General features: G+C 42.1%; 735 protein-coding genes, 10 tRNA genes, 18 pseudogenes, 2 CRISPR repeat arrays and 2 riboswitches (2 of these 767 cut by a window edge). Of the genes and pseudogenes, 477 read left to right on the plus strand and 286 right to left on the minus strand.

All coding sequences use genetic code 11. From position 1 onward, the window contains the following. The 10 genes from G7Y45_RS09850 to G7Y45_RS09895 form a co-directional block, all read left to right on the plus strand. Positions 1-904, plus strand: the 3' portion of a protein-coding gene (locus tag G7Y45_RS09850; RefSeq protein WP_005819154.1) for a carboxymuconolactone decarboxylase family protein. Its footprint begins 362 nt before the window's first position; only the last 904 of its 1,266 coding nucleotides appear in the window; the start codon falls outside the window, past its left edge; its stop codon occupies positions 902-904. Positions 905-1,066: 162 nt separating this feature from the next. After that, complete coding sequence (locus tag G7Y45_RS09855) at positions 1,067-1,732, plus strand: ABC transporter ATP-binding protein (RefSeq protein ID WP_005819156.1); 666 nt, start codon at positions 1,067-1,069, stop codon at positions 1,730-1,732. 186 nt (positions 1,733-1,918) lie between these two features. Further along, the gene (locus G7Y45_RS09860; protein WP_005776280.1) at positions 1,919-2,584 is read left to right on the plus strand and encodes an ABC transporter ATP-binding protein; all 666 of its coding nucleotides are present in this window, start codon (positions 1,919-1,921) and stop codon (positions 2,582-2,584) included. Positions 2,585-2,623: 39 nt separating this feature from the next. Continuing rightward, positions 2,624-3,268, plus strand: coding sequence for a GIN domain-containing protein (locus tag G7Y45_RS09865; protein ID WP_032536877.1), 645 nt, complete (start codon positions 2,624-2,626; stop codon positions 3,266-3,268). A gap of 10 nt (positions 3,269-3,278) precedes the next feature. Further along, a complete protein-coding gene (locus G7Y45_RS09870) occupies positions 3,279-4,577 on the plus strand; it encodes an ABC transporter permease (RefSeq protein ID WP_122330311.1) in 1,299 nt (432 codons plus the stop codon). A 14-nt stretch (positions 4,578-4,591) separates the two neighbouring features. Beyond that, positions 4,592-5,836: an FtsX-like permease family protein gene (locus G7Y45_RS09875; RefSeq protein WP_122330312.1), complete on the plus strand. Its 1,245-nt coding sequence runs from the start codon at positions 4,592-4,594 to the stop codon at positions 5,834-5,836. A gap of 96 nt (positions 5,837-5,932) precedes the next feature. Then, a complete protein-coding gene (locus G7Y45_RS09880; protein ID WP_165017618.1) occupies positions 5,933-8,545 on the plus strand; it encodes an ATP-binding protein in 2,613 nt (870 codons plus the stop codon). Positions 8,546-8,825: 280 nt separating this feature from the next. Then, positions 8,826-10,298 carry a TolC family protein gene (locus G7Y45_RS09885; protein ID WP_005809422.1) on the plus strand — a complete coding sequence of 491 codons (1,473 nt, stop codon included), beginning with the start codon at positions 8,826-8,828 and terminating at the stop codon, positions 10,296-10,298. Positions 10,299-10,350: 52 nt separating this feature from the next. Further along, positions 10,351-11,700: a sigma-54 dependent transcriptional regulator gene (locus G7Y45_RS09890; protein WP_005776286.1), complete on the plus strand. Its 1,350-nt coding sequence runs from the start codon at positions 10,351-10,353 to the stop codon at positions 11,698-11,700. Between the two features lie 43 nt (positions 11,701-11,743). Then, the gene (locus G7Y45_RS09895; RefSeq protein ID WP_005776288.1) at positions 11,744-13,036 is read left to right on the plus strand and encodes a PAS domain-containing sensor histidine kinase; all 1,293 of its coding nucleotides are present in this window, start codon (positions 11,744-11,746) and stop codon (positions 13,034-13,036) included. Here the strand turns inward: G7Y45_RS09895 and aspD are convergent. Together aspD and aspT are read right to left on the minus strand one after the other, a co-directional pair. After that, positions 13,025-14,668, minus strand: coding sequence for an aspartate 4-decarboxylase (aspD, locus tag G7Y45_RS09900; protein ID WP_005809417.1), 1,644 nt, complete (start codon positions 14,666-14,668; stop codon positions 13,025-13,027). The genes G7Y45_RS09895 and aspD overlap by 12 nt on opposite strands. Positions 14,669-14,709: 41 nt before the next feature. Continuing rightward, complete coding sequence (aspT, locus tag G7Y45_RS09905) at positions 14,710-16,407, minus strand: aspartate-alanine antiporter (RefSeq protein ID WP_032543259.1); 1,698 nt, start codon at positions 16,405-16,407, stop codon at positions 14,710-14,712. A gap of 131 nt (positions 16,408-16,538) precedes the next feature. Here aspT and G7Y45_RS09910 point away from each other — a divergent pair, with 131 nt between their 5' ends. Next, positions 16,539-17,528, plus strand: a complete 990-nt coding sequence (locus tag G7Y45_RS09910) for a lysylphosphatidylglycerol synthase transmembrane domain-containing protein (RefSeq protein ID WP_165017621.1) — start codon at positions 16,539-16,541, stop codon at positions 17,526-17,528. A 518-nt stretch (positions 17,529-18,046) separates the two neighbouring features. Here the strand turns inward: G7Y45_RS09910 and G7Y45_RS09915 are convergent. Then, a pseudogene (locus G7Y45_RS09915) lies at positions 18,047-18,380 on the minus strand (AAA family ATPase); the annotation flags it as partial. A 501-nt stretch (positions 18,381-18,881) separates the two neighbouring features. Here G7Y45_RS09915 and hsdR point away from each other — a divergent pair. Genes hsdR through G7Y45_RS09940 form a run of 5 tightly spaced genes read left to right on the plus strand, consistent with a single transcriptional unit; the run spans position 18,882 to position 25,786 of the window. Continuing rightward, positions 18,882-21,197, plus strand: coding sequence for an EcoAI/FtnUII family type I restriction enzme subunit R (gene hsdR, locus G7Y45_RS09920; protein ID WP_032595689.1), 2,316 nt, complete (start codon positions 18,882-18,884; stop codon positions 21,195-21,197). Between the two features lie 2 nt (positions 21,198-21,199). Then, the gene (locus G7Y45_RS09925; RefSeq protein WP_165017624.1) at positions 21,200-22,720 is read left to right on the plus strand and encodes a class I SAM-dependent DNA methyltransferase; all 1,521 of its coding nucleotides are present in this window, start codon (positions 21,200-21,202) and stop codon (positions 22,718-22,720) included. Between the two features lie 15 nt (positions 22,721-22,735). After that, positions 22,736-23,752, plus strand: a complete 1,017-nt coding sequence (locus G7Y45_RS09930; RefSeq protein ID WP_010992488.1) for a hypothetical protein — start codon at positions 22,736-22,738, stop codon at positions 23,750-23,752. After that, on the plus strand, positions 23,745-24,191 hold the full coding sequence (locus tag G7Y45_RS09935; protein ID WP_010992489.1) for a Fic family protein: 447 nt from the start codon (positions 23,745-23,747) through the stop codon (positions 24,189-24,191). The genes G7Y45_RS09930 and G7Y45_RS09935 overlap by 8 nt, the downstream gene beginning before the upstream one ends. Before the next feature lie 26 nt (positions 24,192-24,217). Next, complete coding sequence (locus G7Y45_RS09940; RefSeq protein WP_209377319.1) at positions 24,218-25,786, plus strand: restriction endonuclease subunit S; 1,569 nt, start codon at positions 24,218-24,220, stop codon at positions 25,784-25,786. On the opposite strand, the gene G7Y45_RS09945 is transcribed toward G7Y45_RS09940, so the two are convergent. Further along, entirely contained in the window at positions 25,769-27,169 is a 1,401-nt protein-coding gene (locus G7Y45_RS09945; RefSeq protein ID WP_245207737.1) for a restriction endonuclease subunit S, read from the minus strand. The genes G7Y45_RS09940 and G7Y45_RS09945 overlap by 18 nt on opposite strands. Positions 27,170-27,227: 58 nt before the next feature. Here G7Y45_RS09945 and G7Y45_RS09950 point away from each other — a divergent pair, with 58 nt between their 5' ends. Next, positions 27,228-28,034, plus strand: a complete 807-nt coding sequence (locus G7Y45_RS09950) for a tyrosine-type recombinase/integrase (protein ID WP_165015289.1) — start codon at positions 27,228-27,230, stop codon at positions 28,032-28,034. 466 nt (positions 28,035-28,500) lie between these two features. Here the strand turns inward: G7Y45_RS09950 and G7Y45_RS09955 are convergent, their stop codons facing one another. Next, positions 28,501-29,415 (minus strand): DUF4373 domain-containing protein, encoded by a 915-nt coding sequence (locus tag G7Y45_RS09955; RefSeq protein ID WP_032539850.1) that lies wholly within the window; start codon positions 29,413-29,415, stop codon positions 28,501-28,503. A 151-nt stretch (positions 29,416-29,566) separates the two neighbouring features. Next, complete coding sequence (locus G7Y45_RS09960; protein WP_032539851.1) at positions 29,567-29,914, minus strand: SH3 beta-barrel fold-containing protein; 348 nt, start codon at positions 29,912-29,914, stop codon at positions 29,567-29,569. Positions 29,915-30,999: 1,085 nt separating this feature from the next. Between G7Y45_RS09960 and upfY the strand changes: the two genes are divergently transcribed. The 23 genes from upfY (at position 31,000) to G7Y45_RS10075 (ending at position 51,193) form a co-directional block, all read left to right on the plus strand. Then, positions 31,000-31,560, plus strand: coding sequence for a capsular polysaccharide transcription antiterminator UpfY (gene upfY / locus G7Y45_RS09965; RefSeq protein ID WP_080715543.1), 561 nt, complete (start codon positions 31,000-31,002; stop codon positions 31,558-31,560). Positions 31,561-31,571: 11 nt separating this feature from the next. Then, the gene (locus G7Y45_RS09970) at positions 31,572-32,054 is read left to right on the plus strand and encodes a UpxZ family transcription anti-terminator antagonist (protein WP_032556381.1); all 483 of its coding nucleotides are present in this window, start codon (positions 31,572-31,574) and stop codon (positions 32,052-32,054) included. A gap of 32 nt (positions 32,055-32,086) precedes the next feature. Next, entirely contained in the window at positions 32,087-32,980 is an 894-nt protein-coding gene (gene rfbA / locus G7Y45_RS09975) for a glucose-1-phosphate thymidylyltransferase RfbA (protein WP_032539854.1), read from the plus strand. Then, positions 32,970-33,374, plus strand: a complete 405-nt coding sequence (locus G7Y45_RS09980) for an FdtA/QdtA family cupin domain-containing protein (protein ID WP_032539855.1) — start codon at positions 32,970-32,972, stop codon at positions 33,372-33,374. The genes rfbA (G7Y45_RS09975) and G7Y45_RS09980 overlap by 11 nt, the downstream gene beginning before the upstream one ends. Beyond that, entirely contained in the window at positions 33,371-33,787 is a 417-nt protein-coding gene (locus tag G7Y45_RS09985; protein ID WP_032539856.1) for an FdtA/QdtA family cupin domain-containing protein, read from the plus strand. Before G7Y45_RS09980 ends, G7Y45_RS09985 begins: the two co-directional genes overlap by 4 nt. After that, a complete protein-coding gene (locus tag G7Y45_RS09990) occupies positions 33,780-34,301 on the plus strand; it encodes an acyltransferase (RefSeq protein ID WP_032539857.1) in 522 nt (173 codons plus the stop codon). The genes G7Y45_RS09985 and G7Y45_RS09990 overlap by 8 nt, the downstream gene beginning before the upstream one ends. Positions 34,302-34,305: 4 nt before the next feature. Next, the gene (locus G7Y45_RS09995; RefSeq protein WP_032539858.1) at positions 34,306-35,403 is read left to right on the plus strand and encodes a DegT/DnrJ/EryC1/StrS aminotransferase family protein; all 1,098 of its coding nucleotides are present in this window, start codon (positions 34,306-34,308) and stop codon (positions 35,401-35,403) included. A 4-nt stretch (positions 35,404-35,407) separates the two neighbouring features. Continuing rightward, entirely contained in the window at positions 35,408-35,827 is a 420-nt protein-coding gene (locus G7Y45_RS10000) for an adenylyltransferase/cytidyltransferase family protein (RefSeq protein WP_032539859.1), read from the plus strand. After that, a complete protein-coding gene (locus G7Y45_RS10005; RefSeq protein ID WP_137570017.1) occupies positions 35,817-36,818 on the plus strand; it encodes a sulfotransferase in 1,002 nt (333 codons plus the stop codon). The genes G7Y45_RS10000 and G7Y45_RS10005 overlap by 11 nt, the downstream gene beginning before the upstream one ends. Next, positions 36,808-38,238, plus strand: a complete 1,431-nt coding sequence (locus G7Y45_RS10010; protein ID WP_137570018.1) for an oligosaccharide flippase family protein — start codon at positions 36,808-36,810, stop codon at positions 38,236-38,238. Before G7Y45_RS10005 ends, G7Y45_RS10010 begins: the two co-directional genes overlap by 11 nt. Then, positions 38,235-39,470 (plus strand): hypothetical protein, encoded by a 1,236-nt coding sequence (locus tag G7Y45_RS10015; protein ID WP_032540034.1) that lies wholly within the window; start codon positions 38,235-38,237, stop codon positions 39,468-39,470. The genes G7Y45_RS10010 and G7Y45_RS10015 overlap by 4 nt, the downstream gene beginning before the upstream one ends. Continuing rightward, positions 39,467-40,576, plus strand: coding sequence for a DegT/DnrJ/EryC1/StrS aminotransferase family protein (locus G7Y45_RS10020; RefSeq protein ID WP_032540035.1), 1,110 nt, complete (start codon positions 39,467-39,469; stop codon positions 40,574-40,576). The genes G7Y45_RS10015 and G7Y45_RS10020 overlap by 4 nt, the downstream gene beginning before the upstream one ends. A 4-nt stretch (positions 40,577-40,580) precedes the next feature. Next, on the plus strand, positions 40,581-41,348 hold the full coding sequence (gene rfbF / locus G7Y45_RS10025; protein ID WP_032540037.1) for a glucose-1-phosphate cytidylyltransferase: 768 nt from the start codon (positions 40,581-40,583) through the stop codon (positions 41,346-41,348). A gap of 7 nt (positions 41,349-41,355) precedes the next feature. Further along, positions 41,356-42,447: a CDP-glucose 4,6-dehydratase gene (rfbG, locus tag G7Y45_RS10030; protein WP_032540039.1), complete on the plus strand. Its 1,092-nt coding sequence runs from the start codon at positions 41,356-41,358 to the stop codon at positions 42,445-42,447. Next, positions 42,435-42,896: a dTDP-4-dehydrorhamnose 3,5-epimerase family protein gene (locus G7Y45_RS10035; RefSeq protein ID WP_032529214.1), complete on the plus strand. Its 462-nt coding sequence runs from the start codon at positions 42,435-42,437 to the stop codon at positions 42,894-42,896. The genes rfbG and G7Y45_RS10035 overlap by 13 nt, the downstream gene beginning before the upstream one ends. Before the next feature lies 1 nt (position 42,897). Next, a complete protein-coding gene (locus G7Y45_RS10040) occupies positions 42,898-43,815 on the plus strand; it encodes a glycosyltransferase family 2 protein (RefSeq protein WP_050440796.1) in 918 nt (305 codons plus the stop codon). 1 nt (position 43,816) lies between these two features. Next, a complete protein-coding gene (locus G7Y45_RS10045; protein WP_165015292.1) occupies positions 43,817-44,986 on the plus strand; it encodes an O-antigen polymerase in 1,170 nt (389 codons plus the stop codon). Positions 44,987-44,994: 8 nt separating this feature from the next. Further along, the gene (locus tag G7Y45_RS10050) at positions 44,995-46,017 is read left to right on the plus strand and encodes a polysaccharide biosynthesis protein (RefSeq protein WP_165015295.1); all 1,023 of its coding nucleotides are present in this window, start codon (positions 44,995-44,997) and stop codon (positions 46,015-46,017) included. Next, positions 46,005-47,135 (plus strand): non-hydrolyzing UDP-N-acetylglucosamine 2-epimerase, encoded by a 1,131-nt coding sequence (gene wecB / locus G7Y45_RS10055; RefSeq protein WP_041161361.1) that lies wholly within the window; start codon positions 46,005-46,007, stop codon positions 47,133-47,135. Before G7Y45_RS10050 ends, wecB (G7Y45_RS10055) begins: the two co-directional genes overlap by 13 nt. Positions 47,136-47,155: 20 nt before the next feature. Further along, positions 47,156-48,013: an SDR family oxidoreductase gene (locus tag G7Y45_RS10060; protein WP_165015298.1), complete on the plus strand. Its 858-nt coding sequence runs from the start codon at positions 47,156-47,158 to the stop codon at positions 48,011-48,013. An 11-nt stretch (positions 48,014-48,024) separates the two neighbouring features. Then, positions 48,025-49,224, plus strand: coding sequence for a glycosyltransferase family 4 protein (locus G7Y45_RS10065; protein WP_032540021.1), 1,200 nt, complete (start codon positions 48,025-48,027; stop codon positions 49,222-49,224). 6 nt (positions 49,225-49,230) lie between these two features. Next, positions 49,231-50,127, plus strand: a complete 897-nt coding sequence (locus G7Y45_RS10070; protein WP_032540020.1) for an NAD(P)-dependent oxidoreductase — start codon at positions 49,231-49,233, stop codon at positions 50,125-50,127. Positions 50,128-50,245: 118 nt separating this feature from the next. Then, positions 50,246-51,193, plus strand: a complete 948-nt coding sequence (locus G7Y45_RS10075; protein WP_032540018.1) for a glycosyltransferase family 4 protein — start codon at positions 50,246-50,248, stop codon at positions 51,191-51,193. A gap of 58 nt (positions 51,194-51,251) precedes the next feature. On the opposite strand, the gene G7Y45_RS10080 is transcribed toward G7Y45_RS10075, so the two are convergent. Both G7Y45_RS10080 and G7Y45_RS10085 read right to left on the minus strand, forming a co-directional pair. Next, positions 51,252-52,826, minus strand: coding sequence for an Rne/Rng family ribonuclease (locus G7Y45_RS10080; RefSeq protein WP_005776334.1), 1,575 nt, complete (start codon positions 52,824-52,826; stop codon positions 51,252-51,254). Positions 52,827-53,105: 279 nt separating this feature from the next. Further along, entirely contained in the window at positions 53,106-53,381 is a 276-nt protein-coding gene (locus G7Y45_RS10085; protein ID WP_005776335.1) for an HU family DNA-binding protein, read from the minus strand. Between the two features lie 204 nt (positions 53,382-53,585). Here G7Y45_RS10085 and mutY point away from each other — a divergent pair, with 204 nt between their 5' ends. The 6 genes from mutY to G7Y45_RS10115 all read left to right on the plus strand — a co-directional run bounded on the left by mutY (position 53,586) and on the right by G7Y45_RS10115 (position 61,257). Further along, a complete protein-coding gene (gene mutY / locus G7Y45_RS10090; protein ID WP_032531837.1) occupies positions 53,586-54,632 on the plus strand; it encodes an A/G-specific adenine glycosylase in 1,047 nt (348 codons plus the stop codon). Between the two features lie 43 nt (positions 54,633-54,675). Further along, a complete protein-coding gene (locus tag G7Y45_RS10095; protein WP_165015301.1) occupies positions 54,676-56,244 on the plus strand; it encodes an arylsulfatase in 1,569 nt (522 codons plus the stop codon). Positions 56,245-56,331: 87 nt separating this feature from the next. Further along, positions 56,332-56,790, plus strand: a complete 459-nt coding sequence (locus tag G7Y45_RS10100; RefSeq protein WP_005776338.1) for a single-stranded DNA-binding protein — start codon at positions 56,332-56,334, stop codon at positions 56,788-56,790. Between the two features lie 135 nt (positions 56,791-56,925). Beyond that, a complete protein-coding gene (locus G7Y45_RS10105; RefSeq protein ID WP_022013013.1) occupies positions 56,926-58,272 on the plus strand; it encodes a gliding motility-associated protein GldE in 1,347 nt (448 codons plus the stop codon). A 7-nt stretch (positions 58,273-58,279) separates the two neighbouring features. Beyond that, complete coding sequence (locus tag G7Y45_RS10110; RefSeq protein ID WP_032536358.1) at positions 58,280-58,930, plus strand: 4'-phosphopantetheinyl transferase superfamily protein; 651 nt, start codon at positions 58,280-58,282, stop codon at positions 58,928-58,930. A 20-nt stretch (positions 58,931-58,950) separates the two neighbouring features. Next, complete coding sequence (locus G7Y45_RS10115) at positions 58,951-61,257, plus strand: hypothetical protein (RefSeq protein ID WP_165015304.1); 2,307 nt, start codon at positions 58,951-58,953, stop codon at positions 61,255-61,257. Between the two features lie 82 nt (positions 61,258-61,339). On the opposite strand, the gene G7Y45_RS10120 is transcribed toward G7Y45_RS10115, so the two are convergent. Both G7Y45_RS10120 and G7Y45_RS10125 read right to left on the minus strand, forming a co-directional pair. Next, positions 61,340-61,555 (minus strand): (4Fe-4S)-binding protein, encoded by a 216-nt coding sequence (locus G7Y45_RS10120; RefSeq protein WP_005776344.1) that lies wholly within the window; start codon positions 61,553-61,555, stop codon positions 61,340-61,342. A 13-nt stretch (positions 61,556-61,568) separates the two neighbouring features. Continuing rightward, entirely contained in the window at positions 61,569-61,871 is a 303-nt protein-coding gene (locus G7Y45_RS10125) for a GNAT family N-acetyltransferase (RefSeq protein ID WP_005776345.1), read from the minus strand. 286 nt (positions 61,872-62,157) lie between these two features. Between G7Y45_RS10125 and G7Y45_RS10130 the strand changes: the two genes are divergently transcribed. Genes G7Y45_RS10130 through G7Y45_RS10145 form a run of 4 tightly spaced genes read left to right on the plus strand, consistent with a single transcriptional unit; the run spans position 62,158 to position 66,772 of the window. Beyond that, complete coding sequence (locus G7Y45_RS10130; protein ID WP_165015307.1) at positions 62,158-63,021, plus strand: FimB/Mfa2 family fimbrial subunit; 864 nt, start codon at positions 62,158-62,160, stop codon at positions 63,019-63,021. A gap of 43 nt (positions 63,022-63,064) precedes the next feature. Further along, positions 63,065-64,150 carry a FimB/Mfa2 family fimbrial subunit gene (locus tag G7Y45_RS10135; protein WP_165015310.1) on the plus strand — a complete coding sequence of 362 codons (1,086 nt, stop codon included), beginning with the start codon at positions 63,065-63,067 and terminating at the stop codon, positions 64,148-64,150. A 26-nt stretch (positions 64,151-64,176) separates the two neighbouring features. Beyond that, positions 64,177-65,208, plus strand: a complete 1,032-nt coding sequence (locus G7Y45_RS10140) for a hypothetical protein (protein ID WP_165015313.1) — start codon at positions 64,177-64,179, stop codon at positions 65,206-65,208. A 25-nt stretch (positions 65,209-65,233) separates the two neighbouring features. Continuing rightward, entirely contained in the window at positions 65,234-66,772 is a 1,539-nt protein-coding gene (locus G7Y45_RS10145; RefSeq protein ID WP_165015315.1) for a FimB/Mfa2 family fimbrial subunit, read from the plus strand. Positions 66,773-66,925: 153 nt separating this feature from the next. Here G7Y45_RS10145 and G7Y45_RS10150 read toward each other — a convergent pair whose 3' ends face one another. From G7Y45_RS10150 to G7Y45_RS10170, 5 genes are all read right to left on the minus strand, one after another. Next, positions 66,926-68,386 (minus strand): MAC/perforin domain-containing protein, encoded by a 1,461-nt coding sequence (locus tag G7Y45_RS10150; protein WP_165015318.1) that lies wholly within the window; start codon positions 68,384-68,386, stop codon positions 66,926-66,928. 66 nt (positions 68,387-68,452) lie between these two features. Continuing rightward, entirely contained in the window at positions 68,453-69,817 is a 1,365-nt protein-coding gene (locus G7Y45_RS10155) for a DUF5074 domain-containing protein (RefSeq protein ID WP_032540010.1), read from the minus strand. 35 nt (positions 69,818-69,852) lie between these two features. Continuing rightward, positions 69,853-71,895, minus strand: a complete 2,043-nt coding sequence (locus G7Y45_RS10160) for a DUF5074 domain-containing protein (protein ID WP_165015322.1) — start codon at positions 71,893-71,895, stop codon at positions 69,853-69,855. Between the two features lie 46 nt (positions 71,896-71,941). Further along, complete coding sequence (locus G7Y45_RS10165; protein WP_165015325.1) at positions 71,942-73,978, minus strand: TonB-dependent siderophore receptor; 2,037 nt, start codon at positions 73,976-73,978, stop codon at positions 71,942-71,944. 170 nt (positions 73,979-74,148) lie between these two features. Next, a riboswitch (cobalamin riboswitch) is annotated at positions 74,149-74,358 on the minus strand. Positions 74,359-75,107: 749 nt separating this feature from the next. Beyond that, positions 75,108-76,043 (minus strand): DUF5106 domain-containing protein, encoded by a 936-nt coding sequence (locus G7Y45_RS10170; protein WP_022013024.1) that lies wholly within the window; start codon positions 76,041-76,043, stop codon positions 75,108-75,110. Positions 76,044-76,137: 94 nt separating this feature from the next. On the opposite strand from G7Y45_RS10170, the gene G7Y45_RS10175 reads away from it, so the two are divergent. Beyond that, positions 76,138-77,976, plus strand: coding sequence for a DUF5724 domain-containing protein (locus G7Y45_RS10175; protein WP_165015331.1), 1,839 nt, complete (start codon positions 76,138-76,140; stop codon positions 77,974-77,976). A 6-nt stretch (positions 77,977-77,982) separates the two neighbouring features. Here G7Y45_RS10175 and G7Y45_RS10180 read toward each other — a convergent pair whose 3' ends face one another. Then, positions 77,983-79,764, minus strand: coding sequence for a cell wall metabolism sensor histidine kinase WalK (locus G7Y45_RS10180; RefSeq protein WP_005776358.1), 1,782 nt, complete (start codon positions 79,762-79,764; stop codon positions 77,983-77,985). A gap of 231 nt (positions 79,765-79,995) precedes the next feature. Continuing rightward, on the minus strand, positions 79,996-80,685 hold the full coding sequence (locus G7Y45_RS10185) for a response regulator transcription factor (RefSeq protein WP_005776359.1): 690 nt from the start codon (positions 80,683-80,685) through the stop codon (positions 79,996-79,998). 306 nt (positions 80,686-80,991) lie between these two features. Here G7Y45_RS10185 and G7Y45_RS10190 point away from each other — a divergent pair, with 306 nt between their 5' ends. The 7 genes from G7Y45_RS10190 (at position 80,992) to G7Y45_RS10220 (ending at position 88,696) form a co-directional block, all read left to right on the plus strand. Further along, the gene (locus G7Y45_RS10190; protein ID WP_005809303.1) at positions 80,992-82,185 is read left to right on the plus strand and encodes a hypothetical protein; all 1,194 of its coding nucleotides are present in this window, start codon (positions 80,992-80,994) and stop codon (positions 82,183-82,185) included. Positions 82,186-82,312: 127 nt separating this feature from the next. Continuing rightward, entirely contained in the window at positions 82,313-83,788 is a 1,476-nt protein-coding gene (locus tag G7Y45_RS10195; RefSeq protein WP_005809301.1) for a capsule assembly Wzi family protein, read from the plus strand. Further along, positions 83,785-84,168, plus strand: coding sequence for a lipocalin-like domain-containing protein (locus G7Y45_RS10200; RefSeq protein WP_005776362.1), 384 nt, complete (start codon positions 83,785-83,787; stop codon positions 84,166-84,168). The genes G7Y45_RS10195 and G7Y45_RS10200 overlap by 4 nt, the downstream gene beginning before the upstream one ends. A 140-nt stretch (positions 84,169-84,308) precedes the next feature. Then, positions 84,309-85,139: a DUF3805 domain-containing protein gene (locus G7Y45_RS10205; RefSeq protein WP_005776363.1), complete on the plus strand. Its 831-nt coding sequence runs from the start codon at positions 84,309-84,311 to the stop codon at positions 85,137-85,139. 25 nt (positions 85,140-85,164) lie between these two features. Next, positions 85,165-87,030 (plus strand): ABC-F family ATP-binding cassette domain-containing protein, encoded by a 1,866-nt coding sequence (locus G7Y45_RS10210; RefSeq protein ID WP_005809295.1) that lies wholly within the window; start codon positions 85,165-85,167, stop codon positions 87,028-87,030. Next, positions 87,027-87,860, plus strand: coding sequence for a histidinol-phosphatase (locus tag G7Y45_RS10215; RefSeq protein ID WP_165015334.1), 834 nt, complete (start codon positions 87,027-87,029; stop codon positions 87,858-87,860). Before G7Y45_RS10210 ends, G7Y45_RS10215 begins: the two co-directional genes overlap by 4 nt. An 11-nt stretch (positions 87,861-87,871) precedes the next feature. Continuing rightward, on the plus strand, positions 87,872-88,696 hold the full coding sequence (locus G7Y45_RS10220; protein ID WP_165015337.1) for a glycoside hydrolase family 16 protein: 825 nt from the start codon (positions 87,872-87,874) through the stop codon (positions 88,694-88,696). A 15-nt stretch (positions 88,697-88,711) separates the two neighbouring features. Here the strand turns inward: G7Y45_RS10220 and G7Y45_RS10225 are convergent. Further along, positions 88,712-90,733 (minus strand): annotated as a pseudogene (locus G7Y45_RS10225) (polysaccharide lyase 8 family protein). A 195-nt stretch (positions 90,734-90,928) separates the two neighbouring features. Continuing rightward, positions 90,929-92,164, minus strand: a complete 1,236-nt coding sequence (locus G7Y45_RS10230; protein ID WP_165015341.1) for a fucose isomerase — start codon at positions 92,162-92,164, stop codon at positions 90,929-90,931. 169 nt (positions 92,165-92,333) lie between these two features. Here G7Y45_RS10230 and G7Y45_RS10235 point away from each other — a divergent pair, with 169 nt between their 5' ends. Both G7Y45_RS10235 and G7Y45_RS10240 read left to right on the plus strand, forming a co-directional pair. Then, the gene (locus G7Y45_RS10235; RefSeq protein WP_005776370.1) at positions 92,334-93,533 is read left to right on the plus strand and encodes a pyridoxal phosphate-dependent aminotransferase; all 1,200 of its coding nucleotides are present in this window, start codon (positions 92,334-92,336) and stop codon (positions 93,531-93,533) included. Between the two features lie 69 nt (positions 93,534-93,602). Further along, the gene (locus G7Y45_RS10240) at positions 93,603-94,847 is read left to right on the plus strand and encodes an ABC transporter permease (protein ID WP_165015507.1); all 1,245 of its coding nucleotides are present in this window, start codon (positions 93,603-93,605) and stop codon (positions 94,845-94,847) included. A 5-nt stretch (positions 94,848-94,852) separates the two neighbouring features. Here G7Y45_RS10240 and G7Y45_RS10245 read toward each other — a convergent pair whose 3' ends face one another. The 4 genes from G7Y45_RS10245 to G7Y45_RS10260 all read right to left on the minus strand — a co-directional run bounded on the left by G7Y45_RS10245 (position 94,853) and on the right by G7Y45_RS10260 (position 99,758). Further along, positions 94,853-96,025: a glycosyltransferase gene (locus G7Y45_RS10245; protein WP_005809282.1), complete on the minus strand. Its 1,173-nt coding sequence runs from the start codon at positions 96,023-96,025 to the stop codon at positions 94,853-94,855. A gap of 69 nt (positions 96,026-96,094) precedes the next feature. Further along, a complete protein-coding gene (locus tag G7Y45_RS10250; protein ID WP_005809158.1) occupies positions 96,095-97,093 on the minus strand; it encodes an AI-2E family transporter in 999 nt (332 codons plus the stop codon). 62 nt (positions 97,094-97,155) lie between these two features. Then, entirely contained in the window at positions 97,156-98,412 is a 1,257-nt protein-coding gene (locus G7Y45_RS10255; RefSeq protein ID WP_044301645.1) for a PAS domain-containing sensor histidine kinase, read from the minus strand. A 5-nt stretch (positions 98,413-98,417) separates the two neighbouring features. Next, the gene (locus tag G7Y45_RS10260; protein WP_165015345.1) at positions 98,418-99,758 is read right to left on the minus strand and encodes a sigma-54 dependent transcriptional regulator; all 1,341 of its coding nucleotides are present in this window, start codon (positions 99,756-99,758) and stop codon (positions 98,418-98,420) included. A gap of 281 nt (positions 99,759-100,039) precedes the next feature. Between G7Y45_RS10260 and G7Y45_RS10265 the strand changes: the two genes are divergently transcribed. The 5 genes from G7Y45_RS10265 (at position 100,040) to G7Y45_RS10285 (ending at position 108,274) form a co-directional block, all read left to right on the plus strand. Continuing rightward, positions 100,040-101,359 (plus strand): TolC family protein, encoded by a 1,320-nt coding sequence (locus tag G7Y45_RS10265; protein ID WP_032531924.1) that lies wholly within the window; start codon positions 100,040-100,042, stop codon positions 101,357-101,359. Between the two features lie 94 nt (positions 101,360-101,453). Next, positions 101,454-102,701, plus strand: a complete 1,248-nt coding sequence (locus G7Y45_RS10270; RefSeq protein ID WP_005809147.1) for an efflux RND transporter periplasmic adaptor subunit — start codon at positions 101,454-101,456, stop codon at positions 102,699-102,701. Between the two features lie 12 nt (positions 102,702-102,713). Continuing rightward, positions 102,714-105,119, plus strand: a complete 2,406-nt coding sequence (locus G7Y45_RS10275) for an ABC transporter permease (RefSeq protein ID WP_032543795.1) — start codon at positions 102,714-102,716, stop codon at positions 105,117-105,119. A 21-nt stretch (positions 105,120-105,140) separates the two neighbouring features. Beyond that, on the plus strand, positions 105,141-105,857 hold the full coding sequence (locus G7Y45_RS10280) for an ABC transporter ATP-binding protein (RefSeq protein WP_032536326.1): 717 nt from the start codon (positions 105,141-105,143) through the stop codon (positions 105,855-105,857). Next, the gene (locus tag G7Y45_RS10285) at positions 105,854-108,274 is read left to right on the plus strand and encodes an ABC transporter permease (RefSeq protein WP_005776381.1); all 2,421 of its coding nucleotides are present in this window, start codon (positions 105,854-105,856) and stop codon (positions 108,272-108,274) included. Before G7Y45_RS10280 ends, G7Y45_RS10285 begins: the two co-directional genes overlap by 4 nt. 157 nt (positions 108,275-108,431) lie before the next feature. Here the strand turns inward: G7Y45_RS10285 and G7Y45_RS10290 are convergent, their stop codons facing one another. The 6 genes from G7Y45_RS10290 to G7Y45_RS10315 all read right to left on the minus strand — a co-directional run bounded on the left by G7Y45_RS10290 (position 108,432) and on the right by G7Y45_RS10315 (position 116,126). Then, positions 108,432-109,778: an NAD(P)/FAD-dependent oxidoreductase gene (locus G7Y45_RS10290; protein WP_044301643.1), complete on the minus strand. Its 1,347-nt coding sequence runs from the start codon at positions 109,776-109,778 to the stop codon at positions 108,432-108,434. Positions 109,779-110,005: 227 nt separating this feature from the next. Further along, a complete protein-coding gene (gene bioD, locus G7Y45_RS10295) occupies positions 110,006-110,647 on the minus strand; it encodes a dethiobiotin synthase (protein ID WP_005809137.1) in 642 nt (213 codons plus the stop codon). Positions 110,648-110,678: 31 nt separating this feature from the next. Further along, a complete protein-coding gene (bioC, locus tag G7Y45_RS10300; protein ID WP_165015348.1) occupies positions 110,679-112,124 on the minus strand; it encodes a malonyl-ACP O-methyltransferase BioC in 1,446 nt (481 codons plus the stop codon). A 46-nt stretch (positions 112,125-112,170) separates the two neighbouring features. Then, positions 112,171-113,358: an 8-amino-7-oxononanoate synthase gene (locus G7Y45_RS10305; protein WP_005809134.1), complete on the minus strand. Its 1,188-nt coding sequence runs from the start codon at positions 113,356-113,358 to the stop codon at positions 112,171-112,173. A gap of 133 nt (positions 113,359-113,491) precedes the next feature. Beyond that, complete coding sequence (bioA, locus tag G7Y45_RS10310; RefSeq protein WP_005809132.1) at positions 113,492-115,729, minus strand: adenosylmethionine--8-amino-7-oxononanoate transaminase; 2,238 nt, start codon at positions 115,727-115,729, stop codon at positions 113,492-113,494. Further along, positions 115,719-116,126, minus strand: coding sequence for a hypothetical protein (locus tag G7Y45_RS10315; protein ID WP_005809130.1), 408 nt, complete (start codon positions 116,124-116,126; stop codon positions 115,719-115,721). Before G7Y45_RS10315 ends, bioA begins: the two co-directional genes overlap by 11 nt. A 623-nt stretch (positions 116,127-116,749) precedes the next feature. Between G7Y45_RS10315 and G7Y45_RS10320 the strand changes: the two genes are divergently transcribed. Then, positions 116,750-119,878 (plus strand): TonB-dependent receptor, encoded by a 3,129-nt coding sequence (locus G7Y45_RS10320; RefSeq protein ID WP_165015351.1) that lies wholly within the window; start codon positions 116,750-116,752, stop codon positions 119,876-119,878. 99 nt (positions 119,879-119,977) lie between these two features. Next, on the plus strand, positions 119,978-121,570 hold the full coding sequence (locus G7Y45_RS10325; protein ID WP_032536353.1) for a RagB/SusD family nutrient uptake outer membrane protein: 1,593 nt from the start codon (positions 119,978-119,980) through the stop codon (positions 121,568-121,570). A gap of 135 nt (positions 121,571-121,705) precedes the next feature. Here G7Y45_RS10325 and G7Y45_RS10330 read toward each other — a convergent pair whose 3' ends face one another. The 4 genes and pseudogenes from G7Y45_RS10330 to G7Y45_RS10340 form a co-directional block, all read right to left on the minus strand. Further along, on the minus strand, positions 121,706-123,205 hold the full coding sequence (locus G7Y45_RS10330; RefSeq protein ID WP_165015354.1) for an L-lactate permease: 1,500 nt from the start codon (positions 123,203-123,205) through the stop codon (positions 121,706-121,708). Positions 123,206-123,332: 127 nt separating this feature from the next. Continuing rightward, positions 123,333-123,419, minus strand: a pseudogene (locus G7Y45_RS20145) (IS982 family transposase); the annotation flags it as partial. 138 nt (positions 123,420-123,557) lie between these two features. After that, entirely contained in the window at positions 123,558-123,719 is a 162-nt protein-coding gene (locus G7Y45_RS10335; RefSeq protein WP_005809124.1) for a cysteine peptidase family C39 domain-containing protein, read from the minus strand. Beyond that, complete coding sequence (locus G7Y45_RS10340) at positions 123,716-125,923, minus strand: TonB-dependent siderophore receptor (RefSeq protein WP_165015357.1); 2,208 nt, start codon at positions 125,921-125,923, stop codon at positions 123,716-123,718. Before G7Y45_RS10340 ends, G7Y45_RS10335 begins: the two co-directional genes overlap by 4 nt. 265 nt (positions 125,924-126,188) lie before the next feature. Here G7Y45_RS10340 and G7Y45_RS10345 point away from each other — a divergent pair. Further along, a pseudogene (locus G7Y45_RS10345) lies at positions 126,189-126,527 on the plus strand (transposase); the annotation flags it as partial. 230 nt (positions 126,528-126,757) lie between these two features. Here G7Y45_RS10345 and G7Y45_RS10350 read toward each other — a convergent pair. Both G7Y45_RS10350 and G7Y45_RS10355 read right to left on the minus strand, forming a co-directional pair. After that, positions 126,758-128,206, minus strand: coding sequence for a DUF3868 domain-containing protein (locus G7Y45_RS10350; protein WP_005809119.1), 1,449 nt, complete (start codon positions 128,204-128,206; stop codon positions 126,758-126,760). Positions 128,207-128,260: 54 nt separating this feature from the next. Further along, positions 128,261-128,848, minus strand: coding sequence for a DUF3575 domain-containing protein (locus tag G7Y45_RS10355; protein ID WP_032531925.1), 588 nt, complete (start codon positions 128,846-128,848; stop codon positions 128,261-128,263). A gap of 267 nt (positions 128,849-129,115) precedes the next feature. On the opposite strand from G7Y45_RS10355, the gene G7Y45_RS10360 reads away from it, so the two are divergent. From G7Y45_RS10360 to arsM, 5 genes are all read left to right on the plus strand, one after another. Continuing rightward, the gene (locus G7Y45_RS10360; RefSeq protein ID WP_005776394.1) at positions 129,116-130,660 is read left to right on the plus strand and encodes an acyl-CoA carboxylase subunit beta; all 1,545 of its coding nucleotides are present in this window, start codon (positions 129,116-129,118) and stop codon (positions 130,658-130,660) included. Positions 130,661-130,678: 18 nt separating this feature from the next. Next, a complete protein-coding gene (accC, locus tag G7Y45_RS10365; protein WP_005786450.1) occupies positions 130,679-132,190 on the plus strand; it encodes an acetyl-CoA carboxylase biotin carboxylase subunit in 1,512 nt (503 codons plus the stop codon). A 13-nt stretch (positions 132,191-132,203) separates the two neighbouring features. Then, the gene (locus G7Y45_RS10370; protein ID WP_005809115.1) at positions 132,204-132,728 is read left to right on the plus strand and encodes a biotin/lipoyl-containing protein; all 525 of its coding nucleotides are present in this window, start codon (positions 132,204-132,206) and stop codon (positions 132,726-132,728) included. Between the two features lie 211 nt (positions 132,729-132,939). Beyond that, positions 132,940-133,266: a helix-turn-helix transcriptional regulator gene (locus G7Y45_RS10375; protein ID WP_005776397.1), complete on the plus strand. Its 327-nt coding sequence runs from the start codon at positions 132,940-132,942 to the stop codon at positions 133,264-133,266. 116 nt (positions 133,267-133,382) lie between these two features. Continuing rightward, entirely contained in the window at positions 133,383-134,213 is an 831-nt protein-coding gene (arsM, locus tag G7Y45_RS10380) for an arsenite methyltransferase (protein WP_005809113.1), read from the plus strand. Between the two features lie 109 nt (positions 134,214-134,322). Here the strand turns inward: arsM and G7Y45_RS10385 are convergent, their stop codons facing one another. Then, positions 134,323-135,585: an amidohydrolase family protein gene (locus tag G7Y45_RS10385; protein ID WP_032539800.1), complete on the minus strand. Its 1,263-nt coding sequence runs from the start codon at positions 135,583-135,585 to the stop codon at positions 134,323-134,325. Between the two features lie 451 nt (positions 135,586-136,036). Here G7Y45_RS10385 and G7Y45_RS10390 point away from each other — a divergent pair, with 451 nt between their 5' ends. Both G7Y45_RS10390 and G7Y45_RS10395 read left to right on the plus strand, forming a co-directional pair. Then, positions 136,037-137,692, plus strand: a complete 1,656-nt coding sequence (locus G7Y45_RS10390) for a hypothetical protein (protein WP_005809109.1) — start codon at positions 136,037-136,039, stop codon at positions 137,690-137,692. 25 nt (positions 137,693-137,717) lie between these two features. Further along, positions 137,718-139,307 carry a hypothetical protein gene (locus G7Y45_RS10395; RefSeq protein ID WP_241158974.1) on the plus strand — a complete coding sequence of 530 codons (1,590 nt, stop codon included), beginning with the start codon at positions 137,718-137,720 and terminating at the stop codon, positions 139,305-139,307. Between the two features lie 158 nt (positions 139,308-139,465). Here G7Y45_RS10395 and G7Y45_RS10400 read toward each other — a convergent pair whose 3' ends face one another. Together G7Y45_RS10400 and G7Y45_RS10405 are read right to left on the minus strand one after the other, a co-directional pair. Beyond that, positions 139,466-139,672, minus strand: coding sequence for a hypothetical protein (locus G7Y45_RS10400; protein WP_005809105.1), 207 nt, complete (start codon positions 139,670-139,672; stop codon positions 139,466-139,468). A gap of 216 nt (positions 139,673-139,888) precedes the next feature. Further along, complete coding sequence (locus tag G7Y45_RS10405) at positions 139,889-140,425, minus strand: hypothetical protein (protein ID WP_233481130.1); 537 nt, start codon at positions 140,423-140,425, stop codon at positions 139,889-139,891. Positions 140,426-140,639: 214 nt separating this feature from the next. Here G7Y45_RS10405 and lpdA point away from each other — a divergent pair, with 214 nt between their 5' ends. Together lpdA and G7Y45_RS10415 are read left to right on the plus strand one after the other, a co-directional pair. Next, on the plus strand, positions 140,640-141,989 hold the full coding sequence (lpdA, locus tag G7Y45_RS10410; protein ID WP_165015360.1) for a dihydrolipoyl dehydrogenase: 1,350 nt from the start codon (positions 140,640-140,642) through the stop codon (positions 141,987-141,989). Then, a complete protein-coding gene (locus G7Y45_RS10415; protein WP_005809098.1) occupies positions 141,989-142,690 on the plus strand; it encodes a lipoate--protein ligase family protein in 702 nt (233 codons plus the stop codon). Before lpdA ends, G7Y45_RS10415 begins: the two co-directional genes overlap by 1 nt. Positions 142,691-142,715: 25 nt before the next feature. Here the strand turns inward: G7Y45_RS10415 and G7Y45_RS10420 are convergent, their stop codons facing one another. Further along, a complete protein-coding gene (locus G7Y45_RS10420; protein WP_165015363.1) occupies positions 142,716-145,160 on the minus strand; it encodes a PAS domain-containing hybrid sensor histidine kinase/response regulator in 2,445 nt (814 codons plus the stop codon). A 352-nt stretch (positions 145,161-145,512) separates the two neighbouring features. On the opposite strand from G7Y45_RS10420, the pseudogene G7Y45_RS20150 reads away from it, so the two are divergent. From G7Y45_RS20150 to G7Y45_RS10435, 4 genes and pseudogenes are all read left to right on the plus strand, one after another. Beyond that, positions 145,513-145,659 (plus strand): annotated as a pseudogene (locus tag G7Y45_RS20150) (biotin/lipoyl-containing protein); the annotation flags it as partial. Between the two features lie 198 nt (positions 145,660-145,857). Continuing rightward, positions 145,858-146,850 (plus strand): annotated as a pseudogene (locus tag G7Y45_RS10425) (dihydrolipoamide acetyltransferase family protein); the annotation flags it as partial. A gap of 32 nt (positions 146,851-146,882) precedes the next feature. Next, positions 146,883-148,919: a thiamine pyrophosphate-dependent enzyme gene (locus tag G7Y45_RS10430; protein WP_005819279.1), complete on the plus strand. Its 2,037-nt coding sequence runs from the start codon at positions 146,883-146,885 to the stop codon at positions 148,917-148,919. Positions 148,920-148,935: 16 nt separating this feature from the next. After that, the gene (locus tag G7Y45_RS10435) at positions 148,936-149,445 is read left to right on the plus strand and encodes a flavodoxin (protein WP_005776411.1); all 510 of its coding nucleotides are present in this window, start codon (positions 148,936-148,938) and stop codon (positions 149,443-149,445) included. Positions 149,446-149,613: 168 nt separating this feature from the next. On the opposite strand, the gene prmA is transcribed toward G7Y45_RS10435, so the two are convergent. Next, entirely contained in the window at positions 149,614-150,456 is an 843-nt protein-coding gene (prmA, locus tag G7Y45_RS10440) for a 50S ribosomal protein L11 methyltransferase (RefSeq protein ID WP_165015369.1), read from the minus strand. Between the two features lie 209 nt (positions 150,457-150,665). On the opposite strand from prmA, the gene G7Y45_RS10445 reads away from it, so the two are divergent. Both G7Y45_RS10445 and G7Y45_RS10450 read left to right on the plus strand, forming a co-directional pair. Next, positions 150,666-152,009 (plus strand): hypothetical protein, encoded by a 1,344-nt coding sequence (locus tag G7Y45_RS10445; protein ID WP_005809090.1) that lies wholly within the window; start codon positions 150,666-150,668, stop codon positions 152,007-152,009. A 34-nt stretch (positions 152,010-152,043) separates the two neighbouring features. Continuing rightward, complete coding sequence (locus tag G7Y45_RS10450) at positions 152,044-153,714, plus strand: OmpP1/FadL family transporter (protein WP_032531876.1); 1,671 nt, start codon at positions 152,044-152,046, stop codon at positions 153,712-153,714. Between the two features lie 88 nt (positions 153,715-153,802). Here the strand turns inward: G7Y45_RS10450 and G7Y45_RS10455 are convergent, their stop codons facing one another. The 14 genes from G7Y45_RS10455 to G7Y45_RS10515 all read right to left on the minus strand — a co-directional run bounded on the left by G7Y45_RS10455 (position 153,803) and on the right by G7Y45_RS10515 (position 164,371). Further along, positions 153,803-154,270, minus strand: coding sequence for a nucleoside deaminase (locus tag G7Y45_RS10455; RefSeq protein WP_032531877.1), 468 nt, complete (start codon positions 154,268-154,270; stop codon positions 153,803-153,805). A gap of 165 nt (positions 154,271-154,435) precedes the next feature. After that, positions 154,436-155,329, minus strand: coding sequence for a hypothetical protein (locus G7Y45_RS10460; protein WP_032531878.1), 894 nt, complete (start codon positions 155,327-155,329; stop codon positions 154,436-154,438). 13 nt (positions 155,330-155,342) lie between these two features. Beyond that, positions 155,343-155,792, minus strand: a complete 450-nt coding sequence (locus G7Y45_RS10465; protein WP_005809082.1) for a DUF6108 family protein — start codon at positions 155,790-155,792, stop codon at positions 155,343-155,345. Positions 155,793-155,820: 28 nt separating this feature from the next. Continuing rightward, positions 155,821-156,246 carry a hypothetical protein gene (locus G7Y45_RS10470; protein ID WP_032531879.1) on the minus strand — a complete coding sequence of 142 codons (426 nt, stop codon included), beginning with the start codon at positions 156,244-156,246 and terminating at the stop codon, positions 155,821-155,823. Then, complete coding sequence (locus G7Y45_RS10475) at positions 156,243-156,764, minus strand: RNA polymerase sigma factor (protein ID WP_032539793.1); 522 nt, start codon at positions 156,762-156,764, stop codon at positions 156,243-156,245. Before G7Y45_RS10475 ends, G7Y45_RS10470 begins: the two co-directional genes overlap by 4 nt. Before the next feature lie 212 nt (positions 156,765-156,976). Next, positions 156,977-157,963, minus strand: coding sequence for a Gfo/Idh/MocA family protein (locus G7Y45_RS10480; RefSeq protein ID WP_032531880.1), 987 nt, complete (start codon positions 157,961-157,963; stop codon positions 156,977-156,979). Between the two features lie 194 nt (positions 157,964-158,157). Next, positions 158,158-158,982, minus strand: a complete 825-nt coding sequence (locus G7Y45_RS10485) for a transporter substrate-binding domain-containing protein (protein WP_005809076.1) — start codon at positions 158,980-158,982, stop codon at positions 158,158-158,160. An 8-nt stretch (positions 158,983-158,990) separates the two neighbouring features. Further along, on the minus strand, positions 158,991-161,033 hold the full coding sequence (locus G7Y45_RS10490; RefSeq protein WP_032531881.1) for a putative porin: 2,043 nt from the start codon (positions 161,031-161,033) through the stop codon (positions 158,991-158,993). A gap of 122 nt (positions 161,034-161,155) precedes the next feature. Next, positions 161,156-161,698 carry a 2-oxoacid:acceptor oxidoreductase family protein gene (locus G7Y45_RS10495; protein ID WP_005776426.1) on the minus strand — a complete coding sequence of 181 codons (543 nt, stop codon included), beginning with the start codon at positions 161,696-161,698 and terminating at the stop codon, positions 161,156-161,158. An 18-nt stretch (positions 161,699-161,716) separates the two neighbouring features. Next, positions 161,717-162,478, minus strand: coding sequence for a thiamine pyrophosphate-dependent enzyme (locus G7Y45_RS10500; RefSeq protein ID WP_005776427.1), 762 nt, complete (start codon positions 162,476-162,478; stop codon positions 161,717-161,719). A gap of 93 nt (positions 162,479-162,571) precedes the next feature. Next, entirely contained in the window at positions 162,572-162,703 is a 132-nt protein-coding gene (locus G7Y45_RS20050; RefSeq protein WP_255632431.1) for a hypothetical protein, read from the minus strand. A gap of 52 nt (positions 162,704-162,755) precedes the next feature. Further along, positions 162,756-163,838, minus strand: a complete 1,083-nt coding sequence (locus G7Y45_RS10505) for a 3-methyl-2-oxobutanoate dehydrogenase subunit VorB (RefSeq protein WP_005776431.1) — start codon at positions 163,836-163,838, stop codon at positions 162,756-162,758. A gap of 11 nt (positions 163,839-163,849) precedes the next feature. Next, positions 163,850-164,077, minus strand: a complete 228-nt coding sequence (locus tag G7Y45_RS10510; RefSeq protein ID WP_165015373.1) for a ferredoxin family protein — start codon at positions 164,075-164,077, stop codon at positions 163,850-163,852. 18 nt (positions 164,078-164,095) lie between these two features. Beyond that, a complete protein-coding gene (locus tag G7Y45_RS10515) occupies positions 164,096-164,371 on the minus strand; it encodes a tetratricopeptide repeat protein (protein WP_005776433.1) in 276 nt (91 codons plus the stop codon). A gap of 285 nt (positions 164,372-164,656) precedes the next feature. On the opposite strand from G7Y45_RS10515, the pseudogene G7Y45_RS10520 reads away from it, so the two are divergent. Then, positions 164,657-164,860 (plus strand): annotated as a pseudogene (locus G7Y45_RS10520) (hypothetical protein); the annotation flags it as partial. A gap of 214 nt (positions 164,861-165,074) precedes the next feature. Here the strand turns inward: G7Y45_RS10520 and rpiB are convergent. From rpiB to G7Y45_RS10545, 5 genes are all read right to left on the minus strand, one after another. Then, the gene (gene rpiB / locus G7Y45_RS10525; protein WP_005776435.1) at positions 165,075-165,509 is read right to left on the minus strand and encodes a ribose 5-phosphate isomerase B; all 435 of its coding nucleotides are present in this window, start codon (positions 165,507-165,509) and stop codon (positions 165,075-165,077) included. Between the two features lie 81 nt (positions 165,510-165,590). Continuing rightward, complete coding sequence (locus G7Y45_RS10530) at positions 165,591-167,600, minus strand: transketolase (RefSeq protein WP_005819299.1); 2,010 nt, start codon at positions 167,598-167,600, stop codon at positions 165,591-165,593. A 154-nt stretch (positions 167,601-167,754) separates the two neighbouring features. After that, entirely contained in the window at positions 167,755-168,909 is a 1,155-nt protein-coding gene (gene galK / locus G7Y45_RS10535) for a galactokinase (RefSeq protein ID WP_165015376.1), read from the minus strand. A 35-nt stretch (positions 168,910-168,944) separates the two neighbouring features. Further along, on the minus strand, positions 168,945-170,270 hold the full coding sequence (locus G7Y45_RS10540) for an MFS transporter (RefSeq protein WP_005809061.1): 1,326 nt from the start codon (positions 170,268-170,270) through the stop codon (positions 168,945-168,947). 50 nt (positions 170,271-170,320) lie between these two features. Then, positions 170,321-171,418 (minus strand): aldose epimerase family protein, encoded by a 1,098-nt coding sequence (locus tag G7Y45_RS10545; RefSeq protein WP_005776439.1) that lies wholly within the window; start codon positions 171,416-171,418, stop codon positions 170,321-170,323. 263 nt (positions 171,419-171,681) lie between these two features. Between G7Y45_RS10545 and G7Y45_RS10550 the strand changes: the two genes are divergently transcribed. Next, positions 171,682-172,653 carry a type I phosphomannose isomerase catalytic subunit gene (locus G7Y45_RS10550; protein WP_005776441.1) on the plus strand — a complete coding sequence of 324 codons (972 nt, stop codon included), beginning with the start codon at positions 171,682-171,684 and terminating at the stop codon, positions 172,651-172,653. 69 nt (positions 172,654-172,722) lie between these two features. Here the strand turns inward: G7Y45_RS10550 and G7Y45_RS10555 are convergent, their stop codons facing one another. The 4 genes from G7Y45_RS10555 to G7Y45_RS10570 form a co-directional block, all read right to left on the minus strand. Next, positions 172,723-172,986, minus strand: coding sequence for a hypothetical protein (locus tag G7Y45_RS10555; protein WP_005809055.1), 264 nt, complete (start codon positions 172,984-172,986; stop codon positions 172,723-172,725). Positions 172,987-172,990: 4 nt separating this feature from the next. After that, positions 172,991-173,356, minus strand: a complete 366-nt coding sequence (locus G7Y45_RS10560) for a phage holin family protein (RefSeq protein WP_165015379.1) — start codon at positions 173,354-173,356, stop codon at positions 172,991-172,993. A 26-nt stretch (positions 173,357-173,382) separates the two neighbouring features. Then, a complete protein-coding gene (locus G7Y45_RS10565; protein WP_005776445.1) occupies positions 173,383-173,592 on the minus strand; it encodes a YtxH domain-containing protein in 210 nt (69 codons plus the stop codon). Positions 173,593-174,058: 466 nt separating this feature from the next. Then, positions 174,059-175,342 (minus strand): DEAD/DEAH box helicase, encoded by a 1,284-nt coding sequence (locus tag G7Y45_RS10570; protein WP_005776446.1) that lies wholly within the window; start codon positions 175,340-175,342, stop codon positions 174,059-174,061. Between the two features lie 189 nt (positions 175,343-175,531). Between G7Y45_RS10570 and G7Y45_RS10575 the strand changes: the two genes are divergently transcribed. Further along, the gene (locus tag G7Y45_RS10575) at positions 175,532-176,302 is read left to right on the plus strand and encodes an SDR family NAD(P)-dependent oxidoreductase (RefSeq protein WP_005809052.1); all 771 of its coding nucleotides are present in this window, start codon (positions 175,532-175,534) and stop codon (positions 176,300-176,302) included. A gap of 113 nt (positions 176,303-176,415) precedes the next feature. Beyond that, positions 176,416-176,913: an SPOR domain-containing protein gene (locus G7Y45_RS10580; RefSeq protein ID WP_005809050.1), complete on the plus strand. Its 498-nt coding sequence runs from the start codon at positions 176,416-176,418 to the stop codon at positions 176,911-176,913. Between the two features lie 99 nt (positions 176,914-177,012). Here the strand turns inward: G7Y45_RS10580 and G7Y45_RS10585 are convergent, their stop codons facing one another. Then, positions 177,013-179,685 (minus strand): glycoside hydrolase family 2 TIM barrel-domain containing protein, encoded by a 2,673-nt coding sequence (locus G7Y45_RS10585; RefSeq protein ID WP_032539785.1) that lies wholly within the window; start codon positions 179,683-179,685, stop codon positions 177,013-177,015. Positions 179,686-180,417: 732 nt separating this feature from the next. Here G7Y45_RS10585 and cysQ point away from each other — a divergent pair. The 7 genes from cysQ (at position 180,418) to G7Y45_RS10620 (ending at position 187,983) form a co-directional block, all read left to right on the plus strand. Next, positions 180,418-181,236 carry a 3'(2'),5'-bisphosphate nucleotidase CysQ gene (cysQ, locus tag G7Y45_RS10590; RefSeq protein WP_005776451.1) on the plus strand — a complete coding sequence of 273 codons (819 nt, stop codon included), beginning with the start codon at positions 180,418-180,420 and terminating at the stop codon, positions 181,234-181,236. 20 nt (positions 181,237-181,256) lie between these two features. Next, the gene (locus G7Y45_RS10595) at positions 181,257-182,813 is read left to right on the plus strand and encodes an SLC13 family permease (RefSeq protein WP_005776452.1); all 1,557 of its coding nucleotides are present in this window, start codon (positions 181,257-181,259) and stop codon (positions 182,811-182,813) included. Between the two features lie 29 nt (positions 182,814-182,842). Further along, positions 182,843-183,451 (plus strand): adenylyl-sulfate kinase, encoded by a 609-nt coding sequence (gene cysC, locus G7Y45_RS10600; RefSeq protein WP_005776453.1) that lies wholly within the window; start codon positions 182,843-182,845, stop codon positions 183,449-183,451. Between the two features lie 27 nt (positions 183,452-183,478). Further along, positions 183,479-184,390: a sulfate adenylyltransferase subunit CysD gene (cysD, locus tag G7Y45_RS10605; protein ID WP_005776455.1), complete on the plus strand. Its 912-nt coding sequence runs from the start codon at positions 183,479-183,481 to the stop codon at positions 184,388-184,390. Between the two features lie 11 nt (positions 184,391-184,401). Next, a complete protein-coding gene (cysN, locus tag G7Y45_RS10610; RefSeq protein ID WP_005776456.1) occupies positions 184,402-185,832 on the plus strand; it encodes a sulfate adenylyltransferase subunit CysN in 1,431 nt (476 codons plus the stop codon). A gap of 66 nt (positions 185,833-185,898) precedes the next feature. Then, complete coding sequence (locus tag G7Y45_RS10615; RefSeq protein ID WP_005776457.1) at positions 185,899-187,005, plus strand: sulfotransferase; 1,107 nt, start codon at positions 185,899-185,901, stop codon at positions 187,003-187,005. 15 nt (positions 187,006-187,020) lie between these two features. Next, a complete protein-coding gene (locus G7Y45_RS10620; RefSeq protein WP_005776458.1) occupies positions 187,021-187,983 on the plus strand; it encodes a PCMD domain-containing protein in 963 nt (320 codons plus the stop codon). 200 nt (positions 187,984-188,183) lie between these two features. Here the strand turns inward: G7Y45_RS10620 and G7Y45_RS10625 are convergent, their stop codons facing one another. Genes G7Y45_RS10625 through G7Y45_RS10640 form a run of 4 tightly spaced genes read right to left on the minus strand, consistent with a single transcriptional unit; the run spans position 188,184 to position 193,350 of the window. Next, positions 188,184-189,305: an OmpA family protein gene (locus tag G7Y45_RS10625; RefSeq protein WP_165015382.1), complete on the minus strand. Its 1,122-nt coding sequence runs from the start codon at positions 189,303-189,305 to the stop codon at positions 188,184-188,186. Between the two features lie 13 nt (positions 189,306-189,318). Continuing rightward, positions 189,319-190,122, minus strand: coding sequence for a YjbH domain-containing protein (locus G7Y45_RS10630; RefSeq protein WP_005776460.1), 804 nt, complete (start codon positions 190,120-190,122; stop codon positions 189,319-189,321). A gap of 50 nt (positions 190,123-190,172) precedes the next feature. Beyond that, positions 190,173-192,395 (minus strand): carboxypeptidase-like regulatory domain-containing protein, encoded by a 2,223-nt coding sequence (locus G7Y45_RS10635; RefSeq protein ID WP_005809040.1) that lies wholly within the window; start codon positions 192,393-192,395, stop codon positions 190,173-190,175. Between the two features lie 10 nt (positions 192,396-192,405). Next, the gene (locus G7Y45_RS10640) at positions 192,406-193,350 is read right to left on the minus strand and encodes a hypothetical protein (RefSeq protein ID WP_165015384.1); all 945 of its coding nucleotides are present in this window, start codon (positions 193,348-193,350) and stop codon (positions 192,406-192,408) included. A 381-nt stretch (positions 193,351-193,731) separates the two neighbouring features. Here G7Y45_RS10640 and G7Y45_RS10645 point away from each other — a divergent pair, with 381 nt between their 5' ends. The 7 genes from G7Y45_RS10645 to def all read left to right on the plus strand — a co-directional run bounded on the left by G7Y45_RS10645 (position 193,732) and on the right by def (position 201,057). Next, on the plus strand, positions 193,732-194,874 hold the full coding sequence (locus tag G7Y45_RS10645; RefSeq protein WP_005809037.1) for a site-specific integrase: 1,143 nt from the start codon (positions 193,732-193,734) through the stop codon (positions 194,872-194,874). A gap of 722 nt (positions 194,875-195,596) precedes the next feature. After that, positions 195,597-196,844 carry a hypothetical protein gene (locus G7Y45_RS10650; RefSeq protein WP_005776466.1) on the plus strand — a complete coding sequence of 416 codons (1,248 nt, stop codon included), beginning with the start codon at positions 195,597-195,599 and terminating at the stop codon, positions 196,842-196,844. A 10-nt stretch (positions 196,845-196,854) separates the two neighbouring features. Continuing rightward, the gene (locus tag G7Y45_RS10655; protein ID WP_005776467.1) at positions 196,855-197,931 is read left to right on the plus strand and encodes a DUF3869 domain-containing protein; all 1,077 of its coding nucleotides are present in this window, start codon (positions 196,855-196,857) and stop codon (positions 197,929-197,931) included. A gap of 69 nt (positions 197,932-198,000) precedes the next feature. Then, entirely contained in the window at positions 198,001-198,750 is a 750-nt protein-coding gene (locus G7Y45_RS10660) for a YjbH domain-containing protein (RefSeq protein ID WP_032530687.1), read from the plus strand. 60 nt (positions 198,751-198,810) lie between these two features. Continuing rightward, positions 198,811-199,929 carry an OmpA family protein gene (locus tag G7Y45_RS10665; RefSeq protein ID WP_005776469.1) on the plus strand — a complete coding sequence of 373 codons (1,119 nt, stop codon included), beginning with the start codon at positions 198,811-198,813 and terminating at the stop codon, positions 199,927-199,929. A 121-nt stretch (positions 199,930-200,050) separates the two neighbouring features. Continuing rightward, positions 200,051-200,467, plus strand: a complete 417-nt coding sequence (gene ruvX, locus G7Y45_RS10670; RefSeq protein WP_005809030.1) for a Holliday junction resolvase RuvX — start codon at positions 200,051-200,053, stop codon at positions 200,465-200,467. A gap of 35 nt (positions 200,468-200,502) precedes the next feature. Further along, a complete protein-coding gene (gene def, locus G7Y45_RS10675; RefSeq protein WP_165015386.1) occupies positions 200,503-201,057 on the plus strand; it encodes a peptide deformylase in 555 nt (184 codons plus the stop codon). A gap of 133 nt (positions 201,058-201,190) precedes the next feature. Here the strand turns inward: def and G7Y45_RS10680 are convergent, their stop codons facing one another. Next, positions 201,191-202,408 carry a 6-bladed beta-propeller gene (locus G7Y45_RS10680; protein ID WP_005809027.1) on the minus strand — a complete coding sequence of 406 codons (1,218 nt, stop codon included), beginning with the start codon at positions 202,406-202,408 and terminating at the stop codon, positions 201,191-201,193. Positions 202,409-202,717: 309 nt separating this feature from the next. Here G7Y45_RS10680 and G7Y45_RS10685 point away from each other — a divergent pair, with 309 nt between their 5' ends. From G7Y45_RS10685 to G7Y45_RS10710, 6 genes are all read left to right on the plus strand, one after another. Further along, a complete protein-coding gene (locus G7Y45_RS10685) occupies positions 202,718-204,766 on the plus strand; it encodes a tetratricopeptide repeat protein (protein ID WP_005809025.1) in 2,049 nt (682 codons plus the stop codon). 80 nt (positions 204,767-204,846) lie between these two features. Next, entirely contained in the window at positions 204,847-206,787 is a 1,941-nt protein-coding gene (gene thrS / locus G7Y45_RS10690) for a threonine--tRNA ligase (protein ID WP_005809024.1), read from the plus strand. 118 nt (positions 206,788-206,905) lie between these two features. Further along, positions 206,906-207,517: a translation initiation factor IF-3 gene (gene infC, locus G7Y45_RS10695; RefSeq protein ID WP_032530688.1), complete on the plus strand. Its 612-nt coding sequence runs from the start codon at positions 206,906-206,908 to the stop codon at positions 207,515-207,517. Positions 207,518-207,582: 65 nt separating this feature from the next. Next, positions 207,583-207,780, plus strand: coding sequence for a 50S ribosomal protein L35 (gene rpmI, locus G7Y45_RS10700; protein ID WP_004297539.1), 198 nt, complete (start codon positions 207,583-207,585; stop codon positions 207,778-207,780). A gap of 100 nt (positions 207,781-207,880) precedes the next feature. Further along, complete coding sequence (gene rplT, locus G7Y45_RS10705; RefSeq protein WP_002561638.1) at positions 207,881-208,231, plus strand: 50S ribosomal protein L20; 351 nt, start codon at positions 207,881-207,883, stop codon at positions 208,229-208,231. A 424-nt stretch (positions 208,232-208,655) separates the two neighbouring features. Then, positions 208,656-209,444: an EFR1 family ferrodoxin gene (locus tag G7Y45_RS10710; RefSeq protein WP_005809022.1), complete on the plus strand. Its 789-nt coding sequence runs from the start codon at positions 208,656-208,658 to the stop codon at positions 209,442-209,444. 65 nt (positions 209,445-209,509) lie between these two features. Here G7Y45_RS10710 and xpt read toward each other — a convergent pair whose 3' ends face one another. The 7 genes from xpt to G7Y45_RS10745 form a co-directional block, all read right to left on the minus strand. Further along, positions 209,510-210,079, minus strand: coding sequence for a xanthine phosphoribosyltransferase (gene xpt / locus G7Y45_RS10715; protein ID WP_005776479.1), 570 nt, complete (start codon positions 210,077-210,079; stop codon positions 209,510-209,512). 86 nt (positions 210,080-210,165) lie between these two features. Then, entirely contained in the window at positions 210,166-211,473 is a 1,308-nt protein-coding gene (locus tag G7Y45_RS10720) for a phenylacetate--CoA ligase (RefSeq protein WP_005776480.1), read from the minus strand. Positions 211,474-211,574: 101 nt separating this feature from the next. Continuing rightward, positions 211,575-212,159, minus strand: coding sequence for an indolepyruvate oxidoreductase subunit beta (locus tag G7Y45_RS10725; protein ID WP_005776481.1), 585 nt, complete (start codon positions 212,157-212,159; stop codon positions 211,575-211,577). Positions 212,160-212,162: 3 nt separating this feature from the next. Then, a complete protein-coding gene (locus G7Y45_RS10730) occupies positions 212,163-213,755 on the minus strand; it encodes a thiamine pyrophosphate-dependent enzyme (RefSeq protein WP_165015389.1) in 1,593 nt (530 codons plus the stop codon). A gap of 83 nt (positions 213,756-213,838) precedes the next feature. Next, complete coding sequence (mltG, locus tag G7Y45_RS10735) at positions 213,839-214,876, minus strand: endolytic transglycosylase MltG (protein ID WP_005776484.1); 1,038 nt, start codon at positions 214,874-214,876, stop codon at positions 213,839-213,841. A gap of 160 nt (positions 214,877-215,036) precedes the next feature. Next, complete coding sequence (locus G7Y45_RS10740) at positions 215,037-215,912, minus strand: DNA/RNA non-specific endonuclease (RefSeq protein WP_005776486.1); 876 nt, start codon at positions 215,910-215,912, stop codon at positions 215,037-215,039. Positions 215,913-216,064: 152 nt separating this feature from the next. Beyond that, positions 216,065-216,137: transfer RNA gene (locus tag G7Y45_RS10745), tRNA-Thr, on the minus strand. A gap of 198 nt (positions 216,138-216,335) precedes the next feature. On the opposite strand from G7Y45_RS10745, the gene G7Y45_RS10750 reads away from it, so the two are divergent. The 5 genes from G7Y45_RS10750 to G7Y45_RS10770 all read left to right on the plus strand — a co-directional run bounded on the left by G7Y45_RS10750 (position 216,336) and on the right by G7Y45_RS10770 (position 222,992). Beyond that, positions 216,336-218,240: a nucleoside-diphosphate sugar epimerase/dehydratase gene (locus G7Y45_RS10750; protein ID WP_005776487.1), complete on the plus strand. Its 1,905-nt coding sequence runs from the start codon at positions 216,336-216,338 to the stop codon at positions 218,238-218,240. Between the two features lie 114 nt (positions 218,241-218,354). Continuing rightward, entirely contained in the window at positions 218,355-220,904 is a 2,550-nt protein-coding gene (locus G7Y45_RS10755) for an SLBB domain-containing protein (RefSeq protein ID WP_005809019.1), read from the plus strand. 5 nt (positions 220,905-220,909) lie between these two features. Further along, positions 220,910-222,022, plus strand: a complete 1,113-nt coding sequence (locus G7Y45_RS10760; protein ID WP_032530691.1) for a Wzz/FepE/Etk N-terminal domain-containing protein — start codon at positions 220,910-220,912, stop codon at positions 222,020-222,022. Then, a complete protein-coding gene (locus tag G7Y45_RS10765) occupies positions 221,998-222,531 on the plus strand; it encodes a UpxY family transcription antiterminator (protein WP_005819503.1) in 534 nt (177 codons plus the stop codon). Before G7Y45_RS10760 ends, G7Y45_RS10765 begins: the two co-directional genes overlap by 25 nt. After that, positions 222,528-222,992 (plus strand): WbuC family cupin fold metalloprotein, encoded by a 465-nt coding sequence (locus G7Y45_RS10770; RefSeq protein ID WP_005776491.1) that lies wholly within the window; start codon positions 222,528-222,530, stop codon positions 222,990-222,992. The genes G7Y45_RS10765 and G7Y45_RS10770 overlap by 4 nt, the downstream gene beginning before the upstream one ends. Here G7Y45_RS10770 and G7Y45_RS10775 read toward each other — a convergent pair. Next, positions 222,989-224,197, minus strand: coding sequence for an ROK family transcriptional regulator (locus tag G7Y45_RS10775; protein WP_005776492.1), 1,209 nt, complete (start codon positions 224,195-224,197; stop codon positions 222,989-222,991). The two genes, G7Y45_RS10770 and G7Y45_RS10775, sit on opposite strands and share 4 nt — an antisense overlap. A gap of 298 nt (positions 224,198-224,495) precedes the next feature. On the opposite strand from G7Y45_RS10775, the gene G7Y45_RS10780 reads away from it, so the two are divergent. The 9 genes from G7Y45_RS10780 (at position 224,496) to G7Y45_RS10820 (ending at position 240,850) form a co-directional block, all read left to right on the plus strand. After that, on the plus strand, positions 224,496-225,413 hold the full coding sequence (locus G7Y45_RS10780) for a dihydrodipicolinate synthase family protein (RefSeq protein ID WP_005776494.1): 918 nt from the start codon (positions 224,496-224,498) through the stop codon (positions 225,411-225,413). 23 nt (positions 225,414-225,436) lie between these two features. After that, complete coding sequence (locus G7Y45_RS10785) at positions 225,437-226,621, plus strand: AGE family epimerase/isomerase (RefSeq protein ID WP_165015391.1); 1,185 nt, start codon at positions 225,437-225,439, stop codon at positions 226,619-226,621. Positions 226,622-226,636: 15 nt separating this feature from the next. Continuing rightward, positions 226,637-227,875 (plus strand): MFS transporter, encoded by a 1,239-nt coding sequence (locus G7Y45_RS10790; RefSeq protein ID WP_005776496.1) that lies wholly within the window; start codon positions 226,637-226,639, stop codon positions 227,873-227,875. A 12-nt stretch (positions 227,876-227,887) separates the two neighbouring features. Then, positions 227,888-228,334 carry a YhcH/YjgK/YiaL family protein gene (locus G7Y45_RS10795; protein WP_005776497.1) on the plus strand — a complete coding sequence of 149 codons (447 nt, stop codon included), beginning with the start codon at positions 227,888-227,890 and terminating at the stop codon, positions 228,332-228,334. A gap of 459 nt (positions 228,335-228,793) precedes the next feature. After that, positions 228,794-232,045 carry a TonB-dependent receptor gene (locus G7Y45_RS10800; RefSeq protein WP_032539452.1) on the plus strand — a complete coding sequence of 1,084 codons (3,252 nt, stop codon included), beginning with the start codon at positions 228,794-228,796 and terminating at the stop codon, positions 232,043-232,045. 25 nt (positions 232,046-232,070) lie between these two features. Beyond that, positions 232,071-233,687 (plus strand): RagB/SusD family nutrient uptake outer membrane protein, encoded by a 1,617-nt coding sequence (locus G7Y45_RS10805; protein WP_165015394.1) that lies wholly within the window; start codon positions 232,071-232,073, stop codon positions 233,685-233,687. A gap of 246 nt (positions 233,688-233,933) precedes the next feature. Further along, positions 233,934-235,376: an alpha-L-fucosidase gene (locus G7Y45_RS10810; RefSeq protein WP_032538178.1), complete on the plus strand. Its 1,443-nt coding sequence runs from the start codon at positions 233,934-233,936 to the stop codon at positions 235,374-235,376. A gap of 569 nt (positions 235,377-235,945) precedes the next feature. Beyond that, entirely contained in the window at positions 235,946-239,269 is a 3,324-nt protein-coding gene (locus G7Y45_RS10815) for a TonB-dependent receptor (RefSeq protein ID WP_165015396.1), read from the plus strand. An 18-nt stretch (positions 239,270-239,287) separates the two neighbouring features. Then, complete coding sequence (locus G7Y45_RS10820; RefSeq protein ID WP_032536309.1) at positions 239,288-240,850, plus strand: RagB/SusD family nutrient uptake outer membrane protein; 1,563 nt, start codon at positions 239,288-239,290, stop codon at positions 240,848-240,850. 207 nt (positions 240,851-241,057) lie between these two features. Here G7Y45_RS10820 and nanU read toward each other — a convergent pair whose 3' ends face one another. Both nanU and G7Y45_RS10830 read right to left on the minus strand, forming a co-directional pair. Further along, entirely contained in the window at positions 241,058-242,629 is a 1,572-nt protein-coding gene (nanU, locus tag G7Y45_RS10825) for a SusD family outer membrane lipoprotein NanU (RefSeq protein WP_005809006.1), read from the minus strand. Between the two features lie 28 nt (positions 242,630-242,657). Next, complete coding sequence (locus tag G7Y45_RS10830) at positions 242,658-245,927, minus strand: TonB-dependent receptor (protein ID WP_005776513.1); 3,270 nt, start codon at positions 245,925-245,927, stop codon at positions 242,658-242,660. A gap of 750 nt (positions 245,928-246,677) precedes the next feature. On the opposite strand from G7Y45_RS10830, the gene G7Y45_RS10835 reads away from it, so the two are divergent. The 15 genes from G7Y45_RS10835 (at position 246,678) to G7Y45_RS10905 (ending at position 279,383) form a co-directional block, all read left to right on the plus strand. After that, on the plus strand, positions 246,678-249,848 hold the full coding sequence (locus G7Y45_RS10835; protein WP_005809005.1) for a TonB-dependent receptor: 3,171 nt from the start codon (positions 246,678-246,680) through the stop codon (positions 249,846-249,848). An 11-nt stretch (positions 249,849-249,859) separates the two neighbouring features. Continuing rightward, positions 249,860-251,875, plus strand: a complete 2,016-nt coding sequence (locus G7Y45_RS10840) for a RagB/SusD family nutrient uptake outer membrane protein (RefSeq protein WP_005776516.1) — start codon at positions 249,860-249,862, stop codon at positions 251,873-251,875. Between the two features lie 511 nt (positions 251,876-252,386). Next, positions 252,387-254,021: a sialidase family protein gene (locus G7Y45_RS10845; protein WP_005776517.1), complete on the plus strand. Its 1,635-nt coding sequence runs from the start codon at positions 252,387-252,389 to the stop codon at positions 254,019-254,021. Between the two features lie 32 nt (positions 254,022-254,053). Continuing rightward, positions 254,054-256,066 carry a family 20 glycosylhydrolase gene (locus G7Y45_RS10850; protein ID WP_005819541.1) on the plus strand — a complete coding sequence of 671 codons (2,013 nt, stop codon included), beginning with the start codon at positions 254,054-254,056 and terminating at the stop codon, positions 256,064-256,066. Positions 256,067-256,086: 20 nt separating this feature from the next. Beyond that, positions 256,087-256,749 (plus strand): SGNH/GDSL hydrolase family protein, encoded by a 663-nt coding sequence (locus tag G7Y45_RS10855; RefSeq protein WP_022012119.1) that lies wholly within the window; start codon positions 256,087-256,089, stop codon positions 256,747-256,749. Beyond that, on the plus strand, positions 256,746-258,818 hold the full coding sequence (locus G7Y45_RS10860) for a GDSL-type esterase/lipase family protein (RefSeq protein WP_165015399.1): 2,073 nt from the start codon (positions 256,746-256,748) through the stop codon (positions 258,816-258,818). Before G7Y45_RS10855 ends, G7Y45_RS10860 begins: the two co-directional genes overlap by 4 nt. Positions 258,819-258,839: 21 nt before the next feature. Continuing rightward, entirely contained in the window at positions 258,840-261,410 is a 2,571-nt protein-coding gene (locus tag G7Y45_RS10865; RefSeq protein ID WP_165015402.1) for a glycoside hydrolase family 2 protein, read from the plus strand. 19 nt (positions 261,411-261,429) lie between these two features. Further along, positions 261,430-263,754 carry a family 20 glycosylhydrolase gene (locus G7Y45_RS10870; protein WP_005819544.1) on the plus strand — a complete coding sequence of 775 codons (2,325 nt, stop codon included), beginning with the start codon at positions 261,430-261,432 and terminating at the stop codon, positions 263,752-263,754. A 10-nt stretch (positions 263,755-263,764) separates the two neighbouring features. Continuing rightward, positions 263,765-264,979, plus strand: coding sequence for a cyclically-permuted mutarotase family protein (locus G7Y45_RS10875; protein WP_032536301.1), 1,215 nt, complete (start codon positions 263,765-263,767; stop codon positions 264,977-264,979). Between the two features lie 67 nt (positions 264,980-265,046). Beyond that, the gene (locus G7Y45_RS10880) at positions 265,047-267,119 is read left to right on the plus strand and encodes a family 20 glycosylhydrolase (RefSeq protein WP_165015405.1); all 2,073 of its coding nucleotides are present in this window, start codon (positions 265,047-265,049) and stop codon (positions 267,117-267,119) included. 62 nt (positions 267,120-267,181) lie between these two features. Further along, the gene (locus G7Y45_RS10885; protein ID WP_165015407.1) at positions 267,182-269,431 is read left to right on the plus strand and encodes a GH92 family glycosyl hydrolase; all 2,250 of its coding nucleotides are present in this window, start codon (positions 267,182-267,184) and stop codon (positions 269,429-269,431) included. Between the two features lie 13 nt (positions 269,432-269,444). Beyond that, complete coding sequence (galB, locus tag G7Y45_RS10890) at positions 269,445-271,946, plus strand: beta-galactosidase GalB (RefSeq protein WP_032530390.1); 2,502 nt, start codon at positions 269,445-269,447, stop codon at positions 271,944-271,946. Between the two features lie 95 nt (positions 271,947-272,041). Continuing rightward, positions 272,042-274,786 (plus strand): SusC/RagA family TonB-linked outer membrane protein, encoded by a 2,745-nt coding sequence (locus tag G7Y45_RS10895; protein ID WP_165015410.1) that lies wholly within the window; start codon positions 272,042-272,044, stop codon positions 274,784-274,786. A 15-nt stretch (positions 274,787-274,801) separates the two neighbouring features. Continuing rightward, positions 274,802-276,433 (plus strand): RagB/SusD family nutrient uptake outer membrane protein, encoded by a 1,632-nt coding sequence (locus tag G7Y45_RS10900; protein WP_165015413.1) that lies wholly within the window; start codon positions 274,802-274,804, stop codon positions 276,431-276,433. A 163-nt stretch (positions 276,434-276,596) separates the two neighbouring features. After that, positions 276,597-279,383, plus strand: coding sequence for a sugar-binding domain-containing protein (locus tag G7Y45_RS10905; RefSeq protein ID WP_165015416.1), 2,787 nt, complete (start codon positions 276,597-276,599; stop codon positions 279,381-279,383). A 110-nt stretch (positions 279,384-279,493) separates the two neighbouring features. Here G7Y45_RS10905 and dnaJ read toward each other — a convergent pair whose 3' ends face one another. Both dnaJ and G7Y45_RS10915 read right to left on the minus strand, forming a co-directional pair. Next, the gene (dnaJ, locus tag G7Y45_RS10910; protein WP_165015419.1) at positions 279,494-280,678 is read right to left on the minus strand and encodes a molecular chaperone DnaJ; all 1,185 of its coding nucleotides are present in this window, start codon (positions 280,676-280,678) and stop codon (positions 279,494-279,496) included. A gap of 50 nt (positions 280,679-280,728) precedes the next feature. Continuing rightward, positions 280,729-281,316 (minus strand): nucleotide exchange factor GrpE, encoded by a 588-nt coding sequence (locus G7Y45_RS10915; RefSeq protein WP_005776532.1) that lies wholly within the window; start codon positions 281,314-281,316, stop codon positions 280,729-280,731. 234 nt (positions 281,317-281,550) lie between these two features. On the opposite strand from G7Y45_RS10915, the gene G7Y45_RS10920 reads away from it, so the two are divergent. The 4 genes from G7Y45_RS10920 to G7Y45_RS10935 all read left to right on the plus strand — a co-directional run bounded on the left by G7Y45_RS10920 (position 281,551) and on the right by G7Y45_RS10935 (position 285,431). Beyond that, positions 281,551-283,164 (plus strand): ABC-F family ATP-binding cassette domain-containing protein, encoded by a 1,614-nt coding sequence (locus tag G7Y45_RS10920; RefSeq protein WP_005776533.1) that lies wholly within the window; start codon positions 281,551-281,553, stop codon positions 283,162-283,164. A 196-nt stretch (positions 283,165-283,360) separates the two neighbouring features. Then, a complete protein-coding gene (locus G7Y45_RS10925; RefSeq protein ID WP_005776534.1) occupies positions 283,361-283,924 on the plus strand; it encodes an RNA polymerase sigma factor in 564 nt (187 codons plus the stop codon). Next, positions 283,921-284,343: a hypothetical protein gene (locus tag G7Y45_RS10930; RefSeq protein ID WP_005808978.1), complete on the plus strand. Its 423-nt coding sequence runs from the start codon at positions 283,921-283,923 to the stop codon at positions 284,341-284,343. Before G7Y45_RS10925 ends, G7Y45_RS10930 begins: the two co-directional genes overlap by 4 nt. Before the next feature lie 20 nt (positions 284,344-284,363). Then, positions 284,364-285,431 (plus strand): hypothetical protein, encoded by a 1,068-nt coding sequence (locus G7Y45_RS10935; RefSeq protein WP_165015422.1) that lies wholly within the window; start codon positions 284,364-284,366, stop codon positions 285,429-285,431. A gap of 138 nt (positions 285,432-285,569) precedes the next feature. Here G7Y45_RS10935 and G7Y45_RS10940 read toward each other — a convergent pair whose 3' ends face one another. Further along, entirely contained in the window at positions 285,570-286,616 is a 1,047-nt protein-coding gene (locus G7Y45_RS10940; RefSeq protein WP_005808974.1) for a leucine-rich repeat protein, read from the minus strand. A gap of 104 nt (positions 286,617-286,720) precedes the next feature. Between G7Y45_RS10940 and G7Y45_RS10945 the strand changes: the two genes are divergently transcribed. Next, positions 286,721-287,572, plus strand: a complete 852-nt coding sequence (locus G7Y45_RS10945; RefSeq protein WP_165015425.1) for a CPBP family intramembrane glutamic endopeptidase — start codon at positions 286,721-286,723, stop codon at positions 287,570-287,572. Between the two features lie 245 nt (positions 287,573-287,817). On the opposite strand, the gene G7Y45_RS10950 is transcribed toward G7Y45_RS10945, so the two are convergent. The 4 genes from G7Y45_RS10950 to G7Y45_RS10965 all read right to left on the minus strand — a co-directional run bounded on the left by G7Y45_RS10950 (position 287,818) and on the right by G7Y45_RS10965 (position 292,670). Continuing rightward, positions 287,818-288,984 carry a hypothetical protein gene (locus tag G7Y45_RS10950; RefSeq protein ID WP_032536352.1) on the minus strand — a complete coding sequence of 389 codons (1,167 nt, stop codon included), beginning with the start codon at positions 288,982-288,984 and terminating at the stop codon, positions 287,818-287,820. 5 nt (positions 288,985-288,989) lie between these two features. Then, on the minus strand, positions 288,990-291,119 hold the full coding sequence (locus G7Y45_RS10955; RefSeq protein ID WP_165015428.1) for a M48 family metallopeptidase: 2,130 nt from the start codon (positions 291,117-291,119) through the stop codon (positions 288,990-288,992). A gap of 10 nt (positions 291,120-291,129) precedes the next feature. After that, positions 291,130-291,735, minus strand: a complete 606-nt coding sequence (locus G7Y45_RS10960; RefSeq protein WP_005808963.1) for a DUF3575 domain-containing protein — start codon at positions 291,733-291,735, stop codon at positions 291,130-291,132. Positions 291,736-291,818: 83 nt separating this feature from the next. Continuing rightward, on the minus strand, positions 291,819-292,670 hold the full coding sequence (locus G7Y45_RS10965) for a LuxR C-terminal-related transcriptional regulator (protein WP_005808961.1): 852 nt from the start codon (positions 292,668-292,670) through the stop codon (positions 291,819-291,821). Positions 292,671-294,324: 1,654 nt separating this feature from the next. Here G7Y45_RS10965 and G7Y45_RS10970 point away from each other — a divergent pair. The 25 genes from G7Y45_RS10970 to G7Y45_RS11090 all read left to right on the plus strand — a co-directional run bounded on the left by G7Y45_RS10970 (position 294,325) and on the right by G7Y45_RS11090 (position 323,724). Continuing rightward, complete coding sequence (locus tag G7Y45_RS10970) at positions 294,325-295,539, plus strand: site-specific integrase (RefSeq protein ID WP_005808960.1); 1,215 nt, start codon at positions 294,325-294,327, stop codon at positions 295,537-295,539. Positions 295,540-296,162: 623 nt separating this feature from the next. Beyond that, positions 296,163-296,729 carry a DUF3575 domain-containing protein gene (locus G7Y45_RS10975; protein ID WP_005808958.1) on the plus strand — a complete coding sequence of 189 codons (567 nt, stop codon included), beginning with the start codon at positions 296,163-296,165 and terminating at the stop codon, positions 296,727-296,729. A 14-nt stretch (positions 296,730-296,743) separates the two neighbouring features. Beyond that, positions 296,744-297,856, plus strand: a complete 1,113-nt coding sequence (locus tag G7Y45_RS10980) for a DUF3868 domain-containing protein (RefSeq protein ID WP_005808957.1) — start codon at positions 296,744-296,746, stop codon at positions 297,854-297,856. A 4-nt stretch (positions 297,857-297,860) separates the two neighbouring features. After that, positions 297,861-298,997: a clostripain-related cysteine peptidase gene (locus G7Y45_RS10985; RefSeq protein ID WP_165015431.1), complete on the plus strand. Its 1,137-nt coding sequence runs from the start codon at positions 297,861-297,863 to the stop codon at positions 298,995-298,997. A 234-nt stretch (positions 298,998-299,231) separates the two neighbouring features. Continuing rightward, entirely contained in the window at positions 299,232-300,881 is a 1,650-nt protein-coding gene (locus tag G7Y45_RS10990; RefSeq protein WP_165015434.1) for a DUF5029 domain-containing protein, read from the plus strand. 96 nt (positions 300,882-300,977) lie between these two features. Next, positions 300,978-301,901, plus strand: coding sequence for a FimB/Mfa2 family fimbrial subunit (locus tag G7Y45_RS10995; RefSeq protein ID WP_005808954.1), 924 nt, complete (start codon positions 300,978-300,980; stop codon positions 301,899-301,901). A 26-nt stretch (positions 301,902-301,927) separates the two neighbouring features. Next, positions 301,928-303,499, plus strand: a complete 1,572-nt coding sequence (locus G7Y45_RS11000; protein WP_165015437.1) for a fimbrial protein — start codon at positions 301,928-301,930, stop codon at positions 303,497-303,499. Between the two features lie 18 nt (positions 303,500-303,517). Beyond that, positions 303,518-304,630 (plus strand): hypothetical protein, encoded by a 1,113-nt coding sequence (locus G7Y45_RS11005; protein WP_165015440.1) that lies wholly within the window; start codon positions 303,518-303,520, stop codon positions 304,628-304,630. Between the two features lie 28 nt (positions 304,631-304,658). Beyond that, positions 304,659-305,627, plus strand: coding sequence for a fimbrillin family protein (locus G7Y45_RS11010; RefSeq protein WP_005808949.1), 969 nt, complete (start codon positions 304,659-304,661; stop codon positions 305,625-305,627). 20 nt (positions 305,628-305,647) lie between these two features. Then, positions 305,648-306,625, plus strand: coding sequence for a fimbrillin family protein (locus G7Y45_RS11015; RefSeq protein WP_165015443.1), 978 nt, complete (start codon positions 305,648-305,650; stop codon positions 306,623-306,625). Between the two features lie 27 nt (positions 306,626-306,652). Continuing rightward, positions 306,653-307,591, plus strand: coding sequence for a fimbrillin family protein (locus G7Y45_RS11020; RefSeq protein WP_005808946.1), 939 nt, complete (start codon positions 306,653-306,655; stop codon positions 307,589-307,591). Between the two features lie 16 nt (positions 307,592-307,607). Further along, entirely contained in the window at positions 307,608-308,609 is a 1,002-nt protein-coding gene (locus G7Y45_RS11025) for a fimbrillin family protein (protein ID WP_165015446.1), read from the plus strand. A gap of 12 nt (positions 308,610-308,621) precedes the next feature. Next, positions 308,622-309,581: a fimbrillin family protein gene (locus G7Y45_RS11030; protein WP_175415580.1), complete on the plus strand. Its 960-nt coding sequence runs from the start codon at positions 308,622-308,624 to the stop codon at positions 309,579-309,581. Positions 309,582-309,605: 24 nt separating this feature from the next. After that, positions 309,606-310,601 carry a fimbrillin family protein gene (locus G7Y45_RS11035; RefSeq protein WP_165015449.1) on the plus strand — a complete coding sequence of 332 codons (996 nt, stop codon included), beginning with the start codon at positions 309,606-309,608 and terminating at the stop codon, positions 310,599-310,601. A 22-nt stretch (positions 310,602-310,623) separates the two neighbouring features. Continuing rightward, on the plus strand, positions 310,624-311,679 hold the full coding sequence (locus G7Y45_RS11040) for a fimbrillin family protein (protein ID WP_165015513.1): 1,056 nt from the start codon (positions 310,624-310,626) through the stop codon (positions 311,677-311,679). 15 nt (positions 311,680-311,694) lie between these two features. After that, positions 311,695-312,621 (plus strand): fimbrillin family protein, encoded by a 927-nt coding sequence (locus G7Y45_RS11045; RefSeq protein WP_165015452.1) that lies wholly within the window; start codon positions 311,695-311,697, stop codon positions 312,619-312,621. An 18-nt stretch (positions 312,622-312,639) separates the two neighbouring features. Beyond that, complete coding sequence (locus G7Y45_RS11050) at positions 312,640-314,211, plus strand: hypothetical protein (RefSeq protein ID WP_165015455.1); 1,572 nt, start codon at positions 312,640-312,642, stop codon at positions 314,209-314,211. A gap of 43 nt (positions 314,212-314,254) precedes the next feature. Beyond that, complete coding sequence (locus G7Y45_RS11055) at positions 314,255-315,325, plus strand: fimbrillin family protein (protein ID WP_165015458.1); 1,071 nt, start codon at positions 314,255-314,257, stop codon at positions 315,323-315,325. After that, the gene (locus G7Y45_RS11060; RefSeq protein WP_165015461.1) at positions 315,322-316,278 is read left to right on the plus strand and encodes a fimbrillin family protein; all 957 of its coding nucleotides are present in this window, start codon (positions 315,322-315,324) and stop codon (positions 316,276-316,278) included. Before G7Y45_RS11055 ends, G7Y45_RS11060 begins: the two co-directional genes overlap by 4 nt. A 40-nt stretch (positions 316,279-316,318) precedes the next feature. Further along, positions 316,319-317,851 (plus strand): hypothetical protein, encoded by a 1,533-nt coding sequence (locus G7Y45_RS11065; protein ID WP_165015516.1) that lies wholly within the window; start codon positions 316,319-316,321, stop codon positions 317,849-317,851. 12 nt (positions 317,852-317,863) lie between these two features. Beyond that, positions 317,864-318,811: a fimbrillin family protein gene (locus G7Y45_RS11070; protein ID WP_014298671.1), complete on the plus strand. Its 948-nt coding sequence runs from the start codon at positions 317,864-317,866 to the stop codon at positions 318,809-318,811. A gap of 94 nt (positions 318,812-318,905) precedes the next feature. Continuing rightward, positions 318,906-320,090, plus strand: coding sequence for a hypothetical protein (locus G7Y45_RS11075; protein WP_165015464.1), 1,185 nt, complete (start codon positions 318,906-318,908; stop codon positions 320,088-320,090). 146 nt (positions 320,091-320,236) lie between these two features. Next, positions 320,237-322,210 carry a BACON domain-containing protein gene (locus tag G7Y45_RS11080; protein ID WP_165015519.1) on the plus strand — a complete coding sequence of 658 codons (1,974 nt, stop codon included), beginning with the start codon at positions 320,237-320,239 and terminating at the stop codon, positions 322,208-322,210. 19 nt (positions 322,211-322,229) lie between these two features. Further along, positions 322,230-322,598: a hypothetical protein gene (locus G7Y45_RS11085; protein WP_005808921.1), complete on the plus strand. Its 369-nt coding sequence runs from the start codon at positions 322,230-322,232 to the stop codon at positions 322,596-322,598. Positions 322,599-322,716: 118 nt separating this feature from the next. Beyond that, positions 322,717-323,724, plus strand: a complete 1,008-nt coding sequence (locus G7Y45_RS11090; RefSeq protein ID WP_165015467.1) for a DUF5106 domain-containing protein — start codon at positions 322,717-322,719, stop codon at positions 323,722-323,724. Positions 323,725-323,869: 145 nt separating this feature from the next. Here the strand turns inward: G7Y45_RS11090 and G7Y45_RS11095 are convergent, their stop codons facing one another. Next, the gene (locus tag G7Y45_RS11095) at positions 323,870-325,993 is read right to left on the minus strand and encodes a Tex family protein (RefSeq protein WP_005808917.1); all 2,124 of its coding nucleotides are present in this window, start codon (positions 325,991-325,993) and stop codon (positions 323,870-323,872) included. 115 nt (positions 325,994-326,108) lie between these two features. On the opposite strand from G7Y45_RS11095, the gene G7Y45_RS11100 reads away from it, so the two are divergent. The 6 genes from G7Y45_RS11100 (at position 326,109) to G7Y45_RS11125 (ending at position 334,008) form a co-directional block, all read left to right on the plus strand. Further along, positions 326,109-328,022: a HAMP domain-containing sensor histidine kinase gene (locus G7Y45_RS11100; protein ID WP_005808915.1), complete on the plus strand. Its 1,914-nt coding sequence runs from the start codon at positions 326,109-326,111 to the stop codon at positions 328,020-328,022. 96 nt (positions 328,023-328,118) lie between these two features. Next, positions 328,119-329,858, plus strand: a complete 1,740-nt coding sequence (locus G7Y45_RS11105) for a bifunctional UDP-sugar hydrolase/5'-nucleotidase (RefSeq protein WP_165015522.1) — start codon at positions 328,119-328,121, stop codon at positions 329,856-329,858. 6 nt (positions 329,859-329,864) lie between these two features. Beyond that, positions 329,865-330,332: a GAF domain-containing protein gene (locus G7Y45_RS11110; protein WP_005776577.1), complete on the plus strand. Its 468-nt coding sequence runs from the start codon at positions 329,865-329,867 to the stop codon at positions 330,330-330,332. A 44-nt stretch (positions 330,333-330,376) separates the two neighbouring features. Next, on the plus strand, positions 330,377-330,715 hold the full coding sequence (locus G7Y45_RS11115; RefSeq protein ID WP_005776578.1) for a hypothetical protein: 339 nt from the start codon (positions 330,377-330,379) through the stop codon (positions 330,713-330,715). Positions 330,716-330,784: 69 nt separating this feature from the next. Further along, positions 330,785-333,076, plus strand: coding sequence for a TonB-dependent receptor (locus tag G7Y45_RS11120; RefSeq protein WP_005776579.1), 2,292 nt, complete (start codon positions 330,785-330,787; stop codon positions 333,074-333,076). A 170-nt stretch (positions 333,077-333,246) separates the two neighbouring features. Next, positions 333,247-334,008 carry a creatininase family protein gene (locus G7Y45_RS11125; RefSeq protein ID WP_005776580.1) on the plus strand — a complete coding sequence of 254 codons (762 nt, stop codon included), beginning with the start codon at positions 333,247-333,249 and terminating at the stop codon, positions 334,006-334,008. Positions 334,009-334,183: 175 nt separating this feature from the next. Here the strand turns inward: G7Y45_RS11125 and G7Y45_RS11130 are convergent, their stop codons facing one another. Next, on the minus strand, positions 334,184-334,765 hold the full coding sequence (locus G7Y45_RS11130) for a Crp/Fnr family transcriptional regulator (protein ID WP_032530433.1): 582 nt from the start codon (positions 334,763-334,765) through the stop codon (positions 334,184-334,186). A gap of 277 nt (positions 334,766-335,042) precedes the next feature. Between G7Y45_RS11130 and G7Y45_RS11135 the strand changes: the two genes are divergently transcribed. The 3 genes from G7Y45_RS11135 (at position 335,043) to G7Y45_RS11145 (ending at position 336,694) form a co-directional block, all read left to right on the plus strand. After that, positions 335,043-335,129, plus strand: a tRNA-Ser gene (locus G7Y45_RS11135). A 77-nt stretch (positions 335,130-335,206) separates the two neighbouring features. Then, positions 335,207-335,278, plus strand: a tRNA-Glu gene (locus G7Y45_RS11140). A gap of 57 nt (positions 335,279-335,335) precedes the next feature. Further along, a complete protein-coding gene (locus tag G7Y45_RS11145) occupies positions 335,336-336,694 on the plus strand; it encodes an MATE family efflux transporter (protein ID WP_005776582.1) in 1,359 nt (452 codons plus the stop codon). Here the strand turns inward: G7Y45_RS11145 and G7Y45_RS11150 are convergent, their stop codons facing one another. From G7Y45_RS11150 to G7Y45_RS11180, 7 genes are all read right to left on the minus strand, one after another. Then, entirely contained in the window at positions 336,695-337,582 is an 888-nt protein-coding gene (locus G7Y45_RS11150; protein ID WP_241158975.1) for a hypothetical protein, read from the minus strand. A 27-nt stretch (positions 337,583-337,609) separates the two neighbouring features. Further along, complete coding sequence (locus G7Y45_RS11155; protein WP_371729379.1) at positions 337,610-338,314, minus strand: HmuY family protein; 705 nt, start codon at positions 338,312-338,314, stop codon at positions 337,610-337,612. Positions 338,315-338,319: 5 nt separating this feature from the next. After that, the gene (locus G7Y45_RS11160) at positions 338,320-340,674 is read right to left on the minus strand and encodes a TonB-dependent receptor (protein ID WP_165015475.1); all 2,355 of its coding nucleotides are present in this window, start codon (positions 340,672-340,674) and stop codon (positions 338,320-338,322) included. Positions 340,675-340,702: 28 nt separating this feature from the next. Beyond that, on the minus strand, positions 340,703-341,338 hold the full coding sequence (locus G7Y45_RS11165; protein ID WP_005808896.1) for a DUF4903 domain-containing protein: 636 nt from the start codon (positions 341,336-341,338) through the stop codon (positions 340,703-340,705). Between the two features lie 162 nt (positions 341,339-341,500). Further along, entirely contained in the window at positions 341,501-341,995 is a 495-nt protein-coding gene (locus G7Y45_RS11170) for a calycin-like domain-containing protein (RefSeq protein ID WP_032530420.1), read from the minus strand. A gap of 57 nt (positions 341,996-342,052) precedes the next feature. Continuing rightward, entirely contained in the window at positions 342,053-343,453 is a 1,401-nt protein-coding gene (locus tag G7Y45_RS11175; protein ID WP_165015478.1) for a leucine-rich repeat domain-containing protein, read from the minus strand. 217 nt (positions 343,454-343,670) lie between these two features. Beyond that, positions 343,671-346,442, minus strand: a complete 2,772-nt coding sequence (locus G7Y45_RS11180; protein ID WP_165015481.1) for an outer membrane beta-barrel protein — start codon at positions 346,440-346,442, stop codon at positions 343,671-343,673. 479 nt (positions 346,443-346,921) lie between these two features. Here G7Y45_RS11180 and G7Y45_RS11185 point away from each other — a divergent pair, with 479 nt between their 5' ends. The 4 genes and pseudogenes from G7Y45_RS11185 (at position 346,922) to G7Y45_RS11200 (ending at position 352,622) form a co-directional block, all read left to right on the plus strand. After that, positions 346,922-347,368: a hypothetical protein gene (locus G7Y45_RS11185; RefSeq protein ID WP_005776592.1), complete on the plus strand. Its 447-nt coding sequence runs from the start codon at positions 346,922-346,924 to the stop codon at positions 347,366-347,368. A gap of 112 nt (positions 347,369-347,480) precedes the next feature. Next, positions 347,481-348,831 (plus strand): annotated as a pseudogene (locus G7Y45_RS11190) (MATE family efflux transporter). A gap of 85 nt (positions 348,832-348,916) precedes the next feature. Continuing rightward, entirely contained in the window at positions 348,917-350,578 is a 1,662-nt protein-coding gene (locus G7Y45_RS11195) for a putative transporter (protein ID WP_005776594.1), read from the plus strand. A gap of 49 nt (positions 350,579-350,627) precedes the next feature. Continuing rightward, a complete protein-coding gene (locus G7Y45_RS11200) occupies positions 350,628-352,622 on the plus strand; it encodes a fructose-bisphosphatase class III (RefSeq protein ID WP_005776595.1) in 1,995 nt (664 codons plus the stop codon). 71 nt (positions 352,623-352,693) lie between these two features. On the opposite strand, the gene G7Y45_RS11205 is transcribed toward G7Y45_RS11200, so the two are convergent. The 4 genes from G7Y45_RS11205 to gmd form a co-directional block, all read right to left on the minus strand. After that, the gene (locus tag G7Y45_RS11205; RefSeq protein ID WP_005776596.1) at positions 352,694-353,851 is read right to left on the minus strand and encodes an LA_2272 family surface repeat-containing protein; all 1,158 of its coding nucleotides are present in this window, start codon (positions 353,849-353,851) and stop codon (positions 352,694-352,696) included. A gap of 108 nt (positions 353,852-353,959) precedes the next feature. Next, entirely contained in the window at positions 353,960-355,618 is a 1,659-nt protein-coding gene (locus G7Y45_RS11210; RefSeq protein ID WP_032530426.1) for an AMP-binding protein, read from the minus strand. A 190-nt stretch (positions 355,619-355,808) separates the two neighbouring features. Continuing rightward, positions 355,809-356,879 carry a GDP-L-fucose synthase gene (locus G7Y45_RS11215; RefSeq protein WP_022012850.1) on the minus strand — a complete coding sequence of 357 codons (1,071 nt, stop codon included), beginning with the start codon at positions 356,877-356,879 and terminating at the stop codon, positions 355,809-355,811. A gap of 4 nt (positions 356,880-356,883) precedes the next feature. After that, a complete protein-coding gene (gmd, locus tag G7Y45_RS11220; protein ID WP_005786803.1) occupies positions 356,884-357,957 on the minus strand; it encodes a GDP-mannose 4,6-dehydratase in 1,074 nt (357 codons plus the stop codon). A 213-nt stretch (positions 357,958-358,170) separates the two neighbouring features. On the opposite strand from gmd, the gene G7Y45_RS11225 reads away from it, so the two are divergent. Further along, on the plus strand, positions 358,171-359,442 hold the full coding sequence (locus G7Y45_RS11225) for an ATP-binding protein (RefSeq protein ID WP_165015484.1): 1,272 nt from the start codon (positions 358,171-358,173) through the stop codon (positions 359,440-359,442). Positions 359,443-359,740: 298 nt separating this feature from the next. Here G7Y45_RS11225 and G7Y45_RS11230 read toward each other — a convergent pair whose 3' ends face one another. The 3 genes from G7Y45_RS11230 to G7Y45_RS11240 all read right to left on the minus strand — a co-directional run bounded on the left by G7Y45_RS11230 (position 359,741) and on the right by G7Y45_RS11240 (position 361,420). Continuing rightward, positions 359,741-360,544, minus strand: coding sequence for a DUF4373 domain-containing protein (locus G7Y45_RS11230; RefSeq protein WP_165015486.1), 804 nt, complete (start codon positions 360,542-360,544; stop codon positions 359,741-359,743). Between the two features lie 49 nt (positions 360,545-360,593). After that, positions 360,594-360,941 (minus strand): SH3 beta-barrel fold-containing protein, encoded by a 348-nt coding sequence (locus G7Y45_RS11235; protein WP_032530434.1) that lies wholly within the window; start codon positions 360,939-360,941, stop codon positions 360,594-360,596. Between the two features lie 140 nt (positions 360,942-361,081). Further along, entirely contained in the window at positions 361,082-361,420 is a 339-nt protein-coding gene (locus tag G7Y45_RS11240) for a hypothetical protein (protein ID WP_005786811.1), read from the minus strand. 521 nt (positions 361,421-361,941) lie between these two features. Between G7Y45_RS11240 and upbY the strand changes: the two genes are divergently transcribed. The 36 genes and pseudogenes from upbY to G7Y45_RS11415 all read left to right on the plus strand — a co-directional run bounded on the left by upbY (position 361,942) and on the right by G7Y45_RS11415 (position 395,081). Continuing rightward, on the plus strand, positions 361,942-362,466 hold the full coding sequence (gene upbY, locus G7Y45_RS11245) for a capsular polysaccharide transcription antiterminator UpbY (RefSeq protein ID WP_005786813.1): 525 nt from the start codon (positions 361,942-361,944) through the stop codon (positions 362,464-362,466). Between the two features lie 3 nt (positions 362,467-362,469). Continuing rightward, positions 362,470-362,952 (plus strand): UpxZ family transcription anti-terminator antagonist, encoded by a 483-nt coding sequence (locus G7Y45_RS11250; protein ID WP_032530583.1) that lies wholly within the window; start codon positions 362,470-362,472, stop codon positions 362,950-362,952. A 30-nt stretch (positions 362,953-362,982) separates the two neighbouring features. Continuing rightward, on the plus strand, positions 362,983-363,873 hold the full coding sequence (rfbA, locus tag G7Y45_RS11255) for a glucose-1-phosphate thymidylyltransferase RfbA (protein ID WP_165015489.1): 891 nt from the start codon (positions 362,983-362,985) through the stop codon (positions 363,871-363,873). Continuing rightward, on the plus strand, positions 363,870-364,241 hold the full coding sequence (locus tag G7Y45_RS11260) for an EamA family transporter (protein ID WP_009292074.1): 372 nt from the start codon (positions 363,870-363,872) through the stop codon (positions 364,239-364,241). The genes rfbA (G7Y45_RS11255) and G7Y45_RS11260 overlap by 4 nt, the downstream gene beginning before the upstream one ends. 1 nt (position 364,242) lies before the next feature. Continuing rightward, positions 364,243-365,358 carry an acetyl-CoA carboxylase biotin carboxylase subunit family protein gene (locus tag G7Y45_RS11265; protein WP_009292075.1) on the plus strand — a complete coding sequence of 372 codons (1,116 nt, stop codon included), beginning with the start codon at positions 364,243-364,245 and terminating at the stop codon, positions 365,356-365,358. A gap of 11 nt (positions 365,359-365,369) precedes the next feature. After that, positions 365,370-366,299 carry a glycosyltransferase family 2 protein gene (locus tag G7Y45_RS11270; RefSeq protein WP_165015492.1) on the plus strand — a complete coding sequence of 310 codons (930 nt, stop codon included), beginning with the start codon at positions 365,370-365,372 and terminating at the stop codon, positions 366,297-366,299. After that, positions 366,299-367,105: an NAD(P)-dependent oxidoreductase gene (locus G7Y45_RS11275; protein ID WP_165015495.1), complete on the plus strand. Its 807-nt coding sequence runs from the start codon at positions 366,299-366,301 to the stop codon at positions 367,103-367,105. Before G7Y45_RS11270 ends, G7Y45_RS11275 begins: the two co-directional genes overlap by 1 nt. A 4-nt stretch (positions 367,106-367,109) precedes the next feature. After that, positions 367,110-368,060, plus strand: a complete 951-nt coding sequence (locus G7Y45_RS11280) for an ATP-grasp domain-containing protein (protein WP_009292078.1) — start codon at positions 367,110-367,112, stop codon at positions 368,058-368,060. Further along, positions 368,053-368,745: a metallophosphoesterase gene (locus tag G7Y45_RS11285; protein WP_158236810.1), complete on the plus strand. Its 693-nt coding sequence runs from the start codon at positions 368,053-368,055 to the stop codon at positions 368,743-368,745. Before G7Y45_RS11280 ends, G7Y45_RS11285 begins: the two co-directional genes overlap by 8 nt. 16 nt (positions 368,746-368,761) lie before the next feature. After that, entirely contained in the window at positions 368,762-369,874 is a 1,113-nt protein-coding gene (gene rffA, locus G7Y45_RS11290) for a dTDP-4-amino-4,6-dideoxygalactose transaminase (RefSeq protein WP_165015498.1), read from the plus strand. Continuing rightward, entirely contained in the window at positions 369,871-371,478 is a 1,608-nt protein-coding gene (locus tag G7Y45_RS11295; RefSeq protein WP_165015501.1) for a hypothetical protein, read from the plus strand. The genes rffA and G7Y45_RS11295 overlap by 4 nt, the downstream gene beginning before the upstream one ends. A 7-nt stretch (positions 371,479-371,485) precedes the next feature. Further along, entirely contained in the window at positions 371,486-372,694 is a 1,209-nt protein-coding gene (locus G7Y45_RS11300) for a UDP-N-acetylglucosamine 4,6-dehydratase (RefSeq protein WP_209377322.1), read from the plus strand. Between the two features lie 11 nt (positions 372,695-372,705). After that, positions 372,706-373,854, plus strand: a complete 1,149-nt coding sequence (locus G7Y45_RS11305) for a LegC family aminotransferase (protein ID WP_209377325.1) — start codon at positions 372,706-372,708, stop codon at positions 373,852-373,854. Continuing rightward, positions 373,851-374,483, plus strand: a complete 633-nt coding sequence (locus G7Y45_RS11310; RefSeq protein ID WP_032530835.1) for an acetyltransferase — start codon at positions 373,851-373,853, stop codon at positions 374,481-374,483. The genes G7Y45_RS11305 and G7Y45_RS11310 overlap by 4 nt, the downstream gene beginning before the upstream one ends. Next, positions 374,483-375,490 (plus strand): N-acetylneuraminate synthase, encoded by a 1,008-nt coding sequence (gene neuB / locus G7Y45_RS11315; protein WP_032530836.1) that lies wholly within the window; start codon positions 374,483-374,485, stop codon positions 375,488-375,490. Before G7Y45_RS11310 ends, neuB begins: the two co-directional genes overlap by 1 nt. After that, a complete protein-coding gene (neuC, locus tag G7Y45_RS11320) occupies positions 375,487-376,641 on the plus strand; it encodes a UDP-N-acetylglucosamine 2-epimerase (RefSeq protein WP_032530837.1) in 1,155 nt (384 codons plus the stop codon). The genes neuB and neuC overlap by 4 nt, the downstream gene beginning before the upstream one ends. Positions 376,642-376,646: 5 nt before the next feature. Beyond that, a complete protein-coding gene (locus G7Y45_RS11325) occupies positions 376,647-377,684 on the plus strand; it encodes a nucleotidyltransferase family protein (RefSeq protein WP_165014441.1) in 1,038 nt (345 codons plus the stop codon). 3 nt (positions 377,685-377,687) lie between these two features. After that, positions 377,688-378,410 (plus strand): cytidylyltransferase domain-containing protein, encoded by a 723-nt coding sequence (locus tag G7Y45_RS11330; RefSeq protein ID WP_032530839.1) that lies wholly within the window; start codon positions 377,688-377,690, stop codon positions 378,408-378,410. After that, positions 378,407-379,324: a Gfo/Idh/MocA family protein gene (locus G7Y45_RS11335; RefSeq protein WP_032530840.1), complete on the plus strand. Its 918-nt coding sequence runs from the start codon at positions 378,407-378,409 to the stop codon at positions 379,322-379,324. Before G7Y45_RS11330 ends, G7Y45_RS11335 begins: the two co-directional genes overlap by 4 nt. Then, positions 379,321-380,058, plus strand: coding sequence for an SDR family oxidoreductase (locus G7Y45_RS11340; protein ID WP_032530842.1), 738 nt, complete (start codon positions 379,321-379,323; stop codon positions 380,056-380,058). Before G7Y45_RS11335 ends, G7Y45_RS11340 begins: the two co-directional genes overlap by 4 nt. A gap of 46 nt (positions 380,059-380,104) precedes the next feature. Further along, the gene (locus tag G7Y45_RS11345; protein WP_032530843.1) at positions 380,105-381,205 is read left to right on the plus strand and encodes an N-acetyl sugar amidotransferase; all 1,101 of its coding nucleotides are present in this window, start codon (positions 380,105-380,107) and stop codon (positions 381,203-381,205) included. A gap of 42 nt (positions 381,206-381,247) precedes the next feature. Then, complete coding sequence (locus tag G7Y45_RS20155; RefSeq protein ID WP_137569061.1) at positions 381,248-382,510, plus strand: lipopolysaccharide biosynthesis protein; 1,263 nt, start codon at positions 381,248-381,250, stop codon at positions 382,508-382,510. An 83-nt stretch (positions 382,511-382,593) separates the two neighbouring features. Next, positions 382,594-383,631, plus strand: a complete 1,038-nt coding sequence (locus G7Y45_RS11355; RefSeq protein WP_165014443.1) for a hypothetical protein — start codon at positions 382,594-382,596, stop codon at positions 383,629-383,631. After that, positions 383,594-384,448 carry a glycosyltransferase family 2 protein gene (locus tag G7Y45_RS11360; protein WP_165014445.1) on the plus strand — a complete coding sequence of 285 codons (855 nt, stop codon included), beginning with the start codon at positions 383,594-383,596 and terminating at the stop codon, positions 384,446-384,448. Before G7Y45_RS11355 ends, G7Y45_RS11360 begins: the two co-directional genes overlap by 38 nt. Before the next feature lie 332 nt (positions 384,449-384,780). Then, positions 384,781-385,662 (plus strand): hypothetical protein, encoded by an 882-nt coding sequence (locus G7Y45_RS11365; RefSeq protein ID WP_165014447.1) that lies wholly within the window; start codon positions 384,781-384,783, stop codon positions 385,660-385,662. Positions 385,663-385,694: 32 nt separating this feature from the next. Then, complete coding sequence (locus tag G7Y45_RS11370) at positions 385,695-386,402, plus strand: glycosyltransferase family 2 protein (RefSeq protein ID WP_241158958.1); 708 nt, start codon at positions 385,695-385,697, stop codon at positions 386,400-386,402. 27 nt (positions 386,403-386,429) lie between these two features. After that, on the plus strand, positions 386,430-387,581 hold the full coding sequence (locus G7Y45_RS11375; protein ID WP_165014451.1) for a glycosyltransferase family 4 protein: 1,152 nt from the start codon (positions 386,430-386,432) through the stop codon (positions 387,579-387,581). A 32-nt stretch (positions 387,582-387,613) separates the two neighbouring features. Further along, the gene (locus tag G7Y45_RS11380) at positions 387,614-388,156 is read left to right on the plus strand and encodes a WcaF family extracellular polysaccharide biosynthesis acetyltransferase (protein WP_165014453.1); all 543 of its coding nucleotides are present in this window, start codon (positions 387,614-387,616) and stop codon (positions 388,154-388,156) included. 17 nt (positions 388,157-388,173) lie between these two features. Then, positions 388,174-389,283 carry a glycosyltransferase gene (locus G7Y45_RS11385; RefSeq protein WP_165014455.1) on the plus strand — a complete coding sequence of 370 codons (1,110 nt, stop codon included), beginning with the start codon at positions 388,174-388,176 and terminating at the stop codon, positions 389,281-389,283. Positions 389,284-389,293: 10 nt separating this feature from the next. Then, positions 389,294-390,058 (plus strand): glycosyltransferase family 2 protein, encoded by a 765-nt coding sequence (locus G7Y45_RS11390; protein ID WP_165014776.1) that lies wholly within the window; start codon positions 389,294-389,296, stop codon positions 390,056-390,058. After that, entirely contained in the window at positions 390,055-391,062 is a 1,008-nt protein-coding gene (locus G7Y45_RS11395) for an NAD-dependent epimerase/dehydratase family protein (RefSeq protein ID WP_165014457.1), read from the plus strand. Before G7Y45_RS11390 ends, G7Y45_RS11395 begins: the two co-directional genes overlap by 4 nt. A 3-nt stretch (positions 391,063-391,065) precedes the next feature. Beyond that, a complete protein-coding gene (locus G7Y45_RS11400; protein ID WP_165014459.1) occupies positions 391,066-392,016 on the plus strand; it encodes a glycosyltransferase family 4 protein in 951 nt (316 codons plus the stop codon). A gap of 315 nt (positions 392,017-392,331) precedes the next feature. Continuing rightward, a CRISPR array of direct repeats spans positions 392,332-392,999; the repeat unit is 35 nt; unit sequence GTCTTAATCCTTATTATACTGGAATAGATCTACAT. A gap of 569 nt (positions 393,000-393,568) precedes the next feature. After that, positions 393,569-393,768 (plus strand): annotated as a pseudogene (locus G7Y45_RS19950) (site-specific integrase); the annotation flags it as partial. A gap of 15 nt (positions 393,769-393,783) precedes the next feature. Further along, positions 393,784-393,951: a hypothetical protein gene (locus tag G7Y45_RS11405; protein WP_165014439.1), complete on the plus strand. Its 168-nt coding sequence runs from the start codon at positions 393,784-393,786 to the stop codon at positions 393,949-393,951. 500 nt (positions 393,952-394,451) lie between these two features. Further along, complete coding sequence (locus tag G7Y45_RS11410; protein WP_165014461.1) at positions 394,452-394,931, plus strand: HU family DNA-binding protein; 480 nt, start codon at positions 394,452-394,454, stop codon at positions 394,929-394,931. A 54-nt stretch (positions 394,932-394,985) separates the two neighbouring features. Then, complete coding sequence (locus G7Y45_RS11415) at positions 394,986-395,081, plus strand: smalltalk protein (RefSeq protein ID WP_005786866.1); 96 nt, start codon at positions 394,986-394,988, stop codon at positions 395,079-395,081. Positions 395,082-395,122: 41 nt separating this feature from the next. On the opposite strand, the gene G7Y45_RS11420 is transcribed toward G7Y45_RS11415, so the two are convergent. After that, a complete protein-coding gene (locus G7Y45_RS11420; protein ID WP_165014463.1) occupies positions 395,123-396,301 on the minus strand; it encodes a dicarboxylate/amino acid:cation symporter in 1,179 nt (392 codons plus the stop codon). 132 nt (positions 396,302-396,433) lie between these two features. On the opposite strand from G7Y45_RS11420, the gene gnd reads away from it, so the two are divergent. From gnd to G7Y45_RS11460, 8 genes are all read left to right on the plus strand, one after another. Further along, a complete protein-coding gene (gene gnd, locus G7Y45_RS11425; RefSeq protein WP_165014464.1) occupies positions 396,434-397,909 on the plus strand; it encodes a decarboxylating NADP(+)-dependent phosphogluconate dehydrogenase in 1,476 nt (491 codons plus the stop codon). 14 nt (positions 397,910-397,923) lie between these two features. Further along, positions 397,924-399,420 (plus strand): glucose-6-phosphate dehydrogenase, encoded by a 1,497-nt coding sequence (zwf, locus tag G7Y45_RS11430; RefSeq protein ID WP_165014466.1) that lies wholly within the window; start codon positions 397,924-397,926, stop codon positions 399,418-399,420. Next, on the plus strand, positions 399,417-400,133 hold the full coding sequence (gene pgl, locus G7Y45_RS11435) for a 6-phosphogluconolactonase (RefSeq protein WP_005776655.1): 717 nt from the start codon (positions 399,417-399,419) through the stop codon (positions 400,131-400,133). The genes zwf and pgl overlap by 4 nt, the downstream gene beginning before the upstream one ends. 355 nt (positions 400,134-400,488) lie before the next feature. Further along, positions 400,489-400,713 carry a hypothetical protein gene (locus G7Y45_RS11440; protein ID WP_005776656.1) on the plus strand — a complete coding sequence of 75 codons (225 nt, stop codon included), beginning with the start codon at positions 400,489-400,491 and terminating at the stop codon, positions 400,711-400,713. Positions 400,714-400,957: 244 nt separating this feature from the next. After that, positions 400,958-401,272 carry a hypothetical protein gene (locus G7Y45_RS11445; RefSeq protein WP_005776657.1) on the plus strand — a complete coding sequence of 105 codons (315 nt, stop codon included), beginning with the start codon at positions 400,958-400,960 and terminating at the stop codon, positions 401,270-401,272. 251 nt (positions 401,273-401,523) lie between these two features. Continuing rightward, positions 401,524-402,021, plus strand: a complete 498-nt coding sequence (locus G7Y45_RS11450) for a hypothetical protein (RefSeq protein ID WP_165014468.1) — start codon at positions 401,524-401,526, stop codon at positions 402,019-402,021. 198 nt (positions 402,022-402,219) lie between these two features. Then, a complete protein-coding gene (locus G7Y45_RS11455; RefSeq protein ID WP_022012971.1) occupies positions 402,220-404,283 on the plus strand; it encodes a sugar-binding protein in 2,064 nt (687 codons plus the stop codon). A 49-nt stretch (positions 404,284-404,332) separates the two neighbouring features. Further along, entirely contained in the window at positions 404,333-405,142 is an 810-nt protein-coding gene (locus G7Y45_RS11460; protein WP_032543908.1) for an RNA methyltransferase, read from the plus strand. Positions 405,143-405,247: 105 nt separating this feature from the next. Here the strand turns inward: G7Y45_RS11460 and uraH are convergent, their stop codons facing one another. The 4 genes from uraH to G7Y45_RS11480 form a co-directional block, all read right to left on the minus strand. Continuing rightward, complete coding sequence (gene uraH / locus G7Y45_RS11465) at positions 405,248-405,670, minus strand: hydroxyisourate hydrolase (protein ID WP_044299658.1); 423 nt, start codon at positions 405,668-405,670, stop codon at positions 405,248-405,250. A 46-nt stretch (positions 405,671-405,716) separates the two neighbouring features. After that, entirely contained in the window at positions 405,717-405,851 is a 135-nt protein-coding gene (locus G7Y45_RS11470; RefSeq protein WP_005819730.1) for a hypothetical protein, read from the minus strand. A 228-nt stretch (positions 405,852-406,079) separates the two neighbouring features. Then, positions 406,080-407,753 (minus strand): S41 family peptidase, encoded by a 1,674-nt coding sequence (locus tag G7Y45_RS11475; RefSeq protein ID WP_165014470.1) that lies wholly within the window; start codon positions 407,751-407,753, stop codon positions 406,080-406,082. An 11-nt stretch (positions 407,754-407,764) separates the two neighbouring features. Beyond that, complete coding sequence (locus G7Y45_RS11480) at positions 407,765-408,499, minus strand: outer membrane beta-barrel protein (protein ID WP_005776666.1); 735 nt, start codon at positions 408,497-408,499, stop codon at positions 407,765-407,767. Positions 408,500-409,129: 630 nt separating this feature from the next. On the opposite strand from G7Y45_RS11480, the gene G7Y45_RS11485 reads away from it, so the two are divergent. Together G7Y45_RS11485 and G7Y45_RS11490 are read left to right on the plus strand one after the other, a co-directional pair. Next, positions 409,130-410,059: a hypothetical protein gene (locus G7Y45_RS11485; RefSeq protein WP_165014472.1), complete on the plus strand. Its 930-nt coding sequence runs from the start codon at positions 409,130-409,132 to the stop codon at positions 410,057-410,059. A 405-nt stretch (positions 410,060-410,464) separates the two neighbouring features. Next, positions 410,465-410,794 carry a hypothetical protein gene (locus tag G7Y45_RS11490; protein WP_165014474.1) on the plus strand — a complete coding sequence of 110 codons (330 nt, stop codon included), beginning with the start codon at positions 410,465-410,467 and terminating at the stop codon, positions 410,792-410,794. Positions 410,795-411,226: 432 nt separating this feature from the next. On the opposite strand, the gene G7Y45_RS11495 is transcribed toward G7Y45_RS11490, so the two are convergent. Next, positions 411,227-411,457: a hypothetical protein gene (locus G7Y45_RS11495; protein ID WP_165014779.1), complete on the minus strand. Its 231-nt coding sequence runs from the start codon at positions 411,455-411,457 to the stop codon at positions 411,227-411,229. Positions 411,458-411,996: 539 nt separating this feature from the next. Between G7Y45_RS11495 and G7Y45_RS11500 the strand changes: the two genes are divergently transcribed. From G7Y45_RS11500 to G7Y45_RS11525, 6 genes are all read left to right on the plus strand, one after another. After that, entirely contained in the window at positions 411,997-413,232 is a 1,236-nt protein-coding gene (locus tag G7Y45_RS11500; protein ID WP_005808809.1) for a hypothetical protein, read from the plus strand. 636 nt (positions 413,233-413,868) lie between these two features. Further along, positions 413,869-414,432: a hypothetical protein gene (locus G7Y45_RS11505; RefSeq protein ID WP_165014476.1), complete on the plus strand. Its 564-nt coding sequence runs from the start codon at positions 413,869-413,871 to the stop codon at positions 414,430-414,432. Between the two features lie 372 nt (positions 414,433-414,804). Then, positions 414,805-415,131 carry a hypothetical protein gene (locus G7Y45_RS11510; protein ID WP_165014478.1) on the plus strand — a complete coding sequence of 109 codons (327 nt, stop codon included), beginning with the start codon at positions 414,805-414,807 and terminating at the stop codon, positions 415,129-415,131. Between the two features lie 670 nt (positions 415,132-415,801). Beyond that, entirely contained in the window at positions 415,802-417,079 is a 1,278-nt protein-coding gene (locus G7Y45_RS11515; protein WP_165014480.1) for a C10 family peptidase, read from the plus strand. A 4-nt stretch (positions 417,080-417,083) separates the two neighbouring features. Then, positions 417,084-417,479, plus strand: a complete 396-nt coding sequence (locus G7Y45_RS11520) for a hypothetical protein (protein ID WP_165014483.1) — start codon at positions 417,084-417,086, stop codon at positions 417,477-417,479. Further along, positions 417,476-417,898, plus strand: a complete 423-nt coding sequence (locus tag G7Y45_RS11525; RefSeq protein ID WP_165014486.1) for a hypothetical protein — start codon at positions 417,476-417,478, stop codon at positions 417,896-417,898. Before G7Y45_RS11520 ends, G7Y45_RS11525 begins: the two co-directional genes overlap by 4 nt. Positions 417,899-418,221: 323 nt before the next feature. Here the strand turns inward: G7Y45_RS11525 and G7Y45_RS11530 are convergent. The 7 genes and pseudogenes from G7Y45_RS11530 to G7Y45_RS11560 all read right to left on the minus strand — a co-directional run. After that, positions 418,222-418,575: pseudogene (locus tag G7Y45_RS11530) on the minus strand (recombinase); the annotation flags it as partial. A 248-nt stretch (positions 418,576-418,823) separates the two neighbouring features. Then, on the minus strand, positions 418,824-419,522 hold the full coding sequence (locus G7Y45_RS11535) for a LytTR family DNA-binding domain-containing protein (RefSeq protein WP_165014488.1): 699 nt from the start codon (positions 419,520-419,522) through the stop codon (positions 418,824-418,826). Beyond that, positions 419,519-420,577, minus strand: coding sequence for a sensor histidine kinase (locus G7Y45_RS11540; protein WP_122296380.1), 1,059 nt, complete (start codon positions 420,575-420,577; stop codon positions 419,519-419,521). Before G7Y45_RS11540 ends, G7Y45_RS11535 begins: the two co-directional genes overlap by 4 nt. A 225-nt stretch (positions 420,578-420,802) precedes the next feature. Then, positions 420,803-422,023, minus strand: coding sequence for an ABC transporter permease (locus G7Y45_RS11545; RefSeq protein WP_005776673.1), 1,221 nt, complete (start codon positions 422,021-422,023; stop codon positions 420,803-420,805). A gap of 129 nt (positions 422,024-422,152) precedes the next feature. Continuing rightward, complete coding sequence (locus G7Y45_RS11550) at positions 422,153-422,896, minus strand: ABC transporter ATP-binding protein (protein ID WP_005808801.1); 744 nt, start codon at positions 422,894-422,896, stop codon at positions 422,153-422,155. Between the two features lie 2 nt (positions 422,897-422,898). Further along, positions 422,899-424,122 carry an efflux RND transporter periplasmic adaptor subunit gene (locus tag G7Y45_RS11555; protein ID WP_005808799.1) on the minus strand — a complete coding sequence of 408 codons (1,224 nt, stop codon included), beginning with the start codon at positions 424,120-424,122 and terminating at the stop codon, positions 422,899-422,901. Positions 424,123-424,136: 14 nt separating this feature from the next. Beyond that, positions 424,137-425,564: a TolC family protein gene (locus G7Y45_RS11560; RefSeq protein WP_165014490.1), complete on the minus strand. Its 1,428-nt coding sequence runs from the start codon at positions 425,562-425,564 to the stop codon at positions 424,137-424,139. A gap of 459 nt (positions 425,565-426,023) precedes the next feature. On the opposite strand from G7Y45_RS11560, the gene G7Y45_RS11565 reads away from it, so the two are divergent. The 10 genes and pseudogenes from G7Y45_RS11565 (at position 426,024) to G7Y45_RS11610 (ending at position 436,290) form a co-directional block, all read left to right on the plus strand. Then, entirely contained in the window at positions 426,024-426,851 is an 828-nt protein-coding gene (locus G7Y45_RS11565; RefSeq protein ID WP_005776678.1) for a DUF4373 domain-containing protein, read from the plus strand. A gap of 279 nt (positions 426,852-427,130) precedes the next feature. Next, positions 427,131-427,310: pseudogene (locus G7Y45_RS19955) on the plus strand (AAA family ATPase); the annotation flags it as partial. Between the two features lie 162 nt (positions 427,311-427,472). Continuing rightward, complete coding sequence (locus G7Y45_RS11575) at positions 427,473-427,688, plus strand: DUF4492 domain-containing protein (RefSeq protein ID WP_005776680.1); 216 nt, start codon at positions 427,473-427,475, stop codon at positions 427,686-427,688. Positions 427,689-427,720: 32 nt separating this feature from the next. After that, positions 427,721-429,274 (plus strand): cytochrome ubiquinol oxidase subunit I, encoded by a 1,554-nt coding sequence (locus tag G7Y45_RS11580; protein WP_005776681.1) that lies wholly within the window; start codon positions 427,721-427,723, stop codon positions 429,272-429,274. 25 nt (positions 429,275-429,299) lie between these two features. Further along, complete coding sequence (gene cydB, locus G7Y45_RS11585) at positions 429,300-430,448, plus strand: cytochrome d ubiquinol oxidase subunit II (protein ID WP_032536418.1); 1,149 nt, start codon at positions 429,300-429,302, stop codon at positions 430,446-430,448. Positions 430,449-430,570: 122 nt separating this feature from the next. After that, entirely contained in the window at positions 430,571-431,635 is a 1,065-nt protein-coding gene (locus G7Y45_RS11590) for an STM4015 family protein (RefSeq protein WP_005819750.1), read from the plus strand. A gap of 4 nt (positions 431,636-431,639) precedes the next feature. Beyond that, complete coding sequence (locus tag G7Y45_RS11595; RefSeq protein ID WP_005819752.1) at positions 431,640-432,650, plus strand: STM4014 family protein; 1,011 nt, start codon at positions 431,640-431,642, stop codon at positions 432,648-432,650. Next, entirely contained in the window at positions 432,637-433,488 is an 852-nt protein-coding gene (locus G7Y45_RS11600) for an STM4013/SEN3800 family hydrolase (protein ID WP_044299678.1), read from the plus strand. The genes G7Y45_RS11595 and G7Y45_RS11600 overlap by 14 nt, the downstream gene beginning before the upstream one ends. Continuing rightward, positions 433,485-434,765 carry an STM4012 family radical SAM protein gene (locus G7Y45_RS11605; protein WP_165014492.1) on the plus strand — a complete coding sequence of 427 codons (1,281 nt, stop codon included), beginning with the start codon at positions 433,485-433,487 and terminating at the stop codon, positions 434,763-434,765. The genes G7Y45_RS11600 and G7Y45_RS11605 overlap by 4 nt, the downstream gene beginning before the upstream one ends. A gap of 13 nt (positions 434,766-434,778) precedes the next feature. Further along, positions 434,779-436,290: an STM4011 family radical SAM protein gene (locus tag G7Y45_RS11610; protein ID WP_065739683.1), complete on the plus strand. Its 1,512-nt coding sequence runs from the start codon at positions 434,779-434,781 to the stop codon at positions 436,288-436,290. 2 nt (positions 436,291-436,292) lie between these two features. Here the strand turns inward: G7Y45_RS11610 and G7Y45_RS11615 are convergent, their stop codons facing one another. From G7Y45_RS11615 to wecB (G7Y45_RS11635), 5 genes are all read right to left on the minus strand, one after another. Beyond that, the gene (locus tag G7Y45_RS11615; RefSeq protein WP_005776688.1) at positions 436,293-437,249 is read right to left on the minus strand and encodes a D-2-hydroxyacid dehydrogenase; all 957 of its coding nucleotides are present in this window, start codon (positions 437,247-437,249) and stop codon (positions 436,293-436,295) included. Between the two features lie 83 nt (positions 437,250-437,332). Next, a complete protein-coding gene (locus tag G7Y45_RS11620) occupies positions 437,333-438,604 on the minus strand; it encodes a replication-associated recombination protein A (RefSeq protein ID WP_005808784.1) in 1,272 nt (423 codons plus the stop codon). 24 nt (positions 438,605-438,628) lie between these two features. Beyond that, positions 438,629-441,223 carry a glycoside hydrolase family 2 TIM barrel-domain containing protein gene (locus tag G7Y45_RS11625; protein ID WP_005819759.1) on the minus strand — a complete coding sequence of 865 codons (2,595 nt, stop codon included), beginning with the start codon at positions 441,221-441,223 and terminating at the stop codon, positions 438,629-438,631. A gap of 39 nt (positions 441,224-441,262) precedes the next feature. Then, positions 441,263-443,824: a DUF5686 and carboxypeptidase-like regulatory domain-containing protein gene (locus G7Y45_RS11630; protein ID WP_005808780.1), complete on the minus strand. Its 2,562-nt coding sequence runs from the start codon at positions 443,822-443,824 to the stop codon at positions 441,263-441,265. Positions 443,825-443,937: 113 nt separating this feature from the next. Then, positions 443,938-445,023, minus strand: a complete 1,086-nt coding sequence (wecB, locus tag G7Y45_RS11635; RefSeq protein WP_005776693.1) for a non-hydrolyzing UDP-N-acetylglucosamine 2-epimerase — start codon at positions 445,021-445,023, stop codon at positions 443,938-443,940. 84 nt (positions 445,024-445,107) lie between these two features. Between wecB (G7Y45_RS11635) and G7Y45_RS11640 the strand changes: the two genes are divergently transcribed. Then, positions 445,108-445,734: a trimeric intracellular cation channel family protein gene (locus G7Y45_RS11640; protein ID WP_005776695.1), complete on the plus strand. Its 627-nt coding sequence runs from the start codon at positions 445,108-445,110 to the stop codon at positions 445,732-445,734. 13 nt (positions 445,735-445,747) lie between these two features. Here the strand turns inward: G7Y45_RS11640 and G7Y45_RS11645 are convergent, their stop codons facing one another. The 3 genes from G7Y45_RS11645 to G7Y45_RS11655 all read right to left on the minus strand — a co-directional run bounded on the left by G7Y45_RS11645 (position 445,748) and on the right by G7Y45_RS11655 (position 448,054). Next, the gene (locus G7Y45_RS11645; protein ID WP_005776696.1) at positions 445,748-446,242 is read right to left on the minus strand and encodes a DUF4251 domain-containing protein; all 495 of its coding nucleotides are present in this window, start codon (positions 446,240-446,242) and stop codon (positions 445,748-445,750) included. A 261-nt stretch (positions 446,243-446,503) separates the two neighbouring features. Then, positions 446,504-447,472, minus strand: a complete 969-nt coding sequence (locus G7Y45_RS11650; RefSeq protein ID WP_165014493.1) for a M48 family metallopeptidase — start codon at positions 447,470-447,472, stop codon at positions 446,504-446,506. Positions 447,473-447,493: 21 nt separating this feature from the next. Then, positions 447,494-448,054, minus strand: a complete 561-nt coding sequence (locus G7Y45_RS11655; RefSeq protein ID WP_005808774.1) for a LemA family protein — start codon at positions 448,052-448,054, stop codon at positions 447,494-447,496. A 290-nt stretch (positions 448,055-448,344) separates the two neighbouring features. Here G7Y45_RS11655 and G7Y45_RS11660 point away from each other — a divergent pair, with 290 nt between their 5' ends. The 4 genes from G7Y45_RS11660 to G7Y45_RS11675 all read left to right on the plus strand — a co-directional run bounded on the left by G7Y45_RS11660 (position 448,345) and on the right by G7Y45_RS11675 (position 456,933). Next, the gene (locus tag G7Y45_RS11660; RefSeq protein ID WP_005776700.1) at positions 448,345-448,848 is read left to right on the plus strand and encodes an RNA polymerase sigma factor; all 504 of its coding nucleotides are present in this window, start codon (positions 448,345-448,347) and stop codon (positions 448,846-448,848) included. Between the two features lie 251 nt (positions 448,849-449,099). Then, entirely contained in the window at positions 449,100-450,875 is a 1,776-nt protein-coding gene (locus G7Y45_RS11665) for an oxaloacetate decarboxylase (RefSeq protein WP_005808770.1), read from the plus strand. A 769-nt stretch (positions 450,876-451,644) separates the two neighbouring features. After that, entirely contained in the window at positions 451,645-455,022 is a 3,378-nt protein-coding gene (locus G7Y45_RS11670) for a SusC/RagA family TonB-linked outer membrane protein (RefSeq protein ID WP_022012210.1), read from the plus strand. Between the two features lie 21 nt (positions 455,023-455,043). After that, positions 455,044-456,933 carry a SusD/RagB family nutrient-binding outer membrane lipoprotein gene (locus G7Y45_RS11675; protein ID WP_005808766.1) on the plus strand — a complete coding sequence of 630 codons (1,890 nt, stop codon included), beginning with the start codon at positions 455,044-455,046 and terminating at the stop codon, positions 456,931-456,933. Between the two features lie 176 nt (positions 456,934-457,109). On the opposite strand, the gene mtgA is transcribed toward G7Y45_RS11675, so the two are convergent. The 3 genes from mtgA to G7Y45_RS11690 all read right to left on the minus strand — a co-directional run bounded on the left by mtgA (position 457,110) and on the right by G7Y45_RS11690 (position 460,157). Further along, positions 457,110-457,856 (minus strand): monofunctional biosynthetic peptidoglycan transglycosylase, encoded by a 747-nt coding sequence (mtgA, locus tag G7Y45_RS11680; RefSeq protein ID WP_032536411.1) that lies wholly within the window; start codon positions 457,854-457,856, stop codon positions 457,110-457,112. Between the two features lie 128 nt (positions 457,857-457,984). After that, complete coding sequence (locus G7Y45_RS11685; RefSeq protein WP_005776708.1) at positions 457,985-458,659, minus strand: OmpA family protein; 675 nt, start codon at positions 458,657-458,659, stop codon at positions 457,985-457,987. Between the two features lie 154 nt (positions 458,660-458,813). Continuing rightward, entirely contained in the window at positions 458,814-460,157 is a 1,344-nt protein-coding gene (locus G7Y45_RS11690) for an MATE family efflux transporter (protein WP_165014494.1), read from the minus strand. Between the two features lie 98 nt (positions 460,158-460,255). Between G7Y45_RS11690 and G7Y45_RS11695 the strand changes: the two genes are divergently transcribed. Next, positions 460,256-461,155 carry a DMT family transporter gene (locus tag G7Y45_RS11695; protein WP_005776710.1) on the plus strand — a complete coding sequence of 300 codons (900 nt, stop codon included), beginning with the start codon at positions 460,256-460,258 and terminating at the stop codon, positions 461,153-461,155. A gap of 13 nt (positions 461,156-461,168) precedes the next feature. Here G7Y45_RS11695 and G7Y45_RS11700 read toward each other — a convergent pair whose 3' ends face one another. From G7Y45_RS11700 to G7Y45_RS11720, 5 genes are all read right to left on the minus strand, one after another. Then, positions 461,169-462,728, minus strand: a complete 1,560-nt coding sequence (locus G7Y45_RS11700) for a carboxypeptidase-like regulatory domain-containing protein (RefSeq protein ID WP_165014495.1) — start codon at positions 462,726-462,728, stop codon at positions 461,169-461,171. Between the two features lie 26 nt (positions 462,729-462,754). Beyond that, a complete protein-coding gene (locus tag G7Y45_RS11705) occupies positions 462,755-463,600 on the minus strand; it encodes a FecR family protein (RefSeq protein ID WP_022012207.1) in 846 nt (281 codons plus the stop codon). After that, the gene (locus G7Y45_RS11710; protein WP_005808756.1) at positions 463,597-464,148 is read right to left on the minus strand and encodes an RNA polymerase sigma-70 factor; all 552 of its coding nucleotides are present in this window, start codon (positions 464,146-464,148) and stop codon (positions 463,597-463,599) included. Before G7Y45_RS11710 ends, G7Y45_RS11705 begins: the two co-directional genes overlap by 4 nt. Positions 464,149-464,197: 49 nt before the next feature. Beyond that, entirely contained in the window at positions 464,198-465,460 is a 1,263-nt protein-coding gene (locus tag G7Y45_RS11715; RefSeq protein WP_032530249.1) for a carboxypeptidase-like regulatory domain-containing protein, read from the minus strand. A gap of 139 nt (positions 465,461-465,599) precedes the next feature. Then, a complete protein-coding gene (locus tag G7Y45_RS11720; RefSeq protein ID WP_022012205.1) occupies positions 465,600-466,142 on the minus strand; it encodes a hypothetical protein in 543 nt (180 codons plus the stop codon). A gap of 129 nt (positions 466,143-466,271) precedes the next feature. On the opposite strand from G7Y45_RS11720, the gene G7Y45_RS11725 reads away from it, so the two are divergent. Then, positions 466,272-467,642, plus strand: coding sequence for a S41 family peptidase (locus tag G7Y45_RS11725; RefSeq protein WP_005808750.1), 1,371 nt, complete (start codon positions 466,272-466,274; stop codon positions 467,640-467,642). 600 nt (positions 467,643-468,242) lie between these two features. Here G7Y45_RS11725 and G7Y45_RS11730 read toward each other — a convergent pair. After that, complete coding sequence (locus tag G7Y45_RS11730) at positions 468,243-469,085, minus strand: aldo/keto reductase (RefSeq protein ID WP_005776719.1); 843 nt, start codon at positions 469,083-469,085, stop codon at positions 468,243-468,245. A 402-nt stretch (positions 469,086-469,487) separates the two neighbouring features. On the opposite strand from G7Y45_RS11730, the gene G7Y45_RS11735 reads away from it, so the two are divergent. After that, a complete protein-coding gene (locus G7Y45_RS11735; RefSeq protein WP_005776720.1) occupies positions 469,488-470,261 on the plus strand; it encodes a class I SAM-dependent methyltransferase in 774 nt (257 codons plus the stop codon). Positions 470,262-470,441: 180 nt separating this feature from the next. On the opposite strand, the gene hemG is transcribed toward G7Y45_RS11735, so the two are convergent. Genes hemG through G7Y45_RS11755 form a run of 4 tightly spaced genes read right to left on the minus strand, consistent with a single transcriptional unit; the run spans position 470,442 to position 476,519 of the window. Further along, a complete protein-coding gene (hemG, locus tag G7Y45_RS11740; protein ID WP_044299392.1) occupies positions 470,442-471,830 on the minus strand; it encodes a protoporphyrinogen oxidase in 1,389 nt (462 codons plus the stop codon). 2 nt (positions 471,831-471,832) lie between these two features. Further along, entirely contained in the window at positions 471,833-473,197 is a 1,365-nt protein-coding gene (hemN, locus tag G7Y45_RS11745) for an oxygen-independent coproporphyrinogen III oxidase (RefSeq protein WP_165014496.1), read from the minus strand. 5 nt (positions 473,198-473,202) lie between these two features. Then, positions 473,203-474,432, minus strand: a complete 1,230-nt coding sequence (locus tag G7Y45_RS11750) for an MFS transporter (protein WP_022012200.1) — start codon at positions 474,430-474,432, stop codon at positions 473,203-473,205. 17 nt (positions 474,433-474,449) lie between these two features. Next, positions 474,450-476,519, minus strand: coding sequence for a TonB-dependent receptor (locus tag G7Y45_RS11755; RefSeq protein ID WP_032530253.1), 2,070 nt, complete (start codon positions 476,517-476,519; stop codon positions 474,450-474,452). Between the two features lie 630 nt (positions 476,520-477,149). On the opposite strand from G7Y45_RS11755, the gene G7Y45_RS11760 reads away from it, so the two are divergent. From G7Y45_RS11760 to G7Y45_RS11830, 15 genes are all read left to right on the plus strand, one after another. Continuing rightward, positions 477,150-479,468, plus strand: a complete 2,319-nt coding sequence (locus G7Y45_RS11760) for a hypothetical protein (RefSeq protein ID WP_165014497.1) — start codon at positions 477,150-477,152, stop codon at positions 479,466-479,468. 12 nt (positions 479,469-479,480) lie between these two features. Further along, complete coding sequence (locus G7Y45_RS11765; RefSeq protein ID WP_044299396.1) at positions 479,481-480,680, plus strand: OmpA family protein; 1,200 nt, start codon at positions 479,481-479,483, stop codon at positions 480,678-480,680. Positions 480,681-480,978: 298 nt separating this feature from the next. Then, positions 480,979-481,848 carry an AraC family transcriptional regulator gene (locus G7Y45_RS11770; protein ID WP_005776728.1) on the plus strand — a complete coding sequence of 290 codons (870 nt, stop codon included), beginning with the start codon at positions 480,979-480,981 and terminating at the stop codon, positions 481,846-481,848. Positions 481,849-482,664: 816 nt separating this feature from the next. After that, positions 482,665-484,896, plus strand: coding sequence for a TonB-dependent receptor domain-containing protein (locus G7Y45_RS11775; RefSeq protein WP_165014498.1), 2,232 nt, complete (start codon positions 482,665-482,667; stop codon positions 484,894-484,896). 44 nt (positions 484,897-484,940) lie between these two features. Then, positions 484,941-488,318: a SusC/RagA family TonB-linked outer membrane protein gene (locus G7Y45_RS11780; RefSeq protein WP_165014499.1), complete on the plus strand. Its 3,378-nt coding sequence runs from the start codon at positions 484,941-484,943 to the stop codon at positions 488,316-488,318. Positions 488,319-488,328: 10 nt separating this feature from the next. Continuing rightward, positions 488,329-489,834 (plus strand): RagB/SusD family nutrient uptake outer membrane protein, encoded by a 1,506-nt coding sequence (locus G7Y45_RS11785; protein ID WP_165014501.1) that lies wholly within the window; start codon positions 488,329-488,331, stop codon positions 489,832-489,834. A gap of 38 nt (positions 489,835-489,872) precedes the next feature. Further along, complete coding sequence (locus tag G7Y45_RS11790) at positions 489,873-490,877, plus strand: putative zinc-binding metallopeptidase (protein WP_165014503.1); 1,005 nt, start codon at positions 489,873-489,875, stop codon at positions 490,875-490,877. A gap of 5 nt (positions 490,878-490,882) precedes the next feature. After that, positions 490,883-491,908, plus strand: coding sequence for a DUF4302 domain-containing protein (locus tag G7Y45_RS11795; RefSeq protein ID WP_032530258.1), 1,026 nt, complete (start codon positions 490,883-490,885; stop codon positions 491,906-491,908). A 21-nt stretch (positions 491,909-491,929) separates the two neighbouring features. Further along, complete coding sequence (locus tag G7Y45_RS11800; protein ID WP_005808719.1) at positions 491,930-492,565, plus strand: hypothetical protein; 636 nt, start codon at positions 491,930-491,932, stop codon at positions 492,563-492,565. 17 nt (positions 492,566-492,582) lie between these two features. After that, on the plus strand, positions 492,583-493,770 hold the full coding sequence (locus G7Y45_RS11805; RefSeq protein ID WP_022012191.1) for a DUF4856 domain-containing protein: 1,188 nt from the start codon (positions 492,583-492,585) through the stop codon (positions 493,768-493,770). A gap of 8 nt (positions 493,771-493,778) precedes the next feature. Further along, complete coding sequence (locus tag G7Y45_RS11810) at positions 493,779-494,879, plus strand: fibronectin type III domain-containing protein (RefSeq protein WP_165014505.1); 1,101 nt, start codon at positions 493,779-493,781, stop codon at positions 494,877-494,879. 27 nt (positions 494,880-494,906) lie between these two features. Further along, positions 494,907-495,830 (plus strand): hypothetical protein, encoded by a 924-nt coding sequence (locus G7Y45_RS11815; protein WP_005776740.1) that lies wholly within the window; start codon positions 494,907-494,909, stop codon positions 495,828-495,830. Between the two features lie 80 nt (positions 495,831-495,910). Next, complete coding sequence (locus tag G7Y45_RS11820; protein WP_165014507.1) at positions 495,911-498,187, plus strand: SLBB domain-containing protein; 2,277 nt, start codon at positions 495,911-495,913, stop codon at positions 498,185-498,187. A 340-nt stretch (positions 498,188-498,527) separates the two neighbouring features. Beyond that, a riboswitch (cobalamin riboswitch) is annotated at positions 498,528-498,747 on the plus strand. Between the two features lie 60 nt (positions 498,748-498,807). Further along, positions 498,808-501,324 carry a ribonucleoside-diphosphate reductase subunit alpha gene (locus G7Y45_RS11825; protein WP_022012188.1) on the plus strand — a complete coding sequence of 839 codons (2,517 nt, stop codon included), beginning with the start codon at positions 498,808-498,810 and terminating at the stop codon, positions 501,322-501,324. A 19-nt stretch (positions 501,325-501,343) separates the two neighbouring features. Beyond that, complete coding sequence (locus G7Y45_RS11830) at positions 501,344-502,393, plus strand: ribonucleotide-diphosphate reductase subunit beta (protein WP_005808712.1); 1,050 nt, start codon at positions 501,344-501,346, stop codon at positions 502,391-502,393. A gap of 317 nt (positions 502,394-502,710) precedes the next feature. Here G7Y45_RS11830 and G7Y45_RS11835 read toward each other — a convergent pair whose 3' ends face one another. Both G7Y45_RS11835 and G7Y45_RS11840 read right to left on the minus strand, forming a co-directional pair. After that, positions 502,711-502,953 (minus strand): hypothetical protein, encoded by a 243-nt coding sequence (locus G7Y45_RS11835; protein WP_241158959.1) that lies wholly within the window; start codon positions 502,951-502,953, stop codon positions 502,711-502,713. Between the two features lie 77 nt (positions 502,954-503,030). Continuing rightward, the gene (locus G7Y45_RS11840) at positions 503,031-503,213 is read right to left on the minus strand and encodes a hypothetical protein (RefSeq protein WP_022012187.1); all 183 of its coding nucleotides are present in this window, start codon (positions 503,211-503,213) and stop codon (positions 503,031-503,033) included. 231 nt (positions 503,214-503,444) lie between these two features. Here G7Y45_RS11840 and G7Y45_RS11845 point away from each other — a divergent pair, with 231 nt between their 5' ends. The 8 genes from G7Y45_RS11845 (at position 503,445) to G7Y45_RS11880 (ending at position 512,936) form a co-directional block, all read left to right on the plus strand. Then, complete coding sequence (locus G7Y45_RS11845; RefSeq protein WP_165014509.1) at positions 503,445-505,214, plus strand: helix-turn-helix domain-containing protein; 1,770 nt, start codon at positions 503,445-503,447, stop codon at positions 505,212-505,214. A 163-nt stretch (positions 505,215-505,377) separates the two neighbouring features. Beyond that, complete coding sequence (locus G7Y45_RS11850) at positions 505,378-505,689, plus strand: hypothetical protein (RefSeq protein ID WP_032536399.1); 312 nt, start codon at positions 505,378-505,380, stop codon at positions 505,687-505,689. Between the two features lie 23 nt (positions 505,690-505,712). After that, positions 505,713-506,837 (plus strand): DUF3575 domain-containing protein, encoded by a 1,125-nt coding sequence (locus tag G7Y45_RS11855; RefSeq protein WP_032543884.1) that lies wholly within the window; start codon positions 505,713-505,715, stop codon positions 506,835-506,837. Positions 506,838-506,860: 23 nt separating this feature from the next. Further along, positions 506,861-507,757, plus strand: coding sequence for a FimB/Mfa2 family fimbrial subunit (locus tag G7Y45_RS11860; protein WP_165014510.1), 897 nt, complete (start codon positions 506,861-506,863; stop codon positions 507,755-507,757). A 27-nt stretch (positions 507,758-507,784) separates the two neighbouring features. Further along, positions 507,785-508,744, plus strand: a complete 960-nt coding sequence (locus tag G7Y45_RS11865; RefSeq protein WP_165014512.1) for a fimbrillin family protein — start codon at positions 507,785-507,787, stop codon at positions 508,742-508,744. 58 nt (positions 508,745-508,802) lie between these two features. Then, on the plus strand, positions 508,803-509,669 hold the full coding sequence (locus tag G7Y45_RS11870; RefSeq protein WP_371729274.1) for a fimbrillin family protein: 867 nt from the start codon (positions 508,803-508,805) through the stop codon (positions 509,667-509,669). A gap of 39 nt (positions 509,670-509,708) precedes the next feature. Continuing rightward, positions 509,709-511,340 carry a fimbrillin family protein gene (locus G7Y45_RS11875; protein ID WP_165014516.1) on the plus strand — a complete coding sequence of 544 codons (1,632 nt, stop codon included), beginning with the start codon at positions 509,709-509,711 and terminating at the stop codon, positions 511,338-511,340. 168 nt (positions 511,341-511,508) lie between these two features. Then, on the plus strand, positions 511,509-512,936 hold the full coding sequence (locus tag G7Y45_RS11880) for a hypothetical protein (protein ID WP_165014518.1): 1,428 nt from the start codon (positions 511,509-511,511) through the stop codon (positions 512,934-512,936). A gap of 242 nt (positions 512,937-513,178) precedes the next feature. On the opposite strand, the gene G7Y45_RS11885 is transcribed toward G7Y45_RS11880, so the two are convergent. Beyond that, complete coding sequence (locus tag G7Y45_RS11885; protein ID WP_137572324.1) at positions 513,179-514,219, minus strand: site-specific integrase; 1,041 nt, start codon at positions 514,217-514,219, stop codon at positions 513,179-513,181. A gap of 688 nt (positions 514,220-514,907) precedes the next feature. Here G7Y45_RS11885 and G7Y45_RS11890 point away from each other — a divergent pair. Next, positions 514,908-516,785 carry a class I SAM-dependent DNA methyltransferase gene (locus G7Y45_RS11890; protein WP_165014520.1) on the plus strand — a complete coding sequence of 626 codons (1,878 nt, stop codon included), beginning with the start codon at positions 514,908-514,910 and terminating at the stop codon, positions 516,783-516,785. Further along, positions 516,763-517,236 (plus strand): restriction endonuclease subunit S, encoded by a 474-nt coding sequence (locus G7Y45_RS11895; protein ID WP_165014523.1) that lies wholly within the window; start codon positions 516,763-516,765, stop codon positions 517,234-517,236. The genes G7Y45_RS11890 and G7Y45_RS11895 overlap by 23 nt, the downstream gene beginning before the upstream one ends. Positions 517,237-517,348: 112 nt before the next feature. Here G7Y45_RS11895 and G7Y45_RS11900 read toward each other — a convergent pair whose 3' ends face one another. From G7Y45_RS11900 to G7Y45_RS11935, 8 genes are all read right to left on the minus strand, one after another. After that, positions 517,349-518,290, minus strand: a complete 942-nt coding sequence (locus tag G7Y45_RS11900; RefSeq protein ID WP_165014526.1) for a DUF5712 family protein — start codon at positions 518,288-518,290, stop codon at positions 517,349-517,351. A 4-nt stretch (positions 518,291-518,294) separates the two neighbouring features. Beyond that, positions 518,295-518,879 carry a BfmA/BtgA family mobilization protein gene (locus G7Y45_RS11905; RefSeq protein WP_165014528.1) on the minus strand — a complete coding sequence of 195 codons (585 nt, stop codon included), beginning with the start codon at positions 518,877-518,879 and terminating at the stop codon, positions 518,295-518,297. Positions 518,880-519,163: 284 nt separating this feature from the next. Continuing rightward, entirely contained in the window at positions 519,164-519,496 is a 333-nt protein-coding gene (locus G7Y45_RS11910) for a helix-turn-helix domain-containing protein (RefSeq protein ID WP_165014531.1), read from the minus strand. Positions 519,497-519,625: 129 nt separating this feature from the next. Continuing rightward, positions 519,626-519,970, minus strand: a complete 345-nt coding sequence (locus G7Y45_RS11915) for an RteC domain-containing protein (protein ID WP_165014782.1) — start codon at positions 519,968-519,970, stop codon at positions 519,626-519,628. A 43-nt stretch (positions 519,971-520,013) separates the two neighbouring features. Next, positions 520,014-520,241 (minus strand): hypothetical protein, encoded by a 228-nt coding sequence (locus G7Y45_RS11920; protein ID WP_206265619.1) that lies wholly within the window; start codon positions 520,239-520,241, stop codon positions 520,014-520,016. 120 nt (positions 520,242-520,361) lie between these two features. Then, positions 520,362-521,012 carry an HAD family hydrolase gene (locus G7Y45_RS11925; protein WP_165014537.1) on the minus strand — a complete coding sequence of 217 codons (651 nt, stop codon included), beginning with the start codon at positions 521,010-521,012 and terminating at the stop codon, positions 520,362-520,364. Next, a complete protein-coding gene (locus G7Y45_RS11930) occupies positions 521,009-521,614 on the minus strand; it encodes a sugar O-acetyltransferase (RefSeq protein ID WP_165014540.1) in 606 nt (201 codons plus the stop codon). The genes G7Y45_RS11925 and G7Y45_RS11930 overlap by 4 nt, the downstream gene beginning before the upstream one ends. A gap of 11 nt (positions 521,615-521,625) precedes the next feature. Next, positions 521,626-522,135, minus strand: coding sequence for a nitroreductase family protein (locus tag G7Y45_RS11935; protein WP_165014542.1), 510 nt, complete (start codon positions 522,133-522,135; stop codon positions 521,626-521,628). A gap of 109 nt (positions 522,136-522,244) precedes the next feature. Between G7Y45_RS11935 and G7Y45_RS11940 the strand changes: the two genes are divergently transcribed. The 4 genes from G7Y45_RS11940 (at position 522,245) to G7Y45_RS11955 (ending at position 524,223) form a co-directional block, all read left to right on the plus strand. Continuing rightward, a complete protein-coding gene (locus G7Y45_RS11940) occupies positions 522,245-523,087 on the plus strand; it encodes an AraC family transcriptional regulator (RefSeq protein ID WP_165014544.1) in 843 nt (280 codons plus the stop codon). 194 nt (positions 523,088-523,281) lie between these two features. Next, positions 523,282-523,596 (plus strand): helix-turn-helix domain-containing protein, encoded by a 315-nt coding sequence (locus G7Y45_RS11945; RefSeq protein WP_165014547.1) that lies wholly within the window; start codon positions 523,282-523,284, stop codon positions 523,594-523,596. Next, on the plus strand, positions 523,583-523,876 hold the full coding sequence (locus tag G7Y45_RS11950; RefSeq protein ID WP_165014550.1) for a DUF3876 domain-containing protein: 294 nt from the start codon (positions 523,583-523,585) through the stop codon (positions 523,874-523,876). Before G7Y45_RS11945 ends, G7Y45_RS11950 begins: the two co-directional genes overlap by 14 nt. 53 nt (positions 523,877-523,929) lie before the next feature. Continuing rightward, on the plus strand, positions 523,930-524,223 hold the full coding sequence (locus tag G7Y45_RS11955; RefSeq protein ID WP_165014553.1) for a helix-turn-helix domain-containing protein: 294 nt from the start codon (positions 523,930-523,932) through the stop codon (positions 524,221-524,223). A gap of 283 nt (positions 524,224-524,506) precedes the next feature. Here the strand turns inward: G7Y45_RS11955 and G7Y45_RS11960 are convergent, their stop codons facing one another. From G7Y45_RS11960 to G7Y45_RS11970, 3 genes are all read right to left on the minus strand, one after another. Beyond that, positions 524,507-525,727 carry a site-specific integrase gene (locus G7Y45_RS11960; protein ID WP_165014555.1) on the minus strand — a complete coding sequence of 407 codons (1,221 nt, stop codon included), beginning with the start codon at positions 525,725-525,727 and terminating at the stop codon, positions 524,507-524,509. Between the two features lie 495 nt (positions 525,728-526,222). After that, positions 526,223-527,197, minus strand: a complete 975-nt coding sequence (locus G7Y45_RS11965; protein WP_165014558.1) for a DUF4062 domain-containing protein — start codon at positions 527,195-527,197, stop codon at positions 526,223-526,225. Positions 527,198-527,212: 15 nt separating this feature from the next. Further along, complete coding sequence (locus G7Y45_RS11970; protein ID WP_165014561.1) at positions 527,213-528,307, minus strand: YhcG family protein; 1,095 nt, start codon at positions 528,305-528,307, stop codon at positions 527,213-527,215. Between the two features lie 245 nt (positions 528,308-528,552). On the opposite strand from G7Y45_RS11970, the gene G7Y45_RS11975 reads away from it, so the two are divergent. Further along, the gene (locus G7Y45_RS11975; RefSeq protein ID WP_165014564.1) at positions 528,553-529,749 is read left to right on the plus strand and encodes a PLP-dependent aminotransferase family protein; all 1,197 of its coding nucleotides are present in this window, start codon (positions 528,553-528,555) and stop codon (positions 529,747-529,749) included. Here G7Y45_RS11975 and G7Y45_RS11980 read toward each other — a convergent pair. Next, complete coding sequence (locus tag G7Y45_RS11980; RefSeq protein ID WP_165014567.1) at positions 529,741-531,159, minus strand: PLP-dependent aminotransferase family protein; 1,419 nt, start codon at positions 531,157-531,159, stop codon at positions 529,741-529,743. The genes G7Y45_RS11975 and G7Y45_RS11980 overlap by 9 nt on opposite strands. A 165-nt stretch (positions 531,160-531,324) precedes the next feature. On the opposite strand from G7Y45_RS11980, the gene G7Y45_RS11985 reads away from it, so the two are divergent. Continuing rightward, a complete protein-coding gene (locus tag G7Y45_RS11985) occupies positions 531,325-532,176 on the plus strand; it encodes an RteC domain-containing protein (RefSeq protein ID WP_165014570.1) in 852 nt (283 codons plus the stop codon). 459 nt (positions 532,177-532,635) lie between these two features. On the opposite strand, the gene G7Y45_RS11990 is transcribed toward G7Y45_RS11985, so the two are convergent. Continuing rightward, complete coding sequence (locus G7Y45_RS11990; protein ID WP_165014572.1) at positions 532,636-533,847, minus strand: site-specific integrase; 1,212 nt, start codon at positions 533,845-533,847, stop codon at positions 532,636-532,638. Positions 533,848-534,120: 273 nt separating this feature from the next. After that, positions 534,121-534,193: transfer RNA gene (locus G7Y45_RS11995), tRNA-Lys, on the minus strand. A gap of 116 nt (positions 534,194-534,309) precedes the next feature. Here G7Y45_RS11995 and ettA point away from each other — a divergent pair. The 3 genes from ettA to G7Y45_RS12010 all read left to right on the plus strand — a co-directional run bounded on the left by ettA (position 534,310) and on the right by G7Y45_RS12010 (position 540,889). Next, a complete protein-coding gene (gene ettA, locus G7Y45_RS12000; protein WP_005776885.1) occupies positions 534,310-535,998 on the plus strand; it encodes an energy-dependent translational throttle protein EttA in 1,689 nt (562 codons plus the stop codon). 195 nt (positions 535,999-536,193) lie between these two features. After that, complete coding sequence (locus G7Y45_RS12005; protein WP_022011057.1) at positions 536,194-538,983, plus strand: TonB-dependent receptor domain-containing protein; 2,790 nt, start codon at positions 536,194-536,196, stop codon at positions 538,981-538,983. A gap of 22 nt (positions 538,984-539,005) precedes the next feature. Continuing rightward, positions 539,006-540,889 (plus strand): choice-of-anchor J domain-containing protein, encoded by a 1,884-nt coding sequence (locus G7Y45_RS12010; protein WP_165014575.1) that lies wholly within the window; start codon positions 539,006-539,008, stop codon positions 540,887-540,889. A gap of 217 nt (positions 540,890-541,106) precedes the next feature. On the opposite strand, the gene G7Y45_RS12015 is transcribed toward G7Y45_RS12010, so the two are convergent. From G7Y45_RS12015 to G7Y45_RS19960, 10 genes are all read right to left on the minus strand, one after another. Next, the gene (locus G7Y45_RS12015) at positions 541,107-542,192 is read right to left on the minus strand and encodes an endonuclease/exonuclease/phosphatase family protein (protein WP_032536120.1); all 1,086 of its coding nucleotides are present in this window, start codon (positions 542,190-542,192) and stop codon (positions 541,107-541,109) included. Between the two features lie 149 nt (positions 542,193-542,341). Beyond that, positions 542,342-545,029, minus strand: coding sequence for an ATP-binding protein (locus tag G7Y45_RS12020; RefSeq protein ID WP_165014578.1), 2,688 nt, complete (start codon positions 545,027-545,029; stop codon positions 542,342-542,344). Positions 545,030-545,041: 12 nt separating this feature from the next. After that, positions 545,042-546,247 carry a glycosyltransferase family 2 protein gene (locus tag G7Y45_RS12025; protein ID WP_005805306.1) on the minus strand — a complete coding sequence of 402 codons (1,206 nt, stop codon included), beginning with the start codon at positions 546,245-546,247 and terminating at the stop codon, positions 545,042-545,044. A 19-nt stretch (positions 546,248-546,266) separates the two neighbouring features. After that, positions 546,267-547,121 carry a glycosyltransferase family 2 protein gene (locus G7Y45_RS12030; protein WP_005776892.1) on the minus strand — a complete coding sequence of 285 codons (855 nt, stop codon included), beginning with the start codon at positions 547,119-547,121 and terminating at the stop codon, positions 546,267-546,269. Between the two features lie 51 nt (positions 547,122-547,172). After that, positions 547,173-548,084, minus strand: coding sequence for an SP_1767 family glycosyltransferase (locus G7Y45_RS12035; protein WP_005805311.1), 912 nt, complete (start codon positions 548,082-548,084; stop codon positions 547,173-547,175). Beyond that, entirely contained in the window at positions 548,081-549,241 is a 1,161-nt protein-coding gene (locus tag G7Y45_RS12040) for a glycosyltransferase family 4 protein (RefSeq protein WP_032536121.1), read from the minus strand. The genes G7Y45_RS12035 and G7Y45_RS12040 overlap by 4 nt, the downstream gene beginning before the upstream one ends. Then, positions 549,238-550,353, minus strand: coding sequence for a glycosyltransferase (locus G7Y45_RS12045; RefSeq protein WP_022011781.1), 1,116 nt, complete (start codon positions 550,351-550,353; stop codon positions 549,238-549,240). The genes G7Y45_RS12040 and G7Y45_RS12045 overlap by 4 nt, the downstream gene beginning before the upstream one ends. A 27-nt stretch (positions 550,354-550,380) precedes the next feature. Further along, entirely contained in the window at positions 550,381-551,841 is a 1,461-nt protein-coding gene (locus G7Y45_RS12050; RefSeq protein WP_005776896.1) for a lipopolysaccharide biosynthesis protein, read from the minus strand. A 122-nt stretch (positions 551,842-551,963) separates the two neighbouring features. Continuing rightward, positions 551,964-552,908, minus strand: a complete 945-nt coding sequence (locus tag G7Y45_RS12055) for a glycosyltransferase (protein WP_165014581.1) — start codon at positions 552,906-552,908, stop codon at positions 551,964-551,966. Positions 552,909-552,979: 71 nt separating this feature from the next. Continuing rightward, positions 552,980-553,315, minus strand: coding sequence for a helix-turn-helix domain-containing protein (locus G7Y45_RS19960; protein ID WP_005805322.1), 336 nt, complete (start codon positions 553,313-553,315; stop codon positions 552,980-552,982). Between the two features lie 247 nt (positions 553,316-553,562). On the opposite strand from G7Y45_RS19960, the gene G7Y45_RS12070 reads away from it, so the two are divergent. The 6 genes from G7Y45_RS12070 (at position 553,563) to G7Y45_RS12095 (ending at position 558,644) form a co-directional block, all read left to right on the plus strand. Further along, positions 553,563-554,585 (plus strand): DUF4373 domain-containing protein, encoded by a 1,023-nt coding sequence (locus G7Y45_RS12070; RefSeq protein ID WP_165014584.1) that lies wholly within the window; start codon positions 553,563-553,565, stop codon positions 554,583-554,585. Between the two features lie 489 nt (positions 554,586-555,074). Beyond that, positions 555,075-556,895, plus strand: a complete 1,821-nt coding sequence (locus G7Y45_RS12075; RefSeq protein WP_165014587.1) for a bifunctional DNA primase/helicase — start codon at positions 555,075-555,077, stop codon at positions 556,893-556,895. A 137-nt stretch (positions 556,896-557,032) separates the two neighbouring features. Further along, positions 557,033-557,278 (plus strand): DUF4248 domain-containing protein, encoded by a 246-nt coding sequence (locus G7Y45_RS12080; protein ID WP_005776901.1) that lies wholly within the window; start codon positions 557,033-557,035, stop codon positions 557,276-557,278. A gap of 108 nt (positions 557,279-557,386) precedes the next feature. Then, the gene (locus G7Y45_RS12085) at positions 557,387-557,866 is read left to right on the plus strand and encodes an HU family DNA-binding protein (protein ID WP_005805332.1); all 480 of its coding nucleotides are present in this window, start codon (positions 557,387-557,389) and stop codon (positions 557,864-557,866) included. 53 nt (positions 557,867-557,919) lie between these two features. Next, positions 557,920-558,198 carry a hypothetical protein gene (locus G7Y45_RS12090; protein ID WP_005805336.1) on the plus strand — a complete coding sequence of 93 codons (279 nt, stop codon included), beginning with the start codon at positions 557,920-557,922 and terminating at the stop codon, positions 558,196-558,198. Next, positions 558,195-558,644: an N-acetylmuramoyl-L-alanine amidase gene (locus tag G7Y45_RS12095; RefSeq protein WP_005776967.1), complete on the plus strand. Its 450-nt coding sequence runs from the start codon at positions 558,195-558,197 to the stop codon at positions 558,642-558,644. The genes G7Y45_RS12090 and G7Y45_RS12095 overlap by 4 nt, the downstream gene beginning before the upstream one ends. Before the next feature lie 133 nt (positions 558,645-558,777). Here the strand turns inward: G7Y45_RS12095 and G7Y45_RS12100 are convergent, their stop codons facing one another. The 7 genes from G7Y45_RS12100 to G7Y45_RS12130 form a co-directional block, all read right to left on the minus strand. Further along, on the minus strand, positions 558,778-559,911 hold the full coding sequence (locus tag G7Y45_RS12100; protein WP_032530875.1) for a glycosyltransferase family 1 protein: 1,134 nt from the start codon (positions 559,909-559,911) through the stop codon (positions 558,778-558,780). Between the two features lie 22 nt (positions 559,912-559,933). Next, positions 559,934-561,094, minus strand: coding sequence for a glycosyltransferase family 2 protein (locus tag G7Y45_RS12105; RefSeq protein WP_032530873.1), 1,161 nt, complete (start codon positions 561,092-561,094; stop codon positions 559,934-559,936). Positions 561,095-561,137: 43 nt separating this feature from the next. After that, positions 561,138-562,028, minus strand: coding sequence for a glycosyltransferase family 2 protein (locus tag G7Y45_RS12110; RefSeq protein WP_165014590.1), 891 nt, complete (start codon positions 562,026-562,028; stop codon positions 561,138-561,140). A 149-nt stretch (positions 562,029-562,177) separates the two neighbouring features. Beyond that, complete coding sequence (locus tag G7Y45_RS12115; protein ID WP_005776972.1) at positions 562,178-563,527, minus strand: O-antigen ligase; 1,350 nt, start codon at positions 563,525-563,527, stop codon at positions 562,178-562,180. Further along, positions 563,517-565,736, minus strand: coding sequence for a hypothetical protein (locus tag G7Y45_RS12120; protein WP_165014593.1), 2,220 nt, complete (start codon positions 565,734-565,736; stop codon positions 563,517-563,519). The genes G7Y45_RS12115 and G7Y45_RS12120 overlap by 11 nt, the downstream gene beginning before the upstream one ends. 13 nt (positions 565,737-565,749) lie before the next feature. Further along, on the minus strand, positions 565,750-566,499 hold the full coding sequence (locus G7Y45_RS12125) for a TolC family protein (protein WP_005805356.1): 750 nt from the start codon (positions 566,497-566,499) through the stop codon (positions 565,750-565,752). Positions 566,500-566,633: 134 nt separating this feature from the next. Further along, on the minus strand, positions 566,634-567,851 hold the full coding sequence (locus G7Y45_RS12130; RefSeq protein WP_165014596.1) for a BamA/TamA family outer membrane protein: 1,218 nt from the start codon (positions 567,849-567,851) through the stop codon (positions 566,634-566,636). Between the two features lie 162 nt (positions 567,852-568,013). On the opposite strand from G7Y45_RS12130, the gene G7Y45_RS12135 reads away from it, so the two are divergent. The 15 genes from G7Y45_RS12135 to G7Y45_RS12205 all read left to right on the plus strand — a co-directional run bounded on the left by G7Y45_RS12135 (position 568,014) and on the right by G7Y45_RS12205 (position 584,216). Further along, positions 568,014-569,411: a C1 family peptidase gene (locus G7Y45_RS12135; protein ID WP_005776984.1), complete on the plus strand. Its 1,398-nt coding sequence runs from the start codon at positions 568,014-568,016 to the stop codon at positions 569,409-569,411. Between the two features lie 547 nt (positions 569,412-569,958). Continuing rightward, entirely contained in the window at positions 569,959-571,311 is a 1,353-nt protein-coding gene (locus tag G7Y45_RS12140) for a Na(+)-translocating NADH-quinone reductase subunit A (RefSeq protein WP_005776985.1), read from the plus strand. Positions 571,312-571,344: 33 nt separating this feature from the next. Further along, positions 571,345-572,523, plus strand: a complete 1,179-nt coding sequence (locus G7Y45_RS12145) for an NADH:ubiquinone reductase (Na(+)-transporting) subunit B (protein ID WP_005776987.1) — start codon at positions 571,345-571,347, stop codon at positions 572,521-572,523. Positions 572,524-572,537: 14 nt separating this feature from the next. Continuing rightward, entirely contained in the window at positions 572,538-573,215 is a 678-nt protein-coding gene (locus tag G7Y45_RS12150; RefSeq protein ID WP_005805370.1) for a Na(+)-translocating NADH-quinone reductase subunit C, read from the plus strand. A 16-nt stretch (positions 573,216-573,231) separates the two neighbouring features. Next, positions 573,232-573,864: an NADH:ubiquinone reductase (Na(+)-transporting) subunit D gene (locus tag G7Y45_RS12155; protein ID WP_005805372.1), complete on the plus strand. Its 633-nt coding sequence runs from the start codon at positions 573,232-573,234 to the stop codon at positions 573,862-573,864. A 28-nt stretch (positions 573,865-573,892) separates the two neighbouring features. Beyond that, the gene (gene nqrE / locus G7Y45_RS12160) at positions 573,893-574,519 is read left to right on the plus strand and encodes an NADH:ubiquinone reductase (Na(+)-transporting) subunit E (protein WP_005776993.1); all 627 of its coding nucleotides are present in this window, start codon (positions 573,893-573,895) and stop codon (positions 574,517-574,519) included. A 22-nt stretch (positions 574,520-574,541) separates the two neighbouring features. After that, positions 574,542-575,813: an NADH:ubiquinone reductase (Na(+)-transporting) subunit F gene (nqrF, locus tag G7Y45_RS12165; RefSeq protein ID WP_005776994.1), complete on the plus strand. Its 1,272-nt coding sequence runs from the start codon at positions 574,542-574,544 to the stop codon at positions 575,811-575,813. A gap of 94 nt (positions 575,814-575,907) precedes the next feature. Continuing rightward, the gene (locus tag G7Y45_RS12170; RefSeq protein ID WP_005805377.1) at positions 575,908-577,227 is read left to right on the plus strand and encodes a DEAD/DEAH box helicase; all 1,320 of its coding nucleotides are present in this window, start codon (positions 575,908-575,910) and stop codon (positions 577,225-577,227) included. A 720-nt stretch (positions 577,228-577,947) separates the two neighbouring features. Then, positions 577,948-579,015 carry a 3-phosphoserine/phosphohydroxythreonine transaminase gene (gene serC / locus G7Y45_RS12175; protein WP_005776999.1) on the plus strand — a complete coding sequence of 356 codons (1,068 nt, stop codon included), beginning with the start codon at positions 577,948-577,950 and terminating at the stop codon, positions 579,013-579,015. Between the two features lie 93 nt (positions 579,016-579,108). Next, the gene (locus tag G7Y45_RS12180) at positions 579,109-580,029 is read left to right on the plus strand and encodes an NAD(P)-dependent oxidoreductase (RefSeq protein ID WP_005777001.1); all 921 of its coding nucleotides are present in this window, start codon (positions 579,109-579,111) and stop codon (positions 580,027-580,029) included. 11 nt (positions 580,030-580,040) lie between these two features. Further along, complete coding sequence (locus G7Y45_RS12185) at positions 580,041-581,288, plus strand: DUF1015 domain-containing protein (RefSeq protein WP_032536128.1); 1,248 nt, start codon at positions 580,041-580,043, stop codon at positions 581,286-581,288. A 138-nt stretch (positions 581,289-581,426) separates the two neighbouring features. Continuing rightward, positions 581,427-581,828, plus strand: a complete 402-nt coding sequence (locus tag G7Y45_RS12190) for an FKBP-type peptidyl-prolyl cis-trans isomerase (protein WP_005805382.1) — start codon at positions 581,427-581,429, stop codon at positions 581,826-581,828. A 25-nt stretch (positions 581,829-581,853) separates the two neighbouring features. After that, positions 581,854-582,471: a YigZ family protein gene (locus G7Y45_RS12195; RefSeq protein WP_005805385.1), complete on the plus strand. Its 618-nt coding sequence runs from the start codon at positions 581,854-581,856 to the stop codon at positions 582,469-582,471. Positions 582,472-582,530: 59 nt separating this feature from the next. Beyond that, entirely contained in the window at positions 582,531-583,619 is a 1,089-nt protein-coding gene (locus G7Y45_RS12200) for an HpaII family restriction endonuclease (RefSeq protein WP_005805387.1), read from the plus strand. Positions 583,620-583,646: 27 nt separating this feature from the next. Further along, positions 583,647-584,216 carry a nitroreductase family protein gene (locus tag G7Y45_RS12205; RefSeq protein WP_032530916.1) on the plus strand — a complete coding sequence of 190 codons (570 nt, stop codon included), beginning with the start codon at positions 583,647-583,649 and terminating at the stop codon, positions 584,214-584,216. A gap of 115 nt (positions 584,217-584,331) precedes the next feature. On the opposite strand, the gene gcvP is transcribed toward G7Y45_RS12205, so the two are convergent. The 4 genes from gcvP to G7Y45_RS12225 all read right to left on the minus strand — a co-directional run bounded on the left by gcvP (position 584,332) and on the right by G7Y45_RS12225 (position 589,451). Beyond that, on the minus strand, positions 584,332-587,181 hold the full coding sequence (gene gcvP, locus G7Y45_RS12210; protein ID WP_165014598.1) for an aminomethyl-transferring glycine dehydrogenase: 2,850 nt from the start codon (positions 587,179-587,181) through the stop codon (positions 584,332-584,334). A 42-nt stretch (positions 587,182-587,223) separates the two neighbouring features. After that, on the minus strand, positions 587,224-587,862 hold the full coding sequence (locus tag G7Y45_RS12215) for an MBL fold metallo-hydrolase (RefSeq protein ID WP_165014601.1): 639 nt from the start codon (positions 587,860-587,862) through the stop codon (positions 587,224-587,226). Between the two features lie 19 nt (positions 587,863-587,881). Continuing rightward, complete coding sequence (gene rsmG / locus G7Y45_RS12220) at positions 587,882-588,502, minus strand: 16S rRNA (guanine(527)-N(7))-methyltransferase RsmG (RefSeq protein ID WP_032530915.1); 621 nt, start codon at positions 588,500-588,502, stop codon at positions 587,882-587,884. 94 nt (positions 588,503-588,596) lie between these two features. Continuing rightward, entirely contained in the window at positions 588,597-589,451 is an 855-nt protein-coding gene (locus G7Y45_RS12225) for an RsiV family protein (protein ID WP_165014604.1), read from the minus strand. 138 nt (positions 589,452-589,589) lie between these two features. On the opposite strand from G7Y45_RS12225, the gene G7Y45_RS12230 reads away from it, so the two are divergent. The 4 genes and pseudogenes from G7Y45_RS12230 to G7Y45_RS12245 all read left to right on the plus strand — a co-directional run bounded on the left by G7Y45_RS12230 (position 589,590) and on the right by G7Y45_RS12245 (position 595,005). Next, the gene (locus G7Y45_RS12230) at positions 589,590-589,985 is read left to right on the plus strand and encodes a hypothetical protein (protein WP_165014606.1); all 396 of its coding nucleotides are present in this window, start codon (positions 589,590-589,592) and stop codon (positions 589,983-589,985) included. Positions 589,986-590,165: 180 nt separating this feature from the next. Next, positions 590,166-592,381, plus strand: a pseudogene (locus G7Y45_RS12235) (TonB-dependent receptor domain-containing protein). A 50-nt stretch (positions 592,382-592,431) separates the two neighbouring features. Continuing rightward, positions 592,432-592,743 carry a heavy-metal-associated domain-containing protein gene (locus G7Y45_RS12240; protein WP_005777023.1) on the plus strand — a complete coding sequence of 104 codons (312 nt, stop codon included), beginning with the start codon at positions 592,432-592,434 and terminating at the stop codon, positions 592,741-592,743. A gap of 51 nt (positions 592,744-592,794) precedes the next feature. After that, the gene (locus tag G7Y45_RS12245; RefSeq protein WP_005805402.1) at positions 592,795-595,005 is read left to right on the plus strand and encodes a cation-translocating P-type ATPase; all 2,211 of its coding nucleotides are present in this window, start codon (positions 592,795-592,797) and stop codon (positions 595,003-595,005) included. Between the two features lie 116 nt (positions 595,006-595,121). Here the strand turns inward: G7Y45_RS12245 and G7Y45_RS12250 are convergent, their stop codons facing one another. Further along, on the minus strand, positions 595,122-595,961 hold the full coding sequence (locus G7Y45_RS12250) for a helix-turn-helix domain-containing protein (RefSeq protein WP_005777027.1): 840 nt from the start codon (positions 595,959-595,961) through the stop codon (positions 595,122-595,124). 65 nt (positions 595,962-596,026) lie between these two features. On the opposite strand from G7Y45_RS12250, the gene lipB reads away from it, so the two are divergent. Further along, complete coding sequence (gene lipB / locus G7Y45_RS12255) at positions 596,027-596,692, plus strand: lipoyl(octanoyl) transferase LipB (RefSeq protein WP_032530863.1); 666 nt, start codon at positions 596,027-596,029, stop codon at positions 596,690-596,692. 590 nt (positions 596,693-597,282) lie between these two features. On the opposite strand, the gene G7Y45_RS12260 is transcribed toward lipB, so the two are convergent. The 5 genes from G7Y45_RS12260 to G7Y45_RS12280 form a co-directional block, all read right to left on the minus strand. After that, positions 597,283-598,059: an N-acetylmuramoyl-L-alanine amidase-like domain-containing protein gene (locus G7Y45_RS12260; protein ID WP_032530914.1), complete on the minus strand. Its 777-nt coding sequence runs from the start codon at positions 598,057-598,059 to the stop codon at positions 597,283-597,285. Positions 598,060-598,173: 114 nt separating this feature from the next. Beyond that, complete coding sequence (locus tag G7Y45_RS12265) at positions 598,174-600,162, minus strand: OPT family oligopeptide transporter (protein WP_005777032.1); 1,989 nt, start codon at positions 600,160-600,162, stop codon at positions 598,174-598,176. Positions 600,163-600,292: 130 nt separating this feature from the next. Further along, complete coding sequence (locus G7Y45_RS12270) at positions 600,293-600,688, minus strand: DUF1573 domain-containing protein (RefSeq protein ID WP_032530862.1); 396 nt, start codon at positions 600,686-600,688, stop codon at positions 600,293-600,295. Positions 600,689-600,872: 184 nt separating this feature from the next. Further along, positions 600,873-602,192 (minus strand): PAS domain-containing sensor histidine kinase, encoded by a 1,320-nt coding sequence (locus G7Y45_RS12275; protein WP_032530861.1) that lies wholly within the window; start codon positions 602,190-602,192, stop codon positions 600,873-600,875. Positions 602,193-602,212: 20 nt separating this feature from the next. Next, a complete protein-coding gene (locus tag G7Y45_RS12280; protein WP_032530860.1) occupies positions 602,213-603,583 on the minus strand; it encodes a sigma-54 dependent transcriptional regulator in 1,371 nt (456 codons plus the stop codon). A gap of 226 nt (positions 603,584-603,809) precedes the next feature. Between G7Y45_RS12280 and G7Y45_RS12285 the strand changes: the two genes are divergently transcribed. The 3 genes from G7Y45_RS12285 to G7Y45_RS12295 are packed head-to-tail and all read left to right on the plus strand — an operon-like array spanning position 603,810 to position 608,273. Beyond that, positions 603,810-605,156 (plus strand): DUF4933 domain-containing protein, encoded by a 1,347-nt coding sequence (locus G7Y45_RS12285; RefSeq protein WP_032530859.1) that lies wholly within the window; start codon positions 603,810-603,812, stop codon positions 605,154-605,156. Between the two features lie 6 nt (positions 605,157-605,162). Further along, complete coding sequence (locus tag G7Y45_RS12290) at positions 605,163-607,580, plus strand: ABC transporter permease (RefSeq protein WP_165014609.1); 2,418 nt, start codon at positions 605,163-605,165, stop codon at positions 607,578-607,580. Between the two features lie 18 nt (positions 607,581-607,598). After that, positions 607,599-608,273, plus strand: a complete 675-nt coding sequence (locus tag G7Y45_RS12295) for an ABC transporter ATP-binding protein (RefSeq protein ID WP_005777044.1) — start codon at positions 607,599-607,601, stop codon at positions 608,271-608,273. A gap of 139 nt (positions 608,274-608,412) precedes the next feature. On the opposite strand, the gene G7Y45_RS12300 is transcribed toward G7Y45_RS12295, so the two are convergent. From G7Y45_RS12300 to G7Y45_RS12325, 6 genes are all read right to left on the minus strand, one after another. After that, entirely contained in the window at positions 608,413-609,012 is a 600-nt protein-coding gene (locus tag G7Y45_RS12300) for a DUF4923 family protein (RefSeq protein ID WP_022012410.1), read from the minus strand. Between the two features lie 16 nt (positions 609,013-609,028). Next, positions 609,029-609,634, minus strand: a complete 606-nt coding sequence (yihA, locus tag G7Y45_RS12305; RefSeq protein WP_005777046.1) for a ribosome biogenesis GTP-binding protein YihA/YsxC — start codon at positions 609,632-609,634, stop codon at positions 609,029-609,031. A 21-nt stretch (positions 609,635-609,655) separates the two neighbouring features. Beyond that, positions 609,656-611,101, minus strand: a complete 1,446-nt coding sequence (locus G7Y45_RS12310; protein ID WP_165014612.1) for a sodium:solute symporter — start codon at positions 611,099-611,101, stop codon at positions 609,656-609,658. 255 nt (positions 611,102-611,356) lie between these two features. Next, positions 611,357-611,614: a hypothetical protein gene (locus tag G7Y45_RS12315; RefSeq protein ID WP_032530853.1), complete on the minus strand. Its 258-nt coding sequence runs from the start codon at positions 611,612-611,614 to the stop codon at positions 611,357-611,359. A 253-nt stretch (positions 611,615-611,867) separates the two neighbouring features. Continuing rightward, positions 611,868-612,383, minus strand: a complete 516-nt coding sequence (locus G7Y45_RS12320) for an isoprenylcysteine carboxyl methyltransferase family protein (RefSeq protein ID WP_005777051.1) — start codon at positions 612,381-612,383, stop codon at positions 611,868-611,870. A 285-nt stretch (positions 612,384-612,668) separates the two neighbouring features. Beyond that, positions 612,669-613,079 carry a hypothetical protein gene (locus G7Y45_RS12325; protein WP_005777052.1) on the minus strand — a complete coding sequence of 137 codons (411 nt, stop codon included), beginning with the start codon at positions 613,077-613,079 and terminating at the stop codon, positions 612,669-612,671. Positions 613,080-613,543: 464 nt separating this feature from the next. Here G7Y45_RS12325 and recR point away from each other — a divergent pair, with 464 nt between their 5' ends. The 3 genes from recR to G7Y45_RS12340 are packed head-to-tail and all read left to right on the plus strand — an operon-like array spanning position 613,544 to position 615,190. Continuing rightward, entirely contained in the window at positions 613,544-614,161 is a 618-nt protein-coding gene (gene recR / locus G7Y45_RS12330; RefSeq protein ID WP_005787270.1) for a recombination mediator RecR, read from the plus strand. A gap of 39 nt (positions 614,162-614,200) precedes the next feature. Continuing rightward, on the plus strand, positions 614,201-614,650 hold the full coding sequence (locus G7Y45_RS12335; RefSeq protein ID WP_005805427.1) for a hypothetical protein: 450 nt from the start codon (positions 614,201-614,203) through the stop codon (positions 614,648-614,650). 3 nt (positions 614,651-614,653) lie between these two features. After that, positions 614,654-615,190: a GNAT family N-acetyltransferase gene (locus G7Y45_RS12340; RefSeq protein ID WP_005805429.1), complete on the plus strand. Its 537-nt coding sequence runs from the start codon at positions 614,654-614,656 to the stop codon at positions 615,188-615,190. 2 nt (positions 615,191-615,192) lie between these two features. On the opposite strand, the gene G7Y45_RS12345 is transcribed toward G7Y45_RS12340, so the two are convergent. Together G7Y45_RS12345 and G7Y45_RS12350 are read right to left on the minus strand one after the other, a co-directional pair. Continuing rightward, complete coding sequence (locus G7Y45_RS12345) at positions 615,193-615,783, minus strand: YqgE/AlgH family protein (RefSeq protein WP_005777059.1); 591 nt, start codon at positions 615,781-615,783, stop codon at positions 615,193-615,195. A 71-nt stretch (positions 615,784-615,854) separates the two neighbouring features. Then, complete coding sequence (locus G7Y45_RS12350) at positions 615,855-617,171, minus strand: pyridoxal phosphate-dependent aminotransferase (RefSeq protein ID WP_005805431.1); 1,317 nt, start codon at positions 617,169-617,171, stop codon at positions 615,855-615,857. Between the two features lie 172 nt (positions 617,172-617,343). Between G7Y45_RS12350 and G7Y45_RS12355 the strand changes: the two genes are divergently transcribed. Then, positions 617,344-617,417, plus strand: a tRNA-Asp gene (locus G7Y45_RS12355). A 602-nt stretch (positions 617,418-618,019) separates the two neighbouring features. On the opposite strand, the gene G7Y45_RS12360 is transcribed toward G7Y45_RS12355, so the two are convergent. Both G7Y45_RS12360 and G7Y45_RS12365 read right to left on the minus strand, forming a co-directional pair. After that, positions 618,020-618,172 (minus strand): hypothetical protein, encoded by a 153-nt coding sequence (locus tag G7Y45_RS12360; protein WP_165014615.1) that lies wholly within the window; start codon positions 618,170-618,172, stop codon positions 618,020-618,022. A gap of 254 nt (positions 618,173-618,426) precedes the next feature. Then, positions 618,427-618,873: a hypothetical protein gene (locus G7Y45_RS12365; RefSeq protein ID WP_233484092.1), complete on the minus strand. Its 447-nt coding sequence runs from the start codon at positions 618,871-618,873 to the stop codon at positions 618,427-618,429. A gap of 241 nt (positions 618,874-619,114) precedes the next feature. Here G7Y45_RS12365 and G7Y45_RS12370 point away from each other — a divergent pair, with 241 nt between their 5' ends. Next, a complete protein-coding gene (locus tag G7Y45_RS12370) occupies positions 619,115-619,351 on the plus strand; it encodes a hypothetical protein (protein WP_005805556.1) in 237 nt (78 codons plus the stop codon). Positions 619,352-619,410: 59 nt separating this feature from the next. On the opposite strand, the gene G7Y45_RS12375 is transcribed toward G7Y45_RS12370, so the two are convergent. Then, positions 619,411-619,989 carry an RNA polymerase sigma-70 factor gene (locus tag G7Y45_RS12375; protein ID WP_005777067.1) on the minus strand — a complete coding sequence of 193 codons (579 nt, stop codon included), beginning with the start codon at positions 619,987-619,989 and terminating at the stop codon, positions 619,411-619,413. A 140-nt stretch (positions 619,990-620,129) separates the two neighbouring features. Between G7Y45_RS12375 and G7Y45_RS12380 the strand changes: the two genes are divergently transcribed. From G7Y45_RS12380 to G7Y45_RS12405, 6 genes are all read left to right on the plus strand, one after another. Continuing rightward, a complete protein-coding gene (locus G7Y45_RS12380) occupies positions 620,130-621,152 on the plus strand; it encodes a FecR family protein (RefSeq protein ID WP_241158962.1) in 1,023 nt (340 codons plus the stop codon). Between the two features lie 172 nt (positions 621,153-621,324). Continuing rightward, a complete protein-coding gene (locus G7Y45_RS12385; protein WP_165014617.1) occupies positions 621,325-624,846 on the plus strand; it encodes a TonB-dependent receptor in 3,522 nt (1,173 codons plus the stop codon). 10 nt (positions 624,847-624,856) lie between these two features. Next, positions 624,857-626,872 (plus strand): RagB/SusD family nutrient uptake outer membrane protein, encoded by a 2,016-nt coding sequence (locus G7Y45_RS12390; protein ID WP_005777072.1) that lies wholly within the window; start codon positions 624,857-624,859, stop codon positions 626,870-626,872. A gap of 227 nt (positions 626,873-627,099) precedes the next feature. After that, a complete protein-coding gene (locus G7Y45_RS12395) occupies positions 627,100-628,587 on the plus strand; it encodes a sulfatase (RefSeq protein ID WP_229080863.1) in 1,488 nt (495 codons plus the stop codon). A 63-nt stretch (positions 628,588-628,650) separates the two neighbouring features. Beyond that, complete coding sequence (locus G7Y45_RS12400) at positions 628,651-631,338, plus strand: glycoside hydrolase family 2 TIM barrel-domain containing protein (RefSeq protein ID WP_165014619.1); 2,688 nt, start codon at positions 628,651-628,653, stop codon at positions 631,336-631,338. A gap of 62 nt (positions 631,339-631,400) precedes the next feature. Then, positions 631,401-632,975, plus strand: a complete 1,575-nt coding sequence (locus G7Y45_RS12405) for an arylsulfatase (protein ID WP_165014622.1) — start codon at positions 631,401-631,403, stop codon at positions 632,973-632,975. Between the two features lie 310 nt (positions 632,976-633,285). Here G7Y45_RS12405 and lepB read toward each other — a convergent pair whose 3' ends face one another. After that, positions 633,286-633,819, minus strand: coding sequence for a signal peptidase I (gene lepB / locus G7Y45_RS12410; protein ID WP_165014625.1), 534 nt, complete (start codon positions 633,817-633,819; stop codon positions 633,286-633,288). 583 nt (positions 633,820-634,402) lie between these two features. Continuing rightward, a complete protein-coding gene (locus G7Y45_RS12415; RefSeq protein WP_005805572.1) occupies positions 634,403-634,840 on the minus strand; it encodes a DUF2000 domain-containing protein in 438 nt (145 codons plus the stop codon). Between the two features lie 156 nt (positions 634,841-634,996). Between G7Y45_RS12415 and G7Y45_RS12420 the strand changes: the two genes are divergently transcribed. Then, on the plus strand, positions 634,997-635,464 hold the full coding sequence (locus G7Y45_RS12420; RefSeq protein WP_005777087.1) for an Lrp/AsnC family transcriptional regulator: 468 nt from the start codon (positions 634,997-634,999) through the stop codon (positions 635,462-635,464). Between the two features lie 108 nt (positions 635,465-635,572). Here G7Y45_RS12420 and G7Y45_RS12425 read toward each other — a convergent pair whose 3' ends face one another. Both G7Y45_RS12425 and G7Y45_RS12430 read right to left on the minus strand, forming a co-directional pair. Next, the gene (locus G7Y45_RS12425; protein ID WP_005777089.1) at positions 635,573-635,896 is read right to left on the minus strand and encodes a hypothetical protein; all 324 of its coding nucleotides are present in this window, start codon (positions 635,894-635,896) and stop codon (positions 635,573-635,575) included. An 18-nt stretch (positions 635,897-635,914) separates the two neighbouring features. After that, positions 635,915-636,763 carry a helix-turn-helix transcriptional regulator gene (locus G7Y45_RS12430; RefSeq protein WP_005805577.1) on the minus strand — a complete coding sequence of 283 codons (849 nt, stop codon included), beginning with the start codon at positions 636,761-636,763 and terminating at the stop codon, positions 635,915-635,917. A gap of 200 nt (positions 636,764-636,963) precedes the next feature. On the opposite strand from G7Y45_RS12430, the gene G7Y45_RS12435 reads away from it, so the two are divergent. The 7 genes from G7Y45_RS12435 to G7Y45_RS12465 all read left to right on the plus strand — a co-directional run bounded on the left by G7Y45_RS12435 (position 636,964) and on the right by G7Y45_RS12465 (position 644,196). Further along, positions 636,964-637,359, plus strand: a complete 396-nt coding sequence (locus G7Y45_RS12435; RefSeq protein ID WP_022012888.1) for a hypothetical protein — start codon at positions 636,964-636,966, stop codon at positions 637,357-637,359. Further along, positions 637,356-638,660 carry a DUF3440 domain-containing protein gene (locus G7Y45_RS12440; protein ID WP_022012889.1) on the plus strand — a complete coding sequence of 435 codons (1,305 nt, stop codon included), beginning with the start codon at positions 637,356-637,358 and terminating at the stop codon, positions 638,658-638,660. Before G7Y45_RS12435 ends, G7Y45_RS12440 begins: the two co-directional genes overlap by 4 nt. Then, complete coding sequence (locus G7Y45_RS12445) at positions 638,657-639,202, plus strand: ParB/RepB/Spo0J family partition protein (RefSeq protein WP_005777096.1); 546 nt, start codon at positions 638,657-638,659, stop codon at positions 639,200-639,202. The genes G7Y45_RS12440 and G7Y45_RS12445 overlap by 4 nt, the downstream gene beginning before the upstream one ends. A gap of 338 nt (positions 639,203-639,540) precedes the next feature. After that, on the plus strand, positions 639,541-640,107 hold the full coding sequence (locus G7Y45_RS12450) for a DUF3575 domain-containing protein (RefSeq protein WP_022012890.1): 567 nt from the start codon (positions 639,541-639,543) through the stop codon (positions 640,105-640,107). A 25-nt stretch (positions 640,108-640,132) separates the two neighbouring features. Further along, positions 640,133-641,584 (plus strand): DUF3868 domain-containing protein, encoded by a 1,452-nt coding sequence (locus G7Y45_RS12455; protein WP_165014628.1) that lies wholly within the window; start codon positions 640,133-640,135, stop codon positions 641,582-641,584. A gap of 38 nt (positions 641,585-641,622) precedes the next feature. Next, positions 641,623-643,182: an Mfa1 family fimbria major subunit gene (locus tag G7Y45_RS12460; RefSeq protein ID WP_005805588.1), complete on the plus strand. Its 1,560-nt coding sequence runs from the start codon at positions 641,623-641,625 to the stop codon at positions 643,180-643,182. Between the two features lie 33 nt (positions 643,183-643,215). Beyond that, a complete protein-coding gene (locus G7Y45_RS12465; RefSeq protein WP_005777106.1) occupies positions 643,216-644,196 on the plus strand; it encodes a FimB/Mfa2 family fimbrial subunit in 981 nt (326 codons plus the stop codon). A 114-nt stretch (positions 644,197-644,310) separates the two neighbouring features. On the opposite strand, the gene G7Y45_RS12470 is transcribed toward G7Y45_RS12465, so the two are convergent. Together G7Y45_RS12470 and G7Y45_RS12475 are read right to left on the minus strand one after the other, a co-directional pair. Next, positions 644,311-645,270, minus strand: coding sequence for a hypothetical protein (locus G7Y45_RS12470; protein ID WP_032530214.1), 960 nt, complete (start codon positions 645,268-645,270; stop codon positions 644,311-644,313). Between the two features lie 248 nt (positions 645,271-645,518). Continuing rightward, complete coding sequence (locus G7Y45_RS12475) at positions 645,519-646,478, minus strand: hypothetical protein (protein ID WP_032537476.1); 960 nt, start codon at positions 646,476-646,478, stop codon at positions 645,519-645,521. A 243-nt stretch (positions 646,479-646,721) separates the two neighbouring features. Between G7Y45_RS12475 and G7Y45_RS12480 the strand changes: the two genes are divergently transcribed. From G7Y45_RS12480 to G7Y45_RS12490, 3 genes are all read left to right on the plus strand, one after another. After that, on the plus strand, positions 646,722-647,039 hold the full coding sequence (locus G7Y45_RS12480; RefSeq protein WP_005805595.1) for a hypothetical protein: 318 nt from the start codon (positions 646,722-646,724) through the stop codon (positions 647,037-647,039). A 139-nt stretch (positions 647,040-647,178) separates the two neighbouring features. Next, positions 647,179-648,117 (plus strand): UDP-glucuronic acid decarboxylase family protein, encoded by a 939-nt coding sequence (locus G7Y45_RS12485; RefSeq protein WP_005777113.1) that lies wholly within the window; start codon positions 647,179-647,181, stop codon positions 648,115-648,117. Positions 648,118-648,151: 34 nt separating this feature from the next. Continuing rightward, positions 648,152-649,279 (plus strand): response regulator, encoded by a 1,128-nt coding sequence (locus tag G7Y45_RS12490; RefSeq protein ID WP_005805597.1) that lies wholly within the window; start codon positions 648,152-648,154, stop codon positions 649,277-649,279. Between the two features lie 140 nt (positions 649,280-649,419). Here G7Y45_RS12490 and G7Y45_RS12495 read toward each other — a convergent pair whose 3' ends face one another. Genes G7Y45_RS12495 through G7Y45_RS12505 form a run of 3 tightly spaced genes read right to left on the minus strand, consistent with a single transcriptional unit; the run spans position 649,420 to position 657,064 of the window. Beyond that, entirely contained in the window at positions 649,420-652,293 is a 2,874-nt protein-coding gene (locus G7Y45_RS12495) for a PD-(D/E)XK nuclease family protein (protein WP_165014631.1), read from the minus strand. Continuing rightward, positions 652,290-655,463 (minus strand): exodeoxyribonuclease V subunit beta, encoded by a 3,174-nt coding sequence (locus tag G7Y45_RS12500; RefSeq protein WP_165014634.1) that lies wholly within the window; start codon positions 655,461-655,463, stop codon positions 652,290-652,292. Before G7Y45_RS12500 ends, G7Y45_RS12495 begins: the two co-directional genes overlap by 4 nt. A 23-nt stretch (positions 655,464-655,486) precedes the next feature. Then, complete coding sequence (locus G7Y45_RS12505) at positions 655,487-657,064, minus strand: beta-N-acetylhexosaminidase (protein WP_165014637.1); 1,578 nt, start codon at positions 657,062-657,064, stop codon at positions 655,487-655,489. 257 nt (positions 657,065-657,321) lie between these two features. Here G7Y45_RS12505 and G7Y45_RS12510 point away from each other — a divergent pair, with 257 nt between their 5' ends. The 16 genes from G7Y45_RS12510 to G7Y45_RS12585 all read left to right on the plus strand — a co-directional run bounded on the left by G7Y45_RS12510 (position 657,322) and on the right by G7Y45_RS12585 (position 672,163). Next, on the plus strand, positions 657,322-659,961 hold the full coding sequence (locus tag G7Y45_RS12510; protein WP_165014640.1) for a zinc-dependent metalloprotease: 2,640 nt from the start codon (positions 657,322-657,324) through the stop codon (positions 659,959-659,961). Between the two features lie 130 nt (positions 659,962-660,091). Continuing rightward, positions 660,092-663,397 (plus strand): SusC/RagA family TonB-linked outer membrane protein, encoded by a 3,306-nt coding sequence (locus G7Y45_RS12515; protein WP_165014642.1) that lies wholly within the window; start codon positions 660,092-660,094, stop codon positions 663,395-663,397. Between the two features lie 21 nt (positions 663,398-663,418). After that, positions 663,419-664,750, plus strand: a complete 1,332-nt coding sequence (locus G7Y45_RS12520; RefSeq protein ID WP_165014645.1) for a RagB/SusD family nutrient uptake outer membrane protein — start codon at positions 663,419-663,421, stop codon at positions 664,748-664,750. A 626-nt stretch (positions 664,751-665,376) separates the two neighbouring features. Continuing rightward, complete coding sequence (locus G7Y45_RS12525) at positions 665,377-666,516, plus strand: tyrosine-type recombinase/integrase (RefSeq protein WP_371729227.1); 1,140 nt, start codon at positions 665,377-665,379, stop codon at positions 666,514-666,516. Positions 666,517-666,599: 83 nt separating this feature from the next. Next, on the plus strand, positions 666,600-666,977 hold the full coding sequence (locus G7Y45_RS12530; RefSeq protein WP_165014648.1) for an Imm10 family immunity protein: 378 nt from the start codon (positions 666,600-666,602) through the stop codon (positions 666,975-666,977). 61 nt (positions 666,978-667,038) lie between these two features. Then, the gene (locus G7Y45_RS12535; protein WP_165014651.1) at positions 667,039-667,320 is read left to right on the plus strand and encodes a hypothetical protein; all 282 of its coding nucleotides are present in this window, start codon (positions 667,039-667,041) and stop codon (positions 667,318-667,320) included. A gap of 75 nt (positions 667,321-667,395) precedes the next feature. Next, entirely contained in the window at positions 667,396-667,731 is a 336-nt protein-coding gene (locus tag G7Y45_RS12540) for a hypothetical protein (protein ID WP_165014654.1), read from the plus strand. A 68-nt stretch (positions 667,732-667,799) separates the two neighbouring features. Beyond that, entirely contained in the window at positions 667,800-668,327 is a 528-nt protein-coding gene (locus G7Y45_RS12545) for a hypothetical protein (RefSeq protein WP_165014657.1), read from the plus strand. A 79-nt stretch (positions 668,328-668,406) separates the two neighbouring features. Further along, positions 668,407-668,847 carry a hypothetical protein gene (locus G7Y45_RS12550; RefSeq protein ID WP_165014660.1) on the plus strand — a complete coding sequence of 147 codons (441 nt, stop codon included), beginning with the start codon at positions 668,407-668,409 and terminating at the stop codon, positions 668,845-668,847. 152 nt (positions 668,848-668,999) lie between these two features. Beyond that, the gene (locus G7Y45_RS12555) at positions 669,000-669,452 is read left to right on the plus strand and encodes an SMI1/KNR4 family protein (protein ID WP_165014663.1); all 453 of its coding nucleotides are present in this window, start codon (positions 669,000-669,002) and stop codon (positions 669,450-669,452) included. Positions 669,453-669,528: 76 nt separating this feature from the next. Then, a complete protein-coding gene (locus tag G7Y45_RS12560; RefSeq protein WP_165014666.1) occupies positions 669,529-669,843 on the plus strand; it encodes a hypothetical protein in 315 nt (104 codons plus the stop codon). 65 nt (positions 669,844-669,908) lie between these two features. Further along, on the plus strand, positions 669,909-670,286 hold the full coding sequence (locus G7Y45_RS12565) for a hypothetical protein (protein ID WP_165014669.1): 378 nt from the start codon (positions 669,909-669,911) through the stop codon (positions 670,284-670,286). Positions 670,287-670,288: 2 nt separating this feature from the next. Continuing rightward, positions 670,289-670,633: an immunity 51 family protein gene (locus tag G7Y45_RS12570; RefSeq protein WP_165014672.1), complete on the plus strand. Its 345-nt coding sequence runs from the start codon at positions 670,289-670,291 to the stop codon at positions 670,631-670,633. 77 nt (positions 670,634-670,710) lie between these two features. Continuing rightward, positions 670,711-671,187 carry a hypothetical protein gene (locus tag G7Y45_RS12575; RefSeq protein WP_165014674.1) on the plus strand — a complete coding sequence of 159 codons (477 nt, stop codon included), beginning with the start codon at positions 670,711-670,713 and terminating at the stop codon, positions 671,185-671,187. 221 nt (positions 671,188-671,408) lie between these two features. Beyond that, entirely contained in the window at positions 671,409-671,672 is a 264-nt protein-coding gene (locus G7Y45_RS12580; protein ID WP_165014677.1) for a hypothetical protein, read from the plus strand. 59 nt (positions 671,673-671,731) lie between these two features. Continuing rightward, on the plus strand, positions 671,732-672,163 hold the full coding sequence (locus tag G7Y45_RS12585) for a hypothetical protein (protein ID WP_032537967.1): 432 nt from the start codon (positions 671,732-671,734) through the stop codon (positions 672,161-672,163). 180 nt (positions 672,164-672,343) lie between these two features. On the opposite strand, the gene G7Y45_RS12590 is transcribed toward G7Y45_RS12585, so the two are convergent. Then, positions 672,344-672,565, minus strand: coding sequence for a hypothetical protein (locus G7Y45_RS12590; RefSeq protein WP_005805636.1), 222 nt, complete (start codon positions 672,563-672,565; stop codon positions 672,344-672,346). A gap of 176 nt (positions 672,566-672,741) precedes the next feature. On the opposite strand from G7Y45_RS12590, the gene G7Y45_RS12595 reads away from it, so the two are divergent. From G7Y45_RS12595 to G7Y45_RS12605, 3 genes are read left to right on the plus strand one after another with little or no spacing between them, the layout of a single operon-like run. Then, positions 672,742-673,254, plus strand: coding sequence for a hypothetical protein (locus tag G7Y45_RS12595; protein WP_165014679.1), 513 nt, complete (start codon positions 672,742-672,744; stop codon positions 673,252-673,254). A 35-nt stretch (positions 673,255-673,289) separates the two neighbouring features. Further along, on the plus strand, positions 673,290-673,823 hold the full coding sequence (locus tag G7Y45_RS12600; protein WP_032536041.1) for a hypothetical protein: 534 nt from the start codon (positions 673,290-673,292) through the stop codon (positions 673,821-673,823). Between the two features lie 6 nt (positions 673,824-673,829). Further along, the gene (locus G7Y45_RS12605) at positions 673,830-674,318 is read left to right on the plus strand and encodes a hypothetical protein (protein ID WP_032538049.1); all 489 of its coding nucleotides are present in this window, start codon (positions 673,830-673,832) and stop codon (positions 674,316-674,318) included. On the opposite strand, the gene G7Y45_RS12610 is transcribed toward G7Y45_RS12605, so the two are convergent. Continuing rightward, positions 674,301-674,846: a hypothetical protein gene (locus G7Y45_RS12610; RefSeq protein WP_032537968.1), complete on the minus strand. Its 546-nt coding sequence runs from the start codon at positions 674,844-674,846 to the stop codon at positions 674,301-674,303. The genes G7Y45_RS12605 and G7Y45_RS12610 overlap by 18 nt on opposite strands. Before the next feature lie 22 nt (positions 674,847-674,868). After that, positions 674,869-675,423 (minus strand): hypothetical protein, encoded by a 555-nt coding sequence (locus G7Y45_RS12615; protein WP_005777448.1) that lies wholly within the window; start codon positions 675,421-675,423, stop codon positions 674,869-674,871. Between the two features lie 429 nt (positions 675,424-675,852). On the opposite strand from G7Y45_RS12615, the gene G7Y45_RS12620 reads away from it, so the two are divergent. Then, a complete protein-coding gene (locus G7Y45_RS12620) occupies positions 675,853-676,704 on the plus strand; it encodes an AraC family transcriptional regulator (protein WP_122296459.1) in 852 nt (283 codons plus the stop codon). Positions 676,705-676,996: 292 nt separating this feature from the next. On the opposite strand, the gene G7Y45_RS12625 is transcribed toward G7Y45_RS12620, so the two are convergent. Both G7Y45_RS12625 and G7Y45_RS12630 read right to left on the minus strand, forming a co-directional pair. Beyond that, positions 676,997-678,367, minus strand: coding sequence for a VWA domain-containing protein (locus G7Y45_RS12625; RefSeq protein ID WP_165014682.1), 1,371 nt, complete (start codon positions 678,365-678,367; stop codon positions 676,997-676,999). Next, positions 678,342-679,916: an AAA family ATPase gene (locus G7Y45_RS12630; RefSeq protein WP_005777454.1), complete on the minus strand. Its 1,575-nt coding sequence runs from the start codon at positions 679,914-679,916 to the stop codon at positions 678,342-678,344. Before G7Y45_RS12630 ends, G7Y45_RS12625 begins: the two co-directional genes overlap by 26 nt. 185 nt (positions 679,917-680,101) lie before the next feature. Here G7Y45_RS12630 and G7Y45_RS12635 point away from each other — a divergent pair, with 185 nt between their 5' ends. Both G7Y45_RS12635 and G7Y45_RS12640 read left to right on the plus strand, forming a co-directional pair. Continuing rightward, positions 680,102-680,884, plus strand: a complete 783-nt coding sequence (locus G7Y45_RS12635; protein ID WP_005777455.1) for a HipA family kinase — start codon at positions 680,102-680,104, stop codon at positions 680,882-680,884. Beyond that, complete coding sequence (locus G7Y45_RS12640; protein WP_005777457.1) at positions 680,862-681,245, plus strand: DUF3037 domain-containing protein; 384 nt, start codon at positions 680,862-680,864, stop codon at positions 681,243-681,245. The genes G7Y45_RS12635 and G7Y45_RS12640 overlap by 23 nt, the downstream gene beginning before the upstream one ends. A 5-nt stretch (positions 681,246-681,250) precedes the next feature. Here G7Y45_RS12640 and G7Y45_RS12645 read toward each other — a convergent pair whose 3' ends face one another. Both G7Y45_RS12645 and G7Y45_RS12650 read right to left on the minus strand, forming a co-directional pair. Further along, positions 681,251-682,915 carry a long-chain fatty acid--CoA ligase gene (locus G7Y45_RS12645; RefSeq protein WP_165014685.1) on the minus strand — a complete coding sequence of 555 codons (1,665 nt, stop codon included), beginning with the start codon at positions 682,913-682,915 and terminating at the stop codon, positions 681,251-681,253. A 213-nt stretch (positions 682,916-683,128) separates the two neighbouring features. Beyond that, complete coding sequence (locus G7Y45_RS12650; protein ID WP_005805674.1) at positions 683,129-684,595, minus strand: potassium/proton antiporter; 1,467 nt, start codon at positions 684,593-684,595, stop codon at positions 683,129-683,131. A 172-nt stretch (positions 684,596-684,767) separates the two neighbouring features. On the opposite strand from G7Y45_RS12650, the gene G7Y45_RS12655 reads away from it, so the two are divergent. Next, positions 684,768-685,952, plus strand: a complete 1,185-nt coding sequence (locus G7Y45_RS12655; RefSeq protein ID WP_165014689.1) for a uracil-xanthine permease family protein — start codon at positions 684,768-684,770, stop codon at positions 685,950-685,952. A 90-nt stretch (positions 685,953-686,042) separates the two neighbouring features. Here the strand turns inward: G7Y45_RS12655 and hcp are convergent, their stop codons facing one another. From hcp to G7Y45_RS12685, 6 genes are all read right to left on the minus strand, one after another. Then, positions 686,043-687,674, minus strand: a complete 1,632-nt coding sequence (gene hcp, locus G7Y45_RS12660) for a hydroxylamine reductase (protein ID WP_165014692.1) — start codon at positions 687,672-687,674, stop codon at positions 686,043-686,045. Between the two features lie 106 nt (positions 687,675-687,780). Continuing rightward, positions 687,781-688,446 carry a Crp/Fnr family transcriptional regulator gene (locus G7Y45_RS12665; protein WP_165014695.1) on the minus strand — a complete coding sequence of 222 codons (666 nt, stop codon included), beginning with the start codon at positions 688,444-688,446 and terminating at the stop codon, positions 687,781-687,783. 118 nt (positions 688,447-688,564) lie between these two features. Further along, complete coding sequence (locus tag G7Y45_RS12670; protein WP_165014698.1) at positions 688,565-689,878, minus strand: PAS domain-containing sensor histidine kinase; 1,314 nt, start codon at positions 689,876-689,878, stop codon at positions 688,565-688,567. Then, positions 689,875-691,206: a sigma-54 dependent transcriptional regulator gene (locus tag G7Y45_RS12675; protein ID WP_165014701.1), complete on the minus strand. Its 1,332-nt coding sequence runs from the start codon at positions 691,204-691,206 to the stop codon at positions 689,875-689,877. Before G7Y45_RS12675 ends, G7Y45_RS12670 begins: the two co-directional genes overlap by 4 nt. 153 nt (positions 691,207-691,359) lie before the next feature. Next, positions 691,360-692,070, minus strand: a complete 711-nt coding sequence (locus tag G7Y45_RS12680; RefSeq protein ID WP_165014704.1) for a hypothetical protein — start codon at positions 692,068-692,070, stop codon at positions 691,360-691,362. Next, complete coding sequence (locus G7Y45_RS12685) at positions 692,045-692,854, minus strand: metallophosphoesterase (protein WP_005805687.1); 810 nt, start codon at positions 692,852-692,854, stop codon at positions 692,045-692,047. Before G7Y45_RS12685 ends, G7Y45_RS12680 begins: the two co-directional genes overlap by 26 nt. A 250-nt stretch (positions 692,855-693,104) precedes the next feature. On the opposite strand from G7Y45_RS12685, the gene G7Y45_RS12690 reads away from it, so the two are divergent. From G7Y45_RS12690 to G7Y45_RS12715, 6 genes are read left to right on the plus strand one after another with little or no spacing between them, the layout of a single operon-like run. Continuing rightward, entirely contained in the window at positions 693,105-695,399 is a 2,295-nt protein-coding gene (locus G7Y45_RS12690; protein ID WP_032536049.1) for an ABC transporter permease, read from the plus strand. A 32-nt stretch (positions 695,400-695,431) separates the two neighbouring features. Beyond that, positions 695,432-696,106 carry an ABC transporter ATP-binding protein gene (locus G7Y45_RS12695; RefSeq protein WP_032536050.1) on the plus strand — a complete coding sequence of 225 codons (675 nt, stop codon included), beginning with the start codon at positions 695,432-695,434 and terminating at the stop codon, positions 696,104-696,106. Positions 696,107-696,119: 13 nt separating this feature from the next. Then, complete coding sequence (locus tag G7Y45_RS12700) at positions 696,120-698,429, plus strand: ABC transporter permease (protein ID WP_032536051.1); 2,310 nt, start codon at positions 696,120-696,122, stop codon at positions 698,427-698,429. Positions 698,430-698,452: 23 nt separating this feature from the next. Beyond that, positions 698,453-700,747 (plus strand): ABC transporter permease, encoded by a 2,295-nt coding sequence (locus G7Y45_RS12705; RefSeq protein WP_032543538.1) that lies wholly within the window; start codon positions 698,453-698,455, stop codon positions 700,745-700,747. A 15-nt stretch (positions 700,748-700,762) separates the two neighbouring features. After that, the gene (locus tag G7Y45_RS12710) at positions 700,763-701,437 is read left to right on the plus strand and encodes an ABC transporter ATP-binding protein (RefSeq protein ID WP_022011725.1); all 675 of its coding nucleotides are present in this window, start codon (positions 700,763-700,765) and stop codon (positions 701,435-701,437) included. Between the two features lie 11 nt (positions 701,438-701,448). Further along, a complete protein-coding gene (locus tag G7Y45_RS12715; RefSeq protein ID WP_165014707.1) occupies positions 701,449-703,758 on the plus strand; it encodes an ABC transporter permease in 2,310 nt (769 codons plus the stop codon). An 83-nt stretch (positions 703,759-703,841) separates the two neighbouring features. Here G7Y45_RS12715 and G7Y45_RS12720 read toward each other — a convergent pair whose 3' ends face one another. Next, a complete protein-coding gene (locus tag G7Y45_RS12720; RefSeq protein ID WP_022011727.1) occupies positions 703,842-705,206 on the minus strand; it encodes an MATE family efflux transporter in 1,365 nt (454 codons plus the stop codon). A 107-nt stretch (positions 705,207-705,313) separates the two neighbouring features. On the opposite strand from G7Y45_RS12720, the gene G7Y45_RS12725 reads away from it, so the two are divergent. From G7Y45_RS12725 to G7Y45_RS12745, 5 genes are all read left to right on the plus strand, one after another. Continuing rightward, positions 705,314-705,976: an HAD family phosphatase gene (locus G7Y45_RS12725; protein WP_080546188.1), complete on the plus strand. Its 663-nt coding sequence runs from the start codon at positions 705,314-705,316 to the stop codon at positions 705,974-705,976. A 72-nt stretch (positions 705,977-706,048) separates the two neighbouring features. Next, positions 706,049-707,044, plus strand: coding sequence for a quinone-dependent dihydroorotate dehydrogenase (locus G7Y45_RS12730; RefSeq protein WP_022011729.1), 996 nt, complete (start codon positions 706,049-706,051; stop codon positions 707,042-707,044). 14 nt (positions 707,045-707,058) lie between these two features. After that, positions 707,059-707,787: an alpha/beta hydrolase gene (locus tag G7Y45_RS12735; RefSeq protein WP_032536053.1), complete on the plus strand. Its 729-nt coding sequence runs from the start codon at positions 707,059-707,061 to the stop codon at positions 707,785-707,787. Between the two features lie 91 nt (positions 707,788-707,878). After that, positions 707,879-708,700, plus strand: a complete 822-nt coding sequence (gene panB / locus G7Y45_RS12740; protein WP_005777498.1) for a 3-methyl-2-oxobutanoate hydroxymethyltransferase — start codon at positions 707,879-707,881, stop codon at positions 708,698-708,700. A 7-nt stretch (positions 708,701-708,707) separates the two neighbouring features. Then, on the plus strand, positions 708,708-709,874 hold the full coding sequence (locus tag G7Y45_RS12745) for an MFS transporter (protein WP_005777500.1): 1,167 nt from the start codon (positions 708,708-708,710) through the stop codon (positions 709,872-709,874). Between the two features lie 80 nt (positions 709,875-709,954). Here the strand turns inward: G7Y45_RS12745 and G7Y45_RS12750 are convergent, their stop codons facing one another. Together G7Y45_RS12750 and G7Y45_RS12755 are read right to left on the minus strand one after the other, a co-directional pair. Next, a complete protein-coding gene (locus tag G7Y45_RS12750) occupies positions 709,955-710,341 on the minus strand; it encodes a diacylglycerol kinase family protein (protein ID WP_005820113.1) in 387 nt (128 codons plus the stop codon). Between the two features lie 2 nt (positions 710,342-710,343). Then, a complete protein-coding gene (locus G7Y45_RS12755; RefSeq protein WP_005805717.1) occupies positions 710,344-712,557 on the minus strand; it encodes a bifunctional (p)ppGpp synthetase/guanosine-3',5'-bis(diphosphate) 3'-pyrophosphohydrolase in 2,214 nt (737 codons plus the stop codon). Between the two features lie 107 nt (positions 712,558-712,664). On the opposite strand from G7Y45_RS12755, the gene G7Y45_RS12760 reads away from it, so the two are divergent. Beyond that, positions 712,665-714,182, plus strand: coding sequence for a DUF4301 family protein (locus tag G7Y45_RS12760; RefSeq protein ID WP_165014710.1), 1,518 nt, complete (start codon positions 712,665-712,667; stop codon positions 714,180-714,182). 65 nt (positions 714,183-714,247) lie between these two features. Here G7Y45_RS12760 and G7Y45_RS12765 read toward each other — a convergent pair whose 3' ends face one another. Then, entirely contained in the window at positions 714,248-714,493 is a 246-nt protein-coding gene (locus G7Y45_RS12765) for an RNA-binding protein (RefSeq protein WP_005777507.1), read from the minus strand. Positions 714,494-715,139: 646 nt separating this feature from the next. Between G7Y45_RS12765 and purT the strand changes: the two genes are divergently transcribed. The 11 genes from purT (at position 715,140) to G7Y45_RS12820 (ending at position 726,797) form a co-directional block, all read left to right on the plus strand. After that, positions 715,140-716,306, plus strand: a complete 1,167-nt coding sequence (gene purT, locus G7Y45_RS12770; RefSeq protein WP_005777515.1) for a formate-dependent phosphoribosylglycinamide formyltransferase — start codon at positions 715,140-715,142, stop codon at positions 716,304-716,306. A gap of 570 nt (positions 716,307-716,876) precedes the next feature. After that, the gene (gene atpD, locus G7Y45_RS12775; RefSeq protein ID WP_005777517.1) at positions 716,877-718,394 is read left to right on the plus strand and encodes a F0F1 ATP synthase subunit beta; all 1,518 of its coding nucleotides are present in this window, start codon (positions 716,877-716,879) and stop codon (positions 718,392-718,394) included. 11 nt (positions 718,395-718,405) lie between these two features. Further along, entirely contained in the window at positions 718,406-718,651 is a 246-nt protein-coding gene (gene atpC / locus G7Y45_RS12780) for an ATP synthase F1 subunit epsilon (RefSeq protein WP_005805723.1), read from the plus strand. A 30-nt stretch (positions 718,652-718,681) separates the two neighbouring features. Continuing rightward, positions 718,682-719,110, plus strand: coding sequence for a hypothetical protein (locus tag G7Y45_RS12785; protein WP_005777520.1), 429 nt, complete (start codon positions 718,682-718,684; stop codon positions 719,108-719,110). Continuing rightward, positions 719,094-720,245 carry a F0F1 ATP synthase subunit A gene (gene atpB, locus G7Y45_RS12790; protein ID WP_165014713.1) on the plus strand — a complete coding sequence of 384 codons (1,152 nt, stop codon included), beginning with the start codon at positions 719,094-719,096 and terminating at the stop codon, positions 720,243-720,245. Before G7Y45_RS12785 ends, atpB begins: the two co-directional genes overlap by 17 nt. Positions 720,246-720,271: 26 nt before the next feature. Beyond that, complete coding sequence (gene atpE, locus G7Y45_RS12795) at positions 720,272-720,529, plus strand: ATP synthase F0 subunit C (RefSeq protein ID WP_005777530.1); 258 nt, start codon at positions 720,272-720,274, stop codon at positions 720,527-720,529. 15 nt (positions 720,530-720,544) lie between these two features. Next, positions 720,545-721,042: a F0F1 ATP synthase subunit B gene (gene atpF, locus G7Y45_RS12800; protein ID WP_005777532.1), complete on the plus strand. Its 498-nt coding sequence runs from the start codon at positions 720,545-720,547 to the stop codon at positions 721,040-721,042. 6 nt (positions 721,043-721,048) lie between these two features. Continuing rightward, a complete protein-coding gene (locus G7Y45_RS12805; protein WP_005777534.1) occupies positions 721,049-721,609 on the plus strand; it encodes a F0F1 ATP synthase subunit delta in 561 nt (186 codons plus the stop codon). Positions 721,610-721,622: 13 nt separating this feature from the next. Then, positions 721,623-723,206, plus strand: coding sequence for a F0F1 ATP synthase subunit alpha (gene atpA / locus G7Y45_RS12810; protein ID WP_005777536.1), 1,584 nt, complete (start codon positions 721,623-721,625; stop codon positions 723,204-723,206). Positions 723,207-723,224: 18 nt separating this feature from the next. Continuing rightward, positions 723,225-724,097: a F0F1 ATP synthase subunit gamma gene (locus tag G7Y45_RS12815; protein WP_022011735.1), complete on the plus strand. Its 873-nt coding sequence runs from the start codon at positions 723,225-723,227 to the stop codon at positions 724,095-724,097. A 159-nt stretch (positions 724,098-724,256) separates the two neighbouring features. Beyond that, positions 724,257-726,797 (plus strand): helix-turn-helix domain-containing protein, encoded by a 2,541-nt coding sequence (locus G7Y45_RS12820; RefSeq protein WP_165014716.1) that lies wholly within the window; start codon positions 724,257-724,259, stop codon positions 726,795-726,797. 68 nt (positions 726,798-726,865) lie between these two features. On the opposite strand, the gene G7Y45_RS12825 is transcribed toward G7Y45_RS12820, so the two are convergent. Next, positions 726,866-727,222: a co-chaperone YbbN gene (locus G7Y45_RS12825; protein ID WP_005777545.1), complete on the minus strand. Its 357-nt coding sequence runs from the start codon at positions 727,220-727,222 to the stop codon at positions 726,866-726,868. Positions 727,223-727,453: 231 nt separating this feature from the next. Between G7Y45_RS12825 and G7Y45_RS12830 the strand changes: the two genes are divergently transcribed. From G7Y45_RS12830 to G7Y45_RS12855, 6 genes are all read left to right on the plus strand, one after another. After that, positions 727,454-728,716 (plus strand): TolC family protein, encoded by a 1,263-nt coding sequence (locus G7Y45_RS12830; protein ID WP_165014719.1) that lies wholly within the window; start codon positions 727,454-727,456, stop codon positions 728,714-728,716. Between the two features lie 13 nt (positions 728,717-728,729). Beyond that, positions 728,730-729,818, plus strand: coding sequence for an efflux RND transporter periplasmic adaptor subunit (locus tag G7Y45_RS12835; RefSeq protein WP_165014722.1), 1,089 nt, complete (start codon positions 728,730-728,732; stop codon positions 729,816-729,818). Between the two features lie 14 nt (positions 729,819-729,832). Continuing rightward, positions 729,833-732,958 carry an efflux RND transporter permease subunit gene (locus G7Y45_RS12840; protein WP_005777550.1) on the plus strand — a complete coding sequence of 1,042 codons (3,126 nt, stop codon included), beginning with the start codon at positions 729,833-729,835 and terminating at the stop codon, positions 732,956-732,958. A 33-nt stretch (positions 732,959-732,991) separates the two neighbouring features. Next, a complete protein-coding gene (locus tag G7Y45_RS12845; protein WP_005777552.1) occupies positions 732,992-733,666 on the plus strand; it encodes a response regulator transcription factor in 675 nt (224 codons plus the stop codon). A 17-nt stretch (positions 733,667-733,683) separates the two neighbouring features. Next, positions 733,684-735,021 carry a HAMP domain-containing sensor histidine kinase gene (locus tag G7Y45_RS12850; RefSeq protein WP_005805741.1) on the plus strand — a complete coding sequence of 446 codons (1,338 nt, stop codon included), beginning with the start codon at positions 733,684-733,686 and terminating at the stop codon, positions 735,019-735,021. A gap of 181 nt (positions 735,022-735,202) precedes the next feature. Then, positions 735,203-735,877 (plus strand): MarC family protein, encoded by a 675-nt coding sequence (locus G7Y45_RS12855; RefSeq protein ID WP_005805743.1) that lies wholly within the window; start codon positions 735,203-735,205, stop codon positions 735,875-735,877. 43 nt (positions 735,878-735,920) lie between these two features. On the opposite strand, the gene G7Y45_RS12860 is transcribed toward G7Y45_RS12855, so the two are convergent. Both G7Y45_RS12860 and G7Y45_RS12865 read right to left on the minus strand, forming a co-directional pair. Beyond that, complete coding sequence (locus tag G7Y45_RS12860; RefSeq protein WP_032539383.1) at positions 735,921-737,666, minus strand: SGNH/GDSL hydrolase family protein; 1,746 nt, start codon at positions 737,664-737,666, stop codon at positions 735,921-735,923. Between the two features lie 742 nt (positions 737,667-738,408). Then, complete coding sequence (locus G7Y45_RS12865) at positions 738,409-739,113, minus strand: precorrin-2 C(20)-methyltransferase (RefSeq protein ID WP_005777562.1); 705 nt, start codon at positions 739,111-739,113, stop codon at positions 738,409-738,411. 113 nt (positions 739,114-739,226) lie between these two features. Here G7Y45_RS12865 and G7Y45_RS12870 point away from each other — a divergent pair, with 113 nt between their 5' ends. Genes G7Y45_RS12870 through G7Y45_RS12880 form a run of 3 tightly spaced genes read left to right on the plus strand, consistent with a single transcriptional unit; the run spans position 739,227 to position 742,430 of the window. Beyond that, positions 739,227-740,375: an ABC transporter substrate-binding protein gene (locus G7Y45_RS12870; RefSeq protein WP_005820148.1), complete on the plus strand. Its 1,149-nt coding sequence runs from the start codon at positions 739,227-739,229 to the stop codon at positions 740,373-740,375. Positions 740,376-740,383: 8 nt separating this feature from the next. Further along, positions 740,384-741,421: an iron ABC transporter permease gene (locus G7Y45_RS12875; RefSeq protein ID WP_022012794.1), complete on the plus strand. Its 1,038-nt coding sequence runs from the start codon at positions 740,384-740,386 to the stop codon at positions 741,419-741,421. 4 nt (positions 741,422-741,425) lie between these two features. Next, the gene (locus tag G7Y45_RS12880; protein WP_022012793.1) at positions 741,426-742,430 is read left to right on the plus strand and encodes an ABC transporter ATP-binding protein; all 1,005 of its coding nucleotides are present in this window, start codon (positions 741,426-741,428) and stop codon (positions 742,428-742,430) included. A gap of 126 nt (positions 742,431-742,556) precedes the next feature. Here the strand turns inward: G7Y45_RS12880 and G7Y45_RS12885 are convergent, their stop codons facing one another. From G7Y45_RS12885 to G7Y45_RS12910, 6 genes and pseudogenes are all read right to left on the minus strand, one after another. Next, a complete protein-coding gene (locus G7Y45_RS12885) occupies positions 742,557-743,450 on the minus strand; it encodes an SDR family oxidoreductase (RefSeq protein WP_165014725.1) in 894 nt (297 codons plus the stop codon). A gap of 11 nt (positions 743,451-743,461) precedes the next feature. Further along, a complete protein-coding gene (locus G7Y45_RS12890; RefSeq protein ID WP_005805756.1) occupies positions 743,462-743,983 on the minus strand; it encodes a hypothetical protein in 522 nt (173 codons plus the stop codon). A gap of 62 nt (positions 743,984-744,045) precedes the next feature. Further along, positions 744,046-744,273: pseudogene (locus G7Y45_RS12895) on the minus strand (hypothetical protein); the annotation flags it as partial. Further along, entirely contained in the window at positions 744,242-744,403 is a 162-nt protein-coding gene (locus G7Y45_RS12900) for a hypothetical protein (protein ID WP_206265614.1), read from the minus strand. The pseudogene G7Y45_RS12895 and the gene G7Y45_RS12900, both read right to left, overlap by 32 nt. Positions 744,404-744,412: 9 nt before the next feature. Further along, complete coding sequence (locus G7Y45_RS12905) at positions 744,413-745,108, minus strand: response regulator transcription factor (RefSeq protein WP_165014728.1); 696 nt, start codon at positions 745,106-745,108, stop codon at positions 744,413-744,415. Then, on the minus strand, positions 745,105-746,682 hold the full coding sequence (locus G7Y45_RS12910) for a cell wall metabolism sensor histidine kinase WalK (RefSeq protein WP_165014731.1): 1,578 nt from the start codon (positions 746,680-746,682) through the stop codon (positions 745,105-745,107). Before G7Y45_RS12910 ends, G7Y45_RS12905 begins: the two co-directional genes overlap by 4 nt. Before the next feature lie 681 nt (positions 746,683-747,363). Between G7Y45_RS12910 and G7Y45_RS12915 the strand changes: the two are divergent. From G7Y45_RS12915 to G7Y45_RS12925, 3 genes and pseudogenes are all read left to right on the plus strand, one after another. Beyond that, a pseudogene (locus G7Y45_RS12915) lies at positions 747,364-747,510 on the plus strand (flavodoxin); the annotation flags it as partial. A 6-nt stretch (positions 747,511-747,516) separates the two neighbouring features. Beyond that, complete coding sequence (locus tag G7Y45_RS12920; protein WP_005820162.1) at positions 747,517-748,077, plus strand: flavin reductase family protein; 561 nt, start codon at positions 747,517-747,519, stop codon at positions 748,075-748,077. Between the two features lie 15 nt (positions 748,078-748,092). Next, entirely contained in the window at positions 748,093-748,614 is a 522-nt protein-coding gene (locus G7Y45_RS12925) for a DapH/DapD/GlmU-related protein (RefSeq protein WP_005805932.1), read from the plus strand. A gap of 105 nt (positions 748,615-748,719) precedes the next feature. On the opposite strand, the gene G7Y45_RS12930 is transcribed toward G7Y45_RS12925, so the two are convergent. Both G7Y45_RS12930 and G7Y45_RS12935 read right to left on the minus strand, forming a co-directional pair. After that, positions 748,720-749,421 (minus strand): epoxyqueuosine reductase, encoded by a 702-nt coding sequence (locus tag G7Y45_RS12930; protein ID WP_005820164.1) that lies wholly within the window; start codon positions 749,419-749,421, stop codon positions 748,720-748,722. Then, positions 749,418-750,545 (minus strand): GyrI-like domain-containing protein, encoded by a 1,128-nt coding sequence (locus tag G7Y45_RS12935; RefSeq protein ID WP_165014734.1) that lies wholly within the window; start codon positions 750,543-750,545, stop codon positions 749,418-749,420. Before G7Y45_RS12935 ends, G7Y45_RS12930 begins: the two co-directional genes overlap by 4 nt. Before the next feature lie 543 nt (positions 750,546-751,088). Between G7Y45_RS12935 and G7Y45_RS12940 the strand changes: the two are divergent. Then, positions 751,089-751,451, plus strand: a pseudogene (locus tag G7Y45_RS12940) (phage integrase SAM-like domain-containing protein); the annotation flags it as partial. Here G7Y45_RS12940 and G7Y45_RS20160 read toward each other — a convergent pair. Together G7Y45_RS20160 and G7Y45_RS12945 are read right to left on the minus strand one after the other, a co-directional pair. After that, positions 751,436-751,564: pseudogene (locus G7Y45_RS20160) on the minus strand (epoxyqueuosine reductase); the annotation flags it as partial. The pseudogenes G7Y45_RS12940 and G7Y45_RS20160 sit on opposite strands and share 16 nt — an antisense overlap. Next, a pseudogene (locus tag G7Y45_RS12945) lies at positions 751,561-751,734 on the minus strand (GyrI-like domain-containing protein); the annotation flags it as partial. The pseudogenes G7Y45_RS12945 and G7Y45_RS20160, both read right to left, overlap by 4 nt. Before the next feature lie 189 nt (positions 751,735-751,923). On the opposite strand from G7Y45_RS12945, the gene G7Y45_RS12950 reads away from it, so the two are divergent. The 6 genes from G7Y45_RS12950 to G7Y45_RS12975 all read left to right on the plus strand — a co-directional run bounded on the left by G7Y45_RS12950 (position 751,924) and on the right by G7Y45_RS12975 (position 759,658). Continuing rightward, positions 751,924-752,472: a flavodoxin family protein gene (locus tag G7Y45_RS12950; RefSeq protein WP_165014737.1), complete on the plus strand. Its 549-nt coding sequence runs from the start codon at positions 751,924-751,926 to the stop codon at positions 752,470-752,472. A gap of 49 nt (positions 752,473-752,521) precedes the next feature. Then, positions 752,522-753,598, plus strand: a complete 1,077-nt coding sequence (locus G7Y45_RS12955) for an NAD(P)-dependent alcohol dehydrogenase (RefSeq protein ID WP_022012789.1) — start codon at positions 752,522-752,524, stop codon at positions 753,596-753,598. A gap of 308 nt (positions 753,599-753,906) precedes the next feature. Next, positions 753,907-754,935: an alpha/beta hydrolase gene (locus tag G7Y45_RS12960; protein WP_165014740.1), complete on the plus strand. Its 1,029-nt coding sequence runs from the start codon at positions 753,907-753,909 to the stop codon at positions 754,933-754,935. Positions 754,936-755,353: 418 nt separating this feature from the next. Continuing rightward, entirely contained in the window at positions 755,354-756,220 is an 867-nt protein-coding gene (locus G7Y45_RS12965) for a DUF3737 family protein (RefSeq protein WP_165014742.1), read from the plus strand. Then, positions 756,217-757,404, plus strand: a complete 1,188-nt coding sequence (locus tag G7Y45_RS12970; protein WP_165014745.1) for a MalY/PatB family protein — start codon at positions 756,217-756,219, stop codon at positions 757,402-757,404. The genes G7Y45_RS12965 and G7Y45_RS12970 overlap by 4 nt, the downstream gene beginning before the upstream one ends. 142 nt (positions 757,405-757,546) lie before the next feature. Further along, complete coding sequence (locus tag G7Y45_RS12975) at positions 757,547-759,658, plus strand: outer membrane beta-barrel family protein (RefSeq protein ID WP_165014748.1); 2,112 nt, start codon at positions 757,547-757,549, stop codon at positions 759,656-759,658. A gap of 26 nt (positions 759,659-759,684) precedes the next feature. Here the strand turns inward: G7Y45_RS12975 and G7Y45_RS12980 are convergent, their stop codons facing one another. Continuing rightward, positions 759,685-761,694, minus strand: coding sequence for a sensor histidine kinase KdpD (locus G7Y45_RS12980; protein WP_165014751.1), 2,010 nt, complete (start codon positions 761,692-761,694; stop codon positions 759,685-759,687). Positions 761,695-761,861: 167 nt separating this feature from the next. Between G7Y45_RS12980 and G7Y45_RS12985 the strand changes: the two genes are divergently transcribed. Next, positions 761,862-763,529: a formate--tetrahydrofolate ligase gene (locus G7Y45_RS12985; protein ID WP_165014755.1), complete on the plus strand. Its 1,668-nt coding sequence runs from the start codon at positions 761,862-761,864 to the stop codon at positions 763,527-763,529. An 87-nt stretch (positions 763,530-763,616) separates the two neighbouring features. On the opposite strand, the gene G7Y45_RS12990 is transcribed toward G7Y45_RS12985, so the two are convergent. The 6 genes from G7Y45_RS12990 to pyrB all read right to left on the minus strand — a co-directional run bounded on the left by G7Y45_RS12990 (position 763,617) and on the right by pyrB (position 768,681). Next, positions 763,617-764,327, minus strand: coding sequence for a hypothetical protein (locus tag G7Y45_RS12990; RefSeq protein WP_005777603.1), 711 nt, complete (start codon positions 764,325-764,327; stop codon positions 763,617-763,619). A 182-nt stretch (positions 764,328-764,509) separates the two neighbouring features. Next, entirely contained in the window at positions 764,510-765,790 is a 1,281-nt protein-coding gene (gene glyA, locus G7Y45_RS12995; protein WP_005805953.1) for a serine hydroxymethyltransferase, read from the minus strand. Between the two features lie 107 nt (positions 765,791-765,897). Further along, positions 765,898-766,626 (minus strand): porin family protein, encoded by a 729-nt coding sequence (locus tag G7Y45_RS13000; protein WP_005805955.1) that lies wholly within the window; start codon positions 766,624-766,626, stop codon positions 765,898-765,900. A gap of 4 nt (positions 766,627-766,630) precedes the next feature. After that, positions 766,631-767,200: a flavin reductase family protein gene (locus G7Y45_RS13005; RefSeq protein ID WP_165014758.1), complete on the minus strand. Its 570-nt coding sequence runs from the start codon at positions 767,198-767,200 to the stop codon at positions 766,631-766,633. 88 nt (positions 767,201-767,288) lie between these two features. Beyond that, entirely contained in the window at positions 767,289-767,750 is a 462-nt protein-coding gene (gene pyrI / locus G7Y45_RS13010) for an aspartate carbamoyltransferase regulatory subunit (RefSeq protein ID WP_005777611.1), read from the minus strand. A gap of 4 nt (positions 767,751-767,754) precedes the next feature. Next, the gene (gene pyrB, locus G7Y45_RS13015; protein WP_005777613.1) at positions 767,755-768,681 is read right to left on the minus strand and encodes an aspartate carbamoyltransferase; all 927 of its coding nucleotides are present in this window, start codon (positions 768,679-768,681) and stop codon (positions 767,755-767,757) included. A 433-nt stretch (positions 768,682-769,114) separates the two neighbouring features. Between pyrB and G7Y45_RS13020 the strand changes: the two genes are divergently transcribed. Next, entirely contained in the window at positions 769,115-769,393 is a 279-nt protein-coding gene (locus G7Y45_RS13020; protein ID WP_165014761.1) for a LysO family transporter, read from the plus strand. Then, entirely contained in the window at positions 769,390-770,010 is a 621-nt protein-coding gene (locus G7Y45_RS13025) for a lysine exporter LysO family protein (RefSeq protein ID WP_005805967.1), read from the plus strand. The genes G7Y45_RS13020 and G7Y45_RS13025 overlap by 4 nt, the downstream gene beginning before the upstream one ends. Here G7Y45_RS13025 and G7Y45_RS13030 read toward each other — a convergent pair whose 3' ends face one another. Then, positions 770,011-770,928 carry a FimB/Mfa2 family fimbrial subunit gene (locus G7Y45_RS13030; protein ID WP_165014791.1) on the minus strand — a complete coding sequence of 306 codons (918 nt, stop codon included), beginning with the start codon at positions 770,926-770,928 and terminating at the stop codon, positions 770,011-770,013. Positions 770,929-770,951: 23 nt separating this feature from the next. After that, the gene (locus G7Y45_RS13035) at positions 770,952-772,331 is read right to left on the minus strand and encodes an Mfa1 family fimbria major subunit (RefSeq protein WP_032542326.1); all 1,380 of its coding nucleotides are present in this window, start codon (positions 772,329-772,331) and stop codon (positions 770,952-770,954) included. A 240-nt stretch (positions 772,332-772,571) separates the two neighbouring features. Here G7Y45_RS13035 and G7Y45_RS13040 point away from each other — a divergent pair, with 240 nt between their 5' ends. Both G7Y45_RS13040 and G7Y45_RS13045 read left to right on the plus strand, forming a co-directional pair. After that, positions 772,572-773,528, plus strand: a complete 957-nt coding sequence (locus G7Y45_RS13040; RefSeq protein ID WP_206265617.1) for a helix-turn-helix domain-containing protein — start codon at positions 772,572-772,574, stop codon at positions 773,526-773,528. A gap of 179 nt (positions 773,529-773,707) precedes the next feature. Continuing rightward, a complete protein-coding gene (locus G7Y45_RS13045) occupies positions 773,708-775,879 on the plus strand; it encodes a fimbrial protein (RefSeq protein ID WP_032537135.1) in 2,172 nt (723 codons plus the stop codon). Positions 775,880-775,882: 3 nt separating this feature from the next. Here the strand turns inward: G7Y45_RS13045 and G7Y45_RS13050 are convergent, their stop codons facing one another. From G7Y45_RS13050 to G7Y45_RS13060, 3 genes are all read right to left on the minus strand, one after another. Further along, positions 775,883-776,833, minus strand: coding sequence for a Dyp-type peroxidase (locus G7Y45_RS13050; protein WP_032537134.1), 951 nt, complete (start codon positions 776,831-776,833; stop codon positions 775,883-775,885). A 198-nt stretch (positions 776,834-777,031) separates the two neighbouring features. After that, on the minus strand, positions 777,032-779,116 hold the full coding sequence (locus tag G7Y45_RS13055) for a RagB/SusD family nutrient uptake outer membrane protein (RefSeq protein ID WP_165014794.1): 2,085 nt from the start codon (positions 779,114-779,116) through the stop codon (positions 777,032-777,034). A 16-nt stretch (positions 779,117-779,132) separates the two neighbouring features. Then, entirely contained in the window at positions 779,133-782,402 is a 3,270-nt protein-coding gene (locus G7Y45_RS13060) for a TonB-dependent receptor (protein ID WP_165014767.1), read from the minus strand. A gap of 338 nt (positions 782,403-782,740) precedes the next feature. On the opposite strand from G7Y45_RS13060, the gene G7Y45_RS13065 reads away from it, so the two are divergent. The 8 genes from G7Y45_RS13065 to G7Y45_RS13100 all read left to right on the plus strand — a co-directional run bounded on the left by G7Y45_RS13065 (position 782,741) and on the right by G7Y45_RS13100 (position 791,699). After that, entirely contained in the window at positions 782,741-783,232 is a 492-nt protein-coding gene (locus G7Y45_RS13065) for a PepSY-like domain-containing protein (RefSeq protein ID WP_165014797.1), read from the plus strand. Positions 783,233-784,095: 863 nt separating this feature from the next. After that, positions 784,096-784,809: a hypothetical protein gene (locus G7Y45_RS13070; RefSeq protein WP_005805991.1), complete on the plus strand. Its 714-nt coding sequence runs from the start codon at positions 784,096-784,098 to the stop codon at positions 784,807-784,809. Between the two features lie 214 nt (positions 784,810-785,023). Continuing rightward, entirely contained in the window at positions 785,024-785,491 is a 468-nt protein-coding gene (locus tag G7Y45_RS13075; RefSeq protein WP_005805993.1) for an HU family DNA-binding protein, read from the plus strand. 209 nt (positions 785,492-785,700) lie between these two features. Then, complete coding sequence (locus tag G7Y45_RS13080) at positions 785,701-788,034, plus strand: transglycosylase domain-containing protein (protein ID WP_032537133.1); 2,334 nt, start codon at positions 785,701-785,703, stop codon at positions 788,032-788,034. 11 nt (positions 788,035-788,045) lie between these two features. Continuing rightward, the gene (locus G7Y45_RS13085; protein WP_005805998.1) at positions 788,046-788,414 is read left to right on the plus strand and encodes a 2-amino-4-hydroxy-6-hydroxymethyldihydropteridine diphosphokinase; all 369 of its coding nucleotides are present in this window, start codon (positions 788,046-788,048) and stop codon (positions 788,412-788,414) included. A gap of 29 nt (positions 788,415-788,443) precedes the next feature. After that, a complete protein-coding gene (gene kdsB, locus G7Y45_RS13090; protein ID WP_005777647.1) occupies positions 788,444-789,202 on the plus strand; it encodes a 3-deoxy-manno-octulosonate cytidylyltransferase in 759 nt (252 codons plus the stop codon). Continuing rightward, positions 789,199-790,485, plus strand: coding sequence for a pitrilysin family protein (locus G7Y45_RS13095; protein WP_165014770.1), 1,287 nt, complete (start codon positions 789,199-789,201; stop codon positions 790,483-790,485). The genes kdsB and G7Y45_RS13095 overlap by 4 nt, the downstream gene beginning before the upstream one ends. Positions 790,486-790,535: 50 nt before the next feature. Then, entirely contained in the window at positions 790,536-791,699 is a 1,164-nt protein-coding gene (locus G7Y45_RS13100; RefSeq protein WP_005777650.1) for a phosphatidylinositol-4-phosphate 5-kinase, read from the plus strand. An 80-nt stretch (positions 791,700-791,779) separates the two neighbouring features. Here G7Y45_RS13100 and G7Y45_RS13105 read toward each other — a convergent pair whose 3' ends face one another. Next, the gene (locus G7Y45_RS13105; protein WP_005777652.1) at positions 791,780-792,718 is read right to left on the minus strand and encodes a ribose-phosphate pyrophosphokinase; all 939 of its coding nucleotides are present in this window, start codon (positions 792,716-792,718) and stop codon (positions 791,780-791,782) included. Positions 792,719-792,849: 131 nt separating this feature from the next. Between G7Y45_RS13105 and G7Y45_RS13110 the strand changes: the two genes are divergently transcribed. The 4 genes from G7Y45_RS13110 (at position 792,850) to G7Y45_RS13125 (ending at position 799,688) form a co-directional block, all read left to right on the plus strand. Beyond that, on the plus strand, positions 792,850-797,325 hold the full coding sequence (locus G7Y45_RS13110; RefSeq protein WP_165014773.1) for a DUF5113 domain-containing protein: 4,476 nt from the start codon (positions 792,850-792,852) through the stop codon (positions 797,323-797,325). 26 nt (positions 797,326-797,351) lie between these two features. Next, positions 797,352-798,080, plus strand: coding sequence for a DUF5932 domain-containing protein (locus tag G7Y45_RS13115; protein WP_122130627.1), 729 nt, complete (start codon positions 797,352-797,354; stop codon positions 798,078-798,080). After that, complete coding sequence (locus G7Y45_RS13120; RefSeq protein ID WP_005777659.1) at positions 798,070-799,524, plus strand: AbgT family transporter; 1,455 nt, start codon at positions 798,070-798,072, stop codon at positions 799,522-799,524. Before G7Y45_RS13115 ends, G7Y45_RS13120 begins: the two co-directional genes overlap by 11 nt. A 90-nt stretch (positions 799,525-799,614) precedes the next feature. After that, positions 799,615-799,688: transfer RNA gene (locus tag G7Y45_RS13125), tRNA-Arg, on the plus strand. 189 nt (positions 799,689-799,877) lie between these two features. Here the strand turns inward: G7Y45_RS13125 and G7Y45_RS13130 are convergent. After that, the gene (locus tag G7Y45_RS13130; protein WP_209377328.1) at positions 799,878-801,539 is read right to left on the minus strand and encodes an IS1182 family transposase; all 1,662 of its coding nucleotides are present in this window, start codon (positions 801,537-801,539) and stop codon (positions 799,878-799,880) included. Between the two features lie 222 nt (positions 801,540-801,761). Between G7Y45_RS13130 and G7Y45_RS13135 the strand changes: the two genes are divergently transcribed. The 6 genes from G7Y45_RS13135 (at position 801,762) to G7Y45_RS13160 (ending at position 808,092) form a co-directional block, all read left to right on the plus strand. Then, positions 801,762-802,460, plus strand: coding sequence for an SOS response-associated peptidase (locus tag G7Y45_RS13135; RefSeq protein ID WP_005806010.1), 699 nt, complete (start codon positions 801,762-801,764; stop codon positions 802,458-802,460). 174 nt (positions 802,461-802,634) lie between these two features. Continuing rightward, a complete protein-coding gene (locus G7Y45_RS13140; RefSeq protein ID WP_032531477.1) occupies positions 802,635-803,372 on the plus strand; it encodes a hypothetical protein in 738 nt (245 codons plus the stop codon). 120 nt (positions 803,373-803,492) lie between these two features. Then, a complete protein-coding gene (locus G7Y45_RS13145; protein WP_206265671.1) occupies positions 803,493-804,476 on the plus strand; it encodes an aminodeoxychorismate synthase component I in 984 nt (327 codons plus the stop codon). Beyond that, on the plus strand, positions 804,460-805,056 hold the full coding sequence (locus G7Y45_RS13150) for an aminotransferase class IV family protein (RefSeq protein ID WP_122142084.1): 597 nt from the start codon (positions 804,460-804,462) through the stop codon (positions 805,054-805,056). Before G7Y45_RS13145 ends, G7Y45_RS13150 begins: the two co-directional genes overlap by 17 nt. A 287-nt stretch (positions 805,057-805,343) precedes the next feature. Then, a complete protein-coding gene (locus G7Y45_RS13155; RefSeq protein ID WP_005777676.1) occupies positions 805,344-806,012 on the plus strand; it encodes a DUF2461 domain-containing protein in 669 nt (222 codons plus the stop codon). Positions 806,013-806,079: 67 nt separating this feature from the next. Beyond that, positions 806,080-808,092: an alpha amylase C-terminal domain-containing protein gene (locus G7Y45_RS13160; protein ID WP_005806019.1), complete on the plus strand. Its 2,013-nt coding sequence runs from the start codon at positions 806,080-806,082 to the stop codon at positions 808,090-808,092. Between the two features lie 69 nt (positions 808,093-808,161). On the opposite strand, the gene G7Y45_RS13165 is transcribed toward G7Y45_RS13160, so the two are convergent. From G7Y45_RS13165 to G7Y45_RS13180, 4 genes are all read right to left on the minus strand, one after another. Further along, complete coding sequence (locus G7Y45_RS13165; RefSeq protein WP_165017238.1) at positions 808,162-809,859, minus strand: alpha-amylase family glycosyl hydrolase; 1,698 nt, start codon at positions 809,857-809,859, stop codon at positions 808,162-808,164. 11 nt (positions 809,860-809,870) lie between these two features. Then, positions 809,871-810,929 carry a Gfo/Idh/MocA family oxidoreductase gene (locus G7Y45_RS13170; RefSeq protein WP_165017235.1) on the minus strand — a complete coding sequence of 353 codons (1,059 nt, stop codon included), beginning with the start codon at positions 810,927-810,929 and terminating at the stop codon, positions 809,871-809,873. After that, positions 810,920-811,720 (minus strand): patatin-like phospholipase family protein, encoded by an 801-nt coding sequence (locus G7Y45_RS13175; protein ID WP_005806024.1) that lies wholly within the window; start codon positions 811,718-811,720, stop codon positions 810,920-810,922. Before G7Y45_RS13175 ends, G7Y45_RS13170 begins: the two co-directional genes overlap by 10 nt. Positions 811,721-811,900: 180 nt before the next feature. After that, positions 811,901-813,109 (minus strand): MFS transporter, encoded by a 1,209-nt coding sequence (locus G7Y45_RS13180; RefSeq protein WP_005777683.1) that lies wholly within the window; start codon positions 813,107-813,109, stop codon positions 811,901-811,903. 223 nt (positions 813,110-813,332) lie between these two features. Between G7Y45_RS13180 and G7Y45_RS13185 the strand changes: the two genes are divergently transcribed. From G7Y45_RS13185 to G7Y45_RS13200, 4 genes are all read left to right on the plus strand, one after another. Then, entirely contained in the window at positions 813,333-814,835 is a 1,503-nt protein-coding gene (locus G7Y45_RS13185; protein ID WP_165017250.1) for a glutamine synthetase family protein, read from the plus strand. 87 nt (positions 814,836-814,922) lie between these two features. Next, positions 814,923-815,501, plus strand: a complete 579-nt coding sequence (locus tag G7Y45_RS13190; protein ID WP_165017232.1) for a Crp/Fnr family transcriptional regulator — start codon at positions 814,923-814,925, stop codon at positions 815,499-815,501. A 71-nt stretch (positions 815,502-815,572) separates the two neighbouring features. Then, positions 815,573-816,286 (plus strand): SDR family NAD(P)-dependent oxidoreductase, encoded by a 714-nt coding sequence (locus G7Y45_RS13195; RefSeq protein WP_005806030.1) that lies wholly within the window; start codon positions 815,573-815,575, stop codon positions 816,284-816,286. A gap of 203 nt (positions 816,287-816,489) precedes the next feature. Then, positions 816,490-817,083 (plus strand): phosphatase PAP2 family protein, encoded by a 594-nt coding sequence (locus G7Y45_RS13200; protein WP_005777688.1) that lies wholly within the window; start codon positions 816,490-816,492, stop codon positions 817,081-817,083. Positions 817,084-817,165: 82 nt separating this feature from the next. Here G7Y45_RS13200 and G7Y45_RS13205 read toward each other — a convergent pair whose 3' ends face one another. The 7 genes and pseudogenes from G7Y45_RS13205 to thiD all read right to left on the minus strand — a co-directional run bounded on the left by G7Y45_RS13205 (position 817,166) and on the right by thiD (position 824,159). Beyond that, positions 817,166-817,375: a winged helix-turn-helix domain-containing protein gene (locus G7Y45_RS13205; protein ID WP_005777689.1), complete on the minus strand. Its 210-nt coding sequence runs from the start codon at positions 817,373-817,375 to the stop codon at positions 817,166-817,168. Between the two features lie 392 nt (positions 817,376-817,767). Continuing rightward, positions 817,768-819,215 (minus strand): annotated as a pseudogene (locus G7Y45_RS13210) (IS1182 family transposase). Positions 819,216-819,855: 640 nt separating this feature from the next. Further along, on the minus strand, positions 819,856-820,026 hold the full coding sequence (locus tag G7Y45_RS13215) for a hypothetical protein (RefSeq protein WP_005806034.1): 171 nt from the start codon (positions 820,024-820,026) through the stop codon (positions 819,856-819,858). Between the two features lie 40 nt (positions 820,027-820,066). Then, positions 820,067-820,936: a succinate--CoA ligase subunit alpha gene (gene sucD / locus G7Y45_RS13220; protein ID WP_165017229.1), complete on the minus strand. Its 870-nt coding sequence runs from the start codon at positions 820,934-820,936 to the stop codon at positions 820,067-820,069. Continuing rightward, positions 820,933-822,081: an ADP-forming succinate--CoA ligase subunit beta gene (gene sucC / locus G7Y45_RS13225; protein WP_165017191.1), complete on the minus strand. Its 1,149-nt coding sequence runs from the start codon at positions 822,079-822,081 to the stop codon at positions 820,933-820,935. The genes sucD and sucC overlap by 4 nt, the downstream gene beginning before the upstream one ends. 254 nt (positions 822,082-822,335) lie before the next feature. Further along, positions 822,336-823,223 carry an ACP S-malonyltransferase gene (fabD, locus tag G7Y45_RS13230; protein ID WP_005820222.1) on the minus strand — a complete coding sequence of 296 codons (888 nt, stop codon included), beginning with the start codon at positions 823,221-823,223 and terminating at the stop codon, positions 822,336-822,338. 102 nt (positions 823,224-823,325) lie between these two features. Beyond that, complete coding sequence (gene thiD / locus G7Y45_RS13235) at positions 823,326-824,159, minus strand: bifunctional hydroxymethylpyrimidine kinase/phosphomethylpyrimidine kinase (protein WP_165017189.1); 834 nt, start codon at positions 824,157-824,159, stop codon at positions 823,326-823,328. Between the two features lie 341 nt (positions 824,160-824,500). Between thiD and G7Y45_RS13240 the strand changes: the two genes are divergently transcribed. The 4 genes from G7Y45_RS13240 to xylE all read left to right on the plus strand — a co-directional run bounded on the left by G7Y45_RS13240 (position 824,501) and on the right by xylE (position 829,713). Then, a complete protein-coding gene (locus tag G7Y45_RS13240; RefSeq protein WP_005806044.1) occupies positions 824,501-825,232 on the plus strand; it encodes an NUDIX domain-containing protein in 732 nt (243 codons plus the stop codon). 50 nt (positions 825,233-825,282) lie between these two features. After that, positions 825,283-826,788 (plus strand): xylulokinase, encoded by a 1,506-nt coding sequence (locus G7Y45_RS13245; RefSeq protein ID WP_165017187.1) that lies wholly within the window; start codon positions 825,283-825,285, stop codon positions 826,786-826,788. A 92-nt stretch (positions 826,789-826,880) separates the two neighbouring features. After that, entirely contained in the window at positions 826,881-828,200 is a 1,320-nt protein-coding gene (gene xylA, locus G7Y45_RS13250; RefSeq protein ID WP_122142200.1) for a xylose isomerase, read from the plus strand. A 64-nt stretch (positions 828,201-828,264) separates the two neighbouring features. Then, complete coding sequence (gene xylE, locus G7Y45_RS13255) at positions 828,265-829,713, plus strand: D-xylose transporter XylE (protein WP_022012729.1); 1,449 nt, start codon at positions 828,265-828,267, stop codon at positions 829,711-829,713. 555 nt (positions 829,714-830,268) lie between these two features. On the opposite strand, the gene G7Y45_RS13260 is transcribed toward xylE, so the two are convergent. Continuing rightward, a complete protein-coding gene (locus tag G7Y45_RS13260) occupies positions 830,269-831,477 on the minus strand; it encodes a nucleotide pyrophosphatase/phosphodiesterase family protein (protein WP_005806053.1) in 1,209 nt (402 codons plus the stop codon). Between the two features lie 105 nt (positions 831,478-831,582). Here G7Y45_RS13260 and G7Y45_RS13265 point away from each other — a divergent pair, with 105 nt between their 5' ends. From G7Y45_RS13265 to G7Y45_RS13275, 3 genes are all read left to right on the plus strand, one after another. Then, complete coding sequence (locus G7Y45_RS13265; protein ID WP_005777718.1) at positions 831,583-833,124, plus strand: carbon-nitrogen hydrolase family protein; 1,542 nt, start codon at positions 831,583-831,585, stop codon at positions 833,122-833,124. 115 nt (positions 833,125-833,239) lie between these two features. After that, positions 833,240-833,872, plus strand: coding sequence for a peroxiredoxin (locus G7Y45_RS13270; protein ID WP_005777720.1), 633 nt, complete (start codon positions 833,240-833,242; stop codon positions 833,870-833,872). Positions 833,873-834,081: 209 nt separating this feature from the next. Next, a complete protein-coding gene (locus G7Y45_RS13275; RefSeq protein ID WP_005777722.1) occupies positions 834,082-834,327 on the plus strand; it encodes an RNA-binding protein in 246 nt (81 codons plus the stop codon). Positions 834,328-834,399: 72 nt separating this feature from the next. Here G7Y45_RS13275 and G7Y45_RS13280 read toward each other — a convergent pair whose 3' ends face one another. Genes G7Y45_RS13280 through G7Y45_RS13290 form a run of 3 tightly spaced genes read right to left on the minus strand, consistent with a single transcriptional unit; the run spans position 834,400 to position 837,464 of the window. Further along, positions 834,400-835,791, minus strand: a complete 1,392-nt coding sequence (locus G7Y45_RS13280) for a cytochrome-c peroxidase (protein ID WP_005777723.1) — start codon at positions 835,789-835,791, stop codon at positions 834,400-834,402. 15 nt (positions 835,792-835,806) lie between these two features. Further along, the gene (ccsA, locus tag G7Y45_RS13285; RefSeq protein WP_032543250.1) at positions 835,807-836,592 is read right to left on the minus strand and encodes a cytochrome c biogenesis protein CcsA; all 786 of its coding nucleotides are present in this window, start codon (positions 836,590-836,592) and stop codon (positions 835,807-835,809) included. Next, positions 836,589-837,464, minus strand: a complete 876-nt coding sequence (locus tag G7Y45_RS13290) for a cytochrome c biogenesis protein ResB (RefSeq protein WP_165017184.1) — start codon at positions 837,462-837,464, stop codon at positions 836,589-836,591. The genes ccsA and G7Y45_RS13290 overlap by 4 nt, the downstream gene beginning before the upstream one ends. Positions 837,465-837,733: 269 nt before the next feature. On the opposite strand from G7Y45_RS13290, the gene G7Y45_RS13295 reads away from it, so the two are divergent. Next, positions 837,734-838,999 (plus strand): S41 family peptidase, encoded by a 1,266-nt coding sequence (locus G7Y45_RS13295; protein ID WP_032543248.1) that lies wholly within the window; start codon positions 837,734-837,736, stop codon positions 838,997-838,999. 66 nt (positions 839,000-839,065) lie between these two features. Here G7Y45_RS13295 and G7Y45_RS13300 read toward each other — a convergent pair whose 3' ends face one another. Then, the gene (locus G7Y45_RS13300) at positions 839,066-840,115 is read right to left on the minus strand and encodes a DUF2776 domain-containing protein (RefSeq protein WP_005806062.1); all 1,050 of its coding nucleotides are present in this window, start codon (positions 840,113-840,115) and stop codon (positions 839,066-839,068) included. Positions 840,116-840,340: 225 nt separating this feature from the next. On the opposite strand from G7Y45_RS13300, the gene ileS reads away from it, so the two are divergent. The 5 genes from ileS to G7Y45_RS13325 all read left to right on the plus strand — a co-directional run bounded on the left by ileS (position 840,341) and on the right by G7Y45_RS13325 (position 846,327). Next, the gene (gene ileS, locus G7Y45_RS13305) at positions 840,341-843,766 is read left to right on the plus strand and encodes an isoleucine--tRNA ligase (RefSeq protein WP_165017181.1); all 3,426 of its coding nucleotides are present in this window, start codon (positions 840,341-840,343) and stop codon (positions 843,764-843,766) included. 35 nt (positions 843,767-843,801) lie between these two features. Then, on the plus strand, positions 843,802-844,182 hold the full coding sequence (locus G7Y45_RS13310) for a TraR/DksA C4-type zinc finger protein (protein WP_005777736.1): 381 nt from the start codon (positions 843,802-843,804) through the stop codon (positions 844,180-844,182). A gap of 114 nt (positions 844,183-844,296) precedes the next feature. After that, positions 844,297-844,929 (plus strand): lipoprotein signal peptidase, encoded by a 633-nt coding sequence (locus tag G7Y45_RS13315; RefSeq protein WP_005777738.1) that lies wholly within the window; start codon positions 844,297-844,299, stop codon positions 844,927-844,929. A gap of 10 nt (positions 844,930-844,939) precedes the next feature. Further along, positions 844,940-845,986, plus strand: coding sequence for a DUF4296 domain-containing protein (locus G7Y45_RS13320; RefSeq protein ID WP_032543245.1), 1,047 nt, complete (start codon positions 844,940-844,942; stop codon positions 845,984-845,986). Positions 845,987-845,994: 8 nt separating this feature from the next. Next, positions 845,995-846,327: a hypothetical protein gene (locus G7Y45_RS13325; RefSeq protein WP_005777742.1), complete on the plus strand. Its 333-nt coding sequence runs from the start codon at positions 845,995-845,997 to the stop codon at positions 846,325-846,327. Here G7Y45_RS13325 and G7Y45_RS13330 read toward each other — a convergent pair. Then, complete coding sequence (locus tag G7Y45_RS13330) at positions 846,281-847,042, minus strand: RNA methyltransferase (RefSeq protein ID WP_165017179.1); 762 nt, start codon at positions 847,040-847,042, stop codon at positions 846,281-846,283. The two genes, G7Y45_RS13325 and G7Y45_RS13330, sit on opposite strands and share 47 nt — an antisense overlap. 340 nt (positions 847,043-847,382) lie before the next feature. Here G7Y45_RS13330 and G7Y45_RS13335 point away from each other — a divergent pair, with 340 nt between their 5' ends. Both G7Y45_RS13335 and G7Y45_RS13340 read left to right on the plus strand, forming a co-directional pair. Further along, positions 847,383-847,871: an energy transducer TonB gene (locus G7Y45_RS13335; RefSeq protein WP_241159052.1), complete on the plus strand. Its 489-nt coding sequence runs from the start codon at positions 847,383-847,385 to the stop codon at positions 847,869-847,871. Between the two features lie 121 nt (positions 847,872-847,992). After that, complete coding sequence (locus G7Y45_RS13340) at positions 847,993-850,305, plus strand: BamA/TamA family outer membrane protein (protein ID WP_005777747.1); 2,313 nt, start codon at positions 847,993-847,995, stop codon at positions 850,303-850,305. Between the two features lie 82 nt (positions 850,306-850,387). Here the strand turns inward: G7Y45_RS13340 and G7Y45_RS13345 are convergent, their stop codons facing one another. From G7Y45_RS13345 to G7Y45_RS13360, 4 genes are all read right to left on the minus strand, one after another. Continuing rightward, entirely contained in the window at positions 850,388-850,942 is a 555-nt protein-coding gene (locus tag G7Y45_RS13345) for a DUF3332 domain-containing protein (protein ID WP_005806068.1), read from the minus strand. A 121-nt stretch (positions 850,943-851,063) separates the two neighbouring features. Continuing rightward, positions 851,064-851,501 carry a DoxX family protein gene (locus G7Y45_RS13350; RefSeq protein ID WP_005806070.1) on the minus strand — a complete coding sequence of 146 codons (438 nt, stop codon included), beginning with the start codon at positions 851,499-851,501 and terminating at the stop codon, positions 851,064-851,066. 569 nt (positions 851,502-852,070) lie between these two features. Further along, on the minus strand, positions 852,071-852,598 hold the full coding sequence (locus G7Y45_RS13355) for a hypothetical protein (RefSeq protein ID WP_005806074.1): 528 nt from the start codon (positions 852,596-852,598) through the stop codon (positions 852,071-852,073). 757 nt (positions 852,599-853,355) lie between these two features. After that, positions 853,356-853,428 (minus strand) — tRNA-Lys (locus G7Y45_RS13360). 519 nt (positions 853,429-853,947) lie between these two features. Here G7Y45_RS13360 and G7Y45_RS13365 point away from each other — a divergent pair. Continuing rightward, entirely contained in the window at positions 853,948-855,090 is a 1,143-nt protein-coding gene (locus tag G7Y45_RS13365) for an OprO/OprP family phosphate-selective porin (RefSeq protein ID WP_165017173.1), read from the plus strand. Positions 855,091-855,212: 122 nt separating this feature from the next. On the opposite strand, the gene G7Y45_RS13370 is transcribed toward G7Y45_RS13365, so the two are convergent. From G7Y45_RS13370 to G7Y45_RS13400, 7 genes are all read right to left on the minus strand, one after another. Further along, positions 855,213-856,424 (minus strand): MFS transporter, encoded by a 1,212-nt coding sequence (locus tag G7Y45_RS13370; protein WP_165017170.1) that lies wholly within the window; start codon positions 856,422-856,424, stop codon positions 855,213-855,215. Positions 856,425-856,685: 261 nt separating this feature from the next. Continuing rightward, positions 856,686-856,758 (minus strand) — tRNA-Lys (locus G7Y45_RS13375). 88 nt (positions 856,759-856,846) lie between these two features. Then, positions 856,847-857,650 (minus strand): MBL fold metallo-hydrolase, encoded by an 804-nt coding sequence (locus tag G7Y45_RS13380; RefSeq protein ID WP_165017167.1) that lies wholly within the window; start codon positions 857,648-857,650, stop codon positions 856,847-856,849. An 81-nt stretch (positions 857,651-857,731) separates the two neighbouring features. After that, positions 857,732-859,120 (minus strand): MFS transporter, encoded by a 1,389-nt coding sequence (locus tag G7Y45_RS13385; RefSeq protein WP_005820255.1) that lies wholly within the window; start codon positions 859,118-859,120, stop codon positions 857,732-857,734. Between the two features lie 144 nt (positions 859,121-859,264). Then, complete coding sequence (uxaC, locus tag G7Y45_RS13390; protein WP_165017164.1) at positions 859,265-860,671, minus strand: glucuronate isomerase; 1,407 nt, start codon at positions 860,669-860,671, stop codon at positions 859,265-859,267. Positions 860,672-861,034: 363 nt separating this feature from the next. After that, positions 861,035-861,571, minus strand: coding sequence for an FHA domain-containing protein (locus G7Y45_RS13395; protein ID WP_005777770.1), 537 nt, complete (start codon positions 861,569-861,571; stop codon positions 861,035-861,037). An 11-nt stretch (positions 861,572-861,582) separates the two neighbouring features. Further along, positions 861,583-862,644 carry an SPOR domain-containing protein gene (locus G7Y45_RS13400; RefSeq protein ID WP_165017161.1) on the minus strand — a complete coding sequence of 354 codons (1,062 nt, stop codon included), beginning with the start codon at positions 862,642-862,644 and terminating at the stop codon, positions 861,583-861,585. Positions 862,645-862,802: 158 nt separating this feature from the next. Here G7Y45_RS13400 and rfbC point away from each other — a divergent pair, with 158 nt between their 5' ends. The 3 genes from rfbC to G7Y45_RS13415 all read left to right on the plus strand — a co-directional run bounded on the left by rfbC (position 862,803) and on the right by G7Y45_RS13415 (position 865,630). Then, on the plus strand, positions 862,803-863,351 hold the full coding sequence (rfbC, locus tag G7Y45_RS13405) for a dTDP-4-dehydrorhamnose 3,5-epimerase (RefSeq protein ID WP_005777775.1): 549 nt from the start codon (positions 862,803-862,805) through the stop codon (positions 863,349-863,351). A 23-nt stretch (positions 863,352-863,374) separates the two neighbouring features. After that, a complete protein-coding gene (locus G7Y45_RS13410) occupies positions 863,375-864,688 on the plus strand; it encodes a UDP-glucose/GDP-mannose dehydrogenase family protein (protein ID WP_005777777.1) in 1,314 nt (437 codons plus the stop codon). A 138-nt stretch (positions 864,689-864,826) separates the two neighbouring features. Beyond that, positions 864,827-865,630, plus strand: a complete 804-nt coding sequence (locus G7Y45_RS13415; protein WP_005777779.1) for a DUF4738 domain-containing protein — start codon at positions 864,827-864,829, stop codon at positions 865,628-865,630. A gap of 70 nt (positions 865,631-865,700) precedes the next feature. Here G7Y45_RS13415 and G7Y45_RS13420 read toward each other — a convergent pair whose 3' ends face one another. Beyond that, a complete protein-coding gene (locus tag G7Y45_RS13420; RefSeq protein ID WP_005806092.1) occupies positions 865,701-866,957 on the minus strand; it encodes a DEAD/DEAH box helicase in 1,257 nt (418 codons plus the stop codon). Between the two features lie 80 nt (positions 866,958-867,037). Then, on the minus strand, positions 867,038-868,261 hold the full coding sequence (gene serB, locus G7Y45_RS13425; protein WP_005777787.1) for a phosphoserine phosphatase SerB: 1,224 nt from the start codon (positions 868,259-868,261) through the stop codon (positions 867,038-867,040). Between the two features lie 270 nt (positions 868,262-868,531). Here serB and G7Y45_RS13430 point away from each other — a divergent pair, with 270 nt between their 5' ends. Beyond that, positions 868,532-869,041, plus strand: coding sequence for a thioredoxin family protein (locus G7Y45_RS13430; RefSeq protein ID WP_005777789.1), 510 nt, complete (start codon positions 868,532-868,534; stop codon positions 869,039-869,041). Positions 869,042-869,205: 164 nt separating this feature from the next. Here the strand turns inward: G7Y45_RS13430 and G7Y45_RS13435 are convergent, their stop codons facing one another. The 3 genes from G7Y45_RS13435 to lon are packed head-to-tail and all read right to left on the minus strand — an operon-like array spanning position 869,206 to position 873,903. Continuing rightward, the gene (locus G7Y45_RS13435; protein WP_022011008.1) at positions 869,206-870,303 is read right to left on the minus strand and encodes an LptF/LptG family permease; all 1,098 of its coding nucleotides are present in this window, start codon (positions 870,301-870,303) and stop codon (positions 869,206-869,208) included. A gap of 4 nt (positions 870,304-870,307) precedes the next feature. Further along, positions 870,308-871,438: a tRNA guanosine(34) transglycosylase Tgt gene (gene tgt / locus G7Y45_RS13440; protein ID WP_005806101.1), complete on the minus strand. Its 1,131-nt coding sequence runs from the start codon at positions 871,436-871,438 to the stop codon at positions 870,308-870,310. Further along, positions 871,435-873,903 carry an endopeptidase La gene (gene lon, locus G7Y45_RS13445; RefSeq protein ID WP_005806104.1) on the minus strand — a complete coding sequence of 823 codons (2,469 nt, stop codon included), beginning with the start codon at positions 873,901-873,903 and terminating at the stop codon, positions 871,435-871,437. The genes tgt and lon overlap by 4 nt, the downstream gene beginning before the upstream one ends. Positions 873,904-874,087: 184 nt before the next feature. On the opposite strand from lon, the gene G7Y45_RS13450 reads away from it, so the two are divergent. Continuing rightward, positions 874,088-874,801: a tRNA1(Val) (adenine(37)-N6)-methyltransferase gene (locus G7Y45_RS13450; RefSeq protein WP_165017158.1), complete on the plus strand. Its 714-nt coding sequence runs from the start codon at positions 874,088-874,090 to the stop codon at positions 874,799-874,801. A gap of 402 nt (positions 874,802-875,203) precedes the next feature. Here G7Y45_RS13450 and G7Y45_RS19965 read toward each other — a convergent pair whose 3' ends face one another. The 4 genes from G7Y45_RS19965 to G7Y45_RS13465 form a co-directional block, all read right to left on the minus strand. After that, a complete protein-coding gene (locus G7Y45_RS19965; protein ID WP_165017247.1) occupies positions 875,204-875,434 on the minus strand; it encodes a hypothetical protein in 231 nt (76 codons plus the stop codon). Between the two features lie 328 nt (positions 875,435-875,762). Continuing rightward, positions 875,763-875,837 (minus strand) — tRNA-Pro (locus tag G7Y45_RS13455). Between the two features lie 32 nt (positions 875,838-875,869). After that, a tRNA-Pro gene (locus G7Y45_RS13460) sits at positions 875,870-875,944 on the minus strand. Between the two features lie 210 nt (positions 875,945-876,154). After that, the gene (locus G7Y45_RS13465) at positions 876,155-876,373 is read right to left on the minus strand and encodes a hypothetical protein (RefSeq protein WP_005777804.1); all 219 of its coding nucleotides are present in this window, start codon (positions 876,371-876,373) and stop codon (positions 876,155-876,157) included. 184 nt (positions 876,374-876,557) lie between these two features. Here G7Y45_RS13465 and G7Y45_RS13470 point away from each other — a divergent pair, with 184 nt between their 5' ends. The 3 genes from G7Y45_RS13470 (at position 876,558) to G7Y45_RS13480 (ending at position 878,100) form a co-directional block, all read left to right on the plus strand. After that, the gene (locus tag G7Y45_RS13470) at positions 876,558-877,508 is read left to right on the plus strand and encodes a fimbrillin family protein (RefSeq protein ID WP_022012185.1); all 951 of its coding nucleotides are present in this window, start codon (positions 876,558-876,560) and stop codon (positions 877,506-877,508) included. A gap of 8 nt (positions 877,509-877,516) precedes the next feature. Next, positions 877,517-877,858, plus strand: a complete 342-nt coding sequence (locus G7Y45_RS13475; protein WP_005777808.1) for a DUF1622 domain-containing protein — start codon at positions 877,517-877,519, stop codon at positions 877,856-877,858. A gap of 68 nt (positions 877,859-877,926) precedes the next feature. Further along, positions 877,927-878,100 (plus strand): hypothetical protein, encoded by a 174-nt coding sequence (locus G7Y45_RS13480; RefSeq protein WP_005777810.1) that lies wholly within the window; start codon positions 877,927-877,929, stop codon positions 878,098-878,100. A gap of 6 nt (positions 878,101-878,106) precedes the next feature. On the opposite strand, the gene G7Y45_RS13485 is transcribed toward G7Y45_RS13480, so the two are convergent. Both G7Y45_RS13485 and G7Y45_RS13490 read right to left on the minus strand, forming a co-directional pair. Next, the gene (locus G7Y45_RS13485) at positions 878,107-879,384 is read right to left on the minus strand and encodes a PAS domain-containing sensor histidine kinase (protein WP_005777812.1); all 1,278 of its coding nucleotides are present in this window, start codon (positions 879,382-879,384) and stop codon (positions 878,107-878,109) included. Next, a complete protein-coding gene (locus tag G7Y45_RS13490) occupies positions 879,381-880,745 on the minus strand; it encodes a sigma-54 dependent transcriptional regulator (protein WP_005820276.1) in 1,365 nt (454 codons plus the stop codon). The genes G7Y45_RS13485 and G7Y45_RS13490 overlap by 4 nt, the downstream gene beginning before the upstream one ends. Before the next feature lie 317 nt (positions 880,746-881,062). Between G7Y45_RS13490 and G7Y45_RS13495 the strand changes: the two genes are divergently transcribed. From G7Y45_RS13495 to cas2, 23 genes are all read left to right on the plus strand, one after another. Next, positions 881,063-882,535 (plus strand): TolC family protein, encoded by a 1,473-nt coding sequence (locus tag G7Y45_RS13495; RefSeq protein WP_005777816.1) that lies wholly within the window; start codon positions 881,063-881,065, stop codon positions 882,533-882,535. A gap of 40 nt (positions 882,536-882,575) precedes the next feature. Beyond that, positions 882,576-883,826, plus strand: a complete 1,251-nt coding sequence (locus G7Y45_RS13500) for an efflux RND transporter periplasmic adaptor subunit (RefSeq protein ID WP_005777818.1) — start codon at positions 882,576-882,578, stop codon at positions 883,824-883,826. A gap of 135 nt (positions 883,827-883,961) precedes the next feature. Continuing rightward, positions 883,962-886,394: an ABC transporter permease gene (locus tag G7Y45_RS13505; RefSeq protein WP_165017155.1), complete on the plus strand. Its 2,433-nt coding sequence runs from the start codon at positions 883,962-883,964 to the stop codon at positions 886,392-886,394. 148 nt (positions 886,395-886,542) lie between these two features. Continuing rightward, positions 886,543-888,891, plus strand: coding sequence for an ABC transporter permease (locus G7Y45_RS13510; RefSeq protein WP_165017152.1), 2,349 nt, complete (start codon positions 886,543-886,545; stop codon positions 888,889-888,891). Positions 888,892-888,903: 12 nt separating this feature from the next. Further along, on the plus strand, positions 888,904-891,234 hold the full coding sequence (locus G7Y45_RS13515; RefSeq protein ID WP_165017149.1) for an ABC transporter permease: 2,331 nt from the start codon (positions 888,904-888,906) through the stop codon (positions 891,232-891,234). Between the two features lie 9 nt (positions 891,235-891,243). Further along, positions 891,244-893,634 (plus strand): ABC transporter permease, encoded by a 2,391-nt coding sequence (locus G7Y45_RS13520; protein WP_005820318.1) that lies wholly within the window; start codon positions 891,244-891,246, stop codon positions 893,632-893,634. A 165-nt stretch (positions 893,635-893,799) separates the two neighbouring features. Further along, complete coding sequence (locus G7Y45_RS13525; protein WP_165017146.1) at positions 893,800-896,028, plus strand: ABC transporter permease; 2,229 nt, start codon at positions 893,800-893,802, stop codon at positions 896,026-896,028. A 24-nt stretch (positions 896,029-896,052) separates the two neighbouring features. Next, positions 896,053-898,383 (plus strand): ABC transporter permease, encoded by a 2,331-nt coding sequence (locus G7Y45_RS13530; RefSeq protein WP_032544121.1) that lies wholly within the window; start codon positions 896,053-896,055, stop codon positions 898,381-898,383. Positions 898,384-898,408: 25 nt separating this feature from the next. Then, positions 898,409-899,083 carry an ABC transporter ATP-binding protein gene (locus G7Y45_RS13535; protein WP_005777825.1) on the plus strand — a complete coding sequence of 225 codons (675 nt, stop codon included), beginning with the start codon at positions 898,409-898,411 and terminating at the stop codon, positions 899,081-899,083. 11 nt (positions 899,084-899,094) lie between these two features. Then, a complete protein-coding gene (locus G7Y45_RS13540) occupies positions 899,095-901,437 on the plus strand; it encodes an ABC transporter permease (protein ID WP_005806221.1) in 2,343 nt (780 codons plus the stop codon). A gap of 146 nt (positions 901,438-901,583) precedes the next feature. Next, entirely contained in the window at positions 901,584-902,255 is a 672-nt protein-coding gene (locus G7Y45_RS13545) for a CRISPR-associated endonuclease Cas6 (protein WP_044300839.1), read from the plus strand. A gap of 13 nt (positions 902,256-902,268) precedes the next feature. Beyond that, positions 902,269-902,895 (plus strand): NYN domain-containing protein, encoded by a 627-nt coding sequence (locus G7Y45_RS13550; RefSeq protein ID WP_165017143.1) that lies wholly within the window; start codon positions 902,269-902,271, stop codon positions 902,893-902,895. Beyond that, positions 902,877-903,650, plus strand: coding sequence for a hypothetical protein (locus G7Y45_RS13555; RefSeq protein ID WP_044300836.1), 774 nt, complete (start codon positions 902,877-902,879; stop codon positions 903,648-903,650). Before G7Y45_RS13550 ends, G7Y45_RS13555 begins: the two co-directional genes overlap by 19 nt. Then, on the plus strand, positions 903,647-905,122 hold the full coding sequence (locus tag G7Y45_RS13560) for a CorA family divalent cation transporter (RefSeq protein WP_165017140.1): 1,476 nt from the start codon (positions 903,647-903,649) through the stop codon (positions 905,120-905,122). Before G7Y45_RS13555 ends, G7Y45_RS13560 begins: the two co-directional genes overlap by 4 nt. Next, positions 905,119-905,598, plus strand: coding sequence for a hypothetical protein (locus G7Y45_RS13565; RefSeq protein WP_044299282.1), 480 nt, complete (start codon positions 905,119-905,121; stop codon positions 905,596-905,598). Before G7Y45_RS13560 ends, G7Y45_RS13565 begins: the two co-directional genes overlap by 4 nt. A gap of 13 nt (positions 905,599-905,611) precedes the next feature. Continuing rightward, a complete protein-coding gene (locus G7Y45_RS13570) occupies positions 905,612-907,012 on the plus strand; it encodes a hypothetical protein (protein ID WP_165017137.1) in 1,401 nt (466 codons plus the stop codon). A gap of 7 nt (positions 907,013-907,019) precedes the next feature. Further along, a complete protein-coding gene (cas10, locus tag G7Y45_RS13575) occupies positions 907,020-908,822 on the plus strand; it encodes a type III-B CRISPR-associated protein Cas10/Cmr2 (protein ID WP_044299437.1) in 1,803 nt (600 codons plus the stop codon). Next, positions 908,815-909,951 (plus strand): type III-B CRISPR module-associated Cmr3 family protein, encoded by a 1,137-nt coding sequence (locus G7Y45_RS13580; protein ID WP_044299436.1) that lies wholly within the window; start codon positions 908,815-908,817, stop codon positions 909,949-909,951. The genes cas10 and G7Y45_RS13580 overlap by 8 nt, the downstream gene beginning before the upstream one ends. Positions 909,952-909,970: 19 nt before the next feature. Next, complete coding sequence (cmr4, locus tag G7Y45_RS13585) at positions 909,971-910,810, plus strand: type III-B CRISPR module RAMP protein Cmr4 (RefSeq protein ID WP_044299435.1); 840 nt, start codon at positions 909,971-909,973, stop codon at positions 910,808-910,810. Between the two features lie 12 nt (positions 910,811-910,822). Beyond that, the gene (locus G7Y45_RS13590; protein ID WP_044299434.1) at positions 910,823-911,233 is read left to right on the plus strand and encodes a type III-B CRISPR module-associated protein Cmr5; all 411 of its coding nucleotides are present in this window, start codon (positions 910,823-910,825) and stop codon (positions 911,231-911,233) included. A gap of 2 nt (positions 911,234-911,235) precedes the next feature. Then, on the plus strand, positions 911,236-912,180 hold the full coding sequence (cmr6, locus tag G7Y45_RS13595) for a type III-B CRISPR module RAMP protein Cmr6 (RefSeq protein WP_165017134.1): 945 nt from the start codon (positions 911,236-911,238) through the stop codon (positions 912,178-912,180). A 19-nt stretch (positions 912,181-912,199) separates the two neighbouring features. Next, on the plus strand, positions 912,200-914,470 hold the full coding sequence (cas1, locus tag G7Y45_RS13600) for a CRISPR-associated endonuclease Cas1 (protein WP_165017131.1): 2,271 nt from the start codon (positions 912,200-912,202) through the stop codon (positions 914,468-914,470). Further along, positions 914,464-914,754, plus strand: coding sequence for a CRISPR-associated endonuclease Cas2 (gene cas2 / locus G7Y45_RS13605; protein WP_044299430.1), 291 nt, complete (start codon positions 914,464-914,466; stop codon positions 914,752-914,754). Before cas1 ends, cas2 begins: the two co-directional genes overlap by 7 nt. Positions 914,755-915,201: 447 nt before the next feature. After that, positions 915,202-916,232: a CRISPR direct-repeat array (repeat unit 35 nt; unit sequence ATGTAGATGTATTCCAGTATAATAAGGATTAAGAC). 198 nt (positions 916,233-916,430) lie between these two features. Here the strand turns inward: cas2 and G7Y45_RS13610 are convergent. Next, positions 916,431-917,615, minus strand: coding sequence for an aminotransferase class I/II-fold pyridoxal phosphate-dependent enzyme (locus tag G7Y45_RS13610; protein ID WP_005777827.1), 1,185 nt, complete (start codon positions 917,613-917,615; stop codon positions 916,431-916,433). A 219-nt stretch (positions 917,616-917,834) separates the two neighbouring features. Here G7Y45_RS13610 and G7Y45_RS13615 point away from each other — a divergent pair, with 219 nt between their 5' ends. From G7Y45_RS13615 to G7Y45_RS13625, 3 genes are all read left to right on the plus strand, one after another. Beyond that, positions 917,835-918,893 (plus strand): diacylglycerol kinase family protein, encoded by a 1,059-nt coding sequence (locus G7Y45_RS13615; RefSeq protein ID WP_005806223.1) that lies wholly within the window; start codon positions 917,835-917,837, stop codon positions 918,891-918,893. A gap of 83 nt (positions 918,894-918,976) precedes the next feature. Further along, the gene (gene aspS, locus G7Y45_RS13620; protein WP_165017128.1) at positions 918,977-920,734 is read left to right on the plus strand and encodes an aspartate--tRNA ligase; all 1,758 of its coding nucleotides are present in this window, start codon (positions 918,977-918,979) and stop codon (positions 920,732-920,734) included. After that, the gene (locus G7Y45_RS13625; protein WP_005777830.1) at positions 920,735-921,118 is read left to right on the plus strand and encodes a GtrA family protein; all 384 of its coding nucleotides are present in this window, start codon (positions 920,735-920,737) and stop codon (positions 921,116-921,118) included. 82 nt (positions 921,119-921,200) lie between these two features. Here the strand turns inward: G7Y45_RS13625 and G7Y45_RS13630 are convergent, their stop codons facing one another. Next, on the minus strand, positions 921,201-922,085 hold the full coding sequence (locus tag G7Y45_RS13630; protein ID WP_022012403.1) for a carbon-nitrogen hydrolase: 885 nt from the start codon (positions 922,083-922,085) through the stop codon (positions 921,201-921,203). 12 nt (positions 922,086-922,097) lie between these two features. Continuing rightward, a protein-coding gene (locus tag G7Y45_RS13635; protein WP_032539277.1) for an agmatine deiminase family protein crosses the window boundary here: on the minus strand, positions 922,098-922,746 show its 3' portion. The gene runs 467 nt beyond the window's last position; only the last 649 of its 1,116 coding nucleotides appear in the window; its start codon lies beyond the right edge, outside the window; its stop codon occupies positions 922,098-922,100.

The following is a 922,746-nucleotide window of genomic DNA, read 5'->3' on the forward strand; positions in this document are numbered from 1 at the left end:
AGCTCCGGATGTAGTGCATTGGCATGGAGCCGCCCCTGACAGTTGGTTTTCGCATCTGGCCATCGAATGTAATCCTGAAACCAACCAAAATACTTGGTTGGAACCTGTAGATGATCAGGCATACGCTGAGGCAACTTCCCCCCAAGGGATAGCTGCAACGAGTGTTTCCCGCAATGGCACGACGAGGTTTATCAATCTCGGAAACAACCTTGCACAGACCGATCCCGAACTGGAGGAAATATTCACTAATTTTGCTTTTGGCGAAACACAGCAATATGGTGATTTGGATACTCGTATGCGGATTTTGGTTACAATGGCTTCCACCATTGCCATGAGTACTGCGGGAGAGTATCAAAAAACACTCCAAGCCGCTTTTGTCAACGGAGTTACCCCGCTTGAAATAAAAGAAGTGCTTTATCATGCCGTTCCTTATGTGGGTATGGCAAAGGTTGCGGAATTGATTTCTATAGCCAATGGATTCTTGTCGTCAAAAGGAGTGAAGTTGCCTTTGGAACCACAGGCGGTGATAACTTCCGAAAACCGTATGGAGAAGGGACTTGCTTTGCAGAAATCCATTTTTGGCGAACGAATAGACAAAATGTATGAAACCGCACCCCAAGGACAATTGCATTTTCAGGAATATCTTTCCGCCAACTGTTTCGGTGATTATCAAACGCGTCCGGTTCTGGATGTAAAAACGCGTGAAATGTTAACTTTTGCCATCCTTGTGTCACTTGGGGGCTGCGAGGCGCAGGTCAAAGGCCATATTCAAGGCAATATAAATGTTGGCAATGATAAATCTGTGTTGCTGACTGTCATTACTCAATTGTTGCCCTACATTGGTTATCCGCGTACACTCAATGCATTGGCTTGCTTAAATGAGATTGTTCCGGAGGATAAGTAAATCAGGCAGTTCGTTAGCGGGCAGTATGTTCATTATCGGACATCCTTCTATTAGTTTAATGTGCAATTTATGAGGATGTTATTCTTTTGGCATACCATTTGACATGTCTTATTCATATAAGCCAAAATGGAACAAAACGAATCATCTAAATAAATTAAAGTTATGATTACATTAACTTCCCTCTCAAAAATCTATCGTACAAACGAGATTGAGACAGTAGCTCTCGAGAATGTGAACCTGAAAGTGGATCGCGGTGAATTTCTTAGCATAATGGGACCTTCCGGTTGTGGCAAATCGACTCTATTGAATATTATGGGGTTGCTGGATGCGCCTACAACCGGAACAATCGAAATAAACGGCACGCACACGGAAGGGATGAAGGATAAAGAACTGGCTGCCTTCCGTAATAAAACGCTTGGTTTTGTGTTCCAGTCATTCCATCTGATCAATTCTCTTAATGTATTGGACAATGTAGAGCTTCCATTATTATATCGTCGTATAGGCTCTTCCGAACGTCGGAAACTGGCTCAGGAGGTGCTTGAGAAAGTCGGTTTGACTCACCGTATGCGGCATTTCCCCACACAGCTTTCCGGTGGTCAGTGCCAGCGCGTAGCCATTGCCCGTGCCATTATCGGTAATCCGGAGATTATCCTTGCTGATGAGCCTACCGGTAACCTGGACTCCAAGATGGGGGCTGAGGTAATGGAGTTGCTTCATCGGTTAAATAAAGAAGACGGACGTACCATTGTGATGGTGACCCATAACGAGGAGCAGGCCAAACAGACTTCACGCACCATTCGGTTCTTTGACGGACGACAAGTGCAATAATTCAGAAGCATTACACGAGGAATAAACGTTCATTTTTGATAAGAAAGAGAGTTCATTTGTGGGCAGAGTGTTCATTATCGGACACTCTGCCCAAATATCAAGTGGTTGTTTATAAGTGTATTAATTCTTTGGCATGTCATTTGAACATGATCTTAATAAAAAGAAATAATTTAAAACCATAAGTTTATGATTACATTGACTTCTCTCTCGAAAATCTACCGTACGAACGAAATCGAAACAGTGGCTCTTGAAAATGTGAACCTAACAGTAGACCGTGGTGAGTTCCTGAGCATAATGGGACCTTCCGGTTGTGGTAAATCGACTTTGCTGAATATTATGGGGTTGCTGGATGCACCTACTACCGGAACCATAGAGATAAACGGTACACACACTGAAGGCATGAAAGATAAGGAACTGGCAGCTTTCCGTAATAAGACACTTGGGTTCGTATTCCAGTCGTTTCACCTGATTAATTCCCTGAATGTACTGGATAATGTGGAGCTTCCGTTACTGTATCGCCGTATGGGCTCTTCCGAACGTCGGAAACTGGCTCAGGAGGTGCTTGAGAAAGTCGGTTTGACTCACCGTATGCGGCATTTCCCCACTCAACTTTCCGGTGGTCAGTGTCAGCGCGTGGCCATTGCCCGTGCCATTATCGGCAATCCGGAGATTATCCTTGCTGATGAACCTACCGGAAATCTGGACTCCAAGATGGGGGCTGAGGTAATGGAGTTGCTTCACCGGTTAAATAAAGAAGACGGACGTACCATTGTGATGGTGACCCATAACGAGGAGCAGGCCAAACAGACTTCACGCACCATTCGGTTCTTTGACGGACGGCAAGTACAATAATAATCATAATACAGTCATTCATCTCAAAATTAGGAAACGATGAAAATAAGAGTAATGTTAGTGGCTTTAGCTCTCACAATGGGGGCAACTTTCAATATGATACAGGCTCAATGCAGTGATGATTGCCAATGTGGTAAAACTACCGGAAGTAAGGGAATCATTGTTGATAACCGTAAAGTTCCCGGTTTTTCTTCTATCCGTCTGGATGCAGTCGGAGATATCATTTTTACGCAGTCCGATCGTTGTTCTGTTCGGATAGAGGGCCCGCAGAGATATGTATCCGAAACTACAACGAAAGTGGAAAAAGAGACTTTGATGATTGGATATAAAGAGAATAACAGCAATTCCAAAAATGTTAAACTGTATATTGCCGCTCCTGATCTGAAGAGTGTAAAATTGCAGGGAGTAGGTAGCTTCAATTGCCGGACCGCACTTCGGTTGGATCAATTGAAGATAACTCTTTCGGGAGTAGGCGGTGCTGAAATTAGTGATTTGGTTTGTGAAACCCTCAAAGTACGGTTGGATGGTGTAGGCAGTGTCAATATCCGGGTGGATTGTGATGAACTGACAGCTCGTGCCGACGGTGTAGGAAGCATGACCCTGAAAGGTAAAGCCCGTAAAGCTGATATTTCTAAAGGTGGAGTCGGAGGGGTTAATACACGCGGATTGAAAGTAGGAGAATAAAGAGAACACAATGATTAAACAATATTTCAAGCAGGCCCTGTCGCAACTTAAGCAACAACCATTGTTGACTACGATAAGTGTGCTGGGCACTGCACTGACCATTTGCCTGATTATGGTAGTGGTGATGCAACAACAGATAAAGACGGTTCCTTTTGCCCCCGAAAGTAACCGGAACCGCTTGTTGCACGTCAAATGGATGAGTGTAGGCAACAAAACCTGGAGTGACGACGGATCAAGTAACGGTCCGATGGGAATAAAAACGGCGAAGGGATGTTTCGAAGGATTAAAAACTCCTGAAGAAATTAGTATATATAGCATCCCCGAGACGATGCAGGTCTCTTTGTCTCGGGGAGTGCGTACAGGAGTGGATGCACTTGAGACAGACGGGGCTTTCTGGCGTATATTCGACTTCTCGTTTATCGATGGCAAGCCTTACTCGGATGCTGAAGCTAAATCGGGTTTGCCCGTGGCTGTTATAACAGAAAGTGTGGCCCGGCTTCTTTTCGGTACTGCTACAAATGTGGCCGGGAAAGAGATTTTTGTGAACGATGCCCCTTACCGGGTGAGTGGAGTTGTGAAAGATGTCTCTTCAATGGCTTCGACGGCCTATGCACAGATATGGGTCCCATATCTGTCAACTAACATCACAGGAGGGGATAATGTATGGAATGATGGTATCATGGGAGTGATGCAGGTTGTGATTCTGGCTCATAACTCTTCTGATTTTGATGCGATTCGGGCAGAGTGTGAACGACGTCGTTTGGCATACAATGCCGGATTGGGAGATTATTTTGTGTTTTACCGGGGACAGCCGGATGACCAGTTGACCATGTCACAGCGTATATGGGCAAATGTGCAACCGGATATGGCGGGTTATTTTCGCCAACAAGTGATCATTTTCCTTATTTTGTTGTTGGTTCCTGCCATTAACCTGAGTTCGATGACTCACAGCCGCCTGCGACAGCGTGTGGCGGAGATTGGCGTGCGCCGTTCGTTCGGCGCTACCCGCGGAGGGGTGATGGGACAGATTGTTGCTGAGAATTTGGTATTGACTTTGATGGCGGGTGTTGTAGGATTATTGTTCTGTTTGCTGATCTCCTATGTGTGGGGCGGTACGCTCTTTGCCGATTCACAGCTGATGCATCTCAATACGGCTCCGGTCATTGAGTGGAAGATGCTTTTCAAACTCTCTACATTTATTTATGCTCTGCTCTTTTGCCTGCTGCTAAACTTGCTCAGTAGCGGGTGGCCGGCTTGGCGGGCATCCCGAATGTCGATCATAAACGCTCTTGGCGGAAAACTCAATTAAACACTACATGAACGATGAATAAGAAATTATTAAAACAAATAGTGAATGAACGGCGTTCGAATGCGTGGTTGTTCGTAGAGTTACTGTTAGTAAGCATTATACTTTGGTATGTGGTCGACTATATGTTTGTCCATTTGTATAATTATTCAGAGCCTCGCGGCTTTGATACAGAGAATACTTACAGGGTTGAATTTGATTATCTTACGGAAAAAAGCCCCGATTATATATCCGGTCGCACGGAAGAGGAAAATAATGCCGATATACGTGAGTTGTTAGATCGTTTGCGTCGTCGTCCCGGAGTAGAGGCAGTCAGTATGTCACAAAATTCTTTTCCTTACAATGGCAGCAACAGTGGTATGACGGTACGTTTGGATACGATGGAAAGAAAATATAATATCCGGCGGTGGGTAACCCCTGACTTTTTCCGTGTATTCCGTTATCGGGGAGCTAACGGAGAAACACCGGAACAATTGGGAACTTTGCTGAAAGAGGGTACTTTTATGGCATCGCGTAATCTTTTTGAATCCCGTTATCATATAGACTTGAAAGATTATATTGGCAAAGATTTTTATTTGGATCAGGATACGGTTCGCGGTACAAAGTTATCAGCCGCACTTGAAGTGATTCGTTACGATGATTTTTCACCTGCTTGCTACAGTTGGTCGGTAGTCATTTTAATGCGGGAGGATCAATTAGCATATGGCAATGAAATCTGTCTGCGTACCAGTGATGGTGAACCTGCCGGATTCGCCGAACGGTTAATGAAAGACGCACCATCCCAATACAGAGTGGGGAATGTCTTTTTATCGAAAGTAAATTCATTCCAGAATATTCGTCGTACTTTCCAGTTAGACGATATGAATACTTTACGAAACTATTTGGTGGGGATGAGCTTTTTGCTGCTTAATATTTTCCTGGGATTGTTGGGCACTTTCTGGTTCCGGACGCAGCAGCGTAAAGGAGAGATGGCTTTAATGATGGCGGTAGGCGGCAGCAAGAAGAGTGTCTTTTTCCGTTTGCTCAGTGAAGGCTGGTTCATGCTGCTTCTGGTCACTCCGTTGGCACTGGGCATTGACTGTTATATTGCCAAAAGCGAACTGACACCTTCGTGGCAATTCTCCACGTTCACTGTCGGGCGTTTTGTGTTGTGCGAATGTGTTACTCTGCTGTTGATGGCATTGATGATATTGGCCGGCATTTGGTTCCCGGCCCGTCAGTCCATGAAAATCCAGCCGGCAGAAGCACTGCGTGAGGAATAAAAGCTTATTGCAATAAATCGTAATCTATCTGCGTTGTTTTCAAGATTATAACGTATATTTGCGTCCATAATCCTGATACAACGCAGTTTTTTTACTATGAACAGACGATCGTATACTATATTTCTTATATCTATCTTTTTATTTCTCACAGAAATATCCACTGCTGCGGAACGCATTTATAATGTTCTTTTCATTCAGTCGTATGCTTCCGAAACACCTTGGCATGGCGATTTGGCCAAGGGATTGAAAGAAGGATTCAGCGAATCCGGACTGAAAGTGAATGTGACAACAGAATTTCTGGATGCCAATTTCTGGACTTATCAGTCAGAGAAACTTATTATGCGGCGTTTCTGCGAACGAGCCCGCGAACGGGGAACGGATTTGATTGTTACTGTCAGTGACGAGGCTTTCCATACTTTGTTGACTTGCGGGGATTCATTGCCTTTACAGTTGCCTGTTGTCTTTTTTAATATAAAATATCCGGAAGGCAGTCTGATCGATTCGTTACCCAATGTGTGTGGATATACGGCAAATCCGGATTTCGGGGAGCTGTTGAGGCAGGCGAACCGCCTTTTCCCGAGTCGGACGGAAGTAGTCTGTATCTCTGACAACAGCCTTCTGAGTTCTAAAGGAAGAGACGACTTTATGAACGAATGGAATGGCTTTGTGAAAGAGCATCCGGAATATACGGTAACTTTCTATAATTCGCAAACGGATACAACCAACAAAATCATAGCTTCCACATGTTATCCGCGCAATACGCACAGGACACTGATTATTGCCCCTAAATGGTCGCCTTTTATGTCATTCATCGGACGTAATTCAAAAGCTCCTTTCTTTTCGTGTGAAAATCTTGCATTGACTAATGGCGCCTTCGGGGCTTATGATGCCGATTCATATACTTCTGCACGTGAGGTGGGGCGGACAGCTTCCGATGTGTTACGTGGGAAGACTCCTTCGGAAGTGGGGATTATTGAATCTCCCTTGAATTTTATGTATGATTTCAAGCAGCTGGTGTTTTTCAAGGTAAATCCCAAGCAGGTGCAGGCTATTGGAGGAACCATTATCAACGAACCATACGGAGAGAAATATCGTTTGCTCTATATCTTGCTGTATAGCTCGATATTAGCTTTACTGGTGTTTTTGATAGTGTGGCTGTATCGCATCAACCGTCGCGAATCCCGTCGGCGCATCCATGCCCAGACCCGTTTACTGATACAAAACCGGTTGGTTGCCCAACGTGATGAATTCGATAATGTATTCCATTCTATCCGTGACGGTGTGATCACGTACGATACCGATCTCCGTATTCATTTTACGAATCGTTCTTTACTGAAAATGCTGCATTTGCCTAAGGATGAAGCCGCGCGTCCTTATGAAGGATTACCGGCAGGCAGTATCTTCAAGATTTACAATAATGGTAAAGAGATTCTCCGTTCCATGCTCGAGCGGGTGATAACTGAAGAGGGCAGTGTGGTCATTCCCGAAAATTCGTTTATGCAGGAAGTCCACAGTGGCAGCTATTTTCCTGTTTCGGGTGAGATCGTTCCTATCCGGGCACATGGTAAAATCACCGGAATGGCCCTTTCGGCCCGTAATATATCGGATGAAGAGATGCAAAAACGTTTCTTTAGTATGGCGGTGGACGAAAGCTCCATCTATCCCTGGCAGTATAATATCCGTACCGGTTTATTTACTTTTCCTGCGGGCTTTCTGGTACGCTTCGGGTTTGCAGAGAACAAGACCACCATTTCACGGAATGAGATGGACCGGATGGTTCATCCGGACGATCAGGAGTTGGCGTTCGAACTCTTTAACCGTGCATTGGCAGGTCTGAGCCAGAGTACCCGTATGAGTTTCCGCCAGCTTAGCGGTGACGGCAGATACGAATGGTGGGAATATCGTACTTCGGTGCTTGCAGGACTTACGACAGACACACCTTACAGCATTCTGGGCGTATGTCAGAGTATACAGCGCTATAAGACTACCGAAGAGCAATTGACCGCAGCCCGTGATAAAGCACTTCAGGCAGATAAGCTTAAATCGGCATTCCTTGCTAATATGAGTCACGAAATACGTACACCGCTGAATGCCATCGTGGGCTTCTCCGATTTGTTGAGTGATACCAGTGGATTTACCGAAGAGGAGGTAAAGTTGTTTATTGAGACAATCAATAAAAACTGTGGCCTGTTACTGGCACTTATTAATGATATTCTCGATTTGTCCCGTATAGAGTCCGGTACGATGGATTTCCAGTTTGCCGGGCACAATCTTCCGTTATTGATGAAGAATGTATACGATTCACAACAGTTGAACATGCCTTCCGGAGTCCGGTTGGTATTGAAGTTGCCGGAGAATAGTAAAAAATATCTGGTGACGGATAATGTCCGCTTGCAACAAGTGGTGAATAATCTGATAAACAATGCTGCCAAGTTTACAACACAAGGGTCGATCACATTCGGTTATACGGAGGAAGAGCCGGGATATACTTCTATTTTTGTAGAAGATACCGGAAAAGGTATTTCGGAGGATGGGTTGAGACATATCTTCGAACGTTTCTATAAAGTCGACAGTTTTACCCAGGGAGCCGGGTTGGGACTGAGTATTTGTCAAACCATCATCGGACGTTTGAATGGAGTCATCACGGTTACTTCGAAGGAAGGAAAGGGAACCCGTTTCACAGTTCGTTTACCGGATACTTGTGAATAAGTACACCGGGGGCGTCCGTCTGCGGACAAACTGTTCATTTTCGGACAGAAGAAGGAGGATTGATTTTAGACGGTGAACGATAAACAGTGAAGGATGAACAAAAGGAGTGGTGGATGACGAACAGGAGAAGAGTGACCAGGAGGGAAGTGGAGTGAGGATTATCATACACTGAACTCTTTCAAATGAATGTTTATGTTATATGGCGAGCTGGAGTGATCGCTGCAACACTCAATATTTGGCACAGGGTTTGCTTTTCTGCCGGTAAATAAACAAATTCTATATGAAACGATCTTTTCTACTCTCTGCTTTTGCCTTCTGTTCGTTGGCATTGAGTGCACAGGAAACACGGGAGATTACCTTGAATGAAGCCATTGCATTGGCGCGTACACAGTCTGTAGATGCAGCCGTTGCTCTCAATGAGTTGAAGACAGCTTATTGGGAATACCGTACGTTCCGTGCCGATTTGTTGCCGGAAGTAAATTTCAGCGGAACTTTGCCAAGCTATGGAAAACAATATAACAGTTATCAGAATGAAGACGGCTCTTACTCCTTTGTCCGCAGTAATAAGTTAGGGCTGAACGGTACGCTTTCCATTGATCAGAATATCTGGTTTACGGGTGGTAAGATAGCCCTGTCTTCTTCACTCGACTTTGTGAAACAGCTGGGGAGTGGTGGAAACCGGCAGTTTATGTCCGTGCCTATCGCTTTACAATTGACTCAACCTATCTTTGGAGTGAATGACCTGAAATGGAATCGCCGCATTGAGCCGGTTCGTTATGAAGAGGCAAAAGCAGCCTTTATCACTGCTACAGAGACTGTAACCATGAACGCGATCACTTACTTCTTTAATCTTCTGCTGGCTAAAGAAACTCTGGGAACCGCCCGCCAGAATCAGATAAATGCAGATCGCTTGTACGAGGTGGCCGGAGCGAAACGAAAGATGGGGCAAATTTCCGAAAATGAGCTTTTGCAATTGAAACTGGCTGCATTGAAAGCTCGGGCTGCCGTTACCGATGCACAGAGCAATCTGAATGCAAATATGTTCCGGCTGCGCTCTTTCCTGGCAATAGGAGATGATCAGGTATTGGAGCCGGTAATACCGGAATCAGCACCCGATCTTAAAATGGAATACAACAAAGTGCTGAATAAAGCATTGGAGCGCAATTCTTTCGCTCATAACATACGTCGCCGGCAGTTGGAAGCTGATTACGAAGTGGCTACCGCACGTGGCAATCTTCGTAGTATCGATCTTTTCGCAAACGTGGGATATACCGGACTGAATAAGGATTTCTCTGCTTCTTATCAAAAATTACTCGATAACCAAGTGGTAGAGGTCGGTGTGAAGATTCCGATTCTTGATTGGGGAAAGCGTCGTGGAAAAGTGCGTGTAGCCAAGAGTAACCGGGAAGTTACCTTATCCAAAATACGTAAAGAACAAATTGACTTTGATCAGGACATCTTCCTGCTTGTAGAGAATTTTAATAATCAGGCGCAGCAACTTTCTATTGCCAATGAAGCGGATAAGATTGCACAGCAGCGTTATAAAACCAGTATCGAGACTTTCCTGATAGGTAAAATCAATACACTCGACCTGAATGATGCCCAGAATTCGAAAGATGATGCCCGGCAGAAACATATCAATGAACTCTACTGGTACTGGTATTATTTTTACCAGCTCCGCAGTCTGACGCTGTGGGACTTCCAGAATAATACACCACTGGAAGCCGATTTTGATGATGTTGTGAAGAATTAGTTTGGTTTTAACCCCAAAAAGAGTAGTTTTGCAAATCAAAAAAATAACACTTATGCTTTTAATTATAGATGATGATAGTGGAGTTCGTTCTTCGTTGAGTTTCATGCTGAAACGTGCCGGTTACCAAGTGGTAACTGTACCCGGTCCGCGTGAGGCGATGGAAGTAGTCCGTTCGGAAGCTCCTTCTCTGATTTTGATGGATATGAATTTTACACTTTCCACTTCCGGAGAAGAGGGATTGACCCTTCTTAAGCAGGTCAAGATATTTCGTCCGGATGTTCCTGTAATTCTGATGACTGCATGGGGTAGTATCCAACTTGCCGTACAGGGAATGCAGGCCGGTGCATTCGATTTTATCACCAAGCCCTGGAATAATGCCGCATTGCTGCAACGCATAGAGACTGCTTTGGAGCTTACTGCAACTCCGAAGGATACGCTTCAGGAGCAAAGCGGTTCATTGAACCGGAGCCATATTATTGGCAAGAGCCGTGGATTGACAGAGGTGTTGAATACGGTGGCTCGTATTGCACGAACCAATGCTTCGGTATTGATCACCGGTGAGAGCGGAACCGGTAAAGAACTGATAGCCGAGGCTATCCACATCAATAGTCAGCGTGCCCGTCAGCCTTTTGTGAAAGTCAATCTTGGAGGAATATCCCAGAGTCTGTTTGAAAGTGAGATGTTCGGTCATAAAAAAGGAGCCTTCACAGATGCCACTTCCGATCGTATGGGGCGTTTTGAGATGGCGAATAAAGGAACTATTTTTCTGGATGAAATCGGCGATCTCGATCCCTCATGCCAGGTGAAACTGTTGCGGGTATTGCAGGACCAGACTTTTGAAGTACTGGGTGACAGCCGTCCGCGTAAGACGGATATACGGGTTGTTTCGGCTACCAATGCCGACTTGGCCAAGATGGTAAGCGAACACACTTTCCGTGAAGATCTGTTCTATCGCATTAACCTGATAACCATAAAACTTCCTGCGTTGAGAGAGCGCAGAGAGGATATACCGTTACTCGCCAGACACTTTGCCGATCGTCAGGCTGAGATCAACAACCTACCCCGTACGGAGTTTTCGTCGGATGCATTGAACTTCCTGAGTCGTTTGCCTTTTCCGGGCAATATCCGTGAGTTGAAAAATCTGGTGGAGCGTACGATTCTGGTCAGTGGCAAGGAAGTGTTGGATGCAACCGATTTCGAGAGTCAGTACCAGCGACATGATGAAAGTACGTCAACTGCCTCTTCGTTTGCGGGAATGACACTCGATGAAATCGAAAGACAGACAATTCTTCAGGCATTGGAGCGTTATAAAGGGAACCTGAGCCAGGTGGCTACAGCGTTAGGTATCAGCCGTGCGGCATTGTACCGTCGTTTGGAGAAATATGATATCAGTGATAAGTGACTCGTCGCTTATCATTACTTTTTAATCGTTAATCATCAATCACATGCCGGTAAAAGGATTTTTCTTCATACTTATCTTTCTGTTGTTTTCCATCATGGGCTTTCTGTTCTATGTATCCGAAACCATTGTGGCGAAATATCTCTATATCGCAGAAGGGTTGATGCTGTTCCTCGTTTTATATCTGATTTTGTTTTACCGGAAGATAGTGAAACCAATGAATACGATTGGCAGTGGTATGGAACTTTTGAGAGAACAGGATTTCAGCAGCCGCCTGAGCCACGTCGGTCAACAGGAAGCCGATCGGGTAGTGAATGTGTTCAACCGTATGATGGATCAACTAAAAAACGAGCGTCTCCGGTTGCGTGAACAGAATCATTTTCTTGATCTGATGATTAACGCTTCACCTATGGGTGTTGTCATTATGACACTGGATGAAGAGGTATCCCAACTAAACCCGATGGCGATGAAGATGATGGGAGTCCGTCCGGAAGAAGCCGAAGGCAGGAAACTGTCCGAGATCGATTCGCCGCTTGCCATAGAACTGGCTGCCATTCCGAAGGGAGAAACCAGCACCGTGCGACTGAATGATTCAAATATCTATAAATGTACTCATTCTTCGTTTGTGGACCGCGGCTTCCAGCATCCTTTTTATCTGATGGAAGGATTGACAGACGAAGTGATGAAAGCGGAGAAAAAGGCATACGAGAAAGTGATCCGTATGATCGCGCACGAAGTGAATAATACAACGGCAGGGATTACTTCTACACTGGATACAGTCGAACAGGCATTGTCTGAGTCGGATGGTATGGAAGATATTTGTGATGTGATGCGTGTCTGTACGGAACGTTGTTTTTCTATGAGCCGTTTCATTACCCGTTTTGCCGACGTGGTGAAGATTCCCGATCCCCGTCTTACTCCGATCAACCTGAATGACCTTGCATTCAGTTGCAAACGCTTTATGGAGGGGATGTGCAATGACCGGAATATCCGGTTACAACTGATATGTGATGAATCATTGGACGATGTGAAACTGGACGCCTCCCTGTTTGAGCAGGTATTGGTGAATATTATTAAAAATGCGGCTGAAAGTATCGGGAAAGACGGTCAGATTACCATCCGCACCTCATCACCTGCTGCTATCGAAGTGGTGGACAATGGGCCCGGCATAACAAAAGAGACTGAAGCAAAGCTCTTCAGTCCCTTCTTTTCTACCAAACCCAACGGACAAGGTATCGGCCTGGTCTTTATCCGTGAAGTTTTAAGCCGTCATGGCTGTACGTTTTCATTGCGTACATACGCTGACGGACTGACAAGATTCAGGATTTTATTTCCGTGATTCCTGCCATCTCTGGGCATATTCATCCAGTATCCGTTTGATTCCCTGGCCTATTTTGACATAATCCTTTTCATTCAGGTTGGCAAGTGATACACGTACGCTCCATTCCGGTCCGGCAAAACCGCCACCGTTCAGCAATACCAATGAGGTTTCGTTGGCGAGGCGGAAAACAACATCCAATGGGCTGTACGTTTTCTTGAGGTAGTCTACAAACTCTTCTCCGTAGAATATCTTAGCCCACACCAGCATATCTATCTCACTATAATATCCTACACGCAGCGGATCGTCCACCAGTGAGAATCCGGTATTATCCCACAGAGCTTTCAAGCGTCTCCGGATGATCTCCTGCATCTTGTTTTTATACCGGTTCTCTTTATCCAGTATGGCGAAAGAAGCGAAGAGGCTCATCTGCGTCTGTTGCGGCAGAGACAATCCGGCTGTATGATTGAGCGCCACTTGCCGACTGTCGGCTACCATGCGGTCGATGAATTTTAATCTTTCGGGGGCAAGGGTCAGGCTGGAGTAACGCTTATTGAGGATTGCCTTTTGTTCTTCCGGTAAGTGGGCTATCATCCGGTCAAAAATATTCTCTTCGTGCAGAGCGATTACGGCATCGCGCCATCCGGTAGCCCCGAAATATTTGGAGAAGGAATAGACGCACAAAGTATTTTGCGGCAGTTCGGCCATCAGCGAGCGGAAATGCGGACTGAATGTACCGTATACATCGTCTGTGATAATCATCAGGTTCGGATTGTCTTTCTTCACGATATCTACAATCCGTGCGGCAGTCTCGGGACTCAGTGTATAACTGGGCGGGTTACTGGGATTGGTAATGAAGAGTGCTTTGATCTGCGGGTTTTTCAGGCGGTCTATATCTTCGTCTTTGTATTGCCAGGTGTGCAGCCCGTCTGCTGTCATTTGGTCCGCAGATATTTCCGTAACGTTAAATTCATAGCGTCTCAATTGAGGGATTTCAATATAGGGGGTGAAGACAGGTACCATCAAGGCGATTCCATCTCCTTTATTGAGCAGGAAGTTTTCTTGCAGAGAGTCGAAAACGTAGCACATGGCTGCCGTACCGCCTTCGGTGGCGAACAAATCGTATTTGCCCTTTGGCGGACGACTGTCGCACATTTCCTGTGCCAGATAGTCTTGTACAATCATCTCGGTAAACTGGAGGATGCGGTCCGGTACCGGATATTGGTCACCTATTACCCCTTCTGCCCATTCGTGGACAAGGGTGTCCGGGTCGGCGGCATGTTCCAGTAACATGTATTGATAGGTTCCTTTTAATAGCTCCGCACCCGGCTGGCTATGATTGGTTTTGAGAAAAGTCTCAAAGCGGGCGGCAATCCCGTCTTTTTGCGGGATACCAGCAATTCCTTCCGGCAAGTACATCACGTGCCGACATTCTTCCAGTCCGAATTTACCTAAAAGGAAGAAAGCTTCACGTGGAGTGGTGGCAATCCAGTTCGGGTTTCCACGTCCGGCATTCAGCATGGTATGAGCTATCTTTTTGATGCTCTCATCAGCCATTTCAATCAGTCTGTTTTTCAGTTCGAAAGGACTGATACTCTCCATCTTTTTAGCAAAACTTTTAGTTACTGCTCCGTTGTTTTCATTACTTTTCATTATTATGTCAGGGTTATGTTTAGTTAATATCAAAATCTATTTTACATGAGTAACACAATTACGACTCCCCAGATAATCAGGAGAGTATTTCCCACAGCATACGTCACTGTATATCCCAAAGCGGGAGTCTCGCTTTCGACAGCTTCCTGGATGGCACCTAATGCGGCGGTAGTAGTACGTGCACCTGCTGTGCATCCCAATATCAGTGCCGGGTGGAATTTGAAGAGATACTTTCCCATAAGTATGCCTACTATCAGAGGAATGGAAGTAGCCAGTGCGCCTACAATGAACAGGCTTAGCCCCACTTCTTTGAATCCCTGTACGAAGCTGGGACCTGCAGCGATGCCCACGACAGCAATAAACATGTTCAGACCTACGTTGTCCAGTATCCAGAGAGCAGGTTCGGGAATACGTCCGAAAGTCGGATGTTTGCTCCGTAGCCAGCCAAAGAACAATCCTCCGATCAATGCGCCCCCACTGGTGCTGAGACTGATGGGGACACCACCCATGTGGATACTCAGGGCACCTATCAGTCCTCCGATCAGAATACCCAGACCAACGAAAATCATATCTGTCTGGTTGGTTGGACGGTCAGCGTACCCCATTTTCTTGGCAGCTTCATCCACTTCGTGTTTGGTCCCTACCAATTCGACAATATCACCTGCATCCACAATGGTTTGTGGCAGTACCGGTATATCGATTCCCGCCCTTTTGATACGGCGTATGCTGACACCGTGCATGAATTTCTGTGAACGTATTGAACTTATTTTTTCTCCGGCAAAGGTTTTCCGGGTTACCATGACGGGCAATACTTCAGCCGGAAAGTCCAATAACTGAGGATCCAGTACCTCGGGACCGATCCAATCTTCCTCGCCGATAACATATTCACGGCGACCACTCAATACCACCTCATCCCCTTTCCTGAGAATCAGGGTCGGGGTGATTTCTTTTACGATAACTCCGGCTTGTCTGACACGTTCGACAAACAAGTGCTTGTCATTCTCCTGGAAATAGCTTTCAAGATCTGATACCCGTTTTCCGTCACCAAACCACTCATTATCTATTTTATAAGCCCGGAAAGTCACCGGACGTGCAGCGGGCATAAAGCCGGGTTGATCCGCTTCGCTATTCCCCATTTTAGCCTCCAATTCTTTACAGGCGGCTTTTACTTTATCGAGTCCGCCCAATAACTTGGGGCCGAGAGAGCCCAATACCCATGCCGAACCCGCCGTGCCGAAGATGTAAGTTACGGCATACGATACCGGGATAATATTATTATAAGCCTCTTTTGTTTCAGGAGATATGTTTAGTTCATTGATCGTATCTCCTGCCACGCCTATGACAGCCGATATCGTCTGTGAACCGGCCAGTAATCCGGCTGCTTCCCCTACATTGTAACCCATAATTTTAGCCAATATCCAAGGAATAATCAGACAGAATACACACATGATGGCAGCAAACCCCATTTGGGGGAGTCCGTCCTTTTTCAGTCCCCGGAAAAACTGCGGACCTACTTTATAGCCGATAGCGAATAAAAAGAGTAAAAAGAAAACAGATTTAATGGGGCCGTCGACCGTAATGTTCAATTGCCCCACAAGGACACCTACCAGCAATACGCTTGTAACGACACCCAGGCTGAACTTTCCGATTTTTATTTTGCCAATCCAAAACCCTACGAAAAGGGTCAAAAAGATGGCAAGCTCGGGGTGAACCCTAAGTTGATGAATAATCCAATCCATAGTTAATTTGTTTAGGTTTAAATTCTCATTAAAAACAGCTTGTGCAAGAAAGTGTTTTGTTAAACGGGCTATTCTTATATCATTGTATAAATTATTAACGTTATCTTTGATGCGTTAAATTGTATATTGTTTTGAAGAGTAAATTTCGTAATTTGTTTTTGGCCTTTGGCATCCTGGCCGTCATCATCATGCTGTTCACTTTCGATGTGTCTTATGATGAACTGCTGGACAACCTGCGGCGTGCCGGATTTTATCTGCCGCTGGTTCTGGTCCTTTGGCTTTTCATCTATCTGATTAATACCCTTTCGTGGTATATCATCCTTCGTAGCAGTGGTCCGGTGAATTCATTGTCGTTCGCCCGGCTCTATAAATTCACGGTTTCCGGTTTTGCGTTGAATTATGTCACTCCCGTGGGACTGATGGGAGGGGAACCCTACCGGATTATGGAGCTTACCCCCTATGTCGGAGTGGAGCGTGCCACATCTTCGGTCATCCTGTATGTGATGATGCATATCTTTTCGCATTTCTGTTTCTGGCTCAGCTCGGTGTTGATTTATGTCTTTTTTTATCCGGTCGGTTGGGGGATGGGCATTGTCTTGGGGTTGACCACACTCTTCTGCCTCTTGCTTGTCACTCTTTTTATCAAAGGCTACCGGAACGGTATGGCTGTGGCATGCGTACGTCTGGGTAGTCATATCCCTTTTTTGAAGAAGCGTGCAGTCCGCTTCGCGGAACTTCATAAAGAAAAACTGGAGACTATAGACAGTCAGATAGCTCTGCTTCATCAACAGCGAAAAAGTACCTTTTATTTGGCATTGGGTTTAGAGTATACCGCTCGCATAGTGGGGTGTCTCGAAGTCTGGTTGATTCTGAATGTATTGACTACGGATGTCAGTTTTGTCGGTTGCATCCTGATCGTCGCTTTCTCTTCCCTACTGGCCAATCTGCTTTTCTTTCTTCCCATGCAATTAGGGGGTAGGGAAGGAGGCTTTGCCCTGGTGGTAGCCGGCTTGTCTTTGTCCGGAGCATATGGGGTATTTGCCGCTCTGATTACGCGGGTGCGGGAGATGGTCTGGATTGTTATCGGGCTGATGCTGATGAAGATAGGAAATCAGAAATAGAGTAATGATGAAAGGGTACCTTTGATAAGTTTTTTGATATACAGAGAGATATTCTTTGTTGTAACTATGAATGTAAGCTATGACAGTTTATGTAGATAGAAGTATTTCCAGACTATGAAAGATCAGAGGGCATTAGGCAAATAGTATCGAAGTATGATTTGATGATTAGTTCAGAAAATGAAATTTGCCTCTCGTAGTTATTAGGATGTAGCTTAGAGAATGTAAGTTTGCAAAGGGGAGAAACTGTTTTGAGTGGCTATATTGGATTCACGTTGGTATAAATATTATCATAGGACTATTCCTTTGTTTATGCTTTTACAATAATGCGCCAATAATCGGCTTTATCCGAATCTTTTATACATAGTCATGGAGAACTTTAATACTCTTTTCAGCGGTTCGTTTAGATTCCCTATTTTATAATAGACATGCCTTCTATTGTTAAAGAAAGTGCTGGTATAACCAAACCAAGTCTATTATTTTTGCTTTTGTTCGACTATAAAATTCTTTTGCAATACATTGTTTACACCGAACTTTTCTTCATTTACAAGATGCTTTTCAAGGGTGCTATTTACTCTGTTGGCTACTTCTTCCGCCGATATTTTACCATTTGCATTCCAGTTCAGATTATAGAAGGTCGTGAAGAAAGAGTGGGCTTCTGTTTTATAACACCGTTCTTTTTCGTGCAAGAAGTTCGGCTGTTTCTCTGTTAGTTCTCTCTTTTGCTCAGACCGGAGTTAAGTTGGGGAACGTGTCGATATGTAGTTCACCATCCATTACAGTCTAGTCTCTGTGAATAAGGTGGCTTGCCAATCCTTCAAAGATAACTTAATCGGAATAATTAGTTAATTTTAACAATGATACTATAAGTATGTCAGATATGTTATCTGGAATTATCAATTTTGACATAAGTAATATTACAGTAAGTGTAAAAAATGGGTAGTCCTTCTGTAAAACCACCCTTGAAAAATTATTTTGTATCCATAATTTTTCTTCTTCTATCTGTAAAATCTCATGTTTTAGCCGGAATTAAGCCAGATTTTTACTTCCTAATAATTTATTATTATCGGAAGTTGCTTCACTATCAGATAAATTATATAAATTTGCTCTCTGATTAAAACATTTTACCCTATAGCTAATTTGAATAGACTGAAAGTAGTACTTGCAGAACAACAGAAAATAGGAAAATGGCTTGCAGGACAAATTAGGAAATCCAACTGCATTGTGAGTAAATGGTGTAGTAATTCAGTTCAACCGGATATTAAGACACTCAACGACATAGGCAATGCCCTTAACTTAATATTGATGTAAAAGATTTGATTGTCAGCAGTAACAAATCATAAACAACTTATTGTCATGGAGGTAAACAAGAAAAAACTTAAAGAACAAGAGATACGCACTCTGTTAATTACTCCTGCACTTCAACAAAAAGGGTGGGCAGTAAGCGTAAATATGCGTGAAGAATACTATTTTACGGACGGTCGAGTACTTGTTGTTGGCAACCAGCACTCAGTAGCAGAGGGTAAAAAGGCTGATTATCTATTGTACCACAACGGTAAACCTATCGCAGTGGTTGAAGCAAAAGACAACAAGCACACTGTTGGAAGTGGTATGCAGCAAGCTATGGATTATGCTTTAATCCTTGACTTGAAATTTGCATACTCCAGTAATGGTGATGCTTTCTTGGAACATGACTTTATCACAGGTAAAGAAACCGAGATTAAGTTAGAAGACTTCCCGACAGAAGAGGAGCTGTACAACCGTTATCTTGCATCCAAAAACTATACTCCTGATGAACTTAATATTATAGAGACCCCATTCTACTATGATGCCCATAGTCATGAGCCAAGATATTACCAACGTATAGCCGTTGACCGCACTGTTGAAGCCATAGCAAAAGGGCAACAACGTGTACTTGTGGTAATGGCTACCGGTACGGGTAAGACTTTTACGGCATTCCAGATAATCCATAGGCTCCATAAGAGTGGAGCAAAGAAGAAAATCCTTTATCTTGCAGATCGCAATATCCTTATAGACCAAACTATGACTCAGGATTTCAAGCCATTCAAGAAGTTTATGACTAAGATAACTTCAGTTGGAGAGGGTGAAGAAAAAATTGATTCATCGTATGAGATGTATATGGCTCTGTATCATCAGTTGGTTGGAAAAGAAGGTAGGCCCGACCCCTTCTTGGAAGTTCGGCCAAACTTCTTTGACTTGATTATAGTTGATGAGTGTCACCGAGGAAGTGCCAAGGACGATTCAGCATGGCGCAAAGTTTTGGAATATTTCAATACGGCTACTCAAATAGGTATGACAGCCACTCCTAAAGCCGATGAAGGGGCGAATAACCTTGATTATTTCGGTGAACCTGTGTATACCTACTCGCTACTTCAAGGTATCAACGATGGCTTTTTGGCTCCGTATAGGGTTACTGCTGACTTTATCAACGTTGACCTGCAAGGCTGGACTCCTGAAGAGGGTGAGATAGATTTGTTAGGTAAGGAGATTGAGCAGAAATTATATCAAAGACAAAATATAGGGCGTGACCTTGCTATTAAGTTAAGACGCAAGGTTGTAGCAAACAGAATTACCAAAATGCTGCATGACATCGGTCGTATGACAAAAACGATTGTATTCTGTTCTGATATTGAGGAAGCAGCAGAAATGCGAACTTTGCTTATCAATATGAATAGCGATTTGTGCAAGAAATCACCTTACTATGTAACACGCATTGTCGGTGAAGATAAGGAGGGTAAGAAACAATTGGATAACTTTATTAGTGTGGATGAGCCTTATCCAGTGATTGTAACCACCTCCGAACTTCTTTCTACTGGTGTGGACTGTAAAACCTGTGGCTTAATCGTCATAGACAAAGAAATTGGGTCTATGACTGAATTTAAGCAAATTATAGGGCGTGGTACACGACTCAGAAAAGATAAGGGAAAGTGGCATTTGGAAATCCTTGATTTCCGCAATGCTACTGCAAAATTCAAAGACCCTACATTCGATGGTGATCCTGAACCTCCTAAGGGAGGTGGTAAAAAGCCCAAACCATATAAAATAATTGATGGTCCATCAACCGTAGTTTCCGAGCCTCATGAAAAATATATTATCAATGGAAAGGATATCCGTATTGCCCATGAGATAGTATCTGTGTTAGGCGAAGATGGCAAGACGATGAGAACAGAAAGTATTCAATCATTCGCAAGAACGCAATTATTGCGTCATTACCAAAGTCTGAATGATTTCATACAGACGTGGACAGAAGCTGAACGCAAGCAAGCTATAATGGATGAATTAAAGGAGTATGCCATCCTGATAGACGCTGTCCGTGAAGCAAATCCGGCATTAAAGGATGCCGACATATTCGATGTGATATGTCACGTTGCGTTTGACCAGCCTCCATTAACAAGGAAAGAGAGAGCAAATAATGTGAAGAAGTGTAACTACTTCGGAAAATATGAAGGTAAAGCACGTGAAGTGTTGGAGGCTCTTCTTGAAAAATATGCAGAGAATGGTATTCTCGACTTTGAAAAAGCAAACATCTTGGAGATACCTCCATTCAATAGCATAGGAAAACCAACTAAAATTATAAAACTATTTGGTGGCATTGCCGGTTATGAGCAAGCTATCAGAGAATTAGAGTATCAGATATATAAATTGGCATAAAAATGGCAGTAAATAACATTATAAAGCGAATCCGGAATATCATGCGTCAGGATGCAGGTATCAATGGTGACGCACAGAGAATTGAGCAAATGACTTGGATGATCTTCTTGAAAGTTTACGACACTCAAGAAGAAACATGGGAATACAAAGCATCCAGAGAGAGTAAAACATATCAATCTATTATTCCCAAAGATTTGCGTTGGCGTAATTGGGCGGTAGATGAGAAAGACGGCGAAGCATTAACAGGTGAAGCTCTACTTTCCTTCGTCAATGAAAAGCTATTTCCTGCATTGAAAAATCTTCCCGTAGATGCCAATACACCACGAGCTAAGAGTATTGTCCAGGAAACATTTGCCGATTTGAACCAGTATATGAAGAATGGAACGCTTTTGCGTCAAGTAGTCAATATTGTAAATGAGATTGAATTTGATGATGCTGACGACCGTCACACATTCGGAGATATTTACGAAGGGATATTGAAAGACCTGCAATCGGCAGGGAACGCAGGTGAGTTCTATACTCCACGTGCTTTGACTGATTTTATTGTAATGATGCTTGACCCGAAGTTGGGTGAGACCTTTGGTGACTTTACCAGTGGTACAGGGGGCTTCCTTACCTCTGCCCTCAATTATATGGGAAAGAGTGTACGTTCAGCCGAAGATGGAGAAAAACTGCAAAATGCAGTTGTTGGTCAAGAATGGAAGCCGTTACCCTATCTTTTGAGCATCACAAACTTGCTGCTTCACGATATTGAGGCACCAAACATAGCTAACTGTGATTCGCTTGGAACAAACGTAACGGATTTCAAGGAAACCGATAAGGTTGATGTTATCGGTATGAATCCTCCATACGGAGGCAGTACGGAAGATAGCGTAAAGAACAACTTTCCATTGCGCTACCGTTCAAGTGAAACTGCTGATTTGTTTATCGCACTTATCATGTACCGTCTTAAAGCAGGTGGCAGATGTGGTGTGATTATTCCTGACGGTTTTTTGTTTGGTACGGACGGAGCAAAACTTGCGCTTAAAGAGAATCTTCTACGCAAGTTCAATTTGCATACCATCATTCGTTTGCCGGGTTCTATATTCTCTCCATATACATCTATTGCTACCAATATCCTCTTCTTTAACAATGAAGAAGCAGAGGGTTGTGAAGAAGGATTCAAGACCAAAGAAACATGGTTCTATCGTCTTGATATGCCGGAGGGGTACAAGCACTTCTCAAAAAACAAGCCGATGAAGGTTGAGCACACTCTGTCCATTCAGGAATGGTGGAATGACAGGAAAGAGATTGTCAGTAGTGAAACAGGAGAAAAGAGCCGTGTGTTTACTGCTCAACAGTTGCTTGATTTGAATTGCAATTTTGACCAATGCAAATTTCCGAAGGAAGAAGAAGAGATATTGCCTCCGGCAGAATTGCTCAAACAATATTTTGAGAAACGTGCCGCACTTGACTATGAAATAGACAAAACACTTTCTGAGATTCAAAAGATTCTCGGCATAGATATAAAATCTTGTAACTGATAATTGTAGAGTGATATGAAAGATTTAACAATCTCAAATATTGAAAGACAGAATGTGCTTAACAACCGTTTTGCGGTTAGTAAAGTGCAGAAGCATCTTGATATTGAAGGAATACTCTTTGAGGGGGAATACCGCTTTACAAAAAAAATGGTTGCAGATTTTTATGAAGTAGAAGAGCGGACAATAGAACGTTATTTAGAAAAATATTCAGATGAATTATCGGCTAATGGTTATGTTTTATGTAAGGGTAAACATTTGAAAGAGTTGAAATTACAATTTGCTCCCGTCATAAATGTCGGGAGCAAAACGACTCAGCTCGGATTATTTAATTTCCGCTCATTCTTAAATATGGGTATGCTGCTTACAGAAAGTGAGCAAGCCAAGAAAGTCCGCAGCCTTATTTTGGATTTTGTAATTGTCACTATCAATGAAAAAACGGGTGGTGGAACAAAATACATTAACCGTAGGGATATAAACTATCTTCCTGCTGCAATAACAGAAGAGAATTATCGTAAAAACCTCACTTCCGCCATCAATCAATATGTGGATGGACACCCCACATACAAGTATTCTCAGATTACAGATTTTATCTACAAAGCTGTTTTTAAAGAAAATGCAAAGGAATACAGGGAGATATTGAAGCTCGATTTAAAAGACAATGTCCGGCACACTTTATATGCAGAGGTACTATTGGTTATCTCTTCATTCGAGAATGGCGTGGGTGCAGCCATCAGTGAACGCTTTAAGGAGAATGGCGGTAGAATGCTTACCATATATGAAGTTGAGCATATTGTAGAAGAGCTTGCCGAGCATCCCATGCAAAAGCCTTATCTGAATGATGCCAGAACAAAAATGACATCAAGAGATTTCAGTTTTCGAGAAGCATATCACGGCAATATAGCGGAATACCTGCAAGCTGTCACACCCGAAGAGTTTGAACGGTTCATTGGTGATCAGTCTATTGATTTTGATCATATCTTAGCTGACAACAAGGATGTGCTTAAACGCTTAAAGCAGGCGGAAGATGAGTAAGGAGATTATTTACATAGACTACGATGAAGCCTTAAACATTTATGGCAAAATGATTGATGCCAGCGATGGTGGCTTTGAAGGAGTGCGTGATGAAGGTGGTATACGTGCTGCGCTTGATTTTGTGCAGAATGATTTATACTATCCAACCTTTGCCGACAAGCTAACCTATCTGATGTATAGATTCTGTTCGGGGCACTTCTTCAACGATGGGAATAAGCGTATTGCACTGACTTTGGGTGCATATTTCTTACATAAGAATAACTACTACTGGCAAGCTTGCATTTGTATGCGTACATTGGAGTCTATCATTTATCATGTGGCAGCATCCAATATTGACCAAGATTTGCTGCTACGCATCGTTAATAGCTTTATGATGAGTAAAGACTATGACGAGGAATTAAAAATAGATATAGCCAATGCCATGAGCAAGGGTGAATAAGGAATACAAGAAGAGGATTACGAACAATGAACGGAAAGCAATTAAAGAACAGCATACTCCAATGGGCGATACAGGGAAAACTTGTACAGCAGGACCCTAATGACGAACCGGCATCGGTGCTTTTGGAACATATTAGAGAAGAGAAAGCTAAGCTGGTTAAGGAGAAAAAAATCAAGAAAGATAAGAACGAATCAATCATTTACCGTGGTGACGATAATTCCTATTATGAGAAGATTATTGCTACAGGTGAGGTTAAGTGCATTGATGAGGAGATTCCGTTTGAGATTCCAAAGGGATGGGAATGGGAACGGGTGGGTAATATTTTTTTTGTTACGAAGCTGGCTGGATTTGAGTACACAAAGTTTTTTACTAAAGAAGCCATATCTGCATTTAACCCCATTCCAATAGTGCGTGCTCAAAATGTTCGTATGGGATTTTTTGAGGAAAATAAGAATGAAGCTATTTCTGAAATGTTATCAAATCAGTTAAAAAGAAGTGCTTTGAACAAAAAATGTTTGTTAATGACATTTATTGGTGCAGGTATAGGTGATACTTGCATTTTTCCTGCTGAAAGAAAAAATCACTTAGCTCCAAATGTTGCAAAAATAGAACCACTTGATGATAGCATTTTTTTAGATTATGCAGTTTTTGCGCTAATGAGTCCTTGCGGTCAAAGAGGAGTAAATGCAATCAAGAAATCCACAGCTCAACCGAGCCTATCAATGGAGACTATTAGAAAATTGCTGATACCTATTCCACCTTTCAAGGAACAAAAATGTATCTCGTTAAAGTTGTCTGAAGTATTACCATTGGTAGAAAAGTATTCAAAAGTACAAAAAGTACAAAATCAAATAAATGACGAAATCAATATATTATTATCTAAATCTATTCTTCAAGAAGCTATCAGAGGTAAATTAGTACCGCAAATTGCAGAGGAAGGAACTGCTGACAAACTGCTTGCCGAGATTCACAAAGAGAAAGAACGTCTCGTAAAAGAGGGCAAACTAAAGAAGGCAATCTTGACCGATTCCGTTATCTATAAAGGTGACGATAACAAGTATTATGAGAGGGTGGGCAAATCTGAGATTGATATATCAGATGAGATTCCTTTTGAAATTCCACAATCGTGGAGCTGGTGTAGACTTTCAAGTGTTATAACTCTATTGTCTGGTAGGGATTTGACTCCTGACAGGTATAATTCAGAAGAAAATGGAATCCCATACATAACAGGTGCTAGTAACTTCTATAATGGCAATTTATTAATCAATAGATGGACTGAATCACCTATGACAGTATCTCATTTTAATGATCTACTAATAACTTGTAAAGGTACTATTGGTGAAATGGCTTTTAATAGAATCGGTAGTATTCACATAGCTCGCCAAATAATGGCATTAACTGGCATTGTTGGTGACTTGGATTATATTAGATGGTTCCTTTATGCCAATGTAGCATCTATAGAAAGGCAAGCTAACAGTATGATTCCTGGCATCTCAAGGGATACATTATTGAAAACATTATTACCTCTTCCACCCAAACTTGAGCAGAAGAGGATTAATGATAAAATAGTGCGTTTATTAGATGAACTGAAATAGAGAACTAATTTTTGAAGTAATCCGAATTTGTTCATTTATAGGAGGTAGCGGCACCAACATATTATGCAGGGCTTTGGATGAAAGCCCTTGTATGCCAATGCCCTTACCTCCTATATAACCATTATACTTATATGCCTGAAATATGTAGTAATAGAAGAGGGTATCTAGCTGATTGTATGAGCGTAGTTTATGAATATGGTTTTGAATACACATTGGCGTATCATAAGGCCATATAGCAGCTCGACCGATATCTCCACCTTCACATACCAACAGGTCACCATTGCTCACCGAGCACTTTTCTATTTCAGAATCTTTGAAATACATCTGTCTTACGCTAGATAAATCAAATTGCCCCCAATAGAGATTCGAAGTTGTTATATATGGAAGCATGCTACCTTCCTTGTTAGAGGCATTTAGGGCTTTACCTGTATTATGATTGAATAAAAAGCCAAGCCTGCACCATACCCAAGAATCTGGAATCTCAAAGAGGATTTCATCGTCAATACAAATATTTTTGCCGCCTATCCTCTCATAATACTTGTTATCGTCACCTTTATAGATAACGGAATCGGTCAAGATTGCCTTCTTTAGTTTGCCCTCTTTTACGAGACGTTCTTTCTCTTTGTGAATCTCGGCAAGCAGTTTGTCAGCAGTTCCTTCCTCTGCAATTTGCGGTACTAATTTACCTCTGATAGCTTCTTGAAGAATAGATTTAGATAATAATATATTGATTTCGTCATTTATTTGATTTTGTACTTTTTGTACTTTTGAATACTTTTCTACCAATGGTAATACTTCAGACAACTTTAACGAGATACATTTTTGTTCCTTGAAAGGTGGAATAGGTATCAGCAATTTTCTAATAGTCTCCATTGATAGGCTCGGTTGAGCTGTGGATTTCTTGATTGCATTTACTCCTCTTTGACCGCAAGGACTCATTAGCGCAAAAACTGCATAATCTAAAAAAATGCTATCATCAAGTGGTTCTATTTTTGCAACATTTGGAGCTAAGTGATTTTTTCTTTCAGCAGGAAAAATGCAAGTATCACCTATACCTGCACCAATAAATGTCATTAACAAACATTTTTTGTTCAAAGCACTTCTTTTTAACTGATTTGATAACATTTCAGAAATAGCTTCATTCTTATTTTCCTCAAAAAATCCCATACGAACATTTTGAGCACGCACTATTGGAATGGGGTTAAATGCAGATATGGCTTCTTTAGTAAAAAACTTTGTGTACTCAAATCCAGCCAGCTTCGTAACAAAAAAAATATTACCCACCCGTTCCCATTCCCATCCCTTTGGAATCTCAAACGGAATCTCCTCATCAATGCACTTAACCTCACCTGTAGCAATAATCTTCTCATAATAGGAATTCAATGAATTTATAGTAAGTTATTAATGGAACAATGTCGTTCCCTCTAAATATAATTACTATATGACAGAAGAAAGATTTGAAACGCTACTCGTCCAAGCGAATATGGCGAAAAATACGGTTGCAGCATATCTGTATGCCGTAAAGGAGTACAACAAGAGGCATAAAGAATTGAACAAACGCAACCTCTTGATTTATAAAACGTATCTAATTGAGACTTACAAGCCCAAGACTGTTAATCTCAGGATTCAGGCAATCAACAAGTACCTTGAATATATGGGTAAGCAGAAACTTCGCCTTAAATCCGTTAAGGTGCAACAGCGTTCTTACTTGGAAAATGTAATCACCAATGCGGATTATATCTTTCTAAAGAAAAAGTTGAAAAAGGAAGATAACCTGACGTGGTATTTCGTTGTCCGCTTCTTAGCTGCTACTGGAGCGAGAGTAAGTGAACTTATCCAGCTAAAAGTAGAGCACATTTATTTAGGCTACTACGATATTTATGCGAAAGGAGGTAAAATTAGACGAATTTATATCCCTAAGTTACTTAAAGAAGAAACCATTGTTTGGTTGGAAGAGCACAAACGAACCTCCGGTTATCTCTTTCTGAATAGATATGGCGAAAGAATCACTACTCGTGGTATATCGCAACAACTTAAAAACTATGCTAACAAGTACGGTATGAATGAAAAAGTCATTTATCCCCACTCGTTCAGGCATCGGTTTGCCAAAAACTTTTTGGAGAAGTTCAACGATATTTCTCTGCTTGCTGACCTGATGGGACATGAAAGTATAGAAACCACCCGTATCTATCTGCGAAGGAGCAGTTCCGAACAACAGGCTATCATTGACAAGGTTATCACTTGGTAAATTAAAATCAGTAGATTAGGCGATTTGGTATCAACTAATCTACTGACTTTAAAAATAGCCCGTTTGCTTTGTCGGGGTATTGAATATTCCTCCCGCTGCAATGTTGGGTTTTTAAGTTGAGGGTTATGATACATGCAAATGAAAAGACTGGATTTATGTAGCGTGTTGCTCTGAGAATAATATCGTAACAATTAACATTGTTAACGCCATTTCTCCGTTATTTTATTCTTGTGTGCAAATAACAAGCCTTTTGTATTTAAAACACTTGCTATTTGCATTTAAAGAACAAACTTTAACATAGTGTTAAAACAAAGCTTTGGGCGAGAGAAATTTTGTGCTTTAAAAACACTGTGTTTTAGTTCGTTAAGCACACTCTTTGCTTCTTTGTTTCACCGAATCCCTTCCTGGGTAAAAGCCTGTATACTTGCTTTTTTGTCAACTACAAATCGGGGACTCATACTCCCTGCTATCTTCTTTTTGCCTTATTTAGCGCCGCTATCAGATATCTTCCTTTAGCCCCTATATCGCTCCAGCAAGTGTTGGCAATCAGCCGCCACACCGTCGTTCCCTTTCTTCCATAGTCCGACAGCTTGAGAATGGCATTTACCTCGCTTACCTCGTTGATCCCCAATCTTTGGAGCGTATCCGTCAGTCCCGGATAATTGTGCGTCATCGTATTGAAAGCGTATCCCGGTATCGGGAGAGAAGCAGAATCCTCCTTCCTTTCTTCCTCCTTCCCCTCAGGGGGAGCTGAGGGGGGTAATTCTTTATTTTCCTTTGCTCTACTTTTCTTTACTTTACTTTGTCCGGAATTGCATGCATTTTTTGCGTTAACGGCTACATCGTGTACTACATTTCCCGGGCTAACGGCTACATCTCCTGTGCCGACAGCTACTTTTCCTTCTTTAAGCGGCTTGGGTCGTTCAATTTCCTGTTGTGTGGATGCATTGTCCGGTTTGCCGCTTTCCTTTTCCGGTTTATCGTTTTCCTTTTCCGTTTTCACCATCAGGTAGGGGAGTTCCGACAACTCTCTCTTTCTCCGCTTTGTCGCCTCCATCCATACCTTTTGTATACTTTCCGAAGTCAGTATTCCGTTTTCCAGATAACTGTTTTTGTCCATTATCCCTTTGATAAAGAGGATCTCAATGATCCCCTGCACCTCAGCGACTTGTACCTCCCTTCCTGCCTTGTTGGCAAAGATCAGGCACTGCTCTTCATCCCAACGGATGAAGTATCCCTCCTTGTATATTTTACACAGCAGTTTCAGTACGATTGCCGGGCCCTTTATTCCGTATTTAGCTTCTATCACTTCCATTGCGTTCTCTTCCATGAAGTTTACGCCCACCGGGAAATAGTTGATCCCGTCATATATTGTTGCCATATTTGTTTTTTTTAGATTAGTTGTTTGTACTTTCAATAATACATTAATACATTCACCACAAATTACTCCGGATTCCCAAAGACGTTTTCACTTGATTCCTCAAAATAGAAATCATTCATCTGTGAAAATCCGTGTAATCTGTGGTGGCGCCCTATACGATCGGTCGCCACTCCATGAAGTTCTCCACCTGGAATGTCGTCCATCGCTGTTCGTCCACATTCCAGTAGACTACTGCGCCTTCTATTTTTGTGGGATCATACTTCTTGTGGAATTCCGCTTCATAGTAGATCAGTGTCGCTTTCACCAAGCTGAAATCTCCGTTCTGCTTCTGATAAGCAATAGCTGCGTGCCCGTATTGCAAGTGGTCTGTTAACTCTTCCAGGCGTTCCGCCATCCATTCGGCACACTGCTCGGTATATCCTTTCTCAAAGACAATCCGTCTCTTCCATCTCAGTTTCATGGCTTCACTTTGTGATGCCGGTCTTTTTTTCCGTTTCATACGTATATTTTTTAAGTTGATAAAATGTTATCGCCACGAAGATAGGGGGCGTTTCATGTAAGACGGATTATCATAATTCATTGTGCGTATTTTTGTGGATGGCGGGTTTGTGCTGTCTATTCTTTTCTACTTCTTCCCAAATGCTGCTGATATAGACTAATATTGAACTGATGGATAATGGTTTAAATACTCCGTTTTTAATATTTCCGATTAGTCTTTTTTCATTGATGTAGCGTGCGAGTGAAGCCTGACATGTATTGATATTTTGTATGTTCGCATCCTCTATGTAGGATTCTATCAACGCTCTGATAAGCTCTGCTTTGTGCGAAGTAATTCCTTCTATTGGTTTTCCTTCTTTTCTACCTCTTGATTCTTTAACTATTTCAGTATTAGATTGTTGTGCTTTGCTAATGGCATTTTTTTACACTTTTGTCCGCAATCTGAAATAATCCTTTTTCTTTGTCCATAATTTCTTTTATTTTGTTAATAATTAAATGTTGTTAATTTGTTGCAAAGGTAGAAAGGAATCTATCAGTAGGCAAGTAAAGATGGAATTAACGAGAAAATGAACGCTTCTGATTAGATAACTATTTGTTATATAGTATGATATTAATTGAAAAAGTGAGTGTTTCAATAGACGTTCGTTTAATTGAACGCAAAGATAGGGGGTATTTTTAGAACTACAAAATGTTTAATAAAAAAAATAATTTTTCTCTTTTGATTGTTATCCCAATATCTTAAACCACAGGTATTTATGAATTAACAAAAAACAGTTTATTATCTGTCTGATTTTGTTTTCTGTTCTCTTCTGATTTATATACAAAAATCATGTGTTTTTAAACGAACGTCTATTGAAACACTTTTTGTTTTCAATACCCTCGTTTAAAGGCTATTATAATAAATAACTATTTTCTGCCTCTCCTTCTGTGATAGTGGAGGGTCATTAAATAACATGGATGCACTGAATTTTTCATTAAAATCCGCATTACATAACTTGACCGGGAGGTATGCTTCGCTACTCCGGTGTCCCCAAAGAACATCCTGACGTGAACGACATGACAACATCCGCATCTATCGAATCTTCGATGGGGCGCTCTCGATCCCTCCTGTCTTCTTCCGCTTTGAACTGGTATGCCTTGCGTATCACTTACGGGCGTGAACTGGCCTTGCAGGAGTACCTCAATTCGGAGGGGATAGAGAATTTCATCCCCATGCACTACGAATATACCATTAAAAACGAGCGTCGGGTTCGTAAGCTTGTTCCTGCGGTTCATAATCTGGTTTTTGTCCGTTCCTCGCGCAGTTGTATCGATGCCATCAAAGAGAGCAAGGGCACCACGCTTCCTATCCGTTACATTATGGACCGTGAATACCATCGTCCCATCATCGTTCCTGATTCTCAAATGCGTAATTTCATGGCGGTCTCTTCGAATTATGATGAATCCCTGCTTTATTTCGAACCTTCCGAGTTGAACATCCGCAAGGGTACCCGTGTGCGTATCACCGGGGGGCTTTTCGAGGGGGTGGAGGGCGAGTTTGTCCGTGTCCGCAATGACCGTCGTGTCGTAGTCACCATTGAAGGAGTCATGGCTGTCGCCACCACTTTTGTCCATCCTTCATTGGTCGAACCTGTTACTGAAAAATAACATAACAAGATATGAACTATTTAGAATCAGAAATCTCCGCCCTTTATGCTTCTGCCCATGAACTTTGCTACTTAGGCATGGACGGCCGGCCGATCTACAGTGATCAATTCACCCGTCTGAATCGTGATGTTTTTTCTCAGGCTAATGCTTTGTACGACAAGCATGGCAATAGTCATGAAGAAGAGGCCCGGCTGTGCCTGTCGCTCCTGATGGGATATAATGCGACTCTCTATAATAACGGTGACAAGGAGGAGCGTATCCAACATATTCTGGATCGTTGCTGGGATGTATTGGAGCATCTGCCTGCCTCACTGTTGAAAGTCCAACTGTTAGTTTATTGTTACGGAGAGGTTTTTGACGAGGAATTGGCCCGGGAAGCTCAGGTCATCATTGATACGTGGCAGGACAGGGAGTTGTCGGAAGAGGAGCGTGAGGTGATGGAACGCCTGAAGGATGTGCAAGAGAATCCGTATCCTTGGAGTGAGGTGGAGTGATATGTTTGTATAGTAATTTAATAAGTATATTGATGAAAGGTATTGTCTTGGCCGGTGGTTCGGGCACTCGCTTATATCCGATCACCAAAGGAGTCAGTAAGCAGTTGCTTCCGATATTTGATAAGCCGATGATCTATTATCCTATCTCTGTACTCATGTTGGCAGGGATTCGTGAAATATTGATTATCTCCACTCCATACGATTTACCCGGCTTTCAACGTTTGCTGGGTGACGGTTCTGACTTTGGAGTACGATTTGAATATGCGGAACAACCTTCTCCTGATGGCTTGGCACAGGCACTTATTATTGGTGAGAAATTTATAGGCAATGATTCTGTATGTCTGGTTCTTGGCGATAATATCTTTTATGGGCAAGGCTTTACCCCTAAATTACATGAAGCAGTTGATGCAGCCGAACGGTCAGAGAAAGCCACTGTTTTTGGCTATTGGGTGAATGATCCCGAACGTTACGGAGTAGTGGATTTTGATAATGAAGGCAAGGTGGTTAGTATTGAAGAGAAACCTACTGCCCCTAAATCTAATTATGCGGTTGTAGGTTTGTACTTTTATCCGAATAGTGTGATAGATATAGTTAAGGGGATAAAACCTTCTCCTCGCGGAGAACTAGAAATTACAACAGTTAATCAAATATATTTAAAAAAGGGAGCCCTGCAGGTTCAGTTACTGGGACGTGGTTTTGCTTGGCTGGATACAGGTACACATGATTCTTTGTCGGAAGCAAGTACGTTTGTTGAGGTAATAGAGAAACGCCAGGGATTGAAAATAGCCTGTTTAGAGGGTATTGCTTTGAGGCAAGGTTGGATTACTATAGATAAGATGCGTGAGTTAGCACATCCTATGATGAAGAATCAGTACGGGCAGTATTTGCTTAAAGTAATAGAAGAACTTTCTAAAAATGAAAACTGAATCAGCTCAAATCATAGAGCTTCCTAAAATCTTGGATAAACGAGGTAACTTATCCATTATCGAAGAATTCAAGAATATCCCTTTCAAAATAGAACGAACTTACTGGATTTATGATGTTCCAGGAGGAGAGTCGCGTGGGGGACATGCATATAGAGAAAATGAAGAATTTATTGTCGCTTTATCCGGTAGTTTTGATGTAATTCTGGATGATGGGAATAAGCAGGAAACTTTTTCTTTGAATCGCTCCTATTATGGCCTTTATGTACCTCAAGGCTTATGGCGTGAAATGAATAATTTTTCTACGAATTCATTGGCTTTGGTTCTTTCCTCTACGTCATATAATCCTCAAGATTATATATATGATTATAAAGAGTTTGTTAATTCGAAACAATGAAGAATTATACAGTTTATGACTGTTCTGTAATAGGACTCCCTAAAATTGAGAATCGCTCAGGAAATATAACTCCTGTTCATGGGAATTTAAATATCCCTTTTATTATAAAAAGAGTGTTTTATTCTTATGATATTCCCGGAGGTGAGGCACGTGGGGCTCATGCCCATAAGGAGTGCCATCAATTTCTGATAGCAGCTAGTGGATCATTTGAGGTCGTACTGGATGATGGAGTTAATAAACGTACGATATTGTTGAATCGCCCTTTTTACGGTTTACATATTCCTCCGGGTATTTGGGCTTCTGAACAGGGGTTTTCTTCCGGTTCAGTTTGTTTAGTATTAGCGTCTCACGGATACGAAGAGGGTGATTATTTAAGAGATTATCAAGATTTTATAGAATACAAAAATGATTAGAATACATCCATCTTCCGAAGTTTTATCTCAACAGATAGGGAATGATACCTATATTTGGCAGTATTGTATAATTTTACCCGGTGCAGAAATTGGTTCGAACTGTAATATTTGCGCCAATGTGCTAATTGAGAATGATGTTAAATTGGGCAATAATGTTACGGTAAAATCCGGTGTTCAGTTGTGGGACGGAGTAACCTTGGAAGATAATGTCTTCATCGGTCCTAATGTAACTTTTACTAATGATAAAGTACCCCGTTCTAAAATGTATCCTGATTTATTTTTAAAGACTTTAATTAAAAAAGGTGCATCAATAGGTGCTAACTCAACAATTGTAGCAGGACATACAATTGGTGAATATGCGTTTGTGGGTGCAGGTAGTGTCGTAACCAAAGACATTCCGGCCAATACTGTTTGGTATGGTAACCCGGCTGTTCATCATGGATATATTACTAATGAGGGGGTATTATTAGATTTAGAAAGAAAAGATAAAAATGGATTGAAACATATAATATAAAGTAATGATAAAATTTTTAGATTTACAAAAAATAACACAGAAATACTCGCAGGAAATTCATGAGGCTGTTAATCGAGTTGTTGACAGTGGCTGGTATCTTCAAGGCAAAGAAAATGAAGAATTCGAAACGAATTATTCCAAGTACATAGGAACGAAATATACAGTGGGATGTGCTAATGGCTTAGATGCTTTGATTTGGATTTTTCGGGCTTATATTGAATTGGGAATTATGCAAGTAGGTGATGAAGTGATTGTACCGGCTAATACCTATATTGCTTCTATTCTGGCCATTTCAGAAAATGGTTTAAAACCTGTACTAGTAGAACCTTCTATTGAGACTTATCAAATCAATGATAACTTGATAGAAGCTGCAATTACTTCTAAAACGCGGGCAATATTGATTGTGCACTTATATGGTCAGTGTGCCTATACTGATAAGATTGGGGATATTTGTAAAAGGTATAATTTAAAGTTGATTGAGGATAATGCGCAAGCACATGGCTGTTTGTATAATGGGAAAAAAACGGGTTCGTTAGGTGATGCTGCCGGTCATAGCTTTTATCCTGGTAAGAATCTTGGTGCATTTGGTGATGCCGGAGCTGTAACTACTAATGATCTAGAATTAGCAAATGTGATACGTGCCATTGCTAATTATGGGTCAACAAAGAAATATGTATTTAAATATATAGGTCGCAATAGTCGTTTGGATGAAATACAAGCTGCTGTCCTGAATGTAAAACTGAAACATTTGGATGAGGATGTGACTATTCGCAAAAAGATAGCTGAATATTATATTGCAAATATTACAAATTCCAGGATTGTTACTCCTGAAGTGACAGACTGGAATAGCCATGTTTTTCATATATTCCCTATTCGTTGTACACAACGCGATGAGTTACAGAAATATTTGGCAGATAATGGTGTGCAGACTATTATTCATTATCCAATTCCACCACATAGGCAAGAATGTTATAAGAAATGGGATGGATTGTCATTTCCTATTACAGAACAGATTCATATAGAGGAATTGAGTTTACCAATGAGTCCTATATTAACTATGATTGAGATAGATAACATAGTAAGTCTAATAAATAATTTTTAATTAAATGAAAATAGGATATACAACAGGTGTTTTCGATATGTTTCATGTAGGGCACTTAAATATATTAAGAAAAGCAAAGGCAGAATGTGATATTCTTATTGTTGGTGTTAGTACTGATGAATTAGTGATGTCTTATAAACAGAAAGTACCAATTATACCATTTGAACAGAGAAAAGAAATTGTTGCAGCTATTAAATACGTAGACAAAGTAGTAACACAAAGTTCCAGAGATAAGATTAAAGCCTACGATGATTTACATTTTGATATTATGTTTGTTGGAAATGACTGGAAAGGAACTCCTTTTTTTGATAAAATTGAAGAAGAATTAAGGAAAAGAAACGTGGAAATCTCTTATTTCCCTTACACAGAGGGAGTATCATCTACTATTTTACGTGAAAAATTAAATAGTATATATGGAAGATAAGTTTAAGATTGTTTCTGTTTCAGGTTTCTGTGCCACTGGATCCAGTGCTATTTTTGATTTACTATTAGAATTCTCAAATACTGAATCTTTTCCCTATGAATTTCGATTATTGAAGGATCCAGATGGAATTATTGATTTGTATAATTCATTGTTTGATCGGTGGGATGATTTGAATGTTGATATTGCATTAAGGAGGTTTGATAAATATGTTGAGGTTTTAGGTCGGAAAAATAGATGTTATCTACCTCTTTCATATAATTATGATGAGTTGTTGGGACATAAATTTTATCAAGCTATAAGTCGTTTTAAGAAAAACCTGAATATTAAAAGTTGGCAGGGAACATGGCCCTATCATTGGCATGAATATTCTTCTTTCAAATGGTTTGTATATCGTTGTCTGGCACGACTAAAAAAAGAACAATATTTATATTCTTCAGATTCTATCCAATTGACTACTCGCGATAATTTTTATTTTGCAACTAAAGAATTATTTAATGACTTATGTGAAATAATAGCAAAAGGGGATACTAGTAAATTAATTCTTTTTGATCAATTAATACCTGCTATTAATAGTTCTCAATACATGAAATTTTTTTATGATAGCAGAATTATTATAGTGGATAGGGATCCGAGAGATGTGTATGTAAGGGGATTAATATGGCCATTTATACCTACAGATAATGTTTCTGATTTTATATATTGGTATAAAACAATACGAATGGAATTCCGATCAAAATATACTAAAAACGATTCTATACTGTGTGTTCACTTTGAGGATTTAATATACAAATATGAGTCAACACTTTCTGTGATAAAGGATTTTTTGTCTTTAGATGATAGCATGCATGTTAACAAATTAAAAATATTTAAACCTCAAGAATCAATGAAAAACACACAAACATGGTATGATATTGACAGTTCTATTATTAGCAGAATAGAAGAAGAATTGGAAGAATATTGTTATAATTTTGATGGCTTGAATGATCGATAAGTTTAAAGAACTGTCTAAAACAGGTATCATATATACGGTTGGAGTTGCATTGAATTCTTTGATAGGATATATTTCTTTGCCTATTTATAGTAGTTATTTGACAGTTGAAGAATATGCTGTAGTAAATCTAATCTTCTTAGTTGGTACACTTTTTTCTACTATTTTTTACTTGGGTGCTTCATCTGCGTTAACTCGATTTTATTATGATTATTCTGATAAAGATCGGTGCTATATAGTATCTAGCTCCATCTTATTGGTTTCGGTTGGTGGAGTGATTCAGATAATTATTGCATGTGTATTTGGTAAAATGATTTCAACCATAATATTTGATACGGATTGTTATTTTGGTTGTGTCATTTTAAGTTTGATAATTTCTGCTATTACTGCAATAAATACAAACTATCTTTTGCTGCTAAGATTTGAAAATTCAAACTATGTATATGTTTCTTTAAATGCTCTTTCTTTGATAGTTTCAATCGGAACTATGATATTTTTATTTCATTATTATAATAATATATATATACCTTTTCTTAGCCAACTTTTAGGGAATGCTATTGTATTACTAATATTATATATTCGATATAGAAGGATGTATAAATTTAACTTTTATAAACAGGAAATATTAAAGCTGCTCAATTTTGGCTTTCCAATCGCAATTTCAGGCTTAATTTATTATTTATTGAGTTCTTCCGATCAATTTATATTAAAGAAATTAACAAATTTGACTGATGTAGGGGTGTATGCTTTTGGAAGTAAATTATCAATGGCTATTCAAGTGTTGATAATTATGCCGTTTTCTTTGATTTGGTCACAACTGAGGATGAAATATCGTAATGAAGCTGACTTTAATGGCTTTATTTCAAATGTACTTAGTTATTATCTGCTTGTGACTTCTGTTATGACCTTGGTTATTGTTTTTTTATGTGAAGAAATATTGGGGATTGCATCTACCTACAACGTATCCTTTATGGCTTCACTATCTTATATCCCTTTGTTGATAATGGCTCAGATTGTATATGGAGCACGTGGAATAATTGATTATGGAATTCAAATAAATAATAAAACCCTTTTCTATTGTATCATAGGCTTTTTGATTCTTTTAGTGAATGTTGTTTTGAATTATGTTTGCATTAAATTTTATGGGGTGAAAGCTGCACCAATAGTAAAATTGATAACTTATTTTTTATATACATTGATCTTTTATTTTGTTTCGGAAAGATATTATCATATTTGTTTTCAAAGAAGAAACTTTATCACAATTATGGTACTGACTCTTGCTATTATCGTTTATGAGAATATCGGGGTTTTTCAGCCATTTGTTATTCGTATTCTGGAGCTATTCATTCTTATGTTTGTTCTATCCATTTTGTTTTTAAATAAGAAAGAACGACAGATTATTGTAAATTACTTGAGAAAATGAAGACAATAGCATTCTTTTTTCCATACCGGATTGTGAGTGGTGTTCCTGTTTTATTTTCAAATATTGCAGGTTATCTGAGTAATAGGAATGACTTGAAAATATATGTAGTTGATTATTCTAATGGTTATATGACCCAATCATTGAAAGAGAATCATCAAGTGGAAGTGATTGAATTTAGGGATGGAGAGCATTGTTTAATTACTACTGATTATTTAGTGATACAGGCAGTGTTACCATATGCTATGAGGCCTGAACTAAAAATATCAGATTCGACGAAAGTACTTTCATGGGTATTACATGTACATAATTATTTGCCGATAGTTTTTCCATTTAATTTTTTTAGAAGTATTCCAGAGAATAAAACAAGGTTGTATATGAATCTTGTTGCTGTCTTTAATAGAACTCTATACACTAGATTAAGGAGATTTGTAAATATATTATTAGAGAATAAGGCTTTGTTTTTTATGGATTCTTCCACTCTGAATACTACAAATAATATTTTAGGGCAAAAAAATGTGCCTAATTCTTTTTTACCTATTACATGTTCTGAAGGGATACCAATGAAAGGTCTTAGAATAAATAACGAGGAAATATTGCATCTTTCCTGGATTGGTAGGTTGTGTGATTTTAAAATTCATATTTTAAATTACACAATCAAGCGTATAGCTTCATATTGTTTGTTTAGTAAGAGAACAATTGTTTTTCATATAGTGGGTGAAGGAGAGATGAAGTCTTTACTTGAACCGTATACCAATCGATATTTTAATGTAATAGTTGAAGGAAGCATTCCCAAAGAACGGTTAGATGCTTTCTTATTGAATAATATTGATATAAATCTATCAATGGGGACCTCTGCATTGGAAAGTATAAAATTGGCTATTCCAACCATTGTTTTGGATTTTTCCTTTAAAAAGATTAGCCTTGATTATAATTATAGATGGTTGCATGATACGAAGGATTTTGACATGGGACATCAAATTGGAGCAAATGATATACAAAATAAAAATAATTCAATAGAGCATATGCTTGATACTTTTAGGGAGTTTAGAGGCGAACTGTCGAGTATATCTTATTCATATTATTTGAAATATCATTCTTTATCATCTGTTTCCGGAAGTTTGATTACTGCATTGGAAAATATCTCAATTGAATGGGGAGAGCTAGATAACTCTTTTTTTAAAAGAGGTTTGTTAAGGCGAATTTATGAATATAAAAAATATAAGTTAAGATGATTAGATTATCTAAATCAGTAGTTGGAGCATTGGAAGCTCAGGCTGTGGCTCATGTAATTGAAGATATTGGTTATTTAGGTATGGGAGATATTGTTGGAGCTTTTGAGAAAGAGTTGGAACAATATATTGGAGGAAGTAGTTTTCATTGTGTTTGCGTAAATAGCGGTACTGCTGCTTTACATTTAGCAATACAGGCTGTAACGCAGCCTGGTGATGAAGTACTTGTACCGTCATTCACGTTTGTTTCTACTTTTCAAGCTATCACTGCTGCCGGATGTATACCTGTTTGTTGTGAAATAGATCCTCATACACTGCTAATCGACTTATCTGATGCAGAAGAACGTATAACCCCTAAAACAAAAGTGATTTTACCTGTATTCTATGCGAGTAATGTAGAAATGGTAGAAGAATATCATGTATTTGCAAACAAACATGGTTTGAGAATTATTGAAGATGCAGCTCATGCTTTTGGCTGCTCACATAATGGACGCAAAATAGGGTCTTTTGGTGATATAATTTGTTTTAGTTTTGATGGTATAAAAAATATAACTTCTGGAGAAGGAGGTGCTGTCTTTTCATCGGATGATAACGTGATTGAGCAAGTGAAGGATGCACGTTTATTAGGAGTGTGTAAAGATTCAGAAAAAAGGTATGCTGGTGAACGTAGTTGGGTCTTTGATGTTCAAAAGCAAGGATATAGATATCATATGAGCAATATTTTTGCAGCAATAGGCCGAGTACAATTGTCACGATTGGATAGTGAGTTTGCTCCCAAAAGAAAGAAAATGGCTAGCTTATATGTATCCTTATTATCTGAAAACAAAAAGATACAATTGATTAAAATGAACTATAAGGATATCGTGCCTCATATTTTCCCGATACTAATTTTAAATAATAGAAGGGGGGAATTGATTCAGCGATTTAAAGATAATGAGATACAATATGGTATTCAATATCGCCCAAATCATCTGTTAAGTTTCTTTAAAACATCCTCTGGACTTCCTATAACTGAAGATGTTTATGATAGAATATTAACAATACCGCTTCATCCCGATTTATCAGAGATAGATGTGAGGTTTATATGTTCCATAATTAATAATTTATAATTCTATGAAAGTAGTCATTTTGGCAGGAGGGTTAGGTACTCGTCTATCTGAGTATACTAAATTAATACCAAAGCCTATGGTTGAAATAGGCAATAAGCCTATGTTGTGGCATATTATGAGCCATTATGCTCGGTATGGGTATAAAGAATTTATTGTAGCTCTTGGATACAAAGGAGAGGTTATTAAAGATTTCTTTCTGAAATATTATACTCTCAATAATGATTTTACTATCAATCTTGTGGAAAATCAGATAGAATATATAAATGAAAAGTCTCAAGATTGGACAATATCTTTGGTTGATACAGGGGTTTCTTCTATGACAGGAGGACGTATATTAAGATTAAAGGAATTGATTGGTGATGAGGATTTTATGGTAACTTATGGCGATGCTGTATCTGATGTTAATATTGCTGAATTAGTAGCGCAATATAAAAAGTCAGGAAAGTTAGCTATGGTAACATCAGTTCATCCTACAGCAAGGTTTGGTGAGTTAACAATTGATGAACACCTATTTGTCCGTCAGTTTAAAGAAAAACCTCAAATAGACCAAGGGTGGATTAATGGAGGATTTTTTGTTTTAAGCTCCAAGGTTCTTGAATATATAAAAGACGATTCTACTGTTTTTGAAAAAGAGCCATTGGAAAGGTTAGCAAAGGAGGGAGAGTTAAAAACTTTCCATCATGAAGGATTCTGGCAATGTATGGATACAGTTAGAGATAGAGATTATTTGAATAATTTGTGGAACTCAGGTAATGTACCTTGGATAAAATAGTATAAACATGTTTAGTAATATATATAAAAACAAACGGGTCTTGATTACAGGTAATACAGGGTTTAAAGGATCATGGCTCACTACTTGGCTTTTGCAAATGGGAGCAGAAGTGATTGGATATTCTGATACTGTTCCTTCAACTCCATCTCTTTTTGAGACCTTAGGTTTAGAGACAAAAATAGATCATAATTGGGGAGACGTAAGGGATTATATGTCTTTGAAATCGGTGTGTGATAAGCATGCACCAGAATTTGTATTTCATTTGGCTGCCCAACCTCTGGTGCGTAAGTCTTATCGAGAGCCGAAAGAGACTATTGAGGTAAATTCTATAGGTGTAGCTAATATTTTGGAAATAGCCAGACAAGTTGATTATATAAAAGCTCTTGTTATAATCACAAGCGATAAGGCCTATGATAATGTAGAGTGGATTTATGGTTATAGAGAAAATGATAGATTAGGCGGTGAGGATCCTTATAGTGCATCAAAAGGGTGTGCGGAATTGATAGCTAGAACCTATATGCTTTCTTACTTTAAAGATCATATGACTGCTGTGGCAACAGCCAGAGCAGGTAATGTCATTGGAGGAGGGGACTGGGCTGAAGACAGGATTGTTCCAGATTCTATGAGGGCATGGTCGGTAGGAGATAATGTTGTTATTAGGAGTCCCTATTCAACGCGTCCATGGCAACATGTATTGGAACCATTAAGTGGCTATTTGCTATTAGGGGCCAACTTATATAATGAATGTATCAATTGTAGAAATCAATCTTTTAACTTTGGACCTGATGCAAGTGTGAATAAAACGGTAGAGGAACTATTGATTGAAATGAAGAAGAATTGGGATTCAGTTCGTTGGGATATTCAATTGCCTAAAGAAAATAGTCAGAAAGAAGCTGGGTTATTAAAGCTTTGTTGTGACAAAGCTAATCAGTTTTTGTGTTGGTATCCAACATTGACTTTCGCAGAAACAATCCATTTAACGGTGTCTTGGTATAAGGCATTTTATTTAAAAGAAGAACAGCTTTTTGATTATACCGTTAAACAGATTGAAATGTATTGTGAGTTAGCAAGAAAGAAAGATTTAAAATGGACAAGATAACAACAATTGAAGGAGTTTCTTTGTCTCCTTTAAAACAATTTGTAGATGAGCGAGGAGCTGTTTTTCACGTTTTTAGAAAATTACCTGATATTTCTCAGGTGGAAGAAGTTTATATTTCTAAGGTGAATTTTGGAGTAATTAAGGGCTGGAAAAAACATTCAATTATGACACAAAGGTTTACTGTACCTTATGGAGCAATGGAGATTGTTTTATTTGATGATAGAAATGATTCTAAAACAAAAGGTATGTTTAATAGGATTCTTCTAAATGACCATGATTCCTATAAGCAATTAATTGTACCTCCTAATGTTTGGTATGCTTTTCGTGCTTTATCCAAGGAATACAGTTTATTATTGAACGTAGCGGATTTAATTCATGATCCAAAAGAATCTGAGATACTACCGATTAATACACATTTGATTTCTTATACTTGGGCAAATATAAAATAATATGGAACCTTTAGTTAGCTTTATCGTTAATTGTTATAATGGTGAATTATATCTAAAACGTTGTTTAGATTCTATATTGACGCAGACATATCAAAATTGGGAGCTTATATTTTGGGATAATGCTTCTACTGACCATTCAAAAGAAATATTTACATCTTATGGTGATAAGAGATTTAAGTATTTTAATAGTGATGTAAAGGTATCTTTAGGGCAAGCGAGAGCTTGGGCGGTAGATGTTTGTCGTGGCGATTATATCTCTTTTTTAGATGTTGATGATGAATGGTTGCCTCAGAAAACAGAGATTCAAATTCGAGAAATTCAAAAAGATAGTTATGTTTTATCGTACGGTAGTATTAATGAGATAAATGCAGATAATCCTTCTAAAAGGAAAATTACAACTCCTCGCTATAGTTCAGGCAATATATTTGGAGAACAATTAGTTAATTTTGAGGCTAATTTGCCGTCTTCCATGATAAAAAGAAGTGCTCTAATACAAAAAAAGTTGAACTTTGATCCTAATATTAAAGCTTCAGAAGAATATTGCCTATATATGCAACTTATATATGGAGAGAAAGTCTGTGTTGTAACAGATATACTTGCTAATTATTTTGTAAGAAGTGATTCTTTGACAAATGAATGTATGGATCGTTGGGCATACGAGAGAGAATATACTCTTAATAGAATAATAGAAAGCCATCCGGAGGTTTGTGTTAACTATAAGACAGAAATGAAAGAAGCTTTTGCTAGAGCCGTATATTATAAAGCGAGATATTTAGTATCTATAGGTAAAAAGAATCTTGCAAGGAAAGAATTACAGAAGGTCTCAAATGTGAATTATAAATATCAGATTCTTTTCATTTTACTTTTTTTCCCAACTTTTATCTGGGAAAATATTCATTTGTTGAAAAATATGAGATAGCATGAAGATTGTAAAATCATTGAATTTATCTTCTCCTGTTCTTGTTTTTGGTCTAATCTGGATAATATTAATCTTATTATATAACATCCATCTTATTAATTATTATTTGGGATTAAATCAAAAGACACTGATTTTAATCTTTGGGGCTATTGGTGCTATGGCATTAAGCTGGGTCTTAATCCGGATGAGATATAAACGCTGGATAGTATTTTCAATAAAGAACTTGCCAGATGATAAATTTTCTCTACTTGAGTCAAAAATTGGTAGATTATTGAAATTATGGTTAATAGGTATTGTAGCAACGATTGTTCTGCAAGGAGGTTTTCCAATGCTATGGATGCTGCTTGGAACAGGCAAAGGTTATCAAGATTTTGGGTTCCACTCAATTCATGGAATTTTAAATGCGTTATATTATATATGCATACTAGGATATTTTTTTTTATATTTAAAGAAAAAAGAATCTAAGTATCTAAAATTGGTTTTGCTTCTATCTTTATATCCAATTTTGGCTGTATCCAGAGCTGTAATTATAGTCGTAATATTTGAGATGCTTGGACTCTATCTTCTTTTATATAGAATTCGATTAAAACAAATTATTAAAATTTTCATTGGAGGTATTGCGTTCATTTTATTATTTGGAGCTTTGGGAGATTTGAGAGTTGGCGAAGCTAAACATGTTCTACATGGTCTTGTAGATAAGAGATATGAGGATGTTATGGAATATTTACCTTCTGGCGTCTGTTGGGTCTATTTATATTTTACCGGATCTATAGATAATGTTGTATATAATATAAATGATCTTAAGCCGCTTTATTATCCATATTTCTCTATAAAACCTTTAATCCCTTCAGTCTTTCGTGATTTAATATTTGAGAAAAAGGATTATGATGATAAATATAGTTTGGAAATGAATAATACAATATTTAACACATTTTCTTTCTTTGCCAACTATCTAAAGGATTTTGGAATTTATATTACGATTGTTATTATTTTTTTTATAGGATTGTTGTCGAATTATATATATGCTTATGCTCGATTAATGAAGTTTAACTTCATTATGATGTATCCTATTGTCTTTATGTTTTTGTTGTTATCTGTTTTTTCTGATTTTTTCATAAGTCTACCAACATTATGCCAAATGATAATTTCTTGTAAATATTTGAAAATATAAATATGTTTATGTCTCTTTTTAAAGATAAAACCCTTTTAATTACTGGTGGAACAGGTTCTTTCGGTAATGCCGTATTGAAAAGATTTTTGGATTCCGATATCAAAGAGATCCGTATCTTTTCCCGTGATGAAAAGAAGCAAGACGATATGCGCCATCACCTTCAAAATAAGAAGGTGAAATTCTACATTGGTGATGTACGTGATAAACGTTCTGTGGATGGAGTGATGAATGGGGTGGACTATATTTTCCATGCCGCTGCACTGAAACAGGTTCCCTCTTGTGAGTTTTTCCCTGTTCAAGCTGTTCGGACAAATGTATTAGGTACTGAGAATGTGCTTGATTCAGCCATCGAGTATGGAGTCAAGAATGTAGTTGTGCTCTCGACGGATAAGGCTTGTTATCCTATCAATGCCATGGGGATCAGTAAAGCCATGATGGAAAAGGTTGCTATTGCTAAAGGACGTCAAATGGGGGAGGGTGGTCAAACTACCATCTGCTGTACCCGTTATGGCAATGTGATGGCAAGCCGCGGATCAGTGATCCCTTTGTGGGTGGAGCAAATGAAGGCCGGTAAGGATATCACAATAACCGATCCGAACATGACCCGTTTTATGATGACACTGGATGATGCGGTTGATCTGGTGATTTATGCTTTTCAGCACGGGCATAATGGCGACTTGTTTGTCCAAAAAGCACCTGCAGCTACTCTTGATACGTTAGCCCGTTCTTTAAAGGAACTTTACCAAATGGATACCCCCGTACGTGTTATCGGTACACGCCATGGTGAGAAACTTTATGAATCATTAGTGACTCGTGAGGAAATGGCCAAGGCGGAAGATATGGGTAATTATTATCGGATACCTTGTGATGCCCGTGATCTTAATTATGATAAATATTTTGTGGAAGGACAAGAGAAGGTCTCTAAATTCGAGGACTACCATTCACATAATACCCATCGTTTGGATGTGGACGGAATGAAACAGTTGTTATTGAAACTTGATATGATAAAGGAGGATGTATGCTTAAAGTAATGACGATTGTCGGAACTCGTCCTGAGATCATAAAGTTGAGTCGTGTGATGGCTGAGTTGGACAAATACACTGAACATATTATGGTCCATACCGGTCAGAATTTCGATTATGAACTGAATGAAATCTTTTTTCAGGAACTTCGCATCCGTAAGCCGGACTATTTTCTGGATGCTGCCGGAAAGAATGCCGCAGAGACGATAGCCAATGTAATCCGTAAATCGGATGAATTGATGGACCAAGTGAAACCGGATGCTTTATTGTTGTATGGTGATACTAATAGCTGTATTTCCGTGATTTCCGCAAAACGGCGTAAGATTCCTATTTTTCATATGGAGGCTGGTAACCGCTGTTTTGACCAGCGTGTTCCTGAAGAGATCAATCGTAAGATTGTGGATCATTTGAGTGATATCAATATGCCTCTTTCAGAGCATGCACGTAAATACTTGCTGGCTGAAGGGTTACGTCCGGAGACCGTGATCAAAACCGGATCGCCAATGACAGAGGTTTTGATCTATCATAAGGCGGAAATAGAAGAGAATGATGTTTTAGAAAAAGAGGGGTTGAAAAAAGGTGATTACTTTATTGTAAGTACGCATCGTGAGGAAAATGTGGATTCCGAGAAGAACTTTTCTGACCTGCTTTCTTCTCTGAACGCCATTGTGGACAAATATCATAAAAAGGTGATTGTTTCCACCCACCCCCGTACCCGCAAAAAGTTGGAATCTATTGGCTTTATTAATTCCAATCCGATGATTGAGTTTATGAAACCTTTTGGCTTCATGGAGTATATCAAACTTCAACAGAATGCTTTTTGTGTTATTTCTGACAGTGGTACGATCACGGAGGAATCTTCTATTCTTCATTTTCCGGCTATAACTATCCGTCAGGCACACGAGCGACCTGAAGGTATGGATGAAGGGACGCTGATCATGACCGGATTGAATAGTGACCGTATTCTGGAGTCTATCGAAATTGTAACTTCCCAGTATACAGAAGGTGCAGACGTAATTCACTCTATTCCTGATTATGCTTCGGATAATGTATCTAAAAAAGTAGTCCGTATCATTCTTTCCTATACAGATTATATCAACCGTACGGTTTGGCATAAAGAAATCTAGTTCCTGTTTTTTTATTTTTTATGGTTAAAAAGAAGATTCTGTTGTTCGGCGCCACAGGTATGGCCGGGCATATGGCTTATTATTATCTGCAATGTACGGGGAAATACGATCTTGTGAATGTAGTTTATCGTACCCAATTGACTGATGATAGTATCGTTGTGGATGTGACGGATGGGGATGCTGTCAGTCGGCTCGTTCGTGAAGTCCGTCCCGATTTTATCCTGAATTGTATTGGCGTATTGATAAGAGGTTCCAGAGAACATCCGGACAATGCTATTCTGGTAAATGCATGGTTCCCCCATTTGCTCAAGAAACTATCGGATGAAGTGGGAGCAAAGTTGATTCATATCAGTACGGATTGTGTTTTCTCCGGTAAAAAAGGTAACTATTCAGAAGCAGATTTCCGGGATGCTGACGATGTTTATGGTCGTAGCAAAGCACTCGGTGAGATAATCAATGACAAAGATCTGACAATCCGTACTTCTATCATAGGTCCTGAATTGAAGGAGAATGGCGAAGGCTTGTTTCATTGGTTTATGCATCAGCATGGTTGTGTGAATGGTTTCCAGACTGCTATTTGGGGAGGTGTGACCACTCTGGAATTGGCGAAAGCCATTGATGTGTCCATCGATCAGGGAGTAACCGGTTTGATACAACTGAGTAATGGCCTTGGTATAAGTAAATATGATTTGTTACATCTGTTTTCCCGTATATGGCACAAACAAGATGTTGAGATCCTGCCATTTGATGGAAATGGAATAGACAAGTCGATCGCAAAGTCCGCAAGATTTAGTTATGTTGTACCCGGATATGAAGAGATGCTTCGGGAACAATATGATTGGATGCAGGAAAATGAATCATTGTATTCATTTTATTAAATACTTTCATAATGAAGAGAATTTGGATTGCTTCTGAGTATTATTATCCGATTGTTACTTCTACAGGGTATTATATGACAGAAATAGCTGAGTATTTGGCGAAGAGTGGAATGGAGGTCCATGTGATCTGTACGGATGCCAGATATAATGAAACAGACGAATATAAATCACTTAAATTAGAGAAACATAATGGTGTCATCATTCATCGTGTATTAAGTGGGAATATCGATAAAAACAATTTTGCAAAGCGAACATTCCGGTTATTGAACTCGAGTATCCGACTTTGGTTTAAGATTTTGAAAAATGTGAAGCGAGGCGATAAACTGCTCGTCGTTACTAATCCCGCTTTTCTTTTGTTATTTGTTCCTTGGATAAAACGGATTAAAAAGATTCAGTATTACCTGCTTGTTCATGATATTTTTCCGGAAAATTTGGTTGCTATCGGTAAGATGAACTCTTCTTCCCGGCTGTATCATAGCCTGAAATTTTTCTTTGATCGAGCTTATTCTCAAGCAGATGTTTGTATTTCTATTGGTCGGGATATGGCCCGGGTGATTCGTTCTAAGGTCCATAAAGACATGAAAATAGCCTTAATATCTAATTGGGCGGATAATAAGGAGGTTTTTCCTTTAGACAAAAAGGAGACATGTATGTATGCCGAATTAGCTTGTCGGGATAAGTTTATTTTTCAATTTGCCGGTAATTTGGGGCATGCCCAAGGATTAGATAATATATTGAGCGCCATTTCCTTAGTTGAAAATCCCAATCTTCATTTTGTATTCATTGGTGGAGGAGCCAAGTATGAAACAATCAAGAAATTTGCCTCTGTTAGGAATAACGTAACATTGTCAGGATTTCAACCCCGTTCTATGCAGAATGATTTTTTAAACGCTTGTGATGTGTCTATTGTAACTTTGAGTGACGGTATGTATGGTCTTGGTGTACCTTCAAAATCTTACAATATTATGGCAGCCGGAAAACCTATCTTAATGGTGGGAGAAGCGGATTCGGAAATTGCTTTGTGTATCAAAGAATTTAATTTGGGCTGGATTGTAGAACCAAATAACCCATCTGCATTGAAAGATATGTTTGAGTCGGTTTATGAATCTCGTGATCAATTATCCTCTTTCCGGAGTAATGCCAGATGTGTGGCTGATACAGTGTTTGCAAAGGAAATTATATTAGATAAATATTATCAGTTATTTGATTAAAGATTAATGAAACTCTTATTTACCGGTGCCTCCGGATTTTTGGGAAGAAACATCTATCAGCTTTTGGAAAAGACGTATGTAATCAAAACGGTTGGACTTACTCCCCAAGATGATTATAAGATAGATATAGCTCGGAATATTCCTGTCTTTACAGAGGTATTTGATATTGCGCTGCATGCTGCAGGTAAAGCGCATTCTACTCCTAAAACAGAAGAGGAGAAACAAGCCTTTTTTGATGTAAACTTACAAGGTACTAAGAATTTATGTACCGCTTTGGAACAAAGTGGTATTCCTAAAGCTTTTATTTTTATAAGTACTGTTGCCGTTTATGGTTGTGATTCGGGTGAGAATATTACGGAAGAGCATCCTTTAAATGGAACTACTCCTTATGCTTTGAGTAAGATTAAGGCTGAGAAATACTTGGAAAGGTGGTGTGCTATGCATAATGTAGCGTTAAGTATACTTCGTCCTTCATTGATTGCCGGACCTAATCCTCCGGGAAATTTAGGAGCGATGATTCGTGGGATTAGAAATGGTAAGTACTTAAGTATTGCCGGGGGAAAAGCCCGGAAAAGTGTTCTGATGGTTCAGGATATTGCAAATCTTCTTCCTATGTTAATAGAAAAGGGTGGGATATATAATGTTTGTGACAGTTACCAGCCGAGTTTTCGTGAGCTGGAGATAGTGATATGCAAACAATTGAATAAGAAGTTACCTTTGTCTATTCCTTATTGGTTTGCTAAAAGTATGGCCGTTCTTGGTGATTGTTTTGGGGAAAATACACCAATAAACAGTTTAAAACTTCGCAAGATCACAAACTCTTTGACTTTTAGTAATGAAAAAGCAGTGCGTGAACTTGGGTGGAAGCCTATGAATGTTCTGAAAAATTTTCGGATAGAATAAGGAGGTGCTCTAAATGGAAATTTTTCTTTGGATTATAGGAATCCTAATAGGAATTCTTTTTTTTGCCTTTTTAGGACTTCAACTTTGGTTTTATTTCATTAAAAAGAACGAATAATTTATGTGTTATCTGATAATCTTAGTTCTGCTATTCTTAGTAGAACTTTTTTATTTTCATATTGCCGATAAATATAATATTATCGACAAACCGAACGAACGGAGTTCGCATACCCGGATTACACTGCGGGGTGGAGGAATTATCTTTTACTTGGGTGCATTGGTTTATTTTCTGACAAGTCAATTTGAGTACCCTTGGTTTATGTTGGCTCTCACTCTGGTGACGGTGATCAGCTTTGTAGATGATATCCGCTCCATATCACAAGGACTTCGTCTTGTTTTTCATTTTACGGCGATGGGCTTGATGTTCTATCAGTGGGAGTTGTTTACTCTTCCCTGGTGGACTGTAGTTGTGGCTTTGATCGCATGTACAGGGATTATCAATGCCTATAATTTTATGGATGGAATTAATGGAATCACGGGGGGATATTCGCTGGTTGTACTTGGAGCTTTGGCGTTTATCAATCATTGGGTTGTTTCGTTCGTTGAACCGGGTTTGATTTATACCATGCTGTGTGCGGTGCTGGTCTTTAATTTCTTTAATTTCCGTAAGAGGGCAAAATGCTTTGCTGGTGATGTGGGGGCGGTCAGTATTGCTTTTATTATTCTGTTTTTAATCGGTAAGCTTATAATCGATACGGAAGATTTTAGTTGGATTGTGCTTCTGGCAGTATATGGAGCAGACAGTGTGCTGACTATTGTCCATCGATTGATGTTGCATGAAAATATTGGTCTGCCCCACCGGAAACATTTGTATCAGATAATGGCTAACGAACTGAAGATACCTCATGTCGCGGTGTCATTGACCTATATGGTGGTGCAGGGCGTAGTTGTGGCGGGATACCTGGTATTGCGGGAGTACGGATATGTATATTTGGCAGGAAGCATATTGCTGTTGAGTATATTATATCTGTTATTCATGAAGAAATTCTTTCATCTGCACCAGTTCTGAATTAGTCGGTGGTGGGAAATAAAAAGAAAGGCGACTTGATTGCAAGCCGCCTTTCTTTTTATTTAATCTCAAATTCTTCCTTCATATCGATCTCTTCTCCATGTGAATCGTAGAATACGTATTCAAGAAAAGCGAGTTTCTGACTCGGAATAATTTTAATACCAAATCCGTATTTCATCTGCCATTTGCGTTTCAGCGACATAAGTCCCTGATTCAAATAAGCAGCCACATACGGGTGGATGTGTAGCGAGAATTTCTTTATCTTCAGTTTATTGACCAGATAATCAATTTTACTCTCCAGTGTGTCCGTAAAGAGGATGGACGATTTGATGGTGCCTTTGCCAAAGCAAGTTGGACAAGTTTCCATCGTGTTCACGTCCATGGCCGGGCGAACCCGTTGACGCGTAATTTGCATCAGTCCGAATTTGCTTAAGGGCAGAATGTTGTGACGCGCCCTGTCTTTTTGCATGTTGGCACACATACGTTCGTAAAGCTTCTGACGGTTTTCGGCTTCATTCATGTCAATGAAATCTACCACAATGATACCACCCATATCCCTTAGCCTCAGTTGGCGTGCCAGTTCGTCGGCAGCCCCCAGGTTTACTTCGAGTGCGTTACCTTCCTGCCCGTTGGCATTCTTGGTGCGGTTTCCGCTGTTCACGTCTACTACGTGAAGCGCCTCAGTGTGCTCAATAATCAAGTAGGCACCACTCTTGTAGGATACTGTTTTACCAAAAGACGATTTAATCTGTTTGGTGATACCGAAATTGTCATAAATGGGAAGTTGACCTTTATACAACTTGACGATGCCTGCCCGTTCGGGGGCAATCAGCGTCACATAATCCTTGATTTCGTTGAACACCGCTTCGTTGTTCACATGGATGTTCTCGAAAGAAGGATTGAAGAGATCACGCAGCAAAGCTACGGCACGGCTTGTTTCCTCGTAGATAAGTGTCGGAAACTTTGTGGCCTTTTGTACTTTGGTGATACTTTCTTCCCAGTGCTTCAGCAATACTTTAAGCTCTCCATCGAGTTCGGCAACACGTTTGCCTTCTGCCACTGTGCGTACAATCACTCCGAAGTTTTTCGGCTTGATGCTCATCAGCAGTTGTTTCAGGCGTGCACGTTCTTCGCTCGATTTAATTTTTTGAGAGACAGAGACCTTGTCGTTGAAAGGAATCAGCACCAGATATCTTCCTGCAAACGAGATTTCGGAAGTCAGGCGCGGTCCCTTGGTTGAGATAGGCTCTTTTACAATTTGCACCACTACTTCTTGTCCTACCTTTAATGTATTGGCTACTGTGCCATCCTTGTCCAGGTCGGGAAGCAGGGTTGCTTTCGAAATGGGATTAAGCTTTTTTTTGTCGCTTAAAGTCTGCTTTACGTACTTTTCGAGTGAGTTAAATTGAGGACCCAGGTCTAAATAATGAAGGAAAGCATCTTTCTCGTAACCGACATCCACGAAGCAAGCATTCAGTCCGGGCATCAATTTCTTGACGCGGCCCAAATACATATTGCCCACCGAAAAGGAGATATTTCTTCCTTCGCTTTGAAGTTCCACCAAACTCTTGTCCTCAAGTAAGGCGATGGAGACTTCTTTGGGCTGTACGTCTACTACTAATTCGCTTGTCACGTCTGTTTCCTAATTATTTAATTTTATAAAAAAATGAACGAATAACTTTATGCGTTTGTTCATTCAGTCGGGCATTTAAACAAAGAACAAACTCGAAAGACATTTGCTTCACAAGTTTGTTCTTTATTTCTGTCCAGATTCAGACTAAAAATTACTTTTTGCTTTTATGTCTGTTCTTTCTTAGTCTTTTTTTACGCTTGTGCGTAGACATTTTATGTCTTTTTTTCTTCTTTCCGCTTGGCATAGCTTCAAAATTTTATGGGTTAATACTCTTGTTTATTATTTCTTTACCGAAAGGGTGAATGTCTTAGCTGGTTTGAACGCCGGAATGTTGTGTTCCGGAATGATGATAGTCGTATTCTTAGAAATATTACGAGCGGTTTTTTGAGCTCTTTTCTTTACGACGAAGCTACCAAATCCACGGAGGTAAACATTCTCGTCCTTAGACAAAGAATCTTTCACTGCATCCATAAATGCCTCAACTGTTGTAAGTACTGTTACTTTGTCAACACCAGTGTTCTTTGCAATTTCGTTTACAATATCTGCTTTAGTCATTTTTCCTTAAAAAAAATATTATTACTATGTTCTTTCTAATTTTTTGGACTGCAAATATATAGCTTTTTAGTCTCCCAAAAAAATATATCCCGAACAATTTTCTAAAAAAGTCGCTTCATTAAGCTTTCTTAGTTCGTAATTAGATGAAAAGAACTACTTTTGTGCAAGGATAAAGTTAACAAAAAGTAGAATCTGGCTAAATATATGAATCCTAACTTCAGCAATACAATAGAAAAGTGGTATCAGGAATATAAAAGGGAACTTCCATGGAGGGAGTCCGCGGATCCTTATGTGATATGGATTTCGGAGATCATTCTGCAACAGACCCGTGTCGTGCAGGGGTATGACTACTTCATGCGGTTTATGAAACGGTTTCCGGATGTCGCTACATTGGCCCAAGCGGATGAAGACGAAGTGATGAAGTATTGGCAGGGGCTGGGCTATTACTCCCGTGCACGCAATTTGCATGCAGCCGCTAAAAGTATGAACGGGGTGTTTCCTAAAACCTATCCGGAAGTGAGGGCTTTGAAGGGGGTAGGTGACTATACTGCCGCTGCCATCTGTTCTTTTGCCTATAACATGCCTTATGCGGTAGTCGATGGGAATGTGTACCGGGTACTTTCCCGCTATCTGGGCATTGATACTCCGATAGATTCTACTGAAGGGAAAAAGCTCTTTGCTGCCGTAGCCGATGAACTGCTGGATAAAAAGAATCCTGCCCTTTATAATCAGGCTATCATGGATTTTGGAGCTATCCAATGTTCGCCTCAGTCTCCTAACTGCATGTTTTGTCCGTTGGCAAGCGGCTGCTCGGCATTAGCCGGGGGAATGGTGGCACAACTTCCGGTAAAACAGCACAAAACGAAAACGACCAATCGCTACTTCAATTATATATATGTACGTATGGGTGCGTATACTTTGATTAATAAAAGAACGGGCAATGACATCTGGAAAAATCTGTTTGAGTTTCCTCTGATTGAAACTCCCGAAGCTGTCTCGGAAGAGGAATTTCCGGCGTTGCCTGAACTCAGAGCCATGTTTGCGGAGGGAGAGACCCCTATAATCGGTTTGGTTTGCAGGGATGTGAAACATGTACTTTCACACCGGGTGATTTATGCCAATTTCTATATGGTTGATCTTCCGGAGAACAGTCAGTCTTTTACTTCTTATCAGAAAATAAAAGCCGATGAGTTGGAGCAGTATGCGGTGTCGAGGTTGGTACATGCCTTTATCGAGAAATACATTAACTAATTGAAAATTATCACTGTGTTAAACTAATTAAATATCTAAAATTATGAGACGATCCTATTTATTATTGGCCTGTCTTTCTCCGGTAGCCTGTATAATGGCTGCAAACGGACAAAAAGGAGGTAAGAGCAAACAAAAGGTAAACGAACGGCAATTGCCCAATGTTGTGTTTATTTATGCCGACGATTTGGGCTATGGCGACCTTGAATGCTATGGTGCCAAAAATGTACAGACCCCCAATGTGAACCGCTTGGCTTCCGAAGGTATCCGCTTCACCAATGCACATGCTACAGCCGCTACCAGTACTCCCTCACGTTACTCTATGCTTACAGGCGAATATGCTTGGCGTCGTCCCGGTACTGATGTTGCCGCGGGAAATGCCGGAATGATTATTCGTCCGGAAGATTATACCATGGCGGATATGTTTAAGAATGCCGGATATGCTACCGCTGCCATTGGAAAATGGCATCTGGGATTGGGAGACAAAGCCGGCGAACAGGATTGGAATGCCCCTCTTCCGGCTGCATTGGGCGATCTGGGATTTGATTATTCTTATATCATGGCTGCTACTGCCGACCGTGTACCTTGTGTCTTTATCGAGAACGGAAAGGTTGCGAATTACGATCCGAGTGCCCCTATCGAGGTTAGTTATCGGAAACCTTTCGAAGGTGAACCTTTGGGAAAAGATCATCCCGAATTGTTGTATAACCAGAAGCACAGTCATGGTCATGATATGGCTATCGTCAATGGTATTGGTCGTATTGGCTATATGAAAGGGGGAGGTAAAGCTCTGTGGAAAGATGAAAACATAGCTGACTCCATCACCTGCCATGCTATCGATTTTATTCGTGATCATAAAGATGAGCCTTTCTTTATGTATTTTGCTACCAATGATGTACATGTTCCCCGTTTCCCTCACGAACGTTTCCGTGGTAAGAATCCTATGGGACTCCGGGGGGACGCCATTGTTCAGTTTGACTGGAGTGTCGGACAAATCCTGGAAACACTTGACAAACTCGGTCTTTCTGAGAATACGTTGATTATTCTTTCCAGTGACAATGGTCCTGTTGTGGACGATGGGTATCAGGATCGTGCCGAAGAGCTGCTAAACGGTCATAGTCCTGCCGGCCCGCTTCGTGGTAATAAATATAGCGCTTTCGAAGGAGGAACCCGGATACCGGCAATTGTTCGCTGGCCTAAACAAATCGGACAGCCGCAGGTGTCGGATGTATTGGTTTCACAAATCGACTGGTTGGCTTCTCTGGCTTCTCTCGTAAATGCGCGTCTGCCTAAAGGGGCTGCTCCAGATAGCTTCAACCGCTTGGGCAACTGGATCGGAACAGATTCTACTGACCGTCCTTGGGTGATTGAACAGGCTTCTAACCATACGTTGTCGGTACGTACCAAGGACTGGAAATACATTGAACCCAACGACGGACCGAAAATGATTACGTGGGGACCGAAAATCGAAACCGGCAATTCGAGTATCCCTCAATTGTATGACATGACTAAAGTCTATGAACAAGAAAACCTTGCAGAGAAGAACCCGGCAAAGCTCTTTGAACTGCAAACGATTTTAAGGAAAGTGCGCAATAAAACTTATAGAGCTTTATAAAAGTTGTAACAATTCTTGCATTCTATTGTTATTCTACTTAATTTTGGCAACAAAAATCGGTATTTAGAAACATAAAACTCTGAGAATATGTCAGTAAATAAAGTGATATTGATAGGAAATGTCGGTAAAGATCCTGAAGTGAGATATTTGGATACGGGTATTGCTGTGGCCAGTTTTCCTTTGGCTACAACCGACCGTGCATATACTTTGTCTAATGGTACACAAGTGCCTGAGCGGACTGAATGGCACAATCTTGTACTTTGGCGAGGACTGGCAGAAACTGCCGAGAAATATGTACATAAAGGTGATAAGCTCTATGTGGAAGGTAAGATAAGAACTCGTTCTTATGATGACCAGAGTGGGGCAAAACGCTATGTTACCGAGATATTTGTAGATAATATGGAAATGCTGACTCCGAAAGGTGCCGGTGCCGGATCGTATGCTCCGTCACAGCAGCAGGCTGCTGCTCCCGTACGGCCTCAACCGCAACAACCGCAGCAATCGGCATCTTCACAGGATAATCCGGCAGACGATCTGCCGTTTTAATGGTTGCGGACTACAAGTTAAGGATGATAGTTGTCATCCGGCTGTAGCCTTAACTTGTAGTTCATAACTCTTCACTAACAACTTGTAGCCAGAGTTTAACTCGCGGCTGCTTATTATTAACTTAAAACCAATATTTTGGACCCAGACGCTTATTTATGCCAGTTGGCAGAAATTTTTAACGGAATATCCGTACACACACCATCATTATCAGCAATAATAGCCATCGTACTGGCCGGTTTGCTCCTGCTCGCTTCGGGCTTTGCTTCGGCATCCGAAATTGCTTTCTTCTCACTCTCACCTTCTGATCTGAATGATATAGAGGAGGGTAATCACCCTTCTGATGGAAAGATCAGCAATCTGCTTGCAGATTCCGAACGTTTGCTGGCAACCATTCTTATCACAAACAATTTTGTGAATGTGACCATCATCATGCTCTGTAACTTCTTTTTTATGAATGTTTTTGTTTTTCATTCGGTTCTCGCAGAGTTTTTGATACTGACAGTCATCCTCACTTTTCTGTTGTTGCTTTTCGGAGAGATAATGCCTAAGATCTATTCGGCACAAAAGACGTTGGCTTTCTGCCGCTTTTCCGCTCCGGTCATCTACGTCCTGCGCAAGGTATTTGCACCGATATCTGCCGTACTGGTACATTCTACCGCTTTTTTAAATAAACACTTCGCCAAGAAAAATCATAATATATCTGTTGATGAACTTTCCCATGCCCTTGAACTGACAGATAAAGCCGAACTTTCGGAAGAAAACAATATTCTTGAAGGAATTATCCGTTTTGGCGGGGAGACGGCCAAAGAGGTTATGACTTCCCGTTTGGATGTAGTGGATCTTGATATACGTACTTCGTTTAAAGACGTGCTTCAGTGCATAATTGATAATGCCTACTCCCGTATCCCTATTTATTCCGGTACACGCGATAATATCAAAGGAGTGCTTTATATCAAGGACTTGCTGCCCCATCTGAATAAGGGGGATAATTTTCGTTGGCAATCATTGATTCGTCCCGCCTATTTTGTGCCTGAGACTAAAATGATCGACGATCTTCTGCGTGACTTCCAGGCAAATAAAATTCATATTGCCATTGTCGTTGATGAATTCGGAGGTACATCGGGAATAGTGACAATGGAAGACATTATAGAAGAAATTGTTGGAGAAATCCATGATGAGTATGATGATGAAGAGCGTACCTATACAGTGATCAACGATCATACCTGGGTTTTTGAAGCAAAGACCCAGCTGACAGACTTCTACAAGATTACTAAGGTAAATGAGGACGATTTTGAGAAGGTGGACGGTGATGCCGATACGCTGGCCGGACTGTTGCTTGAGATCAAAGGGGAGTTTCCCGCGCTGCATGAGAAAGTACTTTATCATCATTATGAATTTGAAGTTCTGGCGATGGACAGCCGCCGCATCCTGAAAGTGAAGTTTACCATAAACGAGCCTTCCACAACGGAAGTTGCTTCCTGATTTCATTATGGCATTGTTGTCGGAACATAAGGCGGACTGTTATCGTTGGGGTATCTGGAAAACAGATGAATCTCTCGAAGAACTTTTGGCTTTGCTCCCTGGTCCTGAGAAATACGAACGGCAGCTAAAGCGTTTCTCTTCACCCCACCGCCGGTTGGAGTGGCTTTCTGTGCGTGTATTGCTTTATCGGTTGCTGGGGGAAGAAAAGTCAATAGAATATGCTCCCAGTGGTAAACCCCGTTTGGCGGATTCCTCTTTTTTTATTAGTATTTCCCATACCCGCGGATATGTGGCGGTTATCTTAAGCGCCGTATCCGAAGTCGGTATTGACATTGAGCAATATGGACAACGGGTACACAAGGTTGCACATAAATATATGCGTGAGGATGAAACGATGTCCGTTTATCAGGGAGACGATACCTGGTCGCTGCTTTTACATTGGTCCGCCAAAGAAGTGATGTTTAAGTGTATGGATGCGGATGAGGTCGATTTCCGGGAGCATCTCCGTATAGTACCGTTTCAGGTATGTGAATGCGGAGAATTTTTTGCCGAGGAATATCGTACGGAACGCCGGATGAAATTCCATATCCGATATTTGCTGCATCCGGATTTTGTGATGACCTGGCAGGTGGGGTCTTCGTTTGGAAAAAATGATTGATTTTCAATGAAGTAAACGAAATGATAAATCGTATCTTATTGCTGGTGCTTGTCATTGGCTACAGTATGGGAGTTGCTGCTCAGAATCGTATCGATTCCTTATTTACATCTGTTAGCCAACGCTTTTCGGGTTATCCTTCTGAACTGGTGTATTTACAGACCAGTAAGGAGATTTATGAAACGGGAGAAGATCTTTGGTTTAAAGCATATCAGCTTGATGCGAAATCATTCGGTTTGTCAACCCGGAGCAAGACACTTTATCTGCAAATGTTGAGTGATAAAGACAGTGTAGTCTGGCAAGAGAAGTATCCCATAGAAAACGGTATTGCAGACGGCCACATATATGTGGATACGAAACTGCCGGAAGGGAGTTATCGGTTGGAAGCCTATACCCGTCATTCCTATTATAAAGATACGGTCGGAATATCTCCGGTACGTAAAATCAAAGTATTAAAGAACATCAGCTATAATACTCCGGCAAAAGAGGGAGAGGAGACAGGTGATTTAAGATTCGAACTCTTCCCCGAAGGCGGAAATCTGGTTTCGGGTTTGCCGTTTTGCCTGGCGTTCAAAGCTACTGACACGAAAGGGTATCCGGTCGATGTGGAAGGGGTGCTGTGTGAAGGCGGACTTCCTCTTATGCCATTCAAAAGCAGCCATGACGGAATGGGAAAGTTACTTTTTACTCCGTTTGCCGATAAAGAATACCGGATAGAGCTGAAGGATGGACATAGTTACCTTTTGCCTGAGGTGTATAAACAAGGAGTAGCACTGCGATTATTGAAACAGGATCAGGAACAATTGGAGTTTATCATCTCTCAAACACAAGATTTGCCTGATCAGGAAGTCTGTTTGGTGGGTCAGATGCGGGGGATGGTGTGTTGTGTTGCAAAGGGAATGCTTAAAGACCGTTTGAAGATAAAGATGCCTCTGGCCGAGTTTCCTTATCAGGGGATAGTCGAGTTTACCCTCTTTGACAATGCAATGAAGCCGGTTGCCGAGAGGCTGATGTATGTACATCCCGAAAAGAAACTGCATATTCGTATCGTACCGGAGAAGGAAAGCTACGCTCTTCGTGAAAAAGCGGCCTTACATATTAAGGTAACGGATGATAAGAACCGGCCTGTAAAAGTCAATCTGGGAATTAGCGTTTTTGATAAAGCATATAGTAATCCGGTTGATCCTGTGAATATTCTGACCCATTGCTATCTGTCGTCGCAGATACGCGGTGCAGTTCATCGTCCGTCTTATTATTTTGATGAAAAGAACAAAGACCGTGTGCAGGCAATGGATCTGTTGCTATTGACACAGGGGTGGAGACGATATATCTGGGAGTTTAATGGCCCGGCTTATCAGGGAGAAGCGTTTTTAAGCGATGATATATCAGGAGTTCAGGTTACAGGAGGCAGGAAAAAGAGCCGAGAAAAACAGGGGGATAAGCAACTTGTTCAGGTTACGGGTGCTGAAGGTAATTCTGCGTTCTTGTGGACAGACTCGGTAGGACACTTCACGATTGATACGAATCGGATGAAAGAGCTTCGCGGTGGATATATTTATCTGAAACCAATGTTGTCGAAAGAGTTTAAGCCTGAACTGGAGATCGTAGATTACTTTCCGGTGATTGACAGTGTGAGAAGAAAGAAGTATCCCGGTCATTCGGTTACAGTCCGGACACAGGCGGTGAAAGAAGAGTTCGTTGATATGCCGGTTGTAAGCAGTGACAGTATAATCCTGCTGGATGAAGTCGTAGTCAGCCGTAAGGCACGCAGACCATTTAGAGATAAGTTTATGGGGCGGTTAGACAGCATGACACAGATGAGCATGGAAAATGTTTATGTTTGCGGATGTGGCTATCTGCAAAATTATAAACCCGGATATGATGCCCATCCTTGGTGGAAACCTTGTGGTGAACCGTCTGATAAAAGGACTAAACCGGTGGAAGGAAAACAGTATGAAATTGTGAAGTTCAAGCATTTGGGAGGCAATGCCTTCAGTGTTATAGACCGGCAGACTGTGACATATCACGGCCCCATATATTCTGAAAAAGAACTGCTCCGCATGAATAACCTTTGGCGTACGAAAGGATATTATGCTCTTCGCGAATTCTATCAACCGGATGAAGTGGACATGCAGTTGCCTATACCGGATGCCCGCAATACATTGTTTTGGTCGCCTATGGTTGTGACGGATGAGAAAGGAGAAGCCACCGTTTCATTTTATTGTTCGGATATCAATACAGGTTTCATTGGCATGGCGGAGGGAGTGGATGGAACAGGTCTTTTAGGGAGTGATAAATGCGAATTCAGAGTGATTAGAAAAGCTAATTAAGTTTTGTAAATCATCTATGACTACGGATAAAAACAAAAGAATCTCCGGGAACATCTTTTAAACAAGGCTCCCGGAGATTTTTTTATTTCTTTAGTTTATAACTTAGAGCCCCCGATGGACACTTCTTGATTTGAGCAATCAGTTCTTCGGTAGTAGCATTTTCCATCTTTATCCACGGACGTTCTTTAGGGTGATACACATTGGGCAATGTCTTCACGCAGATTCCGGCATGCCGGCAAAGCTCCGGCTGCCATACAATGGTCAGTTCGCCATTGCTGTATTCTATTTGTTTTCCCATAACTGTTTTTATATTATTGAATGTGAACACCACGAAGTACAATGCGTTTCCATTCCGGATGCTTATGTATGTATCCCGCAACGAACGGACAAAGAGGAACCAAGCGCAGACCTTGCCGCTCAATGTCGGTAAGGACTTTTTCTGCGAGCTGAGAACCTATTCCGTGTCCCCCTAAAGCGGCAGGGACTTCGGTGTGCGTGAGGTAGATTTCACCATTCGAGGATTTGATGTATTCTATTCGGGGAGTATAACTTTCAATATGGAATTCATATTGATGTTTTTCTTCATTGTCTATCAGTTCATAATTTTCAGCCATAATCATTTTTCTTTTAAAAGTTGTTTGATTCTACAACATTTGAAGGTGATATTTTGTTTCCTCCGATTGCCTGTTTATGAATCGTTTAAACAATTGTATACCGGTCATAATTTTAACAGATAATAATGATTCGTGGCAAAACAAATGCATACTCTTTCTGTTGATATTGGACAAATGCGGGGCAACAGCGCTCCGCCTGCAAAACTACCATATGGGAGTATCTTGATTTGGGATACTGATTTCTGAGTGAATGAACGAATTGTTTTATATTTAAACTTTAGAGATTATGAATGGAAGAGTAATACAGATCTTCTGCATGGTAGTTGGCATAGTACTTGCTTCCTCTTGCGGAGACGAATGTCCGGTAGAACAACCTTACTCGGTTCGGGTATCTGTTAAGGACAAGAACTATTTGAATATATCGCAGTTTCCGCAACTGGGCAGCGTAGACGAGAATCAGCCTTTCCGCACCTATACGGGAACTATTTATTATGCTCTGTACGACGCTTCTACCGGAGCATTGAAAAGAGAGTCGGAGATTGATCAAATCAACGGTGAAGATAAGGAGTATACTATTTCTTTCGCCGGAATACCCGATGGTGATTATAAATTGGCTGTTTGGGGGAACCTGACTACTGATTACCCCGCCGGCATTTTGCATCAGGACGGGAAGGAGCATACGGATATTTATGTGGCGACCCGTGTCTTGCATTTCTCTCCCGAATATCAGACAGAAGAATTGACATTGGAACGTACCAAGGGAAAGCTGTTGTTACTCTGTTCCAATTTCCCGGCTGAAATAAGTCGGATAGAACAACATGTAAACCACGTTTATCAGTCGGTGGATGCCGATCTCAATTATAGCGGAAGCACGCAGGTTGACAAAAGTGTGCCATTTACCAATATGTTGGAGACATTGCTTGCACCCTCTTCGGTAGATGGACATTCAAAGTTAGCTTTAACTTTCTATGCCACCGATACAAGAGCTTCTGAATCTCCTTATTTGAAATTGCCCGAAATGGAAGTGGACATGCGGCGCAATGAAATAACCGCTGTCTCTATAGACTACAATACATCAGAAGGAATCTGGGAAATCAAGATGTTTATCCGTGGGGAATGGCTCACGATACATCGCCTGGATATCTACTGATCTCTTTTTCCTTATCTATTTATTTAAACTAAACTTTGCTATTATGAAAAAATTAATGTTTCTGGTGGCAGCAAGCCTCTTTGTATTTGCTGCTTGTTCCAGCGAAGATGATCCTTCGTCTGAAGTGAATCCTGAAAATAGTGGGATTACATTTGAACTGTCCGCGGTTAATGGTCTGACAGATGGGATTGGAACCCGAATGCCGGTGTATAGCCAGGAGGCTACACAGCATGTCACTCGCGTCAGTGTTTATGCTTTTATGCAGAACGGTTCGACTTATCTGCATCAAAAGACCTATGATATCACCGGCTGGACCGATGGTACTACTTTCAAACGTTTTGCCGTTCCCGATGCTGACAAGCTTCCTGCAGGGGTATATAAGTTTTTGGCTGTAGGGCGTGACGCAAGTGACCGCTTCTCTGTGACTACGCCGACTTCCAGTAATACCAATTATACGGATATGCTTGCTACTATCGTGAATTCGGGCGATGAATCGGAAATCTTTGCTGGTTCGGCCGATGCGGAAGTAATGGCTCAGGGCGGAACTCGTGTCAGCATTGAGATGACCCGTAAGGTGGCTGGTGTACTGGGATACTTCAAGAATGTTCCTCAAGTGCTTAACGGAACCACTGTGAAGTATTTGCGTCTGAAAGTCAGCAACTCCAATCAGCAGGTGAATCTGACTAATGGTGTAGGTATCAATACTGCCGCTACTCCTTATAATATAATAGATATGGATCTTTCCGGCCAGGCTGTTTCCAACGGCGTGTATGTGGGCAACGATTTGTCCGGGCAGGGAGTGGTGAAAGTGCCTAATTCACAATTGGGAGGTTCGTTCTATATGCCGGTTAGTGGCGTGAGCATGACTTTAGGACTTTATGATGCGAGTGGTACCGCTATAAAAGAGTGGACCGTGAGCGACACTAATAGTTCGGGAGCAACACAGTTTAATCTGATGGCAAATCATTTTTATGCATTAGGTGTGAAAGGTGCTACGGGTAGTGTGGATGGCGGAACACCGGGTAACCCGGGTGATGATGATGCTCCGGTAGATTTGCTGACCGATCAGAATATTGTGATCACTATCAGTCCGGCATGGGAATTGATACATAACCTGGTAATTCAGTAAAAGTAACTCAAAAACAGAATCATGGTATGGCTATGAGAAAGGCAGGCTATATAACTATCCTTCTGACGGGATTTCTGGCAACGCTCTTGTTGGGTAGCTGCTCAACGGATGATGTTGCCGAACTCCCCTTGGAAGAAGGGGTTCCGGTCCGTTTTGAAATAAAGCGGGACGGGGTCATGAGTCGTGCGCCGGGAGATGCAGCTCTCTCTGTCAACAGGATACTGATTCTGCCGTTTCGGAAAACGGATGAAGCATTGCCAAACGATGCAGCTAATTTCGTTCCGGAATATAGCGCAGCCCGACAATTGGATGTCAATTCGTTTCCGGCAGTAGTCACGATGCTTAATCTTTCAGCAGCCTCTACCTATCAGTTGTTGGTGATCGGATATAATCGGAGTGATTATGATTTTGCCAGTGGCGGAGGTGCAACGAAGCGGTTTAATATCGGTTCGACTGGTAATCCGGCTACGTTGGCTAATTTGTATTTGCAACCGGTCAATCCGACGGTAGTTCCGGAGTTCTTTTCGTGTTTCGGAAACGGTTACCAGGGTACAACGTTGGTTGGTCCTGTTTTTAAACCTTCGCAAATCAATTATGTGACAGGTACACTGAAAAGGCTGGTTAGTGGTTTAACGCTCGAAGTGACCAATATTCCCGCATATGTCAACTCTATGACATTGATAGCCGAGCAACTTGTGACGGCTACCCGTGCAACGGATGGGACGGCACTGGCATGGCAAACAGCCGGTGACAGCGGTATAAAAACATTGGCTACTCAGGCACCGGTTTCGGGGAAAGCCAGTTTCAACCAGTTTCTGCTGGCTATTCCGGACAGTAGAAAGACTCTGTTCTATCTGGATGTGTCTTCTTATGGACTCTTCACCGAACGTTATACGGTGAAACTGTCGGATACTCCCGGTGTGGTTTCGGGAAACCGGATTATTTTTACTCCTAATCATTGGGTGAAAGTGACCGGAAGTTATGCGAATATCAATATAGGTTTCACTTTGGCAGGAAACATCAACTTGGATGACAATGCCTGGGATGGCCTTCAATAGAAACTGAAAGCAAAAAGAACCGGAGATGAAAACGAAAGTGATAATAATGATAAGCCTTTTTCTTTCTCTCTTCCTGACGGGATGTGAGAAAGAACTGGTCGAAGTGCCCGGTGAAGACCTCGGGCAACTTCCTCCGGAAGGTGAGCCTTCGGACTTGCCCGACGGATATTTTGAAGTAACCTTCTCTGCCGGATACGGAGGAGGGGATACCCGTACACCCGTCACGGGGATCGATTCACGGGTTCGCCACCTGCGTTACGTCATTTATAAGTCGACAGGTGAGTTTGTGAAAGAAAAGGTGGTGCTGAAGACTACGGATGCTGCTCCTTCCTGGCCGATGGCTGCCTTGAAAGATACGCTTCCGAAAGGACAGTATACAGCTGTATTTCTGGCCAATGTAGAGAAAACACAGTTCCCGATTCCCGTTTCGGGCGGTGGAACCAACTATGCGGATGTGTTGACGAATTACCAGACAACACGTGCGAATGCCCGGATCGTGTTACCCGGTGCGGAGTTTACCGACACTTCGGAATTTTATCTGGCCAATGTATCTTTCTCGGATACCTCTGCCCAACCTTATGTACTGTTGCAGCGCATTATCAGTATGCTGAATTTGCGAAGAGTGTTTGTGGATGCACAAACCGCTTTGAATTCTCTGACCAACAATATTGTGACGCAAATAGGATATAGGAATATAATCCGGACGACGGTACAAGGCGTTTTGCCAGGGTTACTGAAAACGGCAATGGACTTGGGAGTGGTTGGTAATATTGTCTATGATGTTGTTGGCGGACTCGATGCCGCAGTCAATCTGGTGGTGGCGGCATTGGTCGAACCGGTCGTGGATGTACTGTATGCACAACTTTTGCAAGGGTTGGTCAATCAGATAGGGCTGACTCTCTCCGGTAATGCTACGCAGAATGGTGCATTGGGAGCATTGGGCGATTTACTGAATCCCTGGAGGGGCAGTGATGCTGCTTATGCTTTAGTGACCATAAACAATTTCCCTAAGACTGTGGACTTAGACCTGAATGTGAAGGATTTCTATACGGGTAATCATCGTTTCCGGTACGGATTCACACCTACACCCGGTACGACGAATAGTGAGAAGGATATTCTGATCAGAGGTTTTCATGGCCTTTATGACGTACGGGAGATTCATGTTGCCAAACCCGGACTGATCTCCGGATTGTTGGTGGACGATGTGATTGACGGTCCGTTGTTGCTGAATGGAGTATTTGTGAATATCACAGATCCGATACAGGCAACAGTCAATACGAATTACAGGTATCGTTCGAACTATTCGTTTGTCAGCCTGGGGCTGAAATCGTATGCACAGCAGAACGACGGAAACCATTCGCTGACACTCTCTGTACAGTTGAAGAATATTGCTAACCTGGATGGTATATTGGGAGGAATCCCCTTACTCGGTCCCGTGTTGAATGGAACCGTTAAATTATTGATTGGCAATATAACGGTTACCGTTCCGGTGAATCTTCCTTTGCTTGGAACCGATAACCTGACGCTGTCCGGTAGCTGGAGCACACCACCGGTGCAGTATTAAAAAATAAAAGGGGTACGGCCACTTACTATAGTACGGCTGCCCCCTTTTTAGTTTAGAGATTATAGCATTAATTCCTCCGTTTTTATGAATATTCAGTTTTTATTTATAATTAATATAATTGAATATCATTGGAGAAAAAAATATTGGTATTGGCTAGAAGTCATTACCATATACATTAGAATAGCCGATATGCCAACAAAAGTTTGGCTCTTTTTCGACTTGTGGCTTTTCGTAAAATTTTAAATCATAAGATGAAAGATACAAGCCTGTACTTATGTTTTTTAGCATAAAGTCGGATGCGTTATTTTCAGGAGCGCATACTTGCCATAATTGGCTATTATCGTTTTTAAATACTGAGTAGTTTCCAGATGAGTCTAAATAATATTCATTATTTCTATCTACCATAGATTGGATTCTATAATAACCTTTACTTTTGATGAATTTTATAAGTCCCCTACTAATAGAACCACCCTGTATGGGATATAGTTCGGGGCGTTTCACTTCTTTATTACTCACATCCATAACAGTTAATATTGCTGTGGAGTTAATTACATTATTTTTTCTTGAACTTAGAACAATCTCCTGGGCAGGTAATGATAATAGAGCTGCTTCAATATCAATTCTTGCAATTGGATCCTCAATGAAATCACTTAATAAGTACATTTGTGAATCTGGATTTCCAATTCCAATTAAAGACTCTGAATTTTGGCTTACACTATTTATCCATCCTGTGTAATCTATAGATACGTTATCTAAGACACCATCTGAACTTTGACTAATAATGGCGCTTGAATTAACAGTACCACCTTGTGTCTTTATATATACATTGACTTGTTTGAAACTTTTAAATAGCGTCCTATCATACTTCGTACCAGCTTTAACTGATGAAAGCAAAAAGTTCGATTTTGCTTTAAATTCCTGTTCATTGAATTGGTCAGTACTTTCATATTTGCCTGTGTAGAAAGCTGAGAAATTACCACCTAATAATATATCCGTCATAACATGTGTACCATATTTTTGGATAATTTCTTGTCCCGATAGTTCTTTTAAATCTGCAAGGAACTCATCTGACAGAAAATATTTTAGTCTTGATGGCGAGGTATATGGAAGGATCAGTCTTCTGGTTGTTTTTAAGGCATCAACTTTATAGAAGGAGTTTAAATTATTGCTAGTACTATTTTGATTAATTGTTGCCTCTAAATCAAGAGAAAAAACTTTTAGTATTTTAGTTCCTATTTTAGTTTTTACATTAACATTGAGCTTCTTTGTTAATTTGTCAATTGATGTGCCATATGCAATTCTCGACTGCGCGCGTCCATGTAATATCGCTTCATTTATTTTTGCCGGTGTAAAAGATAGTTCATCTTTAGTTATTTGATCTCGCCCTCTGCCTTCTTCCAGTCTTTCTATATCTATTACTTTACCTTGCACGTATAAAGGGTCACTAAAATCTGCATAAAAACAGTTATAACCATAACCTAATGCATCGTATTTACCATCTCCAACGGCTCTGGTGCTTGGTTGAATGTTTTCTAATTGTTCAGTGTCAATAAGTCCATTGTCAGTACAAGATACAATGAGCAGAGTTGACAAAAGATAAGTGATTTTTTTCATAATGAATATTGTTTAGGTTGAATAATCGAGTGTTTATTTAAAAACACTCGATTATATTTGTATTAATTATTTAAAAACTATGCTTGAAGGAAACCAATATTTACCTGTATAGTCAATTATTTGCTTTTGTGTTCCGGATTGACCATCAGCTACATAAATATTAGTATTTAAATAATGCGTACCATAGCCATCCTCAGTGTAAATAAGATAGACATCTCCATTTTGAGGATTCACTTGTATTCCTGCACCATATATTGATCTGTCTTTGGAAGGGGCTTTGAAAAATTCTTGAGCAATCTTGCTTTCCGTGTTGTATTTGTATATGTTTTTTCCGTAGTAACTATCGCCATAAGCACCTGGCACGGCAGTAGTATTAACTATATACAATGCATTTTCAGTTGTAGATGCACATAATCCTGTAGGAGTATATGCCCATTGATTATAAAACACATTTATATTATCAGGTAACTCAACAGTGACTTCGTCCAACGTTTTAGGATTGATTTTTATTAACGATTGGCCGTTGGCGGCCCAGATATTTCCATCTTTTGTCTGCGCGAATCCTGTTTTCATTAAAGCGGTTAGTTTTTTTACGAAAGAGAGGTCGGAAGCTTTGTAGATCTTTATTGTATCCATATTATTTACGAATACATAATCGCCTGACTTTAAGATGTCTTTACAACCGTTCCCGTTGGCTGACTCGCTATTGAGTTGTGGGAGCATATTGCCGATAGATAATGGATTTAAATTAATTTTATAGGCACCTCTGCTTGCGGTCAATATACCTGTAGTTTCATTAATCGTGCAGAAACTGCTCGCTTGTCCGTAGTCTAATTGTTCTTCTATTTCTGTACTTAATTGTTTGGTGATATTGAAGTTAGCCAGCTCGATTTGGGTTAGATATGGAGCATCTTTAGCTACGATATACATGTATGAATCTTGAATGACTCCAACAGTTCCTGTTTGGCCAAGTGATTCAACAATGTTAAGGTTCCATTTTCCATCTTTATAATAATTGACAGAAGCTGAATGCCCCATAGATCCTTCGTTAATCACATAGAAACCACCGTAATATGCGAAAACATCTACTGTTATCTGGGCTTTATCCGTGTTCCCTTTAGAGTCTTGTGCTTCGAAAATGATCTCGTGTTTTCCTCCAACCGAAGTGCTGAAAGTGTAGTTAACCTCATTGGATACCTCTTTACCATCTACTTTCCAAGAATAGATTTTAGGGTTAATTAGGTTTAGGGTAGGCTTTAAAGTTAAATCTTCACCTTTAGCAATGATAGTGTCATTGGGAAGACTCAGATTTTCGAAATTCGTAGGATAATAATATTTATCATCATCGTCATTACATGAAGAGATGATTATTGGTAAAGCACAAAGTGCAATAAAGCACATTTTAGTAATTAAAGCATTTACTTTTTTCATGTTACAAAAATTAAATATATAAATAAGTGAGATAATTATTTCTTGTAGTGTAAATCTTCCACCGCCTGTATCTCCGTAGAGGCTTCACCCAGCCAGCCGCAGTTCTGGTTGACGGCTGTATAAATCTTCACGAAGTCGATACCGTCCAGATGAACCGGCTTGCCGTCTTTATCTACCGCCCAGTCTATCTTGAATTGAGAATACTCCGTATTGTTCGGGTGGTTGTCGGCATATCCCCAGGCATAACAGTAGCCTACCCAATGCTCGGGCATGCCCGGACGCGGCTCGTTGATGGAGTTGTCCGCCAGGCGACTTCCCCGGAATGTGATTTGGTCCGGCATCCATGCCGGATAATAAGAACCCTGGGTGTGATACGTGTTCCGGTAGATATATCCCTCTTTGCCTTGATTGTCTTTCCACTTCACATCCCCGTCTGCCGGAGTGGGACGGTAGTAAGTAATTTCGTAGTTGCGGATGGTGGCAGGCGAGTTATATTCGCTTCCAGCCAATTCGTACCACTCATCATCCGGCTGTCCGTTGCCATTCGTGTCTTTGGATACGAGTACGATTCCCGGTTCGGAGTTTCCTCCGGGTTTATCCAGCAGCGTGCCATACATATCATAATAGGCGTTGCCGTATATCTTGAAGTCATATTCACCGGGGACGTTGGGGATGGTATGGTCGAATCCCACGGTAATGTTGCCCCCGAATCCTCCGAGAGTGAAGAGGCAGGTGGTGCGGTCCTGCAGCAGTTCGGTGGCGCGTGCCAATACTTGAACGTCGGTGAATCCCTCTTCGTAAGCTGTATAAGAGGTATTCATATATTGTGATGGCGCCGGATTATACTCCAATACTTTATTGGCGAAGGCACCTGCTTCCGGGTCTGCGGGATTTTCGTCGGGATTGCCTTGCGAGGCTTTGTTCCGGAACAGGACGGTATTGGAGTTGATTCCCACATTGGGCAGCTTAAATATAAGTTGTCCCTGCGGGCTGAAGCAGAGCACATCACCTTTCACCTTGTAGTCGTAAGCGTCGGTGATGTAGATGTTTCCGCTGTAAGGGTTGACACTGATGCTGTAAGGAGTACGTATCGTGGTGCCGTCCGTGATGAAGTTTTCCCGTTCCGTCTTTCCGGTTTTCAGGTTGAACACTTTTATTTGCGAGTCCTGAGTCCGGTAATCATAATTGTATAAATAGGCCATGTTGTCGTGGATGGTGAAACTCAACACCTTTTCGTCGAAGGTCCGTACCACTTGATCGGTATGACCGTCTATTTGCACGAAGTGATAGTCCCCCGCTTCGATATTCTCGCCGTGCGTGGCTACATAGATGTTTCCGTCCGGTCCGGCCTGTATCTTTCCCGGATTAGGACCTACTTCTATCTTCTTGATTTCGGTAAAAGAAGGGATGTCGATCACAGAGACCGTACGGTCTACCCCGATGCCTTCCCAGTCCAGCCCTCCGGAGTTGGAGACATACAACTTCCCGTTCTGCACACAAATGCCGTCGGGATTCCTGCCTGCCCGGGTCAGTGCATCGATAGAGAGGGAAGCGGTATCTATCCGCGCAACGGTTCCGTCAAAGGAGCATACGTATGCTTTTCCTCCCTCGAAGGCGATGTTGCGGGGTTGCCGCGAACTGCCGTTCTCCGATAACATCGGTATCTGTTTGACAGACTTTCCGCTTTGCAAGTCGACTACTTCTATCTGGCTCGATACATTGACTACGATATAGAGTTTGCTGCCATAGATGGCCATATCGTTGGCTGTATCTCCCAGTCCGCGCCGGTTGATGCTGCGGAAGTAGTCGGTATTCAGCTGATTGTTCTTGAAGGAATACAAAGCGAGCGAACTGTTGTTCAGGTTGAAGAGCCCTTCGCTGAGAATGTAGAGTTCGGCTGTTCCGGTTTCGACAGGCATACCGTCGCCACCGCCCGAAGGAGTATCCGTGTCTTCCAAGTCATCGCACGAGGCGAAGAGAAGCAGGAAGAGGAGGAAAAAGAAGGACACGCCTCCCATACCTCTCCGAAAGAGGGAGGAGGAATTGCTTCTGCCGTTATTGAATGAAATTGTTTTCATATTGCTGTTTCTTTTGATAATTACTGATTCAATGTCTGAAGTATCTTTAGTATCTTACTTTCATCGTCACTCTCACTGAGCGTCCCGGCATGGGGAAGTTTTTTACTATCTCGTAATTCTTGTCCAGTAGGTTCAGCACTTCCACTGTCAGGGATGTGTTTACATTACGGATGCGCTGATCGCGGCTGACGGATATACTATGGTCGCTGTAACTGTCCAGCCGGTTTTCGCGGAGGTTCTGCCCCAGCATATAGCGCTTGCCCGAAAAGAGGAACGAGTAGGAGAGGTTCACCCACGGAGTCTCGATACCGGCTTGTCCCGATCCGGATACGCGGGGTGTATAAGCGATTTGTTGCTTGTAGGTTTTTCCTCCCGGTTCGGTCATATCCAATGCGCGCTGGTAAGTGTAGTTCCCCGAAAGGTTCACCCGTAGTTTCTCCCAGGGTTGCAGACTGATGTTTCCGGCAACGTCGATTCCTTTGATGTCCACTTTGCCGAGGTTCACCATGCTCCATATAAAGAGGTTCTTGGTGGGTATGGCTATGATTTTGTCTTTCACCTTATTATAATAAGCATCTGCCGTGACGGATACATAGGGAATCAGTTCACAGATCGACCGGCTGTATGTCAGTCCTAAGTTGTATTGCGTCGTGCTTTCCGGTTTCAGGTTCGTGTTGCCCACCTGTCCGTAGTACAGGTCGTTGAAGCTGGGCAACCGGAAGATGTCTTTATAGAACAGGCGGATGCGGAACTCTTCGCCGGCAAAGGGCTTGAACGACGCGCTGACGTACGGAGAGAGTTTCCGTCGGTTGGCTGCGGCGCTGCCTTGGCGCACCTCCTCGTTGATGACCGTTGCCAGTACCGAGGCCGAAGCGGTCAACCAGTCGTTGACGTATTTTCCGGCAAAGGCCGTCAACCACGAATAGCGGGTAGGATACGCGAAATCTTTCAGGTTCGCGTTCAGCCGGTTGATGCTCCCGTCCGTCGAGAGTGAAAATGAGAGGTTGCTGAGCACCCGGTAGAGCGCCGAAGCCGAGAGGTAATACTCTTGTTGATAATAACTGTTTTCCGTTTTGCCTTCCGAACCTTTATAATCAGGATCGAGGTAACGTTGATAGCTCCAGTTCCACTTAGCCGAAGTCTGGAAAACCCATTGGCGGTTGAACTCCTTCTTATATTGGCTTTGCACGAAGACATTCTTGTCCCAGAGGTGCTGTGAAGAGTAGTCGTAATAATAAGTGGTGGCATTGGGCAGTCCGCGGGACGACTGATAATAGTAGGCTTTCAGCCGCCATTGTTCCGTATCCGAAAAGTTGCCGAACAATCCCGCTTCGGCACGGAGGTTTTTCACTTCCGTGTTTTTCCGTTTCTCGCGCGAGCTCAGGTCATTGTTTTCGCCATAATGCAATGTGAAAGGGTAGTGCCCGTCAGCCGACATCCACTCGCCGTTGGCGGAGAGTACCCATTTCCGGTTCAGTTTCTGTTCGATCAGGAGAGACGGATTGACCAGTCCCCACGAACCCGTTTTGAACGAGGCGCTCAGGTTGGTACGCCGGTTGTCTTTGAATTGCGGTGTCAGCGTCTGTATGTTCAGTATCCCGGCGGAAGCGAAAAACCTTGCGGGCTGAAAGATATTATCACTCTGTCCGTTGCTGAGCGAGAGACGGTCTACATTGTCCAGTGAGAAGCGTCCGATGTCGATCTGCCCCGTCTGGCAGTCACTGATTGTTATTCCGTCATATCCCACGGCGGTATGCTCGGCTCCGAGGCTTCGCAATGAAACGGTTTTCAGTCCGCCAATGCCGCCGTAGTCTTTCACCGTAACTCCGGCAAAGTGCTTCACGGCATCCGATACTTGCAATACGTTGAGGCTTTTGAGTTCTTCTTTAGAGAACACTTGGGTGGGAGCCATCGCTCTTACTTCGCGGGTGTGGTAAGCTTCGGCAACGGTTACTTCGGGGATTGAATAAATACGGGCGGTATCTACTTTCTGCTGTTGGGCGAAAAGTGAAACGGTAAGCCCCTGGCAGCAACAGAAAGCAACACAGGCGTGTAGTAGCTTAGGCAATCTAAATATATTCATCTTCGTTTTTTTACTGTTAAAATGTCCGGACGAAGTCACTTCGGCCGGACATACTAAATAAACTTGGCAGAGTTTATTATCATAACTTACTTTCTCTGAATCAGAGTGATGAATGAAATGACGGATGGAATAATTCCGGCTCATTAGACTCAACGCTTTTTCCTCGAAAGCAATGAAATAGATGCACAGGCAGGTCTTCTGACTCGTTTCTGTTGATAAGCGCCTTCCCAGGAAAACGTTTCCCAGTGGCAAGTGGTGGTTGCTTACAACAATCTGATGTGAAACTTACAGCAGCGGGACTGTTCAGGATTTGCACCTGATTCCCTTTTAATTGTATCCCCGGTACACGGAGAATACAAACCAATGCACTGCAAAGATAAAAAGAATATTAGAAATAGCATAATAATTTGTGATTATTCGTTATGCATTGCGGAACGGACGGAGCAACATCGGACAGGTCGTCCGGATAACGTCAGACGGCACATCGGAATGACTTAGATAGGCGATGCCATTTATCTTGATTCCGGAGGGTTATGATGGCAGAATGATGGTTAATCAGCCTTTTGACTGACACACTCTTTCTTTAAAACGGATGAACCGGAGGGAAAACAAGGGGAAAGCCGGTCTTTTCTGTTCCGAAAGCCGGGCTTTGGGTGGATTAGAGCCGGGGTTTTGCGGAAAAGCAGTAAGCATTCACTCCAAAAGACGGTTACATTTGCCCCGAAAGAAGTAAGCATTTTCCGAAAATGCTTACTTCTTTTTCAAATATCTCTATATGTTATGCTCCATTACATATGTTGTTATGAAAACCGGGGCTTATAGCTCCGGATTTTGCTCCGGTTGCTCACCCGATATGATCGTTCCGGAAGTGTCGGAAAGAGATGGTTTCAAGGTTAAAACCTGCTTTATGGGCGGAACACTTTCCGGTCTCTTTCTTTCGGTAAACAAAAGTAGGAAATTACGGGCAAAGAGATAATCGGTAAATCGAATTGGAGACGTTTTTGAGAGGCGTATCGTGCGTCGGGCCGAAAGAATGGAAAATAGAGAGGTCGGATTATCATTCTGTCAAAATGATAATCCGACCTTCTTCGCATCTTTGGGGCAAATGCTCCGTTCCGGTATGTTTTTCTTAACCGCGCTCTGCCAGATATTGCTCTACCTTTTGCAGGGTGGCGTCTTTCAACAATACGGTTTTGTTCTTGTCCAGTAAGTAGAGGGTGGGAATAGCCCTCAGGTCATACAGGTTTTTGTTTTTGATGACCAGCTCCTTATCGTATCCGTTGGTCCATTCTTTCGCGAAATCGCTCCGGTGCTTTTTCCATTCATCCAGTTCTTCATCCGGATAGAGAGACAGCACCTTCAGCTTCTTGTCGGCTATGAACCCGTTGATGACCGGAGAACTCTTTAGCCCTTCTATCATCTCAGAGCAAGCGTGGCAGCCGGGATTGTTGATAAACAGTAACGTGTATTCCGCCGGGAACTGATAAAGCGTACCCTTTGCACCCGAATCCAGTGTATAGGTGAAGTTGAGGGCTTTTGTGCCCAACCGGTTCTTTTGTGCCAGTTCCAGCCGCGCCTGCGGACGTATCTTTTCCGTTTCATTCAGCATGGGGGAGGCTGTCAGAGCTTCCAGCACGGGGATGTAAAGCTCCTCGTTACGCATAGGCGAGTTAGGGTCGTAGAGGTATTTATCGGCCAGTTCCGCAAAGAAGTCCAGCATCTTTTTGTTTTTCCCGGCCCGGCCGATCGTCTCTTTTATGGCAGTTTGCGCGTCGGACAAGGGCACATGTTCCAACAAATCGCAATAATCCACCCAAGCCTGTTCGGCAACGTCGATCTGACTGACGTAGGTGGTGTCTGTAAAGTCAAAGCGATCCCAATAGTGCTTTACCATATAATCTGCCCGTTGCGACACCGTGTTCAGCACTACGGGTATGTCGGGTAAATTGAAAACTTTAACCGTATCTTGCTTTCCGTTCTGCTCCTGGCTGGCCGCGGGGCCGCTTTTACAGGCAGTAAGCACCAATAACAGTATAAATGAAAGGTATTTTACATTGCTTATCATAATCTTTTGTTTTGATATGGGACAAAGATAGTATTTTTATTCTATATTTGTACTCAGTGATGAAAACGTTATACACACAACAAACAAGTCAGACATGAAGAATAAAAAAGGACAACCAACTACAGAGGCAATCTTTAAAGGAATACAGTCAGGAGAAGTATTTGATCTTTTTGACAAACTGCAATATCAGATCGTAATTCATGGTGAATTGACCTATAGCGATCCCTGGGGGGAGGTGCATTTGTTCAAAGAACAGTTTGAAAGTGCGAAGCATGATTCGGATTCACCAACAGCGATAGGGTGCTATCCGTTTGCCGATGTATGGATACGGTTTTATGAAGAAGAAGTGCGTGATTACTCACTTCTGTTGGAAATGTGCCTTATGGCGTCACATTCGAGGACTTGTGTCTGGCGCAAAGGTTTCGGTACGTTACTTGATAAATTATACGGAGAAATCCCTCTGGCGCCATACGAACAGGCATTGGAGCGCCTTGAACATCCCTATGCACTGAGTGAGATTCTCTGGGCATTGGAGTGGGATTACCGCGACCAGGAGGTGTATCTGAAGTATTCACACTACGTCCTGCTTCATTTGCTTCCGATGCTTACTCCCCAGAATATCACCTTTCTGTACAGCGTCCGCGAATGGTATGGTTCCTCTCACGATTATCGTGTCGTACTGGTTCATTGCTATTGGATAGATTGCTGGCTGAAACATCCGAAACGTTTGCTGACGGATAATGAGTTTATAACCGATTTCAAGATCCGCTACGAGTTGTACCGCTTGTGTAATTTCCTTTCTTATAAGGTAGAGCCTTATCCAGTTGAGTTTCCCATTCGTGCCGTCGATTTCGGCAGGGCCTACCAGATGGGACTTCTGTCCGAAGATGCCTTGATCACCGAACTGATGGATCGCCCGCTTTCGCCTACGCTGATAGAGGAGGCTGCGGGCTTTTTTTATCAGAAAAAGGGAAAGGACGGACGGATATATACCGACTGCCGGGATTATGATTTCAGCGGATTTAAGAAAGTGCTGGAAAAGGTGACCGTACGCATTCTGGACATCGAACTGGAACGGGGGAAAGCCCGTACCGATGTTACTTCGCTGGCCCAGAAACTGGATGGGGTGTTCGGTGCCGAAGTGATGATCCGCCTGCTGAGCCTGATGGGGAAGGAGAAGTTCATACGACTGGACAAGTGGTACTATGATACCAGCGAAAGCCGTATCGGCATGTTCTGCAACCTGATGCTTCATTGTGCCCCTCTGCCTACGGACACACCGGAATGGTTGAAGATGCTTGCCGAACGTGCCGGCATTACTCCGAAGCGCATGGTTGAGATGGCTGTATATTCCCCCCGTTGGCTCAGGATGACGGAAGGGGCTATCGGTTGGGAAGGGCTGACCGCTGCGGCCGACTTCTTCTATGCTTATACCAGGGAGTACCATCGGGATATGGAAGAGTCGAGATTTACGCCTTACACCACCCTTTCGGCCTTGGAGATTTCTATGGGTGTGCTGGATACGGCATGGTTCTGGTCGGTATACAATACGCTGGGGCGCGAACGTTACGAAAAGGTTTTTGCGGCATCCAAGGCCATTACGGATTCGGCCGGGGTATATAGCAGACTTCGGAAATACACCGATGCGCTTGTCGGGAAGTATACGGTAGAGCAATTGGAAGGCTTGGTGATGGATAACCGGAACAAAGATTGGGTGCGTGCCTATCCGCTTGCCCCGTTTACGGGAAAAGCCCGGAAGAAGGAGGTGACTGAACGGCTCCGCTTCCTCAAGGCTTTCTGGATAAGTAGTGATTCTCTGTCCGGACGCCATTCCACCGAAAAAGAGGCTGTGCAGGTAGCTATAGACAACTTGTCCGGAAACTCCGGATTGGAGAATCTGGACACTAAATGGTTTAAAGACAGAGTGTGGTGACAGGATTTACTTTTCTTTAGCCAAAGTAAATACAAACTCCAGTCCGCCGCCTTGGCTGTTTTTGGCCGAAATGCTTCCACCGTGGATGATGACCGCATTCTTGACAATGGCCAGGCCAAGCCCTGTACCTCCCAACTTGCGTGAGCGTCCTTTGTCCACCCGGTAGAAGCGTTCGAAAAGACGGTTCAGATGTTCGGGCGATACGCCTATGCCTGTGTCGGCAAAGCTGAAGTAGTAGAAGTTCTCGTCTTCGCGGAAACAATTGATGTGGATGTGGATATTGTTTCCGGCATAAGCGATGGCATTGTCCATCAGGTTGCGGAAGATGGAGTAGAGCAATGAGTAGTTGCCCCGCATCTGAATCTCCTTTTTCAGTGAGTTGACAACCGTGATATGCTTCTCTTCCAGCTCCAATGACACTTCGTTCACGATGTTGGTCACCAGTACGCTGATGTCCACCTTTTCCATGTCGATCATGTTGGCGGCTTCGTCCATGCGGGTCAGCACGGAGATGTCGCGCAGCAACCGGCTCAGGCGGTTACTTTGTGCATAGCAGCGCTCAAGGAAGACGTTGATCTTTTCCCTTGGGATATTTTCGTTGTTGACGATGGTTTCCAGATAACCCTGGATGCTGCTGACCGGGGTCTTCAGCTCGTGGGCGATGTTTTGTGTCAGTTGCCGTTTCAGACGGATTTGCTCCTCTTCCTGAGTGACATCGTTGATACTGATTTCAAAACTCATATCCTGGAAGATGATGCACTCCACAATGAAGGTCTTTCCGTTCTTGTTGATCGTGATGGACATCCGTTTCTCTTCTTTGCCGACGGGGCGTTTGGGAGCTTTGTTGATGAAGTCCGTTATCTCTTTCAGTTCGCTGATGTTGAATACCTCTTCTGCCGTTTCAAGGTTTGAGTCCGATATCAGGTTGCTGTATTGCGTAAACAGGTTGTTTACCAGAATCTCTTTCTTGTCTTTGCTGAATACCCCCAGTCCCTCGTGCGAAATCTGGAGGTGTGTGATCAGCTTCTCTCTTTCTATGTAGAGTGCTTCCTTCGTTTCGTGGAGGCGTTTGTATATCTGGATGATATGTTGCGAGATCTCTCCCAGTTCGTTGTGGGGGAAGGCGGACTGCATCGCCATTTCGATAGGCTCGTTACGGTCGGCGCGCATGGCGAACTCCCGGAGTTGATTGATGGAAGTACCCAGTTTGTTGGTGAACTTATAGAAGATGACCATTAGCAACAGAGTGACGATAGCGGTGAACCAGATGTAGTGTGGGTCTGCCTTCAGGTTATTGATCAGGCTGACGCTGTAGGGCAGAGCCGAGCGGATGATATAATCTTTATATAAGGTAGCGGAGTAGAAATAGGGGACTCCGGTGGTTTCGGAGGTGCGGCGAACATCGAAACCGATGCCGTTATGCAAGGCTTTCTGTATCTCTTCGCGTCCGATGTGGTTGCCTAACTGTCCCGTGTTCTGCTCCTGGCTATCGAAAAGAACTTTTCCTTCAAGATTGACTACGGTGATGCGTAAGTCTTTCAGTACGTTATGACGCAGGTAATCGGTGATTATTGGAGTCATATCCTGAGGGTGGTCGTATAGCTTTTCGTACAGCAGGTTGTTGCAGTCCTGCAATTGTATGTTCAGTAACTCTACTTTATACTCTTTCTCCCGTTGATACTGATAGGCCATGAAGCAAGCCGCGAAGACCAGAAACAGGGAGATGACCGAAAGAAATAACTTCCGGCTGAAAGAGAGAAAATGCTTTTGGGTGACAGGTAGGTTCATACAAATTTGGTTTTTAAGTTGGATTCACCACAGAGTAACACAGAGGACACGGAATTTTTTTTTAGACATAAGGACAAAAGAACAGATGATTCTTTATTCATTTGTTTTTGAGTTTTATTCACCACGGAGGACACAGAGGACACAGAGAATATCTTTCTCTTAAACATCTTAATAAACAAGAGATTAAAACTCTGTGTCCTCCGTGTACTCTGTGGTGAATCGTATTCATTTCTATTCCGTTTCGAAACAATAACCGTATCCCAACCGGGTGACGATACGTTTACCATAAATGCCGATCTTTTTTCTCAGTCGGGTGATGTTGACGTCGATAGTGCGGTCCAGTACGTAGACTTCGTCGCTCCAGATACGGCTCAGGATGTCTTCGCGCGAGAAAACACGTCCTTTGTTCTGTAGCAGCAGGAAGAGGATTTCGAATTCCTTTTTGGTCAGCGGCACTTCTTCACCATCGATGCTTACTTTCTTTTTAGTGATATCGATTACCAGTGACTGATAACTGAGCTGTTCCGGTACCTTTTCCATATCCGAAGTGGCGGTACGACGTAACACGGCTTTCACGCGGGCAATGACCTCACGCAGTGAGAAAGGTTTCGATATATAGTCGTCTGCCCCCAGATTGAATCCCGTGACGGTATCGTTTTCCGTATCTTTGGCAGTAATGAATATGATGGGAACCTGAGCTGTCTTTTTATCTTTCTTCAGGATATTGGCCATCTTGAATCCGGAGATTTCTCCCATCATCACGTCCAATAGCAGCAGGTGATAACTGCTGATATTCATTTTCAGAGCTTCTTCGGCAGAATTGGCTGTATCTACTTCATACCCTTCGTTCTCAAGATTGAACTTCAGAATCTCACAGAGGTCTTCTTCGTCGTCGACCACTAAAATACGGTAATCGTTCATTGTATTCTTTGTTAATGTAATGCTACAAAGTTAAACTTTATTCCTTTTTCTTTTGCAAAGATGGAGGCTTTTTGTTACGAGGGGGTGAAACACGTATTACGATTTGATTACATTTTATCCCGTCTGAGAGCCTCTATAGGCTGATGCGGTTGGTTTTAAACCCGACAGTGCCTACCTTTTAAACCAAAGTTCTCTTGGTTTTAAACTAACGGCATCTTGGTTTTAAACCAACAATCCGCAGGTTCGGAGATACTTTATCAACAAAAAAGTCGTATCTTTGTTATGTCAATAAATTGAAATGCCACAATGATTAAGATAGATTTCAGGCAACGCAAACGTGAAGTGCTTTGGACGGTTGTCGCTTTGTTCTTTATAGCAATAGGCGTGTCCGTGTTTAAGTTCTCTTCTGCTACTTCCGGTTTTGAGATAACCGATGAACTGGGAGGGAACATTTTTCCTTCGGCCATCCTTTCGGTGGCAACGACTGATGCCCAGGTCATTCAGCCGGGTGACTCCGTATACTTGGGCAATCCCAAATCATGCATTGCCATCAAGGTGAAGTCCCGTTCCGCCTATAGCCGTGTGCGGATTGACGTAGCCGAAACCCCTTTCTTTTCCCGTTCCGTGTCGGAGTTTGTACTCAACAAGCCCCGTACCGAGTATACGATTTATCCCGATATCATCTGGAACTATGAAGCGCTAAAGAATAACAACCAGGCAGAACCCATTAGCGTAGCCGTTACGGTAGAGATGAATGGGGAAGATCTGGGACAGCGAGTGCGTACCTTCTCTGTACGCAGTGTCAACGAGTGCCTGCTGGGGTATGTGACGAATGGTACGAAATTCCATGATACGGGTATTTTCTTTGCCGCTTATGTCAACGAAGAAAATCCGATGATCGACCAGCTGCTGCGCGAAGCATTGAATACCCGTATCGTCAACCGCTTTCTGGGCTATCAGAATCCGGCTCCCGGAGCTGTGGATAAGCAGGTATATGCGTTATGGAACGTTTTGCAGAAACGTAAATTCCGCTATAGTTCGGTGTCGAACACCAGCCTTTCCAGCAATGTGGTCTATTCGCAGCGTGTGCGTACATTTGATGATGCACTGGAGTCGTCACAGATCAACTGTGTGGATGGCAGTGTCTTGTTTGCCTCTTTGCTCCGTGCTATTAATATCGAACCGATTCTGGTGCGTACTCCCGGCCATATGTTCGTGGGATATTATACCGACAATTCGCATAAGGATATGAATTTCCTGGAAACAACCATGATAGGCGATGTCGATCTGGACGACTTCTTCCCGGACGAGCAGTTAGATTCCACCATGGTAGGCAAATCACAGAATCAGATGTCCCTGCTCACTTTCGAGAAGTCGAAGCAATATGCCAATAAGAAGTATAAAGAGAATGAAAAGGGTATCCATTCCGGTAAACTGAACTATATGTTCCTTGAAATATCGAAAGATGTACGCAGGAGAATACAGCCGATAGGGAAGTGAATCACTATTCCCGTTGTCTGGTTCGTAGCTAAATAATCCTAATAAAACTCTGATATATCGATGAGTTTCGCCTCTTTGTTGTATTTTTGCCGTTCAATATTTGGATATATTCCAAACACACGTTAGAATGAAACGAAGAAACTATTTCATTATCAGCTGCTTGATGCTGATAGCCCCTGCCACTGTGCAGGCGCAGTTTGACAAAGGCCTAAACTATAAGATTGAAACCAGTGCAACTGTAAGTGGTGGACACAATACGCCTTTCTGGCTCGTGGCAAATAAGCACGGGCTGTCGTCTATTCGTAAAAACAATGCTTACTTGGATGCAGGAATCTTTCGGGATTTGGAGAAGGATAAAAAGTTCTCTTATGCTTTTGGATTGGAAATGGTCGGTGCGAGTCGCTTCACGTCTAAGTTCTTCATTCAACAGGCCTATGTAGACTTGCGTTATCGGGGGATGGAAATCAGTGTCGGCAGTAAGGAGCGTGGCAACGAAATGAAAAATGACCAGTTGAGTTCCGGTAGCATGACTTTTTCTACCAATGCCCGTCCCATCCCGCAGGTTCGGATTTCAATTCCCGAATATATACCTTTTCCATGGACCAAACATTGGTTGCATATAAAGGGACACGTGGCTTATGGAATGTTTACGGATGAAAAGTTTCAGGAGCGTTTCACGGATGGACGTTCTAAATATACGAAAGAGACGTTGTTTCACTCGAAAGCGGCTTTCCTGAAAGTCGAGAACCTGGAGAAATCACCGGTTTCGGTGGAGTTGGGTATTGAAATGGCGGCCCAGTTCGGAGGCGATTGCTATTATCCGGACGGAACGGTGTTGCGCACACCGGACAGTTGGAAGGACTTTTTCCGTATTTTCTTTCCGAGTAATGGAGACAGTGGCGCATCGGAGAGTGACCAGATCAATATTCTGGGAAACCACGTAGGCAGTTACAGTGCTGCTGTGGGGTATCATTTCCCGACCTGGAAAGTAAAAGCATATTGGGAACACTTTTTCGAAGACCGTTCGGGGATGACGCTGACTTACGGTATGTGGCGTGATTGTCTGACCGGATTGGAGGTGACCTTACCGGAGAATCCTTTTGTGAAGACGGTTGTCGGAGAGTTTTTGTATACGAAGCACCAGTCAGGCGCTTTCCATTATTTTGCTACTCCGGCTATTGATCATTCATTTACCGGGGCTGATAATTATTACAATAACTCGCAGTATGCCGGTTGGGAACATTGGGGACAGGGGATCGGCAATCCGCTGGTTACCTCGCCTATATATAATAAGGATGGAAATCTGGCTTTTGAAAGTAACCGTGTTAAAGGATTCCATATCGGGCTGAACGGCAGTCCGACTCCGGAGATAGATTACCGGATTCTGGTAAGTGTAGCCAAGCATTGGGGAACTTACGGAAGTCCTTACCGGACTATCAGGAGAAACCAGAACGGATTGTTGGAGGTGACTTATAAACCCGAACAGATTCCGGGATGGAGCTTCACACTGGCCGGTGCGGTGGATGGAGGTAATATGTTGGGAGAGAGCTGGGGCGGTATGCTCACCATTCGTAAAACAGGTTTAATTGGTAAGAAGAAATGAAAAAAGGAATCCTATTATTGTTCGTCGCCCTGATGGCTTTTACGTCTTGTGGAGAGAAGTTCGGGCATCGCTATCTGGATGGGATGTGGCAGATGCAGCGTATAGAATATAAAGATGGTAATGCGGAAACTCCGCTGGACACTTATTTCAGTTTCCAGATGGACATTATCAATCTGAAGAAGTTGGGGTATGGTGAGTTCTATGGGACATATACCTACGAGAACGATTCTATGCATATACAGATACTTGACGCTACGGCGGAACAGATGAAAACTTTCGGCATGGATGCCCGGGTGCAGGATTTTGCCGTAGAGAAACTGAACAGTAACAAATTGATTCTCCGGTCGGACTATGCCCGTCTGGAGTTAAGAAAATATTGAGGACGCTAAAAGCTGTCTTCATTCATAGATGATGATTGGAACAGCCGGTTCGTGAGAATCGGCTGTTTTTTTATTCTATTTTTTGCATATCAGCGTTGGGATTGTTACTTTTGTGAGGTTATCAACATTCAGTAAGCAATATGATACAAGGTAAGAAATTTATCTCTCCGGGAACATGGTTCTCAATGATATATCCGTCAGATTGGAGCGAATTTGAAGACGGCGAAGGCTCCTTCCTCTTTTATAATCCCGAACTTTGGACGGGTAACTTCCGTATCTCGGCCTATAAAGCGGATGCTGCTGCTCAAGGTGGCATGAATTATGGAAAGGACTCCATCCGTCAGGAACTCAAGGAAAATCCTTCGGCCTCCTTGGTGAAGGTGGGGCAACTGGAGTGTGCCTATAGTAAAGAGATGTTTGAGGAAGAAGGTACCTATTACACCAGCCATCTTTGGGTGACAGGCATTGACAATGTGGCCTTTGAATGTTCGTTCACCGTACCGAAAGGAGAGCGTGTGGAGGAGGCGGAAAAGATCATATCCAGCCTTGAAATTCGTAAAGACGGACAGAAGTATCCCGCAGAAGTAATTCCCATTCGCCTTTCTGAAATCTATCAGGTGAACGAGGCTTATGAGTGGGTGACAGATACGGTGAAGACACAGTTGAAGAAGGACTTTCAGGGTGTGGAGGAAGACCTCGAAAAGATACAGGAGGTGATTGACAGCGGTGTCCTTTCGCCCAAAAAGAAAGAGCCCTGGCTGGCATTCGGTATTGCCATCTGCACGATTCTGGCTAATGAAGTGGAAGGCATGGAATGGATGACGCTGGTTGACGGTAACCGGGAAGTACCGGTGCTTCGGTATAAAGATGCGGAACATCTGATTGATCCGATGAAACTGTTGTGGAGCCGGGTGAAAGCCGGAGAAAGATGCGAGGTGGCAGAGGCATATAAGAAAGCACTGGCACACTAACCACATTTTATCATATACGATTATTATGACCCCTTATTTGCAAGTAGATAACCTTACCAAATCCTTTGGGGATCTGGTACTTTTCGAAAATATTTCCTTCGGTATTGCCGAAGGCCAGCGTATCGGCTTGATAGCTAAAAACGGTACAGGTAAAACCACCCTGTTGAATATACTTTCCGGTAAGGAAGGATATGACAGTGGAAATATTGTGTTCCGCCGTGACCTTCGTGTAGACTATCTGGAACAGGATCCGCAATATCCCGAAGAACTGACTGTATTGGAAGCCTGTTTTCATCATGGCAACAGTACGGTGGAGCTTATTAAGGAATACGAACGCTGTATGGAAACCGAAGGACATCCGGGACTGGATGACCTGTTGGTGCGTATGGACCATGAAAAAGCCTGGGAGTACGAACAGAAAGCCAAACAGATTCTTTCTCAACTCAAGATACGGAATTTTGAGCAACAGGTGAAACATCTTTCCGGAGGCCAACTCAAACGGGTGGCTTTAGCCAATGCCCTGATTACCGAACCGGACTTGCTGATCCTGGACGAGCCCACCAACCACCTTGATCTTGATATGACCGAATGGCTGGAAGAGTACCTTCGTCGTACGAACCTTAGTCTGTTGATGGTAACGCATGACCGTTACTTCCTCGACCGGGTCTGTTCTGAAATCATCGAGATAGACAACCGTCAGGTTTATCAGTATAAAGGGAATTACAGCTATTATCTGGAGAAACGCCAGGAACGGATTGAGGCGAAGACGGTAGAGATAGAGCGTGCCAATAATTTATATCGTACCGAGCTGGATTGGATGCGCCGTATGCCGCAAGCCCGCGGACATAAAGCCCGGTATCGTGAAGATGCTTTCTACGAACTGGAGAAAGTAGCCAAACAACGGTTTAACAACGATAATGTGAAACTGGAGGTGAAGGCTTCCTACATTGGCAGTAAGATATTTGAAGCCGATCATCTCTATAAGAGTTTCGGTGACCTGAAGATATTGGAAGATTTCTCTTACATCTTTGCCCGTTACGAGAAGATGGGGATTGTTGGGAACAACGGTACGGGTAAGTCTACTTTTATAAAGATATTGATGGGACAGGTGCAGCCCGATAGCGGTACGCTGGATATCGGGGAGACCGTACGTTTCGGATATTACTCGCAGGACGGATTGCAGTTTGACGAGCAAATGAAGGTGATTGACGTCGTGCAGGATATCGCCGAAGTGATTGAGCTGGGTAACGGCAAGAAGCTGACAGCCTCTCAGTTCCTGCAACATTTCCTGTTTACTCCCGAAACTCAACACAGCTATGTTTATAAGCTGAGCGGTGGAGAGCGCCGTCGTCTTTATCTCTGTACCGTGCTGATGCGTAATCCGAACTTTCTGGTACTTGATGAACCGACAAACGATCTCGACATCATTACCCTGAATGTGCTGGAAGAGTATTTGCAGAACTTCAAGGGATGCGTGATTGTCGTTTCCCATGACCGCTATTTTATGGATAAGGTGGTCGATCACTTGCTGGTATTCAATGGACAGGGAGATATCCGTGACTTTCCCGGTAACTATAGCGATTACCGGGACTGGAAAGAAGCGAAGTCCCAAAAGGAGAAGGAAGCCGAGAAACCGCAGGAGGAAAAGACAGCCCGTGTCCGTCTGAACGATAAGCGTAAGATGAGTTTCAAAGAGAAACGGGAGTTCGAACAACTGGAGAAAGAAATAGCCGGGCTGGAAGCCGAGAAAGCACAGATAGAGGAACTGCTTTGCAGCGGTACACTTTCGGTGGATGAACTGACCGATAAATCGAAGCGGTTGCCGGAGGTAAACGATTTGATAGACGAGAAAACCATGCGCTGGCTTGAACTTAGTGAAATAGAATCATGAATCTGACCAATTATCATAGTCATACCCTCTATTGTGACGGCCGGGCCGGCATGGAGGATTTTATCCGTTTTGCCATCAGCCAGGGATTTACATCCTATGGTATTTCTTCGCATGCTCCGCTCCCGTTCCCTACTCATTGGACGATGGAGTGGGATCGTATGGACGACTATCTGGCTGAGTTTGCCCGGATAAAGGAGAAGTATGCTTCGGAGATTGAACTGGCTATCGGCCTGGAGATAGACTACCTGAATGAAGACAGCAATCCGGCTGTGCCGCGTTTCCGCGAATTGCCGCTCGATTATCGTATCGGCTCGGTACATTTGCTCTATAACGACCGGGAAGAAGTGGTTGATATCGATGTGTGTGCGGAAGTATTCAGGGATATTGTCGATCAGCATTTCGGTGGTGATCTCGATCGTGTAGTACGTCTGTATTACGAACGTCTGTTGCGGATGGTGGAATTGGGAGGGTTTGATATCTTAGGACATGCCGACAAGATGCATCACAATGCAGCCTGTTACCGTCCTGGCCTGTTGGACGAACCTTGGTATGATGACTTGATGCACGATTATTTCTCTGCTGTTGCGGCCAAAGGGTATATCGTAGAGATCAATACCAAGGCTTTGCATCACTTGGGTACCTTCTTCCCGAACGAACGCTATTTCCCGTTGTTGAAGGAGTTGGGTGTCCGTGTACAGGTGAACAGTGATTCGCATTATCCCGAACGTATCAACAGCGGACGTCCTGAAGCATTGGAGGCTTTACGGAAGGCCGGGTTTGAGACAGTGACCGAATGGCATGGTGGAAAATGGGTGGAGGTCTCACTTTAAACCAATATATCATGAAACACAAAAACTTATTGTTAACCTTGCCGTTTGTCTTTTGGACATTTGCCGGCATATCATTGTCATCCTGCAAAGATACTCCTGTCCGTAAGCTTTATAAAAGTGATATAGACTGGAGGCTCACTTGGCAAGATGAGTTCGAGAAAGACGGTACACCCGATCCGGAAAGGTGGGTGTTCTCTCCTTGGCATCCCTTTTGCCGGGACAATAACTTTGTTACATTCGTAAAAGACGGTAAGTTGATTTTGCGTGCTTTGCCCAATAGCGATCCGAATGATACGATCCGCTACATGGCCGGTTGTGTTGAGACTTTGGGTAAAAAAGATTTCTTGTACGGACGCTTTGAGGTGTGTGCCAAACTGGGCAGCGCTAAAGGTTCCTGGCCTGCTATCTGGCTCAAGCCGACTGATTCTACAACGTATGGTGTGTGGCCCAAATGTGGAGAGATCGATATAATGGAACAATTGAACAAAGATACATTCGTCTATCATACCATGCATACCGAATATATCAAAGTGTTAGGACATAAAACAGATCCGGACTATTATACCACCGCATCCTACAATCCGCATGAATTTAATGTGTTTGGGATGGAATGGACACCGGATAAGATTGATATGTTCATCAATGATTCGCTCACTTTCAGTTATCCCCGCATCAAAGAGGAGGGTTCTGTGCAGTGGCCTTTCGATGTTCCGTTCTTCCTGCTGCTCAACCAGATACTTGGAGGATGGGCCGGAGAGATAGACGATGCGGAGCTTCCCGTACAGATGGAGGTCGACTGGGTGAGATATTACGAATTACCTGAAAATATGAGATAGCCGGAAGGTAGATTCTTAAATCTCTCCTTTGGGAAAAACAGCTTGGGAAACCGGGGTACCGTCTGCACGATACAGATAGGCTCCCGGTTTTTTTATAAGTATCTTTTTTCCGTTATACAGCTTGAGAGTCGTTGCCTGCCAAACAGCGACGTAGTACATTTTGTCGATAAATGCCACCTGTGCCTTTTCGTCATTTTGCAATACCTGTACTTTTGAAATATCGAATGCAGCCGTCTTCTCCTGAGTGGAAGCCGGGAGCACCAAATACCGGTAAGTGGCAGGGACACCTGACGGATGTTTGATGTAAATAGAGAAAATTTCATCTTCCAACATCCGGGGAGCGTACATTCCCATGAAGTCGTGCCACTGTCCTTTCTTCTTTTCTGCCAGTGCCAGGCAAAGTTCGTCCTGCAGAAGGATATATCCGGTGTTGTCGTGGAAATAACGGCGGTTTCCTTCTGTCCATATTTCACCATTCTTGAACCGTTGATCGATGGAGGTGATAAGTGTGGCAGTGCTGTCTGCATGGATATCGCTTCCCAGGCACAGGATAAATTCATTGGTGAATATCCATGCTTTGTTCGCGGATAGCCCGTTACGGTTCAAGTGCATGGCGGTGATTCCCTGTTTTCCGTTTGTTGCTCCACCTGTGAAATTGGTTTTGTTGCGTGAATTCGGTCCGTTGTCTGTCGGGATGGGAGCATTGCTTTCATAGGTTGTGATACCGGGTATCCGACGCCAGTTCCAGAAAGGGAAAATATTGTGGTATTCATCTCCCCGAATATACGTATAGACAGCTCCGTCTGCCATGTAATATCCCTTCAGGTTATCCTCATTTACCAGTTCCGTACCGATCACCCGGCTGGATGCCATGCGTAAAGATGCCATCCAATCAGAGGTACGGTGAATGGTCAGGTCGGAATCTTTGAAGAACTTATTTCCTGTGAAATCGTTTTCTGCATCCGGATGTAGAAAGTTGCGGACTATAAATGCCTTTATTTCCTGTGTCTGCTGTTCATTGCTTCCCTTCATCAGTGAGCAGGCTGCGAAGAGCAGGTTGAATGATTTGTGAAGATCGGCGCTGTGGAAGAGTTGCCGGTTCAATCCGTTTACGTCCCAATGACCTTTCCATACAATCCACTGATACCCTTTCAGAAGAAGGGATACAAGGATATCCTGTTGTTCCTGGCTGAATGCAAGAGGGGTGTCGGCAAACAGTTCGGAATAAAAACTCATGTTGCAGAGGAAAGAAAGTCCGTAATTGCCGAACTGTTGTTGGGGACCATGCTGATGGAAGCTCCAGTCCGGCTGAATACCCTCTTTCTGTCCCAGTACGATTTCCGAGCCAATGTTTTCCCGTGCCTCTTTTACCAGTTGGGAGTCATTCAAGAGTAAGCCCCGGATCAGTACGTTGCCTGCCAGTCATACTTTGTTCTGTCCTGTCATGCCAAAATGGGATTGTTCCATCACCCGCACGGCTTCCTGCTTTTCTTTTTCCGTCATTTCTGCTTCGAAAAGGAGGAAAGCCGGTCCCAAGGTGCGGGGAATACCTATTTGATTGTACCACCAGTTTTTGCAGACCAGTTTTTCGGTGAACCAGTAATTCATGGCTTGGTGAATAATGCTGGTTACGGCTGAAATCTCCTGTGCGGAAGCATTCTCTTTTTCGCGGGCATAATATTTGGTTAGTTTCAGTATCCGCTCTGTGTGTTGTTTCGGTTCCCATCCCGAACGTTTGGTATCGGCATAATTGATGTCCGGCCATGAACCGTCTCCCCGTATCGTACTGATCAGTCGGTGTATCTCTTCCCGGCGGATAGGGTAAAGTTGTTGAAGTTCGATAACGTTCTGGTCAGATACCTCTTTTTCGGGAGGAATTTTAGATAATAGTTGTAAGAAAGCTTGTTTGCTCTCGTCCTGTCCGATAACCGACCGGATATAATTCTGCTTGATAAGTTCGCTTTCTTTGCCTGTTTGTGCAGTAAGATGAGAAAGGAAAGTACAGATAAACAGTACTGATAGGAAGATTCTTTTCATATATCGTGTGTCTTTCATTGCATGTATTAAATTAGGCTTTGACGGGAGGAATGTGTCAATACTCTTTCCACTACGGAGAATACAGGGTAACACAGATTATCTGTGTTGGTAACCAATGATCTGAAATTCTCTCCGTGTCACTCTGTATTCTCTGTGGTGAGTTCTAAATTTACCTTCGTTAAGCCCTGAGTGCATTTACTCCGTACGTTTACAGGAGTTTGCCTGTAAGAATTCGTTCAGTGCATTTTCATAATTACCTTGTAACAAAATGTGATGGTTCCCGAGTGGATTCTTCAGGAAATAATCAGCCGGTGCATTCATTTTTATACGTACTTGTGTACGGCACATATTGATGTAATTGGTGTTTTCGGTCAGAGTTCCGGTAGAAAGGTAATATTCGTCCAGACATTCTCCACCACATTTCACGATAGTGACATCTCCGGTCGGCAGCAGTCCCTGAATACCGATACCGCTTTCCGTTTCAAAATGGCTGCGGATGATGTAACGTTCGGTTTGCTTCATTCCGATTGTGCAATGTGCCAGTATTATTTCGTTGCTCCGGGCGTTAATCATTGAAGGATTTGCCATGAAACCTACTTTCCCGGTCAGTGCTTTGGCGGCGAGTAATGTAAATACAGATTGCAGATCCCCTTCACATCCGGCAATGATCCCTTCGTCGTTCAGCATGGCAAGAGCCAGGCAACCGGTAGTACCGGTGCGCTCCATCAGTTTGAAACAACTCAGGGTGACGGCACTTAGTTTTTCTTCTTTACAGATTCGCTTGACGGCCCGGTAAAGGCGCATTGCCTTAATCATATCTTCGGGAGTCCCTTCACGGCATGCCAGAGCTTGCGAAGCAACCGCGGCGCATGAGGCACCGACTTCGTTGTCTGTAATACGGTCGTATACGTCATAAATCCGTTCCAACGGAATGTCCAGATACTCAATTCCCCAACGCCGCTTTGCGAGCAGATAATCCACATTACTTGCAATCAGCCACGAAGAAGGGGTGCCGATCACTCCGATGCGAAGCCCTACTAATGAACGTTGTGCCTTGAAATTGGTATAAAGTACCTGGATTCGTTGAACGATACTCATAAAGTCTCCATGGAGGATTTCACTTTTCATACCCCGCCCACGTAACCAAGAGGAAATTTCCAGTGCCGCAGCCAGGGAGTTTTGCATTCCGTCGGCCAGTATAATGGCAGGGCGGGGGAGCGATTCGAAGCATTGCATTACCAGTCTTTCTACCCCTCCGGTAGCAATGAAAATGATGCTGAATTCATCTTTTGGCAACTGGCTGATGTCCCGGTAATCAATAAAATTTACGGTGAAATATTTTTCCAGTTCACTGAGAATCGCTTCGTGCGAACTACGTACAGTGGCTTGCTTATGCAGAATCGATGCAAATGTGATCAGGTTTATGGTCATTATGTTATCGTTTTAGGTTTGTAGTTATACAAATGTATCGTTTTCCGTTGATATTACCACAACGTTTTTACCCTTGATAAGGTTTTTAAAGTTTTTATGTCTTTGTGTCCGATTTATTGTGTACATTTGCCGCTCATATTTATTAATTGACCATTTATAATTCAAGATTATGCCAACCATATCGATTCGCGGAACAGAGATGCCTGCATCTCCTATCAGAAAGCTGGCTCCCCTGGCAGATGCTGCCAAACAGCGGGGAATCCATGTATTTCACCTGAACATCGGACAGCCGGACCTGCCCACTCCTCAGGCCGCGATTGACGCGATACGCAACATCGACCGCAAGGTGCTTGAATATAGTCCCAGTGCCGGTTATCGTAGCTATCGCGAGAAATTAGTAGGATATTACGAGAAATTCAATATCAACCTGACAGCAGATGATATAATCATTACTACCGGAGGTTCCGAAGCTGTACTTTTCTCATTCATGTCGTGCCTTAATCCGGGAGACGAGATCATTGTTCCCGAACCTGCTTACGCCAACTATATGGCTTTTGCCATTTCGGCCGGAGCTAAAATACGCACTATTGCTACGACAATTGAGGAGGGGTTCTCTCTTCCGAAAGTAGAGAAATTTGAAGAGTTGATCAACGAACGTACCAAGGGTATCTTGATCTGTAATCCGAATAATCCGACCGGCTATCTGTATACCCGACGTGAGATGAACCAGATCCGTGACTTGGTGAAGAAGTATGATCTTTTCCTTTTCTCCGACGAAGTGTACCGTGAGTTTATCTATACCGGTTCCCCTTATATTTCGGCTTGCCATCTGGAAGGAATTGAGAATAACGTGGTACTGATTGACTCTGTTTCCAAGCGTTATTCGGAATGTGGTATCCGCATCGGTGCCTTGATAACCAAGAATAAAGAAGTGCGTGATGCAGTGATGAAGTTCTGTCAGGCACGTTTGAGTCCTCCGCTGATCGGACAGATTGCTGCCGAAGCCTCACTGGATGCTCCCGAAGAGTACTCACGCGAAACTTATGACGAATACGTTGAGCGCCGTAAATGTCTGATTGACGGTCTGAACCGTATACCGGGTGTTTATTCCCCCATTCCGATGGGAGCTTTTTATACAGTAGCCAAGTTACCGGTCGATGATTCGGATAAATTCTGTGCCTGGTGTCTGTCTGAGTTTGAGTATGAAGGACAGACAGTGTTTATGGCTCCGGCTTCCGGTTTCTATACTACTCCGGGCTCCGGAAAGAATGAAGTCCGTATTGCTTACGTATTGAAAAAGGAAGATTTAACCCGTGCGCTCTTTGTTCTGCAAAAAGCATTGGAGGCTTATCCGGGAAGAACAGAATAAGACCTGATGTCATCCATTCATTCACATAGTCAAAGCAACTCCGTTCCCTTTTCCAAAGAGAAGGGCAAGGTGAGGCTTTCCTATTTTCTTGCCCGTCGGATTTATCGTGATACGGACGGGGGGAAACAAGTTTCCCGTCCTGCTGTCCTGATTGCCATGATTGGCATTGCTATCGGCTTGGCGGTGATGATCATTGCCGTATCTGTAGTGATTGGTTTTAAGAGTGAGGTACGTAATAAAGTGATCGGCTTCGGCTCCCATATCCAAATCAGTAATTTTGATGCGGTAGGGTCCTACGAAACTCATCCGGTTGTGGTGGATGACAGTATGATGATCGCTCTTTCCGCCCGTCCGGAAGTGAAACATGTGCAGCGATATTCCACCAAACCGGGGATGATAAAGACAGATGACGCTTTTCAGGGCATGGTGCTCAAAGGTGTCGGTCCGGAGTTTGATCCTGCCTTTTTCCGCGACCATCTGGTAGAAGGAGAGATACCGGTCTTCAGTGATACGGCTTCCACCAATCAGGTGGTCATATCGAAAGCGATAGCTGACCGGCTGAAACTGAAACTGGGAGATAAAATATATGCCTATTTTATCCAGAAAGATGTGCGTGCCCGCCGATTGACAGTGAAAGGTATTTACCAAACGAACTTTTCTGAATATGATAATCTCTTTCTGCTGACTGACTTGTATTTGGTGAACCGTTTGAATAACTGGGCCCCCGCACAAGTGAGCGGAGCAGAGTTGCAGGTACGTGACTATGACAAACTGGAAGATATAACCTATGGTATAGCCGTTGATACGGACAATAAGCAAGATGTTTACGGGGGGACTTATTACGTACAGAGCATCGAACAAATGAATCCTCAGATATTTGCCTGGCTCGATCTGCTCGACCTGAATGTATGGGTCATTCTTATCCTGATGATTGGGGTAGCCGGCTTCACGATGATTTCAGGATTATTGATTATCATCCTTGAACGCACACAGATGATTGGCATCCTGAAGGCTTTGGGAGCCAATGATTTCACTATCCGTAAAGTATTTCTGTGGTTCTCTGTTTTTCTGATTGGGAAAGGGATGTTGTGGGGAAATGCAATTGGGATTACTTTCTGTGTTTTGCAGTCACAGTTGGGACTTTTTAAACTCGATCCCGAAACTTACTATGTAAGTATGGTGCCGGTTTCCATGAACATCTGGCTTTTCCTTCTGATCAATGCCGGCACCTTATTGGCTTCTGTATTAATGTTGGTCGGTCCCTCTTATTTGATTACCAAGATCAATCCAGCCAGTTCTATGCGGTACGAGTAGTCAAGTTATCTTCGCATAAAATCACCCTTTCTGCGATAGAGACGGTAGAGTCTGAACTTCAGGGATTGTAGCGGACGGATGATGTCGAAAACCGGTAGTGTAAAGTAGTAAGAGCGGTTGTCTCCCATCTCATTGGCTGTTTTGTTGATGACGTAGGCTTGCGCCGAATAACGTACGATCCATAACAATAGAGCCAGTCCCGCAGCCAGCCAGTGAAAAGAGAGGATACCGAATACGATTCCCGATAGGCAGGCGACATAAAACAATAGCCTCGTGGCGGTTTCCAACCCCAGTAACCAGCGTTGTGAACCTTTATAGAAGCGTGCGGTTGCCATATAGCTTACCTTTTCTTCTTTCCAGTCCTTATAGCGTTCCACAGGTTGCATCCGTATCACTGAATCCGGTGAGGTTTCCACCCGGGTATTGTTTTCATTGGCAATTTGGTTGATAAACAGGTCATCTTCTCCCCGCTGCATGTTCAAGTGGGTAGAAAATCCTTTGACTTTGAAGAACAATTCCTTGCGGTAGGCCAGGTTGCGCCCGATGCCCATGTACGGTTTACCCGCCAGGGCAAAACCCAGATAACGAAGCGAGGTGAAAAGCGAGTCGAAAGATACCCGTTTGTGCAGCCATCCTTTTCCCCGTTCGTAACCGCTATATCCCAGTACGATGTCTGTACTCGGCGTGAAATTGCGTGCTATCCGTCGAAGCCACTTGTCACTGACCGGAGTGCAGTCGGCCTCGGTGAATACCAGCCAGTCATATTTACTGGCTTTAATGCCCAGCGTCAGTGCCAGTTTCTTCCGGCTGATGTACCGCGCGCTGTCCGGTGTGAAACTGTGATACAGGTTCGGGTATTCTTCTTCCAGCTCTGACAGGAGATCTTCGCTTTCGTCCGTAGAACCATCGTTGATGACGATTACTTCAAAGTCCGGATAATCCTGTTTCAGGATAGCGGGCAGGTTTCGGCGCAGGTTTTCCGATTCGTTGCGTGCACAGATGACTACAGACAGCGGGGGAAGTTCCCGTCCGAAGTGTACTTCATCTTTTCCAACAGCAAGGTTGTGGGTGTGTATCCGGTTATACAGTCCGAGATAGTAGATAAGTTGAACGATCAAAAGAACGCCTGCGGCTGATAGCAGTATCAGTTCGGCCGTATTGAATGTGAATGCTTCCATTGAATCTTACAAGATGTTTACGTCACAAAAGTACATAATTTTTCAGAGATTAGGTGATTTGTTTCTTTCTTATTTCTTATTGTCCAGATATTCCTTTTTGAACATATCGACAAATAACAAGAACAGCGATAATATAAGCGGTCCGAAGATGACTCCCATGAATCCGAACAACGGTAATCCGATGACTACACCGAAGATTGTAATAAGCGGATGGGTGTCTGCCATTTTCTTCTGTAAGATAAAGCGTATCAGGTTGTCACATTGCGAAACGACAATTCCTCCGTAAGCTGCCAGTCCGATGGCGTTTGCCCATTCACCGGTCAGTGCAAGGTAGGCAGCCACCGGAAACCAGACGAGAGCAGTCCCCACCATCGGGATGATTGTAGCAAAACAAGTCAGAACACCCACTAACCAGGCATTCGGTGCTCCGAAGATAAAGTAGCCGATCAGTGCGACTCCTCCCTGAATAACGGCAAGTAAGGGAATGCCGATGGCATTGGAGCGGACAATCATGTTGATATTGTGTGTTACCTCCCGGGTGTTTTTCTCATTGAAAGGTAGGATGTCGTCAATGTAGGACTCCATTTTGGTTCCTCCTATCAGCATGAAATAAAGTACAAAGACCAGAACAAACAGGTTGATTGCAAAGCTGCTGATACCTCCCATGACTGCCTGTCCTATTTTGGGGAGCAGAGAAACGATGAACGAAAGTGTGTCACTGCCCAGCACGTCATATCCTGTTTTCGCCTTGATGATCCCTGCCAATTCTTCAACAGGGGCAATAATGGCCTGTGGGTCCAGATTGATATCCTGCAACTTGTTGACCAGCATCCATACAATCAGAGAAATAGGTACCAGGAAGCACAGGATGGCTTCACCTGTAATCAGCAGGGCTGCGAAACTTCGTTTCATTCGTGCACCGAGATACATCATTTGTCGCCGGACCAGGATATAGATGGTGAGTGCTCCCAATAATCCGCCGAGAAAAGGGGTAATTTGCCGGAACAAGATGATGCCCAATCCGATGATGATGATAATCAAAGAATATTTCCAATATTTTTCTTTCATAATAAATAAAAAGGAGAGTAGAGATTCCTCTCTATTTATAACATTACACCTACTAAAATGTTTCAGTCCTGAGGCAGGTCGATACTGAAAATTGTTTGTCCCGGACGACTCTTACGGATCGATAAGTGTCCGTCATGTTGTCGGATGATCTGCTTGCAGAGACTGAGTCCTATTCCGCTTCCTTCCGCTTTTGTGGTAAAGAAAGGAATGAAGATCTGCTCACGTATCTCTTCCGGGATGCCGGGACCATTGTCTTCTATTTCTATCAGCAGACGGTCTGCCTGTTGCAGGCGGAGGATGATTCTGCCTTCCGTCTGTCCTTCGAGAGCCTGCATCGCATTCTTCAGTAAGTTGAGGAATACTTGTGACAGCTGGTTTGCGTCGCCGTTGGTTTCTATCGAATCCGGTGTGGATTGTAACACGAAGTGAATGCCACGTTCGCGGAAATCACTTTGCAACAGTTCTTCCAGGTTGCGCAACATATCGGTCAGTGAGAAACGTTTCTTTTCCGGGTGAGGGAGGTAGGACAGATGCCGGAATGATTCCGTGAATTCCATCAGCCGTTCGCTTTGCGTTTGGATAATCCGTAGTCCGCGGGCTGACTTTTCGTTGATATCCGGATATGCGGATAAGGTTTGTGAGAGTGAAATGATCGGTGCAATCGTGTTCATGATTTCATGGGTCAGCACATGTGTCAGTTTGCTCCACGATTCACTCTCCTTATCACTCAGCTCGTCACCGATATCTTTGATGGATAAGATGGTTATGGTTTCACCTTCCAGGATCATCTCTTTTCGGGATATGCTGAGGCTGTCGCGAATGCCGGTTGCATTCAACAGTTGTGCCAGTTGCATTTCGGTGTAAAGACGGTTGCACTTCAGCAGAGAGAAGGCAGCACTGTTGGCAGTGATGATTCGGCCCGAAGCATCCCAGGCAAGCACGCCGCTGGGCACTTCTTCAAGTAACGACCGGTAGAAGTGCTCCTGTTTCTGGTTTTCGCCTTTGGTACGGGCAAGCAGGTCATTGAGCCGGTTGAGCGAACGGTTCAGTTGTTCCTGTTCTTTGCTGACATTCACTTCCGGAAAGTAGAGCATATTGTCTTTATCCTGCACTGCATCGAAGAACAATTTGATTTTTCGGTTGAATGTATTTAGCCGCCGGGTCAGTGCACCGATCTGAAAAAGAGAACATAGCAACAATATACTGCCGATGATGTATCCGGTGCCGGATAAGATCAGCCATAGTCCGGCACCTGCCGTAGCGAGTATCAGTACGATGTGGAGCAGTATAATGAAATAGATGCGTCGGCTGAATATCATCGGGGTCAGAGTTTGAATCGTTTGAGCTTGTTATACAACGTTTGCCGGCTCACGCCCAGTTGCTCGGCAGCGGCAGTCAGGTTACCGTTGTTTTGCAGGATGGCAGTTTCGATGGCTTGCCGTTCCACCTCTTCCAGATTGGGTACGGTGACTGCTGCCTGTGGCTGCCAGGTCTGTTTCACCAAGATATCTTTAGGGCGGATCACGCTGCCCTCACACAAGATGACCGCTTTCTCGATGGTATGCTGCAACTCCCGGATATTGCCCGGCCAGTGATACCCGCGCAGTTTTTCAACAGTCTGTTCGTGCATCCGTATTTCCTGACGTTGATATTTGGAAGCGAATTTACGTAAGAAACCGTCGATAAAGAGCAAAATGTCGTCTCCCCGCTCACGCAAGGGAGGCAGTTCCAGGTGGATGGTGTTGATGCGGTAGAACAAGTCTTCACGAAACATCCCCTCTTTTACCATTGCGGGTATGTCCTTGTTTGTTGCCGAAATCAGGCGGATATCTACCGGGATCACTTTGTTGCTTCCCAACCGCATCACATTGCGGCTTTGGAGTACCGTGAGCAACTTGGCCTGGAGCGACAGGGGCAGGTTGCCTATTTCGTCCATAAACAGTGAACTTCCGTCGGCGGCCTCAAACTTTCCCCGGCGGCTTTCGTAAGCATCGGTGAAAGCCCCCCGTTCGTGCCCGAACAGTTCACTCTCGAACAGTGATTCGCTGATCGCTCCCATGTCTACGTTCAGCATCGGGCGTGCACCGCGAGGTGAAAGGCGGTGAATCTCCCGTGCCAATATCTCTTTACCGGTTCCGTTTTCTCCTGTTATCAGGATGTTGGCATCTGTCCGTGCCACTTTAGATACTACTTTCATCAGTTGCAGCATGGCAGGCGAATGTCCAACCAGCATTTCGAACCCTTCTTTTTTGTTTTCCTTTGTCTGCCGTTCCGAAGGTTTCCTGTTGTTGCGGTAAGCTTCCGTCACTTTATCGATCAGGGTCTGATTATCCCATGGTTTCAGGAGGAAGTCGGCGGCTCCGTTTTTGAGTGCTTTTACGGCAAGTTCCACGTCTCCGTAAGCAGTCAGCATCACTACGGGCAGAGTAGGAGCCATCTTCCGGATATGTCCCAGCCAATACAGCCCTTCGTTGCCATTATTGATGCCTGCCGAGAAGTTCATATCCAGGATGACCACGTCGATGCGGTGGGTCGTCAGCAGGGCAGTGATCTGATTCGGGTTCGAAGCCGTCAGTATCTTGCAGAAGTAGTTTTCAAGCAAAAGTTCGAGTGAAGCCAACACCCCTTTGTTATCGTCTACAATCAGAATAGTTCCCGTGTTCATGATATCTCCTTTTGATTCGCTTCCTGTTTTTAAGTTCGTGGTAAAGATATTTGTTTTTGTAACTCCCTGCAAGAGAGTGTCCAATAATTAGACGTTTTCGAATTGAGAATTTATATGGGAAGGGGATGTGGGGACAAATCCGGGGAATGTTGACGTCAACCGTCCAATATCTGTACGCAGTAGCGTCCAAATATTGGACGGTATCTTTCTATTGATAAGTCTATGTGGTTGAATTTTAGTTGTTTATTCTTTTTGGCACACTCTTTGCCCAGATGGTTTATATGAAACATCTTATATCACTTTGTACTTTATTTCTTTTTTCCGCTCTTTTGTCTGCACAGACAGAGAGATCGCTCGACGAATGTATTCGTATCGCATGGAAACAGAATCCGTCTTTGCGGAATAGCGAGATAGATATCAAGGAAAACCGGATGAACTATATCTCTGCCGTGGGGAGTTTCCTTCCCCGCGTCAGTGTATCGGCCGAAGCCGGACGAAACTTCGGACATTCCATCGATCCGAGCACCAACGGATATACCAATAATACGTTCGATGAAGGAACCGTGGGGTTGGACATGACGCTTTCTCTTTTCGAAGGTTTCACCCGCATCAACCGGGTACGTTTTGAGAAGATGAACCGCAGCCGGAGTGAATGGGCTTTGAAGGAACGGCGCAACGAACTTGCTTGCCGGGTGACGGATGCCTATTATAAACTCCTGCTTGAAGAGCGGATGCTCGATCTGGCTTTTGAGCAGAGCCGGCTAAGCGAACGTTATCTCAAACAAACCGAAGCTTTTGTAGAACTGGGTTTGAAGTCGGTTTCCGACTTACAGGAAGTCAAAGCCCGTCGCGAGGGTGATATTTACCGTTACCAGGTGCGTGAGAACGGTTGCCGCCTGGCATTGCTCCAACTGAAACAATTGTTGAACCTGCATGCCGGGGATACGTTGGTACTTCAGGATACAATCAACTACGAATCTCTTCCGCCTTGTTCGCTGCCCCAGACAGATGAGCTCTATATGCAATCTCTGGTAGCAATGCCTTCGATGCGGATGATGGAACTCAGACAGCGGGCTGCCCGTAAAGAGTATGCCATGGCGGGCGGTAAGTTCTCGCCGACGGTTTTTGCCCGTTTCTCAATGGCCTCCCGTTATCTCGACGGTTTTTCTACCAAACAGCTGAACGACAATTTAGGAAAGTATATCGGTGTCGGCATTTCCATCCCTTTATTGAGCGGGTTGGAACGACTGACCACCCTGCGCAAACACAAGTTGAATATATTCCGTCTCCGGAATGAGGAAGAACTTCAAAAACAACAACTCTATACAGAGGTGGAGGAAACGGTTCTTTCTCTCCGTTCCGGATATGATGAATTCCGGCAGGTATTGCAGCAGTTCAGGGCCGAAGAACTGGTACTGAAAGAATCCGAACGAAAATGGGAAGAGGGGCTTATCTCCGTATTCCAGCTGATGGAAGCCCGCAATCGCTTTATCTCTGCCAAGGCCGAGTTGACCCGGGTGCGCTTACAGGTGGATATGACCCGGAAGATGGAAACTTATTATCGGACGGGAAGCTTTTGTACGTTGCCCGGTGAGAAGTGATATACGGGGTATGTGACCGGTACATCGTTCCTTTACGACCTGACGGCATAACCTTATAAACAAACGTGAATCATACATAAAACAATAACTATCTATGGATACAATGATCGAACGGAAGCCCGGAATGAAGCGAAAACATTATTATGCTATTGCCGGAGCCGTGGCACTGGTGGGACTTATCTTTTATTTTATTTTCAGGGACACTTCCTCTTCTATGAGTGTAGAAAAAGACCGGCTGACCATTGCTACTGTTACCCGCGGAGAGTTCAGTGATTACATCCGGGTCATCGGACAAGTGATGCCCAACCGCATCATCTATATGGATGCGGTAGAGGGAGGCCGTGTCGAGGAGCGCCTGAAAGAAGAGGGGGCCATCGTCAAAGCAGGCGACGTCATTCTACGTCTCAGCAATCCGCTCCTGAACATCGGGATCATGCAGAGCGAAGCCGATCTCGCCTATCAGGAAAACGAGTTGCGCAACACCCGCATCAGTATGGAACAGGAGCGCTTGCGGCTGAAGCAGGAGCGCATCGGGCTGAGTAAGGAACTGGCTGTGAAGAAGCGTCGTTACGACCAGTACAGCCGTCTTATCAAAGAGCAACTGATAGCACAGGAAGACTTCCGGCTGGCACGTGAAGAGTATGAGGCGGCACGGGCACAACTGGATGTTGTGGACGAACGTATCCGTCAGGACAATATTTTCAGGGAGAGTCAGGTTCATAGTCTTGATGAAAACATCCGTAATATGAAGCGCAGTCTTGCCCTGGTACGTGAACGGGTGGAAAACCTGAAAGTAAAAGCTCCCATAGACGGACAGGTGGGGAACCTCGATGCTCAAATCGGCCAGTCCATTGCTGCCGGCGAGCATATCGGACAGATCATTACACCCGATTTGAAAGTGCAGGCACAGATCGATGAGCATTATGTGGAACGGGTGGTTCCCGGACTTCCGGCTGATTTTACCCGTGACGGAGGAAACTATAAACTCGAGGTGACCAAACCCTATCCCGAGGTAAAGGAGGGCCAGTTCCGTACCGACCTTCAATTTACTTCCGGACGTCCCGAGAACATCCGTGCCGGACAGACTTATCACATCAATCTCCAGTTGGGAGATCCTGCCCAGGCCATTCTTGTTCCTCGTGGCGGATTCTTTCAAATAACCGGGGGCCGCTGGATGTATGTTGTTGACGAAAGTGGTAAATTTGCCACGCGCCGTCCCATCCGGATCGGACGGCAGAACCCGCAATATTATGAAGTGACTGAGGGATTGAAACCGGGCGACCGGGTGATTGTATCCGGATATGAATTGTTTGGGGATAACGAGAAACTTATATTGAAATAAGAACCGAATACTATGAACTACATTTCGCAAGTGATACGAAGCCAGCGGGTTAAAAAGTCTCTGACGCTGATAAACATAACAGGGTTGTCGGTCTGCATTGCGGCGGCACTTCTTATTATGCTTTATGTCTGGTCGGAGTTAAGTTATGATTCATTTCATGATACCGACCGTGTGTATCGTGTTGAAAGCAGACTGTATGAGGGCGAGATGCTGACGGATAATTGGGCGACTACGGCTTATGGGCATGCTCCTGCCATGAACAGGGAAATAGCGGGAATTGAGAAGTACGTCCGTGTTACGGCTCAGGATCGCGAGCAGGTGGTGAATTACTTCGACAGGAGATTTGCCGAGGAACATTACTGCTATACCGAGCCTGCCTTTTTCGAAATATTCAACTTCCCCATAGTTAAAGGAGAAAAGACCGGGCAACTGGTACGCCCTAATACGGTGGTACTGACTGAAAGCGCTGCAAGCCGCTATTTTGGTGAAGAAGACCCGATAGGCAAGATACTGACCTTCAGTACCTCTTCATCACAGCAAAACTTTGAAGTAACGGGCATTATTGCCGATATGCCTGTCCGTTCGCACCTGCGCTACGATTTCCTGCTTTCCTACAATACGATTCCCAAGGAACGGCAGGACATCTGGTACATTCACGGTGTATATACTTACGTCCGCTTGATGCCCGGAAAGACTCCGGGAGAAATTGAACAGGCTTTCCGTGACATATCCGACAAGTACAAGACTGATGCACTGAAACATAAAACCTGGGCTGTAGAACTGATCCCGTTGAAAGACATTCACCTTACTCCTCAAAAAGCATACGAGAAAGAGGTGAAAGGAAGCCGGACGGCAGTTCTTATTTTGTTCGTAATGTCCGCCATTCTGCTGCTGATAGGTTGGGCAAATGCCTTGAACCTGACCGTAGCCCGCTTTTTGGAGCGTGGACGGGAGTTCGGGCTCCGTAAAGCTTTTGGTGCTTCGCGCCGTCAGATTATTATCCAGGGACTTCTTGAGTCCGGTTTCATGAACTTGCTGGCTACGTTGATAGCTTTCGGCTGGTTGGAACTCCTCTTGCCTCTTGTCTATCGCTGGGCAGGGCAAAGCTTCGGGACAGACATACTTATGCAACCCGCTTTCTGGGGGATTGTAGCCGGAGTGGTTATCATCGGTACGTTGGTTGTAGGGCTTTATCCTTCCTGGCTGATGGTCACTATCCGTCCGTCGGAGATTATGCGCGGTAAACTGTTGCACGGAAAGAGAGGCAACCGGATCAGAAAGGCGTTGATTGTTGTTCAGTTCCTGGCTTCTTTTGTTCTGATTGCAGGCACGTTTACTGTGTTTCAACAGGTCCGTTACATGCAGCGTGAGGCCGAATCGGATCTGAATACCCGCATTCTGGTCATTAAATATCCTTCGTTCACTGAGGGACTGTCGCTGCGCATGGAGAGCTTCACCAAACGTTTGAAGCAACGGGCGGATGTAAGTCACGTGACAGTTTCGGGAGCTGTTCCCGGTGTGGAAGTTGCCAACTATTTTACCAATCGGCCGTATGGAAGCGATCCTTCACAAGTAAAATTGATACAGATGTTTTCTGTAGACTACGACTATTTGTCTGCCTATATGCCCCGTATGGTTTGCGGACGAAGTTTTTCCGAAGATTATGGTGGCGATCTTAACCGGGTGGTGCTTAACGAAGAAGCTGTCAGGCTGTTGGGCTACGAATCGGCAGAAGCGGCGTTGGGGCAACAACTTAAAATGGAAGTGGTTAGTGACCCGCTTGAGATAATAGGAGTGGTGGAGAACTACCACCAGCAATCGCTTGCCGTGGCTTACAAGCCTATCATTTTCTTTTTGAAAGAGCGTGTTCCTTTTATTGCAACGCCTTATATTTCTGTCTGTCTGAAAGGAAAGGGTGATGCCGGCGTCTTGACGGAAATTGAACAGATGTATCGTGAATACTTCCCGACTTCTTTATTTTCTTATTTCTTTTTGAATGATTTTAATGAATTCCTATACAAATCCGATCGTAATTTTGGCTGGATATTTGCCAGCGCCTCATTGCTTGCCGTATTTGTTGCTTGCCTTGGATTGTGGATTGTAACACTGTTTTCCACCTTGTCACGTTTGAAGGAGGTGGGTATCCGCAAAGTGCTCGGCGCAAATAAAACCAGCCTATTCTTTGTCCTGACCAAAGAACTGTTGTTGCTTACCGTATTGGCATCTGCAATCGGTATTCCTGTATCGGCAGTGCTGATGAATGCTTGGCTGGAAACGTACGCTTTCCACATTTCGCTGTCCTGGTGGATATATGCAGCCACTTTTGTACTGCTGATGCTGATAGCCTTTCTCACTGTGTTCCAACAGGTATGGCGTACCATCCGCCAGAAACCTATGCGCATTTTAAAATATGAATAACTAATATAATATATAACGATTATGATTAAAACAGAAAAACTGTCTATGCTCTTCACCACCGAGGAGGTGCAGACCAAAGCGTTGAATGAAGTGACCATGCAAGTGGAGCGGGGAGAATTTGTAGCTATCATGGGTCCTTCCGGGTGTGGCAAGTCTACTCTGCTGAATATCCTGGGTACACTCGATTCACCCACTTCCGGTTCTTACTTCTTCGAAGGCAAACAGGTGGACAAGATGAACGAGAACCAACTGACGGCCCTGCGTAAGGGAAATCTGGGATTTATCTTCCAGAGTTTCAACCTGATTGACGAACTGACCGTATACGAGAATGTGGAGCTTCCTCTGGTATATCTGGGCATGAAACCTGCCGTACGGAAAGAAAAGGTGAAACAGGTACTTGAGAAGGTAAACTTGTTGCACCGTGCCAATCATTTTCCGCAACAGCTTTCCGGTGGACAACAACAGCGCGTCGCCATAGCCCGTGCCGTGGTGACGGACTGTAAATTGTTGCTTGCCGATGAACCGACCGGAAACCTCGACTCGGTAAACGGTGTGGAAGTGATGGAGCTACTACGGGAACTGAACCGTCAGGGGACTACCATCATCATCGTTACTCACTCGCAGCGTGATGCGACTTATGCCCACCGGATTATCCGCTTGCTCGATGGGAAGATCGTAGCCGAGAATATCAACCGTCCGTTGGCCGAAACTTCCGGGACTAATACAGAGAGCGTATGATAGGGAATTATTGGAATAGTGCCTATCGTAACCTGATGAAACGGAAGGGATTCAGTTTCATCAATGTTTTCGGATTGGCAGTCGGCATGGCATCTGCCTTGCTGATATTGACTTATGTCACTTTTGAGTTCAGTTTCGACAAGATGCACGAGAAGTACGAACGCATTTTCCGTGTGGAAAGCACTTTCTATGAAGGCGAAGTACAGACCGACTATTGGGCCAGCAGTTCGTTTGGTTATGGTTCGGCCATGAAAGAGAATCTGGCCGGAATTGAAGACTATACGCGGGTGGTCTCCTTGTATCAGCCGGAACAGATTGTGAAGTATGGTGAACTTACTTTACGTGAAAACCAGATTGCTTATGCCGATCCCGGCTTCTTCCGTTTGTTCGACTTTGAGTTGGTGAAGGGAGATAAAGCCACTTGCCTCTCCATGCCCCGGCAGGTGGTCATCACCGAACGGATTGCCCGTAAATATTTTCAGGATGAAGATCCCATCGGTAAGATACTTATCTTTACTGGACCTTATGACAAGGTGGTTTGCGAAGTGACCGGTGTTATGAAAGAGATGCCTTCCAATTCACATGTCCATTACAATTTCCTGATTTCCTATAAATCGCTCGGACAGTATTTGCATGATTATTGGTATAAGCACGAGGTTTATACTTACGTATTACTCGATTCTCCCGAAAGGAAGGCAGAAATAGAAGAAGCGTTTCCGGCAATGGCGGAGAAATATAAGACGGACGAGGCTTTGAAGAACAAAATCTGGGGCGTTTCACTGACTCCATTGGCCGATATCCATCTCAAACCCCAAGTGGGATACGAGGCCGAGATCAAAGGAAACCGCACGGCGATGATTGCCCTGATCTTTGCTGCCATAGCCATTCTGGCAATTGCCTGGATCAATTATATCAACCTGACCGTAGCCCGTTCGATGGAACGTGCCAAGGAAGTAGGGGTACGCCGGGTGATAGGAGCTTTCCGCAAACAGCTTATTTCACAGTTCTTATTTGAGGCTTTGGTGATGAACTTGGTTGCTTTTGTGCTGGCTGTGGGGCTGATTGAACTGGTTCTCCCGTATTTCAATCAGTTGGTAAGCCGTACGGTTACCTTCTCTGTCTGGTTGACCGGATATTGGTGGCTGTTACTGTTGTTCGTGTTAGTTGGCGGTATTTTCCTTTCCGGTTACTATCCTGCGCTGGCACTGCTGAATCGTAAACCGATTACGTTGCTGAAGGGAAAGTTCCTCAACAGTAAGTCGGGAGAAGGCACTCGCAAAGTGCTCGTGGTTGTTCAGTATACAGCTTCCATGATTCTGTTGTGCGGTACATTGATTGTGTTTGCGCAGTTGAACTTCATGCGCAGTCAGTCGTTGGGAGTGAAGACGGACCAGACCCTGGTGGTGAAATTCCCCGGACGGACCGAAGGGATGAATACCAAACTCGAAGCCATGAAGAAAGCTATTGCCCGTCTGCCTTTGGTGGATAAAGTCACTTTTTCCGGTGCGGTTCCGGGTGAAGAGGTGGCTACCTTCTTATCCAATCGCCGGAAAAGCGACGCTTTGAAGCAAAACCGGCTCTATGAAATGCTGGTGTGTGACCCGGACTACATCGATGCTTACGGACTTCAGCTTGTGGCTGGACGCGGGTTCTCCGAGGATTATGGAGACGACGTGAATAAGTTGGTGGTCAACGAGTCTGCTGTCCGTAACTTAGGACTTGCTTCTAACGAAGAGGCTCTCGGCGAAGAGATAGAGGTGGAGTGTACCGATGCTCCGATGCAGATCATCGGCGTGGTGAAGGATTATCACCAGCAGGCACTCAATAAAAACTATACGCCGATTATGTTGATTCATAAAGATAAAATCGACTGGTTGCCGCAGCGGTATATCTCTGTTGTGATGAAGTCCGGCGACCCGAAGGAGCTGGTGTCACAGGTTGAGGAGATCTGGCATCGCTATTTCGAAGATTCCAGTTACGACTTCTTCTTCCTCGACCAGTTCTTCGATCATCAGTATCGGCAGGACGAGGTGTTCGGTGTCATGATCGGCTGTTTTACAGGTCTGGCTATTTTCATCTCTTGTCTGGGATTGTGGGTACTGGTAATGTTTTCGTGCTCGACGCGTACCAAGGAGATGGGGATCCGGAAAGTATTGGGGGCTACCCGTTGGAATCTGTTCTATCAACTGGGTAAAGGCTTCTTCCAATTGATCCTGGTAGCAGTAGTCATTGCGCTGCCCGTCGCCTGGTTCAGCATGAATGCCTGGTTGAGTCATTATGCTTTCCGCACGGACCTGAAAGCATGGTTCTTTATAATTCCGGTAGTGTTGATGCTGCTGATTTCGTTTGTGACAGTAGCCTGCCAGACAGTGAAGATCATAGTGGGAAAACCGGCACGGTCATTACGATATGAGTAACCTGACGGAATAGATACGAATACAATTCACCACAGAGTACACGGAGTACACAGAGATTAAAAACTCTGTGCTCTCTGTGTACTCTGTGGTGGATTAAAAGTCATTGCAAAATCAGTTGGTTTAATTTCTCCGATTCCTGAGCGGAGCGATAATTCCTTTATGGCTGTGTATGGTTCTCTTCACCCCAATGCGTTTTCGCTTCCAGTTCTTCACGGTCACGCACCTCTTTTGCTTTTTTTGCATAAACAATCATTCGCAGAGACTGGTCGTAAGTGAAGTAATTCCATACCCAGTTGAGCAATACGTTTGCTTTGTTTCGCACTCCCAGGATGGAACGTAAGTGAACAACCAGCCACATCACCCAGGCCAGCCATCCGGCGGTTTTGAAACTGCTGAACTCTGCTACGGCACGGTTGCGTCCTACGGTTGCCATCGATCCCAGGTTGCGGTAATGGAACGGTTGCATCGGTTTTCCTTTTTCCAGTCTTTGCAAGTTTTTGGCAAGCAGCTCTCCTTGTTGGATGGCTACTTGTGCCAGTTGCGGGTGTCCGTTGGGATAGTTCTTGTCCGTGGTCTGGATACACTGGTCGCCGATTGCGAAAATATGCTCAGTTCCCTGTACACGGTTAAATTCGTCTACCTTGATTCTTCTTCCTCGTCCCAGTAACTCTCCGCCGATATTGCCAAAGGTGATGGCTGCCACACCACTCACCCAGATGAAGGTGCGTGTGGCTATCTCTGTCCCGTCTTCCAACACCACTTTATGATCTTTGTAGTCCGTCACCCGCTTGTTCAGCAGGATGTTGACTCCCATTTCGCGTAGGAACTGTTCGGCATGACGCGATGAATCTTCGGACATTCCGGCCAACAGTCTGTCTCCTGCTTCAATCAGATAGACGTGCATCAGGCTGCTGGGCATATCCGGATAATCATTGGGGAGTACGAACTTTTTCATTTCCGAAAGTACTCCGGCTATCTCCACTCCGGTGGCTCCTCCGCCCACTACGACAACATTAAGCAACTCCTGTCGCTCACGTTCTGTGGCGCAGGTGATTGACCGTTCAAAGTTTGCCAGCAGAGCATTTCTCAATCCCATGGCTTCCGAAACGGTTTTCATAGGCATGGCTTCTTCTTCGATGTGTTCGTTGCCGAAGAAGTTCGAAGTAGTGCCGGCTGCCAATACCAGGTAATCATATTCTGCTTTACCGATGGAAGTCTGGATCATCTTTTTCTCGGGGAAAATGGCCCGTACCTCTGCCATGCGGAAGTAAAAGTCTTTTCGCTTTTGAAAAATCTTCCGGAAAGGGAAGGAGATAGAGCTGGGTTCAAGTCCGGCGGATGCGACCTGATAAATCAGGGGAGGAAACTGATGATAATTGTTCTTGTCTACTAAAACAACCTGAAAGCCAGATTTCTTTAGCTTGTTGGCCAACTTGAGACCACCGAAGCCACCACCTACGATGATGACACGCTTCTTGTCGTTTTTTACAATGTTGAAACTCATACTGAAAACTTCTATTTAACCTGATGTGTCTAAAAACTAATGTCATGAAATAAACATTTATCATCGGTATAAAGTTTCCGTAAACAGCAATTAAAATACTTGTTATCATCACAGGTTAAGAGATTACACAAAGATATAACAGCCGGAGTTGCTTATCCGTGAATTGCCTGTTTGTGTAATCCGTTAATCTGTGGTGAAAGAGATTTTGCAATAGTGTATCGTGGCGTTTATAATTCCGGTACTGTCCTGAATTTAGTTTCCGGGAAATGCTTCTGCAGATACCGTTGGATAAATTGCTGTGTATCCTCTTGTATGGTTCGGTCTTCGACTGTGGGATAGAGGTTGTATAACACCGTATCCAGTTCGATGCCCCGGCTTTTGATAGCTTCCAGGCTGAGTAGAGTATGGTTGATGCTGCCCAGCTTGCCCGAAGTGACAAAAAGTAACGGATAACCCTTTTGCGCTACATAGTCGATGGTCAGGAACTCTTCGGAGAGTGGAACCATCAGTCCGCCGGCACCTTCGAGCAGGACGATGTCATAACGGTGGCTCAACTCTTCTGTGGCACGTTCTATCTTGTCGAAATCGATAGGCCGTCCGTCGATGCGTGAGGCGAGATGTGGAGAACAGGGATAAGAAAAGATTTCAGGCATGGTCAATCCTTCCCGGTCGTCATCGGTAAGGGCGATGTCCATGATGCGGCGGTGCAGGTCGATATCTTCCGAATGACCCGTATTTCCGGTCTGGATAAACTTTTGGGTAATGGTACGTTGGCCTTTCCGGTTCAATTCCCGTGCCAGATAACCTGTGGCATAACTCTTTCCTGCATCTGTATCGATGCCGCTGATAAAATACACATTCTTTTTCATACTTCTTATGTTTGAGACCCGCAGGTCGTTATTATCTTTTCTTTGCAATGATATAAATGGGATGATAGGTCAGTGAAACAGAGCCTTTACCAGGGCTGAACAGACGCTCATATTCCTGACAGAAGAGGCTCAGTTTGCTCCGGGTCCAGGCTCTGTTACAGGTACCCGTCACTCCGGTTTGTTTCAGGTGATAAAGTACTTCCATCGGATTGCTGAAATTCAGTGAGATGACTTCTTCTTCCGTATGCACGATGTCGTATAGTGCCGAGAGCGAAGCAGTCAGTTCTTCTCTTGAACGGTAGGCGAGTCCCTGTCCGGTCAGTTGACGGATCTCCTTCATGTTTTCTTTCCCGAATGTACTGAAGGCGATGTATCCCTGTGCATTCAGGATGTTTTCGCATTTGCGGAAAAAAGCGTCGGGATGCTCAAACCATTGCAGGACGGAACACGAGGTGATCAGTTCCGTTCCGTGGGGAAAGGCAAGTGCTTCGGCATCTCCGGGCAGGAAAGAAACCTGTTCGTTCAGGATATCTTCGCAACTGTGGCGCATCTCTTCACAGAGATCATTCAGCAGTAAGCGTTCCGGACGAAACGAACGGAGCAACAGACGCGAGTAAGTACCCGTGCCACAACCGAACTCTACGATGCGGCGGAAAGATTGCCGGGGGAGGTGCTGCTGTAACAGGGTACACATTTTCCGGGCAATCTGCTGTTGCACGCGGGCTTCGTGAGGATAGGTATCGATTGCTTTTGAGAAGCGTTGGGCGATCAGCTGTTTGGAAAAGGGAATAATGGGAGAGAGGTTCTCTTTCAATATCTTATCGTCATAATGTGCTCCTTCATATCGTTGTATTTCAGTGCAATGCTCTTCCCACGCCTGTTCCTGATTCCGGGACGGAAAGATATGGTCTGATTCTCCGATAATCGCTTTATTCCAGACAAAGGCGGATGGGGGCAGTTCGTTGCATTGCTTGCGGATGGCGGCCAGTTCCTCTTTCAGTTCCTCAACCGTTCTTTGGGGAGCTATCTCGCAGAAAGCCTTAAAGTCACTTCCCGAACCGCACATCCGTCTGCGAAACTTCTGTAGCGTTGCTTCGCTGAGGTTGTTGAGTGTGCCCTCAAAAATGACGGGAGGGATTCCTCTTGCGTCATCGATGGGGAAAGGAGTACCGTTGATGGCAATGCTTTGCGTTATGGGAAGGTTACTGCCTTGCAGCACTTGTGAAGCAGCCCATACTCCCATTGACCAGGCTACAACCTGTATTTGGGTATATGTGGAGAGCAACGTCTTGTCAAAGTCAAGGGAACGGTAATCATAGCAGATAATCAAGTCTCTATGTTGTGGGAGATAATGTATGAAGGGAGTTTCGTCCATTCCCCATCCGGTAAAGAAGAGAATGACTTCACTCCCGGTCTCTCTCCCGGGGAGAGGAGAGTTCTGAGAATATTTTGTTTGATATAGTCTTTTAAGTATCATAGCTTTATTGTTTATCGTTCACAGTTTATCATTCATCGTTTACAGTTCATCGATTATCATTTACTGTTGATATGAGTTTTTCCACTTCCTCGTCTGTCACGTCTGCGGTCAGTGAAAAGCGGATGCGGGAAGTACCTTCCGGTACTGTAGGCGGACGGACAGGTAATGCGTAGAATCCTTTGCGTTGTAACTCTTTCGCTATTTGTATGGCGGTTACACTTTCACCTGCTACCATAGGCACGATCTGACTGACTGAAGTGGAAGAATAACCTTTCTCCCGGAGCGCAACTCGCAAACACTTACTGATGGCTGCCAGATGTTCTCTCTTTTCTTGATATTCCGCCAAATGGCGGAGTACGAATGAAGTCCATTGCAGGGTGACGGGCGGAAGACCGGTGGTGAAGATGAAAGGACGCATCTTATTAATCAGATAATCCCGTATTACTTGTCTGCATACTACGTAGGCTCCGGCAGAAGCCAGCGCTTTTCCGAAAGTACCTACCAGAAAGTCGATATCCGCTATGCATCCGTAAGCTTCGGCACATCCCAGTCCGCCTGCTCCCCGGATACCTACCGCATGGGCTTCGTCCACGTAGAGCAGTATGTTCGGATACTTTTGTTTGAGCTTGATCAGCCGGGGCAGGTCTGCTTCGTCTCCATCCATACTGAAGATGCTTTCGGTAACGATAATCACCTGTTCGTATTGTTTGTGATGGGTTTCAACTAATTTTTCTAACTGGCTGTATTCATTGTGCCGATAACGGATATATTTGGCCTCCGATAATCGGATACCGTCTATCAGGCTGGCATGTACCAGTTTGTCCGCGAGAATCAGTGTCTTTGTGTTGCATATGGCTGGCAGAATACCTGTATTGGCATGATATCCGCAGTTGAATACCAATGCTGCTTCTGTTCCGAAAAGTGAAGACAAGAGATCTTCCAGTTCACCGTATGCGGCAAAATTACCGGTAAGCAGACGGGAGGAAGAGGAAGAGAATTTGACTTCTTCCGGTTTTACTGTCTGCCAGAAAGCATTTAGTAAGACAGTATCATTGGCCAGTCCCAAGTAATCGTTGGACGATAGGTTTAGCATCCGTTGCCCGTTAATGATGACCTCTTTGCCTTGATGAATCAGGGTAGGGAGGATACGGAAATTATTCTGTTCTTTGAGAAGTTTCAACTCCTCAAAGAAACGGACGGATTCATAGCCTTCCGTTTCTTGATTATAGTTCATGATTGTAATGTTTTTGAGTTTATTTCACCACAGAGGACACAGAGGACACAGAGTTTTAATCTCTTGTTTATTAGGATGTTTAAGAGAAATATATTCTCTGTGTCCTCTGTGTCCTCTGTGGTGAATCATCAGTTTAGAGACAGGTGGAGCCGTCGGTTATACATTTTATCATTCCTTCCGTCAGTTTCGTCAACTGTTCGGATGTAATGATAAACGGGGGCATTACATATACCAGTTTACCAAACGGACGCAGCCAGATCCCTTCTTCTACAAAACGGCGTTGCAGATGTGCCATGTTCACCGGTTCTTTCATTTCGATCACTCCGATGGCACCCAATACCCGTACGTCCGCTACTTGAGGAAGCTTACGCGCCGGAGCCAGTTCACGGTTTAGTTGTGCTTCGATCCGTTTTACATTTTCTTGCCAGCCGGATTCCAGAAGCAGCCGTATCGATGCACACGCCACGGCACATGCCAGAGGATTTCCCATAAACGTAGGCCCGTGCATGAAGGCACCCGGGAAATGGTTGGAGATGCAGTCTGCTACTTCGTTGGTGGTCAGTACTGCCGACAGGGTCATGTATCCTCCTGTCAGGGCTTTTCCGATGCACATGATGTCCGGCTCTACTCCGGCATGTTCCCAGGCGAAGAATTTTCCGGTACGCCCGAATCCGGTCGCTATTTCGTCAAAGATCAACAATACCCCATGCTGTCGGCAGAGGCGTGCAGCTTGCCGTAGGTATTCCGGATGATAGAACCGCATGCCTCCCGCACCTTGTACAATTGGCTCGAGAATGAAAGCTGCCAGTTTTCCGGACTGCTTTTCCAGCAGTTGTTCCAGCGGACGGATGTCTTCCGGATCCCATTCGTCTCCGAACCGTGAAGTAGGGGCGGGGAGAAAATGGCGGATAGGGAGTGCCGAACCGAAGATACTATGCATTCCCGTTACCGGATCGCATACCGACATGGCATTCCAGGTATCTCCGTGGTAGCCGTTGCGGATGGTGACGAAATTACTTTTTTCCGGTTGTCCGGCTGCATACCAATACTGTACGGCCATTTTCATCGCTACTTCAACTGCTACCGAACCTGAATCGGCATAGAATATCTTTTGCATGGAAGGCGGAACCAGCGGCAGCAACAGTTTGCCGAGTTCGATAGCCGGATCGTGTGTAAGTCCGCCGAACATGACGTGAGACATCTTGCTGAGTTGCTCTTGTACTGCCCGGTTCAATGCCGGATGATTGTATCCGTGGACTGCACACCACCACGATGACATACCTTCGATCAGTGTCTGCCCGCTTGCTAATGTGATGGTGACACCGTCAGCCCGTTTCACTTTATAGACCGGAAGTGGATTGGAAGTCGAAGTATACGGGTGCCATAAGTGTTCGCGGTCGAACTGTGAGTCGGCAAAATGGTAGCCTTCCGAAAGAATCATCTCTTTGTCATCCGATACTTTAGAGCCAAGAGTAGTCAGCAAATCTCCCACAATGGCGGAGTTAATGCCGATATAGAGCGATTTCCGGACAGCTTCGGGCGTGAGCTGCGAACGTCCCCCGGCAAAGCGCAGGTAGGCTGTAGGGTTGATGAAACGGAAAAGGGCGACTGTTGTCAGTACCTCTTCTTCGCTGAGCGGTGACTGATGTTCGAGCGGAGTGCCCGGTATGGGTTGCAGCAAGTTGATCGGGATGGACTGGATGTCGAGCTCGCGGAGCGTGAAGGCAAACTCGATCCGTTGTTCCACGGTTTCGCCCATACCGATGATACCTCCGCAACAAAGGTCCATTCCCACCCGTCGTGCGGCATGCAGGGTCTTCAGTTTCTGCTCCTGTGTATGTGTGGTGCAGAGTGAGTCGAAATGTGAAGGAGCAGTCTCAAGGTTACAGTGATACCGGGTGACTCCGGCATTGTACAGTGCCTGTAATTCTTCTTCGTCCAATAGTCCCAGTGAGGCGCATAGCCGGATAGACGAGTGACGTCGCATTCGTCGTGCGGCTACACAAAGTTCCTTCATGTTTTTAGGCGAAGGTTTCCGACCGCTGGTCACCAGTGAAAAACGATTGATTCCTTGCGCTTCGTTGTATTTGGCCTGGCGCAGACACTCTTCCGCACTCACCAGATCGTATACATCTGCCTTCGTCTTGTAGTGGGACGACTGTGCACACCATTTGCAGTTTTCGGGGCAGCGTCCCGAACGGGCATTGATGATGGAACACATGTCGAACTCCTGTGAAGCGCAGAAACGGGTGATTTCGTGCGCTGCATCGTACAACTCTTCTTTTCGGGGAAATTGTGCCAGCCATTCGGCCTGCTCACGGCTGATCGCCGTTCCCTGTAATACTTGGTTTTTGATTTCTTCAATGGTCATAGGATGGGGAATTAAAAAAGAGGTTGCCGGTCCCATTTGGATGGGAGGCAACCTCTTTATATAAAATGTATAAAACGGATGTCGCAACAGCCTGCTGTGCGGCACCTGAATAAGAATATTTCAAAGATTGAAATGGAATGAAAAGAAAGAGTAAGGGTGTGGGAGACAGTACGGTACTCTCCCAATCTTCTTCCGGGACAGAATCTTCTGTTTCACGTTGCGGGTCAATTCCTTCCGCATGTGGAGTCTGTTGCTTACACAACGCACATTCCGTGACATTCTTTCTCAATTGTCCGATGGTGACACACAATCCCAAAGTGGCGAATATGGCATAGGCTTTCCGGCTCCACTGGCGGAAGCGGATGAACGAATGCGATATATACCTTTCTTTTTTCATAAGCTATATGGGGAATATCATGTTACCGGACGGGGCAAAGCTACAAAGAATCCGCGGAATGACCAAGGGATCGTATCGGTTTGCGGGTAGATATTTGTTGGAAAGATTACTGCTTGTTGATATTCTTCGCATGTTTTCCGGGACTGCCGTGCGTGTTGCTTCCCGGATGTCATGACCTCCCAGAAGACTTGTAGGGCAGATTATTCCCGAACGTGGGCACTGTTGGGCGGAGACGTGGTCACTGTTGGGCAGAGACACGGTGACTGTTGGGCGGAGACACGGTGACTGTTGGGCAGGGACAAGCCTATTGTACGGGCAGGTATCGAAGATGATATTTAATGTAAATGATTATTGTTATCCGACTCCGGAATCAAGGAACAGATGAAGGATATCTTCCCTACCATAAATGCGGTACAAGAATCCCCTATAAAAGGGATTTCGGGAACAACCACTATACTCTACTTTTGCAGCAGGAAATGATCCGTGAAAATTAATTAAAAAATGTAGGTGGCTTTTTGACACACCTTCAAGAATAAAGCAACAGTTTTAAAGCTTTTAACAACAATCTGCCGGATTGTGTGTTAAACAAAAGATTCTAATTTAAACATAACTAAACTTAAGGTATGAAGACCAATTTACGTCTATTATTTACGTTGCTCTTTGTGGTTTCGGTTGCAGCATTACATGCCGGGACAATGAATGACATACGTGTTTCGGGCACTGTTGTGTCCGAAGGAGACCCGTTGCCCGGTGTATCGGTATTAGTGAAAGGAACCAGTGTCGGCACCATTACGGGTATCGACGGTAAGTATTCCATTAATGTACCGTCCGATGGTACGCTGGTATTCAGTTTTATCGGGCTGAAATCTGTGGAACATAAAGTGGGTGGACGCTCAGTGATCAATGTCGAACTGGTGCCCGACAGCAAACAATTGGAAGAAGTGATGGTAGTAGCCTATGCCACTGCCAAAAAATATAGTTTCACCGGTGCCGCCTCTACCGTTAAAGGTGACGAGATAGCAAAGTTACAAACCTCGAGTGTATCACGTGCCCTTGAAGGAACCGTAGCCGGTCTGCAGGCAAGTGCTGCAAGCGGCCAGCCGGGTACCGATGCAACCATACGTATCCGCGGTATCGGATCCATCAATGCGTCCAGCGCACCTCTTTATGTAGTGGATGGTGTGCCCTATGACGGCAGTGTGAACTCTATCAACCCCGAAGATATCGCATCGATGACGGTTCTGAAAGATGCGGCCTCGGCTGCTTTGTACGGTTCGCGTGGAGCCAACGGTGTAATTATTATCACCACCAAGCAGGGACAAAGCGATTCGAAGACTACGGTGAATGTGAAAGCCAGCTTCGGTGGTTCCAATCGTGCGGTACGCGATTACGACCGGATCGGCACCGATCAGTACTTCGAACTTTATTGGGAGGCTTTACGTAACCAATATGCACTTGATACAAAGAATTATACTCCTCAGACGGCGGCTATCAAAGCTTCTAAAGACTTGGTAGGAAAACTCATGGGGAGTGGCCCCAATCCTTATGGGGCTAAATACCCTCAGCCGGTAGGCACGGATGGAAAATTGGTGGACGGGGCCGTTCCACTCTGGAACTTCGATTGGCAGGATGCCATGGAGCAGCAGGCACTTCGCACGGAATTGGGATTGAATGTCTCAGGAGGGGGCAAAACCAATCAATATTACTTCTCTGCCGGATATCTGAATGATAAAGGTATTGCCTTGGAGTCCGGCTATGAACGCTTTAATCTCCGTTCGAACGTGACAAGCCAGATGACCAAATGGCTTCGGGGAGGAGTGAACATGAGCTTTGCCCACTCTTTGCAGAATTATCCTGTATCATCGGATACGAAAACAAGTAACGTCATCAATGCCGGCCGTCTGATGAACGGGTTCTATCCCATCTATCAGATGAACGAAGACGGAACCTATAAACTGGATTCCGAGGGACAGCGGATATACGATTTCGGTTCTTACCGTCCGTCCGGTTCGATGGCTAACTGGAACCTTCCGGCTACATTACCCAATGATAAGTCGGAGCGTATGAAAGATGAATTTTCGGGACGTACTTTCCTTGAAGTTACTTTTATCGAAGGATTGAAGTTTAAAACCAGCTTCAACTTTGACCTGATCAATTATAATTCACTCGACTATACCAACCCTAAAATAGGCCCGGCTGTTAATACCGGAGGTTCATCGAGTCGTGAAAACGACCGTACTTTTTCGTGGACTTGGAATAATATCCTGACTTATGACAAAACCCTCGGAGAGCATCATTTCAACCTGTTGGCCGGACAAGAGGCTTATTCTTACCGTTACGATGTGTTGCGGGCATCCCGTTCGAATATGGCATTGCCCGATTTTCCCGAACTGGCTGTCGGTTCGCTGGTAACCGGAGGGACAGGATACCGCGTCAATTACTCGTTGGTAGGATACTTCTTAAATGCCCAATATGACTATCAAAGCAAATATTTCTTTTCAGGTTCTTATCGGCGGGACGGATCTTCCCGTTTTGCTCCAGAGACCCGTTGGGGTAATTTCTGGTCCGTCGGTGCTTCCTGGCGTATCGATCGTGAAGACTTCATGGTGGCTACGAGCGACTGGCTTTCTGCTCTCACATTGAAGGTTAGTTATGGTGCGCAGGGTAACGATAATTTGGGAACGTATTATGCCAGCAGCGGACTTTATTCGGTGGTGAGCAATAACGGAGAGAATGCATTGGTATCCGATCGTCTGGCTACACCAAAACTGAAGTGGGAAACCAACTTGAATTTCAATGCCGGCATTGACTTCTCGTTGTTCAACAACCGATTCTCCGGTTCGTTCGATTTCTTCCGTCGGCGTTCGAAAGATTTACTCTATTCCCGTCCGTTGGCTCCCTCGCTCGGTTATAATTCAGTAGACGAGAATGTAGGCGAACTAAAGAATACTGGTGTTGAAATCGATCTGAAAGGTACCTTAATCCATACCCGGGACTTTATGTGGCGATTGGGGCTTAACCTGACACATTATAAGAATGTCGTGACTGACCTTCCATTGAAAGATATGCCTGTGAACGGAGTTCATAAACTGGCAGTGGGACGTTCTGTTTATGATTTTTACATGAAGAAATGGGCGGGAGTTGATCCGGAAAACGGGGATCCGTTGTGGTACAAAAATGTGAAGGATGCCAATAACAAGATCACCGGGCGTACGACTACCAATGACTATGCCCAGGCGGATTATTACTATACCGGCAAATCATCCTTACCCAAAGTGTACGGGGGATTTAATACCGCTTTCTCGTATAAGGGTTTTGAACTATCGACAATTTTTGCCTATAGTATCGGAAATTATATCGTGGACCGTGACGTAACTATGCTATGGCATAACGGAAGTTCTACCGGACGTGCCTGGTCGACAGAAATCCTGAACCGTTGGACACCGGAGAATCGATATACTGATGTACCGGCACTAAAAACCATATCGAACAGTTGGAATGCAAATTCCACACGTAACCTGTTTAATAACTCGTTCCTGCGGATGAAGAATATCACACTATCGTATAACTTCCCGCAACCGATGATAAAGAAGATCAGCCTGAACAGCCTACAATTGTTTGTACAGGCCGATAATCTGCTTACCGTTTCGAAGAATCAGGGACTCGATCCCGAACAGGATATCAGTGGGTTGACATATTACCGTTATCCGGCTATGCGTTCCATTTCAGGAGGAATCAATGTTTCGTTCTAAGGTTTTAATCCTCAGAAAAGGTGCTGTTGCAATAGTATGCTTCAGCTCGATTTAATCATGAATAAATCATATATAGTAAAGTATAAAATAATAGATGATATGAGAACAATACGATTTAACAATAACAGACGTATCTCCTCTTCTCTTTTTCTTCGGAAAGAGGGTAGGAGAGAGACTTCCGTGAGTAATGCCTCCGGAGATAAGATCCCTAAAGGTAAGGTTCCCTTTCTCCTTCTCTTCTTTCTTTTGTTTCTGGGGAGTTGCAGCAGTGACTTCTTAGACAATAAGCCGACAGATGCCGTAGATTCCGGTCTCGTACCCGTGCCTTCGAATGCCGAACGCATCTTTAACGGTGCGTGGTACAATCTGTTCGAATATGGTACCACTTATGCCAACATCGGCTATCGTGCTTTGATGTGTCAGGACGACATGATGGCTGATGACGTAGTTTCACGTCCCATGTATGGGTTTAATTCTTCTTATCAGTTCAACGACGTGGTGATGCCTTCCGACGGGCGTACCACTTTTGCCTGGTATCTGATGTATAAGACCATTGATAACTGTAATACGGCCATTTCTATCCAAGCTACCGGGGATGATGATACACCGGAATTCCGGCATGCCCAGGGACAGGCACTCGCCGTACGTGCTTTCTGTTATCTTCATTTGGCACAGCATTATCAGTTCACCTATCTGAAAGATAAGAATGCTCTTTGTGTGCCGTTGTATACCGAACCCACCAATCCGAATACCAAACCTAAGGGGAAGGCGACTCTTGAAGAGATTTATACACAGATCATTAATGACCTTAACCGTGCCAAAGGGCTTCTTGACGGCTATGTACGTCCGAACGACAAGTCGAAATATAAACCTAACACCGATGTGGTAAACGGACTCCTGGCCCGTACTTATCTGCTCACCGGACAGTGGGACGAAGCTGCCAAAGCCGCGCTTGAAGCAGCCAAAGGATATACTTTGATGACGGATGCCAAAAACTATATGGGTTTCAACGATATATCGAATACCGAGTGGATCTGGGGACATCCGCAATCTGTCAGCCAGTCCGATGCCAGCTATAACTTCTATTATCTGGATGTGGTGGAACCCGATTCATATAATAGTTTTATGGCCGATCCGCATTTCAAGGATACTTTTACCGAAGGTGATATCCGTCTGGAATTGTTCCAGTGGATGCGTGAAGGTTATCTGGGATACCGCAAGTTCCGTATCCGCTCTGATCAGACGGGAGATATTGTCATTATGCGTTCTGCCGAGATGTATCTGATAGCTGCCGAAGCTTTGGCACGTAAAGGTCAATTGGGCGAAGCGGTAAAACCGCTTAACACTTTAAGGAATGCCCGCGGACTGACTGACTATGATCTTACCGGAAAAACACAGGAACAGGTGATTGACGAAATTCTGATGGAGCGTCGTCGCGAATTGTGGGGCGAAGGATTTGGCATTACTGATGTTCTACGTACGCAACGTCCTGTGGTACGTGTGGCACTGACTGATGTGGAAGCTGCCAAGGAGTACGATTGTTGGCAGCAGAACGGCACTTTCAAGAAGTATCATCCGGAAGGACATTGGTTCACCAGCTTCCCCGATGGAACGAAGTTTGTGCCCAATAGTAAGTATTATTTGTATTCTATTCCTGAAAAAGAGACGAATGCAAATACGAATCTGAAATAAGAAACCATAGTCAACTGATTTTATATGACCTGTTTCTGAAAAATCAGATAGATTAATACAATAGACAAAAGGTGTGTCATAACTCTGCGGTGAATAAGAGTTGCGACACACCTTTTTTATCAATACCGTTAATGGTTAACTGAATATATACACAATGATTCCCGTAATGACTACATAAGCCAGTGCATATGGAATGGCTGCTTTCAGGATTTCTCCTTCTTTCCCTTGTTGGTTTCCTGCCGATGTAGCGATGGCGATACTTTGAGGAGAGATGATTTTGCCTCCTGTCGCACCTACCGTATTGGCTGCTGATAACCAGTCCGGACTGACATTGATATGTCCTGCTACGCTGGCTTGCAGCTTTCCGAAGAGGATGTTCGAGGATGTATCACTTCCGGTGATGAAGGTACCCAAACAGCCGATAACCGGAGCAAAGAGAGGGTAGAGGCTTCCGGTGGCTGTGGCGAGTGCAGTGGCAATCACGGAAATCATGCCTGCCGTATCCATAATGGTAGATAACCCCACCAGGCAGATAACGGTGACGAACGTTTTCTTTAATTGTTTCACCGTGTTCCATAAAACGACAAACAGCTCTTTCACTTTGGCTCCCTGTATCAGACCGCCTACAAACGTGCCTACGAAAAGCAGAACTCCGGCATGTGTCAGCCAGGCGATGGTATAGTTCACGGTGGAGTCATTGATGGGGAGGCTGATGCGTGTCACCCAGTTATTTTCAAGCGTACTTCGGAGTCCCGGGAAAAGCGGACTGGTCAGTATGATCAGTAACAAAATCAGCAGATAAATGCTCCAAGCGTTTAGGATATCTTTACCCTTCAACATGCTTTTCTGTTCTTTCTCTTTTTTCGGAGAGGTCAGTTTGCCATAAATAACGATAACGATGATAGACAAGATGCTGCCGATGATAGCCGGTGATTCCGCCCCCATATATCGGGCCGCAACGTACTGGCTGCCTAAAGATACAGCGCCTACCAGCAGTGCCAGAAATAGGTTTTTGGGTAATGATTTTATTTTCGGGTCGGTCAGGAAGAGCAGTACCAACGGTATCAGGAACATTAGTACGGAAAGTTGCAGTACGACGTTCGTACTCAGCACCTGTACATCCAGATTGGTTTCTTTGGCGAGTACCAGCACCGGTGTACCTATGGCACCGAAAGCCGTAGCCACACTATTGGCAATCAGGCTGACGGTAGCTGAAAAAATGGGTTTGAATCCCAGACTGATCAGGATAGCGGCGGGGATGGCAACAGCTGTACCAAAACCTGCCATAGCTTCAAGCAACCCTCCGAAACCCCAGGTAAGGAGCAGTACCTGAATACTTTTATCGGTAGAGATGGAAGAGAATTGTTGTTTGATAATCTCCATTTTCTCTGTTTTCAGCAATACATTGTAGCTGAAGATAGCCATTAGGATGATAATCAGGATGGGAGAAACCGCTTTCAGTGCACCGTATACGAATGAAAATACCAAGTTGTCTGCCGCATAATGGAATCCGAAAAGAGCTATCAGCATAGTTACTATGAGGGAGATGACGCTACTTTTGTCACCCGGCATTTTAAAAAATGCCATTAATACAATCAAGAGCAATACCGGAACGATGGCAAGGATCAATGTCATAATTGTCTGTTTTTAATAGTTGATGTTTAAGTTAAGATATTGATATAACAAAACCGGAACCTGTTTTGACGGATGAAATAATTATTTTTTTGCTGTATAGCGGTAAATAACGTGAGTTCGATATAATCTAAAACATGGCAAGCTGCCTGTCCTTGATAATATTAACATCAATGGCAGGCTTCTTTTCAAAGAAACAGTAAGCCGCAATGGCAGCTATGTGAAATAGATACTCAGATCTATTGTTTCGTTTTGTGTGATTTTTGAAGAATTACAAAGTGATTTTTATTTGAATGAAGAATGCAAGGAGTAATTGAATTTCTGTGAGTTCTTGGATTGTAGACTTGCGACTATATTAAAGATTGCGCGATAGCATAGATACGCCATTCCATAATTCGGCAATTTTATCGCGTGTCAGATTATGGCCATAATAATGCGAGATCATAGCCAGACAGGCTGTGCCACAATCCATCGCATTATATTGAGAATAAAACTTAAACTTTTTACATTTACTCATTTACGATCATTATCGAAATAAGTGTTTACCTTCTCCATCCGTTTTGATTTACCTGCCGTGAAATAGTAATTGATCCGGAGCATGAAACCTTTTGAATTACGCTTAAAATAGTCTCTTTGTGAATAAGTATCACTAATAGTATGCACCACCTCTGCTGATTCCACTATGGATTGATAGCCTGCAAAAACGTTGAGATTTAATTTGTCAAAATTCTTCATTATGAAGATGGCGTTAATTGAACGAAGTGGAGCTATATATCCTGTAGTAGTAAGAGTCTTACTATTATATGATCCGTAAGTGCCGCAACCGAATCCCATTGGAAAAGCAAGCATGACAGTTCCGCCGAGTTTATACAGAAAATTACTTCGCTTAACGCCATTGTAGCCCATAGTCTCATAAGCCGCACTAAGCTCAGGGTCAATGCTAATCGCTCCACCAAGGAAGTTGAGTGAACCATTGATTCTCAGACCCGCTCTCTCAAGCTTACCTCCGTTTGTAAATGTGCTTATTGTGTTTAGCTCATTGTCGTGTAAAATTTGGTTTACTATCAGATTATTACTTTTATGATAGTATGGTATAGTGTTGATGGTTATGGCATCCGTTCTATAAGTGTATGTTAGTTCAAACACTTTGTATTGTTGGAGCTTGAGATTGGGGTTGCCTCGTGATATGGTCTTTTCGTCATCTTTTATTTCATACGGTGCCATCATCCATGCTGATGGATAGTTCGTAAGGTATTTGAATTCAGCTTTCAGAGCGTTTTCATTATTTATTTTCATTATAGCAGCAGCCGTTGGCATAAGTGTAAACTGTGAACTGGAGCCATAAGCTTTGTCCTTAAACTCGTTTGCATTTACTTCGCCTTTTGCACCGACTCTAAATTGAAACTTGCCAACAGAGGCGTTTAGATCGGCAAATAGGTTACAACGATAGTTCTTCAGGTTATTTTCGTTCGGCTCATTGTTGAGCGAACCTTTAAAATCCTGAAAATAGCCTTGCACGCCTGTGTTGAGATGAAAAACGTCACTTAAAACGTTATTGTACTCTACTCGTAACGTAGTCGAAAATTTATTTCCCAATTCACGATTCATAAAAGGCTGAGTTCCATCCTGATATTTAGTATCAACATCTTCAATCGCATCCATAAAGCCGAAATTGGCATTAATAGAAAAGTAATCCTTCGCCTTATTTTTCATCGAATGGCGATAATATAACGTATAGTTACCCATCCAGTACCTATTGGCAAAACGAGTGTTAAACGGCGAAAGATCGTACTGCTTCCCGTCAATGATATTGAAGGCTGAATAATCAATCTCTTTACGAGTACGAACCTGCTTAGTGCTGGTGGTGATATTGAAAAAGTCACGTGGGGTTATTTGGTAGTCGAGATTAAGACCGATGTCATGTGTCATTTCAAAAGGTTTAGCCGAATATCCAATTTTTCCATATAGTTCGTCCGTTAATTGGTCGGTACGTTGTTGTTGGATATCGAATGGATTGGCACGGTAATAGTTATCATAAGACATTTTTAGTCTCACTTTGTCCGATCCCCACGTTACTCCCACATAAGTGTCGTTAGAGCGTAAATCTAATTTCAGCGTTTCTTCAACATCAACCGAAATGCCTTTTTGAGCCTTAGGTTTGAGTATGATATTAATAATACCGTCATACTCCACTTCCGTGCCACTTGACGGCGAAGTAATCACCTCTACTTTTTCCACATCCCTGAAGTTGATTGAGCGCATATCTACCGAAGTTCCGGTATTCACGCCATTAAGCAATACAAGGGTATTCTCTTTACCCATAATTCTTATTTTCCGGCTTAGTTCATCTACAGCAATTTCCGGTATCTTACGCATAAGATCAGTAGATGTATATACATTCTTTAACCTGAGGCTGTCGATAATATAGGAAGTTTTGTCTACAGATACCCGGGTTCTGTAATTACCCAATACGGTTACTTGATCCATCTCCATGCTGAGCTCTATCGCTTTCAGAGGGATGACGCCCAAATCAATTTCCCGTTCAATCGCTTGTTCATCAAGAACAATATTTTTAGTAAAATATCCGTTATTGCTTATTACAACCTGACAACCGCCTTTATCTATTTTGATCTTATCGAATGCAAAAGAGGCATCTTCCGATTCAACCATACCGGTAAACAGCATCTTATTGTTGTTGTCGATAACGCTTACAAGCGTCATCGTAACAGGAGCAAGCGTTAAGCTATCTACGGTTTGACCTTTGAGTTGAATCTCTTTTGAAAAAACATTATTTAAACTCAATGTAAGATATAATAATACAAGCAAAGTGTTTTTCATTATCCTAAGTTTGACGTGAGTTCGATATAAGTATTAAATTATGTCTCTGAATAATAGTAACGTGGCGATAAAAGTATTAAATTTATAGTGCTAAATTATAACATTAAAAACAATTACTGCTATATTTTCAGAGGCTAAAGTTACATAAATATATTGTTTGGTTGGCGATTTCCTCCATAAATTTGCATTATAGCAAGAAAAATATACGATTAGGTTTATTCCGGTTCATAAGTACCGGAATAAACCTAATCGTATGAATGATGATGAAATCATGGTCATCCTTATCTTATTCCACTCGGGAGGTTTCCGTTGTTTTAGGCATTATTACAAGGAATATGTTTGCAAACATCTGGTACATTTTTTCCAAAACCGTATATCTTGCAGCCGTTTCGTGGATTCCACCCCACTTCGTGTGTGTTGTAATCAACGCATACTGATTCATGAAACTTTTAGAGGGCATGCCGAACGTGGAAAATGTTCCATGGGGTGATAATAACTTTATTGCTAATTCAATCTGCCATTGCGGCTTACTGTTTCTTTAAAAAGAAGTCTGCAGTTGATGTTAATTTTTTCAAAGACAGGTAGTTTTCTATGTCTTAAGTTATATCGAACTCATGTTAAATAAAAAGGTGTAGCCCTCCGCATGGAAAGGCTACACCCTTTGGTCCGGATAGCTACACCCTTTTCATCGGATGGCTACACCCCAATGCCGGGGATTTATTTTTTCTTCATATTCAAGATCTGTTGCAGCTGCTGCAGGTTGGCTTTAGCGGCCTCGTTACCCATCTGGGCAGCTTGGTTGAAGGCAGCGACAGCACGTTGTACATCTCCATTGAGGAAGTTGTATACACCTACGTTGTTGATGAATTCTGCTGTTTGATGGTTGGCTTTATCCATATACTTGATTGCGTTTTCCAGATCTTTCTTGGTCAGTGATACGGCGGCGGCATTCAGGTTGGCTACTTCATCGTTCGGATACATACGTACAGCGATGTCGAATACATTCACGAAGTCGTTGCTTCCTTTGGGATAGCTGTTGGCCACCTGATACATCTCATTCAGACTCAAGTATTTCGGGTTGACTTTTATCACCACCCGTCCTTGCTCTACATCGAAGTTGGCTACGGTGTAGTCTATCTTGCAGTTCACTTTGCGGAGTCCGGGATAAATCTCTTTCAACATCGTACGGTAGGGTACGCCTCCGTCCACGCGCATGATTTCCTGTTTGCGGCGTGCATCGTCAGTCGTATTCTTGATGATACCGATAAATTTATCTTTATCCTTCATTGACGATTTTTCCAATGCTTGTACCAATCCGTCCCAGTTTTCACCACCAAAAGTTACTTTGTAAAGTTTGCCGGGAACTTTTTCGTTGGTAGTCAGATAATTCTTCAGAGCTTCGGCACGTTTCTGCGACAGTTGTTCGTTGAATTTCAACGGACCCTCCGGTGAAGCGAATCCTTCGATACTGATTCCTGTTACTGTCAGGTTCTTGTCATTCTGAATCTTGTCAAACATAGCATGAATGTTCATCAGTTCTTTGTGGTTATTCATGAATTCCGGCTGGATAACAGCTTTGCTTACAGGGAAATCGAGGTGGGCCTCATACTGCTCGCTACGGTTTTTCACAACTTCTACAGTAGGCTGAATATAAGCAACCACCGGTACCATGGCGCTCAGGCGTTTGGCTTCGGTAGAGACATCGTTGGTGATCAGTTCCTGTGCAAGCATCTCTTCGTTATTGCCGCATCCGCAGAGGTTTTCAACCAGATTCAGTGAGGCATTTGCCATCCAGGGTTCATAAGGGATCACTTGGGCATAGTTGAGTACTTCTCTTTTATTATAAGGTACCACGATACCGGCAGGCAGTTCGCGGCTGATGGCTAATCCGCGTAAGTAAGCTTTCTGACGGCGTTTACCGTTAATGATGATCTCTTCCAGCGCTACGTTGTGCTGTCCGTCTGTCAGGAGCGGAGTAAGTGTGAGCATACGTTCGGGACTGACCGTTAGATTCTTCATATCGACCTGCATGTCTACATAAAGCGAATTGCCTTGTTGCCACAGCGAAACATCGGATAGACTGATGGCATCTTTAAAGAATTTCTGGGCACTGGCCGGCATAACAACTGCGAGGGCCAAGAGGAAATATATGATTTTTCTTTTCATTGTTACTATTGATTTAGTTTTTTATAATTGGTTCCGGAGAATGTGTGTGGGGATTTACTTGATGGTATAAATAATGCTGAGTCCTATTTTCGTCGGGCCGAAATAGTTCTTGTTGTTATGTCCCAGCTTTTCACCACATTTGCCACACGCATATTTATCGTAGTTCAGGCGGGCATATCCTGCACCGATGGTAGCTTCCATACTCCAGCGATTCTTGAGTATCCAGTGGTAACCATAAGAGATACCTGCACCGTATATCTTACCGTCATAGCGGTAGTTGCCCAATCCAAAGATGTCGAGATTGCTCATGTTGACATCGGCGTAATGGCCGTGCAGGCCGAAAAAGCTACCGTTGAAACGTTCGCAAAGCCAGTAACGGAGTTCGGGTTGTACCAGCCAGTGCTTGATTTGTCTGTTTTTGGAGAATTTCCAGGGATTGTAGTTGCCCGATACGTCAAGGGTAAGTTTTTTCGCCAAAGCCACCTCAAATCCCAGGTTCGGAGTACTGGTAGCCCAGTAGAGGGCGTTGGTTTTGATGGCAAACTTGGGCAGATAAGTTTTTGTTCCCTGCTCTTGTGCATGTATGCCTGTGGCAAACACAAGCAGGAAGCATGCTGCTAAAAAAAGTTTGATTGTTCTCATTTTCATTTTGGTCTAGGTTTTTACATAAACTATTTGCGAGATTAAACGTCTGAGAGGGGAAGTTTGTTGACTCATACTCAAAATAATGTTATAGGACATGCACGCTAACATTTTTAAGCAAATAATTGTTATCCTAATAAAGTCGGGATTCCAAACTTTTCATTTTCTCCGGGAAAGAGGATGAAAATAAACAAGCAATTGTAATTTGGATTACATCTATTCTCTTTTTTACATGCTAACTTTACATATACTTTAAAATAATAGCCTATGAAAGAGCTTATCAATCGCCTGGAAGAACTGAACAGGCAAGCTGAAAAAGGTGGCGGAGACGCCCGCATCGAGAAACAGCATTCTGTCGGAAAGCTGACGGCACGTGAACGCATCGACCTGCTTCTGGAGAAAGGGTCATTTATTGAACTCGATAAACTGGTAACCCACCGTTGTACCGATTTCGGTATGGAGAAACAGAAGATTTCCGGTGACGGGGTTGTGACCGGATACGGAATGATCGGCAAACGGCTTGTCTATGTTTTTGCCCAGGACTTTACCGTTTTTGGCGGTGCACTGTCCGAAACGTATGCCAAGAAGATTTGTAAAGTGATGGATATGGCTATGCAGATGGGGGCACCCATCATCGGACTGAACGATTCCGGAGGAGCCCGCATTCAGGAAGGAGTCCGTTCGTTGGCCGGTTATGCGGAGATATTCCTACGCAATTCTTTAGCCTCGGGTGTCATTCCGCAGATCAGTGCCATCATGGGCCCGTGTGCGGGCGGGGCAGTCTATTCGCCTGCATTGACCGATTTTATCCTGATGGTGAAAAACTCCGGTTATATGTTTATTACCGGTCCCGATGTGGTAAAAAGTGTTACGCAGGAGGAGGTCAGCAAAGAAGATCTGGGAGGGGCGGATGTCCATACCATGAAGTCGGGGGTGGCGCATCTTTCTGCCGAAAATGATATTGAATGTATCAATTACATCCGTGAACTGATTTCTTATCTGCCCGGCAATAATATGGAGGAACCTCCGTTTGTGGCTACCACCGATTCTCCGACGCGGCTTACGCCCGAACTATCGGAACTCGTGCCTACCAACCCCAATCAGCCATACGATATAAAAGAGATGATCCGTGCCGTGGCGGATGATAATAGTTTCTTTGAATTGCAGGAAGAATTTGCCCGTAACATCGTTATCGGCTATATCCGCCTGAACGGGAAAACGATAGGAGTGGTGGCCAATCAGCCGTTGGCATTGGCCGGAACACTCGATATCAATGCTTCTATCAAAGCGGCACGTTTTGTGCGTTTCTGCGATGCGTTCAATATTCCGTTGCTCACGCTGGTCGATGTGCCGGGGTTCCTTCCGGGTGTGGATCAGGAGTATGGCGGCATTATCCGTAACGGTGCTAAACTGCTTTATGCTTATTGCGAAGCCACTGTACCTAAAGTGACTGTCATTACCCGTAAAGCTTATGGCGGTGCTTATGATGTAATGAGTTCCAAGCATATCAGGGGAGATGTGAATCTGGCATACCCTACTGCCGAGATTGCCGTAATGGGGCCGGACGGTGCGGTGAATATTCTGTTCCGCAAAGAGATTGACAAAGCCGCAGATGCCGAGGCGAAAAGAAAAGAGCTACAGGATGATTATCGCAGTAAATTTGCCAATCCGTACCGGGCTGCCGAATTGGGCTATGTAGACGAGGTTATCGACCCTGCCATTACACGTATGCGCCTGATACGCAGTTTTGAGATGCTCGCTAATAAGCGGCAGTCTAATCCGCCGAAGAAACATTCAAACCTTCCACTTTAAAGCAGAGGAGAACATCGTATGATAAAAAAGATATTAGTTGCGAACCGTGGCGAGATTGCCATGCGTATTTTCCGTACCTGTCGGGTGATGAATATTGCTACGGTGGCTATTTATACCCGCGTAGACCGTGGTGCCTTGCATGTACGTTATGCCGAAGAGGCTTATTGTATCTCCGATTCGCCGGAAGATACCTCTTATCTGAAGCCGGAGAAGATTCTGCAGATTGCTAAAAAGACGGGAGCTGCCATTCATCCGGGATATGGCTTTCTGTCTGAGAATGCGGACTTCGCCCGTCGTTGTGAGGAAGAAGGGGTTATCTTTATTGGTCCGAGTGCCGATATTATTGCCCGAATGGGTATTAAGACTGAGGCCCGCCGGATTATGCGTGAAGCTGGTTTACCGATCGTACCGGGCACGGAAGATCCGGTGAAAGGCATTGCCGAAGCCAAAAAGGTGGCTGCCGAAGTAGGCTATCCCATCATGCTGAAAGCACTTGCCGGAGGTGGTGGGAAAGGTATGCGTCTGGTACGCAGTGAAGAGGAGATGGAAACCGCACTTCGCCTTTCGCAATCCGAAGCCGGAACTTCATTTGGCAACGATGCCGTTTATATTGAAAAATATATCGAGAATCCGCATCATATTGAGGTGCAGATACTGGGCGATAAATATGGCAATGTGATTCATCTGTACGAACGTGAATGTTCCATTCAACGGCGTAACCAGAAAGTGATCGAAGAGTCGCCTTCTCCTTTTGTGAAGCCCGAAACACGAGCTAAAATGCTGAAGGTGGCAGTGGAAGCCTGCAAACGAATCAACTATTACAGTGCCGGAACGCTGGAGTTTATGATGGACAAAGACCAGAACTTTTATTTTCTGGAGATGAACACCCGTCTGCAGGTAGAGCATCCGGTGACGGAAGAATGTACGGGAGTGGATTTAGTGCGAGACATGATTTTGGTGGCTGCGGGCAACCGCCTCCCTTACCGGCAGGAAGATGTCGAATTTCGGGGTGCTGCCATCGAATGCCGCATCTATGCCGAAGATCCTGAAAATAACTTTATGCCTTCACCCGGGGTGATTACTGTCCGTGAGGCTCCCGAAGGGCGTAATGTTCGTTTGGACAGTGCTGCCTACGCCGGCTTTGAGGTTTCTCTACATTACGACCCGATGATTGCCAAACTTTGTTGTTGGGGGCGTAACCGTGATTCTGCCATTTCGAATATGGCCCGTGCACTGCGAGAATACAAGATTTTAGGTATCAAGACTACGATTCCTTTCCACCAGCGTGTGTTGAAGAATGCGGCTTTCCTGAAAGGAGAATACGATACTACTTTCATCGACACCCGTTTCGACAAGGAAGACCTGAAGCGCAGACAGAATACCGATCCGACTGTAGCGGTGATTGCTGCTGCGCTGAAGCACTATGAAGAAGAAAAAGAGGCTGCTTCACGCGCCACTACGCTTCCGGTAGTAGGAGATTCGCTTTGGAAATATTACGGCAAGTTGCAGATGACTGCCAATAACTATTAAACTCAGAATGATTATGACAACAATATTAGCAACCTATTATGCCAAGATACAGGATGTGCCCGACAGTGAATATAAAGTGGAGATACTGGAAGACGGGCCTGTGAAGAAAGTGGCGGTCAACGGAAAAGTATATGATGTGGACTATAATGTAGGAGGTGATTCTATCTATTCCATCATCATCAATCATCATTCGCACGGAGTACAGATATCTCCGACTTCCCATTCCTCCTATACCATTATGAATAAGGGGGAACTTTATCAGATTGAACTGAAAGGGGAGTTGGAAAAGATTCATAATGCCCGTAACGGAGCAGATGTCGTAGGACGTCAGGTGGTTGTGGCTCCTATGCCGGGTGTTATCCTGAAAACTTATGTGAAGAAAGGAGACGAAGTGAAGAAGGGTGATCCGCTATGTGTGTTGGTCGCCATGAAGATGGAGAATGAAATTCGTTCGGTGGCTGATGGGGTGGTGAAAGAGATTTTTGTGGAAGAAAATACGAAAGTGGGATTAAATGACCGCATCATGGTGGTTGAGTAACAAACAGGTATTTAAGAGGTAGGGGCTCTGGAAGTTTTTATTTCAGAGCTCTTTTTATGTGTATTGTTATCTTTCATTGAAATAGATATAGTTAGCTTTTGGAGACCGGTATAAGATATTCTTAATCATTCCTAAAAAGAACTTGCTTCGTTTTGTCAATTCAGAATCTGTTCGTAGTTTTGCGAACAATAAACAATGGGAGAATGATAAAGTGAAAACAAAGCAGTACACAGAAAAGCAGGAGCAGCTTGCCCGCTTTGCCAAGGCTATGGGACATCCGGCGAGGATTGCTATCCTTAGTTTCTTAGCGAAACAGGATAGTTGTTATTTCGGGGATATCCATGAAGAGTTGCCTATTGCCAAGGCAACCGTCTCACAGCATTTAAAAGAACTGAAAGATGCAGGATTGATTCAGGGAGAAATAGAAGCGCCTAAAGTTCGGTATTGCATCAACCGTGAGAACTGGGAGTTTGCCCGGTTGTTATTCGTAGAGTTTTTAAACGATTGCACCTGTACCGGGACATCATGTTGTGGGTAAAGGGATTTTTTTTATGAAATCTGTTCGTGTATTTACGAACAGATATTCTTGCAATACGATTTTAATGAAGAGTATCGGATACGGAAGATTATAGTATGATTAAAAATGAGAACAAGATGGAAAAGAATCAGATAAAAAACAATCAAGATTTAAAGGAGTTAGTGAAACAACGTTATAGTGAGCTCGCTCTGAATGCAGAAGAGCTGAAAGGTTGCTGTTGCGGTAGAAACCCCTTGGCTGCTTCAAAAAAAGTATTTACCATAATGAGTGAGGACTATACAAATTTGAAAGGTTATGAACCTGATGCGGATTTAGGGGTCGGCTGCGGATTACCTACACAATATGCCAATATCAGTGAAGGTGATACAGTGGTTGATTTAGGTTCGGGAGCAGGGAATGATTGCTTTATTGCCCGTGCGGAAGTAGGTGAAAGCGGTAAGGTCATTGGTATTGACTTTTCCCCTCAAATGATAACAAAAGCACGTAACAACGCACTTAAACGGGGATATGCCAATGTGGAGTTCTTAGAAGGTGATATAGAGAATATGCCTTTACTGGATAATACGGCAGACGTCGTTGTGAGCAACTGTGTACTTAATCTGCTTCCTGAAAAGAATATTATTTTCAAAGAGATTTATCGTGTGCTGAAGCCTGGCGGACATTTCTGTATATCCGATGTTGTACTTAATGGAACATTCCCCAAAAAGTTTACTGATAATGCGGCGATGTATGCAGGGTGCATCGCAAGTGCTATTCAAAAGGAAGATTATTTGCAGGAGATAGAAAAGGCCGACTTTGTGGATATTCGTATTGCGAGGACTAAAACGGTTCTTATTCCTGATGAAGTGTTATATGAACATCTGGATGAAGACACGATCCGAAAGTATAAATCCGGAAATGTCGGGATTTACTCAATTACAGTAACGGGAGAAAAACGATCTGTGTAATATGCGGATTCTTAATTCTTTCCGTTTAAATGGATATAATTCCGGTTATCGCTGATTCTGCGTTAACCGGAATTTTATTTGGAGGGGAGTCGGGCTTTTCTACGTGAGATTAAATTTTATTCTTGTATATTGTTCCTCCCTTCATAATCATTGCGAAATTTCTTTCCGGATCGCCCAGTAGTGTAATGTCTTTCAGTACATCTCCATCCACCAGGATTAAATCGGCCCAGGCTCCTTCTTCTATACTGCCTAACTTTCCTGGATAGGGGTTTCTTGCACCGGATAAGGCCAGTAACTCCGCATTATCATGTGTCACCATTTTAAGAATTTCAAAATTGCTGAACCATTTCTGTAATTTGAGGATACCTTGGTTCTGGTTTTTCGTATTGGCCGGATTGAATAGTAAATCTGTTCCCCATGCCAACTTGACCTTATATTTCTTTGCCAGTTGATATGTCTGGTCTGTACCCTGAACTACTAAAGCATGTTTCTCCTGCTGTTCTTTCGTAGGGAACTGATTATCTCCCAAAGTGAAAGGCTGCATACTGAGCCATATCTCTTTTTTCGCAATCAGTTCCATAGTCGCCTCATCAATCAGATGTCCGTGCTCAATACTTTTTACTCCCGCATGGATAGCTCGTTGAATAGCTCTGGGCACATAGACATGCACCATTACATAGGTTCCCGCATCTTCTGCCGCTTTGACAGCAGCATGAATTTCTTCTTCAAAAAACTGTGTGTCTTCCAACCGATCGTATAGAGAAGCAACTCCGCCGCCTGTCATCAACTTGATCTGGCTGGCTCCCAAGCGGAGATTGTTGCGTGCGGCAACAGTTACGGCATCCACTCCATCGGCAATAATGGCAGCACCTATCTCTTCCGTATGCGTTAATCCGCAACAATCGAATGGACGCGGTTCGTCATACACCGCTCTGAAATCTCCATGTCCTCCTGTCTGAGAGATAAGGGAACCGCTTGGATAGATACGTGGTCCGGAAAGAATACCTTCATCAATGGCCCGTTTTAGTCCGAAGACCGGACCACCGGCATCCCTGATGGTCGTAAATCCGCGTAGTAGCGTGGCCTCTGCTTCCTGTCCGGCTTTGAATTGTGTATAAGCGGTGTCAGCAGTCAGCAGATCCATCATTGTATTGCATGACATATAAGCATGCCAGTGTGCATCGATTAGTCCGGGCATCAGGAATTTTCCCTTTCCGTCTATGATAGTGGGATTACTAATTCCGTCTGTAGGGATCGGAGTTTCTGAAATGGCTTTAATCCGGCTGTTTTCTATCAGTACATTTCCCCGGATAGTCTGCTCGTGGCTGCCATCGAATATTTGAACGTTATTGATTAAAATACTTTTATCCATGATACATCGTGAATGGGTGAATACTGGTGGTATAACCCGTGAGGGAAGGTATTGGTTTACTTACCGGGATGATAAACTTCGTTAACCGGGAAATACTGCGTTTGTATTCTAAAAAACTTTACTAAATATGGAGTGCCCTTCTGTCTGATGATTTTGATTACTCTATATGCTGTTTTATGTCTTGTCATTATTAAAATAGAATATTTTTCTTGTCCGGAATAATTAAAATGACCTAATTAGAAAGTTCTAATGACTTTCCACATTGTACTATTTACAGTACTTTCATGCATAGATTACTTCTTTTTGATAGACTGTATATTAACCTTAATTACTGTTGATTTGAACCTATTCTTTTTGCTGTACGTTCTCTTTTTATAGACGAAGTAATTGAACCCGTCACATTTCAGCCGGTAAATGTGGCATATTGTCTCACTATTAAACACATATGGATATGAAAACTTTATTCATTTTTCTATTTGTTTTGCTTGCATTCTACTCCTGCGATACGGACGAACCGATCAGTGCAGAGGATTTATCGGCTGCAACCGTTATGAATATGGATGATGTCGATGTAGCTTCCCGTCCGGGAAACTACTTAATCTGGCTCAATGGAACGAGTGCGGAAACAAAGAAAGTTGCAGTTCGACTGCAAACCGTGAACCATTACGACAAGATGATATCTTTTAATGATCTACCCGGTACAGATAAGCTGGCAACGTTGGAATCTATGGCAAAAGATACATTGAACGACCTGACAATTGTAGGCAATGTCGCTGACTTTTTAGCAGGTACTTATAATTTTGAAATGATACAGGATATCCGTCACAATCGTCAGGGAGTGATTTTAATTGCCAAAGATGGTAAGGAGGAAGATTTGAAGGAACAGATGCTGAAACTTTTCGGACTTTATGTAGATAAAGGGTATTATAAAGTTAGCTTCCCGCGCGAGCAGCGTTATGCTTATTATGACACAAATGATCCGGACGCTTTGAAGAAACTCTGTGGCACGAATGGTCTTAACCCCCATACCCGTAGTATGCTTTCTTCTCCCGGCCCAACGGATGATCCTTCTGCCCCTGAAGTTACCGAACGGGCTTTGCATGCTATGAAGAAAATTTATATCAGTAACCGGTTCTATGTTTATACCAGTGATTACAAGTATCATATGACTGGATATGAAACGCTGTTACCTTATACTGCTGAAACAAGGAATTATGCTCCAAGGGAAGATAAAAGGTATGATGGGATGGTTGACAGAGAATGGACTATTGACGCTTATAATTTACGTATTTATGCGCCAACCAATGGAGATAATATGCTTGCTGTTTACAGTTCGGGTGGCAACGGATTTTCTAACAGGCTCGATAATTCATTGGTATCTTTGAATAATCCACCCATGTATGAACTCTGGGCACTGATATGGGGATTACGGAATAATGCTTATACAAAGATTAATATCCGTGACGACGAACAGTCTCAATTAGATCTCAAATTGGTTGATTTTGCACCAGGACTGCCGCAAACCGAGAGTACCATTGAACATGCGTATGAAAAGAGTGTAGGGTTTGATTTGGGAGCGAGTCCTGTTTTAAAGGGTGAGTATCGTTGGGGAAAGTCTATCATCTATCAGCTGGCGGAAATGACCCGTGAAGTGACCCGTACGATTACCGATGCTGAGATGGATTATTGCTGGAAATGGTATCCTGAAATCCTTTTCAAGGGGAATAAAGCAATGAAAGCAGATGGTATGATCGATGGGGTTGCCATGATTTCGCCCGCATGGTATGATATTCTCTACAACCATGTGGCGGGAACTCCGGGCACGGATAATGTTTTTTGCGATTATAACAATGACTTGCAGTTTAACCAGAATTTGCTCAATTACAATCAGGAGTGTGCTATTACTGCCCGTACAACCGGTGCGTCGGCAGGTGTTGTAGCCATTGAAATAACTGACGGAATGGTGTTACAGCGTGGAGGAGCCTGGTTCACGAGTTGGGGAGCCGCAGTGATTCATCCTTTGCCAAGTAGTGCCGGCACTGCTTATGATGCCACAGTAGATGTGCATAAAACAACTACGGTGTGGATTGACTATAATAACTGGTAAAACGAACCATTAAAAAAAGATTATTATGAAAACAAAAATGACATATATGCTACTTCTGTTCTCAAGCATTCTTTTAGGGGCATGTGTTAGGGATATTATCGATGATGTTCCGGTGCCTGATGAAGATAATGAGATCGATAAGAAAGATGTAGTCTTGGTACGCATGGGAACTGATGATGCGGAAGTGAAAGATATTACTTCCCGTTTGTTCAACAACATTCCCACTTCCTGGGAAATAGGGAAAAAGACAATTGTGGACTATGATAAGATGACAAATCCTGAGACAGAACTCGATGCCGATATCAAGAATCCGGATATCTATGTGACGGTTATCCTGAATATCAAAGATGTTGTTTCTGGTAAATATCCGGTCTCTCTGTTCCGTATGCTGAAGTTCTATAAGAGAGATTTCTATGTTATTGCCACTCAGGATACTCCGGAACAAAAGAACGAAATGCTTTCATTAATAGGAGTTTATATGGAGCCGGGTTATTATGCCATTAATTATGATAATGTGCAGCATTACCGAATCTTTCCTTCTGCCGATCCATATGCCAAAAACAATATGATTGGTAAGGGAGCGGCCTCTTTCAACCAGCAACTGTTGACCCGTTCTGCGGATATTTTGCCCAAAGGTACCGATCCGGATCCTGCATATAATGCACAAATGGCAGATAAGGAGGCTTTGAAGCGGATAGAAATTTATAACCGTATCTACGGTTATGCTCAGGGGGATATGAACTATTCCATGCAGGCGGTTCCTTATAAGATGAAAGAGGGGGCAGCACCCGATGTGATTATAGATAACTCCTGGGCGATAGATGCCTATAACTTCCAGATATACAGTAAGAACAACAATTGTATATTGAGTATAACGAACGACGCGGGAAATGGTTTCACTGCTAATATCAAAGACTATACAACGCCCAAAGGAGCCAATGTCTATGCTTACATCTGGAACCTGATGCGGGAAGCCTCCAGTGAGATCACTGTCCATTCGGATGGGGGTATTTTCCGGGAAATCAGTTATCAGCCGCAAACGGTGAATCATGGAACCAACTATACAGAGAATTCTTTTTGGAAAGTATCTGTATCCGTATCACCTGCTGAACTGGAAGAAAAACCTTGGAAGGCTTTCAAAGTATCGTTTGGCAAGGAATCGTCTACTGAAATATCTTATAAAACATTGTCGATGGATTACTCTTGTAAAGGACAATATGGCAATGGGCTATACAGTAAACTCTGGCAGTTTATTCCCGGAGAGTTTTATGATAGAGCAGAAGCCTTTGTTTACGAAACGAGCGAGGGGTTGCGGTGGATTGATGCTGCGCAGGCAATGACTCCCAATTATGTAACATGGGGGGGCTGGACTCTTCGCCAGAATTATCTGGCTCACATCAACAATAGTATGAAGCTCCATCGGCAGCAGTGTATTTATTCTCTGGAAGCTGATGCGCAACCCGGAGTTGTTTCTGTTGCCATTACCGATGCTATCAATTTGCAAAAGACTTATGTGCATTATAACTGTGGTATTCGCTATGGACACGATTCGGCTAAAACGGATCTCAAAATGTCGAAGATGGTTTGGATTGATTTCGGGCAGTGGGACAATTGAAACATCTAATTAATACGGAAAAAGTTATGCGAAATCTCTGTTACAATACGGATATGTGTAGCCCTTATATACCTTATTCAGATGAGAAGTGAAATGTTTCAGTCGGTCGCCATCTCCCCGGAAAGGAGGTGGCGACATTGTCTGTAAATGTTGCTTTTTTAAATCTTTGTTAATTGCTTGGGTGAGCCATGCCAGGAACACCCCAAGCAATATACTTCCGTAAAGTCGAATCCCTCAGTTGAGGCTTCCGGATATTTGGGGACTACTGTTCCATTTTGGGTGATGTATACTAATAACCGCTCTCCTTGGCTGTTTTTTACGTACATACCAGCGATTTTGCACTGGGGACAGAGTAATTTCTTCATATTACTAAAAATGGATTCTTTGATAAAATGTTATTTTATAATTGTTTTTATCTGTATGCCTATAAATCGGATGACATTCAACAAGCTCTTTAAATCTCAGCTCTCTGCAAATATGAATAGCAGATTTAGTAAAACTACTTCTATCTAATTATTTTGAGAAGAGATATTCCTATTCTTTGGTGGTCTGCCAAAGATTTTTCTGTGGTCTGCCATCACTTATTGATCGCATTTCAACAGGGCTTGCCTATAAATAATTTTTCTATTTGGAATATCATAAATTTCGGTGACCGAACCCTTCTTTTTACCCTGTTCTGATATATATTTATCCAGCGCAGGATATACTTTGATAAAACCAATAAATATGGAAAGCCCGTTTTTGAGCGGAAGTTCAGCTGTTGCATAGTCTTCTGACGGTAGAACTTTTGTTTTGTACATGCATTCGTTGATAGACAAACGGTTAGTGTCTTTAGACTCAATGATGCAACCGATTTCCGAACGTAGCTTATCCTTGGCTATTTCTTTCGGATTATCATAAAAGATACCTATGCCTCTGTTGGCTTCTATTTTAAGTTTGTGCAACAAGTAATAATAGATCTTGTTGGTTATTGCTTTAGTCTGTTTATAGTCGCCTGTTACTTCTTGGTAGACAATAGTTTCTCCACCGGACTTTTGGGTACTTACTTTAATCTCGGAGAATCCGCCCAAGTAAGCATAGAGCCCCAGCAATAATACTAAAAGGATTATGATTAACATCAACAGTGTCATTTCTTCTTTTTATTAATGATAATGTTATGACCATTTTTAATGGATGCTGCAAAAGTACATATTTCCTTCTTATGTTTATGGTAAAAAAGCGACTTGTTACTTTTGTTCTCTTTCTTCATATGAAAGATACGGGATCAACTTAAAACTAAGCTCTATCCTTTTTTGTTGTTAATAGTAGGAATAACTTAAAAATTATACGATTATGAAATATGATATAGCTATCATTGGCGGGGGACCCGCTGGATATACCGCTGCCGAGCGGGCAGGAGCAAACGGATTACGTGCCGTTTTGTTTGAGAAAAAAGCAATGGGTGGCGTGTGTCTCAATGAGGGATGTATTCCTACGAAGGCATTACTCTATTCTGCCAAGATACTTGATAGCATCAAGAGTGCCCCGAAATATGGTGTCTCTGTAGATAGTGCTCCCACATTTGATATGGAAAAAATGATTAACCGGAAAAATAAGACGGTACAGAAACTGACGGGTGGGGTAAGAATGACGGTGAACTCTTACGGAGTGACCATTATAGATAAAGAAGCGGTGATAGAAGGTGAGGGTGAAAATGGCTTCCGCATCCATTGTGACGGAGATGTTTACGAGGCGACCTATCTGATGGTTTGTACAGGATCGGATACAGTGATTCCTCCTATAAAGGGGCTTTCGGATATAGATTACTGGACTTCGCGTGAAGCATTGGACAGTACCGTTCTTCCCTCTTCACTTGCCATTATCGGTGGGGGAGTAATCGGAATGGAATTTGCCTCATTCTTTAACAGTATGGGCGTCAGGGTACGGGTTATCGAGATGATGCCGGAAATTCTCGGGGCAATGGATAAAGAAACGAGTGCCATGTTGCGTGGAGACTATACAAAGAAAGGTATAAACTTCTATTTGAATACAAAAGTAACAGAAGTGAGTGATAAAGGGGTGACAGTGGAGAAGGATGGAAAAAGCTCGTTTATTGAAGCCGACCGGATATTGGTAAGTGTAGGTCGGAAAGCTAATATCACTCAGGTAGGATTGGATAAACTGAATATCGAATTACACCGGAACGGTGTAGTAGTGGATGAACATATGTTGACCTCTCATCCACGTGTATATGCTTGTGGTGATATTACCGGTTATTCACTGTTGGCACATACCGCTATCCGTGAGGCAGAGGTGGCTGTTAACCATATTTTGGGTATAGATGATTCAATGAATTATAATTGTGTTCCCGGTGTGGTTTATACTAATCCTGAACTTGCCGGCGTTGGTAAAACAGAGGAAGAATTGATGGCTAAGGGTATTTACTATCGGATACAGAAGCTCCCAATGGCTTATTCGGGACGTTTTGTTGCCGAGAATGAATTAGGTAACGGACTCTGCAAACTGATTATCGATCATAATGATCGAATTATCGGTTGTCACATGCTGGGTAATCCGGCTTCGGAAATTATTGTCGTGGCGGGCATTGCTATCCAACGGGGCTATATGGTCGATGAATTCAGAAAGAGTGTTTTCCCACACCCGACAGTCGGTGAGATTTATCACGAAACACTGTTTGCCTGATGCGTTTCATCAACAGTCTTTCAACGGATGCTGGTTTTAACTTGGCTGCTGAGGAGTATTTGCTGAAACAGGGTACGGAAGATGTATTCATGCTTTGGCAAAGTGCTCCTTCCATAATTATCGGTAAGCATCAACGGATGGAAGCGGAAGTAAATTTAACGGTAGCAGGTGAAAAACAGATCCCTGTATTCCGCCGTTTTTCCGGTGGTGGCGCAGTATATCACGATCTGGGTAATATCAATCTTACATTTATTGAGACTACCCGCCTGGCACGTTTTGAGACTTATCTGGAGAAAACGATTACAATGCTGAGTGCTGCCGGAGTGGCAGCGACGGGTGATGAACGGTTGGGTATTTATGTCGGTGGGCGAAAGGTTTCGGGCAGTGCGCAATGCGTACATCGCAATCGTGCGATGTATCATTGCACATTGCTGTATGATACGGATTTGAAACTGCTGAATACACTGCTTGCCGTAGCCCCGTCAGAGGAAAATATCAGATTACATCCTTCTGTACGTTCGGTCCGTAGTGAGGTGACGAATCTGAAAGAGTATTTTTATCCGGCTATACCTACAGATAGGTTCCGGAATTGGATTTTCAGATATTTTGCAGAGACATCGGTCTCCGAGGGATTCAACAAGGCAGAACAAACAGTCATTAAAGAGTTGCGTAGGAACAAATACAATGCACTTGATGAATAATCATAGGATGGCCTGCAATATGATGTTAATCAAGATATTCGTGTAAAGTCTTTAGCAGAAGTTCCTTGTTTACCGGTTTTACGATATATGCGTTACAACCGGCTTCAAGTGCTGCTTCTTTGTCCGAGTTGAATGCATGTGCTGTTAAGGCGATAATGGGTAGGCTTTCATTTGTTCTTCTTATCCTTCGTGTAGCTTCCAGCCCATCGAGATGTGGCATTTTCATATCCATTAATATTAGGTCAAACTGTTCTGCCTTTGCTTTTTCTACAGCTTCGATTCCGTCCATTGCCCGATGGAGGCTATAGTTGGTGTGTTTTAATAAGGCGGTTATCAGCCGGTAGTTGCTATCGATATCTTCAGCTACTAATATTTTCTTTGGCTGGGGATCTGTCAGATCATTGAATCCGGCTGATGGTTTCTGTATAGCTCTGGATGAAGAGTCGGAGTCCGAAACTTCGATAATGTCAGTCTCTTTTGTGTCAGGTTCGCAGAACTCACATGGAATCCATGACCAGAAAGTAGATCCTACACCTTCTTTTGTCTCAAAACCTAATCGTCCACCACAGGCTTCGGTAATTGCCTTACAAATAGAAAGACCTAATCCTGTACCTTGTGCAAATTCGTCTAATTTCTCAAAGCGGTGATACACACGGGGTTTATTCTCTTCCGAAATGCCAATACCTGTATCTGACACATAGAAGCGGAGCCCTCCGTCACAACGTTCATATCCCATGCGGATAGTTCCTTTGGGAGTATATTTGATTGCATTCGTCGTGTAATTCAGCACCACTTGTGCCATTCGTTTGCTATCTAATTGTACGATACAGTGTTCGTATGGATTTTCGCAGATTAGTTTCACGTCCGGATTTGTCATTCGTTGTTGTGCCGAGTGATATAGCTCATTGAAGTAGATTGCCAAGTCGAGTTTATCTATCTTCCGGTCTACAAATCCGGCTTCAATTTTCGATAAGTCAAGTATGTCGTTAATCAAGCGCAACAGCAAGTCCGTATTTGTAGTGATAATCCGGTTAAATTCCATTTTTTCTTCTTGACTTTCAGTATTCATCAGCAAGCTTGAGAAGCCGACTATGGCATTGAGCGGTGTCCGTATTTCGTGGCTGATATTTGCCAGGAATGCCGATTTTAATTTGTCCGATTGTTCTGCACGTTCTTTGGCTTCACTTAGTTCTGAGATCAGGCGTTCGCGTTCCGAAACATCGTTAAGCCGGAGCACTACACCTTCTACCTTATCATGGCTGTTAAAAATAGGTGTAGCATAGGATTCTATCAGCCGGTTATTCAAATTGAGGACATGTCGTTCTGTTTGCCGGGAAAGTATTGCTTTTTGCATTACACAATCTTCGCAGGGAGTATTGCGACCGTATGTGGATTGATAGCAGAATGTTCCTTTCTTATAAGCTTCGTTTGAGATGCTGGTGGAGCAGGTGCCCAGGTTAGTCCATTGTACTATATGGTCAGTTGAGATATAAACCAGACCGGAATTACTGTTATTGAGTATCAGTTCGTTCTGTTGATTGGCTTTCAGGAGCGCGTCATTCAGTTTTTTCCATGACGAGATGTTACGACGGAAGCCGGTATAAACCAATACTTTTCCATTTTCATCTTTCAGAAAGGGAGTACCGCTTATGATACAGTCCTGCCAGTCGGGATCGTATGCTGTTTTCACCCGTATGGGGATCTCATAAGAAAAATCCTTTCCTTCATCCATTGCATTGATATATTCGCGGACATTGGCAAGGTCTTCGAGATGATGCATTGCGCTAATATATTCTTCGGTTGGCATCAATGTATCATTGTTATAATTGGTCACCGGATCGTTATAGGATGAAAACAAACGACTCCGGTTGTCATATCGCCAGAGTACCAGGTTTGAAGCCTGTATAGCTTCATGAGATAGCCGGATGCTTTCTTCCAGTTGCTTTGCTTGTTCATACTCTTTGGTAATGTCATTCATGATAAAAACGTAATTCTGCATTTTACCATAAGAGTCGAATACCGGTGTACCGTTACAGCTGATACGTTTTATTTCATTACTGCGGTTAGTGTTGTAGAAACCTGTATTATTCACGATAGAGAAATCATAAGGAAAGTCTATTTGTATTTTCTTCTGGTGCTGAAAAGCTTCTTTCACAGCCAGTGGAATGACGGGGTTTTTCATGATTGGTATGGAGCCAAGTAACTCTTTTTTATCGGTTACTCCGAAGATTTTGCAACTACGTTCATTCAATCCTATCAGAACTCCTTCTTTGGAATATACTTCTACACCAACAGGAAGATCACCTAAAATCGCTTCGGTACGTAGGTTTTGCAGTTTTAGTGTTTCGTAAGCATCTTGCAGTGCGTTTGCCGTACTTCGTCGGTGCCTTGACATCCGGATCAGAATGACTGATAAGATAATGACGGCACAAGATGTCAGGAGAAGCAGAAGAGTTAATAAATATGTCATATCCTTGTTACTGATTTTAGTGAAAAACGTTACAGTTTAAAAACAAGTATACAAAAATACGTAATTTTTCATTAAAGCAGTATCTTGGAAACGCTTTTTTGAGCAGTACAACCTATTATTTTTGAATTTCACTTTAAAATATTCCAAAATGTTCGCTAAGAACATTTTTGTATAATCGCCCGGTGAATTTCAGGGGGAGTGATGGGGGCTTTATCAGTTACTTGGCAATCTTCTTTTTTCAAGCTATTACTTAAAAAAAACACTAACTTAAAACATTCTTTTTCAAAATCTTGTTCTACTTAAACAAGTGAAAGAATAAATAATTGTATGTATGGCAAGATTCGAAATAAAAATGCCCAAACTGGGCGAAAGTATTACCGAAGGAACCATTCTGTCATGGTCGGTACAAGTGGGTGACAGGATCAATGAAGATGATGTGCTTTTTGAAGTAAACACCGCTAAGGTGAGTGCGGAGATCCCTTCTCCCGTTTCCGGAAAGGTGGTGGAGATATTGTTTAAAGAAGGTGATACTGTGCCCGTGGGCACTGTAGTTGCTATTGTAGATATGGATGGAGAAGACTCCGTAGAAACATCGGAAACTGAAGGTTCCGCAGAAGGTACATCTGTTTCCGAAGCGGCGGAAGCTTCAAGTGCCGCGTCTGCTCCGAATGTGAAAGCGGAAACTACTGTCTCGAAAGTAGAACGTTGGTACTCACCGGCAGTGCTCCAACTGGCACGGGAGGCAAAGATTCCCCAGGAAGAACTGGATGCGATCCCCGGGACAGGTTATGAAGGACGGTTAAGTAAAAAAGATATCCGTCATTATATTGAAATGAAAAAAGGTGCTCCGGTTGCCGATGCCCTTGTTGCGGTGTCTTCAGCGGTTAAGGTAAACACTCCTGCTTCTTCACCTGCGACTCCGGTTGCTGCTGAAATGCCAAAGAAACCTGTAGCTGTGGCTTCCCAGTCCCTCAGCCCCTCTGTTTCGGACGCATCGGTAGAGGTGAAAGAGATGGATCGTGTTCGTCGCATTATCGCCGACCATATGGTGATGTCGAAGAAAGTTTCTCCGCATGTGACCAACGTAGTTGAAGTCGATGTCACCCGGTTGGTTCGCTGGCGTGAAAAGAATAAGGATGTCTTCTTCCGTCGTGAAGGGGTGAAACTGACTTATATGCCTGCTATTGCTGAGGCTACGGCACAGGCATTGGCTGCCTATCCGCAAGTGAATGTGTCTGTGGATGGATATAACATTCTGTATAAGAAACATATTAATGTCGGCATTGCGGTTTCTCAGGATGACGGAAACCTGATTGTCCCTGTGATTCACGACGCTGATCGCCTGAATCTTAACGGACTTGCCGTAGCTATCGATTCGTTGGCGAAAAAGGCCCGGGTGAATAAGCTGATGCCCGATGATATTGACGGAGGTACGTTTACAATTACCAATTTCGGCACTTTTAAGATGTTGTTCGGTACGCCGATCATTAACCAGCCGCAGGTAGCAATACTTGGCGTGGGAGTTATCGAAAAAAAGCCGGCCGTAGTGGAGACTCCCGAAGGCGATGTGATTGCCATTCGTCATAAGATGTACTTGTCGCTCTCTTACGATCATCGGGTGGTGGATGGTTCGTTGGGAGGTAACTTCCTGCATTTCATTGCCGATTATCTGGAGAACTGGAAAGAGTGACTGCTGTGTGAAACTAACTAAAAAGATTGAAAATGAAGAAATATGATATAAAAACCACTGACGAACAGACCCTCCGCAAGTGGTATCATTTGATGACCCTGGGTCGCGCTCTCGATGAGAAAGCACCCGCCTATCTGCTGCAATCCCTTGGCTGGTCTTATCATGCTCCTTATGCCGGACATGACGGTATCCAGCTCGCTATAGGGCAGGTCTTTACCCTTGGTGAAGACTATCTTTTCCCTTACTACCGGGATATGCTTACGGTTCTTTCTGCCGGAATGACACCGGAGGAGCTGATTTTGAACGGAATTTCGAAAGCTACCGATCCGGGCAGTGCCGGACGTCATATGTCCAATCACTTTGCTAAACCGGAATGGCACATCGAGAATATCTCTTCTGCTACCGGCACACATGATCTTCATGCGGCAGGCGTGGGACGCGCCATGGTATATTATGGACATAAAGGTGTTGCGATCACTTCACACGGAGAGTCCGCCACTTCCGAAGGCTTTGTCTATGAAGCCATCAACGGTGCCAGTAACGAACGTCTTCCGGTGATCTTTGTGTTTCAGGACAACGGTTACGGCATTTCTGTTCCCAAAAAGGATCAGACAGCCAACCGTAAAGTGGCCGATAATTTCTCCGGTTTTAAGAATCTCCGTATCATCCATTGCAATGGGAAAGATGTGTTCGACTCGATGAATGCCATGACCGAAGCTCGTGAGTTTGCTATTGCCAATCGTACTCCGGTCATTGTCCATGCTAATTGTGTCCGTATCGGTTCGCACTCCAATTCGGATAAGCATACGCTTTATCGTGACGAAAACGAGTTGGCTTATGTGAAAGAGGCCGATCCGTTGATGAAATTCCGCCGCATGCTATTGCGCTATAAACGCCTGACAGAGGAAGATCTCCAGCAAATAGAGGCTGCCGCTAAAAAGGAACTTGCCGCAGCCAATCGTAAGGCCTTGGCTGCTCCCGATCCGAAACCGGAAAGTATTTATGATTTTGTACTTCCCGAACCTTATATCCCTCAAAAGTATAAAGACGGGCTTCCGGGACCTGTTGAAGGAGAGAAGAGTTTTATGGTGAATGCCATCAACGAAACTCTCAAAGAAGAGTTCCGTCGTAACCCCGATACATTTATCTGGGGACAGGACGTAGCCAATAAGGATAAAGGAGGTGTATTCAATGTAACCAAAGGTATGCAGCAAGAGTTTGGTGATGCACGTGTATTCAGTGCCCCGATTGCTGAAGACTATATTGTGGGAACCGCTAACGGTATGTGTCGCTTCGACCCTAAAATACATGTTGTTATCGAAGGAGCTGAGTTTGCCGACTATTTTTGGCCAGCCGTAGAACAGTATGTGGAGTGTACGCACGAGTATTGGCGTAGTAACGGTAAGTTTACTCCTAATATAACACTTCGTCTGGCTTCCGGTGGTTACATTGGCGGTGGATTGTATCATTCGCAGAATCTCGAAGGGGCTCTTACGACTTTACCCGGTGCCCGCATCGTTTGTCCGTCGTTTGCCGACGATGCTGCCGGATTACTCCGTACCAGTATGCGTTCCAAAGGTTTCACTCTTTATCTGGAGCCGAAAGCACTTTACAACTCAGTAGAGGCTGCTGCTGTTGTGCCCGAAGAGTTTGAGGTCCCTTTTGGTAAAGCCCGTATCCGTCGTGAAGGGACCGACCTGACTGTAGTTACTTATGGGAATACGACTCATTTCTGCCTGAACGTAGCCGAACGTCTTGCTCAGGAGGGGTTGGGCAGTGTCGAAGTCATCGATCTCCGTTCGTTGATCCCATTGGATAAAGAGGCTATTTTTGCCTCTGTGCAGAAAACCGGTAAAGTATTGGTTGTACATGAAGATAAAGTCTTCTCCGGTTTCGGTGCTGAGATTGCCGCGCAGATTGCCGAAGAGATGTTCCGTTATCTGGATGCTCCGGTACAGCGTATTGGCTCCACCTTTACTCCGGTAGGTTTCAATCCGATATTGGAGCGTGCCATCCTGCCGAATGATGAAAAGATATATAAAGCAGCCAAAGAGTTGCTGGAATTTTAATTAAAAGCAAGCAATCATGAAAAAGATAGGAATATTTTATGCTGCCAAAGCTGATAAAACCTCTTGGGTAGCTGAAAAGATACAAAAGGAATTCGGTGCTTCCGCCGAGTCTGTGGCTATCGAAAATGCCTGGCAAAACGATTTTGAGGCTTATGACAACTTTATTGTCGGAGCTTCCACGTGGTTCGATGGTGAGTTGCCCACTTATTGGGACGAACTACTTCCCGAACTCCGTACTCTTCAGTTGAAAGGGAAGAAAGTTGCCATCTTCGGACTTGGCGACCAAGTGAAATATCCTGAAAACTTTGCCGATGGTATTGGTATTCTTGCCGAAGTATTTGAGAATGACGGAGCCACACTTGTTGGTTTCACCTCTATTGACGGATATAGTTTCGAACGCTCACGGTCTTTGCGGGATGAAAAGTGGTGTGGACTGGTTATTGATATTGAAAATCAGTCGGAAATGACTGATAAACGAATAAAAGACTGGTGCAAACAGGTAAAAAAAGAGTTTGAGAGCCAATAAGGACCTTTCAAGAGTAACAAAGAACTTTATTCAGAGGTAAGCTACGCAAATCCCACTAATTTCTTTGATGGATACAAAATCAGAATATTTGTGGGATTTGCGTTTATTGCTATGTTTCCTGCTCTTTTAGATGATTGAGCACAGGATGAATGTTCAAAGGAACTTTAATTAGAGTACAAATTTTACTGCTGCCCACCGATTCTTTTCCTGATGGTGTACAAATGTAAATCCGTTCTTTTCCGCTTCCTGTCGGATGACCGGAATATCATCTACATAAAATCCGCTCATATATAGCTCCGATCCCGGGTGCATGCATGCTGCATACTGTTTCATGTCATTCAGTAAGATATTCCGGTTGATATTGGCTATTACTACATCAAATGGTCCTTTTCCTGCCAAAGCCGAAGCATCTCCCTGAGAAACGGCAATATCTGTCACTCCGTTCAGTTCGATGTTCTCTATCGAATTACGTACACACCATTCGTCAATATCGATGGCTGTACAAGGTTGAGCTCCCCGCATCCGTGCAAGGATGGCCAGGATTGAAGTTCCGCATCCCATATCCAGCAAGGACTTACCGGTTAGCTCACTATCTAACAGCTCACCGATAATCAGGCTGGTTGTTTCATGGTGACCCGTCCCGAAAGCCATCTGCGGATTGATCACGATGTCATATTCCGCTTTGGGCACGTCCTGATGGAATGTACTATGAATCACACAACGGTTTCCGATCACAATGGGCTGAAAGAAATTCTTTTCCCACTCTTCGTTCCAGTTTTTATCTTCAGCTTCGGTAAATACATAAGTAATTTCCGTATCCGGTATCGGGAAGTTTGCCAGTTCAGTTTTCAGCATCTCTTCATTGTAGAGTGATTGTTGAATATAAGCAGTCAGTCCGCCTTCCCGTTCGACAAAACTTTCAAATCCGGCCTCACCCAACACGGCAGCCAGTACATCATTCACCGTTTCGGTGCAAGGATGGGTATCAAAAGTGAACTCAAAGTACTTCATAAGTGTTTTTTTATTTGCAAAAGTACGATTTAAAGAGATAGAAACAAAGTAAACATTGTTTTTATCGGGTTGAGATTTGTTAAGTTAAAGAACGGCAAAATAGGGAAATCCCTATTATTGTTTGGGGAAAATCTATCCGGTAGCGTGAATACCTTGCTTATCTTTGTAACGTGAATAAAAAGATAAAGTAACCAATAAACCACGGAAATATGAAAAAGATTGTTTTATTATCGCTGTTTGCCCTGTGCCTTCCACTGGCTGTGATGGCACAAAGCAATAATGACGACCTTTATTTCGTGCCTTCTAAGGAGAAAAAGCAGGAAGCAGAAAAGACTCCTGTAAAGAAGGTACCGGAAAAAAGGACAGTCACCACGAATATTTATACGGCTCCGGGTACTACGGTAGTGGTTCAGGACCGTAAAGGAAACAAACGCGATATGCGTGATGTGGATGAGTATAACCGCCGTTACGATGCTAAAGATAATGAGTTCGCAATGGAGGACGATACATTATATGTAAAAGAAAAAGCTGTCTCCGATCCGGATGGTGAATGGGTGAACGGGTTCAATGGCTCACAGGATGACTACGAGTACGCTGAACGCATCATTCGTTTCCGTAATCCTCGTTTTGCGGTGAGCATCAGCAGTCCGCTTTACTGGGACATTGTTTATGGAGCTAATTCTTGGGATTGGAATGTTTATACAGATGGCTTCTATGCTTATGCGTTCCCAACGTTTACCAACCGCTTGTGGTGGGATTGGCGTTATAATTCTTATGGTCCCGGATGGGGCTGGGGATGGGGCTGGTCTTCACCTTATTACGCCTGGGGAGGCTATTATCCCGGTTATTGGGGTGGCTACTGGGGTGGTTACTGGGGTGGTTACTGGGGCGGCTGGTATGGCGGCGGCTACTGGGGACATCACCATCATTATCATCCCGGATGGGGTGGTGGAGGCAGTTGGGCAGGAAGATACGATACTTATACCCGCCGTGGTTCGTCTGCTGTAAGAAGTAGCTATGGAAGTCCTTCAACTGTTCGTCGGTATGGTTCAGGTGCGGTTCGTTCCAATAGTGGTTCTGCTGTTCGTTCGTCCGGAACCTCCTCTTATAGCAGAGGACAAAATTCTGCCAGACGTGTGATTGGTACACGTGTAGTGGGAGAACGTCCGGGATCTACTACCCGTACAGATGCTTCTTCTTCACGCCGAAGCACTTATACGCGTCCAAGTAGTACACGCAGTAGTTCTTCTTACGAGGGTACTCGCGGTGGTGCTACTACCGGTTCTCCTTCTTACTCTGAGGGAGGCAGAAGGGCAAGTACTAGAAGTAGTTCTACTTATACCCGTGGCAGTTCGGCAACTCCTTCACGCAGTTATTCTAATGAAGGTACCACTCGTCGTTCGTACAACAGTACTCCTTCTCGCAGTAGCTCGTCTACGCGCAGTTATTCTTCACCATCCGGTAGCAGTTCACGTAGTTATTCTACTGGTGGCGGCGGTGGTTCTTCCCGTTCTTCCGGTGGAGGTGGCGGCTCTTCAAGAGGTAGAAGATAATAATGGAGATATTAACTTTAAAAGGCATTTGACGATGAAAAAAATAATAACTTTAGCAACTTTAGGGCTGCTGGTAGCAGCAGCCCCAATAGGTGCACAAACTGTGTACGATGCTGCCAAGATAACAGGAAAAGATCTGAATGGAACAGCCCGTTTTGTAGGAATGGGCGGTGCTATGGGGGCTTTGGGAGGTGATATCTCTACAATTGGAACTAACCCTGCGGGTATCGGTATTTATCGTAGCAATGATTTTATGACTTCTTTTGGCTTTTCTTCGTATGGGACCGAAAGTAAGTATTTGGGGAATAAATTAAGCTCGGATAAAATCCAAGGCTCTTTTGATAACCTGGGTTTTGTGTTTGCTACAAAAATAGGTAATGCAACTTCATTGCGTTATGTGAATTTTGGATTTAACTATCACAAGGCTAAGTCTTTTTATAAGAATATGAAGATGACAGGAGGACTTGGTAACAGTTCGCAGACCTATCAGATGGCCGAACAGGCAAGCGGTATATCAAAATGGGGAGATCATCCTTACGATGATCCGGAGATAGGATGGCTTTCCATATTGGGATATGACGGTTGGTTGATTAGTGATATTACAACTGATAAAATGAATGCAGCCGGCAAGCCTAATCCTCCGTATGTGGATAAAGATGGGAATCAAAGATATGACGTCAATGGTAAACCACTGTATACAACACCGGGCAATTATTATGGTATGTATGATGATGGTGTTGCCAACTTTAGCTCACAGGAACGTGGAGGAATCGATCAGTATGATTTTAATATTGCTTTCAATTTTAATGATCGGTTTTATCTGGGATTGACTATTGGAGCATATGCTGTTGATTATAGTAAGTACACTTATTATTCCGAAGCATATACAGGAGCACATGCACCACAGAATTACAACTTAAGAAGTTGGAATAAAGTAAGAGGTTCGGGCTTTGATGTAAAATTAGGTACGATTCTTCGTCCGTTCGAAGATTCTCCGTTCCGTATCGGTCTTGCTATCCATACTCCTACATTCTATAATCTGGATTATAAGACCAGTGCTTATTTGGAATCGGATGTGCTGAATGTTGAGACAGGGAAGATAGATCAGTGGTCTATAGATACGAGGGACAAGTTACCCGGAAATGGAGATATGGTACGTGAATTCCGGCTTCAGACTCCGTGGACTTACAATGTAAGTTTAGGATACACCGTGGGTACCAGTCTGGCATTAGGTGCTGAATATGAATATCAGGATTATTCAACGATGAAGTTCCGAGGACCGACCGGTTCAAGTTCAGAGTTTACGTTTGAAAATAGCACGAGACCTATGATGAAAGGTGTAAATACCCTCCGTCTTGGCCTTGAATATAAAGTGATTCCCCAGTTTGCTTTGCGTGCCGGTTATAATTACTCTTCGGCAATTTTCCATGGAGATGCTTTCAAAGATATGCCTTTTTATTCTATCCAGACAGATACTGATTGGGCAAATACGAAAGCTTTGAGCAATTATACTTTGGGTATTGGATATCGTGGATCTATGTTCTATGCAGATTTGGCTTATAAATTCTCTGCATATAAAGAAGATTTCTATCCGTTCGTAAATAAGTATGAGGAGAACAACGCAACTACGGTGCTGACACCGGAAACAACCAAGGTAACAAATACCCGTAGCCAGGTATTGTTTACTTTAGGTCTGCGTTTCTAAACAGATTCCCAAGCAATTAAATTATAACTTTTGTGTGTATAGAAATCCCCGAAGGACGATGCAGTGTTCTTCGGGGATTCTTGTTTTATCAGTACTCTATCTTATCTTCTTTCTTCATCCACTCCTCAAAAGCTTTGATTGCTTCGTCGTGAAGTAATATCTCGGATGGCAACTTCCTGTCCTCAGGTTTCAGTTCCAATTCATCGTAGATAAACGAGTCGTCGAACCCGATGTTTTTGGCATCTGTCTTGTTATTGCCATAATACATCTTGTCTAATCGTGCCCAATAGATAGCACCCAGGCACATGGGACATGGTTCGCAAGAGGTGTAAATCTCGTAACCGCTCAGGTTAAAAGTTCCCAGTTTTGAGGCGGCAGCACGGATAGCGCTTACTTCTGCGTGAGCGGTGGGATCGCACGAAGCTGTTACGCGGTTAACACCTGTGGCTACTATTTCTCCATCTTTTGCGATAACGGCTCCGAAAGGGCCTCCTCCGTTTGCTACATTTTCTTTGGAAAGCTCAATCGCTTTCCGCATTAGTTCTTCTTTGGTCATGTGATATAAAAAAATCTATCGTTGATATTGTTATCTGTTTTTTGCAAATATAAACAATAAGAACGATAGATTGTTCCTTCAAGTTAAGAAATCGGCCTATTCTTTACGGATTGACAGGTTACTTTCATCTGCCGGGATGCGGCGGCTGACCGCTGGGGGCTATTGTTACCAATACCAGCAGAGGCCGAAAGAATAAGGATAAAGTTCGGGTCCTTTCTTGTGTTCGAAGAGGCTGTAGGTAGAATAGCGCAAATAAACTCCGATATCGCCATAACCTGCCTGTGCCAAAAGGTTGATACCTATCGGATGAACATTCAGGTTATTGCTTAAATTTTCTTTATGCCCGTTTACTTTCGCCTTTGACTTAACCCCGTGGCGGATTTCTGCCTCAAGTCCGGCTGAGAAGAATAGAGGACCGTGTCCGTTACTGTGGCTAAATCTTTTTTGCCATTCCAATGTTACCGGAATGCGGAAATAGAAATAGCGTAACCGGCTTTTGCTGTAAACTTCTTCATCTGGAATCCCCGGAACAATGTTTGTGATTCCATCGGTTTGTCTGAAAGCGTAGTTGCCACCCAGACGGAAGGAGCGATATCCCCAGCCTAAGCCTGTCGTTATGCCCCATTGGCGATCACGTGAGAGCGTCAGGGAACCTTGAAACAGGTTAAAACCAATTTCCCAAGACTTATTTGCATTGACGTCCAATCCGTTCGGAGTGTTGAAATTGATACCGTCGGAGAGCCGTGTGTATCCCATATAGATCCCGGCAATATGCGGTTCAAACCGATAATAGTTCTTTCTCTTAACAAAAGGCATGGTGAATGCTGTGCGGCGTTCGGTTGTTTGTCCGTCCGTATAGATTCCTTCGAATATCTGATCGTTCTCTATCGTATCACCGCGCGAAGACTGTTCGTAAAGTTTTACCTTTATTTTCCCCTCTTTTTCTTTAATCAGGATTTTGCGTCCGTTTACGTAAAGAGTCGTGTCTTGCGAAACGCTTTCTTGAGCCATTCCCGCCATCGGGATCAGCATAAACAGTAATAAATAAATGTGTTTCATACTCTTATAATGTTTAGTTTTTCTTCATAAATAACATGGTTACCAAATCATCTGCATCCAACTCGCCTTCGATGTAAATCAAGGTAGCCGAGCCTTTTTTGCCGGTTTTGAAGAGGATGAACCGGTTGACATCTTCTTTTAGTTGGGGTAACTGATAATAGCCGGACTGTATTTGTCCGCCTGCTACTACTTCCTTTACTTTCCTGGCCTTTCTCTTGTCGGCTTCCAGGCAGTTGAGAATATCGGGCAAAGCTTCTTCGACGTCTTTAAAAACAAGGCTTTTATAGAGAGTCATCTGATAGGTTTCCAGCATCTCATTGGATAACTCTACCATAGTCACTCCTTTCTGTTTGCCGTATTTCTGGAATACGGAAGCTATTTGCAGTCCCTGTTGTGCTCTTACCATGCCCGAGGCAACGGTGAGCAGCAGGACAATCCATGTGGTGCGAATGACTTTATTCATACATCGTTTCTTTTATTGTTTTCTTTTTTTATTCGGAGAATAGCGTGGCAAACACTTCCTCTTCGCTGATACTGACATCACGGAATGCTACCATGGCCTGTTCGCGCACCAGTCGGGTGTCGGTATAGCATTTTCCGTCGATGATTACATAATTTCCGGTAGAGGTGCTGAAATGTTGGTTGAGGCCGGCGATACCCAGCACAATCAACATTCCGGCAGCTATTCCGCTGAATATGTATAGCAGACGGCGGCGCAGAGGAACGGAAGTTTTCGGAACTCCGGAGCCGGCAATCTTGCTTTGCCGGTTCTCTTCGCTGAAGAAAGCAAACATCGGGCCATACATCTGCAGATGTTCCGGTACGATGCCCTGAGTGAAAAAACGGCGGAGCTCACGTTCTTCCTCACAGTTGGTTTCCCCTTCAAAATACTTGTTCAATAATTCTTCTATATTCATGCTTCGTTTCTCCTTTTTCTTTGTTGTATGGTTTGTTGGTAAATGTCTCTCACTTTTTTCCGTGCCCTGCTTAGGTTGCTGCGGATGGCTTCGGCACCGCATCCTGTTATCTCGGCGATTTCCTCGTTTTCATACTCTTCAACATCTTTCATCCTCAGGATGGTTTGTTGCAGAGGTGGTAGCGTGCCGATTATTTCGCGCATCAGGCGGAATTCGTCTTTCTCTTCCAGTAAGCGTTCGGGGGTGGCAGACGGACTGGCAGCTTGTACGCTGTCGAGCGATAGGTTGTCCATATGTTTTCCCCGCCAGATGTCCATACAGGTATGGTGCGTCATTGTCATGGCAAGTGCTTCAATGCTGTGGTACTCGTCCAGTTTCAGGCGGAGGTTCCATAGTTTCAGCATTACTTCTTGCACGGCATCTTCAGCATCCGAATGGTCATCGGTCAACTTCCGCGCATAATTAAGTAATTTGTTGCGGAGTGGAAGAACGGCTATTTTGAATTGTTTTAGTTCCATTTACATAAGCAAGACGGAAGAGGAAGGAAAACGTGACATGGAAAAGATAAAAAAAACGATGAACTAATTATCAGCGCTGAACGATCAATGATGAATGGTGCTTTAATAGGCCGAAAGCATAAGGAAAAAACAATCTCTATTGTTCATCAGTCATTGTTCACCGTTGATCGTTCAGCGTGGATGATTCATTCATCGTTCAAAACGTTTATCGTTTAGATCTTTCCAAGTATTTTATCCATGACCCAATTGGTAGTTGTGGCACTTTCGCCGTCACAGGAACAAGTCGATTTTCCAAGAAGATGGTCTACCACGGCTTGAATCAAAGGCTGCTGCACGTGTTCGGGGTTTTCTACAACTATTTCTTCACGTCCTCTTTCGGTGTGAAGGGCAATCGGGTCATAGGTGAATACGGAGAAACAGATCATGCCATTATCACCGATAATCTCAATGCGGTCTTCGCGAGCCGAATCATGGGCAACGAAGCACCATGAACCGCTTCCTACCAGACCGTTGTCGAACTGGAAACAAGCACTCAATGTATCTTCTGCTGGATAAAGTCCCCCACGGTTACTCTTATATCCGCTGGCTTCAAGAATACAACCGAACATTTCCTGTAGAAGATCGATCTGGTGGGGGGCAAGGTCATAAAAATATCCTCCTCCGGCAATGTCTGCCTGTACACGCCAAGGCAGGTTCTCTCTGTTGTAATCCAGGTCGCGTGGGGGTTGAGCGAAACGGATCTGTACGTTAATCACATTTCCGATAATTCCTTTGTCTACCAGTTCCTTGACTTTCATAAAGTAAGGCAGATAACGTCGGTAGTAAGCTACAAAGCAAGGCACTCCTGTCTCTTGAGAAATACGGTTGATACGGGCGCATTCTTCGTAAGTTTGTGCCATTGGCTTTTCGATATATACCGGTTTTCCGGCTTTCATGGACATGATGGCATAAGTGGCGTGTGAAGAGGGAGGAGTGGCTATGTATACGGCATTTACATCCGGGTCGTCAATCAGCTCCTGTGCATCGTCATACCACTTCGGAATGTTCCGTTCTTTGGCATAAGCTTTGGCCTTATTGCCGTCACGACTCATGACTGCTATGACTTTGGAACCTTCTACTTTCTGAAAGGCAGGTCCGCTTTTGTATTTGGTTACTTCTCCGCAACCAATGAATCCCCATTTTATAATCTTATCGCTCATATCTTTTTTATTTATCCATCCGCAAATATACTCAATTCTGCTGAAAGCGACGAATGATTTACAGTTATCATAATAGAGACTCTCTGTGCCCGTTTCTTAGTTTACATTCTCCGGTTGCACAACTCCGTATGCTACCAGTTGCGCAACTGGTAATCGTAGTCTTTAAATGAATTGGAAAGAAGGGGAGGGAGTTGTTACTGCTTTCCGTAGTATTTACGATAGATGGCCTGATATTCACCTTTCTTTCGGAAGCCGGACAGCCATGTATTCAGGCTGTCGAGCAGAGCAGGGGACTGCTTGCTGACTCCCCACGAGTAAAATTGGGTGAAACTGATGGCGGTATTAATATCGAGTTGAGGCAATGAATCTGCGGCCATCCGGGCTATACTCTCGTCGCATACGGCAAAATCGATATCTCCATGCGCAACCATTGCGATCAGTTGTTCGGAACCATATTTTGCTACTTCGTTTACGTAGATTGTATCACCTATTTCATTGCTGAGGTTGTGTATCCGAAGAATGGATGGAGAACCTTTTACGACGTTCAGTGTTTTGCCGGCCAGGTCGAGTTGGCTTCTGATGGCAAGCGAGTCGTTTTCTTCGGCTTTGCGTTGCACCAGGACTTGTTTGCTCAAGATAATGGGTGAGGTGAGGAGCAGGGAGTCTTTCAGTTCACTTGTTGTCGGTATACCATAAGCTACTACGTCATAGGTGCCATTGGCCAATCCTTCCAGCCGTTGGTTGAAACTCATCACCGGGGAGACCTGTACTTGCAAGCCCTTGTCACGGGCAAATGCCTCTATCAGTTCATAATGAAATCCCGAAACGGTATCTCCATCCACATAAAAACTGATGGAGTTATATTCCGTGGCGGCATGGAGGATGCCGCTTTCTTCGATCTCTGCGTAGTCGCGCGGATGTCCTTGCGGCTTCTCTTTACGAGGCCAGAATGTGACAACGAGGGCTGATATCAGTCCTAATACTACATATCTCAGATATTTAGGCTTCAATAGATTCATGGTAGCGATTAATCGTAGAAGTTCCAGGAAACACCGATCTTAAACAGGCGCGGATTGATGGGATAGTGGGGCGACAGGAAGTAATTCGAGTTACCCATTCCCTGATTGACGTGATACATCATTGCGAAAAGACGCGTGCGTTTCAGTTGCAGGTTGGCATATACATTGATGATGGGGTAACCGCCAATCTTTACCTGATCGTCTTCCGGTTGCAGATGAAACTGCTGGATGGCCGGGGTATATGCCGGGGCATAATACTTGGTAAAATAGCGTACATCGGCTCCCAACTGCACATGAAGCACTTTTTTCGCCAAGGTTGTCTGGATGTAGAAATTATGGTAAAGTGAAAGCTCCGGTAAGGGCAATACGGTAGTGTTGCTCGACTTTTGCCAGGTCACTTCATTGTCCAGATGGAAAATACCCAATCGGAAATTCTGCGACAGAGTGGCGGAAAGCACCTGAATATTACCGTCATTCTGCTGAGGGAGTGCCTTTTGATTGAAGTACGTATAGTTTTTAATATTTTCTACTCCGGCTTTCAGGTGGGTCTGCCAATGCTCGATGTTCAGCTCGCCTTCCAGGCGTGTGCGGAACTCTTTGTCCATATTGTCATTATCCCAGTAGAAGTATTTAGAATGATAATGACGCATATAAAATGCCGGAAGGGTATTACTGATTGATCCACGGGCAATAAAGCTGACCGTATCTTTCCATAAGCGGAAGTTCAGGTCGAGATCGGCATTGACACGGAACTGCCCAATCGCTTTATCCAGAATACCTACTTCGCCCATGGCACGGTAATGGAGCGTTTTTCCCTGACGTTTGGCCAATTCACCCCCGACAAAAACTTCGTGTTCACTGTATTTATCTACACTCACGGAGTCTCTGTCCATTAGCCGGTAATTGCTTAGCTTATGTGAGATAAAGGCAGTCAATCCGGCTTTGGCATATTTATTAAAACCTTCAAGCAAAGCGATTCCCAATGTATTTTTTACTCCGATATAGCTGGTAGAGTCATTCACCAGCTTATTGCCCGGCTGGATATACGCTTCCGGGTAGATTTTGTACAATTCGTCCTCCGAAGTGAACTGGTGGCGGGCACGTTCCACTTTCATTGTATGGATGAAGCTGGTAACCGGAACAAATTCCGTCTTTTCCGTACTGGTGGTATCGTCTTTGGCTTTGGCCACTTCACGAGTGAATCCCAGTTTGTAACGTTGGGTGAGGAATATGTAAAAGTCCTTGTTACGATTGGCACTTTTGCTTAACAGGGTGGGAATGTTCTGTGATTCATATTCCTTTTTTCCCTCTGCCATTTCTTCCGGGCGGGTGATATAACGGTCATCGGTGATACCGCCGTTTTCATTCATCTTTAGATAGTTGTTGCTATAAAGCAATGTCGCTTCGTAGCGGTCGCCTATATAACTTCCGAAGAGTGCGGCATTAAAGAAAGAAGTGTTTTGATTGTTGTAATATCCCCGTCCGTACAGATAATCGAAATTGAAACCAAATGCCAGTTGTTTGTTTACATTTACTGAGAAATAGGACTTAAATCGCTCCTCTCCGTTCACCTTATTGCCGGCTTTATAGTAGGTAAGATTGGTGAAAGGTACGTTACTGTTGGTAAAGTTGAATTCGTCAGGACGGACAAAAAAACTGGAGAATGGCTCCATAAAAATGGTCGGTTCTGCGTCACGGCGTTCGAAAAAGAGACGTGACAGGCGGGGAGAACCTAAGTTACCCAGATAATTATAATGCCCTCTCAGGCCTTCCACTAAATTGGTGTTTTGAAACATGTGGGTTGCCGTATCAGCGGGTATTTTCTGGATTGTTCCCAGGTTTTCGCTGACATGCCACATATAGAGTTTTGGGGGAAGTCCTTGTATTTCAACGTCTGTACTGTCCTCATGCACCCGCATGGCCGGGTCTATCTGGTTACCGTTGGCATCTCTACCGGTACGGGGATCGACTTGTTGTGTAGGATTGAACTGTGCCTGTGCGGTCAGTAAACCTACGACAAGGAGTATATATGTAAGTAGGATTCGTCTCATAATTAGCCGCAAAGATACTTATTAAAATGAGAATTGAGAATTGAATTTTAAAAATTATCCGGTTTCCCGGGCTGTGGCATAGCTAATAATTTTTAAATTTCGATTCTCAATTCTCGGTCGGCTTAAACCTCTCTGATCAGTTCCATACCTTTTTTGATGGCTTCTTCATTCATCGGAATCAAGTGATGGTGACGTTCGGGTAATGTTTTCTTCAGGCCTTTCACTACATTCTCTAATGTAACGATGGGGCGAAGCTTCAGTAATCCTCCCAGTACAATCATGTTGAATGCCTTGGCATTGTTCATCTCGTTGGCCGCGTCCATTGCGTCGATGCGGTATACTTTGATATCTTTGCGGGTAGGAGGGTTAATGATTCCGTATCCGTCATAAATCAGGATACCTCCCGGTTTCACACGGCTTTCGAACTTTTCAAGTGACGGCTGATTCAGAATGATGGCTGTGTCATATTTACTCAAAATCGGTGAGGATATTTTGTCGTCGCTTACAATGACTGTAACGTTGGCTGTACCGCCACGTTGTTCAGGACCATAAGCCGGCATCCAGGTCACTTCTTTGCCTTCCATCAGTCCGGAGTAAGCTAAAATCTTTCCCATAGACAGTACACCCTGTCCACCGAATCCTGCTATAATTATTTCTTCTTTCATCTTAATAATATTAAATTATTATTTATCTTTCAGGTCGCCCAAAGGATAGAACGGGAACATGTGTTCTTCCATCCATTTGTTGGCTTTCTCCGGAGTCATTTTCCATCCGGAACTACAGGTTGAAACGATTTCTACCAAGTTGGAACCTTTTCCGTTCATTGAGTTCTCGAATGCTTTACGAATCGCTTTTTTAGCTTTTCGGATGGCGGGAACTGTTTGTACCGATTGGCGGGTTACGTAAGCTGTACCTTCCAGTTGAGCAGCGATTTCAGTAATCTTCAGCGGATAGCCGTGGAGTTCCGGATCACGTCCGTAAGGGCAGGTAGCCGTCTTCATTCCCATCAGGGTTGTAGGAGCCATTTGTCCTCCGGTCATACCGTAGATGGCGTTGTTGATGAAGACAATCGTAATATTTTCACCACGATTCAGTGCATGGATGGTTTCTGCCGTACCGATGCAGGCAAGGTCGCCGTCTCCCTGGTAAGTAAATACCAGGCGGTCAGGCCAGAGGCGCTTGATGGCTGTGGCAAGCGCGGGTGCACGTCCATGGGCAGCCTCTTGCCAGTCGATGTCAAGGTAATTATATATGAATACAGCGCAACCTACAGGTGAGATACCGACTGCTTTGTCTTCCAATCCCATTTCCTCAATTACTTCGGCAATCAGTTTATGTACCACGCCGTGGCTGCAACCCGGGCAATAGTGCATGCCATTGTCATTCATCAGAGTCGGTTTTTTATAAACCAGATTCTCGGGCTTGATTATTTCTTCTTTCGTCATAACTTCTTTTTTTATCTTTAAGTCACTGAACTTATGGTTTTAAGTTCGGAGGTTTTAAGTCTCACGGATTTGAAAACACAAAAACTCAGAAACTTATCTGTTGGTGAACCGTATAAAAAACTCCATCAGCTTGACAAAGATTGCCGCGCCGCATACGTAGATAAACACCTTAAAGTCATCCTTCGCTACGAAGTAGGTGATAATAGCCGCTAGGGCCAATATCATAAACAGTATGTTCAATACGTTTCTTATTTTATCGGGATTCATCGTACTGTAGTTATTTGATTAATTGTTCTTTCAATGCAGTTACTATTTCGTCCGGGTCAGGAACAATGCCTCCCAGGCGGCCGAAATGTTCTACTTTCACTTTTCCGTTTACCGCTAAGCGGACGTCTTCTACCATCTGTCCGGCGTTCAGCTCAGTTACCAGCATACCTTTTACCTTATTGGCATACTCGGCAATTGCTTTTGTCGGGAACGGCCATAAAGTGATGGGACGAAGCATACCGACTTTAATGCCTTCTTCACGTGCCAGCTCCATGGCTTTCTGACCGATACGTGCCATTGAGCCAAAAGCTACGATCAGATATTCTGCATCTTCGCAGTCTATTTCTTCGAAACGTACTTCGTTTTCTTCAATTACTCTGTACTTCGCCTGGAAGCGCAGGTTGTTCTTTTCCATCTCTTCCGGACGCAACTCCAGTGAAGTAATGATGTTGGGCTTGCGGTCTTTCGTCTTTCCGGTAGAAGCCCAAGGACATTGTGCTATGACTTCTGCTTCCGTACGACGAGCTTTGGCGGGAGGAAGAACGACTTTTTCCATCATCTGTCCGATGACACCATCTGCAAGGATGATTGCCGGATTGCGATATTTAAACGCAAGCTCGAAAGCGAGTCCGACAAAATCTGCCATTTCCTGAACAGATGCCGGAGCCAGTGCGATAAGTTTATAGTCGCCATGCCCTCCTCCTTTCACTGTCTGGAAATAGTCTGCCTGACTGGGCTGGATGGTACCCAATCCGGGACCACCGCGCATCACGTTCACGATCAAACATGGAAGTTCGGCACCTGCCAGATAAGAGATGCCTTCCTGTTTCAGGCTGACACCGGGGCTTGATGATGAAGTCATCACCATTTTGCCGCTGCCGGCACCGCCATAAACCATATTGATAGCTGCCACTTCACTTTCTGCCTGAAGAACTACCATACCGGTAGTTTCCCAGGGTCTCAGTTCGGCAAGAGTTTCCAACACCTCCGATTGCGGAGTAATAGGATATCCGAAGTATCCGTCGGCACCACAGCGGATGGCCGCATGGGCGATGGCTTCGTTTCCTTTCATTAATACAACTTCTTCTGCCATATTCTTTTCTTTTATTCTACTTTAACTTTATAAACAGAGATACATCCGTCCGGGCATACAGTTGCGCATGAACTGCATCCGTTACAGGTATCTTCAAGAATCTGCTGGGCATAATTATACCCTTTTACATTCACCTCTTTGGCGAGGGATATTACGTTGAGCGGACAAGCTACCACACACAGGTTGCACCCCTTGCAACGCTCCGTGTTGACTACGATTGCTCCTTTGATTTTTGCCATAATCTGTCTTTATTACGTTTATTGATTATACATATCTTTATTGTAGAAATTTAAAATATCCATCACCATCTTGCGTGCCTGGAGAGCCGGGCTGTCGGGATTGAGTTCGATGGCGGATTGATAATTGTTGAGAGCTTTTTGCCAGTCTCCCAATTTGCGGTAAGCATTTCCCATCAGATAGTAAGCTTCATCTTTTCCGACTGGTTCAGTCCGGAGAAATTCGTCAAGTGCCTGAAGCGCCTTTTCTATATCTCCTTGGTTGATAAGCTCTTTGATGGTTTTCAGTTGATCCATATCTTTTGATTTTCCGGATTATTGAGTCACAAAGATAGCTTTTTATCTTTTAACCTGTTCATCTCTATTGTGAAAAATAGGAAAACCGAAAAAAATAGAGATCTGAGTATAGTATGCCTCTTTGTCAATCTGATACTCTTTTGATGTGTTTGTAGGTATTTGTAGCTCCTACTGTTTACAATTCTTTGATTATATCAGACTTTTGAAGAATTATGTTTTTTATATCTTAATGTGCTTAATTTAAGGTATTCTTATCACTTGGTAATCAATGAACTTCTTCTTCCGGGAAATGTATTACGGGAGTTTTATCCGGAAGGTGCTTTGAAAAGCGAAGCGGAGATTAAAGAAGGAAAACGTCATGGTCGTTACCGTGAATATTACGAAAATGGTAAACTGAAATTCCGTGGGAAGTATGCAAATAATCAACCTAAAGGTACGTGGAAATACTATACTGAAGAAGGTGAGTTTGAACGTAAGGAGAAGCACTGATAGAGAAGTATGCCGGATTGCCTGTAAATAGAAGAGGGTGTGTCGAAACTCACCACCGAGGACACAGAGTAACACAGAGATGATTTTAAGTTGTTGATTATTAGCAAAAAAAAGACTCTGTGCTACTCTGTCTTACTCCGTGGTGAAAAGAGTTTCGACACAGCCTCGTATTATTATAAGAATTGGCGTTCTACTGATATGAGACCGTATGGTTTTACTTTACCGGGATCTTATCAATACGTTTTTGATGGCGTCCGCCCTCAAATTCAGTCGAGAAGAACTCCGTCATAATCATGTCCGCTTCTTCGGTACTGATATAACGGCCGGGCATGACCAGTACGTTTGCATCGTTGTGCAGGCGTGCCATGTGTGCAATTTCTGCTGACCAGCAAAGTGCCGCACGTATACCTTGATGTTTGTTAAGTGTCATACTGATACCGTTTCCACTGCCACAAATGGCAATTCCCGGATAGCATTCACCGGCTTCTACAGCCAGAGCCAGCGGGTGGGCAAAGTCGGGATAGTCACAGCTGTCTGTCGAGTATGTTCCAAAGTCTTTGTATTCCCAGCCTTTTGCTTCCAGCCAACCTCTTACATATTCTTTTAATTCAAAACCGGCATGGTCGCAACAAATTCCAATTTTCTTCATTTTTCTTTAATGTGCTAATATAGTGAATGTGCTAATGCCCCAGTCCGGAAGAACTGGCACATTAGCACATTGAATGATTGATCAGAGCATTGATTTTACCTGATTGTATACGTTTTCTGCTGTGAATCCAAGCTTTTCATCCAGTACTTTGTATGGTGCGGAGAAACCGAAGGACTCAAGACCGAATACTTTACCGTTGGAACCTACCAGACCTTCAAGATTCACCGGTAGTCCGGCTGTCAGACCAAATACTTTGGCACCTGCAGGGAGTATCGATTCCTGATATTCTTTACTTTGATTGCGGAACAATCCTTCGGACGGAGCAGAAACGATGCGGACTTTTACACCTTCTTTGCGCAGAAGTTCGGCACCGGCAACCAGTGTGGAAACTTCCGATCCCGAAGCTACCAGGATTACATCTGGATTTTCATCGGCATCTGCAATGATGTAAGCACCTTTAGCAGCCTGTGAATAATCGGTTCCTACGGGCAGGTTAACGATGTTCTGGCGTGAAAGGATCAGTGCTGTAGGAGTCGACATATTTTCCATGGCGAGCTTCCACGCAATTGTTGTTTCTTCTACATCTGCCGGACGGAGTACCAACATCGAGTTGTGTCCTTTATGGTTTTTCAGCTTTTCAAGCAGACGTACTTGTGCTTCTTGCTCTACCGGTTCGTGAGTAGGTCCGTCTTCTCCGACACGGAATGCATCGTGAGTCCAGATAAACTTCACCGGTTGCTCCATCAGGGCAGCCATGCGAAGAGCCGGTTTCATATAGTCCGAGAAGACAAAAAATGTACCGCATGCAGCAATAATACCTCCGTGCAGAGACATACCGATGCAGATGCAAGCCATACTCAACTCAGAAACTCCTGCTTGCAGGAAGGCACCGCTGAAGTCGCCTTTTTTGAATGCATGGGTCTTTTTCAGGAAACCGTCTGTTTTGTCTGAATTAGACAAGTCAGCCGAAGACACGATCATATTTTCTACCTGAGTGGCCAATGCACCTAATACGGTTGCAGATCCGGCACGGGTTGCTCCGCCTGCTTTCTGTTCTATGGCATCCCAATTTACTTTCGGGGCTTTTCCTGAGAAGAACTCTGTCAATTTAGCGGCCAGTTCGGGATTCGCCTTTGCCCATTCTGCTTTGGCTGCATATTTTCCGGCAACAATTTTCTTCAGCTCTTCCGCGCGTTTTGCGTACAGTTCGGCCACTTCGGGGAATATAGTGAATGGAGCTTCCGGATTTCCACCCAGATTCTTGATTGTATTTACATATGCGTCACCGCCTAACGGTGCACCGTGTGTTGCACAATCGGCTTCATAACTGGTTCCATCTGCCCGGCGTGCTCCTTTACCCATGGTGGTTTTACCGATGATCAGGGTCGGACGGCTCTTCTCAGCTTTGGCTTCAATCAAAGCTTTACGTATTTCGTCCGGGTCATTGCCGTTGATTGTGATTACTTTCCAGTCCCATGCTTCATATTTCATGGCTACGTTTTCGGTTGTCACATCTTCTGTGTTGGTAGAAAGCTGTACGTCGTTTGAATCGTAGAACATAATCAGGTTGTCCAGTCCGAGTGTACCGGCTATACGGCCTGCACCTTGGGAAATTTCTTCCTGGATACCTCCGTCAGATATGTATGCGTAGATAGTCTGGTTCATTATTTCGCCGAAGCGGGCTTTCAGGAATTTTGCTGCAATGGCTGCACCTACTGCATAAGTGTGTCCCTGTCCCAGCGGGCCGGAAGTGTTTTCAACGCCACGGTCTACATTCACTTCAGGGTGTCCCGGAGTAGGGCTGCCCCACTGACGGAATTGCTTTAATTCGTCCAATGTATATTTTCCGGTGAAAGCCAATACGGAATAAAGCATCGGTGACATGTGTCCCGGGTCGAGGAAAAAGCGGTCGCGACCTTCCCAACGTGGGTTTTGCGGATCGTATACCAAAAACTCAGAGAAGAGTACGTTCACAAAATCAGCACCGCCCATGGCGCCTCCCGGGTGTCCCGAATTGGCTTTTTCTACCATCGACGCAGCTAATATGCGGATATTATCAGCCGCACGATTCATAAGTTTACTATCGTTCATATCTATTGATTAATTTAGTTTTTTCAGATTTTTCGCAAAGATAACCTTTTAGTGGGATTTATCTACCATAAAAAGATAGCTTTTTTACATAACAAAAAGAAAGGCACATCTGTTTAGGATGTGCCTTGCCTTCTGAATATTAGTTTTTAAATCTTTATGCCAGTTTTCTTGAACCGTCACTGATAACTACATCATACACTTTCGGGCTTCTGCCGAATTTAGCTTTAAATGATTCTTTGGCTTTTTCGATGAAGTTGTCATACAATTCGTCTTTTACCAGGTTAATGGTGCAACCACCGAAACCGCCACCCATTACACGTGAGCCGGTTACGCCACATTCTTTAGCGCAGTCGTTCAAGAAGTCAAGCTCTTCGCAGCTTACCTCGTAAAGTTTGCTCATGCCATGGTGAGTTTCATACATTTTCTTGCCTACGGTTTCGTAATCTCCTTTTTCCAGAGCATCACATACATCGAGTACGCGTTGGATTTCTTCGATTACATATTCGGCACGCATATAATCTTCTGCACTGATATTAGCTTTTGCTTCTGCCAGCATATCCATTGTACAGTCACGCAGGAATTCTACATGAGGATGTTTTTTCTGGATAGCAGCTACGGCAGCTTCACAGCTCTGACGGCGTTTGTTGTATGCTGATGAAGCCAGTTCATGTTTTACAACCGAATCAAGCAATACCAGACGATAACCTTCCGGTTTGAACGGGAAGTACTGGTACTCCAGAGAACGGCAGTCCAAGCGGATCAGGCTGCCTTCTTTTCCGAATACAGAAGCAAACTGGTCCATAATACCACAGTTTACACCACAATAGTTGTGTTCTGTAGCCTGTCCTATTTTGGCTAATTCAAACTTGTCTATTTTATTCTCACCGAACAGATCATTCAGTGCGAAAGCATAAGTACTTTCCAAAGCTGCTGAAGAGGACATACCCGCACCCAGAGGCACATCTCCGGAAAAAGCTGTATTGAATCCTTTTACATCAACACCACGTTTGATCATTTCACGGCATACGCCGAATATATATCTTGCCCAACTGGCGCGCGGAGCATCTTCTTCGTTCAATCCGAAAGTAACATAATCTTTCAGGTCGATAGAATAAGCATTTACTTTGTCTGTGCCATTTGGCTTGATTTCGGCAATCATTCCTTTATCGATAGCTCCCGGGAAAACAAATCCGCCATTGTAGTCGGTATGTTCGCCAATGAGATTGATACGGCCCGGAGAGGCATATACAAATCCTGTAGTTCCATCAAAATGTTTGATGAAGCGACTTCTTACGTGTTCTATATCCATGATCGTTTTGGTATTAAAAGTTATTATTTATGTTTTTATTCAACAGGAATATCCTTATTTACATTCTTGCAACCTACAAGTGCATAATACAGCATGTATGCTACAGCTGCGAAGATTACCCAGTAACTTGCAATATAACTGCTGGTTACATCGGCTACAGCGCCCTGGATCAGCGGGAGAATACCACCACCGCAAACCATTACCATGAAGATACCGGAAGCCATTGCTGTGTATTTACCCAATCCTTCTACTGCCAGATTGAAGATACCACCCCACATGATAGAAGTACAGAGTCCGCAAAGTGCGAAGAACATGATTCCTACAGGTACTGTTTCCATACCGAAGCCGATGCTGGCACCTCCTTTAAATACAGGCATAGCTACTGTTGTTGCACTGGGGGCAAACATACCGATCAGCAAGAAGATCAGAGCCAGTGAAGAAACTACTGTCAACTGAGTTTTACTTGAGAACTTAGCTCCCAAAGCACCTCCACACAGACGGCCGATCATCATTAGGAACCAATAGGTGCCTACGATTGAACCTGCCATAGCTGTATCCATACCGAATCCTTTGGCACCTGCCGCATCCGGTGAAGTGGTCAGGAACAGGTTAATAAAGTTAGGAATACCTACTTCCACACCTACATATACGAAAATAGCAACTGTTCCGAGAACGAAGTGGCGGAATGAAAGCGGGCTGTGAGTGTCTTTTACTTTATGATCGCTTGCACTTTCTTTGTGAGGCTCGGGAATGTCCATGATGGCCAATACGATGAATACGACAGCGAAGATACCCATAGCGATGAACAATGCAGGGTTAGCATCACTGATACGTGTATCCTGGCTGATGGTACCGATCAGATAACCACCCAATACCGGAACGATCGTAGCAGAAATAGAATTCAGAGAACCACCGAACTGGATCAATTGATTACCCTTTTTACCACCACCTGCAAGTGTATTCAACAGCGGGTTTACTACCGCATTCAACATACACATTGAGAAACCTGAAACAAAAGCACCGGTCAGATAAACCCAGAATACAGTCAGTTCGCCCGGCTGATAGTCCATCTGTCCCGATAGCACTTGAATGCCTACTCCGATAAATCCTACGGCTACGGCAGTAAGGGCAGTCTTTTTGTAACCGATTCTTTTGAGCATCATACCTGCCGGCAGTCCCATAAAGGCATAAGCTATGAAGTTGGCTGCATTACCCAGCTGCGTCATCCAGTTGGCAGCCTGGAATTGCTCTTTTACAATAAGTCCGAGCGGATTAGTAAGTCCTGTTACAAATGAAATCATTGCGAAAAGCGCAAACATCATTGCAATAGGCAACACATAATTCTTTTTTTGTTGTGTCATGGTTTTTAAAAAGTTGTTAGTTATAAAAATGAGGTTAGTTATTTCCTTATTTATTTTTCAACTCCGAATTTATAGATAGTTACCTGCTGGTATTCATCACCCGGCAGTAACGTAGCTGACGGGAAATGTGCTTTGTTCGGTGTATCGGGGAAGCATTGCGCTTCGAAACAGATTGCGCTTCGTGCTGGGAAGGTTGCTCCGTTTGTCCCTTCGAAACCTCCCAGCCAGTTACCTGTGTATAGTTGTACGCCTGCTTCTGTGGTGTATACTTCCATAGTACGTCCGCTGTTGGGCTCTTTGCAGGTAGCTGCCAGGTCCAGAGAACCCGCTTCTATCTTGTTTAGTACATAGCAATGGTCATAACCTGCACCATGTATCAATTGCTGGAATTTATCATTAATTCGTTCACCGACGGTGTGCGGGGTACGGAAGTCCATTGGAGTGCCTTCTACTTTGGCTATTTCTCCTGTTGGAATGGATACCTCATCTATCGGAGTATAGAAATCTGCGTTGATTGTGACGATGTTGTTTTCTACTGTTGGGGTGGGATTGGCAGTACCTGCCAGATTAAAGAATCCGTGGTTGGTCAGGTTTACGACAGTCGCTTTGTCGGTAGTAGCACGGTATTCGATGACAATTGCATTCTCTTCTTCTTCAAGGCGATAAATCATTTCCACTTCCAGATTACCGGGGAAGCCCTCTTCTCCGTCTGCCGAAGTATAGTTAAACCGGATCATGCCTTCCTCTATCTGTTCGGCATCCCAAACTCTGGCATGAAATCCTGTGGGGCCGCCATGAAGTGAATTAGGGCCATTGTTGATTGTGAGATTGTGCTCTTCACCATACAAGGTAAATTTACCTTTGGCGATACGGTTGCCATAACGTCCGATAGTGGTGCTCAGGAAAGGTTCCGGTCCGTGCATCAGTGCATCCAGTGTGCCGTAGCTGAGTACGACGTTGGCATATTTTCCGTCTTTGTCCGGAACCATGATAGATAGAATGGCGCATCCGTAGTTTGTTACGGCAACTTCCATTCCTTTCTTGTTTTTGAGGATAAACAAATCGGTTTTCTTATCGTTTATATCCTTTTGAAAATCTTTCCGGCTGAGCCCTGACAGATTTCCTTCAGTTGGGAATGTGTTAATCATGTCTGGTATTATTAAAATTTCTTGCAAATAAAGGGAAATTCTTTCGTTCTCCCAAATTATTCCTTGTAAATCTGTTCGGCGATTTAGGAAAGTTTAGCGTTTCCCGAAAAAGCATCCAAAATTGTAATGTGAAGATAAAATTTTCATGTTACTTTTAATTAAAAGGCAGGATTTTGTGTATTATTTGATATTTTTCGTATGTTTGTCCCTTGATTGTTAAAATCATGAGTTTTTAATCTAAGTTTATAACAAGAAAAACAAAAATGTATCCATTAAAATTCGAACCCATTCTGAAGCAGACGCTTTGGGGGGGCGACAAAATTATCCCGTTCAAGCATCTGAAAGATGATTTGAAGGGAGTGGGGGAAAGCTGGGAAATTTCCGGCGTAGAAAATAACGAGTCTGTCGTAGCTAATGGTCCGGATAAAGGCCTTACGCTGACCGATATGGTGAAAAAATACCGTGAGGAACTGGTAGGCGAAGCAAACTATGCCCGTTTTGGCAATGAGTTTCCTTTGCTGATAAAGTTTATCGATGCGAAGCAAGATCTGTCTATACAGGTGCATCCAACTGATGAACTGGCTAAGAAGCGTCACAACTCAAAAGGTAAAACTGAGATGTGGTATGTAGTAGGTGCCGATAAAGGGGCTAAACTGCGTTCGGGATTTTCTGAGCAGATTACTCCGAAAGAATATAAAGAGCGCGTGTACAATAATACAATCACAGATGTGCTTCAGGAATACGAAATCCATCCGGGCGATGTTTTCTTTTTGCCTGCGGGACGTATCCATAGCATTGGTGCGGGGGCATTCATCGCTGAAATCCAGCAGACCTCGGATATTACTTATCGTATTTATGATTTCAATCGTAAAGATGCGAATGGAAAAACACGTGAGTTGCATACCAGCCAGGCACTCGATGCAATCAACTATGAAGTGCTTGATGACTATCGTACCAAATATGAACCTCTGAAAGATGAACCGGTTGAGTTGGTGGCTTGTCCTTACTTTACCACGTCGGTTTATGACATGAGTGAGCAGATCAGTTGTGATTATTCAGAGCTGGATTCATTTGTTATCTTCATTTGTATAGAAGGTTCTTGTCTGATGACCGATAATGAAGGCAACGAGGTGACACTTGGTGCGGGAGAAACGATTTTGCTTCCTGCCACCACTCAGGATGTGACGATTGTTCCACAAGGTGGCAATGTGAAATTACTGGAAACGTACGTGTAAAGACTTCCTTGATATCACATGATAATAATAGATGCCCGGATATACAATGATGTATGTCCGGGTGTTTTTTTAATATCTTTTCCGGAAAAGTCCGCGAACTTTGCGGATCATTTTCATGCCCAGCATGACGCCGTCAAAAATAGCCATACCGGTATTGAAAGAACGCATCAGTGAGCTACCACCTGAAGCTGCAGGTGCAAGGGGGGCGAAAATCCGGCGGGTAGTATCCGCCATGGCTTGTTTCTGGTTGCGGATATCCTGCAATATTTCTTGTTTACGCTGAGCAATGTCTTCCAGCGTAATTTTTTGGGGAGTAGGTGTGCTGTTGTTCATTGCTTCATTTTTTATTGGGATCGTTGAGAAACAGGTTTGCAAGGAAGTTTACCATTGGTGAAATGATAAGTTGCCTGCGAAAAAAATAAATGATGGCGATCAATATGATATTGATGCCTGCTATGATGCCGAAACTTACCATCAATCCACCTACTAATGGTTCAAGAATGTAAGCCAAGGCAAAAAGCAGATAAAACAGGGCTACCATACCTAAGATAGTAAGCACTAAAATCATAATTAACGTGGATAGGAGTATCGTTAATTTTTCCGTCAATTCCAGTTTGGTATACTCTTTTTGGAGCACAAGAAACTTCTTGAACTCAGCAAACAGTTGCTGGATATTTTCAATGCTTTTATCGTCTGTAAACATGATAGCTCTGTTTTGGTCTTGTTCATTTAGTCAATTACTTCACCTTTGATTTCGGCTGCAATTTCGTCAACGAGATTTTCCATTTCGTTACGATTCAACTTGATACCTTTTTTGCGAAGAATCTCTGCGATTTTGTGACGAGTATCTTCTCCTTTTTCAGGAGCAAATAAAATACCCAGGGCTGCGCCTACGGCTGCACCACCCAGAAAAGCTGCTAATACATTAAGTCCTTTCATAATCTTTTGTTTTTAAATGATCATATTACAAAGCTAACATTTTTATTGAAAACTTGTTCTATTTGCCCTAATTTTTTTAGAAAATAATACTCTGTTTAAAATCTGAAGCCCCTAAAGCGGGAGATTCACTTCTTTGTGGGAATATTCGTATGGGAGATATATTTAATTAATAAAGAGTGTGTGTCGAAACTCACCACAGAGGACACAGAGTAACACGGAGGCGATTTAAAGTTGTTGATTATTAACAAAAAGACTCTGTGATACTCTGTGGCACTCCGTGGTGAAAAGAGTTATGACGCACCTTCTTTATACTTTTATATGGAGTGTTTTCTTGGAGTTATAAATCTCCAAGATTTTTCTCATACCATGGGGCTGTGTATATGGCGCTTTTGGGTTCTATTTACCATTGGCTTGATTTATATATTTTGATGTGAAAGAAAATCACATCTGCCCTATTGCCAACGGATTATTTCCTTTTTTCTTGCTTATTAGAAGAAGGCTGGTTAGGCTTTTGTTTTTTCCGTCTCCAGAAGTCACCGTTCGCCCGACTTCCACGGTATACTTTGTTGGCTTTTGCTTTGACCTTAATCTCTTCTTGTTTTTCTTCCTGAGCTTTGGCGCCTTCGGCAGTGACAAACGGATGTTCTTTCACTACAGGAATGTTTTTCCCTATCAGTTTTTGAATGTCTTTCAGGTAGGGAAGTTCTTCTGATTCGCAGAAAGAGATGGCTACACCTTCATGTCCGGCACGTCCTGTCCGTCCGATGCGATGCACATAAGTTTCCGGTACATTGGGTAACTCATAATTGATCACGTGCGATAGCTGATCTACGTCGATGCCTCGTGCGGCGATATCGGTTGCTATCAAGGCGCGTAGGGTGTGATTCTTGAAGTTGGTCAAGGCCCGTTGGCGGGCATTCTGGGTTTTGTTGCCGTGAATCGCTTCTGCGCCGATGCCGGCTTTGGTCAATATACGTGCCAGTTTATCAGCTCCGTATTTGGTGCGTGTGAAAATAAGTACCGACTCGATGGAGGCGTCTTTCAGCAAGTGAATCAGCAGGTCTTTTTTTTCTTTTTTCTCGACAAAATAAACTTGTTGAGAGATGATATCCACAGTCGAAGAAGCCGGGGTTACCTCCACTTTTTCCGGTTTTGTCAACATCGAGTTTGCCAGTGTCTCTATTTCCGGTGGCATGGTAGCCGAGAAGAACAGAGTCTGTCTTTTCGTCGGAAGCAGTTTCAGGATACGTTTGATATCGTGGATAAATCCCATGTCAAGCATTCGGTCTGCTTCGTCCAAAACAAAAAAGTCAAGTGAATTCAAGGAAACGAATCCTTGTGATATCAAATCCAATAATCTGCCCGGAGTTGCAACCAATATCTGTATCCCCCCCCGTAAAGCGTCGGTCTGTGGTTTCTGTCCTACTCCGCCGAAAATAACGGCATGTTTCAGACCAGTGTAACGGCCATATGCTTCAAAACTTTCACCAATCTGTATCGCAAGTTCCCGGGTTGGTGTCAGCACTAATGCTTTGATCCCTTTGCGATGGTCCGTTTTATACAATTTTTGCAAGATAGGGATAGAAAAAGCCGCCGTTTTACCGGTGCCCGTCTGAGCGCAACCTAATAGATCTTTTCCTTGAAGTAAAATGGGGATTGACTGTTCTTGTATCGGGGTGGGAGAGGTGTAACCCTCTTGTCTTAAAGCCTTTAAAATAGGCTCTATCAAATTCAAATTTTCAAATGTCATGTACAATAATTGAATGAGCCTCTCGGCTCTGTTATGTTATATAGCACAAAGATAGGTCAATAGTAAGACGTAAATCCTTTTTTCTGTAATGCTTTAATCTTATTTAACTAAGGTGTAGGGCATATCATCGGAGGTTTAAGCGTACTTTTGTGTCTCATTATATGGGAAATCTAAATTAATATATGAGAAATGAAAGGTAAAATCGTTTTTATAACAGGAGCAAGCAGCGGTATTGGTGAAGGCTGTGCACGTAAGTTTGCTTCACAGGGTTCGGACTTGATCTTGAATGCCCGTAATGTGGCAAAGCTGGAAGAACTGAAAAAGGAACTGGAAACTAAATATGGGGTGCGTGTCTGTTTGTTGCCGTTTGATGTACGTGACCGCAAAGCGGCTTCCGCAGCATTGGCCTCTTTACCGGAAGAGTGGAAAAATATCGATGTGTTGGTGAATAACGCCGGTCTTGTGATTGGAGTGGACAAAGAGTTTGAAGGAAATTTGGACGAATGGGATATTATGATTGATACCAATATTAAGGCATTGTTGGCTATCACGCGTATGGTGGTTCCCGGAATGGTGGAGCGTAGCCGCGGACATATTATTAATATCGGTTCGATAGCCGGTGATGCAGCCTATCCCGGTGGAAGTGTGTATTGCGCTACTAAGGCTGCCGTCAAAGCACTTTCGGACGGTCTGCGGATCGATTTGGTAGATACTCCCCTGCGGGTTACGAATATAAAACCGGGAATGGTGGAAACTAATTTTACGGTCGTCCGTTATCGTGGAGATAAAGATGCTGCCGATGCTTTTTATAAGGGCATTCGTCCGCTGACCGGAGATGACATTGCTGAAACCGTTTATTATGCTGCTTCTGCCCCCGAGCATATACAGATAGCCGAGGTATTGGTGATGCCCACTTATCAGGCCACCGGTACGATTTCTTATAGGAAAAAGGATTGCTGAGATTTCTGAAAAGGTGTTTTTTAGGAAGATTGTTTTGTGGGGTGATAAAAATTCTATTATTTTGTCCCCTTCAAACAGTGGATACGAAATTATTAACTAAATGTGTATAGATTATGAAAAAATTAGTAGTATTAGGGATGGGCGTATGCGTTGCCTTGGCATTTGCTTCATGTAAATCCAGCGAAAGCGCTTATAAAAAGGCATACGAGAAAGCTAAACAACAGGAATTGGCTGAACCGCAGGTAGAAGCTCCCGTAGAGGTCACTCCGGTGGTTACTGCTCCGGTAGAAACTAAAAAAGCTGTTGATAATGCTGCAGGCGTTCGTCAGGAAAAGGTAACAGTGGTTTCAGGTGCCGATGGATTGAAAGATTATAGCGTAGTATGCGGTAGTTTTGGTTTGAAAGCAAATGCAGAAGGTCTGAAAGATTTTTTGGATAAAGAAGGTTATAATGCAACTATTGCTTTTAATGCTGAAACAGCCATGTATCGTGTGATTGTAAATACATTTGCCGATAGAGCTTCTGCTGCACAGGCACGTGATGCTTTCAAGGCTAAATATCCTAATAGAAAAGACTTCCAGGGTGCCTGGTTGTTATATAGAATCTATTAATAAAGAAATTCTTTTTGGTAATTTCGGGAGCAACAGATGTTTGCTCCCGGATAAAGGCAGTAACTGTGAAGTTACTGCCTTTTTCAAATAGTGATGTGATTATTTCTTTTCGCCGAACTCCTCCTGTTGCTGTTCTACTTCTTTCAGTTTTTCGGCATTCTTAGCTTTCTGCAATCTTTCTTTTTCCAGTTGTGTTTCTGACTTTAGAGTTAGACTGTTTGTTCCTTGTCCGGTAAAGGTCGGAATAAATGCAGATTCTTCCTGACTGTAAATTTGAGGGAAGGTTCCCGGTTTACTTTCTAATTCTAATACGGCACTACTTGGCATTTGTGACCCTTCGAATAAAACACTGGCCGTGATTTTGATTTTGCCGGGTTTTAAAGTAGATTGAATCAGTACCGGAGCCGTTCCCCAACGAACAGATGCCGGGTTAGCCAAGTTATTTGCGCCGCCTAAGATACGTCCTTCACCTTCTACCTGAAATTTGATGGTATAGTTATTCAAACGTTTGATATTACCATTCTTGTCGGCAACGGCAGCTATAACAGTGATAAAGTCAGAACCATCTGCCTTCAGATCTACTCCTTCATTATCTATCCATAAGAGTAGTTTTTCCGGTCGTCGTGCCGGATAAACTTTATGCGTAGCTACTACTTTGCCGTCTATCAGCCCTTCTGCCAATAAGTATACGTCGGCCTGTTTGCCCTGGCGTGACAATGCTTTGTCTTGCATAAAGTCGTATGCGTCTTTGAAAGTAATGATGGGGTAAGGCATCCCTTCTTTCTCCGGGGTGCGGACATAGGTTTGTGTTTTTCCACCTTTGAGATAAGTAAGTCTCACTTCGTCGCAGTTAGAATAGACTGTGACATCTTTACCGGAGAACGGGGTCATTTCATGGGCGATATAAACCATCGGACCTGTCTTGAAAAGACGCTTCTCTTTCCGGGGAGATCGTTGGGACATAAACATATAGTAAGAATACTTGGGTTGTCGGAATACATCCATCACACCTCCGTAGAACGGATCGGGGTGATAACCGCGTTGATGGTCGAACGAATGCCATAAACAGCCTCCTATATGTTGCCGGGGGGTACGGTATAAAGCATCATAACTGGTGTATTTGTAAGGTGGGCAAGCATAATGTTGCGCTTGTATAAGCATGGCTTGTTCACCCCAGTTGCGTGCTACCCGGCTGGGAGAGTTGTGAGAATTCCAGTCATCCACATTATCACCCCATTCACGTGTGAAGTAAGTGATCTGTTTCTTGATATGGTTGGTTGAGTAGGCTCCTCCGCCTCCATTGAGCGGATGGGTGAAAAGTATTTGGAAATGCTCTTTTCCTTTGGCTTCACTATCACATCCGCTGTAACAATATGGATACGGATACTCTGCTTTTACTATATCATGTGCATTCCGGGCAAAGTCGGCCGGGTACCAGGTTTCGTTCAGGATTGGTTCCCACATCCATACGCAGGGATGGTTGCGGTCCCGTCGAACCATATTCCGGATGTCACTGTATACCCGTTGCGCAAAGACAGGGGCATCGTTCCAGAATTGCCAGCCCGGTGTATTGACAATTACAAACAGTCCAAGTTCATCGCAAGCATCCATGAAAGCCGGGTCTTGCGGGCAATGTGCATTACGAATTACTTTCATCCCTGCATCTCTCAGCTTTTTGGCATCGCGCCAGTGAATGCTGTTTGGCACTGCATTGCCCACTATCGCGAAGTCCTGATGGCGGTTAGCTCCTATCAATGGTGTTTCATAAGGTTTTCCGTTCAGCCAGAATCCGGCTTCTCCCTTGAATTCGATGCTGCGGATTCCGATTCGGCGGCGGTATCCGTCTATTACGTTGCCCTGTTCGTCACGAACGCGGACAATCAGATTGTATAGTGTAGGTGTCTCCGGGCTCCACAACATTGGATTTTTTACCGTCAGCTTATCAGATGAACTGGCTGCCTTACCGGATTTGACACGAATGACGGAATTCAGAAAAGCTATTTGTTGTCCGTCCGGTTGTTGAAGCTCGTATTCGACGACTCCTTTAAAAGCTTTTTTTCCGGAGTTCCGAATCTGTATTTTGAGCAATACTTCGGCCGAGAGATCCGATACATTGTCATAAGCGACAAATAATCCTCCGCCTGCTTCTTCGTTTTCATAATTCGGATCGGTAATGAATATCTGATTATGTGCCACCAGCCAGCAGTCCCGGTATATTCCTCCGAAATAAGTGAAATCCAGCACTTCCTGTTGTTTTCCGGGGGGATAATTAGGGTCATTGCTATTGTCGGCCCATACGGCAATCAGGTTGTCTTTGCCAAATTCCAGGGCATCCGTCACATCGACAACTGCAGGTAGATAACCTCCAAAGTGTTCGGATAGTAGTTTACCGTTTACATATATTTTACTTTTACCCATAATGGCTTCAAAGTGCAGAAATAATTTCTTGCCTTTCAAGGTTGCATCCGGTGTAAAATGTTTGCGATACCATACTTCACCTTGGTAATTAACACAGCCGCTGGCTTCAGTAGGCAAGTATTCGATGCCATGGGGCAAGGAAACTACCTCCCATGATCGATCGTTGAAGTTAACAGCTTCGGCGCCAACGCAATTTCCTTTATAAAAGCGCCATGCAGGATTCATGGAATAGATCTCCCGACCGGAATCAGCCAATCGGAAAAATCCGGCGGTGGAGAATTCCGGCTGATGCGCTTTAATGCATAGCGGGGATAAAAGTAGACTGATAAATAGCAGAATAATGCTTTTCTTCATTGTGGTAGGTTTTGATAATCAGTTATTGGTGTTTTCTTTTTTTGATTTTAAATTTTAATAGGTTGGTTTCGTAATCCTTGCGGAGTACGGCGTGAAGTTATTAAAAAAGTCTAATACTCGCAAGAGGCTTGCAAACTCTTTATATAAATCATCTTTTAAGCTGTATAATTACCGTTCGTTATTTTCATATATTCAGATGAGAGAGTTGCTACTTGCTTAAATAGCAATTATCTTTTCCGAAACTATATGATAAAGATTCTTTAGATAAAGAAGGCTGTATTGTACTATTTTGCTTATAACCAGTGATATGGCGGTGCTTGTTCTAAGCTTGGAAAAGACTTGGTTTAACATTGTGTTAAACCAAGTCTTTTGTGGGTAAATATCAAGTCTTTTTAATGCAAAAGGTTTGATGTTTGTGAATGGAAAGCAAATGATACAAAAGAGGAATTAACAATGTTAATTTGTACGCTCCGTCAGAGAAGTTGTTTGGAGCGTATGTTTTATCTTTGAAGCTTCTTTTTAGCATTGTCTGTGTCATATAAAAAATTGGAGGTATAGCTGAATAGTTTTTTTGATATGAAAGGTTTTTTAGGGTTTTGCCGGTTTCTACTAAAAGAAGTTATAATTAGCTATTTAAAAACTTTTTAAAGAGATAAAGTTTTTACTTTTGTGTCTCTATTTACCTGGGGATTTTACGCCTTGTCGGAAACAAGGTTTTAATTGCGTAATAAAATGGAACATAAATACTTATTTATTGCTGTTGATGCAGCCCTGAAAGCAGGAGAGGAGATATTGTCTATTTATACCGATCCGGCTTCGGACTTCGAAATAGAGCGGAAAGCTGACAATTCTCCTTTGACCATTGCTGACCGGAAAGCACATATAATAATTTCCACTATTTTGAATGAAACTCCTTTTCCTGTTCTGAGCGAAGAAGGGAGACATTTGGATTATGATACCCGTCGTAAGTGGGAAATGTTGTGGATTGTCGATCCTTTGGATGGTACGAAAGAATTTATCAAGCGAAACGGTGAATTTACAGTGAACATAGCTTTGGTGAAAGCGGGGGTTCCTATTATCGGAGTTATTTATCTGCCGGTGAAAAAAGAACTCTATTTTGCCGGTGAAGAGATCGGTGCTTATAAATTGTCGGATATTACAGCTTTAGAGGATAATGCCACACTTGATAAATTGATTGCCGCTTCCGTACGGCTACCGCAGGGCGGTCGGCAAAATCAATTTGTGGTTGTTGCTTCCCGTTCACATCTGACTCCGGAGACAGAGACATACATTGAGGCATTGAAGCAGAAACACGGCGATGTGGAGTTGATATCCAGTGGCAGTTCTATTAAAATATGTTTGGTTGCTGAAGGTAAAGCGGATGTTTATCCTCGTTTTGCTCCTACTATGGAGTGGGATACTGCTGCCGGACATGCTATAGCACGTGCTGCGGGAATGGAAGTTTATCAGGCGGATAAAAAAGATGTTCCCTTGCAGTATAATAAAGAAAATTTGCTGAATCCTTGGTTTATTGTTGAGAAGAGAAGATAAACCACTAATTGTTTGCGTTTATGACATTTGAAATTGCGTTTGTGTTATTATCCTTATTGGGGATGGTTATTGCTTTGATTCTGGACAAGATGCGTCCCGGCATGATACTTTTTTCAGTAGTGGTGTTGTTTCTCTGTGCAGGTATTTTGACTCCGAAGGAGATGCTCGAGGGATTCAGTAATAAAGGGATGATAACCGTAGCCCTGCTTTTTTTGGTAAGCGAGGGTATCCGCCAGTCGGGAGCGTTGGGGCAGGTCATTAAAAAGTTGCTTCCTCAGAAGCGAACGACGGTATTCAGGGCACAATTGCGTTTATTACCTTCCGTTGCCTTTATTTCGGCTTTTTTGAATAATACTCCGGTTGTTGTTATTTTTGCTCCAATCATTAAACGATGGGCGCGTACCGTCCACTTACCTGCTACCAAATTCTTAATTCCTCTTTCGTATGTGACTATATTGGGAGGTATTTGTACTTTGATCGGTACGTCTACCAACTTGGTTGTGCACGGAATGATACTGGAATCCGGACATGAAGGATTTACGATGTTTGAATTGGGTAAAGTGGGGATCTTTATTGCAATTGCCGGCATCATTTATCTGTTTGCTTTTTCTAAAAAGTTGCTCCCTGATGCACGTCCCGATACGGCCGTACCTGATGAGGAGATAGAAGAAGGAGATAAACTCCACCGGGTGGAAGCTGTGCTTGGTGCCCGTTTTCCGGGTATTAATAAAACGTTGGGTGAGTTTAATTTCAAGCGTCATTATGGTGCTGAGGTCAAAGAAATCAAGAAACGCAACGGACAGCGGTTCGTCAATAACCTGGAAGAGGTTGTTTTGCGTGAAGGTGATACATTGGTAGTGATGGCAGATGATACATTTATTCCTACTTGGGGAGAATCTTCTGTGTTTGTGTTGTTGGCCAACGGCAATGATAACGAACCTGTACCGGGAAAAGGGAAACGCTGGTTTGCATTGATTCTGTTGATTCTGATGATAGCAGGTGCTACTGTCGGAGAACTTCCAATAGTGAAGGAAATGTTTCCGGACATGAAACTGGATATGTTTTTCTTTGTTTCCGTTACTACTATTATCATGGCCTGGACTAAAATCTTCCCGGCACGCAAGTACACTAAATATATTTCGTGGGATATTTTGATAACGATTGCTTGTGCTTTTGCCATCAGTAAAGCAATGGTGAACTCGGGAGTGGCCGATAAGGTGGCAGAGTTCATAATCGGCATGAGCGATGATTACGGTCCCCATGTATTGCTGGCGGTTCTATTTATTATTACCAATCTGTTTACGGAACTGATTACAAACAATGCGGCCGCTGCGTTGGCTTTTCCGTTGGCTTTGTCGCTTTCAACCCAGTTGGGAGTCGATCCGATGCCGTTCTTTGTGGTCATTTGTATGGCTGCATCGGCCAGTTTCTCTACACCGATTGGTTATCAGACTAACCTGATCGTACAAGGTATTGGTAACTATAAGTTTATGGATTTTGTCCGTATCGGATTACCTTTAAATCTTATAACATTCCTGATTTCTATTTTCCTGATTCCTTTAATCTGGCCGTTTTAATGACTGAAACAACATCTAACATATTATAAATGGAAGAAAATAATAACATATATCCAATATTCGACCGGATGCTGACCCGGCAGGATAAAGAAGGACTCCTGAGGCAGCATGGCGTGATGATTTGGTTTACCGGTCTGAGCGGATCGGGCAAAAGTACGATTGCAATTGCTTTGGAACGCGAATTGCATAAACGTGGATTGTTGTGCCGTATCCTGGACGGAGATAACATCCGTACGGGGATAAACAATAATTTAGGCTTTTCTGAAGCCGACAGGGTGGAAAATATTCGTCGTATAGCTGAGGTTTCCAAACTTTTTATTGATACCGGTATTATTACGATTGCTGCTTTTATCAGTCCTAATAATGATATCCGCGAGATGGCAGCCCGCATTATCGGGCAAGATGATTTTTTAGAAGTATTTGTCAGCACTCCGCTTGCCGAATGTGAGAAACGCGATGTGAAGGGGTTGTATGCCAAGGCCCGCAGAGGAGAAATAAAAAACTTTACCGGGATATCCGCCCCATTTGAGGCTCCGGAGCATCCGGCCTTGTCACTTGATACTTCAACACTTTCACTTGAAGAGTCAGTCAAGCGTCTGTTGGACATTGTATTGCCCCGTGTGAGCAGACATGAATAGAATATAGATGAAGAAATAATCATAACAATGAAAGAGGAATATAAATTAAGCCACTTAAAGGAACTCGAAGCCGAGTCCATTCACATTATCCGCGAAGTGGCGGCGGAGTTTGAGAATCCGGTTATGCTGTATAGCATCGGAAAGGATTCTTCGGTCATGGTACGCCTCGCCGAGAAAGCTTTCTATCCGGGCAAGGTGCCGTTTCCTTTAATGCACATCGATTCTAAATGGAAATTTAAGGAAATGATTCAGTTCCGTGATGAATATGCTAAAAAGTATGGTTGGAATCTGATTGTGGAAAGCAATATGGAAGCTTTTCATGCGGGAGTAGGACCGTTTACACATGGAAGTAAGGTACATACCGACCTGATGAAAACACAAGCTTTATTGCGTGCACTCGATAAATATAAATTTGATGCCGCATTTGGCGGTGCCCGCCGTGATGAAGAAAAATCACGTGCCAAAGAGCGCATATTCTCTTTTCGTGATAAGTTTCATCAATGGGATCCTAAAAACCAGCGTCCGGAACTGTGGGATATTTACAATGCCCGCGTACATAAAGGTGAAAGCATACGTGTGTTTCCGTTGAGCAACTGGACCGAGCTGGATATCTGGCAATACATTCGCTTGGAGAATATTCCGATTGTACCATTGTATTATGCCAAGGAGCGTCCTGTGGTGCAGATGGACGGAAATCTGATTATGGCTGATGATGAGCGTCTGCCGGAGAAATATCGTGATCAGATTGAGATGAAAATGGTACGTTTCCGTACGTTGGGGTGCTGGCCGTTGACAGGTGCTGTCGAGAGCGAAGCCGACACCATTGAGAAGATTGTGGAAGAGATGATGACTACTACCAAGAGCGAACGTACAACCCGCGTTATTGATTTCGACCAGGAAGGTAGCATGGAACAGAAGAAACGCGAAGGATATTTTTAAATATTACAACTATGGCAGATAAATTAGATATAAAAGCATTTCTGGATAAAGACGAACAGAAAGATTTGCTGCGTCTGTTGACGGCAGGTTCGGTAGACGATGGAAAGTCTACATTGATCGGGCGTCTGCTGTTCGATAGCAAGAAATTGTATGAAGACCAGCTCGATGCGCTGGAACGCGATAGTAAACGGTTGGGTAATGCAGGAGAACACATTGATTATGCTCTGTTGCTGGATGGGCTGAAGGCCGAACGCGAACAAGGCATTACGATTGATGTGGCCTATCGTTACTTCTCTACCAATAACCGCAAATTTATCATTGCTGACACTCCGGGGCACGAACAGTATACCCGTAATATGATAACCGGTGGTTCTACAGCCAATCTGGCTATTATTCTGGTAGATGCCCGCATGGGAGTGATCACTCAGACAAGACGTCATACCTTCCTGGTTTCTTTGTTGGGAATCAAGCATGTGGTGTTGGCAGTCAATAAGATGGACTTGGTCGATTTTTCGGAAGAGCGTTTCAACGAAATAGTAACAGAGTATAAAAAGTTTGTAGCTCCTCTGGGGATTCCTGACGTAACCTGTATTCCTCTTTCGGCACTCGATGGAGATAATGTGGTGGATAGGTCGGAAAGAACTCCGTGGTACGAAGGACTCTCCTTACTCGATTTTCTGGAAACGGTGCATATCGACAGTGATAATAATTTTGATGATTTCCGCTTTCCCGTACAATATGTACTTCGTCCGAATCTTGACTTCCGAGGATTTTGCGGTAAGGTGGCATCCGGTGTCATACGTAAAGGGGATAAAGTGATGGCTTTGCCTTCCGGTAAGGTATCTCATGTTAAGAGTATTGTTACTTTTGATGGTGAACAGGAGTATGCTTTTCCTCCACAGTCGGTTACACTGACACTTGAAGATGAAATAGATGTATCGAGAGGAGAAATGTTGGTTCATCCGGACAACCTGCCTATTGTAGACCGTAATTTTGAAGCGATGTTGGTGTGGATGGATGAAGAACCGATGGATGTCAACAAATCGTTCTTTATCAAACAGACAACGAACGTTAGCCGTACCCGTATTGATAGCATTAAGTATAAAGTGGATGTCAATACGATGGAACATTCATCTGTCCCTTTCCTTTCTTTGAACGAAATAGCACGTGTGGTGTTTACTACAGCCAAAGAGTTGTTCTTTGATCCGTATCAGAAGAATAAATCGTGTGGCTCGTTCATTCTGATTGATCCGATTACCAATAATACCAGTGCTGTGGGGATGATTATCGATCGGGTTGAAAGGAAAGACATGAATGCTTCTGATGATCTTCCGGTTCTGAACCTGCCAAAACTGGGCATAACGACTGAGCATTATGAAGCGATTGAAAAGGCTGTGAAATCGTTGAGTGAACAAGGTTTCGAAGTCAGAATAGAAAAGTAAATAATGATTCGATGTGCCGACGGGCTGGTTACGGCCTGTTGACACATTAACAACTAACACATTATTATGGGATTACTTGAATTTAATAAACTTCCTATAAATACTCTGGTGGGTGCAGACTGGCAAACATTTAAAGCTATTACGGGAGGAAGAGAGGTCGATGCGCCCTATAAAGGTAAATATCGTCTGACAAAGGCTGTTTGCCGTTTACTGTCTACTTTGGCCCCTCTTCAGGATAAGCGTTATGAGAAGATACTGGCAGATAAACCATTAGAGCATGATCCGGTTTTTATTCTTGGTCACTGGCGTAGTGGAACTACTTTTGTGCACAATGTTTTTTCATGCGATACACATTTCGGCTATAACACGACTTATCAAACCGTATTTCCACATTTAATGATGTGGGGCCAGCCGTTCTTCAAGAAAAATATGAGTTGGCTTATGCCGGATAAGCGTCCGACGGATAATATGGAACTGGCCGTCGATTTACCGCAGGAAGAAGAGTTCGCACTTGCCAATATGATGCCTTATACCTACTATAATTTCTGGTTCCTACCCAAATACCAGCAAGAATATGCTGATAAATATTTGCTTTTTGATGATATCAGCGAAGCTGAATTGAAGGTTTTTGAGGAGACATTTACCAAGTTGATCAAGATTTCTTTATGGAATACGCAAGGTACCCAGTTTCTCAGTAAGAATCCCCCTCATACAGGACGGGTGAAGGAGCTGGTAAAAATGTTCCCCAATGCGAAGTTTGTTTATCTGATGCGCAATCCGTATACAGTATTTGAATCTACACGGAGTTTCTTTACCAATACGATTCAGCCATTGAAATTACAGGATATTACTCCCGCCGAGTTGGAGGACAATATTCTTTCCATTTATGCTAAATTGTACCATAAATATGAAGCTGATAAGCAGTTCATTCCCAAGGGAAACCTGATGGAAGTGAAATTTGAGGATTTTGAGGCAGACGCTATGGGAATGACTGAGAATATTTATCATGCTTTGGATATTCCCGGATTCTCCGAAGCACGTGGTGCAATAGAAAAGTATGTGGGAGGTAAAAAAGGATATAAGAAAAACAAATATAAGTATGATGACCGTACTGTTCAGCTGGTGCAGGATCATTGGGATTTTGCACTGAAGCAATGGGATTATAGTTTATAAAAGAAAGGAGGAAAGATGATTCAGAAGACATATCGCTTATGGGTGGCAGGTCTGGTAACTTTGTGTTCTGCTCCTGCTGTGGCGCAGCAGAAGGTGGAGATGTTCTCTTTTGGGAATATGGATCAGTGGGTGACACGTGAGATAAAAGAATCGGGTATTATTGGTGGAAATACCAAAAAAGTATATGCCATTGGACCTACGGAAACCATTGTAGGTGCGAAACCTTATACGAATAAAGGAGGGTCTCCATGGGCTACTTCTAACGTTATGGCACGCGTGTCAGGGATTACGAAGACCAATACTTCGGTGTTTCCTGAAGCAAGAGGAGATGGCTTTTGTGCACGTTTGGATACCCGTATGGAGAGTGTGAAAGTGCTCGGAATTGTAGATATCACAGTTCTGGCGGCAGGATCTATGTTTCTGGGGACAGTACATGAACCGATTAAAAGCACTAAGAATCCCAATAAAATGTTACAGATGGGAGTGCCGTTTACCGAACGTCCGTCAGCTATCCAGTTTGACTATAAAGTGAAAATGTCCGATCGTGAAAACCGCATACGGGCAACGGGATTCAGTAAGATAACAGACGTGCCGGGCAAGGATTTCCCTGCTGTTATTTTGTTGTTGCAGAAACGTTGGGAGGATGCCAAAGGGAATGTATATGCCAAACGTATCGGGACAATGGTGAACTATTATTATCATTCGACTGATTGGAAAAATGGTGCCACTTACAATATTATGTATGGCGATATAACTAATGATCCGGCATATAAGGCTCATATGATGCGTCTTCAGGCTTCTGAGTATTTTACGGTGAACAGTAAGGGGGAGAGTGTCCCAATCCATGAAGTGGCATGGGGAGAAGCTGACGATGTACCGACACATATGGTACTCCAGTTTACGTCCAGTCATGGTGGTGCATATATCGGATCGCCTGGAAACTCGCTCTATATTGACAATGTGAAGTTAGTATATTAGGACTCTGTCAGACGAAAAGGATAAGCGAAGATGTGTTCATGAATAATGGACACATCTTTTTTTGTTAGTTTACATTGGAAGAAAATATTCCGGAGAGGGGCATGACTTGACAAGGCAAGAAAAAAGGTACGTCTCAGCGACGTACCTTTTCAAAGTATAGAGCAATTTGTTTCCCGCTCTATTAGGAAATCGAAACCCTATTATTCTAAAATTACAACACGGTTCAGGAAGTTCTTGCCAAACATGTTGGCAGTTCCACCGAAACCGATGAGTTCCAGTTGATCTTTGCTTACGCCTTCTTTGATAAGAGCGTCATATACAGCTTGGGCACGTGCTTCAGATAGTTTCTGGTTCCACTTTGCACTACCGGTAGCTTCATCTGCATAGCCTGCCACTTTGTATTTCTTATCCGGATTAGCCTTCAGGATCTTAGCTGCCAACTGGATGTTAACCATGCCGTAGTCATCGATTTTAGATTTGCCAATCTGGAAGAAAACAGCACTAGGACCGGCTACTTCAACTTCTTTTACAACTTCTTTTGTTACAGGTTTCACGTTAGCCAGTGCGTTCTTAGCATCAGCCAAGTCAGACTGAGCTTTTGACAATTCACTTCTGTAACGATTCAACTCTTCGTTAATAGCACTTTGGTCTACCTGGGCACCACAGGATACGAATCTCTTACCTCCGAATGTGTAAGTAACACCTGCTGTCAGAGAAACAGCGCCATCCGTATGAGCTGAGCTATAGCGTCCGAATACGGAAGGGGAAACTTCTCCTCTTGCCTCTACATTAATGTCCAGGTATTTGTTGATGTTGAATTGTCCCATCAGACCAACAGAACCATTAATCAGTGCATCCAGTTTATCCTGGTTGCCATAAGCCTTGGCAAACGTAAGTCCCGGACCGGCAAACACTGATACGGTGAACAAACGGTCGGGGTTGTAGCCTCCGATGGCATTTGACAAATTGAACAATCCGTCGGCACGCAAAGTGAAGTACTTTTTATTCTTCATTTTGTTATATTCTCCTTCCGGCATGCCGTATTCGGAGTATAATGTGCTCCAGCATCCGGCTACCTGACCGCGGATACCCCAGATAGGGTTGAACAGTTTACCGACTGATGCATGGATCAGCGGAGTTATGGCATGTCCGAAGCCATAATCAAAGTTGTCAGGGTTTACACATCCCTGTGCTCCCACACCCACACTGATAAAGATATTATCTTTAGCTTTCTCGCTATAATAATGCTCTTTGGTCTGGGCTGAGGCGGAGATGGCTGCGCCTGTCAACAGTAAAGACAATATTGCTATTCTACTTTTCATGTTATTTCATTTTTTATTTTAACTCTTTGTTTCGTTTTTGCTTTTTTATTCCATTTTTCCCTGACAAGCGGAACTGGAGTGTCAATCCTCCCGTAACGTACTTCATCTTTTGTAATTCCACTTGTGCGTGTAGATGGTTGAAAAGCAAATAGGTGGCACCTAACGCAAAATCTTTCGAATCATATTCGGCAATCAATCTCAATTGCGGATGGAAAGACGGATTGTAGCTGATACCTGCCGCGATCCCATTCAGTTTGTATTCTATCCGTTTGTTATAAAGGTAGGAGAGGTGTACTCCTATTGTCTCTGATCCCAATCGGATATGTTTGGTGGCTGCGACATAGAAACGGCTGAAATATCCGTTACCTTCGGTCGGGGCGACAACTCCGTCACCGGACGAGGTAAAAGGATCGGAGGTTCCTATTACCACAGCGGGCATGTATTTCCAGAACTGTCCCTCTTTCAATGCCCGTAATCTGAGAGAAAAATACCGGTCCTGATTGGTGAACCCTGAGTAACCATAAGGCTTTAATCCAAGAGCTTCTGCCTTGAACAAAGTACAAGTATATGCCACTTCCATCCAAGGTAGAATGGTTACATTCAGGTAGTAATTGTACGTATGATAATACCACGTCGGAGGAGTTATCTCCTTATTCATAAAGTTAGCACCCAGCATCACTGTTTTATCCTTTTGCATCTCTGCCGAAGGGGCATGCAGTAATCCCGTAGTACCGTAGGTCAATTGAGCCGAAAGCATAAAGGGGATAGCTATAAATAGCGATACGATGAAGATTCGTTTTAAATTTATTGTATACATTCTCTACGCTTTCGGTTCAATGATTTCAATTACTACATTTATTTTCTCAATTATTCAGAGATGATGATACCACCACCGGCATTCAGATCATCACCGTGTCCGTGACCATGTCCGTGACCGATTGCTTCTATAGTTTCCACTACTACTGAAGAAACCTTGCTGATTGTAACTGTAGCTGTTTTCTTTTCAATAGCTTTGGTCGCTTTGTTGTAAACGGCAAACGGTAATGTATAAGTCGTTTTGATAACGTTTCTTGTTACCTTGAAACCGGTCAACTGTGTGTAAGCGGGCACTTCCAGTTCGTATGTGAATTTTGTATCTGTAGTAAAGGCTGCTCCCGGAGTTACATTAGCGTTGTCATCTTTAATAGCTTCTTCCAAAGCAGCAGCAACCATCTTGATGGTGGTTGAGGTCAAAGAAGAATGAGCTTTCTTAACGATTTCTTCTACAGAAGCACCGTTTTCGCACTTGATGCCACCCTTCCAGTTGATTTCCATTTTTACTTTAGCTGTTTCACCTTCAGTGTAGCATGCCTTATCAAAATTCATAGTGTCTAATGCAGCTTCTGCATCAGCTTGGCTGTCAGCTTCTTCAAAACCGAATTTAAACTTAGAGAAGTGGTGAACATTGCCTACAAATACACCATTTTGATAAGTTGCGTAGTTTTCTTCAGCTTCCCAAGTGCTGGTCTTTTCGTTGAAGTAGAGAGTAGCCAGTGCAACTTCAGGAGTTTCTCCCTGAGCAACAACAACTGCAGGTGTGAACTTCACTTCCATCGGAGTAACGAAGATAGTACCGGTAGGAGTACCGTCATATTCGCGGATAGAAGCACCTTCCTTACCTTCGTCGGTGCGGCTGATGTTCAGAGTACTTGCCACGCCGCTTGTGAAGATAACCACTGTGTTGGCCGGAAGAACAATTTCGTCAGTAACCATCTCTTCTTTGTCGTTATTGGTATCGATCACTTTAGATTTCAGTTCGAAAGTAGTTTCTTTTTCGATCGGAAGAACTGCTACTTTATCGATTTCTGTCAAAGTTCCGTTAGCGATGTATTTCTCCATGGTGTTAACCACTTGCTCTGCTTGTGCCGGAGTGATCTTGATATCCGATCCTGTAGCTTCCAATACCTTGTTGATTGATTCTTCTACTGCAGACTTGCTCGGTACTTTTTCACCTTCTGCTTTTTCCGGAGCAGCTTCTACGGCATTTTCTGTTGGAAGTTCGATATCTACGTTACCGCCGATAAATACATTATCGTCATCAGCAGGTTTTTCTGTGTCAGGTTTCAGAATCAGTGTAACGTTGACTACGGTGTTAGATACCTGACCATTACCTTCCGGTGCTATAAATGCGGTATATACATAAATTTTATAGCTATTGTGGCGGATTGTTACAGTTGCTTTAGTCAGCCCTTTTATCTTGTCGGCTGGAATTTCGAACTTATAAAAACCGTTGGAAGCAGTTGCGACAGTTTCATATCCTGAAAGGTTTAGTGTAACTTCAGCCTTGGTTACCATACCACCATCTTGATTATAGATGTTTCCTGACAGATAATATTTAGGAGCAATCTCTACTTCGTTTTTCTGCATAGAAACGGTTACCGGAGTTTTTGCAATGAAAATACCTTCGCCTTCCGGACCTGTTACTTCACTGATGGCAACATTGGCAGTAGTCGGTTTGTATCCGTCAGCAGTAATATAGATTGTATGCTGACCCAGACTTACGTTAGACATTGTGAATTTGTTACCGTTCTGGATGGTTGCTGTCAGTACTCCCGGAATGGTTGCAGCTTTAATAGCTACGGCTTCACCGCTTTCTGCATCAAATACGGAACCTTCAATCTGATATTCTACATCCATTGTCGGTTTTGTTTCTTTGCCTTTTTCCATTCTGGCATCAATCGTATAGGCAACGATAGAACCATTTTCCTGTTTGGTAACAAATACAGAGCTTGTCACTGTTTTGTAGCCGCTCTTTGCAAAAGTCACTACGTTGGTTTCTCCTACTTTGGCTTCCAAAGCATACTTACCGTCTGCGGCGGTGGTCATTGACTTTGAGTTTGTAACATTGGTTACCGTTACACCATCCATCACAGCATTGCTTTCAGCATCTGCAACAATACCTGCAACTTGATATGTTGTTGCTGTAGGCTCGGTCACTTTAGGTACATCAATCTCATCTTTTTCGTAGCAACTTGCGAACATACCGCACATTGCTAACAGGGTTAACGCTAATTTAGCGCTACTACCGAAAAATTTACTTTTCATTTTCATCTCAATAAAATTAAAAATTTAATAACTCAGATTTTACAAAATATGGATTAAAACTATTATTCTTCATTATGTTGTCATCGGGTGCCGGCCGATAAGTTTTATAGTAATATTGTTCATTTCCTGCATTATAGGACATTCCCATATTGTTGGAGGGTGTGATCCGGGGGATATATCCTTTACGTTTATATCGGTAAGGAGGTAAGGCTATCTGGAAACGGAAACCTCCATTGGCTTTTACATTCTTGGCTTTCATGGCATAAAAGCCGATAGAGGCATAACGAAAATGCCGGATTGCTTCTACTCTGACCGCCTTTTCTTGCAGTAGATATTGTTCCACTCTTGCATTTAGTTCTACATTATAGCGGGGCCAATAGAAACTTCCTCCCAATGACCATGTTGTACGCATCTTTGTGCCGTAGTGCATGGTAAAACCTTCCCAATATCCGGTTCCGGTATATCCTATACGTCCTTCTACGCTGAAACGTTCATCGTTGAAATGATGAATCAGATTGAAATCAATGCCATATCGGCTATTATTAAAATTACCTACAGACAGTGTTGCCCATAAGTTATAAGGTAAACGAACCGTTTGTGATAGTTCAAGGAAACCCGGATGCACTTTATCGTATCTGCTGGCATATCCGTCATTGTATACCGGAATCACCATTTGAGCGGTGAATTTCATCCCTCTCCATAAAGAGACTTCTATGGCGGGTGATAAATTGAAAAGTACTTGATAGATTTGCGTTATTACCAGATTTTTTAGTGATAATTCCGGATATATTGTGATATCTACTTTATACAAAGAGCTATTCTTTTTTTTATTCCTTTTTACTTTGTTCCAGCTATTTCCAAGATTATAGCTGACTTCCCAGTCTTGTTTGCTAATATCTATGGTTCTGTCTTTTTTAGATGGCTGATAATAAAGAGAAATCTGAGGAACGTTGTTATTCAAAACGATAATTCGACATGGCTTTCTTTCGGGAAATCGATATATGGTTTTGCATAATATGGTTTTGCTTGTTGTTTGATTTTAGATTGTTGATATATAGTGTTTTATGCAAATGTTGCTTTTGCCTGGTTTATTATGATTTTGATTGATCTTTACTTTCATGAAGTATGTATGTTACCGAGCTGCTACTTTAATTAAGACTCATAAAGAATCTTTGTGAAATTGATAAGTAGCTAAAAAACAGATGTTTATTTGAATTCTGCAGGCGGATATCGTCTAATCATTTTTCTTTAGAAATCTTTTTTCTGAGACTTTTGTTACCTGTTTGTTACTTATAACGGAATAATGTCTATATTTATAACTAATAACATGCAAACAAATAATATGAAAAAAGAAGTAAGGATTAAAGAACCGGTTAGAATTAGAACCAAGTGTCTGTCGAATGGTTGTGAGTCTATATATTTAGATATATATATAGATGGAAAGAGACAATATGAGTTTTTAAAGTTATATATAATACCTGAGCATACGCGGGAAGACAAAGATTTAAATCAGAGTACTATGAAGCTTGCTAATGCGGTGAAAGCTCAAAGAATTGTAGAATTGCAGAATGGAATATATGGCTTTAACCATCAAAAAGAGAAAAAGGATATAACACTGATAGACTATATAAAGTATTTGGCAGACAGGGATATAGAAAAAACTTCAAGAAAAGTGTCTATGTATACTTTGATATATCATCTCCAGCGTTATGATAAATTAGGTATTAAGCTTAGGCAGATAGATAAAAAGTATATACTCGGCTTTATTGAGTACTTGAAAACTGCAACTCAGAAGCATTGCAAAAGTATAAAGCATATAAATGCCAATACTCAGGTATATTATTATAAAGTTTTTCATTATTGCCTTAATAGTGCCATAATTGATGAAATTATAATCTCAAACCCGATGGATAAGATAAAAAAAGAGGAAAAACCTAAACGTAAAAGAACCGAAAGGGCCTTTTTAACTATTGATGAAGTTAAAACATTATCGCAAACGGATTTTCATAATAAGACTTTGAAGAGGGCTTTTCTATTTAGTTGTTTTTGTGGGTTGAGACATAGTGATATAGTGGCACTTACATGGGGAAATCTGAAAAAAAATAAGATAGGGAAAATAGAACTGCATATGACACAGCAGAAAACTCAGGAAATCCTTTCGCTTCCTTTGAGTAATGAAGCTTTAAAACAACTCCCGGTCCGTGGGAAGGCTCAGGATACAGAGAAAGTATTCAAAGGACTGATCAGTTTAGGAAGGACCAATGAGATATTGCCAAGATGGGCTGCTAAAGCCGGTATTCAAAAACATATCACATTTCATTCGGCACGCCATACTCATGCTACGATGATGATTACTCTTGGGGCTGATCTTTATACCGTGTCCAAACTCCTGGGACACACTAACATTCAAACAACTCAGATATATGCCAAGATAGTAGATGAAAGTAAAGAGAAAGCTATTGATCTGATTCCGGATATAACTTGAGAGGGTGATAAATCGTTCGGGTATGTAGTTGCGAAAATGTGAACCTCAATCTTATGCCTGAATGTTGTGGAGTAACGATAAAAAGCTAATAAGACATAAGATGTTGACAAACAGTGACATTAAATACTAATATCTTGGGTTTACGAAGTTAACTTTAACACTGTGTTAAAGTTAACTTCGTAAACCCAAGATATTAACTTCGTAAATACATAAGGTTAACTTCGTAAATCTAAGAATATAATTGGCTGCTTTTGTAGTTAACATTGTTAATTCAACTGCTTTATATAGTAGGTTTATATTAATATATGAATACATTATTATATATATACTGGTCTTGCCGATGCATTTCTGTTTTAGTTGTTAATAATTGTGATTTGGTTAGATTAGCTACTACTTGATTTTACCTGGATTTAGTAAATTTGTAATATAGCGGTATTTTATTGGAAATTTAGTATTAATATATATTTCTATTTTATTTTATCATTTCTTTATTTATATAACTTGCTCTATTAGTGATTCTAAAATATATGATGGATATTATTTAAGATTATAAATGGTTTTTCTGGTCTATTTTTAAGTAAGCAGGAGTTCGAATGAAAAAAAACTGATACAAATCTGCGAAAAAACATGTAAAACTCTTTGGTATTATTAAAATTGTGTCTATTTTTGCACCATATTTTGTATCTATAATTTTTAGGGTACATAAGTTTTAAAGCAAACAAATGAATCACAAAAGCCCTTACATGAGGAAAAACATAACAATTGACGCTACTTTGCTCAGAATTTTACTCATATCATTCTGTTTACTCCCTTTAAAAGGTGTATGTCAAACAGGAGAGGCTACTGTTGACGCACTGGTGAAAATGGGATTTGAGAATGTAGGGTGGACAGAAGATAATGAGGAACGGGTTTTTGTGATACAGAATTCAGCCTATCGTCTTGAAGGAGTCGGAATAGGTAAAGCTGTTGATTTGATTCAAAAGATGGGTTTACCCGAAAATAAGCCATGTAGGTTAATAGTTTTGGACAATAATATACCTCAGATATCTCTCTATTATCAGCCGATGAAAGGAGATAGTATTGCTGAAGCAAATCGGGCCGACTGGAATGTAAGTTATGATTTGGGAGAAGGATGGAAGCAAGCAAGACGTATTAAGAAGCAAAACAGTTCTTTGTTTAAGGTAGATATAGTGGTATATCCGGAATTATTATTCAGAAACTATATTTTGTCTAAGGTCTATGAAATTGTGGTTAATGTCTCTCCTGCCATAGAAGTTTCTTTGTGGAAGGGAATGAAACTGACCGGACAAGTGATTTTCCCTATCTATAATGATTATGGTCAAAGGTATAAGCAGATCCGTCCCGGATTTGTGACTTTGTCACAGACTGTGCGTTTGCCTCAACGCACATTTCTGACAGCCTCAGTCGGATTTTTTAATAAGTTTCGCTGGGGAGGTGATTTAAAAGCAAAACACTTCTTTAAAGATGAGCGCTTTTCAGTAGATGCGCGCATCGGGTATACCGGAAGAGGGTATTTTGAAGATTGGGCCTTTTATCATGGTACCAAATGGACTCTGACCGGTTCTATCGGAGCTAATTTCTATTGGCCGAAATACAATACACAGTTTAGTTTAAAAGGAGAGCGATATTTGGAGGAAGAATATGGAGTCCGTTTTGATATGGTTCGCCATTTTCGCTATGCCTCTATTGGCTTTTATGGAATGAAAGTGCAACATGCAGGTAATAAAGGACTGAATGGAGGTTTCTTGTTTCAGATAGCTTTGCCTCCATACAAATATAAGAGAAAGGGGTATATCCCAAGAGTAATGCCTAATAATTTCGGATTCCAATATAATGCGGGTAATGAACGTATATATGGTAAAGGGTATAACTCTCAGGCAAGTGATAATGTAATGAATGATAATAGTTTTAATCCATATTTTGTAAAATCAGAATTATTAAATTTTTAATTTTATTGAGATGAAAATGAAAAGTAAATTTTTCGGTAATGGCGCTAAGTTAGCGTTAGCCGTTTTGGCAGTTTGCGGTACACTGTTTACAAGCTGCTACGAGAAAGCAGAAGTTGATGAAGCAACAAAACCAGCCCCTGCAAAGTATTATATTGCCGGTACTATTACTGACGCAACTACAGGTCAGGTTTTGACTACTGCTAAAGTTACATTGGGTGGCGAATCAGTTGGAGCTACATTCAACAAAGAAGTTACTTATAAAGCAGAAGGATATAGCTTGGAAGTTTCTGCAACCGGTTATTATTCTGTAACAAGACAAGTATACCTGAACCAGGTTAGTGACGGCCAGACAAGTGTTGCTACTGTAGACGTTGCTTTGGTTTCTGTTGAAGCAGCAACTATTCCTCCGGTAGTTTCTCCGACTGATCCTAAGACTGATGTTACTGAATCTGAAGCCGGAGCATTGGTAACTAAAGCAGCTGAAGAAGCTAAACCTTCTGCTGAAACAGTTAAGAATATGTGGGATGGCGCAACAGCTACAGCTGAGGAAAAGGCTGGTCTGGAAACTACAAAAGAGTTGACCGGTGACGTTACTACTGGAGCTACTACTGCTGAGGCTCAGGCTGATGGATCGATTTTGGTTACTACTCCGTTTGAATTTGCAAACTCTGTTAAAGATGCCGCTATCTTGGTTCCTTACTTCTACAATGAAGGTTGTGAACTTACAGGTGATGTAAAAGAAGTGGCTGCTCCTGCAACAAGAGCAGAAGGCGCTGTTTCTACTGATATTCAGGCTGCTTTCCTTGCAAATGCTGCTAAAGCTTTGAATAAGAATGCCGGTTTCGTACAGAAGGTTGGTTATGCTAAAATCAGCGTATTGAGCGGTTATGGTATTATTGGCTATAGAGTTAAAGGACAATTGGTTTCTAAGAAGCTGACATTCCTGATCTCTGGCAAATATTATGAAGGTATCGTTTCTTACCAGAACAGCGTAATGATCTATCCTAACTATTACAGCCACGATTCTCACGATTCTCATGACTCTCACGGCTTCAACCCGAACGCCGGTGGTGGATCTAACGACTAATCAGAGGTAAAAGTAATTGTTGAGAATTAAAAAGTACGAGTTGAACCGAAAGTATAGAAACTGCAGGTAATGATGAAAAAGATACTTCTTATGGGCTTGTTCCTTTGCTGTCATTTGGCACTTTCGGCTCAGTTGACGTACGGAACTACCGGTCTGCTCCATGCTCCGTCAGCAGAAATGCAACGGGATAAGACAGTGATGATCGGTGGAAATTTTCTAAATAAGGAGATAACTCCTCCTACATGGGATTACCATACGTATAATTACTTTTTGAACGTGACTATCTTTCCCTGGCTCGAAATAGCCTATACATGTACGCTGTTTCAGTCGCAGACTATAGGGATTGACTGGAAAGTTGGAAAGAAGAAGTTTACGAATCAGGACAGATATTTTTCTGCCCGTTTGCGAGTTTTGAAAGAAGGACAATTGTGGAAGCACATGCCGGCTGTTGTAGTGGGAACTTCTGATCCTTATACTGAGTCAGGCGATGGGCAAGTAGGTTCTGCCGATGGTAATGGCTATTTTTGCCGTTTTTATGTCGCAGCCACCAAGCATATCCCGGTTGGAAAGGAGAAGATAGGTGTGCATCTGTCATATCTGTACAACCGAAGAGTGGATTACCACTTGAATGGATTAGCCGGAGGGCTCACTTATGCTCCATCTTTTGCTCCTGATCTGACAGTAATCGCAGAATATGATGCAAAGGACTTCGCGTTTGGTGCTACCTATTTGCTTTTCAACCATTTGCATGCGCAGGTAGAATTGCAAAGAATGAAATATTTTACCGGCGGGCTTACATATAAGATTTATTTGAAGTAAGCAGAATGGTCGGAGCAAATAAGAAACTAAAAGAGTTGAAATATTTAAAAACAAAAAACAATGAAAAGTAAATTAGTAATATTATCTTTATTGTTGGCCGGTGCTACTGCAGCTACTGCTCAGACTAAAGAGACGTTCTATAGCGAAAGCTTTAAGGACAATATCTTTGTGAGTGTAGGTGTTGGCGCTCAGGGTTGTGTAAACCCGGACAACTTTGATTATGGCTTTGGTAAAGCCATAACTCCGCTGATCAATGTGTCAGTTGGTAAACTGTTCAATCCGGTTTGGGGTATCCGTGGTCAGGTGGCTGGCGCATGGACTACCTTGTATTCTAACTACGGACAACCTGCCGATACTTATATTAAGAGTAAGAATAAACATTACTTCACTCTGCGTGCGGACGGTATGTTTAACTTGTCGAATGCTATTGGCGGTTACAATCCGGACCGTTTGTTCACAGTTTCTGTTTTTGCAGGTCCCGGTTTGACATTTGCCAAAGCTTATGGCGATCAGGATAAAGTAAATGCACTGATCAACGGTTCTGTTGGTTTGGCTGGACAGTTCAATATCAATAAGTATTTAGATATCAACATTGAAGCAAGAGGCGAGGTTTCTCCTTCTCCGTTCGGTAATATTAGCTCTGCCCATACCGACGGCGCTGTTTCTCTGACTGCAGGTGTAACTTATACATTTGGTGGCAAGAGATTCGTATCTTGTGGTTCTCAGGTAGACCAGAATGCTATCAATGAAGAACTGAATCGTTACAGAAGCGAACTGGCTAAGGCTCAGTCTGACTTGGCTGATGCCAAGAACGCGTTGGCTAACGTGAAACCTGTAACAAAAGAAGTTGTGAAGGAAGTTGAAGTAGCCGGACCTCGTGCTATCTTCTTCCAGATTGGCAAATCTAAGATTGACGACTATGGTATGGTTAATATTCAGTTGGCAGCTAAGATCCTAAAGGCTAATCCGGATAAGAAATATAAGGTGGCAGGTTATGCAGATAAAGCTACCGGTAGCGCCAAGTGGAACCAGAAGTTGTCTGAAGCTCGTGCACAGGCTGTTTACGATGCACTTATTAAAGAAGGTGTAAGCAAGGATCAGCTTGAACTGGTAGGCTTCGGTGGAACTGCCAACATGTTTGGCAAGAACTTCTTGAACCGCGTTGTGATTCTGGAATAATACAACTTTATTGAGGCAATAGCCCGATAAATAATGGAAGGGGTATCCGCACAACGGATACCCTTTTTGTTTGTTAAATAGGGAATAATCCAAATTTTAATCGTATTTTTGCACTCCAAATATGAGTAGAATAATAGCAATAGATTACGGGCGAAAACGTACAGGAATAGCTGTGAGTGATGCGATGCAGATTATCGCTAACGGGCTGACAACTGTACCAAGTCATGAACTTCTGGATTTCATAACCAATTATGTAAAACAGGAACCGGTGGAACGCATTATTATAGGTTTGCCGAAGCAGATGAATAATGAGGTTTCTGAAAATATGAAAAATATAGAGCCTTTTGTACGTTCGTTAAGAAAACGTTTGCCTGATATTCCCGTTGAATATGTAGATGAACGTTTTACTTCTGTGCTTGCACACCGTACGATGCTTGAAGCCGGGCTTAAGAAAAAAGACAGACAGAACAAGGCATTGGTCGATGAAATTAGCGCAACTATTATTTTGCAGTCTTATCTGGAAAGCAAACGTTTGTAAGAAGAAAGAATATTTAAAAAGAATAATTATAAGATATGATTTTACCTATTTATGTATATGGTCAGCCAGTTCTCAGGCAGGTGGCGGAGGATATCACGCCGGATTATCCGAACCTGAAAGATCTGATTGAAAATATGTTTGAAACGATGGATCATGCCGATGGGGTAGGGCTTGCCGCTCCTCAGATTGGCTTACCTGTCCGCGTAGTTGTTATTAACCTGGATGTGCTTTCAGAAGATTATCCTGAATACAAGGATTTTCGTAAGGCTTATATAAACGCACATATTGATGTTGTGGAGGGTGAAGAAGTATCCATGGAAGAAGGATGTCTTAGTCTGCCCGGCATACACGAGTCTGTAAAGAGAGGCAGTAAGATTCACGTACGATATATGGATGAAAATTTTGTAGAGCATAACGAAGTGGTAGAAGGGTTTCTGGCACGGGTTATGCAGCATGAATTTGACCATTTGGACGGGAAAATGTTCATAGATCACATTTCTCCTTTGCGTAAACAAATGATAAAAGGAAAACTGAATACGATGTTGAAAGGAAAGGCTCGTAGCTCCTATAAGATGAAGCAGGTGAAATGATATACCTGAGATTTTCGAATAAAAAGCAATGGGTAAAGTTGATCATATAAATCAATTTTACCCATTACTTTTTCAGGACTGCATTTCAAATATCCTGCAACGGCTATTTGATGTTTTTCTTAAAAGAGCCCGGTTATGGTTGCTTTAAATATACCAGCATCATTACCGGATTATCGTCTTCCTTTAAGCCTTTCAACTGTTCGATTTGAAGTATGGAAGGTGTTTCTTCCGCTTTTTCTAAAAGTTCAGGAGCTTCCCATACATATAACAGTGTATGGCTGTCAAGTGCCGTTATCGGGCGTAATGGTAAACCAGGAGTCAAGTCATTTTTTATATGGCCTGTGGCTACTTTGAAACAGTTTTTGGCTTTTTTGTCGTAAATAGCCATTTGTCTTTCTCGCGCTTTCTCTCCTGCCCAATTAGAATAAGGCATGAATATGTAGGAGTCAGTCTCTATGGCACTGTACTGTATGTAAGGAGCGGCCATTTCCTGAAAACGCTTTCCGTTTCCATCGAGATATTCAAACCTGCATTCCATCGGTAATGAGTATTTGCCCATCTGGAATATATATCGGGGTTCTAAAGCTTCTGGAGTGACGGTGAATAGGGTGTCGTTATAATATTCTTTATAACAGGTGTGGTTTTCGTAATGGAACATATAACGATCTATATCACTACTGATCATCCAGCGATATTGGCTGTTTAGCTCAAATAGGTCCCAACGATTGAAGATTTGCAACGTATCACCTTTCAGGTTGGAAAGGTAAATACGTTCTTTTCGTCTTCCGTTATTATTGCGCATGAATGTTGCGGCAATTGTATCCTGAACACGTAACATCGCAAACTCACTAACTTCTATATTAGGAACTTTCATTGCACGGATGAATTTACCTGTTTCCATAGAGTAGATATTGATTTTTCCTGTAGTTGTTAGCATGTAGACCAATCCTTTTTCTTCATCCACGTCAATCTGCATGATCCAGTTAAATTCACCTGGTCCACCGCCTTTGCGGCCCAGTGTCCGTATGAATTTACCATCTTTTGTGTACTGAAATAATTTATCGAGCCATGGTAGGAAGAAATACTCTTTTGTCTGGATGATATTGGTTCCCTTTAACCCTCTTATCAGGCATTTATTGTTTGTCTCCAACGGGATATACCGTATTGAATCGGCTATTTCACTCAGTAGTATTTCCCGTTCTGTTTCGATACCTGTTTCGAAAGGTACGATTTGAGGGAATTCTGGTTCTGTAATTTGGACCGTTGCTTCGGACGGCTGGTCACTGTTCTTCTTTCCGCTGCAAGAAAGCAGCAGGAAAGGTAGTAGTAAAAGAAGTGATTTTTGTTTCATGTTGATACTATTTTATGTATAAAAGAGTTCCTGTTTGCAATATTGTACAGGTGTCTTTCTTTCTGTATTTTTAATTTTCGGATAACCCGTTTCATATATTGATTTATGGACATATTACAAATCTACGAAATAATCGTAAATTAATAATGAATGTGAGGTTAATAGGTGTTAAGAAGGTGTATAGACTACTGAATATCTGCATGGAGGGGTCCTATAAAATAATCAAAAAATATAAAAAGTTGTCCGTTATCCCTGTTTAATAGATGAAAAGCATTACTTTTGCTCTACTTAAAAAGTATTCAGAAGCCGATGATTAAAAAGATATTAGCAGCATTATTGTTGTTTCCTACATTTATATATGCTCAGATAAACACAGACAGGGTAATGATGATTGCCCGAAACGCGTTATACTTTGAGGACTATGTCCTTTCCATTCAGTATTTTAATCAAGTGATCAATGCAAAACCCTACCTGTATGAACCCTATTTTTTCAGAGGGCTTGCCAAGATCAACCTGGATGATTATCAGGGAGCTGAAGATGACTGTGATGCGGCCATTGACAGGAATCCTTTTGTAGTGGGTGCTTATCAGATTCGTGGGCTTGCAAGGATTAAACAGAATAAGTATGATGGGGCTATTGAAGACTATAAGAAAGCACTTCATTTTGACCCTGAAAATATTACGCTTTGGCATAATCTGACTTTATGCCATATACAGAAAGAAGACTATAAAGCTGCTGAAGATGATTTGGGTAAATTGCTGGCAGTTGCTCCCAAATATACAAGAGCCTATCTGATGAGAGGAGAGGTGGCTTTGAAGCAACAGGATACATTGCGGGCTTTGAATGACTTCAATACAGCTATTGAGATGGATAAGTATGATCCTGATGCCTGGGCATCCCGGGCCATCGTCAGGTTACAACAGGGAAAATATGCAGAGGCAGAATCGGATTTGAATCATGCAACGCATTTGAATGCCAGAAACGCCGGGAATTATATTAATCGTGCTTTAGCCCGTTTCCATCAGAATAATCTGCGGGGAGCCATGAGTGATTATGATCTGGCTCTTGATATTGATCCGAATAATTTTATCGGACATTATAACCGTGGTTTGCTTCGGGCACAAGTAGGAGATGACAATCGAGCTATTGAGGATTTTGATTTTGTACTGCAAATAGAACCGGATAACATGATGGCTACGTTTAACCGAGGATTACTTCGTGCACAAACGGGGGATTACCGGGGAGCCATTAAGGATTATACAACTGTGATTGATATGTATCCGAACTTTTTGGCCGGATATTATCAACGTGCAGAGGCAAGGAGAAAGATCGGCGACCGTAAAGGTGCTGAAATGGACGAGTTTAAAGTCATGAAAGCGCAACTTGACAAGCAAAATGGTGTAAGTAATAGCGATAAGACCGTGGCTGATAATAAAAAAAGTAATAAGAAAGAGGAGACTAAAACTCGTAAAAAGTCCGATAAGGATATGAATAATTACCGGAAAATCGTTATCGCAGATAATTCTGAAGTGGAACAGAAATATAAGAGTGATATTCGGGGCAGGGTACAGGATCGTAATGTTAATATCAAGATGGAACCGATGTATGCTCTTACCTATTACGAGAAGATGAGCGATGTGAAGCGGACGGTACATTATTATAAGTATATAGATGATTTGAATCGTGCCGGTGTTTTACCAAAACGTTTGTATATCACTAATATGGAATCACCGCTTACCGAAGAACAAGTGAAGTTCCACTTTGCATTGATTGATACACATACTTCGGCAATTGTTGAAAATCCGCAGGATGCACGCATACGATTCTCCCGTGCACTTGATTTCTATCTGGTACAAGATTTTGCCAGTTCTGTTGAAGATCTGACTCAGGCCATTTTGTTGGATGATAAATTCTTCCCTGCTTACTTTATGCGTTCCTTGGTGCGTTGCAAGCAGTTGGAATATCAAAAGGCAGAAGAAGCTAATGCAGCCTCGGCAGCACCGGCCACACTACCGGGTATATCCGCTCCACCGAAGTCGGAAATCAGTGCCTTGGACTATGATATAGTGAAAAGTGACTTGGATCATGTGATCTCTTTAGCCCCCGATTTTGTTTATGCGTATTATAACCGTGCCAATGTATTGGCCATGTTGAAAGATTATCGTGCGGCAATTGCGGACTATGATAAAGCTATCGAATTGAATAAAGAGTTTGCGGAGGCTTATTTTAATCGTGGATTGACACATATTTTCCTGGGTAACAATAAGAATGGAATAGCTGACTTAAGTAAGGCAGGCGAGTTGGGCATTGTTTCGGCCTATAATATCCTGAAACGATTTACAGAAGTGCCGGAATAACATTTTTTAGATAAAAAATAGTAAACTCAAAAAGAAATCCTTATTTTTGCGTGCAATAATGAAAAATATAACATAACATTATGATAAAAATAACATTTCCTGATGGCTCTGTTCGTGAGTATAACGAGGGAGTAAACGGACTGCAAATTGCAGAAAGTATCAGTTCGCGTCTGGCGCAAGATGTATTGGCGTGTGGAGTGAACGGTGAGATTTATGATTTGGGACGTCCCATCAATGAAGATGCTTCGGTAGTGCTTTATAAATGGGAAGATGAACAGGGTAAGCATGCTTTTTGGCACACAAGTGCTCACTTGTTGGCTGAAGCTTTGCAGGAGCTTTATCCGGGTATTCAGTTCGGTATTGGTCCGGCTATTGAAAACGGTTTCTACTATGACGTTGATCCGGGAGAGGCTGTCATCAAAGAGTCTGATCTGCCTGCAATTGAGGCAAAAATGGCTGAACTGGTTGCAAGGAAAGAAGCTGTGGTTCGCCGGGATATTGCAAAAAACGATGCTTTAAAGATGTTTGGCGACCGTGGGGAAACTTATAAATGTGAGCTGATTTCGGAGTTGGAAGACGGACATATTACAACATATACACAGGGTGACTTTACGGATCTTTGTCGTGGCCCTCACTTGATGACAACCGCACCTATTAAAGCTATTAAGCTGACTTCTGTTGCCGGTGCATACTGGCGCGGACATGAAGACCGTAAAATGCTGACTCGCATTTATGGTATTACTTTCCCTAAAAAGAAAATGCTGGATGAGTATCTGGCTTTAATGGAGGAAGCTAAAAAACGTGACCATCGTAAGATTGGTAAAGAAATGCAACTTTTCATGTTCTCCGATACGGTGGGTAAGGGATTGCCTATGTGGCTGCCGAAAGGAACTGCTTTGCGTTTGCGTTTGCAGGATTTCCTTCGCCGTATCCAGACTCGTTACGATTATCAGGAAGTGATTACTCCGCCTATTGGTAACAAGTTATTGTATGTGACTTCGGGGCACTATGCAAAATATGGTAAAGATGCATTCCAACCCATTCATACACCGGAAGAGGGTGAAGAATACTTCCTGAAACCGATGAACTGTCCTCATCATTGTGAAATTTATAAGAATTTCCCTCGTTCGTATAAGGACTTGCCTCTGCGCATTGCTGAATTTGGTACTGTGTGTCGTTACGAGCAGAGCGGTGAACTTCATGGATTAACACGTGTGCGTAGCTTTACACAGGATGATGCACATATTTTCTGTCGTCCGGATCAGGTGAAGGGAGAGTTCCTTCGCGTGATGGATATTATTTCAATCGTGTTCCGTTCTATGGATTTCACTAACTTTGAAGCACAAATTTCTTTGCGCGATAAAGTGAACCGTGAAAAATACATTGGCAGTGATGAGAACTGGGAAAAAGCTGAACAAGCTATCATTGAGGCCTGCGAAGAAAAGGGGCTGAAAGCTAAGATCGAATATGGTGAAGCTGCGTTCTATGGTCCTAAATTGGACTTTATGGTGAAAGATGCTATCGGTCGTCGTTGGCAGTTAGGAACTATTCAGGTGGATTATAATCTGCCGGAGCGCTTCGAACTGGAATATATGGGATCGGATAACCAGAAGCACCGTCCGGTGATGATCCATCGCGCTCCATTCGGATCTATGGAACGTTTTGTTGCTGTATTGATTGAACATACCGCCGGTAAATTCCCGTTATGGCTGACTCCGGAACAAGTCGTTATTCTCCCGATTAGTGAGAAGTTCAATGAATATGCGGAAAAAGTGAAGACTTACTTGAAAACAAAAGAAATTCGCGCAATTGTGGATGATCGCAATGAGAAGATCGGCCGTAAAATTCGTGATAACGAGATGAAGCGCATTCCGTATATGCTGATTGTCGGCGAGAAAGAAGCTGAAAATGGTGAAGTTTCTGTCCGCAGACAGGGAGAAGGAGACAAAGGAACCATGAAATTTGAAGATTTTGGTGAAATTTTGAACGAAGAAGTTCAGAATATGATAAATAAATGGTAACTTTGCGCCCAATTGTAAAAGCACAGCATTTTGATAATGTTCTAAAGACAGCTTTTACTTTAATACATAATTTAATTTGGTAGACAATAAAAAACAAACTGGAAGTAAACGTTATTTAATGAAGAATGACAGTATGAAATCGCAATATCGGATCAATGAACAGATCCGTGCGAAAGAAGTCCGCATTGTAGGTGATGATGTAGAGCCTAAAGTATATCCCATTTTTCAGGCATTAAAATTGGCTGAAGAAAAAGAAATGGATCTCGTGGAGATTTCTCCCAATGCCCAACCACCTGTTTGTCGTATTATTGACTATTCCAAGTTTCTGTATCAGTTAAAGAAGCGTCAGAAGGAACAAAAGGCTAAACAGGTAAAAGTAAACGTAAAAGAAATACGTTTTGGTCCGCAAACGGATGACCATGACTATAATTTTAAGTTGAAACATGCTAAAGGCTTTTTGGAAGATGGTGACAAGGTGAAAGCTTATGTTTTCTTCAAAGGTCGTTCCATCCTTTTTAAGGAACAAGGTGAAGTGCTTCTGTTGCGTTTTGCTAATGATCTGGAAGACTATGCAAAAGTCGATCAATTGCCGATTCTGGAAGGTAAACGTATGACGATTCAGCTTTCTCCGAAGAAGAAAGAAGGAGTTGTAAAGAAGCCTGCGGCTCCCAAACCAGCTGCTCCGGCTACAGTAAAAGCAGAAAAGCCTGCTGAAAACAATGAAGAGTAAGAAAAATGCGTAACGCGCAGGTATAGTGCGTTGCCATATAATTTAATAATTTAAAAACAATTAAGATGCCAAAGATGAAGACTAACTCCGGTTCTAAAAAAAGGTTTACCCTTACCGGAACAGGTAAAATCAAAAGAAAGCACGCTTTTCACAGTCACATTTTGACTAAGAAGTCTAAGAAGAGAAAAAGAAACCTGTGTTATTCAACAACTGTTGATACAACAAATGTAAGCCAGGTTAAGGAACTCTTAGCTATGAAGTAATCAAAAGCGTACAAAGTATTATTAAAGTTATTAACCGAATGCTTTAGCTTCAAGTTCGTTACGTGAAGTAACGGCGCTAACATTCAAAAAAGAGAAAACTATGCCAAGATCAGTAAATCATGTTGCTTCAAAAGCAAGAAGAAAGAAAATTTTGAAATTGACCAGAGGTTACTTTGGTGCAAGAAAAAATGTATGGACCGTAGCTAAAAACACTTGGGAAAAGGGTTTGACCTATGCGTTCCGTGACCGTAGAAACAAGAAGAGAAACTTCCGTGCTCTTTGGATACAACGTATCAATGCTGCTGCACGTCTGGAGGGAATGTCATATTCTAAACTGATGGGTGGTCTGCACAAAGCCGGTATCGAAATCAACCGTAAGGTTTTGGCTGACTTAGCTGTTAACCATCCGGAAGCTTTCAAAGCTGTAGTCGCTAAGGCTAAAGCAGCTTAAGTTCCGACAGTTTTATGATTTACAAAATGCTGGTTACATTAACTGTAACCGGCATTTTTCATTTTTAAAGCTGGGTTTATAATTTAAAAAATAGTCTAAGAGAGAAACAAAATCTTCTTTTTCCTTGTTTATCTCACTAAAAGTAACTACATTTGTTGTAGTAAAATATTAGCCGCATTGATTGGATCGGGAAACTCATCAATTAAACTGAAAACCGAGACAAGCTTCGCTTCTCAATGGCGGGCCACATCCTTCGGGATAACTTTATAGTCGGTGGATTACAAAGAGGACGGGCACTCAAATCATGTCATTCGGAGTTTCATCACATCATCGGTGCGGCTTTTTAATAAAGGAAAAGGGCGGTAATCATTTAAAGACTACCGTCCTTTTTTTATGCTGTTTTCTTTTAAATACACATATAGTTATGATATTCTATTTTTCAGGAACTGGAAATTCTAAATGGATTGCGGAGCAGATTGCAAGGGTACAAAACGAAACACTTGTTTTTATGCCGAATGCCATTAGGGATGGAATAAAAGAGTTTGTGTTGGCGGATAATGAAAAAGTAGGTTTTATTTTTCCTGTTTATTCATGGGGACCTCCGTTGGCCGTGTTGCAGTTTCTGGATTGGGTCACTTTGGCTAATTATCACTCCCAATATGTCTATTTCGTGTGTTCTTGCGGAGATGATACAGGATTGACGGAGAAAGTGTTTTGCAGGGCGTTATCTCGTAAAGGAATAGAGTGTAATGCCGGATTTTCGGTGACGATGCCTAATAATTATGTGTTGCTTCCCGGATTTGACGTGGATAAGAAAGAATTGGAGAAAGAGAAATTAGAAAAAGCTGTCGGCAGGGTAGAAGAAGTTAACTACTCGATAAATGCTCGTGAGACGGGTTTTCATTGCAATGAGGGGAGTTTTCCATGGTTGAAAACGAAGATACTGAATCCGCTTTTTAATCGTTTTATGACTTCTGCAAAACCGTTTTATGTTACTGATGATTGTATCGGTTGCAAGCGCTGTGAAAGAATATGTCCGGTTGGGAATGTAGTTGTGATAGGGTGGAGACCGGTGTGGGGGATGGACTGTACATCTTGTTTGGCTTGTTACCACGTTTGTCCGAAGCATGCAGTGCAATATGGGAAAAGAACCAGAAGTAAAGGGCAGTATTTAAACCCTAATGTGAGTATTTCACACGAATCAGCTAAGTAGAAAGTATTATAAAGAAAAGCCTTTGTATAGCCTATCCGGGAGAATACAAAGGCTTTTTTACAGAGTTAATCTTTTATTGTAATCTGGCAATTGGATAAATCCTCAATAATGGCAAGAGACTCTACTCTTACTCCTCTTTCTTCAAGTGTTTTACGTCCGTTTTGAAATGCTTTCTCAATGATGAATCCCATTCCTACCAGATTGGCACCAGACTGTTTGATGAGGTCGATAACACCTAAAGCAGCGTTTCCATAGGCCAAGAAGTCATCGACAAATAATATATTGTCTTTTGGGGTAAGGAAGTCAGAGCTGATGACTACTTCATAATCACGGTCTTTAGTGAATGAATGTACTGTAGTGCTCAAGGCATTTTGTATGGTTCTTGGCGACTTTTTCTTGGCAAAAACGACGGGTAAGTCCATTAAATAGCCCGTCATGATGGCCGGAGCAATTCCGCTGGCTTCTATGGTCATGATCTTATTGACGTTTGTTCCGGCAAAAAGGCGCACAAACTCTACGCCAATTGACTTCATTAGTACCGGGTCCATCTGGTGGTTGATAAAACTATCTACTTTGAGAATTCCCCCTTCATAGCATTTTCCGTCTTGCAGGATTCTTTTTTTAAGTAATTGCATGATTATAATAATAAGTTAATGTGCCCAATATGCCAATGCGCCGATGTATTCGGATGGTACATCGGCATATTGGGTTCATTGGATGATTATTTATTGTTTCTCAGGTCCTTCACTCTGACAGCTTTGCCTTCACTTTGTGGTAGAGAGCCTTTCTTTACCAATTTGAGTTTGGGCGTGACAAGTATTTCGTCTTTTAGCTGGCGGGTAATGTCCTTACGTATCTTTTCAAGTTCAATGTAATTGTCTGTAGAAAGATCGCTCAATTCTACTTCTACAATCATTTCATCTTGGTTGTTAACAGTCTCAAGTGTGATAAGGTAATTGCTTCCCAATTCGGGGAATTGTACCAATATCTTTTCTACTTGCATGGGGAAGATGTTGACTCCTTTGATGATAAACATATCGTCACTACGGCCTTTGATGCGGTCAATTCGGATATGGGTACGTCCACAGGGACATTCTCCCGGTAAAATACGAGTGAGGTCACGTGTACGATAACGTATGAGCGGCATCATTTCCCGATCAAGGGTAGTGAGTACGAGTTCTCCGATTTCTCCTTCTGGGACAGGTTCTCCGGTTTCGGGATTAATGATTTCTACATAATAGCAATCTTCCCAAAAGTGCATGCCATTCTGCTCTGTACACTCAAACGCGACACCGGGGCCGTTCATTTCGGTCATTCCAAAACTATTGTATGCTTTAACACCTAACATGCGTTCTATTTTTTTTCGCTGTTCGTCTGTGTGTGGTTCTGCACCGATTACGAGAGTTTTGAGAGTGGTACTGCATGGATCGATCCCTTCTTCCTGAAAGACCTCAGCTAAGCGGATGGCATAACTGGGGATGGCGTGGAGGGCAGTTGTTTTAAAGTCGGTAATAAACTTGATCTGGCGTTTACTGTTACCGGCAGCGGCAGGTACAGTTAAAGCTCCCAGCCGTTCAGCTCCATATTGGAATCCGAGTCCTCCTGTGAACATACCGTAACCGGAACTGTTTTGAAAAACATCTGTATTACGTATGCCTACACAATATAAGCATCGTGCAACCAGATTGGCCCATGAATCTAAGTCATGCTGTGAATGGACAATAACCGTTGGTGTTCCTGTTGTTCCGCTTGAAGAGTGAATACGTACTCCGTCTTCTTTCATATTTCCGGCGACAAGTCCGAAAGGGTAATTGGCTCGCATATCTGCTTTTGTGGTAAAGGGCAGTTTACGGATGTCGTTCAGTGATTGGATACTTTCCGAAGTGATGCCATGCTCTCGAAATACTTTCTTGTAATAAGGGGCATTGGCTGCTATATTAATTGTTTTCTTGAGTCGCTCGAGTTGTAGTTCCTGCAGTTTTTTACGACTCATGGTCTCTATCTCTTCTTCCCAATATTTTGTATTCATGGCTTATAAATTATTTAAGTAGGGGGGATAATGTATCAAGGTGATAATGCAACGGTTGTCCCGATCACATTATCACCTTTTCTATATTCAATTGTTCCTGGTCATTTCATCGTTTTTTCTGCGATCTCTTTTCCGGCAGCCAAGGCTTTTAAATTGAGTTCGACTATTGTATCACCTTTTTTCTGGAATATTTCACGAATACTATCCTGTATCTTTTCATAATCGATGCCTAAGAATGGGATAGTGGCACCTAATAAAACAATATTGGCAACTCGTGTAGAGCCTATTTCTTTGGCTACTTTATCTACATTCAGAACAACCTTATGCGGCAGTTTATTGATTTCTGCCATAACATCTGCCTCAGCGGGATAATTGGGGATATTAACAAATGGAGTTTCATTTGTTACCAACCAACCTTCATGGCTGAGGTAGGGGAGGTATCTAAGCCCTTCCATGGGTTCAAGGGAGATGATCAAATCACATTTACCTGAGGGAATCAGATCTGATGCAATGGGCTGGTCACTGATTCGGAGATTCGACTGTACATCTCCGCCACGCTGGCTCATGCCGTGCACTTCTGCCTGTTTCATGTACAGACCGTCTTTGAGGGCGGCCTTTCCGATTACTGTAGCGATGGACAGGATACCTTGTCCACCTACACCTGATAATATGATATCTTTTTTCATGGCTTACTTACTTCTTTTTTTACGTGCTAATGTTTGTATACACTCTCTGCGTGGGATGATAACGGATACTCCTCTATAATCTATTTCCTCACGGATGATCTGTTTCATCTCTTCATAGTTTTTCTTTAAAGGAACAACTATACGGATGTGAGCCGGAACTACGCCTAATCCGGCGCAAATAGCTTCAAGTCGGCCTGTGCCGGCAGAATCTTGTCCACCGGTCATTGCTGTTGTTTCATTATCGGATATGACAATGGTAACATTGGCATTCTCGTTGACACAGTCCAAAAGTCCGGTCATTCCGGAGTGAGTAAAAGTAGAGTCTCCGATTACAGCGACAGCCGGATGGAGTCCGCCATCGGATGCACCTTTAGCCATAGTGATAGATGCTCCCATGTCTACACAAGAATTGATTGCGTTAAATGGTGCATTTGCTCCCAGCGTATAACAACCAATGTCGCTGAATACTTTGTGAGTGGGATATTCTTCTTTCAATACTTGAGTTAATGTTATATACATATCTCTATGCCCGCAGCCTTCGCACAAAGCCGGAGGGCGCATCTCTACAAGATTCGGAACACTGAATTCGGAACGATTCTCTTTGCCGACAGCGCGTGCCACGGTGTCCGGATTTAATTCTCCGTCTTGTGACAATGTACCGTCGAGACGACCTTTTACTTTTAATCCTATGCCCAGATATCCCTTCAGTTGCTTCTCAACGAATGGTTGTCCATCCTCTAATACGAGGATTTCGTCACATTCATTGATTAATTGCATCAATTGCTTTTTGGGAAGTGGATACTGCCCAATTTTTAAAACGGGATATTCGCAACCGTCAGGATAATTTTCCATCAAGTAATTATAGCCGATTCCACAGGCTACGATGCCCATTTTTTTATTGGGGCCATCTACGTATCTATTATAAGGTGATTCTTCGGATGCTTTGATAAATTCATCCTGACGTGTAAGTAATGCTTTATAACGCTTGCGTGCGTTGCCCGGTAGCAGGATAAACTGGCGTGGATCTTCACTGAATGAGATTTCGTTTTGTGCTTTTTGTGCTTTGTTTTCTACACCTGAACGAGAGTGAGCCAAACGTGTTACCATGCGCATTAATATCGGTTCACCGGTTTTCTCGGAAAATTCGAAACCATTGTATACCATGTCATAAGCTTCTTGTTGGTTGCTCGGTTCGTACATGGGTATTAATGAGAAGTCGCCATAGAAACGGCTATCTTGTTCGTTCTGTGAAGAGTGCATACTGGGATCGTCTGCCGCAACTACAATCAGTCCCCCTTTTACGCCTGTGATGGCTGAATTGATAAAACAGTCAGCAGCTACGTTCATTCCCACATGTTTCATGCAGACTAATGCACGCTTGCCGACAAAAGACATACCCAAGGCAGCTTCCATAGCCGTTTTTTCATTGGCACACCAGCGGTTGTGTATGTTACGTTCGCTCGTGATAGGAGCCATCTGGATGTATTCGGTAATTTCAGTGGATGGAGTGCCGGGATAAGCGTAAACGCCTGAAAGTCCGGCATCCAGTGCTGCTTGTGCAATGGCTTCGTCGCCAAGTAAGAGTTGTTTGCTCATATCTTATTTTCTTTTGGTGTTAATCACGTATTTTGTTATAATATCGGGCAAAGATACGTTTTTAAGATCATTTTATCACGGGATTACTTAAAAATCTTTCTTTCATTCAGCGCTTTCCAGTATTTTCTTGCATTAACCATGTGGTCTGCATAGTTGGAAGCAAAATTATGAGTACCCGAAAAATCTTCTTTGGCACACATATAAATATAGTTATGTTTTACATAATTCAATACACTATCAAGCCCTTTGGGAGAAGGTATCCGGATAGGGCCCGGAGGAAGACCCGTATTCAGGTAAGTGTTATATGGAGACTGTATGCTTAAATGCTGGTTGGTAATTCTGCGCAGACTAAAATCTTGTAAGGCGAATTTGATTGTTGGATCAGCTTGCAGAGGCATACCTGTATGTAAACGGTTTATATATAATCCCGCAACCATCGGCTTTTCATCGTTGTTGTTAGTTTCTTCTTCTACAATGGAGGCTAATGTACAAACTTCTTCAGGTGTCATTCCGATTGTTTTAGCTTTTAAACGTCGGTCCTCGTTCCAGAATTTATTATGTTCTTTTTTCATCCGGGCGAAAAAGTCTTCTATGCTGATGTCCCAATATACTTGGTAGGTTTCAGGGATAAAAAGGCAAGGCATGGTAGCTTTCGTATATCCCATTTTCTCTTGGAAAGCGGGATCGTATAACGCTGTAGCAATTTCAGTGGAGTCAATCATTAACTGTTTTCCTATGCTGCGGGCTAATCTGTCCAGAGTTCGTACACTTCCGATGGTCAAATTGACAGGTGTTTGGTATCCTCTTGATAACCTACTATATAGGTGGTATGCATTATCACCCGGTTTGATAGCGTAACGTCCGGTGTGGATGTTTTTACTAAATTCACGGAAATGGGCCATCCATTTAAAACCATCAAAGTTATGAGGATTTCCTTGCTTTTTTATTTTGTTGAAAATAGAATCTGTAGTGTCATCACGATCTATATAAATATAAGTGGTTTTACTTGGATGAAATTGAGGATAGAACAAATAGTAATAAACTATTCCGGAACCAGCAATGCCAATGAAGAGAATAATAGCCAGTATGCTGAAAAATATATTTTTTCTTTTCTTATTCATATAGAATATTCACTATTTATAAAGTTGTGCCAAAGTTAAGAAGATTTCAAAGATGTTTGTTCTTGGATAATAAATGTTTTCTGTCTGTTTAGTTATTATTTACTTTTTAGGGGTATTTACTTTTTCATTTTTAGTTTTTGATATACGCTTTTGTTCCCGTTCATATTTTCCACAAAGCGATATTTGTTTGGCTCTCTAGTTTATTTTCTAAAGAATCGGGAAGAGGAGAAAAGAAATCTAAGCCGGTGAGCTGTTCAACGCTGTCAACTGAGACTGCATAATTTCGTAGTGGTTTTGTTGCAGGTTCGTTGTTGAAAACAAATCCAATAGCTTTGGGGGGAGAACCGTAAAGAGAAAGGATGACCTTGAAAAATCTTGTTGGTACGGTTACCTGGTTCTTGCCGATTGTATGGGATTCTTTATTCATTATCGGACCGCAGACAATGAAGATGGAACTGTCGGCTACTGCCCACTCACGTACTTTATCTTCCAAGTCTTTCCATTTTCGCCGGTTTAATTCGGGGTGTTGCGGGCATATATTGCTGAAATAGAAAGACTCTTTCATAGCTTCGTTACTCCACTTCATGTCGGCAGCGGGGGCCATATGCCCCTTGTCGAATCCGGAATGTGAATAATCAGAATTAGTTGCCATATTGCCTTTGATAGAAGGATCGGCGAGGAATTGATTGTTTCTTTGGGCATTTCCCTTTGTTTCTTGTCGGGTGAGTTCATAAGCTACCCAGTTTGGAATCTTTTGGATTGTATTATAAGATACAGTGTATCCCTTGTGACAAACCAGCTGTCCGTTTAGCGAGTGTTGAGAAATTGGAATCTCCAGATTCTCATAACGTAAACAGTTAGGTACAGCTTTCTCTTTTGATTCCTTTATTGTCTGAAAGAGGGTAGTCTGAATCTCCGGTATGCAAAGATAGATTCCATAAATTAAAGGTAAGATTGCAAATAGAGCTATTCCGAAAATACTCTTAAACGAATTTCTATGATATTTTTTAGACGACTTTTTTCGCTTGTTTTTCATGATATTGAAAATTTAAAGCTTGAAATTTCGAGTAATATGTGGGTACGTAGGCATTGTTGTATTCCAATGATTATTGTTAGCAGCTATTGTATGGATAAAATTAAGGTGTAACAGGTATTTATATACAAGTTACACCTTTTGGATAATAAAAGAGCCGCTAGCCAGACTTGAACTGGCGACCTACGCGTTACGAATGCGTTGCTCTACCAACTGAGCTATAGCGGCGTTGCATTTTATCGTTTACGGCGTGCAAAATTACATCTTTATTTTTAAAAACAAAATGAATCTATACTTTTTTCGTGATATTTTCTCTGAAATGTTTATAAAATAAAAAGGTTGAGGATTAAATTAGAAAATAGTTGTAGATTCAAATATTAAAACTCATCTTTGCATATTTACTGATAAATCTACTTTTATATTACTATGAATATACGATTTTATTATAAGTATCTTTCATCACGAGTTGCTTCAAAATGGCTGATACTTGCTGTCGATGTTCTTTTAGTGATTTTTTCAATGTTTTTGGCGAGCCTTTTGCAAATAGGTTTGTCTGTGTTAGTTTTTGAATTCTCACTATGGGTGTGGACAACTCTATTCTGCGTAATATGTAATGTGTGTTTCTTTCATCTGAATCGTACTTATGTAGGAGTAATTCGCTATTCTTCCTTTATTGACATTTCTCGTATTTTTATTTCTTTAACTCTGGGCTATTTTGTTGTTTGTATCGGCAATTTGCTTTGGATAGGGTGGAGTGGAGGAGAAGTTCTGCCGATTAGTGTTATTCTTACAGCTTATATAGTTAATTTTTCCTTGATGGTTTGTTTGCGAATCTTGGTGAAAATGATACATGAGTTGATGACTTTTGATCGTAGGCACAGTATTCGCGTTTTTGTCTATGGTTCAAAAGGGTCTGGTATTAATATTGCCAAATCGCTACGGGTTAGTAGAAGTAATCATTTTAGATTGAAAGGGTTTATTTCTGATGATACGGGATTTATTGGGAAGCAAACAATGGGTTGCCGGGTATACGCGAATAATGAGTCTTTGTTTGATATATTAGAAGAAGAAAGAGTCGAGGCTATTATTGTTTCTTCCGAGAAAGTACATCGCCTTGAAACTTCCGGCATGATTGATCGGTTGATAGCTGAAGATATCCGTATTCTTACAGTACCTCCTATCAATGATCTTGGAAGGCAAGGCGTGCAAATAAAAGATATACAGATTGAAGATTTGTTACAACGGGATCCAATACATGTTGATATCCGGAAAATATCTTCACACATTGAAGGGAAGCGGATTATGATCACGGGAGCTGCTGGGTCTATAGGACGTGAGATGGTTAGGCAGATAGCGGGGCTGAACCCATATAAGTTGATTTTGGTTGACCAGGCGGAGTCTCCGTTACATAATGTGCAATTAGAATTACTGGATAATTGGCGGGATATTGATGCTAAAATGTTGGTGGCTGATGTAACTAATCGAACGAGGATGGAGTATATTTATAAGGAGTATCGGCCGCAATATGTTTTTCATGCTGCTGCTTATAAGCATGTGCCAATGATGGAGGATAATGTGTCTGAAGCGATACAGGTGAATGTATTGGGAACTTGCATTATGGCCGACTTGGCTGTGAAATATGGCGTAGATAAGTTTGTGATGGTTTCTACAGATAAAGCTGTTAATCCGACCAATGTTATGGGGTGCAGTAAAAGGCTTGCCGAGATCTATGTTCAGTCCCTTGCTCGTAAGTTATCTAAATATGCAAAAGATGGGGCACAAGTGAAGTTTATTACAACTCGTTTTGGAAATGTACTCGGATCAAATGGCTCTGTAATACCCAGATTTAAGCAGCAGATAGAAAAGGGTGGTCCGGTGACTGTGACACATCCTCAGGTTATACGTTATTTTATGACTATTCCAGAGGCTTGTCAGTTGGTATTGGAGGCTGGAAGCATGGGAAATGGAGGTGAAATCTATATTTTTGATATGGGTAATCCTGTGAAGATTGTTGATTTGGCGCGAAGAATGATTTATTTAAGTGGGCAGAAAAATATAAAAATAGAGTTTACCGGATTAAGACATGGTGAGAAGCTGTATGAAGAGTTGCTGAATGTAAAAGAGTCTACTTGTCCTACTTATCATGAAAAAATAATGATAGCAAAAGTTCGTGAATATGATTATGAGGAGATAAAGCAAGAAATTCAAAGGTTAATAGATTTGAGTTATACTTCCGACACCATGGGCATTGTTGCTTCTATGAAAAAGATCGTTCCAGAGTTTGTTAGTAAGAATTCTGAGTTTGAGATATTGGATAAAGCCTCTTTTTAATCTATTTTCGAAAACTTAGGAATGAAATAAATGTATATTATGAAAATAATATGTTACCTTTGTGCCCGGTTTATAATTTATTAGAGGAACACTAAAGATTAATCAGAATATCTTATGCGTAGATTTATTACACTATTCTTCTTGATTTTTACCTTATCCGGTGTAGCTGTAGCTCAGCAAATGTCCGATGATCAGGTCGTACAGTATGTAAAAGATGCTCAAAAGATGGGTAAAACTCAGAAGCAGATTACAACAGAGTTGATGAGAAGAGGCGTTACGAAGGAACAGGTCGAGCGTATTCAGGAAAAATATGAAAATGGAAATGGTAGTACAAGTACACAGAGTAACCAGAATACAACAAGGTCTCGTACACGTACTCAGCAAAATGATGAAAGTGACTATTCGAATCGTTCTCAGAAAAACCTGAAGGATCAGAAAAATCAAAAGAATCAGAAAAATATAAAAGGTCTCCGTCAATCGGCTAACCAGAAAAATAAACGGGGTATGGGCGATGATAATCAGGAAATGACTGATGAGGACATGATGTATGAAGAGGATTGGTCTGATGAATATATGATGAAACCGGAAGAGGATCCGACACAACAGATTTTTGGACATAATATCTTCACTAACGAGAATCTTACATTTGAGCCTAATGTAAATATTGCTACTCCTGTAAACTATCGCTTGGGTCCTGGAGACGAGGTGATTATAGATGTTTGGGGAGCTTCTCAGACAACAATAAGACAGACTATTTCGCCAGAGGGCAGTATTTTAGTTGATAATCTCGGTCCTATTTATTTAAGCGGGATGACTGTTCGTGAAGCTAATAACACGGTACGTCGTGAATTTTCAAAAATCTATGCCGGCATTTCAGGTCCGAACCCTAACACCTCTGTCGATTTAACATTGGGGAATATACGTACTATCCAAATCAGTATTATGGGAGAAGTGGCTATACCGGGCACTTATGCGCTCTCGGCATTCTCTTCTGTATTCCATGCTTTGTATCGCGCTGGTGGCGTTAATAAGATCGGTAGTCTGCGTAGTATCAAAGTCGTGCGTAACGGTAAGAAAATAGCCGATTTGGATGTTTACGATTTTATAATGAAAGGTAAATTGAATGACGATGTCCGCTTGCAAGACGGTGATGTGGTTATTGTTGATCCTTATGAATCCTTAGTACAAATTACTGGCAAGGTAAAAAGACCAATGTTTTATGAAATGAAACCTTCTGAGACGATGGCTACTATTTTGAAATACTCAGGAGGATTCACTGGAGATGCTTATAAGAAAGCTATACGCCTGATTCGTAAAACGGGTCGTGAACATCAAGTATATAATGTGGACGAAATGGACTATTCGGTATTTAAACTGGATGATGGAGACGTTTTAGCTGTTGATTCGGTATTAGAACGTTTTGAGAATCGTGTAGAAGTCCGTGGAGCTGTTTATCGTGCCGGTATGTATCAAATTGATGGTACTGTAAATACTGTAAAACAGCTAATAAAGAAAGCTGAAGGGGTAAGAGGAGATGCTTTTTTGAATCGTGCCATTATCGATCGTGAAAACGACGACCTTACTCATGAAATGATTCAAATTGATCTGAAGGGATTGTTGAATGGCACAGTTGCTGATATTCCTCTTCAGAAGAATGATATACTTTATATTCCAAGTATTGAAGATTTGAAAGAAGAAGCGACACTTACTATTCATGGCGAGGTTGCCAATCCGGGTACTTACTTATACTCGTCGAATATGTCGGTTGAGGATCTTGTTTTGCAGGCCGGTGGATTATTAGAAGCTGCTTCAACAGCTCGTGTTGATGTGTCCCGTCGAATTAAAAATTCAAAAAGTACAGAATTGAGCAATGTGGTTGGTAAGACTTTCTCTTTTGAGTTGAAGGATGGTTTCCTTGTTGGAGGCGATCAGGATTTCCATTTGGAGCCTTTTGATGAGGTGTATATTCGTCGTAGTCCTGCTTATCATCAACAACAAAATGTTACGGTTGGCGGTGAAGTTTTATTTGGTGGTCGCTATGCGTTATCGAAAAAGAATGAACGCCTTAGTGACTTGATTGCCAAGGCCGGTGGGATTACTCAAGATGCTTATGTAAAAGGTGCGCGTTTGATTCGTAAAATGACTGAAGAGGAATTACGGCGCAAGGAAGATGCGCTCCGCATGGCTAATAAAGGTGGGGCTGATTCTATCTCTGTCAAGACACTGGATGTTTCTGATACTTATTCTGTGGGTATAGAATTGGAAAAGGCTTTGGCTAATCCCGGATCGGACTTTGATATGGTGTTGCGTGAAGGTGATATTCTGTTCGTGCCGGAATATGTAAGTACAGTAAAAATCAATGGTGCTGTAATGTATCCTAATACAGTCTTGTATAAGAAGGGTGAAAGTTTGAAGTACTATATTAATCAGGCTGGTGGTTTTGCAAGTCTTGCGAAAAAGAAAAGAGCTTTTGTTGTCTATATGAATGGTACCGTTTCTCGTCTGCGTACAGGTAATTCCAAGGCAATAGAACCGGGATGTGAGATTATTGTGCCAAGTAAGGATCCGAAGAAGAGAATGTCGGCAGCCGAAATTATAGGAATGGGTACTTCTGCGGCTTCATTAGCTACTATGATTGCAACTATGGTTAACCTTTTTAAGTAATGACTATGACTGAAGATAAGAATATAAATAAAACGACTCCACAACCTGAAGAACAAGAGATCGATTTGATAGAGTTGGCTCAGAAAGTTTGGGCTGGTCGGAAATTGGTATTTAAAGTTTGTGGGATTGCCCTGTTGGTAGGCCTTGTGGTAGCTTTTAGTATTCCCAAAGAATATTCTACTAGTGTGACGCTGGCGCCTGAGACTGGTAGTAAGTCATCTACAGGAGGTATGGGAGCATTAGCTGCTATGGCTGGTATCAATATTGGCAGTTCAAGTGGAGAAGATGCTCTTTCTCCCGAATTATATCCGGATATTGTCAGCTCTACGCCATTCTTGTTGGAAATGTTTGATGTAAAAGTGACTGACCAGAAAGGCAAAATTAATACGACTCTATATGAGTACTTGGATAAACATCAGCGATCTCCATGGTGGGGGGCGATTGCATCAGCTCCTTTTAAAGCATTAGGTTGGGTGGTTTCTTTGTTTAAAGATACACCGGAAGAACTTGGAGACGCAAAAATAAATCCTTTTTGTCTGACTCCGGATCAGGCCGGGATTGCAGATGCTTTGAGTCATCGTATATCTGTTTCAGTAGATAAGAAAACAGGAGTGACTACACTTTCTGTAACAATGCAGGATCCGTTAATTTCTGCAGCTTTAACAGATACAGTAATGCATTGCTTGCAAAATTATATAACTGATTATCGCACAAATAAAGCGCGTCATGATTTGGCTTTTACGGAGAAACTATTTGATGAAGCTCAGGGGAACTACTATGAGGCTCAGCAGAAATATGCTCACTTCATGGATGGCAACCAGAATATCATTATGCAGAGTTTTCGTACAGAGCAAGAGCGCTTGCAAAATGAGGTAAATTTAGCTTATGGAGTGTTCACTCAAGTGGCGCAACAATTGCAAGTAGCGAAAGCTAAAGTACAGGAAATTACTCCTGTTTATACTGTAGTACAACCTGCAACAGTCCCTTTGAGACCGGCTAAACCTAATAAAATCATGATTTTAATTGGTTTTGTATTCTTAGCGGGTGTTGGTAGTATAGGATGGATTCTCTTTGTTAAAGATTTATTGAACGGATGGAAGAAACAGCCAGAAAAATAAAAGAAAATGCTTCTTGTTGGTATGCTGTATATACGGCACCAAGAGCAGAGAAGAAAGTGAAGGAACAACTGGATAAGATAGGTATTGATAACTACCTGCCTCTTCAGCCAGTGATTCGTATGTGGAACAACCGTAAGAAAAAGATTTTTATTCCTGTTGTTCCGGGATGTCTATTTGTATATATCTCCTCTGAAGAGATTGCACAAGTAACCAGTATTCATGGTGTAACTTTTTTGTTGAAGGAAAAGGGACGATATGTTTCTATACCTGAGGTGCAGATGGAAACTTTCAGAACGATGATAGAACGTTCCCATGAATTGGTTGAGTTCGCGCCTACAGATTTTGTTCCAGGAGCTACTGTACAGGTGATTCGTGGACAGTTGCAGGGATTAGTGGCTGAATTAGTTGAATGTCAGGGAAACAATAAGTTGTTACTTCGGATTGAAGGGTTGGGATGTGCTTTGGCTACAGTATCTGTAGATTGTGTAGTATCAAAAGAAAAACAATGAAACTGATTACCGAAGAACTTCTTGATAGAGTAACTGATCAGGCTAAGGAGAATTCACGTCTTCGAATGAATTATAATTTCCATGAATCCATGGAAGCTGCTATTCATAGGATGTTGAATGCTTTAGAGCCTGGAACTTATTTACCCCCTCATCGCCATAAAAACCCGGATAAGGAAGAAGTTTACTTGGTTTTACGAGGGAGCTTATTGGCTATTTTATTTGATGATGAGGGTAATGTAATGGAAAAGGTCAATCTGAATCCGACTCAAGGTCGTTATGGAATTGAAATTCCTCCTTGCGTATGGCATACTATTATTGTCTTGGAATCAGGAACGGTTATTTATGAGATTAAGCAGGGGCCTTTTGTACCTCTTACTCCGGAGAATCTGGCATCTTGGGCACCTCCAGTTGCTGACAAGGAGGCTGCCCGATTATTTATGGAGCGAATGCTTGAGTTTTAACACTCAAACATTCTGCTTCTTGCAAGCATGCAAGCTCCTACGATACCTGCCCTGTCTTTAAGTTTTGATGTTACGATTGCTGAGTCTTTGTTTACTAAATTAAGTGAATATTTGCGGACGGCAGTTTTTATAGGTTGGGTGATATAGTCACCTGTAAGTGAAATTGTTCCACCGATAATGACAAGTTCTGGATTGAAGAGATTGATAAGTCCGGCAATTTGTTTTCCTAGTTTCTGCCCAATTTCTTCCACTATCTCAATACACAAAAGGTCTTCTTTGTTTACAGAAGCAATGATTTCGTCCAGTGTTATAGGATTATTGACATCTCCTATACGGCTGGATAAAATAGAGTTTTCTCCGTTTTGTATACGTTCTAACAAGATACGGTGTAGTGCGGAACCAGAAGCTTCGGTCTCAAGACAGCCTTTTTTGCCACAATGACAAATGATTTCATTATCAAAAGTACTGGTATGGCCAAACTCTCCGGAAAATCCTGATTTGCCGGTATAAATTTTGCCATCGATAATAATTCCAACACCTAATCCCCAACTGATATTTACGAAAATAATATCCTTTTCACCGTTTACGCATCCCTTTAGATATTCTCCATAGGTCATGGCGCGTGTATCATTGTCTATAGTGACCTTATATCCTAATTTTTCTGCCAAGACTTCTGATAATGGACGTTCCTCAAAGTTAAACTGGCTGAAACTATATCCGGACTCCGGGTTGACACGACCTGAAACGTTTACATTGATATTCAGTATTTTCTCCTTGGCTATTGTCAGTTTCTTTATGAAGTTTGAAATGAGTTTGCATAATTCATTCAATCCCTCTATTGAATTCTCAAATTTATAAGGGATATTCATTTTAAGTTCCATCATGTCGCCCTTGAAGTTTATCAAACCGATATTAATAGCAAATCTTTTAATATCAACTCCTATGAAATAACCGGATTCCGGGTTTAGGCCATATAAATTAGGATGGCGCCCTCCACTTGTTTCTAATTTACCGTAGTCGTTAATATAGCCTTCCTCACACATTTCACTAATAAATTTTGTAACTGTGGGGACGCTAAGATCCAACTCTTTAGACAGGTCAGTAATTGTTGAACTGCCATTATATATATAATGTGTAATAATTTTCTTTTTGAGAAGAGCGCTTTTGGTTCCTAGTTCTATTTCTTTTAAAAGATGTTGTTTCATATAGATTAATTATTTTGGTAATATCTACAAAGATAGTTAATTTGTTTATTAATTCTGAGTTTTCAGGGTGAAAAGATGTTTCTCTATTGTTTTTAATTGATAATAATAGTGAATGAATTTTATTAAGCGGATATTTGAATCTTCTTTTTATTAATAAAATATTTTATTATATGTTGATTGTTTAATAAATATGCGTATATTTGTACCGATATGCTAAGGATATTACGAGTGTATTATGAAAAACTAGTTCCTAATCCATATTAAAATTCTATATCATTAATATAAAAACGAAATTATCATGGAAAAGATTATTGGATTGATCAATGCTCCTTTTACTCCGTTTTATGAAAATGGAGAAGTAAATTATGAACCCATTGAAGCATATGCTAAGATGTTAGTAAAGAACGGTCTGCAAGGTGTATTCATTAATGGATCTTCTGGTGAAGGATATATGTTAACCGATGAAGAACGTATGAAACTCGCCGAACGTTGGGTAGAAGTTTCACCGGAAGGATTTAAGGTAATTGTACATGTAGGTAGTTGCTGTGTAAAGTCAAGTCGTAAGCTTGCCGAACATGCTCAGAAAATCGGTGCATGGGGAATTGGCGCTATGGCTCCTCCTTTTCCGAAAGTGGGTCGTGTCGAAGAACTCGTGAAATACTGTGAAGAAATAGCCTGTGGCGCTCCAAATCTTCCATTCTATTATTATCATATTCCTGCATTTAATGGAGCATTCTTATCAATGGTTTCATTTCTGGAGGCAGTAGATGGACGTATTCCGAATTTTGCGGGAATTAAATATACTTTTGAGAGTATGTATGAATACAATCAGTGCCGCTTGTATAAAGGAGGTAAATTTGATATGCTGCATGGGCAAGATGAAACCATTCTTCCATGTCTGGCTATGGGTGGTGCTCAAGGCGGCATTGGAGGAACTACCAATTATAATGGTGTAAATCTGGTTGGTATTATAGAAGCATGGAAAGCCGGAGATCTTGATAAAGCGCGCGAATTACAGAATTTCTCTCAGGAAGTTATTAATGTAATCTGTCATTTCCGAGGAAATATTGTAGGTGGAAAGCGGATTATGAAATTGATAGGATTGGATTTAGGTAAGAATCGTACTCCTTTCCAGAATATGACAGATGATGAAGAAATACGTATGAAAGCTGAGTTAGAGGCTATTCATTTCTTTGATCGTTGCAATAAGTTTTAAGATAAACTAATACTGCAATTGCTATGAATACTACAGAATATCTACAGACATGGTCTGACTCTTATAAAAATGACATGATAAGCAATATCATGCCCTTTTGGATGAAATATGGTTGGGATCGCAAAAACGGAGGTGTTTATACCTGCGTAGACCGAGATGGCCAGCTGATGGATACAACCAAATCTGTTTGGTTCCAAGGGAGATTTGCTTTTACATGTTCATATGCATATAATCACATTGAACATAATTCAGAATGGCTGGAAGCTGCGAAAAGTACCCTTGATTTTATTGGAGCACATTGTTTCGATACAGATGGGCGTATGTTTTTTGAAGTGACTGAAACGGGTTTGCCTATTCGTAAACGTCGTTATGTTTTCTCTGAAACATTTGCTGCCATTGCGATGTCGGAATATGCTATCGCATCGGGCGATCATAATTACGCTGTTAAAGCCTTGAAACTGTTCAATGATATCCGGCGCTTTCTTTCTACTCCTGGAATTCTGGAACCGAAATATTGTGAACGCGTACAGATGAAAGGACACTCTATTATTATGATTCTTATTAATGTAGCTTCACGTATTCGTGCTGCTATTAATGATCCGGTTCTTGATCAACAAATAGAGGAATCTATAGCCATTTTGCGTAAAGACTTCATGCATCCGGAGTTTAAAGCTTTGCTTGAAACAGTAGGTCCCAATGGAGAATTTATTGATACAAATGCTACTCGTACCATTAATCCTGGGCATTGTATCGAGACTTCGTGGTTTATTCTTGAAGAAGCTAAGAGTCGTAATTGGGATAAAGAGATGGTCGATACAGCGCTTACGATTCTTGATTGGTCCTGGGAATGGGGTTGGGATAAGGAATTTGGAGGTATTATAAACTTCCGTGACTGTCGAAACCTGCCTTCGCAAGATTACGCACATGATATGAAGTTCTGGTGGCCACAGACAGAAGCCATTATTGCAACATTATATGCATATCAAGCTACTAAAGATGAAAAATATTTGGCTATGCATAAACAAATCAGTGATTGGACTTATGCCCATTTCCCTGATCCGGAATTTGGTGAATGGTACGGTTATCTTCATCGTGACGGAACAATTTCTCAGCCTGCAAAAGGAAATTTGTTTAAGGGACCATTCCACATTCCTAGAATGATGACGAAAGGCTATGCACTTTGTCAGGAATTGCTGTCAGAAAAATAATCTCTTATTTATATCATGAAAAACTCAAAAATTTATCCTTGGATAGTGGTTGCCCTCCTATGGGGGGTAGCCCTACTCAATTATATGGACCGACAAATGCTTAGCACGATGAAAGATGCTATGCAAGTAGATATTGTAGAACTTCAGTCGGCAACTAATTTTGGCCGTTTAATGGCCGTTTTCCTTTGGATTTATGGTCTTATGAGCCCAATTTCTGGTATGATTGCCGATAGACTGAATCGTAAATGGTTGATTGTTGGCAGTCTTTTTGTTTGGTCTTTTGTGACCTATTTAATGGGAGTTGCAGAAACATTTAATCAAGTCTTTTGGTTACGTGCATTGATGGGAGTGAGCGAAGCTCTTTATATTCCGGCCGGCCTTTCTTTAATTGCTGATTATCATGGTGAAAAATCACGTTCTTTGGCGGTTGGTATTCACATGACCGGACTTTATACCGGACAGGCTATTGGTGGCTTTGGCGCTACGGTTGCGGCTGCTTTCTCTTGGCATACTACTTTTCATTGGTTTGGTATTATTGGTATTGCATATGCCTTTGTTTTGGTATTATTTTTAAGAGATAAAAAAGAGCATGTTAAAGTAGAACGTCCGGAACCTTCATCCAAGAATGGCGAGAAAGCAGGTTTGTTTAAAGGCTTATCATTACTATTCAGTAATATAGCTTTCTGGGTTATATTGCTTTATTTTGCGGCTCCTAGTTTGCCGGGATGGGCTACTAAAAATTGGCTTCCAACTTTGTTTGCTGAAAACCTTGATATTCCAATGTCACAGGCAGGACCTATGTCGACTATAACAATTGCACTATCTTCATTTATTGGTGTAATTTTAGGTGGTACTCTTTCTGATAAATGGGTACAAAAAAATATTCGTGGGCGTGTATATACCGGTGCAATTGGTTTGGGATTGACGATTCCCTCTTTGTTATTATTGGGATTTGGGCATAGTTTTGTTGCTGTTGTTGGGGCTGGGTTATTATTTGGTATCGGCTATGGTATTTTTGATGCTAATAATATGCCTATTCTTTGTCAGTTCGTTTCTTCTAAATATCGTGCAACAGCATATGGCATCATGAATATGACAGGAGTATTTGCAGGAGCATTTATCACAGATTTGCTGGGTAAGTGGACCGATGGTGGAAATTTAGGTTTAGGTTTTGCCATGTTGGCTATCATTGTATTTATAGCACTGGCAGTACAACTCTACTTCCTGCGTCCGAAAACAGATAATATGGAATAAAAATAAAAGGAAATGATTGTATCTAATTTACAGAACAGCCAAAGGGTAGAAGGACTTCACCCACTGTTTAAAACTCTGTTTGATTACGTAAAAACACATGATTTACTTCATGCCGAATTAGGACGAATTGAGATAGATGGTGATAACTTATTTATTAATAATGTGAATCCTGAGTGTGTTACACGCGATAAACAAGTTTTGGAGTTACATCGCGATTACATTGATGTACATATTTTGTTGGAAGGAACAGAGACTATAGGCTGGAAAGCTATTGAAGATCTAAAGAGTGAAATGAAACCTTATGCGGCAGAAGGGGATTGTGCTCTTTACTCTGATGTGCCTACTACATTCGTTGATTTGCTCCCGGGACAATTCATGATTGTATATCCGGAGGATCCCCATGCTCCCCTTATCGGACAAGGTAAGATTCGTAAACTTATAGCAAAAGTTAAATTGTAGTTTGTTAAACGTATAATAAAAAAAACGTCTGGATTGTTAATATTAATAATCCAGGCGTTTTTTATTATAGAGCTGTTATGTAAATTTCTATCATCATTGATTTGATAGATGTTTATTTTTTCTATGCAAATGGGAGAGGAGAGAGTTTCTTATTATAAGATTCTCTCTCCTCTATTTATATATTGCTTATAATCAGTGTTATTATGTTCTATATAAGGTAAATGTCTTTTTAGAGAGAATGACTATTATGATACTGTCTTTTAATAGACTAAATATATGCATTATGTATTTGTATCTAATTTATAAATGTGATTATAAATAATTGATTAATAGTAATATAATGTTTCTCCCTATTTAATGCTTTGAGAGTAATAATGTGCTGGGGTTCCGATAGAACTTAGCAAACAGTTTTAAAAACACATATAAACATCTTTATTATTAACTCAAAAAGCAATACTTATGAAGAAAACCATCTTCTTGATTTTGTGCTTGTTATGTTCCATCGGAGCCATGGCGCAAAAGAAATCAATCACAGGCGTGGTTACGGATGCTATCGGTGAAACAGTCATCGGAGCAAGTGTTGTCGAGGTCGGTACCACCAATGGTGTTATAACCGACATTGACGGAAAATTTACGATCTCGGTAAATCCGAATGGGAAGATTAAGGTCTCCTATGTTGGCTATCAGCCTCAAACGATCGATGTGAAAGGCAAAAACTCTTTTAATATCAAGTTAAAAGAGGACTCTGAAATGTTAGCTGAAGTTGTTGTCACGGGATATGGTGGTAAGCAACTTCGTTCGAAAGTGACCAGTTCTATTACCAAAGTGAATGAGGAGGCATTAAAAGTAGGCGTTTTCTCAAATCCGGCCCAAGCATTATCCGGTGCGGTGGCTGGTCTAAAAGTGACACAGAGTTCCGGTAATCCCGGCAGCACCCCAAGTATTGTACTACGTGGTGGTACTGATTGGGACGGAAGCGGTGCACCTTTAGTCATGGTTGACGGACAATTACGAAGTGCTCTAAGTGATATAAATCCTGAGGATATTGAATCTATGGAAGTTCTGAAAGACGCCGGTGCCACTGCTTTGTATGGTGCACGTGCCAGTAATGGTGTTATCTTGATTACAACCAAAACGGGAAAAGCGGGACATCGTGAAATCAATTTCAAAGCAAAGGTGGGGCTAAATTATGTCAATAACCCTTATGAGTTTTTAGGTGCTAAAGATTTTATTACAGCTCTGCGCACAGCATACAATACAACTCCATGGGCTAATAAATCGTCACTTAATAGTGCTTCTGCATATGGAACGGGCAATAAATACGGTGATAATTTGGTTTGGAATTTGCTGGTTAAAAATAAGGAGAATGATTTTTTGTTAAATAAAGGTTGGCAACAAATGCAAGATCCTATTGATCAGTCTGTTACTCTTCTTTATAAAGACATTAAACCTTCAGATTATAATTTAAACAATCCATCTATTACTCAAGACTATAATATAAATATGTCTGGTGGTAATGATAAAGGGGCATATTATGCCGGATTAGGATATAACAAATCTGAAGGACTCCCTATTTCTTCATTTTATGAACGATATAGTTTTGTGTTCAATGGTAATTACAAAGTAACTGACTGGATGACAGCCAGCTCAAACTTCAACTACAACCGTGCTAACTGGCGCTCTATGCCTGGTTCTCAGGGTGATGAGGGTAATTATTTCGGTCGAATTATGTCTTTGCCTCCTACGGTTCGTTATGAAGATGAAGATGGAAATCCGGTTTTAGGTCCCAATTCGAGTGACGGAAATCAGTCTTATCAGCCTGACAAATGGCTAATAGACAATCAGACTGATAAGTTTACGATGATTCAGTCTCTGGAAATTAAGCCAATGAAAAACCTAACTATTAAAGGAAATGCTAACTGGTATTATTCAGAAGGCGTGTATGAAAGTTTTACAAAAGATTATGAGACTGCTCCCGGGAAATTTGAAACATCAAGAAGCACTTCTGCAAAGTTTGAGCGGGACTTTTCTCAAACCTATAATGTCGTTGTGAATTACAATAATACGTTCGCGAAGAACCATTATGTTGACATCATGTTAGGTTCGGAGTATTACGACAAAAAGACAAAGGGATTCAGTGCTTCCGGTTCGGGTGCGCCGACTGATGATTTTGGGGACTTGGGTTTGACAAGCTCGGATAAAGGGAAGCGGGGAATTGATTCCTGGCACAGTCAATATCGTATTCTCTCTTACTTTGGACGTTTGAATTATGATTATCTGGGAAAATACTTACTGTCGGGAGTATTTCGTTATGATGGATATTCTTCTCTGCTGGGAAATAATCGTTGGGGCTTTTTCCCCGGTGTTTCAGCGGGATGGGTCTTCGGAAAGGAAGATTTCATTAAAAGTGCCATTCCAGATCTTTCATTTGGTAAGTTGCGTGCCAGCTATGGTGTGAATGGTAATGCTACAGGCATTGGAGCCTATACTTTACAAGGATCCTATAACTCTCAGAAGTATAATGGAAATGTAGGGTACCTAATTGGCTCTCTTCCCAATCCAGGATTAAAATGGGAGAAAACAAGTACAGCCGAAGTTGGTTTGGATTTGAGTTTTTTTGATAATCGCTTAAATGCAAATTTTACTTATTATAATCGTTTGACTATGGATAAGTATGCTGATTTAAGTTTGCCCACTACTACCGGATTTTCTTCAGTGAAAAACAATAATGGAGATTTTCGTAACAGTGGTCTTGAAATAGAGTTATCCGGTACCATTCTTAAGCTAAAAGATTGGACATGGAAAATGGGAGGAAACATTTCATATAATAAAAATAAGGTTGTTTCTTTACCTGATAATGGGCAGCCTAAAAATCGTATAGATGGACAGCAAATCTATACAGGGCGTAAAATTATGGACGAAAAAGGGAATCTGGTAGATGAGATCGTTTTCGTTGGAGGTAAACAGGAAGGGCAAGAGCCTGGCATCTTAGTTGGATATAAAGCAGAAGGTATTTATAAAAGCTGGGACGAAATTCCTGGAGATTTAGTAGTTAAAACAGGCAATTATCAAGGTAAATATCAATATGGTCCTAAAGCTTATGCAGCTTTATCGGATGCTGAAAAAGCGAAAGCTCTCCAGATCGAACCGGGTGATATGAAATGGAAAGACATTAATGGAGATGGACAAATTGATTCTTATGATCAAATTGTAATTGGTAATACGACTCCTCGTTGGTTTGGCGGTTTTAACACAACTTTGAGTTGGAAAGGTTTGACACTATATGGGCGCTTTGATTTTGGTTTGGATTATTGGATTTACGATAATACAACACCTTGGTTCTTAGGATGTATGCAAGGTGGATATAATACTACAACCGATGTATTCAATACTTGGTCTGAAGGAAATCCAAATGCCAAGTATCCAAGATATGTATGGGCCGACCAGTTAGGCACTGCAAATTATTACCGTACTTCAACCATGTTCGCTTATAAAGGTAACTATTTGGCAATTCGCGAGATATCACTATCCTATTCTTTGCCTGAGGCACTTGCCCGCAAGTTATATTGCCAGAAACTGGATGTATCGGTTACAGGTCAGAATTTGGGATACATAACTTCTGCTAATGTAGCAAGCCCCGAAGTTTCAAAGGCGGGCTCTGGTTATGCATTGCCACGTACATTGCTTTTCGGTATTAATGTTACATTTTAATAACTCATAATTAATAAACAAGCATATGAAAAATATAAAATCTATTATTATATCGGGTGTTCTATTAGCCACTTCGGGGCTTATGACTACCTCGTGTAGTGATTTATTAGACTTATCTCCAATTGATTATTATGGTAGTGGTTCATATTGGACTACGGAGGCTCAAGTTACAGGTTATATGGATGGTATTCATAAACATATACGTGATGTGGCTGGACAGCATATTTTCACATTTGGAGAAATGAGAGGCGGCATTTATAAAAGTGGCAATGCTTCTGATGGTAATGCGCTAAATGGCGGTAGCATTATACTGCAGAATTTTGATAAAGATAACACCGGTGTAACGAACTTTGGTGGGCATTATGGACGTTTAGCCAATCTCAATTTATTTATTGACCGTGTAAGCAAAGCCGATTATGTAGATGAAGCAAAGAAGAGATTTTATTTGGGACAAGCCTATGGCTTGCGTGCTTTTATTTATTTTGAGCTTTATCGTATCTATGGAGGAGTACCTCTGCGACTTGATGTAGAAGTGATAGATGGAGTACTTGATCCCAATAAATTGTATATGGCTCGTGCTACCCCCAAGCAAGTTATGACGCAAATAAAAAAAGATCTGGATTTATCAATAGAGTACTTTGGCAATGTAACCAATTTCGATCCATATAACCGCGGTAAGAAAGTATATTGGTCCAAAGCCGCTACAGAGTGTCTGATGGGCGAAGTTTATTTATGGACTTCAAAAGTTACTACAGGTGACAATGAAGCTAATATAGCTGATTTACAAATCGCTAAATCACATCTGGAAAATGTAGCTAATAACTATGGTTTAAAATTGCTGGATAATTTTGCAAATGTATTTGAAGCCAAGTCCCACAAAGGCAATGACGAAATAATATTTGCTATACGTTATGCCGAAGGAGAAGCTACAAACGGCAATAACAATTATGTATATATGAATCAAGGTGAAATTGATAAAGCTGGTTATCGTGCTGACGGTTCTAAATGGGATGACCCGTTTGATGCCAAAAAAGGCGGAGCGCAATGGTATGAATATATTCCAGAACTTTTTCAGCTGTTTGATGTGAAGGATACACGCCGTGATGCGACTTTCATGGTGTCATATAAGAAAGATTCCGAAAACAATCTGGCTCTGTGGGGAACCCATGTTTGCAAGAATATAGGTTATATCAACGCAGAGGGTAACCGTGTTTATTGTGGTGATTATGTTTTTTATCGTTTGCCGTGGGTTTATCTTTCATTAGCTGAAATAGCCAATATGGAAGGTGATAATGCCAACGTAGAAAAATATGTTAATTTAGTTCGTAAACGTGCATATGCGGAAAATTGGGATGAAAATATATATGCTTATAAAGCAGGTGATTTTACACAAAATGAATTAGCTATTTTACACGAGAAAGACAAAGAGTTTGTCCAAGAAGGACAACGGTGGTGGGATGTATTACGCATGACTCTGACCAAAGGTGGAAAACATTTAGTTTTCTGCAAAGAAGCCAATTTAAAGAATAATGGTCAGCCTATTTTGAATGAAGCTACAGAGGCTTATAAAGTGCTTTGGCCGATAGAACAGAAAATGCTTGATAAGGATCCGGAAATTAAGCAAACTCCCGGATACAAATAATGTTTTTTCTGGAAATTGTATTTAATGATTGATAGTAAAAGTCATATTTATTAGTTTGGTTTATGACTTCTCAGTGTAATGACATATCGGGAGATATGTCATTACTAATAAATAATAGTTGAATATTTTCAAAATATGATTAATTTTATTAATATTGCATTATATTTTTAATTTTATATTTAATAAACAGGTTATATGAAAAAAAAATGGTTATTTCTGTTTTGTTTATTAGTTGCTATTTCCTCAATGGCTCAAAACAGCTATCAACCGAACTGGGAATCGCTTGACAAGCGTCCGGTTCCGGCGTGGTTTGAAAATGCCAAATTTGGCATTTTCATTCATTGGGGGTTGTATTCCGTCCCTGCTTGGTCGCCCAAAGGGACGTACTCTGAATGGTATAAATATTGGCTCGATAACAAAACACTAATGGGTAATGGGGATTTTAAAGGTACGGAAGTATCTGATTACCACTTGGAAATGTATGGGCGAGATTTTACCTATGCCGATTTCGCTCCTATGTTCAAAGCTCTTAGTTACGATCCCAATGAATGGGCTAAACTATTTGAATGCTCTGGTGCAAAATATGTAGTATTGACTACAAAACATCATGACGGTTTTGCGTTATGGCCAAGTAAAGAGGCTTCTACCAGCTATGGACGGCCATGGAATAGTATGGAAATAGGAGCACATCGTGACCTGGTGGGAGAATATGTAGATGCGTTACGGAAAACGGATATCAAAGTCGGATGCTATTTTTCTTTAAGAGAATGGGATAATCCACTTTATAATAAAGAGACAATGGATTTGTTTTATGAACGCCATTGGTTTCCGCAATTACAAGATTTGGTAAATCGTTATAAGCCGGATCTGATATGGGCTGACGGTCCCGATCAGATAAATGACAAACAGTGGCAAGCTGAAAGGACATTAGCTTGGTTGTATTCAGAATCTCCGGTAAAAGACAGCATCGTGGTCAATGACCGCTGGGCCAATAACACCGGCAGAAAACATGGTGACTATTATACACGAGAATATAGCAGCACTAACAGTACTTTTGATAAGCCATGGGAAGAGTGCCGCGGAATTGGCCTCTCTTTTGGATATAATCAGAATGAAGATTTGGAAGATTACACTTCACCGAAAGCATTAATATTGACGCTTGCAAACATAGTTAGCCAAGGTGGAAACTTACTATTGGATATTGGTCCAAACGCTAATGGCAAAATTCCTCCTATAATGCAGGAACGCTTGTTGCAGATAGGTAAATGGCTGCAGGTAAACGGAGAAGCGATTTATGGGACACGCGCTTGGAACCGTTCATGCCAATGGACTAAGGGTAACAGGGAGTGGAAATCAAAAGAGAAGCATTACGTCAGTGGAGATGCTATATTGAAACAGACAGTCGATCCGGAGCCCGGATATGCGGTAAAAGAAGTTTTTTTCACCCAAAAGGGAGAAAACGTATACGCTATTTTACCTCAATATCCTAAAAATAAAATTGTGTTGAAAAACGTTCAAACAAGGAATAAGACTAAGATTGCTTTATTAGGGTCAGATAAGAAAGTCCTTTGGAAACAAAAAGGTAATGATCTTGAAATCACAATGCCTTCTCTGTACGCAGATGAATTACCTTGTGATTATGCATGGGTTCTTAAATTGGACAATATAGAAAATAAAAAAGATCGATAGGTATATTGTATAAAACCGATTAGTTTCTTTTTTGTTGCACGAGCATGCTGCACAAATTGAAAAGGCAGTATCTGAGTATCTTTCTGTATACTTGGGTACTGCCTTAAATATAAACTCTATGAAGCTTTTTCTTTAAATAATTATCTCTATAAGTATAGCTGAATTTATTTTCCTTCAAGTATCCGTCACTTAGTACTATAAAATGTTAATAGTGGCATTGCTTTTTCTATTGTCTTAAAATGTATGTATTGTAAATAATTATCAATATTATTTCTAATAACTTTCTTTTTCCCCTGTTCTTGTCCGCAGTAATGTTTATATTGCATTTTTATAACATTTATCTGTTGTTTTATACCATTAGTCTACCGTCTGAAAAAAGTTATTTTCTCACTTATATTAGCCTTTTGGGGCTTAAAAAACAAATTGTATATCTCTGTATATCAGTTTTTTTTCTGCTTACTCCCTTTCTCTTCTCCTTCCATTTTTCGCCTACCGTCCCGATAGAACTTAGCAAACAGTTTTAAAAACACATATAAACATCTTTATTATTAACTCAAAAAGCAATACTTATGAAGAAAACCATCTTCTTGATTTTGTGCTTGTTATGTTCCATCGGAGCCATGGCGCAAAAGAAATCAATCACAGGCGTGGTTACGGATGCTAGCGGTGAAACAGTCATCGGAGCAAGTGTTGTCGAGGTCGGTACCACCAATGGTGTAATTACCGACATTGACGGCAAGTTTACATTAATGGTCGATCCCAACGGAAAGATCAAAGTCTCTTATGTTGGTTATCAGCCTCAAACGATCGATGTAAAGGGCAGAAATTCTTTTAATATTAAGTTGAAGGAAGATTCTGAAATGTTGGATGAAGTGGTTGTAACAGGTTATGGCGGTAAACAATTGCGTTCTAAAGTGACTAACTCCATAGCCAAAGTAAAAGAGGAAACTTTAAAACAAGGTATGTTTACTAATCCGGCTCAAGCTCTTTCCGGTGCTGTAGCAGGTTTGTCAGTAAGTCAGACTTCGGGTAATCCGGGTAGTGCTCCAACTTTAGTACTCCGTGGTGGTACGAACTTTGATGGTTCCGGTTCTCCACTGATCTTAATTGACGGTCAGGTACGCTCTTCGCTGAGTGATATTAATCCGGATGATATTGAATCAATGGAGGTGTTGAAAGATGCCGGTGCAACTGCTATTTACGGTGCACGTGCTAATGATGGTGTAGTACTTGTAACAACAAAACGTGGTAAGGCGGGTAGAGCAGAGGTAAATCTAAAAGCAAAGTTTGGCTTGAACTACTTCAAGGATTCTTATAACTTTATGAATGCCGGTGATTACCTTTATTGGATGCGTACAGGTTATATGAATGCTTACGTTGGAGATATGAAACACCCGGACGGCGCTAATGTGAAAGGATGGTCTTCTCTAAGCGGATTGACTACTGCAACTCCTTATGGAACAGGTAATTTATATTTTGACAAGGATGGTGTAACGCCATTAGACGGAAATAAAACAAGTTCTGCTATTTGGAGTCCGATGATCTATTCAGATAATCTATCTTTTCTGCTCAATCAAGGATGGCAGACTATGATTGACCCGGTATATGGAGATAAAATTATTTATAAAAATACAGACATTGCCGATTTTAATATAAACACACCTTCATTCTCTCAGGATTATAACTTAAGCGTAAGCGGTGGTAATGATAAAGGAAGTTATTATGCCGGCTTGGGCTACAATAAGAGTGAGGGTACAGCAGTAGGTAACTGGTATCAACGAATTACTTTTACTTTTAATGCTGATTATAAACTTAAGGAATGGTTAACTTCTAATTCAAGTTTCAATTTTGCAGATGCGACCTGGAACGGACTTCCTGCATCGCAAACAGCTGAGGCTAACTATTTCTCACGCTGTCTTTCATTACCTCCTACTTTCCGTGGTTATAATGCAGATGGAGATATGCTATTAGGACCGAACTCCGGTGATGGTAACCAACAATACAATTTTAAGCAATTCGTTCGTGATAATAATACGGATAAGTTTACGATGAATCAATCTTTCACAATTGATTTCATGAAAGGTCTCTCATTGAAATTAGGAGCCATCTGGTATTATTCCGAAGAAAAAACAGAAGCTTTTAATAAAGACTATTTGAGCTCTCCGGGTAACTTGATTACATCTCACGCCACCTCTGCTTCATATAGCCGTACTTTAGACCAAACATATAATGCCGTATTGAACTATAATTATCAGATCAATAAGGACAACTTCTTGGATGCAATGGTTGGTTTTGAATACTATGATTCATACGGCAAGGGATTCAGTGCTTCTGGTTCTGGAGCTCCCACCGATGATTTTATGGATTTGGAATACACCTCAAAAGAGGAAGGAATGCGTTCTATAGACTCTTCACATTCTCGTCAACGTATTATGTCATTCTTTGGACGTGTTAATTATGACTACCAATCTAAGTATCTGCTTTCTTTGGTTTTAAGACGGGATGGATATTCCAAATTAGCTAAAGAAAACCGTTGGGGAGTATTTCCGGGTGTATCAGCGGGATGGGTGTTCAGTAAAGAAGAATTTATGGAAAACACAGCATCTATTCTTTCATTCGGTAAATTACGTGCCAGCTTTGGTTTAAATGGTAATGTAAACAAGAACTTTGTTGGAAACTATACAGTTCAGGGAGCTTATGGCAGCAATCGCTATAATGGTTCAACCGGTTTCTTGTTAAGCAGCATTCCTAACCCATATCTGATGTGGGAAAAATCGAGAACTTTTGAAGTCGGTTTAGATATGGGCTTTTTGGAAAATCGCATCAATGCTAACTTGACATATTACAACCGTTTGACTAGTGATAAATATGCTAATATCACAGTACCGTCTACTTCAGGTGTAAGTTCTGTTACTTCAAACAATGGTGAGTTCCAGAATCAAGGATTTGAATTTGAATTAGGATTCCGGATCATTGATTCCAAAGACTGGAAGTGGAACTTGAACTGGAATGGTGCTTTGAACAAAAACAAGGTTGTTTCTTTGCCGGACAATGGACTTGAAAGAAATCGTCAAAGTGCTTATCAGGTTTATACTGGAAACGGAGATGAAAAAATGTGGGTTGGTGGATATCAGGAAGGACAACGTCCGGGCGATCTATACATGTTTGTGGCAGAAGGACTTTATAAATCTCAAGACGAAATCCCGGCTAACTTGATTGACTTGACAACAGGTAATAACGGTTCAAGTGGCCGTCCTCTTTATGGTGGAACAGAAGGTTACAATAAATTAACAGATTCTCAAAAAGCCAATGCCCTTCCGATTCAGCCGGGTGACGTGAAATGGAAAGATGTAAATGGTGATGGAGTTATTGATAATTATGACATGGTGAAAATTGGGAATACTGTTCCTAAATGGACAGGAGGTATCAATACTACTGTAAGCTGGAAGGACCTTACCTTGTCTGCACGTTTCGACTATGCATTGGGATTCACCGCAGTGGACTGGAAAACAATGTGGATCATGGCATGTGCTCAAGGTACTTATAATACCATTGAGGAGACCAAAAATACATGGACTCCTGAAAATCCGAATGCTAAATATCCAACTTATGTATGGGCCGATCAATTGGGTAAACGTAATTATTGCCGTAGCTCATCCATGTTTGCCTATAATGGAAATTATCTGGCGCTGCGTGAACTCTCATTATCCTATAAATTACCATCTGTATGGGCGCAAAAAGCTAAGTTGAGCAATGTGGAACTATCTATTACAGGTCAGAACTTAGGCTATTTGACAGAAGCAAAACACCTATTCTCACCGGAAAAAGCAGATAATAATGGAGGATATCCATTACCTCGTACAGTGATTTTTGGTATTAATGTTTCTTTCTAAATATAAAAAAGACAAATTATGAAAAAGATAATATATATCATTTCCTTATTTGTATCGTCTGTGCTTTACACTTCATGCGATGCATTGGATCTTGCTCCGGAAGACTATTTCGGAAGCGGCAACTACTGGAATAATAAAGCCCAGGTGGAAGGGTTTATGAATGGCATGCACTCTCAATTGAGAGGTAACTATAATATGTTTTATTGTTTGGGAGAATTGCGCGGTGGTACACAGCGCGTTGGTAGTTCTTCACAAAACACCAGTTTGGACTATGCCATATTGCGTACCAACACTTTAAGCCAGGATAATCCGGGATTCAGCAACTGGTTTGGATTATATAGTCCGATTATGCAAGTTAATCATTTCATTCAAAAAGTTGAGAATGAATGTGATTTTTTAAGTGAGGCAGACAGAAAAGCCTATTTAGGACAAGCATATGGTTTAAGGGCTCTTTATTATTTTATGCTTTATAAAACTTACGGCGGGGTACCTATTGTAACAACAGTCGAGTTGCTGGATGGCAAAGTGACTGCAGATAAATTTTATGTCGAACGTGCTACACCCGAGGCCACTATGGCCTTCATAAAAGAAGATATCGGTAAATCTGAAAACTATTTTGGTACAGAAGAAGTGACCAATAAATATGATAAGACAATGTGGTCTAAAGCTGCTACTCTGATGTTGAAAGCGGAAATTTATATGTGGGCTGCTAAAGTTTCAATAAATGGCTATACAGCTTCTGGAAGATCGGATTTAGAAACAGCCAAAACAGCTCTGAATGGAGTGATAGGCAAATTTCAGCTATTAAATAAATTCAGCGATGTATTTAGTACAGCTAACCGTAATAATGCAGAGGTTATTTTCACCTTACATTTTGCTGATGGCGAAGCTACAAACTGGGGAGGCATGTTCCTCTATCAGGAGGCAGTATTCATTGGACAGGTATATGACCGTGATGATAATAAAATTGAAACGGATACATTAAATTTGAAAGGTACCGGAGGTACATTCCGCCATGAATATACAGAAGATTTCTGGAAAAGCTATAGCGATAAAGACACTCGTCGTGATGCAACATTCTTAGAATATTATACCCAAAAGAATAAAGAAGGCTTTGGTTGTGTTATGCTTAAGGCTATTGGTTCTATCAACTCGAACAACAATCGTATTTATGATACCGATGTGATTGTTTACCGTTATGCCGATGCTTTATTGATGATGGCTGAAATAGAAAATGGTTTAGGAAATCCTTGCGCAGGTTATATTAATGAAGTGCGTGAACGTGCATATGGCTCCAATTATGAGGCTAATAAATATACGGAAGGAAATTATGCAGAGAATGAATTGACCATTCTCCAGGAACGTGATAAAGAGTTTGTTTGGGAAGGTAAGCGATGGTTTGATGTAGTACGTATGCATGATGCTAATGGCAAATCTCTTGCTTTCTCTGCTACTGCGAATTATCCTTCGGATAAACCTCTTTTGGACTCAAGTGAGGAATATAAGTTATTATGGCCTATCGATGTTAACATTATGAGTGTCAATCCGTTGCTGAAACAGACACCTGGATATGAAAAATAAAACTTAATCAATAGGTTTTAAATATGATTATTTATTAAATGTAGAAGCTGTCTCGGTTATTATTGAGACAGCTTCTCTTTTTTCATTGCCATACACACATTACTCCTTATTCTCCAATCATAGAGCCGATTTTTATATATGCAGATGGAGGAGAACAAAATAAAGCGGGGAATGTCCGACCGGACATTCCCCGCTTATACTAACTAATCAATTTTCATATCCCGGAGTCTGTTTTAACGCCGGATTGTCTGTCAATACACTTTCATTAATCGGCCATAATAAGCGGGTCGCAACGGCAGAAGTGCGCTTTGTCACATAGTCTGCACCCAATAATCTTAAATCATACCAGCGTTTCCCTTCAAACATAAATTCACGCATGCGCTCTTTCAAAATGGCTTCCAAAGGATCTTCATCACCGGACATGTATTTATTATCCGTATAGAAGTCTCCTTTATCATTCGGATAAGATAGCGTAGCTTTGTTTAACTCAAAGAACTCTTTTCCATAAGCACGTTCACGAACTTGATTGATCTCAGTTGCCGGATCTTCTCCCAACAGCGCTTTTGCTTCGGCAAGTAATAACAGGCAGTCTGCATATCGATAAATGGGGTAATCATTCAAAAAACTGCGCTGTGAAGCTCCGTCCAACAGGACTCCCTGATACTTATTGCAGAAAGGAGCAATATATTTAATTGTGCCATCTTCTTGCTTTTGGTAAACAGCTGTCATGGAAGCGTCCTTACGGGTATCTCCATCACGGAATGCCTTATTATACAAATCGTATCTTATCTGCAGACGAATCAAACCGTTAAGTTGTCCTTCAGGCAAATCTTTAAATGAAATTCCTTCTTTATTACAGTAAGTTGCAGTCATGTATGCCTGCTGTGGTACTAAGTTTTGTCTAAATCTATCGTCCCACATGTTATACTCATCTTTTGCATTACGTATAGAGAAAATAATTTCGGCATTATCTTTATTATTGTAAGCAAATACTTTTGAGAAATCATCCTGCAAGCTGACATTTACATTACTGATAATTGATTGTAAAGCTGTTTTGGCTGTAGTATAATCTGTTGTGCCGCCACCCATTTGACGCCCACTCCATAAATAAACTTCACCTTTCAGCATTTGTGTTGCGGCCATTGACCAGTAATATCTGCCGAATTTGAAAGAGTAATCACTGCCGAATGCCTTTTCAGAAGCAATGATATCTTCTTTGATTTGTTTCATCACATCTTCTGCAGGAGAGGCTGCTTTTGAGAGGTTACTTAAGTCTAAAGAGGCTCCATTCGTATAATCCAGATAGAGAATAACATCTCCCCAAGAACGCAATAAATGAAAATAAAGATATGCCCGCATACCATAAGCTTCACCTAAATAATAGTTTTTAGTAGCTTCGGGAAGTACAGTCGTTTCTTTGGTTTTAGCGATCATCAAATTGATCTGATTGATCACTTTGTACATTCCTGCAAAGTTGGTTATTCCTGTGTTTTCCTTATTTATCGTATTGAAAGGCAAGCGTTCCATACCTTGAGTGGCTTCTCCTCCAAAGGGAACGTCTCCATAAATGTCCGCACGAGGCTCACCTAATAAGAAAAAATTAAAACTACATTCTCTAAGTAATGCATGCAAACCTACATTAAAGGTACTGAACTGAGCTTCAGTCTTCCAGTAATTACTATCCGCAATAGAACTGGTAGGTTCAATATCCAGTGCATCACATCTTGAAAACAGCAGGAGAGAAAGCCCTGCTAACATATATGTAAATATTTTCTTCATAATGCTATTTGTATTAATCATATATAATTTAGAATGTCACTGACAAACCGAATAAAACTGTTCTCGGAGTTGGATAACGTCCGTTATCTATTCCACGACCATAAGTTGTATCTACAGCCGGCTCAGGAGAAACACCCGTGTATCCGGTGATATAGAATAAGTTCTGTCCTGTTACATAGACTGATGCATCTGTCATGCCAACTTTACTGATCCATGCTTTAGGCAGATTATAATTTAATGTCAATTCACGCAAAGCCAGATAATCACCCTTTTCATAGAAGCGTGAACTGTTATTATCAATAGCTGTATTACCGTTATTTGAACGTGTAATATTTTTCTTGCTTAACTGGTCTGCGTAATAGAATGCAGGTAAATCTGTATCAGTATTGGTCTCACTCCATGTCTTTTTTACCTCTTTAATAATATTGAATGAACCTTGATACTGTCCCAAAGAACGTGCCGCGAGATCATTATAAATGGTATGTCCTAAAGCGTAATCGAAACGAGCATATAAAGAGAGGTTTTTATAACCCAATGTAGTAGAGAATCCACCAGTAATTTTTGGAAATATATTTCCTACTACTTGACGGTCATATCCATTGATTACACCATCGCCATTGATATCTTCCCAACAAACATCACCCGGTTCGATCGGTTGCCATCCTTCTTTTCCGGCATATTGGGCTGCAAGTCCGGGACCATATAAGTTGGCTACCTCGTCGATGCGGTTATTGGCATACTTTTTCACGTCATCCCAATCTTTGAATATATGATTTTGTTTGTAAGCAACCAATTCTCCCAATTTACCACCTTCCTGACGGCCGGCAATCCATTTTGTTTCAGGAGTTCCATCGGCTTTTTTGCGTCCGGTTGCCACTTCATAGCCACCTACACGGTTATTTTCATTGCCGTTATAAGGTAATTTCACAATTTTGTTTGCTACAGAAGACAGATTGGCTGTAACATCCCATGTCAATCCTTTCGGGTTATTCAGAATGTTGGCTCTTACTTCCATTTCGAAACCATAGTTGCGCAGAGTTCCCATATTAGTCATGATCTCTGTAAAGCCTGTATATCCCGGAAGTGCTTGTTTAGTTAACAAGTCTTTAGTAGTGCGGTTGTAGTAGTCAAGAATGAAACTTAACCGATTGTTTAAGAATCCGATGTCCAGACCAGCTTCAAATGACTGACTTTGTTCCCAGCGTAATCCGGTGTTTACCAAGCCTGAGTTGTAGAATGCGGTTGAACCTCCATATGTCTTTGCACCTACTTGAGAGTAAGCACCATATACATCGAAATTTCCGATACCATTTACATTTCCATTTACACCATAGCTAAGACGAGGTTTCAAGTTAGAAATAACTTCTGAGACTTTAGAATCCTTCCAGAAATTTTCTTCCATGATATTCCAACCCACAGACACACCAGGGAAAAATCCCCAACGGTTATCTTTCAGTTTTGAAATACCATCATAACGAGCAACAAATGAAATTAAATATCTCATGTCATAGTTATAATTGATACGGCCAAACCCTGATAGAATACGGTATGCTGTTTTAGTTGTAGAAGTATAAGTCCTTGTAGAACCAGCATTCAAGGTAGGAATATCGTCAGTTGGAGAGTTTTGGGTTTTAGCTTCAAAATCGAACTGATCATAGGTGAAGTATTCAGTTCCTACCATTGCTTCCAGATTGTGTTTTTCAGCAAAAGTATCTGTGTATGTCAGTGTTCCGTTCAACTGAATTTGATTGTATTTCTGGACATAAGCTTCAGCCTGACGTGTATTATCAGGAGTTGCAGAAGATTGAGCTTGATAAGATTTATTAAACTTCTCTCTCTGCCAGTCATAACGATAAAGTGAAGCATTTCCATTTAACACTAATTTTTTAGGTAAAATGTCAAGGGCAAATCCAACACTGTAGGTTGATTTATTAGTGCTGTTCTCGCTCGTCAACTTATCTCTGTAATAATCGGGATTACCGTCTCCTGTACCGAAACCGGAGGCCGGAGTTCCATCTTCATTCCAAGGATTCCATGTCGGACGTTGAGAACGTGTACGGTAGAAAAATTCATATTGACCGATCCAAAGTTCCGGTTGAGTTGACCAAGAGTAAGTCGCATTAGCCTTTACTGTCAGGAAAGGAAATACTTTATAAGAACCGTTCAATGCACCATTGAAGCGCTCGTAACCAGTACCTCTAATCTGACCATCTTCTTTATAGTAGCCTAAACTTGCAGAAAAAGTCCCTTTATCATTACCACCTGTAATGTTCACATAATGATCTTGAGTTAAAGCACTATTGTTAAACACCACATCGTCCAATTCACCAGAGTAGTCTTTATACAAGATCGTTTTTCCATCATAAAATGGATCTGCCATAGAAGACCAACCTTCATTTTTCAGATTAGCATTTTCGTCTGTCAAATAGCGGATATCAAATAAGTTATTACCAATACCATATCCCATTTGTGTATCGACATTGGTACGTCCGGTTCTTTTGTAGCCCATACGGTTATAATAAATATAATCGTGTGCATCGCAAAAATCATAGCCTTTACGAGCGAAGTTCACACCCATTTTAAATTTGTAATTAACAGATGCTTTTCCTTCTTTTCCACTTTTAGTCTCAACCAAAATAACACCACCATTGGCACGTGCACCATAAATAGCTGTTGAAGCGGCATCTTTCAAAACCTGAATAGATTCAATATCAGAGGGATTAATATCACTCATGCTATTGCGAACAATACCATCGACTACAATAAGAGCTTTGCTGTTGTCGCCTGTAATAGTAGCACCTCCACGCAATGTAATATCCGGTTCACTACCAGGTTGCCCCGTTTTGTTAACAACACGAAGACCTGTAACAGAACCTTGTAAAGACTGTCCTGCATTACTGAAAGCCGCATTTTTAAGTACAGAATTATCAAGCTTTGAAATAGCAGTAGTTAAAGTTGCACGTTTTTGTGAGCCACCGTATCCTGTAATCACCACTTCATCTAATACCTCTGTATCTTCTTTCAGTACTACATTGTAGGTGTTTGCAGCGCTAACAGTAATTGTTTGAGGTTTGTAACCAATATAGCTAACTGTGAATTTAGCGCCAGTAGCTATCGTTAATGAGAACTTGCCGTCAAGGTTAGTGATTGTACCATTGGTTGTACCTACCTCAACGACACTTGCACCGATGACAGATTCACCGGTACCATCTGTAACCACACCTGTGATGGATTTTGTTTGAGCTATAGCTCCTATAGAGCATAATAAGCACAAAATCAAGAAGATGGTTTTCTTCATAAGTATTGCTTTTTAGTTAATAATAAAGATAATTATAATTGCTTTTACTAAGTTCTATCGGTACTTGGTATTTTTACTACCTAAATAATAAATGAAAAAGGTTAAATTTATTATTTCTTTTCATTTATATACTATCAAACCGTTGCAAATATATATATTATATTAAAAACTCACAAGCATATTTTAAATATATTTTTTATATAACCGAAATAATATTGAAAAACTAAGATAATCAGCTCCGGATTCTCATAAAAGATTGTTTATGGAAGAGTGCTATATATATAATATTGATTTCTTATATTATATATGAGACTGCTTTCATTAAAATGGACAAATGTAATATGTTTTTATTTTGAAATACTGTTTGATTAACTTGAAAAGTGCCAAAGATTATATCTAATAACCTTATTATATGTTATAATATGTTTCTTTATGTTGAAAGATGGATCACTTCATTTCACTTACATAAAAGTGGCTTCCGAACACAAGAAAAGATGAAAAGTATAGCCTGATGATTCACTACTTTTCACCATAATAAATTTGTTTGTGAACATTTGTACGAAAATATTTTTTTTAAATCTTTCGTTTGTAAGATAAACAATTGATGTTTAGATTATTGCATATTTATTGTCCTTATTTCTGTTATACCATATAACCAAGTACCGATAGGACTGTGCTCATTTTCAGGTGTTTATATTTAAGAGATTTAGAAGAGATAATTTTCCTTTTTTATTAACTAAAAATCAATTTATGAAAAAAGTCCTTTTTATTTTGTTGGGCTGTTTGCTATCGTTTAATGTGATGGCACAGGTAAAGGCGATTTCGGGGGTGGTAACAGATGTTACCGGAGATCCCGTTATTGGGGCAAGTGTTGTAGAAGTGGGAACCACTAATGGAGTAATTACTGACTTAAATGGTAAGTTCTCGTTAAAAGTGGCGCCTAATTCACAATTCTTGGTGAGTTATATTGGCTATAAACAACAAACTATTAAAGTTGGTTCTGAAAGCACTTATAATATTGTGCTGAAAGAAGATTCGGAAGTTCTGGATGAGGTTGTTGTAGTAGGTTATGGTTCACAAAAGAAGGTGAACGTTACGGGAGCTGTAGGTATGGTTAGTGCTGATGCATTGGAAGCACGGCCGGTAGCAAATGCTTCACAAGCGTTACAGGGGGTTGTTCCCGGTTTGAATCTTACTGTTGGCAATAACGGTGGTTCTCTGGATGGAACATTGAACATGAATATTCGTGGAGCCGGAACGATCGGTGATGGATCGGGTTCTTCTCCATTGGTTTTGATTGATGGCATTGAGGGTGATCTGAATACTGTCAATCCTAACGATATCGAATCTGTTTCGGTATTAAAAGATGCTGCATCGGCTTCTATCTATGGTGCAAGAGCTTCGTTCGGTGTGATTCTTGTAACTACAAAGAGTGGTAAGAGCGGTAAGACAAATGTGTCATATAGCGGTAGCGCACGTTTTTCTGATGCTATTGGTATTCCCGATATTATGGATTCTTACACTTTTGCTCAGTACTTCAATCGTGCTTCTGCTAATAAAAGTGGCGGTGATATTTTTGCACCTGCCGTAATGGAACGCATCAAAGCCTATCAAGAAGGAACGTTGAAAGCTACTACAGTTGATAATGGAGCAGGTATTTGGCAAAAATGGGCTAGTGCGAATGGAAACACGGATTGGTTTGAAGAATTTTATGATCATTGGGCGCCATCTCAGGAACATAACCTTAGTATTAATGGTGGTACGGACAAAACCCAATACTTGATTAGTGGAAGTTTTCTGGATCAGAAAGGTTTAATGCGTCATGGATCTGACAAGTTTCAACGTTACACACTGAATGGCAAAATCACAACGGCTGTCACTGACTGGTTCAAGGTGGCATATTCTACTAAATGGACCCGTGAGGATTTTGAACGTCCTACTTACTTGACAGGAAACTTTTTCCATAACTTAGCTCGTAAATGGCCTGTGCATCCGGCTTATGATCCTAACGGATTCCCTATGGACGAAGGTGAAGTGGAACAGATGGAAAATGGAGGAAAGCAGAATAGCCAGAAAGATTTTTATACGAATCAGTTGCAACTGGTTTTCGAGCCTATTAAAAACTGGAAAATCAATCTTGAAGGTAGTGTACGTACCACTACTCAATATCAGCATTGGGAAGTATTACCTGTTTATGCCTACAATGTAGATGGAGATCCCTATTATACAGTGTGGGATATGGGATATGGTTCTTATGCGGCAGGGTCTTCTCGCGTGAATGAATATAGTTGGAAGGAAAATTATTATACTACAAATATTTATTCGGACTATTTCAAACAGTTCGATAACGGACATTATTTTAAAGTGATGGCTGGTTTTAATGCAGAGTTATATAAAACCAGAAACATTACGGCTGAAAAAAACACATTGATTACTCCGGGGGTACCGACTATTAATACGGCAACTGATGACCCACAGGCTTATGGTGGTTATGCCGACAACTCTGTAGCCGGTTTCTTTGCACGTGTCAACTGGAGTTATAAAGATCGCTATATGTTTGAGGCTAATGGCCGATATGATGGTTCTTCCCGCTTTGTCGGAAAAGAACGTTGGGGCTTCTTCCCTTCGTTTTCTGCCGGTTGGAATATCGCCCGCGAACCATTTATGGAAAGCTTTGCTGAAAAGATCAATATGGGAAGTTTAAAGTTGAGAGCTTCATGGGGACAGTTGGGTAATACGAATACCAATGATGCTTGGTATCCATTTTATCAGACTATGCCTGTAGGGTCTAATTATGGTTGGTTAGTAAATGGCGAACGTCCTAACTATGCTACAAATCCGGGCATTGTCAGCTCTAAGAAAACATGGGAAACAGTAGAGACTTGGGATGTCGGTTTGGATTGGTCTTTCTTTAATAATCGTTTGTCTGGTTCATTCGACTATTTCGTACGTTATACTTATGATATGATTGGTCCGGCTCCTGAACTTTCAAGTCTGTTGGGAACTTCAGTTCCTAAAATCAACAACTCGGATATGAAATCATATGGTTTTGAGTTGGAGTTGAATTGGAGAGACCGGATTGGTGAAGTTTCTTATGGAGCTAAATTAGTGCTTTCTGATGACCAACAGAAAATTTTGCGTTATCCGAATGACTCATATGATGTAGGTTCGTACTATAAAGGCAGACACTTGAATGATATTTGGGGATTGACAACAATTGGCATTGCAAAAACACAGGAAGAGATGGATGCCCATTTGGCAAAAGTTGATCAGTCTTCTTTGGGAACCAGTTGGGGAGCCGGTGACATCATGTATGCCGATTTGGATGGTGACGGAAAAATAAGCAATGGTACTAATAAGTTAGGAGATACCGGTGACTATCGCATTATCGGTAATTCAACCCCTCGCTTGAAATATGGTCTTACGTTGGACGCTGCGTGGAAAGGATTCGATTTCAGTATTTTCATGCAGGGAATCGGAAAACGTGACCTGTGGTTGGACGGATGTTATTTCTGGGGAGCCAACGGACAAGGAAATGAATGGCAATCTACCGGATTTACTGAACATTGGGATTTCTTCCGTCCGGAAGGTGACCCGTTGGGTGCTAATTTAGATGCGTATTATCCACGTGTTAACTTTAGTGGTGGCCGTAATACCCAAGTCCAGACACGTTATTTGCAGAATGGTGCGTATCTGCGCTTGAAAAATGTTCAGTTGGGTTATACATTGCCTCGGGTGTGGACAGAAAAAGCCGGAATCTCTTCTGTACGTGTATATCTTTCAGGAGATAACCTGGCTACAATCACCAGCCTTTCTAAGATTTTCGATCCGGAGGCTACCGGAAGTTTAGCCGGAACAGGATCCGGTAAACTGTATCCTTTGCAAAGAGTAATATCTGTCGGTGTTAACATTAATTTTTAAATTGAAGTATTATGAAACTTAAAATAAAAAATCTGTTTATACAAGCATGTTTTATTGCAGGAGGGGCATTGACACTCACATCCTGTAATGACTTTCTTGACAGAGAACCGCTTTCTTCTGTCACACCGGAAGTCTATTTTCAGACAGTAGACCATTTCGCTGCTTATTCCATAGCGAAGTATCAGAACTATTTTTCTTCGCATGGCGGTTATGGAGCAGGCATAGCCAATAATGATGGCGGAACAGATAATATGGTAGCCGGAGGGCGCAGTAGCCGCTATGTAAAAGGACTTTGGAAAGTTCCTTCCAGTGATGGCAACTGGAGTTTTAGTAATATCCGTTATTGCAATTACTTCTTTGAAAATGCTGTGCCTAAATATGAAGCGGGTGAAGTTGCCGGAGCGGACGCTGATATTCGTCATTATATTGGAGAAATGCATTTGATGCGTGCGCTTGTGTATTATAATCTGTTGCGTAATTATGGTGATTTTCCGATCATAACGGAAGTTCTTCCTGACGATAAAGCGGTACTGATGGAGAAAGGTGTTCGTCAGCCTCGTAATTTGGTTGCCCGTTTTATCTTGAAAGATTTGGATGACGCTGCCAGTATGATGTATAGTCAGGGATTTAAGAATAATACTCGTTTGAATCGTGAGACGGCTTTGTTGATTAAATCACGGGTAGCATTGTATGAAGCTTCTTTCGAAAGATACCATAAAGGTACAGGAAGGGTACCGGGAGATGACAACTGGCCGGGAAAGAAAGTGCATCCTAATTTTTCGTTGGATGTGGAAGCAGAAGTTGATTTCTTCTTGACAGAGGCTATGAAGGCTGCGGAAGAAGTGGCAGATAAAATCACTTTGACACCCAACACGAAAGTTGCGGACCCGGCTAATCCTTCTATTACATCCGGATGGAATCCTTATTTTGAGATGTATGCTACTGTTGATTTGAGTGGCTATGATGAAGTGCTTTTCTGGCGCCAATATGCAAAAACCGGTAGCTTCTCTATCATGCATGGTGCTCCGGCATGGATTGCATCTGGTTCTAATCATGGTTTGTTGAAAAGCTATGTTGAAAGTTTCTTGATGCAGGATGGTTTACCTTGGTATGCGGCAAGCAGTGCGGCTCCTTATAAAGGTGATGCTACATTGGATAATGTGAAAGCAAATCGTGATAACCGTCTTCAGTTGTTTATGTTTGGTGAAAGTAATTTTGTGCCTGTATATTCAACCGAAGAAGCGGGTACGGTGAAAATGTTTGCTCCACACCCGGTGTCTAACCGTGAAGAGATGAGAGACCAGACAGGATATCGCATTCGTAAATATGCCAGCTTTGATATGGCACAGAATGTTTGGGGAAAGGCTGAATCAACTACAGGATGTATTATTTACCGTGGTGTTGAGGCTTATCTAAATTATCTGGAAGCTTATTATATGAAGAATGGCAATGTGGCAGGCAAAGCGGCTCAGTATTGGAGAGCTATTCGTGAGCGTGCCGGATTGGATCCTGATTTTACAAAAACTATCAATGCGACTGATTTGAATCAGGAAACAGATTGGGGTAAGTATTCAGGTGCCCAGGTTGTAGATGCTACCTTATTAAATATACGTCGTGAGCGTCGTTGTGAATTTATTGGTGAAGGTATGCGTTGGGATGATTTGGTTCGTTGGCGTTCGATGGATCACTTGCTGACGAAAAACTATATGCCTGAAGGATGTAATTTCTGGGATGAAATGTATAAGTCGGCTAACAAAGATGAGAATGGTGCTGAGATTACATTTAAAGATTCCGGTGAAGAAGGTTCCAATATCTCTTCACGTACCTTTAAGTATTTGCGTCCTTATGCCATTTTGAAAGCCAATAATGACGTATACGACGGTTATACCTGGCAGAAAGCTCATTATCTCAACCCTGTGCCGGTTCGCGAGATGGAATTGCTGTCTCCGGATGAAAAAGTAGAAACGTCTGTATTATACCAGAATCCTTATTGGCCAACTAAGATTGGAGAGGTTGCTGAAGAATAATTCGGTTTTCAATAGATTATTAAAATAAAGTAGAGGAGAGGGGTGTTATTGAAGATAACGTCTCTCTCTTTTTTATTCTGACTTCAGATATGCTCATCACAAAGTTAAAACTCAGAATCCGAAAGATTCAGAGTAAAGTATATCTTGATCTTTAGAGAAATGTTTTCTTCGTACAAGCCAAGTTCATCTTGGTAGCCAGGATGAAGTTTAATTACCATTTTAGATACGTTTGTTTTCGGTCCTTTAGCACTTTGAACAGAGGAATTTGTCGTTTTATAATTGATTTCTTAGTCTCTTTCTATCCTTTTGGGAGGATCTGTATTCTGTGAAAAAACAGACGAAGGAAATTTAGACAGGCTTTTATGGCAAATAGAATTAAAAACAATCCCTTAGCTTGCGTGCTATTTATTAATTAGCTGGTATATAATAAAATATTTAATTAATATAGCTGTTGTATAATAAAAAATACTATCTTTGCTCCCGATAACATAAATATTAATTAGTCGATACCATGAAAAAAGCTGTAATTCTATTTTCGCTTTTCTGTTTTCTGTGTGCTATACCGGTAGTTCGAGCCGCAGATACAATTTTTGTTCGTGAGACCCGTATTCCTATTTTGATAGAGAGACAAGATAATGTCTTGTTCTATCTTCGTTTGGATGCTAAAGAGAGCCAGACTCTTAATGATGTAGTGTTGAATTTTGGTAAAGGAGTGGATCTGTCTGAAATTCAGTCTATAAAACTTTATTATGGTGGTACAGAAGCATTGCAGGACAGAGATAAGAAACGTTTTGCTCCTGTGGGATACATCTCCAGTAACACTCCGGGAAAAACGCTTGCCGCCAATCCTTCTTATTCAATAAAAAAATCGGAGGTGAGTAATCCTGGCAATCAAGTTGTTTTGAAAGGGAACCAAAAACTGTTTCCGGGAATCAACTATTTCTGGATTAGCCTGCAAATGAAGCCGGGTACATCCCTTACCAGTAAGGTGACTGCCGATATTGCTTCGGTCACTCTGGATGGTAAGAAGGCTCTGTTGGATGTTGTTTCGCAAGAAGGAATTGAACACCGCATGGGGGTAGGAGTACGTCATGCCGGAGATGATAATTCTGCCGCATTCCGTATCCCGGGATTGGTGACTACTAATAAAGGTACACTGCTGGGAGTTTATGATGTACGGTATAATAGTAGCGTGGACTTGCAAGAGCATGTTGATGTTGGTTTAAGCCGCAGTACAGATGGTGGAAAAACCTGGGAGAAAATGCGTTTGCCTTTGGCATTTGGGGAGTTCGGTGGTCTGCCTGCCGGTCAGAATGGAGTAGGAGACCCTTCTATCCTTGTTGATACAAAAACAAATAATGTTTGGGTGGTTGCTGCCTGGACACATGGTATGGGTAACCAACGTGCATGGTGGAGTTCACATCCGGGTATGGATATGAATCATACTGCGCAACTTGTTCTTGCCAAAAGTACGGATGACGGTAAAACGTGGTCTGCACCTATTAATATCACAGAACAGGTAAAAGATCCGTCTTGGTATTTTCTGTTGCAAGGTCCGGGTCGGGGCATCACTATGAGTGACGGTACTTTGGTATTCCCTACTCAGTTTATTGATTCGACACGTGTACCCAATGCAGGTATCATGTATAGCAAAGATGGTGGTAAAAACTGGAAAATGCACAATTATGCACGCACGAATACTACAGAGGCTCAGGTTGCCGAGGTCGAGCCCGGAGTATTGATGTTGAATATGCGTGATAATCGTGGTGGAAGTCGTGCTGTGGCTATTACAAAAGACTTGGGTAAAACATGGACAGAACATGAATCTTCTCGCAAGGCATTGCCGGAATCGGTTTGCATGGCTAGTTTGATAAGCGTGAAAGCCAAAGATAATGTTTTGGGCAAGGATTTATTGATATTCTCTAATCCTAATACGACGAAAGGACGTTATAATACTACTATTAAAATCAGTCTGGATGGTGGTGTGACTTGGTCACCCGAACACCAACTTTTATTGGATGAAGGCAATAACTGGGGTTATTCTTGTCTTACTATGATTGATAAAGAAACGGTTGGTATTCTTTATGAAAGCAGTGTGGCACATATGACATTCCAGGCAGTGAAGTTGAAAGACATTATTAAATGAGAAATTTTCCCCCATAAACTAAATAAACACCGATGAGAAATAAACAAATTTTCTTAATCAGTTTCATTATTTACTTATGCACAATTTCTACGGTCCGGGCAGGTGAATATCACCTGCTTCCGGAGCCGCAAAAGTTTACTCCTTTAAGTTCCAGTTTTGTACTGGGCAGAACAAAGCTTTCTACTCCGGTGCTTCGGCAAGAGTGGGAAGCTTTTGTTGTCGATAGGGGTGGAGTCATTGATGACAAAGCTCGTGCAAGTATTGAAGTGAAACTGGTACCTTCATTAGAAGAGGTACCTTTGAACGCAGACGAAGCTTATCGCCTGGTGGTAAATAATGGTAAAGTTACGGTTGAGGCTGTGACGGAGCATGGTGTATATTGGGCTATGCAAACTTTGGCCCAGTTACAGGATGTGCGAAAGAAAAAGGCAACATTCAACGGTTGTTCAATTGTTGACTGGCCTGCTTTCCGAATACGTGGCTTTATGCAGGATGTAGGGCGTACGTATATGTCGATTGAAGAATTGAAACGTGAAATTGCTGTTCTTTCACGTTTTAAAATTAATGTCTTTCATTGGCACCTGACTGAAAATCAATCGTGGAGGCTGGAAAGTAAAATTTTTCCGATGCTGAATGACAGTGTGAATACGACTCGTATGCCGGGTAAATACTATACATTGGAAGAAGCGAAAGATTTAGTCGCTTTTTGTAAAGCGCATAATATACTTTTAATCCCGGAATTTGATATGCCGGGGCATAGTGAGGCTTTTGTCCGTACATTCCGTCATGATATGCAGAGCCCGGAAGGAATGAAAATTCTTAAATTGCTGGTAGATGAAGTTTGCGAGACTTTTGATGTACCTTATCTTCATATTGGTACGGATGAAGTTCGGTTTACCAATCTAAAGTTCGTTCCGGAAATGGTCGAATATGTCCGTGCCAAAGGAAAGAAAGTAATTTCGTGGAATCCGGGATGGCATTATAAACCTGGCGAAATTGATATGACGCATTTGTGGAGTTATCGTGGAAAAGCCCAAAAAGGTATTCCCGCAATTGATTCTAAGTTTCATTATCTCAATCATTTTGATACTTTTGGCGATATCATTGCATTGTATAACAGCCGTATTTATAATGTTGAGCAAGGAAGTGACGATATTGCAGGGACAATTCTTGCCATCTGGAATGACCGTTACGTAGCTAACGAACGCAATATTATACTTGAGAATAATTTCTATCCTAATATGCTGGCTATTGCTGAACGTGCATGGAAAGGCGGAGGTACAGAATATTTTGATAAGAATGGTACTATCTTACCTTCTGAAGACTCTCCGGAGTTTAAAGAATTTGCTGATTTTGAGAATCGTATGCTTTGGCATAAAGAGCATACATTTAAGGGATATCCGTTCGCCTATGTAAAACAGACGAATGTAAAATGGAATATTACTGATGCATTTCCTAATGGTGGAGATTTGAATAAAGTCTTTCCTCCGGAACAGGAATTGAAGGATTCTTATTTATATGAAGGAAAAGAGTATGGGGTACACCCTGCCATTGGTGCGGGTATCTATCTTCGTCATGTATGGGGGAAAATGGTACCTACTTTCTATAAAGATCCGCAAGAGAATCATACGGCTTATGCCTATACATGGGTTTACTCTCCGAAAGATCAGGAAGTAGGGCTATGGGCTGAATTTCAGAATTATGGTCGTTCGGAAATGGACTTGGCTCCGTTACAAGGTAAATGGGACTATAAAGGCAGCCGTATCTGGATCAATAATGAAGAAATACAGCCGCCTGTATGGACAGCTACTCATAGTACAAAGAGTAATGAAATAGCGTTGGGAAATGAAAATTGTGTGGCACGTCCGCCTATCGCCGTACATCTGAATAAAGGCTGGAATAAAGTTTTCCTGAAATTGCCGGTTGGCAAATTCAATATGCCCGAGGTGCGGTTGGTGAAGTGGATGTTTACTACAGTTTTTGTAACTCCTGACGGAGAAAATGCAGTGGACGGACTTATCTATTCGCCCGACAAAACGAAGTGATCGAGAAAAAATAAAAACGAATGAAGAAAATTTTATTAATGATGTTGTTGCTCGCCTCAATGGCGGGCAACGCACAGGAACGCAAATATTCTACGTTCTATTATCAACGTGCAACTCTGTTTGAGGAGCTGCCTGTGACTTCAAAAGATATCATTTTTCTGGGTAATAGTATTACTAACGGGGGAGAATGGAGTGAATTATTGAATAATAAGCATGTCAAAAACCGGGGAATCAGTGGTGATATCTGTATGGGTGTTTATGATCGGCTGGATGCGATTTTAAAAGGAAAACCCGCTAAAATATTCTTGTTGATCGGTATAAATGATGTAAGCCGGGGCACCTCTGCGGATACAATTGTTCATCGTATTGGTATGATTACTCAAAAAATTAAACAAGAATCTCCAAAAACAAAGCTATATTTGCAAAGTGTACTTCCGGTAACCGATCATTATAAGATGTTTGGCGGACATACGTCACGTTGGCAAGAGGTGAAAAAGATTAATGAAGGGCTGCTTCGGCTGGCTGACAGAGAACACGTGACCTATATTGATCTCTATTCTCATTTTGTTGATGAGAAGACCGGCAAGATGAATATTGAGTATACAAATGATGGTTTACACTTACTGGGTAAAGGCTACCTTAAATGGGTGGATATTGTTAAACCTTATATAAACAAGAAATGAAAAAGATACTATTCTTATCTCTATTTTTGATGATTTGCGCAGTTTTGTCCGCACAGAAGCGGATAAAAGTTGCTTGCGTGGGGAATAGTATTACGTATGGGTATACTCTTCCAAATCCGGCAACGGATTCTTATCCTTCACAGTTGCAGCAACTTTTGGGCGATACTTATGAAGTTGGAAATTTCGGAAAATCAGGGGCTACTTTATTAAATAAAGGACACCGCCCTTACATGCAGCAGGAAGAATTTAAAAAAGCGCTTGCCTTTGTCGGTGATATTGTTGTTATTCACTTGGGAATCAATGATACGGATCCTCGTGACTGGCCGAACTATCGTGATCATTTCGTGAAAGATTATCTGGCATTGATTGATTCTTTCCGTGTTGTTAATCCTAAATGTCATATTATTATTGCCCGACTGACACCGATTGCCGATCGTCATCCTCGTTTTGAGTCGGGTACCCGTGATTGGCATGGAGAAATTCAGCAAAGTATCGAGACAATAGCTAAATATGCCGGGGTTCAGTTGATAGATTTCCATGCGCCGCTTTATCCGTATCCGTATCTTCTTCCGGATGCTGTACATCCTAATGTAGAGGGTGCCGGCATTCTTGCGAAAACGGTATATTCTGCGATTACGGGAGATTTCGGTGGATTACACTTATCTGAACTGTATACTGACAATATGGTGCTTCAACATGGGCAGCCTCTGACTATCCGTGGCAAAGCAAACGCAGGAGAAAAAGTGACTGTAGCAATAGCTAAACAGAAACAGTCTGTGAAAACTGCTTCCAATGGTGATTGGGCGATCACTCTCCAGCCTTTGAAGGCTGGAGGCCCATATACTTTGACTGTTTCTGCGGGAAAGCAGAAACAAGCTTTCAATAATGTATTAGCCGGAGAGGTATGGCTTTGTTCCGGACAATCGAACATGGAGTTCTATCTTGGTTGGAGTAAAACTGCTAAAAGGGATATTCCGCAAGCCGCCAATGATCAGATTCGTTTGTTCGATATGAAGGCGCGCTGGCGTACAGATGCTGTTGAATGGGATGAGTCCGTATTGGATTCATTAAATCATCTGCAATATTATAAAGATACCGAATGGACAGTTTGTTCGCCTGCTACTGCCGGTTCTTTCTCTGCGGTAGCTTACTATTTTGGTAAAATGCTGCAGGACAGTCTAAAGGTACCTGTCGGATTGATTTGTAACGCAATCGGCGGTTCGCCTACCGAAGCATGGGTAGACCGTAATACATTGGAATATAAATTTCCGGCTATATTACGTAACTGGACTCAAAATGACTTTATCCAAGACTGGGTACGCGGTCGTGCCGCTCTTAATGTGAAAAAGGCGGATAGCAAACAGCAACGTCATCCTTATGAACCTTGTTACCTGTATGAGGCCGGTATCCGTCCTTTAGAACAATATCCTATTAAAGGTATTATTTGGTATCAGGGTGAATCGAATGCACATAATCGTGAGGCACACGAGAAATTGTTTAAACTATTGGTTGAAAGTTGGCGTAAAAACTGGGAAAATAAAGATTTGCCATTTTATTATGTGCAGTTGTCAAGCATCAATCGTCCGTCATGGCCATGGTTCCGTGATAGCCAGCGCAGAATGATGTATGAGATTCCTAATACAGGTATGGCAGTATCGAGTGACCTGGGTGATTCGCTTGATGTACACCCCAAGCACAAACAGCCGGTTGGGGAGCGTTTGGCACATTGGGCTTTGAATCATACTTATGGAAAGAAGAATGTAACGCCTTCGGGGCCGATGTTCCGCAATGTAGAGTTCCGTGATGGTGCTGCTTACGTGTCATTTGATTGTGCTGAAGGTATGCATTCATCGGATGGGAAACCGTTACGGACATTCGAAGTAGCTGAAACAGAGGATGTTTATTATCCGGCTACAGCCGAAGTTGTAGGAAATCAAATAAAAGTATATAGTAAAGAAGTGAAGAATCCTCTTCGTGTACGTTACGGCTGGCAGCCTTTCACCCGGGCCAATCTGGTCAATGGTGATGGTTTACCGGCATCTACGTTCCGTACGGACTGGGGAAGATAAACTTGAAAAAGAGAGCAGTTTATGATGAAAAAATTATTGTATGGACTTGTATGTTGTTGCGGTTTAGCTTATGGGCAAAACAGGGACACTTCGGATGTGTTAATGTTGAATGACGATTGGTCATTCTCACAGGTGGGGACAGAAAAATGGCTACCAGCTACTGTCCCGGGCACTGTTCATCAGGATTTGATTCATCATAAATTGCTACCCGATCCGTTCTATGGTACCAATGAAAAGAAGATTCAGTGGGTGGAAAATGAGGATTGGGAATATAAAACCAGTTTTGTCGTTACAGAAGAGCAGTTGAAGAGAGATGCCGCCCAGCTTTCCTTTGAGGGACTGGATACTTATGCGGATGTTTATTTGAATGGTTCTCTGATTCTGAAATCAGATAATATGTTTGTGGGCTATGTAGTTCCCGTAAAACAAGTATTACGTAAAGGGGAGAATCTGCTGCATGTTTATTTTCATTCTCCGATAAAACAAACCCTTCCACAGTGGTCCTCCAATGGATTTAATTATCCGGCAGATAATGATCACCACGAAAAACGTCTTAGTGTATTTACCAGGAAAGCTCCTTATAGTTATGGATGGGATTGGGGAATCCGTATGGTTACAAGCGGTATCTGGCGTCCTGTTACTCTTCGTTTTTATGATGTTGCTACTATTGCAGATTTTCATGTGAAGCAGCTTAGTCTGACAGATCAGGTTGCAAAACTCTCTAATGAATTGGAAATTAATAGTATTTCTGAGAAAGAAAAGCCTGCTGAGGTCTTGATCTCTTATTCATTGGAAGGAGGAGAGGAAGTGATGGTAAAGGAAAATGTAACATTAAAACCGGGTTTAAATCAAGTCCAAATTCCATTGGATATTCAGAACCCCGTGCGTTGGATGCCCAATGGGTGGGGGAAACCTCATTTATATGATTTCTCAGTGCAGGTGGTGTGTGATGGCAAAACGGTCGCCGCACGACAGCATCGAATCGGCCTTCGTACGATACGCGTAGTGAACGAAAAAGACAAAGATGGAGAATCTTTTTATTTTGAGGTGAATGGCATCCCGATGTTCGCAAAAGGAGCAAACTATATTCCTGATGATGCGTTGCTCCCCAATATAACTACCGAACGTTATAGGACTCTGTTTCAAGATATGAAAGAGGCTAATATGAATATGGTTCGTATATGGGGTGGGGGAACTTATGAAGACGATCGTTTCTATGATCTGGCAGATGAAAATGGTATTCTTGTCTGGCAGGATTTTATGTTTGCATGTACTTCCTATCCAAGTGATCCTACTTTCTTGAAGCGAGTGGAAGAGGAGGCGGAATATAATATCAAACGTCTGCGAAACCACGCTTCACTCGCCATGTGGTGTGGGAATAATGAAATTCTGGAAGGATTAAAATACTGGGGATGGCAAAAGAATTATACTCCGGAAGTATATGAAAACATGTTCCGGGGATATGATAAGTTATTCCGGGGATTGCTGCCTGCAAAGGTGAAAGAACTTGATGAAGGGCGTTTCTACAAACATACTTCTCCCTATTTCGCAAATTGGGGACGTCCGGAGTCCTGGGGCACGGGCGATAGTCATAACTGGGGTGTGTGGTATGGCAAAAAGCCTTTTGAGTCATTAGATACCGATTTGCCTCGTTTCATGAGCGAATTCGGTTTCCAGTCGTTCCCTGAAATGAAGACGATTGCTACTTTTGCGTCTCCGAAAGATTATCAGATTGAATCGGAGGTAATGAACGGACACCAGAAAAGCAGTATCGGTAACGATTTGATACGAACTTATATGGAGCGTGATTATGTTGTTCCTGAGAAGTTTGAAGACTTTGTATATATCGGACTTGTACTTCAGGGGCATGGTATGCGCCATGGCATGGAAGCACATCGTCGCAACCGGCCTTATTGTATGGGGACATTATACTGGCAGCTTAATGATAGTTGGCCTGTCGTTTCCTGGTCAAGTATAGACTATTATGGCAATTGGAAGGCATTGCACTATCAGGCAAAGCGAGCTTTTGCACCACTGCTGGTCAATGCGATACAAGAAGGTGATAGTTTGAGTGTTTATCTGATATCTGATTTGTTGGAGAAACAGAGTCAACTTACACTTGAAATGAAAGTGATTGACTTTAATGGCAAGACATTAGATAAGGAAGTTGTCAGGGCAGTCGAGGTTCCGGCGAATGTTTCTTCTTGCATCTTTCGTAAACCGTTGAGTGAGTGGGTGACATCGGAACATCGTAAAAACAGTTTCTTACTACTTGCTTTGAAAGATAAAACCGGTAAGAAAATAGCTGAAGAGGTTTATTTCTTTAATAAGACTAAGGATTTGGAGTTGCCCCAAACAAATGTTTCTATGAAAGTAAAGCAATCCGATGGTAAGTGTGAAGTGACCTTATCGTCTTCTAAGCTGGCTAAAGATGTTTTTATCCAGATTCCTGTTCAGAGCGCCCGTTTCAGTGATAATTTCTTTGATCTGTTGCCGGGGGAAAACAAGAAGATAACGATTACGTCTCCGGATATTAAGAAAGGAGAACAGCAAAATATTACAGTGAAACATGTACGAGATACCTATAACTAACACCTATTAAATAATTTGTATGAGAAATCTTTTTAAAATTGCCGGTTTACTGGCGCTCACGGGATTTATTTCTTCGTGTAACGACAAAGAGACTACAGCTAATTACCAGGTAATTCCTTTACCTCAGGAAATTACTACTGCTCAAAGCCAACCATTTACATTGAATGGTAGTGTGAAAATCATCTATCCGGAAGGAAATGAAAAGATGCAACGTAATGCCCAATTCCTGGCGAATTATCTGAAGAAAGCTACAGGTAAGGATTATGCAGTTGAAGCTGGAACTGAAGGTAAAGGTGCTATTCTGCTTAAATTGGGTATGGAATCAGAGAACCCTGAAGCTTATCAGTTGAGTGTGAATGCAGATGGTGTAACCATTGCTGCTCCCACTGAAGCCGGTGTATTCTATGGTATCCAGACGTTACGCAAGTCTATTCCGGTTGCCATTGGTACAACTCCTTCATTGCCGGCTGTAGAAATCAACGACTATCCTCGTTTCAGCTATCGTGGTGCCCATTTTGATGTGGGACGTCATTTCTTCACAGTAGATGAAGTAAAGACATATATCGATATGATGGCTTTGCATAACATGAACCGTTTGCATTGGCATTTGACAGAGGACCAGGGTTGGAGACTTGAGATCAAGAAATATCCTAAGTTGACAGAAATCGGTTCAAAGAGATCGGAAACTGTAATCGGACGTAATTCAGGAGAATATGATGGAAAACCTTATGGTGGTTTCTATACTCAGGAAGAAGCAAAAGAAATCGTAGCTTATGCTGCCGATCGTTATATCACTGTTATTCCGGAAATTGACCTTCCGGGACATATGCAGGGAGCATTGGCTGCTTATCCCCATTTGGGATGTACCGGTGGTCCGTATGAAGTTTGGAAGATATGGGGAGTATCCGATCAGGTATTGTGTGCAGGTAACGATAGCGTACTGACCTTTATCGATGATGTACTGACAGAAGTTATGGATATCTTCCCATCTGAATATATTCATGTTGGTGGTGATGAATGTCCGAAGAGTGAATGGGCGAAATGTCCGAAGTGTCAGGCTCGTATCAAAGCTTTGGGAATCAAGAGTGATGCTAAGCATTCAAAAGAAGAGTATTTGCAGAGTTTTGTTATCAACCATGCAGAAAAATTCCTGAACGAGCACGGACGTCAGATTATCGGCTGGGATGAAATTTTGGAAGGTGGACTCGCTCCGAATGCAACCGTGATGTCATGGCGTGGTGAAGGTGGCGGTATCGAGGCTGCCAAGCAGAAACATGATGTTATCATGACTCCGAACACTTATCTGTACTTTGACTACTATCAGACCAAAGATACTGAGAATGAACCTTTGGCTATTGGTGGTTATTTACCTTTGGAGAGAGTGTATAGTTATGAGCCAATGCCCTCTTCATTGACTCCGGAAGAGCAAAAATATATTATTGGTGTACAAGCTAATCTTTGGACGGAATACATTCCTACTTTCTCTCAGGCTCAGTATATGGTGTTGCCGCGTTGGGCTGCTTTAGCAGAGGTGCAATGGTCTAATCCTGAAAAGAAGAATTATGAAAACTTCCTGACCCGTTTGCCACAATTGATTAATATATATGAAGCTGAAGGATATAATTATGCCAAACATGTATTTGATGTGAAATCCGAGTTTGTTGCTAATTCGGCCACAGGAGCAGTAGATGTAGTGATGACTACTATTGACGGTGCTCCCATCCATTATACATTAGATGGAACTGAGCCTACGGCAGCTTCTCCCGTATGTGACAGTATTCTTACGATTAAGGAAAGTTGTACTTTAAAGGCGGTTGCTGTTCGTCCTACCGGAAACAGCAAAATGCTGACTGAAAAGATTGCTTTCAGTAAATCTACTTCAAAGCCTATTAAAGCTAATCAGCCTGTAAACAAGCAATATGAGTTTGGTGGTGTTTCTACATTAGTAGACGGACTGAAAGGAAATGGTAACTACAAAACCGGCCGTTGGATCGCATTCTATAAGAATGATATGGATGTAACAATTGACTTGCAGCAACCTACCGAAATTTCAAGTGTGGCTATTACAACTTGTGTTGAGAAGGGTGACTGGGTATTCGATGCACGTTCTTTCTCAATTGAGGTTTCAGATGATGATAAGACTTTTACTAAAGTTGCTTCTGAAGCATATCCCGAGATGAAAGAGACCGACCGTAATGGGCTTTATGAGCACAAATTGACTTTTGATCCGGTGAAAACCCGTTATGTGAAAGTGGTTGCAACGTCGGAACACTCCATTCCGGCATGGCATGGTGGTAAAGGTAATCCGGGCTTCTTATTTGTAGATGAAATTACGTTGAATTGAAAAAATAGAAATGACAGAAACTAAAACGATTCGTTTTCTTTCTATCATTGGATGTTTACTTGCCGGGATGGTTGCTTCGTGCAGCTCCCGGCAAGTTGCGCCTAATGAAGAAGGGATTAGCGTGCAGAAAATGACCGGATTCCCCGAAGGAGAACCCGGTTTTTCTTTGGGTGTATCGGCATGTTATGCCGGCATCTATCAGGGAGAGTTATTGATTGCCGGCGGATGTAATTTTCCGGAAACGCCGGCAGCCGAAGGAGGAAAGAAGAAATTCTACCAAGGTATTTATGCCGCTGACGCTTCTGCAGACTCAGTTTTCATATGGAGAAAAGTCGGTCAGCTGCCTGTTGCTGCTGCTTATGGAGTTTCGGTTTCGACTCCTCAAGGGGTAGTTTGTGTGGGTGGATCGAACGAAAATGGATCCTTATCTGCTGTTTACCGCCTTTCTTTGACTGACGATAAACAGACTGTGATTGTAGATACACTACCTTCTTTACCTTGTACAATGGATAATATGAGCGGTTCAGTAGTGGATTATACACTTTTCGTAGCCGGAGGCAATGTGGATGGTAAACCTTCGAATGCACTTTATTGCCTCAGTCTGAGTAGCCCGGAGACCGGATGGCAGAGGCTTCCCGATTTTCCGGGTTCTCCCCGTGTACAACCGGTATGTGTAGGACAACGTAAAGAGGGGGAAACCCTTCTATATTTATGGGGAGGTTTTGCCGGTGCATCCGATGGACGGTCTGCAAGCCTTTCTACTGACGGATATTGCTATTCTCCATCTTTGCAACAATGGCAGTCGGTATCTGTTCCGGTTGGCAATGATTCTGTGCCTGTCGCTTTGGGTGGTGGAGCCGGTATAGCACTGACGGACAGTTTGATACTTTGTACCGGTGGAGTCAACAAAGATATTTTCTTTTCTGCTCTTCAGCGCGAGGAAATGATGAAGACAGCCGTGGCCAATGGCAAGCAAACTGTTGTAGACAGTCTGAAGTTGGAAGCAAAAAAGTATATGTTGCATCCGGCAGGATGGTATCGTTTTAATGACCGGATTTTGATTTATAATACACGTCGGGATAAGTGGGAAGAGGCTGTTCGGGGTGAAGATGTTGCCCGTGCCGGTGCTGCATTGACAGGGCAGGGACAGACCTTCTTTAATATCAATGGTGAGCTGAAGCCGGGAATCCGTACCCCGGAAATAGTTAAGATAATGATTGACTGATTGCAGATAATCTGACATTTTACTTATATTTGTACATTGAAAACAAAAAACTAAAACCAATCATATCATGATAAAACCTACAATGAAAATTTGTACTTTCTTGCTTGCGGCCGGTTTGATGATAGCAACAGCTGGTGTGAAAGCGCAGTCTGTCATTCCTATTCCTCTCCGGATGGAGCAAGGTAGCGGTACTTTTCTATTTACCGGTGACACTAAGCTGTATACCAACCTGAAAGGTGAAGAGAAGAAAATGTTGATGGATTATCTGGAGACATTACCTATCCATTTCAAAAACGGTAAAAAGCAAACGAAAGAGAACGTGGTCTCTCTTATGATAACGAAGGCTAATCCTCAGTTATCTTCTCCCGAGAGCTATACACTGGAGGTAACTCCGCATAAAATAACAGTGCAGGCTACTTCCGGTGCCGGATTATTCTATGGTGTTCAGACTCTTTTGCAAATGGCTCAACCTGCAATGGAGGGTGCCTGGTCAGTTCAGGCTACAACGATTCAGGATTCGCCACGTTTCGAATACCGTGGGCTGATGCTTGACGTTTCCCGCCATTTTCGTTCTAAAGAGTTTGTGAAAAAGCAGATAGATGCATTAGCTTATTATAAACTTAATCGCCTGCATTTGCATCTTACCGATGCTGCCGGTTGGCGTATCGAGATTAAGAAATATCCTTTATTGACGGAACTTGCTGCCTGGCGTCCGGAAGCCAACTGGAAAAGATGGTGGAATGAAGGTGGGCGGAAATATTGTCGTTTTGATGCTCCCGGTGCTTCCGGAGGTTATTATACGCAGGATGATATTCGTGAATTGGTCAATTATGCCCGTGAACGTCATATTACTATTATTCCTGAGATAGAGATGCCTGCCCATTCGGAAGAGGTTCTGACTGCCTATCCGGAACTGTCTTGTTCAGGAGAGCCTTATAAGAATGCCGATTTTTGTGTCGGAAACGAGAAAACCTTTACTTTTCTTGAAGATGTGTTGACGGAAGTTATGGAGCTTTTCCCTTCCCAATACATTCATGTTGGAGGTGATGAGGCCGGAAAAGCTGCTTGGAAAACCTGCCCTAAATGCCAAAAACGCATGAAGGATGAGCAACTGGATAATGTAGATGAGTTACAGAGTTATCTGATTCATCGTGTGGAGGTATTCCTCAATGCCCATGGCCGCAAGTTACTGGGATGGGATGAAATTCTGCAAGGTGGATTGGCACCTAATGCCACTGTAATGTCATGGCGTGGTGAACAAGGTGGAATTGCTGCCGTAAAATCGGGTCATCAGGCAATAATGACTCCCGGTTCGCACTGTTATATAGATAGTTATCAGGATGCTCCTTATTCTCAGCCCGAAGCCATCGGAGGATATCTGCCATTGGAAAAAGTATACTCTTACAATCCGATTCCCGCTTCGCTTACACCCGATGAAGCAAAATTGATTTATGGTGTTCAAGCCAATCTTTGGGCAGAATATATTCAGACGGACGAGCATTGTGAATTTATGATTTACCCTCGTATTCTTGCGCTGGCAGAGGTCGCGTGGTCTGCACCTGAACGGAAATCATGGACTGATTTTCGTCCCCGTGCTTTAAAGGCTGTAGGATATTTACAATCCAAAGGATATCATCCGTTCGATTTGAAAAAGGAGATCGGCAATCGGCCGGAAGCAGCGCAACCGATTCAGCATCTTGCATTGGGCAAGACCGTAAAATATAATGCTCCCTACAATTCGTCTTATCCGGCACAAGGTGATAAAACCCTGACTGATGGAATCCGTGGGAGTTGGACCTATAGCGACGGGGCATGGCAGGGATTTATTTCCCGCGATCGTTTGGACGTAACTATCGATATGGGAGAATCGACAGATCTGCATTTGATTGGTGCTGATTTTATGCAGGTAGTGGGTCCTGAAGTATTTCTGCCTGTCGAAGTGATAATTTCTGTCTCGGAAGATGGAGAAAACTTCACTGAGCTGAGCCGTCAGACGCATGAAGTGGTTAAATCGGATGCTGTAGTATTTAAGAACTATGCATGGAACGGAAATGCCAAAGGACGTTATGTCCGTTACCAGGCTCGTGCCGGAGAGGAATTCGGGGGATGGGTGTTTACAGACGAAATCGTTGTAAAGTAACTCTTTCCGCAGGTCCGGTAAAACCGAACGTATAAATTAGATAAATATAGAGTATTGAAAGAATGAAGAAACTACCTTATTTAGTATCACTTGCAGCCGTTTGGCTGTCCATAGCAGTAGCTTCTGCGCAAGAGAGTCCGGTGGATTATGTGAACCCGTTTATCGGAACAACGAATTACGGAACAACGAATCCCGGAGCCATCTGTCCTCAAGGCATGATGTCGGTTGTCCCTTTCAATGTGATGGGAGGAAAGTCCGTTGGTAATAAAATAGATAAAGACAGCCAATGGTGGTCTACTCCTTATGAACATACCAATGCTTATTTTACCGGATTTTCACACGTCAATCTGAGTGGAGTGGGATGTCCGGAGTTGGGCTCTTTACTGTTGATGCCTACAACCGGAAAGCTGAACGTCGATTATTTACAGTACGGAAGTGCTTATAAAGACGAAAAGGCCACGCCCGGTTATTACTCGAATATCCTGACTAAATACGGAATCAAGAATGAGGTTTCGGCCACTTTACGTACCGGAATCACTCGTTTCACTTTTCCTAAAGGAGAAAGTAATATTTTGCTGAATCTTGGCGAAGGGTTGACTAATGAAACGGGAGCTACCGTCCGTTTTGTCAATGAGCGTGAGATAGAGGGGACTAAACTGCTGGGTACTTTTTGCTACAATCCGCAAGCTGTGTTTCCCATTTATTTTGTAATGCGTATCAATAAAATCCCTCGTGCCCGTGGCTATTGGAAAAAGATGCGTCCGATGACAGTAGAAGCCCAGTGGGACAATACGTCCGGCAAGAATAAATTGTATACTGCTTATACCAAGGAGATGAGTGGCGATGACATTGGTACATGGTTTACTTTCGATACCGAAGAAGGCGAAACCATCGAGGTAAGCATGGGAGTGTCCTTTGTCAGCATAGCCAATGCCCGTCTTAATCTGGATAAGGAACAGGCTGGTAAAGGATTTGATCAGATTCGTGCCGAAGCACGTTCCATGTGGGAGGACGATCTTTCGCGTATCCTCGTTGAAGGTGGCACGAAAGAGCAGAAGACAGTATTCTATACCGCTATGTATCACTTGCTGATCCATCCGAATATTTTGCAGGATGTGAACGGACAATATCCGGCTATGGAAGGCAGTGAGATCCTTACAACGAAGGGAAATCGTTATACCGTGTTTTCTCTTTGGGATACCTATCGTAATGTACATCAGCTGATGACCCTGCTTTTCCCTGATCGCCAACTGGATATGGTTCGCACGATGGTCGATATGTATAAAGAACACGGCTGGCTGCCCAAATGGGAACTTTACGGCCGTGAAACGCTTACTATGGAGGGTGATCCGAGTATTCCTGTTATCGTAGATACCTGGATGAAAGGCTTACGTGACTTTGATGTACAGGCAGCTTATGAAGCCATGTATAAGTCCGCTACGACTCCGGGTAAAGATAATCTGATGCGTCCCGATATCGATGATTACATTGCTAAAGGATATGTACCTTTGACAGAGCAGTATGACAATTCTGTTTCGCATGCACTTGAATATTATATTGCCGATTATGCCTTGTCTCGTTTTGCTCAGGCTTTAGGAAAGAAAGAAGATGCAAAATTGTTCTATGACCGTTCATTGGGCTATAAACATTATTACAGCAAAGAATTTGGTACATTGCGTCCTATTTTACCCGATGGAACATTTTACTCTCCGTTCGACCCGATGGAGGGTGCCAATTTTGCTCCCAGTCCCGGTTTTCATGAAGGCAATTCCTGGAACTACACTTTTTATGTTCCCCATGACATTGCAGGTTTAACCCGTCTGATGGGAGGTAAGAAGAAGTTTGTGGATAAATTGCAGAAAGTCTTTGATGAGGGGCTATACGATCCGGCTAATGAACCGGATATTGCCTATCCTTATTTGTTCAGCTACTTCAAGGGAGAAGAGTGGCGTACTCAGAAACAGGTGAAACGGCTGCTTGCTGAATATTTCACTGACCAGCCTAATGGTATTCCCGGTAATGATGACACCGGAACTATGTCGGCATGGGCCATTTTCAGTATGATAGGCCTTTATCCCGACTGTCCGGGAATGCCCGACTATACACTGACTACACCTACTTTCGACAAAGTGACTATTCGGCTTGACCCGAAGTATTACAAAGAAAAAGAATTGGTTATTACGGCACTACGTCCCGGAAATGATGCCGATTTGATCAAAGAGGTGAAGTTGAATGGAAAGAAACATGCAGGCTATCGTATCAGCCATGATGAGTTGGTACATGCCGGAACGATGGAATTTATATTAAAATAAAAACAGATCAATCATGAACAAGAAAATCAAAATTGCATTTGCTTCGATGCTCGCTGTGCCACTGTTGGTATGTGCACAGGTTCGTACGGAACAAACCTTTGAAAAAGGGTGGAAGTTTACCCGTGAAGACAGTAAGGACTTCAGTAATTCCACTTATGATGATGCAAAGTGGCAGTCGGTAACGGTACCCCATGATTGGGCTATTTACGGGCCATTCAGCATTAATAACGATAAGCAGAATGTGGCTATTTCGCAAGATGGACAAAAAGAGGCGATGGAGCATGCCGGACGTACCGGTGGGCTTCCTTTTGTAGGTGTAGGATGGTATCGTCTCGATTTTGAGGCTCCTTCATTCAGTAAAGGTAAGAAGGCTACTTTGGTTTTTGATGGTGCTATGAGCCATGCTCATGTCTATATCAACGGACAAGAGGCCGGTTACTGGCCTTACGGTTACAATAGTTTTTATGTGGATGCCACCCCTTATTTGAAGCCGGGTGAAAAGAATACACTGGCTGTTCGTCTTGAAAACGAAAACGAATCTTCACGCTGGTACCCCGGTGCGGGATTGTATCGCAATGTACATCTGGTAGTGAATGAAGACGCTCATATTCCTACTTGGGGTACTCAGTTGACCACTCCGGTAGTGAAGGACGAATTTGCTAAGGTCAATCTGAAGACAAAACTCGATATACCTGCAGGCAAAACATTTGAAGGATACCGTATTGTCACCGAATTGAAGGATAAGAATGGTAAGGTTGTGGCAACTAATGAAAAGCAGGGCAGTCAGTTCGACGGCAATGTTTTTGAACAGGATTTTGTTGTTACTGCTCCGGCTTTGTGGACTCCCGATACTCCTAACCTTTACAATGCGGTTTCAAAAGTGTACGAAGGCAACACTTTGAAGGATGAATATACTACTCCGTTCGGTATCCGTTCCATTGAGATCATTCCGAACAAAGGCTTTTTCCTCAATGGAAAGAAAACCATGTTCAAGGGTGTTTGCAATCATCATGACCTCGGTCCGTTGGGAGGTATCGCCAATGAAGCCGGTATTCGCCGTCAGATCCGTATCCTAAAGGATATGGGGTGTAACGCCATCCGTACTTCACACAATATGCCCGCTCCTGAGTTGATTAAGGCTTGTGATGAGATGGGTATGATGATTATGGCGGAATCATTCGATGAATGGAAAGCGGCCAAAGTGCAGAACGGTTATCATAAAGTTTTTGATGAATGGGCAGAAAAAGATCTGGTGAATCTGATTCATCAGTATCGTAACAATCCAAGTGTGGTTATGTGGTGTATCGGTAATGAAGTGCCGGATCAGTGGAACGGCGATCGTGGACCGAAGCTTTCACGTTTCCTGCAAGACATCTGCCATCGTGAAGACCCTACACGTCCCGTTACTCAGGGTATGGATGCGCCTGATGCTGTGGTTAATAACAACATGGCTGCCGTGATGGATGTAGCCGGTTTCAATTACCGCCCTCACAAATATCAGGAAAATTACAAGAAACTTCCGCAACAGATTATTTTGGGTAGCGAAACTGCTTCTACTGTCAGTTCACGTGGGGTTTACAAGTTCCCGGTGGTACGTCGTGCCATGCAGAAATATGACGACCACCAGTCTTCATCGTATGATGTAGAACACTGTGGTTGGTCCAATCTTCCTGAAGATGATTTTATCCAGCATGAAGATCTGCCTTATTGCATTGGTGAATTTGTATGGACCGGATTCGATTATTTAGGTGAGCCTACTCCGTATTATACTGATTGGCCCAGTCACTCTTCATTGTTTGGGATTATCGACCTTGCCGGACTTCCGAAAGACCGTTATTACCTCTACCGCAGCCACTGGAATAAAGATGCGGAAACCTTGCACATCCTGCCTCACTGGAATTGGGAAGGACGTGAAGGTGAAGTGACCCCTGTATTTGTATATACCAACTATCCTTCGGCCGAGCTGTTTATCAACGGTAAGAGCCAGGGTAAACGCACAAAAGACCTTTCGGTTACGGTACATAATAGTGGTGATTCTGCTTCTGTCGCCAATTTCAAACGTCAGCAGCGTTATCGTCTGATGTGGATGGATACGAAGTATGAACCGGGTACCGTGAAAGTAGTCGCTTATGACAAGGATGGTAAGGCCGTTGCGGAAAAAGAAATTCATACTGCCGGCAAGCCCGATCATATTGAGTTGGTGGCAGACCGCAGTGTGATCGATGCTAATGGTAAGGACCTCTCGTTTGTAACGGTTAAGGTGGTTGATAAAGATGGTAATCTTTGCCCGTTGGCCGACAATGAAATCAGCTTCAAGGTGAAAGGGGCAGGTACTTATCGCGCAGGAGCCAATGGTAATCCGGCTTCACTCGAGTCATTCCAGACTCCGAAGATGAAAGTGTTCAGTGGCATGATGACAGCTATTGTGCAATCTACCGAGAAAGCAGGAAAGATTACACTCGAGGCTGCCGCGAAGGGCCTGAAAAAAGGTACATTGGTGATCGAGAGTAAATAATCCGTTCAGATAAAGATAAGAAAAGAGGGGATCCGGGCAACCAGATACCCTCTTTTTTTGTTATATTTTATATGCAAACCTTAAATGATGATAGTATGAAACAACACCGGATCATTCACATACCAACATTCGTCTTAGCTTTGTTTTTGATGTTTACCACCTCTGTTTTGCGAGCACAGGATAAGCCTGTTTGGCTGGCAGATTCTCTTATTACTGTGGGATACGCTACCGGGAATAAAAAGAATATTTCCGGTTCGGTGGAAAAAATCACGGGGTTAGGAATGAATAAAGACCAGATTACCAATCCTCTGGAGGCTATCCGTGGACGTGTTCCCGGACTCACCATAGAAAAAGGAACCAATGGTCCGGCTGCTTTGGATGCCGTACGTTTGCGGGGAACCACTTCACTGACCAGTGGTAACGACCCTCTGATTATTGTTGACGGTGTGTTTGGTGATCTCAGTATGTTGACTTCTATATATCCTACCGATATAGAAAGCTTTACTATCTTGAAAGATGCTTCGGAGACAGCACAATATGGTTCCCGTGGTGCTTCAGGTGTTATCGAGATCACTACCAAGAAAGGAATTCGGGGCAAAACCAGAGTCAGCTATAACGGTAGTTTCGGCATATCCTCCGTATACAAAAATCTGGAGATGCTTTCCGGCAGTGAGTTTCGCAATCTGGCGCAGCAACAGGGCATTTCAATACTTGATAAAGGGAATGAAACCAATTTTTTGAAGGAGATAGAGCAAACAGGTCTGCAACAGAATCATCATGTTGCATTTTATGGTGGGACGGATGCTTCAAGCTATCGTGTTTCGTTGGGCTTTATGGATCGTCAGGGCATTATATTGAACGAGGATATGAAGAACTTCACTTCGAATATGAACATGACCCAGCATGTTTTTGATGATTTCTTGGTGTGCGAGTTAGGTATGTTTGGCTCTATCCAAAAGAACCATAATTTGTTTGACCTTCAAAAAACATTCTATTCGGCTGCAACTTTTAATCCTACATATCCCAATCACCGTAATCCGGAAACCAGTTCCTGGGATCAGATTACCAATGCCAGCCAGATCACTAACCCTTTGGCCTGGATGGAAGTGAAAGATCATGATGCGACTTCACATATCAGTACTCATGCCCGGCTGACCTTTAACTTACTGCGCGAGCTTAAACTGATTCTTTTTGGTTCTTATACTTATAATATTGTTGAAAATTCCCAGTATCTGCCTACATCTGTATGGGCACACGGACAAGCATATAAAGGTACCCGGAAAATGGAATCACTGCTTGGTAATCTGATGTTGACCTATAAAAAGAACCGGAATAAACATTATTTTGATGTGCTGGCCCTGGCGGAACTTCAAAAAGAGACTTATAGCGGTTTTTACACCACTGTGACCAATTTCAATTCCGATCAGTTTGGTTATAACAACCTTCAGGCAGGTGCCATTCGCCTTTGGGAAGGAACGAACTCTTATTTTGAACAGCCGCGGTTGGCATCTTTTCTCGGTCGCTTCAATTATACGTTTGACGATCGGTACATCCTTACGGTGAATGCCCGTACCGATGCTTCTTCCAAGTTTGGTGCCAATCATAAATGGGGCTTTTTTCCATCCGTGTCGGCTGCCTGGGTTGTCAGTGAAGAGAAGTTTATGAAACGTATTTCATTGGTGGATAATCTGAAATTCCGTATCGGTTACGGGCTGGCCGGCAATCAGAGTGGCATCGACTCTTATACAACGCTTAATCTGGTAAAGCCTAACGGAGTTGTTCCTGTTGGTAGTTCACAGGTGGTTACTTTGGGTAATATGCGTAATACCAATCCCGATTTGAAATGGGAAGTAAAGCGTACTTTTAATGCAGGTGCGGATCTTGGTATGTTTGGCAACCGGTTACTCTTTTCTTTGAACTACTATAATTCCAAGACCTCTGATATGCTTTATCTTTATAATGTCAGTGTGCCGCCTTTTACCTATAACACTCTTTTGGCAAATATAGGTTCCATGCGCAACAGCGGTACGGAGATTGCTGTCGGCATCACTCCTTTGAAGACCCGCGACATGGAATTGAACATTAATGTTAATGTCACTTTCCAGCAAAATAAATTGCTTTCATTAAGTGGAATGTATGGTGGAGAGAATATTTCGGCACCTGAGTATAAAAGCCTGGCAAGTCTGGACGGAGCCGGATTTCATGGTGGATATAATCATATTGTGTATCAGATGATAGGACAACCCTTAGGGGTATTCTACCTGCCTCATTGCAAAGGGCTTATTTCCGATGGCAATGGTGGGTATACGTATGACATTGCCGATTTGAACGGTGGAGGGGTGAGCCTTGAAGATGGAGAAGACCGCTATGTGGCAGGTCAGGCGGTACCCAAGACTTTACTTGGCTCCAATATCAGTTTTCGCTATAAACGTTTCGATCTCTCAGTACAGATAAACGGGGCGTTCGGTCATAAAATCTATAACGGTACTTCACTGACCTACATGAATATGAATATTTTCCCTGATTACAATGTAATGAAGAAAGCTCCCGGACGTAATATCAAAGACCAGACCGCTACGGACTATTGGCTGGAGAAAGGTGATTATGTAAACTTCGATTATGTTACGATAGGCTGGAATGTTCCGGTGTCGAAGTGGAAAAAATACGTCCAGTCCCTCCGTCTCGCACTGACTGTCAATAATCTGGCTACTATTACCGGATATTCCGGTCTGTCACCTATGATCAACAGTTCTACCGTTAATTCTACTTTGGGAGTGGATGACAAACGGGGATATCCTTTAGCACGTACCTATACGCTTGGTTTGAGTATTAACTTTTAATTTGGAGGATTAATTATGAAAAGGCACTATATATATTCCTTTGTCTGTATCCTGATGTTTAGTCTGCTGTTTTCATGCGATGACTTTCTGAATGAAAATCCTAAAGACAAGATTCCCGAAGAGGATGCTTACAAGAGTCTCACCGATTTGTATTATAATGCAGTGGCTTCCTTATACAATAACATAGGAGGTTATAGTGATAGTCAGGGGTTGCAGGGCACCGGCAGGGGAATTTACGATCTGAATACCTTTACCACCGATGAGGCTATTATGCCTATCCGTGGAGGTGACTGGTATGATGGAGGATTCTGGCAGGGACTTTTTCTTCATCGTTGGGGAGTCGATAATGATGCTATTCAGGCTACGTGGGAATATTTATATAAGGTTATAGGTCTTTGCAATCAGTCACTTGAACGAATCGATACTTATCAGGAGACTCACCATGACACGGAACTTCCTGCTTACCGGGCAGAGGTTCGTGCTTTCCGTGCTTTGTATTACTATCATTTAATGGACTTGTTCGGACGTGTTCCTCTAATTCTCTCATCTGCTATACCTTTGAAAGAGGTGAAACAAAACAGTCGTAAAGAAGTTTTTGATTTTATTGTGAAGGAGTTACAGGAGTCTGCCCCTTTATTGGCGCAAACATATAGCAATCGTTCTGGCAGTTATTATGGGCGGATTACCCGTCCTGTAGTCCATTTCTTGCTTGCCAAACTTGCCTTGAATGCTGAGATATATGCGGATGATAACTGGACCGATACACAATATCCCGATGGAAGAGACATCTATTTTGAAGTAGATGGCAACCGACTCAATGCTTGGCAAACGGTGGAGGCATATTGTGATTCCATTACTGCGGCGGGATATCGTCTGGAAGATAACTATGAAGCAAACTTTGCTGTTTACAATGAATCTTCTGCCGAGAATATTTTTACCATTCCAATGAGTAAGACTTTATATACTAACCAGATGCAATATCTTTTCCGTTCCCGTCACTATAATCATGCCAAGGCCTACGGATTGGGAGGAGAGAATGGTTCAAGTGCTACTGTGGAAGTACTTCGAACCTTTGGGTATGATACCCAAACTGTCGATCCCCGTTTTGATAAATGTTATTTTGCAGGTGTTGTTTACGATTTGAAGGGAAAGGTCATCACACTCGATGACGGTACTTTGCTGGAGTATTTTCCTTGGAAGGTGGATGTCGATATCTCTAATACCTCCTATGAAAAGACCGCAGGCGCACGGATGAAAAAGTATGAGATTGATGAAACCGCCACAAAAGATGGTAAACTGATGGAAAATGATATTGTACTCTATCGTTATGCCGATGTTTTATTAATGAAGAGTGAGGCCAAAGTCCGTAACGGAGAAAATGGAGATGTAGAACTGAATCTTGTTCGCGCCCGTGTGAATGCTCCTTTCCGGACAGCTACATTAGAAAGTTTGCTTTCGGAACGTCAATTAGAGTTTGCCTGGGAGGGTTGGCGCAGGCAAGATTTGGTTCGTTTTCGCCAATATACCCGTGCTTATACAAGCAGGCCCCGGCTTCCGGGTGAGGAAAGTGGCTATACTACAGTATTTCCTATTCCGGAGAAAATCCGTTTGATGAATCCCAATCTGACACAGAATCCGGGATATTGAAATTGCAAAATATTATGTGGAGATGATTATTGTAAATCATAAAATAATCCATCATTATATTAGAAATATCTATTTATAAGGTAAATCGTTCTTGCTACTTTTGCGTATTGATACAAAATCAGTGAAGTAACATTGTTTTCAACCTTATAGATAATATGAAATAATGAAGATCAAAACACTAACACTTTTCTCGTTTTTATTGGCTTCCTGTTCGCAGCAGGTTACTAAGATCGACTTGTCGGGTAGTTGGCAGTTTACGACCGATTCTACTCATTGGGACAGTACGGTCCTGTTACCCGGATCCATGGCTTCCAATGGCTTGGGAGAAGACATTACTGCCAATACTCCGTGGACCGGAGGTATCGTTGATTCAGCCTATTTCCGGAGTGATGCCTATGCCCGTTATCGTGAACCGGGTCATGTTAAAATCCCCTTTTGGTTGCAGCCTGTGAAGTATTACAAGGGGGCAGCCTGGTATAAAAAAGAGGTGACTGTTCCGGAAGGCTGGGGGCAACAGGATATCAGTTTATTTCTGGAACGTTGTCATTGGGAAACTCGTTTGTGGATAGATGATAAAGAGGTCGGTATGCAGAATGCATTGGGTGCTCCACATCAGTACGACTTATCGGATGTCCTGACTCCCGGAAAACACACATTAACTTTACGTATCGATAATCGTGTAAAGGATATCGATCCGGGTGAAAATTCCCACAGTATTTCCGATCATACTCAGGGCAATTGGAACGGGGTTATCGGGGATATGTTTCTTCAGGTGCGTCCTCAGGTGAACATTGCACGTACGACTATTTTCCCGGATATATCAGCTAAAAGCATTCGTGTGAAAACATTCCTCCGTAACCGTAAGAAGAATGAAGTGACAGCTTTGCTCGCTTTGGAGGCTGATGGCAAACTTTTGCAAAAGGAGGTCAATCTTCAGCCGGGGACTAATGAAGTGGAGGCTGTTCTGGCTTTGGGAGATGATATCCGTTTGTGGGATGAATTTCATCCGAATTTATATCGATTGAAAGTAAGTCTGACTGATAAGGAGCAAAAGACCACTGATTTTAGTGAAGAGTCTTTTGGTATGCGTGATTTTAAAGTAGTCAATGGTTGTATCACGATTAACAACCGTCCTGTCTTTTTGCGTGGTGCGTTGGATTGTGCCGCTTTTCCTAAAACAGGCTATCCGCCCACTGACAAAGAAACTTGGAGAAGAATATTCACAACTTTTCAGGCACATGGGCTGAACCATGTTCGTTTTCATTCATGGTGTCCTCCTGAGGCTGCATTTTGTGCAGCTGATGAAATGGGACTTTATCTGGAAATAGAATGTTCCTCTTGGGCCAATCAGTCTACGACGATTGGTGACGGTCGTCCGCTCGATCGGTTCATTTGGGACGAAAGTGAACGGATTGTCAACACGTTTGGCAATCATCCTTCGTTTTGTATGATGATGTATGGCAATGAACCGGCAGGTGTGGGGAGTAGTACTTATCTGGCCAACTTTGTCACAACATGGAAGGATCGGGATAATCGCCGCTTGTATTGTAGCGGTGCAGGATGGCCCATGTTGGCGGTCAATGATTTTTTAAGTGATCCTGCTCCCCGCATTCAGGGATGGGGACAGGGACTTCGGAGTATTATCAACGCAGAACCTCCCCGTACCGATTATGATTGGTCGGAATATGTAAGTCGCTTCAGCCAACCTGTTGTAAGTCACGAAATCGGGCAATGGTGTGTTTATCCTAATTTTAAAGAGATCAGCAAATATGACGGTGTCATGCGTCCTGCAAATATGGAAATTTTCAGGGATATTCTGCAAAATAATGGTATGATACATCTTGCAGACAGTTTCTTGCTTGCGTCCGGCAAATTACAGGCACTCTGCTATAAAGCAGATGTTGAGGCTGCTTTACGTACCAGGAATTTCGGTGGATTCCAGTTACTGGGACTCAATGACTTTCCGGGACAAGGTACAGCATTGGTCGGTGTGCTGGATGCTTTCTGGGAAGAAAAAGGTTATATTTCTCCCGAAGAGTACCGCCGTTTCTGTGCTCCAACCGTCCCTTTGGCACGTTTGCCTAAACTTATTTATAAAAATGACGAACTGTTGAACGCCCGGGTAGAAGTGGCTCATTATGGCGAAACTCCACTAAAGAATGTGGCAGCCGGATGGACTTTGTCTGATACGGCAGGGAATGTACTGCAGTCCGGACAGTGGAAAGTAGATTTACTTCCCATAGGCAATAACTTCCCATTAGGAGATATTTCCGCTTCTTTAGCTCAGATGGAAACTCCCCGGCGTTTGGTGTTGGAGGTGGCAGTCGGTGAGTGGAAGAACAGTTGGAATGTTTGGGTTTATCCCGCTCTGCCACTCAAAGTAGAGGGAGAAGAGAGTATCCGGATGGTCGACTGTTTGGATACCACTACCCTAAAGGCTCTTGAAGGAGGTGCTTCTGTATTGTTATCTTTAAAGAAAGGGACACTGACCCGTCAAATGGGAGGTGATATTCAGGTCGGATTTTCCAGTATTTTCTGGAATACTGCTTGGACAGGAGGACAAGCTCCTCATACATTGGGTATTTTGTGTAATCCGAAACATCCGGCTTTGAGTCAATTCCCCACAGAATATTACAGTGATTATCAATGGTGGGATGCCATGAGCCATTCCGGTGCCATTAAAGTGGCCGAACTTTCTCCTGAAATAGCTCCGATAGTGCGTGTCATCGACGATTGGTTTACAAATCGTCCTCTCGCCTTGCTATTCGAGGTAAAAGTAGGTAATGGAAAATTGTTGGTATCGGGCGTTGATTTCTGGCAAAACATGGATAAGCGTGTCGAAGCGCGCCAATTATTGTATAGCTTGAAAAAGTATATGGCAAGTCCGGCTTTCTCTCCGGTCGTATCTGTACAGGCGGAGCAAGTGCTGCAATTAGTCTCTGATAAATAGAATATTCTGTTTTATATAAATTTGCCCGGGCTTACATCTTTCGATGTATACCCGGGCAGATTTTATGAGATATTCTCTGTGTAGATCAGTGTGATCGGTGGTGAAACTTCTTAGTCGAAAAGACTTCTGAACTTCTTGAATATTTTTTCTTTAATTGAAGTACTTGGCTTGAAGTTCTTCGATTCTTCCAGCTTTTCCAAAGTACTTTTTTCGTCTTTACTCAGTGCCTCCGGCACATATACACTTACGTTAACCAGCAGGTCTCCTGTGCCGTAACCGTTTACACTTGGCAACCCTTTACCGCGGAGTCGGAGCACTTTTCCCGGTTGTGTACCTGCTTCGATTTTTACCTTCACTTTTCCGTCGATGGTTGGAATTTCTACCGCACCTCCGATAGCTGCTGTAGGGAAACTCAGCAATAAGTTGTATACCAGATCGTTTTCATCACGAATCAGCTCCGGATGTGGCTCTTCTTCCACCAAAATCAATAGGTCGCCCGGGATACCGTTATGTTTTCCGGCATTTCCTTTGCCGCCCATAGAGAGTTGCATGCCTTCTGCTACTCCGGCGGGAATTTTTACTGTTACTACTTCCTCACCGTATTCGATACCTTCTCCACCACAAACCTTACATTTGTCTTTAATGATTTTTCCCTCGCCATTACAAGTAGGACACGTAGTACGTGTCTGCATGGTTCCTAAGATGGTTTGCTGGTTACGGATTACCGAACCGCTACCTTTACAGGTCGGACAAGTTTCAGAACCGCCATTACCTTCTGCCCCTGTTCCGTGACAGTGCGAACAAGGTACATATTTTTTTAGTTTGAATTTCTTTTCAACTCCTGTAGAGATCTCTTTCAAATTCAGCTTCACCTTCACCCGGAGGTCTGAGCCACGGAATTTTCTCTGTTGAGAACCTCCGCCGCCAAATCCGCCGAAGCCTCCGAAACCACCACCGAATCCGCCGCCGCTATGGCCGCCGAAAATATCACCGAACATAGAGAAGATGTCGTCCATGGACATTCCACCACCGAATCCTCCGAACGGTCCGCCGTTTCCGGCTGCTCCACTCATTCCTGCATGACCAAACTGGTCGTAGCGGGCACGTTTATCCGGATTGCTCAGTACGTCATACGCTTCGGCTGCTTCTTTAAACTTTTCTTCTGCTTCCTTGTCACCCGGGTTTTTGTCCGGGTGATATTGGATGGCTTTTTTCCGGTATGCTTTCTTTATTTCTTCGACTGTTGCCTCTTTCGTGACTTCCAGCACTTCGTAATAATCTCTTTTTTCTGCCATATTTTAGTTTCGTTGATTTTAATTATGTTAGCAAGTTTGTCGTGTCCCGGTTATTCACCCACAACTACTTTTGCATGGCGGATTACTTTGCCGTTAAGGGTATATCCGGTCTGTACACAATCCAGTATTTTACCTTTCTGTTCTTCTGTCGGAGCAGGGATCACAGCGATGGCTTCGTGATAATCCGTATCCAGCGGTTGGTCTTTGGTTTCGATAACCTTTACTCCATCCTGCGACAGGATAGACAGGAACTTATTATATATCAACTCAACACCCTCTTTTACGGCAGCTACGTCCGTAGCCGTTTCCATAGTTGTCAGTGCACGTTCCATGTCGTCGATTACCGGCAGAATACTTTTGATGCTCTTCTCACCACCGTTCAGAATCAACTCAGCTTTTTCTTTGATGGTCCGTTTACGGTAGTTATCGAATTCAGCCGAAAGACGGAGATATTTGTCCTTCTGATCTTCGATCTGGCTATGGGCTTCTTCCAGTTCTTTTTCCAGTTTCTCCTCTGCGGTCAGCGGTGTGCTTTCTTCAGTGGTTTCTTCGTTTTGCGACTGTCCTTCAACGGTATCCTGAATATCGTCTACTGTCAACTCTTCTTCTTTCTTGGTTTTTTTTTCTTTTGGGTCCATATCTATTCTGTTTTTATTCTTGTTAAACGGATTTAGTTTCATGTCAATACGGCATTTTAATGTATTGGCTTTGCAGCAAAAACTTTGCCAGTTTGTTTGTTTTGCCAAAAAACGCAGCAAAGGTAATACTTTTATGTCAGATTGACACATTACTGATAGTTCGTTATTCACTAAAAATGTCTACCTTTGTCACCGCATTATTTGATAATAAATAAATTAAGGAATAATAATAGAATGATTACAGTTTCAAACGTTTCGGTACAGTTTGGTAAAAGGGTATTGTTTAATGATGTAAATCTGAAGTTTACAAGTGGAAATTGTTATGGTATTATCGGTGCCAATGGCGCCGGCAAGTCAACTTTTCTCCGTACAATATACGGTGACCTCGACCCGACTACCGGAAACATTACGTTAGGTCCGGGCGAACGCCTTTCGGTATTGAGCCAGGACCACTTTAAGTGGGACGCTTATACGGTAATGGATACCGTAATGATGGGTCACACCGTGTTGTGGGATATTATGAAGCAGCGCGAAGCCCTTTATGCCAAAGAAGATTTTACTGATGAAGACGGTCTGAAGGTTTCCGAACTGGAAGAGAAGTTTGCCGAACTTGACGGATGGAATGCTGAAAGTGACGCAGCTATGTTGTTGAGCGGTTTAGGTGTGAAAGAAGATAAACATTATACATTGATGGGTGAATTGAGCGGTAAGGAAAAAGTGCGTGTGATGCTGGCACAGGCATTATACGGAAATCCGGATAACCTGTTGCTTGACGAGCCTACCAATGACCTGGATATGGAGACTGTTACCTGGTTGGAAGAGTATCTCTCTAATTTCGAACATACCGTGTTGGTTGTAAGTCACGACCGTCACTTCCTCGATTCTGTCTGTACACATACGGTCGATATCGATTACGGAAAAATTAATCTTTTTGCCGGTAACTACAGTTTCTGGTATGAATCCAGTCAATTGGCCCTCCGTCAGCAGCAGAACCAGAAGGCCAAAGCTGAGGAGAAAAAGAAAGAACTGGAAGAATTTATCCGCCGTTTCAGTGCCAATGTTGCCAAGAGCAAGCAGACTACCAGTCGTAAGAAAATGCTCGAAAAGTTGAATGTTGAAGAAATCAAACCCTCCTCCCGTAAATATCCGGGTATCATCTTTACTCCGGAGCGTGAGCCGGGCAATCAGATATTGGAAGTTTCCGGTTTGAGCAAGAAGACCGAAGAAGGGGTTGTATTGTTCAACGACGTGAACTTCAATGTGGAGAAAGGTGACAAGATTGTGTTCATTTCCCGTAATCCGCGTGCGATGACTGCTTTCTTTGAGATCATCAACGGTCATATGAAGCCTGATGCAGGACATTTCAACTGGGGGGTAACAATTACAACTGCTTATCTTCCTTTGGATAATACCGAATATTTCAATACTGATTTGAATCTGGTCGACTGGTTGAGCCAATACGGCGAGGGCAATGAAGTTTATATGAAAGGTTTCCTGGGACGTATGCTTTTCTCCGGTGAAGAAGTACTGAAGAAAGTGAGTGTACTTTCGGGAGGTGAGAAAATGCGTTGTATGATTGCCCGTATGCAGTTGCGCAATGCCAACTGTCTGATTCTCGATACTCCGACCAATCATCTCGACTTGGAGTCTATTCAGGCATTCAACAACAACCTGAAAACCTATAAAGGCAATATCCTTTTCTCTTCACATGACCACGAATTTATTCAGACCGTTGCCAATCGTGTGATTGAGCTGACTCCGAACGGTATTATCGATAAGATGATGGAATACGACGAATACATTACTTCCGATCACATCAAAGAGCTGAGAGCCAAGATGTACAAGTAATGATGTACGGTTTTGAACGATGAACGATTAACGATGAACAGGTTGTGCCTGAATGGGCACCTGTTCATCGTTTTTTTGTTCGCATTCACTTTATTTATCGTTTACTGTTGTTCATCGTTCATAGTTTATCATTCATCGTTATTTTACCTTTCTCCATTTATTACGTATCATATATAAACAACATATACCGTGGCTTATGGAACAAAAGGAAATACAGGCATTAGTAGAAAGGAGCAGGAAGCAAGATGCAAGTGCATTTGCTTTGCTTGTGGCAGAGTATCAGACTTTTGTTTTTCGCCTGGCATTCCGCTTGTTGTGTAATGAAGAGGAAGCGCGGGATATGGTACAGGAGACTTTCCTGCGTGTCTGGCTTTCGTTGGACAAATACCGTCCTGAATTTCGCTTTGCGACCTGGCTTTACAGGGTGGCGTGTAATATTTGTTATGATCGTTTGCGGGTTTTACAACACTCGCCGGCCGGAGCGCTTTCCGATATTGCGTTTTCCGAGTTGCCCATTCTTTCCGATGATAACGTCGAAGCAGTGTTAGTCAACCGGGAGTTGAAAGCACATATCCTGTACTTTATGCAACAACTGACTCCTAAGCAGAAGCTGGTATTTACATTGCGCGATATAGAAGAGTTGGAAATCAAAGAGATCGAGATTATTACCGGACTTACATCGATCCAGATCAAAACAAACCTCTATCTCGCCCGGAAGAGTATCCGTAAGAAGTTGAATGAAATAAATAAAGAAAGATGAAAAAGGAAGAAATTAATTATGAAAGGTGGTTGGGACAGTTAAAAAAGACACCCCCCATTCTGGAAAATCCGGAGGCATTGACCGAAGATATTATGCGTGCTGTCAAGGCGGCTTCTTTCAGAAGTCCGGCCAAGCGCAGACCGAATCTTGTTGCCTGGTGTTCGGGCATTGCTGCAACTTTGCTCTTGGCGATATGGGTAGCAGAAACGATGTCTGTTGATTCATTTCCCTCGTCTGAAGTAATCATCATACCGGAGCCCTATCAATCGAATACTTTCACAGGCAGTCTGGAGCATAGAGGTTTGACGATAGGAGAGAAGCAGGAGCTTTTCTTTACCGCATCCCGTAATCGGAAAAGGGAAATGCTTAAACGAGAACGGCTTTATACTCAGTATAAACAGATAATGAAGAGTGAGTGATCTTTAAAAAATAGATGCGTATGAAAACAAAAAATCTTTTACCGATATTGTTGCTGGCCGTTTCAATGGTGTCCTGCACCACCTATTATCAAGTGAAAACCCAGGTTTTTCCTGATGGATCGGCTCGTAGGGAGGTTTATGCCTTTGGCGATTCTGCATTCATGGCCGGAAATCGGGCACAAAATCCTTTTATGTTCTCATTGGATTCCGGTTGGACGGTGACGCGTTTTGATTCTGTCCGGATGCATAATTATTTTGGAGAGAAGGAAAAGATAAACGTGTGTGCCAGCAGGGAGCAGGCTTCTGTCGACTTATTTTCGGAGCAGGTCCGGCCTAAAGATCCGATGTTTCGTCCTTTGGTGACTCCGTGGGAAACACTGACCAAACATTTCCGTTGGTTCTATACGTATTATACCTATAACGGTGTTTATCCCGAACTGACAGAAAAAGGGCCTGTACCTCTGAAAAACTATCTGAACGAGTCGGAACAGAAACTTTGGTTTCAGGGCGACGACACTGCGTATCGGGGAATGAACGGATTGGAGATGAAAGAAGTACTCGATCGTTTGGAAGGACAATTTGTTCAATGGTACAACCGTAGTCTCTATGAATTAAGTCTTGAAGTGATGCGGCCTTTTATAGCTGACCTGAAGCAGGGCGACTATCTTTCACGCCTGAATGCGGCTAAGGATTCATTGTATCAGGCATATCGGCCTCAGAATGATGATCCGGACTTCTCTCCGGCACTCGTTTGTCAATTACTCGATACTCACTTTCATACTGATTGCTTTTCGCTTCTCTATAAAGAAAAACAGCAGGAAGTGGATCAAAAATTTGATGAGGAAACACGTTCCGTTGAGTTATTTGGAGTGGTGATTCAATATGAACTCAATATGCCCGGACAAATGCTTTCGGCAAATACAACCTTTAGGGAGGATGGTCATTGGGTCTGGAAAGTAGATGCCTATCGTCTTTTGGCAGGCGAATATCTTTTGACTGCCGAGTCGCGCGTACCCAACATCTGGGCCTTTATCCTCACCGGCTTGCTAATTCTTTTGGGTATAGTCTATTGGATAAAAAAGCGATGAACAAGAAGGAGTGAAGTTGTGTCAAAGGTCCTTTCACCACAGATTGCGCTGATTTCCACAGATTATTCGTGTCGTTAAAATTCCTTCTGTGTTCCTCTGTGTCCTCTGTGGTGAGTTTTTTGATATGCTCCCGTTTTTTTATCGTTTATAAATCAACTTATTTTTCCCTTCCCCGAATAAATTGTCTCCTATGGTTGTGATTTTATCTCCTTTGGCAACTACGTAGCGTAGCCTGTCACATCCCATGAAAGCACCATATTCGATGGCTGTAATGCTTTCCGGCAATTCCACGGTTCCACACAGACGTCCGCAATTGCTGAAAGCCCGCTGTCCGATGCTTTTCAGTCCATGAGGTAAACGAACGCGGAGCAGGTATTTTTTTTGTGAGAAAGTGAAGTCCGGGATAGCTGTCGCATTGGTCTTTTCGATGTCTACGGCAACCAGATTCGGCATATAATCCCGTATCAGTTTAAAATCGGCTGCATCCAGTTTACCTTCGATGGTCAGGAAGTTGATCTCTTTCGGTTGTAGCCCTGCTTTTTGTATTTCACTTTCCAGCGTGCTCAAAGCACCTACCTCTATTTTAGCTTCCAATGGTTCGCCTTCAATGAACGCAAAGTTATCCCAACGATTTTTCAGCCGGTATTCATCACTTGCTCCCAGTGGTACGAAGATTGCAGTGATGCTGTCAGCCAAAGCTCCCGGCAGCAGGTTGGGAGGAGTTTTCTTTTTGATCTGGCAGATGTTCAGGTTCTCGCATCCCATAAAGGCTGCATCTTCAATGTTCTTGATTTTTTCCGAAAGAACCACTTTCTTTAGGGTCGGTTTCCCTTTGGCAATGCCGTTTTCCATCTTGCAGAAAGCATAGGCCGGAACAAAGTTTGGCATGTAAATATAGAATTTATCCGGATACGTACCTTCTTTTCCCGAATACATACTGATACTTGCATTCGCTATATCGAGCACTTGCAGATTTTTGAATTCATCGCGCAGATGCTTGAAGTCCACTGCGTTGATCTTTCCTGTCAGAGTGAGGTGAGTCACCTGGTTTGCTTCTTCTTCCGTCATCATCGAAATAAGAGTTCCCGGTTTGCTGACGAAATATGTTTTCTTAACTTCTTGTGCCGTAGCTGCAAATAGATTGGCAGCAAGGGCTATTCCTATAAACAGATGTTTTATTTTCATATTTATGATAAATGTTTAGACAAATATAGCGAATCATACTTTATCTCGTTGAGAGTTTTAGGAAAATATAGTTATTTTTGTCCTTCAACTAATAAATTAACAAAATGGAACAACAAGAAAAAGAGAACAGTCCGATCCCCTCTTCGGGAGGAATTCCGGCATTTGCAAGTATTGCATTATTTCTGGTGGGTTTCTATATTCTTATACCTCTGTTTGGGATTATCCTGAGTTCTATCCCTGTATTAAAAGAGTGGAGAATGGGGGCTTTCTTTATTGGGGAGGGAGCTATGTTGCTGAGCGTGTTTGTTGTTACTTTCCTGATGATGCAATTTCTGGATCATCGTCCCTTCTCCGATTTAGGATTCAGTCTGAAAGGACGTGGTAAAGACATCTTATACGGCTTTTTGATGGCAGTGCTTATCTATGCCATTGGCTTTGCTGTTTGTTTGCTGACCGGTCAGATTGAGGTTGTCGGTGTTCATTTTCATTGGAGCGATCTGTTCTTGAGCGGGCTGTTTTTCGCTATGGTTGCCATTGTCGAAGAAACTATGATGCGCGGATATATTCTGGGGCGCTTATTGCGTACGCGACTCAATAAATTTATTTCTCTTTTCATCTCTTCCTTTTTGTTTGCGTTGCTCCATCTGATGAATCCCAATGTGGCTTTTTTGCCTATGCTTAATCTGGTGTTGGGAGGATTATTACTGGGAGCTGCCTATCTTTATACCCGTAACCTTTGGTTTCCAATTTCGCTTCATTTCTTTTGGAACTGGATTCAAGGGCCCGTGCTTGGATTTGAAGTCAGTGGCAATCGTTTCTGTGAAACCTTGTTTTCACTTCGCCTGCCCGCAAATAATCTGATCAACGGAGGAGCATTTGGTTTTGAAGGTTCGCTGGTTTGCACGGCATTGGCAACGCTCTTTACACTGCTCATAATCTGGTGGTTTGAACAATAAAAAAATGTCCCATGTTCCGCTGAACTCTGGGACATTGATAAAACAAACACCACATTTACTTCACAGTAAGTCAGAGTGGAAAAGCAAGGACGCATTTACTTCGCAGTAAGTTTGTTGCGCACTATTAAACACAAACAAAACAAAATAAAAGCTGTACAACAGCCATTATAACACTTGCATCAATGTAGGTTTATATTAATTTGTCCATAAGAGAGAGCATAAAGTATGTGGGGGTGAATCTTATTCTAAAATTTATACGTCGTTCCCACCATTAACCCCACTGTTCCCCGTATGGGTTCCTGAAGGTCAGCCCGATAACTTCTGTCTTTAAATATATTGATTCGGGGTTCCAGCCAAAGCCCGGTATGCGCCGACAACCTGATTTCTCCCTGTAGTCCGATGCGGCCGTTCAGGATGATGGAAGATGATGATTCCGTTCCGGGAAAATAGCTCCCGATGCCACCTGCCACTGTCAGGTTGAACACGTGGCTGTCCCGGTCGGAAAAAAGCCTTGTGAGGTTGCACAGATAGTCGATGTTGAGGCTGATATTAAAATCGCGGTTGCTTCCGCTTTCTTCATTATCTAAAAAGGCGGTACTACTGCCGGCACTGATCCGCATTCCGTTAATTTTGTCGAACCATTTACCTAAAGCGAATTCCGTGTCGAACAATACATTTCCGGTGTTTCCGGTGCCGGCCGCCAGTGAGGCAAAACCTCCTTTAAGGAAGGTCAGGGTAGTGTATCCTGCCGGTTTGTAAGTAATACCTGCCATTAGTGATCCTGCCAGGTTATATCTTTTCCACGATGGCTGGTTGTCCACCCGGTCCGGATAAAGTGCCAGTTGTGGCTCGATAAACAGGTTAAAAGCAGACGATACATTCAGTTTCCCTTGTAATCCTGCCCTCAATCCGTATGAATGGATTGTTTTTTGGTCTTTTATGATAGTGGCCTGATAACTGAGTCCGAGAGCGCCGATCACTTCGAATACCCGCTTCGGGTTGTATCTGGCGGCAAATGCACTGATATTGATCAGGTAGTCTACATTGGCTCCTGCCAGATGCATATCCGTATTTCCTTGTTTCCACTGTGTATATTCCCCTCCGGCCCGTAACCCTATGACGGGAGTCAGCCAATTGCCTGCCATGAATGATGCCCGTGGTCCGTGAGCGGTTTGTCCGCCTCCTACGTTAAACAGATAACCGATGCCCGATCCGACAGAGAAAAACAGATGTTCCGCCCCTCTCTTCGAATGGAACTTTTCCGCTCCCTTTCTTTTGGGTATCAAATATTCTGAGGCCTCTATATTGTTTTTTCCCGCTGTTGAATCTTGCTTTTGCTCTTGTGCTGCCAGAGTTCCGCATAAGCCGAAACCGACTCCTAACAGCAGGATTCTTTTATAGCTCTTTCTCATATTCTTCATTGCTTTATCGTTCTTTCTTCATTCAAGCCGTTCTCTTCCGTTTCGGTGTCTTCCGTTTCGGTTTTTTCTTTTGTTTTCTCCGCTTTTTCCTTCTGTTCTTTCTTTTCCTCTTCCAACTGTTGCAGTAGGTCGGTTACGTCTCCGTCTATCTGCGCAATCTCTTTCAGTGACGGATCTTCGTTCAGGGCCCGTTTTATGAAAGCATATGCTTCGCTCACTTTGTCCAACCTGTTGGCACATGCCGCCCTTAGATAATAGCTGAGTGGTTCATCCGGTAGTTCTTGTGCCTTTTCCCACGCTTCTTCATTTTGCTTCATGGCCATTAATAATACCACTTCATTTATGCCGCCTTGTGTTCCGAACCGTTCATAAGCATCCTCAAAATGCCCGTTGTAAGCTCCAACGATGGCTCTTACGTCTTGTGTCATGTCGTTGTCCGGCAAAAAGTCTATAATGGAGTCCGCCCGGTTATAAGCTCTTTCGTCCATTAAGGCGATTACCTGATTACAGAGTAGTTCTGTGGGAGCCGATCTGCTGACAAACGGTTCCAGTAATTTGCTGTCTGCTTTCTTTTGTTCTATCAGTAATGCAGCCAATTCGTTGGCCATAATCATAAATTTAGGATATTGTTCCAGTGCTTGTCGGCAGATTACTTCCCGTGTAGAGTCATTATCGGCATTCAGGTATATCCGCCAAAATTCATAGGGTACCAATTTTTTATAGTCTTGTTTATACATTATGCGTATTTCTTCATCGTTCAGTAATCTCATCACCGAATAGTTGAAACTATATTCCACCCGGCGCAGCCGTGGTAAGTAAGTCGTTAGAATGACATTCCGGTATTCCGGTAGTCGTAGGATCCGGCTGTATTGCGAGGCCATGTTGTCCGGATAGCAATTGATGATTTCCCGTAACTTGTCTGTAGGCAGTGAGTCGTGTTCCATCAATTCTGCTACCTCTTCCCATGAGGCCACCACTCCTTCTGTATATGTACTGTCTTTTATCGCGTCTATAGTACCTCCGTTCAGAAAACCAAAGATACGTTTCAGCGTACTGTCCGTGCGTTTTTGTGCCAGTTTCAGATTCGACTGATACGGACCTTCTGGCGACGATACTCCTTTGACGGAAAACGACAGGAATTCCGAGTTCGGATCGTTTTCTATTTCCTGCAGGCGCAAGCGCATTTTCTCCAGTTCTCTTTGGTTGTTCGAATCCTTTTCGTCTATCGTTGCCGAGTTGATCAGGAAGTTCAGCTTCACTTCTCCTCTGTCGCCTCTTTGTTGTTTTTGAGGTTTAGGGATGTATTTTTCATCTCTGATTTTCATGCCATCCGCTTGGTACGTAAAGAAACGCATCGGATTTACCGTACCTTTGGCTATCACTACTGTATCTTTGTATGCCAGTTTTTTATATTCTACCAGATACATGTAGATGTCACACCGGCATTCATCGTCCGGGTTATCCATATAGAGGGAGTCTACGTAGGTAATCACTTCATTTTTATCAATCTTTTGCGTTTTCTCCTGAAAAGGTGCTAACGGGTCTCTGCTCAGGTCGAATTCCATCATTCGTTCCAATGTGATGGCATACTCCTTTCCGGTCACCACTGCCGGGCGGAACAGGCTCTGTGTTTTACGGGTAATATTCACCAACATCGGTTGCACTACGATACGTGTGTTCGGCTTATACATTTCTTTGGGAATTTTTACTTTTGGGTGGATGATGTATTGATTTCCGATGATCTCGATGTCGGTTGGTTCCGGTAGCAGTTTGTCCACCACTTTTTTGGCGGTGATCACCACTTCGTCAATCATCGATGCTTCGTACGAGATCACTACGTTTATCGTTGTCTTTCCTTTAAGTTTTACTGTTTTTGATGCGTAGGCAAAGCCCGAGAAATGGAGGGTCGTACTGGGATCTGCCATGATCTTGAACTTTCCGTCCAGGTCTGTGATGCCGTATACATCTCCCTTTTCATTCTGGTCTCTGATTACGATAGAGATGGCAGGCTCTCCCTCGTCATCGATTACGCTTCCGCGTATTTCTACTTTCTGGGCTTGTCCCCATGCCGGAATAATGGCGTATAGGGTCACTATCCCCAATAGCAAAAATCTTTTGATATTCATTAGGGTTATTTTATTTGGCTATATAGATAAAAGATACACTTAGTTTAACCGGTATGGGGGCCCATCCCGATTCATTCGGTTCACCGTGAGTGCTTCCCGGTTGGTAGCGCACCAACCTGTAGCGTGCCACACCCACACCGCCTGAAACCTCAAGGTTCCAGCGGCGTGACAGAATCCAGTTGTATCCATACGTGACACCCGCAGCTACGGCATCTCCATAATATGCCCTGGGGGTTATTCCTACGTCGAACATGGAATAGAATCCTGTGATACCGATGTAATGGCGCGCCAGCAGGTTCCGAAGCCAATATTTAGCTTCAGCTTGTACGCGCCCATGACGGTAGAAAAGTTTATCTGTAATCTTCCAGGGATTAGCCGATGCCGAAATTTCGGCTGTCATCCAATCGTTTAGCGGGAATTCCACTCCCAGATTGGGAGATGCCGCTAACCATTCCAGCGTATTAGTCTTGATGGCCATACGTTGGGCGGATACTTGAAAAGATATTGCTATGAAAATAAAGAGTATAGCCCGTTTCCCGAATAGAGACGGGAAATTATATCCGGCTATCTCCCACAACAAGTTGGGGAAATTTAGTTTTAAATTAAATGTATTCATAAACGCGCTCACTTCTGTCTAAAGCGTGCTGTCGTTTATTCTTGTCGGTGACAAATATAGAGGTTTTAATTTACATTTTTCAACTAATCGAAATCTTTTTTTATTAATTCTGATAAATACTCCTGTAAATCAGTCTCTTGCCCTATCTGTAATTTTTGTCGGAGCCGGCTCCGGTTGCTTCTCACAGTCGAAGGGGCTATATATTGAAGTTCAGCTATCTCTTCGGTTGTTTTGTTCTCCAATATCAGGCAGCAGAATTGTATTTCTTTGTTGCTGGGTTGAAGGTGCAGGGCGTTGAAAGCCGCCCATAGCTTTAGTTCGGAAGTCATCCTTTTTTTTTGCCGGTGCATGCTTCGCAATATTTCCTGTAACTTGGCGAGCATTACCGGAGGAAAAATATAAGCTACCGTCAGGCTGGGAAAATTCATAAGGTAGAGGTCGGACGATGTATAGAGTCCGATGCCCAGGTAGAGCAAAACCGGTGAGAGGGATAGGATTATGACCGTGTGGCGTTTTACGGAAATGGAAGCCAGTCCGCAGGTCACCATTCCGATAATCAGGTCCTGCGACAAAAAGAATCCGGCTTCTTCCGGCGGTAGGTAGATACGGTTGTACATCGAGATCAGTATATTGCCTTGTATCGTATAGAAAACACTGTTTAGTAGAGATACGATCCGGGCTTTTTTCCGAATCAGTAAATAAGTGAATAACGCAAATAATCCCAGGGAGAGTATATTGCATATTGCCAGCAATAAGTTATTTCGCATGAGGTAGACGCAAAGATCGGCCAGGATTCCGATACTGAAGCAGACCACTGTACTATAATAGATGTAATAGATCGTTTGTTGTTCCGCACTTTCTATATTCTTGAACTGGTGGTATTTTCTTTGCAGATACTCGTTTCTTTTATGAAAAGGAAGGCTTTTAAGATTCATATTTATGTTTGGTTTCAATGTCAGATGTTGGTTATGTCCTATTCGCACAATGTTTGCGAGTCCCGTGGACAAAACTCTCACAGCGTCCTTTTTCCCCCATAATAAATGTGAATAATTTCAAAATCAATTCAAACATATATATATTAAAAAGACGTAGTGCGCCCGCCATACGTCATCAAGGCTCACCACAAGCCTGCTTACTCAATGGCAGTGCACCACGTCCTGAGACGGTACAGTTACCCCAATGAGTAAGTCTATTATAGCCTTTCTTTGGTTATCGGAGGTGGTGATTCTGATGACGATTAGGCTATCGTTTATGTTGCTAAAACCGATTTGTTTCTCCGGCCGCATATAATTGGGGCAAAGATACAGATAAAAAATGAAAACTTTCAGAAATGTTTTTGATAAGTAGAACTCCTGATTTGCTTAAATATGAATTGGCTGGTGGATTCTCTTCTGAGAGTGTGTAGAGGACGTATTGATTTTCCTTCAAATTCTAACTATTTGCTTTGATATTTCCTTTTTTGCTGACGCGTGCAATGCTCCGTTTTCTTGGAATAGGGGCTTTGCGGGGATATAAAGACAGATGAAAAGAGAGTTTGGTAGTAAAAAAGAACCGGATATTCACTTTTTTATCTATAGGAAGTTAACTTTGTAATTGCACAAAGTTAATTCTTTGTCGGCAGAAAGTTAGCTTTGTGCCGGCAGGAAGTTAACATCTAACCGGTGGCAAGTTGCTTTGCAGCCGATAACTCTCTTTTTTTTTCGGAAAAGGGGCATAAAACACTGCATATTTTTCTGGTTGCTTCTCGTTTATGACTTCTCTGAATATATGAAAATGATCTATAATTGGAATTATATTTATCTTTTATATTGCAATCGGTTACGTATGCCGATTTTGTGGATTGCGTATTGCCTTATTTGCTTTCTTTTCGATTTACTCTGATACGGATTCTTGAGCTTCTTTTGATTAACCTTGGAACTTGGACGGAAAAAATGAATTCTATAAGCTATAGAAAATACAAAATGACAATTTTCAGATTCTATTGCCAAATAAGTGATTCGATTGATCTACGAGAGCAAACATTACGCTTTGCAGTGCAAAGATAAGTGCTGCTTCTGCCCTTTTTCAATGAAAGGAAAGCATTCTGAGTGTTATTTATAGTTGAAGTCTCGATAGCTTCTGATTAACAAATAGCAGGTAATATGGGGTTCATTTTTTCTTATCGTGTATATACTTTTCATATATATCGCGTATATGGCGTAGGTTATTGTTTGTTGTGCTAATCGGGTAGTCGAAAGTTTAGATCATATGATACCCCATAATATCCATGCCTTTTTTATCCGGACAGATTTTTTTCTCTTCCCGGTGAAATAAAGAAAATCATGCAGGTAGTTCAAAAATAGCCCATTTCATCGATGGAAATCCGGTGTTGCATATTTGCGACACCCTGAAAAAGAGAGGTGTTGCAAAAATGCAACGGCTATTTTTAGGTCGTTTCCGGGGGGTGGGCTACATTTGCTCCTCTCTTCATGGAGGGGAGTACAAACAAAATGTATAAGATTTTTTAAGATAGTGAAGTCAAAAAGCTGCCAACATATTGATAGTGGACGTTGTTATACTTTTGCAAAATTTTCAAAAGTAAAAAAGAAGATGACCTCCATCACTCCACGGCTCAATCGCTCGCGCGAGGGTCGTGATGGCAGCTATCCACTCGTGATACAGATCATACGCCATCGAAAGAAAAGAGAGATTTATACGCCTTACCGATTTTGGGAGGCAGAGTTCAACACCCGTTTAGAAATGGTAGAGAATACCGGTGGCAATCGCCGTCGCCTGCTCACTGTTCGCGAAGCCAACGAATACCTTATATATATAAGGAAGGAGTTGACAGCTATTTGCGAATCGCTGGAAGCGGAGAAGGGGAGTGCTTATACGGTGGACGACATTGTACGCGTCTACAACTATCACAATGATTTGACCCAGGTACTGGTCTACGCCGACTCCGTGATAGCCGGTCTGGAAAATAAAGGGCGTCAGGGCACAGCCGCCAATTACCGTAGTGCCCGCCGGGCGTTCGAGTTGTTTGTGGGTGACCGTCCTTTCTCGTTCGAAGAACTGACCCCCGAAGTAATCGACCGCTTTGCCGACTTCCTCCGCAACCGGGGCAATCAGCCAAACACCATTTCGTTTTACCTCCGCCAGTGGCGTGCCATCTACAATCGCGCCTGTGCCGACCACTTGGTTTATACTGATCAGAAACCTTTCCGGAGGCTGAACCTTAAAGAAGAGGTGACTGCCAAGCGTGCCATTTCCCGCGAGAAGATTGCACGGATCGAGCAAGTCGATTTGACTGCTTCCCGTGCCGATATGCAGTTGGCTCGTGATCTGTTCCTGTTCAGTTTCTATACGCGTGGAATGTCTTTTGTAGATATGTGCTATATTAATAAAGAAAATCTGCAAGGAGACTACCTTTGCTATAAACGGCAGAAGACGGGACAAGAGTTGCGGATACGAGTTGAAAACGGTTTGCGTGAGTTGATTGACCGCTATGCCGATTCTTCATCGGATTATCTGCTCCCGATGCTCCGCCGTGGTGACAGCTATCAGGATTATCGCCGACAGCAACGTAAGCTTAATAAACAGATCCGCGAATTGGGTGACAGGCTTCGGTTGGAGGTGCCGCTTACGTTTTATGTGGCCCGCCACTCCTGGGCGACCCTTGCTCATGCGAACGATATACCTGTCTCGGTCATCAGTGACTGCATGGGACACACATCGGAGAAGACTACACGCATCTATTTGGATCGTATAGATACTACGCGGCTTGACAGGGCCAATCGGTTAGTGATAAACTGTCTTCGGTAAAGAGGGGGTGAGAAAAGGACAAAAAAAACTCTTTCTTATAATGAAAGAGCCAACCGTGAGATACCCTCTGATCTCAAATAACTTTTGCAAAGATACATATTAAATTATTAATAAAGCAAATCTTTTTTTAGTTTTTTTTGTTTTTGCTGTCAATTATTTATTTTCTCTTTCCATATAGAAAAAAACATCCTCCTATACACCTTCTTTTTGTCTACAGACTCTTCTAAGAAAGCATACACCGGTTTCTCGCTATTTCTTTTCCAACGGTTTTCATCTGCCCGTCCCCACTGCTTCAGGCACATGCCGTTATTTATTCACAAGGATGATTAATCTGTTTATAATCAGATATATGCAGGTTGTACATCATCCTTCGTGTTGCTCTTTTACGGCCCTTTCCATCTATGTTTCTGAAATCGTTTCTGAGTCAATATCAAGCAATGCTCTATGAATCAGTGCTTTACTTTCATACTTCCTGCAATTGTTTCTGAAAATAAAAAAAATCAGAAACATTTCCGGATCGGTACTCTTTTATTTTTCTGTCTTACAGGTGATTATGTTGGTAATTCTGAAGCTTTCCCTTTCATTATAAGAAAGAGCCCCTAATTATCAAACAAACCATAAATATGAAAAAGGTACTATGCACATTGGGGGTGGTTGTTGCTTTGCTTTTAGCGTTTCCTTGTATGGGGCGCGCTCAGCAATGGGGCTTGACTACCAATGGTCTTTACTGGGCCACGGCTACTCCGAATGTAGGAGTCGAATATGCTTTTAGTTCAAAGATGAGTGTAGCCGGTCTTATTCAATATAATCCTTTTACTTACGCTAAAAACCGGAAAATGAAACATTTGGTCGGGCAGGTAGAATACCGTTACTGGCTGAGTGAAGTTTTCAAGGGGCATTATCTGGGCGTGCATGCTACGGGAGGTATCTTCAACTTCGGTAACCTTCCTTTTGGCATCCTGAAGGATTATCGGCTTGAAGGTCAGTTGTATGGTGGAGGGGTTACTTATGGTTATCAGTGGATTATCAGTAACCGGGTGAATATCGGAGTCGATATCGGTTTGGGATACCTTCAAGTTGATTATGATAAGTTTTATTGTCCTACCTGCGGTGAGCGTGTCGATCATTACCGGACCGGTTATGTAGGCCCTACCAAGGTTGGTGTGTCCATTATCTATCTTTTAAAGTAGGGGAGGGGTAAGACATGAATATCAGGCAAGCTTTTTTCATAAGTTTCTCATTTTTCATCTCTCTATCAGTGTTAGCGGCAGATAGATCTACGCAGCCTGTCCGTACAGAGGTGTATCGTTTGGAACGCCGGGACTCTGTCTTGTTGGTCGATCTGGCTGTCGACCTGACCAGCGTCCATCTGGCGCCGGACTGTACGGTCTATCTGTTTCCGCTACTCTCTTCGGGCAATGCCGCCGATTCGTTGTCGCTGCCTCCCATTGTGCTCAATGGGCCTCAAAGCGATTTGATGTATCGCCGACGCCGGGCCTTGGGCACTACTTCGGGATTGGAGAAGATTCCTCCTTATACTGTGCTTCGTGAGGGAGATCACGCCTTGCCTTACATCCATTATCGAATCGAAGTTCCTTATGCGGCATGGATGGAAGATGTGAAAGTGTGGATGCGGGATACCAATTGCAATTGTGATGCCCGTTTGGTACCTTTTGCCATGCAGACAGAGCAGATACCCCCATTGATTGTAGAGCGGGTGGATACTATTGTGATTCGTGACACCGTCCGGGTAGTTCCGGATGTATCTGAACAGCCACCTGTGATTGCGGATGCCTCTTCCCATAGGAAGGTGGTTCCTATTCAGGCGGGATATGAAGCTGATATTTATTTCCCTACTAACGAAATGCGCATTCTTCCCGATCATGAGTTGAACCGTGCCTCTTGGATGCATTTCGTTAATCAGGTGGACTCTATTGAGCGGGATAACCGGAATTCCATATCGGGAGTCACTGTTACCGGCTACTCTTCCCCGGAAGGATATGCCTTGAATAACGAACGTCTGGCCGAGAAGCGTGCCAAAGCTCTTCAGGAGTTTCTTGAAAATAAATATGGCGAACGCATGGAGATCGCAGTTGAATGGGTAGGCGAAGATTGGGAACAGTTTGAGAAAGATATAGAACTTTCCGACCTTCCGGAGCGTGATGAAATTCTTTCAATCCTGCGTACCGTAAAAGATAACAATCAACGGAAAAAATCTTTGAAAACGCTGAATAAAGGGAAAACATTCGGAGTCTTGCTGCGGGAATATTTTCCGAAGCTCCGGCGAGTGTCATGTCGTATTAGATACGTAAAATAAGAATATGAAAAGAATGTATTACATAGGATATATGCTCTGCTTGTTGCTTGCCGGTTGTGTAGTCGGTGAGAAAGCGGACGGTCTGTTGGAGCAACGTCTGTCTGATCGTACCCTTTTGGTTTATATGGGAGGGGATAATGATTTAGCCGATGAGACCGACGAAAAATTGTCAGCATTAGCAGAGGCATGGGACAGGTTTCCGGGGCATCTATTGATTTATCAGGATAAAAAAGGAGCGGATAGTACCCGCTTGTTAGAGGTTTGTTTTGATGAACAGGGAGAAAAGGTAACAAAAATATTGGCTAAGTATAAGCAGGAGAATTCAGCCAGTGCCTCCGTATTTGCACGGGTTGTCAATGAGGCTATGGCCCGGTATCCTTCCGTTGATCCGGGATTGATCGTATTTTCTCATACCAGCGGATGGCTGCCGGTAGGTACGGCAGTGGTTCCGGGCGGTATGACCCGTTCGGTTGTCAAGGATAATCATTCTGAAATGACTTTACAGGATTTTGCATCAGCCATCCCGGATGGCCAGTTCAATTTCATCCTTTTCGAAGGTTGTTTCATGGCCGGACTCGAGGTAGCCTATGAACTGAAAGATAAAACACAATATGTGGTCGGGTCATCGGCCGAGATGCTTTCACCGGGCTTCACTCCGGTATACAAACAAATGTTTCCGTTGCTTTATAAAAAGGAAGCGGATCTGTCGGCAGTGGCTGCCGCCTATTATGATTATTATAACAATCTGGAAGGGGATTACCGTTCGGCTACCATCAGTGTGATCCGGACTAACGGCTTGGAAATGTTGAAGTCGCAACTTCATGCAGCCGAGAGCCGGGTGGAACGTTGGGAGTGGATAGACCGTAGCGGCTTACAGAGTTTTGATCGTTTGCCGGATGGACAACATCTCTTTTATGACGCTTCGGCCTATGTGGAAAGGATTGGAAGCGCAGAAGAATCTGCCGCTTTTGATGAGGCCTTGGAGAAAGCGATAATCTATAAAGCGGCTACGGAGAACTTTATGTCACAGAGCCGGGGCGGATTTACGATTGGCGATCATTGCGGCATGACGCTGTATATACCTGATGCCACCGCTCCCGCATTGCTGACCGAAAGAAAGAAGCTGAAGTTAATGCAATAATATATAGTTCAAATTAATTAGTGAATGGTAATAATAGAATTAAAAAGTGATGGAAAGGAATTTTTGATTAACGAAACAGACAGTGACAGTTAACAGAACGATGGAACAGGGAGTATCCGCATTTTTTCTCTCTGCCTTTCACCCTTCGCGATTCGGAAGGGAGAAAGGAATATCCAAAGCGGATAAGAGTATAAAATATTCGAACTTATATCTATAATTAAATTTTTTAGTAACATGAAATTAAACAAATTATTTACGTTTACATTGGCGGCCCTTGCAATGGCTGCATGTAGTAATGATGATGAACCGGGAATTGACAATGGTGGTCAAAAAGGTGAATTGATTGATGCTATCAGCATTGCTTTTACCAATTCTACAGCTCCTGCCACCCGTGCGGATAAGGGTGAAATAGAAGGAGTAGGCACTGAAAATAACGTGTATGTGGCCTATCTGTTTGCCAAAGAAAATGATCCGCAGCATGAAGGCGCGAAAGTAGGTGACTGGACTGTGAAGCGTGTGGCGGGTGATGTTAATGCGGAAGACACTGATGTGGCAACCGCAATTGGTGAGGGCGATGTTGCGACTCCCGGAACGAAGAAAAATATGTGTACGTTTAACGGCGTACGTCAGGGAGATAGCGTTTATGTCATTGTGAATGATCCTCAGATGACCCTTGCTACCGCTCAGACACTGGCACACCAGGCTGACAAATCGGAAGCCGCTATCCGTGCCTACATCTCTAATCTGTCTAAGAGCTACCTGAATGATCTGACCGTTACTGCAGACGGAAAGCAAACTAAAAAGTATATCATGGCAGGTGTATCGGCTATTCCTACCAACCCGAATATTCCGAATGGATCTACCGTAAAAGTTTCGATTCCTTTGAACCGTGAATTAGCGAAAGTATTCTTTAATGCTTCCGTTACTACCAACCCCGTATACGAGGCTTATGGTAAGATGGAAATCAAAGATGCAGAATGGGAAAATCCGACAAGTACTAAAGATCCTGATGGTATTGTCGTAGTGCGTATCCCGAGACGTGTGTCTCCGTTCACAGCACAGACTCGTGACTGGTATTTCCCGCAGAGCGCGGATGCGACTGCTAAAGACTGGGATGTGCTGAACTGGTTGAAAGCATTTGCAGGTGAGAAAGAATCTGTACCCGGTACTGCAGAAGTTGCCGGAACGACTCTGGCATTGAATAAAGGGGAATACAATGCTGACGCGAAAGAATATCGTCTGACATGGGTTGTTGGTGAGAAGGCGCTGACTGATGGACAGAAGGCTGATGAAAAATCTATGGTATACGTTAAGAGCAACAAGTTATATTCTCCTTATTTTTATGTAACTCCTAACTATGCCGATAATGCCGGTTGTGCTACTGTGGTAGTTACCCAGGCTACTTATATCGGTACACATACCCTGCTTGAACCGACTATTACGGAGCAAATGTTGAAAGAAGCTTTGGCAGATGGCACTTTCCAAGGTGCTACTTCTACTGACGGATCTGTCACCTATGATAAATTGGCTGCTGATTTCTGGGATAAGGCTGATAATGTAAAAGCATTGGTTGCGTTCCTGGAAGCGAATGAGACATATAAACTTGCGTTGAGAGGTGAAACGGAAGACGCTAAGAAAGAAGCTGCTATTACGATTAAACCTAACGACAAACGTTACTATCGTGCTGATGTTGCCAACTATAGCGATGACGAAACAACCTCAATGAAGATTACCGAACGCAACACATTCTATCATATTACAGGTACTATTACTACTTTGGGTGCCAAGAGTATTGAAGATGCTATCAATTCGGATAATATTGACATGCTTGTACAGGTAGTTGTTAAGCCATGGAAATATGTTGTTAACAATATAAATATGTAATCAGAATCTCTTTTTTTATATGATCCGGGGCGGATGGAAAATCCGCTCCGGTTTATATCTCTTTCTTTTTCGGAAAGAGAAGAATACAAAACTAAAATGAAGAAACTGCTACCGATACTTCTGGGGGTTGCCCTATTGCTGAATTCATGTATTAAAGATGATATGGATGCTTGTGCCGGATATATGCACATCTATTTCAGCTATATTTATGGTGGAGCCAATCGTTTTTTTGAAACGGTTTCTACTCCTACGCAACTTCATTTTTATAAACAGAAGCATAAATATCGGGAACTGGAAATAGGTTTGGATGAAGTAGGATTGACCGAACCTTATCGATTCTTGAAAACCTTTGATGATATAGACAGTCTGGAACTGATAGCCTGGACATATGATGAGGCAATTGATTATGTAGATACTCCTGATACTCCCATAGGAGAGGGGTATGTGAAATTAAAAGAAATTACCGACGGCAGCGGAATCTGCCGGCCTGTAGACGATCTGTTGTACGGACGCATTGCCATAGATGCCGGCCTGCGTGAAAACCGCAATATTGTGACTATTCCGTTTGTGCGTGCCGTATGCCGTACGCGTATAACAATGATTCCTCAGACAGTAGAGGATCAGGTCGTTGAAGAAGGAGGAGCAACACGTGCCGCAAGCAGTATTATTCCTTCCCCCGAAGATTTTAAGTTCCACCTTTACGGTACGCGTAGTGGTGTAGATTATAATAATAAAGCAAATACGGACGAAGTGATACTTGAACCTGAATGTTACTACGAAGAAAGTACCGGAAATGTACTGACTCCCTGGTTCGGTTCTTTTTCTTCGGAAGGAAAGTTCCTGAGAGTAGACGTGTTTATTCGTGATGAACAGGTCGCTTCGTTTGATTGTGCTCCTATTGAGTTGACTTCTGTTCCGGGCAATTATATTGACTTGGTGATTGACGGACATTATGTGAAGCCCGTTATGCAAGTTCGTGTCAACGGATGGAAAGTGGCGGCAATAGAAAGTAATATGTAAGTAAGCTGATAAAAGGAGAGTATAGCATGAAAAAAATTCTGATATGTCAACTGATGGTATTTCTGGCCGTGGCTTTGGTTTCGTGTTCGGATGATACTTCCGAAAGTATCTCTCAGAACCCGGATAAAGACATGTACCTTCGTGTGAATGTTCCTCGCACTTATGCTTCCGGAGCCGATGGGACGGATAATAAAGAGACGGTGATCAATGGCATTGACGTATTGGTATTTGCTCCGGGAGTGTCTGACCGGAACCGGCTGTATCTGAAATCAGCATCCGAAGGAACTCCGGTTGCCGGTAAAAATACGTTTCAGGTGACTATGCCTGTGGGAGAAGGATTGGAAGTGCATGTATTTACGAATAGCCATGCAGAGTTGGTGCGTAGCGGTGCCTATAAAGGTTTAGGGATGGAGATGAATGCATTATTGGAAAAAATGGTATCCAAAGTGGAGAATAATCTGTCCGGGATAGACTGTTTGCCTATGCATGGTTTTTTGTCAGGAGTGACTGTTTCGAAAGAGTCGGTAGGGCAAACGCTTAGTGTACCGGTGCTGCGTTCAGTAGCCGCTGTACAGGCAAAAGTGGATGACGCGCATACGGGAAATCCGGGTGAGTTGTTGGATAGCGATGGTAAGGTGATTTTTAAGTTGCGTGAGTTTTATGCTTATTTCCCGGCGGATAGCGGTAGGTTGGCTCCGTTAAAGGAGGCCTATGAAGTGGTTGCCGCAGGTTCAGAAGACGAGAAAAAGACCCGTAATGTGGTTAAAACGACTTTACCCGCCAAATTAGGGGTTCGCCCGATAGGTGACAAGCTTTTTTTGAAGAGTGAGTCTTCTTTGCCCCTTGCGGGACCGCTCTATCTATACGAAAACACTTATTACTCGGATAACGGCTTTGATCAGCCCGGATATATTGCCGGCAACGACAAAGTGGCTACCACTCGTTTGGTGGTAGGCGGAATTTATGGAGACGATGCGGATGTCACTTATTACCGGATTGATCTGACGGATCCGGACGATCCGAAAAAACTGGTTGAACTATTGCGCAATCATAAGTACACTTTTCAGATTATGAATGTCTCGGGTCCGGGGTATGACAATCCTGACGATGCGGCTACGGGGGTACCGATGAATATCTATGTGAAAGTGATTGACTGGATAGACGTGAATACGGAAATTGACTTTGACCGTGAGAACTGGTTCTCTTCGGGTACAAAGAAGCTCGTTTTATCCGGTTACGCAGGTTCGCTGAAATCCATTCCCATAGAAAGCGATGTCGCGTTCGGTCCTTTCTGGGAGTTGAGTTTTGATGCGTCGAGTCCGGTTAACGGTAATGCGACGGTTGCACCTGTAAAGGTATCTGACGGTGCAGTGTCGGCCGTAATCTCTAATGAACGCTATGAGATAACCGTCACTGCGGGTACGCTTACCGTAAAGGCCAAAAAGTCTTATGGAGACCTTGCCACCGGTGAGGCTTATGACGATGACTTCTATATAAAAGTAAAGAATTTGACAGTGCATTATAAACTGACTCAGGTAGACCGTTCTCCCGATGATTGGGGAAACGGAGGAAGCCAGGAAGATGAACTGCATAATTAAACATAGATTAGTTGGCTTATGAAACGATTTAAAAGAAATATACGGCAAGGATGTATGCTTCTAAGCGTATTTTGCTTGATGGGGGTTACAGCCTGTTTAGGTGAAGAGGGACGTGATATGCAGCCTGTCAAGCCTGTCGCTTTCACGCTGAACTATACCATCCCCGATGCTGATGATCCGGAAACAAGGGCATCCGATACAGGAGGGAAAATACCTGTGGCCCGTCCGGAGGAAAGTGTGATAAATGATGTAAAGCTCTTATTTTTCATTTACGATGAACATGGCAACGGGTTGTATGCCGGTTCCTTGCAGGGAACCGTCGATGGCAATCATCTGGCTAAGACAGGGAAAATATCGGTGATTATACCGGAAAGCGGAAGCATCGACAATCATACGGATTATAATGTATTGGTGCTTGCCAATGCTTCTGCTTATTTTCCCGGAATGGATTTTGATACATATTGTTCCGGACAGACTGAAAATGCAGTGCGGGTGCAACTCCGGGGAGATATGCCGTTGCAGTCAATAACGGACAGAACATATACCGTTACGGATAACAGTTTACTTATGAGCGGAACAACATTTAAGGAAGCAGGGAAGGATATGAGTGTACAGCTACTGCGTGCCGCCGTACGCATAGATGTCCGGGTGGCTGAGGATAAAAGGGGGACGGTTCTCTTGAAATCGGCTATGCTTCGTAATGTTTCATCGGTAATACCTGTATTTAATGATCCGCAGGATATGGCTTTCCTGCCGTTGACCTATGCAAATGAAAAAAATGCACCGGAGCAATTCAGTATCATAGGCGGTTTGTATGCCACTGAGGTGTTGCGTACCCTTCATACTCCCTATCTGCTACAGACACAGGCGGTATGTCTGCTGCTGCAATGTGAAAAGTCTCCTTATAAGGGATGGTATCGGGTGAATATTAATATCGATAAAAATGATGTGCAGTATTTACGACGTAACAATGCTTATACGGTGGTTATTAAAGATGTTTTGAGTCAGGGGGCTGACACTCCCGATGAGGCATACGGAGCGGGTAGTTTTGGTATAAGAACGGTTACTGTCCCTACCGATTGGAAAGTTCCCGATGGGATAGTAACTCCACCGGATGTAGAAGTGAATTGAATGATTTCATAAAAAGATAATGAGAACGATGATAATAAGGAAGTGTAAAATAGATTGTTTTCAGAAGTCCTGCATTCTTCTGTGTGTTGCGCTCTTCTCCTGTTCGCAGTATGACTGCGCTGTTCCGGATGACGGAAGGACAGGAGAAGGAGAGCGCACTTCTTTATGCATAGGAGGAGTTTCAACAGGGCGGTTAGAGGTACTTACGCGTTCGGCTGCTGAGCTTACTACAGCAACCGACGCTATCGGGATTTTTCAGAAAAAAGATATCGCGAATGGCTACGAAGCCATTCATAACAGAAAATATACATATGGAACTCCATACTGGAAGACGGATGGGGAAGAACTGGTGTTGATCGATGGGCCGGCGGAACTGACGGCTTACTATCCTTATAAAGAGGATCGGACAAGTAGTGTGGTGATGAACAGTGAGCTCTATGCGGCTTCAAAAGAAATCTATTATTGCCCTTTTAAGGCTTCGAATACAACAGGTGCCGTAACGCTGAATTTACGCAGAGCCTATTCGCTCCTGAGATTCAATTTTATCAGGGGAGTAACGGATGTGGCTCTGAATAAAGGAGAGTATACCGGGAACGGTGAGATCAGCTCATTTACATTTTCTGCGGCTTTACGGATCACCGGAACACTGGATCTGTTTACAGGGATCGTTGAAGGAGGAGTGCAGGGGGTGATGTTCAGCTATACCGTTCCGATAACTATCGGAACCGTTGCAGCTCCTGCCGTCCTGGATTATATGGTAGTGCCTGCTGACTTCACCGGGGATCTTTCTTTTACACTAATGGTAGATGGAAAGGAGATGAAAGGTAAGATTGGCGCTGCCGAGCTTTGTGGTACGAACAAGAAAATGGTGGAAGGGACAAAGTATGAGATAGATGTCATTATTCGTCCCACTGAAGTAGAGATAGGAACTGTGGATGTGGAGGAATGGATAGAAGAGGCAGTCAGAGACTCCGGTGATCCGTTTGTGCCGCAATAAAGAGACAGAAAGGAATAAATATGTTTTTAAGAAAGCAGAGAAAGATGAAACACATTCTGGCAAATATGATGATGGCAATAGTATTGATTGCTTGTAGCAACGGAGGGATGGATCCGGTGGATAACGGCGGGGAGGACGAGTATGTTCCTGTCAGAGTGGAAACCGTTGAGGATAATGGCGTTGAAACACGTGCGGTTGCTTTGTCAAATGCCAGTATAGGAATATTTCGCACGGCACCTTACACTGCTACGTTTCCGCAACAATATGATGTACAGTGTACTCACGACGGAACCGGATGGAGTTTGGCAGATAAACTATATGTTGGCGGTACGGACGCCTCTTTGCATGTCTATTATCCGTATGGTAAGGTCACTTTTAATGGTGATAATAGTACGGTTACTGCTTTGACAGTGAAAGATAATACGGCGGATAATGATTTTTGTTATGCCGATGCTCCTTTAGCGGCAGTCAATAACCGCAATCCGGTTGCTTCCTTTTTGCTGAAGCATGCTTATGCCGGTGTGAAGTTCAGCATTGCTTGTCATTCGACTTATCCGTTGAAGTGCAAGTTAACCAAGATTGTGATGAAACCCGCAACGAGCGGAAAGACGTTTTATGTGGAACGTAGCATGGATATCAGTAAATCCGCTGCGGATGCGGGACAGTTGGGAGGGAGCACAGCTTCCGGTTGGACGCTGGATACATCTGCGCTTGCTATGGGGACAGTAGGGATAGCTCAAGGGAGTACGGATGTAAGTATCAGCAAATTGTTTCCTCCACAGGATTTTGAGGACAATACCCAACTGATATTGACAATTGATGGAAGTGAATATTCGGTAACGATTCCGTACGAGACTTTGAAAGCTCTGAAAGCCGGGTATTTATCTACCATTTTCCTGGAGGTCAAGGGTACGGGAGTAGATATTTCGGGAGTGAAAGTATACCCATGGGATACCTCTGTTGTACCCGGTGGTGATAACGATGCGACTTTAGATTAATAACTGATTGTAACAGAAAGGATAGTAATGAAAACCAAGTCTGATATGAAACCAATTATAATAGCCACTTTATCGCTGATTTTACTGGCGGGCTGTGGTAATGATGATTTTCCGGTAGAAGAACAAAAAGTTCCTTTAGAGATTGCTTCTGCATTTGTAACAGGTGACGTGCAGACACGTGCCGTCACGCCACAATTACTTACATCAGGTTCGATCGGAGTTTTTCTGGAAGGCGAATCCGGAACCAGTTATGTAAAAAAAGACAATATACAGTATGACTATAACTCCGGCTGGAAACCCAACACGGAAACAATTTATCTGGGTGGAGAGAATGCCAATGTGTGTGCTTATAAGAAAACAACGAAATTAGATTTGGCAACTAAAGAAGCTGTTTCTTTGACTTCTCAGATTTTTGACGCCGAACTTGATTTGGTATATGCAGGTAAGAAAACAGTGAATGGTACTTCTGCCGCTAAGAGCGTTGAGTTTATCATGGGACATGCTTATTCGCAAATCGAATTTGTCTTTAGCCGGGAGAATTATCCTAATACATGCAGAGTAACTAAAATAGCCATAAAGAACGCGAATATAATTGAGAATGCTACGCTGAACCTGGCAACAGCGGTTTATACATCGACTAAAATCAATGCTGCGTTCAGTTATTGGACAAATGTGGCAAAGCAGGCAGATGGCATTGTGGTTCCTGAATCGGGGACTATAAAAAGTAATGTACTGATGATTCCCTGTACATTGGCCAACAATGGAGATACAGGAGTGACACTGGAGTTGACGGTGGACGGTCAACTGATGACAGTTCCGGTTGCGTATACTAAATTGGGCGCATTAACCAAAGGCATTATTCATCAGATCAGCCTGAAACTGAAAGGTACTGCACTTGAACTGAGTGTGAAAGATACTCCGTGGGATAATCAACCGGTAGATGGTGAATATAATCCGGAACCATAAAAAGGAAGGATGAATCATGAAACGACTTTATACGCATAATCCGGATTCTCACTTGGCAAGACGCTTGTGGCTGATGTGGCTTTTAATAGTAGGCTGGAGCTCTTGTTCACAAGTAGAGGTTGCAGACTCTGTAGGGGGTGAGAACGGAGAGATACCTCTTGAAATCCGGGCTACAACCGGTGCAGAGGTCGACACTCGTGCTGTTACTGCTGTAGAAATGACTGAAGGAACATTAGGAATTTTCCGTTTACCCGAGACGGATTATACGGCATTGGAAAATATTCGTTATAACCGTGTTGCGGGAGAAAACTGGAAGCCGGCTTCTACTGTGATATATGTCGGTGCCACTTACGTCAGGCTATGTGCTTATGCTCCCTATAACTCTGTAGAGTTTAAAAATAGTTCGTTGAAAACAGAAGCCAGCCTGACAATGCAGACTTATGCGGCGGAGAAAGATATGCGTTTTGCTGTCAGTGGGGGAGATGAAGTCTGGAAAAAGACTCCTACTGCGAATTTTGAATTGAAGCGTGCGTATGCCCGTTTGGTATTGTCTGTGGTACGGGATGCCACGTATCCGAACACGTGTAAGATAACGAAAGCAAAAATAAAGGCTTCTGCCGGAAATATAATCACAGCCAATACGGTTGACATCAGTACCGGAACCGAAGGAAGCGGAACACAAACACCTCAATATATTCACACTGTGACGACCGGTTTAAAAGACGGATTTGCAATAGGGGTTACAGATGATACGAGTTTTGACTGGCTGCTGCCCCAACAAACTTTTTCCGAAGGCGTAGTCTTGACACTTACGGTGGATGGCATGGATTATTCCGTCACTATTCCGGTCGATAAACTGAGCACATTTGTAAGAGGTACTAAATATACTGTGTCATTGGTTGTCAAAGGTGGAAAGTTAACTTTGCTGAGTAACAAAATCTTGATTGACAGGGATTGGACAGAGGTGCAGACAGGAACCGGAGGCGGTGGCGGTGATTATGATACCAGTTTTAATTAGAATATGAAGATTATGAAACGTTTATTATTGATCCTGGTGGGAGGTATTTTATTGAGTAGCTGTTCTGATGACAGTGAGATGGATGACGGGAGATGGAAAGCATCTGCACTTCGAGTACCGCTCGAGGTATCTTCGGCAGTCATTAAGCAGGAGGTAGTTACACGTTTAGCTCCCGATCCGGTAGCTCTGACGAAGGGGGCCATAGGGATTTTTCTGTCGGGCACAGAACCTGAAAGCGGATATAAAGTTATTGACAACCGTAAATACGTTTACAGCGAAGGTCATTGGGGACCTCCGACGGCTAATGATACAATTTATTTAGTGGGTAACGATGCTGATGTCTGCGCTTACTACCCTTATAAAGATTCGTATGCGGATAAGACGGTCATTCCATTACAATCACAGGATTATGTGGATACTGAAGATATCTATTATGCATTGAATACAATGATAAATGGTTTTACTCCTGCGATTACTTTTGATATGGTGCATGCTTATTCTTTGGTGGAGCTAAAGATCAGTCGTGAGAACTACTTCATGCCTTGTAAAATTAGTAAAATAACCTTGATGAATTCTGCTTTAATAAAAAAAGGCACTATTAACATTGCCGTTGACGGAAGCATACAGGCTTCGGAAACAGGGAATTATGATTTGACAACAGTAACTGCAGCTTCACCTCATACATTGCTTGCTGACGAATCTTATGTACGCCGTGTACTGATGATTCCGGTTCTGCTTGGAATAGACCGGGAAGATGCGGAAGGAGGACAATTCGGGCTGTCTGTCAGCCTTGTGGTAGATGGACAACAGATGCTCGTGGAGATCCCGTATTCCGAACTTGGAGAGTTCAGGCAGGGAGAGAAGTATGTTATCGGATTAAAGATCAAAGGAACAGAAATCGTGCCTACCGTCAAAGCATTGGAATGGGAAGATGATAAGGTCAATGGCGGGGATAAATATCCTGTTGAATAAAATCATATTTAAAACTGAGCTACAATGAAAGGAGTACTATACATAAGTTTTTTAGTTTGCATGTTACTGGGGTGCAGCGATGGTGATAGCTTACCGGATTGGAAAAAAGACAAAACAGCCCGTACTGAGTTGGAGATTGCGTCTGCTTCCATTGTGGAAGGCAATCTACAGACCCGTGCCAATGCAGCTTTTACGCCCGGAAGTTCCATTGCTTTGTTTTGTCATGGGCAGGCTGCCGAAACGAGTTATACGCCTGTGAATAACAGAAAATATACGCTAAATGCCGGTGAGAGTCAATGGACAGCCGAGTCGGAGGCGAGTACCATTTATTTAGGTAGCGAGAAGGCGGATGTGTGCGGGTATTATCCCTATACGGAAGAAACAGTGGATAAGCTTTATAAGGACCGTACTAAAATTCCTATGGAGACACAAAACTATGACGTTTTAAAAGAACTGTATTATGTGACTAACCAGGTAGTTGATGCTAAGGAATATTTTGTAAATATGCGTTTTAAGCATGCTTATTCACGTTTAGTATTGAATATAGGGGTCGAAGATGCTTATCCGGCTACATGTAGTATTAATTCGGTGGCTTTGGCAAACGACTCATTGTTTCGAAAAGCGGTGATAGATATTACGAGTGGTACTGTTGGCATCCATCCGGATGATACGGAGAAACAATTCAGGGGTGGATATAACATTACAAAAGACCTTCCTTATGTTTTAGACAGTCCTACTAAAAAATACCAGGCTGATCTGCTTATGATTCCTACAAAATTATTGCCTGACCCTTTTGAACCGACTAAAGGGCTTAGCATTATAGTGAATGTAAGCGGATTTCCGGCAACGGTGATCATTCCGATAGACGATCTCTCTGATTTCGAGAGTGGTAAAAAATACGTTGTCTCTTTGAAATTGAGAGGGATTGCAATTAAATCGGTGACCGTAACCACTACTGACTGGGATGAGAAAATACTGAATGAAGGTATAGATTACGAACCGCTTCCCCGACGACCTTAATGATTATACAAAAATGAACAGCATGATTATGAAACTCAATATGAATATAAATACTTCTGTGGCTGCCATATATGCAATGATGTTATTATTGGTTGCCTGTTCGCAGGAAAGAACTTTATTTCCGACAGAAAAAACGGACAGTGTGCCTTTAAGCGTATTCACTTCGTTCAAGGCGGATGTGACTACAAGAGCTACCGCTCAACCCTTGCCTGAAGGGAGCAGTATCGGAGTTTTTTTGATAGCGGATGCTAACTATGTTATCCCTCAGAGTAATGTGAAATACACTTATCAGCCTGATGACGAATGGACGTCAGAGACCCCTGTTTGGGTGGGCGGGGCAAGAGCCGGTCTGTGTGCTTATTATCCATATGGTAGAGTTACTTTTTCCGCAGTTACACAGACCACATTAAAAAACCAAGCTTACACGGAGGAGGCGGATTGGTGGTATGCCAAAGACAATGCGACTCTCACAGTCAATAATCTGTCACCACAGATAGAATTTTTATTAGAGAAACCTTATTCTCAGCTCTCTTTGGAGATGATTCGTAACGGAAGGTATCCGTTGCAGTGTAAAATAACCAATGTACGTATAGAATTGGATAACGGAGACCCGATGGTTGACACCGGGACGTTCGATATAAAAGACGGGAGCCTGCAAAACACAACGGATGTTACTTCTTATTCATATCCAACCTCCGGACCTATGCATGACACGGGATTGGGGGTAGGAGAAGCGGCGAGAGATACCACTTGTAACTATCTGTTTGTTCCGCAGGTTCTTGCGTCCGGGTTGAAACTGACTTTGACCATCGATGAACGTGAGTTCAGTGTGATTGTGCCACAGGCGGATCTTGCCGAACTGGTAGCAGGAAAGCGCCACGTAGTCCGGTTGGATATCAGAGGGGGAATACCGATTAATATAGTGGAGGTTACCACGACAGAGTGGCAATCAACAGAATTTGACGGTGGTGATGCCACTACTATTAAAGATACAACAGAGATCATTATTGATGGTGGTAAAGTGGGAACAGAAGATTGGGCGTCGGATCCTATAGAAAATGGATCAGGAGCACTGTAATTTAATATTAAACGTATGAAGACAAACCTATTATTTTTTATTTGCATCCTATTTGCATTAGTCTCTTGTGAACAAGAAGACAAGGTGTCCGGAGAGAAGGCACTGGCTGTAGTGTCCGCTTCTTCCGACGATAGGCCCTCAACACGCGGAATTATAAACGATGATACATACGCTTTAGGGGTTTTTCGGACCACTGCCGGTACTTATACGCCTTTATTCAATGTGAAGCATATTTATTCAGGAGGAGAGTGGGGATCTGATGATGTAATCAAGGTAGATTATCGGAATGCTTCTTTTTTTGCCTATTATCCTTATCATACAGCGACCGGAAATTATGCCGGACTGGCAGGTGGCACTACCTTGACCCTGCAAGCACAGTTGTTCAATGCCGGAGAGGACATTTGCTATGGAGCAGGTGGAGCCTTGGGTGGAGGTCCGGTTAGTGTATACAATCCGTTTGTTGAGTTTCTGGATATGAAACACGCGTATACCCGGTTGAGGTTGACACTGACCCGCGGGGAAAAATTTGATAAGACTAAGAAATGTAATATACAGAATATTACTTTCAAATCGAATAATGCCAATTTTTACCTGACACGTAGCCTCGATATTGCTTCAACTGCCGGAGCTACCGGAGGAAGCGCTGTGACTACCGGGTATGTTCATAATCCTAACGTTAATATTGCCGCCGGTAAAAGCGTGACATACGAGTATATGTTTCCTCCGCAACCACTTGCCGGTAGTAAATTGACTATTCTTGTCACTGTCGACGGGGTGACTCGGAGTTGTGACATTTCAACGTTAGGCAGTTCTTTGGATTCGGGGAAATATTATGGAGTATCGCTGACATTTACGGATGTGGGAATCATCCTGTCATCGGCGGCTGTTACTGTCAATGATTTTGGCGGACAAGGAAATACTCCGATAGATACGGAATTATAACATAAACGGAGAATAAAGATGATACAACTGAAAGATAAACTAAAAGTAAATGGCGGAATGAGACGGTACATGGAAATGGTTTGTTTGAGCCTGTCGTTTTCTCTTTTCGTAATGGGTTGCAGTCAGGAAAGCGATACGTTTTATCCATCGATTCCGGATGAAGAACAGCCCGCTGTGGATGAAAGCCGGATGGTTCCGATACAATTGAGTGTGGACGGGGTTGATCGATTTTACGGAGGGGCAGTGACGCGTTCTGGAGAAACTGTTGCTCGTTTAGTGCAGCCTTTGGATTCTACTTATGATACCGGATATGATGTGGAGACAACAGTGGAGTCGGTTCCATTGGAGAATAGTGTGTCGACCCGTGCCAACTTGGGTAATGTACAGTTTCGTGTAGTGGCTTACAGAACAAATGCTTCGTCTGCCGCTAATTATGCGGGGACAGCTGTTTACAAGACAAATGGTTCGGGAGTCGCGGCTATTGTAGCCAAGACAGCTACTCCTGTCAATAGTGCCGGACAATGGATATTGGGGCCGGGCACATATACTTTTGTGTGCTATTCTTATGGAGTGAATAGTACACCGGCAATGCTGTCCGGTAATTGGTCCGCAACCGTTTCGCACAATCAGGATTTTATGCTTTGCCGGAAAGAAGGAGTTGTAGTAGCTCCCGATGATAGGGGAGAGTTTACATTGGGAGGAATCAGCTTTACACGTCAGTGCGCTCTACTCCAACTGGCTGTCACGGCCAATGATTTTTCTAATAATACGGTTCAACAATGTGCAGCCACTGTATCCAACTTGAATAGCAATAACATAACCTGGAATGCCGGTCAGGCAGCCCTTTCAACAGGCGGCACAGGAGGAGCTGTAAACTTTTCCTGGAGCAGCTTGAATGCGGCTACGGTTCATAGTAATGTATATAAGGTGCTCCCTCAGAGCAGCCGTACATTAACCATTAAGTTCACGACTTTGCGAATTGGTAATGTACAATACAACAACCGAGTGACGGTTAATGTCACCGGACGTCAATTTGTGGCAGGAGGTAATTATAAGATAACTGTTAAGATAACCGGAAACGGTATTACTGTGGGAGGAGCTACGTGGGCGAAAGGGAACGTTTACAGGAGTGGGAGTAATTTTTATTTAGAGTCTTCACAAAGTGGTTATCACAGTGGTACAGAAGGTGGATCTTTTTTCGGCTGGAATACTCTCTCTTCCAGTAATAATACGTATGGAGGAAGCTCTTTTTCCTCCAACAATGATCCTTGCTATCAGGTTCTTCCCCAAGGAACATGGTGTACTCCGACTGCCAACCAGTTACAGAATCTGGGAAATAGTGGCTATAGGTCTGGAAATATGAATGGTAAGAGGGGAGGATTTTTTGGCGGTGATAAAGTTTTTCTGCCTGCAATGGGAAACAGAGGTAAAAATAATGTAAACTATTGGCGTGAAACGGGGTATTACAGAAGCAGTACGGGCGCCAGTAATAAGCGTTGCTATTATCTGGAGTTTAATCAGAGTTATGCTGTTAAAAATAACTATTATTGGTATTGGGATGCATTCCCGATAAGATGCGTCAAAAGATGAAAATTTTGAAAATGGTGAAGTGTAATGTCGTAAAAAATGAATAATGAATAATTTAAATGATCTGATCAGGATTTGGTGTCTGCTACTGGTTTTGGTCGCCTGCAGCCAGGATGACAATATGGATGGTATACCCGATGATGCCACCGTACCTTGCACTGTCAATAGCGTGAGTGTAATCGAGCCGCATAAGGTCAATACTCGTGCCGCACTTAATGACGGAGAATCTATCGGGGTCTTTTTGACTGACGATGTGGCGGCGAATGGAGCTGGTAGTACCCGAAAATATTCGGACAGGAATAACTGTAAATATACCAAGGTGACAGGAAAGTGGACGCCGATTGATGATGAAAACACTGTGTCACTGGCCGAAGGAGTTTATGCAAACCTTTGGGCAATCTATCCTTATCATGCCGATAAGGAAAACGGATTGGATTATACGGATCGGACAGCCATTCCTCTAAAGTCAAAACTGTATTCGGCTGAGAAAGATTTGTGCTATGGGCCGGGAACCGGAATAGCCGATGAGACCAGTTTTACTCAGCCTGTAAAAAGTAAAACTCCTGTAGATATTTCTTTTTTAAATATGGAGCATGCTTATAGCTGGGTCGTTTTTCAGGTCAACAGACATAAGTATACCAAAGATGCTAAGCTGTCAAAAATAAAGGTATCCAATGTGTTGACATACACTACTCTGGATATTACAAACGGAACTTATGCCGCCTCTGAAGCCACTCCGGAGCCGGGAATCGCAGAGAAAGTGGACGAAACGATTCCGGAACTGGAAACTGATTATGTAGAGGTGGGCTTCCTTATCGCGCCTTGCACATTAGGATCGATCGGAACCATTCTGGGAGTAGCTGACTGTGGCATGAAAGTAGACCTTACAGTAGATGGTGATGTATATACATTGGGGATTCCGCTTACTAAATTGTCTCAATTGGAAGCCGGGAAAAAATATTTGATTGAGATTACCGTACAGGGGGCGCATGGAATCGTCATTGGGGCGAATGGAGTTTCTACTGTTGACTGGCCTACGCCCCAAGAGGCTTCGGGAGACTTGATAGGTGAGGCTACTATACATACAAATTCTGTTTTAAACTGTTTTTGGTCATGAAAATTAATAATATGTTTTTTATTGCCATGTGCGGATTGTTTATATCATGCGGGGCAGAGATTACAACGGATACTTCATCCGAAGTATTATCCGACAGGCAGATTCCTATAGGAATATCGACAGTTGCTGTTCCTGAATACGGTGCGGAGACTACGCGTGGGCTGATTGCTAACGCCACTTATCGATTGGGACTGTTTCGTACCGGTGACAAAGGTTACCCTCCTCAGTATGATGCGCCTTATACGTATACAGCAACCGGATGGACGGCTTCTACAGAAGTGAAGGTGGATCATCGCGGGGTGAGTTTGTATGCTTATTATCCTTATCAATCCGTTTCCTTTGTAGACAATACGACAACAGCCGTCCTGAATGCGCAACTTTACAGTGCGGACAAAGATATGTGCTATGGGAAGGGGCTACCTGTGGGGAGTGCAAGCATGATTAATAATGATGCTCCGGAAGTGGAGTTTACAGCTATGAAACACGCTTATGCCCGGCTCAAACTGACATTGCTGCGTGGAACGAATTATGATAAGAGTAAGGCATGTAATATAAAGAATATTACTTTAAAATCTAATAATACCGATTTTTATCCGCAACGTCATTTGGATATCACCACGGCAGCCGGTGCAACCGAAGGAACTGCCGTGACAACAGGTTATGTTTATAATCCGAATGTGAGTATAGCGATTGGGGGGCAATCGAGCTATGACTTCTTGTTGCCTCCGCAGCCACTTGCCGGCAATACATTAACAGTTCTTGTGACGGTGGACGACGAAGTGCGTTTTTTGAATATTGCGGGATTGGGCAGTTCGTTGGATGCCGGGTCGTACTACAATGTATCTCTGACGATTACAGATATACAGATGGTACTTACGGATGCTTTGACAGTGAATGATTACGGGACTCAAGGGAATACTAATTTTGATTATAAATATGAGATGCACAATTGACAGGACGCAAACGGGAATACTTAAAAGTATGATTCGCCTAATGGCTTGTTCATGTTCTTTGTTCTTGATTTTGCTTACAGTGACAGGGTGTGACAGGGAGGAAGATGAAAGATTTCCTTCGGGACATCATGATCCGATAGAAGGAGATGGGGAGATGGTGCCTATCAACGTAAAAGTGGATGGGGTAGATGAGTTTCTGGGTGGTGCGGTTACCCGTTCCGGAGAGATTTTGACAAAGATAGTGCAGCCTTTGGACAGTACTTATGATTCGGGCTATGATGTAGAAACGACAATTGAATCTTTACTTCCCGTTAATCCGGTACAGACGCGTGGCAATATGGCCAATATGCAGTTTCGGGTTGTAGCCTATAAAAACAATTCCATAACGGCTGCTAATTATGCGGGTACAGCGGTTTATAGTATCAATGCTTCCGGTATTGCCTCGATTGTAGCGAATACAGCCACTCCCGCAGCTGTTTCCGGACAGTGGGTGTTAAGGCCCGGGACGTATGCGTTTGTCTTCTATTCATACGGAACCAATTCTGCTCCGGCTGCTTTGTCCGGTAATTGGTCGACGACAGTGACGCATAACCAGGATTTTATGTTGTGTCAGAAGACCGGGGTAGATGTAAAGGCCGATGCAAGCGGGCAATGCCTGTTGAGCGGCATTAGTTTTTCAAGGCAGTGTGCCCAACTTCAGTTGTGTGTAGTGGCTAAAGAGTTTAATAATAATACGGTTCAGCAGTGTGCGGCAACTATCTCGGGACTTAGCAACAGCCCTGTGACCTGGAATGCGAGCCAGACAACTCTTCCTGTAACGGGGACAAGCGGGACATTGAACGTGGCATGGACTAATCCGAATGCTACCACGGTGAATAGTAATGTGTATAAGGTACTTCCTCAAACCAGCCGTACGCTTACGATTAAGTTTACTACTTTAAAAATCGGTAACGGACAAATGAATAACGCTATTACGGTTAGTGCTACAAACCGTATATTCAGTGCAGCCGGTAATTATAAGATAACGGTTAGCATTGTGCCAAATTATATTTCAGTGAGGAGCTATAAATGGGCAAGGGGAAATCTTTATAAAAGCGGATCTAATTTTTACTTTGAGGCTGCTCAGTCAAATTATCATGGTGGTGCGACAGAAGGAGGATTCATCGGATGGAATACTCTTGATATCGGTGTAGGTAAATATAATAGTGGGAATTACTCTACGGCCAATGACCCCTGTTATCAAGTAGTCCCTCCCGGTACTTGGGAAACACCTTCTGATGGACAACTACAAGATCTGATTAATGCGGGAGTTACCTATAGCGGCTCTCCTAAAGGTTTTTGGTTCGGAGGGAACAATGGGGTATTCCTGCTTGCTTTGGGAAGCCGGGATCAGTCCTCTACTACAATAAACAATACTATATCGAAAAACGGAGCTTGGGCTTTTTATTGGTCCCGGACTCCTTCCGGAAAAACAGCCAAAGGGCTTAATGCTATGCAAGGTAATAATAGTGCCGGTATAGACAACAGTTGGGCGCGGCCTGATGGCAGAACGATAAGATGTGTTAAACGATAAATGGTATATTCTATGAAACAGGTATTAGAATGTTGTTTGCTTTCATTAAGTCTATTCCTCTTTTTCTCTTGCGGGAAGGAGGAAGAAGGACCTATCCCAACCGATAGACAAGTGCCTATCGGGGTTATGGAAGCTTCTTTGAGTACGAGAGTGTCCACACGCGGAGTCATCAATACTGATATTTATAAATTGGGTATTTTCCGTACGGACGCTCAGGGATATCCACCTCAGTATGATGCTCCCTATAGTTACGACGGTGTAGCCGGTTGGACGGCTACTACAGAAATACTGGTGGATCACCGTTCGGCGAGCCTGTACGCATATTATCCTTATCAGTCTGTATCATTTGCCGATAACACTACGAAGGCGATTTTGGTTGCCCGGATTTATGATGCAGCTAAAGATATGTGTTACGGTAGCGCTACGTCTGCAGATGGATCAGGCATGATAAATAATGATCATAAAGGAGTGCGATTTATTGATATGAAACATGCGTATGCCCGATTGAAACTTACATTTGTCCGGGGGACGAATGTGATGTCAGGCCGTAAATGCAAAATTGAAAACATAGTGTTGAAGAATAATTCAACCAATTTTTATCTTCAGCGGCAAGTCGATATAACTACCGGCACGATTACCGAAGGGACCCCTGCGGCGGAGGGATATGTACACAATCCGAATGTAGAAATTGCATCCGGGAACCAAGTTTATGAATATTTACTTCCTCCGCAATCTTTGACTGATAATAAATTGACCATTTCGGTAACGGTAGATGGTGAAGTCCGTACGGTCACGGTTACTGCGTTTGGCGGTACATTGAATGCAGGAGGATACTATCATGTTACATTGACAATCAATGATGTGCAGATTGTTCCGAGTGCGGGTGTAACCGACAACGGGTATACGTCGGGGGATGATCCGAAGAATCCCATTCAGAATAATACTCCAAGTGTGGTTTAAAATGACTGATAATAAATGATAGGAGAGGCTCGCTAAGTGTGAGGTTTATACGGGCTATCCACACCTTTTAATAAATTGATTTTAGATAGATAAAATGAAAAGAGAATTGAGCATGGTCTTGTGTCTGCTGTTGCTTCCGGGCATGGCAGGAGCGGGGACCGGTGCCGACTCGCCGGAAAAAAAAGCGGCGTCGGCAGTGAACAACAAACGAAACGTACGACAGAAAATAACCCCGGTGGGTACTCGAAAGTCTACCTCGGTACGCCCTTTGTCCGTATGCGAGGTGAAAGTTGACCTGCCTACGGACAGCATGCTGCTCTCGTGGGTAGGCTTTTTGTCGCCTTCGGCTACGGAGGCACCGAAGGTTGAGGAGGTGCGGCAGACTGTGAGTGGCAGCATCGTGCTGGATTACAGTCGTGGGCAGAAGACGAAGTATGATGAGCGTAACTTTGTAGAAGCTGTTTACAAACTTTTGGCTGTGACACGTCCGCTTAGAGAAACACCGGGTGTGAGTCTGGAAGGTATTCGTTTGACAGGTTATACGGCTCCGGACGGTGACTATCGGGCGAACGAACGTCTGGGTTTACAACGAGCACTGGCATTGAAAGATTATATTCGGCGGGAGAAAAGCTTCGGCACAGTGCCTTTTGAGGTGAACTGGATAGCGGAGGATTGGAAAGGATTGACCGATCTGATAGTTGGGTCGGAGATGGCATTCAAAGAGTCCGTACTCGATATTATCCGTACAGTGGATGTGGTGGATGGTCGTGAACGAATGCTGATGGATTTGGCCGGTGGGACTGCCTACCACTATTTGTCGTCGGCTTTTTTCGGGAGGTTACGTCGCATTGAGTACGAGGTAACCTACGTGGACGGAAGCTTCGCGACACAGCCATCGACAGGCATGACAGAAGGGGTGTCGGTTGTTACTTCGGGCAAACCGGAAGCATTCTCGGTGGCGGACTTCTGCCGCTTGGCAGAAGCACATGCCGTAGGTTCGGCTGAATTCAATGACTTGATGGACTTGGCGGGGCGTCTTTATCCGGATAGTCCGGTGGCATGCATCAACGCTGCCGGAGTAGCCTTGTTGCGCCGCGATACGGAGCGTGCCCGGAAATATCTGCAACGCTTTGCCACCCTGCCTGAAGCCGGGTGTAACATGGGTATTCTTTGCCTGCTTGAAGGTGACCGGGGAAAGGCGGAAGTTTACTTGAGCCTGGCACAGGCAGGAGGAAGCGTGCCGGCAGGGAGGGCACTGCGCTTCGTGCAAAGTAAGTAAAGGCTCACCACAGAATACGCAGATTCACACGGAGTCGTTTTTTCTCTCCGTGTGGTTGCATTTAGTAAAGTATGAATGAAGAATCTGTGAAAATCTGTGTAATCTGTAGTGAAAAGAAAAATGGAAAACACAAACTGACGAAAGTTATGGATATAGCGGAAATAGCAACAATGGCATTTATCGCTTCGGGGATGACATACAACGCCGTGAAGTATTGGCGGGTAAACCGAAAGGTGCACATTGCCCGTGAGTGGCCGGTGAGTCTGATTCTGAAACGTATGGATTATTTGTCGGAAGAGTGCCGGAGAGCGGTCTTGTTGGTCTTTGACCGACGAGGATATTTGGTGCGCAAGTACCCTGAGGCGGATGTGCTGAAACGGAAAAAGAAATGGCGGCTGCGTTGCACTGTACAGGAGGGGATGTTGAACTTCTGTGTGCTATTCACCCCCCATGCGCTTTGCCTGAGCGGGATACATCATCGTGATGATGTGGATCGCCTGTTTGCCGGTCATACCGGCATCTGTATTGCCGAAACTGGATTACAGGAGATTGTTCATGGCGCGTCGTTGGAGTTGATAGCTGCCGGTACGGAAACAGACGAGGAAAATGAGAAGACCGATTCTGCCACATTGGATGCATTGCTTCCGGGAGAATTGGTTACGGACGCAATGGCAAAGGATCTTCCGGTAGAGTTGAAGGGGTGTAGCGAACAATGGTATACGGGAAGCGTGCATTATGCGAAAGGTGAACCGGATAACTGGCTTGGCGTGCGCCGTGAGGGGGACCGGCTGTTGATGCAGTTTCGTACCAACTTTTCTGCCGTGGAACGGGAGGCAACCATTGAGATAGGGAATGGCGAGGGAGTACACTTGCTCAAGGTGCGTCAGCAGGTGATGGGTATTCATCCCACGTTGACGGTCAGTCGTCGGCTCTATGTCAGTGCCGGGCGGAAGAACGAGGCTGTGACGCTAACCGTTATCCCTGACAATGAACAGGCATGTTGGTGCGTGAAGAGTGCTAACGCTAACGACGGTGGATGTTGGTATTCGGTCTATCCGCCTGTGGGCCTGCAACAGAAAGGGAGTCAGAACTTGAAAGTACATCTTGAAGCGAAACCAGCCAATGTGCGCTCGCGCTCGCTGGCTCTGACGTTGGAGACGGGTACATATCCTTTCAGCCAGACGACAGATCTGTTATTGATGCAGGGTGTCTGCTTTGATTATTATATAGAGTATCCGCCGGAAGATCCTTGTGCACGACATAGCGGAGTGATAGAGATGCCACCGGGTTACAGGGAGGAGGTGAGGACATACAGTGTGTGTGTGGACAGTAACCAGTCGTGGCGTATCGTGAGCGATGAGGCGGCGGCCTGGGTGGAGGTGAGCGAACCTGAACTGTTGCAGGGACATTATGACGGACGGTTCACGGTGAAGGTACATTCTAATGCAGGATACCGGGTACGTGGTGGATTTCCGGCAGCGCGTCACACGGTGCTCTCGTTGGTGAATGATACGGGTGTGGTACGCGATATCCTTATTTATCAAGGTGGATACGTACGTATCCGGGGTAAATATTGGCTGGACCGTAATCTGGCGGCAGGCGGGAAATTAGCACAGGTAGCCATCCCGCTGGGGTTGGAAGTGGGTACCACACTTAATCAGGGTACGTATTTTCAGTTTGGCTGTCCTACTGATCGATGGGAGGAGAATTTTACGCCCTGTCGCGGCAGTTGGTACGATGGCACGGCAGAGAGTCCTGCACGGATTAATGAGTTGGACCCTTCACCGGAGGGGTGGAGGCTACCATCGCGTATTGAAATGGAGGCATTGATGAACAGTCCCGCTGCTCCGATGGAGCTTCAACGGGAGGAGGACCGGACGAATATCTGCCTTCTGAGTGACGACGGAGTACCAGTATACCTGCCGCTGTGCGGACACCGGAGCCATATCAACGGCTGCCGGATTGTGGTTCCGCACGGTCATCGTTACTGGACGGGGAGTAGTCAAAGTCCGGTATATGGCTATTCGCTTTGCGTAGAACCCAGTCGACAGATGTATTTGATGCACGATATGAAGAAATATGGGTTTCCGGTAAGAAGCGTGATGAATGATGAACTATAAACGATTAACCAGGAAGGGTATGATAGAAATAAGGAAGATTGAAGAGGTACGGAGAGGTGTGGATATTCCGGAGATTACGGGTATTTATGATCCGCTGAGCGGAAAGAAAGACGGGACGATCACACCAATGGCACCGTTGGTGGTTTGGGGACGTAATTTGAGACATTATGCGCTGGAGGATTTTAAATTGTGTCTGGTGGCACAGAGGAAACCGGTGGAGGTAATCGAGATCAAACTTGTGTATACATATTCGGATAAGAAGGTGATTGCGGCTATTCCGGAACTCAAACCGGGAGAATATCGTCCTGCGGTACGATTGAAGGATGATGAAGGAAAGGTGTATGTGTTGCCTGCGGTGTGGGTGGTGAGGGGAAGATGGAGAAGATGAGGGACAATAAACGGATTTACCACGATAGATATATAGTAACACAAAGTTTCTTAATATATGGAATTAAGTACTATATGTCTTTGTGAGACTCTGTGGCGAAATAATAAGCATGAACAAAATGAATATAAAGAAGAAGTTGGTGGCATTTGTATCGACGGTAGTGTTGATGGCCCTGGTGGTGGTTTGTCTGGGTCTGCTGCTGGTAAAAGTTTGTTCGGGGACGGATGAATGGAAAGAGGTAAGAATAGAACCGGTAGTTGGATCTGCGGCGAAAGATTCAGTACATGTAGTGCATTACACACGGCCGGAGATACCACAGGTGATGACTGAGCCGGCGGATCGGGCGGCATATTACGTGAAACATTATTGGGATGACTACTTGGTGGATGATACGGCGTGGGTGAACGGCATGGATACGGAGCAACTGTATGCCGACTTCATCGACGCGCTGAAGTATGCCGAGCCGGAGGCAAATTTGAAGGCGTTGTATACCATGATGGTGAGGATGGAGGCAGACAGTACGGCGTACAAGCGTTTCTGCCTGCTGGGTGAGAAGTATCTTTACGAACCGAACTCGCCGATGCGCAACGAGGATTATTACATCGCTGTGTTGGAACAAATGGTGGCATCCGGGCGGCTGACGGAGTGGGAGAAGATACGCCCCGCGGATCGCTTGAAACAGGCGCGCAAGAACCGGCCGGGGATGAAGGCAGCAGATTTTGCGTACGTCACCCCGAAGGGTGAGAGCGGGCGGATGAGCGGATTGAAGGCAGAGTATACGTTGCTGTTTTTCTATGATCCGGACTGCTCAAACTGCCGGAAATTTGAGAAGGTATTTGAGGAGATGCCCACTTTTGTAGAGATGGTGGAACAAGGGACGCTGCGCGTGCTGGCTGTCTATCCGGATGAGAACGAAGAAGAATGGCTGGTGAAGTCGGCACACATGCCGCGGGGATGGATTGTAGGCTGGAATAAGGCGGGGGATATCCGCAGCCGGCAGCTGTATGACATTCATGCCACGCCGAGCCTCTATTTGCTGGACCGCCGGAAGCGGGTGATCCTGAAGGACGCATCGATGGACCAGTTAATCGGTTATCTGGCGACACGGGACGCAAAGAAGAAATAAAGACATTGAAGATCTGTCTGACCCCGGTTACCTCTTTCTATAAGAGCATGTACAACAGTGGTTGTCGTTTATTCTTGTTAGGGGCTAATTGGAGGAGGTACCGGGGTTTTATTCACCTCTGCGGTGAAATCTTTGTTTGAAGCTATTATTCGACATTCATCGTCAACTGTATCCGTTTCCGTTCGAAGTCAATGCTCAGTACTTTCACCGTGACGTGCTGATGGATGGAGACCACTTCGGTGGGATCGGTGATGAATCGGTTGGCAAGCTGGGAGAGATGGACAAGTCCGTTTTCCTTGATGCCTATGTCCACGAAAGCACCGAAATTGGTGATATTGCTGACGATACCGGGAAGCACCATGCCTTCGCGGAGGTCATTGATGGTGCGAACGTTCCGGTCGAATTCAAAAACCTGTATCGTGTCGCGCGGGTCACGTCCCGGTTTATCAAGCTCTTGGAGAATATCTTTCAGAGTGGGGAGCCCTACAGTAGGGGTGATATACTTTTCTACTTCGATACGGTTGCGCAGGGCTTTGTCGGCAATTAATTGGGGTACGGTACACGAAAGATCCTTCGCCATTTGATTGACGATGCCATAACTCTCGGGGTGTACGGCGGTGTTGTCCAGTGGGTTCTCACCTCCGGCGATGCGAAGGAACCCTGCGCACTGTTCAAAAGCTTTGGCTCCCATGCGGGGTACTTTCATCAACTCTTTGCGAGAAGAGAAGGCGCCGTTGGCGGCACGGTAGGAGACGATGTTCTGTGCCAGTTGCGGACCCAGCCCGGAGATGTAGGTGAGCAGATGACTACTGGCGGTATTGAGGTTGACGCCTACCTGGTTGACACAGTTCTCAACCGTCTGGTCGAGCGATTTCTTCAGCTTCGTCTGGTCTACATCATGTTGGTACTGACCTACACCAATGGATTTGGGGTCGATTTTTACCAGTTCCGCCAACGGGTCCATCAGGCGGCGGGCAATGGATACGGCGCCGCGGACGGTGACATCATAATCGGGGAACTCGTCGCGGGCTATCTTGGAAGCGGAGTAGATGGAAGCACCCTGCTCACTGACGACAAATACCTGTACGGGACGGTCGAACTGCTGGTGGGTGACAAAGGTTTCTGTCTCGCGGCTGGCAGTCCCATTGCCGATGGCGATAGCTTCTATCTTGTAGGCTTCTATCATTTTCCGGAGTTTGGATGCGGCTTCGGCTTTTTTGTCTACCGGGGGATGCGGGTAGATATTTTCGTTGTGTACCAGATTACCTTGCGCGTCGAGACAGACTACCTTGCAGCCGGTACGGAATCCGGGGTCGATGCCCATGACACGTTTTTGCCCCAGAGGCGGAGCAAGGAGCAGTTGGCGCAGGTTTTCGGCGAAAACACGGATGGCTTCATCGTCGGCTCTCTCTTTACTGAGGGCGGCAAACTCAGTTTCAATGGAAGGCTTCAGCAGGCGGCGGTAGGCATCCTGCACGGCTTCGGATACATGGCGTCCGCATTCGTTGGTGCTGCGTACGAACTGGCGATAGAGTCGTTCGAGGCATTCATCGTCGTCAGGGGTGATACTGACCTTCAGCAAACCTTCGGCCTCGGCACGGCGGATGGCGAGCAGGCGGTGTGAAGTGCAGCGTTTCAGGGGAGAAGAGAAGTCGAAATAGTCGCGGTATTTGGCAGCTTCTTCATCTTTTCCTTTTACTACTTTGGCAGTGATAACAGCTTGACGGGCAAAGAGGTTACGCACGGCATTGCGGGCACGTTCGTCTTCGCTGACTTGCTCGGCAATGATGTCCCGGGCGCCTTTCAGGGCATCATCGGCATCTTTGACATCGCCTTTCACGAAGGCGGAAACCCGGGCGTTGAGGTTGTTCTCCCGCTGCATCATTATCAACAGGGCGAGGGGCTCGAGCCCTTTCTGACGGGCGGCTTCCGCACGGGTCTTGCGTTTAGGCTTGTAGGGCAGGTAGATATCTTCAAGGGCAGTGGCATCCCAGGTCGCATCGATGCGTTGCTGCAATTCGGGTGTCAGTTTGCCCTGTTCACTGATGGTGCCGAAAATGGTCTCTTTACGCTTGGCGAGGTCGGAGAGTTTATCGTACTGCGTTTTGATAGCTTCTATCTGCACTTCGTCCAGGCCGCCCGTGATTTCTTTACGATAGCGGCTGATGAAAGGGATAGTGGCTCCCTCGGCCAATAGCCTGAGGGTATTGCTGATTTGCTTTTCCGGCAGGTTGAGCGCTGCCGAAATCATTTTGTGAAAGATTTCCATAAACTATTTTTAGGACATTGAGCGACAAATGTACGCAATAATCTACTATAACCATCAACTTTTAGTATCTTTGCGGGCATAAAAAACGGATACACACACTCTAAAACAGATGAATATGCCGGTGTCGCTTAAATATATTCTTTTTTTGCTTCTGGTAGTTATGGGTTTCTGCCGTCCCCTGACGGGATATGCCGCTACCGGAGAGAAACCTATCCTTATGATCTGTTCGTATAATCCGGGAGCGTATCCTACTTCAGCCAATGTTTCCGATTTTATGGATGAATATGAGAGATTAGGGGGCAAACGGGGAGTGGTCATTGAAAATATGAACTGTAAGAGCTTCTCTGATTTTCCTCGCTGGAAAGGGGTGATGAGAGACATTTTAGATAAATACCGGGGGAATCAGGAGCCGGCGTTGATTATTCTGTTCGGACAGGAGGCATGGGCCTCTTATTTGTCACTGAACGATTCAGTGACAGGGGAAGTGCCCGTGTTGTGCGCACTGACCAGCCGGAATGTGGTACTACTTCCGGATGATGAAAAAGATTTGGTACACTGGATGCCGGAATCATCCGATTTTTATGAAGATAATCTGAAACGGCAGGTACGTGGCGGATTTATGTACGAATATGACATTGCATCGAACATCCGCATGATCCGGGCTATCTATCCGGATACAAAGAATATCGCTTTTATATCGGACAATACTTATGGGGGTGTCACTTTGCAGGCGCATGTGCGGAGGGAGATGAAACAGTTTCCTGAACTGAACCTGATTCTGCTGGACGGGCGCGAACACACCATTTATACCATTGTGGACGAACTTCGGAAACTGCCGAAACATACGGCTGTACTAATAGGCACGTGGAGGGTAGACAAGAACGAAGGCTATTTTATGAGGAATGCCACGTATTCGATGATGGAAGCGATTCCGGACATACCGACATTTACAGCTACTTCCATCGGACTGGGTTATTGGGCTGTCGGAGGGGTAGTGCCTGCTTTCCGGACATTTGGTAAAGAGCTGGCAGCGGAAACAGCCCGGTTGTTGGAAAATCCCGGAGATACGACACTACGGGTGGAAGTGGTAGGCACGGAAGCACTACTGGATAGTAAAAAAGTGAAGGAACAGAAGATAAACGTGGCTGCATTGCCTATGGCGGTAAAGCTGGTAAACGAATCACCTTCTTTCTATCGGCAATACCGGTATCAGATCTGGGGTGGAGTAGGCGTTCTGTGTGTCCTGGTTATGGGACTGCTGATTTCTATCTATTTCTATCTGCGGACGAAACGGCTGAAGGATGATTTGGAACGTTCGCAGGCGGATTTGTATGAAGCGAAAGACCGGGCGGAAGAATCGAATCGGTTGAAAAGTGCTTTCCTTGCTAATATGAGCCATGAGATACGGACACCATTGAACGCGATCGTGGGCTTTTCGGACGTGTTGGCTTCGGGTGGAAGCTCGGACGAGGATCAGCGGAATTATTTCAGAATTATCCAGTCGAACTCCGATTTGTTGTTACGGCTGATTAATGATATACTCGATCTTTCGAGGTTGGAGGCAGATAAAGTGACGCTGACTCCGGAAGACTGTGACGTGGTTCAGCTATGCAGGCAGGCGTTGTCGTCGGTAGAGATGTCGCGCCGGGAATCGGGTAACCGGTTTGTTTTTGAAACCAAGATCGACTCTTTTGTTTTACAGGTAGATGTTCAGCGTTTGCAGCAGGTGCTTATCAATTTGCTGACGAATGCGGCGAAGTTTACCAAAAACGGTACAATCACATTGCAGTTTGAAGTAGACAGGGAGAAGAAGCGGGTATTGTTTGCTGTGGCGGATACGGGCTGCGGCATTCCGAAAGAGAAACAGAAGCAGGTGTTCGAACGGTTTGAGAAGCTGAACGAATATGCTCAGGGGACCGGATTAGGACTTTCGATCTGTAAGCTGACAGTGGATAAATGGGGTGGTAGTATCTGGATTGATCCTGACTATGAAAGAGGGGCGAGGTTTGTTGTTTCGCATCCGTTATAAGAAAAAGAGACTATCACGGGGTCACACAGAGTTTATTCTCTATTTAAATCCTTTCAGTGAGACTCTGTGGTGAATCAAATTTAAACCATTATTATGATGAAAAGATTGATTTGTATTTGTGCTTTCTTGCTTTGTCTGGTGTGTGTATTGCCGGCACAAGAGAGAGAGGTGAAACTGAAGATTGTGCAGACAAGCGATGTGCATGGTAATTACTTTCCTTATAATTTTATCACTCAGAAGGAGTGGGGCGGAAGCCTTGCACGCGTGTATGCGTTGGTGCAAAAGAATCGGGAAGTTTATAAAAAGAACCTTATTTTGCTGGATAACGGAGATATTCTGCAAGGACAGCCTTCGGCATACTACTATAATTATATAGATACAGTAGCACCACATGTGTGTGCCGAAATGATGAACTTTATGGGATACGATGCCGGAAACATGGGAAATCATGATGTAGAAACGGGTCGCCCTGTATTCGATCGTTGGATCGGTGAGTGTAAATTTCCGGTGCTGGGGGCTAATATTATCGAAACGGCTACGGGCAAGACCCATCTTCCTCCCTATCAAGTGTTGGAACGTGACGGGGTGAAGATTGTGGTACTGGGCATGATTACACCGGCTATTCCTGCCTGGTTGTCGGAGAATCTGTGGCAGGGGCTACGGTTTGACGATATGGAGGAGACAGCACGGAAGTGGATGAAAGTGATCCGTGAGAAAGAAAAACCGGATTTGGTGATCGGGCTGTTTCATGCAGGTCAGGATGCTTTTGTCATGTCGGGTAAGTATAACGAGAATGCATCGTTGAATGTGGCGAAGAATGTGCCGGGATTCGATATGGTACTGATGGGGCATGACCATGCCAAGGAGTGCAAAAAGATAGTGAACGTTGCGGGTGACTCCGTGCTGGTGATTGATCCGGCAAGTAACGGGATTGTAGTGTCGGACATTGATGTGACACTGAAACTGAAAGACGGCAGAGTGGTGAGCAAACAAATAGACGGGGTATTGACGGATACAAAAGAATATGGTGTAAGTGAAGCCTTTATGAGACATTTCGCAGTGCAATATGGTGCGGTAGAGAAGTTTGTTTCGAAGAAAATCGGTGTGTTTACGGAAGATCTGTCTACTCGTCCGGCCTATTTCGGTTCGTCGGCGTTTATCGATTTTATCCATTCGCTGCAACTCGACATTTCGGGGGCAGACATTTCGTTTGCCGCTCCGCTATCGTTTGATGCTCAGATAAAGAAAGGAGATATCCGCGTGAGCGATATGTTCAACCTGTATAAATATGAAAATATGCTTTATGTAATGAAGCTATCGGGAAAAGAGATTAAAGATTTTCTGGAGGAATCCTATTATATGTGGACGAATCAGATGAAGTCGCCGGAAGATCATTTGCTGTGGTTGAAGGAGAAACGTACGGCGAGTGCCGAAGACCGGGCCTCGTTCCAGAATTTCAGCTTTAACTTCGATTCGGCTGCCGGAATCATTTATACAGTGGATGTGACTAAACCGAAAGGAGAGAAAGTGACCATCGTCAGCATGGCAGACGGTGCTCCGTTCCGAATGGATCATATATATAAGGTAGCACTGAACTCTTACCGTGGCAACGGCGGTGGAGAACTACTGACAAAGGGATCGGGAATTCCACAAGAAAAGCTGAAAGAGCGTATCATATTCTCAACGGATAAAGATCTCCGTTTTTATCTGATGCAGTATATCGAAAAGAAAGGCACACTGAATCCCCGTGCGTTGAACCAGTGGAAATTTATTCCCGAAGAGTGGGTGAAGCCCGCTGCAGAGAGGGATTATGAATATCTGTTTGGAACTAAATAATAGAATATGGCTGAAGAACTTACATTTATATCGGGCAGCAAAGAGGAACAATATCTCTCTTTGTTGCCTCAGGTAAAGGCTCTGATAGAGGGGGAAGAGGACCTGGTTGCCAATTTGGCTAATGTAGCTGCTGTCTTGAAGGAAGCTTTCGATTTTTTCTGGGTAGGTTTTTATCTGGTGAAGCAGGACCGGCTGGTATTGGGACCGTTTCAGGGACCGGTGGCCTGTACGCGCATTCGAAAAGGTAAAGGAGTTTGCGGCACGGCCTGGGAGGAAGCTAAAACCCAGTTGGTTCCGGATGTGGAAGCTTTCCCGGGACATATTGCTTGCAGCTCGCTTTCCAGATCGGAAATTGTGGTTCCACTGATAAAGGAAGGTAGGGTATGGGGAGTGTTAGACATAGACAGTGATCTCCTGAATTTCTTTGATGAAACCGACCGGAAATATCTGGAAGAAATGTGTAGATACTTATGAAAATAATAACTATCTTTGCCGACTTAAAAATAAGAGTGCAATAGGTGGGATACATCAAAAGAGTTCTATTATCGTTTCTGTTGTTGACGCTGTTCGTGACGTACCAGGTGAGCATTACGATGTTTACCCATGTGCATTACGTAAACGGCGTAATGATTGCGCACTCTCACCCCTATAAAGGTACTCACTCACATTCTACATCTAATATTGTTGTTATTGCCCATTTTGCTACATTCCATTCGCTGGAAGCCCATGTGCAATATGATTTTACACCCGAACGGCCGGTGCTGTTTACGGTAGAGATACCTGAGAGTATACCGGTGACGACTGAAACACATTTACGGGTAATTTCTTTGCGTGCCCCTCCGGCCGAACAGGCTTAAACTAAATTTAAGGGGAGAGCCCCTTTCCGTTTCTTTTACTCTTTTATATATCATAGCTAATAACAAACAATGAAAAATTATATAGTTATGCTTGTGCTTGCGTGTGTAAGCATGAGTTTGTATGCAGTCAATCCGATTAAAGAAGGTAATATGATTGCCGGACACGTTATTGTGAAAGGCACTGAAGAAAGCATTCCGTTCGCAACGGTAATGATATTGGGGACCAACCGTGGTGCGGTATCCAATGAAGAAGGGCAGTTTGAATTTCGTAAGTTGGCTGCCGGGAAATATACACTCCGTGTACAGGTAATGGGGTATAAAACACAGGAAAAAACAATCACGGTCAGTGCAGAGGCCACATCGGTGGTTCATTTCCAGATGGAAGAAGAGAGTTTTATGACAGATGAAGTGGTTGTCTCGGCCAACCGGAATGAGGTGAGCCGGAAGGCGGCGCCGGTGGTGGTGAACGTGATGAGCGCCAAGCTTTTTGAAACGGTGAATTCTACCGACCTGGCGAAGTCGCTTAATTTTCAATCAGGGCTGCGGGTAGAGAACAATTGTCAGAACTGCGGTTTTCCGCAAGTACGTATCAATGGATTGGAAGGTCCTTACTCGCAAATTCTGATTAATAGCCGTCCTATCATCAGCGCATTGTCGGGAGTGTATGGGCTGGAACAGATTCCGGTAAATATGATCGAACGTGTGGAAGTGGTGCGCGGAGGTGGATCGGCTCTGTTTGGGGCCAATGCTGTGGGAGGTACAATCAATATTATTACAAAAGATCCGATAAACAATTCTTTTCAGGTGGCAAGCACGATGTCTAATATGAATGGTAAGTCGTGGGAGCAATATATGGGAGGAAACGTTTCTCTGGTTGCGAAAGATAATTCGTACGGTATCGCTTTGTATGAGACATACCGAAATCGTAATCCTTATGATGCGGACGGGGATGGTTTTTCGGAACTGGGCAAATTGAATATGAATACTTTCGGGATGCGTGCATACTATCGTCCCAACTATTTCAGCCGCATCAATGTGGAGTATCACACAACAAATGAATTTCGCCGGGGTGGCAATAAATTCAATTTACAACCTCACGAATCGGATATTACCGAACAAACAAAACATATTATCAATAGCGGAGGATTAAGTTATGACCGTTATTGGGGAGAGAAGCATAAGATGTCTGTATATGGATCTATCCAGCATACGGATCGCAACAGCTATTACGGTGCTCAACAGGATATGAATGCGTATGGTAAAACAAACGATCTGACTTGGGTAGTGGGAGGTATGTATGTGGGAAATATGGACCGTTGTCTTTTTGCCCCTGCTACATTTACAGGTGGTGTAGAGTATCAGAATAACTCTCTGCACGATGTGATGACCGGGTATCATCGTGACATGCAGCAGGATGTCCGTATTGCCGGAGGATTTGTACAGAACGAATGGCGCTTGAACCGCTGGACCATGCTCGTGGGAGCACGTCTGGACAAGCATAACCTGATCGATCATCCGATCTTTAGCCCGCGTGTGAATTTTCTATATAAGCCGAGCGATAATTTGCAGGCACGTCTGACATACTCTACCGGCTTCCGGGCCCCGCAGGCTTACGATGAAGACCTGCATGTGACAGCTGTGGGAGGTGAAGGGGTGCAGATCCGACTGGCTGAGGGGTTACGTGAAGAACGTTCCAACAGCTTTAGTGGTTCGGTGGATTGGTCGTTCCCAATGGGACACTGGCAGTCTAATATTCTTCTGGAAGGTTTTTATACTGATCTGCATCATGTATTTGTGCTCGAGGATATCGGTCTGGACGAGAATGGAGATAAGATAAAGGAGCGCCGGAATGGTAGCGGGGCGAAAGTATATGGTGTCAATCTGGATGCGAAGGTAGCTCACGGGCGTGAGGCACAGTTGCAATTGGGATTTACAGTGCAACGCAGCAGATACAACCGGGCAGAGATATGGACCAGTGAAGGGGAAGAGGAACAGACAACGAAACGGATGCCTCGTACACCGGATTATTACGGTTATTTCACTTTCACGTCGGCACCGTTGAAGAGCTTTGACTTTTCACTTTCCGGTACTTATACCGGTAAGATGATTGTGCCGCATATGGCGGGATACATCGAGAAGTCGCGTATGGAGCACACCCCGCAGTTTGTGGACCTTAATCTGAAACTGAACTATACTTTTGTGCTGAAAGATCATATCAAGATGCAGGTGAACGGTGGAATACAAAATATATTCAATAGTTTCCAAAAGGACTTGGATAAAGGAGAGTTCCGGGATGCAGGTTACTTTTACGGACCGACTCAGCCGCGGACTTATTTTGTGGGAATAAAGATAATGAATTAAATCCAGGGTTCACCACAGAGCCTCACAGAGTTTTATCGAGAAGAAATAGGAAAAACTCTGTGGGGCTCTGTCTATTTTATGGTGAACTCGTTTTTACTTATCAGGTATTCGTCGGAATGTTTTTATTCATATCTTTGCGATGTTACATTTGAATTAAAAAAAAGAAGACCATGAATAAAGAAGTAGATCTTTCAGTATCCTGCCTTGGAAAGGTGAAAGGGCTGAAATATGACGTTATCATCTTACCGTGGGGAGCTACGGAACCCCATAATCTGCATTTACCGTATCTTACCGATTGTATTCTTCCTCACGATATTGCCGTAGAGGCAGCCGAAATGGCACTTGCACGTTCGGGAGTACGTTGTATGGTGATGCCGCCCGTACCTTTTGGAGCGCATAATCCGGGACAACGTGAATTGCCGTTTTGTATTCATACCCGTTATGCTACTCAACAGGCTATTCTGGAAGATATCGTATCTTCTCTTTATGTGCAGGGATTCCGGAAACTGGTCATCCTGTGTGGACACGGAGGAAACAATTTTAAGGGGATGATTCGTGATCTTGCCTTTGAATATCCCGATTTTCTGATTGCTGCCGCAAACTGGTTTGAAGTGGTTTCTCCCAAAGGGTATTTTGAAGCGGAGGTTGACGATCATGCTGGAGAGTCGGAAACTGCTGTGATGATGCATTATCATCCGGAATTGGTGAATCTGGCTGAAGCCGGTGACGGAAAGTCGAAACCGTTTGCCATCGCTTCGTTGAATGAGAAAGTAGCCTGGGTGCCCCGCCATTGGGATAAAGCGACAGCAGACAGTGGAGTGGGAGATCCCAGAAAAGCTACTGCTGAAAAAGGTGAACGCTATGTGAAACCGATCGTGGAGAAGCTCGCCAGACTTTTCGAAGAGATGGTGAAACACGACCTTTATGAATGATGGGGAAGGTATACTTATAAAAAACAGGCAGTGGCGGATTTCCGACACTGCCTGTTTTTTTAATTGTTACCTAAAAACTAATCTTTATTCCTATAAAAAACAACCTATTTATTAACTGCTGCAAAAATACAGCATGTAATTGGATTACGTTTTGATATAAATCAAAAAATATTTTTTACAGTACTCCCGAACGTACACGACTGAGTGTTTCCGGGGTCATCAGCAAGTAGGAAGCGATGTGTGATAACGGTGCCCGCTTGATAATCTCCGGATGGTGATGTAAAAGCAGGTTATAACGTTCACGTGCCGTTTCAAAACGCCATGAATCAGCTTTTATTTGTGATACAATGAGTGAATATTCCAGCACTCTGCGATAGAAAGCATTGATCTCTTTGGACTGTTCCAGTAACTTTTGCAGGATGTCGTAGGGAAGCATGTATATCACTGCCGGTTCCAACGCTTCGGCCATCAAGTGGGTGGGTTCTTGTTTCAATAAACTTTCGATGCACATCAGAATACATCCTTCGTATGAGAAGTGTTCGGTGACATCTTTCCCGTTCTTATAATAGAATTGCCGTAACATTCCTTTTCCGACGAAAACCATGTGACGGCTTATTTGTCCTTCGTTCAACAACATTTCACCCTTTTCCAGTTCTTTACGTATCAAGACCTGTGCCAGTAGTTCCCGTCCCTCTTTGTTCATCTCCGGATATCTGGAGTTTACAACAGCATCCACTGTCTCTTTCAGGTTTTCCATCATGTATATATTGATAAGTTATTATAGATTGCGGAGACAAAAATACGAAAATCAGTTGATATAAATCAATTTTTCAAAGTAAAAAGATTCCTTCTACTCCAATGACTGCCCTGGAGAGCGAGAGTATGAAAAAAAAGTTCTCTCCTTTAACATTTGAAACTTAGCTGGTTAACTTATTTCGCATAAAATCCGTGAAAAAAATGTTGTAGAAAGATTTGCGTAGTTCAAAAGTTCCCTCTATCTTTGCATCGCATTTGAGAGGAAATGCGGTTAAAAAGGAAGTTTGGGTGAGTGGCTGAAACCACCAGTTTGCTAAACTGACGTACGGGTAACCGTACCGGGGGTTCGAATCCCCCAGCTTCCGCACCAAATCTCAACTTTAAGATGACAAGGGAAGAGCCGAGTTTATTGCTTGGCTCTTTTTGAATCTAATTTTCAGTCGGTGGGTTCGTCTAACGGTTAGGACACATGCCTCTCACGCATGTAATACGAGTTCGATTCTCGTACCCACTACAAATTATAATCAGCCTTTTACGATAACGTAAAGGGCTTTTTTATTGCTTTTGGGTTATGAATGATAAATATGAAGAGAGGCTTGGTACTGACCGTATGTTGCCGCTTGTATTCAGGATGGCACTTCCTGCAGTAATTGCACAAATTGTAAATCTACTCTACAATATTGTAGACCGAGTCTATATCGGACACATTCCCGGAATTGGTACACAGGCGCTTGCTGGTATCGGTGTGGCAGGTTCTCTAATTATTTTGATTTCCGCCTTCTCTGCTATTGTGGCGGGGGGAGGTGCACCCCTTGCAGCCATAGCTTTAGGGCAGGGCAATCGCTCACATGCAGGAAAAATATTGGGGAATGGTTTTGTGCTATTATTACTTTTTACGCTCCTGACATCTGCCTTATCTTATCTTTTTATGGAGCCGGTACTTTTGTTTACAGGTGCGTCCAATCAGACTCTCGGATATGCTACGGATTATCTTTCGATCTACTTGATCGGTACTCTGTTTGTAGAGGTTTCTGTAGGGTTGAATACCTTTATTAATACTCAGGGCCGTCCCGGTATCGCTATGTTGTCGATTGTTATCGGAGCGCTACTCAATATCCTACTCGATCCTCTGTTTATTTTTGTTTTTGGATGGGGAGTGAAAGGGGCGGCACTTGCTACTATCATTTCGCAAGCTTGCAGTGCTGCTTGGGTATTGGTTTTTCTGACATCCGGCCGTGCTTCTTTGCGACTTGAATCCCGATATATGAAATTGGATAGGAAAGTAGTGGGTGCTATACTGGCACTGGGCGCTTCACCGTTTATTATGGCGAGTACCGAAAGTCTGGTTGGCTTTGTCTTGAATGGGTCTCTGAAAACATTTGGTGATATCTACGTGAGCGCATTGACGATCATGCAGAGTGCCATGCTTTTTGTCAGCGTTCCGCTTTCCGGATTTGCATTGGGATTTGTACCTATTGTGAGCTATAATTACGGGCATGGAAACCGGGAGAGGGTTAAAGAATGCTTTAAGATAGTGATGACCTTTATGTTCTTGTTCAATTTTATTTTGATTCTGCTGATGATCCTGTTTCCGTCTGTCATTGCTTCAGCCTTTACGTCCGATGAAAAACTGATAGAAACCGTAGTGCGGGTGATGCCCGTATTTCTGGCAGGAATGACGATTTTCGGATTGCAGCGGGCATGCCAGAATATGTTTGTCGCACTGGGACAGGCAAAAGTTTCCATTTTCATAGCATTGCTCCGTAAGGTGATTTTGTTGGTTCCGTTGGCTCTGATACTTCCGCATCTGATGGGCGTAGTAGGAGTTTATGCTGCCGAAGGCATATCGGATGCTACGGCAGCTATTTGTTGCACAGCCATCTTCGCTGTTCAGTTCCCGAAGATTATGAATAAATTGGCGATGCGTTGATTACCGAGAGGATTGATGTGCCGCTTTTTGTTTCTTCTTAGAGGCTATATACCATAAATAGATAGCCAATATGACAAAAACAGCCAGAATCGTGATCATCTCTGTTGGATGCCCTAACGGATCAACCCATATTTCGCTGAAGAAATCCATTCGTCCCAATATTTCCACCGGTGTCCAGAATACGATTACCGTGGCTATTGCCATGCGGATGTTTGCTCCCCAAGAGGCAAGTCGTAACTGCCGGCGAAACATGAACACTGAACCGACCAGGCAACCCATACCTATCAACATTGTCACCGGATGATGGTCCCCAAGGAAGTTACTGTCGTAACAGAACATTAGTAATAGGTAGCAACTCCATAACATCATGTTAAGTTCCATGAAGGTAACGATAGATGTATGACGGGTCATGGGGCGTGCCACGATTTCACTTTTCTTACTTCGGAACAATGCCGTCTGACACCAATTGATAAAGTTACAGCCTGTCTTTACACTAAATAGATAGAGCACCATGAACATAGCCCAGAATCCGAATGAGGTCGGCATAATCAGATATTCTGGTCGTGTTACTACTTCTCCATTTAGCATTTCGGGCTGTACTCCATATCGGCTGGCATAGTACATAAATAAAAACTCTACCCAGCCTGTCCAAAAAAGCAGGCCACCGAACAGTCCCCAAAGCGTTTGTTTCGTGTCGTTTCGTGCGAAGACACCGATGATAACCATAAGCAATCCTACTCCTCCCATGGCAAATGCCGTATAATGGAGTGCAGTAGGAATGATCAGATGCTCCATCATAATCATTAGGGCATGTCCCAAAGGCATGGTAAATAGAACTAAAAGAAAAGAAGCAATTGTTTTCCACCAATATCTGGTTTGATTTTTCATTGTTGTTTGTCTCATTTTGGGTTATACTTAATTTAATTCATCACAATAGTAACTGATTTGTCCGCCACTGTCGCCTATCTCCGAATCGGCATTATACCAACTGATGATTTGTATCTTGAAATATCGTTTACCATCGGCGGTACGTATCACGTAGGTGTGATAAGAGGGCGTGTAAACCGGAGGGGGGCCGGCGAAACTCATGGCTTCAGCCAATATCGGATTGGCGCTGGTCAATGTTTTAGCCGGACCGGTATTGGGGTCGAACCACGGATTCTCATTAAAATCCAGCCCATGCTCTATCAGATATTTGTTCCAGTCATTTTGCGACATTGTGACGTATACTTCAGTATCATTGTCTACCGTCCATTTCAAATCAGCGGGTAGTTGCGAAACAGTTTTCCATTTGTCATAGCTTCCATATCCCAGGTCAGCGGCAGCACCCTGACCGATGCCACTGGTACCACTGTTGGTGCGCAGGCGATATCCGCAGAATGCGAGATCCCAATCTGTGCGCTCTTTCTGTTCTCCTTCAGTAATATCCTGATTAGGTGAAAGGGCATTAAACCGCTCTCCGGTACGTAAGTTGAAATAAATCCAATCGTTCGCAACACCGGTGGAATAACCGCATGTGCGGGGCAGTGTCTTACCGGTAAACGGTTCGGCATCATATTTTACACACGAAGTTGTTATAATGCAGCAGAATGACAAGCATAAAGCTTTAAAAACATTCATTTCTCTCATTTCTTTTTCTTTAATGCATTTATTACGTCGTCTATCATAAACTCAATCTGTACGTGTCCGCGGGCACCGGGGGTGGCGGGTACATTGAACATGGTCACTCCCGAACCCAATGTTTTGGGCTTATAGTTTAAAAGGTTGTCGACACCCAGTGTCACTTTTACTTTGTTGTAGAAGGTTTGTGAAACGGCCAGATTACACAGCACATATGCCGGAAGATTGCAACGGAAGTAGGCATCCTTGCTGGTATTCTCCTCCTCAATCCATACACGATCCTGCACATCGAATTTCTTGTTACCCATAAATGATGCGCTGAATATGGCACCCAACCGATAGTTTTTGCGATTGTACTTATAGTCCAAACTGGCTGTAGCTGCGTGAGGAGAGGTGGTGTTAACCTGTACACCTTTAAGTTTGCTCACATTGACAAAACTGTAGGTGGCATTCAGTGTCAGGAAGTCAAACATGCGCCAACGTCCCAGTGCCTCCAGGCCCAGTAAGCGCTGTTTGCTGAGATTAGTGTATTCAAAATTGTATTGCATGTCATAGATTCTCCAGACTCCTTCTATTTTATCTTTAAAGTAGTTTCCGTAAACCGTACCGGACAAGAATAGCCGGTCGTTGGTGTATTCGGCTCCAACTGACATGTAGTTGTTTTTCTCCGGTTGCAGGTATTCGTTGCCTTTTATCTGAAACATGCCCAGATGGTCCCAGTTGAAGAAAAGCTCTTTGATACTGGGTGAACGGTAACCCATTGAATAGTTGGCACGGAAACTCCATTGGTCGTTGGGTGAAAACTTGGCTGCGATTTTGGGCATTCCCATGAATCCGAAAGCATGGGAAAAGTTAGTACGCAACCCGGCGGAAATCATCCATTGTTTAGACACTTCCCATTCGTCCTGCAGAAAATATTCCGTTTCTTTCAGTGACCGTGTAGTCATTTTGCGATTCACAAAACGGTCGCTTGTCAGGTCATCCGAAATATGTTCCACTCCAAAGATCAGATGGTGGGCTTTAAAGTAATTGCTGGTGATGGTCAGTCGTGGTTGCAAGATTCGGCTTTCATATACCTTCTGCCGTTCATTCCGGCGTTCGTGTCGTTTAAAGCGGTCATAAAAATCGCTATGTAAACTTCCGGTTACAGAAAACCAGTCCTTCACATGGTAAGTGGCTTTGATTCCTCCCGTCCAGTCACGTGCCTGACTAAAAGTCAGATCTTGTATCAGGTCGTATGTATTCATGAAGAATGCGCTGCCATAGAGCAAAACCGATAAATCTTTGTTCGGATCGTAATAAACCTTTTGTGAAGCTGAAATATGCTCGGTTCCTTCGATTCCCATAGGCGGACGCGCTGTAGCACTGGTTACAATGATATCGTGAGGTAGGAAGGGATTGGCTTCCTGTGTATATATCTTCTTGTCATTTTCCGCCTGATAAAGATAGAAAGCATCACTTTCGCTGTACCATACATCTGTTTGCGAGGTAAATGCTCCCTGCTTAAAACCTGCGGAGACCCAACTTTGCAGATTTGGGCGGTCAGCATTCTTTTCGAACATGTAGAGGAAGTCACTCTTTGATAGATTTTTATAATTACGTTCGTTCATTTGCCCGTAACGCACTCCGGCATCGATACTAAGAGGTTTGTTCGTCTTTTTAGTTATCAGATTGATAACGGCTCCTGCCGCACGCGAACCATACAGAGTACTACTGGCACCTTTCACAATCTCGATGCGGTCTATGGCATGCAGATTGAAACGTTCGTAATCCAGGTTTCCGGCCATGTCTCCGGTCAGTCGTTCTCCATCCATCAGGAATAACACATGGCGTGCATCAAGTCCCTGCATGCTTATTTCATTGCCAAAGCCTACTTTCTGTATGTTCAATCCCGGTGTTTCCTGCTGCAGAGCCTGCTGCAAGTTTCCATATCCGGCGTCTACCAGTGCTTTTCCTCCCAACACCTGCGTGGTCACCGGAGAAAGTTTGATGGGACGTGCCGTGCGTGAACCCGTTATCACTACTTCGTTCAGTCCCATTACATCTTCCGTCATGTGAAGGGTCAGGTTTCGGGTTGCTTGTGTTATTTTTCCTTTCAGGGGTATGTAGCCTACCGAAGTGATGTGGTAATGGTATGTACCGGGACGAGGGAGATTCAAGATGGCATTGCCATTCAGGTCAGTGATGGCATACAACGTCTTTTCCGGATTATCATTTTCTGCAAATGCTATATTTGCCGCTATTATCGGTTGCTCGGTCTTTGCTTCCAGTATTGTGAGTTGCACTTTTGTTTGGGCCATAGAGGCGGTACATATAAACAGAAGCAGGCATGTGATCGTTACAAATTCTCTTTTTTTCATTTTTCTAAAAGGGTGTGTGATTCACAGTTTATGATAACCCATGTTTCTTCTTATACTCTTCCAAGTCTTTTTCAAATTGTGCGAACTCCTTTTCATAGTTGTTGATGCGCGTCTTGTCTATTGTTTGCAGGAAACACTCCGAGCGAACGTTCATCATGTTGTAGTCCACAATAAAATTAATCTGGTGAGTGTCGGTATTATAATAGCCTTTTACACTACTTCCTTTAGCATTGGCCGGAGTGCCGTCTTTTTCTTCCCCCCAAGTAGAGCCGTCCTCACCATAGAATTTGATCCAGCCTGCACCCGGATATTCGTCTTTTTCCCATGTGTTGAGTTGCATGGTTTGTACGTCACATTTAAAGTTGATGATCATCCCCATTTTGCCTACGGTGAAATTAAGAAGAGACACACTGAAAGTATTTGTATCTGTATTGCTCCAGTCAAACTTAAATTTGGTGGGGCATCCTTTTTCAAGCAATGTTTTATTGACACCATTCAGGGTGGCATGGGTATTCAATACGATTTCTCCGGTCAGAAAATCTTTTGCTTTCTTTACGAGCTCTTCCGAAGCTCCTCCTTTGGTTATTTCTTCGTCGGATGAACAGGATGCCAAAAATAAACAGATACTGCAAAGAATGATATAGGATAATTTTATTGTTTTCATCTTGAAAAATAGTTTTTTATGGTTTATATAATGAATATTCGGTTATTGTTTTTTTATATGAATGAAAGGTTGTTTTCTTGTCACAACAACAAGAAAACAACCTATGGTACATTAGTTCATTTTGTGGAGAATATTATAAAAAACTTTATGCTCCACTAAAATTCACTTTGTTCCTTCAAATGTAACAATTGCTTCGAATAGTGAACCTGAATATTGAGTATTTACGGTAACTGTAAACTTCAGGTAGTTTCCGGTAATTTCTCCTTCCACTAAAGCATCATAGGATAGGGGGAGTATACCGATCTTGAGTTTTACGGCACTTTCACAGGTCTGGCTGAAGTTTCCTCCGGATGCAGGGACAGTGATGTCCATCGCGTCGACCGTAATCGATCCCGGCATCGAACCTATTTTGAATGAATCAATATGAATATTGACCGTTCCGTCTCCATTATCGGTTACATTGGCAACCTTTCCATAAACCGGATTTTTTTCTCCATTCATGTAAACTCGGATCAGGTTACCCTGATAGTTACCTTCCAGACTTTCGGCAACAGTTGCTACTGAACATACGTCACTTGCTGCACTTGCAGAAACATTACTTGAAATAGCTGTCATTCCGAATAAAGCTATTCCCCAGATAAAAACTTTTTTCAACATAAGATTGGTTTTAAAATTAAAATAAAAAATAACACATATATATATGCTTGTTAGCTGTTAAATCTTCTTTGTCCAACGGAAAGCACCATAATCACTGTAGTCTCTGTATCCGGAGTCATTTAGATTTTTTTTGTAAGTACTAAGGAATGTTTTACATGCCTCTTGCTTGAATTCATTTTCTGAAATAAGGATTGTGGCTTTCTGTGCGTCAGCCAGTGGCTTTAGTGTTTCGTACGTTGCACTATAGACATACTGGAAATTGGGATAAGTGATGGTACAATTCTCGAGTTGCAATAATATGACAGCCTGAAAACCGCAGAGAAAGCTTAAATCCATTTTTTTCAATGAAGGCAGGCTGGCCAGTTCTAATTGAGAGACAAGCCCTTTGCTCTGTTCCGGAAATTTGATTTCTTTTAAATTCTCACAATCGAATACATGTAGTACATTAGAGACTGTTTTATCAAAGTCGGTTGCTTCCTGATTGGTGACAAGTGTTTTTGATAGATCCAGTTCTGTCAAATATTTGTTGTTGCTTGAACCGAAACTTGCCAACTTGGCAGATTGTGAAAGATCAATGCCCTCAGGGGTATCTGCATTCAGAATGAAAAGGGCTTTAAGGTTGTCACGAGGCATAAGATAAGCAACCGAACAATGATTCATGCACTCAACTTGCACATAGAATGGTTTGTAGAAAGGATTATTGATAAAATATTCTAATCCTTCAATTGAATGTATATTTTCATTATCCGCATACCAGGCATCTATGTTAATGCCGCTGCCTTGTTCGGTCAGGGCCATTGGCTTACTAATGTCAATCTGGTTTCCATCTTTTGTAAACAGGCTTGCAAACTTCGATTTCAGATAAGTGCGGAAGTATTCATCGGGAATATCACGCAAGGTGGTATAGGCTTGCAGGGTTCCGTTTGCATTTTGCATCTGCATGTCGGTGGCTGCACTGGCGGCATGGAATGGAACCAGATCCTCTATATTGTATTTGGCCGCTTCCGGTAAATAAAATTTGGTGAGTGGATGTAAGACAGTAGTGCTCATTTCATCATTTACCATTTTCACATCTACCAAACCTTTAAAATCATATATTTTATTACCTGATAAATCAATCGCAGTAATGCTTTTGGGCAATGCGGAGAAGTCGAAAACGGGGCCATACTCATTGTTCGATAGATTAATTTCAGCAAGGTTAGGCAATACTTCCAGTCCCGATAGATTAGCAATTTTGGTGCCCGATAGATCAAGCGAAGTTGTACTTTTTACTTTATCATCCTGTACCAGTTTGCCTTCTGCATTAAAGGTATATCCTTTTTGTTGCAAGATAGTTCTTAGTTCAGTATTTGTCACTTCCACTCCATTCCAATCAATGTTGTTATCGTTAGTACATGAAGTGAAACATATACCGGAAACTGCTATAAACGTGCTAATATACGTTTGAATTTTGTTCATTGTTTAATGATGGGTTTTTTGATAATTAATATTTGTTTTAATCCGGTTACAAAGTTATATGCGGTTTAAAATATGTACAATACCCATTTATGGGTATTCTGCTGTTGAAGTTTAATAGTAAACTTTTTAATATAAATATATTTTATTGGTTGTTGTAGTTTGTATTTTATGAGATGACTTTTTATAGAAGATATTTATGTTAAAAAGAATCGTGCTATTACTGCTTGTGTAGAGGACGGTTAAAGCGGTATTTCATCGAGATTATAAAATAACTTCCTATTTGTTGGGTGTGGTGTTCGGAAAAACCACTCGATGTTGTATTTCGGCTGTAGTTTTTCTTTTGATTCAGCATGTCTGCCCAATAGACTGATAATTCGGCCTGCTTTTTTTTCAGGAAGCGCCAGGTGATACCTGTATTCCATACTATCTGGTCGTCTTCTCCCTTCCGGATATTTGTACCATTACGAAAAGTATAGGTCGCGTCGGTTTTTAATTGTATGTTGCCGGGTAAATCGGCATAGGCATTGAATCCCAGAGAATAGTTACGGGTGTACGTATTTGTCTGCCGCAATGAATTGGAAGAGTGTTGAAAGCGCCAGTTCCCATTCAGGTCGATACTTCCCCATTTAGGGAAGTATCCCAGTCGTAAATTTGCGTTCAGTCCGGTGTTATGGGTAGTACTGTGGTCCGGTTGTTCACTTTCCCCTTCATTGATGAGACCGACATTTTGGATAAAAGATCCTCCTCCGACGGCCGAAATATTAAAACTACGGATGCGTTTCTGGTAACGTAGTGTTCCATGGATGTTCCAGTTACCATTTATGTTTACCGGATAACTCTCTCGCCCTCCCGTTTGCCGGTTATAGGTAATGGTACGGGTCTGGCTGTTTACCTCGTTTTGCCAGTTCAATGTAGCGAATATACCTTTTCGGATGTTTTGTGCTTCCAAACGGACAGATTGGTTATATGAGGGCTTCAGGTCAGGATTGCCGCGTGTGATATTTAGCGGGTCGCTATTGTCGGTCAGTGAAAGCAAGTCGGTTAGGGAAGGTTGTCGGGTATCTCCCCGATAGTTCAAGCGTATCAGACTTTTCCCTTTTTTCCACAGAATGGTGAATGTCGGTCGGAATCCGACTGAATACATGGTAGTATCGGCTTGTCTCAGCCCTGTCTTCTGATCCAGACTGCGTTGCTCAGGCTGAATCGATAGTCCGGTAACAATGTTCCATACCCGGGTGGAGTAGTTTATATGGAAAGAGACTTCGTGTCCGAGTGTGTGACTGTGGCTTCGGTTACTAAGGCTGTCGGTATATCCGGTTTCATACTGCGGAGGCAGATAGCCGGGAGGATCTGTTGTTTCATCCGTCAGACCGGATAGGTTATAAGTGTTACGGTCGCTCTGCTGTTTGCTATAGTTCAAATTGTAAGAGAGCTGCATTTGAACTTTTTTTGTAAAAGGGTGAGTGAATATCAGTCCGATATTCTGATTCCGGTTTCCGTTAGGGCTTCGCTGATATTGATTCCGATAGAGAACCGAGTCATTCCCTAAGCTATTTTCCAATCGGTAATAGGTGGTTGACGAAATAGTGAAACTTTCATTTTTACCTTTGCTGTCACTATATTGTGCCATCAGGCTGAGGCTGCTTCCTTTTCGGTTTATTTGGCGCGTGATGTTGGCATTGAAAGTATATTGGAGGCGCTTGTCTGTAGATAATGAATTCATTGTTATATCGTTGAGTCGCATATCATCGGGGATATTACCGATATTGCCGAAAGGGTCTGATGTTCCGAGATTGGGATTTTCGTCGAATGCGGCTTGCCGGTTGTTATTGGTGTTGTTCCCTCTGCCTGAGTTCAGATTGCCGGAGAAGCTCACAAAGGTCTTTTCGTTTATTTGCCAACGCAGGGCAAGCATAGAGTTTATGGTATGGTTTCGGTTTGTACTTTCACCGGCAGAATATTGGTATTTATTTCCCGTACTCAGGTATTGTTCATAGTATCCGGTCGATTTATTACTGTTATTGTTATGATTATAAGTCGTATTACCATTAATGGTCAAATTTCTGCCGAATCTTTTCACAAAGTTAAGTGCTATGTTATCCTGTATATTGTCCTTGTAACTGGTTGTCATGTTACGGTTACCCGAACGGACGATCAGTGAAAGGTTCTCACCGCCTTTTTTAAAGTAGTTACCTAATAATTCAAGGTCCTTCTTATTATAGTTGCCCAGTCCGGCTTTACCCGATGCCAGCAAAGTGCTGTTGAATTCTTTTTTGGTTTGCAGGTCTAAGACATAATTTTCTTTTCCGCTACTGACTCCTGTCGTTTTTTCCAGATCACTTTTTTTATCGTATACCTTTATTTTATTGATCAGTTCTACCGGTAAATTTTCCAATGCCAGACTGTTATTTCCGGAAAAAAAGGCTTCACCGTTAACGTTGATTTCAGTAATGGGCAGACCATTATAGACCAGAGTTTTATCTTTGCTGTTGTATTCCAACCCGGGAATACGTTTTACGAGATCTTCCAGATAACTACCTTCCGGTGTTTTATAAGCAGACGCATTGATTATGGTAGTATCGCCTATCTGCTCTATTTCACGTACTTGTGCGGTAACTGTTACTTCATCCAGTTCGATACCCTCTTTCAGTACAATGTTTTCCAGATGAATGTCAGGAACATTTTCTGTTAACTTATGGAATACTGGTTGCATTCCTGTATAAGAAACTTTCAATAAATAGCGTTTATCTTTGTACGCAGGATACCGGAGGCTAAACTTCCCATTTGCGTTGCTTGTCGTGCCTTTAACAAGCGTAGAATCTTTTTCGTTGATGACGAGAACGCTGGCGTAAGGTAAGGACTCTTTTTCTTTTGCGTCTGCTGCCATGCTCCATATTTGTCCGCTGACTCTTTGGGACTGTTGGGCATATAGCTCAATAGCCATTCCGGAAATTAAAAGCAATAAGATACAGGTTTTACGCACGTCCATTTCGTATGTTTAGTATGAATGGTTGCAAAATTAGCGAGTTTCAGGTTTGCGTTCAATACCTTTTATTAGGTATAATAATCAGATTTATGAGTCATAGTTCTCAATGCATGTAACCGGAATTATATATAAAGGGTGGGAGTGCAGATTATCGGATATAAAAAAAGGCTACTCTCACGAGCAACCAATCTTTGTTAACCTTAAATCTAATACTATGAAAAACACATTGCAAATGTACGGATTTGGATTATATCTGCAAATTATTCGGATATAAATCTCCATTTTGTAACGTTATTTAGCGAATTGTCGTTTTCTGTTAACGTTTGATATGTCCTTTTTAGAGCTTTCGGTCTTCTTACTCCTGTTTCCCTCTTTTAATTAGGCGATTCCCTCCGAAGATGTAGGTTTTTTCTTTTTCCTGAGATCATTTGTTTCCCTACTTTTGTTCACATCAAACTGATATAACTAAAAAACTATACGATATGAAAACTTTAGCTTTCAAATATTTAAAATTGTTTCTGCTGGCAGTGGCAATGGTAAATCTTACTTCATGTGAGATAGAGATAGATGACTTTTATGACGATGATAACATTGGCGGTTCCTATTATAACAAGTCCCTCGATCTTTGCAGTCGTACCTGGGCAGATACGTTTTATGATGCTGACGGAAACTATTGTTATCAGGAGTTGAATTTTTATCTGGACCGTCATGGTGAAGATTATATTCGTGTGGAATATCCCAATGGACGTTATTCCGAATCGGTGTACTCTTTTACCTGGAATTGGGAAGACCGTTCTCAATATTCTCTCCGGATGGTCTATGGTCCCGGTGATGTTTCCTATCTGGATGATGTCTGGATCAGGGGGAATGTACTGAGTGGATACTTGGACGGACATGATAATTATGTTGACTTTACAGGAGTGAGATAACCCGAACCTTTATTGAAATAATTGTAGGCGGATTGATATATTCTTGATATATGTCAATCCGCTTTTTCAGTGTTTTTAAATACCTTTGCAGCCCGAAAAGGATTAAGGTAAAATGACACACAGAATTCAACAGGAGAGCATAAAGAGGCGCTTGGCAAAACTGGCCGCTCCGATTTTTATTGAAACATTACTGATAATGATGCTGGGAGCGGTCGACACCATTATGCTGAGCCGCCATTCTGATAACAGTGTAGCTGCGGTCGGAGTTGTCAATCAGATTATCATGCTGACTTTCCTGGTGTTTGAAGTGATCAATTTGGGTACGTCCGTGCTCTGTTCGCAGTATCTTGGTGCGAGGCTCGAAAAGAAAGTGGTACAGGTGGTAGGTGTGTCGTTACTTGTTAATTTATTGGTTGGAGGGATTATCAGTGTGCTTCTGTTTACGATGGCCCGCACCATTCTGCAATGGATGGGGTTGGGACCCGAACTGATGGCTGACGGTATGGATTATATGCGTATCGTGGGTGCTTTCGCCTTTTTTCAGGCCATTTCTCTTACACTTTCAGCTTCTTTACGCAGTGCCAATAAGGCTATATATCCGATGTTGGTAACAGTGGTAATCAATATTCTTAATATCATCGGTAACTATTCGCTGATTTTTGGTAAGTTCGGTTTTCCCGAACTCGGGGTAGAAGGGGCTGCAATCTCTACTGCTTTCAGCAGGGGAGTGTCTATGGTTATTCTGTTTATTATTCTGTTCCGCAAACATATCCATCGTTTCCCTTTGGCTTATTTCCGGCCTTTCCCTTTTGTAGAGCTGAAAAATTTGATGCGGGTTGGTCTGCCCTCTGCAGGTGAGCAACTTTCATACAGTTCATCGCAGGTAGTCATTACTTTTTTCATTAACATGCTTGGAGTTGAAGCGTTGGCTACCCGCACCTATTGTGTCAATATCATTATGTTTGTCTATTTATTCTATATCCATGGCACAGGGAGGTGCTATCTGTATCGGACATCTGATAGGGGAGAAGAAACCCCATGCAGCATTTCTGCTTGGGAAATATGTGATGAAGAAGTCGGTAATGATTACTTTGATTCTTTCATGTATTATTGCGGCTTCAGGCCACACTCTATTGAGTTGGCTGACTTCCAATCCCGAAATTATCCGTATGGGAGTGATTGTATTGCTGATTGATGTGGTACTTGAAATAGGCCGTCCCATTAATATTTTTGCGACGAATGCCCTGCGTGCAGCGGGTGATGTGAATTATCCTTTTTATGTCGGGTTGATTGTGATGTGGAGTGTTGCTGTCGGTGTCGGTTATTTATTTGGAATTTACTGGGCCTGGGGCATTTGCGGTATGTGGGTTGCTTTTGCTCTCGACGAGAACATTCGAGGAATTATTTTTGTCCGTCGCTGGTATGGGATGAAGTGGGTTAATAAAAGCTTTGTGAGGTCGTAAATAGTTGCTATCTTTGCGGACGCTAATGTATCCTTATGCGTTTCACGGATACATTGGCTTATGGATACATTGGTAAATTATTCACATGGAGTGGTTATATAGTCTCTTTATCGAACATTCTGCTTTGCAGGCAGTTGTCGTTCTTTCCCTGATTTCCGCCATTGGGCTTGGATTGGGCAAAATTCATGTTTGTGGCATTTCACTTGGCGTTACTTTTGTCTTTTTTGCCGGCATTCTGGCCGGACATTTCGGATTGTCCATAGATCCGCAGATGCTGAACTACGCCGAGAGTTTCGGACTTATTATTTTTGTATATGCCTTGGGGTTACAGGTTGGTCCAGGATTCTTTAGTTCATTCCGTAAGGGAGGAGTTACCCTCAATATGCTTGCTATTGCCGTGGTGATTCTGGGCACTCTTCTTACGGTTGTTTGCAGTTATACCACAGAAGTTTCATTGCCCAATATGGTTGGTATCCTGTGCGGTGCCACGACCAATACCCCGGCTTTGGGTGCAGCCCAGCAGACACTGAAACAGATGGGGCTTGAAAGCAGTACACCTGCTCTGGGATGTGCAGTGGCCTATCCTCTTGGAGTGATCGGAGTCATTCTGGCTGTTCTGTTGATCCGTAAACTGTTAGTGCGTCGTGAAGACCTTGAAGTGAAGGAGAAAGATGATGCCAACAAAACCTATATTGCCGCTTTCCAGGTACACAACCCCGCTATTTTTGATAAAAGCATTAAAGATATCGCTCACATGAGCTATCCCAAATTTGTTATCTCCCGCTTGTGGAGAGACGGCAATGTCAGTATTCCCACATCCGAAAAGATCATAAAAGAGGGTGACCGCCTGTTGGTTGTTACTTCCGAAAAAGATGCGTTAGCGCTTACCGTGTTGTTTGGCGAGCAAGAGAATACGGATTGGAATAAAGAAGATATCGACTGGAATGCCATCGACAGCCAGTTGATTTCACAACGCATTGTCGTTACCCGTCCAGAGTTGAACGGGAAGAAGTTGGGAGCTCTTCGTCTTCGTAATCATTACGGAATCAATATCAGCCGTGTATACCGTTCGGGTGTGCAGTTGTTGGCTACTCCCGAACTGACATTGCAGTTGGGTGACCGCCTGACAGTAGTCGGTGAAGCAGCTGCCATTCAGAATGTGGAAAAGGTACTTGGAAATGCTGTTAAAAGCTTGAAAGAACCCAATCTTGTGGCTGTGTTTGTAGGTATTATCCTGGGACTGGCTCTGGGTGCCGTGCCGTTTTCAATTCCCGGTATCAGTACACCTATTCGCCTCGGATTGGCGGGCGGACCTATCATTGTGGGTATCCTGATCGGAACTTTCGGTCCCCGTTTGCATATGATTACTTATACCACCCGTAGTGCCAATCTGATGCTGCGTGCTTTGGGATTGTCACTTTACCTTGCCTGCCTGGGATTGGATGCAGGTGCCCATTTTTTCGATACGGTTTTTCGTCCCGAAGGTCTTTTGTGGATCGGCCTTGGCTTCGGTCTGACCGTTGTGCCTACTGTGCTTGTGGGTTTCTTTGCTTTTAAGATTATGAAGATCGACTTTGGTAGCGTTTCCGGCATGTTATGTGGCAGTATGGCCAATCCGATGGCGCTGAACTATGCCAATGATACCATTCCCGGGGATAATCCGTCGGTAGCTTATGCTACGGTTTATCCGTTGAGTATGTTCCTCCGCGTCATTATAGCCCAGGTGTTGCTCATGTTTCTTCTGTAATCATTTTAGGGTGAATTTTAAAATTGTAAATCGTTAAATCGTAAATCATATGACTGCTCAAAGTAATATAACCCCCGAAAGTATCGTTGCCGATCTGCGTTATCTGCAACTGCTTTCACGCAGCTTCCCGACCATTGCCGCCGCCAGTACCGAAATTATCAATCTTGAAGCTATTTTGAATCTCCCTAAAGGAACCGAACACTTTCTGACTGATATACATGGCGAATATGAAGCTTTCCAGCATGTGCTGAAGAACGCTTCGGGAGCCGTAAAGCGGAAAGTAAACGAGATCTTCGGGCACACTCTCCGTGAAATTGAGAAGAAAGAGCTTTGTACCCTTATTTATTATCCGGAAGAGAAACTGCAGTTGATAAAAGCTACCGAAACAGATATTGACGATTGGTATCTGATCACGCTCAATCAGCTGGTGAAGGTGTGCCAGAATGTATCTTCCAAATATACCCGTTCGAAGGTTCGCAAATCATTGCCGGCCGAGTTCTCCTATATCATTCAGGAATTACTTCACGAGTCAACTATCGAGCCCAATAAGCATGCTTATATCAATGTGATTATCAGTACTATCATTTCAACCCGTCGTGCCGACGATTTTATCATAGCCATGTGCAATCTGATACAGCGTCTTACGATCGATTCACTCCATATCGTTGGCGATATCTACGACCGTGGTCCGGGTGCCCATATCATTATGGATACTTTGTGCGATTATCACAATTTCGATATCCAATGGGGGAATCACGATATTCTCTGGATGGGAGCGGCATCGGGAAATGAAGCGTGCATGGCCAATGTCATTCGCCTTTCCATGCGATATGGTAATCTCGGGACATTGGAAGACGGTTATGGCATTAATCTTTTGCCGCTTGCTACTTTTGCGATGGATACTTACGCAGATGATCCCTGCACTATTTTTGCACCTAAGACCAATTTTGCCGATTCTACTTATAATGAAAAGACCTTGAGGTTGATTACCCAGATGCATAAAGCCATCACTATCATTCAGTTTAAGCTGGAGGCAGGCATCATCAATCGTCGTCCGGAGTTTGGTATGGAAGGCCGCAAACTACTTGAGAAAATCGATTTTGAACGGGGGGTATTTGTTTATGAGGGCAAAGAATATTCGTTGCGTGACACAAACTTCCCCACGGTCGATCCGGCAGACCCTTATCGCCTGAGTGATGAAGAACAGGAGTTGATCGAAAAGATACACTATTCGTTTATGAATAGTGAGAAGTTGAAGAAGCATATGCGTTGTCTCTTTACCTATGGAGGTATGTATCTGGTGTGCAATTCCAATCTGCTTTATCATGCCTCTGTGCCTCTCAACGAAGATGGAAGTTTCAAACATGTGAATATCTGCGGAAAAGAATATTGGGGAAAGAATTTGCTGGATAAGATCGATCAGCTAATCCGTACGGCTTATTTTGATGAAGATGACGAAGAGGAGAAACGCTTTGCGATGGATTATATCTGGTATCTGTGGTGTGGTCCGGATGCTCCCTCGTTCGATAAAGATAAGATGGCTACTTTTGAACGTTATTTCATTGCGGACAAAAGTTTGCATAAAGAGACGAAAGGATATTATTATGCGTTGCGTAATAAAGAAGAAATCTGTGACCGTATTCTTGAAGAATTCGGAGTGACGGGACAGCATACTCATATTATCAACGGGCATGTGCCGGTAAAAACCATAAAAGGGGAACAACCCATGAAAGCAGGTGGAAAATTATTGGTGATCGATGGCGGCTTTTCAAAAGCCTATCAACCGGAGACCGGTATTGCCGGATATACGCTGGTATATCATTCGCATGGGCTGCAGTTGGTCCAGCATGAACCTTTCCAGTCTACTCAGAAGGCAATAGAGGAGGGGCAGGACATTAAGTCGACTACTTTTGTTATTGAATTCAATTCACAGCGGATGATGGTGAAAGATACCGATAAGGGGAAAGAGCTGGTAACGCAAATTCAAGATTTAAAGAAGTTATTGGTAGCTTATCGGATCGGGTTGATCAAGGAGAAGGTCTGATCAGGTTCACCACAGAGTCCCACAGAGGAATAATTTAAATATAAACTCTGTGAGACTCTGTGGTAAATCAATTAGAACAGAACCACTCCCGCTTCAGCGATCAGTCCCTTGTCATAAGTCTTGGCTTTATTATAGTAACGGCTGCCACCATAACCGCCGGTTACGAATAAACCGAATTTATCCGTAAACCGATATTCCAGATTGAGGCGTGCCTGTAAAGCATAGAGACGCGCCGGAATACCCTCTACTTTTTTATTCCGGAAAGTTTCGATGTGCTGAAAGCCTAAATCGCCACTTACAAACAGATTTTTGTAGAGAGGAAGTTCGAGACCTGCCCGGTAGAATAAAGCTGCAGAAAATTTGTCATTGAAATCGAGATAATGTGTACCTCCACCGAGTATAGTGTAGAAGAGTTTGTTCTTAAAGCGGGCACCTACATTGATTTTGGTTCTGTTGCCTCCAAATACCATTAATTGTACTTTGGTTTGCGGATTTGCATTGACCAGTCCCAATTGGAGCCCTTTCATGTCATCTTTATAATAATTGAAAAGTCCGATTTGCAATCCTTTCGCTTTCGACGCAAAATTGAACAACCCCAATTGTGCTCCGTTCATTTGGCCGCCGGTCACGTTGGCGAGTGCGGAGAGCTGCAACCCATTCATTTTTTCTCCCACTACATTCAGCAGTCCCGACATCATAAGTCCGTCATATTCCTCACCGGTTACGTTGGCAAGGCCTGCCAGTTGTACACCTGCGGCTTTATCACCTGTGATGTTCATGATACCACTGATCATTAATCCGCGTGTATTGTCTCCGGCGATATTGCTTAAGCCGGTAATCAATACGCCTTTCGCTTTATTTCCCGTAATATTTACGAGTCCCGAGACGGACAATCCTGCCAGGTCGTTACCATTTACGTTACTGATACCTCCAATTTGTACGCCACGCATACTTCCTCCGGCAAGATTGGCGAGCCCGGAGATTTGAACACCGTTCATATCGTTTTGCACCATACTGCCGAAAGCATTGATACCTACACCATGTAACTTATGCATAGCCGAGAAAAGTCCCAGGTTGACATAAGTAGTCTGTGTACTGTCAAGTGGTTGCGTACATGCTTTTTTCCATAAAGAAAGATTAATTCCACCACTTTTATTTCCGCCTTTATTCTGTGCAGGCAGACAGACTGCAGCCGAAAGAAGAGCTGCAACAAGAATGATTTTCTTCATAAGCTAAGTTTTTAAAACGCAAATTACGCAGATTTGCACGGATTATCCTATTAAAATCTATGCAAATCTGCGTAATCGATGTCTTTTTAATGAAAATAGAAATTATTTTTAACCTTTGGCTTCCTGATACAAGAAGCGTTTGATACTCTTTTTCGGAGTCTTTTCAAACTCTTCCGGATAGATTTTCATTTTCGAAATCTGGCTATAAGCCGGGAGCATTTCATTCAGGGTAATCCGGTTTTCCTCCATTACCCGTTCCATATCTTCATTCTTCAAGCCATGCGCGAAGGCTTCGTCAAAATCCGGATAAACCAATCCTACCAGTTTGTCGTTTTGTTGTACGATAATACTTTCGGCCACGTATGGCAGGTTGTTCAGTTTATCTTCTATTTCCTCCGGATAGATATTTTGTCCGCTGGCACTGAGCAACATGTTTTTGCTACGTCCCTTGATTGTGATGTTTCCTTCGGCATCTTCCAAAGCGAGGTCACCGGTATGCAGCCAGCCGTCTTTGTCGATCACCTGGGCGGTAGCCTCTTCATTTTTGTAGTAACCCAACATTACGTTCGGACCTTTGCAAACAATTTCGCCTACCACATTCTCCGGGTCGGGCGAAAGGACTTTCACCTCCATGTTGAGTGCAGCTTTTCCACATGAACCCGGTTTGAAGCGTTTCCAGTCTTCGTAACAAATAATAGGACCGCACTCGGTCATACCATAGCCCACTGTATAAGGGAAGTCAATCATTCTTAGGAATTGTTCTACCTCCTGGTTGAAGGCGGCTCCACCTACAATGACAGCTTCAAAGTTGCCGCCAAAGCCTTTTATCATCTCTTCGCGTACCGTTGCTTTAATCTTATCATTGATAATCGGCACTTTAAGCAGCAGCTTCATGGTAGGAGTCTCCAACTTCGGAAGTACGCTCTTCTTAATGATCTTTTCAATAATCAGCGGAACAGCCACGATCAGATTGGGTTTTACCTCGGCAAACGCCTGGAAGATAATCTTTGGGCTTGGCATACGGGTGAGGAAATAGATCTGACACCCTACCGCAAATTCATACAGGAACTCAAAGGCCAGTCCGTACATGTGTGCCATCGGCAGCATGGATACGATTTTATCACCTGCTTTCAGTGGAAGTACCTCGAAAGCGAAAGTCGTATTCGACCATAAGCTGCGATAGGGGAGCATTACACCTTTTGAATAGCTGGTGGTTCCCGAGGTATAGTTGATAACAGCCAACTCTTCAGGCTGATCCTTATGATATTCGATATGTTCCTTACGGAAATTTTTGGGGAATTTCTTCCCGAACATTTCGTTGAGGTGTTCACGTGCGTGAGTCAGTCGTTCGCTACGTGATACCAGTAACGTAAAATCGTTCATCATCAGGATACCTTCGAGCAACGGCATGGCAGACTCATTGAGGTTTTCCCAGACCACGTCTCCTACAAACAGGAGTTTGGCTTCCGAGTGATTGACGATGTTGTGTACATTATCAGCTTTGAATTCGTGTAAGATGGGGACGATAACCGCTCCATAAGTGAGAGTCGCGAGGAAAGTAACTCCCCAATGGGAACTATTTCTCCCGCAAACGGCTATTTTGTCTCCTTTGCGGATTCCGCTTTCTTCAAAGATGATGTGGAGCTTTTCTATTTTGCGGGCTACGTCTTTATACTGTAGGGTGGCACCCTTATAATCTGTCAGGGCATCCAGATCCCAATTGTTTTTGATACTGTTTTCAATGTAAGCTATAAAACTTTGTTCCATTGTTTTTTGCACATTTGATGATAAATTGTGCAAATATAGCCATTTAATTGAGATTTGAAAACTTAGAAGCTATTTAAATTTTTCTTTTGCAGCTTTCATTGTATTCATCACGGGATAACACGAAGGACATAGAGTTTTATTTTTTTCTATTTTAAAACTCTGTGTCCTCTGTGCCCTCTGTGGTGAATAATTATCCCAGATACCACTCGTACATTCTTTGTACCCCCTCTTCAATATCGATCTTATGATGCCATCCGAGGTTGTGCAATTTCGACGGGTCGGTAAGTTTTCGCATGGTTCCGTCCGGCTTACTGCTGTCGAAAGTCAGCTTTCCCTGATAGCCGACTGTGCTTACAATCAGTTCTGCCAGTTCGCGGATCGTTATTTCTTTTCCGGTACCTATGTTGATGTGGCAGTTTCGGATATCTTTGGCTCCGGTTCTGTAGGTATCCTTGAAGTCCACATGTTCCATTACAAAGACACTTGCATCAGCCATCTCTTCACTCCAAAGGAACTCGCGTAGCGGTGTCCCGGTTCCCCAGAGTGTCACTTCTTTTTCAGTAATACCATATTTCCGGAGGATTTGCAAGATCTCTTCGTTAGAGTTGGCACCACTGATGCCTTCCACCGGACGCAGGTTCATGTCTTTACGCACAGCTTCCCAATCTCCTTTTTTCAGGCAATGTGCCAAGTGAATTTTACGGATCATGGCAGGCAGCACATGACTGCGTTCCAAGTCAAAGTTATCGTTCGGCCCATACAGGTTGGTCGGCATCACGGCGATGTAATTCGTTCCATATTGCAGGTTGAAGCTTTCGCACATTTTCAGTCCGGCTATTTTGGCTATGGCATAAGGTTCGTTGGTATATTCCAGCGGAGAAGTGAGCAAGACGTCCTCTTTCATCGGCTGTTCGGCATCCCGCGGATAGATGCAGGTACTTCCCAGAAAAAGCAGCTTTTTCACTTGATGGCGGAAACTTTCTCCGATTACGTTCTGCTGTATCTGTAAGTTCTTATAGATGAAGTCCGCACGGTAGATACTATTGGCCATGATCCCTCCTACAAAGGCGGCAGCCAGAAACACGTACTCCGGCATTTCCTCATCAAAAAACTGCTTTACGGCCGCACCGTCCAATAAGTCCAGTTCCTTATGTGTGCGTCCCACCAGATTCGTATATCCCTTTTCCTGCAGGTTTTTCCATATAGCCGAACCCACCAGTCCGTGGTGTCCGGCTACATAAATTTTTGCGTTTTTATCCATTCTGTCAATCATGTTTAGTCGCAATCATTCTTTTCACTTTGGCCATATCGTGGCGTACCATGATTTTTACCAGTTCCGGGAATGGTGTTTTGCATGGATTCCATCCCAATACGGTCCTGGCTTTGGTCGGGTTACCGAGCAATTGTTCCACTTCGGCAGGGCGGAAGTATTTCGGGTCGACTTCTACCAGTACTTTGCCGGTGGCCGTGTCGATTCCTTTCTCATTGACGCCTTCGCCTTCCCAACGCAGGTTGATACCTATTTCGGCAAATGCCAATGTACAGAATTCGCGGACGGTATGCATTTCGCCGGTAGCGATTACGAAATCTTCGGGTACGTCATGTTGCAGGATCAGCCACATACATTCTACATAATCTTTGGCATAGCCCCAGTCACGCTTGGCATCCAGGTTACCCAAATATAATTTATCCTGTTCGCCTTGTGCGATGCGTGCTGCTGCCAGCGTGATCTTACGGGTTACGAAAGTCTCGCCACGGCGTTCACTCTCGTGATTGAATAAGATACCGTTTACGGCAAACATTCCGTAACTTTCACGATAGTTCTTAGTGATCCAGAAACCGTATTGCTTGGCTACTCCATACGGAGAACGCGGGTAGAACGGAGTCGTTTCGCTTTGCGGCACTTCCTGTACTTTTCCGTAGAGTTCGGAAGTGGAAGCCTGATAGATGCGTGTCTGTTTTTCCAGTCCCAGGATGCGGACAGCTTCAAGCATACGCAATGTACCGAGTGCATCCGCCTCGGCGGTATATTCCGGTACATCGAACGATACTTTTACGTGGCTTTGTGCCGCCAGGTTGTATATCTCGTCGGGTTGTACTTGCTGGATGATGCGGATCAGTGAACTTGAGTCGGTCATATCTCCGTAGTGCAGGTTGACTGTACGTTTCTGTTTCATATCGCGCACCCATTCATCAAAGTACAAGTGTTCGATCCGGCCTGTATTGAAAGAAGATGAACGGCGCAGGATGCCATGTACTTCGTAACCTTTCTGAAGAAGAAACTCGGCGAGGAATGAACCATCCTGTCCGGTAATACCTGAAATAAGAGCTTTTTTCATGTCTATTGTTTTGAGTTTATAATCTTTTTGACGATGCAATATTCGGTATTTTCATAAGAACGGGCAATTTATCTGCTGAATTATTTTCTTTTTTCAACGGAAAAAACTTATCTTTGCTGTAATTTATTAAAATAGAAATGAATATTATGCTTTTTAATATTGAAATATCTATTCTATTTTATATAATAGATTTTATTTTAAATAAATTCATATATGAATGATATCTTTGATGAATTGGCGTTGTCCAACTACTGGAATGGAAAACTTCCGAAAGTGGAATTTGCCCGTAAAAGTTACACAAACCGTATATTCGGGTATGTAGGTAACCGCCTTGTAAAGGTCCTGACCGGACAGAGAGGGGTAGGTAAAGGATGCCTGTTGCGGCAGATCATCTACCAGTTGATTGCCGATGGTGTTTCATCACGGAACATTCTATATATAAGTAAGAAGTTCACAGATTCGGGCGTACTTTCCGGCTATCGTGATCTGGACGACTTGCTTTTTATCTATCGTGAGAAAATCCATCCGGTAGGTAAAGTCTATATTTTTATTGAGGAAATACAAAAAGTGGAGGGCTGGGAACATTTTGTCCATTCCCATTCACAGGATTTTGTAGATACTTGCGAGCTGTTTATCAGTGGTTCCAACCAGGATATGCTTTCGGGTGAAGCCGAGAAGCTTTTGGCCAGACATTACGTCAGTTTTGAGATATTTCCCTTCAGTTTTTCCGAGCACAGGATATTGGAGAGGGTAGAGGCTACCGGCAAAAATTACGCGGACTATATGGGTAAGGGGGCACTACCCATTCTTTTCAATCTTTCGGATGCGGAGGCCGGGTGGAAAGCCATTTCCGCTCTCCGCGATACGATTCTGTTTCGTGATATCATCCGTCGATATCGGATTAAGGATGCCCGCCTGCTCGAAGATGTGTTCGTCTATTTGTGCACCCATCTTGCTGAGTTGATTACCATCGGTCAGCTGGTCAGTCACTTTGCTGCCCAGAACCGGAAGACGAGTTATGATACGGTTGCCAACTATATCTGCTATCTGGAAGACACCTCTCTGATTCATCGCGTGGAACGTTATCAGATCCGCAGTAAAGAGATTCTTCTGGGTAGCTGCAAATACTATATTAACGATTGGGCATTCATGCGCCATCTGTATCCTTTTTTTGCCGGTTCCCGAAAATCCTGCTTTGAGAATCAGGTTTATCTGGAACTGCGGCGTGCCGGATATACCGTTTTTGTAGGTGTGCTTCGAGGAGGCAAATTGGTCGATTTTGTTGGCAGGAAGAAAGACCGCATTGTGTATTTGCAATGTGCACCTCTGCTCAATGATGATTTTCAAGTGGAGCAAATGTACAACACGCTGGAGATGATACAAGACAATTATGAAAAGTGGGTCGTTTCTATGGACGATACCACATTGCCCTCCAAAGAAGGGATTCGTCACATACAAGTCTGGCAACTGCCTGAAATACTATAGTCTGACAATCTTTTTTGATAGCTTTGATGTCCGGATGATGCCGTTTACGAAGTTAACATCTTGTCATTTACGAAGTTAATATCATAATGTTATGAAGTTAAAATCGTATCTCCGGGAAGTTAACTTCCTGAAGTCACGATTTTAACTTCGTATTAGTGCTTTTTGAATCGCTTTTCAACCCCTTGAGAATCAGTGCCCGTTTCCGGAGGAAAACAGCTGCATTCTTTAATTGATTGCAAGCAAACAGCATTTTCCGGAATATAAAAATATACTGTTTGTCAGAAAAATTCTTCTTCTTTTAGGTTCCGCTTCTTTTCTTTGCCCGGTTCAACGCTGCGATCATGTATTTTCCTTTTGCTCCGATGTTACTCCAGTTCGTGCTGCAAATCAGTTTCCATACAGGGGTTCCTTTTCTCCCGTAATCCGACAGTCGCAGGATTGCTTCGATCTCTTTTTCGTCTGTTATTCCGAATCGTTCCAGGTTTCCCATTAATCCCACGTAGTTGTGTGTCATCGTATTAAATGCGTATCCGGGCATACTGACCGGCGTAGCATTGACTTCCTCTTCCTTCCCCCTTGGGGGAGCTGAGGGGGGAAATTCTTTACTTTGCTTTACTTTACTTTGTTCGGTATTGCATGCATTTTTTGCATCAGAGCCTGCATCCTGCTCTACATTTTGCGTGCAGACGGTCTTTTCTTCATTACATGTCTCTTTCGGTTTTATCAGTAGATAAGGCATGGTTGTCCAGTTCCTCTTTCTTCGCTTGGTTGCCTCTATCCATACTTTTTGTATTGCTTCAGAGGTCAGTACTTTATGTTCCGCATAGCTTCCCCTGTCTATCATTCCTTTCTCGATCATTATCTCGATAATCCCCTGCACCTCTTCTGCGTCTGCCTCTTTTCCCGTCTTGTTGGCGAAAATAAGGCATTGTTCCTCACCCCACGGAATATAATATCCTTCTTTATATATCTTGCATAGGAGTTTCAGTACAATCGCGAGTCCTTTCATGCCATATTTTGCTTCTATTACCTCCATTGCGTTCTCTTCCATAAAATTCATAGCTATTGGAAAGTAATTTATTCCATCGTATGTTGTTGCCATAATTGTTAAGTTGTTATGTTGCTGATTAATTGGTCACTGAAAGATTCTCCTATACGATCGCTCTCCATTCCATGAAATTCTCTATTTTGAAGGTCATCCACCTTTGTTGTTCCACATCCCGGTAGACCACTGTGTTTTTTATTTCCATCGGGTCATACTGCTTTCCGAAATCTTTTTCGTATCCCACCAATGTTCCTTTCACCAGTTTGAATGTTCCGTCCTGTTTCATATAAGCTACGGCTGCATGTCCATATTGCATATATTCTATGAGGGCTTCCAGTCGTTTTGCCATCCATTCGGAGCACTGTTCTGTGTAGGCCTTTTCGAGCATGATTTGTCTTTTCCATTTTCCTTTCATCATTTCGTTTTTCGATACTGCTTTCCTGTTCTTTTTCATCATTGATTTTTTTAAGTTTATTAATGAGTTATTGTCGGGCTTTTATTTTTACCCGTGGCAAAGTACGGTAATAAGTTTTGAATAGACTAATCCTGTAAAAGTACTTTAGAAAGGGACTTTTACAGGATTTTAACAATCGGTTATTCGCTTTCATCTCGCTTTTTCCGGAATGCTCTGGCATATTTTTTCAGCTCTGATAGAAAAGAACGTTTATTAGGCTCTGTAGCAATGCCTTTGCGCTGATATTCAAAGGTGAGATATTCTTTTATTGTTTCCTGTAGTTCTTCAATGGGTCTGTTTTCCATGCTGTTGATTCCGCCTTTGATAAAGCTTTCGGTAAGTGCCTCCATTAGCTTTCCTTTGCCTTTTGTGATGCGTAGTGGTTCTCTAACCTTTTGATTGAGGCTGAATTGCAAGTCGGCTTTACCTGCAAAGATTACTTTTCCATTTACTTCGATGGTTACTAAGTTATCATTCAATGAGATAACTACTTTTTTTCTTCCATAATGTTAGTTATTAAATGAATTTATGAAAGGACAAAGTTTGTATAAAAAAATATAAATATAAAAGAATACCGGAGTTTTTTTAGCTCAAAGGGAGAATCTTGAAGTGTAAGGATCTTGTTATTAGTTGTTTATCTTAAGATATAGGTGTTGTTTCAAAAAACGTTCGTTTGATTGAACAAAGGTAAGGAGTCTGTTTTAATGTACAAAATATTTAGTGGATAAAATTTTATCAAAGATTTTATGTTATTGATTTTCAAATACATATAGAGAAGAAAAAGTTTTCTGCTCAGCTACTTTACAATATTCATTTTTTCATCGAAAAAAAATTCAAAAATGCTGTTTCAAAAGACGAACGTTTTTTGAAACACATTCGTTCGTTCTCAACTTTTAAAAATGTTTCGTAAAATTTGACGGTTTGAAAGAGAAAAGATGTCTCGTTCAAACCGCGAAGCGCACCCGAAACAAAGGAAATTTTCCCCAAGTATAAATTGTAAATGTCTGAACAACAGAAGTATTGGTTTGCCGCCCGTACCCGAGATAAACAAGAGTTTGCTATTCGTGACTCTCTTGAAAAATTGAAGACTGAACTTGATCTCAATTACTATCTTCCCACTCAATTTGTCATCCGGCAGTTGAAGTATCGTCGAAAACGGGTGGAAGTCCCTGTTATTAAGAATCTTATCTTCATCCAAGCTACCAAGCAAGATGCTTGTGATATTTCTAATAAATACAATATCCAGCTTTTTTATATGAAAGACCTGCTTACCAGGGCTATGCTGATAGTTCCTGATAAACAGATGCAGGACTTCATATTTGTCATGGATTTAGATCCGAATGGTGTCAGTTTCGATAATGACCATTTATCTGTCGGTAGCAGGGTTCAGGTAGTTAAAGGTGATTTCTGTGGTGTCGAGGGCGAACTTGCCAGCGAGGCCAACAAAACTTATGTTGTTATTCGTATTGCCGGTGTATTGAGCGCCAGCGTCAAAGTTCCTAAAAGTTATTTACGTGTCATTTAAGTTATGAATACACTCACTTCTCAAATTGAACAATTACAGAGTCTCGCGCACGAGTTACTCTATTTAGGTGTGGATGGTGCTCCTATTTATACCGATCATTTCCGTCAGTTGAACAAAGAAGTTTTAGAACAATCCGATGCGTTGTATCCTCAGCGCGGTGCTACTCCCGAAGAGGAGGCAAACATCTGTCTGGCATTATTGATGGGTTACAATGCAACCATCTATAATCAGGGTGACAAGGAGGAGAAAAAGCAAGTTGTTCTCAATCGTTGTTGGGATGTGCTTGAGCAACTTCCTGCTACTTTATTGAAATGCCAATTGTTGACTTATTGTTATGGTGAGGTATTTGAAGAGGAGTTGGCGAAAGAGGCGCATACTATCATAGAAAGTTGGAAAGATAAAGAACTTTCTGAAGATAAAAAAGAGGCAATCAATAATTTGAGAACTTTGGAAGAGAATCCATATCCTTATAGTGAAATGGAATAGAATAATTCTATTTTTTTATTTATTTGACTTATGAAAGGCATTGTTTTAGCTGGGGGATCTGGTACACGTTTATATCCTATTACTAAAGGAGTAAGTAAGCAACTTCTTCCAATTTTCGATAAACCCATGATTTATTATCCCATCTCTGTACTTATGTTAGCTGGGATACGAGAAATACTAATTATTTCTACTCCTCATGACTTACCGGGTTTTCAACGTTTACTGGGTGATGGTTCTGATTTTGGAGTACATTTTGAGTATGCAGAGCAGCCTTCTCCTGATGGTTTAGCACAAGCATTTATTATTGGAGAGAAGTTTATTGGCAGTGATTCTGTTTGTTTAGTTTTAGGAGATAATATTTTTTATGGGCAAGGTTTTACGCGCATGTTGCGTGAAGCGGTTCATTCTGCTGAATCAGAAAACAAAGCAACCGTTTTTGGCTATTGGGTAAGTGATCCTGAACGTTATGGCGTTGCAGAGTTTGATCAGGAGGGAAATGTACTCAGTATTGAAGAAAAGCCTCAAATACCTAAATCACATTATGCTGTTGTAGGACTTTATTTCTATCCTAATAAAGTGGTGGAGATAGCCGAAAATATCAAACCTTCCCCTCGTGGAGAATTAGAAATAACTACTGTTAATCAACAGTTTTTGTTAGATCAGGAACTGAAGGTCAAATTATTAGGGCGTGGCTTTGCTTGGTTGGATACAGGTACGCATGACTCTCTGTCTGAAGCGAGCACTTTTATCGAAGTGATAGAAAAACGTCAAGGACTGAAAATTGCTTGTTTAGAGGGAATTGCCTTGAGACAAGGTTGGATTTCTTCCGAGAAGATGAAAGTATTGGCACAACCGATGTTAAAAAATCAATATGGTCAATATTTGCTGAAAGTAATAGAAGAAATTGCAACGAAAGCATGATAGGATATTTATATATTTTTGGTACTATTTTATTTACTGTCTTTGGTCAGATATTATTGAAATGGAGACTTTCTATGCTTCATTTTACGCTTCCTGACACAATGCTTTCTGATAAATTACTCACTTTAATCAAATTGGTTTTTGACCCTTTCATTTTTGTCGGGTTTATTTCAGCTTTTATTGCTTCTCTTTTTTGGATGGCTGCAATGACTAAATTTGAGATCACTTATGCTTATCCTTTTATGAGCTTGTCTCCCGCAATTGTTTTCCTTGTAGGAGTATTCTTACTAGGTGAAACCTTTACAATTGGAAAGGTACTAGGGTTAATTATAATAGCAATTGGTATTGTTGTAACTGTAAAATTTTAATATGAGAAAGAAAATAGCAATTATTGGAGGGAGTTATCTTCAATTACCTGCCGTTCTAAAAGCACATAAATTAGGGCTAGAAGTACATTGCTTTTCTTGGGAGGAGGGAGCTGTTTGTGCAGAATATGCTGATTATTTTTATCCAATATCGATTCTTGAAAAGGAGAGAATATTATCTGTTTGTCGAGAGATTGGAGTGGATGGTGTTATGACAATAGCATCGGATGTAGCAGTTATTACAGTTAACTATGTGGCAAAGAGACTAGGACTGGTATCTAATCCAGAGGAATATTCTTTAATAACGACGGATAAGTATTTCATGAGACAATGCTTCTCTAAAAATCAATTACCCTCACCACGTTTTTGTTTGGCTACTATTCAAGAATATGATATAGCTCATTTTTCTTATCCTTTAATAGTCAAACCAACTGATCGTTCTGGAAGTCGTGGCGTTGAGAAAGTTTATTCAAGAGAAAGTGTTGCAATGGCTGTTGAAAGGGCTTGTAGTGAATCATTTACTCACACAGCCATTATTGAAGAATATATTGGCGGACGTGAGGTAAGTGTCGAGTCTATTTCTTTTGATGGATGCCACTATGTTTTGGCTGTTACGGATAAGATCACTACGGGAGCTCCTTTTTTTGTTGAACTAGAGCATCATCAGCCTTCCCTGTTATCTGAGTCTTTACAGAATGAAATACGTAAGATTGTCTTGGAATCTTTAACCGCATTACATATTCAATACGGTGCTTCTCATTCTGAATTAAAAATAACTGATGATGGTCAGATTTTCATTATTGAGATTGGCGCAAGAATGGGTGGAGATTTCATTGGCTCCGATTTGGTCCAGCTGAGTACAGGCTATGACTTTTTAGCTGCTACTATAAAGGTTTCGTTAGGTATTTTTGATAAACCCATTATGAATGAATCTCATTGTTCTGGTGTTTATTTCCTTTCAAAAGAGACAGAATATTTACGAAATGTAATTATGAACGCTTCTAAATATCCTGAAATAGTAAGGGCTGATATTACAGATGAAAATTTGAAGAATATAGAGTGTAGTAGTGATAGAAGTGGGTATTTGATCTATCAATCGGATAAACGTTTTAACCTTTAATTTTCAAGTTTATGCAGACATTTATTTCTGTAGTTACAACTTTATATAAATCTGCCAACTATTTAGAACGGTTTGTACAATTATGTGAAAGGGCTTTTTCTGAGCTTGAGTGTGTGAATTGTGAGATAATTATGGTCAATGATGGATCTCCCGATAACTCTTTGGAAAAAGCTCTTGAACTTAAGGAGGAATATCCAAACATTGTAGTTGTTGACTTGAGTCGAAATTTTGGACATCATTACGCACTTTGGGCTGGCTTATCTATTTCAAAAGGAGAATATATATTTACGATTGATTGTGATTTAGAGGTTTCTCCATTATGCTTGGTTAATTTCATGAATCGAATGAAATCAGGAACAAATATTGATGTCGTTTATGGTATTCAAGAAGTAAGAAAAGGACATATAGTAGAAAGATTGGGAGGGGCACTATTTTATAGTATATTTAATAAAATAAGCGGTATTCAGATGCCTAAAAATGTACTTACGGAAAATTTGATGAATCGCAAATATATAGATTCACTATTGAAATTGGGAGATAAATCCTTATTTCTTGCAGGTATGTATCAATGGGTTGGATTCAATCAAGTACCTCTTATCGTGACTAAGGGGTTGCGGGAGGGTAAAAGTACCTATACATTAAAAAAGAGAATTGCATTGACTTTTCAGGCAATAACGTCTTTTTCCTCTTATCCATTGATTGTTTTGCTGAATGTCGGTTTTTTGATTACAACCCTTAGTTTTATTTGGGGGATTGGTTTTATTATTTATCGTGTGTTTAATCCTGATATTGTTTTATTAGGATTTACTTCTTTATTTGTTTTAATACTTTTTTCATTAGGTATTATTGTTTTTTCTTTGGGGGTTATTGGCCTATATATAGACCGGATTTTTACCCAAACGAAAAATCGTCCTACATATATAATTCGGGAGATTTATTGATGAATATCTTATTATTAGGTGCTAGTGGATTTGTAGGTCGTTATTTGTATGATATATTACAGGCGAAAGAGTATTCCGTGACAACTGCTTCCCGTCAGAATGGAAATATTGTGATTGATTTGTCTCAGTATTCTCAATATAAAGAAAAGTTTGATACTTTATCATTTGATGTCGTTGTAGTAGCAGCAGTTGTATATGCTGATTCATTGCCGGAATCATTAGTGAATGTTCAAATAGTCACCAATACTCTTGAGTATTTTTCTAAAAAAGTTAATCAAATTATTTTTCTGTCTAGTTTGTCTGCATTGGCTGAAAATAAATATTCTAATGTTTATAACTATTCGAAATATTTGTCAGAGGAAGTCATTCGTTATTATACTGTTAATTATTCCAATATTTGTGTTTTGAGGTTTGCTCAGATAATTGATATAAATGGTTTAAGTCGTTCTTCACAGAAAGGCTTCCATTATATCGTGGATTCTATTAATTCAAATGCTTCATTGGGAGTATACTCTTTAAACGATCATCCTCGTTCCTATATCTCTGTTATCAATGTGTGTGATGTTATTTTGTTTGCTGTAAATCACCGGATCTTAGGCTTTCATGATATTATAATTAAGCCATTACTTACTCTTAAGGAGTTAGTAAATTTGTTGATAGAGGCAAAAGGTGATTATAGAGGAAAAGTTGAATATCTGGATAAAGAAGCTCTTCATTATTATATTCCAGAATCATCAAGGACTTTTCAAGATGTTATTGATTCTTGCCAATTAAAGGAATGTTTGGTTTCATTTATTAAATCTTAATTATATGAATATATTAGTTACAGGAGTGGGAGCCATTATTGGGTATGGTATAATTAATTCTCTTCGTCGTATTGAAGATCTAGATATATATATTGTTGGTATGGATATCTATCATGATGCATATGGACAATTTATTTGCGATAAATTTTACATTGCGGAAAGAGCTGACTCAGACTGTTATCTTACTTTTTTAAATACTTTGATAGAAAAAGAACAAATAGATTTAATTATTCCAGGTATTGAGCAGGATATGTACCGAATGAATGATCTTAAGGATCACATAAAATGTAAAGTTGTACTCAATAATGAATTATTAATATCTATATCTAAAGATAAGCTTCAAACTTTTGAGTATATGCAATCACATACGGAACTTAATTTGATTCCTACACTTTTTAATGTTTCCTATGAGAAATGTGTGACTCAATTAGGCTCTCCTTTCCTCTTAAAACCTCGTCAATCATATGCTTCAAAAGGAATACATAAGATATATTCTCTTAAAGACTTTGAATATTATAATTCTCAGCAAGATAATAATATATTTCAAAGAATAGTGGGTTCAATGGAAACGGAATATACTATTTCTATTTTTGGTGATGGTCGAGGAGAATACTGGGACTATATTATATTAAAACGAAAATTAGCCCAAAGCGGAGCTACAGATAAGGCGGAAGTCATATTGGAGGATTCTGCGATAATGAACTATGTTTCTGATCTTTGTAAGATCCTTAGGCCTGTTGGGCCAACCAATATCCAATTAAGGCGGGAGGGAGAACAATTGTATTTACTTGAAATAAATCCTCGAATATCTAGTTCATGCTCTATAAGGACTAGTGCGGGATATAATGAACCATTTATGTGTTTGTGTTATTATTTGGGGGTACGAAAATACTTCCCCAATGAAAAGAAGTTTATAAAATCCGTAAGATATATTGATGATTATATTTATGGGTAAAATTGCTTTTATCAGTGATATTCATGGAAACTTTCCTGCTTTACAAGCCGTTTGGGCTGATATAAAAAGTAGAGGAATATCAGAAATCTATTGTTTGGGAGATTTAGTTGGATATTACTGTCAGATTAATGAAGTTATTTCTTTTATAAGAGATAATCATATTCCATGTTTGATGGGTAATCATGATTATGCTCTATGTTATAATGAAGGGAAGATTACACGTTCTAAGACTTGTACTTCTATCTTAAAAAGTCAATTATCTTTTATATCAATCACTAATTTATATTTTCTACGTACTTTGCCTTTAAGTTTTCATCTTTCGTTGGAATCACATTCTTTTTGGTGTATGCATGGTGGCCCTAATGACCCTATTGATGAATATTTTAATACTAAAGTGGAGATAGGATTCAGTAAAAGTGCTTTGGGGGTTTCACATCTTGTTACAGCACATTCTCATATTCCGGAAATAAAGTTTTTAGGTGATGTTTGCTATGCAAATAGTGGATCTGTAGGGCAACCCCGAGATTATATAAATACTGCCAGTTATCTTCTTTTCGAGAAAGGTGCATTTGAGGTGATTAGAGTTCCTTATGATATTGATAGCATTGTGACTTGTATGAAGGAAAATGGTTATCCCGAATATATAAGTAGTATCCTTTATCGTGGGTGTAGAATAGGTGAATAATATTTAAATTTTTTATATGATACCTTTTAATAAACCTTATCTGACAGGTAAGGAAGCACACTATATGTATCAAGCCGTATTTTCTGGAAAAATTTCAGGGAATGGTATGTTTACAAAGAAATGTCAATCTTTCTTTGAAATTCGTTATGGTTTTAAGAAGTGTTTATTAACTACTTCTTGTACTGATGCCCTTGAAATGGCCGCTATTCTTTGTGATATTCAACCGGGAGATGAAGTGATAGTACCTTCTTATACGTTTGTGTCTTCAGCATTGGCATTTGTTAGACAAGGGGCGAAAATTGTTTTTGCGGATAGTTGTACTGATAATCCCAATATTGATGCTGATACTATAGAAGCGTTGATTACTCCTAGGACAAAAGTGATTGTTCCCGTTCATTATGCCGGAGTAGCTTGTGATATGGACAAGATTATGGATATTGCTGTCCGACATAGTCTTTTGGTTGTAGAAGATGCAGCTCAGGCCATTGATTCTTTTTACAAAGGTAGACCACTAGGAGGAATTGGGCATATGGCTGCTTTCTCTTTTCATGAAACTAAAAATATAATTTCAGGTGAAGGAGGAATGTTGGTTATTAATGATGAACGTTTTATTCGTCGTGCGGAAATAATATGGGAGAAGGGCACTAACCGTGCTGAATTTTTTCGTGGAGAGGTGAATAAATATGGTTGGGTGGATACGGGTTCTTCATTTTTGCCATCTGAAATTATTGCCGCTTTCTTGTATGCGCAACTAGAGAATCTTGATATGATTCAAGATAAAAGAAAAGAGTTATGGAATGGTTATTATCACTATTTGAAACCTTTGGCAGAGAAAGGATTATTTAGATTGCCTAATCTTCCTCTATATGCTACAAATAATGCGCATATGTTCTATTTGGTATGTAATAATTTGGAAGAACGGTCGGCTTTGATAAAACACTTAAAAGAAAACAATATTCTTGCGGTTTTTCATTATTTGAGTCTACATAGTAGTGAATTTTATAAAGATAAGCATGATGGGAGGGAGTTACCGAATTGCGATCGGTTTGCAGATTGTTTGGTGAGGTTGCCGTTGTTTTATGAATTGGCAATAGATGATATTTATTCTATACAAAACGTGATAAAATGAAAAATCAGATAAAATGTATTGATAAAACTTTGCTAGTTCCTATTATATTCTATATAATGGCAAATGTTTTTATGCTATTTATGAATGGACTATGGTGGGATGATTGGGTTTACTTAAGCCCTGACAAAGGACATGTTCGTGAGTTGTATCAAGAAAATGGTGGATATGCTTCTCTATATGTTTATAATTTGTTTAATAGTGTTACAAATTGGAATATTTTACCTTATCTTTATAGAGCTCTATCTTTTCTTACTGGATTCTTTTTACTTATTATTAGCTATTTTTTGCTGAATCAATATTCTTTAAAAAAGAATGAAATTTTTTATATTCTTTTATTAGTTTCTACTTCACCTTTGTTTTCAACTAAAATAACAATGGTATGTGGGCTGTATGGATGTTTATCTCTGTTTTTTTATATTGGATGTTATTTTTTTAATAAATATTTATTTGAAAGGAGGATATGTTACCGACTGTTAAGCTTTATACTTTTTTTAGTTAGTCTTTTTATATGGTATCAGGCTATTTTAGCTATCCCATGCTTTGTTGTTCTTAGTATAATTTTGTTGAGTGATAAAAAATATAATTGTAGTATTTGGGGAAATATACTCAAATATCTTGATTTTTTTATAATTCCTTTATTTTTTTGGATTATTCGTTCGTTGTTTCTGATGCCTCAGAATAATCATGCAAATTATTATAAAGTGTCATTTACTAGTTTAGGAAATGCTATATTGCCTTCGATTCAATTTTTTATTCAATCTATTGCTGATTATTTCTATAATATATTCAGTTTATACAATAGTTCTCTTTATTTTATTTTATTCTTAATTTTAGGCTCTATCGTTTATTTCATCGGGAAAAGCTTGAATAATGAGGAGGTTAAAGCCAGTAGGCGTTATTCTCGGTGGATTATTTTATTACCTCTTTTAATTTCGTTTTCAGCAGTGTTGCCTTCTTTGTTGATTGGTAGGGGGTTACCTTGTATATTATCTGTAAATTCAAGATTCCAGTCATTGTATCTTCTGCCTTTTTCTGTAACTATATACTTTGCTATAAATTTAATATGTTCTTCTGAGAAAATACGTAGAATATTACTCTCTTGTTTGTTAGCAGGTTCTTTTTTATCCTCAATTTCTATTTTATTAGATTACCAGAAGTCGTGGTTTAAGGCTGTTGAGGTGTCAAGAATTATAGCAAAAGAAGAGGCGTTAAATACTCAAGGAAATAATATTATATTTAATGACCTTTGTCGGCATTTAAATTATTATCCGGGAGCAGATTGGGCCCCTTACGAGTTAACAGGTATTTCTAAGATGGCTTTAAACGGGGATGAAACTCATAATTATATAAATATACATGAGTATGATAAATATGTTAATGAAAGAAAAGCTGGTATTGAATATAATGTGCGTGAATGTGCTAATTTATATCAGTTTGACTATATTTTTTCATTAAGTGATAACAGGGTATTGTCTTCATCTCAAATAATATATTTAACTTATCTATATTATGTAAATTATGATAAATTCAAGACCTACTTAGATACTTTTTTTAAATATAACTTGATAGAATTAGATTCTTTTGGGTTTTATAATCAGTTATAAAACTAATATGCTTGATCTCAATTTTTTTATCGGCGATAATATTACTTTTCGTCGTTCCAGCATGTTTGCTCCCGATATTGCAGCAAACAGTGATCGTCTTCGCCAGGAGGTTGAAGGTAAGAGTTTATTGGTAATTGGCGGTGCCGGTTCTATCGGTTCTTCCTATATAAAAGCCATTCTTCCTTTTAAGCCTTCTAAACTTGTTGTGATCGATTTAAACGAGAATGGATTGGCCGAACTTACCCGTGATTTGCGTTCCACTTATGGGCTGCATATTCCGGAAGAGTATCGTACTTATACCTTGAACTTTGCAGATCCCATCTTCGAGCGGATGTTCCGTAAGGAGCAGGGTTTTGATATTGTAGCCAATTTTTCGGCACACAAGCATGTACGGAGTGAGAAAGACGAATATTCTGTACAGGCCTTGATTGAGAATAATGTAATCAAAGCCAAGAAACTGCTTGATCTGTTATCGGAATTTCCTCCCCGTCATTTCTTTTGTGTTTCTACGGATAAGGCTGCCAATCCTGTGAATATAATGGGTGCCAGTAAACGTATCATGGAAGATATGATAATGGCCTACTCCTCTAAATTTAAGGTCACTACTGCCCGCTTTGCCAATGTTGCCTTTTCTAACGGCTCTTTATTGGCCGGTTTTATTGACCGTATCATGAAGAAACAGCCTTTGGTTGCCCCCAATGACGTGAAACGTTATTTCGTTTCACCTGAGGAAAGCGGTCAGATCTGTATGCTTGCCTGTATTCTTGGGAATAACGGAGAGATTTTCTTTCCAAAGTTAGGTGAGGAAAAGATGATCACTTTTTCTTCTATCTGTGACCGTTTCCTCCGTACTCTGGGCTATGAAAAGAAAGAGTGTGCTACAGATGAAGAAGCCAGAAGATATGCTGCCGAAATGCCGGATGACAGCAAGATATATCCTGTTGTTTATTTTGAAAGTGATACCACGGGTGAGAAAGGCTACGAAGAGTTCTATGTGCCCGGTGAGCGGTTGAACCTGGAACGTTTTTCTTCTTTGGGTGTGATTGAGGATGTCAGTAAACGTCCTTTGTCTGAATTGGATTCCTTCTTTGATGAGCTGGAGTCCCTCTTTGCCCTTCCGGATTGCCATAAGTCTGATATCGTGACTGCACTTAAAAGATTCCTTCCCAATTTTGAACACGTGGAGAAAGGAAAGAATCTGGATCAGAAAATGTAATGTTTACAAGTATGTATAATAATATAACTACTTTCATCCATAGCTTGTTTGGTACGGATGAATTTGTTCCGTTGCACGCTCCTTTATTTATCGGCAACGAAAAAAAATACCTTGCAGAATGCATTGATACTACTTTTGTCTCGAGTGTGGGCAAGTTTGTCGATCGCTTTGAGGAGCAGGTTGCTTCCTATACCGGCTCAAAAAGAGCTGTTGTCTGTGTGAGTGGTACTAATGCATTGCACATGGGTATGCTTCTTGTCGGTGTTGAGCGTGATGATGAAGTTTTAACTCAGGCTCTTACTTTTATCGCTACCTGTAACGCCATCAGTTATATTGGCGCACATCCTGTATTTCTTGATGTGGATAGAGATACTTTGGGTCTTTCTCCTCTTGCTGTAAAAAGGTGGTTGTCTACGCATGCGGAAGTAAGGAATGGGCAGTGTTATAATAAGAAGACGGGACGCCGTATCAAGGCTTGTGTTCCTATGCATACGTTCGGGCATCCTATGAAGATTGACGAATTGTCGGCAGTGTGCAACGAATATCATATAGAACTTGTCGAGGATGCGGCCGAAAGTATCGGCAGTTTCTATAAAGGCCGTCATACGGGTACTTTCGGAAGAGTGGGAGCCATCAGTTTTAATGGTAATAAAACGATCACCACCGGTGGCGGGGGTATGTTGCTTTTCCAGGACGAAGAGCTGGGCAAGTTTGCCAAACATTTGACGACCCAGGCCAAAGTTCCGCACCGTTGGGCATTTGTTCATGACTATATCGGTTACAATTACCGTATGCCTAATATCAATGCTGCATTGGGTTGTGCCCAAATGGAGAATCTTGACAGGTACGTTTCCAATAAACGTGAGACGGCGGAACGGTATTGTGAGTTTTTCTCTCGTATTCCTGATGTTGAGTTTGTTGTTGAGCCTGCGAACAGCCGTTCTAACTATTGGTTGAACGCTGTACTTCTGAAAGACCGCCGGGCCCAACAGTCTTTCCTTGAATATACGAACGATCATGGCGTAATGACCCGCCCCGTTTGGGAATTGATGAACAGGCTTGATATGTTTCGGGGATGTGAGACGGATGGTTTGGAGAATACTGTGTGGTTGGAAGAAAGAATAGTGAATATACCAAGTAGTGTTCGTTTGGGAGTATGAAGCCTTTAATTTTAGTCGGTGGCGGTGGACATTGTAAGTCGGTGATTGATGTCGCTGAGAGTATGGGGCATTCCATCCTGGGTATATTGGATCTTCCGGAAAATGTCGGCCATTCCATCTTAGGCTATCCTGTTCTCGGTACTGATGATGATATCCCCTTATTTGTGGATCAGGCTGATTTTATTGTTACTGTCGGATTTATAAAGGAATCTTCTCTACGATTGAAGATTCATGATAAAATACGAACTTCCGGTGGGCATTTGGGTACCCTGATTGCTTCCACCGCTTATGTTTCCAGACATGCTCAGATCGGTGCGGGTACTGTGGTCATGCATCATGCCTTTGTGAATGCCGGTGCACGGATTGGCAGTGGTTGTATCATCAATACTTTTGTAAATGTGGAGCATGATGCCCTGATCGGTGACAATTGTCATATATCAACCGGTGCTATGGTTAATGGAGATTGCAAGGTGGGCGAATGTTCTTTTTTGGGCAGCCAGTCGGTAATGGTGAATGGTACATCCATCATTTCCGGTTGTATCATCGGTGCGGGTTCGGTAGTACGTAAGGATATTCTGGAAAAGGGAATTTATTCGGGTAATCCCGCAACTTTGAAAATAAAGATTTAATGCATACTTTGATTATAGCCGAAGCCGGGGTAAACCATAACGGTTCTATTGCCCTTGCTAAAAAGTTAATAGATGTTGCTTCGGAGGCCGGTGTGGACTATGTAAAATTTCAAACCTTTAAGACAGAGAATTTAGTTTCTCTTTCCGCTCCCAAAGCGGAATATCAGCGAAGGAACATGCCGGATACTGATTGTTCACAGTATTCTATGCTTAAGAAATTAGAATTGTCTGTGGACCAGCATTTTGAATTAATAGAATATTGTAAATTGAAAGGCGTACGCTTTTTATCTACAGCTTTTGATATGGATAGCCTCCGTTTCCTATCCGGTCTTCACCTTGGATTATGGAAAATACCTTCAGGTGAAATAACCAATTATCCATATATCAAATTTATAGCGGAACAGAAAGAGCCCGTTATCCTTTCTACCGGAATGAGTACAGTGGAGGAAATCCAATCTGCCATCTCGTTATTGAACCGGTTTGGTGTAAAAACAGATCAAATAACTATTCTTCATTGTAATACGGAGTATCCTACTCCCATGTGTGATGTAAATTTGAAGGCTATGTGCAAGCTCCATGAAGAGTTTGGAGTACGTACAGGATATTCGGATCATACGCTCGGTATAGAGATCCCGTTGGCCGCTGTCGCTCTTGGTGCTACAGTGATAGAAAAACATTTTACCCTTGATCGCTGCATGGAAGGTCCCGACCATAAGGCCTCTTTGGAGCCTTCCGAATTAAAACAAATGGTTTCGGCTATTCGTAATGTGGAAGAGGCTTTGGGCCGGGAAGAGAAAATTGTTTCTTTATCAGAATCCGGGAATCGTATTGTCGCCCGCAAGAGTATTGTTGCCGCGAGGGATATCCGAAAGGGAGAACCGTTGACGGAAGAAAACCTGACTGTCAAACGTCCCGGTACCGGTATTTCACCCATGCAATGGGAGTCCGTCATTGGTACTGAGGCATGCCGTTCATTTAAAAAGGATGATTTGATAGTACTCCAATGAGGAAGATATGTGTTATAACGGGCAGCCGTGCGGAATATGGCCTACTCAGTGGTCTGATGGCCAAGATTCAATTTGACAGGGATTTGCAGCTGCAAATCATAGCTACTAATATGCACCTTTCTCCGGAGTTTGGCCTGACTTATAAAGAGATTGAAACAGATGGTTTCCGCATTGATAAGAAAGTCGAGATGCTTCTCTCTTCTGATACTGCCAATGGGACCGCCAAATCAGTCGGATTGGCTACCATAGGTTTTGCCGATGCGTTTGAAGACCTGTCTCCTGATCTGATATTGGTCTTGGGAGACCGTTTTGAGATACTGGCTGCTGTGAGTGCCGCCCTTTTCTATAAGATCCCTGTTGCACATATACATGGAGGAGAGATAACGGAAGGCGCTTATGACGATAATATACGGCATGCCATTACGAAGATGAGCCATCTTCATTTTACATCGGCAGAGCCTTATCGCAGACGGGTCATTCAATTGGGCGAGAGTCCTGATAGGGTTTTTAATGTCGGTGCTCTTGGAGTGGAGAATATCAAACATGTGCCTTTACTGTCCAAAGAGGAGCTGGAAAAGAGCCTTAATTTTCAGTTGGGAGATAAGTCTTTGCTGGTCACATTCCATCCTGTCACCTTGGAAAACTCTACGGCCGAACAGCAATGCATGAATCTTTTGGAGTCTTTGGAGTCCTTTCCTGATTATCGGATAATTTTTACTTTTCCCAATTCGGATACGGATGGTCGTATAATAATTGATTTAATCAAGCGATTTGTGGAAAGACACCGTAGTGAGTCAGTCGCTTTCGTTTCGTTGGGTAAGGTCCGTTATCTTTCCACTTTACAATATGTATCGGCCGTTGTCGGTAATTCTTCCAGCGGTATCATTGAAGTTCCCAGCTTCGGTATTCCGACATTGAATATCGGCGATAGACAAAAAGGACGGATAAGCTCCCGCAGTGTTGTCCATTGTGGAACTTCGAAAGAAGATATCTGTCTGGGTATACAAACGGTATTGTCGGATCCGGTTGTCAGAATCGCCAAACAGAAACGGAATCCTTATGATAAGAAGGGCACGGCGGATGCCATATGCACTATTTTGAAGACCGTCTCTTTGGATGGCCTGACATCAAAATCCTTTTATGACCTTTAATTACAATGTCTGATTATTTCAAATATTTAATTCCTCATACGGCAACTATTCGCGAAGCGTTGGTTGCTTTGAATGATTTATCTCACGATGTGCTTGTCCTTTTTGTTATGAATGAATTTGACCAGATGGTCGGGACATTGACTGATGGTGATATTCGCCGCTATCTGATTGGCGGAGGTGAGATAAAAGACTGTGTTTGTGGCGCAATGACCAGGTCTTTCTTGTTTATGACGGAAGATTCCCCTTTCTCAACAATAAAAGAGTACAAAGATCGTGGTATATCTTTGGTTCCTTGCCTGGATGGGAAGAAGAGAATACTGAAGGTTATTAACCTGAAGAAACGGAAATCCATTCTTCCTATAGATGCCGTGTTAATGGCGGGTGGAAAAGGAGAGCGACTTCGTCCGTTAACAGAGACAATTCCTAAGCCGTTACTCCATGTCGGTGATAAAGCCATTATTGATTATAACGTAGACCGTCTGATTTCTTATGGAGTGGAACATATTTCGGTTACTGTGAATTACCTGGGGGAGCAATTGGAGGATCATTTCAAGGAATCGCGTGATGGTATACAGGTCAAATGTGTCCGTGAACCCCAATATTTAGGTACTATCGGTTCAATCAAATTTGTATATCCTTTCTGTCATGACACGGTTTTAGTCATGAACTCAGACTTGTTTACCAATATAGATTATGAAGATTTCTATCTCCATTTTAAAGAACACGATGCTGATATGTCCGTGGCTGCCGTTCCTTATTCTATCTCTGTACCCTATGGAATTTTTGAATTGGAAGGGCGTAACATTCATGGGGTCAAAGAAAAGCCGACCTATAACTATTATGCGAATGCCGGAATTTATCTGATAAAAAAGAGTTTGTTGGATATGATACCTGATAATTGTTTTTATAATGCCACGGACTTTATGGAACTGTTGATTCATAATAACCTGAAAGTAGTCCGTTATCCTATAACCGGCTATTGGATTGATATAGGTAAACATGAAGATTATAAAAAGGCACAAGATTTAGTTAAACATTTATGATATATGAAAATTTTGATCACTATATGCGCTCGTGGCGGTTCTAAGGGAATTCCCGGTAAGAATATTAAGCCGTTGAACGGGCAACCTTTAATAGGATATTCGATTGCCGTGGCAAAAGAGTTTCAGTCAGTATTTGAAGGTACTGACATTATGCTTTCTACCGATTCGGAAGAAATTATTCGAGTGGCTGGAGTATGCGGGCTTAAATCAGACTATAAACGTCCGGAATATTTGGCTAATGATACGGTTGGTAAGATTGATGCTATAAAAGATCTTGTTTTATATTCGGAGAGTAAACAAGGGCAAATATATGATTATATTTTAGATTTGGATGTGACTTCTCCATTAAGGAATTTACAAGATTTAAAGATTGCTTTTGATATTCTCCGTTCTGATGAAAATGCAATAAACTTATTTTCAGTAAGTGAGGCCGGCAGAAGTCCTTATTTCAATATGGTAGAACAAAAAGAAAATGGATATTATGCCCAAGTGAAAATGCCTGATAATAATGTTTTTACCAGACAATCTGCTCCTCAGGTTTACGACTTGAACGCTTCTTTTTATTTCTATAAAAGATCTTTTTTTGACATGGGTTATAAAGGGGCGATCACAGACCGTTCTTTGGTTTATAAGGTACCCCACATTTGTTTTGACTTGGACCATCCGATCGATTTTGAGATAATTTCTTATTTAATGTCGAATAATAAACTGGATTTCTTATTATGAATGTTTTGATTGTCGGATTAGGTTCAATTGCCCGGAAACATATCGCTGCTTTGAGGAGTCTTGATCCTGAAGTGCAAATTTATGCTTTACGCTCAACCAGGTTTTCTAATTCTGTCGATGGAGTAACAGACTTGTTTTCCATGAAAGAGGTAGAAGAATATTCTTTTGATTTTGCAATTATTTCTAATCCAACGTCAGAACATCAGAAGACAATTCAACAAATGGGAGTATTAAATATTCCGCTTTTTATCGAGAAACCTCTTTCTCATCAACTGGACGTCAAGGAAACAGTTGCAGAGATTGAACGAAAAAATGTTCTAACTTATGTTGCATGTAACCTTCGTTTTTTGGATGCTCTTCTTTTTACTAAGCAATATATTGCCGGATCCAGCTTACGAATCAATGAGATCAATGTTTATTGTGGCTCTTATTTGCCTTCCTGGAGGGGGGAAGGGGTTGATTATACAATGAATTATAGTGCTATTCCTGAACTTGGTGGTGGCGTCCATATAGACTTGATACACGAAATCGATTATATTTATTGGTTGTGTGGTACTCCATCATGCACTCAAAGAATATTTTCCTGTTCTTCTTCCTTGGGAATAAAATCGTATGATTATGCCAATTACTGTCTGTGCTATGATGATTATCATGTGAGTATTATTCTTAATTATTATCGTCGTGATGCCCGGCGTTCTTTAGAGATCGTTTGTGAGGGTGAGACGATTTATGTTGACTTGTTGGAGAATTGTGTGTCTATAGACGGAGAAATAGCTTTTCGCTCCAGCCAAAGAATAGCGGATACTTATCAACTCCAACTTGCTTATTTTTTGGATTGCTTACGTGTGGGAAAACCTACATTCAATACAATAACAGATGCATATAATGTACTTCAAATTTGTTTGGAATCATGATATTAAAAGATAAAATAATATTAGTAACGGGAGGCAGTGGCCTTATCGGACGTGAAATAGTCTCGGACATCCGTCGTCAAGGTGGAATTGCAATAAACGCAGATATCAATGTCGATACTTGCCTTGAAAAAGGTACCTATCATTTGGATATCTCAGATGATTTATCAATTCACAGCCTGGTATCTATGGTCAAAGAAACGTTTGGCCGGATAGACGGACTGGTAAATAGTGCGTATCCGCGTACTCCAGACTGGGGAGCTTTTTTCGAAAATATTGCTCCCGCTTCCTGGAGGAAGAATGTAGATCTGCAAATGAATAGTTGTTTTGTCATTTGCCAGTCTGTATTGTCGGTTATGTCCGGGCAAGGATATGGTTCTATTGTCAATATCGCCTCTATTTATGGAGTTGTGGGTAATGATTTTACTCTTTATGAAGAATATGGGGGAACTTCGCCGGCCGCTTACTGCGCCATAAAAGGAGGTATCATTAATTTTTCCCGCTATTTGGCTTCTTATTATGGTAAGGATAATATTCGGATTAATTGTGTTTCTCCCGGTGGCATTTTTGATCATCAACCTCCCTCTTTTGTTGAGCGTTACTGTGCTAAGGTGCCAATGCGTCGGATGGGTACTCCTGCGGACATTGCTCCAGCTGTTTCGTTTATGCTTTCAGATGGTGCCCGATATGTAACGGGACAGAATTTAATAGTTGATGGTGGCTGGACGGCCATTTAGTAGAGTCTTATCTTGTAAAAAATAAAAATAAGTAAATTATTTGATTATGAAATATTGTACAAAATGTGTGATGCCGGATACGAGGCCGGGTATTACTTTTAATGAAGAAGGCGTGTGTTCAGCTTGCCAGTCTTATGAAAATCGTAAGAAAGTGAATTATAAAGTTCGTTTTGAGGAGTTTAAGGCCCTTTGCGATAAATACCGTGGTATGAATGGACCTAATGGCTATGATTGTATGGTTGCTGTAAGTGGGGGAAAAGATAGCCATTTTCAAGTTTATATGATGAAAGAAGTGCTTCATATGAACCCGTTGCTTGTTTCTGTGGAGGATAATCTTCCGATGACTAAGGCCGGCATTCATAACCTGAAAAATATTTCAGAAGCTTTCGGGTGTGATATTATAAGTATGAAACCCAATATCCGCGCTCAAAAGATAATAATGAAGAAAACTTTTGAACGATATGGTAAGCCCACTTATTTTATAGATAGATATATCTATACTTATCCTTTGCACATGGCATTGAAATTTAATACTCCTTTATTAGTTTACGGAGAGAATGTCAGCTATGAATATGGTGGTAATGGTGCTGTGGAAACTTATTCCGCCAAGGATCAGATATCTAATGGAGTAGGAGCCGGTATACCTACTGGAGATTTATTAGGTGATGGCGTTACTCTGAAAGATTTAAATTTTTTCGAACCTCCTACGCTTGAAGATATCAATAGTCTTGACCCGATCTATATGAGTTATTTTGTGGAGTGGAATAGTTTTAAGAATTATGAAATAGCTAAGCGATACGGTTTTCATGACTTAACTCACGAATGGAATAGAACGCATCATGTGGAGCAGATGGACCAAGTGGACAGTCGTGCTTATTTGGTACATTCCTGGATGAAGTATCCCAAATTCGGTCATGCCTCTGCTACGGATTATGCTGCCCGTATGGTACGTTATGGTATGATAACAAGAGACGAAGCTTTTAAATTGGTAAAGGAACATGATCATGCACTGGATCCTCTTTGTGTGAGAGATTTTTGTGAATTCCTGGGATATACGGAAAAGGAATTTTGGGATATTGTAGACAAACAATACAATAGAGAGTTATTTAAGAAGAATATGTTGAATAAGTGGGTATTATTAGAATAAAAGGTATCTCTATTCATTTAATGGTATTATGCCTTATTATAGATGTTTCGAAAAATAATTAATAAAATACTAGGCAATCCTAATGTTAAAAATGGGATATTGTTTTCTGTGTTTTCATTTTTTAACAATGGAGTTAGTTTTTTGTTATTAATAGTATTGGCTAAATATATATCTCCATCAGCGTATGGAGAGCTTAATCTATTTAATACTTTAGTTTATTTATTTGGCATACTAATATCTTTAAATTCAGTGGGTGTATTATCTGTAAACTATTTTTCTTCATCTAGAGCTGAGTTTAGACAATCGTTTAATTCTGTTTTACTAATTACATTAGTTACTTTTTGTATATTATTATTTATTCTGATCTATTTTTCACATGTACTAGTTATTTATACAGGATTAGATACTAAATATCAGATTATTGCATTAGTAATTTGTCTTTTCAATGTCGTGCTTAATCTTAATTTAGATTTATGGCGATTAGAAGAAAAAATTTTGAAATATGGAATATTCTCTGTGTTAATGTCTCTATGTAATTGCATTCTTACTCTATTTTTTGTGATATCAATAAGTTTGGATTGGCAGGGGCGGCTATATGCTCAATTGGTTACATGTATATTATTTTCTAGTGTAAGTATTGTTTTTCTTATCAAAGGAAATTATTTGACGTTTACGGTGCCTTCTGCGAAAAGGATCAAAGATACTCTAAGTTTTGGAATTCCATTAATTCCACATGGACTTTCTTTTTGGGCTCGTCAAGGACTAGATAGGTATATCATTAATTATGCTTATTCGCAGGCGATCGTGGGAATGTTTAGCTTCTCTTTCAATTTTGCTAACGTGATTCAGATTGTGGGTACAGCATTTAATGCAAGTAATTCAGTCTTTTTATTTAGGAGTTTATCATCGGACTCTGAAACAACAAGAAAGATGTTGAGAAAGCAGGAGCGATTGATGTTACTATTTTTTTTAGGTCTTACTGTCTGTATATGTGGAGGATGTGCTATTTTTATTCCAATCGTACTTCCTCAGTATTCAGATTCTATAGTTTTCCTCTTTCCATTATGTTTTGGCGCTATGTTTCAGTGTTATTATCTGTTGTATGTTAACTATCTGTTTTTTTATAGACGCACGAAGCAATTAATGTATATTACTTTATCTATCTCTGTGTTACATGTAATACTCTCTGTATGGTTAACAAAATATTCGATTTTGTTAACTGCTTATATTAACTTATTGACAAATTTTCTGATAGCTATATTTGTCTATTTTTATCATCGAAAATTTTGCAGATTAAATAAATAACTATGTATTATTTTTGCGTAAATAATAATTATCATTTACATTTTGATAGGCGGATAATCCATGATTTGATTGGAGATAAAACATTGATACAAGTACCTTATTCTTTAAATTTGAATGATACTGATGGTTATTCCAATGTAGTCCGTTTGGATTTTAATAGATCAATTTCTTTGAAAAGGCTACTGTTGAACTTTCAGCAGATAAGACATATAGTAAAAGCTATTTCGTCGCAGTTTACCATCTCATCGCAAGACGCTCTTTTTATTCATACTGATATTAATATTATAAATGCAGTAGTTATAGAACTTTTTGCTAAATATCATGCAAAAATTTTTTTGTTGGAAGATGGGACGGCGACAATGTGCGATTTCAATAGAGTTCCAAATAATCTAGGTTTGGTTGAGCGTTTGAGAACTTATTTGATAAAGTATGTTTGTGGTCTTAAGAACACTTACGTCGTGGATTTTGGAGATGATAAACATTTGAGAGTTAAGGATGCTCTGTTTAACAAAATTGTTGTGTCATGGGGGAATAAAACATTACGTAATATTCCTGTTTTAAATATTGGTATGGGTATTATTTCTCATCAAGCAGCTAATTCAGGGGCTATTTTTTTTAATCAACCAATGTATTTGTTTTTTTGTACAGAAGACGAGTATTTACATTTTATCTCACAAATATTAAGTTTACACACTCGATTTACTGTTTTTTATTTTAAATTTCATCCTCAAGATACCAATTTTATGGAGAATAAAATTCGGCAATTAATAGAAAAAAAATTTTTATCAGTAAAAATTATAGAGGATAAAGAACCAGCAGAATTAATAATAAATAAATATCCGGTTAAATATTCTATTTCCTATACTTCAACTTGTACTTTAAATCATATTAAGCAAGGAATTATCCCAGTGTTTTTGGTAGAGATCTTTAATCAGTTTAAACCTTCTACTTCCCATGATTCCTTTAAGAGATTCTTATGCCAAATAGGTTGTGAGTATCCGAATAATCTGAATCAAGTTAATGAAGAATATAACCCCATAGATGATCTTATTATAAGTAATAAAAAACGTCAAGTAAATATAGATGAAATTCTCAATAATAACAGTTGTTCGAAATGCTGAGAAAACAATTCGAGCTACGATAGACAGTGTTATAAACCAGATTTATTCAGATTTTGAATATTTAATAATAGATGGAAAATCGACTGATGGAACTGTGGGGTTATTGAGGTATTACTCACTGTTGGATAGTAGAATTAGATATATATCTGAGACTGATCATGGAATATATGATGCGATGAATAAAGGAATACGGTTATCTAAGGGTGAATGGTGTTATTTTCTTGGTGCAGATGATTGTTTGTATAATGATCAGGTTTTGTCTTTTGTAGCATCTTTTATTACAAATACTCCATCTGCAAATGTTTGTTATGGAGACGTAATTTTTACTTCGTCAAATTTGCGGTATGATGGGGAGTATTCTTTGTCGAAATTTTGTAATCATGCGATTTGTCATCAAGCAATCTTTTATAAAAGAGAGATCTTTGATAGATATGGGATGTATGATTTGAAATATAAGATTAATGCGGATCATGTTTTTAATATTCGTGTTTTCACTACTATGTTTGACCAAGTTGTTTATTTTCCTTTTGTTGTGTGTTTATATAATAATGAAACGGGAGTTAGTAGCAATGTTATAGATATCGAATTGAGGAATGATAATTTTCAAATTCGGTATGATGCCTTTCGAGATTTATTGCCTAAGATTTCTTTAGCACGTATCTTTTTTTCTTCTTTTATATATTACTATAAATCACATTCGTGGAAAGATGTAGGAAAATATTTGACTCTTGTGAAAAAAGATATTGGTATCGGATGCTTAGTGTATTATTTCTTTGTCATTCTAAAGATGAGATTATGCCGAACAGAAGAAGTTTAATATATTCGACTATTTTAATATGGCTTTGCCTTACAAGCACTGCGCCATTTATCTTTTATACATGGCCTTTTCATCCTTATAAAATTTTGACACTATTTTGTCTTTTAGCAATGTCTTATGAAATGTTGAAAGAACAAATTCTCAAGATCAACCGCAACTATTTATTTATTGTATTTCAATTGTCTTTTTTTTACATATTATTGATTTTTTATCATGAAGATAAATCTTATATAAATTATATTATACAGTTGTGTGCTTTCATTATAATATCAACTTATATTTATAAGACTATCGGATTCTCTTTTTTTGTGAAGTCGTATATTTATGTTATTATGATCATGGGATGTGGGGGTACTTTTATTTTTATTCTTCATTTAATTATAGGAGTTCCTCCTCTCTTTTCAGTAGATTATTCGGATAGTGGAACTTCTTATTTTTTATGGTTAACAACTACTAATGTCTATTATAATTTGGATAGTGGAGCTCGGTTTATTCGTTATTCAGGCTTTTTTGATGAGCCTGGACAATATGCACTTTTTTCGATATTTGCTATAATTCTGAACCGTGTATATAATTATAATTCTCGTTATGATAAGATACTGATAATAACAGGTGTTTTTGTTTTTTCAACAGCCTTTTATGCCTTTCTAATTTTGTATTTTGTTTTATTCTATTTCAATAGAGCTAATCTAAAAATATCTTTAGGAATAATTTTTCTACTTACATTAGCCGTAACTTATATTCAGTATTCTAAGGATGAAAGGGTCACGCTGCTTCGAACACAAACTATTGAAAGATTTTCATTTGATGAGTCAACGGGAAAATTTAATGCTGATAATAGAAGTGATAGAGTTGAGAATGATAAAAGAGTTTTTTTTAAATATCCTATGTTAGGTTCTGGTAATATTAAAGAGCACATAATGCACTCTAATTATTGTAGCGTTTTAGCCCAGTTTGGATTAATTGGAGCTATGTTCCATTATTCTTTTTACTTGTTCTATATCTTATGTATATTAAGATCTGTGAGTGGAAGAAATGATTTACTATTTTATGGAAAGATTATATTACTAATCTTTATAAATATATTTCATCGTCCGGATTTTTCGCCTGCAATAATTTCTTTAATTTTTTGTTCATTGATTAACGAAGTAAATACAAATAAAAAACTTAAGTGTAAATATATATGTGTGAAAAAAGAAAGTGCAGACCTTTGATCTCAATTATTACAGTTTCATATAATGCTGCAATGTCAATAGAAAGAACTATTCAGAGTGTTTTAAATCAAACCTATAAAAATTATGAATATATTATTATTGATGGAGGAAGTACTGATGGAACTGTGGATATAATAAAAAAATATGATGATAAATTGGCTTTTTGGATTAGTGAACCTGATGATGGCATCTATGATGCGATGAATAAGGGTATTTTGCAAAGTAAAGGAGACTTTATTGGTATAATAAATAGTGATGATTGGTATTCAGATGATACCTTAGAAATTATTTCTAATTATGTGCTAGAAAATAATTTGGTTGATATTTTTTGTGGGGATATGATTGTTCATAGCTTGTCTGGGAATGAATATTTATTACATTCTAACTCTGGTGAACTTAAAAAAAGAATGTCTATAAATCATCCAACTTGTTTTGTAAAATCATCACTATATAATAAAAAAATGTTTTCATTACTTTATGGAGTTGCTGCTGATTATGATTTTCTTCTTTGGGCATTTGTACATAATTATACGTTTTGTTGTATTGATAAAGTGTTAGCACATTTTACTCTTGGAGGAGTTAGTAGTAAGAATACAATTAGGTGTACAGATGCGTTTTTTATTTGGAAAGATTATGTAGGTACCTATTATGCTTGTATCTATTTCATGAGAGATATTATAAAGAAGATATTGAGGTTGCTTCTAAAATATAAGGTTTATATTAATGTTTATTTGATATAGGAAAATGTTTTACTTATTCTTTTGTTTATGAAGATTGTATATTGTATCCCTTCTCTTCAAAACCCAGGTGGAATGGAAAGAGTGTTGACGGAAAAAGTTAATTTTCTTTCTCGTAATTATGGCTATGATATAGCTATAATTACGACTGAAGGAAGTTATAAACCCTATTTTTTATTGGATAAGAAAATTAGTATTGTTAATTTTAATATTAACTTCAATTCTTTTTTTTCTGCCCCTTTGATAAGTAAAATTATTCTTCATAATAGAAGATTGTGTTTGTATAAAACTCTTCTTTATAATTATTTGAAAGATAATTCTGTTGATATATGTGTGTCTTTATGTGGTAAGGAAATTGATTTTTTAGCAGATTTAAAGGATGGCAGTAAAAAAGTAGCTGAACTCCATTTTGCTCGTAATTTTAGAAAACAGTTTTTGCTAGCACGTAAGCATGGAAAATTTTGGGAATTGCTTGGTAATATCCGAACTTGGCAACTAAAAAAAACAACACAAAAGTTAGATGCTTTTGTTGTATTGACAAAAGCGGATTTAAAAATATGGCAAGTAAGTCATTCAAATGTTTACCAGATTTATAATCCATGTATTTATTCTGGAGAAGGACTTACTTCTTCTTTGGAAAAACAAAAATTTTTAGCTATTGGGAAATTGGATGCACAAAAAGGTTTTGATTATTTGATTTCAGCGTGGAAGTTAGTTGCGACAAAATATCCAAATTGGACATTATGTATTTTTGGTCAAGGAGAATGGAAAGAGAAGCTTTCTAATATGATAAGAACTTTTCATCTTGAAAACTCGGTTTTATTATTAGGGCTGACTAATGATGTTAAGTTTGAATATTTAAATAGTTCGGGATATATAATGTCATCTCGTTATGAAGGTTTTCCTATGGTTCTACTTGAGGCGATGTCGTTTGGTTTGCCGATTGTCTCTTTTGATTGTGAAAGCGGTCCTAATGAAATTATAGATAATGGAGTGAATGGTTTTTTAGTTCCAAGTGGTGATACTGATAGTTTAGCTAGATATATCCTATTATTGATTGAGGACATTACATTAAGAAAAAAAATGGGAATGATGGGTAAAAATAAATCGATGTTATTTGATATGGAATCTATTATGGAACAATGGAATAACCTATTCTTATCATTGAGATATAACAGATAAAAGGATAGTATAAGGACTTACGGTTTATTGTTATGAGATTAAAGGAATATGATAATTCTTGGTATAATACAGGTGCTTCTTTTTCAAAAAGAGCGCTATGGTATATTGTAAACATTCTTGTTTTCATAAATCCTATGTTTCCTATTTCAAGCTTCAAAGTGTATATTTTGCGATTATTTGGAGCTAAAATTGGTAAGGGAGTGTATATAAAACCTTCTGTAAATATAAAATATCCGTGGAGACTTTTGGTTGGTGATCATGTTTGGATTGGTGAGAAAGTTTGGATAGATAATTTAGATTATGTTATACTCGGAAACAATGTGTGTATAAGTCAAGGAGCTATGCTATTATGTGGTAATCATAATTATAAAAAGAGGGGGTTTGATTTAATAATAAAGCCTATACATATAAATGATGGTTGTTGGATTGGAGCAAAATCAATTGTTTGTCCAGGTACGAATATGAGAGAATATTCTGTCTTGTCTGTGGGAACTGTTGTGAGTGGTGATGTAGATGCTTACTCAATATATCAAGGGGTGCCAGGGAGTAAGATAAAAGAACGAGTAATTAAATAATTATAGAGCTTAACCTTATGAAGTTGATAATAAATGCGTCTTTAGCTTATGGAGGAGGCGGGTTACAAGTTGCATTATCTTTTATTAATGAATGTCTTTATATTAGAGGTAATCAATATTATGTTTTCGCAAGTAGAAATGTTGTATCTCAGTTGGATAAGTCAATATTTCCTGATAATTTTATCTTTTATGACATTCCACCTTTGAAATTTTATCAGTATAACTTTTATTTGTCTCAACTAGAAAAGAAGATATTGCCGGACGTTGTTTTTTCTATTTTTGGACCTGTATATTGGAAGCCATCTGTCCCTCATATAATGGGGTATGCAATTCCTCATTATATTTATAAGGATTCCCCCTATTGGGATATAATCTCTATTAAAGAAAGGCTGAAAATGAAGATAAAAGAATTCTTTCATATGTATTTCTTGAAAAGGGATGCTTCGGCTTTTATTTGTGAAACAGATGATGTGCAGACTAGGTTAGCTTTGTTATTTCCGGAAAAGAAATGTTATAAGGTTTCAAATACATACAGTTCCTTTTTTGAGAAAAAGGTTTTGTGTCGGGATTTTATAGAATTGAAAGATACTTCAAAATTTAGATTCTTAACGGTTTCCCGTTATTATCCACACAAAAATTTAGAGATAATAAGATTGATTGTAGATAAATTAAGGGAGAACGATATTAAAGATATTCAATTTGTGTTGACTATCTCACCCTCTGATTATGAAAAAATTTTTGGAATTGATTATGTGGAAGAGGTTAAAAATGTGGGTCCGGTTATTGCAAGTGAATGTCCATCATTATATAATGATTGTGATGCTGTCTTTTTACCAAGTCTACTTGAATGTTTTTCTGCTAATTATCCTGAAGCGATGATTATGAAGAAACCAATATTAACTTCTGATTTGCCTTTTGCACGAACTGTGTGTGGAAATGCTGCTCTTTATTTCACTCCTTTAAATGTTATGGATGCAGTTGATAAGATATTGTTAATTTATCACGATGATGACTGTGTTCGTAATTTGTTGCTGTTTAGCGAATTGAAACTTCGAGAATTCCCATTGCCATGTGAACGGGCTCATTTATACTTGGAAATATGTGAGAAAGAAAGAAAGGGGGAGTGATATGCACTCATTGAAAATATCTATAGTTACTGTGACTTTTAATAGTAGTACAACTCTTCGTGATACGATTAAATCTGTATTATCACAATCATTCTCTAATATAGAATATATAATAATAGATGGTTTATCTCAGGATGAAACTATTGAAATTATTAAAGAATATGAACCTTTGTTTCATGGTAATCTCAAATGGATTAGTGAAATGGATGATGGACTTTATGATGCTATGAATAAAGGAATAAATATGGCTACTGGAGAGATAGTTGGTATAATTAATTCAGATGATTTTTACTTCAGAAATGATGTCATTACGAAAATAGTAGAGGCTTTTAATGATAATAATGTCCAGGCTATTTATGGTGATGTACGCTTTGTAAACCCTAATAACTTGGATAGGACAGTTCGCTATTATTCCTCTAAAAGGTTTGTCCCATCCTTGTTTCGATTTGGATTTATGCCTGCTCATCCAACTTTTTTTACTTATCGAAAGTATTTTGATCAGTTGGGCTATTATAAAACAAATTATAAAATAGCTGCTGATTATGAGTTGCTTGTTCGTTTTTTATATGTACACCGGTTAAAGAGTAAATATTTACCTTTGGATTTTATGAAAATGAGGACAGGAGGTGCGAGTACGGCTTCTATTAAAAGTAATATCCTATTGAATAAAGAGATAGTCAGAGCATGTAAGGAGAATGGGATATGGACTTGTTATCCTTTGCTTTTATTAAAATATATAGTAAAAATATTTGAATTTATTTTTGTAAAAAAATGAATATACTTATTTCTGGAATGCATGGTTTTATAGGCTCTAATTTTATTAAGGCTTTGAAAGATAAACATACTTTGTATGGACTTGATATTGTTTTTCCCGCCAAAGAGGAAGTCGTAACAACTTTTTCTTGGAGAGAGATCGCACCCACATCTTTCCCATTACAAACTCTCCCCCAATTTGATGCAATCATTCATCTTGCCGGAAAGGCTCATGATACGAAAAACCAATCAGCTGCTCAGTCTTATTTTGATATTAATACCGGTCTGACTCAAAAGATATTTGATTTCTTTTTGGAGTCTTCTGCGAAGAAATTCATATTTTTTAGTTCAGTAAAAGCTGCGGCTGATAGTGTAGTGGGAGATATGCTTACTGAGGATGTTATTCCGGCTCCTGTTGGTCCTTATGGGGAAAGTAAAATAAGAGCTGAAGAGTATATAAAGGAACATTGTGTATTTCCTGCTGTCTCTTCCTGCGAGTGTTCTCCTTTTCGGGAGATGACTTCGGTTACAGAAAAACAGGTTTATATATTAAGACCTTGTATGATTCATGGTCCGGGGAATAAAGGAAATCTGAATCTATTGTATAATGTGGTGAAAAAAGGAATTCCCTGGCCATTGGGTGACTTCGAAAATCGTCGTTCGTTTACTTCAATTGATAACCTATGCTATGTGATTGAGGGATTATTGACTAAAGATGTACCTACGGGCATTTATCACATGGGGGATGATGAAGCTTTATCAACAAATGAGCTGATTGCCATCATGTGTGAGGCAATGGGAAAACAACCCCATATCTGGAAGATGAATAAGGGCTTTATGGAAGGATGTGCCGGACTGGGAACTTTACTCCATTTGCCACTGAATACGGAAAGGCTTCGTAAACTGACAGAGAATTATGTGGTAAGTAATGCTAAGATCAAAGCTGCTCTCGGGATTGATAAAATGCCTGTGACAGCTAAAGAGGGGTTGATTAAAACCATTCGTTCATTTGAAGAAACTAAATAAGTTATGTACTATTTAATAATCCTGGTTCTACTATTCTTAGTAGAACTTTTTTATTTCCGTATTGCTGATAAATGCAATATCATCGATAAACCGAACGAGCGGAGTTCGCACACCCGGATCACTTTGAGAGGGGGAGGAATCATTTTCTTCTTTGGCGCATTAGCTTACTTTCTGACGAATCAGTTTGAGTATCCTTGGTTTATGCTGGCTCTGACCTTGATTACTTTTATCAGTTTTGTAGACGACATTCGTTCTACTTCTCAGGGGTTACGTTTAGTGTTTCATTTTACGGCGATGGCTTTGATGTTCTATCAATGGGGGTTGTTCAGCCTGCCTTGGTGGACCATTGTGGTTGCTTTGATTGTTTGCACAGGGATTATCAATGCCTATAATTTCATGGATGGTATTAATGGCATTACAGGTGGATACTCGTTGGTGGTGCTGGCGGCATTAGCATTTATAAATGGGGCATATGTTCCATTTGTAGAGCCGGCTTTGATTTATACCATGCTTTGTGCTGTGTTGGTCTTTAACTTCTTCAATTTCCGGAAACAGGCAAAGTGTTTTGCGGGGGATGTAGGTTCGGTTAGCATTGCTTTCGTGATCCTCTTTCTGATCGGTATGCTGATAATCCGTACGGAAAATTTCAGCTGGATTGTCTTGTTGGCAGTCTATGGGGTGGATAGTGTGCTGACAATAATTCATCGGTTGATGTTGCATGAGAATATTGGTTTGCCGCATCGGAAACATTTGTACCAGATTATGGCAAATGAATTGAAAATTCCTCACGTAGTGGTTTCGTTGGTGTATATGTTGGTGCAGGCAGTAGTTATAGCCGGGTATTTTCTATTTCCGGGGAATGAATATGGGTATTTGTCGGGTACCATTATTGCACTGAGTTTGGTCTATATTCTATTTATGAAGCGTTTCTTTTGCTTGCATCAAGCGAAGTGATATTGGAAATATTATGCTTCCTACCATAGATCTAATATGGTCTAAAAAATAAGATAAGTTATAGTCGAATAAATAATAGGGTTATAAAACAATATTATATAGAGTTAACTCCCGATTGCCCATAAGGCGATCGGGAGTTTTTTTATCTGTATGCAAGGGGAGGCATTTTTTGTCAGATTGTAAATTGTACCAAGAGATCTTTAAATATTTAATTATGGCTTTTAATTACTTAATAATGTATTGTATCATAGTGTGATGACCCTTAAGGTGTTATTGTGGTGGACTATGTTGGCAGTTGGTACGAGAATAGAACTTGCCTTCATCCTTATTATACTGGAATAGATCTACATCGATGTACTGGAATTTTTGGTGAATACGCCGAAGTCTTAATCCTTATTATACTGGAATAGATCTACATAATGACGTGACAGTTTACAAGAAAATTGCTAAAGACGTCTTAATCCTTATTATACTGGAATAGATCTACATTCAAATCGGAAATTGCAATTCTTTTGGCAATGGTGTCTTAATCCTTATTATACTGGAATAGATCTACATTCTTTTATTTTCTGCAATTTATGGCTGATTGTTTTTGTCTTAATCCTTATTATACTGGAATAGATCTACATTCTTAGAACGATGCCACCGCATTGAATTCAGTCCCAAGTCTTAATCCTTATTATACTGGAATAGATCTACATATTAATTGGCTTATCGTAGTGTTATCTATTGCTTTGTCTTAATCCTTATTATACTGGAATAGATCTACATCAAAAAATATGGACTCAAGAAATGACCTCCCGAAAAGTCTTAATCCTTATTATACTGGAATAGATCTACATATTACGTAGCCAGCGAAGACAATATAAATTACTCGTCTTAATCCTTATTATACTGGAATAGATCTACATATTTACATCCAGCTTGTCAGTGGATGAATATATATTTGTCTTAATCCTTATTATACTGGAATAGATCTACATACTCTGATTATTAGACTGTTATATATTCTTGAATGTATTTGCTTATGAATATAATAGGTTGTAAACCAGAATAGTAGATGCTAATTTAAGCATTTTTCGCAAAAGTGGTTTTTTTTTCTGTAATTTTAATGTGTAAATAGTGATATTTTTACCTAAATGATTGATAATTAGAATACTGTGTAAACTTCATTTTTCGCAAATAATCGTTGGATATTTAGGGGTTGGCGAGTTTCGAAAACAACCCTAAAACTATGTTGCGTAAGTTGCTGATATATAGAACAATATTTCAAAGAGCGCATAACATATCAATCCTTTTTTCGCAAATGATTTGCTAATATACGTAAAAGCTATTATTTGCGCATCTCTTTTTACACTTATTTTTTCTTAATATAGAATAATCTTCATATTATCAGATGACTAAGTTTTTTCTTCTTTTCGCAAAAGAATTTAGAAAAAAACTATTTCGACTGAATGCGGGGAATCTTCAAGATGCCTATGAGAGATTTTTGCAGCTAATATTTTCAGTTACCAAACTGTTAGCAGGTTAGTTATCGCAAACGAATAGGTAACTCTTCTCATTGTTTAGTGGATTGGCTTATGTAGATGTATATAGGCATTTTCGCATCATATCGGATGTTCGGCAGATGGCAGACTTTATATTCGGCAGAAGAGAGGCAAAACTATGGCGGAAGCATTTGTGGCGTTGCATCCAATTGCCGAGCAAATACTAATGCTTTATAATACGACTGATAACGAAAAGCCTGTTTTTTAACTCAAGGTGAATATGAAAAAGAATATAATTACAATCAGCGAAAGCGGTGTGGTATTTATATCGGGCAATATTCAGATGCAAGATTTTGAGATAGCGGAACTGTTCGGGGTGATGATCCCGACAATACGTTCCCATGTACGTGCGATTCTAATCCACAGTACGCTATCATCGGCTAACTAACGACACTCACCAAAGAAAAGCAGCACATATAGCCAAATCCGTCTAAAATTCAGTATTCTACCTCATTTTTCTATTTGAAAAACAGGGAACGGATAAGTAACTGAACGTTTTTCTAAATCTGCTTTTTATTGCATTTAAGGAGTTAGACAGTTAAAGCCATTAAAAATGACACAAATGGTTGTATTAGTGTGAATTACGCTCAATTTCTAATTTCCGCTTTTCAGGTTTACATTTTTTGCATCATGGTTACATAGCATCGTTTATATCCGTAACATTTACCCGACTGCTATCATATTAAAAGGTGAGTTTGCAAATTCAATTGAACGAAGAGCTTAGAATTATGATACAGATAATAAGCGTGTTATAAGTTTTTCTGAGAAAACTGCTTTCCGGATCGTTTTTTCCTTTGCCGATAATTTGTAAATCTTCATCTTTGCAGTGTTGATCAACGAAACATGAATGAAACGTAGTAGTAACATTAGTAAAGAAGGAGAAAAATTATGCCTTTATTTTATAGAGCGAGACAATCGCAGTTGAAAACTAAAGAGGGAAAGAAACAGTGGCACCTGACTCTGGTGAAAGTTGGAAAAATGGTAACTTCACAACAGTTGGCCGAAGTAATAGCTGAAAAATCATCGTTGACACCGGGTGATGTTCATAATGTGATTCGTAACCTGATGACTGCCATGCGTAAAGAATTGTTAAATAGCCGTTCGGTACGTCTGGAGGGATTAGGCACTTTCACGATGAAAGCTTGTACACAAGGGCATGGAGTGGATCAAGAAGAGGAGGTGAATCCGAATCAGGTGAAGGCTCTTCGCTGCCTGTTTACCGCGGAATACACTCGTCCGGCAGCTATCGGTACTACCCGTGCTTTGCTTCAGGGAGTGGAATTCCAGAAAGCCAGTGCGATAGGGGGAGCAATTAATGGTGGATCGGGTAGTGGAGATGGAGATATTGTAGATGATCCGACAGCTTGATAAAGTTTATTGCAGATATAATAATTATTGGAAATGAAAGGAGGTATGAAGAATATGAAGAAAACGGGATGGAATATTATATTGAAGTTGATTATTGCTGTGGCAAGTGCTGTAGCCGGTGTAATAGGCGGGCAGGCTATGACATTATAAAACGGAATTAATAACCAAACAGGGTGAACTCCCGATAGCCATTAAAGGCTTTCGGGAGTTTTTCTTTTCCCCATGATCTTGTCTATAATCAGAGCGATGGCTCCATCACCGGTTACGTTACAAGCTGTACCGAAACTGTCCATAGCGATATAAAGGGCGATCATCAATGCCTGAGCCGATTCATCGAAACCGAGCATGGACTGGAGGATGCCTAAAGAAGCCATAATAGCACCTCCGGGGACACCGGGAGCAGCAACCATCGTGATGCCAAGCATGAAAATGAAACCTGCAAACAAGGAAAAATCGAAAGGCATGCCCTGCATCATCATTAAGGCTAAAGCGCAGGCCACAATCTTCAGGGTACTTCCGGATAAATGAATGGTAGCGCAAAGCGGGATGACAAATCCGGCTATATCGGCTGATACACCGTTCTTCTTGGTCTGTTCGAGTGTAACAGGGATGGTGGCGGCTGATGACTGAGTGCCTAAAGCGGTGAAATAAGCCGGCAGCATCCGTCCCAACAAGCGGAACGGGTTTTTACGGACAAACAATGCTGCAACAGAATACTGGAAGACCAACAGAAAGATGTGCAGTACAAAAATGACGCCAATGATCTTAATAAATACCATCAGGATGGAGAATACTTGTCCGGAATGTGTCATGTTGAGGAAGATGCCAAAGATATAAATGGGAAGTAATGGGAGGATAACTGCACTGATCATGCGTACGATGATCTCCTGGAAGTCGCGTGCTACGTTTTTCAAAGCGTCACTGTGCAGACTGGCAAGTCCTAAGCCGAGGGTAAAGGCAAGGACAAGTGCGGTCATGACATTCATCAACGGTGGGATGGCGACCGAGAAATAAGGTAGAATACCTTGGGCCTCACTTACCTCGTCGAGAGGTGCTCCCGGCGTAATAAGTGAGGGAAAAACGGCGGCTCCGGTGAAATAGGAGAGGAAGCCGGAGAAAAGAGTGGTACCGTAGGCAATGAGTGCGGTGACAAGTAGCATTCGTCCGGCTCCTTTACCAATATCGGCTATGGCAATGGTGACCAGGCCGAGGATGATAAGAGGAATGGAGAAATTGAGGAACTCTCCGAAGATGGAGTTGAAGGTCACGAACAGCCGTACCAAAGGCGTCGGCAGGAAATTTCCGATAGCGATACCAAGTATAATAGCTATGATGATACGTGGCAAAAGTCCGATGTGTATTTTCTTCATTACGAGTTTTTAGAAGTTTGTTACAAAAGTAATATTTTATTCTGAAACTATCCGAACAAATATTTTCGATATGTGTTATAGATAATAAGAAATAGAACAAAATATCAACTGATTTAGATAAATATTACAATTATGGCAACTCAGAATAAAACAGATATAGGCCTGATTGGTTTAGCTGTAATGGGAGAAAATTTAGCCTTGAACATGGAAAGTAGAGGATGGAGCGTATCGGTGTATAATCGTACGGTGCCCGGTGTGGAAGAAGGCGTGGTGGAACGTTTCATGAATGGAAGGGCTAAAGATAAGCATATAGAGGGGTTTACGGACATAGAAGATTTTGTGAAATCAATTGCTGTACCCCGTAAGATTATGATGATGGTGCGTGCCGGTAGTCCGGTGGACGAATTGATGGAGCAACTTTTCCCATACCTTTCTCCGGGTGATATATTGATTGATGGAGGTAACTCAAATTATGAAGATACGAACCGCAGAGTGAAACTGGCAGAGTCGAAGGGATTTCTGTTCGTCGGTGCCGGTGTGTCGGGCGGAGAAGAGGGGGCTTTGAATGGAGCTTCTATTATGCCGGGCGGTTCGGAAAAGGCATGGGAGGAGGTAAAACCTATTTTGCAGAGTATTGCTGCCAAAGCTCCCGATGGAAGTCCGTGCTGCCAGTGGGTGGGACCTGCCGGATCGGGACACTTTGTGAAGATGATCCATAACGGAATAGAGTATGGTGATATGCAGTTGATTGCTGAAGCTTATTGGGTGATGAAGAAATTACTGGATATGCCTAATGAAGAAATGGCGTCTGTGTTTGCCCGTTGGAATGAAGGTAAGTTGCGGAGTTATCTGATAGAAATCACAGGCAGTATACTCCGTCATAAAGATAAGACAGGGGGCTATCTGATTGATAAAATTCTGGATGCTGCCGGACAGAAGGGGACAGGCAAATGGTCGGTGATCAACGCCATGGAATTAGGTATGCCATTAGGATTGATTGCTACGGCTGTTTTTGAACGTAGCCTGTCGGCACAGAAGGAACTCCGTGAGACGGCTGCCCGTCAGTACCAATGTAAGCATTCGATGGCTGTATATAATAAACAGGATACGGAAAAAGAAATATTTGCGGCGTTGTATGCTTCGAAACTGGTTTCGTATGCACAAGGATTTGCGGTATTGCAGCGTGCTTCCGATGCATTTGGATGGAACCTCGATTTGGCTTCGATTGCACGGATGTGGAGAGGTGGATGCATTATTCGTAGTATTTTCCTGAATGATATTGCTGCTGCATTTGAGGCAAAAGAAAAACCGGAACATTTGCTGCTGGCTCCATATTTTGAGCAGGAAATCAAAGGATTGTTGTCCGGATGGAAGAATCTGGTGGCGCAGGCTATGCGTGAAGAACTACCTGTTCCGGCTTTCTCCTCAGCTTTGAATTATTTCTATTCGTTAGTGTCGGCTGACCTTCCGGCCAATCTGATACAGGCACAGCGCGATTATTTCGGTGCTCATACATTTGAGCGGAAAGATGAGTTACGAGGAGTCTTTTTCCATGAAAACTGGACTGGACATGGAGGGGATACAAAGTCGGGTACGTATAATGTATAAGCAAAAAAAGAAATATGAATAAATTTGTAATGACTATCTTTGGTGCTTCGGGTGACTTGACGAAGCGTAAGTTGATGCCGGCATTGTATTCGTTGTATGTAGCCAAGCGTCTTCCGGAAGAATTTGAAATTCTCGGGGTGGGACGTACGGTTTATGAGGATGCGGACTATCGGACTTACATTTATAGTGAGATGGAGAAATTTGTGAAGTCGGAAGAGCAGAATAAGGAGAAGATGGACGCTTTCGTTGGACATCTTCACTATCTGGCAATAGACCCGGCATTGGAAAGCGGATACGGACAACTTCGGCTGCGAATTGAAGAACTGAGCGGGGACAGCCGGCCGGACGATTTGTTGTTTTACTTGGCTACACCTCCATCATTGTATGGCGTGATTCCGTTGCATCTGAAATCAGTACATCTGAATGAAGGTCGTGCGCGGATTATTGTTGAAAAGCCTTTTGGGTATGATCTGGAGTCGGCCGAGAAACTGAATCGAATTTATGCTTCCGTATTTGATGAACATCAGATTTACCGAATCGATCATTTCTTAGGTAAAGAAACTGCTCAGAATTTGTTGGCTTTTCGTTTTGCAAATGGTATTTTCGAACCTTTATGGAACCGTAACTATATAGATTATGTGGAAGTAACCGCCGTGGAAAATCTCGGAATCGGGCAACGCGGCGGTTTTTATGATACTACGGGTGCTCTTCGGGATATGGTGCAGAATCATCTGATCCAGTTGGTGGCACTTACTGCCATGGAGCCTCCCGCTGTGTTCAATGCAGATAACTTCCGTAATGAAGTGGTGAAAGTATACGAGTCTCTGACTCCTTTGACTGAAACGGATCTGAACGAACACATTGTCCGGGGACAATATACAGCCGGAGGAAACAAAAGAGGGTACCGGGAAGAGAAGAATATAGCACCGGACTCGCGCACCGAAACTTATATCGCCATGAAACTGGGGATCAGTAACTGGAGGTGGAGCGGAGTGCCTTTCTATATCCGGACAGGCAAACAAATGCCGACGAAAGTGACGGAGATTGTCGTACACTTCCGTGAAACTCCGCATCAGATGTTCCATTGTGCGGGCGGTAATTGTCCGAGGGCAAATAAACTGATTCTTCGCTTGCAGCCCAATGAAGGTATTGTATTGAAATTTGGTATGAAAGTGCCGGGACCGGGATTTGAGGTCAAACAGGTTACAATGGATTTCAGTTATGATCAGTTGGGAGGGGTACCCGGAGGAGATGCTTATGCCCGCCTGATAGAAGACTGTATTCTGGGTGATCAGACCCTCTTTACACGAAGTGATGCCGTAGAAGCATCCTGGCATTTCTTTGACCCTATTTTGCGTTATTGGAATGAACATCCCGAGGCACCGCTATACGGCTATCCGGCAGGAACTTGGGGACCTTTGGAAAGTGAAGCTATGATGCATGAACATGGTGCCGACTGGACCAATCCATGTAAGAATTTAACAAACACAGATCAATACTGCGAATTATGAAACCCTATATTTTCCCTTCGTCCATAGAGACGGCACGCGCACTGATATTACATTTGGTGAAACTGATGTTAGATGAACCGGACAGAACCTTCTGCATTGCATTCAGTGGCGGAAGCACTCCGGCACTGATGTTTGATTTATGGGCGAATGAATATACGGATATCACTCCTTGGGAACGATTGAAAGTGTTTTGGGTCGACGAGCGTTGTGTGCCTCCTGAGAATTCGGATAGTAATTATGGGATGATGAGGTCGTTGCTGCTGAGTATCGTACCTATTCCGTACGAGAATGTGTTTCGTATCCAGGGAGAGAATAATCCAAAGAAAGAGGCTGCCCGCTATTCGAAACTGGTAATGAAGGAGGTGCCGGTGAAGAACGGTTTTCCGGTGTTCGATGTAGTATTGTTGGGAGCAGGTAATGACGGGCATACATCGTCTATTTTTCCGGGGCAGGAAGAACTGCTTTCGACAGATCATATATATGAGGCGAATTTTAATCCGAATAACGGGCAAAAGAGGATAGCTCTGACAGGAATGCCGATTTTGAATGCGCGTAGAATCATCTTCCTGATAACGGGAAGAGTGAAGGGGCCGGTTGTGGAAGACATCTTTTATTCGGGGGATACGGGTCCGGCTGCTTACATAGCCCATCATGCTGACAATGTGGAGCTGTTCATGGATAACGCGGCGGCGGAAAAGATTATCCGCAGATAAAAAACAAAAACCGTCCGACCTTCACAGGCCGGACGGTTTTTGTTCTATTTTTGAATACGTTATTTACATACAACAATTAAACAGTATGATAATTAAAATAACAACTCAACAAAATGGAATCCGGGAGAATCACTTCGGCCGGATTGGCTTATCTCACTTAAATGTGACTTACGTAATAATTATGACTAATTAATGTATGGCAAAGATAGGTGGTTTTTTGCTTTGGGGCAATCACTCGATTTAGGTATTGTGAAGAGGGTTATCACTATAAGTAGGGATTGAGCCGGGCGGAAAGGAGGAGTGTGTTTTGTTTTATGCTCTTTAAGTTGTAAATTTGCGGAAAAACAAGAGTAATATGGAATATAAGTTTGACGAACAGAGTGTGAAAGAATTAATGGAATGGGCGCAAGCTGCACAGCTGCCTCAAGAGCTGGAACTGAGTAAGGCAGAGCGTATTTTTGATGTGAAGCTTTGTGTGGAATCTGATTTATCCTGTATCAGAGCTCACTATCCGGATGCTTTTTACAATCCTGCTATTACTCGCCTGTATCGTATCAAGGAGAAGCTGGAGGAGAAGTGACTTCCGGATATGAGTAAGTGACTTAAAAGTATGTAATCAATTTGCGATTCTGTGGAATTTTTCCACAATAAATGTGGAATACTCCTTTATATTCCACTATTCCAAATGAAAGCTGTTTTTATATAATTACTTGAAAATGAGTTGTCGATCTGGATTGGCATATGTCTGGCATGTGTATTGCATTATAATATTCAGATGTTTAGTTATAGTTAGTAGATCTAGAACAATTAAGTTTTCAAGAATTATGAAAAAGGTATTAGTAGCATTGGTAATAGTAATGGGATTGGGATTTTCAGTAGTAAAAGCAGATGAACCTCTAAAGAAAAAATCTGCGAAAGTGGAACAGAGGGACTCACGGGAAGATTTTACGCCAATCGAGGTTAATAATCTTCCTGAGGCAGTGATTGATGAGTTATCCTGTGAGGGAGCACTGATTAAAGAGGCTTTTATAGCCTATAGTCGTTCGGAAGGTAAACTTTACAAAGTGATTATATTATCGAGCGATTTTCATGAACAGGCAGTGTTCTTGAATGAAAGAGGGAATATACTGAATAGATAGTTTCCCAATCTTTGAAGAAAGCACACAACTGAATTTATGTTAAGCCTCGGTTCGAAAGAACCGGGGCTATTTTTTTGTTCAAGAGAAATGATTCTGTATTTGAGAGGTAAATAGAATGGTTTGAAATTTATAATTGTTTCCGCCTTTTCTCTTTCATACTTTTGTACTGTAAGCTTACAAGAGACAGGAGATTTATAGGCGGGTTCTGAAAAGCCTTGAATAGAGTAGGAAAAACTTAAGGGTATTATAATATGAAAGTATGTATGTCGTCTAAAAAGAGAAACAATGGTTCTCTTGCTAAAATTCAAGGTCATTACTATAATAATAATGATGACTCTTGTTTCCAGGAAATAAAGGAAATGGCCCCAATTTCTATTAAAGCTTGTAAGGGGAATCAGTTGCTTATTACGCTTACCGTTTTGGATACTTGGTGTGAGAAAGCCGGTGACGGAGCATGGTTTGCTATTAAAGTTAATAATAAAATTGTAGCACGGGGATTGTATTCTGTGGCAATGGATGGACAACGTGTTCCCATTACTTTACAGGCAATGGTTGATGTCACTTCGTTGGAAGAAGATATTACGATCAGAGCTATGTGGTGTAATTGTGAGGGAACTTCCGGCAGAGCTTGCTGCATAGGAGAATTCTCAGAAGCAATACTTACAGTGTTAGTAAATGACTGGAATGTAGTTAGTTCAAAATTAGAAGAAATGACTAAGAATTTATCTAAAATTCCAGGTCTGAGATAAGGAAGACAGCGACAAGTCATGGATTATACGGGCAGTGAATAAATGGAGGCATTTGTTCACTGCCCGTTTTGTCGGATTTATCAAAAAAGTAAATAAAAAAGTCATATCTACTTTATGGAAGTTATAATTATGGGTGGTATTATTTACGGGTTTCAGAATAATTCATATCTTTGAAGCTGTAACTAAAACTAATCAATAATGAAGCAAATACATTTAGATTGCCTGGCAGTGAAGCTGTTTCTCTTTTTTTCTCTTTTTAGTTTGCCGTCCGGGGCACAGAGCATTTTTCAGAAATACGATCGTTTCCTGACGGAACCTCGTTCATACGTGTGTTATCGTGTGGACGGTAAACTGAAAATAGATGGTAAACTGGATGAAGTTTCATGGCAGAAGGCAAAATCGACAGCTCCGTTTGTAGATATCAGTGGCGAAGGATTCCCTACGCCTAAATATGAAACTACAGCTAAGATGTTGTGGGATGATGAATATTTGTATGTCGGGGCAATTTTACAGGAAGACGACATCAAGGCACGTCTTACTCAGCGGGATACCATTATTTACTATGATAATGATTTTGAGGTTTTTATAGATCCTGATTGGGATGGACACAACTATTTTGAAATAGAGACCAATGCCCGGGGTGTTATATTCGATTTGATGCTGGACAAACCTTATCGGTCGGGAGGCAACTTTATGGTGCAATGGGATTGTCCGGGATTAAAGTTGGCTATTCATCGTGAAGGTACGTTGAATAAATCGAAAGACAAAGATAAATATTGGAGTGTGGAGATGGCTATTCCTCATAAGGCATTGACTATGAATTTTAACAACCCGTTGAAAGCAGGCAATTGCTGGCGAATTAACTTCTCACGGGTACAGTGGTTGAAAGCCGGAGGGCCTGAAGAAAATTGGGTTTGGACACCTACGGGAAAGGTGGATATGCACATGCCGGATCGTTGGGGATATTTGTTTTTCGCTGACGAGGCAGTAGGAGCGCCCGAACGTACTGTTGCGCTACCGTATAATACTGCTGTGTATAAACTGCTTTGGGCTATGTTCTATGCACAGCAGGAGAGATATGCAAAAGAGAAAAACTATTTACGTACGGAAAAAGATTTTTTCCTGACGGATGCGGAGTTGAAAGGACTCCCGCAGGGTGCGCAAATCTCAGTTGAGGCTACCCGGAATACATACCAGATAGCTATTACTGTTCCGGGTGAAAACAAGCGTTACGTTATTAATAATGAAGGACGTTTCTGGACAGAGAAGATTGCTCCGCGTCAGGTGAAGAACTGGGTATGGACACGTATAAATAAGAATAAAAGTGAAGCAGATTACCGTCAGTGGTTTGCTTTGCTTAAGGAGTGCGGAATCAGTGGGGTGATGTTTGAAGGGTATGATGAAAATCTATATCGCATGTGTAAAGAAGCCGGTCTTGAGGCCCATTTCTGGAAATGGACAATGAATCGTGCGGAACTGCTGAACGTGCATCCCGATTGGTTTGCGGTGAACCGCAAGGGGGAATCTACGCATGATAAACCTGCTTATGTGGATTATTACCGTTTTCTCTGTCCTAACCATGAAGGAGTGGCGCAATACCTGGCGGATGATTATGTGAAAATAGCTCATTTGCCTTATGTAGATGGGGTACATCTGGATTATGTTCGTTTTCCGGATGTGGTTCTGCCTGTCAGTTTGTGGAAAAATTATGGCATAGAGCAGACGAGTGAACATCCTGAATATGATTATTGCTATTGTGAGGTTTGTCGTGCCAAGTTTAAGGCGCAGACGGGACGTGATCCGTTGGAATTGAAGTATCCGATGGAAGATCAGTCGTGGATCAATTTTCGTTTGGATGCCATTACCCGTGTTGTAGACCGGATTACTGAAGCGGTGAAAGCTGACGGAAAAGCAATTTCTGCCGCAGTATTCCCGGGACCTTCTATGGCCAAGAAGATGGTACGTCAGGATTGGGGAAATTGGACACTGGATGCTTATTTCCCGATGATCTATAACGGCTTTTATTACGAAGGGCCGGAGTGGATCGGACGTTCGGTTCAAGAGAGTGTGAAGACGGTTGATGGACGTGCGAAAGTGTATGCAGGATTGATGTTTCCTGATATAAAAAATGATTTTGAGAAAGCATTGGATGAGGCGTTTGATAATGGTGCGTCCGGTGTCTCTTTCTTTGACGGACCATCGGACGAATATCTTCATAAATTTAAAGCCTATCTGGATAAGAAGGGATTAAAAACGGAATAAAGCCTGTGAAATATGAATGCTTTAATCAAATGTTATAAAGGATAACAATATGCCTATTATCGAAATATCATCCTTGTCCCATCCCGGAGTAGAGATATTCAGTACCCTTACCGAAGCTCAGTTACGTAATCGCCTCGAGCCTGAAAAGGGGTTGTTTATAGCGGAAAGTCCCAAAGTCATTAAAGTGGCTTTGGATGCAGGCTATGAACCTTTAGCGATTTTGTGTGAGCAAAAACATATCACGGGGGATGCTGCGAATATCATTGAACGCTGTGGTGATATACCCGTCTATACAGGTGACAGAGAACTGCTTGCTACGCTGACCGGATACGTTTTGACACGTGGTGTACTTTGTGCCATGCGTCTTCCGGTTCCGCGAAGTATGGAGGAAGTATGCCGGAGAGCCAGGCGCATCGTGATCATAGACGGGGTGGTGGATACTACCAATATCGGTGCCATCTTCCGTTCGGCGGCCGCTCTCGGAATAGATGCGGTATTGCTTACGCGCAACTCTTGTAGTCCATTAAACCGACGTGCGATCCGGGTGTCTATGGGGGCGGTCTTCCTTGTACCATGGACTTGGCTGGATGGTCCTCTCAGTGATCTGGCTCGGTGGGGCTTCCGTACGGTTGCCATGGCGCTTACGGATAATTCTATTTCCATCGATGATCCTGTGCTGACAACCGAACCCAAGTTGGCTATTGTGATGGGTACCGAGGGAAACGGGCTCTCGCATGAGAGGATTGCCGAAGCGGACTATGTCGTTCGCATCCCTATGTCACATGGGGTCGATTCGCTCAATGTGGCTGCTGCGTCTGCCATCGCTTTCTGGCAACTTCGTGCTGAGAAAGAGTATTAGTGAATACAAAGAGTAATGTATAATGTAGAAGAACAGAAATGAAAGATAACGAGTAAGGCAGCCTCATAAGGCTGCCTTACTTTATAAATTGTAATAAGGAATATATTAATTCCCTCTGTATGTAGAATACCCGTTGGCTGACATAGTAATGGGAATATGATAATGCTTTTTGCCTTCAATTCTAAATATAACCTCGACAAACGGATAGATTGATTTTAAGCCTTGTTTCAGGAAATAAGGCTCTGTATAAAATTTAAGCATATATATACCTGTATTATCCTCTATGTCTGGTAAAAAATTGGAGATTCTTCCATTTACATCAGTCTTGCCGGTTGCAATCTGTTTCCATTGGCTTGGAGTGGAAGGATTTAATTTATAGAGGGTGATGTCAACTCCTTGTGCCGGTTCTCCTTTACTAATATCAAGTATGTGTGTACTTAGCTGATGGCTTTCTGTTTGGGCATAGATAGAGAAGGGCAGGAGGAATAAAATAATAATTACCGAGAATTTCTTGATTAGTTGCGTCATATCTGTTTTCGTTATTATGATTATATAATTAACAAATAAATTGAATTTATGTTTGGTTTGGATCAAAGATGGATCTCCATACCGACTTACCCTCTTTAACCGATAACCATACCAGATATCCGCCACCAATTTCACAAATGCCGGCAAGTATGAAGACTAAAATAGTTCTTAATATAAGCATATATTCATTTTTTTATTATTGGGTCACAAATATAGTTTAAAAAGAGAAGGATGAAATCAACTGGATTCGATTTACATTCTCAAATTTGCTATGCCGGGAGGGATGCCGCTTGATATCCCGTCAATGATTGTACACTGAATACAGGGCACATCATGACCGGAACATCAATGCGGCAATTAATTTTTAGTCGATTCCCGGCTCTCTCCGGTCTTAATCGTAAAAGGGCTGTTAATTGTTGGTTAATATTTCTACAGCCTGTTTTAACGTGCGATCAATATGGGTATAAGGTGAAAGGGCCATTTCATAAATTTCTTCTTCGGTTAGTGGTTCCATTAGGAAGTCCGGTTTAATTCCGATTCCTTCTATTACAGTATGAGTTGCATCCTGCATTGCAAGTAAAGGCATATAAAACTCTAAGTAATCACCGACTTTACCTCTCAGCCCTCCGTTAAACTGATCCGAATCTCCTAATCCGGCAGTTGCACCGGCACTATAATGTCCTACGACAGTGACATGTTTCCCCTGGCTTTTTAGCATTAGGGTACTGATTTCAGACATACTTGCACTGTTCTTGTCTAAGAGAATAACTACCGGTATTTCTTTTTTTATCCCAATGTCTGTTGGCTTTGTCATGCAGGGTGTCCATGGGGTATAACTGAATGGATTATTGTCTTCTTTGAACCTCTGGTAGCCAAAGATGGCGTCTTTGGTGATAAAGCGATCTGTAAATGTTCTTGCATCAAGAACCATACCGCCACCGTTTCCTCTAAGATCCAGTATTATCTTTTTTATATCCCCGTTTTTGAGGGGTACCAGGAAATTCTTATAGAAATCTATCTTATATTGATTGTTGATAACATTATCTATATCCGAGAGAAAAACTGTATACTCACATGCTAATTGTAAATGCTCGGTCGAGCGTTGTTTAAACCACTTGGTATAATTCGGATTTAGTTTAAACTCTTCCAGACCGCTTAGCTGTAATAGCTCTAAATTTATATTGGGTGCATTCTTTTTGGCTTTGAGTAATGCGTCGACAAAACTCTCGTCTATAGTTTCAGATTGCTTAAAGTTCTCTATTTTTTTTATTGCATCTTGCGCGATCTCGGACATCATGAAAGAGTTAAACTTATCTATATATTCTATAGACTTCTCAATCAGGACACTTTTTACAGCAGGGTCTTTTATTTTCGCTTCAATGGTATCTCTTATCTCTTTTCCTGTTAAATAATACGGGCTTTTATCATCTATAACCAAGTATTCATCACCAAAAGAAACGATATAATCATTACTTATTGTAAACGACTTAAAACCGAAATAGTATATGTCGGGATTGTCTGATAAGAAGCCACCTAACATATCATTTTTATGTCCGAATACTCCTGTGTCAGGTTGTATCTTAGGTTTCATATATTCATACTTTAGATCAAAAGGATAAGCATATATCTTGTCTTTACTCTTCATTCCACCATAAAAAATGGTGCTTTTGAAATAACTATGTGACACGGGAAGTGCTATTTTTACATAGAAATGTTGGTCTATGATAGGATCAATGATTTCTGTAAAGTATTCTATTGCTTTGTTACAATCATCTGATATTTCAGCTTTGGTATACTGTTTATCCCTGTTAAACGTTTTTAATTCTTTGAACTTTGGAGTATATTCTTTATATATCGCTTCCCAGTTCAAACTACTCTGTTCGTAAAAATAATTGTATTTCTGGTTCATTGTATTCCAAAACACATCGAACAGGTCAGAATATGATTTTATATCACTTGCTGTATACCGTGTTGGTTCTTTGGTTGATTCTGTAACGTCTTCAACGCAACTTCCAGAAATAAAGAGCACAAGAAATAAAAGAAAGAAGTGACGTAATGTCCAATTATATTTTTTAGTTTTCATAATCTATAGTTTTAGAATTTATAGGCGACGCCCAATGATATTATGTTTGAGATTCTTCTCGATTTACGATTCGAAGAAGTTTTTGCTTTGTATATGTCGGTTAGACCATACTGATAGGTATATGAAGCAAAAACATCGATCTTCTTAAAAGAATAACCGATTTCTCCTGTGCCCTCTATCCCGAACAGGTTTCTTTTCAAGTTATTTTCATTTCGCTTGAAATCATACGTTTCATTCACTTGAGCTCTGATATAGGAACCGTCTTTCTGTAATTGTGCAAAGATCGGGTATTCTCCTTTCCGGTGCATTCTTGTAAAGTATTCATAGTAAACACCGCCTTGAATTTTGAGCCATACACCATTCTCTTTATAAGGGTTATTGAAAATATATAACCCTACATTCAGCGGTACATTCATAAAGTTGTTTTTATACAGTGTATGCGTTCCCGTAATATTATCCGTCTTTTTATATTCATAGTTTTTTTGTATGAATCCCAGACCTGTTCCCACAATAAAGTCTTTAAAGAAGTTATATTCAAGATTTACACCGGTTGCAACCCCTGTTTGGGTATTGTAACGTGTATTGACCAGATTGGAAACGTCGCTACTTAAAATACTCCTGGAGATACCGACATCCAAACTAACTTTTAATTTCTGTGCTTTTACAGATGAAGGAATTGTTATAATTCCTAACAGAATGAAAATTGCTACTTGTTTTTTCATAAAATTAATGTTTAAATTAAACAAAGAACCAAACGGATGTTGTGGTTCGAATAAGTAAATTATGGTGGATTAAATTAGGTATAATACGAACAGGTATCGACTGTGTATTAATGCTGTCACGAGAAACGTGCAACGGAACTGTATCATCAATGGGATTTTATGCTACTCAGATCCATAGCATGCTCAATCATATTCAGGTATCTTATGATTGAAATATCACTTGGCGAATTCTTCTTGTGGAAAGAATTCGCCTACATCTGATTATCTCTATAAACTTTAAATTTCTTCATATATATTCAGGTTTTGATTAAAATAGGTACTTCTATATTTTACAAAACTATTATTCTATGCCGGAAAACAAACACATTTCATTGCTTTTTTTTTAAATTTATATGAAAAATACCACAAATATGTTAGATGATATTGGTAATATTACCTTTCCGGTATCCATCTGACTGATGCTATTTTGTTTTTTTCTCTTCGATTTAAAAGAAATCTCCCGGTTTTCGGAAGGCCAATATGCTCATCAGAAATTCATAATTGTTCCCGCTCTTTTTATCCCATATTTTTGTATCGTAAGCTTGCAGAAATAGTTAAAACGTATAGGCGGGTTTCGAAAAGCCTTTGATAGAGTAGAATAATATTTTTAGGGTTATGAATGAAAAGATAGATACAGCAGGTTTCAACATAGGAAATATTGCGGGTAACGGAAAAGCGGGCAACCTGCTTAATGTGAAAGGTATGAAGAGAGGAAATTGGAGTTATTTCTTTTCACCAATGGTGAGATTTGAGGAGAATGGTCAGAATTTTCTTTTTTCTCATAGTGCTGATGGAAATAAGATTAAGTTGTCATCTCTGACGTCAGAGGGAGAAGGTCAGGTTTTTATCGATGATAAATGGCATTGGTATTATAATTCTCAGGTTCCGTTTGTTGAGAATGGAAAAAATTACATATTCTGTTATAGTAACAGAGGAAATCGGTGGTTTATTTCTGAGTTATCTACTAAATGGGATGGACAGAAAGAAATAAAAAATGGCCAGGGATTCGGCAAAGACTATGATGTTATGATCCCCTTTAATGAAAACGGTAAAAATTATATTTTTGCTCATAGCAGTTCGGATAAGAGTTGGTTTATGACTGAGTTGTCCACTAATTGGGATGGAAAGAACAGGATTAAAGAAGGGCGTTGGGCACGTTTTTACAAGGTCTTGATACCTTTTGTCGAAAATGGACGTAGTTATTTGTTTGCGCATAGTGCACAAGACAATCGATGGTTTGTTTCTGAGCTATCTACAAAATGGAACGGTCAATCAGAATTGAGATGTGGCAATTGGGCACGCTATTACCCAAGTGTGACTGCATTTGTGCATTTGGGCAAACCTATTGCATATTTCCACAGCGAGAAAGATAGACGTTGGTTTATGTGGGAACTTTCTACAGATAGAAGAACAGACAAAGATTTAAATAATGGAAATCTCGATTCGTTTTATGATACGGTTACTTCGTTCAAAGAGAATCAAGCATGTTATATACTTGCACAAAGCAGCAAAACCAAGGAGTTCTTTATTTGTCCGGTACTTTAGTTGATGTGCTTTAAATGTTATGGGCGGGTTCTGAAAAGCGATGATAGGGCAGGAAGAAATATCCGAGGTAGTATGGAAATATGTTACTTGAATAGTAAATCGGTACCTCTGGCACCCAAAGTGGCTATCTCCAAATATTGTGTAAACGGAAAACTACGCGATTCTTCTCGTTGTTTCTCTTATAATCGTGTAAGGCTCCGGATCGAAAGATTCGGAGCTTATTGTGTATTTATTCCCCAAAGTGTGTGTCTATTCCCCATTTATTTCCCAATCTTTTTTTTATTATATTGAATGTAACTTGCTGTTTTATAGTTGCTTTGTGGCCTGTTAGTATTCTGGCATGTCCTTTGTCTTTTATTTAGCATAAGAGTTAGTTTTAATTATTCACACTAAAAAATTACGATTATGAAAAAGGTATTAGTAGCATTAGCAATGATTATGGGATTAGGCACTTCAGTAGCATTTGCCGGCGTATCGGGTGACACTTTAGCAGTAGAACAAACTCTGCAGACTCCTCAGGACGAATTTACAAAAGTTGCCGCAAAGGAACTTCCTACTCCTGTCATCAATGCATTGGCCAAAGATTATGAAGGTGCTTCTATAAAGGAGGCTTTTGTTTCGGAAAGAGAAGATGGTAAGGTATATAAAGTGATTGTGACTGTAACCAAGGAAGATCAATCTACAGAAGATGTAACTGTTCTTTTGAATGAAAAAGGTGAGATTGTGAAGGAATAGTGAGCTTTTCAACTTAATTTCTACTTTTATGGCCCTGGTTCTTAGGAATCGGGGCTTTCTCATTTAAGAGAAATCTCCCCGTTTCCAGAAGGTTAATCTGCTTATTTAAGATTTATAATTGTTCCCGGTTTCCTTCTCATATATCTTTCTTAGATAAAAATAGTCTTTGATTCGTTTTTATTAGTCAATAAGAATATGTAATGTTTATATACGAGGATAAGAAAAATGCTTGATTTTTCTCTTTTCGGATGGACTCTTCAAAGAGTTCTATTCTTAAGGTCTGATAGACAACTTTGTTAATGATCGTATCTATTTAAGTTCCCGACAGCCCGTTCTATACCCTGACGATTAACCACTTCCATCGGATTATGGCAATGGCAGAAGAAATATCAACCTTCTGTCGGTTCTTCTTCAAATTTGGTGGTAAATTCTTTATTTCTTTATTTTCAAGTTGATAATTGTCCTTTTTGCTTGCTTTAATAAGAAAAAATAGACACCGGCTGAATAAGATAACGCAAGTTTCGGAAGTGAATTTGCGCCGTCTGAACCGGTATCTTCATCCTTATACCTTTCTTCAATTAACATTGTTAACGCCTTTTGCAGGTTGTCAGATTCTTGTGCGCAAATAACGAGTCTTTTGCATTTAAAGAACTTGTTATTCACATCCAAAGAACAAGCTTTAACTCTGTGTTAAAACAAAGCTTTTGAAGATAGAAATCATACTTTTTAAAGATATTCATTTTCAGATGGTTTATCCTAAAATTCGCTTTTTCACCTCGCGGATGGACTCTTCGGGGGAAAGCCGGGATACTTGCTTTTTTGTCAACTATAAACGAGGGCTTACACTTCCGAAAACTGAATTAGATTCCATGAGTAAAAGAAAACTTACCACCTAATTTGAAGAAGAACCCTTCTGTCTATTGAAATCAGTATGATAGATGTTACAGAAGAGCCTATTTCATGTCCTGATGCTTTGGAAATAGCTTCTTTACGTATATCTGACCTCGCTACTATATTGTTTCATTATATCTTATTTAAGGTTGTGGATAAAATTATTTATTTTTTATCTTTTTTATTTAACGTCTTTTGGTTTAGTATGATCTTCATTTCAAATGTTTTTATGGTATAAAGGACGTGAATTTTTTAGAATATTCGGATCCCGGAAACAGATCTTTAATTATTTATTTAAAAAACAATTGAGTATGAAAATTATTTTAAATTTCTCTAAGTGTATTATGATCCTTTCATTGCTTAGTCTGACATGTACTGTTCTTTCTTGTGATGAAATGGACATTGACCAAGGGCCTCCAATCTCTTCTACCCGTAATTTGATGATTAGTTTCAAAATCGATACAATTACGTATGGTCAAATTCCGGCCGAACACGCTCGAAGAATACTGTCTCTTGACGAGTCTACTTCAGTTGTAACTGATAAGAGTAAACGTTCTTTTAGAGTTAATGAATTATTCCAAATTAGAAAAGCAAGCGATCAATTGCTTTCAATTACTAGTTACTCCGCTAAGACGGTCTATAATCTCACACTTGAGGCCTATGTGGAAGGTGGCTCCCAGTATATTCCTATTGCCTATTTAGACTCTATACCGGGATTTTCACAGTTTGAATTTAAGCCTTCGTTAATAAATGGGAATTTCATATATAAAAATGGAGACGGTATAGATACATTATCTCTTTCAAGCCTGAACGAGAAACAAATGAAATTCCGTTTACTTAGTGATGACAAGCATTTTAAAATGCTTTCTAAAATAGATGCACAGTGGGGTGTTTCCTTTTCAAATTATGATTGGAAGCCAGGTTATGAAAACGGTTCGTGGCGCGAGTTAAGGGCCATCTATGCCCGTGAGTGGGTTGTTATCATCACCAACTATGCCTATATGATGACTACACCCGAGTATTCTTTTATAATGAGAAATTTTAGTAAAGTATTTGGGGGTGAACTTTATGATAATAATCGTGTTAAATTCACACCGGAAAAGTATTTGTCAGAAGAAAAACGTTTTAAACAGTCACATAACTTTGTTTGTGGACGATCTAAACCGTCTGTTGGAGGTTTAGGCGGAGGAAGTGTATGGGGGGTAAGTCACTGGAATTATTATGGTCATTATGCCTCTTTTAGCGGCTGGGAGTCAATTACACATGAATTCATGCACTGTATGGGATATGGGCATTCTAGTAATATGACTTATTCTTCAGGGGGAGTAGGATGGACTGAGTTTATGTGGCAACTACATACCTATTTGAGAGGTAATAATTTGCTGCCATATACAGATCGAGATCTATTAGGCTTTCATAAACCTGAAAATGCGAAATATCGTGATGGTGGAATAGACCCTGATAAACTAAATGATAATAAAATTTTGCAGTTTTATAATAAAAGCAAAGTTACAAAGTATTTTTTAGCTAATCCATTAACTAAATAAGTAATAACCATGAATAACAATTAAAGGTCTGTTTCCAATTAAATAATTAGTCTTCAATGATATAGTCTTACACGTACTGTGGGCTTAATATACTATAATTTCTAATAATGGTTGTTGCTTCGCATAAAAATACTAATTTTCGAACTGTAGAAGCATCTTATCATTAAGTTGCTGGCCTCGATTCTTAGGAGTCGGGGCTTTTTCAGTTCGCCCAGCATGTGTATATTCTAATGGGTGCAAGTCCCTTACACACCCTGATAGTGGGAAGTGAGAACCGCCACGTGCCGAACGGCATGCGTGGTGGTGTGAGAGGTCGGAAAACGAAAGTAGGAAGAAAACTACTTCGTTTTCCTCCTACTCGATTTTAAGAGAAGTCTTCTTGTATCCGTGAAAGGTCGATTCCGTTATCTCGCAAATTTATGATCGCTCCTGATTCTTTTATATTTATAGACTTTAATATAAGTGAGGGGAGTATGCTTAAAATTTGATTTTATGGTCTTTGTATTTGCAATTTGTTAATGTATTGTAATGTGAAAAACATTAATTTATTTAACCCTGTTTTCTTTTATATAATAACCATTAAATGACATTAATTATGAAAACTAATTTATTAATTCCTAAGAAAATCTATTGATTATGATAAATATATTAAAAGTACTGCTACTGTTTTCTGTGTTTGCTTTCTTTTCTTGCAACAAAAAGGAGATTGAAGATGGGTCTATTACTTGGGGTAAGTACACATTGATGGAGATAGAAGCTAACGAACCTGTCGATATTAATTTCGATGGGGTTAAACATACTGATCTAAAAAAAGAGATCGGTACATTAAACACATGTGCTTTATTCCTCTATGGCAATAAATATCCTTCTGTTGATCTTTTATGGCCGGAGCCTTTAATCAATCAGCAAAAATTGCTTCAAGAGTTACCTTGTCATTATAGTGAAGGGATGAAAATCGACTATGTTAATGTATCAATTCAGTATTATGTGGATATTAAATCAGATACTCCAAACGGGTATGTATTAAATAGAGGGCAAAAAATAGCTAATGACGCCAGCGTGTATACATTTGAATATCCAGAAAAAATGATAGTTAATACGGATAAACAAGTTATCTGTTTTGAGACAACCCAAACCTTTCTTACGCAGGAGGGATGTAAAAGCGTTCTTTTGAAGGTTAGGTTTGGGTTAGTGCACTAAAGTGCTTTAAGACTAACATAGGATTATTTTAGATCAATTGCTCTGACTCTTTTGAGCTGGTAATTTTTTATATACCCCGCCTTTCTGATTCGAGGTATATTGGAAAGAAGTACTATCTTTGTCACGTAGAAGCTAACATTGTTATTTAACAGAATGTGTAAGGCTCCGGGTCGAAAGGCTCGGAGCTTTTTGTGTATTTATTCCCCAAAGTGTGTGTCTATTCCCCATTTATTCCCCAAACTTTTTTAATGGTTTTGGATGTAACTTGTTGTTTTATAGATGTTTTGTGATCTTTTGGTGTTCTGGCATATCCTTTGCCTTTTATTTAGTATAAGAGTTAGTTTTAATTATTCATACTAAAAGATTTGGATTATGAAAAAGGTATTAGTAGCGTTAGCGATGATTATGGGATTGGGAACTTCTGTAGCATTTGCAAGTGTATCGAATGACACCTTGGCTGTAGAAAACTCCTTGCAAACTTCCCAAGACGAATTTGTAAAGATTGCCGTAAAGGAACTTCCTAACTTGGTTGTCAATGCATTGGGTAAATATGAAGGCGCTTTGATAAAAGAGGCTTACGTTTCAGAAAGAGAAACTGGTAAGGTCTATAAAGTGATTGTGACTGTAACCAATGAGGACCAATCTACAAAAGATGTTACGGTTTTTATGAACGAGAAAGGTGAGATAGTGAAAGAGTAAATAAGGCGATTAAATTAGGGGCTTTCATCTATACTCTACTTTCTGTAGCCCTGATTTTTAAGGGTCAGGGCTAATTCTTCTCGCAATTATAATCAGAACTTTATTCATCTGTTTTTAAGTTTAAAAGATTGTTCTTTGTGTGATAATAGGATATATACTACTGGACTTGCTATGTAGTTATCTATCCTTTTATTGACTTTCTCAGCTTGTTCTAAGAGCAAGATTTATATCAATAGAGTTGAGTTATTTTAATGAAGTGTTTTTATCTAAAATTTAGGGCTATCTATGTATTTGCACGAATCAATAGTTTTATGACAAGTTTATGCGTTGTGAAACGCCAGGCTTTTTCTCTTTTTAATCTTAAATATGGAAAGAGGTTGTCACAGGCCTCTTTAGGAAAGGCTAATATGCATGCTGTTTTTTATGTATTATTTTGTTCGTTCTCCCCAGATATAAGGTTTAATTGTATCTGTTGATTTCGTCCCCGCTTCTTAGTGATAAGAGGCGGGGGGGCTTTATTGAGGGTGTCTTTTTATATCTTTCTGCTTTTTGCTTTATAGTATTAAGTTTTAGACATTCGTTTTTAATATAAATACCTAAGAGTAGGTATTGGCAATTTCCTATCCTTTACTTTTCTTTGCAAAATATATAATTTAAACAACTCTTATTTATGAAACTAATCTATTCCTTTTTTTCGTTTCTCTCTCTTTTATTTTGCTCCGGTTGCTCTGATGATATAGAGGTAGCCAAACAAGAATTTTCGTCAGTGTTTTTGACGCAAGAAACATCGACTTATCGTACTAAAGAGAATGCTATTATTGAGGTGGAGCGTTTTATTCAAAAGGATAAAGGTGCCACACGAACGGGTTCTCCTTTAAATTATTCAATAGGCAATGAAATCTATTTCTATAGGGATACAATTACTAATCAGGACTATCCATCATTTTATATTGCCAATGCGGATGGGGGTAACGGCTATGCCATTGTATCGGCCAATCCATATACAACTCCTATTATCGCTTATTCCGAGTCCGGTAATCTTTCTTTGAGTGATACACTTCAACATCCGGAGTTTTCTTTCTTTTTTGATCTGGTTCAAAACTACATCTCTAATACTGAAAAGTATAAGACAGAGTTCGAAGAAGATGTTGATAACTCTTTGGATATGCCTCAAACAAGGGCCAGAAGACGTCCTCTTTATGAAACGAAACCTGGAGAGTGGCAGGAAACGGAGAGGATAAAACCATTGATTTCTGTTAAATGGGGACAGAGGAGTCCCTATAACAATGCGGCACCTTTTATAAAAGGACAAAGAGCGCTTACCGGCTGCGTAGCTACCGCAACAGCCCAAGTAATGGTGTACCATGAAAAGCCCTCAGAATATAATGGCGTATCCTATAACTGGTCTGAGATGAAAAAAGATCCTTATACCCCTGCGGTTGCTCACTTACTTCGCTCTATCGGTAATCTGGTTAAAATGGACTGGGGGGTAGACGCTAGCGGGGCTAACAGGAATAATATTCCACGGTGCTTTGAGAAAATGGGATATAGGAAACCTCGTGCCCCTCAGAGTTATAGCCAATGGGACGTTATAACATCTATCAAAGCTAAATGTCCGGTTATAATATGTGGTAACTCTGTAAGGGGCAATATACTGGGTATTAAGTATTATCAGCGTGGGCATGCATGGGTTTCTGATGGCTATTTTCATAGAGAAAGAAAGGTTGATGTCCATAGAAAAGGAAGTGATAAAGTCCATCATTCGTATACAGAAAAAGAAGATTATCTGCATCTAAACTGGGGGTGGAGAGGGCATTCCAATGGATATTATTTAGCAGGAGTTTTTAATGGAGGAGATGGGCCGTCTTTTCCTTCTACTAGAGCGGCTGGTAAAGGTAACTTCCCATATAATGTTGAAATAATCCCATATATTAATATAATACAATAAAATTATGAAAAAATCTTATTTACTTCTGTCCTTCATGTTTCTTTTATCTGTATTCTTTTCATGTCGCAATGATATTGTCGGTGACTGCAAAGATTCGATAGGAGTAGAACGTAAAGAGGTTGTGTTTAATGCTGGTAAAGATTCTATAGAATTACGTACCAAGAAAGGTGATGACTGGTGGTTATCTGGCATTACTATTCGTGACAGTGTATATAACAGCTTTTCTGCTGACGATAAGGTAATAACCGCAGGTGGGCTTTCTGTTGAGAAAACTGGTCGCAAATCAGTATTTATCAGGATTGAACCTAATCTAACAGACGCAGAGAGGAAATTTACTGTATGGCTTCAAGATGGTAATTGCTTTAATAGAATTCATATAACACAAAAGATTAAGGAATGAATATAAAAGTCATCTTTTTGAAGTCAACGATATTTGTTTTATTCTTCTTGTTTGCAAATGGTGCAAGTGCTCAGTTTCTGAGGTCTTTGTCCTTGCCAAAAAGAGACAGTGTATTAATTAGCATTTCTAAAAAGGTATTGGAGAAAAAAGCTCCTGAATATTTATTAGAATATGGGAAACCTGTTATTACGAAAAAGGTGATTCATTTTAAGTCGAAGAAAGATGAATTAGAAGAACCTAAAGCTAGTCCTTTTTATGGTACTAAGAATGGTCAGGTTTATTATATTGTTGAATTTCCTCAAGATGAATCTATAGAGTCTTTCGAGGAGGGTTTTGTAGCTCAAGTTTATATTTGGGAAGATAATTCTATACCTTGGCTCCTATACTTGGGGAATGGTATGATAGAGAATATAGAATAGGAAACTGAATGGCTCTCACTTCATGTTGAGTTCGCTGTGTGATTTCGTTTTATAACCCGGCGATTAATCAGTTGTATTAGATTAGAGCGATGACGGGAGAAAAATAAAGGCATCGTTTTTAAGCGATGCCTTATACAACTCTCCACGCTCAACAACACACACTCAACTACACTGTAGAGGCTGTATATAATGCATTACTGACTAAATTAGAAATAAGTTCGGTACCGGCATAAAAAAAGTGAGGGGAACCACCCCCTCACTAAAGTCAAACCAAAATAATCCGAATTATGTCCGTATTATCTTGATTCTGTAAATATACAGTATTATTTTAGATTATCTAATATTTCCCTAATAGCTTTGTCTGCGTGTTTTTTCATGATTGTAACGTAATTGAAGATCGGTCTGTCTTCTTTCATTGATTGTCCGATGCAGTACTCTAAAGTACTGAGTGGGATACCAAGATCAAATCCATGCTGGACGAAACTTTTTCGTGCTGAATATAATGTGAAGTCATGTTTGATATCGGCAATCTTTTTTAGCGTATCCAGTTTCCGTGTAAGTGTATTATAGCATGATACATAGGTTTTGTACTTTCCGAACACTATTCGACCGGTATTCTTACTCATGTATTTTTTGATGATAGGTTTGGCTTCCTCCGGGATGGTGAATGATGTAATCATATAAAATAAGTTCGATTGTGAATATAACTTTCTGAATTACAGCAAAAAGAAAGCCGGAAGCTCATGCTCGCTTGCAGGCTTCCGACTCAACACAAAAACTAAACTAGACTTAACTAAACTATTCTATTCTTGGAAGTTTCACAACTTCCGTTCTGTTTGTTACAAAGATAGAGATTTTTTTGTTTATATATAAATAATAATCGACAAATGCTCACATTTTACCGATAAATCAGCTGCAAATCCTTTCAACTTCGTTCGTCAAGGAAAGCTTGGAAAGCTTGTTTGTAGCTATCGCTGACGGGGATGTAGGTCTTATCGAATACGATGCGGCCGCGGTCGATGATGCGTATTTTGTCCTTCTGGACAATGAAAGAGCGGTGTACACGCATAAAGCGGGTGGGGGGAAGCAGCTCTTCCATGGACTTCATACTCATAAGTGATAGGATGGGCTTGGGAGCATCTTCGGTATAGATTTTGATATAGTCCTTCAGGCCTTCTATGTACAATATCTTTTTGAGCTCTACCTGTACCAGTTTGTAGTCGCTCTTCACGAAAATACTGTCTATTTCCTCGGGTTTCTGAACGAGTTCGAACCACTGCAATGCCTTGTTGGCCGCCTGCAGGAAGTCGACATACGAGATGGGCTTGAGCAGGTAGTCCAGTGCGTTGACCCGGTATCCGTCGATGGCGTATTGACCGAAGGCGGTGGTAAAGACAATACGGGTACGGGCATCTACCATTTTAGAGAATTCCAGGCCGTTAAGCTCCGGCATCTGGATATCCAAAAACAGCAGGTCAATCTGATGTCCCGGAAGTTCTTTCATGGCTTGTACGGCGCTGGAATACTTTCCTGCCAGTTCAAGGATAGGGGTTTTGTTGACGTAACTCTCCAGCAGGCTGAGTGCCAGAGGCTCGTCGTCTACTATGGCGCAATGTAGTTTCACGGCTGTGGATGATTAAATATTAATAATTTCGATATATATTCTTTGCCATCTTCAGAGATGGCTTTGTCCCATCGGTAGCGTCCGGGGTAAGACAGTTCGAGGCGCTTGCTCACCTGTTCGAGGCCGATGCCCGATCCGCTTTTATCCATATTGGTTTTGGGATGGCAGCTGTTGCGTATTTCACACCGGATCTCTTCTTTATTCTCAGAGATAAGGATGTGGATGAAGCTCGGTTCGGTAGGGGAGATGCCGTGTTTAAAGGCGTTCTCAATAAGGGAGATGAAGATCAGCGGGGCGATCTTCGTCTGGCTGTCCGGTTGTATGTCGAGTTGCGTAATGACCTCTACGTTTCCGGAGAGGCGGATACGCATTAGTTCGATGTAGTTGCGGATAAAGTCGACCTCTTTGCAGAGGGGGACGTAGTTCTGCTGGTTGTCATAAAGCACATAGCGGAGCAGCTTGCTGAGCTCCTGTACAGCCTGCTGCGCTTTGTCGCTGTCGAAGGCAATCAGTGCGTAGATGTTGTTCAGCGTATTGAGCAGGAAGTGCGGGTTGAGCTGATTGCGCAAGTTTTTCAGTTCGGCTTCGGTGCGGCTTTTTTCCGCTTCGCGGCGGGCGGCTTCGGCTTCTCCCCAGCGGGCGCTCATGCGGATGGCGGCACTCAGGCCGATGGTGAAGATAAGGCTCAGGATGTCCCGTACAAAGAAGATCCATCCGGGAGGCATGTGAGGTTTTTTTATGGGGGGGATCGGGGCATTCAGGCTTTGCCAGATGTGCAGCAGGAGGCCGATTATGCAGACCAGCAGGATGTTATAGATGATGTACTTGTTCTTCTGTTCCCGGAACAAGAGGGAGGGGACCAGCAGGAAGTAGTTCAGATAGAATACGGTGACAAAGGAGATGGGTACGACAGAGTGGCGCAGATAGGCACTCCAATTGATGCTGTTTCCCGCACGATCGATAAAGAAGAAAGGGAAACCGAACACGATCCCCCAGCTGATAATATGTATCAGTATTTCCAGAGGGCGGCGGGCTGATGTCAGAGACTGTTTCATGGGGACAAAGATACTAATTTTAGTTTACGTTTGGGACGTTTTGAACGATGAACGATAAAGGAGGATCACCACAGAGGACACAGAGTTTACTATATATAATGTATAAAGAATATATAATAGGCAATGAAAGCAATCAGCATCATAGGCTTTACTGATAGAATATCGGGCTTTCGTCGTTCTTTATACTTTTTTTTACTTTACGTTCTCAGTGTCCTCTGTGATAGATTACTCGTATCGGATTGCCTCGATCGGGTCGAGGTCGGCTGCTTTCTTGGCCGGATACCATCCGAAGAAGACCCCGGTGACGGTGCACACAGCAAACGACAGGAATACACTCCAGGGCTGGATGAAGATGGGCCAATGGGCAACGCTTTTCACGAGCCAGCTGGCACCACACCCGATGATTACTCCGATAAGGCCGCCGGTGATACTGATCAGGATGGCTTCTATCAGGAATTGGCTCAGGATGTCGATTCCCCGTGCACCGACTGACATGCGCAGGCCGATTTCCCGGGTACGTTCGGTGACGCTGACGTACATGATGTTCATGATTCCGATTCCGCCTACCACAAGCGAGATGCCGGCGATGCAGGCAAGCAGGGTGGTCATCAGGTCGGTGGTGGAGTTGAGCATGCTGCTCAGTTCCTGCTGGCTGCGGATGGTGAAGTCATCATCGTCCCCTTCCTTGAGTTTATGATTGCGGCGGAGGAGTTCTGTGATTTCTTCCGTAGCATTGTCCGTCATATCCTCGGTGAGGGCAGAGGCGTAAATGCCTTGTAGATAGGTCTGTGCCAGCAGGCGCTTCATCACGGTGGTGTAGGGGGCCAGTACGATGTCATCCTGGTCCATACCCATGGAGTTGTAGCCTTTGGACTTCAGTACGCCCACTACGCGGAACGGGATTTTATTGAACCGGACAATGCGTCCCACGGGGTCTTCTCCACCGGGGAAAAGATTGTCTACAATGGTTTTTCCTATCACGCACACCTTGGCGCTGGACTGGATATCGGCTTCGCTGAACATCTCGCCGTTGTCGACCGAGAGCTGGCGTATCTCCAGATAGTCCGTACCCACGCCACTGACGGATGACGGATAGTTATTGTTACCGGCTATCAGTTGCCCGGAGCTGGAAACATTCGGGCTGACGGCAGCTAAAAAACTGGTTTCGTCCCGCAATGATTCGTAGTCGGTCAGTTTCAGTGTCTGCATGGCACTGGGGTCCTGACGGACTCCTCCGCGCATATCTGCTCCCGGATGGATCATGATCATATTGGAGCCCATTTCGGAGATTTGTGCCTGAATGCTTTTCTTTGATCCCTGTCCGATGGCGAGCATGGTGATGACAGATGCCACACCGATAATGATTCCAAGCATCGTAAGGAATGCGCGCAGCTTGTTGTTGTTCAGGGCACGCAGGGCTATTTTAAATAAATTGGTTCCATTCATAATGGTAAGGTTTTTGAGTATTATTCACCACAGAGGACACAGAGTTTTAATATTTTGTTTATCAGGATGTTTAAGAGAAATATATTCTCTGTGTCCTCTGTGGTGAATCGTATTCATTTCTAAACTGTATTATTCTTCCTGCACAGGCAGTGCGGCCAGTGCCTCGGCTGCCGAAAGAATGTCCGGGTTGACACTATCATCCTTGACCTGCCCATCGCGCAGCACAATGTTGCGGCTGCTGTATTGGGCTATTTCCGGGTTGTGCGTCACAAAGATGATGGTACGCCCCTCGGCATGCAGTTTCTGAAACAGCACCAGAATCTCGAAAGAGGTGCGTGTATCGAGGTTACCCGTCGCTTCATCCGCGAGGATGACTGCCGGATTGTTGACCAACGCGCGGGCGATGGCTACACGCTGCATTTGTCCGCCGGACATTTGGTTGGATTTATGTTCCAACCGGTCGCCCAACCCTACCGCGCGGAGGGCTTCGATGGCCCGCCGGCGCCGTTCGGAGGCGCTGACTCCCGAGTTGTACATCAGCGGGAGCTCCACATTCTCCACGGCGGTCGTCTTCGGCAGCAGGTTGTAGCTCTGAAAGACAAAGCCTATCTTGCGGTTGCGCAATACGGCGCGTTGCGGCTTGCTCATGGTACGCACCGAGATACCGTCCAGCAGATATTCTCCACTGGTGGGTGTGTCGAGGCAACCCAACGTGTTTAGCAACGTCGACTTTCCCGAACCGGAAGTACCCATGATGGTGACAAACTCCCCTTCGGTGATGGTGAACGAAACTCCGCGCAGCGCATGTACCGTTTCGTCTCCCACCCGGAAGTTGCGTTTGATGTTCTGAAGTTCGATGACTGTTTTGCTCATACTTATTTTCCTTTCTTCTTACTGCCCGGGTGGCTTGGCATGAACGGGCTTTGCTCTCCGCCACCGTCCGGTCCGGCTTCGGGTGCTACGTTTCCACCGGGCATGCTTCCGATGGTTGCTTCGGTTACTACTACCATTCCTTCGGAGGCTCCTCCGGTGATTTCGGTATTGATACCGTTGGTGATACCTGTCTGTACGGGATGTGCCGTGAATGTATTTCCTTCACGTGTCCACAGTTTATGTTCGCCCTCACAGTCTTTTACCACATCCTTGTCGCTTATCAGCGGCTTTTCCGGGGTGAAGCGCAGTGCGCGTGCGGGCACGGAGAGCACGTCTTTGCGGTCCAGGGTATAAATGGTGACATTGGCTGTCAGGCGGGGTTTCAACTTCAAGTCCGGATTGTGGGCGGAGATCACTACTTCGTAAGTGACTACAGTGGTCGACGTACTGCTCGTGCTGGTGCTGCTTGCGTCTCCCAGTCGGATTTGCGTGACCGTTCCTTCGAATACGTCGTTCGGGTAGGCATCTACGGTGAATGTAGCCCGTTGTCCTTCTTCCACACCGCCTATGTCGGCTTCATCCACATCGGCCACAACCTGCATCTGAGTCAGGTCGGCGGCAATGGTGAATAGGGTCGGTGTTTCAAATCCCGAAGCTACGGTCTGTCCTTCTTCCACATCGCGGCTGATGACCACGCCGTCGATCGGTGAAGTGATGGTGGCATACGACAGGTTGCGTTCCGCTTTGGCCAACGAAGCCTGGCTGCTCTCGAACGAGCTTTTTGCCTTTTCATAGTTGTAGAGCGACTGCTCGTAGTCGGTATCGCTGATCAGCGCCTTTTCGTGCAGTCCCCGGCTGCGTTCATAGTTCTTCTTCTGATATTCGTATTCCGCTTTCGCTCCATTGTAAGTGGCGCGTTGTGAAGCAAGTTCACTCTGCAACGTCACGCGGTCCATCTCGGCAATCAACTGTCCTTTGGTCACTGCCGCATTATAGTCCACATAGATTTTGTCGATGATTCCGGATACCTGTGTACCGACTTCCACTTCCGTTACCGGTTCGATGGTTCCTGTGGCGGTCACCGATTCGGATATCTCGCCTTTGCTCACGGTCGCCGTGGTATAGGTCACTTTGTGCTTGGCCGTCGGGCTTCCGAAGAGCCAAAGCCCTCCGCCTGCCAGTACGACGATGCCTGCGGCGATAAGGATGATCTTTTTCTTATTCATATCGTTTATACGTATTAAATGTTTTTGTTCTCTGCGGTGAGTCCTGTCAACTCGTCTCCCTGATAGAACTTCAGCAGTTGAGTGTTTAGAATGGCCATATATTTGGACTGTAGCAACTCCTGCTGTGCTTGCAGCAGATTGTTCTTCTCCGTAAGCAGTTCTATCGTATTCTTCATGCCGGCATTAAACTGTTCGCTGATCAGTTCATAGCTGGTCTGCGTGCTGCGCAACTTTTCTACAGCTGCCGCATAGCGTTGTTGTGCGCTGTTGGCATCGAGCCACAACCCTTCGATGGTCTTATACAGCGTTTTCTGTTCATCGAGCAGCGTCAGTTGGCTGGTCTGATACTGAAGTTTGGCCTTTTCTACGGCGCTTTTCGTCTGCCGGTTGTTGAAGATAGGTACGCTGATGCTGAGTCCGATGGAGTTATTCCATCCGTTTTTCACCTGTTCCCCGAAGGTGAAGTCGCTTCCGCTCGTATGGTTTGTCCCTATTCCGGCTGTCAGGCTGACGCTGGGCAGATATCCCGACCGGGCTATTCCGATGCCCAGTTCCGAAGCCTCCACACTGAGTTTGCTTGCCTCGATCTCCGGCCGTAGGGCCACGGCAGCCTGAAACACGTCTGCTTTGGTGGGCAGGGGCGACAGTACATTTTCGTCACCCAGCACAGGCAGATATATCTGCATCTCCTGTTCGCCGTCCAGTTCGAGCAGTTGTTTCAGTTGCAGTTTATAATCCTGAAGCGTGGCCTGTGCCGTGACCAGTTGATAGCGGTCGGTGCTGACTTGTGCTTCCAGTTGGGCATAGTCGCTCCGGGCGATGCTTCCCGCATTCAGCAGTTGCTTGCCGCGGTCCCGCTGGGCTTCGGATACTTGCAGGGTGTTTTCGTTCACCTTCACCGACTCGGCCGCATACAGTATTTGTATGTAGGTCTGGGCGATGGACTGCCGGATGTCATTCTCCGAAGTAGCCACGTCGAGGTCCGCCACCCGGTTGTTGAGTTTTTCCTGCTCGATGGTCTTCAGGCGTTTGCTGCCGTTGTATACGGTCCATTGTGCATTCAGCCCGTAGTTTCCGTTGTAGGTTGTCTTGTTGCTGCTCTTCAGCACTTCCGATCCGCTGATGATGCTGCTCGACTCTTGATAGGGGCGGTTCACCAGATTCTGGCTGCTGGAGAATGAAAGGCTGGGGAAGAGGGCCGCTTTGGCTGTCTTCACGTCCACCTGTGTGCTTTGTGCGTTGATTCTGTTGCGACGGATGCTGATGTTTTGCTGCAAAGCATAATCGATGCAGCTTTGCAGGTCCCACCGGGCAGGTATTGCCACCGAGTCGCTGGCCTGCATTTGCCCGGAGGTTCCGGTTTGTTGCGCCCACAATCCGCCTTCGGGCAGGGTGGCTGCCAGGCAGAGGGCTATCAGGGTGATTCTTTTTACGTTTGTCATACGCTTGGTTCTTTGATTTTACTGAAACAAAGGTACAGCGTATAAGAAAGAGGCGCAAAAGCGATAGACGGGAGCGGAGGTTTTAACGATAAAAGATGAACTATAATCGATGAATGAAGTTTACCACGGAGTGACACAGAGTTCCACAGAGAATCTTTTTTAAGATTTCCTGAGTGGGAAATGTCCCGGTGACCGGTAACTGCCCTCACAGGTAAAAAGGAGGTGTGTTTCAGGAACTTTGATAGAAGTGTGACCTGTCAGGTCACACTTCTTAAAAGGTAAATATTTACTTTTGTAAGCCGGAACGTTTAGAACGATGAACTGTATAGAAATGAATACGATTCACCACAGAGTACACGGAGGACACAGAGTTTTAATCTCTTGTTTATTAAGATGTTTAAGAGAAAGATACTCTCTGTGTTCTCTGTGTCCTCCGTGGTGAATTAAACTCAAAAACAAATGGAAAGAAAACAATTTTTTATTCTTGAGAAAGATTTCCTGAACACACGGGAAGTGGGAGACTTGATAGAAGCTCTCGGACCGGGAGGAGTGGGAGCCTATATGGCAATTCTGATCTACTTGCGTCATCAGCCTGCCTATACGACGTGTTACAGACCTTCCTTATTGAGCCAGTTGGCGCGTTGCAATAACGGTACTGTTGAGTTGTTCAGAGATGTGCTGCTCAACTTCGGGCTTTTTGATTTTGGTGAAGGAGAGGAGCCGGAGTTTCATTCTTTTTATCTGGACCGAGTGATGGAACCTATGGACCGGAGATGTGCAAACAGCCGTCGTAATGGAGCGAAAGGAGGACGTCCGCCAAAGGTGGCTCGTACTGTGCATAATGTGATTCCGGAAGTGATGGAAGAGGTTACGGAACCTGTTGCGGAAGAACCTTTGCAACTTGCTGTGGCTGAGGAAGAAAAACCCAGAAAAACCTACAATACAATACAGAACAATACAGAACAATACAATACAACAACAGAAACAACAGAAAAGAGTAAAAGCGAAACCTCCGTGCTTGTTCCTGTTGCCGCCGCCATTGCTGCCACCACTGCCGTTGTTGGGGAGAACATACAATCTTTGTTTGGCTTCCGGACAGACCGGCGGATAAGGATGGACGAAACGCGGATCGACAGGCAATGCTGTATCGGGCATATCCCTATCGGTACGAGGCATTGGCGGGAGGATTGCAGATCTATCTCTTGTCTACCTCACTTGCTTGGAGTGTCCGGAAGAAGTGGCGATCGGAAAATAAGGGCCTCCGGCTGTCAGAGATCTGGTCCCTGACTGTCGGTGAGGTGTAGCCCGGCTGTCGGTGGGGTGTAGCCCGGCTGTCGGTGGGGGGTAGCCCGGCTGTCGGTGGGGTGTAGCCCGGCTGTCGGTGGGATGTAGCCCGGCTGTCGGTGAGGGGGTGCCCGGATGGGTATCCGTCGTAAAATGTTATCTTTGCACGTATCTAAAAACACAATAGAGTCATGAATACACCCGTAACCATTCCGTTGCGGAAACTCCCGATAGGGATACAAAGTTTCGAAAAACTGCTTATCGACGAGTACGATAAACTCGTTTGGCGACTATTGGTTCACCGGCGGAACCCCTGCTTTCCTGGTGGAAATGCTGCAGAAGACCAATTTCGGTTTACGGGAGATGGAAGGAATCGAAGTGCCCTCCACTTCGCTGAACGATGACCGTGCCAATGTGGGCAATCCCATTCCTATGATTTATCAGAGTGGCTGCCTGACTATCTTTGTAATAATCAGAAACTTAGATTCGATTCTGTGTCGTTCTGTGTCCTCTGCGGTGAGTAAGAACCGTTTATTTTGCTTGTTTCATCAACATTTTTAAGATTATCTTTGTTATTATTTGTATAGACACTAATTTTGATATGTTATAAAATTACCCTGTATTATGAAGAATACACTGCTCCATATCTGGAACTTCTATGTCGAAGGTTTTCGAAGCATGACTCTGGGCCGCACCCTGTGGCTGATTATACTGGTGAAACTCTTCATCATGTTCTTCATTCTCCGCCTCTTTTTCTTTCCTAACTTTCTGAGCAGCCAGCCTACCGACAAGGACAAGGAAGAATACGTTGCAGGCGAACTGATACAACGCGGGCAATAAACGGCTGAAGTTTAACTCTAACTACTAATGATATGATTGAAAGTATTGACACTTCACTTATTGACTGGTCGAGAGCCCAATTTGCTCTGACAGCCATGTACCATTGGATTTTTGTGCCGCTCACTCTCGGCTTGGCAGTCGTTATGGGTATCATGGAAACCCTTTATTATAAAACAGGCAATGAGTTCTGGAAACGGACAGCCAAGTTTTGGATGAAGATTTTCGGTATCAACTTTGCCGTAGGTGTAGCCACGGGACTGATCCTTGAGTTTGAGTTCGGAACCAACTGGAGTAACTATTCCTGGTTTGTAGGTGATATTTTTGGCGCGCCGCTTGCCATCGAGGGCATTTTGGCTTTCTTTATGGAGGCCACGTTTATTGCCGTCATGTTTTTCGGGTGGGATAAGGTCAGCAAAGGTTTCCACCTGACTTCTACCTGGCTCACAGGACTGGGAGCTACGATCTCCGCCTGGTGGATTCTGGTAGCCAATGCCTGGATGCAGCATCCGGTAGGTATGGAGTTCAATCCCGATACAGTGCGCAACGAGATGGTCGATTTCATGGCAGTTGCCTTTTCGCCTGTCGCCGTTAATAAATTTTGCCACACGGTGCTCTCGAGTTGGGTGCTGGGAGCTGTTTTCGTGATAGGCATCAGTTGCTGGTTCTTGCTGAAGAAGAGAGACAAGGAGTTTGCCATAGCCAGCATTAAGATTGGTGCCATCTTCGGGTTGGTAGCTTCGGTGCTGACGGTGTGGACCGGCGACGGTTCCGGTTATGCCGTTGCGCAAACACAGCCGATGAAACTGGCAGCGGTAGAAGGATATTACGAAGGACAGAACGGAGCCGGGCTGGTAGCTGTCGGGGTGCTGAATCCTGATAAGAAGACTTATGACGACGGTCAGAATCCGTTTTTGTTCCGTATAGAGATTCCAAAGATGCTCTCCTTCCTGGCCGAGCGTAAAGCAGATGCTTTTGTGCCGGGCATCAAAAATATCATTGAGGGGGGATACGAACTGAAAGACGGCACGAAAGCGCTTTCGGCTGCCGAGAAAATAGAACGGGGTAAAAAAGCGATTACTGCATTGGGCACCTATCGTGCGGCTAAAAAAGACGGTGACGAGGCTGCTATGCAGCAGGCATCCGCCACGCTGAAAGAGAATGTTGCCTATTTTGGTTATGGTTATATTAAGGATGTGAACCAATTGGTTCCCAATGTGCCGCTCAACTTTTATGCCTTCCGCGTGATGGTGATCTTGGGTGGATACTTTATCCTGTTCTTCATTGCGATTCTCTTCTTTGTCTATAAGAAAGACCTGTCGCAAATGCGATGGATGCAATACATCGGACTATGGACCATTCCGTTTGCTTACATTGCCGGACAGGCAGGATGGGTAGTGGCCGAATGTGGTCGCCAGCCTTGGGCGATACGGGACATGCTGCCCACGTCGGCAGCCATCTCAAAGTTGGATGTAGGCTCTGTACAGGCCACATTCTTCATATTCCTTATTCTGTTTACGGTAATGCTGATTGCGGAAATCGGCATCATGGTCCGGGAGATCAAGAAGGGACCGGCGGCTAATCATTAATCACGAACCATTAATCATTTAAACTATGGGTACATACATTTTTCTACAACAATATTGGTGGCTGGTAGTCTCACTGCTCGGGGCTATACTCGTATTCTTGCTGTTTGTGCAGGGTGGCAACTCTCTGCTGTTTTGTTTGGGTAAAACGGAGGAGCATCGCAAGATGATGGTAAATTCCACCGGACGTAAGTGGGAATTTACGTTTACCACACTGGTCACTTTCGGTGGCGCGTTTTTTGCTTCATTTCCTCTGTTCTACAGTACCAGTTTCGGCGGCGCCTATTGGCTTTGGATGATCATTCTTTTCAGCTTCGTATTGCAGGCTGTCAGCTACGAATTTCAGGGCAAAGCGGGCAACCTGCTCGGGAAGAAGACTTACCGTACTTTTCTGGTGATCAACGGTGTGGTCGGCCCTCTACTCTTGGGAGGTGCGGTAGCTACCTTCTTCACAGGGTCCGATTTTTATATCAATAAGGGCAATATGGTGAACGAGATTATGCCTGTCATCAGCCATTGGGGCAACGGCTGGCATGGGCTCGATGCGCTGACCAATATCTGGAATGTGATTCTGGGACTGGCCGTGTTTTTTCTGGCACGCATCCTGGGAGCTCTCTATTTCATCAATAACATAGCCGATAAGGAACTCGTCGGCAAGTGCCGTCGTTCGTTGATTGCGAATACAGCTCTGTTTCTGGTGTTCTTCCTAACTTTTGTGATCCGCACTTTGTTGGCCGACGGATATGCTGTCAATCCGGAAACAAAGGAGATCTATATGGAACCTTATAAGTATTTCAATAACTTTATCGAAATGCCGGTAGTGCTGATTATATTCCTTGCAGGGGTTGTGCTGGTGCTGTTCGGCATTGGCAAAACAATGTTGAAGAAGACATTCGATAAAGGGATCTGGTTTGCCGGCATTGGTACGGTACTCACCGTCCTGGCACTGTTGCTTACTGCCGGATATAACAATACAGCTTATTATCCGTCTTACACGGATATACAAAGCTCTCTCACCCTTGCCAACAGTTGTTCCAGCCAGTTTACGCTGAAAACCATGGCTTACGTTTCTATCTTGGTTCCGTTTGTCATCGCCTACATCTTCTACGCCTGGCGCAGCATCGACAATCGTAAGATCGATGCAAAGGAAATGGACGAAGGCGGACATGCCTACTAAGATTTTTATCAGATAGAAGTACAGGATATCGGAATTTTATTACTTTTGTAGCGATGCTTATCTGCTCTTGACAAACGAAGGCGGATAAGCATTGTTTTTATCAGTAATTAAACAGACATACTATGAAACGAGTATTTGTATTTCAAGACTTTAAGTCTCAGAAGTTCTGGAGCATCGATGTTCGGGGAACCGATGTTGTTGTGAACTATGGCAAGTTGGGAACAGACGGACAAACACAAGTAAAGAATTTCTCGTCGGTCGAAGAGGCCGAAAAGGCCGCTGCCAAATTAGTGGCGGAGAAGACGAAGAAAGGATATGTGGAAACCCGGGAAGAGGTTGCCAAGGAAATGAAGGTGGAAGCTAAAAAGTATGCGCTGAGCTATGACGAGGCAGAAGAGGGCGTGAACTTGATGGATAGGATATTGAAGGATAAAAAGCTGCCGTCGCTCAGGCAGATCACGATCGGCTGTTGGGGGTACGACGGAGAGGACTGCTCGGCTATTGCCGACGGCATTGTGGCGAATAAGGAAAAGTTTGCCCATCTTGAGGGCCTGTTCTGGGGAGACATGGATTCTGAAGAACAGGAGATCTCCTGGATTGAGCAGGTGGATTTAGGTCCGGTGTTGGACGTGATGCCCTTGCTGAACAATCTCAAGATTAAAGGCACCAATAATCTGAGCATTGGCAAGAAACCTCGTCCCAACCTGAAGTCACTTGAGATTATCAGTGGTGGCCTGCCCGATTCGGTGGTGGAGGACATTCTGGGGTCCGACCTCTTTAACCTTGAAAAGCTGGTCCTTTATGTAGGAGTGGAAGACTACGGATTTGAGGGTGATCTGGCTGTATTCAAGCCTCTCTTCTCCAAAGACCGTTTTCCTAAACTGAAATGGCTGGGCATTGTCGATGCGGAAGAACAAGATGCTGTTGTGGAGATGTTCCTCGAATCGGATATTCTTCCGCAACTGGAGACGATGGATATCTCTGCCGGAGTATTGACAGACAAGGGAGCACAACTGTTGCTGGATCATGTGGACAAGATCAGCCACTTGAAGTTTATCAATATGAAATACAATTACCTGAGTGACGAGATGAAAAAGGAGTTGCAGAAGGCACTGCCGGTGAAGATCGACGTTTCCGACTCACAGGAGTATGATGATGATTACAGTTTCCCAATGATTACGGAGTAAATGAATGAAGATATGTGTTGTCAGTAATTCGACTTCAAAACGTACGGACTACTTTATCAAAGCGGGTAGAAGCCTCGGGGCGGATACCTGCTTTGTCACATACGATGAGTTGATGGCTACTCTTCCGGAGTATCGTGATACGGTTGTGAAGCTGGAACCTCCGGTGTTTCAGGAAACGGACTTCCGGAAATACAATTCGCTTTGCCGGGATTACAGGAAGATGTTGAGGCGCTTAGCCGCTGTGGATAGACCGGAGGGCGTGCATTTTCTGAACGAGCCGAGTGCAATTCTCTGTGCTTTGGATAAGGTCCGCACTCAGCAGAAACTGGCCGGGGCAGGCTTGAAAACAACCCCGTTGTTCTCGGCGGCACTACGCACTTTTGATGAACTGGCCGAACTGCTTTACCGACAGAAGAGGGGAGGGTTTCTTAAACCTCGCTATGGCTCCGGAGCCGGAGGGGTAATGGCTGTCAGATACAATCATCGCCGGGACGAATGGGTGGCTTATACGACCATGCGTTGGGCGGGAGATCATGCTTGTAATGAAAAACGTATCTGCCGGTTGACAAACCGGAAAGAGATTGCTGTGCTGGCAGAAGAAGTCATGCGATGCGGAGCTGTCCTTGAAGAGTGGATGGTAAAAGAAAAACTGGAAGGGGAGAATTATGACTTGCGTGTTGTCTGTAGGGAAGATGAAGTCGACTATGTCGTGGTACGTTGTAGCAAAGGTGCCATAACCAATCTTCATCTGAACAACAAAGCAAGGCTGTTCGGAGAGCTTTCGCTTGCACCTTCCGTCCGTGAGGAGCTTTTTTGCCGGAGCATTGCCGCCACGCGGGCTCTGGGACTGCGGTATGCAGGCATAGATGTGCTGATTGCACGGAACACGGATACACCTTATATTATAGAGGTGAACGGACAGGGAGATCATATCTATCAGGATATGTTTACGGAGAATAAGATATACACCAATCAGATAAGAACGATAGAATCACTTTTCAATGGAAATAGATGAACTGCCATCCGGTAAGCAAGACCGGAAACCGGATATAGATATGAATGGAATTGTGGGCACGCATGACATACTGATGCTCTGTTTCGACACCTTGCGCTATGACGTCAGTGTGGCCGAAGAGGCTTCCGGGGGAACTCCCGTACTGAATAGCTATGGCAGTGGCTGGGAGAAGAGGCATGCTCCCGGCAATTTTACCTATCCCTCGCATTTCGCCATTTTTGCCGGATTCTTGCCTTCACCTGCCGAACCCCATGTGTTGCGCAGCCGGAAGTGGCTTTTTTTCCCTTTTCAGGCCGGCACGGGGCGCATACCTCCGGAGGGCAGTTATGCTTTTAAAGAAGCTACATTCGTACAGAGCCTGTCCAATATCGGTTATGAAACCATCTGTATCGGCGGAGTCAGCTTTTTCAGTAAACGGAATGACATCGGAAGGGTATTTCCCGGTTATTTCAATAAAAGTTACTGGCTGCCTGCTTTTGGCTGCACGGATAAGAACAGTGCCGCCAATCAGGTGGACTTTGCTGTCGGTAAACTGGAAAAGTATCCGGCGGACCGGAGAGTATTCATGTATATCAATTTCTCGGCCATCCATTATCCCAACTGCCATTATGTAGAGGGTAAGAAGAAAGACGACAAAGAGTCACATGCTGCGGCTTTACGATACGTTGACAGTCAGTTGCCCCGCTTGTTCGAGGCTTTCAGAAGACGTTCGGATACATTGGTCATTGCTTTGTCCGATCATGGCACCTGTTATGGTGAGGACGGTTACGAGTATCACTGCATTTCCCACGAGAAGGTATATACGGTGCCTTATAAACATTTTATTCTCAGAAAATGAACGATCAGCAGCAGATTTCACGATATATCAGCTATATGTACAGTTATCCGCATAAGACGGCTTACCGTACTTTTAATCCTCCGGTCTCTCTTGCCCCTTATTTTGAACGGTTGGCAGGGGGGCAGGCAAGTCTATATTTTCATATCCCTTTCTGTGCCCATAAGTGCGGTTATTGCAATCTGTTTTCACAGCAGAGCTGTGATGGAGGGCGTATCTCGGCATATCTCCGTACGATGCGCCGTCAGGCAGAACAGTTGTCCGTGGCGGCACAAGATCTGAAATTTACTTCGTTTGCAGTTGGGGGAGGTACTCCGCTTATTCTGAACGAAAAGCAGTTGGATGAACTGTTTTGCATAGCCGAGCTGTTCGGCGTACGTCCTTCGGAGGTATTCACTTCCATCGAAACTTCACCGGAGTATGCCGACAAGAAAGTTTTGCGGAAATTGCGGACGAGGGGGGTGGAACGGTTGAGCATGGGTGTACAGAGTTTCAATGATGCGGAGTTGAAAAAACTGAAAAGGAGGCCTGTGCTTGCTACCGTGATCAATGCACTTCAAAATATTCGGGAAGCGGACTTCCCGCAGTTGAACCTCGACCTGATTTATGGCATTGAGGGACAGACGGTGGATAGCTTTATTCACTCGCTTACCACTGCGCTTACTTATCGCCCCGACGAATTATTTATTTATCCTCTTTATGTCCGGCCGGGTACACGTATCGATGTACGCTCAACGGATGACATGTGTTATGCTATTTACAGGTCAGCTCGTGAACTGTTGGTGGAGCAGGGATTTGTGCAGACTTCCATGCGTCGCTTTGTTAAACGGAAAACAGTGGAACTGGAGTTCTCCTGTGGCGATGAAACCATGCTGTCCTGTGGTTCCGGGGGACGGAGCTATCTGGGAGATTTACATTATGCCACTCCATACGCTGTGCGGCAGGAAGCCATAGCCGGAGAGATAGACCGTTATATCCGGACTGCTGATTTTTTGACGGTAACCAATGGTTATTTGCTTTCCGCGGAAGAGGTACAAATAAGGTTTATTATAAAGAACCTGATGTATTATCGGGGGCTGGACACGGCGGAGTATGAACAACGTTTTGGTAAGGAGCCGGACAGAACGCTCTTCCGGGAATTTACAGACCGGGGGTGGATTGAAGAGAAAAACCGGGTTCTGCTTCTTACGGAGGAAGGAATGGCCTACTCCGATTACATCGGCCAGTCTTTTGTTTCACCTGCCGTAAGGAGACTGATGTCCGAGTATATATATCCTTGATCAACTTTGCACGATGGGGGCTTTGAGTACTATCCGGAATATCTATTATAGGGGCAGTCTGGAATATTGCAATTATACATGTTCGTATTGTCCGTTTGGCAGGAAATCCGCATCTGCCGATACGGACGGTGACCGGGAAGCGCTGCACCGTTTTATTTCACGTATCGGTCAGTGGAAGCATGGGGCGTTGCGTATTCTGATTATCCCTTATGGAGAAGCGATGATACATCGGTATTACAGAGAAGGTATCATTCGTCTGGCTGCCATGCCCCATGTGGCCGGGGTTTCTTGTCAGACGAACCTGTCCTTTTCAGTTTCCCGTTTTCTGGATGAAGTTGAAGAGGCTCGGGCAGATGTCACCAAAATCAAATTCTGGGGGAGCTACCATCCTGAGATGGCGGATGTCACAGATTTTGCGTCTAAAATAGAAAAACTGCATGCGGCTGGTATTGAGGTCTGTGCGGGAGTGGTTGGTGATCCTTCGGCAAAGGAACAGATCCGGAGGTTGAGGCTGCTGCTGGATCCGTCGGTTTACTTGTTTGTGAACGCAATGCAAGGTTTACGGAAGCCGCTTTCGGAGGAAGATGTCCGCTTTTTTAACGAGATGGATAATCTGTTCGATTATGATCGGCGGAACGCAAAAGCATGTTTGAATAATTGTTCCGGAGGCAGAGAGAGTCTGTTTGTTGACCGGGAAGGGGGGATGTATGCCTGCCCGAGAAGTGGGGTGCGGACAGGGAATTTCTACGATGATTCTGCTTCGCTCCTTCAGCCTTCTTGTCTCCGTAAAGTATGCGATTGCTATATTGCTTTCAGCAATCTGCGGGATACGCCTCTGAGAAGAATGATGGGAGAAGGGGCATTGTGGCGTATACCGGAGAGGAAAAAGGTCAGGGCTGTATTCTTTGATATTGACGGTACATTGACAGATGTGCAGGGGAGGATTCCGGGGCGTACCGTTTCTGCACTAAAATATATGTCCGGTCGCTTACCTCTGTACCTGAGTACTGCCTTGCCGATGGCACACGCCAAGAAGCGGCTTGGTGATGTGTTCGACTTGTTTTCGGGAGGGGTTTTTGCCGATGGGGGCTTTCTGTGTTATGAAGATACCGTTGAATGTGTTCCGGTTGAACATCCTGTGACTCTTGATTTCCCCGGTTGCCGGATCACTCGTTATACTTGGAAAGGGGAAATCTTTAAGTATGCCGTGCTTGCGCCTACTGTCCGGGAAGCTACTCGGTTGTCGGCCGGATTGGAGGGGGAGGCATATCAACTGTATCAGGAAGGCCGGTTGCTGACAGTGGTGGACAGCAGGGCGGGAAAGAAGAATGGACTGATGACTCTATGTTCGAGATTGGGAATCTCTTTGCGGGAGATTCTGGTGGTAGGTAATACGATGCACGATTGGCCGATGATGTCTGTTGCCGGTTATTCTTGTGCAGTGATGGATGCGGAAGAAGAGTTGAAGAAACTATCGGGATATATTCTGAATCCCGATAGTATTCCTGTCTTTTTTGATATCTGACTTTATTTGGCTACGTTGTTTATGGGTTTTCCACCGATGTATGCTTTCAGGTTGTCAACCAGAATGGTCATCAGACGTTCACGGGCGGCGGAAGTAGCCCAGGCTATATGCGGGGTGATATAGCAATTTCTGGCAGTCAGCAATGGGTTGTCCGCACGTGGAGGCTCGGTGGAGAGTACATCCAATCCGGCAGCATAAATCTTATAATTATTCAGGGCGTCTGCCAGGTCTTGTTCATTGATCAAAGGGCCGCGACTGGTGTTGATTAAGATGGCGTTTGGTTTCATCAGTTCAAGGCGGCGGGCATTAACCAGATCACGGGTTGATTCCGTTAACGGACAATGCAGACTGACGATGTCGCATTCACGGAAAATCTGGTCGAGTTCCGCTTTTCTGATTTCGGGAGGCAACTGAAGCCGTGACTTGGAGGTATAGGCCCACACTTTCATTCCGAACCCGATTGCGATACGGGCTGTATTATATCCGGTCTGTCCCAGTCCGATAAGACCGATTTTCTTTCCTAACAGCTCTATAAGCGGGGTATCCCAGTAACAAAAATCCTGATTCCGGGTCCACTGCCCTCCACGCACTTCGTCTGCATAGTGTTGCACTCGCTGAGTGATATTCAGGATATGGGCAAAAACCATCTGTCCGACGGATGGAGTGCTGTAAGCCGGGATGTTGGTAACCACAATACCGCGTTCTTTGGCTGCCGCAATATCAATAATGTTATATCCGGTGGCTATTACGCCGATATACTTCAGGTTAGGCAAAGAGGCCATGTGCTCTGCGGTGATCACGGCTTTGTTGGTAAGGATGGCCTCGGCGTCCTTCGCATGTGTAAGCACCTCTTCGGGGGCTGTGCGATCATAGATTTCACACTCACCTAAAGTTCTCAATTCATCCCAGTTCAGATCTCCGGGGTTGGCGGCATAGCCGTCTAAAACTACTATCTTCATAAATTATTAGGTGTTAAGTATTAAGTTTGTGTACTTGAATACTGAATTAATAACTCTTTATCTAATAAAACAATTACAGATGTTTAATAGTTCTTTTCATTTCCCCAGAGTTGTTTCATTCGTTCGGCATGTTTCTGTTCAGCCGGGTTGTGTTGGGGCTGCCATATTTGCTTATTCTTGATTTCGTCCGGCAGGAATTGCTGTTTTACGAAATTACCTTCATAATTATGGGCATATTTATATTCCTGGCCATATCCTAACTGCTTCATCAGTTTGGTGGGAGCATTGCGCAGGTGCAGAGGTACCGGTAGGTTACCGGTTTCACGCACCAATGCCAGTGCATCGTTGATAGCATTGTAGGCTGAGTTGCTTTTAGGGCTGGTTGCCAGATAAATGGTGGTTTCCGCCAATGGGATTCTTCCTTCCGGCCAGCCTATTTTCATCAACGTGTCAAAACAGGCATTAGCCAATAGCAGTGCATTCGGATTGGCCAGGCCAATGTCTTCCGAAGCCGAGATGACCAGACGTCTGGCAATGAATGCCGGGTCTTCTCCTCCTTCTACCATACGTGCCAGCCAGTAAATGGCACCGTCGGGATCGCTGCCCCGGATCGATTTGATAAATGCCGAAATAATATCGTAATGCATCTCGCCGTCTTTATCATAAGCCAGCGGATTCTGCTGTAAGCGTTCGGTTACCAGATCGTCAGTGATAACTACGGTCTCTTCCGTTTCCGACTCTACTACGAGTTCCAGTATATTCAGCAGCTTGCGGGCATCGCCTCCCGAAAAACGAAGCATGGCACTGGTTTCTTTCAGTTCTATTTTACGTTCTTTCAGTACGGTATCGGTAGTGATGGCACGTTGAAGCAATTCAAGCAGGTCCTCTTTCTCCAGAGACTTCAGTGTATAGAGCTGGCAACGGGAGAGGAGTGGACGGATTACCTCAAAAGACGGGTTCTCCGTGGTGGCACCTATCAGAGTAACTGTCCCGTGCTCGACAGCTCCCAGCAACGAGTCCTGCTGAGATTTGCTGAATCGGTGTATTTCGTCGATAAACAAGATGGGACTGGACTGAGTGAAGAATTTGTTGCTTTTGGCGCGATCTATCACTTCGCGCACGTCTTTCACGCCCGATGTTACGGCACTCAGTGTATAAAAAGGGGTTTCCAGCTTATTGGCTATTATCTGGGCCAGTGTTGTTTTACCGACTCCCGGAGGCCCCCACAGGATAAATGAAGAGATACGTCCTGCATCAATCATCTTGCGCAAGATAGCACCCGGTCCCACAAGGTGTTTCTGACCGATATAATCATCTAATGTCTTTGGCCGTAGCCTTTCCGCTAATGGTTGCATATCTATTTGTAATGAATCTGTTTATTAGTCGATCACCGTCCCCATCACCTGTACATCTGTGATAGCGGCTTTTTCTCCGATGAAACTGATACGTATGAAACGTCCCTGTATACCCGGAACAACCTGGATCATCCGAATGTTCTCGTTTTGTTTATAGTTGGTCTGATCCGGAATAAGTGTCCAGTGCTCTCTATCCATCGATGCCTCCACTTTGTATTGGTAATGGTCCGTATCCGGAAATGCGATTCGGATGTGGCGTATGGACAAGCCTTTCTCTGTGTCCAATGTCCAGGAGCGTTCCGGGTCGTTGCCGGCAGCTTGCCAATAGGTGGCTCCATCTCCATCGGCAGCAAATGCGGACGAGTGTCCGTCGGCCGATGAACTGCAGAAGGTCGGATTATTGGGCCCGAAGGTTTGCAGGTTATCTGTTTTATCCTGAACCTCAAAACGTGTATAAGGTCGGTCTTTCACTTTACAGGCTTCGGTATAGGGAGTGCTTCCGATGAACCGGAGTGTGATCTCGGCAGGCTCGAGCCCCGGCGAGGTAGCCCGTATCACGGTTTCTCCGGCATAGTATGACCGGAATTCAATCGCGGCTTTTCCATCGAGAATACGGATATCACTCTCTTTTTCAAATAGGATCGAGGTACCGGTAGGAAACTCTCCCGGACCGGATATGATGTTGAGGCTGACTGCCGGAGAATTGTTGACCGGTTTACCGTCTGCATCCAGAATGGTTACCGACAACATAACGTCATCTGTCCCGTCTGTCTTTATCTGGTTCGTTTGATCGGCTGTCAGGGCAATGCGTGCAGGTGTTCCTGCCTCTGGCCACTTCGGCGGAGCAATCCCTTTGTAGGCATTGCGGTACCAATACCAGGCACGTTTGGGAATCCGGAAATAATCGATAATTCCCATTTTCCCAAGAGCACTTCCGGCTATACTCCCGTGGTCGAATGCGCACCAGATGGCTTGTCCGCTACGCCAGGCAAAGCCATTTTGCGCATTATTCTTTGCCAAGTCTCCCCAGCCCGGATCGTACTCTCCCGGACGGTCGGCTGTCGTGCTGCCATACTCTGAAACTACCGTCGGTATGCCCGGTTGCTGAAACTCGGGGATGTAGCTACCGTCACCGTTATATCCGGCTATATCACCCAACTTGTCAATTCGTTTCTCTCCCAACGGACGTTGAGCACCGCCAATGGCCGCCGGACGGGTTGGATCGAGTTGCTTGGAGAGTTTGACGGTTTCTGACAGTAACTTGCGCATCGGGTCGATCGTTTCGGGTGCGGTAAAGAACGGTTCGTTACTCATACTCCATACAACAATAGAAGGATGGTTGCGGTGGATGCGGATCAATTCTTTCAGTTGGGCTTTTACACTGCTCTCAAATCCTGCCCTGTCTGCTTCATTTACGGGATATGCACTTGCGTTCCAGTAGCCATCTCCTTTGTGACCTCCGATTCCCCAAAATGCATTCTCTGCCCAGAATAGCATACCTATTTCATCGCATGCTTGTGAGAAAGCCGGTGAATGGGGGTAATGCGAACCTCGTATCAGGTTGAAGCCGGCTTCTTTTACCAGACGGATATCTCTTCGCATACCGGTTTCGGTCACGGCATCTCCCCATCCGGCATGATCCTGATGAACATTGGCTCCCTTAAAATAATAATGTTCCCCGTTCAGGAAGAATCCCCGGTCCGGTGTCCATTCAAACCAGCGGAATCCGAAAGACGTTTCATAGCGGTCTATCAATTTTTCTCCGTGGTAAAGCGAGCTGACCACTTTGTAAAGTGCAGGATGATCGGGATGCCACAGTTCCGGTGCTTGAATCTCGCGGGTTTGCTGCTCAAATGTGTAGGTTGCGTTGTCCGGCAATGATTGTGATGTAGAAACAGAAGCCGCTTCTTTGCCTCGGGGATCGATAACAGTGGTCAGAAGTCGGTAAGTTTCTGTTTTTCCGGAACGATTGCATACATCTGTCCGTATGTGGACGCTCCCTGACTTTCCCTTTTTTTCTCCTAAGTCCGGTGTGGTGACCAATGTGCCATACCAATCGATATAGGTCGGTTCTTTGATCACTAAGCGTACGTTCCTGTAAATGCCTCCGCTGAATACATGTTCGCCTGCACGTGGAGCGAGGTCAGGTCGCCAGCAGTTGTTAACCCGAACCGCTATCTGGTTTTTTCCTTCTTTCAGATAGTTCGATATATCAATGGAAAATCCGGTATATCCTCCTTGGTGGGTTCCTGCCCGATGTCCGTTCACAAAAACTTCTGCTTCCTGAAATACACCGTCGAATTCAAGAAAGCTCCTTTTGCCAAGCACTTCTTTCTTTATCGGAAAGGCTTTACGGTACCATCCGTAACCTACATAAAAATCTTTCGACATGAAGTATGGAGTACTGAAAGAGTGGGGAAGTCCCGTCCTTTCCCAGTCGGAATCGTCAAAATCCGGTCGGGAAGCACTCTTGAAGTCTCCCCGGCAATATTTCCATTCTCGGTTGAAGTTGATGGTTTGTCGTGGGGAATCCGCCCGGCAAACATGGATTGCACTGCTTAACATAAGAAAAACCAACCATAGCTTCATGCCATTGCAGGTGTGTACTGTGAAATTCATCGTATTGAGGTTTTATAGTGTGAATGATAGATAGGCGGATCAGAATACTACCTGAATCATAAACCGGATACCTTGTTTGTTGATTCCCGGGTGGTTCAGGTAAGTCAGACGGCGTACGTATTCGATATGCAACAATTTAAAGATGTTGTAAATACCCACACTGGCTTCCAGGTAAGGTACTTTCGGATCCATCACATAGCTGGTGTAGCTGCCGTCCCGTTGCGGGAAATCAAACAGTTCCGGATTATTGCTCTTAAACGGGTTATTCTTATCCGTCAGGTTGCCGTATAGAGCGCGGAAACGGAATACTTCTCTCCACTTCAGTTTCTTAATCAGCGGGATGCGGTTGAAAAGTTTACCATTCATGTCATATGTGAGTGCCAGCGATGCATAACGGTCGTTGAGGAACTCCATATTATTGATCAGGTTGAACGTTTCTTTCTGTGTGATATACGATAGGTTGGCGGCTGGCAAAATAAGTAATGGGAACGGAACGGTATTCCATTGTGCACCTCCTTTTAAGGTAACATCTACTTTACCCCAGGACGAGAGCCAGAAGCGCTTCCAGATACTTGCCTCCGTCAGGTTGAAATTATATTCTCCTCCTAAAACACCTTTAAATCCGGTAGTGTGGGAGAGGGTGAAGATGGGAGCATCCAGCGATACCGGACGACGGCGTTGCTTTGTATTGACGAAGGTCTCGCCCGGCGCATAACGTAAGGTCAGCCCCAATTCGGCGGTAGTTATATCGGGTACGATGGTTTTGGCAGCATCATTGCGGATGTATTGCAACTTGCCTGCCGGAGTATCTTCCCGGTGTCGCGCCATGGCCGCAACCGAGAAACCCGATAAAGTTTCCATTTCATATCTCAGTGTGGCGTCCCGTACGTATGACATTTGGTCGACGGTTGTGGTTTTCCACGCTACGAATACGTTATCCTTATCCGTGTCGAGGAATTTATCCATTGGCGACATGACGTCGTAGCGGTAGGAGGCCGAGATGTAATGCTTCGGGAATTCCCAGGGGAAGAATTCGCATTTGCGGAAAGAGTAGGTCACATTACCTTCATATTTCCATTTTTTATCTTTGAGTCCGTACGCTCCGTATCCATTGAAGAACCAGTGGGGATTCAGCTTGGCGGTAGTCATACCGCTGAGACGGAAACGGGTACCATCCACATAATTGCTCGATATCATGGTGTTGATCGGTCCGAAGTCAAACTTACTCGGATGTTCTTTGGTCCCGGTTTCCACATAGTTTTCTATCAACGCTTTTGCTCCGAATATCACATATTTGAATCCGGGTATTTGTTCCAGCCGGTTCATGAAAAGATCCATGCTGCTCTCGGTCTTTGTTAGAGGCACCTGGCGTACTCCGGCCCAATATTCGTCACTTTTGGTCAGCATGTCCGCCTCTTTGATCACACTTCCTTTCAAACGGAAAAGTCGTGGCTCGATGGGGTCGAAGACATAATTGCTATATTTGGTTGTTCGTTTTACCTGGATGCCCTGAATAGCTTTCATGACTAAAAGGTCCACAGTCATATCGTCGTCTGTCAGCACCCAGTTGCCATTGGGAAGCTGTTCATATTGTTGTACGACGTCCAGATTTTCTACAAAGTTTACTCCTGTCTTTTTAGGCAGATTCATGGTGCACTTTTTCACTGCATAGGTAGAGTCGTCCAGTACATACAGGTGTCCGGTGAATCCGAAGTCCTGAGAGTTCTGTGGGACGAAGGTGAGATGCACGCATTTATCTTTATCCACCATCACAGTGTCCATCAGGTAGAATTTATAGAAAGAGATGGCTCCGCTTCCGATTGGACTTACGAAACGGCGTTGCAACAGGCGGATATCATCATCATAGATATTGATATCGGCAAATACATCATTGAGGATGGTACCCAGCATATCACCTGTTGAGAAGAATTCTTCCACGCCATTGGAGTTCATACCTTCGATTATGGTCTTTTTGCTTTCCGGGTCCTTCCGGTAAATGGTTTTGGAAGACGTTTCCTGCACCGAGATAGGCAGAATCAGTTTGTTGGTTTCAGGCGAAACCTCAACCTGGTCTTTGAGGAAAGAAAACTTTTTATAGATTCCTTTTTCAAGGCTTTCGGGTGTCACGTCATTGAGTGACATCTTCATCTTCTGATACTTGTTGTACTGATAATAGTCGTTGGTTTCCAGCTTCTGAGCTTTCTTGTGGTCGATGACCTTTCGCATGAACTCCACAGCGGGATTGTTTTTCCGGGAATACTTTTCTTTTTTAGGTTTTATCACCACCTCGTCCAGCATGACATCATCTGGTGAGAGCACCACATTCAGTTCTTTGGCACCTGCCGGAATTTTCACTTTCTTGGTGATATACCCCACTGCAGAGAAGGTCAGTTCGTTCCAACCTTTGCGGGTTTCTACCTGATATTCTCCGTTAGCATTGGATATACCGCCTACGCCTTTTCCTTCATAGAAAACGGAAATGTACATTAGCGGCTCATGTGAAATAGAATCAGTGATTACTCCCTTCAACTGTGCAAAAGCCTGTGGTGCAGAGAGGATAAGGAAGACTACTATTAATAGTTTAGAATATTGTTGTTTCATACACACTTCATCTCATCGTGAGACTGCAAAGGTAATAAATTCCTTTTGATTGAACGGACTATATAACCTTTTTTGTGTATCTTTTGAGTCCTGTAAGGAGGGGGAATCCGGCATTATTCCCCCAATAATATTTGTACAATTCGTTCTGCGGTCCGTCCGTCCCAGCGTTCGGGCAGAGTGCCTTGTTTCCATTCTCCGTTCATCAGTTTATCCATACTGGCAGCCAATGCTGCCGGATCTTCACCAACCAGTTCGTTGGTGCCTGTGCGCCAGGTTTCCGGATGCTCGGCATAGGTGTTGAGGGTGATGCAGGGAATTCCCAGGAAGGTCGCTTCTTCCGCCACATTGCCTGAATCTGTTATAATGGCTTTTGCCTGGTTCATCAGATACCCGAAAGAGAGGTAGCTTTGTGTGGGCATGATGTGCAGGTTAGGAGCTGTGATGTCGAGAGTTTTGATCGCATTGCGTACATAAGTGTGCAGTGGTGCCACAATCGGCATGCCGTTTGCCTTTTCAAGTAAGGTCTCTATCAATTTCCGCAGATTTTCTTTGTTGTTCAGCAGCACATGGCGGTTGAGGGTCAGCAGGATGTACTCATGCTCTTTCAGTCCCAGGACAGAGAACCATATTGGCTTTATCAGGCGGTTGCGGTTATACCGTATTGTATCGATCAGGATGTTGCCTACATAGTAGACTGTTTCATTTTCTGTTCCTGTCTGATTCAGGTTACGATTGGCCACCATGCCGGCTGTGAACAGATAGTCGGAAAGTCCGTCTGTTATCATACGATTGACTTCTTTAGGCATGGACATATCGAACGAACGGGTGCCGGCTACGAGATGTGCCACTTTTATATTTTGTTTTTTGGCTACGATCGCACAACTCATAGTTGCAGTGAGGTCATCGACTACCAGAACTACGTGCGTAGGGTTTTCCGTCAGTTCACGTTCAAAGGCGATCATTATTCCCGCAGTAAGTTCTGTAGGGTTATTGCCGTTTACACCCAGATAGGCATCGGGAGCTTTCATATGCAGATCTGCAAATAAGGATGCATCCAGACTGGTGTCATTCTCTATCCCTGTGTAAACCAGGCGATAAGAAATGCGTTTACCTTGTGCCTTAGCGGCATCGATAGCCCGGGTGATAGGGGCGATTTTCATAAAGTTAGGGCGAGCCCCGGCAACAATCGTTATCTTCATCTTCGTATTCTTACAATTTTCAAGGAACAAATGTACACTTTCTTGCGGAATTATTTGTTTCTTTGCACACAAAAAACTTGATATATGCCAACAATCTTTCAGATTCCGACCTTTATCCAGATTCTGGAGTTTATCGGGACATTTGCTTTTGCCATTAGTGGCATTCGTCTTGCATCTGCCAAACAGTTTGACTGGTTTGGTGCTTATGTAGCCGGTGTGGCTGTTGCCATTGGCGGTGGTACTATACGTGACGTATTGCTGGACGTTACTCCGTTCTGGATGACGAATCCCATTTATCTTATCTGTTCGGCGCTGGCCCTTCTGTGGGTTATCTTTTTCCGGAAGCATCTGATTCATATGCACAACACGTTTTTTATCTTCGATAGCATTGGGCTTGCATTATTTACGGTAGTTGGTATCAGCAAAACGATCGATTTGGGCTATGCCTTTTGGGTGGCCATCATTATGGGCACAATGACCGGAGCGGCCGGTGGCGTAATCCGCGATGTGTTTATCAACGAGATTCCGTTGATTTTCCGTAAAGAGATTTATGCCATGGCATGCGTTATTGGCGGAGTCATTTATTGGGGACTCGACCGTCTGGGTGTTGATGCTGCTTTAACACAGGTCATCAGTGGCTGTTGCATTTTTGTGGTACGCGCATTGGCTGTGAAATATCAGATCTGTTTGCCTATCCTGAAAGGGGAGTAGACTTATACTAATTTTAGTCCGGCAGTATCAGATCACCGGAGAAGCTGATTGATTCACGATTCTGCATATCGACATCTATGCTGGACGAACCATTAGAATAGATAGTGATTCTAAACTTGAACTGATCTTCGGAGTTTCTGGCGGTGAAGTTTATCTTTGCTGCTCCGCGTTTGCCCATGACCATATTATATTTGTCAATCGGAGCCTTGAACATCAGTCCTTGCCCTCCTCCATAGGGAATAGAATAAGCACGCCCGAAATAGGGTAGTTGTGAAAAGACCGAATCGTTTCGAACTACCACAGAATAAACTGAGGTCAGTGGAATCATATGCCCTCGGCGTGGGTATGCTGTAGATACGTCAATCCGGTAGTTTTCCGATTCGATCAGCTCTTTTACTGTTTGCTCTTTTTGCTCTTTCTTTTCTTTCCGGCTTTGGGCCTGAAGCGGGCAAACTCCTGTTCCGATGATGAGCAACATCAGAAGGATGATACATTTGCTTGTTTTCATATCAATGATTGTTTTTCGGATGTTTACATAAAGATAACGGTCGGAAGAGATAAAATGTATAAAGCAGACAAATGATTTAATATTATTTCGTGTTTACCGGATGGGATTTCACAAAGAATAAAAAAGGAGGGCATGTCAAAACTTACCACAGATTGCACTGATTAACACAGAATGAATTTTAAATCGTCGTTTACATAATGCTTAATCTGTGTAACCTGTGGCGAAGAAGACTTTTGAGTCTATATGGGGAGGATATTTCTGTTAGAACTGTTCCAGAATGGCAATTCGTTTTTCGATTGGCGGATGGGTGGCGAAGAGCCCGCTTAGCCCGCTCAATGCGCTTTTAGCCTGTTTGCCAGGATGTTGTATGAATAACTGCGCTACATCTTCGCGCTCCACAGCTTCTATATCGGGATCTGCAGATATCTTTCTTAAAGCACTGGCCAGAGCCAATGGGTTCTTTGTCATTTCTGCTGCTCCTGCATCGGCCATGTATTCACGTTTGCGGGAGATGGCAAAGCGCATCAGCGTGGCAAAGAAATAGCCGATGGCAGCTACAATCACGGCTAAAACCAAGATGAGGATGGCACCATTGTTTTTATCATTCCGGCTGCGTGTCCACGAAGAGTAATAAACGGAGCGCAGTGCTATTTGTGCCAACATCGAAAAGATGCCTACGAATACAATGGAGATAATCAGCAGTCGGACATCGTGATTACGGATATGTGTCAGCTCGTGTGCAATGACCCCTTCAAGTTCTTCGTCATTGAGTTTCTCGATGATTCCTTTTGATAAGGTGACCGTATAAGTACGTTCGTTAATTCCGCTGGCATACGCATTGAGTGAATTGTCATTGATTATGTTGATTTTAGGCATTTTCATCCCTTGCGACATACAGAGATTCTCCACTAAATTGTAGATGCGTTTATTCTCTTTACGTTCCAATGGTCGTGCCCCTGTAGCGGCTTTGATAATACTGGAATTGGCAAAGTAGGCAATAATAAACCAGACCAGAACGCCTCCTATAATATAAGGAATCAGGTTAATAAACATTTGATTGGTCATTGCCAATGTGTCGTATTGCCCGTAATCATCTGTCACGGTAAAAGTGATGAGCAGGTAGCTGAACAAATAAGTCAGTACTGCCACCAGGCAAGGGAAAAGGAACAGTAAGATGCCGGAACGTAGGTTATTCCGGCTCTGTTGTGTCTGTATTCCGACGTATTGCATGTGTATATACTTTCCTGGGGATTAGAATTTGATTTTCGGGGCTTCTTCCAGATTGGCACGTTGTTCAGTACCCAAATCGAACATCATTTCTTTATGAAAGCCGAACATGTTGGCTATCAAGTTAGAAGGGAATGTCTGTACTGCATTGTTCAGTTCTTTGGTAGCTGAGTTAAAGTAGCGGCGTACGGCAGCCAGTTTATTTTCTACGTCCGAAATCTCTTCCTGCAACTGGAGGAAGTTTTGGTTAGCCTTTAAATCGGGGTAAGCTTCCAAGGTGATTTTCAATCCCGCGAGGGCGGAACTAAGTTGATTCTCTGCTGTAATCTTTTCATCGATTGTTCGGGCACTGACAGCTCCGTTGCGAGCCTGAATGACGCGTTCAAGTGTATCCTTTTCGTGAGATGCATATCCTTTTACTGTATCTACCAATTGCGGGATAAGGTCGTGACGTTGCTTTAACTGTACATCGATGTCGGCAAATGCATTTTCACGGTTGTTTCTCAGTTTTACCAGCGAGTTGTACATGGAAGCAATGATAATGGCGAGGATGACTACAATCCCCAAAATGATAAGTAAGTTCATAATTCTTTTGATTCTTAACGTTGTTAAACTTGATCCAAAGGTATGTGATTCAGTCTCTATTTACAAAAAGCGCATAATAAAAAACATTAATTATCAAACAAACCTCTCGAAGTGTATTGAATCCTTTCTGAAATAACACCCAAAAACTGTCAAATAGCACCCAAAAACTATCATTTGATAGTTTTTACCCCAAAGATTGGTGAAATTTACCCTACTGAAATCTAAAATAAGCCTTAAACTTGCATCATCGAGAAAGAAACGAAATATTAACCGCTTAAAAACCGCAACGTATGAAAAGTTTAAGTTTTAGAAAAGACCTGATAGGAGTACAAGAAGAGTTACTCCGTTTTGCTTATAAACTCACAGCCAATCGCGAAGAAGCCAATGACCTGTTACAAGAAACTTCATTGAAAGCATTAGATAATGAAGATAAATTTATGCCGGATACTAATTTTAAAGGCTGGATGTATACAATCATGCGCAACATCTTTATTAATAATTACCGCAAAGTTGTGCGTGACCAAACTTATGTAGACCAAACCGACAACCTCTTCCATCTGAATCTCCCGCAAGACTCCGGATTTGAAAGTACCGAAGGAGCCTATGACTTGAAAGAAATGCACCGTGTAGTAAATGCGTTGCCTAAAGAATATAAAGTACCGTTTTCAATGCATGTTTCCGGATTTAAATATCGTGAAATAGCTGAAAAATTAGAATTGCCACTCGGTACGGTTAAGAGCCGGATCTTTTTTACCCGGCAGAGACTGCAACAGGAATTGAAGGACTTCGTTTAATTAAGGTGATACTGATTATAATTAGAAAGATTGATTTTTAGATACTGATTTAGTGTAGATTTTTAGTTGTGCAAAAGAAGGAGTAAGCGAGGGAACCCCTCCTTGCTCCTTTGTTTTTGTGACAATATGATATATAACATATCTTTTATGGAAACTTTTTAAGGTTGATTTTTGTCTTTATGTCAGATATCTCAGTATATTTGTAATGACAAGTTAACCTATGAATGTGAAATCACTTATAACTTACGGCAATGAAAAAGGAAATTAAATTCAGTCTCGTATATCGGGACATGTGGCAGTCGTCCGGTAAATACCAACCCCGTGTCGACCAGTTAGTACGAATTGCACCTTTGATTATTGAAATGGGATGTTTTGCCCGTGTGGAAACCAATGGAGGAGCTTTTGAGCAAGTCAACCTGCTCTATGGTGAAAATCCTAACAAAGCAGTACGGGCTTTTACCAAACCCTTCAATGATGCCGGAATACAAACCCATATGCTCGACAGGGGACTAAACGGTTTGCGGATGTATCCTGTTCCTGCCGATGTCCGTCGGTTGATGTATAAAGTCAAGCATGCTCAAGGGGTAGATATAACCCGTATTTTTTGTGGATTGAATGAAGTGAGGAATATTATTCCTTCTATACACTATGCGCTTGAGGGGGGAATGATTCCACAAGCGACTTTGTGTATTACCTTCTCGCCGGTACATACGGTGGAGTATTACACAGCCATTGCCGACAAACTGATTGAGGCCGGTGCTCCTGAAATCTGCCTGAAAGATATGGCGGGAGTAGGACGTCCTGTCATGTTAGGGCGATTGACGAAAGCTATAAAAGAGCGTCATCCTGAAGTCTTGATTCAATATCACGGGCATAGTGGTCCCGGATTATCAATGGCTTCCATTCTTGAAGTTTGCGAGAATGGTGCTGATATTATTGACGTAGCCATGGAACCCATATCCTGGGGTAAAGTTCATCCGGATGTGATCTCCGTACAGGCCATGTTGAAAGATGCCGGTTTCCGTGTTCCTGAGATCAACATGAAAGCATATATGAAAGCACGTGCCATGACACAGGAATTCATTGATGATTTCCTCGGCTATTTCATGGATCCGACCAACAAGCATATGTCTTCATTATTGTTGAAATGTGGTTTACCGGGTGGGATGATGGGGTCTATGATGGCCGATCTGAAAGGAGTACATGCCGGTATCAATATGATACTTCGGAATAATAATCAACCTGAGCTCAGCATCGACGATCTGCTTGTGATGCTGTTCGACGAAGTAGAATATGTGTGGCCCAAGTTGGGCTATCCTCCGTTGGTGACTCCATTTAGCCAGTACGTGAAGAACGTGGCATTGATGAACGTAATGGCACATGTGAAGGGTGAGGAGCGTTGGAGTATGATAGATAATAATACCTGGGGGATGATTCTGGGGAAAAGCGGACGTTTGCCCGGACCTTTGGATCCCGAAATTATAGCTTTGGCAAAAGAAAAAGGATATGAATTTACGGATGAAGATCCACAGAAGAATTACCCTGATCAGCTTGAAGAGTACCGGAAAGAAATGCTGGAGAATGGATGGGAATTCGGACCTGACGACGAAGAACTTTTTGAACTGGCTATGCATGACAGGCAATATCGTGACTATAAGTCGGGGGTAGCTAAAAAAAGGTTTGAAGAGGATTTGCAACGTGCCAAAGATGCGGCATTAGTCAAACAAGGTTTCTCTGAAGAAGACGTGAAGAGAATGAAGCGTGCCAAGGCGGAACCAATAACCGCGATGGAAAAAGGAAGAATCATTTGGGAAATTGATGTGGAGTCACCTTCTATGCCTCCGGAAGTAGGGCATAAGTATGAGCCGGATGATGTATTCTGTTATATTGCCACTCCGTGGCATACTTATGACAGGGTATTGGCCAACTTTAGCGGACGTATCATTGAGGTGTGTGCCAAACAGGGTGCTTTGGTCAATAAGGGAGATGCATTGGCTTATGTAGAAAGATGTGAAGAACCGGCATAACGTTTAAAAGTTGTATTGTTATAGAGTGGATAAGGACTGTTCCCGGTGTAAACCGGGGCGGTCCTTGTTTTTTTGCCCTTTCCTCAAGTTAGATGCCTATTTTCTGTAAGTTGTCTGGTCAATTAAAGAAAGTCTGATAGCTATATTTGACTGTCATATTTGCTATAATATTTGATTTCGGTTAGATATTACATTTGTAATATCCTGTTTGGGTAGAAATCTATTGATTGTTTTTCGTAGTTAGTAAATAAATATTGGTTTTATATTCAAAAAAGAAATAAGGAATCTTTTCTAAGCTTTTAAGTATGGATAGAACTTTTACTTGTAAATAGTGATCAAACCTTATGGATGAAGTTAATCTGAGAAATGACATATACATCTCAAACCCATCTTGGGCGAGTAGAAAAACATATAAGCTAAGTTCTCTTAGAACTCAGTTCTTGGATACATTATAGGCACTTCTATAGGGATTCTGGTGGCTGTTAATTGCCGAAGGGGAAAAAGTAGAAATTAGTATTTAAAAATATTATAGTATATTTATTGTATTTTGATACTTTATATCTATATTTACTCCGCAAAATAAGATTGGCAACTCCTTATTTTAGAATATACAACTAAATCTCATTGACAAATGTAAAATTACGCTGCAATAAAGAGGTTAATATTGTATATAATTTACGTTTTTCAAGAATAACCAAGTTCTAAGAGAACTATAATCTTTATTATAACCTAAATTAACACATATTGTTTAACTAAAAAAGAAAAATGAATGAATAACTCGAAAATTATCAATGTGAGATTGATGAAGAAAATGTTCGTGCTTGTTCTGTCTTTTTTATCTGTTACTGCTTTTGCGCAGAATATAACAGTGAAAGGAATTGTAAAAGATGGAACCGGTGAACCGATTATCGGAGGGAGTGTACTTGTTAAAGGTTCATCAAATGGTACAGTGACAGATATTGATGGCAATTACACCTTATCTAATGTTCCTGTAGAAGGAGTCTTGGAATTTTCTTATATCGGTATGAAGAAACAGGATGTAAACGTAAAAGGTAAAACCGTTATTAATGTTGTGCTTCAAGAAGATACCCAGATATTGGACGAGGTTGTAGTGACAGCTTTAGGTTTGAAACGTGAACAGAAAGCTTTGGGATATGCAGTGACCGAGGTCAAAGGAGACGATTTAAAAGCTGCCAATACGATTTCTCCGGTGGCTGCTTTACAAGGAAAAGTGGCCGGTGTCGAGATTCGTCAGTCGGATGGAGGTATGTTCGGAGCTACAAAAATTCAGATTCGTGGCGCCTCTACCTTGAAAGGCAATAACCAGCCTATTTATGTCATTGATGGGGTTATCCTTGATAACTCGACTTCCGGAAATACAACAATGGACTGGGATGCCGGAAACAATAACGCAAATGATTATGGAAATGAATTGAAGAATTTAAATCCGGATGACTTTGAAACAGTTTCGGTACTGAAAGGTGCAGCTGCGACTGCACTTTATGGTTCGCGTGGTCTGAACGGCGCTGTAGTAATTACTACCAAATCGGGTAAAGGCTTTAAAGGTTTCGGAGTTTCCGTATCTCAAACATTTGGTATCGATCATGCTTACAGAACACCGGATATCCAGACTGAATATGGAGTAGGGGTAATGCCTGGTTGGAAAGACACGGACAACAATGGCTCTGTATGGGATCCTTTTCAGTTTAAACTTGATGATAAAGGAGACCGGACCTTGATTGGTGCGGGTAGTTACGGGTGGGGACCTAAATATGATGGTCAGCCGATCCGTAATTATGACGGTACTTGGACCAACTATTCACCTCATAAGGACAATATGCTGGACCTGTATCAATTGGGACTGAACTCCAATACGAATGTGGCTATTCGCGGTGGGAATGATAAAACATCATATTACACCTCTCTTTCTTATAAAAAAGCAAGATCTACCAGCGAAAAAAATACATTCGAACGTTATTCGTTTTTGTTGAAAGGTTCGCATAAGATCAGTGACCGGGTGGAGGTTTCGGCAGCTATGAGTTTTACTAATTCGAATCCGAAGAACTCTCCGAGAACGGTGGGAGAACGTTTCGTCAATCCGAACGGCACCATTATGACTCCGATGCTGGATGTGAATTATTTCCGTGATAAATATCTGGGTGAGCATGGTGGACTGGCATCTACAAGCTATGGTGATAAGTATGGTTCTGTTCCTGGACGTGATCTGTTTTTCATGATTGACAAATACGATTATTCTCAGAAAGAGACCGTAGTTCGCCCCCAGATGGAAGTGAACGTACAGATTCTGGATTGGTTGAGATTTAAGGCCGATGCTAATATGAACTACTATTATACTAAATTTGAAGAAAAACAGTTGGGTAGTGGATATGCAAATGAAGGCGGTAAGTACACAATGGGGCAAACTACGAAAGAGCAAGCTACTTTTGGCGGAACATTTACTGTCAATAAGCAGATAAAAGATTTCAGTGTAGGTGGTTTTGCGCGGTACGAATACTATACGAGCCGTTCGGAGGCATACAAAGTATATACAGATGGTGGTATGGTAGTACCGGGACAGTGGTTTGTCGATAACTCAAAGAATCCTAAAAAGTCGGAAGCCAGCATCTCGAATACTAAGCGAATGATGTCTGCTGTTTTTGCCCTGAATCTGGGATGGAAAAATCAAGTTTATTTAGATATAACGGGGCGTAATGACTGGTCTTCTTCTTTGGTATATCAAAGCGGAATGGGTACTTATTCTTATTTCTACCCATCAGTATCCGGCTCATGGCTGCTTAATGAAACATTTGATTTGCCGCGTTGGATCACTTTTGCCAAAGTACGTGGGTCGTGGGCACAGGTCGGTAACGATACCGATCCCTATTATGTGAATTCGGTATATGGTTTTGGAACCAAAGAAATGTATGATGGCAATATCTATGTGAACACTCTGGATAAAACAATGAAGAGTCTGAAGTTGAAGCCGGAACGTAAGAATGCTTGGGAGATTGGTCTGGACTTGCGTTTGTTTGATAGCCGTTTGAATTTTGACGTTACCTATTATAAGGAAAATACGAGGGATCAGATTATGTCGATTGAAGTTCCTGCTATTTCGGGTGTCAACACTCAGTTGATAAATGCAGGTAATATTCAGAATAAAGGTATTGAGATTGCTGTAAACGCCACTCCATATAAAAACAAGGATTGGCAGTGGGATGTCGCAATGACTTATACAAAGAATAAAAATACTATTATTTCATTACATGAAAACGTAGCCGATTACATTGCGCTGAGCGGTTATGCTAATGATTACGATTACCATATCGGTTCGGTTGCCAGAGTAGGTGGTGACTACGGATTGTTGATGTCTGACATTCTCCCTGCCAAAAATGACAAAGGAGAAACACTGTTGGAATGGGACGACAGTTGGAGAGGGGCTTATGAAGCACGTAGCGGAAAAGTACAGGAAGTGGGTAAAATGACTCCTGACTTTTTAGGGTCCTTATCCACTACGCTGTCCTGGAAAAACCTTAGTTTGCATATTGCTACTGATATGCGTTTTGGCGGGTTGGTAGCCTCTTATTCCAACTTGTATGGCACACAGGCCGGATGGATCAAGAGTTCTTTGAAATGGCGTGACCCTGAACATGGTGGCTTGTCTTGGACCAGTCAGTATGGCGATAGCAAAGGTATCTCTTATGGTGATGGTGTTATCCCTGACGGAGTATTTAAGAACGGTACGTTCGCAACACTTGTAGACGGAACTAAAATGGATGTAAGTGGTATGTCCTATAAACAGCTGGTGGCAGAAGGAAAACTGGAACCCACACATGCCGGAACTTATCATGTGAATCGTGCGGCTTGGGGACAGAATACAATATTCGACACTTGGGTACATGAGTTGAATTACATTGCGTTGCGTGAGATCACATTGTCGTATCGCTTTCCGAAATCGGTGGCAAGTAAGTTTGGCGCTCAGGGATTGGGGTTGAGTTTCTCTGCACGCAATCTGGGATATCTGTATAATTCATTACCTAACCATCTGAATCCTGAGAGTGTCCGTGGTAATACGGCTTCTGAGTTCCGTATCCGTGGTTATGAACCTTATACGGCTAACTATATGATGACTGTTAATTTAGATTTCTAAACCTTTAATGTGATATTTAGTATGAAACGAATAATGAAAAAATATCTATATCTTGCAGCTATGACTGTTGTAGGTACAGGGTTCCTGATGTCGTCTTGTAAAGACGAGTTTGCCGGGCAGAATACCGATCCCTCTACAGTTTCTAAACCTAACGTACGCTATTTATTTACTCAATGTGCCATGAGTTTTCAACCGGCCGATTATCTTCAGTGGTTTGCCGGCTTCGATGCAATGTCTACCTGGGTACAGGCAACTGCAGCGGGAGGTGGAAACTCCAGCAAGTTGAATGTGGTAACTCAAACCGGCTGTGGCTATCAGGTCAACGAAGTGCTTCGTTATACCAATGAAATAAAGTATCAGATCAGTTTGATGCCGGATGACGAGAAGGAAAAGTATGAATATATTGCTTATCTATGTAACCCGATGTTGGTATATCTGGGACTTGAAGACTCGGACATGTATGGTTCCCGTCAGTACTCAGAAGCAGAAATGGCTCGCTACGGTGGGACTCTGACTCCGAAATACGATACGCAGGAAGAATTGTTTGAGCTTTGGTTGAAACAGCTTGACGAAACGATTAACTATCTGAAAGAAAAAAATCCGCAGGACGTGCTTGGTGCCCAGGATTTTATTTATAAAGGAAAGCTTGACAAATGGGCCAAACTGGCTAATTCATTGAAGCTTAGAATTGCTGCCCGTCTGATTAATAAAGACAAGGCCCGTGCAATTGCCATTGTGAATGAAGCTGTCCAGAATCCGGCCGGTCTTATTTTATCCCTTGATGATGATTTTGTTTTCAATAAAGGTAAGAGAGATAATAATTGGAACAATGATATTTCCGTTGGTGCAGGAACCAAGCAGTTGATCGATTTTATGGTGAGCAATCGCGATCCACGTCTGTTCTATTTCTTCCAGAAGAATGATTATAACTCTAATGTAGTTCAAGGTTTCTTTGATCAGAAAAGAGCCTTACCATTTTATGTAGAGGCCAATGTGAATTATACGGTCGATGCTGACGGAAAGAAACATTTTGAGAGCTGGAAGGCTCCCGGAGAGCCTTGGGTACGCTATTATGGGGTTCCTTGTCAGGTGGATATCAATAAAAAGGATGAATATAAAGATTATTTCGATCCCAACAACGAGTTGTTCTATTTGCTGAGCAAAGACGATGCGAAAAAGACCTATACTCCGATTGCTTACCGGAATACAGAAAATATTAAAGGTTTGCTTATTTACACGTTCCCCGATGTGCCCGATGTAGCTCCTGTACAGGATAAGGAAGAGTACGGATGGTATGGTTTGTATTTCTCTGCGGGTGAAACAAACCTTTTGTTGGCGGAGTTCAAATTGTTAGGAGCCAATCTGCCGATGACCGCACAACAGTATTTGAACGCAGGCGTGGAAATGTCTGTCCGCGGTTATGATTTTGTTGCCGGTAAGAATCATATTCCTTACTATGATAAAACCTATGCGAACGATGTACATGATAAAACAATCAGTCTGAAGGAAGGTATGATTGATGAAATGCTGTCACATGATGCTTACCACTTGACCGGTGATCTGAATAAAGATCTTGAGAAGGTTTATATTCAGCAATACATTCATTATCTGATGCTTCCGATGGATATGTTTGTTACTGCTCGCCGTTCGGGAGTACCGATGAAGAATAGTACCTTGTTACCATATCAGGACTTCGATCCGTTATTGGGCGACCAGTACGTAATTCCACGACGCTTCCCGGTAAGTAAACCTCTTGATTCTGATTTGCTCCGTGACATTACGATTGCAGCTTATCAAGCACAGGGATATACGTATGAGGGCGAAATGAGTAATTCGCCTGTAACGTTGAGCAAAGAACGTGTTTGGTATGATAAAGAGGCACCGGCTTTTGGTACGGGACCTCAACAGTAATTTCCTGTTTCACATAAATCTGAGGCTGCTTCTATTCACAGAGGCAGCCTTCTTTATTATTCTTATATTATTTTATTTTAAGGAGTTTTTTCTCCGTATACATGATCTGAGACTTTTGAGCTATTATTGAACAATGTTTCTGTGATCAAATTAATCGTCTTTTTATTTTAAAGTTGTTATTTTTTCTTTTTCTTATTTTGAGGGCTTTTCGTATCTTTTCCTTGCTCTTTTTTCTTATCGGCAGAAGGGAATTTTGGAACCAGATTCATCAGACGCAGAATTTGCCCCTGACGTCGTTTGATATAAGGTGAAGGGCGTGCCGAATCAAATCGTATTGGGTTGGGTAAAGTAGCTGCAATTAGGGCACATTGTCCCCTGGTGAGTTTGGCGGCTGTAGTTTTGAACTTATATTTAGCTGTTGCCTGTGCGCCATAAATGCCTTTACCCATTTCGATGGAGTTTAGGTAGACTTCCATAATCCGTTCTTTCGACCAGCATCTTTCGATCAGAAACGTAAAATATACTTCGAATCCTTTTCTTATCCATGAAGATTGAGGCCAAAGAAAAACGTTTTTTGCAGTTTGCTGGCTGATGGTACTGGCGCCCCGTTTCTTTTTCCGGGTTTCGTTTTCTTTCATCGCTTTCTTGATTTCTATCATATCGAATCCGTTGTGTGAAGCGAAGCGATTGTCTTCGGAAGCAATCACAGCCATTGGCAGGCTGGGAGAGATTTTATTAAATGGTATCCATGTATGTTTGCATATCACTTTTTCTCCGGAAGTGAGTTGCTGAACAGAACGGATAATCATTAACGGAGTGACATATACCGGTACGAATCGATAGAAAATGACTGCGCCGATCGAGGAGATAAAAAAGAAGAGGATCAGGTTACGCAGAATGCGAAAGGGTTTCCGGAGTTTCATTGTGTGTGATATTGTTGGTTCGGTATACGAATGTGCCAATGTACCGATTTTATATATCCTCCATCATTCAGGATTAATCAGTATATTGGCACATGGCATAAAACACCTATGGGTGCGTTATGAAATTATTATTTACCAGCCTCAGCGTTTTTAATCATTTGCTCACTGGCGTACATGAATATTTCTACACGACGGTTTTGTTCAGGTGTTTCAGCTTCGTTGTACTGCGAATAGCCTACACCTTCTACCTTTTTGAATTGATAAGGTTTAACACCACAAGACTGAAGGTAATTTTCTACTGCATATGCACGGTTGGAAGATACTTTCTGATTGGCTTCATAAGTACCTACTTTGTCTGTATGACCGATAATGGCTACGTCGACTGTTGGATCTTCTTTCAGAATATTGGCAAATTCAGCTAAAGATTGTTTGGATGCTGCGCTCAGTGCGGAAGAATTGAATGCAAAAAGTATTCCTGACGGGAAAGTTACTTTTACAGCAGCCAGTCCGTTGTTATCAGTAACCTGTTCCACTTGCGCATCTTTAATTTTTGCAGCTTCAGCAGCTTTTTTGTCCATTTTACGACCAATCAACACACCTGCTCCGGCACCTACGGCAGTACCTACTGCCGCACCTATGGCTGCACCTTTTCCTTTACCGGCAATACCACCGATAATAGCTCCCAAAGCAGCTCCCGAACCACCTCCGATGACACCGCCTTTAGCTGTATTGTTCATGCTTCCACAACTTCCGAAAACGAGGGCCATGCTCAGAAACAAAGCCATAAATTTAATCTTCTTCATAATTAAGCTCTTTTTATATAGTTAATAATTAAATGGATACCTCCATTTTATAAAAACATGGCAAATATACAGATTATTTGGTTAGCCTGTCATTTGCCTTGTAAAAAAAACAAGAAGGTATATACTTTTGTTGCCTGAGTTGAACAATTTCTTTTCAGACTACGGGGCGTGACAGTACTTTTCGTTTAATCAGAGCAAACCACCCTGCCAATATCAGTCCTTTAGCAACTGTAGTGACGCACACGGCCCACCAAATGCCTTCTACACCCATGCCCATACGGACAAACAGAATAGCGAGTGGAATACGCATATAGTTACATGTAATACTGATGATGGCAGGCGGAATTGTTCGTCCGATGCCATAGAATACTCCTTGTGTCGTGATTTCAAGCATCATGAAGAGCTGTGAATAGCCATCGATACGGAGAAAAATACCACCGGCCTCATAGGCAACCTGCTCGGGGACAAAAAGTGCAAATACTTCGTTCCCGAAAAAGACGAATAGTAAGGTACAAAGGGTACCGAAAACCGAAGTCATCAACAAAGTCGTATGCCATGACTTTATTACGCGGTCTGTTCGTCCGGCTGCATAATTTTGGGCGATAAAAGCACTCAGGGCTGTGGAGAATCCCTGCGATGTATTCCAGGTAATGGCTTCTATTTGTCCTCCGGTCGTAAAAGTCATCAGTCCGATGTGCCCTCCTTGTTCGGATGCAGTACGGCAAAGGAACATATTGACGAAAGCAAACAGAGTATTGAGAGTAGCTACCGGTAGCCCCAGTTTCAGGATGCGATGGGTGTATTTCTTTTTTAGCCGCGTGAAAAACGGGAACCGTTCCAACAAAGCATCTCTGCAACGTAATTGGTAGATGAAAATGCCGAATACTGCTGCCTGTGAAATCCAGGTAGCATAGGCCGCTCCGTTGGTACCCAATCCGAAACCGAAAATGAAAAGTGGGTCGAGGATAATATTAAGTAATAATCCGGTGCCACTGATATAGAATGGGATTTTGCTTCTTCCAGCCGCATTATAAATACCGGTGAAGGCCGCCGAAAGAAATATGAAAGGCAGTCCGGTAGAAATGATGCGCAGATAAGCAATTGCATTTTCGGTGATGTGTGCTTCCAGCTCGTAAATGCCGATGATGGGACGGGCGAATAGAAAGAGCAGTCCGCCCCAGCAGAGTGAAATAACAAGTGCAATGGTAATGTTGTGCGAAGCAAAACAACGGGCATCTTCGTAATTTTGTGCACCTATGGATTGTCCGACACTAACCTCAGAACCTACTTTATTCAATAGAGAAATGGAACCGGACATCCATGTAAGAATGCCTACTGAGCCTACGGCAGCGACGGCTTCACTTCCGAGGCGTCCTACCCAGGCCATATCTGTCAGGCTATATGCCATCTGGATAAAGGAGGTTGCCATAATGGGCATGGCCAGGTTGAACAGTTGTCTGTTGATAGGACCTTGAGTCAGATTCTTGATTCCTTGCATAATGGTATTTTTGTGGAAAATGAATGGCAAAGATACGATTTTCTTCCGTCTGCAATCCTTATCTTTGCGGAGAAAATTTTATAGCAAATCGGGCAAATATGAAAACAACTTTAAAAACGGCCGGATGGTATCACGTGATGGCGGCGGTGACGGTAATGATATGGGGAACTACGTTTGTTTCTACCAAGGTCCTGATAAAATATGGTCTGTCGCCTGTCGATATTCTGTTCTACCGTTTTTTATTGGCATATATCTGTATCTGGTTTTTCTCTCCCCGTGTGTTACGGGCCAAAAGTTGGCAGGACGAACTGCGGTTTGTGGGGCTTGGATTGTGTGGAGGCTCACTCTATTTTGTTGCCGAAAACACTGCGTTGGGGATGACGCTTGCTTCAAATGTATCACTCATTATCTGTACAACTCCTGTCTTAACAGCGCTGCTGGCTCCTTTCTTTTATAAAGGTGACAAATTGAAGGCCCGTTTGGTAGGTGGCTCTTTGATAGCACTCATTGGAGTGGGACTGGTTGTGTTCAATGGCAGTTTCATTCTGCAGCTTAGTCCGGTTGGCGATATTCTGACTCTGGCGGCAGCATTGATGTGGGCTTTCTATTGTTTACTTCTCAGGCGGATGAATACTCATTATCCAACGTTGTTCATAACACGGAAGGTTTTCTTTTATGGTCTGCTGACCCTTTTACCTCTCTTTTTTGTCTCTCCTTTGCAGATGGATACACATATTCTTTTCCAACCGGTCGTTGTTTTAAACCTGCTTTTTCTGGGAGTGATTGCTTCGATGCTGTGCTACATTATGTGGAATACGGCAGTGAAACAATTGGGAGTGGTTTGCACTACCAGTTATATTTACGTTGTTCCGCTTATTACCTTACTGACTTCTGCTATCGTGATTGACGAGACAATCACGATAGTTGCTCTATTGGGATCGGCATTGATTTTAAGTGGAGTCTATATTGCCGAACGAGGAGTAGGCAAGAAAAAGTAGATCTGTATGGTCTTCAGTTTTCGGTCTCTTCTATTTTTGAAGAAATTTTCTCGATGGCTTCACTTAACTTTTTTTCGGGAGGAATTATATTGAAATCCTCCCAAAAATCTTTGTCGTATACAAATGGAGTTTCTGCAAAAATGGTATGTGTAGCCAGTCGGTCACTGTAAGCGAAACGGCTGACATTGCCCGTTTCTATCTTACAAGTGACCATTTCAAACCAAGTATGCAGGTTTGTATTGCTGAGCCATTTGTTCCTTTGTTTTATCTTGAAGTGTAAGTCTCCACGGACATGGTGGATGTAATACGTTTGATTCCAGGGCTTATAAGATACCGTATAGACTACCTTTTGTGGAATGATCCGGATATTGCGGCTTCTTTTTTCTACCAGCATGTTGGCGGCTTTGTGTATATACCGGGGAATCAATTCGAATCGTGCGCGTAGCAGGGCACCATCTTCAGGATCGATATAGAGTTCTCCACAATAGTATGGGGTCTTGATGCCCGGATGTTGTTTGAAGTAGATCACGTTGGCAAGCCGGTTATCGATTACGGCAAGATCGCTGGAAGTATAAACGTATACACACTCTTTGGAGTCCGGAAGTAGGAAATCGGGCAGACTCTTGATAAGATCCAATTCGATACAGGCGTGGATACCCGATTTCATTTTAGCAATTAAAGTGTCTTTTACGGCTTGGTTGGTGATGCGTCGCATTTTCAGTAACTTCACCTGATCAGCCTTCTCCGGATCGTCCGAAGGAGCTTTGTATATCTTGAAGATTCCTTCTGTCAGACTGACAAACCGATTCTTTTGTTCGATTCCTTCTCTGTAAAAAGAAGTCAGGTAGACAGGATTTTGTGAGTAATTCTTTTTTCGCAAATTGAGCATTTCTCTCAACAGGCGTACCGGGTTGACAATACGTACAATAACCTCCTGCAAAGGAATTACTTTGGGTTCTAATGCAAAAGTACCGCTTCGTCCGGCAAGGAGGGAAGCGTCCGTCGTTTGTGGCACATAGCCCAGATGTGAAAAGTGAATCCGCCTGTTTTGGAGAGAGTCGGGCAGATTAAGTCTGAAACTTCCATTTTGATTGCTAACGCTGCCGATAGAGGTTCCCTGCACACTTACGGTAGCATAGGGAATCGGTTCTCTGGAGAGTTGGTCTATTAATATTCCCTCAAGGGTGAAAAAGAATGTGCTGTCTTTGTGCGAGCTTGCTTCCCGTTCAGTTGTTGCTATGGTTTCCGGTTGGTTGATAATAATGTGCTTATCCACAGAGCGGAGTTGAAGACTGTCGCTACCGATGATGTCATAAATGGCCTGACGTACGGTTCGTTTTCCGCCTTTTAATTTTATCTTACGTTCATTGTCAATCAGTTTGCTGTCATAGATAAACAGATATCCTGTCTCTTCTGTTATTTTGGCCAAAGATTGATAGACTGTTGCTTCAGTTCTTGGAAGCCGGATGATGCGGTCGAAGATACCGGAGCCGTCTGCTTTCACCCGAACTGCCATAAACAATAGCAGACAAGTGAATAAATATTGCAGGGAGAGACTTTTCAAAGTTTTCATTTCTTTTTCTTCTTTAAGTTCCGGAGCTACTTAGTAAGAGTGATTACATTATGCTTACGTGTACACTTCAGGTTCAGTGCCATGCTAATTAATTCGGCCATTTTTTCAGGGGAGTCATCCGAAAAAGAAACTGTCAGCAAATGTTCGTCCAATTCCGGGGAACTCTCTAAATGGATCTCTGACTGGCGTAGATTAATGGCATGCAGGATATTGTCCAGCCGTTCGTCTTTAAAGCACATCTTTTGCATATAACGGGCAAACTGTTTGGAATCTTTGGTTGCAGTCAGGTGCCATTTATTCTGTAATAAAGTGGCAGTTTCTCCTGCTTTGACGTGTATTTCTTGTCCGTTCTGTTTTTGAGTGACTTTTACTTCGCCTCGCTGGACGGATAACTCAAATGGAGAATTACCACTGTTTTTTACATGGAAGGCTGTACCTATCACCTCAATCTGTACTTTTCCGGTTTCAATGAAGAAAGGACGTGCACGATTGCCCGCTACATCAAAAAGGGCATTCCCTTTTAGGCTTACCTCTCTTCTTTTTTCAGAAAAGTGTTTAGGATATTGCAATGAGGTTTGTCCGGAAAGATAGACTACAGAACCATCTTCAAGAGTGGTGACCAGTATGTTCTCTTCTTTATTGGCCTTGACCAGTAACTCACCGGTAGATGGTTGGCTGTCGGTTCGTAATGTTATGGGCAGATAGATACATAGGAATATGATTGCTGCAATCGATATTGTGCTGATCCATACAACCGGACGTATGGCGGAGCTGTGCCCCTCGGCAGGTAGCAGCCCATCTGTCTCCAGGCGATTATATAACTTGTTCCACGCCCGGTCTGTTTTGATCTTGTTTTTTTCTATTCGATTCATGATGTCTGAATATAGTTCTCAATTTCTTTTCGTAATGTTTGGAGTGCCCGGGTCATTTCTTTCTCCACAGTCTTCACCGATAGTGAGAGGAGGGAAGCTATCTCAGAGTACTTCTTTCCTTCTGTATGGTGCAGACGAAAGATCTGGAAACGGCGCTCCGGTAATTTTTTAAGGGTTTTGTCTATCAGCTGTTGCAGTTCTTTGTATTCAATCTGTTCCTGTGGATCGGCTGAAGCCACATTTTCCGGAATAGATAGAACCGCATCCTGATAGCGTTTTCTTACGTCTTGGTGTTCGCAGTACTGGATGGAACGGTTGCGTACAGACCGATAGAGATAACTCTTGATAGAATGAAAGATTTCAAGTTTTTCACGGTCTTTCCAGAGTACATAGAACAATTCTTCAACAATTTCTTCTGCTACGTCTGTTTCTCCCGTTATGCTGGCGGCGTACAGGCAAAGCGGAGTATAATATTGGCGGAATAATGTTTCAAACGCCTTTATATTTCCTTCTTTTATTTGAGTGAGTACGAATACGTCGTTCAGCATATCGGGGGTATTGGGAGTTAGAATTCGTCAAAGATACTAAAAAAAGTGGTTACTGTTTCTGTTGCTTTTTCAGTTTGTTTACCGCATGTTCCAATGATTCGGTGGGTTCTATGATGTTATAAGTTCCCCAGAAGTTGTCATTGGTAAAGTTATCCACTTTGTCGGAAAATACATGGTTTTGTTTGAAAGCGACTTTATAGGGAATGGCTGTTATGTTGTTTTCTTCCCTGTCTGTCACTACCATTTCCGATAAGATCGTGTAATTGGTAGAAAAGAGTTTGCGTTTCCAGTCACATTTGAAACGAATGTTGTTCCGGATATAACTCAGATAAGTAACGTCTCCCTGATTCTTGTACGATACCAGGTAGGATACTTCTACCGGCTTGAAATGCAGTCCGAAAGGTTTTTTCCTCAGAATAGCTTGAGTCGCCTTGTTTTTGTCATCCATACTGAGATTGAACTCTGCCCGCGTGAACGAAAGGCGTTCCTTGTCAATATAGAGTGTACCATAGCACAGAGGATAAGACAACTTTACTTTAGGGCGGAAACTGATGACATACTGTGACCGGTCACCGATGCTGGTCGGGTCTTCCATACGAAATTCGTAGAACAATAAATCTTCTTTAGCCAACAGGCAATCAGGGTTCTTTACTACATCAATATAAATGGCCATATTGGGACCTCCAAGTAATTTTACAGCCAGTGTATCGCTTTGCTTTTGGCTTAGCAGTCTGCGCCCTTTGGAAATCTGAACCCGGTCTCGTTCGGCTGTTTCATTGTAGGGTGTTTTATAAATGTCTATTACGGCTTCCGATATATTGATATACCGTCGTCCTTTTTGGGCAATTTCCCTGTAGAATCCCTTGAGCATATTGCTTTTCGGACTGTAGTTGGCTGGAATCTTGCGAAGTGCTTCTTCCACAATGCTTCGTGGATCTCTGGCCCGTACCAGAATCTCGCTGAGTAAGTTGGCATAAGGAGAGAGCCAAATGGTCTGTTCCGTGAGGCTTTCTCCTTTCAGGGGGATTCGGGCATTGAGATAACCGATATGCGAAACTTCTATGTCTTTAGCTTGAATCGATTCGGGAATTTTTAAAGAGAACTCTCCGTCAGTATTGGTGATGGTACCGATATTACTTTCCGGTATCGAGACATTGACATGCTCCAGCTTCTTTTTATTCGATTTATCCTTGATTACGCCACTGACTATCGTATATTTTTCCACATTGTCCTGTGCTGCCAGTGGAATAACACCCGACAGAATCAAAACTGCCAGTACACATCCGATTGATTTTATCCATTGCGTTTTCATCTTTTTCAGAGTTTAAAGGGTGAATAATAGTTTGCTTCCTATACATAAGATCGTTCAAACAGAGAATACCCTACGAGTTTCTGGAGAAAAATGAAAAAAACTTCAATGAAGAGTGTTTTTCAGGGATAATCTAATCGTTTTACTTCAAAATCTCGTTCAAATCTTTAGTGAGACATCCCCATTTGAATTCATGGTTAGGTGTCAGATAAGGGTACTTGGCATAAGAATTGCGGGTGACAACTTTAAATCTTACTATTTGCTCTCCTCTGATCCAACCATAAAAGCCAACTTCTTTTCTGTTGAAGTCTACCCACCCTACAACGACGTAATCTTTTGTTTCGGGGTGCTGTTCCTGTGGATAACCATAGGTCCAGTTGTCGGATGGAGGATTGGCGGTTGTTTTCTTTGCCACTTTGATATCTATTTTGGCATCGTTTACTTTTACGTCAAATTCATCGGTATGATGGGATTGGAAGTCTGTATGATCCAATTCGAATGGAATTCCCAGATTACTTAAATGTTGTTGGAATGCTAACTCTCCGATGCAGCCTAACAGAGCTTTATCCAATCTCTCTTTATCGGATAACCTGAAACGTGAATAAAGTCCGTTTTCTATCATTTTTTCAGCTTTGGCTTTTGCCAATGCAACCGTTTGATCAAAATTTAAATTTTGTACAATCATAGTAATAAGGTGTTTTGTATTTTATATCCGGTTATTGAATGAAAGCAAAGATAGTTTTTTTATATCGTAATAGTGGTATGAAAGCTAAGTATTCACTACATTTGCGCAGATTATGATTGCTGATAGATTATGAAAAGAGGAAAACTATTGATACTTCCCTTATTGGGAACCCTTATACTGACAAGTCTTTTTTCCTGTGGTGTAGACCGCTGGCCGGAATATTATCCGGAGACGGGACGTGACATTTGGATAGATAGTGTGATGCGTCAGGAGTATTTATGGTATAAAGACATGCCTTCACCTGCCGCTCCGGATTACTTTCAGGAGCCGGCAGAATTTCTAAAAAAGGCTGTTGCTTCCATGGATAAGGGCTTCAGTAATATTGACTCTCTGCTTGACGAGCCTATCCCAAGCTATGGCTTCGACTATAGCTTATATAAAGTGCTTGATAACGATACGGCTTATAATGCTCTGATTTCTTATGTTGTTCCAGGGTCACCGGCCGAAGAGGCCGGATTGAAGCGTGGGCATTGGATTATGATGCTGGATGGAGATTATATCACCAAAAAGGTAGAGCCGGAATTGCAACAAGGAGGTGTCCGGACGCTTCAAATAGGTGTATATAAAGAGGTAGTTGGGGAAGATGGCAAAACAACTGGTAGTGTCGTACCGATAGGGGACACAACGATATCTGCTTCACGTTCTTTGACCGATAAGCCTGTCCATTATTTCGATGTTATCCCTTGGGATGGAAAAACGGTTGGGTACCTGATGTACAATGAGTTTAAAGCGGGATCAACAGCGGATAGCCAGGCCTATAATGACGATTTACGGAAAGTTTTCCGGAAATTCCAGACAGATGGTGTAAATGAGTTTGTGTTAGATCTCCGATATAACACCGGTGGCAGTTTAGATTGTGTACAGCTGCTCTGCACTATGCTTGCACCGGCTGATAAAATGAATCAATTGCTTGCTTTATTGAGGTATAATGATAAACGTGTAGAATCGAATCAGGATCTGACGTTCAATCCGGAACTTATCCAGTCGGGTGCAAATCTCAACTTATCTACTGTTTATGTATTGACTACCAATGCTACGAGAGGAGCTGCGGAGATGGTTATCAATTGCCTTAACCCTTATATGAAGGTGATATTGATAGGAACTCAAACTGCGGGAGAATATGTTGCTACAGAGCCTTTTGTTCATCCTACGGATCGGTTCATCCTGAATTTAGCTGTATGTAATGTATTCAACGTACAAGAAAAATCGGATTATGTCAACGGTTTCAAACCTGCATATGAATATAACGAGGATTCTTATTTAAGCACTTATCTGCCTTTTGGTAATACGAATGAGACATTGCTGAGTGTAGCATTGAAAACAATGAGTGGTGTATCGGAAAACGGAGGAGGAGAGGGAACAACACGTATGGTTGTAACGAAGAGACTTATGAAATTCCATCCTCGCCGCGGATTGACTTTGGGAATATCGGAAAAGTAATCTGTCATTTTGTATTTTAGAAATGCGGAGAGACGTTTCTTTACGGACTGACGATGACAAATAGAATAAAAACGCGTGGATTTTGCAATAGCATAATTCATGCGTTTTGCATTTGGGAAATATTGTGCCCACGATGAAGGGCAATTGACGAATGTTGTAATAAAATTGAATGCTGAAATAGCGGAATGGTTCCAAAATGCTATTCTCCAGATGTTCATCTATAGTTGAATTCTGGAAGAAAATTGCCTTTTTTTGGTTCGGTTTATCATTTTTCTCACGACTTGACCTTGTTTTGCTTTCTGAAATTAATATCCTGAAAACAGAAAGTTAACTTTCTGTTTTCAGGATATTAATTTTCTCTTGATAAGAAGTTCGTTCTTTATTTTTACGATGTTAACTTCTTGTTAACGACTTCCGGCTTTCATCCTATAAATATGCGGAATATTTGCATCTTACTTGCCGATTCATTCCTGTTTCGCTGTTTTTTGAAAAATGAATAGTTAGTCAAAATGGACTTTCTACGATTTTCTGATCAGGATCTGAGGATATTGCTTGTATAATGTCAATCGTCAAGTGTAGATACAGATATATACTTTGCAGCTATTTCACATAGTTAATCAGCCATTTTACCATTTCCGGATCATAATGTGAGAAGAATAGACTTTTTTCATTGTCAAGTGCGGCTATAACCGTCATTTCTCTTTCTGTCAAACTGAAGTCAAAGACATTGAAATTCTCAATCATACGTTCTTTATGTGTAGACTTGGGTATTACTACTATGCCACGCTGGATTAAGAAACGTAGAGCAACTTGTGCAACCGACTTTCCATATTTGACACCAATGGCGGCCAAAGTCCCGTTGGTGAAAAAATCATTTCGACCTTCGGCAAACGGTCCCCAAGCCATTAGTTCTGTGCCGTATTCCTGCATGACTTCCTGTAGTTTTCTTTGTTGATTGAATACATGGGTTTCCATTTGATTCACCGCTGGCTTTATCTCGCAGAATTCTGCCAGATCGACAAAGCGGTCGGGATAGAAATTGCTGACTCCGATAGCTCGCACTTTACCTGTTTTGTTTGCTTCCTCCATGGCGCGATAAGTGCCATAATAATCATTGAAAGGTTGGTGAATCAAAAGCAAATCGATATAGTCGGTTTGCAATTTTTGCAGAGATTCCTCAATAGATGCCTTTGCTTTTTCGTAGCCTGCATTCGATATCCAAACTTTCGTAGTGATAAATAGATCTTTGCGGGGAATGTTTGATTTTCGGATGGCATTTCCCACGCCTTCTTCGTTTCCATAGGCTTGGGCTGTATCGATCAGCCGATACCCTACACTGATAGCATCTGATACGCATCTTTCACACTCTTCGGGAGTTACTTGATATACTCCGTACCCTAAAATCGGCATTTCAATGCCATTGTTCAGTTTTACATATTCCATAATCATATATTATTAGATTACACATTTACCGGCATTAGACTGATCATTCAGTTGTTTTTGCCTTTTTGATTCAAATGCAAAAATAGTCGGTTTTGTTCGTTGATATAGGATATGGATTACAGCTTTTATTACCTTTATTACGGATTAAAAAGTATTATTGCATTATGTTTACCAGATGGTTTGAAAACACTTATAAGATAAACTTGTTCCAACTGTTGTCATAATAAAAATTGTGGTTATCTTTGCGTTCTACTAAAAAAGTTTGGATGTTTAAACTTAAGAAGGATTCCGTGAAGTAAATAACCTTTTAAACGTAAGTTTGAGGTTATGCTGCAATTCTGGCTCAGGCATATTTTTTGTCTGAGATATTTTCATATATATACATTAATAAATTAAAGCATCATGAATAACGATAATAAATCAATTCACGAATTCGATTTCGATTTAATCTGCGAATATTTCTCAAGTATAAAACGACAGGGGCCTGGCAGTCCTGAAGTGACCATTAAAGCTCTTAGTTTTATTGAGGATCTGAACGAAAATTCTCGTATAGCTGATCTTGGTTGTGGTACAGGCACTCAGACAATGACATTAGCCGGGCATACATCCGGACAAATCATAGGTTTAGATTTGTTTCCTGCTTTTATAGACATTTTCAACTACCATGCCAGTCAGTTGAGCTTACAAGATCGGGTAAAGGGAATTGTAGGTTCAATGGACAATCTTCCATTCAGTAGAGAAGAGTTGGACTTGATCTGGTCCGAAGGAGCAATTTATAATATAGGTTTTCAGCATGGGCTGAAAGAGTGGTGGCAATATTTGAAAATAGGGGGCTATATCGCTGTCTCAGAAGTTTCCTGGTTTACTGATAAACGGCCTGCCGAGATTAATGATTTCTGGATGGATGCTTATCCTGAGATAGATACTATTCCCAATAAGGTTGCCCAAATGCAAAGGGCCGGGTATATCCCTGTTGCCTGTTTTATTTTACCTGAAAACTGTTGGATAGAACATTTTTATACTCCACAAGTAGAAGCCCAGGAGAATTTTCTGAAAAAATATGCCGGTAATAAAGCTGCTGTGGATTTTATTGCCAACCAGCGTCATGAGACCCAACTTTACTATAAGTATAAGGAATATTATGGGTATGTGTTCTACATAGGAAAGAAAATCTGATGTTCCTGTCAAAAAGTTAAAGAGGCTCTAAAGGTTATTATTATGGTATTGATAAATACCTTTAAAAGGATTGGGAAAATGAATTTCATCTTTCCCAATCCTTTCTTTTAAGTAGTGTCGTAAGGATTGATAGGTGTTTTTTCAGACTGTTTGTAAATATAGGTAGGCGATAAGAAAGGTTTATTTTTCGCGGGCAATCTCGACAGCTTGTTTGATGCGGTCGGCCATACCGATTCCTCCTTTGAGATTTCCTGCCAATACCAATCCGGGATATTGCTTTTGTAGTTCGTTAATTGTGGTAAACCTGTCGGCGCTGCTGCTTTCGTATTGGGGAATGGCTTTTTCATGCCGGAAGATGCGTATCAGATCGGGTACTATTCCAACAGGATAATTCAGCATCTCGTGCATGGTAGTGCCAATTAACGTGGTAATTTCGTCATTGCTTTTTGTCAGGAGTTCGGGATGCCTTGTTCCGCCCAGGAAATATGAATACAAGGCGCCATCCTTTGGAGAACGGTTGCTGAAGCAAGCCGATGGAAACAAAATACCTAAAACAGATTTTTGTTCACAGGAAGGAACCAATCCCCCAAAGGCAGGGAACTCTTTTCCATAAGTATTACGCAGACCCACACAGACTTGCATAACGGGAGCATAGGTAAGATTGCTAATCCGGTTCATTTGTTCGGTGGGGATAAAAGGAAGAAGTGAAGGCAGGGCATAGGCAGGTATGGTGGTTATCACCTTCCGACAACGAATTTGATCGACCTTTCCGTTGGCATCTGTAAAGCAAACCAACCAACCACGCTCACAAGGTATCAGGGATGTTGAGGTGGCTCCCAATGAGAATCGTTTATTTCCAATGGCCTGTTCCAATGCTCCTGTCAGATTACTGAGGCCTCCATGGGTAGAGAAAACTTTTCGTGTGGCCAGTCGATCGCGTTGGTTTCGGGGTGAAAACGATTTTGCAATGCCACCGCGAATGAAGCTGCCATAGGTCTGTTCAAGCTGATAAAGCTTAGGGAGGGCGTGACGGGTGACCAACCGCATGGGGTCACCGGCATAGACACCCGAAATGAACGGGTCTACCGCATAATGCAGATAAGACGTGCCCAAGCGACGTTGTACCAGTTCGCCAATGGTTTCGTCAGGATTGTTTCCTCTTGAGCGGAAAGGTTCGCATAGGATATTTAATTTATCTTTTGTACTGAACAACGGTGTGGTAATTGCATTGAACAGTCCCGAGGGGAGAGGGTGAAAACGATTACCTTTCCATATAAGACGTTGTTTGGAAGCTTCGCGGGCTGTTTCTAAACGACAGATTGGAGAGAGTGCCTCGAGAAGTTCGGCTACTTCAGGGTGAGAGATTATACCGGTATTCGGTCCGCTTTCGAAGGTGAAGCCACTTTCGTGGTAGGTACATATCTGACCGCCCGTGCGGGATTGTTGTTCGATTACTTCGACATCACATCCCTTGCGAGTGAGGTAATAGGCGATAGTCAGTCCGGTGAGACCTGCACCAATGATAATCGTGTCTCGCAAACGATAATTTTTTGTTTCTGGTTGGTTCATTTTTACAAAGGTTTTGAATATGAGTGTGGGGTATGGAGCATAAGCTTGTCAAGTGAAGCGGCTACGTTGCGTACAAATGCCGAACCTTCGGTTGTCATCTCAAGATAGTCATCAGTATAGTAAATCAGCCCGTCATTGGCAAAGACCGACAGTTTCTGTTCATCATAGGCTGTAGCGGCTTTTAGAGTCGGTACTGATACGTGCAAACGGTTTGACAGAGCTTTCCAATCGATGCATCCATTGCACATTAAGGTTTCAATCACTTCTCTGGTTAATTGCTCGGTTGGAGAAAGGGCGTAGCCTTTGGTAATACATAGTTCGCCTTTGCCGATAATCTCGATGTAGTGGGGAATATCTTTCGTGTTTTGAGCATAGGCCGATTCGAGTTGGCTGATAGCAGTTACGCCCAAGCCATATACCTGTGCAGTAGTGCGTCGGGTACAATAACCCTGAAAGTTGCGGTGTAATTTTTTGGTTTGCATGGCGATACTCAGTTCATCGTTTGGGCGTACAAAGTGATCCATTCCGATAGATTGATAACCGGATTCAAGCAATAGCTTGGCAGCAGTGTCAAACATATTCCGTTTTTCACGATTATCGGGTAGACCTGATTTCTCCAGAATCAACTGTCGTTTATTGATCCAAGGCACGTGGGCGTAACTGAATGTGACCAGTCTGTCGGGTGATAAGGAAATGGCTTGCTCTATACTACGGGCAAAGCTTTCTACTGTTTGCTTGGGCAAGCCATAAAGAAAGTCAAGGTTGATGCTTACCCCCCTTTCACGTAGCAGAGCAAAGATATCTTCCATCGCTACTAAGGAAGGGCGGCGATTCACTGTTTTCAGGACTTCGATGTTAAAGTCTTGCACGCCAATACTGACACGGTTGAAACCACATTCGGTTAACTGTAGCCAATCTTTCTCAGAAAGATATCCGGGATGGCATTCAATGGCTATTTCCGGACGATCGATCATCCGGAATGATGATAATAGGTGAGCATTCAGCTCTTTGATCAAGGCTATAGGAATGGCTGTGGGGCTTCCGCCTCCATAATGTATTTGTGCGATCGGGCGGCTTTTGTCCAACAAAGGAAGAATTTGATCCATCTCCTGGTGCAAGGCCTTTACATAGGATTCAATGACTTCGGGACGTGCCATAGGATATGAGTTGCATCCGCAATAGTGACACAAGTGTCGACAGAACGGGATATGCAGATAAAACGATAACGCACGTTCTGAAACCTTGTTCGATTGCTGCACAGCCTCCAGGTAGCGGCTGTTGGTAAACGGTTCAAAATAATTGGCCGGTGGATAACTGGTGTATCGGGGTACCGGTACATTGTATTTATTGATTATTTCAGTATACATATGTGTTAAGAATGAATAGTTTGAGATTCTTTTCTGAAGAAACAAAAGATATAGATCAGCGATATGGAAGCCAATACGACTTCGAAGATAAATAGACCGTGATAACCAACCCTGTCGGCCACCACTCCGCTAAGAAAGGCCATAAGCAGACCACTTAGGTGTGTGAGTACAGTTTGAATGGTAAAATCAGTTCCTTCGCATCCTTTGCGTACACAATCCATGGCAGTGGTATATACCACAATGGTTGCCATACCGTAGGCACTCCACAATAGTACGATGCCCAAACAGAGCATTGGGAGTGAGGGAGGCGTCCACGAAATACACATAAAATAGAGTGTGGTAAACAGAATGAATATCGCGAATAGTATTCTGGAATAATATCGTCCGATTTTGCGAACCAGTAATCCGGCCAGAAAAGATGATGCGAAAGCGGCTCCGGTACCTACGATGCCTATCATAATGCCTATCTCTTTCATCGAATAGTCCAGATCAACCAGGTAAGAACGCAGTACCGATAAAATGCCGATAATGCTGGCGTAGTAAAGTAGTAGGAATCCTATTTGTTTCCAGATACTGCGGCGGGCAAAGAACCATATAAAATCGGTAAGTCGTGCTCGCTTTGCAGATTCCTTGACAGTCATTTTCATGCGCTTATTCTTCAGTAACGGGATAACTGCCAATAGTACGAAAATGCATAAGCACGGTATCACTGCATGCCAGCCATAGTGTTGGAGAACAAGAAGCAGCACGCCCGTTCCTATTAATGTACCTCCGAAGCTACCCATTGATTGCATACTGTTGACCAAACTTTTATCCCGCTTGTCAAAAGAAAGTACAGCAAGTGTGTCTGTGGCTATATCTTGTGTAGCTGAAGCTACAAGTGATAGAAACACCAATCCGATAATGAGGTAAAGGTCTGTCTGGATGTCGAGTAGCCCTACTAAAAGGATCAGTAAAGCATATACTATTTCGGATGAAATGATACAGCGTTTATAGTCTTTCATGGTGATGCAATGCCGGTCGATGAGTGGTGCCCAAAGAAACTTCAATATCCATGGAAGTTTGATAAGCTGTAATAAGGCGATGGACGAAAGAGAGTAATCAGCCTGTCTCATCAATACTTGTATGGCAGTAGAGAAGAAACTCATCGGGATGGCCTGTGCGATATATAGACAGAAAAACGTACCAAGGTTCAGTGTCTTCTGGGATAGTGGGAAAAATCTGTTTATTTCCATTTTTTGATGTTGCTTGATTAAAGACGGACGCTGACAGATGTCCCCAGGGTGATGGGTTTTCCTTTTTGCGCATAGGCTTTGCTTGTCACGAAGTAGTAGCTCAGATAGTCGGTATTGGTGAGGTTTTTGCTCCAGACTTCCCACGTAAAGTTTCCTTTACTCGCACCAATTTTCAGATTGACCAGTGCATACAGGTTTTGTTTGGCTTGGTTGTCTTCGTACCAATAGATTGGGCCTGTTGCCGATACGCCACCATTGAGTGTAAGGCGGTCGATCCAGGAGCAGATGTTGTAGAATGTATATCCGGCTGTTAAAGAGAAGGTGTGACAGGGGACCATAGGCAGGTAATTACCCCCATAATCTTTTAGGGTGCCACGTTCTTCTTTCTTATAGTGAACAAATCGGGCATCTGTATATCCATAATTCATATGTACGACCAATGAATTTACCGGACGAGCCTGCAAACTTATTTCGACGCCTTTATTGCGAGAGCGACCGGCGTTTCGGATTATATTACCTACAGCTGGAATAGTATTGGTTATCTGCTGGTTGCGCCAATCTATATAGAACAATCCTAAGTCGGTTGTCAGTCGACCATTCAGGAAAGATAGCTTGGCGCCTATTTCGTAGTTCCAGTTATATTCGGGTGAATAGATATACTCGTCATCGTTGAGGAAAGAAACATTAAATCCTCCGGTTTTATATCCTCTGGATACGGAAGCGTAAAGCAATTGATTGTGGGATGAGAGATATTGCAAGCTGAACTTGGGAGTAAACTGGCTGAAGTGAAGGGATCTGTCGAATTGTCCGAGAGATTTTGTTTCTCCTTTACCATCCAACGGCTGTTGCACTTTGGAAAAATCGCATCGGGCCTGTTCATAATCGTAACGTAAACCCACAGAGCAGGACAAACCTTGGAACAGATCGAGTGTGGATTGATGATAAAAAGCAATCCCTTGAGTGGGGATCTCACTATTAGTAAGATGCCGGGTGGTATCTGTAAAACGACTGAGGTCAACTTTCCTATCTACCGTTTGCCGGAAAGCAAAAAGCCCCGTTATCCAGTGATAACGACTGTTATTGACAGATTTTGCTGTAAACTCCTGGCAATACATATGCTGTCGTATCCGGTTTTGCCCGTAGAATATATTGCGGGGCGAGAAATCTTGATCAATCCCCATTTTATCTTGTATATACTGATAGGAGGTTTGGCTGTTGAAACTAATGCGGGAACCATCGTAGCGTACATTAACCCCGGAAGTCAACAGATTTCGTCGATACAGTCCTTCATCATTGTAGTTTACGGCTTCTGTTGTTCCGTTATCGGCATTGTACAATCCGTATGGATATCCTCCCTGATTCGAATACTCGTAGGAAGTTATGAAACGGGTGGTCCAATGGGCTGCAGGTTTCCATATCAGTCCGATTCGTCCTGCTCCATTATCAAGCTTGTCCGCTTTCTTATGGGTATACAGGTTTGTAAAAAAGCCATCATTGTGGTGGTAATTGCCGCTAATGGATAAGCCCAGTTGTTCGTTTACCTTTGTATGGTTTGAAGCCATCAATCGAATATCATTGTAACTGCCATATCCTAACCGAAAACGTGTACCTTGATAATCAAGGGGTGAATGGGTGTATATATTGATAATTCCACCGATGGAGTTACGTCCGTAGAGAGTGCCTTGTGGGCCGCGAAGCACCTCTATACTACTTATGTCCGACAAGTCAACATCGAAAGCTGAGGTTTCAAAATGGGGAATTCCATCGACATAAAACCCCACCGATGGAGCATCTTTTTTTGCTCCTATGCCTCGGATATAAACCGGAGAGTTTTGTTTAGATCCATAATCGGGCATATAGAAATTAGGCAGTAAGGAGCTTAAGTCTTTAGCTCCCGATATTTCATTTTCTTTAAGGAAGCGATTATCTAAGGTAGAAATAGAAAGTGGTTCACGATTGGGACTGTTCTGTTTAAAACCTACTATCGTTACTTCATCCAGATTGATAGGCTTAACCAATACCGTATCGGGTTCATTAGCTGAAACCATTGTGGAAAAGGGTAGGAGGAAAAATAGTTTTCTTATCATATTTTTAGAATTTGCGGCAAAGGTAGACCATGTTTCCAGAGCGGGCAATCCTCATTTCTTAGGATTTTATCTACCAGTTTCAGTTTGCCTTGCATTAATCGTTTTTATCTTTTATTCTGACATTATTGGTCGTGTGCCTTTTTCGTGTTTTCTTCTGGTATATAACAAACCACCCAATTCTATCAGAATAGTATAAATAGGGGGTATTGCTTCATTTGACTGATTTCTGTTAGCGACGACAGCTCCTTTATATTTTCCCTAAAAGGGCTTTATGATATAACTTCCGGGGATGGAAATCATATGTTGTTTTCGTCGGTTTATAGGAAGTAATAGTTTGCTTATAGATTGTATTTGTTTGTTGTATAGAGATTTATGTTACTTCTGTTTTCCTCAGGATGCATTGCGGCTATTTAATAGTTAGCCAATTATAGTGCCGGTATTCTGAAATTGTCTGATACATATAAATAGTGTTCTTTTTTATATAAATATAAGAGTTTATAAGATATTACTTTTGCATCAGAAAGTACGTACTTATTAAACGCGGTTCTGATAATATGACTTTTTATCCCCATATCTGTATTGTCAACTGTCGTTTATATAATTATTTTATACATTTTATTGATAAACAAAATGAACAATGCTAAATTATTACATTTAATGGTTTATATCTTAACCATTATTTTAGGGTGGGCTTGCACAGAAGTGGATATTACGATGCCCAAAGGTCCTAAAGGTGATAGAGGAATGTCGGCTTACGAATTCTGGAAAGAGAATGTAGAGAATGGAGTGATATCCTGGCCTAAACAAGAGACTGAGATAACTGATTTTTTTAAGTACTTAAAAGGTAAAGACGGTCTGGATGGAAAAAATGCTTTTGAACTTTGGAGAGAGGATGTAGTTACAGGTACTTTAGATAATCCTCACCGTCCGGGAAGTAAATGGCCCGTATCTCAAAATAATCTTAGAGATTTTTGGTATTATCTGACAGGAGCGAGTGGTGAGAATGGCCAGACACCTCATATCGGAGATAATATGAATTGGTGGATTGGTAATAAGGACACTGGAATACGCGCACAGGGCAGGGACGGACGAAATGGTGAAGATGCTGTTCCACCGATTGTTACGATTGGGGATAATGGTAACTGGCTGATTGATGGGGTAGATACAGGAAGACCCTCCAGAGGTGAAGAAGGAGTTGCGGGAGCAACACCTACTATTACAATTGGAGAAAATGGAAACTGGGTAATCAATGGGAAAGATACCGGAAAGGCTGCGATAGGTAAAGATGGAAGATCGCCAGAGGTAATGATCGGTACTAATGGAAACTGGTATATTAATGGGAAAGATACCGGTATTCGTGCATATGGTAAAGATGGTGTTGATGGCAAAGACGGTACTAATGGAAAGGACGGTACTAATGGAAAAGATGGTGCTGATGGAAAAGATGGTACTAATGGAAAAGATGGTGCCGATGGAAAGGATGGTAGCAATGGAAAGGATGGTGCTAACGGAAAGAGCGCTTATGAATTGTGGGTAGAGAGTGTTGAGGCCGGTTGTAATAATACTGGGCCTAAAGTGAAAGATCCCCATAATCCGTCTTTGGATTGGGATTGTGGTAAAACCTCTTTGAGTGATTTTTGGGAGTTTTTGAGAGGTGCGGATGGCAAAGATGGTGCGGACGGTAAGGATGGAAAACCCGGTATTCCAGGCAAACCGGGTGCTGAAGTTACTATTATTAAAGGAGTACCTAACGTAATTGCGCTTTATTCGCAGCAAGAATTTGGCGAGTATGTCCGTACAACCGATGGAGGAGTAGCTTATCGTGTGTATGATGAATCTGGTAATAAGGCCCCAAAGGCTGTAGTTAAGGGAATCCCCGGCTTGGATCCGACTAAAACCTACACAGCCAATGAGGAGGGGGAGTTTATTATTCCGAAAGAAGATCTTCCTCAGATTGATGAGGTGGATGCTCGATGGGGAAAAGTTAAGGAGGTAACTATTAATAATGTGACAAAGGAATCTGCAGAAAACACTTATGTCCCTAACAGAATGCAGATTAGAATGATTTATATTGCCACCTCTCCATATCTTGATTTTGAACATAACCTGCAGTTTAGAGTAGAAAGAAAGACAGATCCTGGTGCGGAATGGAAAACTCTTCCCAGCTATTTACCTAATGTAAATGCTGGGTTTACGGCATACCAGGTTACAAATCCGGAAGATCCGACATCTCTTGATAAAACGAAAAAAATAGAAAGTTCTACACCTAATATGAGCAGTACATCAATGTCTATTAATCCTAATAGATATGTTAAAGAGAACCTTGCTGGTATAAAAAATGGAATAACTGACTTTTGGGATGGAAAAGATAACTATTTCTCAATAGTAAAAGATACCCCTTATTATGGAGAAACGATTTATTGGAATGGAGTATGTAAAATGGCACCTTACCAGATACCTCCTACACTTAAAACATTAGTTTTGACTAAGGCATCTGCTGAAAGTGGAGATAATGTATTCTTAAATCGAGCTCAGGGGGAGTTTGACTTTTCGACTATTGATTTCAATATCATATCTAAGCGTGAATTGGTAAAAACAGTGAAACCGAACGGAATAGATTACATTGAACCAGTATTTTATACTCCGGAAGAGGCGAAGGGACTTTTACTTTGTTATGTTAAGTTTACATATACCTCTCCATTGGGAGTGCAAACAGCTACAAGCGAACATAATAAGTCGAGTTATAAGAAACCTGAGTATGCTGCCCTTAGTCCATATTTGGGAGCTACAATCTATTCAGTGGGAGCGAACAGTACTTTCATCTACTCTAACTCTAGCAGTGGTGTATCTTTAGGAGTTCTCAAGAAGAAAGTAGATGATGGTACATATTATGTTGAAAATACATATAAAAATATGCCTGAAATTAATGTAACTTATAAAGACAAATAAAATATAAACAAGATGAATTTCAGTGTAATAATAAATAGACTTTTTATAGGAGCATTGGCTTTTACTGTCTTTCCCTTCTATACTTATGCTCAAAACGATAAAGTGGAGAGACAAACAGAATATAGAACCAAAGCTTGGGAGGTGGGGGCTGGTGGGGCTCTTATCAACTGGGATAGAGTGACCTTCTCCGATTTCCGCCAAATAGATGGTGATTATTTGTATCGGATGAATATCGATCATCTTTTTGGTGGTATCCAACTGTATGCTGCTCGTGAACTGAACCCCTGGTTTTACATTGATTTGCAGGGAACATTGGGTTTAGCAAGAAATCAAGTTGAAACAGGCGGGCGTAAATACGATTTCATGTATATGGCCGGTCCGGGACTTCAATTTCGATTTACTCCATTGTTTAAATCAAAATATGTAGAACCTTATTTACGTATAGGTGTTAACTACCTTCATCATGATTTTCATGCAATTAATGCGGGTAAGTTTGGGAATGATCCTATAGGAGAAGCAGAATGGACGTCATCAAATCCTTGGAATAAAGAGACAATAGGATCTAAACAATCCTATTTCCCCTTATCCTTTGGAGCCGGGGTACAAGCTTGGTTTAACGATCATTGGGGAATAGGATTACAGGGAGAATACATAATGCCTGTCGATAAAAATCAAACGCGCTTTGTTCAGGCTTCGATGCGTGTTATGTTCCGTTGGGGTGGAAGTACAAAACGTCCCATACCGGTTGTACAGTACATAGATCGTCCGGTTGATAGGATTGTAGAACGGATTGTTGAAAAGAGAGTTGAAGTACCGACTGTGGTAGAAAGTCATATCTGCGATCTGTTCGATAACATTCATTTTGCGTTTGATAAGGATGTGGTTACTTCCGAGTCTGAACTCACTTTGGATAAAATTGCAGATCTGTTGAAAAGCTATCCGGATAACAATTTCTTGATAACCGGATATACAGACGCAAGAGGAAGTGATAATTATAATATGGATTTGTCAAAACGTCGTGCAAAAGCTGTGTATCGTGCGTTGTTGAAACGACAAGTGCCTCAGCATATGTTGAAATGGCGGGGAGTCGGGTATCATGCCAGTTCGGTGCCGGCTTCAGGTCCGGATAAAGTCAGAATGGGTGATAGAAAAGTGTCTATTGAGAGAGTGACGAATTCAGATTACTGGGGTTGGTTGACAAATGAAGAATAATGAGCTGTATTAATTTTTCATAAAACATAAAGGCGGCAAGAACAATTTTGTTTTTGTTGCCTTTTTTGTTCCGTTGTTTTGATGTAGAATGAAAAGATTCGAAGAAATAATAGAATGTTAAAGAATTAATCATCATCTGGCTTAAGAGTTGGTAACTCTTTAAACTTCATAAAAAGAAATGCTTAAAAAGATTATCTTATGAATAAATGTAGAGATAGTTGGCGGATTTGTGTAAAATTTTATTTTGTGATAAATAACCGCTAATAGTTTAATTTTGTATGTTTAATAAAATAATATTATGAAATTACTTTATTTTAAAGAACATCTGTCATGCATGAACTATCAAGTAGATGTTAATACAGGTTTTGTTTGTTATAATTTAGAAAAAGATAATGTAAGTCAAATAGATAATAGTGCTTCTCCTTGTATTTTTTTCCTCCTTGATGGAGAGGTGTCTATCGATAGTGGTGAATATCAGAATGTACATGTTGAGAAAGATGAAATGCTTCTTATCCCACAGCATGTGGATAATAAAATCGAAGTCATATATGATGCAAAATGTCTCTTGTTGTTTTGGAATAAAGACATTAGAGTGTGTGATAAAGTTTATATAAATTCTCTCTCTTCTTATGAGAAAAAGAAAGAAGAGATGTGTGTACTTCCTATAAGAGCTCCTTTACTGGCTGTTTTGGATTCCATCGTTGCATATTTATATGCCAAAATGCAATGTAAACATATGCATCTTATCAAACAGCAAGAGGTCTTGTTGGTTTTGAGAGGGTATTATACGAAGAAAGAATTATTTACTTTTTTTTCTTCTATCTTAGGTCATGCAGGACATTTTGAAGATTTTGTAATGGATAATTATAGGAAAGTAAAGAGTGTGAAGGAATTTGCAGGTTTGTACTGTACTTCTGAGCGCTCTTTTAATCGTAAGTTCCGGGATTGTTTTAAAGAAAGTCCTTACCAATGGATGCAAAAAAAGAAAGCGGAGTTGATCAGAGAAAAAATAAGTGAGTCTGATACTCCTTTTCAAGAGATCGCAATGGATTTTGATTTCAATTCACAAGCTCATTTCACTTCTTACTGTAAGAGATTATTTGGAATGACTCCCAGTAAATTGAGAACAGAAAGTAAACGGATCGATGCTTCCGATTTGGGTTACTGATATATATACCGGAAAATCATATAAAGGCTGGATTAGATGCTTATTCTATTCCGGCCTTTTTATTTTAGTGATATTTTGTAATACAGTTAGTTGGGGGGTAAACTCTTTCTTTGCTTGGGTTTCTTGATGGCTTCGGTTTCAATTTCCTGTTTCATTTAAATACTTTTGATCACTTTAAGTCTTTGGTCTTTTTTAGTGCTTTGCTCCATTCGGACATATTAATTCTGAAGTCGAAAAGTGTCACTGGAAAATAAGAATGCAGTTAAGAACTATACTGTGAGAAATGATACAAAACTTGTTCTCATGACATACTCCTGACATCCTGTTTGAGAGATGACTGATAAAAGCCGGCTTTAACTGCAAGTTTAATTTGCTGGGATCCGGTGGAACACATAAATATTACTTAATGGACTGTTATCTTACTCCTTTGGTAACTTTATAAGTTTAATACCATATCATGCTCATACTCTGTGTGTAAGCAATCTGTTTTATGTAATGTTAGGAAAAATTTCGATTTGGTGCAAATACCTAAATATAGTGATTGTGGGTTAAATTTAGTGTCTTTATCTTTGCCGCCGTAATTAAACAAACAACTAAACTAGATTAAGGAATACAGTTTCTATACCCTAACAAACATTAGAGTTTTGCTTTCCTTTTTTTTCTATCCATGCAGGCACTACAGCTTTTCTAAAAGAGTCGATATGGGTGTTAAGTAAGCAGGTTATACCGCTATTCGTAGCTTGATTTCTGCAAAGCGCATCTCTTGTGGAGGTAAATCTAATAGAAGCCCCCTGACAGTGTTACAATTTTATTAATATGACAAATAGAAAACCTTTATTTATCATCCTCTTTTCTTTGGGATATTCAGCTATATACTCACAGGAACAGCAGGTGAAGAGTGACTCCATCTACCAGTTACAAGAGGTAGTAGTATCATCCCAACAAATACTTGGAAGCAAGTTTAAAGCAAGAAACCGTACAGGCTCGGCATATTATATCTCGCCCGAGGAAATTCGCAAGCTTGGATATACGGATATCAACCGCATGCTGAAAGCCGTTCCGGGAGTTAATATGTATGAAGAAGACGGTTTCGGGCTTCGTCCGAACATTAGTTTGAGAGGAACGAAGGCCGAGCGAAGTGAGCGTATCTCTATTATGGAGGACGGTGTACTGGCGGCACCGGCTCCTTATTCTGCTCCGGCGGCTTATTATTTTCCAAATGTTGCCCGAATGGAAGCTATTGAGGTACTGAAAGGGAGTAGTCAGGTACAATACGGCCCGTTCACTACGGGAGGAGCCATTAATCTGGTATCGACTCCTATTCCGAACAACTTTTCCGGCAAAGTAAACATTTCTTATGGAAGTAAGAATACGTTTAAATCGCATGCAGCTATCGGAAGTAACTGGAAACATTTTGGATATATGGTGGAATATCTGCGTTATCAATCGGATGGTTTCAAGAGATACGAAGATTATGCAGCCGAAGGATTTAAAAGAAATGACATTATAGCCAAAATGGTGGTAAAAACGGATAAAGTAAGGGGAGTGAATCATGCTTTGGAACTGAAATTCGGATATGCAGGCGAAAATTCGGATGAAACTTATGTGGGGCTTTCCGCAGATGATTTTAAGAAAACTCCTTTTCTCCGGTATGCAGGTTCGCAAATGGATAAACTTAAAACTGATCATCAGCAGTGGGTTGCTACTTATCTTCTGACTTTTTCCAACAAATTGAAAGTAACTACCAACGCATACTATAACTATTTTCACCGGAATTGGTACAAACTAAATGATGTGCGTGCAGGAATCACCTCGAAAGAGAAAATATCCGTCGCCGATGTACTTATAGACCCGGAAACTAATATCCGCTATTTTGATATTCTAACAGGAAAAACAGACCGGGAGGGTGAGGCCTTATTGGTAAGAGCCAATAACAGAACTTATCGTTCCAGAGGTATACAAACCAGAGCTGAATACCGTTTCAACGTGAAAGAGTTCTTCTTCGACCTGGAGTTCGGGCTTCGTTATCATGCTGATGAGGAAGATCGTTTTCAATGGGATGACTCTTACTCAATGAAAAATAAGAAGATGGTACTATTCATGGAAGGTATTCACGGTACAAATGCCAACCGTGTTACTTCTGCCAACGCTTTAGCCAGTTACCTGCTTGCCAAATTAAGATATAACGTGTGGACTATTACTGCCGGGTTACGATACGAGGACATAGATTTATTGAAAAAAGACTATACGAAAGAAGATTTGGCGCGTTCGGGTAAAGTACGTATTGAGACCCCGAACCATGCACGTGTACTGATTCCAGGAATAGGCGTACACTATCAATTGCTTCCGGCCGCTTCTGTTTTCTTCGGGGTCCACAAAGGGTTTGCTCCTCCAAGCGCGGAATTATATCAAAAGCCTGAAAGCAGTGTGAATATGGAATTGGGCACACGTGTTTCTATCGGGAAATTCAAAGCAGAGCTAATAGGCTTCTACAACAATTACAGTAATATGCTGGGAAGCGATCTGGCCGCTTCGGGCGGATCCGGAACGCTTGAGCAGTTCAACGTAGGAGAGGCCCGGGTAAAAGGTGCGGAGTTTCTGGTGCAATATCAGCCTCTGCCTCATACTTGTAGCCTAAGATTGCCTTTGCAGTTATCATATACTTATACGGATACGGAAATGAGGAACTCGTTCGAAAGCCACTCATGGGGTAATGTAGTTAGAGGTGATGAAATACCTTATATTTTCAAACACGCTCTGAACATGCAATTGGGGATAGAATATAAATGGTTCTACGCAAATATAGGTGCACGCTATAACAGTGACATGCGCACCTCACCCGGGCAGGGAACAATTGCGGAGAGAGAGAAAGTTCCGGCGAACCTTATACTCGACGCTTCGGTCAATGTACTTGTAAATAAATATCTGACGCTCAGGTTAAACGCGATCAACCTGACCAATAGGGTTTACCTTACATCCCGCCATCCTGCGGGTCTGAGAGCAGGACATCCTTTTGGAATCTATGCAGGAGCTAATGTACAGTTCTGATATTAAAATTCAATTGTGATAAACAACAAAAAGAATAAATAACAATGAATGCAACATCGATTATAAAAATTGTAATTAGTAGTTTGCTGCTGGCAATCTTTTCTCAGATTTGTCTGGCACAGGAGCCGGCAGAGATAAAAGGTACAGTACGTTCTACAACTGGAGAATTTCTGCCGGGAGCTACGGTGGTAGTGGAAGGAACAGCACGAGGGGTTATTACAAACGTGGAAGGGAAGTTCTCCCTTAAAGCTCGGAAAGGGCAGATGCTGAAAGTGAGTTTCGTGGGAATGAAAACCCGGGTAGTCAAAATCACGTCCGATATAATGAATATAATACTTCAAGACGATGTACAAGAGATAGAGGGAGTGGTGGTCACCGGCTATCAACAGATTAAAAACAGGGTTTTTACAGGGGCGGCAGCTTCGGTAAAACTGGATGAAATCAAGCTAAACGGTATATCGGATGTATCGCGCATGCTCGAAGGACGTATCGCGGGACTTTCCATACAGAATGTAACAGGAAGTTTCGGTGCGGCACCCCGGATCAATATACGGGGCGGTGCTTCCATAATGGGGAATGTACAGCCTCTATGGGTTATAGATGGAGCAGTATACGAAGATCTTGTCTCGCTTACACTTGACCAGCTGGCTTCGGGTGATGCTGTAACCCTCATCAGTTCGGCTGTTGCCGGGCTGAATGCATCTGATATTGAAGATATACAGGTATTGAAAGATGCTTCGGCAACTTCGATCTATGGTGCCAGAGCACTGAATGGAGTGATCGTAATCACCACTCGATCCGGTCAAAGGAATTCGCCGAACAGATTTTCTTATTCATACGAACTAAGCATGCGCTCTGTTCCTTCCTATACGAATTTCGATCTGCTCAATTCTCAGGAGAGTATGTCTATTTATCAGGAGATGGACAGAAAGGGATATTTCTCTTTGCAAAATACACTATATGGGCGTCGCAGTGGAGTGTATTATCAAATGTATAAAGCACTCAACACAGTTGATCCGACTACCGGGCGATATTATCTGGAGAATACGGATGATGCTAAACGGACGTTTATGCGCGCAAGAGAGTATGCTAACACTGATTGGTTTAAAGAGTTGTTTACATATAAGCCTATCCATACACATACGGTGACTTTTTCCGGAGGAGGAGAGAATTCTGCTATGTATGCTTCTATCGGCTTTTATGATGACAGGGGATGGACACTGGCTGACAATGTTAAAAGGATTACTGCCAATATCAAGAACTCTTTCTACTGGAACGAGGACAAGATAAAGGTTACTATATCCGCACAAGGAAATCTGCGCAACCAAAACTCGCCGGGAACGATTTCGCAACGTAAAAATACTGTTATCGGAACATTCGAACGTGATTTCGATATTAATCCTTTTAGCTATGCTTTAAGTACGAGCCGCACTTTACGTCCTCATAATGCGGATGGCGAACGAGAGTACTATCGGAACAACTGGGCTCCGTTCAACATCCTGAATGAATTTGAAAACAATTACCTTAAAACCGAAGTGTTGGATCTCAAATTGCAGGGCGAACTCTCATACAGGCTTAATAACAACATTGAAGTAAAAGGATTGGCTACGATACGTCATGCGGTTACCAAAAGTTCGCATTTTATAACTGAAGGATCTAATGTGATACAGGCTTTTCGTGCCAACGAGACTCCCTATGTAGCCCGGGAAAACATTTATCTGTTGAAGAATAAAGATGATCCGATGCAACTGCCCCGGGTGGCATTGACACATGGGGGGATATTCAATAAAACGGAAACTTCTTTGCGAAGTTATTTGGGACGTCTGGCTTTGGATTATAATAAGCAACTGGGCGAGCATAATATACGCGCTTTCGGATTTACTGAAATACGATATGCGGATCGCAGCATCAATCCCTTTCAAGGTTATGGGATACAGTATGATAGAGGGAATCAGGTTTTTTCCAACCCCTTGGTTTTTGAAAAGTTGACCAATGAAGGAGATACCTATTTTTCTCTGACCGAACGTTATGAAAGGGGAGTGACGCTATCGGGCAGCGCTACTTACGGTTATGCTGGAAAATACATTTTCAATGGGGTATTCAATTATGAAGGATCCAACACTGCGGGTAAATATAGTCGTTCTCGCTGGTTGCCGACTTGGAATATCGGAGCCAAATGGAATCTGGATCAGGAGGAGTATATGAAAAAATACTCTACCATTTCAAGACTCGCCCTGCGTGCAAGTTATGGACTAACTGCCAAAATGAATGAACAAGCTATTAACTCTACTGCGGTTTTCAACCATCTTATAGTCAACCGTACTCTTCTGAAAGACAGGGAGAATGCGTTGCGTATTTTACATTTGGAAAATCGTGATCTGACGTGGGAAAAAATGTATGAGTTGAACTTCGGTCTTGAACTTGGACTGTTCAACAATCGCATTAGTGCAACATTTGATGTGTACCAACGCAATTCGTTCGATCTGATAGATCTTATCCGTACTTCCGGTGTGGGAGGACAGTATTACAAATATGCTAATTTCGGGGATATGCGTACGCGCGGAGTGGAGTTGGCGGTACAGACCCAAAATATATTAAGTGAGAAATTCAGTTGGTCTACCACATTTACTATCAGCGGAATGAAACAGAAGATTACCCGGTTGCTGAATACTCCTAACACCTTCGACATGGTGGCCGGAACCGGACGTGGCAACATTGTCGGTTTTCCACGTGGATCTCTGTTTTCTTTCAATTTTCAGGGGCTTAACAGTGATGGTCTGCCTACTTTCGATTTCGGACTTTATCCTTCCAACAAGGGAGTGAACAGTGAAATATCAGGAGCAGACTTTCTGGATGCCCAGCATTCAAAGTCGTACCTTATTTACCACGGACCTATTGAACCGAGTTATATAGGAGGTATTGCCAATACCTTTAAGTATAAAAACTGGGAATTATCGTGCTTCGTTACCATGCAAGCAGGTAATAAGATTCGGCTGAACCCGTCGTTTGATCCGGCATTTGCCGACCTTAATGTATTTTCCAAAGAGTACTACAACCGCTGGTTGAACCCCGGTGATGAGTGGAAAACAAATATTCCCGTTATTCCTTCACAGGATCTGATACGGAATATCGGAAAAGAAAATATCGAAAAAGCTTATAACACCTATAACTATTCACAAAATAGGGTGGCCGATGGCAGTTTCGTGCGTATGAAAAACATCTCGTTGGGATATCGTCTGCCTCAAAGATTCCTTTCCTTTCTCAAAATCAAGCAGATGAATGTAAAGGTAAACGTGACGAATCCATTCCTGATCTATTCGGATAAGAAACTAAACGGGCAAGACCCTGAGTTTTATAGATCAGGGGGAGTTTCACTACCTACTCCCAAACAATATACGATGACATTGAATGTTGAATTTTAATTGGACAAAAATGAAGAAGACAATCTTTTTAAGTATCATGATCCTTCTGCTGACGGCGTGTCAGGACTATCTGGAAACAAATCCGGATTCTACCCTTGATGTACAAATAGACAGCGAGGACAAAATAGCCGAGCTCCTTACCGGAGCCTATCCCGAAGCCAGTTATTTTGCTTTTCTGGAAGCACGTACGGATAATGTGGAAGAAAGGGTAAACGGCATTCATTCGCGGTTGAACGAAGCGATGTATTATTGGGAAGACTACGATCAGGAAGATTTAGATACTCCGCTGAATTATTGGAATGCATGTTATGCCGGAATCGCTCAAGCCAATCAGGCATTAGAGTTACTCGGTAAATACCCTAAAACCGATCGGGTAAAAGCGTTGTATGGAGAAGCGTTTCTCTTGCGTGCTTATCTGCATTTCATGTTGATAAATATCTGGGCCGAGCCTTACGGAACCGCCAAATCGGCAACAGCCCCGGGCATACCTTATTTAAGTCGACCTGAAAAAAATGCACTGGTAGACTATGAGCGCGGAACGGTGAAGGAGGTGTATGAAAAGATTGAAAAAGATATGAAACTGGGTCTTTCGTTGGTGGATGATGCTTATTACATCAAGCCTAAATTTCATTTCAATAAGAAAGCGGCCTATGCTTTTGCTTCGCGCTTTTATCTGATTAAGGGAGAATGGGACCGGGTGGTCTCATATTCTGATTATGTACTTGGTATCGATCCAAAGCCTGTCTTAAGAAACTGGCAGAAGTATAAAAAGGAATTTAACTCCAATAATAAGTATCTCTATATTTGGTATGCAAGTGTTGATGAACCAGCCAATTTATTGTTAACTACCACAGAATCAAGAGTAGCACGTAATATCCCCTCAGAAAAATATGGAGTAACAACCCAAAGTGCCGAAAAGGTGTATAATCAACACGGAATAGACGGATGTTTTAATTTCCGGAAAATGAAGATGCAGCCGTACTTTCTGTTCAACTATAATGATGGACGTATAGACGACGGACAATATATAGCAAAATTCGATGAACTGTCATTATCCGGTTATACAGGTATACGTCCCAGAGGGCTGTATGTTACCAATGTTTTATTCTCTACCGACGAAGTTATGCTCAACCGGATGGAAGCGTATGCCATGCTTGGAGAGTATGATAAAGCAATAGATGATTTGTTGGTCTACTTATCTGCCAAGTATGGAGTGTACCCTTCTTGCAACCGTTCGGCTTATACGCAGACAAGTAGCGACAATTACCAGACTTATACTCCATTCTATGGAATGAGTATCAATCAGTTGGCGCTGATAAAAATCTTTTTAGGTTTTAGAAGACAGGAATTCCTGCACGAAGGTCTGAGGTGGTTTGACATTCGCCGTTTTTATATATCGGTCAAACGTACATCGAAGTATAAGTTTTACAGGCAACTGGAAAAAGAAGATTCCAGAAAACTTCTGCAAATTCCGGCAGAAGCCATTAACCGGGGATTGGTTCCTAATCCCCGATAAAATATTCTAAAAAATAATTAAACAATAAAACCGAGCGTATGAAAACAATAATCAAAAAAATGAAATTCAGATATTTTATCCGGGGAAGTCTGTATTTTCTCGTTACCTCTTTCCTATTGGCAGGCTGTGAGAAGGAAGCACCCTTATCTGATCGGAGTGTAGTGGAAGCGGGTGCGGTAGAGCGTGAAAAAACAGAGTTGGACAAATGGATATTGGATACATTCACCCTCCCTTACGGCATCGAAGTGGAATATCGGTGGGACAAAAATGTAGTGCAAAACGGGAGCTATATCTATCCTCCCGAAGTCGCTAATGTAAAAAGTGTGCTCAAGGCTATCAAGGCCTTATGGATTGATCTCTACACAAGCCCCGATTTGGGAGGAGAAAAGTTCTTATTGGGAAAGAATCCTCTTAAAATATATATGTACGGAGGAAGAAATGTAGATGGAAACGGGATGGAATTATTAGATAATCCCGAGGCGACAACTAATGAGATGTTTCTGTACAACATCAACGAGTTCGATCCTAAAGATGAAGATAAAGTTTTTGTCTTAATGCGAAGTGTACATCACCAGTTTGCCAGACATCTTATGGAACTTTTCCCTTACGACAGAAACAGCTTCCTATCCATAAGTAGAAACAAATATATCGAATCGACCACCCCCATTGCATGGATCTTCAAAGGAGAGACGCATGGACGTAGAGTGTTCGTTTTGGCCAGATATGCCAATAGAAAAGGCTTTTTTACCTACCATTCTCTTCTCTCGCCCGAAAAGGACTTTGCGGAAATTATCAGTTCAAAGCTGACACATACCCCAAAAGATATACTTAAAGCCTTGACTGAAGCAAAAACTCCTTATACAGCCGGATCGGATCAGGACCTCCAGAATGAATATAACGAACAAGCTGTCCAGGCATACAAAGAGTTGACAGAAAAGCAAAAATTGGTAGAAGATTACTTCAATAAAGAAATTAAGATTTCGCTTAATTATCTTCAACTGAGAAGTATAAAGCAATTAAAAGCATTTACTAAACAAAAATAAAAAGCATGAAAACAGGATTTCGAATACTGATTCTGATAATGGTTTTCTTTTCATGTAAGGATGAAGGAATCTTCGACTTATCTCCTTCTGAACGGAACGCGAAACATATTAGCGAGCTGAGAAAGGAGCTTATAAACGCCCCTTACGGATGGTCTGTCACCTACTTCCCCCGAACAGACTCTCTGCTGTTTACGAATGTGAACGAATTGATAACTCTTCCCAAAGGGATATTCGACGAAAAGTATAAATATGGATATGGCGGACACTGCTTCCTGATGAGGTTCTCTGACAATGGAGTTGTACAGGCTGTGGCCGATTATACCGAGCAGAGTTTGCAGGAAGTTCGGCAAAGTGAGTTTGAAGTAAGCCAAAATACATTCACACAACTGAGTTTTACTACTTATAACTATCTGCACTCTTTGGTGAACGACCGGTTCACCGGTTCTTCGGATTTTCTTTATACAGGAAAAGATATTGACGGAAATCTGATATTTAAAACATCTTCATATACAGAGCCTGCACGGGAGTATATTGTATTTACAAAACTGAAGAGTGATGAAAGTTGGCAGGAGGATATTAGAAAGTCATATGACAATAAGCTGTTCTTTGAGAAGATGAAAAATCCTCAACTAAGTATCCGTAAGGCTGACCGGGTTTATTTTCGAAGCGACATGCGTATGAATGCCACTTATAGCACGGATGGAAATACGAAACAACCACTGGAAGTATATCAACGCTATCGTCTGTTTCTTGCCATAGATTACTTTGCTCCTCGGGGATGGCTTGGGAATAAGGTGAGAGGCTTGGGATCGGGATATGTAGGTACAGCTGACGGCTTGACTTTCAGGCCCGGTATACGGTATAGTGAAACATACACTTTTTATGATTTCCGCAGAGAGGGAGAGCGGTTCGTCTGTGAACTTGTCAAAGTGTTTGACCCTTATAGTAAAACAATGCGTTGGGTAAGCAGACATCTTGCTCCCGAAGGAGAAAAGACCGGAGTAATAGCTGAAATCCGGGATGAAATTTAAATATTAAAAACCAGAATGAATATGAAACATATATGGATAATTTGCCTGCTGGTTGTATGCAGCTGCAATACAGTAAAAGAAGATTTCGCAGTGAATGAAGATTATGAAAAACTATTTCCACCTAAAGAGATAGAGAAACCTGCAAACAAGCGTGGAGAGCTGTTCGTGCAATTGTGTGATCCCAATCAGGCATTGGAAAGTTACCAATACCCCGGTACGGAAACACCGGATGACGCTGAACAATATAAGATAACCCTGATATGTTCGTTTCAGGAAAAAGGTTGGGATGGAAACCTTACAAATGATGTCATTGCCCAGTACAAAGTGAAATATATTAATGAGAAGAAAGAGTTGGTGACAATCAGTTGTGGAAAGAAGAGTGCGGGAGTGGCACGGGAGGATACAGGCCGGTTAATCCCCAACGTAATGTATAATGGAGAGAAATTGGAAATCTCTTTTAATGTCCATTCGGGATTTCCTCTATATCTGTGTGTTACCGGGGAGGGACCCAGGTCTTCCAACATAAAAGCAAGTATCAAAGCCGTTTCTACCGACGGACTGATTGAAATTCCCGGTTTGGAAACAGAGCAATATCAAAATGAGGAAGGGATCAACCCACTGAGGTATCCTTATTGTGAATATTTGATTTTACCTTAAGAAAAAATAGCAAAAAGATGAATTACTTACTGAAATATATACTCTCTTTCTGTCTGCTGACGAGTGTTGCAGCTTGTACCGAAGGGATAAATGAAACAGTGGAAAGTGCGTACCAACTTCCGGTATTTCCTGAACCTTCATACAAATTCTCAAGAAACGGGGAGAGTTCTGTAAATGTGCTGGAATGTGAATTTCTGAAATCTCCCATTGACCGAATTTTTTCGGAATATATGAATGAAGCGCGTATGAGTACTCAAAGAGATTATGACGAAGCACGCCGTATCTATCATGAAGGGACATTCGGACTGAAACCCCAGAAAGAAGTTTCCACTTCTCCTGTACATCTGAACGATAGAGAAAAGATTCTGCGAGACATTGACAATTGGTTTGAAACTTCTGCACGCATTGCGGGTTTAGGGGCGAACATTCCCTCTTACGAACATAGGAACAGGGAAGCTGCGAAAGGTTCGACGGGATATGTAGGCAACAATATAGGCGATTCAGATATCTGTTATGTAGATGAGAAAGGGATTGCCGTGGCCGAGGTTTACAAATATGCTGTTATGGGGGCGATATATCTGGACAAAATATTGAATATACATCTGGCTGAGGAAATATTGGGAAATAACGAGATACTTATCCGAAACGACCTGACACAACTCTTACCCGGTCATAACTATACAGAGTTAGAGCATCATTGGGATCTGGCTTATGGATATTACAGCTTCTGGAAAACATTGGCTCAGGCCGATGGCTTACCTGCCCTAAAAGACTGTCACTTACGCATCTTCCGCTCATTTGTAAAAGGACGGACCTTTATGGAGACTTCCCGATATGATGAAATGAGGCTACAGGCCGATACCATCAGACAAGAGCTTTCGCGGGTGGTTGCCGCAAGAGCTATGAATCTGCTTGTCGGCCCTAATACATTTGCCAATCTAAAAGAGAATCCCAGACGTGCATTCCGCCTGCTCTCCCAAGCTTACGGGTTGATCTATGCTGCACAATTTGCACGTAATACGCAAGGAAAGCCATTCATTACAAACGAAGAAACCGGAAACTTATTGCATGAACTGGAGAAGAACGATGGTTTATGGGATAAAGAGCGCTTATTGGGAAGAGAGCAAACCGAAGGGGCGTTATATAATTTGGCAACTCGCATTGGAAAAATATTTGGAGTTTCATTGGAAGACATTAAAAAATAAGGAGAAAAATGAGAAAGATACATAAACTGCTTTTACCGATAATTATATTCATGTCGGCAACAATCCAAGTCAAAGCTCAAAAAGAAAATATCATTCCCAATGGAGGATATGAAGAGTGGAGAGATGGGGGACAGCCCATTGGCTGGCGTATAGCAAGCGACTTTAGTCCGGAACAAGTACAGGAGAGGCGTCCCGAGAGTCCGGGTACATATGCACTTAAGATATGGCTCAATGGAGGATCTATCTATTTGGCTCAACCTACACCGGTAGAAGGGGGAAAACAATATGCATTCTCTTTCTGGTACAAAACGAATATAAAAAACACTGAAATAGCAGTAACTTTATTGTGGTATGATGATGGAAGGGTAAAAAGTAGAGAGAAAATACTTTCGGTAAGAACAGTTAAAGATGAATGGAAAAAAGCGGAGGGTGTCGTAACAATTCCGGAGAATGTTTATAGTATGGGGATGGGCATAAAAACACTTCGGGTTTATCAGGAGGGCTATATGCTGTTCGACGATATGTCGATGGTGCCCAAAGGGACCGGACCGGACATATCTTCCGTCCCGAAAGCTCCCCGCAATCTGAGTATAAAAGCGTATCAGAGCGAAATGGAGATCTCTTGGAATAAAGTCATGGATGAAGAAATGCGATGGGAAGTTATGTTTGATGGCAAAACCGAAACAACCACATCCGGAAATTCATATATGAAGACAAAACTTAAACCGGGAAGTGAGCACCACGTTAAAGTAAGAGCAGTAAAGGGTAACGAGTTTTCACCATATGCCGAACGAAAAGGAGTGACGGAAGGAATGAGTAAAGCAGAAAACTCTGAAGATCGGATTCCTTACCTGCGTACTATCACTCCTGACGGGAGTTGCAAGGGGCGTTTCCTAAAGCTCTATTATCATGAACTGGCCAATCCTGATGCGAGAATCTCTTATAAATTGAACGGAATGACAGTTAACCCCAAAGATGATACTTTAGAGTTCCCTGAGTTTGAAGGATTTTACAAACAGTTTCGACTGGAAATCTATATTGATGAGGGAGAAGGTCGTGAATGGGAGATTTTATATCCCCAACTGGGTGTAGAAAAGATTCAAGAATAAAAATACAATTAAATAGGAAATAAACCAATGATAAAGAATGTAATAACCCAATTGTGTATCATTTTTTGCCTTATTTGCTTTTTTGCATGTGAAAAACAAAAAGAAGAACTTCCCGATATCCGGATAGGAAAAGAGAAGGGTGTCGAAGAATTGTTGTTGAATAAACAAACGGAAAAAAGACTCCTTCTCTCAGGCGGAAACGGGAAATATATAGTTAACGTAGAAAACGCACAGATAGCTACTGCCTATATAAGTATGGACACGCTTAAGGTAAAAGGTCTGTTGGAAGGTGAAACGTTTGCCACTATCATTTCGCATGACAAGCGTGCAAGGCTGAAAATCAGCGTGGTCTTTCCCGACTTGGAAGTGAGCCATTCAACGGTTCAGTTCCTTCCCGGATTTAAAAGTAAATACGTAAGTATCTTCGGAGGAGGGGAACTGACCAAATTGGAAGAGAACGACCCGGCGGATATCATGGATATCAAATGGGACGGCTCTACCGGGATGCTTGAGATAAATCCCAAATATGAGGGAGAAGCCCAAGTTATCGCTATTTCTGAAGATGCAAAAGAGAAGAAAATCATCCATATTAAAGTGAGACCGGAAGGAGAACTGGAGACTTCGGGTTGGTATAGTACCAATGCAAGTTCATATTATTTGATTTTGAATAATAAAATGGTAGTCAAAAGAAAAGGAGTAGGTACGTGGATTGCAAACAGCGCCCGTCCTTATGGAGGGGGAGGAGTGACTTATAGTAGTTCTTATATAAAATTAGCTCCCATTGTGAACCCCATACAGGGTGATTCTGTTGATCTGAATATTCTTCGTTATGAATCCCAAAAACCGCAAATAACAGAAGGGATACATCGGTTGTTTGTAGAAGAAGTGCGTGAGTCTGAAGTCATGTTGCGGGGGAGAGGTTTCAAGTTTCTGCTTCCTTATCAGAAGTGAAATATGGATGTGGATTGTGTTAATTTATGGGATTCATTATTTGTGTTAGAATCTACATGATTAATTAATAACTGTGTTTTATGAGTATAGAAATATTGTTGCAAACCGTTGCTGTGGGTTTTTCTTGTCAGTCGCTTTCTTGCGTCACAAAAAAAGTAAGCTGTCTGATTGATAAGATATCCGGCAGGGTGAATGATAAGGGAGCATTGTTATTTGCCCTGTTCATTCTATTGGCGGGCGGGAGCAGGGCAAGGCAACATAGAAAAGAGGATTTTATAATCCGTGGTAAGCAGGTTACAGTTTTTGGACGCAATATATTTACTGACCGGAATTTATCTTTTGAACCTAATCTGGATATCCCTACCCCTGAAAATTATGTGTTAGGGTCCGGAGACGAATTGATTATCGATGTGTGGGGCACTTCCGAAAATACAGTCAGAGAAATTATTTCTCCTGAAGGTACTATTCACGTGGCAGGTATAGGTCCCATCTTTCTGGATGGAATGAGTATACAGGATGCCGAACGGAGCTTAAGACGTGAATTCAGTAAGATTTATGCCGCTATTTCCGGAAAATCGGTTCATATCAAGTTATCATTAGGGGGAATCCGTACCATCATGATCAATGTCATGGGTGAAGTACAGGTACCGGGTACTTACCGCTTGTCGGCATTTGCATCGGTATTCCATGCCTTGTATCGTGCCGGTGGGGTCAGTGGTATTGGAAGTTTACGTGATATTCGTGTTGTGAGAGGTGGAAAAGAGGTCGCTTGCATTGATGTATATGATTACATTATGAAAGGAAAGTTGACGGACGACATCCGTTTATCGGAAGGCGATGTCATTTTGATTCCTCCTTATGAGAATTTGGTTAGTATTTCCGGAAAAGTCAAACGTCCGATGGCGTATGAAATGAAAAAAGGAGAAACCATAACAACTCTGCTCAGCTATGCGGGAGGTTTCACGGGAGATGCTTACCGGGACGCGATACGTCTGTTTCGTCTGAATGGGAAAGAGAAACAGATATACAATGTAGGGCAGGATGATTACCAATCTTTTGTTTTGACCGACGGTGATGAATTGTCTGTTGAGGCGGTATTGCAACGTTTCTCAAACAAAGTTGAAGTTCGTGGTGCTGTGTACCGTGCCGGCGTATATCAATTGGACGATAGTATCACGGGAACTGTCAGGCAGTTGATCAGCAGAGCAGAAGGACTTCGGGGAGATGCTTTTCTCAACAGGGCTTTGTTGAGACGTGAGCATGAAGACCTAACACATGAAATGATCCCGGTCGATTTGAAAAGAATGATGGCTGGCGCAGTCTCCGACCTACGTTTACAGAAAAATGATGTTCTTTATATCTCGAGTGTGAAAGACATTGAGAAAGAAGGTACTTTATCTATCTATGGTGATATAAGGAATCCGGGAGATTTCCCTTATGTTAAAAATACGTCCATACAGGATTTGATTGTAAAAGCGGGAGGATTGCTGGAATCTGCTTCTATGGTCCGGATCGATGTCTCGCGGCGGATTAGAGATCCTAAAAGTATATCATCTTCCACTGTTATCGGAAAAAGCTTTACGGTTGAACTTAAAAACGGGCTGGTGATGGGGGAGGATAAAGGATTTGAACTGGAACCCTATGATATCGTTTTCATTCGCCGAAGTCCGGGATATCGTAAACAGGCCAATGTAACAGTTAAAGGCGAAGTGGCCTTCACCGGTAATTATACATTAATCCAAAGTAATGAGAGGCTGAGTAGTCTGATAGCAAGAGCCGGCGGACTATCGAAAGAAGCTTATGTAAAAGGAGCGCGTCTGATACGCAGAATGACGGCGGATGAAATGCGTCAGAAAAAGGATGTGCTACGTTTGTCGGTCAGAGGAAGTGAAAAGGCTTCTGTATCTCCGGTTACTCTGGAAGCCTCTTCCACTTATCCGGTAGGCATAGAACTTGAGAAAGCATTGGTAAATCCAGGCTCTGACGAAGATATGGTTTTGCGCGAAGGAGATGTACTTTTCGTTCCTAAATATGTCAGCACGGTAACAATCAATGGAGCTGTGATGTATCCTAATACGATACTTTATCAGAAGGGGAGCAGTCTTAGTTATTACATTGAGCAGGCAGGTGGATTTGGAAACCGGGCACTGAAGCGGCGTGTTTATGTAATATATATGAATGGTATGGTTTCTCGTCTGAAAAGGAGAATGGGCAATGCAATTGAACCCGGATGTGAAATAATAGTGCCCAGCAAAAAAGGCAGGAAACAAACTGTGGCGGCGGACGTTACAGGGATGAATACTTCCATCGCCTCTATTGCCGCAATGGTGGCTGCTATGGTTGGTATGATAAAGTAATGTTCATAATAAAAAGAGTAATCCGACAGCTTTTTGTACCCTTAAGATTAAATAAGGAGGCAACTTATAACAGAGTTAGTGGAAAAAATGTCAGTCAGTAACAAAGAAAAGGGATAATCAGCCTAAAACAAATTAACGGTATACGTAATTCTTTCCATCTTGCGCACTAAGATGTATATCTCGCGTGCTAAGATGTGCATCTTGGCTGCTGAGATATACATCTCGGCTACTGAGATGAACTTTAATTGCCTTCTCAGTTAGGATGGATAATCTGTGCATAATACATCTTATGGCAACTTTTTTTAACTACGGAATTATTTGTATATTACTGAAGTCTTTCGTTATTTTGTGGCGAATTGGTTCACTTATGCTTTTCTGCATAAGTGATTAAAAGGGAATCGGGTGTAAATCCCGGACAGTCCCGCTGCTGTGAAACTCCGGTAGACTTACCGATACTAAACTTATTGCCACTGCATTGCCCAAGTAGATGAGGAGAAGTGTGGGAAGGCATCGGAAAGGAGGAGTCAGTCAGAAGACCTGCCATTCATCAAAGGCTGTTTCTACTCGGGGGGTAGGGAAACGGTGCGAAACGATAAAATAATTCATTTCAAGAACATTTCATGCAAATAATCAAGAGGAATGGGGCAACGGAACCATATAATAGAGAAAAGATAGCCGTTGCGATACGGAAGAGTTTTGCCAGTACCGGAAGAGAAGTACCGGACGAAACCGTTTACACAATTGTAGATGAAGTAGAACTCTTTTTGTGTGATGAAGTACACCGTAGCGTGGAACAGATTCAAGATGAGGTAGAACGTAGTTTGATGGAACATGGCTTTTATGCCGAAGCTAAAAACTATATACTTTATCGTTGGCAACGTACGGAACGGAGAAAAGCTTTTAACCATATTGTCAGCAGTATAGGTTCTGAAGCGTTGGCTGACACATTGAAAGATATTCAAAAGGATTTTGTTGCCAATGAATATAGTTTGGTGATACTGGCAGAGAAGTTTGTAAACCTCTGCAAAACCGATATGACAGCTGAAGAGAGGTTGACGACTCTTATTAAGGCTGCCGTAGAGCTTACTACGCAAGAGGCGCCTGACTGGGAATTTATTGCTGCCCGTTTGTTTAATTTTCAGTTGACGCAGAAGTTAAAGGTACAGGCAGAAATTGCCGGTATTTATTCTTTTTATGACAAGCTGCGCTATTTGACGGATGAAGGTTTGTATGGTGACTATATCCTGAGCGCTTATTCTCCACGAGAAATAGAAGTGGCTGCCGGGTTTATGTGTCCCGAACGTGATAAACTTTTCAATTATTCGGGATTGGATCTTCTCGCGAAACGTTATCTTATCCGTACGCACTCACATGAACCAATGGAATCGGTACAAGAAATGTATTTGGGGATTGCGCTTCATTTGGGTATGTCCGAAAAGTGTGATAGATTGCAGTGGGTAAAGAAGTTCTATGATATGCTGAGTCGGTTAGAAGTAACCATGGCAACCCCTACACTGTCCAATGCCCGCAAGCCTTATCACCAGTTATCCAGTTGTTTTATTGATACAGTGCCCGATAGCCTGGAGGGGATTTATCGCAGTATCGATAATTTTGCCATGGTCAGTAAGTTTGGCGGAGGAATGGGAATGTATTTTGGTAAGGTGCGTGCGGCAGGAGGAAATATACGAGGGTTTAAGGGAGTGGCAGGCGGAGTGATACGCTGGATGAAACTGGTAAATGACACTGCCGTAGCTGTCGACCAACTGGGTATGCGTCAGGGAGCTGTAGCAGTATATCTGGATGTCTGGCACAAAGATTTGCCCGAATTCCTGCAACTCCGCACCAATAATGGAGACGACCGGATGAAGGCACATGATATCTTTCCTGCCGTATGCTATCCTGATTTGTTCTGGCGTATGGCAAAGGAAGACCTGAATCAGCAATGGTACTTGTTCTGTCCCAACGAAATTATGAATGTCAAAGGGTATTGCCTGGAGGATTATTATGGAGAAGAGTGGGAGCAAAAATACTTGGATTGTATAAACGATCCCCTTCTCTCTAAGCGGGTTCTGAACATCAAAGATATTGTCCGGTTGATACTACGCTCTGCCGTAGAGACAGGGACGCCTTTCACATTCAACCGGGATACAGTGAACAGGGCTAATCCTAATTCGCATCGGGGGATTATTTATTGTTCTAACCTATGTACGGAAATAGCTCAGAATATGTCATCCATTGAAACTGTTTCCACTGAGGTCCGTACGGAAGGTGGTGATACGGTTGTAGTCAATACCGTCCGTCCCGGTGACTTTGTCGTTTGTAACCTTGCCAGCTTGTCGCTTGGACATCTTCCATTGGAGGATGAACGGCAGATGAAAGAAAAAATAGCTGTTGTAGTACGTGCGCTTGACAATGTGATTGATTTGAATTTCTATCCTATCCCTTTTGCCCGGATAACAAACCATCGGTACCGTAGCATCGGTTTAGGGGTGAGCGGTTACCATCACGCACTTGCATTGCGCGGTATCCGTTGGGAAAGCGTGGAGCATCTTAATTTCATTGATAAAGTATTTGAGTGTATCAATTATGCCGCCATCGAAGCAAGTGCCGGGCTTGCTAAGGAAAAAGGAAGATATGTTTATTTCGAAGGAAGTGACTGGCAAACCGGAGCTTATTTTGCGAAACGTGGTTATGATTCTCTTCAATGGAAAGATTTGGCGGCCAAGGTTGCGGCAGATGGCATGAGAAATGCTTATCTTCTGGCTATTGCTCCTACCAGCAGCACTAGTATCATTGCCGGAACAACTGCCGGAACAGATCCGGTCATGAAACGTTTTTTTCTTGAAGAAAAGAAGGGTGCCATGCTTCCGCGAGTGGCTCCGTCATTGTCTGATAAGACGTATTGGTTGTATAAGGGAGCTTACCGGATAGACCAGACATGGAGCATACGTGCTGCGGGTATCCGGCAATTGCATATTGATCAGGCACAAAGCTTGAATTTGTATATCACCAATGATTTTACCATGAGACAGGTATTAAACCTTTATCTGTTGGCATGGGAATGCGGAGTGAAGACAGTGTACTATGTACGCAGTAAATCGCTGGAAGTGGAAGAATGTGAAAGTTGTGCATCCTGACTAACATTAAATAATAAATATGGAAATAAAGAAATTAAAGAAGAATGCCCTCTTCAATCCCGAGGGTGATACCGAACTCCGTCTCAGAAAAATGATTGGCGGGAATACAACTAATTTGAATGATTTCAACAATATGCACTACAAATGGGTAAGTGACTGGTATCGTCAGGCCATGAATAATTTCTGGATACCCGAAGAAATCAATCTTACTCAGGATACAAAGGATTATCCACATCTGGATAAGGCGGAACGGACAGCTTATGACAAGATATTGAGCTTCCTTGTTTTCCTTGACTCCCTGCAGAGTAACAATCTGCCTACTATCAGTGAATACATTACAGCAAATGAAGTCAATCTCTGCCTGCATATTCAAGCCTTTCAAGAGTGCGTCCATAGCCAAAGTTACAGTTATATGCTGGACTCTATATGTAGTCCGGAGGAGCGCAATGACATTCTGTATCAATGGAAAACAGATGAGCATCTATTAAAAAGAAACACTTTTATAGGTAATTGCTATAATGAATTTCAGGAAAGCCAGGACAGTTTTACGTTGATGAAAACATTGATAGCCAATTATATACTGGAGGGTATTTATTTTTACAGTGGCTTCATGTTTTTCTATAACCTGAGTCGTAACGGAAAGATGTCTGGATCTGCTCAGGAAATCCGTTATATCAATCGGGATGAAAATACCCATCTTTGGCTGTTTCGTAATATCATTCTGGAATTGAAGAAGGAAGAACCGGAATTGTTTACTTCTGATAGGGTGAAAGTATACGAAGCGATGATGCGTGAAGGAGTGAAACAGGAAATAGAATGGGGGCAATATGTGATAGGTGACGAGATCCAGGGATTGAATAAGAAAATGATAGAAGACTACATTCGTTATTTAGGAAACCTCCGCTGGACCAGTCTTGGATTTACTCCATTGTATGAAGACAATTTAAAAGAACCCGAAAGCATGCGTTGGGTATCACAATATTCCAATGCCAATATGGTAAAGACTGATTTCTTTGAGGCTAAGAGTACTGCTTATGCAAAAAGTACAGCATTGGAAGATGATTTGTAATTGGTACATAAATGAAAGATATAATCTTTCACTTCACTCCTCACAAAAGTTTCCATTTCGATGATTTTCCATTCGCTTCCGAACCTGGTTCTGCCGCAGAAGACAGGGCAGAAGATAAGAAAGGATAGTAACTCTCCGTAGAAGACAAAACACCGGAACCCCGACCAAATTTATGGTTTGAATTCCGGTGTAGTCTTCCTTCAAGCAGTTTTTTTCATAACGTAGATCCTGCGGTAATACAACACTTCCCGGAACTGCCATCAATATAAATGCCATCATCAAAGAAACCACCTCCTTCAACGGACTGCATCGCTGCACTACGCTCCGATTCCGGTAATTACTCTGGTGGCAGAAAAAAAGATAATCAAGCTATTCCGATTCATCCCGAACTCGCAGGACTGTGTGCCACAATCCAGTTGATCCTGAAGTTGGTAAAGACTATAGCAAATGCTCTGCTGCGCCAAAGGCGGAACAGGAGAGGCTGTAGCCACTGTTATAATAGAATATTCCACTAAACAATCCGACGTGAAGCCCAGACGGGCGAGTTGTTCCCAATCCATGCGGTTCTCAAAGCCCAACGGTTGCGGACTTGTTTCCCTGCTTCGGATTGTCCGGGGGAGGAACCGGTAAACGACTGTTATTCCGTTGCGGTGGGAGATTTCTGCTCCTGCACCAGTATCGGATAATCATTCGGATTGATCTTGTACAGGTCGATGAGATCCTGTTGTCTTCGGGATATCCCAGCATGTCGGTAAACACGTCCGTCGTCGTCCTTGTCGGCCACGAGTAATACTTCTTTTTCATTCTGATTTTCTTTCATTGTAATTTGCTTTATGTGACTTGCATCTATCGTAATGCGGGGCGAAAGTAGATGCAAGTGTCTGTAATTCAATGGAATCTGAATAGCGTGGCACCAAGTGGCACTAAAGTGGCTGCTTGTGGCATAATTTGGTGATTTATTATAAACTCTTTCATGTCTGTTCCACCTGATGATATTTTTTGTATTTTTGAAGAATTATAAATCAAGAACTTACGTAAACACACAACCAATATGAAATATAAAACCAGTCTGATAACTATTTTGTGGGGAAGCCTTTTAAGTCTTGCCTTACCTGTTTTAGCACAAAATAGCCTACAACATCAAAAAGACTCTTTGCGGCAAGTGATTGAACACTCTGAAGGTATTGATAAACTGAAGTCATACAACAGATTGTATTATTTGTATATGTCGGAAGTTGCCGACAACCAAAAAATGGATACATTGCTGATGCTGTTCAGTCAGGTTGAAGCCGAAGCCATAAAGCAGGGAAATGTAGAAATGCAGGGAATGGTGTATGGAAATACCATCATATCTCATATAAACCGGAAGGAGTATGACGAAATCATTCAAAAAGCGCCCGGCTATCTTGACTTTTATATCCGGCACGAGTTGTGGAAGTTCTATTATCAGATCAATATGCAGCTAATCACTGCCTATAATCTGAAAGGGGATTATAAACAGGCAGCCGAAGCGGCGGAACTCATGTTCGACCGTGCCAGGAAGCGGGAGGATAAGGCAGGGATGGCATTGGCGCTCTATGCTACCGGAATCACTTATAATGTTCAGAATAGGTGGAAAGAAGAAGAAGAATGTTTCAGAGAGTGTGCCGGCTTATTATGGGAAGTTTCGGGATACGACAATATCCTGACACAATCCTATGCGTTCTTATGCACTGCTCTCCGGGCACAGGCACAATATGATAAACTATTGCAACTTGTGCCTGACTATGAAAAAGCGATTGCGCGATTCGAGAAATCATCCGGAAGAACACAGCCCGAAGCGCGGGGAAATCTCTATGTAGCATTGATGAATACATACATAGATACGAAAGACTACGACAAAGCCGGGGAATATCTCTCCAAATTGGAAAGTATTGTCAATAACAATATTTCCAAATATGAGTTGGCGCGCGCAAAGGCACTGATTTTTCAGTCACAGGGAGACTACCGCAGAGCACTTGCCGTAATAGACAGTGCAACGGTCGGGATTGATGAATCGGACTTCAGCCTCAATGATACCAGAAAAATAAAGATGGAGATACTTGCCCGGATGGGACGTGTTGACGAAGCGTTAGCACTATTGGATCAGTTTATAGCTACCAATGATACTATAAAAAACGTGGAGGTCAATGCCCGGTTCGACGAATTACGTACCCAATATGAAGTGGAAAAACATATTGCCGAGAAAGAGCGTAATTTCCATTACCTCCTTTTTGCTCTTGCCATTTGTCTGGTTCTCGCTTTGCTCTTGGCAGGTGCTTTCTATTACAACCGGACTATTGCCCTCAAGAATCGTAAGTTGTATGAACGAATTAAAGAACAAGACCGGTTAGCGGACGAATTATTCCGATTAGAGAATGCCCGCCAATCGGAATCCTCGCTTAAGGATTCCGGCAAAACAGCCAGAGCTACGGAACTATTTGCACCTTCCGGCGAACAGCAGAATCTGGTTATTCGATTGCAGGAGTATCTGCTCTCCGATGATAACCTGTCCAATACTGACATTAACCGCGATGATATAATCTCCGCACTTGGCACCAATAAGAACACATTGACAGATGCCGTCAAAGCCGTTACGGGAAAATCTCCCATGGAGTATATGCGTACTCTGAAAGTGGAAGAGGCACGCCGAAAGCTCGACAGCCATCCCGAATTAACGATTGAAGCGATAGCTTTCAGTTGTGGTTTTAATATACCGAGCACTTTTTATCGTCTGTTTCGCAAACAATATGGCATTAGCCCGACAGAATACCGGAAAATGGCAACGTCCCAAGAAAAATAAAAAATACTGCTCCAAAACTTAAAAGCACGGTGAATCCGTGCTTTTTTTATGTCCGAAAGCTTGAAAAACGGCAGAAAAGGACAAAATGCCACAAACTTGGGACAAAATGCAATAGTTTTCAGCCCGTATTTCACATACTTTGCACCAAGAAAAAGAAATATCTATGGACAATTACATTTTCCTTATCGCACTGGGGCTTGTTTTCTGCTCGCTGGCAATTGTGGCTTTGGTCTTTTTGCATTGCCGGAAGATAGTTGAGAAGTGCAATTATTATATAGCGAAAGGCATCCGTGAGCAGGACTGTTTAGCTAAACAATTGGAACGAACACGCATAGAAAAAGAAATGATGGAAAAGGTGATTAAAGCAGAACTGTCGGAAGCTGTTAAATCTTCCATGGCAGGGGAAAAAAACGATGGCTGTACGACTGACTGTAAGAGACAGATATCGCGGATAGAGATAACCTATTTCATTTAATATACATATAACAAATGAACTTTATGAAACAATTACAAGAAAAACTACTGGCTTTGCTTCTGATGGCTTTATTGTCCGGAACAGGAGCTTACGCGCAAGAGGCACCGGATAAACAAGAGACACCGGATAAAGTGGTCGTTTTCCGCTTTCTTCCGGGTGAGGAAATGTTTTCCCTCAAAGGTAACGAGGCGGAATTGGAACGGCTCTACATGCTGGTTGACAAACACAGGGCGGAGATTACGGCAGGTAGAATGCCCGTTTATGTAGATGGCTATTGCGCCTCACTGCCCACCGCAAAAGAGAACCTGAACACGGCATTCGCCCGCGCCAACCGGGTAAAGTCGGAACTTATCACGCAGAAAGGGCTGAAAGAAGCGGATTTCATCACCGCCAATTACGCGCGTGCGTATCATAATAATAAAGACTTGGTGGTAGTGACACTCCGTATCCCTTCGGCTAAGGCTACATCGGAGACGATGCCCGCCCAAGAAAAAGTAAAATGGGAAGAACCCCAACAAAAACAAGTAACCGTAGAACAAAAAACAGAAATTGCCGTGGAGAAACCATCCGAACCCTCCACAGTGGAACAACAGCCTGCCCCCGTATCGGAGCAACGCATCCGGGAAACGGAAAAACCTTATCGCTTTGCAGTGCGCACAAACCTGCTGTATGACGCCCTGCTGCTGCCTACGCTCGGCGTGGAATGGCGGATAAATGAGCATGTCGGCATTAAACTCGACGGTGGTCTCACATGGTGGGGCGGTAGCAGCGGCAAAGTGCAGAAAATGTGGCTCGTCAACCCCGAAGTGCGCCGGTATCTTTGGGATAAAAAGCGTTTCTATGCAGGGATATCGGGCAGCTATGGGGAGTATAACCTATATAAGTATATGTTGGGCGGTATCGTTTCAAAGGATACCGGCTATCAGGGCAAGCTGTGGAATGCGGGATTGACCGTGGGCTACCAGCTTTACCTGTCCCGCGGCTTCTCCATCGACTTCAACCTCGGTCTGGGCTACACCCGTTCCGAATATGACAGTTTCGGCATGACCGATGGCATACGTGTATATAAGAAACGGAACAGAACAAAGAACCTATGGGGACCGACACAGGCTGGCATCAGCCTCGTGTGGACGATTGGCAGCAAATAAGTAGAACTATAAAAATACGATATATGAAAAATTCGATTACATTACTTTGTATCTGGACGGCAGTTCTTCTCCTTGCGGGTTGTGATGTGAAAGACCCGATTTACAACACTCCGCATCCTGACAAAGGGCAAATCATCCTGACAACAGACTGGATGCGACGCACGACGGGCGTGGATATACCGGCAAACTACACGGTGGCATCCGGTGAATACATGGCTACCGTGAGCGATGTCACCAACACGCTCGACCGCCTTTTTGAGCCGGGTGTTTGCCACTTGCGTGTTTACAACATGCCGAAGCATATCACCATGAGCGGCAGCGTGGCAACCGTCGCCGGGGCTTCGGGCAACGTAGCCGGAGCGGGTCCCTTCGTGCAGGAGATGCCGGACTGGTTGTTTACGGGCGTGACGGAAACTACGATAGAAGCGGACACCGACCACACCCTTACCGTTGCGATGCAGCAGCAAATACGCCGGCTGACGCTTTTCATTGAGCCGACGGGCAACACCACGGAAAGGATAGAGCGAATCGAAGGCTACCTTTCGGGGGTTGCCTCGACGCTGGATATGGATAACGGCACGCATGGTACGCCGCTGAACGTGGCACTGGCGTTTGCGAAAGTAACGGAAGGAGCCAATGCCGGAAAATGGGCGGCTACGGTGCGCCTGCTCGGCGTGGCGGGTGTGCGGCAGAAGCTGAACGCCAAACTCTACTTTGCAGGAGGAAATCCCGGGCCGGTCACCCTCGACAGTGATCTCACCACGGAGCTTGCCGTCTTCAACGCCGACAAGCATAAGCCACTTGCTTTGGGCGGGAAAATAGTAGAGACGCCTACGGAAGCGGACTTTTCCGCTATCATTACCGACTGGACACCGGGCAACAGTGAAGAAGGCTCGGCAGGAATGGAGACGAACAATTGAATCAATAACACTAAAAAAAGTAAGATTATGAAACTTAGAAACTTATCAATCATTGCCGCAGCAGCCCTTGCACTGGCCGCCTGTAACAACGACAACGAAGTAATCACCGACAACTGGAACGGCGAAATCCGCCTCACCAGCGGCATCACCTCCCAGACCCGTTCCTACGGCCTCGACACACAGCTTGGCGCAGGCCTGGAAGTATCTGCCTGGGTGGACGACAGCAAAGGCGCCTCCCTCTACCAGAACAACGTGCTCACCGCCGACGGCACCGGAGGCTTCACTTACGCCACCGACATGTACTACATCTCGCCCGACCCCGTGAACATCTATGCCATCCATGCCAACCCTGCCCCGGTGGGAGACAGCTTCCCCGCATCGGTGTCTCACGAAGTGAAGGCCGACCAGACCACGCAAGATGCCTACGCCGCCTCCGACCTGCTCTATTCCACCAAGCGGAACGTGGCCCCCACCGCCTCTAAGGTGGACCTCACTTTCTACCATTTGCTATCTAAAGTAGAAGTAGTGCTGAAGCGCGGCAACGGCGCCCCCGACCTCACCGATGCCATCGTGACCCTGGAGAACACCGCCCTGAAGGCCACCTTCACCCCCAAGAAAGCCGCCGACATGAGTAGCGAGGCCGAACGCCGGGCGATGGTAGCCCTCGCTGCCGACCCCAACCCCGCCGCTCCGATTACCATCCCCACGTTGGTGACGACAGACTTTAACGCCACCAATCTCCAGTACGCCGAAGCCATCGTGGTGCCCCAGGAACTAACCGCAGGCACCGTCTTCATCCGCGTGAAGCTGGCAGACAACACGAATTTCGTCTACAAAATCCCCGCCGGAGATGCCTTGAAGCTGCAAAGCGGCAAGCGGTACATCTATAAGATAACCGTGGACTATAAGGAACTGAGGCTGGAAACCGAAATCGAGGACTGGGAAACCATAGGCGCACCCGTAGAAGGCTCTGCATTTCAGGAGTAACCCATAAACAATAAATATAAAGAAAAAAATGAAGAAGACGAACATACCAATATATATAATGTACCTGTGGGCAGCCTTGTTTTTGGCTGCCTGCACAGGCGATGACGACGCGGCATGGCCCGAAGGCGGCGTGCCGCTGGAACTCTACGCCGCCGTAGAGGGATATTCCTCCGCCAACGCCCAGACACGGGCTACCACTGAAAATAGGTGGGAAGGGGGAGAAGTGGTGAGGCTGCGGATTGCCAGTAGAATCACCGGCGTGTTGGAGGAGATACACCTCTCCGTCGATTCCGATGGAAAGCTGATTACAAATGATGCCCGATACACCTGGATAAGCCCGGATGAGGAAAAGGTTATTTATGGGGAATATCATAATTCGCAGGCTGCTTTTTTATTCTCTGTACTGGCCGACCAGAGCAATGAAGGATATCAGGATAGCGACTACATGTCTGCTCCCCGCATCATCATCACCGTAACGTCCCCCGATAAGACCCTCGTCTTCCGCCACGTCACAGCCAAGGTGGTGGTACACCTCAAAGCGGGCAACGGCGTGACCGACGATGAACTGAAGCGCGCCACTGTAACCTTTGAAAACCTCACGTGCACGGGAGGGAATATCAATCTCAGCAATGGAACCGCAGAGCAAGTGCGCCCCGGCATCGACCACATCACCCCCAACGAAGTGACCCCTGCCGCCGACGGATACGTACGCACCGTGCGCGCCCTGCTTCCTCCCCAAAATATGTTGGGACGGAAGTTCGTGAAAATAGTCATCGGAGGAAAGACCTTCTACTATACCCCCGCCGCAGGCGAAGCGAACTTCTTCAGTGGCAAGATGTACGAGTACCGCCTCACCGTGACCTCGGAAGGTATCAAAAATATCGACATGGAAGAAGGAGGAGGTACGTGGCAGCCGGTCGAGTAGAACAGTAGCAACTAAATTCATCAATAAAAAAGAAACCGTATGAAACAACATCATTCCATATTTCCCCCGGCAGCATCCCTGGCCTGCGCCCTCATCCTGATGCTGGCGGCATGCACGTCCGATGCACTGGACGAACTGCCCCCTGCCGGCACCGACCCCGATGCCCGCCCCCTCACCATCACCGTGAGCGACGGCGGCATGTACGCCACCGGGCAAACCCGCGCCCAGGAACGCGGTTACAGCACCGTCTTCACCGAAGGCGACTGCATCGGCCTCTACGTGGTGAAGGACGGAACCCTGGAGGTGAAAAACCTCTGCCTTACCCTACAGGGAGGCAAGTGGACGCTGCCTGCCGGCGCTTCTCAGCTTTTCTACTCACCCGATAAGAGTTATCATGCCTATTATCCCTACCAGAACGATAGCGATATGAACGGCAAGGTATCGCCCGGCGATGAAGACTTCTTTAAGTATGTAGTCGATGAGTGGTCTGTTAACCCCAACCAGAGGACCTACGACCTATACACCGCCTCCGACCTGATGACGGCCCGTGGCGTGTATAACAACCATACGCTCAGCTTCGCGATGGAGCACCGCATGTCTCTGTTCATCCTTCAGGTGCCTGCTACGAAATATACCTATACCGAAAAGATAGACAGCCGAGAGATTTCTAAGAGTTATTACCGCTACACGGCGGTGATCAGTGAAAATTTATATTGGCAGGAGAACCCCTATACGGCCCGCCTGTTGGTGAACACTAAAAGCCTCGCGCTCTTGGATCCGGAACCGTATAAGTATTACTACAACGGAGCTAAGGAGACTTTCAAACTTAAGTATTCCCAATTAAATCTTCAGCCCGGAAAATACACCGTCCACACGCTTGACGACAGTAAGGTGACAGAAAAGTTCCGGCCGTTAAAGGCGGGTGACTACTATATGCAGGACGGCAGCATCCTGCCCGGGGATGAAGATGTCAAGCCGTTCCGTGATGAACTACAGAAGAGTTGTCTCGGCGTAGTCTTCTGGGTGGGCGAAATCGAGGGGATGCACTGGACGCAGACCGGCCGCAAAAAAGGCGACCGCCTGCTGATGCGCGACCACCCGGAGTGTGTGCACGGCATAATCGTTGCGATGCGCGATGCCTCCTCTCAGGAGGTGAAGTGGGCCACCGGAAAGGGGACGACTGAGCATATTTATAAATGGGCCCAAAAATCATTCAACGAATTCACATCCGGAGAGCAGGCCGATTGGGAAGAAATACTGGCATCCGATATATATTTCGGTTATTGCAGTTCCCGTTTAATGCCACTGTACGGCTCTCGGCACAGCGACACCACCTTTCCTGCCCTTGATGCGATAGCCGATTATGCTGCCACGTACCCTGCGCCCGCAGGTAGCAGCGGGTGGTTCTTACCGGGCAGTTATGAGCTTGCCACACTGTGTTTCGGTGTGCCCACTAATTTTGCTGGCGATTACACGCAACTGAATATGCTCAAAAAAACAATCAATCCCCAGATTGATAAGGCGGTCGGTGATAAGCTTATCGGGAAGTATTGGAGCGGCAACGAATGGGGTAGTCTAGATAAGGTCTGGCATGTAGATGTCACCACCCCCGACTATGGCGTGAAGCTCAAAACCAATACCTATAAAGTCCGTGCCGTGCTGGCCTTTTAGCGGCCTGCGTGCGGAAGCTGCGAGATAAAACGATTTATTAACCCCCGTCCCGCCAAAGAAAGGAGGACACACAGCTACAGGACGAACAACAATTCTCGAAAAAGGTTATAAACTTTAAAAAAGAAACAATTATGACGAAAATAGAATAGGATTAATGCTCCGAAAGAGGTGCAGGAATACTTTGAAAGTATCAAAGGCAACCATGCGGCACTCCGCCAGTTCTTCACCGCCATGCCCAAAGGAGGCGACGTTCACAACCACCTGACCGGATCGGCTTATGCCGAAACCTATTTCGAGCTGGCGGCAAGCAAAGGAATGTTCGTCAATCCGGAAACGGGCCGTCTCTATGCCAAAAAGCCAGTGGATATTGAAACCATCCGGCTTTCCAAAGACATGGACGACCTGCACAACTACCGCATGGCGCTTATCGACAAATGGAGCATCCGCAACTTCCAGCCCTACAAATATCCGCTGGGCCCGGACGAATACTTCTTCGGTACGTTCGGTTTGCTCTCGGCACTGACGGGGGATGTGGAAAACCTTGCCTATCTGATGCACGAGTTGAAAGTGCGGGCAGTGAAGGAGAATGTGCAATATCTGGAAGTGATGGCCACCTCGCCCGGCGTGCCCACGGACTGTTGTCTGGGAGCGGAGTACGCGAAGCTGGACAAGCGGCTGAAAGACTGTGTGAAAAGCGGAACGTATGGCGAGGATTTGCAGAAAGTGTTTAACGAAATCCTCGACTTGTTCTACAAAAACGCAGACACGGTCGTAGGCACTTATATCGACTTTATACACAAACTGGACGAGCTGAGCAATGAGTTGGAGAGCCACCTCCGTGATGTGGATACGAATAAGGTAGTGTGCCGCTATCAGGGATACAGTTCGTGCGGCAGCGAGCCCCTCAAGGTGTTTGCCCAACTCTACGTGGTGCACAAAGCATGCGTGCAAGACGAGGGCAAGCTGCTGACCGGTTGCAACATTGTGGCGGCGGAAAACGGAGAGAAGTCCATGCTCTACTATCGGCTGCACATGGAGATGTTTGCCCGGCTTGCCCGGGAGTTCCCCACGGTGAACACTTCGCTGCATGCCGGAGAGCTGACCTTGGGGCTGGGACGCCCCGAACACCTGACCTATCACATCGGCCAGGCGGTGAACACGGCCCGGGTGCGGCGCATCGGTCATGGCGTAGACCTGCCGTTCGAGCAGGACAGCGACGCGTTGTTGCAGACGATGGCAGAGAGCCCGGTTCCGGTAGAAATAAACCTGACGAGCAATGAGTTCATCCTCGGCGTGAAGGACTCGGAACATCCCGTCGCACTCTATCATAAGGCGGGAGCGCCCGTGATTCTCTGCACGGACGACCCCGGCATTCTGCGCACCTCGCTCACGGAGCAATATACCTTGGCAGTTTTACGTTATGGATTCTCGTATGAAGAAATAAAATCATTTGTTCTGAACAGTATTACTTATGCTTTTCTTGTCGATGATGATAAAACAGAACTAATAAAAAAAGTCAATGACTTGTTAGCTGAATTTGAAAGGAAAATATCCATACACCATCTGGAACCTGATGTCTCTGGAAGTGAGAACTAACCCTCTTTCGGTGTATTTCGGTTACCAAACATTCAGATATGTGCCATCCAGTATTATCTAAGGTTCTGCCTTAATAGTCTGGGGGCGCATTTGAAACCGGGAATAAAAAGAAATAAATGAGTGACCATGAGCAAAAACAACAAATTATTACTACCATGTGATGAGACACCGAATAATTGCAACTTTTTATTAGCATGTTATTCAATCGGTGAAACATTTAGCAATAAGAACAAGGGTGTGAATTATATTGTATTCTGCCAGGAACAAGCAGCCTGTTCCGCGAAGAGACGTTGCACGGGGGCGATATACTGTTCCTGCCCCGCATGGCTGACTGCAGGTAACAACTGATCGTTTTTCAGTTTTCCTTCGTATTTGTTCAGGATGGCTTTAGAAATATCCAGCAAGCGGATGTTTGATGTTACTTTAGTCTTGTGACGTTTCTTTATAATCCACAGATTATCATCAAATGCCAAACGTATGTCGTTGCTGGTTAATTCGCATATATCCACGTATGAAATTCCCGTAGAGCAGCTAAAAATGAAAATATCCCGTATCTGCTCCAATCGCTTTGAAGCAAAATCCTTATTGCATATCCTGCTTATCTCGTCTTTGTCAAGATACCCTCTTTCTATATACTCGAATTTCAGTTTATAATTGGCGAACGGGTCGGCTGTTATCAATCCTGCAAAGTTTACCACCGTGCGGAAACGCTGTATAAACTTCATTGCCGTATTGGGTGAACAATCGTGGTTTTTTATTATATACAGGTAGAAATTCTCAATAAATACTTTGTTGATTTGGCGTATCGGCAAATCCGATACACGATATTCATCTTTCATGTATTGGGTTAAGCGTAACTTTGTCAGTTCGTATCGGCTGTACGTTTTGGGTGTGGCTTCTCCTGCTTCGACCTTTTTCTTGTATTGGTCGTTGTGCTGGGTGAAAAAAGAAATAATGGTATTTGCTTCTTCCTCTTTTCCCAATAGTGCATTTTTCACGCTTTCGGGTGTAACATAGCTATCCCGCATTAATTGATTGTGGAAGTGGGAACGGATATTTGCCTTGATGTCGTCCAGCATGGAATTAAGCCTTTGTATCTCCATTGCTTTACCTATGGCTCTGCCGGATTTCCAGTTAGTTTCTAAGACCTCTAACTTGGTATTGAATTGGGTCTGTTTGCCGTTGATTGTGATACGGGCATGAATGGGTACTAAACCATTCTTTTTCATCTTGTCTTTTTTCAGGTAAAACAATACGCTGAAAGTACTTTTTTCATTCTTCATAATCTCACTTTTTTTAGATTGCAAAACTAATTTTAATCACTATAAATGAGATAAATAGAGTATAGACAAATCACGTCAAAAGTAAGCCATTTTCCGACAATCGTACCCCCCCTAATCGTTTTTGGGGGAAGGGGATACGATTTGGATACTCAACCGTGTCTTTTCGTGCCCCTTTTTTGTCTTTTAGGCAAGACTGAAACAATAAAAAAAGTCCTACAATACGTTGATATTGTAGGACTTGTCTCTTTTTTGTCGCCGTTTGGCTTTGTTCTTATGTGATCCGCCTGGGATTCTCCTTGTAGAGTTACCGTGCTGATATTTAAAACTTTATATTTTTAGCTTCAAGCATATCCCATGATTTATCCCACTAATTTGCTACGTGCTTTTGCGGTAGTTTGCTCATGGAGAATACTGAGGGCAAAGATAGTTCCTTTAATTAGATTTGCAATTTTTTAAATCTAAAATAACTCTCGAATATTTTACTGTCAAAAAACATACGTGTGATATTCCATTGTATATCTTTCTGTTACCAACTTGTTTCAGATAAAGCTTTGCTTTGTCATTGTGACATTCTATGGCAATTTGTATAGAGTAAACTTTTTCTTTAGTAAGTTGAAAGGAATAATGGCTTAATATCTTTTTAATTAGCCTCGTTTTTTGTATTTTTGTATCTTAAAAGATCATTAAAATGGCGAGAAATTCAGAATATAGTTCATATGTGTTCATAAAGAACGATTTAAAAGATTTGGGATGGAATACAAGAAATCCTAATAGGGATCCTAATGGCCAGATATATACACAACAAGAGTGCTTGGATGTAGAAGATATAAAATTAGCGTTAGGAAGGCAGAGACCAGAATATGTTATCAAAGTTCGAGAAAATAAATTTTGGGTAATAGAGGCTAAAGGAGAACATTCTTTATTACGACAAGCATTTAATGAAGCATTAGACTATGCAAATCAAATTAATAAAAATGTTAATACTCTAGTTTCAATTATATCTGGTGTAGCGGGAAATGATATTGATGGCTATTTGATTAAAACGGCTATTGTGTATAAAAATGGAACGTATGAATACATAACATATAATGATCATGCAATTACAGCTCTTTTAAGCGTCGAACAAGCTAGGCATATTATTGACAATCAGACTTGTAAGTTAAACGAGCTTGTGACTGATGAAAAATTGCTATTGTCAATTGCTGAAAAAACTAATGAGGAATTACATAAAGCTTCTATAAATAAAGATATTAGAGCCTCTGTAATGTCTTCTGTTTTGCTGTCAATGCTATCTGATACTTTGCCTAATTTTGATGCTTCTCCCATTGTTTTTGTTAAGGATATAAATAATCGGGCAGAAGATGTATTAATTGAACATTCAAAAAGAGAATTTGCTGAACAAATTGAATTAAAACTACCACATGAAGAGGCCGCTCAGTTGAAATTTAAACAAGCCTTGATAAAAGTCTTCTTTCTGTTGAGAAAGATAAATATTAAGGCAGCTATGAATGGTGGGCAAGATTTGTTAGGGAAGTTCTATGAAGTTTTCTTGAAATATGGTAATGGTGCAAAAGATATAGGAATTGTTTTAACTCCTCGCCATATTACTCGTTTTGCATGTAAAATATTGGATATTACAAGTCAAGATATAATTTTTGATCCGGCATGTGGAACAGGAGGCTTTTTGGTTGCGGCATATGATAAAGTAAGAGTTGAAGATCCTGATAGTTTGCCTCATTTTAAAAAACATAAGATTTTCGGAGTAGAGCAACAAGCGAGTATAGCTTCTCTTGCAATTGTTAATATGATATTTAGAGGGGATGGTAAAAATAATATAATTAATGATGATTGTTTTGCCATAAGTTTAAATAGGAAAACTAGAAATGGCGATTTAAGTGCAGAATATGTTAGTAATACTTATCAAAATAGAAGACCTCCTGTTACTAAAGTATTGATGAATCCTCCATTCGCATTGAAAAAAGATGATGAAAAAGAGTTCAAATTCATTGATCATGCTTTGCAGCAAATGACAAAAAATGGACTATTATTTGCTGTGTTACCTATATCTGTAATGTATTCAGGTAAGATGTATTTAAGTTGGAGAAGAAAGATGTTAGAAGAAAATACTTTATTGAGTGTTATTAGTTTTCCAAATGAGTTATTTTATCCTCAAGCCTCTGTTGAACCTATTGCAATTATTATTAGAAAAGGGATTCAACATGACTTAAAACAGAAGGTGGCATGGGCTAGAATAGAAAATGATGGCTTCAAAAAATGGAAAAAAAGAAGGCTTCCTCTTTATGGAGAAAATCAACTTGATACTTTTGATATTAAATTGAGAAATTTTTTACTTGAAGATGTTCTTTCAGAAGATTTAATAGGAGAACTTCAATTTAAGGAAATAAATTATAATGATTTAGAATTAGAATTGATTCCGGCATCATATCTTGACAATAAATCAATGTCAAATACGATTATAATGAATGAAATGAAAAAAAATTTTTCAGAACTTATTTTCCAAGGTATAAAAAAGAAATTACAAGATGATAATATCGAGCTTATTTAATATTGAAATTGCTAAATCAAAGGGCATAGAAGATTATGAAAGCGGGAAGATTCCTTTCGTAACGAGTTCATCTCTCAATAATGGAGTTGTTAAATATGTGGATCCATATGAGGATGACAGAGTGTTTAATGGAAATACAATTTGTATCTCTGGATTAGGACATGCAACATGCCAGCTGTTTCCATATTTGCCAAAAGGAAATGGTGGTGATTCTGCAACTATTTTGATACCAAAAGAGGAAATGTCGGTTGAGGAATTAATTTTTTACACCTCTATATTTAATCTTCTTCATGAATGGAGATTTTCTTTTGGCCGGAAAGCAAGTAAAAATAGAATTGAATCTTTAGATATTCCAATTTACGAAAACTTCTCTTTGAATTTCAAAAAAGAAACGACAGAAGTTGTCAAAATAATACTGTCTCAACAAAGGCACTTTAAAAAATTAATTTAGTTATTGATTACTATTTTTACTTCTAAAATTTGCGAGAAAATGAAATAGAAATATCTATGATAGAATGGAAAACTGTAGTTATTAAGTTCGTTATCTAATCAATTGGAAATAACTACATTTTAGGTGTTTTCTTATTTTTCTTTTTGGAACTAGGCATTTTCTCTTCAGGAGTATCTAAGTTTGATAAAAAGATTGTATAAGAAGATATATTATTTTCTTGATTTACAGCTTGATTGTTAGAAGTATGATCATGATTATCTCTATCAATCTTATTAGTTACATTGAAAGCTTGATTGTCTTTTTTTGTATTTTTAAGATTGGTGGAAAATAGATCTTTCTGATTAGCTTCTACTTTCCTTTCACTGGATTGAAGTTCTTGTCCTTGCAAATTGAGCCTTACAAATATAGTGTCATTTTTCATAGTGTTACGATAGTCAAATGATTCTGTTGGTTGGCGATTGTAATTGAACAGTTTATCAAATCCTTGTTCCACATGTTGGATTAAGTTCACACGTTCAAAACCACCTTTGATTATCCCATTCTTTGTGTTTTTATGATTGGTAAGCGGTGACAACTTCTTTTTATTGGTTTGATCTTTACGGCTCACAATCAAATGACAGTGCATATTCAACTCATTATCTGAACGACTACGGTCAAAATGAATCTTACCGTAAAACTTTATATCCGAGGCAAATAGCTCTTTATTAAAGTTGTTAGCGTATTCAGGAATAAAGACTTCACGGATATAATGTTTCATGGCTTCGGCTTGTTCTTGTTCTGTATTACCTATCGCTCGGAGTTCCTTTTCCGATGGGCTGATATGAATAGCATAAAACTTAGCATCCGTTTTTAGGAGCTGCCCGATATTACTATCTATATCTCTTATAACATTTGACTTATAGATATTATCCTCCGTCAGATTGAAAAATCCATCAATATAGATTCCTTTTTCCATCCGTTCTAAATCCTCATGTTCCATGTAATTAGCTAGCTGTCGGCAACTCCCAGCATTATTATATGTTCCGTTTGATGGCGGGGCAAAGTCTATGTGCATGACTCTATGTGTTTATCAGATTACCGATTTCAGTTTTTAAGTTCTCTTTCCTTTTGCTATCAATCACACCACAAGCAGAAAGTTCCGAATAGAGCTGTATCAGGTGAAGCAACTTTTTATAATCCCGTTGGTGTATTTGGTAGAGTGCATTAATTTGTTTGGATTGATTGTTTATAACATCGGCATGATTACAGAACTGCTCACTTAACTTTTTCAGCACGGCTGTTTGTCTCTCCTGACTGGCTTCCAGTTGAGAGAGAATAAGAGTTTCCAAAGTTTTACCGATAGCATCGAAACGCAAAGCGATAGAATTTGTTGCCCGTATCATGGGATTCAGTTGCTCTTCCTCATAGTGACGGATAAAGCGGATAATATCATCCTGTCTTTTATTTATTTTCGCCAGTTCCGATTTTACCGATTCAGGTGCTTCGGATGGATTGATATGTGCCTTATCTATATACCCGAACGCCAACTTTACAACTTCACTCTTTTTCAGTGAATAGCGTTTGCATATCTTCTCTATCAAAGCTGCCGTTTCCTTGTCTATGGAAATGGTGGTAAATATCGTTTTTCGACTGCTGCTTGGCATGGTAATTACTTCATTTTAGAAATATGAATGGATAAATACCTGATAATAAGCGTTACAAAGAAAATGTTTATTATAGGTGTCATTACAGCGTGTTCTTGTAACACGCTAAAGCCGAAGGCTTTGCCCCGCAGGGCAAGAGGGAAGAACAGGACTTGTCCAGTTCCCTCTTGCTCGATTTAGTGAAACGGGCTGAACCGATAGGTGAAGCAGTTTCTGTTAAATCGAGGTGACAACACAAAGAAATAGCCCGCACACAGGCTTCTTCCTTCTACTGCATTTTGCTATCATGGCTGATTTGTCAACTGATTGTCTTTTTCAAACCGTTTGTAGGTTTGAGAATCGGCACGTTCACGAACAAAAGCTCGAATATCTACAGCCCGATAATAGGTTTTCCTTCCGATAGTGAAATAAGGAAGTTGATTATTTACTCTGTAGCGTTGAAGAGTTCGGAAAGATACTTTCAGGAGAAAAGCTAAATCCTGATTATCAAGAATCTTCTCATTATCATCTAGTACTGTATCAGTATTGATAAGAGATTTCAAATCTTGTCCGATTACAGTGAGCTTTTTGGATAGCTTTTCCATCCACTTCTCGAAGTATTCATTGTCTATATACATTTTGCTTCATTTTTTAGTTCAACATTATTATTTTCAATCGATTGATGAAGCAAAGTACGGTAAATGGATGCAAATAAGTTAGGGGTGTAGTATATCTACTCCCCTAACAATTGTTGGTAAGTTCCTGATTCATAGATAGCCTTTCTTTTTACTTTCTTCGGCAATAGCTTTGCGAAGTGTATCTAAAAATTCAGTTACTTTAGATGGCTTGCGCTTTATGACGCTTTCGTGTTTCTTGTGAACATCTCCTAATTTGATATTAAAGAGGTGTTCAAATGCTCTCCCAATTTCTGTTAATGGTGATTTTGTTCCGGCATGGGTTACTACTCTTTGTGATAGAAATAGTCCACTAATCAACTCCATGATTTCAACTAGGTTGGTATTGTCGGTCAAATAGAGTGGTGAAGGTGGAAGGCTGTTTATTCTATTTTGAAATTGGCTGGGGTGCTGAATTTTTAGATTCAGCAGTTCCATTTCTGCGGTAATAGTAGCCTGTACCTTTTGTATGAACAGCTTTTTAAGCGCATTTTTCCCCCTGCCCGTAAAGAGGTATTGTTTCAAGTAAAGCTATCTCGATACGGGTAGCTGCAAGAATTCGATAAGTAGTTGAATAATCATTTCCATTACTTATAGTTCTAATCAGTTCAACAAATTCGCCATAGGCTTCTTGCATTTCATTATTAGTTACTTCTTGTGAGGTTTCAGAGAATAGTCCGAACATCCTCATGTTTAACAATACATTCATAAGCATAATTTTAATGGTAAGTATTATATAGAAAGACTTAACGTCTGATTTCATGCTTTTATATTACCAATAAATATCCATTATGCCAGAAAATACTAAAATCAATCTACGAATATGAATCTAAACTAAATGAGCTTCTTTCTTTAGAAAAGAATGAAGTGATTTGATAGAACTAAACACATATCCTTGATTTTCTTTTTCTAATTTCTTCATTTTTGAGAGTGAGGCTATCCATGCAGCAGATAAGCATTGTATTCCAACTTTACTACAAACGGTAATATCGGAAAATTCATCTCCAACATATACCATTTCTGCTGGTTGGATATTATATTTTGACATTAGTTCCGTCATTGATTCCGCTTTTGTGTTTCTATCTGGCGATCCGATTGAAATACTATCAAAAAGAGCTTCCATTTCAAAATGGTGAAGCGTAATATCACAACTCCTTTGACCTTTACCTGTTATTAAAGATACAATAATTGAGTTCTTCTTCAATTCTGTTATCAATTCTCTTATCCCTGCAAATGGTTGAATGTAGACTGTGTGCATTTCTTTGTATTTCACATAAAAATCAATCAGAGCTTTTTCCCAATCTTCTGAAACGACCTCTTTAATCATTCCCTCTTCATTAAGTCCGAATGTTTTCACAATATCATCTTCTGACAATATTTTTGATGCATAGGGAGATACTGCCTGCTTAAAGGCTTCGATACACATTGGAATTGTATCGGCAATTGTACCATCCAAATCAAAAGCGACCAATTTTATCATAGTTTCTTAGTTTGATTGATTTGACGTATCACTTTACATGGATTTCCAACGGCTAAACTATTTGCCGGAATATCTTTTGTAACAACACTACCTGCTCCAATTACACTACCGTACCCAATTGTTATTCCGGGAAGGATTATTACACCTCCACCAATCCAGCATCCATCCTCAATTGTAATAGGCAAAGCGTAAGTGCGGCGAACTCGTTTTATTCCATCTTCTGTTTCAACAGGCGCTAGCCGTTCATCTAAATCAATAGGGTGAGTTGCTGTATAAAGCTGAACATTAGGGGCAATAAGAACATTACTTCCGATAGTGATTTTATTACAATCCACAAAGGTACAACCGGTATTTACAGTAACATTATTCCCTATATGTATATTGCAGCCATAATCACAAATAAATGGACTGGCAACCGAAACTTTCATTCCGATACTACCTAGCATCTTTTTTAGCAAGCTGTGTTTCTCTTCTTTATCCTCATAAGGTAATGAATTATATTTCATCAATAACTTATGTGTTCGGGTTTTTAAATCCAAGAAAACTTGGTTATGACAATCATACCATTCACCAGCCAGACATTTTTCCATTTCTGTTTTCATAATTGTTACGTTTATAAGATTGAAACTATTTCGGTTATATCTTTTCTTTGAGATGATTTTTCAGGTGGTTGTTTTACATAACCTAATGAAATAATTGCCACAGGGTACATATTGGGAGATAAATGAAGATTATCCTTTAGCATATCAGGATCGAAATTACATACCCAACAGCTACCTAATCCTTGTTCTGCTGCGGCTAAACAAATATGTTCAGTCGCTATAGCTGCATCAATATCTGCATGGTTCTTATTGTCTGATTTTCTCACCCAAGAAATTGAATTGTCAGCACAAACTACAATATAGAGTGGAGCTTCGGTAAACCATTCACGTGGATAAGATTGTTGAATCAGTAGTTTGGGTTTATTACTTTTTACGACAAAAAAGTGCCAAGGTTGATAGTTTACAGCAGAAGGAGCAAAACGGGCACATTCTAAAATGTAGTCGAGTTTTTCTTGCTCAATCATATCAGAAGAATAGTTTCTTGCTGAATAACGTTGTTTTGATAGTTCTAAAAAGTTCATAAGTAATCTAATTTTGATTTGTGGCAAAGTTATACCTATTTTATTTCAAATATAGGTATATATTTTCGCTATATTGGTATAATTCCGCTTTATGTGTTATATTTGAGGTATGAAAAAAGAAAATCTTCATCAACCATTTGAGATCAGCTTTAACGAGCATAATGAATCGTTATTAACTGAGCATGAGCATACTTTTTTTGAACTAGTCTACATCTTAACAGGAACAGGTATTCAATGGATTAACAATAATATGTTCCCATATCATGATGGACACTTGTTCTTGATAACTCCAAATGATTCTCATTCCTTTGAGATTCATACAACTACAAAATTCATTAACATCAAGTTTAATGACATCTATATACATTCAGCTATATTTGGTTCAGAGAATATCCAGAGATTAGAATTTATTTTGCAACATGCAAATCATCAACCGGGATGCATCCTTAGAAATAAGGTGGATAAGTTATTAGTGAAACCAATGATTGAAGCAATTATTCGGGAGTATGTAAATAGGAATCTGTATAGTAAAGAGATTATCACGCAGTTGATAAATACTATTATTATTGTTGTGGCAAGAAATATAGCTATGTTTTTACCTCAACAAGTCGATGAATGTTCAGATGATAAGTCTCTCGATATTCTTCAATATATCCAAGCAAATATCTATCAAACAGGTAAAATTAGAGCAAAAGAAATCAGTCAGCATTTTGGTATATCTGAAAGTTACTTGGGGCGTTATATAAAAAAGCACACCAACGAAACAATGCAGCAATACATATTAAGCTATAAACTAAAATTGGTCGAAAGCAGATTGTTACATAGTCAAATGAGAATAAGTGAGATTGCCGAAGAACTAGGATTTACCGATGAAAGCCATTTGAGTAAATTCTTTAGGAAAAACAAAGGCTGTAGTCCTTCAAGTTTCAGAAAAAGTAATAAGACAATATGATGCGTATCTATTCTTAATCTAATATGTTTCAGCGATAACTATATACTATTTATCTGTTTTCTTATTTCAATAAGAAGCCAGCAATAGTCAAATTCCACCACTTTCAGACAGTTTTTAAAATGTCTCTTGATTCTTCTTTCATTTGCTGGTGAATGTTTAATCAACATGTTTTATAAACCATAAAAAATGAAAGTATGGAAGTCGTAACCATTGAAAAAAGAACTTTTTCGTATATCTGCGAACGGTTCACCGAGTTTGCCAAACGGATAGAGAGTTTGTGCAATACTCATACGCAGAAAGTAGAAAACTGGCTGGATAGTCAGGAAGTGTGCCTGTTGTTAGGCTTTAGTAAGCGAACGCTGCAATATTACCGAAGCAGTGGACGGCTGGCTTATTCTCAAATCGGGAGCAAGATTTATTATAAGTCTTCCGATATTGAAAGAATTATTGCGGACAGTGAAACACAAAATCAATCATCCAAACAAACCACGTCTTATGAAAAGAACTAAAGAAGATTACCCGTCCTTCAACCTGTTTTCTATTGTCGGCACATGGGAAAGCGTTAATCTGAATCCTACGGTTATCATCTACCGGAACGATAAAGAGTATCTTCTTTCTATTATATATGTATCGGAAACTACTAAACAAGCTTCTCCCGCTACTTATGAGATACAGCAAGATGGTAGCCAGTATTTTATTACCGCTGCATCCAAACGGCTCTATATAGATTATGATCTGGGAAAAGATGTGCTTAACATTTCATCGCTGGGTGACTATCTGCGCAACTAACCAGCTATCTAGCAATCTTGAAATCAATATTTCAATAAAACAATCTTTCAATCATGGAACTAATAAATAAAGATACCCCACAAGTCAAAGAATTTATTTCTTCGCTTGATTCGATGCTGAACGGCATTGAATCTATTGTCAAACATTACAAGCCCCATTTGAACGGGGAACGCTTTCTTTCTAACAATGAGGTTTCCAAGAAACAGAATGTCAGTCTGCGAACCTTACAAGAGTGGAGAGATACAGGGCTAATCCCCTTTATTCAGATAAAAGGTAAAATCATCTACCGCCAAAGTGATATTGATAAGCTACTCCAAAAGCACTACTTTGAAAGCTGGAAAGAATAGCCCACCAGCCCCGAAAACATTGTTTTTCGGAATTTGATTTGAATCATTGACTTTTCCAGTGAAGTATTTAGTCTGTGCAAGTCTTTAGATGAAAATACGCTCGAAATGAAATGAGAGGAAGATTTTCATCTAAACCGAAGGCTCGGACTTGAACAGACTGAATACGGAACTTATCTTTGTCAATGCTTCATATTAAGTTTTGAAAAACTTACCTTAAAAGAAAAGGATTGAGAAAATGAAATTCATTCTTCCCAATCCTTTTCTATATTAGCTACTATCTTTATTATATAGCCAATTCCGACAGGCAGCTATTTACTTTTTGCATATCCTTGAAAATATTCTGATCCAATACCCTTGCATAGTGTTTTGTTACGCTTGTATCTGCATGACCTAACATCTTAGCAACATTCTCCATACTCACGCCATTCGCAAGGCAAATGCTTGTGGCATAGCTATGACGGGCGGTATGAGTGCTAAGATTTTTATGAATTCCGCACACATCGGCAATCTCCTTCAAATAACTGTTCATGCGTTGATTACACAATACAGGTAAAAGTTTTCCGGTACACTCTGCCACATCCTTATATTTATCAAGTATGGAAGCTGCCACAGGTAACACAGGAATGTTACACATGATTTTGGTCTTTTGGCGGTTCTTCCTTATCCAAAGTTCTCCTTTATTGTATTTTACCAAGTGTTCGGGTGATAAATTTTTCACATCGCTGAACGCCAAGCCAGTAAAAATGCAAAAGACAAAAACGTCGCGTACCTGTTCTACTCGTTTAATTGTGAACTCTTTAGCGAGAATGATTTTAATCTCGTCCATCGTCAGAAATTCGGGATCAGTTTCTTCCAGTTTGAAGCGGTAGTAAGCAAATGGATCTTTCTTTATCCAGTCGTTTTCCAAAGCAATACGGATAATCTTCTTCAAATTCTTCAATCGGGTGATAGCTGAATTCTGCGCACAACCTTTTTCAATCTTCAAAAAAGCATCGAACTTAGAAATGAAGTTGGCTTCCAAGTTATTTAGGGCAATATCCGATAACTGATATTCTTTCTTAATGAATTCTTCTAAATATCGGGTAGTGGTTTCATACCGCTGGACGGTCTTACTTACAAAGTCTTTTCCGATCAGTTTACGGCTTTGTTCGTTATGCTCCCTGAATACCTGCAATAGCGTTTTGTTATCTTCCTCCACACCATAAAACAACTTTCTCACAAGATCAACAGTGATAACCTTGCCGGAAGTTTCCAATTCTCTATAAATTTGGTGTATGTGCGAACGTGTGATTTCTAAGTAGTGGTTCAGTTCCACCGACATACGGTCTTTGCCTTTTGAGTTCTCTTTTGCCTGATTCCATAGGTTTACGGGACAGCTTCTTTTGATAGAAATATCTACCATACAGCCGTTTACGGTGATTCTCATACACACGGGTGCTTCTCCGTTCTTTAATAATTTGCCTTTCTTGATGAAGAACAATACAGAAAATGATTTTCGAGCCATTTTTACATCGTTTTTAGAGTTATAAAACTATGTATTCTCTTCCAAAGTACAACCATGCAAAAATCTATGAATCAGTGAGAAAGATGCAAATTTGTGGGATTTTTTTCGACTAAATTTTAGTCCCACGATTTATCCACCGATAATATGCTTGAAACGGCTATTTTTGCTACCTGCCAGAAAAAAAGAAATCCCTGATAATGTCTGATTATCAGGGATTTGCTTGATTTTTCTTTTGTTTTCAGTGATCCGCCTGGTTCGTGAACCTTGCGGTATATTCTCCTAAAAATCAATGCTTTTGGAATTATAAGCTTTGTATTAGTCACGCTTTAGTCCTTAAAAACAGTCCACTTCTGTCCGGTGTCTGTCTGCTTATATCTTGGGTTCAAAAGTATACATTCTTTTTGAATTATGCAAATCGTTGATAGTGAATACATAAATTCAAGTGCAAGGTGCAAGCTGTATATATACATATACGCTTGCACCTTGCACTGAAAATTAGAGATTATTTAGATGATAAAGTGATAGGAATTTATTTCCAATCTCAGAAATTACAAATTTGTAATGATCCCCACCTCCTGATAATTTAGCTTTCTCTCTTTGCACTAAAGAGAAATTTAATAATATTGGAACTAAATTCGTTGCCAAAAATCTTCCCCAGTCATTGTTTCCAAGTGAGCTAGAACTTACTCCTTTGGTTAAATTAGATTGACTTAGTATGAATAGTTTAAGCAATGATATTTCAACGTCTGTGTCATTTGAGGTTAATTTTGAAGGGATATTGGTTTTTTTGTTTTCTAAAAGTGTATATATTTCACTATACTCATAATTACCAATTAATGTATCTTTACTTGCTGTCTTTTTGTTTTTTTCCAAAGAGAGATTCTTCTTTTTAAGTTCTTCTCGTTCTTTTCTTAAGTTTTCTATTTCTTTCAGCAAAGAAGAGTTATCAGGCAATTCCGTTCCTTTAATCCAACCTGATAGTTCAGATTGACTTTGAATATCCATGATAGATTCCATTATGGATAGCTTTATTTCGTTTGAGTCTTTACATATTCTGCATATTTTAGATAGGACTAACCCTCGAAATTTCTTATACTTATCTTGATGCTCCATTTCTAGCATCGTTTTGCCATGGCTCTTAATTTTCTGATCGATTAAACTTTCATCCAATACAATAGCAAATAATGGCTTATTGATATTCATAGCATATTGGTACTCTAATTCTGTATATGATAAATTCGATTCAGGTTCAATCGAACCATATCGACCTCCTAAAATGAGCATATATATATCAGATTCATCAATCCACCTTTTTATAACATCTAATTGGCTCTTATTACCTGCTGAAAATAATTCCATTCCTGCTGGGATATTGCCAGAACGTAATACTGCTTCTACAGAAGATTGTCTTTCTTCTAATAAATCGGTATATGTTGAGGATATAAATACTTGCAATTTCTTTTTTGTCATAATAGTTTGTCTATTTTATTCTTCTACTAATTTATTTAATTCCTCCTCAACTTCCTTAACTGTTGGTAGTTTGCTTTTTAAGTTTTCAGGAAGTAGTTCCTTAACATTAAACTCACTCACTCCAATCGGTGATGAAATATTCTGCAATGCATATTCTACTTCAATCCTATCTTTATCTCGGCAGAGTAACATTCCTATAGTTGGATTGTCATACTCTCCCCTTAAAGTATTATTGATTAGGTTTTGATAGAAATTCAACTGCCCTAAGTGTTCAGGTTTGAAATTACCGTTCTTCAACTCTATAACGACATAAGCCCGTAACGGGATATGATAGAACAAGAGATCGCAGAAATATTCTTTATTATTCAAGTTCAAACAATATTGCTCTCCTACAAAAGCGAAGCCTTTACCCAATTCAAGAAGGAATTGAGTGATGTGCGTGACAAGCTGCTTTTCTATATCTCGTTCCCGTGCTTTTTGAGATACAGATACAAAATCAAACCAATACGGGTCTTTTACTACTTCCTGTGCCATATCTGCTGTTAGAGTAGGTAAGGTCTGCGAGAAGTTGGTTTGTCCTTGTCCGTAATGCTGATAGAATTGTTGCTTCAACTGATTCTCTAAAACGCTTCTACTCCAGCCGTTAGATAGGGTTTGGTGTGCATAAAATAATGCTTCTTCTACGTTTTGGGCTTTGCTAATTATCACCTTTTGATGTCCCCAAGGTATATCGAAGATAATTCTATAGTTATCAGCTACTTGTAATTGTCCCTCAACTTGGGGGACAATTACATTATTGGATGAAAAGTGCATTTCCTCTGCATAGAACTCATAGAAGTTCTTGCTGTAGTATAGGTTCTGACGGGAAAAACCCTGCATATCAGGAAACTCATTGCGCAAGTCTACTGAAAGCTTGTTTATTACTTTGTCACCCCAATTCTGTTCTTTCAGTTTTTGGGAGATCATTTGTCCCAATCGCCAATAAAAGTGTATCAACTCCGTATTGGCTGTTTTTATCATTCGTATTTTGGTAGAACGAATTTGCTGCTTGATGGCTTTTAGCCACTCTATATATTCGTTATCTATTGCATTTATAGGATAATCCTTCATGTAACTATGTTTTTTGCAAAGGTAAATAAATTTATGATAGTATGTTTTTGAAATACATTCTTTTAGCACGGTTTAGATGAAAGTCATGAAACGGTCTTGAAGTATTTCTCTGAATTAAAAAGTATTGCATTTGTACCTTACATCGGAAATCTGTATCTATCAATATTGCATAATTTGTATCTGTTTCTGTTTTCCTTTTATGCTTTACTTTGCAATATTTTAATTCTCAAATAGATTTAATCGTTATGAAGTTGAAATTTGCAAGTAGAATGTCTTATATAAAGGCTTCGGAAATACGAGAAATACTCAAAGTCACAGAACAAGAAGATGTTATTTCATTTGCTGGTGGATTACCTGCCCCTGAATTATTTCCTATAGATGAAATTAATGAGGTAAACCAGATTGTACTGAAAAAGGCAGGAACAAAAGCTCTTCAATACACTACTACAGAGGGGTACGCACCTTTAAGAGAGTGGATTTCTCAACGGATGAATGACCGTTTAGGAACACCGTTTGATAAAGACAATATTCTTATTACACATGGTTCACAGCAAGGGCTGGATTTATCAGGTAAGGTTTTCTTGGATAATGGCGATATAGTATTATGTGAAAGTCCTACCTACTTGGCAGCAATCAGTGCGTTTAAATCATACGGGTGTAGTTTTGTAGAGATTCCTACGGATGAAGAGGGTATGAATATGACTGTTTTGGAAGATGTGCTAAATACGACAGAGAATATAAAGCTAATCTATGTTATACCAACCTTTCAAAATCCAACAGGCAGAACATGGAGTTTGGAAAGACGTAAAAAACTTGCGGAGCTATCCGCCCGATATGATCTTCCTGTTATTGAAGATAATCCATACGGAGAATTAAGATTTGAAGGTGAATCTTTGCCCTCTATAAAATCATTTGATAAGGTTGGCAATATCTTGTGTACCGGTAGTTTCTCTAAGATATTCTGTCCCGGTTTTCGGATTGGCTGGATTGCTGGCGATAAAGATATTATCCGCAAGTATGTGCTGGTTAAACAGGGTACAGATTTACAATGTAATACAATAGCTCAAATGACTATTGCGGAGTATTTGAAACGATATGATATTGATAAGCATATCGGTAAAATCATAGAGGTGTACAGAAAACGCAGAGATATAGCTATGGAATGTATAGAACGCTATTTCCCCCATAACATCAGATATACCTATCCGCAAGGCGGATTATTCACTTGGGTTGAATTACCCGAAGGAATTTCAGCACGTGATATTCTGCAAAAGTGTATAGAACGAAAAATAGCTTTCGTGCCTGGTGGTTCATTCTATCCTGTCGAGCACAAAGAAAATACGTTTAGACTAAATTATTCTAATATGCCAGAAGATCGAATTATAAAAGGGCTTCAAATAATCGGAGAAGTGCTGCAAGCATACATCAGTCCATCAAAGTGACTCTTTGATTATATCGCCCAACCGTTTTAAGCGCTCTTCAAGGAGTGGCGTCCATCGTTGCCCATAACTTAGACGCATACAGTTTGTGTATTGTTCTTGCAATGTAAACATACGTCCGGGGGCTATGCTTATTTTCCGTTGCATAGCCCTATAATAAAGCTCTGTTGTATCAATCCGCTTGTCTAACTCTACCCAAAGCATAAATCCCCCTTGTGGGGTTACAATCTTTGTATTTTCAGGAAAATGATCCATAATAGAGTGAGCAAAATGAATACTATTTGCACAAAGCTCCCGGCGAAGTTTACGCAAATGATTTTCATATCTGTCATTTTCCATAAAGTTAGCGACAGCTTCCTGGTTAAGAGTAGGCGTAGAGATTAGATGTATATTCTTTCGACGAATAATAGCCTCTTTAAATCTTCCGGGAGCAATCCATCCTACTCGATAGCCCGGAGCTAACGTTTTAGACACAGCTCCACACCACAATACAATTCCCTCTTTATCAAAAGCTTTACAGGGTTTAGGTCGTGAATTACCAAAGAAAATGTCACCATACAAATCATCTTCGATTAATGGAATATCATGTTCAGCCAGCATATTGACAATCGCTTTTTTGTGCTCATCAGGCATACAACTTCCTAATGGATTATTGAAATTGCTTATAAGCAGACAAGCATTAATTTGCGGTAACACTCTTCTTAGTGCATCAGGATCAATGCCTGTCACGGGATTTGTAGGTAGTTCTAAAACACGTAATCCCAAACTATTGGCTAACTGTAACATTCCAAAATAGACCGGACTTTCGACTGCAATCGTATCTCCTGCCTTAGTAATTACAGATAAAGCTAAAGCAACGGCATTAGTAACCCCAGCTGTAGTTACTATATCATCTTCTGTCAAATTTCCATTCCAACTATAAGTGAAGCGAGCTACAGCCTTACGCAAGTGAATGTTTCCTTGTGTTTCATCATACCGAGTACCATTACCCGGAAGTGTTTGCATTGCTCTTATTAGTTCCTTGTTGAGTTTTGCTATTGGTAGTAAAATATCTTCAGGCATCCCTAAAGAAAAACGGGTAATAGACTTATCCCCAATTTCTAATGAACGATACACTTCAGCTATTAATTCTACAACCTCTTTACTTTCATTTTTCACTGATGGTTGTGTGGTAGCAGGAGCAGATAAGCGTATTGGCTTATAATTGACGATATATCCCGATTTAGGGCGTGATATTATGTAGCCGTCCTTTTCTAATTCATAGTATGCTTGAATTGCCGTATTTAAACTTACCCCATTTTCACTACTGATAGTGCGTAAAGATGGCAATTTTTCACCAACTTTCCACACACCCTTTTTAATCTGCCAAGAAATACTTCTCGCTATTTCTTGATATAAGACTTCTTTTTTCATAACTCACATAATCTGTACCCTGCAAATATACAAAAACTATATCTGTATCTGTTATTGATTTTGAGTTACTTTTGCAAACTGATTTTAATGCTCTTTTTAATATTCTAAATAATAGGAATATAGAGTATTGCATTTAACCATATAATATAAACTCATATAATAAAAATGATAGTAAAGCAGATTTCTAATGAACTAATATTGAAGATTAATGCAGAGATAGAAACATCCTGTATAGACAGTGACATATCTTCCGATAAGGCTTTGTATATGATTGATTTCATCAGACCGTTGTTTGAAGAGCTAAGAGAATATATACACAAATATAACTTTCGGGATAATGAGGAAGAGATAGACTTCTTTAAAAATAGCAAACCGTTAATTCTAAGCAAATTAATATACTACAACGATATTTATACGCTTGAATTGAGAAAGCCTAATGGTAATAAAGAAGTGGTTAAGGAGTATTACAAGAAAAAACAGACTGCGATAACAGATTTCTGCAATAACAATCTTGATTTTTATCAGTATTATCGCTCCAAAGCGACACATTTAGATCGATACTATTTCCTTAGAGGTCATGAGAACTACAAGTTATGCCATAATTGTGGGTTGTTGGATAAAGATCCTTTGTTCTCTACCTGTTGTGACCATAGAGTAGCCAAGATGTTGGCTTATGATATGCTGGAAATTTATCTGCAACAGCGATTACAAGACGTAGAAAGGATAGAAGTAGTAGAAACCAGTCGAGTTTCTCTTCCCGATAATCCATTTCGATGGACGGGCACTAAGGTTGCTGCCATTGAATTAGGATATGCCATATATGCTGCTGGAGTGCTGAATAATGGAAATGCTGATATAAAGGAAATAATGACTTATATAGAAGCATCTTTCAAAATAGACTTAGGTGATTATTACCGCACTTATCTCACCATCCGGGAGCGCAAAAGGGACAGAACAGCCTTCCTTAGCAATTTAATAGAAAAGCTCCTTCGGAAGATGGACGAAAACGACAATTAACCTCCTTGTAAGGTTCTGCTAATTATTTTCTCTTTTCGCAAGTCCCTCATAAACTACATGGACTTTTGAAAAGAGAAAATATTTTTGTCTATACATGAATGATAGAATGATGTTTATCTACCTGTTAGTCTTTCAGTCTTACTTTCATACAGCCTTGCAATCTTGACATCTTGTAATCAAGAAAACAAGTTGTCAAGAAATCAAGCTATCAATATTTCAAGAAAACAATACTTCAATACTGTACTAAAAAACTCATCGGTCGGGGAACGCCCAGCGGCAAGGGGCGGGACCACCCGTCCCGACGAGCGAAAAAGATGCTTGTTTGAGTAATTTTTCTTTCATTGGAAACACGACTTCGGAGTGCTTTTCTAAAAAAGTTCAGAGCTGCTGGGATAAATCTCAGCAGCTCTGAACACACCTTGCTGTTATCTGACGATAACCAATTTCAGTCACCTGAAATTATTTAGCCATATCTAATTTGCGCACCAATAATTCCATATCATTACTGACCTTTACATCAGTAATTCGTGCATAGATTTGAGTAGTTCTAATATTGGTGTGCCCTAAAATTTTGGATACCGTTTCAATCGGTACTCCATTGGCTATCAGGACAGAAGTCGCACACGAATGACGTGCTACATGAAATGTCAAGCTCTTGTTTATCGAGCAAATAGACGCAATTTCTTTCAAGTACTCATTAACTTTTTGGTTACTTATAATCGGTAAAATCATCCCGTTTGGCAACTGGTCTTTATACTTTTCAAGAATAGCTTTGGGTACATCAAGCAATCGAATGTTAGATGCAACATTGGTTTTGTGGCGTTTGGTCATAATCCAAAGATTGCCATCAAATGCAGTGCGAATGTTTTCTTGGGTAAGTTCGCATACATCAATGTACGAGAGAGCCGTATAGCAACTGAAAACAAATAAATCCCGTACCTGTTCCAACCTTTTAGAAGCAAACTTCTTGTTGTAGATGGTGGTTATCTCTTCCATCGTCAGATAATCCCTGTCGGTTTGCTCAAACTTAACCCTATAATTCCCGAAAGGGTCAGCAGTAACCAGTCCTGTGTTCTTGGCAAAGTTTATAATCGTGCGGAAACGCTGTATAAACTTCATCGCTGTGTTGTGGCTGCATCCATGATGGTTTTTGATGTACAACAGGAAATTATCAATGAACACGACATTTATCTCTTTGATAAGCATATCCGAAACCGAATACTTAAACTTCATGAACTCGATAAGACGTTTCTTTGTCAGTTCATAACGTGAGTACGTTTTGTCGGTAGTGTTCATTTTTACCTTTTGAAGATATTGCTCGTTGTGCATCTCAAAGAACTCAATTAACGTTTTACCCCGTTCAATCTTACCTAAAAAGGCGTTTTTTACCCGTTCAGAGGTCACAAAACCGTCTTGCTCCAATAGAGCATGGTAATGTTGGTGTACTGTGCTGCGGATACTGTCTAACATTGAATTGATACTTGCGGCTTCGGCACTTCTGCCGGAAGCCTTTCCTGTACTGACATTCCAGTTGGCAGGGTTTATTTCCATTTGTGTGTTGAACTGCGACACAATTTGGTCGATGGTGATGCGTGCAATAATTGGTGCATTACCGTTTTTCTTCGCTGCATTTCGCTTAACGAAAAATAGGAGCTTGAAAGTAGTCCTCATAATCTCATTTTTTTGGTTGCAAAATTAATTTTATTGATTGTAAATGAGATATTTGCAGGGTAGACAAATGTGGACAGAGGTTAGCCATTTTGGGACATTCTGTGACCTATTTTTCCATGCTTTTGTATTGGTCACGAATTGGTCATAGAAGTGTGTCTTTTCGTGACCTTTTGGTGTCTTTGGTCACGGACATTATACAAAGAAAAAACTCCTGCAATACCTTGATATTGTAGGAGTTGTCTTCTTTAAGTCTTGTTTTGACTTGTCTTTCAGTGATCCGCCTGGGGCTCGAACCCAGGACCCCAACATTAAAAGTGTTGTGCTCTACCTGCTGAGCTAGCGAATCAATCCTTTATTGCTGTTAAGCGGGTGCAAAGATAGAGCTATTTTTTATAATTGCAAATAAATTCCGAACATTTTTGTTATCTTTGTGCCATAAATATCAATACACATTATTTATATATGGCTGACGATAAAAAAATAATTTTCTCGATGGTGGGAGTAAGCAAAGCTTTCCAACCTAACAAGAATGTGCTAAAAGACATTTATCTTTCTTTCTTCTATGGAGCTAAGATTGGTATTATCGGTCTCAACGGTTCGGGTAAATCTACTTTGCTGAAGATTATTGCCGGTCTGGAGAAGTCTTATCAGGGAGAGGTGGTTTTTTCTCCCGGATATTCAGTAGGCTATCTGGCACAGGAGCCTTATCTGGATAACACTAAAACAGTGAAAGAAATCGTAATGGAAGGTGTGCAACCCATTGTTGATGCACTGAACGAATACGAAGAAATTAATCAGAAGTTCGGTTTGCCTGAATATTATGAAGATCAGGACAAGATGGATCAACTTTTTGCACGGCAAGGGGAATTGCAGGATATTATTGATGCGACGGATGCCTGGAATCTGGATAGTAAACTGGAACGTGCAATGGATGCTCTCCGTTGCCCGCCCGAAGATCAGTCTGTGGCTAATCTTTCGGGTGGTGAACGTCGTCGTGTGGCGCTTTGCCGCTTGTTATTGCAAAAACCTGATATTTTATTGCTCGACGAGCCGACCAACCATTTGGATGCTGAGTCTATCGACTGGTTGGAACAACATTTGCAGCAATACGAAGGTACGGTAATTGCTGTGACACACGACCGTTATTTCCTTGACCATGTGGCTGGATGGATTCTTGAACTTGACCGTGGCGAAGGTATCCCCTGGAAGGGTAATTATTCCAGCTGGCTGGAGCAGAAAACCAAGCGGATGGAAATGGAAGAGAAAACTGCCAGCAAACGTCGCAAAACTCTGGAACGTGAGCTCGAATGGGTACGTATGGCACCCAAGGCACGTCAGGCTAAGGGCAAAGCCCGTTTGAACTCGTACGATAAATTGCTGAACGAAGATGTGAAAGAAAAAGAAGAGAAATTGGAAATCTTCATACCGAACGGTCCTCGTTTGGGTAATAAGGTGATCGAGGCTAAACATGTGGCTAAAGCTTACGGTGATAAACTGTTGTTTGACGATCTCAACTTCATGCTTCCTCCCAATGGTATTGTGGGAGTTATCGGTCCGAATGGTGCCGGAAAAACAACTCTTTTCCGTTTGATTATGGGACTGGAAACAGTTGATAAGGGTGAATTTGAAGTAGGGGAGACCGTGAAGGTGGCTTACGTAGACCAGCAACATAAAGATATTGATCCGAATAAGAGTGTTTATCAGGTAATTTCCGGCGGAAATGATTTGATCCGCATGGGAGGGCGTGACATTAACGCACGCGCCTATCTTTCACGCTTCAACTTTTCGGGTGCTGATCAGGAAAAGCTTTGTGGAGTACTTTCCGGTGGTGAGCGTAATCGCTTGCACCTTGCCATGGCATTGAAGGAAGAAGGAAATGTATTATTGCTCGACGAGCCGACCAATGATATTGATGTCAATACCCTGCGTGCGCTTGAAGAAGGTTTGGAAGATTTCGCAGGTTGTGCCGTTGTGATTTCGCATGACCGCTGGTTCCTCGATCGAATCTGTACTCATATTCTTGCTTTTGAAGGCGATTCGAACGTGTTCTATTTTGAAGGTTCTTACTCGGAATACGAAGAGAATAAATTGAAACGGCTTGGCAACGAAGAGCCTAAGCGCGTGAGATATAGAAAGCTGATAGCTGACTAATACTTAACAATGTGTAAGCCCCGCAAATTAATTGCGGGGCTTTTTTGTTTCATAGAGCTATAATATGTTTATCTCTCTTAAAAAATTGTAGCATCTTTGTAATGTATATATAAAGAATATTAATTACCTTTGTGCTCCAAAACGTTTATTTACAATTTATTAATTAACAAGTTCTATTAACTAACAAAGAGAATTATGAGAAGACATCTAATTCATTTCCTGCTGGTTGCAGTACTGACGGTATGCTCTGCCGCTACGGCTATTGCCCAGGTAACAGTGAAAGGTCAAGTTGTGGATGCGGAAACAGGTGAGCCATTGATTGGTGCAGCCGTAACGATTGTCGGTACTACCCAAGGTAGTGTGACTAACCTGGATGGTGAGTTTACACAGAAAGCTGCCTCCGGTTCGACACTGCTTATCAAGTACCTTGGCTACAAAGACTTCAGTAAGAAGATCACCCACAAAGGGGGTACTGAAGATTTGGGCGTGATTAAAATGGCACCGGATGCAATGGTATTGAACGACGTTATCATTACATCTTCCGTTGCTGTTTCGCGTAAAACTCCGGTAGCTGTATCAACAGTTGACCCCGTCTTTATCGAAGAAAAACTCGGAACGCAGGAATTTCCTGAAGTTCTGAAGTCAACTCCGGGTATCTATGCAACTAAGCAAGGTGGTGGTTTTGGTGACTCCAAAGTAAACATACGTGGTTTCAAGACTGAGAACTCTGCTATGATGATTAATGGTGTTCCGATGAATGATATGGAGTGGGGTGGTATCTACTGGTCTAACTGGGCCGGTTTGAGTGATGTGACTCGTAGCATGCAGGTACAGCGTGGTTTGGGTGCGTCAAAGGTAGCAGCTCCTTCTGTGGGTGGTTCTATCAACATCGTGACAAATACAGTTGATGCCAATAAGGGCGGTTTCGTATCTTATGGTATGGGTAATGACGGATTAAACAAGATCCTGTTCAAGGTATCTACCGGATTGACTAAGTCAGGTTGGGCTATGACCCTTTTGGGAGGTAAGACCTGGGCAGATGGTTATATCCAGGGAACCGACTACGAGGCTTATAACTGGTTTGTGAATATCACAAAACGTTTCAACGACAATCATCAATTGTCATTTACTGCTTTTGCTGCTCCTCAGTGGCACAATCAGCGTGGAAATAAAGACGGACTTACTATCGAGGGATGGCAAGAAGTTGCTAAAAACTATATGAATGGTGAAAAGCCTTATCGTTATAATCCTACTTACGGTTTTGGATTGAATGGACAAAGAAAATCATCTGCATATAATGTATATAATAAACCTCAGTTGTCGTTGAACCACTTATGGCAGATTAATGATAAATCAAGCTTAAGTACAGCCTTGTATGCTTCTATCGGTCGTGGATATGGTTATTCCGGTCAGGGATTGACCAGTGCTGATCGTAGCAACTGGTATGGTAGTAACAGTGGAAAGCTGAATATGACATTCCGTAAAGCTGACGGAACATTTGCTTATGATGAAATCTATGCTCTGAACGAAGCCAGCGAGAACGGTTCGGTTATGGCTATGTCGAAGTCTAAGAACTTCCATAACTGGTATGGTCTGCTCTCTACTTATACAACCAAGATTGGTGACTATTTTGATTTTTATGGTGGTATAGACTACCGTTATTATAAAGGTACGCATACGAATGAATTGGTTGACCTCTATGGTGGTGACTTTTATGTAGATTCCAGTTCAAGAACCAATGTGCTTACTTCCAACAATGCCGCTGCTGCTGCCGGTTCGGCATTCGTAAATCAGAAGTTGAAAGTGGGTGATGTGGTTTATCGTGACTACGATGGTTATGTAATGTCTGAAGGTGTGTTTGCCCAGGGTGAATACAACAGAGATAAGCTGAGTGCTTTCATTTCCGGTTCGGTTTCTAATACCGGTTACTGGCGTTATGACCGCTTCTATTATGACAAGGCACACGCTAAATCAAAAACCACCAACTTTATCGGATGGAATGCAAAAGGAGGTTTGAATTATAACCTTACCGAAAATCATAACGTTTTTGCTAATATCGGTTATATCAGCCGTGCTCCTTTCTTCTCGGGCGGTGCTTTTCTGAATTCAACTACCAGCAATGCGACTAATCCGGATGCAGTAAACGAAAAAGTTTTCTCTTTCGAAATCGGATATGGTTACCGTTCAACGTATTTGACGGTGAATGTCAATGCTTACCACACTCGCTGGATGGATAAGACTACTACTCGTTCGCAAGATATTAATAATTACTACGAAGGTAGTCTTAGCGAGCCTTATGATGCAAGTAAGCTGGTTTCTACCAAATCTGTTATCAATATGCAAGGTGTAAACGCCTTACACCAGGGTGTTGAACTTGATTTTGTTGCAAGACCTTTCCAATGGCTGGATTTGAGCGGTATGTTCTCTATCGGTAACTGGCGCTGGGATAGCAATGCATCAGGAAGTTTCACTGTTGAAGGTCAATTTGTAAACAGTGCATCTATTAAGGGAAATGATGGTAAGGATATAACAGTTCTTGTTAATGCCGCAGCCAATGGGTTGGAACCGGGTACAATGAAACTGAACCTGAAAGATGTGAAAGTGGGAGGATCGGCACAGACTACTGCTGCTTTGGGTGCTACTTTCAAGATTGATAAGGCCATTCGTCTGGGTATCGACTGGAATTTATACGCACGTAACTATGCTGACTGGGCATTAACCTCAAACGACCTGGTGATGAACAGTGAAAAAGACTTTTCTACTCCCTGGCGTATTCCGTCAGCAAGCACATTCGACTTGAACGCAAGTTATAAATTCAATTTTGGTAAGTTGAATGCAGTGCTGTCAGGTAACGTGAACAACTTATTCGATCAGACTTATATTTCTGATGCTACAGATGGTAGCAATCACGACTGGAAGACCGCTTATAATGTGTTCTACGGATTTGGCCGTACTTATAGCTTGAGATTAAAAGTTAATTTCTAATCTAAAACAGGAAGTTTAAATTATGAATAGAAATCTATTAATGCCTGTAGCGGTATCGTTGATTCTGCTGTCCGGCTGTAAATATAATGATGACAATTTCGAAGGATTGGACGAGATGACCCAACCGACGAATTTGATGAAGATAGAATATACGCTGACTGATGCTGATTATGCAACTATCAGTACGAACTCTACTAATAAAGATATCGCCAAAGCAGGTGGTGTATCTAAAGATCTTGAGAACATCAAGACCAATCTTTATCTGACAGAGAAGATTACAGGAGCCACCTATATTCCTGCTTTCTTGCTTGATAAGTATTACACCGCCGATAAGGGCTCGAGTGCAAAGATTACTTATAAGTACAAAGAAGCGATGTCTTCTTTGCTGTCTGAGTATGCTTCGGTGAAATATCTGAAACCGACGGATGCCGAATACAAGTTGGTTTATGGTGAGGATGCGTTTGCGCCTTATCTGAATGAAAAGACTGAAGGCCAAATGTATAAGATATTGAACGAGAAGTTTAAAGATGCTGAAAAAGGAACTGCTGTTTTCGTTGACTATAAGTTGGGCGAGGGACAGTTGGAGAATCCGTTGATGTGGCAGGATTTTGAAGCACTTCCTACCGGAGACTTAACTGAGCTGAAAGGCTGGTTTCTCAGTTCTGTTGGTGGAACCGAGTGGAAAGTGACTTCTTATGATGATAATCAGTATGTGCAATACTCGGCCAATAAGATGGAAGGTGAATGTATAGCTTGGATGGTTACCCCTGCTGTTTCTGTTGTTGCCGGTGATTATCTTGGTTTTGATGTAACTGTGGGTTATTACAATGCCAACTGTCTGTCAGTGCTTATCTCAGAAGATTTTGATGGTAAAGATGTTAAAGCTGCTCACTGGACTGACGTAACTTCGGATTTCAACATCCCTACCAAGCCGACAAGCGGTTACGGTACATTTGCATCTGCCGGTAAGATGTCTTTATCAGCTTATGCGGGCAAGAAGGTTTATGTAGCCTTTAAGTATGTAGGTGATGGTGCCAATAAAAAGACTACTACTTATCAGATTGATAACATCATGGTAGGTACTTCTATCCCGGCTAACAGTCTTTCTACTCCTGCTTACGCAGTGAAAGTGTACGATGGTAAGAGCTGGAAAGATAAGAGTGGTGACGTATATGTTCCGACATACGCTGATTATGGAGATATGGGGCAGAGCAAACGTTACTTTACTTCTGATGTTCCGGCTGTGAATTATCTGCCTGCTTATTTGTCTAAGATGGTGGCATATCCTGTTGATGGCGATGCACGTGTAGTAGTTTACAGATTCTATAACGGCAAAGCTTTGAATATCTACAGTGATGAATACACTTATTCTGCCGAAAAAGCGAGATGGGAGTTGAATACACGTATTGTTGATAAGACAGAGCAGTTTGTACTGTCTGACGGTAAGTGGAACTTTGACCCGAGTACAGTAATCACGTTGAAGGCTGAGAAGGGTAATGCGGAGTCTGCTGCGTTCTATCAGGCCATCACCGATTGGGTGAAAGAGAACCATCCTGAGTATGTGACTTCATACGGTAACAACGATTATTATTATGGTGGTTCGGCTTACAATAACAATTTCGACTTCCGTCCCTCCGCATGGAAGGCACAAAGTGCTTCCGCTTATGGCTCGATGTCAGATGCCGATCTTACTAAGTTGATGTTCGAACGTTTGCCAGAAGCATTCCTTCCGGGATTGAAAGCAATCTACGGCAGTGCTGATGTGGTAGAAGGCGTAGATGTGTTCTATACAATTAACTTCGCCATTTACGACGGTTCTTCTACCACACAATATACCATTAAGTATAAAGTGACAGGTAAAGGACAGTTTGAATATGTTGCAGACTCTTTGAAGAAAGTAGAATAAGGAAACTAATTCATTTATAATAAGAAAGGCCGCTCTGAGTAATCAGGACGGCCTTCTTTTATATTATAACGAGAGAGTTATGGGGGTGAAACGCACCACAGAGGACGCAGAGTAACATAGAGTGAGCTTAATTCGTTGATTATTAATATTTTTAATCTATGGTATCTGTGATAATCTGTGTGATCTGTGGTGAAAAGGCGTTTTGATACATTCCCGTTTACATCTTCACCTCCATCACTACCGGATTATGATCACTGCACAAATCGAGGTCAGGCGAATAGTAGTCTACCCCTTTAAATTCTTTGGAATGGAAAATATAGTCGATTCTCAGCAGGCGTTTAAAGTACCGGAACGTATACATGTACCCATGTCCGCAAGTCTGGAATCCGTCTTGAAGATTGTCACCTTTCACGGTACTGTATGTGTAGGACGATGGGAGAGAGTTAAAGTCACCGCAAACCAGTATAGGGTAGGGGGTGGTGCGGATTAATTGTTCCAAAGTCTTTGCCTGTGCCGCACGTTTCCTGAAGTTCTCGTTGAGTCCCTCCAACAATTGCCTGGCCGCTGCTTCCTCTCTGCCTGTCAGTTCGTTTTTAGCCAGTTCCCTTTCCAGTCTGCGCTTATTTTGGCTGACCTCCGTTGTTTGCAGGTGGTTATTGAAAACACGAACCGTTTGTCCGTCTACGTCCAGGTCGCACCACATACTGCAATTCCTTGAGTCCGGATAAGTGATCAGTTTGCTGTCCTTCACCGGATATTTGCTGAATAAAGCTATCTGCAGGATGGAGATGCTGTCCGGAGCTTGCGGGATAATGACGTATTGCCAGTTTGCAAAAGTGTTTCGTATGCTGTCTGCGGTGAAATATCGGTTAGCGGCAAACTCTTGAAGACAGACGATGTCCACTTGATGCTCTTCCATGTATTTCGCGATTTCTTTGCACGAGTACCCCGATTGCTCGTTACCGAAACTGTCTACGTTATACGTTGCTATTTTCAAAGTTTTTCCACCTCCTTTTTCCGCCGGAAAGGGTGGTTGGAATATCCGTCCCAGATATTGCCAGTTGGCAGCTATGGCTATCAGCGGAATGACTATCCAGAACCGGCGGCGTATGCCCCAATAGATGGCCGCAGCGAGGTTGATTAACAAGAGCCCCGACAGCAAGAGCCCGATGAAAGGTATTAAAGTCGAACTTTCCGGGGGAACATGCCCGGCAAATGCACCGGTGACGGTGACACCAGCCAAAGCAAAAGTCAGTGCGACAGAGGTATAATAAAATAATTTGGATACGGCTTTCTTTCCCATTGTTTTAAATTCTGCATTTTAGTCCACCATAAGTTCACCACAGAGGACACAGAGTTCACAGAGGAAGAATTTAAGATCTTTCTATAAACCTGGAAAATAAAAACTCCGTGTCCTCTGTGTCCTCTGTGGTGAACTTGTGGTGAGGTTCTTTATCTCAACCATTTCTTTATCATCTCCTTCAGCTTTTCCTGAGCAATCGGTTTCGAGATGAAATCGTTGCATCCTGCCTCTTCGGCAGCTTTCCGGTCATATTCATAAGCATAAGCACTCTGTGCGATGATAGGTACATCTGCGGACAATTGCCGGATGATCCTGGTAGCCTCCAGCCCATCCAGATTGGGCATTTTTATATCCATTAATATCAGGTCCGGTTCCGCTTCATCGTACATGGTTACAGCTTCCATGCCATCTCTGGCACGTACCAGGTGGTATTTCCTGCCCAGAATCGCATTTAGCAAGTCATAATTGCTGTCGGTATCTTCTGCTATCAGGATGGTAGCCTTATCGGTTTCCGCCTCCGTTACTTCCATGGATTTACGTTCCTCCTTGCTTCCCGCCGGCTCTTTTGTCCGGTCGTCGGCTTCCGGATATTGCCGGTTGTCGGTTTCTCCGTCCCGATGTTCTTCTTTATCGGCCTTCACATCTTGCATTACGCTTTCCAGAGGCAGCCAGAAGGTAAATGTAGTACCTGTCCCCACTTCCGAAGAAACGGATATTTCTCCTCCCAGACGTTCGATGATAGTCTTGCATATCGACAGTCCCAACCCCGTGCCCTGAGCGAAGTTATTGAGCTTGGCAAAGCGCTGAAACACCCGTCCCAACTTCTCCGGTTCGATGCCCAGTCCGGTGTCTTTTACGTAAAATACCACTTTTTCGGCTTCTTGCCTGTAGCCGTAGCTCACGCTGCCTTGTGTCGTGAACTTAAATGCATTTCCTATCAGGTTAGAGAATACCTGGAAGATCCGGTTCTTGTCCGAGTGAATGCTCAAAGCTTCGTCCGGCGAGTCGAATTTCAGTTCCACTCCTTGCGGGCAGCGGAACACATGTGCATCATGAATCTCTTTGCAAAGCGTGTGCAGCTTTACCGGTCCGTAAGTGAACTCCACGCTGCCCGATTCTATTTTCGACAGATCCAGTATTTCATTGATCAGTTGCAGCAACCGTTCGTTGTTGGCATCCACTATTTCATAATATTCTTTTCGCTCTTCCGGGTTTTCGCTCTCCGAGATGATGCGTGAGAATCCTACGATGGCGTTGAGCGGTGTCCGTATTTCGTGGCTCATATTGGCAAGAAAGGCCGACTTCAGTTTATCCGACGTCTCTGCTTTCTCTTTCGATTCCATCAGTTCGCGGCGCATCAGTTCCAGCTGAGTAATGTCCCATTCGATGCTGACAATGATGGGCGAGAAGTCTTCACTTTCTACTATGATTTTTTGTTTGTCCAGAATCAGCAGATTGCCATTTTTGTCTTTACCTTCCATGATCCAGTGCATCCCTTTTCCGGTATTGGCAATTTCCATGTCCTCTTTCCGTTTCTGCTGTGCCATTTCCAGCGGATAATAATCGAAATCGTTCATACCGATGGCGTTTTCCGCGCTGATATCCCGGTTATACGATTCCCGGTTTCGGTAGATATACCGGAAATCATTCTCTATATCCTTCACAACGATCCCCGCCGGGAGGTTTTCCATCGTGGTATCCATGATGCGGTTGAGCCGTTTTATCTGCGATTCGTACCGTATACGTTCCGATATGTCGTGTGTAAACGACCAAAAGGTTTCTTCTCCGTCATCCGTTGTCACGCTGTACATCGTACCCTCAAACGCCAATGTGCTTTTATCATGCTTCAGCGGGTGGTAGGCCAGGAAGTTGAAATTCTGTCCTTCCCGTATGCTGTGGTAACGTTCTTCCCAATCCTTCGGACTGTCCATGTCGCCTACAATGTCGAAAATCCGTATTTGCGATAGGTCCGCCTGTTCCGCGATCCGGTGGTTGAGCCTGAACTGTCTGTTGGCAAATATCAGCGTGCCGTCTTTCCGTGCCGCATAAATACTTTCTTTGGCATTGTTGATGGCATGCGTCAGCGTGTTGATGTCATTCCTCTTCCGCTGGATGTCCGTAATGTTCTGTATATATCCTTCCAGAATGATGTTACCGTCTTCTTCTTCACCCCTCAGGTAGCATTGCTGGCGCATATAGTATACCTGTCCTTCCAGCAGAATGCGGTATTCGATGTACTCCTTTACCAGTTTACGGCGGTTTGCCTCCATCCATGTGTTCACGGCAGGCAGATCTTCGCTCAGAATGGTCTCGTAATAATCCTGAAAGTTGATGCTCCGCTCTTCTTCCGTACATACTATTCCGTTGTATCCCCGATAATAGAATGTCTTTTCGCGCGATGAATATTTCCATTGCCCTATCTGTGCCGCTTTTTGTATCTCTTTCAGTTCGTAATTCGTACGTTCCAGTTGCAGCTTTACGTTGCTCCGTGCCGTGATGTCACGATATTGGCACAACACCTTGTCGCCGTCATACGGCTGCATGATGCATTTGAAGTAGTACGTTTCGCCTCCTTCCAGCGGCAGCCTGTAGTTGCGGTTCACCGTTATCCCCTGTTGGGTCACCCGGCGGAAGTCCGGCAGCAGTTTCTGGAAGGTATGGTCGGGAAGCAGATTGAACAGATTTTTTCCCAAGAGCCTGTCTTCTTGCAGGAACCACAAATCGCTGTGCGGGTCGATGTCCAGACACGTGCCGTTTTTGTCCACCAAGATCAGTGTGTCAGCTGTCAGTTGCAATATCTTATGGGCATTGTTTACGTCATGCAGTATTCTATCCATGCTTCGTTTGGTTTATTGGTTTAAGGATTCTGTTTTCGTTCTTTGGGCTTTTTCCCATGCTCCTGTTCCTTTCATTTTACGAAGGTAGTTAACACCTTTCATCACGTTAATGTTCATAAACAGGAAATAATATGGGATGAATAACAGCTTGTTTTTTATTTGCCGGGCAGACAGGTAATAGCCTCCCATCGCTAAGATGTAGAACAATACCTGAAGTGCCAGAATGGTGCCGTACCAGATAGGAGAGCCCCCCATCAGCAGTATGGCAACGTTGAGCGGGAGCAAGGCGAACAGCAGCACCGGGGCCACCGACCACCGCAGCACCCTGTGTGATATATACTGGAAACTCAGCACTCCGTAACGGAAGGGATTGAGCAGTTCCCTCAGCCGCCAGACAGATTGCAGTCCGCCGGCGGCAATGCGCACCTTTCTTTTCTGCTCTTCGCCCATGTCTGCCGATCCGCTTTCGATGGCATATGCCCGGGTGCAATAGGCTATCTTGTATCCCTGCATGGCGATGCGCAGCGACAGGATGAAGTCATCCAGCAGTGTGTCCGGTTCCATCACCGTGAACAGCTCCCGGCGTATGGCAAACAGCTCGCCTGCGGCTCCCACAGCCGAATAGAGACGTGCGTCCAGTGCTTTCAGTGTCGATTCATATTTCCAGTATATGCCCTCACCACCGGCTGCGGCTCCATCCTTTTCTTGCACGGCGATGCGTTTTTCTCCGGCCACGCATCCCACCCCCGGATCCTCAAAAGCCAACACGATTTCGCGTATCGCTTCCCGGTTCAGCATTGTGTTGGCGTCGGTGAATACCACAAGTGGCGTGTCCACCAGTGTCATCCCCCGTGTCATGGCAGCGGTTTTTCCTTGCCGCAGGGGTTGGAAGTGGACGGTGGCTTGCGGCCATGCCTTCAGCCGTTCGTTGGTAGAGTCGTTGCTTCCGTCGGTGGTCCACACAATGTGCAACTTGTCCTCGGGATAGTCCAGTTTCAGGCAGTTGCGCATTTTTTCGTCCACAACGTCTTCTTCGTTAAAGGCTGTGATAAAAAGTGTCACGTCCGGCAGCAGCTTGTCGGGCGGGAGTTGCCGCTTGACGGGTTTCACAGTGAGTTCTTTGAGCTTGACCAGTGTGTAAAGCAGTATTCCGTATCCCAAGTGGGTATAGAATACGAGGAAGAGGGCAAGCCAGAAAAGAATTTGTACGGTGATCATAGTATTTTTTATTTTAATTTTATTTAGGTTGAATCAGGTTGTCGTCTTCATCTTTATATTCTTTTCGGGAGGTGAATATTCCTCCTATGTTTCTGAGAGCATTGATCGCCCGCACTTTGAAACTGCCGGCTAATGATCCGTCAGCACTTATGGTGCCATATCCTGTGACCGCACGTGCCTTCTTTTTACGTATAAAGTATATTTTTCCATACTCTTTGAGCCGTAAGGCCAACGATCCGTCTTCACCCCGTTTGATGTCTGTGCGTATCCCTGTTTGGCGGGCGTAATCCGTGCGGTATGCGAATACCAGTCCTCTTACACTTAATTCCGGGCGTTTGATTGATTGTATCCATAGATGAATATCCCTGAGAAACTCATATACTTTTAATCCGGTCCGGGAGTGTTCTTTGTCGGGTATATAACTCCATAGTGAACTTACCGCCACAACTCCGGGACGCTCTAATGCGTTAACCATTGTCTCGACATAGTGCGGAGGGTACAAAGTATCGGAATCAATATTAATGTGATATTTTCCCCGCGCACGATTTAATCCGCAAAGCCGGGCGTGTCCGCAGCTGTGTTGATATTCTATCGCATATGGTACCCCTGTCGCTTCATAGATTTCTGCCGTCCGGTCCTTAGAATCATTGTCTGTCCCGATAATCTCCACCGGATATTTGCACTTCATCTCACTTAAGGACCACAGGCTTGCCAATAGACGTTTCTCTTCGTTATATCCTATGACGGAGACTGTAACAACCGGAGAATCCGACTGTAGCTTTCTCAAATTCTCACGAACTTCGTCAATGACATTTTGCGGTGCTTCAGCAAAAGGTTTTTCGTATACTTGCAAATATTTTGTATACCACTTCATCATTTACTCTTTTGTTACTTTTAATGTTTCAAATAATGTTTTTTTATTCTCTTAATTTATTTTTGTGATTATTTGTCTGTTATATTCTTCTCCCGCATCGGCTACTTGGCTTCCATTCAGGGCCTCGTTCACATATTTGCGTTCGAGTTTCACTTTGCGTCGCGCGCCCATACGCCACCATTCATATTCCACATCCACGTGCCCGATGTCGATAGCTTGGTATCCCGCTTTGAACAAATCGTAGGCCAATACTGTAGCTGTGGGGCCCAATGCGATCAGGAAGAGCACGTTTTTGTTTTGTTTGCATGCTTCTGCCCGGATGCGATTTATAGAGTTGAAAGCGTTACAGGGCGGGCATAAAATCCGGTGGATGCTCTGTGCATTGTCAAAGAGGTCGTTGCCCACCCCTAAACGGCTTTTTTCGCCTTCGATAAATATGATGTCTCTGCCTTCCCAAATGCCTTTCATGTCATGGAACCATTTCCCGCATTCTCTTTTCGATTTAAAATCCATATAAGGACGTGTGACAAATGTATTATAATAGGTTTGTCCGGGAAGTAATAGCCGGTCCCACCACGGGCCGTAGATAAAGAAGTGAGTGCGCCAGAATCTTCGCGCTTTCCGGTTGTAGCGTTCCAAATGCTGAAAAACATCGGATATGCATACTAAATGTTTATCATTATCGCTGGTCAACACCTCTTTGAGCCGCTGGGCCAGTTGGGGATTACCTTCTTGGAAACCAATTCTTTTGTGGGCGTTGGTCAATAACATTTCTCCGTCACCAAAGCGGCTGACGGAGCATCGGTCTTGTATTATTTTCCGGATCGTTTCATCTATTGATGCCACTTGAGGGATAATCTTTTGCCGTCTGCGGAGAACTATATACCAAAAGTTATACCACTCCACCGTACTGCCATATTTCAATTTATGGTATATCCGGGTTATAAGCTGCGTTATGTTCATGATAGTAGTTTTTTAAAGAGTTCGTCCCATTGTTGCATGATTGTATCCAGATGAAATTTTCGTATGCTTTGCTGTGCCTGTTTTCCCATCTGCTGTCGTTGAGCTTCATGCTCTATCAAGTAGATGATTTTTTCGGCCAGGGATTCGATGTTGCCGTTTTCGGCCAGCAATCCGTCTTTTCCGTCTGTAATGATGTCGCGTGGACCGCATGGGCAGGCAAATGCTACCGGAGGGATTCCACATGCCATAGCTTCTGTTATGACCATGCCAAACCCTTCATAACGTGATGAAAGTATGAAAATAGAACTTCGGCGCATTTCTGTTGCTATGTCATTGGTAATGCCGTTCAGATGGCATGTTTTTTCTATATCCAGTTTCCGGGCTTGTTCTTGATAAGCAGCTCGGTCGCCTGCGCCAAATATCTCCAGTTCCCAGTCCGGATGTTTACGGCTGACGATCTGCCATGCAGGCAGCAGTATGTCGAATCCTTTTTGGTAGGTGTATCGCCCGACGGCAATAGCCCGGTGTGCCGTCCCTTCGGCTGTATGCTCTACTTTAAAAGAGATCGGGTTGTATATGCGAATGACATTGTCCAGTTCCGGCCACATCTCTTTATCTTCATCTGTCAACACGACAAAACGGTCCAGCTTACGCAGTTTATTAATCAGTTGCCCGATCCATAATTCTGATAATTTCCGGCGGACGAAGTGTGGAAGGAACTTTTGGTGTTCCAGGCTGCGGTAATTATGCCGGCTGAAGTGGAATTCGCCGATTTTCAGGCTACCGTCTTTGATGGAAGTTAAGAAATTAATCTCTCGCCGCAAAACGGAAATTGTAATATCCGGACGGATTTGCATCAATGCCTCAGTCAACCGTTTCTTATAGATTCTTTGCAGTTGGCTGTATTTCCACAATCGCTGCCACAGATACTTGGCGGTTGTGTATATGTGATTGAAATTGAGGTCCAGATGGATGATGTGGACTTTCTCTGATAAAGGATAATAAGGAGGCAGTTCTTTATTTTCAGTCTGGATGACGTATATGTCATATCCCAAAACGTCGGCCAGATAGTTCATTTTTAATGTAAGTACCCTCTCCATGCCACTTGCGACAGTGAGTTCGGGGATACAGTAGGCTATTTTTATGGGTTGTTTCATAGTTCCTCGATTACATGTTTCATTTGCACTTCCCACGAAAGTTTATTCCGGATGGAGGCTCGTATGTCAGCCGGTCGGATCTCTTTTGCCGAATGGTAGAACCGGACCACTTGTCCGATGTCTACCGGAGATTCGTCTGCCGGTATCTTCAGGATGTAGGGCATCGATTCGAAGTCCGCATCTGTTTCTGAATAGATGAAAGGGATACCTCTGGCAGCGTACTCGCGATTTTTCAGTGACCGCAGGTCTGTGATTCCGCTTCGATGGCGCCCCAGGCTGCCTATTCCTATTTGACATTGGTCGAATACCCGGTTCAGAGGTTCTCCGAACAAGGGGCCATGGAAGATAACGTTTTGTTCTATTGCCCCTTCCTCCACCAGGGCGTGGTATTCGTCGACGACTGCCGGTACGCCCTGACCTACGATGTGTAGCTTGACATCTTCCCGATGCTCGTGCCGGAGGTAGTGTGTCAATCCCCGGATGACACGGTCGAATCCGTGCCACGGGTGTATGGTGGCTACGGCTATCAAGTGCAGTTCGCGGGTAGTGGCAGTGCTCTGTTTGAGGGGAATGAAGTCAAAATCGATTCCATTGGATATTTGTATCGTAGGGCGGCCGAAGATGGTTTTGTGGTCTGAGAAAGTGACAAACTTATCGATTTGCGTGGCCATTAATCCACGTAAGCACTTGTCTGCCATTAATACACGCCGATATGCCCATGGAAGACCTTTGTATTCCTGGTCATAGGGATAGGTGGGTATTTCCATGACAACTTTTACGCCGGCCCGCTTGAGGCGCCACAACATGCAGATCAAAAAAGGAGTTGTATTGTGGTCGCTTCTTACATAAACCAGTTGTATTCCGTTTGTCTTTACATAATGGACGATGCTGTTTAATTCGGTGCGTTTCAGAATCTTTCCCCGGATTCCGTTGCCATAATCCCGGAGGACATGGTTATTTATCATCCGCCGTTTGTGGTCGTGGGCGTCATCCAGCCAACAGGTATCTACTTCCAAGCCACACGCTTTGAGTGCCTTTATCTGGTAACGGATTTTCTTGCTGATCCCGTTTGCCTCTTCGAATCCGTGGAAGATAAGAAACAGTGCTTTCATTGTTTGTTTTGTTTTTAAGATGGGCTTTCACCCCCTGCTTTTACGTTTGTTCAGGATGCCTTTTGCCTTGCCGATGATGTCATATTCACCGGTCAACTGTATGTAGCACCCAAATATACAGAAAAATATAATGCTTTTTACAATCAGGGTCAGAAAAATGTTGCCTCCTTCTGTCAGCAGGCTGAGCGGATAGAGTACGGCTATCAGCAGCACACTGACCGCTAATGGTGATACAAGCTGAACCGCGAAATGCCGCAGGCTGCGGTGCAGTGTCACCCGGTACATCATCCAGTAGCATTGCACAAAGTTGACGGTAAACGTCAGTGTGATGCACGTGGCTACGGCTTGGAGTGTGCCTATCCGGAAAATGCCCAGCAGGATGCCCGCCACGTTGAGTACCGATGAAAACAGGCCGCACACAAACAGGCTTTTCGTATCGCCTGCCGCCTGAAAGATGGATCCGGAGGAGGAGAGGACGATCTGTATGCCTACCGACAGCGTGAGTATCCGGAATATAGGGATGGAGGGCATCCATTGGTCGCCGAACAGGATCAGGGTCACCTCGCCGGCCGTGAAGTATAGCAGCACGCTCAGCGGCAGTCCGATGAAGGCCAGAAAGCGGACAATGCGTTCGTAACCCGATGCCAGGCGTTCAAGGTCGTTCTGGTATTCGCTGAAGATGGGGTGCATCACCGGGGTGATCACCTGTGTGATGTTTTGTAACGGCAGCATCATCAGGCGGTACGATTTTTCATAATAACCCAGGGGAGACATTCCCATGTACTTGCCGATCAGTAGTTTGTCGAGGTTCCGGCTGAAGTAGTTGATGATGTTGAACAGGAACTGGTAGGCAGAATAGGAGAATATCCGGCGCAACACGTCCAGCCCCAACGTAAGCCTCAGGCGCTGCGGATAGCGTCGTATGGAGACCACGAAAATCAGGATGCCCGACAGGATGGGCCCGATGACCAGCGCATACAATCCGGCTCCGCACAGAGCCGCCACGACGGCTGCCGCACCGGTGGCAATCTGTATGACGAAGCTTCGCAGGGCGATGAATTTGAATTCTTTGTTGCGGTAGAACAGTGCGTTGGGAACGATGGTGGCAGAGGCGAAAAACAGGTTGACGGCCAGCAGCTGGCACAGCGTCCGCAGTATTTCCCGGTCGTAGTAGGCGGCAATGGGCCACGAGGCAGCGGCGAAAAGCAGTGCCAGGCCGATGCCTGTCCAGATGGTGAAAGAAAAGAGTCCGGACAGGTTCTCCCGGGTCAATCCTTTGTGCTGGATGATGGCGGGTGACAGGCCTACGTCGGTGAATAGGTTGAAAAAGGCAATGATCACCGTGGCTATGGCCATCACGCCGAAGTCGTCCGGCGAAATCAGGCGTGCCAATACGCCCGCGACGACGAGTGACACCCCTATGCCGCTGTATTTGGCAAGGGCGGTATAGAATACTCCGGAGAAAAGTTGATGTTTGATAGACGTCATTCTTATGGTGTTTTTGAGTTTGGTTCACCACAGAGGACACAGGGTTTTAATCTTTTATTTATCAAGAAAATTAAGAGAAAGATATTCTCTGTGTCCTCAGTGTCCTCCGTGGTGAAATGGATTCATAACTTTTGTTTTTTTAGCATCAGCACCATCAGTGTCCGTGTGCTGACGTATCGTTTGTAATGCCGCAGGCAGAGCAGGCATAGCTTGAGGCGCTGTCGTAAAGGTAATGTATGGGCTTGCCATACGGCAGCATCGAGCATCTGTCGCAAAAAGAGGGATATGATGTAATGGCATTCTTTGGGATAAGTTGGGATTTTATTCAATAGTTCGTTGGTTACGGTAAGGTATCCCTCCATGTTTTTCCATGTAAATTTTCGGGTCATGATAGAGTCTGTTCTGACACGGCGGTGAAAAAACGCACGGCAGATGAATCCTATGCGTGAAGCATGCAGATAGGCTTGTGCCATGAAAAGTTGGTCTTCATGCAATATTCCGGGATAGAATGAAAGCTTTTCAGTGCTGATAAATTCCCGTCGGAATAAGTTGAGGCAGACTGATGACTTAAACTTGTAGGTTTCTAATTGTTGTTTCAATATATCTGTGCCTTTATATGTTTTTTCAGATAGTCCTAAGGTTCTTTTATAATCGAAAGGCTTATTGCCTGTATTGGCTTCACCGCTAAAGGTTTCCGCATCAAAAAAGACGAAGTCGAGAGCCTCTGCTATACATTTGTTATAGCAAAGCTCAAGTGCGTCCGGCTCTAAGAGGTCATCACTATCCATGAAATAAATATATTCTCCGACAGCATATTTGAGGCCTTCGTTGCGTGTGACAGACAATCCTTGATTCGTTTGTCCGTATACCTGGATACGGCTGTCTGTGGCAGCTATCTTGTCTATAACTTCCCGGCTTCCGTCAGTCGACCCATCGTCTATCACGATTATTTCCAAGTCCGTCAATGTCTGCCGGCAAATGCTTTCAAGTGCTTCCTGCACGTAGTTGCAGGTGTTATATACAGGGATAATGACACTCACCTTGGGGTGCCCGTTAGGTTGTTCCATGTTGTTTGTATGAGGTACGGTTCAATAGAGCAAAGATACACAAAAAGATTTAAATAAAGTCTTTTTCTCCTTCAGGAAAAAGGTGAGGCCTGCATGATGATTTCGTTCAGTATCTCCCGGCAACTGATTTTCACTTCCGAGTTTTCTTCTATGAAAGCAATGTAGTAAGCGATGATGTCTGCCAGTTTTTCAGTCGACATGTTTTTGCCGTGCTCCAGTTTGCATAGCAAGCTGCGGCTTATTTCCATCATCTCGGAGGCCTGTGTGGTAGATAAATTCGCTTTTTTTCGTAAGTTAATTAAAAGGGTTCCGATGGATTGGTGTACTATGTTGTTGGTTTTGGCCAACTCTTTTTCTTCGGGCTCTATCAGGAGCCTTTCCGGAGTTTTGTGTTTCTTTTTTGTCATGGTCATTTTAGTATAGTTGTTATGTATTCTGCAAATGTCGAGTATATTTTTTTAATAGTTGTGTCCTGACAGGACACAGATGTGGAAAAATAAAACTCCATCTTTGTAGCACAGGCCGATGGCCTGCAACACGATTCACCACAGAGTAACACAGCGTTCCACAGAGATGGTTCTCTCTTAATATCTTGTAAGCAAGAGGTTAAAAACTCTGTGAGACTCTGTGGTGAATCAAAATCAAAACACAATTATGGAAAGAGAACAATTTTTTATTCTGGAGAAAGATTTTCTTGCCGGACGGCAAGTGGGGGACTTGATACAGTCCTGCGGAATCGAGGGACTGGGGGCCTATATGGTAATCTTGCTTTATCTGCGTCATCAGCCCCGTTACAGGGGATGTTACACGCTCAGCCTGCTGCAACAGTTGGCACGGTGCAATAATGGGACCGTCGAGATGTTCGGGAACGTGATTCTCAATTTCGGGCTTTTCAGTCTGGACGAAGGAGAGGAGCCCGAATTCTACTCCCCGTATTTGGACAGGGTGATGGAGCCTCTCGAGAGAAAACGTGCGAACAGCCGCCGTAACGGATTGAAGGGAGGGCGTCCGGCAAAGAAGGTTCGTCCCGTGCGGACTGCGGACGAAACGTGTGTGCGGCATGGAGCGGAAACGGTTGTGCAGGAGCGCTTGCAACTTGCTGTGACTGAGGAAGAAAAACCCAGAAAAACCTACAATACAATACAGAACAATACAGAACAATACAAAACAGAAACAACAGAAAAGAGTGAGGACGGGGCAGCAGCCCCTGTCACTGCCGCTGCCATTGCCACTGACGAGGAAGATGGTCAGCTTCCGCTTCGTCCCTACACCGGTTGGGAGGCTATGGTGGACGAAATGCAGGCCGATCGCTTCTGGATGGAGATGGTGGGGATGCATTCCGGACTGGGCGAATTGTTTGTAGGCAGGCAGCAAGAGCTGGTCGATCTTTTCAAAGAGCATGTACGCCTCTATGCCAAGGAGGCGGAGATGGTGAACCTGAAGGAAACGAAACGCTATTTTGCCAACTGCCTGGCACAGGGCACGCGGACGTGTGAAATGTTCAGGCAAAAACTATACGCTCGGCAGGCGGTGGTGCGGCAGGCCGATGCTTATCGCTTCGAGACGCTGGTGGAGGGGCGCAGGACGTATCAGGGATATGACATTCCGCCCGAGGCACCTCCACGCCCCGGCGCTACGGCGGTATGGGACGAACGGGCCGGGAGATGGGGGAGGTAGGTAGCCCGGCTGTCGGAGATGTGGAGCCCGGCTGTCGGAGGGTTGGAGCCCGGCTGTCGGAGGGTTGGAGCCCGGCTGTCGGAGGTGTGGAGCCCGGCTGTCCGAAGTGTGGAGCCCGGCTGTCCGGAAAAGGTAGAAATGAATACAATTCACCACAGAGTGACACAGAGTCTCGCAGAGATCATCCGGCTGCGCTCTGTTTCTTTATCAGACAAAAGAACATAAGAACAAATTTTCTGGGGCAAAATAGCAAAAAAACGGTAAAAAATCATCTGTTCTTTTGTTCTTATGTCTAATAACACACAGAGTCTCGCAGAGATCATCCGGCTGCGCTCTGTTTCTTTAATCAGACAAAAGGACATAAGAACAAATTTTTGAGGCAAAATAGCAAAAAAACGGTAAAGAATCATCTGTTCTTTTGTTCTTATGTCTAAAAAAACTCTGTGAGACTCTGTGTCACTCTGTGGTGAAATAAAACAAAAAAAAATTATGCGAGACTATAACAACGTCGGCGACGACCATGTAAAAATCGATCTCCGCGGCAAGTCCGGCGGAGTGCTGAAGACCAAGTGCCCAGTGTGCTACGCCACGCGTCACAACAAGGCAGACCGCTCGTTACGGGTAGACCTCAATACAGGGCATTGCCACTGCTATCATTGCGGGTGGGACGTCTATGTGCCCGATCCTGATGATGACTTCCACCGATGCCGCGAAGCCGCCTCCCGCAGGGCCGCCCGGACTGTCCCCGCCCACTTCCGCCGGCCGGTGTTCGATGCTTCGAAAACCACCCTGTCCGCCGATTTTGAGCGTTGGCTGGTGGAACAGCGTTGCATTCCCCAGCACGTCATAGCCGAACTGCGGCTGACCGAGCAGGAAGAGTATATGCCCCAGACCGGGCAGAAGGAACGTTGCCTCTGTTTCAACTATTTTGAAGACGGAAAGCTGGTCAATACCAAATTCCGTACCTTGCAGAAGCACTTCCGGATGGTGTCCGGTGCCGAGTTGATCCCTTATCACATCGACGCCCTGCGCGGAACGCCGGAGTGCATCTTCACCGAGGGTGAACTGGACGCGGCTTCGTTTATGGCCATCGGGCGGAGGGATGTGGTGTCGGTGCCTTCGGGAGCCAATTCTAACTTGCAATGGATGGACCGTTTTGTGGAGACCCATCTGGAGGACAAACGGCTGATTTACATTGCCGTGGATACGGACGAGGCAGGATTGGGGTTGCGCGCCGAACTGCTGCGCCGCCTGGGAGTGGAGCGTTGCCGGGTGGTCGTCTACGGGCCGGGTTGCAAAGATGCCAACGAGCACCTCTGCAAGTACGGTGCCGAGAGCCTGCGCATCGCCTTGGAGCAGGCCGAAGAAGTGCCCATCGAGGGAGTGTTTACGGCTGCCGGCCTGGAAGAAGAGTTGCGTGCGCTCTACGAGCGGGGTTTTACGCCCGGTGTAGAGACGGGGTGGGAGAATTTCGACGCTCTCTGCACGTTCGAGTTGCGGCGGTTGATGATCGTCACCGGCAAGCCGGGCGACGGGAAGTCGGAGTGGGTGGACGAGCTGGTGCTCCGCCTCTGCCTGCGCCACCGGTGGGATATCGCGTTTTTCAGTCCGGAGAACATCCCCATCGTCTATCATCTGCGCAAGCTGGCCGAGAAGCTGACCGGTTGCCGTTTTCAGCCCGGTTGCGGCATGTCCGAGGGGAAATATCTCTGCGTCAGCCGCTATCTGACAGAGCACGTCTGCCACATCCTGCCCCGGGGAGAGTGCACGCTCGACGCGGTACTCGAGACCGGGCGCCGGCTCGTTGCCCGGCGGGGCATTCGCATTCTGGTGGTCGATCCGTTGAACCGTCTGGAGCACAGCATCCCGCCCGGACAGACAGAGACGCAATATCTTTCGTCGGTGCTCAACCGCTTGTCGGCATTTGCCGTCCGTCATCAGTGTCTGGTCATCCTCGTGGCCCATCCGCGCAAGATGAACCGCCTGCCGGGCAGCGGTTTCACACCCCGTGTGGAGATGTACGACATTAACGGTTCGGCCGACTTTTTCAATAAGGCCGATTTCGGTATCGTTGTCGAACGGGACGACGCGATAGGCGTGGCGCGTATTCATGTGGACAAGGTGAAGTTCAAGCATTTGGGAGGCAAGGGAATGGCCTCGTTTGTCTACAATCCGGTCAGCGGGCGTTATCAGCCTTGCGTGGTGGACGACGACGCTTCGGCACCACCTGAGAGGAGGGTGAGGAATACGCTTTTCGACAGCGGGAGCTGGTTGCCGGAGCAGACGCTGCTTATGGGAGAAACTGTTTAGAAACGAATACGATTCACCACAGAGTACACGGAGGACACAGAGTTTTAATCTCTTGTTTATTAAGATGTTTAAGAGAAAGATATTCTCTGTGTTCTCTGTGTCCTCCGTGGTGAATTAAACTCAAAACCATTACTATCATGAAACATAAAGACGATGATGAAAAAGAAACTCCGTTCTGCTACCGGAGTTACGGGAAAAGTGAGTTGGCAGCGCTTTATCTGCCCGATATTCTGCCTCAGAGCGCTATGAAATTGTTTAACGAATGGATCGTTTCTTTTCCGGGATTGACGGAGCGTTTGCGTGCTACCGGACTGCGTGTCCGTGCCAAGCGTTACACTCCGGCACAGGTGGTGCTGATTACGGAGGCACTTGGCGAGCCTTGACGGACGGGTGGAGATTTATCGGGACCGCAACCGACGCTGCCGGACGGTGACTGTATCTGCACTGCTGCCGTGCCGTATCTTTGTTTCAGTAACTTAAATGAATAGCTTATGGCAAATGTATCAGTAGTGCGCTGTTCGCGCCACAAAAAAATCAGTGACAAAAATTCACCGACCGTTTATTACATCAAGCAGAAGGCGGGCGACTCCAAGGTGTACGACATTCATCGCATCGCTTCGGAAATAGAGTCTGTCGGAGCACTTTCGGTGGAAGATGTCACCCATGTGATGAAGTCCTTCGTCCGTGCCATGAAAAAGGTACTGACCGATGGTAACCGTGTGAAGGTGGACGGGCTGGGAACGTTCTACATCACCTTGAGTTGTCCCGGAGTAGAAGTGGAAAAAGAGTGTACCGTGAAAAACGTGACCCGGGTAAATCTCCGCTTCAAGGTGGACAATACGCTTCGTCTGGTGAACGACAGCGTCGCCACTACGCGCGGAGGAGAAAATAATGTGGTGCTGGAGCTGGTAAGCGCGCAGGCCGGAGGCAGTGGCGGAGACGGGGGTATTGTGGACGATCCGACGGCGTAAGGAATTCGCCGGTGTGTCATAACTCACCCGTGGTAAACCTAAAAACATCTATCATGAAAACAATTATCGAAAAAGCTTTGGAGTGCCTGATGGGCCTCCTGCCGTTTCTGCGGAAGAAGGATGCGGCAAAAATGAAAGAGTTCAGCCAGTTGGTCACCGGTCAGTACGAGTTCCTGATGGGGCAGCTTGAGAAGATGCTGAAAGATTACTTCGAACTGAGTTCGAAAGTGAAAGAAATGCATGCCGAGGTCATCTCGCTACGCGAAGAACTGCTGGAGGCCTTGTCGCTCAGGTGTCGTCTGAAAGAGTGTGAAAGGAGAGAAGCGATATGAGAAAAATCGATCTGATCGTCATCCATTGCTCCGCTACGCGTGAAGACCGCTGCTTCACGGAGTACGATCTGGATACATGCCATCGCCGTCGGGGATTCAACGGTCCGGGCTATCATTTCTACATCCGTAAGGATGGACGCATCGTCAGTACCCGTCCCATAGAACGTGTCGGAGCGCATGCGCGCGGATTTAATGCCCGTTCCATCGGTATCTGCTATGAAGGCGGACTGGACCGTGAAGGGCATCCCAAGGATACCCGTACACCCGAACAGAAGCATTCGATGCGAGTGCTGGTGCGTACGCTTCTGACGGATTATCCCGGTTGTGAGGTGTGCGGGCATCGCGATCTGAGTACGGACCTGAACGGCAACGGAGAGATAGAGCCGGAGGAATGGATCAAGGCTTGTCCGTGTTTCGAGGTTTCGTTGCGGGAGGTATTTGGTTGACGGTTCACCACAGATTACACGGATTAACACAGATTTACACGGAGTTTTGGCTTCCCGTTTACGGGTATCCCGGAGAAAATAAATCCTCTGTGGAACTCTGTGTTGCTCTGTGGTGAATTACCTAAACTAACCATTAATATGCATGTTTTTCATTTGCGACGGCATGATAGATATCGAGTAGTGCTTCTGCGCTTTTGGTCCATGAAAATAGTTTCACACGTTCAAGCCCATATTCAACTTGCCGCTGATAGAAGACGGGATCTAATTCCAAACGTAATAGCTTTTCGGAAATGTCCGCCGGATTGAAAGGGTCAATCAATATGGCACCCTCACCTGCCACTTCGGGCATGGCGGATGTGTTGCCGGTTAAAATCGGTGTACCGCATGCCATAGCTTCCAGTTGCGGAATACCAAAACTCTCACGTAAAGAAGGGTAAAGAAAAGCAAATGCGCCTGTGTACACAGCTGACAAATCTTGGTTTCGGATATAACCAGGATAACTCAGATAAGGTTTTATCTCTTGTATCTTCTCTGTTTCCAGTATTTCATCTATAATTTCTTCTTTTAGGTCGGCTATCAACAGCGGACGCTTCACGGTAGATTTTTTTAGGTATAGAGAATAGGCTTTCAGTAAGCGGGGGGTATTCTTCTTAGGATCGGTATTGCCCAAGAAGAATAGATAACCGTCGGTTTGAATATAGCGCCGGGTCAGGGAAGGCTGTTTAGGCTGTTGTCTGAAATGTTGGCTATAGCCATTATATACAGGGGTAATTTGTTCCACAGGCAGTTTGAGCGCTTCACGGATACGGTTGCATTCAAAATGGGAAACTGTGATGATCTTTTTGCAGTTGGGTAGGATTCGGGGAACCACAAAGCGCCGATAGTACCATCCCATCTCTTGATACCAGGATTTACTGAATGATTGGCGCTTTTCCAGAAAAATAATGTCGTGCAAAGTAAGCACTAAAGCTACCGGACAATAGAGAGGGGCTGTATTACTGGTGCAGTGCAGCAAATCGGGCTTTATGCGGGCTATGGCACGCGGTAGTGCCACCTGTTCCCAAAGAGGATAAGTGGGACAGTGAAGCTCGATGATGTGTACGTTTGGAGAACTTTGCAAACAGTGATCTTCACCGGGACTGACGAGGATATAATATTCATTTTTATGATCTATTTTTTGCAGTTCGCGAATTGTTTCCAGGGCGACAAAGTCCATTCCATGTTTGTTGGTACGGAAAATACGTTGTGCTTCAATGGCTATTTTCATGGTTCTTTATTTTAGGGGTGGGTTACTCTCCGTGTTTAGTATGTATGAATTTCTTGTTTGCTCCCTTGAGCCGGAATAAGTTGCCGATGGTACTTACTATGAGTGGTGGCAGGCATAACAATGACTTTAATAAAGAGCGGTTCATATACTGTTTGGGTATCGGAACCAGCATGGCGGCCATCTGTGCCAGTGATAGTACCCACCATTTGGGAGCAGATGATATACAGATGATTGTCACTAAAAAAGTGATGCTGAAAACTGCCGCTAATTGCAATAGACGCGGAGGGAGCAACCACTGAATGACCTTGTCTATAAGATCGGGATTGCGCAGTTCGTGAGCTATCCCCTTTTTTTGTAAATATTGTATGGCTAAGCGTAAAATGTCGAATTGAGTAATCATCCAGCGTTTACGTTGCTTCTTTATGCTGTCTTTTTTTTGATTTTTTTCGTCATAGACAGGTATGTGTGGCAGATAAGTGATGTGAATCCTGTCTTGTATGAGCAATAATTCAAGTTCTTTATCTTCTCCTACAGTCTTTAGACTGGGCACAGCTTTCTTGAACCAGTCATATTCGAAAGCCATGCCGGAACCCGATAAACTGGCTGATAGTCCGAGATGATTATGTCCGCTACGGAAGATCCCGTTGTTGATCTCTTCGCTTACAGCATCAAGTCGGGCGATGGCTGTATCCAGTTTTTTGCCTGTCCGGTGAGCTTGCATGGCCTTTACTCCTGCACTATAGGCAAGATTCACTTCAGATAGGAAATTGGCTGTTGTCACGTTATCGGCATCCATTATGACGGCGATGTCATATATGGGTAAGGCCGTTTTAACGGCTATATTCAAAGCTTTCGCTTTTGTGCTGTTTGTGTAATCGGCTATTAGCACTTTGGCTAAAAGCCGGTTCAATGCATCGTTTGTAGTATCCTGCATGTGGTCGGAGATGACGTATACATCGTACATCTCTTTGGGGTAGTCCTGTTCAAGGAAAGAACGTACGGAGTCGACGATGACTTTGTCTTCCTGGTAGGCGGGAAAGAAGACGGCAATGCGGTGCAGTCGGCCCGCTTTCGGATAGTTGGGGGAACGATAAAATTTTGACGCGATGGCATATACCAGCAGGTAGCTGACGCAGAGTGCCAGCAGGATGAATAAAATCCAGTCGATCAAGGTTAGTATCATAAGTCTGATATTGGGTTATTGTTTAAACATTTATGCGGACGATTCAGCACAGCGTCCAGAAATCCTTCACTCCGCGCCAGACGGCCCCTGCTAACTTGGGCTGTCCTTTCAGGGCGAAGCGCAGGCTGTCTTTGGGAGCTACTACCAGCATCTGGTAAACGATGGACAGGCAGCGCTCCATTCCCGACAGGTTGCGCCAGGCGTAAAGCATTCGGTTTCGCATCATGTAAAAAGCGCGAAGGGGGCTCTGCCTGCCGGTGCTTTGGCTCTCTTTATGGAAAACGGTGCAGCGCGGTTCGTACCAAAGCTGATAGCCGGCGCGCGTCATGCTGGTACACCAGTCCAGCTCTTCATAATAGAGGAAATAAATCTCCGGCATCAGTCCGGCTTTCCAGATGACCTCCCGTTTCAGCATCAGCGCGGCTCCATGAAGGTAGGCGCTGGGGCGGGGCGTGCTGAAAGTTGCATCGTCCGGACATCCCATACCCAAAGCCTTGTTGCGCATCGTATAGGGGCTCAACTTGGTGTAGCCGGCAAACTGGATGTTTTGCGGTGGGAAGGCGAAGCGGATCTTGGGCGAAACTGCTCCGATGCGGGGACTGCTCTCCAACCGTTCTATCAGGGCGGGCAGCCCGTCTTCGGTCAGGTAAGTGTCATTGTTGATCAGGAACAGGTATTGTCCTTGCGCTATCTGTATCCCGAGATTGTTGCCTCCCGAGAATCCGAGGTTCTTCTCGCTGCGGAGGGTACGCACAAAGGGGTATCGTTCCTGTATCATCCGGGCTTCATCTTGCCGGGACGCGTTGTCCACCACAATGATTTCGTAACTGACGGAGTGTATGGTAGCGCGTAGCGACTCTATCAACTCACAAGTGTCATTCAAGCCGTTGTAGCAGATGGTGATAAAAGAGATGATAGGAGATGTTTGTTTCATTTATGTAACGGTTTTGAGTATTATTCACCACAGAGGACACAGAGAACACAGAGAATATCTTTCTCTTAAACATCTTAATAAACAAGAGATTAAAACTCTGTGTCCTCCGTGTACTCTGTGGTGAATTGTATTCATTTCTATTTCAATTATTAATAAAATTCTTCTTGCTCTGTCTTATTTTTCTTCTTTTTCAGTTCCTCTTCTTCTTTCTGCATCACGGGATCGATATAAGGACCCGCTATGCAAAGGGCGAAACCGGTATAAACGATAATGGAGTTGGGATATTGCATCACATCATTTACATAGGCGGCAACGAAGAAACCGGCAGCCATACAAAGCCAGGCGGCCAACAAGCCTCTCAAGCGCTTGTTCATCACCTTAAACATCAATAGCCAGGAACACCAGGCAAAGAGTACTCCATGAACAAGCAGATAGAGCACCAGTCCTATGATTCCCGTTTCTACCCACACGCCTACCAACCACGAGTCGGGCGGGTAGTGCATCAGTTCCCGGGGCTGAAAGCGTTCTCCTTTCGACAGGCCAAGCCCGTAACCAATGGGTTTTACTGCCATCAATGCTTTCATGTTGTTCTTATTCTTAACCCTCACTTGATAGGAGGCGTCTTTGCTGGGACGGAAGGCAGAGCGCATCTTGCGGACATACTGGTTGCTGTCTCCGATGTTGGTGAAATAAAAGAATGAAAAAATAGCAACCAGTGAAACGGCTCCAAACACAAATCCTTTCCAGTTTTTAGAGATTAAAACATACAGCAGGATTCCTCCCAACGGTACACCTACGGCTGCCCGGGTACCCGAGATGCCAATGCAATAAAGAGCGCAAAGGGTGATGACACCGAAGTATATCTTCATCCACTTTTTACGGACGAAGAAGGCAGACATGCCGAATGTGGTGGCGGCCATGGCTGCGTGGACTCCATAGTTAGCCGCATCGGAAAAGCAGGAGAAATAGCGGATGCCGGACCAGATGAAGTGGGTGCGGTGCCCTCCCAGTACATAAAGAAAATAGAGTTCCCGTTCGTTGAAGCCGTGATTTTTTTGCCAGTAACCTTTCAGGGTGGCTATTAAAACGAAAACGGACCAGATCAGCAGCAGAGCTTCTATCCCCTTATAATTACGGATGGTCAGGGGCACTAAGAATGCGCAAAGCAACGGGTAGAAAAAGTATTGGGGGATGGCTATGTTCCATGCTTCCTGCACGTGATTGGAGTTGCCTATTTCGAACAGGCAATAGAGCCCCCATATCAGGATAAGCCCTGCCATTAGGTTTCTCCCCCGTTTCCAGTCTGTACTCCGGCTGCTGCATCTGCCTAAAGCAATCACACCCAATACGGTCACAATCGGAAGAGTGGCCAGTCCCATCTTGACGGATATGAACATCCCCATCAACATCAGTATCAACTGGGAGGCAAACAAAAGATAAAAAACGGGTTCGGATGTATCCGGATCCCGTTCTTTATAGATTTCTTCATCATTCGTCATCATCGTCATCCTGGAGATTGTCGTTGGAGGTTTTCTTGCTGCGGAGGCGGTATAGAGACCTTTCTGTCAATGCGAGTTGAGAGATCCGATACATCTGTTTGCGCATCCAGGTATATGGCGGAAGCATACCGGTGTAAGTCTCTACTTCGTACTTCGGCGCGCGGTTGAGGTAGAAATATGGAGGCTTTCCTATCTGTAACCTGAGCTTTTGGAGTAATACCTTGTCAGTCGCTTTCCAACCAAGGATAGCCGAAGCAACCAATAAGTTCAATTGAGCTTCTTGCAACAAGGGTGTCGGTATGTTTATTTGCTTCAGATTGCGGTATTCCACAATCACGATTTCTTCGGACTGAGGCGTATAGATTTCTTTCAGGCTTTGGGATAGTATGAAACCGGGTGAGCCGGAGTCGAAATCAATCCCGTCGGTCAGCAGTCGTACTTTCAGGCCAAGCGATTCCCAATAGTTCTTAAGGCGCTCTGCCAAATAGGACTTGCCACTGCCTTCTTCGGTACTGAGAAGATTGAGAATAAAAGGAAGCCCTTCTGCTCGTCCGGTGAAGAAACGTTGAATAGCGGTGCCCATATAACGGGTGGCCGCATCCTCACATTGTTTGTTGACGGGGCCGGGCTTCATGGGAGCAGGATAGGAGCCCAGTACAATGCCGCCTGTCAGCTTGCGCGTACGGGGTGTGTCACGCAGAGTGCGGTCAATCAGTTCTATCAACAGGAATACTGCCACTAAAAAGATAAAGGCTCCGGCACATGCCATCGCTACAATTTTCCGTCCTCCTACAGATTCCTGATTGATCGGATAGGCAGGCGGATTGAGCACCTTCAGGATGGCGGCGGTCATCTCCAGGTTCTTTTTGCGCAATAAAGCGTCGTTATAACTTTTTAAGTTGGTCAGGTAGCTCTGTTCGGTAAAGTTGATGATGCGTTCTTTGCGTTTAATGGTGGTGCCCACCGGAGCAAAGTGAGTGTATTTCGCATTCAGGTCGTTACGGCTTTTTTGTACAATTTTCAGTTCGGCTTTCGCTTTCTCAAAAAGCAGCAGTTGGTCGAGCCACTGTTCCACGATGGTGTTTCGGGCAACTCCCTCTTTGGAATGTTGTCCGTTCACGTATCGGCTGGCAATGCTTGACAATTCTTTCCGATTTTGCGCTAAGCGGTCTTTGTAGGCTTGGAGCTTGGTTCCGGTGCTGTCACTTGGCGATGAAATCGTTTCCATCTCAGTGATTTTTCCGGTTAAATTGCTCGTCTGCTTTAGTTTATCCACTAACTGTACGTTATGGATCAGTTGTTTAGAGTTTGCGTCCATCTGTCTCTCGAGCTCCATAAGCATCGCTTTCGAACTGTTGTAAGCAAACTCTACATCTTGTTCGCGCAATTCAAATTCTTTATTGATGGCAGCTATCTCTTTGGTCTCGTCATAATAGTTGATGATCCGGTTGTCTATATTATATTGGGTCAGATTGTCTTCCTGTCCGGCAAGTTCTTTACCGATGCGTTTCAATTCTCCCGCAAAGTATTCAATCACTTTATCGGTGCCGCCGTAACGGAGTGCCTGATATTCGTTGACAAATTCCTTCATCAGGATGTCAATCGTATTATAGGCAATGCCCGGATCGCCGGACTGATAGCTGGTCTTGATTAAATCACTGTTTCCCTTACGTTCTACTTTGATCCTCTTCAGGGCTTGATAACTGTAAAATACATGCTGAAAATAAAACAATCCGTAAATGTAATTTTCTTTGTCCGGACGTTCATATTTCATGAAGTTCTCCATGGTCTTGTCTTCGCTGTTCCGATCGATCAAGGCAACCAGTGCTTTACCATCCTTACTGTTCTTCATGTGATTGTAAGTATAATTATAGCTGGAGGCGGTGATTCCTTCGTTGTCTTTATCCGGCCTTCCTTTTACCAGGACGCGTGAGAAGAGACGCAGGGAGACACGCTTCAGGGTACTTTCCGATTGCAGGATATTGATCAGGTTGTCCATTGAGTTTTGAGCCAACGCCCAGTCTACTTTAGTCGTTTCTTCGATGCCATAGCCCGATACAACCCCTGTATAAAGGGTGGATTCCACATTGTAGCCTCCCTGCATCCGTCCTATACGGAAATATACAAAAGCCGTAATAAGGGCGGTACCCAACAGGATCCACCATTTCACACGATAGAGAGAGCGGAGCAGATAAAATACATAGTCCATAATGTATGATTGTTTATTTTCTTAAAATAGGTGTACGGGTGATGACTTCCAGAATCATCAGGCTCTTGGTTACTTCAAACTTACTTTTTTCGAAAGCTTCTAATGCGGTGGATTGTCTTTGCTTTTCGACAGATAAATCTCCTGTGTCAATGATGTTGTTTACGAAATTCTTCTCGGCTACATCATACTGCATAGTTGCCAATTCCAAGGCTTCCGCCCGCAGTTTTAATACATTGAGTTGAGAGGTTGCGGTTGCGTACATTTCGATGATTTCCCGCTTCATCTCTTCAAACTTTACTTCCCGTTCCAAGGCAGCAGCTTTTACATTCAGTTTTTGGCGTTTAACGCGAGGAGACAGATCGAATAATTCGTCAAAGGGGATACTGACTGCACCGCCTATTGTATACATGGTTTGTTTGGATGTATTGTAGTTGTACATAATGGGGGTGGAAACGTCGGTAAACGTATTATCTACTCCGACTTTTCCCCACTGATAACTACCCCGGGCACTGAAGAACTTCAGGAACGCGCGTCTTTCCTTGGCCAGCAGTTTGCGCTCTATCTGCTCTTTTACACCGGCCAGTTCATAGATCGGTCCTCCTTTGGCATTTTCGAACAGAAGGTCGAGTGGGGGGAGGGAAATATTAGTATAGTCTTCCGTAGTCAGTTTAGAGTAATCGCTGGTTTCCTGCGCATATACAAGAGAAGCTGCACCAAATAAGAGTAGGGGTATACTAATGAATATGAATAGGATTCTTTTCATAAACGGGTATATTTATTTGTATATATTGTCTGTATGCTTGTGAAATCTGTGCAAATATAAGACAAATCTGCAACTAATGCCCTAAATATACCCCTTTTTTTATAAATATAGCATTGAATTTGAATATAATTTATTTAAAATGCCTCGGTCATGTTGAAATAGAACAGGTTTTGTTTGTTCACCATGTTGCGCCCCAGGTCGAGACGGACGTTCATACGAGGCTGTACTTCTATGCGGAGACCCACGCCCATGTTGGGCAGAACACCCTCTATTTTTCCCGGATTGGGACCCATAAATCCGCATCCGGCCCAAGCCACATAGCCTATATGGCTGAGCATGCGTTTCACCCAGTTGCCCTTGTCCGTATTGATCATCTGGCGATATTCGGCCATGACGACGTGTGACGATTTATCGCGGTATTGCCCCATATAATATCCCCGAAGGTCGAACGGAGTGCCGCTTAGCGCGTATTTATTGAGCGGAACGTCGCCAAATACGTTTTTACTTTGGGCGGTCCATGCAAGCACACCGCGTTTGCGCAACGTTTTGTACTGGCGGTAGTCTATCTCCAAACGGTAGAAGCTGTTGTCGCTTCCCAGGAATTTTTGGTACATCATGCCTCGGAAGTCGAGATACATGCCGCGATAGGCATTGGCAGGTACGTCGCGTGTATCATAAGTCAGCAGGAAACCGACACCTGAACTGAAGTTCTTATAGCCTTTCTCTGTGCCGCCGGCCGCTTTATAAGAGGGTTGGTCGACAAGGTATTTGGCCGGATCGTACATGTGGTCATAATTGAGGTCGACTTGCGGACCGGCAAAGAAGTTGCTTTCGCCCAGGCGGAACAGGAACCAAGGGTTGATCTGCAATCCGCTGTAACGATACTGGCTGGTGGTGTCGCTGCGCACATAATCCTTATTGGTACTGTAACCGATGCCGTAAAAGTTTTCCTGTGTGTTTTTATAACTGAACTGTCCGAAAATACGGAAACGGTCGCCCTTAAAGAAAAGTTGCGGCTTGGAGAACAGGTTGAGTCCGCCATTGAACATCAGGGCAATGGCTACGGGCACTACAGAGCGCTGCTGGGTGGTGTCGCTGGGATTCATCCGGAAGGTCATCAACCCGCTGCCGCCAATCAGCAGACCGAAATCGGGAGTGTAGCTGGGACCTCCGAGAATATTGTAGTGAAGGTTACGGCGGGCCACCCGCTGACGTCGTAGTTCGCGCTTGGATAGGGCGGGAATGCTGTCTTGCTTTGTCGTGTCAGTGCTGAGCGTAGTGCCTTCTTCTTGAGCTACAGTGAATGTGGCGGGCATGATCGCCATCAATATACCTATTATATATTTTTTCATTGCTTTGTACGAATATGGGTGCAAAGGAAACTATTTTATTTGGATTAGTTTTCATTCGAATAGATAATAAATCTAAATACTGTGACAAAAAATCCGGAAAAGGATGCTATTTTTGCAAAGAAAAAGGAGAAGGCTCCTTTATTAACCAAATTACTTTACCACATGAATAAACGAATATTATCTGTTTTTGTTCTGAGTGCCGCATTCTTAAGTGTGTATGCACAGCAGGACAAGGGAGGTATCAGCCCCGAAATGCTGAACCGGATTAAACAAAACTACCAGGGCACGACAACCGACAAGGCCATCCGTAACGCGATCGGTAACAACGATATCCGTAAGCTGGCTCTGAATCAGGACAACCTGAAGGGAATGGATACCCATTTTTCTATTAAAGTAGACTCAAAAGGAATTACAGACCAGAAATCGTCCGGTCGTTGCTGGCTGTTCACCGGCCTGAATGTGATGCGCGCCAAAGCCATCGCCCGGTACGGACTCGGATCGTTTGAGTTTTCTCAGAATTACAACTTCTTCTGGGATCAACTGGAGAAAGCGAATCTTTTCCTGCAAGGTGTCATCGACACCCGTGAGAAGCCGATGGACGACAAAATGGTGGAGTGGCTGTTCCGTAATCCGCTGAGTGACGGAGGTACGTTTACAGGTGTAGCCGACATCGTTTCTAAATATGGTCTGGTGCCTAAAGAGGTGATGCCTGAGACGAACAGCAGCGAGAATACATCACGCATGGCTGGGCTGATTGCTGAAAAATTGCGTGAATTTGGTCTGCAACTGCGTGATCAGGCTGCAAAGGGAGACAAACTGCCTGCGCTTGAAAACAGTAAAACGGAAATGCTGGGCACCGTATACCGCATGCTGGTGCTGAATCTGGGGGTTCCTCCTACGGAGTTTACCTGGACGCGTAAAGATGAAAAAGGGAATCCGGTGGAGACTGCACAATACACACCGATGTCGTTCCTCGAAAAATACGGCGACAAGAATCTGCTGGACAATTACGTGATGCTGATGAACGATCCGAGCCGTGAATATTATAAGTGTTATGAAATCGACTTTGACCGTCACCGTTATGACGGACGCAACTGGACGTATGTTAACCTGCCGGCCGATGAAATCAAGGAGATGGCCATCGCTTCGCTGAAGGATAGTACGATGATGTATTTTTCGTGTGATGTAGGTAAATTCTTGAACTCGGAACGCGGGTTGCTGGATGTGAACAACTATGACTATGCTTCGTTGATGGGTACCACTTTCGGTATGGATAAGAAACAGCGTGTGCAGACATTTGCCAGTGGATCGAGCCATGCCATGACTCTGATGGCGGTAGACATTAAGGATGGCAAACCGGTGAAATGGATGGTGGAAAACAGTTGGGGAGCTGCCAATGGCTATCAGGGACACTTGATTATGACGGATCAGTGGTTCAACGAATATATGTTCCGCCTGGTGGTAGAAAAGAAATTCGCAACTCCCAAAGTGTTGGAAGTTCTGAAGCAGAAACCTGTTCGTTTGCCTGCCTGGGACCCGATGTTTGCTCCGGAAGAGTGAAATGAACGCTGACCGATGAACTCTGAATGATAAACGGTCAACAGGTTTGTGCCATAAGGTAGGTATTGCCTTCATTCTCCCCCGGTTTATAAGGGGAGCGTCCTTTGGGGGGGAGAGGAGATTGAATACATATCTTTATATATCGATTGAAGGGTTCAAAACGATCGACGCTAAATAAAAAAGGGTGTAGCTGTCCTCCGCGGATGGCTACACCCTTTTGCTGTTGGGGCTACACCCTTTCATCCATAGGGCTACACCCTTTTACAACTAAGGCTATACCCTTCTTTCCGGATGGCTATGTCCCCCCCATAATTTATACTTTCCGGCATCCCCTGTTCGCCGTCAATAATTCATTCAGCATAGCCTGTTCCTCGTTCTTTGTTGACCATTCATCAGTGATAATTTTAGCCTTTTTAGTATCTTTGTGATCGTTAACGATGCTAATTAAAGAAATATCTCCTTAATTCCTTTCACATTTCCTCTTTATTCACATTATTATTTATTACTTTTGCGGGCAAATTATGAAACCATTATTTTATATAATCACATGGCAAATGTAATAAAGTTACGTAAAGGCCTTGACATCAACCTGAAAGGAAAAGCTGCTGAAGAGCTCTCAACGGTGAAAGAACCGGGATTCTACGCACTCGTACCCGATGATTTCCCAGGAGTGACTCCGAAGGTGGTGGTGAAAGAACAGGAATATGTGATGGCCGGGGGACCCTTGTTTATCGACAAGAACCATCCTGAAGTTAAATTTGTTTCGCCCGTTAGCGGCGTTGTAACAAGCGTGGAGCGCGGTGCACGCCGTAAGGTGCTGAACATCGTGGTTGAAGCCGCTGCTGAGCAGGATTACGAAGAATTCGGCAAGAAGGACGTATCCAAACTCGACGGTGAGGCTGTGAAAGCTGCACTCTTGGAAGCTGGTATGTTTGCATTTATGAGACAGCGTCCGTATGACGTGATTGCCGATCCGACAGTCGCTCCGCGGGCTATTTTCATTTCTGCTTTCGACAGCAACCCGCTGGCACCCGATTTTGAGTTCGCTCTGAAAGGGGAAGAAGCTAATTTCCAGACTGGACTGGATGCCCTGGCTAAGATCGCCAAGACGTATCTCGGTATTAGCAGCAAACAAAAAACGACAGCCTTGACACAGGCTAAAAATGTCACGGTAACCGTATTTGACGGACCGAACCCTGCTGGAAATGTAGGGGTGCAAATCAATCATGTAGCTCCTGTGGTGAAAGGTGAAACCGTGTGGACCATCGGCGCAGAAGCTGTGATCTTCATCGGACGTCTGTTCAATTCCGGACGGGTGGATCTGACACGCACTGTAGCCGTTACAGGCTCTGAAGTCCTGAAACCGGCTTATTGCAAACTGAAAGTAGGTGCATTGTTGACCAATGTGTTTGCCGGAAACGTGACAAAAGATAAGGAGTTGCGTTACATCAGCGGTAATGTGCTGACAGGCAAGCAGGTGAAACCAAACGGATTCCTCGGTGCTTTCGACAGTCAGTTGACCGTGATTCCCGAAGGCGACGACATCCACGAAATGTTGGGATGGATCATGCCCCGTTTCAATCAGTTCAGCGTGAACCGTTCGTATTTCAGCTGGTTGATGGGAAATAAGAAAGAGTATGTGCTCGATGCCCGTATCAAGGGAGGCGAACGCCATATGATCATGTCCGGCGAATACGACAAAGTGTTCCCGATGGACATTCTGCCTGAATTCCTGATTAAAGCAATCATTGCCGGAGACATCGACCGCATGGAAGCTCTGGGTATCTACGAAGTAGCGCCCGAGGACTTTGCTTTGTGTGAGTTTGTCGACTCTTCGAAACTGGAATTGCAACGCATCGTTCGTGCCGGACTCGATATGCTTCGTGCTGAAATGATGTAATTCATAACACATAATTTATATAATTCATAATTAATGAAAGCGTTAAGAAATTATCTCGATAAGATAAAGCCGAACTTTGAAGAGGGCGGCAAACTCCACGCGTTTCGTTCGGTGTTCGACGGTTTCGAAACATTCTTGTTCGTGCCAAACACCACTTCGAAATCGGGAGCGCACATCCACGACTCGATTGATAGCAAACGTATCATGTCGATTGTGGTTATTTCGTTGATACCGGCTTTACTGTTCGGTATGTACAACGTAGGTTACCAGCATTTCACTCACACCGGAGCTCAGGGTGGTTTCATCGAAATGTTCATTTACGGTTTCCTGGCCATACTGCCTAAGATTATCGTATCTTATGTAGTGGGTCTGGGCATCGAGTTTGTCGTAGCACAGTGGAAGAAAGAAGAAATTCAGGAAGGTTTCCTCGTTTCGGGTATCCTGATTCCGATGATCGTACCGGTGGACTGTCCGTTGTGGATTCTGGCGGTAGCTACTGCATTTGCTGTTATCTTCGCTAAAGAAGTATTCGGCGGTACAGGTATGAACGTGTTCAATGTTGCGCTCGTTACCCGTGCTTTCCTATTCTTCGCATATCCTACCAAGATGTCGGGTGACGCCGTTTGGGTGGCGCAAGACAGTATCTTCGGACTGGGTAATACGGTAGATGGACTGACAGCGGCCACTTCGTTGGGGGTAGCATCTACTGCTACCGATCCGAACGGGTTCCCGGCTTTCTCCTGGGACATGGTGACCGGCCTGATTCCGGGTTCTATCGGTGAAACCAGTGTGATTGCTATTCTGATTGGTGCTGCTATCCTGTTGTGGACAGGTATCGCAAGCTGGAAAACGATGCTTTCCGTATTCGTAGGTGGTGCTTTCATGGGCTGGATTTTCAATGCTGTAGGTCCGGACACTGCCATGGCTCACATGCCTTGGTACGAACACCTCGTGCTGGGTGGTTTCTGCTTCGGTGCCGTATTTATGGCTACCGACCCTGTGACTTCTGCACGTACGGAGACCGGTAAATATATCTTCGGATTCCTGATCGGTGCGATGGCCATCATCATTCGTGTGCTGAACCCCGGTTATCCCGAAGGTATGATGCTCGCTATCCTGCTGATGAACATCTTCGCTCCGCTGATTGACTACTGTGTGGTTCAGAGCAACATCAAACTGCGTGAAAAACGCGCTATTAAGTCTAACAATTAAACCGAACAAGAAAGATGAATACAAATAGTAATTCTTATACTATCATTTATGCTTCGGTAATGGTTGTTATCGTGGCATTCCTGCTCGCATTCGTCAGCTCTTCACTGAAAGCGATTCAGAACAAGAATCAGGAGCTGGATACGAAGAAGCAAATTCTGGCTGCTTTGAACATCAGAGATGTGAAAGACGCCGATGCTGAATATAATAAATATGTAAAGGGTGACATGCTGATGAACGTAGATGGCACTCTGACAGAAAATACGGATGGTTTCTCTATCAGCTACGAAAAAGAAGCAAAGGAGAACAATCGTTTGCACGTTTTCGTATGTGAGGTAGACGGAGAGACCAAGTATGTGGTACCGGTTTATGGCGCCGGCCTTTGGGGTGCTATCTGGGGATATGTGGCTTTAAATGCTGATAAGGACACTGTTTATGGTGTTTATTTCTCGCATGCCAGCGAAACTCCGGGATTGGGTGCCGAAATTGCGACAACCGCTTTCCAGGGTGAATTCTCGGGCAAGAAGGTGTTGAAAGACGGACAGGTTGCACTGGCTGTAGAGAAAAACGGAAAGGTGACAGACCCTGCTTATCAGGTGGACGGTATTTCGGGTGGTACAATCACTTCGAAAGGTGTGGACGCCATGATCAAAGCTTGTCTGAGCCAGTACGATAAATTTTTAACTAATAATTAAGGAGGAACGATAGAATATGAGCCAATTATTTTCTAAAAAGAATAAAGAAGTATTCGCTACTCCGCTGGGATTGAATAACCCGGTAACCGTGCAGGTGCTCGGTATCTGTTCGGCGCTGGCTGTAACGGCCAAACTGGAACCGGCTATCGTGATGGGTCTTTCGGTAACTGTGATTACGGCCTTTGCAAACGTCGTTATCTCTTTGCTGCGTAAGACGATTCCTAACCGTATCCGTATCATCGTACAGTTGGTGGTAGTAGCTGCGTTGGTAACTATAGTAAGTGAGGTGCTGAAGGCATTTGCATACGACGTAAGCGTACAGCTTTCGGTATATGTAGGTCTGATCATTACAAACTGTATCCTGATGGGACGTCTGGAAGCATTTGCCATGGCAAACGGCCCGTGGGAGTCATTCCTCGACGGTGTGGGTAATGGTCTGGGATATGCCAAGATTCTGATTATCGTGGCTTTCTTCCGCGAATTGCTCGGATCGGGCACGTTGCTCAACTTCCGTATTATCCCTGAGGCATTCTACAAGATGGGCTATATCAACAATGGTTTGATGTTGATGCCGCCGATGGCACTGATCATCTGTGCTTGTATCATCTGGTATCAGCGCAGCCGTTGCAAAGAACTCCAGGAAAAGTAATACAACCTAAGAAAGTAAAAGAAAAATTATGGAACAATTATTAAGTTTATTCGTCCGCTCCATCTTTGTGGACAACATGATATTCGCCTTCTTCCTGGGTATGTGTTCATATCTGGCTGTGTCGAAGAATGTGAAAACTGCTGTAGGACTGGGTATCGCCGTAACTTTTGTTTTGATCGTTACGTTGCCGGTCAACTACTTGCTTCAGACAAAGGTGCTGGCTGCCAATGCTATCATTGAAGGTGTTGACCTCAGCTTCCTGAGTTTTATTCTCTTTATTGCCGTTATTGCCGGTATCGTGCAGTTGGTAGAAATGGTAGTGGAACGATTCAGCCCTTCGCTCTACGCTTCACTGGGTATCTTCCTGCCGCTGATCGCCGTTAACTGTGCCATCATGGGTGCCTCACTGTTCATGCAGCAGAGAATCACGATGGATCCATCGAACCCGCAGGCCATCACCGGTGTAGGTAGTGCTGTGGTATACGCGCTCGGTTCCGGTATCGGTTGGTTACTGGCTATCGTCGGTCTGGCTGCTATCCGCGAAAAGATGGCCTACTCTGATGTTCCCGCTCCGCTGAAAGGTCTGGGCATTACGTTTATCACGGTAGGACTGATGGCTATGGCCTTTATGTGTTTCTCTGGATTGAAGTTATAACTAAAGTAAAAAGAATAAAACAATGACGTCTTTAATATTAGCAAGTATCGGAGTCTTCCTTGTGGTGATCATCCTGCTTGTCATTATACTGCTCGTTGCGAAGAGCTATCTTTCTCCTTCGGGCGAGGTTACGATTACGATGAATGGAGAGCAACAACTGAAAACATCTCAGGGTGGTACACTGCTGGGTACGTTGTCTGCCAACAATGTGTTCCTTTCATCGGCTTGTGGTGGTAAGGGTTCGTGCGGACAGTGCCGTTGCCAGGTGCTCGAAGGCGGTGGCGAGATTTTGCCTACCGAAACCGGTTTCTTCTCTCGTAAAGAACAGGCCGATCACTGGCGCCTCGGTTGCCAGGTAAAGGTGAAACAGGATATGTCTATCAAGATCGACGAGTCTATCCTGGGTGTGAAAGAGTGGGAGTGCGAGGTGATCTCGAACAAGAACGTGGCTACGTTTATCAAAGAGTTTATCGTGGCTCTGCCTCCGGGCGAACACATGGACTTCGTGCCGGGTTCGTATGCTCAGATCAAGATTCCTACCTTCTCGATGGATTATGATAAGGATATCGATAAGAGCCTGATCGGTGACGAATATCTTCCGGCATGGGAGAAATTCGGTCTGCTGGGCTTGAAGTGCCGCAATGACGAGCCGACTATCCGTGCTTACTCTATGGCCAACTATCCGGCTGAAGGTGACCGCATCATGCTGACTGTACGTATCGCTACTCCTCCTTTCAAACCGAAAGACCAGGGACCGGGCTTTATGGATGTGATGCCGGGTATCGCTTCTTCTTACATCTTCACGCTGAAGCCGGGTGACAAGGTGACCATGAGCGGCCCTTACGGTGACTTCCACCCGATCCTCGACTCGAAGAACGAAATGATGTGGATTGGTGGTGGTGCAGGTATGGCTCCGTTGCGTGCTCAGATTATGCACCTGACGAAGACACTGCATATCACCGACCGTACGATGAACTACTTCTACGGTGCCCGTGCACTGAACGAGGTGTTCTATCTGGAAGACTTCCTGCAGATTGAAAAAGATTTCCCGAACTTCAAGTTCCACTTGGCACTCGACCGTCCGGACCCTGCAGCAGACGCAGCCGGCGTGAAGTATACAGCAGGTTTCGTACATAACGTGATTTACGAAACTTACCTGAAGAACCATGAAGCTCCGGAAGACATTGAATATTACATGTGTGGTCCTGGCCCGATGAGCAAGGCTGTTGAGAAGATGCTCGACGATCTTGGTGTTCCGGCTAAGAACCTGATGTTTGATAACTTCGGTGGATAATCCTTCGGGAATTATAATAAAGAAACTGCTTTCGGCTGTCCGGAAGCAGTTTTTTTTTATCTTTGTGTCATCGTTAAAAAATGTGGAAGAAACAATGAATGGATTGAAGGAGATACTCGATAGGTTGAAAATAGAACAGCTCAATCCGATGCAGGAAGCATCTATTGAGGCATTTAATAAAGGTGGCGAAGACCTGATATTGCTTTCGCCCACAGGTTCGGGCAAGACCCTTGCTTTCTTGTTACCGTTGGTCGGTAGTCTGAGGGCTGATGTGAAAGGAGTACAAGCTGTGGTGCTGGTGCCTTCGCGCGAGTTGGCGTTGCAGATAGAGCAGGTGTTCAAGGCGATGGGAACAGAGTTCAAGGCAATGAGTTGTTATGGCGGACGTCCGGCAATGGAAGAGCATCGGACGATGAAAGGAATGCAGCCGGCGGTTATCATCGGTACGCCCGGCCGTATGAACGACCATCTCTCCAAGCAGAACTTCGATGCAAGCACAGTGAGCCTGTTGGTGATCGATGAATTTGATAAATGCCTGGAGTTTGGTTTTCAGGAAGAGATGGCAACGGTTATCGGACAGTTGCCCGACTTGAAACGACGTTTTCTGACTTCGGCAACAGATGCGGAAGAGATTCCGCAATTTACAGGACTGAACCGTACGATAAAGCTTGATTTCCTGACAAACGATGTGGAGGAATCACGTTTGCGGTTGATGAAGGTGGTTTCGCCTGCTAAAGATAAGATAGAAACCCTCTATAAGTTGCTTTGTACGTTGGGAAGCAGTTCGAGTATTGTTTTCTGTAACCACAGGGATGCGGTGGACCGTGTGAGTGCCTTACTAACGGAAAAAGGAGTTTCCAATGAACGCTTTCATGGAGGTATGGAGCAACCGGATCGGGAACGGGCACTGTATAAGTTCCGTAATGGCAGTTGTCCGGTGCTGGTGTCTACAGACCTGGCTGCCCGCGGACTTGATATCCCGGAGGTGGAGCATATCATTCATTATCATATCCCGGTGAATGAAGAAGCTTTTACTCATCGTAACGGACGTACTGCCCGCTGGGATGCGACGGGTACTTCTTATCTGATATTGAATCCGGAGGAACGCGTGCCGGATTATATACCTTCGGAACTCGATATCTTTGACTTACCGGAGAACGCGCCCCGTCCGTCTAAACCTCAGTGGATAACTATTTATATAGGTAAAGGGAAGAAGGACAAATTGAGTAAGATCGATATTGCCGGATTCCTCTATAAGAAAGGAAATCTGGCGCGTGAAGATGTTGGAGCAATCGATGTGAAGGACCATTATGCTTTTGTAGCCGTGCGGCGGTCTAAGGTCAAGCAATTGCTGACGCTTATACGCGGTGAGAAGATCAAAGGGATGAAGACGGTGATTGAAGAGGCGGATTAAAACGGATTTATTTGATAGAGGGGGCACGGCACCACCGATTTCACCGATTACTTTTAGTTTTATTGCTGATAAGGTAAATCATCAATCTGTGTCAATCTGTGAATTTAGTGGTGAGATCGCAAGAAACATTCACCGCAGATTACATCGATTACTTTTAGTTTTATTGCTGATAAGGTAAATCATCAATCTGTGTTAATCCGTGAATTCAGTGGTGAGATTGCAAGAAACATTCACCGCATATTACACCGATTACTTTTAGTTTTATTGCTGATAGGATAAATCATCAATCTGTGTTAATCTGTGAAATCTGTGGTGAAACAGCTTTCCGGAGCCTGGCTCTTCCTTCCCTACATCCCGGCGCTCCGGGCACTGTACCCCGGCGCTCCGAACATTGTACCCCGGCGCTCCGGTTGTCCGCCCCCGGTTCTTTACGGTCTTTGCCTCTTCTTCTTATAAATATTCACTTTTTAGTCACTCTCTCTTTCATTTCAAAATAGATAGCCTTGTAATAATATCAGTTTGAACTTTTTTCTACCATCTTGGCATGTATGGATAACAAAATGGTGTATAATTCCTGCATAAACCATTAAAAAGTAAGATAAATGCCCTCTGAGATTGTAATTTTATAGAGAAACGTTTGTTGAGAGGAAATAAATTCGTAAATTCGCCATGTCAGTAGACATAAAATAACGAAATTGTATAACCAAAAACACTCATCAAATGAAAAAGCATAATTTCAGTGCAGGCCCTTCCATTCTCCCTCGCGAAGTAATAGAAGAAACAGCGAAAGCTATTCTCGATTTCAACGGTTCAGGTCTTTCTGTTTTGGAAGTCAGCCACCGAGGCAAAGATTTTCAGGCAGTCATGGACGAAGCCGTAGCTTTGTTTAAGGAAATACTTAATATCCCCGAAGGGTATTCGGTACTTTTTTTGGGCGGTGGTGCCAGTATGCAGTTCTGTATGGTACCTTACAACTTCCTTGAAAAGAAAGCTGCTTACCTGAACACCGGTGTTTGGGCGAAGAAAGCGATGAAAGAAGCGAAAGGGTTTGGCGAAGTGGTTGAGGTAGCTTCTTCGGCTGACGCAAACTATACGTTTATCCCTAAAGACTTTACCATACCTGCTGATGCAGACTATTTCCATGTGACAACCAACAACACGATTTATGGTACAGAGTTGAAGGGAGATCTCGATTCACCGATTCCGATGGTTGCCGATATGTCATCTGATATTTTCTCTCGTCCGGTAGATGTTTCGAAGTACATCTGTATCTATGGTGGTGCACAGAAGAATCTGGCTCCGTCCGGTGTCACTTTTGTTATCGTAAAGGACGATGCAGTGGGCAAAGTGTCACGTTACATCCCGAGTATGTTGAATTACAAAACCCATATTGACGGCGGATCTATGTTTAATACACCTCCCGTATTGCCTATATATTCTGCGATGCAGACTTTGCGCTGGATCAAAGCTCAGGGTGGCGTGAAAGAGATGGATCGCCGGGCTACCGAAAAGGCAGATATGCTGTATGCCGAGATAGACCGCAACAAGATGTTTGTGGGAACGGCTGCTAAAGAGGACCGCTCACGCATGAATATCTGTTTCGTAATGGCACCGGAATACAAAGATCTTGAAGCCGATTTCCTGAAATTCGCTACGGACAAAGGTATGTCCGGCATTAAAGGACACCGTTCTGTAGGTGGTTTCCGTGCATCTTGTTATAATGCGATGCCGAAGGAAAGTGTACAGGCGCTGATTGACTGCATGCAGGAATTTGAGAAACTTCATTAATAATGTGATTTCACCACAGAGTGCCATAATTGAAGAAGAAAGACAAATCTGTGTCCCTCTGTGGTGAATTATCCCCAAAACATAACAAAGGAAATGAAAGTACTTGTTGCAACCGAAAAACCATTTGCCAAAATTGCCGTAGATGGTATAAAGAAAGAAATAGAAGGAGCCGGATTCGAATTGGCTCTGCTTGAGAAATATACAGATAAGGCTCAATTACTTGATGCGGTGAAAGATGCGAATGCCATTATCATTCGCAGCGATATCATCGATGCGGAAGTGCTTGAGGCTGCGAAGGAATTGAAAATAGTAGTCCGTGCAGGTGCCGGATATGACAATGTGGACTTAAACGCCGCTACCGCACACGGTGTGTGCGTAATGAACACTCCGGGGCAGAATTCGAATGCCGTGGCCGAATTGGTGTTCGGGCTGCTCGTTTATGCCGTCCGCAATTTCTATAATGGAACGTCGGGTACGGAACTGATGGGAAAGAAACTGGGTATCCACGCTTATGGCAATGTGGGACGCAATGTGGCACGTATTGCCAAAGGATTCGGCATGGAGCTTTACGCTTACGATGCTTTCTGCCCGAAAGATGTGATTGAAAAAGATGGAGTGAAAGCCGTCGACTCGGCCGAAGAACTTTACAAAATTTGTAATATCGTCTCACTGCATATTCCGGCTACAGCCGAAACAAAGAATTCCATTAACCGTGATTTACTGAAGAATATGCCGAAAGGAGCTATTTTGGTCAATACGGCCCGTAAAGAGGTGATCAATGAGGATGAACTGATTCAGCTGATGGAAGAACGTCCGGACTTTAAATACATCACCGATATTATGCCTGCTGCCAATGCGAAGTTTACCGAACTCTTTGCCGGACGTTATTTCTCAACACCGAAGAAGATGGGTGCTCAGACTGCCGAGGCAAATATCAATGCAGGTATTGCTGCGGCGAAACAGATTGTAGGCTTCCTGAAAGAGGGTTGCGAAAAATTTAGAGTGAACAAATAATCCCCAGTTTTATGGCAACAATAAAACCATTTAAAGGCATCCGCCCTCCACAGGACTTGGTAGAACAGGTCGCATCACGTCCGTATGATGTGTTGAACTCAGAAGAGGCTCGTGCAGAAGCTGCCGGAAACGAGAAATCACTGTATCATATCATTAAACCTGAAATAGATTTTCCGGTCGGAACAGACGAACACGACGAGAAAGTCTATACCAAGGCGGCAGAAAACTTCCGTCTGTTTCGCGATAAAGGGTGGTTGGTGCAGGATGATAAAGAGAATTATTACATCTATGCCCAGACCATGAACGGCAAGACGCAGTACGGACTGGTGGTAGGCGCTTATGTGCCCGATTACATGAACGGCGTTATCAAAAAGCATGAACTGACCCGGCGTGATAAGGAAGAAGACCGTATGAAGCATGTTCGTGTGAACAATGCCAATATCGAACCGGTATTCTTTGCTTATCCCGATAATGCAGTGCTCGACACTATCATCCGGAAGTATACGGCTCAAAAACCGGTATACGACTTTATTGCTCCCGGTGACGGATTCGGGCATACTTTCTGGGTGATTGATGATAACGATGACATTGCTGTGATCACAAAAGAGTTTGCTGCTATGCCGGCACTTTATATTGCCGACGGACACCATCGTTCGGCCGCTGCCGCTCTGGTTGGAGCCGAGAAGGCGAAACAGAATCCCGGTCATCGCGGAGACGAAGAATATAATTACTTCATGGCTGTATGTTTTCCGGCGAACCAGTTGACTATTATTGATTACAACCGGGTGGTGAAAGATCTCAATGGTCTGACACCTGCCGAATTCCTGACTGCTCTTGAAAAGAATTTTGTGGTAGAGGAGAAGGGGAAAGAGATTTATAAACCCGCTGCATTGCATAATTTTGCCCTTTATCTGGAAGGTAAATGGTATAGCCTGACAGCCAAACCGGGAACTTATGACGACAATGATCCCATTGGGGTATTGGACGTGACGATCTCTTCCAATCTGATTCTGGATGAAATTCTGGGTATCAAAGATTTGCGTTCGGACAAACGGATCGATTTTGTGGGAGGTATCCGTGGCTTGGGTGAGCTGGGCAGACGGGTGGATAGCGGAGAGATGAAAGTGGCACTGGCCCTTTATCCCGTTTCAATGAAGCAACTGATGGATATTGCCGATACGGGAAACATTATGCCTCCGAAAACCACTTGGTTCGAGCCGAAACTGCGTTCCGGACTGGTGATACACGAGTTGGAATAAAGAGCGTATTGATGTAGAAAAAGAACGAGGATGTTACTCTAAAACAGAGGAACATCCTCGTTTTGCATTCCGGGCTATCCAAATATGTACGTTTTTCCGTATCTTTGTGACCGAAGTAATTATTATCTGAATAGATCTATGGGACGAAAAGAAGAATACAAGTTGCAGAACGAGCAATTCATGCAGGCATTACGTGCCGAAGCGGATGTATACGAATTGCCTTGTGGCATATTATATAAGGTTTTGGAGGAAGGTAGTGGTACCGCTACTCCCCGGCCCGGCAGTGTGGTGTCTGTCCATTACAGGGGGACACTGATCAATGGACGGGAATTTGATAATTCCTGGAAACGGAACTGTCCCGAAGCTTTCCGTTTGAGTGAGGTCATCGAGGGATGGCAGATCGCTTTGCAGAAAATGCGGGTGGGAGATCGTTGGATAATTTACATCCCGTATACCATGGGGTATGGGACACGTACCAGTGGTCCTATTCCGGCTTTTTCGACCCTGGTTTTTGAAGTACAGTTGTTAGGTATAGCCTGAACCACTAAAAATGATTCCGGATATCATGTCAGAAGATACATACAAAACCATTACTGAAGTTTCAGAAGGTACCTATACCGAGAAGCGTAGTAAGTTCATTGCCATCGCTCTTCCGGTGCGTACATTGGAAGAGATTAAGAATCACCTGGAGACGTATCAGAAGAAATATTACGATGCCCGTCACGTCTGTTATGCTTATATGTTGGGGCACGAACGTAAAAACTTTCGTGCAAACGACAACGGAGAACCTTCCGGTACGGCCGGCAAACCGATTCTGGGACAAATTAATTCCAACGAACTGACGGATATTCTGATTATCGTGGTTCGTTATTTCGGGGGAATCAAGTTGGGAACCAGTGGATTGATTGTGGCTTATAAAGCCGCCGCCGCGGAGGCTATTGCCGCTGCCACTGTTGTAGAGAAAACGGTGGATGAAGAAGTAACCGTGCTTTTTGAATATCCGTTTATGAACGATGTGATGCGGATTGTGAAAGAGGAGGAACCGGAAATTCTCTCCCAGTCGTATGATATGGATTGCAGCATGACACTTCGCATCCGACAGTCGGTGATGCCTCGCTTAAGGTCTCGGTTGGAAAAAGTGGAGACTGCACGTATTTTAGATGAAGAAGAAGGAAATGAATAAGAGAAAGAATAAGACAGGGGGGAGGTTTTCTTCCCACACATAATAAAAAGATAGATAGAATGGCATTTGAAGCAACAAAAAGAGAGTGGAGTGAGCTATATGTTTTTTTTCGTCTGCTGGCGGACGGAAAAGTTTCTCTCGGAACTCCACAAGCAAAGAAAGAAGATGAAAAGTGCTGGCCCATTGCGATGATTCAGCGTGAGGAGCATGATGGCACCCGGTGTTATTATATCGAAGGAGAAGATATCCGGATGGAAGGTGAGAAAGTCGGAAAAAGCTTGCCCCGCGAAGATTTTGCAACGGTGGCTGACCTGATTCTGAATGCGATAAAAGGTTCGTCTACCGATGAAGTCACTTCTCCCGATGGGGTGGAGGAGTTTTTGGACGAAGCCGGAATCTTTGATCTTGAAGCACGGACGGAAGATCGTACCGATTTCTCAATCGCCTTTTGGCATCCCGAAGCTCCGTTAGCCGGTTTCAATGTCCGTTCGCGTCTGAGTGCGATGAATCCGTTGCTGGATGGGGGACGTGCTGCAAACCTGAAATTGGAGCAATCCGGTGTAAAGTTTGCTGCACCTACCGTAAATAAAATTAATGCCCTTCCCGAATCGCCTACGGAGGTTGCCGAGCGTATGATGATGATCGAACGTCTGGGAGGCGTGTTGAAATACTCGGATGTGGCAGACCGTGTGTTTCGCTGTAACTTGCTGATGATTGACTTGCATTTTCCCCGTGTGTTGGCAGAGATGGTGCGTACGATGCATCTGGACGGCATCACACGTATCAGTGAACTGACCGAACTGATGAAGACAGTAAATCCTCTCAAGATAAAAGAAGAGTTGATCAGTAAGCATGGTTTTTATGAATTTAAAATGAAGCAATTCTTATTGGCGCTCGCTTTGGGTATGCGCCCGGCAAAGATATACAACGGGACGGACTCGGCTGTTGAAGGTATATTACTGGTTGATGGCAGTGGCGAGGTGTTGTGCTATCATAAGTCGGAAAAGAAAACGTTTGAAGACTTCCTTTATCTGAATTCACGTCTTGAAAAAGGATCGGTTGATAAAGACAAGTATGGATTCCTTGAAAGGGAGAACGGTGTATACTATTTCAAACTGAATGCCAAGATTGGTTTAATTAAAAGATAAGGAATACAATAATAATAGATATTCATGATGAAAACCAATGAAGTTTTAGAAACGATTAAGGCACGCCGTAGTGTGCGTGTCTATGATAAAAAGCAGGTACCGTCGGAAGACTTGAATGCCATACTGGAGGCAGCTACCTATGCACCGAGCGGCATGCATTATGAAACGTGGCATTTTACGGCAGTCCGTAATGCGGCGAAACTTGAAGAACTGAACAATCGTATCAAGGGAGCATTTGCTAAAAGTGACGATAAGCGCCTTCAGGAACGTGGACATAGTGAGACTTATTGTTGTTATTATCATGCTCCGAGTTTGGTCATTGTTTCTAATGACCCTACCCAGTGGTGGGCCGGGATGGACTGTGCCTGTGCCATTGAGAATATGTTTTTGGCAGCCCGTTCTTTGGGCATCGGTTCTTGCTGGATCAATCAACTCGGGACGACTTGCGATGATCCGGAAGTCCGGGCGTATCTGACCTCTCTTGGAGTACCCGAGAACCATAAAGTTTACGGTTGCGTAGCTTTGGGATATCAGGCAGAAGGTGTATCGTTGAAGGAAAAAACGGTGAAAGAAGGTACAATAACCATTGTGGAATAGAGTATCGGATTCAAGTTTAAATTCACCACAGAGTAACACAGGGTATCACGGAGTAGAAATTACAAGAGATAAACTCTGTGATACTCTGTGAACTCTGTGGTGAATCAAATTAATTTCAGTCGAAACAGCCGTAGCATGTCGGCAATAGTTTGCGGTCGCCCAATGTATTATCGACACGGGCTACATTCACCCAAAACTTATTTTCACGTACACTTTCTATCGGGTATGCAGCTTTTTCACGCGTATAGCAGTGTTCCCACCGGTCGCTTACTACTTCATACTCGGGGTGTGGAGCATTTATAAGCACATTGTCCCCCTTATCGGCTTCACCGTTCTTCACTTCCTGAATTTCATTCCAGATGGTCAACATCGTATGGATGAAGTTATCCAATTCGGCGAGGCTCTCACTTTCAGTCGGTTCAATCATCAGTGTGCCGTGAACCGGGAAGGAGAGGGTAGGAGCATGATAGCCATAATCCATCAGACGTTTGGCAATATCATTTTCACTGATACCTGTCTCTTCATATACTTTCCGACATTCCAGGATCATTTCGTGTCCCACAAAGCCATTGGCTCCCCGGTATACGATGCCATATGTATCTTTCAGACAGGCTGCCAGATAGTTGGCATTCAGGATTGCTATTTTGGTTGCCATTGTCAGTCCTTCGGTTCCCATCATGCGGATATAGCCGTAAGTGATGGGCAGAATGCCTGCACTGCCAAATGGAGCGGCAGAAACCTCGTTCTGTGAGTTTCCGAACAGTCCGTGTCCCGGAAGGAATGGTACCAGATGTTCGGCTACACAGATCGGGCCTACACCGGGACCGCCGCCACCGTGAGGAGAAGCAAATGTTTTGTGCAGATTCAGGTGGCAAACATCTGCACCGATAAATCCCGGATTCGTTAATCCTACCTGAGCATTCATGTTGGCGCCATCCATATATACCTGTGCTCCGCAATCGTGAATGATCTGGCAGATTTCCACAATTTCCGTTTCGAAGATACCATGTGTGGAGGGATAGGTGATCATTAACGCAGCCAGATCCTCCTTGTTTTCTTCAGCTTTGGCGCGGAGATCGTCCATGTCTACGTTTCCGTGTTCATCGCAAGCACAAGTCACGGTAGTGAAGCCTGCTTGTATGGCAGATGCCGGATTGGTCCCGTGGGCAGATGCAGGGATTAATACTTTGTTCCGGTGTCCTTGTCCGATGCTTTCAAGATAAGCGCGGATGGTGCGTAGTCCGGCGTATTCACCGGCAGCACCGGAATTGGGTTGCAGGCTCACTCCGGCAAACCCGGTGATAATCTTCAACTCTTCGCTCAGGTTGTGGATCAGTTCGCGGTAACCGGCAGCCTGGTCTTCCGGAACAAGCGGATGCATGCACATGAACTCGGCACAACTCAACGGTAGCATTTCGGCAGCTGCATTCAACTTCATGGTGCAGGAGCCAAGTGAAATCATTGACTGTGCCAGTGAAATATCTTTGCGGTCAAGGCGCTTGATGTAGCGCATCATTTCCGTTTCCGTGTGATATTTAGAGAATACTTCGTGTGTCAGATAGGGGCTCTGGCGTTTCAGTTCTTTGCAGATGGTACTTGTTTCGGGTACGTCATCCACTTTCTGGAAGTCTTTTCCGGCAGCAATAGCAAAGATAGACAATAGGACGTTAACGGCTGCTATATCGGTCGTTTCGTCAATGCTCAAGCCTACATCGCCATTATCAAAGTAGCGCAGATTCACCTCTTTACTTAAAGCGATGGTGCGGATTTGCTGTGCTGAGATGCTATCGGGCAAGATAAAACGGAGGGTATCAAAGTATTGTTTGTTTACCTGCTTATATCCCAGTTTCCCGATATTTTTTTCAAGGAAAGCAGCGATGCTATGGATGCGTGAAGCAATGTTACGGATACCTTCCTGTCCATGATAGACGGTATAGAATCCGGCCATCGTAGCCAGTAATGCCTGTGCGGTACAAATATTTGAGGTCGCCTTTTCTCGTTTGATATGCTGTTCGCGCGTCTGGAGTGCCATGCGGTAACAGAGTTTGCCATACTTGTCTTTTGACCATCCGATGATACGTCCCGGCATGTTACGTTTGTATTCGTCGCGGGTAGCGAAATAGCCAGCCGAGGGACCACCGTAGAACATCGGAGTACCCAAACGCTGTGTAGTGCCGAATACGATGTCTGCCCCCCATTCTCCCGGAGGTGTAAGCAGGGCGAGGCTCAGGATGTCGGCAGCCACAGCCACTTTGCAGTTGGCTGCATGTGCTTTTTCCGTAAACTCACGGTAGTCTTCCGCATTACCATTCGCATTGGGATACTGTAAGACGCAAGCAAAGAGATCGTCTGTAAATTCAAGTTCACGGAACTTTCCGGTACGGATTTCAATTCCTTGCGGGATGGCTCGGGTAGTGATGACAGCCAGGTTTTGTGGGAAGATGTTCTCGTCGATAAATACCACATTGGCTCCGGATTTTTGCTGGTTGCGTGAACGCAGAGCGTACATCATTGTCACAGCTTCGGCAGCGGCGGTTGCTTCATCAAGCAGAGAGCAGTTGGCCAATGGCATGGCAGTCAAGTCGCATACGGCGGTTTGGAAATTCATTAAAGCTTCCAGTCTGCCTTGCGAAACTTCTGTCTGGTAAGGAGTATAGGAAGTATACCAGACGGGGTTTTCGAAGACGTTGCGTTGGATGACTGCCGGAGTGATTGTGTTGTACCACCCCATGCCGATATAGGTCGTGAACAACTTGTTTTTGCTTGCCAACTCGGCAATGTGGCGGGCAAATTCATATTCGGTCATCGGCGCAGGCAGTGCCAGAGGTGCTTTGAGCCGGATATTGGCTGGAATGGTTTTATCAATCAGTTCGTCGAGCGAACCAACTCCAATTTTCCGGAGCATTACTTCGGCATCCGCTTTGTTGACGCCGATGTGACGGCAGGCTAATAAATCGGTTTTCATGTTATTAATGATTTATTTATAATAAGGTTTGTTGATATTCTCTTACCTGAAGAACGGATTTTCCGCCTTCTCTATCCCAATGGTAGTCGGTGCGCCGTGCCCCGGATAAACGATTGTTTCGTTGGGCAGCACGAACAGTCGGCTACAAATATGCTCTTTCAGTTCATCAAAGTTGCCTCCGGTCAGGTCTGCCCGGCCGATGCTTCCCTGAAACAATACATCTCCTGAAAACATGCAGTTTTCTGCCTGGCAATAATATACAAGACTTCCGGGAGAGTGTCCGGGTACATGGATTGCCTCCAGCGTTGTATTTCCAAAAGTTATGATATCCCCGTCATGCAGGTATTTTCCCAATGGCACAGGTGCCTCGTTCAGCTGAAAACCAAACATGCGGCTCTGCTTGGGAGCTTCGTCTATCCAGTACTCGTCCGCCTGGTTTGCTTCGGCAGATAGTCCGAACTCACGGAGCATGAATGGATTACCGAAGATGTGATCCAGATGTAAGTGAGTGTTCAGCAGATGTTTTACGTTCAGATGGCTGGTGACGATGAAGTTCTTTAAAGCTTGTTTCTCTTCGTCATAAAAGCAGCCTGGGTCTATCACGACTGCCTCGTTCGTTTCATCCCATAACACATAGCAGTTTACGGGAAACATATTGAACTCAAATCTCTTTATTTTCATGACTATGTTGTTTGATCGTTTAAATCGTTACATATACCACTTTCTTGGTCTGGAAAAACTCTTCGTCGAAATCCTCACTCAGGCTATGCATGGTTGTCTTGTGCTTGAACGGCATTGCTTCATGTTCCAACTCGCCGCCTTTCAGGCAGATTAACCCGTTGGGGAGGGCATTCTGCTGTTTGGACGAAATGTTCTTCCGGATTATCTTTATCAAATCGGCCAGGGGCATCACGGCACGGCTTACGACAAAGTCGAATGTTTGTTTTTCCTCCTCGGCTCTGGCATGACGGAAAGTGACGTTCTTTAGACCGATGGCATTGGCCACTTCGGTTGCTACACGTACTTTCTTTCCAATGCTGTCCACCAAGTGAAACTTTGTATCCGGAAAAAGAATAGCCAGCGGGATACCGGGGAATCCGCCTCCGGTGCCAAGATCCATAACTTTGCTACCCGGATGGAAACGAATGACACGGGCAATTCCCAGTGAATGGAGCACATGATGTTCGTACAAGTTTTCGATGTCTTTGCGCGAGATTACGTTGATTTTAGAATTCCAGTCAATGTAAAGTTCGTAAAGAGCTGCGAATTGTTTGCGTTGCTCTTCCGTCAAGTCAGGAAAGTATTTAAGAAGAAGCTCCACTCCGGTTTCCCCTCCGGTAGAGGGGAGGGAGGAAGTTTGTTCTGTTGTATCCATAAGGTTGTAATATATCTGTATTTTAATAAAAAGGGTTAATCTATTGAGCTTTCATCTCTCCGATGATCGGGTTGCTGCCCAGCATGTGCTCCATCATCTCGTATGGAATCTTAATTTCTACCGGTCCCATGGCATACGGAGTGATGTCGTATACATTATAATAGAAGGTAATGCCCTCTTTGTCGAGGTAGAAGTTTTCTGTCGGGGCGATATCTCCGGTAGAACCGTAGCCCATATCTTCAAGTGCTTCATGGGTCGTTACTTTTTTGTCTGCCATCAGCTGGTTCCATAACAGGTCGGTCAGTGCTTCCTTATAATCACCTGTGAAAATGTCATCCAGCTTCAGTGGACGCAGGTTTATCAGATCCATATTAAGGAAGGTTGTCATGTAAATGCCATGCGCGCCTCCGGTATATTCATTGTAGTTGATGCGATAAACCAACAGGTTCTTATAATAGAGTTGCACGTGGCTCTCTATTCCTTTATAATACGAATACCATGCGCCGATGGACCCTTCGCTTTCTTTGTTCTTTTCGTCTTCGGCATACATGGGTTCAAGGTCTGTGCGATATTCCTTTACGTAATGTTCAGTATATTCCTTTACCACCTTTGCCGGTTTTTCACCGATATATCCTTCTCCGAAGCAGGCAGCTATAAAGTAGCTGTTCAGGCTATCCTTCAATTTGTTGTCCGATGACTTCACCGGATACGTGAAATTGATGGTCAGGTTACATGCCGGCTTTGCCGTATCTCCGAAGAGATGTGCCGTTTCGTTCACTTGTATGCTGTCGAATTCCAGCGCACCGGTATTCTTGTTCATCTTGTCACCACAAGAAAATAAAAAGCCACTTGTAGCAAGTATTATCGCAAGCAGACTGACATATTGTTTTTTCATAAGGGGTTCTTCTTTAAATTCAACATTTATATAATCGTTCACTATCGACAAATATAGTTCATATTAGTGAATCGGCAGCATAAAAAAAGAAAAAAGAATGAGGAGAGCTGGTTAAATCTGCTTATCTTTGCAACCGTTATGAAGAGATTCCGCTATATACTTGCTGTTATTCTTTCCCTCCTTATAGTATATGTAGGGGCGGGAGTCTCTGTCGTTCAATATTGTTGCAGTGGTTGTGAGACGGCAAATTGCTGTTGTGCCGACAAATGCGGCTTCTGTGATAAGTTCGATTTTGAATTCCATAAATCGTGCCGGGGTGAGGGATGTACGGCGACTATCTATAAACTTGACCTGGTGAAGCAGGCGTTCGAATCTTCTGTCCCTGCTCCTGTCAGCGTATTCCTTTGCAACCAGGTATCGGATCTGCTGTGTGCGCTTTTCAGTGACGGGGTGTTGGAAACTCCTTATGTAGTACCGCCACCTAAAACCAGTTCCCGGCATTATTTAGCTCTTTATTCTACTTTGCTTATTTAGTTTCTTCAATATTTTACTGTTTGGATTGCATCACAGATTGCACAGGCTTTCACTATTTAAGGGTTAATACCGTTGATTATTGAAGCGGGACAACTTGTGTTCTTCTGTGTAATCTGTGGTGAATCCTACTTATTTCTTATTGAATATAAACCAAATAAAAAAGACAAACGAAGTTATTTAATGAAATATATATTATTGACCGGACTGCTTCTCGGCAGTCTGACTGTACAAGCGCAAGTGAGCGGTACGGTGAAAGATCAGGCCGGCGAACCGATTATCGGTGCCAACGTTTTCTGGAAGAATATTCCTGGTGGGGTAGCCACTCGTGAGGACGGTACTTTTTCCATATCCAAACCCGACAGGGGCAGTCATCTCATTGTAAGTTTTGTAGGTTACGAAAACGATACCATACAAGTGAAAGACAAGAACGCCGTTCTGGACGTAGTACTTCGCGAGGGGATGGAACTGAGTGAAGTGAATATTGTCAGTCGTAAGTTGAGCACACTGAAGCTGCGCAACAGCGTGATGAACGAAGAGATCATTACCAGTGACGAGCTCTGTCGTGCAGCATGTTGCAATCTTGGTGAGAGTTTTGTCACCAATCCTTCAGTGGACGTCAGCTATTCGGATGCCGCTACCGGAGCGAAGCAGATCAAGTTGCTCGGACTATCGGGAACTTATGTGCAGATGCTGACCGAGAATATTCCGAACTATCGCGGTGCTGCTTCTCCTTACGGGTTGGGTTATGTTCCCGGTCCCTGGATGCACAGCATACAAGTATCCAAGGGGATTTCGTCCGTGAAGAATGGTTATGAAGCCCTTACCGGACAGATCAATGTTGAATTTAAGAAGCCGCAACTGCCTGAGGCGGATTGGGTTTCGGCCAATCTTTTTGCCAGTACCACCAATCGTTATGAGGCGAATGCGGATGCCACGGTGAAACTTTCCAAACGATGGAGTACTTCGTTGCTGGCACATTACGAAAATGAAACGAAAGCACATGACGGCAACGATGACGGCTTTGCCGATATTCCCCGGATAGAGCAGTATAATTTTTGGAACCGTTGGGCCTATATGGGTGACCACTATGTGTTTCAGGCAGGCATCAAAGCGCTGGACGAAAGCAGAAAAGGCGGTCAGGTGAGTCATAGCGGCGTGCCGGCAGCCGATCGCTATGCTATCGATATTGAAACCCGCCGTTACGAGGCTTTTGCCAAGAATGCCTATATATTTAATAAGGAGAAGAATACGAATCTTGCGCTGATTCTGTCCGGTACGCTGCACAACCAGGATGCGCTTTATGGACGTAAGATTTATGATGTTGACCAGTCCAACGCTTATGCTTCGCTGATGTTTGAAACCGAATTTACAAAGCAACACAGTCTTTCGGCGGGATTCAGTTATAATTATGACGGATATGACCAGCATTACCGTTTGACCAACAATGCTGACACTCCGTTGACGAAGGCTTTTGCACGCGAATCGGTAGGAGGAGCTTATGCGCAGTACACTTTTAATCTGGAGAATAAACTGGTGGTGATGGCCGGACTTCGTGGCGACCATAGCAGTGAGTACGGCTTTTTCGTGACTCCACGTGCCCACATTAATACAACCCCAATGACTTTGTTCATTTCCGTCTTTCTGCCGGAAAAGGGTATCGTACGAATCACGTGCTTGCCGAAAACAATTATCTGATGGCAAGTAGCCGGAAGGTAAGTATTGCCGGTCACCTCGACCAGGAAGAAGCGTGGAACTATGGCGCAAGTATATCGGGTTACATTCCGCTTTTCGGGAAAACGCTGAACCTGAATCTGGAATACTATTACACCGACTTCCTGAAACAGGTCGTTGTCGATATGGATACGAATCCCCATGAGGTGGCATTCTACAATCTCGACGGACGGTCGTATTCACAAGTGTTTCAGGTGGAGGCTACCTATCCGTTCTTTCAGGGTTTTTCGCTGACAGCTGCCTATCGTTGGACAGACGCCAAGACGACTTACAATCACCGGTTGATGGAGAAGCCGCTGACCGGGAAATACAAAGGACTTGTAACCGCTTCTTATCAGACTCCGCTGGGCTTGTGGCAGTTTGATGCCACCTGGCAGATGAATGGAGGAGGACGTATGCCCGATCCGTATACACTTGCTGACGGCACTCCTTCGTGGGATGCCCGTTATAAAGGCTTTAGTCAGCTTAGTGCACAGGTGACGCGCTATTTCCGTCGTTGGTCGGTATACATTGGAGGTGAGAACCTGACAAATTTCAAACAAAAGAATCCGATTATCGATGCAGCCAATCCTTGGGGAGATCATTTTGACTCGACTATGATATGGGGACCGGTACATGGAGCAAAGGGATATATCGGAGTGAGGTTTAACCTGGCACGAGATTGAAAGAGAGTAGAACGAACGACTAAAATTATTGATTACTAATACTTACATTCATGAAGACTAAAAAAATGATTGCCACACTGGTGGTGGCTTTACTTTCGGTGACTGCCGTTGCGGCAAAAGACTTTCGTACCGTTGTTTTCAAAGTGGCACAGATGGAGTGCGCCAACTGCGAACGAAAGGTGAAGAACAATATCAAGTTCGAAAAAGGACTTAAAAACTTTAAGACTGATTTGAAAACTCAAACCGTCACCATCACTTACGATGCGGAAAAGACGAATGTTGAAAAACTGAAAGAAGGCTTTCGGAAATTTAAATACGAAGCTGTAGTCATAAAGGAAGCAAAGGAAACGGACAAGAAGTGAACATTGTTCTTTACCTCATTGTTTATTAGATAGTATATATAATAATAGATTATGGGTAATATTATAAAGAAAGCGTTTCCTGTACTGAACATGCACTGTGCGGGGTGCGCTAATAATGTGGAAAAAACAGTGAAGAAATTGGCCGGTGTGGTAGACGCATCGGTCAACTTCGCCACAAACACACTGTCCGTTTCGTACGAAGCCGACAAGCTGACTCCCGGAGAAATCCGTGCGGCCGTACTTGCCGCAGGTTATGACCTGATAGTGGAAGAGGCCCTGAAAGAGGAGCGTCAGGAGGAGGCCCAGGAGAAACATTACCGACTGCTGAAGCGGCAGGTCATCGGTGCATGGATCTTCGTTGTCCCCATGTTGCTGTTTTCTATGGTCTTGATGCATGTGCCCTTCTCTAACGAGATTCAGTTGATACTCGCCCTTCCCGTGATGATTTTCTTCGGAGGTTCTTTCTATGTCAATGCCTGGCGGCAGGCACGTTTGGGGAGGAGTAATATGGATACCCTGGTGGCACTCAGTACCTCCATCGCCTTCCTGTTCAGCGTCTTCAACACATTTTTTCCCGAATTCTGGTATAACCGAGGACTTGAACCTCACGTTTACTATGAGGCGGCAGTAGTCATCATCGCTTTTGTGCTGACCGGTAAACTGATGGAAGAGCGTGCCAAGGGGAATACCTCTACTGCCATTCGGAAGTTGATGGGACTTCAACCCCGTGTGGCCCGTGTGCTTCGGGGAGGAGTTGAAGAAGATATCCTGATAGACCAGTTGCAGGCAGGCGACTTGGTGGTGGTACGTCCCGGTGAGCAGATTCCCGTAGACGGGCGGTTGTCCGAAGGAGAATCTTATGTAGACGAAAGTATGATCAGCGGCGAACCGATTCCCGTAGAAAAGAAAACGGGCGACCGTGTATTGGCGGGAACTATCAACCAGAAAGGCTCTTTTGTGATTAAAGCCTCCAGTGTAGGAAGCGAGACGGTGCTGGCACGCATCATCCGCATGGTGCAGGAGGCTCAGGGGAGTAAAGCGCCCGTACAGCGCATCGTAGACCGGGTGACCGGAATCTTTGTGCCTGTCGTGCTTTGTATTGCCGTGCTGACGTTTGTTATCTGGCTTTTGGTGGGAGGTACCGATTATTTCTCACACGCCCTGCTTTCGGCAGTATCCGTACTGGTCATTGCCTGTCCGTGTGCTCTGGGACTTGCCACACCTACCGCTCTGATGGTGGGCATAGGCAAAGCAGCCAGTAATCATATCCTGATTAAGGATGCGGTTGCCCTCGAGCAGATGCGTAAAGTAGATGTAGTGGTGCTCGATAAAACCGGGACGTTGACCGAGGGACATCCCACGGTTTCCGGATGGCTTTGGGCACAGGTGCAGGAAGAGCACTTCAAGAATGTCCTGTTGGCGGCCGAACTTAAATCCGAACATCCGCTTGCCGGAGCCATTGTCTCTTCTCTGCAGGAAGTGGAGAAAATAGTTCCTGCCCAACTGGACAGCTTTGAGAGTATCACCGGAAAAGGAATCAAGGTGGTTTATCAAGGGGAGACTTATTGGGTGGGTAGCCACAAGTTACTGAAAGATTTCAGCGCTTCGCTCTCTGATGTGCTTGCCGAAATGATGGTGCAATACGAATCGGATGGAAACAGCATTGTATACTTTGGCCGTGGCAGTGAGGTGCTTGCCGTAATTGCCATTGCCGATCAGATAAAGCCGACTTCGGCCGAGGCTGTGAAAGAGTTGAAACGTCAGGGGATCGACATTTGTATGCTGACCGGCGACGGACAGCGCACGGCACTTGCCGTATCGGGTAAGTTGGGCATCGACCGCTTTGTGGCAGATGCCTTGCCGGATGATAAAGAAGAGTTTGTGCGTGAACTCCAGATGCAGGGAAAAACCGTAGCTATGGTAGGTGACGGAATTAACGACTCACAGGCGTTGGCACTGGCCGATGTCAGCATAGCGATGGGGAAGGGGACGGATATAGCCATGGATGTAGCAATGGTTACGTTGATGACATCCGACCTGCTGTTGCTCCCCCGCGCCTTCGAGTTGTCAAGACAGACTGTGAAACTGATTCACCAGAATCTGTTCTGGGCATTTATCTATAATCTCATAGGTATCCCTATTGCAGCCGGCATCCTGTTCCCTATCAACGGACTGTTGCTGAACCCGATGCTTGCCAGTGCGGCAATGGCATTCTCAAGTGTTAGTGTAGTACTGAATTCATTGAGTCTGGCCAGAAAATAACAAGTCCTTTCAAAACAAACTCACCACAGAGGACACAGAGTAAACTTCAAGTCATGGATGATCAACATGAATACTCTGTGGCCTCTGTGGTGAAAATCTTTTTGCCACGAAAGGTGTCAGCTGTTTCTGAATTCCAGCGGACTCATGCCTACATATCTCCTGAAGTACTTTCCGAAAAAAGAAGCACTGGGGAAGTTCAACGAATAGGCAATCTCCTGAATGGTCATGTGAGTCGATTTCAATTTGGCTTTCGCGTCGATAATGACCACATAGGCTATCACATCCAGTACGTTGCGTCCTGTCACTTGTTTGACTGTGGTACTGAGGTGTTGCAGTGATATTCCCAACTTGTCTGCATAGAACTGGGCACGGCGTTCCTCCGCATAATGCTCTGTGACCAATCCTACCAATTCGCGGCAGATTTCTTCTTTACGGTTCGTGTTGTGATCTTTCCGGGAATATTTCTGATAAATCAGTCCGACGGCGGTCAGAATAGATTTCAAAGATACTTCCGTCATCTCGGAGGGAAGAGAGAACCTTTCATCACATGTCACTCGTGCCAACAGGGAGAAGTAATCTTTTAGATAACTGGCTATATCCTCCTGTAATTCCACAATCGGGCACTCGGTTATCTTAGAGAAAGAGCTGACCATCGATTTTATCAGGTTGATTCGTTCTACACATTCCGACGAGAATCCGGCGAAGCATAAACGTACTTTCTCTGTCCGTTCGCGGAACTGGATGATAGTGCCCGGCAGCAGTGTGATCAGATCGTTCGGTTTTATTTCGTAATCGATCAGGTTAATGGTTGCGGTCATCTTACCTTCCGTACAAATAGCAAAGATGCCGGCTTTCAGCCTGCACGATTGTTTGTAGATATTCAAGATATCTTCAGTTACATCATTCCATGCCAGAAGTTCGCATGGGAGATCTACTTGTGGAAAGTCAAACTTCATATTACTTTCTTTTTTTGAATCACGCAAATATACACATTTTCTTTTATTTCTTTATCTTTGTCCGTATGAAAACAATTACAACCGATTGGGAACTTATTCCGTATTCTGAAGCATGGAGCCGACAGACGGAATGGTTCGATGCCCTCGTCCATGCCAAGCAGGGCGGAGAAAAGTACGAGAATCGCATCATTTTTTGTGAACATCCGCACGTTTATACTCTGGGGCGTAGCGGAAAGGAAAATAATATGCTGCTGGGAGAGGAGCAACTGAAGGCTATCGGTGCCACCCTCTATCACATCGACCGTGGCGGCGATATCACCTATCATGGTCCCGGGCAATTGGTGTGTTACCCGATTCTTAATCTTGAGGAGTTCGGATTGGGGCTGAAGGAATATGTACACTTGCTGGAGGAAGCCGTTATCCGTGTCTGTGCATCTTACGGCGTCGAGGCCAGCCGTTTAGAGAAGGCGACAGGAGTCTGGCTGGAAGGTGATACGCCCCGTGCCCGTAAGATATGTGCGATAGGGGTTCGGAGCAGTCATTACGTGACGATGCATGGACTGGCGCTGAATGTGAATACCGATTTACGCTATTTCAGTTACATTCATCCTTGCGGTTTTATCGATAAAGGCGTGACTTCCCTTCAGAAAGAACTCGGACACAATGTTGATATGGACGAGGTAAAAGAGAGGCTGGGGAGCGAACTGCTTACTTTCCTTTTGTCAAAATGATAATCAGACCTCTCTGGTTTGCTCTGTTTGCATCCAATGATACGGTTGCCTGGTAAAATCGCCCTCCTTACAGGTTGGCGATTTTATGTTTGATGCCGAAAGACTTTAAGAGTTGGCATGATGTAAGTGTGGCGAAGCTAAATGCGTGAAGAGTTGTATCAATGGATGCTTACGGCTTTCTTTTTGACAGTCGGGACTCGTTCGTTTACGGTATGCAACCAGAGAATAATCCTTCTCTTTTTAACGATAAAACCATAACAACAGATGTAAAGTGGGAAAACATATAGAGATAATTTGAAAAGAAGTAAGCATTTCAGCGGAATGCAACCGTCTTTCGGGTCGAATGCTTACTTCTTTTCATAGAAATCCCGGCTCTTTTCGGGGCAGACCCCGGCTCTCCGGACGCAAAACCCCGGCTTTTCGGGAAGAAAAGTCCTGTTTTCCGTCTTCTGTGCTTCCCGTTGCCGTTGAAAAGCAGAAGGGGCTGTCAGGAAATAAGGCTATTCTCTTTCTTACTGAAAAGAAAAATCCCCGAAACGCATCAAAATGGTTTCGGGGATCAGATAAGTCCGGTATGGTTTGTTTCCGGTTTATTTCTTCATTCTCAGCACTCTGATACCTGTCAGTGATTTTCTGTCTTTCAACATCTGGCTCAGTGCACTCTTGTCTACTATTACCTTGCCTTCTTTGGACGAAGCATGCAGCAGGTGCAGCTGTCCCTTGATGTAAATGGCAATGCCCATGTGGCTTACGTCCAACCCCGGAGTATTGGTGGTCAGGGCAATAATGTCCCCATTCTTGATCCAGGGCAATCCGTCCGGCTCCAGTTTGTCTTTCGGCAGGTAATGAACCTCTTTACCGCTCAGTGCCTTTTCATACTTTGCCATCTGCGCTACATTTTCCGGAGAGTTCTTCAACGATTTGTAGAGTTGCGGATGTGTGCTCATGTAAGAGATCGACAGTTTCTGTGTGAAAGGGCTGTGGGCAGCCGTTACGTCTTCAAGAAAGCCTTGGCGGACACCATTATTGATCCAGTCGGATATATAATGCAGACGAGAGGTATAACCGTCAATTTTTCCGTCGCGATAGCGGATACGTTGCAGGTTACGGGCAAAGTCACTTTCCTGCATGTCGTCTCCCTGTTGCGGGCAGAGTGCCATTGCCAATGCATATTCTACGAAAGTGGTGCAGTCCACCTCGTCACAATTGATAATGAGGTCTTCTGCATCGTCTACTTCAAGGGTACCTGCCTTATAGGGGGTATCAACGAACCCGAGTCCGTTACTCAGCACCAGACTGTTCTCCTGTGCTGCAACTGTTCCGGCCAATAGGCTGGTACATAACAAAAGTGTACGAATTGTTTTCATCTTTATAAATGTTGTTTCGTGAGTTTCTTTATATGTCATCTGGAGAATTTCACTCCGTCGCGGAGCCGGATTGACATACGCTCCTCCCGGATGCATGAAATTCAGCTATATACTTCATTTTACCTTCATGGATGCTTTAATGAAATACAGGATTAGCAGTACGTAAGCTACCAGGGCAGCCAACTGTGAGAGGGTATTGTTGAGCCATGCATCGTTCACCAGATTGATTCCGCCGAAGCGCATGGCAGCGCTGACTACACCCATCAGGGCACCTCCGGCAATGAATCCGGATGCCAGCAGCGTCCCTTTTTCGCCCCGTTCGGTGTTGAGCGCACTGTCTTTGCTGCGGGTGGTGACATACCAGTTGATAGCTCCGCCCACTACGAGCGGTACATTCAGTTCGAGCGGGATGAACATACCCAACGCAAACGCCAGTGCAGGAACCTTAAAGAACGTCAGGATGATGGCCAGCACCGCACCGATGCCGTACAGCAGCCAGGGGGCGCCTACACCACTCATCAAAGGTTCGATTACAGCAGCCATCGCGTTGGCCTGCGGTGCGGCAAGTTGTCCGCTTGTGAATCCGTATGTCTTGTTCAGGATAATCATTACACCGCCTACGGTGGCAGCGGATACGATTGTTCCGAGGAACTTCCACGCTTCCTGCTTGGCGGGCGTACTGCCCAGCCAGTAGCCGATCTTCAGGTCGGTGATGAAACCGCCTGCCATAGAGAGGGCTGTGCAGACTACACCGCCCATCACTAATGCGGCAACCATGCCCGAAGGACCTTTCAGCCCGACGGCTACCATTACAACCGATGCCAGAATCAGCGTCATCAGCGTCATGCCCGATACCGGATTGGTACCTACAATGGCGATGGCGTTGGCCGCTACGGTGGTGAACAGGAATGAAATTCCGGCTACCAGTAAAATGGCTACCAGTGTATGTACCAGGTTACCCTGCATTACGTCGAAATAAAAGAACAGCACCACCAGGATCAGCGTGATGATGGAACCGATGGCAATGATCTTCATGGAGAGGTCGCGTTGCGTACGGATGACGTTTTTCTCCACGTCTCCTTTTCCTCCCATCTCTTTAGCTGCCAGTCCCACTGCGCTGCGGATGATGCCCCATGATTTGATGATACCGATCACTCCCGCCATGGCGATACCGCCGATACCGATGCTTTTGGCATAATGGGAGAAGATCTGCTCCGGACTCATGGAACCTACAGTGGCGGTGATTTCCGGATTCCACTGGTTCAGTACAGAGTCGCCGAAGAAAAGGGACATACCCGGTACGATGATCCACCATACGGCCAATGAACCGATGCAGATAATGGAAGCGTACTTCAATCCTACGATATAGCCCAGACCCAGTACGGCTGCACCGGTGTTTACTTTAAATACCAGTTTGGCTTTCTCTGCCAACATTTCACCCGCACCACAGACGCGGGTGGTGAAGTTCTCGTTCCACCAGCCGAAAGTTGCCACGATAAAGTCGTACAGACCTCCGATTAACCCGGCCATCAGCAATGGTTTTGCCTGGCTGCCGCCCTTCTCGCCCGACACCAGCACCTGTGTAGTGGCTGTTGCCTCCGGGAAAGGATATTTACCGTGCATATCGCTTACGAAGTATTTGCGGAAAGGAATCAGGAACAAGATACCCAGCACACCGCCCAGCAGTGAACTGATAAATACTTGCATGAAGGTGACTGACATTTCCGGATATTTGGCTTGCAGGATGTAGAGGGCAGGCAGTGTGAAGATGGCTCCTGCTACGATGACACCCGAGCAGGCACCGATGGACTGGATGATTACGTTTTCGCCGAGTGCGTTTTTACGCTTGGCTGCACCGGACACACCGACTGCTATGATTGCGATGGGGATGGCTGCTTCGAATACTTGTCCCACTTTGAGTCCCAGATAGGCTGCGGCAGCAGAGAAGAGGATGGCCATGGCGATTCCCCATGCTACCGACCAGAGAGTGACCTCCGGATACGTTTTCGTCGGACTCATCAGCGGGTTGTACACTTCTCCCGGCTTTAGTTCCCGGAACGCGTTTTCGGGCAAGCCCGTAAATTTGTCTTCTTCTTGTTTCATAATTGTTTTTTGTAGTTTATGTATAGTTTATCGGATTTCCAAACGGTTGGTTTTTCAAAACAGCCTCAAAGTAAGCAAAAAAAAAGGAGAATCCCGAAAGATTCTCCTCTTTGTTGTTATTTATTTTTGCTTACTTTGAGGCTTTGGCCGTCATGTCGCCTTCCACAAAAAGACGTATCATCTCTGTTTTGGCGTTTGTACGCAGGGTAATCGACTTTTTGAAGTGTCCCGGATATTTATCCGTTCCGTTGTAAGTCACTTTAATTGTACCTGTTTTTCCCGGCATGATGGGTTCCTGGGTATATTCGGGTACGGTGCATCCGCATGATGCCACTGCCTGATGGATGACCAGCGGACCATCGCCGATATTCGTAAACTTGAATGTGCAACTGACAATCGGGTTGTTTTCAGAGAATGTCCCGAAGTCGTGTGTTGTCTTATCAAACTTTATTTCTGCTTTACCTTGAGCCTGGACAAGACCGACGCTCAGTACCATCATAGTGATAAAAAATAGTATTTTCTTCATTTTCTATTTCTTTTTTATGGTTTCGTGGGCGACAAAGTTAAGGCTTTTTTTGATAAATGGTGTCGTATGACGGTGAAATTGTATTAAAAACCGTCTGATGGAGAGGGTGTAGCCATCCGGTGTATAGGGTGTAGCCCTAAGGTGCGGATGGCTACACCCAATGCCCCGGATGGCTACACCCTCCTTAAAAAAGGGGTGGAAACAGGAGGGTGAAGGTACTGCCTTTACCTGTTTCGGACGAAGCGGTGATGGTGCCGTGATGCAGGTGCATGATTTGTCGTGAGATGGTCAGTCCGATACCCGAACCGGTAGTTTTGGTAGTGAAGAACGGTACGAAAATACGTTCGAGCACTTCCTGCTCGATTCCCGTCCCATTGTCTTCAATCCTTATATACGGACGTTCGCCGGAGCTTAATCCGGTCGACAGCCGAATGTCGGTTGCATCGTTTTCGCGGGCATTCCTGATCAGGTTGATAAGTACTTGTTCTATCAGATCCTTGTCTATAATAAGACGCAGGGGCTTGTCCGGCAATACCAGGTGCAAGTCATCCCGGTCTGTATGCATCAGTTGTGCTATCCCTGCCAGTAATTCCCGGTCTGTATATATTTTCAGGAGCGGTTGTGGGAGATGGGATACTTCCCTGTAGCTGTTCACGAACCGGATCAGTCCGTCGCCCCGCCGGCGGATGGTCTGTAACATCTGGAGTATTTCTTTCCGTTCTTCGGCATCACCGTCGAAGTTGCCTATCTGCTGTTCCAGCAATTCCGATAAAGAGGTGACCGGAGTGATGGAATTCATAATTTCGTGCGTCAGTACCCGGATCAGCTTTTGCCAGGCTTCCGTCTCCTGATTGTCCAATACAGAGTGTATGTTCTTCATGCTTGCTACGATCAGGGGACGTCCCTGTATGACGAACTCCATGCCTGAGAGTGCGAGTTGTATTTTTTCTTCTTCCTTTTGCACCTGCAATACAGACAGGTCTCCGGCTTTGAGCGAATAGAGCCGCGAAGGAAGTTCGGGTTGGAAGTCGGCCAGATCTTCGACACTTTTCAGTGTGGATTTTCCCAATAATCTTTTGGCGGCTTCGTTCAGCCATTCTATCTTTCCGGAAGGGGTGTAGACAAGGACCGACAGGTCGATATGATTGGCCAGAGCCTGAAAATACTGGAGTTGGCTCTCTTTTTTCTGAAGATTCTGTTTATAGAAGTCCAAGGCTTCGTTCAGTTCATCCCAAAGTTCTGCAGGGAGCGAATGGAGGTGCTCTTCTCGCTGTGCGGGCAAGGAGAGGAAATCGGAATAACGAATGGCCCAGATGAGTTGTGCCATGGCACGTGCGGAACGGAGGATATACCGGTAAATGGTGTAAGCCACGAAAAGGGTGACACAGCCCGCAACAAGCAGACTGATATAAAACCCGTGCATGCCGAGCCAGATGGTGATAAAACAGCAGAGCAGCAACGCTGCCGTTAATAAGAGGGGATGTTTCACCCATTTTTGTTTCATGTTGTTTCTGTTTGGTGCTCTTATAATCCGTACTTTTCAATGCGCCTGTACAGCGATGTACGGGTGATGCCCAGCATTTCCGCGGCCACTGTGATGTTGCCGGCACAAAGGCGGAGTACTTCATCGATAGTTTCCCGTTCCTGCCGTTCAAGGTTGTATCTCTCTTTTTCGGAGGGCTGTTCCTGCAGGGCGGGACGGAGCATAAAATCGTCGGGTGTCAGGGTGGAGCTTCCTGAGAGAATGACGGCCCGCTCGATGGTGTGTTCCAGTTCGCGTACATTGCCAGGCCAGTGATAGAGCTGCATGCGCTTGCGGGCTTCTTTCGAGATGGTACGGACTTCCTTTTTATACTTCTTCCGGTAATGTTGCAAGAAATGGTCGGCCAGCAGGAACAAGTCGTTTCCCCGTTCACGCAATGGAGGGATGCGTATTTCGATGGTATTGATGCGGTAGAGGAGGTCTTGCCGGAACTGTCCGTTGTCGATAGCCGTATAGAGGTCGGTGTTGGTGGCACATATCAGCCGCACGTCTACCGGGTAAGAGGCAGTGGCTCCCAGTCGGGAACTCTTCCGTTGCTCGATGACCGAAAGCAGTTTGGCTTGTAGCGGAAGGCTGAGATTGCCGATTTCGTTGAGGAACAACGTACCTCCCGAAGCCACTTCCAGCCTGCCGGGTTTGTTTTTCCGTGCATCCGTGAATGCTCCTTTTTCATATCCGAAAAGTTCGCTCTCGAACAGTGTTTCGGGGATACTACCCAAATCGATCGGTACGTATATCCCATTTTTGCGGGGCGACTGTTCGTATACATATCGGGCTATCAAATCCTTCCCAGTACCGTTCTCGCCCAACAATAAAAGGTTGGCATCCGTATCGGCCAATTTACGGATGGTCTGGAAGATGGCTTGCATGGCGGCCGATTCACCGATAATGCGGGTTGGTTCGGGCGAGGGTGCTGCCAAAGCCTCTTTCTGTTCTTTGAGAGATTCCACCTCCGTGCGGCTGAAACTGAGTTGCAGTGCGGCAGATACCGTAGCTATCATCTTGTCATTCTGCCAGGGCTTGGCTATAAAATCGGTGGCTCCCTGCTTGATGGCCTGTACGGCCTTTTCCGTATCGGCGTATGCGGTGATAAATATTACTACGGCCTTGGGATCGAGTTTCAGAATCTCTTCCAGCCATCGGAAACCTTCACGTCCGCTTACGGCATCGCTGCGGAAGTTCATATCCAGCAGTATTACGTCGTGATGGGTACGTGAGAGAATCGGCAACAATTCCCGCGGGTCGGTGGTGACGGTTATTGTTTCCGCAATGGGACGCAACAACATCTTCAACGTGAAGAGGATGTCTTCATTGTCGTCCGCAATCAGTATTCTTCCTCGCTTTAGTGTCATAGTCGGATGTCTTGTATAGCGACAAAGATAGGGAATATGTTTGAATAAGCGGTGTACGATATCGTACAAAAAGTGCACGGTATCGTGCAAAATACCGGTTTGCTGTTTGCGCCAATCGGCTGATAAATAGGGGAGTGCTTATTTGGTATGCTTCTTGTCATTATCTTATTAAAATAACGCATGGCATTGGGGCATCGGAGTATGAACAGGAAATAAGAAGAACGGTATGAAGAGAAGATGTTGTTACATTGAAAGTTTGTTTCTGGCAGGCATTATCTGCTTGTCAGCTTGTGGCAGTAAGAATCCGGGAGTCAGTAAGGAAGAGCTGAAAAAAGAATTTGTCAAAGACAGAACTCAAAAGGATTCTCCGGTTGAAGAAAGCGCACCATCGGAGTTTGCGGAAGATTATCAGGCTCCTCCGGGTATCAAATATCAGCCCCGGATCATGACTGAAGGTGCGATTGTGCTGAATGTTGAATCGGCATTGAAGAATGTCCGTCCTTTCCGGCTCAGTGATTTGGGGAAGGAGGTGAATTATAAAAAGATGGAACCCCGATGTGATGGGAGCTCACTGATTAGGATTGATGATGACTTTCTGGTGTTTGCCGAAGACGGACTTTGGTTGCTGGACCGGGATTTTGAGAAAAAGAAAATGCTGGTTCGTTCGGATTTAAAGGTTATTCACAGCGGAGGTGGTTCAGTGAAAGTTGAAGGAGGATATTTCCTGAGAGATTTTTATTATGATCCTGCCAAGGGGCAATTGCGATTTACATGCCGGAATATGAAGACGGGCAAAGCGCATTTAGTGGTTACTTCCTGGGCAGAGTTGCTGGCATCTCCTCAGCCGGTAGAGTTAAAGTCTATCCGCAGTAAGCTCCCGATAGACAGAAATTATCTTTTTTCCATGCCCGACGGTTATGGAATGCGTGTCAGTTGTTCGGATGAACTTTATACGATGGGATTGAAAGGTGATACGCTTTGCCATTTCGTATTGGGGGATAACGAGCGGTACAAGGCCCGGCTTTTTGAGGCTGAAGGGGATATCGTTTACTATTATCAAGGCAACACCATGTTCTACCATGCGTATGGCGGTAAGATATACAGAATAAAAAATGCTTCGACTCTGGAAGTTGCCTATAAACTCGATTTCGGTTCATTGCCCCATCTGGCAGGGGCCCAGGTGGCCGGTGGGGCTGATGTGGGTAACTCTTATTTCCTCACTTCGTGCGTTGATACGGATCGCTTCCTTTTCTTAAGTATCGATAAAGGATATGATAGCATAAATGCCCGTAGAAACAGGAGTGTGAAACTTTATTCTCTGGTGTATGACAAGCGGAGCGGAGAGTTTTTCTCCTTGCCTGTGGTGTCTGATAAAGTGAATCCGGAGCAGCCGCTTATCATTGCCGATTTGCCGGAAAGTTTACCTTTCTGGCCCAACCGGAGTATAGAAGGCAATCCGGCCCGGTTTTTCTCTAAAAGTTCTTTGTTAGAGTTGTATCCGGCCCAGATGCGGGAAAATGGGCAAGTGGAGAAGTTGAGTAAGACTGATAATATCTGGTTAATTATTAAATAGGTAAATATGATAAGCCATTATTTAAAAGTAGCTCTTCGGTTGATAAAACGGAGCTTCCTGTTTTCTACCATTAATATGTTGGGATTTGTATTGGGCATGGCAGCTGCATTCCTGATTTATTTGTGGGTAGTGGATGAATTGACATTTGAAGATTATAATCCGGATGCAGGGAGGATATTCCGGGTGATTGAAGCCAATTGTACTGAGAGTGGGGAAATAGTGGAAAGCCCTTTTACAGCCATACCCTTGGCCGAAGCTTTTCGTAAAGAGTTCCCTCAGGTGGAACAGGCAACATACGTTAAAGCCAGGGAGTTAAGGTCTTTGTGCTTGAAGGACCGGAATCTTTCTGCTGATATGATATGTGTCGATACGACATTTTTTGATATGTTTCCCTTCAAAGTGGCAGAAGGTGATCCTTCCAAACTCAAATCGGGCTTCAACCATATAGTACTTTCCGAGAAAATGGCCCGAAAGTTCTTTGGTACAGCTTCGGCAATCGGACAACAGCTGATATATACCGAAGGTATGGATACTGAGTACAGCCTTACGGTAGTCGGGGTGGTAAAAGTGCCCCGTAAGAGTCATCTGCAATTTGATGCTGTCGTCGGACAGGCATTATTTGATAAGATGAACGAGAATGTATGCATCTACCGGAGCGGCACAGACTGGGATCGCAGAGAAGCGAATGTCTACGTGAAAATGCGTTCCGGTTCGTCGATGTCCGATGCAGACAGGAACCAAATGAGTCGTTTGTTGAGTAACCGTGTCCATGCAGAACGTTTACTGCGGTTTCAGCCCTTGAATGATATACATTTAAAGACCGACTTTGTAGATGTATCTGTCCGGAATCACGGCAATATGACTTCCATTTTCCTGTTTATAGCTTTGGCCGTATTGATTGTTTTTATGGGGGCATTTAATTTCACTACCCTTTCTACAGCCCGGGCAGCGTTACGTTATAAAGAGATAGGAGTGAGGAAAGTGACCGGTGCCAAGCGTAAAACACTGATTGTGCAGTTTCTTTCCGAAAGTCTGGTGCAGGCGTTCATTTCACTGGTGTTGGCATTAGCCCTGACAGAACTGCTTTTACCACTCTTCAATCAGATGATGGGTAAAGATATTACCCTGCAATTCAGCTGGAGTGTATTGGCCTATATTGTTGTGGGAATTGTCGGTGTGGGATGTCTTTCCGGCAGTTATCCGGCATTTTATCTCTCGGCCATAAATCCGCTGATGGCTTTCAAAGGAGGACAAAAGTCGGGAAAAAAGGGAGGCCTGATACGCGGTCTGCTTTGCGTACAGTTTGTTATTGCCATCACGCTGCTGTTGTATACCGGCATTGTATTCAAACAATTGAATTATTTACAGAATAAAGATTTAGGTCTGAATAGAGAGAATATAGTTTCTGTCTATACGAGTTTATGGTATAACGTTGATGGATTCCGACAAGAAATTCTAAAGAATCCGAATATCCTCAGTGTTTCGATGGGGGCTGAAATTGCCGATTATATGGAAGATAGCAAGGGGCAGGGTGATGTATTGCAGTGGACGGATGCGGAAGGAAAGGTCGATTCACTGCGGATGATGTGTATTTGGGCTGATGGCAATTTTGTGAATACCTTCGGACTGAAACTTCTGAAAGGAGAGATTTTAAAGGCAGATGGCGGAGCTTATTTTAGTGGAGTGTATGATTTTCCGATAATTATTAATGAAACAGCCTGGAAGGCAATGAATGTGTCTGATCCCGTGGGTATGGAGATTAGCGGAGGTTTTGGTGTGGGGAGTTTTAAGAAACGTATTGTGGGCGTTGTGCAGGATTTTAATTTTCAATCGTTGCGTGAAAAAATTAAACCGGCATACCTGATGTACAGTCCGGAATGTCTGGTGAATATACACATTAAGATCTCTCCGGAGCATAAGCAGGAAACTTTGGCGTTTATTCAAAAGAAGTTTGAGGAGATGGCTCCCCTGTTTGTCAAGGAGTTTAAGTATCAGTTTTTTTCAGATGCTTTGAATCGGAATTACGAGAAAGAGCGACAACAAGGCCGGATGCTGTTTTCGTTTACCGTACTTGCTATTGTTATAGCCATGATGGGAGTGTTCGGGCTGGTTTCACTCTCTACCCGGCAGCGTACTAAAGAGATCGGTATCCGTAAAGTGAATGGTGCCCATTCGGATCGGATTGTAAAGATGTTCTGTCTGGAATACCTGAAATGGGTGGGCATTGCCTTTGTGATTGCTTGTCCGTCGGGTTATCTCCTGATGTACTATTGGTTGAGCGATTTTGCCTATCAAACAGCGATCAGCTGGTGGCTGTTTCCGTTGGTGGGACTGATTATAGCCGGCATCACCTTGCTTACGGTGATTGGCCAGACTTGGCGGACGGCTTCACAAAATCCGGTAAAGTCATTGAGATATGAATAATAAAAAAACTGAAAGATTATGATAAAAGCAATTGGATTGACAAAGATATTCCGTACAGAAAGTGTGCAGACTACCGCATTGAACGAAATTAGCATCGAAATATCAGAAGGAGAATTTGTAGCAATCATGGGGCCTTCGGGGTGTGGAAAATCAACTTTGCTGAATATGTTGGGCTTGCTGGATAATCCTACTTCGGGGCAGCTGTGGTTCATTGACAAAGAGGTTTCCCGCTACTCGGAAAACGATCGGACGGATATGCGGAACGGGAATATTGGTTTTGTCTTCCAGAGTTTTAATCTGATAGACGAGCTGACTGTGTTTGAAAATGTGGAATTGCCATTGCTGTATGCCGGAGTACCGGTTCGTGAACGTGTGGAACGTGTGAACAAGGCGTTGGAAAGAATGCAGATTGCCCATCGTGCGGAACATTATCCTCAACAACTATCCGGAGGTCAGCAGCAGCGTGTAGCTATAGCCCGGGCCATTGTGACGAATCCGCGGATTATATTAGCGGACGAGCCGACAGGTAATCTTGATTCTACCAATGGTAATGAGGTGATGGCCTTGTTGAAAGAGTTGAATAAGGATGGGGCAACTATTGTAATGGTGACCCACTCGGAAGAGAATGCGCGGGAGGCCAACCGTATTGTGAGGATGATGGATGGGTGCATTTTGACGGAAAGCAAACGATGAAGGTTTTTGAATGATAAGCAATAAGCGATCAACGATGAATAATGCGATTAACAGAGAGAATTATGATAACCTATTTTACTCGCTAATTACTTTATTATTCATCGTTGATCGTTGTTTACCGTTCATCATTCAAAAGCCTTCATCGTTTCAGTTCATATCCAAGCATCATGCCGTCATAGCTGTCTGCCAATGAACTGATGGCCTTGAGAGTGGCACTGCTGCTTTTACTGGATAAGAAAGTGATTAATTTCAGTAACTTATCTGCTTCAAACAGAAGATCCATTTGCTGGGTCGTATAGTTGACTTTTGCGTTCATGGGGATCAATTTCATGTACTTCAACTGGAGCATGCCGGTTGTGGGGTTATAAGAGTAGGTACCGTTCAGCTTGCGTTTGCCTAAAGTGCTGATAAAAGTACTGTCTGTGTTGAACGTAAAGCTCAGTTGCCCTTCTTTTATGCCGAGTTTGGCTAATTGTTCATCCAGTTTTTGTTCGGCAGCGGAAGCGGCAACCGTTCCTCCGGCTTTTTTCAGCAGATTTTCCGATTCGAATTCAATGGCGGAGCCGGTATAACGCCAGGTTCCGGTCATATCCACTGTTTCGGTATGCCCGGTGACGGCATTGACCACTTTGGAAATATTGTCTTTGTTGAATAGATCTTTAATGGATTGTGCACGACCTGTGGCCGGTACAAGCAGCAGTGTGGCAAGAACTGCCAATGATAATAGTTCTCTTTTCATTTTGATATCTCTGTTTTTACTTTGAATAAAGTTCTTTGTTAATTGATTCGATGTAATTTAATACTTCTGTTCTACCAAGGCATTCTTCCGATGAAGTGATGAAGTAGGGGGGGAGTTCTTCCCACTGTTTCCGTAACTCCTTCAGATATGCGTTGATATTCATTTTGAGTCGTCCTCCTTTTAGCTTGTCTGCTTTGGTGAAGATAATGGAAAAGGGGATTCCGTTCTCACCCAACCATTCCATGAACTCTATATCTATTTTCTGGGGCTCCAACCGACTGTCTATCAATACGAAAAGATTGGTCATCTGTTCCCGCTCGAGGATATAGTCTTCGATGATAGTGCGTATTTGCTCCTGTCCTTTCTGGCCTCGTCTGGCATATCCGTATCCGGGGAGGTCAACCAGATACCAACTGTTATTGATCAGAAAATGGTTGATAAGCATTGTCTTACCGGGAGTGGCGGAAGTCATGGCCAGTCCCTTTCGGGCGGTCAGCATATTGATGAGGCTGGATTTGCCCACATTGGATCGGCCGATAAAGGCGTATTCGGGAAAGGTGCCTGCAGGACATTTTTTCACGTCCGTGTTACTAATTACAAACTCAGCATTGGTTATTTCCATATTTCTTGTTAGTTTTTAAATTCATTTTTTAGTTGCTTTTCTTGATGCAATCCACATCCCTGCAAAAGTAAGCATACCGTTCAGCATCAGTAATTCATAACCAAACTGATAGCCGGTTTCCTGACGGGCAAGCCTATCGGCTGCGTAACATATCAGCGGTGAAACTATCGCAATAAACGGTATGTACCGATCGTTTGTTTGCCGTCGGGTAAACAAACCGAAAGCAAACATTCCCAAAAGAGGGCCATATGTATAGGAAGCTATGATGTAAATGGCATCAATAACACTTTGATTGTTCAATGCATCGACAAGGCAGATAAAGAAAACGAGCAGAATAGAGAGCCCGATGTGTACCCGGTTTCGTTTTTTACGGGCTATTCCTTCTGTGTCTTTCCCTGTGTCGAGCAGATCGATGCAAAAGCTCGTTGTCATGGCGGTCAAAGCCGAATCCGAATTACTAAAGGCGGCGGCAATGATACCGATTGTGAATAGAATCAGCACTCCTTCTCCCAGATACCCTTGAGTAGCAAACATAGGCAGGATATCGTCACCGGTTGCCGGAAGTTCCAGCTGCATCTCCTGAGCAAGGACCAGTAATAAAATGCCAAGGCCGAGGAACAGCAGGTTGAGCGGGGCGAATGCGAAGCCATAACAATACATATTTTTCTGTGCGTCACGCAGGCTACGGCAAGAAAGGTTTTTTTGCATCATGTCTTGATCGAGTCCGGTCATAACGATAACAATGAAAATCCCGCTCAGAAACTGCTTGAAGAAATTCTGGCGTGACATCCAGTCGTCAAATACAAAAATGCGGCTGTGTTCATTGTTACTGATTGTCTGTATGACTCCGCTGAAGTCGAGATTTAGTTTTGCTGTGACAAAAACAAGGATACAGATCAGTGCGGCAATCAGACAGAAGGTCTGTAAGGTGTCTGTCCAGACGATAGTTTTAATACCGCTCTTGTGAGTGTATATCCAGACTAAGGCTACCGATCCGGCAGCAATACTCCAGAATGGCATGCCCATGTCGCGAAACACATAGGTATATAGAATCAGACAGACGAGGTATAGTTTTGCAGCTGTGCCCAGCATACGCGAAAGAAGGAAAAAAGAAGCTCCTGTACGGTAGGCGCGCTTTCCGATACGGGTATCCAGATAAGTGTATATGCTGGTCAGGTTGAGTTTATAATAGAGTGGGAGGAGTATATGGGCAACTGCCAGGTAACCGAAAAAGAATCCGAATACAGTTTGCATATACGTCATATCCATCGCCTTTACCATGCCGGGTACAGATACGAAAGTCACTCCCGAAATGGATGCGCCAATCATTCCGAAAGCAACGATGTACCACGGAGACTGGTTTTCTCCTTTGAAAAACGCTGCATTCGAACCTCCTTTCCGTCCGGTGATACGGGCTATCAGCAAGAGAATGGCAAAGTAACATACAATAGTGACAAGTATCATCATAACGGGTACAAAGGTAACACTTATTTTGCAAACGATGATTGCTAATTAAAATTTGATATTTATCTCTACGGGTCTATAATGGAATTTTATATATGGATCAGCAATATTTATAGACGAATAAATAATAAAAGTTTGGTAATCACCCGCACCGCTCTGTTGCAGGTAAACCCACCCTCTTGTAACAGTTGAAACACCCGCCTATGCTGCGTTTATTTAGATATTAACGATTGATAAGCAAATGATGAATAACCATATTTATGTCAATATGACGGCATAAACAACTGCCGAAACTGAGAGGCTTATTATAGAATAAATAGTGGCAGACTTTGGTGATTTCTTCACGAGTTTCACGATACCCATCAAAAGGCCACCCAATATAGGTGTCAGGGTGCCGAGTGTTATTAACAGATTTCCATCGCCATTGGAATCTAATACGATGCCCATGACGGCATAGACAGGAATAATGCTGGCCAATAGCGCGAGAACGGTAGCGATTCTTGATATAGTTTTCATTATGACTGGGGTGCTTTATAAATAAGTCCGGCAAATTTAGAAATAATAATGGATAAAGAACGATTCAAATACTGGTTACGGATAAAAAGTTTCTGTTTGAGGCAGTTTGGGAGCGGTGAGAAGTGGGAGCTGATTCAGTTCAGATTTGTAATGGTTCTGATTTCACCACAGATTACACGGATTGATAATTAATTTCGTTGAGAATAAGATTAAAGAATCTGTGCTCATCCGTGTAGTCTGTGGTGAAATGGATTTAGTTTTCCAGTAGTTTTTTCATCACCTTCTCTTCTTGTCGGATACGTACAGCCAGCAAGCATACATAAATCGGTAGCCCGATAAATAGCGTGTACCAGGCATTACAGAGTAAACCAACTCCAATTAGCTCAGGTATGATATTCAGATAGTAATTGGGATGTCGCACCGTCCTGAAAAGGAAGCTCTTTTCAATGCGTTGACCGGGAACAATATAAAGTTTCACTGTCCATACATCGTGTAGTTTATAGATGACATAGAATAACATAGCATAGGCAAAGCCCATTACAAGAACACCACACACGGAGAAACAGTTGAAGGTAGTTCCCGAAATATACGCTTCATAAAGGGCGGATAAATAGTAAGCGACATGCGCTAATGTCAGTAATAACGAATTAACTTTACCATATTGTACAGCTCCGTTTTTCAGGAGACGTTTTTCGTTACGAATGGAATAGGCCAAGGACAACAATCTGAGTGTGAAAAAGACGATAAATGTAATAATGATATTCTGCATTGTTTTTGTATTTTAGGGAGCAAAGATAATTTTTTATTTTCGTTCTCAAAATGACGAAGGAATGCCCGGCACAAACGAGCCGAAACTCAGTTCATTTCAGAATAGCTATGAATTGGCGGATGGGCATAGGAGTTTTTAAATACTGGTTAAAAATATGCGGCTTTCATTCTGATCTGTTTGATATTTGTGAAAAAAGGAATTTGCTGAAGATAAAATCTAAAAAGCGGTTTTAAAAGTAATTCCGTGAGATTATAACCTGGAACCGCTTATAAAACCGCTTTCCGTTTACAAAGGTTTTAACTTCAACTCTATTTGTGTAACTGAGCCCGAACGTATGGTACGTCCCGAAGACCATATTTCATAGTTCTCCGTACCACTGCCATATTGAACGGCGAAAGTAAAGAATCTGTCTTTACTTGACTCGAACCACTCATCATAAGTAAAAATGAAAGTGGCCACTCCTTTAGAGTTGGTTAATGCATATGCTGTAGGAGTCGTTCGATTATCCTTTTTGAACTCTTCATAAGTTTTTTCATCGAACATTTGGACGATTTCGTTAGACAGGGGTTTGTCATCAGCACTGATCACAGTGACTAATACCTGCGTATCATTTTTGTTTTCATCATCGCTGCTACAGGATGTAAGCACTAAACTAATGAGGGTGAATAGATAGAAAGTAGTCTTTTGTAAGTTCATAATTTTAGTTATTTAGCTATAATAACAAAAATGTGCCGTTGGTTGTTCAACGTATAAGGGGTAGCCATCGGGAACCGCACTTGTTCATGCCGTAAGAAATATGATCTGAACATTTAGGAATATTTGAGATTAATTTTTATCATCTGATACTTGAAAATGATCGTTCGGCGGTGTCGAACCTGATTGCGGTATGTGTCTGTGATCGTTATTCTGAGCTGTTTTTATAGTTCCGTAATGATAGGTTGTCTCGGAAATTGTAATAGAAGAAATGAACAGGTCGATTGAATAAGTCTCCTATTTTATCAGTGGCAGATTTGCCATTTATAAAATATGCGTATCTTTGTGCTTCATTAAGTATACAATATCTTTATGGGAGAGTTGAAGTGCTTTTATATTAAATCTGTTGCTTCTATGCGTATTGATATATACTTTATTGAAAATTAAATAGATATACTTGTTTGTATATGAATCAACAATATCCATCGACGTTGCTTGAAAAAGCCGTCGGAGAATTTTCTAAATTGCCGGGTATCGGACGGAAAACAGCTATGAGACTGGTGCTTCATTTATTGCGTCAGGATACATCTGTGGTAGAAGCTTTCGGAAGCTCTATTATAACTTTAAAGCATGAGGTGAAATATTGCAAGGTGTGTCATAATATATCTGATACAGAGACTTGTCAGATCTGCGCAAATCCGCAGCGAGATGCTTCTATGGTTTGTGTCGTAGAGAATATACGGGATGTGATGGCTGTAGAGGCTACTCAGCAATATCGTGGACTATACCATGTTTTGGGTGGTGTAATTTCACCTATGGATGGGGTGGGGCCGGGCGATTTGCAGATAGAAAGCCTGGTGCGTCGGGTAGCCGAAGGCGGAATAAATGAAGTCATTCTTGCTCTCAGCACAACCATGGAAGGGGATACTACAAATTTTTATATTTACCGTAAACTTGAGAAAATGGGTGTCAAACTGAGTGTGCTTGCCCGCGGGGTATCTATTGGTGACGAGTTGGAATACACTGATGAGATAACATTAGGTAGAAGTATCGTGAACCGCACAACGTTTACCGGAACCGTTTAAAATGGAATTACTGTAATTGATAATCATTATATATAATAAATGGAAGAACAAATAAAACGCGTTGTGAAAAGCCAGAAGATACAGTATATTTCTTTTTGGATCATTCCGTTACTGTTGGTATTGCTTGGAGAAGCTGGTGTGTTGCCTGTTGGAATAAAAGCAGACAATGTAAGGGCCGTTTATGTTTTTGAAACAACCGGTATTTTGATAACGGCTGTCTGTATACCACTTTCTCTTAAATTATTCAGTTTTGTTTTGACAAAGAAAATAGATCAACTGACGTTTCCGGTGGCATTGAGCCGCTACATGCTTTGGAGTGCTGTTCGGCTGGCTTTACTGGAATTTGTAGTGGTGTTTAATCTGGCAGGTTACTACTTTACACTTAGCAGTACAGGTGCGCTATGTGCACTTATAGGCCTGACGGCCTCCTTTTTCTGTCTTCCGGGAGAGAAAAGATTACGTGCCGAGCTACATATCAACAAAGAATAAATGATGAAACAATCTTTCTTGACCAATGAGCGAATATACCTCCGTGCAGTGGAACCGGAGGATTTGGATATCATGTACGAAATGGAAAATGATCCTTCCATGTGGGATATCAGTAGTTTTACAGTTCCGTATTCTCGTTTTGTGCTGAAACAATACATTGAAGGTTCACAGAGCGACATGTTTGCTGATAAACAGCTGAGGTTGATGATTATGCGCCGGAATGACAATCGTGCTTTGGGAACAGTTGATATAACTGATTTTGTGCCCTTGCATTCAAGAGGAGCAGTCGGAATTGCCGTTCATAGGAATTATAGACAGGAGGGGTATGCTGCCGATGCATTGAAGCTGCTTTGTGAATATGCTTTTAATTTTTTATTTGTGAAACAATTGTATGCCCATATAGCTATAGATAATGAGGCCAGTTTACGATTGTTTACTTCTTGTGGATTTACCCAATGTGGGGTATTGAAAGATTGGCTGTTGACACACGAAGGTTATAAAGATGCAGTACTTGTGCAATGTATGAATCCTAAGCGGTAATTTTAGTTTAGAGAAGGAACTTGTGGGAAGCGGGACCAGGTTTCATACTTGCTACCCAATTTCCCTAAAGCTTCTTTCCACATGCCTTTTATATCTTCATTCATTAAATAGGTGTTTTCTTCTTTTGAAATAATCCAGGTATTCTCCTTTATTTCCTGAATTAGTTGTTCGCACTCCCAACCGGAATATCCGAGAAAAAAGCGTATCTTTCCTTTTACAGGATTTCCTTGTAAAATGTATCTTTTGATAGCATCGAAATCTCCATTGAGGTATAATCCATTATTGATTGGAAGGGTTCCGGGAATTTCGCGTAGAGTATGTAAATAGAATAGGGTATCGGTTCCGATAGGACCACCTTTGTGTAGCGGAATATCTTCTATATATTTAAATTCTTTAATAATATCATTGAGCATCAATGGGAGTTGTTTATTTATAATCAATCCCATGCTTCCTTCCTCAGTATGATCAACAAGTAATACTACTGACCTTCCGAAGGTTACGTCGTGGAGGAAAGGTTCTGATATCAGAATCTTTCCTCTCGACGGCATTACGTTATTCGATTGGATCTTAAATATGTCGGAATTGATGTTCATGCCCCTAATTTAAAGATTTATTTTACACGAACAAACAATATTCCTCTTTTTTTCGATTTAGTGTGCTCTTTTTAAGATATAGGATGGTTCTCGGCAAATAATTTCATTCTTTCATCCAACTGAGTATATTGGTGCTCTTTAATGAAAGAAGTGCATGCACGCAATCCCTGTTGATGGCTTCCTGTGGTAACTAAAGAAATTGCACTCACTCCATAGTACATCAATTCTTTAGCTAACTCTCCACCGGTCATTCCCGGATAGCCAATGGTGAAATAAAAACCGTCGGCAACAGGATCTTCAAGATCTTTATCGTATACCAAATGGAAGCCGTAGCGTAAGAATATCTCTTTTAACTTACGGGCACGTTCACCATATATCTTCACTTCATTTAGGAAATTGTATTTACCTTCATTGGCTGCTTTCAGCATAGCTGCCATAGCGAATTGTGCCGAATGACTGGTTCCTGACGAGAGAGCATACAGTACACGATGGATAAATACAGTACCAAAAGTGCCGCCTCCGTAGCGTTTGTCGAATCCGGGATAATGGCGATGATATAATTTATCAGAGATACAGCTGACACCGATACGTTGTCCTGCATAACTGAATGCTTTAGAACCGGATATAAGTAGAATATAGTTGTCTGTGTAGTGTGCTACCGAAGGTTGGTAAGGTGCGTGATATGGATTGCTTAGATCTTGACGGAAGTCCATAGCAAAATATGCCAGGTCTTCAAGGATAATCACATCGTATTGGGTCGCTAATTCACCGATAATCTTTAGCTCTTCATCTTTCAAACAAATCCAGCTTGGATTATTGGGATTCGAATATATGATAGCTGAAATATTTCCTTTTTTCAGATAGCTTTCAAGTTTCTCTTTTAATTTGTCTCCTCGGTAGTCGTAAACATCAAATGTTTCGTATTTCTGCCCCATAACAACTAATTGTTGTTTTTGTACCGGAAAACCGGGATCTATGAATAAAATTGTATCTTTCTTTTCGTCGCATTGACTGCAAGTCAGGAAAGATGCGAAAGTACCCTGCATAGATCCTGTGACAGGTACACAACCTTCCGGTTTGAGATCTATATTGATAAATGCTTTTATGAATTTTGATGCTTCCAGTTTTAGTTCCGGCAATCCATTAATATCAGGATATAAACTTGCTATTCCGTTTTGCAGTGCTTCTATTTCGGCCTTCACTCCTACAGAAGAGGGGGGAAGACCTGGTACTCCCATTTCCATTTTTATAAATTCAACTCCGGATGTTGCTTCTGCTTTCGCTGCTATGGCTTTTACTTCACGGATGGTTGCTTTTGAAAAGTCGGCTATTTGAAATTCTTCGATAGTTTCATCAATAAGATGCCGTTTGATAGGTGTATCTTTCATGTTTCTTTTTATTGCTTTATAATTTGTGTCACAAAGATAGGTATAATCTACTTATAATCAACAAATGAATAAGAAAGATGAAAAAAATCTTTCTTAGCTATTGCAGATATAAAATAAATATCTACCTTTGCAACCGCAATCGAGAGAGATAGCGATTAAGAAATGAAATACTGGTGCGTTAGTTCAGTTGGTTAGAATACATGCCTGTCACGCATGGGGTCACGGGTTCGAGTCCCGTACGCACCGCAAAGGAGAATTGAGAACAAATATTTAGCACTGATATTCAATATATTAGTGCTTTTTTATGTTCTTACCTTTGCTACACTTTTAAAAATGGTGTGCATAATATGCGACCGATTATTAGTAACCCGTGCGACCAATCCATGCGTAACATTTATGTATTTTAACTAACTGAACTAATGAATGTTATATATTGATTACTTTTTAAATTTTGTACCTTCCGTCTTATATGAATACGTTTTTCTATCTTAAGTCCATCATTTATCATGTAAAGTGATTTTGTAAAAGGATGAGATCCTTATGTCATATAAGCAAAAAAGACTGTATGGAGTTTTGTTCAGAACAGTCTTGCAATTCAATGCATTCTTTGTCTTGTTTTGGTATTATTGGTGTCCCATTCCACTTCAGTTTGTTGACTAATCCTTTCTTTTGAGTAACATGCCAAGACACAGCTATCTATCTTCTACCTTTTCCTTTGTTTAGTCCTCCCATAGGAGTGGAGATAAGGACAGCTTTTAATGGTTCTACCATATCAACTTTACGTTCATAAATTCCCATGTGTTTCTTTCCTTTAAAACGGTTCTTCTCCAAATTTGGTGGTAAATTCTTTATTTCTTTATTTTCAAGTTGATAATTGTCCTTTTTGCTTGCTTTAATAAGAAAAACCAGACACCGGCTGAATAAGATAACTCAAGTTTCGGAAGTGAATTTGCGCCGTCTGAACCGGTATCTTCATCCTTATCCCTTTCTTCAATTAACATTGTTAATGCCTTTTGCAGTTTGTCAGGTTCTTATGCGCAAATAATAAGGCTTTTGCATTTAAAGAACTTGTTATTCACATCCAAAGAACAAGCTTTAACTCTGTGTTAAAACAAAGCTTTTGAAGATGGAAATTTTACTTTTTAAAGATATTGATTTTCAGATGGTTTATTCTAAAATTCGCTTCTTCACCTCATGGATAGACTCTTCGGGGGAAATCGGGATACTTGCTTTTTTGTCAACTATAAACGAGGGCTTACACTTCCCTTACCACCAAATTTGAAGAAGAACCTTTAAAACTGTTATTCTGTATTTTGCATTGTGCTTTGAATGATAAATAATTGGAAATTATTCCTTTAAAGTAAGATCTATTGATAAATAAATCTCTTATTTCCAACTTGGAAGTGGATAAACATGAATTTGTATACGGATTTTTTGTTTTGATGAGTTCCAATATATCGTTTACTTTTACATTATATGCTTTGGCAATGTCTCCGATAGTCATTCCAACTAGATTCTTGAATTTCTTTCGGCTATAGGAATCGTTTGGGTTGGGAACTAAAAAATTCTTTTGGCGTATTAGTTCCTTTTCCTCTTGGCATACTGCTTCCTTTTTCTTTTGCGTGACCTGTTTAATTTTCCTTAGTTCAGTCAGTTGTTCAAGGAAATAGAGTTGTATCTTATATTTATTAATCATATTCATGATTCTTAATTGGAAAACTTTATTGTTTAGTAGATTCTCTTCCAAAAGTTCTTTGATTATCAAATCTATTTTTCTGTGGTATTAACTGGTATATAATGGGTTAGCTCCATGGATGTATGTCTTTAAGGTTTCAGACAAATTTAATTATAATTTGGGTAATATGATTAGGATTGAATAAAAAAGATGAGGAATCTTTCACTTTCCTACAAAGGAACACATAACTCATACCATAAATATTTTTATGAAAAGACTTCCTCTGGTGATAGACAATATGCCAAAAGAAGAACAAAAAACAATATCATTCTTCATTGGTAGAAACTTGGCAGAATCAGAAGTCCCTCTTCTGCTAATTACCCGGAAAGAGATTGAGTATGGGGTAAATATTGTTTCTGCTGCATTTGCAAACGAGAAAAATCAAGAACCAAGACTTTCCTCTGTTAAAATGTTTTCTACTTTTGTTGGAAGGGGACTTCTCTGATAGTAATTTTTTACTCTAAGAATTCTTTTTCAGCAACTGAGGAAAAACTAATTCAATAGCTAACGGATGATTGTCAATACACAAACGAGGGTGGTGATTAGTAAATCTGCAAGATCCTCACGAAGCAGCTTTGTTGCCTGTTGTATGCGGTAAGCAATGGTTTTTATTGAAACTCCGGAAATCTCAGCAATTTCTTTATAACTCTTTTTGGTAAAACGATGCATAAGAAAAGCCTCCCGATAAGAAGTTGGTAACCCATCTATGGCCTCTTTTATTCGTCTGGAAAGCTCTTGAAATTGAAATGCTTCTACACCATGTATTAGCTTTTCCATTTCTTCATAAAATATGGTATCAGCTTGATTTTTCAAATTTTTCTGCTTAATGCAGTTGAGTGACCTGTGATATACCGATTTGAGTAAATATCGACCTAATGAAGTTTCAACCTGGAGTGTCTGGCGATGTTCCCACAACCACAAAATTGCGTCTCCGGCTATTTCTTTTGACTCTTCATTATCTACAAACCTATTCCCATATGCGCAAAGAATTGGGTAGTACTTTTTAAATATACTATCGAAAGCTATTACTTCTCCTTTTCTCAGTGCAATTAATAAATATGCATCTTCATTGCTGTGTTCCATGTCTGCAATGATAATGCTTGTATTTTAAATATATACAATCACTGTTGTTAATTATAAAGTTTATTAATATTAAGTAATGTTAATTATGAAAATGAGTTTAGTATTTTTTATTTCCCGGTTGTCTCTTTAATAAATTTATCATGGAAATGGATTATTCGAATATAGAAGACTTGCTCATTAGCTATTATGATGGTAAAGCGACAGCAGATGAAGTACGGGAAATAGAAGCCTGGATCAAGTCGTCAGATGGGAATAAAAAGAAGGCTATTGACATTTATACTCTTCTTCTTATGACCGACGCACAGCAAGTCGCTGAAAATATAGATTTGAATGAAGAGTTAACCAAAGTGAAAGGGTATATGCAGGGAAGCAAGTATCATATTCCCTGGTGGAGTTGGATGCAGCGCGTAGCCGTGTTTTTACTTATACCGATGACAATTACTATTTTTATTTTGCTCTATCAATCGGGATCTGCTGCGCCTGTCCGTACCCAATTATACGAAATCCGTACACAGCCTGGGATGATTACCTCATTTAGATTACCGGACAGTACTTTGGTATATTTGAATTCTGGTTCAGTTTTGAAGTATCCTTCAGCTTTTACTGGTGATATTCGTGAAGTAAGCTTGGATGGTGAAGCTTATTTTGATGTGACTAAGGATTCCACTCGCAAATTCATTGTTTCAACGCTTCAAAATTCTAAAGTGGAGGTTTTGGGTACACGTTTTAATCTGGAAGCATTCGGCAATATGGATGAAGTCACTACAACGTTGATAGAAGGTAAAGTAGAATTTATATATCAGCAGGCAGGTACTAAACGTAAAGTGACAATGAAGCCGGGACAGAAAACCATTTATAACAAAAAGAACGAAGAAATTTTATTAAAGAGTACGAATGGAGAATCGGAATTGTCGTGGAAAGATATGAAAATGATATTTGACCGGACTCCTATGAGGGATGCATTACGCATGCTGGGGAAACGTTATAATGTAGACTTTATAGTAAATACTTCTAAGTATGACAAATATACATTCACCGGTATGTTTACAGATCAATATGTAGACGAAATCTTGGAAAACTTTAAAATTTCATCATGCATTCGTTGGCGGGTCATTAAGGCAAAAGATAACGATCAGAAGAAGCGGGTTATAGAGATATATTAGAAAGAACCCTTATGTTTAACTAAATTTGATACTATTATGAAACATTACAAGCCTCCTTAATTAAAAAGACATACAGGCATGATGCGCCAACATCTGCCTGTATGTGAAAGCCTTTAAACTGTTTGCGCGCAAACAGAATAAATTATTTCTTAACTTTAATTCATGCAAAGATATGAAGAAAAACAACTATGTCCAACAATTATGGGCGGATAATCCCATGCCTGCCGTTTGGAAAAAATTTCCATTAACTATGAAATTGCTTTTTGTGTTTTCTTTTTGTTTTGTTGGTTTACTATGTGCCAGCGACAGTTATGCCCAACGCACTATAATCAATGTGGAAGCAAAAAATCAGACTGTAAAAGAAGTACTTTCCCAAATTGAGTCACAATCTGAATTTAGTTTTTTTTATAATGATAGTCATGTTGATATTAACCGTCGGGTATCAATATCAACCGGGTACAATAACATCTTTACTATATTGAATGAGGTGTTTAAAAATACTAATGTAAAATATGTTATAAATAACAAGAAAATAATATTGTCCACGAAGATACCGGATACATCTTCCGTAAAACAGACAATACATATAAAGGGAAAGGTGACGGACATATCCGGCGATCCGGTGATTGGAGCTACTGTTATGGAGAATAGCACTAAAAACGGCGTGATAACAGATCTGAACGGAAATTTCACTCTGGATGTCTCTTCGCCTAACGCTACTATCACAGTTTCTTATGTAGGTTATGTATCTCAGACTGTGAAGGCGCAAGGTGACAAAGTTTTGTCGATTATTCTGAAAGAGGATATGCAAACATTGGATGAAGTCGTGGTCGTAGGTTTCGGTACACAAAAGAAAGTGAATCTGACCGGTTCTGTATCTACGGTAAATGCTGATGAATTATTGTCGCGTCCGGTTTCCAACGTAAGCCAGGCTTTACAGGGATTGGTTCCGGGAATGAATTTTTCCTATGCTTCCGATGGCAATGGCGGTGAGATAGGTGCGGACATGAAGGTCAATATTCGTGGAACAGGTACTATCGGCGCTGGTTCCAATGCGGCTCCGTTAATCCTGATCGATGGTATGGAAGGAAATATGAATATGCTGAATCCGAATGATATTGAAAGCATATCAGTTCTGAAAGACGCTGCCGCCTCATCTATCTATGGTTCGCGTGCACCTTTCGGGGTAGTGTTGATAACAACTAAGAAAGGAAAAGCCGGGAAGGCAACCGTTAATTACAATAACAGTTTTCGTTGGTCGCAGGCTATCAATCTGCCGCATGTAGTAGATGCATACACATATGCTATGTATTTCAATACTATGCAGCGGAATGACGGTGTAACGGCAGTACAGTTTGATGATACCCGCCTTCAAGCTATCAAAGATTATGCATCGGGAGTGATTACCACTACTACTCAGCCTAATAGGAATACCCCTACTATTTGGGACTGGATCGGCAATACGGATACGGATTGGTATGATGTAGTATTCGGAGGAACGGCATTTTCACAGGAGCATTCGCTGAGTGTTAGTGGCGGAACGGAGAAAATACAGTATTATTTTTCGGGAAATTACATGGGGCAGGAAGGCATGATGGCTATCCGTCGTGATCAATTGCAGCGTTACTCGGTGACAGGAAAGATTAATGCAGAACTTTTTCCCTGGCTTCATATGAATTATAGTATGAAATACATGAGAAAGGATTATTCCAAGCCTACTGCTATGACCGATAATACTCTTTATCAGAATATTTCCAAACGTTGGCCGATGGAGCCTACTGTAGATCCTAATGGATATCCAATGGGAAACACGATCATCCGGCCTATTCTCTACGGAGGTGACAATGATTCTCAGACTGACTGGCTATACCAACAATTCCAGGTAGTAGTGGAGCCTGTCAAGAACTGGAAAATTTTCGGGGAGATTAATTATAAAACGATCGATAACTTTTCCCATACGGCTTCTTTAAAGGTTACACAAATGAATGTAGCCGGTGAGCCTTATTTGGGTGATACCTGGCAAACATCGAAAGTTACAGAAAATGCTGAACGTACCAATTATTTTAACACAAATGTTTATAGTGACTATAGCAGAACTTTTGCTGAGGCACATCATGTGAAAGTGATGGCAGGATTTCAAGCTGAAATGAGCAAATGGAGACAGCTTAAGGCTACGAAGCAGGATTTGATATCAGAATCCGTCCCTAATATAAATGCTGCCACGGGAAAACCTACTATTGACAAGTCTCAACTGACTCATTGGGCTACAGCCGGCTTTTTCGGTCGAGTCAATTACGATTATAAAGAACGTTATCTGTTCGAGATGAATCTTCGTTATGACGGAACTTCACGTTTTGCAAGGAATAAGCGCTGGAACTTGTTTCCCTCGTTCTCTGCCGGATGGAATGTGGCGCGTGAGGCATTTATGGAACCTTATAACGATGTTATCAATAATTTGAAAGTCCGTGGCTCTTGGGGAGAGCTTGGCAATCAGAATACGACAAATCTATATCCGTATATCCAGTTGATGAAGTTTGTTGCTGAAGATCCTAACTCTAATTGGCTGATTGAAAACAAGCGTCCCAACACAGCGAATGCACCGGATTTGATCTCGGCGTTATTAGGCTGGGAAACCATGCGGTCATGGAATATTGGTTTCGATTTGGGATTGTTGAGCAACCGCTTGACTGTAAGCCTTGACTGGTTCAACCGGAAAACCATTAATATGGTGGGGCCGGCTCCCGAACTTCCTGTCACTTTGGGAACGAATGTTCCTAAAGTGAACAATGCCGATATGCAGTCTACCGGTTTTGAACTGGATTTGGGATGGAGAGATCAAATCAGAGGATTTAATTATGGAGTCCACCTGTTACTTTCGGATGACCGCCAGAAGATTTTGAGGTATCCTAATAAGACGGGTAAAATCGACACTTGGTATGCAGGTGAATATAGCGGTAATATATGGGGATTTGAAACCATCGGCATAGCCAAGAGCCAGGAAGAAATGGACGCCCATCTTGCTTCACTGCCCAATGGCGGACAGGATGCTTTAGGCACCAAATGGGGTGCGGGTGATATCATGTACCGGGATTTGAATGGCGATGGTAAAATTACCTCCGGTGCCACTCTCAATGACCCGGGAGACAGGAAGATTATCGGTAACAGTTCTCCTCGGTTCAAATTCGGTCTGGATTTGAATGCATCCTGGAAAGGTTTCGATGCGCGTTTGTTCTTCCAGGGGGTAGCAAAACGTGACGCATGGTTAGGTGATAATATGTTCTGGGGAGCTACAGGTGACATATGGCAATCAGCATGTTTTACTCCTCATCTTGATTTCTTTCGTGAAGGCGATGATTTTTGGAGTCCTAATACAAATGCTTATTTCCCCAGGCCGCTGTCTGTCAATTATGCTAAAAACCAACAGGCGCAGACTCGTTATTTGCAAAATGCCGCTTATGTACGGCTGAAAAATCTGCAGATCGGCTATACTATCCCTGCACGGATAACGTCTAAAATGGGTATTTCCAATCTGCGAATATTCTTCTCAGGAGAAAACCTGTTTACACTTACGGGATTGCCGCAAGGCTTTGACCCGGAAACAATCGGTACCGGATACGGATCAAATTCATATACTTCAGGAAAGACCTATCCGTTGTCTCGTACTTTCTCCACAGGATTTAGTGTTAATTTTTAATTGATGACGTATGAAAAAGATAATTCAATATTTGTTTTTGTTGGCAGGAGGAAGTTTTATTCTTTCTTCTTGCAATGATTTCTTGGATAAGGAACCTTTGGATAGTGTGACTCCGGACAACTTCTTCTTCAATGAAAGTGACTTGGCTGCCTATGCTGTAAAGCACTACAATTTCACGACTCACGGCGGATACAATGCAGGTATTTGGAGAAATGATAATGCAACCGATAATCAGGCTGCTACCAGTTATGATAATAAGTGGATTCCCGGTCAATGGAAAGTGCCGGAAGCTTACAGTGATCCCAGTAATAATGACCCTTGGTATTTTGGGCCTATTCGTGAAGCAAATTATTTTCTTGAAACAGTGATACCCCGTTTTGAAAAAGGAGAAATAGAAGGTACGGAAGCCAATATCAAACATTATATTGGCGAAATGTATTTTTTACGTGCTAAAAATTATTTATCTAAATTACAGACCTTCGGTGATTTTCCTATCATAACAAAAACATTGCCGGACGAAAGCGAGGCTTTAGTTGCAGCCAGTAAACGGGAGCCCCGCTACAAAGTCGCCCGTTTTATTTTGCAAGATTTGGATAATGCCATCGGTATGCTGAGCAATAATATTACAGGTGGAAAGAATCGTATAACCAAAAATGCGGCTTTATTATTGAAATCGAGAGCTGCCTTATTTGAAGCCTCCTGGCTGACATATCATAAAGGTACGGCTTTAGTTCCGGGTGGCCCGGGGTGGCCGGGAAAGGCGGAGGATATAACGGGTTTTAATATCGATACAGAAATTGCATTTTTTCTGAAGGAGGCTAAGGCCGCAGCTAAGGAAGTAATCGGGAATGCGGCTTTGGTACAGAATACAGCAAAAGACTGTACGGATGAAATAGTTAAGACAGATGAAGACGTATATAAAATGAGCAATCCTTATTTTGCCCAATTTTCCGCAGATAACCTGGAAGGATATTCAGAAATATTAATGTGGCGTCAATACAATCTCCTTGAGTATAAAATCATGCATTCGGCTCCTTATTATATTCGAGTGGGAGGAAATACAGGATATACGCGGAATTATGTGGAGAGCTTCCTTTGTCGTGACGGCAAGCCGATCTATGCAAGCGATGAGTATAAAGGGGATGGGGCATTACGGAATGTACGTAAAAACAGAGATTTGCGTCTGCAACTTTTCATGATGACTCCTGGTGAAACACTCAGCCCGACTATCATGAATGGTACTCCCGATTTACTACCGGAAGCTCCGAATCTTTTGGATATAACAGAATTAAAATGTGTGACGGGCTATCAGGTTCGCAAAGGGCTTTCCGATCATTGGTATCGTGATGGCAATACAGCGATCGAAGGTTGTCCGGTATATCGTGTAGCCGAGGCGTATCTGAATTATATTGAAGCCGATTGTATGGAACATAACGGTACATCTATCGGTTCAGAAGCGGCCGGCTACTGGGGGGATCTTCGCGAAAGGGCCGGGTTGCCGAGAGATTATACGGTGACAGTGAATAATACGGACCTTTCCAGAGAGAGAGACTGGGCGGTATATTCGGCAGGAAAAGAAGTTTCTTCTTTATTGTATAATATACGTCGTGAACGGCGTTGCGAACTCATGGCGGAAGGTCTTCGTATGATGGACTTAAAACGGTGGAGAGCCTTGGATCAGGTTAAGGGTTACATTATTGAAGGTGTCAATCTGTGGGAATCCGATTTGAAGGATATGTATATGAAGGACGGGAAGAATCTTTTGGTACAGGAGGGCGAACCGAATTCTAATGTTTCAAGCTATGCCAGTAGTGGTAAGTATCTATGTCCTTATCGGGCTACTAAAACAAATAATCTGATGTATGATGCCGGATACTCCTGGTGTGAAGCACATTATCTGAATCCGATTGCTATTACGCATTTCAGAATTACTGCTTCAGATCCTAATGATCCCAGTACTTCTGTTATTTACCAGAATCCGGGATGGCCTACTGTAGCTAATGAAGGACCGATTGGTGTAAAGTAAAACATATAGAATTTCAATTTGAAAGAAGTTATTGCAAGAGCCTGGGTGGTAGGTAAAAATACCAATTGCCACTATTATATATCCCTAACACCGCTCTTTGGGTAGCCACTCTTTCTTCCTGAGAAAAAATAGTGGGGGGGAGAAGGCTTTTGCAATACTTCTTCTTTAACAACAAACTAAAAATGGAAAGAATTGCTTCCTTATTTTTGTTATGTCTTGCGGGTAATATGTATGCAGGAGGCATAAAAGTGGACAAGCGTCCCAATATCCTTCTTTTTCTGGTAGATGATATGGGGTGGCAGGATACTTCCGTACCTTTTTGGAATCAGAAGACACCTTTTAATGAACGTTACGAGACACCCAACATGGAACGTCTTGCCCGGAAAGGTATGAAGTTCACACAGGCATATGCCAATAGCATCAGTTCGCCCAGTCGAGTAAGCTTATTCACAGGTATGAACAGTACCTGCCACAAAGTCACCAATTGGACCCTGGAGAGAAATGCTTCCAATGATGCTCCAAGTGACAAACTCATCTATCCACAATGGAATGTAAACGGATTCTGTCAACAGGACAAGATTGAGCATTGTACCTATGCGACTTCGCTGGCACAGTTATTAAAAGACAATGGATATTATACCATACATTGTGGTAAAGCACATTTTGCCGCACGTTCAACACCTGGTGAAAATCCGCTGAATATGGGGTTTGATGTTAATATTGCCGGTGGAGCTCCCGGGGCTCCCGGCACTTATCAGGGACTTACACATTTCGGAAATGCCTATGAAGGCCATGCGCCATCGAAATTTGCTACTCCCGGCCTTGAAGAGTATCGCGGGAAAGATATTTTTCTGACTGAGGCACTTACCTTGGAAGCGGTCAGGGCACTCGATAAAGTGAAGCAGGAAAACCAACCGTTTTTCCTGTACATGGCACATTATGCCATTCATGTGCCACTGGAAAAAGATAAGCGGTTTTATAAGAAGTATAAGGAGAAAGGACTATCAGATAATGATGCTGCTTATGCGGGACTCATTGAAGGAATGGACAAAAGCCTTGGGGATCTGATGGATTATCTGGAAAAGAATGACCTGATGGATAATACAATCATACTTTTTATGTCGGATAATGGAGGACTGGCGTCGGAGCCTTACTGGCACACGCCTTTGTATGTACAAAATGCTCCGCTCAGTAGTGGAAAAGGATCGGCCCATGAAGGGGGAATCCGCGAACCGATGATGGTCTATTGGCCTGGTGTAACTCAACCGCAGACTGAATGTGACAAATATGTAATTATAGAGGATTTTTTTCCTACTATTCTTGGAATGGCAAAAATCAAACGTTACCATACGGTACAGCGTGTGGATGGAATCAGCTTTATCCCGTTGCTGACCGGTAAAAAGGATACCTCTAAAAATCGGGCCCTTTTCTGGAATTTCCCCAATGGATGGGGGGAAGAAGGGCCCGGGTTCGGAGCCAGTTGTACTATCCGTAAAGGCGACTGGAAGTTGATCTACTACTATGGTACGCAAAAGAAAGAACTCTTCAACATAGCCAATGATCTTTCAGAAAAACAGAATCTCGTACAAAGTCATCCCGGTATAGTGAAAAGGTTATCTGATGAATTAGGTAAATATTTAAGAAAGAATAAAGCTCAGCGTCCGAGATTTAAAAGTACTGGAAAATTAGTACCTTGGCCGGATGAAGTTCTATGAGAAAGTAAAATAGTCTATCGTTGATATACAGAAAAATACCTAATTTAGTAAAATAGAAGAATTATGAGATTTTCTTTAATCTTTTGGAAAATTGTGCTTATCTGTCTGATGTTGACCGAAGCAACAGGTATTTATGCAGACGGCTACCAGCCATCTTATTCCACTGCCGGCTTTTATTCACTTCCCAACACAGGACGTGCGGTGTATAGTATGAATCCCGCCTGGAGACTTCATAAAGGAAATATCGAAGGAGCGGAACGGCCGGGATTCAATGACAAGGCCTGGAATATCGTATCATTGCCGGATGGCATAGAGTATCTCCCCACTGAGGCCAGCGGATGCGTCAATTATCAGGGTGAGGTCTGGTATCGGAAACATTTTACTCCCGAACCGTGTTGGAGGGGCAAACAGCAATTCCTCCATTTCGAAGCTATTATGGGAAAGTCCAGAATATGGGTGAACGGAAAGTTGCTGAAGGAACATTTCGGTGGTTATCTGCCTGTAATCGTTGATGTCACTCCATACCTGAAATACGGAGAAGATAATGTAATTGCCGTATGGGCGGACAATGGTGATGATCCCGATTATCCTCCCGGAAAACCACAGGACGCATTGGATTTTGCTTATTTTGGAGGAATTTACCGCGACTGCTGGATGATAGTCCACAACCAGGTATTTATTACCGATCCCAATTATGAAGACGAGGCTGCCGGAGGCGGGCTGTTTGTCTCCTTCGACAAAGTGTCCGAGTTGTCTGCACAGTTGAAATTGGACACCCATATACGCAACAACTCCGGAAAATCTTTTGGCGGAAAAATAACGTATGAACTCTATGATCAAGATAACAAATGCATTCTTACTAAAGAAACCGGCTTGTCAGTGAGTAACGGGATTGCCAGACAGTTTTCCTGTAAAGCAACTGTCGAAAAGCCTCACCTCTGGTCACCCGACACTCCCTACCTTTACAAACTGCACATTTATGTGAAAGACAAAGCCGATAACATCATTGACGGATATTGCCGCCGTATTGGTATCCGCAGCATTGAATTCAAGGGAAAAGATGGCTTCTGGTTGAATGGAAAGCCGTATCCGTATCCTCTGATAGGAGCCAATCGTCATCAGGATTATGCTGTAATAGGCAATGCCCTGCCCAACAGTCTGCATTGGCGCGATGCGAAAAAGTTGCGTGATGCCGGATTACGTGTTATCCGGAATGCCCATTATCCGCAAGATCCGGCATTTATGGATGCTTGCGATGAATTAGGACTCTTTGTGATTGTCAATACACCGGGGTGGCAGTTTTGGAATGACAAGCCGATCTTTGCCCGGAGAGTATTCAGTGATATCCGCAATATGATTCGCCGGGACCGTAATCATCCTTGCGTATGGATGTGGGAACCGGTCCTGAATGAAACCTGGTATCCGGTGGATTTCGCCAAGAAGGTAGTAGATGTTCTCAAAGAAGAATATCCATATCCGTATTGTTATGCCGGATGTGATGCGACGGCACGCGGACATGAATATTTCCCCGTCCAATTTACCCACCCGATAAACGGTGGCGGCGGAGCCTTTAATTCCAAAGATTTAGACCCTAAAATCAGTTATTTCACCCGCGAATGGGGAGATAATGTGGACGACTGGAACTCTCATAACTCACCGAGTCGGGTCAATCGTGGCTGGGGAGAAATGCCTATGCTGATTCAAGCACAGGGATATGCTAAAAATGATTACCGGCTTACAAGTTACGATATACTGTACAGGACTCCCAGACAACATATGGGCGGTTGCCTCTGGCACTCATTCGACCACCAGAGAGGCTATCATCCCGATCCGTTCTACGGGGGAATCATGGATGCCTTCCGGCAACCCAAGCTATCTTATTATATGTTCTGTTCCCAGCGTCCTGCCGAACCCAACAAAGAACTGATAGCCGATAACGGACCGATGGTTTACATAGCCAATGCGATGACTCCTTTCTCCCCAAAAGATGTGACAGTATATAGCAACTGCGATGAAGTTCGCCTTACCTATTGTAAGGGAGGCAAGCAATATACTTACCATAAGCCGGCGAATGAAGCCGGAATGCCTTCACCGGTTATCATGTTCAAGGATGTCTTTGATGTCATGCACGACAAAAAGTTGGCACGACAAAACAAACAGGCGGATTCTTATCTCCTGGCGGAAGGAATAATGAACGGAAAGGTGGTTGTGACACATAAAGTAACGCCTGCCCGTCGTCCCGTGAAATTATTGCTTTGGGCGGACGATGAGAAAGTACAGATGAAAGCGGACGGTTCAGACATAGTGACAATCATAGCCGCCATCGCAGATGAAAACGGGAATATCAAACGTTTGAATAACTACGAAGTCAAATTTGAGATTGAAGGACAGGGGCAGCTCGTTGCCGATGAAGCGACATTTACCAATCCCCGTCCGGTACTTTGGGGAACTGCCCCGGTGCTGGTAAGGTCTACCACTACACCCGGAGAAATCAAGATTCGCGCATCGGTGGTATGGCAAGGCAAACAGACTCCCGTTCCGGCAGAATTGATTATTTCCACTTTTCCTTCAGAGCATACTCTGATAGCGGACAAAGAGGAACTGGCACAAGCCCAATCAACAGACGGGCGTAACAACGAAAAAGCAATTACTGTCTCTTCTGATTGTGAAAAGCGTGTCCTTGACCTGCAACAGGAATTAAGCCGCCTGAAACTAAAAGAGGTAGAAAAACAGCAGAGTGACTTTGAATAATCACCCCGGCTTGCTGTGGATAGAATAAACACATATTTATTTCAATTTTAAATTATAATCATATGAACAGAGTATTGTATACTTCATTCTTGTTAGGAGCCGGGCTCACCTGTATAAAGGCCCAGACAAATACTCCTCCTAACATTGTATTGATTTTATGTGACGACATGGGCTTTTCCGACCTGGGTTGTTACGGAAGTGAAATCCGGACCCCCAACATCGACAGTCTTGCAGAAAACGGTGTTCGCTTCAGCCTGTTCAAGAATACAGGAAGAAGTTGCCCCAGCCGTGCTGCTTTGCTGACAGGGCACTACCAGCATGAGGCGGGCATGGGATGGATGACGGCAGTAGATGAACATCGCCCCGGATACAGAGGACAGATTACGAAAAACATCCCTACTATTGCCGAAGTGATGAAGGCGAATGGTTACAGCACTTATATGAGCGGCAAATGGCACGTTACAGTAGATGGAGCTTTTGATGCTCCTAACGGCAGCTATCCGGCCCAGAGAGGTTTTGACAAATATTACGGTTGCCTGAGCGGAGGAGGGAATTATTATAAACCGACTCCCGTATACAGTAATCTGACCCGAATTACCGAATTCCCCGATGATTATTATTACACCACTGCCATCACCGATTCGGCAGTAAGTTTTGTCAAACAGCATCCTGCAGGCAGACCGATGTTTATGTACGTGGCTCATTATGCTCCTCACTTGCCTCTTCAGGCTCCTGCTGATCGCGTGGGTAAATGCATAAATCGGTATAAGGTGGGATATGACGTGCTGCGCAAGCAACGTTTCGACAGATTAAAGAAGTTGAAGTTCATTCCGGACGAAATGGATTATCCCGTCTTCCAAAAAGAGTTTGGTGGAAAACGTCCTTCTTGGGAAACACTCACACGAAAACAACAGGAACAATGGATTACCGATATGGCTACTTATGCTGCTATGATTGAAATCGTGGATAGCGGAATTGGTGAATTGGTGGAAACAATCAGGCAAAAAGGGATGCTGGATAATACCGTATTTATCTTTTTAAGTGATAATGGCGCAACAAAAGAAGGCGGATATTTGGGACAGCTTATGGCTGACTTGAGTAACACCCCTTATAGAAGTTATAAGTCACAATGTTTTCAGGGAGGTACAAGTACACCTTTTATCTTATCCTATGGAGATGCTGAAAAAAATAAGATGAGAGGTCAGATTTGCAGACAACCGGCTCATATTATTGATATACTGCCTACTTGTATAGATCTTGCCACAGCCACTTACCCTTCGGATTTCAAAGATAATTTGCCAGGTAAAAGCTTACTTCCTTCAATCAATGGGAAAAAAATAAAGCCCAGAGAATTATACTTTGAACACCAAAGTTCCTGCGCTATTATTTCCGATCATTGGAAACTGGTACGTGGCAGCCAGAATGAACCATGGGAACTAATTGATTTAAAGACGGATCCATTTGAAACAAAAGATCTGTCCGCTCAATATCCGAAAGAAGTGAAAAAGCTGGAGGCTAAGTGGAATAAATGGGCGGAACGCTCTAATGTGTTTCCACTTGAAGATAAACCCTGGTCTGAAAGAATCAAATACTATATAGAGCGAAACCCGGATCAAAGCGGAAGAGAAGCGAAATAGTAAATGTTCCATGTTTTAATAGGAGCTGTATATATCCGGGGCTGTGTCAAAACTCTTTTTACCACAGATTACACAGATTATCACAGAATAAGAATGTTGATAATCAGTAACTTAAAAATCACTCTATGTTACTCTGTGTCCTCTGTGGTGAGTTTCGACACACCCTCTTTTAGTTCATCTGTATCGTTGAACAATGGGCTTTAGGTATACAAAAAATTCGTTGCGCTTAAGTGATATCAACTTTAACCTATTTGAAGTTCTTGCTATTCATTGTTTTGTGGTATGATAAATCGGGGATATCCTCAGATGTTCATTTTCTTTTTGCACTTTTACCGATAATTGAATCCGCAGCTATGCATCCTTGCGAACGGCTGTCAATTGAGCCACTTCTGTAATCCCCTGCAACGAAGTAGCTGCCCGCCGGAACAACAATCGCAGACGTGGTAGCCGTTGTCGAATCTATGGGTACAACGCTTTTACAGATGTTTACCTTTATGTCGTTGGGCAGACGTTCGCAATACTCTTCACATTCATCATCTTCATAGAAAAGCTTTCGTATAAATTCCCATTCGCACTTCTTGCCGTTAATGATACATTGCTGATCCTGAAAACGGATAGTGTCACCAGGAAGTCCGACAATTCGTTTAAATGCCCTCTCCTGAAAGCCGGGTATATATGCATAATATGCGATCACATCTCCATAAGTCAGGGAGTCTACCGGAATAAGACTAACCACTTCACCAACTTGATAGTTCGGATACATTCCGGTACTACCCAATTCAACTTTTTGACTACATGCTACCAATATCAATGGTACGACAAGTGAATACAATCGCTTTCTCATAAGTTCAACTTTTATTTATTCAGGAATTCGTCATGATTTAGATAATATTCAATAGCTTTTATGTAATCTTTATATAATGTTTTAAGATTTAATTTGTATTGAAAATTCAATATTCCTTCGAATGTTTCAACATCGACCAACGAACGTATATCCAAATTGGATGCCTGTTTCGTAAGCAAATATAACGATTGTTTTTTATGGCATAGTAGAATATGCCAAATAGTTTGGACTATTGCGTTTTTTTCAAATGATTCTGATTCTTTCTGTTGTGTTGCAATGTTCCGGGCATAAATTGGAAGCTGGTGTTATTCCCAAAACTGTGTTTTCTGCAATAAAATACAGAGAACCTCCGCATAATCCCGCAAGGAAAAGAAGTAATTCATCCTTCGGGCAATTAGCCCAAAGTTTTCCGTGTGATATTATCCATATACATGAATAAGCTAAAATAAAACGGCATAATAGAATCTCTACCAGTGGTAATCTTTCATTGATTAATACTTTGGCAGAGACAAAAATGGTACCCTGTATAACAACCGTCAGTAAAGAGATAATAGGGTATAGTATATTCTTATTTTTATACATTTTATCTGATCAGGCTTAAACAGCCGGTTACTTTATTTATAATTTTCTTCTCGGCACAAATTCCAATGCCAATGTAGTGCAGGTCTGCTTCATTGGCACTATACATTTCCCGTTCGTATTCATCATAAGTTTTAGATTGTTGAGCAATAGTAGAAAAATCGACTAATACCAGCTCTTCTATTTTTAAAGAATTGAATAGCTTACGGATTTCTTTTATCTTTTCTTGCGAAGCTCCAAGTATAGGAATTGGGAGTTGGGTTATGCCTAAATGTTTTTCGCCTTGTTTATCGTATACATCATGACTCACAATGTTATTGACTTTACACCCAAGTGTCATGGACAAGACACTGGCAATGTTAGCTACTATGCCCGTAGGTTGGGCGTTATCAATCACTAAAACACATTTGTGTGTGGCACTTGAAAGATTCTTTGTTTCCATATATTTATATTGCTTTTGTGCTTGCAAAGTTATCTATAATGGATTATTTTCCTATATGTCGGCTTAAAATACGATATTATTCCTATATTCGCTTGTTTTTCTATTCTATTTTCCTGAAAAGGAGAACTTAAACCATTTAAAATAGGAAAAAAGACTATGGGGCAATTAGACAAAACCGACATTGAAATACTTCAGGTATTACAGAAAGACGCTAAGGTAAACACTAAGGAGCTTTCCGAGAAGCTTCATATTTCCAAAACTCCGATATACGAACGCATCAAACGGCTGGAAAATGATGGCTATATAAAAGGGTATGTTGCTTTGGTAGATAATAAGAAGATAGGACTGCCGTTAATTGTCTTTTGTAATGTCTCTCTGGCAGTTCATGATGACGAACATATTAAACGTTTTCAAGAAGAGATAAAGAATATAGATGAAATCATGGAATGTTATTCTACCGGTGGTATTTACGACTTCTTCATTAAAGTAGTTTTAAAAGATTTGGATGCTTATAATCAATTTGTTTTTGAGAAACTGACTAAGGTACACGGTATCATTAAAATGCAGAGTTCATTTGTTTTGAGTGAAATTAAACATACAACCGTATTAAATATCGATAAATGATTTATAAGGGGGGACTAACTATAAAATAAGAATTTTCCACCTAATATTTGAATATTCAATATATGGTTCTGCAGTGCCTTTCTTAGTGAGATGCTGTGATAGTCGATTTTACGGAGGGAGTAATGCTTTCCAATTCAGGAAGATATTTTCATCTTCGTTGAAAGGAGGAAGCAAAATTTTGATAGAGTCATCCATCACGGATGTCGGATATTTCTTTTCAAGCTTTTTTATAATTGTTTTTTTTACTCGTGCTATGGCGTAACTCTCTTCAGGCTGCACTCCAAAGAGTTTTCTTACTTCGATTTCCGGGAAGAGCATGCATAACAAGAAAGCCGACCATTCATAAGTATACCAGTAGCCGTTGACGTAGTTCAGATAAATGCCATTTCTGTTATTTTGTTCCCGTCGCAATACAAATTCTATTTTTTCCATTTTTCGGGTCAGGACTTCTTATTCTGCAATTTTTTCTCTGAATTCACTTGGAGTGATTCCAAGCTTTTTTTTGCAATAGGTGGTGAAATGTGAGGGTGAGGCAAAGTGAAAAGTTCGGGCTATCTCACTGATGGGTATATCGCGATTGGCTAATTGCCCTTTGATGTGGCGTGTTTTTTGGGTGAGAATCCAATTATAGGGAGTATCATGAAAACAACTTTTAAATTTACGGTTGAAAGAGCGCTCGGAGCAATGATATAGTTGTGCAAACTGTTTGATGTTTCGTACTTGTCTGTAATTTGCGAGTACGAAACTCTTGAAGTTTAGATCTCGTCCTATGATAGGCATCAGGAAATGTGCCATTTCTGTCTGGTTGTAGAATGTTCCGAATGCCATGAATACCTCTTTTTGTTTTAATTCGTGTATATGGCTACACTGAACCTTCTGTTTTAGATAGTAGCAAATACTGTCCAACACATGTCGCAATGGGGGATAGATAGGTAAGGAGTAGAAATAAGTATTTTCGTATTCAGAGTGAATGGTAAGCGATTCGATAGACGTCTTATTATAAAGATTTATCTGGTTGTCAAAGAATAGCAATACAAATTCTGTCTCTGTCATGCTCTTGCTTTTATTCGGGTCGTTTTGGGGAAAGAGAATCATGTTTCCTTCAGCAACTTGTTGATTGTGGAACTCACTGCAAGATGTCAGGAGTTCTCCTTTTAAAAGAAATAAAATGCACGAGTGATGATGATTATCTACTTTAAAATCGCCTCCTGAAAAGAGTCTTTGGTGAATAAAGCATATGTTGTAATCAGATACATAATTGAGGCAAGTGGTGTGTCGTTTTATATGTAATAATTTCATAGTCAAGCTATTTCTTATTTTAATAATTATATAAGAACAAAAAAGGAAAGCGGGAAGTTTTATATTAAAAAGACACAATGTTTTATAATCGTGCCATCTTTTTTCTTTTTGGTTTTTTATAGTTATATCTGCATTTTGCTTTCATTTTTTATCTATTTTTGCCATTTGCATAGATTATATACCAAAAGGGCTTTGATACCATGATACAAACAATACAAGTGCAAGGAACAGAAAAACGCTTATACCAACTTATAGCTCCGTTAGTGATGAATCCGGATGTTTTGAGTGCAAATAATAATTATCCTTTTAAAACGACTGAACACTATGTGTGGTTCATTGCTGTAGATAAAAAGTCTGTTGTTGGCTTCATGCCGGTGGAGCGGAGGAGAAGCGGTTGTGTTATCAATAACTATTATGTCTGTGATGATAACCGTGAAATACTTTCTTCATTAATTACCACCACCTTGGAGGCAATCGGCTCGGAAGTACGGTTGTGTGCCGTTGTCATGGTCGAGCATCAGGCAGTGTTTGAAAAACATGGGTTTATAGTAGAGAAGGCATGGAAACGTTATGTAAAAATGCAAAAAGATGAATGATGACTAAAACAGCAACTACTCCTAAAAATGTATATGAGTTAGCGCAGGAACGTTTGCGTATCATTTTCAATGAGTTTGATAATGTCTATCTTTCCTTTTCGGGGGGTAAAGACAGCGGGGTGTTATTGAGTTTATGTATTGATTATATCCGTAAGAATAACCTGAAAATAAAACTCGGGGTTTTCCATATGGATTATGAGATACAATATAAAATGACAATCGATTACATTGCCCGTATGTTGGAGGACAATAAGGATATTCTGGAAGTATACCGTGTCTGTGTACCGTTCCGGGTAGCAACCTGTACATCCATGTATCAGTCTTTCTGGCGTCCGTGGGAGGACAGCAAAAAGGAATTGTGGGTACGTCCGATGCCTGAGAATGCCATGACGAAGGAAGACTTTCCTTTTTATAATATACAGATGTGGGACTATGAGTTCCAGATGCGTTTTGCTTCTTGGCTGCATACTAAAAAGGATGCCGTGCGTACTTGTTGCCTGATTGGTATCCGTACACAAGAAAGTTTCAACCGTTGGCGTTGTATCTATCTCAATCGTAAATATCAGATGTATCATCGCTATCGATGGACCTCAAAGGTGGGAAACGACATCTTTAATGCATACCCTATATATGACTGGAAGACAACGGACGTATGGACAGCTAACGGGAAATTTAAGTGGGATTACAATAAACTATATGATTATTATTACTGGGCAGGGGTTAATCTGGAGCGTCAGCGTGTAGCCAGTCCGTTCATAGGTGAGGCGCAAGAGAGCCTGGCACTTTATCGTGCTATTGATCCGAATACATGGGGGAAAATGATAGGCCGTGTCAATGGGGTCAATTTTACGAGTATGTATGGAGGAACTCATGCGATGGGATGGCAGTCCATCAAACTTCCGGAAGGATATACCTGGCGGGAATTTATGTATTTCCTGCTTTCCACTTTACCCGATCGAACCCGAAACGGATATCTTCGTAAGTTGCAGGTCAGCGTTCAGTTTTGGCGTACAAAAGGAGGATGTCTGAGTGACGAAACAATTCGTAGACTGAATGCGGCAAAAGTGCCTATTATCGTTATGGATAGCTCCAACTATAAAACGAACAAGAAACCGGTTCGTATGGAATATCAGGATGATGTCGATATTCCGGAATTCAGGGAAATTCCCACTTACAAGCGTATGTGTATCTGTATCTTGAAAAATGATCATGCTTGCAAGTATATGGGATTCTCTCCGACGAAAGAGGAGATGAGTAAACGAAATCAAGTAATCGAACAATATAAAAACATATTGCAATGAGTATAAAGAAAAGTCCGGTATATAATGTAATTGCGGTTCCGGTTGAAAAAGTACAGGCCAATGATTACAATCCCAATATAGTGGCTCCTCCGGAAATGAAGCTCCTTGAACTTTCTATCTGGGAGGATGGGTTCACTATGCCTTGCGTTTGTTATTATGATAAGGAGAAGGATATTTATATCCTTGTCGATGGTTTCCATCGTTATTCTGTGCTGAAGACCTCCAAACGTATCTTTCAGAGAGAAAATGGGATGTTGCCTGTAGTGGTGATCGACAAAGATCTTTCCAATCGTATGAGTTCCACTATCCGCCATAATCGTGCCCGGGGTACACACAATATAGAATTGATGTGTCACATTGTTGCCGAACTGGATAAAGCAGGCATGTCCGACCAATGGATAATGAAGAATATTGGTATGGATCGGGATGAGTTGTTGCGCTTAAAGCAAATATCGGGTCTGGCTGATCTGTTTGCCAACCGCGACTTTAGTATTCCTGAAGAGGACCAGCCGGGAAATGTTGATAAGAAGCCTGCCCGTTAAATTAATCTTGCAGGCATAGATTTTACAAGCATATATCCCATCGTTGACGGGCATATTCTGTGTAGAATCTATGCCTGTTTTTTTGCCCCTTCTTTTTGCCCGGATCGCAACATACTGCTGTTTTGTTTGCGGAAAGCGAAACTACGCAGAACTTTCCCCTCCCTTTTTTACATTTAGCAACTTCATTTCATTAAAGCCTCATTATTAGAATTTTTATTATTCTTTTTTCTTCTATAAGAGAAATGAATACAATTCCCGGAATGATACAATTCCGCGATATTTGTCATGTTCATTTTGAGCAAGTTTTTTAGTCAGTATATATAATAGAAGAAACGAGTATGAAAAAGCTAATTCTGTTTGGAGCCGCAATATCGATTTCAGTAGCTATAAGTGCACAGCATGTCGCTCTGAAAAACAACCTTCTGTATGATGCTACCACTACACCGAATCTGGCATTGGAGATAGGGCTGGGCAAGAAAACCACACTCGATCTGTATGGCGGTTACAATCCGTTTACGTTGGGGGGGAACAAGCGTTTCAAGCATTGGCTGGTACAGCCGGAATTTCGTTACTGGACCTGCGAACGTTTCAATGGGACCTTCTGGGGACTACACCTGCATGGGGGTGAATTTAGCGTGGCCGGTATCCATTTGCCTTTTAAGATGTTTCCTTCACTCAAAGATCATCGTTATGAAGGGTATTTCTATGGAGGAGGCGTCAGTGTGGGACATCAGTGGGTGCTGAGTAAGCGTTGGAGCCTGGAAGCCTCGGTCGGAGTGGGATATGCTCATTGGGTATACGATAAATATCGTTGTGTGAACTGTAGCCCTAAAATAAAGAGTGGACATAAAAATTATGTAGGTCCTACTAAAGCAGCTGTCTCTTTAGTCTATTTTATTCGCTAAGTTGAATTTTTTAAAAATGAAAGATATGAAAAGGTTTTATTTTCTGATATTGGGTTTTGTCCTTTATAGCATGGGCATTCAAGCGCAAAATACTTATCAAGGTCATATCGTTTTTGGACAGCATCATGTAGTCCGGAAGGGAGGGGAGTTGAATCTGGATGTATCCCTTGATTTGGAAACCGTGAAGTTGGGTAGTCAGCAAATGGTTGTACTTACACCGATTCTGCAATCTGCCGGAGGCGGGGAACAGAAACAGTTTGCTCCTGTAGTGATTGCCGGATCCAAGCGATATCGGGCCCTGAAACGAGCTTTGGCTTTTGGTTCTGCTGATTTTGATACGCTTCCTATGCTTGTCGAAAAACGGAAAAACGGAATGCCCCAGATGGTGGATATCCATCTCAGGTTACCATATGATGAATGGATGCGGCAGTCAAGATTTGTTTTTTATGAAAAAGTGACCGGTTGTGCCGATTGTGCTGTCGGGCGGGATGAGCATATTGTCATGACATCGGTATTTGACGAAGTGTTTACGCCCCGGTATGAATTGAGCTATGTAACTCCACCGGTGGAACCGTTGAAGCAACGTAGCGAGGCGCATACGGCCCGTCTGAATTTCGAAGTAGATAAACACGTTTTGTTACGCAATTATAAGAATAATGCCAATGTACTTGCTGAAGTAGATCGGATTGTCCATGAGATACATAATGACTCCAACCTGACTGTAACGGAATTTAAGGTTACAGGCTATGCATCACCTGAGGGCAATTACAATCGTAACATGAAGTTGTCGGAAAATCGGGCATTGGCGTTGGTCGGTTATTTGCGGAATCGTGGGGGAGTTGACAGGTCTTTGTTAACCGTTGATTGGAAGGGAGAAGACTGGACAGGTCTGCGTAATGAAGTCGCAGTTTCTCGCCTGAATGATAAAGAGGTTATACTCGCTCTTATTGATGGGGAGACTGATATTACCCGGCGAAAGAATCGGTTGCAAGCTTTGAATGGGGGCGTTACCTACCGAATGCTATTGCAAGACTATTATCCGCCTTTGCGTCGTAACGAATATACCATTGCCTATGTGGCACGTGCTTTCAATATAGATGAAGCAAAAGAACTGATTAAAACAAAACCCCGGTATCTCAGTCTGAATGAGATGTTTCTTGTAGCCGATACCTATCCCAAGGATAGCAAGGAGTTTAAAGAAGTGTTCGACATAGCTGCTCGTATTTATCCCGATGATCCGATAGCACAGCTTAATACGGCAGCACTCGAATTGGAGAAGGGTGCTGTAGATGCTGCTATTATTCGTCTGCAAAAGCTGGATATGCCCGAAGCGTGGAATAATTTAGGAGTGGCCTACCTGATGAAACAGGAATATGGGAAAGGAGGAGAATATCTGGAGAAAGCAATAAATGCCGGTATACAAACGGCAGTATACAATATGGGGCAGTTAGCGGCTTGGCTAAAAACCCAGGAGTGACCAATAAATGTATTTATTAATTAAACAATTGTAGAACTATGAAAGTAGAATGGAAAAAACTAATGTTCGGCCTCGCAATCGGAGCCGGAATGATGATGATGGTATCTTGTAGCGATGAAGAGAATTTTGACCCTGGCGGCAGTCCCGGTAAAGAAGTGCCGGAACCAACGGAGAAAGCGTTTCTCTCCATGCGCTTATCTACCGGTTCGTTGGCCGGTACCCGGGTGGCAGTCGACCCGACAACCTCGGGACGTACAGAAGAACAGGTGGTAAATCATGTACGCATGGTGCTGTATGAAACCAAGAATAATACGGTGCGATACTCTTGGGACCTGAATGTATCTACTGATGGAGTGAATGAATTTACCGGAGGAGATGTAGTCAGAGGAGAAGACGTGCCTTCGGCTACTCCTACAGTGAGCCGTTTTGTGACGGTGGGGCGTGAAGTGGTGAAGCAGGACTATGAATTGCTTATTCTGATCAATCCTCCCGGCGAATTACTGGAAATAACCGAACAAGGAAATCCCAGAAGTTATTTATCACGTGCTGCCAACATGACAAAAGAGTCGTTGATACAGCCTTATGGTATTGCCGCAGACAATAACTTTTATATGACCAATCATCAGGATCTTATTTTTGTTCCTGAAGTAGAGCTGAAGGATAATCAGCGGATGGCTGAGGAAAATCCGGTGAGGGTAGAAGTAGAGCGTGCAGTAGCAAAAGTGGTTGTTAGTGGGGTGCCTGAAGTAGTGCCGCACGGAGACCGGATTGATAATTTGAAATGGGGGCTGGATGTAACCAACCAGTATACTTATTGGATGCGTAAAATGACTTTTATCGCTAATTCGGGTGGTGTGCCGGGCGAAATGGAACAGCTCAATAGCGGATACAGGGAAGAACGATATGCCGAGGACCCGAACTTTACCGGATTCAGTGCATGGAATGGTGGAAATCCTGCCGGGCAATTTGAATACCTGTCCGGAACTCCGGAGTTGACGAAGGATTTTGATGATTATGATTATACTCTGGAAAATACAATGGAAGCTGTTGAACAGCGCCATGACGTTACTACCCGCGTAGTGATCAGTGGTACTTATACACCGAATGGCTTTGGATCGGTTGCAACTCGTAACAGTGGTGGCATCAGCTTCTACTATTTCAAAGGTAATGCTATCAGAGTAGAAGCCATGAGAGACATGGTGAATGACAGGAACCTGATTCCTCAGGAATTGCGTGACGCCGGATTGGAACAGGCTATCAACGATGTACTGGCATGGAATCCGAATGCGTTTAACTCGCCTACGGCTTCATTTTCGGTGGGTGGCCTTAATTTCTACTATGAAGGAGTGTGCTATTATACTGTCCTGATTCGCCATTTCTCCAATAATATGGTACCCGTACTGATGGGATATGGACGTTATGGTGTAGTGCGTAATAACGTTTACCAACTTAGCATCAATAAGATTATTGGTCCGGGACAGCCGGTGATCAATCCTCCGGGAACAGATCCGGATGATGAAGATACCTCTTGGATCTCGGCAGATGTCAACATTATGCGGTGGTATATCCGTAATCAGAATGTAGAGGAACTTTTATAAATTCTTTCTTATTTAAACTAAACTGAAGTAGCTATGAACAGATTTATCGGATACATACAGGTTGCATGTTGCTGCCTTCTGCTATGTGCTTCCTGCGTCAGAGACGGGATGGATGAAGATTGCAACTCTTATGTCCGCTTTGTATACGACTACAACCTGGAATACATAGACCTGTTTCATAAGCAGGCAACCAAGATGAACTTGTATGTATTCGATGAAAAAGGCGTATTTGTGACAGAACTTGAAGAAAAATCCGGTGCTTTTGCACCGGATTATCTGATGACTTTACCTCAATCCATGGCAGGCAAGAAGTATATTTTTGTTGCTTGGTCCGGATTGTACGGCGAGTCGTATGATAAGGTTGCACTCACTCCCGGAGTATCTACACTGGCGGATCTGGAGGTCAGCGTCAATAACTTGAAAACCCGGAGTGGTGGGGGAGTGGTCGACAGGGAACTCCATCTGCTATGGCATGGCAAGCAGGCAGAAGTGTCTCCGCAATATAATAATGATGTCACTACTGTCTCGTTGCTGAAAAATACGAAAAAATTTCGCATTATCATGCAAATGCTTGATGATAGCAACATTGATGTGGATGATTATGATTTTCGGATCGTTTCACCCAATGGAAGGTACGATCATGAAAACGGGCTTTTGGGAGATGAAACGGACGAGAAAGTAGAATATACTACTTACCATACCGAAAACGATTCTGAAACCGGAGCTATAGCCGAACTGAACACATTGCGACTGATGACTGACAAAGAAAACAGATTGGTTATTACACATAAGCCATCGGGCAATGTGATTCTTGACATCTCTCTGAATAAGTATCTCAACGCGTTGAGGCTTCAGCAATATTCTGATTTACCTCTGCAGGAATATCTGGATCGTGCTGATAAGCATGGTATCATTTTGTTCTTTAAGGGCATGGATAGCAATGGAAACTATATTAGTGTGGACGTGCAGATCAACGGTTGGTTGATTCGGAAACAAGAGGTCGATGGAGTTTAGGTGGGAGGGTGTAGCCATCTGGGGCGGATGGCTACACCCAAACGTCGGGATGGCTACACCCTATATACTAAAGGGCGTAGCCATCTTTTTTATGCATATCTTCGTCGGGTAAGCTTATAATGTGTCGATAAAACTTTTTTGCTGTTCAAGAAAGCTGATTCTTTGTGCCTCTCCGCTCTCTGAGATCAGTGTAGAGTGTCTTTTTAACGATTGTATCCAATCTTTTTGTATCCCGCAAATTCGTGGGCTCTGAGAATCCATCGAATTAATGGAATATACCCGGAGGAGACTGATCTGGAAATCTTTCTTTTCTATATAGCTATAGGTTGCCTCAAAGTCGATATTCGATAAGTAAATGGCCACTTTGTTTCCGTTACCGAATTCTCCTTTTGCGGATATTTGTTCCAATTCATGCAGCAACAGTACCAGTTCGTTTTTTAAATGCATCAGGTCTGTTTCCGAGATCAGATTTAATCCGGCAAAGTATTTCATTTCTTTCACGAACGAGTAGAATACGTTACTATCCCATATGAAACAAGTCTTTCTGCACGCCTTAACTGCTTCACTCAATAACTTGTGGGCATTTACCGCTTTGACGGGTATTTGCATACCCGACAAGTTGTTAGGAGTACGTATTTTCCCGTTCTGATAAATCCATCTGCATAAACGGAACTTCGATAGGTATTCATACGAAGAATAAAGAGTAAAAGGGATCACATTGGAAGCCGTATATATCTTCGTACTACTGTCGTCCTTTACATAATTGAAGATGCGAAGATAACGCTCTATAATTTCATAATAACTCTCCAGGGGATCGGGTGAATGCAGTAAGTTCAGGTCGAAAGTCACCCGGTTTGACTGGTGGTTCCCAATAATCTGGTCGATTGATATCCCCAGTTTACATGAAACCAGTGCAACCTCGTCGAAAGTGAAGGCTACTTCTCCCCGTAATCTTCGGTATACAGCTTCTTTTCCCATGCATAGCGCATCTGTCAGATAGTTAGCCAGATTTATTCCCCGGGGAATCCGCTCTTTCATTGCTGCAATAAGCTCGTTAACGATATAATTTTTCATAACTGCCATTTGGGTTATTGATTAATAATATTGTAATAATTGTAATAGCTTGTGGCATATACAAATATAGAGTAAGTAACCCGAACTTTTGTGTGGCATATCATGTGTGGAAAAAAGAAGGTATTTCTGATTGGGAAATAATTGTCGGAAAGACAGGTTGGGAATGAAAAAAAACAGATGGCAATGCCACCTGTTTTCGATAATTGTCACTATTCTCCCCAGTTGTTTCGTTTTTCGTTTTAAGAAAGTTACAAGGTGTTTATTATTTCACGCTGTTCTTTAAAGAAGCGTATACGTTGCATCTCTCCGCTTTCGGATATTTGTGTTGAGAATTTCTTGAGTGACTGCACCCATTCTTTCAAACTGCGGAACATGCCGTCATCCTGGGTAGTAATGGCATTGATAGAATATATACGTATCATGCTGATGTGACTGTTGCTGGTTGCCACATAACTGTAAGTGGCGTCGAACTTAATATTCGAAATATAGATGCGTACATCATTGCCGGTTTCGTATTTACCTTTCCCGGCGAGTTCCTCCAATTCTTCCGTCAGAAGTAGTAAATCATCTTTTATCATTTCTTTATCTTCTTCAGATATCAGATGGATTTCCGAGAAGAACTGTATGTCTCTCACAACATGTTCAAAAACGGTATTATCCCAGATGTAATCTGTAGTTCTCATCTGCTGTGTCATGTTGACGAAGTCTTTTTGGGCATCATATATTTTGTGTGGAATCTCCAGTTCGTCAAAGTGTTTACATCTGATATTTTCGTTCTGATACATCCACTTAAACAAACGGAATTTCGAAAGAATATCATGCTTGAGATATAGTGCCTGAGGCAAAATATTCGATGACGTTGCCATTTCTGTTGTAGGGTCTTCACGGATACTGTCGAATGCATTGACATATCTTGTGAGGATGTCATGGTAAGTCTCGAATGTGTTACTATGGTGTACTACATTAAGATCGAATACTGCGTTATTGCTGAAACTCACACCAATCATTTTGTCGAGCGATATTCCTAATTTTCTTGAAATGACAGCAGCTTCTGCCAGTGTAAATGGTACTTCTCCACGCAGGCGGCGATAGATAGCTTCTTTACCTATATATAAGATATCCATCAATGTATTTGCCAGATTGGCTCCGGCCGGAACTTTTTCTTTTGCGGCTTCTATTAAGCCTGTATTTAATTCGTTTATTATCATAGCCTTTGTTTCTTTGTTTAACATATTTGCACCCTGGCTTGTTTCGGTATTCGCAACTATTTTTTCATTTGCAGCCTCTATTTGCATAATAAGTGAGTTGATACCGCTTAATGTAGATAGAGAGAAAGCATTTCTGAAACAGAAACATTCTATCGGTCACGAATATCTTCTGATCCTGATGTAGCTTTGTATACACCGAGTCGGAAGTTCCGTTTTTATGTTAAACCCCTAAAAATGATTATTATGGATTTAGAAAAAGTATTATTTAGAGAAATAGACAATAAAAGCCGTATTTTTTTGTATAAGGAAGGAGATTGTTGGAGTGCACACGATAATTCGGCGCGTCATCTTTGTTTTTTGTATTCGCAGTTCAATGCTTTTGATCGTATTTATCATGCATATGAGATTGTACTGAAGTGTGTTATGCTGAGTAATGCCATGATTGAGAAGTTTGTTGAACACACATTGGTACAGACGGGTCGAGCAGATGAAATGGAAATCAGCATTCCGGAAGAAAAAAAAGCGGAATTTGAAAGCTGGCGCAGCACGTTCGGAGTATAAATGAATTTTTAGAATTGGCGGCTTTTTATTAAAAATATGTGTTCGGAAAACTTGCATATTTTAATCAAATCGTTTACATTTGTGCAGATCTAAATGATAGAGGGCGCACGTTTGCCCTCTGTCATTATAAAATAATTACATGAAAAGAATCTTAGTTAGCGGAGGTGCCGGGTTTATTGGCTCACATCTCTGTACTCGGCTAATCAACGAGGGACACGACGTCATTTGTCTGGATAATTTTTTTACCGGATCAAAAGAAAATATTATCCATTTAATGGATAATCACCATTTTGAAGTGGTACGTCATGATATAACATTCCCATATAGTGCTGAAGTAGACGAAATATACAATCTTGCCTGTCCGGCTTCTCCCATACATTATCAGTACGACGCTATTCAGACCATTAAAACATCGGTGATGGGAGCTATCAATATGTTAGGATTAGCCAGAAGGCTTAATGCTAAAATTCTGCAGGCTTCGACCAGTGAAGTTTATGGTGATCCGGAGGTACATCCGCAACCGGAATCTTATTGGGGAAATGTCAATCCGATAGGTATCCGTTCTTGTTATGATGAAGGGAAACGCTGCTCTGAGACCCTTTTTATGGATTATCACCGCCAGAATAACGTACGTATTAAAATTGTTCGTATTTTCAATACATACGGTCCACGGATGCTGCCCCATGATGGGAGAGTGGTTTCTAATTTCGTCATTCAGGCGTTGAAGAACGATGATATAACTATCTATGGGACCGGTGAGCAAACCCGTAGCTTTCAGTATATAGATGACTTGGTCGAAGGTATGATTCGGATGATGAATACGGATGATGATTTTACGGGACCTATAAATCTTGGTAATCCCAATGAATTTTCCATGCTTCAGTTGGCAGAGATGATTATCCGGAAAACCGGGTCGAAGTCAAAGATAACTTTCAAACCTTTGCCTCATGACGATCCTCAACAGCGTAAGCCTGATATCAGTTTGGCACAGGAAAAGCTGGGATGGCAGCCTACAATTTTGTTGGATGAAGGTCTGGATCGTATGATTGATTATTTTAAAAAGAAGTACACGTTATAATAAAATAAGAACTCAAGATTAAAGCTACATAAAGATGAATATGGAAATTAATCCCTCGGAATATAAAATTCTCATTGTAGACGATGTAATGTCAAATGTCCTTTTGCTGAAAGTATTGTTGACCAATGAGAAGTTTAACATAGTGACAGCCTGTAATGGAACCCAGGCACTGGATCAAGTGAAAAAAGAGAATCCGGATTTGATATTGTTGGATGTGATGATGCCGGACATGAGCGGTTTTGAAGTCTCTCAGAAATTAAAGGCTGATCCCGAAGCAGCTCATATTCCAATTATCTTTTTGACAGCACTGAATAGCACTGCCGATATAGTGAAAGGTTTTCAGGTAGGTGGCAATGACTTTATATCTAAACCTTTTAATAAGGAAGAGTTGATAATCCGTGTCACACACCAAATTTCTTTAGTAGCAGCCAAACGTATTATTGAAGCTAAAACGGAGGAGCTTAAAAAGACTATTATCGGGCGTGATAAGCTCTATTCGGTTATAGCTCATGATCTTCGTTCGCCTATGGGATCTATTAAGATGGTACTTAATATGCTGATCTTGAGTTTGCCCAAAGAAAAAATAGGTGAAGACATGTACGAACTGCTGACCATGGCTAATCAGACTACTGAAGATGTATTTTCTCTGTTGGACAACTTGTTGAAGTGGACAAAAAGTCAGATAGGTAAACTTAAAGTTGTATATCAGGATATTGACATGGTTGAAGTTGTGGAGGGAGTTGGAGAGATTTTCTCAATGGTGGCCGGTTTGAAGAATATTCATTTACGTATTGAAGCACCGGAACATCAGGCTGTATATGCTGATATTGATATGATAAAAACAGTTATACGCAATTTAATAAGCAATGCTATCAAATTCAGTAATGAAGGTTCTGAGATCCTTATAAAAGTAGAAGATATGGATGGAATGTCAATCGTTAGTGTGAAGGATAGCGGATGTGGTATTGATGAAGAAAGTCAGAAGAAACTATTGCACACTGATACGCACTTCAGTACTTTCGGGACTAATAATGAAGAAGGTTCGGGACTTGGATTGCTGTTGTGTCAGGATTTCGTAGTGAAGAATGGAGGTAAGTTGTGGTTTACTTCTGTTAAGGGTGAAGGCTCAACTTTCTATTTTTCTATTCCACTGAAAAAATAAGGCTTCAGCAGTTTGGGTAGATCGTTTGAGAATCAGACTATTCAAGTAGATAAAAATGGTGCAGACTATATTTCTAAAAATAAGTCTGCACCATTTTATTTTGTCTGATTCATTCGTGTGATTATACCAGTGGGAGCTTTTTATCGTTTACACATAGCTTTAAAATCGCAATATTCGCATTTCTTTAGATCCTCAGTTTGGGTGAACTCCTCTTGGTCGTTGTATATTTCCTCAAGTAGTGCCAATAGTCGTTCGCGGAACTCTTTTTCATAAACAGAAAAATCATCGACAGGTAGTTTGGGTTTGCGTGCTTCTCCCATTTCAATTACAGGAGAGTAGCTTTCGGAAGCTGCCCGATGGATATATAATAGAGAAGGAGCCACCTTTAATGTTTGTTGGCGTGCCATGATGGCGGCATAAAGAAAGGTTTGAAAAATATAGTTGGGACGCCCTTCGGCAGGTGTGAATAGTTGCTCCACATTCGCCGGCACTTTGGGGCTTCCTCCGGTTTTGTAGTCCACAATCCGAAGTGTACCTTCTTTACTGTCCATACGGTCAATCGTACCTCCGATCTTTAATGATAACATTCCTTTGGGGCCTTCTATCTGGATATCTTCCGTTACTTTCTGTTCCATACCTATCATTCGGAAAGGAGCATATTGCAGATCGTTACGTAACAACTGGCGGAGATAGGAAGTGATAACCTTTGAGTTTATTAATTGTACTCCGTTATACTCGGGCTTTTCGTCAAGAGGAACGTGAAAAAATTCTTCTTTGAAAGCTGTATCGACATAATTTTGCAGACGGACATTATCGCGCAACAAACGTTCAATATCTTCTTTGTGTATTTCTTGCTTGTGGGCTGTCAGGTCCAGATAGGCTAATTGAGCCGAACGGTGGAAGATAGTTCCGAACAGAGCGGAATCAATCTCTGCACTGACTTCATCGGGGGCTTTGAGACATGCCACGTAACGGAAATAAAACTTCAGTCGACAGTCGAGATATGTATTCAGTGCCGATGGAGAAAGCATCAAGGCATCGGCGTTATGTGAGAAATCGTAGGTCTGGTATAAACGATCAATGATTTCCGGTGTTTTTGTGATACGGATGTTCCGGCTGTTTTGTGGTGATTGGCCTGCTTCCAGATATTCACGGCTGATTTCATGTGACCATTCGATCAGGAACTGTAGCATAAAGCGTGACCATTCTCCCCGGTTTAGTCCATCCGATGAAGTGTTATACATCAGGGTGATATTTTCTGCCCGCTGAATCAGGCGATAGAAATAATAGGCATAAACTGCATTCTTGTGTTCAATGGTAGTCATGCCGAAAGCCTTACGTAGGTTATATGGAATAAACGATGATTCGCCTCCCGATTTAGGTAACTGTCCTTCATTAAGCGAGAGGAGGAGCAGATTACGAAAATCAAGATTGCGTGTTTCCAAAACTCCCATTATCTGCATTCCTATGGCCGGTTCACCATGGAAGGGGATATTGGCGGCATTTAATATTTTGTTCAGCAGGCGTTTCAGAGTTTCTATACGCACTTGCAGTTCACCGTTGTCAATCAAGTTGAGTAACCTGTTTACCAGAGTGAAACTCTTAAAAAGAGATTCACGGTACAGTTGGTTGAAAATATCATCATTCTCCTGCTCATGACGGTATAGAATAGATACCTCTTTCAGTAATTCCGTGATATAAATACAGAGCTCCCGAATGCCATTACGGGGAGTGAATAATAAATCCAAAAACCTGTCTTTCTTTAATTCGGAAGGAAAAGGATAAAAGCGGTTGGTTTTAGTGAGTTCCCGTTGCAATGGTTCGGCATTGTCCGAAAGACGACGGGTATACGGATGTTTTAATATAGTTTGTACGACCTCATAAGTGTATCTTCCTGATTCTGTACGGTATCCGCTGGTTTGCAGTTCGAGTATGGCATTGATAAAGCTATATACCGGCGTTTGTGCCAGTGGAAATCCCATGGTGATATTAACGTTCCTTACTTCTTCCGGGATGGAATGCAAGACAGGAAGGAGTAAGGCTTCATTACATAGAACGACAGCATTTTCTTTTTCTTCACTACTCAGGTTCTCTCTGATCCATTCGGGCAGATAACGGGCCTGAGCGTTTTCGGTGGGTGAAGAGATAAAACGGACCTTCTTGGGTTTTCTCAATTCATCAAACAATTCGGCCGGAAGCTCGTTGGGGAACAGTTTGAGATTACGATTTATAAATTCTCCGGCTTCGTGGCGTTGTTTGTGTTGTGAAGGAAGTTGAGTATAAAATACATCGTAGTCCCAATAGAACAGGGCCTTTCCCGTACTCTGCAATTGCCGGAAGAAGTGGGTCTCTACTTTGTTCAGTACATTGAAGCCGACAAATACGTAACGATCGTACTTCAATGATTCAGGCTCAAGGTGTTCAATGACGTTCCGGTAGAGCATACCTTCATATGCAAGTCCTGATTCTTCCAGATTCCTTCGGTACTGACGATATATATTACCCAATTTATCCCAAAGTGAGATAAATTTCTCCTTTAACAGTGTTCGCTTTTCAATAGAGAAATTCAGGAAAAACTGTTGGATCGCTTGTTCTTGCTCTTCGTCGAGAAAGTTGTAATCGTCCATGACGTTTTTCAGGTCCTGAAGATTGGTAAATAGCTTGTCGGCATCAACTATATTTTTGTCCACGTCATCGAAGTCGCTTATCAGTAGCTCACCCCAGAAGTAGAAATCGTCAAGTGATTCTTCGCTTTTCGTTTCTTCACGGAATACCTTGTAGAGTTCACATACCAGACGAATCGGATCTCCTAACTTCAAGACTGAAAGCTGTTGGAACAGTTCGCTGATGCTCACATAAGCAGGTGACCAAAGTGGTTGATCGGATTGGTTGGCTAAATGCTCGTTAAAGAACAGGCTGGCACGTTTATTTGGGAAAACGATAGCTGTACGTGACAGATCGTTCCCTATCTTGCTATAGAGGTCCTGTGCGACCAACTGGAGAAATGTTTTCATACTTTTTCAATTATTTCTTCTTCCACATACCACAGATAGCCTGTGATGTTTTTATATCCCATTCGGGAGAGGAGTTGCATGTATCCTTTCACCTGTTTGTTGTACTTCTTATTTTCTTTACCAAACTTAAAATCCACTACGATGACTTGCCCGTCTTTCATCATCACTCGGTCAGGGCGCCTGGTTTGCAATACTCCTTTATCTTTGTAGATGATGGCGCATTCGTTAAACAATTTCCACTCGCCGGAATACCATTTCTGTACTTCAGGCATAGAAAAGGCTTTCATGGTCAAAGTACGTATTTCCTCTTCTGTCTCTTTGCTGCCGATAACACCTTCGAATACCAGTTTTTGGATGGCAGATTCTATATCTTCTTTCGTTTCAATGGCAGAAAACAGTGTATGCAATAATTGTCCATGATTTATGAAGCGATCATCCGATTCTTCTTCGGAAAGTCCTTTTATGAAATCGGCTGAACGGTTTGATTGCCGGAACTCAATATCCGGATGCATGGATTCCATGCTAACCGGAAGTTTCTCGGGTTTGCGTGTAAGCTTGTTGCCTGAATCGACCATTTTTTCATCTTCGGACGGGCAGAGGTCACCAAACTCATATACTTGCTCCTCGTCCCACTCCTGCTCCAACTTACAGGCTGCTTGCGGTAATGCTCCGGCCAATAACTCAGACATTGTGTTTCTTTGTCCTTTCCGACTCCAGATAATCAGGTTCTTGCCCGCACGGGTAAATGCTACATAGAGCAGGTTCAGGTTGTCTACCCAAAGTTGCAAGCGCTCGTGCAAGTAGTCATTCTGGTATACCGATTCTGCCATCGCAGAAGAATAGTTTACCGGTACAATATCTAACTCGTTGAAAGGAGACTCTTGGGGTACGCACCAAACGAGTTGATTATTTGTTTCATTTTCCATTTTCCAGTCGCAGAAGGGGAGAAGTACTGTATGAAATTCCAACCCTTTGGACTTATGGATGGAGAAGATACGTATGCCTTCTACTTCACCGCTTGGTATTGTTTTACCAGATAAAGTTTCGTCCCAGTATCGGATAAAGCTGTCCGTATCTGAAGAATGGTTTTGAAGATAATCGGTCACTGCATCAAAGAAAGCAAATAAATAAGCATCCTGCTGCTTGATGCGGTGCAGCTCAAAGAGGTTGAAAAGTTCTTCCAGTAATTCGTAAAGAGGCATCAGACGGAGTTCTGCCATCCTTTCCAGAAAAACAGAAGGCAATAGTTCTTCAGCCTTATGGAAGAGCAGTGAATTAAGATTGTTTTCGGTATGAAGTACTTGTAACTGATAGTTAGTTGCAAGTTGAGCTTTTACAATCCGATTTTCCGGATCGGAAAGATAGCGCAGGGCATCCAGCATCATGCAGATGGCAAGTGAAGCGTCAAGCCGGAAGGCTTCGTCAGACACAACCTTATAATGCAGTTGTTTGTCAAAGTAATCGGCAATGCGGGGGATACTTTTATTCTTTCTTACCAAAATGGCGATATCGTTCAGCTTTATACCCGATTGTATCAGATGTTCTACTTCCGCTCCGAGGCTGATAAGGGTTTGGTCGGTATAATCGTGTTTTTCATCTGATTCGAGAAACTCGACTTTAACGTATCCTTTTTGTTCGTTCCGGGGGGATTCTTGCTCCACATCAGCATATGCATTAATTAAAGGCTCACAAATGCTTCCCAATTGCTTATTGTGTATTTCGTTCAGATAATCTACAGCAGCCGTAAAGATACTGTTGTTGAACCGTATGATGTTAGTTTCACTTCGTCGGTTGGTCTTCAGTGTTTCTGTACGGATGGAAAAGTATCCAAGGCGTTTGTTCAATCCGTTCAGGATGCCCCAATCACCGTTTCGCCAGCGATATATAGATTGCTTGACGTCACCAACGATCAAGCTGTCCGCTCCTTGTGAGAGGCCTTCAAGAAGTAACAGTTTAAAGTTATCCCATTGCATCCGGCTGGTATCCTGAAATTCGTCAATCATCACATTACGGATGTTTGTTCCGATTTTCTCAAACACAAAAGAAGAATCTCCGTCTTTTACCAGTTGATGGAGCAGAGCATTGGTGTCTGAAAGGAGAAAGCGATTGTTTTCACGATTCAGTTGACGTACCTCTTCATCAATATTAGCCAATAGTTGTACTTTGTTTAAATGCTGCATTGAGAGCCGACAACTGTTAACAATCCGGTTATTGCGTGAGCGATGTTGCTCAGCATCTTGCAGAAGCGGCATTAAGATGGAGGAGGCTAATACGATGATGTCAGTATAGTATCTGGAAGTTTTGGCAGCCCAGTTTGTTTCGTCCTCCAGACATTTTACTACGGTTGTATTCGCTATTTCGTCCCCTAATATACCATTCCTGAGCTTATTAAAGTAGCTTCCTATCCCTTTAGCACCGTTTTTTAAATCAGTTGGCTTTAGCGATTGGCTGGAAAGTACATTTTCAAACTGCTGAGCGAAATCTTTCATTTGTTCAAGAGCGGCTGTTTCCATCTCTTTTAATGTCTTGCGATACTCGCGGATTACATTCGGGTCGCGAAGACGTTGACGGAGACCGTCACCTTTTTCAATATACCCTTCATCAAAAATATTGCGTCCGAAATTTTTAATCTCATCCGAAACATTCCAGCGTTTGTCATCAGCAATGCGTTCGTTTATGTAATCAAGTAGCCATGCCAATACCGGTGAATTAGGGCCCAATTTTTCAATCATACTGTCTACGGCATCACTTAATACTTCAATATTATTCAGCTCGATATTCAGGTTGGGACTCAGCTCAAGTTCACGGGCCAGATTACGCATGACGGATTGGAAAAAGGAATCGATGGTTTCGACACGAAACCGGCTGTAATCATGGAGCATGTAGCTCAAAGCTATGCCAGCTGTTTTTCGTATTTCATCTTCCGAACGGCCTGTCTCAGCGATGATGCGTTTTAGGTACGCATCCGAGTCCGGGTCAGCTATATGTATTCCATATAGCTGACTGAGAATACGTTCCTTCATTTCGGCAGTAGCTTTATTGGTGAAAGTCACTGCCAATATCTGGCGGTAGGCACGCGGGTTTTGTATTAGCAACTTGATATACTCAGCGGCCAGGGTGAATGTTTTCCCGGAACCGGCAGAGGCTTTATAGACAATAAGTTCGCTCATTCACAGTTTATGTTGGATAATAATTATTTTCTTTTTACTATTTCAAACGGCACGCGCACTGAAACACCGTTTTTCATTAAATTGGTCAGGTTCGGATATAACCGTTCTTTGAAAGAGTCCCAGCTGCGATGTTCCATTTGGGTCCATCCGGCTTCTGCCAATGCCAGTCCGCGAGGATAGGTCATGTACGTTACCCGGTTGATATCTTTTATTGCTTCTCCCCAAAGCGTTCCCATTACGCCCAGAATATGTGCTTGTTCGGATGCAGGTCTTCCGTATCCCGGGTCAAATTGATAACAAGTTTCGAGCGTTGTGACAGGCATTCCCCAATTGTTGAATTCCGGAAGATCACCTTTAAACTGGGGATAATCGAGGTATGCAAATTCTCCCGGTGCCATGATCAGAGGGTTGCCGTGCTGTCGGGTCAGCTCCTGGCAAGTAGGTGTCAATCCGTATCTCCAGCTTACGAGTGTCACATCTTTGGGGTAAGGAAACAGATAGTCATTGGCAGGCATACGAATATTATCCAGTTCGCACCAAAGGATCGGCTGTTTTCCATCTGCCCGTACAAAACTGAGCATTCGGTCGAAGAAAGGAATCATTAACTGAGATGCTTTTTCATATTTCAGTTCTTTCATCATCTTTTGGCAGCGTTCGCATTTGGTCCAGTTTTTTTCTATTACTGCCTCGTCGCCTCCCAAATGGATATAGCGTGAAGGGAAGAGAGCACTTACTTCGTCAATAATGTCTTTGTATACCGTGTATACCTTTTCATTATTGGCGCAAAGCATTAAATCTACTGTTTTACCCACATTCTTTTCAATGGTATCGGTATGTGTACATCCCAATTCCGGATAAGCAGCTAATACAGCAACCGTATGCCCGGGAATGTCCAGTTCCGGGATTATTTCAATATGGCGTTCAGCTGCATAATGAATCAGATCGGTTAGTTCTTCCTGAGTATAAAAAGGTTGTCCGGCTGTAAGCTTCGGGTGCTTTTTGATCTCCATTCTCCATCCCTGATCATCTGTCAGGTGAAGTTGAAGCACATTGTATTTGTATCGTACCATTTGGTCAATGTAGAATTTTACATCTTCTACCGGTAAAAAATGCCGGGCAGGATCGAGCATTAAAGCCCGATATTCAAAGCGTGGAGCGTCATCAATGCTGACTGCAGCCATTTCTTTCCGATTGGTGGTACATACATCTCCTAAAAGTATTTGATCAACCGTCATTACCCCATAGAAGACAGCTGCTGCACTGGCTCCGCTAATGGTAATTCCTTTCTGATCTATTTTGAGTTTATAATGTTCTTTCCCGTTTAGTTGCGGATCAATAGTTAACCGGATGGCTGATTGCCGTGAGCCGGAAAGAGGGATATTTATTTGCATCCGATCTTTCAGGATGGCTTGCAGGGTGGTAGCCGCAAACTTAAGTTCCGGTTGCTCTGGATGAATAGAGATATTTTTGCTTGTCAGGCTAAAAGGTTTACTTTGCAGTTGCTCTATGTGATTGGGCATAGGCAACAGGGCCGAACGATTGTTTTGTGCAATTGCCGTAAAGGCAAAAAGAAGGAAAATCAGTCCTAAATAGTTTTTCATGGGATTAATTTATTTAATTAGTTTCGCGGCAAATATACGATTATTGTACGAGAAAACGGACACTTCAGCACAGAAAGAGGGGAGAACTGAACTTTCTTTTTAATCGAAAACTTGCATAAAAATGTGATATTTACTCATGAAATAGAGAAAAAAAGTCAAAATGTATCATTCTTATTAGGTATTATGGGCTATTTTGTTACCTTTGCGCCCCCTTATTCCATAGCGTAGAATAAGGTTAAGTGCTAATTAGATTTAACATGAGACTAAAAACAATCCTACTGACCACTGTGGCCACCGGTTCATTTTTGTGCGAGCCTGTCGCTGCTATGCGTGTTGAACCTCCCGCTATTTCTGAAATGGGATGGTTCTCGAAAAAGAAAAAGAAGAGTAATCCCCAAGACAGCGTCAAAGTTGAGAATGAGTATGAGAAACTGACGGGAAGCGATAGTGTCGCTCATCGCGGTATGTTCAATGTGTTCCGGAAGAAGAATGATTACTACTTTGAGATTCCCGCCACTTTGTTGGGACGTGATATGCTGGTAGTAAATAAACTGCAACGAGTACCTTCGGAACTGAATGAGGCCGGAGTGAACCGCGGAACTAACTATGAGAACCAAATGATCTGTTTGGAGCTGGACAAGCCGGCTAATAAATTATTAATCCGTCAAAGTCGGCCCTTGCCTCTTTCTCCATCCGAAGATGCTATCAGCCAATCGGTGAAGGACAACTATATATCTCCGTTAATAGCCGGTTTCAAGATAGAGGCATATAATAATGACTCTACCAGCATGTTGATTAAGGTAAACGATATATATGATGGTACGGAGACAAGTATTAATAACGTATTTACCAATATTAATCTGGGAACATCGGCTATAAAGAACTTATCGAGAATTTTATCCATTAAGTCTTTCGATAATAATGTAGTGGCAACTTCAGAACTCACTACACGTGTCACAGAAGGGACTACTACTATCTACGTGACAGTGGAGGTAAGTTCATCTATCCTGTTGCTTCCCGAAGTGCCGATGACCGGACGTCTGGATAATCCTCGCGTGGGGTATTTTACTAATCCTCTGACTAACTTCAGTGATGGTCAACAACGGGTGAATAAAAAACAATTCATTACCCGCTGGCGTCTTGAGCCAAAGCCTGAGGACAGGGAAGCATATCTGCGCGGTGAACTGGTAGAGCCCCAGAAGCCCATTGTATTTTATATAGAAAACTCTACGCCTTATCGGTGGAGGAAGTATATCAAACAGGGAATTGAAGACTGGCAGGTAGCTTTTGAGCGTGCCGGATTTAAGAATGCCATTATAGCCAAAGATATTACCGATGATATGGAGGTGGATATGGATGATGTAAACTACTCTGTATTGACATATGCCGCATCTACCAAGGCAAATGCAATGGGACCCTCTATTCTTGATCCGCGTTCGGGGGAAATACTTGAGGCTGATATAATGTGGTGGCATAATGTGCTTTCAATGCTTCAGGAGTGGATTACGGTACAAACCGGTGTGGTTCGTCCCGAAGCTCGCGGCGTAACACTGCCGGATAGTCTGATGGGGGATGCTATGCGTTTTGTCGCTTGCCATGAAGTGGGGCATTCACTCGGGTTACGTCATAATATGATGGGTTCTTGGGCTTTTCCTACCGACTCTCTTCGTTCGAAAGCATTTACCGACCGGATGAATTCTACTTCATCATCCATAATGGACTATGCCCGCTTTAATTATGTGGCACAGCCCGGTGACGGTGTGAAAGCTTTGTCACCTCATATCGGACCTTATGATATTTTTGCCATAGAATACGGTTACCGTTGGTATGGCAAACAGACTCCGGAAGAAGAAAAAGGATTGTTGCAGGATTTTCTGGCAAAACATACCGATCGGCTTTACAAGTATAGCGAGGCACAGGATCCCCGGGATGCCGTTGACCCTCGTGCGCAGAACGAGGATCTTGGTGATGACCCCATCCGTTCTTCGCAGTATGGTATTGCCAATTTGAAGCGTATTGTTCCTCAAATAATCCAGTGGACCACTACCGGGGAGAAAGGGCAAACATACGAAGAGGCGTCACGTTTGTATTACGCAGTTATCAATCAATGGAATAATTATCTCTATCATGTGATGGCAAATATCGGGGGTATCTATATTGAGAATACAACCGTAGGTGATGGCGAGAAGACTTATACGTTTGTGGAAAAAGAGAAGCAGCAGGCTGCTTTGAAGTTTTTGCTCGATGAAGTATTGTGTTATCCTAAGTGGTTGTTCGATCCGGAGGTTGCACAATATACTTATCTGCTCAGAAATACACCTTTAGGAGTAGTGGAGAATGCACCGACTCAAGTGTTGAAAAATGCACAGTCCTATATCTTTTGGGACTTGCTATCAAATAATCGCCTGATGCGTATGCTTGAGAATGAGTCTGTAAACGGCAGAAAGGCTTTCACAGCCGTGGAAATGATGGATGGTCTGCATAAGGGGATTTTTGCCGTAACCGAGCGTGGCGGCTTACCCGATGTGATGACCCGCAATTTGCAAAAAGGCTTTGTAGATGCATTGATTACTGCTGCTGCCGAAAGCGAAGGAGTGAAGGTGAACAAAAAGTTGACCGATAATCATTTCTTGTTCGATCATCAGGCACCGCTTTGCAGTTGTGACGATCATGCACATCGTTCGGCATACGCCGACCGTATGGGGGCACGCCGTGAACTGAATTTTTATGGTTCTCAGATAAATCGTATTTCCGATGCCATTTCAGTGAAACGGGGAGAGCTGCTCCGCATTAAAGATTTGCTCCAGAGCCGTTTGGGTACATCGGATGTAGCCACCAAATATCATTATAAAGATTTGATTTTGCGTATCAACACTGCGTTAGGCATTTCTAAGTAAATACACCAAAAACACAAAGTTCCCTCTGACAAACACTCAACGATTTTATTTGCTGAGCGAGGGGCTTTGTGTATTTATATAAATAAAAGACAGTTTTCAAAATGAGTATTAATTTTATAGGATGTAACAAATGAAAAGACACGTTTTTATTCTTTTATTGTCTTTTGTCGGAGCATTGACTTCTGCATTTGCCGCCGACAGGCAAGTTCAAGGAGTGGTGATCTCATCGGAAGATAATATGCCGTTGATAGGTGCTTCTGTCTATATAAAGGCAGAGGATCTGTCAAAAGACGGCAACTCTCCGACAATGACAGGAGTGATTACCGACATAAATGGTAAATTCAATATTTCAGTACCCGAGGGAGTAACTCGTCTATTCTGTAGTTATGTAGGATATGATGTGCAGGAAATTAAGCTTGTTCCCGGGAAGAATCAATATGAAATAACTCTTTCTCCATCGGCACAAATGCTTGATGCAGTAGTAGTGACCGGTTATCAAACTGTAGAACGTCGTAAACTGACAGCTGCCGTTGGGAAGCTGAACATTTCGGATGAAACTATTGGTGCTGTAAAAAGTATCGATCAGGCATTGGCCGGACAAATTGCCGGACTTTCCGTAACCTCTACTTCCGGTGCACCCGGTGCACCGGCAAAAATACGTATTCGTGGAACTTCGTCATTAAATGGAACTCAGGATCCGTTGTGGGTTCTGGATGGTATTCCATTGGAAGGTACGGATGTACCTCAGCCAGAGATCTTGAATGATATTTCTAATATACAACAGTCGTCTATTGCCGGATTGAATCCTGCGGATATTGAAAATATTACCGTACTGAAGGATGCGGCTGCTACTGCCATTTACGGGGCTCGCGCTGCAAATGGTGTGATTGTGATAACTACTAAAAAAGGAAAAGTAGGGAAGCCGGTGATTAACTTTTCTTCAAAGTTTACTTATATGCCTACACTGAGTTCCAAGCGTTTGAATCTGTTGAACTCTCAGGAGAAAGTAGATCTGGAACTTGAACTGCTCCGTTCTAATTTTGCCTATGGGAATAATAAGGGTGGAGTCTCTAAAATCATTTCCGGCTACGGTCTGACCGATGCATACAAAAACGGGGGCTGGGGAGCATTGACTTCTGAAGCGCAAGCCGATATCAACCGGTTACGGGATACTGAAACCGATTGGAATGATATTCTCTTTCGTGATGCTTTTAATCAGGAGTATAGTTTGAGCCTTTCGGGAGGTAACGAACGTGTAACCTATTATACCTCTATCGGATATTATAAAGAAAACGGTAACGTAAAAGGTGTTGGGTTGGATCGTTTGAATATTGTAGCGAAGACTTCGTATAAAGTCAACCGCATGTTAAAGTTCGGTGCTTCTTTGTTTGCCAACCGTCGTAATAACAAAACTTACCTGACAGATACGTACGGATTAGTGAATCCGGTTTACTATTCACGCAAGGCTAATCCATATTATCAGCCTTTCGACGCAAATGGAAATTACGTGTACGATTTCGATGTACAAAATACTTCTGATACAGATTTAGGTTTTAATATTTTTGAGGAACGTAAAAATACATCGAACGAAGAGACGATCAATGCGATTTCATCTATTTTCGATGCTGAACTGAGATTCAATGATAAGCTGAAGTTTACTACCCAGCTTGGGTTGCAATTAGATAAGGCCTCAAAAGAACAGATTGCCGACCAGGAAAGTTTCTCAATGCGTTTAACCCGTAAGAACAGTAAATATTGGGATTCTGCTTCTCAAAGCAACAAATACTTCATACCGGACGGAGGCGTGCACAAAGCATATGAAAACACGAATTCTCAGATTACCTGGAAGGCAATGGGAGAATATCGGGATAGCTTCAATGATATTCATGAACTGGAAATAATGGTGGGTACTGAATTGCGTAAAACCTGGTATGAGACACTCTTTTCCGCGGGATATGGCTTCGACAGACAGACGTTGACTACGAAGCCGGTTATCTTTCCGGACGAAGATCGTGCCAAACAATTTCCACTCCATAAGAAAACGTATAAAGAGAATGCTTATGTTTCTTTCTTCTCCACAGCTTCCTATTCGTTGATGAACCGTTATACATTCGGAGGAAGCATCCGTTTTGACGGTTCGGATTTATTTGGTGTCGATAAGAAGTACCGTTATCTCCCTCTGTATTCAATAAGTGGATTATGGCGGTTATCGAATGAACCTTTTATGCAGGGAGCCAGAAAGTGGATGGATAATCTTGCATTCCGTGCTTCATATGGTATTCAGGGAAATATAGATAAAAACACTTCTCCTTTCTTGTTGGGCAAATATGTGGTAGACAATATTTTACCGGGTGGATCCGAACATATGATCGATATAAACTCGGCTCCGAACAAGAAGCTTCGTTGGGAGAAAACTCAATCCGTGAATGTTGGGTTTGATTTCTCGGTACTCAATCAGGCAATTAACCTGAGTGTGGATTATTACTATCGTAAAGGTACAGATCTGATCGGAAGACAAATGTTGCCTCTTGAAACCGGTTTTGTTTCGACCAGTGTCAATTGGGCGAGTATGACCAATAAAGGTGTGGAAGTATCTCTTTCCACACGAAACGTTGCTACCAAAAATTTCTCATGGTATACGAACTTCAACTTTGCCTACAATAACAACAAGGTATTGCAGGAAGCTATTCCGGAGGCTCAGACTACTCCGGGGCGTGAAGGATATCCGGTCAGTGCTATTTTTGCGATAAAGACTGCCGGATTGGATGCGGATGGTTATCCTCTGTTCTATGATAAAGAAGGGAAGAAGGTTACTTTGAAAGAACTGTATCGCTTACAGGATCCTTATGGATTAGGTTTTACGGTTAGTTCGGATGTAACTCCGGCAGAAGAACGTGGATTTTATTCATATATGGGTTCGGAAGATACTCCTTATACCGGTGGTCTGATCAATACATTCAGTTATAAAAACTGGGAGTTGACAGCGAATTTATCCTTTAATTTAGGGGGATATGTACGTACGACCCCTTCCTATAACTCTATCAATTTTGATCGGGGACAGAATGTGAATCGTGACATTTTGGATCGTTGGACTCCGGAAAACACCGACGGACATTTACCGGCATTGATTACCAGTGAAAAACGTGCTGATGAGTATTATTGGTATGATCAAAAGAGTGATATATATCGGAATCTGGATATTTGGGTGAAGAAGCTGAACTATTTCCGTTTGCAGAATCTGCGTTTAGGTTATCGTTTACCGGAGAAAATGACCAAAGCTTTGGGAATGGGGTCAGCTTCGGTAGCTATTGAAGGACGTAATCTACTTGTATTTGGTTCAAGCTACAAGAATTTCCTCGATCCGGAATCAATGTACAATCCGTATGCACCGCCCATTCCTAAATCAGTTACATTTAGCTTGAATTTAAATTTTTAATCATTAAGCAGAAAAAAGAAGATGAAAAAAATATATGTTTTGACTTTGTTGAGTTGTCTGTTGATGCTATCTGCCTGTGATAGTTATCTGGACATAAAACCGGTGGGAAGCGTGATCCCCCAAACTGCTGAAGAGTATCGCGCTTTATTGGCGCGTGCTTATCTGAATGTACCGAAGGACCGCGGACAAGCTTGTTTCCGTTCGGACGAGATGATGGTGAATGATAATGAATACGACCGGAATTCATTCGGAGACATTGAACGTTGGAATGATGTTTCTCCGTTTCCGGGGACGAGTCAGTTTACCTGGTCCAATTTCTATAATGTACTTTTTATAGCTAACCAGTTGATCGAGAATGAAAAAGAAATTACAGAGGGCACTCTTGAAGTAGTGAACCAGTTGGTGGGGGAGGCCTATCTACTTCGTGCTTATATGCATTTTGTTTTGGTAAACTTACATGGTCAGCCATATACTAAGCCCGGAGCCTTAAGTTCAAAGTCAGTACCTTTGAAGTTGGATACGGATATTGAAAAGACATTAGGACGCAATACTGTAGAAGAAGTTTATATTTCTATTTTGTCAGATATCGAACGAGCTCGTGAACTGATAAACAAAGAAGAATGGGAAACAGTTTTCTCTTATCGGTTCAGCGTTCTGGCAGTAGATGCATTGCAGTCCCGTGTCAGCCTATATATGGGTGAGTGGCAGAAATGTCTTGAATCTGCTGAAGCAGTATTAGCAAAAAAATCTGTTCTTGTTGATATGAACGAAGCCTCCTTTGTTCTGCCTAATCATTTTGAATCTGTTGAAACCATAACGGCATTGGAGCAAGTTATGAGTTCAGTAGTCAATAACGCCGCATGGGCTCCTGCCTCTTTTCTTACTATTTATCAGGAAGGTGACAGGAGATTGGCTGCCTATTTTGCTGCTCCCGATGAAAATGGAAATCGAAAGAGTTCTAAAGGAGGGAAAAGAGATTACTCCTGTACTTTCCGTGTAGGTGAACTTTATCTCAATGCAGCCGAGGCTGCTGCGCGTCTGGACAAATTGCCGCAGGCACGTACGCGTCTTTTGGAACTGATGCAGAAACGTTACACTCCCGTAGCTTATGTTGAGAAAAAGAATGCTGTGAATACAATGGATAAAGATGCTTTGATTGGTGAAATATTGAATGAACGTGCCCGTGAACTTGCTTTTGAGGGACATCGCTGGTTTGACCTTCGTCGTACTACGCGTCCACGGATTGTGAAAGTCCTCCAAGGCGAAACCTATATACTGGAACAGGATGATCCACGCTATACGATTCCTATTCCGAAAGATGCTATTGCTGCCAATCCGGGATTAGCCAACTAATACACATGAAGATCTAAAAAAAGCACACACAACCCAAGCCGCAGAGTCTATAAAAAGACTTTGCGGCTTTTTTTATTTGTAATTTATCGCTGTGCCCTAATAAATAGCTTACGTTAGTATTGATTTAGAATGAAACTTTACTTGTCAGAAAAGTAATTATCTCCTTTCAGAATGTATGAACGGAATTCAGGGGATATGAATTGAATGTTTTATCTATGTGTTTGCAAATTAGATGATTATGACGCTTTGCTGCTTGTCGGTCAAAGCCTTGTTTTAACACAGTGTTAAAGCAAGGCTTTTGATGATAAAGAAGAAGTCTTTTAAGTGCAAAAGATTTATTCTTTCTATTCAAGAATGGAATACTTTAAGAATAGCATTAACATTGTTAATTGGGAATTCTTTCGAAACGAGGAGCCGTATTGTTCTATTTTATAGGATATAGGAAAAAACTAACAGATTCCTTTGTGGGTGATTAGACAAAACCGTATTTTTAGAGGTCATAATACTGATATTGATGAATTATCAGAATGTATGTGATAAAAATCAGAATAGAGAATAGAAGGAAATAGCGTAAATTTGCCCAATATCGTCATTTAGTAGATAAGAAGCCATATAACACAGACATTATGCCTGACGAAATAAAGAATATAAAAACATACCGGAAAAAAGAACGCATGATTCTCTCCCGCTCCATACGGAGAAGGAGAAGGTATATTGAGGTAGCTTTCGGAAATAACGATGCTGCAAGGCTATTGTTGTCAAAGGAGAAGGGTGTGCTGTTTGAAAGTGACAAGGCATACCTGCCGGCAGAAGACTTTGTTTTGGCAGACTTCTTCGACCGTTATGTGAATCTTGCATTTATTGACTATTCCAAAGTAACAGACACTACAAATAAACCGGAGAAAGAAAAGACCATCCGCCCGGAACTGCCTGCGGGCTTTTTGGAAAAGCTGAAACAGATGCGTTACAGCGATCATACAATACGGGTATATACTACCTATATCGGAGATTTTCAACAGTATTTTGCCGGAAGCAACCTGAAAAGGATTTCGCCGGACGAAATAAATGCTTACCTGCTTCAACTGATAGACAAGAAAAATATCTCTTCCTGCCAACAGAACCAACGTATCAACGCGATCAAGTTCTATTATGAAAAGGTGCTGGGCAACGAACGTCACTGCTACAAGGTAAACCGTGCAAAACGTGAGAAGACATTGCCGGATGTATTGAGCAAGGAAGAAGTGAAAGACTTTCTAACAGTAGCTAAAGAAGATTTGCGGTTTTATTGCATGTATTCGCTGTTGTACTCGGCAGGGCTTCGTATCAGCGAATTGCTGAATTTAAAACCGGATGATATAAACATTTCCCGTTCACTGATACATGTGCGACAGGGAAAAGGGAAGAAAGACCGATATACGCTGCTATCCAAACCGTTTATCAATAAACTGGAAGAATATAGGATAGCATATCAGCCGGAAAAGTGGCTTTTTGAACGTGAAGCCGGAGTACAATTCTCTGAAAGTATCGTTTCCAAAAAACTGAAAGAGATAGCCCATGAAGCAGGAATAACAAAAAGAGTATATCCCCATTTGTTCCGCCATTCGTTCGCTACACATTTGATAGAACAAGGAACAGACTTGAAAATCATAAAAGAACTGTTGGGGCATGAAAATATTAAAACCACCGAGATGTACGTCCATATTGCAGACACTTACAAAAGCAAAATTAAAAGTCCGTTGGACGATATTTTAGAAGAAGAGATTTAATAAAATACTTAGAGAAAATAACAGCGGAACATTAAATGACCGCTGTTAGCATAACGTTAGCAACTGAGTAAAACAAGTCAAATATGGAAATAAATTTTATAGCAAATGACGTAGTATATGAAGTAACAGTCGACAATTCTTATTTAATTGGTTTCGCAGATAATAAGAATGAACCAAATGAGTATGTTATTGTCGAAAGAGCATTAGAGTTTGATGAACAGGATATTAAATTGGGAATGGATTCATACTATTTTGAATATTCAGACCAATCTAATTCTGGTTATGGCTTATGCAGCAAAGTCGTCTTACATCAAAATGAAATTGTCTTTTCGATAAAACATAAACGAATGGATGATATTACTTCAATAATTGTATCATATAAGGAACATATAATTGAAGACATAAAAGAGTATAGAAAAATACTTTCAAATATCTTCGGAGATATTTTGGTTGTTGAATAAGTTGCTAACAAACAGCACTGCCGCTTAAAGCGGAACGCTCCGGACATTATCAGTTAAAACAATGAAAAGAGAAGGGAAAATATATTGGTTAAAACAAGATGAAGGTGGTTTGCCCCATCTGCCAACAGCAGACCCTTTATATGCTGTCACCTTTTTACCGCAAGCAACGCCTTCTTGGTGGAGTATAAAAATGTTTATACTTGAACCCGGTAAATATGTGAGTGATTGTTTAGTGTCCTTTTTGTTTGATCACGCACCTTATAACATTTTGAATTCAACAAATTCGATAGATGTTTATGCTGGAAAAAATAAGATCGGTACAATCTATTTTCCACAAAAATAAAACTGATAACACGCACCTTAATTGCCCTAAAAGGCAATTAGCTGCCGGGCATTAGTCGCTAAATAATGAAATAATATGAATAACGATTTGTTTTTTTACCTATTCAATAACTTTATTGGTGGAGCTGATGATGATGAAATGTCAATGAACTTTCTAAATTTAGATTTGAATAATGATAATTCGTTGTGCAAATTTCTTCAACATGAAATCATACCATTTTATGAAGCTAATTTTTCTTTGACTCAGAAAGAAGATTTGAATACTCTTTTAGTAAAGTTGGAAAGTGGTGAGATTGAATTAGGGGTAAATGAGTTTGAAAATCAACTATTTCCATTTGAAACGCCGAATAATCTACATAACTTTTGTAAAAGCATTAAAAATGTTTTGTTTGAACATAAAATTAGCGGCTAACAAACAGCTACACCGCTTAAAACGGAACGCTGCCGAACATTATCAGTCAGAAATTAACTAAAAATGTCATGAAATTAAGAGATGAAATAGAATGTAATATTATTAAAGCCAAACAAATTTATCCACAAGTATTGGACTTGATTGATAAATACGACAATGCTTGCAATATTGAGGATAAGGAAAAGTGTGCAGAAATTATTCAGCAGCTTTCAATACTAACAGGTAAACATATTACTGAAAATGATTTATTTGAACATTGGGAAGGTGATGGAACAGAAGAACTCGTTTTTCGATTTTGTTTATCAGAGCCTCCAACACTTGTATCACCTTTATTAGAACAGGAATTATTTGAAATCATTCAAAGAATATGTGAACCTAAATATGAACCTTATCCTGAACTCTATGAAGATATGCCATATCCTAAAGAATGGGTCAAAGAATGGTTTTGGATTCCTTTAAACTGTGTGTACTATTTTCCTTTATTAGAGAAAAATTTGAATTTACCTAAAAGTTTTAATATAAGAACTGATGCTTTTGGTGATAACGATGCTGCACCAATAGAGATACTTGAAATAATTTTAAAAGCAATGAAGTGAAAGATTGATAACAAACAGCAAACCGCCTAAAGCGGCACGCTGTTAAACATTAGTAACCTCAACAATAAAATAGAAAGATATGATAAAAATCAACTTTTATTTAAATTCGTTAGACGACAGAATTAGTCCTTTTGAATTAGGGGATTTTGAATTATGTCTAAATGAAGAAGTATTAATAACTTCCAAAAACACAGTTCCGAATCAATCCATGATGGTTTTTATTTCTGCATTAGATTTGTTAAATGGGATAAATAGATTGCAATGCGATAAGAAAAGATTTCTTTTTATTGGTGCGGATTCATCATTTGCTATTTCTTTTATAAAGAAAAAAACAGTATTAGAGATTTTATATTTTCGACAAAAGATTAAATTGAATTTTGATGAATTTTGCCTTGCCTTATATAAGTCTGTTATGCATTTATATATGGTTGATGGTTCTCCAATAAAAAATGAACCTATGGTAATGGTTGATTTAAAGAATGGTATTTGTAGATTCAAAGAAACATTTAAAATAGAGTAATCTTATATTTTTTAGTGGTTATTATAAACTTAAAAAATGGATATAATCAACGCGTAACCACGATTTTTCTTTTCATCTTGGCAATATTTTGTTTCTTTCGATAAGCTGCTGATGAAAAATATAAAAAAGTAAATAGAGCTACTAACAACCAAATGAACCTAATAGAAGATAAAGAAGACTTTGTTCATTGGGATGGTGCAACAGAACAGGAAATAGAATATGCTGAAAAGGAATTAGGCATATCTTTCCCATTACAATACAAAACTTTTTTATCTCAATGCGGAATGTGTAATTGGAGTGATGTTTGCATTTCGGGAATAGCGAAAGATTCAGATATTATTTCCTATCCTATAATTGAATTAACAAAGGAAGTTCAAAAAGAATTTCAATTATCTATGGATTGGATAGTTTTAAGTTATGAGGTAGGAGAATATCTTATTTTATACAAAATTCCAGTTGGTAATAATCTGAAAGATTCTTCTATTTGGGGAGCTGATGTATATTGGGAAGATGATACTCCCCATATGAGTAAACCTATAAAATTATATGATTCCTTTATGAATTACTTTAAGGAATTCCTTAAATATTCAGATACTGAAAGTTAATCATGCTTGTAACAATCACCTTAACTGCTAAACGCAGTTAGTTGAAAGCCATTAGCAATCACTAAACAAATTATGAATGAAAGTAAAACAACAGATAATAAACTTCTATCAGATACTTAAAGAGTTACCTGATAATGAAGAATATAATGTAGAAGGTATTAGAAATAGAAATTCGATGAAAGCTGATAATCTATTATTTGCTTTGGATAACAAGGATAATCAAGGTATAGATATAGATGCAAAAATATTCTCTTTCTTATCTTTTGTAAAAGGCTATGATATGCCAAGATTTGAGGACAATTATTACCTATTCACAAAAGAAGATTTGGACAGGGAATATAAAGCATTAGGAGATATAGAATTATTAAACGGAAATGAATTAGATTGCTAACAAACAGATAAAGTACCTTAATAGTCGATTATCTGCCGGACATTAGCATCGAATTAATAAATAAAATGAAGAAGCATACCAATAAAGGCATAAGACCGGAAGAAAATACAAAGGCTGATTTATTTCCTTTGAGATATTTCAATTTTGCTTTAGAAAATGTACAAAAAGCGGAAGAGAGTTTAAAGGTATTAGATTACGATGATGGTTGTCAGTATTTACTTGTAAATCTTGATATGTTAATCACAATCTGCAAGAAATATCCAACAACAGCCTCAATGGGGATTTATCGCCTAAATCGCAAGCAGCTTAAAGAAACATTTTATGAATGGTGGGAAAGGAATGAGAAAAAAATACCCTTAAAGTATCGTGCCGGAATAAAAGAAACAGCAGATAAACTTTTTAGCGAATTGACAGAAATAAAAAGTTGGGCAAAATCAGAATAGCTATGTTGAAGATCAATGATGAAATTAACCCCTTCTTTTGGGTGGAACATAAAACTACAGCTTCAGTATGTCTGACTGTTGGCGAATATAAAACAGAAATCTTTCAATCAAGAGAAGATGAAGGATTTGAAGGTAATGGCTATGATTGGGAATCTTTGGCTCGTGTCTTTATTGATGAACAAGCACCAGAACTATCCGAAAGTATTGATTTTGACTCGGAAGGAAGTATGTTCTGTGTTTATTCAAAAGATAGAAATGCTTTAAAAAAGTTTATCTTAAAATTCAAAGAAGCATGTGAAGATCAAGAGTTTATTATAGACTTGTTTTCCCGTGCTGAACTGGATTAAAAGACGATGCTAATAAACAGCTCAACTTCCGAAAATAGGTTAGCTGCCAGTCATTATGTGCAATAATGATGTGAAATATGTTAAAGCAGATATATCAATTTATAAGAAAAGCAATTATGTTTAGAGGTATTATAAATTACGAATTAAAAGATATAATCGTCTCCGGTTATTCGGAGAAACAAGAGAATTTTTATTTGTTTAGTCCAATGTATTGGTGGATATATTTACAGTTTGATAATTTCTATATTGTATTAGATTCTAATAGTGGACATATAACAACAAAAATAGCTGACAAGATAGAGTGTTATTTTGATATTGAAGAAGAGGATAAGTTTACTGTATTTTCACATTCTAAGTGCGAGTATGGATGTGTATTGAAAGTGGAACTATTTACTGATGAAAAGAAAAACTTGATAGGTATAGGATTAATTTTCAACAATCATTATATACTTTTCAACGCATTAGATATTAATGGATTTGTTGTATCAATACATAGTTCCAGAATTACAGCAATACATGATTTCGAGTATATAAATAGTGAGATAGTAGATTAGATAATAACAACCTTGTGAGATACAGATACTATCCGCAAACTGGATGACATTGCGGCAGAACTATGGTACTATGACAGCCCTGATAACGAAGGCTGGAGAGTTGTAAGCCGATATTTAGAGAAACACTTGCAGGACAATTTTTGGAAGTAAATGCACATAACATGCACCTGTTCCGCCTAACGGCGGCAAGCTGCAACCCATTATCATGAATATAAAAAACTATGAAGCAAAAGATAAACAGTATGTCTGAATATTGGCAGTTGTATCAAGTGCTATATTCTAATATAAAAAAAGAAAACGAATTGTTGGCGCAACGATTAAAGCAGACACAATTCTATGCCACTGGTTTAACAGACGGTTGGTATGATTTTCTAAACTCTTTTAAAGAGGTGATTTCAGAAAATTCCAATAATATAAAATCTGAAGATTTAGAATTGGCAAATTTGTTAATAACAACATTGGAAAACTCTTTAAAATCACGATAACACGCACCTATGCCACTTAACGGTGGCAAGCTGCAAACCATTATCAACAGAGTAAAAAAATGAAAGTATATAGAATAGCAATAAATATGATTAAGCAAACCAAGATTTTAAAATTTATAATCCCTATTGTAGTATTTATTCTATTGTATGCTGTCTCAACAATTAGAAACAACAATGTAAAAAAGGATGGCATATATTCTATCGTAACTCTTATTAAATACGGTTCTGCTTATAGAGGGCAAAGTGCAAAATATGAATTTATATATAATAAGACTTTATATGAAGGAAGTTTTTTTATATCATTTGCCGAGAGTAAAAACACTCCAATCGGAACCCGTTACTTTGTAACATTCTTAGCCAAAGCCCCCGACCGACATCTTATATTAGACAGCGTACCATCTTGGTTTACTCTAAAAGCACCAGATAAAGGATGGAAAACATTACCTACGCAAAAACAACTACGAATAATGATGAAAGATAGCTCGAATTAAAATGCTGCCACCGGACATTAACTTGATAATAAATAAACGAAAAATGAAACAGAAATACTATATAATCAAACTATTATTGAAAATATGGTTTGGAATATTATGTATTAGCCTATTGTGTACCACGGGTATTCTTTGGCTAAGGACTCAAAATATAAAACCTGTACCAGATATGGATGCTTCTTATAGAGGCATGGCATTGGCTTGGTCAATTTTGGGAATTTTGGCATTATCTACCGGAGCAATCACTTTGTTCTTGAACTGCTTTGCAAGAGTTAGAAACAGCATACTGTATAGTTTCCTATCATTTTTTCTTATTCCTATTTTGATGATTTTATTTTCTGGTGCAATGTGCTTGTATGATACTACAATACCATTTTTACTTTGTTTATTGGCGTCATACATATTGTTTAGAAATAAAATAATACAGAAAACAAGCGGATGAATCGACCTGATGGTCGATTAGCCACCAGACATTATCGAATATATATGATAAAAATCAGAGTATAGGATTGAAACACATAACGTATATTTGCAGTCTATTTCAATGAAATGGATGAAATCATAAAAGTAATTTGAATATGAAACACTTTAAAATAATAACGATGGGAATACTTGCTTCTATTCTGGGTTTACTGGGATGTGGATATGGAAACAAGCGAGCTACGCAGAGTGAGAGTATAAATCCTTATATTCCGGTAGCCGCACAGATTACAATGGATAAGTTGCCGGGCGTGCTGAAAAACGTACAGGCAGGACGAACGGAATATGATTTTACGGGTATCTGTGCCAATGGTGTGGATTGTATCTATTTCATGCAGGATAACGGAAAGTTCTACATTGATTTTGAAGCCATGAGCAAAGACCAGCTTCCCTATCTGGATACATTGAAGCAGTTTGCCAAAGAGCATAATTACCCAATTATCGAAACGACCTATAACAACACGCCCATAGATTACGATCATGTGAAATATGCTCCGGTTCTAAGCCTGAAAGTCAATGCGGATATTGACAGCATCGTTCATGTCGGAAAATTGATTGAACAAACCATTTTCAAGAATAACGATCAGACCATTTACGATATAGTGCCTTAGAGGGCATAAGGAGAATATAAAAGAATAATGATAAAATGAGAGATAAGGATTCCGGGAAAAAGACATTCTGGATTTACCCTACAAATAAGTTTGTTTGGGCAGGAGTCGTAATATGCAGTATATTCAGTGCATTTATGATCTACTTTTTATGTGTAGCCAATTTAAGTGAGAATAAAGTCCTCTTTATTTTCCTGTTGCCCATATCTTTGTCTATCCTGTTAATCTGTTGGGCACTACCCAGTAAGATTTTACTTTGTGAGGATAGAATAGAAGCACGAAGCCTGTTCGGGAAAAGAAGCATCCGGGTGGATGAGATAAACTCGTGGGGAGTTGTGCAAATGTATAAGCCCTACCGTTGTAAAGAGGGTATTTATTCTTATATACCTGCCAAGTCATTCAAACCTTCCCGTAAAATAGAGGAGAACATAATTTTCTCGTATAGCCTGTTTTTATCCAATATTCCGCACTATGACGGGAAAAAGAAAGATTCGTCCCAAACAGATAAAACTATTTTTGTCAGTTACCGGAAAGAAGTGTATATTGCATTGGAAAAGCATCTGAAAAAATGAAAGACAATGAATATAAGAATCATTTCATTTATCTGTGCAGGGTTGGTAGCAACAAGTTGCGTGTCCTCACTCTGTTTCTATGATTATTTTGCCAACGATGATACTACCAGCAATCCCATCTATTGGATTTTCGACTTTTTCCAGTTATCCATACTGCTGGGACAAGCCGGAATAGGCGTTTATACTATCAATGTGCTTCTACGGCAGAGGAAAGAAGCCGTTTCTTCTCTGGGATATTTTGCGGCTCACGTATTTCTGCAAAATATAACTCCCTTGCTCCAAGCATGGTCTGCGGCTGTCATAACGGAATATCCGCAATGGTTGCTGATGAGCCAGGTCGGCTTTAGCATTGTTCTTTTTATTACTTTGCTAATCATCCAGCCTGCCTCTTTATTCAGAAAGTCGGAATATATCCCCCGGCTGTTGATGGCTGCATTTTATATCAACTGCGTATATACGGCACTTACCGTCATCGGATTAATTATTACCCTGTAATGATTGCATATAAACAGAATCCAGCACAGCACCTTCCCAATGAATAGCAGGCGGGTATTGTTTCCAACCTTTTTTCGGTGGGGACAGTACCCATGTGGGGACAAACTCGTCCCCGAAAGCCTTATTGTATTCAGGGTTGCTGACGGCATACCTCACTATGATGCGCAAAGGATTGCTGACACCCAAGAATTTGGGGTATGTCGTCGTAGTATTATATTTCACCCCATCCACATAAAAACCGAACTGGCGTACCTTGTGCCCCCCTTTAATGACACCCGACACTTTTTCATAAGTGGCTAAAGTGTATCGGTTGCCTTCTGCCAACGCGCGGGCTTTGTGTATGCTATCATACCATGTCCAGCCGGAACCTGCCATTGCAATCAGGCATAAAAGATAAGTGAATAGCGAAGTCTTTTTCCCCTCCGTAGCCCATTGCATTTTCAATAGCGAGCCTACTATCATGGCAAGGGCTCCCGCACCTAACAGGGAGACACAGACCAAAGCCGGAATGTTCATGTACTCTATCATATTGTTGTTTATACCGTACCTTTTAGTTCTTGTTTTTGGTTGTCCATTCTCTTTCGATAGCTTGACGGATTGCTTCCCGGTTATCACAATTCCTGCCACCGGAAGCGTGCCAACGGCGAGTGGGATTGCATCGGCTATTGTAAGCCATATGCGGATTCCCGAAAATGACGGTTATACGCACACGCCAGCGCATACAAATGTCATCGGCTACGAATTGCTGTTTGTTGCACAATATTATTTTCCACTGATTTTCCTTAGCCAGCCGTATCAGGACTTTTTGTTGCTCTTGGGGGGTGAGTGCCGTACTGATGTAATGCAGTTTGAGCGTGTTCTTCTTATTCCGATAGGTAATGTAACCAACCGCAGCGAAAACAACCGGAAACAATACGACAAACCATACAGATTCCGGTTCTATCGTTTCACCCTTAATCTTTGCCATCAGAAGGCAAAACAGTAAAGCGACAGAAGTAAACAGAAGCATAAAAAGAGGTTCTTTAGGATAGTAATCCTTTTTCTCCTGATTCGTCAGCTCTATGCGGCGGTTCTTTAGCGTGCGCTTTAATAATTCCTGATTCATATCGGATTCTTTGATTTACAAAGTTACGGATATGGCAGGGAAAGGGCAAATTTCAATCGGGAAAAGATTATGACCGGAGCTTGTTTTTATCTTTAACGTGTTAAACTGACGTTAATAAACAGGATGGGCACTGGTATTATACACCTTTCGCATATATTTGATAATAATAAACAGCAGGCTGCACGGCATTTATAACAAGCAGAGTAAAGTAATATGAAAGCAACTGAATAAAATGCAGTACGACATGTTTTATTTTGGGGAATCAGTTTATTGGACGTATAAGATGTGTAGCCCGGAATCGGAACCGCTGCCCCTGTTAATAGATGAGAAAAAGGGCGATAAGAACCAGTACATGGGATGCGGTTGGAAAAGATCAGCTAAACAGAATGAAATAAAGTTCATATAACTTTTCCATTTAAAATAGAAAGTATGGGAAAAACTTTGGGTCAGATTTTGATGGATGAAGCTCGACAAACAGGGTTACAGGAGTGGATGAAAAAGGTACAGGTCGCTGTGCGGCAGACGGATGTGAAGAATCCGGTAACGTGGATGGCATTGGAAAGATTGTCCCGGGACGAGGATAATATGCCCTGTCTGGTGAAACTGTTGAAGGAACATTGCCCTTGCCCTTCATTAAAAACACAGGAAGAGCCGGCTTACCTGATATTGGCTGCTTATCATAACGACAACGATTCTTTGGGATATTTATTGGATACAATGAAAGTATATATCAAAAAGAAAGACCATGACGGGATATTGTTCTTATGCCGGATGCAGGCTGCCATCAATGATAATGAGGATTATCCGCACCTGAACGGATTGTACAACGAACTAACGGGCTACCTGCTATCTTGTCGCCGTGATAGGGTAAAGGAGTACCGAAAAGGGAATATTCCCGTATTCAGCGAAGCGGATCTGCAAGTGGCGGAAAAGTACTTGCCACACTTGAAAGAATATTCTTTTCGTGACAAAGTGATGGCTGCCTTCCCTACAGCAAAGACCGTTACGGAATTGGCGGAGAAATGCGGATGTGCGGTGAATACTTTTGAACGTCGTTTCAAAGAGGAGTTCGGGGCTGCTCCCCGCAAATGGATGATGGAGCAAAAAGCAAAGCGTGTAGTAACGCTGCTCACCCATACCAACCTTCCCATGAAAGAGATTGCGGGTGATTGCGGGTTTGAGTCGAGCAACTATTTCTGGGACTTTTGCAGACGTAACCTGAACGCTACACCCACCCAAATAAGGGAAGGATTCATGGATGAACAGAAGTTCGTTGATTAAAGATAGTGGGATGTCGTGGATATAGGAACGGCTTGGTACCTGAACAATGGGGTTATAACCTTACTTTAGGGACTTTTTACTCAAAAACTGTTTTACCGTTTTGTGAGTAAGATGCTGACCTGTTTGATTGGATATTTAATAGGATCAATATATAAATAAAAAAAGGAGTACCGCCGTACTCCAACCTTTGTTAACCTTAAAATCTAATACTATGAAAAACACATTGCAAATATACGCACGATAAATTAATCTGCAAACTATCCAAGAAAAAAAGCATGCTTTATAACATAATTTAAATAAACCAGAATCTATCGCAGATATCTAAATAAGTTTTTTCACATTGTTTTTGTACAGAAAGAGCATATATGTAGGTATTGTGTTGCTTGATTTTCTTTATTTCTTCCGAAAGCTCGTCATTTAAAGGAGACATTTCGAAGTCGGACATCATTACCAGATCAGCATTCCGATAAGATTTAGTTCTTAAAATATGTATAGCGTGAAGAAGTGCAGGGGTTAAATCAGTGCCTCCATGAAAACTTTGACAAAGAAAATCTGCTAATTCCTGTATATTTTGGCTTAAACGTTCTATCTCAATGCAGGCTATGTCGTCGGAAAAGCTGATAAGATAGCATTTTCGATCTTGTTGTTCTGTGAGTTCGGCAATGGCAAGAATGGCCGATTTGACAAACTCTTCTCTTTCTCCACTCATAGATCCTGAAGTATCCACACAGATAATAAATGGTCCTGATTGTTCTTCTGCAATATCTTTTCCCTGTACCTTTACATCTTTTATGCGGTGTTGTTCCTTTGATTCATAGTCTATCATCTGTAACTTCTTCTTGCTGAATCGTTCGAAGAAAAGAGATTGTAAGACTGGATCTGAAAGATAACAATACTCTATGGGTAAGAGGCTGTTTAAATCATTGCCTTCACATATTCCTCTTATATCGCTTTGGGCAGCATGCGTAATGATCTGTTCCTGGTGTATGCCTGCAATCATACGGAATTTTTTCTCCTTACCTTGATGTTGTTTTCCGAGAATTTCTGCCAGTTCCCGAATAGCCGGGTGAGTTTTTGCTATTTCGTCGTAATGGAAAAGTTGTTTAGCCAGTTCTTTGTGCCCCCTTAATAACCACATTAAGCGGATGCTACCACGTTGGGGCAGCTGATTGGCTATGCTTTTCTGTAGTTGGTAGAAGTTCTCACAAAGTCCGTCGATACGTTCTGTCTGATAATTATATTCATTATTAGCTAACAGGTGATGCCATTTGCCAAAAAAAAGATTTCGAAGGTTTTTCCACTCTTTCGACCGTTTTTTAAGTGTATGAAATCGGCTGATATAGTATTGAATATTTAAGTCACCGCGGTTGTATTTCATTTGTAACGGATAGGCTGAATTCTCAAGAAAATGCAAAAAAGCGGTGTCCGTAAGTTCACGACTTTCGTAAAAATGTTCCCATTGCGCAGCATAATGTGAATAAAATTCCTGCAGGGAGGGTTGAGTGTGTTGATAATAAGACTTGATTTCTTCATCAAGTTCCTCTTGCTTGATAATATCATTCCGAAGATGTGACTCGTATAGTTGGTAAGTTACCTTTTCCAGCTTTTCCAGATAGATGTCTCTAAGTTCTTGCAGCCTAATATTCCTTATTTTCCAATCCATGTGTATATGCTATTTCCCGGATTTCATTCTGGCAGATGTCCAGCATTTCTTTCTGGCTGTTTAATACTCGTTTAATCATACTGCGTTGTTTATCGTCCATAAATAAATGTTCCTTGCAATATTGTAATTCGATGTCAGTTATGCGCTTTAAGTCATTTTCGCGGTTATGGCATAGGTCAATCAACTCCTGAAACCGAAATTCAAAAGGTTGATATGTCTCTTCCGGAATATCAATGTCATATCCTGTATTACAGGTTAATGGGTGCTCTTGATTATTGATGAATACAGAGCGAGTGCCTTTTTTAAGTGAGACGACGGCTGATTGGGATACATTGCGATTGCGGACATAGTCATATACCTTTAATATCCAATTTACAGGACGATACTTATCTCTCTGGATATAAAACAATTTTTGAGTATCTTTCCTTAAACCTTGGTAGTCGGAAGCAAAAATCAATAAATTGCCTGCTACAGGATATCCTTCAATCTGATGATAGAAAGTATCTACAATCTGTAATGCAGGATCTTTTATTTCTCTCAGGCTGTGTTCTGATTTCATGTTTTCCCGGATACTGTTCAATTTCTGTTCTAAAATTCGTTCACCACAAAGATAGTGGTCGATGCACTCGCGGAGTGCGGCCGAAACTATTTGTTCGACAACCGGGATTTGTTCCACCTCGTTCCACAGGCAATGTAGTAATAGCGTACAGTCGGAGAAGCGAATGGTATCTGCTCCGTTCAGAAAAGCAGAAGTTCTGAGTAAGGATACGATTTTTTTCCATCGGCGGTCAGAAACATAAAGAACAGAGTGGGGGATTTCTTCTTTCTGTATGTTATATTTTTCTATCTGCCGTTTGATGGAGTGAATTAATTCAAAGATGGTATAATGTATATTGACTTGGTTGATTTGAGTTCGCCAGTCCCTGTATTGCTCTTCTGTAATGGAAAGTCCGGATGGAATTACCGGTTCAGCATCATTTACTGAGGCTATCATCCGGTCGAAAGCGAATTCCTGTTCGATGTTCCCTACGAAACAGCGTATTAGGAAACGATCCCACAGAGCTTCTAAACCTTCTCCCTGAGCGGGCAGTTCGTTAGAAGCTGCTATTAATCCTTTCAATGGCAACCGGATCGTATATTGTCCGTTGCGGTATATTTTCTCGTTGATGACTGTCAGCAATGAGTTTTGTATGCTTGGTCCGGCTTTCCATATTTCATCCAGAAATACGATCGTTGCCGATGGAAGGTAGCCTTCGATAATACGTTCATATTTATCCTCGTCTTTCAGCTTAGAGATGGATACCGGACCGAATATTTCATCGGGGGTACTGAAACGGGACATCAGGTATTCAAAGGAAGTGCTTCTGTCGAATGCCAGTTTCAATCGTCTTGCGATAAGGCTTTTGGCGACTCCCGGAGGTCCGAGGAAGAAAATGCTTTCTCCGGAAATGGCTGATAAAAGTGATAATGCGATGGGATGTTCTTTCTCAAAGATTCCCTCGTTCATGGCATACAATAATTGGGTAATATGTGATTTTACTGTTTTCATGTACTTCTGAATTTTGTGCAAAAATAAGGGATTTTTCTGCCAAATTGAGGCATAGTTGTATTTTTGTATGTCAACGGCTTGTATAAACATATATTCGTATGGAGTGTTATAAACAGAAGTTGGTGAAATGGAAACATTATTGTATCTTTATCACCTGTAACAGTATACAGGAAGGAGTTTGAATTATGGAGTTGCGTACAGTCGATGTCACTCGTTACATCATGCCGCTGCGTGAGGGTGGTTCTCTACCGGCGCTGGCCGAAGCTGATGATGGTTTTAAATATGTTGTTAAGTTTCGGGGTGCAGGGCACGGAACTAAAGCACTGATAGCAGAATTGATTGGTGGTGAGATTGCACGGATGTTGGGTTTTCGTCTGCCGGAGTTGGTCTTTTTGAATTTAGATGAAGCTTTCGGACGTTCGGAAGGTGACGAAGAGATACAGGATTTATTGCAGGGAAGCCGGGGATTGAATCTGGGCTTGCATTTTCTTTCAGGCGCTTTACCATTCGATCCGGTTGTTACTGAGATCGACGGCAAACTGGCGTCACAGGTTGTATGGCTGGATGCGTTATTGACTAATGTGGACCGTACCACGAAAAATACCAATATGCTTATGTGGCATAAAGAGTTGTGGCTGATAGATCATGGTGCCTCTCTCTTTTTTCAGCATTCATGGGTCAATTGGCACAAACATGCAATGAGTCCTTTTACTCAGATTAAAGATCATGCTCTATTGCCGCAAGCCGATAAGTTGGAGGAGGTGGATGCCGAATTTCGGGTATTACTGACATCGGAGAAGATTCGTGAGATCGTAAATTTGATTCCGGATGACTGGGTGGAGTGGCGTGACAAAAATGAAACTCCCCAAGATATCCGTGATATCTATTACCAATTTCTTATAGAAAGGATAGAACATTCTGAAACGTTTGTAAAAGAAGCAAAACATGCCAGAGAAGCATATTTATGAATACGCCGTTATCCGGATTGTTCCGAAAGTGGAACGTGAGGAGTTTATCAATGTTGGAGTTATCCTGTTTTCCAAACAAGCATGCTTTATCAGGATGCGTTATGATATCAATGAAAAAAGGCTGAGGCTATTTGCACCGGAACTTGATATTGATTCTTTCCGTGAACATCTGGAGGCTTTTAGCAAAATTTGTGCCGGTTGCCGTACAGGAGGAGCTATTGCCCAATTGGAAATCCCGGAACGTTTTCGATGGTTGACTGCACACCGGAGTTCGTGTATTCAAACTTCAAGACCTCATGTGGGTTACTCCGATGATCTGGAGGAGACATTGGAGCGATTGTTCCGGGAATTGGTACTTTAATGCTTTTATCCTTTTGCCTCCTGATACATAAATCGTTTGATGCTCTTCTTCGCAGTTTTCTCAAATTCTTCGAAGTGAATCTTTATTTTAGTAATCTGGCAATAAGAGGGTAATTGCTGATTGAGTTCAATCCGGTTGGTTTCCATCATCCTTTCAATATCTGTTTGTGATAGTCCATGTGCAAAGGCATCATCGAAATCAGGGTAGATTAATGCCACAAGTTTATCTTTCTGGAGCAGGACTAATGATTCGGATACATAAGGCATGTTGTTGAATTTACTTTCTATTTCTTCCGGATAAATGTTCTGTCCGCTTGAAGTTAGTAACATGTTTTTACTTCGTCCACGTACTGTGACATACCCCTCCGAATCCATTGTGGCTAAGTCTCCGGTATGGAGCCATCCGTTTACATCGATGATTTGTGAAGTCGCTTCCGGATTTTTGTAGTACCCCAACATTAGGTTCATACCCTTACAAATGATTTCTCCGGCAATGCTTTTCGGATCAGTGGAGTCGATTCTCACTTCCATACGGCTGGTTGCTTTTCCGCACGAAGCCTGTTTCAAGGTTTCCCAGCGACTTGAGCAGATAATGGGCCCACATTCTGTCATGCCATAAGCAATGGTGTATGGAAATCCTATTTGTTTAAGGAAGGCTTCCACTTCTGCATTGAATGGAGCTCCTCCGATAATAATCTCTTCGAAATTTCCCCCGAAGATCTCCATAGCGGCCTGTCGGGCAGCGGCTTTTATTTTATCATTAACAATGGGGACCTTCAACAGCAATTTACCTATTTTATTGTCCAGTTTGGGGAGAATATCTTTTTTAATAATCTTTTCAACAATCAACGGCACACAAGAGATCACTCTCGGCTTGATTTCCGCAAATGACTGTGCAATGATCTTAGGAGACGGCATACGCGTCAGAAAGTAGAGATGGGCGCCGGCAGAGAATCCGTAAAGGAAGTCGTAGACCATGCCGAACACATGTCCCATAGGGAGCATGGAGACGATATGATCTCCCGGTTTTACCGGAAGCATCTCATGACAATAGGCGATGTTTGACCACAAACTCCGGTATGGAAGCATAACTCCTTTGGAATAGCCGGTTGTTCCCGACGTATAATTTATGACAGCCAGTTCTTCCGGCATTTCTTTACGGTAGGAGATATGTTCCGGGCGGAAATTTCTGGGATATCGTTGCCCGTATATTTCATTACGGTGTTCATGTGCATACGTCAGTTTATTGTTGCGCGACACAAGTGGGGCAAAGTCAGTTAAGGAAGATATGCCTTCAAGTAGCGGCATCCGGTCCTCATTAAGGTTTTCCCACACCTGCTCACCTATAAAAAGCAATTTTGCTTCGGAGTGATTGACGATATTGTGAATATTGTCAGCCTTAAATTCGTGTAAGATAGGAACAATTACTGCACCATAGGTCACAGTAGCCAAAAAGGTTACAGCCCAGTGGGCACTATTACGTCCACAGACAGCTATTTTATCTCCCGGCTGAATGCCGGCCATTTCTAATATGATGTGAAATTTGGCTATTTTCCGGGCTACATCCTTATATTGAAGGGTGATTCCTTTGTAGTCTGTCAGGGCGTTTGCATCCCAGTTGTTTATGATGCTCTGTTCAATATAACCAATGAACCGTTGTTCTTGTTCCATTTTGTAATTTTTGCACATTCAGTTTAAAACTGCGCAAAATTAATATTCTATTAACGGAAACCGAATTCTTTCGTAAAGTTTTACGTTAAATTAACGGAGGATGGGAGAGCTTTATTTGTCTATTATTAAGCCGATAAAAGTCACAGAGACACGTCTTATGATATCAGGGTGATATATAATCTCCGTGTTCTCTGTGTACTTCGTTATGAGCTTTTATTCACTCTCAGCCATTTCTTTTTTATTCTTTTCTGAGATCAGCAATAATTTGTCCCCTACGTGCAGTTTTAGTGTGCCATTAGGAATCAGGAATTCATCTCCGCGTTTTACGATCATTACCAAAGTTCCTTTAGGCAGGTTCATATCTTTCAGCGTATCGGCTTCACTCAATATTTCCGAAGTGATGGTCATGTCCGAGAGGTCGGTATCTATTTCTTCGGGAAGTTCGACACCAAATTCATTTCCGGTCTTTTCAAGAGGAGTAGACAGATGCAATAAGCGTGCTACAAACGATACGCTTGTTCCTTGCACAATCAGCGAAACAATCGTGATGAAAAATACAATATTGAAAATCATATTCGATCCTTCTACATTGGCTACTACCGGATAGGTTGCAAAAATGATAGGCACAGCTCCCCGCAGACCTACCCACGAAACGAATAAACGCGATTTCAAAGTGATTTTTCGGAAAGGCAACAGACAAAGAAATACACTTAAAGGACGCCCGATAACGATCATGAATACTCCGATAAGTAATGCTACAACAGCAACTTCAAGCATTTCGTGCGGATTGACAAGTAGTCCCAGCATGAGGAACATAATGATTTGGAATAACCATGTAAGTCCGTCCATAAACGTTGCAATTTCTTTCCGAAAGGTTATTTTATGGTTACCTACCATCATACCGGCAATGTATACAGCCAAATATCCGTTACCGCGGAGTAGGTCGGTGATGGCAAAAGTAAAGAATACAAATGACAGTAACAGAATGGGATAAAGTGACTGGTTATCGATATTTATTTTATTAAGGATCAGTATTGCCAGCTTTCCCAGTATATATCCGGCGGCTGCGCCTACCAGGAACTGGATGATGAATGAGCCGATAATGGTGCCTGTACCCATACCATCCGATTGGATGAACTGTATCAGGACAATGGTCAGCATATAAGCCATCGGGTCGTTGCTTCCGCTTTCCAGTTCAAGCATGGGACGCAGATTATGTTTCAGATTCATCTTCTGTGAACGGAGGATAGCGAACACGGAGGCAGAATCGGTGGACGACATGGTCGATGCAAGCAGTAGGGAAGTAATCAGCGGGAAATGGATATTCGTCCAACCCATTCCGGAAAGATACCAAATGAACAAACCGGTGAAAAGAGCTGTGAGGAGTACTCCTACAGTAGAGAGTACAATTCCCGGTGACAGGATGGGACGGATTTCTTTGAACTTAGTATCCATACCACCGGAAAACAAGATGACGCTAAGGGCTACCATACCTATAAATTGAGCGACTTTGGCGTTGTGGAACTGCAGTCCCAGACCGTCGCTTCCGAAAAACATGCCTACGAGAAGAAATAATAATAAAGCGGGTACTCCGAAACGATAGCCGGTTTTTCCGACAACAATGCTAACGAATAGTAAGATAGAGCCAATGAGTAGAATGTTTTCTGCGGTAAATATCATAAGCAATAAGTGCTGAAGGTTATTAATTTGTTATTTTACATTTCACTGTGCGAAGTTACTTAAATTATGTAACAAATAGAAATGCTCTTTGGATGTATTTATGTCCCAAATTGCCGTAAAATAGTTTAAAAATGTTATTTTTGCAGCCAAAATAATATCATTCTATATCTATATGGATTCAAATCATCTTTCTCCTTTACGTAAGGGCGTGGTAGGAGTACAGTTTCTTTTTGTGGCTTTTGGCGCTACTGTTCTCGTACCTTTATTGGTCGGACTTGACCCCTCTACAGCCTTATTTACGGCCGGTATCGGTACACTTCTTTTTCATTTGGTAACAAAGGGGAAAGTTCCTATCTTCCTGGGCAGCAGCTTTGCGTTTATTGCTCCCATTATTAAAGCAACCGAATTATACGGACTCGCCGGCACGCTTTCTGGAATGGTGGGGGTTGCATTGGTATACTTTGTCATGAGTGCTTTGGTCAAATGGCAGGGAATCAGACTGATTGAACGCCTGTTCCCTCCGGTAGTTATTGGTCCGGTAATTATCTTGATCGGGCTTTCACTTGCCGGAACCGGAGTCAATATGGCAAAAGAAAACTGGACTCTTGCATTACTTTCATTACTGACTGCCGTGGTTGTATCTATCCGTGCTAAAGGACTATTGAAGCTAATACCTATCTTTTGCGGAATTATCGTGGGGTATGTTGCCGCATTGGTCTTTTATGATGTCGACCTGTCGGGAGTGAGAGATGCAGCATGGTTGGGCTTTCCGCAGTTTGTATTTCCTAAGTTCTCCTGGGAGCCTATTTTGTTTATGATGCCGGTAGCGATTGCTCCGGTGATAGAACATATCGGTGATGTGTATGTAGTAAATACTGTAACCAGAAAGGACTATGTGAAAGATCCCGGATTGCATCGAACGCTCTTGGGAGATGGTTTGGCCTGTCTTTGTGCAGGCTTGTTGGGAGGTCCTCCTGTGACTACATATTCGGAAGTAACCGGAGCGATGTCACTTACCAAGGTGACAAATCCTCAGGTAATACGAATTGCGGCGGTCACGGCAATCCTGTTTTCAGTGATCGGCAAAGTCAGTGCTTTGCTAAAGTCTATCCCTTCGGCTGTATTGGGAGGAATCATGCTGCTTCTTTTCGGTACGATTGCTTGTGCGGGAATTGCCAATCTTGTCAATAATTGCATTGACTTGAGCCGGACGCGCAATATCATAATTGTTTCTCTGACCTTGACAATAGGCATAGGTGGAGCCGTGTTGACATGGGGTGAGTTTTCATTGTCAGGAATCGGTCTCGCTGCATTGGTAGGAGTAGGGTTGAACCTGGTGCTCCCGAGAGAAGAGTGATAAACGATGAAGGGTAAACGATAAACCGGTTGTGTGCCATAGGCAAGAGTCCTCCGTTTATCGTTTACTGTTCATCATTTACCGTTCATATCATGCCAGGAACCTTGCAATATCTTCATCCGCTGTGCTGATACCTCCGATTCCGAAGTTATCGATCAGTACCTGTTTTACGTTAGGTGATAAGAATGCAGGAAGTGTCGGTCCCAAATGAATCTTTTTCACTCCAAGTGCTAACAAAGCCAGCAGAACAATAACGGCTTTTTGTTCATACCACGCAATGTTATAAACGATTGGCAGATCATTGATATCTTTTAGTCCGAATACTTCCTGCAATTTCATGGCGATGATAGCGAGCGAATAACTGTCATTACACTGTCCGGCATCCAGTACTCGGGGAATGCCGTTGATGTCTCCTAAAGGCAGCTTATTATATCGATACTTGGCACATCCTGCTGTCAGGATCACTGTATCTGCCGGAAGTTTCTCTGCAAACTCTGTGTAATAACTGCGACTTTTCATTCGGCCGTCACATCCGGCCATGACGAAGAACTTACGGATAGCACCGCTTTTTACTGCTTCTACCACCTTATCGGCCAATGCGATTACTTGGGCATGGGCGAATCCGCCTACAATCGTACCGTTTTCTATTGCTACCGGTGGTTGGCAACGTCGTGCATGTTCAATGATGATAGAGAAGTCTTTGGGCTTTCCGTTTTTACGTTCGGGGATGTGGATAGCACCTTCCAAACCGGTGGCTCCCGTTGTGTAAATCCGATCTTTATAAGTGGCATTCGGGCGTGGTGGAACGATGCAATTGGTAGTGAAGAGGATGGGACCGTTGAAACTCTCAAATTCCTCTTTTTGCTTCCACCAGGCATTGCCGTAATTTCCTACTAAATGCTTGTATTGCTTCAGCCGGGGATAATAATGTGCCGGCAACATTTCACTGTGGGTATAAATGTCTATACCGGTACCTTCTGTTTGCTGTAGCAATTCTTCTATATCTTTCAGGTCATGCCCGCTGACAAGGATACCAGGATTGTTCCGGACGCCAATATTCACTTCAGATATTTCCGGATTTCCGTAATGATTGGTGTTGGCAGTATCAAGCTGGGCCATTGCCTGTACCCCATAATTTCCGGTAGTGAGTGTGAGGGCTATCAGTTCATCTACCGTAATATCTTCGCGGGTCAGTTCTGCCAGTGCGTGTTGCATAAAAGCAAATATTTCCGGGTTTTCGTATCCTAAGTTATAGGCATGTTCTACATATGCCGCCATACCTTTAATGCCATAGTGAACCAGTTCTTTCAGTGAACGGATGTCTTCGTTCGGAGTGCGAAGTACGCCTACAGTTTGGGCTTTTTCTTCAAACTCTGATTCATCGCCATACCAGGTACATTCATCGGGGACGGACTCGATAGTAACCTGACTACCTAAATCTTTTTTAAGTTCGAGGCCCTTCTTTATTTTTTCAATAATGGCCCGTTTGTCAAAATTGGCGTTTGTAATAGTGACAAACAAGGCATCGAAGATGAACTTATCTGCCTGGGCAGAAGAACGTCCTTCTTTGCGTAATGCCTCGTTGTAGACTGCGATTCCGCGTACAACAAAAAGCAAGAGGTCTTGCATATTGGCTACTTCGGGAGTTTTCCCGCATACTCCGCTAAGGATACAGCCTGTACCTTTTGCGGTTTCCTGACACTGATAACAGAACATACTCATAATTCTTACGTATTAATTGGTTTCTTAATTGAAGGCAAAGATAGGTGGAGGATTTGAGGTAGTTCTGTAACCAATGTTACAAACAATAGAAAAAAGATTGGAGATTTTATTGTATCAACTGCATTAAATCTTCTTTTCTCAGGATGTGCACTAATTTCCGGTCTGTTCTGATCAGGCCATCATCCTGCATGTGTGCCAGTTCGCGTGCCAGTGAGGGGCGTGACACTCCGAAATAATCGGCCAATTCTTGCTGTGAGCGATCGAGTAGTATAGGATTTCCCTCCTGCTGTTTTGAAATCCGGAGCAGGTACGAGGCCAGTTTTTGCCGGATCGTCTTGAAAGACATAAAAAATAGTTTGTCGGCAAGTGTCCGGGCATAATTGGCCGAAAGGTTCATATAGTTTTCTAAGAATCTCTCATTTCTCCGGAATAGCTTCAGTACACTTTCTTTAGGAATTTCAAAAATCTCAGTAACTTCGTTTGCTGTGACCTCTACCGGGTAACGATTGTCGGCACCAAACAAGAAAAGTGGGGCTATCGCACGAGGGGCAGTAATATCCTCTACTTTAATCAGTCTGCCCGAATAATCGATCATTTCTCCCCGGACACTGCCCTTTAGCAATATCATCAGCCGGTTGCATACGTCACCTTGTCTGGCAAGAATGTCACCTTTGCGGAACATACGGAGGTGAGAAACGATTCCGTCAAAATCACGGGATAGCGTTTCGGGCGAAATTCCGTGGAATAAAGGGTTGTTAGCAAGATAGGTCATGGCTTTAAAGATTGAATTGATATATTATTAATAACAGGAATCTTTTCTCATTGTTTGCCGGTAACTGTTGCTATTGCGTTGCTAATAATACTGATATCGCATTTTGGAAACAATGGTTTTACTTAAATTTCAGCACAAATTTAGTTTCTTTACCCGGTAATAAGGTGATGCTTCCTCCGGACAGACGCATGATCTGGCGAGAGATACTAAGTCCGATGCCGCTACCTCCCTCTTTGGTCGTAAAGAATGGGATGAAGATATGGTCTGCTATTTCCGGGGGAATGACGGGACCATTGTTCTTGATTTCTATCAGTACCTCTTCCGAATCGTTACAGCGGGCACTGATTTCTATTTTTCCGTCAGCTTGTGTACCAATAGCTTGAATTGCATTTTTGAGCAGATTGATGACAACCTGTGAGATTAGATTTTCATCGGCATAAACAATTAAGTCGGCAGGAGAAATATCTGTATGAAACGTGATGTTTTTGCAAGTGTTCTGATGCCGTGCCAGTTCTACCATGCGATCGATGAAGGCTTTTACATAAAACAAAGATGGTTCGGGAGTGGGGATACGGGTAAAACGTCGATAAGACTCTACAAAAGCTAATAACCCTTTCCCTGTAGTGCTGATGGTCTGGAGACCACTGCGTATTTCTTCGTCATGGGCATCGGAAAGTGAGAGCAGGGTATCGCTCAGTGAAGTGATGGGAGTTACCGAATTCATTATTTCGTGAGTCAATACACGCGTCAGGCGTATCCACGAATCAATTTCCTTTTCGTCCAATTCGCTGTTGATGTCGCTGAGGGCGAGGATGCGTAAATGTTCTTTGCGTATTGTAATATCCGATACGCGAATGGAAAGATTGACTGTGCCCCGTTCATTATTAAAAGTAATCTGTAGCTTTTCTCCGGTACGGCAGAATTCCACCTTTTGCATCAATGTCACATCTACTTTACTCAGTTGGCGGATGTGAGTGAGTACATTCAATCCTAACAGACGGAGTGCTTCGTTATTTTTTTGATAGATGGCTCCATTATCGTTGAGCACTAATACTCCTGTGTTTATACAGTCAAGAATAAGTTCATAGTACTTCTCTTGTTGTGCCGTTTCCGATTTTACATTATATAATATGTGTCCCACCCGGTTCAGTGCACGATTGATGTCCCGGGTTTCGGGTGTGGTTTCTTCTTCCGGGAAGTGAATGGCATTGTCGTTGTTCTCAAGCGCATCGATCATGAAAAGAACCCGCTTGGTATGGATGCGGTATAGAGATAATTGCCACCAGATGCTGAAGATTAAAAAACAGAGGCTCAATATCATCCAAACGAAGTCTCTGTTTGAGTAAAACAGAGCCGCTGTTATGGCAAAACAGAGGCTCACTCCGAGGCGGAACCAATATCGTTCGGTAAGTAGTCTGATGTGAGTCTTCATAAGCCGAACTTTTTCATCTTATTGTATAGTGTCTGGCGGGTGATTCCCAATTGGGAAGCTACTGCCGAAAGGTTGCCTCCGCATTTATCCAATGCCTTCCGGATCATGGCTTTTTCCATCTCCTCAAGTGTGGAAGCTTCGGTTTGCTGTATTTCTGTTTTTTGTACCAATTGAAACATTTCAGCAGGTATCGAATTGCCGTCACAGATGATGACTGCTTTTTCGATGGCATGTTCCAGTTCCCGGATGTTACCGTACCAGGAGTGTGCGGTCAGCTTTTCACAAGCAGATGCAGTCAGGCTGATGGGAGCTTTGTCGTATTGTTTACAGAAACGTGTAATGAAGCGTTCGGCCAGTGGGACAATATCTTCCCTGCGATTACGCAAAGGCGGAATCTCTACATGAATGGTGTTGATACGGTAAAGTAAGTCTTCGCGGAACTCTCCTTTATCAACCATTCCCTGTAGATTCCGGTTGGTAGCACAAATCAGCCGGATATCTACAGGAACAGGTTCGTTACTACCTACCCGTACGATACTTCTTTGTTGGATGGCTGTCAACAGTTTGGCTTGCAGGTGGTAGGGGAGGTTCCCGATTTCGTCAAGAAAGAGAGAACTATGGTTGGCTGCTTCAAATTTACCCGTGCGGTCGGCATGTGCATCGGTAAAAGAACCTTTCACATGTCCGAAAAGTTCGCTTTCGAATAAAGACTCGGTAATTGCCCCCATGTCTACGGAGACCATCGTTTCTTTATAACGGGATGACAGGGCGTGAATCTCCCGGGCGAGCATTTCTTTTCCGGTGCCGTTTTCTCCCGTAATCAATATGTTGGCATTGGTTGTAGCTACTTTTTCTACCAGCATGCGAAGTTGTTGCATAGCACTGCTTTCACCCCAGTACATGGCAGCTATAGAAGGATTTTCTTTCTTTCGGTTCTTCTTTTTGCCTTCTTTGGCCTGTGAAGCAGCGTTTAGCAGAGTCTCGACTAACTTTTGGTTATCCCATGGCTTTACGATAAAGTCGGTAGCGCCTTCTTTGATACCTCGTACAGCTAAATCAATATCGGCGTATGCGGTGAAAAGTACTACCGGGAGATTGGGGTATTGGCGTTTGATTTCGTGCAACCAGAATAGGCCCTCGTTGCCGTTGTTGATGCCGGAAGTGAAATTCATGTCCAATAAGACGACTTCCGGATTTTCTTCTCTCAGAACAGATGACAAGCTGACTGGTGAAGAGAGGGTGATGGCTTTCGAAAAATGATTTTTCAGTAATAGCTGCACTGCTGTCAGTACTCCTTTGTTATCGTCGACAATGATAATGGTTTCCATTTAGAAGATTGAAATTTAATTGTTAGCGGCAAAGTTAATAACAATTCTCTATTACAGAGGATCAAAATGAATCTAAATCCGGGAAATATCTTATTATCTCCCCTCCTGACAGGAGAAAGAGGGGAGATAAAATTTTATCTTTTGTTTATGTCATTATAGCCACTGGAATTTTAATCCGAAAGATAGGCTTAAATAGTCACGTGCCCGTAAGTAACGGTTTGTGGCACGGCTTATCAGCAGCAAGTCGCAAGTACTCAATTCATAAAAGAGTGTGACAGACTTGGCAAAGAAACGACGGTCTTTATCTATGTTATAGGTTAACCGTTGTCCCAAAAAGATGTGGGTACGGATTTTGGAAGAGAAGCCATAGTACCCTTCCGGATAGCGGCTGGGTTCTTTTACCCAGAACTCGTGTCCGAATACCGTATTAAAGTAGAGCCCGCATGACAGAGGTTCCGTAGAAAAGCCTTTCCCCAACTCAAGACTCCAAGGCATATAGTTTTGCTTGAGGGTCATAGTCAGTTTCGTGCGATGTGAGTCATGTTTGGGAATAAATCCCAGAAAAAGGTCGGTTTCCCACTGATCCCTCCGTCCGTAATCCCATCCGGTTCCGAAAGAGAACATGCCCATATTTCCGGCAAACTGTATTTTATTGTGAGTCGGTATCAAAGAGTTCCATCCTTTCCGGAAACGGTGGATGCGTTTATCATATTTGCTGGGCTCCGATTTGGAGACCAGAACAGTATCTTTGGTTTCTTCTTCATCACTTTTGTCTGCCTGTGCCAAAGCGTCTTCCGGACAAAACAAGAACAGTGCCAATACAGTATAAAGAGTAGATTTAAAATTCAACCACTTCATAATCATATCCTTCAGGTTTTATGGTGAATACTAAATAACTGCGGTTTTTCATACAATTGCTGCCGTAATACATTACTCCGTCCTCAAATACATCCGATGCACTGATACGATGCTCATGGGCTACAGTACAGAATTGCAGGGCTGGAAATTGACGTATATACATTTGAAAGATCTTGGCTACATTGTTATTAAACTGATCGCACAAAGGGCGGGCATGCATGCAAAATACCGTCTTGTCAAACTCGTCCGAACGTTCTGTCAATTCCGCTTCGATAAAATTGAAATCCGGAATCGGATCCGAGTAATCATATTCCATTGCATTCGTATTGAGGCATACAAACTTTACTCTTCCTGCGATAAATGAAAAATTAGTATCTCCAAATATCTTCCTGAATGCTTCTTCTCCTGTTCCCAAACAGTCATGATTACCAATCAAAGCGACATACGGCACATTTAGTTTGTTCATGATATCTCTTTGCCATAGAAATTCGTCTGTTAGTCCGAAATCGCTCAGATCTCCTCCATGCACTACAAAGTCGATGTCGTTTCGTTTATTTACGGCATTTACGAAGTCTACTGTCTCGTCATACCATCGTTGCGAGTCACCCATAGCTATAAAGCGGATAGTGGTCTTATTCAGACATTTGGCTTCTATCTTCTCGATATTTTTGTTATTAATATCTCTTTCGCCTTTGATTTTGACATCGTAGGGATGGTAGTCTATCATGTCGCAACCGGTAAGTAACAGGCAAGAGAGAAAGATTCCGATTATTCCTTTTTTCTTATCCATAAACTATTTTTTTGAATTGAAAACTCGATGCAAAGATAGAGTTTTCTTCTCGATAAGCAAATATTGTTGTCTAATAAATAGACAGCAGTGTCTAAGAATTAGACAGGTAGAATGAAGATGGTGAAATGCAATGGTTTGATTGTCAATAGATAAATCCTCTTGGCACGCTTTCTGCTTTATAATAGATAAATAACTTTATAATTATTGAGTTACTTCTGTTTTTCTAAAATAATAATATACAGACAGAGATATGAGACAACTTTACTATACTTTCCGGACTCTTCTTAATAGGCGGGGCTTAAATTTGGCTAAAATTATTTCGTTGACCTTGGGATTATTTATGGGGATACTGCTTTTTGCACGTGTTACTTTTGAATTGAGTTTTGACAACCATTATTACGAGGCTGATAAATTATGTGCCGTCAATGTTACAGTGCATTATAAGGATGGTGAAAAGAAAGGTCCTTACCCGACAGTGATGGCTCCTGTTCCGGCTGCTATTAGTGAAAACTTTCCCGAAGATATTGAGTCGGCTACAGTGGTGCGTGTGCAAAGTCGTAGTAATACTTTGTTCAATGGAAATACTCGTTTGGAGCCTAAGGTCATTCTTGCCGATTCTCTTTTTTTTCGGACGATGGGTATTGAGGTCCTAAAAGGTAACCCGCATGAGCTGGGTAATCCGGAAACCATGTTCATTTCCGAGAGTTTTGCACGAAAAGCATTTGGCAATGAAGATCCGATAGGGAAAGTACTACTTTATAAGCGTTCCTTTCCCATGACTGTTAAAGGTGTCTATGCGGATATTCCGGAGAATAGTTCTTTACGCCATGATGTGGTAATATCTTTTGCTACCATCATAAAATATGAGTGGGAATGTGTCAGCTGGACTTGTGGCGATAGTTTCGAAGGGTATATTCGCCTGAAAGAGACCGGAAGTTTGGAGAAAGTGAACTCTCGGATAGATAAGGTGATTGAAAAGTACTTGCCGTTCGATCTTGAAAATGACGGCTTTGGAATGCGCTATTCACTTCAACCGATCCGTGAAGTTTACGCAGAGACTCCCGTTGTACATAAAATGATAATGATTATGTCCTTATTGGGATTTGTTATCCTTTTTATAGCTGCAATGAATTATGTTTTGATTTCTGTTTCGTCACTCGCAAGTCGTGCCAAAGCGATAGGTGTACATAAATGCAGTGGAGCCAGTAGCAAAAACATCTTTTCGATGTTTCTTTGGGAGACAAGCATTATCATTTTGGTATCTTTGATATTGGTCGGTAGCTTGGTTTTAAATTTTGATGAGCAAATAGAGGATATTGCTTCCGCTTCTTTAAGTTCTCTTTTTGCATGGAGAACTCTCTGGGTACCTGTTTGTGTTATTCTGGTTCTGTTTTTATTTGCCGGTATCATTCCCGGATATCTATTTTCCTCTATTCCTGTCACTCAGGTGTTCCGACGTTATACTGAAGGGAGGAGAGGTTGGAAACGGTCTCTGCTTTTTGTACAGTTTACCGGGATGACTTTTATTTTTGGTGTATTGTGCGTGGTTCTTATACAGTACAATCGGATTACAACCAAACCTTTAGGGTATAATGCTGACGGAGTGGCTTTCACTTATCACAGCTTTGATGATCCGGAATCTGCTTTGGATAATCTCCGTCGTTTATCAATGGTAAAAGATGTTGCAGTCTGTTGGTCAAACATAACTTCCGGTTATAGCGGTCAGCCTGTTGCTGATGATAACGGAACGATTGTATTCACAGCCCGTCTGAATGTTTGTTCATATAATTATGCTCCGTTTATGGGGATTCGTATTAAAGAAGGGAAGAATTTGGATGGTCCCAATCAGGTTCTGGTAAATGAAAAGTTTGTAAAGTCTATCCATTGGACTGATGGGGCTGTGGGCATGAGATATGAGGATTTTACAGTTGTGGGAGTGATGGAAGACTTTCCGGTAAGCAGTTATTATAATGAATTAAAACCGGTGGTATTTATGGGGCAACAGGATGTGAATGATTGTTATCACGTCCGGCTCAAGGCACCTTACGAGGAAAATCTTCGTCTGCTTAATAAAACAATAAGAGAAATGTATCCTACTGAAGATATTGTATTTATATCATTACAGAAAACCATTGATAACCAATATTTAAGCGTACTTCGCTTTCGCAATGCCGTGATATTGGCTTTTATTGTTATCTTGCTGATTTCACTGATGGGACTGATAGGATATACTAATGATGAAGTACGTCGTCATAGCAAAGAAATAGCTATTCGTAAGGTGAATGGTGCCGAAGCTTCCAATATATTAAAATTACTTTCCAAGGAGGTCATTTGGGTAGCTCTGCCAGCCGTATTGTTAGGTGCTACAGGAGCCTATTTTATGGGTATTCATTGGTTGGGACAATTTACCGAACAGATTCATTTGAAGGTGTATTGGTTTGTACTGATTGCTTTGGCTATAATGGCTGTAATTGTGATTAGTGTGATGATAAAATCCTGGCACATAGCCAACGAGAATCCTGTAAAGAGTATAAAGAATGAATAAACAAAAATAAACCGATTAAAATAAAAAGGATTATGATACAAATTAATGATCTTAGTAAAGTTTTTCGTACTTCTGAAGTAGAAACCGTAGCGTTAAACCATGTGAGCCTGGATATAGAGGAGGGCGAGTTTGTTGCCATTATGGGACCTTCCGGTTGCGGCAAGTCTACGTTACTCAATATTTTGGGATTACTTGATAACCCGACAGAAGGTTCTTATCAGCTGATGGGGCAGGAGGTAGCCGGTCTTCAGGAGAAGGAGCGTACACGGGTACGTAAGGGTAAACTGGGCTTTGTTTTCCAGAGTTTCAATTTGATAGATGAACTGAATGTTTACGAAAATGTGGAACTTCCTCTCACTTATTTGGGTATAAAATCTTCTGAACGGCGTCAGATGGTAGAGAATATGCTGCGCCGGATGAATATTAGTCATCGTGCCAAGCATTTCCCGCAGCAACTTTCCGGAGGACAGCAACAGCGTGTAGCCATTGCCCGTGCGGTAGTAACTAATCCGAAATTGATCCTTGCTGACGAACCTACGGGAAATCTCGATTCTAAGAATGGTTCGGAGGTAATGAATTTGTTGACCGAATTGAATAAAGAGGGAACAACAATTATTATGGTGACCCACTCCCAACATGATGCTTCGTTTGCCCATCGCACGGTGCATCTGTTTGACGGTAGCGTGGTGGCAAGTGTAAAGGCTTAATAAAGATCACAATATGCTAAGACATATATATTATACCATTCAGACATTACTGCGAGGACGGGGAAACAATATCATCAAGATTGTTTCACTGACTTTGGGACTATTTGTTGGAATATTGCTTTTTTCCCGCGTAGCATTTGAGTTAAACTACGATAGCTATTATCAAGAGTCGGAAAAACTTTTTCTGACTTTACGCACAGTTGTTTCGCAGGGTGAGAAGAAAGAGCCCGTTTATGATAATTACGGAAAACTTCCGGTGGCAATTCGTGAAAATTTTCCTGATGAAGTGGAAGATGCAACTTTGATTGATTTGTTTAGTCGTAGTTCACTTTATCATGAAGGCGAGAAAAAAAAAGATGTAATACTGGCTACTTCTCGAAGCCATGTCTTTTCCACTTTGGGCATTAAAGTACTTTCCGGCAATGTGTCTGAGTTGGACAATGTGGATGCATTGTTTGTGTCTCGTTCTCTTGCCCGAAGTCTTTTTGCTGATGCTAACCCCATTGGAAAGACAGTAATGATTAACATTGATTATCCATTAACAGTTCGGGGCGTTTTTGAAGATATTCCTGAGAACGCTGAATTTCGTTTTGATGGGGTCTATTCATTTGTGACTCGTGCAAAAAGATTTAGAGATGAACGTGGTGGATGGCGGGGTGATATCAGCTATATATGTATGGTTCGTTTTCGCCATTCGGAAGATGTAGAGAAGGTGACGGCACGTATGCCTGAAATGATGAAAAAATATATGCAGTATACTAAAGACTGGTCTGAAGAATTTTCGTTTATAACTCCTTCTCAATTTCATTTGCAAAAAAAAGAATCACGTAAGATTGTGAATATCCTATCGATTCTCGGATTTATTATTTTGCTGATTGCTGGAATGAATAATGTACTTATTTCAATTTCTTCTTTGCCACAGCGGGCCAAATCAGTAGGAGTACATAAATGCAGTGGAGCATCAACTGGACATATATATTGTATGTTTTTATGGGAATCGGCATTATTGATTTTAATTTCTCTTTTATTTGTCATAGTCCTTTTACTTTGTTTTAAACTGGAAATAGAAGACTTGTTTGGTGCTTCATTGGCGACACTATTTGCATGGCGTACTCTATGGGTACCTGCATTAGTAATCATTTTATTGTTTTTACTGATTGGTTTGTTACCGGGAAAACTTTTCTCTTCAATTCCTGTGACACAAGTTTTTCATCGTTTTACTGGATACCGTGTTTCTTGGAAATACCCATTGTTGTTTGTGCAATTTGCAGGAGTTGCTTTCATATTGGGATTATTAATGATTATCCTTTTACAGTATAATCAGGTTATGAGTCGGAATATGGGCTATAGAGTAGATAATTTAGTTATAGGGTGGGGACCATTTGATTCGATGGATAAAATAGATGGCATTCTCCGAGGATTACCTTTTATTGAGACATCTTGTAATAGTGCTTCATTTATTTATGATGGGCATATGAGGCAATCTTTTACTGATATTAATGGAAAACGTTTCATGGGGCGTGTCGAATTTATAGACGAGCATTATGTTCCGAATTTAGGATTACAGATTTTGCAGGGACGTAATGTCCGTCAGGATGGTGAAGTATTGGTAAATGAAGAATTGGTACGGCAAATTGGATGGGTTGATTCGCCTATAGGTCAGAAATTGATGGAAGCTAACTATGAGTGGGGTACTGTGGTTGGGGTACTTAAAAATTATGTGGCGCAAAGCGCATATCAGCCACAAGTTCCTGTGGCATTGGTAAACAATTTGGAAAGGAGATGGGAAGCTAATAAACGGAATCTGATTTTGAAAGAACCATTTACAGAGAATCTTTCGAAAATCACTGCTTTGATGAAGGAAACATTTCCTACGGAAGATATTCAATTCCGATCTGCCCGTCAAGAGGTCGATAATCAATATCAGGAAGTGCGCCGTTTTCGTAATACCGTGGTTGTGGCTTCTGTTGCGATTTTAGTGATCGTATTGATGGGGTTATTGGGGTTTGTGAATGATGAAGTGCAACGCCGCAGTAAAGAAATTGCCATCCGTAAGGTGAATGGGGCTAAGTCGTGGGATATTGTTAATCTTTTGAATCAGAATATTTTCTGGATTGCTTTACCATCCATTTTTATTGGGATTGTATTGGCCTATGTCGTTGGAAACAAATGGTTGGAGCAATTTACCGATCAAATTAGTCTCAGCGCATGGCATTTTCTTTTGCTTCTTTTATTAATATCGTTATTGATTGTAGGAAGTGTCACTGGCAAATCTTGGCATATTGCTGATGAGAATCCAGTGAATAGCATAAAAAATGAATAGTGATGATTTAATATGTAAAAACGATGAAACAATTCTATTATACCATTCTGACATTGATTCGCGGACGCGGAAGTAATGTCATTAAAGTAATATCTCTGACATTGGGGTTATTAGTTTCTATTATTTTATTCTCTCGAGTTGCTTTTGAGCTTAGTTATGATAACTTTTTTCAGGATGTGGATGATCTTTACATCGTAAAAACGGAGTGGGTTGAGAATGGAGTGATTAAAGGGAATGCCGGAGTATATACATTGATTCCGGTAGCCTCTACCATTGCTGAGGAATTTCCGGAAGAGGTAGAAAGTGCAGCTTTTTCGAGTTTGTCTTTCGGAACTACTTTAAAGATAGGCAACCGAAAGTTGAATCGGTCTTTCATTTTATCTGACTCTCTTTATTTTCGTACCATGGGGATAGAAGTTATTAATGGCAATCCGAATGATTTGACCAACCCAGATGTGGTTTTTCTGTCACAGTCTGTTGCACGAGAAGTATTTGGTGAAGAGGATCCTATAGGAAAAACCTTACATCTGATGGTTTGGGGCACTCAAGTTGAAGCTTTGGTGAGAGGAGTTTATGCCGATCTTCCGGATAATGTATCGCTGGAACGTCACGAAATGGTTCTTTCTTTTGCCAGCCATAATAAATATGGTTGGGGACGTTCGGGCTGGACGAGTGGTGGTAATTATAATGCTTTTATCCGCTTAAAAGACGGAGAAAGAAGCGCTGATGCTATCAATGCCGGTATTGATAAGGTGATTGCAAAGCACATTCCTCCTGAAATGAATCTGCATTTACATATGTTTGTAGTACCTTTACGTACTATTCATTTGGAGCAATCTAATGTGCGGAAGACAATTTTAATAATGTCTTTATTAGGATTTGCCATTCTTTTTGCCGCCACTATGAACTATGTACTTATTTCTATTTCTTCACTTTCTCAGCGGGCAAAAGGAATCGGTGTTCACAAGTGTAATGGTGCGTCTGATAGGGCTATACTTTCGATGTTTATATATGAAACAGCTTTGATTATAGGGATCTCTCTGCTTTTCATGGTAGTACTTTTATTCCAGTTCCAGGAAAAAATTGAAGAATTGGCGGGAGTGTCGTTATCATCTCTTTTCACTTGGCACAATCTATGGGCTCCATTGTCGGTAGTTGCCTTTTTGTTTATTATTGGAGGTGTATTGCCGGGAAAAGTTTTCTCTTCAATTCCGGTAACGCAGGTTTTCCATCATTACACTAAAGGGAATATGGGTTGGAAGCGGACACTTCTATTTATAGAATTTGCAGGAGTAGCTTTTATTTTTGGATTGATGTGTGTGACTTTTTTTCAGTTCCATTATATTACAAATAGAGATATGGGGTATCGACCGGAACGTATAGCATCTTGTTGGCATAAGTTTGCTGAGCCGGATAATGCACGTAATAATTTGAAATCGTTGCCTTATGTAGAAGGGGTAGCCACTGCTGAGGGAGGTATGATGTGGCTTGGGAACCGACAGGTGACTGATGAGAACGGGAATGCTCTTTTTACTCCCCGTTGTGGTATATTTGACAAAGATTTTGTCCCACTTATGGGGCTTCGGCTTAAGGCCGGGAAAAACCTCACTGGCGAAAGGCAGTTTCTGGTTAATCAACCCTATGTAGAAAAGATGGGTTGGACAGGTAGTGGCGTTGGTGAAATAATCCCTAATCGAGGAACAGTGGTAGGAATACTCGCTCCTTGCTGTTTTGGTACGCTTCCACCTGACTATGAACCCATAGAAATTGAATGGGGGACTAATTTAGTAAATATGCATGTACGTCTTAAAGAACCTTTTGCAGATAATCTGCGTATGTTGAATAATGAAATGAAAAAGATATATCCACAAGAAGAAATAGAGTTCACCTCTTTGGAGCGGGATTTGGAAAGGGGCTATCGTCCTACAATGATATTTCGTGATACTACTATATTGGCTTTTATAACGATTCTGTTTATCACTTTGATGGGATTGATCGGGTATACGAATGATGAAGTTCGCAGACGTGGTAAAGAGATAGCTATTCGTAAGATAAATGGCGCCGAAGTAAGTTCTGTTTTGCTTTTGTTATCTAAAGATATCTTCTGGGTAGCTATTCCTTCAATTGCTATCGGTACATATGGAGCTTACTTAGTAAGTCAAATATGGATAAGCCAATTTCGGGATACGGTATGTATAAGTATAGGCTGGTATGTAGCAATAGCTATTTGCCTACTGGCTTTTATCATTATATGCATTATTTGGAAATCCTGGCACATCGCCAATGAAAATCCGGTGAATAGTATTAAGAGTGAATAACAAATAAAATAAATTATGATACAGATTAATGACATTAGTAAAGTCTTTCGTACTTCTGAAGTAGAAACCGTAGCGTTAAACCATGTGAGCCTGGATATAGAGGAGGGCGAGTTTGTTGCCATTATGGGACCTTCCGGTTGCGGCAAGTCTACGTTGCTCAATATTTTGGGATTACTTGATAACCCGACAGAAGGTTCTTATCAGCTGATGGGGCAGGAGGTAGCCGGTCTTCAGGAGAAGGAGCGTACACGGGTACGTAAGGGTAAACTGGGCTTTGTTTTCCAGAGTTTCAATTTGATAGATGAACTGAATGTTTACGAAAATGTGGAACTTCCTCTCACTTATTTGGGTATAAAATCTTCTGAACGGCGTCAGATGGTAGAAGATATGCTGCGCCGGATGAATATTAGTCATCGTGCCAAGCATTTCCCACAGCAACTCTCCGGTGGACAACAACAACGCGTGGCTATAGCCCGTGCAGTTGTGACTAACCCGAAATTGATTCTTGCTGACGAACCGACGGGTAACCTTGATTCCAAGAATGGTGCGGAGGTAATGAATCTGTTGACCGAATTGAATAAAGAGGGAACAACAATTATTATGGTGACCCACTCCCAACATGATGCTTCATTTGCCCATCGCACGGTGCATCTGTTTGACGGTAGCGTGGTGGCAAGTGTAAAGGCTTAATAAAGATCAATATGCTAAGACACATATATTATACCATTCGGACCTTAGTCCGTGGACGCAGTTCAAATGTCATTAAGATTATTTCGTTAACTTTGGGACTGTTTGTCGGACTTCTACTGTTTGCCCGGGTCGCGTTTGAACTGAGTTATGACCATTTTTATCCGGAGTCAAGAAACCTGTTTCTGATACAGGCTTCTTACTCCTATGAAGGAAAGCAGGAGAAGCCAAGTCCTTATATTTATGGTGCAATGCCTGCTGCTATCCGGGAGAACTTTCCTGATGAGGTGGAAGAGGCTACTGTGCTGCGTAATGTTGGTCAGCAAATATTTTTTAAAGGAAACGAACGTTTTGATCAACAGCAGACTATTTATGCAGACGATCACTTCCTCCCAACTATGGGGGTAGAAGTGTTGAAAGGGAACAAAGCTGATTTAGTGGCTCCCGACGCTATTTTCATTAATGAATCATTGGCACGACGTGTCTTTGGTGATGCAGACCCTATCGGGCAAACCATGTTATGGGAAAAGAACTATCCGGTCACTGTACGGGGAGTATTTGCCGATCAGCCGGAGAATACAGACCTGAAATATGATGTAATCGTATCGTTTGCCACTTTGTATAAGCGGATGGGAGAGGATCGTGCCGGTTGGGGATATGATATCAGTTACATGGGGGTGGTTCGTTTCCATAATGAAACGGAAGCTCCTGAGAGGGTTGCCGGACGGTTACCGGAAATGCAGAAAAAGTATCTTCCGCAGGGGAAGGATGGTTTTTCTGAAGAGTATTCTTTTCAACCTATATCTGAGTACCACAGTAGTCAGCCGGAGGTTCGAAAAATGGTGCTTATCATGTCGGTTCTTGCTTTTGCCATTTTATTGATAGCTGCTTTGAACTATGTCTTGATTTCCGTATCGTCATTGGCACGTCGTGCAAAAGCAGTGGGAGTCCATAAATGCAGTGGGGCCAGTGATGGTAACATATTCGGTATGTTTTTATGGGAAACCATGTTTATTATATTGTCTGCACTCGTATTGGTCGGCCTGTTGATTCTGAATCTTAGAGAACTGATTCAGGATACGCTGAACGCCTCGGTCGGTGCACTTTTCACTTGGGAGACCTTATGGGTGCCTTTGCTTGTGATAGCAGTTGTTTTCTTCGTGGCAGGAGTGATACCCGGATATATGTTTTCGTCTATTCCGGTGAGTCAGGTTTTTCGTCGTTATACCGAACGGAAGACAACCTGGAAGCGCCCGTTACTTTTTGTTCAGTTTGCCGGAGTACCTTTTGTCTTTGGTTTATTGGCAGTCGTATTGCTTCAATACTATAGTGTGATGAATCGTGAGTTGAATTATAATCCTGAACGGATAGCTGTTGCGAGGTGTTACTTCAGCGATGACGAAGTTGATAATGCCCGTTCTGATATACGTCGTTTGCCGATGGTAGAAGATGTTGCTTTTGCCTGGTTTCCTATTTCCGATTACTATAGTGGTTTCAGTGTCTACAACAGTACAGGAAAGTTGCTTTTCGATGCACATACTTCAATGTGCGATTACCACTTTTTGTCAATGATGGGAGTTCAGCTTATTGATGGTAAAAATTTTGATTCTCCCAAACAGGCTATTGTAAATGAAGAATTTGTGCGGAAGATGCATTGGGAAGACAGTGCGGTAGGTAAACAGGTCAATATTGGGACTTCTCTTCCTGTTGTGGGAGTCGCAAAGGATTTTCCGATACGAAGTGCATATACTCCTCAGGATATAGTGATGTATATCAGCAGTCCCTTTGCTTCCGGAGCTCCCCATGTACGTTTGAAAGAACCATTCGATCAAAATTTGAAAGCTCTCAATCAAAAGATGGGAGAACTGTTTACTACGAAGGATATTGTGTTTATCCCTTTGCAGGAAATAATCGATCAGCAATACGAAGCGATTCGTCGTTTCCGCGATTCGGTAATCATTGCTTCTATTTCCATCCTGCTGATTACCTTGATGGGACTTTTCGGCTATACTAACGATGAAGTCAGTCGTCGTAGTAAAGAGATTGCGATCCGTAAAGTAAATGGGGCTGAGGCCGGAGATGTTTTGCAACTTCTTTCAAGAGATATTTTCTGGACAGCCTTGCCTGCTGTACTATTGGGTGCAGCAGCAGCCTGGTTTGTCGGTGGTAAATGGCTTGAGCAGTTTAGCGATGCCATTGTCCCCAGTGCCTGGTTATACCTCAGCATAGCATTGGTTGTGTTGCTGTTGATTGTTGTCAGCGTAATGCTACGGGCATGGAAAGTGGCCAACGAAAATCCGGTGAACAGCATTAAATCTGAGTAATGTTTCAAGACTATACGACAGAGGCTCGGTTTCACTGAAACTGAGCCTCTGTCGTATCTATACCAAGCCTCTGTTTCATAGGGTTAGAGGCTCTGTCCGGATGCTTTTTCTTTTACCTTTTTAATATATACCATCAAAATCACTACCGCTGTTATGAAAGCCAATCCGTCAGAGACAGGCATGCTGATCCATACTCCCTTTACACCATATAAAGGGGGAAGCAAAAGTAATCCCGGAAGCAGGTATACTAACTGGCGTGAGAGTGACAGGAAGATACTGATCTTAGCCATCCCTATACTCTGGAAGAAGTTTGATATAACGATTTGTGCACCTACGAACGGGAACATCAACGTGCAAATGCGTAGTCCGGACGATGCCATGTCAATCAGTTCATCGCTGTCGGTAAAGATAGCCGAAACTGTATGCGGAAAAAGTTCACAGATAACGAAGCCGCTGCTCGTAATCAATACACCGACGATGATACCCAGACGGAGCGTATGTTTCACGCGGTCAATCTTCTGTGCACCATAATTGTATCCGACGATGGGTTGCATTCCCATTGTTAATCCCATAACTACCATCACATACAGCATCAGTAGTCGGTTAATGATACCGTAGGCACCGATGGCCATATCACCACCGTATTTTTGCAAACTATTATTAATGAGGATGACGATGATACATGCCGTGACATTCATGGCGAAGGGAGACATTCCTATAGAGAAAATGCTGCCGATGATGCGTTTCTTCATCTTCCAGAAGCCCGGCATAAAGTGAACGAAACTCTCTTTGTTACGGAAGTGGCTTACTACCCATATCATTCCGATAAACTGTGACAGGACTGTGGCCATGGCAGCTCCCCGAATTCCCCAACCGAAATGGAAAATGAAGACAGGGGCGATGATAACATTGGCAATAACCGTCACCAATGATGTCAGCATTGCCTTTCTCGGATATCCGGTGGCACGCATCACGTTGTTAAGTCCGATCATGGTATAGGTGATGGGAGTTCCCAGAAGAATTACCTGCATAAAATCGCGGGCATAGGGAAGTGTGCCGCTACTGGCACCGAAGAAAAACAATATCGGGTCCAGAAACAGATAAGCCAGTCCGCCGAACAGCACTGCATTCGTCAGGCAAAGCATTAATGTATTTCCCAAAACATCGGTTGCTCCCTTGATGTCTTTTTGCCCCAGGCGTATGGAGGAGATGGTGGCACCACCTGCAGAGATCAGCACGCAGAAGGCCACGACCAGATTCATTAGCGGAAAAGTGATAGCCAGTCCGGAGATAGCCATGGGACCGACACCGTGCCCGATGAAAATGCTGTCGATGATATTATAAAGTGACGTAATAGTCATTCCGATGATGGCCGGGATGGAGTATTGTAACAGAAGTTTGCCAATAGGTTCTGTGCCCAGTATACGAGGATCGGTTTGTTGTGCCATATAGTGAAGCGTTACATATTTTTAAGTGCGGCAAAGGTACAAATAATTTGCCTGATTCGATGATTATTCTGAACTTTGCCCACAGAGTTTAACAAACAGGTAAAAGAATGTTTATGGATACAACAAAGAAGATTACCGCATTATTCGATTGTGATGGTGTAATTGTCGATACAGAAGGACAATATACTGTTTTCTGGAATGAAATGGGACAAAAGTACGTAAACGATGAAAACTTCGGTTCCAAGGTTAAAGGTCAGACGCTGGTACAGATTTATGATAAATACTTTGCGGGAGAACCGGAGAAACAAAGGGACATAACCGAGGCATTGAATCGTTTTGAAATAGAAATGAGTTATGACTATGTTCCCGGAATAGTTGAGTTTATAGCAGATCTGCGTCAGCATGGTGTAAAAATAGCCTTGGTCACCAGTTCCAATACAGCTAAAATGGAGAATGTTTATCGTGCACATCCCGAGTTTAAATCCCTTTTTGATGAAATATTGACTGCTGAGCGTTTTAAACGTTCTAAACCCGATCCGGAATGTTTCTTATTGGGAATGACGATTTTCGGTTCCGATTCAAAAGATTCCTATGTGTTCGAAGATTCATTTCATGGTTTACAGGCCGGCAGAGCATCCGGTGCCACTGTTGTCGGATTGGCAACTACAAATCCACGCGAAGCTATTGCTGATAAGGCAGACTATGTGATAGACGATTTCAAAGGAATGACTTACGAAAAGCTGCTGACTATAACTTCACGTTATATCTGATAAGAAAGATTGAATAGTATCTCAGGGAAGAATCCCTTAGCTTTGCATGGTATTAAAAAAAGAGAGAAAATCATGTATAAGCAAACGATTCGCCCTGTTTTATTTCTGATGGAACCCGAAAAGGTACACACCTTGTTGGTTTCCTTCCTCAAATGTTACCGGCATTTGCCATGGTGCAAATGCTGGATGCGTCATCTCTATACTTGTTCCGACAAACAGTTGATATGGAACCATCTTACTTTCCGAAACCGTATCGGCCTGTCGGCCGGTTTCGATAAAGGTGCCGAGGTTTTTGATGAATTGGCCGATTATGGTTTCGGATTTATTGAAGTCGGTACTGTCACTCCCGATGCCCAGGATGGAAATCCCCGTCCCCGTATTTTTCGCTTACCTCAGTGTGAATCTTTAATTTCCCGTACAGGTTTCAATAATCCCGGATTGGATATTATTAAACGCCGTCTTGAACAGAAACACGGTTCATATGTTTTAGGTGTAAATATCAATAAGAATCCCTCTTCGGAAGGCGAACAAGCTGTGGCAGACTTTTTGCATTTATACAAAGAGTTATATCCTTATGCCGGCTATTTCACGCTTAATTGGGGATCGGTGGAGATTACTCTGATGAAGCGGGTACTCAAAACGCTGGCTGCTTTTCGTCTGGAACAGAATATACATGTTCCGGTACTTCTCAAACTTCCTGCCGATATAACAGAAGAAGGAATGGATGATGTGATCGACTGTACTCGTCTGTACCGGGTAGATGGGGTGATAGCTACCGGACCTACCATGGAGCGTACTTGTTTAAAAGGTTATTCGCCTGCACAATTGCAGAAGATCGGAGCCGGTGGAGTCAGTGGACGCGGGATAGGGGAGAAGTCATTAAAAGCCGTCGGCTATTTGCGTGCCCATGCCGGAAAAAGCCTTTTGATAGTAGGGGCAGGCGGAATTATTACTCCCCCCGATGCCCGTCGAATGTTGGATGCGGGGGCCAATCTGATACAAATCTATTCTTCGTTTATTTACGAAGGGCCGGGCATAGTGAAAAAGATGATTCAGGAAATTAAATAATAAGGAATAAAGTTATGGAACAGAGTTTTATTGAATATTCATTAGGAAAAGATGCTTTTTCGGCTACTCTTTGGGTTTATCCGGCTCGTAAGCCAGGAGGTAAAGCCATTATTATGTGTCCCGGTGGCGGATTCAATCAAGTAGCTTCAGATCATGAAGGTCGCGATTTTGCCGTATGGTTTAATAATCTGGGTATCACATATGCCGTACTGAATTATCGCATGCCTCATGGTGATGTTGAAGTGATTCGTGAAGATATTCGTGAAGCGATTCGCCTGATCCGCCGCCAGTCGGCAGAGTGGGGAATCCATCAACTGGGTGTTATGGGAGCTTCTATCGGAGGCTATATTGCTGCTACTGCCGCAACTCTTTATACCGGGACCGACCGCCCCGACTTTCAGGTATTGCTTTATCCTGTTATCAGCATGAACGACCGACTGACCCATTTGCCTTCACGCGGACGTATGTTGGGAGAAACTATTCCGGAAAGTCTGAAAGAGACATTATCTCTTGAACTTCATGTCACAGCCGATACTCCTCGTACATTCATTGTTTTGGCTGAGGATGATCAGGCGGTATCTCCTCTCAACAGTATTGTCTATTATACAGCATTATTGAAACATGGGGTTTCTGCCGGACTGCATATTTATCCGGAAGGCGGACATAGCTTCGGATTTCGTGATAGCTTCATATATAAGAAGTTATGGACTGATGAACTGCAAAAATGGTTGCTGACCTTTTAATGCGGATGCGCTAATTTATTCGCTTTTACTTGTATGGTATGAATTAAAAGTTATACCTTTGCGCCCGATTTTTAATTTAAAAAGATTGGATATGGCTGGTTATATATCAGATGACACAAGAAAAGTGACGACTCATCGCCTGATCGAAATGAAGCAAAGAGGCGAAAAAATATCTATGCTTACTTCGTATGACTATACTATGGCGCAGATTGTAGACGGTGCCGGTATCGATGTTATCCTTGTAGGCGATTCTGCATCAAATGTGATGGCAGGCAATGTAACTACACTTCCTATTACTCTCGATCAAATGATTTATCATGGTAAATCGGTTGTGCGCGGTGTGAAGCGTGCAATGGTAGTAGTTGACATGCCTTTTGGTTCTTATCAGGGAAATGAGATGGAAGGGCTTGCTTCGGCTATCCGTATTATGAAAGAGAGCCACGCTGATGCTTTGAAACTGGAAGGCGGCGAAGAGATTCTCGACACTGTGAAGCGTATCCTGAGTGCCGGTATTCCGGTGATGGGACATCTCGGACTGATGCCGCAATCTATCAATAAATACGGTACATATACCGTTCGTGCCAAAGATGATGCAGAAGCAGAGAAGCTGATTCGTGATGCACATCTGCTTGAAGAAGCCGGATGTTTCGGGCTTGTGCTTGAGAAAATTCCCGCAGCATTGGCTGCCCGCGTTGCAAGCGAACTGACTATTCCGGTTATCGGCATTGGTGCCGGTGGCGATGTAGACGGACAGGTATTGGTTATTCAGGACATGTTGGGTATGAACAATGGTTTCCGTCCCCGTTTCCTTCGTCGTTATGCCGACCTCTATACGGTGATGACTGATGCAATCAGCCACTATGTTTCGGACGTAAAGAACTGCGACTTCCCGAACGAGAAAGAACAATATTAATTGTCGTATGGCAACTAAATTATGGACATTGCATTTTATGCGGATATGCCTTGCTAATTTATTGTTGTTCATATCCCTGTACCTGTTGTACCCTGTGCTTCCGGTAGTGATGGCTTCACGTTTGGGCGTGCCAGTCAGTCAGACGGGGGGAATATATATACTTTTTACGCTTGCCATGTTTTTTATCGGCCCGTTTCATGCGTATCTGGTCGATGTCTACAAGCGAAAATATATATGTATGCTTTCGTTTGGGATAATGGTAGCGGCGACTGCCGGTTACACACTTGTGCAAAGTGCCACACATCTGTTGTTGCTTTGCTTGGTACAGGGAATCTCCTTTGGAATGGCTGCTACGGCAGGCATTACATTGGCCATTGATGTCACCAATTCCACTTTTCGCAGTGCCGGCAATGTAGTCTTTTCTTGGGCAGCACGTCTGGGGATGATTATAGGGACAGCGTTAGGAGTGTTTTTATTCCGGACACATGGCTTTGAAACTCTGTTATATGTTTCTGTCGCATCGGGAGCCTTGGGAATGCTGTTTGTGTCGAGGGTATATGTGCCTTTCCGTGCACCAATAGGGATGAAGGTTTGTTCGATGGACCGTTTTCTGCTTCCCCGTGGATTTATTCCGGCATTTAACCTGATGTTGATCGCTTTTGTGCCCGGATTGTTGCTTCCTGTGCTTGCCGGTGCGCCAAGTGATGTGCCGGTAGGAGGTGAACTGATACCTTTCTTTGCTTTGGCCGGAGTCGGTTTTCTCTTGTCAGTAATGGTGGTGAGACTGTTTTTCCGTTATGATAACAAGATATGGCTGCAGATAGTCACCGGGTTGATAACTATGATCGGAGCGATGGCTTTGTTGTTTTCTCCTGAAACCGGTTGGAATGTCCCGGCAGCGATATTGATGGGATTAGGACTTGGATTGGTTACTCCGGAATTCTTGATGATGTTTGTCAAGCTGTCTCAACATTGCCAGCGTGGCACGGCCAATACGACTCATTTACTTGCATGGGAACTTGGAGTCGGCTTAGGTATTGCATCTGCCTGTCACTTACATCTCACAGCTAATGAACATGTGGTTTGTCGGGTAGGATTGTTGGCGGCAATCGTGGCTCTGGCTTTCTTTGTCCTGATTACATATCCTTATTTTAAAAGGAAGAAGGTGAGATAAACGATATATGTATATCTGAAAAACAGACTCCGTAGTTTGGTGATGAATTGTCGCAAAACTACGGAGTTCGTTTTTATTGTCTATCCCATGTTGCACAATAAAACCGCAAGCATATAAGGCATGAAGATAATGACTCCTATGATGGCGGCAACTATGGCACATATCAGCACTGCACCTGCCGCAATATCTTTCACATCACCTGCAATCGGATTGTGTTCCGGGGATACGAGGTTGACTAATCTTTCTATAGCTGTATTGAATCCCTCCGCTGCCAGTACCATTCCGAAACAAAGTATGATGGCTATCCATTCGTTCCGGGTGATACCGAAGTAAAATCCGGCGATTGTTACTGTGATGATTGCCACACAGTGTATCCAGGCATTATGCTCTTTGCTTACAAAACTCCGAATGCCTTTCCAGGCATATCCGAAGCTTTGTATCCTTTTTTTTATACTGAATTTTTCCATTCTCAGTTTCTGCTAACCTGTTTTACACCTTTCACTGTGCGTAGCTTTTTAATCAGTGCCTCCAGTCGTCCGGTGTCACTCACCATAATGGTCAGCGTGCCCGAGAAGAGTCCGTCGTTCGAATCAATTCCAATGGAACGCAGTGAGATGCCATTCTCTTTTGATATGATAGAGGTGATATTGGTCACAATACCGATGTCATCATGACCCACTACACGGAGTGTGATCGGATATTGAGTACCTTCCGATTTTCCGGCCCAGCGTGCTTTGACAATACGGTATCCGAAACGTTCGCGCATCTGTCCCGCATTGGGGCAGTCGTTGCGGTGAATCTTGATACCTCCGGATACAGTGACAAATCCGAATACGTCGTCTCCATATATGGGGTTGCAACATTTGGCCAACTTGAAGTCCAGTCCTTTCAGGTTTTGGTCAATGACGAGTACATCCTCTTTAGTGACAGTGGTTTCGTCTATCTGGTTTTGCAGGTTGTATTCTTCGGCACTGCGGTAGATCACTTCATCACGTTCACCGTCCCGTTTCTGTTGTTCGATGTATTTATCCAGAATGTCGTTCACGTCAAGCACTTCGTCGGCAATATTCTGATAAAACTCTGTCACATTCTTGAATCCCAGGCGTTTGATCAGACGCATCATTACTGCTTCGTCATATTCCATCTTCCGGTTTTTGAATTTCCGTTCCAATGTTTCTTTGGCGAAATCGTGCTGGCGTGCTACCATTTCCTTCAGGGCCTGGCGGATCTTCGTACGGGCTTTTGAGGTAGTGACAATGTTCAGCCAGTCCTGTTTCGGAGTCTGTGTGTTCGATGTCATAATCTCTACCTGATCTCCGCTATTCAACTTTTGTCTCAGCTGTACATTTTTACCGTTCACCTTTGCACCGATGCACTTACACCCCAATTTGCTGTGAATGTGGAAAGCGAAATCGAGTACCGTAGCTCCTTTTGCCAGTTTGAAGAGGTCTCCTTTCGGCGTAAACACAAATACCTCGTCTTCATACAGATCCAGTTTAAACTGATCCATCATTTCTAGGTCGTTTTCTGTATTCTCCAATGCTTCGCGTATTGAAGTCAGCCATTCGTCCAACCCGCTTTCACCTTTCACGCCTTTGTATCTCCAATGTGCGGCCAGTCCGCGCTCGGCTATCTCGTCCATACGTTCCGTACGGATTTGCACTTCGACCCATTTTCCTTCCGGCCCCATTACAGTGATGTGCAATGATTCGTAACCATTGCTTTTGGGAACCGACAGCCAGTCACGCAGACGTTTCGGATTAGGTTGATACATATCCGTCACAATGGAGTAAGCCTGCCAGCATTCCTGCTTTTCTTTTTCGAACTGGGATTCCAGAATGATACGTATGGCAAACAAGTCATACACGTTTTCGAACTGGCATTTCTGTTTCTTCATTTTCTGATAGATGGAATGAATGGATTTGGTGCGTCCTTTCATGTGAAAATGCAGTCCCGCTTCCTCCAGTTTCCGTTGTATCGGAGCGATGAAGTTGGCAATATAACGGTCACGTGACTTTTTCGTTTCGTTCAGTTTCTCTTTGATGTGGTAATAAATGTCATGTTCGGTGTACTTCAATGACAAATCTTCCAGCTCCGATTTCAGTTTATACAATCCCAGTTTGTGAGCCAACGGAGCGTACAGATAGGCGGCTTCATTAGCCACTCGTCTGCGGGCCTCGTCATTCTCGGCATCCTTTATTTGCCGCATCACGTTTACACGGTCGGCAATCATGATCAGGATCACACGCATGTCTTCGGCAAAAGACAACAACAGGTTACGGAAATTTTCCGATTCGATAGTCGGACTCTTATCGTAAAGGTCATTAATCTTAATGAGTCCCCGGATAATTCCGGCTACATCTTCACCATACTCCTGTTGAATATATTCTATTGTATACGAGTGACAACGCACCGGTGTGTGTAACATGATACCCAGAATAGATGCCCGTTTCATACCGATTTCTTCGGCCACGATTACAGCAGTCTGCATATCTTTGATGACAGGATTCAGACCGAAACTGTCCCTTTGCATCGCATTGTTCTGTGTGGAGTCGATAAGGTGCTTTTTCAGCTTTCTGCAGTCTCCTTTTTGTAAGGTTTCTCCGGTGAGGCGCAGTAGTTTTTTGTATAGTGAGAACAATAATTCTCTCTCTTCTTTCGTAAAGAATTCATCTCTTTCCATAAGCAGCTCAAATTTATCGTCGGTAAAGATAGTTTTTTTCCGGGTTTTGTAGGGTGTCCTCTTCCTTTTTTTGTATTTTTGGGCATGAATTAATAAAATTAGATAGTATGATAACACCTGAAGACAAAGAATTGCTTGCCCAAAAAGGCATTTCGGAAGTACAAATCGCTGAACAGTTGACTTGTTTCCAAAAAGGCTTTCCTTATTTGAAATTAGATGCTGCCGCATCTGTAGAAAAAGGTATTCTGGCTCCCGATGCCGAAGAACAGAAAGCTTATCTCGCAGCCTGGGATGCTTATACCAATTCTGACAAAACGATTGTAAAGTTTGTACCCGCTTCGGGTGCTGCCAGCCGTATGTTCAAAAATCTTTTTGAATTTCTGGATGCTGACTATGCTGAGCCGACTACAAAGTTCGAACAAACGTTCTTTGCCTCAATTGAGAAATTTGCTTTCTATGATGATCTGAATACTGCTTGTATGAGGATAGAAGGTAAAGACATTCCCGGTTTGATTGCAGACGGCGACTACAAGGCAGTTGTTTCAGGATTGCTGAACGTAGCGGGATTAAACTATGGTGCACTTCCGAAAGGTTTGCTCAAGTTCCATAAGTACGAAGAAGGCTCACGTACTCCGCTTGAAGAACATTTGGCGGAGGGTGCTATGTACGCTGCCGGTAAAAGCGGAAAGGTGAATGTCCACTTTACTGTTTCAACCGAACATCGTGAACTCTTTAAATCATTGGTAGCCGAGAAAGCCGATGCCTTTGCCAAACGTTATGGAGTAGATTATAATATTAGTTTTTCCGAGCAGAAACCAAGTACCGATACGATTGCGGCTGATATGGAAAACCAGCCTTTCCGCGATAATGGCAAGCTTTTGTTCCGCCCCGGTGGTCATGGAGCACTGATTGAGAACCTGAACGATTTGGATGCGGATGTGATTTTTATTAAGAATATAGACAATGTCGTTCCGGACAGATTAAAAGGTGATACGGTGCTTTATAAGAAATTGATTGCCGGTGTACTGGTATCCCTCCAGAAGCAGGCTTTTGAATATCTGGAACTTTTGGATAGCGGTCGTTACACACACGAACAGGTAATGGATATTCTGCAATTTGTGCAGAAGAAACTTTTCTGCAAGAATCCAGAAACAAAGGATCTGGAAGATGCTGAATTGGTCATCTATCTGAAGAATAAATTGAACCGCCCGATGCGTGTTTGTGGTATGGTGAAGAATGTGGGTGAACCGGGTGGCGGTCCGTTCCTTGCTTATAACAGTGACGGAACGATTTCATCGCAAATCCTTGAAAGTTCACAGATCGATATGAATAATCCGGAAGCTAAAGAAATGTTTGAGAAAGGTACCCACTTCAATCCGGTAGATTTGGTTTGTGCGGTACGTGATTACAAAGGACATAAGTTTGATCTGGTAAGATACGTGGATAAAGCCACAGGCTTCATATCTTATAAGTCGAAGAGTGGTAAAGACTTGAAAGCTCTTGAGCTTCCCGGCTTGTGGAATGGTGCCATGAGTGATTGGAGTACGGTATTTGTGGAAGTACCACTTTCTACATTTAATCCGGTGAAGACGGTAAATGATCTGTTGCGTGAACAACACCAATAGTCGAGGGAGAAATAAAAAGGGATGTCAATTGACATCCCTTTTCTCTTATTCTATTGCTTATCAGATCAGTTTCTTGGTAAAGCTTCTTTTACTACCATCGGACGACCGGCATATTCTGCTCCGTTCAATTCTTTAATGGCATTGCTGGCTTCTGAAGATTCCGGCATTTCAACAAAAGCAAAACCTTTAGATCTTCTTGTTTCGCGATCTGTGATCAGTTTTACTGATTCTACTGTTCCATACTCTTCCATAACTTGTCTCAAATCTGACTCCTTAACATTATAGCTAAGATTTCCAACGTACATATTCATAAATATACAAAAATAAAAAATTAATAAAATAACAATAAAGCTTTAGGAAGTGTAAATCAGAAATGAAAGTTCTCAATGCGAACATTGAGGAAATACATGTGAGAGTTAGACCAATAAAAACCTCTTATTGTTTGGTTTTGCAAAGTAAGGCATTAATTCCGGATAATATGCTATATTCGGTTCTTTTCATCCTTTTAAATATTCTTTTTTGTGTAATTAGACCAATAATTAACACTTTGTTTTGGCCACCCATTCTTGTATTTGTCTCTATATTAGAAATTATTTTATGCCGTTTATGAAGTTAACATCCTGTTGTATACGATGTTAATAACGTAATTATACGAAGTTAATATCGTAAAGTCGAGAAGTTAACTTCCTGCAAATACGATATTAACTTCGTATAATCCCTTTCTATGTGTGCTTTAAGTGGTTGAAAATCAGTGATGTTCTATGAAGTGAAAATACTCCATTCTTCTTTTAGGAGGAGAGTTTTCTCTTGAATATGTTTTGCAGACCTTTTACTTGTTAATCATTTTTTATACTGTTCCCTTTTTCTTTCCTTTATTGCAATCATTTAGTAGCTCGTTCGGGATTTATTGGAAGAAAAGTAGTATTTTTGCGTCATTATATCTTAAAATATTCAATCATGAAGAAAATACTTTTACTCGGATCGGGCGAACTGGGAAAGGAGTTTGTAATTTCTGCTCAACGTAAAGGTCAATACACCATTGCTTGTGATTCGTATGCCGGAGCACCTGCTATGCAGGTAGCCGATGAATATGAAGTTTTCGATATGCTGAACGGTGAAGAACTGGAGCGTATTGTAAAGAAACACCGGCCGGATATTATCGTCCCCGAAATTGAAGCCATCCGCACGGAACGTTTATACGATTTCGAGAAGGAAGGCATTCAGGTAGTGCCGAGTGCCCGTGCAGTGAATTATACCATGAACCGCAAAGCCATCCGTGATTTGGCCGCTAAGGAATTGGGGCTGAAAACTGCGAAATACTATTATGCCAAATCGTTGGAGGAATTGAAGGAAGCTGCTGCGAAGATAGGTTTTCCCTGTGTTGTGAAGCCTTTAATGTCATCATCGGGCAAAGGGCAGTCGCTGGTAAAAAGTGCTGCTGAGTTGGAGCATGCCTGGGAGTATGGTTGTAGCGGCAGCCGCGGAGATATTCGTGAACTGATTATTGAAGAGTTTATCAAATTCGATAGTGAAATAACTTTGCTCACGGTAACTCAGAAGAATGGTCCGACACTATTTTGTCCGCCTATCGGACATGTACAGAAGGGAGGAGACTATCGTGAAAGTTTTCAGCCCGCACACATTGACCCGGCACATCTGAAGGAAGCGGAAGAGATGGCTGAAAAAGTAACCCGCGCATTGACCGGTGCCGGATTATGGGGAGTTGAATTCTTCCTGAGTCATGAAAATGGGGTTTACTTCTCAGAACTGTCTCCGCGTCCGCACGATACAGGAATGGTAACATTGGCGGGAACACAAAACCTGAATGAATTTGAACTTCACTTACGTGCCGTATTAGGATTACCCATTCCGGGTATAAAGCAGGAGAGAATAGGAGCGAGTGCTGTTATTCTTTCACCGATTGCCAGCCAGGAACGTCCGCAGTATAGAGGCATGGAGGAAGTTACCATAGAAGAGGACACCTATCTGCGTATATTTGGTAAGCCATATACACGTGTGAATCGCCGTATGGGGGTAGTACTCTGTTATGCTCCGAACGGTTCTGATCTGGATGCTTTGCGTGATAAGGCAAAACGAATAGCTGATAAAGTAGAGGTATATTAAATACGGAGGTTTCTTTCTGAAAATCCAATAACAGGTCTTTGTCGCTTAAGAGGTGGCAGAGACCTGTCTTTTTATTAGTCTATGCCTCTGTCTTTTTCTGCTCTTTTGCAATTGTTAATACTCTGCCCGGTTAAGTCTGCAGAGACCGAAAAATGACTCTCAAACACAACTCTCTTTTATCAATATAAAACTCGTTGCATGTTGTACTATCTAACATTTGACTAATTGACTGAAAACACTATAGGTACTTGAAAACTTGATAGGTCGCCTTGTTAGATTGAGAACAGTGCCTATTTGCCTGAACATGCTTTGTATAACAGTAAAAAGGGCACTAATAATGTTCATTTTCACGCTGCTGTAAGTTTAATGAATGTTATCTAAAGAGAAAATATAGAAAAATAGTACAACGGGAAAAAAAAGTTTCTACATTTGCGAAGTTGTTTGTTTAACTATCTGTGTGAACAAAACCGAATATCGAACGTTATGTTAATAGTGAAACTGGTAAAAACGCGACTTACCATGCTATAACGCTTTAGAGTATTAGAAGAATAATATATAAAAAGATTGCTTATGTCACAGATTATAGGACATATCTCTCAGGTAATTGGCCCTGTGGTCGATGTGTATTTTGAAGGTACAGAATCGGACTTGATATTGCCAAGTATCCACGACGCATTGGAGATAAAAAGGCACAACGGCAAAAAGCTGATTGTAGAAGTACAACAACACATTGGTGAAAATACTGTTCGTACCGTGGCCATGGATAGTACCGACGGCTTACAACGCGGGATGAAGGTATTTCCTACAGGAGGTCCTATCACAATGCCGGTAGGTGAACAAATCAAAGGACGTTTGATGAACGTAGTCGGCGATTCTATTGACGGAATGAAAGAACTCAATCGTGAGGGTGCCTATTCCATTCACCGTGATCCCCCCAAATTTGAAGATTTAACCACCGTACAGGAAGTGTTGTTCACCGGAATAAAGGTGATCGACCTGCTTGAACCTTATTCAAAAGGAGGTAAAATTGGTCTGTTTGGTGGTGCCGGAGTAGGTAAGACGGTACTTATTATGGAACTCATCAATAACATTGCAAAGAAGCACAATGGTTTTTCCGTATTTGCCGGGGTAGGAGAACGTACCCGTGAAGGTAATGACTTGCTTCGTGAAATGATTGAATCGGGTGTAATCCGTTATGGAGAGGCTTTTAAAGAAAGTATGGAAAAAGGACACTGGGACCTTTCGAAAGTAGATTATAACGAAGTAGAGAAATCGCAGGCTACATTGGTGTTCGGACAAATGAATGAACCTCCCGGTGCACGTGCTTCGGTTGCGCTGTCGGGACTGACTGTTGCCGAATCTTTCCGGGATATGGGGGCCAAGTCGGGTGCCAGGGATATCTTGTTTTTCATTGATAATATTTTCCGTTTTACTCAGGCAGGATCCGAGGTCTCAGCTTTGTTAGGACGTATGCCTTCTGCCGTAGGTTATCAACCTACATTAGCTACGGAAATGGGTGCTATGCAAGAGCGAATCACTTCAACCAAGACGGGCTCCATCACTTCGGTGCAGGCTGTATATGTGCCGGCTGACGACTTGACCGACCCTGCACCGGCAACCACCTTTACTCACTTGGATGCAACAACTGTATTGAGTCGAAAAATCACTGAACTCGGAATTTATCCGGCTGTAGACCCGTTGGAATCTACTTCTCGTATCCTTGACCCACATATTGTGGGGCAAGAGCATTATGATGTGGCTCAGCGTGTGAAGCAGATTCTGCAACGAAACAAGGAATTGCAGGATATCATTTCCATCTTGGGTATGGAGGAACTGTCCGATGCCGATCGTTTGGTTGTGAACCGTGCGCGCAGGGTACAACGTTTCCTGTCTCAGCCGTTTACTGTAGCCGAACAGTTTACCGGTGTGCCGGGAGCAATGGTCTCTATTGAAGACACCATCAAAGGGTTTAAGATGATTTTGGACGGTGAAGTGGATTATCTGCCCGAACCGGCATTCTTAAATGTAGGTACGATAGAAGAAGCTATTGAAAAGGGTAAGAAGTTGCTTGAGCAAGCCAATAAATAAAATAAGGAATCATGAAAGAACTGCATTTGAATATTGTATCGCCGGAAAAGGAGGTATTTGATGGTGAAGTGAAGAGTGTTACTCTTCCGGGAACCAGCGGAGTATTTTCCATTTTGGCGCAGCATGCGCCGATTGTCTCTTCTCTGCAAGAAGGAACAGTCAGTTACACGACAACGGATGGCGAAGAACATACGTTGGATATTCACAGCGGTTTTGTGGAGCTAAGTAACGGAGAAGCTTCCGTTTGTGTATCCTGACCTTGATCCACACAAGAACCTGTTTTTACTATGAATATGAGCATTACAAAACGCAATTTCCTGAGTTATCTTACCATTTTGACTCTTGTCGGAGGTGGGTTGGGAGCTTTGGTTTTGCATTATCTTGAGCCCGGACACTATTTCGGAGGTTATCCGTTGATACCGGTATACTTTTATATATTCGGTGTATTTTACATTTATATGTTTGATGCCTGCAGGCGTCATGCACCGGACAAGATGGTGATGCTTTTTTTGGTAGCAAAGGTTCTGAAGATGATTATATCAGTCTTTCTGTTGATAATCTACTGTGTGGCTGTGCCCGATTCTGCTGTGGAATTTCTGCTGACATTTCTGGCATTCTATCTGGGCTACCTTATATATGAAAGCTGGTTTTTCTTCGTTTTCGAATGGAATCAGAAACTAAAAAAGAAATCAAAAAAATATGAAACAGTTGCGTAACATAGTTACCGGAATGTTGATCCTGATAGGAGGTATGTTGCCTGTTATGGTCTCTGCACAAGAGCCTGTGGAGGGCGATACCGCCACTGCTTTACAGCAAGAGATTATTGTGGGGAAAGACACAATCAATCAGGAGGCAAATCAGGTAGATGTAAAAGGCATTGTATTCGGTCATATCGGCGACTCCTACGAATGGCACATCACAAATATAGGAAAAACCTCTATCTGTATTCCATTGCCGATTATCGTATATAGCGAAACTTCGGGTTGGCATGCTTTTTTGTCATCGCGCCTTGAAGAGAATGACGGTAAATACGAAGGATTCTATATCGCTCCTGCCGGAAGCAGGTACGAAGGCAAAATTGTAGAACGTAATGCGGCGGGAGAAGAGGTTCGACCATGGGATATTTCTATTACTAAGGTTACTTTATCTCTATTTATCAATAGTGCTATCTTATTAATAATCATCCTTAGTGTGGCGCATTGGTATCGTAAGCGTGAACAGGGGACTTATGCCCCTGGCGGATTTGTCGGTTTTATGGAGATGTTTATTATGATGATCCATGATGATGTGATTAAGAGTTGTGTAGGGCCTAACTATAAAAAGTTCGCTCCTTATTTGTTGACAGCCTTTTTCTTTATTTTCATCAATAACATCATGGGATTGATACCGATTTTCCCGGGAGGAGCGAATGTGACCGGAAATATCGCTATAACGCTGGTATTGGCTTTATTTACATTTGTCATCGTTAATATATTCGGGACGAAACACTACTGGAAAGATGTTTTCTGGCCCGATGTTCCCTGGTGGCTGAAAGTGCCTATACCCATGATGCCATTTATCGAATTTTTCGGTGTATTTACGAAACCGTTCGCATTGATGATCCGTTTGTTTGCCAATATGTTGTCCGGACACATGGCTATGTTGGTTCTTACCTGTTTGATATTTATATCGGCAAGTATGGGGCCTGCCATTAACGGTTCGCTTACGGTGGCTTCGGTGCTGTTCAACATCTTTATGAATTTGCTCGAAGTGTTGGTTGCCTTTATTCAGGCCTATGTGTTTACAATGTTATCGGCTGTATTTATCGGACTGGCTCAGGAAGGCGGTAAAAAAGAAGAAGTAAAAGAATAATATAAACCATTTTAAAACTGAAAATTATGTTACTATCAGTATTATTGCAAGCTGCTGCTGCAGGAGTAGGATTGAGTAAATTGGGAGCTGCCCTCGGAGCTGGTTTAGCTGTTATCGGAGCAGGTATCGGTATTGGTAAGATTGGTGGCTCGGCCATGGAAGGTATTGCACGTCAACCGGAGGCATCGGGAGATATTCGTATGAATATGATTATTGCTGCTGCTTTGGTAGAAGGTGTGGCATTGTTGGCATTGGTTGTTTGTCTGTTAGTACTTTTCTTATAATAAACAAAGAAGATTATGTCATTGTTACTACCCGATAGTGGCCTGATATTCTGGATGCTCCTTTCTTTTGGAATTGTATTCGCGGTATTGGCTAAATACGGCTTCCCCGTCATCATTAAGATGGTGGAAGGCCGTAAAACCTATATCGACGAATCATTGGAGGTAGCCAGAGAAGCAAACGCCCAGTTGTCACGACTGAAAGAGGAGGGCGAAGCTATTGTGGCTGCCGCTAATAAGGAACAGGGACGTATCATGAAAGAGGCTATGCAGGAACGTGAGAAAATTATTTACGAGGCCCGCAAACAAGCTGAAATAGCTGCCCAGAAAGAACTGGACGAAGTGAAACGACAGATTCAGATTGAAAAGGAAGAAGCCATACGCGATATTCGTCGTCAGGTAGCTCTTCTATCTGTGGATATAGCTGAGAAAGTTATTCGTAAGAATCTGGCTGATAAACAAGAGCAGATGGGAATGATAGACCGCATGCTTGATGAAGTATTAACGAAGAACTAAGAGAAAATGGAAGTCGGAATAATTTCAATGCGGTATGCGAAAGCTCTGATGGCTTATGCGGAAGAGAGAGGAGCGGAAGACAGGCTATATCATGAACTTGTCACGCTGGCACACAGTTTCCGTACAGTGAAGGGATTTTGTGCCGTACTTGATAATCCCATTGTTTCTGTTGACGAAAAGTTCAGTCTGATCTGTACGGCAGCCGATGGAGACAATAAACCGAGTGAAGAGTTTATTCGTTTTGTCCGTCTGGTACTCAAGGAGAGAAGGGAGACTTATCTGCAATTCATGAGTCTGATGTATCTGGATCTTTACCGGAAGAAGAAGCATATTGGTGTAGGTAAACTGATCACTGCTGTCCCGGTAGATAAGGCTACTGAAGAGCGTATCCGACAAACTGCTGCACATATTTTGCATGCGTATATGGAGTTGGAAACAGTGATCGACCCTTCTATAGAAGGTGGCTTTGTTTTCGATATTAACGATTACCGACTTGATGCCAGTATCGCTACACAGTTGAAGAAAGTGAAACAACAGTTCATTGATAAGAATCGAAGAATTGTATAATTAGTGAAAAATTATGTCTGAAAATATAAGAGTAAGCGAAGTATCTGAGATTCTGCGCCAACAGCTTGAAGGAATCGAGACCAAGGTGCAGCTTGATGAAATCGGTACGGTGCTGCAGGTGAGTGATGGTGTGGTACGTATTTACGGTCTGCGCAATGCCGAGGCCAACGAACTGCTTGAGTTTGATAATGGTATCAAGGCCATTGTTATGAACCTGGAAGAAGATAATGTGGGTGCCGTCTTGCTCGGACCTACGGATAAGATCAAGGAAGGTTTCACAGTGAAACGTACCAAACGAATCGCTTCTATCCGTGTGGGAGAAAGTATGTTGGGACGCGTTATCGATCCGTTGGGAGAACCGTTGGACGGAAAAGGATTGATCGGCGGTGAACTCTATGAAATGCCTTTGGAGCGTAAAGCTCCGGGGGTAATCTATCGTCAGCCGGTAAATCAGCCGTTGCAAACAGGTCTGAAAGCAGTTGATGCAATGATTCCTATCGGTCGTGGACAGCGTGAGTTGATTATCGGTGACCGGCAGACGGGAAAAACATCGATAGCTATTGATACGATAATAAACCAGCGTAGTAATTACGAAGCGGGCGATCCGGTATATTGCATTTATGTAGCTATCGGACAGAAAGGATCTACAGTGGCTTCTATTGTGAATACTTTACGCCAATATGGTGCGATGGATTACACTATTGTAGTAGCTGCCACAGCCGGAGATCCTGCTGCACTTCAATATTTCGCTCCGTTTGCAGGGGCTGCTATCGGTGAGTATTTCCGTGATACCGGTCGTCATGCGTTGGTGGTTTATGATGACTTGTCCAAACAGGCGGTATCTTATCGTGAAGTATCTTTGATTCTCCGTCGTCCTTCCGGTCGTGAAGCTTATCCGGGTGATATCTTCTATTTGCATTCCCGTTTGCTGGAACGTGCAGCCAAGATTATCAATCAGGAAGAGGTGGCTCGTGAAATGAACGACTTGCCCGAGAGTCTGAAAGGAAAAGTGAAAGGCGGAGGTTCACTGACAGCATTGCCTATTATCGAAACACAGGCCGGAGACGTTTCTGCCTATATTCCGACTAATGTGATTTCCATTACAGACGGTCAGATATTCCTTGATACGGATTTATTCAATCAAGGTAACCGTCCGGCTATCAATGTCGGTATCTCAGTTTCCCGTGTGGGAGGTAATGCTCAGATTAAGGCTATGAAAAAAGTGGCCGGTACGTTAAAAATAGACCAGGCGCAATATCGTGAACTGGAAGCATTCTCCAAATTTAGCGGAGACATGGATCCGGTTACCGCACTGACCATTGACAAAGGACAAAAGAATGCCCGTTTATTGGTTCAACCTCAATATTCTCCGATGCCGGTAGAGAAGCAGATTGCGATTCTCTATTGTGGTATCAACGGATTGCTGAGAAATGTTCCACTGGATAAGGTAGAAGACTTTGAGGCGGCATTTCTCAATACACTCGCTCTCGATCATCAGTCGGATGTACTGGACGTATTGAAGACAGGAGTAATCAATGATGAAGTAACGAAAGCGATTGAGGAAACAGCAACGATGGTTGCGAAACAGTTTAGTTAATTATAAACCATAAAGACTATGGCTTCACTAAAAGAAGTAAAAACCAGAATAAATTCGGTACAGAGTACCCGAAAAATCACTTCAGCAATGAAGATGGTGGCTTCTGCCAAGTTACACAAGGCACAGGGAGCCATTGAAAACATGCTGCCTTATCAGAGGAAACTGAATAAGATATTGACCAACTTTCTGAGTGCTGACCTTCCGGTAGAGTCTCCATTCTGTGCGGAACGCCCTGTCAAGCGTATTGCTATTGTAGCTTTCTCTTCCAACAGCTCTTTATGTGGTGCTTTCAATGCGAACGTACTAAAGATGTTTTTGCAGACGGTTGGAGAATATCGTGAGCTGGGGCAGGATAATATCCTGATCTATCCGGTTGGCAAGAAAATAGAGGAAGCTGTGAAAAAATTAGGATTTTTTTCTCAAGGGAGCTATCAGAGACTGGCAGATAAGCCTTCGTACGATGAAGCTGCTACGTTGGCCAAATTGTTGATGGAACTTTTTCTGGAGAAGAACATCGACCGGGTGGAGTTGATTTATCATCATTTCAGATCGATGGGAATACAGGAGCTGTTGCGTGAAAGATACTTGCCGATTGATCTGTCTGCCGTTCAGAATGAAGACGGGAAAACCGGAATGGTAAATGACTATATCATAGAACCTTCCGCAGCCCAGTTGATAGCAGATCTGATTCCGCAGGTTTTGAGTCAAAAGATCTTTACGGCTGCTCTCGATTCTAATGCATCCGAACATGCCGCACGTACTTTAGCTATGCAAATAGCAACGGATAATGCCAATGAACTGATTCAGGAACTGACAAAGCAGTATAATAAGACCCGCCAGCAAGCCATTACAAACGAGTTGCTTGATATTGTGGGCGGTAGTATGGCTTAAACTTTCCACAGGGGGCACAAAGGTTGCGGAGTTGTTATCAATGAAGAAACTGACAACTAATCATCGTCCGTAGCCTTTGTATCTTCTGTGGCAAAATAACTTATTATTATATTGGTTTCTTCTTTCTTTTGCTATAACTTTGTAGCAAAGTATTATTTCATGGAAGAAAATCACGAATTAGAATTAGCCTGGCAAGTCATTGAAAATACCGGTACCCATCTGTTTCTGACAGGAAAAGCCGGAACCGGAAAAACAACCTTCCTTCGTCGGTTAAAGGAATTAACTCCCAAACGCATGGTAGTGGTCGCTCCTACGGGGATTGCTGCCATTAATGCCGGAGGTGTCACCATACACTCTTTTTTCCAATTAAACTTTGCGCCATATATTCCGGAGAGTACATTCAATTCTGCCCAACAAAGCTTCCATAAATTCGGGAAAGAAAAAATCAATATTATCCGTAGTATGGACCTGTTGGTGATCGATGAAATCAGTATGGTACGTGCCGATCAACTTGATGCGGTGGATGCAGTGTTGCGTCGTTATCGGGATCGTTCGAAACCTTTTGGAGGTGTTCAACTTCTGATGATAGGCGATTTACAGCAGTTGGCTCCGGTAGTAAAGGAAGAAGACTGGAACTTGTTGACCTCTTATTATGACACGGCATTTTTCTTTGGCAGTCATTCACTGAAAGAGACTGAATATATCACTATAGAGTTGAAGAAAGTCTATCGACAGAGCGATACGGCTTTTGTCGGATTATTAAATAAAATCAGAGACAAAGAGGCCGACGAATCTGTGCTGGAAGAATTGAATAAACGTTATCTTCCGGAGTTTCGTCCGAGAGAAGAAGAAGGGTACATCCGGCTGACGACACATAATTATCAGGCCCAGCAATATAATGACAGACAGCTGCTTTCTCTTTCCGGCAGGGCTTTCAGCTTTCAGGCGAGGGTAGAAGGTACTTTCCCGGAATCGGCTTATCCGGCGGATGAAATGCTCACTGTCAAGGAAGGGGCTCAGATTATGTTTATTAAAAACGACTCTTCTGGGGAACATCGATATTATAATGGAATGATCGGTTTGGTTACGGCTGTTGGTAAAGATGGCATCCGGGTGAAAGGAAATGGAGAATCGCAGGACTTTTTACTTGAAACGGAAGAATGGACAAATAGTAAATACAGTCTGAATCCGCAGACGAAAGAGATAACGGAAGAGGTTGAAGGTACTTTCCGGCAGTATCCTATTCGTTTGGCATGGGCTATAACGATCCATAAAAGTCAGGGTTTGACTTTTGAACGTGCCATCATTGATGCAAACGCTTCTTTTGCTCATGGGCAGGTTTATGTTGCGCTGAGTCGTTGTAAATCTCTTCAGGGACTGGTACTCAGTTCTCCTTTAAGGAGAGAGTCTATTATCAGTGACGACACGATTGACGAATTCACCCGTAATGCCGGAGAACTGACCCCTGATAAGCATAAGCTGGCTCTGTTGCGTCAACATTATTTCTACGAGTTGCTATGTGAACAATTCGATTTTCATCCTCTTGAGCAACATTTCGCACGTGTTCTGCGTCTGCTCGATGAACACTTATACCGACTCTATCCAAAGTTGCTGGAACGGTATAAAGAAACGATCGATCTGTATAAAGCTCAGATAATGAAGGTTGCCGATACTTTCAAGTTGCAATATTCGACTCTGTTGATGGAGGTGGAGGACTATGACGCAAATCCGAAACTGAATGAACGAATTGTGGCCGGTGCCCATTATTTCCGTAAACACCTGGAGGATTTGTTAAACCCACTGATGGTTTCTACAAAGGTAGAAACGGATAATAAAGAACTGAAAAAGAAATTTTCCGAAGCGTTAGATACATTGAAGACGACACTACATGTGAAGCTGGGAACACTCTATTATACCGAAAAAGAAGGTTTTACCGTATCAGCTTTTCTAAAACATAAGGCTGTCCTGACCTTATCCGTTTCCGGAGGAGAAAGTACATCCTCGTCCGGAAGATCAGAACGTAAACCCCGAACTGCTGAAAAAATAGAAGTTCCTACCGATATCCTACATCCGGAACTGTATAAACAGTTGATTGCATGGAGAAATTCAGAAGCTTCGAAAGCTAATCTTCCTGTTTACACTGTTATACAACAGAAAGCAATACTGGGCATTGTGAATTTATTGCCCTGTGATACGGCTTCGTTAGTGCGTATTCCATATTTTGGGAAGCGTGGTGCCGAAAAGTACGGCGATGTTTTGCTTGAAATGGTGAGCCGATATGTAAAGGAACAGGGAATAGAACGTCCACCAATGCCTGCAATAACATTGACCCTCAAAAAAGAAACTAAGGAACCAAAAGAGCCAAAGCCTCTAAAAGAAACTAAACCCGTGAAGGAGCCAAAACTTGACACCAAAGAGATAACCTATCGTCTTTTCAGGCAGGGGAAAAATATCGAAGAGATAGCCAAGGAACGTGAGTTGGTTTCAGGGACTATAGCCGGACATCTGGAGCATTATGTACGCTTGGGAGCAGTTAAGATAGAGCAGCTCGTTCCGAAAGAAAAGATTATGAAAATTACCCGTTATGTGCAAGCTAATGGAAGTGACAAAGGACTTACGGCAATTAAAGCTGCTTTGGGTGATGAGGTTTCATATGCAGATATAAGGCTGGTACTTGCTGCCGGAAAAAAAGAATCATAAGATTTGTACGTCAGTCAGCTTACGTTTTACCGTGGTTGACTGACGTACCCAATGCTTAGTCAGGTAAATTATAATAGTGCCTCTTCTATTAACGCTTTTAGTTGCGTTTTATTCATGGTTCCTAATTTCATGGTCGGTTCTCCTCCAACAGGACAAAGCAGCAGATTAGGGATTGTACGAATGGCAAAAGCCGCTTCCAATTCCGGTTCCTGATCTACATCCACTTTATAAATATCTATTTTACCATTATATTCTACAGCCAGTTGATCCAGTATGGGTGACAGTGCTTTGCAATATACACACCAGGGAGCATGAAAATCTACCAGGCAGGGCTTGTTGCCTTTAAACTTCCATTCTTTCGGATATCCTTGATAATCTGCAACTTTTTCTACAAAACTTTCTTTGGTTAAATCGATGACTTTCATATTTCTATTTTTTAAAGGGTTACTACTTGTTTGTTTCTTTGATGTTGCAAAGATAGGAAGATCGGAGTTATTGGCAGATAGCTATTTCTCCTATTGTATTAGCAATTCTTCCTTGTCCTGCTTTTTCCGCTTTCTAATAACTTTCTAATCTCATCTGAGTATCTTATAATTGCTTTCAAACGGTCTGCGTGAAGTGTGAATTGTACTTTTGTCATCAAAATAACAAGGACTATGACCAGAAAGTTTTTTATTCTCTTTTTTCTTGGATTTTTCGGAATTGCCGGAGCACAGCAACCCTCCGGGAGCTTGACGCTGAAAGAGGCCGAGCAACGTTTCCTGAAATGTAATTTATCCCTATTGGCCGAACGCTACAATATAGATATGGCACAAGCCAGGTTGCTTCAAGCTCGATTATTTGATAACCCGGTGATCTCATTCGAACAAAATGTTTACAACCGGCTTAATGGCACTTATTTTGATTTTGGTAAGAGCGGTGAATCTGTTGTAGAGATAGAACAGGTGATCCGTCTTGCCGGACAACGGAATAAGCAAATACGGTTGGAGAAAATAAACCGGGAAATTGCCGGCTATCAGTTTGAGGAGGTAATGCGGACTTTACGTCAGGAGCTTGGGGAAGCTTTTATCGAAGTTTACTATCTGTCAAAGTCATTATCGGTTTATGATAAAGAGGTCAGTTCGCTTGAACATTTGTTGGCAGGCATTAAGGAACAGCATGTGAAGGGGAATGTTTCTTTAATGGAGATGACCCGTCTCGAGTCAATGCTGTTCTCCTTGAAAAAGGATATGAGCGAATGTGAGAGCCATTATCTATCACGGCGGGGAGAGTTGAATTTATTATTGAACTTGCCCATTGATTTTCGCACTGAGCCAATAGTAGATGAAGGTTCGCTTGAACGTCTGACCATAAATGGATTGTCTTATGCCGGTTTACAAGAGATGGTATCCGTGAGGCCTGACCAAAAGATGGCACGTAGTAATATCATTGCTTCGCAAGCCGATCTGAAATTACAGAAATCGTTGGCCTTTCCCGAATTTTCAGTGAAAGGTAACTATGATCGTCAAGGTAATTTTATTAATAATTATTTCGCTATCGGGTTTAGTATGTCTGTTCCTATCTTTAACCGTAACCAAGGGAATATCAAGATGGCACGCTTCAATCTCCTGAAGGCAGGCCGGGAGCAGGAATATATTCGCAGTAAAGCTGAGATAGAACTGTATGCTGCCTATACTGCCTTAGATAAAGCGTTCAGGCTTTATCGGTCAGTAGATAGGGGATTGGAACATAACTTTGAGAAACTGATAGCCGGAGCCAATGAAAACTTTATCAAACGTAATATCAGTCTTTTAGAGTTTATCGATTTTTACGATAGCTATAAAGAGACCTGCATTCAGCTTTATGATATAAAGAAAAACGTATTTCTCGGCATTGAGAATCTGAATGCAGTAGTCGGGCAACATGTCTTTAATAATTAAATCCATATAATTTATGAATTGGACAAAATACTTTCCATGTATATTGATTCTGGGGTTGGGAGGTTGTTCATCAAAGATGAAGCAATCTGAGGTGCATACAAACTTATGTCTGACAGATAGTTTACTGAAAATAGTCTCTGTCGATACGGTACATCTGCATGATGTGACGGATGAACTGGTTCTAAACGGGCGTGTGACTTTCAATCAGGAGCAGGTAGCGCACATTTATCCTATGTTTGGCGGTACTGTGGCGGAGCTTCATGCCGAAGTAGGGGATTACGTACGAAAGGGAGATATACTTGCGGTGATCCGTAGCGGTGAAGTGGCTGACTACGAGAAACAAATGAAGGAAGCAAACCAGCAGGTTATCATTACCCGTAGAAATATGGATGCCACTCAGGATATGTTCGATTCAGGATTGGCGTCTGATAAAGACGTATTGCAGGTGCGACAGGAATTGGCTAATGCAGAGGCGGAAGAGAACCGCATCAAAGAAATCTTTTCCATCAACCATTTCAGCGGTCGATCATTTTACGAAATCAAATCTCCGGTTTCCGGTTTTATTGTAGACAAAAAGGTGAGTAAAGACATGCAACTCCGCTCCGATCAGAGTGAGGAGATATTCACTGTTTCCGGCCTGGAAAATGTATGGGTGATGGCAGATGTTTATGAAAGTGATATTAGCAGAGTAGTTGAAGGAGCACCCGTACATATCACTACCTTGGCTTATCCCGATAAGGTCTTTTCCGGAAGTATCGATAAAGTCTATCACATGCTGGATACCGAAAGTAAGACGATGAATGTGCGCATTAAATTGTGTAATGAAGATTACTTGCTGAAGCCGGGTATGTTTACCAATGTCGGTGTGGAGTGTAAGTCGTCCGGGAAACAAATGCCCCGGATCGATGCACATGCCCTGATATTCGAAGGAGGGAAAAACTATGTTGTGGCAGTGGCTACGGACCACCGTTTATCGATTAAGGAGATTGATGTTTACAAACAGCTGAGTAAGGAATGTTATGTCCGTTCCGGACTTTCAGAAGGTGACAGAGTGTTGAATCAAAATGTATTATTGGTCTACAATGCTTTGAATGCAGACTAAAAGCGAAAAAAACTATGCATAAGTTTATAGACAATATTGTGGCTTTTTCGTTGAAGAATAAGTTTTTCGTCTTTTTTTGTACGGTGATTGCCATCATCGCCGGTGTGGTTTCATTCAGACACACTCCGATCGATGCATTTCCCGATGTGACGAATACGAAAGTGACCATCATTACCCAGTGGCCGGGACGCAGTGCCGAAGAGGTAGAGAAGTTTATTACGATTCCGGTGGAGATAGCCATGAATTCGGTACAGAAGAAGACAGATATCCGTTCGACAACCTTGTTTGGGTTGTCAGTCATCAATGTGCTGTTTGAGGATCATGTGGATGATTTTGTTGCTCGTCAACAGGTATATAATTTATTGAATGATGCCGATCTGCCGGAAGGAGTAACTCCTGAGGTGCAGCCTCTCTACGGACCTACAGGAGAGATTTACCGCTATACCCTGCGAAGTGACAAACGGAGTGTACGCGAACTGAAAACGATTCAGGATTGGGTGATCGATCGCAATCTGCGTGCCGTATCGGGTGTGGCGGATATTGTCAGTTTCGGTGGTGAAGTAAAAACCTGTGAAGTAAGTGTCAACCCAAACCAGTTAATCAATTATGGCATCACCTCGCTGGAACTTTATGATGCCATTTCGAAGAGTAATATTAATGTGGGCGGAGATGTAATAACCAAAAGCTCCCAGGCTTATGTCGTAAGAGGTATAGGGCTGATTAACGATTTGGAGGAGTTGCGGAACATTGTAGTGAAAAATATCAATGGTACTCCCATTCTGGTGAGGAATCTGGCTGATGTCCGTGAATCTTGTTTACCTCGTCTGGGACAGGTAGGGCGAATGGACGAGGATGATGTCGTGGAAGGTATTGTAGTGATGCGCAAGGGAGAGAACCCGGGTGAAGTGATATCCGGGCTGAAGATGAAAATAGATGAATTGAACGAAAGCATCTTACCGACGGATGTAAAGATTGTACCTTTTTATGATCGGGAAGACCTGGTGGATCTTGCTGTACATACAGTAACGCACAATCTGGTGGAAGGCATACTATTGGTAACTTTCATTGTATTCATCTTTATGGCGGACTGGCGGACAACGGTAGTGGTAGCTGTCATTATCCCTTTATCCCTGTTGTTTGCTTTTATCTGCTTGCATGTAATGGGGATGTCCGCCAATCTGCTTTCTATGGGAGCCATTGACTTTGGGATCATAATAGACGGGGCCGTAGTGATGGTAGAAGGTATATTCGTTGCTCTCGATCGGAAAGCGAGAGAAGTGGGGATGCCCGTTTTCAACCGGATGTCGAAGATGGGGCTGATCCGGAATACTGCCAAAGAAAAGGCCAAAGCGGTCTTTTTCTCCAAGCTGATTATTATTACGGCGTTAATCCCCATATTCTCGTTTCAAAAGGTGGAAGGGAAAATGTTTTCTCCTTTGGCTTATACATTGGGGTTTGCTTTACTGGGGGCCTTGATTTTTACTTTGACCCTGGTTCCGGTCATGTCATCCATCCTGTTAAGGAAAAATGTGAGTGAGAAAAGTAATTTTCTGGTGAGTTTTATTAGAGAGAAAAGTTCGGCCTTATTTGCCATTTTTCATGCTCATCGTAAGCTGTCCATCGGATTAGCTTCTTTGGTCGGAGGAGCCGGGCTGTTTCTTTACTCTTTTCTGGGGATGGAGTTTCTGCCGCAGTTGAATGAAGGAGCCATCTATATTCGTGCTACCCTTCCGCAAAGCATTTCTCTGGATGAGTCAGTTTCACTTGCCAACAGAATGCGTAGAGAGCTGTTGGCTTTTCCCGAAGTAAAGCAGGTGCTCTCGCAAACCGGGCGCCCGAATGATGGGACTGATGCTACCGGTTTTTACAATGTGGAATTTCATGTTGATATTTATCCGGAGAAAGAGTGGGAGAGCGGACTCAGTAAAGAACAGTTGATTGAAAAAATGCAATCTGCCCTTGCTCTCTATCCCGGTACCGATTTCAATTTCTCACAACCGATTACCGACAACGTGGAGGAAGCCGCTTCGGGTGTAAAAGGTTCTATTGCCGTTAAGGTTTTCGGGAAGGATTTATATGAGGCAGAGAAACTGGCTGTACAGATAAACAAAGTATTGGGAACCGTAGCGGGTATTGAAGATCTGGGAGTGATCCGGAATATAGGTCAGCCGGAACTTCGCATCGAGTTGAACGAAAAACAGCTTGCCCGTTATGGTGTATCGAAAGAAAATGTACAATCTATTATTGAGATGGCCATCGGAGGTAAATCTGCTTCATTGCTCTATGAAGACGAGCGTAAGTTCAATATCATGGTTCGTTATAATGAAGAGTTCCGCCAGAACGAAGAGCAGATAGGTAAGATTCTGGTACCAGCGATGGATGGTGCGATGATCCCGATCAAGGAATTGGCAGATATCCGGACCATTACAGGACCATTGCTTATATTCCGTGACAGCCATACCCGTTTTTGTGCTGTTAAGTTCTCTGTACGTGGTCGTGCCATGGGGTCTGCCGTTGCCGAAGCACAAAAGAAAGTGGAAGCTTCGGTACATCTTCCGGACGGATATACACTGAAATGGACCGGAGATTTTGAGAATCAGCAACGTGCCAGCAAACGCCTTGCACAGGTTGTTCCCGTCAGTATTGCCATTATATTCGTTATCCTCTTCATCCTGTTTTCCAATGCCCGGGATGCAGGACTGGTATTGTTGAATGTCCCATTTGCGGCGGCCGGCGGTATCATTGCCCTATTGATCACTCACTTCAACTTCTCAATTTCTGCCGGGATCGGTTTTATAGCCTTGTTCGGCATCTGCATTCAGAACGGAGTGATTATGATTTCGGGTATTAAGTCGAATGTGCATTCGCACATGTCTTTGGCCGAAGCAGTGAAGAGTACGGTTCATTCTCGGGTCCGGCCGGTTGTGATGACGGCTGCTATGGCTGCTATCGGACTGATGCCGGCAGCCATGAGCCATGGTATCGGCTCCGAGTCGCAGCGTCCGCTTGCCATTGTTATTATCGGTGGCGTATTGTGTGATACTTTCTTTACGCTTTTTATTTTTCCGCTGATTGTAGAGGCCATTTATGGTAAAACTTTGTTTGATAAAGATGGAAAACTGCGGCAAAGACGAGTGTAAACCGTATATTTGTCACTTTAAAACTCAAAAGTTATGGCAAAGATATTATTGGTAGAAGATGAAGTGAATATAGCTTCGTTCATAGAACGGGGACTGAAGGAGTTCGGACATACAGTGTCAGTTGCCAATGACGGTAATTCCGGATGGGAACTGATCCGGCAGGAAGTATTCGATCTGCTGATCATAGATATTATTATGCCCGGAATGAATGGCTTGGAGCTTTGCCGTCTCTATCGCCGTCAGTATGGTTATCTGGTTCCGGTGATTATGTTGACTGCGCTGGGTACGACGGAGGATATCGTAAAAGGATTGGATGCGGGAGCTGACGACTACTTGGTGAAGCCTTTCAGCTTTCAGGAACTGGAAGCCCGGATCAAGGCCATCCTGCGTAGAGGAAGAGAAGATTCCGCCCGGCAGTTGGTATGTGATGATTTGGTGCTTAACTGTAACAGCCGCCGTGCCAGACGTGGAGAAGCGGAGATAGACCTCACCGTCAAGGAATACCGTTTACTGGAATATTTTATGACCCATCAGGGATTGGTACTTTCGCGCCTGACATTATTGAGAGATGTATGGGATAAGAATTTTGATACGAATACCAATGTAGTGGATGTATACGTAAACTACCTTCGTGGTAAGATTGATAAAGACTTTAGTAAGAAACTGATTCATACTGTAGTTGGTTCCGGATATATCATGTATGCCTGACTAAAAAACACCTGACTATGAAAATCGGACGTAAGATTGCCCTCTTTTATACATTGATAACAGTGTTGACCACCATGATCGTTATTGGAGTGTTTTATCTCTTCAGTTCGAGGTATATCGACGGATTGTATCAGTCGTATCTTCGGGAAAAAGCTTTTCTGACTGCCCAGAAACATTGGGAACGGGATGAGGTGGACGAACAAAGCTATCTGGCCATTCAACGGAAGTATGATGAACTGTTGCCGGAGGCCAAAGAGATTTTGCTGAATATGGACAGTGACGTCGTGGTACGTGATACGTTGAATAAATATCTTTCTGCCGGGCAACAAAAACTGCTCCTTGATTCAAAAGAGATGTCATCGGTATCTTTTGTCCATAAAGATATGTTGGGCGCTGCTTTGTACTATCCTGACAATGAGGGAAACTTTATCGTAATCGTAATGTCGCATAATGGCTATGGGGTTAAAATACAGGAACATTTGCTGGTATTATCTACCTTCCTGATACTCAGCAGTTCAGTATTGATCTTCTTCATGGGGCAACTTTATTCTACGAGAATATTAATCCCCTTACAACATATTTTATTGCAGCTGCAGCGGATACGGGGCAATAGCCTGAACCGCCGACTGAAGACTACCGGCAATAAAGATGAACTGGATCATTTGATAGAAGCATTAAACAGTATGCTCGACCGTATCGACACTGCGTTCAAAGCAGAAAAATCGTTTGTCAGCCATGCTTCCCACGAATTGAATAATCCCATTACCGCCATTCAGGGTGAGTGTGAAATCAGTTTGTTAAAGGAGCGTAGCACGGAGGAATATGTCGAAGCCCTTCAACGAATTGCCGGGGAAAGCAAACGTCTCTCTAACTTGATCAGGCATTTGATGTTTTTGTCGAGGCAGGAAGAGGATATCCGGAAAAACAACGTCGAAAAGATTTATCTGGCAGACTTATTACAGGAGATGAGTTCTGCTGTTCCTCGCCTCCGGTTGCAATATCCGGAGGAGGGCGTAAAGAGTGCTGTGGTCGATGCAAATCCCTATTTGTTTAAGATAGCCTTGCAGAACATTATAGACAATGCCTGCAAGTATTCGCAAGAAGAGGTGATTGTGCGGCTTTACAAAGAGGGGGAACGATGGGGAATAGCGGTCGGGGACTCCGGAATCGGAATTCCCAAGGACGAGATAGAACATATCTTCCAGTCGTTCTACCGGGGAAGTAATACGAGAGAATATACAGGGCAGGGGGTTGGACTCAGCCTTTCAGCGAAAATATTTTCTGTTTACGGAGGAAAAATAGAGATTGCCTCCGAAGAAGGGAAGGGGACGGAAGTGAAGGTCATTTTCGGGTGACGCATCATCCGGATTTCTAAGTGGGGTACGTACGTTAGCATATGCTTTGGCACGTATATGATGGGCTGTTAAAATATCACAATAAGAAGATGTTTCTTGCATTTATAACATCAATAAGAGGCAATCTGTGTTTGTAGATGAGTGTTGCATTCTTAATAAAGTGTTTTAAAAAGCAAGAACTATGTCGTTGAGTAATCTGCTAATCATATTTTCATCCTCCTTTATGGCTTTGTTTCCCGTAGTAAACCCTTTGGGAAACGGTTTTGTTGTAAATGGCTTTTTTACAGACCTGGACCCAAAACAGCGAAAGACTGCCATTCAGAAGCTGATTTTCAACTTTATAATGATCGGTGTCGGTACTTTGGTGATAGGGCATCTGTTTTTGTTGATTTTCGGTCTGGCCATTCCTGTGATTCAGCTTGGAGGCGGCATACTGATTTGTAAAACGGCAATGGAATTGCTTGCCGATTCCGGTTCTTCTGATAAGGGAGAGTCTAACCAGAATCTGGATAGCTTTAAATGGAAGAATATAGAACAGAAGATATTTTACCCCATCACATTCCCCATCAGCATCGGTCCCGGCAGTATATCTGTCATATTCACTTTGATGGCCTCTGCCAGTGTCAAAGGGAAACTACTGCAGACCGGAATCAACTATTTTGTTATCGCACTTGTCATCATCTGTATGGCTGCGATACTGTATGTTTTCCTCTCACAGGGGCAGAGGATTATTCAGAAACTCGGGCCTGTAGGCAATCAGATTATAAATAAGCTCGTAGCCTTTTTTACATTTTGCATCGGCATACAGATTTCGGTAACAGGTATATCTCAGATCTTTCATCTGAATATCTTGTAATGATGAAAGGTTGATATGTATTTATCAGCAACCGGATCTCTGCTTATAGATACCCTTTCAGCACCTTTGCGATCCGTTTGTATCCTTCTGCATTCGGATGCAGTCCGTCACGGAACAGAGAAGAGTCTATCGATCCGTCTTTTTGCGTCAGTTGCGGAGCAAGGTCAATGTAAGTACAGTCTTTGCCTGCCAGTTGTTTTTGTAATTCCGCATCGATTCCGGCAATGCGGGCTTCCATCCCTTTTCTTGGCAGGATGCCCATGATACAGAGTTTTGCCTGCGGCTGACGTTCATGAATGGCTTTTGCGATCCGGCAGATACCTTCTATAATTTCTTCATCACTGTTGAATAACAGATTATTGGTACCTATCAGCAGAAATATATTGCGAGCCTGGAAACCGTCCAGTTCTCCGTGATAGATGCGCCATAGTACATTCTCTGTTTTGTCCCAGCCGAATCCGAGGTTGCGTACACTTCTCCCTTTGAATAATTTCTCCCAGGATTCTTTGCCAAACTGGTTATGCGCGATGGGTTCGCCTCCCCAGAAGTGTGTTATCGAGTTGCCGATCATCACTATTTCAGGAGCACTTTGTTTGTTCAGTTTCAAGATTTCTTCGTGACGGCCGTACCAATCATACGGATCTCTTTGTTGCTTGCATGGGATGCACGAAGCAGGTCCTTGATTGTCTTCACGCAAAATTTCACGTATTTTCTTCTGGTAGCTGTCAGCGTATTGTTGCATACCCAGGTCGGTGGAGTGAACACCATCTACCATGGCATCCATCGGGATACCGATCTCTTCCTTGGTCAGATAGTATACAGCCGGAACCTGCTCTTTTTGTAACGTTTCATATGCCTTGCGCAGTTCTGCATTGGCTACACGATAAGATTCTTCCGCACTTTCGGAACTATATTCGTTACTATAACCGTCGTGTTCTACCAGCAAGATAGGGGTCCGGCTCTTTTCACGCAGCTTTTTCACTCCTTTCAGAGTGCGCTCGTATACAACGGCGGATTCTTTCTTTCCCGACAGATTGGGCATGCAATCGATGATATACAATTGCGCATCGATTTCAGACAATAGATCAAAGAGCGCTTCTTCCAGCTTTCCATTGCCGGAGAAACCAAGATTGATGACCGGATGTCCCAATTTCCGGTTTAAAATATTTCCCCATGCCATGCCCGGGCGGGAAGCGCAAGCTCCTTGTGCAATAGAAGTACCGTATATAACCAGTGGTTTTTCTTGTGAGACCGGTAGAAAACGGAAAGAGGCATCGGCAGGAACTCCTATTTCCATCCACGATACTTTATTGTATAACGGCAAAAATAATTGATATTCGAACCCGTTACCGGATTTGGCTGCATATGAAAGTCCGCTGAAACTGTAGGTTATCGTGTCACCCATGGAGTATCGTCCGGCACACCATCGTTCCCGTCCGTTGTTGTCCGTAGCGTATAAGTCTACACCCGAAACTCCGGTTGCCGGCATGTGTGGCATAGAGAGTCCGCCTTTCACCACATAACGAATCTTTATTTCCGGTGCATTGGAACGGAACGCAACAGACAGTCCTGCACTTTGCTGCGCCAAATCCCATAAAGGCTTGCGCACTTTATCCCGGGCCCGTAGAGGCAGTCGGGCATATGAATCTTTTAATTCGCTCTGCCATGCTTGTCCGCGCACCACATGGATATCTTGGTTTAATGGATTTGCCCATTTGTATTGTGCTTGCAGAGAAACACATCCCAGGAAAAGGGCTAAAAGGGAAAGTTGGAGTTTGGTTGTTTTCATAATCATCATCGTATTAGGGGCATGTAAAGGTAATTATTCCATCTCAAATATGCAATCGTCCTGACCAATAATAGACGAGTTACACACGGCTCTTTCATCTAACAACCGTCTTCCTCCCTTGTCCCTCCCCACAAAACCTTCCATTCGCACACAGCGATGTGGAAACAGCGCTTCGTTGTTTCTTTTTTAAGAAAGAATCCGGCCGGCTATTACCGGAGAAGTGTAGTAGATTAACCATTGTCATACAACTCTTTATCCAAGCCCGCGTACCTGGGCTGACGAGCCCGCATACCCGGGCTGATGAGCCCGCATACCCGGGCCGATGAGCCCGCATGCCCGGGCCGAGATAAAGATCCGACCATTTGCACTAAAGAGAGTAAGGGAAATGAAATGCTTTTAGAGAGATAAACGGATAAGAAATTGGACATATCCATTTGTTTTCCAAATCGTTACTATTGAAATATCCCCTAAAACAGCGGGTGGAAGATGGAAGATGGGGGTGGAAGATAAATGGCATAAAAACCGCATCTTCCACCAATCTATACATCTCACAATCAACGATATGCACTCTAAAAGGTGGAAGATGGAAGATCGAAACGCGCTTTTTGTATGAGAGGAAGGCAGGGTATGAAAGATTCGTGCGAGTTACACAACTGGTCCATGACGAGTTGTACAACCGGTATATGCCGGGGTACACAACTCGTCTATAGGTAGTTCAAGACCTTCACCGGATAAAGTCCGGTCAGAACCTGATAATCATTACTGAAAAATAGGGGAATCTCTTCTCACGGAGTTCTTCGTTGGAGCAAGAGTAGTATTCCTTCTCTGTTCCTACATTCTCAAAATAGTGATACTGATATTCTGGATGGCTGTTTATGCATTGGTGTACTTCTTCTACACATTGCGAGAGCTTCATAATGACCACTACGGTTTGTTGCTTCAGGTAATTTTCCAGCTCTTTGGTTGTGACAAGTCCGGGTAGTATAATCAGCCGTTCTTCCCGGCTGACGATGTGCATGCCTGCCATTGCTCCGGAAGCTATAAAAGCGGGAATACCTGCAATCTGTTCTACAGGGATACCGTCTTCCCGCAACTTGTCGTAAATATAATGGATGGAAGAGTAGAGACCTGCATCTCCTTCAGCCACAATTACAATGTTTTTTCCTTCCGCACGGAGTGTTTTGCTGCTTTCGTATACAGCTTCGTAGGCTTTTAGAGCTTGTGTCCGATCTTTGTCCATTGGAAGCCGAAAACATTGTACGGTGTCCGAGAATCCGAGAGTGTCCAAGATGGAAAGTGCCCGTGACGAAGATTTCCCGTCGCGGGTCATGGTGGCAGGACAAAAGATACAGTCGGCCGTTTGCAGGGCTTTGAATCCTTTCAGCGTTATCAGGTCCGGTTCACCCGGTCCTAAAGATACGAAACGTATGGGGTGTGATGTTGTCATTTGCTATCGGTTTATCATCTTAATGTTCTGCAAAAGTGAGGAAAATATCCCTATGAAACAAGAATTATTAAGTATCTTTGACCGCTATAATCTGAATTAAAAGACGAATACCGATGAAACAATTCCTGATTGGATGCGCACTGCTGGCCTGTATTTCTTTTGCCGGTTGCCGTCCGAAGAACAACCAGAACGTAACAACTGTAACCTGTGAGGCGGCCGATACTTCTTCCATCCGTATCACACCTGTTTATGCCAAAGGATTCAGAGTGACTTATACACCTACGTGCCGTTTGGTCGATATCAGTGATCCTCAGAAGGAAGGCGGCGAGTCTTTTCATTATGCGCTTGTACCCAGAGGCGTGAAACCCGAAAATATTCCTGCTGACTATACGGTCATAGAAACGCCTGTTAAAAGTGTTATCTGTATGACCTCCTTGCAGTTATCAAATTTCATTAAACTGGATGCTTTAAGTCATGTGGTAGGTATTACGAGCACCCGCCATCTTTTCAACAAAGAGATGAACGAACGTCTGAAGCAAGGGAAAACAGCTAAGATAGGTATTGAGGGGAATTTCGATAACGAAGTAATCATGAGTGTAAATCCCGATGTCATTTTCATCTCACCATTCAAACGAGGCGGATACGATGCCATGCGTGAAGTAGGTATTCCGCTGGTTCCGCATCTGGGTTACAAAGAGATGACTCCGTTGGGGCAGGCCGAGTGGATTAAGTTTATCGGACTTTTTATAGGTGAAGAAGAAGCGGCCAACCGGAAGTTTGCGGCTATTGAAAAGCATTATAACGAACTGAAAGAGCGGGTTGCCCATGTAGAAAAGCGTCCGGTAGTTTTCAGTGGAGAAATCCGGGGAGGCAACTGGTATGCTGTAGGAGGTAAGAGTTTTCTGGCACAACTTTTCCGTGACGCAGGAGCCGACTATTTCTTGAAAGACGATCCCCGTTCAGGAGGTGTCACGCTCGATTTTGAAACGGTGTATAGCCAGGCAGAGAATGCCGATTATTGGCGCATCGTCAATAGTTTCGACGGAGCCTTTTCTTATGATGCACTGAAAAGCGAAGATCCGAGATATGCCGATTTCCGGGCTTTCCGTGATAAAGGGGTGATTTATTGCAATATGCGGGAGAAGCCGTTTTATGAAAGTATGCCTACCCAGCCGGAAGTTGTACTGGAGGATTTGATTAAAGCTTTTCATCCGGATTTGTTGCCCGATTATACTCCTGTTTATTACGAACGCCTCAATTGATCTGCCTGATGAAACGACCGACAGTACCTCTTATGTTGCTTATAGCGGCATCTATTTTTATCTTTTTCCTGTTGAACCTTCTTTTGGGTTCGGTTTCCATCCCTATCGGTTCGGTATGGAACATACTTTGGGGAGGGACAGATGAGTCCATTATCTGGCAGAATATAATCTGGAAATCACGTGTGCCACAGGCCCTGACAGCTTTAGTGGCCGGTGCCGGGCTTTCCATCAGTGGTTTGCAGATGCAAACCGTATTCCGTAATCCGCTGGCGGGACCTTCCGTACTTGGAATCAGTTCCGGTGCCAGTCTGGGGGTAGCTTTTGTCGTATTGCTGTCCGGTGCGTTGGGAGGTGTGGCACTTAGCAAACTGGGATATATGGGTGAAGTGGCACTTTCGTTAGCGGCTGTTATCGGAGCCTTGTCGGTTATGGCACTTATTGTATATGTGTCGCAAAAAGTGAAAGGGAACGTCACACTGTTGATAATCGGTGTGATGATTGGGTATGTGGCAAGTGCTATCATCGGTGTACTCAAATATTTTAGTGTGGAAGAAGATATCCGTGCCTATGTGATCTGGGGACTGGGAAGTTTTGCCCGTGTCTCCGGAGATCAGATGACTTTGTTTGTCTGCATTATGGTCGTACTGATTCCGCTCTCTTTCTTGTTGATTAAAACCATGAACCTGATGTTGCTTGGCGATGGATATGCCCGTAACCTGGGATTGAACATAAAGCGTGCCCGGCTTTTGGTAATCTCTTGTTCGGGAGTGCTTGTCGCCATTGTGACGGCTTATTGTGGTCCGATCATGTTTATCGGTTTGGCGGTTCCCCACCTTTGCCGTGCCATCTTTCACACTTCGGATCACCGCATCCTGATGCCGGCTACTTTGCTGGCGGGGGCGTCACTGGCTTTGGTGTGTAATCTGGTGGCCCGTATGCCGGGGTTCGAGGGGGCACTTCCTGTCAACTCCGTGACAGCATTGGTCGGTGCGCCGGTCGTGGCATCTGTGTTGTTCCGTAAACGTAAAAGTGAATTAAGTGAATAAAGATATGAAGCAGAAGACCATTCATATAGAGAATCTTTCGATAGGCTATCTGGGTAAGACCGATGTCAAAGTGGTGGCCGACCGCATCAATGCCGGCATTAACTGTGGAGAATTGACTTGCTTACTGGGCGCCAATGGAGTGGGGAAGTCTACTTTGTTGCGTACGCTTTCGGCTTTTCAGCCTAAACTGGGAGGCAAGATAGAAATTGTGGGTAAGGAAATCGATGCGTATACCGACAAGGAGTTGTCGACTGTGATTAGTGTGGTGCTCACCGAGAAATGTGACATACGCAATATGACGGTACACGAGCTTGTAGGTTTAGGCCGGAGTCCGTATACCGGTTTTTGGGGAACACTCCGTGGAAAAGACAAAGAGGTGGTTGAACGTTCTATTGCTCTGGTAAAGATTGAGAATCTGGCGCACCGCATGGTACATACCCTGAGTGATGGTGAGCGCCAGAAAGCAATGATTGCCAAAGCACTGGCACAAGAAACCCCGGTGATTTTTCTGGATGAACCGACAGCCTTTCTCGACTTTCCCAGTAAAGTGGAGATGATGCAATTGCTCCACCAACTGAGCCGGCAGACCAACAAAACGATTTTTCTTTCTACCCACGACTTAGAGTTGGCTTTACAGATTGCCGATAAAATATGGCTGATGGATAAGATGAATGGAGTGACTATCGGCACTCCCGAAGATCTTTCCCTAAGTGGTAAATTGAGTAGTTTCTTCGCTCGTAAAGGTATTGTATTCGATCTGGAGACCGGTTTGTTCCGGGTAGATAATGAATATACATCACGAATACGTCTGGTAGGGCACGGACAGAAATATGCCATGGTACGTAAAGCCTTGCAGCGTAATGGAATTCTGGCAAATCGTAACATTGAGTCCGATATTTATATCGAAACCGGTGATTTGAAAGAGGGTAATGGATTCATTATGCATCTGCAGGAAGGAGAAGTGGTGACGGTGGGGAGTATTGAAGAATTGTTGGAGAAGTTAGGATGAAGCCCGCTTTTTCACCACAGAGGACACAGAGGATTAATATCTGATTTTGCGAATACGTCAAATAAGAACATTAAAACTCTGTGCCCTCTGTGTCTCCTCTGTGGTGAAAAAATATAAGTGTCGATACTATTCAGACAAGCAGGCTGCCATTCCTTCTTCCAATGTGCGTGGGTTGTATCCGATTTCAGTTTTAGCTTTTTCAATGCTCAATCCGCTAAAGCGGGGACGGGGAGTAGCCTCTTGCATTTCTTCGGTAGTGACGGGCTCAATCAAAGAACGGTCCAGTTTCAGAAAATCGGCTACCCGGTAGGCGATTTCGGCAATCGTGAGACATTCATTCCCGCAAATGTGATAGATTCCGTTGGAGGAGTGAAACATCAGTTTTTCTACTCCTTCCGAAATATCTCCTACAAAAGTCGGTGTACGCCATTGGTCGGATACAACACGAATTGTTTCCCCTTTTCTCAACCGGTTGGCAACTAACTGAAGAATGTTGCCATGCTGCCCCGTGAGAGCCTTTCCATAAACAACAACTACACGCACTATTGCATAATTGCTGCAGCAATCAGCCACCACTTTTTCAGCTTTCAGTTTCGTAACTCCGTAATAATTGACCGGAGAGGCTTCATCTTCTTCTTTGTAGAGTTGATTGCTTTTACCATCAAATACAAAATCAGTTGACAGATGGATGAAACGGCTGCCATACTGTTCACAGGCATGTGAAATGGTTTCAACAGCCGTTACATTCGTGGCTTCAGCTTCTGCATGGTGAGTTTCACAATAATCCGGCACCGAAAGGGCAGAAGTATTGATTACAATGTCCGGTTGGGATTCATTGAATAACCTTTGTACGGCATCTGTGTCCCGAATGTCTGTACGTACAAAACGGTAACCCTTTCCGGGGCAGATATCATCTCTTAAAGAACATCCGGTGACATTGTAGATAGATTTAGCCGACAAATCGTTCAGTATCCGGCGGCCCGTAAATCCGTTTGCACCGATAATCAGTATGTTTTTCATTTCTTTCTTTTTTAATATGGATAGTAGCGTCCTTGTTGAACCTCGATGCGGATACCGAAATTACCATCGGAAGATTTCATTTCAAAAGCACCTTTGAAGTTATTCTTTTCCCATGGCATGGCACCATGGTTAGGCACCTTCTGGCCTTTGGCATTATATTCTCCGTATGTATTCAGGCGCATGCCGTTTTTCAGTTTAAACGATCCCATCTGGAGTTGTTGTGGAGACGAGAAGAAACCACCAAATCCGTATGAAAGAGAGGGCGTGAATACATTGGATAACCCTTGTGTCATTATAATGTCGGGATTTAGACTGAATATTCGGCTATAATCTTTGCTCGCATCGGGCAGCTCGAATTTATATTCCGGTAGTTTGGGAGGAGCTGCCATAAACAGTCCCATGTCGATCAGGAAGTCTCCGTATTGTTTGACGGTAGAGGGCAAATGCCGGATGCTGTCGGACGGTAATTCCGACTGTGCAGAAAGTGAGGCCGTACTCAGTAACAGCAGCAAAAAGAATATCAGCTTCTTCATATCCGTTGGGTTTATCTTTAGTGTCGCAAAGATATGAAAATAATCAGCTTGCCGTGAATCCTTTATTTCTTTTTTAGATGAATTACGGGACCGAAAACAGGGGTGGTTTCCCAGTGCCCTTTTATTGGATTAAATTCATGGACAGCTCCCCCGGTAATACCGAATTTATCATTGAACATGTAGTCGAGTGTACCTCCGAAATGGCTTTGCATATAGAGATCGGTAACCATATAGTCCATTTTAGAGTTACGTTGGCCATTAAGTGAATATTGTCCGAATACGTTCAAGTAATTCCTGACGGATTTCGGGCACAGTCCTGCGATGACCTGTGACGCTGTCTTGCGGTTGTTCCGTTTGTGCAAAGGCTATCGTAGACATGATTGCCAGTATAAATGTGCTGTATATCTTTGAGGTTATCATGCTGTTTTTTTAGTTTAATATCAATTTGTATCCGATTCCTCTGACATTTACGATGCGTATATGTTCGTCAGCCGATAATTTATGTCGGAGTTTAGTGATGAAAACATGTAAGCTCCGTGAATTGAAAAAACTATCGTCTCCCCAAAGGTCGAGTAGTACATTCTGTGTGTTGACTACCTGATTCTGATTTTCGCAAAGCCGTTTTAGAATTTCTGTTTCCCGATGGGAGAGCTCTTGTTTCAATCCGGCATGTGTCAGTGTTTGTGCAAGGGTATCGAACAAATAGTTGCCTATCTCAAACCGTGTGGTTATTTTCTTTTCTTCTGCAAAACTGAATGCCTTACCTACCAATGCTTTAATACGGATGATCAGTTCCTGCATTCCGAATGGCTTTTTCAGGTAATCATTGGCACCCAATTCAAAACCTTCTACTACGTCATTGATGGCCGAACGGGCTGTCAGGAAAAGTACCGGGGTCTGTTTATCGGTCTGGCGGATACGTCTTACCATCTCAAAGCCATCCATACGTGGCATCATCACGTCGGCTACCAGCACATCCGGACGTGTGTCGAAAAACATACGCAATCCCTCTTCACCGTTGGCAGCAATGGTGAGGGTGAAGTCATTCTCTTCAAGTGTATCCTTGATAATCATGGCGAGGGTTAGTTCGTCTTCCACTAATAATACTTTAATTTTCTCTTTCATAACATAATGGTGAATGTACTACCGTGTCCTGGTTCGCTTTCTACACAAACTGTGCCTCCATGCTTCTCAATCATTGTTTTCACATAGTAGAGTCCCAGACCGTATCCTTTTACGTTATGGAGATTTCCGGTCGGTACACGGTAAAATTTGTCGAATATATGTTTTTGTTTCTCTTGTGCGATACCTATTCCCTCATCGGTGACTGAGATTTCTACTTTTCCGTTAACTTCTGTTTCACGACAGCGGATATGGATAACGGCTTTCTCTGGTGAGTATTTCACGGCATTGTCTATCAGATTACTCAGAATATTGCTGAAATGAGTCCGGTCGGCAAATACCGTAAGATCTTCTGGTTCTGTTTTATAGTCAATGCTGACGGGTTTCTTTGCTTTGAGTCGGTGTTGCTCTGCTAATGTTTCGAGCAAAGGGATAAGAGTTATCTCTTCCGGGCGGAGTCGGAAAGCCTTACGCTGTTCCATACTCATCGTTAGTATCTGTTCGACCAGCCCACTGAGTCTTTGCAGTTGCTCCTGGCTGATATTTAGATATCTGTCTCGCTTTTCTTTCTCATCAGCTTGTCCGAAGTTTAGCAATGCGTCGTTGGCGGCATATGCCACAGCTATAGGGGTCTTTAATTCATGCGTGATGTTGTTGGTGAAATCACTTTTCATTTCTTCCAGTGTTTTCTGTTTCAGCAATGTACGGATCAAGTACCAGAAAGAGAATCCTAATATCAACAAGATGATAAATGAAGTAATAAGTATACCAGCCATCTGCCGGACAATAACTCCGGCTACAGAATCCATCCGGAGGCGGTAGAGCGAGTGTGAATGGATGTCGAAAGTATAGTCGTAAGTATGTGCATCCGGTCCGGGGATGTAGTCCGCTGTACCGGCAACTCCCAAGGTATCGGTAAAAAACTGAGTAGAATCGAGAGTGTGGCTGAAACGCAGATATTCTATCCGATATGGAAGTGTTATTCCCCTTTCTTGCAGGTTTAGTGTCAGCAGGCTGTCGTAGGACTGAAAGTCGGGATCCATGATTATGTCAAGTCCCGAATGTAATCCCCTTTGAAAATAAGTAGCCAGTTCGAGCATGCTACTCTGATCTTTCAATAATAGGTCCAGACCACCTTTCGTTTGTAGCATGGCAGTTTTCACTTCCTGCGAAGTAGAGTCCTTGGGGATTACTTTTATTTCCTTTTGATCATTACGGACTACGATCAGGGTGTCCAGTTTTTTTTCGGTTCTAAGAATGGTGTCCTGTTGTACATCCATACCTTTGGGAACCTTCTCTTTATGAACTGTAGTGCTGCTGCGAACCAGTGTTCCACCTTCATCATTGTACCCGGCAGAGACAGAGATCTCACCATGATCTTTGTCATCACGGCGCATGCATTCTATGCGTAGCATCATTTCATTATAATCACATGTGCGCATAGCCTCGGTAATGGAATGCTCCATGTCTGTTTTCATGGTATGGTACATGCTGACCAACCAATATGTCTGGTAGGCAAAAATAGCTATCAAAGAGGCTATTACGAGTATGGCAATATGTTTTATGGGGAGTTTCATGCAAACAAAGATAATAGTAAACTTTCTGGATTATCACATCTGATAAGACTAAATAACACTAAAGTCAAAAACTACAGTGACGAAATAGCCTGATTAGCAGGATATTCGTGAAGTCAAAGAAATATGAATAGTGAATTAGGTAACGATTGATTTTTGAGGTCAATTTCATTATTCTGCATTAATCTTCAAAGAACTCTCTTTCAGGCAAAGATAAAATATTTGTTTGTTACTTCGATAACTTGGATTGGAAATATATAAAATTGAGAATTTGTCTGTTTTTGTCTGCATATATACTGAGTTTCAAAAGATAGCTAATATGTCGATTTTTTAATGTATTGATAATGAATGTATAACTTATGTGTAAGAGGGTGTCATAACTCACCACAGAGGACACAGAGTAACACAGAGGTGTTTTTAAGTTACTGATTATTAGTAAAAAACTCTGTGATACTCTGTGCTACTCTGTGGTGAAAAGAGTTTCGACACAGCCTCTTACACATACTATTTCTAAATCTAAAAGACTTTTAGTATCATCGAAGTTACCGGTAACCCAGATATAGATTTAAGCTCGTCCTTCGTTTTTTCTTTTATCAGTGATTTTGGTTAGATAATCAGTGATTTATATACCTTAATGATGAATATTATTCTGTAATTTTGTACCATGATAATAGAGACTAAAACATTATTCCGTTTGCTACATCGGGTAGCAGTAGTATTTCTAATGCGGAAAAAGAGTTACAGGAAACCTATCCTGATATGAAATGGCAAAAGGGTCGCCTTTTGAATGGTGTGGCGAAGGAAGATATTAAGAAATGGACTAAAAAATAAATTGTTATGAGAAAGAATTTTGGGGCAAAGCCCTTTACTTATCCGCAGCCGGTGTTTATTATCGCTGCTTATGATGAAAATGGTACTCCCAATGCTATGAATGCGGCTTGGGGTGGTATCAGCGAGATGCATGAAATTAGTATTTGTATTAGTGAGGGACATAAAACGACAGCCAATATACTGAAGCGTAAGGCTTTTACCGTAAGTATGGCAGAGGTCGGACAGGTGGTTGCCTGTGATTACGTGGGTATTGTTTCCGGCAATAAGGTTTCGGATAAATTTGCTCGTGCAGGTTTCCATGCTACTCGTTCGGAGTTTGTAGATGCACCGTTGATCGACGAATTATCTGTAGTGCTGGAATGTAAGTTGAAGGATTATAATCCTGAAACCTGCATTTTGCGTGGTGAGATAATAAACGTAAGTGTAGATGAACGTGTTCTCGACGAAAATGGTAAGGTGGATGTATCCAAAGTGTCTCCTATTATATTCGATCCGTTCAATAACGATTACCTGGAAGTGGGTAAAAAGGTAGGTAACGCCTTTTCGGATGGGAAGAGATTGAAATAAGGAGTAGCATTATATATGAAAGAAATAAGAATAGACTGCGCACACCAGAGTGAGGCGGAACTTGCTTTGGCGAAAGAACAGGCACAATTGGTATTCCGCCTGAACCATACTATGCCGATGACGGACGAATATGATGAGCTGCTTCATCGTCTTTTTCCGGATATGGGGGAAGGCAGTCGTGTGAATACTCCGCTTACTGTCGTTCGTCCCCATGAGGTGAAGATTGGCCGCCATGTCATTATTATGAATGGTTGCCTGATGATGTCTGCCGGTGGTATTACGATTGACGATGATGCTCAGATAGCTGCCAACGTACAACTGATATCGAATAATCATGATCTTGACAATCGCTCGATTATTACTTGTAGACCGGTACATATTTGTAGCAGGGCATGGATAGGAGCAGGGGCTACGATCCTTCCGGGAGTTACAATCGGTGAGAATAGTGTTGTAGGAGCGGGCAGTGTTGTGACCAGTGATGTAGAACCGAACACGATTGTGGCAGGTAACCCCGCCAGGGTAATTCGAAGGATTTAGATTTTTCGATTATTGGTTATGGAAAAATATAAGAATGAAAACGGAAGGGATTGATTTCTCTTCCGTTTTTATTCTTGTGAACCTTCGTTTGTTGCTTGTGGAGATTCAGACAATATTCCTCTTTATATATGTTTGTGTTCTGGGACAATGCACAAGGCATTTCAAACAGGTACTACATCCATGTATGTTAACGATTTCATCTCTTGAAACAGATCTACTCCAAACTTTACCTTTAAGGACCTTTCTCTCGCAGATATTGACACAAGTAATGCAATTTCCGCATTTTGGAGTTAGAGGTTCATGCAATACCGTTTCCAGTGGAGCATCAGTTAAAACCGTACCGAGACATTGTGCTGCACCATATTCAGGAGTAATTAACAGGTTGTTTTTCCCAATCCACCCTAATCCGCCAAGTAGTGCAACGGTTTTATGGGGCAATACTGATTCTTTTGTTTCAAAATTGAATACGCCGTCAGCCACTAATCCTGTATCGGATTGCGATATGGCTTTATACCCCTTTCCGGTGATGAACTTGGCCAATTCGTCTGCTATTTCTCCCGCCTTATGTTCGGTTTGCGAATATTCATCATCGTCGAAATTGTAATTATCCGCTATCCGTGCTTGTACGTAGTCGGGAATATTAAATACCATTTTAGCATATTCTGCGGTTAGCGGGAGTGCAAAAACAATGGCGTTCGGGAGTTGTCTGTTTTGCTTTTCATTCAAATGCGATATGCCGACAAAGCGTATCAGTTCTGCTCCTTGATTTTTTAATTCGTTTTCTATCTCTGGGTTTAAGTATTTCATGTTTCTTTTTTTGTAATAGGGATATAAATATCTGTTATAAGCTCCGCAGCCGGAGTTTTTTCGGGAGTGTTGATGTAAGTCTCAAAGGTGAGCTGTTCTCGCAGGGTATAATCGCTTGTCGGCAACCAGTCAAGGTAAATATGGCGGTACACCTTATTTAGTTCATGATAAAACCCTTTGAAACGAAAGATTGCATATTCTCCCGCATGAATCTCATAAACGCCAAAGCCTTTCGGCATTTCAAATGATTTGGGCAATATTACCCCAATCATAAAACGGCTTTGTTCTTCGGGCGTGATATACGGATAATCGAGAGTCAAACTCATGTATTTACATCCTTTTGAAGACAATTCATATTTTTCGGAAAATTGTAGCAACTGCTTCCACAAAACAGAGAAGCTATGGATGACATTATTTGTTCTTTCCAATTTCAAGTATGCGATTCGGATACCAGATATTTTTTCAATACTTGGTTCAATTCGTATCGGATTCTTTCTTTCAGGATTGACGTTTGAATGCTTTTTGCGAAATTCCGGAATGGAACAATTGAAATAACTCTTGAATGCCCTCGAAAGTGTGTGTTTGTTCTGATAATTGATTTGCCCGAGAAGTTTCGGGACACTTATATCAGTTGTTATTAGCTTAAATGCAATGTACTCTAATCTCAGTCGTTGAATGTACATTCCCATATTTTCGCCACAAACTGCTTTGAAAAGCCTGCGAAAATAATATTTGGAGATACCTGCAACATGCGATAGCTTTTCGGAATTAAGGTCGTCAAACAAATGGCGGTTGATATACTCCTGAACTCTTATAATCAAATCATATTGCACATGAGCCGTATTGATCTTTTGTTTCCACCTCTTGATATTCGGAAGTCGTTTGGACATTTCCGCTCTCAATTCTTCCGAAGTGAGATTGACTCCTGTCTCTTTATAATATTCTTCGGGGAAAAGCCCCCAAAGATAAATGAGATAATCCATTGAGAAATCATAGAGTTTAACCCCGTTGTGCAAACAATAGTCGCAATACTCCACATTTTGGTTTGCTTTAAGATTGGTATAATCTATGTCTAATGGGATTCCACACGTTTGGCAATATTTTGTTTCAGCATTGATTTTCATATATTTCTTGTTCTTGGGGTGCAAAGTTAATCAATAGATTGTGCTAAAGGTTACCATAAGTAGTCTTCTTTTAAAAGAAAATAGGGAATGCCTTAATATAATTATAGATTCAATACTTTACATATAGTAATGGGTGATTATATTTTCATTAGTGTAAAATTTCTTTCTGTTAGGGTTCTATTTAATAATTTGCGGGTACCCCTTAACTATAAATTAGCATTATTGATTTTCCCTTGCATCACTTAACCAAACTTGCTCTTATCTCTGTGTTAGGAGAAGAAGCAAAACCTGATCGTTTTATCGTGATAAGTGAAAGAACAGCGGCGGATAAAGTTGGTGGTTATTTCGGTGTCCAACCTGGACATCCGGAATAGATAAATTATACAGCCTACGCCTGAAATTGAATACTTGCCGGGTTCTTTTATTTCCCCTTTTGTGTTCTTTATCACTTCCTCACATTCTTTACTTTGCATCCCAAAACTTTCCCGTCGTCATGCCTGTTTCAGGACATACGCGCGATGCGGAACTAAAAATCAGAGTATTATGGATGAAAAAGAAAGGAATGCAGGAGGGACGCTAACCACGAACTTACCGGATCTGGCATGTTACATGCAGTCGGTGATCGGACAGTTGGAAGCGGACAAGAAACGTTCGGCGGTACATACGTACACGTATGCGCTGAAATCTGTTACGGAGTTTTACGGGGGTGAAGGAACACCGATGCCGGTGGGTGAAGTTTTCACTCCGGGCAGGTTGAAGGAGTATGAGGAATGGATGAAACTGGAAGGGGCGCGAAAGAGAAGCTCCGGCAAGGAAGGGGCGCAAAAGATAGATAGGGGGCCGAAAGGGTTGAGCCTCAATACCATCTCTACCTACATGCGTGATTTGAAGGCGGTGTACAATCGGTTCGGGAGTTGTCTGTTTTGCCTTTCGTCCAAATGCGATATGCCGACAAAGCGAACCAGTCCTGCTCCATGATTTTTTAATTCATTTTCTATTTCTTGGTTTAAGTATTTCATGTTTCTTTTTTTGTAATAGGGATATAAATATCTGTTATAAGCTCCGCAGCCGGAGTTTTTTCGGGAGTGTTGATGTAAGTTTCAAAGGTGAACTGTTCCCGCAGGGTATAATCGCTTGTCGGCAACCGGTCGAGGTAATTATAGCCGTACACCTTATTCAGTTCATGATAAAACCACGCCGATATCCAGTATCGCACCCTCCTACTGCCAGTTGAATCCACCAGGCCGAACTGCAGGTAGACGCCTAATTGCAGAATCTGTAATTCGGGTTATATTCCCCGTAATTTATCTACTAAGTATATTCTCTTAACCACATACCTTTGTAACATGAACAACAACAATTTAAACAATAGATAATTATGAGCAAGAAAGTATTGATTTTATCATCCAGTCCGCGACGCGGGGGAAATTCTGATACACTTTGTGATGAGTTTATGCGTGGAGCCACAGAGGCGGGGAACGAAGTGAAAAAGGTTTTTCTACGGGACAAGACTATCCACTATTGTACGGGATGCGGCGTATGCAGCCAATATAAGAAGCCGTGTCCTCAGAAAGATGATGCGGCGGAAATTATTGAGAAAATGTTATCGGCCGATGTTATCGTTTTAGCGACACCCGTTTATTTTTATGCAATGAGTGCACAGTTGAAAACGTTACTCGACCGTTGTTGCGGCCCTTATACCGAAATGATTAATAAGGAGTTTTATTTTCTCGCTTCTGCTGCCGAGGGTAAAGAAGGACTTCCTTATTTGGAACATGTATTCGATAACCTCATGGGATTTATCGATTGTCTGGAAAATCCGGTAGTGAAAGGTAAAGTGCTTGCTACCGGTGTTTGGCATGTGGGTGAAATAAAAGGTAATCCGGCATTGGCAGAAGCATATGAAATGGGGAAACTAATTTCATAATATAGATTGGTATAGAATAAATTATTTCAAAACATAATCCTAAAACAGTATGGAAACAAAGACAGTAAAAGCTTACGGAACAGAATCGGCTGAAACACCGCTTCATCGTTTGGATATTCAGCGTCGTTCACTTCTACCGAACGATGTGGAAATTGATATTTTATATTGTGGAATTTGTCACTCAGACCTTCATTCTGTGCATAATGACTGGGGCGGAACTATTTATCCCATAGTTCCCGGACATGAGATTGTAGGACGTGTTACAGGAATTGGTTCGGATGTGACAAAATTTAAGGTTGGTGATTTAGCTGGTATTGGTTGCATTGTTGATAGTTGCGGACATTGCGAACACTGTCACAACGGTGAAGAGCAATATTGTGATGAAGGCTGGACTGTTGTTTTTAATTCGCCCGATAAATATCTTGGCGGACAGACCTATGGCGGTTTTTCGCAAGCTATTGTGGCCGATGCCAATTATGTACTGAAACTTCCTGAGACGATTGATCTTGCAGCATCAGCTCCCATTTTGTGTGCAGGAATTACCGTTTATTCGCCATTGAAGCATTGGGGGGCAGGTCCCGGAAAGAAAGTAGGTATTGTCGGTATCGGTGGGTTAGGCCACATGGCAATAAAGATTGCCAAGGCGATGGGAGCCCATGTTACTGTGTTTACAACATCTCCTTCAAAAATGAATACAGCCAGAGAATTGGGTGCAGACGAAGCTGTTCTGTCCACCGACTCCAGACAGATGGAATATCAGACTCGTTTTGATATGATCCTGGATACGGTTTCCGCACGGCATGACGTAAATATGTATCTGAATGCCTTGAAAGTGGACGGTAGTCTCGTTTTAGTTGGTCTTCCTAACCAACCGCTTGAAGTCGGTGCATTCAATATTGTAAATGGCCGCAAAAGTTTCTCCGGTTCCAATATTGGCGGTATTGCCGAAACACAAGAGGTGATTGATTTCTGTGCGGAACATCATATTACGGCTCAGATAGAGTTGATTGGTGTTGATCAGATAAACGAAGCCTTCCGACGTTTGGAGAAGAATGATGTCAAGTACCGTTTTGTGATTGACATGAAAGCGAAAAAAGTTTCTCCGAATACCGATAATGTGATGTAAGGTCCCATAGACTGATAACACGGACATGGTCCGTGTGTTTCATTTCCAACATATTGGTAGATATCAAAAAAAGCATTCTGTCCTTGTAAGGTATGGAATGCTTTTTTGCGTAATGCCGTTAGTTAGCTGTCTGTATCGCAGTGGCACTTTATGCCAAACTTAAAATTGGTGTAGGCATAAAGAAGCATAATCTGTAATTCGGGTTATGATGTCTGTAATATGTCTACAAGGAGTCTCTTTTCTTCCTTGTATATTTGCAATGTAGAAAGAAGATAATCAATTATTTAATTACTAAAATCAAGGAAGATATGAAGCGAAATTTATTATTGGCAGCAACATCGTTTACGATACTCAGTACAAATCCTTCTTTTGCTCAAACCGATGCAGATAATTTCTATAGAAGCAATGTGGTAAATATGGAGAAGGTATCCTTTCCCAATCAGTACAAAATGAAAGTGGCAGGTAATCTCTTTTTGCCTAAAGAGATGAAAGCAGACGAGAAACGTCCGGCAATTATTGTAGGACATCCTATGGGAGCCGTCAAAGAGCAGAGTGCTAATCTCTATGCTACGAAAATGGCCGAACGCGGTTTTGTAACTTTATCCATCGACTTATCTTTCTGGGGAAGCAGCGAAGGAGAGCCTCGCAATGCAGTCCTTCCGGAGCTTTATGCGGAAGCCTTCAGTGCTGCAGTCGATTACCTGGGGACACGTTCATTTGTCGAACGTGAGCATATCGGTGTGATTGGGATTTGTGGCAGTGGAAGTTTTGCCATCAGTGCGGCAAAAATAGATCCTCGTCTGAAGGCCATTGCAACCATAAGTATGTACAACATGGGGACAGCCAGTCGTAATGGGCTGAAGCATGCCTTGACTTTGGAGCAACGGAAGCAAATCATGGTCGAAGCCGCCGAACAACGCTATGTAGAGTTCTTGGGTGGAGAAACCCGATATACTGGTGGGACTCCTCATGAAATAACAGAAAACTCCGATCCGATAGCACGTGAGTTCTATGAGTTCTACCGTACTTCACGGGGAGAATATACTCCTGAAGGAGCAACCCCATTGACCACTACACATCCCACGCTCAGCAGCAATGTCAAGTTTATGAATTTTTATCCGTTTGCTGATATTGAAACCATTTCACCACGTCCGATGCTTTTTGTTACCGGAGAGAATGCACATTCGCGTGAATTCAGTGAAGATGCCTACCGGCTTGCCGCCGAACCAAAAGAACTCTATATTGTGCCCGGTGCGGGTCATGTGGATCTTTACGACCGCGTGAATTTTATTCCGTTCGACAAATTGGAGGATTTCTTTAAGACATATTTGAAATAATAAAAGTTCATCCGACACAAATGCGTAGTTTTTTCTCATGCATTGCTGGAATCTGGTTTATCCGAAGAATGCGTTGTCTTGACGTTAACTCCAGGTGCGGACATCCGTAACCTTGAATGCCGGTTCCATTTACCGGCCGGGGTAAATGCTTTTACATACCGAGGTAAATGGATTTACATGCCCAGGTAAAAGCTTTTACGTGCCTGGGTAAATGGATTTACGTCGATAGTAAAATTTAGGTAAATATAATATTCTGATTATCAATTCCATTTAAACGCTGATTCAACTGCGCATGTATCGGGTGAACCATAAAAAAGAAGGATATGGGAATGAAATATGATATAATCATTCTTTTGAGTTACTTTGATGGAGGATATACCAGGGGAAGAAATAAAATCGATAACTAAACAATCAAATCATGGAAATAATTAAGAATAAGGACTATGAAGGCGAACGTCCTTTGTTTGCCACACACGACTTGCAATTGGAAAACGTAACGATTCATGCCGGTGAATCCGCATTAAAAGAGTGCAGTAATATCATAGCAGTGAACTGCCGTTTTGAAGGTAAATATCCTTTCTGGCACACGAATGGTTTCATTGTGAGAAGCAGCTTTTTTACGGAAGGAGCACGTGCCGCACTTTGGTATTCACAAAATCTCCAGATGATGGATACCGTGGTAGAAGCTCCGAAAATGTTTCGTGAAATGGATGGTATCAAATTGGAAAACGTACAACTTCCCAATGCGTTGGAAACGTTCTGGCATTGTCGTAATGTAGAATTAAAAAAGGTACAGATAGATAAGGCCGATTACCTGTTCATGCATAGTGAAAATATCCGTATTGATAATTATAGCCAGAACGGGAATTATTCTTTTCAGTATTGCAAGAACGTAGAAATTCATAATGCTGTCATTAATTCGAAAGATGCCTTTTGGAATACGGAGAATGTAACCGTGTATGACTCTGAATTGAACGGAGAGTATTTGGGGTGGCACTCTCACAATCTACGTCTGGTAAATTGCAGAATCTCGGGAACGCAGCCACTTTGTTATGCTCACGACCTTGTTATGGAGAATTGTATGATGGCTGATGATGCTGACCTTTGTTTTGAATACAGCAGTTTGCAGGCAACTATTAACACTCCGGTACATAGTGTGAAGAATCCGCGTACCGGCAGTATAACGGCAGAAAGCTACGGGGAAATCATTATGGATGGAAGTATTAAAGCTCCTGCTAACTGCGCACTGCAACTATGGGACAACTTAACTTGCTTTAGCGCATGAAGTACGATTTTGATGAAATAATTTCCCGTCGTAATAGCAATTCCTATAAATGGGATGCGGTGATGGAAGAGGGTGTTCTGCCTATGTGGGTAGCCGATATGGATTTCCGTACGGCTCCTGCTGTGGTTGAAGTGTTACGTAAGCGGATGGATCATGGCATTTTTGGCTATACCAAAGTCCCTCCGGTTTATTATGATGCCATTATAAACTGGTTCACGCGCCGGCATGGTTGGCAGATAGATAGAGATTGGATTATATACACTTCGGGAGTCGTTCCGGCTTTATCTGCCATAATCAAAGCCCTGACTGTTCCGGGTGACCGTGTGCTGGTACAAACCCCGGTTTACAATTGTTTCTTTTCTTCTATTCGTAATAATGGTTGCGAAATAGTAGCTAATCCCCTTGTATACACGAATGGAACATACCGGATTGATTTTGACGATTTGGCAAGGAAGGCTACCGATCCGAAAGTAAGACTATTGTTACTTTGCAATCCACACAATCCTGTAGGAAGGGTTTGGACCCGGGCAGAACTGATGTGTATCGGTGAAATTTGCCTTCGTAATGATGTACTGGTTGTAGCGGACGAGATACATTGTGAGTTGGTTTACTCGGGGCATACTTATATACCTTTTGCTTCTATTTCGGATGATTTCCGAAATCGTTCGGTTACCTGTACTTCGCCAAGCAAAGCATTCAACCTTGCCGGATTGCAGATTGCCAATATCTTTGCGGCTGATGAATCTGTACGTGTGAAAATAGATAAAGCAATCAATTTGAATGAGGTTTGTGACGTGAATCCGTTTGGTGTGGAAGCCTTAGTGGCCGCCTACAATGACGGGGAAGAGTGGCTGGAGGAACTGAAATGTTATCTGTCGGATAATTACCTGTACATGAGGACTTTTTTCAATAAGTATCTTCCACAATTTCCTGTTGTGAAATTGGAAGGTACATATCTGGTATGGGTAGATTGTTCGGTGCTGAATCGTAGTTCAAAGGAAATTGCAGAGTTATTATTGAAGGCAGAAAAACTTTGTATAAACGAAGGAAGTATGTATGGAGAAGCCGGTGAAGGCTTTATCCGTATCAATATAGCCTGTCCCCGACAGATATTGATTGACGGCCTAAATCGATTGAAGAGAGGTCTTAAAGAAATAAGTCTTTGCTATTGTCGGGATAGGTAGATGCTGCTCCATGATACAATTGAGTAAATATAAGAATAGTATTCCCGATAACAGTAGATAACTCTAAATAAGCCGGTGATAACTCATTGTTTTGTCTTTTCTTCGGTACTTTGCAGCTGTAACCCAAACAAAAAACGAAAAGATGAAACGGATTTACATAACTTTAGTGTTTGTTGCTGCTGTCTGTTGGCAGGTGGCAGCGCAAAATGAAGACCGGATACTTTCTGCAGATAGCCTGATTACGATGGATGGACGTTTAGACAGTTTATACAGATCCTTGCCGGAAGTGATGGTGGTAGGTGAACGCCCGATAGTGAAAGCTATGCAAGGCAAACTTATATATGACCTGCCACGGCTCCTCCGGAATTTAGCGGTAGATAATGCTTATGATGCAGTGAAGGAGCTTCCCGGTGTCACGGAAATGAACGATAACCTTACTTTAGGTGGAAAGAGCGTTACTGTTGTATTGGATGGCAAAGTGACTACAATGACTCCCGAACAACTGAACACTCTATTAAAAAGTATTCCTGCCAGTCGTATAGAGAAAGCTGAAGTGATGTATTCGGCTCCAGCACGTTATCAGGTGCGTGGAGCCATGATAAACATTTGTCTGAAGCAAGGTGATTCCGGAGCAGCCTCCCTGCAAGGAGAAATTTTCAGTGACTACCGGCAAAAGCATTATGAAAACCTGACTGAGCGTGCGAGCCTTCTATATTCCGGACATAAATTTTCTGTAGACTTTCTTTACTCTTACAGTCATGGACGGAACTATTTCTTGACGGATAAGAAGGCTTTGCACACCTTGTCGGATGGTACGATACATCCCATGAACACCAACGAATCTCAAAAAAGTCGTTTTAACAGACACAATTTACGCTTGGGAGGTGATTATCTTTTTGCCGACGATCATCAGCTCAGTTTGACATACAATGCCCAGTTTATGAATGGCTTTAATTTAAGTACAGTGAATGGTACACAAACCTCAAATGCCCGTACCCGGATGGTCGATCAACTACATAACGGGCGGATCGATTATCACACCCCATTCGGAATGAAAGCAGGAGTGGAATATACTTATTATCATTCGCCTTCTTCACAATTGCTACATAGCCGGTTAGAAGGCGATGAATTGAATTTTCGTAGTAGCGATTCTCAGCGTATCAATCGTTGGAAGCTTTTCCTTTCTCAAGAACATGAACTGCCTAATGGGTGGGGAGTAAACTATGGAGCTGTCTATACTACAAGTTTAGACAACAGCTATCAATATTATTATAACTCTGAGAATGACAACATGATGTTGGAAAGCAACAACATGAAATCTCGTCGGCGGGAACAAACACTGAATTTCTATGCCGGATTTAACAAGAGTTTTGGCGATAACTTGTCTTTGGATGCCTCGTTGGCTGCCGAACAATTCCATACGACTGTATGGAATGAATGGAGTCTATATCCGGCTTTTAATCTCAATTACACTCCGGCACCGGGAAACGTATGGCAATTGTCACTCAGCAGCGATAAAAGTTATCCCGACTATTGGGCAACTCAAAATGCCGTGTCCTATATGGGCGGAGAATATTCAGAAATTCATGGAAATCCTTATCTGAAACCGGAAATTAATTATCAGCTACAATTGACTTATATTCTGAAGAGTAAATATATATTCAATGTCTGGTATAGCCATACTAAAGATAATGCAACACAAACTCTTTATCAGTCCCCCGACCGATTAGTCGAGATCTATAAATACTTCAATTTTGATTTTGAGCAACAAGCAGGTATACAAGCTGTTGTTCCATTTACGATAGGTCGCTGGCTAAGTTCACGTTTTACGTTGACCGGCGTTTACGATCGCCAGAAAGACAGTGACTTCTGGAATATTCCTTTTGACAGGAAAGTATATTATGCCATGTTGAATATGAATCATACCCTGACCCTTTCTTCCCGTCCGGATCTCAGGTTGATTGTGAATGGGATGATGCGCAGTAAGGCAATACAGGGCATTTATGATTTACCGGTATCCGGCAATGTAGATGTGGCACTCAGATATACCTTTGCTGGTGGGAAAGCGTTGTTAACCTTTCGGTGCAATGACTTGTTTGAAACGGCTCAAATCTCTCCGCATATTCGTTATGCCACGCAGAACGTAACAAACCATTATTCCGCTTTTCGTGAATTGGGTATCTCGTTTACCTATAAATTCGGAGGATATAAAGAGAAGAAACGTGAAGGTGTGGATACTTCACGTTTCAAGTAGATTTACTCTTAAAAATTAAGGAGGGGCTATTGGACAGGTATTGTTACTGTTATTTTAGTACCTTCCTTGTATGTAGGATCGATATTTATCTCTCCGGATAACCTGCGGATAATTAGTTGACACAGATATAGTCCTAATCCATTTCCCGGAGTAAACGTGTTGAGTTTCGAGAAACGCTCGAATACCTCTTTGTGCTTGTCAACCGGAATACCGCATCCGGTATCTGTCACACTGATGTGAAGCTGTTGGTGTGCTTCATCCATACGGTAACGGAGGGTGATAGTTCCTTTTTCGGTAAATTTATTAGCATTGTTCAACAAGTGTTCTATAACCAATGATAAATATTTCTCATGGGTAGACAAAATGACAGGGTGTTCCGGTAAGTCCATATGATATTCTATATCAGGCTTATGATACTGGCTTAGTTGCTTCATTTCTTGTATGCAGATATGATGTAAATCGACTTGTTTACAAGGCAGCTTTTCCTGTGATACATCCAGACTGGATACCTCGAGCATATTATTGATCAGTGAAGTCAGTAAGACCGTGTTCTTCTGCACCTCGTGTGAGAAGCTTTCGCGGTTTTCTTTATCTACTTCATCATTGAATATCAAGTCAGAGAAACCGACAATGGCGTTAAGTGGTGTTCGTATCTCGTGGCAAACAGAATTAATGAAAGCTGTTTTCATCTTTTCACTTTCTTCAGCCTTTTGCTTGAGATTCCGGAGGTGAATCTTCATCTTTTTTTCTTTTTTCAGATTGTGATATAAATAAAGACAGATAACGATTACAATGGTCAGGATGACGAACAGGCATATCACTAAAATGCGTTTATTTTTGATTTCAAGCTGTGACTTTTCATTATTCAATTTGTTCACCTCATATTTTATTTGGAGTTCACTAAGTTGCTTTTGCATATTTTCAGTGTTTAGCGAATCTTTATACTGAGCAGATATTCTAAGATATGCCAGCGCCTCCTTAAAATTGCCCATGGCCTCATATGTTTGTGATTGGATGTCGTAGAGTCCTGGCAGATTGTTTGGAATTATCGTTTGAGCTATTTGAATCAGACTGTCATTGGCAATTAATGCTTTCTCATAATTGGGGTGAGGCTTTAAGTTCAAGTAATAGTTGTCCATTGATAGGAAATAATTGTACCGGTCGTACGGATTTGTCAGCTCCTTGTTCAGTTTTACTATTTGCTGCCAGTAATAATCCATCTTTTCGGGAGCTACCATGATAGCATTTGTCAACAGTGACGCATAGATTTGTAACTCACGTGCAGCCAGATTGTAAAAGGGGCGTTTTGCTTCGTAATGATCTTTATAATACAGTTGCTGATTTTCCAAATCTTCTTCCAAAAGACGGATCGCTGAGTCACATTCGTTCAAAAAGCTATAGATATTGGATAATTTCCAAACAATCATTGATACAAATTTAATGCGTTTCTCAGGAGGTAATTGCTTGGATAAGTTCATTGCTGTTTCCAAATAGGGGAGTGCTTCTTTCATCATTTCATTGGAATAAAGGCTACTTCCGGTGATATAAGCTTGTACGATTTTGCTGTATAGAGATGGTGCGTCCGATTTCTTTTCTTCCGTAAACTGCAATTCCTTCGCAATGGCCTCTTCTGTCTCGTTATGGCTGCATAGCATATCGAAAAAACGCATGTGAAGATAAGCTGATAAAGGAATTATTTCTTTGACATTATGAGTTGCTTTTATCAGATTCATATAATGATACGCTGAATCCATGTGGTATTCTTTAGCCTCTCCGCATGCAAGATCATTCAATGCATCAAGCATCATGGGTGTGTCACCCGCCTTTTTAGCTTCTCTATACATGCCAAGCAAATATGTTTTTTCGTCCGGTGTTTCAAAACAGATATCTGCCAGATTTCTGTAGATACTGATTCGTTGAGCGGATACTGTCGTATGTTTTAGTTGTAGTAAGAGGCTGTCTTTTGCATGGTGATCTATAGCTGATACTATTCCGGTACAGATACATAGAGCCACAAAGATTATATATCGTATCATATTGCTTGTTTGTTTGTAAGTAGCAAATATACGTCTTTTTTCCCTGAAAAATCCAGCAATGATGTGGCATCTTTTTATCTCCACTAAAAAAAGGTAATAAAGACAACTTTGATATGGAGTTAATTGTTAATTTTGCGACTTCATTTACTAACTTAATAACTCCCAATATGAAATCAGACATAGAAATAGCACGTAGTGTTGAATTGAAGAAAATAAAACAAGTGGCTGAAAGCATCGGCATACCTCGCGATGAGGTAGAAAATTATGGCCGGTATATTGCAAAAATCCCTGAATATCTGATTGATGAAGAAAAGGTGAAACAGAGCAATCTGATTTTGGTCACTGCCATTACCGCAACGAAAGCAGGGATTGGTAAAACGACTGTATCCATAGGGCTTGCATTAGGATTAAACAAGATAGGTAAAAAGGCAATTGTTGCTTTGCGTGAACCTTCCTTGGGGCCGTGTTTCGGTATGAAAGGAGGGGCAGCAGGAGGAGGTTATGCCCAGGTACTTCCGATGGAAAAGATTAATTTGCATTTTACCGGTGATTTTCATGCCATCACTTCGGCTCACAATATGATCTCTGCATTACTGGACAATTATTTATACCAGAATCAATCTAAAGGTTTTGGTCTGAAAGAGATTCTCTGGCGTCGCGTACTCGATGTCAACGATCGTTCATTGCGCAATATCGTAGTTGGTCTTGGTCCGAAAACAAATGGTATTACACAGGAATCCGGATTTGACATTACACCGGCTTCGGAAATTATGGCTATTCTTTGTCTTTCAAAGGATGTAGATGATCTCCGCCGTCGTATCGAAAATATTCTTTTAGGCTACACCTATGATAACAAACCGTTTACTGTAAAAGATCTGGGCGTGGCAGGGGCTATTACTGTCTTGCTGAAAGATGCTATACATCCGAATCTGGTACAGACTACCGAAGGCACCGCTGCATTTGTACATGGTGGCCCATTTGCTAATATTGCCCATGGCTGTAACTCTATTTTGGCAACAAAAATGGCGATGACTTTTGGAGATTATGTTATCACAGAAGCCGGCTTCGGTGCCGATCTGGGAGCAGAGAAATTTTATAATATTAAATGTCGTAAGAGCGGGCTTCAACCACGTCTGACAGTGATTGTTGCCACAGCACAAGGGCTCAAAATGCACGGAGGAGTAAGCCTGGACCGAATTAAAGAACCGAATCTTGAAGGATTGAGAGAAGGTTTGCGCAATTTGGACAAGCATGTTCGTAATCTTCATTCGTTCGGTCAAACGGTTATCGTTGCTTTCAATAAATTTGCGAGTGATACGGATGAAGAAATGGAGTTGCTTCGTGAGCACTGTGAGCAGTTAGGAGTAGGCTATGCTATCAATAATGCCTTTACGGAAGGAGGCGAGGGTGCTGTCGAACTGGCGAACCTTGTGGTTGAAACAATTGAAAATAAACCGTCTGAACCGTTACAGTTTACATATGATGATGGAGACAGCGTACAGCAGAAAATCGAGAAAATCGCAATCAATCTATATGGTGCAAGTGTCGTGACTTATAGCACACAGACCCGTAACAAGATTAAATTGATTGAAGAAATGGGTATTGGTCATTATCCTGTATGTATTGCTAAAACCCAATATTCTTTCTCTGCCGATCCGAAAGTATATGGTGCGGTAGATAATTTCGAACTTCATATTAAAGATATCGTTATAAATAACGGTGCCGAGATGATCGTAGCGATTGCGGGCGAAATAATGCGTATGCCGGGTTTACCTAAAGAACCACAAGCTCTGCATATTGACATCGTGGATGGTAATATTGAAGGATTGAGTTAAAGATAGTCCGATATAAAGCAATAAATAAATCCCCGCTATTCTTCTTGAAAGAATGGCGGGGATGACGGATATATAGAGTCCAGTGTGCTACTTTTTGATTCTTTCTAACACACTGTACGATTGTAGCTCCTTCTTATTATTGTATTGTTCAGAGCGGACAATTCCAATATTGGGTGCATACCATTCATATCCATAACCTTTTATTGTTTCCTGAGGAGTCCAGATATTCATTTCGTACTTTACTTTGGTACAATAGAATGCTCCTGCTGGAGTGTTTACCGTTTCGGTAGCAACAAATTCCCGGTCGAAGATAGAAATTTCGGCGCGGTTATTTTTATTGCCTTTTTGATAAAGACGCAGAGTGCCGTCATCAAACTCGTCATCGTCTCCCGGATTCATTGGATCGGAAAATGCATTCGGGTAATTCATTAAATCTCCCATCATATATACATCGGCATTCATCATATTAAGTGCAGTGGGGAATGTGGCCACATCTCCCATACTCATAGAGAAGTTACCGTCATTGCAGCGAGCTACCATTTGCCCGGAATTGAGTGTTTTTCCGGAAGCATCAGTAAATGTATAGTTGGCTACTACTTCCATTCCTGAAGGGTAATCGTAGGCTTGGTCTACTCTGTAGACAAGGATGTTGGTGAGTTTACCATCAGCGGTGTAACAATTACGAGTGATTTGCTCACCTTCTTGATTAGGAAAGAAGAAGGCGCAATCCTGATTTTGAGCCATAGCTCCTGCAGCAACAAATAATGTAGTTGCAACCATTAAATTTCTTATTTTCATATCAGTTTAGGTATTAAGTGAATATCTTCTTTTTTTAACTACTTAACAACGGTTCTTGGGAAGGAAAGGTTTTAGGGTGGGGTGTTAATGCCATGTTAAAAGAGCAAAAAAAATGCCCGCAACTTTCTTCACAGAGAATTGCGAGCCCACGTATGTTATTGTTTAATACTAAAATGTGCTATTTAATAAGCGAAGATCGGATATTTTTCCATTGTCTTATTGACACGTGCACGTACTTGTGCTATCACTTCTTCGTTCTCTACGTTCGATAGAACGGTTTCGATCATTTCTGCAATCTCCAGCATCAGATCTTCTTTTGCACCACGAGTCGTGATAGCGGGAGTACCCAAACGGATACCTGAAGTCTGGAACGCAGAACGACTATCGAACGGAACCATGTTTTTATTGACTGTTATATCAGCAGATACAAGTGCTTTTTCGGCAACTTTACCTGTCAAGTCAGGATATTTACTGCGTAGATCCACCAGCATCGAATGATTATCCGTACCGCCGGAAACGATGGTAAAGCCACGGTCAATTAAGGCTTGTGCCAATACGGCAGCATTCTTTTGTACTTGCTTCTGATATTCCTTATATTCCGGTTGCAAGCACTCACCGAAAGCTACGGCTTTAGCTGCAATTACATGTTCCAGCGGACCACCCTGTATTCCGGGGAATACAGCTGAGTCGAGCAACTGAGACATCATTTTAATTTCTCCTTTTGGAGTTTTCTTTCCCCATGGATTGGGGAAATCTTTACCCATCATGATTACACCGCCACGAGGTCCCCGCAAAGTCTTATGGGTAGTTGAAGTTACGATATGAGCATATTTCACCGGGTTGTCTAACAGTCCTGCTGCAATTAATCCGGCAGGATGTGCCATATCAATCATAAGGATCGCACCCACCTTATCGGCAATTTCGCGCATACGTTTGTAATCCCATTCACGAGAGTAGGCTGAACCTCCTCCAATTATCATTTTGGGTTTCTCACGTAATGCCACTTCTTCCATCTGGTCGTAATCCACGCGACCGGTTTCCTGTTTTAAATTATATTCGCAGGGAGTGTAAATGATTCCCGAAGTATTTACTAATGAACCATGTGAAAGGTGACCTCCGTGTGCCAGATTCAGTCCCATGAACTTGTCGCCCGGGTTCAACACAGCAAGAAATACAGCAGCATTAGCCTGTGCTCCTGAGTGAGGTTGTACATTGGCCCATTCTGCACCGAAAATCTCTTTCAAGCGGTCGATGGCAATTTGTTCACTCTGGTCTACCACCTCACAGCCGCCATAATAGCGTTTACCCGGATATCCTTCCGCATATTTGTTGGTAAGACAAGATCCCATTGCCTCCATCACCTGATCACTCACGAAATTCTCTGATGCGATCAGCTCAATGCCTTTCAACTGACGTTGATGTTCTTTTTCGATAATCTCGAAAATTAAATCGTCTCTTTTCATTATTTGTTATAATAAGATTAAAGTATATCTTGAAACCTTTATTATTATAATCGCACAAATTTAGGTAATATTTAAAGAGTGTGCAACCTTTTAGCTAAAAAAGTTATTTAAAATATAACTCCGAGTGAAAAACTAAGTACATTATCACGGCGTCGAAAAGTGATATTACTTACTTCGGGCTTACCTTCGACGTCTATATTATCGTAAGTAACAGACTTCGACAAGTTGCGAAGTCCTTGTTCATAACGAAAATCAAAAAAGATACGTGAAATGCTGACGCTTACTCCGATCACTGCGCTGGCATTGAAGGGATGTAACCTCTCATGGATGCCTTGCTGGTCGAAGTTCTCAAAGGTGATTTTATTTTTTTGATTCCACAGATATCTTAGTTTCGGTCCGGCAAAAAGAGACATGCTGTAAGGGCCTTGTCTTACTACGTGATAGCCGTAAAGCAACGGAAAATCAATACTGTGAATAGTTGAATTAACCGATGCATAGTCAGGTTCGATATCGGGATGTTGTGAACCCAGTTTGTCGAAAGTGATTTCGCATCTGCTGATGTTATACGATATCTCGGGCTGTATAAAATGTCTCTTCATGTTGAAGCGCATGAAGAGAGCACCGAAATAACCTATTTTATAATTATTCTGAATCTCGTCAATGGTTACATCTTTGATTTTCAGATTGGAAACCAAAAACATGGAAGAGTTAAAACCACCCCTGATTCCTACATTTATTTTGCGGTCATCCGGGCGTTTTTCCTTTTTATGATCACCTTCACCATAAGCGGCAAAAGTAATCCACATATATATAAAAAGGAGAATCACTCGTTTCATAGCTTCACTTTGTTTTCTTTTCTACTGACCAACCGAATTTACCGATCTTTTCTCCCAGATTATAATATCCTCCATGTACATATACAAGCGGATTAGCTTCTGCCAGTTCCAGTTTTCCGGTTTCCCGGTTTAAGTGACGGTCATCCGCCCGAATGTTTACCACATCGGCAATAAACATATCATGTGATCCTAAAGATACAATTTCTTTTACCCGGCATTCGATACAAAGGGAAGATTCCTCAATGAGAGGCGCACTCACCACCGTGCATTTACCCGGTGTCAGTTTCATTTCTTCAAATTTGTGATAATCCTTACCCGACCGTACCCCACACCAATCTGTTGCAAAAGCCATATCCCGGGTTGTCAGGTTGATCACAAACTCCATATTCTTTTTTATAATAGGATAGGAGTAGCGTTCGGGACGGACAGAAATATAACACATCGGTGGATTGGTACAAATGGTTCCGGTCCAAGCTACCGTAAGTATATTGTATTCACTTTCATTGTTTCCGCAACTCACCAGTACGGCAGGCAACGGATAAATCAGGGTTCCGGGTTTCCAGTCTTGCTTCATCTTTTTTATTAATAGCGTGCTATATGCGCTACAAGTGCTATTACGTCATAGCACAGTATTTTAAAACTCGTAGCGCTGTGACACGTAACTAAATGATTGTGATATCTTCTCTTTTCTGTTCTTTTTCGCAATAATGGCATTTTATAACGCAACTATCCTTGTCAATCACATGGAATAACGTGGCCATCGGTTCATTGTTCGTAATACATTTCGGGTTGGCACATTTCACTATACCTTTTAACTCGTCCGGCATACGTACCTCTTTCTTTTCTACCACTTCGTAGTCACGGATAATGTTTAGTTTTACATGAGGTGCTACTACGGAAATACGGTTGATTTCTTCGTCACAGAAGAACTTGTCAGCAATCTTGATGATCCCTTTCTTACCCAGTTTCTTGCTGTCCAGATTGAATCCGATAGTAATATTGGTCGTCATGTGTTCCAACCCAAGCAGTGAAACTACAGTAAAGAGTTTCTCCGAAGGGATATGGTCAATAACAGTGCCGTTTTTCAGTGCGGCCACCTGTAGTTCTTGTTTATTCTCGCTCATGATTTTATAAAATATCTTGTAAAGTGATTCCTAATACATCGCAAAGTATAGCTTGACGGGCATAGAGACCGTTCTGTGCCTGCTGAAAGTAGTATGCTTTCGGACTATCGTCCACGTCATAAGCTATTTCGTTAACACGTGGCAATGGATGCAGTATACGGAGGTTGGGACGAGTGTTTTCGAGCATTTTCGCTTTCAGGATATATACATTCTTCACCCGTTCATATTCCATTAGGTCAGTGAAACGCTCACGTTGTACGCGGGTCATGTAAAGAATATCCGCATCCTTAATTACCTCTTCGTTGAAGTCTGTGTGCTCCACATATTTTATGTTATGTTCTTTGCAATAAATCTTATATTCTTCCGGCATCTTCAGCTCTTCGGGAGCAATGAAGTGGAAAGTCGGATTAAAATGCCGCATTGCCATCAGTAAAGAGTGTACTGTACGTCCGTATTTCAGGTCACCTACCAGATAGATGTTCAGATTCTCCAGTGTACCTTGTGTTTTATAAATGGAATAGAGATCGAGCATTGTTTGTGAAGGGTGCTGATTGGCTCCGTCTCCGGCGTTTACGATAGGCACCGGAGCCACTTCACTGGCATAGCGTGCTGCTCCTTCCAGAAAATGCCGCATTACAATCACGTCAGCGTAGTTACTAACCATCATAATTGTATCTTTCAGAGTTTCCCCTTTGGATGAGCTGGTGGCTTTAGGATCCGAGAATCCGATAACCCGTGCGCCCAGGCGATTGGCAGCGGTTTCGAAACTTAGCCGGGTGCGGGTAGAAGGTTCAAAAAATAGGGTAGCCACTACTTTACCTTCCAATAACCGGCGGTTGGGATTCTTCTCAAATTGTTTCGCCATTTCGAGCATATAGAGGATTTTTTCTTTCGAATGCTCTGCTATGGTTACTAAACTTCTGTTTTCCATATCGTTATATGTTTATTGATATATCCTTTATTTCGGTTTGTAAAGATACGAAGAAAAATACAGGTTCTGCAAGATTTTCATCGTCTTTTTATGAGTAATTCCACTACTATGACTATTTATATTTTGCATAATTATTTGGAAAATATGCGCAATAGTATTACCTTTGCACTGTAATTAATGAATGATATGAACCGATTGTTTACTACATATAGCATACACAATGCCGTGCGAGAAAATAAGATTCTGTACGGACACTGCATTGTGCATGTACATTGGTTTAGCGGATTTATCTGAATTACTCCCTGTTTTGTAGTTTGATTTATCTCTTTTCGTTCCCCTTATTAAATATAAGGTGAAAGGGAGGATCTGTCCGGCAGCTCATACATAAAAGTTGCCAGGGATTGCATTGTGTAACTTTTTAAAATATACGAGTATGTTTTTCATTATATCTATCATGTTTTTAGGTATTGGCATCGGTTATTTGCTGCGTAACCTGAAATTTCTGGAGAAAGTAGAAAAGAGTACTTCGCTTACGATATTCCTGCTACTTTTCGTGCTGGGCCTTTCGATAGGCTCCAATAGTTTAATCGTAAATAATCTGGGTAAATTCGGATGGCAAGCCATTGTGTTGGCTACTTCAAGTATCTTGGGCAGCATGTTGGCTTCTTTTCTCGTATTACACCTGTTTTTCAAGAAAGGAGGAAAATCATGAAAGGCAGTCTGATTGTTGTCGCATTTTTCTGTATAGGCTGTCTGGTCGGAATCTTCAATGATTTCCAGTTTGACATGCACAATCTTTCTATGTATATACTTTATGCGTTGATGTTGCAGGTTGGCATCAGTATCGGAAGCAATAAGAATCTGAAATTTCTGATCAAAAGTCTACGCCCCAATATGCTTTTAGTGCCGATAGCTACCATTGTCGGAACCCTTCTTTTTTCAGCTTTTGCCAGTTTATTGTTGAGTCAGTGGAGTGTATTCGATTGTATGGCAGTGGGAAGTGGATTTGCATATTATTCCCTTTCATCCATCTTGATTACTCAGTTTAAGGAAGCTTCTGTAGGATTACAGTTGGCAACGGAACTTGGTACAATTGCTTTGCTGGCCAATATTTTCCGCGAAATGATGGCCTTGCTGGGCGCACCACTGATCAGGAAATATTTTGGGAAACTGGCCCCTATTTCTGCTGCCGGTGTAAATTCAATGGATGTATTGTTGCCGTCCATTACTCACTATTCGGGAAAGGACATGATACCTGTTGCCATCTTTCACGGAATCCTCATTGATATGAGTGTACCTTTCTTTGTTTCATTTTTCTGCAGTTTATAGTTATATTTCTTCATTAACTATCTCCCAGCCATTAATCTTGATAATGACCGGGATGTAGTTATCGAAGGATATTTCAATGGTGAAATTATGGTTATGCTCAAAATCAATATTGGGATTTCCGCCTATGAGTTTACCAATAAGATTCTCATCATAGCGGATTGTACCTGTTTTGTCGGCAATTCGCAGCCGGGGTTCTCTATCCTTTTCCAGTCTCATTACATTGAAGTCGGCAATCAACGGATCTGATTGTCCCGATGATGCTTCATAAATGGGAATATAGCTTATCTGGTCATCATCGGAGAATTGTGAATCATATCCATACTTACCGTTATTATCCTCTATATAAATGTTGTCACTTCTGTCTTGATTCAAATTATGAGCAATGACCCGGATATGATTCGTCATTTGTTTCAAGTTTATCAATACAATTGTTTTTTCTTTACTGTTATGCCCGACTATATCGTGCATACCGTGATAGAGCAGTTTGGGCTGATTGATTACCCGGTTGTCCTCCTGACGTTTTACAGATAGAAAGAAATCATCGATATAAGTTTTTCCCGGCACACATTCAGAAGTCTGATAAGTACTTTTATCATAGCCACCCCATGCTACAAATTGGTAACTGCCCTGTTTGTAAGGCAGCTCCATGACATAATCGTCATTGATTGAAGTCATAGAATCGTTTACCTGAGAGATAAAAAGCCCTTTTTCATCGAATATGAAAACAGCCAACCGATCGATACCTTGTGGAGTGCTCTGCCTTGAGTCTGCATTTGTATCATAGCTGAATTTGAGGGCCAACCCTCCATCATCCCGGGGACATCCGGACATATCTTCCCGGATGCAATTCGTGAGTACGAAAGGCAATATAATGAATATGAATACTCTGAATCCGGCTTCTATCTTGCAGGTGAACATTCTGTGGGACATTAATTAGCTGGTTATAAATCGTGATCTTCTTCAATTACTTCCCAAGGGATAATCTGGATGTCGACTCCAATCCATGAATTAGGCTTGATTGGTTCTCCGCTGTCAAAGTTATCCGAAGGATTTCCCGGTGCTTGTATAGAATTGATGTTGATCTTAAAATATTGGTTTCTGTAGATATTATAAGGAGCCTGTGGTGTGACTGCATCACCGTTAACAAAAATATGATAGTAACACAATCCGTTGCTATACGTATTCTCCGATAATAGGTAGGCCCCATTGATAGATGGCATTTGCGGAGTATTTGCGACACATAGCTCCGCAAACTTTTCTGCCGTAGGTCCATCTATAAAGTAATTGGCAACACCATCGGCAGTCCGCACGACAAAGAATGTTTTATCCGCCGGTTTCGGATTGACGATGATTTCAAAATCAGCCGCAACTGTAGGGGGATTTATTTTGGCAGATATGATGTTAGTGGGTGTAAATACCCCGCTGACACTGATAAAAGTTGCTGCATCCACATTGGATGTACCCGAAATATACTGGAATGCATTTTCCGTAGCATAAGAAAAAGAGGTAGGCACATCAGCCGAAGCATAAACGTTGATGGCATCTGCTCCCCTCGTAAAATCTGCTGCGGTATAATTAGCCCAGTTATAGTCTTTGATGAGAGCGTCCCTGTTATCCTGAATAAAGTAGAATTTTTTATTCAGGTTTCTCCAGCCGAACTTCAGATCTGTCATCGTTCCGCCTCCATTCACTACAAAGCTCTGTGATTGGAACACCGCCGCTTTTGCAGTGACGCGATTTACAGAAATGGTTATGTGATTGTTTTCGGCTTCACTTTTCTTCTCATATAAATCAGTAGCGGGCGTAAGGGTCGGATAAGCACTATTGAACATGACAAATCCATTTGTTTGATCGGCCAATTTTGTTATTTCTTGTGTGAAATCTTTATAGCTGAATGCACCTAATCCATTAGAAGTAATATAGTTCACTATTTCTGCATTAAGGTTTACTCCCGCAAAAATATATTTATCCGTCTTTTTGGTACTGACCGGTTGGCTGGTCACCCAGGTAGAACTCCCGGCTGGTTTCTGTGTGAGCGTACCTCCTGCGACTGTAAATTCAGCTACAGTAGGTGTATTGGGAGATTCTGCGTCATAAATAAACACATGTAGGGATTTCACTGTATTTTCCGCTGCAATTCCCGGATCTGTAGATACTGCACGTGTCTTCGATGCGTGGGGAATGCTGATGGAAAAAGAGGCATATGCATCCGGGGCAATTACGTCCGGATTGCTGGGCTGGTCAACCCAATCATTGTCATTGCTGCATGCGGCCATAGTCAATGCAACCAGTGTAGTCATAAAGATTTTACTTGTTTTCATTATCTTTTTATTTAAGTGGATATACTACGTTTTTTTCAGATAACAAATATACCTTCCAGACAGCAACGATTTGTGACTTTAAAAATGTATTTATAAACAAAAAGTGTCTATTGAAGCAACCCCTGAAAAAGAAAGCTCTGATAATGCAACGCACCGTCATCAAAGGGATTGTTCGTTTCGATAGGCGCAACAAAAGTTACAGATTACTTGTTTACAGATAAAAATATAAAAACAATGATTATGCGTGATATAAATACAGATTTAATAGATGCAATGAAAATATACTTACCCAAGGGGAATAATCTTGCAAATGCGCTGATGGACATTCTTTACCTTGGCAAAGAAGCTACTTACAGGCGGTTGCGGGGTGAAGTGCCGTTCACTTTTGCCGAAGTTGCCACCATATCTCAACACATGGGCATTTCTCTTGATAAAATAGTAGGGGCCGATTTGAATGACAACGCTATCGTTAATCTGAATATGTTGCAATGTCAATGCCCTGCGGAGACCTATTATTCTATTATTGATTCGTATATAAAGTTGTTCGGTCAATTGATTGAACGGGAAAGTTCGGAAAGAAGTACCTCCTCAAATACCGTTCCGCAAACCCTGTATTTAAAGTATGAAGCCTTATCCAAATTCCAGCTTTTCAAATGGATTTACCAACATGAAAGCACATATGCAGGCAGGCATTATGAAGATTTGGAGATTCCGGAAAAATTGATTGACAAGCAAAAAGAATTTGTAAATTTATCCCAGCTATTCCAGACAACCAATTATATATGGGATAAAGAGATATTTATCAGATTGGTCAATGAGATCAAGTTTTTCTTAAATATCAATCTGATATCAGAAGACAGTGTAAAAAGAATAAAGAAGGAATTATTGGTATTACTGAATGAATTGGAGGAGATCTCAGCTCAGGGAAAATATTCATCCGGAAAAGATGTGAAAATATATATATCCGATATCAATTTTGAGTCTACATATAGTTATGTAGAAACAGATATCTACCATCAATGCCTGATAGGGGTCTTTTCCATTAATTCCATAACTTCGAAAGATGATTTGCTATTTCAGCATTTGAAGGTATGGATACAGTCATTAAAGAAGTATTCAACTTTGATTTCGCAGAGTGGTGAGGTTCAGCGAATCCATTTTTTTAACCGGCAACAAGAACTGGTGAAAAGTTTATAATGAAGTTTCGAAAATGGATACACGTCTTTATACACATTTCCGATTGTTGCATAATTGGACAATAAATTCATGTGAGATGTGATAATAGAAAAATCTTTGTTTACACCATTCATTAAACGCCACGGATTCCTTCCTGAAAAAGTCCATCTTTGTATCTGAGAAAATAAACCTAAACCCTAATGAAAAAATTAATGGTTATTCTGATAACCGGCCTTTTATATATGTCATGTACCGACAGTATGGAAGTGCCCGGAGATGCAGATAGAAATAATACAGAGGATGTATCGGTAAGGTTAGTGATAACCATACCGGCCTCCACTACATATGCCCGGACGCGAGGAACATTTGCGACGACCGATCATGAGTCTAAAATCAGTGAGATTCAAGTGTTAGTGTTTGAAGAAGGTAAATATAAGTACCGTGTACCCGGCATATCCATCAACAACACTTCATCCGCTGCTTCTTTTAAAGCTTTATTAAAATCAAGCAGTTCGCCTTTAAAATTACTCATATTAGCCAATGCTACCGATGCGGTAATAGCCAATGAGCCTTCGGTGGATGATAGCGAAGATTTGGTGAAAAAGAACATCAATCTCCGGTTCAACAATATCACTTCCGATTTTCCAATGTATGGGGAGTATGAATTGCCCGGCGGATTAGAAGCAACGGTTATAAATAATATTACCGGGATAAAGATGTTACGTTCCATTGCCCGGGTAGACGTGAAAGCTACGGAAGTGGCAAACTTTAAGCTGTCAGGGGTGAAAGCATATCGTGCCAATGACCACTTACAGATAATACCCGATGAAACCGGAGTCGTCAGGGTTACGCTTCCGAGCGTACCTGCCGGAAGTACCGGAAATGTAAACAGTGTCCTGTATCCTGTACCTGCTGAGGACCTGAATGAATTTTCAGCCCAACTCTACTTGCCTGAGGCCGATTCACCAGCCCCGGACAATCGGGTCAGTCAGGCAACCTGTATTATTGTGGAGGGTTATTATGAAGGAAGTGATCAACCGGGTTACTACCGTATGGATTTTGATCCCGATAATGTTGAAAATGCTTTCGGGCAAGTACTTCGTAATCATAAGTATATTTTCAATATAAAGAAGGTCTCAGGTCCGGGGTGGGGTAGTCCGGACGAAGCGGCGAATAATCGTTCCGCCCATATCGTAGCCGAAGTACAGGCATGGGATGATTATACCATTGACATGAGTTTCGATGGAGAACATCATTTTGGGGTATCTTCGCGAGAGATCATCCTCAAGAACAAAGCCGGTTCGGCAGGAATCATCAGTGTGAATACCGATCTTCCGGATTATACTTTACAATGGGCCGACGCGGCAGGAACTCCCCAAGGAACCGCCGACCAGTCATTAGCAAATGAATTCTTTAAAGTAGAAAAAACACAGAATGGGAGTCAACTGGTGATTACAGCTCTGCAGAACAATTCGGCAAGCAATATCCGCCGTACTCAAAACTTTATGATTACAGCCCATCGATGGCGTATTTTAGTGAATATACAGCAGAGATATGATGTCGCTGCCTACAAAACAATTGATCTTTTAACATTCAATGCCGGTTTGGGATATTTAGGAACGAATATAATTGGCTCTGGCAATGCAGAGGCGCGCGCAACCGGTCTTCGCGGAATACTCAATAATCAAAATAATTTCGGTCCGGCCGGAACAGTTGAATGCGGAGGATATAATCTGATTGGCGTGAGTGCGAGCAATAATAATCTGACAGATGCTCTTTTCGCGGCTTTTGATGTCGTTTATGTCCATTATATGAGCAATTCTTTATTCGGGATCTCGGATGCCCAGAAAGCGCACAATTGGGTGAAGGCTAAAAAGAACCGTGTATTGATTGTTTCTTATGATGCCAGTGATGTCAGCCAGAATTTATTAAAAGAGATATTGGGTGGAAATAGTGGCATTTCTTTTATCAGAAGTAATACCGGAGCATTTCCTTTGGCAAACCCGGTAGACAGTAATCGTTATTTTACTAGCACCGGTCCTTTTACCAGTGGTTCATATACTCCTGTCAGCACTGGTTTTTCCTTACGCAATTACGATTCTTTTCATGGTGAGATATTGCTTAATACCGATGCTTCTAAAGGCATCACTCCTATATTGATGGGATCTTCAGGAGGAATTGTTTTAGGCATAGACTACTCAAGAAGAATAGTCTATTGGGGCGATACGGATATAGGCAACTCGGGAACAGGTACAGGAGGGACCACTAATAATCGTATAAATAATGATGATGGGACCATTAATAATGATGCCTCCAAACTGATAGCCAATGTTTTTGCCTGGATAGCGGAGACTGTACTGTATGGAGAGTGATTACTATTCTCCGAGTGTAGCAAGCAAATCGTACGAAGGTACAAAAAACAATGTGCCTGTTACCGGAGTACTGAAGTCCAACAAACGATCGGTGTTCCCCACAGGGTCACCAATAAACATGTTCTCCAACATTTTGCGGGTAGTACTGAAGGTGCTGGCATAGCCGATAAAGTATGTTCCATATTCTCCTTTAGAAGTGTTGGCAAACGGCATATTGGCACGTACGATTTTCAAATCGTCACCGATATTGGTTACGGCATTGTGGGCATTTTGCGGTTTCTCTTCGTCCGACAATTCCACATCATTATATTTGCGGCGGCCAATCACCTTTTCTTGTGCTTCGACTGGAAGCGAGTTCCATGCTATCATGTCATGGATATATTTCTGCACAAAAACGTAACTGCCTCCTGCGAATTGCGGGTCTTCGTCACCGATAACTGCAAAATGATAAGGGTTTTCATCTACGGCCGGATTCTCCGTACCGTCTACGAAACCGATGATCGCTTTTCCGTCCATATATCTGAACCCGTGTGTTTCATCGATGGATTCTGCCACACCTTTGAGTTTTTCGTCAATTATAGAGGCAAATTCAAAACAGAGACCCATCTGTTTAGCCCGGATGTGCAGTAACAAGTCGCCCGGGGTAGATACAGCTATATATTTATCTCCTTTTATCTCTTCAAAGGTACTTAACTCTTTAGGTTTGTCCAACTCCGGAAAAAGTCTGCTCCAGGCATCGGCACCAAACCCCATCGTGCAGCTAAATTGCATATCAGGAAAACGGTTACGCATACTGCGTATCAGGGCGGAGAAATTAGCACATACATCTTTTACTTGCTTGATTGCATCGTCCGATTGCTTCAGTCCATAAACAATAAAAATAGCGTTTTCGCCTTGTTTCTCAGTTACATCTTGTGGTATATTTCCACCGAATAATTCTTCATGTACATTCATACTTTCCTATATTTTAAAGTTGTTGTTTATTGTAGTCGGTCTGATCTGATCAAATCAGAATATCATATAACTTAAAAGACTTGGCTTAGGTTCATTCGGAGGTTTGATTTTGTTCACCACAGGATACATCGGCAAACATACCTTGTATAAACTCTGTGGTGAACTTTGTTATATTACGGTTTTACGTATTTGGCGACATTACTCAAGCGCTTTTCCTGTACCGACAGGCCAATATGGATTCTGATACATCATGGATGTATTGATGTCTTCCGGATTGGTGGCCGACAATTGCAAATCCTGTAGTCCGAGTGGTTCCAGATAATAAGCTTTTTTCCAGGTATATCCGTCATAAAGTTGATTATTCGTTTGTGTCCTTCGCAGTGGTCGTACGTATTTCCCGTCCGATTTCGGCGACATGTTGGCAGATGTGCTGCCATCGGCTACTACAGCAGACTTTTCATTTCCGTCTTTATCCGTGGTTGTGTAGAGTTTATAGGCTTCATCCCAGAAGTTGATGCCTTCTACAATATACGGTTGTGTAAATAACCGGTCCCAAGAGCGCCATCTCTTCAGGTCATCCCAGCGCATGCCCTCGGCGATAAATTCGCAGCGGCGTTCACGGCGAATATTGTAAAGCGTCGCATCTACCATTCGGTCTCCCGAGTAAACTCCGAGGTCGTCTTCGCGGCTCAGATCCGTACTATTGATCGTCTTCTGATAGTCTTCATCGACACCGGCACGTCTGCGAATGGCTTTCCAGTAGTCCTGTGCCTTACTGTCTAACGAACCATTCTTCTCATAACAAGCCTCAATATAGTTAAGATATGCTTCGGAAGCACGAAAAATAGGACAGGCATTGGTCCCCAGCAATTCGTCCGATCTGCTTTGTTCGTCATCATACGGATAGAACTTACGGGAACGATAACCGGTGATATCACGTGTCTGTTCCTGATCACTGATTACTGTAGATTTTACCCAAGGTACAGGTACGGGATTCGTTACCATGTTTCCCGCCTGGTCCTTATTGTAATTCTTCACTGTATCTGCTCTTTCATCTGTCATCCACGCATCTTTTTCTCCCCACACAAACAGTTGCAAGCGCTCGTCGCGGTCTTTCTTTTCATCAGAAACCGTTCTGTCATCAATAGCATTGTTGCTTGCATAGATAGGCATACCGTCTTTCATCAGAAATGTTTTGATCAGTGAACGTGTCAGTCCGGTGCGGTCTCCGTTTTTAAGGCGTGCACCTACACAATGTGATACGGTAAGTGACAGGTTATATTGTTTCCACAGCAGTACTTCTTCCACATTCGAAAGATCCGGCTGGCTGAACATTTCGAAATAAGGATTCCACCCATAAAGTGTATTGTATGGAGGATTCATTACATGCGAGTTTTCTGCCAGTTGAACATGATCGGCAACTGCTGCCGCTGCTTGCATTGCTTCCGTCAGGAAGAAGTTTATTTCTCCTGCTATATCGAATGTTTTTCCACTGTTATAGCTCATTACGGCTCCGGGCCATGTTGGATCACCCGGTACGCGCCCCGTTCCCTGATGATATTTCTCGAAGGTTGCTTCGAACAGTGCAACTCTTGATTTCAGCACCAATGCAGCCTGTTTGTTAATACGCTGGTTATTCTGGAAACCACGTTCTTTCAGGCGACTGATAGCTTCGTCAAGATTTTTTAGAATGAAGCGTGCCACTTCATTGCGCGGTGCGCGCTGACTTTTCTTGATCAGTGTTTCGGAGTCGTCCGGCAATACTTCGGTAATGATGGGATAATCGCCAAAACGTACCAATGCGTTATAATACGCCAGGGCACGGAAGAAATAAGCCTCTCCGATATACTGCTTCAACAATTCTGCATCTCCGGGAATCGTACCCTCTTTCTCTTTCGGCAGTACTTGTTCAAAGAGATAATTCCACACACGAATACGGTTCAGAGGTTCCTGAATATTTTTCCCTTCGGGCACCTGTTTGTTTCCCGCAAAATAATCAAGGTTTCCATCATCACTCAATAAATTGTCGGTGTTAGCATCATTTCTTACCACTCCGGAGTTCCATGCCCTTTGGTGATACATCTTGGTTGTATTTGAATTTTCAAGGTAGTCGTCATAGTAATTGATAACATAGCTTCCCACTTGATCTACTGTGTTGAAGTAATCTTCCGGAGTGATATCACTGATTGGCGAACGGTCCAGGAAGTCGTTGCATGAAGTCAGTGCCAGTCCGCCCATTCCGATTAACGAGCAGAAACAGATATGTTTCAGTTTTAGTTTCATCATTTGTCTGGTAAAATTAGAAGTTAACATTTAAGCCGATAGAAATCGTTCTCTGCAAAGGATAGAGCTTACCGTCTCCCCAGTCGCTACCCAATAATTCCGGATCAAATACTCCGCTGATTCCCGAGAAGGTCAACAGATTGTCTCCGGACACATAAACACGTACCGATTCCATTGCTGCTTTCCGGGTCCATGTTTTGGGCAGAGTGTAGCCAATCTGGGCATTCTTCAGACGGCAATATGCGGCATTCTGTAGATATCCGCTTTGTACTTTCTGGTTTTTATCTGTATTAAAATAGGGTTTTGGGTAGTAAGCATTAGTGTTTGCACCGAGAGGATCACCTTCCGGACGCCAATAGTCCATGTGCTCTTTAAATGCAGTTGATTGCCATAATCCGCCATTTGCTCCCCAGAAGTACGGACCGTCCAACCAGTAATCTCTTTTCATCACTCCCTGTAGGAATACTGAGAAATCGAATCCTTTCCATGCTCCGGTCAGTGTCAGACCGAAATTATACCTGGGTGTGCTGTTACCGATAATTGTTAAGTCACCATGATCTTCCAGAGTGTTCGATCCGTTGTTAACCCCTTCTTTTCCATCCAGGTTTGCATACATAATGTCACCGGCTCCCCAGTTTGTTCCCCAGTTGGGTGTGCCTCCGTTGGCCAGGTGCGCATTCATTTCCTCTTGGGTTTGTGCGATACCAACAGTTTTGTATCCCCAGATGTCACCCAATATCTGTCCATTATAGTATACGTCCGAAGAGAGTGAATTCGTCGGGTTTGGATATTTCAGTATCTTACGTTTTCCATCAGATAAAACGAATCGCGCACTATAATCAAACTCGCTGATGCGGTCTCTCCATGAGAGCTCCAGCTCCCAACCGTATGACTTCATGTCGCAGTTGTTCACTTGAGGGGGTAGAGCTCCCAGTACGGGGGGTAATATAGGAGCAGGACCTATCATATCGTATGTGTAACGGTTATAATAACCGACCGATCCTGTCAGGCGATTATTGAGCAAACCAAAATCCAGACCGAGATCCCATGATTCAATGGTTTCCCATGTCATCAGTGAATTAACGATGCCCGGCAGTTGAGCTGTATTTTGTTTCTTGCCGTCGATCAGCCATCCGGAATTGGCAGATCCCGTAATCATATTTTGATAAAAGGGATACCAGGCATTGGCCTTATCCGTGTTGTTGTTGCCAAGCTGCCCCCAAGAGCCCCTCAGCTTTAAGGTGCCGATAATACCGGCCAAAGGACGGAAGAAATCTTCGCGTGCGATATTCCATCCGGCTGAAAAAGAAGGGAACAATCCCCAACGCTTATCGCCTACAAACCGTGAAGAACCGTCATAACGCAGATTGGCTTCTAACATATACCGCTCTTTGTAGTTATAGTTCACACGTCCGAAGAAACCGGCAATTGCTCTTTCGCGTGCCCATGCATTTGCCTTCTGATTGTCCTGAGTCAATCCTAAAGAAGGAACATTCGAACTGATCAGGTCAGTTCCGAATCCGGTCATTCCGCTTGGCCGGAAAAGTTCGGCGTTGAAACCACCCATCACTTTAAAATAATGATCACCGATTGTTTTTGCATAGTCGCTGTAAATGTTGCCGGAGAAGTAATCTTCATCTTCACGTTCGTCCTGAACCTCTGAATATCCGGCCGCTCCACCGTTCCACGACAATAAGTAAGGTTTGTTGTTCACGTCATATCCATAGATCGGTAATACTGCCCAATGTTGCTTTCGTGTATAGGTACGCATACTTCCCTCTACTACAATTCGCCAGTCTTTGACGGGCTCGAAGATAGCTTGCAGCTGATTGGTATACCAGTTTTTCTGGCTCGTTTGCACACCTCCCTCTTCCAACTGAATGATTTCCATATTGGGCATGTAATGACCGTTCGGATCCATAGGAGCACAGGTCGGCCAGCGGCGGGCAATGTTATGAAAAAATGCGCCTGTCATGTAAGTTGGGCGGTCATAGTCTTCACGGGTCCATTTGCTCGTGTAGTTTAACGTGATCCACTCCGCAGGTTTTGCCGAGATTTTAGCATTCATCGTATAACGGTTGAAGTTATCTTCGCCGTGCTTGATAAGGCCATTCTGATTCAAGAAACTGCCGCTGATCATATAAGTCAGCTTTTCTGTTCCTCCACTGATACTGAGGTTGTGTTCCGTAGAGGGTGTCCAGCTTTTGTAAAACTCTTTAAACCAGTCTGTATTGGCAAATGATCCTGCATAGCTTTTCCATTTGCCGTCCGGTCCAGCTTCCAGCCCGTAATACTCGGGAGTGGAAGGATCGGTAAACTTTCCGTTTTGGAAGTCCAGAATATTTTGCAATGCTTTTTCGTCAAAGGTAGGAGATTCCCCACCATTGGTCGAAGCCCGGTTAAAATACTGCGCAAAGGTGTAAGAATCCACCATGTCAGGCAACTGAATGGCATCCGAGAAACGTACATTACCCGAATAGTTTACACGTGTTTTGCCACTTTTACCACTCTTCGTAGTGATCAGGATGACCCCGAATGCCGCACGCGCACCATAGATCGATGAAGAAGCTGCATCCTTCAGTACAGATACCGATTCAATATCATTCGGGTTGACTGTATTCATGTCTCCTTCGATTCCATCGATCAGTACCAACGGACTACTGCTCGAACCATCGCTTATCGTACCTGCTCCTCGGATGTTTACGTTTAGTTCGCCATCCAGTGTACCACCGCTACTGCCCACGGACATATTCAGTCCCGGAATAACTCCTTGCAGTGCCTGTGACACATTCTGTACGGGGCGCGACTCCAGGACGTCCGCATTGACCATACTTACAGATCCGGTAACGTTTACTTTCTTTTGTAAACCATAGCCCACAACTACTACTTCATCCAGTTGCTTTGAATCTTCCTGCATGGTGATATGGAGTTCCTTTCCGGTCACTTCCGTTGTGACAGTTTTGTAACCGATAAATGAAAACTCGAGGATAGCTCCTTTGGGAGTGTCAATAGAGAACTTTCCGTCCAAGTCGGTGATGGTTCCCGTATTGGTGCCCTGCACTTTTACGGAAACTCCGATAAGTGGTTCACCCGTGTTGTCGATGATTACACCGGTGGCTTTCACGGTTTGTTGTTGTATACTGGCAGTCGCTTGTGTTTTGTAAGTATCGGTCGTCGCTTGTGCCGACTGTGCGCACCACAGCAACAAAGTAGCAACTACTGTTTTCAGGCAGTGTTTTTCCCATACTCTTGTAAACCTTAAGGATAGGTTACTTTTTTTCGTCATAAATTAATAGGTTTGAGTTAAACATGTTTTTCAGTTTTTTACTTCTTTTGTAACTCCGTCCTCATTTCGGAATCGAAGTCTTGTTAGTTTTTGTTTTCTTCTACTTTTTCATAATTTTTCTTTTAAGTGATACAATTATTCCGGTTTCTCTGAAAAGAAACTAATTGATGAAGTAGACAAAGATTATGCCAGATGTGAAAAGATGGTATAAGGCACTAATGAAGTATAATACGGGGATGTAAATGTGGAATTCACCACAATTTTGTGGAATAAATCCACAAACAAAATCCGCTTGACGTTGTTGTTGTATCAAACTTAAATTAATAGAAACCCAAATGATAAAGAAGCTTAACCCCCTTTTGTTGATGGCAATGTTGTTATTCATTTCCAGCACTGTTTTTTCAGCCGGTTTTCCTCCTCCCGATAAAGTGCAGGAAGCCTTTCAGAAAATGTATCCTAAAGTGACCACGGTCGATTGGGAACGAAAAGGAGATTATCACATTGCCGATATCAGGGTGAAAGGGTGGGAGCTAAACGTCTGGTTCAGTGATAAAGGTAAATGGTTGATGACAGAGACCGATGTCGAATCTTTGGAGGCTGTTCCTCCTGTTGTGGCAAAGGCCTTTATGCAAAGTACGATGGCGTCCATGCAATTGGAAGATGTAAGAATCATCACTTTTCCCAAGCAGCCGGCGGTCATCATAATCGAAGTGGAGGAATATGACACTGATTCGGAATTTCAGTTGTTTTATTCTCCGGACGGTAAACTCTTACAGACTCTTAATGTAAGCGAAACAGGAGGGGAGATTTATCCCGGACTGTTTAAATAGAGTTTGCTACATAATACCAGCTACTCTTTTCACCACAGCTAAACAAATTACGCAGATATTCAAATCACATCTATTGATTTCTTTTTTCTCTGTGTAATTTGTGAATCTGTGGTGACTAATCTATGAAGATCATTCCTTTTCTCCATGCGATTGTTCATTGAGATTTCTTTTTTATTGTGCCATGGTTTCAGAATCATCCTCAGATTTTGTATCGTTATCTTCTTATGCTCGTACAATTCATTCCCGGACGCAATTATTCTTTAGCTTTTCTCCAAAATTGCATTTGAGAAAGGTGTAGCCCAACTGTTGTTTGGGTGTAGCCATCCGATCGTTATGGCTACACCTTTCACCTTGGATAGCTACACCCTTTTCAGGTAATCAGTCTTACCTCCTTCCGATAATTCTCTTTGTAGGAACTATATCTTTTTGATTTTTAGAATATTATTTTGTTGTCTAACTTACATTTTACAAAATTGTCTGCATCTATGAAAGGGTATCTTGGTAAGATGATTACTATTACGAATCATAATAATATGATGATTGGAGTAACAACTGTCATGAAATACTATTTTATAGGATAGAAGAAAAAAAGAACAGATTCCTCTGTGAGTAATTAGACAAAACCGTATTTTTAGAGACATGATTATGTGCGGTCGGATGATATGTATATAAATTTCTGATAATTAATTTATTAGATATTAGAATTATGATGAAGTCCATAAGCTGATGTTGTAAATCTCGGAAGGAATGACTCTATGTGTGAAAATATCATTTGTTCTACATGTGATAGTATGCCAAAAGAGTCGTATCGAACAAATTGCGTAGTTAGATAGCCAGTGGACATTATCAACTTAAAGAATAAAATGAAAGATATTATTGATCTATTACAAAAGAAACGAATAAAAACTGTTGATGCCTTAAAGCAAGGCGAACAACATCAGTTCTCTTGCCTTCAACAAATAGTAAATAACATATCAGGTTTCAATTCCCAATTTTGGAGAATTGGAGACCTAGGATTATATGAAACCAAACATCCAATCAACATAGATTCTTTGAATGGAGATTTTGTTGCGTGGTTTGACGTCGGGAATGAAAATTTTCCCACTGAAAAACAACTTGCCACATGGGAAGACTTTTGTAAAATCAGCCCAACGAACATGAAAGAAATGATTATCGAGGGACTTACGAAGTTATCAAGGCAAATGGATTTATTATTTGCTGATATCAAGCCTCAATATGGCCCAGTTTACAATCCAAAGGCGGTATCAAGAAACGCAAAGAAAGCCATTGAAGTGATGAGCAAAAACAACAGGTCTATCGGTCGGCAAGCTAAATCGATTTTCCAATGCACTTCTGTTGTGATTCCAAAGCAAGACAAGTCCCCAGTTCGGTTTATAATTCTAAACTTTCAGATCGGGCGGCATCCATATGAATTTGAAGCTGTCTTGTGTGATAGTGTAGTATTTATCATTGGAGAAAACTCAGGTTTATGGACTCGACTTGATTGGGATTATGAATTTAATGTATCAGATTTTAATATTGCAACAGCTTTGCATCCATATTGGCGACAGAAATAATATGAGATTAAAGGCAGAGTAAAGAAAATAAAGCTATTCTGTAATGTAGTCGTGAGATCAGTTGATAATAAGCGAGTTATATCATAATCCTGAAAAACACTCCGTGAGGGGCTGTTTTGCTTGGTACTCTTCAGGGAAAACCGGATATTTGCACTGTTGATCAACGAAACGAGACTATAAAAATGAAATTTAAATCTTTAAAAAGAAACGTAGTATGAGTGTAATTTTTAAAACAGTGCAACGCCCGTCAGATCCGCGCGTTGAGAATTCTCCGAAGAGGTATTATCCGCAACTCATTACATTGGGTCGGTCGGTAAACCTGAAGTTTATAGCACAGAAAATCCAGGACCGTTCATCACTTTCGGTAGGTGACATTAAGAGTACGATTCAGAATTTTGTAGAAAAGTTGAAAGAGCAGCTGCTGGAAGGAAAAGCGGTAAACATTGAAGGATTGGGGGTGTTTATGCTCGCAGCCAAGTCGAAAGGTGCCGAAAAGAAAGAAGACATCACGGCCAAAAGTGTAGAGGCTGTACGTATCTATTTTCAGGCTAACAAAGAGTTGAAAATTACCAAAACGGCTACCCGTGCGGGTGAAAAACTGGACCTGATCAGTCTGGACGATTACCTGAAAGGGACAACTGATGGAGGAGACGGAGGTATCGTAGATGATCCGACGGCATAAAACGGCTGACGGAGAGGTAATGATCCTGTAACAGACGAATAGAAAACAGGATGTGTGTATGGCTTCCGGCCGGTTTCCGAAAAAACGGGACGGCCGGGAGCCTTTTTTTACTTCGCTTAGGCTTTTTTGTGTGCAAACATGGAAGGGAACGCTTGTCAGATGGAAGGGAATGATTATCTTTGCAACTTCGAATAAAACTACGGAATAAAATGGTTAAGAAGATAGTAAAAGGCCTTTGGATTTTCTTTGCACTGATGGTGCTGGCAGGAATTGCAGTATTTGCTTCTATCGCTTATGGATGGATTGGATATATGCCTCCTGTGGAAGAATTGGAAAATCCAAATTACAAGTTTGCCACCGAAATTCTTTCGGAGGACGGTAAGGTTTTAGGAACATGGTCGCTTAGTAAGGAAAATCGTGTATATACCTCATATAATGAACTTTCACCTAACATCATCAATGCACTGATAGCAACGGAAGATGTACGCTTTGCCGAACATTCGGGTATTGATGCCAAGGCACTGATACGCGCTGTAGTGAAACGTGGATTATTGATGCAGAAAAACGCAGGTGGAGGTAGTACGCTCTCGCAGCAACTTGCCAAGCAGCTGTTCACAGATGAAGTTGCCAAAAACACTCTGCAACGTCTGTTTCAGAAACCGATAGAGTGGGTGATTGCCGTGAAATTGGAGCGATATTACACCAAAGAGGAAATTCTGAGTATGTATCTCAATAAGTTCGACTTTCTGAACAATGCAGTAGGAATCAAAACGGCTTCCTATACCTATTTCGGATGTGAACCGAAGGACTTGAAAGTTGAACAGGCGGCCACGCTGATCGGTATGTGTAAGAATCCTTCACTCTACAATCCGGTACGCTTTAATGAGCGTTCGCGCGGACGGCGGAATACAGTACTCGACCAGATGAGAAAAGCCGGATATATCACGGAGGAGGAGTGTGACTCGTTGCAGAACCTGCCGCTGGAGCTGGTGTACCACCGGGTGGACCATAAAGAAGGATTGGCTACTTATTTTCGCGAATATCTACGTGGTGTGATGACTGCTCCTAAACCCGTTCGCAGTAACTATCGTGGCTGGCAGATGCAAAAGTTCTATGAAGACTCGATCGACTGGGAAATGAATCCGTTGTATGGCTGGTGTGAGAAAAATAAGAAAAAGGACGGTTCGAACTATAACATCTATACGGACGGGCTGAAAATTTATACAACCATCAATTCGCACATGCAACGTTATGCCGAAGAGGCAGTGGAAGAGCATATCGGAGACTATCTGCAACCTCTGTTCTTCAAAGAGAAGAAAGGACGCAAAAAAGCTCCGTACAGCAATCAATTGACTCAAGAAGAGATTGACCGCATTCTGGACAGGGCAGTGAAGCAGACCAGCCGTTATCAGAGCATGAAAGCAGCCGGGGCCTCGGAAACGGAGATCAAGAAGGCATTCGACAAGCCGGAGCCGATGTCAGTCTTCACATGGCACGGTGAAAAAGATACCATTATGACTCCAATGGATTCCATCCGTTATTATAAACACTTCCTGCGTGCCGGATTTATGTCGATGGATCCGATAAACGGACAGGTAAAGGCATATGTGGGTGGACCGAACTATACTTATTTCCAATATGACATGGCGATGGTGGGGCGCCGACAGGTGGGATCTACTATTAAACCCTATCTATATGCGTTGGCAATGGAAAACGGATTCTCTCCCTGCGATGAAACACGCAACGTGGAAATCACCCTTATTGATGAAAATGGAAAGCCCTGGTCACCGAAGAATACTTCGAAAGGACATTATGGTGAAATGGTAACTTTAAAATGGGGACTTGCCAACTCAAATAACTGGATATCGGCTTATTTGATGAGTAAACTGAACCCGTATGCGTTGGCACGTCTGATCCACACTTTCGGGGTACGCAATAAAGAAATTCAACCTACAGTATCTCTCTGTCTTGGTCCGTGCGAAATTTCGGTAGGAGAGATGGTCAGTGCTTATACAGCCTTTGCGAATAAGGGAATTCGGGTAGCACCTTTGTTTGTGACCAAAATAGAAGACAGTGAAGGCAATGTGTTGTCCACCTTCTCGCCACAGATGGAAGAGGTGATCAGTGCATCGAGTGCCTATAAGATGCTGGTAATGCTGCGTGCCGTAATCAATGAAGGTACAGGAGGACGTGTCCGCAGGTACGGAATAACAGCCGATATGGGTGGTAAGACCGGAACGACTCAGCGCAACTCGGATGGATGGTTTATGGGATTCACTCCTTCACTGGTATCCGGTTGCTGGGTAGGCGGTGAAGAACGGGATATCCATTTTGACTCGATGAGAGATGGACAGGGTGCTGCGCTGGCATTGCCCATCTGGACCAAATACATGCATAAGGTGTATGCAGACCAGACATTGGGATATGATCCGAAAGAGACTTTTAAACTGCCTGACGGATTTGACCCGTGCAAAGACTTCAGTATTTCGGGGGATAGCATCATAGATGAACCGGCATCGGGACTGGACGATTTATTCAATTAATGTAGTCAGCGATGCACTCCTGTCTGATTTGTATCGGAAGTAATTATAACCGGAAGGAGAATCTCCTTCTTGCCCGCAGGAGGCTGACGGCTCTGTTTCCCTCCATCCGTTTTACGGGTGAGCAGGAAACAAGGCCGTTATTCTTTCGTAATCCGGCGTTGTTCTCTAACCAAGTGGCTCGCTTCTATACTGATGCGGACGCCGAACGGGTGGTGAAAGAGTTGAAAACAATCGAAAAGGAGGCTGGAAGAGAGAAGGAAGACAAAAAGAGGGAAAAGGTTTGTCTGGATATCGACTTACTCGTTTTTGATAACCGGGTATTGAAACCGGAAGACTTGAAAAGAGACTATATTCTCAAAGGACTTGAAGAACTGAAGTAGCCTATGGCTCGCAACTAAATATAAGAAATATGAAATTTTTAGGAATAATTCCCGCACGTTATGCTTCTACCCGCTTCCCGGCAAAACCATTGGCTATGCTGGGAGGAAAAACGGTGATACAACGTGTATATGAACAAGTGGCCGGTGTGCTTGATGATGCCTATGTAGCCACGGATGACGAACGGATCGAAGCTGCTGTAAAAGCATTTGGCGGCAAGGTAATAATGACTTCTGTTAACCATAAAAGTGGAACAGACCGCTGTTATGAAGCTTGTACAAAGATAGGCGGGGACTTTGATGTAGTGGTTAACATACAGGGAGATGAACCTTTTATTCAGCCTTCGCAGCTGAAAGCTGTAAAAGCCTGCTTTGAAGATGTGTCTACACAGATTGCTACTTTAGTGAAACCCTTTCCGGCAGATGACGAGCTTGCCGTGCTGGAAAATGTGAATTCTCCGAAGGTAGTACTGAATAAGAACATGAATGCATTGTATTTCAGCCGGTCTGTGATCCCGTACCAACGTAACGCAGATAAAAAAGATTGGTTGAAAAATCACACTTATTATAAACATATCGGACTATATGCATACAGAACAGAAGTACTGAAAGAGATAACTTCACTCCCACAGTCTTCGTTGGAGCTGGCTGAATCATTGGAACAACTTCGCTGGCTGGAAAACGGGTATACCATTAAAGTCGGAATCAGTGAAGTAGAGACAATCGGGATCGATACACCTCAGGACCTGGAAGAGGCAGAGAAGTTTTTACAGAAAAATAATTTATTATGAACCGGACACTTCAACCCGAAATTCAGGAATTAGTTCAGTTCAACATCCTTCCTCCGGAACGTACGGTAATGCCGAATGGAGTACCGTTGACGGTTATCAATGCCGGCGAACAGGATGTGGTACGCGTTGACATTTTGTTTGGTGGCGGACGTTGGCAACAGTCGAAAAAACTACAGGCATTGTTTGCGAACCGTATGTTGCGTGAAGGATCCCGGAAATATACGGCAGCAGAGATTGCTGAAAGGCTGGATTATTACGGGGCATGGCTCGAACTATCCAGTTCGGCGGAATATGCATATGTCACACTGTACTCACTGAATAAGTATTTTGCCGAAACGCTCGATGTGCTTGAATCGATTATCAAAGAGCCGCTTTTTCCGGAAAAAGAACTGAATACGGTAATAGATGCCAATATTCAGCAGTATCTGGTTAATACATCAAAAGTGGATTTTCTGGCACACAGGAGTCTACTGAGGGCACTTTATGGTGAAGAACATCCATGCGGACGCTATGTGGAGGAGACAGACTATCATAACATAACTCCAGACTTATTGCGTGAGTTTTATAATACGTATTATCATTCGGGAAATTGCTATATTTACCTTTCCGGTAAAGTAACGGACGAAATTACCCGCCGTATAGAAGCTGCATTCGGTACGGTTCCGTTTGGCAACTATCAGCAAAGGCTGGTTAAGAAAGAATATCCGTTTGTTGCGGTCCCGGAGAAGCGTATTTTCACGGAAAGAGAAGATGCAATGCAGAGTGCGGTGAAATTGGGAACTACAACTATCTTGCGAACACATCCCGATTATCTGAAACTACGAGTGTTGATCACTCTGTTCGGGGGGTATTTCGGCAGTAGATTGATGTCGAATATTCGTGAAGATAAAGGATATACCTATGGAATTTCTGCCGGGATCATGTTCTATCCGGGTAGTGGCCTGCTTGGCATCAGCACGGAGACAGCGAATGAATATGTAGAACCGTTGATACAGGAAGTTTACAAGGAGATCGATAAATTGCAGAATGACCGGGTGCCACCAGAGGAGCTGGCCATGGTACGTAACTATATGCTTGGAGAGATGTGCCGGAATTATGAATCACCTTTCTCACTGGCTGACGCTTGGATGTTTATCCTTACTTCCGGTTTGGATGATGCTTATTTTGCCCGCTCGCTACAAGCTGTGAAGGAGGTTACGCCGGAAGAAATACGGGAGTTGGCAGGTCGTTATTTGTGCAAAGAGAATTTAAAAGAGGTCATTGCAGGTAAAAAGTTAGCATAAAAAAGCGTCAAAAGAAAGCAGCTTTAGTGTATAAATTGTATATTTGCCAAATGAAAACAACAAGATACATCTATACAGCACTCATTTTAGCGGCTCTTTCGCAAGGGAGTGCTGTCGCACAAAATAAAGGTGGATTCTTCAGCAAAGTGCGGGACACCTTCTCTACTGAAATTAAAATAGGAAACTACACGTTTAAGGATGGCTCCGTATATACCGGAGAAATGAAGGGACGTAAGCCAAACGGTAAAGGTAAGACTGTTTTTAAGAATGGCGACGTTTACGAAGGAGAGTACGTAAAAGGTAAGCGTGAGGGATTCGGAGTTTATACTTTCCCAGACGGTGAACGGTATGAAGGACAGTGGTACCAGGACCAGCAACATGGCAACGGAATCTACTATTTTATGAACAATAACCGTTATGACGGTATGTGGTTTCAGGATTATCAGCACGGGCCGGGAACGATGTATTACCATAATGGAGACGTATATGTGGGTGACTGGGTGAACGACAAACGTGAAGGTAAAGGAACATACACTTGGAGAGACGGTTCCAAATACGTGGGCGACTGGAAAAATGATAAAAAAGACGGTAAAGGCGTATTGGAATGGAATGACGGTTGTAGATATGACGGTGACTGGAAAAATGATGTCCGTGAAGGTAAAGGAACCTTTGAATATACAAACGGTGAAAAATATGTGGGTGACTGGAAGGACGACTTGCAACATGGAAAAGGTATCTTCTTTCTGGGAGGCGACCGCTATGAAGGTTCATATCTGCAGGGCGAACGTACCGGTTCCGGTATATATTATCATGCTAATGGTGACAAATATGTAGGTAACTTCAAAGATGGCATGCAGGATGGTGAAGGTACGTTTACCTGGGCTAACGGTGCCGTATATGAAGGTGAATGGAAAGATAACAAGCGTAACGGACATGGAACCTATAAATGGAGCAACGGGGATGTGTACGAGGGAGAATGGAAGAATAACCAGCCTAATGGTAAAGGTACTCTTACTTTGACAAACGGTACCAAATATAAAGGTGGATTTGTGAACGGATTGCAGGAAGGCAATGGAGTGGAAGAAGATAAAAACGGGAATCGTTATGAAGGCTTCTTCAAGCAAGGTAAGAAAAATGGACCGTTTGTAGAAACAGATAGTACCGGAAAAGTAATCCGTAAAGGAACTTACAAATTCGGACGACTGGAACAATAGACAGAGCAGAGATAAGCATAAATAAAAAAACGTAGAACTGAAAGTTCTACGTTTTTTTATTGTCCTTTATCCTATCTTTCTTAGATAATGTATTGTGAACTGATGGATTCGTTGTTCATTACACGTTTAATTGTTTCGGCAAACATATCGGCAATGCTCAGCTGTTTTACTTTGACACATTTTTTAGAATAAGGAATGCTGTCGGTGAAGACCATTTCAGTCAGTCCTGACTCCTGAACACGGAATGATGCGGGATCGGACATTACACAGTGACTGGCAATGGCACGTACTGAGTTAGCTCCGGCTTCAAGCATGATGTTGGCGGCTTTTGTAATAGTACCGGCAGTATCAACAATATCGTCAATCAATACTACGTTTTTACCTTTTACATCGCCGATGATCTGCATAGAGGCTACTTCATTTGCTTTCTCACGTGACTTATTGCAGAGAACCAGGGGTACACCCAAATATTTGGAGAATGTACTTGCTCTTTTTGAACCACCGACGTCGGGAGTTGCAATTACGAGTTCTTCCAGCTTCAATGACTGAATATAGGGGAGGAACACGGCCGAAGCATACAAGTGATCCACCGGAATATTGAAGAAGCCCTGAATCTGGTCTGCGTGCAAATCCATTGTGATCAGACGATCGATGCCTGCAACTGAAAGCAGGTCTGCTACCAGCTTTGCGCCGATAGAAACACGTGGTTTATCTTTTCTGTCCTGACGTGCCCATCCGAAATAGGGGACAACTGCAACGACGCTCTTTGCAGACGCTCTCTTGGCTGCATCGATCATCAGAAGAAGTTCCATCAAATTGTCAGAATTAGGGAAAGTGGACTGAACCAGGAATACGTGTGCGCCACGAATTGACTCTTCATAAGAAACTGCAAATTCACCATCAGCAAAGTGGGTGATATTCATGTTTCCCAAAGGACAATTGAGGCTTGCGCAGATTTTTTCTGCCAGGTATCTCGAATTAGTTCCCGAGAATACCATAAAGGGTGCTTTTTCGCTCATTGTGTGTAATAGTTGTTACCTATTGGTTATAATTTGCGCGCAAAGGTATGAATTATCTGGGCATTTTAAAAGACTTATTGTAGAAAAAATTGTAGTTTTGCTACCTGAACACTAATTGTATCCGAAAAGAAATGAATCCGCGTTTGCCTATAGTGCTTTTCTGTGTGTTGTTGCTGACGACATTCTTCTCTTGTGTCGATACAGCTCCAACCAAGGAGGTACAGCATATCGATTCGCTAAACCAACTGGCATATACTTATCGATATAGAAATCTGGATTCTTCTTGCCGGGCTGCGTCGCAGGCCTATAAAGAGGTTAGCATGTACCAGCAGGGAAAAGCGGAAGCTTCTAATAATCTTGCTTTCTGCGCTTTCATGCGGATGGACTTTGATAATTCGGAACGTTTGTATAAAGAGGTCTACAATCTGACGAAAAATGAACTGGAGCTTTTGATTGCTGATATCGGACTGATGAAAATTTATCAGCGGACAGCTATGAATAAAGAGTTCTATGATTACAGGAATAGTGCAATCCGGAGAATGAAGCGGATTGATGAAGAAAGTAACCTGTTTATAGATCGTCACGAAAGTGCCCGGTTGAATTATGCTTTTACAGAATTTTTTATCGTTTCAGCGGTTTATTACTACTATCTGCAACAACGTGCCGAGGCGATGGCTTCGCTGAACGAAATACGGCAAAACGAGGAGTTGGCAGCCGATACAAACCAAATTCTCTATTTTCATTATATCAAAGGTTCAGCCGGTTTATGTGAGGGGAAAACACCGGAAGACCGGAAGCTTGAAGAGTTTGATGAACTGTATACCACTTGGAAAATGGCATCGGAGCAAGGATATTTATACTTCGAAGGAAATGGCTTGCAGGGGCTTGCCAATCTGATGGCATCTCCGGGTAGTTATGAATTATTCCTGAACAGGCGTTCGCATGCTCTGACAAGATTCGGTATGCCTGTAGATTCATTGTTGCCGTTGAGATTAGGACAAATGGCACTGGAACGTTTTCGTAAATATAACGACCTTTATCAAATAGCGGGTGCGTATGTATCAATCGGCAAATACCTGAATGCTCATGGGCGCTATGCAGAAGCGCTGGACACGTTGGCAAAAGCGTTGGATTGCGTGAACCAGCACCATATTACATATTACCATTCTGTAGCAGATACACTTGATAAACTGGAGGTGTTTGTCCCAAACAAAGATGTGGCATATACTGAAGTAACCTGGCTTGGGAAAGAAAAGGTGAAAACTGTGCCGGAATGGATCTCCAGAATACGTGAACAGTTGAGTGTGTCATTTGCGTGTCTGGGTATGAAACCGGCTTCGGATTATAATAGAAATGTCTATTTGGATATCTTGCGATATACCCGTCAGGACAAGGAACTGGAGAGTCGTTACCTGTCTCTGGAACAAGAATCCAGGCAGTTGAATGTGGTATTATTTTTCGTAGTTATAGGGCTCGTACTGGTTGCTGTCATGTTTTGGCTGTTCAACAAAAGATCGAAAGTACGAAACCGCATCCATATTGCCCGTTTGAAACAAACATTGGATGTCTGTCAGAAAATCACCGCTTCTATCCCGGCTGATGTGGCGGATGAAAGTGAGATTGTACGTGCCATCGCCGGATCGATATTGCCGGATATGGAACAATTGTTTAGTGCGACAGGAATCAGAATCGGGGTGAGGGATGAAGAAGCTGGAGAAATTAAGTTTGACGAAGAATGTGAAAGTGAACAGGAAACTGAAGTAAAGCCGGGTAGCGAGATTGGTATAAGAGCCGACTTTAATTTATATGTACCCGATAAAACAGATCCTATCGGTATTTTGATTCTCTTTACCCGCCATCGGCTGAATAAAGACGAACAGGCGTTGGTGAAAGTAATAACTCCTTATATTGCTTGGGCATTAGACAATGGAATGACATTTATTTCATTGGGTGATGAACGAAATAAGCTGGAAAAACAAAGGTATGTTTATGAACAGCATATCGCCGGAAACAAACGTCAGAACCTGATAAAAAAATCCTGCCTGGCTATCGTAGACGGAATCAATCCGTATATAGATCGGATTATTAACGAAGTCCACAAGCTGACGGAAAAAGGCTTTATTAATGACGACCGGATAAAAAAAGAGAAGTACCAGTACATTGACGAACTGGTCACTACTATCAATGAATACAATGATATATTGGCGTTGTGGATTAAAATGAGACAAGGTTCACTTAGCCTGAATATTGAAAATTTTGAGTTGAACGAACTGTTTGAGTTGATAGGCAAAGGGCGTAAAGCTTTTGAAATGAAGAAGCAGAGGCTTGAAATAGAACCGACAGGGGCATTGGTAAAGGCGGATAAAGCTCTGACCTTGTTTATGATTAACACTCTGGCCGAGAATGCCCGCAAATATACCCCGGAGGGAGGTACCGTGAAGATATATGCTGGGACGACCGATGAATATGTGGAGATTTCTGTGGAGGATAACGGACGGGGACTTTCGTCTGAAGATATAACGAAAATTATCGGTGAGAAAGTCTATGATTCTCAATCGATAGGGATGAAAGAAAGTACGGATCAAGAAGAACTGAAACGTAGTAAAGGCAGTGGGTTCGGACTGATGAATTGTAAGGGAATTATTGAGAAATACAAAAAGACCAACGACTTGTTCAGGGTGTGTACATTTAACGTAGAGAGCACACCGGGTAAAGGAAGTCGCTTCTATTTCCGGTTGCCTCCCGGGATACGTAAGATCTTCGGGATCTGGCTATACCTGATCATATCTTGCAGTTTTTTCTCTTGTCAGGATGAACCGATGCCGGAGAAACTGAAAGATGTCCCTGTCGACTCCGTAACCTTGGTAGCTGAAGAGGAATACGAACGTTTATTAGACGAAGCTTCCCGCTTTGCTGATACAGTGTACTATTGTAATGTGATAGAAAATTTTGAACTCGCTTTGCAGTATGCCGATTCGGCACTAAACCGACTGAATGCACATTATAAAAAGTATGCTCGCCATCCTCAACGATATATGAAACTGGTGGGGAGTGGAGTACCGGCCGAACTGGAATGGTGGGTGGAACCGTTCAATACCGATTTCCATGTGATATTGGATGTGCGAAACGAAGCGTCAGTCGCTTTCTTAGGTCTCAAAAAACTGGATGCATATAATTACAATAATGTCGCTTATACGGCATTATATAAACTGACTGGAGAAGATCAGTCTCTGGAAGGTTATTGCCGTCAACTGGAACGGTCGACTACTAATAAGACAGTAGGGATTATTTTGTGTATTCTTTTGTTAGTGGCTTCTCTTTGCGGCTATTATCTTTTGTACATGCGAAAACGGCTCCTGAACCGCCTGAATCTGGAGCAAGTCCTGGAGATTAACAAAAAAGTATTTGCCTCTTCACTGACACGTACGCAAGAATCGGCAGAAGCTTTGCAACGCGAAGAAGATACGCTGAAAGAGATACCACAGAGAATTGTAAATGAAGCTTTTGACTCGGTAAACGAACTTTTGACCATAGAGAGGTTAGGCATTGCAGTATATAACGAAATGGGACATCGGCTTGAGTTTGCTTCCAGTCCTCACATGAATGTGACTCCGGAAATTGTACAACAATGTTTTGACTGTCAGTCTTATCTTTCTGACAAAGACATGCAAGCATTGCCTTTGCTGGTCGATGCGGGAGGTGAACATCAGTGTGTGGGTGTATTATATTTGGAAAGGCAGGAAGAAAGCATGCAAGAGGCAGACCGCCTGCTGTTTCAATTGATCTCCAGATATGTAGGCATTGTGGTCTTTAATGCAGTTGTCAGGCTTGCTACGAAATACCGCGATATTGAAGCAGCACATGAAGAAACAAGAAGAGCTTCATGGGAAGACAGTATGCTGCATGTACAGAACATGGTACTGGATAATTGCCTTTCGACCATTAAACATGAAACGATTTATTATCCGAATAAAATCAAACAGATCATCGGCAGGTTGAATGTGCAGTCCCTCTCAGAAGAGGAAGAGAAGGAGAGTGTAGAGACCATTAGTGAGCTGATAGAATATTATAAAGGTATTTTTACGATATTGAGTTCGTGTGCTTCACGTCAGTTGGAAGAGGTTACATTTCGGAGAACAACAATTCCGGTTGCCGATATAATGGCATATGCCGGTAAGTATTTCAAGAAAGCTGGTAAAGGGGGAGCCAATAAGATAACGATGGCTATAGAGCCTCTTGAAGCTAAAGTAATAGGAGATATCAATCAATTGCGTTTCCTTATGGAAAACCTGATTGATGAAGCCCTCTCTTTCCATCAGGATGGAGAGTTGATATTAAAAGCTGTCGCAGACGGAGAATACATTCGTTTCCTGTTTACAGACAGAAGACGTGAAAAACACGTAGAAGAGCTGAACCTGTTGTTTTATCCGAATCTGGCATGTATGACTTCGGGGGAAAAAGGTGAGTTACGGGGAACTGAATACTTGATATGCAAACAAATTATCCGTGATCATGATGAATTTGCCGGAAGACGCGGTTGTCGCATCAATGCCGAACCGGCACAGGGGGGAGGATTTACAGTCTATTTTACTGTACCTAAAAGATAAGAAAACTAATATACATAGATAATAGTATGGAAGATAAGAAATTTAAAGTAATTATTGTAGAAGACGTCAAACTGGAACTGAAAGGAACCGAAGAAATATTCCGTCATGAAATACCGAATGCCCAGGTAATTGGTACGGCAATGACGGAAAATGAATTCTGGCCTTTGATGGAGACTCAGTTACCCGATATGGTATTGCTGGATTTAGGGTTGGGAGGCTCTACGACGATCGGTGTCGATATTTGCCGGAACATATTTAAACGCTATCCAGGGGTGCGGGTGCTGATATTCACAGGAGAAATTCTAAATGAAAAGTTATGGGTAGATGTATTGAACGCCGGAGCAGATGGAATTATATTGAAAACAGGTGAATTACTGACCAAAACAGATGTGCAGGCCGTGATGGATGGCAAAAAACTGGTATTTAATTATCCTATTCTGGAGAAGATTGTCGAGCGGTTTAAAAAATCCGTTGGCAATGACGCTAAACGTCAGGAAGCTGTCATAAGCTATGATATCGATGAATATGACGAACGGTTTCTCCGCCACTTGGCCTTAGGGTATACCAAAGAGATGATAGCTAACCTGAAGGGTATGCCTTTCGGAGTGAAATCACTAGAAAAACGGCAAAACGATTTGATTGGGAGGTTGTTTCCGCAAGGTGAACGGGTGGGAGTAAACGCAACCCGGCTGGTGGTTCGTGCATTAGAACTTCGCATTATCGATCTGGACAATCTGGAAGCCGATGAAGAGTAAATGGCGCATTCCGCATCCGGCAACGATGTTCTTCCTGTTTACGCTGGCAGTCATCTTTTTATCCTGGATATTCGATATCTATGGACTAAGGGTACAGCTTCCGCAAACAGGAGCGGAAATTCGTGTGCAGAGTCTGCTGAGTCCGGAGGGGATTCGCTGGATGTTGCGGAATGCGATCACTAACTTTACTGGGTTCGCACCACTGGGCATGGTACTGACAGCAATGTTTGGCATCGGAGTAGCCCAACATTCCGGATTTATCGATGCTTGTATCCGACAGGGAGTGAAGAACCGGAGAAACACTAAAAAAATAATTCTTTGGGTGATTATCCTGGGATTGTTATCGAATATAGTGGGGGATGCAGGTTATATCATACTACTGCCGATAGCAGCTACTCTATTCTATTCGGTTGGATTGAATCCGGTAGCAGGAATCATCACTGCATACGTATCGGTATCTTGTGGCTACAGTGCCAATGTGATGTTGAGTACAATGGATCCGTTGATAGCACGTACCACACAAGAGGCGGCTATCGACTCCGGAGTATATCAGGGAAACACAGGACCTTTATGCAATTATTATTTCATGTCTGTTTCTACATTTATTATTGGAGCTATTATTTATAGAATAACCTGTAAACAACTGATTCCTTCTTTGGGAGAATATGAAGGAATGCAAATATCTGAGGTCTATAAACAACTCTCACGGAAAGAACGTCGGGCTATGACTATGGCAATCGTAGTAGGGATGATCTACGCCTCAATCATACTATGGGCTACTTTTTCATCTTGGGGTATTTTGCGGGGAGTAAATGGAGGACTGATACGTTCACCTTTCATTATGGGCATTTTATTCTTACTATCGTTGGGAGCTGCAATCATGGGAATGGTCTACGGATTTAGTTCCGGACGTTATCGTACGGACGGAGATGTAATAGAGGGACTGGCAAAACCGATGAAGTTATTGAGTGGCTATCTTGTCATTGCTTTTTTTGCTGCTCAGATGTTTGCTTGCCTTGAATATTCACATCTTGATAAATGTGTGGCTATCATAGGGGCCAATTTGCTTTCTTCGGTGCAAGTAGGTCCATTATGGACTCTCATCCTGTTTATATTGTTCACTGCTGCAATCAATCTGATTATGGTTTCTGCGACTGCCAAGTGGGCCTTTATGGCTTTTATCTTCGTACCTGTATTTGCACGGATGGGGATTGAACCGGATATGACGCAATGCGCTTTTCGGATAGGTGACAGTGCGACGAATGCCATTACCCCATTTATGTTTTATATGCCTTTAGTATTAACCTATATGCAACAATACGATAAACAGGCCACTTATGGTTCGCTTTTAAAATATACCTGGCGATATTCTGTATATATATTGATAGGATGGACTATGTTACTTTTTATTTGGTATTTAACTGGCTTACCTTTAGGATTATAGAATAGTGTGATGAAAATGTAAGTAAAAAAAGTCATAGATTCTTTTGGAGATTTCAGAAAAAGCACTACCTTTGCACTCGAAATCAAGGATGGTTCCGTAGCTCAGCTGGATAGAGCAACGCCCTTCTAAGGCGTGGGTCAAGCGTTCGAATCGCTTCGGAATCACAACGTAAAGGCAAGTAGTCTGTAAAAAGACTGCTTGCCTTTCGTCATTTTTCTGGCTATCAGACACTTAGTACTATATCGTTTCAGATCAAAATCGTGCGAATTTCTTCAAAAAGGTAGAAGAGGTTGTGTCAAAACGTTGGCACAACCTCCTTTTATATTTTACAGTTCTGCTATATTTTCTTTTGGCTATGCTGCTTTTTCCTCATGCATTTGGCAACAAGTTGCTATATTCCAATTATATCGGGTTATAAATAGTCCCATAAACATATATTTGGCAACTATAATGAGCCCCTTTCCTTCTTTTATCAGTTTAGCACACATTTTTTTGATATTAAAGGCTATGGCAAAGAAAGCAAAGTCCATTGTAACCTTGTCTTCTCCCACATGCCGGAATCTTCTGTATGCCATGTTGTATTTTATTTGTCCAAACACAGCCTCTGGTTCTATACACCTCCTGCCTCTATGCTTGATACCTTCTTCTGAGAGCAGCCTTTCCCGTGCCTGCCGTTTGTATTGATTTAATCGGTGGTTGACTTCTATAATACGGTTCCCCCGGGCTTTAAAACAACTGCCACGCAAAGGGCAACCTTCGCATCTTTCTGCTTTATACCGGGCACTTTCGGTGATGTATCCGCTCGCTGTCTTGTCACGTTTGGTTCCTATACGGTTCATGTGCTGTCCCATAGGACAAACGTAATAATCCTCTTGGGCATTGTAATGGAGACTTTCGGCATGGAACGGGTTGGGAGTATAACGGGGACGCTGTTCTTTATGGAAGTAATTGTACTTGATGAAGGCTTCTATCCCATTCTCCTGCATGAACCGGTAATTTTCTTCCGAACCGTAACCGGAGTCTGCCACACAGATATTCGGTAAACGGTTATAGCGGTACTGGAAAGAGTGGAAAAAAGGTATGAGGGTCAGTGTATCGGTAGGGTTGGGAAACAGACGGAAGTCTGTGATGAATTGGTTTTCAGTACCTATTTGCAGATTATATCCGGGTTTGGTCTGCCCGTTCTTCATGGCATCTTCTTTCATGCGCATAAATGTGGCACCAGGATCGGTCCTGGAATAGGAGTTACGTTCTCCAAGGGTATCAAGGTGATTGTCGTATTCTATCAGCTTGTCACGATACCCTTCAAGTTCCCTGACCTGCTTCTTCTTTTTGCGCAGGGCTTTCTTTTCTTCCTTATCCTTTGTTGCAGGCTGGCGTTCCAGGGCTTCTTTAAGTCCATCCACTATGTCAGAGAGCCTGCAGGGAGTAAACTCCACGGATGTGTCTTTTATAGAGTTCTCCTGTGCAATGGCTTCATCCACCTGCTCCAAGAGAATACGGATTTTATCCATTAGTCTCGTACGGTTCCGTTCGACTGTCTTGCGCCAGACAAAAGTATATTTGTTGGCTTTGGATTCAATCTTGGTGCCGTTGATATACTCCACATCAAGGCTGATGAAACCTTTATCGGCAAGGACAAGAACCAACTGGGTAAATACATTATTTATTTCCTCCTTTACACGGTTACGAAAACGGTTGATCGTGATAAAATCCGGACGCTCATTACCGGCAAGCCAAATATAATGAATGTCACGAAGGAGGTGCTTCTCTATTTTACGACAAGAATAGATATTGTTCATGTAGGCGTAGATTATCACCTTAAGCATCATTTTAGGATGATAAGGACAACGGCCCGTTTCCTTATAAAGCTTCTTGAAACTCTCAAGATTGAGATTGTCAATAACAGCATTCACGATGCGGACCGGGTCGTTCGCAGCTATGTTTTCATCAATTCTTTGTGGAAAAAGAACGGTTTGGTTGGGAATGTAAGGACGAAAATGTAACTTTGCCATAACGAAAAACTTTATACCTAAAGATACGAAAACTTTGGGTAATAACAAAGCCCGGGCTTGAGAAAGTCTGGGCTTTGCGCATAAAAAGAGGCTGTGTCAGCGTTTTGACGCAACCTCAGAAAGAATTTAGAAAACAACTAAAGTAGTGGATGGAAACAAGTAAAGCCATCTGGATGTTATATAACCAATATTAATGAAATACTAACTATTAACTACTAAACCATGTGTTTTCATAATTCAATGTCTGCCAAAGCTATAAAACTGGCTACACGTTACGGACGAAAATCTGATATCATTGAGATATATCGGGATGTTCTTAACGAACAATATCACATTAACGCCTTTAACTTTCCCAAATATCCGATTATCACTGCATCTGATGAGATACAGGTATTCAATTGGGGACTTATTCCCTTTTGGGTAAAGACAGAAGAGGATGCTGAAGAGATGCGTAAAATGACCTTAAACGCAAGGGCAGAAACAATATTTGAAAAGCCGTCGTTTCGTGAATCTATAATGAGGAAAAGATGTATCGTTCCCTCTACTGGATATTTTGAGTGGAGACATGAAGAGAGTAAGAAGACCCCTTATTATATTTATGTTAAAAATGAATCCATCTTTTCAATGGCAGGCATTTATGACATCTGGACAGATAAGGAATCGGGTAGGCAGCATGCTACTTTCTCCATCATAACGACTGCTACAAATTCGTTAACGGATTACATACATAACACTAAACACCGAATGCCAGCTATTTTGTCACCGGAAGATGAAGAACAGTGGCTGAATCCTGAATTATCCCGCGAGAATATTGAATATTTCTTTAAACCATATTCTTCAGATGAAATGGGGGCATACCCGATAGGTAATGATTTTATAAAGAAAATGCCAACGGACAAAAGTATTTTGCAGCGGGCATAAAGTTGGTGTATGGCTTCCGGAATATTATCAGATTGGTATTTTATCACTTTTTTTAACAAAAAAATAACTATCGTTACTGACTTTTCAAAAAAGTCAAAAGATGAAAAAATATATTGTGTTTACATAAGATTCGTGTTACATTTGAACGATAAACAATTAAAAAACACAATAACCATGAAAAAAATTATTTTATTACTTGCTTTATGTTTTACCGCAAATAATTTCTTTGCGCAGACTACTGATCCGAATCAACTGAAGAATGAAGGTAATGACGCTTTGAATGCAAAAAATTATGCTGTTGCTTATGAGAAATATAGCGAATACCTGAAATTAACTAATAATCAGGACTCTGTTACTGCATACAACTGTGGCGTATGTGCGGATAACATAAAGAAATATAATGAAGCTGCCAACTATTTTGATATTGCAATTAAAAAAGGGTACAACTTAGCAAATGCATATATCGGTAAATCAGCTGCCTATCGTGATATGAAGAATAATAAGGAGTATATTGCTACATTGGCAGAAGGTATCAAAGCTGTTCCAGGCAATGCAACGCTTGAAAAGCTATATGCAATATACTATTTAAAAGAGGGGCAGAAATTTCAGCAGGCAGGCAATATTGAAAAAGCAGAAGAGAATTATAAACATGCAACTGACGTGAGCAGTAAAAAGTGGAAGACTGATGCTTTATATAGCTTGGGAGTTTTGTTCTATAACAATGGAGCAAGTGTTCTGCAGAAAGCAACTCCTTTAGCAAATTCGAACAAAGAAAAATATGCTTCCGAGAAAGCCAAAGCAGATGCAGATTTCAAAAAAGCCGTAGACTACCTGGGAGAGGCAATTACCTTGTCACCCAATAGAACTGAAATCAAACAGATGCAAGATCAAGCAAAAGGAATGATAAAATAAAAAGATTATCCTGAAGATAGAAGAGAATGGGGTTGCTAAAATCAGCAACCCTATTTTTTTGTATGCATCTGTTTTTTATTGTAAGTTTGTCACTTGAACTAAACAGTGAAAAAAAGAATGATGCAATCCTATAGTAAAAATGAAGCTATCGACCGTATAAATAAACTGGCCAAAACAGGAAAAGCGTTTCTGTTTATTATAAACTATAAACAAGATTGTTCTTTTGTAGAGCAGATAGATAATATAGACCCGTCTGAGCTTCTTTATAATCTGAATGGCTTTAGCAACTGTACGTCTGTACCTATACCTTTACAATCTCCTATAACATGGAGGCCGACCCCAATATCGCTTGTACAATATAAAACTTCGTTCGATATTGTACGCAGAAATATTCTGGGAGGAAATAGTTTTTTAACGAATCTCACCTGTATAACTCCGGTCACTACAAATTTAGGATTGGAAGATATTTTTTATCATTCTCAAGCTTTATACAAACTTTGGCTGAAGAATCGCTTTGTCGTTTTTTCCCCAGAGATATTCATTCGTATAGAGAATGGGAAGATTTGTTCTTATCCTATGAAAGGAACAATGGACGCAACTTTACCTTCTGCCTTGGAGGTATTGATGGAGGATGAAAAGGAGGCGGCAGAACATGCCACAATTGTTGATCTGATACGGAATGATTTGAGTATGGTGGCAGATTGTGTAGCTGTAACCCGTTATCGCTATGTAGATACTCTCCATACAAATCACGGCCCTATTTTACAGACCAGTTCGGAAATCAGTGGGATTTTGCCGAAAGATTATGTTTCCTGTTTGGGAGATGTTCTTTTCAAGCTTCTCCCTGCCGGTTCCATCACGGGAGCCCCAAAACATAAAACGATGGAGATAATAGAACAGGCGGAAAATTATGATAGAGGGTTTTATACTGGCATTACCGGATACTATAACGGAAAAAAGTTGGATAGTGCCGTCATGATTCGTTTCATTGAAGAACAAGATGGAAAAATGTTTTTTAAGAGTGGAGGAGGGATTACCTGTAAAAGTGACTTAGAAAGTGAATATAATGAAATGAAGCAGAAAGTTTATGTGCCAATTTATTGAAACAATACATATAGAGAGAGGAATAATATATAATCTGGATTATCACACGAATCGGATGAACCGGACACGTGCAGTTTTTTGGCCGGAACAGCCTGCGTTAGAGCTATCGAAATACCTTTATCCTGTATCAAGCGAAGGAGTGATGAAGTGCAGAGTAATCTATGGTCGCGAAATAGAGGAGATTACATATACGTCTTATCAAATACGTCCGGTACATTCTTTACAGATTGTTTATTCGGATGATATCGATTACACTTACAAAAGTACAGACCGGAGTGTAATTAATGAACTTTTCGCTCGCAGACAGGAACAAGACGACATACTAATTGTCAAGAATGGACTTCTGACAGATACATCTATAGGTAATATTGCTCTTTTCGATGGAAGTGAATGGTATACTCCAAAACAACCTCTCCTCAAAGGTACCCGAAGAGCATCATTGTTAGCTATGAATCTAATCAAGGAAAAAGAAATAACCGTAGAGCGGTTGTTTGAATACTCTCAAATCTGTTTATTCAACGCAATGATCGACTTTGGTAAGATAAAGATTGATGTCAATCAGGATCTCATACGGATATAACGATTATTAACAAGTTTATTTCTGGTCTGTTTGAACAAAACCTCTTTGGAGCATGTTATATAGATGTGTTTTTCATAGTATTAGATATAAGATTAATTAAAGAGATTGTACCAGCTTGTGATAAGTAAGTACGTCAGAAACAGAGGCGTCTGTTTTATTGATAAATGTGTTAAAGTGCCGGCTCTTTGTAGCCGACACTTTTTTTATACCTGTTTTTCGTCAATTTTATGGATAGTTACAAATAATTCTTATATATTTGTGGGATATAAACAGAAAAGAATGACACAATGAGTAATATACCTGTTATCTTTCGTTTTTTAAAAGACCTTACTGCGAATAACAATCGTGAGTGGTTTAATGAACATCGGGGTGAATATGAAATAGCCCGCATAGAATTTGAAAACTTCCTTTCTTCCGTAATTGCCCGTATTTCACTCTTTGACGAAAGTATCCGTGGCATTCAACCCAAAGATTGTACCTATCGTATTTACCGAGACACCCGTTTTTCTTCTGATAAAACTCCTTATAAGAATCATTTCGGAGGATATATTAATGCGAAAGGGAAAAAATCCAATCATAGTGGTTATTACGTACATATACAACCAGAAGGTTGTATGCTGGCCGGAGGTAGTTTATGCCTGCCACCCAACGTTTTAAAAGCATTGCGTCAATCTATTTATGATAACATTGACGAGTATCGTTCGATTGTGGAAGATCCTGAATTCAAAAAGTTCTTTCCAGTTGTTGGTGAAGATTTTCTAAAAACTGCTCCTAAAGGTTTTCCTAAAGATTTCAAATACATTGATTATTTGAAACCTAAAGAATTTACTTGTGCTTATTCTGTGCCAGACAGTTTTTTCCTGGCTCCTGATATTCTGGATAAAACAGAAGAGGTGTTCCGGCAATTCAAACGCTTTGCTGACTTTACGAATTTTACTATCGATGATTTTGAATAACGATTGGATAGTTATATCCTGAATGACTCTAAAAACAAATTCTGAAACACAATAATACATCCTTTTTATGGAAAAGACTCTTAATCTGATTAAAAATGATCCTTGGCTGGAACCTTACAAAGACGCTATCGTCGGACGTTTTGAACATGCCATGGATAAGAAGGCCGAATTGACCAATGGGGGAAAATCTACGTTGTCGGACTTCGCTTCCGGATATCTTTATTTCGGTTTACATCGCACTGATAAAGGATGGATATTCCGTGAGTGGGCACCGAATGCGTCGCATATTTACATGGTAGGTACATTCAGTAATTGGGAAGAAAAACCTACTTATAAATTAAAACGCCTGAAAAATGGTAACTGGGAAATTAAATTGCCTGCTGACGCTATCAAACACGGCGATCTATATAAATTACATGTATACTGGGAAGGTGGTCAGGGAGAACGAATTCCCGCTTGGGCTAACCGGGTGGTGCAGGATGAAAGCACCAAAATATTCAGTGCTCAGGTATGGGCACCGGAGAAGCCATTTAAATTTAAAAAGAAAACCTTTAAACCCAGTACCGATCCATTGCTGATTTACGAATGCCACATCGGTATGGCACAGCAAGAGGAAAAAGTTGGAACATATAATGAATTTCGCGAGAAAATTTTGCCACGCATTGCCAAAGAGGGATACAATTGTATCCAGATTATGGCCATACAGGAGCATCCATATTATGGTAGTTTCGGTTATCATGTGTCAAGTTTCTTTGCGGCATCATCTCGTTTCGGCACTCCAGAGGAACTCAAACTGTTAATTGATACAGCTCACGAACTGGGTATTGCCGTTATTATGGACATTGTTCATTCGCATGCCGTAAAAAATGAGGTAGAAGGGTTGGGCAACTTTGCAGGTGATCCGAACCAATATTTCTATCCGGGCGGACGCAGAGAACATCCGGCATGGGATTCACTTTGCTTCGACTATGGTAAAAACGAAGTAGTGCATTTCTTGCTTTCAAACTGCAAATACTGGCTGGAAGAGTATCGCTTTGACGGATTCCGTTTCGATGGTGTCACTTCTATGCTCTATTACAGCCACGGATTGGGCGAGGCATTCTGTAATTATGGAGATTATTTTAATGGGCATCAGGATGGCAATGCCATCTGTTACTTGACACTGGCTAATGAATTGATTCATGAAGTGAATCCTAAGGCTATTACCATTGCAGAAGAGGTATCCGGTATGCCGGGACTTGCCGCCAAAGTGGAAGACGGAGGGTATGGATTTGACTATCGTATGGCTATGAATATCCCCGACTATTGGATTAAGACCATTAAAGAAAAGATAGACGAAGACTGGAAGCCATCCAGCATGTTTTGGGAAGTAACTAACCGCCGACAGGATGAGAAGACAATCTCATATGCCGAAAGCCATGATCAGGCGTTAGTAGGAGATAAGACAATCATATTCCGCCTGATTGACGCCGACATGTACTGGCATATGCAGAAGGGCGATGAAAACTATATGGTTCATAGGGGCATTGCTCTCCATAAAATGATTCGTCTACTTACGGCAAGTACGATCAACGGTGGATACCTGAATTTTATGGGAAACGAATTCGGACATCCGGAATGGATTGACTTCCCGCGTGAAGGTAACGGATGGTCATGTAAATATGCTCGCCGGCAGTGGGATTTGGTTGATAATAAAAACCTGACTTACCATTATTTAGGTGATTTTGATGCTGACATGCTGAAAGTAATCAAGAGCGTTAAAAACATTCAGCAGACTCCTGTACAGGAAATTTGGCATAACGATGGTGACCAAGTACTGGCATACCAACGTAAAGACTTGATTTTTGTGTTCAATTTCAATCCGAAACAATCATTTACTGATTATGGATTTTTGGTAACCCCCGGAACTTATGAGGTAATATTGAATACAGACAATGTAGTTTATGGAGGCAATGGCTTGTCAGATGATAGTGTGAAGCATTTCACATTACCCGATTCTTTGTATAAAAAAGAAAAGAAAGAATGGTTGAAACTCTACATTCCTGCGCGAACAGCAATGGTATTGAAAAGAACCAAATAAAAATGGGAATAAACAGATAAAAAAACAGCCCTTGCACAGATTAGATTGCAAGGGCTGTTTTATATTCAATTAAAATTTAATCTTCAGTATTTTACCGGTATATGCTCCTAAAGCTATTTCTGTGGCTTTATAAGGCAATAAACAGACTACTTCTTCTTTATCGGTCATTAAATCGGTTGCTTTGTATGAGTCAAATTGGGGAATCTGCAAAAAATCGAAGGCATGAGAAGGTACATTAATTGCAACATTTACCGATTGATTATCAAAGTTTACGACTACAAACAGCAATTCATTTTTATACTTACGCATGAAAGTATACTGCTTATGTTCATTAAATCTCCATCCATTTTCATTGGCATACATCAAATCAAAAAATACACCTTTTGATATTGCCTGCTCTTCATTACATAGAGTCAAAACCTTATGGTAAATTGCATATAAATGCTTTTGTTCTTCAGTTAGCATTTTTCCATCAAATTTACCTTCGTTACGCCAACGCCGAATGGTGTCTACACTCCAATAATCGAAAATAGTGGTTCGTCCGTCACGTCCGCTGAATCCTTCACTATCCATTCCCATTTCTCCGAACTCCTGACCAAAATAGATCATCATCGGATTCGTATTCATGCAAGCTGATACGATTAGTGCGGGAATGCCCTTGCGTGGGTCTCCGGCAAAGAAATCAGATGCAATGCGCTGTTCGTCATGATTCTCAAGGAAGTTAAGCATCCGCTTTTCAATCCCCCCCAAAGACTGCCAACTACGGGTGATGGCAGTTGCTGAATCATAACCACAAGCCACGTTACGCAAGGTATCATACAGTCCTACTTTATTATAGAGATAATCGAACTTACCACGAAACAGATAATTTTTATATTCGTGAGGATTGTATACTTCAGCAATAAACAAAATATTGGAATAGGTTTGTTTCACTTGTGGAATAGCCCATTCCCAGAACTCTACCGGAACCATTTCAGCCATATCACAACGGAATCCATCAATGTTCTTGGAAGCCCAGAAAAAAAGAATATCCAACATTTTAATCCAGGTATCCGGAGTCGGTGAAAAATGACAGGTTCCTCCATTTTGATAATCTACTCCATAATTCAGCTTTACAGTTTCATACCAGTCATTTATATTCGGGTAAGCATCAAATCGATTGTTACCAGTTGCTTTAGCAGGAAATTCACGATAAGGTTCCACTGCGTTTCCTGTCATATCAAACTGACCGTGCAATTCCGATTGTGGAATATAATAAAAATTATTGTATGGACTGAACGAGTAATTAGGATCATCGTTGGCTCCGAGTTGGCTGGTACCATCCGGCTGTGCATCCGAATGATATTGGCGCGCTACATGATTCGGTACAAAGTCGATAATCACTTTTAGTCCTACCCTGTGTGTGCGGTTTACCAGGTTTTCAAACTCTTTCATTCGTCCGGGAACATCAGTAGCCAAATCCGGATCTACATCATAATAATCCTTAATGGCATAAGGAGAGCCCGCTTTGCCTTTTACAATAGCCGGATGATCCGGTCGGATATTATATCTTCTGTAATCAGTCTGAGTAGCGTGTTCGATAATACCGGTATACCAAATATGAGTCGCTCCGAGCTTTCTGATCTCACCCAAAGCTTTGGCTGTGAAATCAGCCATTTTTCCACAACCGTTTTGTAAGATGTCTCCGTTATTGATGCAGTGGTTATTATTATTTCCAAACAAGCGCGTAAACACTTGATAAATAATCATTTTTTCTTCGTTCTTCATTTTTATAAAAGCTATTTAAGATTAACTATTTTAGTTTCCCGATGGCTCTGATAAGCCGCTTCGATTATTCGTATCACATTCAAGATGTCTTGTGCATGCGTTTTCAACGTTTTTCCTAAACACAAGTGTTCATATATATTCTGATAGAAACCACCATAATTACCGGATATACCCGGATATTTCCGGCAGATTTCTTTTCCATTCATTTCTGTATGCAATAATCCCCATTCTTGTTCCGATTCCTCTCCCCAATTAGGGCTGCCAGGCATTTCACCAGCCAATAAGGCAGCTTCTTGTTTGTCGACTCCATATTTGACATACGATCCTAACGTCCCATGCAACATGAAACGTGGTTCGGCTTCCCGCATCAAATAGCTTGCTTTCAGGGTGATCTTCACATCAGGTGCCAAGGAAGGACGTAACAAATGAATTATAAAATAATCATCTACTTTTCCTCCATTACGAAGTACACCCAAATCGGCAAAAACAGCTTCAGGCATTCCGAAAAGCTGAACTGCCTGATCAATCAGGTGTGATCCCAGATTATATGTCAGTCCACCTCCCGATACTCCGGTTTCTTTCCATGTGTTAGGCTTGATGAAGTTTCGGTAACGGGCGAAAGTTGATTCATATTCCACTAAGCGACCTAACAACGACTTATCAAAAATATCACGTACTGTCAAAAAGTCTGCATCCCACCTGCGGTTTTGATACACACTAAGCATTAGTCCTTTTTGTTCAGACAAAGCTATTAATTCTTTTCCTTGTTCTGTAGTAGAAGTAAAAGGTTTCTCAACTACCACGTTTTTTCCGGCTTCAAGAGCCATTCGGGTATATTCATAATGTGTGCTGTCCGGGGTATTAACCACAATCAGATCTATCTCGGGATCCTCTGTCAACTCATTATAACTACGCACAATCGTTGCTTGCGGATAACGTGCTTTAGAGAGTTCCTTGGTACGCTCTACTATTTTACAAAGTTTGAAATGCGGATTCGTACTGATAAACGGGGCATGAAATACCTGTCCCGACATACCAAAAGCAGCCAATCCGGTTTTTATTATCTCCATATCTTTCCTTTCTCCTCAATCAGTTGATCCAAAACTTCGGAAGCTGTGTTATAGCCTTGCTCAAAAATCTCTTCAGCTTTTTCAAGCTCAGTATTGCTGTAACCCTCCAGATTATAAGGTTCTATTAGTAAATCACAATTATCGCGCTCCGGAAACGTATTGGCGCGAAACATAAAATGATAAGAGCGCATGGCAATACTGACAATATTCATTTTATATTTCTCTGCCATCAGCGGACTGACATTTACTGCCACTACTTTTTCACATTCATTTCGGATGGTAGAAACCGGTAGATTCATCAAAAGCCCTCCGTCCACATAGTGTGTATTTCCTATTTTTACAGGCGTAAACAATACCGGCATACAGCATGAAGCTGCCACTCGTTCGGCTATATTCCCTTTATGAAAATGCATACTGCGCCCATGATCCAGATCAGTGGCGGTGATGATAAGTGGAAGTTTTAAGTCTTCCAGTTTCTGTGCTTTAAGATTCGACTTCAGAAAGTCTATAAATTCTCCCAGTGCAAATAAACCGACTTTGGGAATCACAAGTTTGGTCAAGTCCTGAAATTTATGTCCGGAAAAGTAGTCCAACACTCTATAGGGTTCGTTACCGTCGGCGTAAAAAACTCCGGCCAAAGCTCCGGCACTTACTCCTGAAATGATATCCGGTTTAATATCATGCTCCAATAAGGCCTGGATAACTCCCAAATGGGCAAATCCTTTAATAAAGCCTCCGCTTAAGGCATATCCAATGTTATAAGGTTTTCCGGTTAATGCGTTATTCTCCATTTTCATTTACTTGATTCATATATGTACGCCACGAAATTAGTAAAATAATTAAGAGGGAGAATTGATATAAGAAAAAAACTGGTAGAAAATAGCATTAAAAAGGATAAAATCCGGAAAAGTGCTTCCGGATTTTATTTATTCAAATATAAAAAGCAGATACAGACTACTTTTCAATTATTCTTATTTTTCTTTTTTCGTTTTTTTTAAATCCGGTAAAAACCAAGTTACCAATCCTAATAACGGCATGAATGCACAAACATTGTATACCGCATCGATTCCAAATTTATCGGCCATATTGCCAAGGACAGCAGAGGCGATACCGGCAACACCAAATGCAAATCCAAAAAAAAGTCCCGAAATCAGCCCTAATTTATTAGGAAGCAGTTCCTGCGCATAAAGCAAAATAGCGGGAAAAGCGGACGATAACATCAGTCCGACGCAAAAACTAAGAAGTACAGTCCATACAAGTCCGGCATGTGGCATCAACAAACTAAACGGTGCTGTGCCAAGGATTGATCCCCAAATTACATATTTGCGCCCGACCTTATCACCGATAGGGCCTCCCATTAATGTACCGATGGCAGTAGCTACCAGAAATACAAATAAGAAGAGTTGTGATTGCTGAATACTTACATTAAACTTATGTATCAGATAGAAAGTATAATAGCTATTCAGACTCGCCATATAAATATATTTAGAAAAGATCAAGATCATCAGTATCGTAATGGCAAACACTGTTTTGCCTGGAGAGAGCGGGCGTTCAATATAGGTTCTTGCAAGTATGGGACGTTTTTTAAGATGGTTCAGATAGGCCCGGTACCACCGACAAATAGGGAACATTGCACAGATAGCCGCTAAAGCAAGAATTGCAAACAAAGCAATATAATGCCTGCCGTAAGGAGCCACTAACAACGCCACTAACAAAGGGCCTAATGATCCGCCCAAATTGCCGCCCACCTGAAAGAGTGATTGCGCTAATCCCCGTTTTCCTCCTGAAGCTAAAAAGGTTATACGTGATGCTTCGGGATGAAGGACAGAAGAACCGATTCCAATAATAAAAACGGATGCAAGCAACCAGTGTAAATTGGATGCAAAAGCCAGATTCAACATACCTACCAGTGTGAAACTCATTCCGATGGGAAGTGACCATGCTATAGGACGTTTGTCAAAAATAAGACCGGTCAGTGGTTGAAACACGGAAGCGGACATCTGGTAAACAAGAGTTATCAATCCAATCTGAGCAAAACTTAACGAGAGATCTTCTTTAAAGAGAGGATATACAGCCGAAATGACAGCCTGCAAAAGATCATTTAAACAGTGAGAAATACTTAATGCGATCAATATAGGAAATGCAATCCTACGAACCGGTTGGACCTGATTTTGTACCATATATTCTATACCTTATTTAAAATCGGATGCAAAGGTATAAAAAACAAAGAAGTAAGTAGCATAGGAGTGAGTCTAAATTAAAGAATAGCCGAATCGTCAGCGGATGAAAGGGAACTATTATTTTTCATGGGAATAAATCTTGATTTGCTAACTTTTTGTGTATCTTTGGTTCATAAAATAATCTGTTAACCCAAATAATTAATGAAACAACAATCAACGTATGATGAATCAAGAATTATTAATGAGTCCCAATCATCTGGTGACATTTTTGCAAAAGCCTGCTGCTGAATTTACAAAAGCAGATATTATTTCCTATATCCAACAAAATGAAATCCGCATGGTTAACTTTATGTATCCTGCTGCGGACGGACGACTTAAAACATTGAATTTTGTAATAAACAACGCTGCCTATCTGGATGCTATCCTGACTTGTGGTGAACGAGTGGATGGATCAAGCCTGTTTCCTTTTATAGAGGCAGGGAGCAGTGATTTGTATGTAATTCCACGCTTCCGTACCGCATTCGTTGATCCATTTGCAGAATTACCTACACTCGTGATGCTTTGCTCTTTCTTTAATAAAGATGGAGAACCTCTGGAAAGTTCTCCCGAATATACCTTACACAAAGCTTGTAAAGCGTTCACGGAAGTAACAGGCATGGAGTTTCAGGCTATGGGAGAATTGGAGTATTATGTGATTGCCGAGGACGACGGAATGTTTCCGGCAACCGATCAGCGCGGTTATCATGAATCAGGACCTTATGCTAAATTCAATGATTTCCGTACACAATGTATGTCTTACATAGCTCAAACGGGTGGACAAATAAAATACGGGCATTCTGAAGTCGGTAATTTTATGCTTGACGATAAAGTCTACGAGCAAAATGAAATAGAATTTCTGCCAGTCCGTGCAGAAGATGCTGCCGACCAATTGATAATAGCCAAATGGGTTATCCGCAACTTAGCTTACCAATATGGTTATGATATTACATTTGCTCCGAAAATTACAGTGGGCAAAGCTGGATCCGGATTACATATCCATATGCGCATGATGAAAGACGGACAGAACCAGATGCTAAAAGGTGGGATTCTTTCTGATACAGCTCGTAGAGCCATTGCGGGCATGATGCTGCTTGCCCCATCCATCACGGCTTTCGGAAATACAAATCCTACTTCATATTTCCGGCTTGTACCACATCAAGAGGCGCCGACTAATGTTTGTTGGGGCGATCGAAACCGTTCTGTATTGGTACGAGTTCCATTGGGATGGTCTGCTAAGACAGATATGTGTGCGTTAGCCAATCCATTGGAGTTGGACAGCCACTATGACACGACGCAAAAGCAGACAGTGGAAATGCGTTCACCGGACGGATCAGCCGATCTCTATCAATTACTGGCAGGACTTGCAGTGGCCTGTCGTCACGGTTTTGAGATAGACAACGCCTTAACCATTGCAGAGAAGACATACGTTAACGTAAATATCCATCAGAAAGAGAATGCTGATAAACTGAAAAACTTAGCACAACTACCGGATAGCTGTGCGGCATCAGCAGACTGCTTACAGAAACAACGGACTGTATTTGAACAATATAATGTATTCAGCCCTGCTATGATTGATGGCATTATCAGTAGATTACGAAGCTATAATGATGCTACCCTGCGTATAGAGATACAGGGAAACCCGGAGGAGATGCTGGCATTAGTAAGCAAGTACTTCCATTGCGGATAAAGTCCCCCAAAGATCATTTTAATGCGGATTGAGTATCATAGTTCAGTCCGCATTATTTATATTCGCACTTCAAAATGAAATTATATCATGGAAGAAGCAAAAGATTTCAATAAGTATACATCGAAGGTTAACTTTGCCCCCATTACAGATTTTGTACTTCAAAATGGGCAACTTACTCAATATCAAAAAGGAGATTTCTTTTGCCGACAAAGTGAATCCTGCAAATTGATGGGGTATGTGGCAGAAGGTTCTTTCCGCTATTGCTGTACCAACAGTCGGGGAGAAAATAAAATTGTAGGCTATACATTCGAACACTCGTTTGTGGGTAATTATCCGGCATTCCGTTTAGGAGATAATTCAAATGTAGATATACAAGCCATTTGTAACTGCACTGTTTATATAGTAAACAACAGACAGTTAGGGAAATTCTATGACCGGGACGACACGAATCTGAAATTGGCCAGACATATAGCTGAAATATTGTTATGGGAAGTATATGAACGGATGATATCGATGTACAGCATGACGCCCGAAGAACGATATAGGGAGATACTTGAACGTTGTCCCGGACTGTTGAATTTGATTTCATTGAAGGAACTGGCATCCTATCTGATGATATGTCCGGAAACACTCAGCCGTCTTCGAAGAAAGTTAGTACAAAAATAAAATCTTGATTTCAGTCAAGATTCATTTGTTCCGATCCCAATACCTTTGTGTAAGCATTAAAAAGAATAAAAATGAAAAAGGTTATCATAATAGGAGCTACATCCGGGATCGGCAGAGGATTGGCAGAACGGTTTATTCAGGAAGGGAATATGGTTGGCATAACGGGACGAAGGGAAAATAAACTGCAAGAGCTTTGTTCACAAAATAAAAACTGTTTTTATACCATATCAGATGTTACAAAGGAAACTGATACAATCCGGCAACTCAATAATCTTGTGGACAGAATGGGAGGTATGGATATACTCGTGTTCTGTTCGGGGGTAGGGGAACTAAACCCTGAGCTCGATTATAATTTAGAGAGACCGGCTCTTTTGACCAATGTTATCGGATTCACCAATGTGGCAGACTGGGCATTTTATTTTTTCCAGAGACAAGAATCGGGGCATCTGGTTACAATTTCCTCTGTAGGCGGGATGCGTGGTGAAGGAATAGCACCGGCATACAATGCTTCGAAAGCCTATCAAATCAATTATACGGAAGGCTTGAGGAAGAAAGCAGCCAAGCTATCTTACCCCATTCACATTACGGACATACGCCCAGGATTCGTAGATACAGCGATGGCTAAAGGAGAGGGGTTGTTTTGGGTCACTCCACTACAGAAAGCCGTACAACAGATATACCGGGCGATCTTTCGGAAAAGAAAAGTTGTATACATCTCAAGAAGATGGAGATATGTAGCAATGCTTTTGAGAATAATGCCTGCTTCTATTTATTGTAAAATGTGACAGCAGAAGTAGGGCTCCGGTTTTTCTGACATTTGACAGATTGAGTTATCTACTTTCGTTCGATCTTTGCAGCTCCCGGAATATTTATTAATATGAATGTTATAATAAGACAAATAATATTTTCATATTAATTGTTCCTAATGTCTTCTGCATCAAAAGAATTATCTTTGTAGGCATATACTATAAACCTATAATAGAACGAAATGAGTCCACGTAAATTAATACTTTGGCTATTTGCCTGTACCCTTATAGTATGTGCCCTGCGGGCCGGGTTATTGACAAGTGCAGATCAATATATCTATCATCTGCGGAATATGCATGCTTCGACTTTTGCATATCGGTATGATGATTTTCTACCCTATCTACCGATTGTTGTCATGTTTATATTGAAACTTGCAGGAGTAAAAAGTCGTAGTAACTGGAAACGTATGCTCGTTTCAACTGCATTTGCGTATGTCTTAATGGGAGCAGTAGTCATCTCCATGAAATCATTGGCGGGTGTTCTCCGTCCAGACGGTTCGGATTTTCTTTCCTTCCCTTCAGGCCATACGGCTACTGCTTTTACGGCTGCTACTCTTTTATATAAAGAATATGGCTTCAAGACTCCTTTAGCCACCATTGCCACTTTCCTGCCGGCTGTTGTTACCGGCTTCACACGCCAATTAAACAATCGTCATTGGCTAAGTGACGTATTGGCTGGTGCTACCATTGGCATCATGATGGTAGAGTTAGCTTATTTTCTGACAAATTTAATTTTTAGGAAAGAGAGTGACACGCATACTTGTCCTAAATCGTAAGAAATATAATAGGGATTATCCGGTGACGAATAATCCCTATTATATTTCTTAGACTCTGACAGTCAATTCTCTTAAAGTAAAATCAGAAAGCATCATGACTGACATATAGCAGGTAGTTGTGTCTCTGAATAAAAATATTATTTTCTCTGGCTAACCAACCTACTGCAAGTGCAACATCTTCAGCGCTGAGGTTAATTTTCCGACTAAGTTCCTGAATAGATATTTTTCCCCTCATTTCATTCAGGGTGCGCCATACTTTGCCGGCGTTTTCTCCAATTGTTTCTAATTCCATTTTACATTATTTGGTTATGTTCCTAATATACAGAAAAACATTCAAATACAGAATTTTTAAGTCATGTTTTTATTCTGGTTTTGCATTTTTTAGTGTAAATCTCAAGTACTCTTTACCGGATAATCCGGCTTTGTAACAAGAAGAGTAAAATAAACCATATTTGTGCAAATAATAAGGGGATTAACTAAAAAAGGAGTCCGCGATAATCAAGGGCACTGAAAAAGTGATCTTTTTTAGCATCCAATCCTTTTTTTAGAAATTCTTGGAAAAAGTTGCATGTCGAATGATGCATTTCATTCACATACAACTTTTTCTTATATTAAGGGTAATAACTCCATAATTTGCTTTATACAAGCCGTGTTTATCTTCCACGGGCATGGATTACACTTACTTTAACTGAGTTTGAGTATTCTCTTGAGATTTGCTGCAAAAATAGCCATTGCTCCTTGCATTTTCATACATGACAGTCCGTAGGACTGCGCCCTGTCATATCCATATGCCTGTTTCAGTTCCGCATTTTTAGCTTCAATCTTATAACGCTCGGCAGCCTTCTCTTTGAACCGTTCGGTTTGTTGAAACTCTATCTGTTGTTGCTGCTCATCGTTTTTTATGGGTACAGAATAGGTTTTAGATTTAGCTCCCGGCTTATAACATCCCTCCCGTTTTGAGCAGCATTGATACTTATGCACATCAAAATAATAAGTATACGCCTGATTCCATGCTCCATTCTTTCTCCCTTGTTTTGCCCTACGTATAGCTATATGGCCGGCAGGGCAAACAAACATGCCGGCATCCTTATTGTAATCAAACTTGCCTTCCTCCTTTCTGAAACCTTGGCTGATACTGGGATTCAATTTAGCTACCAACTCAAAGTGTTCATCACGAGCTTTCTCCAGATTATCCTTTCCCGAATAAGCTGAATCACCAATCACTGTTTGTACATCGATACCATTCTTCCGGCTTTGTTCAATCAACGCGGGCAGCTGGGGACCGTCTCCCTTTTCACCCGAAGTTATGACAGCGCTGTTATGATACGTTCCTCGGTCATTCCGATATGCGTCTTATACCCAAAGAAAGAACTTTCTTCCGATTTGTGCCCGACACGTGCGTCCTCATCTTCAGAAACAGTGTAATGGTCGCTGATATCATCCAATATCTCTTTTAAGAGGTTCAGTTTTTCCTTTATTTTGGGAATGCAGACGAAGGTTTCTTGTTCTTTTAATGTATCAATCAGTGTTTGCGTATAAGTCAGTTCATGTTCCAGAACGTCGTCAGAATTCTTCTCGGGTAATACTTCCTTTATCTTTTCATCCACTTCATAGAAACATTTACGTAACTGTTTGGAACGCAGCTTCAGTATCTCAATAGGAGAATGGGGATTTGAACGCGAACCGGTATGTGTGGCATCAACGATTACAGAGGTGGATTTTATAATGCCCTTCTCTATTGCTAAAGTTACCGTCTTGTTGATAAGCAGGTTCAACAAGTCCATATCTTTCAGACGGAGCTTACGAAATTTGCATAAAGAGCCGGCCTCTATCACATCCTCTTCCGGTACCATCCCTAAAAAGTATTTAAAGGACATGTCATAGCGTGAGCGTTCAACCACATCAATATCAGACAAGTCATAAATGGTTTTTAAAAGAAGGTACTTGAACATACGGACAGGGCTCTCGGCGATACGACCATTGTCCGGACAATATTTGGAAACGAGCTCATTATAAACAAAGGAAAAGTCTATCAGCGAGTTGATACGTCGAAGCAGGTTATCCTGAGGGATGATCAAATCATAAAGACTTGAATAATCACTAAAAGCCAAACGTTCTTGGGGTGCTAACATGGCGGTATTCTTTTGGTGACTCGAAGATACAAAAAAACGGTATAAATCCGGATTTTCTTGGATTTATACCGCCATTTTTTTATAGAAGGGAGACAGGAGGACTTTTTCAGTGCCCTCCGATAATCCCGGCCTCCTTTTTCAAACGTTTTTTTCAATCAAACTCTGTTTTATAATCCTTTATTCATGGAGCATTACATAGCCCCAAATCATAGAATCGGAATTGCCGATTCTATCAAACAATCTTTTTACCCATTTCATAATCTCAAATTTTTATGTTATACCTTGAAAACATTACAAATGTAAGGGAGAAATATGACGATTGAATTGACGTAGGATAAAAAGGCTGTTTTAAACTGTTTGTTTTTGATGTATGTCAATGATTGCAGGATAATCCTGTTACATCTTATCAAAGAATAACCCGACAAAGAGTAAATGTGAAAATAAATAGTTAAAAGATGGATGAAAACGGAACAAAGTAGATAAAATACCGTCTTATTATAAATGTTATACAACTGATAAAGTGAGGGAGCCGTACACCCTTTATGCGTAGCCATTCCCGAAGGTAGCCGGGAGTATTCTATTTCCTTTGAAAAAGCCCGTACATTTTTTGTACGGGCCTTTTATTATGCAGAAAAGTGATTCAATCGTTATTATCTTCCTCGTCGTCGACCAAATTATTAAGTTCCACTTCCAGATCAACCAACTCTTGCTCCCATATCTTCAATATCTCTCTGGGGGTATCTTTGGGAGCTTTCTTAATTCTTTCCTGAGCAAGAGATACCTCATGCTCTAATTCCTTGCGCCTGCTCATATCGTTAAGTCTATAAGTTTGATGAATTAAAATGATTTGTTCAAAAACGACCCTTTAACAGGTCCGGTATTTCCGAAGGTTCGCCGGCGACCCTGATTCCTGCAATCTCCAATGCTGAAATTTTTTCGGCAGCAGAACCGGAACTTCCGGATATAATGGCTCCGGCATGTCCCATCTGCTTGCCCGGCGGGGCAGATTGCCCTGCAATAAATGCTACTACAGGTTTAGTTACATGTTCACGAATATATGCTGCGGCCAGTTCTTCTGCATTTCCTCCGATCTCACCAATCATAACAATAGCATCTGTTTGAGGATCATTCTGTAACATTTCCAATAATTCACGGAAATAAAGTCCGACAACAGGATCTCCTCCCATGCCGATAGCGGTGGATTGCCCCATACCTTCGGCTGTGAGATGTGACACGATTTCGTAAGTCAGTGTTCCGCTTCGGCTTATCACTCCTATATTGCCCGGACTGAATACCTGTCCGGGAAGAATACCTACCAGACTTTTCCCCGGAGAGATAAGCCCCGGACAGTTTGGTCCAATCAGTTTTGCTCCTTTCTGTTCAGTAAACCGATAGGCTTTTATCACGTCCAGTGTCGGAATTCCTTCTGTAATGCAAATAATCAATCGGATACCTGCATCGGCAGCCTCCATAATAGCATCAGCAGCAAAACGGGCCGGTACAAAAATAATAGATGTATTGGCCTGTGTGCGACGGACAGCTTCATACATGGTATTGAATACCGGAAAGGTATCATCTACCATTGTGCCTCCTTTTCCGGGCGATGTGCCACCCACTACATTAGTTCCATATTCAGCCATCTTTTTTGCATGAAAGAGTCCGTCCCTGCCAGTAATTCCCTGTACCAGGAGTCGAGTGGATTTATCAATAAGTATGCTCATATCGATTCTTTTTTTAATGATTCTACAGCTATCCGAGTAGCTTCTTCCATTGTTTGTGCTACCTGAAAACGACTATTTTTACTCAATAATTCACGTCCCATACGTTCGTTCGTGCCCGTCAGTCGTACAATAATAGGGATATCCGTATGTATCTGGTCAAATGCCTGCAATAGTCCGACAGCCACGTCATCACCTCGGGTGATGCCACCGAAAATATTGATAAAGACAACCTTTACCTTTTTATCATCCAGCAATAATTTCATTGCTTCTATTACTTTGATAGGATTCGAGCTACCGCCAATATCAAGAAAATTTGCCGGATTACCTCCATAAAGTTTAATCATATCCATGGTTGCCATAGCTAAACCGGCTCCGTTAACCATACAGCCAATTTCGCCATCCATACGGACATAACTGAATCCCCTCTCTTTGGCAATAGCTTCAAGCTTTTCATCTTCTGTAGGTTCTGATAGTTTCTGCAAATCCGAATGACGGTAAAGTGCGTTATCATCAAGCACCATTTTCGCATCAATTGCCAGTAATGTACCCGTAGGGGTAAGTACCAATGGATTAATCTCAGCCAGTGAGGCATCCTTTTCAATAAATGCTTTGTAAAGGTTTTGAATAATGGTTGTCATCCGATTGGCCTGCTCTGCTTGTTCGAATAGAGAGAAAGCAAATTTACGTGCCAGATAATCGGGAATCCCGACCAGAGGATCAATGTTGTAACGCATTATTTTTTCGGGATATTGACGAGCCACTTCCTCAATGTCCATGCCACCGGCTGCACTCATGATCAGTACAACAGAACGTGTATTACGATCTATCGTAAAACTGATATAATATTCTGCGGCGATATTGATGGCTTCACTAAGAAGGACTTTGGTTACGGGATATCCTTTAATGGTCATCCCCAAAATCGTTTGAGCATATTGATAGACATCCCTGTCGTTATCGGCAAGTTTTACCCCACCGGCTTTTCCACGGCCCCCGGTCAATACTTGTGCCTTAATTGCGACCCGGTTTACACCCATACGGTGGTAAGCGGCTACAGCGCCGTCTGCAGTATGGCACAAAGCATGTCTTTCGACAGGTATTCCGTAAGAGGAGAAAATCTCTTTTGCCTGATATTCGTGTACTTTCATTGGACAAATAGGTTTGTTTCTAATTATAACAAAAGCATAGGCAAAAAGGTTGCAAAGCACTCAGGACACGCCAGATATGTCCACCCATCGGATTCACATGTGCAAAATGGATATAAAGGCAACTGGATATCTCCTTAAAACCAGAAGAAAGATTGTAAAATCAAGATATCGGATATGTTATTTTAAAAAAGTAACACCGAAATCCTATAGAAAGAGTTTCGGTGTTGTATTATAGGAAAGTCTTCAAAAGACTTTTATGCAATTCCGTGAGCAGATACTGTAGAGTCGATCTTCTTGATCAGCCCTTGTAATACGGCGCCCGGTCCACATTCAGTGAAGTCGGTAGCACCGTCGGCAACCATATTCTTTACGGTTTGAGTCCAGCGTACAGAAGCTGTCAATTGAGCAACCAAATTCTTTTTGATTTCTTGCGGATCTGTATGAGGCAGAGCATCCACATTCTGGTAAACCGGACATTTCGGAGTGTGGACTTCGGTTGCGTTGATAGCAGCTTCCAGTTCTACTTTGGCAGGACCCATCAGAGGAGAGTGGAACGCTCCACCTACCTTCAGCGGAAGTGCACGTTTTGCTCCGGCTGCCTTCATCAGTTCGCAAGCTTTCTCGATTCCCGGTACAGATCCGGAAATTACAATCTGTCCCGGACAGTTGTAGTTAGCCGGTACACAAACTTCGCCTTCGGCGGCAACAGCCGCACAGATTTCTTCTACTTTCTCATCAGGCAGAGCGATAATGGCAGCCATTGTAGAAGGAGTAGCTTCACAAGCCTTCTGCATTGCCATGGCACGTGCATAAACCAGTTTCAAACCGTCCTCAAAAGAAAGAGCACCGGCAGCAACCAATGCAGAAAACTCACCCAATGAGTGTCCGGCAGTCATTTCCGGTTTGAAATCTTCCCCCATGCAAAGCGCAGAGATAACAGAATGAAGGAATACAGCAGGTTGGGTAACCTTGGTCTGACGGAGGTCTTCATCAGTACCGTTGAACATAATATCTGTAATGCGATATCCCAGGATATCATTTGCTTTTTCAAACAATTCTTTTGCTAAAGCTGAAGTTTCATACAGGTCTTTGCCCATACCTACGAACTGGGCGCCTTGACCGGGGAATACAAATGCTTTCATATTTTTGTTTTTTAATTTAATTTGCGGGGACAAAGTTATATATTTTTGCAATATGATAGCACAGAATTGACAAAATTGTGCAATAGAGAAGCGTTTTTCGGTTTATTCCTCTTCTTTATCTTCCCATATACTGGCTTTTTCCGGTCCCCAGAAATGACACAACGGGCCGTTGCCATGACCGACAATTATTTCTTTTCCGGCATCAATGGCCCTGCTGACATATGTTTTAGCTTTGCCTACTGCCTGATCCATTGGAAGTCCTGATGCCAGATAGGTGGCGATTGAAGAAGAGAGAGTACATCCGGTACCATGTAAATTCCGGCTTTCTATTTTTCTCTCCTTATATATATAGATGTTTCCGTCTGCAAACAATACATCCTGCATTTCGTTTCCCTGCAAGTGTCCTCCTTTCACCAATACTGCAGTATGATACATCGTGGAGAGCGTCCGGGCCGCATCTAACATCTCTTCCACTGTGGTTATTTTCATTCCTGTCAGCACTTCCGTTTCATCCAGATTGGGAGTTATCAGGGTTGTTTGCGGGATAAGTTCTTCTTTAATCAACTGTATTGCATCGTCAGTCATTAATTTCCGCCCACTGGTAGACACCATAACGGGGTCATAAACCACCGGGCGGTGAGGGTATTTCCGTAAACAATCCGCAATCACTTTTACGAGGAGCGGTTCACTTACCATACCTATTTTCAGAGTATCCGGACATAAGTCGTCCATTACCGCTTCAATCTGTCCCTGCACAATCGCGGCGGGAATCGTGTGTACAGCCTTCACTCCCCTTGTATCTTGTACGGTGACTGCGGTAATCACCGATGCCGCGTATGCGCCCAGAGCAGAAATCGTTTTAATATCTGCCTGTATACCCGCCCCTCCCGAACAATCGGAACCGGCAATAGAAAGAACAACCGGATAACGTTTCATTTTAGTTTTTTTAATAATTCTACAACAAAGATAGGATAAAAACAAAGAAGATACAAAATGACACACCTTATAAAATACAATAAGTCCGCCGTAAAACCAATGGTCTGCCATCAATCGAAAGAGCTGATTATAAAGTATCCCCGTCTTTTTGTACTTTCTACAATTACTGTCTTTCCTGGAAGGTAGAAATACATATTGTTGTATATACAATAAGATGAATACTCCTTAGTGTAAAACATACGATATGTATATATATGAAAAACAATGCTTTATAGCATATAATTTAATTGCTTACCAGATGAGAATATCTCTATATTTGCAATGTTCAAAGACTAAATATTATGCATGACATACCGAAACAAACCCCATTGGCAAACAATCATATCTCAGTAGACTGTGTAGTGATTGGTTTTGACGGAGAGCAACTCAAAGTCCTGTTGATTAAGCGGGTAGGAGAGGAAAACGGAGAAGTTTACCATGATATGAAGCTTCCCGGGAGCCTGATCTACATGGATGAAGACCTGGACGAAGCAGCACAACGTGTTTTATTCGAACTGACAGGTATCCGGAGCGTCAACCTGATGCAATTTAAAGCATTTGGTTCTAAGAACCGGACGAGCAATCCTAAAGATGTGCGTTGGTTGGAACGGGCAATGCAATCGAAAGTAGAGCGCATTGTCACCATAGCGTATCTATCGATGGTAAAGATAGACCGGGCGTTGGACAAAAACCTGGATGAGTTCCAGGCCTGTTGGGTGGCACTGAAAGACATAAAGACGTTGGCTTTTGACCATAATCTGATTATCAGAGAAGCGCTGATTTATATCCGGCAATTTGTGGAGTTCAATCCTTCGATGCTGTTTGATCTGCTGCCGCGCAAGTTTACCGCTTCCCAACTTCGGATCTTGTTCGAACTGGTATACGACAAAGCAGTGGATGTACGCAACTTCCATAAAAAGATAGCCTTGATGGAGTACGTCGTACCATTGGAAGAAAAACAAACCGGAGTGGCCCACCGGGCAGCCCGCTATTATAAATTCGACAAAAAGATATATAATAAGGTAAGACGGTAAGTCTTATGGAGATTTTATTTTAAATCACAAATTAATTAATAAACAAGATCATGTTTTTATTAGGGTATGACATAGGCAGCTCGTCTGTCAAAGCGAGCTTGGTAGATGCCGGGACAGGCAAATGTGTCGCTTCCGCATTCTTTCCGAAAACGGAGGCAGGCATTATTGCCGTACGCTCCGGATGGGCAGAACAGGAACCGGAAGACTGGTGGGAGAATCTGAAACTCTCCACACAGTCCGTCCTTTCAGAATCGGGGATAGCTGCCGGAGACATCAAGGCCATCGGCATCTCTTATCAGATGCACGGCCTGGTATGTGTAGACAGACAGCAGCGCGTGCTGCGCCCGGCTATAATCTGGTGCGATTCGCGTGCGGTCCCCTATGGACAAAAGGCGTTCGAAACAATCGGAGAGGAGTTTTGCCTTGCGCACTTGCTCAATTCTCCCGGCAATTTTACCGCTTCTAAACTGGCATGGATAAAGGAAAACGAGCCGCACATTTACGCACAGATTGATAAAATTATGTTGCCGGGTGATTATATTGCCATGAAACTGAGCGGAGAAATCTGTACGACAGTCGAAGGGCTTTCCGAAGGTATGCTTTGGGATTTCCGGAATGACCGTACGGCAGATTTCTTAATGCAATATTATGGGTTCGATTCTTCTCTGATAGCCGACATCCGGCCAACTTTCGCCGAACAGGGACTATTAACCGGGAGTGCTGCCCGGGAACTTGGATTGCAGGAAGGTACACCGATCACTTACCGTGCTGGCGACCAGCCCAACAACGCTCTTTCCTTGAATGTATTTAATCCGGGTGAAATAGCTTCCACTGCCGGAACGTCGGGAGTCGTATACGGAGTAAACGGGGAAATCAGCTATGATCCGCAGTCGCGTGTCAACACCTTTGCGCATGTCAATCATACTGCCGCGAATCCACGTCTGGGTGTATTGCTTTGCATCAACGGAACAGGGATTCTAAATTCGTGGATAAAACGCAATGTCGCTCCGGAAGGCATCTCATATACAGAGATGAACCGCCTTGCTTCACAGGTTCCGGTTGGCAGTGCAGGCATCAGCATTCTGCCTTTTGGTAACGGAGCGGAACGCATGCTGAACAACCGGACGACCGGTTGCAGTTTTCACGGAATTGACTTCAACATGCATGACAAGGCGCATTTGATCCGTGCGGCACAGGAAGGCATCGTCTTTTCCTTTAAATATGGTATCGATATTATGGAAGGAATGGGTATCCCTGTCGAAAAGATCCATGCCGGACATGCCAATATGTTTCTCAGCCCCATTTTTCGTGAGACATTGGCCGGCACGACGGGAGCTACCATCGAACTTTATGACACAGATGGTGCTGTCGGCGCAGCCAAGGGTGCCGGGATGGGAGCGGGCATCTACAAAAACCATCAAGAGGCTTTCGCGTCACTCGACAAGCTGGAAGTCGTTGAACCCGATCCGGCCTGGCAACAGGAATATGCCGATGCATATGGACATTGGAAACAATGCCTGGCCCGATCTATGCAGATGAATAAAGAAAACGAATAATCATAAGATAAAAAAATGAATCATCAAAGCTGTCTCCTGTGCCTTCTCCAAATGAAGAAGGAGCGGGCGAAGCTCCTAAAATTTTAAATAATATGGCAACAAAAGAGTACTTCCCGGGTATAGGGAAAATTAAGTTCGAAGGTAAAGATAGTAAGAACCCGATGGCATTTCGTTATTACGATGCCGAGAAAGTGATTAACGGCCGCAAGATGAAAGACTGGCTGAAGTTTGCAATGGCGTGGTGGCATACACTTTGTGCCGAGGGCGGTGACCAGTTTGGAGGCGGAACCAAACAATTTTCATGGAACGGTGACCCTGATCCCTTACAGGCAGCCAAGAACAAGATGGATGCAGGTTTTGAGTTTATGCAGAAGATGGGTATTGGATATTATTGTTTCCACGACGTAGACTTGGTTGCAGAAGCTGATACCATCGAGGCCTATGAAGCCAACCTGAAAGAGATGGTTGCCTACGCAAAGCAGAAGCAGGCCGAAACCGGTATCAAACTATTGTGGGGAACAGCCAATGTATTCAGCCATGCCCGTTACATGAACGGTGCGGCTACCAATCCCGATTTCGATGTTGTGGCCCGTGCTGCCGTTCAGATTAAGAATGCGATTGACGCCACTATAGAATTGGGGGGGACAAACTATGTCTTTTGGGGCGGACGCGAAGGATATATGTCGCTGCTGAATACTGACCAGAAACGAGAAAAAGAACATCTGGCACAAATGCTCACCATTGCCCGTGACTATGGCCGCGCACAAGGTTTCAAAGGCACCTTCCTGATTGAGCCGAAACCCATGGAGCCGACCAAGCACCAGTATGATGTCGACACCGAAACTGTCATCGGTTTCCTGAAAGCTCACGGGCTGGAACGCGACTTCAAAGTGAACATTGAAGTGAACCATGCCACCCTTGCGGGACATACATTTGAACACGAACTGGCAGTGGCTGTAGATAACGGTATGTTAGGATCTATCGATGCAAACCGCGGCGACTATCAGAATGGATGGGATACCGACCAGTTCCCGATTGATAACTTCGAACTGACACAAGCCATGATGCAGATTATCCGTAATGACGGATTGGGCAACGGCGGAACAAACTTCGACGCCAAGACCCGCCGGAACTCTACCGATCCGGAGGATATTTTCATTGCCCACATTGCCGGAATGGACGCGATGGCACGTGCTTTGGAAAGCGCAGCCAATCTGCTCAATGAATCTCCTTACCGGAAGATGCTGTCCGAACGCTATGCCTCGTTCGATACAGGTAAAGGGAAAGAGTTTGAAGAAGGTAAAATGTCTCTGGATGAACTTGTTGCTTATGCAAAATCCAATGGTGAGCCGAAACAAACCAGTGGTAAACAAGAGTTGTATGAAGCGCTCGTTAACATATACTCACTATAAGTCCGTACAATGCGGTTTGCAGACAGTTTCCGTCTGCAAACCGTAATTCAAAACAGCTAATGCCATGAATCATACCAACGAAGGTAGCAAGCTCTACCTGTATTCCATCACATCGGTAGCCATCCTGGGCGGACTGTTGTTCGGCTATGACACCGCTGTGATTTCGGGAGCTGAGAAAGGGCTCGAAGCCTTCTTCCTCACAGCCACAGATTTTCAATACGACAAAGTGATGCACGGCATCACCTCTTCAAGTGCACTGATTGGTTGCGTACTGGGTGGTGCATTGTCCGGCATCTTTGCATCACGGTTGGGTCGCCGCAACTCGCTGCGACTGGCTGCCGTTCTCTTTTTCCTTTCGGCACTGGGATCATATTACCCCGAGTTCCTGTTCTTTGAATATGGAAAAGCTGATATGAACCTGCTTATAGCCTTTAACCTTTACCGCATCGTAGGTGGTATCGGTGTGGGGCTGGCATCTGCCGTCTGTCCGATGTATATTGCCGAAATAGCACCATCCAATATCCGGGGTACACTGGTGTCCTGCAATCAGTTTGCCATTATTTTCGGCATGCTGGTAGTCTACTTTGTAAACTTCTTGATTTTGGGTGACCACCAAAATCCGATCATCCTGAAAGATGCCGCCGGTACACTTTCCGTCAGCAGCGAATCGGATATGTGGACCGTAACCGAAGGATGGCGATACATGTTTGGTTCCGAAGCTTTTCCGGCTGCCTTCTTCGGCATGTTGCTCTTCTTTGTACCCAAAACTCCCCGCTATCTGGTGATGATCGATCAGGATCAGAAAGCATATTCCATTCTAAAGAAAGTGAACGGAGCCGCCAAGGCACAAGAAATCTTGGCGGATATAAAGGCTACTTCGCAGGAAAAGGCAGAAAAACTGTTCACTTATGGCGCAACAGTGATTGTCATCGGTATTCTGCTTTCCGTCTTCCAGCAGGCCATCGGCATCAATGCCGTGCTTTATTACGCACCTCGAATATTCGAAAATGCCGGTGCCGAAGGCGGAGGAATGATGCAAACCGTCATTATGGGGATTGTCAACATTATCTTCACACTGGTAGCCATCTTTACCGTCGACCGTTTCGGTCGTAAGCCCTTACTCATCATCGGGTCCATCGGTATGGCGGCCGGGGCATTCGCCGTTGCCTTGTGCGACAGCATGGGCGTCAAGGGGATACTTCCCGTGCTGTCGGTAATTGTATACGCAGCCTTTTTCATGATGTCGTGGGGACCTATTTGCTGGGTACTGATATCCGAAATCTTCCCCAACACCATCCGTGGCAAAGCCGTAGCCATTGCCGTAGCATTTCAATGGATATTCAATTACATTGTTTCGTCCACCTTCCCTGCCCTCTATGATTTCAGTCCGATGTTTGCTTACAGCCTTTATGGGGTCATTTGTGTGATTGCCGCACTGTTTGTATGGCGTTGGGTGCCCGAAACCAAAGGAAAGACATTGGAAGATATGAGTAAACTTTGGAAAAAACATTGATGGGAGAGGATTCTTGCCCCATTCCACTTTGAAAGCAGAATGGTCTGAATACTGACCGAATGTAGCATATACTTATCTATTGCTGACATGCACTTTTTATGAATCCGGCGAACCGGAAGCGTAATAACACGAAGCCTATAGTCCTACCCCTTTCAGAAGTAACGTGAGAGGGGTAGAACAATAGGCTTTCGGACAAATTACAGTAAGCAAAGAGAGAAAATGGTTACTGCATTTGCTCATTATGCCGTAACCATCCCGTCCGGATGATTACTACATTTGCCCCATATGGTATAATGATATTATAAAATGGTAAGAACGCAGACCTTTTTTCTCTATTTGAGCGCAAAAGATCAACAAGCGAAAAATAGAAAAAAGATCACTGTTTAGAGTCAACTCCGATCATAAAGATTAAAATAACGCAAGCCTGTTGTGCATATTGTAATAAATACGCGCAATAGGCTTTCATTCTTAAATAGACTGATTCAAATTCCGGGCGTTTTTTTTGTCCGCCTTGCCCGTTGGACAGAAATATGCTATTCTACACGCAGTAGATTATCAAAAAGACAGATCTTTCAGAATGTCTTTTATCCTTTCAAACTGTCCGTCCGTTTTCTCCGGAGTGATCTTCATCAAATACGCCAGTAACGGATAAATATCTACATTGACAAAACCTTTCGATTCATATCCTTCCTTAAAATCGGGACCGCAGGCACGAAACATTACTTGCATATCCGGACTTTGCGGAAAATAACCATGAGCACCTTTCAGCGCACGCGGCACGTCGGTAAATTGCCATCCCAATTCGGGAGCCACTACAATATCTCCAACACGGTCACTGCTTCCGTAATTCAGCTCAGCAGGAATCTCTTCTTTTTTCCAAACATGGATGTGGGCTACATTCTTTAAAGCATTGTATACCGAGTCACGATATTCCGGCTTGGTAAAGATAGAAGTCGGTGTCCGCCCGTCTACCGCTTCGCACCATTCCGGACGCAGATATTTATTCATATCTACCACCCGGTCGTCACTGATTTCCGTCATCCCATGATCGGCAGTAACAATCAGGTTGACATCTTTTCCGAAGGGGAGAGCAGCGATTCCCTGTCGCAACATTCCTATCAGACTATCCATACGATGTACGATAGCGGCAGCTTCCGCGCTGTGAGGACCATGATGATGCGTCACTCCATCCGGCTCCTCAAAGTAAAGCATAACAAAACGGGGACGTTCCGCTTCCGGCTTTCTCAGCAGAGCTATGGTCGAATCTACCCGTTGCTCAAAAGTAAGACGGGGCTTTTCTGCATATTCCCGGTAATAAGTGGGGTAGCAACCTTTAATGGCAATATCCGAACCTACCCAATAGATGTTTCCTGTTTTTACACCTTGCTTCTGAGCTGTTATCCAAATCGGTTCACCCAGATAATAGTCGGGATTGTTTCGTGTGGCAGGATCTCCCATGGAGTATTGCCGATGCCGTTTTACATCCCAGAAAGTGTTGTTGATAATACCGTTATGGTCAGGTACCAGCCCCGTAGCCAATGTATAATGGTTGGGGAAAGTAGATGCCGGATAGGAGGGGAGCATAGTTGCCTTAACCCCTTCGCGGGCCATCTGGTTCAGGTTAGGGGTATCATACATCTCCGGGTAATCCCAGCGGAAGGCATCCAACGAAACAATTACGGTGTAGTGCGGAGCCTTGTCCTGCGCTGCCAAAGTAAAAATAAAGAAAACATAGCAGCAGAAAGAAATAATAAATTTACGCATACTCTTGATAGTTGTTATGAAGTGCAAAGGTATAAAATTATATGAAAGCTGTCCGGTTATAAAGATAAAGCTTACCTTTGCAACGTTTTTTTAATACAAGTTACTATGGATTATCCTCATAAAATTAATAAGGTACAGATCCGTAACCTCCAGATTGAAGATTACGCTCAATTATCCCAATCGTTTACACGTGTATATTCGGACGGAAGTGATGTCTTCTGGACACACGGACAGATTGAGAAACTAATCAAGATTTTCCCCGAAGGGCAGATTGTAACCGTAGTCGACGAGAAGATCGTTGGCTGTGCACTCTCTATCATTGTAGATTATGATAAAGTGAAGAACGACCACACTTATGCCCAAGTCACAGGGAAGGAGACTTTCAATACCCACACAGCCCAAGGAAATATCCTATATGGCATCGAGGTCTTTATTCATCCCGAATATCGCGGATTACGGTTGGCACGGCGCATGTACGAATATCGCAAAGAACTTTGCGAAACGCTTAACCTGAAAGCGATCATGTTTGGCGGACGTATTCCGAATTACCATAAATATGCTGACAAGATGCGTCCCAAAGAGTATATTGACCGCGTACGCCAGCGGGAAATCTACGACCCGGTGCTCACTTTTCAACTTTCCAATGATTTCCACGTTCGGAAGGTGATGACCAATTATCTGCCGAATGATGAAGAATCCAAACATTATGCTTGCCTGTTGCAATGGGACAACATTTACTATCAGCCCCCTACACAGGAATACCTCGCTCCCAAAACGACGGTTCGCGTAGGATTGGTGCAATGGCAGATGCGCAGTTACAAAACTTTGGACGACCTTTTCGAACAAGTAGAATTTTTCGTTGATGCCGTATCCGACTATAAAAGCGACTTTGTGCTTTTCCCCGAATACTTTAATGCGCCACTGATGTCAAAGTACAATGATAAAGGCGAATCACAAGCTATCCGCGGACTGGCCCAATATACCGAGGAAATCCGTGACCGCTTTATCAATCTGGCAATCAGCTACAATATCAATATCATTACGGGCAGCATGCCGCTAATAAAAGAGGACGGACTGTTGTACAACGCCGGTTTCCTCTGCCGGCGTGACGGAACTTACGAAATGTATGAAAAGCTTCATGTCACTCCGGACGAAATAAAGAGCTGGGGACTGAGCGGGGGCAAACAGTTGAAAACATTCGAAACAGACTGTGCCAAGATCGGCATATTGATTTGTTATGATGTAGAGTTTCCCGAACTTTCCCGGCTGATGGCCGACCAGGGAATGCAGATTCTGTTTGTGCCGTTCCTCACCGATACTCAAAATGCTTATTCACGTGTACGGGTCTGTGCACAGGCACGTGCCATTGAGAACGAATGTTTTGTTGTAATAGCCGGCAGCGTAGGCAATCTTCCCCGTGTACATAACATGGACATTCAGTATGCCCAGTCTGGGGTATTTACACCTTGCGACTTTGCCTTCCCGACGGACGGAAAGCGCGCCGAAGCCACTCCAAATACGGAAATGATCCTGGTTTCGGACGTAGATCTCGATTTGCTGAACGAGTTGCATACTTATGGCAGTGTACGTAACCTGAAAGATCGCCGGAACGATGTATATGAAGTGAGATTTAAGAAGCCGCAATAGATTTTGTCTATTATCCGATAGATATTATAAATCGTTAAACTTTGGTAGCAAACAAAGATTCTGATAGCTTTGTTTCCGAAATGAATCGTTTAATAACTTCTAAAACAAGAAAATTATGAGATCATTAATTGGAAAACAAGCGCCGAAATTTGATGCCACGGCCGTAATCAATGGGCATGAAATCGTTCAGGACTTCTCGTTGGATCAGTATAAAGGGAAAAAGTATGTAGTATTCTTCTTCTATCCGATGGATTTTACTTTTGTATGCCCCACCGAACTGCACGCATTTCAGGAAAAGCTCGACGAGTTTGAAAAACGGAACGTAGCTGTGGTAGGTTGCTCGGTCGACTCTGAATATTCTCATTTCTCCTGGTTGCAGATGCCCAAGAGCGAGGGAGGTATCCAAGGCGTGAAGTATCCTATTGTGTCCGACTTTTCTAAATCAATCTCTGAAAGTTACGGAGTACTGGCCGGAAGCTATGCTCCCGATGAAAATGGCAATTGGGTATGCGAAGGGGCACCGGTGGCTTTCCGCGGTCTGTTCCTGATTGACAAAGAAGGTGTAGTGAGACATTGTGTCATCAACGACTTACCATTGGGACGTAACGTAGACGAAGTACTGCGTATGGTGGATGCCTTGCAACATTTTGAAGAGTATGGCGAAGTTTGTCCGGCCAATTGGTCGAAAGGTAAAGATGCCATGAAAGCAACCGAAGACGGAGTGGCCAGCTATCTGAGTAAACATTAATAGAGACACATCTGTAAGAAAAAAGGGCGTTTATTGAAAAATAAATGCCCTTTTATAGTTGATAATCCAAATATTATGGCGTTCTTTGCTGCCGAAAACAATTGATCGTTTTATTTTACTCTATTTTCTACTGAATCAGTCGAATCCGGATCTAATCTCAAACTTCTGTTGTTTCTAAATTTATTTATCAATTTTTATTTTTTTATTTTATGAACATGTACATTGGAAACCTTAGCTATCGTGTTAAGGAAGCAGATTTGAGACAAGTAATGGAAGAGTACGGAACAGTTGATTCAGTAAAACTGATCACCGACCGCGAGACTCGCAAATCTAAAGGATTCGCATTCGTTGAAATGCCGAACGACGACGAAGCCAAAAATGTTATCGCTGAGTTGAACGGTGCTGAATACGAAGGCCGTCAGATGGTTGTTAAAGAAGCCCTGCCTCGTAACTAATCCATTTATAGCATAAAACTAAAAAGGATACTCTTTGCAGAGTATCCTTTTCTTGTTTTTATCCGGCAGACATTACAATGCCTTGCTCTGATTATCATTGGTCAGTGGTTTACCTTTATACTCTCCGGTCAGTGTTTCCAGGAAAGCTACTATTTTATTCAGTTCATCTTCCGGCAGATTCTTATCTACCTGATATTTGGCCATATAATCCACAGCCTCCTTCATTGTTTTCATGCTACCGTCATGAAAGTAAGGAGCTGTCAGGGCAATGTTTCTTAAACCGGGAACTTTGAAACGATGTTTATCACGATCATTTTGGGTCTGTTTGAAGCGTCCGTTATCTTCTTCTGTCAATTCAATGCCACGATCTGCAAAATAATCTCTCTTCACACCCATTAACTCGTAAGACTGACCACCCAAAGTTTCACCTACATGGCAAGTAGCGCAATCGTATTTCTTAAACAATTCGTATCCGGCAAGTTCCATATCGTTAATAGCAGTCTTTTCACCTTTCAGATAAAGGTCGAAACGAGAATTGGGAGTGAGCAATGTCTTTTCGAACTCTTCGATAGCGTCAGTGATATTCTTTTCCGAATATCCGTCGGGATATACAGCTAAAAAGGCTTTGGTGAAATTAGCGTCCTGTTCGAGTTTTGCAATGATTTCGTCAAAAGACTGGCAAGCCATCTCGACCGGATTCAACGGAGGACCGGCAGCCTGCTCGGCAAGTGTTCCGGCACGTCCGTCCCAGAACTGCACGAAATTGTAGGCAGCATTGTATACCGTCGGAGCATTCACACCTCCGAATTGTCCACCTACACCTTCTGAATATTGCTTGTTGTCTACCCCTCCCGTATTCAATCCATGGCATGATGCACATGAAACGGTGTTGTCGGCCGAAAGGCGAGTATCGTGATAAAGCATATCTCCCAAAATCACTTTACGCATATCTACCGGAATGGAATCAGCGATGGGACGCACCGGCTCGTTAGCGAATTCGGCTGAAGCCAGCCCGTTAGCATAATGTGCCAGACGGTGTTGTTTTGCCCACGCCATAGCCATTTCCTTTTTAGCATCTGTCACACTGGCTCCCCAGTGTACCATATAGTAGGCATGTTTGGGCATTGTTCCGTCCATGATCACTTTCTCTACTTTGGCCAAAGCCACTTTTCCTACAGGTTTACCGACTTTTAAGGCTTCAGCCATTTCGGTCATGTCAAAAGCGCGATAACCTTGTTCCACGTCCTTCTGAACCATTCCGCCGGCAACAGGCCAGTTTGCATAAAAAGGAAGATCCGGACTACCCGAATGGCATTGCAGGCAGCCACCGGAAGTAATGATCTCTTGCATCTGAGCGTCAGCGGCAAGCTCTTTTGACGGAGCCTGATTTACGACGCGGTAAGTGATAGCCAAAGCTCCGACCGTCACCAGTAATGCGATGATAAATTTTGTACTTTTCTTCATTGTGGATTCTTTTAGTTAATTATTACGATTATATAAATGTACACTTTGTTGAGCCGAGGGCAAATAATTTACTCCATACCAACACATCTGCAAAGCCAAAAAGGAGAAAATAAGTATGACATACAGCATCTTTTTACGAAACCTGCCCCGTAAGCGCAGGTGCATATATAATAGGTATCCCATCCAGGTAACCACTGCCCAGGTCTCTTTGGGATCCCAACTCCAATAATTTCCCCAGGCCTCCTTTGCCCATAAAGATCCAAGAAGCATGCCGATCGATAAAAAAGCCACACCAGAATAGACCAGATTATCCGCTGTCACCAAATATTCTTCTTTGTGGTGTACAAGCCCGCAAATAGCAATAATGAAAGCACATCCCAATACAGAGTAGGAGAACATATAAACTGTGACATGGGGAATAAACCAGACACTTTGCAAAGCCGGCATAAGTGATTGGTCATGTATCTCGGGCTTCAGCAAATTGATGATAACAAAAACAGTGGACAGCAGAGTAGAGAAAGAAAGTATCCATCGATATTTCCAGCGAATATACGTCAACAGCCCGGCAATCCCCATAAAAAAGGAATACCACAAACGGGTTTCACCCATAGTGCGAAGAGGAGGGCGTTGCAGAGATATCCATAGCCCGGCAATGAATATCCCCAGACAAGTAATTCCTGCTACAGTCAGTACAACAGCTATTTTACTTTGTCCCGATGAACGAAGTGCCGATATGGCCCCAATAAGCCAAAGACAGATGGAGACAGTTGCAAACAGATAGAAGTTATCCCAGGTTATCATGATTTAGCTTTTTTAGGACCATTAATAAATAGCAGAACAGCTCCTGCTAACATCATTAAAATACCAGTCACCATTACATATTTCCAGGGTTGATGTACAATCTGAAGAATGCAATATCGGGTATTTCCCACATTACGTGTATCATATCCGGTCAGATAAATATCTTCTCCCAAACGGTAACTGTGAGGATGATTTACTTCAAGCGTAGTTCTCTGCTCTCCAATACGTACATCTGCCGCAAAACGCGAAGGCATCCCGTTCGGATAATACTCTGTATTGAAAGAGTAGAGTTCCAATTCATAATCCAGATAATAGGCTTTCCCATCCATACTATAGGCTTCGCGTCCCGGTTGTCCGGCATAAAGCGGGATCCGTAATGTCTGCACATCGCTGCTACCGAAGAATCCGGCAAATAAAGCGAGCCATAATCCCAAATGGTTCAGGAGAAAACGCTTCTTTGCCGGTACACGATGATAGAAAGCATGGATAACCACCATTGCCAGATTACTCAATAAAAGAAAAAGAATGGCAATGAATATCCAGGAAGTCATAAAGTTATAGCATCCCAATGAGGCTGGGACTCCTGATATGGATGCAGCTTCTGCTTCCGATAATTGGGGAAACAACCCGATAACCAAGCTGCCACCTACTAATAATAAGATTGATAAAATACTTGTCCGGGAAGACAGCAGAAAACGGGTTAACGGTAACTTATTCCCTTCTTTATAGAGACGCCATAATAAATAGACCCATATAACTGCTATAATCACATTCAGAGGGAATGCAAAAAAAGATAAGGGGAAATTGCCTGTCATAGTTTGCAATAATGCCGCTATTACAAAATATGCAGTTACTAATAGTTTTTTGTGCATAGTTGTGCCTTTATATGGTGCAAAGTAAGTAAAAATATGCCAATAAACGTATAAAAGGCTATTAATTTGTATTAAATACAATTTTGAAGTAGATTTAAATTGAAAAGGAACATTGCTATTTATAATATTAGTTGGGGATGACCGGGATACAAAATAAAAGAAAATATAAATTAGTACTTAGAATAAAGTAGCTTTCCAGGAGATTATCTATATTAGCATTCACAAAATAGCTTTAATCATTAAATGTCTAATCTTAAAAACGACAAAACATGAAAACTCCATCTTTAATTCTGATGATAATCATTTTATGTAATCTCAGCATCCCAATAAATGCTCAAGTACTAACCTCCCGCCAGCAAAAAGAAGATTTTGACACCTTATATAGCTTATTATGTCAAGTACATCCGGATTTATTTATGTATCAAACACAAAAAGAATTCGAAGAAAAGCATGATTCAATATATCGCTTGTTAAATAAAGAACGAAACGTTTCTGATTTCTACTTTATAGTCTCTCCATTTGTTGCATCTGTAAAAGATGGTCATACTAATTTCGCAATTCCTGCTACTCCAGACAGAATAGACTATTTGAATCATGGAGGACTGACTCTGCCTTTACGCTTAAAAATAGTAGACGATAAGATAGTAGTTGATTTCCCCTTAATATCCTGTTCGATACAGGAAAATGATGAAATAACATGTATGAATAATATAAATAGTCAAACTATATTAAGCCAATTGTATCTTTTACTGGGAGCTGAAAAAGGGAACGCTATTAAGGAAAATCAATTGACCCTTTATCTTTCTACTTTGCTATGGTATAAATATAATTGGGGTGACAAATATGATTTTACAATTAAAAGGGGAAATAAGATCTGGAAAGAATCATTGAGTGGCATCGGACAAATAGATGCCCTCCCTGTTTTAAAAGCAAAACTTGGAAAAAGCCTGCCGCAATTTAGTTATACTCTAAGCCCCGATAGACAGACTGCTACTCTGCAAATAATGAACTTATATCAATTACCACAACTAAAACAATTTTGTGACTCTGTCTTTTCGGTGATTAACAGAGAACATGTACCCAATTTGGTTATAGATATCAGAAATAACAAAGGAGGGTCAAGTGCCGGAGTTGACATGCTTCTATCATACTTATCGCATGATGCTTATACATTATATGCTAAAACTGATTTAAAAATCAGTTCATACTCAAAACTGTATAATAAGCAAAAACATCCGGAAACCTATGAAGAGATCAAAAATTTACCTGACGGTTCTTTATTTGCTATTCAAGATTCTTCTGTAGCGGGAAACCGGGATAAAGCAGATATTTATAAAGGAACAGTTACAGTATTGGTAAATGAAACCACTTATTCCGGAGCGTCGACATTTGCATCTGCTATTAAAAAATCTCATGCAGGAAAAATTCTTGGTGAAACCGGCTGCCCAAATGTATATTTTGGCAATTATATGTCATTCACATTACCCAATTCCCGATTAGAATATTATGTCTCACTTAATAAATTCTATGAATAAATGAACTCTCTAAAAAGAAAGCGGAGTTCACAATTCCGCTTTCTTTTTAGTATTGTCCTATTGCATTTATTTTGAAGATGTTCCACTCTCAAGAATACTGACAATTGAAAAGAGGGTGAAGCAAATGGCCCCTAAACCGGCTAATACGCGTGCAGGGATAAAATAATCATCGCGTGTTGTACCTAATTCGAAGGCGAAAGAGGCCAGAAACAGGCAAGCTAATGCTGTCAATACCGGAATCAGAGGGATGCGGTTGGCCAAAGCAAATTCTCGTCCCCAGATTTTTGCCAGTAGAATTACTTTACTGGAAATACTGTAACAAACAAGGCCAAGCCCAATCATAATATATCCGATAACCCCATTTGTACTGCTTGAATCGGCAAAAATAACAAACAGCCCCCAAAGGAGGGAAATAGTTCCCATCAATAATACGAGTTTCGGCCATTGTTTACGCTCTTTATCCGTATATACATTTCTGATTTGACGGGCAATAGTAGCGACCAAAGCAATCAGACTTGTGCAAATACAAGCCAGACCTGCCATCACATGCCCTGCTACAAAATAAGCAGGATGTACATCGCTTTTGGCCAATAAAACAAAAGCCCATATCCAAGCAATCAACGATACAATAATAGCTATTGTTTTTAATACAAGTTCTTGACCTTTAGTAAACGCTCCTTTAGGAATACCATTACCAATCATTTTTGAGTTGGCAGGAATCAGTGAAAAACGGGTAGAAGATGTTGCAGCGGTTGCTACACAAGTAGTTATCAGTCCTACTCCGGCAACCACATGCCCAGCCACAAAGGAAGAGGCAGAGGCAGATCCGGTAAACATACAGATTCCACCAATAATAGTAACGGCAGCAGCGAGATAACCGATAATAGGCAGTGCGTACAAAGAACCGCGCCCATAAGTATGTATAATTTGCCGGATAATAGTAGCAGCCGTTGCAAACAATGCAATACAAATCATACCTAATGAAAAGACTACAGGACCTGCCACCAATCGGTTAGGATCATCTCCATATACACTGATAAACGCTCCGTAGCCGAAACAAAACAGAGCCATCGCCAAAGGAATTGCTCTGAACAATATACTAATACCGTAATTCATAACATATAGGGTTTTAAAATTTCCCTGATAAACAAGGCATATAGTTTTTTGTTTTGCTCCCCTTACTACTTTTTACACTCTTTTCACAAGGTGGCCCTTCCTGTCAGACTGAAATTAAAAAGGCTTTTCTTGTATGAAAACGAATGTTTTTGTACATTTGCACCCTTAAAATAGGGAGGGTATCCCGATCTTAAATTGTAAAATAGTAAAATTGTAAATATAGCCATGAGCAAGAAATTTGCCGAATATTCGCAGTTCGACCTCTCGCAGGTGAATAAGGACGTATTGAAAAAATGGGACGAAAACCAGGTTTTCGCCAAGAGTATGACAGAACGTGAAGGCTGTCCTTCGTTTGTTTTCTTCGAAGGGCCTCCATCAGCTAACGGTATGCCGGGTATTCACCATGTAATGGCTCGTTCTATAAAAGATATTTTCTGTCGTTACAAAACGATGAAAGGATATCAAGTGAAACGTAAGGCAGGTTGGGATACACACGGGCTCCCTGTAGAATTAGGTGTAGAAAAGTCTTTAGGGATCACCAAAGAGGATATTGGAAAAACAATTTCTGTAGCAGAATACAATGCTCATTGCCGTCAGGATGTAATGAAATTCACAAAAGAATGGGAAGACCTGACTCATCAAATGGGGTATTGGGTGGATATGAAGCACCCGTACATCACATACGACAACCGTTACATCGAAACACTGTGGTGGTTATTGAAACAATTGTATAAAAAAGGATTACTTTATAAAGGATATACTATCCAGCCATATTCTCCGGCAGCCGGGACTGGATTAAGTTCGCATGAGCTGAATCAGCCGGGATGCTATCGTGACGTGAAAGACACAACGGTAGTGGCACAATTTAAGATGAAGAACCCTAAACCCGAAATGGCAGAGTGGGGTACTCCTTATTTTATAGCATGGACTACTACTCCATGGACACTACCTTCGAATACAGCACTTTGTGTAGGTCCTAAAATTGACTACGTTGCAGTTCAATCGTATAACGCATATACAGGACAGCCAATCACGGTAGTATTGGCAAAGGCATTGTTGAATGCACATTTCAGCCCGAAAGCAGCCGAACTGAAACTGGAAGATTATAAACCAGGTGATAAGTTGGTTCCTTTCAAAGTAATTGCTGAATATAAAGGTACCGATTTGGTAGACATGGAATATGAACAATTAATTCCATGGGTAAATCCGGGAGAAGGTGCTTTCCGTGTAATACTGGGCGATTATGTAACAACAGAGGACGGTACGGGTATTGTACACATCGCTCCGACATTTGGTGCGGATGATGCTCAAGTGGCAAAAGCTGCCGGTGTGCCTCCATTACAGTTGGTTAATAAAAAAGGTGAACTTCGTCCGATGGTAGATCTGACCGGTAAATTCTATACTTTAGATGAGTTGGATGAAGATTTTGTAAAACAGCGCGTTAACGTAGATTTATACAAAGAGTATGCAGGTCGTTTCGTGAAGAATGCTTATGATCCGAATCTATCCGATCAGGATGAATCATTGGATGTAAGTATCTGTATGATGATGAAAGTTAATAATCAGGCTTTCAAAATAGAAAAGCATGTGCATAATTACCCGCACTGCTGGCGTACAGACAAACCGGTGCTTTATTATCCGCTGGATAGTTGGTTTATTCGTTCTACTGCGTGCAAAGAGCGCATGATAGAGTTAAATAAAACCATTAACTGGAAACCGGAATCTACCGGAACCGGACGTTTTGGCAAATGGCTGGAAAACCTGAATGATTGGAATCTGAGCCGTTCCCGTTACTGGGGTACTCCGTTGCCTATTTGGCGAACAGAAGACAACAGCGACGAGAAATGTATAGAGTCGGTTGAGGAGTTATATAATGAAATCGAAAAATCGGTTGCCGCAGGGTATATGCAATCGAACCCCTATAAAGATAAAGGTTTCATACCGGGTGAATATAATGAAGAAAATTATAATAAGATAGATCTCCATCGCCCATATGTAGACGATATTATCCTTGTTTCAAAAGATGGTAAGCCTATGAAACGCGAAACAGACCTGATTGACGTATGGTTTGATTCGGGTGCGATGCCTTATGCACAGATCCATTATCCATTTGAAAATAAAGAGTTATTGGATAGCCATCAGGTATATCCGGCAGATTTCATTGCAGAAGGTGTGGACCAGACACGTGGATGGTTCTTCACTTTACATGCCATTGCAACCATGGTATTTGACAGTGTTTCATACAAAGCAGTCATTTCAAACGGATTGGTATTAGACAAGAATGGCAATAAAATGTCTAAACGTTTAGGAAATGCAGTTGATCCGTTCTCTACCATCGAGAAATATGGGTCCGATCCCTTGCGTTGGTATATGATTACCAATTCTTCTCCATGGGATAACCTGAAGTTTGATGTAGAAGGCATCGAGGAAGTTCGTCGTAAATTCTTTGGTACTTTATACAACACCTATTCTTTCTTTGCTTTGTATGCTAATGTAGACGGGTTTGAATACAAAGAGGCTGATGTTCCGATGAGCGATCGTCCGGAAATTGACCGATGGATTCTCTCTGTACTGAACACATTAATAAAGGAAGTAGATACCTGTTATAACGAATATGAACCGACTAAAGCAGGACGTTTAATTTCTGATTTCGTAAACGATAATCTGTCTAACTGGTACGTCCGCCTGAACCGTAAGCGTTTCTGGGGTGGTGGATTCACTCAGGATAAACTATCTGCATATCAGACTTTGTATACATGCCTGGAAACGGTAGCCAAATTAATGGCACCTATCGCTCCTTTCTATGCAGACCGTCTGTATGGCGACCTAATCAGTGCAACAGGACGCGATAATGTAGTTTCTGTCCATCTGGCGAAATTCCCGGAATACAATGAAAAAATGGTAGATAAGGAACTGGAAGCACAAATGCAGATGGCACAAGACGTTACTTCCATGGTGTTGGCATTGCGTCGTAAAGTGAATATTAAAGTTCGTCAGCCGTTGCAGTGTATCATGATCCCTATAGTGGATGAAGCACAAAAAGCCCATATCGAGGCTGTAAAAGCACTTATCATGAGTGAAGTCAACGTAAAGGAGATTAAATTCGTTGATGGTACAGCCGGCGTTCTGGTGAAAAAGGTTAAATGTGACTTCAAGAAACTGGGACCAAAATTCGGAAAGCAAATGAAAGCTGTAGCAGCAGCTGTAGCAGAAATGTCACAGGAAGCTATTGCCGAACTCGAGAAGAACGGCCGTTATACCTTTAATTTAGATGGGGCAGAAGCTATTATAGAAACTGCAGATGTAGAGATCTTCAGCGAGGACATTCCGGGATGGTTGGTTGCCAATGAAGGGAAATTGACTGTTGCGCTGGAAGTTACTGTAACGGAAGAACTTCGCCGTGAAGGAATTGCACGTGAATTGGTAAACCGCATTCAAAATATCCGTAAATCAAGTGGTTTCGAGATTACAGACAAAATAAAAATAACATTATCTAAAAATCCGCAGACAGATGATGCGGTAAATGAATATAATGGTTATATTTGTAACCAAGTTTTGGGTACATCCCTTACTTTGGCAGACGAAGTAAAAGGCGGCACAGAATTAAATTTCGACGACTTCTCTTTGTTTGTGAATGTAGTGAAAGAATAATTCTAATACTAATAACCTAATAAACAGTAAAAGTTATGGCAGAAAAGACAAGATATTCGGATGCGGAGTTAGAAGAATTCCGTGCCATCATTAATGAAAAACTGGAACTAGCACAACGTGACTATGAACAGTTAAAACTGAGCTTAATGGGGCTGGACGGAAATGACACAGATGACACGTCCCCCACATATAAAGTCTTGGAAGAAGGAGCAAATACATTGTCGAAAGAAGAGACTACACGTTTGGCTCAACGCCAACTGAAGTTTATTCAGGGTTTACAGGCTGCTCTTGTACGTATCGAGAATAAAACGTATGGTATTTGCCGTGAAACAGGAAAATTAATTCCGGCAGAACGTCTGCGTGCCGTGCCTCATGCTACACTGAGCATTGAAGCAAAGAACAGTGGAAAGAAATAAATAGTAGGCTACGAGCTACCTATTGCAAGAGACAAGTGTATACACGGTAATATCGTGTTTCTCTTTAGCTTGTAATTGGTAGCTCGTAACTTATATAACTGATAGCTTAACAAAATGAAGAAACTACTCACGAAAGGACAAATCGCTCTGCTCGTCATTTTTTCTGTGCTGATCATTGATCAAGTGATTAAAATCTGGATCAAGACTCATATGTATTGGCATGAGAGTATCCGTATTACAGATTGGTTTTATATTTATTTTACCGAAAATAATGGTATGGCGTTTGGAATGGAGATATTTGGAAAACTCTTTCTGACTACATTCCGAATCGTTGCAGTAGGCTTGATAGGGTGGTACTTATATAAAATAGTAAAAAGAGGATTAAAAACCGGATATATCATTTGTGTATCGTTAATCTTGACCGGTGCACTGGGTAACATTATTGACAGTGTTTTCTATGGAGTCTTTTTCAACGAAAGCACACATTCACAAATAGCCAGTTTTATGCCCGAAGGAGGTGGTTACTCCACTTGGTTCTATGGTAAAGTAGTTGATATGTTTTATTTCCCGATTATCGATACAAACTGGCCGGCATGGATGCCTTTTGTAGGTGGAGAGCATTTCATTTTCTTTAGTCCGATCTTCAATTTCGCAGATGCAGCCATTAGCTGCGGAATTATTGCCTTATTACTGTTCTATAGCAAATATCTGAATGATTCATACCATCATTCTGTGACCAAAAAGTAAAAAAGAGGTAATGAAAAAGTATTTCCGGTTTCAATTATGTTGTATCTGTCTTTTGGTACTGATAACATCTGCTTGTAAGGTGAAAAGACCTGATAGCGTTATATCAGAATCACAGATGGAAAATCTGCTATACGATTACCACATTGCCAAAGCGATGGGTGAGAACATGCCTGGTGGCGAGAATTACAAAAAAGCACTGTATGTAGAAGCTGTATTTAAGAAATATGGTACAACAGAAGAAGTTTTTGACTCGTCTATGGTATGGTATACACGCAACACAAAAATACTATCGGAAATCTATGAAAAGGTAAATAAAAGGCTGAAAGCCCAACAGGATGCCATCAACCACTTGATAGCATTGCGTGATAATAAGCCTAAGATGTCTGCTCCAGGCGACAGTATTGATGTCTGGGCATGGCAGCGGGTTGCCCAGTTAACGGGATCTCCATTGAATAATAAGTTCACGTTCACATTACCTTCTGATACAAATTTCAAGAAACGTGATGTATTGCTCTGGAAAATACAATATAACTTCCTGGATGGAATGCCGGACTCAACAATGGCTCCGGTAATGGCCATGCAGATTGTTTATAAGAACGACAGTGTGACCAATAGTTGCACGAAACATATATTTGAATCAGGAATTCAGGACATTCGTCTTCAATCAGATACGATGACTATCAAGGAAATAAAAGGATTCATTTTCTATCCGCAATCCCAAAAGTCAACAACACTTTTGGTTAGTGACATTTCGTTGACCCGTTATCATGTAAATGACTCATTAACACAAATGGGAAAAGACTCTTTAAATGCCGACTCAATAACAGAAAAAAATAAGGTAGATTCTATCCGGAAGAAAGCTCCCCAAGATACTATTCAAACGACGCCGGTACATCAACGGACTAATCCAAAGGATTTGAACCGCCCCAATAACGATGTCCGTCCCGTTAAACCGGAACAACGAGAGAAAGAGCAACAAATAGAAAAAGAAAAACAGCAATTAGAAAGACAGCAACGAACTAATCCAAGGAGACCATTGCGTCGTCAGAATAATTAGAAAATAAGATGAAACGTTTTGCTGCACATTATATATTTATTCCGGAAAGTGGATTTTTAAAACTGCATGCCATAGAAATGGAGGGAGAGTATGTCTATCGTATTTTTCCCTGTAGTGAAGAAATTGAATCTGTAGAATGGTTTCCCGGTGTCATTTTATTGATTCCGCAAGAAAGGATGGATATAAATAATACTTTGTTCAACTTAACCAATACCGATGAACAAAGTATTACTATTCCGGAAATTACCTCATGCATGAAATGGCAGGCTTATTTGTTATTTCCATTTGACTTTGCTACAATGCGGCCTGTCGCCGAAACTCAGCGCAGACAATTGCGGTAGCAATGGCTACATTCAATGATTCTGAGGTCTCGCGTTCCTGAGGATAATTTGGAATGTATAACTTACGGTTTACCAGCTTTTCCACTTCGGCTCCAATACCATTTCCTTCATTCCCCATTACTATTATTCCATTCTTTGACAAAGGCTGCTCATACATATTCTTTCCATCCAGAAAGGTACCATATACCGGTACATTTCCCAGTACATAAATCAACTCTGGCAATGCGATATAATGTACTTTTACTCTGGCAATGCCTCCCATGGTAGCTTGTATGGCTTTAGGATTAAAAACATCAACAGTATTGGGCGAACAGAAAATGTGTTCAATACCAAACCAGTCTGCAAGACGAATGATTGTCCCAAGATTACCGGGGTCTTGAATATCATCCAAAGCTAAACATAAAGAATTACGAATAACTTCTGTATCGATCTCGTACTTCGGTTGTTCAAACAATGCCAGTACTTGTTGAGGGCTCTTCAACAAACTGGCACGAGATAAATCCTCAGGACCGACTTCAATTACCTCCACAGCCTTAACTGCAGAATGTTCTCTAAGCCATTCCGAAGTGGCCGCCAGAAACTTGCAAGGGAAATGTCCCAGTAAATCACCTACCAATTTGGGACCTTCTGCCAGAAAGACTCTTTCTTCTTTCCTATTTTTTTTTAATTCCAGCGATCGGATATATTTAACTCTATTTTTACTTAATGTTCCCATCTAACTCTAATTTTACGGCAAAGCTATAAAGATATTCCCAATTAACTATTATATTTCTAATCCTTTTTATGTCTTTATTTTCTTACCATTAACAAACTTTATATTGATAAATATAAACCATCTACTTAAATTTAGTAGATTTGTAATACATCATTATATTGATATCCAGAACGAAGAAGGTATGCCCAGACACATAAAATACAATAAAGAAAGAAGAACAGTATCTTCTCTTAAAAAATAAATAAGCTCTGATTGGCTGCAGCAAATCCAGATATTAATCCTAATGTATAACCTTTAAAAACGAATTAAAATGTTGAACGAAAAAAGAACTCAAAAAATTATGAAGAGCAAATTTCTGATATTTCTGCCGGTAGTAGCCATGTTGCTATTGTTTAGCAATTGCGGGAGTAAAACAAGTAACGAGCAGGCTGTTACCGAAGTGAAAGACTCTGTAAGTGCCACACAATCCCTTAAAGAAGAAGTAGTACCGGACTCTGTAGCTATACTAAAAGACGTAGTGTATGATGTCGTTGATAGTGCTCCTACATTTCCGGATGGAATGAAGGGATGCTTACAGTTTATTGCAAAGAGCATCAAATATCCGGCCCAAGCCATTGAAAACAAGGAAGAAGGTCAGGTAGTAGTTCAGTTTGTTGTTTCTAAGAATGGTAAACTGCTTAACCCGATTGTTGTAAAAAGCGTATCTCCGCTACTTGATGCGGAAGCTATCAGAGTGGTAAACTCAATGCCTGATTGGATTCCTGGAAAGCACAAAGGCGAAAATGTAAACTCACGATTTACACTTCCGGTCAGGTTTAGGCTTAAATGATGTAGTCATCTATAAAAATGCCGGAAGAGTAGAAATGCTCTTCCGGCATTTTTATTTCCCAAAACAAAAAATATGGTTTATATTTGTAACCTATTTGGCGTAATCTATTAAAAAACCGTATATGAAGAAAGGGGTTCTTTACACGATTCTTCTTTATTTTGTTTTGTCACTAGCTTCGTGTTCTGCCACTAAGTTTGTGCCGGAGGGTTCTTATTTGTTGGATGAAGTAAAAATACATACTGATAATAAAGACATAAAACCGTCGGACATGCGACTTTATGTGCGACAGAATCCTAACTCGAAATGGTTCAGTGCAGTCAAGACTCAACTGTATGTGTATAATTGGTCCGGAAGGGATTCTACGAAATGGCTCAATAAATTCTTGCGCAAGATAGGAGATGCTCCGGTTATCTATAATGAAGCCGATGCTATCCGTTCGCAAGAAGAAATTGCAAAAGCAGTGCAGAATCTCGGCTATATGGGAGCTACCGTAAAAAGAACCATAAAAACTAAAAAGAAAAAGCTAAAACTGTTTTATGAAATCAATTCAGGCAAACCTTATACTGTACGCACACTGAAGTATGATATTTCTGATAAGAAAATAGCCGAATATCTTCAAAATGATTCTACCAAATCAACGTTGAAAGAAGGAATGCTTTTCGATGTAAACACACTTGATGCGGAACGGCAACGTATTACAGACTACTTATTGTGTAACGGTTATTATAAATTTAATAAGGATTATATTACTTATACGGCAGATACTGCCCGCAATACTTATCAAGTAGATTTGACTTTACATCTGTTGCCCTATAAAGCTTATGTTGGTGATGTTCCTAAAGAACATCCTCAGTACAAGATCAACAAAATCAATTTTATTACTGATTATGATGTCTTGCAATCATCAGCTCTGAGCAGCATTGAAATTAATGACTCTTTGCATTATAACGGATTCCCGATCTATTATAAAGACCAACTGTATTTACGTCCTAAAGTGCTCGTAGATAACTTAAGATTCACCTCCGGAGATTTATATGATGAACGTAACGTACAAAAGACCTATACTTATTTTGGGAGGCTTTCAGCTCTCAAGTATACTAACATTCGTTTTTTTGAGACACAAAATGACGATAGTACCAGACTGAATTGCTATGTAATGCTAACCAAAAGCAAGCATAAATCCATTTCTTTTGAGTTGGAAGGTACTAATTCGGCAGGTGATTTGGGAGCTGCCGCGTCCGTTTCTTTTCAACATAGAAATTTATTTCGCGGCTCAGAAACTTTCATGGTAAAATTCCGAGGAGCTTATGAGGCCATATCCGGATTACAGCCGGGATATAAAAACCATAATTATACTGAATACGGAGTTGAAACAAGCATCAATTTCCCCAGTTTCTTATTTCCCTTTCTTACTTCTGACTTTAAACGGCGGATAAGAGCAACGACAGAGTTCGGACTACAATACAATTATCAATTACGCCCCGAGTTCTCCCGCACCATTGCTTCGGCTTCATGGAGCTACAAATGGATGCAAAAACAAAAGATTCAGCACCGCATCGATTTATTGGATATCAGTTACCTCTACCTTCCCTGGATTTCTCCTCAATTCCAGGAAGACTATATTGATAAGGACAAAGACAACTACATCCTCAGATATAATTATGAAAATCGTCTTATTGTACGTATGGGATATACTTATAACTATAATAGTGCAGGAGGAACCCTTGTCAATAATACGATAACTTCCAATTCTTATTCCATACGGGCAGGCTTCGAATCTGCAGGCAACATTCTTTACGGAGTCTCTAAAATGATTAATATGAGAAAGAATAAAGATGGGGAATATGCTATTTTAGGGATACCTTATGCACAATATTTGAAAGGCGACTTTGATTTTGCCAAGAATATTATAATCGATCATCGCAATTCCCTTGCGTTTCATGCGGGGATAGGAGTTGCCGTACCTTATGGAAATGCCAAGGTAGTTCCTTTTGAGAAACGTTATTTCTCAGGAGGAGCCAACAGCGTAAGAGGATGGTCTGTACGTAATTTAGGACCGGGCTCTTTTGCCGGCGATGGAAATTTCATGAATCAGTCCGGAGATATCAAATTGGATGCAAGCATCGAATACCGGACCCGTCTGTTTTGGAAGTTCCGCGGAGCGGCATTTATCGATGCAGGTAACATATGGACTATCCGTGAATATGAAAACCAGCCGGGAGGAGCTTTTGAATTCGACAAGTTCTATAAGCAAATCGCAGTGGCTTATGGATTAGGGCTCAGACTGGACCTTGACTTTTTTGTACTTCGTTTTGACGGAGGTATGAAAGCTGTAAATCCTAAATATGAGAAAACAAAAGAACGTTATCCTATTATTCATCCTAAATTTAGCCGTGATTTCGCATTTCATTTTGCTGTAGGCTATCCATTCTGATTCTATTAAGGATAGAGATAAAAAAAAGATGAAACTGACTCTCAGAGCGGTTTCATCTTTATATTTATAGTTATTTCGATAATCAGCGTGCTGCAAAAAGCAGTCCGCCCATTGTAGCCTGACGTGCAGCCATCATACCTTGTGCATCAAGAGTTACGTTCATCTTTTCTCCATTCGGTAAATTCATTTCAGCAGTACCGTCATTGTTCATTTTCAACAATTCCGTGCTGACTCCGTCAGCAACAACATTCCAAGTGTTTGCTTCTTTGTTATAAATCAACTCCATAGCTGAATCTTCACCTTCTTTAGTGATGGAATAACCATTCTCAAGGGTCTTTACCAGATAATCTCCGTTCTCACCCTTTACTTTCTTCACATCACCTACATTAGCCATAGGATTGGTGCCACTCCAGAATTCGATTGAGTTAATTACCAATGCATCTGCCAGATAAGCGACACCATATACCGGAACGATATTTAAAGCAAGGAAAACAAGTTCATTTACAAATTTTGTACCAATGGACTGATTCCATGACGAAATGCGATTGAACAATCCGAATGATCCTACACATGAACTAAACAGGATAGTACCACTGAGAAAAATGGCAGCAACCAAAGTTAATCTGTTCTTTTTCATACTAATTTTTTTATTTGTTATTAGGTTAATATTATGGATCATTTATATAAAAACGATCCTGTTATAATCTGCAAATATACTCTTTTTAGCTAAAGAGAACAAATTTAGGTTACTTTTCTGCTTACATTTTCCTTTTGTTTCGGAGTTGCCGGCCTATCATATAATCGACAGAATATTTCCCCGGTCCGCTTATATACATCAAAATAAAAACAATCAAATATACTAATGCCAATTCTTTCATTGCAAATGCATCATTTGCATGAATAACAAAGAATGCAATACCCATAGTAAAGATCATTGGAATCATGGCCAACCTGTAAAGAAAACCTATAATAAAGGCCATCGAACATACTAACTCTGCAAAAATGGCCAACCCCAAGGAGAGGGGAGAACCTAATCCCAACGGATCAGGAAAGGATGTGGAAAGTTCCTGAAAATTACTCCATTTTTGTATGCCATGATTCATTAACAATAATCCAAACGAGATTCTTAGAATCAGCAGGAATGCGGATGCTCCCATACTGTCTGGTTTAAGAGGAAATAAAAATTTGTAAATCATAAGTTTATATTTTTAGATTTTATAATATAAACAACTATCCGTTTTGTATTGTTTACTTGATACAGATCAAATAATAGCCAGATCCCCCCAAAAAGCAATATCAAAATACAACTCATGAATTATCATTTTTGTTGTATCGGCGAATGACAACTAAAATGAAAGGAATGTGATCATGAAAAAAATAGGGAAGTTTCTGAGAAGCTGTCTGGAGGAGATTGGCAGAAATACTCTTAAAGAATATGGCTACTCTAATGACAAATAAATCTCTTACTGATGTTATTATTGGAGAAATGTATCGTATTCTCAGGAACAATGCATTTATTTTCATCCGAATATGCAAAAAAAATGTAATACGAACATCTTTTCAAAATCCAACCTGTTATATAGTCAATAAAATAAAGGGATTATGGAATATATAATTATTTATATAGCTTTTTTGCTTATCACGTGGGCATTTATAATGAAAAGTATACATGATGCACCGGAAATGGAGGATACAGAGAGTAATCCTCTATAGAAATAAAGGAGGATTGATACTCTGAATAGTATAAAATCCTCCTTTATTATTCTTATTTATTATTATTTTCCGAAGAAGGAGCAATGTAATCTTCTTTAATGAATTCGTCATACACCTTTTTCGGATGATCAAACGGAGCTACTCCAGTGCGATTTTCATTAAAATTCTCACGTCTGAATTTCTTCAGTTTAAGATTATCCTCAGCATATTCCCGGAGTTTTTTCTTTTCATGCCCATACAATGAACTATCCAAAACTTCCGAATCCAATAAACTCTCTTTAGGAGTTATAGACGGCAATAAGTTTTGTTCTAATAACCCACGATAAGCACCGTTGTATTCACACCACACACAATCTCCCAATATAAACAGCCGATAAGTGTATCTGGACCATGCTGTTTTAATAGTAACCTCACGAGAGTAGATCTCCACAGTTGCCTCCGAATCGAATGCACGATCACGGATTACGACTAATTTCCTACCTGAAATATCTTCCTTAATAAGGGTCGTCCATCTTTCGGAATTTAGAATTTCCCCGATTATTTCAGGTAACTTTTCCTTAATTTCAAATTGTATTCTCATATCATTCGCCTGTGGGCCAGGACTTATTAATTGCCCCCAATTATAATCTATTTCCTAAAGATAGTAAGTTTCAAGGTTAAAAACAAAATAAAATCCATTTTTTTCCAGTCTTTTTGCTATAATTATCTATCTATTTACTATCAAATACATAAAAACGGAGTAATCGGAAATTTTTGTTGGCATTCATCTTTATGTAAAAAGGGACAGTCCGATTGCAGCCCATAAAAATGATTAAAGTACACCTAAAGAAATATAATCAGAACTTAACCACAGGAGCGGTATACATTTCTTTTTATTGGTTGTAAAGACCCAATTATAAAATAACAAATCACTTTACTATAAAGTGCTGAAACATAGAAAATAAACTTTTCAGACCGATAGTTAAAGTCCATCTTACGGGCTAAGATCTACATCTTAGCTCGCAAGATACACATCTTGGCCCGCAAGATCTGTATCTTAGCTGCCAAGATGAACTTGAATTATAGGGAGTAACCATTTTCCCAAGGATCAAAAGATACTCTTCCACCTGAATCTTTAGGTTTCATTATTGATGGACTATCCTTACTTATCAGGAAAAACATCAATACGAAGAAGGTTGTGTGACAAAGGCATCGCTAAGATGCAGAAATATAAAGAGAGGAGCACCAACAAAAATTTCCGATTAATTCAATATCTTGTTGAAGAACAGAAGCAAAATAAAAATAAACACATAAAAAATCCACTACATTTTTATATGCAGTGGATTTATAACGAATTGTACACCCTCAGGGACTCGAACCCTGGACCCATTGATTAAGAGTCAATTGCTCTACCAGCTGAGCTAAGAGTGCATGTTATCAAGCGTTCTTGATTTCGGGTGCAAAGGTAAACCTTTATTTTTAAACTGCAAATGTTTGAAGGAATTTTTTCGTCTAAAGAATGTCTTTTATTCTGTCTAATGAAACACTTGTATCTTTTTAAGTATTCATTCATAAATAATCATACATGATAAATTGTCTCATTTACAATAATCTATATTAGACCAAGAAGCGTTGAATTAAGATTTAGTAAAGAAAAAACATATTCCGGTCAAAGATTAAGTTTTAAAAAAGTTTTTTTAATCGCACATTAAAGCATTTTATATAGTACGATTTACGTAAACTATTATAATTCAACAGATAAATGTATAATACCTCTTATAATATATAATTTATAAAATTATCTGTATCTATTTAATTAGATTTATATTACAATCTTCTAATGAAAAAAAATCAATATATCAATAAATTATAAATATTCATTTCATCTATATTTCTTTTAATGTATTTTTGTATCCGAAATAAATAGCAAGGCTAAAAATCTAATAACAAATGAACTTATATCTAAAACACACTTTTTCCTACTTGTTGGGCATATCTTACGCTTTATTATCTTCGGCACAGCCCAACTCGGACAAACTGCAATGTAAAGTGACAGGACGAATGCTTCTGGATGGAGGCGTATATCTTAAAAATGATAACCATTTTGGTAATGGAGTGGAATTTGGTGATCTTCGCATAGGCGCAAAAGTTGCTTATCAAAACTGGAATATGAAAGTTGAAATAGGCTATACGGGCAATAAAGCAGCAATCAAGGATGCTTACGCAATGTATACACAAAAAAAGCACACTATACAGGTTGGACAATTTTATGAACCCTTCAGCTTAGAAATGCTGTGTAGTACTTTCGACCTTCGCTTTAATCAATCTCCCGGAGTCGTTCTTGCCTTGACAAACAGTCGGCGAATGGGAGTCGCATATAGCTATAGAAGTAAACGTTACTATTTGTCGGGAGGGGCATTTACCGACAATGATGTCAATAATCTGAAAAATGTTTCACAAGGCTATGCGTTGGATGGCAGGATAGTATATCGACCGGTATTTGAAAATGAGAAGCTTATCCATATAGGGTTTGCAACAATCTATCGTACTCCTGACGGTTCATTGAATGAAGAAGACAAAAACGTATTTTCTTATAAATCTCCTGGAGTGAGCACGATTGACAACCGAAACATTGTTGCAGCCACTGTCGACCATGCGACACATCAGATAAAGTTTGGCACCGAATTATTGGTTTATTATCACCGTTTTTGTCTGCAAAGTGAATATATACGCACACATGTGAAGCGGGATGATGCATTTGAAAATTATGTAGCACAAGGTGGTTATCTTCAATGCTCTTGGCTTTTAGCCGGTCAGACTTATTTATATGACGAATCAGTCGCATGTCCCGGCCGGCCGAAAGGAAAAAGCCTGGAGCTCTGTTCCCGATTTAATTATCTAACACTTAATGACGGAAAAGCTGCTATCTGGGGAGGAGAACAAAAAGATATCTCCGTTGGACTTAATTATTACATTAATAAATACATCGGAGTAAAATTAAACTATAGCTATATGATACCCGGAGCTAATATAAAAGAGATAAGCAACCAAAACTTCAGCGTAGTTCAGGGAAGATTCCAATTCATTTTCTAATCAATAGTCTTTAATATATTCAGGTTATACTATATTTCATAAGATGCTCACTGTTTATCTCTTGGGTTGTGAAGAGATAAACAGTGAGCATAAACGGATGACTTATAATAAATAAATTCGTTCTACCTGCCTTTTCTTTCCAAATCCCTAACGGCTGGAATACACATCATCAAAACGGCGGTAAGCACAATTGCTATTCCGCAATAAATGAAAATATTGGCTATCCCCAGATTATCAGCAACAAATCCCGTAATAAACAACCCTATAATAGAGGGGAGTAAGCTCACGCTATCAAAAAGTGAAAATACCCGTCCTAAATATGCCGGTTCAAATTGAGTTTGAAGCAATGAAGTAAAAGGTCCGGAAAAGAACGGAACAACTATGCCCTGTGCTACTGTTAGTATGGCAAAATAGATAAAGCCTTCAGCCGGAAGCACTCCACAGAATGCCAACGCCAGACCGAGTAAAAAGTAAGAGGTGGCAATCAGCAGAATTCTCCGTATCTTAGGATTCCAAACACCCAGCAATGCACCACCGGCCAGCATGCCTGCACCGAAAAGGACCTCTATCAAACTCACCTGATATGCCGTTCCCGAGAAATTCTTCAAGGTCATCAATGGCATCAAAGCTACCATAGGCATAACAAAAAATGTAACAAGAACTTCTGTTACCATAACCCAACTGACTCCTTTGTTGCGCATGATGACATTAAACCCATCTCGCATATCATAAAGCACATTCTTAGCAGAAGCATTTTCTTTTTTAGGATTAGGAATATACACAAAAAGTAAAGCTGTACAAGCTATTATGGCTCCAAATACATCCAAAAGCATAACAAGGCTCATGTCGAAGGCAAGCAGTAATATAGCCCCGAGAGCCGGTCCACCGATGTTACATACTGACTGAATCGCCTGATTGATACCTGCAATGCGCATAAGCTCTTTCTCGGGTGCCAGCAATGGCACAGACGATTTCATGGCAGGCGTATGAAATGCACCACCGACAGAGCGCAACATAAGCAAAAAATATATATGCCATAGCTCAACTGTATTAAGATAAAACAACAATGCAATTATACCGGAACAAAGGGCGACGAAGCTATCTGCTCCAATCATAGTCCACTTACGATTCCAACGATCGACAAATACACCGGCAAAAGGACCTAATACCGCCTGTGGCAATAGGGCAGCAATTGTTGCAAATGACAATACTTCTGCAGAACCAGTTTTAAGACTAATCCACAAAACAATAGAGAACTGGGCAATAGAACTACTTAGTATAGAGAATAGCTGCCCGGTCCATATAATAATAAACTTTTTCTTCCAATTATTCATATTAAAGTTGAAATAAGATAAAGAATGAGATCATTCCTCTGTTGCATTTATACAGGAGGAAAAGAAGAATGAGATATACCATTACGAGAAAAGGCATATCAAAATAAGGTGAAACCGTAGCTAAGCCAGTTCCAAATAATCGACAAGTATGTCAAACAGATAAGTTGTTTTCATCAATTTTATTCTTTGCGGCGACAAAGATAAGATAATATTTCAAAATGTCACAAAAACAAAAAGGAGATTATAAATAATCTCCTTTTGTACACCCTCAGGGACTCGAACCCTGGACCCATTGATTAAGAGTCAATTGCTCTACCAGCTGAGCTAAGAGTGCTTGTTTCTCGTTTGCGGTTGCAAAAGTAGGGCTTTTATTTCATATTGCAAAACAAATAGGAATCTTTTTTATTCTTTTTTTCTCACACTTACTCAAATTCATAGAGCTCTGATGGCGTATTTCTCTTTAAAGCAAGCAGTTGCACATCCTTCCCAACAATGACGCCTTTATTCTTTAATTTCCATTCAACCGTTTTATAAGCCAGTTCCGGATGATTATTATCTTTGCTCAGATGACAAAGCCAGATATAACGAAGATGTTCCGTGATATTCTCAGCAAGAAAGTCGGCAGTATCTACATTACTCATATGGCCTGTACTACTTGAAATACGTTCTTTCAGATATGTAGGATAAGGTCCCATACGAAGCATTTCTTCATCATAATTAGCTTCAAGAATCAAATAATGGGCTTTACAGATATATCGGGCAGCAGTCGGAGTAATCTCTCCCAAGTCTGTTAGAAAAGAAAAGACTTTACCATCAACTTCTATACAATAACCCACATTGTCTGTTCCGTCATGTGGAACTTCAAAAGACTCAATGCGGAAGTCTTCCAATTTCATAGGCTCTTCTTTCTCCAGATAGCGTACAGAAGCATGCAATTTTTCTGTCATACAATAACTTTTATTAATCCCCGCATGTATACGTGCTGTGGTATATACCGGAATATTCAACTTCTCACCTAAATGCCCCACAGCTTTGATATGATCAGCATGATCATGCGTTATAAACACTGCGCGTATCGAATCCATCGTCACATTTATATCTCTCAACGTTTTTTTTATGGTACGAATTCCGATACCTGCATCAATGAGTATGCCGTATTTTTCGGTACCCAGATAATAACAGTTTCCGCTACTGCCACTTGCCAGGCTTATAAATCTAATCTTCATTATTATTCTCTTCTTTTAAATGCAAATTGCCGTCAACTTTTATGGCAAAGTGACGGCAAATATACATAAAAAAGGAAACAATCAGGTGTTAGCTTTCTTCTTTTTATCGATGAAATCGGTGATTTTTGCAAAAATAAGCAATGCAATTGCTGCAATCAAACCGATTGCTGCAAAGTAATACCAGATGTAATGAGCATTTACACTGGCGGCTTCCCAAGCTTCTCTGGATTCAAACAGGGCAGGATCCGGACAATACTTGGTCAGCAGCACCCCTGCGAGCCCAAAGCCAAAAATAGAAGACAAAAAAGAGTGAAGATGGCTAAAACCTAAGTACATGCCTTCTTCACCTTTAGGAGCTTGTAAAGAGAAATATTCCAGATAACGCGGAGAAATAAAGCATTCTGCCAAGCCTTGTACCACGATGCCGGCAATCATCATCAACGTAATATTACTCATTCCCGAGATAACTTCATTGCCCAAGAGATTACCACATGCCATCAACAGCGCTGATATCGGAATCAGAAACATACCAATATTCATCGAAGTGATAGCACTTCGTCTGGCCATCCAGCGAGTCACAAAGCTCACACAACAAACAACGACAAAAGGATTTACATTGGCAATCCACCCCGGTTTTGCAGTTTCACCAGCCATGCGAATAACATACTTAGGCATTGTAGCATAAAGCTGATGTTGTACCATCCAGAATCCCGTAATAATAAGGATTAAGATTAGCAAACGCCAATTAGTGACAATACGCAAGAAACCTTGTCCGATCTCACGCATACTCTTTCCTTCTCCTACGGTATGAGTCGATTTATACAAAAAGAAAACAGCCAACAAAGCGATGAGAGTCATGACTCCTGAGAAATAGTTAATATAGATATAAGCTTGGTCACCAATAACATTCCGTAGAGGATCGATAACCGTTTTACCGGTAAAGGCACCGATATTAACCATCATATAAAAAATAGAATATCCGCGTGCCCGAGTCGCTTCAGTTGTTTCCTTGGCAACAGAAGCTGAAATAACCGATTTAATAAATGCGCCGCCTATCATAATTATAAATAGAACCGGAACTATCAACCAACGGGAGGCACTATCCGTCAGTCCATCGAAATGAGTGTTTTCTCCATAAGTCACTAATCCGGCGCTTTCAAGTAACGTGGGTAATACTCCCAGGCCCAAGTATCCGGCTGTCAATAATGAAAAAGCAACAAGCATTGATTTGCGAAAACCGATTTTATCGGCATACGCTCCGGTAAAAATAGGAAGCAAGTATAATCCACCGGAAAAAAGGCCGGAAATCATACTTGCTTCAAAATCATTAAAACCTAAAATTGTAGATAGATAAATAGTGAGAACGATAAACACGGCATAGTAAGCCATGCGTTCAAACAGTTCGACTGTGTTGCTGACATAAAAGGCTCTTGTGAAACCTTTAGCAGCAGGCTGAGGGGAATTGTTCATTTATGTTTTTCTTTTTTTAATTGATAATCGAACGCAAAGATAAGATTTTTTGCCAATCCGACCAGCCACTCATGAAATAAAAGCCGGAAAAAGGCTTGGAAAACCAGTTTCCGACTTAATTATAACAGTTAAATAAACAGGTAATTAAAACTGAAAAAAGTTTTTAGCATTAAAATAGCTGATATCTTTAACCATCTGACAGACACGGTCCATCTCAGATGCCGGTATTTCACCGTTTTCCACATCACGCCCCAATAGATTACACAATGTACGGCGGAAGTACTCATGACGAGGGTAGGAGAGGAAAGAACGAGAATCCGTCAGCATTCCTACAAAGCGACTCAACAATCCAAGTAAAGAAAGGGCGTTCAATTGTTTTTCCATTCCATCCTTCTGATCAAGAAACCACCATCCCGATCCAAACTGAATTTTTCCGGGGATACTGCCATCCTGAAAATTACCTATCATAGTAGCAATCATTTCATTTGCACAAGGATTCAGATTATATAGAATTGTTTTGGCCAGTCTACCTTTTGAATTCAGACGGTCCAGAAATTTACTCATTGCTTTAGCGGTCATAAACTCACCAATGGAATCAAACCCAGTATCAGGTCCCAGCAATTTAAACATCCGACTGTTGTTATTGCGAATTGCACCATAGTGAAATTGTTGTGTCCATCCCTTCTCCCAATCCATTTCACCCAGTATAATCAACATAGCCGATTTAAATTTCAGAACCTCCTCTTTTGTTAGTTCAGATCCACCATAAATTTTATTGAAAATAGCTTTAATCTCGCCATCCGTATACTCTTCAGCATAAAATTCTTCGATTCCATGATCAGACAGCTTACATCCCTGATCGGCAAAGTAATCGTGGCGTTTACGCAAGGCTGTTATCATATCGTCAAAATCAGAGATATCGACCTCACTTATTTCCGATAGTTTTTCAACATAAGCACGAAAGTCTGATGGTATTTCTACAGCCATCACTTTATCCGGCCGCCAAGTGGGTAACATCTTTATTTCAAATCCACTTTCACGTGTTTTAATGTGATACTCCAATGAATCGATAGGATCATCGGTCGTACAAACGACTTCCACATGATAGCGACGCATCATTCCACGGGCAGAATATTCTGGAGAAGCCAGTTTCTCGTTACATTCATCATAAATTTCACGAGCTGTTTTGGGGTTCAATATTTTATCAACACCAAATGCTGTTTTCAATTCCAGATGAGTCCAGTGATATAAAGGATTACGTAAGGTATATGGAACAGTTTCCGCCCATTTCTCAAATTTCTCCCAATCTGATGTGTCTTTTCCTGTACAAAAACGCTCCTCCACACCATTTGAGCGCATGGCACGCCATTTATAATGATCACCACCGAGCCAGATTTCGGTTATAGATTTAAACTGGTAATCGTCCGCTACCATCTGGGGAACTAAATGACAGTGATAATCAATAATCGGCATCTTAGATGCATGTTCGTGATATAATTCCTGAGCCGTTTCTGTTTGCAGCAGGAAGTTCTTACCCATAAATTTTTTCATTTCTTTGTGTTTTTATTGTACAGAATAGTTATTTGTATTAAAGCCAAGGTATATTATTGATTATAAATACAATATATTCTATTTATATTTCGATTTTATTTATCGTTATCGAACACAAAATTAAAAAAATTACTTAGAGATGCAAAGACAAACCAGATATTTATGAATTTAAACTTTAAAATAATATGGGAAAAACACTCTTTTAAAGGGAGGGGTAAGATATTAACTTCATAAAGGATAGAAAGTTAATATCTTGTTTGCAAGAAGTTAACTTCCTGCCTTTACGATATTAACTTCCTAAAAATACTGTTTTTCAGATTATTAGCATGAAAAGTATATCACTGTTCATACTCTATTGAGAATTCAGATTTCCTCTCTTTTTCTTGCGGAACGGAGAATAATAGTAGTAGCTCCAATAGTAATGATAGCTCCGTCTTCAATACGAATACGGTCTTTATCACCCAAAATTTCGTTCATAAGAAAAGTACCTGTCAGACTCGGGGCATCACGTAAAGTATAAACTAATTCCCCCTGCTTGTTACGTTTTACATTGATAATGCAGTGACGTCTGTCCATACTCATATCGCCGGTTTCAATCGGAGTATTGATATTTGTACCGATACATCGACGCCCAATGATATTATCACCTTCCTGCAGGGGTAGGACTTGTTTAAAACCAAATACGTTCTCAATCACGACGATACAGCCATATTCTTCTTTATATACCTCCTCGTCCAACTTCTCTTCCTTACGGGAAGCTTTTATTTTGCTCTTTCCCAGTCGGATACTAAACTGTTTACCACAATGTTCACATACAAAAACCAATGATTGGCCTTCGCTATATTTGGTTTCATCAAAAGAAAGGTAATTTTCACACTTAGGGCAAAGAATTCTTTTCATTATAAAAATATTTATTTAGCCAGCATCCAGGCATTCTTATAAGCCTCGTTCTCTCTTAATTTCAACAATTGACGGTTAGCGTCTTCACGATTGGCACATGACATTATGCTAACACGAATTTTGCCGTCACCTGTCAATACACTGGCACCTGCATAACCTTTAGTTTTCAATTCGGCAGCCATTAACTCAGCATCCTTGGTATTAGCTACACTGGCTATGATTATATGATATGGAAAAGAAGCTTCTGTAACCTTTGCATCAGCTGTTTTCATTGGCTTTTCCGCATGGGCAACTTTTACTTCTTTTACTGCAACCGGTTTTGTTACAGACGCTTTATAGACAGTCGTCGTTTTCTTCTTTGTAGTTACCGGTTTAGCTTGTGGAGTAGCAACGTTTGCTTTCAGCATAACCGGAGTCATTGCTACCGATTGTTTTTCTATCTTCTCAAACAGATCAGTAGGAAGCAATCGAGCATAATTACCCTTTTCTACATATGTATTTTGGACAGGAGTAGACATTAGAAAAAACAATGCAACCGCAGCAATCATTGCTACTGCATTTCTTAAAAATGCCCAGTTTACGCTGATTTCACGATTTTTCTTTTCTTTAGGAATGAGCGGAAGAATTTTCTCTCTTTCCGGACGTCGTAAAGACGTTAACTCTTTTATCTCAAACGAATCGAGTCCGTAAAGATAAGGAGTAGTAATTTTATTGTCGTATGGAATAAACTCGTAAGTGTTATGAATAGTATAACGGATTTCTCCAATATTAGGTAAATCAGTTTTTCCTTCTTCATGGAGAACGGCAATAAGCTCTGCCACTTCTCTTTCCACCATTTTTGTGGCATCCGAGAAATTGGTATCATACACAGCCATATATGATTGCACTAATACTCCGTCATTCAACCTCAATTGGGGATTGAAACCGATAACACGGGTAGGAGGGAGAAATATATTTTCTTCAGCCACTCTCATAGCAGGAGCGTAGTGAGCGATAAATCCACCAAATCCGGGAACAATTACACAATCATTCTCCAATAATAATACTTCAATATGCTGTGCCAATTCAATCATGTGTGCAAAATTAACAGATTAATTCAAGATATGCCATAAAACTGCACATTTTATTATTAACAAATGCTAAACTCAACCTTCCTTTCTTATCTATCTATACCTGTCATATTAGAAAAAATGCCTACTTTTGCGCTACTTAATAATATCATCAGAAACGAATGAATTATATACAAACAGAAATAGATGGTGTGTGGATCATTGAGCCGAAGGTTTTTTCTGATCCGCGCGGATATTTCATGGAAGCATTTAAGCAGCAAGAGTTTGATGCTACTATCGGGCAGATAAATTTTATACAGGATAATGAATCCAAATCTTCATTCGGCACGTTGCGCGGACTCCATTATCAGAAAGGAGACTATTGCCAAGCTAAACTGGTACGCGTCATTAAAGGCGAAGTTTTGGATGTAGCTGTTGATTTAAGAAAATCGTCTCCCACGTTCGGAAAACATATCAGCGTATTGCTAAGTGATGACAATAAGCGCCAGCTTTTTATTCCTCGTGGTTTTGCTCATGGATTTCTGGTGAAAAGCGAAGAGGCCGTTTTTACTTATAAAGTAGATAATATATATGCTCCTCAGGCGGAAGCCTCCATAATATACAATGATCCGGCATTGGGCATCGACTGGCCTATTGCCGATTCACAACTCGTCATGTCGGAAAAAGACCGGCAGGCAGGAAATTTCCGAGCAGCAGAGTATTTTGAATAGAAACCCTCAATAATCAAAAGAATATGAAAATTGCAATTGTCGGAACCGGATACGTAGGTTTGGTCACAGGAACCTGTTTTGCAGAAATAGGCGTGGATGTCACTTGTGTTGACACGAACAACGAAAAAATAGAAGCACTTAAAAAAGGTGTTATTCCCATTTATGAAAATGGGTTGGAAGAAATGGTTATCCGCAATACCAGAGCCGGAAGACTGAAGTTTACAACTTCATTGGAAAGCTGCCTGGATGATGTAGAAGTGGTATTTTCCGCTGTTGGAACCCCTCCCGATGAAGACGGAAGTGCCGACTTGAGTTACGTACTTGCAGTAGCACGCACTATCGGACAGAACATGAAAAAATATAAACTGGTAGTTACCAAGAGTACCGTACCCGTAGGTACAGCCTGTAAAGTTCGTACTGCCATTCAGGAAGAACTGGACAAACGGGGAGCCAAAATAGAATTTGATGTGGCTTCGAATCCTGAATTCCTGAAAGAAGGTAATGCTGTTAATGATTTTATGAGTCCTGACCGTGTTGTCATTGGCGTCGAGTCGGAACGTGCAGAGAAACTAATGACCAAGCTTTACAAACCGTTTATGCTAAATAACTTTCGTGTGATATTCATGGACATTCCTTCTGCTGAGATGACTAAATATGCTGCCAACTCAATGTTAGCTACCCGGATCAGTTTCATGAACGACATTGCAAACTTGTGTGAATTGGTAGGGGCCGACGTCAATATGGTACGCAGTGGTATCGGTTCAGATACCCGTATCGGACGTAAATTCCTCTATCCGGGCATCGGTTATGGCGGATCATGTTTTCCAAAAGATGTAAAGGCTTTGATTAAAACGGCTGAACAGAATGGATATCAAATGCGGGTATTACGGGCTGTAGAGGATGTGAATGAAGCTCAAAAAAGCCTGTTATTCGATAAGTTAGTAAAACAGTTCAATGGAAACCTGAAAGGCAAAACCATTGCATTATGGGGACTGGCATTCAAACCCGAAACAGATGACATGCGTGAAGCACCTGCGCTGGTATTAATTGATAAGTTGCTTAAAGCAGGATGTCACGTACGTGCTTATGATCCGGCAGCGGCAGATGAGTGTAAAAGGCGGATCGGCGACTCCATATATTATGCACGCGACATGTACGATGCCGTTTTGGATGCCGATGCGCTGATGCTGGTTACCGAATGGAAAGAATTCCGTCTGCCTTCATGGGCTGTTGTGAGAAAGACAATGTCACAACAGGTAGTCATGGACGGTCGTAACATTTATGATAAAAAAGAAATGGAGGAACAAGGCTTTATATACCACTGCATCGGTAAATAATATCCAATATCCATATCCTCAAAAAAGTAATAACGGAGCTGAAAAGTCAGGAGTTTTTTTGTAATCCCCGACTTACTTTTCAGCTCCTTTTTATATCTTTATCGATATAAATGAGTAATTTTGCACAAAATTAAACAGATGATAAAGTACATTGCAACATTGTTACTGATGGTCTTATTCGTAGCATGCAATAATGGCAAAGGACAACAGCCCTCTGAAGACAATGAAGACCCCAAAGCTAAAGAAATCCTCCAAGGCATTTGGCTTGATGATGAAACAGAAACTCCCCTGATGCGCATAATCGGAGATACTATATATTATGCCGACACTCAGAGCACTCCGGTTTACTTCAAGGTTTTAAAAGATACTCTTTATACATATGGCAAAGATATAACCCGATACCAGATTGACAAACAGAGTGAATACTCTTTTTGGTTTCATTCTCTGGCTGACAACATTGTCAAGTTGCATAAATCAGAAGATCCGAATGATACATTGGTCTTCTCTCGCAAATCTGCAGAAGTTATCCCAACTTATACGGAAGTTACTAAAAAAGATAGTGTAGTAATATACGATGGTGTCCGTTACAGAGCCTACGTATACATTAATCCGTCACAAATGAAAGTAGTGAAAACAACATATTCAGACGATGGTATCAGTATGGACAACATTTACTATGATAACGTGATGCATATATGTGTGTATGAAGGCAAAAAGAGTCTATATGCCAAAGATATCACCAAACAAATGTTTGTTGATGTGATTCCTGCGGACTTTTTGCAACAAGCCATTTTGTCCGATATGAATTTTACAGGAATTGATCGCACAGGTTATCATTACCAAGCCTTAGTTTGCATTCCGGAAAGTCCGGTATGCAATCTTGTGAATTTGACCATTAGCTTTAATGGACAATTGAATATAGCAGCTGCTAAATACAAATAAGCATCTGATTGTAAAAGATATCAAAGAGACATATTTTAGAAAAAAAGGGTAGGGGGCAGAAAGCGTACGCTTATTTTCTGCCCGATCTGGGTGATGCAGAGCGTCCCCCATTACTGTTTCTTCTACCTCCATTTCGAAAGTTTCTTCCTCCTCTTCCGCCACTATTATTCGAACGAGGGTTATATTGAGGTGCTTCTCCTAATTCTGAAGGTACAGGAATCTTATAAATTTCCTTCTCAAGAAAGTTCTCGATATTTTTAAAGTTTGTCTGTTCTTTTTCATTAACAAACGTAAGAGCGACTCCATCATTATTTGCACGCGCAGTACGTCCAATGCGGTGTACATAATCCTCACTGTCATGCGGTACGTCGAAATTGATGACTAAACGGATATCATCAATATCAATACCTCTGGATACGATGTCCGTAGCAACCAGAATATTAATACGTCCCGATTTGAACTCATGCATAATAAACTCACGTTGTGCCTGCTCAAGATCCGAATGCATCTCTCCGACATTCAATTTCATCATTTTCAAGGCTTTTGCAACCTCCTTTACCTTTAATTTGGAAGATGCAAAGATGATCACTCTTTCAGGAACTTCCTCCGCAAAGAGACTTCGTACAATGCCTAATTTCTGATTCTCGTAACAAACATAGGCAGCCTGAACGATTTTTTCAGCCGGTTTTGATACTGCCAGTTTGACCTCCGCCGGATTATTAAGAATAGTATTGGCCAATTGCTGTATCTTGGAGGGCATGGTAGCAGAAAACATAATGGTCTGACGTTCCTTAGGCAAGTATTTTACAATCTGCATTATATCTTCATAAAAGCCCATATCAAGCATGCGATCCGCTTCATCCAGAATAAAATAAGAAACTCGGGATAAATCAACGTAACCCAAACTCAGATGTGCAATCAAGCGTCCCGGTGTAGCTATAACCACATCAGCCCCGAGCATCAAGCCTTTCTTCTGTTGTTCGAAAAGTATTCCGTCATTTCCACCATAGACAGCTACACTTGAAACAGGCATAAAATAAGAAAATCCTTCCATTTGCTGGTCTATTTGCTGAGCCAGTTCACGAGTAGGGGACATGATCACACAGTTAATAGCATCCTCCGGGTGTCCGCCTTCGGACAATCTATTCAATATAGGCAACAAAAAGGCAGCCGTCTTTCCGGTTCCCGTTTGCGCTACTGCTATTAAATCTCTACCTTCAAGTATTACAGGAATCGCTTGTTCTTGTATGGGAGTACATTCCTCAAAACGCATAGCGTCGAGTGCTTCAAGTACATTGTCATTTAATTGTAATTCGGAAAACTTCATCGTTTCTTTTTATTTGCTCGCAAAGATAGAAAATTCACTACGTAGTACAAATTTTTCGGGTTCTTTTATTATTCCCACTCTTACATATTCAGATATGAGTCTTTAAAGCCCAGAAAATAGAGTACCCCATCAAGCCCAATTGTATTAATAGACTGCTTGGCATTGGCTACTACTTTAGGCTTTGCATGAAAGGCTATGCCAAGACCTGCAATCCCCAACATTGGCAAATCATTGGCTCCGTCACCCACAGCAATGGTTTGAGCAATATCCACTTTTTCTACCTGAGCAATCAGCCGGAGCAATTCCGCCTTGCGCTTTCCATCCACTACATCTCCCAGATAACGGCCTGTCAGTTTGCCATCGACTATTTCAAGTTCATTAGCATATACATAATCAACACCATATTTTTTCTGCAAGTATTGTCCGAAATAGGTAAAGCCTCCCGAAAGAATAGCAATTTTATAACCATATTTCTTCAGTACATACATCAGACGATCGACTCCTTCGGTAATTGGTAAACTCTCGGCAATCTCTTGCATAACAGACTCGTCCAGCCCCTTCAACAATGCAACCCGTTCGCGAAAGCTTTCCGTAAAGTCAATCTCCCCGCGCATGGCACGTTCGGTGATTGCTTTTACTTCGGCCCCTACACCTGCACGCATAGCCAACTCGTCAATCACTTCGGTTTCTATTAAGGTAGAATCCATATCAAAACAGATTAGACGACGCATACGACGATACATATTGTCGAGCTGGAAAGAGAAGTCCATTTCAAGTTCACTGGCCAACTTCATCAATTGTCCCTGCATAGCTTCTTTATCCCGGGGGGTACCACGAACTGAAAACTCAATGCAAGCACGAGTGTGCATTTTCCTTTCGTCCAATGGAATACGTCCGGTCAGACGTTTGATGGCATCAATATTCATGTCCTGTTCAGCTAAGATACGGGTTACCGCTGCAATCTGACGAGCAGTGAGCTTACGTCCCAACAAAGTAAGAATATAACGGTTCTTACCCTGCAGATTTACCCAGCTTTCGTATTCTTCCGCAGAAATTGGATAGAAACGAATAGTCACTCCCAAAGAAGATGCTTTGAAAAGTAACTCTTTCATCATAAATCCCGAAAGTTGCTCCTCAGTCATACAAAGAATACCCAACGAAAGAGTATTATGAATGTCTGCCTGACCAATATCCAAAATAGTAGCATCGTATTTTGCCAATATTTCTGTTACGGAAGCTGTGAGTCCCGGACGATCTTCACCGGTGATACGGATCAGAATTAGTTCTGTTTTTGATGGTTGCATAGCGGATTGTTCATTAAGTATCCTGCAAAAGTAGGAGAAAATTCCCAGTATTTATGCTAAATAACATAAAAAACTGCACCTAAAAAGTGAGAAATTTACTTGTTTATTTGGAAGTTGAAATAATATTTACTTACCTTTGCACCCGGTTTCTGAATTAAAGGCCTTGACAGTCAACAGATTCCTCTCTGTTGTGCCTAAAAAGACGATGTTTCGGGGAGAGACCACTGTTTAGAGGACAGTCCCGGATAGTATTAACTAAAACCGAATTACATGAGGCATGTAAAATGGATTTTTGTTGTATTACTAATTAGTTCCTTGACTTCTTTCGTAGAAAAAGACAAACCCACCGGAGGTTTGAACGTGGGTGACGTAGCCCCTGATTTCAGAATCGAAACTACGTCAGATGTACAGCACAATCTTGATTTAACCGATTTGAAAGGTAAATATGTGCTGCTTAGTTTCTGGGCAAGTTATGATGCGCAGTCCCGGATGCAAAACGCAAGTTTAAGCAATGCGCTTCGATCAACTTCTCAAGATGTGGAAATGGTTTCCGTTTCGTTTGACGAGTACCAGTCGGTATTTAAAGAAACCATTCGTAAGGACCAAATAGTTACGCCCACCTGTTTCGTGGAAACTAAAGGCGAAAGCTCCGGCTTGTTTAAGAAATACCGTTTGAACCGGGGTTTCACTAACTATTTATTGGATGGAAATGGTGTGATTATAGCCAAAAACATCTCTGCTGCAGAACTTTCTGCTTATGCAAACAAAATCAAAGGTTGATTTTAAGGCGTAAGAAGAGAGTGGGGGTTCCCTACAGGACTTCGGTCTTGGGAACGAGACAAAAGAGGAAATGAATACAACAAAAAATTCCGCCCGCACTTGTGATTTCACAGGAGCAGGCGGAAATTCTTATTTTTAGACCTTTCATATTCAGATGCACTCCATTATTTGGGAGCCTTTCTATATAAGTAAAATGCAATCAGTGCATATAGTAAGTTAGGAATCCACATTGCGATCACCGGAGGCATATTTCCATTCACTGCGAAAGTGGATGCTACGGTCTGGAACAGGATGTATGAGAAACTCAAACCAAGCCCGATTCCCAAATGTAACCCCATTCCCCCTTTTGTTTTTCTTGAAGAAAGAGATACTCCGATTACAGTCAGGATAAACGATGCAAATGACATGGCGATCCGCTTATGATACTCGATCTCGAACTCTTTGATATTAGCGATGCCTCTTTGGCGCTGTTTATCAATATAAGCGCTTAATTGCGGACTGGTCAGCATTTCCTGTTGATTACGCATGATCATAAAATCGGCAGGTTCCATCGGTATGATGGAGTCCAGTTTATCCCCACGGATAATTGTCTCCTTCAATCCGTCCAGATTACGAATCATATAATCCTTGATCGTCCATTTATTAACAGCTGTAGTGTCATAAGTTATACTGCGGGCGGTCAAATGAGACACCAGCTTCTTATCTACAAACTTATCCAGCGAAAAGCGGTTTCCCGTTTTGTTATAATCCTGATAATTATCAATATAAGCAATCACGCCTGTGTCGATCTCCAACTGTATGTTATGTACATAAGTAGTCTTTTTTTTCTTTACGTATTTATCTTCAAAATCCAAACGCGTCACACTTCCCTTCGGGATAACATACGATCCTAATATAAAGGTAGAGATCGCAATGATACCGGCCGATATCATATAAGGACGTAGCATGCGTTTAAAACTCATACCGGTAGAGAACATCGCAATAATCTCAGAGTTCTCGGCCAACTTTGAAGTAAAGAATATGACAGCAATAAATACGAACAACGGACTGAACAGATTTGCGAAATAAGGAATGAAGTTCATGTAGTAATCGAAGATGATAGCCGACCACGGTGCACTTCGCTCCATAAACTTATCCATTTTCTCGTTAAAGTCAAATACTACTGCAATAGAAATAATCAATGCAATAGCAAACACGTATGTCCCCAAGAATTTCTTGATGATATACAAGTCCAGGCGTTTAATAAACCGATTGCTTCTCATAAGTTTATAGTCTTGTTGACACTCTTTTCACCATCATAGGTTTCCAGGTTGAAAAGTCCCCTGCAATAATGTGCTTGCGTGCTTCTCCCACCAACCACAAATAAAACGCCAGATTATGGATAGATGCTATCTGCATGGCCAACAGTTCCTGAGCATGAAACAAATGGCGCAGATATGCTTTACTGTACAACGTGTCCACATACGAAGCACCATCAGCCTCAATAGGAGAGAAGTCTGCTTCCCATTTTTTATTACGCATATTCATGATACCATCTTTCGTAAACAACATTCCATTTCGCCCGTTACGGGTAGGCATTACACAGTCGAACATGTCAACTCCACGTTCAATGCCCTCAAGAATATTAACCGGCGTGCCCACACCCATCAGATAACGAGGTTTGTCCTTCGGAAGTATTTCATTCACTAACTCTATCATCTCGTACATCTTGTCTACAGGCTCGCCTACAGCGAGTCCGCCTATGGCATTGCCATCTGCACCTTTAGAAGCTATATACTCTGCGGATTGTTTACGTAAATCAGGATATACGCATCCTTGCACAATTGGAAACAAAGACTGATTGTAGCCATATTTAGGTTCCGTCTCGTTGAACCGTTGAATACAACGGTCAAGCCAGCGATGCGTCAATCCCAATGACTTTTTGGCATATTCATAATCCGAATCTCCCGGCGGACACTCATCAAATGCCATCATAATGTCGGCACCGATAATACGTTCGATGTCCATTACTTTTTCGGGAGTGAAGATATGCTTACTTCCATCGATATGTGAACGGAATTCAGCTCCTTCTTCACGCAATTTACGAATTCCGGATAAAGAAAACACCTGAAAACCACCGCTATCGGTCAGCATCGGACGATCAAATCCATTGAACTTATGCAACCCACCGGCCTTCTCGAGCACCTCCAGTCCCGGACGCAAATAAAGGTGATACGTATTTCCCAGAATAATCTGAGCTTGAATATCCTCTTTCAATTCAGTCTGATGTACTCCTTTCACACTGCCGATTGTACCTACCGGCATAAATATAGGGGTTTGTATTTGCCCGTGGGCTGTCGTGATCAGACCGGCACGGGCATTACTTTTTGCGTCTGTATATTGTAGTTCGAATGTCATTCCTGGCTGGCTTTCTTTACGGATAAATCAATGGCATCGGCAACCTTCTCCTGGGTCAACGCAATAGCAAAAACTTCTTTTACATCATTCACATAATGGAAAGTCAGTCCTTTCAGATATATATCCTGTATTTCGTCAATATTCTTTTTATTTTCGGCACTCATGATGATCTCTTTGATACCGGCACGTTTAGCAGCCAGAATCTTCTCTTTAATACCACCCACCGGAAGCACCTTACCACGTAAGGTAATCTCGCCGGTCATAGCCAGGTTAGCCTTTACTTTACGCTGTGTCAAAGCAGAAGCCAATGAAGTAGCCATTGTGATACCTGCCGAAGGACCGTCTTTGGGAATAGCTCCTTCGGGAACATGGACATGAATATTCCAGTTATCAAAGATTTCTTCATTCAGATTCAGAAGTGAAGCGTGTGCTTTGATATATTCAAGTGCCAACATTGCAGACTCTTTCATTACTTCACCCAAATTTCCGGTTAAAGTAAGACGACCGCCTTTGCCACGGCTCAAGCTGGTTTCGACAAACAAGATCTCACCTCCTACAGCTGTCCATGCCAAACCTGTTACCACACCGGCATAATCGTTGCCCTGATATTTATCACGTGTATATTCCGGAGCCCCCAGGAAGTCGTACAAATCAGCCGGTTTAATTTCGGTTTTGGAAAAGAAACCATCCGTAGCATATTGACGGGCGGACTTACGAAGGATCTTACCGATCTTCTTTTCCAGTTCGCGCACACCGCTTTCACGTGTATATGATTCGATAATAGCCTCCAAGGTGTCTTTTGGAATCTTGATATCGGTTTTCTTCATACCGTTTGCTTCCAATTCTTTCGGCACTAAATGTTTCCGTGCGATCTCCACTTTTTCCTCGGTGATATAACCACTTACTTCGATTAACTCCATACGGTCGAGCAATGGTCCCGGGATAGTATTTAAATTGTTTGCCGTAGCGATAAACATCACTTTAGACAAGTCGTAATCCACATCCAGAAAATTATCATGGAAAGCCGTATTCTGCTCCGGATCAAGCACTTCAAGCAAAGCAGAAGAAGGATCTCCCTGACGATCGGCACTTACTTTATCAATCTCGTCCAAAATAAACACCGGATTAGAAGATCCGGCTTTTATCAGGTTTTTGATGATACGTCCCGGCATTGCACCGATATAAGTTTTACGATGTCCGCGGATTTCCGCTTCATCGTGCACACCTCCCAATGACATACGGATATATTTCCGTTTCAATGCAGCGGCAATGGATTTACCCAATGACGTCTTACCGACTCCCGGAGGACCATATAAACAGATAATAGGAGACTTCATGTCACCTTTCAACTTCAGTACCGCCAAATGTTCCAGAATACGCTCTTTCACCTTTTCCAGACCGTAATGATCTTTATTAAGAGTCTTTTCCGCATTCTTCAGATTCAGATTGTCAGTGGTATATACTCCCCACGGAAGATTAAGCATCGTCTGCAGATAATTTAACTGCACACTGTAATCAGGTGATTGAGGATGAGTACGTTCCAGTTTAGCCAATTCTTTCAGAAAAGTCTCATGCACCTCGGGACTCCACTTCATGTGTTCCGCTTTCTGACGCATTTCCTCTATTTCTTGTTCCTGGCCTCCGCCACCCAATTCATCCTGAATGGTTTTTATCTGCTGTTGCAGGAAATATTCACGCTGTTGCTGGTCAATATCTTCACGAGCACGCATCTGGATAGATGCTTTAATTTCGGCCAGTTGTACCTCGCGGTTCAAAATTTCAAGTAACCGATAGGTACGTTCGCGCAAAGAATCGATGCGTAACAATTCTATTTTCTCGTCCTTCTTTAATGGAAGGTTCGTGCAGATAAAATCTACCAGGAACATGTGATTCGTCAGGTTCTTGATGGCAAACGCCGATTCTTGATGTAAAGAGTCCGATGACTTAATATATCGTATTGTTAGGTCTTTGCAGGTTTCTACCAATGCCTGAAACTCCTTATCGTCTTTCGAAGGTATCTCTTCGTCAATAATGTTCACTTCTCCTTTCAGGTATGGATGTGTTTCTGTAATGTTCTTCAACTCCAGGCGTTTCATCCCTTGGATAATGACTGTTGTCGTCTGGTCAGGCATTTCAAGCACACGTACAATCTTACCTATCGTTCCGATTGGATGCAAATCTTCGAATGCCGGTTCGTCTGTTTCTGCCATTTTCTGGCAAACTACTGCAATATAGGATTTTTTCTTATCAGCTTCCCTCACTAATCTCAAAGATGATTTTCTACCTACAGAAACAGGCATAAATACTCCGGGAAACAATACCATATTACGGAGGGGGAGAACCGGAAGAGTTTCACCAACCTTAATATCAAACACTTGATCTTCATTTCCGTCAAAATCGGCAATCAATGAAAATGCGTTATCATTCTGGTCATCCATCTCTCTTAAATATCTTTCTTTCTTCATTTCGTATAAATTAGTTTATGTCATATCAGCGAGCATAAAACGTTCGCAAAGTTAATCGATTCTTCATTAAGAATAAAACATCTGTTCGATAAAAACACAAAAACAATGCCAAATAATAATACGGACGGAATGTCATATCACAATATTTACCTATTTTTGGCGAACTTAATTATTTATTAGCTAAATGAGCCAACCTTATTTTCAGTTTAAACAGTTTACCGTTTGGCACGATAAATGTGCCATGAAGGTAGGTACAGACGGCGTTCTGCTCGGGGCATGGACTCCCGTAAAATCCTCGGTCCGCATTCTCGACATTGGTACCGGCACAGGACTGGTGGCACTTATGTTAGCCCAGCGCAGTACAGCTCCCATTACAGCCCTTGAGATTGATGAAGCCGCTGCTGCCCAAGCAACAGAAAACATAAACCGCTCGCCCTGGAAAAATAGAATAGAGGTAATCCAACAAGATTTTAAACATTATAGCAGTAAAAATGGTATATCCAAATTTGATACAATAGTTTCCAATCCTCCTTACTTTAACGCTTCATTAAAGTGTTCTGACGAACAACGTAATAAAGCCCGTCACAACGACAGCCTGACATATGAAGAATTATTAGCAGGTGTATCCGGACTACTTTCGCAAGAGGGAGCATTCACTATAGTGATACCAATGGATGTCGGTGAGCAAATTAAAACACTTGCTCATAAATATGGGCTATATCCTTCACGTCAACTCTTTATCATAACCAAGCCCGGCGGAACGCCCAAACGAACTCTAATTTCATTTAGATTCACCAAACAGACATGCGAAACAGAAGAATTACTGACTGAAACCTCCCGTCATCAATATAGTGAAAAGTATATAGAACTCACCCGGGATTTTTATCTGAAAATGTGAAAAAACTAACACAAGTTCCATCTATAAAGCCGTGCAAGCGTTCTGTCACAGATGGTATTCTTGGTATTATACGATGTGCATCAACAATTACATAACCAATTCACCATTGAACCGCAAGAAACCATCAACAAGAGCACTATTACGGAGTTTGGCAATAATTCTACAAATTATTCCCTTCTTGTATCCCATTTTAGAAGAGAAAGAAAGCATTTAAGTTTATCAGTGTAAATTGCTGCATGTACGATATGCTAATTTTCAATGGGAGCTTCTCATCTTTCTGTTTCACAGGTCGGCATAAGTACAATTATATGGATAACATTTTAAAATTTGCGTTTTTTGCAGTATTTTCATTCTTGAAGAATCATAAATCCTGGTTCTTCTTCAAATTTGGCGGTAAATTCTTTATTTCTTTATTTTCAAGTTGATAATTGTCCTTTTTGCTTGCTTTAATAAGAAAAACCAGACACCGGCTGAATAAGATAACTCAAGTTTCGGAAGTGAATTTGCGACGTCCGGACCGGTATCTTCACTCTTATACCTTTCTTCAATTAACATTGTTAACGCCTTTTGCAGGTTGTCAAGTTCTTGTGCGCAAATAATAAGTCTTTTGCATTTAAAGAACTTGTTATTCACATCCAAAGAACAAGCTTTAACTCTGTGTTAAAACAAAGCTTTTGAGGATAGAAATCTTACTTTTTAAAGATATTGATTTTCAGATGGTTTATTCTAAAATTCGCTTCTTCACCTCATGGATGGACTCTTCGGGAGAAAACCGGGATACTTGCTTTTTTATCAACTATAAACGAGGGCTTACACTTCCGAAAACGGAATTAGATTCCATAAGTAAAAGAAAACTTACCACCAAATTTGAAGAAGAACTTAAATCCTTTTAATATCCATCTGATAAATAAAAAACACTGATAGTTAAGTTGCAAACTTAATTACCAGTGTTTTTTTATTGTCGGGGTAGCGGGATTCGAACCCACGACCCCCTGCTCCCAAAGCAGGTGCGCTAACCGGACTGCGCTACACCCCGAAAACTTTTAATAAAAACTCCCTTTGACTTCGTCGGGGTAGCGGGATTCGAACCCACGACCCCCTGCTCCCAAAGCAGGTGCGCTAACCGGACTGCGCTACACCCCGTTCTTATAGGGAAGTTCCTTTCAAAAGCGGTGCAAAGATAGGGACTATTTTTAAATATACAATAGTGAAAGAAGCATTTTTTCATATTTATTTTTTAACATCCTATCAGTCACGCATTTGGATATATAAGAAAAATAGAAGCTATTAACCTAAAAAGTCCCGATTCCGCCAGAATCAGGACTTTTATGCTAAACACACGACAGAGACAAGTTATTCAAGATCCTCTTTGATCACTTCATCTATTTCCTTGATCTTCTTTTCTCTTATCTTTTTGCTTTGGGCAGGTTTCTTTTTGGTATCATCATACACATTGTCTGCACGATCCACCATCTCTTCACTCCAGTCATCATACATGTTCGATGCCGGCTGACCGGTCAGGGTGGTATTTTCTTCTGCGATAGGTACATCCCTATTAATTACTTTAGCCATATGTTCTACGTTTTATTGTTATGCTATAATGACAATAAAACATAGAAAAAGTTCTCTCTGTTAATGAAGTTTGATACTATTAGATAGATTTTAAACGGTACTTTCCGGCAATATTTCCGAAAGCTGTGAACTAAATCCCGTTTCAAACGTATAATACAGAAACATCACTATAAAAACAAATATCATGAGACTTAGAATTCCTAAACCTATGTATTTCATTGCTTTTGCCGGTATGGCTTTGTTTATGGGCAGTTGTGCCAAAAATACCACCATTATTTATGGCAACGGAGAAGATAATCTTCCCGAAACTCCACAAAAGGAGACGACACTCGTCACTTTCAATGCTTCTGTCGAAAGCCGAAACCTGACCCGTGCCATGTCTCCTATGAAAAAAGGAATCAAGAGCACTTTGTACGCCTATCAAAAGGCACAGAGTACCACCAGTCAGGAAACTCTGTTTGCCGAAGGATTGTACATCACTTCCTCTCCGGGGGTATTATCCGGAAAAGACGGGTATAAAATGTATCTTGCGAACGGCATCTATAATTTTTACGCCGTATCCGACAACTTCTCAACCATACCACCTTCTTTTACCGGACAAGAGTCAGAACCTTTATTCAATGGCATCGATTATCTTTGGTGGGGTAGTACCGACCAGGATGTAAGCAGTGCACAGATCAATATTCCCATTGTATTCCAGCATGCCTGTACACAAGTTGTCGTTGAAGTCTCTGCCGGAGATGGTATTCAATTAAGCAGGCTACTATCAGCTACTATCACTCCGCCGGTTCCAGGAGCGAGCATGACACTCTCCACCGGAGTTATTCCTCCCGCAACATCATATGACAAACCCGATAAAATGGGCATTAATGGATTTCTGGCGCAATATATCATGCTTCCACTGCAGACCAATGATCCGATGACACTTACGCTTGAAGTGGAAACAGATGGAAACAACAATTCGAAAACTTATAGCGTTCAGATCCCTGTCCCAAGCGGAGAGTTGAAAGCCGGAGATTCTTACTTATTCAGTGCGGTGATCAATGGCAGTTCCGTTTCTATTCCTTCCGTCAGCGTAAAGGATTGGACGGAAGTAGACGAGACAGGTAACCCGCTTTATCCATCACAAAAATAACAACTTTTATGCTTACACAATTTTTAAGTCTACTGGCTACTATTATCAGTGTCATCAGCTTGCTGATTGTCACTTATGGGGCGCTGATTGCTATCCTCTCTTTTATCCTCAATGAACTGAAGAGGATAACCGGCACCTATACCCCAACTAATATACGGAAGCTGAGAGCCGTATTCGGAACCTATTTATTATTGGGGTTAGAATTTCTGATTGCTTCGGACATCCTGAAAACTGTATTGGAGCCTACAATGAACGAACTGATTATTTTAGGCGGTATCGTTGTCGTAAGAACCATATTATCGGTATTCCTGAACAAAGAAATCAAAGAATTAGAAACAGAAAATAACTAAAATGTAATGAACCATCCATCTGTGGGGGTGTTTACATTATTATTAACTAAATAAAGGAGATCGGACTTATGAATACTGAAAAAGAGAAAACTTCATCGGAAGAACAGAAGAAGGCTGAAAAGGTACTTAAAGACAAAGTACCCGTACAGCAAACCGGAACTTACAGCGAAGCCACCAAAAAAGAAGTGCGCGATGCAGTAAAAGAACTCAATCCGGACATGAGCGGATTGGATAGGGGTTAACAGCCCCTATCTTCCCGGAAACATCAGTGTAAAACAGCTGCCTTTACTTATCTCTGAGGAAACAGTGATAGTGCCCCCATGCAGATTCATAATCTGTTTACACAAACTGAGTCCGATACCGGACCCCGAAGGTTTCGTCGTAAAAAACGGAACGAATATTTTATCCATCACTTCCGGAAGAATGCCCTCACCGTTATCACGGACCGTCAAACTGCAGACTTTTCCGGGTATTTGTTCCAATTCCACTTCAATCTGCGGAGCAGTACTTTGTCCACAGGCTTCTTTCGCGTTTTTAATCAGATTAATCAATACCTGTTCTATCTGTGCACGATCGATGTAGAGAGTAGCACCTCTATGTGTAGCCGCAAAATGGATAAACGCATCCGGAAATAGTTTCCTCAGATCAGAAAAAAGTTCGTCTACCATCACCAACGCACAGACAGGAGTAGGGATACGGGTCAGCCGACGATAGTTTTCCACAAACCCGAGCAGTCCCTTGCTTCTCCGATGAATGGTCTGCATAGCCTGCAACATGACACCGTATTCTTTCTCGCTAAGCCGTTCGGGTATTCCACGTTCACTCAATGTTTCAGACAGAGAAATAATAGGAGTAATAGAGTTCATAATCTCATGAGTCAATACCCGTATCAATTTTTGCCAGGCCTCCATCTCGTTACGTTCCAATACCGAATGGATATTTTTCAGACTGACCAGTAACCTTTCCTTGTTTTGTGCAGCAAACAGGGTGCAGGACACAGCCATTTCGACAGAAGTTCCTTGCTGCCGGATGCGTACTACTTGCGTCTCGTTCCAGGAAGTGGTAAGCCATTCCTGAGGCAATTGGGTTTCTTGCCCGACTAAAGCCACAGCCGCATGATTCATCCATTCTACCCGGCCTGAACGATCGGTCACCATCACAGCCGTATCTACCTTACTTAACAGATTCTCATAATATTGATGCTTTACTTCTTCCTCAAGCAGTCTGCCTCGGAACAATTTCAGCGTTTGCGAGAGTTCATCCGCCAGTTCAACCATCATCCTGCTTTTAAACGGCGGCTGAAAACTTTGCGTCATATCATTGAAGCGGATGCTATCCGTCAGTCGCCGCATCATGCCTGCCAATCTCATCTGGATGGAATAGAGGTGCACTCCTGTGGCAATCAGCAAAAGTGTCACAATCAAAGTGCTAAACCACAATTCGTAATGGAAGAGCAGATATCCTCCGATGGAGAGTATTACCAACAAAAGGATGTGTAGCACTACACTGATAGAATAGCGTTTCATAAGCCGAGTTTTTCGAGTTTACGATAAAGAGCAAAACGGGTGATTCCCAGATATTCGGCCGCCCGGGTGATATTGCCTTCGCTCAGGCGCATGGCTTTATCTACGGCTTGCCGTTCCAACTGTTCCAGATTGAGTACTTCCTCTTCTTTTTTCTGCCGTACAGAAGAGTGGAAAAGGAAATTCTCCGGCTTCAGCAGAGAGCCGTCGCCCAGAATCACAGCACGCTCTATGGTGTGTTGCAACTCGCGCACATTGCCGGGCCAGTTATATTTCAACAATTTATTCTTCGCCTCACGCGTCAGCCCATGCATATCCTTTTTATACTTGCGGGCATAACGTTCCAGAAAGAACTCGGCCAGCAAGATGACGTCATTACCACGTTCACGCAGGGGAGGAATATGGATTTCTATCGTATTGATGCGGTAAAGTAAGTCCTGACGGAAGTTTCCTTCATCCACCATTGCCCGGATATCCGCATTGGTTGCACATACCAGACGTACATCGATAGGCACCGACTGAGTGGAACCCAACCGACTGATTTGCCTCTTCTCAATCGCAGTCAGTAACTTCGATTGCATTGGAAGTGAAAGATTACCTATTTCATCCAGAAACAAAGTTCCGCCCGTAGCCACTTCCATCCGCCCGGCTTTCGCTTTCCGGGCATCGGTGAAAGCACCCTTCTCATAACCAAACAATTCACTTTCAAACAATTGTTCGGGGATACTACCCAGATCAATTGTCACAAAGGGCTTTCCGTAACGAGGAGAACAACGATAGAGCAAACGGGCAATCACATCCTTTCCGGTACCATTCTCGCCCAAGATCAGGATATTCGCATCCGTTTCACTCAATTTATTAATGGTAGCAAACACTTCTTGCATGGCTGCCGACTCACCGATGATCTCGTTCTCTGATCCTCCCTGTCCGCTCAATACTTCCACCTGTTCCTTCAGCATATTCACTTCGTGACGTGACTGTCGGAGTTTCATGCCCGAAGACAAGGTTGCCAGAAGTTTCTCTTTCTCCCATGGCTTGGGAATAAAATCTGTTGCACCTGCCTTGATGGCCCGTACAGCTTTGTCCGTATCGGCATATGCCGTCATAAAAATCACGATTGCCTGCGGGTCAATCTTCAGAATCTGTTGCAGGCTCTCAAATCCTTCCTGCCCACTGATGGCGTCACGGCTAAAATTCATATCGAGCAGGATGATGTCCGGGCCGAAAGTAGTCATAAAATATTCAATGCGATCGGGGGTAGTAGCCACTTTAATCTTTTCGGTATAAGGTTCGAGCAAAAGATTGAGGGCAAACAATACATCTTCATTATCATCTACAATTAATATCTTTCCAAGCTGTTCCATATTATATTACGAGCTAATTTATGTTCCTTTAAAAGATAAGATATACCAGTTGTACAGCTCGTCATATCCCGGTTATACATCTCGTACATCTTATCTCATTATGCAATGATGCCAATGTAAGCCGGATACAACTGCTTACCTTTAGGCTGAGGGCAAAGATACAGATTATATTCATGCGTTGTGTGTGCTAATTCGCACTATTTTTGTGCGTATATGCACATGAAGACAAAGAAGCGCGCACATATAAAATGCTATTAAAAAGCAACTTACATTCATGGCACACCTTTTGAATGATTTATATAAAAAGTAAATACACAATGAATCTGAAAACGATATTTATTATTGCCGGATGCAGTTGCATCTCATTGGTCGCCGCACAGGAACACACGATGGAGCTCTCTTTGGACGAAACCGTGAAGCTTGCCAAGCTTCAGTCGCCGGACGCACAAACGGCACGCCATAGTTTCCGTTCGGCTTACTGGAATTACAAATATTATAAAGCAAACTATTTGCCTGCTTTGAGCCTGACTTCGGACCCCAATTTAAACCGGGCCATCAACAAAGTAACACTGGGAGACGGAACTGTAAAGTTCGTAGAACAGAATATGCTCAGCACAGACCTCACCCTAAGCCTGACTCAGAATATTCCCTGGACCGGAGGTTCACTTTTCATAGAGACGGCAGCGCAACGCATGGATCTCTTCAGTGATCATACAACGGCTTGGCAGACTTCACCTATTAATATAGGTTACCGCCAGTCGCTCTTCGGATACAACAGTTTGAAATGGGACCGCCGCATTGAACCGGTACGTTACCGGGAAGCAAAAAAATCGTATGTAGAAACACTCGAATTGGTAGCTGCACGGGCTACACAGAAGTTCTTTAACCTTGCCACCGCACAAAGCAATTACGAAACCGCCACCATCAATTATGCCAACGCAGACACACTCTATCAATATGCCCAGGGGCGCTATAACATCGGTACCATTACCGAAAACGAAATGTTGCAACTGGAACTGAACAAACTAACCGAAGAAACCAACCGAATGAATGCCCGTATTGAGATGGACAACTGCATGCAGGAGCTACGCTCGTATCTGGGCATTCAAAGTGATGAAGAACTAAAAGTGAAAGTCAATGACCATGTGCCGGACTTCAGTGTAGAATTGCACGAAGCGTTGTTGCTGGCCAACGAGAACAGCCCGGAGATACAGAACATGATGCGCCGGAAACTGGAAAGTGAAAGTAATGTGTCATATGCCCGAGCCAATGCCGGACTGAAAGCGGATATTTATCTGCGTTTCGGATTGACACAGACAGCCGATAAACTGGGGAGTGCATACAAACGACCTTTAGACCAGCAATACGTCAGTTTGGGCATTGCGCTTCCCATTCTTGACTGGGGACGCGGCAAAGGCAAGGTGCGTGTGGCACGTTCCAATCGCGATCTTGTATACACACAGGTGGAACAGGACAAAACCGACTTCGAACTAAATGTGCGCAAACTGGTGAAACAATTCAACCTTCAGGCGCAGCGGGTACGGATAGCCGCACGTACCGACGAAACTGCCCAACGGCGTAGCGACGTGGCACGCAAGCTCTATCTTCTCGGTAAGTCGACCATTCTCGACCTGAATGCTTCCATCACAGAGAAAGACCAGGCACGCCGTAATTATATAACAGCCCTTTATAACTACTGGAGTTTATATTACACCTTACGCAGCCTCACTCTCTTCGACTTTGAAGGGAAGGCACCACTCACCGAGAATTATGATCTGTTGATAGACTGATCCGAAACAAAAATCGTTAATCGAAAAAAATAAAAATAATATGGATATTAAAATTGAAAAGAAACCCTGGTACATCCGCTATAAATTCTACATAGCCGGAGGCATTGCATTCGCCGCTTTCCTTGTTTACGTCATTATTTTGTCGGTCGGTCCGCGCAAGCTCCGCATCGAATCGGAAAACATACAGATAGCCGAGGTCAAAGACGGTAAGTTTATGGAATATGTAGATGTGGAAGGACTGATCCAGCCAATTCTCACTATCAAAGTGAACACCCGCGAAGCCGGCAGCGTAGAGCGTATCATCGCTGAGGAAGGAAGCCTGCTCCAAAAGGGAGATACGATCCTTACCCTTTCTAATCCGGATTTGTTGCGCAGCATCGAGGACCAACGGGACGATTGGGAGAAGCAGCGCATCACTTACCAGGAAAAAGAGATCGAAATGGAACAGAAAAGCCTGAACCTAAAACAACAAACGTTGGAAACCAATTATGAACTGGCGCGGCTCAAAAAGAGCTTTGCGCTGGATAAAGAAGAATTTCGTATGGGCATCAAGAGCAAGGCACAACTTGAAGTATCGGAAGACGAATATAACTATAAGGTAAAAAATGCCGAACTGCAACGTGAAAGTCTGCGCCACGACTCGGCTGTGACCATCATCCGTAAAGATCTGATACGTACAGATATGGAACGCGAACGCAAGAAATATGAGCGAGCCACAGAGCGTCTGGGCAATCTGGTAGTGAAGGCACCCCTCGGCGGACAACTCAGTTTCGTCAAAGTGACACCGGGACAGCAGGTAAGTTCAGGTGAGAGCATTGCCGAAATCAAGGTACTCGATCAGTACAAGATTCACACTTCATTAAGCGAGTATTATATTGACCGCATCACCACCGGACTACCTGCTACCGTCAACTATCAGGGCAAGAGGTATCCGCTTCGCATTACTAAAGTCGTACCCGAAGTGAAAGACCGCATGTTCGATGTCGATCTGGTTTTCACCGGTGAAATGCCCGATAATGTACGTGTGGGCAAGAGTTTCCGTGTACAGATCGAACTGGGACAACCAGAACAGGCCATTGTCATCCCACGCGGTAATTTCTATCAGGCTACCGGAGGACAATGGATCTACAAAACCAATGCATCAAAAACAAAGGCAGTACGTACGCCCATCACCATCGGACGCCAAAATCCTCAGCAATATGAAATCACCGGAGGATTAGAGCCCGGAGATTATGTCGTTACGACAGGATATGATACCTTTGGGGAGGCGGAAGAATTAATACTGAAGTAATATAAAAAATGGATCAAACTCACCACAGAGTAGCACAGAGATGGTTTTCTTTTAATATCCTATAAACAAGAGATTAAAACTCTGTGAGACTCTGTGGCGCTCTGTGGTGAAATCAAACTCAAAACCATTACAAACATGAAAACTATAAAGCTGGCCTGGAAAGCCTTGGCACGTTTCAGAACATATACATTTATCAATATACTGGGCCTCGCCTTGAGTCTGGCTTGTGTACTTATCATCCTACGGTATACCCATCAAGAGGTTACTGTAAACCATTTCTGCAAAGACCTTGAAAACACCTATCTGCTATATTGCGAGTATGAAGATGGAACGCGGACAATAAGCAGCAATGAAGATAGAAATAACGACCCCAACTTTATCGATCCGCTGAAAGATCCGTCTGTTCTGAAAAGTACCCGGTGGATTAATTTCTCGGAAGACAGGATTACAGTCGGCAAACAGATATACAATGTGAAAACCGTAGTGACAGACAGTGCGTTTCTGCAAATACTGCCATATCCGTCTGTATCCGGCATCTCCTCTCTGAAATCTCCGAATGATGCCATCATCACCCGGCGATTGGCTGAAAGACTGTTCAAAGGAGATAATCCGATTGGGAAAACAATAACTTACAGCACAGGAGACATTATCACGATTACGGGAGTAATAGGGGAGCCGCCTACAAAAAGCTTTTTAGATTTCGACCTGATTGTATCCGAACAATTGCAACATTCATGGTCGCGTTCAAGCTATAGCCTGATACAACTGATGCCCGGAACGGACTTTAAGAAGCTGAACGTCAAGAACGAAAAGTTTATGAAGTTAAGGTGCTATATGGACACACCGACTCGCCTGCAATTTTTTCCATTAAAAGATTTCTATTTCGACAAGACCATTCGTATCTATGATAACGGCAAGAGTAATTTCCAGAGAGGCAACTATAATAATATCTTAGTACTTGCTGTTGTCACCATTGCTTTGTTGATAATCGGTTTGTTCAATTTCATCAATATCTATACGGTAATGATGCTCAAGCGTGCCAGAGAGTTTGGAGTTAAAAAGGTATACGGTGCCGGTACAAAGGATGTATTCGCACAGATTTTCACTGAAAACTTTATCCTGACAGGCATGGCTCTATGTATATCCTGGTGCATCATCGAAATAACCGGTGGTATGATGGAACATGTGCTCCGGATACCGCAAATCTCCAATACGGAATTCAGTGCCATACTTTCTGTCGGAGTACTGATTCTGTTGCCATTATTGACTTCTATTTATCCATTCATCAGATACAATTACGTTTCGCCTTCCGTATCTATCCGTTCGGTGAATGCAGGAGGACATTCCATCGTATCCCGTGTGCTATTTTTATTCGTTCAGTACCTCATCACCTTTGTGCTTATTATTGTTTCTCTCTTTTTCACAAAGCAAGTGCGTTTCATGTTGGCTGCCGATTTGAACTATACTACCAAGGACATCATTCAGTGCCAGTTATATGCCGAACGTTCTTCATATGATCTAAATATGTCGAACGAAGAGTGGGAGAGACGTAAACAAAGAGAGAAAAGTAATCTGGCTTACATCAAAGAAGAAATGGACCATTCTCCGCTCTTTATCCGTTGGGAGTATGGAGAGAACCCGAATCAATTGGACGGTAATTATAATAATGTGCGGAATGTGCAGCGGGACGAGTTCAAGCAAGTTATTTATAGCAGTCTAAGCAACAAATATATTGAACTGTTCGGCTTTCAGCTAAAAGAGGGGCGCCTGTGGAATGACTCTGTTGATCAATGGAGTGATTATAAAATGATCATTAATGAATCGGCCAAATCACTCTTAGAAATAGATAATATAGAAACGGCCCTGATTCAACCCGAAAGAAGATTGTGGTGGTCTTCTTCAAAATCCGAAGAAATGGAGAAGAATCCTCCATATCAGGTTATCGGAGTGATCAAAGACTTCAAGATCGGTCACTTATCAAAAACCACTCCTCCGCTCTTCATTGTTTACGAAGATCCGCGGGGCAGTTATAGAGATCGACTGATGGCACAAATCATTCCCGGAAAAAAGCAAGAAGCCATTGCCTTCCTGAAAAAACTGCACGATGAAATACTGGGCGAAGGTGAGTTTGAATACAGCTTTTTAGAAGACGAGATAGCGACCATGTATCAAGAAGATAAGCGAACTGCCGAGATATACTCCTTGTTCAGTGTCATTGCCATTCTTATATCTTGCCTGGGATTATTCGGATTATCTATGTTCGACATCCGTCAGCGATATCGCGAAATTGCACTACGTAAAGTGAACGGAGCCACCCTGAAGGAGATCTATCCGCTCCTGTTAAAGAAATACTCGATTATTCTGGGAGTGGCATTTGTCATCTCAGCACCTCTGTCCTGGTATATCATCTCAAAATATCTGGAAGGATTTGCCAACAAAGCTCCTATATCCTGGTGGCTGTTTGCTGTTGCTGCCATAGTGACTTCCTTCATTTCGCTGGCCACTCTGATATGGCAAATACGAAAAGCTGCCAATATCAATCCGGCCAAAGTGTTGAAAGGAGAGTAGTAAATTTGTATTTTTGTGCGCATGCGCACTATGATCGTGCAAATTCACACGGTGTATCTATACACCATAAGCATATAAACAATAGTGTCTCAACGAGTTGCTTCTTTGGCATACTTCTTGAAACACTATTTGTATAAACAAGAACCAAATGATACGACACTATTTTAAAATCGCATTCCGAAATCTGCAGAAATATAAAACTCAGAGTATCATCAGTGTTATCGGATTGGCTGTAGGAATTACCTGCTTCACGCTTGCTACCTTATGGATACGCTATGAAATGACATACGATACTTTTCATAGAAAGGCCGACAATATCTATATGGTTAGAGCACAGCTCAAATCGGCAACCGGTGTACTAAGCAATTCACTGCCATATCCTGCCATGGAATATCTGAAAAAGAATTTACCCGAGATAGAAGACATCTGCGGAATCTCTCCCATAAGACGGAAACTTCAGTTCAATGATAGGAGTGAGAATCTGCTGACTGTCGAAGTAGACTCTGCCTTTATCAACATGTTCGATATACGTCTCCTAAAAGGAAATGTCAACTTTCTTAAAGAAAGAGGAAAAGAAATAGCCATCACCGAATCGCTGGCTAAAAGTTGGTTCGGAGAAGAAGACCCTTTAGGAAAAGAGGTTGAGTTGGGAGGGCGTCTTTGCCGGATATGTGCAGTCGTCAGCGATTGGTCACAACACTCCAATCTGGCATACAGTATCTTGCTACCCATCCGCCATTGCCCCGACTGGTTAAGTGAAACGGAACAAATATTTATTCGCATACGTTCCAATACGGACATCGAGAGCTTTCAAAAAAGAGTATCTGCTATCAACCTCTCTAAACAAGAAAAAGAGAGCAGTTTGGGCCAATTGGCCATAACGCCGATTACCTCACTCCGCTATTCAGATTACTTAAATAGAGACGAAATCGTTATTTCGTTTAATTATATCCGTTATTTTGCCATAGCAGGGGCTCTGGTCATCCTATGCTCGCTATTCAATTACCTGACTCTCTTTATCAGTCGTCTTCGCATGCGTGGCCGTGAAATGGGACTTCGCAAAGTTTGTGGTGCTACAGACCATTCACTGTTCGCACTATTCTCCATCGAATACCTGTTAGTATTGATTGCCGGATCTGCAACAGGAATGGTCCTTATAGAGTTATGTTTATCACGATTTATAGAACTGGCACAAATATCAGAAACAACATCACTATATTCAGAAGCAATGATATACATCATTGCGGTAATTATCCTGTCATTTATCATTTCACAAATCCCTCTGTATTACTTCAGAAAACGGACTTTACAAAATAATATTCAAAACAAAAAAGAGACCGCTCAACGGGGGATATTTCGCAAATCCGGATTGGTCATGCAGTTAATTATCAGCTTAGGCTTCATTTTCTGCACAGCTGTCATGATGAAACAACTTTATTATCTGAAAAACACAGATCTGGGTATGGAACGACACAACTTAGCCAACGTTGCCATCTGGATGAAGGGAGGTGATATCAATGAATGGAATACTAAAATTGCCAGTTTGCCCATGGTTACGGAAACTTTGCCGCCACACTATTTCCCGATCATTCCCACAGGGCCAATGATGTATACAGAGATCAACGGATGGGATGGGCAGAACAAAACAAATGATGAAACATATTCGGTAGGTATCATGCCTTCGGGCGAAGATTTCTTCAGATACTACGGATTGCATTTGTCGGAAGGAGAATGGTTATCTGATAAGAGTATTACAAATGATGTTATCATCAATGAAACCGCCGCATTAAAATTCGGGTGGAAAAGTGCCGTCGGAAAGAAATTCTACTCAGAATACGACGGACAGAAAACATTCTATCATGTGATAGGAGTTGTGAAAGACTTTAGCCATCTTCCCCCTACGGTTGCTCCGCAACCTCTCGCCTTTGTCCGTGCCGAAGAGCAGCAATATTTGTGGGGACGTGCCAGTATCCTATTCAAGTTTAAAGAAGGAAGCTGGAAAGCTTGTCTGGACACAATTCAAAAAATGCAGAACGAAGATTTCCCGTCTTCTTTCATGAGACTGTATAACGAAGAGGAGGAATACAACAAATATCTGCGCTCCGAAGATGCACTTATGACCTTATTGGGAATTGTTTCTTTGGTCTGTGTCATTATCTCCATTTTTGGCATTTTCTCTCAAGTGACTTTGTCATGCGAACAACGACGTAAAGAAATAGCTATCCGCAAAGTGAACGGAGCTACCATAAAGAACATCTTGCAGATGTTCTTTAAAGAGTATTTCATTCTTTTGTTTATAGCCGCCATCATTGCGTTTCCAATCAGCCACATCATCATGCAAACATGGATTGAAAGTTACATCCGGCAAACGACTATTCCGGGCTGGATGTACGTCGCCATCTTTACAGGCATAGCGGGAGTTATTGTCATCAGTATTTTCTCAAGAGTATGGAGTGCTGCCCGGCAAAACCCGGCAGAGGTAGTAAAAACAGAATAAAAGAGGAAAAGTATGATACGACACTATTTTAAGATTGCTTTCAGAAACTTATTGAAATATAAGGCCCAAAGTATAATTAGTATAATCGGACTGGCTATGGGATTCACCTGTTTCGCTCTTACCGTTTTATGGATTCGCTATGAAATGACATACGACACTTTTCACGAGGGAGCCGACCGAATCCATCTAATATACAAGAAATCCATACTGGATGATACAGGATTTGATAAAACGGTGCCATATCCGGTTTCAACTTCTTTAAAAAGAATGCTCCCTGAAATAGAGGATGCATGTGCTTTTGAATTTTATAAATCGGATATAACTGTCAATGACGGTGCCACACAACAGCTATACCGGATCAATGCTGACTCTTGTTTCATGAATATGTTTCGGATACGGGTTCTTGAGGGAAACCTTGACTTTTTAGAATCAGCCAATAAGATAGCCTTGACGGACAAAGCTGCCAACCGTCTTTTTGGAACAGAAAACCCTATCGGTAAAGAAATCAAAGTCTATGGAGACCCCAAAACAGTTTGTGCCATTGTCAACAGTTGGAGCGAACATACCAATTTACCATTCTCCATATTAGGAGGCGGAATACGGCAATGGCAGGACGTCTGGTACAATAATGGATTCTATGTTTTTATTAAACTTCATCAAGGAGTAGATGCCAAGGCACTAAGTAATAAACTGAAGCAAACAGAAATAAAGACAAATAAAAACGAGGGGGCTATCAAGGAGTTATTAATGATGCCTGTCAGTAAATGCCATTACACGATATTGGCAGACAATAATGCCATTCAGTTCAACTATATTATTCTCTTCGCTGTGATTGGAGGTTTGGTGATCCTTTGTTCGTTGATCAACTATCTGTCACTGTTTATCAGCCGCCTATGGATGCGGGCCAAGGAGCTTGCATTACGCAAAGTTTGCGGTTCGTCCAATCGGAACCTGTTTGCTTTACTGACCATCGAGTTCCTGGTTATCCTGATTTCGGCCGGATTGATAGGCATGGCATTAATAGAATTAGTATTGTCGGAGTTTAAGGAGCTTTCGGGAGTGACAGACGGAAATATATATTGGGAATCATCTCTGTATTTTATGATTATTATTGGATGTTCTCTTTGCCTCTTCATGCCCGTCACTCTCTATTTCAACCGACAGACCCTGCACACCAACATACAGAAGAGTAACACAAACAGACATCGATATTTCATTCGTAAGGCAAGTATCCTGTTTCAGTTATCAATCAGTATAGGATTCATTTTCTGTATCTGCATTATAATGAAACAACTCTATTTCCTAAGTACTACAGATATCGGCATAGAACGTAAAAACATTGCTACCTTAAGCTTGTATCCGCAAGACAATCTACCTCCCGCAGCAGATAAAATAGAGCAGATGCCTTCTGTTACTCAAATACTGAAAGGACATTTCTCTTTGCTCCCGAGAACAGTGTCTATGTCTATGGCTTTCAAGGACTGGGATGGCAAACAACCTTCGGACCCCGATATGAACATGGAAGTACTGATGGAAAGTGAGGAATTGGCCCAATTCTATGGCATCCGGCTTTTAAAAGGGAAAATGCTGAAAGAAGGAGAGAGTGACGCAAGCACTATTGTTATCAACGAAACGGCTGCAAAAACTTTGGGCTGGAACGATCCGATTGGCAAGAAATTAATCAGGCCTAACGGAACAGCCACCACTGTCATCGGTTTGGTCAAAGACTTCCACACTACTTCGCCCACTGTTCCTGTAAAACCAATAGCATTCATAGCCAAAGGGTTTTCCGGTTTCTATCTTGGCAAAGGAGATATTCTGATAAAATACAGGGAAGGGGAGTGGCCTAAACTGAAACAGGCTGTTGAAGATCTTTGCCGAAAAGAATATCCGGACACAAAAATCGTATTATCCAACATGGAAGATGTTTATAACGATTATTTAAAATCTGAACATGCACTCTTGAAATTATTAAGCTGTGTAGCAATAGTTTGCATTTTGATCGCAATTTTTGGAATATTTTCGTTAATAACACTGGCTTGCGAACAACGTCGCAAAGAGATAGCTATTCGAAAGGTGAACGGAGCAACACTTAAAAATATACTCTCTATTTTTGCAAAAGAGTACCTCATATTGATACTGCTCTCTTCTCTTCTGGCATTTCCACTCGGTTATGTCGTCATGAAGTCATGGTTACAGAGCTATGTGGAACAAACCTATATAAATGCTTGGATTTACATCGTTATCTTGGCAGGAACTACTATTGTCATAAGCCTTTGTATTGGTTGGAGAGTGTGGAAAGCCGCCCGGCAAAATCCGGCGGAAGTAGTAAAAACAGAATAAAAAAATAGCATGATACGATCTTATTTAAAAATAACATGTAGGAATCTTCTGAAGTATAAAGCTCAGAACATACTCAGCATTATTGGACTCTCCATCGGTTTTATAGCCTTTTTGTTAGGTGGCTACTGGTACTACTGGGAGCACCATTTTGACAGTTTTCATCCACAAAGTGAACATACTTATGCCTTGACGACTACCGGAATATTTAAAACAGCCGATGGGTTGGAAGGAGAACTGAACCAAATACACCAGCTGGCGGAGAAAGAGATAATAGCATTCCCTGAAATAGCTAAGGTATGCCATGTCAGCGATGTGAAATATGAAGCAGATGGTAAAGAAAGAAGTTGGATAGGAATGGCAGTAGACTCCACTTTTTTTGATATCTTCCAATGCCGGATGATCGAAGGAAATTATCATAAAACGCCTTATAACGCAAACTTTGTAATTCTGACCCGGAAAATGGCAAAACATCTTTATGGAGATAGCAGCTGTATAGGGAAAGAAGTGAAAATTAATAAAGAAATATCTTACACCGTTGCGGGAGTAATGGAGAATTATCCGCAGAACAGTGATTTTAAGTTTGAGTATCTCATTCTGAATACCCCCCAAGCCAATATTGTGAAGCGTAGTACCACTTATGTATTATTACACTCCAGTGCCAATGCATCACATCTGAATAAGAAAATAACATCTTTCCGGATTAAAGAGGCAGACACTCAAAGGGATACTTATTCCGAATGGCATTTCCACTTACGTTCATTGCCCGAGGTTCATGTCTACTGTTCTCCGGAACTCAAGGGAAGATTTCAACATATCGGCATTTTGGCAACAGCAGGTTTACTGGCTTTTGTCAGTGCGTTAATGAATCTGCTCGTATTGTTCATCGGACAACAGCAACGAAAAGCACGGTATAATTCAACTTTTTCAACTCTCGGAGCTTCTACCCTGAGCTTGGTAGGTAAAAACCTGCTTGAGCTCATTATACCTTTATTCATCGCTTTTTTGATATCAATGGGAGTTTGTGAATTCTTATTTCCATATTATAAAGATTATACCAGTCTGGTGGCAGAGAGTAACAGTTATTATTTTGGCACGATTCAAAGTATCACCAGACAGGAAATATTTGGAACAGCTCTTTGGATTTATCCGTTATGTTGTGTTGTTTTCCTTGTCATAAGTCTGCTTCCCATCATCGGATTGCTGAAACGAAGCAGTCATGGGACTTCAACGTCCTTACGAAACGGATTAATCATCGGACAAATATTTATTGGTGCTTTATTTCTTTTCACTTCATGTATGTTCTACAGTCAATATAGCTTCATGACACACACAGATAAAGGGCTCGTTACAGACCATATATGGCAAATCGATTTAGGATATGATGCGACTTATAATAAAGACTGCAGTCCTTTTATAGCAGCATTAAAAGAAAGCTCTGCTATCGAAGGAGTGACAGCTTTAACACAGCCGATCCTTGTTTTCAGAGGGGAATGGTATTGTACTTTCATTACCAATTTCCCTATTGAAGGACGGAATTCTGATGAATCTGAGGAGGATAACTGCGTCATCGTACAAAAGAATTTTCTCCCATTCTTTGGGATGAAGATGAAAGAAGGAGAATGGATACAAAATCAAGGAACAGAAGATATCGTTGTCAATGAAACCGGGGCACGCCAACTTAATATCCCTTCCTTAACAGGTCGTCCTATTATCAATAATACAGGAACCGATGCAAAGTCTTATAGAATCAGTGGTATTTTACGCGACTTTTACTATTGTCCGATGCAATATCCTCTGTCGAAGACCTTCTTTATGTATCAAAGCAATGCCGATGCTGCGAAAGCTTACAACGGTTTCCGGTACTTCTATATAAAGGTACGTCCGGGAAAAGAAAAGCAAGCATTGGAACATGTCCGGCAGATTTATCCGGAATATAGCAAAGGAGAGATTACTGAAGATGCACAGATCATTCAGCTCTCTACATTGATGGAATTGTTCAACCGGCCGGAAAAGATGATGTTCCGTATTTTCCTGCTATTGGCTATCCTTTGCATTCTCATTTCTTCATTCGGAGTATACTTTCTGGTTTCGCTCTCTACTGAGCAACGCAAGAAAGAAATAGCCATTCGGAAAGTAAACGGTGCACGATTCTCTGATATTTTGTGCCTGTTTTTTAAAGAGTATTTATGGCTGACTTTAACCGGTAATGCGATTGCTCTTCCGTTAGGATATATCTTTATCCGCCGCTGGCTGGAAACCTACGCATACCACACGGGCTTCCACGGATGGCTGTTTATATGTGTGTTTCTTTTTACCGGTATTATTGTTATCCTTTCCGTTATAAAACAAGTAATAATAGCAGCTAAAATAAATCCGGCGGAATGTATGAAAAGTGAATAAGCCGTCAGAGTGCGTATTCGCACCGGAATCGTGCAATATCACACACTGTTTTTGAATGAGCAATAGATGTAATATACATGAATACAGCACTATACAAGTTTGGCACATTTATTGAATCTATAATAACAATAATAAAGACATAAAAACAAATAATACAAACGAATTATGATATTACATTATATAAAAGCTGCATTCAGGCAATTGATAAAACACAAAACGCAGACTATCATTTCTATATTGGGAATCACTTGCGGATTGCTTTGCTTCAGTGTTTGCAATTATTATAATCGTATTTTCAGTACTGGCAATAAAGATTTAGCGACTTATGAACGTCAGGCTGAAATATGGATAGAGGGAAATGCATACCAAGTAAATATTCCAATACAAGATTTTGAAAAAAAAATCGGAAAAGAAAACTTTGAAGCAGTTGCTTTTTATTTCAATGCTAATGCCAAGATTACTTTGGATGAAACCATTTATTATAAGATAAGCAAAACTGAATGCAATGCTGATTATTTCAAAGTATTTCCTGCCAAGTGTGTGAACGGGTCATTACAACAGTTTGGAATATCATGTAATGAGGCAGTAGTAACTACTGATTTTGTAAGAGAATTCTGTGGTAATAAATCTCCGTTGGGAAAGAACATACTAACTGAAAATGGAAGAAACTATACGATTATTGCCGTCATAGAGCCTTATCCGGCAGGAATGAACAACTACCACAATCAGTATGATGTTTTTCTCCCGTTAGCAGAAAACGCTTCATTTGGAGCACACAAAATCTTATTAAAACATGCAGAAGATGCCGAACGGCTCTCTCAATATCTACAAAAGTTGGAACTTTTTCCAAAATTCCCGGAATGGGTACCTCAAATAGTATTAGAAAGCAAAATGGAGCACAAGTCCGGTGCCGAATTATGGATTGCAATTCTTGGGATATTGGTTTTATTGGTAGGTATGATCAACTATTTCTCGTTCAGCATAGGAACATTTGCCAATCGCTGCAAAGAAATCAGTCTGCGTAGTACATTAGGAGCTACTTATTCAGGACAATTCATGCTACTTTTCCTTGAACAAGCTGTCGTTATCCTGATTAGTGGAATAATCACCTTAGCTGTCACCGAAAGTTTCCTACCCTGGTTTATAAGTACGTTTTCGTATGAGATGCAAAAAGAATTGTATATTGATACCTATCGGCTCTGGAAATACGAATGCCAATACTTGATTGGGATACTGTCAATCAGTGCCTTAGTCTCTCTTCTTTCATCATGGTATATTACGCGTAAAACTGCGGCGCAAGGTTTAAAGGGGGGAACTGCTACCGGTCAGCGTCACATCATAAGAAACTCTTTATTGGGTTTCCAACTTTTCTTCTCCCTTTTATTCGTCATTGGAACAGTCAGTATTTGGATGCAGATGCAGGAGTATAACCGAATAGCCAATCCGTACTTGAGCGCTAAAGAAAAGAAAGAAATCATGGTATTGGATATTAGAGGATATAACCGTATCGAAGAGAACCGGCAGGAACTTATAAGTTTTCTCCGTTCACGCCACTGGAACGAAAAAATGGCATATAGTAACAGAGATTATGCTCAGGATTATGGGTTCACAGAACTTATTTACGTTTCAGACGAATATTTTGAATTGATGAATATAGATTGTAAACACCAGGCAGGGGAACCATTTTGTTATGTAAACGAACAGCTATATCAGACTTTACAGACAGATTCTACTCCGGAAATCTATCGTTATCAAAACAAAATATATCCAGTGAAAGGTTTGGTGCATATAGGTTGTGACTCACCAAGCGCAAAGCTACTCGCCATTCTGCCCATTTCTGCAATGAACAATGAAATTGGAAAAATTTATATCCAATTAGCCTCCAATGTTTCTCACAAAGATATAGAAGCAGAGATGGCCGGGGAGATAAATCAATATTTGCCGCAAAACGAACCTTTTGAGTTCATCAGCTTATATAAAGAACAAATCGGTCTGAGGACTATCTCACTTATATGGCTATTCATTGTTTGCTCCTCTATTTGCCTACTGATTACGATGTTAGGAATTTATGGTGCAATCAGTATTGACACCGTACGCAGACAAAAAGAGGTGGCTATCCGTAAAATTAATGGTGCACGCCTGTTGAATATTTATTGGTTATTTGGGAAAACCTACCTGATTTTATTCTTAATATCTTCTATTTTAGGGAGTTTGAGCAGTTTGTTTATCATGATTACAGGTAGCCAACATAAAATCATTCTATTTGATTACGCTAACCCATGGCTTTGGATATATTCTCTTTTGCTCTTAATAATAATTATAGCAGGTACTGTTAGCTGGCAAATATACCATATTGCACGAACTAACCCGGCGGAAGTTATTAAAAACGAATAAAAACAAATTACACTATACACCATTATGATACTACATCATTTAAAAATAGCCATTCGCAGTCTCTTGAAGTACAAGACTCACTGCTTGATCTCAGCCATTTGCCTTTCGGTAGGTATGACCTGTTTCTGTATTGTACATTTCTACATTAGTGAAATAGATGGCGCCACTCGTCGTCTGCCCAATTTTGAACAGAGAATCGGACTCCGGATCATGAACCCCAACAATAAGGAAGACAGGGCATGGGGATGGTTTCTCACCCCTTCCCAAATCAAAACATTAACAGATCATCCTATACCCGGAATCAAACAGCTCAGCTGCCGATCCTTTGAAAGTCAAGCTGAAGTCGTCTTTATCAATCAAGAACAGGAGGAAAAGCCCTATATTGTATCTTATATAAGTACAGACCCCAACTTCTTCCCGCATTATCAAGCGTCATTCTTATACGGGAATACACTTCCTGTTGAACCTGACGAGGTTGTGTTATCCGAAAGTTGTGCCCGCAAAGTTTATGGAGAAAAGAATCCGGTCGGTACTCTGCTGAAAATAGTACAATTCAAAGAAGAAGAAAAGAAAAAAGACATTTATTACAAAGTCGTTAACGTAGTAAAAGAGTTGCCGAAAGTACTTCGTGTACAAGCCGATATCTATTTCTCTTATCGCAGAGACGATGCCCAGCAAAATGGATTTATTATGGAAGGAGTGTTAGACACTCCTGACGGACTTGATAAAGCAAATGAAAGCTTAAAAGGAGTCCCTTTTCTGCATCGTGGAGAAATGACATATCTTGTTGCCTCCAAAGAAGCCGATTCATATCAAGAGCCACAACGCCTCATTGCTATGGCATTCATCACTTTCTTATCTTCCTTAATTTTGTTATCAGGCATGATTAACTTTTTAAAGTTTATCATACAATCTTTCTATAACCGAAACCGTGAACTGGCATTGCGCAAAAGTATGGGAGCAACTGCCCGAAGTTTGTTCGGACTATTGTTTACGGAAGTTTTCTGGATGCTTACCTTCTCTTTACTTCTTTCTTTGGTATTGTCTGAATGTGTAAGTGGTCTTCTTGTATATTACATTCCGCCAAAAGAAATGATTCCAATAGATATACAAACGTTATACTCTATCCAATTCCAAGTATATTTAGGTTTACTCATAATTTGTGCAATCATTATTCTCTTTCCAGTCAGACGACTTCAAAGATCCGGACTTGCAAGCAATATTACGGGGAAAAGTCATAAACATATTTTCCGCAATATCATGATGTGCATACAACTATGTGTGTGTATTTTCTTCTTGGGAACAGCCATTGCCGTTCATTTATTCAATAAGGAGGATAACCGTCTATACCTTCCTTTATCCGACCAAGAAACAGGCCGTACTTTCTGCCTTCAAATGAATAGCGTTACACTCTATAAAAACAAAGATGCTATCCTCTCACAAATAAAGATGTTACCCGGAGTGGAAGAAACAAGCGCAGCTTTGATGACCGGCTCATTCAACTCTTTCTTGACCAGCAGCTATGAGTCTGCGGATCATCGTACACTTACCATCAATGTCCGGCAAGGTGATCCCAGCTATTTCCAGTTCTTCCGGATTCCATTTCAAGGGGAAACTGTTGATGCCGATGCAAGTAAAGTGGTCTATATCAGCGAAGCCTTCCGGCAACAACTGGACAAAGATTCTATCAGCGGAAACGTGAAATTAGGAGAGGAGAGCTACCGGATTTTAGGAACCTATAAAGCCTGCTACGGAGAAAATCTTTCCGAATATAACCAATACCACATATCCGTATTTTTCCCCACCAAAGAAATATCAGTCATATACATTCGTTTTCGAAATGACATTGCCTTTTCTAAAGCGAAAGCACAAATAGAGAAGGTATGCCGTAACTATGTACCAGAATCACTGGCATTAGACATAGAGCCCTTGGACGTAAGAAAAAGTACGACTCAGGGAATTAGGGACATGATGGGTGATATTTCACTGTTACTTGCTATCATTAGTATATTGCTTGTGGTGTTAAGTGTGTATTCTGCGATCTCCATGGATACCGTTAGTCGGCAAAAAGAAGTAGCCATTCGTAAAATTAACGGTGCTACACCTAAAGTGATCGCTTTCATGTTTGGAAGAGTCTACATCATCCAATTCATACTGGCCTATATGATCACTTATCCATTGTTACGGCTACTGATCATTGATATGACCAAAAGTTCTCCAATCAGCAGTGTCAGCGGATTTGCCTGGGGCATTTACCTGTTCATTGTAATAGGTTTGCTTATCTTTGTAACAACGGCATACAAAATATACAGAGTGATGCACCTCAACCCGGCCGATATCATTAAAAATGAATAATATAAACCAATAAAAAATTACCATTATGATTAAAACAGTAAACTTACAGAAAATTTTCAAAACCGAAGAAGTAGAAACCTGGGCGTTAAACAATGTCAGTGTAGAAGTGAAAGAAGGCGAGTTTGTAGCCATTATGGGACCATCCGGTTGCGGAAAATCCACTTTGCTCAATATTTTAGGTCTGCTTGATAATCCTACAGGAGGCGAATATTACCTGAATGGGAAAGAAGTATCCAAGTATACGGAATCGCAACGTACCAATCTCCGCAAAGGAGTTATCGGTTTCGTATTCCAGAGTTTCAATCTGATCGACGAGCTGAATGTATACGAGAATATTGAACTGCCATTACTTTACATGGGTATTCCCGCTTCTGAACGTAAACAACGGGTGGAAAAAGCAATGGAACGCATGGCCATCACTCACCGCAGCAAACATTTCCCCCAACAACTCTCAGGAGGTCAGCAACAACGTGTTGCCATAGCACGTGCAGTCGTTGCTAATCCGAAGTTGATTCTTGCCGATGAACCTACCGGTAACCTTGACTCCAAGAATGGTAAAGAAGTGATGGGACTGCTGAATGAACTTAATAAAGAAGGAACTACCATCGTCATGGTGACACACTCCCAACATGATGCAGGATTTGCTGACCGAGTGATTAATCTGTTTGATGGTCAGGTAGTAACAGAAGTAAGTATTTAACTTTAAACAGAATGCAATATCCGGTTATACTGAAACTTATTTTAAGGAGTTGGTGGCGAAATAAACTATTCGCCTCCATCTCCTTATTGAGCTTAGCGATTGGCATTACATGCACTATCTTGCTGATATCATTCGTTACTTATGAGTACACTATAGAATCTTCCAATCCAAGAAAAGAAGATATTTTCCGGCTAACACAAAATGTTCCGGTTATGCAAAAGCAAAAACAAGGGACCTTTGTTTATGGAGGCAGTGTTCCGGACATTGTATCCCAATTCCCGGAAATTGAAAGTTATCTGCGAATGAATGAACTTCAAACGTCAGGTATTCGGGTCGGAAATGAAAAATTCGACAAACAAACAATAGTTAAAGCAGATAGTTCACTACTTCATTTTTTCCCTTTTGAAACAGTATATGGTAATTTGCCTGAAGTATTATCTCACCCCGGTCAAGTAGCCATCAGCGAGAAATTAGCTCGTCTTTATTTTGGAAATGAGAATTATGAAAATCGTACGATTACACTGGAATTGCCCGATACCATTTATACGGTACAAGTAACTGCGGTATTCAGACATTATCCACAAGCCATGTTACAAGCTGATATCCTTACCTCGTTGTCAGATCCTGAACAGGGAAGCTCTTGTATGATTCTCCTGAAAAAAGAAGTCCAGTCAGCCTCATTTCGTCAACGATTTGAAGAAACAGGACTGCCTACTTTGATGGGAAAAGGAAATTATCAGTTGTTAGGTCTGCAAGATTCTTATTTCAATACAGACCTCTCTGATACTTCCCAAACTATGGAACATAGAGAAATTACATTACTCAGCATAGGGCTGTTATCTGCTTTGTTAATATTATCCATAGCCTGTTTTAATTATGTCAATCTTAGTTTTTCACGATTGCTGAAACAGGTTAGAATGCTCCATGTAGAAACATTAATGGGAGCTACCCGTCAATATATACACAAGCAACTATTTGCCGATACTTTTCTGACTGTCATGCTTGCGTTCTTGCTGTCTGTACTGTTGATAAATGATCTTTTACCAGCATTCAACTCTCTTGTAGCAGCGCATTTAACATTCGGTTTCATATTTTCGGGGAAGGTATTGCCATTATTAGCTTTGTTTATTATAATCTTATCTGTCATTCCCGCACTTTACATGAGCAGGAAGATGTATTCTCTATCAGAAAGTAATTACCGCCTGTTCTTTATTGGTAAAAAAAAGAGGCGCATAGTCTCTATACTGATTATACTCCAGTTCATAATATCTATTGCCTTAATGACAACTTTCTTAATTATACGTTCACAATTAAATATGATAGAGAATGAAGGAAAGCGTTATGAAAATATAATTGAACTTGGAGATGGACAGCAACTATCATTACTCCCAATATATAATGATTTAAAAAGTCTACCTGGAATAAAAAGTGCGATTACTACCCGCGGGAACATTTTTGAACCCTGGAGCATGGCAGTACCTGTGAACCAGGAAGGAGAGGAAGAAACACTGGTCATGGTTAATTTGTACAATGAAAGCCCGAAGTTTCAGGAACTATATGACATGACTTTACTTCATCCGGAACGTACTAAAGAACTAATAGCCCAAACCGCTATACCGGTTATTGTCAATGAATCCTTCCAACATCATTTTGTACCCGCAGGAGAAGACCCCATTAGTCAGCCACTGAACAAATACAACAAGAATAATACTCAGCAAGGAGCTATTATTGTAGGAGTAATCAAAGACTTTAAACTGACCTCTTTTAATCAACCGGTAGCCCCATTGCAAATGATCTTGCAAGAAGTCCCCGAGAACCAATGTTATTATATATCTTTAAAGATCGATCCGGACCAACGAGTTGAAACCTTACAAAAGATACGACAACTATGGGAAACACATTTCCCTAATCGTTCTTTTACCGGTACAGATTTGTACATGAAATACTTGTCATTCAATCAAGAAGTAACTAATTTCTCTCAATTATTATTGGTATACTCAATCATAAGCTTATTCTTGACAGCTTTTGGTCTGTTCGGCATAGCATGGTACGCATCCGAACAACGCACTCGGGAGATAGGAATTCGTAAAGTGAACGGTGCTTCCACCTGGCAAATCGTTTGGTTACTTAATCGTCCATTCTTGTGTTATATCTTAATTGCATTTATCATCGCAACTCCCATTGTATATACACTAATGTTGCACTGGATAGAGCAATTCGCTTATAGAGCCCCCATTGGATTGAAAGTTTTTATTCTTCCTCTATTGATAACTTTAGTCATGACAATATGCACTGTTAGCTTTAACAGTTGGCGGGTTGCAAAGTCCAATCCAATAGATGCAATTAAAGAATAGATGAGATCACGGGATCCCGTGACAAAGCTTATCATTTGGTAAAAAAGTAAGAAAATAAAATCTGATTTTCTTGCTTTTTTGCTTTTTATTACCGAATATTGCTATCTATACATAAGTTTGATAACAAAATCATTAATACTACTGAAATGGAAAACACAAATATACTCATTATAAAATTTAGAGACTATATATCTGATGATGAAGTTTATTTCTTTAGAAGTGCCATTATCCAAAAGTTGGAGAATAAGTCAGAAGTCTTATTCCACAATCATTTGGACAAAGATAAATATCGGTATTCCTACCCACTAATACAGTATAAAAAAATCAAGCAGAAAGCAGCCATTGTCTGTATTGACAAAGGAACAGAAGTTATTGGAAGTTTTATATCTCAGTGTGATTTAGATCTTCAGTTAGGAAAAAGAAATCTTAATATGCAAATAGATTCTTTAATCCCATATAAGATTCAAATACAGCAGTGTTCTGAATTAGCCAACTACCATATCCACAAATGGTTACCTCTAAATTCGGATAACTATAGAAAATATTTAAAAATGGATGGTCTCACTGAAAAAGTTACTTTTCTGGAGAATATATTGATTGGTAATCTACTCTCTTTTACAAAAGGAATAAATGTATTTTTAGATTTTCACATTCAATGTAAAATAACCCAAATAAATTTCCCTCAATTAATAATCAACAAAGATGTCAAATTGATGTCTTTCAACATTGATTTTCAATCCAATATATATATACCGGAATATATAGGTATTGGAAAAAGCACAAGTATAGGATATGGAATTGTGACACAACATCATTAATTTAATATTAGATATGATTGAAACTTACAAATCAATAGGAATTTTCATTGACGGGGGCTATTTCTCAAAAATCAATGAAGCATTGGAAGAATCTTTATCACTCAATATTGATATCACTTCTTTTTTTAAATTTATTCAGGAAGAGATTGCTCATGAATACAATTTTAAAAAAGAAGATTGTTGCATAACAGAAAGTCATTATTTCCGTGGACGGTATCGGGTTAATGATGCAAACAATAAACATTTGTTGTTTTGCGAACGCAAATTTGAAGACTCTCTGATTGAAAATGATATTATTTTTCATTATAAACACTTGCGAGAAATACAAAAAAGGGAAGAAAATACGATAGTAGAGAAAGGAATAGATGTTTGGTTTGCCCTTGAAGCTTACGAATTATCATTAATACGTAAATTTGATTTTGTCGTGCTTATTACGGGTGATGCAGACCATGAAATGTTGATAAAAAAACTAAAATCCTTAAAAGTGCGTGTTATTCTATTAACATGGGGTCTGTCATCAAAGTCATCAACAGCCAGACTTTTACAAGAAGAAGCATGTAAACATATTGAATTAAATGAAATTGCCATAGAAAATAAAGATTTAACCAAAAAGATCTGTAAATGCAAACAAAAGAAATAGAAAAATATATATTCCTATTAGGAGGACATGATTTAGAGATGCAAGTCATTGCTCAGATATTAGCAGATAGAAATGTTATATTCAAAGACAATCATTTGCAATGGGATAATGCATTATTGAGTCAATATGAGGAAGACATGCAGCAATATGGTAATAAAGAGCCGTTTATCATCTATGGTGTAGAATTGAAAGAGGATGTTACACCTCCAACTAATTATATCCGAATCGATCATCATAACAATTATGCTACTTATCCTTCGGCTTTAGAGCAAGTAGCTTCTATACTTAATTATACTCTCAACCGATATCAATCATTAGTTGCGGCAAATGATAAAGCTTATATTCCAGGAATGCAAAAAATAGGAGCTAGTTCTGAAGAAATAAATCTAATCAGGCTGGAAGACCGAAAGGCACAGGGGATAACGAAAAATGATGAAATATTGGCCCAAGAAGTAATCAAGAATGGAATAGAAAAAATAGGTGGCTTATATGTTATTTTCACTACAATAAATAGGTTTTCACCCATATGTGACAGATTATATCCTTATGAAAAGTTACTAATCTACACACCAGATGAATTGATATATTATGGAAAAGGAGTAAATTCTATCAAAAAAATACTAGAACTATATATTCCGACAAGTCATATTTTCTGGGGAGGTGGGCTCAATGGGTTTATTGGAATAGAGTGCCATTATCTCACCACAAACGAAATACTCAATATAGTCGAACAGATAAAACAGTTAGAATCATGATATATAGTTATCACATATTCTATTTCCCATTCAAATGGGAAATTAAAGGATTAGAAAATCAAGCATTTTCTGACCAAGTTGACTTAAACAGCATTCAATATAACCAGAATTCTCCTTGGGAACACTCACAAAAGCCAGATCTTGGAGAAGAGGAGTCATTATATAACGAGAAGAACTATTATTATACATTTGTACACAATATATTATATGATGAAGAGCACAGCCCATTTAACCTGATTCACCATTTCGAGCGCAAAGAGCCTAAGATAAGTAATCACATCTACTATTATATAAAGAAAAAAGGGCGTAATAGTCCATATAAGCTCATTGTAGACTCGATGAATATTAATCTATACGCCACAGGTGTTGGATTCTTGTCCTTTTATCTAAAAAATGAAGATTGCACTCAAAATAGCCCGGAAGACATATTGGCTATCAACCAATATGGACGACGTATTATGCCTCCTTTTTTTAATGATACAAGATTACGAAATGAGATTTCTGAATACATTCGGATAGAAGGTTTAAATCAAACCGTTTATTTCGAAGATTTCAAATCATATACTCCCTATGACAGCTGGCAGCCTTCCTCGTCCATAAAAGAGCTGATTGGTGAGTTAACTACCAATTTATCAATTGATCCTATTATAGATGATCGTATGTTTGTGGCAACATGGTACAAAAATAATCAGCTATCTCAGCAATATACAAATAATGCGGAAGCCTACTTTGATTGCCGGAATCCATTTTCAGATTACTGGTATCGGTTTCTGTTTATAGATGGAAGCAATGCCACTTGCCAAAATGAGAAAATGAAAAAAGAACTATTAGAGAAACATACTTATTATCGTTGGCAACAGTGGAGTTCGCTTTATGGTATCAGTAAATATTCATTAGTGTACCTCACTAATTATGAGGTACCTGATTACCTTATCGAATATTTTCAGACAATCTATGCGCGCATGGCCGAACTGGTATTAGTTCAACGTGCTTCCATGTTAAGATTTTCCGGAGAAATCACTAAAGTAAGCCAATTATCCAAGCAGGATGTAGAAGCGGTTTCTAAACGGGTTAGTTCTTTATATAAAGAATATATTCGTTTCGTAAATCAAATCTATTTCCGTGAAATTACGGCTCAAGACCAAGGAATCGAAATGTACAATAAGCTTCACTCTTGCTTGCAAATGGAAAGTTATATAAAGGATTTAGATGGAGAAATAGAAGAACTGCATCAATACATCTCCTTAATGGAAGATCGGGAACGAAACAAAAAAGCGAGTTTGCTTAATGATATTGCGACTCTATTTTTACCCATTACCGTAATTACCGGTTTTTGGGGGATGAATCAAATCAGTGAAGTAATGGAAAAAAATGGGAAACTCTCGACCGGCTTTATCATTCAGTCTCTATTATTAATAATAGGCACACTCTGTGCCATATGTATAATCTATAAAAGAAAAAGAAAACTATGAATTGGAAATTAGTAGAATGTGAAATTGCACTAATCGTATCTCTGACAGTCATTGAATGTGTGAATATAGGGCAGAATCCCACCAAAGACATTACATGTCTTACTGTGTTTCTTTGTATTATGATTGTTTTGTTGCCGCTTATTGGTGTATGGCAACAATGGCATCTCTCATGCTTCCAAAGTCGTCAGAAAGAAAGGGAGCGTCAGGCTAAAGAAGAAGCTGATGCAAAGATGAAAACATGGTTGCTCGCCCGTGAAGCAATAATCAAGGATAAAGAAAAAGAAGAGCTAACCAATAAGATAAATGGATTACAACAAAAATGTGATGGCTTGATAGAAAATCAAGAAAATGAATTGAAAAAATTTTATCTTTCCACTCTTTCTATTATTGGCTCCAAAGACGATCTGAAGTCGATTGATGAAAACTTTAAAAAGATGAAGGATTTCTTTGAAGAATATAAAAAGATAACCAAATAGAGAAAATAATATTATGAATCAGTTAACTGCTATACTAAAACAACACACTCCAATGATTCATTTTCAGCACAATGAATCGGGAGCAACCTTGCGAGCATCGGAAGTTAAACCATTATTAGATAAATTCATTCTTACAAAACTCGGAGATGGAGATATTAGCAAAGGACGGCTTTATGCTAAAAACAGCAATTGGTTAATAGATAATGAGAAAAATTATGCATTAAACTATAAGTTAAGTATATCACTACAAAAAAAAAGTAGATTAGAATATTTAATAACTTCCGGCACATTTCCTCTTCCAACTGAACATCCCTCTAATTTCTTTACGATCCAAAATAGTCCATATTTTGCTCAAGAAAAGTGTGTTGGTGTAAATACAAACTCCACCATTATCTTAAAAAAAAGCAATAATGACCCTCGCAAAAAAGAGGCTGAGTTTAAAGAAAAAAATTGGAGTCAAATAGACAAAAAAGGGCTGGAATGGCAAGATTTTACTATAAAAATTTTCTCTCTAAAGGGTGATTTAATAAATAAAATCCAAACATATTTACCTGCTTTTTTCATATGTCACAATTTCGGTACAAGAAACAACAAAGGTTTTGGCTCGTTTACAGTTGAATGTATCAATAATCAAAAATATATATGTAATGTAGAAGATACCTTAAAAGAAAATTTTTCTTTCGTATATAAGAAACAAATAGCTTTGTCTCACCAAAGTACATTAGATATTATCTATAATCAAATATTTTCAATAATAAAGAAGGATTACCAGATTTTAAAATCTGGATATAATTTCAGGAACGAATATATCAAATCAATTCTATTTTGTTATTTCGTTAGCAAATACCCTAATTATAGATGGGAAAAAAGAAAAATGAAGCAACTAATTAAAGCAAAAGGTTATGAATTGAAAGGAGATCATTCTCCCACTTTTGGAATAAGAGAGAACGACAGTTCATGGAATGATCCTAACCCTAATGGATATAATTATGCTTATATAAGAGCAGTCTTAGGATTAGCAGAGCAATATGAATTCCAATTAGAAACACCGTATAAAAAAGTCGTTGTCAAGATAAAGTCAACTAACAATTGTATCAATCGTTATAAATCTCCTTTGTTATTCAAAATAATCAATAACAGTATTTATTTAGTTGGTAATGAAATAAATACTGAAATACTAAATAAACCATTTCAATATAATTATATAGAAAAAACTAAAAATAGAAATATGAGAACAGGCAAGAGTGAGATAACAGAGCGGCCAATGCATATAAATGAGATCGAAATGAACTATAATAATAGAATTAATTATCATTACACGCCAAGCTCCTTTTCATTGATCGATTTTATGAAATATGCAATGTCCTATAAAAAAAATGGGAAAAACATATTAAATTATATTCCTTTAAAATAATAACGCCATGAAATACATTGCAATCACTTTAGGCCCCATTACCCATACCATCGAAATGGCTGAAAGCACCAAAGAGCTTTGGGCAGCCAGTTATTTCTTCTCTTATCTTGCTAAAAAGATAGTAGAACCATTCGTAAAAAAGAATCGTTCCTTTCAACTACCTCTTATCAATGAAGAGATGCAAAAGCCTCATTGCGGTGCCGGTTTGTTTCCTGATCGATACATTTTTAAGTCTGAACCCGGAGATTTGGAGTTGCTTAAACAACACTCTGAGCAGGTATTAATCAAAATAGCCGGTCATATCGCTTCTCCTAACTTGCCGGGTACAGCTAAAGATGTATCTCAAGTATATCGTTATTTAAAATCGTATATCAAAATATATTTTATTGAACTCACATTAGAGTCAAACGATCCTTATGTAGTAATTCCGGCTTGTGAAAAATACCTTAATGTTATTGAGAATCAAGAAACATTTCCAGAACAGGAAGAGACCATGATATCCCTTCAAAAAAGCGATTTCTTAAAATTCTTGATAACCAATGTCAACGGTAAAATATATCGAAAAGATAAAAATTCGATTCCCCATTTTACCGGATCTTTTCTCACAAAAGATGCATTTGGTGATACGGACGGAGAAAGATTGTTTGAGTCCATTCTTGAAATATCAGCATCCGAATTAAACATAAACATCCAACAAAAAGCATTAGAAGTAATTACAGCAAACGGAGAAAGCAAAGATGGAAAATATAGCGAACGGATCTGGGATGCGGAAGAAATCATCCTAAACGACTACAAAGCACTACTTAGACCATATCATAAATATATTGCTATTATTAAGTCAGATGGTGATTCAATGGGTGAAACTATAAAAAGCATGGGAGCGTACAACATCCCTATAACCCAACTTAGTAAAGCCTTACTAAGCTTCAACATCGAATCTATTAACGAAATCGTAGCTTATGGAGGAAAGCCAATTTTCATTGGTGGAGATGATTTGCTGTGCTTTGCACCCGTATGTTGCAATGGTAATAATGTATTCAGTCTTGTTGAAAAACTGAGTGCTTGTTTTGACCAATGTATAAATCGACACTTACATCAATACATCAACGCTTGTTCAGAAATTCACAGGCCCTTACCAAGTCTCTCATTTGGCATTTCAATTACTTATCATAAATATCCCATGTTTGAAGCATTGCATACAACGGATAGTTTGTTAGAGATAGTGGCCAAAGACAACTTGTTTAAATATACATTAAGCAATAAGAAGATACTTAATGAAAACATGAAGCGTTTCATTTTAAAAAATAAATTAGCTTTCTCTTTACAAAAACATAGTGGACAAATCTATCAGACCGCAATGTCTAAAAAAGGGGAAAGCTACACCCAGTTTAATATACTACTTCGAAAGTATATACGGAAAGATAAAGATACGAGCAATACGCAAGAATCAGAAAAATTCCTCTCATCCGTCATCCAAATGGTCAGAATACATGCTGAAATATTACAAATCATTCTTCAGAATGAGGACAATCAAGTTGAGATGTTAAAGAACTATTTCGACAATAACTTTAATGAGCCCTGCCACCAGGGCTATACTGGTTTGTTCGAAGATATTCAAATGCTTCTTCGCCTTAGATATCAAGAAAACATTCAAGATTATCAAGAAAGGAATGAAATTATCCGGAAAAATACGGTTCTGACATCAGATGAAAAAGAACAATTAATAGTCTCTCCCGCCATGGATGCTATCAATATGATTTTCACAGCTTTACAATTTATTCACTTCATAAATTATAATAAAGATGAATAGACATTATTTAATAACATTGACTCCGATGGATTGGTTTTTCTTTGGAGGAGAAAGAACATTGGATGATGGAAAGAGTGCAGACTATATATCATATTCAAATAAATTCCCTCAACAGTCCGCTCTTTTAGGCATGATCCGTTACCAATTGCTGAAGCAGCACAATTTACTGTCCCAATTTCCTTATAAAGAGAATAACCCGACAGAAAAAGAGATGATAAAAGCACTGATTGGCGAACAGAGTTTCAGAATGACCGAAAGAAAGGCAGATTCACTTGGCTTAGGTGTCATTAAACAGATTTCTCCGCTCATGCTCGTAGAATGCAAGAATGATACTTCGCCACGCTCTATCTACTTGCCATTGCCATTAGACGATGGATACAAAGTATCATTTAATGAAACAAGCAGTGCAGACCGAGTTTTCTACAATGGAATTGAATGCCCGATTCCCAATGTGTATTTGGCTTCCGGAGAGCAAGATTCCGATATTCAAGAAAAATTTTTCGATCATAAAACTTACAATAATTATCTTTTCTGGTGCACCCAAGAAAATAATCAGATAAAAAAATTACTATCTGATGAAATATGGATAAGCAAAATGCAAATCGGTATTACCAAACATGTGGAAGAGGGTGAAAATAACGACAAAAGCTTTTATAAACAGGAGTTCCTTCAATTGAAAAAAACATTTATGTATGCCTTCTATATCACCTTATCGGGAGAATCAGAGCTATCTTCCGATATTATCCAATTAGGAGGACAACGTTCTGTATTCCGCATGGAAGTAGAAGTAATAGAAGAGAATAGTGATATACAAAAAAAACACCAAGCAGCTGCTCAGTTTCTGGCTCAAAGCGATCGTCTTCTAATACTGAGTCCAACTTATGTAGATAACCTGAAGGATCTTTCTGCTTTATGTAACTTTATGTGGAGCGACTCCATTGTCTTTCGTAATATTCAAACGACTAACGCAAGCAACTTTTATGGTAAACCGATCAAAAGTAGTAGTAAATACCACTTCTTAAAGCCGGGGTCAGTACTTTATTTTAAGCAAGGGAAACGCGAAGAAGTCGAGAAACTATTGATGGATTACACTTATCTCCGTTTATCTGGTTATAACACATATATATAAAAACTAAAAAACAAATCATATGGCAACAAGAATGTATGTAATTAACACCCTGAGCAACATGCATGTAGGCAGTGGTGAGGTCAATTATGGAGTGATAGACAATCTGATTCAGCGTGACTCTGTCACTAATCTACCCAATATCAATTCTTCCGGTTTGAAAGGAGCTATACGCGAATATTTCAAGGGAAATGAAGATTTAGTAAGAGAATTATTCGGCAGTGCTCCCAAAGATGAACAAACACTTCCCGGAAAAGCGCGTTTCTTTGAAGCCAACCTCCTGTCAATGCCAGTAAGAAGTGACAAGGTGCCATTTCTGATGGCTACCTCAGACGAGATACTTCAAGAATTGATAACCAAAATGAAGTTTTTTAACTGCGAAGAAGCCACTCAATACATATCCCATCTGTCCTCATTGCTCGACCATATAAAAACACAAGCGAAAGGTGCCGATTTTGCGTACGTGTTTGATAATTCACTGCAAGATGCAATTATTGAAGAAGTTTCTATACGGGCTACTTATCCAAGCCATATCCAACTTGAAAAGCCTCTAATGAAGCTTTTAGGAGATAGACTGGTGATTTTATCACATAAATATTTCTCTATACTATCCGATGACAATCATCTTCCAGTCCTGTCACGCAATAATCTTGAAAACGGGCAGAGTGCCAATTTGTGGTATGAACAGGTTTTACCCCGCTATAGCCGACTTTATTTTATGTTAATGGACGGAAATGCACAAGGTGAGTATCTGAAAAAATTCAGAGATACTCTATGTACCCCTTCTACCATTATTCAAATAGGAGCTAACGCCAGTATAGGGTACGGTTACTGCCAAATATCAGAATTATCACCTTTTTAACAAAAGATAGAAATGAAAATCAGTAAAAAGCTAATTGAGTACGCTATTGAAGCACTTAGAGCGAACAATATTATCACCAACGACAATCAATATCCCAAGGTCTTTAAGGGATATATCTCTTCGTTTGGAGCAGCTGTCATCCAATCCGGTCTGATTCCAGCCATTATTTTCTTTGAAAACGAAGATAATGATGCCGACGCTGACAGACATAAAATCATTGGAGTTTTAAAAGATATCATCAATGCTATGCGTCAGCAATATACTGTAACCGATGTGACCATACTTGTGTCAAGTCAGATTCCTACAAATAATTCTATGGCACAGTATATCATAGAACATGGGAACACTGATCAACTGCTAAAAGAGATAACAGAAGCAGCTGTTGCCATGAAATTAGCATTAAGAATGTATAAAAGTAAATGATTATGCCTAAAAACTATACTTTACAAAACGCCTCCAATTTAGGTTGGCTATTCTATAAAGGCTATTATAGACAAGAACCGAATGTAGATTTCATTTCTACACAAGGAAAAGAAAGTGATACAACTGCTGATTTCTTCAGAAAAACCAATCAGAGAATCACTGCTTATCAATTAAATTCCGAATCACCATTAGTTTCAGCATTCAATAACCATTTTGGTACACCGTTGCAACTAAAAACCATTTATCCGGGTTTAATAACAGGTAGCGGACTTCCACATCAGACAGGCAGTAAAGGAGAATCTAAATTAGGATTTCAATTTGATTATACTACCGGACTTCCCTATATTCCTGGATCATCTATTAAAGGAACTTTACGCAGTATGTTTCCTTTTTCATTGAAAGATAAAGGCTCTACTAAACGTATTTTACCGGAATATAGAAAAGAACGTATGGAATATATCCGAGATTTAATAATAGAAGTAACCAATATAAATGAAATTTCAGATACAGAAATTCAGGCATTAGAATATGCCATATTCACTAACAGCACTCCATCTGGCCAAACGATAGAATTCTCTCTTAAAGAAAAAGATGTCTTCTATGATGCTTTTGTTGCAGATTCAAAGGATGGAGTAATGTTAAGCGATGACTATATCACTCCTCATGGTGAGAATCCATTAAAAGATCCCAAACCTATTTTATTCTTAAAGATCAGACCTGATGTAACAATAAACTTTTATTTCAAATTGTGTACTACTCACTTATACAAAGAAAAGGTATGTAGTTCAAAACAAATAGAAGAAATTAAAAAACAAAATGATTTCTCTTCTTCGGACTACAAAATGATTACGGCACACCAAAAGCGAAATCTATTTGAGAAAATTCTCCTTTGTATCGGAATCGGAGCTAAAACCAATATAGGATACGGACAATTAAAGAAACTTTAAATGAATTTATAATTTAAATATGCCCGATTATTATCATTCCATTACCACCCTCCATGCTCTACAGAATGCATGGAGGGCTGTGCGAGCCAAAAATGCGGCAGGAGGGGTTGATGGATTCACTTTATCTCATTTTGAGATGCGTTTGAACGATAATTTGATTGAATTACAACATGAACTTATTTCCCAAACATGGAATCCCGAACCTTACCTACGAATAGAAATTACTAAGAATGAAACAGAAAAACGTAAATTAGGATTATTGTGCATCAAGGACAAAATAGTACAACAAGCCATTAAAATAGCCATTGAACCTCAGTTAGAGAAAACCTTTTTAAATCTCAATTACGGTTACCGCCCCAACAAAGGTCCGGAACGAGCTATCAAACGGGTCGTACACGATTTAAAGAAGTTAAAGAGTGGTTATGTAGCCAAATTAGATATAGACAACTATTTCGATACGATCAATCATGAACGGCTCTTCACTCGTCTTGCCAATTGGCTAAAAGATGATGAAACACTCAGATTGATCCGTCTATGTATCCAAACAGGAATAGTTACTCCGCAACTGCAATGGCAAGAAATAGATAAAGGAGTACCTCAAGGAGCTATACTATCTCCTTTATTGGCAAACTTTTATCTTCACCCTTTTGATCAGTTTGTTGCCAATAAAGTCCCTATGTATATACGCTACGCAGACGATTTTCTAATCGCTACATCCACAGAAAAACAAATAAAAGAAGCTGTAGAATTAATAAAAGAAGAACTGGAAAGCCAATTTTATTTACAACTCAATACACCGATAATACATAATTTCCATGATGGGATAGAATTTCTTGGAATCACAATCTCTGATACGGGTTTATCCATCACAGAAAAAAAGAAAAAGACGTTACAAGAGAAAATCAATTCAATCAAATTTATAAAATCGTCATTGTCCTCTCAAAGTAAAGAGATGCTTCAAGGTATAAAAAATTACTATGCCAAATTGCTCCCTGAAAATACTTTAAAGGAATTGGATTGCTTCTTAATGAACCGGCTCAATGCATTGATTATTCGAAACCAAAACTCTATTAATAACAAAAAAGAATTAGTTTCGAATCTTCAAAAAATAGAATTCTATTCAGAAAATAGTAACAAAAACAAATCTCAACTGATACAACAATTATGTAGTACATATATCGTACACTCTACAAAATCAAAGACTCGGTTAACCAGTGCCCATATTAATAATACAAAGCTAATCACACAAAAAAAGAAAGAATATCAGAAACGTGAAAATGAAGGTGCAGAATTAGTGATAAGTATCCCAGGTAGCTACATAGGGGCCACTTATAAAGGAATTACGGTAAAATTGCAAGGCAAGATTATTAATAAGCCTTCTCCTGCTTTGAAACACATTACGGTAGTAGGTAGAGGGATAAGTCTCTCAAGCAATGCAATTACGTATTGCATGAACCATAAAATCCCGATTGACTTTTTCGATAGTAGAGGAAAACAATATGGCACTGTACTAAATCCTGTATTTTTGGATGTAACTTTGTGGAATAAACAAGTAGCACTTCCTTTGGAACAAAAAATAAAACTTGCTACTCAAATTATTATCGGTAAATTAAAAAATCAATTAAATCTGATTAAGTATTACCATAAATACCATAAAGATATTTTAGGAGGAAAGTTATCTGAAAAATATGTGGAAGTTGTATTAAAGATAGACAAGCTAATAGAGAAAGCTAAAAATTATTCTCAGAGAAATGAAAAATATACAGCAGAATTAATGGCCATTGAGTCACAGGCTGCTATAGCATATTGGTCGTACATACGAGTTTTAACAGCTGATGACGGGATTGATTTTATCCGCCGTGAGCACCAAGGTGCCACCGATTTACTTAATTCTTTATTAAACTATGGCTATGCTATTCTATATGCTCGTGTCTGGAAAAATATTCTTGCGGCCAAACTAAATCCATCCATCGGGGTGCTTCATGCAAAGCAAGATGGCAAACCTACTTTAGTATTTGATGTTGTGGAGCTATTTCGCGCTCAAATGGTAGATAGAGTAGTAGTTAGTCTTATTCAAAAAAAAGTTTCTTTAAAAATGCATGACGGTCTATTAAATGAATCATCCAAACGAGCTTTGATCCGATATATATTAGAGCGACTCAATCGGTATGAAAAATATAGAGGAGAAGAAATAACCTTCTCTCAAATAATTTTAAGACAAGCCCAAGAAATTGCACTTTTTATTTCTGGAGACAATTTAATATTTAAACCTTATGTTGCGAAATGGTAAAAGCTAAGAAAATTTTCTGTGTTGTAGCATACGATATTCAAGATGACCGAAGTCGTATACAAATATCAAAAATATTAGAAAAGTATGGAACACGTATCAACTATAGTGTTTTTGAATGTATGTTTACAGACAGAGAATTTCAGAAGATCCAAATTAATTTAGAAAGATGGATTAACAGGCGTTATGACACTGTGGTATATTATCCGATGTGCATCAATTGCTATACAAGAATTATATATCAACCTATACGAAAAAAGATAATTAAAACCGTCGAAATAGTCTAAACCTCTTGCGAAAATGAGAATTTGTTTAATTCATTGATTTTCTGCTTATTATTTTAAATGAGAAATAATATATAATGTATAAAAGCTACGAAAAAACTAGCTTTTCTGTATATTAGTAAATCATTTGCGAAAAAAAACAAATAAGTAATTCGTTCTTTGACATAATGCATTTATTATCTGATAATTATAAATATAAGATTAATCTTATTTTCGAAATAGGCTATAATATAACAAATAAAGCAGGCATTTGCGAATAATGAATCGATCATATCAAAGTGATAATCAATTAAATATCTCTATATTCTACAAATTATTTATTTAAATTATAGAAAAAAGGAGTATATTTGCGAAAATTTAGTTCAATATGAATCTATATATCTGAATAACAAGTTATTATATATTTACCCCTATAGAACACACATTATTTAATAATTTGATTATCAATATATGTAGATGTATTCCAGTATAATAAGGATTAAGACATTTATTCCAATACAGACTGCCAATAGGCTTTTTCATATGTAGATGTATTCCAGTATAATAAGGATTAAGACAACTTGCGGCTGACCGCTGTTTGCTACATTTTCCATGAATGTAGATGTATTCCAGTATAATAAGGATTAAGACGTTTGTACTAGCTAATGTTTTGTGGCCGTCTTCCTTAATGTAGATGTATTCCAGTATAATAAGGATTAAGACTTTTTTATTAGCCTAAGATTATTTTACATTTTAGGTTCATGTAGATGTATTCCAGTATAATAAGGATTAAGACAATGCCGCTTTAAGCACCATTGGATTTTCTTGAGATGTAGATGTATTCCAGTATAATAAGGATTAAGACAAGGTATATGACGCTAAAACAAACGGTCCAATAATTATGTAGATGTATTCCAGTATAATAAGGATTAAGACTCCAGTCCTTTAAGCCCATGCGCCAGCAAACAGAAATGTAGATGTATTCCAGTATAATAAGGATTAAGACTTAATTATGAAAACAATTTGTTTTAAGCTCTTTTATGTAGATGTATTCCAGTATAATAAGGATTAAGACGCAACTGCAAAGCACAAATCAACTAAAGTTTTGAGTGATGTAGATGTATTCCAGTATAATAAGGATTAAGACAAACAAAGATTTCTTTTTAACGACCGCGTACCCATGTAGATGTATTCCAGTATAATAAGGATTAAGACGTTTTATTCGTATGGATTATAGATAACAGGCTGGCAGATGTAGATGTATTCCAGTATAATAAGGATTAAGACAGTTCAGCATTTTCATTCTTCTGTTACTAAAATATATGTAGATGTATTCCAGTATAATAAGGATTAAGACAATCACGGCTTTTACAACAACTTCCTTACCTTCCATATGTAGATGTATTCCAGTATAATAAGGATTAAGACATTCAAACCGTCGGTTTATCGAATAAGCGCTAAAAGAGTATGTAGATGTATTCCAGTATAATAAGGACTAAGACACTGGAATCCAAGCTGAGGCAACTCGTGATAAGCAGCTTCCGCTTTTTAAATTGAGAGTCTGTCTATTTGATCAATTATACGGAGAATCCTTGTATCTGGACAAAGATAATCATAAGCGGACACAAAGGTATCTTAAAAATAAAAAGGATTATGTTGTTCTACATAATCCCTTCTATATTTTTATTCTTAATTGTTGTTTATAAAAGATCAAGTGCCTTGAAACATTTCACCAACTTACCGATAGCAAAGTCAATCTGTTCTTTGGAATGTGTAGCCATTAATGAGAAGCGAATCAACGTATCGTTCGGAGAACATGCGGGAGGAACTACCGGATTTACAAATACGCCCTCGTCAAATAACATTTTGGTTACCATAAATGTCTTCTCCATATCACGTACATATAGCGGAATAATAGGAGTGGAGGTGTGCCCGATTTCGAAACCAAGCTCACGGAAACACTTTAAAGAGTAATTGGTAATGTCCCATAAGTGTTCGATACGTTCTGGCTCGTTTTTCATAATCTGGAGTGCGGCACGAGCAGCGGCAGTGGCAGCAGGCGTATTACTTGCACTGAAGATATACGAACGGGAATTATGACGCAAATAATTAATAATGGATTCATCAGCAGCTATAAAACCACCGATAGCAGCCAATGACTTACTGAATGTACCCATGATAAGATCCACTTCTTTAGTCAACCCAAAATGATCACAAGTACCACGTCCGTTATTGCCCAGAACTCCCAAGCCGTGTGCTTCGTCTACCATGATATTGGCATCATATTTCTTAGACAAACGAACGATCTCAGGCAAATTGGCTATATCACCTTCCATACTGAATACTCCATCTACTACAATCAGTTTCACTGCATCCGGACGACACTTCTGCAACTCCTTCTCAAGAGATTCCATGTCGTTGTGCTTAAACTTAAGGATAGTAGAAAAAGAGAGGCGACGTCCTTCAACAATAGAAGCGTGGTCAAGTTCGTCACAGATCACATAATCTTCACGACCTGTCACACACGAAACTACACCCAAATTTACCTGAAATCCTGTGGAATAAATGATAGCATCTTCTTTGCCAACAAATTCGGCCAGTTCTTTCTCCAATTGAAGATGAAGGTCAAGTGTACCGTTCAGAAAACGCGATCCGGCACAACCCGTACCATATTTGCGGGTAGCTTCAACAGCAGCCTCAATTACTTTCGGATGATTAGTCAGGCCTAAGTATGAGTTCGAGCCAAACATTAACACCTTTCTGCCACTCATTATCACCTCTGTGTTCTGTTCACTTTCGATACAACGAAAGTATGGATATACGCCTTTAGCCTTTATCTGCTGAGGGAGGTCGTATTTAGCTAACTTCTCTTGTAATAATCCCATGAATAGTTATTTATATAATTCGCTTATTGACTACCTTATTTATAATAGTCTAAATCCTTTTTCCTTAACAAGTGTTTAAAACAGGGGGCAAAGATAACAAAATATGTTTTTAGCTGTTCTTTTTCTATGAAAAAATATACTCTTTATAGTTTTAGAAAGCTGGGAAAGGGCAAAAATTAAGATATTTATATTACTTTTGTCGACCACAACATATAAATGATGGAACCAACTTGCATGATCGAAAACAAGAAAAAAATAATATTCATCGTTAATCCAATTTCGGGTACACAAAGTAAGGAACTTGTTCTGAGTCTACTGGATGAGAAGATAGATAAGGATAAGTATACTTGGGAAATTGTGTATACCGAAAGAGCCGGACATGCAATCGAAATAGCAGCAGATGCGGCAGATAGCCACACAGATATAGTAGTGGCTGTAGGAGGCGATGGAACAATCAATGAGATTGCCCGTTCGCTGGTACATACCAATACGGCATTGGGCATCATTCCTTGCGGCTCCGGAAACGGATTGGCACGACATCTTCAAATTTCGATGGATCCGCGTAAAGCACTTGAGATTTTGAATGACGGATTAGTTGATATTATAGATTATGGAAAAATAAATGGTACAGACTTTTTTTGCACCTGCGGAGTAGGATTTGATGCTTTTGTCAGTCTGAAATTTGCCAATGCGGGTAAACGCGGACTCCTGACTTATCTGGAAAAAACTCTGCAAGAAAGCCTGAAGTATCAACCAGAAACCTATGAACTGGAAACAGAAGACGGTACTTCCAGATACAAAGCCTTCCTGATAGCTTGCGGCAATGCTTCACAATATGGAAATAATGCTTATATAGCTCCACAAGCTACGTTGACAGACGGTTTGTTAGACGTAACCATTCTTGAACCATTTACCGTACTGGATGTTCCGGCACTGGCTTTCCAACTCTTCAATAAAACAATTGACCAAAACAGCCGAATTAAAACCTTCCGTTGCAAGAAATTGTGCATCCACCGCAGTTCACCGGGAGTAGTCCATTTTGACGGTGATCCGATGCAGGCTGATGAAGATATCAAGATAGAGCTGATTCAGAAAGGATTACGAGTCGTTGTACCTACCGATAAAAAAAAAGATAATTCCAACGTACTGCAAAAAGCACAAGAATATGTGAATGGTATCAAGCTGATGAATGAAGCCATCGTAGAAGACATAGCACATAAAAACAAAGTTATTTTGAAAAAAAATAAGCAGCTGATACAAAAGCTTACTAAAAAATAGCCCTTTAGAAATAGTACAGAATCCGAATTAATATGTACTTTTGCAGACTACTTTAACAAAAATATAAAAATAATATATTAAATATGTTCAGAACGCACACGTGCGGAGAATTAAGAATCTCCGATGTTAATAAACAAGTCAAGCTGTCGGGATGGGTACAGCGCAGCCGTAAAATGGGAGGTATGACTTTTGTTGACCTTCGTGATCGCTACGGTATCACTCAATTAGTCTTTAATGAAGAAATAGACGCTGAGCTTTGCGAACGTGCCAACAAGCTGGGGCGTGAATTCGTTATTCAGATTGTCGGAACCGTCAACGAACGCTTTAGTAAGAACGGAAATATTCCGACCGGTGATATTGAAATTATTGTTTCGGAACTGAATATCTTGAACTCAGCCATTACTCCTCCTTTTACCATTGAAGATAACACAGATGGTGGTGACGATATCCGCATGAAATACCGTTATCTGGACTTACGTCGTAACGCTGTCCGTTCAAATCTGGAGTTACGTCATAAAATGACAATCGAAGTGCGTAGTTATCTTGATAAACTGGGCTTTCTGGAAGTAGAAACTCCGGTATTGATCGGTTCAACACCGGAAGGAGCCCGTGATTTTGTTGTACCTTCCCGCATGAATCCGGGGCAATTCTACGCATTGCCACAATCTCCACAGACCTTGAAACAATTGTTGATGGTTTCCGGTTTCGATCGTTATTTCCAGATTGCCAAATGTTTCCGTGATGAAGACCTGCGTGCCGACCGACAGCCGGAGTTCACTCAAATAGACTGTGAAATGAGCTTCGTAGAACAAGAAGATGTAATCGTTACATTTGAAGGAATGGCCAAACACCTGTTTAAGGTTATTCGTAATATTGAACTGACAGAACCATTCCCACGCATGCCTTGGAGTGAAGCAATGAAACTGTATGGTAGCGACAAACCGGATATTCGTTTCGGCATGGAATTCGTTGAATTAATGGATATCCTGAAAGGACACGGTTTCTCTGTATTTGATAATGCTGCATATATTGGTGGTATTTGTGCCGAAGGTGCAGCCAGCTATACTCGTAAACAACTGGATGCCTTGACTGAATTTGTGAAAAAACCGCAAATTGGTGCAAAAGGCATGGTATACGCCCGTATTGAAGCCGACGGTACTGTAAAATCAAGTGTAGATAAATTCTATACGCAAGAAGTATTACAGCAATTGAAAGAAGCTTTTGGCGCTAAACCAGGCGATTTAATTCTGATTTTATCAGGAGATGATGCCATGAAAACTCGTAAGCAACTCTGCGAACTGCGTCTGGAAATGGGTAATCAATTGGGATTACGTGATAAAAACACATTCGCGTGCTTATGGGTAGTAGACTTTCCTCTATTCGAATGGAGTGAAGAAGAAGGTCGTCTAATGGCTATGCACCATCCGTTTACTTCGCCCAAACCGGAAGATATCCATCTGTTGGATACAGATCCTGCAGCTGTACGCGCCAACGCTTACGATATGGTAATCAATGGTGTAGAAGTAGGAGGAGGATCAATCCGTATCCACGACAGCCAGTTACAGAATAAAATGTTCGAACTACTCGGATTTACTCCGGAACGTGCACAAGAACAATTTGGTTTCTTGATGAATGCCTTCAAATTCGGTGCGCCTCCTCACGGTGGTTTGGCTTACGGATTGGACCGTTGGGTATCTCTTTTTGCCGGACTCGACTCAATCCGCGATTGCATTGCATTCCCGAAAAATAATTCAGGCCGTGATGTTATGTTGGATGCTCCTGCAGCACTTGATCCGTCACAACTGGAAGAACTGAATCTGATTGTAGATATTAAGGAGTAAGTGAAAGAGTCAGTACGCATTTTTCGATTTGCCGTAATTGGTACGCTCAATGCATTAATCACAGCCTTTGTTATTTGGCTGATGATGGATGAATTGTCATACGATTACATTCCGGCTAACATTACAGCGTACATAGTAGCCCAGATACATAATTTTATCTGGAGCAAATATTGGATCTTTCCGATTGAAAATAAAAAGAATAATATCTGGAAGCAGATATTATTCTTTTGTTCAGCTTTCGGATTGGCATATAGCGCCCAGTTCCTCTTTTTAGTTACTTTGGTAGAATGTGGGGATGTAAATGAGTATCTGGCACAATTCCTGGGATTGTTTATCTACGGAACAGTAAACTTCATCGTCAATAAGAAACTTACATTTAGATAAAAACTATTTTAAAATATTCAATAAAAAGTCCCGCAGATTATAGACTCTGCGGGACTTTTTATATTTACAGAAACGTAAGACTTCAATCGATAAAACGTTTCGTCAGGTTACCATATTCATCTATACGTCGGTCACGAAGGAAAGGCCACCAGCGACGTACATTTTCCGAGCGTTCAAGATCTACTTCAACAACTATATTTTCGGGACGTTCATTTCCTGCCTGCGCCAGATATTCACCTTGAGGACCAACAACAAAACTATTCCCCCAAAACAAAATACCATTGGTCTGCCCTGACGGATCGGCTTCGTGGCCTACACGATTTACAGAAATCACCGGAAGTCCATTGGCCACCGCATGTGCGCGCTGAGAAATAATCCAAGCATTGAGCTGACGGACTTTTTCATCATCCGTATCTGAACTTTCCCAACCGATAGCAGTAGGATAAATCAAGATTTCAGCTCCTTTCAATGCCATCAGACGGGCAGCTTCGGGATACCATTGATCCCAGCAAACCAATATTCCCAATTTACCCAAAGAAGTCTGTATCGGTTCAAAACCAATATCCCCCGGAGTAAAATAAAACTTTTCGTAATAGGCCGGATCATCAGGTATATGCATTTTACGATATTTACCGGCAATGCTTCCATCCCGATCGAAAACAACGGCTGTATTATGATATAATCCCGGAGCACGTTTCTCAAATAAAGAAGTAACAAGCACTATCCGGTTAGTTGCCGCCAGTTCGGAATAGAATCCTGTAGAAGGTCCCGGAATCGGTTCCGCCAATTCAAATAGATCAGTATTTTCAGTTTGGCAAAAATACAATGAATTATGAAGTTCCTGAAGAACGACGAGTTGTGCGCCATGAGCGGCACAAGCTTCAATGCTTTTAGCCAGATTCATCAGATTCATCCTAATATCTGACGTATTGGCCTGTTGAATGATTCCTACTTTTATTTTTCTCATACTCAAATTTTATTATTTAATGACTCCCATCGGATATTGCATTGTTACGCAATGTAATGACCCGTGTTGTTTAATGAGTGCACGACAATCAATGCCCACCACTTCATATGCCGGGAAAGCTTCACGAAGCACTGTTCTTGCCAGTTCATCATTTTCCGGCTGATTATAAGTGGGATAGAGCACAGAATCGTTCAAAATCAGAAAATTAGCATACGTTGCAGGCAGTCTTTCTCCAGATACTTCTATTTTATCCGCCATAGGTAATGCCATTAAACGATAAGGATCACCAGATGCCGTACGGAATGTTTTCAACTGTTCTTCCATTTTATAAAGCTCCTCATAATGTTCATCTTTGGGATCGGAACACTTCACATATGCAATTGTATCCGGAGAACAAAACCTGGCTAATGTGTCTATATGACTATCCGTATCATCTCCGGCCAGATAACCATGATCCAACCACAACACCCGTTGCAAATGAAATACTCTGCGGAGGTGTTCCTCTATGTCAACCCGATTCATCGGTGCATTACGATGCGGAGACAATAAACATTCGGAAGTAGTTAGCAATGTCCCCATACCATCACTTTCAATAGAACCACCTTCAAGCACAAAGTCCAGACAATCTTTATATTGCCCTTTCAGAACTCCAGCCTCTACA

Origin of the sequence: Bacteroides sp. ZJ-18 (assembly GCF_011038705.2) — a bacterium.
Lineage (GTDB): Bacteria > Bacteroidota > Bacteroidia > Bacteroidales > Bacteroidaceae > Bacteroides > Bacteroides hominis.

What these genes read in the sequence shown, in the direction of transcription:
- G7Y45_RS11075 (WP_165015464.1), top strand. Translation starts at nt 318,906, where the DNA reads ATGAAAAGAGAATTGAGCATGGTCTTGTGTCTGCTGTTGCTTCCGGGC.
- G7Y45_RS11725 (WP_005808750.1), top strand. Translation starts at nt 466,272, where the DNA reads ATGAAAAGAGGAAAACTATTGATACTTCCCTTATTGGGAACCCTTATA.
- G7Y45_RS13265 (WP_005777718.1), top strand. Translation starts at nt 831,583, where the DNA reads ATGGATTATCCTCATAAAATTAATAAGGTACAGATCCGTAACCTCCAG.
- G7Y45_RS11105 (WP_165015522.1), top strand. Translation starts at nt 328,119, where the DNA reads ATGAAAAGATTGATTTGTATTTGTGCTTTCTTGCTTTGTCTGGTGTGT.
- G7Y45_RS10330 (WP_165015354.1), bottom strand. Translation starts at nt 123,205, where the DNA reads ATGACATTGATCCTTGCCATCGTTCCGGTATTGCTCTTGATTGTATTA.
- thiD (WP_165017189.1), bottom strand. Translation starts at nt 824,159, where the DNA reads ATGAAACGTTATCCGGTTGTTCTTTCTATTGCCGGTTCCGATTGTTCG.
- G7Y45_RS12875 (WP_022012794.1), top strand. Translation starts at nt 740,384, where the DNA reads ATGAAACGACCGACAGTACCTCTTATGTTGCTTATAGCGGCATCTATT.
- G7Y45_RS11335 (WP_032530840.1), top strand. Translation starts at nt 378,407, where the DNA reads ATGAATGTTTTGATTGTCGGATTAGGTTCAATTGCCCGGAAACATATC.
- G7Y45_RS10075 (WP_032540018.1), top strand. Translation starts at nt 50,246, where the DNA reads ATGTGTTATCTGATAATCTTAGTTCTGCTATTCTTAGTAGAACTTTTT.
- G7Y45_RS10920 (WP_005776533.1), top strand. Translation starts at nt 281,551, where the DNA reads ATGATTACAGTTTCAAACGTTTCGGTACAGTTTGGTAAAAGGGTATTG.
- G7Y45_RS12840 (WP_005777550.1), top strand. Translation starts at nt 729,833, where the DNA reads ATGCATAAGTTTATAGACAATATTGTGGCTTTTTCGTTGAAGAATAAG.
- G7Y45_RS11710 (WP_005808756.1), bottom strand. Translation starts at nt 464,148, where the DNA reads ATGCTGAACGACGTATTCGTACTCACTCAAATAAAAGAAGGAAATATA.
- G7Y45_RS10100 (WP_005776338.1), top strand. Translation starts at nt 56,332, where the DNA reads ATGTCAGTAAATAAAGTGATATTGATAGGAAATGTCGGTAAAGATCCT.
- G7Y45_RS12495 (WP_165014631.1), bottom strand. Translation starts at nt 652,293, where the DNA reads ATGAAAACATTTCTCCAGTTGGTCGCACAGGACCTCTATAGCAAGATA.
- G7Y45_RS10320 (WP_165015351.1), top strand. Translation starts at nt 116,750, where the DNA reads ATGAAGACCAATTTACGTCTATTATTTACGTTGCTCTTTGTGGTTTCG.
- G7Y45_RS12675 (WP_165014701.1), bottom strand. Translation starts at nt 691,206, where the DNA reads ATGGAAACCATTATCATTGTCGACGATAACAAAGGAGTACTGACAGCA.
- G7Y45_RS10400 (WP_005809105.1), bottom strand. Translation starts at nt 139,672, where the DNA reads ATGAAGAAATTACTCTGTCCCCAGTGCAAAATCGCTGGTATGTACGTA.
- G7Y45_RS12080 (WP_005776901.1), top strand. Translation starts at nt 557,033, where the DNA reads ATGAAACATAAAGACGATGATGAAAAAGAAACTCCGTTCTGCTACCGG.
- G7Y45_RS09970 (WP_032556381.1), top strand. Translation starts at nt 31,572, where the DNA reads ATGAACTATTTAGAATCAGAAATCTCCGCCCTTTATGCTTCTGCCCAT.
- G7Y45_RS11645 (WP_005776696.1), bottom strand. Translation starts at nt 446,242, where the DNA reads ATGAAAACAAGCAAATGTATCATCCTTCTGATGTTGCTCATCATCGGA.
- G7Y45_RS11610 (WP_065739683.1), top strand. Translation starts at nt 434,779, where the DNA reads ATGGGGGCTTTGAGTACTATCCGGAATATCTATTATAGGGGCAGTCTG.
- G7Y45_RS11490 (WP_165014474.1), top strand. Translation starts at nt 410,465, where the DNA reads ATGAAAAAGGTATTAGTAGCATTAGCAATGATTATGGGATTAGGCACT.
- G7Y45_RS11730 (WP_005776719.1), bottom strand. Translation starts at nt 469,085, where the DNA reads ATGGAATATGTAAAACTGAACAATGGCATTGAAATGCCGATTTTAGGG.
- G7Y45_RS12445 (WP_005777096.1), top strand. Translation starts at nt 638,657, where the DNA reads ATGAGTATAAAGAAAAGTCCGGTATATAATGTAATTGCGGTTCCGGTT.
- G7Y45_RS12350 (WP_005805431.1), bottom strand. Translation starts at nt 617,171, where the DNA reads ATGAAAGATACACCTATCAAACGGCATCTTATTGATGAAACTATCGAA.
- G7Y45_RS10460 (WP_032531878.1), bottom strand. Translation starts at nt 155,329, where the DNA reads ATGAAACACATTTATTTATTACTGTTTATGCTGATCCCGATGGCGGGA.
- G7Y45_RS13115 (WP_122130627.1), top strand. Translation starts at nt 797,352, where the DNA reads ATGGAAGATAAGAAATTTAAAGTAATTATTGTAGAAGACGTCAAACTG.
- atpF (WP_005777532.1), top strand. Translation starts at nt 720,545, where the DNA reads ATGTCATTGTTACTACCCGATAGTGGCCTGATATTCTGGATGCTCCTT.
- G7Y45_RS11895 (WP_165014523.1), top strand. Translation starts at nt 516,763, where the DNA reads ATGATAATATCGAGCTTATTTAATATTGAAATTGCTAAATCAAAGGGC.
- upbY (WP_005786813.1), top strand. Translation starts at nt 361,942, where the DNA reads ATGTCTGAACAACAGAAGTATTGGTTTGCCGCCCGTACCCGAGATAAA.
- G7Y45_RS13025 (WP_005805967.1), top strand. Translation starts at nt 769,390, where the DNA reads ATGAAAGGCAGTCTGATTGTTGTCGCATTTTTCTGTATAGGCTGTCTG.
- lpdA (WP_165015360.1), top strand. Translation starts at nt 140,640, where the DNA reads ATGAAATATGATATAGCTATCATTGGCGGGGGACCCGCTGGATATACC.
- G7Y45_RS12300 (WP_022012410.1), bottom strand. Translation starts at nt 609,012, where the DNA reads ATGAAAAGAGAACTATTATCATTGGCAGTTCTTGCCACACTGCTGCTT.
- G7Y45_RS10970 (WP_005808960.1), top strand. Translation starts at nt 294,325, where the DNA reads ATGACCTCCATCACTCCACGGCTCAATCGCTCGCGCGAGGGTCGTGAT.
- G7Y45_RS12665 (WP_165014695.1), bottom strand. Translation starts at nt 688,446, where the DNA reads ATGACCTATCTTGCTAACAACCCTTTATTCCACGGAATTTCGCCCGAA.
- G7Y45_RS11205 (WP_005776596.1), bottom strand. Translation starts at nt 353,851, where the DNA reads ATGAAGAAAATCATTCTTGTTGCAGCTCTTCTTTCGGCTGCAGTCTGT.
- G7Y45_RS12720 (WP_022011727.1), bottom strand. Translation starts at nt 705,206, where the DNA reads ATGGCACAACAAACCGATCCTCGTATACTGGGCACAGAACCTATTGGC.
- G7Y45_RS11520 (WP_165014483.1), top strand. Translation starts at nt 417,084, where the DNA reads ATGAAAAAATCTTATTTACTTCTGTCCTTCATGTTTCTTTTATCTGTA.
- G7Y45_RS11825 (WP_022012188.1), top strand. Translation starts at nt 498,808, where the DNA reads ATGCAAATAATCAAGAGGAATGGGGCAACGGAACCATATAATAGAGAA.
- G7Y45_RS11890 (WP_165014520.1), top strand. Translation starts at nt 514,908, where the DNA reads ATGGCGAGAAATTCAGAATATAGTTCATATGTGTTCATAAAGAACGAT.
- G7Y45_RS12400 (WP_165014619.1), top strand. Translation starts at nt 628,651, where the DNA reads ATGAGATTTTCTTTAATCTTTTGGAAAATTGTGCTTATCTGTCTGATG.
- G7Y45_RS11150 (WP_241158975.1), bottom strand. Translation starts at nt 337,582, where the DNA reads ATGAAAAATCAAACCAGATATTGGTGGAAAACAATTGCTTCTTTTCTT.
- G7Y45_RS11640 (WP_005776695.1), top strand. Translation starts at nt 445,108, where the DNA reads ATGCCAACAATCTTTCAGATTCCGACCTTTATCCAGATTCTGGAGTTT.
- G7Y45_RS10045 (WP_165015292.1), top strand. Translation starts at nt 43,817, where the DNA reads ATGAAGATTGTAAAATCATTGAATTTATCTTCTCCTGTTCTTGTTTTT.
- G7Y45_RS13195 (WP_005806030.1), top strand. Translation starts at nt 815,573, where the DNA reads ATGAAAAAGGTTATCATAATAGGAGCTACATCCGGGATCGGCAGAGGA.
- G7Y45_RS10845 (WP_005776517.1), top strand. Translation starts at nt 252,387, where the DNA reads ATGAAAAAAGCTGTAATTCTATTTTCGCTTTTCTGTTTTCTGTGTGCT.
- G7Y45_RS11400 (WP_165014459.1), top strand. Translation starts at nt 391,066, where the DNA reads ATGTACTATTTAATAATCCTGGTTCTACTATTCTTAGTAGAACTTTTT.
- G7Y45_RS09940 (WP_209377319.1), top strand. Translation starts at nt 24,218, where the DNA reads ATGAACGGAAAGCAATTAAAGAACAGCATACTCCAATGGGCGATACAG.
- ileS (WP_165017181.1), top strand. Translation starts at nt 840,341, where the DNA reads ATGAGCAAGAAATTTGCCGAATATTCGCAGTTCGACCTCTCGCAGGTG.
- G7Y45_RS11885 (WP_137572324.1), bottom strand. Translation starts at nt 514,219, where the DNA reads ATGAAGAATGAAAAAAGTACTTTCAGCGTATTGTTTTACCTGAAAAAA.
- G7Y45_RS12755 (WP_005805717.1), bottom strand. Translation starts at nt 712,557, where the DNA reads ATGGAAAGAGATGAATTCTTTACGAAAGAAGAGAGAGAATTATTGTTC.
- G7Y45_RS10050 (WP_165015295.1), top strand. Translation starts at nt 44,995, where the DNA reads ATGTCTCTTTTTAAAGATAAAACCCTTTTAATTACTGGTGGAACAGGT.
- G7Y45_RS11460 (WP_032543908.1), top strand. Translation starts at nt 404,333, where the DNA reads ATGCCTATTATCGAAATATCATCCTTGTCCCATCCCGGAGTAGAGATA.
- G7Y45_RS10470 (WP_032531879.1), bottom strand. Translation starts at nt 156,246, where the DNA reads ATGAATATAGAAGAATTATTGAACAAGTATTTTGAAGGGGAAACCAAC.
- G7Y45_RS11090 (WP_165015467.1), top strand. Translation starts at nt 322,717, where the DNA reads ATGAATATAAAGAAGAAGTTGGTGGCATTTGTATCGACGGTAGTGTTG.
- G7Y45_RS10660 (WP_032530687.1), top strand. Translation starts at nt 198,001, where the DNA reads ATGATGAAAAAGATACTTCTTATGGGCTTGTTCCTTTGCTGTCATTTG.
- pyrI (WP_005777611.1), bottom strand. Translation starts at nt 767,750, where the DNA reads ATGAGCGAGAATAAACAAGAACTACAGGTGGCCGCACTGAAAAACGGC.
- G7Y45_RS10390 (WP_005809109.1), top strand. Translation starts at nt 136,037, where the DNA reads ATGAAAACTTTATTCATTTTTCTATTTGTTTTGCTTGCATTCTACTCC.
- G7Y45_RS11660 (WP_005776700.1), top strand. Translation starts at nt 448,345, where the DNA reads ATGAAAAGTTTAAGTTTTAGAAAAGACCTGATAGGAGTACAAGAAGAG.
- G7Y45_RS10665 (WP_005776469.1), top strand. Translation starts at nt 198,811, where the DNA reads ATGAAAAGTAAATTAGTAATATTATCTTTATTGTTGGCCGGTGCTACT.
- G7Y45_RS10990 (WP_165015434.1), top strand. Translation starts at nt 299,232, where the DNA reads ATGAAATTAAACAAATTATTTACGTTTACATTGGCGGCCCTTGCAATG.
- G7Y45_RS10480 (WP_032531880.1), bottom strand. Translation starts at nt 157,963, where the DNA reads ATGAGCGATAAGATTATAAAATGGGGATTCATTGGTTGCGGAGAAGTA.
- G7Y45_RS12690 (WP_032536049.1), top strand. Translation starts at nt 693,105, where the DNA reads ATGAGACAACTTTACTATACTTTCCGGACTCTTCTTAATAGGCGGGGC.
- G7Y45_RS10625 (WP_165015382.1), bottom strand. Translation starts at nt 189,305, where the DNA reads ATGAAAAGTAGAATAGCAATATTGTCTTTACTGTTGACAGGCGCAGCC.
- G7Y45_RS11675 (WP_005808766.1), top strand. Translation starts at nt 455,044, where the DNA reads ATGAAACGAATAATGAAAAAATATCTATATCTTGCAGCTATGACTGTT.
- G7Y45_RS11965 (WP_165014558.1), bottom strand. Translation starts at nt 527,197, where the DNA reads ATGACAAAAAAGAAATTGCAAGTATTTATATCCTCAACATATACCGAT.
- G7Y45_RS11095 (WP_005808917.1), bottom strand. Translation starts at nt 325,993, where the DNA reads ATGGAAATCTTTCACAAAATGATTTCGGCAGCGCTCAACCTGCCGGAA.
- G7Y45_RS11625 (WP_005819759.1), bottom strand. Translation starts at nt 441,223, where the DNA reads ATGAATTTCACAGTACACACCTGCAATGGCATGAAGCTATGGTTGGTT.
- G7Y45_RS11540 (WP_122296380.1), bottom strand. Translation starts at nt 420,577, where the DNA reads ATGAAACAGTCTCTGACATCAGCCCGCCGCCCTCTGGAAATACTGATA.
- G7Y45_RS13470 (WP_022012185.1), top strand. Translation starts at nt 876,558, where the DNA reads ATGAGACTTAGAATTCCTAAACCTATGTATTTCATTGCTTTTGCCGGT.
- G7Y45_RS11215 (WP_022012850.1), bottom strand. Translation starts at nt 356,879, where the DNA reads ATGGATAAAAACGCAAAAATTTATGTAGCCGGACACCACGGACTGGTG.
- G7Y45_RS13340 (WP_005777747.1), top strand. Translation starts at nt 847,993, where the DNA reads ATGAAGAAAGGGGTTCTTTACACGATTCTTCTTTATTTTGTTTTGTCA.
- G7Y45_RS11990 (WP_165014572.1), bottom strand. Translation starts at nt 533,847, where the DNA reads ATGAGGACTACTTTCAAGCTCCTATTTTTCGTTAAGCGAAATGCAGCG.
- G7Y45_RS11455 (WP_022012971.1), top strand. Translation starts at nt 402,220, where the DNA reads ATGAAGCAAATACATTTAGATTGCCTGGCAGTGAAGCTGTTTCTCTTT.
- G7Y45_RS13135 (WP_005806010.1), top strand. Translation starts at nt 801,762, where the DNA reads ATGTGTTTTCATAATTCAATGTCTGCCAAAGCTATAAAACTGGCTACA.
- G7Y45_RS11785 (WP_165014501.1), top strand. Translation starts at nt 488,329, where the DNA reads ATGAAGAAGACAATCTTTTTAAGTATCATGATCCTTCTGCTGACGGCG.
- G7Y45_RS11945 (WP_165014547.1), top strand. Translation starts at nt 523,282, where the DNA reads ATGGAAGTCGTAACCATTGAAAAAAGAACTTTTTCGTATATCTGCGAA.
- G7Y45_RS11230 (WP_165015486.1), bottom strand. Translation starts at nt 360,544, where the DNA reads ATGGCAACAACATACGATGGAATAAATTACTTTCCAATAGCTATGAAT.
- G7Y45_RS10175 (WP_165015331.1), top strand. Translation starts at nt 76,138, where the DNA reads ATGAAGAATAAAAAAGGACAACCAACTACAGAGGCAATCTTTAAAGGA.
- G7Y45_RS13350 (WP_005806070.1), bottom strand. Translation starts at nt 851,501, where the DNA reads ATGATTTACAAATTTTTATTTCCTCTTAAACCAGACAGTATGGGAGCA.
- G7Y45_RS12395 (WP_229080863.1), top strand. Translation starts at nt 627,100, where the DNA reads ATGTATGCAGGAGGCATAAAAGTGGACAAGCGTCCCAATATCCTTCTT.
- G7Y45_RS12260 (WP_032530914.1), bottom strand. Translation starts at nt 598,059, where the DNA reads ATGAAAACAATTCGTACACTTTTGTTATGTACCAGCCTATTGGCCGGA.
- G7Y45_RS09865 (WP_032536877.1), top strand. Translation starts at nt 2,624, where the DNA reads ATGAAAATAAGAGTAATGTTAGTGGCTTTAGCTCTCACAATGGGGGCA.
- G7Y45_RS11705 (WP_022012207.1), bottom strand. Translation starts at nt 463,600, where the DNA reads ATGAATCGAATAGAAAAAAACAAGATCAAAACAGACCGGGCGTGGAAC.
- G7Y45_RS12670 (WP_165014698.1), bottom strand. Translation starts at nt 689,878, where the DNA reads ATGAAGACTCACATCAGACTACTTACCGAACGATATTGGTTCCGCCTC.
- G7Y45_RS12510 (WP_165014640.1), top strand. Translation starts at nt 657,322, where the DNA reads ATGAGACTAAAAACAATCCTACTGACCACTGTGGCCACCGGTTCATTT.
- G7Y45_RS12725 (WP_080546188.1), top strand. Translation starts at nt 705,314, where the DNA reads ATGTTTATGGATACAACAAAGAAGATTACCGCATTATTCGATTGTGAT.
- G7Y45_RS13035 (WP_032542326.1), bottom strand. Translation starts at nt 772,331, where the DNA reads ATGAAAACAAGTAAAATCTTTATGACTACACTGGTTGCATTGACTATG.
- G7Y45_RS11685 (WP_005776708.1), bottom strand. Translation starts at nt 458,659, where the DNA reads ATGAAGAAGATTAAATTTATGGCTTTGTTTCTGAGCATGGCCCTCGTT.
- G7Y45_RS11295 (WP_165015501.1), top strand. Translation starts at nt 369,871, where the DNA reads ATGAAAAATCAGATAAAATGTATTGATAAAACTTTGCTAGTTCCTATT.
- ettA (WP_005776885.1), top strand. Translation starts at nt 534,310, where the DNA reads ATGGCTGACGATAAAAAAATAATTTTCTCGATGGTGGGAGTAAGCAAA.
- G7Y45_RS12975 (WP_165014748.1), top strand. Translation starts at nt 757,547, where the DNA reads ATGAAACGGATTTACATAACTTTAGTGTTTGTTGCTGCTGTCTGTTGG.
- G7Y45_RS12370 (WP_005805556.1), top strand. Translation starts at nt 619,115, where the DNA reads ATGAAAAGACTTCCTCTGGTGATAGACAATATGCCAAAAGAAGAACAA.
- G7Y45_RS11025 (WP_165015446.1), top strand. Translation starts at nt 307,608, where the DNA reads ATGAAACGACTTTATACGCATAATCCGGATTCTCACTTGGCAAGACGC.
- G7Y45_RS11605 (WP_165014492.1), top strand. Translation starts at nt 433,485, where the DNA reads ATGAACGATCAGCAGCAGATTTCACGATATATCAGCTATATGTACAGT.
- purT (WP_005777515.1), top strand. Translation starts at nt 715,140, where the DNA reads ATGAAGAAAATACTTTTACTCGGATCGGGCGAACTGGGAAAGGAGTTT.
- G7Y45_RS11580 (WP_005776681.1), top strand. Translation starts at nt 427,721, where the DNA reads ATGATTGAAAGTATTGACACTTCACTTATTGACTGGTCGAGAGCCCAA.
- rfbC (WP_005777775.1), top strand. Translation starts at nt 862,803, where the DNA reads ATGAATTATATACAAACAGAAATAGATGGTGTGTGGATCATTGAGCCG.
- G7Y45_RS13570 (WP_165017137.1), top strand. Translation starts at nt 905,612, where the DNA reads ATGAATCAGTTAACTGCTATACTAAAACAACACACTCCAATGATTCAT.
- G7Y45_RS10065 (WP_032540021.1), top strand. Translation starts at nt 48,025, where the DNA reads ATGAAGAGAATTTGGATTGCTTCTGAGTATTATTATCCGATTGTTACT.
- G7Y45_RS10885 (WP_165015407.1), top strand. Translation starts at nt 267,182, where the DNA reads ATGAAGAAACTACCTTATTTAGTATCACTTGCAGCCGTTTGGCTGTCC.
- G7Y45_RS12535 (WP_165014651.1), top strand. Translation starts at nt 667,039, where the DNA reads ATGAAAAGAGAAGGGAAAATATATTGGTTAAAACAAGATGAAGGTGGT.
- G7Y45_RS10415 (WP_005809098.1), top strand. Translation starts at nt 141,989, where the DNA reads ATGCGTTTCATCAACAGTCTTTCAACGGATGCTGGTTTTAACTTGGCT.
- G7Y45_RS10335 (WP_005809124.1), bottom strand. Translation starts at nt 123,719, where the DNA reads ATGAGTAAATGTAAAAAGTTTAAGTTTTATTCTCAATATAATGCGATG.
- G7Y45_RS12475 (WP_032537476.1), bottom strand. Translation starts at nt 646,478, where the DNA reads ATGATAATAAACGAATTAAATACAGGCTTAATAGAAGCCGCAAAAGAA.
- G7Y45_RS10505 (WP_005776431.1), bottom strand. Translation starts at nt 163,838, where the DNA reads ATGGCAGAAGAAGTTGTATTAATGAAAGGAAACGAAGCCATCGCCCAT.
- G7Y45_RS10180 (WP_005776358.1), bottom strand. Translation starts at nt 79,764, where the DNA reads ATGAACCTACCTGTCACCCAAAAGCATTTTCTCTCTTTCAGCCGGAAG.
- G7Y45_RS09950 (WP_165015289.1), top strand. Translation starts at nt 27,228, where the DNA reads ATGACAGAAGAAAGATTTGAAACGCTACTCGTCCAAGCGAATATGGCG.
- G7Y45_RS11035 (WP_165015449.1), top strand. Translation starts at nt 309,606, where the DNA reads ATGAAAGGAGTACTATACATAAGTTTTTTAGTTTGCATGTTACTGGGG.
- G7Y45_RS11620 (WP_005808784.1), bottom strand. Translation starts at nt 438,604, where the DNA reads ATGCAACCATTAGCGGAAAGGCTACGGCCAAAGACATTAGATGATTAT.
- ccsA (WP_032543250.1), bottom strand. Translation starts at nt 836,592, where the DNA reads ATGATAACCTGGGATAACTTCTATCTGTTTGCAACTGTCTCCATCTGT.
- G7Y45_RS13040 (WP_206265617.1), top strand. Translation starts at nt 772,572, where the DNA reads ATGCGTGATATAAATACAGATTTAATAGATGCAATGAAAATATACTTA.
- G7Y45_RS12035 (WP_005805311.1), bottom strand. Translation starts at nt 548,084, where the DNA reads ATGAACATAACGCAGCTTATAACCCGGATATACCATAAATTGAAATAT.
- G7Y45_RS10130 (WP_165015307.1), top strand. Translation starts at nt 62,158, where the DNA reads ATGAATGGAAGAGTAATACAGATCTTCTGCATGGTAGTTGGCATAGTA.
- G7Y45_RS13610 (WP_005777827.1), bottom strand. Translation starts at nt 917,615, where the DNA reads ATGGGATTATTACAAGAGAAGTTAGCTAAATACGACCTCCCTCAGCAG.
- G7Y45_RS11665 (WP_005808770.1), top strand. Translation starts at nt 449,100, where the DNA reads ATGAAAAAGGAAATTAAATTCAGTCTCGTATATCGGGACATGTGGCAG.
- G7Y45_RS10120 (WP_005776344.1), bottom strand. Translation starts at nt 61,555, where the DNA reads ATGGGAAAACAAATAGAATACAGCAATGGCGAACTGACCATTGTATGG.
- G7Y45_RS11130 (WP_032530433.1), bottom strand. Translation starts at nt 334,765, where the DNA reads ATGGAAAACCTGAAAGAGACAGTGGATGCTGTTGTAAACTCCAGATAT.
- G7Y45_RS10495 (WP_005776426.1), bottom strand. Translation starts at nt 161,698, where the DNA reads ATGAAAGAAGAAATAATTATAGCAGGATTCGGTGGACAGGGTGTACTG.
- G7Y45_RS11735 (WP_005776720.1), top strand. Translation starts at nt 469,488, where the DNA reads ATGAATAACGATAATAAATCAATTCACGAATTCGATTTCGATTTAATC.
- G7Y45_RS12425 (WP_005777089.1), bottom strand. Translation starts at nt 635,896, where the DNA reads ATGGAAAAAATAGAATTTGTATTGCGACGGGAACAAAATAACAGAAAT.
- infC (WP_032530688.1), top strand. Translation starts at nt 206,906, where the DNA reads ATGAAGAATGACAGTATGAAATCGCAATATCGGATCAATGAACAGATC.
- G7Y45_RS10805 (WP_165015394.1), top strand. Translation starts at nt 232,071, where the DNA reads ATGAAAAATATAAAATCTATTATTATATCGGGTGTTCTATTAGCCACT.
- G7Y45_RS12380 (WP_241158962.1), top strand. Translation starts at nt 620,130, where the DNA reads ATGGAAATGGATTATTCGAATATAGAAGACTTGCTCATTAGCTATTAT.
- G7Y45_RS12520 (WP_165014645.1), top strand. Translation starts at nt 663,419, where the DNA reads ATGAAAAAAATATATGTTTTGACTTTGTTGAGTTGTCTGTTGATGCTA.
- G7Y45_RS11100 (WP_005808915.1), top strand. Translation starts at nt 326,109, where the DNA reads ATGCCGGTGTCGCTTAAATATATTCTTTTTTTGCTTCTGGTAGTTATG.
- G7Y45_RS12285 (WP_032530859.1), top strand. Translation starts at nt 603,810, where the DNA reads ATGAAGAGAAGATGTTGTTACATTGAAAGTTTGTTTCTGGCAGGCATT.
- G7Y45_RS11020 (WP_005808946.1), top strand. Translation starts at nt 306,653, where the DNA reads ATGAAAACCAAGTCTGATATGAAACCAATTATAATAGCCACTTTATCG.
- G7Y45_RS12190 (WP_005805382.1), top strand. Translation starts at nt 581,427, where the DNA reads ATGGGACGAAAAGAAGAATACAAGTTGCAGAACGAGCAATTCATGCAG.
- G7Y45_RS10515 (WP_005776433.1), bottom strand. Translation starts at nt 164,371, where the DNA reads ATGGATCAACTGAAAACCATCAAAGAGCTTATCAACCAAGGAGATATA.
- G7Y45_RS10545 (WP_005776439.1), bottom strand. Translation starts at nt 171,418, where the DNA reads ATGATTAACACATTCCCAACTGAAGGAAATCTGTCAGGGCTCAGCCGG.
- G7Y45_RS12825 (WP_005777545.1), bottom strand. Translation starts at nt 727,222, where the DNA reads ATGAAAGTCATCGATTTAACCAAAGAAAGTTTTGTAGAAAAAGTTGCA.
- G7Y45_RS09885 (WP_005809422.1), top strand. Translation starts at nt 8,826, where the DNA reads ATGAAACGATCTTTTCTACTCTCTGCTTTTGCCTTCTGTTCGTTGGCA.
- G7Y45_RS13060 (WP_165014767.1), bottom strand. Translation starts at nt 782,402, where the DNA reads ATGACGAAAAAAAGTAACCTATCCTTAAGGTTTACAAGAGTATGGGAA.
- G7Y45_RS11830 (WP_005808712.1), top strand. Translation starts at nt 501,344, where the DNA reads ATGGAAATAAAGAAATTAAAGAAGAATGCCCTCTTCAATCCCGAGGGT.
- G7Y45_RS13495 (WP_005777816.1), top strand. Translation starts at nt 881,063, where the DNA reads ATGAATCTGAAAACGATATTTATTATTGCCGGATGCAGTTGCATCTCA.
- serB (WP_005777787.1), bottom strand. Translation starts at nt 868,261, where the DNA reads ATGCAACCATCAAAAACAGAACTAATTCTGATCCGTATCACCGGTGAA.
- G7Y45_RS12095 (WP_005776967.1), top strand. Translation starts at nt 558,195, where the DNA reads ATGAGAAAAATCGATCTGATCGTCATCCATTGCTCCGCTACGCGTGAA.
- G7Y45_RS10350 (WP_005809119.1), bottom strand. Translation starts at nt 128,206, where the DNA reads ATGAAAAGAAAAATCATATATTTCCTCTTGGCCCTCGCAGTTGTTATG.
- G7Y45_RS12270 (WP_032530862.1), bottom strand. Translation starts at nt 600,688, where the DNA reads ATGAAGAAAATACTATTTTTTATCACTATGATGGTACTGAGCGTCGGT.
- G7Y45_RS11185 (WP_005776592.1), top strand. Translation starts at nt 346,922, where the DNA reads ATGAAAACTTTAGCTTTCAAATATTTAAAATTGTTTCTGCTGGCAGTG.
- G7Y45_RS11590 (WP_005819750.1), top strand. Translation starts at nt 430,571, where the DNA reads ATGAAACGAGTATTTGTATTTCAAGACTTTAAGTCTCAGAAGTTCTGG.
- G7Y45_RS12470 (WP_032530214.1), bottom strand. Translation starts at nt 645,270, where the DNA reads ATGAAAAATTATATCGTTAACGAGCTTATTGCAGCAATGAAAGAGCGG.
- G7Y45_RS13550 (WP_165017143.1), top strand. Translation starts at nt 902,269, where the DNA reads ATGATTGAAACTTACAAATCAATAGGAATTTTCATTGACGGGGGCTAT.
- G7Y45_RS10245 (WP_005809282.1), bottom strand. Translation starts at nt 96,025, where the DNA reads ATGGAAGCATTCACATTCAATACGGCCGAACTGATACTGCTATCAGCC.
- gcvP (WP_165014598.1), bottom strand. Translation starts at nt 587,181, where the DNA reads ATGAAAACCGATTTATTAGCCTGCCGTCACATCGGCGTCAACAAAGCG.
- G7Y45_RS10585 (WP_032539785.1), bottom strand. Translation starts at nt 179,685, where the DNA reads ATGAAGAAAAGCATTATTCTGCTATTTATCAGTCTACTTTTATCCCCG.
- G7Y45_RS12605 (WP_032538049.1), top strand. Translation starts at nt 673,830, where the DNA reads ATGAATATAAGAATCATTTCATTTATCTGTGCAGGGTTGGTAGCAACA.
- G7Y45_RS12360 (WP_165014615.1), bottom strand. Translation starts at nt 618,172, where the DNA reads ATGTTAATTGAAGAAAGGGATAAGGATGAAGATACCGGTTCAGACGGC.
- G7Y45_RS11340 (WP_032530842.1), top strand. Translation starts at nt 379,321, where the DNA reads ATGATATTAAAAGATAAAATAATATTAGTAACGGGAGGCAGTGGCCTT.
- G7Y45_RS09895 (WP_005776288.1), top strand. Translation starts at nt 11,744, where the DNA reads ATGCCGGTAAAAGGATTTTTCTTCATACTTATCTTTCTGTTGTTTTCC.
- G7Y45_RS12700 (WP_032536051.1), top strand. Translation starts at nt 696,120, where the DNA reads ATGCTAAGACATATATATTATACCATTCAGACATTACTGCGAGGACGG.
- rpmI (WP_004297539.1), top strand. Translation starts at nt 207,583, where the DNA reads ATGCCAAAGATGAAGACTAACTCCGGTTCTAAAAAAAGGTTTACCCTT.
- G7Y45_RS11770 (WP_005776728.1), top strand. Translation starts at nt 480,979, where the DNA reads ATGAAATTACTTTATTTTAAAGAACATCTGTCATGCATGAACTATCAA.
- G7Y45_RS12985 (WP_165014755.1), top strand. Translation starts at nt 761,862, where the DNA reads ATGAAATCAGACATAGAAATAGCACGTAGTGTTGAATTGAAGAAAATA.
- G7Y45_RS11050 (WP_165015455.1), top strand. Translation starts at nt 312,640, where the DNA reads ATGATACAACTGAAAGATAAACTAAAAGTAAATGGCGGAATGAGACGG.
- G7Y45_RS10595 (WP_005776452.1), top strand. Translation starts at nt 181,257, where the DNA reads ATGACATTTGAAATTGCGTTTGTGTTATTATCCTTATTGGGGATGGTT.
- G7Y45_RS10455 (WP_032531877.1), bottom strand. Translation starts at nt 154,270, where the DNA reads ATGACCAAAGAAGAACTAATGCGGAAAGCGATTGAGCTTTCCAAAGAA.
- G7Y45_RS10155 (WP_032540010.1), bottom strand. Translation starts at nt 69,817, where the DNA reads ATGAAAAAAGTAAATGCTTTAATTACTAAAATGTGCTTTATTGCACTT.
- G7Y45_RS13280 (WP_005777723.1), bottom strand. Translation starts at nt 835,791, where the DNA reads ATGAAGAAAAGTACAAAATTTATCATCGCATTACTGGTGACGGTCGGA.
- G7Y45_RS11200 (WP_005776595.1), top strand. Translation starts at nt 350,628, where the DNA reads ATGACTGCTCAAAGTAATATAACCCCCGAAAGTATCGTTGCCGATCTG.
- G7Y45_RS10040 (WP_050440796.1), top strand. Translation starts at nt 42,898, where the DNA reads ATGGAACCTTTAGTTAGCTTTATCGTTAATTGTTATAATGGTGAATTA.
- G7Y45_RS12635 (WP_005777455.1), top strand. Translation starts at nt 680,102, where the DNA reads ATGGAGTTGCGTACAGTCGATGTCACTCGTTACATCATGCCGCTGCGT.
- G7Y45_RS11365 (WP_165014447.1), top strand. Translation starts at nt 384,781, where the DNA reads ATGATCATGGGATGTGGGGGTACTTTTATTTTTATTCTTCATTTAATT.
- G7Y45_RS10635 (WP_005809040.1), bottom strand. Translation starts at nt 192,395, where the DNA reads ATGAAAATGAAAAGTAAATTTTTCGGTAGTAGCGCTAAATTAGCGTTA.
- xylE (WP_022012729.1), top strand. Translation starts at nt 828,265, where the DNA reads ATGAATCATACCAACGAAGGTAGCAAGCTCTACCTGTATTCCATCACA.
- G7Y45_RS12625 (WP_165014682.1), bottom strand. Translation starts at nt 678,367, where the DNA reads ATGGATTGGAAAATAAGGAATATTAGGCTGCAAGAACTTAGAGACATC.
- G7Y45_RS12955 (WP_022012789.1), top strand. Translation starts at nt 752,522, where the DNA reads ATGGAAACAAAGACAGTAAAAGCTTACGGAACAGAATCGGCTGAAACA.
- G7Y45_RS13325 (WP_005777742.1), top strand. Translation starts at nt 845,995, where the DNA reads ATGAAACGTTTTGCTGCACATTATATATTTATTCCGGAAAGTGGATTT.
- def (WP_165015386.1), top strand. Translation starts at nt 200,503, where the DNA reads ATGATTTTACCTATTTATGTATATGGTCAGCCAGTTCTCAGGCAGGTG.
- G7Y45_RS12990 (WP_005777603.1), bottom strand. Translation starts at nt 764,327, where the DNA reads ATGAAAATAAGAAATTTAATGGTTGCAACTACATTATTTGTTGCTGCA.
- G7Y45_RS12565 (WP_165014669.1), top strand. Translation starts at nt 669,909, where the DNA reads ATGAAGAAGCATACCAATAAAGGCATAAGACCGGAAGAAAATACAAAG.
- G7Y45_RS12645 (WP_165014685.1), bottom strand. Translation starts at nt 682,915, where the DNA reads ATGGAACAAGAACAACGGTTCATTGGTTATATTGAACAGAGCATCATA.
- G7Y45_RS13420 (WP_005806092.1), bottom strand. Translation starts at nt 866,957, where the DNA reads ATGAAGTTTTCCGAATTACAATTAAATGACAATGTACTTGAAGCACTC.
- panB (WP_005777498.1), top strand. Translation starts at nt 707,879, where the DNA reads ATGGCTGGTTATATATCAGATGACACAAGAAAAGTGACGACTCATCGC.
- G7Y45_RS12870 (WP_005820148.1), top strand. Translation starts at nt 739,227, where the DNA reads ATGAAACAATTCCTGATTGGATGCGCACTGCTGGCCTGTATTTCTTTT.
- G7Y45_RS10895 (WP_165015410.1), top strand. Translation starts at nt 272,042, where the DNA reads ATGAAACAACACCGGATCATTCACATACCAACATTCGTCTTAGCTTTG.
- G7Y45_RS11815 (WP_005776740.1), top strand. Translation starts at nt 494,907, where the DNA reads ATGATAAAGAATGTAATAACCCAATTGTGTATCATTTTTTGCCTTATT.
- G7Y45_RS10070 (WP_032540020.1), top strand. Translation starts at nt 49,231, where the DNA reads ATGAAACTCTTATTTACCGGTGCCTCCGGATTTTTGGGAAGAAACATC.
- G7Y45_RS10385 (WP_032539800.1), bottom strand. Translation starts at nt 135,585, where the DNA reads ATGGATAAAAGTATTTTAATCAATAACGTTCAAATATTCGATGGCAGC.
- G7Y45_RS13050 (WP_032537134.1), bottom strand. Translation starts at nt 776,833, where the DNA reads ATGAATGTACATGAAGAATTATTCGGTGGAAATATACCACAAGATGTA.
- cysQ (WP_005776451.1), top strand. Translation starts at nt 180,418, where the DNA reads ATGGAACATAAATACTTATTTATTGCTGTTGATGCAGCCCTGAAAGCA.
- G7Y45_RS11450 (WP_165014468.1), top strand. Translation starts at nt 401,524, where the DNA reads ATGAAAGTATGTATGTCGTCTAAAAAGAGAAACAATGGTTCTCTTGCT.
- glyA (WP_005805953.1), bottom strand. Translation starts at nt 765,790, where the DNA reads ATGAAAAGAGACGATTTAATTTTCGAGATTATCGAAAAAGAACATCAA.
- G7Y45_RS12115 (WP_005776972.1), bottom strand. Translation starts at nt 563,527, where the DNA reads ATGACGAATGATGAAGAAATCTATAAAGAACGGGATCCGGATACATCC.
- G7Y45_RS13260 (WP_005806053.1), bottom strand. Translation starts at nt 831,477, where the DNA reads ATGCGTAAATTTATTATTTCTTTCTGCTGCTATGTTTTCTTTATTTTT.
- G7Y45_RS11280 (WP_009292078.1), top strand. Translation starts at nt 367,110, where the DNA reads ATGAATATATTAGTTACAGGAGTGGGAGCCATTATTGGGTATGGTATA.
- G7Y45_RS11720 (WP_022012205.1), bottom strand. Translation starts at nt 466,142, where the DNA reads ATGATTGTACAAAATTTAAATTTTGATCAAACGGTTGCATTGGCAAAA.
- G7Y45_RS10255 (WP_044301645.1), bottom strand. Translation starts at nt 98,412, where the DNA reads ATGATATTCAGCCGACGCATCTATTTCATTATACTGCTCCACATCGTA.
- G7Y45_RS10110 (WP_032536358.1), top strand. Translation starts at nt 58,280, where the DNA reads ATGGCATTGTTGTCGGAACATAAGGCGGACTGTTATCGTTGGGGTATC.
- nanU (WP_005809006.1), bottom strand. Translation starts at nt 242,629, where the DNA reads ATGAAGAAAATATTTACATATATGTTAGCAGGGCTTTCTCTCCTGCTG.
- G7Y45_RS10710 (WP_005809022.1), top strand. Translation starts at nt 208,656, where the DNA reads ATGATATTCTATTTTTCAGGAACTGGAAATTCTAAATGGATTGCGGAG.
- G7Y45_RS10965 (WP_005808961.1), bottom strand. Translation starts at nt 292,670, where the DNA reads ATGAATCTTAAAAGCCTTCCTTTTCATAAAAGAAACGAGTATCTGCAA.
- G7Y45_RS11760 (WP_165014497.1), top strand. Translation starts at nt 477,150, where the DNA reads ATGAACAATGCTAAATTATTACATTTAATGGTTTATATCTTAACCATT.
- G7Y45_RS11600 (WP_044299678.1), top strand. Translation starts at nt 432,637, where the DNA reads ATGGAAATAGATGAACTGCCATCCGGTAAGCAAGACCGGAAACCGGAT.
- G7Y45_RS11900 (WP_165014526.1), bottom strand. Translation starts at nt 518,290, where the DNA reads ATGCACATAGACTTTGCCCCGCCATCAAACGGAACATATAATAATGCT.
- G7Y45_RS10305 (WP_005809134.1), bottom strand. Translation starts at nt 113,358, where the DNA reads ATGAACTATAATCAAGAAACGGAAGGCTATGAATCCGTCCGTTTCTTT.
- G7Y45_RS11870 (WP_371729274.1), top strand. Translation starts at nt 508,803, where the DNA reads ATGTACCTGTGGGCAGCCTTGTTTTTGGCTGCCTGCACAGGCGATGAC.
- G7Y45_RS12680 (WP_165014704.1), bottom strand. Translation starts at nt 692,070, where the DNA reads ATGATTATGAAGTGGTTGAATTTTAAATCTACTCTTTATACTGTATTG.
- G7Y45_RS13020 (WP_165014761.1), top strand. Translation starts at nt 769,115, where the DNA reads ATGTTTTTCATTATATCTATCATGTTTTTAGGTATTGGCATCGGTTAT.
- G7Y45_RS10810 (WP_032538178.1), top strand. Translation starts at nt 233,934, where the DNA reads ATGGCTCAAAACAGCTATCAACCGAACTGGGAATCGCTTGACAAGCGT.
- cysN (WP_005776456.1), top strand. Translation starts at nt 184,402, where the DNA reads ATGGCAGATAAATTAGATATAAAAGCATTTCTGGATAAAGACGAACAG.
- G7Y45_RS12610 (WP_032537968.1), bottom strand. Translation starts at nt 674,846, where the DNA reads ATGATAGAGTACATGAACATTCCGGCTTTGGTCTGTGTCTCCCTGTTA.
- aspD (WP_005809417.1), bottom strand. Translation starts at nt 14,668, where the DNA reads ATGAAAAGTAATGAAAACAACGGAGCAGTAACTAAAAGTTTTGCTAAA.
- G7Y45_RS12550 (WP_165014660.1), top strand. Translation starts at nt 668,407, where the DNA reads ATGATAAAAATCAACTTTTATTTAAATTCGTTAGACGACAGAATTAGT.
- G7Y45_RS10115 (WP_165015304.1), top strand. Translation starts at nt 58,951, where the DNA reads ATGATAAATCGTATCTTATTGCTGGTGCTTGTCATTGGCTACAGTATG.
- G7Y45_RS10915 (WP_005776532.1), bottom strand. Translation starts at nt 281,316, where the DNA reads ATGGACCCAAAAGAAAAAAAAACCAAGAAAGAAGAAGAGTTGACAGTA.
- G7Y45_RS13300 (WP_005806062.1), bottom strand. Translation starts at nt 840,115, where the DNA reads ATGAATTACGGTATTAGTATATTGTTCAGAGCAATTCCTTTGGCGATG.
- G7Y45_RS10880 (WP_165015405.1), top strand. Translation starts at nt 265,047, where the DNA reads ATGATAAAACCTACAATGAAAATTTGTACTTTCTTGCTTGCGGCCGGT.
- thrS (WP_005809024.1), top strand. Translation starts at nt 204,847, where the DNA reads ATGATAAAAATAACATTTCCTGATGGCTCTGTTCGTGAGTATAACGAG.
- G7Y45_RS12490 (WP_005805597.1), top strand. Translation starts at nt 648,152, where the DNA reads ATGAATATGGAAATTAATCCCTCGGAATATAAAATTCTCATTGTAGAC.
- G7Y45_RS13580 (WP_044299436.1), top strand. Translation starts at nt 908,815, where the DNA reads ATGAATAGACATTATTTAATAACATTGACTCCGATGGATTGGTTTTTC.
- G7Y45_RS11045 (WP_165015452.1), top strand. Translation starts at nt 311,695, where the DNA reads ATGAAGACAAACCTATTATTTTTTATTTGCATCCTATTTGCATTAGTC.
- G7Y45_RS13120 (WP_005777659.1), top strand. Translation starts at nt 798,070, where the DNA reads ATGAAGAGTAAATGGCGCATTCCGCATCCGGCAACGATGTTCTTCCTG.
- G7Y45_RS10395 (WP_241158974.1), top strand. Translation starts at nt 137,718, where the DNA reads ATGAAAACAAAAATGACATATATGCTACTTCTGTTCTCAAGCATTCTT.
- G7Y45_RS12590 (WP_005805636.1), bottom strand. Translation starts at nt 672,565, where the DNA reads ATGTATGACGCCAATAAACAAAGTAAAAATGGTATTGTAGTATCATAC.
- kdsB (WP_005777647.1), top strand. Translation starts at nt 788,444, where the DNA reads ATGAAATTTTTAGGAATAATTCCCGCACGTTATGCTTCTACCCGCTTC.
- G7Y45_RS10035 (WP_032529214.1), top strand. Translation starts at nt 42,435, where the DNA reads ATGGACAAGATAACAACAATTGAAGGAGTTTCTTTGTCTCCTTTAAAA.
- G7Y45_RS11155 (WP_371729379.1), bottom strand. Translation starts at nt 338,314, where the DNA reads ATGAATGTTTTTAAAGCTTTATGCTTGTCATTCTGCTGCATTATAACA.
- atpE (WP_005777530.1), top strand. Translation starts at nt 720,272, where the DNA reads ATGTTACTATCAGTATTATTGCAAGCTGCTGCTGCAGGAGTAGGATTG.
- G7Y45_RS10815 (WP_165015396.1), top strand. Translation starts at nt 235,946, where the DNA reads ATGAAGAAAACCATCTTCTTGATTTTGTGCTTGTTATGTTCCATCGGA.
- G7Y45_RS11550 (WP_005808801.1), bottom strand. Translation starts at nt 422,896, where the DNA reads ATGAGCAAAACAGTCATCGAACTTCAGAACATCAAACGCAACTTCCGG.
- G7Y45_RS12570 (WP_165014672.1), top strand. Translation starts at nt 670,289, where the DNA reads ATGTTGAAGATCAATGATGAAATTAACCCCTTCTTTTGGGTGGAACAT.
- G7Y45_RS13180 (WP_005777683.1), bottom strand. Translation starts at nt 813,109, where the DNA reads ATGGTACAAAATCAGGTCCAACCGGTTCGTAGGATTGCATTTCCTATA.
- cysD (WP_005776455.1), top strand. Translation starts at nt 183,479, where the DNA reads ATGAAAGAGGAATATAAATTAAGCCACTTAAAGGAACTCGAAGCCGAG.
- lipB (WP_032530863.1), top strand. Translation starts at nt 596,027, where the DNA reads ATGAAAACAATTACAACCGATTGGGAACTTATTCCGTATTCTGAAGCA.
- gmd (WP_005786803.1), bottom strand. Translation starts at nt 357,957, where the DNA reads ATGAAAAAAGCTCTTATTTCAGGTATTACCGGACAGGATGGTTCATTC.
- G7Y45_RS12025 (WP_005805306.1), bottom strand. Translation starts at nt 546,247, where the DNA reads ATGATCACCGTACAAATTCTTTTCTGGCTTGCCCTCTTCCTCGTATTC.
- galK (WP_165015376.1), bottom strand. Translation starts at nt 168,909, where the DNA reads ATGGATATAGAACACGTAAGAAGTCGCTTCATCAAACATTTTGATGGA.
- G7Y45_RS12735 (WP_032536053.1), top strand. Translation starts at nt 707,059, where the DNA reads ATGGAACAGAGTTTTATTGAATATTCATTAGGAAAAGATGCTTTTTCG.
- G7Y45_RS13475 (WP_005777808.1), top strand. Translation starts at nt 877,517, where the DNA reads ATGCTTACACAATTTTTAAGTCTACTGGCTACTATTATCAGTGTCATC.
- G7Y45_RS11175 (WP_165015478.1), bottom strand. Translation starts at nt 343,453, where the DNA reads ATGAACAAAATTCAAACGTATATTAGCACGTTTATAGCAGTTTCCGGT.
- bioA (WP_005809132.1), bottom strand. Translation starts at nt 115,729, where the DNA reads ATGACCATTGAAGAAATCAAAAACCAAGTATTACAGGGAACGGCGATC.
- G7Y45_RS11000 (WP_165015437.1), top strand. Translation starts at nt 301,928, where the DNA reads ATGAAAAAAATTCTGATATGTCAACTGATGGTATTTCTGGCCGTGGCT.
- G7Y45_RS12295 (WP_005777044.1), top strand. Translation starts at nt 607,599, where the DNA reads ATGATAAAAGCAATTGGATTGACAAAGATATTCCGTACAGAAAGTGTG.
- G7Y45_RS09890 (WP_005776286.1), top strand. Translation starts at nt 10,351, where the DNA reads ATGCTTTTAATTATAGATGATGATAGTGGAGTTCGTTCTTCGTTGAGT.
- G7Y45_RS13095 (WP_165014770.1), top strand. Translation starts at nt 789,199, where the DNA reads ATGAACCGGACACTTCAACCCGAAATTCAGGAATTAGTTCAGTTCAAC.
- G7Y45_RS11030 (WP_175415580.1), top strand. Translation starts at nt 308,622, where the DNA reads ATGAAACGTTTATTATTGATCCTGGTGGGAGGTATTTTATTGAGTAGC.
- G7Y45_RS12020 (WP_165014578.1), bottom strand. Translation starts at nt 545,029, where the DNA reads ATGGATAGAATACTGCATGACGTAAACAATGCCCATAAGATATTGCAA.
- G7Y45_RS11510 (WP_165014478.1), top strand. Translation starts at nt 414,805, where the DNA reads ATGAAAAAGGTATTAGTAGCGTTAGCGATGATTATGGGATTGGGAACT.
- G7Y45_RS12885 (WP_165014725.1), bottom strand. Translation starts at nt 743,450, where the DNA reads ATGAAAAACATACTGATTATCGGTGCAAACGGATTTACGGGCCGCCGG.
- G7Y45_RS12760 (WP_165014710.1), top strand. Translation starts at nt 712,665, where the DNA reads ATGATAACACCTGAAGACAAAGAATTGCTTGCCCAAAAAGGCATTTCG.
- G7Y45_RS12280 (WP_032530860.1), bottom strand. Translation starts at nt 603,583, where the DNA reads ATGACACTAAAGCGAGGAAGAATACTGATTGCGGACGACAATGAAGAC.
- G7Y45_RS12155 (WP_005805372.1), top strand. Translation starts at nt 573,232, where the DNA reads ATGAGCCAATTATTTTCTAAAAAGAATAAAGAAGTATTCGCTACTCCG.
- G7Y45_RS12615 (WP_005777448.1), bottom strand. Translation starts at nt 675,423, where the DNA reads ATGAATCAGGAATTATTAAAGCGCACGCTAAAGAACCGCCGCATAGAG.
- G7Y45_RS10820 (WP_032536309.1), top strand. Translation starts at nt 239,288, where the DNA reads ATGAAAAAGATAATATATATCATTTCCTTATTTGTATCGTCTGTGCTT.
- G7Y45_RS12935 (WP_165014734.1), bottom strand. Translation starts at nt 750,545, where the DNA reads ATGAAAATCAATGCTGAAACAAAATATTGCCAAACGTGTGGAATCCCA.
- G7Y45_RS12130 (WP_165014596.1), bottom strand. Translation starts at nt 567,851, where the DNA reads ATGAAAAAATATATAATAGGTATATTGATGGCGATCATGCCCGCCACA.
- G7Y45_RS12595 (WP_165014679.1), top strand. Translation starts at nt 672,742, where the DNA reads ATGAAACACTTTAAAATAATAACGATGGGAATACTTGCTTCTATTCTG.
- G7Y45_RS11695 (WP_005776710.1), top strand. Translation starts at nt 460,256, where the DNA reads ATGAAAACAACTTTAAAAACGGCCGGATGGTATCACGTGATGGCGGCG.
- G7Y45_RS11820 (WP_165014507.1), top strand. Translation starts at nt 495,911, where the DNA reads ATGAGTATAGAAATATTGTTGCAAACCGTTGCTGTGGGTTTTTCTTGT.
- G7Y45_RS20155 (WP_137569061.1), top strand. Translation starts at nt 381,248, where the DNA reads ATGTTTCGAAAAATAATTAATAAAATACTAGGCAATCCTAATGTTAAA.
- G7Y45_RS13075 (WP_005805993.1), top strand. Translation starts at nt 785,024, where the DNA reads ATGAGTGTAATTTTTAAAACAGTGCAACGCCCGTCAGATCCGCGCGTT.
- G7Y45_RS11595 (WP_005819752.1), top strand. Translation starts at nt 431,640, where the DNA reads ATGAAGATATGTGTTGTCAGTAATTCGACTTCAAAACGTACGGACTAC.
- G7Y45_RS12120 (WP_165014593.1), bottom strand. Translation starts at nt 565,736, where the DNA reads ATGGACTATGTATTTTATCTGCTCCGCTCTCTCTATCGTGTGAAATGG.
- G7Y45_RS10340 (WP_165015357.1), bottom strand. Translation starts at nt 125,923, where the DNA reads ATGACGCTTGTAAGCGTTATCGACAACAACAATAAGATGCTGTTTACC.
- G7Y45_RS12930 (WP_005820164.1), bottom strand. Translation starts at nt 749,421, where the DNA reads ATGAAATACTTAAACCCAGAGATAGAAAACGAATTAAAAAATCAAGGA.
- G7Y45_RS12310 (WP_165014612.1), bottom strand. Translation starts at nt 611,101, where the DNA reads ATGATGATACTTGTCACTATTGTATGTTACTTTGCCATTCTCTTGCTG.
- rpiB (WP_005776435.1), bottom strand. Translation starts at nt 165,509, where the DNA reads ATGAAGAAAATTGGAATTTGTTGCGACCATGCCGGTTTTGAATTAAAA.
- G7Y45_RS10720 (WP_005776480.1), bottom strand. Translation starts at nt 211,473, where the DNA reads ATGAATACAAAATATTGGGAAGAAGAGATAGAGACCATGAGTCGTAAA.
- G7Y45_RS13505 (WP_165017155.1), top strand. Translation starts at nt 883,962, where the DNA reads ATGAAAACTATAAAGCTGGCCTGGAAAGCCTTGGCACGTTTCAGAACA.
- G7Y45_RS10875 (WP_032536301.1), top strand. Translation starts at nt 263,765, where the DNA reads ATGACAGAAACTAAAACGATTCGTTTTCTTTCTATCATTGGATGTTTA.
- sucC (WP_165017191.1), bottom strand. Translation starts at nt 822,081, where the DNA reads ATGAAAGTACACGAATATCAGGCAAAAGAGATTTTCTCCTCTTACGGA.
- aspS (WP_165017128.1), top strand. Translation starts at nt 918,977, where the DNA reads ATGTTCAGAACGCACACGTGCGGAGAATTAAGAATCTCCGATGTTAAT.
- G7Y45_RS12555 (WP_165014663.1), top strand. Translation starts at nt 669,000, where the DNA reads ATGAACCTAATAGAAGATAAAGAAGACTTTGTTCATTGGGATGGTGCA.
- G7Y45_RS12845 (WP_005777552.1), top strand. Translation starts at nt 732,992, where the DNA reads ATGGCAAAGATATTATTGGTAGAAGATGAAGTGAATATAGCTTCGTTC.
- nqrF (WP_005776994.1), top strand. Translation starts at nt 574,542, where the DNA reads ATGACGTCTTTAATATTAGCAAGTATCGGAGTCTTCCTTGTGGTGATC.
- G7Y45_RS09875 (WP_122330312.1), top strand. Translation starts at nt 4,592, where the DNA reads ATGAATAAGAAATTATTAAAACAAATAGTGAATGAACGGCGTTCGAAT.
- hcp (WP_165014692.1), bottom strand. Translation starts at nt 687,674, where the DNA reads ATGAGTATGTTCTGTTATCAGTGTCAGGAAACCGCAAAAGGTACAGGC.
- G7Y45_RS10510 (WP_165015373.1), bottom strand. Translation starts at nt 164,077, where the DNA reads ATGGCAAAAATCAAAGGAGCAATCGTAGTCAACACGGAGCGTTGCAAG.
- G7Y45_RS11410 (WP_165014461.1), top strand. Translation starts at nt 394,452, where the DNA reads ATGCCTTTATTTTATAGAGCGAGACAATCGCAGTTGAAAACTAAAGAG.
- G7Y45_RS12450 (WP_022012890.1), top strand. Translation starts at nt 639,541, where the DNA reads ATGAAAAAGCTAATTCTGTTTGGAGCCGCAATATCGATTTCAGTAGCT.
- G7Y45_RS13150 (WP_122142084.1), top strand. Translation starts at nt 804,460, where the DNA reads ATGTGCCAATTTATTGAAACAATACATATAGAGAGAGGAATAATATAT.
- G7Y45_RS13005 (WP_165014758.1), bottom strand. Translation starts at nt 767,200, where the DNA reads ATGAAGCAAGACTGGAAACCCGGAACCCTGATTTATCCGTTGCCTGCC.
- xylA (WP_122142200.1), top strand. Translation starts at nt 826,881, where the DNA reads ATGGCAACAAAAGAGTACTTCCCGGGTATAGGGAAAATTAAGTTCGAA.
- G7Y45_RS11415 (WP_005786866.1), top strand. Translation starts at nt 394,986, where the DNA reads ATGAAGAAAACGGGATGGAATATTATATTGAAGTTGATTATTGCTGTG.
- G7Y45_RS10775 (WP_005776492.1), bottom strand. Translation starts at nt 224,197, where the DNA reads ATGAAACAACATCTTTTAAAAGAAATAGAACTAGGAACCAAAAGCGCT.
- G7Y45_RS10355 (WP_032531925.1), bottom strand. Translation starts at nt 128,848, where the DNA reads ATGAGAACAATCAAACTTTTTTTAGCAGCATGCTTCCTGCTTGTGTTT.
- G7Y45_RS12250 (WP_005777027.1), bottom strand. Translation starts at nt 595,961, where the DNA reads ATGAAGTTTGACTTTCCACAAGTAGATCTCCCATGCGAACTTCTGGCA.
- G7Y45_RS11800 (WP_005808719.1), top strand. Translation starts at nt 491,930, where the DNA reads ATGAAACATATATGGATAATTTGCCTGCTGGTTGTATGCAGCTGCAAT.
- G7Y45_RS10975 (WP_005808958.1), top strand. Translation starts at nt 296,163, where the DNA reads ATGAAAAAGGTACTATGCACATTGGGGGTGGTTGTTGCTTTGCTTTTA.
- G7Y45_RS10865 (WP_165015402.1), top strand. Translation starts at nt 258,840, where the DNA reads ATGATGAAAAAATTATTGTATGGACTTGTATGTTGTTGCGGTTTAGCT.
- G7Y45_RS10235 (WP_005776370.1), top strand. Translation starts at nt 92,334, where the DNA reads ATGCCAACCATATCGATTCGCGGAACAGAGATGCCTGCATCTCCTATC.
- atpB (WP_165014713.1), top strand. Translation starts at nt 719,094, where the DNA reads ATGAAACAGTTGCGTAACATAGTTACCGGAATGTTGATCCTGATAGGA.
- G7Y45_RS12140 (WP_005776985.1), top strand. Translation starts at nt 569,959, where the DNA reads ATGGCAAATGTAATAAAGTTACGTAAAGGCCTTGACATCAACCTGAAA.
- G7Y45_RS13380 (WP_165017167.1), bottom strand. Translation starts at nt 857,650, where the DNA reads ATGAAGATTAGATTTATAAGCCTGGCAAGTGGCAGTAGCGGAAACTGT.
- G7Y45_RS12575 (WP_165014674.1), top strand. Translation starts at nt 670,711, where the DNA reads ATGTTAAAGCAGATATATCAATTTATAAGAAAAGCAATTATGTTTAGA.
- G7Y45_RS11775 (WP_165014498.1), top strand. Translation starts at nt 482,665, where the DNA reads ATGACAAATAGAAAACCTTTATTTATCATCCTCTTTTCTTTGGGATAT.
- G7Y45_RS11040 (WP_165015513.1), top strand. Translation starts at nt 310,624, where the DNA reads ATGATTATGAAACTCAATATGAATATAAATACTTCTGTGGCTGCCATA.
- G7Y45_RS12100 (WP_032530875.1), bottom strand. Translation starts at nt 559,911, where the DNA reads ATGAAAATAGCCATTGAAGCACAACGTATTTTCCGTACCAACAAACAT.
- G7Y45_RS13000 (WP_005805955.1), bottom strand. Translation starts at nt 766,626, where the DNA reads ATGAAACGAGTGATTCTCCTTTTTATATATATGTGGATTACTTTTGCC.
- G7Y45_RS10275 (WP_032543795.1), top strand. Translation starts at nt 102,714, where the DNA reads ATGAACTACATTTCGCAAGTGATACGAAGCCAGCGGGTTAAAAAGTCT.
- pyrB (WP_005777613.1), bottom strand. Translation starts at nt 768,681, where the DNA reads ATGGAAAACAGAAGTTTAGTAACCATAGCAGAGCATTCGAAAGAAAAA.
- gnd (WP_165014464.1), top strand. Translation starts at nt 396,434, where the DNA reads ATGGCAACTCAGAATAAAACAGATATAGGCCTGATTGGTTTAGCTGTA.
- G7Y45_RS10780 (WP_005776494.1), top strand. Translation starts at nt 224,496, where the DNA reads ATGGAAAAGATTATTGGATTGATCAATGCTCCTTTTACTCCGTTTTAT.
- G7Y45_RS11015 (WP_165015443.1), top strand. Translation starts at nt 305,648, where the DNA reads ATGTTTTTAAGAAAGCAGAGAAAGATGAAACACATTCTGGCAAATATG.
- G7Y45_RS11715 (WP_032530249.1), bottom strand. Translation starts at nt 465,460, where the DNA reads ATGAAAACGCAATGGATAAAATCAATCGGATGTGTACTGGCAGTTTTG.
- zwf (WP_165014466.1), top strand. Translation starts at nt 397,924, where the DNA reads ATGAATAAATTTGTAATGACTATCTTTGGTGCTTCGGGTGACTTGACG.
- G7Y45_RS10060 (WP_165015298.1), top strand. Translation starts at nt 47,156, where the DNA reads ATGGTTAAAAAGAAGATTCTGTTGTTCGGCGCCACAGGTATGGCCGGG.
- G7Y45_RS12320 (WP_005777051.1), bottom strand. Translation starts at nt 612,383, where the DNA reads ATGCAGAATATCATTATTACATTTATCGTCTTTTTCACACTCAGATTG.
- G7Y45_RS13555 (WP_044300836.1), top strand. Translation starts at nt 902,877, where the DNA reads ATGCAAACAAAAGAAATAGAAAAATATATATTCCTATTAGGAGGACAT.
- G7Y45_RS12180 (WP_005777001.1), top strand. Translation starts at nt 579,109, where the DNA reads ATGAAAGTACTTGTTGCAACCGAAAAACCATTTGCCAAAATTGCCGTA.
- G7Y45_RS11165 (WP_005808896.1), bottom strand. Translation starts at nt 341,338, where the DNA reads ATGAAAACAATAAAATTATCCTATATCATTCTTTGCAGTATCTGTTTA.
- G7Y45_RS12655 (WP_165014689.1), top strand. Translation starts at nt 684,768, where the DNA reads ATGGATTCAAATCATCTTTCTCCTTTACGTAAGGGCGTGGTAGGAGTA.
- G7Y45_RS13490 (WP_005820276.1), bottom strand. Translation starts at nt 880,745, where the DNA reads ATGGAACAGCTTGGAAAGATATTAATTGTAGATGATAATGAAGATGTA.
- G7Y45_RS13415 (WP_005777779.1), top strand. Translation starts at nt 864,827, where the DNA reads ATGATAAAGTACATTGCAACATTGTTACTGATGGTCTTATTCGTAGCA.
- G7Y45_RS12880 (WP_022012793.1), top strand. Translation starts at nt 741,426, where the DNA reads ATGAAGCAGAAGACCATTCATATAGAGAATCTTTCGATAGGCTATCTG.
- G7Y45_RS12640 (WP_005777457.1), top strand. Translation starts at nt 680,862, where the DNA reads ATGCCAGAGAAGCATATTTATGAATACGCCGTTATCCGGATTGTTCCG.
- G7Y45_RS13245 (WP_165017187.1), top strand. Translation starts at nt 825,283, where the DNA reads ATGTTTTTATTAGGGTATGACATAGGCAGCTCGTCTGTCAAAGCGAGC.
- hsdR (WP_032595689.1), top strand. Translation starts at nt 18,882, where the DNA reads ATGGAGGTAAACAAGAAAAAACTTAAAGAACAAGAGATACGCACTCTG.
- G7Y45_RS13175 (WP_005806024.1), bottom strand. Translation starts at nt 811,720, where the DNA reads ATGGAGAATAACGCATTAACCGGAAAACCTTATAACATTGGATATGCC.
- G7Y45_RS11250 (WP_032530583.1), top strand. Translation starts at nt 362,470, where the DNA reads ATGAATACACTCACTTCTCAAATTGAACAATTACAGAGTCTCGCGCAC.
- G7Y45_RS09880 (WP_165017618.1), top strand. Translation starts at nt 5,933, where the DNA reads ATGAACAGACGATCGTATACTATATTTCTTATATCTATCTTTTTATTT.
- G7Y45_RS12980 (WP_165014751.1), bottom strand. Translation starts at nt 761,694, where the DNA reads ATGATACGATATATAATCTTTGTGGCTCTATGTATCTGTACCGGAATA.
- G7Y45_RS12265 (WP_005777032.1), bottom strand. Translation starts at nt 600,162, where the DNA reads ATGAAACAAGAAGAAGACAAATTTACGGGCTTGCCCGAAAACGCGTTC.
- yihA (WP_005777046.1), bottom strand. Translation starts at nt 609,634, where the DNA reads ATGGAAATAACCAATGCTGAGTTTGTAATTAGTAACACGGACGTGAAA.
- G7Y45_RS12715 (WP_165014707.1), top strand. Translation starts at nt 701,449, where the DNA reads ATGCTAAGACACATATATTATACCATTCGGACCTTAGTCCGTGGACGC.
- G7Y45_RS12750 (WP_005820113.1), bottom strand. Translation starts at nt 710,341, where the DNA reads ATGGAAAAATTCAGTATAAAAAAAAGGATACAAAGCTTCGGATATGCC.
- G7Y45_RS11345 (WP_032530843.1), top strand. Translation starts at nt 380,105, where the DNA reads ATGAAATATTGTACAAAATGTGTGATGCCGGATACGAGGCCGGGTATT.
- xpt (WP_005776479.1), bottom strand. Translation starts at nt 210,079, where the DNA reads ATGCAATTACTTAAAAAAAGAATCCTGCAAGACGGAAAATGCTATGAA.
- G7Y45_RS10370 (WP_005809115.1), top strand. Translation starts at nt 132,204, where the DNA reads ATGACAACAATATTAGCAACCTATTATGCCAAGATACAGGATGTGCCC.
- G7Y45_RS10760 (WP_032530691.1), top strand. Translation starts at nt 220,910, where the DNA reads ATGACTGAAGATAAGAATATAAATAAAACGACTCCACAACCTGAAGAA.
- G7Y45_RS12620 (WP_122296459.1), top strand. Translation starts at nt 675,853, where the DNA reads ATGGGAAAAACTTTGGGTCAGATTTTGATGGATGAAGCTCGACAAACA.
- G7Y45_RS10925 (WP_005776534.1), top strand. Translation starts at nt 283,361, where the DNA reads ATGGAACAAAAGGAAATACAGGCATTAGTAGAAAGGAGCAGGAAGCAA.
- G7Y45_RS13145 (WP_206265671.1), top strand. Translation starts at nt 803,493, where the DNA reads ATGCAATCCTATAGTAAAAATGAAGCTATCGACCGTATAAATAAACTG.
- atpC (WP_005805723.1), top strand. Translation starts at nt 718,406, where the DNA reads ATGAAAGAACTGCATTTGAATATTGTATCGCCGGAAAAGGAGGTATTT.
- G7Y45_RS13540 (WP_005806221.1), top strand. Translation starts at nt 899,095, where the DNA reads ATGCAATATCCGGTTATACTGAAACTTATTTTAAGGAGTTGGTGGCGA.
- G7Y45_RS11985 (WP_165014570.1), top strand. Translation starts at nt 531,325, where the DNA reads ATGATAGTAAAGCAGATTTCTAATGAACTAATATTGAAGATTAATGCA.
- G7Y45_RS11960 (WP_165014555.1), bottom strand. Translation starts at nt 525,727, where the DNA reads ATGGCTCGAAAATCATTTTCTGTATTGTTCTTCATCAAGAAAGGCAAA.
- atpD (WP_005777517.1), top strand. Translation starts at nt 716,877, where the DNA reads ATGTCACAGATTATAGGACATATCTCTCAGGTAATTGGCCCTGTGGTC.
- G7Y45_RS10145 (WP_165015315.1), top strand. Translation starts at nt 65,234, where the DNA reads ATGAAAACGAAAGTGATAATAATGATAAGCCTTTTTCTTTCTCTCTTC.
- G7Y45_RS10405 (WP_233481130.1), bottom strand. Translation starts at nt 140,425, where the DNA reads ATGTTAATCATAATCCTTTTAGTATTATTGCTGGGGCTCTATGCTTAC.
- G7Y45_RS10000 (WP_032539859.1), top strand. Translation starts at nt 35,408, where the DNA reads ATGAAAATAGGATATACAACAGGTGTTTTCGATATGTTTCATGTAGGG.
- G7Y45_RS10785 (WP_165015391.1), top strand. Translation starts at nt 225,437, where the DNA reads ATGAATACTACAGAATATCTACAGACATGGTCTGACTCTTATAAAAAT.
- G7Y45_RS10620 (WP_005776458.1), top strand. Translation starts at nt 187,021, where the DNA reads ATGATTCAGAAGACATATCGCTTATGGGTGGCAGGTCTGGTAACTTTG.
- G7Y45_RS09870 (WP_122330311.1), top strand. Translation starts at nt 3,279, where the DNA reads ATGATTAAACAATATTTCAAGCAGGCCCTGTCGCAACTTAAGCAACAA.
- G7Y45_RS13270 (WP_005777720.1), top strand. Translation starts at nt 833,240, where the DNA reads ATGAGATCATTAATTGGAAAACAAGCGCCGAAATTTGATGCCACGGCC.
- G7Y45_RS12015 (WP_032536120.1), bottom strand. Translation starts at nt 542,192, where the DNA reads ATGGGAAAGAAAGCCGTATCCAAATTATTTTATTATACCTCTGTCGCA.
- G7Y45_RS09930 (WP_010992488.1), top strand. Translation starts at nt 22,736, where the DNA reads ATGAAAGATTTAACAATCTCAAATATTGAAAGACAGAATGTGCTTAAC.
- lon (WP_005806104.1), bottom strand. Translation starts at nt 873,903, where the DNA reads ATGAAGAAAGAAAGATATTTAAGAGAGATGGATGACCAGAATGATAAC.
- G7Y45_RS10995 (WP_005808954.1), top strand. Translation starts at nt 300,978, where the DNA reads ATGAAGAAACTGCTACCGATACTTCTGGGGGTTGCCCTATTGCTGAAT.
- G7Y45_RS10150 (WP_165015318.1), bottom strand. Translation starts at nt 68,386, where the DNA reads ATGAAAAAAATCACTTATCTTTTGTCAACTCTGCTCATTGTATCTTGT.
- sucD (WP_165017229.1), bottom strand. Translation starts at nt 820,936, where the DNA reads ATGAGCATACTTATTGATAAATCCACTCGACTCCTGGTACAGGGAATT.
- lepB (WP_165014625.1), bottom strand. Translation starts at nt 633,819, where the DNA reads ATGAGAAAGCGATTGTATTCACTTGTCGTACCATTGATATTGGTAGCA.
- G7Y45_RS10555 (WP_005809055.1), bottom strand. Translation starts at nt 172,986, where the DNA reads ATGAACAACAGCACACCTACTCCCCAAAAAATTACGCTGGAAGACATT.
- G7Y45_RS13400 (WP_165017161.1), bottom strand. Translation starts at nt 862,644, where the DNA reads ATGATTGAATTGGCACAGCATATTGAAGTATTATTATTGGAGAATGAT.
- G7Y45_RS13105 (WP_005777652.1), bottom strand. Translation starts at nt 792,718, where the DNA reads ATGAGCGAAAAAGCACCCTTTATGGTATTCTCGGGAACTAATTCGAGA.
- G7Y45_RS12950 (WP_165014737.1), top strand. Translation starts at nt 751,924, where the DNA reads ATGAGCAAGAAAGTATTGATTTTATCATCCAGTCCGCGACGCGGGGGA.
- G7Y45_RS10730 (WP_165015389.1), bottom strand. Translation starts at nt 213,755, where the DNA reads ATGAGCAAACAACTCTTACTTGGCGACGAAGCCATTGCACAAGCAGCA.
- G7Y45_RS11790 (WP_165014503.1), top strand. Translation starts at nt 489,873, where the DNA reads ATGAAAACAATAATCAAAAAAATGAAATTCAGATATTTTATCCGGGGA.
- G7Y45_RS12965 (WP_165014742.1), top strand. Translation starts at nt 755,354, where the DNA reads ATGGAAATAATTAAGAATAAGGACTATGAAGGCGAACGTCCTTTGTTT.
- G7Y45_RS09860 (WP_005776280.1), top strand. Translation starts at nt 1,919, where the DNA reads ATGATTACATTGACTTCTCTCTCGAAAATCTACCGTACGAACGAAATC.
- G7Y45_RS11615 (WP_005776688.1), bottom strand. Translation starts at nt 437,249, where the DNA reads ATGAAGATAGTAGTTTTAGACGGCTATGCCGCCAACCCCGGAGATCTG.
- G7Y45_RS12415 (WP_005805572.1), bottom strand. Translation starts at nt 634,840, where the DNA reads ATGGAAACAAAGAATCTTTCAAGTGCCACACACAAATGTGTTTTAGTG.
- G7Y45_RS11860 (WP_165014510.1), top strand. Translation starts at nt 506,861, where the DNA reads ATGAAAAATTCGATTACATTACTTTGTATCTGGACGGCAGTTCTTCTC.
- G7Y45_RS13275 (WP_005777722.1), top strand. Translation starts at nt 834,082, where the DNA reads ATGAACATGTACATTGGAAACCTTAGCTATCGTGTTAAGGAAGCAGAT.
- G7Y45_RS12070 (WP_165014584.1), top strand. Translation starts at nt 553,563, where the DNA reads ATGGAAAGAGAACAATTTTTTATTCTGGAGAAAGATTTTCTTGCCGGA.
- mutY (WP_032531837.1), top strand. Translation starts at nt 53,586, where the DNA reads ATGAATCCTAACTTCAGCAATACAATAGAAAAGTGGTATCAGGAATAT.
- G7Y45_RS13160 (WP_005806019.1), top strand. Translation starts at nt 806,080, where the DNA reads ATGGAAAAGACTCTTAATCTGATTAAAAATGATCCTTGGCTGGAACCT.
- G7Y45_RS10870 (WP_005819544.1), top strand. Translation starts at nt 261,430, where the DNA reads ATGAGAAATCTTTTTAAAATTGCCGGTTTACTGGCGCTCACGGGATTT.
- G7Y45_RS10980 (WP_005808957.1), top strand. Translation starts at nt 296,744, where the DNA reads ATGAATATCAGGCAAGCTTTTTTCATAAGTTTCTCATTTTTCATCTCT.
- G7Y45_RS11795 (WP_032530258.1), top strand. Translation starts at nt 490,883, where the DNA reads ATGAAAACAGGATTTCGAATACTGATTCTGATAATGGTTTTCTTTTCA.
- G7Y45_RS19960 (WP_005805322.1), bottom strand. Translation starts at nt 553,315, where the DNA reads ATGACAAAAAAGAAACACAAAACTCCGGAAAGGCTCCTGATAGAGCCC.
- G7Y45_RS12460 (WP_005805588.1), top strand. Translation starts at nt 641,623, where the DNA reads ATGAAAGTAGAATGGAAAAAACTAATGTTCGGCCTCGCAATCGGAGCC.
- G7Y45_RS13215 (WP_005806034.1), bottom strand. Translation starts at nt 820,026, where the DNA reads ATGAGCAGGCGCAAGGAATTAGAGCATGAGGTATCTCTTGCTCAGGAA.
- serC (WP_005776999.1), top strand. Translation starts at nt 577,948, where the DNA reads ATGAAAAAGCATAATTTCAGTGCAGGCCCTTCCATTCTCCCTCGCGAA.
- G7Y45_RS12890 (WP_005805756.1), bottom strand. Translation starts at nt 743,983, where the DNA reads ATGAAGAAGCTGATATTCTTTTTGCTGCTGTTACTGAGTACGGCCTCA.
- G7Y45_RS10565 (WP_005776445.1), bottom strand. Translation starts at nt 173,592, where the DNA reads ATGAAAGGACTTAATGTATTAGCAGCTTTTCTGGGTGGTGCAGCCGTA.
- G7Y45_RS10475 (WP_032539793.1), bottom strand. Translation starts at nt 156,764, where the DNA reads ATGGAACTAAAACAATTCAAAATAGCCGTTCTTCCACTCCGCAACAAA.
- G7Y45_RS13200 (WP_005777688.1), top strand. Translation starts at nt 816,490, where the DNA reads ATGAGTCCACGTAAATTAATACTTTGGCTATTTGCCTGTACCCTTATA.
- G7Y45_RS12860 (WP_032539383.1), bottom strand. Translation starts at nt 737,666, where the DNA reads ATGAAAACAACCAAACTCCAACTTTCCCTTTTAGCCCTTTTCCTGGGA.
- G7Y45_RS11865 (WP_165014512.1), top strand. Translation starts at nt 507,785, where the DNA reads ATGAAACTTAGAAACTTATCAATCATTGCCGCAGCAGCCCTTGCACTG.
- G7Y45_RS10530 (WP_005819299.1), bottom strand. Translation starts at nt 167,600, where the DNA reads ATGAACGATAGTAAACTTATGAATCGTGCGGCTGATAATATCCGCATA.
- G7Y45_RS13590 (WP_044299434.1), top strand. Translation starts at nt 910,823, where the DNA reads ATGAAAATCAGTAAAAAGCTAATTGAGTACGCTATTGAAGCACTTAGA.
- G7Y45_RS13335 (WP_241159052.1), top strand. Translation starts at nt 847,383, where the DNA reads ATGAAGAGCAAATTTCTGATATTTCTGCCGGTAGTAGCCATGTTGCTA.
- G7Y45_RS11780 (WP_165014499.1), top strand. Translation starts at nt 484,941, where the DNA reads ATGAATGCAACATCGATTATAAAAATTGTAATTAGTAGTTTGCTGCTG.
- G7Y45_RS11275 (WP_165015495.1), top strand. Translation starts at nt 366,299, where the DNA reads ATGAATATCTTATTATTAGGTGCTAGTGGATTTGTAGGTCGTTATTTG.
- G7Y45_RS10005 (WP_137570017.1), top strand. Translation starts at nt 35,817, where the DNA reads ATGGAAGATAAGTTTAAGATTGTTTCTGTTTCAGGTTTCTGTGCCACT.
- G7Y45_RS10575 (WP_005809052.1), top strand. Translation starts at nt 175,532, where the DNA reads ATGAAAGGTAAAATCGTTTTTATAACAGGAGCAAGCAGCGGTATTGGT.
- G7Y45_RS11085 (WP_005808921.1), top strand. Translation starts at nt 322,230, where the DNA reads ATGATAGAAATAAGGAAGATTGAAGAGGTACGGAGAGGTGTGGATATT.
- G7Y45_RS11160 (WP_165015475.1), bottom strand. Translation starts at nt 340,674, where the DNA reads ATGAAAAAAAGAGAATTTGTAACGATCACATGCCTGCTTCTGTTTATA.
- G7Y45_RS13525 (WP_165017146.1), top strand. Translation starts at nt 893,800, where the DNA reads ATGATATTACATTATATAAAAGCTGCATTCAGGCAATTGATAAAACAC.
- G7Y45_RS11930 (WP_165014540.1), bottom strand. Translation starts at nt 521,614, where the DNA reads ATGAAAACAGAAATGGAAAAATGTCTGGCTGGTGAATGGTATGATTGT.
- G7Y45_RS11805 (WP_022012191.1), top strand. Translation starts at nt 492,583, where the DNA reads ATGAATTACTTACTGAAATATATACTCTCTTTCTGTCTGCTGACGAGT.
- G7Y45_RS11850 (WP_032536399.1), top strand. Translation starts at nt 505,378, where the DNA reads ATGGACAATTACATTTTCCTTATCGCACTGGGGCTTGTTTTCTGCTCG.
- G7Y45_RS12545 (WP_165014657.1), top strand. Translation starts at nt 667,800, where the DNA reads ATGAAATTAAGAGATGAAATAGAATGTAATATTATTAAAGCCAAACAA.
- G7Y45_RS12005 (WP_022011057.1), top strand. Translation starts at nt 536,194, where the DNA reads ATGAGAAGACATCTAATTCATTTCCTGCTGGTTGCAGTACTGACGGTA.
- G7Y45_RS12920 (WP_005820162.1), top strand. Translation starts at nt 747,517, where the DNA reads ATGAGAAAGAATTTTGGGGCAAAGCCCTTTACTTATCCGCAGCCGGTG.
- G7Y45_RS10205 (WP_005776363.1), top strand. Translation starts at nt 84,309, where the DNA reads ATGATACAAGGTAAGAAATTTATCTCTCCGGGAACATGGTTCTCAATG.
- G7Y45_RS10420 (WP_165015363.1), bottom strand. Translation starts at nt 145,160, where the DNA reads ATGACATATTTATTAACTCTTCTGCTTCTCCTGACATCTTGTGCCGTC.
- G7Y45_RS12245 (WP_005805402.1), top strand. Translation starts at nt 592,795, where the DNA reads ATGGGTAATATTATAAAGAAAGCGTTTCCTGTACTGAACATGCACTGT.
- G7Y45_RS12580 (WP_165014677.1), top strand. Translation starts at nt 671,409, where the DNA reads ATGAAGCAAAAGATAAACAGTATGTCTGAATATTGGCAGTTGTATCAA.
- G7Y45_RS12905 (WP_165014728.1), bottom strand. Translation starts at nt 745,108, where the DNA reads ATGAAAGAGAAAATTAAAGTATTATTAGTGGAAGACGAACTAACCCTC.
- G7Y45_RS10580 (WP_005809050.1), top strand. Translation starts at nt 176,416, where the DNA reads ATGAAAAAATTAGTAGTATTAGGGATGGGCGTATGCGTTGCCTTGGCA.
- G7Y45_RS13515 (WP_165017149.1), top strand. Translation starts at nt 888,904, where the DNA reads ATGATACGACACTATTTTAAGATTGCTTTCAGAAACTTATTGAAATAT.
- bioC (WP_165015348.1), bottom strand. Translation starts at nt 112,124, where the DNA reads ATGATACTTAAAAGACTATATCAAACAAAATATTCTCAGAACTCTCCT.
- G7Y45_RS10200 (WP_005776362.1), top strand. Translation starts at nt 83,785, where the DNA reads ATGAAAAAAGGAATCCTATTATTGTTCGTCGCCCTGATGGCTTTTACG.
- G7Y45_RS11005 (WP_165015440.1), top strand. Translation starts at nt 303,518, where the DNA reads ATGAAACGATTTAAAAGAAATATACGGCAAGGATGTATGCTTCTAAGC.
- wecB (WP_005776693.1), bottom strand. Translation starts at nt 445,023, where the DNA reads ATGAAGATAACGATTGTTGCCGGGGCTCGCCCTAACTTTATGAAAATC.
- G7Y45_RS13190 (WP_165017232.1), top strand. Translation starts at nt 814,923, where the DNA reads ATGGAAGAAGCAAAAGATTTCAATAAGTATACATCGAAGGTTAACTTT.
- G7Y45_RS10085 (WP_005776335.1), bottom strand. Translation starts at nt 53,381, where the DNA reads ATGACTAAAGCAGATATTGTAAACGAAATTGCAAAGAACACTGGTGTT.
- G7Y45_RS11525 (WP_165014486.1), top strand. Translation starts at nt 417,476, where the DNA reads ATGAATATAAAAGTCATCTTTTTGAAGTCAACGATATTTGTTTTATTC.
- G7Y45_RS11630 (WP_005808780.1), bottom strand. Translation starts at nt 443,824, where the DNA reads ATGAAACAACAATATTCTAAACTATTAATAGTAGTCTTCCTTATCCTC.
- G7Y45_RS10500 (WP_005776427.1), bottom strand. Translation starts at nt 162,478, where the DNA reads ATGACGAAAGAAGAAATAATCAAGCCCGAGAATCTGGTTTATAAAAAA.
- G7Y45_RS13520 (WP_005820318.1), top strand. Translation starts at nt 891,244, where the DNA reads ATGATACGATCTTATTTAAAAATAACATGTAGGAATCTTCTGAAGTAT.
- G7Y45_RS12540 (WP_165014654.1), top strand. Translation starts at nt 667,396, where the DNA reads ATGAATAACGATTTGTTTTTTTACCTATTCAATAACTTTATTGGTGGA.
- G7Y45_RS10160 (WP_165015322.1), bottom strand. Translation starts at nt 71,895, where the DNA reads ATGAAAACAATTTCATTCAATAACGGCAGAAGCAATTCCTCCTCCCTC.
- G7Y45_RS13450 (WP_165017158.1), top strand. Translation starts at nt 874,088, where the DNA reads ATGAGCCAACCTTATTTTCAGTTTAAACAGTTTACCGTTTGGCACGAT.
- G7Y45_RS10960 (WP_005808963.1), bottom strand. Translation starts at nt 291,735, where the DNA reads ATGAATACATTTAATTTAAAACTAAATTTCCCCAACTTGTTGTGGGAG.
- G7Y45_RS12405 (WP_165014622.1), top strand. Translation starts at nt 631,401, where the DNA reads ATGAACAGAGTATTGTATACTTCATTCTTGTTAGGAGCCGGGCTCACC.
- rfbG (WP_032540039.1), top strand. Translation starts at nt 41,356, where the DNA reads ATGTTTAGTAATATATATAAAAACAAACGGGTCTTGATTACAGGTAAT.
- G7Y45_RS10485 (WP_005809076.1), bottom strand. Translation starts at nt 158,982, where the DNA reads ATGAATCTATTGAAGCCTAAATATCTGAGATATGTAGTATTAGGACTG.
- pgl (WP_005776655.1), top strand. Translation starts at nt 399,417, where the DNA reads ATGAAACCCTATATTTTCCCTTCGTCCATAGAGACGGCACGCGCACTG.
- G7Y45_RS09980 (WP_032539855.1), top strand. Translation starts at nt 32,970, where the DNA reads ATGAAAACTGAATCAGCTCAAATCATAGAGCTTCCTAAAATCTTGGAT.
- G7Y45_RS12830 (WP_165014719.1), top strand. Translation starts at nt 727,454, where the DNA reads ATGACCAGAAAGTTTTTTATTCTCTTTTTTCTTGGATTTTTCGGAATT.
- G7Y45_RS13435 (WP_022011008.1), bottom strand. Translation starts at nt 870,303, where the DNA reads ATGAGAAGCAATCGGTTTATTAAACGCCTGGACTTGTATATCATCAAG.
- G7Y45_RS11915 (WP_165014782.1), bottom strand. Translation starts at nt 519,970, where the DNA reads ATGGAACTGCTGAATCTAAAAATTCAGCACCCCAGCCAATTTCAAAAT.
- G7Y45_RS10750 (WP_005776487.1), top strand. Translation starts at nt 216,336, where the DNA reads ATGAATATACGATTTTATTATAAGTATCTTTCATCACGAGTTGCTTCA.
- rplT (WP_002561638.1), top strand. Translation starts at nt 207,881, where the DNA reads ATGCCAAGATCAGTAAATCATGTTGCTTCAAAAGCAAGAAGAAAGAAA.
- G7Y45_RS12290 (WP_165014609.1), top strand. Translation starts at nt 605,163, where the DNA reads ATGATAAGCCATTATTTAAAAGTAGCTCTTCGGTTGATAAAACGGAGC.
- G7Y45_RS13080 (WP_032537133.1), top strand. Translation starts at nt 785,701, where the DNA reads ATGGTTAAGAAGATAGTAAAAGGCCTTTGGATTTTCTTTGCACTGATG.
- G7Y45_RS10435 (WP_005776411.1), top strand. Translation starts at nt 148,936, where the DNA reads ATGAAAAAGATAGGAATATTTTATGCTGCCAAAGCTGATAAAACCTCT.
- G7Y45_RS10185 (WP_005776359.1), bottom strand. Translation starts at nt 80,685, where the DNA reads ATGAACGATTACCGTATTTTAGTGGTCGACGACGAAGAAGACCTCTGT.
- G7Y45_RS13430 (WP_005777789.1), top strand. Translation starts at nt 868,532, where the DNA reads ATGAGGCATGTAAAATGGATTTTTGTTGTATTACTAATTAGTTCCTTG.
- G7Y45_RS12805 (WP_005777534.1), top strand. Translation starts at nt 721,049, where the DNA reads ATGGAAGTCGGAATAATTTCAATGCGGTATGCGAAAGCTCTGATGGCT.
- G7Y45_RS11260 (WP_009292074.1), top strand. Translation starts at nt 363,870, where the DNA reads ATGATAGGATATTTATATATTTTTGGTACTATTTTATTTACTGTCTTT.
- G7Y45_RS12440 (WP_022012889.1), top strand. Translation starts at nt 637,356, where the DNA reads ATGATGACTAAAACAGCAACTACTCCTAAAAATGTATATGAGTTAGCG.
- G7Y45_RS10930 (WP_005808978.1), top strand. Translation starts at nt 283,921, where the DNA reads ATGAAAAAGGAAGAAATTAATTATGAAAGGTGGTTGGGACAGTTAAAA.
- upfY (WP_080715543.1), top strand. Translation starts at nt 31,000, where the DNA reads ATGGGGCGCTCTCGATCCCTCCTGTCTTCTTCCGCTTTGAACTGGTAT.
- G7Y45_RS10290 (WP_044301643.1), bottom strand. Translation starts at nt 109,778, where the DNA reads ATGAGTTTCAACATTGTAAAAAACGACAAGAAGCGTGTCATCATCGTA.
- G7Y45_RS12225 (WP_165014604.1), bottom strand. Translation starts at nt 589,451, where the DNA reads ATGAAAAAACAATATGTCAGTCTGCTTGCGATAATACTTGCTACAAGT.
- G7Y45_RS12960 (WP_165014740.1), top strand. Translation starts at nt 753,907, where the DNA reads ATGAAGCGAAATTTATTATTGGCAGCAACATCGTTTACGATACTCAGT.
- G7Y45_RS13565 (WP_044299282.1), top strand. Translation starts at nt 905,119, where the DNA reads ATGAATTGGAAATTAGTAGAATGTGAAATTGCACTAATCGTATCTCTG.
- G7Y45_RS12170 (WP_005805377.1), top strand. Translation starts at nt 575,908, where the DNA reads ATGAATGGATTGAAGGAGATACTCGATAGGTTGAAAATAGAACAGCTC.
- G7Y45_RS12040 (WP_032536121.1), bottom strand. Translation starts at nt 549,241, where the DNA reads ATGAAACAACCCATAAAAATAGCCTACTGTATCCCCGAACTCACTGTC.
- galB (WP_032530390.1), top strand. Translation starts at nt 269,445, where the DNA reads ATGAACAAGAAAATCAAAATTGCATTTGCTTCGATGCTCGCTGTGCCA.
- G7Y45_RS10560 (WP_165015379.1), bottom strand. Translation starts at nt 173,356, where the DNA reads ATGTTTACAGACGATAAAAGCATTGAAAATATCCAGCAACTGTTTGCT.
- G7Y45_RS10190 (WP_005809303.1), top strand. Translation starts at nt 80,992, where the DNA reads ATGATTAAGATAGATTTCAGGCAACGCAAACGTGAAGTGCTTTGGACG.
- hemN (WP_165014496.1), bottom strand. Translation starts at nt 473,197, where the DNA reads ATGTATACTGAAATAATCAATAAATACAATGTACCGGTACCCCGATAC.
- rffA (WP_165015498.1), top strand. Translation starts at nt 368,762, where the DNA reads ATGATACCTTTTAATAAACCTTATCTGACAGGTAAGGAAGCACACTAT.
- G7Y45_RS11500 (WP_005808809.1), top strand. Translation starts at nt 411,997, where the DNA reads ATGAAAATTATTTTAAATTTCTCTAAGTGTATTATGATCCTTTCATTG.
- G7Y45_RS12705 (WP_032543538.1), top strand. Translation starts at nt 698,453, where the DNA reads ATGAAACAATTCTATTATACCATTCTGACATTGATTCGCGGACGCGGA.
- cas10 (WP_044299437.1), top strand. Translation starts at nt 907,020, where the DNA reads ATGAAATACATTGCAATCACTTTAGGCCCCATTACCCATACCATCGAA.
- G7Y45_RS12465 (WP_005777106.1), top strand. Translation starts at nt 643,216, where the DNA reads ATGAACAGATTTATCGGATACATACAGGTTGCATGTTGCTGCCTTCTG.
- G7Y45_RS12835 (WP_165014722.1), top strand. Translation starts at nt 728,730, where the DNA reads ATGAATTGGACAAAATACTTTCCATGTATATTGATTCTGGGGTTGGGA.
- G7Y45_RS12125 (WP_005805356.1), bottom strand. Translation starts at nt 566,499, where the DNA reads ATGAAAAGAATCCTATTCATATTCATTAGTATACCCCTACTCTTATTT.
- G7Y45_RS09985 (WP_032539856.1), top strand. Translation starts at nt 33,371, where the DNA reads ATGAAGAATTATACAGTTTATGACTGTTCTGTAATAGGACTCCCTAAA.
- G7Y45_RS10770 (WP_005776491.1), top strand. Translation starts at nt 222,528, where the DNA reads ATGAAACTGATTACCGAAGAACTTCTTGATAGAGTAACTGATCAGGCT.
- G7Y45_RS10850 (WP_005819541.1), top strand. Translation starts at nt 254,054, where the DNA reads ATGAGAAATAAACAAATTTTCTTAATCAGTTTCATTATTTACTTATGC.
- G7Y45_RS10650 (WP_005776466.1), top strand. Translation starts at nt 195,597, where the DNA reads ATGAATCACAAAAGCCCTTACATGAGGAAAAACATAACAATTGACGCT.
- G7Y45_RS13480 (WP_005777810.1), top strand. Translation starts at nt 877,927, where the DNA reads ATGAATACTGAAAAAGAGAAAACTTCATCGGAAGAACAGAAGAAGGCT.
- G7Y45_RS12525 (WP_371729227.1), top strand. Translation starts at nt 665,377, where the DNA reads ATGCCTGACGAAATAAAGAATATAAAAACATACCGGAAAAAAGAACGC.
- uraH (WP_044299658.1), bottom strand. Translation starts at nt 405,670, where the DNA reads ATGACGCAACTAATCAAGAAATTCTCGGTAATTATTATTTTATTCCTC.
- uxaC (WP_165017164.1), bottom strand. Translation starts at nt 860,671, where the DNA reads ATGAAAAAATTTATGGGTAAGAACTTCCTGCTGCAAACAGAAACGGCT.
- G7Y45_RS09955 (WP_032539850.1), bottom strand. Translation starts at nt 29,415, where the DNA reads ATGGCAACAATATATGACGGGATCAACTATTTCCCGGTGGGCGTAAAC.
- G7Y45_RS10230 (WP_165015341.1), bottom strand. Translation starts at nt 92,164, where the DNA reads ATGACCATAAACCTGATCACATTTGCATCGATTCTGCATAAGCAAGCC.
- G7Y45_RS10645 (WP_005809037.1), top strand. Translation starts at nt 193,732, where the DNA reads ATGAAAAAAGAAGTAAGGATTAAAGAACCGGTTAGAATTAGAACCAAG.
- G7Y45_RS11970 (WP_165014561.1), bottom strand. Translation starts at nt 528,307, where the DNA reads ATGAAGGATTATCCTATAAATGCAATAGATAACGAATATATAGAGTGG.
- G7Y45_RS13535 (WP_005777825.1), top strand. Translation starts at nt 898,409, where the DNA reads ATGATTAAAACAGTAAACTTACAGAAAATTTTCAAAACCGAAGAAGTA.
- G7Y45_RS12745 (WP_005777500.1), top strand. Translation starts at nt 708,708, where the DNA reads ATGGCAACTAAATTATGGACATTGCATTTTATGCGGATATGCCTTGCT.
- G7Y45_RS11670 (WP_022012210.1), top strand. Translation starts at nt 451,645, where the DNA reads ATGAATAACTCGAAAATTATCAATGTGAGATTGATGAAGAAAATGTTC.
- ruvX (WP_005809030.1), top strand. Translation starts at nt 200,051, where the DNA reads ATGAGTAGAATAATAGCAATAGATTACGGGCGAAAACGTACAGGAATA.
- G7Y45_RS13240 (WP_005806044.1), top strand. Translation starts at nt 824,501, where the DNA reads ATGCATGACATACCGAAACAAACCCCATTGGCAAACAATCATATCTCA.
- G7Y45_RS20050 (WP_255632431.1), bottom strand. Translation starts at nt 162,703, where the DNA reads ATGATATTGGCCCTAGCGGCTATTATCACCTACTTCGTAGCGAAGGAT.
- G7Y45_RS11270 (WP_165015492.1), top strand. Translation starts at nt 365,370, where the DNA reads ATGCAGACATTTATTTCTGTAGTTACAACTTTATATAAATCTGCCAAC.
- hemG (WP_044299392.1), bottom strand. Translation starts at nt 471,830, where the DNA reads ATGAACCAACCAGAAACAAAAAATTATCGTTTGCGAGACACGATTATC.
- G7Y45_RS12090 (WP_005805336.1), top strand. Translation starts at nt 557,920, where the DNA reads ATGAAAACAATTATCGAAAAAGCTTTGGAGTGCCTGATGGGCCTCCTG.
- G7Y45_RS11285 (WP_158236810.1), top strand. Translation starts at nt 368,053, where the DNA reads ATGGGTAAAATTGCTTTTATCAGTGATATTCATGGAAACTTTCCTGCT.
- G7Y45_RS12430 (WP_005805577.1), bottom strand. Translation starts at nt 636,763, where the DNA reads ATGAAATTATTACATATAAAACGACACACCACTTGCCTCAATTATGTA.
- G7Y45_RS11765 (WP_044299396.1), top strand. Translation starts at nt 479,481, where the DNA reads ATGAATTTCAGTGTAATAATAAATAGACTTTTTATAGGAGCATTGGCT.
- G7Y45_RS13465 (WP_005777804.1), bottom strand. Translation starts at nt 876,373, where the DNA reads ATGGCTAAAGTAATTAATAGGGATGTACCTATCGCAGAAGAAAATACC.
- G7Y45_RS12850 (WP_005805741.1), top strand. Translation starts at nt 733,684, where the DNA reads ATGAAAATCGGACGTAAGATTGCCCTCTTTTATACATTGATAACAGTG.
- G7Y45_RS12855 (WP_005805743.1), top strand. Translation starts at nt 735,203, where the DNA reads ATGTCGTTGAGTAATCTGCTAATCATATTTTCATCCTCCTTTATGGCT.
- G7Y45_RS12045 (WP_022011781.1), bottom strand. Translation starts at nt 550,353, where the DNA reads ATGAAAGCACTGTTTCTTATCTTCCACGGATTCGAAGAGGCAAACGGG.
- G7Y45_RS11690 (WP_165014494.1), bottom strand. Translation starts at nt 460,157, where the DNA reads ATGCAAGGAATCAAGAATCTGACTCAAGGTCCTATCAACAGACAACTG.
- G7Y45_RS10570 (WP_005776446.1), bottom strand. Translation starts at nt 175,342, where the DNA reads ATGACATTTGAAAATTTGAATTTGATAGAGCCTATTTTAAAGGCTTTA.
- G7Y45_RS11110 (WP_005776577.1), top strand. Translation starts at nt 329,865, where the DNA reads ATGGCTGAAGAACTTACATTTATATCGGGCAGCAAAGAGGAACAATAT.
- G7Y45_RS12230 (WP_165014606.1), top strand. Translation starts at nt 589,590, where the DNA reads ATGAAGAGATTCCGCTATATACTTGCTGTTATTCTTTCCCTCCTTATA.
- cmr4 (WP_044299435.1), top strand. Translation starts at nt 909,971, where the DNA reads ATGGCAACAAGAATGTATGTAATTAACACCCTGAGCAACATGCATGTA.
- G7Y45_RS10095 (WP_165015301.1), top strand. Translation starts at nt 54,676, where the DNA reads ATGAGACGATCCTATTTATTATTGGCCTGTCTTTCTCCGGTAGCCTGT.
- G7Y45_RS11440 (WP_005776656.1), top strand. Translation starts at nt 400,489, where the DNA reads ATGGAATATAAGTTTGACGAACAGAGTGTGAAAGAATTAATGGAATGG.
- G7Y45_RS11810 (WP_165014505.1), top strand. Translation starts at nt 493,779, where the DNA reads ATGAGAAAGATACATAAACTGCTTTTACCGATAATTATATTCATGTCG.
- G7Y45_RS12010 (WP_165014575.1), top strand. Translation starts at nt 539,006, where the DNA reads ATGAATAGAAATCTATTAATGCCTGTAGCGGTATCGTTGATTCTGCTG.
- G7Y45_RS13205 (WP_005777689.1), bottom strand. Translation starts at nt 817,375, where the DNA reads ATGGAATTAGAAACAATTGGAGAAAACGCCGGCAAAGTATGGCGCACC.
- neuB (WP_032530836.1), top strand. Translation starts at nt 374,483, where the DNA reads ATGCATACTTTGATTATAGCCGAAGCCGGGGTAAACCATAACGGTTCT.
- G7Y45_RS13560 (WP_165017140.1), top strand. Translation starts at nt 903,647, where the DNA reads ATGATATATAGTTATCACATATTCTATTTCCCATTCAAATGGGAAATT.
- G7Y45_RS12910 (WP_165014731.1), bottom strand. Translation starts at nt 746,682, where the DNA reads ATGAAACTCCCCATAAAACATATTGCCATACTCGTAATAGCCTCTTTG.
- G7Y45_RS10465 (WP_005809082.1), bottom strand. Translation starts at nt 155,792, where the DNA reads ATGAATAAAGTCATTCGCACCACATGGATTGTCCTGCTGCTCACCGTT.
- G7Y45_RS13320 (WP_032543245.1), top strand. Translation starts at nt 844,940, where the DNA reads ATGAAAAAGTATTTCCGGTTTCAATTATGTTGTATCTGTCTTTTGGTA.
- G7Y45_RS10020 (WP_032540035.1), top strand. Translation starts at nt 39,467, where the DNA reads ATGATTAGATTATCTAAATCAGTAGTTGGAGCATTGGAAGCTCAGGCT.
- G7Y45_RS13100 (WP_005777650.1), top strand. Translation starts at nt 790,536, where the DNA reads ATGAAAACAACAAGATACATCTATACAGCACTCATTTTAGCGGCTCTT.
- G7Y45_RS11835 (WP_241158959.1), bottom strand. Translation starts at nt 502,953, where the DNA reads ATGGATTGGGAACAACTCGCCCGTCTGGGCTTCACGTCGGATTGTTTA.
- G7Y45_RS11905 (WP_165014528.1), bottom strand. Translation starts at nt 518,879, where the DNA reads ATGCCAAGCAGCAGTCGAAAAACGATATTTACCACCATTTCCATAGAC.
- G7Y45_RS10490 (WP_032531881.1), bottom strand. Translation starts at nt 161,033, where the DNA reads ATGAGACGAATCCTACTTACATATATACTCCTTGTCGTAGGTTTACTG.
- G7Y45_RS12485 (WP_005777113.1), top strand. Translation starts at nt 647,179, where the DNA reads ATGAAAAGAATCTTAGTTAGCGGAGGTGCCGGGTTTATTGGCTCACAT.
- dnaJ (WP_165015419.1), bottom strand. Translation starts at nt 280,678, where the DNA reads ATGGCAGAAAAAAGAGATTATTACGAAGTGCTGGAAGTCACGAAAGAG.
- G7Y45_RS10260 (WP_165015345.1), bottom strand. Translation starts at nt 99,758, where the DNA reads ATGAACACGGGAACTATTCTGATTGTAGACGATAACAAAGGGGTGTTG.
- G7Y45_RS12435 (WP_022012888.1), top strand. Translation starts at nt 636,964, where the DNA reads ATGATACAAACAATACAAGTGCAAGGAACAGAAAAACGCTTATACCAA.
- G7Y45_RS11650 (WP_165014493.1), bottom strand. Translation starts at nt 447,472, where the DNA reads ATGCAATACGTCGGAATACAGACACAACAGAGCCGGAATAACCTACGT.
- G7Y45_RS13395 (WP_005777770.1), bottom strand. Translation starts at nt 861,571, where the DNA reads ATGAAAAGAATTCTTTGCCCTAAGTGTGAAAATTACCTTTCTTTTGAT.
- G7Y45_RS12345 (WP_005777059.1), bottom strand. Translation starts at nt 615,783, where the DNA reads ATGAACATCAATTCCGACATATTTAAGATCCAATCGAATAACGTAATG.
- G7Y45_RS12055 (WP_165014581.1), bottom strand. Translation starts at nt 552,908, where the DNA reads ATGGAACAACCTAACGGGCACCCCAAGGTGAGTGTCATTATCCCTGTA.
- G7Y45_RS11470 (WP_005819730.1), bottom strand. Translation starts at nt 405,851, where the DNA reads ATGCTTATATTAAGAACTATTTTAGTCTTCATACTTGCCGGCATTTGT.
- G7Y45_RS11235 (WP_032530434.1), bottom strand. Translation starts at nt 360,941, where the DNA reads ATGAAAAAGAACAGGAAAGCAGTATCGAAAAACGAAATGATGAAAGGA.
- G7Y45_RS11560 (WP_165014490.1), bottom strand. Translation starts at nt 425,564, where the DNA reads ATGACAAACGTAAAAAGAATCACCCTGATAGCCCTCTGCCTGGCAGCC.
- G7Y45_RS13545 (WP_044300839.1), top strand. Translation starts at nt 901,584, where the DNA reads ATGGAAAACACAAATATACTCATTATAAAATTTAGAGACTATATATCT.
- G7Y45_RS12685 (WP_005805687.1), bottom strand. Translation starts at nt 692,854, where the DNA reads ATGGATAAGAAAAAAGGAATAATCGGAATCTTTCTCTCTTGCCTGTTA.
- G7Y45_RS11300 (WP_209377322.1), top strand. Translation starts at nt 371,486, where the DNA reads ATGCTTGATCTCAATTTTTTTATCGGCGATAATATTACTTTTCGTCGT.
- G7Y45_RS11330 (WP_032530839.1), top strand. Translation starts at nt 377,688, where the DNA reads ATGAAAATTTTGATCACTATATGCGCTCGTGGCGGTTCTAAGGGAATT.
- nqrE (WP_005776993.1), top strand. Translation starts at nt 573,893, where the DNA reads ATGGAACAATTATTAAGTTTATTCGTCCGCTCCATCTTTGTGGACAAC.
- G7Y45_RS11370 (WP_241158958.1), top strand. Translation starts at nt 385,695, where the DNA reads ATGTCAATAGAAAGAACTATTCAGAGTGTTTTAAATCAAACCTATAAA.
- G7Y45_RS11505 (WP_165014476.1), top strand. Translation starts at nt 413,869, where the DNA reads ATGATAAATATATTAAAAGTACTGCTACTGTTTTCTGTGTTTGCTTTC.
- G7Y45_RS11475 (WP_165014470.1), bottom strand. Translation starts at nt 407,753, where the DNA reads ATGAAAACTAAAAAATATAATTGGACATTACGTCACTTCTTTCTTTTA.
- G7Y45_RS13385 (WP_005820255.1), bottom strand. Translation starts at nt 859,120, where the DNA reads ATGAACAATTCCCCTCAGCCTGCTGCTAAAGGTTTCACAAGAGCCTTT.
- G7Y45_RS12375 (WP_005777067.1), bottom strand. Translation starts at nt 619,989, where the DNA reads ATGGAACACAGCAATGAAGATGCATATTTATTAATTGCACTGAGAAAA.
- G7Y45_RS12925 (WP_005805932.1), top strand. Translation starts at nt 748,093, where the DNA reads ATGAAAGAAATAAGAATAGACTGCGCACACCAGAGTGAGGCGGAACTT.
- G7Y45_RS13055 (WP_165014794.1), bottom strand. Translation starts at nt 779,116, where the DNA reads ATGAAACTAAAACTGAAACATATCTGTTTCTGCTCGTTAATCGGAATG.
- G7Y45_RS12695 (WP_032536050.1), top strand. Translation starts at nt 695,432, where the DNA reads ATGATACAAATTAATGATCTTAGTAAAGTTTTTCGTACTTCTGAAGTA.
- G7Y45_RS11910 (WP_165014531.1), bottom strand. Translation starts at nt 519,496, where the DNA reads ATGTATATAGACAATGAATACTTCGAGAAGTGGATGGAAAAGCTATCC.
- G7Y45_RS13295 (WP_032543248.1), top strand. Translation starts at nt 837,734, where the DNA reads ATGAAAACTCCATCTTTAATTCTGATGATAATCATTTTATGTAATCTC.
- G7Y45_RS12145 (WP_005776987.1), top strand. Translation starts at nt 571,345, where the DNA reads ATGAAAGCGTTAAGAAATTATCTCGATAAGATAAAGCCGAACTTTGAA.
- G7Y45_RS10010 (WP_137570018.1), top strand. Translation starts at nt 36,808, where the DNA reads ATGATCGATAAGTTTAAAGAACTGTCTAAAACAGGTATCATATATACG.
- tgt (WP_005806101.1), bottom strand. Translation starts at nt 871,438, where the DNA reads ATGACATTCGAACTACAATATACAGACGCAAAAAGTAATGCCCGTGCC.
- G7Y45_RS12900 (WP_206265614.1), bottom strand. Translation starts at nt 744,403, where the DNA reads ATGATAACCTCAAAGATATACAGCACATTTATACTGGCAATCATGTCT.
- G7Y45_RS10315 (WP_005809130.1), bottom strand. Translation starts at nt 116,126, where the DNA reads ATGAAAAAAGAAAGGTATATATCGCATTCGTTCATCCGCTTCCGCCAG.
- G7Y45_RS10325 (WP_032536353.1), top strand. Translation starts at nt 119,978, where the DNA reads ATGAGAACAATACGATTTAACAATAACAGACGTATCTCCTCTTCTCTT.
- G7Y45_RS12505 (WP_165014637.1), bottom strand. Translation starts at nt 657,064, where the DNA reads ATGAAAAACTATTTAGGACTGATTTTCCTTCTTTTTGCCTTTACGGCA.
- G7Y45_RS12325 (WP_005777052.1), bottom strand. Translation starts at nt 613,079, where the DNA reads ATGAACTTACAAAAGACTACTTTCTATCTATTCACCCTCATTAGTTTA.
- G7Y45_RS11170 (WP_032530420.1), bottom strand. Translation starts at nt 341,995, where the DNA reads ATGTTGAAAAAAGTTTTTATCTGGGGAATAGCTTTATTCGGAATGACA.
- G7Y45_RS11925 (WP_165014537.1), bottom strand. Translation starts at nt 521,012, where the DNA reads ATGATAAAATTGGTCGCTTTTGATTTGGATGGTACAATTGCCGATACA.
- G7Y45_RS12365 (WP_233484092.1), bottom strand. Translation starts at nt 618,873, where the DNA reads ATGAATATGATTAATAAATATAAGATACAACTCTATTTCCTTGAACAA.
- G7Y45_RS11375 (WP_165014451.1), top strand. Translation starts at nt 386,430, where the DNA reads ATGAAGATTGTATATTGTATCCCTTCTCTTCAAAACCCAGGTGGAATG.
- G7Y45_RS12500 (WP_165014634.1), bottom strand. Translation starts at nt 655,463, where the DNA reads ATGAGCGAACTTATTGTCTATAAAGCCTCTGCCGGTTCCGGGAAAACA.
- G7Y45_RS11565 (WP_005776678.1), top strand. Translation starts at nt 426,024, where the DNA reads ATGGAAAGAAAACAATTTTTTATTCTTGAGAAAGATTTCCTGAACACA.
- G7Y45_RS10800 (WP_032539452.1), top strand. Translation starts at nt 228,794, where the DNA reads ATGAAGAAAACCATCTTCTTGATTTTGTGCTTGTTATGTTCCATCGGA.
- G7Y45_RS12275 (WP_032530861.1), bottom strand. Translation starts at nt 602,192, where the DNA reads ATGAAACAAAAATGGGTGAAACATCCCCTCTTATTAACGGCAGCGTTG.
- G7Y45_RS10860 (WP_165015399.1), top strand. Translation starts at nt 256,746, where the DNA reads ATGAAAAAGATACTATTCTTATCTCTATTTTTGATGATTTGCGCAGTT.
- G7Y45_RS12585 (WP_032537967.1), top strand. Translation starts at nt 671,732, where the DNA reads ATGAAAGTATATAGAATAGCAATAAATATGATTAAGCAAACCAAGATT.
- G7Y45_RS11010 (WP_005808949.1), top strand. Translation starts at nt 304,659, where the DNA reads ATGATAATAAGGAAGTGTAAAATAGATTGTTTTCAGAAGTCCTGCATT.
- G7Y45_RS12630 (WP_005777454.1), bottom strand. Translation starts at nt 679,916, where the DNA reads ATGAAAACAGTAAAATCACATATTACCCAATTATTGTATGCCATGAAC.
- G7Y45_RS09995 (WP_032539858.1), top strand. Translation starts at nt 34,306, where the DNA reads ATGATAAAATTTTTAGATTTACAAAAAATAACACAGAAATACTCGCAG.
- G7Y45_RS13315 (WP_005777738.1), top strand. Translation starts at nt 844,297, where the DNA reads ATGAAGAAACTACTCACGAAAGGACAAATCGCTCTGCTCGTCATTTTT.
- arsM (WP_005809113.1), top strand. Translation starts at nt 133,383, where the DNA reads ATGGAAAAGAATCAGATAAAAAACAATCAAGATTTAAAGGAGTTAGTG.
- G7Y45_RS10550 (WP_005776441.1), top strand. Translation starts at nt 171,682, where the DNA reads ATGTATCCATTAAAATTCGAACCCATTCTGAAGCAGACGCTTTGGGGG.
- G7Y45_RS10220 (WP_165015337.1), top strand. Translation starts at nt 87,872, where the DNA reads ATGAAACACAAAAACTTATTGTTAACCTTGCCGTTTGTCTTTTGGACA.
- G7Y45_RS12215 (WP_165014601.1), bottom strand. Translation starts at nt 587,862, where the DNA reads ATGAAAATAAAGAGATTTGAGTTCAATATGTTTCCCGTAAACTGCTAT.
- G7Y45_RS10755 (WP_005809019.1), top strand. Translation starts at nt 218,355, where the DNA reads ATGCGTAGATTTATTACACTATTCTTCTTGATTTTTACCTTATCCGGT.
- G7Y45_RS12765 (WP_005777507.1), bottom strand. Translation starts at nt 714,493, where the DNA reads ATGAATATGTACGTTGGAAATCTTAGCTATAATGTTAAGGAGTCAGAT.
- G7Y45_RS10950 (WP_032536352.1), bottom strand. Translation starts at nt 288,984, where the DNA reads ATGAGAAAGAGCTATAAAAGAATCCTGCTGTTAGGAGTCGGTTTCGGC.
- G7Y45_RS13165 (WP_165017238.1), bottom strand. Translation starts at nt 809,859, where the DNA reads ATGAAGAACGAAGAAAAAATGATTATTTATCAAGTGTTTACGCGCTTG.
- G7Y45_RS11125 (WP_005776580.1), top strand. Translation starts at nt 333,247, where the DNA reads ATGAATAAAGAAGTAGATCTTTCAGTATCCTGCCTTGGAAAGGTGAAA.
- G7Y45_RS13085 (WP_005805998.1), top strand. Translation starts at nt 788,046, where the DNA reads ATGCACTCCTGTCTGATTTGTATCGGAAGTAATTATAACCGGAAGGAG.
- rfbF (WP_032540037.1), top strand. Translation starts at nt 40,581, where the DNA reads ATGAAAGTAGTCATTTTGGCAGGAGGGTTAGGTACTCGTCTATCTGAG.
- G7Y45_RS13310 (WP_005777736.1), top strand. Translation starts at nt 843,802, where the DNA reads ATGGCAGAAAAGACAAGATATTCGGATGCGGAGTTAGAAGAATTCCGT.
- G7Y45_RS11195 (WP_005776594.1), top strand. Translation starts at nt 348,917, where the DNA reads ATGGAGTGGTTATATAGTCTCTTTATCGAACATTCTGCTTTGCAGGCA.
- G7Y45_RS11955 (WP_165014553.1), top strand. Translation starts at nt 523,930, where the DNA reads ATGGAACTAATAAATAAAGATACCCCACAAGTCAAAGAATTTATTTCT.
- G7Y45_RS13615 (WP_005806223.1), top strand. Translation starts at nt 917,835, where the DNA reads ATGGAACCAACTTGCATGATCGAAAACAAGAAAAAAATAATATTCATC.
- G7Y45_RS12970 (WP_165014745.1), top strand. Translation starts at nt 756,217, where the DNA reads ATGAAGTACGATTTTGATGAAATAATTTCCCGTCGTAATAGCAATTCC.
- G7Y45_RS11305 (WP_209377325.1), top strand. Translation starts at nt 372,706, where the DNA reads ATGTATAATAATATAACTACTTTCATCCATAGCTTGTTTGGTACGGAT.
- G7Y45_RS12105 (WP_032530873.1), bottom strand. Translation starts at nt 561,094, where the DNA reads ATGATACTAACCTTGATCGACTGGATTTTATTCATCCTGCTGGCACTC.
- G7Y45_RS13070 (WP_005805991.1), top strand. Translation starts at nt 784,096, where the DNA reads ATGAAAGATATTATTGATCTATTACAAAAGAAACGAATAAAAACTGTT.
- G7Y45_RS11940 (WP_165014544.1), top strand. Translation starts at nt 522,245, where the DNA reads ATGAAAAAAGAAAATCTTCATCAACCATTTGAGATCAGCTTTAACGAG.
- G7Y45_RS11855 (WP_032543884.1), top strand. Translation starts at nt 505,713, where the DNA reads ATGAAACAATTACAAGAAAAACTACTGGCTTTGCTTCTGATGGCTTTA.
- cas2 (WP_044299430.1), top strand. Translation starts at nt 914,464, where the DNA reads ATGGTAAAAGCTAAGAAAATTTTCTGTGTTGTAGCATACGATATTCAA.
- G7Y45_RS10270 (WP_005809147.1), top strand. Translation starts at nt 101,454, where the DNA reads ATGGATACAATGATCGAACGGAAGCCCGGAATGAAGCGAAAACATTAT.
- G7Y45_RS12240 (WP_005777023.1), top strand. Translation starts at nt 592,432, where the DNA reads ATGAAGACTAAAAAAATGATTGCCACACTGGTGGTGGCTTTACTTTCG.
- G7Y45_RS11655 (WP_005808774.1), bottom strand. Translation starts at nt 448,054, where the DNA reads ATGAACTTACTTATCATTTTGGGGATTGTAGTCATCCTCGCCATTATC.
- G7Y45_RS13500 (WP_005777818.1), top strand. Translation starts at nt 882,576, where the DNA reads ATGGATATTAAAATTGAAAAGAAACCCTGGTACATCCGCTATAAATTC.
- G7Y45_RS11055 (WP_165015458.1), top strand. Translation starts at nt 314,255, where the DNA reads ATGAATAATTTAAATGATCTGATCAGGATTTGGTGTCTGCTACTGGTT.
- rfbA (WP_165015489.1), top strand. Translation starts at nt 362,983, where the DNA reads ATGAAAGGCATTGTTTTAGCTGGGGGATCTGGTACACGTTTATATCCT.
- G7Y45_RS10135 (WP_165015310.1), top strand. Translation starts at nt 63,065, where the DNA reads ATGAAAAAATTAATGTTTCTGGTGGCAGCAAGCCTCTTTGTATTTGCT.
- G7Y45_RS11265 (WP_009292075.1), top strand. Translation starts at nt 364,243, where the DNA reads ATGAGAAAGAAAATAGCAATTATTGGAGGGAGTTATCTTCAATTACCT.
- G7Y45_RS12135 (WP_005776984.1), top strand. Translation starts at nt 568,014, where the DNA reads ATGAATAAACGAATATTATCTGTTTTTGTTCTGAGTGCCGCATTCTTA.
- G7Y45_RS12340 (WP_005805429.1), top strand. Translation starts at nt 614,654, where the DNA reads ATGAAACAATCTTTCTTGACCAATGAGCGAATATACCTCCGTGCAGTG.
- G7Y45_RS10795 (WP_005776497.1), top strand. Translation starts at nt 227,888, where the DNA reads ATGATTGTATCTAATTTACAGAACAGCCAAAGGGTAGAAGGACTTCAC.
- G7Y45_RS10615 (WP_005776457.1), top strand. Translation starts at nt 185,899, where the DNA reads ATGGGATTACTTGAATTTAATAAACTTCCTATAAATACTCTGGTGGGT.
- G7Y45_RS11935 (WP_165014542.1), bottom strand. Translation starts at nt 522,135, where the DNA reads ATGAACTTTTTAGAACTATCAAAACAACGTTATTCAGCAAGAAACTAT.
- G7Y45_RS13045 (WP_032537135.1), top strand. Translation starts at nt 773,708, where the DNA reads ATGAAAAAATTAATGGTTATTCTGATAACCGGCCTTTTATATATGTCA.
- G7Y45_RS11755 (WP_032530253.1), bottom strand. Translation starts at nt 476,519, where the DNA reads ATGATAAGAAAACTATTTTTCCTCCTACCCTTTTCCACAATGGTTTCA.
- G7Y45_RS11210 (WP_032530426.1), bottom strand. Translation starts at nt 355,618, where the DNA reads ATGGAACAAAGTTTTATAGCTTACATTGAAAACAGTATCAAAAACAAT.
- G7Y45_RS11920 (WP_206265619.1), bottom strand. Translation starts at nt 520,241, where the DNA reads ATGAATGTATTGTTAAACATGAGGATGTTCGGACTATTCTCTGAAACC.
- G7Y45_RS10195 (WP_005809301.1), top strand. Translation starts at nt 82,313, where the DNA reads ATGAAACGAAGAAACTATTTCATTATCAGCTGCTTGATGCTGATAGCC.
- G7Y45_RS10450 (WP_032531876.1), top strand. Translation starts at nt 152,044, where the DNA reads ATGAAAAAAATAATAACTTTAGCAACTTTAGGGCTGCTGGTAGCAGCA.
- G7Y45_RS12185 (WP_032536128.1), top strand. Translation starts at nt 580,041, where the DNA reads ATGGCAACAATAAAACCATTTAAAGGCATCCGCCCTCCACAGGACTTG.
- G7Y45_RS09925 (WP_165017624.1), top strand. Translation starts at nt 21,200, where the DNA reads ATGGCAGTAAATAACATTATAAAGCGAATCCGGAATATCATGCGTCAG.
- G7Y45_RS11840 (WP_022012187.1), bottom strand. Translation starts at nt 503,213, where the DNA reads ATGAAAGAAAATCAGAATGAAAAAGAAGTATTACTCGTGGCCGACAAG.
- G7Y45_RS13110 (WP_165014773.1), top strand. Translation starts at nt 792,850, where the DNA reads ATGAATCCGCGTTTGCCTATAGTGCTTTTCTGTGTGTTGTTGCTGACG.
- G7Y45_RS10165 (WP_165015325.1), bottom strand. Translation starts at nt 73,978, where the DNA reads ATGAATATATTTAGATTGCCTAAGCTACTACACGCCTGTGTTGCTTTC.
- G7Y45_RS11845 (WP_165014509.1), top strand. Translation starts at nt 503,445, where the DNA reads ATGAAATATAAAACCAGTCTGATAACTATTTTGTGGGGAAGCCTTTTA.
- G7Y45_RS12085 (WP_005805332.1), top strand. Translation starts at nt 557,387, where the DNA reads ATGGCAAATGTATCAGTAGTGCGCTGTTCGCGCCACAAAAAAATCAGT.
- G7Y45_RS12530 (WP_165014648.1), top strand. Translation starts at nt 666,600, where the DNA reads ATGGAAATAAATTTTATAGCAAATGACGTAGTATATGAAGTAACAGTC.
- G7Y45_RS10835 (WP_005809005.1), top strand. Translation starts at nt 246,678, where the DNA reads ATGAAAAAAGTCCTTTTTATTTTGTTGGGCTGTTTGCTATCGTTTAAT.
- aspT (WP_032543259.1), bottom strand. Translation starts at nt 16,407, where the DNA reads ATGGATTGGATTATTCATCAACTTAGGGTTCACCCCGAGCTTGCCATC.
- G7Y45_RS11070 (WP_014298671.1), top strand. Translation starts at nt 317,864, where the DNA reads ATGAAACAGGTATTAGAATGTTGTTTGCTTTCATTAAGTCTATTCCTC.
- G7Y45_RS13365 (WP_165017173.1), top strand. Translation starts at nt 853,948, where the DNA reads ATGAACTTATATCTAAAACACACTTTTTCCTACTTGTTGGGCATATCT.
- G7Y45_RS13485 (WP_005777812.1), bottom strand. Translation starts at nt 879,384, where the DNA reads ATGAAACGCTATTCTATCAGTGTAGTGCTACACATCCTTTTGTTGGTA.
- G7Y45_RS10280 (WP_032536326.1), top strand. Translation starts at nt 105,141, where the DNA reads ATGATTAAAACAGAAAAACTGTCTATGCTCTTCACCACCGAGGAGGTG.
- G7Y45_RS10685 (WP_005809025.1), top strand. Translation starts at nt 202,718, where the DNA reads ATGATTAAAAAGATATTAGCAGCATTATTGTTGTTTCCTACATTTATA.
- G7Y45_RS10170 (WP_022013024.1), bottom strand. Translation starts at nt 76,043, where the DNA reads ATGATAAGCAATGTAAAATACCTTTCATTTATACTGTTATTGGTGCTT.
- G7Y45_RS12455 (WP_165014628.1), top strand. Translation starts at nt 640,133, where the DNA reads ATGAAAAGGTTTTATTTTCTGATATTGGGTTTTGTCCTTTATAGCATG.
- G7Y45_RS13170 (WP_165017235.1), bottom strand. Translation starts at nt 810,929, where the DNA reads ATGGAGATAATAAAAACCGGATTGGCTGCTTTTGGTATGTCGGGACAG.
- mtgA (WP_032536411.1), bottom strand. Translation starts at nt 457,856, where the DNA reads ATGAAACTCCGGAAACCCTTTCGCATTCTGCGTAACCTGATCCTCTTC.
- G7Y45_RS11975 (WP_165014564.1), top strand. Translation starts at nt 528,553, where the DNA reads ATGAAGTTGAAATTTGCAAGTAGAATGTCTTATATAAAGGCTTCGGAA.
- G7Y45_RS13030 (WP_165014791.1), bottom strand. Translation starts at nt 770,928, where the DNA reads ATGTTCACCTGCAAGATAGAAGCCGGATTCAGAGTATTCATATTCATT.
- G7Y45_RS12600 (WP_032536041.1), top strand. Translation starts at nt 673,290, where the DNA reads ATGAGAGATAAGGATTCCGGGAAAAAGACATTCTGGATTTACCCTACA.
- G7Y45_RS12785 (WP_005777520.1), top strand. Translation starts at nt 718,682, where the DNA reads ATGAATATGAGCATTACAAAACGCAATTTCCTGAGTTATCTTACCATT.
- G7Y45_RS13140 (WP_032531477.1), top strand. Translation starts at nt 802,635, where the DNA reads ATGAAAAAAATTATTTTATTACTTGCTTTATGTTTTACCGCAAATAAT.
- G7Y45_RS10630 (WP_005776460.1), bottom strand. Translation starts at nt 190,122, where the DNA reads ATGTATACAATAAATTTAAAACGAATCTTCATCGTATCGCTATTTATA.
- atpA (WP_005777536.1), top strand. Translation starts at nt 721,623, where the DNA reads ATGTCTGAAAATATAAGAGTAAGCGAAGTATCTGAGATTCTGCGCCAA.
- G7Y45_RS12335 (WP_005805427.1), top strand. Translation starts at nt 614,201, where the DNA reads ATGGAAGAACAAATAAAACGCGTTGTGAAAAGCCAGAAGATACAGTAT.
- G7Y45_RS10945 (WP_165015425.1), top strand. Translation starts at nt 286,721, where the DNA reads ATGGAACAACAAGAAAAAGAGAACAGTCCGATCCCCTCTTCGGGAGGA.
- G7Y45_RS12075 (WP_165014587.1), top strand. Translation starts at nt 555,075, where the DNA reads ATGCGAGACTATAACAACGTCGGCGACGACCATGTAAAAATCGATCTC.
- G7Y45_RS11145 (WP_005776582.1), top strand. Translation starts at nt 335,336, where the DNA reads ATGAATGATAAATATGAAGAGAGGCTTGGTACTGACCGTATGTTGCCG.
- G7Y45_RS11445 (WP_005776657.1), top strand. Translation starts at nt 400,958, where the DNA reads ATGAAAAAGGTATTAGTAGCATTGGTAATAGTAATGGGATTGGGATTT.
- G7Y45_RS12515 (WP_165014642.1), top strand. Translation starts at nt 660,092, where the DNA reads ATGAAAAGACACGTTTTTATTCTTTTATTGTCTTTTGTCGGAGCATTG.
- G7Y45_RS12390 (WP_005777072.1), top strand. Translation starts at nt 624,857, where the DNA reads ATGAAAAAGATAATTCAATATTTGTTTTTGTTGGCAGGAGGAAGTTTT.
- G7Y45_RS10900 (WP_165015413.1), top strand. Translation starts at nt 274,802, where the DNA reads ATGAAAAGGCACTATATATATTCCTTTGTCTGTATCCTGATGTTTAGT.
- G7Y45_RS13510 (WP_165017152.1), top strand. Translation starts at nt 886,543, where the DNA reads ATGATACGACACTATTTTAAAATCGCATTCCGAAATCTGCAGAAATAT.
- G7Y45_RS13130 (WP_209377328.1), bottom strand. Translation starts at nt 801,539, where the DNA reads ATGGCAAAGTTACATTTTCGTCCTTACATTCCCAACCAAACCGTTCTT.
- G7Y45_RS11325 (WP_165014441.1), top strand. Translation starts at nt 376,647, where the DNA reads ATGTCTGATTATTTCAAATATTTAATTCCTCATACGGCAACTATTCGC.
- G7Y45_RS12420 (WP_005777087.1), top strand. Translation starts at nt 634,997, where the DNA reads ATGGGGCAATTAGACAAAACCGACATTGAAATACTTCAGGTATTACAG.
- G7Y45_RS10015 (WP_032540034.1), top strand. Translation starts at nt 38,235, where the DNA reads ATGAAGACAATAGCATTCTTTTTTCCATACCGGATTGTGAGTGGTGTT.
- G7Y45_RS10250 (WP_005809158.1), bottom strand. Translation starts at nt 97,093, where the DNA reads ATGAAAGAAAAATATTGGAAATATTCTTTGATTATCATCATCATCGGA.
- G7Y45_RS12560 (WP_165014666.1), top strand. Translation starts at nt 669,529, where the DNA reads ATGAAAGTAAAACAACAGATAATAAACTTCTATCAGATACTTAAAGAG.
- G7Y45_RS13530 (WP_032544121.1), top strand. Translation starts at nt 896,053, where the DNA reads ATGATACTACATCATTTAAAAATAGCCATTCGCAGTCTCTTGAAGTAC.
- G7Y45_RS13345 (WP_005806068.1), bottom strand. Translation starts at nt 850,942, where the DNA reads ATGAAAAAGAACAGATTAACTTTGGTTGCTGCCATTTTTCTCAGTGGT.
- G7Y45_RS10955 (WP_165015428.1), bottom strand. Translation starts at nt 291,119, where the DNA reads ATGAATATCAAAAGATTTTTGCTATTGGGGATAGTGACCCTATACGCC.
- G7Y45_RS11405 (WP_165014439.1), top strand. Translation starts at nt 393,784, where the DNA reads ATGAAAAAGAATATAATTACAATCAGCGAAAGCGGTGTGGTATTTATA.
- G7Y45_RS10360 (WP_005776394.1), top strand. Translation starts at nt 129,116, where the DNA reads ATGAAAGAGCTTATCAATCGCCTGGAAGAACTGAACAGGCAAGCTGAA.
- G7Y45_RS11515 (WP_165014480.1), top strand. Translation starts at nt 415,802, where the DNA reads ATGAAACTAATCTATTCCTTTTTTTCGTTTCTCTCTCTTTTATTTTGC.
- G7Y45_RS11750 (WP_022012200.1), bottom strand. Translation starts at nt 474,432, where the DNA reads ATGGAAATAAACAGATTTTTCCCACTATCCCAGAAGACACTGAACCTT.
- cydB (WP_032536418.1), top strand. Translation starts at nt 429,300, where the DNA reads ATGGGTACATACATTTTTCTACAACAATATTGGTGGCTGGTAGTCTCA.
- G7Y45_RS13630 (WP_022012403.1), bottom strand. Translation starts at nt 922,085, where the DNA reads ATGAGAAAAATAAAAGTAGGAATCATTCAACAGGCCAATACGTCAGAT.
- G7Y45_RS11385 (WP_165014455.1), top strand. Translation starts at nt 388,174, where the DNA reads ATGAAGTTGATAATAAATGCGTCTTTAGCTTATGGAGGAGGCGGGTTA.
- G7Y45_RS13185 (WP_165017250.1), top strand. Translation starts at nt 813,333, where the DNA reads ATGAATCAAGAATTATTAATGAGTCCCAATCATCTGGTGACATTTTTG.
- G7Y45_RS10655 (WP_005776467.1), top strand. Translation starts at nt 196,855, where the DNA reads ATGAAAATGAAAAGTAAATTTTTCGGTAATGGCGCTAAGTTAGCGTTA.
- G7Y45_RS11120 (WP_005776579.1), top strand. Translation starts at nt 330,785, where the DNA reads ATGAAAAATTATATAGTTATGCTTGTGCTTGCGTGTGTAAGCATGAGT.
- G7Y45_RS10940 (WP_005808974.1), bottom strand. Translation starts at nt 286,616, where the DNA reads ATGAAAATAAAACATCTGTTTATAGGAATAGCCCTTGCTGCCAATCTA.
- G7Y45_RS12110 (WP_165014590.1), bottom strand. Translation starts at nt 562,028, where the DNA reads ATGAAACAAACATCTCCTATCATCTCTTTTATCACCATCTGCTACAAC.
- recR (WP_005787270.1), top strand. Translation starts at nt 613,544, where the DNA reads ATGAATCAACAATATCCATCGACGTTGCTTGAAAAAGCCGTCGGAGAA.
- G7Y45_RS12815 (WP_022011735.1), top strand. Translation starts at nt 723,225, where the DNA reads ATGGCTTCACTAAAAGAAGTAAAAACCAGAATAAATTCGGTACAGAGT.
- fabD (WP_005820222.1), bottom strand. Translation starts at nt 823,223, where the DNA reads ATGAAAGCATTTGTATTCCCCGGTCAAGGCGCCCAGTTCGTAGGTATG.
- G7Y45_RS09855 (WP_005819156.1), top strand. Translation starts at nt 1,067, where the DNA reads ATGATTACATTAACTTCCCTCTCAAAAATCTATCGTACAAACGAGATT.
- G7Y45_RS11980 (WP_165014567.1), bottom strand. Translation starts at nt 531,159, where the DNA reads ATGAAAAAAGAAGTCTTATATCAAGAAATAGCGAGAAGTATTTCTTGG.
- G7Y45_RS12195 (WP_005805385.1), top strand. Translation starts at nt 581,854, where the DNA reads ATGTCAGAAGATACATACAAAACCATTACTGAAGTTTCAGAAGGTACC.
- G7Y45_RS11950 (WP_165014550.1), top strand. Translation starts at nt 523,583, where the DNA reads ATGAAAAGAACTAAAGAAGATTACCCGTCCTTCAACCTGTTTTCTATT.
- G7Y45_RS09960 (WP_032539851.1), bottom strand. Translation starts at nt 29,914, where the DNA reads ATGAAACGGAAAAAAAGACCGGCATCACAAAGTGAAGCCATGAAACTG.
- G7Y45_RS11060 (WP_165015461.1), top strand. Translation starts at nt 315,322, where the DNA reads ATGAAAATTAATAATATGTTTTTTATTGCCATGTGCGGATTGTTTATA.
- G7Y45_RS12730 (WP_022011729.1), top strand. Translation starts at nt 706,049, where the DNA reads ATGTATAAGCAAACGATTCGCCCTGTTTTATTTCTGATGGAACCCGAA.
- G7Y45_RS12315 (WP_032530853.1), bottom strand. Translation starts at nt 611,614, where the DNA reads ATGAAAACTATATCAAGAATCGCTACCGTTCTCGCGCTATTGGCCAGC.
- wecB (WP_041161361.1), top strand. Translation starts at nt 46,005, where the DNA reads ATGCTTAAAGTAATGACGATTGTCGGAACTCGTCCTGAGATCATAAAG.
- G7Y45_RS10680 (WP_005809027.1), bottom strand. Translation starts at nt 202,408, where the DNA reads ATGAAACAAAAATCACTTCTTTTACTACTACCTTTCCTGCTGCTTTCT.
- G7Y45_RS12200 (WP_005805387.1), top strand. Translation starts at nt 582,531, where the DNA reads ATGGCATTTGAAGCAACAAAAAGAGAGTGGAGTGAGCTATATGTTTTT.
- G7Y45_RS10830 (WP_005776513.1), bottom strand. Translation starts at nt 245,927, where the DNA reads ATGAAGAAAACCATCTTCTTGATTTTGTGCTTATTATGCTCTATAGGA.
- cysC (WP_005776453.1), top strand. Translation starts at nt 182,843, where the DNA reads ATGGAAGAAAATAATAACATATATCCAATATTCGACCGGATGCTGACC.
- mltG (WP_005776484.1), bottom strand. Translation starts at nt 214,876, where the DNA reads ATGAATAAGAAAAGAAAAAATATATTTTTCAGCATACTGGCTATTATT.
- G7Y45_RS11700 (WP_165014495.1), bottom strand. Translation starts at nt 462,728, where the DNA reads ATGAAAACTTTGAAAAGTCTCTCCCTGCAATATTTATTCACTTGTCTG.
- bioD (WP_005809137.1), bottom strand. Translation starts at nt 110,647, where the DNA reads ATGAAAAAGAATGTGTATTTTATCAGCGGCATCGATACAGATGCAGGA.
- G7Y45_RS11485 (WP_165014472.1), top strand. Translation starts at nt 409,130, where the DNA reads ATGAATGAAAAGATAGATACAGCAGGTTTCAACATAGGAAATATTGCG.
- G7Y45_RS11225 (WP_165015484.1), top strand. Translation starts at nt 358,171, where the DNA reads ATGAATGATATCTTTGATGAATTGGCGTTGTCCAACTACTGGAATGGA.
- G7Y45_RS10265 (WP_032531924.1), top strand. Translation starts at nt 100,040, where the DNA reads ATGAAACATCTTATATCACTTTGTACTTTATTTCTTTTTTCCGCTCTT.
- G7Y45_RS09935 (WP_010992489.1), top strand. Translation starts at nt 23,745, where the DNA reads ATGAGTAAGGAGATTATTTACATAGACTACGATGAAGCCTTAAACATT.
- G7Y45_RS11575 (WP_005776680.1), top strand. Translation starts at nt 427,473, where the DNA reads ATGAAGAATACACTGCTCCATATCTGGAACTTCTATGTCGAAGGTTTT.
- G7Y45_RS11380 (WP_165014453.1), top strand. Translation starts at nt 387,614, where the DNA reads ATGAGATTAAAGGAATATGATAATTCTTGGTATAATACAGGTGCTTCT.
- G7Y45_RS13370 (WP_165017170.1), bottom strand. Translation starts at nt 856,424, where the DNA reads ATGAATAATTGGAAGAAAAAGTTTATTATTATATGGACCGGGCAGCTA.
- cas1 (WP_165017131.1), top strand. Translation starts at nt 912,200, where the DNA reads ATGCCCGATTATTATCATTCCATTACCACCCTCCATGCTCTACAGAAT.
- G7Y45_RS13330 (WP_165017179.1), bottom strand. Translation starts at nt 847,042, where the DNA reads ATGGGAACATTAAGTAAAAATAGAGTTAAATATATCCGATCGCTGGAA.
- G7Y45_RS10140 (WP_165015313.1), top strand. Translation starts at nt 64,177, where the DNA reads ATGGCTATGAGAAAGGCAGGCTATATAACTATCCTTCTGACGGGATTT.
- G7Y45_RS10765 (WP_005819503.1), top strand. Translation starts at nt 221,998, where the DNA reads ATGGAAGAAACAGCCAGAAAAATAAAAGAAAATGCTTCTTGTTGGTAT.
- prmA (WP_165015369.1), bottom strand. Translation starts at nt 150,456, where the DNA reads ATGAAGTACTTTGAGTTCACTTTTGATACCCATCCTTGCACCGAAACG.
- G7Y45_RS10285 (WP_005776381.1), top strand. Translation starts at nt 105,854, where the DNA reads ATGATAGGGAATTATTGGAATAGTGCCTATCGTAACCTGATGAAACGG.
- G7Y45_RS11360 (WP_165014445.1), top strand. Translation starts at nt 383,594, where the DNA reads ATGAAATTCTCAATAATAACAGTTGTTCGAAATGCTGAGAAAACAATT.
- G7Y45_RS10125 (WP_005776345.1), bottom strand. Translation starts at nt 61,871, where the DNA reads ATGGCTGAAAATTATGAACTGATAGACAATGAAGAAAAACATCAATAT.
- G7Y45_RS10215 (WP_165015334.1), top strand. Translation starts at nt 87,027, where the DNA reads ATGAATCTGACCAATTATCATAGTCATACCCTCTATTGTGACGGCCGG.
- cmr6 (WP_165017134.1), top strand. Translation starts at nt 911,236, where the DNA reads ATGCCTAAAAACTATACTTTACAAAACGCCTCCAATTTAGGTTGGCTA.
- G7Y45_RS10540 (WP_005809061.1), bottom strand. Translation starts at nt 170,270, where the DNA reads ATGACACAACAAAAAAAGAATTATGTGTTGCCTATTGCAATGATGTTT.
- G7Y45_RS10840 (WP_005776516.1), top strand. Translation starts at nt 249,860, where the DNA reads ATGAAACTTAAAATAAAAAATCTGTTTATACAAGCATGTTTTATTGCA.
- G7Y45_RS10935 (WP_165015422.1), top strand. Translation starts at nt 284,364, where the DNA reads ATGAAAACAAAAAATCTTTTACCGATATTGTTGCTGGCCGTTTCAATG.
- G7Y45_RS10985 (WP_165015431.1), top strand. Translation starts at nt 297,861, where the DNA reads ATGAAAAGAATGTATTACATAGGATATATGCTCTGCTTGTTGCTTGCC.
- G7Y45_RS10210 (WP_005809295.1), top strand. Translation starts at nt 85,165, where the DNA reads ATGACCCCTTATTTGCAAGTAGATAACCTTACCAAATCCTTTGGGGAT.
- G7Y45_RS12030 (WP_005776892.1), bottom strand. Translation starts at nt 547,121, where the DNA reads ATGAAGTGGTATACAAAATATTTGCAAGTATACGAAAAACCTTTTGCT.
- G7Y45_RS11555 (WP_005808799.1), bottom strand. Translation starts at nt 424,122, where the DNA reads ATGAATAAGAAAAAGATCATCCTTATCGCCGCAGGCATCGTCGTACTG.
- G7Y45_RS11065 (WP_165015516.1), top strand. Translation starts at nt 316,319, where the DNA reads ATGGCTTGTTCATGTTCTTTGTTCTTGATTTTGCTTACAGTGACAGGG.
- G7Y45_RS13410 (WP_005777777.1), top strand. Translation starts at nt 863,375, where the DNA reads ATGAAAATTGCAATTGTCGGAACCGGATACGTAGGTTTGGTCACAGGA.
- G7Y45_RS10855 (WP_022012119.1), top strand. Translation starts at nt 256,087, where the DNA reads ATGAAGAAAATTTTATTAATGATGTTGTTGCTCGCCTCAATGGCGGGC.
- G7Y45_RS10445 (WP_005809090.1), top strand. Translation starts at nt 150,666, where the DNA reads ATGAAAAAGATTGTTTTATTATCGCTGTTTGCCCTGTGCCTTCCACTG.
- G7Y45_RS12050 (WP_005776896.1), bottom strand. Translation starts at nt 551,841, where the DNA reads ATGACGTCTATCAAACATCAACTTTTCTCCGGAGTATTCTATACCGCC.
- G7Y45_RS12650 (WP_005805674.1), bottom strand. Translation starts at nt 684,595, where the DNA reads ATGATATTTACCGCAGAAAACATTCTACTCATTGGCTCTATCTTACTA.
- G7Y45_RS10725 (WP_005776481.1), bottom strand. Translation starts at nt 212,159, where the DNA reads ATGAAAAAAGATATCATATTATCAGGTGTAGGTGGACAAGGTATCCTG.
- G7Y45_RS10790 (WP_005776496.1), top strand. Translation starts at nt 226,637, where the DNA reads ATGAAAAACTCAAAAATTTATCCTTGGATAGTGGTTGCCCTCCTATGG.
- G7Y45_RS09990 (WP_032539857.1), top strand. Translation starts at nt 33,780, where the DNA reads ATGATTAGAATACATCCATCTTCCGAAGTTTTATCTCAACAGATAGGG.
- G7Y45_RS13155 (WP_005777676.1), top strand. Translation starts at nt 805,344, where the DNA reads ATGAGTAATATACCTGTTATCTTTCGTTTTTTAAAAGACCTTACTGCG.
- G7Y45_RS12150 (WP_005805370.1), top strand. Translation starts at nt 572,538, where the DNA reads ATGAATACAAATAGTAATTCTTATACTATCATTTATGCTTCGGTAATG.
- G7Y45_RS12480 (WP_005805595.1), top strand. Translation starts at nt 646,722, where the DNA reads ATGGATTTAGAAAAAGTATTATTTAGAGAAATAGACAATAAAAGCCGT.
- G7Y45_RS11395 (WP_165014457.1), top strand. Translation starts at nt 390,055, where the DNA reads ATGAATATACTTATTTCTGGAATGCATGGTTTTATAGGCTCTAATTTT.
- G7Y45_RS10740 (WP_005776486.1), bottom strand. Translation starts at nt 215,912, where the DNA reads ATGAAAAACAAGCGAAAAAAGTCGTCTAAAAAATATCATAGAAATTCG.
- G7Y45_RS13290 (WP_165017184.1), bottom strand. Translation starts at nt 837,464, where the DNA reads ATGCACAAAAAACTATTAGTAACTGCATATTTTGTAATAGCGGCATTA.
- G7Y45_RS11080 (WP_165015519.1), top strand. Translation starts at nt 320,237, where the DNA reads ATGGATATAGCGGAAATAGCAACAATGGCATTTATCGCTTCGGGGATG.
- rfbA (WP_032539854.1), top strand. Translation starts at nt 32,087, where the DNA reads ATGAAAGGTATTGTCTTGGCCGGTGGTTCGGGCACTCGCTTATATCCG.
- G7Y45_RS13355 (WP_005806074.1), bottom strand. Translation starts at nt 852,598, where the DNA reads ATGAGAATACAATTTGAAATTAAGGAAAAGTTACCTGAAATAATCGGG.
- G7Y45_RS12820 (WP_165014716.1), top strand. Translation starts at nt 724,257, where the DNA reads ATGGAAGAAAATCACGAATTAGAATTAGCCTGGCAAGTCATTGAAAAT.
- G7Y45_RS11545 (WP_005776673.1), bottom strand. Translation starts at nt 422,023, where the DNA reads ATGAATGGAACCAATTTATTTAAAATAGCCCTGCGTGCCCTGAACAAC.
- G7Y45_RS10430 (WP_005819279.1), top strand. Translation starts at nt 146,883, where the DNA reads ATGAAGAAATATGATATAAAAACCACTGACGAACAGACCCTCCGCAAG.
- accC (WP_005786450.1), top strand. Translation starts at nt 130,679, where the DNA reads ATGATAAAAAAGATATTAGTTGCGAACCGTGGCGAGATTGCCATGCGT.
- G7Y45_RS12385 (WP_165014617.1), top strand. Translation starts at nt 621,325, where the DNA reads ATGAAGAAAAACAACTATGTCCAACAATTATGGGCGGATAATCCCATG.
- G7Y45_RS11875 (WP_165014516.1), top strand. Translation starts at nt 509,709, where the DNA reads ATGAAACAACATCATTCCATATTTCCCCCGGCAGCATCCCTGGCCTGC.
- G7Y45_RS10905 (WP_165015416.1), top strand. Translation starts at nt 276,597, where the DNA reads ATGAAGATCAAAACACTAACACTTTTCTCGTTTTTATTGGCTTCCTGT.
- G7Y45_RS12865 (WP_005777562.1), bottom strand. Translation starts at nt 739,113, where the DNA reads ATGACAACATCACACCCCATACGTTTCGTATCTTTAGGACCGGGTGAA.
- G7Y45_RS11180 (WP_165015481.1), bottom strand. Translation starts at nt 346,442, where the DNA reads ATGGACGTGCGTAAAACCTGTATCTTATTGCTTTTAATTTCCGGAATG.
- G7Y45_RS12205 (WP_032530916.1), top strand. Translation starts at nt 583,647, where the DNA reads ATGAAAACCAATGAAGTTTTAGAAACGATTAAGGCACGCCGTAGTGTG.
- G7Y45_RS11420 (WP_165014463.1), bottom strand. Translation starts at nt 396,301, where the DNA reads ATGAAGAAAATACACATCGGACTTTTGCCACGTATCATCATAGCTATT.
- neuC (WP_032530837.1), top strand. Translation starts at nt 375,487, where the DNA reads ATGAGGAAGATATGTGTTATAACGGGCAGCCGTGCGGAATATGGCCTA.
- G7Y45_RS12710 (WP_022011725.1), top strand. Translation starts at nt 700,763, where the DNA reads ATGATACAGATTAATGACATTAGTAAAGTCTTTCGTACTTCTGAAGTA.
- G7Y45_RS11310 (WP_032530835.1), top strand. Translation starts at nt 373,851, where the DNA reads ATGAAGCCTTTAATTTTAGTCGGTGGCGGTGGACATTGTAAGTCGGTG.